The sequence below is a fragment of the Streptomyces sp. NBC_01077 genome (genome assembly GCF_045162855.1).
Taxonomy (GTDB): domain Bacteria; phylum Actinomycetota; class Actinomycetes; order Streptomycetales; family Streptomycetaceae; genus Streptomyces.
Map to the genome: position 1 here is coordinate 6,081,158 of NZ_CP108669.1, position 922,746 is coordinate 7,003,903.

General features: G+C 71.6%; 804 protein-coding genes, 9 tRNA genes, 3 rRNA genes, 8 pseudogenes and 3 riboswitches (2 of these 827 only partly in view). Of the genes and pseudogenes, 499 read left to right on the forward strand and 325 right to left on the reverse strand.

Annotation, left to right across the window (positions count from 1 at the left end; translation table 11 throughout):
- Both OG462_RS27690 and OG462_RS27695 read right to left on the reverse strand, forming a co-directional pair.
- On the reverse strand, window positions 1–820 hold the 5' portion of the coding sequence (locus OG462_RS27690) for a glycosyltransferase (protein ID WP_406061658.1). It extends 317 nt beyond the left edge of the window; the window shows 820 of its 1,137 coding nt (coding positions 1–820); the start codon lies at window positions 818–820; its stop codon lies off the left edge, out of view.
- Between the two features lies 1 nt (window position 821).
- Window positions 822–1,880 (reverse strand): DUF3344 domain-containing protein, encoded by a 1,059-nt coding sequence (locus OG462_RS27695; RefSeq protein WP_406061660.1) that lies wholly within the window; start codon window positions 1,878–1,880, stop codon window positions 822–824.
- A gap of 376 nt (window positions 1,881–2,256) precedes the next feature.
- On the opposite strand from OG462_RS27695, the gene OG462_RS27700 reads away from it, so the two are divergent.
- From OG462_RS27700 to OG462_RS27725, 6 genes are all read left to right on the forward strand, one after another.
- A complete protein-coding gene (locus tag OG462_RS27700) occupies window positions 2,257–2,496 on the forward strand; it encodes a chaplin (protein WP_306329927.1) in 240 nt (79 codons plus the stop codon).
- Window positions 2,497–2,771: 275 nt separating this feature from the next.
- On the forward strand, window positions 2,772–3,761 hold the full coding sequence (locus tag OG462_RS27705) for a hypothetical protein (RefSeq protein ID WP_406061662.1): 990 nt from the start codon (window positions 2,772–2,774) through the stop codon (window positions 3,759–3,761).
- Between the two features lie 248 nt (window positions 3,762–4,009).
- On the forward strand, window positions 4,010–4,291 hold the full coding sequence (locus tag OG462_RS27710; protein WP_187622246.1) for a hypothetical protein: 282 nt from the start codon (window positions 4,010–4,012) through the stop codon (window positions 4,289–4,291).
- A 255-nt stretch (window positions 4,292–4,546) separates the two neighbouring features.
- Window positions 4,547–5,473: a hypothetical protein gene (locus OG462_RS27715; RefSeq protein ID WP_406061664.1), complete on the forward strand. Its 927-nt coding sequence runs from the start codon at window positions 4,547–4,549 to the stop codon at window positions 5,471–5,473.
- A gap of 118 nt (window positions 5,474–5,591) precedes the next feature.
- Window positions 5,592–6,104 (forward strand): hypothetical protein, encoded by a 513-nt coding sequence (locus OG462_RS27720; RefSeq protein ID WP_406061666.1) that lies wholly within the window; start codon window positions 5,592–5,594, stop codon window positions 6,102–6,104.
- Window positions 6,105–6,430: 326 nt separating this feature from the next.
- Complete coding sequence (locus OG462_RS27725) at window positions 6,431–6,718, forward strand: chaplin (protein WP_406061668.1); 288 nt, start codon at window positions 6,431–6,433, stop codon at window positions 6,716–6,718.
- 98 nt (window positions 6,719–6,816) lie between these two features.
- Here the strand turns inward: OG462_RS27725 and OG462_RS27730 are convergent, their stop codons facing one another.
- Together OG462_RS27730 and OG462_RS27735 are read right to left on the reverse strand one after the other, a co-directional pair.
- A complete protein-coding gene (locus tag OG462_RS27730) occupies window positions 6,817–7,683 on the reverse strand; it encodes a tyrosinase family protein (protein WP_406061670.1) in 867 nt (288 codons plus the stop codon).
- Window positions 7,667–8,080 (reverse strand): tyrosinase family oxidase copper chaperone, encoded by a 414-nt coding sequence (locus OG462_RS27735; RefSeq protein ID WP_406061671.1) that lies wholly within the window; start codon window positions 8,078–8,080, stop codon window positions 7,667–7,669. The genes OG462_RS27730 and OG462_RS27735 overlap by 17 nt, the downstream gene beginning before the upstream one ends.
- A gap of 174 nt (window positions 8,081–8,254) precedes the next feature.
- Between OG462_RS27735 and OG462_RS27740 the strand changes: the two genes are divergently transcribed.
- Genes OG462_RS27740 through OG462_RS27750 form a run of 3 tightly spaced genes read left to right on the forward strand, consistent with a single transcriptional unit; the run spans window position 8,255 to window position 10,455 of the window.
- A complete protein-coding gene (locus tag OG462_RS27740) occupies window positions 8,255–8,758 on the forward strand; it encodes a DUF5949 family protein (RefSeq protein ID WP_406061673.1) in 504 nt (167 codons plus the stop codon).
- A gap of 19 nt (window positions 8,759–8,777) precedes the next feature.
- Window positions 8,778–9,431, forward strand: a complete 654-nt coding sequence (locus OG462_RS27745) for a vitamin K epoxide reductase family protein (protein ID WP_406061675.1) — start codon at window positions 8,778–8,780, stop codon at window positions 9,429–9,431.
- A gap of 1 nt (window position 9,432) precedes the next feature.
- On the forward strand, window positions 9,433–10,455 hold the full coding sequence (locus tag OG462_RS27750; RefSeq protein WP_406061676.1) for a glycoside hydrolase family 26 protein: 1,023 nt from the start codon (window positions 9,433–9,435) through the stop codon (window positions 10,453–10,455).
- Between the two features lie 62 nt (window positions 10,456–10,517).
- Here the strand turns inward: OG462_RS27750 and trhA are convergent, their stop codons facing one another.
- Window positions 10,518–11,219, reverse strand: a complete 702-nt coding sequence (gene trhA, locus OG462_RS27755; RefSeq protein ID WP_406061678.1) for a PAQR family membrane homeostasis protein TrhA — start codon at window positions 11,217–11,219, stop codon at window positions 10,518–10,520.
- Window positions 11,220–11,415: 196 nt separating this feature from the next.
- Between trhA and OG462_RS27760 the strand changes: the two genes are divergently transcribed.
- Entirely contained in the window at window positions 11,416–13,239 is a 1,824-nt protein-coding gene (locus tag OG462_RS27760) for a phosphoenolpyruvate carboxykinase (GTP) (RefSeq protein ID WP_406061680.1), read from the forward strand.
- Between the two features lie 138 nt (window positions 13,240–13,377).
- Here the strand turns inward: OG462_RS27760 and OG462_RS27765 are convergent, their stop codons facing one another.
- The 7 genes and pseudogenes from OG462_RS27765 to OG462_RS27795 form a co-directional block, all read right to left on the reverse strand.
- The gene (locus OG462_RS27765) at window positions 13,378–14,331 is read right to left on the reverse strand and encodes a poly-gamma-glutamate hydrolase family protein (protein WP_406061682.1); all 954 of its coding nucleotides are present in this window, start codon (window positions 14,329–14,331) and stop codon (window positions 13,378–13,380) included.
- A 17-nt stretch (window positions 14,332–14,348) separates the two neighbouring features.
- Window positions 14,349–14,939, reverse strand: a complete 591-nt coding sequence (locus tag OG462_RS27770; protein ID WP_406061684.1) for a hypothetical protein — start codon at window positions 14,937–14,939, stop codon at window positions 14,349–14,351.
- A pseudogene (locus OG462_RS27775) lies at window positions 14,926–16,528 on the reverse strand (substrate-binding and vWA domain-containing protein). The gene OG462_RS27770 and the pseudogene OG462_RS27775 overlap by 14 nt, the downstream one beginning before the upstream one ends.
- Entirely contained in the window at window positions 16,525–17,754 is a 1,230-nt protein-coding gene (locus OG462_RS27780; RefSeq protein WP_406061686.1) for a toxic anion resistance protein, read from the reverse strand. The pseudogene OG462_RS27775 and the gene OG462_RS27780 overlap by 4 nt, the downstream one beginning before the upstream one ends.
- Window positions 17,751–18,881, reverse strand: a complete 1,131-nt coding sequence (locus OG462_RS27785) for a hypothetical protein (protein WP_406061687.1) — start codon at window positions 18,879–18,881, stop codon at window positions 17,751–17,753. The genes OG462_RS27780 and OG462_RS27785 overlap by 4 nt, the downstream gene beginning before the upstream one ends.
- A 148-nt stretch (window positions 18,882–19,029) precedes the next feature.
- Window positions 19,030–19,431: a hypothetical protein gene (locus tag OG462_RS27790; RefSeq protein ID WP_406061689.1), complete on the reverse strand. Its 402-nt coding sequence runs from the start codon at window positions 19,429–19,431 to the stop codon at window positions 19,030–19,032.
- A gap of 78 nt (window positions 19,432–19,509) precedes the next feature.
- Window positions 19,510–20,721, reverse strand: a complete 1,212-nt coding sequence (locus OG462_RS27795; protein ID WP_406061691.1) for a pyridoxal phosphate-dependent aminotransferase — start codon at window positions 20,719–20,721, stop codon at window positions 19,510–19,512.
- 144 nt (window positions 20,722–20,865) lie between these two features.
- On the opposite strand from OG462_RS27795, the gene mptB reads away from it, so the two are divergent.
- Window positions 20,866–22,296, forward strand: a complete 1,431-nt coding sequence (gene mptB, locus OG462_RS27800; protein ID WP_406061693.1) for a polyprenol phosphomannose-dependent alpha 1,6 mannosyltransferase MptB — start codon at window positions 20,866–20,868, stop codon at window positions 22,294–22,296.
- On the opposite strand, the gene OG462_RS27805 is transcribed toward mptB, so the two are convergent.
- Both OG462_RS27805 and OG462_RS27810 read right to left on the reverse strand, forming a co-directional pair.
- Window positions 22,276–23,853, reverse strand: a complete 1,578-nt coding sequence (locus OG462_RS27805; protein WP_406061694.1) for an amidohydrolase family protein — start codon at window positions 23,851–23,853, stop codon at window positions 22,276–22,278. The two genes, mptB and OG462_RS27805, sit on opposite strands and share 21 nt — an antisense overlap.
- Window positions 23,854–23,864: 11 nt before the next feature.
- Window positions 23,865–25,130, reverse strand: coding sequence for an alanine racemase (locus OG462_RS27810; protein WP_406061696.1), 1,266 nt, complete (start codon window positions 25,128–25,130; stop codon window positions 23,865–23,867).
- A 303-nt stretch (window positions 25,131–25,433) separates the two neighbouring features.
- Between OG462_RS27810 and OG462_RS27815 the strand changes: the two genes are divergently transcribed.
- Genes OG462_RS27815 through OG462_RS27825 form a run of 3 tightly spaced genes read left to right on the forward strand, consistent with a single transcriptional unit; the run spans window position 25,434 to window position 27,645 of the window.
- Window positions 25,434–26,474, forward strand: a complete 1,041-nt coding sequence (locus OG462_RS27815; RefSeq protein ID WP_406066747.1) for a sugar kinase — start codon at window positions 25,434–25,436, stop codon at window positions 26,472–26,474.
- Entirely contained in the window at window positions 26,471–27,238 is a 768-nt protein-coding gene (locus tag OG462_RS27820; protein ID WP_406061698.1) for an IclR family transcriptional regulator, read from the forward strand. Before OG462_RS27815 ends, OG462_RS27820 begins: the two co-directional genes overlap by 4 nt.
- Entirely contained in the window at window positions 27,235–27,645 is a 411-nt protein-coding gene (locus OG462_RS27825) for a RidA family protein (protein ID WP_406061700.1), read from the forward strand. Before OG462_RS27820 ends, OG462_RS27825 begins: the two co-directional genes overlap by 4 nt.
- Before the next feature lie 65 nt (window positions 27,646–27,710).
- On the opposite strand, the gene OG462_RS27830 is transcribed toward OG462_RS27825, so the two are convergent.
- Window positions 27,711–29,066 (reverse strand): M14 family metallopeptidase, encoded by a 1,356-nt coding sequence (locus OG462_RS27830; protein ID WP_406061701.1) that lies wholly within the window; start codon window positions 29,064–29,066, stop codon window positions 27,711–27,713.
- A 199-nt stretch (window positions 29,067–29,265) separates the two neighbouring features.
- Between OG462_RS27830 and OG462_RS27835 the strand changes: the two genes are divergently transcribed.
- The gene (locus OG462_RS27835; RefSeq protein WP_406066749.1) at window positions 29,266–30,549 is read left to right on the forward strand and encodes a serine/threonine-protein kinase; all 1,284 of its coding nucleotides are present in this window, start codon (window positions 29,266–29,268) and stop codon (window positions 30,547–30,549) included.
- 122 nt (window positions 30,550–30,671) lie between these two features.
- Here OG462_RS27835 and OG462_RS27840 read toward each other — a convergent pair whose 3' ends face one another.
- The gene (locus OG462_RS27840; RefSeq protein ID WP_406061703.1) at window positions 30,672–32,387 is read right to left on the reverse strand and encodes a chitinase; all 1,716 of its coding nucleotides are present in this window, start codon (window positions 32,385–32,387) and stop codon (window positions 30,672–30,674) included.
- A gap of 453 nt (window positions 32,388–32,840) precedes the next feature.
- Between OG462_RS27840 and OG462_RS27845 the strand changes: the two are divergent.
- The 14 genes and pseudogenes from OG462_RS27845 to OG462_RS27910 all read left to right on the forward strand — a co-directional run.
- Window positions 32,841–33,677 (forward strand): annotated as a pseudogene (locus OG462_RS27845) (hypothetical protein); the annotation flags it as partial.
- Window positions 33,678–34,074: 397 nt separating this feature from the next.
- Window positions 34,075–34,782 (forward strand): Flp pilus assembly protein CpaB, encoded by a 708-nt coding sequence (gene cpaB / locus OG462_RS27850; RefSeq protein ID WP_406061705.1) that lies wholly within the window; start codon window positions 34,075–34,077, stop codon window positions 34,780–34,782.
- Between the two features lie 7 nt (window positions 34,783–34,789).
- Complete coding sequence (locus tag OG462_RS27855) at window positions 34,790–36,046, forward strand: CpaE family protein (protein WP_406061706.1); 1,257 nt, start codon at window positions 34,790–34,792, stop codon at window positions 36,044–36,046.
- 3 nt (window positions 36,047–36,049) lie between these two features.
- The gene (locus OG462_RS27860; RefSeq protein WP_406061707.1) at window positions 36,050–36,415 is read left to right on the forward strand and encodes a TadE/TadG family type IV pilus assembly protein; all 366 of its coding nucleotides are present in this window, start codon (window positions 36,050–36,052) and stop codon (window positions 36,413–36,415) included.
- On the forward strand, window positions 36,412–36,795 hold the full coding sequence (locus OG462_RS27865; RefSeq protein WP_406061709.1) for a TadE/TadG family type IV pilus assembly protein: 384 nt from the start codon (window positions 36,412–36,414) through the stop codon (window positions 36,793–36,795). Before OG462_RS27860 ends, OG462_RS27865 begins: the two co-directional genes overlap by 4 nt.
- Window positions 36,796–36,811: 16 nt before the next feature.
- A complete protein-coding gene (locus OG462_RS27870) occupies window positions 36,812–38,158 on the forward strand; it encodes a CpaF family protein (RefSeq protein ID WP_406061710.1) in 1,347 nt (448 codons plus the stop codon).
- Window positions 38,155–39,099, forward strand: coding sequence for a type II secretion system F family protein (locus tag OG462_RS27875; protein ID WP_406061711.1), 945 nt, complete (start codon window positions 38,155–38,157; stop codon window positions 39,097–39,099). Before OG462_RS27870 ends, OG462_RS27875 begins: the two co-directional genes overlap by 4 nt.
- 16 nt (window positions 39,100–39,115) lie before the next feature.
- Window positions 39,116–40,003: a DUF5936 domain-containing protein gene (locus OG462_RS27880; RefSeq protein ID WP_406061712.1), complete on the forward strand. Its 888-nt coding sequence runs from the start codon at window positions 39,116–39,118 to the stop codon at window positions 40,001–40,003.
- Window positions 40,004–40,055: 52 nt separating this feature from the next.
- Window positions 40,056–40,763 (forward strand): response regulator, encoded by a 708-nt coding sequence (locus OG462_RS27885; RefSeq protein WP_406061713.1) that lies wholly within the window; start codon window positions 40,056–40,058, stop codon window positions 40,761–40,763.
- Window positions 40,764–40,859: 96 nt separating this feature from the next.
- A complete protein-coding gene (locus OG462_RS27890; protein ID WP_406061714.1) occupies window positions 40,860–41,084 on the forward strand; it encodes a Flp family type IVb pilin in 225 nt (74 codons plus the stop codon).
- A gap of 14 nt (window positions 41,085–41,098) precedes the next feature.
- A pseudogene (locus tag OG462_RS27895) lies at window positions 41,099–41,242 on the forward strand (pilus assembly protein TadG-related protein); the annotation flags it as partial.
- A gap of 45 nt (window positions 41,243–41,287) precedes the next feature.
- On the forward strand, window positions 41,288–41,740 hold the full coding sequence (locus OG462_RS27900) for a hypothetical protein (RefSeq protein ID WP_406066932.1): 453 nt from the start codon (window positions 41,288–41,290) through the stop codon (window positions 41,738–41,740).
- Between the two features lie 14 nt (window positions 41,741–41,754).
- Entirely contained in the window at window positions 41,755–42,330 is a 576-nt protein-coding gene (locus OG462_RS27905) for a hypothetical protein (protein ID WP_406061716.1), read from the forward strand.
- Between the two features lie 9 nt (window positions 42,331–42,339).
- Window positions 42,340–42,960, forward strand: a complete 621-nt coding sequence (locus OG462_RS27910) for an OmpA family protein (protein WP_406061717.1) — start codon at window positions 42,340–42,342, stop codon at window positions 42,958–42,960.
- A 15-nt stretch (window positions 42,961–42,975) separates the two neighbouring features.
- Here OG462_RS27910 and OG462_RS27915 read toward each other — a convergent pair whose 3' ends face one another.
- The 5 genes from OG462_RS27915 to OG462_RS27935 all read right to left on the reverse strand — a co-directional run bounded on the left by OG462_RS27915 (window position 42,976) and on the right by OG462_RS27935 (window position 48,869).
- Entirely contained in the window at window positions 42,976–43,797 is an 822-nt protein-coding gene (locus OG462_RS27915; protein WP_406061719.1) for a hypothetical protein, read from the reverse strand.
- Window positions 43,798–44,018: 221 nt separating this feature from the next.
- The gene (locus tag OG462_RS27920; protein ID WP_406061721.1) at window positions 44,019–46,271 is read right to left on the reverse strand and encodes a tetratricopeptide repeat protein; all 2,253 of its coding nucleotides are present in this window, start codon (window positions 46,269–46,271) and stop codon (window positions 44,019–44,021) included.
- A 4-nt stretch (window positions 46,272–46,275) separates the two neighbouring features.
- Window positions 46,276–46,842 carry a hypothetical protein gene (locus tag OG462_RS27925; protein WP_406061723.1) on the reverse strand — a complete coding sequence of 189 codons (567 nt, stop codon included), beginning with the start codon at window positions 46,840–46,842 and terminating at the stop codon, window positions 46,276–46,278.
- Window positions 46,843–46,924: 82 nt separating this feature from the next.
- Entirely contained in the window at window positions 46,925–47,797 is an 873-nt protein-coding gene (locus OG462_RS27930; RefSeq protein ID WP_406061725.1) for a hypothetical protein, read from the reverse strand.
- 151 nt (window positions 47,798–47,948) lie between these two features.
- A complete protein-coding gene (locus OG462_RS27935; RefSeq protein WP_406061727.1) occupies window positions 47,949–48,869 on the reverse strand; it encodes a hypothetical protein in 921 nt (306 codons plus the stop codon).
- A gap of 122 nt (window positions 48,870–48,991) precedes the next feature.
- On the opposite strand from OG462_RS27935, the gene OG462_RS27940 reads away from it, so the two are divergent.
- Window positions 48,992–49,384, forward strand: a complete 393-nt coding sequence (locus OG462_RS27940) for a hypothetical protein (RefSeq protein WP_406061729.1) — start codon at window positions 48,992–48,994, stop codon at window positions 49,382–49,384.
- A 94-nt stretch (window positions 49,385–49,478) separates the two neighbouring features.
- Window positions 49,479–50,606 carry a glycosyltransferase family 39 protein gene (locus tag OG462_RS27945; RefSeq protein ID WP_406061731.1) on the forward strand — a complete coding sequence of 376 codons (1,128 nt, stop codon included), beginning with the start codon at window positions 49,479–49,481 and terminating at the stop codon, window positions 50,604–50,606.
- On the opposite strand, the gene OG462_RS27950 is transcribed toward OG462_RS27945, so the two are convergent.
- Window positions 50,578–50,982: a DUF192 domain-containing protein gene (locus OG462_RS27950; protein ID WP_406061732.1), complete on the reverse strand. Its 405-nt coding sequence runs from the start codon at window positions 50,980–50,982 to the stop codon at window positions 50,578–50,580. The two genes, OG462_RS27945 and OG462_RS27950, sit on opposite strands and share 29 nt — an antisense overlap.
- A 41-nt stretch (window positions 50,983–51,023) precedes the next feature.
- On the opposite strand from OG462_RS27950, the gene OG462_RS27955 reads away from it, so the two are divergent.
- Entirely contained in the window at window positions 51,024–51,767 is a 744-nt protein-coding gene (locus tag OG462_RS27955) for a prepilin peptidase (protein ID WP_406061734.1), read from the forward strand.
- Between the two features lie 371 nt (window positions 51,768–52,138).
- On the opposite strand, the gene mgrA is transcribed toward OG462_RS27955, so the two are convergent.
- Window positions 52,139–53,176, reverse strand: a complete 1,038-nt coding sequence (gene mgrA, locus OG462_RS27960) for an L-glyceraldehyde 3-phosphate reductase (RefSeq protein ID WP_406061736.1) — start codon at window positions 53,174–53,176, stop codon at window positions 52,139–52,141.
- Window positions 53,177–53,304: 128 nt separating this feature from the next.
- Between mgrA and OG462_RS27965 the strand changes: the two genes are divergently transcribed.
- From OG462_RS27965 to OG462_RS27985, 5 genes are all read left to right on the forward strand, one after another.
- The gene (locus OG462_RS27965; protein ID WP_030320536.1) at window positions 53,305–54,066 is read left to right on the forward strand and encodes an isoprenyl transferase; all 762 of its coding nucleotides are present in this window, start codon (window positions 53,305–53,307) and stop codon (window positions 54,064–54,066) included.
- A 332-nt stretch (window positions 54,067–54,398) separates the two neighbouring features.
- A complete protein-coding gene (locus OG462_RS27970; protein ID WP_406061738.1) occupies window positions 54,399–55,724 on the forward strand; it encodes a PhoH family protein in 1,326 nt (441 codons plus the stop codon).
- A gap of 376 nt (window positions 55,725–56,100) precedes the next feature.
- Complete coding sequence (locus tag OG462_RS27975; RefSeq protein ID WP_406066751.1) at window positions 56,101–56,805, forward strand: transglycosylase SLT domain-containing protein; 705 nt, start codon at window positions 56,101–56,103, stop codon at window positions 56,803–56,805.
- Between the two features lie 127 nt (window positions 56,806–56,932).
- Complete coding sequence (locus OG462_RS27980) at window positions 56,933–58,381, forward strand: AI-2E family transporter (RefSeq protein WP_406061739.1); 1,449 nt, start codon at window positions 56,933–56,935, stop codon at window positions 58,379–58,381.
- On the forward strand, window positions 58,378–59,043 hold the full coding sequence (locus tag OG462_RS27985) for a hypothetical protein (RefSeq protein WP_406061740.1): 666 nt from the start codon (window positions 58,378–58,380) through the stop codon (window positions 59,041–59,043). The genes OG462_RS27980 and OG462_RS27985 overlap by 4 nt, the downstream gene beginning before the upstream one ends.
- Window positions 59,044–59,109: 66 nt before the next feature.
- On the opposite strand, the gene OG462_RS27990 is transcribed toward OG462_RS27985, so the two are convergent.
- Complete coding sequence (locus OG462_RS27990) at window positions 59,110–59,649, reverse strand: alkyl hydroperoxide reductase (RefSeq protein WP_015035886.1); 540 nt, start codon at window positions 59,647–59,649, stop codon at window positions 59,110–59,112.
- Between the two features lie 6 nt (window positions 59,650–59,655).
- Window positions 59,656–60,210 (reverse strand): peroxiredoxin, encoded by a 555-nt coding sequence (locus OG462_RS27995; protein WP_351899544.1) that lies wholly within the window; start codon window positions 60,208–60,210, stop codon window positions 59,656–59,658.
- A 133-nt stretch (window positions 60,211–60,343) separates the two neighbouring features.
- Here OG462_RS27995 and OG462_RS28000 point away from each other — a divergent pair, with 133 nt between their 5' ends.
- The gene (locus OG462_RS28000; protein ID WP_406061742.1) at window positions 60,344–61,318 is read left to right on the forward strand and encodes a LysR substrate-binding domain-containing protein; all 975 of its coding nucleotides are present in this window, start codon (window positions 60,344–60,346) and stop codon (window positions 61,316–61,318) included.
- Between the two features lie 159 nt (window positions 61,319–61,477).
- On the opposite strand, the gene OG462_RS28005 is transcribed toward OG462_RS28000, so the two are convergent.
- From OG462_RS28005 to OG462_RS28015, 3 genes are read right to left on the reverse strand one after another with little or no spacing between them, the layout of a single operon-like run.
- Window positions 61,478–63,850 carry an FtsX-like permease family protein gene (locus tag OG462_RS28005; protein WP_406061744.1) on the reverse strand — a complete coding sequence of 791 codons (2,373 nt, stop codon included), beginning with the start codon at window positions 63,848–63,850 and terminating at the stop codon, window positions 61,478–61,480.
- Complete coding sequence (locus OG462_RS28010) at window positions 63,847–64,530, reverse strand: ABC transporter ATP-binding protein (RefSeq protein WP_406061745.1); 684 nt, start codon at window positions 64,528–64,530, stop codon at window positions 63,847–63,849. Before OG462_RS28010 ends, OG462_RS28005 begins: the two co-directional genes overlap by 4 nt.
- Window positions 64,527–65,051 (reverse strand): PadR family transcriptional regulator, encoded by a 525-nt coding sequence (locus OG462_RS28015; RefSeq protein ID WP_017239865.1) that lies wholly within the window; start codon window positions 65,049–65,051, stop codon window positions 64,527–64,529. The genes OG462_RS28010 and OG462_RS28015 overlap by 4 nt, the downstream gene beginning before the upstream one ends.
- 261 nt (window positions 65,052–65,312) lie before the next feature.
- Between OG462_RS28015 and OG462_RS28020 the strand changes: the two genes are divergently transcribed.
- A complete protein-coding gene (locus OG462_RS28020; RefSeq protein WP_406061747.1) occupies window positions 65,313–67,523 on the forward strand; it encodes a transglycosylase domain-containing protein in 2,211 nt (736 codons plus the stop codon).
- A gap of 109 nt (window positions 67,524–67,632) precedes the next feature.
- On the opposite strand, the gene OG462_RS28025 is transcribed toward OG462_RS28020, so the two are convergent.
- The 3 genes from OG462_RS28025 to OG462_RS28035 form a co-directional block, all read right to left on the reverse strand.
- Window positions 67,633–69,582, reverse strand: coding sequence for a SpoIIE family protein phosphatase (locus OG462_RS28025; RefSeq protein ID WP_406061749.1), 1,950 nt, complete (start codon window positions 69,580–69,582; stop codon window positions 67,633–67,635).
- Window positions 69,583–69,893: 311 nt separating this feature from the next.
- Window positions 69,894–70,559: a DUF402 domain-containing protein gene (locus OG462_RS28030; RefSeq protein ID WP_406061751.1), complete on the reverse strand. Its 666-nt coding sequence runs from the start codon at window positions 70,557–70,559 to the stop codon at window positions 69,894–69,896.
- A gap of 44 nt (window positions 70,560–70,603) precedes the next feature.
- On the reverse strand, window positions 70,604–72,013 hold the full coding sequence (locus OG462_RS28035; RefSeq protein WP_406061753.1) for a class II fumarate hydratase: 1,410 nt from the start codon (window positions 72,011–72,013) through the stop codon (window positions 70,604–70,606).
- Between the two features lie 106 nt (window positions 72,014–72,119).
- Between OG462_RS28035 and OG462_RS28040 the strand changes: the two genes are divergently transcribed.
- Window positions 72,120–73,649 (forward strand): ricin-type beta-trefoil lectin domain protein, encoded by a 1,530-nt coding sequence (locus OG462_RS28040; protein WP_406061754.1) that lies wholly within the window; start codon window positions 72,120–72,122, stop codon window positions 73,647–73,649.
- A gap of 155 nt (window positions 73,650–73,804) precedes the next feature.
- Here OG462_RS28040 and OG462_RS28045 read toward each other — a convergent pair whose 3' ends face one another.
- The 3 genes from OG462_RS28045 to OG462_RS28055 form a co-directional block, all read right to left on the reverse strand.
- On the reverse strand, window positions 73,805–74,449 hold the full coding sequence (locus tag OG462_RS28045) for a lipoprotein (protein ID WP_406061756.1): 645 nt from the start codon (window positions 74,447–74,449) through the stop codon (window positions 73,805–73,807).
- A gap of 116 nt (window positions 74,450–74,565) precedes the next feature.
- Window positions 74,566–75,207: an HAD family acid phosphatase gene (locus OG462_RS28050; protein ID WP_406061758.1), complete on the reverse strand. Its 642-nt coding sequence runs from the start codon at window positions 75,205–75,207 to the stop codon at window positions 74,566–74,568.
- A 186-nt stretch (window positions 75,208–75,393) separates the two neighbouring features.
- On the reverse strand, window positions 75,394–77,064 hold the full coding sequence (locus tag OG462_RS28055) for a fumarate hydratase (protein WP_406061760.1): 1,671 nt from the start codon (window positions 77,062–77,064) through the stop codon (window positions 75,394–75,396).
- Between the two features lie 205 nt (window positions 77,065–77,269).
- Between OG462_RS28055 and OG462_RS28060 the strand changes: the two genes are divergently transcribed.
- Window positions 77,270–77,992 (forward strand): DUF1707 domain-containing protein, encoded by a 723-nt coding sequence (locus OG462_RS28060; RefSeq protein ID WP_406061762.1) that lies wholly within the window; start codon window positions 77,270–77,272, stop codon window positions 77,990–77,992.
- A gap of 149 nt (window positions 77,993–78,141) precedes the next feature.
- Window positions 78,142–78,513, forward strand: a complete 372-nt coding sequence (locus OG462_RS28065; protein WP_030320581.1) for a WhiB family transcriptional regulator — start codon at window positions 78,142–78,144, stop codon at window positions 78,511–78,513.
- 145 nt (window positions 78,514–78,658) lie between these two features.
- On the opposite strand, the gene glpX is transcribed toward OG462_RS28065, so the two are convergent.
- Window positions 78,659–79,693, reverse strand: a complete 1,035-nt coding sequence (gene glpX / locus OG462_RS28070) for a class II fructose-bisphosphatase (protein ID WP_406061763.1) — start codon at window positions 79,691–79,693, stop codon at window positions 78,659–78,661.
- 118 nt (window positions 79,694–79,811) lie between these two features.
- On the opposite strand from glpX, the gene OG462_RS28075 reads away from it, so the two are divergent.
- Window positions 79,812–80,345 carry a DUF4245 domain-containing protein gene (locus OG462_RS28075; RefSeq protein WP_406061765.1) on the forward strand — a complete coding sequence of 178 codons (534 nt, stop codon included), beginning with the start codon at window positions 79,812–79,814 and terminating at the stop codon, window positions 80,343–80,345.
- Between the two features lie 63 nt (window positions 80,346–80,408).
- Here OG462_RS28075 and OG462_RS28080 read toward each other — a convergent pair whose 3' ends face one another.
- From OG462_RS28080 to OG462_RS28095, 4 genes are all read right to left on the reverse strand, one after another.
- On the reverse strand, window positions 80,409–80,999 hold the full coding sequence (locus OG462_RS28080; protein WP_406061767.1) for a malonic semialdehyde reductase: 591 nt from the start codon (window positions 80,997–80,999) through the stop codon (window positions 80,409–80,411).
- A gap of 162 nt (window positions 81,000–81,161) precedes the next feature.
- A complete protein-coding gene (locus OG462_RS28085; protein ID WP_406061769.1) occupies window positions 81,162–81,449 on the reverse strand; it encodes an exodeoxyribonuclease VII small subunit in 288 nt (95 codons plus the stop codon).
- A gap of 54 nt (window positions 81,450–81,503) precedes the next feature.
- The gene (xseA, locus tag OG462_RS28090) at window positions 81,504–82,727 is read right to left on the reverse strand and encodes an exodeoxyribonuclease VII large subunit (protein ID WP_406061771.1); all 1,224 of its coding nucleotides are present in this window, start codon (window positions 82,725–82,727) and stop codon (window positions 81,504–81,506) included.
- 31 nt (window positions 82,728–82,758) lie between these two features.
- Window positions 82,759–84,129 (reverse strand): APC family permease, encoded by a 1,371-nt coding sequence (locus tag OG462_RS28095; protein WP_406061772.1) that lies wholly within the window; start codon window positions 84,127–84,129, stop codon window positions 82,759–82,761.
- Between the two features lie 54 nt (window positions 84,130–84,183).
- On the opposite strand from OG462_RS28095, the gene OG462_RS28100 reads away from it, so the two are divergent.
- Both OG462_RS28100 and ppgK read left to right on the forward strand, forming a co-directional pair.
- Window positions 84,184–85,227, forward strand: a complete 1,044-nt coding sequence (locus tag OG462_RS28100) for a 4-hydroxy-3-methylbut-2-enyl diphosphate reductase (protein WP_406061774.1) — start codon at window positions 84,184–84,186, stop codon at window positions 85,225–85,227.
- Window positions 85,228–85,257: 30 nt separating this feature from the next.
- Complete coding sequence (ppgK, locus tag OG462_RS28105; RefSeq protein WP_406061775.1) at window positions 85,258–86,001, forward strand: polyphosphate--glucose phosphotransferase; 744 nt, start codon at window positions 85,258–85,260, stop codon at window positions 85,999–86,001.
- Window positions 86,002–86,098: 97 nt separating this feature from the next.
- Here the strand turns inward: ppgK and OG462_RS28110 are convergent, their stop codons facing one another.
- Window positions 86,099–86,656: a DUF6542 domain-containing protein gene (locus OG462_RS28110; protein WP_406066753.1), complete on the reverse strand. Its 558-nt coding sequence runs from the start codon at window positions 86,654–86,656 to the stop codon at window positions 86,099–86,101.
- Window positions 86,657–87,012: 356 nt separating this feature from the next.
- Here OG462_RS28110 and ychF point away from each other — a divergent pair, with 356 nt between their 5' ends.
- The gene (ychF, locus tag OG462_RS28115) at window positions 87,013–88,101 is read left to right on the forward strand and encodes a redox-regulated ATPase YchF (RefSeq protein ID WP_406061776.1); all 1,089 of its coding nucleotides are present in this window, start codon (window positions 87,013–87,015) and stop codon (window positions 88,099–88,101) included.
- An 84-nt stretch (window positions 88,102–88,185) separates the two neighbouring features.
- On the opposite strand, the gene OG462_RS28120 is transcribed toward ychF, so the two are convergent.
- The 3 genes from OG462_RS28120 to OG462_RS28130 all read right to left on the reverse strand — a co-directional run bounded on the left by OG462_RS28120 (window position 88,186) and on the right by OG462_RS28130 (window position 89,596).
- A complete protein-coding gene (locus OG462_RS28120; protein ID WP_030207783.1) occupies window positions 88,186–88,449 on the reverse strand; it encodes a type II toxin-antitoxin system RelE/ParE family toxin in 264 nt (87 codons plus the stop codon).
- Window positions 88,442–88,711, reverse strand: a complete 270-nt coding sequence (locus OG462_RS28125) for a type II toxin-antitoxin system Phd/YefM family antitoxin (RefSeq protein ID WP_030774626.1) — start codon at window positions 88,709–88,711, stop codon at window positions 88,442–88,444. Before OG462_RS28125 ends, OG462_RS28120 begins: the two co-directional genes overlap by 8 nt.
- 270 nt (window positions 88,712–88,981) lie before the next feature.
- Window positions 88,982–89,596 carry an antibiotic biosynthesis monooxygenase gene (locus OG462_RS28130; protein WP_406061777.1) on the reverse strand — a complete coding sequence of 205 codons (615 nt, stop codon included), beginning with the start codon at window positions 89,594–89,596 and terminating at the stop codon, window positions 88,982–88,984.
- A 333-nt stretch (window positions 89,597–89,929) separates the two neighbouring features.
- Between OG462_RS28130 and OG462_RS28135 the strand changes: the two genes are divergently transcribed.
- Entirely contained in the window at window positions 89,930–90,076 is a 147-nt protein-coding gene (locus OG462_RS28135; RefSeq protein WP_406061779.1) for a hypothetical protein, read from the forward strand.
- Between the two features lie 229 nt (window positions 90,077–90,305).
- Here the strand turns inward: OG462_RS28135 and OG462_RS28140 are convergent.
- Window positions 90,306–90,440: pseudogene (locus OG462_RS28140) on the reverse strand (Uma2 family endonuclease); the annotation flags it as partial.
- Window positions 90,441–90,536: 96 nt separating this feature from the next.
- Between OG462_RS28140 and OG462_RS28145 the strand changes: the two are divergent.
- From OG462_RS28145 to OG462_RS28155, 3 genes are all read left to right on the forward strand, one after another.
- Window positions 90,537–91,007 carry a DIP1984 family protein gene (locus OG462_RS28145; protein ID WP_406061780.1) on the forward strand — a complete coding sequence of 157 codons (471 nt, stop codon included), beginning with the start codon at window positions 90,537–90,539 and terminating at the stop codon, window positions 91,005–91,007.
- Window positions 91,008–91,300: 293 nt separating this feature from the next.
- On the forward strand, window positions 91,301–93,946 hold the full coding sequence (locus tag OG462_RS28150; protein WP_406061782.1) for a BTAD domain-containing putative transcriptional regulator: 2,646 nt from the start codon (window positions 91,301–91,303) through the stop codon (window positions 93,944–93,946).
- A gap of 147 nt (window positions 93,947–94,093) precedes the next feature.
- A complete protein-coding gene (locus OG462_RS28155) occupies window positions 94,094–94,843 on the forward strand; it encodes a DUF4232 domain-containing protein (RefSeq protein WP_406061783.1) in 750 nt (249 codons plus the stop codon).
- Between the two features lie 112 nt (window positions 94,844–94,955).
- On the opposite strand, the gene OG462_RS28160 is transcribed toward OG462_RS28155, so the two are convergent.
- Window positions 94,956–96,092 carry a pyridoxal-phosphate dependent enzyme gene (locus OG462_RS28160; protein ID WP_406061784.1) on the reverse strand — a complete coding sequence of 379 codons (1,137 nt, stop codon included), beginning with the start codon at window positions 96,090–96,092 and terminating at the stop codon, window positions 94,956–94,958.
- Between the two features lie 176 nt (window positions 96,093–96,268).
- On the opposite strand from OG462_RS28160, the gene OG462_RS28165 reads away from it, so the two are divergent.
- Both OG462_RS28165 and OG462_RS28170 read left to right on the forward strand, forming a co-directional pair.
- Window positions 96,269–97,843, forward strand: coding sequence for a S8 family peptidase (locus tag OG462_RS28165; protein WP_406061785.1), 1,575 nt, complete (start codon window positions 96,269–96,271; stop codon window positions 97,841–97,843).
- Between the two features lie 151 nt (window positions 97,844–97,994).
- Window positions 97,995–99,224, forward strand: coding sequence for a DUF4190 domain-containing protein (locus tag OG462_RS28170; protein ID WP_406061787.1), 1,230 nt, complete (start codon window positions 97,995–97,997; stop codon window positions 99,222–99,224).
- 267 nt (window positions 99,225–99,491) lie between these two features.
- On the opposite strand, the gene OG462_RS28175 is transcribed toward OG462_RS28170, so the two are convergent.
- Window positions 99,492–100,823 (reverse strand): glycoside hydrolase family 18 protein, encoded by a 1,332-nt coding sequence (locus tag OG462_RS28175; protein ID WP_406061789.1) that lies wholly within the window; start codon window positions 100,821–100,823, stop codon window positions 99,492–99,494.
- Between the two features lie 282 nt (window positions 100,824–101,105).
- Here OG462_RS28175 and OG462_RS28180 point away from each other — a divergent pair, with 282 nt between their 5' ends.
- From OG462_RS28180 to OG462_RS28205, 6 genes are all read left to right on the forward strand, one after another.
- A complete protein-coding gene (locus OG462_RS28180; RefSeq protein ID WP_406061791.1) occupies window positions 101,106–101,858 on the forward strand; it encodes a GntR family transcriptional regulator in 753 nt (250 codons plus the stop codon).
- 235 nt (window positions 101,859–102,093) lie between these two features.
- Window positions 102,094–103,854, forward strand: a complete 1,761-nt coding sequence (locus OG462_RS28185; protein ID WP_406061793.1) for a purine-cytosine permease family protein — start codon at window positions 102,094–102,096, stop codon at window positions 103,852–103,854.
- A 155-nt stretch (window positions 103,855–104,009) separates the two neighbouring features.
- Window positions 104,010–104,189 carry an SPOR domain-containing protein gene (locus OG462_RS28190; RefSeq protein ID WP_406061795.1) on the forward strand — a complete coding sequence of 60 codons (180 nt, stop codon included), beginning with the start codon at window positions 104,010–104,012 and terminating at the stop codon, window positions 104,187–104,189.
- A gap of 40 nt (window positions 104,190–104,229) precedes the next feature.
- Window positions 104,230–104,682, forward strand: coding sequence for a (deoxy)nucleoside triphosphate pyrophosphohydrolase (locus OG462_RS28195; protein WP_406061796.1), 453 nt, complete (start codon window positions 104,230–104,232; stop codon window positions 104,680–104,682).
- 143 nt (window positions 104,683–104,825) lie between these two features.
- Window positions 104,826–105,248 carry an ATP-binding protein gene (locus OG462_RS28200; protein WP_406061798.1) on the forward strand — a complete coding sequence of 141 codons (423 nt, stop codon included), beginning with the start codon at window positions 104,826–104,828 and terminating at the stop codon, window positions 105,246–105,248.
- Between the two features lie 144 nt (window positions 105,249–105,392).
- A complete protein-coding gene (locus OG462_RS28205; RefSeq protein WP_406061800.1) occupies window positions 105,393–107,963 on the forward strand; it encodes a SpoIIE family protein phosphatase in 2,571 nt (856 codons plus the stop codon).
- A gap of 110 nt (window positions 107,964–108,073) precedes the next feature.
- Here the strand turns inward: OG462_RS28205 and OG462_RS28210 are convergent, their stop codons facing one another.
- Together OG462_RS28210 and OG462_RS28215 are read right to left on the reverse strand one after the other, a co-directional pair.
- Window positions 108,074–108,781, reverse strand: coding sequence for a PspA/IM30 family protein (locus OG462_RS28210; RefSeq protein WP_406061801.1), 708 nt, complete (start codon window positions 108,779–108,781; stop codon window positions 108,074–108,076).
- Window positions 108,782–108,855: 74 nt separating this feature from the next.
- Window positions 108,856–110,964: a TPM domain-containing protein gene (locus OG462_RS28215; protein ID WP_406061803.1), complete on the reverse strand. Its 2,109-nt coding sequence runs from the start codon at window positions 110,962–110,964 to the stop codon at window positions 108,856–108,858.
- A gap of 297 nt (window positions 110,965–111,261) precedes the next feature.
- On the opposite strand from OG462_RS28215, the gene OG462_RS28220 reads away from it, so the two are divergent.
- On the forward strand, window positions 111,262–112,260 hold the full coding sequence (locus OG462_RS28220; protein WP_406061805.1) for a hypothetical protein: 999 nt from the start codon (window positions 111,262–111,264) through the stop codon (window positions 112,258–112,260).
- A gap of 96 nt (window positions 112,261–112,356) precedes the next feature.
- On the forward strand, window positions 112,357–113,163 hold the full coding sequence (locus tag OG462_RS28225; protein ID WP_406061807.1) for a transglutaminase domain-containing protein: 807 nt from the start codon (window positions 112,357–112,359) through the stop codon (window positions 113,161–113,163).
- Here OG462_RS28225 and OG462_RS28230 read toward each other — a convergent pair.
- The 4 genes from OG462_RS28230 to OG462_RS28245 form a co-directional block, all read right to left on the reverse strand.
- Window positions 113,144–113,914: a succinate dehydrogenase/fumarate reductase iron-sulfur subunit gene (locus OG462_RS28230; RefSeq protein WP_406061808.1), complete on the reverse strand. Its 771-nt coding sequence runs from the start codon at window positions 113,912–113,914 to the stop codon at window positions 113,144–113,146. The genes OG462_RS28225 and OG462_RS28230 overlap by 20 nt on opposite strands.
- A complete protein-coding gene (locus OG462_RS28235) occupies window positions 113,911–115,878 on the reverse strand; it encodes a fumarate reductase/succinate dehydrogenase flavoprotein subunit (RefSeq protein WP_406061810.1) in 1,968 nt (655 codons plus the stop codon). The genes OG462_RS28230 and OG462_RS28235 overlap by 4 nt, the downstream gene beginning before the upstream one ends.
- 1 nt (window position 115,879) lies before the next feature.
- Window positions 115,880–116,710 (reverse strand): hypothetical protein, encoded by an 831-nt coding sequence (locus OG462_RS28240; protein ID WP_406061812.1) that lies wholly within the window; start codon window positions 116,708–116,710, stop codon window positions 115,880–115,882.
- Window positions 116,711–116,800: 90 nt separating this feature from the next.
- Window positions 116,801–117,028, reverse strand: a complete 228-nt coding sequence (locus OG462_RS28245) for a hypothetical protein (RefSeq protein WP_406061813.1) — start codon at window positions 117,026–117,028, stop codon at window positions 116,801–116,803.
- A gap of 247 nt (window positions 117,029–117,275) precedes the next feature.
- On the opposite strand from OG462_RS28245, the gene OG462_RS28250 reads away from it, so the two are divergent.
- The 7 genes from OG462_RS28250 to OG462_RS28280 all read left to right on the forward strand — a co-directional run bounded on the left by OG462_RS28250 (window position 117,276) and on the right by OG462_RS28280 (window position 128,285).
- Complete coding sequence (locus tag OG462_RS28250) at window positions 117,276–119,756, forward strand: ABC transporter family substrate-binding protein (RefSeq protein ID WP_406061815.1); 2,481 nt, start codon at window positions 117,276–117,278, stop codon at window positions 119,754–119,756.
- A gap of 292 nt (window positions 119,757–120,048) precedes the next feature.
- A complete protein-coding gene (gene typA, locus OG462_RS28255; protein ID WP_406061817.1) occupies window positions 120,049–121,950 on the forward strand; it encodes a translational GTPase TypA in 1,902 nt (633 codons plus the stop codon).
- A 496-nt stretch (window positions 121,951–122,446) separates the two neighbouring features.
- On the forward strand, window positions 122,447–124,087 hold the full coding sequence (locus OG462_RS28260) for an ABC transporter substrate-binding protein (protein WP_406061819.1): 1,641 nt from the start codon (window positions 122,447–122,449) through the stop codon (window positions 124,085–124,087).
- 173 nt (window positions 124,088–124,260) lie between these two features.
- Entirely contained in the window at window positions 124,261–125,193 is a 933-nt protein-coding gene (locus OG462_RS28265) for an ABC transporter permease (protein ID WP_406066754.1), read from the forward strand.
- A complete protein-coding gene (locus OG462_RS28270; protein WP_406061821.1) occupies window positions 125,186–126,133 on the forward strand; it encodes an ABC transporter permease in 948 nt (315 codons plus the stop codon). Before OG462_RS28265 ends, OG462_RS28270 begins: the two co-directional genes overlap by 8 nt.
- A gap of 12 nt (window positions 126,134–126,145) precedes the next feature.
- A complete protein-coding gene (locus tag OG462_RS28275) occupies window positions 126,146–127,204 on the forward strand; it encodes an ABC transporter ATP-binding protein (RefSeq protein WP_406061823.1) in 1,059 nt (352 codons plus the stop codon).
- Window positions 127,197–128,285 (forward strand): ABC transporter ATP-binding protein, encoded by a 1,089-nt coding sequence (locus OG462_RS28280; RefSeq protein WP_406061825.1) that lies wholly within the window; start codon window positions 127,197–127,199, stop codon window positions 128,283–128,285. Before OG462_RS28275 ends, OG462_RS28280 begins: the two co-directional genes overlap by 8 nt.
- Before the next feature lie 77 nt (window positions 128,286–128,362).
- Here OG462_RS28280 and OG462_RS28285 read toward each other — a convergent pair whose 3' ends face one another.
- Window positions 128,363–128,743, reverse strand: coding sequence for a peptidoglycan-binding protein (locus tag OG462_RS28285; protein ID WP_406061826.1), 381 nt, complete (start codon window positions 128,741–128,743; stop codon window positions 128,363–128,365).
- Window positions 128,744–128,781: 38 nt separating this feature from the next.
- Window positions 128,782–129,165: a peptidoglycan-binding protein gene (locus tag OG462_RS28290; protein WP_406061828.1), complete on the reverse strand. Its 384-nt coding sequence runs from the start codon at window positions 129,163–129,165 to the stop codon at window positions 128,782–128,784.
- A 263-nt stretch (window positions 129,166–129,428) separates the two neighbouring features.
- On the opposite strand from OG462_RS28290, the gene OG462_RS28295 reads away from it, so the two are divergent.
- The 7 genes from OG462_RS28295 (at window position 129,429) to OG462_RS28325 (ending at window position 136,899) form a co-directional block, all read left to right on the forward strand.
- On the forward strand, window positions 129,429–129,923 hold the full coding sequence (locus OG462_RS28295) for a hypothetical protein (RefSeq protein WP_406061830.1): 495 nt from the start codon (window positions 129,429–129,431) through the stop codon (window positions 129,921–129,923).
- Window positions 129,924–130,076: 153 nt separating this feature from the next.
- Window positions 130,077–131,702, forward strand: coding sequence for an ABC transporter substrate-binding protein (locus OG462_RS28300; RefSeq protein WP_406061832.1), 1,626 nt, complete (start codon window positions 130,077–130,079; stop codon window positions 131,700–131,702).
- Between the two features lie 85 nt (window positions 131,703–131,787).
- Window positions 131,788–132,711 (forward strand): ABC transporter permease, encoded by a 924-nt coding sequence (locus OG462_RS28305; RefSeq protein ID WP_406061833.1) that lies wholly within the window; start codon window positions 131,788–131,790, stop codon window positions 132,709–132,711.
- Window positions 132,704–133,690, forward strand: a complete 987-nt coding sequence (locus OG462_RS28310; RefSeq protein WP_406061835.1) for an ABC transporter permease — start codon at window positions 132,704–132,706, stop codon at window positions 133,688–133,690. The genes OG462_RS28305 and OG462_RS28310 overlap by 8 nt, the downstream gene beginning before the upstream one ends.
- 6 nt (window positions 133,691–133,696) lie before the next feature.
- Entirely contained in the window at window positions 133,697–134,680 is a 984-nt protein-coding gene (locus tag OG462_RS28315) for an ABC transporter ATP-binding protein (RefSeq protein ID WP_406061836.1), read from the forward strand.
- Window positions 134,673–135,779 carry an ABC transporter ATP-binding protein gene (locus OG462_RS28320; protein ID WP_406061838.1) on the forward strand — a complete coding sequence of 369 codons (1,107 nt, stop codon included), beginning with the start codon at window positions 134,673–134,675 and terminating at the stop codon, window positions 135,777–135,779. Before OG462_RS28315 ends, OG462_RS28320 begins: the two co-directional genes overlap by 8 nt.
- Before the next feature lie 181 nt (window positions 135,780–135,960).
- On the forward strand, window positions 135,961–136,899 hold the full coding sequence (locus tag OG462_RS28325; RefSeq protein WP_406061840.1) for a hypothetical protein: 939 nt from the start codon (window positions 135,961–135,963) through the stop codon (window positions 136,897–136,899).
- A 1-nt stretch (window position 136,900) separates the two neighbouring features.
- Here the strand turns inward: OG462_RS28325 and OG462_RS28330 are convergent, their stop codons facing one another.
- Window positions 136,901–139,066, reverse strand: coding sequence for a prolyl oligopeptidase family serine peptidase (locus OG462_RS28330; RefSeq protein WP_406061841.1), 2,166 nt, complete (start codon window positions 139,064–139,066; stop codon window positions 136,901–136,903).
- A 181-nt stretch (window positions 139,067–139,247) separates the two neighbouring features.
- Here OG462_RS28330 and OG462_RS28335 point away from each other — a divergent pair, with 181 nt between their 5' ends.
- The 4 genes from OG462_RS28335 to OG462_RS28350 all read left to right on the forward strand — a co-directional run bounded on the left by OG462_RS28335 (window position 139,248) and on the right by OG462_RS28350 (window position 143,298).
- Window positions 139,248–139,442, forward strand: coding sequence for a hypothetical protein (locus OG462_RS28335; protein WP_030207665.1), 195 nt, complete (start codon window positions 139,248–139,250; stop codon window positions 139,440–139,442).
- A 154-nt stretch (window positions 139,443–139,596) separates the two neighbouring features.
- Window positions 139,597–140,487, forward strand: a complete 891-nt coding sequence (gene mshB, locus OG462_RS28340; protein ID WP_406061843.1) for an N-acetyl-1-D-myo-inositol-2-amino-2-deoxy-alpha-D-glucopyranoside deacetylase — start codon at window positions 139,597–139,599, stop codon at window positions 140,485–140,487.
- On the forward strand, window positions 140,484–140,864 hold the full coding sequence (locus OG462_RS28345; RefSeq protein WP_406061845.1) for a DUF6113 family protein: 381 nt from the start codon (window positions 140,484–140,486) through the stop codon (window positions 140,862–140,864). Before mshB ends, OG462_RS28345 begins: the two co-directional genes overlap by 4 nt.
- A 517-nt stretch (window positions 140,865–141,381) precedes the next feature.
- The gene (locus OG462_RS28350; RefSeq protein ID WP_406066756.1) at window positions 141,382–143,298 is read left to right on the forward strand and encodes a hypothetical protein; all 1,917 of its coding nucleotides are present in this window, start codon (window positions 141,382–141,384) and stop codon (window positions 143,296–143,298) included.
- A gap of 139 nt (window positions 143,299–143,437) precedes the next feature.
- Here the strand turns inward: OG462_RS28350 and OG462_RS28355 are convergent, their stop codons facing one another.
- The gene (locus OG462_RS28355; protein WP_406061847.1) at window positions 143,438–143,662 is read right to left on the reverse strand and encodes a hypothetical protein; all 225 of its coding nucleotides are present in this window, start codon (window positions 143,660–143,662) and stop codon (window positions 143,438–143,440) included.
- A 266-nt stretch (window positions 143,663–143,928) separates the two neighbouring features.
- Between OG462_RS28355 and OG462_RS28360 the strand changes: the two genes are divergently transcribed.
- Complete coding sequence (locus OG462_RS28360; protein ID WP_406061848.1) at window positions 143,929–144,459, forward strand: hypothetical protein; 531 nt, start codon at window positions 143,929–143,931, stop codon at window positions 144,457–144,459.
- 320 nt (window positions 144,460–144,779) lie between these two features.
- Here the strand turns inward: OG462_RS28360 and OG462_RS28365 are convergent, their stop codons facing one another.
- A complete protein-coding gene (locus OG462_RS28365; RefSeq protein WP_406061849.1) occupies window positions 144,780–145,658 on the reverse strand; it encodes a tetratricopeptide repeat protein in 879 nt (292 codons plus the stop codon).
- Between the two features lie 7 nt (window positions 145,659–145,665).
- Window positions 145,666–146,667, reverse strand: coding sequence for a GNAT family N-acetyltransferase (locus OG462_RS28370; protein WP_406061851.1), 1,002 nt, complete (start codon window positions 146,665–146,667; stop codon window positions 145,666–145,668).
- A 112-nt stretch (window positions 146,668–146,779) separates the two neighbouring features.
- Between OG462_RS28370 and fdxA the strand changes: the two genes are divergently transcribed.
- Window positions 146,780–147,100, forward strand: a complete 321-nt coding sequence (fdxA, locus tag OG462_RS28375; protein WP_406061852.1) for a ferredoxin — start codon at window positions 146,780–146,782, stop codon at window positions 147,098–147,100.
- Between the two features lie 108 nt (window positions 147,101–147,208).
- Complete coding sequence (locus OG462_RS28380) at window positions 147,209–148,303, forward strand: bifunctional succinyldiaminopimelate transaminase/glutamate-prephenate aminotransferase (RefSeq protein WP_406061853.1); 1,095 nt, start codon at window positions 147,209–147,211, stop codon at window positions 148,301–148,303.
- Window positions 148,304–148,384: 81 nt separating this feature from the next.
- Here the strand turns inward: OG462_RS28380 and OG462_RS28385 are convergent, their stop codons facing one another.
- The gene (locus OG462_RS28385) at window positions 148,385–148,846 is read right to left on the reverse strand and encodes an ATP-binding protein (RefSeq protein ID WP_406061854.1); all 462 of its coding nucleotides are present in this window, start codon (window positions 148,844–148,846) and stop codon (window positions 148,385–148,387) included.
- Between the two features lie 354 nt (window positions 148,847–149,200).
- Window positions 149,201–150,157, reverse strand: a complete 957-nt coding sequence (locus OG462_RS28390; protein ID WP_406061856.1) for a hypothetical protein — start codon at window positions 150,155–150,157, stop codon at window positions 149,201–149,203.
- Window positions 150,158–150,186: 29 nt separating this feature from the next.
- Here OG462_RS28390 and dapE point away from each other — a divergent pair, with 29 nt between their 5' ends.
- Window positions 150,187–151,281 (forward strand): succinyl-diaminopimelate desuccinylase, encoded by a 1,095-nt coding sequence (gene dapE / locus OG462_RS28395; RefSeq protein ID WP_406061858.1) that lies wholly within the window; start codon window positions 150,187–150,189, stop codon window positions 151,279–151,281.
- Window positions 151,282–151,400: 119 nt separating this feature from the next.
- On the forward strand, window positions 151,401–152,150 hold the full coding sequence (locus OG462_RS28400) for a TIGR00730 family Rossman fold protein (protein ID WP_406061860.1): 750 nt from the start codon (window positions 151,401–151,403) through the stop codon (window positions 152,148–152,150).
- A gap of 64 nt (window positions 152,151–152,214) precedes the next feature.
- On the opposite strand, the gene folP is transcribed toward OG462_RS28400, so the two are convergent.
- Window positions 152,215–153,075, reverse strand: coding sequence for a dihydropteroate synthase (gene folP, locus OG462_RS28405; RefSeq protein WP_406061861.1), 861 nt, complete (start codon window positions 153,073–153,075; stop codon window positions 152,215–152,217).
- Window positions 153,076–153,178: 103 nt separating this feature from the next.
- Between folP and OG462_RS28410 the strand changes: the two genes are divergently transcribed.
- Window positions 153,179–153,505 carry a hypothetical protein gene (locus OG462_RS28410; RefSeq protein ID WP_406061863.1) on the forward strand — a complete coding sequence of 109 codons (327 nt, stop codon included), beginning with the start codon at window positions 153,179–153,181 and terminating at the stop codon, window positions 153,503–153,505.
- Window positions 153,502–154,089, forward strand: coding sequence for a DNA-3-methyladenine glycosylase I (locus tag OG462_RS28415; protein ID WP_406061865.1), 588 nt, complete (start codon window positions 153,502–153,504; stop codon window positions 154,087–154,089). Before OG462_RS28410 ends, OG462_RS28415 begins: the two co-directional genes overlap by 4 nt.
- A 25-nt stretch (window positions 154,090–154,114) precedes the next feature.
- Here OG462_RS28415 and OG462_RS28420 read toward each other — a convergent pair whose 3' ends face one another.
- A complete protein-coding gene (locus OG462_RS28420) occupies window positions 154,115–154,312 on the reverse strand; it encodes a hypothetical protein (protein ID WP_406061867.1) in 198 nt (65 codons plus the stop codon).
- An 84-nt stretch (window positions 154,313–154,396) separates the two neighbouring features.
- Entirely contained in the window at window positions 154,397–155,200 is an 804-nt protein-coding gene (locus OG462_RS28425; RefSeq protein ID WP_406061869.1) for an enoyl-CoA hydratase/isomerase family protein, read from the reverse strand.
- Window positions 155,201–155,512: 312 nt separating this feature from the next.
- On the opposite strand from OG462_RS28425, the gene OG462_RS28430 reads away from it, so the two are divergent.
- On the forward strand, window positions 155,513–155,680 hold the full coding sequence (locus OG462_RS28430) for a DUF3117 domain-containing protein (protein ID WP_009997451.1): 168 nt from the start codon (window positions 155,513–155,515) through the stop codon (window positions 155,678–155,680).
- 192 nt (window positions 155,681–155,872) lie between these two features.
- Here OG462_RS28430 and OG462_RS28435 read toward each other — a convergent pair whose 3' ends face one another.
- The gene (locus OG462_RS28435) at window positions 155,873–156,538 is read right to left on the reverse strand and encodes an O-methyltransferase (protein ID WP_406061872.1); all 666 of its coding nucleotides are present in this window, start codon (window positions 156,536–156,538) and stop codon (window positions 155,873–155,875) included.
- 142 nt (window positions 156,539–156,680) lie between these two features.
- Here OG462_RS28435 and sigE point away from each other — a divergent pair, with 142 nt between their 5' ends.
- The 5 genes from sigE to OG462_RS28460 all read left to right on the forward strand — a co-directional run bounded on the left by sigE (window position 156,681) and on the right by OG462_RS28460 (window position 161,623).
- Window positions 156,681–157,439, forward strand: coding sequence for an RNA polymerase sigma factor SigE (gene sigE / locus OG462_RS28440; protein WP_078623434.1), 759 nt, complete (start codon window positions 156,681–156,683; stop codon window positions 157,437–157,439).
- Window positions 157,436–158,380: an anti-sigma factor family protein gene (locus OG462_RS28445; protein ID WP_406061874.1), complete on the forward strand. Its 945-nt coding sequence runs from the start codon at window positions 157,436–157,438 to the stop codon at window positions 158,378–158,380. Before sigE ends, OG462_RS28445 begins: the two co-directional genes overlap by 4 nt.
- A gap of 78 nt (window positions 158,381–158,458) precedes the next feature.
- Entirely contained in the window at window positions 158,459–160,354 is a 1,896-nt protein-coding gene (locus tag OG462_RS28450; RefSeq protein WP_406061875.1) for a trypsin-like peptidase domain-containing protein, read from the forward strand.
- A 91-nt stretch (window positions 160,355–160,445) separates the two neighbouring features.
- Window positions 160,446–160,922 (forward strand): sec-independent translocase, encoded by a 477-nt coding sequence (locus OG462_RS28455; protein WP_406061877.1) that lies wholly within the window; start codon window positions 160,446–160,448, stop codon window positions 160,920–160,922.
- 74 nt (window positions 160,923–160,996) lie between these two features.
- The gene (locus OG462_RS28460; RefSeq protein ID WP_406061879.1) at window positions 160,997–161,623 is read left to right on the forward strand and encodes a hypothetical protein; all 627 of its coding nucleotides are present in this window, start codon (window positions 160,997–160,999) and stop codon (window positions 161,621–161,623) included.
- Between the two features lie 75 nt (window positions 161,624–161,698).
- On the opposite strand, the gene OG462_RS28465 is transcribed toward OG462_RS28460, so the two are convergent.
- The 3 genes from OG462_RS28465 to OG462_RS28475 are packed head-to-tail and all read right to left on the reverse strand — an operon-like array spanning window position 161,699 to window position 164,725.
- Window positions 161,699–162,832 carry an Mrp/NBP35 family ATP-binding protein gene (locus tag OG462_RS28465; RefSeq protein ID WP_406061880.1) on the reverse strand — a complete coding sequence of 378 codons (1,134 nt, stop codon included), beginning with the start codon at window positions 162,830–162,832 and terminating at the stop codon, window positions 161,699–161,701.
- 44 nt (window positions 162,833–162,876) lie between these two features.
- Window positions 162,877–163,452: a DUF1003 domain-containing protein gene (locus OG462_RS28470; RefSeq protein ID WP_406061882.1), complete on the reverse strand. Its 576-nt coding sequence runs from the start codon at window positions 163,450–163,452 to the stop codon at window positions 162,877–162,879.
- A complete protein-coding gene (locus tag OG462_RS28475) occupies window positions 163,442–164,725 on the reverse strand; it encodes a magnesium transporter MgtE N-terminal domain-containing protein (protein WP_406061884.1) in 1,284 nt (427 codons plus the stop codon). The genes OG462_RS28470 and OG462_RS28475 overlap by 11 nt, the downstream gene beginning before the upstream one ends.
- Window positions 164,726–165,054: 329 nt before the next feature.
- On the opposite strand from OG462_RS28475, the gene OG462_RS28480 reads away from it, so the two are divergent.
- Window positions 165,055–165,792 (forward strand): hypothetical protein, encoded by a 738-nt coding sequence (locus OG462_RS28480; protein WP_406061886.1) that lies wholly within the window; start codon window positions 165,055–165,057, stop codon window positions 165,790–165,792.
- A gap of 12 nt (window positions 165,793–165,804) precedes the next feature.
- Here the strand turns inward: OG462_RS28480 and OG462_RS28485 are convergent, their stop codons facing one another.
- Both OG462_RS28485 and OG462_RS28490 read right to left on the reverse strand, forming a co-directional pair.
- Entirely contained in the window at window positions 165,805–166,323 is a 519-nt protein-coding gene (locus tag OG462_RS28485; RefSeq protein WP_406061888.1) for a hypothetical protein, read from the reverse strand.
- Window positions 166,324–166,404: 81 nt separating this feature from the next.
- The gene (locus tag OG462_RS28490) at window positions 166,405–167,532 is read right to left on the reverse strand and encodes a magnesium and cobalt transport protein CorA (protein WP_030320715.1); all 1,128 of its coding nucleotides are present in this window, start codon (window positions 167,530–167,532) and stop codon (window positions 166,405–166,407) included.
- Between the two features lie 427 nt (window positions 167,533–167,959).
- Here OG462_RS28490 and OG462_RS28495 point away from each other — a divergent pair, with 427 nt between their 5' ends.
- The 4 genes from OG462_RS28495 (at window position 167,960) to OG462_RS28510 (ending at window position 171,334) form a co-directional block, all read left to right on the forward strand.
- On the forward strand, window positions 167,960–168,544 hold the full coding sequence (locus tag OG462_RS28495) for a suppressor of fused domain protein (RefSeq protein ID WP_406061890.1): 585 nt from the start codon (window positions 167,960–167,962) through the stop codon (window positions 168,542–168,544).
- Window positions 168,545–168,758: 214 nt separating this feature from the next.
- The gene (locus tag OG462_RS28500) at window positions 168,759–169,397 is read left to right on the forward strand and encodes a DUF6758 family protein (protein ID WP_406061892.1); all 639 of its coding nucleotides are present in this window, start codon (window positions 168,759–168,761) and stop codon (window positions 169,395–169,397) included.
- Window positions 169,398–169,502: 105 nt separating this feature from the next.
- Window positions 169,503–170,366 (forward strand): PHP domain-containing protein, encoded by an 864-nt coding sequence (locus tag OG462_RS28505; protein ID WP_406061894.1) that lies wholly within the window; start codon window positions 169,503–169,505, stop codon window positions 170,364–170,366.
- A 362-nt stretch (window positions 170,367–170,728) separates the two neighbouring features.
- Complete coding sequence (locus tag OG462_RS28510; RefSeq protein ID WP_406061895.1) at window positions 170,729–171,334, forward strand: MarC family protein; 606 nt, start codon at window positions 170,729–170,731, stop codon at window positions 171,332–171,334.
- A 100-nt stretch (window positions 171,335–171,434) separates the two neighbouring features.
- Here OG462_RS28510 and OG462_RS28515 read toward each other — a convergent pair whose 3' ends face one another.
- Window positions 171,435–171,587, reverse strand: a complete 153-nt coding sequence (locus tag OG462_RS28515; protein ID WP_086024648.1) for a hypothetical protein — start codon at window positions 171,585–171,587, stop codon at window positions 171,435–171,437.
- Window positions 171,588–171,762: 175 nt separating this feature from the next.
- Between OG462_RS28515 and OG462_RS28520 the strand changes: the two genes are divergently transcribed.
- Entirely contained in the window at window positions 171,763–172,692 is a 930-nt protein-coding gene (locus OG462_RS28520; RefSeq protein WP_406061897.1) for an NYN domain-containing protein, read from the forward strand.
- A 33-nt stretch (window positions 172,693–172,725) separates the two neighbouring features.
- On the opposite strand, the gene OG462_RS28525 is transcribed toward OG462_RS28520, so the two are convergent.
- Both OG462_RS28525 and OG462_RS28530 read right to left on the reverse strand, forming a co-directional pair.
- Window positions 172,726–173,613, reverse strand: a complete 888-nt coding sequence (locus OG462_RS28525; protein ID WP_406061898.1) for an alpha/beta fold hydrolase — start codon at window positions 173,611–173,613, stop codon at window positions 172,726–172,728.
- Between the two features lie 130 nt (window positions 173,614–173,743).
- Entirely contained in the window at window positions 173,744–176,326 is a 2,583-nt protein-coding gene (locus OG462_RS28530; RefSeq protein WP_406061900.1) for a DEAD/DEAH box helicase, read from the reverse strand.
- A gap of 483 nt (window positions 176,327–176,809) precedes the next feature.
- On the opposite strand from OG462_RS28530, the gene OG462_RS28535 reads away from it, so the two are divergent.
- The gene (locus tag OG462_RS28535) at window positions 176,810–177,532 is read left to right on the forward strand and encodes a ferritin-like fold-containing protein (RefSeq protein WP_406061902.1); all 723 of its coding nucleotides are present in this window, start codon (window positions 176,810–176,812) and stop codon (window positions 177,530–177,532) included.
- Between the two features lie 36 nt (window positions 177,533–177,568).
- Here the strand turns inward: OG462_RS28535 and OG462_RS28540 are convergent, their stop codons facing one another.
- The 4 genes from OG462_RS28540 to OG462_RS28555 all read right to left on the reverse strand — a co-directional run bounded on the left by OG462_RS28540 (window position 177,569) and on the right by OG462_RS28555 (window position 179,461).
- Window positions 177,569–177,838: a hypothetical protein gene (locus OG462_RS28540; RefSeq protein ID WP_406061903.1), complete on the reverse strand. Its 270-nt coding sequence runs from the start codon at window positions 177,836–177,838 to the stop codon at window positions 177,569–177,571.
- Window positions 177,839–178,072: 234 nt separating this feature from the next.
- Entirely contained in the window at window positions 178,073–178,300 is a 228-nt protein-coding gene (locus tag OG462_RS28545; protein WP_030207540.1) for a DUF3107 domain-containing protein, read from the reverse strand.
- Between the two features lie 140 nt (window positions 178,301–178,440).
- The gene (locus tag OG462_RS28550; RefSeq protein ID WP_015036002.1) at window positions 178,441–179,100 is read right to left on the reverse strand and encodes a TetR/AcrR family transcriptional regulator; all 660 of its coding nucleotides are present in this window, start codon (window positions 179,098–179,100) and stop codon (window positions 178,441–178,443) included.
- 145 nt (window positions 179,101–179,245) lie between these two features.
- On the reverse strand, window positions 179,246–179,461 hold the full coding sequence (locus OG462_RS28555) for a hypothetical protein (protein WP_406061905.1): 216 nt from the start codon (window positions 179,459–179,461) through the stop codon (window positions 179,246–179,248).
- Between the two features lie 141 nt (window positions 179,462–179,602).
- Between OG462_RS28555 and OG462_RS28560 the strand changes: the two genes are divergently transcribed.
- The 12 genes from OG462_RS28560 (at window position 179,603) to moeZ (ending at window position 194,363) form a co-directional block, all read left to right on the forward strand.
- The gene (locus OG462_RS28560; RefSeq protein WP_406061907.1) at window positions 179,603–180,571 is read left to right on the forward strand and encodes an alpha/beta fold hydrolase; all 969 of its coding nucleotides are present in this window, start codon (window positions 179,603–179,605) and stop codon (window positions 180,569–180,571) included.
- An 8-nt stretch (window positions 180,572–180,579) separates the two neighbouring features.
- Window positions 180,580–182,052 (forward strand): DUF3152 domain-containing protein, encoded by a 1,473-nt coding sequence (locus OG462_RS28565; RefSeq protein WP_406061909.1) that lies wholly within the window; start codon window positions 180,580–180,582, stop codon window positions 182,050–182,052.
- Window positions 182,053–182,153: 101 nt separating this feature from the next.
- A complete protein-coding gene (locus OG462_RS28570) occupies window positions 182,154–182,249 on the forward strand; it encodes an Ms4533A family Cys-rich leader peptide (RefSeq protein ID WP_323185783.1) in 96 nt (31 codons plus the stop codon).
- A gap of 199 nt (window positions 182,250–182,448) precedes the next feature.
- Window positions 182,449–184,197 (forward strand): ABC transporter substrate-binding protein, encoded by a 1,749-nt coding sequence (locus OG462_RS28575; protein WP_406061911.1) that lies wholly within the window; start codon window positions 182,449–182,451, stop codon window positions 184,195–184,197.
- Window positions 184,194–185,207: an ABC transporter permease gene (locus OG462_RS28580; RefSeq protein ID WP_406061913.1), complete on the forward strand. Its 1,014-nt coding sequence runs from the start codon at window positions 184,194–184,196 to the stop codon at window positions 185,205–185,207. Before OG462_RS28575 ends, OG462_RS28580 begins: the two co-directional genes overlap by 4 nt.
- Window positions 185,204–186,193, forward strand: coding sequence for an ABC transporter permease (locus tag OG462_RS28585; protein ID WP_406061915.1), 990 nt, complete (start codon window positions 185,204–185,206; stop codon window positions 186,191–186,193). The genes OG462_RS28580 and OG462_RS28585 overlap by 4 nt, the downstream gene beginning before the upstream one ends.
- Window positions 186,190–187,842, forward strand: coding sequence for an ABC transporter ATP-binding protein (locus tag OG462_RS28590; protein ID WP_406061917.1), 1,653 nt, complete (start codon window positions 186,190–186,192; stop codon window positions 187,840–187,842). The genes OG462_RS28585 and OG462_RS28590 overlap by 4 nt, the downstream gene beginning before the upstream one ends.
- A gap of 190 nt (window positions 187,843–188,032) precedes the next feature.
- On the forward strand, window positions 188,033–189,715 hold the full coding sequence (locus tag OG462_RS28595) for a glycosyltransferase (RefSeq protein ID WP_406061919.1): 1,683 nt from the start codon (window positions 188,033–188,035) through the stop codon (window positions 189,713–189,715).
- Window positions 189,708–191,216 carry a hypothetical protein gene (locus OG462_RS28600; protein ID WP_406061921.1) on the forward strand — a complete coding sequence of 503 codons (1,509 nt, stop codon included), beginning with the start codon at window positions 189,708–189,710 and terminating at the stop codon, window positions 191,214–191,216. Before OG462_RS28595 ends, OG462_RS28600 begins: the two co-directional genes overlap by 8 nt.
- A gap of 202 nt (window positions 191,217–191,418) precedes the next feature.
- Window positions 191,419–192,390, forward strand: coding sequence for an NAD(P)-dependent oxidoreductase (locus tag OG462_RS28605; protein WP_030320749.1), 972 nt, complete (start codon window positions 191,419–191,421; stop codon window positions 192,388–192,390).
- Window positions 192,378–193,121 (forward strand): spherulation-specific family 4 protein, encoded by a 744-nt coding sequence (locus tag OG462_RS28610; RefSeq protein ID WP_406061923.1) that lies wholly within the window; start codon window positions 192,378–192,380, stop codon window positions 193,119–193,121. Before OG462_RS28605 ends, OG462_RS28610 begins: the two co-directional genes overlap by 13 nt.
- A gap of 63 nt (window positions 193,122–193,184) precedes the next feature.
- The gene (gene moeZ / locus OG462_RS28615; protein WP_187622393.1) at window positions 193,185–194,363 is read left to right on the forward strand and encodes an adenylyltransferase/sulfurtransferase MoeZ; all 1,179 of its coding nucleotides are present in this window, start codon (window positions 193,185–193,187) and stop codon (window positions 194,361–194,363) included.
- A 65-nt stretch (window positions 194,364–194,428) separates the two neighbouring features.
- On the opposite strand, the gene OG462_RS28620 is transcribed toward moeZ, so the two are convergent.
- From OG462_RS28620 to OG462_RS28630, 3 genes are all read right to left on the reverse strand, one after another.
- Window positions 194,429–196,024 carry an alpha/beta hydrolase gene (locus tag OG462_RS28620; RefSeq protein WP_406061925.1) on the reverse strand — a complete coding sequence of 532 codons (1,596 nt, stop codon included), beginning with the start codon at window positions 196,022–196,024 and terminating at the stop codon, window positions 194,429–194,431.
- Window positions 196,025–196,127: 103 nt separating this feature from the next.
- Window positions 196,128–197,696 carry an alpha/beta hydrolase gene (locus tag OG462_RS28625; protein ID WP_406061926.1) on the reverse strand — a complete coding sequence of 523 codons (1,569 nt, stop codon included), beginning with the start codon at window positions 197,694–197,696 and terminating at the stop codon, window positions 196,128–196,130.
- Window positions 197,697–197,868: 172 nt separating this feature from the next.
- A complete protein-coding gene (locus OG462_RS28630) occupies window positions 197,869–200,520 on the reverse strand; it encodes a lysylphosphatidylglycerol synthase domain-containing protein (protein WP_406061928.1) in 2,652 nt (883 codons plus the stop codon).
- A 174-nt stretch (window positions 200,521–200,694) separates the two neighbouring features.
- Between OG462_RS28630 and OG462_RS28635 the strand changes: the two genes are divergently transcribed.
- The 6 genes from OG462_RS28635 to nudC all read left to right on the forward strand — a co-directional run bounded on the left by OG462_RS28635 (window position 200,695) and on the right by nudC (window position 211,649).
- Complete coding sequence (locus OG462_RS28635; RefSeq protein ID WP_406061930.1) at window positions 200,695–201,060, forward strand: MGMT family protein; 366 nt, start codon at window positions 200,695–200,697, stop codon at window positions 201,058–201,060.
- 224 nt (window positions 201,061–201,284) lie between these two features.
- Complete coding sequence (locus OG462_RS28640) at window positions 201,285–204,770, forward strand: ATP-dependent helicase (RefSeq protein WP_406061931.1); 3,486 nt, start codon at window positions 201,285–201,287, stop codon at window positions 204,768–204,770.
- Window positions 204,771–204,906: 136 nt separating this feature from the next.
- A complete protein-coding gene (locus tag OG462_RS28645; protein WP_406061933.1) occupies window positions 204,907–205,716 on the forward strand; it encodes a hypothetical protein in 810 nt (269 codons plus the stop codon).
- Between the two features lie 69 nt (window positions 205,717–205,785).
- Window positions 205,786–209,238: a UvrD-helicase domain-containing protein gene (locus tag OG462_RS28650; protein WP_406061935.1), complete on the forward strand. Its 3,453-nt coding sequence runs from the start codon at window positions 205,786–205,788 to the stop codon at window positions 209,236–209,238.
- Window positions 209,239–209,247: 9 nt separating this feature from the next.
- Window positions 209,248–210,666 (forward strand): dipeptidase, encoded by a 1,419-nt coding sequence (locus OG462_RS28655; RefSeq protein ID WP_406061937.1) that lies wholly within the window; start codon window positions 209,248–209,250, stop codon window positions 210,664–210,666.
- 35 nt (window positions 210,667–210,701) lie between these two features.
- Window positions 210,702–211,649 (forward strand): NAD(+) diphosphatase, encoded by a 948-nt coding sequence (nudC, locus tag OG462_RS28660; protein ID WP_406061939.1) that lies wholly within the window; start codon window positions 210,702–210,704, stop codon window positions 211,647–211,649.
- An 87-nt stretch (window positions 211,650–211,736) separates the two neighbouring features.
- Here the strand turns inward: nudC and OG462_RS28665 are convergent, their stop codons facing one another.
- The gene (locus tag OG462_RS28665) at window positions 211,737–211,979 is read right to left on the reverse strand and encodes a mycoredoxin (RefSeq protein WP_366041947.1); all 243 of its coding nucleotides are present in this window, start codon (window positions 211,977–211,979) and stop codon (window positions 211,737–211,739) included.
- Window positions 211,980–212,127: 148 nt separating this feature from the next.
- On the opposite strand from OG462_RS28665, the gene OG462_RS28670 reads away from it, so the two are divergent.
- The 5 genes from OG462_RS28670 to OG462_RS28690 all read left to right on the forward strand — a co-directional run bounded on the left by OG462_RS28670 (window position 212,128) and on the right by OG462_RS28690 (window position 215,993).
- Window positions 212,128–214,305: an ATP-dependent DNA helicase UvrD2 gene (locus tag OG462_RS28670; protein WP_406061941.1), complete on the forward strand. Its 2,178-nt coding sequence runs from the start codon at window positions 212,128–212,130 to the stop codon at window positions 214,303–214,305.
- 245 nt (window positions 214,306–214,550) lie between these two features.
- Window positions 214,551–214,829, forward strand: coding sequence for a hypothetical protein (locus tag OG462_RS28675; RefSeq protein ID WP_406066758.1), 279 nt, complete (start codon window positions 214,551–214,553; stop codon window positions 214,827–214,829).
- Between the two features lie 176 nt (window positions 214,830–215,005).
- Window positions 215,006–215,383 carry a WhiB family transcriptional regulator gene (locus OG462_RS28680; RefSeq protein ID WP_406061943.1) on the forward strand — a complete coding sequence of 126 codons (378 nt, stop codon included), beginning with the start codon at window positions 215,006–215,008 and terminating at the stop codon, window positions 215,381–215,383.
- Entirely contained in the window at window positions 215,380–215,703 is a 324-nt protein-coding gene (locus OG462_RS28685) for a hypothetical protein (protein WP_406061945.1), read from the forward strand. Before OG462_RS28680 ends, OG462_RS28685 begins: the two co-directional genes overlap by 4 nt.
- A gap of 107 nt (window positions 215,704–215,810) precedes the next feature.
- A complete protein-coding gene (locus tag OG462_RS28690; protein WP_406061947.1) occupies window positions 215,811–215,993 on the forward strand; it encodes a hypothetical protein in 183 nt (60 codons plus the stop codon).
- Between the two features lie 10 nt (window positions 215,994–216,003).
- Here OG462_RS28690 and OG462_RS28695 read toward each other — a convergent pair whose 3' ends face one another.
- Both OG462_RS28695 and OG462_RS28700 read right to left on the reverse strand, forming a co-directional pair.
- Window positions 216,004–217,407, reverse strand: coding sequence for an ABC1 kinase family protein (locus OG462_RS28695; protein ID WP_406061949.1), 1,404 nt, complete (start codon window positions 217,405–217,407; stop codon window positions 216,004–216,006).
- Between the two features lie 68 nt (window positions 217,408–217,475).
- The gene (locus OG462_RS28700; protein ID WP_406061951.1) at window positions 217,476–218,615 is read right to left on the reverse strand and encodes a TOMM precursor leader peptide-binding protein; all 1,140 of its coding nucleotides are present in this window, start codon (window positions 218,613–218,615) and stop codon (window positions 217,476–217,478) included.
- A 214-nt stretch (window positions 218,616–218,829) separates the two neighbouring features.
- Between OG462_RS28700 and OG462_RS28705 the strand changes: the two genes are divergently transcribed.
- The 4 genes from OG462_RS28705 to OG462_RS28720 all read left to right on the forward strand — a co-directional run bounded on the left by OG462_RS28705 (window position 218,830) and on the right by OG462_RS28720 (window position 222,688).
- Window positions 218,830–219,405, forward strand: coding sequence for a SprT-like domain-containing protein (locus OG462_RS28705; protein ID WP_406061953.1), 576 nt, complete (start codon window positions 218,830–218,832; stop codon window positions 219,403–219,405).
- Window positions 219,406–219,538: 133 nt separating this feature from the next.
- On the forward strand, window positions 219,539–221,218 hold the full coding sequence (locus tag OG462_RS28710) for a TerD family protein (RefSeq protein WP_406061955.1): 1,680 nt from the start codon (window positions 219,539–219,541) through the stop codon (window positions 221,216–221,218).
- Between the two features lie 14 nt (window positions 221,219–221,232).
- Entirely contained in the window at window positions 221,233–221,913 is a 681-nt protein-coding gene (locus OG462_RS28715) for an AIM24 family protein (protein WP_406061957.1), read from the forward strand.
- A gap of 19 nt (window positions 221,914–221,932) precedes the next feature.
- The gene (locus OG462_RS28720; protein ID WP_406061958.1) at window positions 221,933–222,688 is read left to right on the forward strand and encodes an AIM24 family protein; all 756 of its coding nucleotides are present in this window, start codon (window positions 221,933–221,935) and stop codon (window positions 222,686–222,688) included.
- Window positions 222,689–222,744: 56 nt separating this feature from the next.
- Here OG462_RS28720 and OG462_RS28725 read toward each other — a convergent pair whose 3' ends face one another.
- Window positions 222,745–223,269: an NUDIX hydrolase gene (locus OG462_RS28725; RefSeq protein ID WP_406061960.1), complete on the reverse strand. Its 525-nt coding sequence runs from the start codon at window positions 223,267–223,269 to the stop codon at window positions 222,745–222,747.
- Complete coding sequence (locus OG462_RS28730) at window positions 223,266–224,714, reverse strand: zinc-dependent metalloprotease (RefSeq protein ID WP_406061961.1); 1,449 nt, start codon at window positions 224,712–224,714, stop codon at window positions 223,266–223,268. Before OG462_RS28730 ends, OG462_RS28725 begins: the two co-directional genes overlap by 4 nt.
- A gap of 214 nt (window positions 224,715–224,928) precedes the next feature.
- On the opposite strand from OG462_RS28730, the gene OG462_RS28735 reads away from it, so the two are divergent.
- The 4 genes from OG462_RS28735 to OG462_RS28750 all read left to right on the forward strand — a co-directional run bounded on the left by OG462_RS28735 (window position 224,929) and on the right by OG462_RS28750 (window position 228,185).
- The gene (locus OG462_RS28735; RefSeq protein WP_015036039.1) at window positions 224,929–226,038 is read left to right on the forward strand and encodes an SDR family oxidoreductase; all 1,110 of its coding nucleotides are present in this window, start codon (window positions 224,929–224,931) and stop codon (window positions 226,036–226,038) included.
- Between the two features lie 101 nt (window positions 226,039–226,139).
- Window positions 226,140–226,604, forward strand: coding sequence for a molybdenum cofactor biosynthesis protein MoaE (locus tag OG462_RS28740; protein ID WP_406061963.1), 465 nt, complete (start codon window positions 226,140–226,142; stop codon window positions 226,602–226,604).
- Window positions 226,605–226,800: 196 nt separating this feature from the next.
- Entirely contained in the window at window positions 226,801–227,031 is a 231-nt protein-coding gene (locus OG462_RS28745) for a hypothetical protein (RefSeq protein WP_406066933.1), read from the forward strand.
- Window positions 227,032–227,096: 65 nt separating this feature from the next.
- On the forward strand, window positions 227,097–228,185 hold the full coding sequence (locus OG462_RS28750) for a PDZ domain-containing protein (protein ID WP_406061964.1): 1,089 nt from the start codon (window positions 227,097–227,099) through the stop codon (window positions 228,183–228,185).
- A gap of 78 nt (window positions 228,186–228,263) precedes the next feature.
- On the opposite strand, the gene OG462_RS28755 is transcribed toward OG462_RS28750, so the two are convergent.
- On the reverse strand, window positions 228,264–228,815 hold the full coding sequence (locus tag OG462_RS28755; protein ID WP_406061966.1) for a PPA1309 family protein: 552 nt from the start codon (window positions 228,813–228,815) through the stop codon (window positions 228,264–228,266).
- A 135-nt stretch (window positions 228,816–228,950) separates the two neighbouring features.
- On the opposite strand from OG462_RS28755, the gene OG462_RS28760 reads away from it, so the two are divergent.
- The 4 genes from OG462_RS28760 to OG462_RS28775 all read left to right on the forward strand — a co-directional run bounded on the left by OG462_RS28760 (window position 228,951) and on the right by OG462_RS28775 (window position 234,289).
- Entirely contained in the window at window positions 228,951–231,851 is a 2,901-nt protein-coding gene (locus tag OG462_RS28760; RefSeq protein ID WP_406066760.1) for a UPF0182 family protein, read from the forward strand.
- A gap of 45 nt (window positions 231,852–231,896) precedes the next feature.
- Window positions 231,897–231,970: transfer RNA gene (locus tag OG462_RS28765), tRNA-Met, on the forward strand.
- Window positions 231,971–232,174: 204 nt separating this feature from the next.
- Window positions 232,175–234,142 (forward strand): tetratricopeptide repeat protein, encoded by a 1,968-nt coding sequence (locus OG462_RS28770; RefSeq protein ID WP_406061968.1) that lies wholly within the window; start codon window positions 232,175–232,177, stop codon window positions 234,140–234,142.
- 73 nt (window positions 234,143–234,215) lie between these two features.
- Window positions 234,216–234,289 (forward strand) — tRNA-Met (locus OG462_RS28775).
- Window positions 234,290–234,469: 180 nt separating this feature from the next.
- On the opposite strand, the gene OG462_RS28780 is transcribed toward OG462_RS28775, so the two are convergent.
- Window positions 234,470–234,889, reverse strand: coding sequence for a Fur family transcriptional regulator (locus OG462_RS28780; protein WP_406061970.1), 420 nt, complete (start codon window positions 234,887–234,889; stop codon window positions 234,470–234,472).
- 127 nt (window positions 234,890–235,016) lie between these two features.
- On the opposite strand from OG462_RS28780, the gene OG462_RS28785 reads away from it, so the two are divergent.
- Entirely contained in the window at window positions 235,017–236,468 is a 1,452-nt protein-coding gene (locus OG462_RS28785; protein ID WP_406061972.1) for a catalase, read from the forward strand.
- 83 nt (window positions 236,469–236,551) lie between these two features.
- Here the strand turns inward: OG462_RS28785 and OG462_RS28790 are convergent, their stop codons facing one another.
- Window positions 236,552–236,938, reverse strand: a complete 387-nt coding sequence (locus tag OG462_RS28790; RefSeq protein WP_328942657.1) for a CBS domain-containing protein — start codon at window positions 236,936–236,938, stop codon at window positions 236,552–236,554.
- Between the two features lie 147 nt (window positions 236,939–237,085).
- A complete protein-coding gene (gene hisN / locus OG462_RS28795) occupies window positions 237,086–237,895 on the reverse strand; it encodes a histidinol-phosphatase (RefSeq protein WP_406061974.1) in 810 nt (269 codons plus the stop codon).
- Between the two features lie 121 nt (window positions 237,896–238,016).
- On the opposite strand from hisN, the gene OG462_RS28800 reads away from it, so the two are divergent.
- Entirely contained in the window at window positions 238,017–238,700 is a 684-nt protein-coding gene (locus OG462_RS28800) for a TetR/AcrR family transcriptional regulator (RefSeq protein ID WP_406061976.1), read from the forward strand.
- On the opposite strand, the gene OG462_RS28805 is transcribed toward OG462_RS28800, so the two are convergent.
- The 4 genes from OG462_RS28805 to OG462_RS28820 form a co-directional block, all read right to left on the reverse strand.
- Window positions 238,592–238,915: a DMT family transporter gene (locus OG462_RS28805; RefSeq protein WP_406061978.1), complete on the reverse strand. Its 324-nt coding sequence runs from the start codon at window positions 238,913–238,915 to the stop codon at window positions 238,592–238,594. The genes OG462_RS28800 and OG462_RS28805 overlap by 109 nt on opposite strands.
- 114 nt (window positions 238,916–239,029) lie before the next feature.
- On the reverse strand, window positions 239,030–240,043 hold the full coding sequence (gene rsgA, locus OG462_RS28810; RefSeq protein ID WP_406061980.1) for a ribosome small subunit-dependent GTPase A: 1,014 nt from the start codon (window positions 240,041–240,043) through the stop codon (window positions 239,030–239,032).
- A 3-nt stretch (window positions 240,044–240,046) separates the two neighbouring features.
- Window positions 240,047–241,378: a 3-phosphoshikimate 1-carboxyvinyltransferase gene (aroA, locus tag OG462_RS28815; RefSeq protein ID WP_406061982.1), complete on the reverse strand. Its 1,332-nt coding sequence runs from the start codon at window positions 241,376–241,378 to the stop codon at window positions 240,047–240,049.
- Between the two features lie 20 nt (window positions 241,379–241,398).
- Complete coding sequence (locus tag OG462_RS28820) at window positions 241,399–242,082, reverse strand: M50 family metallopeptidase (protein ID WP_406061984.1); 684 nt, start codon at window positions 242,080–242,082, stop codon at window positions 241,399–241,401.
- Window positions 242,083–242,131: 49 nt separating this feature from the next.
- Here OG462_RS28820 and OG462_RS28825 point away from each other — a divergent pair, with 49 nt between their 5' ends.
- The 8 genes from OG462_RS28825 to def all read left to right on the forward strand — a co-directional run bounded on the left by OG462_RS28825 (window position 242,132) and on the right by def (window position 249,604).
- Window positions 242,132–242,947, forward strand: coding sequence for an SOS response-associated peptidase (locus OG462_RS28825; RefSeq protein ID WP_406061985.1), 816 nt, complete (start codon window positions 242,132–242,134; stop codon window positions 242,945–242,947).
- A gap of 191 nt (window positions 242,948–243,138) precedes the next feature.
- Window positions 243,139–243,771: an alpha/beta family hydrolase gene (locus OG462_RS28830; RefSeq protein ID WP_406066761.1), complete on the forward strand. Its 633-nt coding sequence runs from the start codon at window positions 243,139–243,141 to the stop codon at window positions 243,769–243,771.
- 241 nt (window positions 243,772–244,012) lie between these two features.
- Window positions 244,013–244,669 carry a sigma-70 family RNA polymerase sigma factor gene (locus OG462_RS28835; protein ID WP_056558039.1) on the forward strand — a complete coding sequence of 219 codons (657 nt, stop codon included), beginning with the start codon at window positions 244,013–244,015 and terminating at the stop codon, window positions 244,667–244,669.
- Window positions 244,666–244,983: a mycothiol system anti-sigma-R factor gene (gene rsrA, locus OG462_RS28840; RefSeq protein ID WP_406061987.1), complete on the forward strand. Its 318-nt coding sequence runs from the start codon at window positions 244,666–244,668 to the stop codon at window positions 244,981–244,983. The genes OG462_RS28835 and rsrA overlap by 4 nt, the downstream gene beginning before the upstream one ends.
- Before the next feature lie 150 nt (window positions 244,984–245,133).
- Entirely contained in the window at window positions 245,134–246,540 is a 1,407-nt protein-coding gene (locus OG462_RS28845) for an HD-GYP domain-containing protein (protein WP_406066763.1), read from the forward strand.
- Complete coding sequence (locus OG462_RS28850) at window positions 246,537–247,829, forward strand: HD-GYP domain-containing protein (RefSeq protein ID WP_406061989.1); 1,293 nt, start codon at window positions 246,537–246,539, stop codon at window positions 247,827–247,829. Before OG462_RS28845 ends, OG462_RS28850 begins: the two co-directional genes overlap by 4 nt.
- Window positions 247,830–247,908: 79 nt before the next feature.
- A complete protein-coding gene (locus OG462_RS28855; RefSeq protein WP_406061990.1) occupies window positions 247,909–248,889 on the forward strand; it encodes a tetratricopeptide repeat protein in 981 nt (326 codons plus the stop codon).
- An 82-nt stretch (window positions 248,890–248,971) separates the two neighbouring features.
- Window positions 248,972–249,604 (forward strand): peptide deformylase, encoded by a 633-nt coding sequence (def, locus tag OG462_RS28860; protein WP_406061992.1) that lies wholly within the window; start codon window positions 248,972–248,974, stop codon window positions 249,602–249,604.
- A 70-nt stretch (window positions 249,605–249,674) separates the two neighbouring features.
- On the opposite strand, the gene OG462_RS28865 is transcribed toward def, so the two are convergent.
- From OG462_RS28865 to OG462_RS28960, 20 genes are all read right to left on the reverse strand, one after another.
- On the reverse strand, window positions 249,675–250,691 hold the full coding sequence (locus tag OG462_RS28865) for a ribonucleotide-diphosphate reductase subunit beta (protein WP_351895348.1): 1,017 nt from the start codon (window positions 250,689–250,691) through the stop codon (window positions 249,675–249,677).
- Window positions 250,691–253,066, reverse strand: coding sequence for a ribonucleoside-diphosphate reductase subunit alpha (locus tag OG462_RS28870; protein ID WP_406061993.1), 2,376 nt, complete (start codon window positions 253,064–253,066; stop codon window positions 250,691–250,693). Before OG462_RS28870 ends, OG462_RS28865 begins: the two co-directional genes overlap by 1 nt.
- 132 nt (window positions 253,067–253,198) lie before the next feature.
- Window positions 253,199–253,348, reverse strand: a riboswitch (cobalamin riboswitch).
- Between the two features lie 38 nt (window positions 253,349–253,386).
- Window positions 253,387–253,887, reverse strand: a complete 501-nt coding sequence (locus OG462_RS28875; protein WP_406061995.1) for a GNAT family N-acetyltransferase — start codon at window positions 253,885–253,887, stop codon at window positions 253,387–253,389.
- 43 nt (window positions 253,888–253,930) lie between these two features.
- Window positions 253,931–254,536 carry a hypothetical protein gene (locus OG462_RS28880; protein ID WP_406061996.1) on the reverse strand — a complete coding sequence of 202 codons (606 nt, stop codon included), beginning with the start codon at window positions 254,534–254,536 and terminating at the stop codon, window positions 253,931–253,933.
- 83 nt (window positions 254,537–254,619) lie between these two features.
- On the reverse strand, window positions 254,620–256,251 hold the full coding sequence (gene mctP, locus OG462_RS28885) for a monocarboxylate uptake permease MctP (RefSeq protein WP_406061998.1): 1,632 nt from the start codon (window positions 256,249–256,251) through the stop codon (window positions 254,620–254,622).
- Window positions 256,248–256,502 (reverse strand): DUF3311 domain-containing protein, encoded by a 255-nt coding sequence (locus OG462_RS28890; RefSeq protein ID WP_406062000.1) that lies wholly within the window; start codon window positions 256,500–256,502, stop codon window positions 256,248–256,250. Before OG462_RS28890 ends, mctP begins: the two co-directional genes overlap by 4 nt.
- 140 nt (window positions 256,503–256,642) lie before the next feature.
- Window positions 256,643–257,626 (reverse strand): LuxR C-terminal-related transcriptional regulator, encoded by a 984-nt coding sequence (locus OG462_RS28895; RefSeq protein ID WP_406062002.1) that lies wholly within the window; start codon window positions 257,624–257,626, stop codon window positions 256,643–256,645.
- A 90-nt stretch (window positions 257,627–257,716) separates the two neighbouring features.
- Window positions 257,717–259,651, reverse strand: a complete 1,935-nt coding sequence (locus tag OG462_RS28900; protein ID WP_406062004.1) for an MMPL family transporter — start codon at window positions 259,649–259,651, stop codon at window positions 257,717–257,719.
- On the reverse strand, window positions 259,641–260,606 hold the full coding sequence (locus OG462_RS28905) for an aldo/keto reductase (RefSeq protein ID WP_406062006.1): 966 nt from the start codon (window positions 260,604–260,606) through the stop codon (window positions 259,641–259,643). Before OG462_RS28905 ends, OG462_RS28900 begins: the two co-directional genes overlap by 11 nt.
- Complete coding sequence (locus tag OG462_RS28910) at window positions 260,606–261,652, reverse strand: endonuclease/exonuclease/phosphatase family protein (RefSeq protein WP_406062008.1); 1,047 nt, start codon at window positions 261,650–261,652, stop codon at window positions 260,606–260,608. Before OG462_RS28910 ends, OG462_RS28905 begins: the two co-directional genes overlap by 1 nt.
- Window positions 261,649–262,767, reverse strand: a complete 1,119-nt coding sequence (locus tag OG462_RS28915; RefSeq protein WP_406062010.1) for an endonuclease/exonuclease/phosphatase family protein — start codon at window positions 262,765–262,767, stop codon at window positions 261,649–261,651. Before OG462_RS28915 ends, OG462_RS28910 begins: the two co-directional genes overlap by 4 nt.
- Window positions 262,760–263,824, reverse strand: a complete 1,065-nt coding sequence (locus OG462_RS28920; protein ID WP_406062012.1) for a glycosyltransferase — start codon at window positions 263,822–263,824, stop codon at window positions 262,760–262,762. The genes OG462_RS28915 and OG462_RS28920 overlap by 8 nt, the downstream gene beginning before the upstream one ends.
- 12 nt (window positions 263,825–263,836) lie before the next feature.
- Window positions 263,837–264,904 (reverse strand): NAD-dependent epimerase/dehydratase family protein, encoded by a 1,068-nt coding sequence (locus tag OG462_RS28925; protein ID WP_406062013.1) that lies wholly within the window; start codon window positions 264,902–264,904, stop codon window positions 263,837–263,839.
- On the reverse strand, window positions 264,898–266,328 hold the full coding sequence (locus OG462_RS28930; protein WP_406062014.1) for an aspartate aminotransferase family protein: 1,431 nt from the start codon (window positions 266,326–266,328) through the stop codon (window positions 264,898–264,900). The genes OG462_RS28925 and OG462_RS28930 overlap by 7 nt, the downstream gene beginning before the upstream one ends.
- Window positions 266,329–266,330: 2 nt before the next feature.
- On the reverse strand, window positions 266,331–267,326 hold the full coding sequence (locus OG462_RS28935) for a lysylphosphatidylglycerol synthase domain-containing protein (protein ID WP_406062016.1): 996 nt from the start codon (window positions 267,324–267,326) through the stop codon (window positions 266,331–266,333).
- Between the two features lie 8 nt (window positions 267,327–267,334).
- Complete coding sequence (locus OG462_RS28940) at window positions 267,335–268,297, reverse strand: UbiA prenyltransferase family protein (protein WP_406062018.1); 963 nt, start codon at window positions 268,295–268,297, stop codon at window positions 267,335–267,337.
- A gap of 46 nt (window positions 268,298–268,343) precedes the next feature.
- Entirely contained in the window at window positions 268,344–269,417 is a 1,074-nt protein-coding gene (locus OG462_RS28945) for a glycosyltransferase family 2 protein (protein WP_406062019.1), read from the reverse strand.
- Between the two features lie 74 nt (window positions 269,418–269,491).
- Window positions 269,492–269,770, reverse strand: a complete 279-nt coding sequence (locus tag OG462_RS28950) for a hypothetical protein (protein ID WP_406062020.1) — start codon at window positions 269,768–269,770, stop codon at window positions 269,492–269,494.
- A gap of 26 nt (window positions 269,771–269,796) precedes the next feature.
- The gene (locus OG462_RS28955; protein WP_406062022.1) at window positions 269,797–270,003 is read right to left on the reverse strand and encodes a hypothetical protein; all 207 of its coding nucleotides are present in this window, start codon (window positions 270,001–270,003) and stop codon (window positions 269,797–269,799) included.
- Window positions 270,004–270,419: 416 nt separating this feature from the next.
- Entirely contained in the window at window positions 270,420–271,184 is a 765-nt protein-coding gene (locus OG462_RS28960; RefSeq protein ID WP_266900895.1) for a GntR family transcriptional regulator, read from the reverse strand.
- 285 nt (window positions 271,185–271,469) lie between these two features.
- On the opposite strand from OG462_RS28960, the gene OG462_RS28965 reads away from it, so the two are divergent.
- The 4 genes from OG462_RS28965 to OG462_RS28980 all read left to right on the forward strand — a co-directional run bounded on the left by OG462_RS28965 (window position 271,470) and on the right by OG462_RS28980 (window position 276,314).
- Window positions 271,470–272,765, forward strand: a complete 1,296-nt coding sequence (locus OG462_RS28965; protein ID WP_406062024.1) for an extracellular solute-binding protein — start codon at window positions 271,470–271,472, stop codon at window positions 272,763–272,765.
- Window positions 272,766–272,895: 130 nt separating this feature from the next.
- Window positions 272,896–273,918, forward strand: a complete 1,023-nt coding sequence (locus tag OG462_RS28970) for a carbohydrate ABC transporter permease (protein WP_406062026.1) — start codon at window positions 272,896–272,898, stop codon at window positions 273,916–273,918.
- The gene (locus OG462_RS28975) at window positions 273,915–274,781 is read left to right on the forward strand and encodes a carbohydrate ABC transporter permease (RefSeq protein WP_406062028.1); all 867 of its coding nucleotides are present in this window, start codon (window positions 273,915–273,917) and stop codon (window positions 274,779–274,781) included. Before OG462_RS28970 ends, OG462_RS28975 begins: the two co-directional genes overlap by 4 nt.
- Before the next feature lie 9 nt (window positions 274,782–274,790).
- On the forward strand, window positions 274,791–276,314 hold the full coding sequence (locus OG462_RS28980; RefSeq protein WP_406062030.1) for a glycoside hydrolase family 3 protein: 1,524 nt from the start codon (window positions 274,791–274,793) through the stop codon (window positions 276,312–276,314).
- Between the two features lie 100 nt (window positions 276,315–276,414).
- Here the strand turns inward: OG462_RS28980 and nagB are convergent, their stop codons facing one another.
- On the reverse strand, window positions 276,415–277,200 hold the full coding sequence (gene nagB, locus OG462_RS28985; RefSeq protein ID WP_406062032.1) for a glucosamine-6-phosphate deaminase: 786 nt from the start codon (window positions 277,198–277,200) through the stop codon (window positions 276,415–276,417).
- A gap of 181 nt (window positions 277,201–277,381) precedes the next feature.
- Window positions 277,382–278,170, reverse strand: coding sequence for an SDR family oxidoreductase (locus tag OG462_RS28990; RefSeq protein WP_406062034.1), 789 nt, complete (start codon window positions 278,168–278,170; stop codon window positions 277,382–277,384).
- Between the two features lie 83 nt (window positions 278,171–278,253).
- On the opposite strand from OG462_RS28990, the gene OG462_RS28995 reads away from it, so the two are divergent.
- A complete protein-coding gene (locus OG462_RS28995) occupies window positions 278,254–278,856 on the forward strand; it encodes a TetR/AcrR family transcriptional regulator (protein ID WP_406062036.1) in 603 nt (200 codons plus the stop codon).
- Between the two features lie 365 nt (window positions 278,857–279,221).
- Window positions 279,222–280,688, forward strand: a complete 1,467-nt coding sequence (locus tag OG462_RS29000) for a sensor histidine kinase (RefSeq protein ID WP_406062038.1) — start codon at window positions 279,222–279,224, stop codon at window positions 280,686–280,688.
- A gap of 171 nt (window positions 280,689–280,859) precedes the next feature.
- Here OG462_RS29000 and OG462_RS29005 read toward each other — a convergent pair whose 3' ends face one another.
- Both OG462_RS29005 and OG462_RS29010 read right to left on the reverse strand, forming a co-directional pair.
- Entirely contained in the window at window positions 280,860–281,117 is a 258-nt protein-coding gene (locus tag OG462_RS29005; RefSeq protein ID WP_003953983.1) for a WhiB family transcriptional regulator, read from the reverse strand.
- Between the two features lie 309 nt (window positions 281,118–281,426).
- The gene (locus tag OG462_RS29010; RefSeq protein WP_406062040.1) at window positions 281,427–282,395 is read right to left on the reverse strand and encodes a diacylglycerol/lipid kinase family protein; all 969 of its coding nucleotides are present in this window, start codon (window positions 282,393–282,395) and stop codon (window positions 281,427–281,429) included.
- Window positions 282,396–282,502: 107 nt separating this feature from the next.
- On the opposite strand from OG462_RS29010, the gene OG462_RS29015 reads away from it, so the two are divergent.
- Window positions 282,503–282,922, forward strand: coding sequence for a hypothetical protein (locus OG462_RS29015; protein WP_406062042.1), 420 nt, complete (start codon window positions 282,503–282,505; stop codon window positions 282,920–282,922).
- A 12-nt stretch (window positions 282,923–282,934) separates the two neighbouring features.
- Here OG462_RS29015 and OG462_RS29020 read toward each other — a convergent pair whose 3' ends face one another.
- The 3 genes from OG462_RS29020 to OG462_RS29030 form a co-directional block, all read right to left on the reverse strand.
- Window positions 282,935–283,954 carry an RNA polymerase sigma factor SigF gene (locus tag OG462_RS29020; RefSeq protein WP_406062044.1) on the reverse strand — a complete coding sequence of 340 codons (1,020 nt, stop codon included), beginning with the start codon at window positions 283,952–283,954 and terminating at the stop codon, window positions 282,935–282,937.
- Between the two features lie 77 nt (window positions 283,955–284,031).
- A complete protein-coding gene (locus OG462_RS29025; protein ID WP_019889334.1) occupies window positions 284,032–284,445 on the reverse strand; it encodes an anti-sigma regulatory factor in 414 nt (137 codons plus the stop codon).
- A 327-nt stretch (window positions 284,446–284,772) separates the two neighbouring features.
- Window positions 284,773–285,033 (reverse strand): UBP-type zinc finger domain-containing protein, encoded by a 261-nt coding sequence (locus OG462_RS29030; protein WP_056567228.1) that lies wholly within the window; start codon window positions 285,031–285,033, stop codon window positions 284,773–284,775.
- A gap of 39 nt (window positions 285,034–285,072) precedes the next feature.
- On the opposite strand from OG462_RS29030, the gene OG462_RS29035 reads away from it, so the two are divergent.
- Window positions 285,073–286,668, forward strand: a complete 1,596-nt coding sequence (locus OG462_RS29035) for a Na+/H+ antiporter (RefSeq protein WP_406062047.1) — start codon at window positions 285,073–285,075, stop codon at window positions 286,666–286,668.
- On the opposite strand, the gene OG462_RS29040 is transcribed toward OG462_RS29035, so the two are convergent.
- Complete coding sequence (locus tag OG462_RS29040; protein WP_406062049.1) at window positions 286,644–287,582, reverse strand: 1-aminocyclopropane-1-carboxylate deaminase/D-cysteine desulfhydrase; 939 nt, start codon at window positions 287,580–287,582, stop codon at window positions 286,644–286,646. The two genes, OG462_RS29035 and OG462_RS29040, sit on opposite strands and share 25 nt — an antisense overlap.
- A 28-nt stretch (window positions 287,583–287,610) precedes the next feature.
- Window positions 287,611–288,201 carry an N-acetylmuramoyl-L-alanine amidase gene (locus OG462_RS29045; protein WP_406062051.1) on the reverse strand — a complete coding sequence of 197 codons (591 nt, stop codon included), beginning with the start codon at window positions 288,199–288,201 and terminating at the stop codon, window positions 287,611–287,613.
- 294 nt (window positions 288,202–288,495) lie between these two features.
- Here OG462_RS29045 and OG462_RS29050 point away from each other — a divergent pair, with 294 nt between their 5' ends.
- The gene (locus OG462_RS29050; RefSeq protein ID WP_406062053.1) at window positions 288,496–289,914 is read left to right on the forward strand and encodes a family 2B encapsulin nanocompartment shell protein; all 1,419 of its coding nucleotides are present in this window, start codon (window positions 288,496–288,498) and stop codon (window positions 289,912–289,914) included.
- Between the two features lie 94 nt (window positions 289,915–290,008).
- A complete protein-coding gene (locus OG462_RS29055; RefSeq protein ID WP_406062054.1) occupies window positions 290,009–291,064 on the forward strand; it encodes a family 2 encapsulin nanocompartment cargo protein polyprenyl transferase in 1,056 nt (351 codons plus the stop codon).
- A 59-nt stretch (window positions 291,065–291,123) separates the two neighbouring features.
- Here the strand turns inward: OG462_RS29055 and OG462_RS29060 are convergent, their stop codons facing one another.
- Complete coding sequence (locus OG462_RS29060; RefSeq protein ID WP_406062056.1) at window positions 291,124–291,699, reverse strand: TetR/AcrR family transcriptional regulator; 576 nt, start codon at window positions 291,697–291,699, stop codon at window positions 291,124–291,126.
- 110 nt (window positions 291,700–291,809) lie between these two features.
- Between OG462_RS29060 and OG462_RS29065 the strand changes: the two genes are divergently transcribed.
- Genes OG462_RS29065 through OG462_RS29075 form a run of 3 tightly spaced genes read left to right on the forward strand, consistent with a single transcriptional unit; the run spans window position 291,810 to window position 293,207 of the window.
- Entirely contained in the window at window positions 291,810–292,391 is a 582-nt protein-coding gene (locus OG462_RS29065) for a dihydrofolate reductase family protein (protein WP_406062058.1), read from the forward strand.
- Window positions 292,392–292,433: 42 nt separating this feature from the next.
- Window positions 292,434–292,745 carry a hypothetical protein gene (locus OG462_RS29070; protein ID WP_406062060.1) on the forward strand — a complete coding sequence of 104 codons (312 nt, stop codon included), beginning with the start codon at window positions 292,434–292,436 and terminating at the stop codon, window positions 292,743–292,745.
- A gap of 42 nt (window positions 292,746–292,787) precedes the next feature.
- On the forward strand, window positions 292,788–293,207 hold the full coding sequence (locus tag OG462_RS29075) for a DUF6304 family protein (RefSeq protein WP_406062061.1): 420 nt from the start codon (window positions 292,788–292,790) through the stop codon (window positions 293,205–293,207).
- Between the two features lie 196 nt (window positions 293,208–293,403).
- On the opposite strand, the gene snpA is transcribed toward OG462_RS29075, so the two are convergent.
- The gene (gene snpA / locus OG462_RS29080) at window positions 293,404–294,048 is read right to left on the reverse strand and encodes a snapalysin (RefSeq protein WP_406062063.1); all 645 of its coding nucleotides are present in this window, start codon (window positions 294,046–294,048) and stop codon (window positions 293,404–293,406) included.
- A 186-nt stretch (window positions 294,049–294,234) separates the two neighbouring features.
- Between snpA and OG462_RS29085 the strand changes: the two genes are divergently transcribed.
- Both OG462_RS29085 and OG462_RS29090 read left to right on the forward strand, forming a co-directional pair.
- Window positions 294,235–295,203, forward strand: coding sequence for a LysR substrate-binding domain-containing protein (locus OG462_RS29085; RefSeq protein ID WP_406062065.1), 969 nt, complete (start codon window positions 294,235–294,237; stop codon window positions 295,201–295,203).
- Window positions 295,200–295,676, forward strand: coding sequence for a GNAT family N-acetyltransferase (locus OG462_RS29090; RefSeq protein WP_406062067.1), 477 nt, complete (start codon window positions 295,200–295,202; stop codon window positions 295,674–295,676). The genes OG462_RS29085 and OG462_RS29090 overlap by 4 nt, the downstream gene beginning before the upstream one ends.
- A 4-nt stretch (window positions 295,677–295,680) precedes the next feature.
- On the opposite strand, the gene OG462_RS29095 is transcribed toward OG462_RS29090, so the two are convergent.
- Window positions 295,681–296,067: a VOC family protein gene (locus tag OG462_RS29095; protein WP_406062069.1), complete on the reverse strand. Its 387-nt coding sequence runs from the start codon at window positions 296,065–296,067 to the stop codon at window positions 295,681–295,683.
- A 100-nt stretch (window positions 296,068–296,167) separates the two neighbouring features.
- Window positions 296,168–296,563 carry a superoxide dismutase, Ni gene (sodN, locus tag OG462_RS29100; protein WP_030320908.1) on the reverse strand — a complete coding sequence of 132 codons (396 nt, stop codon included), beginning with the start codon at window positions 296,561–296,563 and terminating at the stop codon, window positions 296,168–296,170.
- 173 nt (window positions 296,564–296,736) lie between these two features.
- On the opposite strand from sodN, the gene sodX reads away from it, so the two are divergent.
- Window positions 296,737–297,171 carry a nickel-type superoxide dismutase maturation protease gene (sodX, locus tag OG462_RS29105; RefSeq protein WP_406062071.1) on the forward strand — a complete coding sequence of 145 codons (435 nt, stop codon included), beginning with the start codon at window positions 296,737–296,739 and terminating at the stop codon, window positions 297,169–297,171.
- On the opposite strand, the gene OG462_RS29110 is transcribed toward sodX, so the two are convergent.
- A complete protein-coding gene (locus tag OG462_RS29110; RefSeq protein WP_406062072.1) occupies window positions 297,075–297,704 on the reverse strand; it encodes a CGNR zinc finger domain-containing protein in 630 nt (209 codons plus the stop codon). The genes sodX and OG462_RS29110 overlap by 97 nt on opposite strands.
- A 93-nt stretch (window positions 297,705–297,797) precedes the next feature.
- On the opposite strand from OG462_RS29110, the gene OG462_RS29115 reads away from it, so the two are divergent.
- Entirely contained in the window at window positions 297,798–298,547 is a 750-nt protein-coding gene (locus OG462_RS29115) for a class I SAM-dependent methyltransferase (RefSeq protein ID WP_406062074.1), read from the forward strand.
- Between the two features lie 61 nt (window positions 298,548–298,608).
- On the opposite strand, the gene OG462_RS29120 is transcribed toward OG462_RS29115, so the two are convergent.
- Genes OG462_RS29120 through OG462_RS29130 form a run of 3 tightly spaced genes read right to left on the reverse strand, consistent with a single transcriptional unit; the run spans window position 298,609 to window position 301,341 of the window.
- Window positions 298,609–299,376 carry an amino acid ABC transporter ATP-binding protein gene (locus tag OG462_RS29120; protein WP_406062076.1) on the reverse strand — a complete coding sequence of 256 codons (768 nt, stop codon included), beginning with the start codon at window positions 299,374–299,376 and terminating at the stop codon, window positions 298,609–298,611.
- Window positions 299,373–300,323, reverse strand: coding sequence for an amino acid ABC transporter permease (locus tag OG462_RS29125; RefSeq protein WP_406062078.1), 951 nt, complete (start codon window positions 300,321–300,323; stop codon window positions 299,373–299,375). The genes OG462_RS29120 and OG462_RS29125 overlap by 4 nt, the downstream gene beginning before the upstream one ends.
- Window positions 300,324–300,378: 55 nt before the next feature.
- Window positions 300,379–301,341 carry an ABC transporter substrate-binding protein gene (locus tag OG462_RS29130; RefSeq protein WP_406062080.1) on the reverse strand — a complete coding sequence of 321 codons (963 nt, stop codon included), beginning with the start codon at window positions 301,339–301,341 and terminating at the stop codon, window positions 300,379–300,381.
- A 538-nt stretch (window positions 301,342–301,879) separates the two neighbouring features.
- On the opposite strand from OG462_RS29130, the gene OG462_RS29135 reads away from it, so the two are divergent.
- The 3 genes from OG462_RS29135 to OG462_RS29145 all read left to right on the forward strand — a co-directional run bounded on the left by OG462_RS29135 (window position 301,880) and on the right by OG462_RS29145 (window position 305,808).
- Window positions 301,880–303,091, forward strand: a complete 1,212-nt coding sequence (locus OG462_RS29135) for an NADP-dependent malic enzyme (protein WP_406062082.1) — start codon at window positions 301,880–301,882, stop codon at window positions 303,089–303,091.
- Window positions 303,092–303,339: 248 nt separating this feature from the next.
- Window positions 303,340–304,305: a zinc-binding dehydrogenase gene (locus OG462_RS29140; protein WP_406062084.1), complete on the forward strand. Its 966-nt coding sequence runs from the start codon at window positions 303,340–303,342 to the stop codon at window positions 304,303–304,305.
- A 93-nt stretch (window positions 304,306–304,398) separates the two neighbouring features.
- Window positions 304,399–305,808, forward strand: a complete 1,410-nt coding sequence (locus tag OG462_RS29145) for a cellulase family glycosylhydrolase (RefSeq protein WP_406066765.1) — start codon at window positions 304,399–304,401, stop codon at window positions 305,806–305,808.
- A 21-nt stretch (window positions 305,809–305,829) separates the two neighbouring features.
- Here OG462_RS29145 and OG462_RS29150 read toward each other — a convergent pair whose 3' ends face one another.
- Together OG462_RS29150 and OG462_RS29155 are read right to left on the reverse strand one after the other, a co-directional pair.
- Window positions 305,830–306,729, reverse strand: coding sequence for a PadR family transcriptional regulator (locus OG462_RS29150; RefSeq protein ID WP_406062086.1), 900 nt, complete (start codon window positions 306,727–306,729; stop codon window positions 305,830–305,832).
- Between the two features lies 1 nt (window position 306,730).
- A complete protein-coding gene (locus OG462_RS29155) occupies window positions 306,731–307,606 on the reverse strand; it encodes a DUF4097 family beta strand repeat-containing protein (RefSeq protein ID WP_406062088.1) in 876 nt (291 codons plus the stop codon).
- Between the two features lie 151 nt (window positions 307,607–307,757).
- On the opposite strand from OG462_RS29155, the gene OG462_RS29160 reads away from it, so the two are divergent.
- The gene (locus tag OG462_RS29160) at window positions 307,758–308,612 is read left to right on the forward strand and encodes a hypothetical protein (protein ID WP_406062090.1); all 855 of its coding nucleotides are present in this window, start codon (window positions 307,758–307,760) and stop codon (window positions 308,610–308,612) included.
- A 33-nt stretch (window positions 308,613–308,645) separates the two neighbouring features.
- Here OG462_RS29160 and OG462_RS29165 read toward each other — a convergent pair whose 3' ends face one another.
- On the reverse strand, window positions 308,646–308,831 hold the full coding sequence (locus OG462_RS29165; protein ID WP_266625572.1) for a DUF6104 family protein: 186 nt from the start codon (window positions 308,829–308,831) through the stop codon (window positions 308,646–308,648).
- Between the two features lie 94 nt (window positions 308,832–308,925).
- Here OG462_RS29165 and OG462_RS29170 point away from each other — a divergent pair, with 94 nt between their 5' ends.
- The 7 genes from OG462_RS29170 (at window position 308,926) to fxsT (ending at window position 320,573) form a co-directional block, all read left to right on the forward strand.
- On the forward strand, window positions 308,926–309,366 hold the full coding sequence (locus tag OG462_RS29170) for a CU044_2847 family protein (protein WP_406062092.1): 441 nt from the start codon (window positions 308,926–308,928) through the stop codon (window positions 309,364–309,366).
- Window positions 309,363–311,408, forward strand: coding sequence for a trypsin-like peptidase domain-containing protein (locus OG462_RS29175; RefSeq protein ID WP_406062094.1), 2,046 nt, complete (start codon window positions 309,363–309,365; stop codon window positions 311,406–311,408). The genes OG462_RS29170 and OG462_RS29175 overlap by 4 nt, the downstream gene beginning before the upstream one ends.
- Before the next feature lie 121 nt (window positions 311,409–311,529).
- Window positions 311,530–312,546, forward strand: coding sequence for an AAA family ATPase (locus OG462_RS29180; protein ID WP_406062096.1), 1,017 nt, complete (start codon window positions 311,530–311,532; stop codon window positions 312,544–312,546).
- A gap of 7 nt (window positions 312,547–312,553) precedes the next feature.
- Complete coding sequence (locus OG462_RS29185) at window positions 312,554–315,751, forward strand: SAV_2336 N-terminal domain-related protein (protein ID WP_406062098.1); 3,198 nt, start codon at window positions 312,554–312,556, stop codon at window positions 315,749–315,751.
- 114 nt (window positions 315,752–315,865) lie between these two features.
- Window positions 315,866–316,063 carry a hypothetical protein gene (locus OG462_RS29190; protein WP_406062100.1) on the forward strand — a complete coding sequence of 66 codons (198 nt, stop codon included), beginning with the start codon at window positions 315,866–315,868 and terminating at the stop codon, window positions 316,061–316,063.
- Window positions 316,064–316,192: 129 nt separating this feature from the next.
- Window positions 316,193–317,491, forward strand: a complete 1,299-nt coding sequence (locus tag OG462_RS29195) for an aKG-HExxH-type peptide beta-hydroxylase (protein ID WP_406062102.1) — start codon at window positions 316,193–316,195, stop codon at window positions 317,489–317,491.
- 58 nt (window positions 317,492–317,549) lie between these two features.
- Window positions 317,550–320,573, forward strand: a complete 3,024-nt coding sequence (gene fxsT, locus OG462_RS29200) for an FxSxx-COOH system tetratricopeptide repeat protein (protein WP_406062104.1) — start codon at window positions 317,550–317,552, stop codon at window positions 320,571–320,573.
- Window positions 320,574–320,641: 68 nt separating this feature from the next.
- On the opposite strand, the gene OG462_RS29205 is transcribed toward fxsT, so the two are convergent.
- The 11 genes from OG462_RS29205 to OG462_RS29255 all read right to left on the reverse strand — a co-directional run bounded on the left by OG462_RS29205 (window position 320,642) and on the right by OG462_RS29255 (window position 333,512).
- Window positions 320,642–324,463, reverse strand: coding sequence for a multifunctional oxoglutarate decarboxylase/oxoglutarate dehydrogenase thiamine pyrophosphate-binding subunit/dihydrolipoyllysine-residue succinyltransferase subunit (locus OG462_RS29205; RefSeq protein WP_406062106.1), 3,822 nt, complete (start codon window positions 324,461–324,463; stop codon window positions 320,642–320,644).
- Window positions 324,464–324,731: 268 nt separating this feature from the next.
- Window positions 324,732–325,823, reverse strand: a complete 1,092-nt coding sequence (locus OG462_RS29210) for an ATP-binding protein (protein ID WP_406066767.1) — start codon at window positions 325,821–325,823, stop codon at window positions 324,732–324,734.
- Window positions 325,824–325,852: 29 nt separating this feature from the next.
- Complete coding sequence (locus OG462_RS29215) at window positions 325,853–326,590, reverse strand: response regulator transcription factor (protein WP_030207163.1); 738 nt, start codon at window positions 326,588–326,590, stop codon at window positions 325,853–325,855.
- A gap of 71 nt (window positions 326,591–326,661) precedes the next feature.
- Window positions 326,662–327,333, reverse strand: a complete 672-nt coding sequence (locus tag OG462_RS29220) for a spermidine synthase (protein ID WP_406062109.1) — start codon at window positions 327,331–327,333, stop codon at window positions 326,662–326,664.
- Between the two features lie 306 nt (window positions 327,334–327,639).
- Window positions 327,640–328,296: a hypothetical protein gene (locus OG462_RS29225; protein ID WP_406062111.1), complete on the reverse strand. Its 657-nt coding sequence runs from the start codon at window positions 328,294–328,296 to the stop codon at window positions 327,640–327,642.
- Window positions 328,293–329,609 (reverse strand): hypothetical protein, encoded by a 1,317-nt coding sequence (locus OG462_RS29230; RefSeq protein ID WP_406062112.1) that lies wholly within the window; start codon window positions 329,607–329,609, stop codon window positions 328,293–328,295. The genes OG462_RS29225 and OG462_RS29230 overlap by 4 nt, the downstream gene beginning before the upstream one ends.
- A complete protein-coding gene (locus OG462_RS29235; protein ID WP_406062114.1) occupies window positions 329,606–330,403 on the reverse strand; it encodes an ABC transporter ATP-binding protein in 798 nt (265 codons plus the stop codon). Before OG462_RS29235 ends, OG462_RS29230 begins: the two co-directional genes overlap by 4 nt.
- Window positions 330,400–331,368 carry a zf-HC2 domain-containing protein gene (locus OG462_RS29240; RefSeq protein ID WP_406062116.1) on the reverse strand — a complete coding sequence of 323 codons (969 nt, stop codon included), beginning with the start codon at window positions 331,366–331,368 and terminating at the stop codon, window positions 330,400–330,402. Before OG462_RS29240 ends, OG462_RS29235 begins: the two co-directional genes overlap by 4 nt.
- On the reverse strand, window positions 331,365–332,000 hold the full coding sequence (locus OG462_RS29245) for an RNA polymerase sigma factor (RefSeq protein WP_406062118.1): 636 nt from the start codon (window positions 331,998–332,000) through the stop codon (window positions 331,365–331,367). The genes OG462_RS29240 and OG462_RS29245 overlap by 4 nt, the downstream gene beginning before the upstream one ends.
- Before the next feature lie 53 nt (window positions 332,001–332,053).
- The gene (locus OG462_RS29250) at window positions 332,054–332,668 is read right to left on the reverse strand and encodes a hypothetical protein (protein ID WP_406062120.1); all 615 of its coding nucleotides are present in this window, start codon (window positions 332,666–332,668) and stop codon (window positions 332,054–332,056) included.
- 199 nt (window positions 332,669–332,867) lie between these two features.
- Entirely contained in the window at window positions 332,868–333,512 is a 645-nt protein-coding gene (locus OG462_RS29255; RefSeq protein ID WP_406066768.1) for a DNA alkylation repair protein, read from the reverse strand.
- Window positions 333,513–333,693: 181 nt separating this feature from the next.
- Here OG462_RS29255 and lon point away from each other — a divergent pair, with 181 nt between their 5' ends.
- Together lon and OG462_RS29265 are read left to right on the forward strand one after the other, a co-directional pair.
- Window positions 333,694–336,105, forward strand: a complete 2,412-nt coding sequence (gene lon, locus OG462_RS29260) for an endopeptidase La (protein ID WP_406062122.1) — start codon at window positions 333,694–333,696, stop codon at window positions 336,103–336,105.
- A gap of 122 nt (window positions 336,106–336,227) precedes the next feature.
- Window positions 336,228–336,839 carry a DUF4240 domain-containing protein gene (locus OG462_RS29265; RefSeq protein ID WP_406062124.1) on the forward strand — a complete coding sequence of 204 codons (612 nt, stop codon included), beginning with the start codon at window positions 336,228–336,230 and terminating at the stop codon, window positions 336,837–336,839.
- A 29-nt stretch (window positions 336,840–336,868) separates the two neighbouring features.
- Here the strand turns inward: OG462_RS29265 and OG462_RS29270 are convergent, their stop codons facing one another.
- The gene (locus tag OG462_RS29270; RefSeq protein ID WP_406062126.1) at window positions 336,869–337,759 is read right to left on the reverse strand and encodes a lytic polysaccharide monooxygenase; all 891 of its coding nucleotides are present in this window, start codon (window positions 337,757–337,759) and stop codon (window positions 336,869–336,871) included.
- Window positions 337,760–338,019: 260 nt separating this feature from the next.
- Window positions 338,020–338,850, reverse strand: a complete 831-nt coding sequence (locus tag OG462_RS29275; protein ID WP_406062128.1) for a lysozyme — start codon at window positions 338,848–338,850, stop codon at window positions 338,020–338,022.
- A gap of 292 nt (window positions 338,851–339,142) precedes the next feature.
- Between OG462_RS29275 and OG462_RS29280 the strand changes: the two genes are divergently transcribed.
- A complete protein-coding gene (locus OG462_RS29280) occupies window positions 339,143–339,727 on the forward strand; it encodes a MarR family winged helix-turn-helix transcriptional regulator (protein ID WP_406062130.1) in 585 nt (194 codons plus the stop codon).
- A gap of 40 nt (window positions 339,728–339,767) precedes the next feature.
- Here the strand turns inward: OG462_RS29280 and OG462_RS29285 are convergent, their stop codons facing one another.
- Complete coding sequence (locus OG462_RS29285) at window positions 339,768–340,559, reverse strand: hypothetical protein (protein WP_406062132.1); 792 nt, start codon at window positions 340,557–340,559, stop codon at window positions 339,768–339,770.
- Between the two features lie 361 nt (window positions 340,560–340,920).
- Between OG462_RS29285 and OG462_RS29290 the strand changes: the two genes are divergently transcribed.
- The 6 genes from OG462_RS29290 (at window position 340,921) to OG462_RS29315 (ending at window position 347,564) form a co-directional block, all read left to right on the forward strand.
- Complete coding sequence (locus OG462_RS29290) at window positions 340,921–344,058, forward strand: nitrate- and nitrite sensing domain-containing protein (protein WP_406062134.1); 3,138 nt, start codon at window positions 340,921–340,923, stop codon at window positions 344,056–344,058.
- The gene (locus OG462_RS29295; RefSeq protein WP_266896625.1) at window positions 344,055–344,546 is read left to right on the forward strand and encodes a roadblock/LC7 domain-containing protein; all 492 of its coding nucleotides are present in this window, start codon (window positions 344,055–344,057) and stop codon (window positions 344,544–344,546) included. Before OG462_RS29290 ends, OG462_RS29295 begins: the two co-directional genes overlap by 4 nt.
- On the forward strand, window positions 344,543–344,965 hold the full coding sequence (locus OG462_RS29300; protein WP_406062136.1) for a DUF742 domain-containing protein: 423 nt from the start codon (window positions 344,543–344,545) through the stop codon (window positions 344,963–344,965). The genes OG462_RS29295 and OG462_RS29300 overlap by 4 nt, the downstream gene beginning before the upstream one ends.
- Window positions 344,946–345,665 (forward strand): GTP-binding protein, encoded by a 720-nt coding sequence (locus OG462_RS29305; RefSeq protein WP_406062138.1) that lies wholly within the window; start codon window positions 344,946–344,948, stop codon window positions 345,663–345,665. The genes OG462_RS29300 and OG462_RS29305 overlap by 20 nt, the downstream gene beginning before the upstream one ends.
- A 29-nt stretch (window positions 345,666–345,694) precedes the next feature.
- Window positions 345,695–346,930, forward strand: a complete 1,236-nt coding sequence (locus OG462_RS29310) for a styrene monooxygenase/indole monooxygenase family protein (RefSeq protein ID WP_406062140.1) — start codon at window positions 345,695–345,697, stop codon at window positions 346,928–346,930.
- Between the two features lie 106 nt (window positions 346,931–347,036).
- Window positions 347,037–347,564 carry a DUF6584 family protein gene (locus OG462_RS29315; protein WP_406062141.1) on the forward strand — a complete coding sequence of 176 codons (528 nt, stop codon included), beginning with the start codon at window positions 347,037–347,039 and terminating at the stop codon, window positions 347,562–347,564.
- A 34-nt stretch (window positions 347,565–347,598) separates the two neighbouring features.
- On the opposite strand, the gene OG462_RS29320 is transcribed toward OG462_RS29315, so the two are convergent.
- The 4 genes from OG462_RS29320 to OG462_RS29335 form a co-directional block, all read right to left on the reverse strand.
- Complete coding sequence (locus tag OG462_RS29320; RefSeq protein WP_406062143.1) at window positions 347,599–349,116, reverse strand: NlpC/P60 family protein; 1,518 nt, start codon at window positions 349,114–349,116, stop codon at window positions 347,599–347,601.
- Between the two features lie 74 nt (window positions 349,117–349,190).
- Window positions 349,191–349,496 carry a hypothetical protein gene (locus tag OG462_RS29325; protein ID WP_406062145.1) on the reverse strand — a complete coding sequence of 102 codons (306 nt, stop codon included), beginning with the start codon at window positions 349,494–349,496 and terminating at the stop codon, window positions 349,191–349,193.
- Between the two features lie 28 nt (window positions 349,497–349,524).
- Window positions 349,525–350,247: a TetR/AcrR family transcriptional regulator gene (locus OG462_RS29330; RefSeq protein ID WP_406062147.1), complete on the reverse strand. Its 723-nt coding sequence runs from the start codon at window positions 350,245–350,247 to the stop codon at window positions 349,525–349,527.
- Between the two features lie 131 nt (window positions 350,248–350,378).
- Entirely contained in the window at window positions 350,379–351,323 is a 945-nt protein-coding gene (locus OG462_RS29335; RefSeq protein WP_406062149.1) for a diiron oxygenase, read from the reverse strand.
- A gap of 194 nt (window positions 351,324–351,517) precedes the next feature.
- On the opposite strand from OG462_RS29335, the gene OG462_RS29340 reads away from it, so the two are divergent.
- Both OG462_RS29340 and OG462_RS29345 read left to right on the forward strand, forming a co-directional pair.
- Window positions 351,518–352,627, forward strand: a complete 1,110-nt coding sequence (locus OG462_RS29340; RefSeq protein ID WP_406062150.1) for a ferritin-like domain-containing protein — start codon at window positions 351,518–351,520, stop codon at window positions 352,625–352,627.
- Between the two features lie 123 nt (window positions 352,628–352,750).
- Entirely contained in the window at window positions 352,751–353,596 is an 846-nt protein-coding gene (locus tag OG462_RS29345) for a hypothetical protein (RefSeq protein WP_406062152.1), read from the forward strand.
- 138 nt (window positions 353,597–353,734) lie between these two features.
- Here the strand turns inward: OG462_RS29345 and OG462_RS29350 are convergent, their stop codons facing one another.
- The 7 genes from OG462_RS29350 to ligD all read right to left on the reverse strand — a co-directional run bounded on the left by OG462_RS29350 (window position 353,735) and on the right by ligD (window position 363,297).
- The gene (locus OG462_RS29350; protein ID WP_406062154.1) at window positions 353,735–355,210 is read right to left on the reverse strand and encodes a penicillin-binding transpeptidase domain-containing protein; all 1,476 of its coding nucleotides are present in this window, start codon (window positions 355,208–355,210) and stop codon (window positions 353,735–353,737) included.
- Window positions 355,211–355,238: 28 nt separating this feature from the next.
- Window positions 355,239–356,618, reverse strand: coding sequence for an FtsW/RodA/SpoVE family cell cycle protein (locus tag OG462_RS29355; RefSeq protein ID WP_406062156.1), 1,380 nt, complete (start codon window positions 356,616–356,618; stop codon window positions 355,239–355,241).
- A gap of 90 nt (window positions 356,619–356,708) precedes the next feature.
- Window positions 356,709–357,980 carry an ATP-binding protein gene (locus OG462_RS29360; protein WP_406062158.1) on the reverse strand — a complete coding sequence of 424 codons (1,272 nt, stop codon included), beginning with the start codon at window positions 357,978–357,980 and terminating at the stop codon, window positions 356,709–356,711.
- On the reverse strand, window positions 357,977–358,759 hold the full coding sequence (locus OG462_RS29365) for a hypothetical protein (RefSeq protein ID WP_406062160.1): 783 nt from the start codon (window positions 358,757–358,759) through the stop codon (window positions 357,977–357,979). Before OG462_RS29365 ends, OG462_RS29360 begins: the two co-directional genes overlap by 4 nt.
- A gap of 268 nt (window positions 358,760–359,027) precedes the next feature.
- Window positions 359,028–361,256, reverse strand: coding sequence for a PBS lyase (locus OG462_RS29370; RefSeq protein ID WP_406062161.1), 2,229 nt, complete (start codon window positions 361,254–361,256; stop codon window positions 359,028–359,030).
- Between the two features lie 189 nt (window positions 361,257–361,445).
- A complete protein-coding gene (locus OG462_RS29375) occupies window positions 361,446–362,366 on the reverse strand; it encodes a DNA ligase (RefSeq protein ID WP_406062163.1) in 921 nt (306 codons plus the stop codon).
- A 34-nt stretch (window positions 362,367–362,400) separates the two neighbouring features.
- Window positions 362,401–363,297, reverse strand: a complete 897-nt coding sequence (ligD, locus tag OG462_RS29380; RefSeq protein WP_406062165.1) for a non-homologous end-joining DNA ligase — start codon at window positions 363,295–363,297, stop codon at window positions 362,401–362,403.
- 73 nt (window positions 363,298–363,370) lie between these two features.
- Between ligD and OG462_RS29385 the strand changes: the two genes are divergently transcribed.
- Window positions 363,371–364,426 carry a Ku protein gene (locus OG462_RS29385; RefSeq protein WP_406062167.1) on the forward strand — a complete coding sequence of 352 codons (1,056 nt, stop codon included), beginning with the start codon at window positions 363,371–363,373 and terminating at the stop codon, window positions 364,424–364,426.
- A 370-nt stretch (window positions 364,427–364,796) separates the two neighbouring features.
- Entirely contained in the window at window positions 364,797–366,341 is a 1,545-nt protein-coding gene (locus OG462_RS29390; RefSeq protein ID WP_406066769.1) for a M4 family metallopeptidase, read from the forward strand.
- A gap of 377 nt (window positions 366,342–366,718) precedes the next feature.
- Here the strand turns inward: OG462_RS29390 and OG462_RS29395 are convergent, their stop codons facing one another.
- The gene (locus OG462_RS29395; protein ID WP_406062169.1) at window positions 366,719–367,054 is read right to left on the reverse strand and encodes a hypothetical protein; all 336 of its coding nucleotides are present in this window, start codon (window positions 367,052–367,054) and stop codon (window positions 366,719–366,721) included.
- Window positions 367,055–368,568: 1,514 nt separating this feature from the next.
- Window positions 368,569–368,640 (reverse strand) — tRNA-Arg (locus tag OG462_RS29400).
- A 160-nt stretch (window positions 368,641–368,800) separates the two neighbouring features.
- On the opposite strand from OG462_RS29400, the gene OG462_RS29405 reads away from it, so the two are divergent.
- From OG462_RS29405 to OG462_RS29525, 25 genes are all read left to right on the forward strand, one after another.
- Entirely contained in the window at window positions 368,801–369,283 is a 483-nt protein-coding gene (locus tag OG462_RS29405; protein ID WP_406062171.1) for a response regulator, read from the forward strand.
- 97 nt (window positions 369,284–369,380) lie between these two features.
- Window positions 369,381–370,352, forward strand: a complete 972-nt coding sequence (gene nrtL, locus OG462_RS29410; protein ID WP_406062173.1) for an ArgS-related anticodon-binding protein NrtL — start codon at window positions 369,381–369,383, stop codon at window positions 370,350–370,352.
- A gap of 12 nt (window positions 370,353–370,364) precedes the next feature.
- Window positions 370,365–371,756 (forward strand): diaminopimelate decarboxylase, encoded by a 1,392-nt coding sequence (lysA, locus tag OG462_RS29415; protein WP_406062175.1) that lies wholly within the window; start codon window positions 370,365–370,367, stop codon window positions 371,754–371,756.
- A 146-nt stretch (window positions 371,757–371,902) separates the two neighbouring features.
- Window positions 371,903–373,201, forward strand: a complete 1,299-nt coding sequence (locus OG462_RS29420; RefSeq protein WP_406066770.1) for a homoserine dehydrogenase — start codon at window positions 371,903–371,905, stop codon at window positions 373,199–373,201.
- 6 nt (window positions 373,202–373,207) lie between these two features.
- Window positions 373,208–374,278, forward strand: a complete 1,071-nt coding sequence (thrC, locus tag OG462_RS29425; RefSeq protein ID WP_189799865.1) for a threonine synthase — start codon at window positions 373,208–373,210, stop codon at window positions 374,276–374,278.
- A 317-nt stretch (window positions 374,279–374,595) separates the two neighbouring features.
- Complete coding sequence (gene thrB, locus OG462_RS29430; protein WP_150502986.1) at window positions 374,596–375,513, forward strand: homoserine kinase; 918 nt, start codon at window positions 374,596–374,598, stop codon at window positions 375,511–375,513.
- A 415-nt stretch (window positions 375,514–375,928) separates the two neighbouring features.
- A complete protein-coding gene (rho, locus tag OG462_RS29435; RefSeq protein ID WP_406062177.1) occupies window positions 375,929–377,995 on the forward strand; it encodes a transcription termination factor Rho in 2,067 nt (688 codons plus the stop codon).
- A gap of 216 nt (window positions 377,996–378,211) precedes the next feature.
- Window positions 378,212–379,309, forward strand: coding sequence for an LCP family protein (locus OG462_RS29440; protein ID WP_406062179.1), 1,098 nt, complete (start codon window positions 378,212–378,214; stop codon window positions 379,307–379,309).
- 158 nt (window positions 379,310–379,467) lie between these two features.
- Window positions 379,468–379,686 (forward strand): 50S ribosomal protein L31, encoded by a 219-nt coding sequence (rpmE, locus tag OG462_RS29445; RefSeq protein ID WP_406062181.1) that lies wholly within the window; start codon window positions 379,468–379,470, stop codon window positions 379,684–379,686.
- Window positions 379,687–379,783: 97 nt separating this feature from the next.
- Window positions 379,784–380,860, forward strand: a complete 1,077-nt coding sequence (gene prfA / locus OG462_RS29450; RefSeq protein WP_406062182.1) for a peptide chain release factor 1 — start codon at window positions 379,784–379,786, stop codon at window positions 380,858–380,860.
- Window positions 380,861–380,897: 37 nt separating this feature from the next.
- A complete protein-coding gene (prmC, locus tag OG462_RS29455) occupies window positions 380,898–381,743 on the forward strand; it encodes a peptide chain release factor N(5)-glutamine methyltransferase (protein ID WP_073912424.1) in 846 nt (281 codons plus the stop codon).
- A gap of 49 nt (window positions 381,744–381,792) precedes the next feature.
- The gene (locus OG462_RS29460) at window positions 381,793–382,440 is read left to right on the forward strand and encodes an L-threonylcarbamoyladenylate synthase (protein ID WP_266896677.1); all 648 of its coding nucleotides are present in this window, start codon (window positions 381,793–381,795) and stop codon (window positions 382,438–382,440) included.
- Entirely contained in the window at window positions 382,437–383,084 is a 648-nt protein-coding gene (locus tag OG462_RS29465) for a protein-tyrosine-phosphatase (protein ID WP_406062184.1), read from the forward strand. The genes OG462_RS29460 and OG462_RS29465 overlap by 4 nt, the downstream gene beginning before the upstream one ends.
- Before the next feature lie 111 nt (window positions 383,085–383,195).
- Window positions 383,196–384,443 carry a serine hydroxymethyltransferase gene (glyA, locus tag OG462_RS29470; protein ID WP_406062186.1) on the forward strand — a complete coding sequence of 416 codons (1,248 nt, stop codon included), beginning with the start codon at window positions 383,196–383,198 and terminating at the stop codon, window positions 384,441–384,443.
- 118 nt (window positions 384,444–384,561) lie between these two features.
- Entirely contained in the window at window positions 384,562–385,875 is a 1,314-nt protein-coding gene (locus tag OG462_RS29475) for an MraY family glycosyltransferase (RefSeq protein WP_406062188.1), read from the forward strand.
- Between the two features lie 262 nt (window positions 385,876–386,137).
- A complete protein-coding gene (locus OG462_RS29480) occupies window positions 386,138–386,551 on the forward strand; it encodes a hypothetical protein (RefSeq protein WP_406062190.1) in 414 nt (137 codons plus the stop codon).
- Window positions 386,552–386,773: 222 nt separating this feature from the next.
- Window positions 386,774–387,583 (forward strand): F0F1 ATP synthase subunit A, encoded by an 810-nt coding sequence (gene atpB / locus OG462_RS29485; RefSeq protein WP_406062191.1) that lies wholly within the window; start codon window positions 386,774–386,776, stop codon window positions 387,581–387,583.
- A gap of 94 nt (window positions 387,584–387,677) precedes the next feature.
- The gene (atpE, locus tag OG462_RS29490; RefSeq protein ID WP_093874070.1) at window positions 387,678–387,935 is read left to right on the forward strand and encodes an ATP synthase F0 subunit C; all 258 of its coding nucleotides are present in this window, start codon (window positions 387,678–387,680) and stop codon (window positions 387,933–387,935) included.
- Window positions 387,936–387,976: 41 nt separating this feature from the next.
- Window positions 387,977–388,522, forward strand: a complete 546-nt coding sequence (locus tag OG462_RS29495; RefSeq protein WP_383869337.1) for a F0F1 ATP synthase subunit B — start codon at window positions 387,977–387,979, stop codon at window positions 388,520–388,522.
- A complete protein-coding gene (locus tag OG462_RS29500) occupies window positions 388,519–389,334 on the forward strand; it encodes a F0F1 ATP synthase subunit delta (protein WP_406062194.1) in 816 nt (271 codons plus the stop codon). The genes OG462_RS29495 and OG462_RS29500 overlap by 4 nt, the downstream gene beginning before the upstream one ends.
- A gap of 149 nt (window positions 389,335–389,483) precedes the next feature.
- A complete protein-coding gene (gene atpA, locus OG462_RS29505) occupies window positions 389,484–391,082 on the forward strand; it encodes a F0F1 ATP synthase subunit alpha (RefSeq protein ID WP_406062196.1) in 1,599 nt (532 codons plus the stop codon).
- A gap of 20 nt (window positions 391,083–391,102) precedes the next feature.
- On the forward strand, window positions 391,103–392,020 hold the full coding sequence (locus OG462_RS29510) for a F0F1 ATP synthase subunit gamma (RefSeq protein ID WP_319309819.1): 918 nt from the start codon (window positions 391,103–391,105) through the stop codon (window positions 392,018–392,020).
- The gene (atpD, locus tag OG462_RS29515; protein WP_406062197.1) at window positions 392,020–393,462 is read left to right on the forward strand and encodes a F0F1 ATP synthase subunit beta; all 1,443 of its coding nucleotides are present in this window, start codon (window positions 392,020–392,022) and stop codon (window positions 393,460–393,462) included. The genes OG462_RS29510 and atpD overlap by 1 nt, the downstream gene beginning before the upstream one ends.
- Window positions 393,463–393,573: 111 nt before the next feature.
- Complete coding sequence (locus tag OG462_RS29520; protein WP_266896701.1) at window positions 393,574–393,948, forward strand: F0F1 ATP synthase subunit epsilon; 375 nt, start codon at window positions 393,574–393,576, stop codon at window positions 393,946–393,948.
- Between the two features lie 142 nt (window positions 393,949–394,090).
- On the forward strand, window positions 394,091–394,537 hold the full coding sequence (locus tag OG462_RS29525; RefSeq protein WP_015036211.1) for a DUF2550 domain-containing protein: 447 nt from the start codon (window positions 394,091–394,093) through the stop codon (window positions 394,535–394,537).
- A gap of 63 nt (window positions 394,538–394,600) precedes the next feature.
- Here OG462_RS29525 and OG462_RS29530 read toward each other — a convergent pair whose 3' ends face one another.
- From OG462_RS29530 to OG462_RS29540, 3 genes are all read right to left on the reverse strand, one after another.
- A complete protein-coding gene (locus tag OG462_RS29530; RefSeq protein ID WP_406062199.1) occupies window positions 394,601–396,448 on the reverse strand; it encodes a glycosyl hydrolase family 18 protein in 1,848 nt (615 codons plus the stop codon).
- 124 nt (window positions 396,449–396,572) lie between these two features.
- On the reverse strand, window positions 396,573–397,226 hold the full coding sequence (locus tag OG462_RS29535) for a response regulator (protein ID WP_406062201.1): 654 nt from the start codon (window positions 397,224–397,226) through the stop codon (window positions 396,573–396,575).
- Window positions 397,223–398,419: a sensor histidine kinase gene (locus tag OG462_RS29540; protein WP_406062203.1), complete on the reverse strand. Its 1,197-nt coding sequence runs from the start codon at window positions 398,417–398,419 to the stop codon at window positions 397,223–397,225. The genes OG462_RS29535 and OG462_RS29540 overlap by 4 nt, the downstream gene beginning before the upstream one ends.
- Before the next feature lie 152 nt (window positions 398,420–398,571).
- Between OG462_RS29540 and OG462_RS29545 the strand changes: the two genes are divergently transcribed.
- Window positions 398,572–399,192: a hypothetical protein gene (locus tag OG462_RS29545; protein ID WP_406062205.1), complete on the forward strand. Its 621-nt coding sequence runs from the start codon at window positions 398,572–398,574 to the stop codon at window positions 399,190–399,192.
- Here the strand turns inward: OG462_RS29545 and OG462_RS29550 are convergent.
- Genes OG462_RS29550 through OG462_RS29560 form a run of 3 tightly spaced genes read right to left on the reverse strand, consistent with a single transcriptional unit; the run spans window position 399,112 to window position 401,252 of the window.
- Window positions 399,112–399,684 (reverse strand): cob(I)yrinic acid a,c-diamide adenosyltransferase, encoded by a 573-nt coding sequence (locus OG462_RS29550; RefSeq protein ID WP_406062207.1) that lies wholly within the window; start codon window positions 399,682–399,684, stop codon window positions 399,112–399,114. The two genes, OG462_RS29545 and OG462_RS29550, sit on opposite strands and share 81 nt — an antisense overlap.
- Before the next feature lie 13 nt (window positions 399,685–399,697).
- Entirely contained in the window at window positions 399,698–400,447 is a 750-nt protein-coding gene (locus tag OG462_RS29555; protein WP_406062209.1) for an ABC transporter permease, read from the reverse strand.
- 31 nt (window positions 400,448–400,478) lie between these two features.
- A complete protein-coding gene (locus tag OG462_RS29560) occupies window positions 400,479–401,252 on the reverse strand; it encodes an ABC transporter ATP-binding protein (RefSeq protein ID WP_406062211.1) in 774 nt (257 codons plus the stop codon).
- Between the two features lie 106 nt (window positions 401,253–401,358).
- Here OG462_RS29560 and OG462_RS29565 point away from each other — a divergent pair, with 106 nt between their 5' ends.
- Window positions 401,359–401,997, forward strand: a complete 639-nt coding sequence (locus OG462_RS29565; RefSeq protein ID WP_406062212.1) for a TetR/AcrR family transcriptional regulator — start codon at window positions 401,359–401,361, stop codon at window positions 401,995–401,997.
- A 28-nt stretch (window positions 401,998–402,025) separates the two neighbouring features.
- Here the strand turns inward: OG462_RS29565 and OG462_RS29570 are convergent, their stop codons facing one another.
- From OG462_RS29570 to OG462_RS29580, 3 genes are all read right to left on the reverse strand, one after another.
- Entirely contained in the window at window positions 402,026–403,171 is a 1,146-nt protein-coding gene (locus OG462_RS29570; RefSeq protein WP_406062214.1) for a cysteine desulfurase family protein, read from the reverse strand.
- 91 nt (window positions 403,172–403,262) lie between these two features.
- Window positions 403,263–404,030, reverse strand: a complete 768-nt coding sequence (locus tag OG462_RS29575; protein WP_406062216.1) for a hypothetical protein — start codon at window positions 404,028–404,030, stop codon at window positions 403,263–403,265.
- Window positions 404,027–404,956 carry an EamA family transporter gene (locus OG462_RS29580; RefSeq protein ID WP_406062218.1) on the reverse strand — a complete coding sequence of 310 codons (930 nt, stop codon included), beginning with the start codon at window positions 404,954–404,956 and terminating at the stop codon, window positions 404,027–404,029. The genes OG462_RS29575 and OG462_RS29580 overlap by 4 nt, the downstream gene beginning before the upstream one ends.
- Before the next feature lie 221 nt (window positions 404,957–405,177).
- On the opposite strand from OG462_RS29580, the gene OG462_RS29585 reads away from it, so the two are divergent.
- The 3 genes from OG462_RS29585 (at window position 405,178) to OG462_RS29595 (ending at window position 409,347) form a co-directional block, all read left to right on the forward strand.
- The gene (locus OG462_RS29585) at window positions 405,178–406,026 is read left to right on the forward strand and encodes a 3-hydroxyacyl-CoA dehydrogenase family protein (protein ID WP_406062220.1); all 849 of its coding nucleotides are present in this window, start codon (window positions 405,178–405,180) and stop codon (window positions 406,024–406,026) included.
- Window positions 406,027–406,152: 126 nt separating this feature from the next.
- On the forward strand, window positions 406,153–406,476 hold the full coding sequence (locus OG462_RS29590) for an STAS domain-containing protein (RefSeq protein ID WP_015036221.1): 324 nt from the start codon (window positions 406,153–406,155) through the stop codon (window positions 406,474–406,476).
- A gap of 210 nt (window positions 406,477–406,686) precedes the next feature.
- Entirely contained in the window at window positions 406,687–409,347 is a 2,661-nt protein-coding gene (locus tag OG462_RS29595; protein ID WP_406062221.1) for an ATP-binding protein, read from the forward strand.
- A 79-nt stretch (window positions 409,348–409,426) separates the two neighbouring features.
- Here the strand turns inward: OG462_RS29595 and nucS are convergent, their stop codons facing one another.
- A complete protein-coding gene (gene nucS / locus OG462_RS29600; RefSeq protein WP_406062223.1) occupies window positions 409,427–410,098 on the reverse strand; it encodes an endonuclease NucS in 672 nt (223 codons plus the stop codon).
- A 249-nt stretch (window positions 410,099–410,347) separates the two neighbouring features.
- Between nucS and OG462_RS29605 the strand changes: the two genes are divergently transcribed.
- A complete protein-coding gene (locus OG462_RS29605; protein ID WP_015036224.1) occupies window positions 410,348–410,740 on the forward strand; it encodes an SCO5389 family protein in 393 nt (130 codons plus the stop codon).
- A gap of 119 nt (window positions 410,741–410,859) precedes the next feature.
- On the opposite strand, the gene OG462_RS29610 is transcribed toward OG462_RS29605, so the two are convergent.
- Entirely contained in the window at window positions 410,860–411,894 is a 1,035-nt protein-coding gene (locus OG462_RS29610; protein WP_406062224.1) for an LLM class flavin-dependent oxidoreductase, read from the reverse strand.
- Window positions 411,895–412,093: 199 nt separating this feature from the next.
- Here OG462_RS29610 and OG462_RS29615 point away from each other — a divergent pair, with 199 nt between their 5' ends.
- Window positions 412,094–412,423 carry an ATP/GTP-binding protein gene (locus OG462_RS29615; protein ID WP_406062226.1) on the forward strand — a complete coding sequence of 110 codons (330 nt, stop codon included), beginning with the start codon at window positions 412,094–412,096 and terminating at the stop codon, window positions 412,421–412,423.
- Between the two features lie 58 nt (window positions 412,424–412,481).
- Here the strand turns inward: OG462_RS29615 and OG462_RS29620 are convergent, their stop codons facing one another.
- The 7 genes from OG462_RS29620 to mce form a co-directional block, all read right to left on the reverse strand.
- Window positions 412,482–413,321 (reverse strand): ABC transporter permease, encoded by an 840-nt coding sequence (locus OG462_RS29620; RefSeq protein WP_406062228.1) that lies wholly within the window; start codon window positions 413,319–413,321, stop codon window positions 412,482–412,484.
- Complete coding sequence (locus OG462_RS29625) at window positions 413,318–414,472, reverse strand: ABC transporter ATP-binding protein (RefSeq protein ID WP_406062230.1); 1,155 nt, start codon at window positions 414,470–414,472, stop codon at window positions 413,318–413,320. The genes OG462_RS29620 and OG462_RS29625 overlap by 4 nt, the downstream gene beginning before the upstream one ends.
- Before the next feature lie 186 nt (window positions 414,473–414,658).
- The gene (locus OG462_RS29630; protein ID WP_406062232.1) at window positions 414,659–415,438 is read right to left on the reverse strand and encodes an ABC transporter permease; all 780 of its coding nucleotides are present in this window, start codon (window positions 415,436–415,438) and stop codon (window positions 414,659–414,661) included.
- A 3-nt stretch (window positions 415,439–415,441) separates the two neighbouring features.
- Window positions 415,442–416,410, reverse strand: coding sequence for an ABC transporter ATP-binding protein (locus OG462_RS29635; RefSeq protein ID WP_406062234.1), 969 nt, complete (start codon window positions 416,408–416,410; stop codon window positions 415,442–415,444).
- Between the two features lie 122 nt (window positions 416,411–416,532).
- Window positions 416,533–417,468 (reverse strand): cellulose-binding protein, encoded by a 936-nt coding sequence (locus tag OG462_RS29640; protein WP_187622557.1) that lies wholly within the window; start codon window positions 417,466–417,468, stop codon window positions 416,533–416,535.
- 114 nt (window positions 417,469–417,582) lie between these two features.
- Entirely contained in the window at window positions 417,583–422,028 is a 4,446-nt protein-coding gene (gene scy, locus OG462_RS29645; RefSeq protein WP_406066772.1) for a polarized growth protein Scy, read from the reverse strand.
- Window positions 422,029–422,213: 185 nt separating this feature from the next.
- Window positions 422,214–422,666 (reverse strand): methylmalonyl-CoA epimerase, encoded by a 453-nt coding sequence (mce, locus tag OG462_RS29650; RefSeq protein WP_030210541.1) that lies wholly within the window; start codon window positions 422,664–422,666, stop codon window positions 422,214–422,216.
- 137 nt (window positions 422,667–422,803) lie between these two features.
- Here mce and OG462_RS29655 point away from each other — a divergent pair, with 137 nt between their 5' ends.
- Complete coding sequence (locus OG462_RS29655) at window positions 422,804–424,006, forward strand: acetyl-CoA C-acetyltransferase (RefSeq protein ID WP_406062236.1); 1,203 nt, start codon at window positions 422,804–422,806, stop codon at window positions 424,004–424,006.
- Between the two features lie 35 nt (window positions 424,007–424,041).
- The gene (meaB, locus tag OG462_RS29660; protein WP_406062238.1) at window positions 424,042–424,998 is read left to right on the forward strand and encodes a methylmalonyl Co-A mutase-associated GTPase MeaB; all 957 of its coding nucleotides are present in this window, start codon (window positions 424,042–424,044) and stop codon (window positions 424,996–424,998) included.
- A gap of 105 nt (window positions 424,999–425,103) precedes the next feature.
- Here the strand turns inward: meaB and OG462_RS29665 are convergent, their stop codons facing one another.
- The 4 genes from OG462_RS29665 to OG462_RS29680 form a co-directional block, all read right to left on the reverse strand.
- Window positions 425,104–425,580 (reverse strand): MarR family winged helix-turn-helix transcriptional regulator, encoded by a 477-nt coding sequence (locus tag OG462_RS29665; RefSeq protein WP_406062240.1) that lies wholly within the window; start codon window positions 425,578–425,580, stop codon window positions 425,104–425,106.
- Window positions 425,581–425,663: 83 nt separating this feature from the next.
- Window positions 425,664–426,449: an AIM24 family protein gene (locus tag OG462_RS29670; RefSeq protein ID WP_406062242.1), complete on the reverse strand. Its 786-nt coding sequence runs from the start codon at window positions 426,447–426,449 to the stop codon at window positions 425,664–425,666.
- Window positions 426,446–427,096 carry an AIM24 family protein gene (locus OG462_RS29675; protein ID WP_406062244.1) on the reverse strand — a complete coding sequence of 217 codons (651 nt, stop codon included), beginning with the start codon at window positions 427,094–427,096 and terminating at the stop codon, window positions 426,446–426,448. Before OG462_RS29675 ends, OG462_RS29670 begins: the two co-directional genes overlap by 4 nt.
- Window positions 427,096–427,734 carry an AIM24 family protein gene (locus OG462_RS29680; protein WP_406062246.1) on the reverse strand — a complete coding sequence of 213 codons (639 nt, stop codon included), beginning with the start codon at window positions 427,732–427,734 and terminating at the stop codon, window positions 427,096–427,098. The genes OG462_RS29675 and OG462_RS29680 overlap by 1 nt, the downstream gene beginning before the upstream one ends.
- 107 nt (window positions 427,735–427,841) lie before the next feature.
- Between OG462_RS29680 and OG462_RS29685 the strand changes: the two genes are divergently transcribed.
- From OG462_RS29685 to OG462_RS29715, 7 genes are all read left to right on the forward strand, one after another.
- A complete protein-coding gene (locus tag OG462_RS29685; protein WP_187623214.1) occupies window positions 427,842–428,195 on the forward strand; it encodes a DUF3817 domain-containing protein in 354 nt (117 codons plus the stop codon).
- On the forward strand, window positions 428,192–428,485 hold the full coding sequence (locus tag OG462_RS29690) for an MTH1187 family thiamine-binding protein (protein WP_390486716.1): 294 nt from the start codon (window positions 428,192–428,194) through the stop codon (window positions 428,483–428,485). The genes OG462_RS29685 and OG462_RS29690 overlap by 4 nt, the downstream gene beginning before the upstream one ends.
- A gap of 156 nt (window positions 428,486–428,641) precedes the next feature.
- Window positions 428,642–429,376, forward strand: coding sequence for a hypothetical protein (locus tag OG462_RS29695; protein WP_406062248.1), 735 nt, complete (start codon window positions 428,642–428,644; stop codon window positions 429,374–429,376).
- On the forward strand, window positions 429,373–430,056 hold the full coding sequence (locus tag OG462_RS29700; RefSeq protein ID WP_406062250.1) for a DUF4166 domain-containing protein: 684 nt from the start codon (window positions 429,373–429,375) through the stop codon (window positions 430,054–430,056). The genes OG462_RS29695 and OG462_RS29700 overlap by 4 nt, the downstream gene beginning before the upstream one ends.
- Complete coding sequence (locus tag OG462_RS29705; RefSeq protein ID WP_406062251.1) at window positions 430,053–430,748, forward strand: TetR/AcrR family transcriptional regulator; 696 nt, start codon at window positions 430,053–430,055, stop codon at window positions 430,746–430,748. The genes OG462_RS29700 and OG462_RS29705 overlap by 4 nt, the downstream gene beginning before the upstream one ends.
- Window positions 430,749–430,839: 91 nt before the next feature.
- A complete protein-coding gene (locus OG462_RS29710; RefSeq protein ID WP_406062253.1) occupies window positions 430,840–432,663 on the forward strand; it encodes a glycosyltransferase family 2 protein in 1,824 nt (607 codons plus the stop codon).
- Between the two features lie 3 nt (window positions 432,664–432,666).
- Window positions 432,667–434,628, forward strand: coding sequence for a galactose oxidase-like domain-containing protein (locus OG462_RS29715; protein WP_406062254.1), 1,962 nt, complete (start codon window positions 432,667–432,669; stop codon window positions 434,626–434,628).
- A gap of 9 nt (window positions 434,629–434,637) precedes the next feature.
- On the opposite strand, the gene OG462_RS29720 is transcribed toward OG462_RS29715, so the two are convergent.
- A complete protein-coding gene (locus tag OG462_RS29720) occupies window positions 434,638–435,651 on the reverse strand; it encodes a glycoside hydrolase family 6 protein (protein WP_406066774.1) in 1,014 nt (337 codons plus the stop codon).
- Between the two features lie 237 nt (window positions 435,652–435,888).
- On the opposite strand from OG462_RS29720, the gene OG462_RS29725 reads away from it, so the two are divergent.
- From OG462_RS29725 to OG462_RS29735, 3 genes are all read left to right on the forward strand, one after another.
- On the forward strand, window positions 435,889–436,398 hold the full coding sequence (locus tag OG462_RS29725; RefSeq protein ID WP_406062256.1) for a MarR family winged helix-turn-helix transcriptional regulator: 510 nt from the start codon (window positions 435,889–435,891) through the stop codon (window positions 436,396–436,398).
- A 65-nt stretch (window positions 436,399–436,463) separates the two neighbouring features.
- Window positions 436,464–436,796 (forward strand): DUF3817 domain-containing protein, encoded by a 333-nt coding sequence (locus OG462_RS29730; protein WP_389036696.1) that lies wholly within the window; start codon window positions 436,464–436,466, stop codon window positions 436,794–436,796.
- 71 nt (window positions 436,797–436,867) lie between these two features.
- Window positions 436,868–438,568, forward strand: a complete 1,701-nt coding sequence (locus tag OG462_RS29735; protein WP_406062258.1) for a methylmalonyl-CoA mutase — start codon at window positions 436,868–436,870, stop codon at window positions 438,566–438,568.
- Between the two features lie 62 nt (window positions 438,569–438,630).
- On the opposite strand, the gene OG462_RS29740 is transcribed toward OG462_RS29735, so the two are convergent.
- Complete coding sequence (locus OG462_RS29740) at window positions 438,631–439,266, reverse strand: TetR/AcrR family transcriptional regulator (protein WP_406062260.1); 636 nt, start codon at window positions 439,264–439,266, stop codon at window positions 438,631–438,633.
- 298 nt (window positions 439,267–439,564) lie between these two features.
- Between OG462_RS29740 and OG462_RS29745 the strand changes: the two genes are divergently transcribed.
- The 4 genes from OG462_RS29745 (at window position 439,565) to OG462_RS29760 (ending at window position 443,760) form a co-directional block, all read left to right on the forward strand.
- The gene (locus OG462_RS29745; RefSeq protein WP_406062262.1) at window positions 439,565–440,542 is read left to right on the forward strand and encodes a tetratricopeptide repeat protein; all 978 of its coding nucleotides are present in this window, start codon (window positions 439,565–439,567) and stop codon (window positions 440,540–440,542) included.
- Between the two features lie 591 nt (window positions 440,543–441,133).
- Window positions 441,134–441,802 (forward strand): DUF6230 family protein, encoded by a 669-nt coding sequence (locus OG462_RS29750; protein WP_406062264.1) that lies wholly within the window; start codon window positions 441,134–441,136, stop codon window positions 441,800–441,802.
- A gap of 109 nt (window positions 441,803–441,911) precedes the next feature.
- Window positions 441,912–442,472 carry a DUF6114 domain-containing protein gene (locus OG462_RS29755; RefSeq protein ID WP_406062266.1) on the forward strand — a complete coding sequence of 187 codons (561 nt, stop codon included), beginning with the start codon at window positions 441,912–441,914 and terminating at the stop codon, window positions 442,470–442,472.
- Window positions 442,462–443,760 carry a hypothetical protein gene (locus OG462_RS29760; protein WP_406062268.1) on the forward strand — a complete coding sequence of 433 codons (1,299 nt, stop codon included), beginning with the start codon at window positions 442,462–442,464 and terminating at the stop codon, window positions 443,758–443,760. Before OG462_RS29755 ends, OG462_RS29760 begins: the two co-directional genes overlap by 11 nt.
- Before the next feature lie 87 nt (window positions 443,761–443,847).
- Here OG462_RS29760 and OG462_RS29765 read toward each other — a convergent pair whose 3' ends face one another.
- From OG462_RS29765 to pta, 5 genes are all read right to left on the reverse strand, one after another.
- Window positions 443,848–444,342, reverse strand: coding sequence for a hypothetical protein (locus OG462_RS29765; RefSeq protein WP_406062270.1), 495 nt, complete (start codon window positions 444,340–444,342; stop codon window positions 443,848–443,850).
- On the reverse strand, window positions 444,329–448,123 hold the full coding sequence (locus OG462_RS29770) for a hypothetical protein (RefSeq protein WP_406062272.1): 3,795 nt from the start codon (window positions 448,121–448,123) through the stop codon (window positions 444,329–444,331). The genes OG462_RS29765 and OG462_RS29770 overlap by 14 nt, the downstream gene beginning before the upstream one ends.
- 309 nt (window positions 448,124–448,432) lie before the next feature.
- The gene (pyk, locus tag OG462_RS29775) at window positions 448,433–449,863 is read right to left on the reverse strand and encodes a pyruvate kinase (protein WP_406062274.1); all 1,431 of its coding nucleotides are present in this window, start codon (window positions 449,861–449,863) and stop codon (window positions 448,433–448,435) included.
- Between the two features lie 74 nt (window positions 449,864–449,937).
- The gene (locus tag OG462_RS29780) at window positions 449,938–451,224 is read right to left on the reverse strand and encodes an acetate kinase (RefSeq protein WP_406062276.1); all 1,287 of its coding nucleotides are present in this window, start codon (window positions 451,222–451,224) and stop codon (window positions 449,938–449,940) included.
- Window positions 451,221–453,314, reverse strand: coding sequence for a phosphate acetyltransferase (gene pta, locus OG462_RS29785; protein ID WP_406062278.1), 2,094 nt, complete (start codon window positions 453,312–453,314; stop codon window positions 451,221–451,223). Before pta ends, OG462_RS29780 begins: the two co-directional genes overlap by 4 nt.
- A 336-nt stretch (window positions 453,315–453,650) precedes the next feature.
- On the opposite strand from pta, the gene OG462_RS29790 reads away from it, so the two are divergent.
- Together OG462_RS29790 and OG462_RS29795 are read left to right on the forward strand one after the other, a co-directional pair.
- Entirely contained in the window at window positions 453,651–454,676 is a 1,026-nt protein-coding gene (locus OG462_RS29790; protein WP_406062280.1) for an ATP-dependent 6-phosphofructokinase, read from the forward strand.
- A 257-nt stretch (window positions 454,677–454,933) separates the two neighbouring features.
- Window positions 454,934–456,088, forward strand: coding sequence for a helix-turn-helix domain-containing protein (locus OG462_RS29795; RefSeq protein ID WP_406062282.1), 1,155 nt, complete (start codon window positions 454,934–454,936; stop codon window positions 456,086–456,088).
- A gap of 75 nt (window positions 456,089–456,163) precedes the next feature.
- Here the strand turns inward: OG462_RS29795 and OG462_RS29800 are convergent, their stop codons facing one another.
- From OG462_RS29800 to OG462_RS29815, 4 genes are all read right to left on the reverse strand, one after another.
- Window positions 456,164–456,904, reverse strand: coding sequence for a tyrosine-protein phosphatase (locus tag OG462_RS29800; RefSeq protein ID WP_406062284.1), 741 nt, complete (start codon window positions 456,902–456,904; stop codon window positions 456,164–456,166).
- A gap of 61 nt (window positions 456,905–456,965) precedes the next feature.
- On the reverse strand, window positions 456,966–457,574 hold the full coding sequence (locus OG462_RS29805; protein ID WP_406066776.1) for a helix-turn-helix domain-containing protein: 609 nt from the start codon (window positions 457,572–457,574) through the stop codon (window positions 456,966–456,968).
- 243 nt (window positions 457,575–457,817) lie between these two features.
- On the reverse strand, window positions 457,818–458,513 hold the full coding sequence (locus OG462_RS29810) for a response regulator (RefSeq protein ID WP_406062286.1): 696 nt from the start codon (window positions 458,511–458,513) through the stop codon (window positions 457,818–457,820).
- Window positions 458,510–460,234, reverse strand: a complete 1,725-nt coding sequence (locus OG462_RS29815; RefSeq protein ID WP_406062288.1) for an ATP-binding protein — start codon at window positions 460,232–460,234, stop codon at window positions 458,510–458,512. The genes OG462_RS29810 and OG462_RS29815 overlap by 4 nt, the downstream gene beginning before the upstream one ends.
- A 129-nt stretch (window positions 460,235–460,363) precedes the next feature.
- On the opposite strand from OG462_RS29815, the gene OG462_RS29820 reads away from it, so the two are divergent.
- Window positions 460,364–461,773 carry a cation:dicarboxylate symporter family transporter gene (locus OG462_RS29820; protein ID WP_406062290.1) on the forward strand — a complete coding sequence of 470 codons (1,410 nt, stop codon included), beginning with the start codon at window positions 460,364–460,366 and terminating at the stop codon, window positions 461,771–461,773.
- 253 nt (window positions 461,774–462,026) lie between these two features.
- Here the strand turns inward: OG462_RS29820 and OG462_RS29825 are convergent.
- From OG462_RS29825 to OG462_RS29840, 4 genes and pseudogenes are all read right to left on the reverse strand, one after another.
- A pseudogene (locus OG462_RS29825) lies at window positions 462,027–462,965 on the reverse strand (DUF1996 domain-containing protein).
- A 14-nt stretch (window positions 462,966–462,979) separates the two neighbouring features.
- Window positions 462,980–464,437 (reverse strand): glycoside hydrolase family 16 protein, encoded by a 1,458-nt coding sequence (locus tag OG462_RS29830; RefSeq protein ID WP_406062291.1) that lies wholly within the window; start codon window positions 464,435–464,437, stop codon window positions 462,980–462,982.
- Window positions 464,438–464,585: 148 nt separating this feature from the next.
- The gene (locus OG462_RS29835) at window positions 464,586–465,455 is read right to left on the reverse strand and encodes an aldo/keto reductase (protein WP_406066777.1); all 870 of its coding nucleotides are present in this window, start codon (window positions 465,453–465,455) and stop codon (window positions 464,586–464,588) included.
- A gap of 11 nt (window positions 465,456–465,466) precedes the next feature.
- Window positions 465,467–466,372, reverse strand: coding sequence for an NAD-dependent epimerase/dehydratase family protein (locus OG462_RS29840; RefSeq protein WP_406062293.1), 906 nt, complete (start codon window positions 466,370–466,372; stop codon window positions 465,467–465,469).
- A gap of 64 nt (window positions 466,373–466,436) precedes the next feature.
- Here OG462_RS29840 and OG462_RS29845 point away from each other — a divergent pair, with 64 nt between their 5' ends.
- Genes OG462_RS29845 through OG462_RS29855 form a run of 3 tightly spaced genes read left to right on the forward strand, consistent with a single transcriptional unit; the run spans window position 466,437 to window position 467,788 of the window.
- The gene (locus tag OG462_RS29845) at window positions 466,437–466,961 is read left to right on the forward strand and encodes an Lrp/AsnC family transcriptional regulator (RefSeq protein ID WP_406062295.1); all 525 of its coding nucleotides are present in this window, start codon (window positions 466,437–466,439) and stop codon (window positions 466,959–466,961) included.
- Between the two features lie 42 nt (window positions 466,962–467,003).
- Entirely contained in the window at window positions 467,004–467,453 is a 450-nt protein-coding gene (locus OG462_RS29850; protein ID WP_406062297.1) for a MerR family transcriptional regulator, read from the forward strand.
- Window positions 467,450–467,788 (forward strand): thioredoxin family protein, encoded by a 339-nt coding sequence (locus OG462_RS29855; protein ID WP_406062298.1) that lies wholly within the window; start codon window positions 467,450–467,452, stop codon window positions 467,786–467,788. Before OG462_RS29850 ends, OG462_RS29855 begins: the two co-directional genes overlap by 4 nt.
- A gap of 63 nt (window positions 467,789–467,851) precedes the next feature.
- Here the strand turns inward: OG462_RS29855 and thrS are convergent, their stop codons facing one another.
- Window positions 467,852–469,084: a threonine--tRNA ligase gene (gene thrS / locus OG462_RS29860; RefSeq protein ID WP_406062300.1), complete on the reverse strand. Its 1,233-nt coding sequence runs from the start codon at window positions 469,082–469,084 to the stop codon at window positions 467,852–467,854.
- A 346-nt stretch (window positions 469,085–469,430) separates the two neighbouring features.
- Here thrS and OG462_RS29865 point away from each other — a divergent pair, with 346 nt between their 5' ends.
- Window positions 469,431–471,683, forward strand: a complete 2,253-nt coding sequence (locus OG462_RS29865; protein WP_406062301.1) for a HelD family protein — start codon at window positions 469,431–469,433, stop codon at window positions 471,681–471,683.
- On the opposite strand, the gene OG462_RS29870 is transcribed toward OG462_RS29865, so the two are convergent.
- The 6 genes from OG462_RS29870 to OG462_RS29895 all read right to left on the reverse strand — a co-directional run bounded on the left by OG462_RS29870 (window position 471,658) and on the right by OG462_RS29895 (window position 482,132).
- Window positions 471,658–472,560 (reverse strand): ScbA/BarX family gamma-butyrolactone biosynthesis protein, encoded by a 903-nt coding sequence (locus OG462_RS29870; protein ID WP_406062303.1) that lies wholly within the window; start codon window positions 472,558–472,560, stop codon window positions 471,658–471,660. The two genes, OG462_RS29865 and OG462_RS29870, sit on opposite strands and share 26 nt — an antisense overlap.
- Before the next feature lie 141 nt (window positions 472,561–472,701).
- Window positions 472,702–474,963 (reverse strand): 1,4-alpha-glucan branching enzyme, encoded by a 2,262-nt coding sequence (gene glgB / locus OG462_RS29875; protein ID WP_406062304.1) that lies wholly within the window; start codon window positions 474,961–474,963, stop codon window positions 472,702–472,704.
- A gap of 628 nt (window positions 474,964–475,591) precedes the next feature.
- Window positions 475,592–476,941, reverse strand: a complete 1,350-nt coding sequence (locus tag OG462_RS29880; RefSeq protein WP_406062306.1) for a maltokinase N-terminal cap-like domain-containing protein — start codon at window positions 476,939–476,941, stop codon at window positions 475,592–475,594.
- A gap of 246 nt (window positions 476,942–477,187) precedes the next feature.
- Complete coding sequence (gene treS, locus OG462_RS29885) at window positions 477,188–478,882, reverse strand: maltose alpha-D-glucosyltransferase (protein WP_406062308.1); 1,695 nt, start codon at window positions 478,880–478,882, stop codon at window positions 477,188–477,190.
- Window positions 478,879–480,864, reverse strand: a complete 1,986-nt coding sequence (locus tag OG462_RS29890; RefSeq protein ID WP_406062310.1) for an alpha-1,4-glucan--maltose-1-phosphate maltosyltransferase — start codon at window positions 480,862–480,864, stop codon at window positions 478,879–478,881. The genes treS and OG462_RS29890 overlap by 4 nt, the downstream gene beginning before the upstream one ends.
- 341 nt (window positions 480,865–481,205) lie before the next feature.
- Window positions 481,206–482,132 carry an SDR family oxidoreductase gene (locus OG462_RS29895; protein WP_406062311.1) on the reverse strand — a complete coding sequence of 309 codons (927 nt, stop codon included), beginning with the start codon at window positions 482,130–482,132 and terminating at the stop codon, window positions 481,206–481,208.
- Between the two features lie 118 nt (window positions 482,133–482,250).
- Here OG462_RS29895 and OG462_RS29900 point away from each other — a divergent pair, with 118 nt between their 5' ends.
- The 6 genes from OG462_RS29900 to glgP all read left to right on the forward strand — a co-directional run bounded on the left by OG462_RS29900 (window position 482,251) and on the right by glgP (window position 491,710).
- Window positions 482,251–483,270 (forward strand): AraC family transcriptional regulator, encoded by a 1,020-nt coding sequence (locus OG462_RS29900; protein ID WP_406062312.1) that lies wholly within the window; start codon window positions 482,251–482,253, stop codon window positions 483,268–483,270.
- Between the two features lie 172 nt (window positions 483,271–483,442).
- Window positions 483,443–484,873: a 4-hydroxyphenylacetate 3-hydroxylase family protein gene (locus OG462_RS29905; RefSeq protein ID WP_406062314.1), complete on the forward strand. Its 1,431-nt coding sequence runs from the start codon at window positions 483,443–483,445 to the stop codon at window positions 484,871–484,873.
- Window positions 484,870–486,303 (forward strand): MFS transporter, encoded by a 1,434-nt coding sequence (locus tag OG462_RS29910; protein ID WP_406062316.1) that lies wholly within the window; start codon window positions 484,870–484,872, stop codon window positions 486,301–486,303. The genes OG462_RS29905 and OG462_RS29910 overlap by 4 nt, the downstream gene beginning before the upstream one ends.
- A 182-nt stretch (window positions 486,304–486,485) precedes the next feature.
- Entirely contained in the window at window positions 486,486–487,592 is a 1,107-nt protein-coding gene (locus OG462_RS29915) for a monodechloroaminopyrrolnitrin synthase PrnB family protein (protein ID WP_406062317.1), read from the forward strand.
- A gap of 22 nt (window positions 487,593–487,614) precedes the next feature.
- Complete coding sequence (locus OG462_RS29920) at window positions 487,615–488,982, forward strand: FAD-dependent monooxygenase (protein WP_406062319.1); 1,368 nt, start codon at window positions 487,615–487,617, stop codon at window positions 488,980–488,982.
- A 160-nt stretch (window positions 488,983–489,142) separates the two neighbouring features.
- On the forward strand, window positions 489,143–491,710 hold the full coding sequence (gene glgP, locus OG462_RS29925; protein WP_406062321.1) for an alpha-glucan family phosphorylase: 2,568 nt from the start codon (window positions 489,143–489,145) through the stop codon (window positions 491,708–491,710).
- Window positions 491,711–491,728: 18 nt separating this feature from the next.
- Here the strand turns inward: glgP and OG462_RS29930 are convergent, their stop codons facing one another.
- The 4 genes from OG462_RS29930 to OG462_RS29945 all read right to left on the reverse strand — a co-directional run bounded on the left by OG462_RS29930 (window position 491,729) and on the right by OG462_RS29945 (window position 497,221).
- On the reverse strand, window positions 491,729–493,270 hold the full coding sequence (locus OG462_RS29930) for a sensor histidine kinase (RefSeq protein ID WP_406062323.1): 1,542 nt from the start codon (window positions 493,268–493,270) through the stop codon (window positions 491,729–491,731).
- A complete protein-coding gene (locus OG462_RS29935; RefSeq protein WP_406062325.1) occupies window positions 493,263–493,919 on the reverse strand; it encodes a response regulator in 657 nt (218 codons plus the stop codon). The genes OG462_RS29930 and OG462_RS29935 overlap by 8 nt, the downstream gene beginning before the upstream one ends.
- Before the next feature lie 118 nt (window positions 493,920–494,037).
- On the reverse strand, window positions 494,038–496,068 hold the full coding sequence (locus OG462_RS29940) for a M4 family metallopeptidase (protein ID WP_406062327.1): 2,031 nt from the start codon (window positions 496,066–496,068) through the stop codon (window positions 494,038–494,040).
- Between the two features lie 205 nt (window positions 496,069–496,273).
- Window positions 496,274–497,221, reverse strand: coding sequence for a TetR/AcrR family transcriptional regulator C-terminal domain-containing protein (locus tag OG462_RS29945; RefSeq protein ID WP_406062329.1), 948 nt, complete (start codon window positions 497,219–497,221; stop codon window positions 496,274–496,276).
- A 124-nt stretch (window positions 497,222–497,345) separates the two neighbouring features.
- On the opposite strand from OG462_RS29945, the gene OG462_RS29950 reads away from it, so the two are divergent.
- A complete protein-coding gene (locus OG462_RS29950; protein ID WP_406062331.1) occupies window positions 497,346–498,845 on the forward strand; it encodes an MFS transporter in 1,500 nt (499 codons plus the stop codon).
- Between the two features lie 94 nt (window positions 498,846–498,939).
- On the opposite strand, the gene OG462_RS29955 is transcribed toward OG462_RS29950, so the two are convergent.
- On the reverse strand, window positions 498,940–502,623 hold the full coding sequence (locus OG462_RS29955; protein WP_406066779.1) for an ATP-binding cassette domain-containing protein: 3,684 nt from the start codon (window positions 502,621–502,623) through the stop codon (window positions 498,940–498,942).
- 150 nt (window positions 502,624–502,773) lie between these two features.
- Here OG462_RS29955 and OG462_RS29960 point away from each other — a divergent pair, with 150 nt between their 5' ends.
- From OG462_RS29960 to OG462_RS29975, 4 genes are read left to right on the forward strand one after another with little or no spacing between them, the layout of a single operon-like run.
- The gene (locus OG462_RS29960; RefSeq protein WP_406062332.1) at window positions 502,774–503,679 is read left to right on the forward strand and encodes an ABC transporter ATP-binding protein; all 906 of its coding nucleotides are present in this window, start codon (window positions 502,774–502,776) and stop codon (window positions 503,677–503,679) included.
- Window positions 503,676–504,425: an ABC transporter permease gene (locus OG462_RS29965; protein WP_406062334.1), complete on the forward strand. Its 750-nt coding sequence runs from the start codon at window positions 503,676–503,678 to the stop codon at window positions 504,423–504,425. The genes OG462_RS29960 and OG462_RS29965 overlap by 4 nt, the downstream gene beginning before the upstream one ends.
- A gap of 58 nt (window positions 504,426–504,483) precedes the next feature.
- Complete coding sequence (locus OG462_RS29970; protein WP_406062336.1) at window positions 504,484–505,785, forward strand: sensor histidine kinase; 1,302 nt, start codon at window positions 504,484–504,486, stop codon at window positions 505,783–505,785.
- Complete coding sequence (locus tag OG462_RS29975) at window positions 505,782–506,423, forward strand: response regulator (protein ID WP_406062337.1); 642 nt, start codon at window positions 505,782–505,784, stop codon at window positions 506,421–506,423. Before OG462_RS29970 ends, OG462_RS29975 begins: the two co-directional genes overlap by 4 nt.
- Window positions 506,424–506,460: 37 nt before the next feature.
- Here OG462_RS29975 and glgX read toward each other — a convergent pair whose 3' ends face one another.
- Window positions 506,461–508,662, reverse strand: coding sequence for a glycogen debranching protein GlgX (gene glgX / locus OG462_RS29980; protein ID WP_406062339.1), 2,202 nt, complete (start codon window positions 508,660–508,662; stop codon window positions 506,461–506,463).
- A gap of 215 nt (window positions 508,663–508,877) precedes the next feature.
- Between glgX and OG462_RS29985 the strand changes: the two genes are divergently transcribed.
- The 9 genes from OG462_RS29985 (at window position 508,878) to OG462_RS30025 (ending at window position 517,285) form a co-directional block, all read left to right on the forward strand.
- Window positions 508,878–510,044 carry an Ig-like domain-containing protein gene (locus OG462_RS29985; protein ID WP_406066780.1) on the forward strand — a complete coding sequence of 389 codons (1,167 nt, stop codon included), beginning with the start codon at window positions 508,878–508,880 and terminating at the stop codon, window positions 510,042–510,044.
- Window positions 510,045–510,239: 195 nt separating this feature from the next.
- On the forward strand, window positions 510,240–511,502 hold the full coding sequence (locus OG462_RS29990; protein ID WP_406062341.1) for an Ig-like domain-containing protein: 1,263 nt from the start codon (window positions 510,240–510,242) through the stop codon (window positions 511,500–511,502).
- Window positions 511,503–511,584: 82 nt separating this feature from the next.
- Complete coding sequence (locus OG462_RS29995) at window positions 511,585–512,352, forward strand: enoyl-CoA hydratase/isomerase family protein (RefSeq protein ID WP_406062343.1); 768 nt, start codon at window positions 511,585–511,587, stop codon at window positions 512,350–512,352.
- Between the two features lie 72 nt (window positions 512,353–512,424).
- Complete coding sequence (locus tag OG462_RS30000) at window positions 512,425–512,931, forward strand: ATP-binding protein (RefSeq protein ID WP_406062345.1); 507 nt, start codon at window positions 512,425–512,427, stop codon at window positions 512,929–512,931.
- 406 nt (window positions 512,932–513,337) lie between these two features.
- A complete protein-coding gene (locus OG462_RS30005) occupies window positions 513,338–514,102 on the forward strand; it encodes a polysaccharide deacetylase family protein (protein WP_406062347.1) in 765 nt (254 codons plus the stop codon).
- A complete protein-coding gene (locus tag OG462_RS30010; RefSeq protein WP_406062349.1) occupies window positions 514,102–515,310 on the forward strand; it encodes a YncE family protein in 1,209 nt (402 codons plus the stop codon). The genes OG462_RS30005 and OG462_RS30010 overlap by 1 nt, the downstream gene beginning before the upstream one ends.
- 99 nt (window positions 515,311–515,409) lie before the next feature.
- A complete protein-coding gene (locus OG462_RS30015; protein WP_384119803.1) occupies window positions 515,410–515,625 on the forward strand; it encodes an EF-hand domain-containing protein in 216 nt (71 codons plus the stop codon).
- 68 nt (window positions 515,626–515,693) lie between these two features.
- Entirely contained in the window at window positions 515,694–516,602 is a 909-nt protein-coding gene (locus OG462_RS30020) for a CopD family protein (RefSeq protein WP_406062351.1), read from the forward strand.
- Between the two features lie 422 nt (window positions 516,603–517,024).
- Entirely contained in the window at window positions 517,025–517,285 is a 261-nt protein-coding gene (locus OG462_RS30025; RefSeq protein ID WP_406062353.1) for a hypothetical protein, read from the forward strand.
- 61 nt (window positions 517,286–517,346) lie between these two features.
- On the opposite strand, the gene OG462_RS30030 is transcribed toward OG462_RS30025, so the two are convergent.
- A complete protein-coding gene (locus OG462_RS30030) occupies window positions 517,347–518,330 on the reverse strand; it encodes a LuxR C-terminal-related transcriptional regulator (RefSeq protein ID WP_406062355.1) in 984 nt (327 codons plus the stop codon).
- Between the two features lie 149 nt (window positions 518,331–518,479).
- On the opposite strand from OG462_RS30030, the gene OG462_RS30035 reads away from it, so the two are divergent.
- Together OG462_RS30035 and OG462_RS30040 are read left to right on the forward strand one after the other, a co-directional pair.
- Window positions 518,480–519,007, forward strand: coding sequence for a hypothetical protein (locus tag OG462_RS30035; RefSeq protein ID WP_406062357.1), 528 nt, complete (start codon window positions 518,480–518,482; stop codon window positions 519,005–519,007).
- A 49-nt stretch (window positions 519,008–519,056) separates the two neighbouring features.
- Complete coding sequence (locus tag OG462_RS30040; protein ID WP_406062359.1) at window positions 519,057–519,662, forward strand: response regulator transcription factor; 606 nt, start codon at window positions 519,057–519,059, stop codon at window positions 519,660–519,662.
- 110 nt (window positions 519,663–519,772) lie between these two features.
- Here the strand turns inward: OG462_RS30040 and OG462_RS30045 are convergent, their stop codons facing one another.
- The 4 genes from OG462_RS30045 to OG462_RS30060 form a co-directional block, all read right to left on the reverse strand.
- Complete coding sequence (locus OG462_RS30045; protein ID WP_406062360.1) at window positions 519,773–520,888, reverse strand: 3-dehydroquinate synthase II family protein; 1,116 nt, start codon at window positions 520,886–520,888, stop codon at window positions 519,773–519,775.
- On the reverse strand, window positions 520,860–521,849 hold the full coding sequence (locus OG462_RS30050) for a 2-amino-3,7-dideoxy-D-threo-hept-6-ulosonate synthase (RefSeq protein WP_406062361.1): 990 nt from the start codon (window positions 521,847–521,849) through the stop codon (window positions 520,860–520,862). Before OG462_RS30050 ends, OG462_RS30045 begins: the two co-directional genes overlap by 29 nt.
- Window positions 521,846–523,582, reverse strand: coding sequence for a class I adenylate-forming enzyme family protein (locus OG462_RS30055; protein ID WP_406062362.1), 1,737 nt, complete (start codon window positions 523,580–523,582; stop codon window positions 521,846–521,848). Before OG462_RS30055 ends, OG462_RS30050 begins: the two co-directional genes overlap by 4 nt.
- 64 nt (window positions 523,583–523,646) lie before the next feature.
- Complete coding sequence (locus OG462_RS30060; protein WP_406062364.1) at window positions 523,647–525,107, reverse strand: multicopper oxidase family protein; 1,461 nt, start codon at window positions 525,105–525,107, stop codon at window positions 523,647–523,649.
- 414 nt (window positions 525,108–525,521) lie between these two features.
- On the opposite strand from OG462_RS30060, the gene OG462_RS30065 reads away from it, so the two are divergent.
- From OG462_RS30065 to OG462_RS30075, 3 genes are all read left to right on the forward strand, one after another.
- Complete coding sequence (locus OG462_RS30065) at window positions 525,522–527,087, forward strand: SagB family peptide dehydrogenase (RefSeq protein WP_406062366.1); 1,566 nt, start codon at window positions 525,522–525,524, stop codon at window positions 527,085–527,087.
- Window positions 527,088–527,228: 141 nt separating this feature from the next.
- Window positions 527,229–527,405, forward strand: a complete 177-nt coding sequence (locus OG462_RS30070; protein WP_406062368.1) for a thiazolylpeptide-type bacteriocin — start codon at window positions 527,229–527,231, stop codon at window positions 527,403–527,405.
- Between the two features lie 36 nt (window positions 527,406–527,441).
- Window positions 527,442–527,612, forward strand: coding sequence for a thiazolylpeptide-type bacteriocin (locus tag OG462_RS30075; protein ID WP_015036315.1), 171 nt, complete (start codon window positions 527,442–527,444; stop codon window positions 527,610–527,612).
- Window positions 527,613–527,723: 111 nt separating this feature from the next.
- Here OG462_RS30075 and OG462_RS30080 read toward each other — a convergent pair whose 3' ends face one another.
- Window positions 527,724–528,287 carry a DUF7010 family protein gene (locus OG462_RS30080; protein ID WP_406062370.1) on the reverse strand — a complete coding sequence of 188 codons (564 nt, stop codon included), beginning with the start codon at window positions 528,285–528,287 and terminating at the stop codon, window positions 527,724–527,726.
- Between the two features lie 234 nt (window positions 528,288–528,521).
- Between OG462_RS30080 and OG462_RS30085 the strand changes: the two genes are divergently transcribed.
- The 6 genes from OG462_RS30085 to OG462_RS30110 are packed head-to-tail and all read left to right on the forward strand — an operon-like array spanning window position 528,522 to window position 538,743.
- Window positions 528,522–529,811: a hypothetical protein gene (locus OG462_RS30085; RefSeq protein WP_406062372.1), complete on the forward strand. Its 1,290-nt coding sequence runs from the start codon at window positions 528,522–528,524 to the stop codon at window positions 529,809–529,811.
- Window positions 529,808–532,546: a hypothetical protein gene (locus tag OG462_RS30090; RefSeq protein WP_406062373.1), complete on the forward strand. Its 2,739-nt coding sequence runs from the start codon at window positions 529,808–529,810 to the stop codon at window positions 532,544–532,546. Before OG462_RS30085 ends, OG462_RS30090 begins: the two co-directional genes overlap by 4 nt.
- Before the next feature lie 2 nt (window positions 532,547–532,548).
- Entirely contained in the window at window positions 532,549–534,312 is a 1,764-nt protein-coding gene (locus OG462_RS30095) for a hypothetical protein (protein WP_406062375.1), read from the forward strand.
- Window positions 534,302–536,242 (forward strand): TOMM precursor leader peptide-binding protein, encoded by a 1,941-nt coding sequence (locus OG462_RS30100; protein ID WP_406062377.1) that lies wholly within the window; start codon window positions 534,302–534,304, stop codon window positions 536,240–536,242. The genes OG462_RS30095 and OG462_RS30100 overlap by 11 nt, the downstream gene beginning before the upstream one ends.
- Window positions 536,239–537,798: a nitroreductase family protein gene (locus OG462_RS30105; RefSeq protein ID WP_406062378.1), complete on the forward strand. Its 1,560-nt coding sequence runs from the start codon at window positions 536,239–536,241 to the stop codon at window positions 537,796–537,798. Before OG462_RS30100 ends, OG462_RS30105 begins: the two co-directional genes overlap by 4 nt.
- 12 nt (window positions 537,799–537,810) lie before the next feature.
- The gene (locus OG462_RS30110; RefSeq protein WP_406062380.1) at window positions 537,811–538,743 is read left to right on the forward strand and encodes a thiopeptide-type bacteriocin biosynthesis protein; all 933 of its coding nucleotides are present in this window, start codon (window positions 537,811–537,813) and stop codon (window positions 538,741–538,743) included.
- A gap of 75 nt (window positions 538,744–538,818) precedes the next feature.
- On the opposite strand, the gene OG462_RS30115 is transcribed toward OG462_RS30110, so the two are convergent.
- Window positions 538,819–539,652: an ABC transporter permease gene (locus OG462_RS30115; protein ID WP_406062382.1), complete on the reverse strand. Its 834-nt coding sequence runs from the start codon at window positions 539,650–539,652 to the stop codon at window positions 538,819–538,821.
- A complete protein-coding gene (locus tag OG462_RS30120) occupies window positions 539,649–540,638 on the reverse strand; it encodes an ABC transporter ATP-binding protein (protein WP_406062383.1) in 990 nt (329 codons plus the stop codon). Before OG462_RS30120 ends, OG462_RS30115 begins: the two co-directional genes overlap by 4 nt.
- 220 nt (window positions 540,639–540,858) lie before the next feature.
- Here OG462_RS30120 and OG462_RS30125 point away from each other — a divergent pair, with 220 nt between their 5' ends.
- On the forward strand, window positions 540,859–542,181 hold the full coding sequence (locus tag OG462_RS30125; protein ID WP_406062385.1) for an FAD-dependent monooxygenase: 1,323 nt from the start codon (window positions 540,859–540,861) through the stop codon (window positions 542,179–542,181).
- Between the two features lie 205 nt (window positions 542,182–542,386).
- On the opposite strand, the gene OG462_RS30130 is transcribed toward OG462_RS30125, so the two are convergent.
- Both OG462_RS30130 and OG462_RS30135 read right to left on the reverse strand, forming a co-directional pair.
- Complete coding sequence (locus OG462_RS30130) at window positions 542,387–543,124, reverse strand: 4'-phosphopantetheinyl transferase family protein (RefSeq protein WP_406062386.1); 738 nt, start codon at window positions 543,122–543,124, stop codon at window positions 542,387–542,389.
- Between the two features lie 9 nt (window positions 543,125–543,133).
- Complete coding sequence (locus OG462_RS30135) at window positions 543,134–543,679, reverse strand: GNAT family N-acetyltransferase (protein ID WP_406062387.1); 546 nt, start codon at window positions 543,677–543,679, stop codon at window positions 543,134–543,136.
- A 314-nt stretch (window positions 543,680–543,993) separates the two neighbouring features.
- Between OG462_RS30135 and OG462_RS30140 the strand changes: the two genes are divergently transcribed.
- The 16 genes and pseudogenes from OG462_RS30140 (at window position 543,994) to metK (ending at window position 564,293) form a co-directional block, all read left to right on the forward strand.
- The gene (locus OG462_RS30140) at window positions 543,994–544,188 is read left to right on the forward strand and encodes a hypothetical protein (protein WP_406062388.1); all 195 of its coding nucleotides are present in this window, start codon (window positions 543,994–543,996) and stop codon (window positions 544,186–544,188) included.
- A 52-nt stretch (window positions 544,189–544,240) separates the two neighbouring features.
- Window positions 544,241–546,067 carry a non-ribosomal peptide synthetase gene (locus OG462_RS30145; RefSeq protein ID WP_406062390.1) on the forward strand — a complete coding sequence of 609 codons (1,827 nt, stop codon included), beginning with the start codon at window positions 544,241–544,243 and terminating at the stop codon, window positions 546,065–546,067.
- Window positions 546,064–549,126, forward strand: coding sequence for a condensation domain-containing protein (locus tag OG462_RS30150; RefSeq protein ID WP_406062392.1), 3,063 nt, complete (start codon window positions 546,064–546,066; stop codon window positions 549,124–549,126). The genes OG462_RS30145 and OG462_RS30150 overlap by 4 nt, the downstream gene beginning before the upstream one ends.
- Entirely contained in the window at window positions 549,123–549,476 is a 354-nt protein-coding gene (locus tag OG462_RS30155) for an acyl carrier protein (RefSeq protein WP_406062394.1), read from the forward strand. Before OG462_RS30150 ends, OG462_RS30155 begins: the two co-directional genes overlap by 4 nt.
- Window positions 549,477–549,493: 17 nt before the next feature.
- Window positions 549,494–552,973: a thioester reductase domain-containing protein gene (locus OG462_RS30160; protein WP_406062396.1), complete on the forward strand. Its 3,480-nt coding sequence runs from the start codon at window positions 549,494–549,496 to the stop codon at window positions 552,971–552,973.
- Window positions 552,970–553,866, forward strand: a complete 897-nt coding sequence (locus OG462_RS30165) for a 3-hydroxyacyl-CoA dehydrogenase family protein (protein ID WP_406062398.1) — start codon at window positions 552,970–552,972, stop codon at window positions 553,864–553,866. Before OG462_RS30160 ends, OG462_RS30165 begins: the two co-directional genes overlap by 4 nt.
- The gene (locus OG462_RS30170) at window positions 553,863–554,129 is read left to right on the forward strand and encodes an acyl carrier protein (protein WP_406062400.1); all 267 of its coding nucleotides are present in this window, start codon (window positions 553,863–553,865) and stop codon (window positions 554,127–554,129) included. The genes OG462_RS30165 and OG462_RS30170 overlap by 4 nt, the downstream gene beginning before the upstream one ends.
- Window positions 554,122–555,249, forward strand: a complete 1,128-nt coding sequence (locus OG462_RS30175) for an acyl-CoA dehydrogenase family protein (RefSeq protein ID WP_406062402.1) — start codon at window positions 554,122–554,124, stop codon at window positions 555,247–555,249. Before OG462_RS30170 ends, OG462_RS30175 begins: the two co-directional genes overlap by 8 nt.
- Window positions 555,246–556,229, forward strand: coding sequence for a 3-oxoacyl-[acyl-carrier-protein] synthase III C-terminal domain-containing protein (locus OG462_RS30180; RefSeq protein ID WP_406062404.1), 984 nt, complete (start codon window positions 555,246–555,248; stop codon window positions 556,227–556,229). Before OG462_RS30175 ends, OG462_RS30180 begins: the two co-directional genes overlap by 4 nt.
- A gap of 2 nt (window positions 556,230–556,231) precedes the next feature.
- Window positions 556,232–557,332, forward strand: a complete 1,101-nt coding sequence (locus OG462_RS30185; RefSeq protein WP_406062405.1) for an HAD-IIIC family phosphatase — start codon at window positions 556,232–556,234, stop codon at window positions 557,330–557,332.
- Window positions 557,325–558,944: an amino acid adenylation domain-containing protein gene (locus tag OG462_RS30190; RefSeq protein WP_406062407.1), complete on the forward strand. Its 1,620-nt coding sequence runs from the start codon at window positions 557,325–557,327 to the stop codon at window positions 558,942–558,944. The genes OG462_RS30185 and OG462_RS30190 overlap by 8 nt, the downstream gene beginning before the upstream one ends.
- Window positions 558,928–560,169, forward strand: a complete 1,242-nt coding sequence (locus tag OG462_RS30195) for an MFS transporter (RefSeq protein ID WP_406062409.1) — start codon at window positions 558,928–558,930, stop codon at window positions 560,167–560,169. Before OG462_RS30190 ends, OG462_RS30195 begins: the two co-directional genes overlap by 17 nt.
- Window positions 560,170–560,228: 59 nt before the next feature.
- Window positions 560,229–561,281, forward strand: a complete 1,053-nt coding sequence (locus OG462_RS30200) for an LLM class flavin-dependent oxidoreductase (protein ID WP_406062410.1) — start codon at window positions 560,229–560,231, stop codon at window positions 561,279–561,281.
- Window positions 561,282–561,312: 31 nt separating this feature from the next.
- Window positions 561,313–562,275 carry a 3-oxoacyl-ACP synthase III family protein gene (locus OG462_RS30205; protein ID WP_406062411.1) on the forward strand — a complete coding sequence of 321 codons (963 nt, stop codon included), beginning with the start codon at window positions 561,313–561,315 and terminating at the stop codon, window positions 562,273–562,275.
- Window positions 562,272–563,012: pseudogene (locus tag OG462_RS30210) on the forward strand (thioesterase II family protein); the annotation flags it as partial. The gene OG462_RS30205 and the pseudogene OG462_RS30210, both read left to right, overlap by 4 nt.
- A gap of 57 nt (window positions 563,013–563,069) precedes the next feature.
- Window positions 563,070–564,293 (forward strand): methionine adenosyltransferase, encoded by a 1,224-nt coding sequence (metK, locus tag OG462_RS30215; RefSeq protein ID WP_406066782.1) that lies wholly within the window; start codon window positions 563,070–563,072, stop codon window positions 564,291–564,293.
- A 55-nt stretch (window positions 564,294–564,348) separates the two neighbouring features.
- Here metK and OG462_RS30220 read toward each other — a convergent pair whose 3' ends face one another.
- Complete coding sequence (locus OG462_RS30220; RefSeq protein WP_406062413.1) at window positions 564,349–565,263, reverse strand: LuxR C-terminal-related transcriptional regulator; 915 nt, start codon at window positions 565,261–565,263, stop codon at window positions 564,349–564,351.
- A 246-nt stretch (window positions 565,264–565,509) separates the two neighbouring features.
- Between OG462_RS30220 and OG462_RS30225 the strand changes: the two genes are divergently transcribed.
- Together OG462_RS30225 and OG462_RS30230 are read left to right on the forward strand one after the other, a co-directional pair.
- The gene (locus tag OG462_RS30225) at window positions 565,510–566,301 is read left to right on the forward strand and encodes a class I SAM-dependent methyltransferase (RefSeq protein WP_406062415.1); all 792 of its coding nucleotides are present in this window, start codon (window positions 565,510–565,512) and stop codon (window positions 566,299–566,301) included.
- Window positions 566,302–566,309: 8 nt separating this feature from the next.
- Complete coding sequence (locus OG462_RS30230; protein WP_406062417.1) at window positions 566,310–566,870, forward strand: flavodoxin family protein; 561 nt, start codon at window positions 566,310–566,312, stop codon at window positions 566,868–566,870.
- 86 nt (window positions 566,871–566,956) lie between these two features.
- Here the strand turns inward: OG462_RS30230 and OG462_RS30235 are convergent, their stop codons facing one another.
- From OG462_RS30235 to gcvT, 4 genes are all read right to left on the reverse strand, one after another.
- A complete protein-coding gene (locus OG462_RS30235) occupies window positions 566,957–568,327 on the reverse strand; it encodes an L-serine ammonia-lyase (RefSeq protein ID WP_406062419.1) in 1,371 nt (456 codons plus the stop codon).
- A gap of 164 nt (window positions 568,328–568,491) precedes the next feature.
- Window positions 568,492–569,760 (reverse strand): serine hydroxymethyltransferase, encoded by a 1,269-nt coding sequence (gene glyA, locus OG462_RS30240; protein ID WP_015036328.1) that lies wholly within the window; start codon window positions 569,758–569,760, stop codon window positions 568,492–568,494.
- Window positions 569,761–569,792: 32 nt separating this feature from the next.
- Window positions 569,793–570,173, reverse strand: a complete 381-nt coding sequence (gcvH, locus tag OG462_RS30245) for a glycine cleavage system protein GcvH (protein ID WP_406062421.1) — start codon at window positions 570,171–570,173, stop codon at window positions 569,793–569,795.
- Between the two features lie 77 nt (window positions 570,174–570,250).
- Entirely contained in the window at window positions 570,251–571,375 is a 1,125-nt protein-coding gene (gcvT, locus tag OG462_RS30250) for a glycine cleavage system aminomethyltransferase GcvT (RefSeq protein ID WP_406062422.1), read from the reverse strand.
- Between the two features lie 159 nt (window positions 571,376–571,534).
- A riboswitch (glycine riboswitch) is annotated at window positions 571,535–571,634 on the reverse strand.
- A 152-nt stretch (window positions 571,635–571,786) separates the two neighbouring features.
- On the opposite strand from gcvT, the gene OG462_RS30255 reads away from it, so the two are divergent.
- The 11 genes from OG462_RS30255 to OG462_RS30305 all read left to right on the forward strand — a co-directional run bounded on the left by OG462_RS30255 (window position 571,787) and on the right by OG462_RS30305 (window position 583,520).
- Window positions 571,787–572,449 (forward strand): AAA family ATPase, encoded by a 663-nt coding sequence (locus tag OG462_RS30255; protein WP_406062424.1) that lies wholly within the window; start codon window positions 571,787–571,789, stop codon window positions 572,447–572,449.
- Between the two features lie 134 nt (window positions 572,450–572,583).
- On the forward strand, window positions 572,584–573,324 hold the full coding sequence (locus OG462_RS30260) for an enhanced serine sensitivity protein SseB (RefSeq protein ID WP_406062426.1): 741 nt from the start codon (window positions 572,584–572,586) through the stop codon (window positions 573,322–573,324).
- Window positions 573,325–573,438: 114 nt separating this feature from the next.
- A complete protein-coding gene (locus OG462_RS30265) occupies window positions 573,439–574,218 on the forward strand; it encodes an enhanced serine sensitivity protein SseB C-terminal domain-containing protein (protein ID WP_406062428.1) in 780 nt (259 codons plus the stop codon).
- A gap of 264 nt (window positions 574,219–574,482) precedes the next feature.
- Entirely contained in the window at window positions 574,483–576,153 is a 1,671-nt protein-coding gene (locus tag OG462_RS30270; RefSeq protein ID WP_406062430.1) for an ABC transporter substrate-binding protein, read from the forward strand.
- Between the two features lie 87 nt (window positions 576,154–576,240).
- Entirely contained in the window at window positions 576,241–577,245 is a 1,005-nt protein-coding gene (locus OG462_RS30275; RefSeq protein WP_406062432.1) for an ABC transporter permease, read from the forward strand.
- A 1-nt stretch (window position 577,246) separates the two neighbouring features.
- Window positions 577,247–578,200, forward strand: coding sequence for an ABC transporter permease (locus OG462_RS30280; protein WP_406062434.1), 954 nt, complete (start codon window positions 577,247–577,249; stop codon window positions 578,198–578,200).
- A 6-nt stretch (window positions 578,201–578,206) separates the two neighbouring features.
- The gene (locus tag OG462_RS30285) at window positions 578,207–579,208 is read left to right on the forward strand and encodes an ABC transporter ATP-binding protein (protein ID WP_406062436.1); all 1,002 of its coding nucleotides are present in this window, start codon (window positions 578,207–578,209) and stop codon (window positions 579,206–579,208) included.
- Window positions 579,205–580,386, forward strand: a complete 1,182-nt coding sequence (locus OG462_RS30290) for an ABC transporter ATP-binding protein (RefSeq protein ID WP_406062438.1) — start codon at window positions 579,205–579,207, stop codon at window positions 580,384–580,386. Before OG462_RS30285 ends, OG462_RS30290 begins: the two co-directional genes overlap by 4 nt.
- Before the next feature lie 129 nt (window positions 580,387–580,515).
- On the forward strand, window positions 580,516–581,193 hold the full coding sequence (locus OG462_RS30295) for a trimeric intracellular cation channel family protein (RefSeq protein WP_406062440.1): 678 nt from the start codon (window positions 580,516–580,518) through the stop codon (window positions 581,191–581,193).
- 23 nt (window positions 581,194–581,216) lie between these two features.
- Window positions 581,217–582,071, forward strand: a complete 855-nt coding sequence (locus tag OG462_RS30300; protein WP_406062442.1) for a thioesterase family protein — start codon at window positions 581,217–581,219, stop codon at window positions 582,069–582,071.
- A 285-nt stretch (window positions 582,072–582,356) separates the two neighbouring features.
- Entirely contained in the window at window positions 582,357–583,520 is a 1,164-nt protein-coding gene (locus OG462_RS30305) for a cysteine desulfurase family protein (protein WP_406062444.1), read from the forward strand.
- A 59-nt stretch (window positions 583,521–583,579) separates the two neighbouring features.
- Here the strand turns inward: OG462_RS30305 and OG462_RS30310 are convergent, their stop codons facing one another.
- Entirely contained in the window at window positions 583,580–584,275 is a 696-nt protein-coding gene (locus OG462_RS30310; RefSeq protein WP_406062445.1) for an N-acetylmuramoyl-L-alanine amidase, read from the reverse strand.
- Between the two features lie 61 nt (window positions 584,276–584,336).
- On the opposite strand from OG462_RS30310, the gene mnmA reads away from it, so the two are divergent.
- On the forward strand, window positions 584,337–585,470 hold the full coding sequence (gene mnmA, locus OG462_RS30315) for a tRNA 2-thiouridine(34) synthase MnmA (RefSeq protein WP_406062446.1): 1,134 nt from the start codon (window positions 584,337–584,339) through the stop codon (window positions 585,468–585,470).
- A 57-nt stretch (window positions 585,471–585,527) separates the two neighbouring features.
- On the opposite strand, the gene OG462_RS30320 is transcribed toward mnmA, so the two are convergent.
- Window positions 585,528–586,316 (reverse strand): alpha/beta fold hydrolase, encoded by a 789-nt coding sequence (locus OG462_RS30320; protein WP_406062448.1) that lies wholly within the window; start codon window positions 586,314–586,316, stop codon window positions 585,528–585,530.
- A 107-nt stretch (window positions 586,317–586,423) separates the two neighbouring features.
- On the opposite strand from OG462_RS30320, the gene OG462_RS30325 reads away from it, so the two are divergent.
- The 9 genes from OG462_RS30325 (at window position 586,424) to gatB (ending at window position 597,009) form a co-directional block, all read left to right on the forward strand.
- On the forward strand, window positions 586,424–586,963 hold the full coding sequence (locus OG462_RS30325; protein WP_406062450.1) for a TIGR00730 family Rossman fold protein: 540 nt from the start codon (window positions 586,424–586,426) through the stop codon (window positions 586,961–586,963).
- A gap of 7 nt (window positions 586,964–586,970) precedes the next feature.
- Entirely contained in the window at window positions 586,971–587,669 is a 699-nt protein-coding gene (locus OG462_RS30330) for an SDR family oxidoreductase (protein WP_406062451.1), read from the forward strand.
- A gap of 2 nt (window positions 587,670–587,671) precedes the next feature.
- A complete protein-coding gene (locus tag OG462_RS30335) occupies window positions 587,672–588,688 on the forward strand; it encodes a methionine synthase (protein WP_406062452.1) in 1,017 nt (338 codons plus the stop codon).
- A 32-nt stretch (window positions 588,689–588,720) separates the two neighbouring features.
- Complete coding sequence (gene ligA / locus OG462_RS30340) at window positions 588,721–590,901, forward strand: NAD-dependent DNA ligase LigA (RefSeq protein WP_406062454.1); 2,181 nt, start codon at window positions 588,721–588,723, stop codon at window positions 590,899–590,901.
- 321 nt (window positions 590,902–591,222) lie between these two features.
- Entirely contained in the window at window positions 591,223–593,337 is a 2,115-nt protein-coding gene (locus OG462_RS30345; RefSeq protein WP_406062455.1) for a putative bifunctional diguanylate cyclase/phosphodiesterase, read from the forward strand.
- Between the two features lie 106 nt (window positions 593,338–593,443).
- On the forward strand, window positions 593,444–593,740 hold the full coding sequence (gatC, locus tag OG462_RS30350) for an Asp-tRNA(Asn)/Glu-tRNA(Gln) amidotransferase subunit GatC (protein WP_015036350.1): 297 nt from the start codon (window positions 593,444–593,446) through the stop codon (window positions 593,738–593,740).
- Between the two features lie 5 nt (window positions 593,741–593,745).
- Entirely contained in the window at window positions 593,746–595,242 is a 1,497-nt protein-coding gene (gene gatA, locus OG462_RS30355) for an Asp-tRNA(Asn)/Glu-tRNA(Gln) amidotransferase subunit GatA (RefSeq protein WP_406062457.1), read from the forward strand.
- A gap of 5 nt (window positions 595,243–595,247) precedes the next feature.
- Complete coding sequence (locus tag OG462_RS30360; protein ID WP_406066785.1) at window positions 595,248–595,481, forward strand: hypothetical protein; 234 nt, start codon at window positions 595,248–595,250, stop codon at window positions 595,479–595,481.
- A gap of 16 nt (window positions 595,482–595,497) precedes the next feature.
- A complete protein-coding gene (gene gatB / locus OG462_RS30365; protein WP_406062458.1) occupies window positions 595,498–597,009 on the forward strand; it encodes an Asp-tRNA(Asn)/Glu-tRNA(Gln) amidotransferase subunit GatB in 1,512 nt (503 codons plus the stop codon).
- A gap of 94 nt (window positions 597,010–597,103) precedes the next feature.
- Here the strand turns inward: gatB and OG462_RS30370 are convergent, their stop codons facing one another.
- Window positions 597,104–599,029: a protein kinase domain-containing protein gene (locus OG462_RS30370; RefSeq protein ID WP_406062460.1), complete on the reverse strand. Its 1,926-nt coding sequence runs from the start codon at window positions 599,027–599,029 to the stop codon at window positions 597,104–597,106.
- Between the two features lie 239 nt (window positions 599,030–599,268).
- Here OG462_RS30370 and OG462_RS30375 point away from each other — a divergent pair, with 239 nt between their 5' ends.
- The 6 genes from OG462_RS30375 to OG462_RS30400 all read left to right on the forward strand — a co-directional run bounded on the left by OG462_RS30375 (window position 599,269) and on the right by OG462_RS30400 (window position 608,440).
- The gene (locus tag OG462_RS30375) at window positions 599,269–601,359 is read left to right on the forward strand and encodes a phosphocholine-specific phospholipase C (RefSeq protein WP_406062462.1); all 2,091 of its coding nucleotides are present in this window, start codon (window positions 599,269–599,271) and stop codon (window positions 601,357–601,359) included.
- 189 nt (window positions 601,360–601,548) lie between these two features.
- On the forward strand, window positions 601,549–603,807 hold the full coding sequence (locus OG462_RS30380) for an MMPL family transporter (protein WP_406062463.1): 2,259 nt from the start codon (window positions 601,549–601,551) through the stop codon (window positions 603,805–603,807).
- Window positions 603,785–604,342 carry a GNAT family N-acetyltransferase gene (locus OG462_RS30385; RefSeq protein WP_406062464.1) on the forward strand — a complete coding sequence of 186 codons (558 nt, stop codon included), beginning with the start codon at window positions 603,785–603,787 and terminating at the stop codon, window positions 604,340–604,342. The genes OG462_RS30380 and OG462_RS30385 overlap by 23 nt, the downstream gene beginning before the upstream one ends.
- Before the next feature lie 47 nt (window positions 604,343–604,389).
- A complete protein-coding gene (locus tag OG462_RS30390) occupies window positions 604,390–605,001 on the forward strand; it encodes a hypothetical protein (protein ID WP_406062466.1) in 612 nt (203 codons plus the stop codon).
- A gap of 180 nt (window positions 605,002–605,181) precedes the next feature.
- Window positions 605,182–605,379, forward strand: a complete 198-nt coding sequence (locus tag OG462_RS30395; protein WP_406062468.1) for a hypothetical protein — start codon at window positions 605,182–605,184, stop codon at window positions 605,377–605,379.
- Window positions 605,380–605,386: 7 nt separating this feature from the next.
- A complete protein-coding gene (locus tag OG462_RS30400; protein WP_406062470.1) occupies window positions 605,387–608,440 on the forward strand; it encodes an AAA family ATPase in 3,054 nt (1,017 codons plus the stop codon).
- On the opposite strand, the gene OG462_RS30405 is transcribed toward OG462_RS30400, so the two are convergent.
- From OG462_RS30405 to OG462_RS30415, 3 genes are all read right to left on the reverse strand, one after another.
- Window positions 608,324–608,677, reverse strand: a complete 354-nt coding sequence (locus OG462_RS30405) for a DUF6191 domain-containing protein (protein WP_406062471.1) — start codon at window positions 608,675–608,677, stop codon at window positions 608,324–608,326. The two genes, OG462_RS30400 and OG462_RS30405, sit on opposite strands and share 117 nt — an antisense overlap.
- Window positions 608,678–608,685: 8 nt before the next feature.
- On the reverse strand, window positions 608,686–609,828 hold the full coding sequence (locus tag OG462_RS30410; protein ID WP_406062473.1) for a PQQ-dependent sugar dehydrogenase: 1,143 nt from the start codon (window positions 609,826–609,828) through the stop codon (window positions 608,686–608,688).
- 114 nt (window positions 609,829–609,942) lie between these two features.
- Entirely contained in the window at window positions 609,943–610,965 is a 1,023-nt protein-coding gene (locus OG462_RS30415) for an aldo/keto reductase (RefSeq protein WP_406062474.1), read from the reverse strand.
- A gap of 75 nt (window positions 610,966–611,040) precedes the next feature.
- Here OG462_RS30415 and OG462_RS30420 point away from each other — a divergent pair, with 75 nt between their 5' ends.
- From OG462_RS30420 to OG462_RS30450, 7 genes are all read left to right on the forward strand, one after another.
- Entirely contained in the window at window positions 611,041–612,006 is a 966-nt protein-coding gene (locus tag OG462_RS30420) for a 2-hydroxyacid dehydrogenase (RefSeq protein ID WP_406062476.1), read from the forward strand.
- 902 nt (window positions 612,007–612,908) lie between these two features.
- Window positions 612,909–615,662: a putative bifunctional diguanylate cyclase/phosphodiesterase gene (locus tag OG462_RS30425; protein ID WP_406066786.1), complete on the forward strand. Its 2,754-nt coding sequence runs from the start codon at window positions 612,909–612,911 to the stop codon at window positions 615,660–615,662.
- Window positions 615,663–615,877: 215 nt separating this feature from the next.
- On the forward strand, window positions 615,878–617,728 hold the full coding sequence (locus OG462_RS30430) for an acetolactate synthase large subunit (RefSeq protein ID WP_406062478.1): 1,851 nt from the start codon (window positions 615,878–615,880) through the stop codon (window positions 617,726–617,728).
- A gap of 41 nt (window positions 617,729–617,769) precedes the next feature.
- Window positions 617,770–618,297: an acetolactate synthase small subunit gene (gene ilvN / locus OG462_RS30435; RefSeq protein ID WP_030216183.1), complete on the forward strand. Its 528-nt coding sequence runs from the start codon at window positions 617,770–617,772 to the stop codon at window positions 618,295–618,297.
- A 119-nt stretch (window positions 618,298–618,416) separates the two neighbouring features.
- Window positions 618,417–619,418: a ketol-acid reductoisomerase gene (ilvC, locus tag OG462_RS30440; protein ID WP_406062479.1), complete on the forward strand. Its 1,002-nt coding sequence runs from the start codon at window positions 618,417–618,419 to the stop codon at window positions 619,416–619,418.
- 238 nt (window positions 619,419–619,656) lie between these two features.
- Window positions 619,657–621,246, forward strand: coding sequence for a phosphoglycerate dehydrogenase (serA, locus tag OG462_RS30445; RefSeq protein ID WP_406062480.1), 1,590 nt, complete (start codon window positions 619,657–619,659; stop codon window positions 621,244–621,246).
- 81 nt (window positions 621,247–621,327) lie between these two features.
- Window positions 621,328–621,909 (forward strand): TetR/AcrR family transcriptional regulator, encoded by a 582-nt coding sequence (locus OG462_RS30450; protein WP_406062482.1) that lies wholly within the window; start codon window positions 621,328–621,330, stop codon window positions 621,907–621,909.
- A 71-nt stretch (window positions 621,910–621,980) separates the two neighbouring features.
- Here the strand turns inward: OG462_RS30450 and OG462_RS30455 are convergent, their stop codons facing one another.
- The 3 genes from OG462_RS30455 to OG462_RS30465 form a co-directional block, all read right to left on the reverse strand.
- A complete protein-coding gene (locus tag OG462_RS30455) occupies window positions 621,981–623,153 on the reverse strand; it encodes a DUF1266 domain-containing protein (protein WP_406062484.1) in 1,173 nt (390 codons plus the stop codon).
- Complete coding sequence (locus OG462_RS30460) at window positions 623,150–624,298, reverse strand: DUF1266 domain-containing protein (protein ID WP_406062486.1); 1,149 nt, start codon at window positions 624,296–624,298, stop codon at window positions 623,150–623,152. Before OG462_RS30460 ends, OG462_RS30455 begins: the two co-directional genes overlap by 4 nt.
- Before the next feature lie 68 nt (window positions 624,299–624,366).
- A complete protein-coding gene (locus tag OG462_RS30465) occupies window positions 624,367–625,479 on the reverse strand; it encodes a PucR family transcriptional regulator (protein WP_406062488.1) in 1,113 nt (370 codons plus the stop codon).
- A gap of 183 nt (window positions 625,480–625,662) precedes the next feature.
- Here OG462_RS30465 and OG462_RS30470 point away from each other — a divergent pair, with 183 nt between their 5' ends.
- The 3 genes from OG462_RS30470 to OG462_RS30480 all read left to right on the forward strand — a co-directional run bounded on the left by OG462_RS30470 (window position 625,663) and on the right by OG462_RS30480 (window position 628,642).
- Window positions 625,663–626,589: a proline dehydrogenase family protein gene (locus OG462_RS30470; protein ID WP_406062490.1), complete on the forward strand. Its 927-nt coding sequence runs from the start codon at window positions 625,663–625,665 to the stop codon at window positions 626,587–626,589.
- A 32-nt stretch (window positions 626,590–626,621) separates the two neighbouring features.
- A complete protein-coding gene (gene pruA, locus OG462_RS30475) occupies window positions 626,622–628,262 on the forward strand; it encodes an L-glutamate gamma-semialdehyde dehydrogenase (protein ID WP_406062491.1) in 1,641 nt (546 codons plus the stop codon).
- 143 nt (window positions 628,263–628,405) lie between these two features.
- Window positions 628,406–628,642 (forward strand): hypothetical protein, encoded by a 237-nt coding sequence (locus OG462_RS30480; RefSeq protein ID WP_406062493.1) that lies wholly within the window; start codon window positions 628,406–628,408, stop codon window positions 628,640–628,642.
- On the opposite strand, the gene OG462_RS30485 is transcribed toward OG462_RS30480, so the two are convergent.
- Window positions 628,632–629,528 (reverse strand): alpha/beta fold hydrolase, encoded by an 897-nt coding sequence (locus OG462_RS30485; protein ID WP_406062494.1) that lies wholly within the window; start codon window positions 629,526–629,528, stop codon window positions 628,632–628,634. The two genes, OG462_RS30480 and OG462_RS30485, sit on opposite strands and share 11 nt — an antisense overlap.
- Window positions 629,529–629,636: 108 nt before the next feature.
- Between OG462_RS30485 and OG462_RS30490 the strand changes: the two genes are divergently transcribed.
- A complete protein-coding gene (locus tag OG462_RS30490) occupies window positions 629,637–630,173 on the forward strand; it encodes a GNAT family N-acetyltransferase (RefSeq protein WP_406062496.1) in 537 nt (178 codons plus the stop codon).
- A gap of 33 nt (window positions 630,174–630,206) precedes the next feature.
- Here OG462_RS30490 and OG462_RS30495 read toward each other — a convergent pair whose 3' ends face one another.
- Both OG462_RS30495 and OG462_RS30500 read right to left on the reverse strand, forming a co-directional pair.
- On the reverse strand, window positions 630,207–630,965 hold the full coding sequence (locus tag OG462_RS30495) for a hypothetical protein (protein WP_406062498.1): 759 nt from the start codon (window positions 630,963–630,965) through the stop codon (window positions 630,207–630,209).
- Entirely contained in the window at window positions 630,962–631,303 is a 342-nt protein-coding gene (locus OG462_RS30500) for a PadR family transcriptional regulator (protein ID WP_015036385.1), read from the reverse strand. The genes OG462_RS30495 and OG462_RS30500 overlap by 4 nt, the downstream gene beginning before the upstream one ends.
- 307 nt (window positions 631,304–631,610) lie before the next feature.
- Here OG462_RS30500 and OG462_RS30505 point away from each other — a divergent pair, with 307 nt between their 5' ends.
- The 3 genes from OG462_RS30505 (at window position 631,611) to OG462_RS30515 (ending at window position 634,209) form a co-directional block, all read left to right on the forward strand.
- Window positions 631,611–631,742 (forward strand): hypothetical protein, encoded by a 132-nt coding sequence (locus tag OG462_RS30505; RefSeq protein WP_406062500.1) that lies wholly within the window; start codon window positions 631,611–631,613, stop codon window positions 631,740–631,742.
- Between the two features lie 80 nt (window positions 631,743–631,822).
- The gene (locus OG462_RS30510; RefSeq protein WP_406062502.1) at window positions 631,823–632,863 is read left to right on the forward strand and encodes a 3-isopropylmalate dehydrogenase; all 1,041 of its coding nucleotides are present in this window, start codon (window positions 631,823–631,825) and stop codon (window positions 632,861–632,863) included.
- 257 nt (window positions 632,864–633,120) lie between these two features.
- Window positions 633,121–634,209: a branched-chain amino acid aminotransferase gene (locus tag OG462_RS30515; protein WP_406062504.1), complete on the forward strand. Its 1,089-nt coding sequence runs from the start codon at window positions 633,121–633,123 to the stop codon at window positions 634,207–634,209.
- A gap of 187 nt (window positions 634,210–634,396) precedes the next feature.
- On the opposite strand, the gene OG462_RS30520 is transcribed toward OG462_RS30515, so the two are convergent.
- The 4 genes from OG462_RS30520 to OG462_RS30535 form a co-directional block, all read right to left on the reverse strand.
- Window positions 634,397–635,053 carry a response regulator gene (locus OG462_RS30520; protein ID WP_406062506.1) on the reverse strand — a complete coding sequence of 219 codons (657 nt, stop codon included), beginning with the start codon at window positions 635,051–635,053 and terminating at the stop codon, window positions 634,397–634,399.
- Complete coding sequence (locus OG462_RS30525) at window positions 635,050–636,192, reverse strand: sensor histidine kinase (protein ID WP_406062508.1); 1,143 nt, start codon at window positions 636,190–636,192, stop codon at window positions 635,050–635,052. Before OG462_RS30525 ends, OG462_RS30520 begins: the two co-directional genes overlap by 4 nt.
- Before the next feature lie 64 nt (window positions 636,193–636,256).
- On the reverse strand, window positions 636,257–638,308 hold the full coding sequence (locus OG462_RS30530) for an MMPL family transporter (RefSeq protein WP_406062510.1): 2,052 nt from the start codon (window positions 638,306–638,308) through the stop codon (window positions 636,257–636,259).
- Window positions 638,309–638,592: 284 nt separating this feature from the next.
- On the reverse strand, window positions 638,593–640,014 hold the full coding sequence (locus OG462_RS30535) for a cytosine permease (protein WP_406062512.1): 1,422 nt from the start codon (window positions 640,012–640,014) through the stop codon (window positions 638,593–638,595).
- A gap of 137 nt (window positions 640,015–640,151) precedes the next feature.
- Here OG462_RS30535 and ureA point away from each other — a divergent pair, with 137 nt between their 5' ends.
- The 7 genes from ureA to OG462_RS30570 all read left to right on the forward strand — a co-directional run bounded on the left by ureA (window position 640,152) and on the right by OG462_RS30570 (window position 649,039).
- Window positions 640,152–640,880, forward strand: coding sequence for an urease subunit gamma (gene ureA, locus OG462_RS30540; protein ID WP_406062514.1), 729 nt, complete (start codon window positions 640,152–640,154; stop codon window positions 640,878–640,880).
- Window positions 640,880–642,562: an urease subunit alpha gene (locus tag OG462_RS30545; protein ID WP_406062516.1), complete on the forward strand. Its 1,683-nt coding sequence runs from the start codon at window positions 640,880–640,882 to the stop codon at window positions 642,560–642,562. Before ureA ends, OG462_RS30545 begins: the two co-directional genes overlap by 1 nt.
- Before the next feature lie 64 nt (window positions 642,563–642,626).
- Window positions 642,627–643,643, forward strand: a complete 1,017-nt coding sequence (locus OG462_RS30550) for an agmatine/peptidylarginine deiminase (protein WP_406062517.1) — start codon at window positions 642,627–642,629, stop codon at window positions 643,641–643,643.
- Between the two features lie 39 nt (window positions 643,644–643,682).
- Window positions 643,683–644,327, forward strand: coding sequence for a TetR/AcrR family transcriptional regulator (locus OG462_RS30555; protein ID WP_406066787.1), 645 nt, complete (start codon window positions 643,683–643,685; stop codon window positions 644,325–644,327).
- Between the two features lie 75 nt (window positions 644,328–644,402).
- Entirely contained in the window at window positions 644,403–645,734 is a 1,332-nt protein-coding gene (locus OG462_RS30560; protein WP_406062519.1) for an MFS transporter, read from the forward strand.
- Between the two features lie 282 nt (window positions 645,735–646,016).
- Window positions 646,017–647,633 (forward strand): citramalate synthase, encoded by a 1,617-nt coding sequence (gene cimA, locus OG462_RS30565; protein ID WP_406062521.1) that lies wholly within the window; start codon window positions 646,017–646,019, stop codon window positions 647,631–647,633.
- Between the two features lie 53 nt (window positions 647,634–647,686).
- Entirely contained in the window at window positions 647,687–649,039 is a 1,353-nt protein-coding gene (locus OG462_RS30570; protein ID WP_406062522.1) for a hypothetical protein, read from the forward strand.
- A 44-nt stretch (window positions 649,040–649,083) separates the two neighbouring features.
- Here OG462_RS30570 and dnaN read toward each other — a convergent pair whose 3' ends face one another.
- Window positions 649,084–650,187, reverse strand: a complete 1,104-nt coding sequence (dnaN, locus tag OG462_RS30575; protein ID WP_406062524.1) for a DNA polymerase III subunit beta — start codon at window positions 650,185–650,187, stop codon at window positions 649,084–649,086.
- A gap of 257 nt (window positions 650,188–650,444) precedes the next feature.
- On the opposite strand from dnaN, the gene OG462_RS30580 reads away from it, so the two are divergent.
- Together OG462_RS30580 and OG462_RS30585 are read left to right on the forward strand one after the other, a co-directional pair.
- Window positions 650,445–650,948, forward strand: a complete 504-nt coding sequence (locus OG462_RS30580) for a DUF4267 domain-containing protein (RefSeq protein ID WP_406062525.1) — start codon at window positions 650,445–650,447, stop codon at window positions 650,946–650,948.
- A gap of 34 nt (window positions 650,949–650,982) precedes the next feature.
- Complete coding sequence (locus OG462_RS30585) at window positions 650,983–652,140, forward strand: serine hydrolase domain-containing protein (RefSeq protein WP_406062527.1); 1,158 nt, start codon at window positions 650,983–650,985, stop codon at window positions 652,138–652,140.
- Window positions 652,141–652,259: 119 nt separating this feature from the next.
- Here the strand turns inward: OG462_RS30585 and OG462_RS30590 are convergent, their stop codons facing one another.
- On the reverse strand, window positions 652,260–652,871 hold the full coding sequence (locus OG462_RS30590) for a YceI family protein (RefSeq protein WP_406062529.1): 612 nt from the start codon (window positions 652,869–652,871) through the stop codon (window positions 652,260–652,262).
- A 223-nt stretch (window positions 652,872–653,094) separates the two neighbouring features.
- Here OG462_RS30590 and OG462_RS30595 point away from each other — a divergent pair, with 223 nt between their 5' ends.
- The 4 genes from OG462_RS30595 (at window position 653,095) to OG462_RS30610 (ending at window position 659,735) form a co-directional block, all read left to right on the forward strand.
- Window positions 653,095–653,604 carry a hypothetical protein gene (locus OG462_RS30595; protein WP_406062531.1) on the forward strand — a complete coding sequence of 170 codons (510 nt, stop codon included), beginning with the start codon at window positions 653,095–653,097 and terminating at the stop codon, window positions 653,602–653,604.
- 129 nt (window positions 653,605–653,733) lie between these two features.
- A complete protein-coding gene (locus tag OG462_RS30600; protein WP_406062533.1) occupies window positions 653,734–657,627 on the forward strand; it encodes an endo-alpha-N-acetylgalactosaminidase family protein in 3,894 nt (1,297 codons plus the stop codon).
- Window positions 657,628–657,933: 306 nt separating this feature from the next.
- Window positions 657,934–659,517 (forward strand): acyl-CoA carboxylase subunit beta, encoded by a 1,584-nt coding sequence (locus OG462_RS30605; protein WP_406062535.1) that lies wholly within the window; start codon window positions 657,934–657,936, stop codon window positions 659,515–659,517.
- 14 nt (window positions 659,518–659,531) lie between these two features.
- Window positions 659,532–659,735 (forward strand): acyl-CoA carboxylase subunit epsilon, encoded by a 204-nt coding sequence (locus tag OG462_RS30610; RefSeq protein ID WP_406062537.1) that lies wholly within the window; start codon window positions 659,532–659,534, stop codon window positions 659,733–659,735.
- Window positions 659,736–659,941: 206 nt separating this feature from the next.
- Here OG462_RS30610 and OG462_RS30615 read toward each other — a convergent pair whose 3' ends face one another.
- The 8 genes from OG462_RS30615 to OG462_RS30650 all read right to left on the reverse strand — a co-directional run bounded on the left by OG462_RS30615 (window position 659,942) and on the right by OG462_RS30650 (window position 670,580).
- Window positions 659,942–660,523: an ATP/GTP-binding protein gene (locus tag OG462_RS30615; RefSeq protein ID WP_187623077.1), complete on the reverse strand. Its 582-nt coding sequence runs from the start codon at window positions 660,521–660,523 to the stop codon at window positions 659,942–659,944.
- Complete coding sequence (locus OG462_RS30620) at window positions 660,504–661,055, reverse strand: DUF742 domain-containing protein (RefSeq protein ID WP_406062539.1); 552 nt, start codon at window positions 661,053–661,055, stop codon at window positions 660,504–660,506. The genes OG462_RS30615 and OG462_RS30620 overlap by 20 nt, the downstream gene beginning before the upstream one ends.
- A 92-nt stretch (window positions 661,056–661,147) precedes the next feature.
- Window positions 661,148–661,561, reverse strand: coding sequence for a roadblock/LC7 domain-containing protein (locus tag OG462_RS30625; protein WP_053725133.1), 414 nt, complete (start codon window positions 661,559–661,561; stop codon window positions 661,148–661,150).
- A 7-nt stretch (window positions 661,562–661,568) separates the two neighbouring features.
- Window positions 661,569–664,847 carry a nitrate- and nitrite sensing domain-containing protein gene (locus OG462_RS30630; RefSeq protein ID WP_406062541.1) on the reverse strand — a complete coding sequence of 1,093 codons (3,279 nt, stop codon included), beginning with the start codon at window positions 664,845–664,847 and terminating at the stop codon, window positions 661,569–661,571.
- 338 nt (window positions 664,848–665,185) lie between these two features.
- Complete coding sequence (locus OG462_RS30635) at window positions 665,186–665,767, reverse strand: ATP/GTP-binding protein (RefSeq protein WP_161374012.1); 582 nt, start codon at window positions 665,765–665,767, stop codon at window positions 665,186–665,188.
- Window positions 665,748–666,152: a DUF742 domain-containing protein gene (locus tag OG462_RS30640; RefSeq protein WP_030206207.1), complete on the reverse strand. Its 405-nt coding sequence runs from the start codon at window positions 666,150–666,152 to the stop codon at window positions 665,748–665,750. Before OG462_RS30640 ends, OG462_RS30635 begins: the two co-directional genes overlap by 20 nt.
- 156 nt (window positions 666,153–666,308) lie before the next feature.
- A complete protein-coding gene (locus tag OG462_RS30645; RefSeq protein ID WP_030325548.1) occupies window positions 666,309–666,722 on the reverse strand; it encodes a roadblock/LC7 domain-containing protein in 414 nt (137 codons plus the stop codon).
- Between the two features lie 9 nt (window positions 666,723–666,731).
- Complete coding sequence (locus OG462_RS30650; RefSeq protein ID WP_406062544.1) at window positions 666,732–670,580, reverse strand: nitrate- and nitrite sensing domain-containing protein; 3,849 nt, start codon at window positions 670,578–670,580, stop codon at window positions 666,732–666,734.
- A gap of 571 nt (window positions 670,581–671,151) precedes the next feature.
- On the opposite strand from OG462_RS30650, the gene OG462_RS30655 reads away from it, so the two are divergent.
- The 9 genes from OG462_RS30655 to OG462_RS30695 all read left to right on the forward strand — a co-directional run bounded on the left by OG462_RS30655 (window position 671,152) and on the right by OG462_RS30695 (window position 675,134).
- Complete coding sequence (locus OG462_RS30655) at window positions 671,152–671,355, forward strand: hypothetical protein (protein ID WP_406062546.1); 204 nt, start codon at window positions 671,152–671,154, stop codon at window positions 671,353–671,355.
- A gap of 129 nt (window positions 671,356–671,484) precedes the next feature.
- Window positions 671,485–672,279, forward strand: coding sequence for a fumarylacetoacetate hydrolase family protein (locus tag OG462_RS30660; RefSeq protein WP_406062548.1), 795 nt, complete (start codon window positions 671,485–671,487; stop codon window positions 672,277–672,279).
- Window positions 672,272–673,747: a glutamate--tRNA ligase gene (gene gltX, locus OG462_RS30665; RefSeq protein WP_406062550.1), complete on the forward strand. Its 1,476-nt coding sequence runs from the start codon at window positions 672,272–672,274 to the stop codon at window positions 673,745–673,747. The genes OG462_RS30660 and gltX overlap by 8 nt, the downstream gene beginning before the upstream one ends.
- A gap of 26 nt (window positions 673,748–673,773) precedes the next feature.
- Window positions 673,774–674,496 carry an HAD family hydrolase gene (locus tag OG462_RS30670; RefSeq protein WP_406062552.1) on the forward strand — a complete coding sequence of 241 codons (723 nt, stop codon included), beginning with the start codon at window positions 673,774–673,776 and terminating at the stop codon, window positions 674,494–674,496.
- A 93-nt stretch (window positions 674,497–674,589) separates the two neighbouring features.
- Window positions 674,590–674,661, forward strand: a tRNA-Gln gene (locus tag OG462_RS30675).
- Between the two features lie 43 nt (window positions 674,662–674,704).
- Window positions 674,705–674,777: transfer RNA gene (locus OG462_RS30680), tRNA-Glu, on the forward strand.
- Window positions 674,778–674,861: 84 nt separating this feature from the next.
- Window positions 674,862–674,934 (forward strand) — tRNA-Glu (locus tag OG462_RS30685).
- Between the two features lie 14 nt (window positions 674,935–674,948).
- Window positions 674,949–675,020: transfer RNA gene (locus OG462_RS30690), tRNA-Gln, on the forward strand.
- A 41-nt stretch (window positions 675,021–675,061) separates the two neighbouring features.
- A tRNA-Glu gene (locus OG462_RS30695) sits at window positions 675,062–675,134 on the forward strand.
- A 127-nt stretch (window positions 675,135–675,261) separates the two neighbouring features.
- On the opposite strand, the gene ndgR is transcribed toward OG462_RS30695, so the two are convergent.
- Window positions 675,262–675,978, reverse strand: coding sequence for an IclR family transcriptional regulator NdgR (ndgR, locus tag OG462_RS30700; RefSeq protein ID WP_016432448.1), 717 nt, complete (start codon window positions 675,976–675,978; stop codon window positions 675,262–675,264).
- A gap of 140 nt (window positions 675,979–676,118) precedes the next feature.
- Here ndgR and leuC point away from each other — a divergent pair, with 140 nt between their 5' ends.
- The 4 genes from leuC to OG462_RS30720 all read left to right on the forward strand — a co-directional run bounded on the left by leuC (window position 676,119) and on the right by OG462_RS30720 (window position 679,323).
- Complete coding sequence (gene leuC, locus OG462_RS30705) at window positions 676,119–677,543, forward strand: 3-isopropylmalate dehydratase large subunit (protein ID WP_406062554.1); 1,425 nt, start codon at window positions 676,119–676,121, stop codon at window positions 677,541–677,543.
- A gap of 6 nt (window positions 677,544–677,549) precedes the next feature.
- Window positions 677,550–678,143 carry a 3-isopropylmalate dehydratase small subunit gene (gene leuD, locus OG462_RS30710; protein ID WP_406062556.1) on the forward strand — a complete coding sequence of 198 codons (594 nt, stop codon included), beginning with the start codon at window positions 677,550–677,552 and terminating at the stop codon, window positions 678,141–678,143.
- Between the two features lie 104 nt (window positions 678,144–678,247).
- On the forward strand, window positions 678,248–678,475 hold the full coding sequence (locus tag OG462_RS30715; RefSeq protein ID WP_030325570.1) for a hypothetical protein: 228 nt from the start codon (window positions 678,248–678,250) through the stop codon (window positions 678,473–678,475).
- A gap of 143 nt (window positions 678,476–678,618) precedes the next feature.
- The gene (locus OG462_RS30720) at window positions 678,619–679,323 is read left to right on the forward strand and encodes an HU family DNA-binding protein (RefSeq protein ID WP_406062558.1); all 705 of its coding nucleotides are present in this window, start codon (window positions 678,619–678,621) and stop codon (window positions 679,321–679,323) included.
- A gap of 91 nt (window positions 679,324–679,414) precedes the next feature.
- On the opposite strand, the gene OG462_RS30725 is transcribed toward OG462_RS30720, so the two are convergent.
- On the reverse strand, window positions 679,415–679,624 hold the full coding sequence (locus OG462_RS30725) for a hypothetical protein (RefSeq protein ID WP_406062560.1): 210 nt from the start codon (window positions 679,622–679,624) through the stop codon (window positions 679,415–679,417).
- Between the two features lie 10 nt (window positions 679,625–679,634).
- Complete coding sequence (gene cofC / locus OG462_RS30730; RefSeq protein WP_406066790.1) at window positions 679,635–680,282, reverse strand: 2-phospho-L-lactate guanylyltransferase; 648 nt, start codon at window positions 680,280–680,282, stop codon at window positions 679,635–679,637.
- A gap of 137 nt (window positions 680,283–680,419) precedes the next feature.
- Here cofC and OG462_RS30735 point away from each other — a divergent pair, with 137 nt between their 5' ends.
- From OG462_RS30735 to OG462_RS30745, 3 genes are all read left to right on the forward strand, one after another.
- Complete coding sequence (locus OG462_RS30735) at window positions 680,420–681,172, forward strand: lysophospholipid acyltransferase family protein (protein WP_406062561.1); 753 nt, start codon at window positions 680,420–680,422, stop codon at window positions 681,170–681,172.
- The gene (locus OG462_RS30740) at window positions 681,169–682,170 is read left to right on the forward strand and encodes an NAD(P)H-dependent glycerol-3-phosphate dehydrogenase (RefSeq protein WP_406062563.1); all 1,002 of its coding nucleotides are present in this window, start codon (window positions 681,169–681,171) and stop codon (window positions 682,168–682,170) included. The genes OG462_RS30735 and OG462_RS30740 overlap by 4 nt, the downstream gene beginning before the upstream one ends.
- An 87-nt stretch (window positions 682,171–682,257) precedes the next feature.
- Window positions 682,258–683,397, forward strand: a complete 1,140-nt coding sequence (locus OG462_RS30745; RefSeq protein ID WP_406062565.1) for a D-alanine--D-alanine ligase family protein — start codon at window positions 682,258–682,260, stop codon at window positions 683,395–683,397.
- Window positions 683,398–683,432: 35 nt separating this feature from the next.
- Here OG462_RS30745 and OG462_RS30750 read toward each other — a convergent pair whose 3' ends face one another.
- Both OG462_RS30750 and OG462_RS30755 read right to left on the reverse strand, forming a co-directional pair.
- Window positions 683,433–683,912: a DUF3515 domain-containing protein gene (locus OG462_RS30750; protein WP_406066792.1), complete on the reverse strand. Its 480-nt coding sequence runs from the start codon at window positions 683,910–683,912 to the stop codon at window positions 683,433–683,435.
- Window positions 683,913–683,935: 23 nt separating this feature from the next.
- Window positions 683,936–684,169, reverse strand: coding sequence for an Lrp/AsnC family transcriptional regulator (locus tag OG462_RS30755; protein ID WP_015036438.1), 234 nt, complete (start codon window positions 684,167–684,169; stop codon window positions 683,936–683,938).
- A gap of 233 nt (window positions 684,170–684,402) precedes the next feature.
- On the opposite strand from OG462_RS30755, the gene OG462_RS30760 reads away from it, so the two are divergent.
- Window positions 684,403–685,365 (forward strand): thiamine-phosphate kinase, encoded by a 963-nt coding sequence (locus OG462_RS30760; protein ID WP_017235962.1) that lies wholly within the window; start codon window positions 684,403–684,405, stop codon window positions 685,363–685,365.
- A complete protein-coding gene (gene thiD / locus OG462_RS30765) occupies window positions 685,362–686,162 on the forward strand; it encodes a bifunctional hydroxymethylpyrimidine kinase/phosphomethylpyrimidine kinase (RefSeq protein ID WP_406062568.1) in 801 nt (266 codons plus the stop codon). The genes OG462_RS30760 and thiD overlap by 4 nt, the downstream gene beginning before the upstream one ends.
- Before the next feature lie 184 nt (window positions 686,163–686,346).
- Here thiD and rpmB read toward each other — a convergent pair whose 3' ends face one another.
- The gene (rpmB, locus tag OG462_RS30770) at window positions 686,347–686,532 is read right to left on the reverse strand and encodes a 50S ribosomal protein L28 (RefSeq protein ID WP_015036441.1); all 186 of its coding nucleotides are present in this window, start codon (window positions 686,530–686,532) and stop codon (window positions 686,347–686,349) included.
- A gap of 237 nt (window positions 686,533–686,769) precedes the next feature.
- Here rpmB and OG462_RS30775 point away from each other — a divergent pair, with 237 nt between their 5' ends.
- The 9 genes from OG462_RS30775 (at window position 686,770) to mutM (ending at window position 695,711) form a co-directional block, all read left to right on the forward strand.
- Window positions 686,770–688,380 carry a DAK2 domain-containing protein gene (locus OG462_RS30775; protein ID WP_406062570.1) on the forward strand — a complete coding sequence of 537 codons (1,611 nt, stop codon included), beginning with the start codon at window positions 686,770–686,772 and terminating at the stop codon, window positions 688,378–688,380.
- 59 nt (window positions 688,381–688,439) lie between these two features.
- Window positions 688,440–690,632 carry an ATP-dependent DNA helicase RecG gene (gene recG, locus OG462_RS30780; RefSeq protein ID WP_406062571.1) on the forward strand — a complete coding sequence of 731 codons (2,193 nt, stop codon included), beginning with the start codon at window positions 688,440–688,442 and terminating at the stop codon, window positions 690,630–690,632.
- 67 nt (window positions 690,633–690,699) lie between these two features.
- On the forward strand, window positions 690,700–691,284 hold the full coding sequence (gene rsmD, locus OG462_RS30785; protein ID WP_406062573.1) for a 16S rRNA (guanine(966)-N(2))-methyltransferase RsmD: 585 nt from the start codon (window positions 690,700–690,702) through the stop codon (window positions 691,282–691,284).
- A 26-nt stretch (window positions 691,285–691,310) separates the two neighbouring features.
- The gene (gene coaD / locus OG462_RS30790) at window positions 691,311–691,790 is read left to right on the forward strand and encodes a pantetheine-phosphate adenylyltransferase (protein ID WP_406066794.1); all 480 of its coding nucleotides are present in this window, start codon (window positions 691,311–691,313) and stop codon (window positions 691,788–691,790) included.
- A 110-nt stretch (window positions 691,791–691,900) separates the two neighbouring features.
- The gene (locus OG462_RS30795) at window positions 691,901–692,944 is read left to right on the forward strand and encodes a cell division initiation protein (RefSeq protein ID WP_406062575.1); all 1,044 of its coding nucleotides are present in this window, start codon (window positions 691,901–691,903) and stop codon (window positions 692,942–692,944) included.
- A gap of 127 nt (window positions 692,945–693,071) precedes the next feature.
- Entirely contained in the window at window positions 693,072–693,725 is a 654-nt protein-coding gene (locus tag OG462_RS30800; RefSeq protein ID WP_406066795.1) for a YceD family protein, read from the forward strand.
- A 2-nt stretch (window positions 693,726–693,727) separates the two neighbouring features.
- Complete coding sequence (gene rpmF, locus OG462_RS30805) at window positions 693,728–693,901, forward strand: 50S ribosomal protein L32 (protein WP_015036448.1); 174 nt, start codon at window positions 693,728–693,730, stop codon at window positions 693,899–693,901.
- A gap of 20 nt (window positions 693,902–693,921) precedes the next feature.
- A complete protein-coding gene (gene rnc / locus OG462_RS30810; protein ID WP_318207691.1) occupies window positions 693,922–694,734 on the forward strand; it encodes a ribonuclease III in 813 nt (270 codons plus the stop codon).
- Between the two features lie 116 nt (window positions 694,735–694,850).
- On the forward strand, window positions 694,851–695,711 hold the full coding sequence (mutM, locus tag OG462_RS30815) for a bifunctional DNA-formamidopyrimidine glycosylase/DNA-(apurinic or apyrimidinic site) lyase (protein ID WP_406062578.1): 861 nt from the start codon (window positions 694,851–694,853) through the stop codon (window positions 695,709–695,711).
- Window positions 695,712–695,714: 3 nt separating this feature from the next.
- Here the strand turns inward: mutM and OG462_RS30820 are convergent, their stop codons facing one another.
- Window positions 695,715–696,101 (reverse strand): winged helix-turn-helix transcriptional regulator, encoded by a 387-nt coding sequence (locus OG462_RS30820; protein ID WP_386561421.1) that lies wholly within the window; start codon window positions 696,099–696,101, stop codon window positions 695,715–695,717.
- A 156-nt stretch (window positions 696,102–696,257) separates the two neighbouring features.
- Between OG462_RS30820 and OG462_RS30825 the strand changes: the two genes are divergently transcribed.
- Complete coding sequence (locus tag OG462_RS30825) at window positions 696,258–696,842, forward strand: flavodoxin family protein (protein ID WP_406062580.1); 585 nt, start codon at window positions 696,258–696,260, stop codon at window positions 696,840–696,842.
- Between the two features lie 139 nt (window positions 696,843–696,981).
- Here OG462_RS30825 and OG462_RS30830 read toward each other — a convergent pair whose 3' ends face one another.
- Window positions 696,982–697,956: a CAP domain-containing protein gene (locus OG462_RS30830; protein ID WP_406062581.1), complete on the reverse strand. Its 975-nt coding sequence runs from the start codon at window positions 697,954–697,956 to the stop codon at window positions 696,982–696,984.
- Between the two features lie 201 nt (window positions 697,957–698,157).
- Here OG462_RS30830 and OG462_RS30835 point away from each other — a divergent pair, with 201 nt between their 5' ends.
- From OG462_RS30835 to OG462_RS30850, 4 genes are all read left to right on the forward strand, one after another.
- Window positions 698,158–698,439 (forward strand): acylphosphatase, encoded by a 282-nt coding sequence (locus OG462_RS30835; RefSeq protein ID WP_030325609.1) that lies wholly within the window; start codon window positions 698,158–698,160, stop codon window positions 698,437–698,439.
- 390 nt (window positions 698,440–698,829) lie between these two features.
- Window positions 698,830–699,048, forward strand: coding sequence for a hypothetical protein (locus tag OG462_RS30840; protein WP_015036455.1), 219 nt, complete (start codon window positions 698,830–698,832; stop codon window positions 699,046–699,048).
- Between the two features lie 236 nt (window positions 699,049–699,284).
- The gene (gene smc / locus OG462_RS30845; RefSeq protein ID WP_406062583.1) at window positions 699,285–702,857 is read left to right on the forward strand and encodes a chromosome segregation protein SMC; all 3,573 of its coding nucleotides are present in this window, start codon (window positions 699,285–699,287) and stop codon (window positions 702,855–702,857) included.
- A 179-nt stretch (window positions 702,858–703,036) separates the two neighbouring features.
- Window positions 703,037–704,470: a sugar porter family MFS transporter gene (locus OG462_RS30850; protein ID WP_406062585.1), complete on the forward strand. Its 1,434-nt coding sequence runs from the start codon at window positions 703,037–703,039 to the stop codon at window positions 704,468–704,470.
- A 48-nt stretch (window positions 704,471–704,518) separates the two neighbouring features.
- Here the strand turns inward: OG462_RS30850 and OG462_RS30855 are convergent, their stop codons facing one another.
- Both OG462_RS30855 and OG462_RS30860 read right to left on the reverse strand, forming a co-directional pair.
- A complete protein-coding gene (locus tag OG462_RS30855) occupies window positions 704,519–705,490 on the reverse strand; it encodes an LLM class flavin-dependent oxidoreductase (protein WP_406062586.1) in 972 nt (323 codons plus the stop codon).
- A 57-nt stretch (window positions 705,491–705,547) separates the two neighbouring features.
- Entirely contained in the window at window positions 705,548–707,005 is a 1,458-nt protein-coding gene (locus tag OG462_RS30860; protein ID WP_406062588.1) for a cytosine permease, read from the reverse strand.
- An 85-nt stretch (window positions 707,006–707,090) separates the two neighbouring features.
- Between OG462_RS30860 and ftsY the strand changes: the two genes are divergently transcribed.
- The gene (gene ftsY, locus OG462_RS30865; RefSeq protein ID WP_406062589.1) at window positions 707,091–708,305 is read left to right on the forward strand and encodes a signal recognition particle-docking protein FtsY; all 1,215 of its coding nucleotides are present in this window, start codon (window positions 707,091–707,093) and stop codon (window positions 708,303–708,305) included.
- A gap of 65 nt (window positions 708,306–708,370) precedes the next feature.
- Here ftsY and OG462_RS30870 read toward each other — a convergent pair whose 3' ends face one another.
- Complete coding sequence (locus OG462_RS30870; protein WP_406062591.1) at window positions 708,371–709,024, reverse strand: bifunctional DNA primase/polymerase; 654 nt, start codon at window positions 709,022–709,024, stop codon at window positions 708,371–708,373.
- A 426-nt stretch (window positions 709,025–709,450) separates the two neighbouring features.
- On the opposite strand from OG462_RS30870, the gene OG462_RS30875 reads away from it, so the two are divergent.
- From OG462_RS30875 to ftsH, 6 genes are all read left to right on the forward strand, one after another.
- The gene (locus tag OG462_RS30875) at window positions 709,451–710,926 is read left to right on the forward strand and encodes a hypothetical protein (protein WP_406066796.1); all 1,476 of its coding nucleotides are present in this window, start codon (window positions 709,451–709,453) and stop codon (window positions 710,924–710,926) included.
- A 463-nt stretch (window positions 710,927–711,389) separates the two neighbouring features.
- Complete coding sequence (locus OG462_RS30880) at window positions 711,390–712,736, forward strand: ammonium transporter (protein WP_406062593.1); 1,347 nt, start codon at window positions 711,390–711,392, stop codon at window positions 712,734–712,736.
- A complete protein-coding gene (locus OG462_RS30885) occupies window positions 712,733–713,071 on the forward strand; it encodes a P-II family nitrogen regulator (protein ID WP_015036464.1) in 339 nt (112 codons plus the stop codon). The genes OG462_RS30880 and OG462_RS30885 overlap by 4 nt, the downstream gene beginning before the upstream one ends.
- A gap of 42 nt (window positions 713,072–713,113) precedes the next feature.
- Window positions 713,114–715,582, forward strand: coding sequence for a [protein-PII] uridylyltransferase (locus OG462_RS30890; protein WP_406062595.1), 2,469 nt, complete (start codon window positions 713,114–713,116; stop codon window positions 715,580–715,582).
- Window positions 715,583–715,734: 152 nt separating this feature from the next.
- On the forward strand, window positions 715,735–717,288 hold the full coding sequence (gene ffh / locus OG462_RS30895) for a signal recognition particle protein (protein ID WP_406062596.1): 1,554 nt from the start codon (window positions 715,735–715,737) through the stop codon (window positions 717,286–717,288).
- A gap of 138 nt (window positions 717,289–717,426) precedes the next feature.
- On the forward strand, window positions 717,427–719,349 hold the full coding sequence (gene ftsH / locus OG462_RS30900; protein WP_406062598.1) for an ATP-dependent zinc metalloprotease FtsH: 1,923 nt from the start codon (window positions 717,427–717,429) through the stop codon (window positions 719,347–719,349).
- A gap of 118 nt (window positions 719,350–719,467) precedes the next feature.
- Here ftsH and OG462_RS30905 read toward each other — a convergent pair whose 3' ends face one another.
- The gene (locus OG462_RS30905) at window positions 719,468–720,190 is read right to left on the reverse strand and encodes a class I SAM-dependent methyltransferase (RefSeq protein WP_406062600.1); all 723 of its coding nucleotides are present in this window, start codon (window positions 720,188–720,190) and stop codon (window positions 719,468–719,470) included.
- 361 nt (window positions 720,191–720,551) lie between these two features.
- Between OG462_RS30905 and OG462_RS30910 the strand changes: the two genes are divergently transcribed.
- From OG462_RS30910 to OG462_RS30990, 17 genes and pseudogenes are all read left to right on the forward strand, one after another.
- Window positions 720,552–721,145, forward strand: a complete 594-nt coding sequence (locus OG462_RS30910) for a hypothetical protein (protein ID WP_024755886.1) — start codon at window positions 720,552–720,554, stop codon at window positions 721,143–721,145.
- A gap of 155 nt (window positions 721,146–721,300) precedes the next feature.
- The gene (gene rpsP, locus OG462_RS30915) at window positions 721,301–721,744 is read left to right on the forward strand and encodes a 30S ribosomal protein S16 (protein WP_187623038.1); all 444 of its coding nucleotides are present in this window, start codon (window positions 721,301–721,303) and stop codon (window positions 721,742–721,744) included.
- Window positions 721,745–721,746: 2 nt separating this feature from the next.
- The gene (locus tag OG462_RS30920; protein ID WP_003980229.1) at window positions 721,747–721,986 is read left to right on the forward strand and encodes an RNA-binding protein; all 240 of its coding nucleotides are present in this window, start codon (window positions 721,747–721,749) and stop codon (window positions 721,984–721,986) included.
- Between the two features lie 116 nt (window positions 721,987–722,102).
- Window positions 722,103–722,705 (forward strand): ribosome maturation factor RimM, encoded by a 603-nt coding sequence (gene rimM, locus OG462_RS30925; RefSeq protein ID WP_406062603.1) that lies wholly within the window; start codon window positions 722,103–722,105, stop codon window positions 722,703–722,705.
- Window positions 722,702–723,523 carry a tRNA (guanosine(37)-N1)-methyltransferase TrmD gene (trmD, locus tag OG462_RS30930; protein ID WP_015036472.1) on the forward strand — a complete coding sequence of 274 codons (822 nt, stop codon included), beginning with the start codon at window positions 722,702–722,704 and terminating at the stop codon, window positions 723,521–723,523. Before rimM ends, trmD begins: the two co-directional genes overlap by 4 nt.
- A gap of 128 nt (window positions 723,524–723,651) precedes the next feature.
- Entirely contained in the window at window positions 723,652–724,002 is a 351-nt protein-coding gene (gene rplS / locus OG462_RS30935; RefSeq protein WP_406062604.1) for a 50S ribosomal protein L19, read from the forward strand.
- A gap of 69 nt (window positions 724,003–724,071) precedes the next feature.
- The gene (gene lepB / locus OG462_RS30940; protein ID WP_406062606.1) at window positions 724,072–724,839 is read left to right on the forward strand and encodes a signal peptidase I; all 768 of its coding nucleotides are present in this window, start codon (window positions 724,072–724,074) and stop codon (window positions 724,837–724,839) included.
- Window positions 724,832–725,827, forward strand: coding sequence for a signal peptidase I (gene lepB / locus OG462_RS30945; RefSeq protein WP_406062608.1), 996 nt, complete (start codon window positions 724,832–724,834; stop codon window positions 725,825–725,827). Before lepB (OG462_RS30940) ends, lepB (OG462_RS30945) begins: the two co-directional genes overlap by 8 nt.
- A complete protein-coding gene (gene lepB, locus OG462_RS30950; RefSeq protein ID WP_406066797.1) occupies window positions 725,796–726,728 on the forward strand; it encodes a signal peptidase I in 933 nt (310 codons plus the stop codon). Before lepB (OG462_RS30945) ends, lepB (OG462_RS30950) begins: the two co-directional genes overlap by 32 nt.
- Before the next feature lie 74 nt (window positions 726,729–726,802).
- Entirely contained in the window at window positions 726,803–727,570 is a 768-nt protein-coding gene (gene lepB, locus OG462_RS30955; protein ID WP_406062610.1) for a signal peptidase I, read from the forward strand.
- Window positions 727,571–727,785: 215 nt separating this feature from the next.
- Window positions 727,786–728,265, forward strand: a pseudogene (locus OG462_RS30960) (NUDIX hydrolase); the annotation flags it as partial.
- 55 nt (window positions 728,266–728,320) lie between these two features.
- Window positions 728,321–728,629, forward strand: coding sequence for a DUF2469 domain-containing protein (locus OG462_RS30965; RefSeq protein WP_005311352.1), 309 nt, complete (start codon window positions 728,321–728,323; stop codon window positions 728,627–728,629).
- A 120-nt stretch (window positions 728,630–728,749) separates the two neighbouring features.
- Window positions 728,750–729,115 (forward strand): YraN family protein, encoded by a 366-nt coding sequence (locus OG462_RS30970; protein WP_406062612.1) that lies wholly within the window; start codon window positions 728,750–728,752, stop codon window positions 729,113–729,115.
- A gap of 1 nt (window position 729,116) precedes the next feature.
- Window positions 729,117–730,739: a YifB family Mg chelatase-like AAA ATPase gene (locus tag OG462_RS30975; RefSeq protein ID WP_406062614.1), complete on the forward strand. Its 1,623-nt coding sequence runs from the start codon at window positions 729,117–729,119 to the stop codon at window positions 730,737–730,739.
- Window positions 730,736–731,932 carry a DNA-processing protein DprA gene (gene dprA / locus OG462_RS30980; protein WP_406062616.1) on the forward strand — a complete coding sequence of 399 codons (1,197 nt, stop codon included), beginning with the start codon at window positions 730,736–730,738 and terminating at the stop codon, window positions 731,930–731,932. Before OG462_RS30975 ends, dprA begins: the two co-directional genes overlap by 4 nt.
- Window positions 731,933–732,171: 239 nt before the next feature.
- Window positions 732,172–733,008, forward strand: a complete 837-nt coding sequence (gene whiG, locus OG462_RS30985; protein ID WP_406062618.1) for an RNA polymerase sigma factor WhiG — start codon at window positions 732,172–732,174, stop codon at window positions 733,006–733,008.
- 72 nt (window positions 733,009–733,080) lie between these two features.
- Complete coding sequence (locus tag OG462_RS30990) at window positions 733,081–733,629, forward strand: TetR/AcrR family transcriptional regulator (protein WP_406066798.1); 549 nt, start codon at window positions 733,081–733,083, stop codon at window positions 733,627–733,629.
- Window positions 733,630–733,794: 165 nt separating this feature from the next.
- Here OG462_RS30990 and OG462_RS30995 read toward each other — a convergent pair whose 3' ends face one another.
- Window positions 733,795–734,244, reverse strand: a complete 450-nt coding sequence (locus OG462_RS30995) for a murein hydrolase activator EnvC family protein (protein WP_406062620.1) — start codon at window positions 734,242–734,244, stop codon at window positions 733,795–733,797.
- A 255-nt stretch (window positions 734,245–734,499) separates the two neighbouring features.
- On the opposite strand from OG462_RS30995, the gene rpsB reads away from it, so the two are divergent.
- The 10 genes from rpsB to OG462_RS31045 all read left to right on the forward strand — a co-directional run bounded on the left by rpsB (window position 734,500) and on the right by OG462_RS31045 (window position 744,999).
- Entirely contained in the window at window positions 734,500–735,417 is a 918-nt protein-coding gene (gene rpsB, locus OG462_RS31000) for a 30S ribosomal protein S2 (RefSeq protein WP_406062621.1), read from the forward strand.
- A gap of 102 nt (window positions 735,418–735,519) precedes the next feature.
- Window positions 735,520–736,356 carry a translation elongation factor Ts gene (tsf, locus tag OG462_RS31005; RefSeq protein ID WP_398002481.1) on the forward strand — a complete coding sequence of 279 codons (837 nt, stop codon included), beginning with the start codon at window positions 735,520–735,522 and terminating at the stop codon, window positions 736,354–736,356.
- Between the two features lie 163 nt (window positions 736,357–736,519).
- A complete protein-coding gene (gene pyrH, locus OG462_RS31010) occupies window positions 736,520–737,284 on the forward strand; it encodes a UMP kinase (RefSeq protein ID WP_406062623.1) in 765 nt (254 codons plus the stop codon).
- A gap of 94 nt (window positions 737,285–737,378) precedes the next feature.
- Window positions 737,379–737,936, forward strand: coding sequence for a ribosome recycling factor (frr, locus tag OG462_RS31015; protein WP_055598433.1), 558 nt, complete (start codon window positions 737,379–737,381; stop codon window positions 737,934–737,936).
- Window positions 737,936–739,039, forward strand: a complete 1,104-nt coding sequence (locus OG462_RS31020) for a phosphatidate cytidylyltransferase (RefSeq protein WP_406062625.1) — start codon at window positions 737,936–737,938, stop codon at window positions 739,037–739,039. Before frr ends, OG462_RS31020 begins: the two co-directional genes overlap by 1 nt.
- Window positions 739,040–739,131: 92 nt before the next feature.
- The gene (gene rlmN / locus OG462_RS31025) at window positions 739,132–740,238 is read left to right on the forward strand and encodes a 23S rRNA (adenine(2503)-C(2))-methyltransferase RlmN (protein WP_030322331.1); all 1,107 of its coding nucleotides are present in this window, start codon (window positions 739,132–739,134) and stop codon (window positions 740,236–740,238) included.
- A 29-nt stretch (window positions 740,239–740,267) separates the two neighbouring features.
- A riboswitch (TPP riboswitch) is annotated at window positions 740,268–740,378 on the forward strand.
- Between the two features lie 82 nt (window positions 740,379–740,460).
- On the forward strand, window positions 740,461–741,555 hold the full coding sequence (locus OG462_RS31030) for a thiamine ABC transporter substrate binding subunit (protein ID WP_406062627.1): 1,095 nt from the start codon (window positions 740,461–740,463) through the stop codon (window positions 741,553–741,555).
- A 38-nt stretch (window positions 741,556–741,593) separates the two neighbouring features.
- Window positions 741,594–743,207 carry an ABC transporter permease gene (locus tag OG462_RS31035; protein ID WP_406066799.1) on the forward strand — a complete coding sequence of 538 codons (1,614 nt, stop codon included), beginning with the start codon at window positions 741,594–741,596 and terminating at the stop codon, window positions 743,205–743,207.
- A complete protein-coding gene (locus tag OG462_RS31040) occupies window positions 743,207–744,235 on the forward strand; it encodes an ABC transporter ATP-binding protein (RefSeq protein ID WP_406062629.1) in 1,029 nt (342 codons plus the stop codon). Before OG462_RS31035 ends, OG462_RS31040 begins: the two co-directional genes overlap by 1 nt.
- 116 nt (window positions 744,236–744,351) lie before the next feature.
- The gene (locus OG462_RS31045) at window positions 744,352–744,999 is read left to right on the forward strand and encodes a dihydrofolate reductase family protein (protein WP_406062631.1); all 648 of its coding nucleotides are present in this window, start codon (window positions 744,352–744,354) and stop codon (window positions 744,997–744,999) included.
- A gap of 10 nt (window positions 745,000–745,009) precedes the next feature.
- Here the strand turns inward: OG462_RS31045 and OG462_RS31050 are convergent, their stop codons facing one another.
- The 5 genes from OG462_RS31050 to OG462_RS31070 all read right to left on the reverse strand — a co-directional run bounded on the left by OG462_RS31050 (window position 745,010) and on the right by OG462_RS31070 (window position 750,155).
- Window positions 745,010–746,158: an LOG family protein gene (locus tag OG462_RS31050; RefSeq protein WP_406062633.1), complete on the reverse strand. Its 1,149-nt coding sequence runs from the start codon at window positions 746,156–746,158 to the stop codon at window positions 745,010–745,012.
- Window positions 746,159–746,222: 64 nt separating this feature from the next.
- Window positions 746,223–747,374: a hypothetical protein gene (locus tag OG462_RS31055; RefSeq protein ID WP_406062635.1), complete on the reverse strand. Its 1,152-nt coding sequence runs from the start codon at window positions 747,372–747,374 to the stop codon at window positions 746,223–746,225.
- Window positions 747,356–748,084, reverse strand: coding sequence for an ABC transporter ATP-binding protein (locus tag OG462_RS31060; protein ID WP_406062637.1), 729 nt, complete (start codon window positions 748,082–748,084; stop codon window positions 747,356–747,358). The genes OG462_RS31055 and OG462_RS31060 overlap by 19 nt, the downstream gene beginning before the upstream one ends.
- A 215-nt stretch (window positions 748,085–748,299) precedes the next feature.
- A complete protein-coding gene (locus OG462_RS31065) occupies window positions 748,300–749,679 on the reverse strand; it encodes an aspartate aminotransferase family protein (protein ID WP_406062639.1) in 1,380 nt (459 codons plus the stop codon).
- Complete coding sequence (locus OG462_RS31070) at window positions 749,664–750,155, reverse strand: Lrp/AsnC family transcriptional regulator (RefSeq protein ID WP_406062641.1); 492 nt, start codon at window positions 750,153–750,155, stop codon at window positions 749,664–749,666. The genes OG462_RS31065 and OG462_RS31070 overlap by 16 nt, the downstream gene beginning before the upstream one ends.
- 205 nt (window positions 750,156–750,360) lie before the next feature.
- Here OG462_RS31070 and OG462_RS31075 point away from each other — a divergent pair, with 205 nt between their 5' ends.
- From OG462_RS31075 to OG462_RS31090, 4 genes are all read left to right on the forward strand, one after another.
- On the forward strand, window positions 750,361–751,797 hold the full coding sequence (locus tag OG462_RS31075) for a gamma-aminobutyraldehyde dehydrogenase (RefSeq protein ID WP_406062643.1): 1,437 nt from the start codon (window positions 750,361–750,363) through the stop codon (window positions 751,795–751,797).
- Between the two features lie 145 nt (window positions 751,798–751,942).
- Window positions 751,943–753,109 (forward strand): spermidine/putrescine ABC transporter substrate-binding protein, encoded by a 1,167-nt coding sequence (locus OG462_RS31080; RefSeq protein ID WP_406062645.1) that lies wholly within the window; start codon window positions 751,943–751,945, stop codon window positions 753,107–753,109.
- A gap of 12 nt (window positions 753,110–753,121) precedes the next feature.
- Entirely contained in the window at window positions 753,122–753,658 is a 537-nt protein-coding gene (locus OG462_RS31085; protein WP_406062646.1) for an HXXEE domain-containing protein, read from the forward strand.
- Between the two features lie 30 nt (window positions 753,659–753,688).
- A complete protein-coding gene (locus tag OG462_RS31090) occupies window positions 753,689–754,264 on the forward strand; it encodes a hypothetical protein (protein WP_406062648.1) in 576 nt (191 codons plus the stop codon).
- Here OG462_RS31090 and OG462_RS31095 read toward each other — a convergent pair.
- The 6 genes from OG462_RS31095 to OG462_RS31120 form a co-directional block, all read right to left on the reverse strand.
- Entirely contained in the window at window positions 754,261–755,430 is a 1,170-nt protein-coding gene (locus OG462_RS31095) for a serine hydrolase domain-containing protein (protein WP_406066800.1), read from the reverse strand. The two genes, OG462_RS31090 and OG462_RS31095, sit on opposite strands and share 4 nt — an antisense overlap.
- A gap of 108 nt (window positions 755,431–755,538) precedes the next feature.
- The gene (locus OG462_RS31100) at window positions 755,539–756,252 is read right to left on the reverse strand and encodes a response regulator (RefSeq protein ID WP_406062649.1); all 714 of its coding nucleotides are present in this window, start codon (window positions 756,250–756,252) and stop codon (window positions 755,539–755,541) included.
- Window positions 756,249–757,439, reverse strand: coding sequence for a sensor histidine kinase (locus tag OG462_RS31105; RefSeq protein ID WP_406062651.1), 1,191 nt, complete (start codon window positions 757,437–757,439; stop codon window positions 756,249–756,251). Before OG462_RS31105 ends, OG462_RS31100 begins: the two co-directional genes overlap by 4 nt.
- A complete protein-coding gene (locus tag OG462_RS31110; RefSeq protein ID WP_406062652.1) occupies window positions 757,439–758,224 on the reverse strand; it encodes an SAM-dependent methyltransferase in 786 nt (261 codons plus the stop codon). Before OG462_RS31110 ends, OG462_RS31105 begins: the two co-directional genes overlap by 1 nt.
- On the reverse strand, window positions 758,221–758,955 hold the full coding sequence (locus OG462_RS31115; RefSeq protein WP_406066801.1) for a glycerophosphodiester phosphodiesterase: 735 nt from the start codon (window positions 758,953–758,955) through the stop codon (window positions 758,221–758,223). The genes OG462_RS31110 and OG462_RS31115 overlap by 4 nt, the downstream gene beginning before the upstream one ends.
- A gap of 37 nt (window positions 758,956–758,992) precedes the next feature.
- A complete protein-coding gene (locus tag OG462_RS31120; protein WP_406062654.1) occupies window positions 758,993–760,024 on the reverse strand; it encodes an adenosine deaminase in 1,032 nt (343 codons plus the stop codon).
- A 75-nt stretch (window positions 760,025–760,099) separates the two neighbouring features.
- On the opposite strand from OG462_RS31120, the gene OG462_RS31125 reads away from it, so the two are divergent.
- Window positions 760,100–760,798, forward strand: coding sequence for a DUF4190 domain-containing protein (locus tag OG462_RS31125; RefSeq protein ID WP_406062656.1), 699 nt, complete (start codon window positions 760,100–760,102; stop codon window positions 760,796–760,798).
- 72 nt (window positions 760,799–760,870) lie between these two features.
- Here OG462_RS31125 and OG462_RS31130 read toward each other — a convergent pair whose 3' ends face one another.
- On the reverse strand, window positions 760,871–761,422 hold the full coding sequence (locus OG462_RS31130) for an NADAR family protein (RefSeq protein ID WP_406062657.1): 552 nt from the start codon (window positions 761,420–761,422) through the stop codon (window positions 760,871–760,873).
- Between the two features lie 175 nt (window positions 761,423–761,597).
- Between OG462_RS31130 and OG462_RS31135 the strand changes: the two genes are divergently transcribed.
- The 8 genes from OG462_RS31135 (at window position 761,598) to OG462_RS31170 (ending at window position 771,337) form a co-directional block, all read left to right on the forward strand.
- Entirely contained in the window at window positions 761,598–763,112 is a 1,515-nt protein-coding gene (locus tag OG462_RS31135; RefSeq protein WP_406062658.1) for a gamma-aminobutyraldehyde dehydrogenase, read from the forward strand.
- Between the two features lie 49 nt (window positions 763,113–763,161).
- Entirely contained in the window at window positions 763,162–764,409 is a 1,248-nt protein-coding gene (locus OG462_RS31140; RefSeq protein ID WP_406062660.1) for a PotD/PotF family extracellular solute-binding protein, read from the forward strand.
- Between the two features lie 44 nt (window positions 764,410–764,453).
- Entirely contained in the window at window positions 764,454–765,602 is a 1,149-nt protein-coding gene (locus OG462_RS31145) for an ABC transporter ATP-binding protein (protein WP_406053812.1), read from the forward strand.
- Window positions 765,599–766,534, forward strand: a complete 936-nt coding sequence (locus tag OG462_RS31150; RefSeq protein WP_406053810.1) for an ABC transporter permease — start codon at window positions 765,599–765,601, stop codon at window positions 766,532–766,534. Before OG462_RS31145 ends, OG462_RS31150 begins: the two co-directional genes overlap by 4 nt.
- Complete coding sequence (locus tag OG462_RS31155) at window positions 766,534–767,328, forward strand: ABC transporter permease (RefSeq protein WP_406062662.1); 795 nt, start codon at window positions 766,534–766,536, stop codon at window positions 767,326–767,328. The genes OG462_RS31150 and OG462_RS31155 overlap by 1 nt, the downstream gene beginning before the upstream one ends.
- A gap of 37 nt (window positions 767,329–767,365) precedes the next feature.
- On the forward strand, window positions 767,366–768,784 hold the full coding sequence (locus OG462_RS31160) for an NAD(P)/FAD-dependent oxidoreductase (RefSeq protein WP_406062664.1): 1,419 nt from the start codon (window positions 767,366–767,368) through the stop codon (window positions 768,782–768,784).
- Between the two features lie 114 nt (window positions 768,785–768,898).
- On the forward strand, window positions 768,899–769,369 hold the full coding sequence (locus tag OG462_RS31165) for a hypothetical protein (protein WP_406062666.1): 471 nt from the start codon (window positions 768,899–768,901) through the stop codon (window positions 769,367–769,369).
- Between the two features lie 165 nt (window positions 769,370–769,534).
- A complete protein-coding gene (locus tag OG462_RS31170; protein WP_406062668.1) occupies window positions 769,535–771,337 on the forward strand; it encodes a chitinase in 1,803 nt (600 codons plus the stop codon).
- On the opposite strand, the gene OG462_RS31175 is transcribed toward OG462_RS31170, so the two are convergent.
- Together OG462_RS31175 and gabT are read right to left on the reverse strand one after the other, a co-directional pair.
- The gene (locus OG462_RS31175) at window positions 771,303–772,037 is read right to left on the reverse strand and encodes a phosphatase PAP2 family protein (RefSeq protein ID WP_406062670.1); all 735 of its coding nucleotides are present in this window, start codon (window positions 772,035–772,037) and stop codon (window positions 771,303–771,305) included. The two genes, OG462_RS31170 and OG462_RS31175, sit on opposite strands and share 35 nt — an antisense overlap.
- A 100-nt stretch (window positions 772,038–772,137) precedes the next feature.
- Entirely contained in the window at window positions 772,138–773,472 is a 1,335-nt protein-coding gene (gene gabT, locus OG462_RS31180; RefSeq protein WP_406062672.1) for a 4-aminobutyrate--2-oxoglutarate transaminase, read from the reverse strand.
- Window positions 773,473–773,752: 280 nt separating this feature from the next.
- Here gabT and OG462_RS31185 point away from each other — a divergent pair, with 280 nt between their 5' ends.
- Window positions 773,753–776,281: an ATP/GTP-binding protein gene (locus OG462_RS31185; RefSeq protein ID WP_406062673.1), complete on the forward strand. Its 2,529-nt coding sequence runs from the start codon at window positions 773,753–773,755 to the stop codon at window positions 776,279–776,281.
- A 221-nt stretch (window positions 776,282–776,502) separates the two neighbouring features.
- On the forward strand, window positions 776,503–778,059 hold the full coding sequence (locus OG462_RS31190; RefSeq protein ID WP_406062675.1) for a PucR family transcriptional regulator: 1,557 nt from the start codon (window positions 776,503–776,505) through the stop codon (window positions 778,057–778,059).
- 122 nt (window positions 778,060–778,181) lie between these two features.
- Here OG462_RS31190 and OG462_RS31195 read toward each other — a convergent pair whose 3' ends face one another.
- Window positions 778,182–778,400 carry a hypothetical protein gene (locus OG462_RS31195; protein WP_406062676.1) on the reverse strand — a complete coding sequence of 73 codons (219 nt, stop codon included), beginning with the start codon at window positions 778,398–778,400 and terminating at the stop codon, window positions 778,182–778,184.
- 165 nt (window positions 778,401–778,565) lie between these two features.
- Between OG462_RS31195 and OG462_RS31200 the strand changes: the two genes are divergently transcribed.
- The 11 genes from OG462_RS31200 (at window position 778,566) to OG462_RS31250 (ending at window position 793,226) form a co-directional block, all read left to right on the forward strand.
- Complete coding sequence (locus tag OG462_RS31200) at window positions 778,566–779,543, forward strand: EamA family transporter (RefSeq protein WP_406062678.1); 978 nt, start codon at window positions 778,566–778,568, stop codon at window positions 779,541–779,543.
- 57 nt (window positions 779,544–779,600) lie between these two features.
- On the forward strand, window positions 779,601–780,947 hold the full coding sequence (locus OG462_RS31205; RefSeq protein ID WP_406062680.1) for a PQQ-binding-like beta-propeller repeat protein: 1,347 nt from the start codon (window positions 779,601–779,603) through the stop codon (window positions 780,945–780,947).
- A gap of 213 nt (window positions 780,948–781,160) precedes the next feature.
- Window positions 781,161–782,606: an aldehyde dehydrogenase family protein gene (locus OG462_RS31210; protein ID WP_406062682.1), complete on the forward strand. Its 1,446-nt coding sequence runs from the start codon at window positions 781,161–781,163 to the stop codon at window positions 782,604–782,606.
- 172 nt (window positions 782,607–782,778) lie between these two features.
- Entirely contained in the window at window positions 782,779–784,701 is a 1,923-nt protein-coding gene (locus tag OG462_RS31215) for an acyl-CoA dehydrogenase family protein (RefSeq protein ID WP_406062684.1), read from the forward strand.
- Window positions 784,702–784,771: 70 nt separating this feature from the next.
- Complete coding sequence (gene aroA / locus OG462_RS31220; protein ID WP_406062686.1) at window positions 784,772–786,007, forward strand: 3-phosphoshikimate 1-carboxyvinyltransferase; 1,236 nt, start codon at window positions 784,772–784,774, stop codon at window positions 786,005–786,007.
- 82 nt (window positions 786,008–786,089) lie between these two features.
- Window positions 786,090–787,340, forward strand: coding sequence for a 1-deoxy-D-xylulose-5-phosphate reductoisomerase (dxr, locus tag OG462_RS31225; protein WP_406062688.1), 1,251 nt, complete (start codon window positions 786,090–786,092; stop codon window positions 787,338–787,340).
- Entirely contained in the window at window positions 787,337–788,644 is a 1,308-nt protein-coding gene (locus OG462_RS31230) for a M50 family metallopeptidase (RefSeq protein WP_406062690.1), read from the forward strand. The genes dxr and OG462_RS31230 overlap by 4 nt, the downstream gene beginning before the upstream one ends.
- A gap of 103 nt (window positions 788,645–788,747) precedes the next feature.
- Window positions 788,748–789,905, forward strand: a complete 1,158-nt coding sequence (ispG, locus tag OG462_RS31235; RefSeq protein ID WP_406062692.1) for a flavodoxin-dependent (E)-4-hydroxy-3-methylbut-2-enyl-diphosphate synthase — start codon at window positions 788,748–788,750, stop codon at window positions 789,903–789,905.
- A 132-nt stretch (window positions 789,906–790,037) separates the two neighbouring features.
- The gene (locus tag OG462_RS31240; RefSeq protein ID WP_406062694.1) at window positions 790,038–790,883 is read left to right on the forward strand and encodes a GNAT family N-acetyltransferase; all 846 of its coding nucleotides are present in this window, start codon (window positions 790,038–790,040) and stop codon (window positions 790,881–790,883) included.
- 28 nt (window positions 790,884–790,911) lie between these two features.
- A complete protein-coding gene (locus OG462_RS31245) occupies window positions 790,912–791,457 on the forward strand; it encodes a GNAT family N-acetyltransferase (RefSeq protein WP_406062695.1) in 546 nt (181 codons plus the stop codon).
- A 68-nt stretch (window positions 791,458–791,525) separates the two neighbouring features.
- Window positions 791,526–793,226: a proline--tRNA ligase gene (locus tag OG462_RS31250; protein WP_406062696.1), complete on the forward strand. Its 1,701-nt coding sequence runs from the start codon at window positions 791,526–791,528 to the stop codon at window positions 793,224–793,226.
- Between the two features lie 66 nt (window positions 793,227–793,292).
- On the opposite strand, the gene OG462_RS31255 is transcribed toward OG462_RS31250, so the two are convergent.
- From OG462_RS31255 to OG462_RS31270, 4 genes are read right to left on the reverse strand one after another with little or no spacing between them, the layout of a single operon-like run.
- The gene (locus tag OG462_RS31255; RefSeq protein ID WP_406062698.1) at window positions 793,293–794,222 is read right to left on the reverse strand and encodes a slipin family protein; all 930 of its coding nucleotides are present in this window, start codon (window positions 794,220–794,222) and stop codon (window positions 793,293–793,295) included.
- Window positions 794,223–794,268: 46 nt separating this feature from the next.
- A complete protein-coding gene (locus OG462_RS31260; protein WP_406062700.1) occupies window positions 794,269–795,168 on the reverse strand; it encodes an aminoglycoside phosphotransferase family protein in 900 nt (299 codons plus the stop codon).
- Between the two features lie 31 nt (window positions 795,169–795,199).
- On the reverse strand, window positions 795,200–795,616 hold the full coding sequence (locus tag OG462_RS31265) for a ferritin-like domain-containing protein (RefSeq protein ID WP_406062701.1): 417 nt from the start codon (window positions 795,614–795,616) through the stop codon (window positions 795,200–795,202).
- A complete protein-coding gene (locus OG462_RS31270) occupies window positions 795,613–796,167 on the reverse strand; it encodes a hypothetical protein (RefSeq protein WP_406062703.1) in 555 nt (184 codons plus the stop codon). The genes OG462_RS31265 and OG462_RS31270 overlap by 4 nt, the downstream gene beginning before the upstream one ends.
- Before the next feature lie 179 nt (window positions 796,168–796,346).
- Between OG462_RS31270 and rimP the strand changes: the two genes are divergently transcribed.
- The 9 genes from rimP (at window position 796,347) to OG462_RS31315 (ending at window position 808,077) form a co-directional block, all read left to right on the forward strand.
- Entirely contained in the window at window positions 796,347–796,844 is a 498-nt protein-coding gene (rimP, locus tag OG462_RS31275; protein WP_406062705.1) for a ribosome maturation factor RimP, read from the forward strand.
- Window positions 796,845–796,846: 2 nt separating this feature from the next.
- Entirely contained in the window at window positions 796,847–797,842 is a 996-nt protein-coding gene (gene nusA / locus OG462_RS31280) for a transcription termination factor NusA (RefSeq protein ID WP_406062707.1), read from the forward strand.
- A 74-nt stretch (window positions 797,843–797,916) separates the two neighbouring features.
- Window positions 797,917–798,198: a YlxR family protein gene (locus OG462_RS31285; RefSeq protein WP_406062709.1), complete on the forward strand. Its 282-nt coding sequence runs from the start codon at window positions 797,917–797,919 to the stop codon at window positions 798,196–798,198.
- A 146-nt stretch (window positions 798,199–798,344) separates the two neighbouring features.
- A complete protein-coding gene (gene infB, locus OG462_RS31290) occupies window positions 798,345–801,461 on the forward strand; it encodes a translation initiation factor IF-2 (RefSeq protein WP_406062711.1) in 3,117 nt (1,038 codons plus the stop codon).
- A 148-nt stretch (window positions 801,462–801,609) separates the two neighbouring features.
- Complete coding sequence (locus tag OG462_RS31295) at window positions 801,610–801,903, forward strand: DUF503 domain-containing protein (RefSeq protein ID WP_406062713.1); 294 nt, start codon at window positions 801,610–801,612, stop codon at window positions 801,901–801,903.
- Between the two features lie 31 nt (window positions 801,904–801,934).
- Entirely contained in the window at window positions 801,935–802,375 is a 441-nt protein-coding gene (rbfA, locus tag OG462_RS31300) for a 30S ribosome-binding factor RbfA (protein ID WP_406062715.1), read from the forward strand.
- On the forward strand, window positions 802,372–803,271 hold the full coding sequence (gene truB / locus OG462_RS31305) for a tRNA pseudouridine(55) synthase TruB (RefSeq protein WP_406062717.1): 900 nt from the start codon (window positions 802,372–802,374) through the stop codon (window positions 803,269–803,271). The genes rbfA and truB overlap by 4 nt, the downstream gene beginning before the upstream one ends.
- 200 nt (window positions 803,272–803,471) lie before the next feature.
- Complete coding sequence (locus OG462_RS31310) at window positions 803,472–807,077, forward strand: trypsin-like peptidase domain-containing protein (RefSeq protein ID WP_406062719.1); 3,606 nt, start codon at window positions 803,472–803,474, stop codon at window positions 807,075–807,077.
- A gap of 31 nt (window positions 807,078–807,108) precedes the next feature.
- Entirely contained in the window at window positions 807,109–808,077 is a 969-nt protein-coding gene (locus OG462_RS31315; RefSeq protein ID WP_406062721.1) for a bifunctional riboflavin kinase/FAD synthetase, read from the forward strand.
- A gap of 55 nt (window positions 808,078–808,132) precedes the next feature.
- Here the strand turns inward: OG462_RS31315 and OG462_RS31320 are convergent, their stop codons facing one another.
- The 8 genes from OG462_RS31320 to eccE form a co-directional block, all read right to left on the reverse strand.
- Window positions 808,133–809,152 (reverse strand): ABC transporter ATP-binding protein, encoded by a 1,020-nt coding sequence (locus tag OG462_RS31320; protein ID WP_406062723.1) that lies wholly within the window; start codon window positions 809,150–809,152, stop codon window positions 808,133–808,135.
- On the reverse strand, window positions 809,149–810,123 hold the full coding sequence (locus tag OG462_RS31325) for an ABC transporter ATP-binding protein (protein ID WP_406062725.1): 975 nt from the start codon (window positions 810,121–810,123) through the stop codon (window positions 809,149–809,151). Before OG462_RS31325 ends, OG462_RS31320 begins: the two co-directional genes overlap by 4 nt.
- On the reverse strand, window positions 810,120–811,058 hold the full coding sequence (locus OG462_RS31330; protein ID WP_406062727.1) for an ABC transporter permease: 939 nt from the start codon (window positions 811,056–811,058) through the stop codon (window positions 810,120–810,122). Before OG462_RS31330 ends, OG462_RS31325 begins: the two co-directional genes overlap by 4 nt.
- Window positions 811,055–812,116 carry an ABC transporter permease gene (locus OG462_RS31335; RefSeq protein WP_406062729.1) on the reverse strand — a complete coding sequence of 354 codons (1,062 nt, stop codon included), beginning with the start codon at window positions 812,114–812,116 and terminating at the stop codon, window positions 811,055–811,057. The genes OG462_RS31330 and OG462_RS31335 overlap by 4 nt, the downstream gene beginning before the upstream one ends.
- Window positions 812,117–812,119: 3 nt before the next feature.
- Window positions 812,120–813,958, reverse strand: coding sequence for an ABC transporter substrate-binding protein (locus tag OG462_RS31340; protein WP_406066802.1), 1,839 nt, complete (start codon window positions 813,956–813,958; stop codon window positions 812,120–812,122).
- A gap of 192 nt (window positions 813,959–814,150) precedes the next feature.
- The gene (locus OG462_RS31345) at window positions 814,151–817,573 is read right to left on the reverse strand and encodes an SCO5717 family growth-regulating ATPase (RefSeq protein ID WP_406062730.1); all 3,423 of its coding nucleotides are present in this window, start codon (window positions 817,571–817,573) and stop codon (window positions 814,151–814,153) included.
- 217 nt (window positions 817,574–817,790) lie between these two features.
- Window positions 817,791–818,600 carry a hypothetical protein gene (locus OG462_RS31350; RefSeq protein ID WP_406062732.1) on the reverse strand — a complete coding sequence of 270 codons (810 nt, stop codon included), beginning with the start codon at window positions 818,598–818,600 and terminating at the stop codon, window positions 817,791–817,793.
- Window positions 818,600–819,901, reverse strand: coding sequence for a type VII secretion protein EccE (eccE, locus tag OG462_RS31355; RefSeq protein WP_406062734.1), 1,302 nt, complete (start codon window positions 819,899–819,901; stop codon window positions 818,600–818,602). The genes OG462_RS31350 and eccE overlap by 1 nt, the downstream gene beginning before the upstream one ends.
- Window positions 819,902–820,091: 190 nt before the next feature.
- Between eccE and eccB the strand changes: the two genes are divergently transcribed.
- The 4 genes from eccB (at window position 820,092) to OG462_RS31375 (ending at window position 823,835) form a co-directional block, all read left to right on the forward strand.
- Window positions 820,092–821,648, forward strand: a complete 1,557-nt coding sequence (gene eccB / locus OG462_RS31360) for a type VII secretion protein EccB (RefSeq protein ID WP_406062736.1) — start codon at window positions 820,092–820,094, stop codon at window positions 821,646–821,648.
- A 183-nt stretch (window positions 821,649–821,831) separates the two neighbouring features.
- Window positions 821,832–822,950: a type VII secretion-associated serine protease mycosin gene (mycP, locus tag OG462_RS31365; protein WP_406066803.1), complete on the forward strand. Its 1,119-nt coding sequence runs from the start codon at window positions 821,832–821,834 to the stop codon at window positions 822,948–822,950.
- Window positions 822,951–823,140: 190 nt separating this feature from the next.
- Window positions 823,141–823,491 (forward strand): WXG100 family type VII secretion target, encoded by a 351-nt coding sequence (locus OG462_RS31370; protein ID WP_406062738.1) that lies wholly within the window; start codon window positions 823,141–823,143, stop codon window positions 823,489–823,491.
- A 53-nt stretch (window positions 823,492–823,544) separates the two neighbouring features.
- Window positions 823,545–823,835, forward strand: coding sequence for a WXG100 family type VII secretion target (locus OG462_RS31375; protein ID WP_384898524.1), 291 nt, complete (start codon window positions 823,545–823,547; stop codon window positions 823,833–823,835).
- Between the two features lie 66 nt (window positions 823,836–823,901).
- Here the strand turns inward: OG462_RS31375 and OG462_RS31380 are convergent, their stop codons facing one another.
- Together OG462_RS31380 and eccCa are read right to left on the reverse strand one after the other, a co-directional pair.
- The gene (locus OG462_RS31380; RefSeq protein WP_406062740.1) at window positions 823,902–824,195 is read right to left on the reverse strand and encodes a DUF397 domain-containing protein; all 294 of its coding nucleotides are present in this window, start codon (window positions 824,193–824,195) and stop codon (window positions 823,902–823,904) included.
- Window positions 824,196–824,280: 85 nt separating this feature from the next.
- The gene (gene eccCa / locus OG462_RS31385) at window positions 824,281–828,234 is read right to left on the reverse strand and encodes a type VII secretion protein EccCa (protein WP_406062742.1); all 3,954 of its coding nucleotides are present in this window, start codon (window positions 828,232–828,234) and stop codon (window positions 824,281–824,283) included.
- Between the two features lie 183 nt (window positions 828,235–828,417).
- Between eccCa and eccD the strand changes: the two genes are divergently transcribed.
- The 6 genes from eccD (at window position 828,418) to OG462_RS31415 (ending at window position 835,549) form a co-directional block, all read left to right on the forward strand.
- On the forward strand, window positions 828,418–829,896 hold the full coding sequence (gene eccD, locus OG462_RS31390; protein ID WP_406062744.1) for a type VII secretion integral membrane protein EccD: 1,479 nt from the start codon (window positions 828,418–828,420) through the stop codon (window positions 829,894–829,896).
- A gap of 234 nt (window positions 829,897–830,130) precedes the next feature.
- Window positions 830,131–830,421: a 30S ribosomal protein S15 gene (gene rpsO, locus OG462_RS31395; protein ID WP_406062745.1), complete on the forward strand. Its 291-nt coding sequence runs from the start codon at window positions 830,131–830,133 to the stop codon at window positions 830,419–830,421.
- A 293-nt stretch (window positions 830,422–830,714) separates the two neighbouring features.
- On the forward strand, window positions 830,715–832,934 hold the full coding sequence (locus tag OG462_RS31400) for a polyribonucleotide nucleotidyltransferase (RefSeq protein ID WP_406062747.1): 2,220 nt from the start codon (window positions 830,715–830,717) through the stop codon (window positions 832,932–832,934).
- On the forward strand, window positions 832,931–834,310 hold the full coding sequence (locus OG462_RS31405; RefSeq protein ID WP_406062749.1) for a M16 family metallopeptidase: 1,380 nt from the start codon (window positions 832,931–832,933) through the stop codon (window positions 834,308–834,310). Before OG462_RS31400 ends, OG462_RS31405 begins: the two co-directional genes overlap by 4 nt.
- 25 nt (window positions 834,311–834,335) lie before the next feature.
- The gene (dapB, locus tag OG462_RS31410) at window positions 834,336–835,088 is read left to right on the forward strand and encodes a 4-hydroxy-tetrahydrodipicolinate reductase (protein ID WP_406062751.1); all 753 of its coding nucleotides are present in this window, start codon (window positions 834,336–834,338) and stop codon (window positions 835,086–835,088) included.
- Window positions 835,089–835,093: 5 nt separating this feature from the next.
- Entirely contained in the window at window positions 835,094–835,549 is a 456-nt protein-coding gene (locus OG462_RS31415; protein ID WP_406062753.1) for a tetratricopeptide repeat protein, read from the forward strand.
- On the opposite strand, the gene OG462_RS31420 is transcribed toward OG462_RS31415, so the two are convergent.
- Both OG462_RS31420 and OG462_RS31425 read right to left on the reverse strand, forming a co-directional pair.
- Window positions 835,539–836,099, reverse strand: a complete 561-nt coding sequence (locus OG462_RS31420) for a hypothetical protein (protein WP_406062754.1) — start codon at window positions 836,097–836,099, stop codon at window positions 835,539–835,541. The genes OG462_RS31415 and OG462_RS31420 overlap by 11 nt on opposite strands.
- Before the next feature lie 54 nt (window positions 836,100–836,153).
- Window positions 836,154–836,393: a hypothetical protein gene (locus tag OG462_RS31425; protein ID WP_406062756.1), complete on the reverse strand. Its 240-nt coding sequence runs from the start codon at window positions 836,391–836,393 to the stop codon at window positions 836,154–836,156.
- A 154-nt stretch (window positions 836,394–836,547) separates the two neighbouring features.
- On the opposite strand from OG462_RS31425, the gene thyX reads away from it, so the two are divergent.
- The 7 genes from thyX (at window position 836,548) to OG462_RS31460 (ending at window position 845,872) form a co-directional block, all read left to right on the forward strand.
- Window positions 836,548–837,288, forward strand: coding sequence for an FAD-dependent thymidylate synthase (gene thyX / locus OG462_RS31430; protein ID WP_406062758.1), 741 nt, complete (start codon window positions 836,548–836,550; stop codon window positions 837,286–837,288).
- A 179-nt stretch (window positions 837,289–837,467) separates the two neighbouring features.
- Window positions 837,468–838,367 (forward strand): 4-hydroxy-tetrahydrodipicolinate synthase, encoded by a 900-nt coding sequence (gene dapA, locus OG462_RS31435; protein ID WP_406062760.1) that lies wholly within the window; start codon window positions 837,468–837,470, stop codon window positions 838,365–838,367.
- A 99-nt stretch (window positions 838,368–838,466) separates the two neighbouring features.
- Window positions 838,467–840,152 carry a ribonuclease J gene (locus OG462_RS31440; RefSeq protein WP_318207585.1) on the forward strand — a complete coding sequence of 562 codons (1,686 nt, stop codon included), beginning with the start codon at window positions 838,467–838,469 and terminating at the stop codon, window positions 840,150–840,152.
- Window positions 840,153–840,664: 512 nt separating this feature from the next.
- Window positions 840,665–842,190 (forward strand): 16S ribosomal RNA (locus tag OG462_RS31445).
- A gap of 288 nt (window positions 842,191–842,478) precedes the next feature.
- Window positions 842,479–845,601: ribosomal RNA gene (locus OG462_RS31450) — 23S ribosomal RNA — on the forward strand.
- Window positions 845,602–845,675: 74 nt separating this feature from the next.
- Window positions 845,676–845,792, forward strand: a 5S ribosomal RNA gene (rrf, locus tag OG462_RS31455).
- Together the 16S, 23S and 5S rRNA genes with 1 tRNA gene alongside form the textbook arrangement of a ribosomal RNA operon.
- Window positions 845,793–845,796: 4 nt before the next feature.
- Window positions 845,797–845,872, forward strand: a tRNA-Thr gene (locus tag OG462_RS31460).
- A 96-nt stretch (window positions 845,873–845,968) separates the two neighbouring features.
- On the opposite strand, the gene OG462_RS31465 is transcribed toward OG462_RS31460, so the two are convergent.
- Window positions 845,969–848,614, reverse strand: a complete 2,646-nt coding sequence (locus tag OG462_RS31465; protein WP_406062762.1) for a SpoIIE family protein phosphatase — start codon at window positions 848,612–848,614, stop codon at window positions 845,969–845,971.
- A gap of 269 nt (window positions 848,615–848,883) precedes the next feature.
- On the opposite strand from OG462_RS31465, the gene OG462_RS31470 reads away from it, so the two are divergent.
- From OG462_RS31470 to OG462_RS31510, 9 genes are all read left to right on the forward strand, one after another.
- Window positions 848,884–854,361, forward strand: a complete 5,478-nt coding sequence (locus OG462_RS31470; RefSeq protein ID WP_406062764.1) for a HAMP domain-containing protein — start codon at window positions 848,884–848,886, stop codon at window positions 854,359–854,361.
- Window positions 854,362–854,723: 362 nt separating this feature from the next.
- Window positions 854,724–855,398 (forward strand): two-component system response regulator, encoded by a 675-nt coding sequence (locus OG462_RS31475; RefSeq protein ID WP_015036579.1) that lies wholly within the window; start codon window positions 854,724–854,726, stop codon window positions 855,396–855,398.
- A gap of 126 nt (window positions 855,399–855,524) precedes the next feature.
- Window positions 855,525–858,362, forward strand: coding sequence for a DNA translocase FtsK (locus tag OG462_RS31480; RefSeq protein WP_406062766.1), 2,838 nt, complete (start codon window positions 855,525–855,527; stop codon window positions 858,360–858,362).
- A 319-nt stretch (window positions 858,363–858,681) separates the two neighbouring features.
- Window positions 858,682–859,509, forward strand: a complete 828-nt coding sequence (locus OG462_RS31485; protein WP_406062768.1) for a helix-turn-helix domain-containing protein — start codon at window positions 858,682–858,684, stop codon at window positions 859,507–859,509.
- A gap of 102 nt (window positions 859,510–859,611) precedes the next feature.
- Entirely contained in the window at window positions 859,612–861,114 is a 1,503-nt protein-coding gene (gene rimO / locus OG462_RS31490) for a 30S ribosomal protein S12 methylthiotransferase RimO (RefSeq protein WP_406062770.1), read from the forward strand.
- Window positions 861,111–861,785 carry a CDP-diacylglycerol--glycerol-3-phosphate 3-phosphatidyltransferase gene (pgsA, locus tag OG462_RS31495; RefSeq protein WP_229314511.1) on the forward strand — a complete coding sequence of 225 codons (675 nt, stop codon included), beginning with the start codon at window positions 861,111–861,113 and terminating at the stop codon, window positions 861,783–861,785. The genes rimO and pgsA overlap by 4 nt, the downstream gene beginning before the upstream one ends.
- Window positions 861,782–862,303 (forward strand): CinA family protein, encoded by a 522-nt coding sequence (locus OG462_RS31500; RefSeq protein WP_406062772.1) that lies wholly within the window; start codon window positions 861,782–861,784, stop codon window positions 862,301–862,303. Before pgsA ends, OG462_RS31500 begins: the two co-directional genes overlap by 4 nt.
- Window positions 862,304–862,412: 109 nt before the next feature.
- Complete coding sequence (locus OG462_RS31505; RefSeq protein ID WP_406062774.1) at window positions 862,413–862,796, forward strand: helix-turn-helix domain-containing protein; 384 nt, start codon at window positions 862,413–862,415, stop codon at window positions 862,794–862,796.
- Between the two features lie 298 nt (window positions 862,797–863,094).
- Entirely contained in the window at window positions 863,095–863,364 is a 270-nt protein-coding gene (locus tag OG462_RS31510) for a hypothetical protein (protein ID WP_406062775.1), read from the forward strand.
- Here the strand turns inward: OG462_RS31510 and OG462_RS31515 are convergent.
- The 3 genes from OG462_RS31515 to OG462_RS31525 are packed head-to-tail and all read right to left on the reverse strand — an operon-like array spanning window position 863,312 to window position 869,709.
- Complete coding sequence (locus tag OG462_RS31515) at window positions 863,312–864,133, reverse strand: SDR family NAD(P)-dependent oxidoreductase (protein WP_406066804.1); 822 nt, start codon at window positions 864,131–864,133, stop codon at window positions 863,312–863,314. The genes OG462_RS31510 and OG462_RS31515 overlap by 53 nt on opposite strands.
- A 41-nt stretch (window positions 864,134–864,174) precedes the next feature.
- A complete protein-coding gene (locus OG462_RS31520) occupies window positions 864,175–865,002 on the reverse strand; it encodes a DNA-formamidopyrimidine glycosylase family protein (RefSeq protein ID WP_406062777.1) in 828 nt (275 codons plus the stop codon).
- A 57-nt stretch (window positions 865,003–865,059) separates the two neighbouring features.
- Window positions 865,060–869,709 carry a DEAD/DEAH box helicase gene (locus tag OG462_RS31525; protein WP_406062779.1) on the reverse strand — a complete coding sequence of 1,550 codons (4,650 nt, stop codon included), beginning with the start codon at window positions 869,707–869,709 and terminating at the stop codon, window positions 865,060–865,062.
- A 112-nt stretch (window positions 869,710–869,821) separates the two neighbouring features.
- Here OG462_RS31525 and OG462_RS31530 point away from each other — a divergent pair, with 112 nt between their 5' ends.
- The 3 genes from OG462_RS31530 to OG462_RS31540 are packed head-to-tail and all read left to right on the forward strand — an operon-like array spanning window position 869,822 to window position 871,723.
- Entirely contained in the window at window positions 869,822–870,667 is an 846-nt protein-coding gene (locus OG462_RS31530) for an AraC family transcriptional regulator (RefSeq protein ID WP_406062781.1), read from the forward strand.
- A 10-nt stretch (window positions 870,668–870,677) separates the two neighbouring features.
- Entirely contained in the window at window positions 870,678–871,418 is a 741-nt protein-coding gene (locus OG462_RS31535) for an AzlC family ABC transporter permease (protein WP_406062783.1), read from the forward strand.
- Window positions 871,415–871,723 (forward strand): AzlD domain-containing protein, encoded by a 309-nt coding sequence (locus OG462_RS31540; RefSeq protein WP_406062785.1) that lies wholly within the window; start codon window positions 871,415–871,417, stop codon window positions 871,721–871,723. The genes OG462_RS31535 and OG462_RS31540 overlap by 4 nt, the downstream gene beginning before the upstream one ends.
- Before the next feature lie 99 nt (window positions 871,724–871,822).
- Here OG462_RS31540 and OG462_RS31545 read toward each other — a convergent pair whose 3' ends face one another.
- Entirely contained in the window at window positions 871,823–872,752 is a 930-nt protein-coding gene (locus OG462_RS31545; protein WP_406062786.1) for a hypothetical protein, read from the reverse strand.
- A gap of 79 nt (window positions 872,753–872,831) precedes the next feature.
- On the opposite strand from OG462_RS31545, the gene OG462_RS31550 reads away from it, so the two are divergent.
- Complete coding sequence (locus tag OG462_RS31550) at window positions 872,832–873,026, forward strand: DUF3046 domain-containing protein (protein WP_406062788.1); 195 nt, start codon at window positions 872,832–872,834, stop codon at window positions 873,024–873,026.
- A 339-nt stretch (window positions 873,027–873,365) separates the two neighbouring features.
- A complete protein-coding gene (locus OG462_RS31555) occupies window positions 873,366–874,634 on the forward strand; it encodes an AI-2E family transporter (protein ID WP_406066805.1) in 1,269 nt (422 codons plus the stop codon).
- Between the two features lie 9 nt (window positions 874,635–874,643).
- Here OG462_RS31555 and OG462_RS31560 read toward each other — a convergent pair whose 3' ends face one another.
- The 4 genes from OG462_RS31560 to OG462_RS31575 all read right to left on the reverse strand — a co-directional run bounded on the left by OG462_RS31560 (window position 874,644) and on the right by OG462_RS31575 (window position 878,952).
- A complete protein-coding gene (locus tag OG462_RS31560; RefSeq protein ID WP_406062789.1) occupies window positions 874,644–875,423 on the reverse strand; it encodes a cytochrome d ubiquinol oxidase subunit II in 780 nt (259 codons plus the stop codon).
- 36 nt (window positions 875,424–875,459) lie between these two features.
- Window positions 875,460–876,764 (reverse strand): cytochrome ubiquinol oxidase subunit I, encoded by a 1,305-nt coding sequence (locus OG462_RS31565; RefSeq protein WP_406062791.1) that lies wholly within the window; start codon window positions 876,762–876,764, stop codon window positions 875,460–875,462.
- 167 nt (window positions 876,765–876,931) lie between these two features.
- Complete coding sequence (locus OG462_RS31570; RefSeq protein WP_406062793.1) at window positions 876,932–877,600, reverse strand: response regulator; 669 nt, start codon at window positions 877,598–877,600, stop codon at window positions 876,932–876,934.
- Entirely contained in the window at window positions 877,597–878,952 is a 1,356-nt protein-coding gene (locus OG462_RS31575) for a sensor histidine kinase (protein ID WP_406062795.1), read from the reverse strand. Before OG462_RS31575 ends, OG462_RS31570 begins: the two co-directional genes overlap by 4 nt.
- Before the next feature lie 94 nt (window positions 878,953–879,046).
- On the opposite strand from OG462_RS31575, the gene OG462_RS31580 reads away from it, so the two are divergent.
- The gene (locus tag OG462_RS31580; RefSeq protein ID WP_406062796.1) at window positions 879,047–879,430 is read left to right on the forward strand and encodes a hypothetical protein; all 384 of its coding nucleotides are present in this window, start codon (window positions 879,047–879,049) and stop codon (window positions 879,428–879,430) included.
- A 45-nt stretch (window positions 879,431–879,475) separates the two neighbouring features.
- Here OG462_RS31580 and OG462_RS31585 read toward each other — a convergent pair whose 3' ends face one another.
- Both OG462_RS31585 and OG462_RS31590 read right to left on the reverse strand, forming a co-directional pair.
- Complete coding sequence (locus OG462_RS31585) at window positions 879,476–880,429, reverse strand: IS481 family transposase (RefSeq protein ID WP_406055974.1); 954 nt, start codon at window positions 880,427–880,429, stop codon at window positions 879,476–879,478.
- Window positions 880,430–880,533: 104 nt separating this feature from the next.
- Window positions 880,534–882,240, reverse strand: a complete 1,707-nt coding sequence (locus tag OG462_RS31590) for an IucA/IucC family protein (protein WP_406062798.1) — start codon at window positions 882,238–882,240, stop codon at window positions 880,534–880,536.
- Window positions 882,241–882,287: 47 nt separating this feature from the next.
- Between OG462_RS31590 and OG462_RS31595 the strand changes: the two genes are divergently transcribed.
- A complete protein-coding gene (locus tag OG462_RS31595; RefSeq protein ID WP_406062799.1) occupies window positions 882,288–883,916 on the forward strand; it encodes an IucA/IucC family protein in 1,629 nt (542 codons plus the stop codon).
- A gap of 113 nt (window positions 883,917–884,029) precedes the next feature.
- Here OG462_RS31595 and OG462_RS31600 read toward each other — a convergent pair whose 3' ends face one another.
- Window positions 884,030–884,800, reverse strand: coding sequence for a methyltransferase domain-containing protein (locus OG462_RS31600; protein WP_406062801.1), 771 nt, complete (start codon window positions 884,798–884,800; stop codon window positions 884,030–884,032).
- A gap of 28 nt (window positions 884,801–884,828) precedes the next feature.
- Between OG462_RS31600 and OG462_RS31605 the strand changes: the two genes are divergently transcribed.
- On the forward strand, window positions 884,829–885,254 hold the full coding sequence (locus tag OG462_RS31605; protein ID WP_406066806.1) for a MerR family transcriptional regulator: 426 nt from the start codon (window positions 884,829–884,831) through the stop codon (window positions 885,252–885,254).
- On the opposite strand, the gene OG462_RS31610 is transcribed toward OG462_RS31605, so the two are convergent.
- The 5 genes from OG462_RS31610 to OG462_RS31630 form a co-directional block, all read right to left on the reverse strand.
- Window positions 885,205–885,771, reverse strand: a complete 567-nt coding sequence (locus OG462_RS31610) for a DUF3291 domain-containing protein (RefSeq protein WP_406062803.1) — start codon at window positions 885,769–885,771, stop codon at window positions 885,205–885,207. The two genes, OG462_RS31605 and OG462_RS31610, sit on opposite strands and share 50 nt — an antisense overlap.
- Window positions 885,772–885,803: 32 nt before the next feature.
- Complete coding sequence (locus tag OG462_RS31615) at window positions 885,804–886,544, reverse strand: helix-turn-helix transcriptional regulator (protein ID WP_406062805.1); 741 nt, start codon at window positions 886,542–886,544, stop codon at window positions 885,804–885,806.
- A 66-nt stretch (window positions 886,545–886,610) separates the two neighbouring features.
- Complete coding sequence (locus OG462_RS31620) at window positions 886,611–887,216, reverse strand: GPP34 family phosphoprotein (protein WP_406062807.1); 606 nt, start codon at window positions 887,214–887,216, stop codon at window positions 886,611–886,613.
- 206 nt (window positions 887,217–887,422) lie between these two features.
- The gene (locus OG462_RS31625; RefSeq protein ID WP_406062809.1) at window positions 887,423–887,923 is read right to left on the reverse strand and encodes a type II toxin-antitoxin system Phd/YefM family antitoxin; all 501 of its coding nucleotides are present in this window, start codon (window positions 887,921–887,923) and stop codon (window positions 887,423–887,425) included.
- 214 nt (window positions 887,924–888,137) lie between these two features.
- Window positions 888,138–888,791, reverse strand: coding sequence for a sensor domain-containing protein (locus tag OG462_RS31630; RefSeq protein WP_406062810.1), 654 nt, complete (start codon window positions 888,789–888,791; stop codon window positions 888,138–888,140).
- On the opposite strand from OG462_RS31630, the pseudogene OG462_RS31635 reads away from it, so the two are divergent.
- The 4 genes and pseudogenes from OG462_RS31635 to recX form a co-directional block, all read left to right on the forward strand.
- Window positions 888,790–889,014: pseudogene (locus tag OG462_RS31635) on the forward strand (hypothetical protein); the annotation flags it as partial. The gene OG462_RS31630 and the pseudogene OG462_RS31635 overlap by 2 nt on opposite strands.
- 16 nt (window positions 889,015–889,030) lie before the next feature.
- Window positions 889,031–889,375 (forward strand): Imm21 family immunity protein, encoded by a 345-nt coding sequence (locus OG462_RS31640; RefSeq protein WP_406062812.1) that lies wholly within the window; start codon window positions 889,031–889,033, stop codon window positions 889,373–889,375.
- Window positions 889,376–889,636: 261 nt separating this feature from the next.
- Entirely contained in the window at window positions 889,637–890,773 is a 1,137-nt protein-coding gene (gene recA, locus OG462_RS31645) for a recombinase RecA (RefSeq protein WP_406062813.1), read from the forward strand.
- Window positions 890,774–890,777: 4 nt separating this feature from the next.
- Entirely contained in the window at window positions 890,778–891,344 is a 567-nt protein-coding gene (gene recX / locus OG462_RS31650; protein ID WP_406062815.1) for a recombination regulator RecX, read from the forward strand.
- Window positions 891,345–891,464: 120 nt separating this feature from the next.
- On the opposite strand, the gene OG462_RS31655 is transcribed toward recX, so the two are convergent.
- From OG462_RS31655 to OG462_RS31690, 8 genes are all read right to left on the reverse strand, one after another.
- Window positions 891,465–891,875 carry a rhodanese-like domain-containing protein gene (locus tag OG462_RS31655; RefSeq protein WP_406062817.1) on the reverse strand — a complete coding sequence of 137 codons (411 nt, stop codon included), beginning with the start codon at window positions 891,873–891,875 and terminating at the stop codon, window positions 891,465–891,467.
- Window positions 891,872–892,402, reverse strand: coding sequence for a cysteine dioxygenase (locus OG462_RS31660; RefSeq protein ID WP_406066807.1), 531 nt, complete (start codon window positions 892,400–892,402; stop codon window positions 891,872–891,874). The genes OG462_RS31655 and OG462_RS31660 overlap by 4 nt, the downstream gene beginning before the upstream one ends.
- A 130-nt stretch (window positions 892,403–892,532) precedes the next feature.
- A complete protein-coding gene (locus OG462_RS31665) occupies window positions 892,533–892,619 on the reverse strand; it encodes a putative leader peptide (protein ID WP_311605579.1) in 87 nt (28 codons plus the stop codon).
- A 32-nt stretch (window positions 892,620–892,651) separates the two neighbouring features.
- Window positions 892,652–894,400 (reverse strand): FAD-dependent monooxygenase, encoded by a 1,749-nt coding sequence (locus tag OG462_RS31670; protein WP_406062819.1) that lies wholly within the window; start codon window positions 894,398–894,400, stop codon window positions 892,652–892,654.
- Between the two features lie 192 nt (window positions 894,401–894,592).
- Window positions 894,593–895,483, reverse strand: a complete 891-nt coding sequence (locus OG462_RS31675; RefSeq protein ID WP_406062821.1) for an amino acid ABC transporter permease — start codon at window positions 895,481–895,483, stop codon at window positions 894,593–894,595.
- Entirely contained in the window at window positions 895,480–896,154 is a 675-nt protein-coding gene (locus OG462_RS31680; protein ID WP_406062822.1) for an amino acid ABC transporter permease, read from the reverse strand. Before OG462_RS31680 ends, OG462_RS31675 begins: the two co-directional genes overlap by 4 nt.
- Window positions 896,155–896,273: 119 nt before the next feature.
- The gene (locus tag OG462_RS31685; RefSeq protein WP_406062824.1) at window positions 896,274–897,095 is read right to left on the reverse strand and encodes a glutamate ABC transporter substrate-binding protein; all 822 of its coding nucleotides are present in this window, start codon (window positions 897,093–897,095) and stop codon (window positions 896,274–896,276) included.
- Window positions 897,096–897,149: 54 nt separating this feature from the next.
- Entirely contained in the window at window positions 897,150–897,935 is a 786-nt protein-coding gene (locus OG462_RS31690) for an amino acid ABC transporter ATP-binding protein (RefSeq protein WP_406062826.1), read from the reverse strand.
- A 312-nt stretch (window positions 897,936–898,247) separates the two neighbouring features.
- Between OG462_RS31690 and OG462_RS31695 the strand changes: the two genes are divergently transcribed.
- Both OG462_RS31695 and OG462_RS31700 read left to right on the forward strand, forming a co-directional pair.
- Window positions 898,248–898,961, forward strand: a complete 714-nt coding sequence (locus OG462_RS31695) for a response regulator transcription factor (protein ID WP_406062828.1) — start codon at window positions 898,248–898,250, stop codon at window positions 898,959–898,961.
- A gap of 18 nt (window positions 898,962–898,979) precedes the next feature.
- On the forward strand, window positions 898,980–900,416 hold the full coding sequence (locus OG462_RS31700; RefSeq protein ID WP_406062830.1) for an ATP-binding protein: 1,437 nt from the start codon (window positions 898,980–898,982) through the stop codon (window positions 900,414–900,416).
- On the opposite strand, the gene OG462_RS31705 is transcribed toward OG462_RS31700, so the two are convergent.
- The 4 genes from OG462_RS31705 to OG462_RS31720 form a co-directional block, all read right to left on the reverse strand.
- Entirely contained in the window at window positions 900,395–901,393 is a 999-nt protein-coding gene (locus tag OG462_RS31705; protein WP_406062832.1) for a TAXI family TRAP transporter solute-binding subunit, read from the reverse strand. The two genes, OG462_RS31700 and OG462_RS31705, sit on opposite strands and share 22 nt — an antisense overlap.
- Window positions 901,394–901,590: 197 nt before the next feature.
- Window positions 901,591–902,781, reverse strand: coding sequence for an RCC1 domain-containing protein (locus OG462_RS31710; protein ID WP_406062834.1), 1,191 nt, complete (start codon window positions 902,779–902,781; stop codon window positions 901,591–901,593).
- A 14-nt stretch (window positions 902,782–902,795) separates the two neighbouring features.
- Window positions 902,796–903,956: an RCC1 domain-containing protein gene (locus tag OG462_RS31715; protein ID WP_406062835.1), complete on the reverse strand. Its 1,161-nt coding sequence runs from the start codon at window positions 903,954–903,956 to the stop codon at window positions 902,796–902,798.
- Window positions 903,957–903,972: 16 nt separating this feature from the next.
- The gene (locus tag OG462_RS31720; protein WP_406062837.1) at window positions 903,973–905,223 is read right to left on the reverse strand and encodes an RCC1-like domain-containing protein; all 1,251 of its coding nucleotides are present in this window, start codon (window positions 905,221–905,223) and stop codon (window positions 903,973–903,975) included.
- Window positions 905,224–905,887: 664 nt separating this feature from the next.
- On the opposite strand from OG462_RS31720, the gene OG462_RS31725 reads away from it, so the two are divergent.
- The 3 genes from OG462_RS31725 to OG462_RS31735 all read left to right on the forward strand — a co-directional run bounded on the left by OG462_RS31725 (window position 905,888) and on the right by OG462_RS31735 (window position 908,794).
- Window positions 905,888–906,373: a hypothetical protein gene (locus OG462_RS31725; RefSeq protein WP_406062839.1), complete on the forward strand. Its 486-nt coding sequence runs from the start codon at window positions 905,888–905,890 to the stop codon at window positions 906,371–906,373.
- Window positions 906,374–906,442: 69 nt separating this feature from the next.
- Window positions 906,443–907,399 carry a hypothetical protein gene (locus OG462_RS31730; RefSeq protein WP_406062840.1) on the forward strand — a complete coding sequence of 319 codons (957 nt, stop codon included), beginning with the start codon at window positions 906,443–906,445 and terminating at the stop codon, window positions 907,397–907,399.
- A gap of 18 nt (window positions 907,400–907,417) precedes the next feature.
- On the forward strand, window positions 907,418–908,794 hold the full coding sequence (locus OG462_RS31735) for a hypothetical protein (protein WP_406062842.1): 1,377 nt from the start codon (window positions 907,418–907,420) through the stop codon (window positions 908,792–908,794).
- 21 nt (window positions 908,795–908,815) lie between these two features.
- On the opposite strand, the gene OG462_RS31740 is transcribed toward OG462_RS31735, so the two are convergent.
- Entirely contained in the window at window positions 908,816–910,465 is a 1,650-nt protein-coding gene (locus tag OG462_RS31740; protein WP_406062843.1) for a glutamate--tRNA ligase, read from the reverse strand.
- 195 nt (window positions 910,466–910,660) lie between these two features.
- Between OG462_RS31740 and OG462_RS31745 the strand changes: the two genes are divergently transcribed.
- The 9 genes from OG462_RS31745 (at window position 910,661) to OG462_RS31785 (ending at window position 919,330) form a co-directional block, all read left to right on the forward strand.
- The gene (locus OG462_RS31745) at window positions 910,661–911,983 is read left to right on the forward strand and encodes an MFS transporter (protein ID WP_406062845.1); all 1,323 of its coding nucleotides are present in this window, start codon (window positions 910,661–910,663) and stop codon (window positions 911,981–911,983) included.
- Entirely contained in the window at window positions 911,980–912,897 is a 918-nt protein-coding gene (locus OG462_RS31750; RefSeq protein WP_406062847.1) for a TIGR03619 family F420-dependent LLM class oxidoreductase, read from the forward strand. The genes OG462_RS31745 and OG462_RS31750 overlap by 4 nt, the downstream gene beginning before the upstream one ends.
- Window positions 912,898–912,929: 32 nt before the next feature.
- On the forward strand, window positions 912,930–913,901 hold the full coding sequence (locus tag OG462_RS31755; RefSeq protein ID WP_406062849.1) for a LysR family transcriptional regulator: 972 nt from the start codon (window positions 912,930–912,932) through the stop codon (window positions 913,899–913,901).
- Window positions 913,902–914,106: 205 nt separating this feature from the next.
- Complete coding sequence (locus OG462_RS31760) at window positions 914,107–915,042, forward strand: DMT family transporter (protein WP_406062851.1); 936 nt, start codon at window positions 914,107–914,109, stop codon at window positions 915,040–915,042.
- A 237-nt stretch (window positions 915,043–915,279) separates the two neighbouring features.
- Entirely contained in the window at window positions 915,280–915,837 is a 558-nt protein-coding gene (locus OG462_RS31765) for a LuxR C-terminal-related transcriptional regulator (RefSeq protein WP_406062853.1), read from the forward strand.
- 48 nt (window positions 915,838–915,885) lie between these two features.
- Window positions 915,886–916,305, forward strand: coding sequence for a 4-oxalocrotonate tautomerase family protein (locus tag OG462_RS31770; RefSeq protein WP_406062855.1), 420 nt, complete (start codon window positions 915,886–915,888; stop codon window positions 916,303–916,305).
- A 205-nt stretch (window positions 916,306–916,510) separates the two neighbouring features.
- The gene (locus OG462_RS31775) at window positions 916,511–917,299 is read left to right on the forward strand and encodes an arylmalonate decarboxylase (protein WP_406062856.1); all 789 of its coding nucleotides are present in this window, start codon (window positions 916,511–916,513) and stop codon (window positions 917,297–917,299) included.
- Window positions 917,296–918,561, forward strand: a complete 1,266-nt coding sequence (locus OG462_RS31780; protein ID WP_406062858.1) for an FAD-dependent oxidoreductase — start codon at window positions 917,296–917,298, stop codon at window positions 918,559–918,561. The genes OG462_RS31775 and OG462_RS31780 overlap by 4 nt, the downstream gene beginning before the upstream one ends.
- Window positions 918,530–919,330: an aspartate/glutamate racemase family protein gene (locus tag OG462_RS31785; protein ID WP_406062860.1), complete on the forward strand. Its 801-nt coding sequence runs from the start codon at window positions 918,530–918,532 to the stop codon at window positions 919,328–919,330. The genes OG462_RS31780 and OG462_RS31785 overlap by 32 nt, the downstream gene beginning before the upstream one ends.
- Here OG462_RS31785 and OG462_RS31790 read toward each other — a convergent pair.
- Entirely contained in the window at window positions 919,327–919,512 is a 186-nt protein-coding gene (locus tag OG462_RS31790; protein WP_406062862.1) for a hypothetical protein, read from the reverse strand. The genes OG462_RS31785 and OG462_RS31790 overlap by 4 nt on opposite strands.
- A gap of 17 nt (window positions 919,513–919,529) precedes the next feature.
- Here OG462_RS31790 and hemB point away from each other — a divergent pair, with 17 nt between their 5' ends.
- The 3 genes in view from hemB to OG462_RS31805 are tightly spaced (at most 4 nt apart) and all read left to right on the forward strand, a layout consistent with a single transcriptional unit that may run on beyond the window.
- Window positions 919,530–920,549 (forward strand): porphobilinogen synthase, encoded by a 1,020-nt coding sequence (gene hemB / locus OG462_RS31795; RefSeq protein ID WP_406062864.1) that lies wholly within the window; start codon window positions 919,530–919,532, stop codon window positions 920,547–920,549.
- A gap of 4 nt (window positions 920,550–920,553) precedes the next feature.
- On the forward strand, window positions 920,554–921,978 hold the full coding sequence (gene hemA, locus OG462_RS31800; protein WP_406062865.1) for a glutamyl-tRNA reductase: 1,425 nt from the start codon (window positions 920,554–920,556) through the stop codon (window positions 921,976–921,978).
- A protein-coding gene (locus OG462_RS31805) for an acetate--CoA ligase family protein (protein ID WP_406062867.1) crosses the window boundary here: on the forward strand, window positions 921,975–922,746 show its 5' portion. 1,295 nt of this gene lie beyond the right edge of the window; the window shows 772 of its 2,067 coding nt (coding positions 1–772); its start codon is at window positions 921,975–921,977; its stop codon lies off the right edge, out of view. Before hemA ends, OG462_RS31805 begins: the two co-directional genes overlap by 4 nt.

Sequence of the window (922,746 nt, forward strand, 5' to 3'; positions counted from 1 at the left end):
CCTCCCAGCGGGACGGCAGGACGACCACGTCGGCGGCGCGGTACCAGGGGACGGTGTCGTCGACGGCCCCGGTGAACCGCACCGAGGGACCGGCGGCGGCGCGCAGCCGGTCGCCGTCGGGGCCGTCACCGACCAGGACGAGACGGGCCGTCGGCACCTCCGCGAGGACGGCGGGCCAGGCGGCGAGCAGGACGTCCTGCCCCTTCTGGCGGCAGAGCCGGCCCACGCAGACGACGGTCGGCGCGGGGTTGCCGGGCGGGCCGTCGGTCGCGAACCGGGCGACGTCCACACCGTTGTGGACGACGGACCAGTCCGCCGCGACGCCGGCGTCCTCGCCGGTGCGCCGCTCGGCCTCGCTGACGCAGAGGATCCGGTCGGTCCAGCGGGCGCCGAACCGCTCCCACCGCCGGGCGAGCGCGGCGGTCGTCCCCTCGACCGCCGCGAAGGACCAGGCGTGCGGCTGATACACCGTCGGAATCCTTCCCCGCAGGGCGAGTCGGGCGCAGAGCCCGGCCTTCGCGCTGTGGGCGTGGACGAGTCCGGGTCGGACGGTACGGATCACCCCGGCCAGGTCCCGGGTCTCGCGGACGAGCCCGGGCCCGGGGTTCCGGCCGGCCCGCCAGTCATGGGTGTCGGCCCCCTCGGCGCGGACGGCGGTGGAGAGGACGGTGTCGGGTGGGCAGGCGACCGCGACCCGCAGGCCGGCGGCGAGCTGGGCGCGGACGAGGTCGATGACGACACGGGCGACCCCGCCGTCACCGGGCTGGACCGCGTGCAGGACGGTGACGGACCCGGGGTCCGTGTCTCGTGGAGGCAGCACGTCAGCGCCGGACGTCCGCCTGGAAGAAGAGCGCACCGAGCCAGACGGTGTCCTTCCGGCTCCCGAACCGGACGTGGACACGGTCGGCCCCTTCGCGCAGGGCACCCCGCAGATCGAACACGTCGGAGTCGTATCCCAGAGTGTTCGTACGATCGGGATGACGGACCATACGGCCGGTGCCGAATTCGGTGATGCTGGAGTTCATCACGTCGTCCGCGGAATTGGCGGAATCGGAGAGCCGGGTGCTCTTCGAGCGGCTCGTCCGCACCGCCAGGTAATCACCGGAAGTGCCGCGGTCACCGTCATAGGCGATCACGCCGAGACGGCCGTTCGTGGCCTTGCCGTAACGGTTTCCGTCGAGCGGTACGCGCAGCTCGCCGGAGTGCGGGCCGACCGTTTCGAATCCGTCCCAGACACGGATCCTGCGCAGCGGTTCCGACGCCTTCTCGTACGCGGCGACGAGCGTCCAGCCACCCCAGCCGCCGACCGCCGAACGGCCCATGGCGACGTTGACCTGAGCGACCGTCCACTGCCCCGCGCGGGAGGAGCGGACCAGCTTGGTGACATCGGCGGAGGCCTGGAAGGCGTCGGCGCCGTCGGCCGTGCGGTGGCCGATCAGGGTGTCCGCGAGCAGCGCCTTGTACGCGCCGCCGGGCTCGGCGATCAGCACCCGGCCGTTGTCCTTGGGCGGCTTCTGCTCGCCCACCCGCAGGTTGCCGCCCCAGTAGAGACGGGCCCAGCTGACCCGGGCGCCCGCGGGAACGGCGAGCTCGGCACGGCTGGAGTTGTACGTGTTGGGGTCGCTGTCCACGTCGACGTAGGCGATCGTGGCGTCGTCGTTGACCGACTCGGTGCCCTTCGCGCCCTTCGCCGAGGAGTTGGCGGCGCGCACGACCCCACCGTGCTGTACGGCCTGGTAGCGCGCGGCGAACGGGACGCGGCTCGCCTCCCGGGGCTGGGGTGCGACGGCGGAGGCGACCGGCAGCGCGGCGGACAGCGCCGCACACGACAGGGCGCACAACACGCTGCGACGCACAGCAAGAACCGCTGAATTCCGCATACAGGTTCTCCGCTTTGATGAGAGAAGGAAGGGAAGACCCGTGAAGGCCGGGAGAGGGGGTGTCGTCCGCACGAAATGGGTGAACGCGCGGCGGGCCCGGAAGCAACGTTCGGGAACGTTATAACCCCGGCGCGGGGCGATAGTAAGCATTAGATGCCTGGAAACGCTAACTCCCGTATCCACAGGGCAGGTTCCTCGTTGAGCGTGTTGCGCCATTCCTCGGCCACTCCCTCCAATGGCCCTCCTATGGCCCAAAGATCGGTTGAACGTCACCCGTTCGGGAGAGCAACCGATGAAAAGCCCGGGCGTTGTTGAGGGAGTCGGACCGAACAGTCCGCGCAGTCCACGTTGAATTTCGATCGAGGAGCACTTCCCCATGTCCCGTATCGCCAAGGCCGTTGTCCTGACCGTGGGTGCCGCTGCCGCGGTCGCCGGTGCCGCCGGTGCCGCCGCCGCCGACGCCGGCGCCGAGGCCGCGGCAGTGAAGTCCCCCGGTGTCGGCTCCGGCAACGTCGTCCAGGTCCCGGTGCACATCCCGGTCAACCTCTGCGGCAACACCGTCAGCGTCATCGGCGCGCTGAACCCGACCTTCGGCAACACCTGCGTCAACGCCTGATCCGGCACGCCTGATCGGTCCTTCCGAAGCCGGTGCGCCCACCCTGAGGGGGTGGGCGCACCGGCTTTTTCCTTGTCGTCATGGGGTCGGTACTCGTTCGGCGGCACCGTCGTGCGCCGTTCGTGCAACGGCGTACGCCCCTTCGAGGGGCATGTTCGAGGGGTGGATTCACTCGAACGGAGGCGTGGCGCTCAGTAGTTCTGCGGTTGCGGAGGGCTATACCCCCAGGCACGGTGAGAGAGCAGTTGTCCGACGCATAAGGAAAAGGAACACATATGCGTCCCCTGGCTACACGCCGCATCACCGCCCTGGCGATATCCGCCGTCATCACCCTCGGCACGGCGGGACCCGCCATCGCCGGCGAACACCATCCGTCCACCGCGGCCGACCGGGCCGCCCGCGCACCCCTCCCCGAGGCCGCCGCCCTGCTGACCCAGGCCCAGGCGCTCGGTGACCTCGGCTCGGTGACCACGCCCGTGACCGAACTCGTCACGGCTGCGCTCAAGGCCGACTCGGGTCAGCTCCCGGCGGCCGACGCCGAGGCCCTCAAGGCCAAGATCACGGCAGCCGTCGACGAGGCCAAGGCCACCGCGCCGGCCCCGCTGCCGGACACGCCCGTCACGCCGCCCTCGACCGACCTCCCGGTCACGCCTCCGGCGGCCGACCTCCCGGTCACGCCTCCGGCGGCCGACCTCCCGGTCACGCCTCCGGCGGCCGACCTCCCCGTCACGCCTCCGGCGGCCGACCTCCCGGTCACGCCTCCGGCGGCTGATCTCCCCGTCACGCCTCCGGCCGCGGAGACCCCCGTCGACCTTCCGGTGAAGCAGCCCGTGGAAGCCCCGGCCCTCCCCGTGAAGCCGCCCGTGAGCCTGCCCGTCGCGGCCGGCGCGAAGGCCGCGTGGGCCGGCAGGGCGGCCGCCCCGGCGGACGTCGTGACCGACGCCCTCGCCACGGTCGAGAAGGCGGTTGCCGCCCTGCTCGCCGCAGTCACCTCCGGCGACGCCGGCGGAGTCGTACCGCAGGTCACGGCGACCCTGACCTCGCTGGTCAACCTGGCTGTCGCCACGGTCCTCGGCAGCGGCCTGCCCGCTCCCGACCTGGCCGGACTGCCCGTGCTGCCGTCGCTCCCGGTCACCCCGCCCGAGCTGCCGGTGGACCCGCCGGAGCTGCCCGTCGACCCGCCCGAGCTGCCGGTCGACGCGCCGGTGAAGCCCCCGGTCGACGTGCCCGACCTGCCGGTCAAGCCCCCGCTGCCGGTCCGGTAGTCATCCGCAGGCCCTGTACCGGCCCGGCGTCCCGCCGGGCCGGTACAGGCGTGCGCGGCCGGGGTGCGGCCGGTGCGCGATCGGCAAATAGCACCGGTCCGCATCGATCGGGTGCAGTGTCGAGAAATCCTTCCTCCCGGAGTTTCCGCGCGGCACGCCGTTCGTTACAGAAGCAGAACAAAGTGCGGGATTCGGTCAAGAAGCCTGTGCAGTACGTGACTTGAAAGTACAGAGGAAGGAATCACCCCATGAAGCCCACCAAGGTCGCTGCGGTTGTCGCCGGTTCGCTGATGGCCCTTGGCGCTGCCGCGCCCGCCATGGCCACGGAGGCGCTGACCCCCACCAGCCTGAACGGTGGCCTCGAAGCGATCGCCGCCAATGGGCTGAAGTCGGATGTGCTGAGCAGCACCACGGACGGCTCCCCGGTCAAGACCGTCACGGACACCGCGACACAGCTGAACGAGACCACCAAGGGCGCCCCGCTCCTCGGTGGCCTGCCGGTCCCCGGCGGCCTGCCGGTCGGTGGCTGACACCCGTTTGACACTCGACTGACGCCTTATCAGCAACCCTGCCTTTCCGGGTACTTGCGGCGGCCTCCGGGTCGTCGTTCCCCACGGTCGGCTGATCGAATGATTTTCTGATCAGCTGCCGTGTGGCCCCCGTTCCACGGGGTTCGCCGACCCATACCCTCTGGCCAGTCCCACGCGAACGTCGGCGTGGATCAGGCCGGTCGGAGCGAGGGGGGATCCTCGCCGGTCTCTCCCTTTCTCCAGAGGAAGAGCGGTATGCGGTCCATCATCAGCAGGAAAGTACTCACCGCGGCGGCAGCGACCGGCATCCTGTCGCTGAGCGGCGGATTCGCCCTGGCCGCGAACGCCCACCCGGGTACGGGCGACGGTCCGGGCCCCGGCAACGCCGGCCATGTCCAGGCGCCGCTGCCGGCGGATGTCTGCGGAAAGACCATGGATCTCGGCGGCTTCGTCGCCGCGGCCGTCGGTGACCTCTGCGCCCAGGCGGAGGGGCCCGGCGGCTACGGCGACGAGCCGGGTGAACCCACGCACCCCGGCGAGCCGACCCATCCGGGTGAACCCACGACGCCGCCCACGCACCCGCCGACGCACCCGCCGACGCACCCGCCGTCCACGCCTCCCACGCACCCGCCGACGACGCCTCCCACGACGCCGCCGACCAACCCGGACGAGCCCGGTGACTGCGAGGAGCCGGCCCCCGGTGAGGAGCCGGAGCCCGGTTGCGAGGAGCCGACGCACCCGCCGACGACGCCTCCCACGACGCCGCCGACGCACCCGCCCACGCACCCGCCGACCACGCCTCCCACGTACCCGCCCACGACTCCTCCCACCAACCCGCACGAGCCGGGGGACTGTGAGGAGCCCGCGCCGGGTGAGGAGCCGGAGCCGGGCTGCGAGGAGCCGACACACCCGCCGACCACGCACCCGCCGACGACGCCTCCCACGACGCCGCCGACCAACCCGGACGAGCCCGGTGACTGCGAGGAGCCCGCTCCCGGTGAGGAGCCGGAGCCCGGTTGCGAGGAGCCCACCACCCCGCCCACGACTCCGCCCGGTCAGCCCGAACTCCCCGACACGGGCGCCGAGCCCGCGCTCATGGGAGCGGCCGCGATCAGCGCCGCGCTGATCATCGGCGGCACCGTCGTGTACCTCCGCGGTGGCCGGATCGCCCGCCGCCACTGACGTCGTACGCCGATCAGGTGTCAACCCGGGGCCCTCACCTTCACCGGTGAGGGCCCCGCCCGTTGCTGCACATGGGGGAGTTCCGGCGACGTTCCCCCGAAGGTCTCGTTGTCAGAACATGACTCTGCGCTCTCACGCCGGCATGGGACTCCTCATGACCGCATTCGCCTCCGCCGCCCTGGCCGCCCCGGCCTCGGCCGTCGAGGCGCCGGTGATCGTCCCCCTCCAGGGGCTCGAGCCGGTGCTCCCGATGGACGCCCCCACGGTGGCCACCGGCGTACCCGTCCCGATGCCCGGTGCGCCCACCGGCTTCCAGAAGGGCCTCGGCTCCCTGCCCGACGTCGCACTGCCCAGCGTGCCGCTCACCGGCACCCTCCCCGCGACGGTGGTGGACGCCCCGCTGCCCGAGGTCCTGAAGGACAGCGAGCCCGGCCGGGCCCTCTTCGCCACGCCGCACTCGGAGATGGCGGCGGCCACCCCGGGCGCCGTCCTCGGCAACCCGGTGCTCGCGCCGAAGGGCAACGGGCTCGCGGGGCTGCCGGAACTCGCGGAGCCCCGGGTCGGCCTGCTGCCCCCGATGGCGAGCGGCGCTCTGGACTCCCAGCTCGGTCTGGCGCCCGAGGCGCACTGACGCGGCGAGAGGCGGCGGGCGCAAGGGCGTTCCCCTGTGCTCGTTCTTCTGTGCGATCGAGGGCCCGGCGGGTGAAGACACGATTCTTCCCCGCCACCGGAAGGGCTCTCGTTCGTTGCAAAAGAGGCTCGTCGCATGGCCGCGGCCCGCGGATCGAGGCCGTCCCGCCGTATCCGGCGGCGGACGGTTTTCGGCCCGCGGGCCATTTTTTCGGTTTTCCTTCTTCTCTTTCGGCCCAATGGCCGTGACCCGGCCCGTCGCACGACGTTGAACGGGAATGACGGCCGTGATTCCTGCGGTCGCTTTCCACGTCCAAGGAGTTCTTGATGTCTCGCATCGCGAAGGCTGCCGCTGTTCTCGCCGGCACGGGTGCCGTTGCCCTCAGCGGAGCCGGCCTGGCCGTCGCCGACTCGGGCGCCGAGGCCGTCGCCGCCCACTCGCCCGGTGTCGCCTCCGGCAACGTCGTCCAGGTCCCGGTCCACGTCCCGGTCAACCTCTGCGGCAACACCGTCAGCGTCATCGGCCTGCTGAACCCGGCGTTCGGCAACACCTGCGTCAACGCCGACGGCCACGGCCACGGCCACGACAACGGTGACGGCGGCTACGGCGGCTGATCCCCCGTAACGACCGTGTCCCCCCGGCCCATCGGGTCGGGGGGACACGTGCGTACGGGGCCTCCGGCGGGGCCTCGGGCGTATCGGCGGCCGGCGGGTCAGGCGTACCGGTAGATCCGGCTGTGGTCGAACATCGACGTCGGGGTGACCCCCCAGGGCGCCATCGGCTCGTGCCGGGCGACGACCTTGCGGTACTGCGCGTCCCCGAGCGGCGGCGGCTCGGCGGGGAGGTACGCCGCCCCGGGGTTGCGCTGCTGCCAGCGGGACCAGACCAGGTCGACGAAGGAGTGGTGCAGCCAGAACACCGGGTCGTTCACGGAGCCGCCGCCGAGCATCAGACCGCCGACCCAGCGGTGCACCCGGTTGTGGATGCGGAACCGCTCGTTGCCCCGGCCCGGCGCCCAGCCTTCGAGGCGGTTCCGGAAGCCGGAGGAGCTCGTCGAGTTCCAGGGCGTCACGTCGTACACCCGTTCCGGCATCACCTCGTCCAGCTGGGCCTGGGTCGGGAGGGTGATCGGGTCGCGGGGGCGGCCGAAGTCCCTGGTCAGGAAGCGTTCCTCGGTCATCGACTGGGTGATCTTCCAGCGTCCGGAGGAGTGGGCGAAGGGGCCGGTCATCACCTGGAGGTCGGCGCGGCGCCCGTTGCCGCCCAGGAAGTCCTCGCCCCAGAGCGAGGAGGCCGGACTGTTGTCGCGCGTCCAGTCCCAGTACGGGACGGAGACCGTCGGGTCGATCCGGCGCAGCGCCGTCTCGAACTCCAGCAGGAACTTGCGGTGCCAGGGCAGGAAGCTCGGCGTCATGTGGGCGACCCGGAGCCGGCCCTCCCCGTCGGCCGTGTAGTGGTCGATATGGGTGCGGACGAACCGGTCGTACGTACCCGTGCGCTTGAGCTCCAGGACGGCGGCGACGAACTTCCGGCGCTCGGCTCCGGTCAGATGGCGCTGGTTCTTACGCGTGTACACCACGCGGACCCCCTCCCGTCGGGTCGGTGTGGACACCATGGGCGGCGGCGAGCGGGGAGAGCCGGGCGGTGCCCAGCTCGTCCACGGCCGCGCGGACGGCCGCCAGTGGCGTCGGGCAGGACTCGTAGTGGTCGATCGGGGTGACGTAACCCCCGTCGGCGCAGCGCATCAGATGCAGCGGCCGGCCGTCGACGAGGGCCAGCGGCTCGCCCTCGGGGCCGGAGAAGCCCAGGATGCGGCGGCCCCCGTACATCTCGTCGAAGGCGTGCGGGTCGCGTGCGGTGTCCGCGGGCGCTCCGGACGGCGGGCGGGTCGTGATGCGGCCGAGCGCGCCCCCTGTGAAAGCGGTGACGGCCAGAGCGAAGAGGGACCGCAGTGCGACGCGGCGCGGGACGATCATGAGTGATCTCCTCGGGGTCGGCTGGGGGTCCCCCCGCCGCAGGTAGGAGGAGCCCTCAGGGCACAACGATGAAAACCCGGGTTCGTTGCGCCGGAAATGCCAGCGGCGTGAATGTCGGCCGTTCGAGTGAAAACGGCGCGGGGAAAGGGTGGTTGGAGCATTAACATCCGATTCATGACCACTTCCAACGTCGTTTCCTCGGCGCGCAGCGCCTCTCCGCTGGGAACTCTCACGGTGATTCCGTGGTCCAGCGAGCCCTCCGCCGATTCGGCCGGTACGCCGTTCCTCATGGCGTATTCGCTCGGCGACGGCCGGGACGGGCCGGAGGCCGGTCAGCAGGCCATGCGGACGGCCCTGGAGGCCATGGGCCTCTCCGTCGGCGACCGGCTCTTCGATCTGGACAAGGACGCCGGGATCAACGCCTCGCTGCTCGTCGAGGGCGGCTCCGCCGTCCTCAGCCTGCCCTTCCTGAAGGTGCAGGCCCCGGTGCCCGACGAGTGGCAGGAGGCCGCCCGCGAGCGCGGCCAGGTCTATCTGATCTGCTCCGTGCGGCCCTGGCCCGAGGCGGTGCCCGGACAGCCGGTCGACGAGGCGCGGCTGCGGTCGTTCGTCTCCGACGAGGAGATGCTCAAGGACAGTGCCCACGTCCTGATGCCCGTCCGGCGCCTGCAGGGCTGAGCGGGAAGGGGCTCGCGTCATGGCGACGGTGAACGTACGGGGCGAGGTACCGGAGCAGCGGCAGGATCAGGAGGGGTCCGCGCGGCAGACCGCGGGGACGATCGGCGGGAGCCGGGCCTTCGCCTGGTTGCTGATGATCACCGGGGCGGCGGGCGTGCTGTCCGGCTGGGTGATCACGATCGACAAGTTCCACCTTCTGGAGGACCCCGGGTTCCAGCCCGGGTGCAGCCTCAACCCGGTCGTCTCCTGCGGCAACATCATGAAGAGCGAGCAGGCGGGGGTCTTCGGCTTCCCCAACCCGATGCTCGGGCTCGTCACGTACGCCGTCGTCGTCGCCCTCGGCGCCGGGCTCCTCGCCGGGGCCCGCTACCGGGGCTGGCTCTGGCTCGGCCTCAACGCCGGAATGCTCTTCGGCGTCGGCTTCTGCACCTGGCTGATGTACCAGTCGCTGTACGAGATCAACTCGCTCTGCCTGTGGTGCTGCCTGGCCTGGGTCGCCACCATCGTCATGTTCTGGTACGTCACCGCGCACAACGTCCGCCACGGGGTGATCCCCGCCCCGGCGGGAGTGCGGACCTTCCTCGGCGAGTTCACCTTCGCCCTGCCCGTCCTGCACATCGGGATCATCGGGATGCTGATCCTGACCCGGTGGTGGGACTTCTGGACCAGCTGACGTGAACCGTCTCCTTCCCGGGCCGCGGGCCGCACTCATCGTGCTGCTCGCGGCCGTTCTCGTGCTCCTCCTGACGTCCGACCGGATCGCGCCCGGCGACCGGCACACCGGGACCCGGGCCGCGCCCGAACGGGATCCGGCGCCGCTCCCCGGGGTGCCCTCAGGGTTCTTCACCGGCTCCGACGAGGCCGGGGTGCGCCGGATCGCCCAGGCGCAGGCCTGGCTCGGCGGCGGGTCGCTGACCGTCGGGCACACCTATCTGCCGGGCGACCGCTGGTCCAACATCGAGGGCCATCCGGCGCTCTTCGGGCCCTGGGCGCGCTGGAAGGAGGCACGGCCCGGGCGTCTCTTCGTGCTCAACGTGCCGATGATGGACCGCAGCGAGGCGGGGCTGCCGGACGCGGAGGTGCGGTCGGGGCTGCGGAGCGGCGCGGCGGGGGCCTTCGACGGGCACTTCCGGGTGCTGGGGGAGCGGCTCGTGGAGCACGGGCTCGGGGACGCGGTCCTGGTCCTGGGCTGGGAGATGAACGGCACCACGTACAGCCATCGCTGCGGACCGGACCCGGAGTCCTGGAAGACGTACTGGCGTCGGGTCGTCGGGGTGCTGCGGGGGGTGGCGGGGCAGCGGTTCCGTTTCGACTTCACCCCGAGCCGGGGGCGGGACGCCGTGGAGTGGCCGCGCTGCTACCCGGGGGACGACGTCGTCGACATCATCGGGATGGACGCGTACGACCAGCCGGCGGGGCTCGCGTTCGAGGACCAGGTGGCCGAGGAGTACGGGCTCGCGCACCACGTGCGGTTCGCGGCGGCGCACGGCAAGCCGGTCTCGTACCCGGAGTGGGGGCTCTTCCGCAACGGCGACAACCCGGCGTACGTACGGGGGATGCTGGACTGGTTCGCGGCCCACCGGCCCGTCTACCAGACGGTCACCGACTACTGCCCGCACGGTGTGTGGGGGTGCGCCGACAATCCGGAGTCGGCGCGGGTGGTCAGGAAGGCGCTCGGAGGGCCGGCCGGCCCGTGAGGGAGCCGGCGGGTCGGCCGCGCGGTGGTCCACGTCCCACCGCGCCCCGTTCCCGTGTCCGGTCAGGCGTGCTGGTAGGCCACCAGCGAGATGCCGACGTAGTGGACGATGAAGGCGGCCAGGGTCAGCGAGTGGAAGACCTCGTGGAAGCCGAACCAGCGCGGCGAGGGGTTCGGGCGCTTGATGCCGTAGATGACCCCGCCCGCGCTGTAGAGCAGGCCGCCGACGATGACGAGGACCAGGACGGCGATGCCGCCCGCGCGCATGAAGTCGGGCAGGAAGAAGACCGCGGCCCAGCCCATCGCGATGTAGCAGGGCGTGTACAGCCAGCGCGGGGCGCCGACCCAGAAGACCCGGAAGGCGATGCCGGCGGTGGCCGCCGCCCAGACCGCCCACATGAGCGGCCGGCCGGTGGAGTCGGGGAGCAGCAGCAGGGTGAGCGGGGTGTAGGTGCCCGCGATGATCAGGAAGATGTTGGCGTGGTCGAGGCGCCGGAGGATGGCCTCGCCGCGCGGGCCCCAGTTGCCGCGGTGGTACAGCGCGCTGATGCCGAAGAGCAGGCAGGCGGTGAGGACGTAGATCCCGCAGGCGATGCGGGCGCGCGGCGAGTCGGAGAGGGCGACCAGGACGAGGCCGGCGACGATCACGGCGGGGAACATGCCCGCGTGCAGCCATCCTCTGAGCCGGGGCTTCAGCGGGAGCGACGGGGGCTGCCCGATCGGATCCGGCTCGATCGGGGTCACGTCCGGCGTGGCTGCAGTCATGGAACGGAATCGTACCTACGGCCCCGTAGGTCGCGGATACGAGTGGCGATGCTCACGTGGGCGGACCCCTGGACATATGGGCGGATCCGTCGGATGATCAAATGAGTGCGGTCGGCACCGGATGAGCAGCTACGAAGCATCCGGGTCGCGGCCCCCACGGGGCACACACCAAAAAACCCCTCTACAAGGAGCAATCGTGGCGCGCGACAACGCGGCTCCCCAGACCCTTCCGACCCAGCACCAGGAGCTCGTCTCCTGGGTGAACGAGATCGCGGAGATCACCCAGCCGGACAACATCGTCTGGTGCGACGGTTCCGAGGCCGAGTACGAGCGCCTGTGCGAGGAGCTCGTCGCCAAGGGGACGTTCACGAAGCTCGACCAGGCCAAGCGCCCGAACTCGTACTACGCCGCCTCCGACCCGACCGACGTCGCGCGCGTCGAGGACCGGACCTTCATCTGCTCCGAGAAGGAGGAGGACGCGGGCCCGACCAACCACTGGAAGGCCCCGGCGGAGATGAAGGACCTCTTCGCCGGCGAGAAGGGCATCTTCCGCGGCTCGATGCGTGGCCGCACCATGTACGTCGTGCCCTTCTGCATGGGCCCCGTCGGCTCCCCGCTCTCCGCCATCGGCGTCGAGATCACCGACTCCGCGTACGTCGCCGTCTCCATGCGCACCATGACCCGCATGGGACAGGCCGTCCTCGACGAGCTCGGCACCGACGGCTTCTTCGTCAAGGCCGTCCACACCCTCGGCGCCCCCCTGGAGGAGGGCCAGGAGGACGTGCCGTGGCCCTGCAACTCCACCAAGTACATCTCGCACTTCCCCGAGAGCCGCGAGATCTGGTCGTACGGCTCGGGTTACGGCGGCAACGCCCTGCTCGGCAAGAAGTGCTACGCGCTCCGCATCGCCTCCGTCATGGCGCGCGACGAGGGCTGGCTCGCCGAGCACATGCTGATCCTCAAGCTCACCCCGCCGCAGGGCGAGTCCAAGTACGTCGCCGCCGCGTTCCCGTCCGCCTGCGGCAAGACGAACCTGGCCATGCTGGAGCCCACGATCTCCGGCTGGACCGTCGAGACCATCGGTGACGACATCGCCTGGATGCGCTTCGGCGAGGACGGTCGCCTGTACGCGATCAACCCCGAGGCCGGTTTCTTCGGCGTCGCGCCCGGCACCGGCGAGCACACCAACGCCAACGCCATGAAGACCATGTGGGGCAACTCCGTCTTCACCAACGTCGCCCTCACGGACGACGGCGACGTGTGGTGGGAGGGGATGACCGAGACGGCCCCCGCGCACCTCACGGACTGGAAGGGCAACGACTGGACGCCCGCGTCCGAGACGCCCGCCGCCCACCCCAACGCCCGCTTCACCGTGCCGGCCGGGCAGTGCCCGATCATCGCGCCGGAGTGGGAGGACCCGAAGGGCGTGCCGATCTCGGCGATCCTCTTCGGCGGCCGCCGCGCTTCCGCCGTCCCCCTGGTCACGGAGTCCTTCGACTGGAACCACGGTGTCTTCCTCGGCGCGAACGTCGCCTCCGAGAAGACCGCCGCCGCCGAGGGCAAGGTCGGCGAGCTGCGCCGCGACCCCTTCGCCATGCTGCCGTTCTGCGGCTACAACATGGGCGACTACATGGCCCACTGGGTCAAGGTCGGCGCCACCGCGGACGCGGCCAAGCTGCCGAAGATCTACTACGTGAACTGGTTCCGCAAGAACGAGGCCGGCAAGTTCGTCTGGCCCGGCTTCGGCGAGAACAGCCGCGTCCTCAAGTGGATCGTCGAGCGCCTGGAGGGCAAGGCCGAGGGCGTCGAGACCCCGATCGGCATCCTGCCGACCCCGGAGTCCCTCGACACCGAGGGCCTCGACCTGCCGGCCGAGGACCTGGAGTTCCTCCTCAAGGTCGACCGTGACGTGTGGCGCGAGGAAGCCGCCCTCGTCCCCGACCACCTGAACACCTTCGGCGACCACACGCCGAAGGAGCTGTGGGACCAGTACCGCGCGCTCGTCGAGCGCCTGGGCTGATCCCGCACCACCGACTCGTGGTGGGTTGCCCCGAACTACCGCCCTGACCAGTGGGGTCACGACGGCTCACCACGACGCAACCGGCCCCCGGCGCCCCCTCAGGCTCCGGGGGCCGGCGCATGTCCGCCGGCGTTCAGGTCAGAGGATCGGCTGGCCGGCCTCGACGGTGGCGATCGCCCGGCGGCAGGCGTCGCGGAAGCTCTCGAACTTGCCGCCCGACCTGTACCAGGTCTCCGCGCGGCCGTCGCGGGAGGACGGGTCGCCGAAGAGACTCTTGCGCAGCTCCGTGGTCAGCTCCAGCTGGGCGCCCTTGGCGAGCATCGTGCGGTTGCACGGGTTGGTGATGTGGCTGCCGTTGAACTCGCCGAGCGTGGCGGAGTAGCGGGGGTCGTAGGCGTCGACCGCCTGGAAGCCGGCGTTGTTGATCTCGGTCACCAGGGCCGAGCGGAACGCGGCGTTGAGGCCGCCGACGACGGCGACGCCGAGGTTTCCGGTCGGCGGGTAGGTGGCAGTGGGCAGGTTCAGCTGTTCGAACTTGCAGCCGTGCAGGGACAGTACGTTGAGGTGGCTCGCCACGGTCGACAGGGCGACGTGGTCGTCACAGTTCTTCGAGGTGACGTGCAGGGCGCTGTTGCCGGAGGAGAGTAGGCCCTCGAACATGAAGTAGTCGTGCACGGTCGGCAGGATCGGGTCGCCCGCGGGGTCGCCCTTGCCTTCGCCCGGGGCGCTGCCCGGGCTGTAACCGGCGATGCCCAGGCACAGCTCGCTCGTGCCTATCTCGATGCCGCCGCCGTGCAGCGCGAGGATCGCGGTGCGCGGGAAGCCGTACTTCTGGCTCATCTTGAGGTCGAACTGCTGGTGGCGGCGGTAACGGCGGCTGTACGAGGTGCCTTCGACCAGCTCCGGGTCCTGGTAGAGGGCGGTGTTCGAGGGGTACTCGAGCGGGTCCGGAAGCGTGTCGGCGGGGACCGGGGCGGCGGAGGCCGGCGCGGCGGAGGCGAGCTGGCCGAGGACCGGGGCTCCCGCCGTGGCTGCTGCGGCCAGCGCGGTCAGGATCGTGCGGCGCGAGGTGGAGTGCTCGAAAGGTGTCATGTGCGGACCGTAGTCGATCAGTTGCCGCGCCCTTCCACGTATTTCGTGTGGATGTGCTGACGGATGGCCTCCGCTTCCTGGAGGGCGGTGGCGATCGCCGTGGCCTCCTCGTGGAGCGCGGCCAGCTGCCGTTCCAGGTGACCCTCCGGCGCCTCGGCGCCCGAGGTGAACCGCGACCACCACCGCGTCCGTACGAAGGTGTCGACGGCCTCCGGGATGTCCTGGCGCACCGTGCGGGCCAGCACGTGCAGATGCTCCGGGTCGGTCACCCAGCCCGGTTCGAGCAGGGCCTCGACGAGGGTGTCGAGCGCGGTGAGACGTTCGCGCGCGGTGGCGGACAGCTCCACCTCCGCGAGGTATGCACGCAGGGTCGCGAAGTCGGCGCGCACCCCGTCGAGACGGTCCCCCTCCTCGGCGAACTCCGGCGTCGCGGGCCGCTCGGGCGGGGCGATGAGCGCCCCCGCCGCGTACAGCCCGCCGACCACCAGGGGCCAGAGGGGGCCCGCGGCCCCGGTGAGGGCGATGCCGACACCCGCGAGGCCGCAGAGGCTGCCGGTCAGGTTCTTGCGGGACTCCGCGTACCGCAGGAGAGGACTACTGGTAGCCACGGATCTCCTCGAAGGCGCCGTCCAGCGAACCCTGGTTGGCGTCGAAGAGCTTGCCGCCGGTCAGGCTCGCGATGTGGTCGAGCTCGCCGCGGTCGGAGTCCCCGAAGAGGATCGGGAAGACCGGGGTGCGCTTCTGCTCGGCGGGCAGGGAGTCGTAGAAGCTGTCGAACGCGGTGGCCGGGTCGCCGTCGGTGTTCTCGCCGTCCGTCATGAGGACGACCGAGGTGAACGTGTCGCCGGGCGACTTCCCGAGGAAGCGGTACGCCTCCTGGACGCTGGAGTAGATCGCGGTGCCGCCGAAGGCCGAGAGCTTCTGCGCGTCGCCCTTGATCGCGTCGAGCGCGGCCTGCGGCGAGGCCGGGTCGACCGTGTGCGTACGGACCTCGTTCTGCTTCACCGCCGAACCGAAGGGCATCAGGGTGACCTCCTCCCGGTCCCGGAAGTCACCGGTCAGCTCGACCAGCGCCGTCTTGAGCCGTTCGAGCCGCTCGCCGCTCATCGAACCGGAGGTGTCGAGCACGTACACCGTCCGGGAGGGCCTGCGCAGGGTGTTGTCGTACGCGTCGAGGAGCCCGTCCGCGACCTTCTGGCTGCCGGGGAAGGGCAGTTCGCGCCGCTGGTCCCGGGCGAGCGCCGGGGCGGGGTCGACCCCGGGGACGACGGGACGGCGCAGGGTCTTCTCCGTGATCTGCCGCTGGGCGTCCGGGGGTGCGCAGATACGTGGAGAGCCTGCCGGCCGCCGCCTTCGCCTCGGGGCGGGCGGAGGTGAGCAGGGTGAGCGGGTAGTCGGCCGTCACGACACCGTCGGACGGGCGGATCACCGTCAGCTCGCCGGGGGCGGACAGCAGGACCGACTCGTAGTTGACGAGCGCGTCGACGTCGGTGCGGCGGGCGTACGCGGTGGCGAGCCAGCCGGAGGAACCCGAGGTCAGCTTCTGTCCCGTGAAGAACTCCTTGAGCCGCGGGGTGGCCTTGGCGACGTCCTGCTCGATGAGTGCCGACTGGGCGCCGGAGAGACCGGAGGCGACCGAGACCAGCGCGGAGAAACCGGAGTTGGAGCGCATCGGGTCGGTCATGCCGTACGTCAGCTTCCCGTCGGCGACGGCCCGGTGCAGCTGCGACCAGGTGACCTTCGCCGGGTCCCAGCCGAGCCGGGAGACGGCCGCCGGCCGTACGCCGAGGGCGACCGGCGAGGCCATGATCGGCGTCTCGCCGGTGATCCTCCGGGCGGTGTCGGGGCGGAGTCGCAGATAGTCGTTGGAGGAGAGCCAGACCGCGTCGTACTCCTTGTCCGCCGAGCCGGACGCGATCTGCTCGACGGCGTCGAGGGTGCCGGCGTAGGTGGGCCGGACGGTGACGCCGGTCGACTTGCGTGCCTCTTCGAGGATCGGGGCCATGTCGGCCAGTTCGGAGGAGGCGAGGACCCGGAGGGTGCCGGCGGCGGCCTCCTGGCCCTGCTTGTCGGGCCGGCCGGTGGCTCCGCCGCCGCTGTCCCCGGACGCGCCGGAGCAGGCGGTGACGAGCAGGGCGAGGGCGAGCCCGGCGACGGCACGGGAGAGGGGCCGGGGGCGATGCGTGCGGGTCGTCATGCGAGGCCGCCACCCTCCAGCGCGCCGGTGCGGCGGCTGCGGGCCAAGTGGGCGCTCGCCTCCTGGAGTTCGGCGGTCAGCGACTCGACCGTCGCCGCCATCGACTCCGTCGCCTGCACCCTGTACGTGTCGATGGCGTCGAGCGTCCGGTAGATCTGCTGGAACGCCGTGCGGAGCGTCTCCGCTCCCACCGCCGGGTCCGCCGCGATCCGCTGGATCTCGCCGGCCTGGGTGGCGAGCATCTCGGCGTTGCCGCGGATCAGGTCCTCGGTCGTCGAGCGCAGCACGTTCACCTGCTCGGTGACCTTCCGCTGGTTCTCGAGCGCGGAGGCGAGCATCACCGCGATCCGCAGCGCCGACACCGTCGTCGTCGCCGCCCGGTCCACGCCCTTGATCAGTTCGTCGTTGTTCCGGCGGACCACGTCCATCGCCAGGTATCCCTGGGCGCAGACCGCGAGTTGGGTCAGCAGGTCCTGGTGCTTCTGCCGGACCGGGAAGAGGACGTCCGCGCGGAGCGCGTCCGCCTGGGCCGGGTCGGGCGTGGTGGCGATGCGCTCCTCCACGGCGGCGTCGAGCGCGGCGGTGAGCATCGCGTACTCCTGGAGCTTGCCCATGGTCTCCCAGAGCCGGGCCCGCTCGGTCTGCAACGCGGCGTTGTCGCGGCGCAGTTCGTCCTGGCCGCCGCGCAGGGAGCCGACGATCCGGTTCAGAGTGGCCTGCGAGGAGGCGTACGCGGCGACGTGGTCGCGGAGCTTGTTGCCGCCGGGGAGCTTCGAGAGCAGCCCCTTGATCCCCTTGCCGGGGGTGTCCCGGGGGTCCAGGTCCGTGATCGTGCGGCGGAGTTCGGCGAGGGACGAGCCGACCCGGGACCGGGCGTCGCCGCCGGCTGCGCCGGAGCCGCCGGAACCGAGCGAGCGGATCGTACGGTCGAGCATGCGGTTCGACTGCTGGGCGGCGGCACGCATCTCGCCCGCGCCGAGCCCCGCGATCTCGCCGATGCGGCCGGCGAACTCGGGGGAGCGCGGATCGAGCCCTTCGAGCGAGCCGACGTACTCGACGGCCCGGCGGGACACCTCCGTACGGGTGGCCTCGTCGATCGGTACCAGGCCGGAGGCCTGCTCGGCGCGGACCGGCGGAACGGGCTCGGGCGGGGTGAGGACCAGCGGCGTGTCGTGCTCCGGAGGTGTCAGGGCCATCGTTCTTCTCGGATCCTCGGGCGTGGTCATGCGGTGTCCCCCTGGTCGCGGGCCCGCAGGGCCATCTCGTGCAGCACCTTGCTGGTGGGCACGGGCGCCTGGCGGACTCCGGTCAGCGTCTGGTTGAGGTACTCGGTGTGGCTCTGGGTCGCGGTGGTGAACTCGCTCGCCGCACCCTGCGGCCGGAAGCCGTGGCGGACCGCGAGCTTGCGCAACTCGGGGTCGGTGGAGAGGAGTTCGCCGAGCGCCCGGCCGTTCTCGGTGAGCGGTACGAGAGTGTGGTCGCTGTTGACCGTGGTGTCCGGGTAGAGGACGACGAGGTCGCCCATCGGGCGGCCGGCCAGGAGCTGGGCGGCGACCTGGGACTCGTAGACGAGGACGAGCGGGTTGCCGACGCCGCTGATGAAGTCGCGGAAGGGGGCGTCCGAACCGGACTGCTGGGCACCCTGCACCTGGACGAGCTTGCGCAGGAGCGGGGCCGTGCGGGTGACGGCCGCCTTGTCGCCCGCGACCCGCCCGCCGTCGGCGACATAGCTCGCGGCGGCGAGGTAGAGGGCGCCCGAGTTGGAGGCGACCGGATCGGTGGAGGTGATGAAGAGGGTGCCGCTCAGCTCGGCGTGCCCGGCGGCGCCCTTGAGCTGCTGCCAGGTGCGGTCGGCGCGGGCCGCCGCGAGATAGGCGTCCATCTTCAGGGTGCCGCTGGTGCCGCGCGGGCCGAGGGTCGCCAGGCCGTTCCCGGAGAGGACCCGGGCGGCGGCGCTGTGCGCGACGACGACGAGCGGGGAGTAGAAGGGCCGCAGCGGGGCGGTCGTCGCCCTGGTCTTCTTCGCGGCCTTCGCGCGCAGCTCGTCGGCCGGCGCCTTGGAGGACGGGAAGGCGAAGTCGTAGCCTTCGAGAGGCAGTTCCTCCATGTCCCAGGACCCGGAGGTCTCGGTGCCCACGGTGAAGCCCTTCGCGGCGAGGGCCTTCACCACCTGAGGGTCGGTGAAGAACTCCGCCTTCTCCGACCCTATGACTCCTCGCACGGTCTTCGTTGCCGTGCCTGTGTCCTTGTCGCCGCCCGTCACGAGGACGGCGGCCACGCCGCCGAGGAGAAGGACGGCCAGGACGATTCCCAGGATGCGTCTCACATGGGCAGCGTGCTCACGGAAACCCACATTCCAGGGGGAGTCGGGTGTACGAGGGGTGAAGGAGCGATCCCGGTACCGAACCGGAGGGGGATGTACCGCCGCGGCCGTCCCTGAGAGGCTCGGGGGTTTGGGTGGCGCCCGGTCCGCGCGGTTCGTGACGCGCGGACCGGGGCCGTCAGGGGGTGCCGGCTGCGGTCAGGGTGGGTTCCCCGGCCAGCGCCGCGGTGTGCGCGTCCATGCGCTCTGCGGCGAGGATCGCGGCGGCCGTGTCGGCCCGGGAGGCGGCGACGACCAGGGCGCGGCCCGCGAGGGCGTGGGCCCTGCGGTGCAGGTCCTGCGCGGGTGAACCGCTCAGACCCGCGTGCCGCGCGGGCGGTGCGCCGCGCAGCCGCGCCACCTGCCGGGCGATCAGTTCGCCGGCCTCGGTGTCGCCGAGCTCGTCGGTGACGGCGAGCAGGGCGGCGAGGTGCCCGGCGAGCTGGATGTCCAGCTCCTCCTCGCGGGAGCGGTGCGGGTACGCGTCGTGGGCGTCGTCGGCCGTCCGGTGGACCGACTTGGTGCGGATCGGTTCGTACATGGGACGGCCTCCTGAGTGCTCTGGAGCCATCCTAGCTTAGATTCAGTCTAAAGTTGAGTGGAGTCCTGGGGTGGCTCGTCAGGGCTGGCTGTAGCCGTCCAGGAAGCGCCCGATCCGGGTCACCGCGTCCGCCAGGTCCGCCGCCGCCGGCAGCGTGACGATCCGGAAGTGATCGGGCTCGTGCCAGTTGAAGCCCGTCCCGTGCACCACCATGATCTTCTCGGCCCGCAGCAGGTCGAGGACCATCTGCCGGTCGTCCTTGATCTTGTAGACGTTCGGGTCGAGACGCGGGAACAGGTACAGCGCGCCCTTCGGCTTCACGCACGTCACACCCGGGATCTGGGTCAGCAGCTCGTACGCCGTGTCCCGCTGCTCCAGGAGCCGCCCGCCCGGCAGGACGAGGTCCTCGATCGACTGCCGGCCCTGGAGGGCGGCGGCCACCGCGTGCTGCGCCGGCATGTTCGCGCAGAGGCGCATGTTGGCGAGGATCGTGAGGCCCTCGATGTACGAGGACGCGTGGTGCTTCGGGCCGCAGACCGCGAGCCAGCCCGAGCGGAAACCGGCCACCCGGTAGTTCTTGCTCATCCCGTTGAAGGTGAGGACGAGGAGGTCGGGGGCGATCGCGGCCGTCGGGGTGTGCGTGGTGCCGTCGTAGAGGATCTTGTCGTAGATCTCGTCCGAGCAGACGACCAGGTTGTGGCGGCGGGCGATCTCCATGAGCGAGCGGAGCATCTCGTCGTCGTAGACGGCGCCCGTCGGATTGTTCGGGTTGATGATCACGATCGCCTTGGTGCGATCGGTGATCTTCCGCTCGATGTCCGCCAGGTCCGGCATCCAGTCCGCCTGCTCGTCGCAGCGGTAGTGCACGGCCGTACCACCCGCGAGCGAGACGGAAGCCGTCCACAGCGGGTAGTCCGGGGCCGGGACGAGGACCTCGTCGCCGTCGTCGAGCAGCGCCTGCATCGACATCTGGATCAGCTCCGAGACGCCGTTGCCGAGGTAGATGTCCTCGACGGAGAGCGGGATGCCCTTGGTCTCGTAGTGGCTCATCACCGCGCGGCGGGCCGACAGCAGCCCCTTCGCGTCGCCGTAGCCGTGCGCCTCGGAGAGGTTGCGCAGCACGTCCTCGAGGATGGCGGGCGGGCACTCGAAGCCGAAGGCGGCCGGGTTGCCCGTGTTGAGCTTGAGGATGCGATGACCCGCAGCCTCAAGCCGCATCGCCTCTTCGAGCACCGGACCCCGGATTTCGTAACAGACGTTGGCGAGCTTCGTGGACTGGATCACCTGCATGCCGAGAGCTTACGGCCGGGTCGGCCGGGACGCCTCGTGTTTTGGGACACGTCGGACAGTGCGGGCGAAGGCAGGACGGCCCGTCGACGGCCGGAGGACGGCCGAAAGAGGGGTCCTCCGTCCGGCGGGATAGGTTGGCCCGTCATGAGGGCTTTCAGTGATTCCGGATGCCGGTGGCTCGGCGCGGCCGGGTCGCTCGCCGTCGCCGTGGGCGGCTGGGCCGCCGGGACGCTGCCGGTACGCGGCGGCTGGGGGCTGTGGGAGCCGCGCGGCTCCGCGCTCACCCTCGCCGGCGCGCTCCTCGCGTACCTCGGTCTGACACTGCTCGTCGCCGCCTGGTGGCGGTACGGCGTCCTCCTCGCCCGGGGCGTACGGGACGGGGTGCTCGCCACCCTCGCCTGCTGGACCGCGCCGCTGCTCCTCGCCCCGCCGCTGTACAGCGCGGACGTCTACAGCTACATCGCGCAGGGCGCCATGGTCCTCGAAGGGCACGACGTGTACGGCGGCGGGCCCTCCGTCCTCGGACCGGGCGACCTCGGGTCGGACGCGGCCGCGAGCGTCGGAGGGCACTGGACCGACACCCCCGCGCCGTACGGGCCCGTCTTCCTGGTCCTCGCGCAGCTGGTGGTGAAGCTGACCGGGGGCGAGATCGTTCCCGCCGTGCTCGGGATGCGGCTGCTCGCGGTCGGCGCGCTCGCGTTGATCGTCTGGGCCGTACGGGGGCTGGGGGGCGGGCGCGGAGGTCCTGACGGGGCCCTGTGGCTGGCCGCCCTCAACCCGCTGCTGCTCATCCATGTCGTCGGCGGCATGCACAACGACGGCCTGATGATCGGGCTCATGCTGGCGGGCGTGCTGCTCGCGGTGCGGGGGCGGTGGGTCCTCGGGTGCGTCCTCGTCGGTCTCGCGATGATGGTCAAGTCGCCGGCGGCGGTCGCGCTGCTCTTCATCGGGGTGATGGTCGCCCGGCGGGACGGTCGTGGCGTGCGGGGCCTGGTGAAGGGGCTCGTCCTGCCGGGGCTCGTCGCCGGGGCGGTGGCCGCGGGGGCGACGGTGCTGGCCGGAACCGGGTTCGGGTGGGTGCGGACGCAGAGCGTCGCCGGGACGATCCACACGGCACTGTCCGTGAGCAGTGATCTCGGGCTTGGGCTGGGGCTGCTGTTCGGGGACGATCCCGATCCCGTGAAGGCGGTCGTGCAGAAGCTCGGGCTGCTCGTCGCCGTCGGGATCATCGTGGTTCTGGCGTGGCGCGCCTGGCGGGGGGCTCTTGATCCGGTGCTCGGGCTGGGGCTCTCGCTCGTCGCCCTTGTCGCGCTGTCGCCGATGGTGCAGCCCTGGTACCTGCTGTGGGGGACGGTCGTCGTCGCGGCCGTTGCCTGGCGGGGGCGGGTGGGGCAGGTGCTGGCGGTGTTCTCGGCGGCGCTTGTCTATGAGACGGCGTTGTCCGGGCGGACGCCTTGGTACGGGTTCGTGGTGGCGGGGGTTGTCCTGGGGCTGGGGCTCTGGTGGCTGCGGCGGGATCCTTGGGGCGAAGGTGAGGCGCCGCCCCTTCGCCCGCTAGCGCGTGCGGCGGATTGATCTGCCCGCCAGGGCGGTCGTGCGTCTGCCGTCCTCCATGACGAACTCGCCGTTGATCAGGACGTGCGGGATCCCCGTCGGGAGGGTGCGAGGGGAGTCGTACGTCGCTCCCGCTCCGACCGTTTCCGGGTCGAACAGCACCAGGTCCGCCCGGTAGCCCTCGCGGATCCGACCCCGGTCGGTCAGACCGAGGCGGGCTGCCGGGCGGGAGGTCAGGTGGGCCACGCAGTCCTCCAGGGTGAGGACGCCCAGTTCTCGTACGTACCGGCCCAGGTACCGGGGAAACGTGCCGTACGCGCGCGGGTGCGGCTTCAGGCCCTGCAGGATGCCGTCCGAACCGCCGGTGTGCACCCGGTGGCGCATGATCGTGCGGACGTTCTCCTCGTGGCCCACGTGCTGCAGGATCGTCGTGCCCAGACGGTCTTCGAGCAGGAGGCGGCGGGCCGTCGGCCAGCCGTCCACACGGCGGCCCACGAACTCCGCGAGCGCCGGCTCCGACACCCCCGAGATCTCGATCGTGTCCCAGTCCACCGGCACCCCGTGGCAGCCGTCCGAGCCGAGGACTTCGAGGTGGTGGCGGATGCGTTCCGCCGTCGCGTCGTCCCGCAGGCGCGTAAGCACCGCCTCGGGCCCGCCTTCGCTCGCCCAGCTCGGCAGGACGGCGACCAGGGTCGTACAGCCGGGCGTGTACGGGTACGTGTCGAGGCTGATGTCCGCGCCCGCGTCCAGGGCCTCGTCGAGGAGGGCGAGGAGTTCGGGGGCCCTGCCCTTGTTCACGTCGAAGTTCATGGTGGCGTGGGCGAGGTGGAGGGCGCAGCCCGCCTCCCGGGTGAGCCGCACCATCTCCTCGTACGCCTCCAGGGCTCCGGCCCCGTACGAGCGGTGGTGCGGGCAGTAGTAGCCGCCGTACCTCGCCACGACCCTGCAGAGTTCCGTGAGCTCGGCGTCCTTCGCGTACATCCCCGGGGTGTAGGTGAGGCCGGAGGACATGCCGACCGCACCCTGTTCCATGCCCTCCGCGACCAGCTGCCGCATCCGGTCCAGTTCGGATCCCGTCGCCGGGCGGTCGTCCCAGCCGACCGCGTACATCCGCACCGTGCCCTGGGGGATCAGATACGCGGCGTTGACGGCGATGCCCCGGTCCAGGCGGTCCAGGTACTCGCCGACCGTCCGCCAGTCGAAGTCGATGTCGTCGCCGTACCCGTTCCAGCCGGTGATCGCCTTCCGTACCTCCGCCAGCGTGCGGTCGTCGACCGGCGCGTACGACAGACCGTCCTGGCCGAGGACCTCCAGCGTCACGCCCTGCGCGGCCTTCGCGCTGTGGTCCGGGTCGCGGAGCAGCGCCAGGTCGCTGTGGGCGTGCATGTCGATGAAGCCGGGGGAGAGGGCGAGGCCCTCGGCGTCCACGACGCGGCGGGCGGTGGGGCGCTGACAGCCGGCCGCCGCCCCCTCCTGCACGATCGCGGCGATCCGGCCGCCGTCGATCGCCACGTCGGCGCGGTAGGAGGGGCCGCCCGTGCCGTCGACGACCTCCGCGTCGCGGAAGACGAGGTCCATGCCGACTCCTTCTAGAAGAACGTGCGGATGTAGTCGACCACCGTGCCGTCCGCCTCGACCAGCGGGATCAGCTGCCACTTGTCGAAGGACGTGCACGGGTGGGACAGGCCCATGCCGAGCCAGTCGCCGACCTCCAGGTCGGCGCCCGCCTCCGTCCGTACCCAGGCGTGCTGGTCGGAGAGGCCGGTGACGGTCATGCCCGCGGCGGGACGGATCTCGCCGGTGCGGCCGTCGCGGACGACCTGCGCCTCGGGGAGGTGCAGGTCGTGGGCGGCGTCGCGCTTGCCCGCGTTGGTGAAGGCCTGCTCGGGGGTGGGGCGGGAGACGACCTGCGACCAGAGACGGAAGGCGGGCTGGAGCGAGCCCTCCTCGGGGACGCGGTTGAAGGGGGTCTTCTCGCGGTACTGCCCGTCGTCGTGCGAGACGTACGCGCCGGAGCGCAGCAGCTTCAGGACGGGGAGGGAGAGTCCGGAGATCTCCGCGAAGACGTCCGCGACCGCGTCGAACCACTCGCTCCCGCCCGCGCTCACCACGATCTCGCCGATGGCGGGGTCGAAGCGGCCGGCCTTGTCGAAGTCGGCCGCGAGCCCGACCAGCCGGTGCAGCCACTCCCTGACCCGCTCGCCGTCCGCCTGGGGCATGGTGCCCTCGTACCCGGCGACGCCGACGAGCCGCAGGGTGGGGGCGGCCGCGACCGCATCGGCGACGGCCGCGCACTCCGCCTCGGTCCGTACGCCCGTCCGCCCGGTCGCGCCGGCGGCCAGCTCGACGACGACGTCCACGGGGCGGGCGGCGCCGGCAGCGCGCAGGGCCTCGTCCATCAGCTCGACGCCGCGCACGGAGTCGACGTAGCAGATCAGGCGGAAGTCCGGGTCGGCGTCGAGTTCGGCGGCCAGCCAGCGCAGGGCGACGGCGTCGACGAGTTCGTTGGCGAGGAAGATCCGGGCGACGCCGTGGGCCCGGTAGACGCGGGCCTGGTGGGGCATGGCGGCGGTGATGCCCCAGGCGCCGTGCTCCAGCTGCCGGTCGAAGAGCTGGGGGGCCATGGACGTCTTGCCGTGCGGGGCGAAGGCGAGGCCGTGGCGCTCGGCGTACGTCTCCAGGAGGCGCAGGTTGTGCTCGACGGACTCGGCGGAGAGCGCGAGGACGGGGGTGGTGAAGCCGCCGGTGAAGAGGTTGCGCCGCTGGGCGGCGAGCTCGCCGACGGTCAGGCCCTCGGCGTCCGGGGGCAGGGCCTTGAAGCGGTGGTCGACGCGCTCGTTCGCCAGGTCGGGCATGAGGCCTCCTCATCGGGGGGGTACGAAGGCGTGTTGCAGTATGCGCAACACTCATTGCGCATATTGCTCATGGCTGTCTAACATCCGGGCCAAGGCCGGGTCAATGGACCCGTAGGAGCCACAGGGAGCCCGAGAGTGAGCGGACACGCGCCCGCGGACCCGAACCGGGATGTGACCCCGGGCCGGGGAGTGGCTCCGGACCAGCGCCAGGGTGTGGCCCCGGACCAGCGCGTGGGTGTGGCCCCGGGCCGGCGCCAGGGTGTGGCCCCGGGCCAGGGCGTGTCCCCGGGCCGGCGGCAGGGCATGGCCCCGGACGTCGTCTGTCTCGGTGAGTCCATGGTCACCTTCCTTCCCGCCCGACCGGGCCGCCTCGCCGACGTCCCCGCCTTCACCCGCGCGATCGGCGGCGCCGAGTCCAATGTCGCCTGCGCCCTCGCCGCCGCCGGGCACCGCGCCCGCTGGGTCGGCCGCGTCGGCCGCGACGGCTTCGGCGACCACCTCGTCGAGACCATCGGCGGCTACGGGGTCGACGTCGGCTCCGTCGGCCGCGACCCGCACCGGCCGACCGGCGTCTACTTCCGCACCGCCGCCGACCGGGCGACCGACGCCCACGAGGTCGCCTACTACCGGGGCGGATCGGCCGCCTCCGCGATGTCGCCGGCGACCGTGCCGTACGACAGCGTCGCCGACGGCCGGATCCTGCACCTCTCCGGCATCACCGCCGCGCTGTCCGCCGACTGCCTGGCGCTGATGCGGGCGCTCACGGCCCCCCGACCCGGCCGTCCGCTCGTCTCGTTCGACGTCAACCACCGGTCGTCCCTGTGGCGCGACGACTCGGCCCCCGACGTGCTCCTCGAACTCGCGCGCCGGGCCGACGTCGTGTTCGTGGGCGCGGACGAGGCGGCGGCGCTGTGGGGCTCCGCTGACCCGGCTGCGATCCGTGCGGTGCTGGCGGAGCCGGCGGTGCTGGTGGTGAAGCGGGGTGGGGAGGGAGCGGTGGCGTTCGAGCGCTGCGCGGTGGGAAGGGCCCCGCGCAGCGGTCCCACCCCCGACACCGTCACCCCCGGCCCCGCCCCCCGCGTCACCATCGTCGCCTCCGTCGGCGCCGGGGACGCCTTCGCCGCCGGGTTCCTCTCCGCCACCCTGCGCGGACTCGACGTACGGGCCCGGCTCCGGCACGGCCACCTCATGGCCGCCGCCGCCCTCACCGTCCCCGGCGACCTGGCCCCGCCCCCTCGCCGCGCCCACGCCGACCGGCTGGCCGCGCTCGACGACGCGGCCTGGGGCACACTTCACCTCGGCCCCGGCTGGACCGGGGACGACCAGGAGGTACGTACGCCATGAGCCAGACCGTCGACCGGGCGCTCAGCATCCTGCCGCTGCTCGCCCAGGGCCCCGCCGACCTCGGGCAGGTCGCCGAGCGGCTCGGAGTCCACAAGTCCACGGCCCTGCGGCTGTTGCGCACCCTCCACGAGCACGGCCTCGTCCACCGGCAGCAGGACCAGCGCTACCGGCTCGGCGCCCGGCTGTTCGCGCTCGCGCAGGAGGCCGTCGAGAACCTCGACATCCGCGAGATCGCCCACCCGTACCTGACGGCCCTCAACGAGCGGATCGGGCACACGATCCACCTCGCCGTGTACGAGGAGGGCGAGGTCGTCTACATCGACAAGGTCGAGAGCCGCTACCCGGTCCGGATGTACTCGCGCATCGGCAAGCCGGTCGCGATCACGGTCGCGGCCGTCGCCAAGCTGCTCCTCGCCGACCTGCCCGAGCCCGAGCGGCGTGCCGTCGCAGCCAAGCTCGACTACCCCCCGTACACGCCCCGTTCGACGCCGAACGCGGCCGCCTTCCTCAAGGAGCTGGCGACCGTACGCGAACAGGGCTGGGCCACCGACCTCGGTGGCCACGAGGAGTCCATCAACTGCGTCGGCGCCCCCATCCGCGGAGCCGACGGGCGCGTCGTCGCCGCCATGTCGGTCTCGGCGCCCAACGTGGTCGTCACGGCCGAGGAACTCCTCTCGCTCCTCTCGCAGGTGCGCCGCACCGCGGACGACATCAGCCGGGAGTACTCCGGCACCGCCCCGACCAAGTCCAAGGAAACCGAATGACCGAGAAGACCGCGCTCACCCCCGCCACCCACACCGCCCCGCCGGCGAAGTTCTCGCACGGTGTGAAGAAGGGCAACATCCTCCAGGTCGCGGGCCAGGTCGGCTTCCTGCCCGCCGTCGAGGGCCAGGCCCCGACGGTCGCCGGTCCGACCCTGCGCGAGCAGACCCTCCAGACCTTCGCCAACGTCAAGGCGATCCTGGAGGAGGGCGGCGCGAGCTGGGACGACGTGATGATGATGCGCGTCTACCTCACGGACGTGGACCACTTCGCCGAGATGAACGCGATCTACAACCAGTACTTCCAGGAGGAAGGCCTCCAGGCCCCGGCCTCCGCCCGCACGACCGTCTACGTCGGCCTCCCGGCCGGCCTCCTCATCGAGATCGACGCCCTCGCCGTCCTCGGCTGAGCGCTCGACGCGAAAGGGCGCCCCGGCCGGACATCCGGCCGGGGCGCCCCTTCACCCATGAACCGTCAGGCCGTGCAGTACTGGGCCTGCTTGCCGATCGAGCGGTACATGCAGTCCGCGTTCTCCAGGAGTTGGAGGACGGCGTCGCGGTTGCGGCTCGTCTCGCGTTCGATGACCTCGTCGGGCGGGTAGAAACCGCCGCCGGAGGACGAGGACGGGTACATCTCGAACGTGTACGCGAAGATCTTCTGTGCGCCCCACAGGTAGTCGTCGATCGAGCCGTCCGTGATGTAGAGGTCGCTGGACTGCTCGGCCGTGTAGCCGTTGCTGGCCGCCATCTTGCCGCCGACCGCCGCGAAGGCGTTCCTGTCGTCCAGGGTCATGCCGGGGGCGGTGTTGGCCGTCGTCCAGCCGAAGGGCCAGAGGACCAGTTCGCTGTACGTGTGGAAGTCGATCGCCGCGGTGATCTGCTGCTTGCCGCCGACCACCCGGGAGCGGACGAAGTCGGCGACGACCTTGACCTCGGGGGCGGACTCGGGGGCCGCGCCGCGGTACGTCTCGGAGCTCTTGGAGCTCGAAGAGCCGCCACAGCAGCCCCACTTGTAGTCCCAGTTCCGGTTCATGTCCGTACCGATGTACGAGGATCCGGAGTTGGGCTGCCGGTTCTTGCGCCAGCTGCGGTAGGAGCCGCTCGCGATGTCGTACTCGCCGCCGTCCGGGTTGAGGTCCGGCACGATCCAGATCTCGCGGCCGTTCACGGCGTTGGTGATCCTGGAGTCGCTGCCGTAGCCCGCGCCGAGTTCGCGGAGCAGGTACAGCGCCATCTCGACGGTGAGGTGCTCCCGGGCGTGCTGGTGGTGGGTGAAGAGGACCTCGGGCTCGGCCTCGTCCGTGGCGACGTTGTCGCTGATCTTGATGGCGATGATGTCCCGGCCCTGGTACGTCTTCCCGATCACCTGCTTGCGCATGATCGACGGGTAGGCGGCGAGGCGCTGGTCGATCTCCGTGTTCATCTCCGCGTAGTTGTGGTACTTCGCGTCGGCGGAGGGGAAGTCGAGCGGACCGGCGGCCTTGCCGCCTTCGGCCGAGCGGTTCGGCGGACCCGGGAGGGCGATCGGCCGGTAGCCGAGCGCCTTGAGGTTCCTGAGCTGTTCGGTGTTGGCGCTGACCACGACCGAGCGGGCGTCGACCTCGTCGATCGAGACGCCGGTGGCGGCGAGCGCGGTGCGGGCGGCCGGAGTGGACGGTCCGGCGACCTCGTACTGCCGGATCACCTCGTCGGCGCCGGCGGCGATCCGGGCGGAGGCCGACGACGGGTCGGCCCCGGCGGGTGTCGTGAGGGCGGAGAGGGGCGCCGCGAGGGCGAGCGCCACGAGGGCCGCGAGGGTGGCGGACCTTCTGCCGCGGGTGGAACGTCGCATGCTGTCTCCTGGGTGGGGAGGGTGGGGGGTGCGACAAGCTCGTGCGGGTGGTTCGGTGTTCGGCGTTCGGTGTTCCGTGTTCGGCCACATGGTGAAGCCATGTCATGGACCGGTCAAGACGACGAGTTCGGCCATACTGTCCCGCGTGGGGACCCTCATCGGTAGATACGTCATCGAGCACAAGCTAGGCGAAGGCGGCATGGGCACCGTCTATCTGGCCCGATCGCGCGGCGGGCGCGCCGTCGCCGTCAAGGTGGCCCGGCCGGAACTCGCCGCCGATCCCTCCTTCCGCGCGCGCTTCCGCGCCGAGGTCGCCGCCGCCCGGCAGGTCGGCGGCTTCCACACCGCCCAGGTCGTCGACGCCGACCCCGACGCCGAGGCGCCCTGGCTCGCCACCGCCTACATCCCCGGCCCCACCCTCGCGGCCCTCGTCACCGCCGAGGGCCCCATGGACGAGGGACGGCTGCGCTCGCTCGGCGCCGCGCTCGCCGAGGCCCTGGAGGCCATCCACGCCTGCGGGCTCGTCCACCGCGACCTCAAGCCCGGCAACATCGTCATGGCGCCCGACGGACCCCGCGTCCTCGACTTCGGCATCGCCCGCGCGCTGGAATCGACCCGGCTCACCGCCACCGGATCCGCCTTCGGCACCCCCGGCTACCTCGCCCCCGAACAGGCCCTCGGCGAGGAGGTCACGGGCGCCGCGGACGTCTTCGCCCTGGGTGCGGTGCTCGTCGCCGCGGCGGGCGGCCGGCCCTTCGGGGACGGCACCCCGATGGGGCTCATGTACCGCGCGGTGCACGAGGACCCGGACCTCGCCTCCGTACCGGAGTCCCTGCGCGGGCTCGTCGGGCGCTGCCTCGCGAAGGATCCGGCCGAACGGCCCACGCCGGAGGAGATCCTTGACGTGCTGGGGGAGGGGGTGCGGGATCCGGCGGGGACGGTGACGCCCGGTCCGACGCCGACGGTCGTCGTGGGGCCCGGGGTGGTAGTCAGGGCGCCCGAGGCGCCCGGGACGCCCGGGGCGCCGCCGTCTCCGCAGGACGCGGTCCCGCCGTCTCCGCGGGACGCGGTCCCGTCGTCGTACGTGCCGCCGCAGGACGCGGTCCCGTCGTCGTACGTGGCGCCGCAGGATTCCGTTCCCCCGACGCCCGTGCCGCCGACCCCCACCCTCTTCGTCCCACCGCCGCCCGCCGTGCCCCCGCAGCCCGTGCCGGAGTTCGTGGCCGCCGACCATGTCTACGGGATCGTCGTGGACGGTGCCGGGATCTGTCTGCAACTCCTCGACGACGAAGCCGAGTTCACCTGGCCGGAAATCGGGGCCGTACGGTACGGGCGGACCCGGCGCGGGCGGTGGCTGCGGATCACCGTCGCCCTGTACGACGGTACCGACTACACCTGCGAGATCGACGGCCGCCGGGCGGCCAGGGTCGACGAGTGGGTCCAGGAGCTCGAACGGGTCCTGGTCCGCTTCCTGCCCGCCTAGCCGGACTGCCTGCCCGCGTAACCGGGCTCCGTGCCCGCGTTGCCGGCCGGGCAGGAGAAAGGGCGCAGCGCCGCCGGGGGAGCGACGGCGCTGCGGTGGAGCTTCTCTCTGGCCGACTGCCGTTACGGCAGGTTGTGGACGTGCGGGCCCACCGCGTTCGACCAGGCGTTGCCGGCCGTCGCGTCCCAGTTGGTCGACCAGGTCATCGCGCCGCGCAGCGTCGGCCAGGCCTGGGCCGGCTTGAAGGTGCCGCAGCTGGTGAGCTTGGTCAGGCAGTCGAGCGCGTTCTTCACGATCTGCGGGTCGACGTAGCCGCTGCCCGCGCCCCGCGTGGAGGCGGGGACGCCCAGACCGACCTGGGACGGGGAGAGGCCGCCCTGGATCTGGATGCAGGCGAGCGCGGTGAGGAAGTCCACCGAGCCCTGGCTGTAGACCTTGCCGTCGCAGCCGAGCATCGAACCGCTGTTGTAGTACTGCATGTTGACGACTGTGAGGATGTCCTTCACGGCGAGCGCGGACTTGAAGTACTCCGTGCCCGTGTTCTGCATGTCGATGGTCTGCGGGGCCATCGTCAGGACCAGCGACGAACCGGCCTTGGCGGACAGCTGGCGCAGCGCCTTGGTCAGGTACGTCGAGTTGATGCCGTGTTCGAGGTCGATGTCGACGCCGCTGAAGCCGTACTCCTGCATGAGGGCGTACGCGCTGTCGGCGAAGGCGGTCGCGGAGGCGTCACTGTTGATCGTGACGTTCCCCTTCTCGCCGCCGACCGAGATGACGACCGACTTGCCGGCGGCCTTCTTCGCGGCGATGTCGGCCTTGAAGTCGGCGGCCGAGGCGTAGCCGACGGCCGGGTCGAGGTTGAAGACGATCTGGCCGGGCGTGGTCGTCGAGTCGGCGAACGAGACGGCGATGATGTCGTACTGCGACTGCACGTCCCGGAGCTTCTGGACCGTGGCGCCGTTGTTGAAGTTCTGCCAGTAGCCGGTGAGGGCGTGCTTGGGCACGGCCGGGCCGGGGCCCGGGTCGGTGACCTTGGCGGTCCTGGCCGAGACGGCGGCGGACTTCGCGGACTCGCCCGCGGAGTTCGTCGCGGCGACCTGGAACTGGTACGCGGTGTCGGCGGTGAGCCCCGTGACGGTGGTCGAAGTGCCGGTCACCGTCTGCGGGTTGGCGCCGTCCCGGTACACCTTGTAGCCCGTGGCGCCGGAGACCGCGCCCCAGCTCAGGGCGACGGAGGAGGAGGTGACGGTGCCCGCGGCGAGACCGGCCGGGGTGGACGGGACGACCGGGTCGGGGTCCTGGCCGCCGCCCCCGTCGGGCCCGAAGACGCTGACGTCGTCGACGGAGTACGGGGAGGTCCCGTACCAGCCGTGGGTGTAGATCTCGACCGAGGTGGTGCTCGCCCCGGTGGTGAAGGTGGTGGTGAGCTGCTTCCAGGCGGCGCTGTCAGGCGTCCAGGTGGAGACGCTGCCGGAGCCGGTCCCGGTGTTGTTCGCGCCGAGGTAGGCGTAGCCGCCCTGGACCCAGGCGCTCAGCGTGTACGTCGAGTTGGGCTTCACGGCCACGGTCTGCACGCACTTGGCGTTGTCGAGCCCGCCCGGGGTGGCGCGGAGTGCGCCGGCCCCGGTGCGGACCGGGGAGGAGGCGGCGGTGCCGCTCCCGGCGGAACAGGACCAGTTGGCGAGGCCGTTCTCGAAACCGGCGTTCTTGGCGACGTTGACGTCCGCCGCCTGCGCGGTGCCGGCTCCGCCGACGAGGACGAGCCCGGAGCCGACGGCGAGCGCGAGGGCTCCGCCGAGCCAGCGGCGTCCGTGCGGGCGGGTGGTGGTGCGGTCCACGTGCATCCTCCGGAGGGGAGTTGGGGATGTGGGGGATGTGGAGGTGCCGTACGTCGTCGTACGGAGGGGCTCGTACGGGGGGTACGAGGGTGTGCGGGGGTACGGAAGTGTGCGGGGGTTCGGGGAGTGCGGACGGTGGCCACCGTTGTCGGAACAAGCTGGTCCAGACCAATCGCGTTGTCAAGACCTCTGGCAACAGCGCCCGTTCGCCGGGGACGGGGGCCGGGACGAAAGGCCGGGGTGGGAAGGGCCGAGGGGCCGGGGTGGGAAGGGCCGAGGGGCCCAAGCTCCGGACCCAAAGAAAGCGGGGCAGCTTGGCGGATTGTGTGTTCACCACCCCGGGGGACGTGGATAAGGTGCAGAGGCGGCAGCACCCTGCGGTGACGCCGTGAACGCGGTAAGTGATCCGCGGTCCCCGGGACACCGGAGGCCGAAGGGGACGGGGGGTCCGACGTGCCGACAGCGATCGCGGTCACCAGTGCCGACCTGGCACTGCCGCCGACCGACCCCGGGACTCCGCACGCCACCGTCCTCCCGGCCCCCGACACCCAGTCGCTCGACGCCTCGATCGCCGACATGCAGCAGCTCCTCGCCCGGTACGGGCACGTGGTCGTCGTCTGCCCCACCTCCGCCCCGGCCGCCGTCGAGCAACGACTGCGCGCCGTCCGCGCCCTGCTCGAAAGCGACCGGATCGCACTCGTCAGGACCGACCTGCCACCCCTCGGCGCGGCCGTACTCGTACGCCAGCTCCGGCAGTTGGCGGGCTGCGACTTCAGCCCCGGCGTCCTCGCCTCCGCCGCCCGGCTGCTCGCCCACTACATCTACGCGGGCGCCGTCCTCGGCTCCGTCTCCCGGCTCGACCGCGTCCCCGTCAGCCTCGGTTCCCACCTCAAGGGCTGGCTGCCCGGCGCCCACTTCGCCGTACTCGCCGGACCCACCGCGCAGATCGTGCGCGTCGGCGGCGGGGAGGAACCCCTCGCCGGACCGGAGTTCACCACCGAACTGCTCCTCGCCCGCGGCCAGCTCCAGACCGACTGGCCCACCACCACCCTCGTACCCCGGTGGCGGATCCAGGGCGCCGTCCAGGAGGCACCGCTGCCCGAGGCCTCGCCCCGCTGGTGGGGGACGGGGAAGCTCGTCGAGTTCGCCGCGTACCTGCCCGACCTGCCCGTCCTCTACCAGCTCGTCGCCTCCGTACGGCGCGAGACCTGCCACTGGTGCGCGATGGAGCTCATCGGCGACCGCTGCGGCTTCTGCGGGGCGCCGCTGCAGATCGGGGCGGTGCCGGAACAGGGCGGTCGCGCGCTGAGCGGCTCAGGCGGGGGGCATCGCGGTACGGACACCCGCGCCCTCGGGACGGGAGCCTCGGCGCGGGGCGCCCATGCGCTCGGGCCAGGTGCGCAGGCGGCGGCCCCGCACCCGGCCTCGTACACCGAGCTCACCCCTGTGAACGTGAACGGGAACGCAAACGTGAACGAGAACGCAAACGTGAACGGGAGCGGGAACGTGAACCCCACCCGCGCCCTGCCGTGAGCAGCCCCTCGCCCCACTCCGTGACCACTCCGCCCGCACCCGACCACCCGATCCCGCCCGCACCCGACCACCCGATCCCGCCCGCACCCGACCACCGGATCCCGCCCGCTCCCGTCCGCCCCGGACCCACGTCTCCGATCGAGGTAGTACGGCCATGAACTCCCGCCAGCGCCGCGGCGTCATCCTGCTGCTGCTGTCCGTCCTGTGCGCCGTCGGCGCCTTCGCCGGTGTGCTCGCCGTCATCAGCGACGTGAACTCCAAGGTCGGCCCGGAGACCACCGCGTACCGGATCAAGAAGAACGTGGCCCCCTACGAGCCCCTGAGCGAGAGCCAGTTCGAGAAGATCTCGATGCCGAAGCGCTGGCTCTCCGAGACCGCCGTCACCGACCTCCGGCAGATCAAGGGCAAGATCGCCGTCACCCAGCTCAAGGCCGGCTCCCTCCTGCAGTCCGACATGATCGTCGAGCAGCCCGAACTCCAGCCGGGGCAGCAGGAGATCGCCATCATGGTCGACGCCGCCACCGGCGTCGCGGGCAAGATCAACGCCGGTGCCACCGTCAACATCTACGCCACCTTCGCCGGCGAGAAGAAGGGAGAGGCCGCCCAGTCCCGGATGATCGTCGCCGGCGCCCGCGTCCTCGACGTCGGCAGGCTCACCGCCATCCGCGACAGCAACGACCGCACCGGTCGCAGCAACCAGGCCGTGCCCATCTCCTTCGCCCTCTCCACCCTCGACGCCCAGCGCGTCGCGTACGCCGAGTCCTTCGCCGAGCACGTACGCCTCGCGCTCGTCGCCCCCACCACCGGCGGCGCCCCCGCCGACCAGGGCGACCGCACCTACACGCTCGAAAAGGACAAGTGAGGCCGGTATGACCACCAGGATCCTGCCGGCCGTCGGCGACCCCGACGCGGCCCGGTCCGTCACCACCCTCATCGGCCAGCTCCCCGACGCCGAACCCGCCCCGCCGGTCACCGACTCCACCCAGCTCGTCGACACCCTCGCGCGGCTCGCCGCCGCCTCCCTCGACGAACTCCCCGAGGTCGTCCTGGTCCACGAGCGGATCGGCCCCGTCCCCGCGCTCGAACTCGTCCGCGAGGTCGCCCTCCGCTTCCCCGCCGTCGGCGTCGTCCTCATCACCGCCGACGCCAGCCCCGTCCTCTTCTCCGCCGCCATGGACTCCGGCGCACGCGGACTCGTCACCCTCCCCCTCGGTTACGAGGAGCTGGCCAGCCGCGTCCAGGCCGCCGCCCAGTGGTCCGCCGGAGTCCGCCGCCACCTCGGCGCGGGGGCCGACCGGATCACCGGCCCCGGCGGCACCGTCGTCACCGTCAGCGGCGCCAAGGGCGGGGTCGGCACCACCGTCACCGCCGTCCACCTCGCCCTGGCCGCCCGCGCCTCCGGGCGTACCGTCGCGCTCGTCGACATGGACCTCCAGAGCGGCGACATCGCCTCGTACCTCGACGTCCAGTTCCGCCGTTCCGTCGCCGACCTCGCCTCCATCGCCGACATCTCGCCGCGCGTCCTCCAGGACGCCGTGTACGTCCACGAGACCGGCCTCTCGCTGCTCCTCGCCCCGGCGGAGGGCGAGCGCGGCGAAGAGGTCTCCGACCGTGCCGCCCGCCAGATCGTCAGCGCCCTGCGCGGCCGGCACGAGGTCGTCGTCGTCGACTGCGGCTCCCAGCTCAACAACGCCAACGCCGCCGTGATCGAGATGGCCGACACCGCGGTCCTCGTCGCCACCCCCGACGTGGTCGCCGTACGCGCAGCCAAGCGGACCGTACGCATGTGGGAACGGCTCCAGGTCCGCAAGGCCGAGGAGACGGTCACCCTGGTCAACCGCCACCACCGCTCCACCGAGATCCAGCCGCCCCTCGTCCAGAAGATCACCGGCACCCGGATCGCGGGCGTCGCCGTCCCCGCCCACTTCAAGGAACTCCAGGCCGTCGTCGACGCGGGCCGGCTGCACGAACTCGACGCCAAGTCGACGGTCAAGCAGGCGCTGTGGGCGCTCGCGGGGGAGCTGGGCCTGGTCGGCGCCCCGGCCACCGAAGCCCCCGGCAAGCAACTCGCCCGCGCGGGCGACCGGGGCTCGCTCGGGCTCCGTCGCCGCGCCGGAGGACGCTGAGCCATGACCGCGATCCGGGACGACGACAGGGGGCAGGTGGCGATCGAGTTCCTCGGCATGGTGCCGCTGATCCTGCTCACCCTCGCCCTGCTCTGGCAGGTCGTCCTGGTCGGCTACACGTACACGCTGGCGGGGAACGCGGCGGACGAGGCGGCGCGGGCGGCGGCCGTCGGCGACGACTGCGAGGCGGCCGCCATGCGGCACCTGGACGGGGCCTGGGCGAGCGGCGCGAAGCCGAGCTGCTCTACGGGCGGGGGGATGGTGACGGCCGTGGTCGAGATCCAGGTCCCCGTCCTCGTCCCGGGCGTAGGCGGGCTGTTCACCGTACGCGGGAAGGCGGGCGCGGTGTCGGAGGAGAGGCAGCCATGAGCGTCCGTACGGGAAGGGCACTCCGCGACCGGGGCCAGGCCGCCATCGAGTACCTCGGCTTCCTGCCGATCCTGCTGCTCGTCGGACTCGCCGGGCTCCAGCTCGGCATCGCCGCGTACGCCGCCCAGCAGGCGGGCACGGCCGCGCGCGCGGCCGCCCGGGCCGCGAGCAGCGACAACGAGGACGCGCCACTCGACCCCGAGGCGGTCGGCGCGGCCGCCGTGAGCGGCTGGGTCGACCCCGACGTCGACGTCATCGAGGGCGGCGGCGAGGCCGTCGCCACCGTCACCGTCCAGATCCCCTCCGTCGTGCCCTTCTGGGACTTCGGACCCATCACGAAGACCGCCACCATGCCCCTGCCCGACGAGGAGGACGAGTGAGAAGGGACCACGAATCATGAGTCTGCGGGCCCGGATCAACGCCCCCGACGATCACAGCGGCAGCGCGGCGGCAAGGGAGGACGGCCATCTGGTCGCCGCCTTCCGCGCCAAGCTCCTGGAGGAGATCGACCTCACCGAGATGTCCGCGCTGGCGGCCGCCGAGCGGCGCGCCCGCCTGGAGCGCGTCCTCGGGCACATCATCAGCAGGGAGGGCCCGGTCCTCTCCACCGCCGAGCGGGCCCAGCTGATCCGCCGGGTCGTCGACGAGGCCCTCGGCCTCGGCGTACTCGAACCGCTCCTCGAAGACGCCTCGATCACCGAGATCATGGTCAACGGCCCCGACCAGATCTTCATCGAGCGCGCCGGACGCGTGGAGCTGCTGCCGCTCCGCTTCGCCTCCCACGACCAGCTGATGCAGACCATCGAGCGGATCGTCTCCACCGTCAACCGGCGCGTCGACGAGTCGAATCCGATGGTCGACGCCCGGCTGCCCTCCGGCGAGCGCGTCAACGTCATCATCCCGCCGCTCTCGCTCACCGGGGCGACCCTCACCATCCGCCGCTTCCCCCGCGCGTACACGCTCCACGAGATGATCGGTCTCGGCTCCCTCGACGAGCAGATGCTGCTCCTGCTCTCCGGGCTCGTGCAGGCCAAGTTCAACCTGATCGTCTCCGGCGCCACCGGCACCGGCAAGACCACCCTCCTCAACGCCCTCTCCGGTCTCGTCCCCGACGGCGAGCGGATCATCACCATCGAGGACTCGGCCGAACTCCAGCTCCAGCAGTCCCACGTGATCCGCCTGGAGGCCCGGCCGCCGAACATCGAGGGCCGCGGGGCCATCTCCATCCGCGACCTCGTCCGCAACTCGCTCCGGATGCGCCCCGACCGGATCATCGTCGGAGAGGTCCGCGGCGGCGAGACCCTCGACATGCTCCAGGCGATGTCCACCGGCCACGACGGCTCCCTCGCCACCGTTCACGCCAACTCGGCCGAGGACGCCCTCATGCGCCTCCAGACCCTCGCCTCCATGTCCGAGGTGAAGGTGCCGTTCGAGGCGCTCCGCGACCAGATCAACAGCGCGGTCGACGTCCTCGTCCAGCTCACCCGGCACCCCGACGGCACCCGCCGCATCACGGAGATATCCGTCCTCGCCTCCCACGGGCGCGAACGCTTCCTGCTCGCCACGGTCTGCCGCTTCCATGCCCAGCCGCTCGCCGCCGACGGACGGGTGTACGGGCAGTTCACGTACCACCCGCTGCCCCGGCGGGTCGCCGAGCGCCTCTACCTGGCCGGCCAGCCCATCCCGCAGGCCTTCGGCGTGGCCGCGACCGACGCCCACCTGGCCACCCGAGAGGCGGAATGATGACCGACCCCTTCTGGCTGACCGCGGGCGTGACGCTGCTCGCCTGCGTCCTGGGCATCACCGGCGTGCAGCTGTACGCCAGCGGGGCCCGCCGGCACGCGGCGCTCGTCGCCCGGCTCGACGAGTCGGGCGCGCCCGAGGCCGCGGGCCGCCGCCGGCGCCGCTTCCGGGGCGTCGACCGGCGCGTCCGCCGGACGGCGCTCGGCCGGAAGCTGGAGCTGCGGATCGCGGCCACCGGCCTGGACGTCACCCCCGGCGAGTTCACCGTCGGCCTCGCGGCCACCGTGGCCGTCCTGTGGGTCGTCGGGCAGGCGGCGCTCTCGCCGTTCTTCGGCCCGATCTGCGGACTCCTCGGCGTGTGGGTTGCGATGGGCTTCCTCAGCTGGCAGCGCCAGAAGCGCATCGAGAAGTTCATCAACCAACTCCCCGAACTCTCCCGCATCCTGGCCAACGCCACCCAGGCCGGACTCGCCCTGCGCATGGCCCTCAGCCTGGCCGCCGACGAGCTGGAGGCCCCGGCCGGGGACGAACTGGAGAAGGTGGCACAGCAGTTGGCGGTCGGCACGTCCCTCGACGACGCACTGGGAGAGCTCGCCGAACGCCTTCCCTCCCGCGAACTCGTCGTCCTCGTCACCACCCTCGTCCTCGCCAACCGGGCCGGCGGCACCGTCGTCTCCTCCCTGCGCAACCTCACCGAGACCCTGGAGGAACGCAAGGAGACCCGGCGCGAGGTCCGCACCCAGCTCTCCCAGGTGAGCATGACCGCGTACTCCGTCCCCGTCATCGGCGTCGGCTCGCTGCTCCTCATCGACAACATGCAGCCCGGCGCCCTCGACCGGATGACCAGCTCGGGCGTCGGACAGTTCGCCGTCGTCGCCGCGTTCGCCCTGTACGTGGTCGGCTTCGTCGCCATCCGCCGCTTCTCGAAGATCGACGTGTAGGGACGGGACTGCCACCGTGGACCTCCTCCTCGCCCTCCTCGCCGGCCTCGCCGTCGCCGGCGTCTTCTACGGCCTGCGCCTCTACCGCGCCGACGCCAAACTCCCCGACGACCTCCGGCTCGCCCTGGAGGTCGGCGCCACCCGTACGGGCGCCGTGGACTCGGCGGTCGACCGCCTGGGCATGCGCTGGTCGCCGACCGTGCTCCGCCTCATGGGCCCCAAACGCGTCAACGCGGTCCGCCGCCGCATCGACCTCGCCGGAAACCCCGGCGGCCTCACCATCGACCGGTACGGGGCACGGCGGGCGGTCTACGGCTTCCTGGGCGTCCTGGGCGGCCTGCTGATGCTGAGCAAGGGATCGTTCCTGGTCGCGCTCCTGCTCTTCGCCTTCGGCGCGTTCTGGACGGAGGTCGGCATCTGGTCGGCGGTCCGCATCCGCAAGGACCAGATCGAACGCACGCTGCCGGACTTCCTGGACGTCCTGGCCGTCGTCGTCTCGGCCGGCCTCGGCTTCCGGCAGGCCCTCGAACGGGTCGCCGAGAAGTACGAGGGCCCCTGGGCCGACGAACTGCGCATCACCCTCCGGCAGATGGACATGGGCGTCAGCCGCCGCCAGGCCTTCGACGAACTGCGCCGCCGCAACGACTCGGAGCAGGTGGCCCAGTTCGTCACCGCCCTCCAGCAGGGCGAGGAACTCGGCGCGCCGATCGTGGACACGCTCATACAGATCGCCAACGACATGCGGCGCACGGACGCCCAGAACGCCCGCAGGAAGGCGGCGAAGGCCGTCCCGAAGGCGACCATGGTGATCACGACCCTGATGGTCCCGGCGACGATGATCCTGCTGGGCGCGGGCCTGTTCCTGGGCACGGGCACGGACTTCGGGTCGGTGACGGGCGAGTGAGGACGGCACGAGGCACGGAGGTCCGCCTCGAAGTCCCGCTGGGGGTGGCGCGATGACGACGGCAGCGCCGCTGAGGGTCCTGGTCGCGGACGACAACCCCGTCGTGAGGGCGGGCCTGCGGGCACTGCTCGGCGCCCGCCCCGAGTTCGACGTCGTAGGGGAGGCAGCGGACGGCCGTACGGCGCTCCGCGAAACACTCCGCACCCGCCCGCAGGTGATCCTCCTCGACGTCCGGATGCCCCCGTGGGACGGCCTGGCACCCCTCCCGCACCTGGCCCGCCTCGCACGCGTCCTGATGCTCACCCACAGCAGGGAACCGGAAACGGTCGAGGAGACATTGCGCCTGGGAGCGGCCGGGTACCTCGTACACGGCGAATTCACGACAGAGGAGTTGGTCCGGGCGGTCCGGGACGTGGGGGAGGGGCGGGCGCGGTTCACGGCGACGGCGTCGGAGGTGCTGTTGCGGTCGTTGCGTGCGACTGCACACGGAGGAGTGGAATCAATTGTCTCAATGTCGCCGCACCTTGAGACCGCATCTTCGCGCATGCAACGAAATCTGGAACAGTGTGGACTGAGTGCGAGGGAGGTGGAAGTGATGGACCTGATCGCCACGGGCCTGAACAACCGGCAGATCGCCGCGACCTGCTTCATCACCGAGAAGACGGTCAAGAACCACATCAACCGAATCTTCGCCAAACTCCACACGGACACCCGCGCCGAGGCCATAGCCTCCTGGCTGGGCACCAGGCCCACCCGATGACCCGGGCCCAAGGATGGGCCCACGGGCCCTGTGCACCGACCGGAGGGTCGGCGTACCGTGCCCATGCGCAGGCGTCTGAACGCGGAGGGGACCACGATGAACGACGCGATGCTGAAGGCCCTGACCAAGGCCAAGCTCGAACTTGCGGCTTGGACGGCGTCCAGGGGCAGGGACCGCGGGCAGACGGCGGTGGAGTATTTGGGGATCATTGTGGTGGTGGTGGCGATCGTTATCGCGATTACCGGCACGGATATCGGGCAGTCGATCAAGACCGCAATCAGCCAGAAGATCGCCGAGTTGACCGGTGGTGGCGGCGAGTAGGCGCTGTTCGGGATCTGGGGGATTCAGGGCAGGCGTTCCCGATCTACATTGCTGCCGTAGGCGGCCTGCTGTTTCTGGCCTTCGCCTACTTCGCGGTGGGGCAGGCTGTCGCTACGCGGAGCACCGCCCAGACTGCTGCGGATGCAGCGGCTCTCGCAGCTGCGCAGGACGCTCGCGACCAACTGCGTGAGGGATGGCTGGGAGTGATCCTCGATCCTGTGCAGTGGGACGAATTCCTCGAGGGCGAGGCGTACGTCGACGATGCCGCGTGCCAGCAGGCAGCCATCTTCGCGGCCAGGAACGACGCGGAGCTCCTGGATGACCGGTGCGTTCGCCTTCCCGCGGGCAATGAAGGGTTCGAGGTGACGGTGCGTACGACAGGTACTGTCGGCCGCTCGATCATTCCGGGAACGGAGTCGCGGCATGCCACCGCATCTGCCAAGGCCGTGATCGAGCCGAGGTGCACCTTTGCCGCACCGGAGAATCCGGTACCGGAGCCCAGTCCAGGGGAGCCGGAGGAAGAGCCGGGCCAGGAAGACGAACCGATCGTAGGGCTCACTTGCGACGGTGAGGCCTGGGAGATCGATCCCGACGACCCGACACTGCCCAGTGCCGCCGATCTCTTCACTGTTCGGCTGTCCGGCGATGACGAGTAAAGGAAGCGCGCTTCATGAACGTTCGGTACGCACGCAGGGGGTTGGCCTCGCTCGCAGTCGCTTCGGTTGCCCTCTTGGCGGTCGGCTGTGGAGCCGAGGAGAAGCCGAAGACGGCGGACAAGCCGACCGCGACCACTGCTTCCCCTCAGAAGACTCAAGCCGGCCAGGAGCAGCCGAGCACCGAGGAGCCGACGGAAGAGCTTGCTGTCCTCAAGGGGCAGAAGGGGCTTGAACTGGTCATCAACTCGGCGGAACGGGACGCCGGCGGGTTCCTTACGGTCAAGGGACGGCTGCGGAATACTGCCGAGACTGTCGTTGCCATTCCCGCCCGGACGAGCGGAGACGAGACCGAAGTGGTGAAGCACGGCACATCGTTGGGTGGCGCCACGCTCGTGGATGCTGTCGGCAAGAAGCGGTATTACGTCCTGAGGGACACGGACGGGCGGCCGCTCACAACCACCGGGCTCGACAGCCTCGGTCCCGGCAAGTCCACCGCCGTCTTCATGCAATTCCCGGCCCCACCCCCCGCCACCACCGACGTCTCCTTCCAGCTCCCCACCTTCGAACCCGCCACCCTCAAGCTCTCCTGAGGCGATGACATGACGACGACATACCGCCGCCTCACCGCCCTCGCCCTCGCGTCCCTCGCCGTGGGGGCCCTCGCCGTGCCCGTTGCCTACGCCGACGATCCGCCGGGGTCCGCCGCCAGCGCCTCCCCGCCCCCTGCCATCGACCCCAACGCCCCCGGGCTCATGCTTCCCGACGGTGCCACGCTCGCCCCCGCCAAGGTGCTCGACATCAAGCAGATCGTCGAGGACGAGGGCGGTGAGCAGCGCCGGCAGGACACCAACGTGGACGTGACGTTCGCGCTGCAGGCCGAGGTCCTGTTCCCCAAGAACAGCGCCAAGCTCGGGCCCGCCGCCACCGCCCGTATCGCCGCCGTCGCCGCGGAGATCAACAAGCTGGGCTCCGGCCGCGTCCGCGTCTTCGGGTTCACCGACAACCTCGGGACGTACGAGCACGGTCTGAAGCTGTCGAAGCAGCGTGCCGTCGCCGTGCAGCAGGTCCTCGCCCGCAGTCTCGATCCGGGTACGACCTTCGACATCCGGGGCTACAGCGAGGACTACCCGATCGCCGACAACGGCACGGAGGAGGGCCGGAAGAAGAACCGGCGCGTCGAGATCTCCTTCCCCCGCACCACGCCACCTGTCGCGCCCTGACCCGAACACCCGGTGTCAGGTGCGCAGTTCCTCCAGCTGTTCCCGAATCGCGGCGGCCCGGGCCTGGACCACGCGAGGTGCCGGGAGCGCCCGGGCGTGGGGGAGTGCGGGGCGGTCGCCGCGGCAGGGGCCGCAGTCGCCGCCCTGGAGGGTGTCCGCGTACCCGGGCACACCGCACGTGCCGCATTCGAGGATGCGGAGCGGCGCGGGTGTCCGCCGGACGGGCAGCGGCGGCAGTTTGTCGGTGAGGCGGCGGCGGACCAGGCCGGCGGGGTGGTGGACGGGCTGCGGGAGGCCGACGGTGAGGGCCCGCAGGACGTCGTCCTCGGTGGCGTCCCGGCCGAACCACTCCTCCACGAGCGGTACGAGCCCGCGGCACTCCGTGTGGGAGAGGGAGAGGGTGGCGTTCGTGCGGCCGAGCGCGGCCAGCAGGATGTAGGCCCGCGACCGCTTCGGCGTCGTCGCCTCCCGGGGTACGTCGCCCTGCTGGAAGGCGGCCCACCAGGTGCTGTCGCGCGGCGTTCGGGTGAACCACGTTCGGGTGATCCAGCGTCCGCCCAGGCATTCGCGGCCGCGCCGCAGATGGCCGGCCCGCTGGATGCGGTTGAGCGCGGTGCGGAGGGCGCACTGCCCGTACGGCAGGTGCTTGGCCAGCGTCTTCACGGAGATGTCGCTGCCTTCGGGCAGCCGGTCGAGGTACGCGGCGATGGCGGCCTCGCGGGCCGGAAGGTGGGCGAAGTCCTGCGGCCCACGCGCTTCCTGCTGTGGCGCGGAACGCTTTCCGTACCCCGGGCTGGCCAGGGGGTGGAGGGCGTCATTAAACTCGGCGTCAGCCATGGGGATCGACTCCTTCAGAAGTCTTCGATCTTGATGGTGAGACCCCCGCGAGGTGTTGGTAGCGCCTCTGTGGGGGTCGTCTGTTTCACAAGCCTGCCCGCAGGCTAGGGGCATATGACACTGCGTGGCAAATCGACGACTCTGCGTCAACTCGCAGGGTGGGTGGGCGGATTCATCCGGACCCGTACCCATTCCGTAGAACAGCGCCCGAACCTCGCGGCTTAAGCTTCGGGCCCATTTGCCCGACGGCGACGGATCCAGCGGCGCCACCACCGCCCCTGGCGCCCCCGCCCCATCTCAAGCAGGGTCACCTCAAGGTTGCGTTGGGCGACGTGTGCGCTGTGGTGGTCGTCGAACTCGCGGAAGATGGCGATGGCTTGGGTGTAGACATGGACGGCGTCTTCGTGGCGTCGTGCTGCGTGCAGGGCGTTGCCGAGGTTGTTGAGCGACTGACCTTCGCTGTAGCGGTCCTCGTGCTCGCGGAAGATGTCGATGGCTTGGTCGTGTGCGTGGACGGCGTCGTCGTGGCGTCCTAGTTTTCGCAGGGCGTTGCCGAGGTTGTTCAGTGTCTGGCCTTCGCCGTGGCGGTCACCGAGCTCACGGCAGATGTCCAGGTCTTGGATGTGTGCGGCGATGGCGTCGTCATAGCGGCGCAGTTCTCGGAGAGCGAGGCCGAGGTTGTTGAGTGCCTGGCCTTCGCCGTGGCGGTCGCCGAGTTCGCGGTGGATGGCCGCGGCTTCGGTGAGCACCTGGATCGCGTCGTCGTAGAGGCGTACTTCGTGGAAGGCGAGGCCGAGGTTGTTGAGTGCCTGGCCTTCGCCGTGGCGGTCGCTGTGCTCGCGGAAGATGGCGATGGCTTGGGTGTGTACGTCGATGGCGTCGTCGAAGCGGCGTACCTCTTGGAGGGCGAGGCCGAGTTCCATGAGCGCGCCGCCTTCGCTGTAGCGGTCCCCGAGTTCGCGGGCCATGGCGAGGGCGGACTCGTTGTTGGCGAGGGCGTCATGGAAATGACGGCGTTGATGGAGGTAGACGTTCAGAGCTCCGGCCAGATACAGGGCTGTCCGGGGGTGGACGGCGACGGCGCGAGGGATCATGGCGATCAGGTTGGCCCGTTCCGCGTCCAGCCAGGTCAGCGCGGCCGTCCGGTCGGTGAAGAGTTCGGGTACCGGCTGGCCGGGCAGAGCGCGCAAGTGGTCGTCGGCCGCGTCACAGGTGGCGGTGTAGTACGCCAGCAGCCGTCCCAGCGCCTGCCCCTCGCGTTCCTCCTCCGGCAGTTCGGCCGCGTACAGGCGGATCAGGTCATGGGCGCGCCAGCGGCCGGAACCCGTCGGCTGCTCGTTGATCAGGCAGGCGCGGACCAGGGCGGCCAGGCTGCCGCGGGTCTCTCGTTCCTCTCGGCCGTTCAGGGCGGTGGCGGCCTTGAGGGAGAGGTCGGGGCCCGGGTTGAGGGACAGCAGGCGGAAGAGACGGGCGTCGGGCTTCCTGAGGCGTCGGTAGGAGAGGTCGAAGGCGGCCTGGACGGCGAGGGACCGGCCGTCGCCGTCCTTGTGCTGGAGCGTCTTCAGTCGGGTGCGGGCGTCCGCGAGATCCTCGGCCAGTGCGGCGATCGGGAGGCCGGGGTCGTCGGTCAGCAGCGCGGCGGCGATCGTCAGGGCCAGGGGCAGTCGGCCGCAGTGCCCGGCGACCTGCTCCAGGGCTTGGGGTTCTTCCCCTGCGCGAGAGTCGGCGGGACGGACCTGTGTGAGGGCGGTGGCGATCAGGGTCGTGGCCGACTCGGCGTCGAGTTCGTCCAGGGGGAGGAGCCGGGCCCGGAGGTCGGGGGCGGTCAGGGCGTCGCGGGAGGTGGCGAGGAGCCGGTGGCCGGGGTGCGCGGGGACGAGGTGGCGGAGTTGGGCGGGGGAGGAGGCGTCGTCGGCGACGATCAGGACCGTCCCGCGGTGCTCGGCGCGCCGGGCCAGCTCCGACTGGTACAGGCCGGCCTGCTCCTCGACTGTCGGCGGCAGGTCCCCGTCTCGTACGCCGAGTGCCCGCAGCAGTGACTCCAGGGCCTGTTCGGGGCTGACCGCGCCCGCCGGGTCGTAGCCGCGCAGGGGTACGAACAGCGTTCCGCCGGGGAAGTGCCCCTGGCCGACGGCCCGGTGTGCGGCGTGCAGGGCGAGCGCGGTCTTGCCGACCCCGGGGAGGCCGGTCACCACCGTCACGCCCGCCCCGTCCGGCGCCAGATCGGCCAGGAGTTCGTCGGTCCGCTGCTCACGGCCGGTCAGTCGCGGTGCCGGCGGTAGCGAGGCCAGCGCGCGGGGTGCGGGGCCGCTGCCCGGGCCCCAGACGTGCTGGGTCTCGATGTGCGTGTTGTTCTGGTCCCGGCCCGCCTGGTAGCTACGGCCCTGGTCGGAGGCCTGGGCCTCCTGTCGGACGCCGTCGGACGGGCCCCGCCCGCCTGGCCCCTCCGGTTCGGGGTCGTGCCGGTCGCTCAACGTCTCAGGCCCCCTCGACGTGCTGGTCCCCGCCGGCCTGCACCACACGCCCGTGGCCGGACGCCTTCGCGCGCTGTTCGACCTGTGAGGGGATGCCGTCGGTGGACGTGCCCGGAGTGGGGTTCAGGTGGCCGCCGGCCTGGAGGATGCTTCCGTCGTCGGACGCCTCCGCGTGCTGCTCGACCCGCGAGGGGCTGCCGTCGGCGGGGGCACCAGCGGGTCGCCGGCTTCCGCCGACCTGAGTGACCTGGCCGTTCCCGGACGCCGTCGCCTCCTGCGTCACCACCCGCGCGGGTACGGGAGCCGGCGCGGGCGGCGTCCGATCCCGTGCCGCCCACCAGCCGCCCGCCGCCAGCACCCCCGCGGCCGTCACCGCGCCGAAGGCGAGGGCCGTGTCGAGCCGGGGGCCCTCGCCCTGGGGCAGCCAGCCCCACGGCACCGCCCGTACCACCCACACGCACACCCCGAACGTGGCGGCCGCCGCCACCACGACCACCAGCCACCGCACCGCGCGAGTCATCCCGTCCCCCTCCACGATCCCGGGCCCGGGCACACCGCGGGCCTTGCTCATGGTGTCGAAACCACGGCCTTCCCGTCTCGCCGTACACCGGATCGAAACCGTGGAGGCGTCGGCCCGGAAGGTGTGCGGGAGCTCAGGCGCCGGGCTTCCAGAGGGTGACCTCAAGGCTGAGCTGCTTGGGCGGAGTCGCGTACGAGTCGGGGTCTCCTCCGATGAAGCCGGTGATCACGACCCGGGCGATGTTGCCCTTGTCGGTCACGACGCACAGCACCGTCTTGGCGGGAAGTTTCCAGTCGGACATCTTCTCCTCGGTGAAGCCGCCGACCTGGGCGGCCTTGGCGCAGTCCTCCGCCTCCTCCGGAGGGCTCGCGGCGGGAAGCTGTGCGGCGTTGCGGCCGTTGCGGAGAGAGAGGTAGCCCCAGTTGGGGTTCTGGTAGGTGAGGTCCGCCTCCACGGGGACACCGCTCTGTTCGGCCTTCTCCTTCACGCTGTTCCACTCGTCCTCGGTGTACCGGCGTGTGGCGGGTGCGTCGAAGTCGATGCTGCCGAGGTCGGAGCCGGCCGGCAGTCCCAGGGCCATGACCCGCTTCGTGTAGAAGGCCGGGTACGTCCCGGGCGGCGGAGTCGTGGCTGTGGACGACCCGCCGGGGGAGCTGGTGTCGCTCTCCGGCTCTTGGGGCGTCGAGGACGCGTCCGACGTCTGGGGAGGCGTGGTGGTCGGCTCGGGGGTCCCGGTCGTCGGCGCCACGGACGGTGGCTGCGTCGGCGCCTTGGCGTCCGACGGGCTCTCCCCCTTGTCGGTCAGGGCGGAGGTCAGGACGGCGCCGGCCAGGGAGAAGACGCCGGCGATCACCGCACCGACGATCGTGATCCGGACGGCTTCGCTCTGCCTGCCGAACCAGCCCTGCCGCCGGGGCGGCCGCGGGGGAGGGGGCGGGAACGGCCCTGTGGGTGAACCGGCGTTCTGGTGCGGGTGGTTGCTCGGAGGCATGGGGGCCGTGGACACCGAAACTCCCTGTTTCTCTCTGGTGTTGGAGAAGATCGCCTCCGTCCGTCCTTCTCCCGGCGGCGGGCAGAGGGGCGGCAGTGGCGGGCGGCGGTGGTTGATCACCTCGCAGCCAACGGACTTTATCGTGCGTCTCGTTGGATGCCCCGCGTCAGAGCCCCAGCGCCGCCCGGATCGTGGCCGTCATGCGGTCCGGGCGGCGGAAGACCTCGCCCGCGGTGAAGCGCAGGGCGCGGCGGATCTCTGGGCAGGACTGCAGCGCGTTGAAGCGGGCCACGTCCCGTTCGTGGGCCCGGCGGGTGCCGTGGAAGGCGTAGCCCTCGACCTCCACGGCCAGGCCCTCCGCGCGGAAGAGGAAGTCCGGGCGCAGGGGCGGCCCCGCCACCGTCCGCAGCATCGGCTGTGACTCCGGGAACAGCCCCGCGTCCCGTATCCGCAGCCTCGCCACCGTCTCCGCCGGCGAGCCCGACGCCGCCTCGGCCAGCCGCAGCCAGGACCGGGCGCAGGTCGCTCCCCGCCGGGGCACCGCGAGTTCGGCGGTGAGCTCCTCGTACCGGACGAGGGCCTCGCGCCGCACCCCCTCGACGGCCCGTCGTGCGAGCGCCGAGTCCGCGACCACCACCGCCTCCTCCCGGCTGCCGGTGGCCCGTATCAGGTCGCCCACCGTCCGCGCCGGTGTCGTCGTGCGAAGCCCTCGCCGCGTCGACCGGTCCCCGGCCGTCAGGAAGGTCGTGCCGTGGACGCGTATGCCGTCGCCGAGCAGGGAGCGGGTCGGTGCCGGTGCCGTGAAGTCGAGGTGGTCCGGCCGCTCCGGCGCTCCCAGCCGCTCGATGCGGTGCAGTCGCGCCGCCGTCCCGTGGCTGCACACGAGCTCCGGGCGCAGGAACTGGAGCGCCGTCGCCCGCACCCGCCAGTCCACCTCCTTCCCCGGGGCGGCCCACGCGCCGCGGCAGATCCGCTGCCACCCGTCCCCGCGCAGACGGCCGGCGAGGCGGCCCGGCGGCCAGCCCGCCGCGACCGCCCAGACCGTCAGGAGGATCCCGTCCCTGGCGAGGATCGCCAACTCGTACATACGCCCAACGATCCATGGAAGAGGGACACTTCGCACCCCCTGTGGAAAACCTGCCGAAAGCCGTCGTCAGGAAACCGCAAAGGTGGGGGGACAACCCCGCCGGGCGGGAGCATTCTGGACAGATGACGACGACGAGCGAGACTCCGGGCGTGACCCCGAGTGCGCAGAGTGTGCAGTTGGTCAGTGACCTCGTCACCCGGATTCCCGAGTTCCGGGACGTGTACGAGAACCATGTCTTCCATCAGGGCGGCCTCCAGCCGCACGTGTTCTTCTGGGACGTCGTCCAGGGCGCCGTGCGGTCCTTCCTCGGCGAGGGGCCGTGCGCGCCCGACTGGCGCAGCACCCTCGCCTTCCTGGAGGAGCAGAGCTGTCGTGGTGTCCTCGGCATCGACGAGGTCATCGTCACCTCCTTCCTCGGTGACCTGCCCTCCCCGCAGGAGCCCGGGCACGCCATCGTCCAGCAGCTCGGTCCCGTCATGGCCGCGAAGTTCGTCCGCATAAGGCCCCTGGGCTGAGCTGTTCGACGGCGACAGTGCCCTGGGCCGATCTGTTCGACGGCGAGAGGGCCCCTGGGCCGATCTGTTCGACGGCGCCGGGATAATCGGCCGCATGCCCGCGCCCGGACCCAGCCGTCTCACTCGTCCCCTCAGCTCCCTCAGCCCCACCCTCCTCGCTGTCGGCGGGTACGCCCTCACCCGCCTCATCGGCCTCGCGGTCCTCGCGATCGCCTCCGCGGCCACCGGTGAGGACGGGCTGCACCGGCTCAAGGGCCGCTGGGACTCCGTCTGGTACGTGCGGATCGCCGAGAACGGATACGGGTACGAGACCACCCTGCCGAACGGCGACGTCCACTCCGACCTGGCCTTCTTCCCGCTCTTCCCGGCCATGGAGCGCGGCCTCTCCGCCGTCCTCCCCTTCGACGCGGCCACCGCCGGCCTTCTCGTCTCCTGGACCGCCGGGCTCGCCGCCGCCTGGGGCATGTACCGGTGCGGCGAGCACGCCTTCGGAGCACGCGCCGGCATCCTGCTCGCCGTCCTCTGGGGCGTGTACCCGACCGCGTTCGTCCAGTCGATGGCGTACACGGAGACGCTGTTCACCGCCTTCGCCGCCTGGTCGCTCTACGCCGTCCTGCGCGGGCGCTGGATCCTGGCCGGTGTCCTGTGCGCGGCCGCCGGGCTCACCCGGCCGACGGCCGTCGCCCTGATCGCCGCCCTCGGGATCACCGCCCTCGTCACGCTCGTACGGGACCGGCGGCTTCCCCTGCGGACGGTGGTCGGGGTCCTGATCGCGCCGCTCGGCTGGCTCGCGTACATCGCGTACGTCGGTGTCCGCCAGGACAGTGCGACCGCCTACTTCGACGTCCAGGCCGCCTGGGGCAACTCCATCGACGGCGGTGTCGCCCTCGCCCGGTTCATCGCCGGCCTGCCGTGGCCCGCCGCCCTCGGCCTCTGCGCGGCGCTCGCGCTGCTCGGCTGGCTGGTCGCCCTCTGCGTACGGCAGCGGCAACCGCTGCCCCTGCTCGTCTACACGATCGGCGTCGTGTTCGTCTCGCTCGTCGGCGCCGCGTACTTCGGTTCCCGGCCGCGCCTGATGATGCCCGCGTTCGGGCTGCTGCTGCCGCCCGCCGTGGCCCTTGCACGACTCCGAACCCGCACCGTCGTGCCGGTCCTCGCGGGGCTCGCACTCGCCTCCGCCGTGTACGGGGCGTTCACCCTGCTGGGTTCGGGCCCGCCGTGAGGTCCCCTCTCCCTTTCCCCTCTCCTTCCATGTCCACGCGCACGCGTACCCCCGGCCGCAGCCCCCAGCCCGCCATCGCGCCCGCCTCCGCCTCCAGGACGTGCCGGCCGCGCGGCCGGACCATGCCGAGCCGCCCCGGCCGCATGGTGACGACGGAGCGGACCGTGAACGAGCCGTCCAGATAGGCCACGTCGATCGCGAACCGCATCCCGAAGGTGTGCACGCTGTTCGTCCGGACGATGAGCAACGCCCCCGCGATCCCGTCCCGCCCGAGCAGCCCCCGACGCCGGGCCCGGTACGAGGCCGCGACCTCCAGCGGCACCTCCCGGACGGAATCGGTCGCCAGCGTCCCCGTCCCGTCCGCCCATTTCCCCATGCGCCAGACCGTAGCGGCCCACCGACCCTAGGGTCAGCTCCGTGTACGTCACGATGACCGCCCTCGCCGCCCTCTGGGGCGCCGCCGTCGGGCTGCTCGTGCCGCGTGCCGCGTACCGGCTCTCCGTGGCCCCCGAGGAGCCGTGGCGGGACCGCTGCCCCGCCGGGCACCCACTCGCCGGGCCCGCGCGCGGCTGGCTCGGCGGCCCCGGACGGCAGGAGTGCGCGACGGCCGCCGGGCCGCTCGCGGCGCCCCTGCTCACCGCGCTCGCCTGTGCCGCGCTCGCCGCCGCCACCGGCGGGCCCCGGCCCGAACTGGCGGTCTGGCTGCTCGGCGCGCCCTTCGCCGTTCTCCTCGCCAGTGTCGACGCGCGCGTGCACCGGCTTCCGGACGGTCTCACGCTGCCGCTCGCCGCCGCGGTGCCGCTGCTCCTCGGTGTCGCCGAGCTCCTCCCGTACGACGCGGGTTCCTGGCTCGGCGCACTGCTCGGCGCGCTCGCGCTCGGCGGGGCCTATCTGGTGCTCTTCCTGATCAACCCGAGCGGTCTGGGCTTCGGCGACGTCAAGCTGGCGGTGCCGCTGGGCGCGGCGCTCGGCTGGTACGGCTGGGGTGTCCTCTTCACCGGGGCCTTCGCGGGGTTCCTCCTGGGCGCGGCGTACGGCCTCGGTCTCGTCCTCCTGCGCCGGGCCGACCGCTCCGCGGCGATCCCCTTCGGCCCGTTCATGCTGGCGGGCGGGCTGCTCGGGCTGCTCCTCGGCGCGTTCACCGCGCTCCCGTCCACGTGACCCGCGGCCTTCAAGGAGGGGGTTGTGACCTGCTGGAAGCCGCGGCCCGGCGACGATCCGCGGCCCCGCCACGTCAACGCCGCGCCCCGTCCGGCCGGTCCCTCTTCGGAGGGACGGAACTCCGCCGCCACGCCGGGGCGCAAACCCGCCACGGGCCCCCGCACCCCTTGTCCCCACTGGGATCCGGCGAATTCGCCGAGGTTCGTTCGGCGTACCTGGCGCGCAAGACGACTATCGAAGGGTTATGGTGGAAACCCCCCCTCGGGCCGGTCCGTATCCCCCCCCCACGGACCGGCCCGTTTTTCTTTCCCGGCCCCGTCAGGGCCTGCCCCGGATCCCCTCAGGGCCTGCCCCGGGTCACTCCGGAGTCGTCAGCCCCGCCCGGCCCAGATGTTCGTGCCCTGGGTGTCCACGGCGAACGAGTCGATCTCCGCCAGCTCGTCGCCGGTCAGCGGCGCACCCGCGAGGGCCGCCACGTTCTCCTCCAGCTGGGCGACGCTGGACGCGCCGATCAGCGCCGAGGTCATCCGCTCGTCGCGCAGCACCCACGACAGCGCCAGCTGCGCCAGGGACTGCCCGCGACGCGACGCGATGTCCGCGAGGCCGTGCAGGCGCCGGAGCACCTCGTCGGAGAGCAGGTTCGGGTCGAGGGACTTGCCCTGGGTGGCCCGCGAGCCCTCCGGGATGCCCTTCAGGTACTTGTTGGTGAGCAGCCCCTGCGCCAGCGGCACGAAGGAGATGCAGCCCATGCCGGCCGCCTCGAGCGTGTCGAGGAGGCCGTCGTCCTCGGTCCAGCGGTTGATCATCGAGTACGAGGGCTGGTGGATGAGGGCGGGGACGCCCATCTCGCGCAGGATCCGCGCGGCCTCGGCGGTCTGCTCGCTGTTGTACGAGGAGACGCCGACGTACAGCGCCTTGCCCTGCTGGACAGCGGAGGCCAGGGCCCCCATCGTCTCCTCCAGCGGGGTGTGCGGGTCGAAGCGGTGCGAGTAGAAGATGTCGACGTAGTCGAGGCCCATCCGGTTCAGGGAGGCGTCGAGCGAGGACAGCAGGTACTTGCGGGAGCCCCACTCGCCGTACGGGCCGGGGTGCATCTCGTAGCCGGCCTTGGTGGAGATGATCAGCTCGTCGCGGTAGGGCGCGAAGTCCTGGGCGAAGAGCTTGCCGAAGTTCAGCTCGGCCGAGCCGGGCGGCGGCCCGTAGTTGTTCGCCAGGTCGAAGTGGGTGACGCCGAGGTCGAAGGCGCGGCGCAGGATCGCGCGCTGGGTGTCGAGCGCACGGTCGTCGCCGAAGTTGTGCCAGAGGCCGAGGGAGATCGCGGGGAGCTTGAGGCCGCTGCGGCCCGAGCGGCGGTACTCCATGGCGTCGTAACGGTCCGCAGAGGCGCGGTACAGGGGGGAATCAGTCACGTATCTCTGCTTATCACGGACTTGTGACAGTCCCGGGCTGGGAGCCTGTCGCCCGTGCGCAGTAGTGTGGCGGCTTGCGGACCGCCGCTGCCGGGCGGACCCGCCGCTGCATGGAGAGGTAAAGAACAGTGAACCTGCGCGACCTGGTGTACGGGCTCTACGCACGCCGGGTGGAAGGCCGCCTCGACCATGCCCAGGTGCCCAAGCACATCGGGGTCATCCTCGACGGGAACCGCCGCTGGGCCAAGGCCTCGGGCGGGACGCCCGAGCAGGGGCACAAGGCGGGCGCGGACAAGATCCAGGAGCTGCTCGGCTGGTGCGCCGAGACCGACGTCGAGGTCGTCACGCTCTGGATGCTCTCCACGGACAACCTGAACCGCCCCGAGGAGCAGCTCGTCCCGCTGCTCGGCATCATCGAGAACGCCGTGCGCGCGCTCGCCGCCGACGGTCGCTGGCGGGTCAACCACGTCGGCACGATGGACCTGCTGCCGGCGCGTACGCAGTCGGTGCTCAAGGAGGCCGAGCAGGCCACCCACGACAACACGGGGATACTCGTGAACGTGGCCGTGGGCTACGGCGGCCGGCAGGAGATCGCGGACGCGGTCCGCTCGCTGCTCCTGGAGCACGCGGAGCGCGGCACGAGCTTCGAGGAGCTCGCCGAGATCGTCGACGTCGAGCACATCTCGGAGCACCTCTACACGCGTGGTCAGCCCGACCCGGACCTGGTGATCCGTACCAGCGGCGAGCAGCGGCTGTCCGGGTTCATGCTGTGGCAGAGCGCCCATTCCGAGTACTACTTCTGCGAAGTGCACTGGCCGGCGTTCCGCAAGGTCGACTTCCTGCGGGCGCTGCGCGACTACGCCGCCCGGCACCGGCGCTACGGAACCTGAGCCCCGCACGTCCCCGCACGTCCCCGGAGCACCTCGGGGGGGCGCACGGGGACACGGTCGGAACCGATCACCTCGTGTTCATGAACACGTCGTCATATGCCATGGCATGGCGGAGGGTGTTCGAGGGCATATCCCTGGTGAAGTGAGCGGCACGGAGACCGCCACCCGGGAGGCCCCTTGCACCAGGACGACCGTGCGGGACACGTACGGGAGAAGCGGAGGGCCGTGGTTCGGCCCGTGCACGGAGGCCCGAACCCGGTCCCATTCCGCAGCGACACCGGTTCCGTCGCACCCCGACCTCACAGGGGTCTTCCGAGGGGGTCTGTCCTTCCGTGGTGACCAGCACGAAGCGCCGCCTTTCCGACCGGCGCACCTATGTTCTCGACACCAGCGTCCTGCTGGCCGACCCCAACGCCATGTCACGCTTCGAGGAGCACGAGGTAGTGCTCCCGATCGTCGTGGTGACGGAGCTCGAGGCCAAGCGGCACCATCCCGAACTCGGGTACTTCGCCCGGCAGGCCCTGCGCCTCCTGGACGACTTCCGGGTCCGGTACGGGCGCCTGGACGCCCCGCTCCCCATCGGGGAGCTGGGCGGCACCCTGCGTGTCGAACTCAACCATTCCGACCCCGGCGTACTGCCCGCCGGCTACAGGTTGGGGGACAACGACTCACGGATCCTCGCGGTCGCGCGCAACCTCCAGGCGGAGGGGTACGACGTCACGGTCGTCTCCAAGGACCTGCCGCTGCGCATCAAGGCCTCGTCGGTCGGACTCCTCGCCGAGGAGTACCGCGCCGAGCTGGCCATCACGGACGCCAACGGCTGGACGGGGATGTCCGAGCTGGCGCTCTCCGGCGAGCAGGTGGACCTGCTCTACGACCAGGAGTCGCTGTACGTGCCGGAGGCCGCCGAGCTTCCGGTCCACACGGGCCTGGTGCTCCAGTCCGAGCGGGGCAAGGCGCTCGGCCGGGTCACCGCCGAGGGGAACGTACGGCTGGTCCGCGGCGACCGGGAGGCCTTCGGGCTCCGCGGCCGCAGCGCCGAGCAGCGGATCGCGCTGGATCTGCTGCTCGACCCGGACGTCGGCATCATCTCCATGGGCGGCCGGGCCGGCACCGGCAAGTCCGCGCTCGCGCTCTGCGCGGGCCTGGAGGCGGTCCTGGAGCGCCGTCAGCACCAGAAGGTGATGGTCTTCCGTCCGCTGTACGCGGTCGGCGGCCAGGAGCTCGGCTACCTGCCGGGCAGCGAGTCCGAGAAGATGAGCCCGTGGGCCCAGGCGGTCTTCGACACGCTGTCCTCGGTCGCGAGCCGCGAGGTGATCGAGGAGGTGCTCGGCCGCGGGATGCTGGAGGTCCTGCCGCTCACCCACATCCGGGGCCGTTCGCTCCACGACGCGTTCGTCATCGTGGACGAGGCACAGTCCCTGGAGCGGAACGTCCTGTTGACCGTTCTGTCCCGAATCGGGGCGAATTCGCGGGTCGTTCTGACCCATGACGTCGCCCAGCGGGACAACCTCAGGGTCGGACGGTACGACGGAGTCGTCGCCGTGGTCGAGAAACTGAAGGGGCATCCGCTCTTCGCCCATGTCACCCTCACCCGCTCCGAGCGCTCCCAGATCGCGGCGCTCGTGACGGAGATGCTGGAGGACGGTCAGATCTGACCCGATTCGTACGCGTCCGTACCCGTACGGAAGTTGGCGCCGCCCGGCAGAGCGCAGGAGCTTAGCCGGGCGGCGCCCCCATGTCCGCCTTATCTTCAAAAACACCTGCCTCCGCCCAGGTGTGAGCTTTCACACGCAACGCAGAATTGCCTTGCGGTGTCGCCGTCCGGCAAAGTCTTGCTTCCGTCAGGCCCCGCATACGGCACCCGTGCACCTTCAGGCGCACAAGCACCACACAACTCAACAGTCGTTCGCCGTATGCCGCCCACAGCACCACGGGCCCGTGTCTTCTGTGACCGTGTACGTCGGAGACCAGCGCCAGGGGCACGATTTCGCCCGCGTGGTCACCTGTGCGGGCGTGCTGGAAGGAAACCGTGTGAGCCGGATCTCGGTCCGGGGATTCGCGGTGGCTTCGGCCACTGCGGTCACCACCGTCGGCGCCGTCATGGGCGTTGCGTCGGGTAATGCCGCTCAGTCCTCGGACGACAACTTCGAGGCCACCGCGGCCGACACGACGCTGCTCGCGGACATTCCCGTGGGCGAGCAGGCCCAGGTACAGGTCTCGTCCCTCTCGGAGCAGGCCGATGTCCAGGCCGCCGCTGCCGACTCGGTCGCGAGGAAGTCCGCGGAGGAGACGGCTCGTCTCCGCGCGGCCAAGGATGCCGAGGCGAAGAAGGAGGCGGCCGACAAGGCGGCCAAGGCCGAGAAGGAGCGCAAGGAGGCTGAGGCCGAGCGCGCCAGCCGTTCCGCGATCCGCGACGCCTCGTCCTTCAGCGCGCAGGGCTCGTACTCCGTCGCCGAGGTCAAGGCGATCGCCCGCCAGATGGTCCCGGCCTCGCAGTTCCAGTGCTTCAGCAACATCGTGGACCACGAGTCCACCTGGAACTACAAGGCCGTCAACCAGGGTTCGGGCGCCTACGGTCTCGTCCAGGCTCTCCCGGGCAACAAGATGGCCTCCGCCGGCGCCGACTGGCAGACCAACCCCGCCACCCAGATCAAGTGGGGCCTCAACTACATGGACTCCCGCTACGGCAGCCCGTGTGGCGCCTGGTCGTTCTGGCTGTCCCACCGCTGGTACTAGTACGGCGTGCTCAACCTCCGGGAGCCCCTCACCGTCCTACGGTGAGGGGCTTCTTGCGTGTAGTTTCGAAGGTCCACGGTCTCCGGGGGAACCGGTGGGGAAGAGCGAGCGGGGGATAAGGGAAGCGATGTCGAGAGTGCCAGGATGGCTGGGCCGGCTGGGCGAGAGCCTGAGCCGCATGGGTGAACGCCTCGACGAGCGCAGGGCCGAGGCGGAGCGCGAGGATCCGCTCGACCCGCCGTACGGGGACCCCCAGGAGCGTCCGGCCGACGGAACCCACGGGAACGTGGGCGCGCCCGCACGCCCCGAACTGGACCCGGACACCGCCGCACCCCTCCCGGAGACGGCGCCCGCCGACGCGAACGCCGAGGCGGGCCGCTCCGTCCCCGCGCCGCCGTCGTACGCGCCGGCCGTGGCCGCCCGGCCCGACCCCGTCGCGGCGATCCCCTGGGGCATGCGCGTCGCCGCCGAGGCGAGTTGGCGCCTGCTCGTCTTCGCCGGCACGGTCTGGGTGCTGATGAAGGTGATCAGCTCCGTCCAGCTGGTCGTCCTCGCCTTCGTCGCCGCGCTCCTCGTCACCGCGCTGCTCCAGCCCACCGTGGCCATGCTCCGCAGGAAGGGCCTGCCGCGCGGGCTCGCCACCGCCGTCACCGCCGTCTCCGGCTTCGTGGTGATGGGCCTGGTCGGCTGGTTCGTGGTCTGGCAGGTCATGGACAACATCGACAACCTGTCCGATCAGGTCAAGAACGGCATCGAGGAGCTCAAGCGCTGGCTCCTCGACAGCCCCTTCCACGTGACCGAGCAGCAGATCAACGGCATCGCGAAGAACCTCAGCGACTCGGTCGGCGCCAACGCCGAACAGATCACCCAGGTCGGACTCCAGGGCGTGACGGTCGTCGTCGAGGCGATGACCGGCATCCTGCTCGCCATGTTCTCGACGCTCTTCCTGCTGCACGACGGGAAGAAGGTCTGGGAGTGGACGCTCAAGCTGGTCCCCGCCCAGGCCCGGCCCGGCGTCGCCGGCGCGGGACCGCGCGCCTGGCGCACCCTCACCGCCTATGTGCGGGGCACGGTCCTCGTCGCCCTCATCGACGCGGTCTTCATCGGCCTCGGGCTCTGGTTCCTCGAAGTGCCGATGGCCGTACCGCTCGCCGTCTTCATCTTCCTCTTCGCGTTCATCCCGCTGGTCGGCGCGGTCGTCTCCGGCGCCCTCGCGGTCGTGGTCGCCCTCGTCACCAACGGGCCGTTCACCGCCCTCATGGTGCTGGTCGTCGTCCTCGCCGTACAGCAGATCGAGGGCCATGTGCTGCAGCCCTTCATCCTCGGACGCGCGGTGCGGGTCCATCCGCTGGCCGTCGTCCTCGCGGTCGCGGCCGGCGGCCTGACCGCCGGCATCGGCGGCGCCGTGGTCGCGGTCCCGCTGGTCGCCGTCGTCAACACGGTGGTCGGCTACCTGCGCGCGTACAGCACGGAGCAGGCACTGCGCAGCACGCCGGAACCACGCGGGGCGACCGCCTTCGAGGTGGCGCCGACCCCGGCACCCGGCACGCTCGCGGCCAAGGCGGAGAGCACGTGATATCGGAGCCGGAGTTCGACGACGGAACGCCGTTCGAGACCGCGGAGGTACTGACGGAGGAACAGGCCCCGCGCCCGCGCAGGCCCGGCCGACCCTGGCTGTGGGCGCTCGGCGGCGCGGTGCTGGCGTCGGCGGTGTGGGGCGGCGGACTCTACGCGTACGGGCGGGGGGAGGAGACCGGCCCGGACATGCGGGGCTACAAGCCGGTGGAGGACCTGTGCAAAGCGGCCGAGCTCAAGGGCCTCGCCGCCGCCCTCGGCAAGCGGGGCCAGGACGGGGCCGGCGCCTTCCTGAACGAGCCGGCGATCAGCGAGTCGTCCTGCTTCGCCGCGTTCGGCGCTGTGGAAAGCGGGGAGAACGTCCAGGTCGCGTACACCCTGCACAAGGTGACGGACCCAGGACCCGAGTTCGCGGCACGGGCCCAGCACCTCGGCATTCTCCAGAAGCTCGACGGCATAGGTGAGCAGGCCTTCTTCGACGACCGGGGCGAGGAGGGCGGGACTCTCCGGGTCCTCGACGGGCAGGCCGAGATCGAGATGCAGCTCTACCGCCAGAGCCACGAAGTGGACGGGAAGCTGATCGTGAGCGAGCGCGACCTCTCCGGGATCGAGGTCCCGATGACCCAGGACGCGCTCGCCCTCCTGGCCGCGCTCAGGAAGTGACCGCACGGATGTGACGAAAGGGCCCCGGGGCGTGCAGCCCCGGGGCCCTTCTCGTACCGTGACGCCCTACTCGGCGGAGGCGAGCACCGCTTCCGCGTCCAGCGTGACGCCGACCGCCTGGATCACCGCGGCGATCTTGACGGCCTCCTGGATCGTGGCGCGGTCGACACCGGCCTGACGCAGGACCTGCTCGTGCGAGTCGAGGCACTGGCCGCAGCCGTTGATCGCGGAGACGGCCAGCGACCACAGCTCGAAGTCGACCTTCTCGACGCCCGGGTTGCCGATGACGTTCATCCGCAGACCGGCGCGCATCGTCCCGTACTCGGGGTCCGACAGCAGGTGCCGGGTCCGGTAGAAGACGTTGTTCATCGCCATGATCGCGGCGGCGGACTTGGCCGCCTGGTACGCCTCGGGCTTCAGGTTGGCCTGGGCCTCGGGCTCCAGCTCCTTGAGGACCTTCGGCGAGCGCGAGGCGATCGCGCAGGCGAGGACGGTGCCCCAGAGCTGCTGCTGGGGCAGCTCGCTGTTGCCGATGACCGAACCGAGGTTCAGCTTCAGGTCCTTGGCGAAGTCCGGTATGGCGGACTTCAGTTCGTCGAGGGCCATGTCAGATCACTCGCCCGACAGGAGCGCGGCGGCGTCGAGGGTGCCCTCGCCCTTGTTCCAGTTGCACGGGCACAGCTCGTCGGTCTGCAGGGCGTCGAGCACCCGCAGGACCTCCTTGGGGTTACGGCCGACGGAGCCGGCGGTCACCATGGTGAACTGGATCTCGTTGTTCGGGTCCACGATGAAGACGGCGCGCTGGGCGAAGCCGTCCGCGCCCTTGACGCCACAGTCGCTCATGAGCTCGTGCTTGGAGTCGGCCAGCATCGGGAAGGGCAGGTCACGCAGGTCGGCGTGGTCCTTGCGCCAGGCGTGGTGCACGAACTCGGAGTCGCCGGAGACGCCGAGGATCTGGGCGTCGCGGTCCGCGAACTCGTCGTTCAGCTTGCCGAACGCGGCGATCTCGGTGGGGCAGACGAAGGTGAAGTCCTTCGGCCAGAAGAACACCACGCGCCACTTGCCCTCGTAGGCCTTGTGGTCGATCTGCTCGAACTCCTTGCCGCTCTCCAGCGACACGCAGGCGGTCAGGTCGTAGGTGGGGAACTTGTCACCGACAGTGAGCACGCGCTCTCCTTACAAACAGGAAGTGGTCCCTTTTGGGGGCTTCCATGGGGGTTGGACGGCTCACAGCATGGCACGGAGTGCATTGATCAGTGAAATAGCTAGAGTGGGTCGTGTTGATCGAAGGTGGTTATCAGTGGCGTCCCCGTACAGTTCCCCGCACGGCCCGAACCGAGGCAAGCAGCCGAGCCTCTCGCAGCTCAGAGCGTTCGCGGCGGTGGCCGAGCATCTGCACTTCCGCGATGCGGCGGCCGCCATCGGCATGAGCCAGCCCGCACTCTCGGGCGCGGTTTCGGCACTCGAAGAGGCACTCGGTGTCCAGCTGCTCGAGCGTACGACGAGAAAGGTGCTGCTCTCGCCCGCGGGGGAGCGGCTCGCGGTCCGCGCCCGGGCGGTCCTCGACGCGGTGTCGGAGCTGATGGAGGAGGCGGAAGCGGTCCAGGCCCCGTTCACCGGGGTGCTGCGGCTCGGGGTGATCCCGACCGTCGCCCCGTATCTCCTGCCGACGGTGCTGCGCCTGGTCCACCGGCGCTACCCGGACCTCGACCTCCAGGTCCACGAGGAGCAGACCTCCTCCCTCCTGGAGGGGCTCACCGCCGGACGGCTCGACCTGCTGCTGCTCGCCGTGCCGCTCGGCGTGCCAGGCGTCACCGAACTCCCCCTCTTCGACGAGGACTTCGTCCTGGTCACCCCGGAGGGGCATCCGCTGGCCGGACGGAACGACATCCCGCGCGAGGCCCTCAAGGAGCTGCGGCTGCTGCTCCTCGACGAGGGGCACTGCCTGCGCGACCAGGCCCTCGACATCTGCCGCGAGGCCGGGCGCACGGACGGCGCCGAGGTCACCACCACCGCGGCGGGGCTCGCCACCCTGGTCCAGCTGGTGGCCGGCGGTCTCGGGGTGACGCTGCTGCCGCGTACCGCCGTCACGGTCGAGACCGCCCGTAACAACGCCCTGTGGACCGGGCTCTTCGCCGAACCGGCCCCCGCCCGGCGCATCGCCCTCGCGATGCGGACGGGCGCGGCCCGGCACGCCGAGTTCGAGGAACTGGCGGAGGAGCTGCGGGGCGCGATGCGAGACCTTCCGGTACGACTGCTGGGCACGGGTCCCTGAGACCCGCGGGTACGGGGGTCGGCGGCCGGTTCCTGAGACCCGCCGGTACGGGCTGGGCGGCCGGTTCCTGAGACCCGCCGGTACGGAGGGGGCGGCGGTTCCTGAGACCCCCCGGTGTCAGGAACCGCCGCCCGCCTCCTCGTACATCCGCCCGGAGGGTTACTCCGTGCGCAGCCCGTCCGCCCGCATCAGGCGCCACAGGACGGGCATGCTCAGCAGCGTCACGGCCGCGATCAGCCCCAGCCCGATCCCGACGACGGGCAGGAAGACCCACCAGTCCTGGACCCGCTGCCCGCCCATCTTCAGCAGGACGACCCCGAGGCCGAGCCCGCCCGCCACGGCGAGGACCAGACCGAGGGCGATCGGCACCGCCGTCTGCCACAGCACCGACCAGCTCAGGGTGGAGCGCCGGGTGCCGAAGGCGACCAGCGAGGAGAGCAGTCGCTTGCGGTCCCTGAGCTGTTCCAGGGTGGCGACCAGGAGCGAGGCCGCCACCAGGAGCATCGTCAGGGTGGAGCCGACCAGGATGCCGGTGCGGACGCTGCTGAACGCGGCGTCCTGCTGGGTGTCCGCGAGCGTGCGGACCCAGGACGTCGGATCGATGTCCGCCGCCGTGTTCCGTGCGAAGTCGGCGGCGTCGGGCACGGCCGGGTCGAGCCGGACCATGGCCTGCGCGTCGGGCTCGTCGAGCCGGGCGGCGTCGATCGCCGACGGGGTGGCGAGGATGCCGTACTCGTACATGCCCGTCGGGTCGGGGCGGGAGTCCACGATCCGGGCGGTGGCGGGGATGCGCCACTGCGGCAGGGGAGTGGCCTCGGTGCGCTGCGGCGCGCTCGGGTGCGGATGCGGGTCGCGCAGGGCGACCGTCGCGCCGGGTCGGGCCGCCCTGGTGACGAAGGAGTCGTCCGGGTTGCCCTGGGCGCCGTGGGCGAGGAAGACGAACACGTCGCCGTCCGTGCAGGAGGGCAGCGCGGCGAACTCCTTGAGGGAGGCGCAGTCGCCGACCCTCATCGAGACCGTCGGAGAGAACTCCTCGCCTCCCTTCAGGGGCCCGGGACGCCACACCCGCGATTCGACGATGCCGATCACGCCTGTGACGCCCTCGGTCCGCTCGAAGCGGGCGATCATCCCGCGGGCCTCTTCGGCTGACCGGGCATTGGCGCCGAACGAGATCTGGGCACGGGACACGTCCTCGCCCGTGAACTCGGTGAAGTCGCTCTCCATCGCCTGGAAGAGCATCTGGAGCGCGATCGCTCCGGTCGCCGCGACGACGATGCCGCTGACCGCGCGGGCCGCCGTGCCGCTGCTCAACTGGAGTCTGCGGACCGCGAGCTGCCAGGCCACCGGCCCGGCGTGCAGCCGCTTCACCCCGGCCTCGACGAGCCACGGCAGCAGCGTCGTCAGGCCGATCAGGGCGAGGGTGGTGCCGGTCGCGACGCCCACGGTGTCGAGGCTGGTCTCGGTCGCCCGGACCTCGCCCATGAGCGGGACGAGCAGGGCCACGCCGGCCGCGAGGAGCAGCAGCCGCCACCACACCCGGCGGCGGCGGGGGGTCGAGGTCCGGACGACTCCGAGCGGCTCGATCACCACCCCGCGCAGCGCGAAGAGGGTGACCACGACCGAGGAGACCGGGACGGCGACGAGGGCGAGCGCGGCGAGCGCGGGCATCGGCACGACGTCGGAGGGATAGGCGTTGACGTCCCAGATGGTGAAGGCCCCGGCGAACTGCCGGGCCACCGCGAAGAGCCCGAGGCCCACCAGCAGGCCGAGCAACGCGCCCGCGAGGGACTCGCCGGCCGCGATCCGCCGGGTCATGGCGGTGTCGGCGCCGACGAGCCGGAGCGCGGCGAGCCGCCGGTCGCGCTGCTCGCCGCCGAAGCGGACGGCGGTCGCGATGAAGACGAGCACCGGGAGGAGCAGGACGACGCAGGCCACGACGACGAGGAGGATCAGGAACGCGTTCATCGGTTCCTCGGGCACGGACCAGCCGTACCGCGTGCCGCGTCCGTCGAAGTTCGCGGTGTCGAGGAAGCCGACATGGGCGACGTACCGCAGCTCGGCGGGGCCGATGAGTCCGTCCTGCCCGATCGTCCCGGCCACCTTGTAGGGGAGCCGTTCCTTGAGCAGGGCGCCCTCGGGGGAGTCGAGCAGCTCACGGAGCGCGGGGGAGACCAGCATCTCGCCGAGCGCGGGGAACGCGTCCGCGCCCGGGGGCACCGGGGGTGCGTCGCCCTCGGGGCGCAGCAGCGTGCCGCTGATGACGTCGTCCCGGTAGACGGTGGTCCGGCCGAGGTGGAGAAAGGAGTCGGGCCGGGGCGAGGTGACCGACTCGCTGCCGTCGATGGCGCGTACCGACTCCCGTACCTCCCGCTGGAAGAGCATGTTCGGCAGGGAGGAGGCGAGCAGCAGCAGGGCCACGCCGAAGCCGATCCCGGTCGCGGTCAGCACGGTGCGGAGCAGGCCTGCGCGGCCGCCGGTGACCGCGAACCGGGCGCCGAGCGCCAGGTCGCGGGCCCAGGTGCGGAGCGTCATGCCACCCACTCCGCGTCCCGGACGGCCCCGTCCCGTACGACGATCTCGCGGTCGGAGTACGCGGCGACCCGGGCCTCGTGGGTGACGAGGACGACGGCCGCGCCGGTGTCCCGGGAGGCGTCGGTGAGCAGCCGCATGACCCGCTCGCCGTTGAGGGAGTCGAGCGCGCCGGTCGGTTCGTCGGCGAAGATCACCCTCGGGGCGGTGACGAGCGCGCGGGCGACGGCGACGCGCTGGCCCTGGCCGCCGGATATCTCGCCGGGGCGCTTGTGCGCGGTGTCGTCGACCTCCAGGCGGGCCATCCACTCGGTGGCCCGGGCCTCGGCGGTCTTCCGCTTCTCGCCGTTGAGGCGGAGGGGGAGGGCCACGTTCTCGACGCAGGTCAGCTCGGGGACGAGCTGGCCGAACTGGAAGACGAAGCCGAAGTCGGTACGGCGCAGGGAGCTGCGCGCGGTGTCGGAGAGCGCGGTGAGCTCGCGTCCGTCGTAGGTGATGGTGCCCGCGTCGGGGCGCACGATTCCGGCCAGGCAGTGCAGCAGGGTCGACTTGCCGGAGCCGGAGGGGCCCATGACGGCGACGACCTCGCCGGCCCGGAGGGAGAAGGAGGCCCCGGCGAGTGCCGGGGTCGGGCCGTAGGTCTTGTCGAGGGCGGTGGCCCTCAGGAGCGGTGCGGAACTCATCGGCGGATCTCCTCGGCGAGCCGGTCGAGGCGGGCGGCGGTCAGTTCCAGCCAGCGCAGGTCTGCCTCCAGATGGAACAGGGCGTGGTCGCAGATGAGCTGGTCGGCGAGGTCGCCGTCCTTCTTGCGCCGGGTGAGTTCGCGCATCAGGCGGAGGTGCTCGGCGCGCTGGGTGTCGAGGAGCTCGGCGGCGCCGCGGCCGGTGAGCAGGGCCAGGACGACCTTGGTGTAGAGCGTGGACTGGAGGTACGGCTCCGGCTTCTCGGGCGTGGTGAGCCATTGGGCGACATCGGTGATGCCGGCCTCGGTGATGGCGTACCGCTTCCGCTCCGGGCCGCCGCCCGCCTCGATCCCGTCGACGACGACGAGGCCGTTCTTCAGGAGCCGGGACATGGTCGAGTAGACCTGGCCGTAGTGCAGCGGCCGGTCGTGGCCGAACTTCTCGTCGAAGGCGCGCTTGAGGTCGTAGCCGTGGCGCGGGCCGGACTCCAGGAGTCCCAAGAGGGTGTGACCGATGGACATACGGCCCACTGTACACGGGGTGTATACCCACGATGTATAGCGGCGGTCACCCAAGCGGAAGCGTGCCCTCACGCAACCATCCGCCTCCGCCGGGCGTCGGTTCCTCTGGGTATGGGTGCTGATTCTCACGTCCGGAAAAGGCGTGATCGGTTGTCCTTTGTCTGCATCTCCGGTGTTAGCTGACTAGCTGAGCCGATCCGGCGCGGGCGGGACACGGACCGGGGCACGCCGGGACACACGACGAGCGGAGCGACAGGACACATGGGCCGACCGGACAAGGGCAAGGCGAAGAAACGCGGCCTGCGCCGCTTCTTCTCCTGGAAGAAGCTCCTGGGCACCTTCTTCGTGTGCTGCCTGCTCGCCATGGGCGCCCTGTACGTCGTCTACCTCTTGGTCCCGGTGCCGACGGCCAACGCCGAGGCGACCATGCAGAGCAACATCTACAAGTACGCCAACGGCAAGGTCCTCGCCCGCACCGGCAAGATCAACCGCGAGATCGTCGGCCTGGAGCGGATCCCCGAGAAGGTCCAGAAGGCGTTCGTCGCCGCGGAGAACAAGACCTTCTACAAGGACAACGGCGTCGACATCAAGGGCACCACCCGCGCCGCCTGGTCCACCATCACCGGCAAGGGCAAGCAGGGTGGTTCGACCATCACCCAGCAGTACGTCAAGAACTTCTACCTGAGCCAGGACCAGACGGCGACGCGCAAGCTCAAGGAAATGGTCATCGCCATCAAGGTCGACCAGCAGATGAGCAAGAGCGACATCCTCGCCGGGTACATGAACACCAGCTACTACGGCCGCAGCGCCTACGGCATCCAGGCCGCGGCCCGCTCGTACTACGGCGTCGACGCCACCCAGCTCACCACCGCCCAGGGCGCCTACCTCGCCTCGCTGCTCCAGGCGCCCAACCAGTACGACTGGACCTCCGCGAGCAGCACCGGCCGCAAGCTCGTCGAGGAGCGCTGGAACTACGTCCTCGACAACATGGTCGGCGAGGGCTGGCTCCCGGCCGCCGAGCGCGCGGCCATGAAGTTCCCCGTCCCGCAGAAGCCCAAGCCGCTCCCCGGCATGGAGGGCCAGACCGGCTACATCGTCGAGGCCGCCAACCAGGAGCTGATGCGCCAGGGCGTCAGCGAGGAGGACATCAAGGCCGGCGGCTGGACGTTCACCCTCACCATCGACGAGAAGAAGCAGAAGGACCTCGTCAAGGCGGTCGACCGGCAGCTGGAGGCCAAGCTCGACCGCAAGGGCGACAAGAAGGACGCCACCGTCCAGGCGGGCGCCACCTCGGTCGACCCGAAGACCGGCGCGGTCGTCGCGCTGTACGGCGGCGTCGGCGCCACCGAGCACTGGACGTCCAACGCGACCCGCCGCGACTACCAGCCCGCCTCCACCTTCAAGCCGATCGTCCTCGCCTCCGCCCTCGACAACGGCTCGGTCACCCAGGACGGGCGGCAGATCGGCCTCGGCACGATCTACGACGGCGACAGCAAGCGCAAGGTCGTCGGCAGCTCGATCCCCTTCGACCCGGAGAACGAGGACAACCGGAACTACGGCCCCGTCAGCGTCCAGAAGGCCACCAACAGCTCCATCAACTCCGTCTACGCGCAGATGATCGTGGACGTCGGTGCGGGCAAGACCAAGAAGACCGCCCTCGACCTCGGCATGAAGGACGGCGCGGACTTCGGCGAGACCCCCGCCATGTCCCTCGGCACCATGGGCGCCTCCACCATGGACATGGCAGGCGTCTACGCCACGCTCGACAACCACGGCAAGATCGTCACCCCGACCCTGGTGAAGGCCGCCGTGCACCGGGACCGTACGCTCACCCCCGCCAAGGGGACCGGCGAGCAGGTCATCAGCCGTGAGGCCGCCGACACCGTCACCCAGGCCATGACGGGCGTCGTGCAGAACGGTTCCGGCACCCGGGCCGCCGGTGAGTACGAGGCCGCCGGCAAGACCGGCACCTCCGAGAACAACCGTTCCGCCTGGTTCGTGGGCTACACCCCCGAACTCGTCACCGCCGTCGGCCTCTTCGGCGAGGACCCCAAGGGCAACCAGGTCACCCTCACCGACACCATCAACCAGGGCCGCGCCAACGGTGGCCGTACGCCGGCCCAGATCTGGGGCGACTACACCACCGGCGCCCTCGGCGGCGGCTCCGACGCCTCCTTCGACCTGGAGACCGACGGCTCGGGCACGTACGACCCGGACCCGACGCCCACCGGGACCACCGAGGCGCCCGAGGAGCCGACCGACGCGCCGACCACGAGCTCCCCGGACCCGACGCCCCCGACGACCTCGCCGGCCACCACGGAGCCCACGCCCACGAGCGACCCGGTCACCACGGCGCCGACGCCCACGACCGAGCCGCCGGTCACCGACGAGCCGTCCCCGCCGCCGTCGATCGAGCCGCCGGACCCGGGCACGGATCCCGACCCCGAGAGCACCGACCGACCGCTGCAGTAGCGACCGGCCGCCGCAGTAGCTACCGGCCGCCGCAGGAGCGACACGAAAGGGCCGGACCCCCCCCGTGGGGTCCGGCCCTTTCGCCGTTCCTACGACTGACTCGCCGCGCCTACGACTGGCTCGGGGTGGCCAGCTCGAACCAGACGACCTTGCCGCCCGAAAGACGGGTCGCCCCCCACCGTCTCGCCAGCCGGTTCACCAGGAACAGGCCGCGCCCGCCCTCGTCGGTGTCGCGGGCCCGCCGCTGCCGGGGCAGCTGCGGCGAGTCGTCGCCGACCTCGCAGCGCAGGACGTCCGTCCGCAGCAGCCGCAGCGTCACCGGCCGCTCGGCGTACCGCACGGCGTTCGTCACGACCTCGCTGACCAGCAGCTCGACCGAGTCCGTCAGCTCCTCCAGGTCCCAGCGGGCGAGCGCCCGCCGGGCGAGCCGCCGGGCCCGCCCCGGGGCCGCGTCCTCCGGCTCCAGGAACCAGTACGCCACGTCGCTCGGCGCGATCCCGTCGAAACGGGCCGCGAGCAGCGCGATGTCGTCGTCCCGGTCACCGGGACCCAGCATGTCCAGGACGTCGTCGCAGAGTGCCTCCAGGGGCGGCGAGTGGTCCGGGCCCGTCAGCTGCGCGGTCGCCTCCAGGCGCTCCCGCAGCTGCTCGATGCCGGTCCACACGTCCCGCAGCCGGGACTCCACGAGACCGTCCGTGTAGAGCAGGAGCGTGGCGCCGGCCGGGGCGTCCAGCTCGACCGCCTCGAAGTCCACCCCGCCGACCCCGATCGGGGCACCGGGCGGCACCCGCAGCACCTCGGCGCGGCCGCCCAGGTGGAGGAGTATCGGCGGCGGATGGCCGGCGTTGGCCACGGTGATCCGGTGCGAGACCGGGTCGTACACCGCGTACATGCAGGTCGCCATCCGGTTCTCGCCGAGGCGCTGCGCCTGCTCGTCCAGATGGTGCAGGACCTCCTGCGGAGGCAGGTCGAGCCCGGCCAGGGTCTGCGCGGTCGTCCGCAGCTGACCCATGATCGCCGCCGAGGTCATCGAGTGGCCCATGACGTCGCCGACGACCAGGGCGACCCGGCTGCCGGGCAGCGGGATCGCGTCGTACCAGTCGCCGCCCACCCGGGCCGTCTCGGCCGCCGGCAGATAGCGCGAGGCGAGCTTGACGCCGGTCGGCTGCGGCAGCGAGTCCGGCAGCATCGTCCGCTGGAGCTCGTCCGCGATGTACGCCTCACGGCCGTACAGGACGGCCTTGTCGATGCCGAGCGCGGTGTGCGTGGCCAACTGCGCCGCGACGAGCAGGTCGTTCGGCTCGAAACCGGCCCGCTCGGGGCGGCGCAGGAACACGGCGGCGCCGATCACCCGGCGTCGGCCGCGCAGCGGCGCGAGGACGGCCCGCAGCCCGCCGGGCAGCGGATGGTCCGGGCCGAGCAGTTCGGTCAGCGCGGTCTTGGCGGCGGCGGAGTCGCCGAAGACCGGCCGCACCCCGCGCAGCACCTCGGCCAGTGCCCCACCGGACCGCACCTCGCAGAGTTCGGCCGCGGGGGTCGGATCCGGATCGGGTACGAGGACGAGCTCCTCGCCCTCCAGATCGCTTAACCGGAGCCGGTCCGTACGGCGCAGCCGCAGCACGAACGGCGCCACCGGCCGTTCGTCGCCCACCGGCAGCGGGTCGCGGAGATAGACCAGGATCTCGTCGGAGAAGGTCGGCACGGTCGCCCGGCACAGACCGAGGACGATCTCGTCCAGGTCGATGCCGCGCGCGATGCGCCGCGTCGCCGCCCCGACGAACCGCAGCCGCTCGCCCTCGCGACGCGCGGCGGGGTCACCGCCCCTGTTCCCGCCGGGATGCTGCGGGGTCACGGCGACGGCCATGACTCCGGGGCCGCCGGGGGCCGTGGGAGGCGGGGGCGCGTCCGCCCCGGAGGGCGCCGGGCCCGCCGGTCCGCCCGCCGTGCCGGGCACGTCGGAGGGCAGGCCGGCCGCCGCCTCCTGGCGAGGGCGCGCGCGTTCCTGCGACCGGGCAGCCAGGGGCTGCCGGCCTTCGTGGGAGGTGGGATGCTCCGTCACGCGTGGGGTTCCGTCCGTCCGGGCCGGTGGTGCGATGCACTCGCTCTTCTCGCCGATGCCGCGCCTTCGGCGGGGCTAAACCCCTTGTGTACGGCGGATCTGAAGGCTCCGCGAGCGGCGGCACCAGAGGGGGTCGGAACACCCGGGCAGACGTCCGGCACTGCTCTCCCCCTCGTGGATGACTTCTGGTCAGGTCCTGCGCTGCGTTCGGTCGTTGACGTGTTGCTCGGTCGGTCTGACGTGCCGTTCGGTCCGCCCCTGCCGTGCGGAGGACGATCCTACGTTTCAACCCCGGGGGCGCATCAAGGGTCTCACGGTGCCGTGTGCGCCGGAGTGCGGTCCCAGTCGGCCGGCAGCTCCGGAACCCGCCATGCCGGATCGGGCCGCCAGTTCTCCCAGCCGTCGGCGAACGGCGCCCCCCACGCCATGATGCGCTCCACCGCCCGCTGCCCCGCCGTGCGCACCCGCGCCGCCTGCTCGGTGCTCATCAGGCCGGACCGCTGGGCCTGCGCGAACTCGTCCTCGTCCCGCCACAGCCAGCTGTGGTCGGGGTAGACGGAGATGTCGAGGAAATGGTCCTCGGAGTCGAAGCCGCCGGCCCACCGGACCCGGGGCTCCTCCAGGTTCACGTACCAGCTGCGGAAGCGCCAGCCGCGCTCCCAGAACAGCCACACCGACCACGGGTCGCCGGGTCTCGCCAGCTTCAGGACCCCGCTGCCGGACCACCGTGCGCGTTCCGTGGTGCGCGCGGCGGTGTAGCGGGTGGCGAGGGGCTCCTCGTGCACCGGCGTGCCGTCGGCGAGCACCGGACGGACGCACTCCGTGTCGGGCGCCATCCACACCGCGAGGAGATCCGGCGTGTCCTGGACGACCGTCACCGGTCGGCAGATGTGCACGTCCTCGGTGCCGTTGCCGCGGTAGCGCCAGAGGATGTGCTCCCCCGGCGCCCAATGCTGAGAGCCGCCCGATCCTGTCATGCGCAGATCTTAGGGGCGCGCTCCCACGACCGCAGCGGCACGGATCACGGATGAGTCATGCGGAGCACGTCCAGGGCCTCGTCCAGTTGCTCGACCGTCAGGTCGCCGCGCTCCACGTACCCGGACTCCAGGACCACCTCGCGGATGGTCTTCCGCTCGGCGAGGGACCTCTTCGCGACCTTGGCGGCCTCCTCGTAGCCGATGTACTTGTTCAGCGGGGTGACCACGGACGGCGAGGACTCGGCGTACTCGCGTGCCCGCTCGACGTTGGCCGTGATCCCGTCCACCGTGCGGTCGGCGAGCAGCCGGGACGCGTTGGCGAGCAGCCGTACGGACTCCAGGAGGTTCTTGGCCATCACCGGCAGCATCACGTTGAGCTCGAAGTTCCCGGCCGCGCCCGCCACCGCCACGGTGGTGTCGTTTCCGGTCACCTGCGCGGCGACCATGAGGACCGCCTCGGGGATCACCGGGTTCACCTTGCCCGGCATGATCGACGAGCCGGGCTGGAGGTCGGGGAGGTTGATCTCCGCCAGGCCGGTGCGCGGGCCGCTGGCCATCCAGCGCAGATCGTTGGCGATCTTGGTGAGGGAGACGGCGACGGTACGGAGCTGCCCGGACGTCTCCACCAGCGCGTCGCGGGCGCCCTGCGCCTCGAAGTGGTCGCGGGCCTCGGTCAGCGGCAGGCCGGTCGCCCGCGCGACCTCCGCGATGACGGCCGCGGAGAAGCCGGCCGGGGTGTTGATGCCGGTGCCCACCGCCGTACCGCCGAGGGGGAGTTCGGCGAGCCGGGGAAGCGCGGAGCGCAGCCGCTCGACGCCGTACCTGACCTGGGCCGCGTAGCCGCCGAACTCCTGGCCGAGGGTGACCGGGGTGGCGTCCATGAGGTGCGTACGGCCCGACTTCACCACCGACGCGAATTCGGCCGATTTTCGCTCAAGGGAGGCGGCCAGATGGTCGAGGGCGGGGATCAGGTCGCGGGTGACGGCGCCGGTGGCCGCGATGTGGATGGAGGACGGGAAGACGTCGTTGGAGGACTGCGAGGCGTTCACGTGGTCGTTGGGGTGGACCTCGCGGCCCTCGGGGAGCCGCTCGGTGGCGAGGGTGGCGATCACCTCGTTGGTGTTCATGTTGGACGAGGTGCCGGAGCCGGTCTGGAAGACGTCCACCGGGAAGTGCTCGTCCCAGCGTCCCTCGGCGACCTCCGCCGCCGCCGAGGCGATGGCCTCGGCACGGTCGCGGTCGATCACGCCGAGCTCGGCGTTGACCTGGGCGGCGGCGGCCTTGATCCGGGCGAGGGCCTCGATGTGGGCGCGCTCCAGGCGCTGCCCGGAGACCGGGAAGTTCTCCACCGCCCGCTGGGTCTGGGCCCGCCACTTGGCGTGCGCGGGGACCCGCACCTCACCCATGGAGTCGTGCTCGATCCGGTGGCCGTCGGCCTGGTCTGTGTCGTTCATGTTCCTCAACCTCCTACAAAAGATGAGCACTTGTCTTGTTCGATGTATTCCCATCGGGCGTACCGGCCAGTAAAAACCGTGGGTAACCCCACTTCCAGGAGGCGCAATGACGCGCACCAGGTACAGACTCCGCTGGCCCATCGCCGTCGTCGCCGCGGCCGCCGCCGCGCTCGGCACGATGACCGCCGCCGCCCCCGCCGGCGCGGCCGGCACCGGCACCACGGCGGTGACCGCCGCCGTACCGCTCCCGCCCGCCCTGGAGGCGATCCGGGCCGCCGAGGCGACCAAGATCTACGGCAGCCCCGAGGAGCGCCCGCTCGCCCAGCGCAGGACCGGCCTGATCTCGCTCGGCGACAGCGAGATCTCCGGAGAGGGCGTCGGCACCTACGAGCCTCCCACCAACGGCCCCACCAACTGGTGCCACCGCTCGCCCGACGCCGCCATCCACCGCACCGGGATCGCCGCGGACCTCACGTTCAACGTGTCGTGCTCCGGCGCGTACACCGGCAACATCCGGATCGGCGGCTCGAAGCAGTACGCCGACGAGCTCGTCCAGAGCGACAACCTCGCGATCAAGGCGCGCAACACCCGGATCAAGATGGTCCTGATGGTCGCCGGCGCCAACGACGACCTGCAGTTCGGGCCCGTCATGACCGACTGCGTCCAGCGCTACCTGCTCCTCCAGGGCGCCTGCGAGCCCAAGTACGCCCCCGGCTGGCAGGCCCGCGTCGACGGACTCGTCCCCAAGGTCGAGCAGACCGTCCGCGACCTCAAGACCGTGATGCGCGACGCCGGTTACTCCGACGGCGACTACAAGCTCGTCCTCATGGGCTACCCCAGCCCCATCGGCCCCGACTTCAACGACAACCCGAACTTCCCCGGCAAGCTGATCTGCGGCGGACTCGGCTACGACTCCGACACCGTCTGGGGCCGCAACACCGCCGTCCCCGCCTTCGAGCGCGGGATGCGCGCGGCGGCCGCCTCCACCGGGGCCGTCTACCTCGACAACTCGCGGCTCTTCCACGGCCACGAGGTCTGCATGGAGGACTCCTGGGCCCGCGGCCTCTACATCGACCTCTCCAAGCCCGGGACCCCGGACGAGAACTCCGTACGGCAGTCCTTCCACCCCAACGCACGCGGTCACGCCGCCTTCGCGTCCTGCCTCACCCAGATCTACAACTCGGGCACCCGTGAGGCCAGTTGCGCCGACGTGAACTCCTCCGGCACGCCGACGCTCTTCCCGGTGGCCTGGGACGACGTGTACCAGCCCCTGAAGAACCAGGCGACGGGCAACTGTCTGGACGTCGACGCGGCCGGCTCGTCCAACAACACCGCCGTCCTCGGCTGGGACTGCCACGGCGGCCGTAACCAGGGCTGGTGGTACGACTCCACCCGCCGTACGGTCCACACCCAGCTCACCCAGGACCGCTGCCTGGACGTGCCCGCGTCCGGCTACCAGGCGGGCAGGGCGCTCGTCCTCTGGAACTGCCACGGCGGCGCCAACCAGAAGTTCGTCCGCGACGGCGCCACGGTCCGCCCGGCCGACGCGACGGGCCTCTGCCTCACCCAGAGCGCGGCGAGGCAGCCGGTCCGGCTCCAGACCTGCGACGGCTCGGCGAACCAGAAGTTCGCGTAGCGGAAGCCCCGTTCACGAACGCCGTGGCCCCCGTCCGACACCGGACGGGGGCCACGGCCGTCCGGTGCGACGCGGCCACGGGGTCGTGCGGTGCGACGCGGCCACGGCCGTGTCCGGTGTCGGACGGGGGCCACGGGGCCGTGCACGGTGCGGCCTCAGAGCACCTTGAGCGTGGTCCGCGCCAGCTCGTACGCCGGGAGCATCGCCCGGTACTCCGCGGTGTCGAGCCCGCCGAGGTGCACGATCACCGTCCCCTTCGGGGTCGCGACGGCGAAGGCGCGCTCCTCCTTCGACTCCTCCATCACCTTGTTGTAGACGGTGTACGTGACCTCGGTGACGGGCCCCGCGCCGGACGCGCTCTCCTTGTAGCCGACCTCGGAGGTGTTCTGCTCGGCCTTCACGAACCCTTCGAGCGCCGTCCTGGCGGGCCCCTTCCCGGCCGTCCACACCCGCAGGTATCCGACGTGCCCGGCCGGCTTGGCGTCCACCTCGCAGCGGGCGACGGCCGGCCCCTGGCGGGTGAGCGCCGCGAACTCCGGGTTCTCGGGGTCGCTGATCGCGTTCGGCTTCCACTTCTCCGCGAGACCGAACGAGACGGGCAGCGCGCAGGCCGACCCGGGACCGCCGACGGTCCCGCCGGCCTTGACCGGGGCGGCGCCCGAGGCGTCGGCGGTGGGCGCCGTGGGGCGTGCGCCCTGCGTGACCTCGGGAACCGGCTCGGGCTCGCCGCAGCCGGTCAGCAGCAGCCCCGCCGCCAGGGTGGCGGTGACCGGGGCCAGGGTCCGTATCGGGTGTCTCATGCGGTCAGGGTAGTGGCGGGCCGGAGGCCCACCGGACGGGCGTACCCGGGGCTGACGTCGCGCAATGCGAAGCCGGTCCGATGGAGTTCCACATCACCCGGTGAGCCGGTGGGCGTTCAGGAGAGCTTGCCGCCGTAGTCCGGCAGCTTGAAGGTGCGCTCGGCGTGGCCGCCGACCAGGTCGGTGGTGTTGTTGCCGATGTTCGCGATGATCGTGTAGCCCTTGGCCTCGATCTTGGCGCGCTGCTCCGTCTTGTACGCGCTGACCTCCGCGAACAGGTCGGGCAGGGAGCGCACGTACAGCCCGTCGACCGGATAGCCGGCCTGCTTCAGGTTCCAGTCGGTGAGGGAGTGGATGATCCCGGGGCGCGCGGTGACGAAGAAGACGTCCACGCCGCGGTCGTGGGCCTCCCGGACGAGGGTGCGCACATCGGCGATGGCCGGGGTCGGCAGCTCCCAGAAGGGGTGGAAGTCCGTCTCCAGCGAGCTGTTGTCGATGTCGAGGACGATCGCCTGCTTCTCGCTGCCCGCGTTCCTGGAACGCTCCTCGATGTACGGGCGGGCCTCGGCGACCACGGCCGCCACGTCATGGCGCCAGGTCGTGTAGTCGACGTCCTTGATGGCGGCCGTCGACGTGCTGTGGCTGTCCGGGTCGGCGGCGGACGCGGTGGGCGCGGGGCCGACGACGAGGAACGCGGTGAGGGCGAGCGCGGCCGTGGTTCCGGCGGTGGCGCGCCTGCGGAAGGGCGTGGAGGGCATGGGGGCTCCCTAGATCGACCAGCTCAGACTTTGGCATGCTCGCGCTCAATACTGGACAGTAGGCAACGAGATGGCTACCGGTCGGTAGCGAGTTTCTGAGCGGAGATCGACAACATGGAGATCGCCCCGGGAACGACGACGCCCCCCGGTCCGTGCGGACCGAGGGGCATGCGTCGAGCGACAGGGTCAGCCGAGGCCGGGGCCCCGCACCGGGATGTGCGTGAACGTCGGCTCCGGGGCCGGGTTCTGGAAGAAGTCGTTGCCCTTGTCGTCCACCACGATGAACGCCGGGAAGTCCTCGACCTCGATCTTCCAGACCGCCTCCATGCCGAGCTCCTCGTACTCGACGACCTCGACCTTCTTGATGCAGTCCTGCGCGAGCCGCGCCGCCGGGCCGCCGATCGAGCCGAGGTAGAAGCCGCCGTGGCTGCCGCAGGCGTTCGTGACCTGCTGCGAGCGGTTGCCCTTGGCCAGCATGACCTTCGAGCCGCCCGCTGCCTGGAACTGCTCCACGTACGAGTCCATCCGGCCGGCCGTCGTCGGACCGAAGGAACCGGAGGCGTACCCCTCGGGCGTCTTCGCCGGACCCGCGTAGTAGACCGGGTGGTCCTTCAGGTACTGCGGCATCTCCTCGCCCGCGTCCAGGCGTTCCTTGATCTTGGCGTGCGCGATGTCGCGCGCCACGACCAGCGGGCCGTTGAGGGAGAGACGGGTCTTGACCGGGTACTTGGTCAGCTCGGCGAGGATGTCGTCCATCGGCTGGTTCAGGTCGATGGTGACGACGTCGCTCTCCTCGGAGAGATGCTCGTCGGTCGTCTCCGGCAGGAAGCGCGCCGGGTCGGTCTCCAACTGCTCCAGGAAGACGCCCTCGGCGGTGATCTTCGCGACGGCCTGGCGGTCGGCCGAGCAGGAGACGGCGATCGCGACGGGCAGCGAGGCACCGTGGCGGGGGAGGCGGACGACGCGGACGTCGTGGCAGAAGTACTTGCCGCCGAACTGCGCGCCGATGCCGATCTTCTGCGTCAGCTCGAAGACCTTCTCCTCCAGCTCCTTGTCGCGGAAGCCGTGGCCGGTCTCGGCCGAGCCCTCGGTGGGCAGCTCGTCCAGGTAGTGCGCGGAGGCGTACTTCGCGGTCTTGAGCGCGAACTCGGCGGAGGTGCCGCCGACGACGATCGCCAGGTGGTACGGCGGGCAGGCGGCCGTGCCGAGCGAGCGGATCTTCTCCTCCAGGAACTTCATCATGCTCGCCTCGTTGAGGACGGCCTTCGTCTCCTGGTAGAGGAAGGACTTGTTGGCCGAGCCGCCGCCCTTGGCCATGAAGAGGAACTTGTACGCGCCGCCGTCGGTCGCGTACAGCTCGATCTGCGCGGGCAGGTTCGAGCCGGTGTTCTTCTCCTCCCACATGGTGACCGGGGCCATCTGCGAGTACCGCAGGTTGAGCTTGGTGTACGCGTCGTAGATGCCCTTGGACAGGGCCTCCTCGTCGCGGCCCGGGGTCAGCACGTTCTGGCCGCGCTTGCCCATGACGATCGCCGTGCCCGTGTCCTGGCACATGGGCAGGACGCCGGCGGCGGCGATGTTCGCGTTCTTGAGGAGGTCGAGCGCGACGAACTTGTCGTTGGCCGACGCCTCGGGGTCGTCGATGATCCGGCGCAGCTGGGCCAGGTGGGCCGGGCGCAGGAAGTGCTGGATGTCGTGGATCGCCTCGGCGGCCAGGGTGCGCAGCGCCTCCGGCTCGACCTTGAGGAACGTACGGCCGTCGGCCTCGAAGGTGGAGACACCTTCGGAGGTCACCAGGCGGTAGGGCGTGGTGTCCTCTCCCAGGGGGAGCAGATCGGAGTACGCAAACTCTGGCATGGGGGCCATTCCTCACTCGGCAAGACGGCGCACCGCCTCCGTTGGCAGTGCGCCTTCCAGCGTAGAACGCGGGCAGGGGCCCGGTCCTGTGAGGTAAGGCTCACTTGGGGCCGGGACCGCGCCGGAGTGGCGGGTTCGAGACGTTGTCCACAGGCCACGGCCCGCCCCCTGGTCGCGATCTATCGCGTTTCGCTAGGCTGGCTCCGTGGACCTCGAAAAGAAGCCCGAACCCGAAAAGCAGCCGCAGCCGCAGCGGCAGGCCGCGCCCGCCCAGCCGGCGCCTGCGGAGCCCGTCTTCGCCGACCCGCAGGGCTCGTTGCGAGCCTCGGACGCGGACCGGGACCGGATCGCGGACATCCTCAGGGACGCCCTGGCCGAGGGGCGGATCGACGCCGAGGAGCACTCGGACCGGATCGACTCGGTGTACCGGGCGAAGACCGTCGGGGAGCTGGAGCCGATCGTCCGCGACCTGCCGGGCGCCCGGACCCCCCGCCAGGAGTCCGTGCCGGACTACGGGTACGGCCCGGAGGACGCCGACGGCCCCCCGGACAACCTCGTCGCGATCTTCTCCAGCACCACCCGCAAGGGACGCTGGCGGGTGAGCCGCCGGACGAACGCGTTCGCGCTCTTCGGGAACATCGAGATCGACCTCACCGAGGCGATCTTCACGCAGCGGCTGACCACCATCAACGCCACGTCGATCTTCGGCAACGTGGAGGTGCGGGTCCCGGAGAACATCAGCCTGCGCGGCAGCGGCAGCGGGATCTTCGGCAACTTCGAGGTCGTGACCCTGGAGGGCGTCGACCCGCAGGCCCCGGTCGTCGTCATCAACGGCTACTCGGTCTTCGGGAACGTCGAGGCGAGACCCAAGCGCGGCAAGTGGATCACCGACCTCCAGGACAAGCTGCGCAAGCATCTCGGCCACTGACGACCGGACCTCGGCTCCGGCGGTGACCGGAATTCGCCCTCGGGTATCCGCTGTGCGGAACGGCGCGGCACGCAGTGCATAGGCGCGCGCACAGCGGGTAGGGCTGGTGCATCGCCGCTCGCTCGCGAAGCCGTCGTCAGGAGTAGACCGTGCTGCAACTGCCGCATCAGCCCCTCCAGGTCGCCGCCGTCCCCCCTCAGCGCGCCCCTGCCCGGGAGGACGAGGCCGGCCCTTGGCATGCGGAGGCGGTGTGCCGCCGGGACGAAGCCGGACTGTTCTTCGCCCCTTCCAAGGAGCCGACCGCCGCGCGGCTCGCGCGTGAGGCGGCGGCCAAGCGGGTCTGCGGACGCTGTCCCGTGATGGTCGAGTGCCGGGAGCACGCGCTGCTCCAGCCCGAGCCGTACGGGGTGTGGGGCGGACTCACGGCGGCGGAGCGCCGCGTGGCCCTGGCCCGGCGCCGGCGGCGCGAGGTGGAGCTGCGGAAGGCGGCCGCGACCGACCGCATCGCCCAGGCGGGCTGACGCGAGCGGACGAGCTCGGCGGCCCGACGGCAACGGAGTCGTTCCGTACGGGAAGGGGCGCCCCCACCGCACATGGGGGCGCCCCTCTTCGTACCGTTTCGTGCCGCAGCCCGGGGGCTACTTCGTTCGTGCCGCAGCCCGGGGGCTACTTCGCGCGATCGAAGTCGATCTTGCTGTACGCGCGCAGCTTCGAGAGCCGGTGCGTGGAGTCGATCTGGCGGATCGTGCCGGACTTCGAGCGCATGACGAGCGACTGCGTGGTCGCCGTCTCGGCGCGGTAGCGCACCCCGCGCAGCAGCTCGCCGTCGGTGATGCCGGTCGCGACGAAGAACACGTTGTCGCCGGCGACCAGGTCGTTCGTGGAGAGCACCCGGTCCAGGTCGTGGCCGGCGTCGAGGGCCTTCTGGCGCTCGGCCTCGTCCTTCGGCCACAGCTTGCCCTGGATCACGCCGCCGAGGCACTTGATGGCGCAGGCGGAGATGATGCCCTCGGGGGTGCCGCCGACGCCCATGAGCATGTCGACGCCGGTGCCCTCGCGGACGGCCATGATCGAACCGGCGACGTCGCCGTCCGAGATGAACTTGATGCGGGCGCCGGTCTCGCGGATCTCCTTGACGATGCCCTCGTGGCGGGGGCGGTCCAGGATGACGACCGTGATGTCCTCGGGCGAGGAGTTCTTCGCCTTGGCGACCCGGCGGATGTTGACCGAGACGGGGGCGTTGATGTCGACGAAGTCGGCGGCCTCGGGGCCGGTGACCAGCTTGTCCATGTAGAAGACCGCGGACGGGTCGAACATGCTGCCGCGGTCGGCGGCGGCCAGGACGGCGATCGCGTTCGGCATGCCCTTGGCGTTGAGCGTGGTGCCGTCGATCGGGTCGACGGCGATGTCGACCTCGGCGCCGGTGCCGTCGCCGACCCGCTCGCCGTTGAAGAGCATGGGGGCTTCGTCCTTCTCGCCCTCGCCGATGACGACCACGCCGTTCATCGAGACGGTGGAGATCAGGGTCCGCATGGCGTTGACCGCCGCGCCGTCCGCGCCGATCTTGTCGCCGCGGCCGACCCAGCGGCCGGCGGCCATGGCGGCGGCCTCGGTGACGCGGACCAGCTCAAGGGCGAGGTTGCGGTCGGGAGCCTCGGGGGAAACCACGAGCTCGGGCGGCAGATTCTGCTGCTCGGTCATCGGAACGCACCTTTCTGTACGGCGACGGCCGGATAAGGGAGGGTGCTGCCGACTCTATCGGTACGTCGATAAAATGAGCAGAGGGGCCCACGTATGAGCACGGACCCTTGATGCGACCATGGTGCGCGTGGCAGGTATGCGAGGCAGGCAGACGGTACGCGGAATGTTCCAGTCCCTCGGGGTGATCTTGGTCGCCGCGGGAGTGATGTATCTCTTCATTCCGCACGATGAGAGCGCCGAACCGGTCAAGGCGAAGGACTACCGGGTCGAGCTCCTGACGGCTCAGCGGGCGGCACCGTATCCGGTGCTGGCCCCCGAGGGCCTCGGCGAGGGCTGGAAGGCGACGGTCGTCTCGTACAAGCGCGAGAACGCCAACGCCTGGCGGCTCGGTTTCCTCTCGCCGGACACCCAGTACGTGGCGATCCACCAGTCGACGGCGGCGCCGGGCACCTTCGTGCCGGACGTCACCCAGCGGGCGAAGAACACCGGGAAGACCCAGACGGTGGCGGGCCAGGTGTGGCAGCGCTGGGAGGGGCCGAAGTACGACGCGCTCGTCCGGGTGGACGGCGGGGCGACGACGGTGGTGACCGGCACGGCTTCGTTCGAGCGGCTCGCCGAGATGGCGGGCTCGCTCCGGTCGAAGAAGGCCTGAGCCGGCGACGACGTACGAGAAGGGCCCCGCACTCGGTGAGTGCGGGGCCTTTCTTCGTCAGACTCAGACGGTGGTGACGACCTCGTCGTAGGAGAGGCGCGGGGAGCGCGGGAACCAGGCGTCCTCGCCCGGCTTGCCGATGTTGACGACCATCAGCGGGGTGTGGTCGCCGTCCAGGAACTCCTTCTGGAGGCCGGCGAAGTCCAGGCCGGTCATCGGGCCCGCGGCCAGGCCAGCGGCGCGGACGCCCACGATGAAGTACGCGGCCTGCAGGGCGGCGTTCAGGACGGCGGACTGCTCGCGGACCGGACGCTCGGCGAAGAACATGTCCTTGGCCTGCGGGAAGTGCGGAAGCAGGGCCGGGAGCTCCTCGTGGAACTCGTTGTCGGCGGAGAGGATCGCGACGAGCGGGGCGGTGGCGGTCTTGGGCTGGTTGCCTTCGGCCATGTGCTTGACCAGGCGCTCGCGGGCCTCGGGGGAGCGGACCAGGGTGATGCGCAGCGGGGTCTGGTTGAAGGCGGTCGGGCCGTACTTCACCAGGTCGTAGATCGCCTGGACCTGCTCGTCGGTCACCGGCTCGTCGGTGAACGTGTTGGCGGTGCGGGCCTCGCGGAAAAGGAGATCCTGAGCGGCGGCGTCGAGGGCGAGAGACATGCTGCGTACCTTCCGGACTGCAAAGGGGGGTCGCTCGTAGGGGGTTCAAGCGATGTCCTCGACAGTACGCCCATGATTGGTGAAACTTCAACTAATCCATCCGGATAGTGATCCGCTTCACTGGTGAGTCTACGCCGCCCCCCCCAGGAGCCCGCGCAGGGGCTACTCGTCCCCGTCACCGCCCGAGGCGTCCTCGGCCTCCTCCGCCGCCCGTTCCGCCGCGAGCGAGGCGTCGAGCCGGGCCCGCGCCCCTTCGAGGCGGCGCCGGCAGACCTTCGCCAGCTCCTCACCACGCTCCCAGAGCGCGAGGGACTCCTCCAGTGACGTCCCACCCGCTTCGAGCCGCCGAACGACCTCGATCAGCTCGTCCCGCGCCTCCTCGTACCCGAGCGCCGCCTCGTCCGTGCCCGATCCCGTGCCCGGTCCCGCCGTACCCGTTCCCGCTGCCATGTGCCGCTCCACCCTCCGTATCCGGTTCTCTGACGTCTTCCTCGGTGGTCCCGCTCAGACCGGGTCCGGGTCGGCCACGCGCCGTACCGCGAACTCGCCCTCCACGACCCGGGCCCGCAGCTCCTCGCCCTCCGCGACCTCCTCGGGAGAGCGGACCACGGTCCCGTCCGCCCGCTGGAGCACCGCGTACCCCCGCTCCATCGTCGCGGCCGGCGACAATGCCCGGACCCGCGCCCGCGTGTGCGACAGCTCGGAGTCCGCCCGGTCCAGGAGGTGCCCGAGAACGCGCCGACTGCGGGCGAGCAGCGCGACGAGCTCGTCCTCGCGGACCTCGACCATGCGCTGCGGATGCTCCATGACGGGCCGCGCGAGCGCGTGCGCGAGGCCACGCTCCTCCCGGTCGAGCAGGCCCCGTACGGTCCGCAGCGCCCGGTCCCGCAGCCCGCGCACCCGGTCCAGCTCCTCGCCGACGTCCGGGACGACCTTCTTGGCCGCGTCCGTCGGCGTCGAGGCGCGCAGATCGGCCACCAGGTCGAGCAGGGGCGAGTCGGGTTCGTGCCCGATGGCCGAGACCACCGGCGTACGGCAGTCGGCGACGGCCCGGACCAGCTGCTCGTCCGAGAACGGCAGCAGGTCCTCGACGCTGCCGCCGCCCCGGGCGACGATGATCACGTCGACCTCCTCGTGGGCGTCGAGCTCCTTGACCGCCTGGACGACCTGCGGGACGGCCTTCACGCCCTGCACCGCAACGTTCCGCACCTCGAAGGCGACGGCGGGCCAGCGCCGTCGCGCGTTCTCCAGGACGTCCCGCTCCGCCGCCGAGGCGCGGCCGCAGACGAGCCCGACGCGGTGCGGCAGGAACGGCAGCGGCTTCTTCCGGTCGAGCGCGAAGAGACCCTCGGCCGCCAGACTCCGCTTCAGCTGCTCAAGACGCGCGAGCAGCTCGCCGATCCCGACCGGCTTGATCTCCACCGCGCGCAGCGACAGCTGCCCGCGCGGGGCGTACCACTCGGGCTTGGCGCGCACGACGACCCGGGCGCCCTCCGACACGACGTCCGCGACGGCGTCGAAGACCTGGCGGTAGCAGGTGACGCCGATGGAGATGTCGTACGAGGGATCCCGCAGCGTCAGGAAGACGACCCCGGCGCCGGGGCGCCGCGACAGCTGCGTGATCTGTCCCTCGACCCAGATCGCCCCGAGCCGGTCGATCCACCCCCCGATCAGGCGGGAGACCTCACCGACGGGAAGCGGTGCTTCGGCGGACGTAGTCAGAGCCATGGACCGAGCGTAACCGCGCGGTACGACAACGTCAGCGCTGCGCCGGCGTCCGCGCCGCCCCCTGCACCGCCAGGACGATCAGGCCCACACCCAGCCACACCACGCCCACCACCTGCGCCGCCACCGAGGCCTCCACGATCACCGCGATCAGGATCGCCGCACCCACCACCGGAAGGACGACGTGCTTCAGCCAGTGCGGCGGCCCCTCCGCCCTGCGTACCGCGAACCAGCCCACCACGCTCGCGTGCAGCAGGACGAAGGCCGTCAGGGCGCCCACGTCGACCACCGACACCAGATGGTCGAGGCCGTCGTCCCGCCGGGCCGCCCACACCGCCGCGATCATCGTCACCGTCGCCGCCACCAGGAGCGCCACCCTCGGCACGCCCCCGTCCGTCCGGGCGAGCACGTGCGGCAGGCGCCGGTCGCGGCCCATCGCGAACAGCAGCCGGCCACCGGCCGCCTGCCCCGCGAGCGCCGCGAAGGCCGCGCCGATCGCCTTCGAGACGGCCACGAGGTCGTGCAGCCAGCCGCCGACCGCGCTCTCGACGGCGTCGTAGAAGGCCGACCCCTGCTTCCCCGGGTCGGCGGCGAGCTCGGCCGAGGAGACCGGTTCGAGCAGCGCCACGAGCCAGGACTGCCCGATGAAGAGGACACCCGCGAGGGCCAGACAGAACAGCACCGCGCGGGCCACCTTCGCGGAGCCGCCCGTGACCTCCTCCGCGAAGGAGGCGATGGCGTCGAAGCCCAGGTAGGACAGGACGGCCACGGACACCGCGCCCACGACGGCGGCCAGGGAGAACGAGCCGTCCCCGGTGAGCGGCGACCACCAGTCGCGCTGTGCCCCGTCCCGTACGAGCACCACGATCGCGGCGACGACGAAGACGAGCAGCACGACGATCTCCATCGCGAGCACCGCGAAGCCGACCCGGGCCGCCGCCCGTACGCCCCAGAGGTTGAGCAGCGTCGTGACGACGACGGCGATCCCCGTCCACACCCACCGGTCCACCTCCGGGACCAGCGCCTCCATCGCGATGCCCGCGAAGAGATAGGCGACGGCCGGGATCAGCAGGTAGTCGAGCATCGCCATCCAGCCGGCGATGAATCCCGGCCCTTCTCCGAGGCCCTTGCGCGCGTACGTGAAGACGGAACCGGCCTGCGGGGCGACCCGGACCATCTGCGCGTAACTGAAGGCCGTGAACGCCATGGCGACCGTGGCCACGATGTACACGAGTGCGACCGCGCCGCCGGACTTCGCGTCGAGCGTGCCGAAGACGCCGACGGGCGCCATGGGGGCGATGAAGAGCAGTCCGTAGACGACCAGGTCCCGGAACCCGAGGTTCCGTCGAAGCCCCGTGTGTTCCGCGTCTTCCCCGCGCGCCGCCACCTGCGATTCCTCGGACATGGCCACAGTTTCGGCCACGGCACCGATCAAACCGCTCACCGACGCGGCCTTACGATGGGACGCATGACTGCAACGCCCGCGTCGACGCCCGATTCCGCCTCCGCGACGAACCGCCCGAAGCGTGTCCTGCTCGCCGCTCCCCGTGGCTACTGCGCGGGCGTGGACCGTGCCGTGATCGCGGTGGAGAAGGCCCTGGAGCAGTACGGGGCCCCGATCTACGTCCGGCACGAGATCGTCCACAACAAGTACGTCGTCCAGACCCTGGAGCGGAAGGGCGCCATCTTCGTCGACCAGGCGACCGAGGTGCCGCCGGGCAACATCGTGATGTTCTCCGCGCACGGCGTCGCCCCGACCGTCCACGAGGAGGCCCGCCAGGGCCGGCTCGCGACCATCGACGCCACCTGCCCGCTGGTCACCAAGGTCCACAAGGAAGCCGTCCGCTTCGCCAACGACGACTTCGACATCCTCCTCATCGGCCACGAGGGCCACGAGGAGGTCATCGGCACCTCCGGCGAGGCCCCCGACCACATCCAGCTGGTCGACGGCCCCGGCGACGTCGCCAAGATCGAGGTCCGGGACCCCTCCCGCGTCGTCTGGCTCTCCCAGACCACGCTCTCGGTCGACGAGACGATGGAGACGGTCGACGCGCTGAAGGAGAAGTTCCCGCAGCTGATCTCCCCGCCGTCCGACGACATCTGCTACGCCACGCAGAACCGCCAGATCGCGATCAAGGAGCTGGCCGGCCAGGCCGAGCTGGTCATCGTCGTCGGCTCGAAGAACTCCTCGAACTCGATCCGGATGGTCGAGGTCGCCAAGCAGGCCGGCGTCCCCGCCGCGTACCTGGTCGACTTCGCGAGCGAGATCGACGAGGCCTGGCTGGAGGGCGTCACCAGCGTCGGCCTCTCCTCCGGCGCCTCCGTCCCGGACGTCCTCGTGCAGGAGGTCCTGGAGTGGCTCTCCGAGCGTGGTTACGCCGACGTCGAGATCGTCAAGACGGCCGACGAGTCCCTGACCTTCTCGCTGCCCAAGGAGCTCCGGAACAAGGACCTGCGGGCCGTCGCCGAGAAGCTCGGCACGGGCGCCCCCGTCAAGGAGTAACTCGGCAGCACAGCCCTTACCGTGGGTTCCATGAACGTCTTCGGAGTGGACATCGGCGGCTCGGGCATCAAGGGCGCCCCCGTGGACCTGGAGCGCGGAGCGCTCACCGAGGAGCGCCACAAGGTACTGACCCCGCAGCCCGCCACACCCGACGGTGTGGCGGGCTGCGTCGCGGAGGTCGTGGAGCACTTCGGCTGGACCGGACCGGTGGGAGTGACCTTCCCGGGGGTGGTGACCGGCTCCACCGTCCGTACGGCGGCGAACGTCGACAAAGCGTGGATCGGCGTGGACGCGGGCACCCTGCTGAGCGAGCGCCTGGGCGGCCTCCCGGTGACCGTCCTGAACGACGCCGACGCGGCCGGAATCGCGGAGATGACCTTCGGCGCGGGCCGGGGCCGCAAGGGCACCGTGATCCTGCTGACCCTCGGCACGGGCATCGGCTCGGCCCTCTTCGTCGACGGCCGCCTCGTCCCGAACACGGAGCTGGGCCACCTGGAGCTCAAGGGCTATGACGCGGAGACCAGGGCGTCGACGAAGGCCAAGGAGGACGAGGACCTCACCTGGGAACACTGGGCGACGCGCCGCCTGCGGAAGTACCTCGCGCACGTGGAGATGCTGTTCTCGCCGGAGCTGTTCATCATCGGCGGCGGGGTGAGCCGGAAGGCGGACAAGTTCCTGCCCCTCATCGAGGGCATCAGGGCGGAGATCGTCCCGGCGGAACTCCAGAACAACGCGGGGATCGTGGGCGCGGGGATGGCGGCGGGAACGGCGTAGGGGAGGGTCTCCGCGTAGAGCTCCCCGTACGGGTCGCATACGGGGTCCGCATATGGGGGTCCGTACGGGTCCCGTACGGGGAGCTCCGGCGGCGGGTCTAGGCGACGGGGCGGCGGCGGGGGGCTCGGCCCGAGGCGGGGCCCCTCCCACCGGCCCCGGGCGCCTCACCGGTCACGGAGGGGGCCGGGGAGGCCGGGGCTCCGGCGGCCGCCGACCGGGCGTGGTGCTGGCGCCGCCCCATCTCCCGCACCTTCCGTACGCTCGCGATGACCCCGGCGACGAGGGTCCCGCCGTACAGCCAGCCGGCGTGCACGGCGAGGGCGGTCACGACGGCCATGGCCTGGCCGCCGAAGCCGCCGGTGCCGCCCGCGATGGGGACGACGCCGACGGCGAAGGCGATGGGGACGCCGATGGGCGCGGTGACGAGGTCGGCGGTGCGCACCCAGAGCGCGGTCAGGGCGCTGACCGGCAGGAACAGCAGTCCGTAGGCGACGGGGGAGCCGTCGAGGAGCAGCAGGTCGAGGAAGCCGAGCGTCAGCATGACGGCGGAGGCGAAGAGCCCGGCGCCGATCCCGGTCAGACGGGGCTGGGGGAGGCGCCGCAGAGCGAGGACGACGGGCGGCACGGGCCGGCCGGGCTTTCCGGCCGGCGCCACGGGGGATCCGGCGCGCTCGACGCGGGCGGCGCCGGGGCCCCGCCGGGTCCGGCCGGTCACGCGGTACACGGCCGCACCCTCCACGAGCGCGGCCGGCGGCGCGGCCGGCGGCGTGACGGGCGGCGCGACGGTCGGCGTGACGGGGGTTTGCGGCCGTCGGCGGCCTTGCGGCTGACTTGTCCTGTGCTGCTCCACTCCACCAACGTAGGTCGGGAAGGGGCGGGAACCGGGTCCGGGACACGCCCTTTGGGTGACCTTGCCCCCGAGAACGACCGAAGGTCGGCGTCACTGGCCGGTTCGGGCCGCCCGTAAACTGGGGGATCGGCCCCCCGTCCACACTTCAGGAAGTCGCCACCGTGTCGCTCACGATCGGAATCGTCGGTCTGCCGAATGTCGGCAAGTCGACCCTGTTCAACGCCCTGACCAAGAACGACGTGCTGGCGGCCAACTACCCGTTCGCCACGATCGAGCCCAACGTCGGAGTCGTCGGTGTCCCCGACGCCCGGCTGACCAAGCTGGCGGAGATCTTCGGGTCCCAGCGCATCCTCCCCGCGACGGTCGACTTCGTCGACATCGCGGGCATCGTGCGCGGCGCGAGCGAGGGCGAGGGCCTCGGCAACAAGTTCCTGGCGAACATCCGCGAGTCGGACGCCATCTGCCAGGTCATCCGCGCCTTCAAGGACGAGAACGTCGTGCACGTCGACGGCAAGGTCTCGCCGAAGGACGACATCGAGACGATCAACACGGAGCTGATCCTCGCGGACCTCCAGACGATCGAGAAGGTCCTGCCGCGCCTCCAGAAGGAGATGCGGATCAAGAAGGACACGGCGCCGAAGGTCGCCGCGGTCGAGGCGGCCCAGGCGATCCTGGAGCGCGGCGACACCCTCTTCTCGCAGGGCATCCTGCAGGGCTCGGAGAAGGCGGAGCTCCTCCACGACCTGCACCTCCTCACCACCAAGCCCTTCCTCTACGTCTTCAACGTGGACGAGGACGAGCTGACGGACGACGCGTTCAAGGCGGAGCAGAGCGCGCTGGTCGCCCCGGCGGAGGCGATCTTCCTCAACGCGAAGCTGGAGCAGGACCTGGCCGAGCTGGAGGAGGAGGACGCGATGGAGCTCCTCCAGTCCGTCGGCGCCGAGGAGCCGGGCCTGGCGACCCTCGCCCGCGTGGGCTTCGCGACCCTGGGCCTCCAGACCTACCTGACGGCCGGCCCCAAGGAATCCCGCGCCTGGACGATCAAGCAGGGCGCGACGGCCCCCGAGGCGGCCGGTGTCATCCACACCGACTTCCAGAAGGGCTTCATCAAGGCCGAGGTCATCTCCTTCGCCGACCTCGTCGAAACGGGCTCGGTGGCCGACGCCCGCGCGGCCGGCAAGGCCCGCATGGAGGGCAAGGAGTACGTCATGCAGGACGGCGACGTGGTGGAGTTCCGCTTCAACGTCTGATCGCGTATCCAGATGCGGCCTGACCTGCGAGGATGCAGGCCAGGCCCTTCTGCTGTCCGCAACAGTCCGCAGAACCGGGAGCAGCTACGTGTCGTAGACCGTGGAGCGGTGTCCGACGTGTACGACCCACACCACCAGCTCCCCGTTGTCGATCGTGTAGACGACACGGTAGTCGCCGACCCGTAGGCGGCGGCGCTCAGGCTGGGATACGAGTGCCGTGGTGTTGAAGCCGAAGGGGTCGCTCTCCAGCTCTGTCAGTTTGGCCAGGATGCGAAGCGCCATGTCACGCGGGATCTTGCGCAGCTCGGCCTGGGCCTCGGGCCGGAACACCGTGCGATAGTCACTCACTGCGTGCCAGCGTCTCCCTCATCACGTCCTCGATCGGGACGCCGACGGCCGGGCTCGCCATGCGCTCGTCGATGATGCGGTTGATCTCGCGCTCTTCCCACTCCTGGTATTTGCGCAGCACCTCGATCGAGACCACGGCGGCGACCTGCTTTCCGCGACGGGTGATGACAGTGGGCACGTCGTCGCGGTCGGCCCGTTCGACGACTTCGGCCAAGTGAGCGCGTACGTCGCGGATGGACTCTATGGGCAGCGGCTGAGTCATGCCTCAAGGGTACCGAGTGTGCCATGTGTACACAATCGGGGTTGCATGCACTCGTTGGGATGAGCCGCCGATTGGGTGGCTGATTCCGGGGACGGAGATCCCGCGGCCCTGCGGCGTGCAGGGGCCCCCGCGTACGAGCCACGCCCCCGGCCGATGGACTGATTTCGCAAGCATGCAGGTCAGAAGGGGCTGGACTCGTCGAGTTCCACCCGTTCTGGCATGCCCATGCTGACTTGGTGCTGACTCGCGATCGCGGAAGCGGAGGCAGGGTCAGGCGTGGGGTACCGCCGTGGCGAGGACCACCTCGAATTCCTCGAGGCTGCGGGTGGTTGCGCGAGCCTTCGCCGTGGCCTCTCCGCGGACCGCCGCGACGGCGCCACGGGATGCCACGAGTGCGTCGCGGTCGGCGTAGAGCGCGCCGACAGCGGCTCTGCCCCCGTCGCGATCGATGAGCAGGGAGATGCCGGCCAGTCCTGGGACCTTCTGGACCTTGGGCAGTGAGGTGTCGCGGAACGCGTCCACCAGCAGGTCGATGTCGGCCGGCTCGACGTCCATGTGGACCAGCCGGAACCCCGCGCCCGGCCCGAGTTCCTCTGCGCGCCGGGCGACCGCCGCTTCCCAGTTGTCGACCGTCACGGTCTGCGCGAACGGCGCCATCATCTCGGCCCGCCGCTTGCTCAGGTTCTCGTAGCTGGCCTGCCGGGAGGCCTCGTCCTCCCACCACGATCCCACCAGGAGCTTGCCGAGCTCACGGTCGGCGAACAGCCCCATCCCGCGAAAGCCCGGTTGCGCCGACAGCAGCGCACGCCCGTCGGTCCGTAGCGCCTCGGCGACCCCGTCGAGCTCGGCCGGATCACCCGTTGCATAGATGCTGCGAACGTACATAGCGCCCTTTCCTGCCTTCCGGTGGCCCCGCGCGGGCTCGTTTTCCCACTCCATGCGATGACCGGGGCGGATGGGGGGCAACGCGGCAGGGGCATTCAGGTGAAGAGGTGAGCCGTTGGCCCGTGCTGTTTCCCGTGCTGGGATGGCGCTGGGCATCTGATCATCCATCAGCCGCTCGGCTCGCCTGAAGGGCGCCGGTGCGCGGTCCAGCGGGGCGAGGGGACCGTGACGCTTCACGGTGCCGAGCCTGGCGCGCTACGGTCGAGTCCCTGGAGAGGGCTCTGAGGGAGACATTCCCGAGCCCACGTTGCGCGGTGGCTCCGGGACTCCTTCGTGCCCGCACCGCACCTCGTCTGGTTCGCGAGCGGCCTCGCCGTGGCGAACGGCGAGCAGGGCCCGTGGCCGCTGCCGGCCGAGGGTGGCGACGAAGACATCGCGGCCGAGCTGCGCAGGCACCTCGACTCCGTCGAGACCCCGTAGCCAGTCCGCAGACAGTCCGCAGGACACCCGTAAGCGACCGTCGGGACCCAACGCACGCCGACGGGGAAATGCCTGGTCAGGGCGACGTATGCGGCTCCGCCGCAGGTCAGGATCGGCCCGCAGACATTCCGCTTCAACGTGTAGCTCCTCCGTCACAGCGAAAATCAGGGGCCGGACTCGCACGAGTCCGGCCCCTTCCGCTGTCCCGTGCCGGCGCGGTGGTGACCCTTCAGCTGCTTCGGGGCGGTGTGAGCTTGTCCAGATCGAGGTTGATCTCGAAAGGCACCGGACGCTGGAGCGACCCGGGGAAGATGCCGGCGGGCGCGTAGGCGCGGGTCGGTTCGTCGAGGTCGTGCGGATGGACGGCGTTGCCGGGCCTCCGGGAGGTGCGCGTGGTGTCCGGTGGGGTGGTCGGCCGGGCATAATTTCGGCCGAATCGTCGTGGTGGAGGGGTGCGGTCGTGAAGCTTGCCGAGGCGTTGGTGTTGCGGGCGGATGCCGCTCGGCGGGTCGAGCAGTTGCGGGCTCGGGTGGTCGGTAGCGCTCGGTTCCAGGAGGGGGAGGAGCCTGCCGAGGACGCGGCCGCCCTGCTGGCCGAGGTCGGCGAGGTCCTGGGGGAGTTGGAGGGGTTGATCCGGCGGATCAACCGGACCAATGCCCAGGTCGTGGTCGAGGGCGGGGGCACTCTCACCGACGCGTTGGCTCGGCGGGATGTGCTGCGGCTGCGGCATTCCGTCGTCACGTCGGCCGCCGACGCCGCCGCCGGGCGGGACCAGCACGGGACGGTGCGGCAGCTGCGGTCCGAGCTGAAGATGCTGTCGGCGCTTCCCGTGGCGCGGCTGCGGGCGCAGGCCGACGTGCTGGCGCGGGAGCTCCGTGAGGTCGACGTGCTGATCCAGCGGTCGAACTGGGAGGTCGATCTGCTGGACTGAGCGAGTCGCTCGACGTGGAGCAGGTAGTCGTCCGAAGGCGTGCACAAGCCGTGGGCCGGCGGTCATTCCGGTCCATCCTGGTGCGTGGAGAGCAGCGCAGGGGTTCGATTCCCCGTTTACACAGCCGCTCAGCACAGCGCACAGGTGACGGTGCACAACGCACAGTTCATCACCATGTGCAGATTCGGACGACGAGGGCGGGATCGGGGATCTCCACGTCGCTTTCGACCCCTCCACCCCACGTATCCTCGACTGCTGGGGAAACGGGGGAGACGGATCGCGGAGGTGTACTGGTGGAGTTCCGGCTGCTCGGCTCCGTTGCGCTGGTGACGGAGGACGGGGACGTAGCCCTGGGGCCCGCCAAACGGTCCAGTCTTCTCGTGATGCTGCTGTTGCGGCCCAACAGCGCGGTGAACGTCGGTCAGCTGATCGACGCGCTGTGGGAGGAAGAGCCGCCGACGCACGCCAAGACCGTGCTGCAGGGGCACGTTTCGCGGCTGCGGGCGCTGCTCGCCGAGCACGGGGCGGAGGCGTACGGGGTCGAGCTGGCCACGCAGGGGTCGGCGTACGTGCTGCGGATGCCGGAGTCGCTGGTGGACGCGCACCGCTTCGAGGAGCTCGTGGCGCTCGCCGGGGTGCAGCGGCGGCCCGCCGACGCGGTGCGGATGCTGCGGGAGGCCTTGTCGTACTGGCAGGGGCCCGCGCTCACCGGGACCGTGCACAGCCGGCCTCTCGAGGCCGCGGCCGGGGGGCTCGAAGAGCTGCGGCTGGCCTCCGTGGAGGCGTTGGCGGAGGCGTACGGAGAGCTCGGCGAGCATGCCAGGGCCGCCGCCGTGCTGCGGACCGAGGCCGTCGCGCACCCGCTGCGGGAGTCCCTCGCGGCCGCGCTGATGCTGGCCCTCGGCCGTTCGGGCCGGCAGTCGGACGCGATCGACTGGTACCACCGCACCCGGCGACTCCTCGCCGAGGAACTGGGCGTCGATCCCGGCGAGACGCTCAGCGAGGCGTACGCGACGCTGCTCCGTTCCGCCGAGCCCGTCGCCGTGGCCCGGCCGGTCGTTCCCATCGCGCTCCCGGCACCGGAGGGACTGCCGCGCGCCCCGCGCGGGTTCACCGGCCGCGGCGGCGAACTCGCCGCCCTCGACCGGGCCGTACGAGGGGGCGAAGGACCCGTCTGCCTGGTCACCGGACCCGCCGGCGTCGGCAAGACGGCCTTCGCCGTGCACTGGGCGTACGAGCGCCGCGCCGACTTCCCCGACGGTCGGCTCTTCGCCGACCTGCGCGGCTTCAGCGACACCCCGGCCCCCGAGACCGCCGGCGTCCTCCGCGAGTTCCTGCTCGCGCTCGGCGTGCAGCCGCAGCGGATCCCGGAGGCCGTCGAGGCGCGCGGCGCCCTGTTCCGGTCCCTGACGGCCGGCCGCCGGCTGCTCGTCGTCCTCGACAACGCCCGCTCCTCCGAGCAGGTCAGGCCCCTGCTGCCCGGCGGCGACCACTGCACGACCCTGGTCACCAGCCGCGACCGGCTCGGCGGCCTCATCGCCTCCGACGCGGCCCGGCCGGTGCCGCTCGGCCACCTTCCGCCGGCCGATTCGGCGGCCCTGCTCACCACTGTGCTCGGCGAGACACGGGTCGCCGCCGAACCCGCCGCGGCCGCACGGCTCGCCGGGCTCTGCGACGGCCTGCCGCTCGCGCTGCGGGTGACGGCGGCCCGGCTCGCCGAGCGCCCGCAGTGGACGCTCGACGCGATGGTCGGCGAACTCGCCGACGAGCAGGGCCGGCTGATGCTGCTCGACGTCGAGGACCGGGGCGTCTCCGCCGCGCTGCGCCTCACCGTCCAGCAGCTGCCCGAGTCCGCGGCCCGGCTGTTCCGTGCGATCGGTCTGCACACCGGCTCCGATCTGGACCGGTTCGCGGCCGGCGCGCTCGCCGGGACGTCCCCGGCGCACGCCTCCGCCGACCTGGACCGGCTCGCCGCCGCCCATCTGCTCACCGAGTCCGTCCCCGGCCGCTGGATGCCGCACGACCTGGTACGGCTCTACGCCCGTCACGTCGCCTCGGGCGCCGACCCCGAGGGCCTGCCCCGGCTCCTCGACCACTACCTGTACACGGGGCTCGCGGCCGACGCCGCCGCCGAGCCGGGCTCCCAGCCCTGCTACTCGCTGCCCGCCGACGCCCGACGGCCCGCCGCGACCCGCGAGTTCGAGGACCGCACGGCGGCCCTCGACTGGTACGTGGCCGAGCGCGCCGCCCTGGAGGGTGCCGTCACCGCCGCGGCCGCCCTCGGCCTGCACGACCGGGCCTGGCGGCTCGCCCTGGTGCAGTGGCCGTTGATGCTCATGCGGATCGGGGACGGCTGGACGCCGCTCCTGGAGGCCGGACTCGCCTCGGCCGCGCACGTGGGCGACTTCGACGCCCAGTCGCGCACGCGGGCGCTGCTCGGCTGGATCCTGCACGAGGAGGGCCGGGACGCCGAGGCCCTCGTCCACCTGGAGAAGGCCCCCGGCCTGGCCGCCCGGGCCGGCGACACGATCAGCGAGGCGATCGCCTACGTCAACTACGCCGCCGTCCTGGACGCGACCGGGGAGCACGAGCGGGCCGGGCTGCTCATGGTCCACGCCGTCTCGCTCGCCGACCGGACGGGCCATCCGTCCACCCAGGTGCTCACCCTCCATCACCTGGCGGGGCACTGCATGAAGGCGGGGGACTACGAGGCGGCGCTCGCGCACACCCTTCGCGCCGGGGAACTGGTCGCACCAGACGCGGTGGTCGTCCAGGCCCAGCTGCAAATCGTCCGGGGTGAGGCGCTGGCCGCTATCGGCCGTGTCGAAGAGGCCGCTGACCAGCTGGAACGCGCGATCGTGTCGGCCGACGCGGCTGGTTTCACCGAGGGTTCGGCGCGGGCGGCGGCCGGTCTTTCGCGCTTGTCAGCGGATCGTTAGCGGTACGCAAGCGGGACGGCAGCGCGAGGCCGGAAGCTGGATACAGCACGGAGTACACGGAGTGCACTGAGCACCCGGAGTGCCCGCGCCGAGGCAACTGCCTCGGCGTACCAGCACCGACCGACCGCTTCACGGGGGAGAACCACCATGCGTACCCACTACAAGTCCACCGTCCTCGCCGCCGCCGCCGTCACCGCCCTCTCGCTCGGCCTGACGGCCTGCGGCGGCACGGACGCCGGCGCCAAGGACGCGGGCAGCGCGAGCTCCTCGCAGTCGGCCGCGGGCGCCACCGACAAGGGGACGGGCGACGCCGCGGGCACCGCCGACCAGACCGCCGCGAAGAGCGGCTCGGGCTCCACCGGTGGCTCGACGGCGACCGGCGGCACGTCCGGCGGCACCGGCACCAAGGGGTCCACGACCGGCTCCACGGCCGGTTCCTCGACCGGCGGCAAGACCTCCGCCAAGGCGCCCGCCTGCGCCTACGGCGACATCAAGGTCACCGCGGCGAAGGCTGACGAGGTCCCGACCGAGCACATCGTCCTCACCGCGACCAACACCTCCGGCAGCGCCTGCACCCTGCTGGAGTACCCGCTGATCGCGTTCGGCCCGATCCAGACCGCCAAGGACATCCCGGCCGTCGCGAAGAGCAAGCCGGCCGCCCCGGTCGTCCTGCAGCCCGGCGCGCCCGCGTACGCCAATGTGCGGATCGCGCTCGGCGGCGCCCACGAGGACAACAAGGTCGTGAAGAGCTTCAACGTGAACCTCTTCGCCGCCGCGGGCCCGGCCGAGGGCAGCATCGTCGTCAAGGCCCCCGCGGGCGGCCTGGCCGTCGACGAGGCCGCCGCGAAGACGGGCTACTGGACGAACGAGCTCCGCAACGGCGCCGACGAGTTCTGAGCCGGCCGGTTCTGAGGCGACGAGTTCTGAGCCGGCCGGTTCTGAGGCGACGAGTTCTGAGCCGGCTGGTCCTGAGGCGACGAGTTCTCAGCCGGCCGGCTCCGAGCCGCGGTCACACCGCCAGGCCCGTCTTCGCCCCCGCCCCGCACAGCGGCACCACCGTGAGGCCGGGGCGCGGAGGCGCCGCCTGGACCGCCGCCCAGCAGGCCACGCCGGTGGACTCGACGAAGAGGCCGCGGCGGGCCAGGTCCCGCTGGGCGGTACGGATCTGATCCTCCGTCACCGTCAGGAACGTGCCGCCCGTCGCCCGTACCGCCCGCAGGATCTGGTGGGCGCGGGGCGGGGCCGGGATCGCGATGCCCTCGGCGAGGGTGGGGCGGACGGGGGCGGGTGCGCCCAGCTCGTCCGCGCCCGCGTGGAAGGCCGCGGCCAGCGGGGAGACGGCCTCCGCCTGGACGGCGACGAGGGCGGGGCGGTTGTCCGTGAGCCCGTGGCGGTGCAGTTCGTCGAGGGCGAGGGCGGCGCCCAGGAGCAGGGTGCCGTTGCCGACCGGGACGACGATCGTGTCGGGGAGGCGGCCGCCGAGCTCCTCCCACAGCTCGTACACGTACGTCTTGGTGCCGTGCAGGAAGTACGGGTTGTAGACGTGCGAGGCGTAGAAGGTGCCGGATTCGTCGGCGGCCGCCCGCGCGGCGCGGGCCGTCGCCTCGCGGTCGCCGGGGACCTCGACGACCCGGGCTCCGTGCGCCCGGATCTGCTCCAGCTTCTTCGGGGAGGTGCCCTCGGGCACGTACACGAGGCAGTCGAGCCCGGCCCGCGCGCCGTACGCGGCGATCGCCGTGCCCGCGTTCCCGCTGCTGTCGGCGACGACCCGGTCGAGGCCGCCGTTCCGCGCGAGGCGGAGGGCGTGGGCGGCGAGCATCACCGCGCCGCGGTCCTTGAAGGACAGGGTCGGCATGAGGAAGTCGAGCTTGGCCGAAACCGATCCCTCCTCCCTTTCCCCGAGGGGGACGAGTGGCGTGCGGCCCTCCCCGAGCGTCACCTCAGGCGCGTACGGCATCGGCGGCAGCGCCTCCTCGTAACGCCACAATGAATTTTGCCGTGACGCGAGTGACGGGAGGGAAACCGGCCCACTTGCGAACTCCAGGTCCCAAGGTCCGCCGCACTTCGGACAACGCCAGGTGAGCGTGTCCGTGGGCGAGTGAACCTGGCAGCGGGGGCACACGTAGGAGGTCATGGTGATCAGCATGTCAGCTGTGTGGCACGGGTGTTGCGGGGCGTCGAGAGCTCTTGTGGGATTCCTATGGATCAGTCAATCTTTCGCTCGGCAGCCGGATGTCCGAGGCGGCGTGGAGCCACGTTGTCTTGTCATGTCCCTGCTAAATCCCCCACAGCAGCGCACCACCAATGAGGAGGACCCCTCACATGTCAGTGATGCGTGGATCACGACGCCGAATCGCCACCGCCACGGCCATCGCCGTCACCGCCCTCACCCTCGGCAGCCTCTCCGCCCTCCCGGCCGCCGCCTCGCCGGCCGCCCCCGAGGGCGTCATCGAGAACGCCGGAGCCGAAGGCACGATCGCGGGCAGCTACATCGTCACCCTCGACGAGTCGGCGCAGGCGGAGACCGCCAAGGGCCGTGCCGTAGCCGCCAAGTTCGGCGCGAAGATCAAGCGGACGTACACCACGGCGATCAACGGCTACTCCGTCGAACTCTCCGAGGCGCAGGCGAAGAAGCTCGCGGCCGACCCCGCCGTGACCTCCGTCGTCCAGAACCGCGTCTTCACGGTCGACGGTACGCAGCCCTCCCCCCCGTCCTGGGGCCTGGACCGGATCGACCAGAAGGCCCTTCCGCTGAACCAGAGTTACACCTACCCGGACACCGCGGGCCAGGGCGTCACCGCGTACATCATCGACACCGGCGTACGCATCACCCACAGCGACTTCGGCGGCCGCGCCTCCTACGGCTACGACGCCATCGACAACGACAACACCGCCCAGGACGGCCACGGCCACGGCACCCACGTCGCCGGAACGGTCGCGGGCACGTCGTACGGCGTCGCGAAGAAGGCGAAGATCGTCGGCGTCCGCGTCCTCGACAACTCCGGCTCCGGAACGACCGAGCAGGTCGTCGCGGGCATCGACTGGGTCACGCAGAACGCCGTGAAGCCGGCCGTCGCCAACATGAGCCTCGGCGGCGGCGTCGACACCGTCCTCGACGCGGCCGTCCGCAACTCGATCGCCTCCGGCGTCACGTACGCGGTCGCGGCGGGCAACGACAGCGCCAACGCCTCCAACTACTCGCCGGCGCGCGTCACCGAGGCCATCACCGTCGGCTCCACGACCAACACCGACGCCCGCTCCAGCTTCTCCAACTACGGCACGGTCCTGGACATCTTCGCCCCGGGCTCCTCCATCACCTCGTCCTGGAACACCAGCGACTCCGCCACCAACACCATCTCCGGTACGTCCATGGCGACCCCGCACGTCGTGGGCGCCGCGGCCGTCTACCTCGGCGCCAACCCGACGGCGACCCCGGCGCAGGTCTCCACGGCCCTGACGACCGCCGCCACCCCGAACGTCGTCACCAACCCGGGGACCGGCTCCCCGAACCGGCTGCTGTACGTCGGCGGCGGCACCACCACCCCGCCCACCGGCCCGAAGTTCGAGAACACCGGTGACTACGCCATCGCCGACAACGCGACCGTCGAGTCCCCGCTCACCGTCAGCGGCGTCACGGGCAACGCCCCCGCCGCCCTCCAGGTGCCGGTGAACATCGTCCACACCTACATCGGTGACCTCCAGGTCCAGCTGATAGCCCCCGACGGCTCGGCGTACACGCTGAAGGCCTTCGGCACCGGCGGCAGCGCGGACAACATCAACACCACGTACACCGTGAACGCCTCCTCGGAGGCCGCCAACGGCACGTGGAAGCTGCGGGTCACGGACAACGCGTCCATCGACACCGGGAAGATCGACTCCTGGGCGCTTCAGTTCTGAGCCGGAGCGCGGATCTGAGCCGGATCGCGGATCTGAGTCCGCCGGAGTTCTGAGCCCGACCTGTATGTCATCGGTGAGGGGCGGTCGCCTGCGGGCGACCGCTCCTTCCGTTGCGCACCCCCGGGTACGATGCGCGACCGATCGTTTGTTCGTGTCGTTCGCCCCGAACAGGAGCACCGTACCCGTGGAGCCGACCCCGCCGACCCCGCCGCCGCCGTCCCCCCGGGGCGGCCCGCAGCAGGGGGGATGGCCCGCCCCGGGGCCGTACACCTCGCCAGGGATGCCGTACACGGCCGGGCCCTACGCCGGCGGCCCCGGTGCGCCCGGTGCGCCCGGTGCGCCCGGCATCGGCCCGTACGGGCAGCCGCCCCGGCGTACCACCAACGGGCTCGCCGTCGGCTCCCTCGTCTCCGGCATCGTCTGCTGCCTGCCGCCCCTCGGCCTGATCCTCGGCCTGATCGCCCTTCCGCAGATCAAGAAGCGGGACCAGGAGGGCAAGGGCCTCGCGGTCGCGGGCATCGTCCTCTCCGCCGTCAGCTGTCTGCTGCTGGTGATCGGCCTCGCCACCGGCGGCATCGGCGAGTTCTGGGGCGGCTTCAAGGAGGGCGTCGACGAGGCGTCCCGCTCCAAGTCGCCGCTGTCGCTCCGGACCGGGCAGTGCTTCAGCGATCCCGGCAAGCTGGAGGAGTACACGACCGACGTGACGATCGTCGACTGCGATCGTCCGCACGACGGCGAGGTCACCGGTGTCTTCAAGGTCACCGGCTTCGACAAGTGGCCGGGCGAGGACCCGCTCGACAAGATCGCGGAGAAGCGCTGCGAGACGATCAACGGCGCGTACGCGCTGGACACCTGGGCCGTCCCGAAGGACGTCTGGCTGTACTACTACCTTCCCAGCAGCCAGAGCTGGCGCCTCGGCGACCGGACGGTGACCTGCGCGTTCGCCACCGACAAGAAGCCGTTCAGCGGCTCGGTGCGCTCTGACGGGACCACGCTCACCGACGACCAGGAGTCCTTCCTGAAGGCCCTCAACCCGATCGAGACGGTCTCGTACCGGGAGCCGGAGGAGGACCCGGACGAGGACTTCACCGCCAACAAGGTGTGGGCCACGGAGCTCCTGGCGGCGATCAACACGGCGCACGCGGACCTCGGGCAGCGCTCCTGGCCCGCCGACTCCACCGCCGCCGTCGCGGCGCTCCGCAAGGAGCTCGGAGCGGCCTCGAAGCAGTGGCTCAAGCTGGCGACGGCGGCCGACGCGGACGCCTACTGGGAGGCGTACGACCCGGCCTGGGAGGCCCTGCCCGAGGACCTTGGCGCGGACGCGCGGACGGCGCTCGACCTGACAGGCGCGCCGCCGGCGGGCGAGGGCACCTCCGCCTGATTCGAGGCCTTCGTACGAGACCGTACGACGCCTTCGTGCGAGACCTTCGTGCGAGACCTTCGTGCGAGGCCTTCGTGCGAGGTCTTCGTACGAGAACGGGGCCGGGTCTCCCTCGGGAGGCCCGGCCCCGTTGTGCGCGGACCGGGCGGTGGGCCCGGGGAGCGGCGGCCCGTGACCGACCGCCGCTGCGGGCACACCGCGAGCGGCGGGGCCGGTCCGCGGTTCAGGGCCCCGGCCACCGTCGAGCGGGCGGCCGGGGAGGGGGTGTCAGCGCCGGGTCAGGCCCCGGTCGATGGCGGTGATCAGCTCACCGTCGGGGGTGTCCCCGTCGAGGGACCAGATCATCGCGCCGCCGAGCCCGTTCTGCCGGACGTAGGACGCCTTGGTGCGCAGCACGGTCGGGTCGTCGTACGTCCACAGGTTGGTGCCGTCGAAGAGCCAGGCGTGGCCGTTCCGGTAACCGCGGTGGAGCTTGTACGTCCCCGAATCAGCCAGCTTCTTCAGGTGCTTGTAGTCCTCGGAGCCCGCCACCCAGGTCGCGGGGGCGGGGCCGGTCGCCGGCTGCCCGAGGCCGTCGCCGCCGCCGGTGACTCCGGTCCAGCCCTGGCCGTAGAACGGCATGCCGACCACGAGCTTGTGGGCGGGGGCTCCGCGGCGCAGCCAGGCCTTCACGGTCTGGTCGACGCTGAAGTCGTTCTTGGCGAAGAGCGCGGACTGCTGGGCGGTCGTCTTCTCGCCGGAGACGTGGAAGTCGTAGCCCTGGAGGTTCACGAAGTCGAAGTCCCGCATGATCTTGGCGACTTCGAAGCCGGCGTCGATCTTGGCGGGCGCGGTGGGCACGTACGCGCTGAGCTCGTAGTGCCTGCGCTTCTTCAGCGAGCGTCCATAGGCGTCGAGCTGGGTGCGGAACTCCCGTACCAGCTTGGTGAAGTTGGGCTTGTCCTCGGGGCGGATCACGTTCCCGGGGGCTCCGTCCGAACCGGGCCACTCCCAGTCCAGGTCGACGCCGTCGAAGATCCCGGCGGCGGCTCCGGCGCCGCCGCGCGCGCCGTCGAGGGGCAGGTTGCCCTTGATGTAGGTGTCGATGCAGGAGGCGACGAGGGTCTTGCGGCCGGCGTCGGTGCGCACGGCGTCGGAGAAGTGGGCGGAGCCGCTCCAGCCGCCCAGCGAGATCATGACCTTGAGTCCGGGGTTCTTCGCCTTGAGCTCGCGCAGCTCGTTGAAGTTTCCGGCCAGCCGCTGGTCGGCGGTGTCACCGGCACCGTCCACCGAGGAGGCGGCGTCGACGGGGCGCGCGTAGTCGGCCCAGGGGTCGGAGCCGGGCGCGTTGCCCATGAGGCACTTGCCGTCCGAACCGACCACGCCGAACGCGTAGTTGATGTGGCTGAGCTTGGCGGCGGTGCCGCTCGTCTCCAGGTCCTTGACCTGGAAGTTCCGTCCGTAGATGCCCCATTGGGTGAAGTAGCCGATCCGCTTCAGCTCGGGCTGGTGCCCGGAGAGCTGGTGCGCGTCGGCGGTGGGGGCCAGGGTGGCGAGGAGACCGAGAGTGGCCGCGGCGGCCGCGCCGAAGGTCAGCTTGGTCATGGCTCTGGGACGCATGGGCTCGTTCCTGTGCGAGGCGGGATGGCGCGTGCGGGGGAGCGTGCGGTGTGGAGCGCGTGCGGGGTGGAGCGGGCGCGCGATGTGGAGCGTGCTGGCAGGAACGTATTGGTCTGTACCAATGTAGGTCAAGAGGTCTACGTCGCCTATCCGGGGTGACCGTGGGTAGCAAGAGGTGTGATCTCGGTGTCATCACTTCGAGTGAAACTTTGGCCCATGCTTGCGGATCGCGACCGTCGGTTGTCAGTCTGTAGCTGTCAGTCAACCTGAGGGGAGTGTCCAGTGACGTTCGGTGAGCAGCCCGCCTATCTTCGCGTGGCGAGCGATCTACGGGAGAAGATCGCGAACGGCTCGCTTCCGCCGCATACCCGACTCCCCTCGCAGGCACGCATCCGCGAGGAGTACGGGGTGTCGGACACCGTCGCGCTGGAGGCCCGCAAGGTACTCATGGCCGAGGGACTCGTGGAAGGGCGCTCCGGATCGGGCACCTATGTGCGGGAGCGCCCGGTGCCGCGCAGGATCGCCCGCTCCGGCTACCGCCCGGCCTCGGGCGCCAGCCCCTTCCGGCAGGAGCAGGCGGCCGAAGGGACCCGCGGCACCTGGGAGTCGGGCAGCGAGCAGGAGCCGGCGAGCGCCGAGATCGCCGAGCGGCTCGGCATCGAGCCGGGGGAGCGCGTGATGCGCACGCGGTACGTGTACCGGGACGGGGGCGAGCCCATGATGGTCGCCACGTCCTGGGAGCCGCTCGCCGTCACCGGCCGGACGCCGGTCATGCTGCCCGAGGAGGGCCCGCTGGGCGGCTGTGGTGTCGTCGAGCGGATGGCGGCCATCGATGTGGTCGTGGACAACGTGGTGGAGGAGGTCGGCGCCCGGCCGGGCCTCGCCGAGGAACTCCTCGCGCTCGGCGGGGTGCCGGGGCATGTCGTGATGGTCGTGGAGCGCACGTACTACGCGTCGGGTCGGGCCGTCGAGACCGCGGACGTCGTGGTCCCGGCCGACCGCTACCGCCTCTCGTACCACCTGCCGGTGCGGTGAGACGTCGATGGTGATCCGTTGATGGTGATCCGTCGGCGGTGAGGAGTCGGCGGTGGGGGGCCGGCGGTGAGAGTGACCGTTCAGCGGACCCCGCCGTCCGGGCGGTGTGACCGCGAGTTAACGGGGCGTCAGCGCGCGTAACCCCGTGGCAACCGCGTGCCGCCGCCGTCCGTCACGACCGGCTCCTACCTTCCTCGTCCGTACCCGCGAAACCGGTCGGACGACAGGAACCCTCATGACGGACACGGTCACCACCCCCACCCCGGAGTCGGGTGGGGACACCTCCCAGGCCCTTGAGGCACGGGGAGGGGTCGCGCCCCCACCCGGCGGCCCCCGCCGCAGTTACGCCAAGCTGGCCGCCGACGAGAGCCGCGAGGACTACTCGCTGCGCTACGCCCCGCACTCGTTCCGGCGCTGGTCGCCCGGGACCGTGGCCGGGACCGCCCTCGGCGGCATCGCCTACCTCGCCGACTTCGCGATCGGCGCCTCGATCGTCTTCACCTACGGCTTCGGCAGCGGGCTCGCCTCGATCCTCACCGCGGCCACACTCATCTTCCTCACCGGCATCCCCATCGCCCGCGCCTGTGCGAAGCACGGCCTGGACATGGACCTGATCACGCGCGGTGCCGGCTTCGGCTACTTCGGCTCGACGCTCACCTCGCTCATCTACGCCTCCTTCACCTTCATCTTCTTCGCCCTCGAAGGTTCGATCATGGCCCAGGCCATGCATCAGGCCGTCGGTCTGCCGGTCGAGATCGGCTATCTGATCACCACCCTGATCGTCATCCCGATCGTCTTCCGCGGCATGGGCGCCCTGGCCAAGGTGCAGGCCTGGACCCAGCCGGTCTGGATCATCGGCATGGTGCTGCCCTTCGTCGTCCTGGCCTTCGAAGCCCCCGACGCCTGGGGCGCCTTCGCCTCCTTCGGCGGCACGGAGGGCGCCGGCGCGGGCTTCTCGTGGATCGGCTTCGGCCTCGGCACGGGTGTCGCGCTCTCCCTGATCGCCCAGATCGGCGAGCAGGCCGACTATCTCCGCTTCATGCCCGCCAAGACGGAGGCCACCAAGCGCCGCTGGAACCTCGCCGTGCTCGCCGCCGGGCCCGGCTGGGTCATCATCGGCGCGGCCAAGCAGCTCGGCGGCGCCTTCCTCGCGTTCGTCGCCCTGGAGGCCGTCGGCAAGACCCACGCCCTGGAGCCGATCGCCCCGCAGATCGAGGCGCTCAAGCCCTGGCTCGGCACGTTCGCCCTGCCTGCCGCAGCGCTCTTCGTGATCGTCTCCCAGATCAAGATCAACGTCACGAACGCCTACAGCGGCTCCCTGTCCTGGTCGAACTTCTTCTCCCGCGTCACCCACCGGCACCCCGGGCGCGTCTGGTACATCTTCCTCAACCTCGCCATCGCGCTGACGCTGATGGAGATGAACATGTTCGCGGCCCTGAACAAGCTGCTCGGGTTCTACTCCAACGTCGGCATCGCCTGGATCACGGCGGTCGCCGCCGACCTCGTCATCAACAAGCGGGCCGGCTGGAGCCCCCCGTACATCGAGTTCAAGCGCGCCTATCTGTACGCCGTGAACCCGGCCGGCTTCGGTGCCATGGTCATCGCCTCCGGCGTCTCGATCCTCGCCTTCTTCGGTGCCTTCGGCCCGTACGCCCAGGCCTTCTCCACCTTCATCGCCGCCGGCCTCGCCCTCGTCCTCTGCCCGCTGATCGCCTGGGCGACCAAGGGCCGCTACTACCTGGCCCGCCCCAACACCGTGAACGGCCCGGCCGCCGAAGTCGCCGACGAGCGGGCGACCCACATCTGCGCGGAGTGCGAGACGGCCTACGAGCTGCCCGACATCGCCGACTGCCCGGTGCGCTCCGGACCCGTCTGCTCCCTCTGCTGCTCGCTCGACGCCACGTGCGGGGACGTCTGCCGCAAGGACCCCGAGGGCGCCGGCGGACCCGTCCTGATGCCCGTACCGACCGTCCCTGCGGCGGCCCCCGGGGCGTGACCTTCGGCCTCCCTCCGTCGGTTCCCGGCCGATCCGTATCTCTTTGTGTAATTCCGTATCCGCTGTGTGAAGGTCAGGCGTAAGCTCCGGCATATGCGGATTGCGGTTTCCCGGAGATCCTCAACGGCGCCCGGACCTGCGGAGGGAGAAGCCTGATGGCCGAGAGCGGCCCTGTCCTCGCCTGGCTCGTCATTCGGCAGGACGACAACGGCAACCGCTACCGGGTGGGGCGGTACGCGACCGAGGACGAAGCGCAGAAGATCGCGGACAGCCTCGACGATCGCGGCCACAAGCAGCTCTACTGGGTCGAGCGCATCGGCACCCCCGCCCTCTGAGCCCGGCAGGTGCCCGCCGCGCCGGGCTACGCTCGCGCCCATGACGGAACGCACCACAGACCGCACCACGCCCCACGATCCCGTCGTGGTCGTCGTCGCGGGCGCCCTCTACGACCGGGGGCGGCTGCTGGCCGCGCGCCGCAGCGCCCCCGTCGAGCTCGCCGGCCGTTGGGAACTGCCCGGCGGCAAGCTCGAACCGGGCGAGAGTCCCGAAGAGGCCCTGGTCCGAGAGCTGCGCGAGGAGCTCGGCGTCGAGGTCGAGCCGGGTGAGCGAATCCCCGGCGAATGGCCACTGAAGCCCGGATACGTCCTGCGGGTGTGGACCGCCCGGCTGCTCTCGGGCGAACCGCGCCCGCTGGAGGACCACGACGCACTGCGCTGGCTCGCCCGGTCCGAGCTGGACTCGGTCGACTGGCTCGACCAGGACCGCCCCGCCGTCGCCGAGGCCGCGCGGAGGCTCCCGGCGGCGCCCGACACCGGAGCGCGGGGCTGACTTTCTACGCCGTTCGTGCCACCGTGCGCCCGCTGCTGCGCCCAGCGCGATATCCCACCCCAAATATCGGGTATGTCCAGATTGACCCGTTGAAAGAGGACGTGGGCCTTCCTGCTGACGCACGGCTGGGGAAGTGATCGGGTGTGATCGACACCGACGGCGACCGCGCCGAGTGGAACTTCCCGGCGGAGGCGAACGCCGTGCGCACGGCGCGGCATGCCGTGCGCGAGACGCTGCGGGCCTGGGAGCTCGACTCGGCCCTCGGTGATGTGACCGTCCTGCTGGTCAGCGAGCTGGTGACCAACTCCCTGCGGTACGCCTCCGGGCCGATCGGGGTCCGGCTCGTCCGCCCCCGGTTCGACGGCACCGACCCAGCCCACCAGCCCGCGCTGCTCGTGGAGGTTTCCGATCCGCTTCCGGATCCACCCACCGAGCGCGCCCCCGGACCCGAGGACGAAGGGGGCCGCGGACTCGGTCTCGTGGCCTGTTCCGCCCGCCGCTGGGGCACCCGTAAAGGAAGAACAGGCAAGACCGTATGGTTCGAGCTGGCTCTCCCTGGTGAGTAAACAGGGTGGGACAACGATCACCGGTACTCGGCGCGAGGCGAACGAGACCACCCTGTGATCGTGAACGTCGTGCCGTCGGGGCCTGCCGTATTGAATACTGCGGGCATGGCCGGTCCGGTGCGGTGAGCTGGAGGGGACGGTCGCGTGAGCGAGATACCTGAGAAGGCGAGTGGCGGCGTCGTGTGGCAGAGCAGCCCGCCCGGCTCCATCTATGACTACATCCGGGTGGCCTCCTTCTCCATCGGGCCCGACGGACTCGTCGAGCAGTGGAGCCGACGGGCCGTGGACCTCTTCGGGGTCACCGCCGAGGACGCCAGGGGCAAGGACCCCGTCGAGGCCTTCATGCCCGCCGACCTGCGCGAGCGCGGTCACCGACGGGTCAGGGAGATCCTCGACGGCAAGGAGTGGACAGGCCTCGTCCCCTTCCGGATCCCCGGCGAGGACCGGCCCCACGGCATCGCCGAGATGTACGTCATGCCGAGCGAGACCCAGTCCGGGGAACGGGCCGCGCTCTGCATCGTCGTCGACGTGCGAGCCCTGCGCCGCATCGAGACCGACCTCGCCGCCTCCCAGGCGATATTCGGCCAATCCCCCTTCGGCTTTCTCCTCTTCGGCACGGACCTCACCGTGAAGCGGGCCAACCGGCGCTTCGCCACCGTCTTCGGCGGCTCCGCCGACGACCACCGCGGCCGGACCGTCCACGACTACCTCAACCGGCCCGAGGCCGACCGGATGACCGCCGCCCTCCGGAGCGTCCTGGAGACCGGGGAGTCCGTCACCGACTTCGAGATCGTCGGCGCCGCACCCGGCTCCCGGGACCGCCGCCAATGGTCCATCAACCTCTACCGCGTCCACAGCGGATCCGGCCGCCCGATCGGCGTCGCCGGCCTCGGCATCGACGTCACCCGCCGACACAACGCCGCCAGGGAAGCCGCCAGCGCCCGCCGCAACCTCGCCCTCCTCAACGAGGCCGGCGCCCGCATCGGCAACTCCCTCGACCTGGAGGCCACCGCCCGCGAGCTGCTCGACGTCGCCGTCCCCGGCTTCTGCGACCTCGCCTCCGTCGACCTCTACCAGGGCCTGCTCACCGGAGACGAGGCACCGCCAGGCCGGTGGGGGAGCTCCCACGACGTCGGCTACGGCGCCGGCAGCGCCGAACTCCGCCGGGTCGCCGTCGCCAGCGCAGTCTCCGACACCCCCCTGAGAACCGACGAGGGCCACGGACCGGGCAGTGGTTGTTGCGGACCCGAACCGATCGAGGTCGGCGCCGTCCACCGCTACCCCTTCAACTCGCCGTGTGCCGGGGCCCTGCGCACCGGCCGCCTCCGGACCGTGCCCGGCGTCGACGGAGACCTCGTCCAGACCACCCTGGTCGTCCCGATGGTCGCCCACGACACCGTCGTCGGACTCGTCCAGTTCTCCCGCACCAAGGGCAGCGAGCCCTTCGGGGAGCGCGACCGCGCCCTCGCCGTCGAACTCGCCGCCCGCGCCGCCGTCTGCATCGACAACGCCCGCCTCTACCGCCGCGAGCACGAGCGGGCCCTGATCCTCCAGCGCAGCCTGCTCCCGCCCGGCGACCCCGAGGCGGCCGGGCTCGACATCGCCTGCCGCTACCTCCCCGGCACGGCCGCCACCGAGGTCGGCGGCGACTGGTTCGACGTCATCGAACTCCCCGGCCACCGCACCGCCCTCGTCATCGGGGACGTCATGGGCCGGGGCCTGCGCGCCGCCGTCGCCATGGGTGAACTGCGCACCGCCGTCCGCACCCTCGCCCAGCTCGACCTGGAGCCGGCCGAGGTCCTCTCCCATCTCGACGAGATCGCCCGCGGCCTCGGCGCCCCCATCGGCGCCCAGCAGTCCCGGAGCCACAAGTCCCGCGGCCCGGAACTCTCCGAGGTCTACCTCGCGACCTGCGTCTACGCCGTCTACGACCCGGTCACCCGCCGCTGCACCTTCGCCAACGCCGGGCACCTCCCGCCGGTGCTCGTCGAACCCGGCGAGGAGGCCCTGCTGCTCGATGTACCCCCCGGGATGCCGCTCGGGGTCGGCGGCGAACCGTTCGAGGAGGTCGAGGTCGAACTGCCCGAAGGCGCCCTCCTCGCCCTCTACACCGACGGACTCGTCGAATCCCGCGACCATCCCCTCGACGAGGGCCTGAGCGCCTTCCGGCGCGCCCTCACCGACCCGGCCCGCCCCCTGGAGGACGTCTGCGACCGGGTCCTGACCAGCCTGGACACCGCGCACGGCGAGGACGACATCGCCCTCCTCATGGCCAGGATCCAGGGACTGCCCAGCGAGGCGGTCGGCGACTGGCGGCTGCCCAGGGAACCCCGCTCGGTCGGCCGGGCCCGCGAACTCGCCCGGACCCAGCTCAAGGCCTGGGACCTCGAACCGCTCGTCGACACCGTCGAACTCCTCGTCAGCGAGCTCGTCACCAACGCGCTGCGCTACGGCGAGGGGGAGATCCGGCTGCGGCTGCTCCGCGATCGCACCCTCGTCTGCGAGGTCTGGGACGCCGGCCTGGTCCAGCCCCGGCGCCGCCGGGCCAAGGACACCGACGAGGGCGGCCGGGGCCTCCAGCTGGTCGGGCTGCTCAGCTCCTCCTGGGGCTCGCGACGCACCCCGCGCGGCAAGACCGTCTGGTTCGAACTCGCCCTGCCGGACGGCGAGGGGGCGGCGGAACCCACGGTGGAGCAGCTCCTCAGCATGTTCTGACGCACACCGCACCCACCCGACCGCCCGCCGGAGCGGACTTCCGATCGCATGTAGGAGCCGACTCCCGACCGCACGCCGGAGCCGGCTCCCGACCCCGGCCGGGCGGGTGGTCAGCCCTTGAGCGCCGCCAGCCGGGCCTCGATCTCGGCGCTGTCGCCCAGCGTGTCCAGCTGCTCGAACTGGGCGTCCAGGGAGGACGCGGCGAGCTCCTGCTTGCCCATCGCCCGCGCCTCCTCCCGGCGCACCTTGTCCTCGAAGCGGCTCAGTTCGCTCGTCGGGTCGAGCACGTCGATGTTCTTCACGGCGTCCATCATCGTGTTCTGCGCCTGGGCCGACTTGGCGCGGGCCACCAGTTCGTCGCGCTTCGCCTGGAGCTCGCCGAGCTTGCCCTTCATCTGGTCGAGGCCGGTCCTGAGCTTCGACACCACCTCGGTCTGCGCGGAGATCGTCGGTTCCGCCGTCCGCGCCTCCTTCTCCGACTGGAGCTGGCGGCCGAGCGCCACCTTCGCCAGGTTGTCGAAGCGGTCCGCCTCCGAGGCCTGCCCGCCGCTCCGCAGTTCGTCGCCCTTCCGGCTGGCCGCCAGCGCCTTGCCGCCCCACTCCTTCGCCGCCTCGACGTCCTCCTGGTGGTCCTGCTCCATCAGCCGGAGATTGCCGATGGTCGCGGCCACCGCCTCCTCCGCCTCCGCGATGTTGTTGGAGTAGTCGCGGATCAGCTGGTCCAGCATCTTCTGCGGATCCTCCGCCTGGTCCAGCAGCGCGTTGATGTTGGCCTTCGCCAGCTGGGTGACCCGGCCGAGGATGGTCTGCTTGCTCATGGCTCTTCTCCTTGAGAGGGACAGAAAGGGGGAGGACACGCGTCGCGCCGCCCTCGGAGCGGATCGGGCCGCTCTCAGAAACGGCCTCCGCCGCCCAGCCGGCCGCGCGTGCCGCTGCCGCCGAAGCTGCCGGGCCCGCCGCCGAAACCTCCGCCCCCGAAGCCCCCACCCGAACCTCCACCGAACCCCCCATGTCCGCCTCCCCTTCCCCCGCCGAGCAGTCCGCCGAGGATGATGCCGCCGAGCACCGCACCGCCGAGCCCGCCGCCACCGCCCCCTCCTACCCCTGATACACCGCCCATGCCGTTCGGGTTCCCATAGGTCCGGACGTCCTGTTCGGCGAGGTCCTGGGCGCGCCGGGCGAGAGCGTCCGCCTGCTGGGCCTCCGCGAGGGCGGCCGCCGGGTCGTTCGCCTCGGCGAGCGCGCGCGCCTTCTCCCAGCGGCGCTGGGCCTCAGCGAGGCGCGTACGGGCCTCGCTGCCCACGGCACCCCGGTGCGTGGTGATGTAGTCCGAGGCCGCCCCGATCGCCGAGCGGGCCGTCAGCATCGCCTGGTCGAGGAGCGCGCGGGCGCGTCGGCTGCCCGATTCGCGCTCCCGCGCGCCCTCCAGCGCCCCGTCGAGGGCCGCGTCGGCCTCCTCGACCCGGCGGAGGGCGTCGAGCGGGTCGTACCGTCCTATGTCCATGGTCCGCCGCACCTCCGCGAGCACCGACTCGGCGCGGGCGATCCGGCCCTGGAGATCGGCCGTTGACACCCCCTCGGCGGTCCCCCGCAGCAGACCCCGCGCCTCCGCCAGGTCGGCGTCCGTCTCCGACAGCGCACCCGGCAGCTTGCCGACCGCCTCGGCCAGCTCCTGCGCCCGCCGGTCCACGGCCTCGACCAACCGGGCCGCCTGGGCCACGGCACCCTCGGCCGCCCGGATGTGGACGGCGGCCCCGCCGTTGTCACCGGCGTCGATCTGCTGGCGGGCCTGGTTGATGTGGGTCGTGGCGAACGCGAGCCGGTCCTTGGCCTGTTCGACGTCGCCGGCGACGGGCGCGGCGGCCGTCTCGGCGTACCGCTCGCGCATCGCGGTCAGGGCGGCCTCGGCCATGCCCATCTTCCCGGTCTGCTCCCGGAAGGTGGCTTCGACGGTCTCCAGCGCCTCGGGCGCGGTCCGCTCCAGGGCCCGCAGCCGGTCGAAGTCCTCGCTCTCGGCATCGAGGCGGGCGTTCGCCTCCGCGCAGCGGCGCAGGATCTCGTCCAGCATGGTCCGGCGGGTCGAGTCGTCCTCGGGGAAGGCGTCGTCGAGTTTCTGCCGCAGCCGGAACGAGGCCGTCAGCTGCTCCTTGGCGAAGGCGACCGCCTCGGTGAAGGGGCGTACGGCCTCCTCGCCGAACTGGGCGGACGCGAAGCCGAGTTCCTCCTGGCTGGTGCGGACGGCGTCGTCGGTGGCGACCAGCGTCTGCCGGGCCTGCCCGTCGAGCTCGTCGAGGGACGGCGGTGCGGGTTCCTTCGGGGCGCCCCAGCCCTGCCCGCCCTGCGGAGTCGTGCGGGTCTCGGTCCGCCGGCGCCGTTTGGCGAACGCGTAGGCCGCCACGGCCCCCGCGCCGCCGACCAGGACCACGGGCAGGACCAGGTCGGTCGCCGAGGTGCCGTCGTCGACCGCGCCGCCCGGATCGGCGGGACCGGGGGTGATGGCCGGGGTGGGGACGGGCTGCCCTGCCAGGACGGCGGAGTATCCGTCGGCCGCGCCGATCGCGGCGCCCGCCCAGTCGTTCTGCCGCAGCGCCGGTTCGATCGCGGTCTGGGCCACCTCGTCGAGCTGGTCCTGGGTGAAGCGCGCGTCCGGGTCGGCGGAGTAGCCGTACCGGCGGTCGTGGGTGGCGACGGCGAGCAGGACGTCGTCGACTCCGAGGCCGTTGCGCTCGGCCGTGGCGTCGGCCCAGGCCTGCCCCGTGCGGCCGGAGAAGTCCCGTACGTAGACGACGAAGAGCTGGATCCGCCGCTCGTCGTACAGCCGGTCGAGGGCCTGGACCACGGAGGTACGGCGGTCGCCCAGGGCGTCCACCCGGTCGGTGATCTGCCCGTCCCGGGACAGGACGACGGGGTCGTCGGCATGGGCACGGTGAACGGCGGGCACGAGGAGCCACCACGCCGCCACCAGTACCGCGAGAAGGGCTCGGGTGGCTATTCGCGTCACAAGGGGGAGGTTATGTCCGCCTATGTCGCGCCGCGACCCGGACAACCCGGCGACCGCGACCGGACAACCCGGCGACCGCGACCCGGACAACCCGGACCGCGCCCGGACCGACCCGACCCGGCAACCCGGCGGCCGCGCCTCGGCGGCCGCGCCCCGACGCCTCGGCGATCGCGAGCCGGCGGAAACCATTCTCCACAGCCTTGCGTCACTGTCAGTAGCCGCCGCTACGGTGTGAAGCGGTGGGATCAGTGACACGACGGCACGTGGGGGGCTCGGGTGAGTGGACGACTGAGGAGAATGTGGCGACGGGGGCGCTGGTTCGTGCTCGGTCTCGTCCTCGTCCTCGTGGTGCCCCCGCTGTTCGGCGCGCTCGCCCTGCGCGTCAGCTACGCGGGTGACCTCAGGGACGACGCGAAGACCCGGGACAAGGACGCCGTCTGGCTCGGCCACGCCTGGGTCGACGGGCGGAAGAAGGACGCCGACCTCGCCGCGTTCGCCGCCCGGATCAAGGGCACGGGCATACGCGACCTGTATGTCCACGCCGGACCCCTGGAGCACGACGGCACGCTGCCCGCCGCCCGGTACCCGCGGGCGAAGTGGTTCATCGACGCCGTGCACCGCACGATGCCCGGGATACGGGTGCAGGCCTGGCTCGGCGACGTCCTGGCCACCGAGGGGCCCGACGGGCTGCGCCTCGACAAGGCCGAGTCCCGGGCGGCCGTGGTCACCTCCGCCCGCCAGATCCTGGACGCCGGGTTCGACGGGGTCCACTTCGACCTGGAGCCGCTGCTCTCCGACGACACCGACTACCTCTCCCTCCTCGACGACCTCCGCGAGCTGACCCGGGCGCGGAAGGCGCAGCTCTCGATCGCCGCCCACCAGATCGACCCGCTCCCGGGCGCGCACTCGGTCAACGGCGCGGTCACCGGCAGGGAGAAGTGGTGGTCGCAGGAGTTCTTCGGCCAGGTGGCCCGGCGCGTGGACCAGATCGCCGTCATGTCGTACGACACGTGGATGCCGCTGGAGAGCCTGTACGGCGGGTACGTCGCCCAGCAGACCAGCCTCGCCCTCGAAGTGACCCCCGAATCGACCGACCTCCTGATGGGGCTCCCCTTCTTCCACGAGGACGACCTCGGCCACCACGAGAACGCGGAGACCGTCGAGGCCGCCGTCCGGGGTGTCAGACTCGGCCTCGGGCGCACCGACCCCGACCGCGCACGCTTCGGCGTCGCGCTGTACGTCGACTTCGCCGCGGAGGAGGGCGACTGGGCGGCCTACCGCGCCGGCTGGCACTGAGCGGTCGGGAGCGACCCCGCACACCGGGGGAGAACGGGCCGGAGGAGGATGGAGCCGTCGGCGCGATCCCGTCGCCGCGCACTGGGGGAGTACGCCATGACCAGCCGTCTCTTGATGCCCTTCCGGACCGTCGGCGCGGGCCCCGTGCCCGACGCGGAGGCCTCCGGCTCGACCCGGCCCACGCCGATCCTGGATCTGGCGCACCCCCGGGTCGCCGCGCTCGTGACTCAGGTACGGCGCGCGGCGGACGAGCGGGGCGCGACGACCGACCGCGCCCGTCTCCGGACGGCCCACGGGATCATCGCCGCCGCCGTACGGCCGGTGTACTCCGTGGAGGATCTGCGCCGGGTGTCGCGGACGCTGCGGCTCGGGCGCGGCTCGTGCAGTCAGCGCATGGCGGTCCTGGAGGCGGTGGCCCGGTCGCTCGACGTGCCCACGCGGGTGCGGGGCCTGCTCGTCGACGGCGCGTTCTGGTACCCGCGCTTCCCGAAGCTGCGCCCGTTCGTGCCGGAGGAGGTGCTGCTCGCCTGGCCCGAGTTCCTGCTCGACGACACCTGGGTGCCGGTCGCGGAGCTCTTCGCGGGTCGGGACAACGACCCCGCCCCGGCGGACGGCTTCACCAACGCCGGTGCGGAGACCCTCTTCGAGGCCGTGGCCAGGACCACCGTCGACTGGGACGCCCCGGCCGCGTGCGCCGGCTCCGCTCCCTGCGACCTCTCCGCCCACCTGCGGACGGACCTGGGCCGCTTCACCTCGCGCGACGAGCTGTTCGCCCGGCACGGCCAGACCCTGTGCCTCCCGGCCCGCACCCTCGCCGAGCCGGTTCTCGGCCGCTGGAGTGCGGGCGCGGGCGCGCGTGCGGGTGGCGGGCGCACGGAACCCGTCAGCTCTTCCGCCGCCTGATCGTGTTGCCGAGCCACACCAGCGGGTCGTACTTCCGGTCCACGACCCGCTCCTTCAGCGGGATCAGGGCGTTGTCGGTGATGTGGATGGACTCCGGGCACACCTCCGTACAGCACTTGGTGATGTTGCAGTAGCCGAGTCCGTGTTCCTCCTGCGCCGTCCGCCGCCGGTCGAGCCCGGCTTCCTCCGCGGCGTCCAGCGGGTGCATGTCGAGCTCCGCGACCCGCATGAGGAAGCGGGGCCCGGCGAAGGCCGCCTTGTTCTCCTCGTGGTCGCGCACCACATGGCAGGTGTCCTGGCACAGGAAGCACTCGATGCACTTCCTGAACTCCTGCGAGCGCTCGACGTCCTCCTGCCGCATCCGGTACTCGCCGGGACCGACCCCGGCGGGTGGCACGAAGGCCGGGATCTCCCTGGCCTTCGTGTAGTTGAAGGACACGTCCGTGACCAGGTCGCGCACGATCGGGAAGGCGCGCATCGGGGTCACGGTGATGACCTCGTCCCGGGAGAACACCGACATCCGGGTCATGCAGAGCAGTCGCGGCCTGCCGTTGATCTCGGCCGAGCACGAACCGCACTTGCCCGCCTTGCAGTTCCACCGCACCGCGAGATCCGGCGTCTGGGTGGCCTGCAAGCGGTGCACCACGTCGAGGACGACCTCCCCGTCGTGCACCTCCACCGTGTAGTCGGTCAGTTCACCGCCGTCGGCGTCCCCCCGCCAGACCCGGAACCGGGCGTCGTACGTGCTCATGCGCCGAGACCCCCTTCCAGCTCGCCCTCGGCGAGGTACTTGGCCAGCTCCTCCTGCTCGAACAGTGCGAGCAGGTCGGGCCGGATGGGTTCCGTACGGGTCCGTTCGAGGGCGATGCCGTCGCCGTCCAGGTGGCACAACAGGTTCACCGGGCGCCAGGCGCGGTCCATCGCCGGGTAGTCCTCGCGGGTGTGTCCGCCGCGGGACTCGGTGCGTTCCAGGGCGGCGCGGGCCACGCACTCGCCGACGAGCAGCATGTTCCGCAGGTCGAGGGCCAGGTGCCAGCCGGGGTTGAACTGCCGGTGGCCCTCGACGGCGACCCGCCGGGCCCGTGCGCGCAGGGCGGCGATCCGTTCCAGGGCCTCCGCCATCTCGCCCTCCCGCCGGATGATCCCGACGAGGTCGTTCATCGTCTGCTGGAGCTCCTGATGGAGGGTGTACGGATTCTCCGGGACGGGATTCTCCGGGACGGGATTCTCCGAGACGGGATTCTCCGGGGCAGTGCCCTCGCCCGGGGGCTCCGACGCGGCCCCGTCGGCACCACCGAACGGAGCGAGCGCCTCCACCGCCGCGGCCTCGACATCCTCCGGCACGATCCCGCCCCCGACCCCCGACAGCGCGTACTGCGCCGCGTAGAGCCCGGCCCGCCGCCCGAAGACCAGCAGGTCGGAGAGGGAGTTCCCGCCGAGCCGGTTGGAGCCGTGCATGCCGCCGGCCACCTCCCCTGCCGCGAAGAGCCCGGGCACGCCCACCGTCGCCGCCGTCTCCGAGTCGACGTTGACCCCGCCCATCACGTAGTGGCAGGTGGGGCCCACCTCCATGGCCTCCGCCGTGATGTCGACATCGGCCAGCTCCTTGAACTGGTGGTACATCGAGGGCAGCCGCCGCTTGATCGTCTCGGCCGGCATCCGGGTCGACACGTCGAGGAACACCCCGCCGTGCGGGGAGCCGCGCCCCGCCTTCACCTCGGAGTTGATGGCCCGCGCCACCTCGTCGCGCGGCAGCAGCTCGGGCGGGCGCCGGTTGTGGTCGGGGTCCTCGTACCAGCGGTCGCCCTCCTCCTCCGTCTCCGCGTACTTCTCCTTGAAGACGTCGGGGACGTAGTCGAACATGAAGCGCCGGCCCTCGGAGTTCCGCAGGACCCCGCCGTCCCCGCGGACGGACTCGGTGACGAGGATGCCCTTCACCGACGGCGGCCAGACCATGCCGGTCGGGTGGAACTGCACGAACTCCATGTTCACCAGGGGCGCGCCCGCGAGCAGGGCGAGCGCGTGCCCGTCGCCCGTGTACTCCCAGGAGTTCGAGGTCACCTTGAAGGACTTGCCGATGCCGCCGGTCGCCAGGACGACCGCGGGCGCCTCCAGGACGAGGAACCGCCCGGTCTCCCGCTCGTAACAGAAGACCCCGGAGACCCGCCCGTCCCCGTCCTTCAGGATCCGGGTGACGGTGAACTCCTGGAAGACCTTCAGGCGGCCCTCGTGGTCGCCGGTCTCGCGGTGGTCCTCCTGCTGGAGTCCGACGGACTTCTGCTGGAGGGTGCGGAGCAGTTCGAGCCCGGTGCGGTCGCCGACGTGCGCGAGCCGCGGGTACTCGTGGCCGCCGAAGTTGCGCTGCGAGATCCGGCCGTCCGGCGTGCGGTCGAAGAGCGCGCCCCAGGTCTCCAGCTCCCAGACCCGCTCGGGGGCCTCCTGGGCGTGCAGCTCGGCCATCCGCCACTGGTTGAGGAACTTCCCGCCGCGCATGGTGTCGCGGAAGTGCGTCTTCCAGTCGTCCTGTGGGTGCACGTTGGCCATGGACGCGGCGATTCCGCCCTCGGCCATGACGGTGTGTGCCTTGCCGAAGAGGGATTTGCAGATGACCGCCGTACGGGCGCCCGCACGGCGTGCCTCGATCGCGGCCCGCAGTCCGGCGCCGCCCGCGCCGACCACGACCACGTCCCACTGCTCTCGCTCGACGTGCGTCATCTCAGAAGAACCTCGGGTCGTCGAAGGTGCCGGTGGCGAGCAGGTACACGTACAGGTCGCAGAGGGCGACGCTGATGAGGGAGGCCCAGGCCAGCAGCATGTGACGGGTGTTCAGCCGCCCCACCCAGGTCCACAGCCGGTAGCGGACGGGATGCTTCGAGAAGTGCCGGAGGCGTCCGCCGAGGATGTGCCGACAGGAGTGGCAGGAGAGGGTGTACGCCCAGATGAGGGTGATGTTGACGAGGAAGAGGAGTGTCCCGAGCCCCGCGTGGCCCCAGGCGTAGTCGGCGTTCCGGAAGGTGAGCACGGTGTCGTACGTGAGGATTCCGGCCACCGGCAGCGCCGTGTAGAAGAAGTACCGGTGGAGGTTCTGCAGGAGCAGCGGGAGGCGGGTCTCGCCGGTGTACGTCCGGTGGGGTTCGGCGACCGCGCAGGCCGGGGGAGCCGCCCAGAAGCCCCGGTAGTACGCCTTCCGGTAGTAGTAGCAGGTCAGCCGGAAGCCCAGGGGGAAGACCAGGATCAGCAGGGCGGGCGAGAGCGCCCACCAGCTGCCGAAGATCTCCCAGTTCGGCCCGCCCTTCATGGGGACGCAGTTCTCCGCCAGACAGGGCGAGTAGAACGGCGAGACGTAGGGGGCCGCGTAGTAGTCGGCGTTGGCGAAGGCCCGCCAGGTCGAGTACGCGACGAAGGCGAGCAGTCCGGCGGCGGTCGCCGCGGGGGAGAGCCACCAGCGGTCGGTGCGCAGATGGCGGGCGGCGATGGCGGCGCGCCCCGGGGAGCGCACGCCTGTCGCGGTTCGGTCGTTTCCCGGGGGTTTCGTACCTGTGGCCAACAGGCCCTCCTGGGGTCGGCTCCTACGGTCGGACGTCGGCTCCTACGGTCGGAGGCCGCCGGTGCCGGCGGCCTCCGGGCGTGCGGTCGGTCACGGCGCGTGGCGGTCGCGTGCTCCCAGCCCCTCGTCGTCCGTATCCGTCCACAGGTCGCTGTCGTACGGGGTGTCGGGGATGGTCACCAGGCTCTCGGCGCGTCCCGAGGCCGGCACGGCGGGTGCGCCCCGCTCGGCCGTGAGGGAGCGTTCGAGCTGTCCGACGGTGCGGACCAGGTCTTCGAGGCAGCGCTTGACGGCTGCCAGATCGTCCTGAACGGACATGGTTGCCCTCACTTCCGCGAGCGGCTTCGGCAGGAGTGTCGCGCGTCACATTCCCGCTTGGGAAGCCATGTGCACGGGATTCCACTCGTCCGGAGCGCTCCTTCTTCGACGGTTGGGCCGCACGAGTGGGGTTTTCCGGACGTGCCGCCGTGTCGCCGTGGCCGGATCCGCTCCGTCCTTTTCAGTGTATGAGCAATAGGTGTGATCATCTCCAAATGGAATAAATCTGGACGAAGGGGTACAAGTCATGTCCCAGATCGGCGCCCCTCGCGGGAGGACATGCTCCAGGAGCCCCCGCTCCCGCACGCTCCGCTCCGTCGCCACCCTCACCAGCGCCGTCCTGGCCGTCGCCGTCCTCGCCGGATGCAGCTCCTCCGACGAGGCCGACGAGACCCCGGCCGCGGCCCAGGACAACGCGCCCGCCGCACGCGACAAGGTCGCCGACGGAGGCACCCTGCGCTGGGCCGTCGACGCGCTCCCCACCACCCTCAACAGCTTCCAGGCCGACGCCGACGGCACCACCTCCCGGATCGCCGGGGCCGTCCTCCCCTCCCTCTACACGATCGACGAGCGGGGCAGGCCGCAGCGGAACCCCGACTACCTGGAGTCCGCGCAGGTCGTCGAGACGGAGCCCAAGCAGGTCGTCCTCTACAAGCTCAACCAGCAGGCGGTGTGGAGCGACGGACGCGAGATCGGGGCGCCCGACTTCGTGGCCCAGTGGCGGGCGCTGAGCGGCCGCGACACCGCGTACTGGACCGCCCGCAACTCCGGCTACGAGCGGATCGAGAAGATCGAGCGGGGCAAGAACGACCTGGAGGTACGGGTCACCTTCTCCAAGCCCTACGCCGACTGGCAGTCCCTCTTCACCCCGCTCTACCCCAAGCAGGTGATGGGCTCCCCGAACTCCTTCAACGACGGGGCCCGCACCAGCCTCAAGGCCACTGCAGGACCGTTCCTGCTGAAGGCGATCGACCGCAAGAACGGCGACGTCACCCTCGCCCGCAACCCCCGCTGGTGGGGACAGCCCGCCAAGCTCGACAGCGTCGTCCTCAAGGCCGTCCCCCGCGCCGACCGGGCGGACGCCCTCGCCGCCGGCACCCTCGACCTGGCCGAGATCGACCGGTCCACCGCCGAACGCATCGCCCTCGCGCTCCGCGACGCCCGCGCCGGACGCGGCGGCGCGCAGGCGGCCCTCGCCCATGGCCCCGGCGCCTCGATCACCCCCTCCAAGGCCCTGAAGTCCTGGGCGCTCGCCCACGGCTCCGACGAGGAGAAGGCGGCGGAGGTCCAGGCCGCCCGCGCGAAGAACCAGCAGGCCATCGCCGCGTACGCGAGCGCCCAGGACACCCTGGCGAAGTACGCCGTCCGCAAGTCCCTGGAGCCCGCCTACACCCAGCTCTCGCTGAACGGCGAGTCCGGGCCGCTCGCCGACGAGCGGGTACGGCGCGCGGTGGCCCGCGCGATCAACCGCCAGGAACTGGCCGAATCCGTACTCAAGCCGCTCGGCCTCCCGGCGCATCCCCCCGGCAGCCACCTGGCCCTCGCCGGCCAGGCCGCGTACGCGGACAGCAGTGACGCGCTCGGCAACCAGGACACCAAGGAAGCCCGGGCGCTCCTCGCCGACGCGGGCTGGGTCCCGGGAGGCGCGGCCAGGAAGCCCGCCGACGCGGGAACGAAGGCGGGCAGCGAGGCCGAGACGAAGGCCGAGAAGAAGGCGACCGACACCACGAAGGAAGGCGCCACGAAGGAAGGCACTACGAAGGAGGGCGCCACGAAGGAAGGCACGAAGAAGGAGGGCGCCGAGAAGCAGGACGCCAAGGACGCCGCGGGCTCCACCGACGCCAAGAAGCAGGCCACCGACACCGCCTCCGACGAGGGCCTCTACATCGTCGGCGACGACAAGCCGGGCGCGCGCCGGGCCGTCCCCGCCCCCGTCATCGGCGCCGGCGGCCCCGAGAACGGCACCGGCATCCTCTCCCCGGCCTCCGCCGCCGCCCGCCAGAGCGCCGCGCTCCTCGCCCGCGCCGAGGCCCTCGACACCGGTACGGGCTCCGGCGCCCGCGCCGCCCTGCCGGTCGCCAAGACGGACAAGGGCGTCGCCGGGGCCTACGCCCCGCGCGGCACCGCCGCCCCCGTCACGGCCCCGGAGGCCGCCACGGCCCTCGGCAAGGACGGCAAGGCGCTCAGCCTCCGCTTCGTCCTGCCGTCCGGGCCCGGCTCCGAGTCGTTGCGGGCGGTCGGCGACCGGATCGTCCGGATGCTCGACGCGGTCGGCATCCGTACCGAGGTCACCAAGGTCTCCGACGACAGCTTCTTCAAGGACCACGTGGCCTCGGGCGACTACGACCTGGCCCTCTACTCCTGGCCCGCCTCCGCCTTCCCCGCGACCGACGCCCGGCCGATCTTCGCCAAGCCCGAGCCCGCCTCGGACGGCTCACTCCTGGTCGAGCAGAACTACTCGCGGGTCGGCACCGACCGCATCGACCAGCTCTTCGACCAGGCGGCGGGGACGCTCGACGAGGAGGAGGCCCGCGAGCTGGTGCGCCAGGCGGACGCCCGGATCTGGGCCGCGGCCGGCTCCATCCCCCTCTATCAGCGCCCGCAGCTCGTCGCCGCCAAGGCCGATCTCGTGAATGCCGGAGCCTGGGGTCTCGCCGGCCCGCGCTACCAGGACATCGGCTTCAAGAAGCCCGAAACCTCCAAGGGTGCCGAGCGCACCACCCCCTGAAAGCACTGAAAGCTCTGAAACCGCAGGCCACAACCTCAGAACCAGCTCAATTTCCTTGCCCGCCGGTGACCCCGGCGGGCAGGATCGCGTCGGCCCCTTGACCCGGTCGCACGACCTCCGCACGACCTCCCCCACACCCTGTACCACTCGCAGTAGAACTTCTCGGATCTTGGCCGGGGAAGCCCGTTGCGCGGCAGCCCCGTACCATAGGACATAGCCGTGGCGCGTCCGCCCGGCGGGCGTACGAGGAACTGACGCCGCATCCCACGATCCGAGAGAAGCGCAAGCACCCATGCCCACGCGCCACGACATCCGTAACGTCGCCATCGTCGCCCACGTCGACCATGGCAAGACGACCATCGTCGACGCCATGCTCAAGCAGGCCGGTGCCTTCGCCGCCCACCAGCACCTCGACGACCGCATGATGGACTCGAACGACCTGGAGCGTGAGAAGGGCATCACGATCCTCGCCAAGAACACGGCGGTGAAGTATCACCCCAAGGACGGCGGGGCCCCGATCACGATCAACATCATCGACACCCCCGGTCACGCCGACTTCGGTGGCGAGGTCGAGCGCGGTCTCTCGATGGTGGACGCGGTCGTCCTCCTGGTGGACGCCTCCGAGGGTCCGCTCCCGCAGACCCGCTTCGTGCTGCGCAAGGCCCTCCAGCAGCGCCTGCCCGTCATCCTCTGCATCAACAAGACGGACCGCCCGGACTCCCGGATCGACGAGGTCGTCAACGAGACCTACGACCTCTTCCTGGACCTCGACGCGGACGAGGACCAGATCGAGTTCCCGATCGTCTACGCCTGCGGCCGTGACGGCGTCGCCTCGCTGACCAAGCCCGCCGACGGCACCGTCCCGGCGGACAGCGAGAACCTGGAGCCGTTCTTCTCCACCATCCTGGAGCACGTCCCGGCCCCGTCGTACGACGAGGAGGCCCCGCTCCAGGCCCACGTCACCAACCTGGACGCCGACAACTTCCTCGGCCGTATCGCGCTGCTCCGCGTCGAGCAGGGCGAGCTGCGCAAGGGCCAGACGGTTGCGTGGATCAAGCGGGACGGCTCGATCGCCAACGTCCGCATCACCGAGCTGATGATGACCGAGGCGCTCACCCGCAAGCCGGCCGAGGTCGCCGGCCCCGGTGACATCTGCGCCGTCGCCGGTATCCCGGACATCATGATCGGCGAGACCCTGGCCGACCCGGAGAACCCGATCGCGCTGCCGCTGATCACGGTCGACCAGCCGGCCATCTCCATGACCATCGGCACCAACACCTCGCCGCTCGTCGGCCGCGGTGGCACGGGCAAGGGCGCGGAGGCCAAGTCCGCGGTCAAGCAGCGCAAGGTCACCGCCCGCCAGGTCAAGGACCGTCTGGACCGCGAGCTGATCGGTAACGTCTCGCTCCGCGTCCTCGACACCGAGCGTCCCGACGCCTGGGAGGTCCAGGGCCGTGGTGAGCTCGCGCTCGCCATCCTGGTCGAGCAGATGCGCCGCGAGGGCTTCGAGCTGACCATCGGCAAGCCGCAGGTCGTCACCAAGGAGGTCGACGGCAAGACCCACGAGCCCGTCGAGCGCCTCACGGTCGACGTGCCCGAGGAGCACATGGGCGCCGTCACGCAGCTCATGGGTGTCCGCAAGGGCCGCATGGACAACATGTCGAACCACGGCTCCGGCTGGGTCCGCATGGAGTTCGTCGTTCCGTCGCGTGGCCTCATCGGCTTCCGTACGGAGTTCCTCACCAACACCCGCGGTACGGGCATCGCCCACTCGATCCACGAGGGCCACGAGCCGTGGTTCGGCACGCTGACGACCCGTAACAACGGTTCGCTGGTCGCCGACCGCGCCGGCGCCGTCACCGCCTTCGCGATGACGAACCTCCAGGAGCGCGGCGTCCTGTTCACCGACCCCGGCACCGAGGTGTACGAGGGCATGATCGTCGGCGAGAACTCGCGCTCCGACGACATGGACGTGAACATCACCAAGGAGAAGAAGCTCACCAACATGCGCTCCGCCTCCGCCGACTCCTTCGAGGCGATCGTCCCGCCGCGCAAGCTGTCGCTGGAGCAGTCGCTGGAGTTCTGCCGCGACGACGAGTGCGTCGAGGTCACCCCGGAGGCCGTGCGTATCCGCAAGGTCATCCTGGACCAGAACGCGCGCGGTCGCGCGTCTTCCCGCGCGAAGAACGGCTGAGCCGAAGATCGGTTGAGTTCGGCCGCATGCGGCCGATGACAGCGGGGTAGATCACGAGCCTGTGATCTGCCCCGCTGTCGGTTGACACGACGTCAACAGCGGAGCCCGGACCCCCCACCGCACTGTGGGGGTCCGGGCTTTTCGTCAAATCCCGTCAACTCCATTTCGGAGGCAAGGTGTCCGCATATCGGCCATCGCTCTCCGGTACGTGTGTTAACGGTCCGTTTCGCGGGTGTCTGTCTGTGCTCAGTTTGTCCGGATTTCGGTATCCGGAGGGGTGGCGATGTTGTCAAAACGAGACCACTTAAGTGTGGTTTACAGCCCGGGCGTACTTAATAGTTGGCTCCATTGAGCTCGGGTCAATGGGTCACGCACTGTGGGGAGTGTCGACTCACGAGCACACTCGGGGTACTTGAGTGCAACGCCGTCAGGGGTGTCGGCAGGACTCGAAGTGCCCCTCTTGTAGTGACAAAAGTGGACTCATGAGGAGGAACCCATGCGCGGTGCCAAGAGCGCCAAGTGGGTAACGGGCGCGATCATCGTTGCCCTTGCTGCGACCGCCTGTGGCGGGGGTAAGAGCGACGGCGGCAGCGACGCCAAGGGCGCTGTTGACCCGAACGGAATTTTCTCCATCGAGCTGGGCGAGCCTGAGAAGCCCCTGCTCACCGGTGACACGATGGAGTCCAACGGCTCCGCCGTGATGGCCGGCCTGTTCTCGACCCTGGTCGACTACAAGGCCGACGGCTCCCTGGAGATGATCAACGCCGAATCGGTCACCACGACCGACTCGAAGACGTGGACCGTCAAGCTCAAGCCGGGCTGGACCTTCCACGACGGCACCCCGGTGACCTCCAAGTCCTACGTGGACGCGTGGAACTGGAACGCCAACGTCAAGAACGCCCAGGGTCTGTCCTCGTGGTTCGCGGACATCAAGGGCTACGACAAGGTCCACCCCGAGGCGGAGGGCGCCAAGCCCACCGCTGACAAGATGGACGGTCTGACGGTCGTCGACGAGACCACCTTCAAGATCGAGCTCACGAAGGCCGTCCCGTACTTCGGCCACAAGCTCGCCTACATCGTCTTCGCGCCGCTCCCGGCGTCCTTCTACAAGGACCCGGCCGCCGGTGGCCAGAAGCCGGTCGGCAACGGTCCCTACAAGTTCAAGAGCTGGGACCACAAGAAGAAGATCGAGATCACTCGATACGACGCCTACAAGGGCTCGAACAAGGCGAAGAACGGCGGTGTGGTCTTCAAGAACTACACCACCCTCGAGGCCGCGTACGAGGACCTGAAGTCCGGCAACGTCGACGTCCTGCGTCAGATCGCGCCGAAGGACCTCCCGGTCTACCGCCAGGACCTCGGCGACCGCGCCGTGGACCAGCCGTACTCCGCGATCCAGACCATCGCCATCGCCTTCTACGCCGACCAGTGGAAGAAGCCGAAGCAGATCGACCCGCGCGTCATCCAGGGTCTGTCGATGGCGATCGACCGCGCCACCATCACCAAGACGGTGCTGAACGGCACGCGTGAGCCCGCGACCGGCTGGGTCGCGAAGGGCGTCCTGGGCTTCCAGGAGGACGGTGGCGCCGGCGTCACCAAGTTCGACCCCGCCAAGGCCAAGGACCTCATCAAGGCCGGCGGCGGCGTCCCGAACAACAAGATCTCGATCCAGTACAACGCCGACGGTGGCCACAAGGAGTGGGTGGACGCTGTCTGCAACTCCATCCAGCAGGCCACCGACGTCCAGTGTGTCGGCGACGGCAAGCCGGACTTCCAGGCCGACCTGACTGCTCGTAAGACCAAGCAGGTCAAGTCGATCTACCGTTCCGGCTGGGTGCTCGACTACCCGGTGAACGCCAACTTCATCTCGGACCTGTTCCGTACGGGTGCGGGCGGCAACCAGGGCGACTTCTCCAACAAGGAGCTGGACGCCAAGATCGCGAAGGCCGACTCGGCCGCCACCCTTGACGAGTCCGTCAAGGCCTACCAGGCGATCGAGAAGGACCTGAAGAACTACATGCCGTCCATCCCGCTCTGGTACTACAAGGTCAACGCGGGCTTCTCCGAGAAGGTTTCGGGCGTCGCCTACGGCCAGGACGGCGACCCGATCCTGACCGGCGTCGAGGTCAAGAAGTAATCACCCGAGCGTAGTCCGCCTGCCGATGCGGGGCTGACGGGAAGTCAGCCCCGCCCTCGGCGCCTTACGTATGTGGCTGGGGGGCCCTTCCACGACATTCGCGTACCCCGACGGGGCGCGGCTGCCGCGGGAGGGCCTGTCGGTTGCTGCTGTCATATTTCAACGGAGGCATGATGGGGCGCTATGTCGCACGACGACTGCTCCAGATGATCCCGGTATTCCTCGGGACCACCCTGCTGATCTTCCTCATGGTCTACAGCCTGCCCGGCGACCCCGTGGCGGGGATGTTCGGGGACAAGGGAGCTGACCCCGCGACCCTCGCGAAGATCAGACACGATCTGGGACTGGATCTGCCGCTCTGGCAGCAGTACTGGAACTACATGACCGACATCATCCTGCACTTCGACTTCGGGAACCAGATCCGCAACGGTCGCCCGATCACCGAGGTACTGGGTGAGGCGTTCCCCGTCACCCTGCAGCTCGCCGCTCTGGCCTTCGCGTTCGAGCTGGTCTTCGGCATCGGTCTCGGCATCATCGCCGGCCTCAAGGCCGGGCGGCTCGCCGACAACGCGATCCTGATCTTCACGCTGCTGATCATCTCGATCCCCGTCTTCGTTCTCGGCTTCATCATCAAGATGGTGTTCGCCTTCGAGCTGGGCTGGATCCAGCCGAACGTCAGCAACGACCAGCTGGTGTCCGAGATGATCGCACCGGCCATCGTGCTGGGCGGCCTCTCCCTCGCCTACGTCGCCCGGCTCACCCGCACCTCCATGGCGGAGAACCTGCGCGCCGACTACATGCGTACGGCCGTCGCCAAGGGTCTGCCCCGCCGCCGCGTCATCGGCGTGCACCTCATGCGCAACTCGATGATCCCCGTGGTCACCTTCCTCGGCACCGACATCGGCGCCCTCATGGGCGGCGCGGTCGTCACCGAGCGCATCTTCAACATCAAGGGTGTCGGTGGCCTCATCGCCGAGTCGATCACCCGGCGTGAAGGTTCCACTCTGGTCGGCCTGGTCACCATCCTGGTGATCATCTACCTCGTCACCAGCCTCCTCATCGACCTGCTGTACGCGGTCCTGGACCCGAGGATCCGTTATGCCTGACGTGACCAAGACCGCAGCCGCCGTCGAGGACGCCGTCGCGCTTCCCGCCGACGTGACTCCTCCGGCGAAGCAGGAGAAGGCCCGCAGCCTCTGGGGCGACGCCTGGGTGGACCTGCGCCGCAACCCGTACTTCCTCGTGGCGTCGGTGCTGATCTTCTTCCTGCTGCTGATCGCCGCCTTCCCCACCCTCTTCACCAGCGCGTCGCCGACCAACGGTGACCTGGTGAAGCACTTCCTCGGCAAGCCGGAGCTCGGCAGCATCGGCTCCGAGGGGTGGCTCGGCTACGACGGCCAGGGCCGCTCCGTGTACGCCCGACTGATCTACGGCACCCGTGCCTCGATCATCGTCGGCGTCGCCGTCACCGCGATCGTCACGCTCGTCGGTGGCGTGATGGGCATGCTCGCCGGCTACTTCGGTGGCTGGATCGACGCGCTGCTCTCGCGCCTGACCGACATCTTCTTCGGCATCCCGTTCCTGCTCGGTGCCATGGTCGTCCTGCAGTCCTTCGTCGAGCGCACGGTCTGGGTGGTCGTCTTCGCCCTGGCGTTCCTCGGCTGGACCCAGATGGCCCGCGTCATGCGCGGCGCCGTGATCACGGTGAAGCACGCCGACTACGTCCACGCGGCGAAGGCCCTCGGCGCCGGCACCAGCCGGATCCTCTTCCGCCACATCCTGCCGAACGCCATGGCCCCCGTGATCGTCGTCGCGACCATCGCGCTCGGCGGCTACATCTCGGCCGAGGCCACCCTGTCCTACCTGGGTCTGGGCCTCGCCGCCCCGACCGTGTCGTGGGGTGTGGACATCTCCACCGGTGTCGACCAGATCCGAGTGGCGCAGCACATCCTGCTGTGGCCCTCGATCATGCTCAGCATCACCGTTCTGGCGTTCATCATGCTCGGCGAAGCCGTACGCAACGCCCTCGACCCGAAGCTGCGCTAGGAGGGCGTAAAGGTGACCATCATCGACAACACCGCGACGGTCCCGTCGCCCCGCGACGGCGCCGACCACAACGGTCCGCTGCTCGAAGTCCGAGACCTGCACGTCGAGTTCCACACCCGTGACGGTGTGGCCAAGGCGGTCAACGGCGTCAACTACTCGGTGGACGCCGGCGAGACCCTCGCCGTCCTCGGCGAGTCCGGCTCCGGCAAGTCCGTGACCGCGCAGGCCATCATGGGCATCCTCGACATGCCGCCCGGCAAGATCCCGCAGGGCGAGATCCTGTTCCGCGGCCAGGACATGCTGAAGATGTCCGAGGAGGAGCGCCGGAAGATCCGCGGCCGGAAGATCGCGATGATCTTCCAGGACGCGCTGTCCTCCCTCAACCCGGTCCTGAGCGTCGGCTACCAGCTCGGCGAGATGTTCCGGGTGCACCACGGCATGTCCAAGAAGGACGCCAAGGTCAAGGCCATCGAGCTGATGGACAAGGTCAAGATCCCCGCCGCCGCGGCGCGGGTCTCCGACTACCCCCACCAGTTCTCCGGCGGTATGCGCCAGCGCATCATGATCGCCATGGCACTCGCCCTGGAGCCGGACCTGATCATCGCCGACGAGCCCACCACGGCTCTCGACGTGACCGTCCAGGCCCAGGTCATGGACCTCCTCGCGGAGCTCCAGCAGGAATACAACATGGGTCTGATCCTGATCACCCACGACCTCGGCGTCGTCGCCGACGTCGCGGACAAGATCGCCGTGATGTACGCCGGCCGGATCGTCGAGCAGGCGCCGGTGCACGAGCTGTACGGCCGCCCGGCCCACCCGTACACCCGCGGTCTCCTGGACTCGATCCCGCGCCTGGACCAGAAGGGCCAGGAGCTCTACGCGATCAAGGGCCTGCCGCCCAACCTGCTCAAGGTCCCCACCGGCTGCGCCTTCAACCCGCGCTGCCCCAAGGCCGACGACATCTGCCGCACGGAGATCCCGGCCCTGGTGCCGGTCACCGAGCAGGACGGCGCGGATCTCCCGGGCCGTAAGAGCGCCTGCCACTTCTGGAAGGAGACGATCCATGGCTGACCTCAGCAAGAACGACGAGGCCGTGGCCGCCGCCGTCGAGGCCCCCGTAGGCCGCGGCGAGCCGATCCTCCAGGTGCGCGGCCTGAAGAAGCACTTCCCGCTGACGCAGGGCATCCTGTTCAAGAAGCAGGTCGGCGCGGTCAAGGCCGTGGACGGGGTCTCCTTCGACCTCTACCAGGGCGAGACCCTCGGCATCGTGGGCGAGTCCGGCTGTGGCAAGTCCACGGTCGCCAAGCTCCTGATGAACCTGGAGCGGGCCACCGCCGGCGAGGTCTTCTACAAGGGCCAGGACATCACCAAGCTGTCCGGTCGCGCGCTGAAGGCCGTCCGCCGCAACATCCAGATGGTGTTCCAGGACCCGTACACCTCGCTCAACCCGCGTATGACGGTCGGCGACATCATCGGCGAGCCCTTCGACATCCACCCCGAGGTGGCCCCGAAGGGCGACCGGCGCCGCAAGGTGCAGGAGCTGCTCGACGTCGTCGGTCTGAACCCGGAGTACATCAACCGGTACCCGCACCAGTTCTCCGGCGGTCAGCGCCAGCGCATCGGCATCGCCCGCGGCCTCGCGCTCAACCCGGAGATCATCATCTGCGACGAGCCGGTGTCGGCCCTGGACGTCTCCGTCCAGGCGCAGGTCATCAACCTGATGGGGAAGCTCCAGGACGAGTTCAACCTCTCCTACCTCTTCATCGCGCACGACCTGTCGATCGTCCGGCACATCTCGGACCGCGTCGGCGTCATGTACCTCGGCAAGATGGCCGAGATCGGTACGGACGAGCAGATCTACGAGCACCCGACGCACCCGTACACCCAGGCGCTGCTCTCCGCGGTGCCGGTGCCGGACCCGGAGGCCCGCGCGCACCGCGAGCGGATCATCCTGACCGGTGACGTCCCCTCGCCGGCGAACCCGCCGTCGGGCTGCAGCTTCCGCACCCGTTGCTGGAAGGCGCAGGAGAAGTGCTCGCAGGAGACGCCGCTCCTGGCGATCCCGCAGCACTTCGACGGTCTGGACACCCCGGCCGCCCACCTCTCGGCGTGCCACTTCGCCGAGGAGAAGCAGGTCGTCCCGGTGCACTGACGCACGGAACGTGTGACACGACGAAGGGCGCCCCGGTCCAGTACGGACCGGGGCGCCCTTCGCCGTGCGTGCGGCCGTCAGTAGCTCGTGGGGACGTACCGGTAGCAGTGCTCGAGGTACGTCTGGCCGTACTTCAGGATCGCGTCGCCGGTCCTGGGGCCGACGATGCCGTCGGCCCCGGACGGGCCGAACCACCCGTTCTGCATGTACCGCACGGCCTCGTCGGTCTCGGGCCCGAACGAGCCGTCCTCGGAGATGTAGGGGTGCGGGATGCCGTAGTACGCGATGGCGTTGTTGATGTTCTGCTGCACGCACATCACGGCGTTCCAGTTGTTCGTCTGGCCGTAGCCGACGTACCCGACGCCGCGCTGCGCCTCGGCCGATCCGGCGAGGGTGAGCGCGGCCAGGGCCGTCGTCGCGGCGACGACGGCGGTGCGGGTGGCGAGTCTTCTCAGCACGAAGGTGCCTGCTTTCCTGGTGGACGGGGCGGTGGCGGTCAGCGGGTGGTGGGGACGTAGGGGTAGCAGGACTCGAAGCTCGCGAACGTGTACCGCATGACCAGGTCGCCCGTCCTGGGGCCGACGATGCCGTCGGCCTCGGCGGATCCGAGGCGCCGGGCCTGCACGTACCGGATCGCCTCGTCGGTCTCGGGGCCGAACACGCCGTCCACGCTGATGAGCTCGTGCTGCGTGGCGTAGGACTCGCGGATGATGCCGTTCAGGCCGATCTGCACGCACCTCACGGCGTTCCAGCCGTTCGCCTGGCCGTAGCCGATGTACGCGGCGCCGGGCTGCGCCTGGGCGGATCCGGACAGGGCGAGCGCCGCCAGGGCCGTCGTGGCGGCGACGGCGCCGGCGCGGGCGGCGAGTTTCTCGAGCATGGCGGTTCACGCCTTCCAGGGGAGTTCCGGTTCGGGAGGAGTCGATGCGGCATGTCCATGCCCGTCAACGGTCGAAACCCTAGGACGCGGGAAGGGCGTCGGAGCCGTCCCGGGCGTCCCTGGGACGCCCGGGTGCGGCGGGACGAGGGCGCGCTCGTCCCGCCGAGCACCGCGGGACGGTCCGCAGCCGGATCGGTCTTGTCCACGGGCCGGGCCGCTCCCTAGCGTCGGGCCGTTCCCGGCGGAGTGACGGAGAGGTCATCGTGAGCATCAAGGCAAGAATCGGCATGTTCGTCGGCATCGTGTGCACCGCACTGATGTCGCTGATCGCCGCACCCGGAGCGGCGTTCGCCGCGACCTGCTACAACTACGGCTGCGACGGCACCAACCCCGACTACATGCCCTGGAACGGCACGGCGGTGACCCGGCTGGGCCCGATCGGCAACGGCGACGGCTTCACGATCGCGCTGCGCTCGGGCACGGCCAACGGCAGTGTGTACGCCTGGGCCCGGATGACGTACGCCCCGGGCAGCAACGAGCACCTCCGCTACGTCTCCATCCAGCGCTGCACCGTGGACGGCATGCAGTGCACCTCCAACCTGGGGGTGAAGGCGGGCGGCACGTCCGGCTGGACCTCCCAGGTCTCGACCAACACGTACGCCACCTGGTCCGGGGTCGCCTACGACTCCGGCCTCAAGTCGCGTGCCTGTGTGTACGACTCGACCGACGGCGGCACCACGTGCACCGGCTGGTGGTAGACCCCCGGCGCTGAAGCAGGGACCGGCAGGCCGCAGCGAAGCTCGCTGCGGCCTGCCGTCGTCGCACCGATGGGTGCCGATGAAATGCAGGGCGTCCGCTTTCAGGTGATATTGAGCTCTAAGTCACACTTAGGGACATCTGGGAGGCACTCCATGCGCGGAGCCACGCACGCCAAGTGGGCCGCTCTGGCCACCGCCGTCGCCCTCGCGGCGACCGCCTGCGGTGGCGGCGACGACAGCGGCGGCGGAGGGGCCGACGGCATCGTGAGTTCCTCGTGGGGCGACCCGCAGAACCCGCTGGAGCCCGCCAACACCAATGAGGTGCAGGGCGGCAAGGTCCTCTCCATGATCTTCCGCGGGCTCAAGCAGTACGACCCGAAGACCGGCGAGGCGAAGGACATGCTCGCCGAGAAGATCGACACGACGGACTCGATCAACTTCGCCATCACGGTCAAGGACGGCTGGACCTTCTCCAACGGCGAGAAGGTCACCGCCAAGTCCTTCGTCGACGCCTGGAACTACGGGGCCCATCTGAAGAACAACCAGAAGAACGCCTACTTCTTCGGCCAGATCGAGGGCTACGACCAGGTCCACCCCGAGACGGGCGAACCGACCGCCGAGACCCTGTCCGGCCTCAAGGTCACCGGCCCCCAGACCTTCACGGTCAAGCTCACCCAGAAGTTCTCCACCTGGCCCATCACCCTCGGCTACGCGGCCTTCTCGCCGCTGCCCCAGACCTTCTACGACGACCACGCGGCCTGGCTCTCGAAGCCCGTCGGCAACGGCCCGTACACCGTCGACTCGTACTCCAAGGGCTCCCAGATGGCCCTCAAGCGCTGGGACGCCTACCCCGGCGCCGACAAGGCCCAGAACGGCGGCATCACCCTCAAGGTCTACACCGACAACAACACCGCCTACACCGACCTGACGGCCGGAAACCTCGACCTCGTCGACGACGTCCCCGCCTCCCAGCTCAAGAACGTCCAGGCCGACCTCGGCGACCGGTACATCAACGTCCCCGCCGGCATCATCCAGACCCTCTCCTTCCCGTTCTACGACCCGGCCTGGAACAAGCCCGGTCAGGAGAAGCTCCGGCAGGGCCTCTCGATGGCGATCAACCGCGACCAGATCACCGAGACGATCTTCCAGAAGACCCGTACCCCCGCCGTCGACTGGACCTCCCCGGTCCTCGGCGAGGCAGGCGGCTTCAAGGACGTCTGCGGAGACTTCTGCAAGTTCGACGCGGCCGAGGCGAAGAAGCTCGTCGCCGAGGGCGGCGGCATCCCCGGCGGCACGATGACGATCTCGTACAACGCCGACACCGGTTCCCACAAGGAGTGGGTGGACGCCGTCTGCAACTCCATCAACAACTCCCTCGGCAACAACCGGGCCTGCGTCGGCAATCCGGTCGGCACCTTCGCCGACTTCCGCAGCCAGGTCAGCACACAGAAGATGAAGGGCCCGTTCCGCGCCGGCTGGCAGATGGACTACCCGCTCATCCAGAACTTCCTGCAGCCGCTCTACTACACCAACGCCTCGTCGAACGACGGAAAGTACTCCGACCCGGAGTTCGACAAGCTCGTCAACCAGGCCAACGCCGAGTCCGACATCGCCAAGGCCGTCGGGATCTTCCAGCAGGCCGAGGGCGTCCTCCGCGACGACATGGGCGCCATCCCGCTCTGGTACCAGAACGGCAGCGCGGGCTACTCCGAGCGCGTCTCCAACGTGACCCTGAACCCCTTCAGCGTCCCCGTCTACGACCAGATCAAGGTCAACTGACGCAGCTCGTCGGCGTACGGCCCGGCCTGGCGATCACGCGCGAGCCGGGCCGTACGCCTTCCCCACACCCCCCCCGGAGCCCCTCATGGGACGTTATGTGATCCGGCGTCTGTTGCAGATGATCCCGGTCTTCATCGGCGCCACCCTGCTGATCTTCCTGATGGTGAACGTGATGGGCGACCCCGTCGCCGGTCTCTGCGGCGACCGCGCCTGCGACCCGGCGACCGCCGCCCAGCTGGAGAAGGAGTTCGGCCTCGACAAGCCCGTCTGGCAGCAATACCTGATCTACATGGGGAACCTGTTCACCGGCGACTTCGGCACCGCCTTCAACGGTCAGCCGGTGACCGAGCTGATGGCGGACTCCTTCCCCGTGACCATCCGGCTCACCATCGTCGCGATCTTCTTCGAGATCATCATCGGCATCAGCCTCGGCGTCCTGACCGGCCTGAAGCGCGGCCGCCCCGTCGACACCTCCGTGCTGCTGCTCACGCTGGTCGTCATCTCGATCCCGACCTTCGTCACCGGTCTGCTGCTCCAGCTGCTGCTCGGCGTGAAGTGGGGCTGGATCAAGCCCGCCGTCTCCTCCGACGCCCCCTTCAACGAGCTGATCGTCCCCGGCCTCGTCCTCGCCTCCGTCTCCCTCGCGTACGTCACGCGGCTCACCCGGACCTCCATCGCGGAGAACAAACGAGCCGACTACGTCCGCACGGCCACCGCCAAGGGCCTGCCGCGCCACCGCGTCATCACCCGCCATCTGCTGCGCAACTCGCTCATCCCGGTCGTCACCTTCATCGGCGCCGACATCGGCGCGCTGATGGGCGGCGCCATCGTCACCGAGCGGATCTTCAACATCCATGGCGTCGGCTACCAGCTCTACCAGGGCATCGTGCGCCAGAGCACCCAGACCGTCGTCGGCTTCGTGACCGTCCTCGTGCTGGTGTTCCTGATCGCCAACCTGCTCGTCGATCTCCTGTACGCCGTCCTTGACCCGAGGATCCGCTATGCCTGAGCCGCTTGAGCCGTTCGACGACGGGCGCGCCATCGATCACACGGGGGCGGGGGGTGCCACGGACCTCGCCATGGAGGAGGGCGAGTCGCTGGAGAAGACCCCGGGCGGCCCCCTGGGCACCGGCCCGGCCAACAAGCCCCGCTCCCTGTGGTCCGACGCCTGGCACGACCTGCGTCGCAACCCCGTCTTCATCATCTCGGGCCTGATCATCGTCTTCCTGGTGATCATCTCCATCTGGCCCTCGCTGATCACCTCGGGAGACCCTCTCGACTGCGATCTGGCCAAGGCCCAGGAGGGCTCCCAGCCCGGCCACCCGTTCGGCTTCAACGGCCAGGGCTGCGACGTCTACACGCGCACGGTGTACGGCGCCCGGACCTCCGTGTCCGTCGGCGTCCTCGCCACCCTCGGCGTGGCGCTCCTCGGCTCCGCCCTCGGCGGCCTGGCCGGCTTCTTCGGCGGCGGCTGGGACGGGTTCCTCTCCCGGATCACCGACGTCTTCTTCGCCATCCCTGTCGTCCTCGGCGGGCTCGTCCTGCTGTCCGTCGTCACCAGCAACACCATCTGGCCCGTCATCGGCTTCATGGTGCTGCTCGGCTGGCCTCAGATCTCCCGCATCGCCCGCGGCTCGGTCATCACGGTCAAACAGAACGACTACGTGCAGGCAGCGCGGGCGCTGGGCGCCTCCAGCTCCCGGATGCTGCTGCGGCACATCGCCCCCAACGCGGTCGCCCCGGTGATCGTCGTCGCGACCATCGCCCTCGGTACGTACATCTCGCTCGAAGCGACCCTGTCGTACCTCGGTGTCGGCCTGAAGCCGCCGACCGTGTCGTGGGGCATCGAGATCTCCGCGGCCTCGCAGTACATCCGCGTCGCCCCGCACATGCTGCTCTGGCCGGCGGGCGCGCTCGCCGTCACCGTGCTCGCGTTCATCATGCTCGGCGACGCGGTGCGCGACGCCCTCGACCCGAAGCTGAGGTAGGCGCCCATGCTGCTCGAAGTGAGCGATCTCCACGTCGAGTTCCACACCCGCGACGGGGTCGCCAAGGCGGTCAACGGAGTCAGCTACTCCGTCGACGAGGGCGAGACGCTGGCCGTGCTCGGCGAGTCCGGCTCCGGCAAGTCCGTCACCGCCCAGGCCGTCATGGGCATTCTCGACATCCCCCCGGGAAAGATCACCCAGGGCGAGATCCTCTTCCAGGGCCAGGACCTCCTGAAGCTCAAGGAGGACGAGCGCCGCAAGATCCGGGGCGCCAAGATGGCGATGGTCTTCCAGGACGCGCTGTCCTCGCTCAATCCCGTCGTCAGCGTCGGCGACCAGCTCGGCGAGATGTTCCAGGTCCACAAGGGCATGTCGCGCAAGGACTCCCGGGCCAAGGCCATCGAGCTGATGGACCGGGTCCGCATCCCCGCCGCCAAGGAACGCGTCGGCCAGTACCCGCACCAGTTCTCCGGCGGCATGCGCCAGCGCATCATGATCGCGATGGCGCTCGCCCTCGAACCCGAGCTGATCATCGCGGACGAGCCCACCACAGCCCTCGACGTCACCGTCCAGGCCCAGGTCATGGACCTGCTCGCCGAGCTCCAGCGCGAACTCAACATGGGCCTCATCCTCATCACCCATGACCTCGGCGTCGTCGCCGACGTCGCCGACAAGATCGCCGTCATGTACGCGGGCCGGATCGTCGAAAGCGCCCCCGTCCACGAGATCTACAAGGCCCCCGCCCACCCGTACACCAAGGGCCTCCTCGAATCGATCCCGCGCCTGGACCAGAAGGGCCAGGAGCTGTACGCGATCAAGGGCCTGCCGCCCAACCTGCTGAACATCCCGCCCGGCTGCGCCTTCAACCCGCGCTGCCCGCTGGCCCAGGACGTGTGCAGGACCGACGTGCCCCCGCTGTACGACGTGACCGAGTCCCCGGTGCCGCGCGCCAGCGCCTGCCACTTCTGGAAGGAGTGCCTCCATGGCTGACACGGCCGAGGCGATTCTCGAAGTCCGGGACCTCCACAAGCACTACCCGCTCACCCAGGGCATCCTCTTCAAGAAGCAGGTCGGAGCGGTCAGGGCGGTCGACGGCGTCGACTTCGACCTCGCCGCCGGCGAGACCCTCGGCATCGTCGGCGAGTCCGGCTGCGGCAAGTCGACGGTCGCGAAGATGCTGGTCAACCTGGAGCGGCCCACCTCCGGCACCATCCGCTACAAGGGCGAGGACCTCACCAAGCTCTCCCCGCGCGCCCTGAAGGCCGTCCGCCGCAACATCCAGATGGTCTTCCAGGACCCGTACACCTCGCTCAACCCGCGCATGACCGTCGGCGACATCATCGGCGAGCCGTACGAGATCCACCCCGAGGTCGCCCCCAAGGGGGACCGGCGCCGCAAGGTCCAGGACCTCCTGGACGTCGTCGGCCTCAACCCCGAGTACATCAACCGGTACCCGCACCAGTTCTCCGGCGGCCAGCGCCAGCGCATCGGCATCGCCCGGGGCCTCGCACTCCAGCCCGAGATCATCGTCGCGGACGAACCGGTGTCGGCGCTCGACGTCTCCGTCCAGGCGCAGGTCGTCAACCTCCTCGACAAACTCCAGTCCGAGTTCTCCCTGTCGTACGTCTTCATCGCCCACGACCTGTCGATCGTGCGGCACATCTCCGACCGGGTCGGCGTCATGTACCTCGGCCGGATCGTCGAGATCGGCACCGACGCCCAGATCTACGACCACCCCACCCACCCCTACACCCAGGCGCTGCTCTCCGCCGTCCCGGTCCCCGACCCCGACGCGCGCGCCCACCGCGAACGCATCATCCTCACCGGCGACGTCCCCTCCCCGGCCAACATCCCGTCCGGCTGCCGCTTCCGCACCCGCTGCTGGAAGGCCCAGGAACGCTGCACCCTGGAAGTCCCGCTCCTCGCCGTCCCGGCCGTCTTCCGCCTCACCGACAGCCCGGCGAGACACGACTCGGCCTGCCACTTCGCGGAGGAGAAGCACGTGGTCCCCTCGGAGAACGGCGAGGACGAGCCCGAGGCGCCGCCCACGAGCGGCACGGACATGTTCAAGAAGCCGGAATCGCCTTAACGCGCAGGCAACTTGACGGAAGCGGTTCCGATATACGGACACGGCACAGTGAACAACGTACGGCCGTGCGGGTGCCGTGAACCGGCCGGGGCGCGCCATGTCGCCCCGGCCGGTTGCACACGCCCCACAGGTTTCGCGGAACCGCTTGTTTCGGTTGGTGGCGACCGTGAGTATCGGGATCGTGACTGTGACACGACCGGCACGTCTCACGGGCGCCGCGCTCTGCGCCGCGCTCGCCCTCACCGCCGCCGTGTGGATCCTCAAGGATCTCGCCGCGCTCGGCTCGCCCGTCGACCTCGCCTGGTACTGGGCCGGGGACCACCACTTCCTCATCCGGGGCCGGTCCGCCACCTCACTGATCGACCCGGTGCTCCTCGTCGTCTCCGCGGCCACCGTCGTCGCCGCCGTCCGCTCCCGGCACGCGGCCTCCGCGCTCACCGCCGTCGGCGCCGTCACCCTCACCCTGCGTCTGCCCGGCCTCTGGGCGCCCGACAGCGGGGCCCTCGTCACCGCGCTCCTCGAACTGGCCCTCGCCGCCGGTCTCGTCGTCACCGCCGCCGTCGGCCGCCGCCCGGGCACCGCCTCGTACGAGCCGCTCCCCACCCGCCCGCGTAGGGGCCCCGGCGTCGCCGCCGGAGTCCTCCTCGCGGTCAGCGCGCTCGTCGTGACCCTGTGGGAGCTGTACTGGGCCACCGAACTGCCCCTGGAGATCACCGTCGACCGCTTCCTCGGCGGCCGGTCCGTCATGAAGGCGGCCCTCGCGCCCCCGCCCGGCTGGCTGTCGCTGATCCTCGTCGCCCTGTACGGGACCGCCGCCGTCTCCGCCTTCCTACGGGCCCGCCACAGCCGGGCCTTCGGGCTGCTCGCCGGGGTGTTCCTGACGGCCGGCGGCCTCGCCGAGGTCGCCAGGACCACCCGCTACGAACTGATCGGCCGCTTCGGGGACCTCCCGACCGCCGCTCAGCTGAGCGTCCTCACCGCCTTCTTCGGGCTGCTCGCCGGTATCGCGGTGCTCGTCCTCCTGGCCGGGCGCGGCACCCCTGCCGGTGCGCCGAGCCCGTACCCGCCGGCCGGGATGCCGCCCCCGGCCCCGCCCTACCCGCCGCCGCCCGGCTGGTGACTCAGCCGCGCTCCAGCCGCAGGGACCGCCTCAGGAAGTCCACCTGGAGCAGGAGCAGGTTCTCCGCGACCTGCTCCTGCGGCGTCATGTGCGTCACCCCGGACAGCGGCAGCACCTCGTGCGGCCGGCCCGCCGCAAGGAGCGCGGAGGAGAGCCGCAGCGCGTGCGCGACGACCACGTTGTCGTCGGCGAGACCGTGGACGATCATCATCGGCCGCACGGGCACCTCCGGTCCGGAGAGCCCGTCGTCGGTGAGCAGCGACTGCGCCGCGTACACCCCGGGATCGTCCTGCGGGGCGCCGAGGTACCGCTCCGTGTAGTGGGTGTCGTACAGCCGCCAGTCCGTCACCGGCGCCCCCACCACGGCCGCGTGGAAGACATCGGGCCGCCGCAGCACCGCCCGGGCCGCCAGATAGCCGCCGTACGACCAGCCCCGGATCGCCACCCGCTCCAGGTCCAGCGGGAAGCGCTCGGCGAGGCCCTGGAGGGCGTCCACCTGGTCGTCGAGGGTCGGCCCGAAGTCCCGTGCGATCGCCTTCTCCCAGGCGGGGGAGCGGCCCGGGGTGCCCCGCCCGTCCGCCACGACCACCGCGAAGCCCTGGTCGGCGAACCACTGGGAGGTGAGGTGCGGGTTGTGCGCGGCGAGCACGCGCGGCCCGTGCGGACCGCCGTACGGATCCATCAGGACCGGCAGCGGCCCGTCACCCTCCTCGTACCCCGAGGGCAGCAGCACCGCGCACGGGATCCGCCGCGCGCCGGCCTCCGTGAGCCGCACGCGCGCGCGGAGCACCGGATCCTGGGCGTACGAGGCCACCACCGCGACCTGTTCGCCGTCCCGCAGCACCCGCGCCACGCTCCCCGGCGTCTCCGGCCGCGCCGACACCAGGACGGTCACCGCACCGGAGCGCACCGCGCCGTGCACACCGACGCCCTCGGAAAGCCGCTCGGCGCCCTCACCGGACACCCGGTACACGTGCACCTCACCGGTCTCCGGCAGCACCGCCTCCGCGCCCGCCGACGCCGACACGAGGACGTCCTCGGCCCCGATGTCGAGCACGGCCCGGACGTGCAGCGCGGCATCGGTCAGCGCCCGGTCGCCCACGGCCAGCACCCGGGCCCCGCTCTCGTCCGTGAGCCGTACGAGCCGCCCGTCCGGCGACCACGCCGGCACCCCCGGCAGCAGCTCCAGCCACACCGGGTCCTTCTCCGCCCGTACCGTCGTCGTCTCCCCGGACTCCGGGTCCACCGCCAGGAACAGCTGCTCTCGCTGGTCCCGCGCCTGGACGAGGAGCAGCGGCGCCCCGGCCGCCGACCAGTGCACGCGCCCGAGGTACGGGAACCGCTCCCGGTCCCACCGCACCTCCGTGCGGGCCCCGTCGAGGTCCATGACGAAGAGCCGGACGTCCGCGTTGGCCGTACCCGCCGCCGGGTACGCCACCTGCTGCGGCTCCCGGTCCGGGTGCGCCGGGTCCGCGATCCACCAGCGCCGTACCGCCCGGTCGTCGGCGCGGGCCACGAGCAGCCGGTCGGACGCGGGGGACCACCAGAAGCCCCGGTCCCGGGTCATCTCCTCCGAGGCGATGAATTCGGCCAATCCGTAGGAGACATGCGCGTCCTCCGGAACGGCCAGCTCCCGGTCGCCCGAACCGTCCGCGTCCACCACCCGCAGCGCGCCCGCCGTCACGTACGCCACGAACCGTCCGTCCGGCGAGGGCCGGGGGTCGATCACCGGCCCCGGCACCGGCAGCTCCCGCGCCGTTCCGGCCCGCAGCTCCGCCGTGAACAGCCGCCCCGACAGGGCGAAGGCCGCCAACTCCACGGCCCCGTCCACCGCGTACGTCACCACACCGGCCGAGCCCTCCCGGCTCCGCTCCCGGCGCGCCCGCTCCTGCGGCGACAACTCCTCCTCCGCGCCCGCGAGCAGCACCTCCGGGTCGGCCGCCACCCGCTCCACGGGCGCCCCGCCGTCGCGGGGCAGATCGAGGACCCAGAGCCGGTGCGTACGGTCCACACCGGACGCGGCCCTGACGAACACGACGCGCTCCCCGTCCGGGGAGACCGAGAAGGCACGCGGAACTCCCAGGGTGAACCGCTGGGTCCGGGCGTACCGGCGGGGAAAGGAGAGCCCGGCCGAGGGTGTGGCCGGCTGCTGTCGAGACGAGGTCATGCGGCTGAAACTAGCGCTGTGCGCCCCCCTCGTGCCTCCGTCCGCCGATCGATGCGGCCGCACGGATAGTTATGATCCGTAGCGCTGGGTGGGTATGCATCCGACGGGCCTGCCCTCTGGCACATGCTGATCGACCGAACCACTCGAATATCCGACCGAAGAAGTGTGGAGGTGAACCGCCGTGGCACTCTCGATCTCCGTGGTGGTGCTGCTGGCGATCGTCGTCTTCCTTCTGATCCGGAAATCCGGGTTGAAGGCTGGACATGCGGCGGTCTGCGCGCTCCTGGGCTTCTACCTGGCGAGCTCGTCCATCGCCCCGTCCATCAGCACCCTCACCACGAACGTGGCGAACATGGTCGGCGGCCTCAAGTTCTGAAGTGACGCAGCCTGAAGTGACGCAGCCTGAAGTGTCGCGGCCCGGGGTGTCGCGGCCCGGGGTGTCGCGGCCCCAGGTGACGCGGCTCGGGGTGTCGCAGCCCGGGAGGCCACGGTCCGAGCGCTCCGGCGCGCCGACCTCGTAGGGTGGGGACATGTCCGATCTCCCCGCCCGCCGTCTGCTGCTCGTGCACGCGCACCCGGACGACGAGTCGATCAACAACGGCGCCACCATGGCCAGGTACGCGGCCGAGGGCGCCCTTGTCACCCTGGTCACCTGCACGCTCGGCGAGGAGGGCGAGGTCATCCCGCCGGACCTCGCCCACCTGGCCCCCGACCGGGAGGACCGGCTCGGCCCTCATCGGATCGGCGAACTCGCCGCCGCGATGGCCGAGCTCGGCGTCACCGACCACCGCTTCCTCGGTGGCCCCGGGCGCTTCCGCGACTCCGGAATGATGGGCGTCGAGCAGAACAAGCGCGACAACGCCTTCTGGAACACGGACGTCGACACCGCCGCCCCGTACCTCGTCGAGGTGATCAGGGAGACCCGCCCGCAGGTCCTCGTCACCTACGACCCCGACGGCGGCTACGGACACCCCGACCACATCCAGGCCCACCGGGTCGCCATGCGCGCCGCCGACCTGGCCGCCGACCCCGCCTACCGACCCGACCTCGGGCCGGCCCACACGATCGCCAAGATCTACTGGAACCGGGTCCCGCGCCCGGTCGCCGAGGCCGGCTTCGCCCGGCTTCGGGCCGAGGGCTCCGCCTTCCCGGCCGCCGCCGCGATCGACGACGTCCCCGGCGTCGTCGACGAGGACCGGATCACCGCCGAGATCGACGCGGGACCGGAGCACACGGCCCGCAAGAGCGCGGCGATGGCCGCCCACGTCACCCAAGTCGCGGTCGACGGTCCGTTCTTCGCCCTCTCCAACGACCTGGGGCAGCCGATCTTCACCACGGAGTACTACGAGTTGGTACGGGGTGTCCCGGGCGCCCCCGCCGGTACCCGCGAGACGGACCTCTTCGCCGGGGTGACCGCATGAACCCCACGACGCCCGGCGCGCCCGCCGTCTCCCGTAACGTCCGATTCGCCTGGTACGCGGGCCTGGTCGTCCTCGGCGTCCTCGTCGGGACCGCGGGCGCCCTCGTCCAAGCCGCCTGGCTCCCCGGCGGCTTGATCCTCGCCCTCCTCGCGACCGCCGCCCTCTTCTACGGAGCACTGCGGGCCACCGGTACCCAGATCGGCGTCGTCGCGGGCGGCGGCGGCTGGCTGGTCGCCGTCATCCTGCTCAGCTTCGGACGCCCCGAGGGTGACGGGGTGTTCGGCGGGGGCGTCGGCGAGCTGCTCTTCCTCTTCGGAGGCATGGCCGTCGCTGTGATGTGCACCACGCTGGCCCGGCTGCCCCGACCGACCCCGTGAACAGGACGACTTGAGTCCGCGGACGTCCCGACTTCGGCCGGATTGACCGTCGTCCGTCACCCAGGAGTCAGCTATGTGACGGCGGCGGCCAGTATGGTGGTGCGCGCCGCCGAACCGCCCGGGTTATACGAGCATCAGCAAGAGCGGGCGGTGGAGCCAACCGGGAGATCCTGCTTTGAGTCGTGAAACTGGTCGAGAGACTGACAGTTCGTCCTCCGGCGCCCAGGGGCGCGGTGGAGCCGCGTACCCCTCGGGTACACCGCCGTACGGATCCCGCCAGTATCCGTCGCTCCACCCCTCGCAGGACGCGCCGGAGGAGAGTGCCGCCGCGCCCGCACCGCCGGAGGAGCCCAAGACCGAGACGACGCTGACGACCCGGATCCGGATCAACATCCCGGGTTCGCGTCCGATCCCGCCGGTCGTGGTCCGCACCACGGTCAACGAGGCGACCGCGCCGAAGCCGACGCCGGAGCCCGCGCCGGAGCCCGCTCCCGCCGTGGAGCCGGAGCCCGAGCCGATGGCGGCGCCCGAGCCGCCGCAGGCCGAGGAGCCGCCGAAGGCGAAGGAGACGAGCGACTGGTTCGCGCCCCGCAAGGCGGCGCCCCAGGCCCCCGCGCCCGCCCTGCCCCCGGCACCCACCCCGACCCCGAAGCCCGCTTCGCCCCTCGCCGGGCCGGATGCCCAGGGCACGGGCTTCGCGGGCTCCGCGACGTCCGGCGTCCCGACGGTCGGCACCACCCCGTCGAGCCGCCCGGTCACGCCGGGCAGGCCCACGGCGGGCAACCCGCTGTACGACAGCGGGACGCCGTCGGGCGGCACACCGATGTACACGGGCACGCCCGCGGGCGGGACACCGATGTACACCGGCACGCCCGCGGGCGGGACGCCGATGTACGACGGCCCGCAGGGCGCCGGAAACCCGGGCAACAACGGAAACCGGGGCGGCAACGGAAACCCGGGCGGCAACGGGAACCGGGGCGTCGGAAACCCGTTCTACGACGGCACTCCCGCCGCCGGCACCCCGATGTACACCGGGACGCCGGCCGGCGGTACGCCCGCGTACCGCGGCCCGGCCGCGCCGACCGGCCCCACGACGGGCCCGGTCACCGGCACGGCCTCGCTGGGCGGCCCGGGCGGACTGGCCGGCCTGGCGGCCGGACCCGCCGGACCCGGTCAGGGCGCGGGCTCCCCGTTCCCCGGCGGAGGCCCCGGCGGTGCTCCCCGTATGTCCGACGACACCGCGATCCTCACCCCGCAGCCCCCCGCGCCGACCGCCCCCGGACGCGGCGGACCCGGCGCACTGGGCGGACCCGGGCGGCCGGCCGACGGCAACGGCCACGTCTCCGGGGACACGCTCACCAGCGGCATCCCGGTCGTCCCGCCGAAGGCGGCCCGCCCGAACCTCACCCCGCGCATCGAGGAGCAGGCGACCCCGGCCCCCGCGCCGCGCCCCGCACCGGCTCCCAACCGCGCCGCCCCGGCGAAGAAGGGCCGCTCCAAGCTGGTCCTCGTCGCCGTCGGAGTCTTCGGCCTCGCCGGAGTCGCGTACGGCGCCGGGCTGCTCCTCAACCACTCCGACGTCCCGAAGGGGACCACGGTCCTCGGCGTGGACATCGGCGGCGGTACGAAGGAGGAGGCCGTCAACAAGCTGGACACGGCCCTCGGCAGGCGCGCCGGGACCCCGCTCCAGCTCGGCGTCGGCGGCAAGAAGGTCCAGCTGGCACCGGACAAGGCGGGCCTGGCGCTCGACAGCGTGGAGACCGTCCGCGCCGCAGCGGGCAGCGACTACAACCCGGTCTCGGTCATCGGCTCCCTCTTCGGCGGCGAGCGGGTCGCCCGGCCGGTCTTCCCGGTCGACGAGGAGAAGCTCGCCGTCACCCTGGCCGACCTGGCCGGCACGTCGGCGTCGGCGACCGAGGGCACGATCCTGTTCGCCCCGAACAAGGTGACGCCCGTCGAGGGCAAGGCCGGCAAGGGCCTCGACGTCCAGCGCTCGATGATCTCCGTACGGGACGCCTTCCGCGCCCAGGTGGAGACCGGGCAGAGCAAGCTGGTCGAGCTGCCGGTCACGAACCGGCAGCCGAGCGTCAGCAAGGCCGAGGTGGACCGGGCGATGAAGGAGTTCGCGACGCCCGCGATGTCCGACCGCATCACCATCAGGGCGGGCGGCAAGGAGATCCAGTTCGGCCCGGCGCGCTCGCTGCCGCAGATCATCTCCATGAAGGCCGTCGACGGCCGCCTGGTCGCGGTCTACGACACGAAGGCGATCGAGCGGCTCCTCGACGGAGCCTTCAAGGGCGTCATGATCACCAAGACCGACGGCAGCAAGCACGAGGTCTCGCCCGACGACGTGGCCACCGTGATGGGTGAGGCGCTGCTCGGCAGGACCAAGGCCGAACGCACCAAGACGATCGACCTGAGCCCCAAGGGCTGACAGCCCCGAGCAACGCGTTCCGAGCCCCCGCCCGACGACCGTCGGCCGGGGGCTCGGCGCGTGGCGGGGCCGGGGCGCGGCCGGTACGTACGGCGGGACGACCGGGTGCGGCCGCTGTCGCGGGAGACGCGCGGGGTGATCACCAGTCACCCCCGTACCGCTGCCGCCTGGCACGCAGCCAGGCCTGGATCTCCCGGGTCTCGACGGGGGAGGCGGCCCGGAGGTCGTTCGCGTGGATCGTCGCGACGAAGCGCGTGAACCGCACCCGCCGGTGGGCGCCGTCCACGGAGATGACCTTGCCGGGACCGTAGACGTCGGTGCCCGTATGGGCGACGAAGGCGCCCGGGCCAAGAGGGGTGTGCATCGCGAGCCTTTCGCTCTGTGTGTGGTGCCGGTCACACAGGGGCGTGGCTCACGTTAGCCGCTCGCGAAGCGACGGCCGGTGGAAGGCGCGCAACAACGCCCGGAGCGTGATTCGCGCGAATGAACGGTTAATTCCAGATCCCAAACTAAAAATCAGAAAATAGGCTGAATACCTCGACGGGGGAGCCCCCGGACCGGGAAACTGTCCACAACAGGCCTGCACGCAGGCCTCGTTGGGCAAAGTCCACACCACATACGGGGGAGAACATGGCAGGAACTGCTCGTCGTTGGGTTGCGCGCATATCGGGCGTCGCAGCCGCATCGGCACTGGTTTTCGGCGGCACGACCGGCACCTCGTTCGCCATCGAGAACCCGCCCACGGTGGTCCTCACCGTGAACTTCGGCATCGTCGCGACCACGCATCCGGACACCGTGGGCTGTAACGGCTACAAGGTGGTCGGGACGGGGACCGCCGGCGGGGCGCCGACCAGCGGCGCCACCTGGACGCAGGACGAGGTGGCGTGTACCGCGACCGTCCCCGGCAAGTACGACATCAAGGGGACGGCGGTCCTCACGGAGAGCGACGGCGACAAGCTCTTCATCAGCTACGAGCTCTCCGCGCCGCTGACGTCGGACACGATGGTCTACCCGTCCGGCACGTTCAAGATCCTGCGCGGCGAAGGCAACTTCGAGGACTCGACCGGCAGCGGTCAGATGAACGCCAAGGTCAACCTGCTGGACCACGCTCACGCCAGTGCCACCTTGACGGGATACATCCGCAAGTTCTGGCAGATCTGATGGACGGCCGCCGGGCGTTTCCAGGCCCTCGGGGCGGCCGTGCCTGAGGGGGCGGGGTGGTGGGGGTACAGGTCGACGCCTGGACCCCCGCCGAAATCCACTCGCGTCCCCGCCCCGCCCGCACCTGACATCTGTCCCGAGGGCGGGGTCGTAGCACAGAGGTAATGCGCCGCGATGGCATCTCGGAGGGGGCTAAAAGCTGGATACGGGAGGCGGCTTGGGCACCCCGCAGCCATCGGGTCCTCCTGGGGCCTGTCCGGCGGATCGGGGTCGGACAGGCCCTGGCGGGTGTCTTGCCGATCAGGCCGGGCTCGCGCCGCCTAGTTCAGCCGCGCCCTCGCCGCCTGTGCCCGGCGGCGGATCGTCGTCGCCGACTCCGGGTCCACCGCGTCCATGACCTGTGCGTACGCCTCCATCTCCGTGGCCCCCGTCAGGAACGCCCCGCGCTGGACGAGCAGCTCGGCGCGCTCGTAGCGGAGTCTCGCCGGGTGGGAGGGGAGCAGCAGGGAGAGTTCCACCGCCCACAGGGCCACGTCGGAGCGCTCCGGACGGGGGGCCGCCCAGGCGCGGATGTTGTTGAGGACCCGCAGCGCGATCGCGCCGGGCTCGGCGGGCCGGAGCATCGAGCGGTCGAGGGCCTCGCCCGTCGCGCTCGTCACCAGGAGCTCGGCGTCCGTGCCCGTCATGGCGCGGCCGCCCGCGAAGGGGTCGGCGAGGTTCAGGTCGGCCGGGTCGCCGAAGCCCACGACGAAGTGGCCCGGCAGCCCGAGCCCGTACACGGGGGCGCCGGCCCGCCGTGCCACCTCCATCCAGACGACGGAGAGCAGGATCGGCAGGCCACGGCGGCGCCGCAGCACCGCGTGCAGGAGCGAGGACTCCAGACGCTGGTAGTCGGACGGCACGCCCTCGAAGCCTGCGCGGCGGCCGAGGAGCTCGGCGAGCGCGGTGGTCCAGTCGCCGGTGATCCGGGTGGCGTACGGGACGAGTCCGGCGAGGCGGTCGAGTTCGATCTCGGCCCCGTCCAGGTCGTGCCGGGTGACGGTGGGGTCGGCCACCGCTCCGATCAGCAGGCAGAGCCGGGCGAGGTCGGGCCGCTCCGACCGTGCCTCCTGCGCGAACTCCCGGCGCCAGTCGGGTGGGTCCGCGCTCTCGCAGGCACTCTCTGCCCCGCCCTCCGGTGGTGGTACGTCGTCCGTCACCGCTCCGTCACGCCTCCGCCCATCGGTAGTGGTGGTAGTGGTGATGCGGCGCGAAGCCCATCCCGTCGTACAGGGCCCGTGCGCCGTCGTTGTCCGCCTCCACCTGGAGCCAGGCCGCCGAGGCGCCCTCGTCGAGGGCCTGGCGGGCGAGCGCCGTCATGACGGACGTCGCCAGGCCCCGGCGCCGCTGCTCCGGGTCCACCTCGACGGCCATGAAGCCGGCCCAGCGTCCGTCGACCACGCACCGTCCGATCGCCGCGGGTACCTCTCCCGTGCCCGCCACGGATGCGAACCACACACTGGGGCCGGACGTCAGCACCGACCGTACCGCCGGGCCGGGTTCGCCGAAGCGCTGGTAGCGGCGGAGCCACGTCTCGTCGACCGTCCGGGAGAGGTGTACGGCGGAGACGTCGGCGTCCAGGTCGCCGATCGGGGCCAGTGCCGCGATCCGTACCTCGGCGGAGACCTCGCGTCGCCAGCCGTGCCGGTCGAGGGCCGCGCAGAGCAGTTCCTGGGTGCCCTCGGCGCCGGTGGCGGCCTGGACGTACGCGGGGAGCTTCCGGGCCTCGTACCACGCGCGTACGCGCGTCAGGGCGTCGGCGATCGGCAGCCCAGGATCACCGAGCGGGAGTGCGGAGTTGGCCCGCCGGGTGAATCCGTCGGAGGCCCGCAGGGTCCACTCGCCGAGCGCCTCGCTCTCGACCGGCTGCCACGCGCGCGCGGTGGCGCGGGCCAGCTCGGGGAAGGTGGCGGAGGGGCCGCGCCGGCGGGCCGGGGCGGCCGGGACGATCTTCCCGGCGACCAGGGTGGATTCCGCGATCCGGACGCTCTCGCCGCTCTTTCGTGTGATCAGCAGCACAGAGTTGTCCCATGATGTGAGAACGCCGACCGCGTCGGTGAACTTCGCACCCGCTGCCGTCGAGTCCGTCACGTACCGAACGGAGACACGTTTTCCCACGTCAGCGCTGGTAATTCGGACCTCAAGGCGCCCTCCGCCGGTGAATTCCACAGCTTCTCCGCCCCTCCTGTTCGGATCGCCCCCAAGAACGGAGATACTAGGTGCGGGCATCGACGACGCCGCGCTCCCGCGCAGACCAGCCCTATCGAGGAGGAACGACAGCGTGACCTACGTCATCGCGCAGCCTTGTGTCGACGTGAAGGACAAGGCGTGCATCGAGGAGTGCCCCGTCGACTGCATCTACGAGGGCAAGCGGTCCTTGTACATCCACCCGGACGAATGCGTCGACTGCGGGGCCTGTGAGCCGGTCTGCCCGGTCGAGGCGATCTTCTACGAGGACGACACCCCGGAGGAGTGGAAGGACTACTACAAGGCGAACGTCGAGTTCTTCGACGAGCTCGGTTCGCCCGGTGGTGCCTCCAAGCTCGGCGAGATCGAGCGTGACCACCCCTTCATCGCGGTTCTGCCGCCGCAGAACGGCTGATCGACCGCACCAGGTCGTATCCGGTCCCGTACGGCGTCGGCCGCCGTGCGGGACCGAGGCGTTTCCCGACGCCTCCCCCGTGTACGTACAGGAAGTGAGAGCCAACCCGTGAGCGCAGTCTCTTCGCGCCTGCCCGTCTTCCCCTGGGACAAGCTGGAGCCGTACAAGAAGACGGCCGTGGCGCACCCCGACGGAATCGTGGACCTCTCGGTCGGCACGCCCGTCGACCCGGTCCCCGCGCTGATCCAGGAGGCCCTGGTCGAGGCGGCGGACTCGCCGGGCTATCCCACGGTGTGGGGGACGAAGGAGCTGCGGGACGCGCTCACCGGCTGGTGCGAGCGGCGCCTGGGCGCGGTGGACTTCGCCCACGAGAACGTGCTGCCGGTGGTGGGCTCCAAGGAGCTGGTCGCGTGGCTGCCGACCCAGCTGGGCCTCGGCGCGGGCGACCGGGTGGCGTACCCCCGGCTCGCGTACCCGACGTACGAGGTCGGCGCGCGGCTCTGCGGCGCGGAGGCGGTGGTCTACGACGACCCGACGGAGCTGGACCCCACCGGGCTCAAGCTGCTCTGGCTCAACTCCCCGTCCAACCCGACCGGCAAGGTCCTCTCCAAGGACGAGCTGACCCGGATCGTCGCCTGGGCGCGCGAGCACGGCGTCCTCGTCTTCTCCGACGAGTGCTACCTGGAGCTGGGCTGGGAGGCGGACCCGGTCTCCGTCCTCCACCCGGACGTCTGCGGCGGCTCGTACGAGGGCATCGTCGCCGTCCACTCGCTGTCCAAGCGCTCCAACCTGGCGGGCTACCGCGCCGCGTTCATCGCGGGCGACGCGGCCGTGCTCGGGGAGCTGCTCCAGATCCGCAAGCACGGCGGCATGATGACCGCGGCGCCGGTGCAGGCGGCGACGGTCGCGGCACTCGGCGACGACGCGCACGTGGCCGAGCAGCGGGAGCGGTACGCGGCCCGCCGGGCGGCGCTGCGGGCGGCCCTGGAGGCCCACGGCTTCCGGATCGAGCACAGCGAGGCGAGCCTGTACCTGTGGGTGACCCGGGACGAGCCGTGCTGGGAGACCGTGGCGTACCTGGCGGAGAAGGGCATTCTCGTGGCGCCGGGCGACTTCTACGGCGAGGCGGGGGAGCGGTTCGTACGGGTCGCGTTCACGGCGACGGACGAGCGGGTCGCGGCGGCGGTCAAGCGGCTCGGCTGACCGCCTGAGGCACGGGGAAGGGCCCGGGGAGCGGATGCTCCCCGGGCCCTTCCCCGTGTGTGTGGGTGCGATGCGTGCGGGTCAGCCGCCGAGCGGCAGGCCACCGAGCGTCTGGCCGGTGGGCAGGCCGCCGAGGCCGCCGCCCAGGGCGCCGCCGGTCGGGCCCTCCGCGCTCTCGGCGGCGGCGCCGGCGGTCTTGCCGACGACCTCGCCCGTGCTGCCGGCGGTGTCACCGGCGACCTTCTGGACGGCCGGGGTGGCGGTCTTGCCCGCCGCGCCGAGGCTCTTGCCGGCGGCGGGGACGGCCGTACCGACGGCCTGGCTGCCGGTGGCGCCGACGACGCCGGTGGCGGTCTGCGAGGCGCTGTCGACGGCGGTGCCCGCACCGGCGGCGTCCAGGGCGGTGAGGCCGCCGAGGGCGCCGGTCGGCGCGATGCTGTGGTCAAGGGCGCTCGCGGAGCCGGCCGCACCGACCACGGGGGCTGCGCCGGCCGCGATGAGGAGGGCGGCGCGGGCGATCCGACGGGTCAGGGGGAGGGACATGGTGCTCCTTCGACGAGGTGCGAGGTGTTGTTCGGACGCAGTGACAACCGGCCCTGGGGAGGGAGAGGTTGCGGCGGTCGAAGGTAAAGACTTGGTAATGCGTCGTATTGTCGGGTGGGGAGGAAAACGGACGAACGCGTCATTGCGCAGTCGTCTGCCGAACCGTCACTTCCCTTGTCCCGTAAGGGAATTGAGAGGGTGGGGCGCGAGGCGGAAGGAGCGGCGCGAAAGGGTCGCGAATTTCTCCGGACGCGCACCGGTGTCATGCCACGGGCGAGTGAATCGCCGTACGGGTGATCGGCTGCTGATCGACCGGAGATCGCGGAGATCGACCAGGAGTCGACCGGAGACCGGCTACTGGGCGAGTCGCATACGGACGGACTCCCCGCCGGAGGCAGGCGCACCCGCGGCCCTCGCAGACCCCGAGGCCTTCGACCAACCCCCGCGCGCCTCGCCCGCGCGCCACACCCGGTCCCCGTACGCGACCTCCGTGATGCGCAGGGTCTCCGCCCGCGCCACGGCCCACTGCGCCAGCTCCCAGCCGCGCCGCTCGTCCGACTCCGCCGCCCCGGATCCGGTCGTCGACCGCACCGGCACCATGAGCACCGGCGGCTCGGCCGCCGACCGGCCCGCGCTCGGGCCGCCCGTCACGGCCGTCGGCGCCGCCTTCTCGCCGAAGGCGCGTACCAGCTCCGCGCGGACCTGCTCGGGATCGCCCGGCCGGCCCTCGGCGTCGCTCGACGTACAGGAGAGGGCGGCCGGAGAGCGGCCCGTCAGTGCGGCCGACAGGAGCGTGGCGTCCGGCTCGTGCTTCGCGTACGCCTGCGGGTAGCCGCTCTTCTGCACCTTCTGCGCCGCCACTGTCAGCGGCAGCCGCGAATACCCGCGGACCTTCTCCAGGCCGTCGTAGAACTTCCCCGACGAGTACACCGGGTCCATGATCTGCGCCGGAGTGCCCCAGCCCATCGAGGGCCGCTGCTGGAAGAGGCCGAGGGAGTCCCGGTCGCCGTGCTCGATGTTCCGCAGCGCCGACTCCTGGAGCGCCGTCGCGAGGGCGATGGTCACCGCCCGCTCCGGCAGGCCCCGGGTCGTGCCCACGGCGGAGATCGTCGCGGCGTTCGACGCCTGCTCCGGTGTGAACTCGTACCGGTTGTCCCCGGTGCCCACACTGCACCGGGGCGTGCCCGTACTCCCCGTCATCTGGTGGAAGGCCACGTACGAGGCGAGGCCGAGGAGCGCGGCGAAGGCGGCCGCGGAACGGGCGAGGCGGCCGCGACGGGCGGGGCGGGTGGGCTCGGACACGGGGCCCACCGTACTGGAGGCCGCGTTAGGGTCGGCACATGGCTGACATCACCCCGCTCGACACGCCCCTCGACCTGTCCCAGGACGGGGCCGCGCTCACCGCCGCCCTCGTCGACTTCCCGTCCGTCAGCGGGACCGAGCAGCCGCTCGCGGACGCCATCGAGCAGGCGCTGCGCGGCCTGCCGCACCTCACCGTCGACCGGTACGGCAACAACGTCGTGGCCCGCACCCGGCTCGGCCGCGGCGAGCGGGTCGTCCTCGCCGGCCACATCGACACCGTGCCGATCGCCGACAACGTGCCCTCGCGGCTCGACGAGGACGGCATCCTGTGGGGCTGCGGCACCTCCGACATGAAGTCCGGGGTCGCCGTCCAGCTGCGGATCGCCGCCACCGTCCCCGAACCCAACCGCGACCTCACCTTCGTCTTCTACGACAACGAGGAGGTCGCCGCACACCTCAACGGCCTCGGGAAGATCGCCGCCGCGCACCCCGACTGGCTGGAGGGCGACTTCGCCGTCCTCCTGGAGCCCTCCGACGCCCAGGTCGAGGGCGGCTGCCAGGGCACCCTGCGCGTGATCCTGCACACCGCGGGCGAGCGGGCCCACTCCGCGCGCTCCTGGATGGGCTCCAACGCCATCCACACCGCCGCCCCGATCCTCGCCCGCCTCGCCGCGTACGAGCCGCGCAAGCCGGTCATCGACGGCCTGGAGTACCACGAGGGCCTCAACGCCGTCGCGATCCAGGGCGGCGTCGCGACCAACGTCATCCCCGACGCCTGCACGGTCACGGTCAACTACCGGTACGCCCCCGACCGCTCCCCGGCCGAGGCCCTGGCGTACGTCCGCGAGTTCTTCGCCGACTGCGACATCGCCGAGTTCGTGATCGACGACGAGAGCCCCGGCGCCCTGCCCGGCCTTTCCCACCCGGCGGCGGAGGCCTTCATGAAGGCCGTCGGCGGCAGCGCCCAGCCCAAGTTCGGCTGGACCGACGTGGCCCGCTTCAGCGCCCTCGGGGTACCCGCCGTCAACTACGGCCCCGGCGACCCGATCTACGCGCACAAGCGGGACGAGCACGTTCCCGTCGACCGGATCCACCACTGCGAAGCCCGGCTCCGCGACTGGCTGACCGCCTGACTTCTCTCGTCCCGACTTCCGTAATTTCGCGTTTCGTCACCTCTGTGGTCCTACGCTGACCGGACCAGAAGATCAGTTGGCGGTCGAAGCGGACCGCCGATCGGCGGAGGGAGCAGGCCATGGGCATTCCCGAGGGAATGGCGAAGCCCGAGGAACAGCGACTCGGACCGGTGCTCAGGCGGCGGGACCAGGTCCAGTCGGGCACGACGGACCAGCGGCTGCTCGACACCGAGGGCGACTCGGAATGGGTGCACACCGACCCCTGGCGGGTCATGCGCATCCAGTCCGAGTTCGTCGAGGGCTTCGGCGCGCTCGCCGAACTGCCGAGCGCGATCAGTGTCTTCGGCTCGGCCCGCACGAAGCCGGACTCGCCCGAGTACGAGGCGGGCGTACGGATCGGCAAGGCGCTCGTCGAGGCCGGGTTCGCGGTCATCACGGGCGGCGGCCCCGGCGCCATGGAGGCGGCCAACAAGGGGGCCAGGGAGGCCAAGGGCGTCTCGGTGGGCCTCGGCATCGAGCTCCCCTTCGAGCAGGGGCTCAACCAGCACGTCGACATCGGCGTGAACTTCCGCTACTTCTTCGTCCGCAAGACGATGTTCGTGAAGTACGCGCAGGGCTTCGTCGTCCTGCCCGGCGGCCTCGGCACCCTCGACGAGCTCTTCGAGGCGCTGACCCTGGTCCAGACCCGCAAGGTCACCCGCTTCCCGATCGTCCTCTTCGGCACGGAGTACTGGAAGGGCCTCGTCGACTGGCTCCGCGACTCGGTCGTCGCGGGCGGCAAGGCCTCGGAACGCGACCTGCTGCTCTTCCACGTCACGGACGACGTGGAGGAGGCGGTGGCGCTGGTCACGAAGGAGACGGGCAAGTAGCGCCCACGGAGCGGGGGCGACGGTCTCCCCTCGCCCCCGCTCCGCTCCTCCGTGCCCCGCCCGGCTACGCCAGCCCGCGCCGCGCGACCGCCGGCGCCCGATGCCCGGCGATGGACGCCACCATGTCGAGCACCTGACGAGTCTCCGCGACCTCGTGCACCCGATACACCTGCGCCCCCAGCCACGCCGACACGGCGGTCGTCGCCAAGGTCCCGAGGACCCGCTCCTTCACCGGCCGGTCGAGCGTCTCGCCGACGAAGTCCTTGTTGGACAGGGACACCAGCACCGGCCACCCCGTCTCCGCCATCTCCCCGAGCCGCCGCGTCGCCTCCAGGCTGTGCCGGGTGTTCTTCCCGAAGTCGTGACCCGGGTCGATCATGATCGCGTCCCGCCGCACCCCGAGCGCGGCCGCCCGCTCCGCGAGCCCCACGGTCACCCGCAGGATGTCGGCCATCACGTCCTCGTACTCGACCCGGTGCGGCCGCGTCCGCGGCTCCGCGCCACCCGCGTGCGTGCACACGAGCCCCGCGCCGTACTTCGCGGCGACCTCGGCGAGTCCGGGGTCGACCCCGCCCCACGCGTCGTTCAGGACGTCCGCGCCGGCCTCGCAGACCGCCTCGCCGACGTCCGCCCGCCAGGTGTCCACGCTGATGACGACATCGGGATGGCGCCTGCGGACCTCGGCGACGAAACCGACCGTGCGCCGCGCCTCCTCCTCGGCCGTCACCTCCTCGCCGGGGCCCGCCTTCACCCCGCCGATGTCGATGATCGCCGCTCCCTCGGCCACGGCCTGCTCGACGCGGGCGAGCGCCGGCTCGTCCCGGAAGGTGGCGCCCTGGTCGTAGAAGGAGTCCGGGGTCCGGTTCACGATCGCCATGATCACCGGCTCGTGCGGCCCGAATTCACGCCGTCCCAAGCGCAGCATCCCTTTTGTCCTCCCTCGTGTCCGTTCGCCTGCGACCCTAGCTGTCGGTGGCGCATGGCACGATCGGCACGGGACGATTTCCACTCCGGGGAGAGGCACGCAGGTGTTCTGGTTTCTGCTCATCACGATGGTCGTGGTCGTGGCCGCGGTGACCCTCGCCGTGGTCGGCGGCGGCGACAGCGAGGTGCTGCCCGAGGTGGCGCCCGAGGAGCTCGTCGACCCCCTCCCGGCCGCCCGCCCGGTCGACCGTGCCGACGTCGAGGCGCTCCGTCTCCCCGTCGCGGTCCGCGGCTACCGGATGGCGGACGTGGACGACGTCCTGGTCCGTCTCGGCGCCGAACTGGCCGAGCGGGACGCCCGGATCTCCGAGCTGGAGGAGGCGCTCGCGGGAGCGGCCGCCGCCGGTGACGCAGAGGACGGCCGGGCATGACGGCCGGCGGGGCGGTCGCGGGCCCGGACGGGCGGCTGCGCTGCCCCTGGGGCCTGTCGACCGAGGACTACGTGGCGTACCACGACGAGGAGTGGGGCCGCCCGGTCCACGGCGACGACGCGCTGTTCGAGCGGCTCTGCCTGGAGGCCTTCCAGTCGGGCCTGTCGTGGATCACGATCCTCCGCCGCCGCGAGGGCTTCCACAGCGCCTTCGACGGCTTCCGGATCGCGTCCGTGGCCGGTTTCGGCGAGGCGGACCGCGAGCGGCTCCTCGTGGACGAGGGCATCATCCGCAACCGCGCCAAGATCGACGCGACCCTGGCCAACGCGAAACTGCTCGCCACCTGGTCGCCGGGTGAACTCGACGAGCTGATCTGGTCGTACGCCCCCGATCCGGCGGGCCGCCCCGTCCCGCGCACGGTCACGGACGTCCCGGCGGTCACGGACGAGTCCACGGCCCTCTCGAAGGCCCTCAAGAAGCGAGGCCTCCGCTTCATCGGCCCGACGACGGCGTACGCCCTGATGCAGGCGTGCGGGCTGGTCGACGACCACGTGAAGGGGTGCGTGGCCCGGGGCGGGAAGTAGCCCCGGGCGACGCGTCCGGTCCGGCTCAGAAGACGTGGACGCGCTCGGCGGTGTCCCAGCTCATGTCGGCCTGCGGGCCGCCGAGGCCGCCGCGGCCGTTGCCCGGCGTGGACGAGCCGTCGGCGGCCTGTGCCGGCGAGGACAGGGCGGTGGCGGACAGGCCCAGGGCCACGCCCGCCGTGAGCGCGCCGCGAAGAAGGCGCGCGGAAGGTGTTGAACGCACGGAACCCCCCAGGTATGTGCGTACGAATGGTGAGCGGATCCTATAGACCCGCTCACCGGTCGTACGAACGGGTTCCGCCCCAGCTCAGCGGCCCAGGTACTGCGGCTTCTCCTTGGCGATGAAGGCGCGGACCGCGATCGTGTGGTCCTCGGAGCCGCCCGCCCGGTTCTGGAGTTCCTCCTCCTTGTCGAGGGCCTCCGCGAGCGAGTGGTCGGCGCCGTACGCGAGGGACTCCTTCAGGGCCGCGTACGCCACCGTCGGGCCCTCCGCGAGCGTGCGGGCCACCTTCTCGGCCTCGGCGGCGAGGTCGGCGGCCGGGACCAGGCGGTTCGCGATGCCCAGCTCGTACGCCTCCTGGGCGCTGATCGAGCGCGGGAAGAGCAGCAGGTCGGACGCCCGGCTCGCGCCGATCAGCCGGGGCAGCGTCCAGGACACGCCCGAGTCGGCGGTCAGTGCGACCCCCGCGAACGAGGTGTTGAACGAGGCGGTGTCCGCGACCACCCGGTAGTCCGCCGCGAGCGCGAAGCCGAAGCCGGCCCCCGCCGCGACACCGTTCACGCCCGCCACGACGGGCTTCCGCATGCCCGCGAGCGCCTTGGTGATCGGGTTGTAATGGTCCCGGACCGTGTTCATGGTCTCTCGGGTGCCGTTCTCGTGGTCCGCCATGAGCAGGCCCACGTGTTCCTTCAGGTCCTGGCCGACGCAGAACGCCCGCTCGCCGGCCGCGGTGAGCAGCACCGCCCGTACGGCGGGGTCCGCGGCGGCCGTCTCCGCCGCGTCCCGGAGGGCGACTTTCGTCGCCACGTTCATCGCGTTCATGGCCTCGGGGCGGTTGAGCGTGATGGTGGCGAGTCCGTCGCTCACCTCGTACAGCACCGTGTCGGCCATGGGGTTCCCTTCGCCTCTTTGCGTGGTTGACCTGCACAGCATGGCGGACATCACCCGCCCCGCCCATGTGAGCTGCGTCAAAGATTTGAGGGGCTCGACCGGACGCCGAGCGGCGAAGTATCGCAGGCCGATCGCCGAAATGTGGGGTTTTGAGAGAGCGCGTTGCGCAAGCGATGCCATTCGATGTTGGTCATCGGGTCCTGCCATGCGGGATAATGACCTGGAAGCAATGTGTTCGAAGCCGGTGACGCGTGCTCCACATCATGGAGCTGCCCGGCTGACAATGAGCTGGTTTCAGGAAGGGGAACAAGCATGGCGGCCATGAAGCCGCGGACGGGTGACGGCCCGCTCGAGGTGACCAAGGAGGGGCGGGGCATCGTCATGCGCGTTCCGCTCGAAGGCGGCGGTCGGCTTGTCGTCGAGCTGACCCCGGACGAGGCCGAGGCGTTGGGCGACGCCCTGAAGAAGGTCGTCGGCTGATCCGACTCTCCCTCGCATCCTGACCACTGCCCCGGTACGGCCCGCCCGTACCGGGGCAGTGGTGTGTCCAGGGGAGGGGGACGCGTCTTGTACGGGGGTGAGGGCGAGGGCGGGTGCGCGGGCAGTGCGGCGCGCGGCGGCGACGTGGCGGGCGGCGGCGAGGTGGCGCGCGGCGGCGACGTTGCGGGCGCGTCAGCCCCGGCGGACCGCGCACAGCAGGCCGTCGCCCACCGGCAGCAGGGAGGGGATGAGCTCCTGGCTCTCCCGCACCGTGCGCAGCAGCTCGCGGATCCGCTGGACCTCGGCCGGCTGGGCCGCCGAGTCGACCGTACGACCGTCCGCGAAGACTCCCTCGAAGCAGACGAGCCCGCCAGGCCGCAGCAGGCGCAACGATTCAGCGAGGTAATCCAGGTACTCGAGCCGGTCGCCGTCGCAGAACACGAGGTCGTACCCGCCGTCCGCGAGCCGCGGCAGGACGTCCAGGGCACGGCCGGGGATGAAACGGGCCCGATTGCCCGCGAAGCCCGCCGCACGGAACGCCGTCTTGGCGAACTGCTGCCGCTCCGGCTGGAGGTCCACCGTGGTCAGGACGCCGTCCGGCCGCATCCCGAGCAGCAGATAGATGCCCGACACGCCCGTGCCGGTACCGATCTCCGCCACCGCCTTCGCGTCCGCCGTCGCCGCGAGCAGGCGCAGCGCGCCACCGGTGCCCGGCGACACCGAGGGCAGCCCTGCCTCCCGGGCCCGCTCCCGGGCCCAGCGCAGAGCTTCGTCCTCGGCGACAAAGGCGTCGGCGAACGACCAGCTCGTCTGCCGGTTGGCGGTAATGGCCCTCTCCTGTCCCCGTAGTTGACGCAACGGTGACTGTATCCGCTGTCAGTGGGAACCCGCAGATGGGACCGGGCGTTCACCAGGGGAAGGACGCGGCAGGAGGAAGCCGGGGGAGCCGGTTCCAAATTCGCGTAAAGATTCTTATCCGGAGCTAACGGGCGAGGTGGCTATGGTAGGGGCTCCACTGGACACCACCAGAGCCGACAGGGGAGGTGCGGCTGCGCCTGTGGATCGGGGAGGAGTGCTTCGGCGTCTTCTCAGGTCGGCGGGTGAGCCGAAATCCGTGACCGACACAGCTGACCGTTTCCGCACCACCGACTCCGCTCCCACCACCGCGACCTTCGCATCGGATGCGGAATCGCAGGCGTGGACTCCGCCCACCTGGGAGGAGATCGTCAGCACGCACAGTGGTCGGGTCTACCGCCTCGCCTACCGCCTCACGGGCAACCAGCACGACGCCGAGGACCTGACCCAAGAGGTCTTCGTCCGCGTCTTCCGCTCGCTGTCGACGTACACGCCGGGCACCTTCGAGGGCTGGCTCCACCGCATCACCACCAATCTCTTCCTCGACATGGTCCGCCGCAAGCAGCGCATCCGTTTCGACGCGCTCGCCGACGACGCCGCCGAGCGGCTGCCCAGCCGTGAGCCCTCGCCGCAGCAGGTGTTCAACGACACCCACTTCGACGCCGACGTGCAGCAGGCCCTCGACACCCTCGCGCCCGAGTTCCGCGCCGCGGTCGTCCTCTGCGACATCGAAGGACTGTCGTACGAGGAGATCGCCGCGACCCTCGGTGTGAAGCTCGGCACCGTCCGCAGCCGGATCCACCGCGGGCGCTCCCACCTGCGCAAGGCCCTCAAGCACCGCTCGCCCGAGGCACGGGCGGAGCGTGCCCTGGCCTCCGTCGGATGGGAGGCAGGGACAGCGTGAGCGGCACACGTCCCTCGTCACCGACCCCCGCGGAACACCACCTCGGGGACCGGCTGGCCGCGCTCGTCGACGGCGAACTCGGCCATGACGCCCGCGAGCGGGTCCTCGCCCACCTCGCGACCTGCGCCCGCTGCAAGGCGGAGGCCGACGCGCAGCGCACCCTCAAGAGCGTCTTCGCCTCGGCGGCTCCGCCGCCGCCCTCGGAGGGATTCCTCGCCCGGCTCCAGGGGCTACCCGGGGGCCCCGGTGAGCCGGGAGGCCCCGGCGGACCGAGGGGCCCCCTCGAAGAGCTCTTCGGCGCGGGCGGAGTGAAGTCCGACGGCTTCGCCACGGCTGCCGTCGTCACCCCGCACCCTTCGCACACCGGCTTCCGCATCCACGAGGTCGGCGACCGCGCGTCCGGAACCTCCTGGCGCGGGCGGCGCTTCGCGTTCGCGGCGGCCAGCGCCGTCTCGTTCGCGGCCATCGCCCTCGGCGGCACCCTGCCCCTGGAGGCGTCGGTGAACGCGAGCGCGCGCGGAGGCCAGGGCACCGGCACGGCGGTCACCCCGCTGCGCACCACCGCCACGGGCGGCCCCGGGGGCGGCACGGCCGTCACGCGGGGCACGCGCTCCGGCGAGCGCGGCGCCCAGTCCGTCGACGGCACGCAGGTGACCCCGGGGGCTCCGCTGTCTCCCGGGACCCCGGCGGCGCTGCCGCACGGGCCGGTGGTGGCTGCGGTCGGTCCCGGCACGGTCCCGGCGGGCGCCGTCCCGGCGGACGCGATGCGCTCGGCCGTCATGCCGCTGGTGGCCGTACGCCTCCGGGACCCTGCTACGCAGTCGTTCCTCGCCCTCTCCCCGTTCATACGACCGACGGGGCCGGCCCTCCAACTGGCCTTCGGCCCCGGGCCCAGCCCGGCGCCCAGCCCGACGACCGCACCGCTCGGCTCCCACCGCTGACCCGCGACCTGGTTGAATCCAGGGACAGGGGCGCCCGCCCAACGGGGCGCGGACGGGTCAGCGGGGTGCGGGGAGAGCATGAACAACGGGAAGCCGAACTGGTGGAGCCGGCCGTCGAGCACACCGGAGGCGGCGCGGATACCCTCGCCGCCTCCGACCGACGACCTCACGGAGGGCGTCACCGCCGTCGTCACACATGACGCCGACGGCGACTTTCCCCTGCCCGCGCCGCAGGCGCCGGCCGAAGCGCCCGATGTCTCGGACGCCGCGAGCATCGTGGCCGACGTGACGGATGCGGCCGACGTGACGGATGTGGCGGCGGATGCGAGGGATACCGCAGATTCCGTCGATACCGCGGTGATGGCTGAGGCCGTCACCGCCGGCGCGGCCGTACCGGAGGGCGCGCCCTCCGTACTGCTGACCAAGAGCGAGGCTCCCGCCCCGGCGGACGAGGCCCTGACGGAGACCCTCCCGGTGACCGACGCTTCCGTGCCCGACGCTCCCGTCGCCGACGCTCCTCAGGGCCCGGCGCCCGCGCAGCCCGCGCCGCAGCCCCTGCACGCGCCCGACGAGTACCGGACGCCGCCCTACGGCGAGCCCGGACCCTGGGCGCCCGCTCCGCCCGTACAGCGCCCCCCGGCGCCCGTACCGCCGCAGCAGGCCCACGTACCCCCCGTATCGCCGCAGCCGCAGCCCCACCCGCAGCCGCACAGCCAGCCCCACCCGCAGCCCCACGCTCACCCCCAGCCCCACGTGCAGGCGGGGGTCGTGCCGCCGCAGGCCGGTGCGCCCTGGGTGCAGTACGACCCCTGGGGGGCCGGCGGGGCCGGACTCCCGCCCCTGCCCGCGAAGAAGTCCCGCAAGGGGCTCGCCGTCGCCGGAGCGCTCGTCCTCGCGCTCGTCACCGGTGTCATCGGCGGCGGCATCGGCGCGTACGTCGAGCGGAACGGCGGGATCACCACCGTCGAGCTGCCGCAGTCGGACGCCGGTGACACCGGCCGTGCCCCGGACAGCGTGGCCGGCATCGCGGCCAGCGCCCTGCCCGGCGTCGTCACCCTGCACGTCAAGGGCGGCGGTTCGTCCGGCACCGGCACCGGCTTCGTCCTCGACACCAAGGGCCACATCCTCACCAACAACCACGTCGTGGACGCGGCCCAGTCCTCCCGGGACATCACGGTGACCTTCTCCAGCGGCGAGACCGCCCGCGCCAAGGTCGTAGGCAAGGACACCGGTTACGACCTCGCCGTCGTCCAGGTCACCGGAGTCTCCGGCCTCAGGCCGCTGCCGCTCGGCAACTCCGACAACGTCCGCGTCGGCGACCCCGTCGTCGCCATCGGCGCCCCCTTCGACCTCTCCAACACGGTCACCTCCGGCATCATCAGCGCCAAGGAGCGCCCGATCACCGCGGGCGGGGAGAAGGGCGACGGCAGTGACATCAGCTACGTCGACGCGCTGCAGACCGACGCCCCCATCAACCCCGGCAACTCCGGCGGCCCGCTGCTCGACTCCAAGGGCCGGGTCATCGGCATCAACAGCGCCATCCGGGCCGCCGGCGGCGGCTCCGGTGACGGCGAGGGCGGCAGCGCCTCCCAGCCCGGCTCCATCGGCCTCGGCTTCGCCATACCGATCAACCAGGGCAAGCGCGTCGCCGAGGAACTCATCAACACCGGCAAGGCCACCCACCCCGTCATCGGTGTGAGCCTCGACATGCAGTTCAACGGCGACGGAGCCCGCGTCGGCGAGAAGGGCAAGGACGGCTCCGCCTCCGTCACGTCCGGCGGCCCCGCCGCGAAGGCGGGCCTCCAGCCCGGCGACGTCATCACCAAGGTCGACGGCCAGCGCGTCCACAACGGCGAGGAGCTGATCGTGAAGATCCGCGCCCACCGCCCCGGCGACAAGCTGGAGCTCACCCTGACCCGCGACGGCAAAGAGCTGACAAAGACGCTGACGCTCGGCTCGTCCCAGGGCACCTGAGCGCCATGTGGCGGACACCGGGAGGTACCCGTCCGACAGTTTCGGCGGGTACCGTGGACCGGGCCCTTGACCGGCATGAAGGAGCTACTAGGTGTTCAGCGACATAGGCGCACTCGAGCTGGTGACGCTCGTGGTCCTCGCCGTGCTCGTCTTCGGGCCGGACAAGCTCCCGAAGGTCATCCAGGACGTCTCGCGCTTCATCCGGAAGGTCCGTGACTTCTCGGACAGCGCGAAGGAGGACATCCGCAGCGAGCTGGGCCCGGAGTTCAAGGACTTCGAGTTCGAGGACCTCAACCCGAAGACGTTCCTCCGCAAGCAGATGGAGCAGAACGAGGACCTCCGGGAGCTCAAGGAGCTGCGCGGCAGCTTCGACCTCAAGAAGGAGATGAACGAGGTCGCCGACGCGGTCCACAGCCGTGAGCCGCAGACCTCGGCCGTCAACGGTTCCCCGTCGGTCAACGGTTCCTCCGGTGCCGTCACCTCCGCCAACGGCACCCCGGACCTGCTGAAGAAGCAGGACAAGCCGGACACCACCGAGCGTCCTCCGTACGACTCCGACGCGACCTGACGACGGGCTGTCACCGACCCGACGCGTCCTGGTGGCTATCCTCCCTCTGTTGACGCAACGAGGAGGCGGCCGAGATGGAGACCACGAGTCGGGTGGAGGGCGTACCCCTGGCCCGGCGGACCGCCGAGGGCTATCTGCGGGCGCAGTTCGCCTGGTACGGCCTCGACGAGGCATTCACCGGGCCGCGCTGGCTGATGCAGGTCGGCACGGCGGCGGACGGCAGTGTGCAGCACGGGTCGACCGGGCACGGTGAAACGCCGTCCATAAAGACGGACGCGAGCGCCGCGGAGAAGGAACGGTTCGCGATCGTCGTGACGGTGGCCGCGAGCCCGGTCCGGCGGACCGGAGACGGCACGGGCGTCCTCGACGCCACCACCGTGTCCTCGGCCGCCTGGCTGGCCGGCTCGGGGCTGCTCGTCCACACCTGGCCCGCCTCGCTGGACCACGCGACGCGGGACAACTGGCTGGACCAGCAGACCGAGACGGCGTTCGAGCTCGCCGACGACCTCGACGGGGCGGAGTGGTCGACGCTGTCGCTCCCGGTGGACGGGGTGCCCGTGCCCTTCCACTACCGCGAGTCGGAGTTCGGGTGGGTGCTCGCGGGGTCCGCTGCCGGGGTGCACATCGGGGCGTACGGGCGGGGGATGAGCGCGTACGGTCTGGGCTTCTCCCAGATCAAGGACCTGGACCTGTACGCATGACGGACCTGGACCTGTACACCTGACGGCATGACGAAGGGCGCCCCGCGGGGCGCCCTTCGTCAGAACGTCGGAACCTCAGAACTTGTTGCGCGGTGTGATGCCCAGGCTCATGCCCGAGAGGCCTCGGGCGCGCCCGCCGAGCTTGCCGGCGATCGCGCGGAGGGCCGCGCCCGCCGGGGAGTCCGGGTCGGAGAGGACGACCGGCCGACCCTCGTCGCCGCCCTCGCGGAGGCGTACGTCGATCGGGATCGAGCCGAGGACGGGGACGTTCGTGCCCGTGGTCTGCGTCAGACCGTCCGCGACCCGCTGGCCGCCGCCCGTGCCGAACACGTCGACCATCTCGTCGCAGTGCGGGCACGGCAGGCCCGCCATGTTCTCGACGACACCCACGATCTTCTGGTGGGTCTGGACGGCGATCGAGCCGGCCCGCTCGGCGACCTCGGCCGCCGCCTGCTGCGGGGTGGTGACGACCAGGATCTCCGCGTTCGGGACGAGCTGCGCGACCGAGATCGCGATGTCGCCGGTGCCCGGGGGCAGGTCGAGCAGGAGGACGTCCAGGTCGCCCCAGTACACGTCCGCGAGGAACTGCTGGAGCGCGCGGTGCAGCATCGGGCCGCGCCACACCACCGGCGCGTTGCCCGGGGTGAACATGCCGATGGAGATGACCTTCACGCCGTTCGCCGACGGCGGCATGATCATGTTCTCGACCTGGGTCGGACGGCCGTCCGCGCCCAGCATCCGGGGCACGCTGTGACCGTAGATGTCGGCGTCGACGACGCCGACCTTCAGGCCGTCGGCGGCCATCGCCGCGGCCAGGTTCACGGTGACGGAGGACTTGCCGACGCCACCCTTGCCGGAGGCGACCGCGTACACCCGGGTCAGCGAGCCCGGCTTCGCGAACGGCACCTCGCGCTCGGCGCTCGTGCCGCGCAGCGCCGCCGCCAGCTCCTTGCGCTGCTCGTCGCTCATCACGTCCAGCGAGACGTCGACGCCGGTGACGCCCTCGACCCGGGAGACGGCCTCGGTCACCCGCTGGGTGATGGTCTCGCGCATCGGGCAGCCGGAGACGGTCAGGTAGACCGTGACGGCGACCTTGCCGTCCGGTTCGATCTCCACCGACTTGACCATGCCGAGCTCAGTGATCGGTTTGTTGATCTCGGGGTCGTTCACCGTCGCCAGTGCCTCGAGCACCGCGTCTTCCATAGCCATACCGACGATGGTACGGCGCCGACCACCGGCCCATGAAAGGCCTGTCAACGGTCGGGTACGTCACTTCCTCGGGGGTCGGCCGACGGGAATAGATCGCGGCGCTCCTCCAGCTCCTTGATCAGGTCCTGGAGCTCCGAGCGGATCCAGTCGCGGGTGGCCACCTCGCCGAGGCCCATCCGCAGCGCCGCGATCTCCCGGGTGAGGTACTCGGTGTCCGCGATCGACCGCTCGTTCTGCTTCCGGTCCTGTTCGAGATTGACCCGGTCCCGGTCGTCCTGCCGGTTCTGGGCGAGCAGGATCAGAGGGGCCGCGTACGAGGCCTGGAGGGACAGCGCGAGCGTCAGGAAGATGAAGGGGTACTCGTCGAACTTGAGCGAGCCGGGCGCGAAGATGTTCCACAGGACCCAGACGATGATGGTCAGGGTCATCCAGACGAGGAACCGGCCCGTCCCCAGGAAGCGCGCGATCCGCTCCGACATGCGTCCGAACGCCTCGGGGTCGTACTCCGGAAGCAGTCTGGCCCGTCGTTCGCGCGGCAGGTCGAGCCGGATGCGGGGCCCCGGCCGGTCGCGCTCCCGGTCCCGTTCCCGCTCACGGTCCTGCGTGCGCTCAGCCGCCATGCCCGGCCCCCTCGTCGTGGAAGTCGGTCTCGCGCCAGTCCTCCGGCAGCAGATGGTCGAGCACGTCGTCGACGGTGACCGCGCCGAGCAGCGAACCGCTCTCGTCCACGACGGGCGCCGCGACCATGTTGTACGCGGCGAGATAGCTGGTGACGGCGGGCAGCGGGGTGGCCGGGCCGAGCGGCGGCAGATCGCTGTCGACGAGCGAGCTGACGAGCGTGAACGGCGGGTCGCGGAGCAGCCGCTGGAAGTGCACCGTGCCCAGGTACTTGCCCGTCGGCGTCTCGTCCGGCGGCCGGCACACGTACACCTGCGCCGCGAGCGCCGGCGACAGGTCCTGCTGCCGGACCCGGGCCAGTGCGTCCGCGACCGTCGCGTCCGGCCGCAGCACGATCGGCTCGGTCGTCATCAGACCGCCCGCCGTGCGCTCCTCGTACGCCAGGAGCCGGCGTACGTCGGCCGCGTCGTCCGGCTGCATCAGGGTCAGCAGCCGCTCCTTGTCCTCCTCCGGCAGCTCGGACAGCAGGTCGGCCGCGTCGTCCGGGTCCATCGCCTCCAGGACGTCGGCCGCGCGCTCCTCCTTCAGCTTGCCGAGGATCTCGATCTGGTCGTCCTCCGGCAGCTCCTCCAGGACGTCGGCGAGCCGGTCGTCGTCGAGCGCAGCGGCCACCTCGGCGCGCCGCTTGGGAGGGAGGTGGTGCAGCGCGTTGGCGATGTCGGCGGGGCGCAGCTTCTCGAAGGTGGCGACCAGGTTCTCGGCGCCCTGCCCGTGCTCCTCCAGGGAGAAGCCGGTGACCCCCGACCACTCGACGGTCAGCGTCTCGCCCTTGCGGCTCAGCACCCCGCCCTTCCCCTTGCGGACGAAGACCTTGTCGATCTCCCAGTCGCGGCGGGCGGGCAGCTGCTGGATGGCGACGTCGAGGACCGTGACCTCCTCGCCCTCCTGCCCGCCGGGCCCCACGAGCCGGACGCGCCGGTCGAGGAGTTCGCCGAGGACGAGACGCTCGGTGGGGCGCGGCTCGAAGCGGCGCATGTTGACGACACCGGTCGTGATGACCTGGCCGGACTCGACGCCAGTGATCCGGGTCATCGGCACGAACACCCGGCGGCGGCTGAGGACCTCCACGACCATGCCGAGCAGCCGCGGCGGCCTGCGGCCGACCCGCAGCATGGCGACCAGGTCGCTGACCCGGCCGACCTGGTCGCCGACGGGGTCGAAGACCGGGACTCCGGCGAGGTGGGAGACGAAGATCCTGGGGGCGCCTGCCGCCATGCCACGCGCCTCCTCGGTGCCGCACGATTCGAGTCATTGCAGAGCTTTGCCGGGTTCAGGCTAGCCCGTGCCGTTCCGCCCCGCCCTGGTAGTGCCTCCGTACGGCTGCCGCCGGGCGCGTCACCCGGCCCGGGTACGCTGCGGTCTGCCGTCCCCACCGGCACGCCGGCCCTCCCGCCCGGCAGAACACGCAGAACAGACGGCCGCCGCCCCGCATCCCGCGCGGGCCGCCGCGGCCTTGCAGCCCCCCACGATCCCGAGAGGCAGCGCAGGTGGCCGTTCGCTCCCCGTCATCGCGTACTCCGTCAGCAGCACGTCCCGTCCCGGCCGTGCGCCTCCGCAGAGCCGTCGCGCCGCTCGCGCTCTGCGCCGGTCTGGCCGTCGGGCTCACGGCCTGCGCCGCCGACCCGGACGAGGGGACCAACGGGGTCGGGAAGCTCTCCGCGTCCGAGATCGAGGGCAAGGCGCTGTCCGCCGCGGACACGGCGAAGGCGGTGCGGCTCTCCGGCACCCTGGTCAGCAAGGGTGACACCTTCAAGCTGAACATGCGCCTCAAGCAGAACGGCGCCACCGGCTCGGTGACGACGAAGAACAGCACCTTCGAGCTGCTGCGGGTCGGCGACGCGCTCTATCTGAAGGCCGACGCGGGCTTCTGGTCGCACGAGACCCAGGGCGACGACAAGCCGACGGAGGCGGACGCCGAGGCCGCCGACAAGCTCGACGACAAGTACGTGAAGGTGCCGCAGGGCGACCCCTCGTACAAGCAGCTGCGCGGCTTCACCGACATGGCTCTGCTCATCGACGGACTGATCGGCCTGCACGGCGAGAAGGTCAAGGGCGACCGGGACCAGATCGGCGGGGTCCGCACGGTCAAGGTCAGGGGCGGCGCGGACGGCGAGGGCGGCACCCTCGACGTGGCCCTGGAGGGCTCCCCGTACCCGCTGCGGCTCGCGCGGGGCGGGGGTGCGGGCCTCGTGGTGCTCTCCGAGTGGAACAAGGACTTCCCGCTCACCGCCCCGTCGAAGGAGGAGACCCTCGACTACGGCAAGCAGCTGCCCCGGACCTAGGGGTGTCCGGACCTAGGCCTTGCGCTGCTTGCGGCGGCGCTTGAGCAGCAGCTTCGGGAGACCGGACGGCACCGGGTCCCGGGTCGTGGCCGCCGAAGGCAGCGGTACGGCCGCCAGGGACCCGTCCGGCAGCTCCGTGGTCGAGGAACGGGGGTCGAGCCGCAGGACCCGGCACTCGCGCCCCCAGCGGCCCGTCATGGCCTCGCCGTCGGGCGCGTTGAGCCGCTTGCCCTTCAGCTCGGCGACCGCCGCGTCCCACTCCTCGGTGCCGTGGGCGAGTTCGCGTACGGCAGCCGTCCAGGCGACCAGCCTGCCGCCCTTGTCCTTGCTGCGGACCGTGACCTCGGCCGTCCCGCCGTCCACCAGGCCCGGCAGCGGCTGCTCGCCGGGGCCGTCCCCGACGACGAACGCGGCGCCGTCGAACCAGACGTGCCAGAGCGCGCGGGCCGGGCCGGTGCCACGGACCCACACCAGGCCGGACTTCTTCGTGGCCTCCTCGACGAGGGCGGACCCGAGCTGCTCTTCTGTCATGACCCGAAGCCTATCGGCCGGGCCCCAGGGGGTGTCTTGTCGATCGGGCCGGGCTCGCGGCGCGATCGACTAGGCCCCCTCCTACAGCCAGCCGTTGCGCTTCAGCGTGCGGTGGATGGTGAAACAGATCGCGACGATGCCGGTCAGCACCATCGGGTAGCCGTACTTCCAGTGCAGCTCGGGCATGTGGTCGAAGTTCATGCCGTACACGCCGCAGACCGCCGTGGGGACGGCGACGATCGCCGCCCACGAGGTGATCTTGCGCATGTCCTCGTTCTGCGCGACCGTCGCCTGCGCCAGGTTGGCCTGCAGGATCGAGTTGAGCAGTTCGTCGAAGCCGACGACCTGCTCCTGCACGCGCGCGAGGTGGTCGGCGACGTCCCGGAAGTACTTCTGGATGTCGGGGTCGACCAGCCGCATCGGCCGCTCGCTGAGCAGCTGCATCGGACGGAGCAGCGGCGTGACGGCCCGCTTGAACTCCAGCACCTCACGCTTCAGCTGGTAGATCCGGCCGGTGTCCGTACCGCGCGTCGAGCCCTTCGCGGCCGGCGAGAAGACGTCGATCTCCAGCTGGTCGATGTCGAGTTCGACGGCGTCGGCGACCGCGATGTAGCCGTCGACGACATGGTCGGAGAGGGCGTGCAGCACGGCCGAGGGGCCCTTGGCGAGCAGCTCCGGCTCGCCCTGGAGCCGGTGCCGGAGGTTGCGCAGGGAGCCCTGGCCGCCGTGCCGGACGGTGATGACGAAGTCGGGGCCGGTGAAGCACATCACCTCGCCGGTCTCGACGACCTCGCTGGTCGCGGTGAGTTCGGCGTGCTCGACGTAGTGGATCGTCTTGAACACGGTGAAGAGGGTGTCGTCGTACCGCTCCAGCTTGGGCCGCTGGTGGGCGTGGACGGCGTCCTCGACGGCGAGCGGGTGGAGCCCGAACTCGGCGGCGATACCGGCGAATTCGGCCTCGGTCGGCTCGTGCAGACCGATCCAGGCGAAGCCGCCGCTCTCCCGCACCTGGCTCATCGCGCCGCGCGGGGTGAGGCACTCGCGGTCGTCGATGCGGCGTCCGTCGCGGTAGACGGCGCAGTCGACCACGGCGCTGGAGGCCGTGTGGTCGCGGGTGGGGTCGTACGAGGTGTACGTGGTGGGGGTCTTGCGCAGGGGGTGCCGCAGGCTCGGACGGACGGCGGCGCGCAGGTCACGGATCATCGACATGGGCATGCTCCTTCACGGAGAAGCCGCCGGCGAGCGTGGCACAGCCCGGAATGGGGACGTGGAGCTACGTCGTCCACAAAGCGGGCGGCACCGAGAGGTCGCGGTGACGGCGTTCGCTACAGACAGGCAAAGGCGAGATGCTCTTCCGTCGTGCGAGATGCCGGGGAGACGGGCCCGAACGGAGACGGGCCGGGAATCACCGGAGGTACGTACGCACCGGGCTCGGGTGCGGGGCGGAAGAGCGGCTGGTACTGCCCGATCGACTTCGGTCCATCGCAGCCCCACCTCCTCCGGCCGGTCCCTCGTGAGGGATGACGTGTGACGAGTAGTCGGGAGTTCGGGACTCCCGACCAGCGGCCAAGACTATCAGCCGACAGAGGGTCAATCCCTTACTTTGCCCGTTCCATACGCGCTTTATGCTCAGGACATGGGAGAAGTTCTTGCTCTGGTCGAGGCCCGGTTGCGGACGGCACTCGGAGAACCGGACGCGCGCGCCGCGGTGACGTTCCTCGGCACGGACCGGATCGAGGTGCTGCGCTTCGTCGACGGCGACCTCGTGCGGTACGCGACCCTCGGGATGTCCGCACAGCCGATGGCCGATCCGACCGCCGCGCTCGCCGACCCGGTCAAGGGTCCGCGCGCCGAGCTCGTCCTGACCGTACGGGCCGGCCTCGCCGACACCGACAAGGTGCTGCGGCCGCTCGCGGTCCTCGCCGCGACCCCGCAGGTCGAGGGCGTCATCGTGGCCGCCGGTGCCTCGCTCGACGTCGGCGACCCGCTCTGGCCGGGCGCCGCCTTCAGCTCGGTCCTGGTCGCCGGGTCGGGCGGCCTGGTCGAGGACCTGGAGCTGGACGAGCCGATGGACCCGGTGCGGTTCCTGCCGCTGCTGCCGATGACCTCGAACGAGGCCGCGTGGAAGCGGGTCCACGGGGCGCAGGCCCTGGAGGAGCGCTGGCTGGCGCAGGGCACGGATCTGCGCGATCCGCTGCGCAGGTCCGTGCAGCTGGACTGAGAGCCCGGGACTCCCGGCCGCCGGGTGGTACCCGCCGGGTCGTACCGCGGGGGCGCCGGGGGGGCAGGGCGCGTCGGGAAGGCGAGGCGCGTCGGGCGGATGGGGCGCCTCGGGAGGACGGGAGTCCGACCGAGGGTGAACGGCACGGGCCGGACGGGTGATCGTCGGTGATCGTCCTTGACGCGGGGCTCCGGGGGTAGGACCGTTGAGCCCTATGAGGGGCGAACCCAGTTGTCCGAAGTGCGGTGGCCGGGTCAGGGCGCCCGGGCTGTTCGCCGACTCCTGGCAGTGCGACGTGCACGGCTCGGTGCACCCGCTCCAGCCCGTGATCCCGCCCAGCGTCGAGGCCCTCGGCGTCGTGGTGCACCGGTCGCAGGTGCCGGTGTGGATGCCGTGGCCGCTGCCCGTCGGCTGGCTCTTCACGGGAGTCGCGTACGCCGGTGACGACCGCAGCGGCGGACGCGCGACCGCCGTCGCCTGCTCGGGACCCGGACCGCTCGGCGGCCTCGGCGAGCTGCTCCTGGTCGCCGAGGAACTCGGCGTCGGCCTCGGCGCCCGGTACGCGGGCATCGACGGCCCCGACCCCGGTGCCGGCATGGGCATGGACAAACCTCCGCAGACGAAGGTCCTCGCCGCCGGACGCCCCACCCCGCTCTGGCACGTCAACGGCGCCCCGCAGGACCGCGCGGTCTTCGCGGGGGAGGCGCGCGGCCTCTGGCTGTGGGCGATCGTCTGGCCCGAGCAGTCCGGCCTTCTGATGTACGACGAGCTGGTCCTGACGGACCTGCGGGACGCGGGCGCCGAGGTCGAGCTCCTGCCGTGCGGAGCGCTCACACCGAGGTTGTTGAGCTGACGTGTACCCGGCCGTTCCGGCCGGGTACTTCCGTACGGGCGTGTTCGATTCGCCCGTTATGCTGGAGCGTCCCTCGTCCGTGCCGAGTTCCTGGAGTACCGCGTCGTGCGCATCGATCTGCACACCCACTCCACGGCCTCCGACGGTACGGACTCCCCGGCCGAGCTCGTCCGCAACGCGGCAGCCGCCGGACTCGACGTCGTCGCGCTGACGGACCACGACACCACCCGCGGCCACGCCGAGGCGATCGCGGCGCTCCCCGAGGGGCTGACCCTCGTCACCGGGGCCGAGCTGTCCTGCCGCGTCGACGGCATCGGCCTGCACATGCTCGCCTACCTCTTCGACCCCGAGGAGCCCGCGCTCCTCGCCGAGCGCGAGCTCGTCCGGGACGACCGGGTGCCGCGCGCGCGTGCCATGGTCGGCAAGCTCCAGGAGCTCGGCGTCCCCGTCACCTGGGAGCAGGTCGCCCGGATCGCCGGCGACGGCTCCGTGGGCCGCCCGCACGTCGCCGAGGCGCTCGTCGAGCTCGGGGTCGTACCGGACGTGTCGGGGGCGTTCACGCCCGACTGGCTCGCCGACGGCGGCCGGGCGTACGTCGAGAAGCACGAGCTGGACCCGATCGACGCGATCCGCCTGGTCAAGGCGGCCGGCGGCGTCACCGTCTTCGCGCACCCGCTCGCGGTCAAGCGCGGCGAGGTGCTGCCCGAGGCCTCGATAGCCCGGCTCGCCGAGGCCGGACTCGACGGCATCGAGGTCGACCACATGGACCACGACGAGGCGACGCGCGCACGGCTGCGCGGGCTCGCGAAGGAGCTGGGTCTGCTGACCACGGGCTCCAGCGACTACCACGGCAGCCGCAAGACCTGCCGCCTCGGCGAGTACACGACCGACCCCGAGATCTACGGCGAGATCACTCGTCGTGCCGCGGGGGCCTTCCCGGTCCCCGGCGCGGGGGGACCCGCCGCCTAGGCCCTGGTCGCCGGTCCCCGTGGGGCCGGACCTTCCCCGGGACGCGCTGTCGGCCGGTCGGCTGTTCGGTGCTCCGTGCTCCGTGCTCCGTACGTCGCGCTCCGTGCTCCGTGCTGCGTACGTCGCGCTTCGCGCCGGTTCACCGTCGCGCCGTCGGTCCGCCACGCTCCGTGCCCGGTTCGTCTGCGCGGTCGTGAGGTCTGTCCCGAGCCCGCCCGGCGGCCTTCTTCTTCCTGGTCCGCCCCCGTACGGCTCCGTGCCGTGCGCGGGGTGGCGCTCTTCCTGCCCTGGCGCCGGAATTCCACATTCCGCCCCGCAGGGGCCACACCCCACCGTTCGCATCTCCCGCAAGGCACCCCACCGTGTTCGACGTCGCCGTCTTCGGCTCGCTGTTCCTGACCCTCTTCGTGATCATGGATCCCCCCGGGATCACCCCGATCTTCCTCGCCCTCACCTCCGGCCGCGCGGCCAAGGTGCAGCGCCGGATGGCCTGGCAGGCCGTCGCCGTGGCCTTCGGCGTCATCACCGTCTTCGGCATCCTGGGGCAGCAGATCCTCGCGTATCTGCACGTCTCCGTCCCCGCGCTGATGATCGCGGGCGGTCTCCTGCTGCTGCTCATCGCGCTCGACCTGCTCACCGGCAAGACCGACGAGCCCAAGCAGACCAAGGACGTCAACGTCGCCCTGGTCCCGCTCGGCATGCCGCTGCTCGCCGGCCCGGGCGCGATCGTCTCGGTCATCCTGGCCGTGCAGAACGCCGACGGCGCGGCCGCGCAGGTCTCCGTCTGGGCCGCCATCGTCGCCATGCACGTCGTGCTCTGGGTGACCATGCGGTACTCGCTGCTGATCATCCGGGTCATCAAGGACGGCGGCGTCGTCCTGGTGACCCGGCTCGCCGGCATGATGCTCTCCGCCATCGCGGTGCAGCAGATCATCAACGGCGTCACCCAGGTGATCCAGAACGCCTGACGCACCGGGGGACCGCCCCCGGACACCACTGCGCCCCCGTACGGATTCCGCTCTTGCGAAGTCCGTGCGGGGGCGCGGTGCGTGGTGTGGACCTGACCTGTTACGAGGCCGAGGTCTCGGCGGGGCGGATCCAGATGCGCTGGCCGATCGAGGCGGCCTGCTGCACGATCCGGTTGACGGAGGCGGCGTCCACGACGGTCCGGTCGACGGGCGTACCGTCGATGTCGTCGAGTCGCAGGATTTCGAAGCGCACAGGCTTCTCCCTTCGTCTGAGTTGATCCTCCTGGTGGAGAACTGCGTTACGTATGGCTCCAACGACATGCATCCTGCAAACATTCCTTACGCTAAGGAAAATTTTTGGATGGCTAACTACTGGCGGGTAGGAGGGTGTGGCGGCCGGGCCCGGAGCGGCGGACAATGAGCCCCGTATGAACGACGCAGACACCACTCAGGTGACCGAGACCGACGCCCGCCTGCGCACGCTGGACGCGCGCCTGGAGCGCACCAATGAGCTCCTCCAGCGGATGCTGGCCGAGGTCGCCAAGACGCCCTCCACCCACGCCATCTTCGTCGACGCAGGTTACGTCCATGCTGCGGCCGGGTTGCTGGTGACGGGCACCGAGGACCGGCGCTCCTTCGACCTCGACGCGGAGGGCCTCATCGAGGCCTTCATCGACAAGGCCCGCACGATCTTCGCCGACAGCAGACTGCTCCGCGTCTACTGGTACGACGGGGCCAGACGCCGTATCCACACCCCCGAGCAGCAGGCCATCGCCGAGCTGCCCGACGTCAAGGTGCGCCTCGGCAACCTCAACGCCAACAACCAGCAGAAGGGCGTCGACTCCCTGATCCGCACCGATCTGGAGTCCCTCGCCCGCCACCGCGCCATCAGCGACGCCGCCCTCGTCGGCGGCGACGAGGACCTCGTCTCCGCCGTCGAGGCCGCCCAGGGCTACGGCGCCCGCGTCCACCTCTGGGGCATCGAGGCCGCCGAGGGCCGCAACCAGGCCGAGGCGCTCCTCTGGGAGGTCGACAGCCAGCGCACCTTCGAGCTCGACTTCTGCCGCCCGTACGTCACCCGCCGCCCCGTCACCACGTACGAGAACGAGGGCGAGCCGCCGCCGTCCCGCGAGGAGGTGCGGTTCGTCGGCGCACAGATCGCGGCGACCTGGCTCGGCGAGCGCGGCCGGGACCGGCTCGCCGAGCTCCTGCCGGGCGCGCCCTACCTGCCGGGGCCCGTCGACCAGGACCTGCTCGTCGAGGCGGAGCGCCTGCTCAGCCGCTCCCTGCGCGGCCATGCCGCACTCCGGCGCGCCCTGCGGGACGGCTTCTGGCAGCACCTCAAGGCGCAGTTCTGACGGCTGCTCCGAAGGCCCTGCTCCGGGCCGGTCTCAGTGCGCGGTGCCGACCCCGGCGGGGGTTGCCGTGCGCTCCCAGAAGCCGGTGAGCCGGTCCGTCAGTTCCTGCGGGTGCGACACGTTGGGGGAGTGGCCGGCGCCGGCCACCACCGTGTGGTGCGCGCCGGTACGGGCGGCCGCCGCCGCGAGGGCCGCCGTGGGCCAGACCATCTCGTCCGCCCCGTACGCGATGTGCAGGGGCATCCGCAGCGCGGCCAGCTCCTCCGTACCGTCCTGACGGCTGAGCAGCAGCCGCCCCGCGCCCGCCAGTTGAGCGATCCGGGTCCGCATCCAGCGCCGCCGCAGGAAGCCCGCGAGCTGTGGTGCGTCGTCCGTGTCCGGCTCCTCGCCCCGGCTGTCCAGCCAGCACATCGCCTGCCACACCCGCTCCTTCGGCAGGAACGCGAGGGCGACGCGCAGCACCCGCACCCGGATGCGCTGCGGCCTGGCGACCCGGCCGGGACCCGAGGAGAGCAGGGTGAGGGAGCGGAAGGCCGCCGGGGCGAGCGAGGCCGCCGCGCGGGCCACCAGGCCACCGAACGAGTGGCCGAGCAGATGGACGGGGCCGTCCCCGAGGGCCGCGGCCTGCGCCACCGCGTCGAGCGCGAGCGCCCTGCGCCGGTAGCCGGCCCGGCCCCGGGGGCCCGGCGACTGGTACTGGCCGCGCCCGTCGACCGCCACGGCCCGGTATCCGGCCTCGCTCAGCGGACCGAGCAGGGCCAGGAAGTCCTCCTTGCTGCCGGTGTACCCGGGGAGCAGCAGCACCGTCCCGCGCCGCTCGCCCCGTGGCTCCGTGTCGAGCACCGCGAAGTCGCCCCGCGCGGTCACGAGGTGGTGGGCGCGGGTGCCGGGCGGCAGGACGAGGGACCGGGGCTTGCTCATATCTGGACTGTAACCGCGCGGCCGGAGGACGGCCCGATGCCCCTGCTCCGTCCCTCCGGCCGGTTGACGACACGACCGCGGCCCGGCCCCTGGAGAGGGGCCGGGCCGCGGTCGTGAGCGTCGGACGGGATCAGCTCTCGGGCTGAGCGGCCGCCGCCTTCTTGGTGGTGCGACGACGCGGGGCCTTCGGGGCCTCGGCCTCGGCGGCCTCGGCGACCGGCTCCGCAGCGGCCTTCTTCGTCGTACGGCGACGGGTCGGCGTCTTCGGCTCCGAGGCGTCGGGCGCCTCGGCGGCGACGGCCTTCTTGGCCGCGCGACGACGGGGAGCCTTCGGGGCCTCCTCGGCGGCCGGAGCCTCGACCACGGCGACGGCCTCGGCGACCGGCTCCGTGACGGCCTTCTTGGCGGTGCGGCGACGGGGAGCCTTCTTGGGCTCCTCGACCGGGGCCTCGACGGCCGGCGCCGCGGCGGCGGGCGCCTCGACGACGGGAGCCGGAGCGGCCTCGACGACCGGGGCCGCCACGACCGGGGCCGTGGCGATCACGGTCTCGACCGGGGTGGACGTGGCCGGCGAACCGGCGGCCTTCCGCACCACACGGCGACGGGCGGGCTTCTTCGGCTCCTCCTCGACGACCGGCGCGGGCACCGGCTCGACGACGGCCTCGACGACCGGGGTGGAGGTCACCGGCGAACCGGCGGCCTTCCGGACCACACGGCGGCGACGCGGCGCGGGGACCTCGGCCGTGACCGGGGCAGCGGCCTCGACGACGGGCGCGACGGGCGCGACCGGCTCGGCCGCCACCGCAGCGGCGACGTTCTCGGCGACCGGCTCCGTGACGGCCTTCTTGGCGGTGCGGCGACGGGGAGCCTTCTTCGGCTCCTCGACCGGGGCCTCGGCGACCGGGGCCGGAGCGGCCTCGACGACCGGGGCGACCGGTGCGGCGCGCAGGGCGGCCGCGGCGGTCTCGACCGTCTGGAACGAAACGCTGTCCTCGACCGGACGGACACGGGCACGGCGGCGACGCGGCGCCGGGGCCGGCTCCTGGGCCACGGGGGCCTGGGAGACGGGCGCGGCCTTCACGGCCTCCGGACGGGCGGCCGTACGGCTGCGGCGACGCGGAGCCCTCGACTCGGCGACCGGGGCCTCGGTGACCGGGGCCTCGGCGACGGGCGCAGCGGCGACGGGCGCCGGAGCGGCCTCGACCGGAGCGACCGCGGCGGCCTGGGCGACCGGAGCAGCCTGGGCGACCGGAGCCGTGTGGACGGCCTGGGCCACCGGCGCGGAGCCCGGGGCGCCGACGCGGGTGCGACGGCGACGACGCGGGGTGCGCGGGCCGGACTCGGCCTTCGCCTCGTCCGTCACCGGCACGGTCTCGACGGCCGGGGCCGCCGACGCCGGGGCGTCGCCGAGCTCGCCGCCACGGGTACGCCGACGCTGACGCGGGGTCCGCGTCCGCTCCGGGCGCTCCTCGGTCCGCTCGACCTTGTCGGCGGCCTTCGGGCCGCGCGCACGGCGTCCGCCGGGCTCGCCCAGGTCCTCCAGCTCCTCCGCGCCCAGACCCGCACGGGTCCGCTCGGTGCGGGGCAGGATGCCCTTGGTGCCCGCCGGGATGTCCAGCTCCTCGTAGAGGTGCGGGGACGAGGAGTACGTCTCGACCGGGTCGTGGAAGTCCAGCTCCAGCGCCTTGTTGATGAGCTGCCAGCGCGGGATGTCGTCCCAGTCGACCAGGGTGACGGCCGTGCCCTTGTTGCCCGCGCGGCCGGTGCGGCCCACGCGGTGGAGGAACGTCTTCTCGTCCTCGGGCGACTGGTAGTTGATGACGTGGGTGACGCCCTCGACGTCGATGCCGCGCGCGGCGACGTCGGTGCAGACGAGCACGTCGACCTTGCCGTTGCGGAAGGCGCGCAGCGCCTGCTCGCGGGCGCCCTGGCCGAGGTCGCCGTGGACCGCGCCGGAGGCGAAGCCGCGACGCTCCAGCTGCTCGGCGATGTCGGCCGCCGTGCGCTTGGTGCGGCAGAAGATCATCGCGAGCCCGCGGCCGTTGGCCTGCAGGATGCGGGAGACCATCTCCGGCTTGTCCATGTTGTGCGCACGGAAGACGTGCTGCTTGATGTTGGCGACGGTCACGCCCTCACCGTCGGGCGAGGTGGCGCGGATGTGCGTCGGCTGCGACATGTAGCGGCGGGCCAGGCCGATGACCGCGCCCGGCATGGTCGCCGAGAACAGCATGGTCTGACGCTTGGCCGGAAGCATGTTCATGATCTTCTCGACGTCGGGCAGGAAGCCCAGGTCGAGCATCTCGTCGGCCTCGTCGAGGACGAGGACCTTGACGTGCGACAGGTCGAGCTTGCGCTGGCCGGCCAGGTCGAGCAGACGGCCGGGGGTGCCGACGACGACGTCGACGCCCTTCTTGAGGGCCTCGACCTGGGGCTCGTACGCACGGCCGCCGTAGATGGCGAGCACGCGGACGTTGCGCACCTTGCCGGCGGTGAGGAGGTCGTTGGTGACCTGCTGGCACAGCTCGCGGGTGGGGACGACGACGAGCGCCTGCGGGGCGTCGGTCAGCTGCTCGGGCTTGGCCCGGCCGGCCTCGACGTCCATGGGGACGGTGACGCGCTCCAGGATGGGCAGACCGAAACCGAGGGTCTTGCCCGTGCCGGTCTTGGCCTGGCCGATGACATCGGTGCCGGTGAGGGCGACCGGGAGGGTCATCTCCTGGATGGGGAAGGGGGTGACGATGCCGACGGCCTCAAGGGCTTCGGCCGTCTCGGGAAGGATTCCGAGGTCTCGGAAAGTCGTAGTCAGGGTGCTGCCTCTTCTGTGGACGCGGTGCGAGGCGAACGAAGGGGGTCGTACCGTGCCGGGAACTGTCGGCGCGATCCGGGGGATCGCTGCCGGGTGGCACGGGACCACTGCCGTCGCTCGAGCGTCGTACCGCTGAGGTGACCCTTCCGCGGGTCCGCCGGAAGGGCTGTCGGGCCGGAGCCGATCGGGCCACCGACCGGGCATCCTCATTCATGAGTCGGCCCACCGAATACGTCCGAACGTGCGAAAGCATGTCCGCATACTCAGCAGGCGCCTTATCACTGTACCCCGGAATCGCGCATGTGTGTTGGGAGAAATGGTGATGAGGGCACGGTCACACTGACTGACCAGCGCCTTCCCCCGGTGCGCGAGCGGGCTATTGTGCGCTCCATGGAGACGCCTGACAACGCCACACCCACCGGGATCGCAGCCAAGGACTGGGCGGCGGCTTCCGCCGAGCCGCAGTACCGCGCCGCCGTGATCGACCTCCTCGGCGCCCTCGCCTACGGAGAGCTCGCGGCCTTCGAGCGGCTCGCCGAGGACGCCAAGCTGGCGCCGACCCTCGCGGACAAGGCGGAGCTGGCGAAGATGGCCTCGGCCGAGTTCCACCACTTCGAGCGGCTGCGTGACCGCCTCGCCGCCGTGGACGCCGAGCCGACCGCGGCCATGGAGCCCTTCGCCAAGGCGCTCGACGACTTCCACCGCCAGACCGCGCCGTCGGACTGGCTGGAGGGCCTGGTCAAGGCGTACGTCGGCGACTCGATCGCCAGTGACTTCTACCGGGAGGTCGCGGCCCGCCTCGACACCGACACCCGCGGGCTCGTCGTCTCCGTGCTCGACGACACGGGCCACGGCAACTTCGCCGTGGAGAAGGTCCGCGCCGCGATCGACGCCGACCCGCGCGTCGGCGGCCGGCTCGCGCTCTGGGCGCGCCGTCTGATGGGCGAGGCGCTCTCGCAGGCCCAGCGCGTGGTCGCCGAGCGCGACGCGCTGTCGACCATGCTGGTCGGCGGTGTCGCGGACGGTTTCGACCTCGCCGAGGTCGGCCGGATGTTCTCCCGGATCACCGAGGCCCACACCAAGCGCATGGCTGCGCTCGGTCTGGCCGCCTGAGGATCTGTCGTACGAGGAAGGGGTGCGCGGCGCTGTTCACACCGCCGCTGATCGTCGCAGCCTGCGCGAGGCCGGCCGGATCAGCAGCGAGAGCAGCACCGCCGCCACCGCCACCGCGCCGATGAGGGTGGCGAGGAAGTGACCGGGGCCGAGGGCCCCGTGGGTGACGAGCGCGCCGAAGACGCCGCCCAGCGCGCCGGTGGCGAGGACGATCACCCGGACGGGGAGGCGGTCGGCCAGCCGGTGCGCGGCGGCCCAGGCCAGGGCGAAGCCGAGCAGGGCGGAACCGAGGACTTCCAGGAACACGGCGGATCACCTCGCGAGGGGTGCGGGGCGGGTGGTGCGGTCGATCCCCTCCTACCCCAGGGCTCCGGAACGCAATCCTCCCGTACGCCCTGACGTGGCCATACGGGCATACGAAGGGCCCGCCGGAAGCACACGGAAGGCCCGGTGGACGCACACGAAAAGGTCCGGTGGGCCCGTACGAAAAGGCCCGGTGGACCGAGACGGTCCACCGGGCCTTTCGCTTGGATCCTGGGCTCAGAGCGCGCCGAAACCCACGCGGCGAACGGCGGGCTCGCCGAGCTCCACGTACGCGATCTTCTCGGCCGGGATGAGGATCTTGCGGCCCTTCTCGTCCGAGAGGCTGAGCAGCTGCGCCTTGCCGGCCAGCGCGTCGGCCACGGCTCGCTCCACCTCCTCGGCGGACTGCCCGCTCTCCAGAACGATCTCCCGGGGTGCGTGCTGCACGCCGATCTTGACCTCCACGGCTATGTCCCTCCGAACGGTCAGCGTTGCGCGAATACCGCGCCGTACGCTGCACACATTAGCCCGGTGAGGGGACGCGGCGGGTTCAGTCGCCGCACGCCAGGAGCGAACACGCGCGGGACGCGTGGGGCGCGCCCGGGTCAGTGGCCCTCGGCGCTCAGCTGACCGTCCACCGCGTGCAGCGGGAAGCCGGCGATGCCGCGCCAGGCGAGCGAGGTCAGCAGTCCGACCGCCTTGTCGCGCGGGATGGCGGACTCGCTCGACAGCCAGTAGCGGGCGACGACCTGGGAGACGCCGCCGAGGCCCACGGCGAGCAGCATCGACTCGTCCTTGGACAGGCCCGTGTCCTCGGCGATCACGTCGGAGATCGCCTCGGCGCACTGCAGGCTCACCCGGTCCACGCGCTCGCGTACGGCCGGCTCGTTCGTCAGGTCGGACTCGAAGACGAGCCGGAAGGCGCCGCCCTCGTCCTCGACGTACGCGAAGTAGGCGTCCATCGTGGCCGCGACCCGCAGCTTGTTGTCGGTCGTGGAGGCGAGGGCCGTGCGCACGGCGAGGAGGAGGGACTCGCAGTGCTGGTCGAGCAGGGCCAGGTAGAGCTCGAGCTTCCCGGGGAAGTGCTGGTAGAGCACCGGCTTGCTGACGCCCGCCCGCTCGGCGATGTCGTCCATCGCGGCCGAGTGGTACCCCTGGGCGACGAAGACCTCCTGGGCGGCGCCGAGAAGCTGGTTCCGTCGGGCACGTCGCGGCAGGCGCGTGCCCCGAGGGCGTGCTGCCTCTGTCTGCTCGATGGCGCTCACGCGGCCTCCCAAAAATCGATCCATGCACGCTGTCGCGCGCGTCGCCATCGTACTTTTGGGTAACCCGGCTGTGCGCGGTGCGAACGCAGAATTTCACGGACCGGACGTCCGGGTCGACAGTCGATTCAAGATTAAACCGAACAAATCAGCGATAGTCGTCCTCGTCCAGGGCGACGACCCGCGCTTGTTCGGAGGAGTCGGCCTCGTTCGCCGAGTCACGTTCGACATGGGTGAGCGGTTCGTCGTCGCGTTGCTGTAGATCGGTGTGCTGCTCGGCAGCGTCGGCCTCCGGGATTTCCTCGTCCAGCACGACGTCCTCTTCCTCGGCGAATGTGTCCGGATCGGTCGGATCGACAGTCATGCGGGGTCCTTCCGGCATGCGGGTCGCGGTCCTCTCCGATGGCCCTCTCTCCGAGCCTAGGAGCACACGCGGCTCGCCGCACACGCACCTGTGACGGCACCCACACGCCTCCCCGCGTGATCGTCTCGTAATATTGCGGCCATGTCGTCGACCGAGCTGCCGGAAACCCGGACCGCCGCCGCGCCACCCACGTCGCGTGCCACGCGTGCCGTACGGGTCGCCGACGGCGAGGAGCTCCGCTCCGTCTCGCTGCCCGGACTCACCCTCACCGTGCGCTCCCGGCCGGGCATCGAGCCCGGTCTGCCGCCCGCGCTGTACGTCCACGGCCTCGGCGGCTCCTCGCAGAACTGGTCCACCCTGATGCCGCTGCTCGCCGACCTCGTCGACGGCGAGGCCGTCGACCTGCCCGGCTTCGGCGACTCGCCGCCGCCCGACGACGGCAACTACTCGGTCACCGGGCACGCGCGCGCCGTCATCCGGCTCCTCGACTCCGCGGAGCGCGGGCCGGTCCACCTCTTCGGCAACTCGCTCGGTGGCGCCGTCGCCACCCGCGTCGCCGCGGCCCGCCCCGACCTGGTCCGCACGCTCACCCTCGTCTCGCCGGCGCTGCCCGAGCTGCGCGCCCAGCGCACGGCCTGGCCCACGGTGCTGCTCGCGGTGCCCGGCGTCGCCTCGGCCTTCGCCAAGCTCAGCAGGGACTGGACGGCCGAGCAGCGCGTCCGCGGTGTCCTCTCGCTCTGTTACGGGGACCCCGGCCGGGTCACCGAGGAGGGCCTCCGGCACGCCGTCGAGGAGATGGAGCGACGCCTCGAACTCCCGTACTTCTGGGACGCGATGGCCCGCTCCTCGCGCGGCATCGTCGACGCGTACACCCTCGGTGGCCAGCACGGACTGTGGCGGCAGGCCGAACGGGTTCTCGCCCCGACGCTCCTCGTCTACGGTGGGCGCGACCAGCTCGTCTCGTACCGGATGGCCCGCAAGGCGGCCGCCGCCTTCCGCGGCTCGCGCCTGCTGACCCTCCCCGAGGCGGGGCACGTGGCGATGATGGAATACCCCGAGACGGTCGCGCAGGCCGCCCGGGACCTGATCGCCGATCACGGCGGGAGCTGATCCGGGGCGTGGGACGACATAGTCGCAAGGGCTCCGCGCCCTCGGTGGCCGACACCGGGCAGCAGCCGGCGGCCCCACAGCCGCCGACGGCGGCCGGGACCCCGGGCACGCAGGCCGCCCGCCCGCCGCAGGGCACGGGACGCCGCCGCAGGACCGCCGGCGGCGGAGGCCAGGAGCAGGCGGGGACCCCGGCCCACGGGACCCCGGCGTACGGGGCTCCCGCGCGGGGCAACCCGACGTACGGGACCCCGGCCCACGGCACTCCGATGTACGGGACCCCGGCCCACGGCACGCCGATGTACGGGACGCCCGCGCAGGGCAACCCGGTGCACGGGACGCCCGCGCACGGCACCCCCGTCCACGGCACCCCGGCGCACGGCACTCCTTCCCACGGCGGTCCCGGGTACGGCGGCGGGGCCTACGACACCGGGGCGCACGCGGCCCTCGGGACCCCCGCGCACGGTGTCCCCGTCTACGGGAGCTCCGTACGGGGCGGGCATCCGCAGCACGACGAGGGCACGGCGCCACGACCCGAGCGGTACGGCCCCCGGCACGGCTCCTCCCGCACGGTCGAGGCCGAACAGGCAGATTCCCAGGCGCCGTTCATCCCCGCCCCCCGTCGCGAGGCCGTTCCCGAGGCCGACGAGCCGACCGGCAAGGGCGGCCTCGGCCGCACCCTCACCGGGGTCGCGGCCGCCGCCGTCGCCACCGTCCTCGCCGTCGTCGTCACCGGACAGGTCGCCGACCGGGACGAGGCTCCCAGCACCACTCGCGCCGCCGAACAGCCGGACGGGCGGGCCTCGGACGACACCTCGGCCTCCCGCTCCGACGACCGGGTCGCCCCGACGAGCCCGGCGCCCACCGCCGCGCCGCCGCCGCCGACGTACGAGCAGCTGATCGCCCGCCAGTACCCGATCGACCCGAAGCTCAAGGGTTCCGGCAACTTCAAGGCCGTGCCCGGCTTCCAGAAGGCGCCCGGCAAGGGGACTCTGGTCCGCTACCGGATCGACGTCGAGGAGGGGCTCGGCCTCGACCAGAACCTCTTCGCCTCGACCGTGTTCAAGACCCTCAACGACCCTCGCAGTTGGGCCGGCAAGGGCGAGATGACCTTCGAGCGCATTTCCAGCGGGGAGCCACAGTTCGTCATCACGCTCGCCAGTCCGGGCACCACGGGAGCGTGGTGTGCGAAGTCCGGGCTCGACACCACGGTCGACAACGTCTCCTGCGACTCGGCCCAGACCGACCGCGTGATGATCAACGCGTTCCGCTGGGCGCAGGGGTCGGCGACCTTCGGCCCCAAGGCGATGTTCGCGTATCGCCAGATGCTCATCAATCACGAGGTCGGGCACCGACTGGGACACGGCCATGTGATGTGCAGCACTCCCGGCGCGCTCGCGCCCGTGATGCAGCAGCAGACGAAGTCCCTGAACATCGACGGAATCAAGTGCCGCCCCAACCCCTGGGTGTATCCGGGGAGTTGATGTCCGGGCCGATCCGTCGGTGATCACATCCCGAGACGAGCGTCTCAGGAAGGGGCGGAGTCGCGTTGACATCGTTCGCGTGTTCGTCCATATTTCTCGGCATGTCGCACCGTCACGTCGTCTCCGATCGCGCCGCCTTCGAGCTGGCGCTCATCGGCGTGGCCGGACATTCCGTCGCCGACATTCTCTGTAGCTGACGCCAGCCCGAGCGCCCCGTCGGCTTCCCCTCTGCAATACCGTCGACGGCCTTCCGCGCCCGGGTGTTTTCCTCCCCGCAGGCGCGGCTTTTCTCTGTGATTCCCTGTGCCCGGTCATTCCCTTCGGATGCCGCCGCTCGCCGCTGCCTGCGTGGAATTCCCTTTCCCGTACCCGCAGTTCTCCGAGAGGTTTTCTCCGATGCGTCAATCGTCCGTCGTTCCGCGCCGCGTGGCAGTGACCGCCGTCAGTCTCGTCCTGACCCTGGGCGTCGCCGCCTGCGCGGGGCCCGAGGACACCGGCGCCAAGGGCGGCACCTCCGGCAAGGCCGCGGGCGCCCCGCAGAAGGGCGGCACGCTCACCGTCCTCAACGCCGAGGCCCAGACCGACTTCGACCCCGCCCGCCTCTACACCTCCGGCGGCGGCAACGTCCCCTCCCTCGTCTTCCGTACGCTCACCACCCGCAACCGCGAGGCCGGCGCCGCCGGCACCCAGGTCGTCCCCGACCTCGCCACCGACACCGGCCGCCCCAACAAGGACGCCACGGAGTGGACGTTCACGCTGAAGGAGGGCCTGAAGTTCGAGGACGGCACGCCCATCACCAGCGCCGACGTCAAGTACGGCATCGAGCGCTCCTTCGCCGCCGAACTCTCCGGCGGAGCCCCCTACCTGCGTGACTGGCTGATCGGCGGCGACACCTACGAGGGGCCGTACAAGGCTGCGTCTGATGGAAAGAAGGGGAAGGGCCTCGCGTCCGTCGTCACCCCCGACGCCCGGACCATCGTCTTCAAGCTGAAGAAGCCCGAGGGCGAGTTCCCCTTCGTCGCCACCCAGACCCAGTTCACCCCGGTTCCGAAGGCCAAGGACAAGGGCGCGAAGTACGAGGAGCACCCCGTCTCCTCCGGCCCGTACAAGGTCGTCAAGAACGAGAAGGACGGCGAGCGCCTCGTCCTGGAGCGCAACGAGCACTGGGACCCGAAGACCGACGAGGAGCGCAAGGCCTACCCCGACCGGATCGACGTCAGGTCCGGGCTCGACGAGGCCGTCATCAACCAGCGCCTCGCCACCTCCTCCGGGGCCGACGCCGCCGCCGTCACCACCGACACCAACCTCGGCCCGGCCGAACTCGCCCAGGTCGGCTCCGACAAGGCGCTCGCCGCCCGCGTCGGCACCGGCCACTTCGGCTACACCAACTACCTCGCCTTCAACCCGAAGGTGAAGCCCTTCGACAACCCGAAGGTGCGCCAGGCGATCTCGTACGCGATCAACCGCACCAGCGTCGTCAACGCGGCCGGCGGCTCCGCGCTCGCCGAGCCCGCCACCACCTTCCTGCCCGAGCAGAAGTCCTTCGGCTTCACGGCGTACGACCACTTCCCGGCCGGGAAGGCGGGCGACCCGGAGAAGGCCAAGGCGCTCCTGAAGGAGGCCGGCTACCCGAACGGGCTCACCGTCACCCTGCTGCACTCCACCGCCAAGAACCGCGCCACCAGCCCCGAGGTCGCCACCGCGGTCCAGGAGGCCCTCGGCAAGGCCGGCATCACGGTCGAGCTCGACGGCCAGGAGCCCAACGCCTTCAACGAGAAGCGCTGGAGCGTCAAGGACGCGCCCGGCTTCTTCCTCTCCCGCTGGGGCGCCGACTGGCCGGCCGGCGGCCCGTTCCTCGCGCCGATCTTCGACGGACGCCAGATCGTCACCAACGGCTCCAACTACAACCACGCCCAGCTGAACGACCCCGCGGTCAACAAGGAGATCGACGAGATCAACAAGCTCACCGACCTCAAGGCCGCCGCCGCCCGCTGGGGCGCGCTCGACAAGAAGATCGGCGAGCAGGCGCTCGACGTGCCGCTCTTCCACCCCGTCTACAAGCGGCTCGTCGGCAAGAACGTCAAGAACGTCGTCATCAGCGACTGGACCGGTGTCCTCGACATCTCGCAGGTCTCGGTCAAGTGACCGCACTGACCGACACGCCGGTGCCCGTGGCGGGCCTCCCCGCCACGGGCGCCGCCCGGCAGGTGTGGCGACGGCTCCGCACCCGCCCCGCCGCTCTCGTCTCCGCCGCCGTCCTGCTCCTGCTCGTCCTGCTCGCGATCGCCGCGCCGCTGCTCGCCGCGCTGGAGGGCCAGGACCCGAACACGTACCACGACGACCTCGTCGACTCGGCCCGCGGCGGCGTCCCGTACGGCGCCTTCGGCGGTGCGAGCGCCGACCACTGGCTCGGCGTCGAACCCGGCACGGGCCGTGACCTGTTCGTCCGCCTCCTCCACGGCGCCCGGATCTCGCTGCTCGTCGCCGTCGGCGCGACCGCCGTCCAGGTCCTCATCGGCGTCCTCGTCGGACTCGCCGCCGGGCTCGGCAGCCGCTGGGTCGACGGCATCCTCGGCCGGATCACCGACGTCCTCGTCGCCCTCCCCATGCTGGTCCTCGCCGTCGCCCTGACCGCCGTCGTCCCGCACGGCTTCCCCCGGCCCCTGCTGCTGATCCTCGTCATCGGCTTCCTCGGCTGGGCCGGGACCTCCCGGATCGTGCGCGCCCAGACGCTCACCCTGAAGAGCCTCGACTTCGTCGCGGCCTCCCGCCTCGCGGGCTCCGGGCCGTGGCGGACCGCCCGCCGCGAGCTTCTGCCCTCCCTCGCCGCCCCCGTCATCACGTACGCGGCGATCCTCGTCCCCACCAACATCGTCGTCGAGGCGTCCCTGTCCTTCCTCGGGGTGGGCGTCACCCCGCCCACCCCGTCCTGGGGACAGATGCTGTCGACCGCGCAGACCTGGTTCCGCGCCGATCCCGCATACGTCCTGCTGCCCGCCGGGCTGCTCTTCGTCACCGTGCTCGCCTTCACCGTCCTCGGCGACGCGGTCCGCACGGCGCTCGACCCGCGCGAGGCGAGCCGGCTGCGCGTGGGCACCCGTAAGGAGTCCCGCCGGGACTCCGGCCGGGATTCCCGTAAGGAGACCTCCCGATGACCCGCTTCGTCCTCAAGCGGCTCGCGGGTGCCGTGCTCGTCCTCCTGGCGCTCTCGGTCCTCGTGTACGCGCTCTTCTACCTGGCGCCCGGCGACCCCGCGCGGCTCGCCTGCGGAGAGCGGTGCAACCCGCAGCAGATCGCCCAGGTCCGTGAGCAACTCGGCCTGAACGACAGCATGGTCGTCCAGTACCTGCACTTCCTCCAGGGCGTCTTCGCCGGCCGCGACTACTCCACCGGCACCTCGATCGTGCACTGCGACGCCCCCTGCCTCGGCCTCTCGTACCAGAGCGACCAGCAGGTGACCCAGCTCGTCCTGGAACGGCTCCCCGCCACCGCCTCCCTCACCCTCGGCGCCATGGTCATCTGGCTGGTGATCGGCGTGGGCACCGGACTGCTGTCCGCGCTGCGCCGGGGCGGCCCGACCGAGCGCCTCCTGACCCTGCTCACCCTCGCCGGGACCGGCACCCCCGTCTTCATCCTCGGGCTGCTGCTGCTCATGGCCGTCTGCGCCTACCTCCAGTGGCTGCCCTTCCCCAGCTACGTACCGCTCGGTGAGAACCCCGAGCAGTGGGCCTGGAACATGCTGCTTCCCTGGCTCACCCTCGGTTTCTTCGAGTCCGCCAAGTACGCGCGACTCACTCGTAGCTCCACCCTGGAGACGCTCGCCGAGGACCACATCCGCACCTTCCGTGCGTACGGGGTGGGGGAGCGGTCCGTCGTCACCCGCCACGCGCTGCGCGGCGCGGTCCCACCGGTGATCGCGATCAGCGCCGTCGACCTCGGCTCGATGTTCGGCGGGGCAGTGCTCACCGAGTCCCTCTTCGGCATCCCGGGGCTCGGCAAGACCCTCATCGACGCGGTGCGCTCGATCGACCTGCCCGTGGTGGTGGGTGTGGTCATGGTGACGGGCGCGTTCGTCGTCCTCGCCAACGTCCTCGCGGACCTGCTGTACGCGGCCGCCGACCGAAGGGTGGTCCTGACGTGACCCCGCTTGTCGAAGTACGGGATCTATCCGTCGAGTTCGCGAGGGAGGGAGAGTCGGTGCGGGCCGTCGACGGGCTCTCCTTCACCCTCGACGAAGGGCGCGCCCTCGCCCTCGTCGGCGAGTCCGGCAGCGGCAAGTCCACCGTCGCCGGTGCCCTCCTCGGCCTCCACCGGGGGACCGGAGCGCGGGTCGGCGGGACCGTACGGGTCGGCGGCATCGACGTCGCCGCCGCCGGGCCGGGCGAGCTGCGGCGACTGCGCGGAGGCGTCGCCGCCATGGTCTTCCAGGACCCCCTGTCCGCCCTCGACCCCTACTACGCCGTCGGCGATCAGATCGCCGAGGTGTACCGCGTCCACGCCGGAGGCTCGGGGCGCGCCGCCCGCGCCCGCGCCGTGGAGGTCCTCGACCGGGTCGGCATCCCCGACGCGGCCCGACGCTCCCGCTCCCGCCCGCACGAGTTCAGCGGCGGCATGCGGCAGCGCGCCCTGCTCGCGATGGCCCTCGCCTGCGAGCCCCGGCTCCTCGTGGCCGACGAACCGACCACCGCGCTCGACGTCACCGTGCAGGCCCAGATCCTCGACCTGCTGCACGAACTGCGGCGCGAGACCGGCACCGCGCTGCTCCTCGTCACCCACGACGTGGGCGTCGCCGCCGAGAGCGTCGACGAGGTGCTCGTCATGCGGGCCGGGCGGGAGATCGAACGCGGGCCCGTCGACGGGGTGCTGGGTGCGCCGTCGGAGCCGTACACGCGGAGGCTGCTCGCCGCCGTGCCCCGGCTCGACGGGCCGGTGCGCACCCCCTCGTCCACGACGGAAGAGGGCGAGCCGCTGCTCGAAGTGCGGGATCTACGACGGGAGTTCGGGCGCGGAAAGAAGGCGGTGGTCGCCGTCGAAGGGGCCTCGCTGACCGTCCGCGCGGGCGAAACGCTGGGCCTGGTCGGGGAGTCCGGCAGCGGCAAGACCACCCTCGGTCGCATGCTGGTGCGGCTCCTCGACCCGACCGGCGGCCAACTCCGTTACGGGGGTGCGGAGATCGGCGACCTGTCGGAGCGGGAGTTGCGTCCGTACCGCCGTGAACTCCAGATGGTCTTCCAGGACCCGGTCGCCTCCCTCAATCCGCGCCGCTCCGTGGGCGAGTCGATCGCCGACCCGCTGCGCGTGGCGGGCGAGCGCGACGAGACCCGGATACGGAGCCGGGTGCGGGAGCTGCTCGACCGGGTGGGGCTCGACCCCGACCGGTACGAGGCCTACCCGCACGAGTTCAGCGGCGGGCAGCGCCAGCGCGTCGGCATCGCCCGAGCGCTCGCCGCCGAACCCCGGATCGTCGTCTGCGACGAACCCGTCTCCGCGCTCGACGTCACCACCCAGGCCCAGGTGACCGCGCTGCTCGCCGAACTCCAGGCCGAACTCGGCCTCGGGCTCGTCTTCATCGCCCACGACCTCGCCGTCGTCCGGCAGGTCAGCGACCGGGTCGCCGTCATGCGCGCCGGCCGGATCGTCGAGCAGGGCACGGTCGCCGAGGTGTACGGCGCGCCCCGGGACCCGTACACCCGGCAGCTGCTCGCCGCCGTCCCCTCGCTCGATCCGGTCCGCGCGGCGGAACGCCGGGAGCAGCGCCAGGAGCAGCGCCAGGAACTGGCCGTCGCCTGACCCTCCGTAGTCGCCCTGACGCTTAGCGCGACAGAACGCGACCGGGGCGGGAAAGTTACGTGCATTCACCCCTTCTGGTGGTGCGACGGACAACCGTCCATCGCACCACCGGTTTCTCCGCTTACGTTCGTCCCGCTGCGAGTCGCCGGACCAACGGTGGCCGTCGCCAAGGGAGATCGGGGGTGCACTCATGCGGATCGGACTGCTCACGGACGGTGGCTACCCGTACGCCACCGGTGAGCCCGGACTCTGGTGCGAGCGCCTCGTACACGGACTCGGGCAGCACCAGTTCGACCTGTACGCCCTCGGCGGATCCGGCCCGCCTCGGCCGCTCCCCCCGAACGCCCGTGTCGCGCGCACCGCGGACCTGGGCGGTGCCGACGCCGGTCCGGCAGCCCGCAACCTCCTGGAGCGGACCGCCTTCGGCGACCACCGCGCCGCCCGCCGCGCCTACGGCCGACGCGAACGGCGCAGGTTCGTCGAGGCGTTCCACCAGCTGGCGGTGGGGGTGTGCGGGGAGGGCGAGGCCGAGGCCCGGGCCGGCGAGAACGCGGCCGGGGCCGAAGGCGCCTTCGCCGCCGGGCTCTACGCGCTCGCCGAACTCGCCCGCGAGCGGGGCGGGCTGCCCGGCGCGCTCCGCTCCGACGATGCCGTCCGCACCCTCGAATCCGCCTGCCGTGCGCCCGGTGCACGCCGGGGCGCGGCCGCCGCGGGACTCCCCGACCACCTCGCCTTCGTCGAGCACCTGGAGCGCGCCCTGCGCCCCCTCTCCCTCGACTGGTACGCGGAGGACGCACTCGGCGCGGCCGACCTGTGCCACGCCGCCGCCGGAGGCACCACCGCCCTGCCCGGCCTGCTGGCCAAACGCTTCTTCGGGACCCCGCTTCTCGTCACCGAGTACGGCGTACAGCTCCGCTCCCACTACCTCTCCGCCAAGGGCGCCGACCGCTCCGCGCCCCTGCGGACCCTGCTCGCCGCCCTCCACGGCCGGCTCGCCGCCGAGGCCTACGGGCAGGCCGCCCTCCTCACCCCCGGCAACGCCCACACCCGCCGCTGGCAGGAGAAGTGCGGCGCCGACCGGGCCCGGATCCGCACCGTCCACCCCGGCATGGCGGCCGACCGCTTCGCCGAGGTCGGCGAGGACGAGGAGAGCGGCGACCCCGCCACCCTGGTCTGGGTCGGCCGGGTCGAACCCGCCAAGGACCTCATCGCCCTGCTGCACGCCTTCGCCGAGATCCGGGCCCGGCAGCCGGACGCACGGCTGAGGATCGTCGCCGTGCCCGCACGGGACCCGGGCACCGGCGCGTACCTCGCGCACATCAAGGGGCTCGCCGCCCAGCTCTTTCCCGACGAGGCCGCCGGGGCGCACGCCGTCGGCGAGAACCCGGTCACCTTCGAGGAGCTCGGCGGCCCCGAGGCACCCACCCTGGAGGACACCTACGCCTCCGGCGCGGTCGTCGTCCTCTCCAGCGTCGTCGAGGGCTTCCCCGCGAGTCTCGTCGAGGCGATGTTCTGCGCGCGGGCCACCGTCTCGACCGACGTCGGCGCCGTCGTCGAGATCATCGGCGGCACCGGTCTCGTCGTCCCCCCGCGCAACCCCCGGGCGCTCGCCGACGCCTGCCTCGCCCTGCTCCGCGAACCCGAGCGCCGCCACCGCCTGGGCGCTGCCGCCCGCGCCCGCGCGCTCGAACTCTTCACCGTCGAACAGAACCTCGCCGCGTTCCGCGGCATCTACCTGGAACTCCTCTCCCACGCGCCGGTGCGCCACCGCCCCGGGGACGGCGTGCCCTTCGCCCACCCCGCCGAGGCGCACGTGCCGGGCAGCTGGGCGCACAAGGCCGTGGCCGCCGGGACAGGAGCCCCCGATGCCTGAAGGAGACACCCCCATGCGCGGCTCCGCCGCCCCGACGAGCCCCGGAGCCTGGGACGCCCGTTCCGAGGCCCTCCTCGGCGCCTCCGCGCTGACCCCCCGCACCGGCGACACCCTCGACCCGCGTACCCCCGAGGAGCCCGTCGACGCCCCGCCGTCCGGGATAGCCCCGGCCCCGGGGGAGGCCGCCGCGATGCCCCCGCAGCAGGGCGACACGACCTCCCCGCAGCCGACCCGCACGGCCGGCTCGACCGCTGCGTCCGGCGAGGCCCGCCCGTCCGGCGAGGACTTCACGTCCGGCGAGACTTCCACGGCCGACCAGGTCCGTACGAGCGCGCCGGCCGACCAGGTCCGTACGAGCGCGCCGGCCGACCCGGTCCGTACGGGTGCGTCGGCCGACCAAGTGCGTGTGGCTGCGTCGGCCGGCCCGGCCCCGACCGGTACAGCCCAGGCGTCCAACGCCACCCGCCCCCGGCGCGGCACCGCCGACCCCGTCAAGGTGCTCATGCACCGGCACCGGGACCTCTGCGCCAGGGCCGTCGACCCGCTGGAGATCGCCGCCGGGCTCGAAGCGCAGGGGTTCACCGACCGGACGGCCGCCCGCTTCCGGCACCGGGACGTGTTCTCGCTGGCCGAGGAGCTCTACGCGCGCGTGCCCCGCGGAAGCGAGACCACCGCGCCCCCGGTGCCCCCGCGGCGGGACACCGACGCCTGGCTGCTCGCCGTCCTCACCCCCGGCGCCGCCGCCGCGCTCACCGGCATCGGGCTCGCCGTCACCCATGGGCCCGTGCGTCTCGCCGTCGGCGCGACCGGGGCCCTGCTCCTCACCGCCGCGCTCCTGTTCGCCGTCCGGCGCGGCCCCTTCCGCGCCCCCGACGGCGGCAGCGTGCCCGCCGCCCGGCTCTGGACCGTCTGGCTCCTCGCGTACGCGGTCTGCGGCGACGGACTCCTCACCCAGGTACTCAGCGGCGGCCCCGACGGCCCCTGGGACCTGACCCCCGGACCGGTCCTGGGCCTCGCCCTCGCCGTCGCCCCCGCCGCCTGGTGCGCCCGGCTCTTCGCGAACCGGGCGCGCCGCCGGATCGCCGACAGCCGGGGACTCGCCGACTTCGCCGCCGGTACCCGCCCCCTGCTCCTCGGCACCGTGACCCTCCAACTCCTCGCCCTCACCGCACTGCTCGGGCTCACCGGGTTCAGCTCCGGGGCCCTGGCCCTCGGCGCGCTCCTGCTGCTCGCCCGGCTCCTCACCGTCCACGGCTTCCCCGAGACGGCCGCGGCCGCCCTCGCCGCCGCCAGTGCCGCCGAGGCGCTCGCCCTCGCGAGCGTCCTCGCCGCCCGAGTCCCCTTCCCCGGCTTCGACGCGCTCGCCGCCCCCGTGCGGGCCGTCGTCGGCGCCTGGGGCCCCGGGGCCGTACCCACCCTCGTCTGCGGCGCCGCCGCGCTCGGCCTGCTGGCCCACGCGACCGCCTCCCTTGCCCGGGCCTCGGCCCACGCCACCCCATGAGAACCCCGCCGAAACCCCACGGAGAACCCGGCCGACGAGCGCAACCAGCGCCCCGCCGGCCCTCCCGCACCACCCCTTTTCGCACCCGCGGAGCCGACGCCGCGGGCGCGCCCCGTCACCTCTCTCATCACCCCGCAAGGAGACCGAAGACCATGACCCCGCAACCCCAAGGAACGGCCGGTCGGCACGAAGGGGCCGCACGATGAGGGTTCTACTGCTCGGAGCCAACGGCTTCATCGGCCGCTTCGTCGCCGACCGGCTCCTCGCCGACCCGGCCGTCCACCTCACCGCGCTCGGCCGGGGCGACGACGCCGACGTCCGCTTCGACCTCGCCTCCGGCAGCCCGGGTGCGCTGACCCGCTTCCTCGACGCCGTCCACCCCGGGGTCGTCGTCAACTGCGCCGGCGCCACCCGCGGCGGCGCCCGCGACCTGACCCGGCACAACACCGTCGCCGTCGCCACGGTCTGCGAGGCCCTGCGCCGCAGCGGCTGCGGCGCCCGGCTCGTCCAGGTCGGCTGCGCCTCGGAGTACGGGCCGAGCCAGCCCGGCTCCTCGACCGCCGAGGACGCCGTACCCCGCCCCGGCGGCCCGTACGGGGTGTCGAAGCTGGCGGCGACCGAACTCGTCCTGGGCTCGGGGCTCGACGCCGTGGTGCTCCGGGTGTTCTCGCCCGTGGGACCCGGCACCCCGGCCGGATCGCCGCTCGGCCGGCTCGCCGAGGCGATGCGCCGGGCCATGCAGGCCGGGGACGGCGAGCTCAAGCTCAGCGGTCTCGGCGTGCAGCGGGACTTCGTCGACGTACGGGACGTGGCGCGGGCCGTGCACGCGGCCTCGCTCTCCGCCGCCCAGGGCGTCGTCAACATCGGCACCGGCCGCGCGGTCCGGCTCCGGGACGCCGCCGCCGTCCTCGCCAGGGTCGCCGGCTACTCCGGCAACCTGCACGAGCTGGACGCCCCGCACGGCATGCCGCAGCGCCCGATGATCGGCGCCCCCCGCACCGAGGGGACCATCGCCGACCAGTTGGCCGCCGCCCCCTACCCGTACCCCGACGGCTGCGGCCCCTGGCAGCAGGCCGACGTCCGGACCGCCCGCGACAGGCTCGGCTGGCGGCCCCGGATCAACCTGGAGGAGTCGCTCGCCGACATCTGGATGGAGGCGGCGTGTCGCATCTGACGGCGACCACGGGGGCGGTGAAGGAGGCCCTCGGGGTGGGCGTGCCCGGCTATGCCCACCCGCTGCTCGCCCCGGTCGAGTGGGGCGAGCTGACCCGCCCCGGGACCCCGCTGCACTGGGCGGTGCTCAATGTGGCGGAGGGGCCGGGCAGCCGCCCCGACCCGCACTGTCTGGAGGCGGCGGGGAGGCTCCGTAACGCCGGGATCAGGGTCCTCGGGCACCTGGACGCGGCGTATGGATCCCGGCCGTTCGGAGAGCTCGTCTCGGACGCCCACCGCTTCGTCGACTGGTACAAGGTCGACGGCTACTACCTGGACCGCTGCCCCTCGGACCGGGCGGACCTGGCCGGGGTGCGGCGGGTCACCGCGACCCTGGAGGCGGTGCTCGGTGGCGAGGCCCATCTCGTCCTCGGCCACGGCACCCATCCCCATCCGGGATACGCCGAGACCGCCGACCAGCTGGTGACCTTCTCGGGCGCCTGGGCGGACTACCGCTGGTCGCAGGTGGCCGAGTGGACGGCCGAGTACACGGAGGCGAAGTTCGTCCATCTCGTGCACGGTGTTCCACGCACCCACCTGGACGAGGCCCTGCGGATCGCCCGCTGGCAGGGGGCCGGGACGATCTTCTTCACCGACCGCGCGGGGGGTCCGGGACAAACCGCGCCATTCCACTCGCTGCCCGGCTACTGGGACGAAATCGTCTCGCGGATCGGACCGGGTGTCTCGGAATGAGGAGGAGCGTGGCAGTGTTACGGGGAGAACAACCGTACTGACATACCGACAACCGGAGTCCCCGTGTCGCTGCCACCCCTGGTCGAGCCGGCTGCCGAGCTCACCGTAGACGAGGTCCGCAGGTACTCCCGCCACCTGATCATCCCGGACGTCGGGATGGACGGGCAGAAGCGGCTGAAGAACGCCAAGGTGCTGTGCGTCGGCGCCGGCGGTCTCGGCTCGCCGGCGCTGATGTACCTGGCCGCCGCCGGCGTGGGCACGCTCGGCATCGTGGAGTTCGACGAGGTCGACGAGTCGAACCTCCAGCGCCAGATCATCCACAGCCAGGCCGACATCGGCCGCTCCAAGGCCGCGTCGGCGCGCGACAGCGTGCTCGGCATCAACCCGTACGTGAACGTGATCCTCCACGAAGAGCGGCTCGAGGCCGAGAACGTGATGGACATCTTCAGCCAGTACGACCTGATCGTCGACGGCACCGACAACTTCGCCACCCGTTACCTGGTGAACGACGCGGCCGTGCTGCTGAACAAGCCGTACGTCTGGGGCTCGATCTACCGGTTCGACGGCCAGGCGTCCGTCTTCTGGTCCGAGCACGGTCCCTGCTACCGCTGCCTCTACCCGGAGCCCCCGCCGCCGGGCATGGTCCCGTCCTGCGCCGAGGGCGGCGTCCTGGGCGTGCTCTGCGCGTCCATCGGCTCCATCCAGGTCACCGAGGCCATCAAGCTCCTGGCCGGCGTGGGCGACCCGCTGGTCGGCCGTCTGATGATCTACGACGCCCTGGAGATGCAGTACCGCCAGGTGAAGGTCCGCAAGGACCCGAACTGCGCGGTCTGCGGCGAGAACCCGACCGTCACCGAGCTCATCGACTACGAGGCCTTCTGCGGCGTCGTGTCCGAGGAGGCCCAGGAGGCGGCGCTCGGCTCCACGATCACTCCGAAGCAGCTCAAGGAGTGGATCGACGACGGCGAGAACATCGACATCATCGACGTCCGCGAGCCGAACGAGTACGAGATCGTCTCGATCCCGGGCGCGCGTCTGATCCCCAAGAACGAGTTCCTGATGGGCACCGCCCTCCAGGACCTCCCGCAGGACAAGCGGATCGTCCTGCACTGCAAGACGGGTGTCCGCAGTGCGGAGGTCCTCGCGGTGCTGAAGTCCGCGGGCTTCGCGGACGCGGTCCACGTCGGCGGCGGCGTGATCGGCTGGGTCCACCAGATCGAGCCCGAGAAGCCGGTCTACTAGTCGGCCGAACGGAGGGGCCCGGATCTCGACACGAGATCCGGGCCCCTTCCCATGCCCGCTACGGGTCACGCCCCGCTACGAGCCGCCCCGCTGGAGCAGGTCTTGCCGTAGGCGGGGACCTTGCCGTCCAGGAGGTACGCGTCGACCGTCGCCGTCACGCACGACGACGTGCCGTACGCGCCGTGTCCCTCGCCCTCGTTGGTGACGAGGACGCCGACACCCGTGCCGAGTTCCTTCGCCATCTTCTCCGCGCCCTCGTACGGGGTCGCCGGGTCGCCCGTCGTGCCGACGACGAGGACCGGGGCGGCGCCCGGGGCGCTCGCCTCCGGGGTCGCCCGCTCGCCCTTCACCGGCCAGTCGTTGCACCAGCCGGCCGTGTCCCAGGCGAGGAACGTGCCGAACACGGGGGAGAGCCGGCGGAACTCGGGGATCAGCGCCTTCGCCTCGGCGGCCGTCGCCCGCGCGCTGGAGTCGGCGCAGGAGATCGCCCGCTGGGAGTGTGTCTGCGTGGAGTAATGGCCGCTCGCGTCACGGTCGTTGTAGTAGTCGGCGAGTTCGAGCAGGGCGCCGCCGCGACCGCCTTCGGCGTCCTCCAGGGCCTCCGTGAGGAGGGGCCAGTTGGACTGCCCGTACAGCGTCACCGCGATGCCGGTGAGCGCCAGGCCCTCGGTGAGCCGCCGCTCGCCGACGGTCAGCGGCGCGCGGTCGAGCTTCCGCAGCAGGCGCGAGATCCGCTCGGTGCCGGCCTTCGGGTCCTGGCCGGTGCTCTTCAGGTAGTTGTCGAGGGCCCGCTGGAAGCCGATCGTCTGGTGGCGGGCGTGCCCGACGGTGTCGGCGGTCGGGTCGACGACGGCGTCGAGGACGAGCCGGCCCACCTTCTCGGGGAAGAGGTGGGCGTACGTGCCGCCGAGCTGCGTCCCGTACGAGATGCCGAAGTAGTGGAGCTTCTCGTCCCCGAGGACCTGCCGGATCAGATCCAGGTCACGGGCGGTCGCGGTGGTCGTGGTGTGCGGGAGGAGCGAGGCGGATCGCTCGGAGCAGCCGGCGGCGAAGTCGGCGTTGTCCTTGAGGTACGCGGTTTCCTCGGCGGCCGAGTCCGGGGTGAGGTCGACGGCCTCGGCGGCGGCCTGTTCGGCGTCGGTCCGGCAGACCACCCCCGCGCTGCGGCTGACGCCGCGCGGGTCGAAGCCGACCAGGTCGTAGCGCTCGTTCAGGTCCCCGTACTCCTCGGCCGCCTGCGGCAGGATGTCGACCCCCGAGGCGCCGGGGCCGCCGAAGTTGAAGAGCAGCGAGCCGATGCGGCCACGCTCGTCGGTGGCCGTCTTGCGGATCAGCGCGATCGGGAGGGTGGGGCCCTCCGGCTTCGCGTAGTCCACCGGCACCGTCACCGCCGCGCAGCGCCACTCCGGGCCGGGACGCTGCCCGCCCTCCGGGGCGGCGCAGCGCTTCCAGGCGAGGCGCTGGCCGGTGAGGGGCCCCGGGAGGGCGGGGAGCACGGGGGCGGTGGTGGACGGCTTGGCGTCGGTCGTCGTCGTGGGCTTGGCGCCGGTGGTCGTCGGCGCGGCGGAGGCGGCACCGGGAGCCCCGCCGTCCGTGCTCGTGCAGCCCGCGACCAGCACCCCCGTCACGGCCAGAACCGTCAGGCGTATGCGTATGGACATGCGTATGGACACGTGTTCCCCCAGGATCCCGGCAAGGCGGCCATCCTAGGTCGTGTGCGTCGCGGGCCAGACGGGACTTTCCGGACACGACCCGGGGGCCGCGCTACTTGCACACGGTGCCGGAGGCGGGGACCTTGCCGTCCAGGAGGTAGGCGTCGACCGCCTTCTTCACGCACGCGCTGCCGCTGTTGTAGGCGCCGTGGCCCTCGCCTTCGTACGTCAGCTCCACGCCGACGCCCTCGCCGAGCGCCTTCACCATCGAGCGGGCGCCCTCGTACGGAGTGGCCGGGTCGCCGGTGTTGCCGACGACCAGGATCGGCGCCGCATCAGGAGCGGAGACGTCCGGGTGCTCCCAGGTCCCGGCCACCGGCCACTGCGAGCAGCTGGAGAGCGCCCAGCCCATGAAGTCGCCGAAGACGGGGGAGGCCTCGCGGAACTGGCCGAGCCGCTCCTTCGCCTGGCCGAGGGTGTAGCGCTCCTTGAAGTCGACGCAGTTGATGGCGGCGTTGGCGGCCTGGATGTTGCTGTAGGAGCCGTTCGGGCCGCGTCCGTTCATCGAGTCGGAGAGGGTGAGGAGCAGCCCCCCGTCGCCTCCGTCGGCGTCGTCGAGACCCTGCTCCAGATAGGTCCAGTACTCCTTGGAGTAGAGGGCCTGCGCGATGCCGTTGGTGGCCTGCGTCTGGGTGAGCTTGCGTTCGCCGATGCCCGGGATCGGCTCCTTGTCGAGGGAGGTCAGGAGATCGATGACGAAGGTCTCGATCTCGGCGACCGTCGAGCCGGGCAGGGTGCACTCGTCGCCGCGGTCCACACAGTCCTGGGCGAAGTTGTCGAGGGCCAGCTGGAAGCCCTTCGCCTGGCCGAGCGCCCCGTCCTCGACGCCGGCGTCCGGGTCGACGACGGCGTCGAAGACGGCCCGGCCGACGTTCTTCGGGAAGAGATGGGCGTAGACGCCGCCGAGTTCGGTGCCGTACGAGATGCCGAAGTAGTGGAGCTTGTCGTCGCCGAGGACCTGGCGCATCAGGTCCATGTCCCGGGCGGCGTTCTCGGTGCCGACGTGCGGCAGGGCGGGGCCCGCGTCCTTGTCGCAGCCGGTCGCGTACTTCTTCTGCGCGTCGGAGAGCGTCAGCTCCTCGGCCTCGTCGTCGGGGGTGAAGTCGAGGGCGTAGTAGGCGTCGAGCTCCTTGTCGGTGAGGCATTCCACCGGGTCGCTGCGGCCCACCCCGCGCGGGTCGAACGAGACCAGGTCGAAGCGGCTGCGCAGGGTCTCGTAGTCCTTGGCGAAGCCGGGCAGCCCGGTGACGCCGGAGCCGCCGGGCCCGCCGAAGTTGAAGACCAGCGAACCGATCCGCCGGTCCTTGTCCCGGGCGCGGGCCCTGATCAGCGCGAGCTCGATGGTCTCGCCCTCCGGCACCGACCAGTCGAGCGGCGTCTGGAGGAAGGAGCACTCCCAGGCGGCGCCCCCGGGGAGCGGGGAGGGGGCGGTCCCGCCGCCCTCGGCGGCGGACGGTGCCGGGCACGGGGCCCAGGCCAGTTTCTGCGCCGCCAGCCCGGCGGCCGTACCGCTCGGCTTCGTCTGGTCCGCCGCGTTGTCGCTCCCGTCCGAGCAGCCGGCGGCGAGCAGCACGGTGGTGGCGGTGAGCAGAGCGGCGCGCTGGGCGGCGGAGATCGGCATAGGCCCATGGTGGGCCGCCGCTCGCGCCGCCGCGCGGGACGGAGGTCCATGCGGGTGGCGCGTAGGGGGCCCCGCCTGCTTCGACGACGGGGCCCCTGCTTCGACGAGGGGGTCGGCCCGTCTAGCGGTGGGGCCCCGGGCCCGTCTCGCGTCTCGTGTTTCGGGCCCCGGGCTACAGTGCTCCGCGTTTCGTCAGCCAGTTGAAGCAGATCCAGCCCGGGAGGACCGGGACCCACAGGGTCAGCAGGCGGTAGAGCAGCACCGCCGGGGTGGCGACCTCGATGGGCAGGCCGACCGCGACCAGACCGAGGGTGAGAGCGCCCTCGACCGCGCCGATACCGCCCGGGGTCGGGGCCGCCGAACCGAGCGCGTTGCCCGCGAGGAAGACGACGGCCACGCTCGCGTAGCTGATCGACTGGTGCCCGTGGCCGAAGGCGCGGATCGAGGCGTCCAGGCAGAGCACGAACGCGCCGGTGAGCAGCAGCATCCCGCCGATGCCGGTCACCAGCTTCATCGGCCGCTGGAGGACGTCCAGCATGCGCGGCACGACACCCGCGAAGAGCGAGCGCAGCCGGGTCGACACGAACTTGCGCATGAACGGGATCGCCGTCACGACGAGCACGAGCACCGCGACCGTGAGGAGACCGGCGATGACCGTCCTCGACGGGCTGAAGGACTGCGACCTCTCCGTCCCCGTCAGATAGCCGAAGGAGAGCAGGAGCAGGATGTGCGCCCCAAGACCGAACAGCTGGGAGGCCCCGACACTGGCCACCGCGAGCCCCGGCCGTACCCCCGAGCGCTGGAGGAAGCGGGTGTTCAGGGCGACACCGCCGACCGCCGCCGGGGCGACGATCTTCACGAACGAGCCGGCGACCTGCGCCACCACCGTCCGCCAGAACCCGACCCGCTCCGGCACGAAGCCGAGCAGGCTCATCGCCGCCGCCAGATAGCTGACCGCGGAGAACAGCACCGCGGCCGCCACCCACCGCCAGTCCGCCTGGCTGACCGTGGACAGCGGCGTACGGGCGATCTGCGACAGCAGGAAGTACGCGGCTACCGCGCCCGCGATCAGACTGATCAGGGTCCGCGGCTTGATCCGCTCCAGACGGACCGGTTCCACCGGGGCCTGCGGGCGGATCAGCAGCACCTGCTGCCGGATCTGGGCCAGCAGGTCCTCCTCGCGGGCCTCGTCGAGCGCGGTGTCGAGGGCCCGCTTCTCGGCCTTCCTGTCCGCCTTCTTCTCCGCCTTCGTCTCCGCCCTTACGGCCGGCACGTCCGCGGCGGCCTCCGCGGCCTGGGCCTTCGCCAGCTCCCGTTCGTGCTTGGCCGCCTCCGAGGCGGCGAGCACGGCCTCCCGCTCGCGTGCCGATCGTTCGCGGGCCAGCTTCCGCAGCGTCGCGCGCGTGGAGCGGCTCAGCGCGATCGGCTGGAGCAGCGGCAGACAGTCGGCGACGGCGTCCGGGCCGAGCACCTCGACGGCCGCGGCGACCGTCCGCTCGGCCCCGACCCGCAGGCCGAGGGTGGTGAGCAGCTGGGCGATGTCCATCCGCAGGATCAGATCGCCGGCCGCGATCTCGCCGCCCCGCAGATCGGTGAGGATCACCCTGCCGGAACGATCCACCAGAATCGCGTCGCCCGTGAGCCGGCGGTGCGCGATCCGGCGCGACTGCAGCGCCCGTACCTGGCGCCAGGCGCTGCGGACCAGCTCGTCGGTGATGTCGTCGTCGTCGAGCGAGTCGAGACTCCGGCCGCCGATGTGCTCGTACACGAGCATCACGGCGTCCGGTCCGAGCTCGGAGGTGGCGATCAGCTTCGGCGCGTTCGCCCCGGCGGCGATCGCCGCGTACGCGAGGAGCGCCTCCTGCTCCAGGGCCTGCCGCAGCGAGACGATCGACCGGCGGGTGGTGATCGTCCGCAGGGTGATCCGCCGCCACGCGCGGTAGAAGAAGCCGTGCGCCTGCTGCTCGCGGTCGACGACGGTGACGTCGAGCGGCGGCCCGTCCTCCAGGGTCACGATGTACCGGCGGCCCCGGTCGCCGCTGTCCGCCGAGTCGGGCACGCCCTCGGCGCGCAGCGCCGTCACCGGCCGGAAGCCGACCCGGCGCAGGCCGGCGAGGAGGGTCTGCCCGGTGGGCCGGACGTTGGGGGAGCCGACCGCGTACAGCGTGCCGTACGCCACGGTCCAGCCGATCAGGACGGTCAGGATGATCGACAGAGCGGTGGTGTAGCCGGCCACCAGCATGGTGAACGCGTCGAGCAGCAGCACCGCCCAGAGCGACACCCGCCAGCGCGGTCTTCGGGCCATCCCCACGGCCGTCATGTACGCGATCACCGGGGCGAGGTAGTTGTGTACGGGGTCGGTGAGCCCGCCGCCGGACTGCGGCTGGGTCAGCGCGTCCTGGATCGTGCCGGGCGCGGCCTGGGCGACCCAGAGGTCGGTGGCGAGGGTGACGCCGTGCGCGAGCACGGCGGCGAGGACGCCGTCCGCGATGCGCAGCCCGTCACGTTTGATCAGGCGTTCGATGGCGAAGGCGACGGGGACGAGCAGGACGGCGATGGAGGAGACGAGACCGGCGATCTTGACGAAGACATCGGGTGCGCCGACGGCGCCCTTGTTGATGTCCTCCTCGAGACCCGAGGTCGTCGCGTGGGCGAACGCGGCGACGGCGATGACGAGCCCGATGGCGAGCAGACCGGAGAGCAGCCGCATCAGGTCGGAGGGCCGGTGGACCCGGGCGGCGAGCAGCGGCTCGTCGCCGGAGACCCGCTCGGGCAGGTCGGGCCGCGCCTCCTCCGGAGGCTGAGAGTCCTGCCCCATCACCATGTCCGTCTCTGCATGCGCGTCGTGTCGTTCTCGTACTTGCTCGTGATGTCGTTCTTGCTCTTGCTCGTGTATTTGTCGCTCTTGATCTCGTATCACCAGTCACCGCCCGCACGATGGTGGCATGAAGAGCCGCCGCGCGGAGGCATCAGGGCCATGTCGGTGGGGTGAGGGAGGATGGGGCGGATGAGTATGGAGGTGCCCGTGGGGGAGACCGGAGAACTGCCCGAGTACGCGGAGCGGGTGCTCGACGTCGCCGACGGGATCCCGCCCGGCCGGGTCATGACCTACGGCGACGTCGCCGAATGGCTGGGCGAGGGCGGGCCGCGCCAGGTCGGCCGCGTCATGGCCCTGTACGGCGGGACGGCGCCCTGGTGGCGGGTGGTCCGCTCGGACGGCACGCTGCTCCCCGGACACGAGCTGAGGGCCCTCGGCCACTACCGCGAGGAGGGCACCCCGCTGCGCGAGCGGGGCCCGGCGGCCGAAGGACACGTACCGAAGATCGACATGCGGCGGGCGCGCTGGGACGGAACTCACACCTGAGGGTGCCGCCCGAGGACACACCTGCCGGCCGGGGCACGAGAGGCGGCGGGCGGGGCGCACCCGGGACGGAACGGGGTACGGAGTACGGCTCGGCGGCGGTCCGTTTCGCGTAACGTCGACGTTCGCGTCTCCCGAGGCGACGGCGGGCCGACGAGCCCGGCGGCCCGCCACGGCGGACGGCCGCCTCACCCGCACCACCACTCCCACCAGGACCGGCGACCCACGTGAGTACCTCCTCGACCACCCGGCGTACGCCGCCGCACCAGGGACAGCCGTACCCGGGTTCAGGACGGCAGCGGACCCCGGGCGCGTACCGACTGGTGCGTACCACGCCGGCCCCGATGGATCCCCCTCAGCTGGACGCAACCCAACGGGAAGTGGTTGACCACAGCGGCGGACCTCTTCTCGTCCTCGCCGGACCCGGCACCGGCAAGACGACGACCCTGGTCGAGGCCGTCGCCGCCCGCATGGAGAAGGGCGCCGACCCCGAACGGCTCCTCGTCCTCACCTTCAGCCGCAAGGCCGCCGTCGAACTCCGCGACCGCATGGCCGCCCGGCTCGGCGGCCGCCGCCCGCCGCAGGCCACCACCTTCCACTCGTACTGCTACGCCCTGATCCGCGCCCACCAGGACGCCGAACTCTTCGCCGAACCGCTGCGGCTGCTCTCCGGACCCGAGCAGGACCTCGCCGTACGCGAGCTGCTCGCCGGCCACATCGACCTGGAGAAGGCGGGTCTCGGGAGCATCCGCTGGCCCGACGAACTGCGCGCCTGCCTCACCACCCGCGGCTTCGCCGACGAGGTACGTGCCGTCCTCGCGCGCTCCCGCGAACTGGGCCTCGGACCCGATGCGCTCGCCCACTTCGCGGAGCGGGTCGGCCGGCCCGACTGGAAGGCGGCGGCCGGTTTCCTCGCCGAGTACCTCGACGTCCTCGACCTCCAGGGCGTCCTCGACTACACGGAACTCGTCCACCGGGCCGTACTCCTCGCCGAGGACATCAGCCTGCCCGCGTACGACGCGATCTACGTCGACGAGTACCAGGACACCGACCCGGCACAGGTTCGGCTGCTCCACGCGCTCGCGGGCGGTTCGACAGGGGCCGCCCGAAGGGCGTCCGTGAGGGGCGGTGGTCGGGCGACGGGCGGGAGCACGGTCGTCGCCTTCGGCGACCCCGACCAGTCCATCTACGCCTTCCGGGGCGCCGACGTGAACGGCATCCTCGACTTCCCCGACTCCTTCGGCGGCGCCGACGTCCGGGTCCTGCGCACCGCCCGCCGCTCGGGCGCCGAGCTGCTCGGCGCGACCCGGCTGCTCGCCCAGCGGATGCCGATGCCCCGGCTCCCCGCCGACAAGGTCCGCGCCCACCGGGACCTCACGGCGGTGCGGGACGGAGGCCGGGCGGAGGCGTACACCTACCCGACGGCCTCGGCGGAGGCCGAGAACATCGCCGACCTGCTGCGCCGCGCCCACCTGGAGGACGGCGTCCCCTGGCAGGACATGGCGGTCCTCACCCGAGCCGCGGCCAACCTCCCGTCCCTCCGCCGCGCCCTCACCTCGGCGGGAGTCCCGGTGGAAACGGACGCGGCGGACACACCGTTGCGCCACGAACCGGCGGTGGCGCCCCTGCTGCTGGCGCTGAGGGCGGTGGCACAGGTTGTGGGCATGCGTTCCCCAGGGGCGATGGGGGTCGCCCCGGACGGAGTCCGGGGGAGGGCGGGCACGACCGACGACGGCGCCGCAGAGTCGGCGCACCCCGCGGACGCCGAGCCCGCCGAGCCCGCCGAGCCCGAGTCAGTCGCGCCTGCCGAGCCCGCGGCGCAGCCCGACGCCACCGTCGGCCGGCTCCCCGTCGAGACCGCCCTGGAATTGCTCGCCTCACCCCTCGCCGGTGTCGACCCCGCGGACCTGCGCCGCCTCGGCCGCGCCCTCCGCGACGAGGAGCGGGCCGCGGGCAACAAGGTCCCGCCCCCCTCCGACGTCCTGCTCGCCCGCGCCCTCGCCGAGCCCGAACGGCTCGTCGCGCACGACCCCTCCTACGCGCGCGGGGCCCACCGCCTCGGCGACCTCCTCCGCCGCACCCGGGTGCTGCTCGCCGACGGCGGCACCGCCGAGGAGGCCCTCTGGGTGCTCTGGAACGGCACCCCCTGGCCCGGCCGTCTGGAGCGCGCCGCACTCCGCGGCGGGCCCGCCGGGCGCAACGCCGACCGTGACCTCGACGCCGTCTGCGCCCTCTTCGAGACCGCCGCCCGTGCCGAGGAGCGCGTCGGCGGCCGCGGTGTCCTCAACTTCCTCGAAGAGCTCGACGCCCAGGACATCGCCGCCGACACCCTCACCCGCCGCCACACCCGCCCCGACGCGGTCCGCCTCATGACCGCCCACCGTTCCAAGGGTCTGGAGTGGAGCCTCGTCGTCGTCGCCGGTGTCCAGGAGGGCCTCTGGCCCGACCTGCGCCGCCGCGGCTCCCTCCTGGAGGCCGACCGCATCGGCCGTGACGGCCTGGCCGAGCCCCTCACCCCCGGCGCGCTCCTCGCCGAGGAACGCCGCCTCTTCTACGTGGCCGCCACGCGCGCGCGTGACCGGCTCGTCGTCACCGCCGTGAAGGCCGCGGCGGAGGACGGCGACCAGCCCTCCCGGTTCCTCACCGAGCTCGGCGCCGAGCCGAAGGACGTCCCCGGCCGTCCCCGCCGCCCCCTCGCCGTCTCGGCCCTGGTCGCCGAACTGCGCGCCACCACCGTCGACCCGGACGCCTCGCCCACGCTCCGCGACGCGGCCGCCCACCGGCTGGCCGAGCTCGCCGCGCTGACCGACGAGGACGGCCAGCCGCTGGTCCCGGCCGCGCACCCGGACCGCTGGTGGGGCCTGTTCGAGCCGACCCAGGGCCCGGAGCCGCTGCGCGAGCACGACCGGCCCGTCGCCCTCTCGCCGAGCTCCCTGGACAACCTGGTCAGCACCTGTTCCCTCCAGTGGTTCCTGGGCCGCGAGGTCAAGGCCGCGGCCCCGGCCACCGCCGCCCAGGGCTTCGGCAACGTCGTCCACGTCCTCGCCGACGAGGTCGCCTCCGGCCGTACCCCCGCCGACCTCGACGTCCTCATGGCCCGCCTGGACTCCGTGTGGGACGCCCTCGCCTTCGACGCCCCCTGGAAGTCGGCCCAGGAGAAGCAGAACGCGCGCGTGGCGCTCGAACGCTTCCTGAGCTGGCACGTCATGGACCGGGGCGGCCGCACCCCGGCCGCCTCGGAGCACGGCTTCGACGTGACCCTGGAGGCGGGCGCGTACGAGGTCCGCATCCGCGGCTCCATGGACCGCGTCGAGACCGACGAGCACGGCCGCGCGTACGTCGTCGACTTCAAGACCGGCAAGTCCGCCCCCACCCGCGACGAGGTCGCCCACCACCCGCAGCTCGCCGTCTACCAGCTCGCGGTCCGCGAGGGCGCCCTCGACGAGGTCTTCGACGGGCGGCGACCTGAGCCGGGCGGCGCCGAACTCGTACAGCTTCGGCAGAGCGCCCCGCAGAAGGAGGGCGGCGACGCCCTCCCCAAGGTGCAGGCGCAGGAGCCGCTCGCCGGGGAGTGGGTCGGCGAGCTGCTCGCGAACGCCGCCGGCCGCGTCCTCGACGAGCGCTTCACCCCCACCACCGGCCAGCACTGCACGACCTGCTCGTTCCGGGCCTCGTGCAGCGCGCAGCCCGAGGGCCGCCAGGTCGTCGACTGACGGGACGGCCCCGGGCACGGGGGAGCGGGCGCGCAGGGAAGAGAGGCGCGCAGGGGAGCGGGGCGCGAAGTAGCGGGCACGCGTGCGCGGGGTGACCCTGGTGGACAGGGGGCGGGGAAACCGCGAGGAGGCTCGCATGGCGTCCCACCGAAAGCTCCGCGCCGCGGCCGTCGTCTGCGTCGTCGCCGTCGCCGCGGGTCCCGCGCCCGTGGCGGCCTGGGCGGCGACGACCGGTGTCCCGGCCGGCGCCCCCGCGGTCGCGGCGCCGTCGCCCGATCCGTTCGACGGCCTCACCGCCGACGAGATCGGCGATCGGGCCGTCGCGGCGACGCAGTCGGCGACCTCGCTCCGGATGACCGGCCGGGTCGTCACGGAGGGGCAGCCCCTCGACATCGACTTCGCGGTCAACGACCGCGACGAGTGCACCGGCGTGATGAAGATCAAGGGCGGCACCGCCGAACTGCGCAAGATCGACCAGGTCACGTACATGAAGGGCGACGAGGCCTTCTGGCGCGTCTCCATGGCCTCCCAGGGGATGCCCGAGGCGCAGATCGACGCCACGGTCGAGCTGGTCAAGGGCCGCTGGCTGAAGATCGCCCCGGGGCAGGCCGGCAGCGCCGACCTGGGCGGCGTCTGCGACCTGAAGTCACTCCTCGCCGACCTCGACAAGGACAAGGCGGAGCGCCGCGGGCTGACCAGGGGTCCCGACGCCGAGGTCGACGGCACCCCCGTCGCGACCCTGGTGAAGAAGAAGGCCGGCGGCGAGACCACCACGGTGTCCGTCTCCCAGGAGGGCAAGCCGTACATCCTGAAGATGGTCAAGACCGGCGGCGCGGAACCCGGCTCCATGGTGCTCTCCGACTACGACAAGCCCGTCCGCGTGGTCGTCCCGCCCGCCGACGAGACGGTGGACCTGTCGAAGCTGGACGGGGGCACGCCCGCGTGACGAGGATCCCTCACGAGATCCGGGCCGGGCCGGACCGGACTGTCGGTCGTCCGCGTTAGCCTCTTTGAGGTGACCGCACACATCACCGACCCCGAGCAGCTCAAGGAGCTCCTCGGCATCCCGTTCACCCCGGAGCAGACGGCCTGCATCACCGCGCCGCTCGCCCCGCAGGTCGTCGTGGCCGGAGCCGGCTCCGGCAAGACGACGGTGATGGCCGCCCGGGTGGTCTGGCTGGTCGGCACGGGCCAGGTCGCCCCCGAGCAGGTCCTCGGTCTCACCTTCACCAACAAGGCCGCCGGTGAGCTCGCCGAGCGCGTCCGCACCGCCCTCGTCCGCGCCGGGGTCACCGACCCCGACGTCATCGATCCGGACAACCCGCCGGGCGAGCCCCGGATCTCCACGTACCACGCGTTCGCCGGGCAGCTCCTGACCGACCACGGCCTCCGCATCGGCCTCGAACCCACCTCCCGGCTCCTCGCCGACGCCACCCGTTACCAGCTCGCCGCGCGCGTCCTGCGCGAGGCGCCCGGCCCGTACCCGGCGCTCACCCGGTCCTTCCCGACCCTCGTCACGGATCTGCTCGCCCTCGACGCCGAGCTCGCCGAACACCTCGTACGACCCGAAACGCTCCACGCGTACGACTCCGCGCTGCTCACCGCCCTCGCCGAGGCCAGGCTCAGCAACGCCGAGCTGCGCAAGATCCCCGAGGCCGCCACCGCCCGCCGTGAACTTCTCGACCTCGTCGTCCGCTACCGGGCCGCCAAGCGCTCCCGCGACCTCCTCGACTTCGGCGACCAGATCGCCCGCTCCGCCGAGCTGGCCACCACCCGGCCCGAGGTCGGCGAGATCCTCCGCGAGGAGTTCCGGGTCGTGCTCCTCGACGAGTACCAGGACACGTCCGTCGCCCAGCGGCTGCTGCTCTCCGGCCTCTTCGGCCAGGGCACGGGAGGACAGGCCACCGGACACGCGGTGACCGCCGTCGGCGACCCCTGCCAGGCCATCTACGGCTGGCGCGGCGCCTCCGTCGCCAACCTCGACGACTTTCCCCAGCACTTCCCGCACCGGGACGGCAGCCCCGCCGACCGCTACTCCCTCTCCGAGAACCGGCGCAGCGGCGGCCGCCTCCTCGACCTCGCCAACGGACTCGCCGCCCCCCTGCGCGCCATGCACGCGGGCGTGGAGGCGCTGCGCCCCGCACCCGGCGCCGAGGCCGACGGCAGCGTCCGCATCGCCCTCCTCCCCACCCACGCCGAGGAGATCGACTGGCTCGCCGACTCCCTCGCCCACCTCGTCCGCACCGGCCGCGAGCCCGGCGAGATCGCCGTCCTGTGCCGGACGGCCACCGACTTCCCCGCCATCCACGCGGCCCTCGTCGCCCGTGACGTCCCCGTCGAGGTCGTCGGCCTCTCCGGTCTCCTCCACCTGCCCGAGATCGCCGACCTGGTCGCCGTCTGCGAGGTCCTCCAGGACCCCGGGGCCAATGCCGCGCTGGTCCGCCTCCTCACCGGCCCCCGCTGGCGCATCGGCCCCCGCGACCTCGCGCTCCTCGGGCGGCGGGCCCGCCACCTCGTCCACCGGGGCGGCGAGGAACCGGACCCCGAGCAGCGGCTCGCCGCCGCCGTGGAGGGCGTCGACCCGGCCGAGGTCGTCTCCCTCGCCGACGCGCTCGACACCTTCCTCGACTCCGGCGGCGCGGCCGACGACGGCCTCGCCTTCTCCGCCGACGCCCGGGTCCGCTTCGCGCGCCTCGCCGCCGAGCTGCGCGCCCTGCGCAGCTCGCTCGCCGACCCCCTCATGGACGTCCTGCACCGGGTGCTCTCCGCGACCGGCCTCGAAGTCGAGCTGTCCGCCTCCCCGCACGCGCTCGCCGCCCGCCGCCGCGAGACCCTCGGCCACTTCCTCGACATCGCCGCCGGCTTCGCCTCCCTCGACGGCGAGGCGAGCCTGCTCGCGTTCCTCGGCTTCCTTCGCACGGCCGTCCAGTTCGAGAAGGGCCTCGACAACGCCCTGCCGGGCGGCGAGAACACCGTCAAGGTCCTCACCGCCCACAAGTCCAAGGGCCTGGAGTGGGACGTCGTCGCCGTCCCCGGCCTGGTCACCGGCCAGTTCCCCAGCGCCCGCGCCCGCGAGTCGTGGACCTCACAGCCGCAGGTGCTCCCGCACGCCCTGCGCGGCGACGCGGCCACGCTGCCGACCGTCGACACCTGGAACGCCAAGGCCCTCACGGCCTTCAAGAACGAGATGCGGGACCACCAGCACACCGAGGAACTCCGCCTCGGCTACGTCACCTTCACCCGCCCCCGCTCCCTGCTGCTCGGCTCGGCCCACTGGTGGGGCCCGTCCCAGAAGAAGCCCCGAGGCCCCTCGGACTTCCTCCAGGCCCTGTACGCCCACTGCGAGGCGGGCCACGGAGACATCGAGACGTGGTCGGAAGAACCCGAACAGGACGCGAAGAACCCGACACTGACGGACCAGGAGAAGGGCCAGGCCTGGCCCCTGCCGCTGGACGCGGATGCCCTGACCCTCCGGAGGAGGGCGGCCGAGCTTGTCCGTACCCGGTTGTGGGCAATCGTTCCGCAGGGCGGAACCGGTGGACACAACCCCACGCGCACGGCGCCCGACCCCCAGGACCCGCACCCTGAGGACCCGTGGCCCGAAGAGGAGGAACCCGTCTGGGACGAAGAGGCCCTCCCGGAGGACACCCACGCGGACGCGGTCCCGGCACCCCGCCAGGAGCCCGAGGCCCCGCCCGCGGAGCCGTACCCCGGCCTCACCCCCGAAGACGCGCGAGCCATCGCCTCCTGGGACCGCGACCTCACCTCCCTCACCACCGAACTCCGCCGCGCCCGCGCGACCACCCGTGACGTCGTGCTCCCCGCGTACCTCTCCGCCTCCCAGGTCCTCCGCCTCGCGGCCGACCCCGACGGTTTCGCCCAGGAGCTGGCCCGGCCGATGCCGAAGGCGCCGCAGCGGGCGGCCCGCCGGGGCACCCGGTTCCACGCGTGGGTGGAGTCCCGTTTCGAGGAGCTGCCGCTGCCGTTCCTCGGCCCGGAGGACCTGCCCGGCGGGGAGGACTTCGCGGGCGAGCCCGAGATCCTCGACGAGCGGGACCTCGACGAGCTGAAGGAGGCCTTCGCCCGTACCGAGTACGCCCACCGCACCCCGTACCGCGTCGAGGTCCCCGTGCACCTCTCGCTCGGGGGCCGGGTCGTCCGGGGCCGGATCGACGCCGTCTACCGGGACCCGGAGTCCGGCGCGTACGAGATCGTCGACTGGAAGACCAGCCGGCTGCGCACCGCCGATCCGCTCCAGCTCGCGATCTACCGGCTCGCCTGGGCCGAGCAGCACGGCCTCGCGCCGGAGGACGTGACCGCCGCCTTCGTCTACGTGCGGACGGGCGAGGTCGCCCGCCCCGCCCGCCTGCCCGGCCGTGCCGAGCTGGAAGCGCTCCTGCTGGGAGAGACGGCGCCGGACACCGATGGGGCCCTCCTGCCGGGAGGGACACCCCCGGGCGCCGGATAGGCTCGGGGCATGAGCGAGACCCCGGACAGCGCCGTCCACGCCGTACGTACGTACATCGAACAGCACCGTGCCGCCTTCCTCGGCGACCTCGCCGAGTGGCTGCGCATCCCGTCCGTCTCGGCGCAGCCGGACCGGGCCGGGGACGTACGGCGCAGCGCCGACTGGCTCGCCGCCAAGCTCGCCGGGACCGGCTTCACCACGGTCGAGGTCTGGGAGACCGACGGCGCCCCCGCCGTCTTCGCCGAGTGGCCCTCCGGGGACCCGGACGCCCCGACGGTCCTCGTCTACGGCCACCACGACGTGCAGCCCGCCGCCCGCGAGGACGGCTGGCACACGGACCCCTTCGAGCCGACCGTCGTCGACGGACGGATGTACGCGCGCGGGGCGGCCGACGACAAGGGGCAGGTGTTCTTCCACACCCTCGGTGTCCGCGCCCACCTCGCCGCCACCGGCCGCACGGCGCCGGCGGTCAACCTCAAGCTGATCGTCGAGGGCGAGGAGGAGTCCGGGTCCCCGCACTTCCGCGCCCTCGTCGAGACCCACGCCGAGCGGCTCGCCGCCGACGCCGTGATCGTCTCCGACACCGGCATGTGGTCCGAGACCACGCCCACCGTGTGCACCGGCATGCGGGGCGTCGCCGACTGCGAGATCGAGCTGTACGGCCCCGACCAGGACATCCACTCCGGTTCCTTCGGCGGCGCCGTGCCGAACCCGGCCACCGTCGCCGGCCGGATCGTCGCCGCCCTCCACGACGAGCACGAGCGCGTGGCGATCCCCGGCTTCTACGAAGGGGTGACGGAGCTCACCGACGCCGAGCGCGCCCTCGTCGCCGAGCTGCCCTTCGACGAGGCCGCCTGGCTGCGTACGGCGAAGTCGCACGGCACGCTCGGCGAGGCCGGCTTCTCGACCCTGGAGCGGGTCTGGGCCCGCCCCACCGCCGAGGTCAACGGCATCGGCGGCGGCTACCAGGGCCCCGGCGGCAAGACGATCGTCCCTGCCTCAGCCCAGCTCAAACTGTCGTTCCGGCTCGTCGCCGGCCAGGACCCGGCCAAGATCGAGCTCGCGGTACGGGACTGGCTCGCCGGTCTCGTCCCGGCCGGCATCCGGTACGGGATCGTCTTCGGCGCCCCGACCCGTCCCTGCCTCACGCCCCTCGACCACCCCGCCCTCAAGGCGGTCGCCGGGGCCATGAGCCGTGCCTTCGACGGCGCCAAGGTCCGCTACACGCGCGAGGGCGGCTCGGGACCGGCCGCCGACCTCCAGGACGTCCTGGAGGCGCCCGTGCTGTTCCTCGGCATCTCCGTCCCGTCCGACGGCTGGCACGCCCCCAACGAGAAGATCGAGCTCGATCTCCTCATGAAGGGCGTCGAGACCACGGCTCACCTGTGGGGCGACCTGCCCGCCGCCCTAGCCGCAGCCGCGCGCTGAACCCACACACCGATCCGGGGGAGTTGGAAGCACCTGTGACCACCTTGAAGAACGCGTCAGCGGACCGCCCGATCTCGCTCACCGCTCCGAGCGGCATCGACCGCGCCGCGCACCACCGCCTCGACGAGGCGTGGCTGGCGGCGGCCTGGAGCCACCCCACCACGCGGGTCTTCGTGGTCTCCGGGGGCCAGGTGCTGATCGACGACACGGCGGACGGCACCACCGAGCTCGTCATGACCCCGGCGTTCGAGGCCCCGGTCACCGAGACGCACCGCTACTTCCTGGGCACGGACGCCGACGGGGTCTCCTACTTCGCGCTCCAGAAGGACTCCCTGCCCGGCCGCATGGACCAGTCCGCCCGCCCCGCCGGGCTCCGCGAGGCCGGACTGCTGCTGTCGGACCGGGACGCGGGCCTCATGGTGCACGCCGTGGCCCTGGAGAACTGGCAGCGCCTCCACCGCTTCTGCTCGCGCTGCGGCGAGCGCACCGTCATCGCCGCCGCCGGGCACATCCGCCGCTGCCAGGCCTGTGGCGCCGAGCACTACCCGCGGACCGACCCCGCGGTGATCATGCTGGTCACCGACGAGGAGGACCGGGCGCTCCTCGGCCGCCAGGTCCACTGGCCCGAGGGTCGCTTCTCGACCCTCGCCGGTTTCGTCGAGCCCGGCGAATCCATCGAGCAGTCGGTCGTCCGCGAGGTCTTCGAGGAGGCCGGGGTCACGGTCGGCGAGGTCGAGTACATCGCCAGCCAGCCCTGGCCCTTCCCGTCCAGCCTGATGCTGGGCTTCTTCGCCCGCGCGACCTCCTCGGAGATCACCGTGGACGGCGAGGAGATCCACGAGGCCCGCTGGTTCTCCCGCGAGGACCTGGCCGCCGCCTTCGAGTCGGGCGAGGTGATCCCCCCGTACGGCATCTCGATCGCCTCCCGCCTGATCGAGCGCTGGTACGGCAAGCCGCTGCCGAAGCCGGGCGACGTGATCTGAGACGTACGACACGTCACACACGTATGCGAAGAACCCCCGGCCGGTCCGTACCGGTCGGGGGTTCTTCGTGCGCCGGGGGCGCGCGCCTCAGACGCCGAGGGCCTGCTTCACCTGGGCGAGGCTCGGGTTCGTCAGGGTCGAGCCGTCCGGGAAGAGGACGGTCGGAACGGTCTGGTTGCCGCCGTTGGCCTTCTCGACGAACGCCGCCGAATCGGGGTCCTGTTCGATGTTGATCTCGGTGTACGCGATGCCCTCGCGCTCCATCTGGCTCTTCAGCCGACGGCAGTAGCCGCACCACGTGGTGCTGTACATCGTCACAGTGCCCTGCATGGCGAGGCGCTCCTCTTGGTTTCGCTGACGGGTGCCGAGAAGGAGAACGTACGCCCTGGTCCGCCCATTCCCGGAATTCGTATGACCGCGGACGCCCCCTGTGGACAAGTCTCCGCGGCAAGCTCGGCGGACCTGGCAGCATTGGGGGGTGACAGCAGCAACGCACTCCACTCTCTTCCCGCAGGTCCCGGAGACGGCCGACGCGGTGCTCGACGGGCTCGACCCCGAGCAGCGCGAGGTCGCCCTGGCCCTGACCGGCCCGGTGTGCGTGCTGGCGGGCGCCGGCACGGGCAAGACGCGGGCGATCACCCACCGCATCGCGTACGGGGTGCGGTCGGGCAGACTCCAGCCCGCCAGTGTGCTGGCCGTCACCTTCACCAACCGCGCCGCGGGCGAGATGCGCGGCCGGCTCCGGCAGCTCGGCGCGGGCGGCGTCCAGGCGCGTACGTTCCACTCCGCGGCCCTCCGGCAGCTCCAGTTCTTCTGGCCGAAAGCCGTCGGTGGTGATCTGCCCCGGCTCCTGGAGCGGAAGATCCAGCTGGTCGCCGACGCCGCGGCCCGCTGCCGGATCCGGCTCGACCGGAACGAGCTCAGGGACGTCACCGGCGAGATCGAGTGGGCCAAGGTCACCCAGACCGTCCCCGCCGACTACCCGGCCGTCGTCGCCAAGGCCCACCGGGACGCCCCGCGCGACCCGGCGGAAATCGGCCAGATCTACGCCATGTACGAGCAGCTGAAGCGCGACCGCTCGGTGATCGACTTCGAGGACGTGCTGCTGCTCACCGTCGGCATCCTCCAGGACCGGCACGACATCGCCGACCAGATCCGCAGCCAGTACCAGCACTTCGTGGTGGACGAGTACCAGGACGTCTCCCCGCTCCAGCAGCGGCTGCTCGACCTGTGGCTCGGCGACCGCGACAACCTGTGCGTGGTCGGCGACGCGAGCCAGACCATCTACTCCTTCACCGGCGCCACGCCCGACCACCTGCTGAACTTCCGCACCCGTCACCCCGGGGCCACGGTGGTCAAACTCGTCCGCGACTACCGTTCCACCCCGCAGGTCGTCCACCTCGCCAACGGGCTGCTCAGCCAGGCCCGCGGCCGGGCCGCCGAGCACCGCCTGGAGCTGATCTCCCAGCGCGACCCCGGCCCCGATCCCGTCTACACGGAGTACGCGGACGAGCCGACCGAGGCCGAGGGCACCGCCCGCCGCATCCGGGACCTCATCGCCGCCGGCGTCCCGGCCGGCGAGATCGCCGTCCTCTACCGGATCAACGCCCAGTCCGAGGTGTACGAGCAGGCCCTCGCCGACGCCGGAGTGCCCTACCAGCTCCGCGGCGCCGAGCGCTTCTTCGAGCGCCAGGAGGTACGGGAGGCGGGCATCGCCCTGCGCGGCGCGGCCCGCGCCGGGGGCAACGACTCCCTCCTCGACGACGCCGAGGACCTGCCCGCGCAGGTCAGGGCCGTCCTCTCCACCAAGGGCTGGACCAGCAAGCCGCCCGCCGGCTCGGGCGCCGTCCGCGACCGCTGGGAGTCCCTCGCCGCCCTCGTCCGGCTCGCCGAGGACTTCGCCCGCGCCAGGTCCGGAGCCACCCTCTCCGACCTGGTCGCCGAAATCGACGAGCGGGCCGCCGCGCAGCACGCGCCGACCGTGCAGGGCGTCACCCTCGCCTCACTGCACTCCGCCAAGGGCCTCGAATGGGACGCCGTGTTCCTGGTCGGCCTCACCGAGGGCATGATGCCCATCACCTACGCCAAGACCGACGAGCAGGTCGAGGAGGAGCGGCGCCTGCTGTACGTCGGTGTCACCCGCGCCCGGCTCCACCTCACGCTCTCCTGGGCGCTCTCCCGCTCCCCGGGCGGGCGGGCCTCCCGGCGCCCCAGCCGCTTCCTCAAGGGCCTGCGGCCCGGCTCCGGGTCCCTCGGCACCGTCGCCTCGGGCGGCTCCGGCTCCTTCGAGCGGGGCGCCGCCGCCGGCCGCCGCAAGCCGCGCGGCCCCGTCCTCTGCCGGGTCTGCGGGGCGACCCTCACCGAGGCGGGCGCGATGAAGCTCATGCGCTGCGAGGACTGTCCCTCGGACATGGACGAGGGCCTGTACGAGCGGCTCCGCGACTGGCGATCGGAACAGGCCAGGGAGCTCGGCCAGCCGGCGTATTGCGTCTTCACCGACAAGACGCTGATGGCCATCGCCGAGCGGGTCCCCGCCACCGGCGGAGAGCTCTCCTCGATCTCCGGCGTCGGCGCCCGCAAGCTGGACCGCTTCGGCGACGACGTCCTGGCCATCTGCGCAGGTGGGGAGGGAGGGGCGGGCGTCGACGAGAGCTGAGGAAAACTCGTCGGAAAAATAGTTTGCGCCTGCCCCGTCAGGCCCCATAGGTTCTTAACCACGGAAACAGCGGCTTCTGAGAAGCCCTGTCTCTGTGCTGTACTTGTCCAAATAAACATGAGGGTCCGGCTCGCACCCGAGCCCTCCGAGACGCCGAGAGGAGGCGATTCCACGTGATCAGCAACATCATTCAGACCAGCACCGCCGGCTCTGTCAGCAGTGCCCGCTTCGCCAGCACCGTCAAAATGACCGATCGCTCCGTCGCCTCCGTCTGCTCGCTCGGCCTCTCCGCCTCGGCGTTCATTGGCACCGGTCTGTCCGTCTCCGGCCTTGCCGGTCTCGGCATGCGGCCTGCCGTGGAGCTGCGCAATGAGCGACCGACCAAGGCACTGGAAGCAGGAGCAGCAGGCAAGGCCAAGGCCTATGACTTTGCGGCGACCGGTGCCGGCACCCAGCAGCAGACGACGCACGAGCACAAGATGTGGGCCTTCCGTGGGCTCGAACCCTGGAGTGATCCAGTCTGATCCATGATCAGACCGGCGCCTTCAGGGCCGCGGAACCCCACCCGGGATCCGCGGCCCTTTTGTTTGTCCCCGAACGGGGACGACGACACGAAGGCGCCTCGGGACAGACAGACACACCCGGTACCAGCCGAAACCCCGGTCAACAGGCCGGAACGACCAGACGAGGAAAGACCACCGTGCAACTCGAAGCGCACGCCCCGTCCGTACCGCCTTCCGAATCGATCTCCCTGCCCGGCCTCACGGAGGACCCCGCTTTGACCCCCCTCGCCCCCCTCACCGCGCTCACCGCGCTCGACGACGCCATCGAGAACCTCGGCGTCCCCGTCCCCTGTCGCGCCTACGACCCGGAGGTCTTCTTCGCGGAGTCCCCGGCCGACGTCGAGTACGCGAAGTCCCTCTGCCGGACCTGCCCGCTCATGGCCGCCTGCCTCGCCGGCGCCAAGGAGCGGCGCGAGCCGTGGGGCGTCTGGGGCGGCGAGCTCTTCGTCCAGGGCGTGGTCGTTGCCCGCAAGCGGCCCCGTGGCCGTCCGCGCAAGAACCCGGTCGCGGCATGAGCGCCACCGGAACCATCGACCGCCCCCTCACGCACGATCCCCAGAAGCAGGCCCCGATGACCTCTTCCACCAGCGAGCCCGCCGGCTTCGCGACCTCAGTCTTCTTCCCCTCCGCCGCGCCCACCGCGCGTCAGAACAGGACCCGTGAAATGCAACTCGCCCCAGAAGCCCTGGCCCGTGCCCATATGCACGAGCGACACCGTGAGGCCGACGCGGAACGCCAGGCCGTGCGCCTGGTCGCCGCCCGACGCATGCAGCGCCGCGCCGAGCGCGTCTCGCTGCGCGCCCGCCGCGCGCTGGCCATGGCCGTCATGCACTAACCGAACCCGCGCCCCCAGGGGCGCCCTCGCGGGGGCCGGTCCGAACGGACCGGTCCCCGCGGTGCGTTGTCGGCACCTCGGCCCTTCGTCGGGTTATCGTCACGAGGGTGAACGACGCCCGTACCCCCGAGGGGCCCCTCGTCTGCGCGCGCTGCGGCAAGACGGCCGACACCCTGCCGCTGACCTGGACCTGTTCGGTGGAGAACGGCCGGCGCACCTACTTCTGCGAGGACTGCGCCCGCGCCAACATCCGCTCGATCGAGGGCCGCCTCGACTCCTCCTGGTGGTGAGTCCCCCCGCCTAGTCCGTGGCGGGTGCGGGTGCCGACTCCGCTGCGGGTTCGGGTAGGGATACGGCTTCCGGTTCGGGTGCCACGAAGCCCGGCAGCCACTCCTCCAGTTCGGCCCGCAGCCGTACCGTCGCGTTCAGCTGGCACAGCACCCCGATGGTGCTCAGCGTCACCCGGTGTATCAGCAGATACGAGGGCGGCAGATTGAGCTGCTTGCCCAACTGGTGGGCGGGGGAGCGGGGGTCGGCGATCCGGGCCGCCTGGTTCCGCATCCAGCCGCGGGTGAAGAGGAAGGACTCCGCCTCGGCCGGTTCGATGATCGGCAGCAGGTACTCCAGGACCGCGTCCGGGTCGAGCGCCACGGACTCCTTGACGAAGCCGTCCGCCCGCAGCAGCTCGTACACGGTCTCCGCCTCACCGGTCAGCGTCATCCGCAGACAGGTGCCGATCGTCTCCGGCAGCCCGCCGGGCAGCCGGTCGACGGTGCCGAAGTCGAGCACCCCGAGCCGCCAGGACTCCGGCCCCTCGTCCTCGTCGGTGCCCGGAAGCAGCCGGAAGTTCCCCGGGTGCGGGTCGGCGTGCAGCAGACCGGTGCGCGCGGGGCCCGAGAAGAGGAAGCGGGCCAGGAGCTGGCCCGCCCGGTCCCGCTGCGCCGGCGTGCCGTCGGCGATCACCTCCGCGAGCGGGATGCCGTCCATCCACTCGGTCACCAGCACCTGATCCGCCCGGTGCACCACCGCCGGCACCAGCACATCGGGGTCGTCCGCGAACTCCTCCGCGTGCTTCTGCTGGGCCGCCGCCTCCAGGGCGTAGTCCAGCTCCTCCGAGACCCGGTCCCGCATCTCGGCGATCAGCGGCTTGATGTCCATCCCGGGAACCAGCGGGCCGAGCAGCCGGGCGAAGCGGCTCAACTGCGTCAGATCGGAGAGCAGCGCCTCCCCTGCGCCCGGGTACTGCACCTTCACCGCGACCTCGCGCCCGTCGTGCCACACGGCCCGGTGGACCTGCCCGATCGAGGCGGCCGCCGCCGGCTTGTCCTCGAACTCCAGGAACAGCTCCCGCCACTCCGCGCCCAGCCGCTCCTCGAGGACGGCGTGCACGGTGCGCGTCGGCATCGGCGGCGCCGCGTCCTGAAGCTTGGTCAGCGCCGCCCGGTAGGGCCCGGCCACCTCCTCGGGGAGGGCCGACTCGAAGACGGACAGCGCCTGTCCGAGCTTCATGGCTCCGCCCTTGAGCTCACCGAGCACCTTGAACAGCTGCTCGGCCGTGCGCTGCTGCAGCTCGCGGGCGACGAGCTCCGCCGATCTCCCGCCGATCCGCTTGCCCAGGCCCCAGGTGGCCCGGCCCGCGAAGCCGAGTGGCAACGCGGCCAACTTGGCGGTCCGAGTGACCGCCTTCCGGGGAAGATCAGACATGCGCCCCTCCAAAACCCAGACTGCCGTACCGCGCAGGGCGGTTACCCCTGCCGTGCCGCGCAGGGCCGTTACCCCGCCATTGTGTCCTGTGCGCCTCCGGCTGCCGAGGCACGCTCCCCCTCTCCGCCGCGCGCCGCCCCGCAAGGGCAGGCCGGATGGGGTCTCAGCCGCTCCGCCCGCCACTCCAACAGCGGCAGCGACGCCTCCCAGCGGGTGCCCGTGCTCGCCGGGAGATCCCCGTCCAGGAAGGCCAGCGCGTGCGCGGCGGCAAGCCCCGCCACCGCCGTCGCGAGACCCAGATCACAGGCGGGCAGCGGATGCGGTGCGCCGGACCGCCATTGGGCGAGCAGCCGGGGCCACTCCGGCTCCCGGTCCGTCCGCTCCTCCTGGAGACACCCGGCGCACGCCGTGCCGCCCGGCAGGACGAGTGGCCCGACGATTCCCGTCGCCTCAAGGACCCCGGCGTACAGATGCGGGGTCCCGGTGGCGACCCACCGCCCCGCCGGAAGCGGATCGGGGACGTACGCGCCGAGGCCGTCCCGCGGCGTCACCACGACGAGTGACAGCCCGACCCCACCGGAGGCCTCACCCGATCCGCTCGGGCCGCGTGACCTCCGCCACCGGCCGACCAGGCGCCGGGCCGCCGTCGCCCGGCGCTCGCCGACGGCCTCGGCCGGCAGTCCGCCCGGGGCCGTCTCCCAGGACTCGACCCTGCCCGAGTCGACGACCTCGACGCCGCCCACCCCCGCCGCCGCGAGCAGCGCCGCCACCATCGCCCCCACCCGCCCCGCGCCCCGGACCTGGACGCGCACGGCACGCCGGGCCGCCAGGACCCGCACCGCCCGCTCCGGCTCGGGGTGGACGACGGAGAGGGAGGCCAGGTCGGCGCGGAGCGGATCGAGGGCCGGGTCCACCGCGCCGGCCGTCGGCCCCGTCCTCCCCGGCCGCCCGGTCGCGGCGTCGGCGAGCAGCCCCGCCGAACCGAGCCGCCCGAGGAGCGCCTCCAGGTGTCCGTCCGGCAGACCGAGCGTCCTCGCCTCGGCCCGGAGCAGCTCGGTCCCCCGGGTGCCGTCGAGCAGCCCGAGCAACGTCCCCGTCTCCCGGTCGACCGGGTCGAGCACCACCGCGTGCGCGGGGGTGACCCCGAACTGGACGCGGCGAAGGCTCCGCCAGGCCCGCCGCAGCGCCGGCTTCACCATCGGATGCATTTCCGCCGCCCCCCATTCATGATCGACAGCCACATGATCGACAACGGCCATTCACCGTCCCGAGTCGAGAATGCCCCGCCGCCGTGACGGTCGCCGAAAGTTGTCCACAGGTAAGGGGATTAGTCATTCAAATGGTGTGAGGTGTGAGCGGATCGTTGCCGAAACCACTCCGGAGGCGGGACTTCCCCCGCTGACAGCGGGTAACGTCGGGCCCGTGCCCGCCGACCCACAGCGCAGCGTGACCGACAAGCCGCACCGCGGTGCGGGGACGAGTGCGGTCGAGGTCCGCAGAAGCCCACGACGGAGCAGAACCGTCTCGGCCTACCGCGAGGGCGACCGCACCGTCGTGCTCATCCCGGCCCGGATGTCCGAGGCCGAGGAGCGCCGCTGGGTCGGCGTGATGCTGGACAAGCTCGCCGCGCAGGAGAGCCGGAGCGTCCTCGGGGACCGCGAGCTGACCGAGCGGGCGCTTCGGCTGTCCGAGCAGTACTTCGGCGGCCGGGCCCGCCCCAGCTCCGTGCGCTGGGTCACCAACCAGAACACCCGCTGGGGCTCCTGCACCCCCTCCGAGGGCAGCATCCGCCTCTCCCACCGGCTCCAGGGCATGCCCGAGTACGTCGTGGACTACGTCCTCCTGCACGAGCTGGCCCATCTGCTCGTCCCCGGGCACGGCCCCAGGTTCTGGCGGCTCCTGGAGGCGTATCCCCGCACCGAACGGGCGCGCGGCTACCTGGAGGGCGTGGTCGCCGCCGAGCGCCTGCCGCACCTCCCGGCCGCTCGCGAGGAGTGACCCCGCCGGTCCGCGCGCGTGACCGGTGTTTCCCGATTCCGTACCGAAAACGACCTGGCCTGTCTCAATGTCGCACTCAGCGGTTAGCCTGGCGCGAGCATTCGCCATTCGGGATGGGGGACGGTCGTTACGCATGGCCAGGGAATTCCAACGCGGCCACAAGGCCAAGATCAGTGATCTCACCGCAGGGACCGATCTGTACATCGGTGTGCAGATCGCGGCGCCCGGACTGAGCTTCGACATCAGCTGTTTCGGACTCGACGCGGACGAGCGGCTCTCCGACGACCGCTACTTCGTGTTCTTCAACCAGCCGAAGACGCCCGAGGAGTCCGTCCAGCTGCTCGGGGCGCAGTCCGGTGACACCGAGTCCTTCCGCGTGACTCTCGACCGCATCCCCGCGAACATCCACAAGCTGTCGTTCACCGCGACGATCGACGGCGCCGGCCAGATGTCGCAGGTCGGCCCCGGCCACCTGCGGATCGTGGCGGGCGGCGAGGAGGTCGCCCGGTACGCCTTCACCGGCGCGGAGTTCACCACCGAGCGCGCGGTGATGCTCGGCGACTTCTACCTCAAGGACGTGTGGCGGTTCGCCGCCGTCGGCCAGGGCTTCGACGGTGGCCTCGACGCGCTCCTGCGGAACTTCGGCGGCGAGGTCGCCGAGGAGGAGCCCGCCGCGCAGCAACAGGCCGCGCCCGGCTTCGCCCCGCCGCCGCAGGCGACGGCGCCCCCGGCCTTCGGTGCCCCCGCGGCCCCGGCGCCGGCCTTCGGCGCGCCTCCGGCTCCCGCGCCCGCACCGGCTCCCGCGTTCGGCGCGCCGCCGGCCCCGCCCGCGCCCGCTCCGGCGCAGCCGGTGCATACGGCGCCGACCATGGTGGCGCCGATGGCTCCGATGACGCCCGCCCAGGTCCCGCCGCCCGCGCCGGCACCCGCGCCGTACGGGCAGCCGCCGCAGCAGCCGCAGTACGGCCAGGTCCCGGGACAGCCTCCGGGCCAGTACCCCGGGCAGGTGCCGGGCCAGGCCCCCGGTCAGTACCCCGGCCAGGGTCAGCCGCCGCAGGCGCCTCCGTACGGGCAGGCCGCCCCCGCCGCGTACGGGCAGCAGCCGGCGTACGGTCAGCAGCCCGGCGTCCCCCAGGGTGTTCCGGCGACGGGAGCGGGGCTCGCCGCCGCGCTCGCGCCGTACAAGGAGACCCCGACCGGCGCCCGTTGGACCCCGCAGAACCAGCAGCTCATGCGGGTCGACCTGGCCATGGGCGGCACGCCCGTCCTCGCCCGCCAGGGCTCCATGGTCATGTACCAGGGCAAGGTCGACTTCTCCCACAAGGGCGCCGGCTTCACCGGCCGGATCGTCGGCAACGCCACGGGCCAGGAGATGCAGCTGATGCGCTGCACCGGCCGCGGTCAGCTCTTCCTCGCCGAGGAGGGTGCCCATCTGCACCCGATCGAGCTCCAGGGCGACGGCATCTGCGTCTCCGCGGAGAACGTCCTCGCGTTCGACGAGTCCCTGCAGTACGAGGTCCGGCGCATCGAGGGCCACGGCATCCCCGGCGGCGCCCTGTTCACCATGCAGTTCCAGGGCACCGGCACCGTCGTCGTGAAGACCCACGGCGTGCCCGTGGTGCTGCCCGTCACGCCGACCACCTTCGCCGACTGCAACGCCGTCGTGGCGTGGTCGTCCGCGTCCCAGGTCATCCTCTCCAGCCAGGTGCGGCTCCGCCGCAACGCCTACCCCGGCCACAGCGGAGAGACCGTGAACCTCCAGTTCCGGGGAGCCCCCGGCAACTTCATCGTCGTCCAGCCCTACGAGGTCTGAGGGAGCCCGAAGTCATGAACCAGCAATTCGCGGGCTACGCCCCGACCCCCGTCGCGGCCCGGATGGAGAACCACGGCCGCGCCATGCTCAGGGTGGCCATGGCCTCCGGCCAGGACCTCTACGCCCGGACCGGCTCGATGGTCTCCTACGAGGGCTACATCACCTATGAGCCCAACCCGCCCGCCGCCCGCCAGGTCGCCCAGCAGTGGGCCACCGGCGAGGGCGCGCCCATCATGAAGTGCTCCGGCGACGGGCTGCTCTACCTCGCCGACTACGGCGCCGACGTCGTCGTGATCAACCTCCAGAACGACTCGATCTCGGTCAACGGCACCAACCTGCTCGCCTTCGACGCGCACCTCCAGTGGGGCGTCGAGCGGGTCAAGGGGCTCGCCAAGTTCGCCGGCCAGGGCCTGTTCAACGTGCAGATCGCCGGCACCGGCTGGGTCGCGCTGACCTCGCGCGGCACGCCGATCGTCGTCGACTGCGGCCGCGGCGACGACGAGACCTACGTCGACCCCGATGCCCTCGTCGCCTGGTCGCCGTCCCTCAAGGTCAAGGGCAAGCGCAGCTTCAAGGCGTCCTCGCTCATCGGGCGGGGCAGCGGCGAGGCATTCCAGATGGCCTTCTCGGGCCAGGGCATCGTCGTCGTACAGCCGAGCGAGGACAGCACCGACCGCCTGCGGATCCGGGGCTGAGGGGGAGCGAGAACACACCATGCAGAGCCCGCTTTTCAACCACGCCGAACAGCAGAGCCAGGAGCGGTACGTCATCCAGAACCCGCAGCTCCTGCGGGTCAGCCTCACCGGGCAGGACGACATCCTGGCCCGCAAGGGCGCCATGGTCGCGTACCAGGGACTCCTCGACTTCGACGGCGAGTACAAGACCCCGAGCCAGCGTCGGGCCCAGGCCCGCACCGGCGAGGGTCTGGACCTGATGCGCTGCTCCGGCCAGGGCACGGTCTACTTCGCCAACCTCGCCCAGTACGTCCACGTCGTGGACGTCGAGCAGGAGGGCCTGACCGTCGACAGCTCCTACGTCCTGGCGCTCGACTCGACCCTCAACACCGAGGTCATCGCCGTCGACAGCCAGTACGGCGTCTCCGGCACCGGCAAGTACCAGCTCAACATCTCCGGCCGCGGCAAGGTCGCCCTGATGACCTCGGGCCAGCCACTGATGATGCAGGTCACGCCCGACAAGTACGTCAGTGTCGACGCGGACGCCATCGTCGCCTGGTCCACCGGGCTGCGCGTCCAGATGCAGGCGCAGACCCACAACTCCAACATCCGCAGCCGCCGCGGCAACACCGGCGAGGGCTGGGAACTCAGCTTCCTCGGCCAGGGCTTCGCGCTCGTCCAGCCCAGCGAGGTCATGCCCCCGCAGAACGCGGCCATCGGCCAGGGCCTCGCAGCCCAGTTCGGCGCCGGACAGCACGGCTCCCACGCCCAGAACCAGAACAACGCCTGGAACTGAGCACCGGACAGACGTGAGGGGCGGTCGGCATGCCGACCGCCCCTCACGCGCGTGCGCTACGAGAGCCGGGCCAGCGTGCTCTCCATCAGCCGGACCACCGAGGTGTCCGCCACCCCCGCCACCTCGTCGTACGCGAACCAGCGCAGGTCCAGCGACTCCTCGCTGATCCGCTCCGCCGCCCCCGCCGGGGCGAGCGCCGCGTACTGCACGTCCAGGTGCCAGTGGCAGGGCGCCGGGATCGGATGCCGGTCGAGCCGCACCGGGCCGCCCGGCAGCAGCGTCAGGCCCGGGATCCCCGACTCCTCGGTCGCCTCCCGCAGTGCCGCCGACTCCATCGTCGGATCGCCGGGCTCGCAGTGGCCGCCCATCTGCAGCCACATGCCCAGCTTCTTGTGCAGCGTCAGCAGCACATGCCCGCGTGAGGGGTCGACCACCAGCGCGCTGCCGGTCAGGTGCCCCGCCCCGCACGGCTTGTACATGCCGTCCGGGTGGGCCGCCAGGTGCTCCAGGTACAGATCACGCAGCTCGGGCTGGTCCTCGTACCCCTTCAGTACGAGGACCGCGTCGTCGTGCAGGGTCACTTCGCGTCGTCGTCCTTGCCCTCGTCGTCGCCCTTGTCCTCGGGGCGGCCCCCGGCGGCCTCGCCGAGCATCTTGTCGATCTCGGAGAAGTCCAGGTGCTCGCGGTGCACGAAGCCGTCCGGGTCGTCCAGGTCGGTCGCCGTCGGCAGCATGTCCGGGTGCTCCCAGAGACCGTCACGGCCGTCCACCCCGCGCGCGTCGGTCAGCGACGCCCACAGGCGCGCCGCGTCCCGCAGCCGCCGCGGACGCAGCTCGAGACCGATCAGCGTGGCGAAGGTCTGCTCGGCGGGACCGCCCGAGGCCCGGCGCCGGCGCAGCGTCTCGCGCAGCGCGTCCGCCGAACCGAGCCGCGACTTGGCGGCCTCGTGGACCACCGCGTCCACCCAGCCCTCGACCAGCGCGAGCGCCGTCTCCAGACGGGCCAGGGCCGCCTTCTGCTCCGGGGTGTCCTCCGGCTGGAACATGCCCTGCTGGAGCGCCTCCTGAAGCTGCTCCGGGTGCGTCGGGTCGAGCTGACCCACCGCCTCCTCCAGCTTCGAGGTGTCGACCTTGATCCCCCGCGCGTACCCCTCGACCGCACCGAAGAGATGCGCGCGCAGCCACGGCACGTGCGCGAAGAGCCGCTGGTGGGCGGCCTCGCGCAGGGCCAGGTAGAGCCGCACCTCGTCGGAGGGCACACCCAGGTCCTTGCCGAAGGCCTCGATGTTCAGCGGCAGCAGTGCGGCCCGGCCGGCCGGCCCGAGCGGCAGACCGACATCGGTCGAGCCGACGACCTCACCGGCGAGCGCGCCGACGGCCTGCCCGATCTGCTGGCCGAACATGGCGCCGCCCATGGAGCGCATCATGCCGATCAGCGGGCCCGCCATGGCCTGCATCTCCTCCGGAAGGACGTCGCCCATCGCCGCGCCGACCCGCTCGGCGACCGGGTCCACGAGCTGCTGCCACGCCGGCAGCGTCGCCTCGACCCACTCCGCGCGGCTCCACGCCACGGCCGTGCTCGCTCCCGAGGGCAGCGAGGTCACGCCGTCCAGCCACAGATCGGCCAGCCGCACGGCCTCCTCGACCGCGGACTTCTCCGCCGGGCCCACGCTGGCGTCCTTGGTGCCGTCGGCGGTGCCCTGGGCCACCACCTGGCGGGCGATCTGCTTGGCCATGTCCCAGTTCACGGGACCGCCCTCGTAGCTCAGCATCTGGCCGAGCTGCTGGAAGGCCGCACCCAGATCGTTGGGGTTCAGCGAGCCGAACATCGCCGCGAACGGATTGTCCGCGCCGCCCGGACCGCCCATGCCGGGCAGCCCGCCGAAGCCGAACGGGTTCGCCCCGAACGGGTTGCCGCCCTGGCCACCGGACCCCTGGCCACCTCCGGCGGGGTCCTTCTTCTTGCCCTCGTCGCCGTTCTCAGGCTCCTCCGGCGGAAGGCCGAATCCGAATGGGGTGTCACTCACAGGTTTCCTCGGCTCGTAGGGCCGCCGGCCTCCTGCCGACGGCGACTGCCCGACCAGGGCCTGTCCAGACAGGCCCCGCACACCACCAGCGTAGACATCCGGGCCGGAAATGGGCTCGGTGCTCCGCCGGGCCGTGCCCTGCGGCAGGATGGACGCCACCTGGTCCGTACGCGTCATGCGTGTACGTACTGAAGACAACCGCTGGAGACGCCCGGTGAGTTCCCCAGATCCACAGGTTCGCGGAGCGCGAAACCACTCAACCCGGTCCGCCGTGCGCGGCCCCGTCGTCGCGGTCACCGGTGCCGCCTCCGGCGTCGGTGACCTGCTGACCCGGCGCCTCGCCGCCTCCGACGAGATCAAGAAGGTCGTCGCCATCGACGAGCGCCGGGGCGAGGTCGCCGAGGCGCAGTGGCACATCCTCGACGTGCGCGATCCGGCCATCGCCGAGAAGCTGCGCGGCGCGGACGTCGTCGTGCACCTCGCCGTCGATCTCGACCTGGAGACCGACCCCGCCGCCCGGACGGCCTACAACGTGCGCGGCACGCAGACCGTGCTGACCGCGGCGGCGGCGGCCGGCGTCCACCGGGTGGTGCTGTGCACCTCCGCGATGGTCTACGGCGCCCTGCCCGACAACGACATCCCGCTCTCCGAGGACGCCGAGCTCAGGGCCACGGCGGAGGCCACGGGCGTCGGCGACATGCTGGAGATCGAGCGCCTCGGCCGCCGGGCCCCGCGCGCGCACCCCGGCCTCAACGTCACCGTCGTCCGCCCGGCCGTCCTCGTCGGCGGTACGGACACGGCGCTGACCCGCTACTTCGAGTCGCCCCGGCTGCTCGTCGTCGCCGGCTCCCGGCCCACCTGGCAGTTCTGCCACGTCGAGGACCTGGTGAGCGCCCTGGAGTACGCGGCCCTGGAGAAGGTCGACGGGGAGTTCGCGGTCGGCTGCGAGGGCTGGCTGGAGCAGGAGGAGGTCGAGGAGCTCTCCGGGATCCGGCGCATGGAGCTGCCCTCCGCCGTCGCCCTCGGCGCGGCGGCCCGGCTCCACCGGATCGGGCTGACCCCGTCCCCGGCGGGCGATCTCGCGTACACGATGCACCCGTGGGTGGTCAGCGTCGGACGGCTGCACGACGCCGGCTGGCGGCCGAAGTGGACGAACGAGGAGGTCCTCGCGGCGCTCCTGGAGGAGGTCGAGGGCCGCCACACGGTCGCCGGCCGCCGTCTGGGCCGCAAGGACGCCACGGCGGCGGGCGCGGCCGGTGCGACGGTGGCGCTGCTCGGTACGGCGGCGCTCGTCCGGCAGATGCGCAAGCGGCGCGGGATCTGACCGGGGAGAACGGCGGCCTGTAGGACCCTCCTAGGGAGGCCGCCGACCGCCGGTCGAAACCGCTATTCCGGGATGTCGCGCGCGTACGGCACGATGGACGCATGGCACCGACGTCCTTTGACCACCCCGGCGAGCTGGCCGCGGCCGACCCGATCAAGCTCCTCGCGATCCGGGAGACCCCGCTCTCCCTCGACGAGGTCTTCCGGGCGGTCGGGGACGACGCGTCCGGCGGCACGACGCTCTTCGTGGGCACCGTGCGCAACCACGACGGCGGCGCGGACGTCGACGGACTGGGCTACTCCTGCCATCCCACCGCGGAGGCGGAGCTGCGCCGGGTGGCGGAGAAGGTCGTCGCCGACTTCCCGATCCGCGCGCTTGCCGCCGTGCACCGCGTGGGCGACCTGCGGGTGGGCGACATCGCGGTCGTCGTGGCGGTCTCCTGTCCGCACCGCGGAGAGGCCTTCGAGGCCTGCCGCAAGCTCATCGACGACCTCAAGCACGAGGTCCCGATCTGGAAGCACCAGACCTTCTCGGACGGCACCGAGGAGTGGGTCGGCGCCTGCTGAAGCCCGCCCCCCTGGTCCGGGGGAGGGTCGGCGCCTGCCCCCCCAGGGCCCTCACCGGTGCTCGCCGCGGCCGCAAGGCGACGCGCCGACAGGGCGTAGCCGAACGCCCGATTTGCGTAACCGCCCCCCAGGCGCGAGCGTTGATCTCACAGATGACACAGTCTGCTGATCAACTCACTGGGGATGGGAGGTCGGGATGGCAGCGCTGGCCTGGTTGCTGATTCCGCTTTTCGCAGTCGTCGGCGCGGCGATATGGGGAAGCTGGGCTTCGAGGAACAAGACCATAGGTGACGTGGCCGAACTCGCCGGCTACGCACGCTTCCGGGACGCGATGGAACGCTCTCCCGTCACGACCCCGGATTCCGCTCTTCCCGGGCGCGAACCGGCCACCGCCGCGGGCGGTGTCACCACCTCGCCGTCGAGCTGAGGCCGACGCCTCGTACGGACCCGCCCCAGGGGTGCACCCACAGACGAGTCCCGTACTGTCGTTCCATGCCACGCCGCACCGCGACGATGCTCGCCTCCACCCTGGTCCTGATCTGTCTGCTCATCGCGGGCGTCCTGATCCCGGTGCCGTACGCGGAGATGAGCCCGGGCCCCACGGTCAACACCCTCGGCGAGGCCAGGGGAGAGCCCGTCCTGCACATCTCGGGACGCAAGACCTACCCGACCGACGGGCACCTCAACATGACGACGGTCCGCGTCACCAGCGCGGACTACAAGATGAACGCCGTCGAGGCCGTCTACGGCTGGCTGGCCCACGACAACGTGGTGGTGCCGCACGACACGCTCTACCCGGACGGCAAGACCGAGGAGCAGTCGAGCCAGGAGAACGCCGAGGAGTTCAGCCAGTCCCAGGAGAGCGCCAAGGTGGCCGCCCTCGAGGAGCTGAAGATCCCGGTCGTCTCCCGAGTCGTCGTCGGCACGGTGATCAAGGGCTCGCCCTCCGAGGGCAAGCTGCACGCCGGTGACGTGATCAAGGCCGTCGACGGCGTGGCGATCACCGGCCAGGCCGATGTCGCCAAGCAGGTCGTCAAGCGGAAGCCGGGCCAGGACGTCGAGTTCACGATCGTCCCCGCCAAGGAGGCGGCCGCGGCCGAGAAGGCCCGCAAGGAGCCGACCGTCACCCGGAAGGTGGTCATCACGACCACCACCTCCGAGGAGGGCGACCGGGCCGTCGTCGGCATCCAGGCCGGCACCGACCACGTCTTCCCGTTCACCATCGACATCAACCTGGCCGATGTCGGCGGCCCCAGCGCCGGTCTGATGTTCGCCCTCGGCATCGTCGACAAGCTCACCCCGGAGAGCCTCACCGGAGGCCGGTTCATCGCCGGCACCGGCACCATCGACGACGAGGGCAAGGTCGGCCCGATCGGCGGCATCGAGATGAAGCTGGTCGGCGCGCGCAACGCCGGCGCCCAGTACTTCCTCACCCCGGCCGACAACTGCGAGGCCGCCGCGTCGGACACCCCCGACGGGCTCACCCTCGTCAAGGTGGACACCATCGACGACGCGACCAAGTCCCTGGAGAAGCTCCGCGCGGGCGACACGAAGTCCCTGCCGAGCTGCTCGAAGAGCTGATCCCGCATACGTACGTGAAAGGGGCGCCCGGTCTTCGGACCGGGCGCCCCTCGCCTACTGCTCTCGTACCGCCGGAGTTCAGCTCTCGAAGGTCGCCGCCAGCGCCTCGGCGAGGCCCGGCACCAGGTCGGGGCCGGTCAGGACCTCGGTCGCCGTGTCCTTCTCGCGCAGCCGGATCGCCGCCTCGCGGGCACCGCCGCGCAGCACCGCCACGGTCATCCGTACCTCCTGGCGGTCCGCGTGGGCGGCCACCCACTTGGCGAGCTGCTTCTCGTTCAGGCCCTGCGGGACCTGGGCCTCCGCCGAGGGAGGCAGCATGAGCCGCTCCACGGTCATGGCGCAGCCGGCCACGCCCGCGGGCCAGGCGATCGTGCCGAGGAATTCGTCGAGGGGCTTCCCGCGCGGCAGCTTGTCCTGCTCGATCGGGGTGTAGGCGGTGGCATCGTCACCCAGGCCCAACTGGGAGGCGAGCGCGGGTTCCTTGGCGCGCAGCCGTGCGGTGTCGACCAGGGCGAACAGGCGGGCCGGCTGGTCCCAGCCGAGGCCCGCCGCGTACTCGTCGATCTCGAGCACCGCGCGGGTGAGGGGGCTCGCGGCCATAGCCGGGCCGGAGGGGGAAACGTTGGACATGACCAACATCCTGCCTCCTCTTCCCCGGAACACGGGAACTCGGTAAAGCCTCAGTAAGTTGCACCATTGGGCTCTACGATCGCGGGGCCTGCTTTCAGACGCATCAACATCGAGGGGCGCACGTTGGCTTTCCAGATGCCGGACCGCGGCGGTAGCCCGTCCGGGCCAAGGATGAGGGTCGGCCGGCCGTCCCGGCGGGCCCGTACCCTGCTCATGACACTCGGGGTGCTGGCTGTTCTGGCCATGGCTTTCGTGATGTTCGCCGGGTTCTGGACGGACTGGCTCTGGTACCGCTCGGTCAATTACTCGTCCGTGTTCACGACCACGCTCTGGACCAAGATCGGCCTCTTCGCCGTCTTCGGTCTGCTGATGGGGCTCGCCGTCGGCCTGAACATCTGGCTGGCGTACCGGCTGCGGCCGCCGCTCAGCGCGATGTCGCTGGAGCAGCAGAGCCTCGACCGGTACCGGATGGGCCTCGCCCCGTTCAAGAAGTGGGTGCTGCTCGCGGTCACCGCCCTGGTGGCGCTGATCGCCGGTGCCTCCGCCTCCGGCCAGTGGCGCACCTGGCTGATGTGGGTCAACGGCGTGAAGTTCGGCCAGAAGGACCCGCAGTTCGGGCTCGACGTGTCGTTCTACGCCTTCGACCTGCCCTGGTACCGCTTCCTGCTCGCCTTCGGCTTCGCCGCCGCCGTCCTGTCGCTGATCGCCGCCGCGCTCACGCACTACCTGTACGGCGGGCTGCGGATCACCAGCCCGGGCGCGCGTGCCACCGCCGCGGCCACCGGACACCTCTCGGTGCTGCTCGGCGTCTTCGTGTCCCTGAAGGCCGTGGCGTACTGGCTCGACCGCTATGGCCTGGCCGTGAAGTCCAGCGACTTCAAGGCCACCGGCAACTGGACGGGTCTGCGGTACGTCGACGCCAACGCGTACCTGCCGGCGAAGACCATCCTGTTCTGCATCGCCGCGATCTGCGCCGTGCTGTTCTTCGCGACGCTGTGGCGCCGCACCTGGCAGCTGCCGGTGATCGGCTTCGGTCTGATGGTGCTCTCCGCGATCCTGATCGGCGGCCTGTACCCGGCCATCGTGCAGAAGTTCCAGGTCCAGCCGAACGAGCAGGCCAAGGAAGCGCCGTACATCCAGAAGAACATCGACGCGACCCGCAAGGCGTACGCGATCGACGGTACGAAGCCCGAGAACTACTCGGGCAAGTCGACGGTGAAGGCCAAGGACCAGCTGCGCTCGGACGCCGACTCGGCGGCCAGCTACCGCGTCCTCGACCCGAACATCGTGTCGCCGACGTTCCAGCAGCTGGAGCAGAAGCGGAAGTACTACCAGTTCCCGACGACCCTGGACGTGGACCGGTACGCGGGCAAGGACACCGTCGTCGGGCTCCGTGAGCTCAACATCAAGGGCATCCCGAAGCGGAACTGGATCAACGACCACTTCACCTACACCCACGGCTACGGCGCGATCATGGCCGCGGGCACGCAGACGGACGCCAACGGCTCCCCGGTCTTCACCGAGGCGGGACTGCCGACCACGGGCATGCTCGGCACGTACCAGCAGCGGATCTACTACGGCGAGAAGACCGATCAGTACTCGATCGTCGGCGGCCCGCAGAAGGAGCTGGACTACGAGGAGAACGGCGAGAAGACCACCAGCTACGAGGGCAAGAGCGGGGTCAACCTCTCCAGCACCTTCAACCGCGCCGCCTACGCGGTCGCGTTCAGCGAGCCGCAGATCCTCTACTCGGGGGCCATCGGCGAGGGCTCGCGGATCCTCTACAACCGCACGCCCAAGGAGCGCGTCGAGGCCGTCGCCCCCTGGCTGACCATCGACGGCGACGCCTACCCGGCGGTCGTGAACGGCAGGATCCAGTGGATCATCGACGCCTACACGACGACCAACGGCTACCCGTACGCCTCGCGCACCACGCTCGGCGACACCACGGCCGACTCGCTGACCGTCGGCAACCAGCAGCGCGCGGTCGTCGCCCAGCAGAACCAGGTCAACTACATCCGCAACTCGGTGAAGGCCACCGTCGACGCCTACGACGGCACGGTGAACCTCTACCAGTGGGACACCCAGGACCCGGTCCTGAAGACCTGGATGAAGGCGTTCCCGGGCACGGTCAAGGCCAGGTCCGAGATCGGCGGCGACCTGATGCAGCACCTGCGGTACCCGCAGGACATGTTCAAGGTCCAGCGCGAGCTGCTGACCCGCTACCACGTCACCGACCCCGCGCAGTTCTACAGCGGCTCGGACGCCTGGCAGGTGCCGGACGACCCGACCAACAAGGACGGCAACGCGGTCCCGCCGTACTACCTGAGCATGAAGATGCCCGGGGACACGGCGCAGCGCTTCTCGCTGACGACGACGTTCACGCCGAACGGGCGGCCCAACCTGGGCGGCTTCATGGCGGTCGACGCCGACGCCACCAGCAAGGAGTACGGGCGGCTGAGACTGCTGCGGGTCACCGAGGACGTACCGGGCCCGGCACAGGTGCAGAGCAAGCTCAACGGTCTGCCCTCCGTGGCCACCTTCGTCCGGGACATGAAGGGCGCCGACTCCGACATCCAGTACGGCAACCTGCTCACCGTCCCGCTCGACGGCGGATTCCTGTACGTGGAGCCGGTGTACGCCCAGGGACGCAACGCGCTCTACCCGCTCCTGAAGAAGGTCGCGGTGTCGTACGTGGACGCGGACCAGCCGAACGGTGACACGACCAAGGACACCACGGTGTTCGAGGACAACCTCACCAAGGCGCTCAACGCGGTCTTCGGGGTGGAGGCGCCGACCACGCCGCCCACCACGCCGACGACCCCGCCGGGCACCGGCAACCCGCCGCCGGCTTCGAACGACGCCGCGCTCAAGCAGGCGATCGCCGACGCGCAGAAGGCGTACGACGAGGGCGAGGCGGCTCTGGCGAAGGGCGACTGGACCGCGTACGGCAAGGCCCAGGACGACCTCCAGGCGGCCCTCCAGCGGGCCGCGGAGGCCGGGGCCAAGCTCAAGACGACGGGATCAAGCGGCTGACCTGAGGTTTTCCACCCCGCGACCGTGGTACGGTTGGTTTACCGACGCGGGGTGGAGCAGCTCGGTAGCTCGCTGGGCTCATAACCCAGAGGTCGCAGGTTCAAATCCTGTCCCCGCTACTCAGAGGACGAGGGCCCGGATCCATAAGGATCCGGGCCCTCGTCGTGTGTCGGCGTGCATGGGGGGCCCGAAGCGCGGTAGGGAAGGGGCGAGTTGGCGTGAGTCGTGTTTGACTTGTCTCTCTGTGGGCATGTCGACAAAACGCTGAGTGACCTCACTGGCTGCGGTATACCAGGTGTGCTCGGGTTGCGGGTGGTGCGACGATGGTATTTATGGGGGACAGGGCAACTCTGTTGGAGACAGGGCGGTTTGTGCAGCGGCACGCCAGAAACGCCGCAGACGAGATCATCGAGGCAGTAGGGGCCGTCGATGCGGCCGTCGACACCACCGCCGAGACCGATGCCGACACCGAGAACGAGACCGAGGCCGAGGCCCGCCACCGTCGGGCCGCCGAGCGCGGCGACCTCGCCTCGATGAGCGCCCTCGGCGCCCTGTTGCTGCGCCGCGGTGACCTCGACGGCGCCGAGCCCTATCTGCGCGGTGCCACGGCCGAGGGCGACCGGGCCGCCGCGAACAACCTCGGAGTCCTGCTGCACCAGCGCGGATACGCCGAGGAAGCCGCCGGCTGGTGGCGGGTCGCCGCCGTCGCCGGCTCCGCGCCCGCCGCCCACGCCCTCGGCCGCTACCACCGCGAGCGCGGCGACGAGCCGGCCGCCGAGTACTGGCTGCGCCAGGCCGCCGAGCAGGGCCACGCCCTCGGCGCGTACGCCCTCGCCGACCTCCTGGAGCACCGCAGCGACGTCGGCGCCGAGCGCTGGCTGCGCGCCGCCGCCGAACAGGGCCACCGCGAGGCCGCGTACCGGCTCGCCCTCGCCCTGGAGCGCCGCGCCACCGAGACCACCCGCGGCCCGCACGACACCGGCACCCGGCTCCGGGTGCCCGGCACCGGCGAGCTCGTGCCCACCGGCACGCCCGCCACCGGCACCGCCGCGCCCGGGCGGGCCGTCGGTGAGCCCGGGGGAGAGCCGACCGAGGCCGAGCAGTGGTTCCGGCAGGCCGCCGCGCGCGGCCACCGGCGGGCCGCGCTCCACCTCGGCGCGATCCTGGAGCACCGCGGCGAGCTCAAGGAGGCAGGCCGCTGGTACCTCAGCTCCGCCAAGGAGGGAGAGGCCAAGGCCGCCTGCGCGCTCGGCTTCCTGCTCCGCGACGCCGGCGACGAGGAGAGCGCCGCCGTGTGGTGGCTGCGCGCCGCCCAGGACGGCGACGGCAACGCCGCCAACGCCCTGGGAGCCCTGCACGCGGCCCGGGGCGAGCAGCAGACCGCCGAACGCTGGTACCGGGCCGCCATGGATGCCGGCGACGTGAACGGCGCCTACAACCTCGGGCTGCTCTGCGCCGCCCAGGACCGCATCCCGCAGGCCGAGCAGTGGTACCGCCGGGCCGCCTACGCGGGCCACCGCGAGGCCGCCAACGCGCTCGCCGTGCTGCTTCTCCAGGCCGGTGACGCCAACGGCGCCGAGCCCTGGTTCTCCAAGGCCGCCGAGGCCGGCAGCGTCGACGCCGCCTTCAACCTGGGCATCCTCCACGCGGGCCGCGACGAGGACCGTACGGCCCTCGTCTGGTACGAGCGGGCCGCGGCCGCCGGGCACACCGAGGCCGCCCTCCAGGTCGGCATCGCCGCCCTCCGGGACGGCGACGAGCGGACCGCCGAGCGGCACCTGCGCTGCGCGGCCGGCGGCGGCAGCGCCGAGGCCGCCTTCCGGCTCGCCTCGGTGCTCGACGCGCGCCGCCCCGACCCGGGCCCCGCCGTCCTCGGCGCGTCCCGGGAGGAGAAGAGCGAGTGCGAGGAGTGGTACGAGCGGGCCGCGCAGCAGGGACACCGGCGCGCCCAGGTGAGGGTCGGCATGCTCGCCGCCGGGCGCGGCGACCTGGCCGAGGCCGACCGCTGGTACCGCGAGGCCGCCGAGGCCGGCAGCCGCAACGGGGCCTTCAACCTCGGGCTGCTCCTCGCCCGCGAGGGCAGCGAGCGCGAGGCCGCCCTCTGGTGGACCCGGGCCGCCCGGGCCGGCCACGGCCGCGCCGCGCTCCGGCTCGCGCTGCTCGCGGCGCGACGCGGGGAGCTGACCGAGGGGCGCCGCTGGTGCGCCCGCGCGGTGGAGCTGGGGCCCGCGGAGGTCGCCGAGCGGGCCGCCCGGCTGAGCGAGGCCCTGCACCAGGAACTGACCGCGTGATGACCGGCCCATGGGCTGCGTCTCAACGGATTTGCGCTGGTCGCGGGGCGTCCCGTAGAGTCGGGTTTACCGACGCGGGGTGGAGCAGCTCGGTAGCTCGCTGGGCTCATAACCCAGAGGTCGCAGGTTCAAATCCTGTCCCCGCTACTCAGTAGCAACGAAGGCCCGGATCCGATTTCGATCGGATCCGGGCCTTCGTCGTGCGTGCAGCCGTCTTCGTGTATCCCAGGGCACGAAGATCGCCCTTCATGAAGAAGGCCCGGCACGAAGAAGGCCTTTCATGAAGAAGGCCCCCGCCGGAGCGGGGGCCTTCTTCGTGAAGTCGTGTCAAGCGGTGGTGGCGCAGCTCGGGCAGATGCCCCGGTACGTGACCTCGACGTTCGAGATCGTGAAGCCGAAGCGCTCGGTGTCCGGCAGGTCCGCCAGCGGGTCGCCGCCCGGGTGGACGTCACGGATCGCGCCGCAGCGGCCGCAGACGAGGTGCTGGTGCGGCCGGTGCGCGTTGGGGTCGTAGCGCTTGGCGCGGCCGTCGGTCGCGACCTCGATGACCTCGCCGAGGGTGACCATCTCGCCCAGCGTGTTGTAGACGGTCGCGCGCGAGATCTCGGGGAGTCGCGCCACTGCGCGCGCGTGGACCTCGTCGGCGGTCAGGTGCACATGATCCCCGTCGAGGACCTCGGCCACGACGCGGCGCTGCGCGGTCATCCGCCAGCCGCGTCCGCGCAGTCGTTCCAACAGGTCACTCATGGGCGCCAGCTTAACAGCCGTGGGGTCGGACTCCCGAACAGGTGTGACTTTAGAAGTTCACTTGACCTAGACATTGTCTATTGTAGGATCAAGTACGGCATCGCAGGACAGGACGCAGGAGGCGCACGTGACGCAGGGACCGCTCACCACGGAGGCCGGCGCGCCGGTCGCCGACAACCAGAACAGCGAGACGGCGGGCGTCGGCGGTCCGGTCCTCGTCCAGGACCAGCTCCTCCTGGAGAAGCTCGCCCACTTCAACCGTGAGCGCATCCCGGAGCGCGTGGTCCACGCGCGCGGTGCGGGCGCCTACGGCACCTTCACGCTCACCCGTGACGTCTCGCAGTGGACGCGTGCCGGGTTCCTCTCCGAGGTCGGCAAGCAGACCGAGACCTTCCTGCGCTTCTCGACCGTCGCGGGCAACCTCGGTGCGGCCGACGCCGTGCGCGACCCGCGCGGCTGGGCGCTGAAGTTCTACACCGAGGAGGGCAACTACGACCTCGTCGGCAACAACACCCCGGTGTTCTTCATCAAGGACGCCATCAAGTTCCCCGACTTCATCCACACCCAGAAGCGCGACCCCTACTCGGGCTCGCAGGAGGCGGACAACGTCTGGGACTTCTGGGGCCTCTCCCCGGAGTCGACCCATCAGGTCACCTGGCTCTTCGGCGACCGCGGCATCCCCGCCTCGTACCGCCACATGAACGGCTACGGCTCGCACACGTTCCAGTGGAACAACGAGGCCGGCGAGGTCTTCTGGGTCAAGTACCACTTCAAGACCGACCAGGGCATCAAGAACCTCACCCAGGACGAGGCCAACCGGCTCGCCGGCGAGGACCCGGACTCGCACCAGCGTGACCTGCGCCAGGCCATCGAGCGCGGTGACTTCCCGACCTGGACCGTGCAGGTCCAGATCATGCCCGCGGCCGACGCCGCGCACTACCGCTTCAACCCGTTCGACCTCACCAAGGTGTGGCCGCACGAGGACTACCCGCCGGTCGAGATCGGCACGCTGGAGCTCAACCGCAACCCGGAGAACATCTTCGCCGAGGTCGAGCAGTCCATCTTCAGTCCGGCGCACTTCGTGCCCGGCATCGGCCCGTCCCCGGACAAGATGCTCCAGGGCCGCCTCTTCGCCTACGGCGACGCCCACCGCTACCGCGTCGGCATCAACGCCGACCACCTGCCGGTGAACCGCCCGCACGCGACCGAGGCGCGCACCCACTCCCGTGACGGCTTCCTCTACGACGGCCGCCACAAGGGCGCGAAGAACTACGAGCCGAACTCCTTCGGCGGCCCGTCCCAGACGGACCGGCCGCTGTGGCAGTCCGCGCCGGTCGCCGGTGGCACCGGCAACCACGCCGCCGCGGTCCACTCCGAGGACGACGACTTCGTGCAGGCGGGCACCCTGTACCGGCTGATGTCGGAGGGCGAGAAGGGCCGCCTGGTCGACAACCTGGCCGGCTTCATCGCCAAGGTCTCGCGCGACGACATCGCCGAGCGTGCGATCGAGAACTTCCGCCGGGCGGACGGAGACTTCGGCAAGCGGCTGGAGGCCGCGGTCCAGGCCCTGCGCGGCTGAGGGCGCTTGCCGTAGAGGGAGCGGGCCGGGTTTCCGTACGGATTCCGGCCCGCTCTCGCATGTCCGCGCGGGGAGCGGGTCGCTCAGCCCGCGACGCTGTGCAGCGGGATCCAGCAGCGGATGATGTCGCGCACCGAGACGATGCCGACGGGACCCCGGTCGTCGAGGACGACGAGATGGCGGAAACCGCCGTGCGTCATGGCCTCGGCCGCCTCCTCCAGGGTCCAGGTGGGGGCGGCGAACACGACGTCGTGGGTGGTGTGGGCGTCGGCGGTCTCGTCGTCGGGGTCCTGGTCGCGGGCCAGTGAGTTGAGGATGTCGCGCTCGGTGAGGATGCCGAGTCCGGCGTCCCCGTCCAGGACGACGGCCGCGCCGACGCGGCGCGCCGCCATCAGCCGGGCGGCCTGTCGGAGGGTGTGGGCGGGGCCGATGGTGAGGACAACGGTGCTCATGGCGTCACGGACGAGCATGGGCGGAGCCACCTCCTTGGTGAAACGTTCCCGCCTTCAACGAGAAAGAATTCACAAGTTCACAAGCGGGGGGACTCTCAGAGTGACACCGGGGGGAGGACCCGACAAGGGGGCGCGCGAGGCGACCCGGGGGAGCGTCGAGGGCGCTCAGCCCTCCGCGTTCTCCTGGTTGAGGTAGCTCAGCAGCTCGCCGTGGAGCAGACCGTTCGACGCCGCCGCGTTTCCGCTGTGCGGACCGTGCCGGCCGTCCAGGCCCGTGTACGTACCGCCGGCCTCCTGGACCACGACCGCCACCGCCGCCATGTCCCACAGCGACAGCTCCGGCTCCGCGCAGATGTCCACGGAACCCTCGGCGACCATCATGTACGGCCAGAAGTCGCCGTACGCCCGGGTCCGCCAGCATGCGCGCGTGAGGTCCAGGAACCCTTCGAGGCGGCCCTGCTCCTCCCAGCCGCTCAGCGAGGAGTAGGCGAAGGAGGCGTCGTCGAGGGAGGCGACCTTCGAGACCCCGATCCGGCTCGCCGAGGCGAGGCTGCGTCCGGTGTACGCGCCGAGGCCCTTCGCCGCCCACCAGCGCCGGCCGAGCGCCGGGGCCGACACCACGCCGACCACCGGCTGGAAGCCGGTCTCCCCGGCCTCCATCAGGGCGATCAGGGTCGCCCAGACGGGCACCCCGCGCACGTAGTTCTTGGTGCCGTCGATCGGGTCGATCACCCAGCGGCGCGGGCCCGAGCCCTCCACGCCGTACTCCTCGCCCAGGATCGCGTCGCGCGGCCTGGCCCGCTGGAGCTGCCCCCGGATCAGTTCCTCGGCAGCCTTGTCGGCCTCGCTCACCGGGGTCATGTCCGGCTTCGTCTCGACCTTGAGGTCGAGCGCCTGGAACCGGTCCATGGTGGCCGCGTCGGCGGCATCCGCGAGGACATGGGCGAGACGAAGATCATCGTGGTAATCGGCCATGGTCGGCACTCTATCGCCGCGTGATCCCCGCACGGACAACCGTCCACCGGAGCCCCTTGACAGTGACCGGACGCCTGCCGACGCTGAGCACGGAAACGATTCCCCGGTCCGGGAGGCGTCGATGCCGACTGCCCGCGAGGCCCTGCTCGACGCCGCGCTCGCCGCGCTCGAGCGCCGGTCGTGGTCCGCCGTGCGCATGGCCGACCTCGCGGTGGCCGCCCGGGTCTCCCGGCAGACCCTCTACAACGAGTTCGGCAGCAAGGAGGGGCTCGCCCGCGCCCTGGTGCGACGGGAGGCCGACGCCTATCTGCTGGGCGTCCGGCGGCTGCTCGCCGCCCCGGCCCCGCCCGAGCGGAACCTTGCCGTCGTCGCCGAGTGGATCGTCACCCGGGCCGCCTCCAGGCCCGTGCTGCGGGCCCTGCTCACCGGCTCCTGGGACGAACGGCTGCCCGCACCCAGGCCCGCCAGGCCCGGCGCGCGCCCCGCGGCCGTCCCCGCCCAGCGCCGCGCCGACGAGGGGCCGCCCGCGCCCGGCGAGCTGGTGGCGGCGACCGCGGCCTGCGCGGGAGAGCGGTGGGCGGCCGGCTGCGAACTCGTCGTCCGGCTGGCCCTCAGCCATGTCGTGGCACCCGCGATCCCGTCCCTGGGCGGGGCGCGGACGGACGGTCGGCGCGCGGAGGAGCGACCGTCGGAGGATCAGTGCGCGGAGCCGGACAACTGGAGCCCGACCACACCCACGACGACCAGGCTGATCGAGATGATCTTGAGCGTCGAGACCACGTCACCGAGGAAGATCATTCCGTAGATCGCCGTCCCGGCCGCCCCGATCCCGGTCCACACCGCGTACGCGGGACCCACGTCGAGCTTGCGCAGGGCGAGCGTGAGGAGACCGAAGCTGCCCAGGGCGAAGGCCGCGAACGCGACCGTCGGCCACAGCCGGGTGAAACCGTGCGAGAGCTTCAGACAGACGGCGAAACCCGTCTCCAGAAAGCCCGCCACCACCACCAGCAGCCACGCCATCGTCAGTGCCTCCCACGCCGTCGGTGACTGCTTCGTCGCACTTGGTGCGATTATGCACTTACCGGTCGTGGTCGTCCGTAAACGTGTACGGCGCGGCAGCCCGCAAACGCGGGCTCAGTCGCCCTCGCGCCGCTCCCGGGTCGCGAGCAGCCTCCGCAGCGAGACGAGGCGCGCCGGATCGGCGTGCCCCTCAGTCACCCACGCGTCGAGCGCGCAGTCCGGCTCGTCGTGGCTGCATGCGCGCGGACAGTTCTCCGTACCCGGTACGAGCTCGGGGAAGGCGAGGATGACCCGGGACGGGTCGACGTGGTGCAGGCCGAAGGAGCGCACGCCCGGGGTGTCGATGACCCAGCCGCCCTCCCTGTCGTTGAGCGGCAGCGCGAGCGCGGAGGTGGTGGTGTGCCGGCCGCGGCCCGTGACCGCGTTGACGACACCGGTGCTCCGTCGCCGTTCCGGCGGGACCAGGGCGTTGACCAGGGTCGTCTTGCCGACGCCGGAGTGCCCGACGAAGGCGGTGGTCCTGCCCTTGAGGTGCTCGTGGACCCGCTCGGCCGCGACCCCGTCCACGAACTCGTCGCGCGTGGTCACCACGTACGGCACACCGAGCGCGCCGTACATGTCCAGCAGGGTGTCCGGCGACGCCAGGTCCGACTTGGTGAGGACGAGCAGCGGGGTGAGGCCGCCGTCGTACGCGGCGACCAGACAGCGGTCGATCAGCCGCGGGCGCGGCTCGGGGTCGGCGAGCGCGGTGACGATCGCCAGCTGGTCGGCGTTGGCGACGACCACCCGCTCGTACGGGTCGTCGTCGTCGGCCGTGCGGCGCAGCACCGAGCTGCGCTCACCGATCCGCACGATCCGGGCGAGCGTGTCCTTCTCGCCGGAGAGGTCGCCGACGAGCGAGACCCGGTCGCCGACCACGGCGGCCTTGCGGCCCAGTTCGCGCGCCTTCATCGCCGTCACCGCGCGGTCGTCGACCAGAACGGTCAGCCGACCGCGGTCGACGGTGAGGACCATGCCCTCGACGGCGTCCTCGTGCTTCGGGCGGATGGTCGTCCGGGGGCGGGTGCCCTTGCGGTTGGGCCGCTGGCGGATGTCGTCCTCGTCGGTGTTCTTGCCGTAACGCCGCATGGTTCAGGCCCCGAGCATTTCGGTCCACATCATCGGGAAGTCGGGCAAGGTCTTCGCCGTCGTGGCCACGTCCTCGATCTCCACACCCTCGACCGCGAGGCCGATGATCGCGCCCGCCGTCGCCATGCGGTGGTCGTGGTACGTGTGGAAGACGCCGCCGTGCAGCGGTCGCGGGCGGATGTGGAGACCGTCCTCGGTCTCGGTCACATCGCCGCCCAGCTCGTTGATCTCCTTGGTGAGCGCCGCGAGCCGGTCCGTCTCGTGCAGTCGCAGATGGGCGACCCCGCGCAGGGTCGACGGGGAGTCCGCGAGGGCCGCGACCGCGGCGATGCCGGGCGTCAGCTCGCCGACCTCGCCGAGGTCCACGTCGATGCCGTGGATCCGGCCCGTACCGGTGAAGGTCAGGCCCGCCTCGGTCAGCTCGCAGGAGCCACCCATCTCGGTGAAGATCTCCCGCAGCGCGTCACCGGGCTGGGTGGTTCGCGCCGGCCAGTCCGGGACCGTCACGCGGCCGCCGGTGATCAGGGCGGCCGCCAGGAACGGCTGCGCGTTCGACAGGTCGGGCTCGACGACCAGGTCGCGGCCGCGCAGCGCGGAGGGCGCCACCCGCCACACGTTCGGGGCGCCGCCGTGCTCGGGCTCGTCGACCTGGGCGCCGACCGCGCGCAGCATGTCGACCGTCATCCGGATGTGCGGCAGCGAGGGCAGTCGCGACCCCACGTGCCGTACCTCGACGCCCTGGTTGAAGCGGGGGGCCGACAGCAGCAGGGCGCTCACGAACTGGGAGGACGAGGAGGCGTCGATCTCGACCGTGCCGCCGTCCAGACCGCCGGCGCCGTGCACGGTCAGCGGGAGGGCGCCGCGGCCCTCGTCGTCGATGCGGGCGCCGAGGGCGCGCAGCGCGTCGATCACGCCGTGCAGCGGGCGCTCGTGGGAGCGGGGGTCGCCGTCGAAGCGCACCGGGCCGTCGGCGAGCGCCGCGACCGGGGGCAGGAAGCGCATGACCGTACCGGCGTTGCCGACGTCGACGGTCGCGGGGCCGCGCAGCGGGGAGGGAATGATCCGCCAGGCCTCGCCGGAGCCGTCGGGGCCGATGCCTTCCTCGATCTTGACGCCGAGGGTACGGAGCGCCTCGGCCATCAGAAGGGTGTCCCGGGAGCGCAGCGGGCGGCGCAGCCAGCCGGGCTCGGCGGCGAGCGCGGCGAGCACCAGGGCGCGGTTGGTGACCGACTTCGATCCGGGCACGGTGACGGTCGCGTCGACGGCGCCGCGGGCATACGGGGCGGGCCAGAGGTCGGTGGGCGGGTCGGTGTGCGCGGAGGTGGCTGCGGTCATGGACTCACTGTACGGGGGAGTCAGAAGCCCAGGAGCCAGCGCCCGCCGCCGATCAGGGCCGAGATCGCGAGCGCGTGGAAGAAGAACAGCCACACTCCGGCGGGCACGTGGGTGAGCCGCGAGAGCTGGTCCGCGTCCGAGTCGGGGGCGCCGCCGTGGCGCCGTTTCGCCTGCAGCTCGAAGGCCGGGCGGACGCCGCCGAGCAGCAGGAACCAGACCACGGCGTACGCGAAGACCGACTGGACCTCCGGGGCGGTCAGCCAGGAGACGAGGAGGAAGGCGGCGCCGGTGAGGAGGACGGTGAGGATCCCGTACGCGTTGCGGACCATCACCAGCATCGCGAGCAGCAGGGCCGTCGCCACCCAGAGCAGCAGGGTGACCCGGTGGGTGCCGAGCAGGGCGGCGCCGCCGAGGCCGAGCAGCGGGGCCGCCGGGTAGCCGGCGGCCAGGGTGAGGACCACGCCGATGCCGGTCGGGCGGCCGCGGCTCACGGTCAGTCCGCTGGTGTCCGAGTGCAGCCGGATCGCTTCCAGGCGCCGGCCGGTGGCGAGGGCCACGAGTCCGTGGCCGCCCTCGTGGGCGATGGTGATCGCGTTGCGGGCGAGCAGCCAGACACGGCGGGGCACGGTGACGGCGAGGGCGGCGACGCCGGTGGCGATCACCAGCCACTCGGCCGGAGCGGCCTGCGGGCTGAAGAGGTCCATGATGCGGGCCGCTCCTCGGGTGGTCGGGGATCGTGGCAGTGTGGCACGTATGTGCGGAAGGTATGCAGCGAGTCGGCGGCCCGAGGACCTCGTCGGCCTTTTCGGGGTGGAGAAGTGGGAGCCGGAGGAGGCTCTGGCCCCGGACTGGAACGTGGCCCCCACCAAAGAGGTCTGGGCCGTTCTGGAGCGTCCTCTGAAAGACGCAGGATCCCGGCGTCCGGTTCGCCAGCTGCGGGCGTTGAAATGGGGCCTCGTACCGTCCTGGGCGAAGTCGCCCGAGGGCGCCGCCCGGATGATCAACGCGCGTGCCGAGACCCTGGACGAGAAGCCCTCCTTCAAGCGGGCGTTCGCGGCCCGCCGGTGCATCCTGCCCGCCGACGGCTATTACGAGTGGGTGACCGGGGCGGGGGAGCGCGACCTGGAGGTCGAGGGGAAGAAGAAGCGGCCCCGGAAGCAGCCGTACTTCGTGACCCCGGCGGACGGCTCCGTCTTCGCGATGGCGGGTCTGTACGAGTTCTGGCGCGACCGGACCCTTCCCGACGCCCACCCCTCCGCGTGGTGGGTGACCTGCTCGGTGATCACCACCGAGGCGGAGACCGGACCGCTGGGCGTGGCCCCGGCCGAGGGCCCGCACGCGCTCGCCGACATCCACCCCCGGATGCCGCTGATGCTCACCGAGGACCGCTGGGACGCCTGGCTCGACCCGGCCGCCACGCACCCGGAGGAGCTGCGCGGGCTGCTCGCCCCGCCGCCCGGGGGCCTCATGCGTGCCTACCCGGTGGCGACCGCGGTCAGCAACGTCCGCAACAACGGGCCCGAACTCCTGACGGAGCTGGAGGGCCCGGAGGTCGGCACGCTCTTCTGACCGGAGGTCGGCTCGCTCCTCCGGCCGGAGGTCGGCATGCTCTCCTGGCCGAGGTCGGCACGCTCCTCCGGCCGGAGCTCGGCACGCTCTCCTGGCCGAGGTCGGCTCGCTCGTCCGAACCACGCCCGCCTCACCCCCTCCCGAAACCCCTTCCGGCGCGGTCGTGGAGGCAGGATGGGGGCGTGACCGACGTGACACAGTACGAGACCGTTTCCACCGACGCCGGGGACGCGCGCGTGGCCTGGTCCGAGGGGACGAAGCCGTGGGCCGTCCTCGCCCTCGGCCACGGCGCCGGCGGCGGCATCGAGGCCCGTGACCTCCAGGCCCTGGCCGCCGCGCTGCCCGCCCGGGGCGTGACCGTCGCCCTCGTCGAGCAGCCCTGGCGGGTCGCGGGCAAGAAGGTCGCACCCGCCCCGAAGACCCTGGACACCGGCTGGCGCGGCCTCTGGCCGGCCCTCGCGCGGCCCGGGCTCCCGGTGATCGCGGGCGGCCGCAGCGCCGGCGCCCGGGTCGCCTGCCGCACCGGACGGGAGCTGGGTGCGCTCGCCGTCCTCGCGCTGAGCTTCCCGCTGCACCCGCCGGGCAGGCCGGAGAAGTCCCGCGCCGACGAGCTCCTCGGCGCGGGCCTGCCGACGCTCGTCGTGCAGGGCGGCAACGACCCCTTCGGGCGCCCCGGGGAGTTCCCGGACGGCTCGTACGGACTGGTCGAGATCCCGTACGGCGACCACGGCTTCGCCCTGCCGAAGCGCGCGCCGCTCGGTCCGGACGAGGCCGAGGGGCTGCTCGTGGAGGGCGTCGCCGAGTGGATCTCCGCCCTGCGCTGACCCCCGGGAATGTTGAGTGGGGGACCACTGTTGTTCCGTGCGTCGGTGTGAGAGCAAGGAAGAGGGAGTCCGTCGCATGGGTTCGACCATCTGCCCCGAGCGCGCGCAGGCCGCTGACCTCGACTGGACAGTGCTGCCCGCTCCCAAGGGAGCCAAGATTCGGGCGGCGGTCGGAGCGGTTCCTCGTCTATCCTCCGAAACGAGTGGGTCCGCCCTCGGGCTCGCCGCGGCGCTGGAGGAGGTGGGTCCGGTCACTGGGACCGACACAGGGACCGACGAAGGCCCCGAGGAGACGACCGAGGAGCGCAACGCGCGCTTCGAGCGGGACGCCCTCGGCTACCTCGACCAGATGTACTCGGCCGCACTGCGCATGACGCGCAACCCCGCGGACGCGGAGGACCTCGTGCAGGAGACGTACGCCAAGGCGTACGGATCCTTCCACCAGTTCCGCGAGGGTACGAACCTCAAGGCGTGGCTGTACCGCATTCTCACGAACACCTTCATCAACTCGTACCGCAAGAAGCAGCGTGAGCCCCAGCGCAGCGCCGCCGAGGAGATCGAGGACTGGCAGCTCGCGCGCGCCGAGTCGCACATGTCGACCGGTCTGCGTTCCGCCGAGTCGCAGGCGCTCGACCACCTCCCGGACTCCGACGTGAAGGAAGCCCTCCAGGCGATTCCCGAGGAGTTCCGCATCGCCGTCTATCTCGCGGATGTCGAGGGCTTTGCGTACAAGGAGATCGCGGACATCATGGGGACACCCATCGGTACGGTGATGTCCCGGCTGCACCGGGGTCGCCGCCAGCTGCGCGGCATGCTCGAGGACTACGCTCGCGACCGCGGGCTGGTACCCGCGGGCGCCGGAGAGTCGTCGAACGATCTGAAAGGCTCGGGCTCATGAGCTGCGGAGAGCCGCACGAGACGGATTGCTCGGAAGTCCTGGATCATCTGTACGAGTTCCTCGACAACGAGATGCCCGACACCGACTGCACCAAGTTCGAGGTGCACTTCGAGGAGTGCTCCCCGTGCCTGGAGAAGTACGGCCTGGAGCAGGCGGTGAAGAAGCTCGTCAAGCGCTGCTGCGGCAGTGACGACGTCCCCACCGACCTGCGGTCCAAGGTCATGGGCCGGATCGACCTGATCCGTTCCGGGCACCTGGTGCCCGAGCAGGAGATCGCGCCGATCGTTCCGACGACGCCGGCGACGCAGGAGTAACTCCCCCTTCCGTAGAGGGAGAAGGAAGCCGCCGCGACACGATCGCGGCGGCCTCGTTCGTATATCAGCTTGTATCACCCGATGGTGCGAATCCGCTTCACCGGGCCGTCCAGGACCGTCCAACTCGCTAGCGTGACAGGCGTGATGGGCGTGAAGGTCATTCCGTGCGCGGCCCGCGTGTACATCGGCTGCGCCCTGCTCGGCGCCGGGGCCTCCGCCCTGCCCGCGCTGCGCCCCGGCGCCGCCACCCCCTGGGGCACGGTCGCACTCCTCGCCACCCTGTACGCGCTCTGCGAGCTGCCCGCCCGCTGCCGCCTCCTGGGCCGCGCGGTCGGCGGCTCCGTCCCCATGGGCACCGGCTCCTTCTTCCCCGTCCTCCTCGCCGCCGCCCTCCTCCTGCCACCCGCCGCCGCCGCGCTCACCGCCCTGCCCGGCAGCCTCCTCGCCCGCGTCGACGAACCCCCGGCCGCGCCCCGCCGCGCCTGGCGGGCGGCCGCCACCGCCCTCGCCGTCTGGGCCGCCGCCCAGATCGCCGAGGCCCTCAGCTGCGCCAATGCCCTCGGACACGGGCCGGACGCCCCCGACTTCCCGTACGCGCTGCTGCCCGCCGGTGCCGCCGCGCTCACCTTCTGCCTCGTCCTGACCGCCCTCGACGGCGGCATCCGGGCGACCGCCGACGGGCTGCCCCCGCGGGCCGCCTGGCGCGGACTCCTCGGCCGGGCGCTCGCCCCGCACGCCGTGCACGGGCTCGCCGGACTGATGATGGCCGTCCTCTGGCGCAGCACGTACGGGCCGGTCTCGGCGCTCTTCGTGCTCCTCCCGATGTACATCTCCTGCTGGGTCTTCGCCCAGTACCACCGCGAGCGAGCGGCCCACCAGGCCACCATCCGCGCCCTCGTCCAGGCCGTCGACATCAAGGACCGCTACACCCGCGGCCACAGCGAACGCGTCGGCCACGCCTCCGTCCTGATCGCCCGTGAGCTGGGCATGGCCGAGGAGCGGCTGGACGTCGTCCGGTTCGCCGGCATCCTCCACGACGTCGGCAAACTGGGCGTGCCCACCCGCGTGCTCCGCAAGGACGGGCCGCTCACCCCGGAGGAGCGCCGGGTCATCGAACTGCACCCCGAGTACGGGCACGAGATGGTCCGGGGCATCGGCTTCCTCGGCGAGGCGCGGGCCGCGATCCTCCACCACCACGAGCGGATGGACGGCAGCGGCTACCCGTACGGGCTGCACGGCGACGACATTCCCGAGTTCGCCCGGGTGGTGGCCGTCGCCGACGCCTTCGACGCCATGACCTCCACCCGCTCGTACAGCCGCGCCCGCCCGGTGCCGACCGCCGTCGCCGAACTGGAGCGCTGCGCGGGCAGCCAGTTCGACCCCCGGATGGTCGCCGCCCTCGTCCGGGCCCTGGAGCGGCACGGCTGGCAGCCCGCCGTCACCGCCGACGAGACCCCACCGGCGGGCCCGCCCGGTGGAAACGTGCCCCCGCCGCGTGACACCCCACCGGCGCGACAACCGGAAACACCCGGGACCAGGCCCAAGGAGCGCGCATGAGACCCGGCGCCGTCACCGTCGGCACCGTGTACGGGGCCGCACTGCTGCTGAGCCTCGCCGGCTTCGGCTCCACCCTCTGGTACGGCGTCGACGAACCCGGCAACGCCCTCGCCTTCGGCACCCTCGTCGTCCTCGGCGAGTTCGCCCGCTGGGGCGCCGCACCCGGCGTGGGGGCACCTCCCGTGCGCGAAGCGCCAGGGGGGAGCGAGCCGGCGCCGCTCGCCGCCGCCGGAGCCCTCGCCTACGCCCTGCTCGGAGCCAGCGCCGGGACCGCCACCACCCACGGCGTCCTCCAGATCATCGCCGTCGTCGTCGCCGCCAGGCTCGCCGGGATCGTCCCCCACATCGCCCGGGGCCGAGGCCCCGGCCTCGACCACCTCGCCCGCCGCGTCCTCACCGTCGGCTTCGCCGCACTCTGCTTCCAGCCCCTCTACAACTCCGGCGCCCTCGTCGAGCACCTCGGCCAGGGCCCGCCGTACGCCCTCTTCCTCGTCCTCCTGCTCGTCCTGACCGCCCTCTGCGACGCGGTGCTCGCCGCCCTCGTACTCCGCGCCCGCACGGGATTCCCGTACGGCCCCCTTCTCCGCGACGAACTGCGCGCCCTCCTCGGCATCGGCTCCGCCGTCGGCGCCACCGGCACCGTCATGGCGCTCGGCGTGGCCGCCGCAGGACTCTGGGCACTGCCCGTGCTCGCCGTGCCGCTCCTTCTCACCCAGGTCTCCTTCCGGCGGTACGCGGCCGTGCGCACCGTCAACCGGCAGACCATCGCCTCCCTCGCCCGCGCCACCGAGATCGCCGGCTGCACCCCGCCCGGGCACGCCCACCGGGTCGCCGCCCTCAGCGCGGCCGTCGGACGGGAGCTGGGCCTCTCGGGGGCCGAGCTGGCCGTCCTGGAGCACGCGGCGCTCATGCACGACATCGGCCAGCTCTCCCTCGTCGATCCCGTCGCCGGCGGCGCCACCGCCCTGCTGCCCACCGAGGAGCAGCGCCGGATCGCCCTCCTGGGCGGCGAGGTCGTCCGCAGGACCGGCGTCCCCGAGGCCGTCGCCGTCGTCGTCGAGCGCCAGGCCGACCCGTACCGGGAGCAGCCGCTGCCCGCCCGGATCGTCCGGGCCGTGAACGCCTACGACGACCTCGCGGGCGGCGAGAGCGCGGGCGCCGCCCTCGACGCCCTGGAGCGGCTCCGGCTCGGCACCGCCCGCGACTATCACCCGGATGTCGTCGAATGCCTGGCCAGAGTCCTGGCGCGGGGCGGAACGGCTGGGGTGACCTCCGTCGCCACTGGGTAACCCATGGGTAATGAGCGCGCGTCCGACCGGGCATGGTTGGATGCGAACAAGAGGGTGAAGCGACCGGCAGGCGGGAATCGTGAAGATCTTCGGGAAGGTACGGCATCGGCCCTCCGCCTCATGGCGGCAGGCCACCGACCGCGCGTTCACGCTGATCGGCGACGGCCGGTACGAGGACGCGGGCGCACTCCTGACACGCGCGGCGGATCTTGAGCCCTGGCTCTCGGAGTCCTGGTTCAACCTGGCGCTGCTGCACAAGTTCCGGCACGACTGGGAGCAGGCGCGCGCCGCCGGGCTCCGCGCGGTCGCTCTCCTCGACAAGGAGAGCGGCGCCCCCGACTGGTGGAACGTGGGGATCGCCGCCACCGCGCTCCAGGACTGGCCGCTGGCCCGCCGCGCCTGGCAGGCGTACGGACTGAAGGTGCCCGGCGCCGCCGCCGGCACCGGTGAGCCCGCCGGGATGGAACTGGGCAGCGCCGCCGTCCGGCTCTCGCCCGAGGGCGAGGCCGAGGTCGTGTGGGGCCGCCGGCTCGACCCGGCCCGGATCGAGGTCCTCTCCATCCCGCTGCCGTCCTCCGGGCGCCGCTGGGGCGAGGTCGTCCTCCACGACGGCGTGCCGAACGGCGAGCGCACCACCACCGCCGGCCCCTCATACCCGGTCTTCGACGAGATCGAGCTGTGGGCCCCCTCACCCGTCCCCACCTGGGTCGTCCTCCTGGAGGCGGCCACCGAGGCCGACCGGGACGCCCTGGAGCTGCTCGCCGCGGAAGCGGGCTTCGCCGCCGAGGACTGGTCGTCCTCCGTGCGGCTGCTCTGTCGTGCCTGCTCCGAGTCGACCATGCCGAGCGCGGAGGGCGAGGGCGAGCACTCCGACCCGCACGACCACAGCGAGCCGGGCCACCCGGGGCCGCTCGGGCACCGCTCGCCGGGCGAGCTGTGGGTCCCGGAGCGGGAGTGCGGCATCGCGGCCCCGGCGGGCCTGGTGCGGGGACTCCTCGACGGCTGGGTGGCGGACAGTCCCGACAGTCGCGAGTGGCGCGATCTCGAAGAGGTCTGCTGAGCCCGGGGGTGGCTCCTGGATCAGGCCGGGCCCGTAGGCTGTCTCTCGACGGAATCGGGTTTTCAGGAAGGCGCGGCCGGACATGGCGCAGCAGGAGACGGACGAGCAGGCCATCAACGACGGGTTCGTCGTGGACACGGAGGACTGCGAGGCGCGCGAGCTCGCCCACCGTGAGCGCGGCACCGCCCGCCCGATCACGGTGGTCGGCAACCCGGTGCTCCACAAGGAGTGCAAGGACGTCACCGAGTTCGACGACTCGCTCGCGGCACTCATCGACGACATGTTCGCCAGCCAGAAGGCCGCCGAGGGCGTGGGCCTCGCCGCGAACCAGATCGGTGTGGACCTCAAGGTCTTCGTCTACGACTGCCCCGACGACGAGGGCCTCCGGCACACCGGTGTCGTGATCAACCCGGTCCTCCAGGAGCTCCCGGCCGAGCTGCGCGTCCTCGACGAGTCCAACGAGGGCTGCCTCTCCGTCCCGACCGCCTACGCGGAGCTGGCCCGCCCCGACTACGCGGAGGTCCACGGCCAGGACGCCCAGGGCAACCCGATCAAGGTGCGCGGCACCGGCTACTTCGCCCGCTGCCTCCAGCACGAGACGGACCACCTGTACGGCTACCTGTACATCGACCGCCTCTCCAAGCGGGACCGCAAGGACGCCCTGCGCCAGATGGAAGAGGGCACCCCGCGCTACGAGACGGTGCCGAACGCCTGATCCCGGTATGCGTACGAGAGGGGCCCCGCACTCGCATGAGTGCGGGGCCCCTCTCACGTACAGGCCGGGCCTAGAAGTCCTCGTCCAGGTCCACCGAGCCCTCGACCGCCACCTGGTAGGCGGACGGGCGGCGCTCGAAGAAGTTGGTCAGCTCCTGGACGCCCTGGAGCTCCATGAACGCGAACGGGTTCTCGGAGCCGTACACCGGGGCGAAGCCGAGGCGCTGGAGGCGCTGGTCGGCGACGCACTGGAGGTACTCGCGCATCGACTCGGTGTTCATGCCCGGCAGGCCGTCGCCGCACAGGTCGCGGCCGAACTGCAGCTCCGCCTCGACGGCCTCCTTCAGCATGTCCGTGACCTGCTGCTGAAGCGCGTCGTCGAAGAGCTCCGGCTCCTCCTTGCGGACGGTGTCCACGACCTCGAAGGCGAAGTTCATGTGCATCGTCTCGTCTCGGAACACCCAGTTGGTGCCGGTCGCGAGACCGTGCAGCAGACCGCGGGACCGGAACCAGTACACGTACGCGAAGGCGCCGTAGAAGAACAGGCCCTCGATGCACGCGGCGAAGCAGATCAGGTTCAGCAGGAAGCGGCGCCGGTCGGCCTGGGTCTCCAGGCGGTCGATCTTCTCCACCGAGTCCATCCAGCGGAAGCAGAACTGCGCCTTCTCGCGGATGGAGGGGATCTCCTCGACCGCGTCGAACGCGGCGGCGCGGTCGTCCGGGTCGGGCAGGTAGGTGTCGAGCAGCGTCAGATAGAACTGGACGTGCACGGCCTCCTCGAACAGCTGGCGCGACAGGTACAGGCGCGCCTCCGGGGAGTTGATGTGCTTGTAGAGCGTCAGGACCAGGTTGTTCGAGACGATCGAGTCGCCCGTCGCGAAGAACGCGACCAGACGGCCGATCATGTGCTGCTCACCGGGGGTGAGCTTGGCGAGGTCGGCGACGTCCGAGTGGAGGTCGACCTCCTCGACGGTCCAGGTGTTCTTGATCGCGTCCCGGTAGCGCTCGTAGAAGTCCGGGTAGCGCATCGGACGCAGGGTCAGCTCGAAGCCCGGGTCGAGGAGGTTCTTCTGTTCGGTGGAGCTCATTACTGGCAGGCCTCGCAGGACTCGGGGTTTTCCAGGGAGCAGGCGAGGGCGTCCGCGTCGGGGGCCGCCTGCTGTACGGGGATGGTGGCGGCGGCCGTCGACGCCTGGGCGGCGCGGGCGATCCGGGTCGCCGGGCGGGAGCGCAGGTAGTACGTCGTCTTCAGGCCCTGCTTCCAGGCGTACGCGTACATCGACGACAGCTTGCCGATCGTCGGCGTCTCCAGGAACAGGTTCAGCGACTGCGACTGGTCCAGGAACGGCGTCCGGGCGGCGGCCATGTCGATCAGGCCGCGCTGCGGGATCTCCCACGCCGTGCGGTACAGCTCGCGCACCTCGGCCGGGATCCAGGTGAAGCCCGCGACCGAGCCGCTGGCGTCGCGCAGCGCGTCCCGGGTCTGGGCGTCCCACACGCCGAGCCGCTTCAGCTCGTCGACGAGGTACGAGTTGACCTGGAGGAACTCGCCCGACAGCGTCTCGCGCTTGAAGAGGTTGGAGACCTGCGGCTCGATGCACTCGTAGACGCCCGCGATCGAGGCGATGGTCGCCGTCGGCGCGATGGCGAGGAGCAGGCTGTTGCGCATGCCGACGGCGGCGATCCGCTCGCGCAGGGCGGCCCAGCGCTCCGGCCAGTTGAGCTCCACGTCGTAGTGATCCGGGTGCAGGACACCGCGGGCCGCGCGGGTCTTGTCCCAGGCGGGGACCGGGCCGTTGCGCTCGGCGAGGTCGGCGGAGGCCTCGTACGCGGCGAGCATGATGCGCTCGGCGATCCGGGTGGACAGCGCGCGCGCCTCGGGGGAGTCGAACGGCAGCTTCAGCTGGAAGAAGACGTCCTGGAGGCCCATCGCGCCCAGGCCCACCGGCCGCCAGCGGGCGTTGGATCGCCCGGCCTGCTCGGTCGGGTAGAAGTTGATGTCGACGACCCGGTCGAGGAACGTGACGGCCGTGCGGACGGTCGCGTCGAGCCGCTCCCAGTCGATGTCCGAACCGACCACGAACGCGCCGAGGTTGACCGAGCCCAGGTTGCAGACCGCGGTCTCGCCGTCGTCCGTGACCTCCAGGATCTCCGTGCAGAGGTTGGAGGAGTGGACGGTGTGGCCGGGCTCGGCGGTCTGGTTGGCCGTCCGGTTCGAGGCGTCCTTGAAGGTCATCCAGCCGTTGCCGGTCTGGGCCAGGGTCCGCATCATCCGGCCGTACAGGTCGCGGGCCGGCATCGTCTTGCGGGCCAGGCCCGCCGCCTCGGCCTTGTGGTAGGCGGCGTCGAACTCCTCGCCCCACAGGTCGACCAGTTCGGGCACGTCCGCCGGGGAGAACAGCGACCAGTCGGCGTCGGCGTTGACCCGGCGCATGAACTCGTCCGGGATCCAGTGCGCCAGGTTCAGGTTGTGCGTACGGCGCTGGTCCTCGCCGGTGTTGTCGCGGAGCTCCAGGAACTCCTCGATGTCCGCGTGCCAGGTCTCCAGGTAGACGGCGGCGGCGCCCTTGCGGCGGCCGCCCTGGTTCACGGCGGCGACGGAGGCGTCGAGGGTCTTCAGGAACGGCACGATGCCGTTGGAGTGCCCGTTGGTGCCCCGGATCAGCGAACCGCGGGCCCGGATGCGGGAGTAGGAGAGGCCGATGCCGCCCGCGTGCTTCGAGAGACGCGCCACCTGGTGGTAGCGGTCGTAGATGGAGTCCAGCTCGTCCTGCGGGGAGTCCAGGAGGTAGCAGGAGGACATCTGCGGGTGACGGGTACCGGAGTTGAAGAGCGTGGGGGAGGACGGCAGGTAGTCCAGCCGGCTCATCAGGCGGTAGAGCGCCGTGACCTCGTCGAGCGCGTGGACGCTCTCGTCCTCCGCCAGGCCGCAGGCCACCCGGAGCATGAAGTGCTGCGGGGTCTCGATGACCTTGCGGGTGATCGGGTGGCGCAGCAGGTAGCGGGAGAAGAGGGTGCGCAGACCGAAGTAGCCGAAGCGGTCGTCGGCGGCCGCGTCGATGGTCGCGTCGAGCCGGTCGGCGTGCAGCGCGACGAACTCGGCGGTGCGGTCGGCGATCAGGCCCTCGTGGTGACCGACGGCGACGGAGGCGGAGAAGGAGAACGCGCCCTGGCCGGCCGCCTCGTCGGCGATCGTGATCGTCAGGAGCCGGGCGGCGAGCCGGGAGTACGCCGGGTCCTCGGCGATCAGACCGGCGGCCGCCTCGGTGGCCAGTTCGCGCAGTTCCGCCTCGTCCGCGACGGCGCTGCGGCCGCGGAGCGCGGCGGCGGCGACCTTGCCGGGGTCGGTGTCGGGGAGATCGGCGGTGAGGTCGGTCAGGGTCCGCAGCAGCACGGTCCCGGGGCCGTCGCTCTCGACCGCGGAAGCCTCGGCGGAAGCCGGATCGGCGGGCGCGATGGTCACGTGGGGGCTCTCCCTCGCTCGGCTCGGGGCCGCGGCGGGGGAAGGCGGGCAGACGGGCATCCGTAACGCCGGACGCGACGCTTCCACCGGCCCACTCCGCGAGGCCCGGACGTCATTGGCACCCGGAACGGACGGACCGGGTGCGCTGTCGGCAGGTCCTCGGACTCACCTCGCCCGAATATGTCGTATCCGTACGAAGCACACCGTTGCGGGACAGTTCCGGATTCGCGCCGGATTCCCCTGCGTCGACAGCGAGGTCGAGCATACATGTGGGGGGCGCCGCTTGCGGCACCCCCCACATGTTGTGTCGCGCCTCCGGCTCAGAACTCCAGGGCGTACGTACGCAGCCGATGGTCGGGGATCGGCTCCCAGTCCCGGTCAGGGGTGCGGAGGAAGCCCAGGCGCTCGTATATCCGGTGCGCGGAGACCATCGAGACGTCCGTGGACAGCACGATGCGACGGCACCCGGGGAGGGCCCGCGCCCGCTCGATACAGGCCCGTACGAGGGCCTCTCCGACGCCCCGGCCACGGGCCTCCCGGGAGACCGCGAGCATCCGGAACTCGGCCTCGCCCTCGACCGCGATGTCCGCCCAGGGGGTGGCGCCGGTGGCGAAGGTCACCCCGCCGAGCAGCCGCCCGTCGCCGTCCTCGGCGACGAGCACCTCGCTCTCGCGCGCCCGCCGTGCCGTGTCCCTGAGCACGTCCAGGTACGAGTCCTCCGCCCCGTACTTCAGCAGTCCGTCGTTCAGATAGGTTCCCGCGGTGAGCTCACCGAGCGCCTCGTAGTCCTCGGGCCGTACCGCCCTGATGGTGAAGTCCATGAGGGCAGTGTGCCTCCGGCCGGCCACCTGCTCCCAACGGGATTCAGCCGCCCGCCCCCACCGAGTTGTCGGGGGCGCCGTCGCCCACCGGCGGCAGGTCGCCCCGCTCGACGGGCTGCCCGGGGCCGGTCTCCTCCGGCAGGACGGCGTCGAGCTCGGCGGCATCGGCCCGGTGGGCGCGCTCGGCGGCGCCCTCGAGCACGTTCCGGGACAGGGTGGGCGGGGCGGCGACCTCGACGCGCAGCCCGTTCTCCTCGCGCACGTACGCGTGCCGTTCGGCGGACCGCAGGTACCACCGGTCGCCGTCCCGGACGCAGCTGTCCTGCTCGGCGGTGATCGTCGCGGCGCACTCCTCGTCCGAGAAGGGGCGGCGCTCGGCGGAGACGGTGAGGCGGACGCCGTCCTTCGTCACGTAGGTGACCTGGAAGCCGTCGTCGCCGATGACCCCCGACGCCATCCGGGACACCTCGAAGCCCTCGGCCCCGGTGACGTACACATGGTCCTTGTCGGTCTGCGCCCAGCGGGCGCGGGCGTCCAGCTCGGCCGGGCCGGGCGTGGGTCGCCCGCCCGCCGTCTCGGTGCCGCAGCCGGTGACGGCGAGGGCCAGGGGGAGGAGGGCGAGCAGGGTGGGGCGTGGTCCGATCCGCATGTCCCGCATCCTCGCGCAGGGACGGCGAAGGCCGCCATGCCTCCGGGGGAAGCAGGGCGGCCTTCGTCGGGTCCGGCGGTGGATCAGTGGGTCTCGGCGCCGACCTTCGGGAGCTTCGGGTCGACCCCGCGGTCACCCGCGTCGGCCGTGTAGTCCTCCGGAGAGGTCTGGTCGACGCCCTCCGGGGCCTTGACGGCCTTGAGGACGAAGGTCAGGACGACCGTGACGACGAGGTTGAGGAGGAAGGCGGTGAGACCGATGTAGCCGATCTCGCCGATGCCCGGGATCTCCGCGGAGGAGCCGCCGAAGTGCTTCTGGGTCGGGCTGGCGACCCCGTACGCGGCGACCGTGCCGTAGATCATGCCGACGGCCCAGCCGGCGAGCAGCGCCCAGCGGTGGAACCAGCGGGTGAAGAGACCGCCGACGAGGGCCGGGAAGGTCTGCAGGATCCAGATGCCGCCGAGCAGCTGGAAGTTGATCGCGACCGTCTTGTCCATGGTGAGGACGAAGGCGAGCGCGCCGACCTTCACCAGGAGCGAGACCAGCTTGGAGACCTTGGTCTCCTGGGCCGGGGTGGCGTTCGGCTTGATGAAGTCCTTGTAGATGTTGCGGGTGAAGAGGTTGGCCGCGGCGATCGACATGATCGCGGCGGGGACGAGCGCGCCGATGCCGATCGCGGCGAACGCGACGCCCGCGAACCAGTCCGGGAACATGGTCTCGAAGAGCTGCGGGATGGCGAGCTGGCCGTTCTTCACCTGGATGCCGGCGGCGATCGCCATGAAGCCGAGCAGCGCGAGCAGGCCCAGCATCAGCGAGTACAGCGGCAGGATCGTGGTGTTGCGGCGGATGACCTCGCGGCTCCGGGACGACAGGGTCGCCGTGATGGAGTGCGGGTACATGAAGAGCGCGAGCGCCGAGCCGAGCGCCAGCGTGGCGTAGCCCCACTGACCCATCTCGCCGGGCACGAGCGAACCGCGCGGCTTGCCGGTCGCCGGGTTGGTCTGCGCGTACGCCTCGCCCGCCTTGGCGAAGATCTCGTCGAAGCCGCCCAGCTTGATCGGGATGTAGATGATCGCCACCGCGATGACGATGTAGATCAGGGTGTCCTTGACGAAGGCGATGAGCGCGGGGGCGCGCAGACCCGAGGAGTACGTGTACGCCGCGAGGACACCGAAGGCGATGAGCAGCGGCAGGTCCTTGATGAACCAGTGGGTGTTCTCGCCGCCGCCGACGCCCATCACGTCCAGGACGGCCTGGATGCCGACGAGCTGGAGCGCGATGTACGGCATGGTGGCGAGGATGCCGGTGACCGCCACCGCGAGGGAGAGGCCCTTGGAGTCCCAGCGGCCGCGCACGAAGTCCGAGGTGGTGACGTACCCGTGCTTGTGCGAGACCGACCAGAGGCGCGGCAGGAAGGTGAAGATCAGCGGGTACACCAGGATCGTGTACGGGACGGCGAAGAAGCCGGCCGCGCCCGCCGCGTAGATGGCCGCCGGGACGGCGACGAAGGTGTACGCGGTGTAGAGGTCGCCGCCGAGCAGGAACCAGGTCACCCAGGTGCCGAACGACCGGCCGCCCAGGCCCCATTCGTCGAGGCTGTTCTCGTTCTCGGCCCTGCGCCAGCGCGAGGCGAGGAATCCCATGACCGTGACGGCCAGGAAGAAGAAGATGAAGACGGCGAGTGCCACGCCGTTCACGCCGGTCACGTCCTTCATCGTGCGTCACCTCCCTTGCGGGCACGCTGGTCCAGCTGCCACAGCTTGTACGCGATCATGGTGAGTGCGGTGGAGATCAGCACCCAGAGCATCTGGTACCAGTAGAAGAACGGGATGCCCGCGAAGAGCGGTTCGACCTTCGCGTACGAACTCACCCAGAGCATCGCCACGAACGGCGCGAACAGACAGAGTGCGATCACCACCCGCAGGGGCGTGATGGTGGGTTGTTTCCCTTGTGTCGCTTCTGACATGGCGATTCCGGTCCCCTCACTGATCACCTCGGTAATGCTGGGGAAATCTAGGGGACGGTTCCGCTCCATGGAACCCCCGTCCGCATAACGGATGGGACTACGTCAGCTGCCGTCGTGGGAGCGGTCCCCCGGTGCGGCCTTCAGAGCCACCCCTCCTTGGCGGCCCGCACCCCCGCCTCGAACCGGCTGCGCGCGCCGAGCCGGTTCATCAGGTCCGAGCTCATCCGGCGTACGGTCCGCAGGGAGATCCCGAGCCGCCGGGCGGCGATGTCGTCCGTGCAGCCGATGCCGAGCAGCATGAGCAACTCCCGCTCCTGCGGGGAGAGGTCGTGCTCGTCGCGGCGCGGGGTCTCGCCGAAGGGGGTGCCCGCGTCCCACAGGCGGTCGAAGAGCACCACGAGCGCGTGCACCAGTCCGGGACTGCGGACTTCGAGCGCGCCGGCGCGCCCGTCCTCCGGGTCGACGGGGACGAGCGCGGCCTCCCGGTCGACGATCACCATGAGCATCGGCACCACGGGCACGGTCCGCGCCTCGCCGCCGAGATCGCAGTACCAGCGCACGTATTCGACGGTCGGCGGGTCGTTGCGGAAGCTCTCCTGGTAGATCGACCGGATCTTCACGCCCCGTTCCAGGGCGAGTTGGTCGAGCGGCTGGCTCGCGTCCATCGTGTCGGGGAGCTGCGCCCCGCCCGGGAGCAGCGAGAGGCACTCGGTGCGGGCGTTCGCGGCCAGGTCCTCCAGGCGTTCGCGAACGTTGTCGAGGCCGGTGATGCGGTCCACGAGGTCGTGCCGGACGCCCGGCTCGGGGTGGTCCGCGTACGAGGCGAGGATCCCGGCCACGGCCCGGCCCGCTTGCTCGACCTGGCGTTTCCGCTTGCTCAGCTCGGCCTCGGCGCGGGAGAGGAGGAAGGAGAATCCGACGTCCGGGTTGAAGGGCTCGACCTCGCCCGAGGAGTCGTTCATCAGGACGAGCTTGAGGTCCGCGAGGCAGGCGAGCGCCTCGCGGACCTCGGACTCGGGGCGGCCCAGGTGGGCCGCCATCTCCGTCACGTCGTACTCGGGTCGCTCCAGGAGCAAGCGGTAGACGGCCTCCGTCGACTCCTTTATGCCGAGCGCCTCCAGCATCCGGTATCTCCCCCTCGTCACGTTCCGTCGCGCGATCGCCCCGTATTCGTGATCGCGGTCGTCGATGCTAGGCGGGAAAGCCATCTAGGTCTAGACCAATTGGAATGAACTCCGAGGTACGGGACGCGTGGGGGACGCCGACGGTACGCGGTCCCGGCCGGCCAGTGCGTCGAGGACCGCCGCCATCGCGAACCCCGAGACGAGCAGCGCCAGTTCGACCTGTGGACCGATCCCGGCCGCGAGCACCGCGAGCGCGCCGACGCCGGCCGCCACGGGTCCCGCCCAGGACGGGCCGCCCGCCGCCGAGGCCACCGAGCGGTCGAGGGACACGCAGAAGGCGAAGGCACCCACGACCAGAGGGACCCAGCCCGTGACGGCTCCGGCGTCGGGCGGGCCCCACTGCCACAGGACGGTGAGCGCGCCGGCCGAGGCGGCGGAGGCGAGGAGGGCGCGGAGCACGGCACGCGCGGCCGCGCCCGCCGCGGTGAGGGCGGTGAGAACCCCGAAGGCGGCCAGGGCGGCTGCCGGGACGGCGTAGGGGAGGAGCGTGTAGACGCCGTCCACGAGGTCGCGGTCGACCACTCCGGAACCGCCGACGGGGGTGGGACTCGTCCCCTCGGCGAGTGCCGACCGCAGGGCGGTCACCGTCGCCGCCCCCGCCGCCGTCATCGGTTCCTCCTCCGGTACGACCACGACCACGGCCGAACCTTCGCGACGCCACTCGCCCGCCGCCGGCGCGGCCGCGAGCAGCACCCCCGGGACCCGGGACGCCCGCGCGGCCACGGCTTCGGCGTCCGTGCCCTCGGGGACCAGGACCTCCAACGGGTTCAGGACCCCCGACGGCACCCCGGCCGCCGTGAGCCGGTCGAGGCCGTCGCGGGCGGGGCCGCTCGCCACCAGGGCGTGGGCCTCCGGATTGCCCACGCGCAGCTGCGTGGCCGCGCCGGCGAGCAGGACGAGGAGGGACAGGCCGACGGCCGCCGGGACCGGGCGGAGCCGCCACCCGACCCGTACCGACGCGGTCCGTGCCGACGTGGCCCGTGTCGCGGTCCCTGTCGCCGTCGCCGTCGCGCGGAGCACCGGCGTCAGGGTCAGCGCAGCCGCCGTGCCCACCGCCCACACCGCGAGCCCCGCGATCCCCACCGAGCGCAGGAACGCGGCCGGGAAGAGCGCCAGGACCCCGCAGGCCGCCGCTCCCGCCGCACCGGCCGCCACCGCCGACCGGGCGGCGGTCTCCGGCGGCTGCGCCCAGCGGTGCACCGCGAGCACCAGCGCCGTGACCGGCACCAGATAGACCACGATGAAGCTGATCTCGGTGAACCCGGCCACCGCCTCCACCAGGACCAGCGCCCCCACCGAGGTCACCCCGGCGAGCAGCAGCGGCGCCGGGGCCCCGAGCGGCGAGCGGAACGCCAGGACCAGCAGCAGGAGCAGCCCGAGCCCGCAGGCAGCCTTCGCCGCGAGGGCCACCGTGCCCGGCCCCGCCACCGCGCTGTCGTGCTGGAGCGGGAGCACGCCGGTCACCTCGACCCGGGCCTCCGGCAGCGCCGACCGGAGCCCCGCGTGCAGGGTGCCCGCCGCCTCCTCGACGGCCGTGAGCCCCGCGAGGTCGGGCTTTCCGGCGCCCGGGTAGACCAGCGCGTACGCGGTCCGGCCGTCCGCCCCGAGGAACCCCTCGTCGCCCGTGCCCGCGTACGAGACCGTCCGCGTGCCCGGGCCCGCCGCCCGCTCGACCGCGGCCGCGAACCGCCCGGCGGCGCCCGGGGCGCGTACGTCCGTGGCGGCGGGCCAGGTCGCGACGGCGACCAGCGGGGCGACGGCGGCCCCGTTCCCGTACCGCTGCTGGATCGCCTGGTTCGCACGGTGGCCGGGCCCGCCGGACGCGGTGAACGACTGGTCGAGCCGGCCGAGGCCCAGCACCGCCACCGCGCCGCCGAGCACCAGCACGAGCAGCCAGGCCACCCCGACGGCCACGCGATGGCGCAGCGCGAACTCCTGTATCCGTGCGACCTGTTCAGTCGACATCGTCGAGCCGCTTCCTCAGCTCCGCGTCCAGACGCAGCCCCACCGCGTCGAGCGTCTCGTCCAGCTGCGCCGTCGAACTCGCCCCGATGACCGGGAGTACGGGCAGCTCGCCGCCCAACGCCCAGGCCAGGACGACCTGGTTGGCGGTCACGCCCAGCTCCGCCGCGACCTCCGCGAGCACCTTCAGGCGCCGCTCAGAGCCCTCGTGCCGGTACTGCTCCGGTACCTCCTTGCCCGGATCGGTGTACGCCCCCGTCAGCTGGGTCGTGTACGCGGTGAACGTCAGCTCCGGACGCGTCCCCAGATAGTCGAGCAGCTCCTCCGAGGCGTGCGGGTTCACCCCGAACTCGGCGCCGGGGCGCGGTCGCAGATACGTGTACCGCTGCTGCACGGCCGCGTAGTCCGGCACCCCGGCGGCGACCGCCGCGCCCCGCGACTCCTCGATCCGCCAGGCCGCGAAGTTGGAGCAGCCGGCCCGGCCGATCTTCCCCGTGTCCTCCAGCTCACCGAAGGCGCCCATGGTCTCCGCGACCGGCGTCCTGCGGTCGTCGATGTGGGCGTAGTAGAGATCGATCCGGTCCGTGCCCAGGTTCCGCAGGCTCTCCTCCACCTGGCGGCGCAGCACCGGGGCCGACAGCCCCTCCGCGCACTCCGGCCAGGCCGAACCGGGCGGGTCGGGCAGCGCGCCGACCTTCGTGGCGAGCACGATCTCGTCCCGGACGCCCCGGCTGCGCAGCCAGCGGCCGATGAGCAGCTCGCTCTCGGCGCCGGTCGCGCCCGGCTCCCAGAAGGCGTAGGTGTTGGCGGTGTCGATGAAGGTGCCGCCGGCCTCGTGGAAGCGGTCGAGGACGGCGAAGGCGGCGGCCTCGTCGATCCGGGTGCCGAACGGCAGGGTGCCCAGGCACAGGGTGCTCACGCGGGGGCCCTCGGGGCCGCCCAGGTTGGTGTACTCCATCAGTTCTTCCCTCTGTCTCGAAGGTGGGGGGTGGTCACGGTCAGTTCCTGGACCAGGTGGTCCGACAGGCCCTCCGCGTCGCGGAAGCGGTACGAGCCGACCCGGGCGCCGCCGCCGGTGAACGCCCAGTCGATCCGCCAGAGCCGCAGCCGCGCACGGGCGTTCCAACTGGCGGGACAGAGCGAGCGGCAGGCCCCGATCGCGTCGCGCAGCGAGCCGTGCGTCCGGCGCATCCGGCGCATCCGGCGGATGTCCCCGATGGCCGCGCTGGTGTTGAAGTCCCCGGTCACCAGGACCGGGTGCGGGTTGTCCCGGAGGTCGTCGACGAGCGCCGTGTACTCCCGGTCGCGGGCGGCGGCCCGGCGCCGCATGTCCCGGAGGAAGGCCGGGCGCAGCGGGTTCATCACGGTCAGCTGGACGGGGATGTGCACGTTGTACGTGGACAGGATCCCGTCGCCGATCCGCAGGTCCACCCGGAGCGAGCAGGCGCCGACCGGCACGGGCGGGCCGGTGGGCGGGAACCGGGACAGCGTCACGGAGTTGTTGTCGACGGCGAGGTGGTGGCCGGGGAACGCGGCCCGGATCCGCTCCTCGTCGTCGATGTCCCAGACCTCGCCGCCCTCGAAGCCGTTCAGGTACTCCTGGAGGACGTACACATCGGCCGCGAGGGAGCGCAGGAAGGCGTAGAAGCGGTCCGGGTCGCCGCCCTGGTTCCAGTGCTGGGTGTTCCAGGACACGAGCCGCAGCCCGTCACCGGCGCCACCGGCGGCATCCCCGCCACCGGCGCCACCGGCGCGGTGGAGGAGCGCCCGTGGGTTGATCCCGTTCTGCGACCAGCCCGCGAGCAGGCAGCCCGCGGCGAGCGCCCCGGCCGCCCACCCGCCGGTGACCGCGGCCGCGGCGAGCAGGGCGAGCGGGACGGCGGCGAAGGCCGGCGGCGGCAGCAGGGAGACCGCGAGCCAGGGCCACCAGCGCCCGTTCAGCGCGAGGTGCAGGGCGAGGAACACCGCCCAGACCAGGGCGCAGTACAGCAGCACGTCGTTCACCCGTTCCCCGGCAGGGACACCCACAGGTCCTGCACCGCGTGGTCCGAGAGCTTCTCCGGCTCGTTGAACTCGTACCGCTCGGCCTTCGCCCCGTTCCCGGTGAACGCCCAGTCGGTCCGCCAGAAGGGCTTCCAGCCGCCCTCCTCCCAGCTCGTGGGGTACGGGTCGGTGCTCACGTCCGCCGCGTCGTCGAGGCGCTCCCGCAGCGGGTCGAGGTCGGACATCGCGGCCGTCGCGTTGAAGTCACCGGCCACGACGACCGGGTTGTGGTTGGCCGCGAGGTCGGCCTCCAGCCCGGCGTACTGGGCCCGGCGCGGGGCGAACCGTTCCCGCATGTGGCGGTAGAAGGCGGCGGAGAGCAGCCCGTCCGGCATGCTGTTCCACACCGGCATGTGCACGTTGTAGAACGAGACCGTCCGGCCCCTGACCTGTACATCCGTCCGCAGCACCTTGTTCTCCCGGTACTCGGTCTGCCAGTCCGCGCCCGGCGCCAGGTCGCCGGCCGGGCCCACGGCCGGCTGCCGCAGGATCGGGAAGCGGGAGAGCGTCACCAGCTCGCCCCGGACCGCGACCTGGTAGCCGGGGAACTCCCGGCGCAGCCGCGCCAGGTCGTCGATCGGCAGCCTGACCTTGCGGTCGGCGCTCACGTGCTGGTACTCGTGCAGCAGATAGACGTCCGCGTCCTTCGCCTTCAGGAAGGCGTAGAAGTGGTCCTGGGTACCGAGCAGTTGGTTCCACGAGTTGGTGTTCCAGGCGAAGACCCGCACGGAGTCCGGGCCGGGCCCCGGCTCCGAGCGCCACAGCGCCGCCGGATCGAAGCCCGACTGCCCGAAACCCACGATCAGCGCGAGTGCGGCCGCCGCGAGGCTCCGCCACCGGGCGGCGCCCCGGGCCAGCGGGGCCAGGGCGGCGAGCAGCAGCGGGACCACGGCGAAGGCGGCCGGCGGGACGATACCCACCAGATGCCCGAGCCAGATCCGGCCGTCCGCCGCCCACTCGACGAGCAGGAGGACGAGCCAGGCGAGGGCCGCGCCCAGGACGAGCCGGTTCAGGCGGTGCCGGGCGGGGGCGCCCCGTACGGCCACGGTCTCCGCCGGCGCGAGCGTGTCAGCCACGGGAGGCGCCCACGGTCACCGGCGCCGCGTCGGGCCGGGGCTGCGGGTCGTACAGGTGCCGGAACCGCTTCGAGCACAGCCACTGCGCGCCCGCGACCCCGATCGCCACGAACACCGTCAGGTTCACCAGGAAGTTGACGGCCACGAAGTACCCGAGGAACAGCCGCCCCCGGTGCTGCCGCACCACCCGGTACATGTCCAGATCGCCCCACACGCCGAGGACGAACAGGGCGAGCGGCAGCAGCGCCCACACCGCCCCCCACAGCAGCGGCGCGGCGAGCGCGGCCACCGTCAGGGGCGCGGCGAGGCTCGCCCCGGCGCGCGGGCCCGTGACGAAGCCGCCCTGGAGGGCCCGGCGGCTCAGGATGAGCGGCACGGCGAGCCGGGCGCGCGCGAAGACCTTGTCGAGGACGATCCGCACGGTGTCGTCGTGGTCGTGCCGGCCGCGCACCTCCAGGGAGCTGAGGACCGTGTACCGCTCGGAGATGCGCCGCCCGTAGTCCTGGTCCTCGGTGTGCCGCAGGATCGGGTTGAACGGCCCCACCTCGTCGAAGACCTGCCGGGACAGGGCCAGGATCGCGGTGTGGACGGTGTCGATGACCCCCTCGGACTTCAGCAGCAGGTAGTACTGCTGGAGCGAGCGGTACTCCTCGACGAGGCTGTCGCGGATGAGCGGCTCCGGCTCGTAGGTGCCGCAGATCGCCCCGTACCCCTGTCCGGAGCCGAGCAGTTCGACCGACTTGGCGACGGCGTCGGGGTGCATGGCCACGTCGGAGTCGAGGAAGACCAGGATCTCGCCCGAGGACTGTGCGGCGCCGAGGTTGCGGGCGACCGCGACCCCGCTGTTGACGCCGGTGGAGACCACCCGGGCGCCGGCCGCGGCGGCGATCGCGGCGGAGTCGTCGGTGGAGCAGTCGTCGACGACGAGGACCTCGACGTTCGGATACGTCTGGGCGAGGGCGGCCTCGACGCACAGGCCGATCGAGCGGCCGTAGTTGTAGTTGGGGACGATGACGGAGACCAGGGGATGCCGGTCGCCGGAGACGCTGGGGGACATGGTCGGGCTCTCCTAGAAAAGGACCTTGGCGAGGGAGAGGGCTCCCTGCCGCCACGGTTCGACACTGGTGACGCCCTCGCTCTTCTTCGCGGGGCGGGCGCCGGCGGGGTGCGCGGCGGCGGTGCGCTGCTGCTCGCGCCACCAGGCGAAGGTGCGCAGGATCGCGTCCTGGTTGGAGTGGTTCGGCCGGAAGCCCAGGACGTCCCGTGCCTTGTCGGTGGAGACGAAGCTGTCGTCGAGGAGCTTGTGCAGCAGGCGGCCGTAGACCGGGGAGAGCCCGGAGCGCTGGAGCAGGCTGAGCGCGGCGAGCGCCGGCTTCGCGGGCATCGAGCGCACCCGCTTGCCGTGTCCGGCGGCGTCCAGGACGGCCTGGAAGTCCTCGCGTATCGTGCCGAACGAGGTGGCCCCCAGGTTGAACGTGTCGTCGGCCGTCTCGGCGGGCGCGTCCATCGCGGTCACGACCGCGTCGACGAGGTCGTCCACGTCGAACATCTGGATACGGACGTCGCCCCGGCCCAGGACCGGGAAGTTCCGGCCCTCCTCGGCCCACTCGAAGAGCATCGCGAACAGGCCCATCCGGCCCGGCCCGAGGAAGGTCTTGGGCCGCAGGATCGGTACGCACATCTCCCGGCCCCGGAAGCGCTCGGCGACCTCCTCGGCCTCCGCCTTGGCGGCGCTGTACGTGTCGACGGGCTCGCGCGGGTACTCCTCCGGCGTGGGCACCACCTTCGGCAGGCCGTACACGGCGGTCGAGGAGATGTGCACGACCCGGGGCACGGCGTTCGCCTCGGCGGCCGTCAGGACCGCCTCCGTCCCGCCGACGATCACCGAGCGGATCATGTCGGCCGGGTAGCTGGGCAGGGCGGCGGCGCAGTGCACCACCACGTCCGCGTCCGCCGTGACCCGCTTCATCGTGACCGCGTCCCGGACGTCCGAGACGGTGTGCGTCAGGTTCTCGTGCTCCGTACGCGGGGCCCGCAGGTCCACACAGTGCACCTGGCGGCCGTCGCCGAGCAGTCGGTCGATCAGGGTCGAACCGAGCATGCCGGCACCGCCGGTCACCACAATGCGCTCTACCACAGCGACGACACCTTCTCCTTGACGAAACGGGTGAGCAGACGGGGCAGACCCTGGGCCAGGGTCTTGTCGAGGCAGTCCAGGAAGAACTCGACCTCGTGCGGCTCGGCGACCAGCGAGGGGGCGACCATCAGCGGGTTGTCGCCGTTGAGCGTGTAGTACGTGTAGATGCCGTGGTCCCGGTAGAGGGCGTTGACCACCGACGAGGTGATGAGCTTGGTGCGGAAGCGCGGGTCCTTCGTCATCGCGCCCGGCACCAGCTTCGTCACCAGCTCCAGGATCTTCGGGCCCTTGTGCAGGAACACACCGTGCAGCGCGCCGTGCCCGCGGACCTCGGCGACCACGTCCGGGTACTCCTTGGCGATCCGTTCGAGACCGGGGGCGAGGATCCGCTCGATGTCCCGGGCGCGGGCCGGATAGTCGTCCTCGACGGCCACGTTGACGGCTTCGATGGCGGTGACCGCCTCCTCGCCGAAGCCGTAGTAGGTGGTGGACGTCGACTGGAGGAGGGCGTCCGTGAGGTTGTCGTAGGCCTTGCGGAAGATCGGCTCACGGGCGACGAACGCGGAGATGGAGGACTTGCCGCCGCCGAAGGACTTGGAGGTGGTGAGGATGTCGGGGACCAGACCCTCGTACCGCATGAAGTGGAAGAGGGTGCCCGTCTTGCCCCAGCCGGTGTAGATCTCGTCGAAGAGCAGCACGATCTTCTCGGCGGTGCACAACTCCCGCAGCCCGCGCAGGAATTCCTCCGAGCACTCGTTCATCGTCGACGCCGACAGCGGCTCGATGAGGATCGCGTAGACGTCCGACTCACCCTTGTCGGTACGGAGTTCGGCGACGAGCTTCCGGACCGAGTCCAGGTCCCCGTACCGGAAGATCTCCACGCCGGGGATGCCCGGGAACTGGAACCCGGACTGGTTCTGGCCGGTCAGGCTGCCCGAGCCGAGCAGCTTGCCGTGGAAGGAGATGTCGGACCGCAGCACCCGGGAGCGCCGGCCGCCGTGGTACTTGTACGCCAGCTTGACCGCGCCCTCGACCGCCTCCGCACCGGAGTTGGGGAAGAACGACATGTTCAGGTCGCCGGGCAGGAGCTCCGCGAGGTTGTGGCCGAGGGCGGCGACGTACGGCGAGAAGTAGGTCTTGTGGACCTCCATGCTCCTGCGCTCCTGGAAGCGCTGCCGGGCGGCGAGGATCCGGGGGTGGTTGTGGCCGTGGTTGAGGACCCCGACACCACCGGTGAAGTCGAGCACCCGACGGCCGTCGCGCTGGGTGATCCAGACGCCCTCGGCGCTCTCGACGAGCTCCTGGCCGAAGCCGAAGGAGGTCATCAGGGAGACCTGGCTCTTGTTGACGTGGTCCTTGTACAGGCCGTGGACCTGCTTCGTCGTCAGCGACTCGCAGTCGTCGACGGAGTACAGCGGGGGCATGGTCAGTCCTTTGCGGGGGTCGGGAGGGTGGGGGGAGCCGAACGGCGGGGGAGGGTCAGGAGGAGGGCGGCGCCTCCGACGAGGACCTCGCTGAGCGTGCAGACCACCCGGCTGGCGACGGCGACGGCGGTCGCCTCCTGCCAGGGCAGTACGGCGGTCAGCGCCAGGAGCAGCAGTGCCTCGCGGGCGCCCCAGCCGTCCGGCAGCACCACCACGAGGCTGGCGGCGGCGGTGGCCAGGGCGAAGCCGCCCACGCAGACCGGCAGCGCGGTCAGCGGCGGGGCGCCGAGCATCACGGCGAGCGCCCACAGGTGCAGCCCACCGACCGCCCAGGAGGCGGTGGCGGAGGCCAGGGCCCGGCGCATGCCCCGGTCGCTCGCCCGGGTGGCGGGCACCTGCCGGCGGGCGAGCCGGGCGGCGAACGCGGCCAGCTGGTGCAGCAGTCCGGGCCGTACGGCCCAGGCGAGGGTGACCGCGCCCGGCAGGACCAGCCACCAGGCCTCGGCGCCGAGCGTCCAGGGCGCGGCGAGCGGGCCGACGGCGAGACCGGTGAGGACGGCCACGATCAGGTTGAGCAGGAAGACGGCGAGCACGACCGGCGCGGACACCCCCGCCGCACCGCCCATCCTCAGCTGGGCGAGGACGCCCCAGACGGCCCCCGGCACGTACTTGCCGAGGTAGGAGGTGAAGTAGATCCGGGTGGCGGTCCTGCCCGGCACCCCGGGGCCCAGGTCGGCGAGGAGGGTCCGCCAGGTGGCCATGGAGAGGAGGACGGCGAGGGCGTTGGCGGCCAGCGCCGCGAGGAGGTAGGGAACGGAGTCGGGCCGCAGGACGAGGGCGGCGAGCTCGCCGGCCCGGCCGTACAGGGCGAAGCCGATACCGGTGACGACGGCGATCGGGAAGAGGACGGGGAGGGCGCGGCGGAGGCGGCCGCGCGGGGGCTTGGGCTCGGTGACGGTCCCCGCGGTCGGTGGGGCGGCAGGGGCGGTGGTGGTCATGACCGGCCTCAGGATCCGAGGTGGCTGAGCGGCCACGCACCGGCCAGCAGCGCCGACCAGAGCAGGGCGTTGGCGACGGTCATCCGGTCGCTGAACAGCGCCCGTGAGGGGTTGCCGCCACCCGCGTCGACGACGAGCAGCTGCAGGTAGCGGGCAAGCCCGAACAGCGCGAACGGGGCGGTGAGCACCGCGACCAGCGGCGCGTGCGGGCCGAAGACCGGACTGTCCTGCACCTGCAGGACGTAGCTGACCGCCGTGAGCACCGCGGTGAAGGCGAGCAGCTGGTCGAGGAAGCCGAGGGTGTAGCCGCGCAGCGCGGGCCGGTGCAGCACCCCGCCGACCGCCATCTCGTGGCGCCGCTTGCCCAGGATCAGTAGCAGACAGAGGGAGAAGACACAGAGGGTGAGCCAGCTCGGCACCGGGTTCCCCGAGGCCAGGCAGCCCTGCGCCAGCCGCAGGACGAAACCGAGGGCGACGATGAAGACGTCGAGCAGCGGGACGTGCTTGAGCCCCTTGCTGTACGCGGCGTTGAGCGCGACGTACGCGGCGACCGGCCACCAGTCGACGAGCGATGCCGTCCCGGTGAGGACCGTCAGACCGACCGTCGCCGCGAGGAGGACGGCGAGGGCGGCGGCGAAGGAGACGGCGGTCGCGACGCCGATCCGCCCGGCGGCGATCGGCCGGTGCCGCTTCTCCGGGTGGCGGCGGTCCCGGTCCCGGTCGCCGATGTCGTTGACCAGGTAGATCAGCGCGGACGCGAGGGTGAAGACGCCGATCGCGGCCAGGGCCCCGCCGAGCGCGGCACCGTCGAGGTGGGGCGCGCCGAGCAGACCGAGGGGGACGACGACCAGGTTCTTCGTCCACTGTCCCGGGCGGACGAGGGAGGTGAGGTCGGCGAGCCGACTGGGAGGGCGGGAGGCCGGCGGGCGGGCCGTCGGCGCCTCTCGGCCGGTGAGCGTGGGCGTGGCCATGAACGGACTCCTGGGGGGATGGGGCGTACGGGAGTGGGCGCGGCGGTCATCCGATGGAGGTGGTGGAGGTGGTGGGGGAAGCCGCGGCGGTGGCGGTGACTTCGGGACGGTCTCCCGGGACCTGCTCTCCGCGACGGCGCACGCTGGGCCCGAAGTCCGGCTCGGTGAGCCAGCGGACGGTGCCGCGGGCCGCGCCGAGCACGATCGCCTGGTGCAGCACGAAGTGGACGGCGGTGAAGTAGAGGAGGAAGCCGGGACCGCGGGTCCGGAGCGCGAACCGGCTCAGACCCGGATCGGCGCAGGCGAAGAGCAGTGCGCACAGCGCGGGGACGAGCAGCAGCCACGGGGTGAGCAGGCCGAGGAGCAGCGTGGGGAGAGTGAGCGCGGCGGCGAGGACGCCGAGCGGCCGGTTGGCGGTGAGACCGCCCTCCCGCAGCTGCCCGAGCGCCGCGATGAGCAGCTGCGAACGCCGGTACTGCTCCCGGAGCATCGCTCCGAGCCGGTCGACGTCGTCGTGCCGGCCGCGGATCGCCTCGGTCATCAGGATCCGGTGGGTCCGGACGAGCCGGCCGCTGTACTCGACGTCCTCGGAGTCCCGGAGGTTCTCGTCGAAGGGGCCGGTCGCCTCGAAGACCTCCTTGCGGATCGCGCCGAGGGCGAAGAAGGCGGTACGGACCTCGCCGACGGCGCGGCGGCGCCAGAAGTGGGCGTGCAGGGCGTGGTAGCGCTCCACGGGCCCGTCGTCGAAGAGGGGTTCGGGGTCGAGCACCCCGTGGACACAGCCGAGACCCGGGTCGTCCCGGAGCAGGTCGGCGGCGTTCGCGAGGGCCTCCGGGTGGAGGGCCGTGTCCGAGTCGAGGAAGAAGAGGATCTCGCCGCGGGCGGCGGCGGCGCCGAGGTTCCGGGCGGCCGACACCCCGCTGTTGCGGGGGTTGGCGATCAGGACGACGTCGAACTCCCGGGCGATGTCCCGGGACCTGTCGGTGCTGGCGTCGTCGACGACGATGACGTCGAGCGGGGCGTGGGTCTGGGCGAAGACCGAGGTCAGACAGGCGTGGAGGGTCTTCTCGTAGTTGTAGTTGGGGATGATGACGGACACGCTGGGACGGGCCCTGGGCATGGGGGTTCCTTGGAAGGGCGGTCAGGGGTTTCGGCGTGGGGGATTCGGTGTGGAGCGCGGCGTGTGGGGGCGCTTCAGAGCAGCCGGAAGTCCGCGATGCGGTGGCGGGAGAGCTCGGGGGAGTGGCCGAGGAGGCGCCGGCAGAGCAGCAGCGCGTGGCCGACGGCCTCGATCTCGTCAGGGCCCCGGATGTACAGGGCGAGACGGACCGACCGGTCGAGAACCAGCGCCCGTGCGGACTCGAAACGGTCCTGCGGACGGGCGACGCGGTGCAGCGTCTCGACGAGGAGTGCGGCGGACGGGGCCGGTGGGGGGTCGGTGTCCGGTGCGGGTTCGTCGTCCGATGCCCTCATCGAGATGCCGATGAGGTAGATGACGATCAGCCCCAGGAGAAGCCGTCGTCGCCGTTGGTGGTCTGCGCGGCCGCGGCCGGCGCACCGTCGGCGGTGGCGACCGCCGCGGCTCCCGCGGACGCCGGCTCCGCCGCCAGGACGAGGGTCAGCGCGGCCGCGGCGGGGACGAGCAGGGCGAGGGCGGGGCGGACCTGAACACGGGCGAAAGCGGCGAAACGGGCGGCGCTGAGCATGGCGGAACTGCCTTCCTGGCGAGACGGGCGGGGAATGTCGGGGGCGGGTCTCCCTGCGTCGCTCCCGGACTCTCCCGGGCGGCTCCGACAGGTCCAAGACTGGCCCGCCGGGGATGCCGTGTCACCGGAGAACGGCTGGCGCCAAGTGCGTGGCCGTTAGGAGCCAGTCCGTACGTACGGCCGCCGCGCGCCGCTCATCAGGGGGTTTCCGGGAGGCGTCACGTTCCTGCCAGGCGGAAGGTGCCGGGCGGCCGTCATCTCCCCGTACGGCCTCCGGATCTCGCCTTACGGCCTCGGCATCCCCCGTACGGCCTCCGCATCCCTCCGTACCGCCTCCGGATCCCTGCGTGCGGCCTCCGGAGACGCCGAACGGCCGCACCCGGTGGGGTGCGGCCGTTCGTGTCGTACGGAAGGGCTCAGCCGTTGGGGCGCTTCAGTCGCGCCACGAACTTGTACCGGTCGCCGCGGTAGACCGACCGCACCCACTCGACCGGCTCGCCCTGGGCGTCCAGCGAGTGGCGGGAGAGCATCAGCATCGGCAGACCCACGTCCGTGCCGAGCAGTCCGGCCTCGCGCGGGGTGGCCAGGGAGGTCTCGATGGTCTCCTCGGCCTCGGCGAGGTGCACGTCGTACACCTCGGCGAGGGCGGTGTACAACGAGGTGTACTTCACCAGCGAGCGACGCAGCGCGGGGAAGCGCTTCGCGGACAGATGGGTGGTTTCGATCGCCATCGGCTCGCCGCTCGCCAGGCGCAGTCGCTCGATGCGCAGCACCCGTCCGCCGGCCGAGATGTCGAGCAGTCCGGCGAGCGTGTCGTCGGCGGTGACGTAACCGATGTCGAGGAGCTGCGAGGTCGGTTCGAGACCCTGGGCGCGCATGTCCTCCGTGTAGGAGGTGAGTTGCAGGGCCTGGGAGACCTTGGGCTTGGCCACGAAGGTGCCCTTGCCCTGGATGCGCTCCAGGCGACCCTCGACGACCAGCTCCTGGAGGGCCTGGCGCACGGTGGTGCGCGAGGTGTCGAACTCGGCGGCGAGTGTCCGCTCCGGCGGGACCGGCGTGCCGGGCGGCAGGGTCTCCGTCATGTCGAGCAAATGCCGCTTCAGTCGGTAGTACTTGGGCACGCGCGCGGTACGGGTGGGTGCCCCACCTTCCGTCTCCGTGCTGCCCGCGTCCGTGGCCATTGCCTGCCTTCCCGACTCCTGTGCTGCTGCCGTCACCGGCTCCTCCGTCTGTCGCGGCTCACATGGTGGCACGGACCGGTCACGGGTCGTCGCCCTCCCTCAGGTGTCGGTCCGATAACGGACGCGACTGCCCTTCTTATACACCCTTGACACCCCTAAAGGTCTAGGCCAAGCTCCGGGTACTGGTCTAAACCATTAAAGACCAGGTCCCAGCCCCACGAGCACTACCTGACGTATGTCTTCGCGCGGTGGGCAGGGGTTGCAGGCATCCCTGAGGAGGGTGGCGTGAAGCGCAAGCTCATCGCGGCAATCGGTGTCGCAGGCATGATGGTCTCTATCGCTGCGTGCGGTTCCGACAGTGACAAGGGTAAGGACGGCGCCAAGGCGTCGGCCGGGGGCGACAAGACTCTGACCGTCTGGGTCATGGACGGTTCCGCGCCGGACGCGTGGATGGCCGAGGTGAACAAGGCCTTCGAGGCCAAGCACCCGGGCGTCAAGGTCAAGGTCGAGAAGCAGATCTGGAACGGCATCCAGGAGAAGGTCACCACCGCCCTCTCCGAGGACACCCCGCCGGACGTCCTGGAGCTCGGCAACACGCAGACCGCGGGCTACGCCGACACCGGCGGCCTCGCCGACCTGTCCGGCGACAAGGCCACGCTGGGCTACGACGCCTGGAACAAGGGCATGGTCGCGTCCAACGAGCTGGACGGCAAGCTGTACTCGGCCCCGTGGTACGCCGCCAACCGTGTCGTCGTCTACGACAAGGCCGCCTTCAAGAAGGCCGGTGTCACCCCGCCGAAGACCCGCGCCGAGTGGATCGACGGTCTGAAGAAGCTCAAGGCCTCCGACCCGAAGTCGCAGGCGATCTACCTGCCGGGTCAGTCCTGGTACGTGCTCGCCGGTCTCATCTGGGACGAGGGCAGCGACCTGGCGGTCAAGGACGGCGACAAGTGGAAGGGCAACCTGTCCTCCCCCGAGGCCGTCAACGCCGTGAACTTCTACAAGGAGCTGGCGTCCTACTCGACCGCTCCGAAGGACAAGGACGAGGCGACCCCGCAGCAGTCCACCGACATCGTCCCCAAGGGCGGCGTGTCGTCCTGGATCGGTCTCGGCTGGGAGGCCGGCGGCGCGATCGACGCCATGAAGAAGACCGGCAAGACCGCCGACTTCGGCTACTTCCCGATCCCGGGCAAGACCGCCGACAAGCCGGGCTCCGTCTTCCTCGGCGGCTCCAACCTCGCCATCGCCGAGCGCTCCAAGAACAAGGACCTCGCGAAGGAGTGGCTGGCCCTCGCCGCCGGCAAGGAGTACATGACGAAGTACGCGACCGCCACCGAGGGCGCGCTGCTTCCCAACACCGACGCCGCGCAGTTCAAGCCGGCCGCGGGCTCCTTCGCCGAGGCCATGGCCGCGTCGTCCGCCTCCGGCAAGGTCACCCCGGTCACCCCGGGCTGGGCGAACGTCGAGACCGCCCCGAACCCGATCAAGGACTACATGACCAAGGTCCTGAAGGGTGAGGACGCCAAGGCGGCCGGCGAGGCGGCCGACAAGGTCATCAACGAGCGCATCAACCAGCAGTAATCCGTAGCCCGAGGGTGCGGCCGGTATCGCACCGGCCGCACCACCGGCGCTTCAAGAGTGATCAGCGGCCCGCTCCCCCGGGCCGCGCCCCGGTGGGCGCGGGAGCCCCAGAACCGCGAGGAATAAGACCATGACCGTGGACTCCCAGGGGACGGCGACCGCCGGTCCTCAGGACGCGCCCGGGAGGGCGGCAGGGAAGTCTCAGACTCCGCCATCCCCTTCGGGCCCGAAGGAAGTCCTTCAGCCTTCGCGTGGCAGACGTTCCCTGCCCGGCGGGCTGCTGCCGTACCTGCTCGTCGCGCCGGCCCTGCTGTCCATGGCGGTGCTGCTGCTCTACCCGCTGATCCGCAATGTGATCCTCTCCTTCCAGCAGATCAACCGGAGGGAGTTCATCACCCGCGAGTCGGTCTGGATCGGCTTCGACAACTACACCGATCTCCTCGGTGACCCGGACTTCTGGACCGTCGTCGTCCGAAGCGTCGTCTTCACGGCCGTCAACGTCGCCCTCATCATGGCGATCGGTACGGGCATAGGCCTGCTGCTCAACCGCCTCGGCAAGAAGATGCGACTGGTCCTCTCGCTGGCCCTGATGTTCGCCTGGGCCATGCCGATCGTCGCCTCCGTCACCGTCTTCCGCTGGCTCTTCGACGAGCAGTTCGGAGTCGTGAACTGGCTGATGCGCACGCTGGGCTTCTCCGGCTACGAGCAGCACAACTGGTTCGAGACCGGCTTCTCCGCCCTGGTCATCATCCTGATCCTGCTCGTCTGGGGCTCCGTCCCGTTCGTCGCCCTCAACATGTACGCCGCCCTGACGACCGTCGGGTCCGAGCTGTACGAGGCCGCCAAGATGGACGGCGCCAGCGGCTGGCGGACCTTCTGGTCCGTGGTCTTCCCGAACCTGAAGTCCTTCTTCCTGATCACCACGTTCCTGGAGATCATCTGGATCTTCAAGGCGTTCGCGCAGGTCTACGCGATGAACCTGGGCGGCCCCGACCGCGGTTCCGAGACCCTTCCGGTCTTCGCCTACATCGAGGGTGTCGGCCAGTTCCACTACGGTGTCGCCGCCGCCATCTCCATCCTGACGATCGTGATGCTCATCGCGGTCATGTCCTTCTACTTCCGCCTGATCCTGAAGCAGGAGGAGGAGCTGTGAGCACCACCACCCAGACTCCGCAGAAGCTGCGCACCAGGAAGCCGCTCACGGTCGGCACGGTCGCCAAGAACGTCAGCGCCCTCGTGCTCGCGGTGGTGTTCGTCTTCCCCGTCTACTGGATGTTCTCGTCCTCGCTGAAGCCGCAGCACGAGATCATGACGAAGGACCCGGTCTTCGTCTTCACCCCGACGCTGGAGAACTACACGACGGCGACCGGTGTCGACCTCTTCTGGACGTACGTCACCAACAGCCTCACGGTCACCATCGGCGCCGTGCTCCTGGCCCTCGTCGTCGCCCTGGCCGCGAGCTTCGCGATCGCCCGCATGAGGTTCAAGGGCCGCAAGGGCATCGTCCTCGTCGTGATGCTGGCGCAGATGGCCCCCTGGGAGGTCATGGTCATCGCGATGTACATGATCTCCCGTGAGAACGACATGCTGAACAGCATTCCGATGCTCACGCTCGTCTACTTCGTGATGGTCCTCCCCTTCACGATCTGGACCCTGCGCGGCTTCATCGCCGCCGTCCCGGTCGAGCTGGAGGAGGCCGCGCAGATCGACGGCTGCACGCGGGGCCAGGCGTTCCGCAAGGTGATCTTCCCGCTGCTCGCCCCCGGCCTGATGTCGACCTCGCTCTTCGGCTTCATCACCGCCTGGAACGAGTTCGCCATGATCCTCATGCTGAACAAGGACAAGGAGTCGCAGACGCTGACGCTCTGGCTGACCCAGTTCCAGACCGCGTTCGGCAGCGACTGGGGCGCCACCATGGCCGCCTCCACGCTCTTCTCGCTCCCCGTGCTCATCGTCTTCCTCTTCCTCCAGCGCAAGGCCGTCGGCGGCATGACCGCCGGCGCGGTGAAGGGATAAGGGCTCCCCATGACCACACTCGTACACGGCACGGACACCCTGACCCGTGACGCGCTCACGGTGCTCCAGCCGGGCTTCGTCGGCACCACCGCACCCGACTGGCTGCTCCGCCGCATCGGCGAGGGCCTGTCGTCGGTCGGCCTGTTCGGCCGGAACATCGTCAGCCCCGAGCAGCTCACCGCGCTCACCGCGCAGCTGAGGGCCGAGCGGGACGACGTCCTCGTCGCCATCGACGAGGAGGGGGGTGACGTCACCCGCCTGGAGGTCAAGCAGGGTTCGTCGTTCCCCGGCAACTACGCCCTCGGCAGCGTCGACGACGTCGAGCTCACCCGGGCCGTGGCCCGCGAACTCGGCCGCCGGCTCGCGGCCTGCGGCGTCGACCTCAACTGGGCGCCGTCCGCCGACGTCAACTCCAACGCCGAGAACCCGGTCATCGGCGTCCGGTCCTTCGGGCCGGACCCGGACCTGGTCGCCCGGCACACCGTGGCGTACGTCGACGGCCTCCAGGGCGTCGGGGTCGCGGCCTGCACCAAGCACTTCCCCGGACACGGCGACACGAACGTGGACTCCCACGACGCGCTGCCCCGGATCGATGTGGACCTCGCCACACTGCACACCCGTGAGCTGGTGCCTTTCCGCGCCGCCGTCGCCGCGGGTACCAAAGCGGTCATGAGCGCGCATATCCTGCTCTCCGCGCTCGACCCGAACCGTCCGGCCACCCTGAGCCCGCAGATCCTCACCGGTCTGCTGCGCCAGGAGCTGGGCTTCGAGGGGCTGATCGTCACCGACGGCATGGAGATGCAGGCCGTCGCGGCGACGTACGGCATCGAGCGCGGATCCGTCCTCGCCATCGCCGCGGGCGCCGACGCCATCTGCGTCGGCGGCGGGCTGTGCGACGAGGACACCGTGCTGCAGCTGCGCGACGCGCTCGTCAACGCGGTACGGACCGGTGAACTGCCCGAGGAGCGGCTGGCCGACGCCGCGGCGCGCGTGCGCGCCCTGGCGGCCTGGACCCAGGCGCACCGGGCCAGGGGGGCTGGATCGGTGTCGGGCGCGGCAGTGCAGGAGGGGACCGCGCCCGGCACCGACATCGGACTCGTCGCCGCCCGCCGGGCCCTGAAGGTGACCCGGGGGGAGCGGCCGTACACCCCGATGACCAGCGCTCCCTACGTGGCCTCCTTCACCCCCGTCGCGAACTTCGCGGTCGGCGAGGAGACCCCCTGGGGCATCGCCGCCGAGCTGGAGCGGCTGCTGCCCGGCACGGAGACCGGCTCGTACGCCGACTCCTCCGTGGACGCCGTCCTCGCCGCCGCGGGGGAGCGGCGGATCGTGGCGGTCGTACGTGACGCCCACCGGCACGCGTGGATGACCGGGGCCCTGGACGCCCTGGTCGCGGCCCGCCCCGACACCGTCGTGGTCGAGATGGGCCTCAACGAGGCGGAGCCCCGCGGGGCCCTGCACATCGCCACGCACGGCGCGGCCCGGGTCTGCGGCCGCGCGGCCGCCGAGGCCGTCGCCGGAACCGGCGCCTGACCAGCGCCTCCGGCACACGTCGTACGGGAAGGCCGTACACGAAGGGGCCCGGCACCTGAACAGGTGCCGGGCCCCTTCGTGTACGGGGATTCCGGGCGGTTCAGATGCCCTGCCAGGCGGGCTTGTTCGCGAAGGTGTGACGGAAGTAGTCCGCGAGCTTCAGCTTGGAGGCGGCGGCCTCGTCCACCACGACCGTGGCGTGCGGGTGCAGCTGTAGCGCGGAGGCCGGCACGAGCGCCGCCACGGGGCCCTCGACGGTCTGCGCCACGGCCTCGGCCTTGCCCTCGCCGGTGGCGAGCAGCACCAGGTGACGGGCCTCCAGGATGGTGCCGATGCCCTGGGTGATGACGTGGTGCGGCACCTGCTCGATGTCGTTGTCGAAGAAGCGGGCGTTGTCCACGCGGGTCTGCTCGGTCAGCGTCTTGATCCGGGTGCGGGAAGCGAGCGAGGAGCACGGCTCGTTGAAGCCGATGTGCCCGTCGGTGCCGATGCCGAGGATCTGCAGGTCCACGCCACCGGCCTCGGCGAGCGCCGTGTCGTAGGCCTCGCAGGCCGCCAGGACGTCCTCGGCGGAGCCGTCGGGGCCCATGAAGGCCTCCGGGGAGAGCCCGAGCGGCTCGACGACCTGGCGGAGCACGGTGGAGCGGTACGACTCGGGGTGGCCCGAGGGCAGGCCGACGTACTCGTCCAGCTGGGCGATCCGGGCCCGCGAGGCGTCCACGGAGCCGGCTCCGACCTGGGCGATCAGGGCGTCGTAGATGGGCAGCGGAGTCGAGCCGGTGGCCACGCCGAGCAGCGCGTCGGGCTTGCGGCGCAGGAGGTCGGCGATGCCGTCCGCGATGAGCTCGCCGCCCGCCTTGGCGTCCTTGACGATGACAACTTCCACGCTGTGCCTGCCGATCTGGTGAGGGGCTGGTGAGGAGCCATGTGGTATAGACCAATCAAGCCAAATCTAGCAGAGGAGGGGCCTTCCCCTCATGCCGTTCCAGCTCCCGGACGCACCCGCCGCCTCCATCGTCGGCCGCCCGTCTCCCACCAGCCACTCGAACCCCTCCGCGCCCTGACCGTCAGGCGATGGAGCCTCCCGTCGCGTCGATCCACTGCCCGGTCACCCAGCGCCCGTCGTGCGAGGCCAGGAAGGCCACCACATCGGCTATGTCCTCCGGGGTGCCGACCTTGCCCAGGGCCGACATCGCCGCCGCTCCCGCCCAGGCCTCGTCGTTCCCCCGCAGCCAGCCCGCGTTGATGTCCGTGTCCACGATGCCCGGTGCCACCGCGTTGACCGTGATCCCGCGCGAGCCCAGCACCTTCGACAGATAGCGGGTGAACACGTCGAGCGCGCTCTTCGACATCGCGTAGGCCACCAGGTCCGGCATCACCGCCGCGTGCGAGAGGCCGGTCGAGACGTTCACGATCCGGCCCCCGTCGCGCAGCCGCTCCGCGCCGAGCTGGGCGAGGAAGAACGGCGCCTTGGTGTTGACGGCGAAGATCCGCTCGTACTCCTCCGTGCCGATCGTCGCGAACGGCGCCGAGGTCCCGATCCCCGCGTTGTTCACCAGGATGTCCAGGCCTTCCGCATGGGCGTCGAACGCGGCCCAGAGCGCCTCCGCGTCCCCCGGGACCCCCAGCTCCTGCCCGATCGCGAAGGCCTCGCCGCCGGCGGCCTCGATCGCCGCGACCGTCTCCTTCGCCGCCGCCTCGTTGCTCCCGTAGTGCACGGCGACCCGCGCCCCGTCCCGGCCGAGCCGCTCGGCGATGCCCCGCCCGATGCCCCGGCTGCCGCCCGTCACCAACGCCGTCTTCCCGGCCAGCTTCCCGGCCGGCTTCCCCGTGGTCCTGCTTTCGAGCACGCCCATGACGACGCCCCCCTCATTTCTGTAGCGGTCGCTATGGAAAGACCGTACCCCACTTCCGTAGCAGTCGCTATAGAATTCACTCCATGGTGACGACACAGCGCGGCCGCCCCCGCTCCTTCGACCGGCTCACGGCCCTGGAGAAGGCCACGATGGCCTTCTGGGAGCACGGCTACGAGACGACGTCCGTCGCCGACCTCACCCGCGCCATGGGCATCAGCGCCCCCAGCCTCTACGCCGCCTTCGGCGACAAGAAGACGCTGTTCGAGGAGGTCGTCGAGGCCTACGCCGGCTCTTACGGCGCGTACGGCGGCCGGGCCTTCGAGGAGGAGGCGACCGCCCGCGGCGCCATCGGCCGGGTCCTGAGCGAGGCCGCCGAACTCTTCACGGAGCCCGGCCACCCCCGCGGCTGCCTGATGATCTCCGCCGCGATCAACTGCTCGACCCCCGAGGTCGAGGAGGCCCTGAGAGCGCGCAGGAATCGCAATCTGGCGTCCTTCGAGGCCCGGATACGCCAGGACGTCGAGTCGGGCGAGCTGCCTGCCGACACCGACGCCCGGGCCCTCGCCCGCTTCAGCGGCGCCGTTCTCCAGGGCATGTCCCAGCAGGCCCGCGACGGGGCGACGGCGGAGGAGCTGGCGGCCGTGGCCGCGACGGCGATGCTGGCCTGGCCGCCGGAGCGTTCGTGATGCCGGCCCGGCCGCAGGAGGGCTCGTAGGGGGTCCGGCCCCGGAAACACCCGCGGGCCGCGGCGCCTGGCGGGACCCTCAGCCCGCCCGGCACCGCAGCCCGGAGTTTTGCTCCGGCCGGGGGTGTGCGGTCCCTCGGCCGTGTGGGAGGTCTCGACGCAGTCAGGGCAGAGAGCGTCGGGTACCTCGTTCCATCCTCCTGTGCGGGGAGGATGGAGGTCTATTGCATTCATTGTGGACTAGACCATTCTCGTCTGTCCATCCACAGGAACGCGGTCCTTCCTGGCCCATCCTCCAGCACGCAGCCCCGGAGATCCAGGTTCACCGCCCCTTTATTCCGCGGGTACGCTCGCACCGTGCCCTCCATGAACGACCTCGTGCGCCAGCACACCGCCCTGAGCGACTCGGACCTCGAGTGGCTCCACCTGCTGGTGTCGGAGTGGCAGCTGCTCTCCGACCTCTCCTTCGCCGACCTCGTCCTCTGGGTCCCGACCCTCGACGGCACGCGGTACGTCTCCGTCGCCCAGATGCGGCCGAACACCGGCCCCACCTCCTACCAGGACGACATGATCGGCCACCTCGTGCCGCGCGGTCGCCGCCCGCTGCTCGACGCCGCGCTCGACGAGGGCAGGATCGTCCGCGAGGGCGACCCGGAGTGGCGCGAGGAGGTCCCGGTACGGGTCGAGTCGATCCCCGTCCGCCGCGAGGGCCGGGTCCTCGGCGTCATCGCCCGCAACACCAACCTGCTGACCGTCCGCACCCCCTCCCGACTGGAGCTCACCTACCTCCAGTCGGCCTCCGACCTCGCCCAGATGATCGCCGCCGGGAGCTTCCCCTTCCCCGGCGAGCAGGTCGACATGGACTCCTCGCCCCGCGCCGGCGACGGACTCGTCCGCCTGGACGCCGAGGGCATCGTCCAGTACGCCTCGCCCAACGCCCTCTCCGCGTACCACCGGCTCGGCCTCGCCGCCGACCTCGTCGGCCAGCACCTCGGCCAGATCACCGCCGAACTCGCCCCCTCCCGAGGACCGGTGGACGAGGCCCTGGTCACGCTGGCCTCCGGTTACGCGCCGCGCGAGTTCGAGGTCGAGGGCAACGGCGGTGTGATCCAGCTCCGGGCGATCCCGCTCAAGCCCAAGGGCACCCGCATCGGTTCGCTCGTCCTGCTCCGGGACGTCACCGAACTGCGCCGCCGCGAGCGCGAGTTGATCACCAAGGACGCCACCATCCGGGAGATCCACCACCGGGTGAAGAACAACCTCCAGACGGTGGCCGCCCTGTTGCGCCTCCAGGCCCGCCGGATGGACTCGGACCGCGGCCGTGAGGCCCTCAACGAGGCCGTGCGGCGCGTCGGTTCGATCGCGATCGTCCATGAGACGCTGTCCCAGAACCTGGACGAGCGGGTGGAGTTCGACGAGATCGCCGACCGCGTGATCGCGATGGTCGCCGAGATCTCCCCGGGCAAGGTGACCTGCCGGCGCAACGGCCGCTTCGGCATTCTCGATGCCGAGGTCGCGACACCGCTCTCCATGGTCCTCACCGAGATTCTCCAGAACGCCCTGGAGCACGCGTTCGCCCCGGGCGACGAGGGCGCCGTCGAGGTCACCGCCGTACGTGGCGAGCCCAGGCCCGACGCCCGACTCCTGATCACGATCCAGGACGACGGCTGCGGTCTGCCCGAAGGCTTCGACCCGCAGCGGGCCGGCAACCTCGGTCTGCAGATCGTACGGACCCTGGTGGAAGGGGAGTTGGGCGGATCCTTCGACATGTTGCCGGGCGCCGAGCGCGGTACGAAGGTGGTCCTCGACATCCCCGTACAGCCGCAGAAGTAGGTCGTCGGGTCGGCGCTCCTCCGGAAACGGGGGAGCGCACAGCAGCGAGCCCCGGACCGAAGGAGTCGGTCCGGGGCTCGAATGCTGTGGGTTACTGCTGCGCGCTGCGGCTCAAGGGCGGTGATTGCATACGCGATGTATGCGCCGCCGGCCTCAGGCTGTCGGTGGGCGTCAGGCGCTGGCGTTACGCGCCCGGTTGCGAGCGGCACGGCGCTTCATCGCGCGGCGCTCGTCCTCGCTGAGGCCACCCCAGACGCCGGAGTCCTGGCCGGACTCGAGCGCCCACTGCAGGCACTGCTCCATGACGGGGCAGCGGCGGCAGACGGCCTTGGCTTCCTCGATCTGCAGCAGCGCAGGACCGGTGTTGCCGATGGGGAAGAACAGCTCCGGGTCTTCCTCACGACAAACGGCGTTGTGACGCCAGTCCATGGCTGCTACCTCTCTTGGTATGACTGCTTGTGAATGTGAACGCTTTCACGAATCCCCCCGCAAGGGAAGGGCCGACTGCCAGATGAACTGGTGTGGTCCTAAGACTGAGGAGGGGTTCTGGCTCTCAGTGGAGGCCGGTGTTGCGGGCCGTCCCGATCGCCAAGAAGAGACTCGCAAACCTCGGCATCGGATACAACCCCTTCCGGAAAGTTTTTTTTGATTCCTCGGTGTCGGCTAGGTCACAGCCGTACTTCTAAGGGGTGGATGCGCGCCTAAACGTTCGAGTGAAAGGACTTTGGGCCCTTCCACTCACACAATCACACGCAGTGCACGGCGTACGCCTGTGAACGTCACGCTCGTACGCAGTCCCAGGTGGTCTCCGTCCATCTGCAGGGGGAGGGGGACCTTCGAATGCAAGGTGAAGTCGGTCAGGTCGTGCAGGGTTGTGGCGTGCTTGCCGCGTGGCCCACGTTCCGGGGTCGAGGTGAGCAGCTGGGTGGCATAGCGGGCCACCGCCGGGGTGGAGAGACGGCGCAGTCCGAGCACGTCGAGCGCTGTTTCGAAGGAGGCCTCCGGGGACGCGTACACCGGACGATTGCCCAGGTAGGTCCAGGGGGAGGTGTTGCAGATTATGGAGAGGACGAGGTCCTCGACCGGCTCGGCGCCGGGGCGCTCCAGGGTGATCGTGCCGTGCCGGCGGTTCGGTTCCTCGAGGAACTGGCGTACCACCTGGCGCAGATAGAGGGCGTGCGTGGATCTCTTCCCGCGCTCCCGCTGTTGTTCGACCCGGCCGATGACGCTCGCGTCGAAACCGAGACCGGCGCAGAAGGTGAACCAGCGGGAAGGGACGGATTCGTCCTCCGTGCCCGGCGTTCCCGAGGCGAGACCGAGGCTCACCGTGCGTGCCCGCCGCTCACGCAACGCGTCGAGCAGGGCGCCGGTCGCCTCCACGGCGTCGTTCGGCAGCCCGAGGGCACGGGCGAACACGTTCGTCGATCCGCCGGGGACGACCGCGAGGCCCGGAAGCCGCTCGGGATCGGGCCCGCCGTGCAGCAGTCCGTTGACGACCTCGTTCACCGTGCCGTCGCCGCCCAGGGCAACGACGAGGTCGATGGTGCCGGAGTCCGCGGCCCGTCGGCCCAGGTCCCGCGCGTGCCCGCGGTACTCGGTGGTGACCGCCTCCAGCTTCATCTCGCTCGCGAGCGCGTGGATGAGCACGTCACGGGTGCGGGCACTGGTGGTGGTGGCTGCCGGATTGACCACGAGAAGTGCGCGCATGAGCGCCAGGGTACCTACCCGGCGGTACCGGGCCCAGTCCAGCCCGATCCCTGGACGTCCTCGCCCGGCTTCGGCCGGCCCGCCGAGCCCCCGCTACCCTGCCCTCTATGAGCAGTACGGAGCAGCCCCCCCGCCCCGCCCGTCTCGCCGCCGCGGCGGCCGTGGCCGGTATCGAGGCCCTCGGCCTCGTCGCCGGGGGTGTCTACATGCTGGTGAACGCGCTGACCGGGACGTCCGAGGACATCACCGGCGCCGTGACGGGCGCCGTGACGCTTGTCGCACTCGGACTCATCCCGCTCGCCGCCGCCCGCGGGCTGTGGCTGTGCCGCTCCTGGAGCCGTGGGCCGGCCGTCATCACCCAGATCCTGGCCCTGCCGGTCGCCTGGCAGATGCTCCAGGCGAACAGCGCGATGATCCCGGCCGGCGTCGTCCTCGGCGTCCTGGCCGTCACCGGGCTCGTCCTCCTGGTGAACCCGGCCACGACCGAGGCGCTCGGCATCCGGCGCCCCGGTCAGGACCCTCAGTAGGGCCCGTCGGTCCTACTCCTCGACCAGAAGCTTCTCCCGCAGCTGTGCCAGGGTCCGTGCCAGCAGCCGGGACACGTGCATCTGCGAGATGCCCACCTCCTGCGCGATCTGCGACTGGGTCATGTTCCCGAAGAAGCGAAGCAGCAGGATCCGCTTCTCCCGGGGCGGCAGGTCCTCGAGCAGCGGCTTGAGCGACTCGCGGTACTCGACCCCCTCAAGGGCCTCGTCCTCCGCGCCGAGCGTGTCCGCCACCGCCGGCGACTCGTCGTCGGTGTCGGGGACGTCCAGGGAGAGCGTCGAGTAGGCGTTCGCCGACTCCAGCCCCTCCAGGACCTCCTCCTCCGAGATTCCCAGCCGCTCCGCCAGCTCGTGCACGGTCGGCGAGCGGCCGTGCTGCTGGGAGAGCTCCGCCGTCGCCGTGGTCAGCGAGAGCCGCAGCTCCTGGAGCCGGCGCGGCACCCGGACCGCCCACCCCTTGTCACGGAAGTGGCGCTTGATCTCACCGACGACCGTGGGGGTCGCGTACGTCGAGAACTCGACGCCGCGCTCCGGGTCGAACCGGTCCACCGACTTGATCAGGCCGATGGTCGCCACCTGCGTCAGGTCGTCCAGCGGCTCGCCCCGGTTGCGGAAGCGCCGGGCCAGGTGCTCGACCAGTGGCAGGTGCATCCGCACCAGCTGGTTGCGCAGCTCGGCCTTCTCCGAGGAGCCCTCCGGAAGCTCACGCAGCGTGACGAAGAGCGCGCGGGCGCCGCTCCGGTCGTGCGGGTCCCGGGTGACGGGGAGGTCGGGGACGTCGTCGGGCTCGTCACCGTCCTCCGGCTTCTCCGCCTCGGCCTTCGCCTCCACGCCGGCCGTCGCTTCCACAGCCTCCGCCTTCACGGCGGCCTCGGCCGCCTCCGGCCGAGGCTCCCCAGGGGGCTCGGGAGTCCCCTGGGTCTCGGAGGAGCCCTCCGCACTCGCGGGGCCCCGGGGGGCCTCGGAGACGCCTGGCGCCTCGGGAACCTCGTGGTGCTGCTCGTGCTCGCTCATCTGGTCCGCCTGCTCCGTAGCGACCTCATACGGCCGTGCCTGCTGCTCAGGGATGCCGGCCGTCGCGTCCCCGCGCCTCACGCCGGGCCTGGCCCCGCGCCGCGCTGTTTGTACAGGCTGATCGAGACCGTACGGTCGTCGGCCACCGACGATTCCACCTTCCCGGCCAGTGCCGACAGCACCGTCCAGGCGAAGGTGTCCCGCTCGGGCGCCCGGCCGTCGGTCGTCGGAGCGGAGACGGTCACGTCGAGGGAGTCGTCGACCAGCCGGAAGACACAGCTGAGGACGGATCCCGGCACGGCCTGCTGGAGCAGGATGGCGCAGGCCTCGTCGACCGCGATCCGCAAGTCCTCGATCTCGTCGAGGGTGAAGTCCAAGCGCGCCGCGAGACCGGCCGTGGCCGTACGCAGCACGGACAGATAGGCACCCGCAGCGGGCAGCCGGACTTCCACGAAGTCCTGGGTCCCGGGCTCGCCTGCGATCTGGGACACCCTCACCTCCAAGGTGGCACAAGCTCATTCGGGGCTCGGGGGGAGAGGCCCCCGAACCGGGCGGTACGCAGGGGGCTGCGCAGTCCGCCGTGACGCTATCGCGATCCGTCCCGCCGTGTCGCCGTGAACCCCTGCCCCCACCTGCCCCCGGTCACCGGTCGTCACCCATGGTAGGCCCATGGGTGCGGACGGTGGGCAGGGGTCTGCGGAGGCCGAAAGCGAGCGACGCGCGGAGGGGTGACGTACCCAACCGCGGGGCAGGCGAATCGTCCAACGGCCGAATCCGCGGACGGTCGGAAAATCCGCTCGGCCGACGACTCGGACGTTTCAGACGATCGAACCGTCCACGAAGCACCAGCGCCAGGCCTCGCCCGGCTCGAAGGTCCGCATCACCGGGTGCCCCGTCGTGGAGAAGTGCCCCGTCGCGTGCTGCCCCGCCGAGGAGTCGCAGCAGCCCACGTGCCCGCAGGCCAGACAGAGCCGCAGCTGGACCGGATGCGTGCCGTCCGCCAGGCACTCGGGGCAGGTGTCGGCCAGCGGCGCCGGTTCGGGGCGCGGCATTTCGGCAACGTGCGGGCACTCGCTCATGATGGCCAGGTTACGTTGCGGCACGGGACGGGGACGGGCATGGACGCACTGCAGCTGGTGGCACTGGTGGCGGCGAGCGCCGCGATCGCGGGGCTCGCCCGCAGGACCCCGGTGCCGGCGCCCCTCCTCCTGGTCGCCGTCGGTCTCGCCGCCTCGTACCTCCCCGGGGTGCCGGACTACACCCTCGACCCGCACATCGTGCTGCCGCTGATCCTTCCCCCGCTCCTCTACACGGCGGCCGTCGACTCCTCGTACCTCGACCTGCGGGCCAACATCCGGCCCGTCGCGCTGCTCTCCGTCGGGTACGTCCTCTTCGCCACCGTGGCCGTGGGCTGGCTCGCGTACGTCCTCGTCCCCGATCTGCCGCTCACCGCCGCCCTCGTGCTCGGCGCGGTGGTCGCCCCGCCGGACGCGGTCGCCGCCACCGCCATCGCCCGCAAGCTCGGTCTGCCGAACCGGATCACCACCATCCTCCAGGGCGAGTCCCTGGTGAACGACGCCACCGCCATCACCGCGTACAAGGTCGCCCTCGCGGCGGCCGTCGGCGAGGGCATCAGCTGGGCCGGCGGCCTGGGGGAGTTCGCGCTCGCGGCCCTCGGCGGCATCGGTGTCGGCCTGGTCCTCATGGTCCCGATCCACTGGCTGCGCCGGGGCCTCGGCGACTCGCTCCTGCAGAACACGCTCTCCCTCCTCATCCCCTTCGTCGCCTACGCGGCGGCCGAGGAGGTCGGCGCCTCCGGAGTCCTCGCCGTCGTCGTGGTCGGCCTCTTCCTGGGCCACCGCGCCTGGCAGGTCGACTTCGCGACCCGCCTCCAGGAGGAGGCCGTCTGGAAGATGGTCGCCTTCGTCCTGGAGTCCGCCGTCTTCGCCCTGATCGGCCTTCAGCTGCCGTACGTCGTCCAGGGACTCGGGCAGTACGGGATCGGCGAGGCGATCTGGTACGCGGTCGGGGTCTTCATCGCGGTGGTCGTGGTCCGGTTCGTCTGGGTCTATCCGGCGACCTTCCTGCCCCGGTTCTCCGCCCGCGTCCGGGAACGGGAACCGGGGGTGGACTGGAAGGCCCCGCTCGTCGTCGGCTGGGCCGGCATGCGCGGGGTGGTCTCGCTCGCCATCGCCTTCTCCATCCCCGTGGTCACCGACGGGGTGGAGTTCCCCGCCCGCAACCTCGTCCTCTTCCTCACCTTCACCACCGTCATCGGCACCCTGGTGGTGCAGGGCCTCACCCTGCCGCCCCTCATCCGGCTCCTGAAGCTCCCCGGACGGGACCGGTACGCGGAGACCCTGGCCGAGGCGCAGGCCCAGAGCGAGGCCTCACGGGCCGCCGAGGAACGCCTCGACGAGCTCCTCGCCGACGAGCGCAACGCCCTGCCGAAGCCCCTCGCCGACCGGCTCCGCACGGTCCTCGAACGGCGCCGCAACGCGGTCTGGGAACGGCTCGGCGCCGTCAACGAGATCACCGGGGAGACCGCGGACGACACCTACCGGCGTCTTTCGCGCGAGATGATCGACGCCGAGCGCGAGGTCTTCGTGCAACTGCGCGACGCACGGCGGATCGACGACGAGATGATGCGGACCCTGCTCCGCCGGCTCGACCTGGAGGAGGCCGCCGCCTACCGCGAGGAGGCCGCCGACTGAGCGCCGCCGGCGGGCTGTGCCTCGTCCGGGGCGCCCGTCACCACCGCCACGAGCCGGGTACCCGCCGGGAACGCGCCCTCCTCCGCCAGGGTCGTGAGGCCGAGCAGCATTTTGGCCACATACAGCCGCTCGATGGCGAGTCCGTGCCGCGCCTCGAAGTCGCGTGCGAACGCGTCGAGCGCGGGGGACACGCGCGCGTACCCGCCGCCGTGGAAACGCTCGTCCAGCGTCCAGTCGCCGCGCGGCCCGCCGAACGCCGCCTCCTGGAAGGCACGTACCTCCCCGCCGAGGAAACCGCCCTTGAGGACCGGGACGCCCAGCGCCCGCTGCCCCTGGGAGAGGCCGGCCGCGAGACCCGCGAGGGTGCCGCCCGTGCCACAGGCGACGGCGACCGTGTCCGCCGCCCCGGCGAGCTCGCGCCCCAGCTCCACGCACCCCTGGACGGCGAGCGCGTTGCTGCCGCCCTCCGGAACCACGTACGCGCCCGCGGGTGCCCGCTCCAGCAGCATCGCGCGCGTGGCCGGGTCGTTCTTCGCGCGGTACGTGGCCCGGTCCACGAACTCGAGCCGCATCCCGTCCGCCGCGCACCGCGCGAGCGAGGGGTTGAGCGGCCGCCCCGCCAGCTCGTCGCCGCGCACGATCCCGACCGTGGGGAAGCCGAGCAGCCGGCCGGCGGCCGCCACCGCGCGCAGGTGGTTGGAGTACGCGCCGCCGAAGGTGAGCACGGGACGCCCGCCCGCCGCGCCCAGGTTGAGCGCGAGCTTGCGCCACTTGTTGCCCGGCAGGTCGGGGTGGATGAGGTCCTCGCGCTTGAGGAGCAGCGTGAGCCCGCGCCGGGTGAAGCGCTCGTCCTCCACCGGCTCCAGGGGCGAGGGGAGCCGGGGCCGCAGGCGGGAGAGGTCGAACGCGTTCACCGGGCCATTGTCCGTGCCTTCCGTACGTTCAGCGCAGCTGGTCGGCGATCCGCTGGCGCATGGACGCCATCGTGAAGCCGCGCGGGTCCACCTTCCCCGGCTGCCACTCCAGGTGCCCGATGACGGAGCGGTGCGTCCAGCCGTGCACCCGGCACACCGCGGCCGCCGCCTTCGCGATGGCCTCCAGCTGGACCTTCGGCCACGGGTCCTCGCCGTCGCCGAGGTTCTCGCACTCGAAGCCGTAGAAGTGCCGGTTGCCGTCGGTGGTGGCCTCGTCGTCCGGCGGCAGGCCGCGTTCGGCGATGACCGCCCTGAGGACCTCGTCGTCGCCGAGCCCCGCGTGGTTGGCGCGGCCGTAGCCGACCAGGTGGACCGTGCCGTTCTTGGCGATCACGCCGTGACAGAGCGGCCCGGGCAGGGCCGCGTAGCCGTCGCGGCAGATCCGGACGGTGTTCGCGGTGCCGCGGGTCACGGTGTGGTGGATCATCACGCCGTGCACGGGGCCCCAGGGGCCCTTGTGGTTGCGGTTGTGGGTGGACCATTCGCCGACCTGGACGACCGCGAGGCCCTCGTCGCGCAGCGCGTCGAGGAACCTGCTCGCGGACATGGGGGTGGACATGACCGACTCCCTTCGAAGGACGGGTGGGCCTCCGGAGCACCGAAGTACCGGAGGTTCCGGAGTGCCGAGGTTCCGGAGTATCGGAGTCCGCCACTCCGTTGCCATCCGTTCGGACCGTGTTCGAGCCGATCCGGACAGCTCCCCGTGGGGCGGGTGGGGCTCCGCTGTTCGGATGGAAAAAACGGGACATGCCCCGAAGATCGTCGAACAGTCCCACTCGAATGTGTAATGGCGCCGACACGCTCCGTGCTGAAAGGCTTCGTCTCGCAACTCAGTCATACGAGAGGGAGTTCCATGTCCGTTGGTTCGGTTGGCGACGAGGTCCGCGTCGCGGAGCAGCAGGCGCCGCAGCAGAGTCTCGGCACCGCCGCCGCGCGGAACCTCGCCACGACCACCAAGTCGGCGCCGCAGATGCAGGAGATCACCTCACGGTGGCTGTTGCGGGCGCTGCCCTGGGTCCAGGTGCAGGGCGGCACGTACCGGGTGAACCGGAGGCTCAGCTACTCCGTGGGTGACGGCCGGGTCACCTTCGTCCAGACCGGAGAGCGCGTCGCGGTCATCCCCGCCGAACTCGGCGAACTCCCCGTCCTGCGCGGCTACGAGGACGAGGAGGCCCTGACCGAGCTCGCGTCCCGCTGCCGCCAGCGGGAGTACGCGGCGGGCGAGGTGATCGCCGTCGCGGGCGAGCCGAGCGACCGGGTCCACCTCCTCGCGCACGGCAGGATCGAGCAGATCGGCGAGGGGCCGTACGGAGACGAGGCCGTCCTCGGAGTCCTCGCGGACGGCGCCTACTTCGGCGACGACGCCCTCGTCGACCCGGAGGCCGCCTGGGAGTGGTCCGCCCGCGCCGCCACCGCCTGTACGGTCCTGGAGCTCACCCGGGACGACGTGCGGAACCTCGCGGAGCGGGCCGGCTCGCTCGCCGCCCACCTCGCGAGCGTGGCCGCCCTGCCCCACCAGCGGACCAACCACTACGGCGAGGCCGAGATCGACCTCTCCGCGGGCCACGTCGGCGAGGCCGTCGTCCCGCACACGTACGTCGACTACGACGCCTCGCCCCGCGAGTACGAGCTGAGCGTCGCCCAGACCGTGCTGAAGGTCCACAGCCGCGTCGCCGACCTCTACAACCAGCCGATGAACCAGACCGAACAGCAGTTGCGGCTCACGGTCGAGGCGCTCCGCGAGCGACAGGAGTACGAGCTGGTCAACAACAAGGAGTTCGGCCTCCTCGCCAACTGCGACTACGGGCAGCGGCTCCAGCCGCACGACGGCGCCCCCAGCCCCGACGACATGGACGAGCTGCTCTCCCGCCGCCGGGGATCCAAGCTGTTCCTCGCCCACCCGCGCGCCATCGCCGCCTTCGGCCGCGAGCTCAACAAGCGCGGTCTGGTGCCCGAGACGATCGACATCAACGGCAACCGCATCCCGACCTGGCGCGGAGTGCCGATCTACCCGTGCAACAAGATCCCGGTCTCGGACGCCCGGACCACCTCGATCATCTGCATGCGCACCGGTGAGGCCGACCAGGGCGTGATCGGTCTGCACCAGACCGGCATCCCCGACGAGATCGAGCCCAGCCTCTCAGTCCGGTTCATGGGCATCGACGAGCAGGCGATCATCTCCTACCTGGTCACGGCCTACTACACGGCGGCGATCCTCGTCCCGGACGCGCTGGGTGTCCTGGAGAACGTCGAGGTCAGCCGCTGGCGCTGAGCCGACGACGCCCGGGGGCGGGGACCGAACCCTCCCGCCCCCGGGCGTTCCCGGCTCGTCGCCGCGCAGCATCGCCACGGAGGATACGAAGGAAGTGACCGTGACCATTGCCGGCGGGGATGCCGTCACCGACGGTCAGGGGGCCGTGCGGCTCCTGGACCGGACGCGGACGGCCGTCCATCCCCAACTGCGCTCGACCGTCGAGACCCTGCCCGGTTCGATACGGCGGGTCGCGATGTACCACTTCGGCTGGGAGCACGCCGACGGCACACCGGCCACGGAGCAGCCGGGCAAGGCCATCCGGCCCGCACTGGTCCTCGCGGCGGCCCGCGCGCTCGGCGCCGAGGAGGCGCAGGCCGTGAAGGCCGCGGCCGCCGTGGAGCTCGCGCACAACTTCACCCTGCTCCACGACGACATCGTCGACGAGGACGTGACCCGACGGCACCGGCCCACCGCCTGGACCGTCTTCGGCATCCCGGACGCGCTGATCGCCGGCGACGCGATGAGCGCGCTCGCCCTGCGGATGCTCGCCGAGGACCCGCACCCCGCCTCGATGGCGGCCTCCGCGCGGCTCGCCGCCTGCATCATCGAGCTCTGCGCGGGGCAGCAGGCGGACTGCGCCTTCGAGCAGCGCGCGCCGCGCGAGGTCTCCCTCGACGAGTGCCTGGCCATGGCCACGGCCAAGACCGGCGCGCTGCTCGGCGCCTCCTGCGCCATCGGCGCGCTCTACGCGGGCGCGGGGGACGAGGAGGTCGCGGCGATGGACGCCTTCGGCCGGGAGGCGGGCCTCGCCTTCCAGCTGATCGACGACCTCATCGGGATCTGGGGCGACCCGGACCGTACGGGCAAGCCGGCCGGGGCCGACCTGGTCGCCCACAAGAAGTCGCTTCCCGTCGTGGCGGCGCTCGCCTCGGGAACACGGGCGGGGGACGAACTGGCCGAGCTGTACGCCCGTCCGGTCCTCGACGCCGCGGCGGTACGGGCGGCGGCGGAAGCGGTCGAGCGGGCCGGCGGGCGCGACTGGGCGCAGGACCAGGCCGCCGAGCGGATGGGCCGTGCCGTCGAGCATCTGGCCCAGGCGGTGCCGGACCCGGCGGCGGCGGGGGACATGCTGGCGCTCGCGGAGTTCGTCACCCGGCGCACGCGCTGACCTGACGGCCGGGGCCGGGGCCGGGGCCGGGGCCGGGGCAGGCGCCGGGGCCCGGGCGCTCAGACCTCGGGGACGATGCGGGTGACCACGGTCTCGATCAGGTCGTCCAGGTCCCGGTCGCCGTGCAGCTCCGGGACCGTGAAGTGGTCGAACAGCAGCCCCGTGAGGGCGAAGTAGAGCAGCCGGACCGTGTCCGCGTCCCCGGGCATCCCGGAGTCGACGTGCAGCCGGATGTTCAGGTCGAGGTCGGCCCGGAGCACCTTGGTGAGCTGGGTCCGCAGCTCGGGGCGGCGTGCGGCTTCGAGGCGGAGCTCGAAGAGGCCGAGGTAGCAGGTGCGTTCGGCGGCCAGCCGCTGGGCGAGCTGGCGCATCAGCTCGACGACCAGGGCGCGGCTCGGGGTCGGCAGCAGAGCGGCGTCGATGACGCCGGGTGCGGGAGTCAGCCGCACGAAGATCCGGTCGGCGACCTGGGAGAGGAGCTGGTCCCGGTCGCGGAAGTAGTTGGACGAGGTGCCCGTGGGGACCCCGGCGCGGGCATCGACCGCCCGGAAGGTCAGCCCGCGGGCGCCTTCGTCCGCAAGCACCTGGATGGCGGCGTCGAGCAGTGACGTACGGCGTTCCGGGTTCCTTGCCATGTCTTGTTCCTCCTTCTTCGAAAATAGGGCTTGCGTAACCACTACAGGTGAAGCACTATAGCCGTCGTGGTTGCGATCGCAGCCACACTCCGAAGTAGAAGAGGACCGGCTTGCGCAAGCTCACGTACTACATCGCCTGCACCATCGACGGCTTCATCGGTGACCCCGAAGGCGATGCCACATCGATGTTCAAGTACTCGGTCGGCCCCTACATGCAGTGGATGGGCGCCGAGTACCCGGAGACGATCCCGACCCAGGGCCGGGAGATGCTCGGCATCGACGCCGAGAACAAGCACTACGACACCGTCATCCAGGGCCTGGGGTCGTACCAGCTCGCCCTGGACATCGGCATCACCAGCCCCTACAGCCACCTGCGGGAGTTCGTCGCCACCCGCTCGTTGGCCGAGTCGCCCCACCCCGACGTGGAGCTGATCGCCGACGACCTCGTCGGCCGGGTCCGCGAGCTCAAGGCCGAGGACAGCCCCCTGGGTGTCTGGCTCTGTGGAGGTTCGACCATCGCCGGTCAGCTCATCGAGGAGATCGACGAGCTGGTCATCAAGACGTACCCGCAGGTGTACGGCTCCGGAATGCCGATGTTCGGCGCCGGCTTCGAGCCCCGGGACTTCGAGCTGAACGACCTGCGCGTCTTCGACAACGGCGTGTTCGTCCGTAAGTACTCCAGGACGCGGTGACGGCGGGAAGCGCTCCCGCGCGAGGCGTCCTACCCTGGAAGCATGGGTGACGAGGCGCCTCGCACGACGCGGGACCCCCGGGCCGAGCGCAGATGCCCGGCCTGCGGGCAGCTGCTTGCGACGATGGCCACCCGGCACAAGGTCCTCGGGGCCTGGGTGCCGGAGTGGGAAGTGCAGCCCTGCCGCAACCCGGACTGCCCGCTCCACGAGGGCGCGGAAGCGGGCTCGGGCGAGGCCGCTGAAGCGGCTGCGGGCGGGGGCGCCGCAGGGGGTGCCGACGTGGGTGCGGAAGCCGCGAGCACGCACGTGACCGGCAAGAACGACGAGATCGGGAGAAGTCCGGCCCCAGGGTGACCGGACGCGCGCCGGAGCCGGTCATACCGCTACAGTCCGCGCATGTCATCGGAGTCGACGGAAGTCTGGACCGGCTGGTACCGGGACCGCAGCGGCGCGGAAGCGATCGTCATCACGGCCGACGGGCGGCATGTCGCCACCCGGATCAGGGGGATCGAGTACACGGGCGAGAGCTTCGCCGCGCTCAGCGCGGCCGCAGAGGGCGGGCAGGCCCTCACCGGCTGCGTCCTGGAGTGGGACCTGCCGCTCCCCGTCGTCATGGACGGCACCACCCAGCAGGCCACGCTGAGCTGCCTGCTGACCCTCGGTGAGCGCGAGGACCTCAGCCTGACGCTCCACTACGGTGGCGCCGCGTTCGAGTCGTGCGTCGCCGGGGGTGACTTCGGCGGGGCGCTCGAACGCGTCAGGCGCCAGCTGCCGCCCGGCGCGGATTTCAGCCGCCGGCTGCTTCAGGCGGTCTGAGGACACGCCATACCGGTCTGAGGACACGCCATACCGGCCTGAGGACACGTCGTGACGGCCGGAGAACGAGGACGGCCTGAGAACAAGGACGGCGGCGCCCCGGGGAGGGGGCGCCGCCGCCGTACGTTCCGGCTCCTACCGACTCGGCCCCTGAGGGCGGAGGGTCAGTTCCTGGACAGGTCGGTTCCTGGACGGGTCAGTTCTTGAAGGCGGAGGCGAGGCCGAAGCGCCACAACTGGTCGACGCGGGAGCGCTCCTGGGAGTTCGGCTGGGCGTTCTGGCAGGACGTGCCGGGGCCGCCACCCGACATCAGCTCGCTGCACGGACCGCTGTAGTGATCCGGCAGCCCGAGGACGTGCCCGGTCTCGTGGGCGGTCACGCGAGTGGAGTTGTACTGCTGGTTCTGCCGGTAGTCGAGGAAGATGTAGCCGCTGCCGTGGCCGTCGGTGCTCGCGTACGAGCCACGGGAGTCGTTGCCCTCGTAGTACGCGAAGTCCGCGTTGCTGCCCTCGACGAGCCGGACGTTCACCACCGAGCTGTTCCATATCTGGGCCGAGCGGGAGATCTGGGAACGGAAGCTCGGCGCGTTGGCGGCGCTGTAGACGACGGTGACGGCGGCCGCGCCGGGAGTGGCGGCCCGCTTCTTCGCCACCGACTTCACGACGGCGTCGAAGAAGGCCTGGTTGGCCTTCGCCTCCTCGGCCGAACCGGCGTACGCCACGGCGGCGTTGTTCGTGGGGGCGGTGCTCACCGCCGCCGCCGGGGCCGCACCGAGGGAGGCGGCGAGACCGAGGCCGAGGGCGGTGGCCAGTACAGAGGTGAGGACCTTGGGGTGACGCATGGGGGGCTCCTCCTGTAGGGGACTGGAGAGAGTCTCGGGGGAGCCGGGGTGCGTGGGGATGATGTCAACCGGCGATAGCACCACCGCATCACCCTGCCCGAGCACCCTCAACTACCTTGAAATCAAAGGTGATTGAGGGGTTCCGGGTATCTGGTGCGAGTCAGGGCGCCGCCCTACCCTCGGGGCATGGAGCTGGAGGTGAGACACCTGCGCGCGCTCTGCGCCATCGCGGACACCGGCAGCCTGCACAAGGCGGCCCGGCAACTGGGCATGAGCCAGCCCTCGTTGACCACCCAGCTGCGCCGCATCGAGAACTCGCTCGGCGCCGAGCTCTTCTCCCGCGGCCGCACCGGCTGCCGCCCGACACCGCTCGGCCACTCCCTGCTCAGCCGGGCCCGCCCGCTCGTCGCCGACATGGCGGCGCTCGTCACCGAGACCAGGGCCGCGGCCGCCCGCAGCGACGGACTCGGGCTCCGCGTCGGCTCCACCGCGAGCCGGGCCCTCCCGGGCTGGCTGCGCCGCCTCCGCCAGCGGCTGCCCGGCACCGACATCGGCCTGCGGATGGACGTCTCCGCGAACGCGCTGCTGCGGAGCGTCGCCGCAGGGCAGCTCGACGTGGCGTTCGTGCACGAGGTGGAGGGCTGCCCGTTACGGGTCCCCGAAGGCCTCAAGGGGCGGGTCCTGGTCGCCCGCGAACCGCAGTTCGTCTCCCTGGCCCGCGACCATCCGGCCGCCGCCCGGCCCGTGGTGGACCTGGCCGACCTGGCCGGCGACCACTGGATGGTCGACCCGACCGTGGACGGCGAATGGGACGGCCTCCGCCGGGTCCTGGACGCCGCCGGCATCGACCCGCCGCTGCTGCACGGCGACTACCACACCGCCGCCTCCCTCATCGTCCTCGGCGAGGCCGTCGCCCCCTGCCAGCCGACCTCGGTCCCGCGCGAGGACATGGCGGTCCGCCCCCTGCGCGGCGACCCGCTGGCCGTCCGCCTCCTGCTGTACGCACGTCCCGGGGCGCCCCTGGACACGCTGTACGCGGAACTCGCGGCGGCCTACCGGGAGGTGGCCCTGAGGGCGGCCCCGTACCGCGAGTGGCTCCGCCGCCAGGGGACGGCGGCGGGCCTGTCGGTGGGACCGTGCATGATGACGGCATGAGCGAACACGCGGAACAGGCAGTGGTCCGACACGCACGTCCGGAGGACCTGCCGCGGGTCGTGGAACTCGTCGCCGAGCACGCGGCGTACGAGAAGGCGGCGCCCCCGGCCCCCGGCCTCGCGGACCGCCTCGCCGGCCTCCTCTTCGGCCCCGAACCGCCCCGCCTCCGCTGCCTGGTCGCCGTCCTCCCCGACGGCACCCTCGCGGGCTACGCGAGCTGCGCCCCGGAACTCTCCACCTGGGACGGCACGGAGTACCTCCACATGGACTGCCTCTACCTCACGGAAACCTCGCGGGGTCACGGCCTGGGACCGCTCCTGATGGCAGCGGTCCGCACGGAGGCGAGCCGTCTCGGCCTGGCGGAGATCCAGTGGCAGACGCCGGCGTGGAACGAGAACGCGATCCGCTTCTACGACCGCCTGGGCGCGACGCCGAAGGAGAAGCGCCGCTACACCCTCCCCATGGACGCGTAGGCCGCTACCCCTCGACGTCCTGCGGGTACCAGCGGAGCTCGACCGTGTTTCCGTCCGGGTCCTTGACGTAGACCGACTGGGCCGAACCGCGTGCGCCCCAGCGCGGGACGGGGCCCTCCAGGACGTCGAACGTCCCGGAGTCGAGGACCTCCTGCCAGTCGAGGGGGTCCACCACCAGGCAGATGTGATCGACGTTGGACTCGCCTCGCGGGCGGGAGAAGAGGTCGATGACGGTGCTCTCGTCGATGCGCACGGACGGGAAGGACACCTTGCCGGCCCGCCACTCCTCGACCCGCTCGGGTATGAGGCCCAGGGGGCCGGTGTAGAACGCGAGCGCCTTGTCGACGTCGGTCACGTTGAGCACCAGGTGGTCGAAAGCTTTGACGCGCATGGGGTATCACCCTTCTGTGGTTACGTCCGTATTTCGTTGAGAAAGCCCGAAGGGGTACGACCGCCAGGCGGTCGTACCCCTTCGGCCGGGAACGAGAAGGTCAGGCCTTCTTCGTCTCCCAGAAGATGCGGTCGATCTCGGCGATGAGCTCCAGCGCCTTCTCGCCCGTCTTCGGGTCCGTCGACGCCTTGGCGGCCGAGAGGGCCTTCAGGGTGTCGTTGACCAGCTGGTTGAGCTCGGGGTACTTCTCGAAGTGCGGGGCCTTGAAGTAGTCGCTCCAGAGCACCGAGACGTGGTGCTTGGCGAGCTCCGCGCGCTGCTCCTTGATGACCGTGGCGCGGGCGCGGAAGTGCGCGTCCTCGTTCGCCTGGTACTTCTCCTGGACAGCCTTGACCGACTCGGCCTCGATGCGGGCCTGGGCCGGGTCGTACACGCCGCACGGGAGGTCGCAGTGGGCGCTGACCTTCACCTTGGGGGCAAACAGGCGGGAGAGCATTGAGCCGTCCTTCCTCGTGATCGTCTTCTCAGGTGGGACATTACTCGGTGAGAAGGGCGTTTTCGCGGGCGCCCCCTGGGGCTTAGGTCAAAAGTCCAGGGTCACCATGGGACTCGTGTACGAGTGGACGAGTGGATGAGCGCGGGCGCGCGGGCGGATCAGGAGGTGCCGGAATGAGGGATTCGGGGCGGGAGCGGGTGGCGGATGCCGGGGCTCCGTTCGGGATCGCCGAGGTGACGGGGGTGTCCATGGTGCCCACGCTGCTCCATGGAGATCAGTTGCTCGTGCAGTACGGCGCCCGCCTGCGGCCCGGGTGTGTGGCCGTGGTGCGGCATCCGCTCCAGCAGGATCTGCTCATCGTGAAGCGGCTGATCGAGCGACGTGACGGCGGCTGGTGGGTGCTGGGTGACAACCCGGACGCCGAGGGCGACAGCCGGGTCTTCGGGGCCGTACCGCCCGAGCTGGTTCTCGGGCGGGTGCGGGCGCGCTACCGGCCGGTGACGCCGGGGCGTCAGCGGTCGCTGGGGGTGACGCTCTCCTGGCTGTTCTCGGCGCTGAGGCCCGTGCCGTCCGGCCGGTCGGCCTCCAGGCGCTTGCGGGCCCGGTAGGCGGCCACGTTGGCGCGGGTCGCGCAGCGGTCCGAGCAGTAGCGGCGGGAGCGGTTCGTGGAGGTGTCCAGGTAGGCGTTGCGGCAGGGGGGCGCCTGGCAGAGGCCGAGGCGGTCCGCGCCGAACTCCGTCAGGTGGAAGGCCAGTCCCATCGCGGCGATCGCCGCGTATCCCGCGGTCGCGTTCGACGGGTGGTCCGCGAGATGCATGTGCCACCGCGGCCGGCCGTCCTCGTCGAGGATGTCGTGGCCGGAGATCTGCGGGCTGACGGGAAACTCGAGCAGGAGTGAGTTCAGCAGGTCCACGGCGCCCGTGTGGTCGCCCTCGTCGGCCGCGGTGAAGATCGCCCGCAGCCGGGCCCGTACCGCGCGGAACCGGGTCACGTCGGAGTCGGTGGCCCGGCGGGCCATCTGGGTGGCGGGACCGAAGAGCTCGCGGATGACCTCGACGGAGGTCAGGGCGTCCTTGTTGCGGGCCGGCTCCTCGGTGTTGACCAGACGCACGGCGTAATCCGAGTAATAGGCCAGTTCCACTTGTAGTCCTTACTCCGGCGGGCTAGTGTCTCGGTCGAAAGGGGTAACGGCTGTTTCCCTATGAGGGTATTACGAAGAGGGGGAGGAACGGCGATGACCGGAACCGACTGGGCGGCCTGGCAGCAGAGCTGGGACCGTCAGCAGGAGTGGTACATGCCGGACCGTGAGGAGCGCTTCCGGGTGATGCTCGACATGGTCGAGGCCTTGGTGGGACCGAAGCCCCGCGTCCTCGACCTCGCGTGCGGTACGGGAAGTATCACGGATCGGCTCCTCAAGAGGTTCCCGGAGGCGACCAGTACCGGTGTCGACCTCGACCCGGCCCTCCTCGCCATCGCCGAGGGGTACTTCGCCGGCGACGAGCGCGTCACCTTCGTGACCGCCGACCTCAAGGACCCGGCCTGGGCCGCCCGGCTGCCCCACGACTCGTACGACGCCGTCCTCACCGCCACCGCGCTCCACTGGCTCCACAGCGAGCCCCTGACGGCCCTCTACGGGCAGCTCGCCGGTCTCGTCCGCGACGAAGGCGTCTTCATGAACGCCGACCACATGATCGACGAGGCCACTCCCCGGATCAACGCCGCCGAGCGCGCCCAGCGCCACGCCGTCATGGACCGCGCCAAGACCGGCGGGGCCGTGGACTGGGCCGAGTGGTGGGCGCTCGCGGCCAAGGACCCCGTCCTCGCCGAGCCCACCGCCCGCCGCTTCGAGATCTACGGCGAGCACGCCGACGGCGACATGCCCTCGCCGCGCTGGCACGCCGAGACCCTCCGCGCCGCCGGATTCGGCGAGGCCAGGGCCGTCTGGGCCTCGCCCTCCGACACCCTGCTCCTCGCCGTGAAGTAGCCCGGGGACGGGAGAAGGGGCGGTACGGGAGTTCCCGTACCGCCCCTTCCTTGTCAGAGGCCTACAGCACCTTCGACAGGAACGCCTTGGTCCGGTCGTGCTGCGGGTTGCCCAGGACGTCGCGCGGGTTGCCGGATTCGACGACCACGCCGCCGTCCATGAAGACGAGGGAGTCGCCGACCTCGCGGGCGAAGCCCATCTCGTGGGTGACGACGATCATCGTCATGCCCGACTCGGCGAGGTCGCGCATGACGTCGAGGACGTCACCGACGAGCTCCGGGTCGAGCGCGGAGGTCGGCTCGTCGAAGAGCATCAGCTTCGGTTCCATCGCCAGCGCGCGGGCGATGGCGACACGCTGCTGCTGGCCGCCGGAGAGCTGTGACGGGTAGTTGCCCATCTTGTCGCCCAGGCCGACGCGCTCGAGCTGCTGCTGGGCACGCTCGCGGGCCACGGCCCTGGACTCGCCCTTCACCTGGATCGGGGCCTCCATGACATTGCCCAGGGCTGTCATGTGGGGGAAGAGGTTGAAGCGCTGGAAGACCATCCCGATGTCGCGGCGCTGGACCGCGACCTCGCTGTCCTTCAGCTCGTAGAGCTTGCCGTTCTTCTCCCGGTAGCCGACCAGCTGGCCGTCGACCGAGAGCCGGCCGCCGTCGACCCGCTCCAGGTGGTTGATGCAGCGCAGGAAGGTCGACTTGCCGGAGCCGGAGGGGCCGACCAGGCAGAAGACCTCTCCGTTCTGGACCTCCAGGTCGATGCCCCGGAGGATGTGTGCCGCGCCGTAGGACTTGTGGACGCCTTCGGCCTTGACCATGGGCTGGCCGGTCATCGGGACCCCTCCGGAGAACGCTTGAACGTGAGCAGATTCGCCTTGACCCGCTGCAGCGGGGTGGGCGGCAGGCTCCGCAGGGAACCGCGGGCGAAGCGGCGCTCCAGGTAGTACTGGCCGACGCTGAACACGCTGGTCAGCGCGAGGTACCAGATGGAGGCGACGAAGAGCATCTCCATCACGGCGCCGGCCGTGCTGCCGATGTTCGAGGAGGCCCGTAGGAGCTCGGTGTACTGCACGGCCGAGACCAGTGACGAGGTCTTCAGCATGTTGATGAACTCGTTGCCCGTCGGCGGCACGATGACGCGCATGGCCTGCGGGAGGACGACCCGCCCCATGGTCTTGGTCTGGGACATGCCGAGCGCGTGCGCGGCCTCGGTCTGGCCCTCGTCGACGGACTGGATGCCCGCGCGGACGATCTCCGCCATGTAGGCGCCCTCGTTGAGGCCGAGGCCGAGCAGCGCGACCATGAACGGCGTCATGACGTCGACGGTCTCGTTCTTGTAGATCGGCCCGAGGTTGATGTACTGGAAGATCAGCGACAGGTTGAACCAGACCAGCAGCTGCACGTACACCGGGGTACCGCGGAAGAACCAGATGTAGAGCCAGGCGACGGCGCCGGTCACCGGGTTCTTGGACAGCCGCATCACGGCGAAGACGACACCGAGGACGAGGCCGAGCGCCATCGAGGAGACGCTGATGATCACGGTGTTCGCCAGGCCGTCGAGGACCGACGGGTCGAACACCTTGTCCCACACCGTGGCCCAGATGATGTTGCCCTGGGAGAAGGCGTAGATGAGCCATCCGAGCAGTGCGACGACCACGACGGCGCTGACCCAGCGCCCGTAGTGCCGCACGGGGATGGCCTTGATCGCCTCGTACGGGGAACCCGAGGCGCCGGGCCCGGCCGGAGCGGCGGCCGGGTCCTTGGAGATCTTGTCAGTCATGACGACTGCCCTTCAGTGGAGCGGGGAGGTCACTTGCCGGCGTTGACGGGGAGGGTCACTTGCCGGCGTTGACGGTGGCCGCCTTGACGGCGCTGTCCTCGACGTCCCACTTCTTCAGGGCATCGGCGTAGGTGCCGTCCTTGATGATCGCGTCGAGCGCCTCCTTGACGGCGTCGCGCAGCTGGGTGTTCTCCTTCGAGACGCCGATGCCGAAGAGGCCGACGTCGCTCTGGCTGCCGACGACCTCGAAGTCGTTGCCGCCGCCCGAGGTCTTCGCGATGTACGCGGCCACCGGGTAGTCGTTGAGGTCGGCCACGGCGCCGCCGGCCTTGACGCGGGTCTGGGCCTCGGCGTCGGTGTCGAAGGCCTGGATCGTCAGCTTGTTGTCGCCGCACTTCGTGGCCTGGGCCTTGAAGGTGTCCTCGTAGATCGTGCCGCGCTGGACGGCCACGGTCTTGCCGCAGAGGTCGTCGAGGGAGTTGATGCCCTGCGGGTTGCCCTTCTTGACCAGGAGGGAGACGCCGGAGCTGAAGTAGTCGACGAAGTCGATGCCCTTGCCGATCTTCTTCCCGCTGTCGTCCAGGCCCTCCTGCCGCTTCTTGTTGTCCGTCATCGAGGACATGATCAGGTCCTGGCGGCCGGTGTAGACCGAGGTGATCAGGCCGTCGAAGGTGCCCGAGGTGAACTTGAGCTCGACACCGAGCTGCTTGCTCAGGGCCGCGGCGATGTCGGGGTCGACGCCGACGATCTTGCCGCCCTCGGTGAACTCCATCGGCGCGTACGAGGCGTCGGTGCCGACGTTGATGACACCGGCCTTCTGGATGTCGGCGGGGAGCTTCGAGAAGAGCGGGGCGGCGTTGGTGGCGCCGCCGTCCTTCGTCGGGGTGGCGGAGCCGCCCTCGGTCTGGTCGCCACAGGCGGTCAGCAGCACGGAGCCGACGACCGCGATGGCGGCGACCGCGGCAAGACGGGAGGTGCGGGTCTTGGCGGTCGTACAGCGCGTGGAGCGTGCGGTCATGATCGGGTTCCTCCGGCGTGTGAGGGAGTTGCCAGGTGGGTCACGTACGTCTCTTCGAGTGTCGTGACCTCGTGTGATTACGGCATCTTGCCATTCGGACCGCCTCAAACCGACGGCCATGGATGTCAAAATCGGATAACGGGTGACCCCCGAATGCCAACAGGCCGGTACATCAGGGCCGGATCTTCTGCTGGATCCCTTCCACGCCACCGAAGAATTTCCTGTAGATCTCGCCATTCGGACGAACCGAAGGCCACCAATCGGGTGCTTGAAGCATCTATCTGGACATGGGGTGACGTGTCGTCCTCCGTCCGTGTCCGGATGCGCTCGGTATGAGTCGCGTCACCGAGCGGATATGGACTCGTCTGCGGTGCCGTCCGTCCGGTAAGAAGGATCCTTACACCCCTCATCCGGGGCTCAGGGCGCGTTGTGCGGCGCGCCCGCGCGGCTGCCAGACACGGCGGCCGCGGTGCCTCCCCACCCCTCCTCAACCAGGAGTGGCCACCCTCAAATGAAACAGACTTAAGGGGTCAACCCAATGGCAGCGGAGATCGTCAATCCTCGCAATGACAGTGGTACGGAAGGAGCTCCGGAGGAGCCCTTCGATCCTGTCTTCGCCCTCCACCGGGGCGGCAAGATGGCCATTCAGGCCACCGTCCCCGTCCGGAACAAGGACGACCTGTCCCTCGCGTACACGCCCGGCGTCGCCAAGGTGTGCACCGCGATCGCCGAGCAGCCCGAACTGGTCAACGACTACACCTGGAAGTCCCAGGTCGTCGCGGTCGTGACCGACGGAACGGCGGTGCTCGGCCTCGGTGACATCGGCCCGGAGGCCTCCCTCCCGGTCATGGAGGGGAAGGCCATCCTCTTCAAGCAGTTCGGCGGCGTGGACGCGGTCCCGATCGCCCTCGCCACCACCGACACCGACGAGATCGTCGAGACCGTCGTCCGGCTGGCCCCGTCCTTCGGCGGCGTCAACCTGGAGGACATCTCGGCGCCGCGGTGCTTCGAGATCGAGCGCAAGCTCCAGGAGCGCCTCGACATCCCCGTCTTCCACGACGACCAGCACGGCACCGCCATCGTCACCCTCGCCGCCCTCCGCAACGCGGCGAAGCTGACCGGCCGGACCCTCGGCGAGCTGCGCGCGGTCATCTCCGGCGCCGGCGCGGCCGGAGTCGCCATCGCCAAGTTCCTCCTCGAGGCCGGGCTCGGCGACGTGGCCGTCGCCGACCGCAAGGGCATCGTCAGCCGCGACCGGGAGGACCTCAACCCGGTCAAGCGCGAGATCGCCGACCTCACCAACAAGGCGGGCCTCAGCGGCTCCCTGGAGACCGCCCTCGCCGGCGCCGACGTCTTCATCGGCGTCTCCGGCGGTACGGTCCCCGAGGCGGCCGTCGCCTCCATGGCTCCGAACGCCTTCGTGTTCGCCATGGCCAACCCGAACCCCGAGGTCCACCCCGACGTCGCGCACAAGTACGCGGCCGTCGTGGCGACCGGCCGTTCGGACTACCCGAACCAGATCAACAACGTCCTCGCGTTCCCGGGCATCTTCGCCGGCGCGCTCCAGGTCCGGGCCTCCCGGATCACCGAGGGCATGAAGATCGCCGCGGCCAACGCCATCGCGGACGTCGTCGGCGACCAGCTCGCCGCCGACTGCGTGATCCCGTCGCCGTTCGACGAGCGGGTCGCCCCGGCCGTCGCGGCCGCGGTCGCCGCCGCCGCCCGCGCGGAGGGCGTCGCACGACGCTGAAGCGCCGCGCACCCCGTGAAGGGCCCCGTCCTGGTCTCAGGGCGGGGCTCTTTCGCGCGCTTGGCAGCTGCGGCCGCACTCCCCGTCATCACCCTGGGGTGCGCCGCAGCACCGGCCCGCCGGCGCCGGTCGCGCCGGCTACCGCCTCCCACCAGGACCATGCCCGGCGCCGTATCGGCGGGGGAGGGACGCGCGTCACACAGGTGCGTGGTTCCGCCCCGTGCCCGCGCCCGCCTAGGGTCGGGGCCATGTTCGCTGCCTACGCTGCCCGAATCGACCGCGACCAGCCCCTGAACGGCCTCGAATTGGGCGAACGTCCCGAACCCGAGGTGCGGCCGGGGTGGACCACCGTCACCGTCAAGGCCGCCTCGCTCAACCACCACGACCTGTGGTCGCTGCGCGGGGTCGGGCTGTCCGAGGAGAAGCTGCCGATGATCCTCGGCTGCGACGCCGCCGGGATCGACGAGGACGGCAACGAGGTCGTCCTGCACTCCGTGATCGGCCAGACGGGCCACGGTGTCGGACCCGACGAGCCCCGGTCCATCCTCACCGAGCGCTACCAGGGCACCTTCGCCGAGCGGGTCACCGTGCCCCGCTGGAACGTGCTGCCCAAGCCGAAGGAGCTCTCCTTCGAGGAGGCCGCCTGCCTGCCCACCGCCTGGCTGACCGCGTACCGGATGCTCTTCACCAATGCCGGCGTACGGCCCGGGGACTCGGTGCTCGTGCAGGGCGCGGGCGGCGGTGTGGCCACCGCCGCGATCGCCCTCGGCAAGGCCGCCGGTCTGCGGGTCTTCGCCACCAGCCGTGACGAGGCGAAGCGCAAGCGGGCCGTCGAGCTCGGCGCCGTCGAGGCCTTCGAGCCGGGCGCGCGGCTCCCGCAGCGGGTGGACGCGGTCATCGAGACCGTCGGCGCCGCGACCTGGTCGCACTCGGTCAAGTCGCTGCGGCCCGGCGGCACGCTCGTCATCTCGGGCGCCACGAGCGGCGACCGGCCCGCGCACGCCGAGCTGACCCGGATCTTCTTCCTCGAGCTGAAGGTCGTCGGCTCGACCATGGGATCCAAGGACGAGCTGGAGGACCTGCTGTCCTTCTGTGCGGCGACGGGTGTCCGGCCGGTCGTCGACGAGGTCCTGCCGCTGGACCGGGCGCGGGAGGGCTTCGAGCGGATGGCCACCGGCGAACTCTTCGGAAAGATCGTCCTGAAGACCTCGTGACGACCTCTTGATGACTCGTCAGTAGTACTGATGGGATCTCCGGCACACGAAACGTGAACAACGCTCACCTCGTCGTGCCGGAGGTCTACCTTGTTGCGAACCACCCATGTGTGGCGAACCACCCTTGTCACGGGCGCTCTCGCCGCCTCGCTGCTCGCCCCCACCGCCCCGACAGCCGCCGCCCGCGCGGAGACGGGCGGGGAGACCGGCGGGAACGGGATACCCGCCCTCACCGACTCCCGGGGCCGCACCCTCACCCTGCGCGGCTGGAACGTCGGGGACAAGGCGCACAGCGGCGACGCCGCTCTCTCCGGCATCACCGAGCAGCACTTCCGCGACATGCGGGCCAAGGGCTTCAACTTCGCCCGGCTGCTCGTCTTCTGGGACGACCTGGAGCCCAGCCCCGGCCGCTACAGCCAGGCGTACCTCCGGAAGGTCGAACGGGTCCTGGACTGGGCCGCGCGCCACGACGTCAAGGTCGTCCTCGACGCCCACCAGGATGTCTTCGGGCCCGCTTTCGGCCACCGCGGCGTGCCTGCCTGGGCGACCAGGACCGACGGGCTGCCCTTCACCCCGCACCCCGACGACTGGTTCTCCGAGTACTTCGAGCCCGCCGTGCAGCGCGCTTTCACCCACCTGTACGAGGACGAGGACCTGCGGCGGGCCCAGGCCCGCATGTGGCGGGTGCTCGCCGACCGCTTCGAGGACCACCCGGCCGTCCTCGGCTACGACCTGATCAACGAGCCGATGGGCGAGCTCCGCGAGGGTGAGGACCTGGCGACCGCCGCCCGGCGCATCGAGCGGGACCAGATCACCCCGATGTACAACCGCATCGCGGACGCGGTCCGTTCGGTCGACGAGGACAGCTGGATCTTCGTGGAGCCGACTCCCATCGTGGGCGAGGGCGTGCCCACGGGACTCGGCCGGATCGACGACCCGAAGATCGTCTACGCCCCGCACTTCTACAACGGCGCCATGGAGGCCGGCGGCGACTACGACCCGTCGGCCGGCTGGATCGAGACCTACGAGCAGGCCGTCACCCTGTACCCGAAGGAGTTCAAGGTCCCCGTGGTGGTGGGCGAGTGGGGACCGCTCAACAACGCCCAGCCGAACATGAACCGCTTCTACCGGGAGGCCATGGCCTCGCTCGGCCGCTACAGCTCCGGCTGGGCCGGCTGGGAGTGGTGCTACGGCGGCGGCTACTGCGCCGTGGACGGCACGGGGGCCTTCCGTGCGAACAAGGAGCTGACCGCCGAGCCGTACGCGGAGGCGGTCGCGGGCACCGTGCGCTCCGCCGCCTACGACCCCCGTGCCGGGGTCTACCGCCTCTCGTACGACTCCGCCGGGCGCCGGGGCTCCCGGGTCACCGAGCTCGCCCTGCCGCCCGGCGACTGGCGGGTGACGGCCCGGGGCGGGGCGCTGGTCCTCCGTAGAGCCCAGGGCAGGGCCTGGGTCCTCGCCGCCCGGGACGCCCGGGTGACGGTGACCGTCACCCGGGGCTGAACCCCTGTCGGGCGGCTGAGGTCACGCTCTGGGACGTGACCTCAGCAGGCCCGTGATCCGGACCGCCGCCGTCGACAGCTGCTCGCGGGTCTCGGCCAGCTGCTCCTGGCTCACCCCGTGGTCGCGGGCCGCGTCCCGGATCTCGTCGCGGAAGCGGTCGAGGAGCCGGTCGAGGTCGCGGGCCGGGTCGCCCGAGCCCTCCGTGTCCCGCGCCCACTCCGGCACGTCGTCGGCCCGGGCCGGCGCGGACGACGGCTCCTGGCCGGCCGCCTTCGGGTGGGTCGTGCCCGCCACGAGGCCGCCGAGCTGGGCCGTGATGTCCGAAAGCCCTTCCCAGACACCCTTGGGCCAGTCGCCGCGAGAGAAGCGGTCCTGGACCTCCTCCTGCACCTGCTGGGCGATCCGCTGGAACTCCTTCGCCTGGTGGCGGGCGGACTTCGCCTCGGCGCGGGCCTGGCGGGCCTGCTCCTTCCACTCCTGCCCGACCCGGCGCAGCTCCTCCTTGGCGTCGGCGAACGAGGAGGACTCCGCCGCGCGGGTCCGGCCCGCCGCCGCGCGCATCTCGCTGCGCACCCGGCCGGCCGCGCCGCGCACGTCGTCGCGGATCTCCGCCGCCAGCTCCGACACCGACTCGCGGATCTCCCGCTCCAGGTCGTCCAGTTCGGCGCCGCGCCCGGCCAGCTCGGCGCGGCCGGCGTCGGTGATCGAGTAGACCTTGCGGCCGCCCTCGCTGGCATGGGTGACGAGGCCCTCGGCCTCCAGCTTGGCCAGGCGCGGGTAGACCGTGCCCGCCGAGGGCGCGTACAGGCCCTGGAAGCGCTCCTCCAGGAGGCGGATCACCTCGTAGCCGTGGCGTGGGGCCTCGTCGAGCAGCTTGAGCAGATAGAGACGCAGGCGGCCGTGCGCGAAGACGGGCGGCATGTCAGAGCACCTTTCCGGTCGCGGAGGGGGCGGGGGAGGGGGTGGAGCCGCTGTCCTCGTCGGGCTCGGGACGGCGGAGCAGCGCGATGGAGCCGGAGACGGTGGTCGCCTTGAGGGTTCCCCGGCCCGAACCGAGGGTGCCGGTGACGGATTTGGTGCCCCACTGGCCGGCCACGCGCAGGTCCTCGAACGCGTTCGACACGGAGCCCGTCGTCGTGTTGGCCTCGACGCGGGCGTCGGCCGGGTGCGGGAGTCGGATGGCGACCTCGCCGGAGAGACTGGAGAGCCGGATGTCGGCGGGCGGCCCGTCGAGCTCGGCCGGGTCGAGGTCGATGACCATGTCGCCGCTGACGGTCTCGGCCCGCACGGAGGCGCCCGCGCCCTCGATCACCGTCACGTCGCCGGTCACGGAGTTGATCCGGAGCGCGCCCGTGACCGACTGGGCCTCCAGGTTGCCCGAGACGCTCTCGGCGCGGACCGGACCGGAGAGCCGGAGGAGGGTGGTGTCGCCGGAGACGCCGCGCACCTCCGTACGCCCCGTGATGCCGGTGACGACGGCCTCGGCGCCGACCACCCCCACCTCGACGTCGACCCCCGCAGGGACGGCGACGGAGACGACGGCCCGGCGCCGGAACTCCTTGCGGTCGAGCCACTTGAGGGCGCTCTTCCACTGCAGGTCCTCGTAGCCCACGGTCAGGGTGGAGCCGTCCTGGGACACGAGCAGCGGCGGGCCCTCGATCTCGGAGATCTCCACACGGGCGGAACTCTCGTCCGTCCCCACCACGTTCACCGTGCCGTTGACGATGCGGACCTGCAGACGGGTCACGGGGTCGGCCGGTGTCAGCTTCGTCGGCTCGGTGACGGACCACTCTGTCATGGTGCTGACCTCCCGTTTCGGCAACGCAACATATCGCGTATCTCGCTAGACACGATATATCGCGGCGAAGGGAAGTCAACCCTGACTCTCCCCTGACAGGGTGAGGGGCAATTGCCTCCACATAAGGACAAATTGGCCTAGCGTGGGGCCCATGAACGCGACATCCGGACCGAATCCCGTCGGGGCGCTGCTCCTCTGTCGTGCCGACCCCCCGGCGGTCCGGCCGCCCGCGCAGCTGCTCCGCGAACAGCTGCTGCTCGCCCCCGCGGGCGACGACTGGAGTGTGCTCGTACCGGAGGGGAAGCCCTGGCTCCACGGCGGGGAGCCCGTCGAACAGGTCGTCACCGGCTGGGCCACCGCCCTCGCCGTCCCGGCCGCCGGCCGGCCCGTCGTCGCCCTCTGGTGGGACCGCGACCGGGCCGGGCTGACGCTCGCCGCCGGCTTCCGCCGTACGGTCGGCTACACCTGGCTCGCGGACGGCACCCCCGTCGGCGAGGACGAGGCCATGCGCACCTTCGCCGCCCGGCTCGCGCTCGACCCCGTCCTGGACGTCCAGGCCCTGGAACCGCTCACCGAGCCCGATCCGGACGCCGACGCCCACAGCCGGCTCCTCGGCGTCGTCGCCGTCCTCGGCCGTGTCGGGCTCGCCCTGCCGACCGGGCTCCTCCCCGGCGAGAGTGCCGACCGGCTCCGTTCCGCGGCCCTGGCCCAGGGCGCCGAGCAGATCGAATGGTCCGGCAACGGGGTCTCCCCCGCTCGAACGCAGCTGAGAGCTTGGGGAAGGGATGCCGTACGCGCCGAACTCGACGTGGTGGAGGGCGGTCCCCTCGGCCCGTACCTGCGCGGCACCAAGGCGCGCGTACTGGGCGGGGTGCAGCTCGCGGTGGGGGTGCCGCTGCTGCTCTGGGGCCTCGGCCGGCGCAGCGGCGGCTGGGCGACGGCCGGCGCGCTGCTCGTCGCGCACGGCGCGTTCGGCGTCGCCTACGACCGGCTGCGGGAGGGGTGACCCCGCGCGCGGGGTCACCCCTCGGCGCGGCTCCTACTCGTCCTCGTCGTCCTCGTCGTCCAGACGGGCCAGCCAGGTCGCGAGGCGCTCGACCGGCACCTCGAAGTCGGGGTTGAGATCGACGAAGGTCCGCAGCTGCTCGGCGAGCCACTCGAAGGTGACCTCCTCCTGGCCGCGCCGCTTCTCCAGTTCCTCGATGCCACGGTCGGTGAAGTACATGCGATCAGGATAGGCCGTACCCCTCACGTCCCCTGTCGCCCGTCAGTCCCACCGACTAGCCTTCCTCATCATCGTTTCGGGGAGCGGGGGCGCTGTGACGCACGGGATCGCGCGTATTCGGCTGGACGACGGCACGCCCGTGTGGGCCCGGGTCAGTGACGTGCAGGAACTCGGCAGGGGCGGTGGGTTCCAGGACACCGGCGTCAGGGACCGGGTGGTCTCCATGGCCGGGGGGCTCACGGACGTGGTGCGCGGGGTGGTCGGCTCGCTGCGGGCCGGGCTCGACCCGCAGGGGTCCGTGGAGGTCGCCGTCAGCTTCGGCATCGAACTGTCGGCGCAGTCCGGCAAGGTGATCGGGGTCCTCGCGGACGGCTCGGGCAAGGCGTCCGTGAACGTCTCCCTGACCTGGACCGAACCGGGTCGCGCCCCCGGCGCCGCCCCTGACTCCGCGGCGGATCCCGCGCCCGTTCCAGCGCCGAGGCCGCCCGCACCAGACCCCTCCGCACCGGACCCGGCGGCCCCCGAGCCCGCATGAGCGCCTTCGACGCTCTCGTGCGCCCCGCACTCGTACGCATCGCCGCTCCCGGCTGCGGGTATGACCCGCACGGCGACCGGTACTGGGGCACCGGCTTCTTCATCGCCCCCGGCTGGGTGCTGACCTGCGCCCATGTCGTGGCCGAGGGGGGAAGCGCGGTGTGGAGGAGTGAGCCGGCCGTCGGCATCACCTGGGAGGACGGCAAGACCACCCGGGAGACCACCGGCACCGTCGTGCTCGCCCTGCCGCGCCCCGACCGGCCCGACGACCCGCCGGACCGGTGGGCCTTCCCCGACCTCGCGCTCGTCCGCGTGCCCGGCGCGCAGAAGGCCTCCTGCGTGCGCCTCGGTGAGCGCCCGCCCGTCCCGCCGACCTCCGTCGGACTGCACGGCTGGTCCCGGGAGACCGGCGAGCTCGGCATCCGGCACGTCCACGGCACCCTGATCGGCAGCGACGGCAAGGCGCTCATCACCGACTGGGTCATGCCCGTCGAAGGCTGCTCCGGCGGCCCCGTCGTCGACCACCAGCAGGGCGCCGTCGTCGGCCTCAACAAGGGCCGCGGACGCGACGGCGGCGCCGTCGTCCCCGTCACCGCGCTGCGCGGGTTGCACGACCTCCCCGGCGGCGAGGCGATGGGTGAGGCGCTGCGCGCCCACGACCGGTACCACCTCGCCCGCTACCGATCCCTGGACGACCGGCCCGACTGGACCCGCGCCCAGCGACTCCTCGCGGGCGCCGCGGGCGTCAGCCCGGGACTGCGCACCCAGTTGTACGGGCACTTCGCCGAGCTGCCCGCGCCCACCGCGCCCGGCGAGATCATGGACCTGATCGACCAGGTCAAGGCCTGGATCAGGGACGACGAACTGCCGGACGCGCTGGAGGACGACCCGCGCACATGGAGCGAGGGGGCCGGGCTCCTGCGCGGCCTGCGGGCGCCCCGCAGGGACGGCGTCCGCGACCTCGACCTGGACGCGGTGCTCCTGTACGCGGCCCATGTCGCCCGGCACGTGCGCGGGCGGTACGGCGAGCGGGCCGACACCGCGGGACTCACCCGCTGGATCATCGACGAGTCGGGCGACGCCGACCGGCACCTCCGGCGCGAGATCGACCGGCTCGTCAGCCCCGGGAGGCCCGCGCCCCTCTCCGTACGCGAACCCCGCGCGCGTGCCGACGTCCTCCTGGAGATCGACACCCCCCGCTGGGGCCGGAGTTACCCGTGGCGGGTCAAGCTCCTCCTCGACGGGCACACGATCAGCCCGCTCCACTTCGACGACCGGGGCGTCGAGCGCTCCCAGCTCAGGGAGACCCTGCGCGCACCGCTCGCCGACGCTCTGCGGCGCGGCGACAGCGGACCGCACCTGGCCGCCGTGGAGGCGGTGCTGCCGCGCGAGCTCTTCGACGAACCCCTCGACACCTGGCGACTCGAACCGCCCCAGGGCCCCGACGACGCCTGGGCGACCACCCTCGGCCAGCGCCGGATCGTCGTCATCCGCGACGCCCGCCGTCACGACCGGGAACCGGCCCCCGAATGGCGCGAGCGGTGGGAGGCGGCGGAGCGCGGGCCGCTCCACGCGGCCCCGCTGCGCGCCGAGGTGCCCGGCGCGGGCAGGGACGCCCACACCGCGCGCGTGCGCCGGGAGACCTGGGCGGAGACGTACGACCGGCTCCGGGAGGCCGAGGGCGGCACCGTCCCCGTCTACTGCGGCCAGGTCGGCAGCGGCGACGGGCTCATGGCGATGAACGCGGCCCTCGCGGCCGGCCATCCGCTCGCCCTCTGGCGGACCGGCGCCCACGGCCACACCGACTGCGACGAGTTCCACGAGCGGGCCGACCGGCTGCTCTCCGCCGCCCTCACCGCCTGGGACGTACGCGGACCCGTCAGGTCCCTGCGGACGCGTGCGACGGACCGGGCGGCGGGTCCCGAGGCGCGGGCCGCGTACGCGTGGGCCGAGAGCATCGCGCTTCTGTTCGATCCTCCCGACCGGCCGCCGTACGGCGGCCGGCTGGAGCCTCCACCTCTGCTCGGGGAGGGGGAGGAGTGACCGGAGCGGCCACCGGGACGACGGCCCCGCGATCCGTCCGAACAGGCCATCGGCAGGCCCCGCCCCCGGGCGGTACCTTCGACGAGCCCGGCATCGACACCACAGCCAGGAGGAGTCCATCGTGAACGATTGGCGGATCTACCGTGGTGCCGGTCTTCCGCACGACGAGATACAGCGGCTGCCCGCCCCGCCGCCCTGGCGCGACTTCTCCACGGGCAGCGCCGACGACACCCTGGCCGGCTCCGACCGGCGGCTCGGCGTCAAGCGCAGACTCGTCCAGAACCACCACCCCCGGCCCGCCGAGACCGATGCTGTCAACGCCGCCCTGTACCTGCGGCGTCCGCTGCTCGTCACCGGCAACCCCGGCACCGGCAAGTCGACCCTCGCCCACGCCGTCGCCCACGAACTGCGCCTCGGGCGCGTGCTCCGGTGGCCGATCGTCAGCCGGACGACCCTCCAGGACGGGCTCTACCGGTACGACGCCATCGGGCGGCTCCAGGACGTCCAGCTGGAGCGCGCCCAGGCCGGATCGCCCGGCTCCGCCGCCGCGACGCCGGCCGGCATCGGCTCGTACATCCGGCTCGGCCCGCTCGGCACCGCGCTGCTCCCCTCCGCGCAGCCCCGGGTGCTGCTCATCGACGAGCTCGACAAGAGCGACCTCGACCTGCCGAACGACCTCCTGAACGCCCTGGAAGAGGGCGAGTTCGCCATTCCCGAGCTGGAGCGGATCGCCGACCGGGAGCCCGTCGTCGAGGTGCTCAGCGACGACGGCCGCAAGGTGGCGGTGCTCGGCGGCCGGGTCCGCTGCACCACCTTCCCGTTCATCGTGCTCACCTCCAACGGCGAACGGGACTTCCCCGCCGCCCTGTTGCGCCGCTGCATCCGCCTGGAGCTCGAAGCGCCCGGCGAGGAGCAGCTCCGCGCCATGATCGAGGCCCACCTCGGCACCGAGGCCGCGGCGGGCGACGGGGAGCAGGGCCTCGTCCAGCGCTTCCTCAACCGTGAGCCCGGCGAGGTCATCGCCACCGACCAGCTCCTCAACGCCCTCTATCTGACCCAGCACGCCTCCCGCGCCGAACGGGTCACCAGGGAACGCATCGCCGACATGCTCATGCAACCGCTCGATCAGCCGAGGTGACGGTCGGATGCACCGGATGCATCTGGAGGAGCTCACCCGCAGACTGCGGGCCGGCGGCCAGGACCCCACCGCCGAGGACGTCGCGGACGCCCTCTGGCTGTCCCAATGGCTCCCCGGCCCCGCCCCGGAACCGGCGGGACCGGACGGACCCGAGGGGCCGGGGCGGCCGGAGACCGGTCCTCGGCAGGAGACGGCCGGGGACGGCCCCGCCGACGGCCAGGACCCGGGCCGCGGCGAAGCCGGTGCCGTAGGCGGGGACGGGGGAGTGGCGGAGCAGGGAGCAGCGGACGGGACGGCCGGTCCCGGGGGCGGCGCACGCGAGTCCGTCTCCCTCCACATGGCCACCGGGGCCGCCGGCGCCACCCGGGCGTCGGGCGTCACCGGCGCCGCCGGAGGCGAGAGACGTACGGAGCGGGGCGCGACGCTGCCCGTGCGCGCCCCCGGCGCCAACGCGCTGCCCGGGCTCTTAGGACTCCAGAAGGCCCTCCGGCCCCTGCGCACCTACGCCCTCGCACCGCACCGCCCCGGCGAGGGCACCCTCGACGAGGAGGCCACCGCCGAACGCAGCGCCGCCGCCGGCATCCTCACCCCCGTCATGCGCCCCGCCGCCGGACGGCGCCCCGACATCCAGCTCCTCATGGACACCGGCCCCGTCATGATCGTCTGGAGCCGGATGGTCGAGGAACTCCGTCAGGCCTGCCAGCAGTCCGGCGCCTTCCGGGACGTCCAGGTGCACCGCCTGTACGACACCGGCGAAGGTCCCCCGCTCGTCACCACCACCTCCGGCGCCGACGGCCGCCCCCGGCTCCGCCCCGTCGACCAGCTCCACGACCCCACCGGCCGCCGGTTCACCCTGGTCGTGAGCGACTGCGTCGGGCCCCTCTGGCAACGCGGCGCCGCCCAGCGCTTCCTGCGCCAGTGGCCCCGTCACTCCCCGCTCGCCCTCGTCCAGCCCCTGCCGCCGCGCCTCTGGCCCCGTACGGCGCTCCCCGCCGAACCCGGCACCTTCCAGCGCTCCGCCACCCCCGGCGGCCACACCGCCTTCCGCTCCGACGACGAACCCTGGGGGCCCCTCGTCCCCGGCCGCAGGGCCGTCCCCGTCCTCACCCCGACCCCCGAGGCCTTCGCCTCCTGGACCCGGCTCCACACCGGTCACGGCGGCAACGCCGTACGCGGCTGGGCCGCCTGGCTCACCCCCGAGGCGGTGGAGCCGCGCGCACCCAGGACCCCGCGCGCGCCACGGAGCGACGACGACCTCCTGCGCGCCTTCCGGGCCGGCGCCTCACCCGGCGCACTCCGGCTCGCCGTCCACCTCGCGGCAGCCCCGCTGGCCCTGCCCGTCATGCAGCTCGTCCAGCGCGCCATGCTGCCCGACACCGGGCCCATGGAACTGGCCGAGGTCCTGCTCAGCGGGCTCCTGCGGCGGCTGCCCGGCCCCACCCCGTACCCCTGCTTCAGCTATCCGCCCGGCATCCAGCAGCACTTCCTCGGCTCGCTCGACCCCAGTGCCGCCGCCCTCGTCCTCAAGCACTGCTCCGCGTACGTGGAGCGCAATTTCGGCCAAGGCATGCGCAACTTCCCGGCGCTCGCCGCGGCGCGCCTCGCGGGAGTCGACACCGAGGCCGAGACCGGAAGCAGGGCCGGAGACGGCCGGGGGACGGGCCGGAACCACGGCAGGGCCGCCGACCTCCCCGAGGAGACCGAGGCGACCGACGAGCCCCTGGGGCCGGACGGCGCCGAGACCGAACTCTTCGCCCGTATCCCCGCGCGCGTACTGCGCTTCTACCACCCCGACCTCGTCACCCCCGACCCGCTCACCGAAGCCCGCCGCCTCCTCGCCCAGGGCCGCGCCCAGTCCGACCCCGCCCTGCTCGCCGGTGCACGCGAGCGCGCCGAGGCGGCGCTCCCGGCCGAACCGGTCGAGGCCCGGATCGTCCTCGCCCGAGCCCTGTACGCCGAGGCCGGCACCGCCGCCGTCCGCCGCACCGGCCGCCGCCCCGAGCTCCTCGGCCAGGCCGCCGACACCCTCGTACGCGCCGGGGAACTCGCCAGGACCGGTGAGGAGGCGTGGGCCGAGGCCCGGCTCGAACTGGCCGTCGTCCACCACGCACTGTGGCGCGACACCGACGAGACCGGCCACCTCGACGCGGCCCTCGCCGCGCTCGCCGAGGAGGCCGACCGCTGGCCGGAATCCGCCCGCCACACCCTCCATCTGCGCCGCGGCCGACTGCTCCTCGCGCGCGGTGACGGCGAGGAGGCGGCCGGCGAACTCACCGCCGCCCTCACCCTCCACGAGAGTGCCGCCGCCCTCCTCGACCTCGCCGACGCCCTCCATCTCGCCGAGGCCGACCCGGGCCGCATCGGCCTCGTGCTCGACCGGGCCGAACCCCTTCTCGGTGACACGCGCGCCCTGCGGCTGCGCTTCACCACCGCGCGCGCCCGGCTGTACGACACGGAGGGCGACGGGGCCGCAGCCGACGCGGCGTACGAGGAGGCCACCCTGCTCGCCCCCGCCGACAGCGAACAACGCGGCCCGCTCCTGCTCACCTGGGGCGGCTCGCTGCTGCGGCGCGCCGCGGCGGGTACGGGCACGGCACCCGTGGACCGGGCCGAGGGCGTCCTGCGCGAGGCCCTGACACGGATGCCCGCCGGAGCGCCCGAGCGCGCGCGGGCGCGGACCCTGATCGGCAGCGTCCTCGCGCTCCGCTTCCACCGCGCCGGGTTCCTGCCCGATCTCTTCGAGAGCCGCCATGTGCTCGAGCAGGCGCTCCGGGGCACCGACGACCCCGGCGACCGCGCCGAGGTGTGGCTGCAACTGGGACGGGTGCGCCTGGAATTGGCCGAAACCGCACGGGACGGGGTGATCGGCGACGCCCTCGCCGCGTACCGCAACGCCGGAGAGGACTCCCGTGCCGCCCACGGCGACGACCCGGGCACGGTCACCGGCGCCCGCGCGCTGCACGCCCAGGGGGCGGTGCTCGTCCTCATGGGCCGCCCGGCGCGGGCCCGGGCGGTGCTGCTTGCGGCGACGACGCAGTGGCGGCGTCTCACGGGGGAGCTGGTGGAGGTCGACTGGGACGACGTGGAGCGGACCCGGGCGCTGCTCGCGGGGGTGGAGAGCGACAGGGCGAGGGAGGGGGTGCCGCTCACGTCCGAGGAGCGCCGCCGCGTCATGCCCCCGTGGTGGTCCTGGACGGCTGGATAACGGGGGCGCACATGGGGGCAGTTGAATCGAATGGGTTTCCGGTCTCCTGGCGTCGGGAAGAACCGCCGCACCGCTACGACCGTGGGGGACAGCGTCGGTGAGGAGGAGCCGAGAGTGTTCGAGCACACGGGGTGGGCGACCGGTGTCGGCCGGGATGCCGCCAGGTCTCCGCAACTGTCCGATCTCGCGGCCGTCGACCTGCGGACCTTGCGGGTCATGGACGACGCCGCTCTCGGGGCGGCGGTGGACAGAGTGCTGCTTCGCCCCTCGGATCTCGTCGAGTCCTGGCAAGAGGACGAGTTCATCGGCTGACGGCCGGGTTCACGCGCGGGACGTCCGTACGGGGCGATCGTTTTCGGCCGTATCGACGCCCGGCGGCCGGTCGCCCCTCGGCCGCCCGTCCGGTCCGCCCGGCGGCCGGTCGCGCGTCCGGAGCCGTGGGTGATCGCCGCTCCGCCGGACCCGGCGGTTCTCGCAGGCCTCGCCACCACACGCCCCGGACCGGCCGGGGCGTCCCTTCTGCGCGCCGGGCTGCACGCCCGTCGGCTGCTCCTGCTCAAGACCCTCCTGGTGCGGGTCCAGCGTCACCGCGAGACGGTGGCGCCCGCGGTGCTGCGCGGCTTCGAGGCGGGCTGGCTCCTGCTCGAACGGGCCGAGCGCGCCCGCCCGGACGTCGTCCGCGCCGTCCTGGACTACCCGACCACCGGCGCCTGGCTCGCCGCCGCGCTCACCGAGCCGCTCGGGGCCGGCCTCGACCGCCACCTCGCCCATCTCGAACTCCTCGCCGTCACCGCCGCCCTGCGCGCCGGGCTCTCGGTGGACCTGGTCGTCGAGACCCCCGGCGGAGTGCTCCCGCTCCCCGGCGTCGGCCGGGTCGAGGCGGGCGGCGCGGGCCGGCTCCGGATCGACGCCCGCTCCCGCGCGGTACGGATCGGGGGCGGGGACGGTACGGGCTCCCGGGCCGTGCTCCGCCGCCGCGCGAACGGCCCCGCGACGACGCTGACGGGCAGCGGCCCCGGCTGGCACGGGCTGCGCGCCCTGCCCGGCGGTGCGACCCGGCTGGAGGACCTCGACCCGTACCGGCTGCCGCCGGACATGGGCATCCCGGCCCGGGCCGCGGCCGACCACACCGACACCGACCACGCCGGCTGGGCCGACCGCTGGACCGCCGCCCGCCGTCTGCTGCGCGGGACCGACCGGGAGCGGGCCGTCGAGGTGGGCCGCTCGGTGGACGCCGTCGTGCCCCTCGTCCCGCGCGGGACGCGTTCCATCGGGGCCACGCTGAGCGCCGCCCCCGGAGCGGTCCTCATGACGCCCTCCGCCGGTGCCGCGGACATGGCCGAGACCCTGGTCCACGAACTGCACCACAGCAAGCTCGCCACGCTCCACGAGCTGGTCCCGCTCCACCGGCCCCACCCGCCGGACCGGGCGGCCCCCACCTACCGGGTCGGCTGGCGCACGGACGCCCGCCCGGTCGCCGGCGTCCTCCAGGGGGTCTACGCCCACCTGGCGCTCGCCGACCTGTGGCACCGGGCGGCCCGGGCCACCCGCACCTCCGGTGTGCCCGAGCAGTGGCGCGTACGGTCCGCACAACGTTTCGACCATGTCCACGATCAGGTGGTCGAAGCCCTTGCGATACTGCTTGAATCCGATGAACTGACCAATGAGGGAAGGGAGTTCGCCCGGCAAATGAGGAGGCATCTTGCGAGCCTCAGCTCCGGCCGGCGAGCCCTTGAGTAACACTGTGCCCACGGCACATGACACTGCGTTGCGCGTGAGCGGGACGGGAGATGCACACATGGCGGAACAGCGGTCGGGCGGCGCTTCGGCGGACCACGGTGGCAGAACTGCTCCCGAGCACGTCCTCGTCGTCTTTCCCGGCTACCACCGGCCATGGGCGGCCTGGATCAACCAGCGCCTCGACACCCATGGTGTCCGCGCCACCCTGCAACGCTGGGACCCGCCCCGCGAGGTCCCCCTGGAGGACTCCCTCGGCGACCTGCTCCTCGCCCGCGGCAGGGTCCTCCTCGTCCTCGACGACTGGTTCTTCGAGCTGGGCCCCCGGCCGGCCGGCGAGTGGAACGACGTCCTGCGCGGCTTCGTCGCGAGCCAGGCCGACCGCTTCGCCGCCGTCAACCTCACCAACCGCACCCTCCTCCCCTCCACGGCCGTCCTCGAACCGGTCAGCCTCTGGGGCGTCGGCGAGGAGGAGGCGGAGGCCCGGCTCCTCAGCAGGCTCGACATCGAACCGCGCCGTTCCCCCGCCCGCCGGATCGCGCCGGGCGCCCTCGTCCGCTACCCCGAGACCCCGCCGGACATCTGGGGCGAGGTACCCCGCCGCAACCCCCGCTTCACCGGCCGCGACGACCTCCTCACCGAGCTCCAGGAACGGCTCATGGACGCCGAGCGCGGCAACGCCGCGTACACCCTCCTCGGCATGTCCGGCATCGGCAAGACCCAGATCGCCGCCGAGTACGCCCACCGGTTCAGCTCCGACTACGACGTCATCTGGTGGGTCAGCTCCGACGACCGGAACGTCCAGCGCGACCGCCTCGGCGAACTCGCCGTCGCCCTCGAACTGCCCACCGGCAGCGAGCCGGGCGAACGCATCCGCGCCGTCCGCGAAGCCCTCCGCCGCGGCGACCCGCACGGCCGCTGGCTCGTCGTCTTCGACGGCTGGGACGACATCAGGGACGTCGACGTCATGGTCCCGCAGGGACCCGGACACGTCCTCATCACCTCCCGCAACCACGGCTGGCGCGAACACACCGACGTGCTCCCGGTCCGCAACTTCGACCGCGCGGAATCCACCGGCTACCTCATGCGCCGGGCCCCGCACATCACCGCCGTCGAGGCCGACGAGGTCGCCGCCGAGTTCGGAGACGTACCCCTGCCCCTCGTCCAGGCGGCCGCCTGGCTCGGCGAGTCCGGCATGGAGGCCTCCGAGTACCTGCGCATGGTCCGCGAAGGACGGCTCTCCACCGTCGACGAGCCGAGCACCGGCGAAGGCATGCCCAACACCTCGCTCACCTCCTGGTCGATACTGATCAACCGGCTCCGCCGCGCCCAGCCGCAGGCCATCGACATCCTCAGCCTCTGCGCCTCCTTCGCCCCCGGCCGCATCCCCCTCGGCATCGTCCGCGCCCACCCGCAGGCCTCCCTCCCGGAGGACCTCCGATGGATGGCCACCGACCTGCCCGCCTGGACCAGGGCCCTCGACACCCTCGTCAACTACTCGGTGCTCACCAGGGAGACCCGCGGCCCCGTCACCAGCGAGGAGGCCGCACCGCAGCAGGAGTCGATCCACATGCACCGGCTCGTGCACGACATCGTCTCCCGGCTCACCGACGGCGAGCACCGTGACGCCCACCGCAAGGCCGTCCGTACGCTGCTCGCCGAGGCCGACCCGGGGAACCCGACGGACAGCCGGAACTGGCCCCGCTACTCCGAGCTCCTGCCCCACCTGGAGCCCTCCGGGGCACTGCGCAGTACCGACCCGCGGATCCAGACCACCGTCCTCAACTGCCTGCGCTACTGCGACCGCAGCGGCGAGTACAAGGCGGGCACCCGCCTCGCCGGACGCATCCGCGGCAACTGGACCGGCTTCATGGACCCGCTCTCCCCGCACATGCAGGAACTCACCACCGTGGAAGGCGACATCCTGCGCCGCAGCGGCGGCTTCCGCGAGGCGTACGAACTCGACCTCGCCCGCCGCACCCTGCTCGCCGCGGCCGACCACCCCGACGAGCTCGGCGACCTCAAGTCCAAGATCTGCATCGCCCGCGACCTGCGCTTCCTCGGCCAGTACAAGGAATCCGAACGCCTCCAGCGCGAAGTCCTCGGCGAGGCACAGAGCCTCCTCGGCGAGACCCAGCAGCTCACCCTCGCCGCCCGCCACAACGTCGGCGTCGTCCTGCGGATGCTCGGCCGCTACCAGGAGGCGCACGAGCAGGACGCCGACACCCTCTCCCGCTGCGAGAACATCCTGCGCCCCCACCACCCCTCCACCCTCAACTCCAACAACGCGGTCGCCCAGGACCTCCGGCTGCTCGGCCGCTACCGCGAGGCGCTCGGCCGCCAGGAGGCCAACGTCCGCCTCCATGTGAAGATCCTCGGCGCACAACACCAGCAGACCCTCTACGCACGCAGCCAGCTCGCCCTCTGCCGGCGCCGCGAAGGCGGCTTCAAGGACGACATCGGCGCCGTCATGGCCGGCGTCCTCGACCACCTCGAACAGGCCCAGGGACGCGGCCACTACCTCACGCTCTCCGCGGTCACCAACTACGCCAACTACCTGCGCGAACACGGCGACCTCGACCGGGCCCGCGAACTCATCAACGAGGCCGAGGCCGGCTACCGCGCCCTGCTCGGCCCCGCCCACCCCGTCTCCACCGGCGTCCTCGCCAACACCGCCCTCGTGATGCAGTCCGCCGGCGAGCGCACCGAGGCCATGACCATGCTGGAGGCGGCGCTCGCCGGACTCACCGCCGCCCTCGGACCCGACCACCCCTGGGTCCTCGGCTGCGCCCTCAACGCCACGGCCGCCCGCAACTTCAACGGGCGCGTGTCCGACGCCGCGGAACTCAGCCGGGACACCCTGCGCCGGGCCCGGCACGTCATGGGCCCCGAGCACCCGCTGACCCTCTCCTGCCAGGTCTCGCTCGCCACCGACCTGCGCGGACTGCGCGAGACCGAGGAGGCCGGGAAGCTGGAGGAGGACGCCCTGCTCACCCTCACCAGGACGCTCGGCGCCCAGCACCCGCACACCCTCTCGGCCCGCCAGCGCAACCGCCCGTACTGGGACTTCGAGGCCAACCTCTGAGCCGTGGGAGAACGCCGGAGGCCCGGCACCCCCTAGGGGGTGCCGGGCCTCCTCACGCGGTACGACGATCAGGCGTCGAAGACCTCGTTGACCAGCTGCTGCTGCTCCGCCTGGTGGCGCTTGGCCGAGCCGACCGCCGGGGAGGAGGAGTGCGGACGCGAGATCCGGCGCAGGCGCTCGCCCGCCGGGATGTCCGCGCCGACCGCCAGGTCCAGGTGGTCGATCAGGTTGAGCGCGATGAACGGCCACGCACCCTGGTTCGCCGGCTCCTCCTGCGCCCAGATGTACTTCGCGGCGTTCGGGTACTTGGCGATCTCGGCCTGGAGCTCGGCACCCGGCAGCGGGTACAGGCGCTCGAGGCGGATGATCGCGGTCTCCGTGTCGCCGCGCTTCTGACGCTCGGCCTCCAGGTCGTAGTAGACCTTGCCGGCGCAGAAGACGACCTTGCGGACGTCGGCCGGGTTCGCCGTCGCGTCACCGATCACCGGGCGGAAGCCGCCGGTGGTGAACTCCTCCGCCTTGGACGCCGCGGCCTTCAGACGCAGCATCGACTTCGGGGTGAAGACGATGAGCGGCTTGTGGTGCGGGTTGTGGACCTGCCAGCGCAGCAGGTGGAAGTAGTTCGACGGCAGCGTCGGCATCGCGATCGTCATGTTGTCCTGCGCGCACATCTGGAGGAAGCGCTCCGGGCGCGCGGACGAGTGGTCCGGGCCCTGGCCCTCGTAGCCGTGGGGCAGGAGCAGCGTGACGCCGGAGGTCTGGCCCCACTTCTGCTCGGCCGAGGAGATGAACTCGTCGACGACGGTCTGCGCGCCGTTGACGAAGTCACCGAACTGGGCCTCCCAGACGACCAGTGCCTCGGGGCGGGCCAGCGAGTAGCCGTACTCGAAGCCCATCGCCGCGTACTCGCTGAGCAGCGAGTCGTAGACGTTGTAGTGGGCCTGCTCCTCGGTCAGGTAGAGCAGCGGGGTGTAGTCCTCGCCGGTCTCCTGGTCCACCAGGACCGCGTGACGCTGACCGAAGGTGCCGCGGCGGGAGTCCTGGCCGGACAGCCGGACCGGGGTGCCCTCCATGAGCAGCGAGCCGATGGCGAGGGTCTCGCCCATGCCCCAGTCGATCGTGCCGTCCTCGACGGAGGCGGCGCGGCGCTGCATCTGAGGCATCAGACGCGGGTGGACCGTGATCCGCTCCGGGATGCTGACCTGCGACTCGGCGATCCGCTTCACGACCTCCGCGGAGACCGCGGTGGTGACGCCGACCGGGAACGCGGCCCTGGCGTCCGGCACGGTCGCCACGGCCGGGGCGGCGGTGGCCTCGCGGACCTCCGCGAACACCTTCTCCAGCTGGCCCTGGAAGTCCTGGAGCGCCTGCTCCGCCTCTTCGAGGGTGATGTCACCGCGACCGATGAGCGACTCGGTGTACAGCTTGCGCACCGAACGCTTCTTGTCGATCAGGTTGTACATCTGCGGGTTGGTGAACTGCGGGTTGTCGCCCTCGTTGTGACCGCGGCGGCGGTAGCAGATGAGGTCGATCACGACGTCCTTGTTGAACGTCTGGCGGAACTCGAAGGCGAGCCGCGCGACGCGGACCACGGCCTCCGGGTCGTCGCCGTTCACGTGGAAGATCGGCGCCTCGATCATGCGGGCCACGTCGGTCGCGTACATCGAGGAACGCGAGGACTCCGGGGCGGCGGTGAAGCCGACCTGGTTGTTGATGACGATGTGGACCGTGCCGCCGGTGCGGTAACCGCGCAGCTGCGACATGTTCAGCGTCTCGGCGACGACACCCTGGCCGGCGAAGGCCGCGTCACCGTGCAGGGCGACGGGCAGGACGGTGAAGTCCGTGCCGCCCTTGTTGATGACGTCCTGCTTGGCGCGGACGATGCCTTCCAGGACCGGGTCGACCGCCTCGAGGTGCGAGGGGTTGGCGGCCAGGGAGACCGTGATCTGCTCGCCGTCGAGGCCGGTGAAGGTGCCCTCGGCGCCCAGGTGGTACTTGACGTCGCCGGAGCCGTGCATCGACTTCGGGTCGAGGTTGCCCTCGAACTCGCGGAAGATCTGCGCGTACGACTTGCCGACGATGTTCGCCAGGACGTTCAGCCGGCCGCGGTGGGCCATGCCGATGACGACCTCGTCGAGGCGCGACTCGGCGGCCGAGTCGATGACCGCGTCGAGCAGCGGGATGACGGACTCGCCGCCCTCCAGGGAGAAGCGCTTCTGACCGACGTACTTGGTCTGCAGGAAGGTCTCGAAGGCCTCCGCCGCGTTCAGCCGGCGCAGGATCCGCAGCTGCTCCTCGCGCTCCACACGGGAGTGCGGGCGCTCGACGCGGTCCTGGATCCACTTGCGCTGCTTCGGGTCCTGGATGTGCATGAACTCGACGCCGGTGGTGCGGCAGTACGAGTCGCGCAGCACGCCGAGGATGTCGCGGAGCTTCATCATCGACTTGCCGGCGAAGCCACCGACCGCGAACTCCCGCTCCAGGTCCCACAGGGTGAGGCCGTGCTCGGTGATGTCCAGGTCGGGGTGCTTGCGCTGCTTGTACTCCAGCGGGTCGGTGTCGGCCATGACGTGGCCGCGGACCCGGTAGGAGTGGATGAGCTCGAAGACGCGCGCGGCCTTGGTGACGTCGTCGTCGTGCGAGGCGTCGATGTCCTTGAGCCAGCGGACCGGCTCGTAGGGGATGCGCAGGGCCTTGAAGATGTCGTCGTAGAAGCCCTCCTCGCCGAGGAGGAAGTTGGCGACGACGCGCAGGAACTCGCCGGAGGCGGCGCCCTGGATGACGCGGTGGTCGTACGTCGAGGTCAGGGTCATGACCTTCGAGATGCCCAGCTTGTTCAGGGTGTCCTGGGAGGTGCCCTGGAACTCGGCCGGGTAGTCCATCGAGCCGACGCCCATGATGACCGACTGTCCGGGCATCAGACGCGGCACGGAGTGGACGGTGCCGAGGCCGCCGGGGTTGGTCAGGGAGACCGTGACGCCGGTGAAGTCCTCCATCGTCAGCTTGCCCACGCGGGCGCGCTTGACGATGTCCTCGTACGCCTGCCAGAACTCGAAGAAGTTGAGCGTCTCGGCCTTCTTGATGCCCGCGACGACGAGCTGGCGGTCGCCGTTGGGCTTCACCAGGTCGATCGCGAGACCGAAGTTCACGTGCTCCGGCTTGACCAGGGTCGGCTTGCCGTCCTTCTCCGCGAAGGAGTAGTTCATCGACGGCATGGCCTTGATCGCCTGCACCATCGCGTAGCCGATGAGGTGCGTGAAGGAGATCTTCCCGCCCCGGGCGCGCTTCAGGTGGTTGTTGATCACGATCCGGTTGTCGAAGAGCAGCTTCACCGGGACGGCGCGGACGGACGTGGCCGTCGGCACCTCCAGGGAGGCGTTCATGTTCTTCGCGACCGCGGCGGCGGGACCGCGCAGCGTGACCAGCTCGGGGCCGACAGGGGCCTCGGCCGCAGGCTTGGCGGCGGCCGGAGCGGCCTTCACCGGGGCGGGAGCGGCGGCGGCCGGCTTCGCGGCGACCGGCGCGGCAGGGGCCGCGGCGGGCTTCACGGGCGCCGGGGCGGGCGCGGGGGCCGGAGCCGCGACCGGAGCGGGCGCGGGAGCCGGAACGGCCGCAGGAGCGGCAGGCGCGGCCTGTGCGGGGCCCGCCTGCGGCACCGCGGGGGCGCTCGGCGTGGTCGGTGCCGGGGCGGTCGGGGTCTCCGACGCTCCGGGCTTGTAGTCGGCGAAGAAGTCCCACCAGGCACGATCGACCGAATTCGGGTCCTGGAGGTACTGCTGGTAGATCTCGTCGACGAGCCACTCATTGGCACCGAAGGCGGCTGCGGGGCTCTTGCCCTGCCCGTCCTGGTCGGTCGGGGAGCTCGGGGTACTGGGGGACTGAGACGACACGGCGGCAACCGCCCTCTTCCGCTTCACAAGGTGATGGACAGCGGAAATAAAGGCTACGCCTGTCCGGCCGGGAGGTGCAGGCAGGGAGCGCCAACGTCGCGCAAGTCACACTTGACGAGGTGTTTCGGTGCCGTGAATGGCGGGAAACAAGCGTGGTTCCGCATGTGTGAGGGTACGGAAAAGCGCAGGCACGACCCGCTTCGGCCGCACCCCTGATCACGTCCCGCTCATGAACACGCAGAACGAGCTCTTCCGGTTCGACCCTACGTCAATCTCTCGGAGGGAGGCTGCCCGGAAGAGTGACCCTGATCCGGCAGCCACGTGATGATTCGGCCACCCCGATCCCGCCGCCGTGCAGATCCACCGCCCAGCGGGCGATCGCGAGACCGAGCCCCGTGCCGCCGTCGCTCCCCGGGCCCTGCCGGAGCGGCGCCGTGCCCCGGTTGAAGCGCTCGAAGACCTTGTGCCGCTCCGACTCCGGGATGCCGGGACCCTCGTCCTCGACCTCCAGCTCCAGCGAGTCCGGGTACGGGCCGCGCCGGGCCCTGACCGTGACGCGGCCGTGCGGCGGCGAGTGCTTCACCGCGTTGTCGATCAGGTTCGCCATGACCTGGTGCAGCCGCTCCGCGTCCGCGTGCGCCACCAGCTCGGGCGGCGACACGTCCAGATGCAGATGGACGTCCGTCCGGTTGTGCAGGCCCGAGGTGGACGAGAGCCCGCGCTGCGAGGCGGCCAGATTCGCCTCCCGCAGAACTCCGGACAGATACGGCCAGACCTCGAAACGGCTCGCCCTCAGCGCGACGACACCGTTGTCAAGACGTGACAGATCCAGCAGCGTCTCCACCAGCCGGCCCAGTCGCTCGGTCTGCTTCAGCGCCGACCGCATCGTCTCCGGATCCGCCTCGGACACCCCGTCCACGACGTTCTCCAGTACGGCCCTGAGTGCGGCGATCGGGGTCCGCAGCTCGTGCGACACATTGGCGACCAGCTCCTTGCGGTGCCGGTCGACGGCCTCCAGATCGTCCGCCATGCGGTTGATCGTCGACGCCAGGTCGCCCAGCTCGTCCCGCCGGTCCGCGCCCCGCACCCGCCGGGTGAAGTCCCCGCGCGAGATCGTCCCGGCCACCGTGGTCATCTCGTCCAGCGGCGCCGTCAGGGACTGTGCCACGAACTGGGTGATCAGCAGGGTCGCGATCATCGCGAAGATCGTGATGTACCGGAACTCCGTGGACGTGCGGATGGCCACCAGGGCGAGGCCCGAGGTCAGCAGGACCGCCCCGACGACCAGTGCGCCCAGCTTGGTCTTGATCGAGATCACGATCCGGTGCGGCCGGCGCACCCCGCCGTCCGGTCTTCGCAGCTCCCGCGGCCCGCCGGGCCCCCGCCGGTTCACAGCGCCGGAGTCTCCAGTGCGTAACCGACGCCATGCACCGTGCGGATCCGCTCGGCCCCGATCTTCCGGCGCAGCGCCTTGATGTGGCTGTCCACGGTCCGGGTGCCCGAGGCGTCCGCCCAGTCCCACACCTCGGCGAGCAGCTGCTCGCGGGAGAGGACCGCCCGGGGAGTGCTCGCCAGGCAGACCAGCAGGTCGAACTCGGTCGGAGTCAGGTGCACGTCCTCGGAGCGCACCCGGACCCGGCGCTGCGCGTGGTCGATCTCCAGCTCGCCCAGGCGCAGGATGCCGCTGCGCGGGGTCACGGCCGCCAGCGCGGCCCGCTCCACCCGGCGGAGCAGCACGTGCACCCGGGCGGCCAGCTCCCGCATCGAGAACGGCTTGGTCATGTAGTCGTCCGCGCCCACACCGAGACCGACCAGCATGTCGGTCTCGTCGTCGCGGGCGGTCAGCATGAGGACCGGGACGGGGCGCTGGGCCTGGACCCGGCGGCACACCTCCAGGCCGTCGAATCCGGGCAGCATCACGTCGAGGACCATCAGGTCCGGCTGCCATGCCTCGGCCGCGTCCACGGCCGCGGGGCCGTCGGTCGCGGTCTGGACGAGAAAGCCCTCGGCCCGCAGCCGCGCGGAGATCGCTTCCACGATCGTCGCGTCGTCCTCGACCACGAGTACCCGGCGCTGGGCACCCGGAGTGGCCGCCGCACCGTGGTGAGTGGTGTGTGTCTGCTCCATTGCCCCGCCTCGCGTCGCCGATGTCGGCTCAGCAGCCTAGAGGTACCGGTGGCGTCCCGGCTATCCAGGACTTATCCGGGACGGACGCCGAGGTGGACCGCGTCGGGGACGCCCCGGGCAACGGGGATCTCTTCCGTCCGTACCCCGCTGAATCCGGCATTCCGCAAGGACCCTTCGAAATCGACGGAGGGCCGGGCGGACCATACGGCGAGCACTCCGCCGGGGTTCAGACGGGCCGCGCAGGCCGCCAATCCCTCGGCCGCGTACAGGGATTCGTTGTCCTCGGTGACCGTCCAGTCGGGCCCGTTGTCGATGTCCAGACAGAGGGCGTCGTAGGTGTCCGGGGAGGTGCGGAGGTAGTCCACGAGGTCCGTGTGCAGGATCACGGTCCGGGAATCGGCGAGAGCGGCTCCGGAGATCGAGGCGAGCGGCCCCCGGCGGTGCCAGTCGATGATCGCCTCCTCCCGCTCGACGACCGCGATCCGGCCCCAGCGGGGGTCGGCGGCGGCGTGGGCGAGCGAGAAACCGACGCCGAGACCGCCGACGAGCACGGACGCGCCGGAGCGGGACGACTCGGGGAGCGCGGCCTGCGCCGCGTCGATCAGGAGCCGCTCCGAGCGCCCGTCGGAGGTGTCCATCAGGAAGGTCCCGTTGGCGATGATCTCGAAGTGCTCGGCGCGGCGGCGCAGCACGACCTCTCCGTACGGTCCTTCGCGGCGGTCGAGGGTGACGGTTCCTGACATGGTCGGTCTCTCCGCTCTCGGCTCGGCAGCCGTCCTTGTCCATCCTTACGGGACGCCGGTGGCGGGGACAAACGCGTTACGGGGGAGGGGAGATGGGATCCGGACACTGCAGAAACGATCCGGCCGGTCAGCCGCGCAGACTGCGGCCGTACGGGAACACCGGGTCCGCCCTGCTGTTCGGGACGGGCCGGGCGGCCCCTCGACGCGCCTCGGAGATCCGGCGTCGACGGGCCGGGCGGCCCCTCGGCGCGCGCCTTGAAGATCCGGCCCGAGTCCATCAAGTCCACCCGGCCGGCGACCGGCTCGTCAGGACTCGCCGGTCACACGGCGCGCACCCCGCCACGCGTACAGCCCCGTGCCCGCCACGAAGGCGGCGACCGCCATCGTCCACGCACCGCCCTGCGGGCCCGGCTGCATCACCCAGGCCCACCACTGCGCCGCGCCGCCCGGCCGGGACGGGGCGGCGAGATAGACCGTGCCCACGAAGAAGGCCGACGGCAGCCAGCTCAGCCGGGCGCCGATGACGGCGGCGGCGCCCGCCGTCACCCCCACGAGCCCGAGGGTGTTGCGTACGGCGGCGAGCGCGCCGAACTCCTCCGCGTGGCCCGGCACCGCCAGGGCGAACAGCACCACGGCGAGGGCGGCCGGGGCGAGCACATGGGCGAGACGGCGGGGCCACCACGCGCGTACCGCCGTACGGTCCAGCTCGTCGCTCGGCGTGTGCAGACTGGTGCCGATCGTGGCCGCCGCGAGCAGCGGGCCGAGGATGACGACCGGCAGCCGGGCCGTGTGGTCGAACGAGGGCAGCGACTCCAGCCACCAGGCCGCCCAGGCGGCGACCGCGGTACTGCCGACGAGAGCGGCGAGCGCGCCGGGCACCGCGCGGGAGCGCAGATAGAGCCGGAGGGGACGGGTCGGACGGTTCGGACGGAGCAGTGCGGCTTCGGTGCGCGTGTGCCTCACGGGACCGGCACCTCGTCCGGATCGCAGCCGTCCGCCGCCAGATAACGCGCAAGGTAGTCGCGTTGGGCGGCCGGGGACTTGGCGTGGAGCCGATCGATGTACGGCTGGGCGGCGGTCGTATCGGGACCGTAGTCCTCCGGGGTCGGGGCCAGCCACTCGATGACGGCGAGGTGGATGGTGCTCGCCCGCTCCGCGTTCGGCCCCGCGAAGTCGCCCGGCGTGCAGGTGGCCGAGAACAGCCAGGTCACGGCCGAGTTCACATACAGATCAGGGCGCAGAAGACGGCCGCGCACCGACTCCTGTCCGGCGTCGGGCAGTCCCACCTCGCCGGGGGCGGGTGCCTCCGGCCCGCCGATCCAGCGGACGGGGGCGCCGGGCAGCCCCTTGAGGCGCGCGTTCAGCGGGGCGAGCGCCGCCGACACCTCCGGCAGCAGCCCCTTGTCCACGGCCGTCAGACACACCTGCGGCGTGCCGTCGTCACAGACCTGCCGGGACAGGGCCGGGTCCGTGCGCCACGGCCCCTCGTCCGGCGGCAGCCGCAGGATCAGACCGGCGGCGGCCACGGCGAAGGCCAGCGGAACCAGGGCGAGCGGCCGCAGCCGGGCCGGGCGCAGTCCGTGCGCGAGGAGCGCGGTGAGCGCGAGCCCCGTCGTCCAGACCATCGACACGGGCCCGAACCACCACACCGGCCGGTCCCAGAGGAACTGGTGGTCGGCGGCGGGGCCCAGCCAGCGCGCGGCGCTCTGCGTATACGTGCCGACGGCGAGCCCGACGTACCCGACGATGCCCAGGAGAGGGGCGGTCAGCCGCCACCGGACCACCCGTCCGACGACATGGCCGAGCGCGCCGAGGGTGGCGACGGCGACGACGTCGGTGGCGAGGAGTTCGAGGTAGGGGCGGCCCGCGGAGGCGTACGGCCAGGTCGCGAGGAGGCAGACGGCGTCGGCGAGGAGGACCCCGGCGGCGGGCCAGAGCGCGGACGGGGCGACCGTGACGAACAGGCGGCGCAGCGGTGACCGGGGGACGGACTCCCAGAGGTCCGCCGTCCCGCGTCGCCGGTCCCGGCCGCCCTGCCAGCAGCCGGCCGCGAGCGCGAGCGGCCCGGCCAGCAGTCCGGCGGACACGTGCAGCAGGTTGGTGACGGCGGCCCAATGGCCCTGCCAGCCGGGCGCCTTGCCGTACATCGTCACGAGAACGGTGAGGAGAGCGGCGAGGCCGGTCCAGGGTCCGAGCCCACGACGCAGCTCGATCAGAAGAGGCTTCTGTGCGGGCGTGGCCCGTCCGGTACGGGGAGGGGTGAGGGTGGCGGTCACCGGAGCGCCCCCTTCGCGTGGTCCGCGGGGGCCCGGTGGGCGCGCAGGGCGGCCGTGTAGCCGCGTTCGACGGCGTGGGTCGTGGAGTCGTTCGCGTCGGTGGGCTCCCCGCCGAGCGCGGTGAGTTCGGCCGTCGTGCCCTGGAAGGCGAGGCGGCCCGCCTCGATGAGGGCGACCTCGGTACAGGCCGCGGCCACGTCCTCCACCAGGTGCGTGGAGACCAGCACCGTCGCCTCCCTGCCCAACTCCCGCAGCAGCGAACGGAAGTCGACCCGCTGCTCGGGGTCGAGGCCGGCGGTCGGCTCGTCGAGCAGCAGCAACTCCGGTTCGTTCACGATGGCCTGGGCGATTCCGGCGCGCCGGACCATGCCGCCCGACAGCGTCTTCATCTTCGCGTCGATCCGGTCGGCGAGTCCGACGCGTCGCACCGCGCGCTCCACCGCCGCAGGGACCCGGTCGGCCGGCACCTCCTTGAGCCAGGCGATGTACGCGACGAACTCCCGCACCGTGAAGGCCGGGTAGAAGCCGAAATCCTGCGGCAGATACCCGAGCCGGCGCCGTATGTCGGTGCGTTCGCGGTGGTTGGTGGCGTCCCCGCCGAGCAGCTCCACCCGGCCGGAGGAAGGCGCGGCGACGGTCGCGAGGACCCGGATGAGGGAGGTCTTCCCGGCCCCGTTCGGGCCGAGCAGGCCGTGGACGCCGGGCCCGAGGGACAGGTCGAGCCGGTCGAGGGCGACGGTACGGCGGTGGCGGACGGTCAGGCCGCTCACCGCGACGGCGGTCGAGGTGTTCACCGGGGCTCCAGGTGGTCGAAGGAACGGCGCCGCAGCGCGATGAGGGCCGCGCAGGCCAGCGCGGCGGCGGCCCACCCCCCTTGCGCGGCGGGGCCGGAGAAGTACGGGGCGAGCGAGGCGGCTCCCGAACCGGGCTCCGCGTCCGGCTGTCCGAGCAGGGGGCCCGTGACGGCGAGCAGCCACCCGCCGCCGAGCGTCGCGGCCGCTGCCCGGCAGCCGACGAACGAGCCGAGCGCGAGCGTGGCCAGGGTCAGCGCCAGGCCGGGAAGCAGCCAGGCGGCGGCCCCCGGGAACCCGGCCACCGGCGGGAGCAGCGCCCCGCCCGCGGTCAGCAGCGGTACGCACACGGCGAGGACGGCGGCGGTACGGGTGAGCAGCAGCCGCAGCCCGCCGGACGGGGTGGCGGCGGTGATCTCGTACAGGGGGTCGGCATGGCGTCCGTACGAGACGGCGACACCGGCGAGCGGAAGGACGGGCGCGAGGGCGAGCAGCAGACTCCGTGCGCCCTGGAACCCGGCCCCGTAGGCGAGCCCGAAGGCCCCACCGACGACGAGAACCACGGCCACCACCCAGGACCCGCGCAGCGCGGGCCCGACGGCCCATCCGACCCGCGCCCACCGCCCGAGGGGGCCGCCGGCGGGGGAGACGGGGGCGGCGGGTGCGGGCCGGTGACCGAGGGAGGTCAGGAGCTCGGCGCGGACGGCCGCCAGGGTCGGGCCCGCCGTGCCGGCCCGTACGGCGGCGGAGACGCGGCCCGCGCAGCCCGCGCAGGACTCGACGTGCTTCTCCAGCGACCAGGCGTCGGTCTCGGCGGCGGAGCCTTCGGCGTACCGGAGGGCGAGCGCGTCGGAGACGTGCCAGGGGGTCCCGGGGGACGCGGAGGACCCGGAGTGCCCGGAGGAACGGGAGTAGGACCCGGAGGACCCGGGGGTCCCGTGGTTCCCCAGGCGTCGGGGTGCCGTCATGCGGTGCCTCCCAAGGCGTGTGGGCCCCCGGGGTGTGCCGCCCCGAGTGCGGCGCGCAGTTCGCGGCGGGCGCGCAGGGCGCGGGTCTTGACGGTGCCCTCGGGTATGCCGAGGAGCCGGGCGGTCTCGCGGGTCGTCAGGCCGTCGACGACGGTCGCCCGCAGGACCTCGGCGAGTTCGGGCGAGATCCGGTCGAGGGCCGCGCCGACCTCCCCGTACTCAAGGCCGGCGAGCACCCGGTCCTCGGCGGAGCGCGCGGCGATCTGCGGCTCCGTGGGCGCGGCGGCGCGTTCGGCCGCCCGTTCCACGACCCGCTCCACGCGGGCCCGGGCCCGCTGGGCGTCCACCAGGCGCCGGGCGGCGATCACCCAGATCCAGCCACCGGCCTCACCCCGGCCCCGGTGGCCGCCGGCCGAGCGCCAGACCGTGACGAAGGTGTCCTGGAGGACCTCCCGTACGGTCTCCTCGTCCGGGCAGCGCCGGGCGAGGCGCGCGTGCAGCCAGCCGGCGTGCCGGTCGTACAGCACGGCGAGGGCCTCGGAGTCTCCCCGGGCGACCGCGCGCAGCAGCGCCGCGTCGTCGTCCTCGTCGCCCCCGGAGGGGCCTCCCCCACTGGGGCGCAACAGTCTCACGCCTTCTCTATCGCGCGCGTGCCCCGGTTCGGTTCTCCGTTCCGGTGCGCGGCTCAGGGGTTCGTGGGCGGGCCGCCCTCCGGGAGGGCGGCGAAGACCCGCTGGAGCGCGGGCGGGCGCTCGCCGTCTCCCGCGACGACCAGGTGATGACGGTACGTGACGAGGTACTGGAAGCCGTCGGCGATCGGGCTGCCGGTCGGGCGGGCCGGGACCCGGGCGTACGCGGGGTCCTCCAGGGCCGCGCGGAGTTCGGCGGCCTCGGCGGGGGTCTGCCGCCCGGTGCGGGGCGGCTTGGTGCCGGAGCGGCTGGTCCAGGTGCCGTCGTAGTGGACGACGAGCTGGTTGCGGACACCGGCGAAGCCGCCGCTGACGACCACCTCGACGAGGACCTCACCGGGCTGGGGGTCCGCCGACGGGGTTCCCGGGCTCGTGCCGGCGCTCGGTGTGGCGGTCCCGCTCGCCGCCGACGGGGGAGGGGTGCCCCGGACCGGCGTGGTCGCGGTCGACGTTGTCGTCGTTGTGGCACCCGGCACGGCCGGTCCGCTCACCCCCGAAGGCGGTCCGCCGGGCGCGGGCGGGCTCTCGGGCCCGCAGCCGCTCGTACCGCCGACCAGGACCCCGACCAGAAGCAGGGTCCCGCACCACGTTCCCCGTACGCCTCGCACCATGGACCGAGCATGCCGGGTGACGGGCACCACGCGCAGCCGGAAGGCCAGGTTTCGTTCACGCGTCCCGCCGACGGCGGACCGTTCGGCTTGGGGGTGTCCGGCGGATCAGGGCCGGAGACGGCCCCTAGGCGTCCTGCCGGCGGCGCATCGTCCGGACCTCCCTAGGCGTCCTGCCGGCGGCGCATCGTCCGGACCCTCCCTAGGCGTCTTGCCGGCGGCGCACCATTTCGGCGATCCAGGCGGGCGCGAACGGGGACGTGCAGTTCGGGGGAGTCGGGTAGTCCTTGAGTACTTCCAGGCGCTCGCCGATGTCGACGGCCCGGGCGCGGTGCTCGGGGTGCTCGATCCCGACCTGCGCCAGGCAGGTGTTCATCGCCCACTGCAGACGGTCCGGGGCGTCCTTCATCTCCGCCTCGACGACATCGAGCAGGCCCTCCAGGTCGATGCCCTCGGGCTTCTTCACCACCCGCTCGGCGGTCAGCGCCCAGCCCGCGCTCGCGACGACCGGATCCGGGTCCCCGGACCAGGCGAGGCGCAGTTCCTCCGCGTGCGGGCTCTTCTTCACCACGTAGTTCACGAGCCAGTCGTGCACCTTGGGGGCGCGCGCCTCGCGCAGCATGGTGTCCAGCTCGTCGCGCCCGAAGGCCTTCGGGCGGCAGATCAGGAGCGCCAGGAGCCTCGCCGCGGTGTCGTCCGTCGCCCACAGGTCGCGCGCGAGGTCCTGCTGCGTCTTGAGCCGCTTCGCGACCGCACGCAGCTTGCCGAGGTTCACCCCGTGGTCGTCACCGCGCTTCTCGTTCGCCGCGCGCGTCTTCGGGTCCTCCAGGCCGGCCAGCTCGGCCATGACCTCCGCCACCGTCGTTCCGGTCACCACAGCCTCCTGCCCGTCGCGAGCCTTTTGTCCGTCCGCACGGGCCCAGCCTACGGCGACGATGATCGCTCAGAGCGAACAGGCGTCCGGGAACATCCTCGGGCTCACATGCATTGAGTCGACATAGCTCAACTTGACTGCCGAAGGGGAGATCATGGCTTCTGACTCCAAGCCGTCCGTGCCGCTCACTCTGCCTGTGCTGCCGCTCGACGACGAGGTCGTGCTGCCCGGAATGGTGGTGCCGCTCGACCTGTCGGACAACGACGTACGTGCCGCCGTCGAGGCCGCCCAGGCCGCCGCGAGGCCCGGTGCGGGCAAGCCGCGGGTGCTGCTCGTGCCCCGCGTCGACGGGACCTACGCCGGGACCGGCGTCCTGGGCACCGTCGAGCAGGTCGGACGGCTGTCCGACGGCGACCCCGGCGCCCTGATCCGCGGCCTCGGCCGCGTGCGCATCGGCGCCGGTACGACCGGGCCCGGCGCGGCCCTGTGGGTCGAGGGCAGCACCGTCGAGGAGACCCTGCCCGAACCGCTGCCCGGTCAGGTCACCGACCTGATCAAGGAGTACAAGGCGCTGGCCACCAGCTGGCTCAAGAAGCGCGGTGCCTGGCAGGTCGTCGACCGCGTCCAGCAGATCGACGGCGTCGGCGCCCTCGCCGACAACTCCGGATACTCGCCCTTCCTCACCGTCGAGCAGAAGGTCGCGCTCCTGGAGACCGCCGACCCGGTCGCCCGCCTCAAGCTCGCCACCGTCCAGCTCCGCGAGCACCTCGCCGAGCAGGACGTCGCCGAGACCATCGCCAAGGACGTCCAGGAGGGCGTCGACAAGCAGCAGCGCGAATTCCTGCTCCGCCGCCAGCTCGAAGCCGTCCGCAAGGAGCTCCGTGACCTCAACGGCGAGGCCGAGGGCGACGAGTCCGACGACTACCGCGCCCGCGTGGAGGCCGCCGACCTGCCCGAGAAGGTCCGCGAGGCCGCCCTCAAGGAGGTCGAGAAGCTGGAGCGGTCCAGCGACCAGTCCCCCGAGGGTTCCTGGATCCGCACCTGGCTGGACACCGTCCTCGAACTCCCGTGGAACGAGCGGACGGAGGACCGGTACGACATCCGCGGCGCCCGCGCCGTCCTCGACGCCGAGCACGCGGGCCTGGGCGACGTGAAGGAACGGATCACCGAGTACCTGGCGGTGCGCAAGCGGCGCTCCGAGCGCGGCCTCGGCGTGGTCGGCGGCCGCCGCGGCGGAGCCGTACTCGCCCTCGTCGGCCCGCCCGGCGTCGGCAAGACCTCGCTCGGCGAGTCCGTCGCGCACGCGATGGGACGCGAGTTCGTCCGCGTCGCCCTCGGCGGCGTACGGGACGAGGCGGAGATCCGCGGTCACCGCAGGACCTACGTCGGCGCCCTGCCCGGCCGGATCGTGCGGGCCATCAAGGAGGCCGGGTCCATGAACCCGGTGGTCCTGCTCGACGAGATCGACAAGGTCGGCTCCGACTTCCGCGGCGACCCCGCTGCGGCCCTCCTCGAAGTCCTCGACCCGGCGCAGAACCACACCTTCCGCGACCACTACCTGGAGGTCGAACTCGACCTCTCCGACGTCGTCTTCCTGGCCACGGCCAACGTCCTCGAAGCCATCCCCGAGGCGCTGCTCGACCGCATGGAGCTGGTCAGGCTCGACGGCTACACGGAGGACGAGAAGGTCGTCATCGCCCGCGACCACCTGCTGCCCCGTCAGCTGGAGCGCGCGGGCCTGGAGCCCGGCGAGGTCGTCCTGGAGGACGCGAGCCTGCGCAGGCTGGCCGGCGAGTACACCCGCGAGGCGGGCGTACGCACCCTGGAGCGGGCCATCTCCAGGCTGCTCCGCAAGGTCGCGGCCCAGCACGAACTGGGCGACCGGGAACTGCCGTTCACGGTCGGCCCGGACGACCTGCGTGACCTCATCGGCCGGCCGCACCACGTGCCGGAGTCGGCCCAGGACCCGGCGGAGCGCCGTACCGCCGTGCCCGGTGTCGCCACCGGGCTCGCCGTGACCGGCGCGGGCGGTGACGTCCTCTTCGTGGAGGCGTCCCTGGCCGACCCGGAGACCGGCGCCGCCGGGCTGACCCTCACCGGCCAGCTGGGCGACGTGATGAAGGAGTCGGCGCAGATCGCGCTCTCCTTCCTCCGCTCGCACGGCGCGGAACTGGAACTGCCCGTCACCGGCCTCAAGGACCGGGGCGTGCACATCCACTTCCCGGCGGGCGCGGTCCCCAAGGACGGCCCGAGCGCGGGCGTCACCATGACGACCGCACTCGCCTCCCTGCTGAGCGGGCGTCTGGTCCGTACGGACGTGGCCATGACCGGCGAGGTCTCCCTCACCGGCCGGGTCCTCCCGATCGGCGGCGTGAAGCAGAAGCTCCTCGCCGCGCACCGGGCCGGCATCACGACGGTCGTGATCCCCAAGCGGAACGAGGCCGACCTGGACGACGTCCCGGCCGAGATCCTGGAGAAGCTGGAGGTCCACCCGGTGACGGACGTCCGTCAGGTCCTGGAGATCGCCCTGGCCCCGGCGGCGGTGCCGGTGGGGGTGGCGGCGTAACTCCCCCTTGACGGAGCGGGGTGTCCTCGACGGGGCGCCCCGCTCCGTCATACCCCGCGGGCGCGCATACTCGCAGGTAATTCGTGACCCGGATGTCAGCCGGGGGTGTCATGCTCGTACGCATGAACGAAGACGCCTTCTGGGCTCTCATCGACGAGTTGAGCCGCCGCCCCGGTGACCGGGACGAGCGGCTGGAGTGGCTGCGCACGGAGCTGCTCCGGCGCCCCACCGCCGAGAGTGTGGAGTTCCAGGTGCGCCTTGAGGACGCGTGCGACGTCGCGGGCACGCGCGCGGTGTGGCGGGCGGCGAACCGGATCGAGAGCGGTGACTGCACCACCGACGGATTCCACTCCTTCACGCTCTGGCTGGTGGGTCAGGGGCGCAAGGTGTACGAGTCGGTCGTCGCCGACCCGGACGCGCTGGCCGACGTGCCGGGGATACGGGCCCTCGTGGGCCGGCACCGGGACGAGTGGGACGACGACGAGTGGCCCGAGTGGGATGAGCTCGACTTCGTCGCCCAGGACGCGTACGACGAGCTGACCGGCCAGGAGGACGACGAGGGCGAGGAGTTCGCGGAGTCCGTCGACGAACTCGCCGAGGAGCTCGGGGACGAACTCTCCGGGGACTTCGAGGGGGAGTGGGAAGAGGGCGACGAGCCCCGGGGGTCTCGTCCGGAGGGGGTGGCGATACCCCGGCTCACCGCCCTCTTCCCGCTCGGGACGTCCGGCTCCTAGGAGCTGTCCAGGAGCTGTCCAGGAGCTTCCTAGGAGGCGGACGAGTTCCGACGGCGGCCCAGGAGCAGGCTGCCCGCGGCGAAGGTGGCGAGGGCGCCCGCGCCGGCGAGGGCCAGGGGGAGCGGCGAGGCGGGGGTCTCGGCGGTCTCGGCGGAGAGTGCCGGGGCCTGCTCGTCGCCGCCGTGGCCCGCGTGGCTCACGGTGGACTGGGACGCGCCCGCCGCGATCTTCGCCTCGGTCGGAGCCTGCGCCTGCGCCTTCGCCGTGGCAGCCTGTGCGGCCGTACCGCCGAAGGTGACGTCCGAGCAGCTGTAGAAGGCCTCGGGGCTGTCGTTGCGCTGCCACACCTTGTAGACGATGTGGCGGCCGGTGCGGGCGGGGAGGTTGCCCGTGAAGTTGTAGTAGCCGTCGGTGGCCGTGCGGGTGGTGTTGTAGACGGCGACGGGGGTCGCGTCCAGGTCCGACCACTTCAGGGGCTGTGTGGGGTCGAAGCCCGGCTTGGTGATGTAGACGGTCATGGTGCCGGAGTGGGCGGCGGTCACCCGGACCTTGAAGTCGAAGTTGCCCGCGGCGACCGCCGTCGCGGGCCAGTCGGTGCGCGCCCAGTCGAGCGCCCGGTACTTCTCGCGGTTGGCCGAGCAGAGCTTGCCGTCCGGGATGAGGGCCTGGTGCTGTCCGGCGGCGTTGGCGATGTTGACCTCGTTCCAGTCGTAGAGCGGCTGGGTGCCGGAGTCGGCGACGAGGTCCTTGCAGACCTGCGACTTGGGGGTCTCGGGGCCCTCGGCGTAGCAGGCGGCCACCCGGCTCACGGGGTTGAAGACGGCACCGTGGGCGCTGGCGGTGGTGGGGGTGAGGGTGACGAGGGCTGCTGCGGCGGACAGGGCGGCGACGCCGGCGGCGGTACGGCGGGAGGACGGCATGCGGGGGCTCTCTCTCGTGCGTGGGGGAGGACGGAACGAGCAACGCGCGCTGAGCACACGGAAGTTGAATCCCGGGCGATCGCCGTAGAGCCTCGCATTGGTCCATACCAATAGGCAAGGGGGTGGACCGGAAAAGCCGCAGCGGCCCCCGGGGTGCCGCACACCCGGGGGCCGCCACGTGCTGTCGGGGCTTCAGTCGTTCACGAGCGGCGACGTCGGCCGTTCACCAGCGGCGACGTCAGCCGATCGCGGCCGTGACGTCAGCCGTTCGCGAGTGCCTGCACCCGTGAGAGGTCGCCGTTGAAGTGGTTGTGGTCGCCGACCGTCGGGCCGGAGGAGGTGTACTGCCACATCGTGTAGTACTGCCAGCCGGCCGGGAGTTCGCCCACGGTCGCGGCGTACCGCGCGATCCACAGCGGGTTGGTCGCGGCGAAGGCGGAGGAGTTGCCGGTGCACTGGGTCCACCAGCTGGTCGCCGTGTAGATGACGGCGTCCCGGCCGGTCCGGACCTTGTACCGGTCCACGAAGTCGCGGATCCAGGCCACCATCCCGGCCTGGCTCTTGCCGTAGCAGGTCGCGCCGTACGGGTTCCACTCGATGTCGAGCACTCCCGGCAGGGTCCTGCCGTCCTTCGACCAGCCGCCGCCGTTGTTGACGAAGTAGTCGGCCTGGGCCGCGCCCGTCGTCGTGTCCGGGGTCGCGAAGTGGTACGTGCCCCGGATCATGCCGACGTTGTACGAGCCGGTGTACTGCTGGTTGAAGTAGGTGTTCTTGTAGTAGGTGCCCTCCGTCGCCTTGACGTAGGCCCACTTGACGCCGCTGTTCCACAGCGTGGACCAGGCGACGTTGCCCTGGTGGCTGGAGACGTCCACGCCTTCGGTCTGTACGGCCTGGGCGGAGACGCCGCCGGGGGCGCTGCCGCGCCCGTCGTGCGCGAGGACGCCCATGCCCATGCTGGCGGAACCGCGCGGGGGTGCCTGGCGGACGCCCGGGTCCTGGGCGGCCCCGGCGGACGCGGCGAGGGGGAGGAGGAGGGTCAGGGCCGCGAGTGCGGCACCGGCGAGGGTCGTTCCGGATCTGTGCACACGCATTGCGTGCCTCCGAAAGGATCGGTGGGGGGAGCGATGTCGACGGTCCTGGCGCAGGCAGAGCTGTCCTGGCACCGATAAAGTCCTGGTGTGGACATGTCAGCGAGGGCGCCGGAGACGACGCTACGCACGTAGACCCGGCCCATGGAAGAGGGCCTGGTTACCGCCGTTGGTCTACGCCTGCGAAATACTGGAGGAGCTGCGGCGATGGCCTCGGCCGAAAGAAACTTTCAGCGACTGGAAGTGGCGCGAAAACCGTTGCCAGGTCGCCGGGGAACGCCTGAGAGGTGCTGACGTGCACGCAAGCGGTACGGGAAGTGAAGGCGGGGGCACCCCGCCCGCCGGCGCGGAACCGCACACCTTGTCCGGCGGGCAACGGCACACTCCACCCGCGGGCGCGGAACCGCACAACCCGTCCGGCGCGGAACCGCACACCTCCTCCGGCGGGGTCGACCGGGAGTTCCTCGCGCTCGAACGCGAACTCGCGGTCTTTCTGCGCCGCGCCCGTGCCCAGTCCGGCGAGATGGCCCGCGAGGTCCACCCCGAACTGGAGCCCGCCGCCTACGGCCTGTTCGTACGCCTCGACGACGCCGGCCCGCAGCGGGCCACCGAACTCGCCGGGTACTTCGGGGTCGGCAAGGCGACCATGAGCCGTCAGCTGCGGGCCCTCGAAGACCTCGGACTCGTCGCCCGCGACCCCGACCCCGCCGACGGGCGCGCCTCACTGGTCCGGCTCACCGAGGAGGGCCGGAACCGCTTCCGGCACGTCCGGGACGCCCGGCGCGAGCGGTACGTCCGCAAGCTCGCCGACTGGGACCGCGCCGAGGTCGCCGAACTCGCCCGCCTCCTGAACCACTTCAACGTCAGATCCGAGGGCTGAGACCGCGGAGAGCGGGCCCGGGCTCCCGAAGGCCGAGCACTCAGTGGTCCGCCGGCTCCACCAGCACCGCCGTCGCGTCGTCGTGCAGCTTCCAGCGGCGCGTCCCGCCGGCCAGCTCGTCCGCCGCCTCGAGGGCCCGCACCCGGTGGAGCAGGCCGAGCGCGCCCTCCTTGCGCAGGACACCGAAGCAGTCCGTCCAGTCGCCCTGGCCGAACAGCTCCACCCAGCGGCTCGCCCCGTCCGTGAGCGCCGCCAGGGCCCGTACCTCCGTGCGCGGACTCGTCCCGGTCACCGCCCGCTCCGCGACCGCCGGGTCGGCCGCCGCCGTGAAGAAGCCGCCCTCCCGGTTCCGCAGTCGGTCCGTCGCCGCGAGGGAGCGCAGGATCTCGTCCGGGACACGGTCGAGCCGGTCGTCGAGCACGGCCCGTACCGCCCCGTCCGGGGACTCCAGGAGGAGTACGGAGTCGGAGAGGACGAGGTGTTCGATAGAGGTCCTGTCCCAGCGGGCGAGCACGACGGTCGCCTGGGGCGTACGGGCGTGAGAAAGGTCACAGGTGTCCCGATGGGCGTCCGCGGTGCGCCGGATTGCCACCGACAGGATCTCGGACAAGGGCATGTCCGGGCGGGAAGCGGACAGTTCGGTCAAAGCCCCACCCAGGCGCGCGGTGAACCACGGCACGGTGTGCACGCAACCGTCATCCCCGGCGGGTGGCGTGACGCCGTCGAGGAGGACGACGGTTCCGCCGCCGCCGGAGGCGGGCAGAGCTGCGGCCACCCAGTCCTCGTTGGGGCGTTCGGGGCTGCCGGGGAGGGAGGCGACGTCGCTGCGCATGACGACCAGTGTGCCCGGCCCGGTGACATCTCTTCACCGGACCTTCAGGCGCCCGGAAATGGCCTGTACCAACCTGGCGGAGGCCGCGGACGAGGCGGAGCGGGCGCCTCCGGGGAGCTGCGGGCGGGCATCCTCCCAAAGCCCGCGCGGAAGATCCAACCGGGGGTGTTTCCGGGCCCCTGGGGCCCGCCCGGAGAAGTTGTTCGCCAACTCATGAGTGTTGTTCACTCGTTCGGGTGGCGGAGCGGCCGATGCGCGTCCCCTTCCCAGAAGCGCTGGAATGGTCGGAAGCCATGCCAGGGGTGGGGGGCGCTCCATGTGACCGGCCGTCACCTCTGCTTTGTGGGCGGACGAATCAAGAATGCGAGCACCGGTGCAGATGAAGCGGCCTCGGAGCAAGAACGGCACGCGGAGCCAGACCCCCGGTGCAGTGCCGACCCCGGACGGCGGCGCCGTCGCGGCGCCCACCGGCAACGCCTCCACCGGCCACCCGGCGCAGCCCCAGCCTCCCGTCACGCCCCAGGCCCCCGCCGGCCGCCCCAAGCGCGTCCGCAACCGTCTCGTCGCCGGCGTCGCCCTCGTCGGCATCACGGTCCTCGCCGCCGGAGCGCCCGCGATCCTCGCCGCCTCCACCGAGCTCAACGACTCGCAGAGCCTGGTCACCCTCGCCGAACTCGACCGGCAGGCCGTCACCCTGGCCCACTCCCTCGCCGACGAGCGCGACGAGGTCGTCGCGTACATCGCCGCCGGCCGTGACAACCAGAGCGGCGACGCCAAGCACAAGCGTCAGATCACCAGCACCCGGTCGACCCGGGTCGACCGGCAGATAGACGAGATCCGCCCCGCCGCCTCCGCCGAGCTCCGCCGCGACCTCGCGGGCGTCCCCTCCGTCCGCCGCGTCGCCCTCACGGGCAAGGGCACGGCCCTCGATGCCCACCGGGCCTACTCGGAGGTCATCACCAAGCTCCAGGCCCTCGCCGACGAGCTGGCCGACAAGACCCCGGCCCGCGCCTCCGACACCGCGCTCACCGAGGCCACCCGCGCCCCCGCCGCCCTCGGCCGCGCCGTCGAGCAGGCCTCCGTCACCCGCGGCCTGCTCCTCGCCGCGCTGTCCGTACCGCAGCCCGAGCCCACCGGGGACGTCCACTACGACCCCGAGACGGACACCTACGTCCCCGACGTACCCGCGGGCGCAGCCGAGGCCGATCGCTCCCGCGACACCCTCACCGCCGCCGCCCAGCAGGCCCGCGTCCGTGAACTCGCCGCCCTCGGCGACTTCGACCAGGCCGCCGGCTCCACCGCCCGCGACTCCCTCGCCGCCACCGTGGCGGGCCCCGACGTCAAGAGCGCCGAGCGTGCGCTGGCCTCCCTCACCGACCAGCCCCGGCTGACGGAGACCGAGCGCGAGACCGACCCGGCCGGCCTGGAGGCCGCCCTCTCCGCCCGCATCGAGCAGATGCGCGGCGTCGAGTCCGCCCTCGCCGCCGAGCGGGTCGAACGCCTCGGCGCGCTCCGCGACGACGACGTCACCGCCCTCGAACTGCGCATCGCCTTCCTCGGCGGCTGTCTGCTCGTCGCGATCGGCATCTCCACCTACGTCGCCCGCACCCTCACCCGGCCGCTCGCCGTCCTCCGGCTCGGCGCCGCCCGGCTCGCCGCCGCGCCCGAGCACGGCACCGAGGAGCCGGTCCGCTTCACCGGCCGCAACGACGAGTTCGCGCAGGTCGTCCGCTCCCTCAACACCCTGCACGGCAAGCTCTCCGGCCTCGCCGCGCACACCGAGCGGCTCACCGACGGCCACGCCGACCTGGCCGCCGCGAAGGACGCCCTCGGCGCCGAGCTCGCCACCCAGCGCGCCGAACTCCAGGGCCGGGTCGCCCTCCTCACCGCCGATCTCGAACGGCTCAGGAGCACCGTCCACCACACCTTCGTCAACCTCTCGCTGCGCAGCCTCGGGCTCGTCGAGCGACAGCTCGGCGTCATCGAGAAGCTGGAGGAGCGCGAGCAGGACCCGGACCGCCTCGCGACCCTCTTCAAGCTCGACCACATGGCGACCGTCATGCGCCGCCACAGCGAGAACCTCCTTGTCCTCGCCGGCCACGAGCACGTTCACGGCCACGCCGGGCCCGTCCCGCTCGTCGACGTGCTGCGCGCCGCCGTCAGCGAGATCGAGCGGTACGAGCGCGTCACCATCCAGTCCCTGCCGCCGCACGCCCAGATCGCCGGCTTCGCCGCCGACGACCTGAGCCACCTCGTCGCCGAACTCCTGGAGAACGCCACCTCCTTCTCGCCGCCCGACGCCGAGGTCCAGCTCTCCGGCTGGCTCCTGGAGTCCGGCGAGGTGATGCTCTCCGTGCAGGACGCCGGCATCGGCATGACCAGCTCCCGGCTCGCCGAGCTCAACGCGCGCCTGGCCGAGGCCGACCCCGCCGCCTTCGAGGGCGAGGGCCTCGGCATGCGGGTCATCGCGCTGCTCGCCGCCCGCCACGGCGTCCGCGTAGAGCTGCGCGAGCAGCAGCCGGGCGGCACGGCGGCCGTCGTGGTCCTGCCGCAGCCCCTGCTGCCCGCCGCCCTGCCGACGACCGTGACGGAGCCCGTACGGGTGGCGGGCACGGCCCCCGCGCTGCACCTCCCGGGCTCGGCCGCCGAGGCCAACTCCAACACGCTGCCGTCCCGGAACCGCGACCCCCTCGTGGAGGCGGCGGAGCGGGCGTTCCTGGCGGCGGAGGTGACGGCGGCGAGGGAACAGCGGGAACAGGAGCACGAGCAGGAGCCGACGCAGGGGGCTCCGTACGAGTCCGAGGCTCAGCTTGTGACGGAGCTTGAGCCCGCGTACGAGCCGACGCCCGCGTACGACGATGCCGCGCCCGCGTACGACGATGCCGCGTCGGCGTACGACGATGCCGCGCCCGCGTACGACGATGCCGCGTCGGTCTACGACGCCCCCGCGCCCGCCTACGACGAGCCCGCGTCCTACGAGTCCGGGCCCGCGCCCCTCCACCTCGGGGAGAGCATCTCCGAGACCACGCTCCAGGTCCGGCTGCCCGACCCGCCGCCGGAGCCGGACACCCACGAGCGCGCCGCCGACGTGGCCGCTGACGTGGCACCCGACGGAGCCATCGACGTAGCCGTCGACGTGGCACCCGACGTGGCCGTCGCCCCCGCACCGTACGAGGAGCCCCCGGCTCCCCCCGCCCCCGAGCCGGTCACCGACCAGCCGGTTCCCGGGCCGCGTACCGCACAGTGGGAGCGGGTGACCGACAAGGGCCTGCCCAAGCGCACCCCGCAGGTGGTCCGCCCCGCCGGCGCCCCCGCCACCCCCCGCCAGGGCGGTGTGGACGCGGAGGCCCTGCGCCGCCGTCTCGGCGGCTTCCACCAGGGCGCCAAGGCCGGGCGCCGCGACGTGGAGGCGGAGATGGACACGGCGCGGACAGACGCCGTGAGCACTGCACGTACAGAGGAGATGACGGGGGACACAGTCGAGGAGGCACGCAGTTGACTGCGACGGGAACGTTCGGACTGAGCACGGAAGCCCGCAACCTGCAATGGCTGCTGGGGAATCTGGTGGAGGAGGTGCCCGGCGTCCGCTCGGTCGCCGTCGTCTCCTCCGACGGCCTGATGCTGCTCTCGTCCGACCCGGCCACCCAGCAGAGCACGACGGCCGCCGCCGAAGCCGGTCGTCCCGACGGGCCGCGCGGCTCCAGCGCCGACCTGGCCACCATCGTCTCCGGCATCGGCAGTCTCACCATCGGCGCCGCACGCCTGATGGACGGTGGCGGGGTCAAGCAGACCATGGTGGCGATGGAGGAGGGCAGCGTGTTCGTGATGTCGATCAGCGACGGTTCGCTGCTCGGCGTGCACGCCACGCCCGACTGCGACATGAGCGTGGTGGCTTACCACATGGCGCTCTTCGTGGGCCGCGCCGGTCACGTACTCACCCCCGAAGTCCGCAGTGAGCTGCGCAAATCGATGGAGAGCACCCAGTGACGTCAGTGTCCTCGGGGTATCACGCCCACCGGCTGCCCGTACGCGGAGACGCACGCCGCCCCGCGCGCGTACGCCCGTACTCGCTGACCGGCGGGCGTACCCGCTTCGGCCATGTCCTGCTCGTCGAGACCTTCGTGGCGGCGCTCGAAGCGCCCGCCCTGCGCAAGGTCCTGACGGACGGCGGGCCCGGCGCCCGCGGTCTGATGCCGGAGATGCGGGCCATCGTCGAGATCTGCCGCCGGATGCGGACGGTCGCGGAGATCTCGGCGCTTCTGAAGATGCCGTTGGGGGTCGTCCGGGTGCTCCTCAGCGACCTGGCCGACCAGGGAAAGATCCGTGTGTACGGGACCGGTCACGGCACCGGCCAGCCCGACCGCGCGCTCCTCGAAAGGGTGCTGAGTGGACTCCGTCGTCTCTGACGCCTCCGCCGTTTCCGATGCTGTCTCCGACGCACCGGCGGTGACGGGCATTCCCGCGCAGCCCCAGGCTCCCGAAGTCGATCTGTTCCAGCGAGATACCGCCGCCCCCGACACGGAGGACGGCGCGCAGGACTGGCAGCTCGACCACACCCGCGCCCCGATCGCGACGAAGATCGTCGTCGCGGGCGGCTTCGGCGTCGGCAAGACCACCTTCGTCCGCGCGGTCTCGGAGATCACCCCGCTCCAGACCGAGGCGCTGATGACCCGGGCGAGCGAGGACACCGACGACCTCACCGCCACCCCGGACAAGCTCACCACCACGGTGGCGATGGACTTCGGCCGGATCACGCTCGACAACGACCTGGTGCTGTACGTCTTCGGTACGCCGGGACAGCAGCGCTTCTGGTTCATGTGGGACGACCTGGTGCGCGGGGCGATCGGCGCGATCGTGCTGGCCGACACGCGGCGGCTCACGGACTGCTTCCCCGCCCTCGACTACTTCGAGAGCTGCGGGCTTCCGTACATCGTGGCCGTCAACCACTTCGAGGGCACCGAGCTGTTCGAGGCGGACGACGTCAGGGAGGCGCTGACCGTGCCGGCGCACGTACCCGTGGTGATCATGGACGCGCGCAAGCGGTACAGCGTCGTCGAGAGCCTGCTCGCGATGGTCGCGCACGCGCTCGAAGCCACCCCCGAATAGTTCTCCCCGTCACGCCAGGAGCACCACCCATGCGGAAGATACTCATAGTCGGCGCCGGCCAGTCCGGTCTGCAGCTCGCCCTCGGACTCCAGTCGTCGGGGTACGAGGTCACCCTCATGTCGAACCGGACGGCGGACGAGATCCGCGCCGGCCGGGTCATGTCCACCCAGTGCATGTTCGACACCGCGCTCCAGCACGAGCGGGACCTCGGCCTCAACTTCTGGGAGTCCCAGGCCCCGCGCATCGAGGGCCTCGGCGTCTCGGTCGGCATGCCGGACGCCGGCCGGGTGATCGACTGGGTCGGGAAGCTCGACGGCTACGCCCAGTCCGTCGACCAGCGGGTGAAGATGGCCGGCTGGATGGAGACCTTCGCCCAGCGCGGCGGCCAGCTGGTGATACACGGCGCGGCCGTCAGCGACCTGGACTACTTCTCCCGCAACTACGACCTGGTGCTCGTCGCGGCGGGCAAGGGCGAGCTGGTCTCGATGTTCGGCCGGGACGCCGCCCGTTCGCCGTACAGCGAGCCGCAGCGTGCGCTCGCCGTCGCGTACGTCCACGGCCTCGGCCCGCGCCCCGAGCACCCCGACTTCGACGCGGTCCGCTGCAACGTGGTCCCGGGCGTCGGCGAGCTGTTCGTCATGCCGACCCTGACGACCGGCGGCCGCGCCGACATCCTCTTCTGGGAGGGCGTCCCCGGCGGGCCGCTCGACGCCTTCCAGGGCGTCAAGGACCCGGCGGAGCACCTGTCGCTGACCCTGGAGCTGATGGAGAAGTTCACGCCCTGGGAGTACGCGCGGGCCACCAAGGTCGAACTGACCGACGCGGGCGGCACCCTCGCCGGCCGGTACGCGCCGACGGTCCGCAACCCGATCGGCCGGCTGCCCGGCGGCGGCCTGGTCCTCGGCGTGGCCGACGTGGTCGTCGCCAACGACCCGATCACCGGCCAGGGTTCGAACTCGGCGTCGAAGTGCGCCGCCGCCTACCTCGCGGCCATCGTCGAGCAGGGCGACAAGCCCTTCGACGAGGAGTGGATGCAGTCGGCGTTCGACCGCTACTGGCAGACGGCCCAGCACGTCACCAAGTGGACGAACGCGATGCTGGCGCCCCCGCCGGAGCACGTCCTGAACCTCCTCGGCGCGGCGGGCCAGCTCCAGCCGGTCGCCGACCGCTTCGCGAACGGCTTCGACGACCCGTCGGACTTCGAGAACTTCTTCTTCGACCCGGAGAAGACCTCGGCGTACCTGGCGGAGGTCGCGGGAGCCTGACCCGCGTGCCCGCCCCTGCCTCGACGGCCGACTCCCGGAGCCCGGGAGCCGGTCGTCGGCGTTTGACAGGGTGAATCGCCGCGCCCCGGTGTTCGATCATGTGCTCATGTCTCAGTCGAACACCCTGGCCCGCGTGGACGCCGACCTCGCCGCCGGGCGGGTCCCCATGGCGCGGCAGCGGCTCCGGGGGCTGGTCTCGTCGTTCCCGTACGACCTGACGCTGCGGCGTCGGCTGGCCGAGGTGTACCGGCTGTACGGGGACCCGGCCGAGGCCGGGCGCCGGATGTACCTCGAAGAGGACCGGGGCGCGGACGAGACCGCGGCCTTCGAGGAGCGGTACAGGACTCCCGGGTGGCGGATGAAGGCCCTCGCGTGGCGCGGGCCCGAGGCGCTGGCGGCGACCTCCTTCGCCGAGGAGCAGCTCGCGGCGGTACGGACCGCCTGTGCCCAGCGGCTCGGACATTCCGTGGACTGGGACGACCCGGCCTCCTACGCGGAGGACCGGGGCGAGGGGTGCGCACCGGAACCCGAGGGGTGGACGCTCGCCGGGGTGATCGTGGGCGCCGGCGTCCTGGCGGGAATCGTCGCCATGGTGGCGATCTGGGTGCTCGGGATCGTCTCCCTCTTCTCGTAGTGCCGAAAGGGCGGCAGGCGGGACCCGAAGGGGTTCAGCCGCGGTCGTACCCCTCGTCCCCGCCCTCCCTCGCCCCCGCTGGAAGTGCCGGCGGGGTGTACGCGTCCAGGGCCTCCCCGTCGGCATCCGGGCGTACGGCCCCGAGCAGCGGGTTCGCCGCGATCGGCGAGACCTTCACCTTGCCGCCGGGCCGCGGCGCCTGCACCACCAGGCCCTCGCCGAGATAGACCGCCACATGGGTCGCGCCCGGGAAGTAGACCACCAGGTCCCCGGGGCGGAGCTCCGCGAGGGACACCCGGGGCAGCGTCGCCCACTGCTCCTGGCTGGTACGCGGCAGCTCCCGGCCCGCTGCCGCCCACGCCTGCTGCGTGAGCCCCGAGCAGTCGTACGTCTCCGGGCCCTCCGCCCCCCACTCGTACGGCTTGCCGATCTGCCCCACCGCGAACCGCAGGGCCTCCGCGCCCGCTCCGGACGGGGTGCGCCGACCTTCCAGGACACCCGAGTCGAGCAGTTCGCGCTGCGCGCCCGCCGTCTGGACCCGCTCCAGTTCGGTGAGCCGGGCCAGCTGCTCGGGGGAGAGCCCGGCGAGCAGCTTCTCGACCTCCGCGAGCCGGGCGCGCACCTCGTCGCGCCGGGTCCGCTGTGCGGCGGCGAGGGTCTGCTGCCGGTCCAGCGCCTTGCGGGAGGCGCTCGCCAGGGTGCCGGCCTGCCGCTCCGCCTTTTCGAGCCGTGCCACGGCCGTGGCCCGGTCGCGCGAGGCCCGCGCCATCAGATGCCCCTGGTCGAGTGCCGACTGGGGGTCCGGCGCGAAGAGCAGCCGCACGTAGGAGGAGAACTCGGACCTGCCCTGGTACTGGTCCCGGGCGATCCGCCCGGCCGCGGCCCGCCCCTGCGCCAGGGCGGTACGGGCGGCGGTGAGCCGGGAGGTGACCTTCCCGGTGTCGGCGGTCTGGAGCTTCAGCGCCTCCTCGGCGGCGTTGAACCGCTCGGTCGCCTCCTCGGCCTGCTGGTAGAGCGTCCGCATCCGGGTGAGCAGCGCGGTGACGGAGTCGCCGCCGGGGGGAGGGAGAGCGGCGGCGTCGTCGGTGGCGGAGGACTCGGGGCTGTCCGGGGTACGGGAGGCTTCCGGGAGTCCCGTCACCGCGGGGGCGGGAGGGGCTGCGGGGTCGGCCGAGGCGCTGGGGTCAATCGGTCGGGCGGGGTCGGCCGAGGTGCCGGGGTGGTCGGCCGGTTCGGCGGGGTTGACGGCGGCGCTGGGGTCGGCCGGTTCGGCGGGGTTGACGGCGGCGCTGGGGTCGGCCGGTTCGGCGGGGTTGACGGCGGCGCTCGGGGCGGCCGGGTCCGGCCTGCCGCTCGCCGCCGTCGACGTCCCCGCGTCCGGATCGACCGGTCCCACCGGCTCCGCCGCCGGGTCCGCCCAGGCGATCGGCGCCTCCACCGGGGGATCGGCCGGTGGCTCCGGCGCGGCGGCGCCCGCCGGGAGGATCCCCGTGAGCGCCGTCGCCGCGGCCAGCGCCCCCGTGCAGACCGTACGCAGCAGCCTTCGCGACACGTCACCACCTCCACGGGGATGATGACGTGTCACTTCATCTGATTACCGTACGAAAGAGGGCGCGCCCGGCGGGCTCACCCGTTCGGGTCAGCGTCCCGGGCAGGGGTCGTGCCGCCAATCGGCTTCGACCACGGCCACTTCAGCTCCCGCCGATCGCGGCCCTCGGGGGCGTACTCGTAGACCCAGCCGCGCTGGAGCCCCAGCCGCTTCGTGTGGCCCGCGGGCTCGCGCCGGTACGTGTACAGGGTCGGCGGACGCCCGTCGTGGGCCGGGACCGGGACCTCGTACCACTTCGGCGGGTGGCCGGTCGGGCCGAGCAGGATCGGCAGGACCCGGCCGTCGAGGGGGCCGCCACGGAAGAGGGTGTTCTCGCTTCTCACCTCTCCAGTGTCCCCTCCGGTGCCCCTTTCAGAGCAGATGGGCCGCCTCGCCGACCACCGGTATCACCCGACGGGCCAGCCGTGCCACCGGTCCCTCGGGCGTCTCCTGGGCCAGGAGCAGTCCGACGACCCGCGCCGTCTCCTCGTCGCTCGCCGTGCTCGCCGCGAGCAGGGCGATGAGATGGTCGACCAGCCACTCCCGGAGTTCCCGGGCCGGGGGTCGCTTGGCCTCGTCGAGCCAGATGAGGGAGGCCGCCTCCACGGCGGCGATCCACGTCCTGACCAGCATGCTGAGCCGGGGGCCCGGCCGCTCCACGCCCAGGTGGACGAGGATCTGCTCGGCGGCGGCCCGCCGCACCTCGTCGACGATCGCGGTGGTCCGGGAGGTCTCGGCGACGCTGCCGCCGCGCAGCAGGGCGCTGAAACCGGCGTCGTGCTCGTCGACGAAGGTCAGATAGCGGTCGAGGACCCGGCCGAGACGCTCCGTGGGAGGACCGACCGGCGGCTCGGTGAAGCAGTGGTTCAGGGCGTCGGCGGAGGAACGCAGGGCCGCCTCGTACAGTTGCTGCTTGCCGCCGGGGAAGTAGCGGTAGACGAGGGGCCGTGAGACGCCGGCCGCCTCGGCGACGTCGTCGAGGGAGACGTCCTCGGGTGTCCGGTGGGCGAAGAGGCCCTGGGCGGCTTCGAGGAGCTGGCCGCGGCGCTCCTCGACGCTGAGCCTGCGGTACGCGGGAGTGGCGGCACCTGTCATGCCCGCAGCGTAACCGCCGGCCCTTGCCCCTTGGCCCTGTGGACCCGCGCCCCCGTCGGGCCCCGCCCCCTCGTCCTGGGACCCGCGCCCCCGTCGGGGCCCCGTCCGCCTTGTCGCCTCAGGTTGTCGCCTCAGGCCAGGAGCCCCGAGGACTTCCACAGGCGGCGGCCCGCGCCCCGCAGTACCCCTATGTCGTCCAGGAAGTCCGTCAGGCGGCGCGCGCCGGACTGCATCACCTCGCGCCGGTGCCCGCTCGCCCTCGCCTGTGCGACCGCCTCGCGCCGGTCCAGGCCCACCGCCTCGTACACCCTCGGGTTGACGAAGCAGGTGGAGAAGACCCGTGCCGCCTCGCCGCAGCTCAGCCGGGTGAACTCCTGTTCCCAGCGCGGTGCGGTCACCATCTGGCGGCGCAGTTCCTCGCGGGCGTACCGCACATGGCGTGCCTCCTCGACCACGTGGATGCGGGTCACCCCGCGGACGAGGGTCTGCACCCGCTCGTCCGGGAAGGTCAGCCGCTGCATCCAGTCGAGGATCTCTTCGCCGAGCAGGGTGGCGGCGAAGGATCCGGGGGTGGTGGAGACGGTCTTCAGGAGGCGCGCGAGGTTGTGGTAGAGCTTCGGCACCGGGTACGCGGGGGTCCCGCCCCGCTGGATCAGCCGGGCGAACATCATCGAGTGCCGGCACTCGTCCGCGATCTCGGTGAGCGCGTACCGGACGTGATGGCTGGTCAGCGACTTGTCGTAGATGTGCCGGACGAGCAGCTGCATGAGGATGATCTCGAACCAGATGCCGAGCGAGGCGAGCGACGCCGCCTCGTGGCGCGAGAGCGCGATCCGCTGCTCATCGGACATCCGGCGCCACAGCGGGGTGTCGTAGAGGGAGAGCAGCTCGGGCGGCCAGAACCACTTGCCGTCCTCGAACGGCGCGTCCCAGTCGAGCTCCGTGTCGGGATCGTAGGAATGCCTGCGGGAGGACTCCAGGAGTCGTGCGGCGACCTGTTCACGGTCGCGCAGCGGCCCCAGGGCGTCCCGGAGGAGGCTGAAGTCGCGCTCGGTGGACTCGGTGAAGGGGGTCATGGGTCCGCACCTCGCTGTGCTCGCCGTCGTGACGACGTGACGTTACCGGTGGTCACCTCTTATCAGACTGCCCGTCAGTAGGTGCGTCAATCCCTTGTGCGCGACTTGTTGACGATCCGTCTACCACCGTGTGAGCCTGGCCTGGCCACAGGACTCGTACCACGGGAAAGGCCCGACCCCCCAAGGAGGCGTCAGTGTCGACGCGCGACCTCTACACCACGGCCCCGTCCACCCCGAGCTGGCAGGTCCCCGCCACCGGCGCCGCCCGCTTCTCCTGGGAGTACGAGGACGGCCGCGAACGCCTCCTCGCCCTCTACCAGAAGGGCAAGGACAAGCAGTGGGACGGCGCCACCCGGATCGACTGGGACCTGGAGGTCGACCCGTACGACCCGCTCGGCACCCCCGACGAGGCCCTGAACCTCTACGGCACCCGCCACTGGGCGAAGATGACCGAGAAGGACAGGGGCGACCTGCGACGGCACTACTCCTCCTGGCAGTTCAGCCAGTTCCTGCACGGCGAGCAGGGCGCCATGATCTGCGCCGCCCGGATCGTCGAGTCCGTCCCCGACCTGGACGCCAAGTTCTACTCGGCCACCCAGACCATGGACGAGGCCCGGCACGCCGAGATCTACGGCCGCTTCCTCCACGACAAGATCGGCATGCTCTACCCGATCAACGACAACCTGCAGAGCCTGCTCGACGACACCCTGCGCGACTCCCGCTGGGACATGCCCTACCTCGGCATGCAGGTGCTCATCGAAGGCCTCGCCCTCGCCGCCTTCGGCATGATCCGCGACACCACCGACAAGCCGCTGCCCAAGCAGATCCTCGCGTACGTGATGCAGGACGAGGCCCGGCACGTGGCCTTCGGCCGGATGGCCCTGCGCGACTACTACCGGCAGTTGTCGGACGCCGAACTCCGCGAGCGCGAGGAGTTCGTCATCGAGGGCTGCTACCTGATGCGCGACCGGCTGCGCGGCGTCGAGGTCCTGGAGAACTTCGGCATCCCGCGGAAGGAGGCCGAGGAGCTGACCGAGCGCAGCGAGTTCCTCCAACTCTTCCGCAAGCTCCTCTTCAGCCGGATCGTCCCCTGCGTCAAGGACATCGGCCTCTGGGGCGAACGCCTCCAGAAGGCCTACCTCGACATGGGCGTCTTCGACCTCGGCGACTCCAACCTCGACCTGCTGATGACCCAGGACGAGGAGATCGCGGAACGCCTCGACGCGGAGCGCTTCGCGAAGGAGGAGCAGGCGCGGGTGACGGAGGTGGCGGACGCGATCGCGGAGGGAGCGGCGGGGGACTGAGCCCATGTCCGGGCCGGACCGAGTCCTTGTCCGGGCCTGGACCGAGTCCTTGTCCGGGCCGGACCGAGTCCCTGCCCCGGCCCGGGAGCGCGGGTGTCATACGGGTGACGTAGCGTGCCCGTCATGACCATGCCGCCACCGCCGAGCCAGCCGCCCCACAACCCGTACGGCGGACCCGTACCGCCCCCGCAGCAGCCCGGCGCGTTCGGGGCTCCGCAGGGCTTCCCCCAGCAGGGCCACCCTCCGCAGGGTGTTCCGCCGCACGGCGTCCCGCCGCAGTACCCGGGGCCGGGCGCCGGAGCCTGGGGGCAGCCGCCCATGGGGCCGCCGCCGAAGAAGAAGATGTCGGCCGGGGCGATCGTCGCCATCGTCCTCGGATCCCTCGTCGTGGTCGGCGGTCTCGGCTACGCGACCAAGGCCGGGCTCGACGGCGCCGGCGTCACCGGCTCCTTCCCCGAGGCGACGCACAAGCTCGTCGTCTCCCAGACCCTCCTCGCCGGCGAGTACACCCTGGTCTCCGACCTCTCCGAGACCCAGGGCAAGGAGATCGAGGACACCCCCGACCTCACCGTGAAGGACGCCAAGGCGGCGGTCGGGCAGTACAGCGGCAAGGACGAGTCCGTGCTCGTCGTCTCCGGCATGTACGGACGCATCAGGAACGGCGAGGCCACCCGGGGCTCCATCCTCAAGGGTGCCGCCACGGAGAAGGGCTCCACGCTCGTCGTCAGGCCCAAGGACTTCACCCCCGCCGGGTACGGCGTGACCGTCCGGTGCCAGGTCACCACGTCGAAGGACGGGCTCTCCACGACCACGCTCCCCATGTGCGCCTGGGGCGACGACAACACCGCGGCCGCCGTCGCCCTCGTCACCCTGGAGTCGGCCACCGCCGACCCGAAGGACATCGACCTGGCCGCGCTCGCCGAGAAGACGGCCAAGATCCGCGCGGAGATCCGCAAGCCGATCGGCTGACGCGCTCGGAGGGCGGCGCCGGGGCGCTGGGGCGCCGGGGGCGCGGGGGGACGGCTGGGGCGCCGGGGGCGCGGGGGGACGGCTGGGGCGCCGGGGGCGCTCGGGACGGCTGGGGCGCCGGGGAGCAGGTCCAGGGGCCTACCCCCGCGCCTCCTCCTCCAGCCGCAGCGCCTCCTCCATCACCGCCTTCGCGATCGGTGCCGCGCTGCCGCCCCCGCTGATGTCCGTACGCGCGGCCTCCGCGTCCTCGACGACCACCGCCACCGCGACCGCCGGCTGGGCCGCGTCCTCCGCCTGCGCCCAGGCGATGAACCAGGCGTACGGGGTGCCGGTGTTGCCGAAGCCGTGCTGGGCCGTGCCCGTCTTGCCGCCGACCCGCGCCCCGGGGATCGCCGCGTTGGTGCCCGTACCCTCCGCGACCGCCTTCACCATCAGCCGCTGGAGCTGCATCGCCGTCGAGGGGTTCATCGCCTGCCGGTAACTGCGGCGGCCGGTGCGGTCGACCGTCGTCCCGCCCGAGGTCGTCGTGCGGTCGACGAGATACGGCTGGGCGATCTCGCCGTTGTTGGCGACCGCCGACGCCACCATCGCCATCTGGAGCGGCGTCGCCGTCGTGTCGAACTGCCCGATGGACGAGAGCGCCAGCTGGTCCGGGCTCATCTCCCGGTCGAAGTTGGACTTCGCCACCCAGGACGGCACCCGCAGCCCCGTGTCGTTGAAGCCGAACTTCCCCACCGCGTCGACCATCCCGTCCAGGCCCACCTCCACGCCGAGGCCGGCCATCACCGTGTTGCACGACCACTGGATCGCGTACGCGAGGGACGCGTCGCCGCAGCCCGTCGCCTCGTTCGGCAGCACCTGCCGGGTGCCGGGCAGCACGAACGGGTCCGGGGTGTCCGTCGGCGCGTCCACGTCCCGCACCACCCCCGCGTCGAGCGCCGCCGCGGCCGTCACGATCTTGAACGTGGAGCCCGGCGGGTACGTCTGCCGCAGCGCCCGGTTCAGCATCGGCTGGTTCGGCGAGGTGTTGAGCCGTTTCCAGGCGTCCTTGACCGCCTGCCCCGTACCGGAGAGGACACCGGGGTCGTACGAGGGCGAGCTGACGAGCGCCAGAATGCGGCCGCTGTACGGCTCGACCGCGACGACCGCGCCCCGCTTCCCGTCGAGGCCCCGGAAGGCCGCCTCCTGCATCGAGGTGCGGATCGTCGTCACGACGTCACCGCCGGCCTGCCGGCCCCGGGTGAGGTCGTTCCAGAGCGGCAGCGGCGCCAGCATCGGCTCGGTGCCGGCCAGGATCGCGTCCTCGGCGTGCTCGACGAGGGTCGTGCCGTACGTCTGCGAGGAGTAGCCGGTCAGCGGCGCGTACAACGGGCCCTGGCGGTAGGTCCGTTCCCAGCGCAGCTGCTGCCCGCTGTCCCGGGAGCCCGTCACCGGCTTCCCGTCGACGACGATCTCGCCGCGCGGCTGCGCGTAGCGGCTGATCGCGATCCGGCGGTTGGCCGGATTGTCGTCGAGCGACTCGGCCTCGAAGACCATCACGCGCGCGGAGTTGACGAGCAGCGCGACGAGGAGGACGAGGCAGAGCGCGGCGGCCCGCCGGGCGTACCGGATCACCTGAGTCCCCCTGGGGTGTACGGCCGGGTCACGAGGCCCCCTCCTTCACCGGCGCGAGCGTTCCCGTGTCGGCGTCGTCCGGTTGCGGTGCGCGCGCCGAGTCGCTGACGCGGATGAGGAGCGCCACGATCACCCAGTTCGTGACCACCGACGACCCTCCCTGCGCCAGGAACGGCATCGCCATGCCGGTCAGCGGGATCAGGCCCATCACCCCGCCCGCGATCACGAAGACCTGGAGCGCCACGATGGAGGCGAGCCCGATGGCGAGGAGCCGCCCGAAGGGGTCCCGGAGCGAGAGGCCGGCGCGGTAGCCGCGGGCGACGAGCAGCGCGTACAGCAGGAAGAGCGCGGTCAGGCCGACGAGCCCCAACTCCTCCCCGGCCGTGGCCAGGATGAAGTCGGACTTGGTGGCGAAGCCGATGAGGACCGAGTGGCCGAGCCCGAGCCCGCTGCCGAGCATCCCCCCGGCGGCGAAGGAGAAGAGGGACTGCGCCAGCTGGCCCGGCCCGTCCCCGGCCCGGATCGAGGCGAACGGGTCGAGCCAGTCCTGCACCCGGCTGTGCACATGTGGTTCGAGCGAGCCGACGAGGAAGGCCCCGGCGGAGGCGAGGACGAGCCCGACCGCGATCCAGCCGGTCCGGCCGGTCGCCACGTACAGCATGATCACGAAGAGGCCGAAGAAGAGCAGTGAGGTGCCCAGGTCCCGTTCGAGGACGAGCACGCCGACGCTCAGCAGCCAGATCGCCACGATCGGCCCCAGCACCCGCCCGGTCGGGAACTGGAACTTCCAGATCCGGCGGCCGGTGTATGCCAGCGCGTTGCGGTTGGCGGCGAGGTACGCGGCGAAGAAGACCGCGAGCAGGATCTTGGCGAACTCGCCCGGCTGGAAGGAGAGACCGCCGAGGCGAATCCAGATCTTGGCGCCGTTCACGGCCGGGAAGAAGATCGGCAGGATCATCAGGGCGAGCGCGGCGGCCACCGACACGTACGCGTACCCCTGGAGCGTGCGATGGTCCCGCAGCAGCAGCACGACCACGATGAAGAGCGCCACGCCGAGCGTCGACCAGACCAGCTGCGTCGCCGCCGCGTGGTCGTTCGGAGTCTCCAGATCGAGCCGGTAGATCAGCACCAGGCCCAGGCCGTTGAGCAGGACCGCGATCGGCAGGAGCAGCGGATCGGCGTACGGGGCACGGAACCGGACCGCGAGATGGGCGACGAGCGCGAGCAGACCGAGCCCGGCCCCGTAGCGGGCCGCGTCCGGCGGTACGGCCCCGCTGCGGGCGAGGCCGACCGCGGCGTAGCCGTAGACGGAGATGAGGACGGCGCAGACGAGGAGGGAGAGTTCCACGCCGCGGCGCTTCGGCATGCGTACCCCGGGCGGGGGAGCGTCCGTGCGCGGTGCGGTCATGGCCGCAACGTAGCAAGCGGTATGCCCTATGTCCCTTTTGTGTGACGGTGCGCCGTGTGGCGCCGTTCCGTTCCGTGCCCTGGAGCGCCGTCAGTCCTCCGGGGGCGGGTCGGCCAGGTGTACGTACTCGGGCAGCCGCAGCAGCGCCTCGGCGCCACCGCCCGCACCTTCGGTGAAGACGAGCTCGGCGCCGATCACCTCGGCCTGCCCCGCCGCGATGGTCAGCCCGAGGCCGTGCCCCTTGCCCCCGCTCTCGGTACGGAACCGCTGCGGCCCCGACTCCAGCAGATACGCCGGATAGCCGGGCCCGTGGTCGCGTACGGACACCACGGGTCCGTCCACCGTCAGGACCACCGGCGGGGCCCCGTGCTTGTGCGCGTTGGCGATCAGATTGCCGAGCACCCGCTCCAGGCGCCGCCGGTCCGTCTCCACGGTCGCGTCGCGGACGACCCGTACCTCGGTCGCCGTGCCCGAGGCGCGCACCACCCGCTCGGCGAGCGGACCGAGTTCGTGCACGGCCAGGTCGACGGTCTCGTTGCGGGCGTCGAGCCGCGAGATCTCCAGGAGGTCCTCGGTGAGCCCGCGCATCGCCCGCACCCGGTCCCGTACGAGCTCCGAGGGCCGCCCCTCCGGCAGCAGCTCGGCCGCGGCCGAGAGCCCGGTGAGCGGGGTGCGCAGCTCGTGGGCCACGTCGGCGGTGAACCGCTGCTCGCTCTGCAGCTTGCTCTGGAGCGAGGACGCCATCGTGTCGAGCGCCCCGGACACCGTGGCCACCTCGTCCTGGGGGCGTGACGGATCCTTCGTACGAGGGTCGTCGACGCGCGCGTCGAGATCACCGGCGCTGATCCGGCGGGCCACCTGTGCGGTGAGGTGCAGCCGCCGGGTGACGCGGGTGACGGCGAAGGCGCCCACGAGCAGCGTCGCCCCGATGGCGAGGACGGAGGAGCCGAGGATCGAGCGGTCGAGGGCGTCGATCGTCTCGGCACTCTGGGTGTAGTCGACGCGTACGGCGAGGGCGCGGCCGTCCGCCGGGCCCGCCGCCCACATCGTCGGCCGGCCCTGCTCGTCGGCGACCACCGTGCCGCGCTCGCCCCGGACGGCGAGCGCGTGGAGGGAGGCGGGGAGCCCGGGCGGGTCGACCCCGGCGAACCGGGGGAGCGGTTCGCCGGCCTCGTAGAGCCGGGTGACGTCGGTGAGCCGCGCGAGGGCCTTCTCCCGGGAGTCGTTCACGGTCTGTCCGGTCACCGACACGTGGACGAGGATGCCGAGCAGTGCGGCGAGGGCGCAGCACATGACCGCGATGAAGACCGCGGCCTTCCAGGTGAGGGTCGCGGTCCAGGCGGGCAGCCGGAGCGGCCTCACGGGCTCGGCTCGGCGGGTACGGGAAGGGGAACGGGCGCGTCCGTGGGTGTCGGCGTCGGCGTCGGGCTGACGAGGCGGGGCGCGGGCACGGTCGGGGGACCGGTGCGACCGGGCTTCACGCGGACGATCTCGTCCCGGGTGGGCAGCATGCTGTGCTGCTGCTCGTCCCAGGACCAGGCGGTGCGGTACTCGTACCCGGGGATGCCCGCCGAACTGACCCGCATGATCAGGTCCCGGCCGGCCAGCTCCACGCTGATGACCTGGTCGACGGTGGACATGATGCGGGTGAGCCCGCCGTTCTCGGCGAGATAGACCCGGACCCCGACCTGCTGGTCCGGCATCCGGATCCCGACGATCAACTCGTCCCGGCCGTTGCCGGTGAGGTCGCGGTAGTACGGCCGCATGACCGGACAGGCGGCCGGCTTGGAGCCGCAGGCCTTGATCGCGCGGGCGGTCTCCTCGTACAGCCCGTCGGCGCCGGTGTACGTGCTCGGGTGGGCGCGCACCTCGGCGTCGACGACCGCGAGGGCGTCGACGGAACGGACGTCGTTGTCGGTGACCTTGATGCCGGGGACGCGTTCGGTGTCGGACTCCCCGTAGTCGACCGGCGGATCCGTGGCGGGCGGCAGATCGGGCCAGAGCCGTACGGGCCCGACGGCGGTGGGCGTGGTCCCGGCGCTCTTGAGCCCGCCCTCGCTGCGGCCACAGCCCACGGCGCCGCCGAGTATGAGGGCACACAGGACACCGGCGGCGGCGAGCGGCACTCCGCGCGGTCTCACACTGCTCCTCGTCGGGGTCGGTCGGGGGTCGGGCGGTCGGGCGCCCGAGCGGGCCCGGTCCGGGCCCGCTCCCAGTAGACCTTATTCGGAGAGAAGTCCTTTTTGTCCACTCGTGGGGACGGCCGGCCCGCGAGCACCCACTGTCCCACTGCCCGGAACCCGCCGGGGCACCGACCGCAGCGACCAGCTGTCCCACCGCCCGGGACCCGCCGGGGCACCGACCGCAGCGACCTGCTGTCCCACCGCCCAGAACCCGCCGGGGCACCGCCTAGAACGTGCCCCGCTCCATCCTCGCCAGGGCCGCCCGACACACGGTCAGGAGCTTCTCGTCGAGGTGGATGTCATGGCTGCCCGAGGCGCCCTCGCGGGCGTTGTGGCGGCGCCGGCGGGTCAGCTCGGTGAGGATCACCAGCTGCGCCTCCGAGGCCGCCGGGCCCATCTCCGCCAGGCACTCGGCCACGTCCACGCGCGCGTGCCGGTTCTCCTCCCAGGCCGCGAGCAGTACCGGCAGGGTCGTCGCCGAGTCCCCGGACACCCGCCACAGGGCCGCGGCGCTGCGGACCCGTACCCACAGGTCCCGTGCGGCGAGGCCCGGCCGGAGGGCGGCGGCTGTCGAGGCGGCGGCCGGGCCGATCTCACCGAGGGCCTGGGCGGCGGAGCACCAGTCGGCGCCCGAGGCGCCCGGCCGGAGCCACCGCTCCAGCGCGGTCAGGACCTCGCCCAGATCCCCTTCGGCCGCCCACAGGGCGCGCGCCGCCGTCGTGGCGACCGTGGCCGATTCGGCGGCCAGCAGCCGGCGCATGTCCGGTACGGCCTCCTGGGCCGCGGGCCCGAACGCGGCGAGGGTCCGCAGGGCGGACTCGCGCACCCAGTCGCGCCGGTTCGACGGCGCGCCGCGCAGCACCCGCAGGACTTCCGGTACGGCCTGGGAGCCCCGTACGGCCGCGAGGGCGTACAGCAGGGGCGCCGCACGGTCGTAGAGCCGCTCGTCGAGCTCGACCTCGGCGAGCCGGCGCCGCAGCAACGGGGCGAGCATGGCGGCGGAGGGACCGAGGCCGTCCATGGCGTACAGCAGCTCCCGCCGTACCTCGCGCTCCTCCAGCGCGCGGGCGAGCAGCGGGACGGCGCGGGTGTCCCCGGCGCGGGCGAGCGCGAGGAGGGCCCCGTCGCGCCCGGACCGCCCGACGAAGCCGTTCTGCGGGTTGCCGTTGCTGCTGCCGTTGCCGCCACGGCCGTATGTGGGCCCGCCCTGCCCGGGCCCCGCGGTCAGGCCCAGCCTCGCCCCGGCACCCTGCCCGGGTCCGGCACCCTGCCCGGGTCCGGCGCCCTGCCCGGGTCCCGCGGCCGCCGGTCCCACGGCGAGGCGGGTGGCGAGCGCGTCGGAGGCGGGCGCGCCCAGCTCGAAGAGCCGCTCCAGGAACGAGGTCGCGGCCTCCCGGAGCCGTGGCTCGGGGTCGTGGAGCTGCGCGCCGACGAGCCGGACGACCTCCTCGTACCGCCCCCGCCAGATCCGTATCAACCCGCCGCACAGCCAGATCGCGTCCGAACGCTGACCCCAGTCGGGGCTGCGCAGCTGCGCGAGGATCAGCGCGATGCGGTCGTCGACCCGGTCGTCGAGCGCGGCGTGGAGGGTCCGGAGCAGTTCCTCCGTCCAGGGGGCGGGGCGCCCGGCGGCGTGCTCCTCCAGGAGCTCGCGGACCTGCCCGATGAGGGTCGGCGCGGCGGAGCGCTCGGTGCCGGGGGAGGCCGGCCCGTGTGCCGTGGTCCTGATCTCCTCCAGGAGCCCGGTGACCCACGGCACGATGTCGTCCGGGATGTCGCCGGGCGCGCAGCGCGCCCGCTGGGCGAGGGCCGCGAGCCGGAGCCCGGGGTCCTGGGCGGCGCGGGCGAGCCAGCCGAGCCAGTCGACGGTCTCGACGCGCAGCGACGCGTGGCGCAGGGCGATCCGCCCGACGGCGGCGACCAGGGCGAGCCGTACCTCGGTGTCGCGCTCGACGGTGAGCCGCTCCCGCAGCAGGGTCAGCGCCCGGGCGGGCTCGGGGTGCAGCGAGGCGAGCGCGCAGGGCGCGGCGAGCCGCACCTCGGGATCGGGGTCGGAGACGAGCCCGAGGAAGACGTCGGAGCCCGCGGCGATCGCGGCGGCGGCCATCGCGTAGTTGGCGGCGGGGATGAACTCCTCGTCGTCTGGGTCGAGTTCGTCCAGTTCCTCGTCGTCGTCGAGCTCGATCCCGCCGATGCTGGTGAGCAGTTCGACGATGCAGCCGCGGTCCTGGACGGCGGGGTCGGCGACGAGTTCGAGGAGGAAGGGGATGCAGGCGAGAGTGGAGTCGTAGACGTCGCCCTGGTGATGCACGGCCCCGTACATGCCGTCGAGGGCCGTCTCCCGCTCGGCGGGATCGGCGGAGGCGAGTCCGCGGAGCAGCTCCGGCACGTCGTCCGCGGGGCCGTACGCGTGCCCCAACGAGGCCCAGTCGACCTCCTCGATCCCCGTCAGCATTTGCCAGGCCGCCTTCCCCGTGAGCCCTGTACCAGGCAGCAAGTGTGCACCACGTGACGGACGGCAAGGCCTTACTGGCGACACCGGGCCTGCGCAGACCTCCAGTTGCGATCTGTTTGCGCCATGTGCGGTACGGAGCGGGGCAGTTGCACTCAGTGCACGGCCCGAGGGGCGGCGGCCGGCGACGGCTCACCCCTCCGACCGGACGCGCACGAAGGTCGCGTTCTCCTGCCGCTGCCGCACCGCTAGCTGCCGCAGTTCGACGGGGAGCGGCGGGTCCACCCACCGCACCGGACCGTGCTCGGGGTCCTGGGCGAGCGGCCCGGCGCGGTCGCCCGCGAGCGCGCCGACCTCGCGCGCCTGCGCCGGGGTGAGCCGGGGCGAGGTGGTCACGGTACGCCCGTCCACGAGGCGTACGACCAGGGCGCGGGGCCGGTCGGGCGGGCCGACGACGCCGAGCAGCACGCCGTCGCTCGTCTCCATGTGCCGGATCTTCCGCCAGGCCCAGGTGGAGCCCGCCCGATAGGTCGAGGTCAGCGCCTTCGCGACGATCCCCTCGACCCCGGCGTCCCGCAGGTCGCGGAACCAACCGCGCGCGGTCTCCTCGTCCTGGGTGGCGAGCACCCGCTGGAGCGGCGGCTCGGCGTCGAGCAGGGCCGTACCGAGCAGCTCCCAGCGGTCGCGGAGCGGCAGAGCGCGCACGTCGCGCCCCGGGACGGCGAGGAGGTCGAAGGCGATGTACGAGACCGGAATCCCGGCGCGCTCCCGGTCCGCGGGGGAACGCAGCAGGTCGGTGAAGCTCAGCCGCCCCTCCCGGTAGGCGCACAGCTCGCCGTCGAGGACGATCCCGGACGGCAGCTGGTCGCGCAGGTGAGCGGCGATCCCGGGGAACTCGGGAGCGAGGTCACGGCGGGAACGGGACTGGAGGACGACCTTCCCGTCGTCGAGGACGAAGGCGAGCGCGCGGAACCCGTCCAGCTTGAGCGAGTACTGGAGTTCCCGGGGCGGCTCTCCCTGCACGGGGATCTCGTCGGCGGAGCGAGGGCGCATGACGTCGACGGGCGGAAACAGCACGGCGTCGCCACGGCCGGGGACGCCGGCCCCGTTCACGGCACTTCCCCCGCCCGCGCGGGCGCGACCCCGTTCACGGCACTTCCCCCGCCCGCGCGGGCGCGAAAAGTGGCTCCAGGAGCTCCCCGTACCGCTCAAGACGTGGCGCGATGTCGTCCATGAGGAGGACGAGGGAGTCGGGGTCCGCGGCGGGCCCGGCGCACTCGTCCACCTCCTCCCAGGTGACGGGTGCGGAGACCATGGGGAGGGCCCGCGCCCGGAGGGTGTAGGGCGTGGCGGTGGTCTTGGCGGCGGCGTTCTGGCTGTGGTCGACGAAGACCTTCCCGGGTCGCAGGGCCCGGGCCATCCGGTGCACGACGAGCCTCGGCAGCGCGGCCTCCGCCTCGACGGCGAGCCGGCGGGCGTACGCGGAGACGAGGGAGGAGGGCGTGGGCACCACCGGGACGAGCAGGTGCAGTCCCTTGGAACCGGAGGTCTTGGCGAAGGCCTCCAGCCCGTCCGCGGCGAGTCGCTCGCGCAGGTGCAGGGCGACCCGGCAGCACTCGACGACCGTCGCGGGCGGCCCGGGGTCGAGGTCGAACACGAGCCGGTCGGCGACGGCGGGGGAGGAGGCCCGCCACTGGGGCGTGTGGAACTCCACGACGAGGTTCGCGGCCCACATCAGCGAGGCGAGTTCCTCGATCACCACCTGCCGGGCCCGGGGGTCCTCGGAGCGGGGTACGGGGGTGGTCCTCACCCAGGAGGGTGTGCCGGGCGGCGGATTCTTGGTGAAGAAGAGCTGCCCGTCGGGACCGTCCGGATAGCGCAGGAAGGACACCGGCCGATCGCGCAGATGCGGCAGGATCGCGGCCCCGACGGTCGCGTAGTAGTGGAGCAGCTCGCCCTTGGTGGTGCCGGTGACCGGGTGGAGCACCTTGTCGAGGTTGCTGAGCGCCAGGCGCCGTCCCTCCACCTCTGTGAGAGGCGTCATACGATGAGAATCCCACGATTGACGACATATCGGGCACGACGAAACGTCCTGATCCGACCTGAAGGGAACAACCGTGCGATCCATCTGGAACGGCGCCATATCCTTCGGCCTGGTCAGCATCCCGATCAAGCTGGTGAACGCCACCGAGAGCCGGTCCGTCTCCTTCCGGCAGATCCACACCGAGGACGGCGGCCGTGTCCGCTACAAGAAGGTGTGCGAGCTCGACGGCGAGGAGGTCCCGCAGGCGGAGATCGGCAAGGCGTACGAGGACGCAGACGGGACCATGATCCCGATCACCGAGGAGGACCTGGCCGCGCTGCCGCTCCCGACGGCGAAGACGATCGAGATCGTCGCCTTCGTGCAGGCCGGCGAGATCGACCCGCTGCAGATGGACGCCGCGTACTACCTCTCGGCGAACGGCGTCCCCGCGGCCAAGCCGTACACCCTGCTCCGCGAGGCGCTGAAGCGCAGCGACAAGGTGGCCGTGGCCAAGTACGCCCTCCGGGGACGGGAACGCCTCGGCATGCTCCGGGTCGTGGACGACGTGATCGCCATGCACGGCCTGCTCTGGCCGGACGAGATCCGCGCGCCGGAGGGCGTGGCCCCGGAGAACCCGGTGAGCGTACGGGACGCCGAACTCGACCTGGCGGACGCTCTGATGGCCACCCTGGGCGAGGTCGACATGAGCACCCTGCACGACGACTACCGCACGGCGGTCGAGGAGATGATCGCGGCGAAGGCGGAGGGCGGCGAGGGTGTCGCGGCCCCGGCCCCGGGCGAGGAGTCCGGCGGCGGCCAGGTCATCGACCTGATGGCGGCCCTGGAGAACAGCGTCCGGGCGGCGAAGGAGGCCCGGGGGGAGCCGGGGGAGGCGAAGGAGGGGAAGGCGGAGGTCACCCCCCTGAAGCCGCGCACCCGCACCCCGAAGGCGACGGACGCGAAGAAGTCCACGTCGAGAACGGCGGCGAAGAAGACGGCGGCAGCCACCCACAAATCGACCTCGGCGAAGAAGACGACGGCGAAGACCCCCACGAAGTCGACGGCGAAGACGGCGAAGTCGACGGCGAAGGCGACGACGGCGAAGAAGACCCCGGCCAAGAAGGCGACTCCACGCAAGCGCACCGCCTGAAGGCCTGAGAGCCGCCAGGGCTCATAGCTCCCCCGACTCCCTCGACACCACCGAAGCCCCTCGGAATCCCTTCCGGGGGGCTTCTCGCTGCCCGCCTCCAGGGAGTGTGGTGGTGCCAACTGGCCGCATAGCGGACACAGTTCGCTGTCCTTCGGACAACAGATGGTCAAATTCTTGTTGCATACCTGTCAAACGGGCTTCTTCGCTGGCACGCTCGCAGCCGCACCACACGCACCAGCTGCACCAGGTGCACCACACCCCCCATACCCCCCACATCCCCACGCTTTTCAGCGAAGGAGCCCGCGTGACCCGCCAGCAGTCCTCGCACCGCCGTACCGCCACCGCCGCCGCCCTGATCGCATCGGCCGCCATGGTCGTCGTCGGAGTCCAGACCGGATCCGCCAGCGCCGATGCCCAGCGCGAGGCCGGCGCGACCGCGCTCGTGCTCTCCGGCACCCAGCGCGCCACCGCCGTCCAGGAGGCCCAGACCGGAGCCGCCGCCACGGCCAGGGCCATCGGCCTCTCCGGCCAGGAGAAGCTCGTCGTCCGGGATGTCGTCAAGGACGCCGACGGCACGGTCCACACGCGTTACGAGCGCACCTACGAGGGTCTCCCCGTCCTCGGCGGCGACCTCGTCGTGCACCAGAAGAAGAACGGCTCCCGCGCCACCACCAAGGCGACCGGCGCCCGTATATCCGTGGCGAGCACGGCCGCCGCGGTCACGGCCACGACCGCGGGCAAGTCCGCCGCGGCCTCCTCCGACGCGCGGTCCGCCGCCCCCGCCTCGTCCCGCAAGGTGATCTGGGCGGCCACCGGCAAGCCGGTCCTCGCCTGGGAGACGACCGTCACGGGCGTCCAGGCCGACGGCACCCCGAGCGAGCGTCACGTCATCACCGACGCGACCTCGGGCAAGGAGCTGTACTCCTACGAGGCGATCGAGACGGGCACCGGCAACACCCAGTACAGCGGCAGCGTCACCCTCGGCACCGCCCCCTCGTACACCCTCACGGACACCGCGCGCGGCGGGCACAAGACGTACGACCTGAACGGCGGCACGGGCAACGGCACCGGCACGCTCTTCACCAACAGCACCGACACCTGGGGCAACGGTCTCGCCACGAACCGGCAGACCGCCGCCGCGGACGCCCACTACGGCGCAGCCGTCACCTGGGACTTCTACAAGAACGAGCTCGGCCGCAACGGCATCCGCGGTGACGGTGTCGCCGCCTACTCCCGGGTCCACTACGGCGACGCGTACGTCAACGCCTTCTGGTCCGACTCCTGCTTCTGCATGACGTACGGCGACGGCACGGCCAACACCAAGCCGCTCACCTCCCTCGACGTCGCGGGCCACGAGATGTCCCACGGCCTGACCGCCTCCACCGCCGGCCTGCGCTACAGCGGCGAGTCCGGCGGCCTCAACGAGGCCACCTCCGACATCCTCGGCACCTCGGTCGAGTTCTACGCGGCCAACGCCACGGACGCCGGCGACTACCTCATCGGCGAGAAGATCGACATCCGCGGCAACGGCACCCCGCTCCGCTACATGGACAAGCCGAGCCGCGACGGCAACTCCGCCGACTACTGGTCGAAGTCGGTCGGCCGCCTGGACGTCCACTACTCCTCGGGCCCGGCCAACCACTTCTTCTTCCTGCTGTCCGAGGGCAGCGGCGCCAAGACGATCAACGGCGTCTCCTACAACTCCCCGACCAGCGACGGCTCCACCCTCACGGGCATCGGCCGGACCAAGGCCTACAAGATCTGGTACAAGGCCCTCTCCACCTACATGACCTCCTCCACCAGCTACGCCGGCGCCCGCACGGCCACGCTCTCCGCGGCCACCGACCTCTACGGTGCGGGCAGCGCCGAGTACACCGCGGTCGCCAAGGCCTGGACGGCGATCAACGTCAAGTAACACCTGGCGGGTCGCCCGGCTTCGCCCGGCCCGCGCGAAGCCGGGCGACCCACCCACCGCCCTACTCGTCGCCCTCACCGTCGTCTTCACGGTGAGGGCGCCGTCGCACCCCGCCAACGAGTGACCGACCGCGTCGAGGCGCTCCCGCGGCCCGGAGCCGCCCCACGCGGGGTCAGATGCGATGGACCGTGTGCAGCCAGCAGACTGCGGAGCCGGTATCGACATCTCGGCTCCGCGGCGCGCTTCTGTCCGTAGCTCTAGCCAGACCGGTCAGCGGCGGCCCTTCCGGCCGCTCCGAGACCCCGGAGGGGCTGCCGGTCGGGGTCGGTTGCTGGGGTTGCGGTGCAGCCTGGCTCCTCCGTCCGCCACCTGAGCGGTCACTTCCGTGCGGCATCGTTCGGGTTCCACTTGTCACGGTTCCGCTCGCGCAGCCCCCACACCTCATCCCCGGCTTCGTCGAAGCAGAGTGCGCCGGAGCGGACAAGGAGTTTCCGCAGCTCGTTTTCGCCGAACCCCTTGAGGTACCCCTGGATGGTCGTGAATTTGCGCGTATCCCATCGAGAGTCCCTGAGTAGATGCGTGATTACCGCCTCAGCTGTGAACTCGGTTCGTAGCTCCGCGCGCAGGCGATCGTCATGCGATTTCCATGCCAGTAGTGAGGTGACGAGGGAGACAACCAGAGGAATGACAACCGCTGCGAGCCACGTGGACATGTCGTAACTTTACGTGATTGCGAGTCGCTGTGGGTGAGGTCGGTGGAGCGGCTGGCCGGTGCCCTGCCCGAGCTGGGCTCGAGCATGATCGAGGGGCGGACGAACTGCCGCACGATCCACTGAACGGCATGCTCATCGGACACAACGAGACCCGCACCGACGCCGAGTGACCACACCGGCGGGCGCCACATCGCGGCAGCAGCTGCTCCCCGCCCGCCTTTTCCCGGTGGTGCGGTCGCCCCACGCACTCGTCATCCGCGACGGCGTGGATACGAAGCCCGGCCCAACTCGGTCGAGGTAGACGGTCGGCCACCTGTAACAGTCCCCCGTTGCTCCTCGGTGAACAGATCTGACGTGTGGGGCTTGTTGGCGTAGCCGATCACTGTCGCGCCCGCCGTGTGGGCCGCCTGGAAAGCTTCGCACCCTCATCAACGCTGTCCACTACGCCGTCAACCTGGGGGAGTTCCCTGAAAACCCCCTCTCGCCGCGGTTCGCGGGCAGAAGCCCAAAGTGCCCAGTGAGGTGGATCCGAGAGTCGTCGCCAACCCTGAGCCGGCTCGGTCTCTCCTCCGCGCGGTCTCATACGTTGCTGCTGCCGGCGAGCCCGCAGCCGGCGCCTGGCTGGCCTGTTCGCCGGCGTGTACTGCTCCGCGAGTACGAGTGAGAAGCGAGTGAAGCACTCCGCGAGGCCCTGGGACCTGTCCCGGGGCCTTCGTCGTTCGCGGCCTCGCACCTGGGGCGATGGCCTGTGGTGAAGCACGCATCGAAGCCGCTGTGCGAGCACGCGTGATCGAGCGAGGTGCACTGTCGGTGCCGTCCCCTACGCTGCGCTTTCGCTAGGACAGCTCAAAGGGAGGGGACAAGGGTGGGCGGTAACGCGTGGACTTGGACGGGCGCGTATCAGCGTGATCTGGCAGCTGCGTTCCGGCAGGCCAGGATGGAGACGCTCGCGCGGGACGACCACGGCTTCGAAGGGCGATCCATCGAGGAGTTGTGGCGAGACCCGGCATGGCACGAGTTCATCTTCACTGGCGGTACAGGCACCGTGCTGGACTTCCCCCGCATGATCGATGCCACGGACACGGACGACGGTCCGTTCATGCGCCCGCTGACCGATGACGAGGTGCGCGCCTGGTCCCCCGACGGCCAACCCACGTACGAGGAATGGGACGAGGCTCTCGACTCAGGGCGGTTGGACTTCCCCGACCGCGCCCAGGGCAACTGCACCGTGCCTCTATCGCGACGGCGAGCCCGCTCAGATCGGCTACTGGGGCGTGACTGCCGACTAGTGGGGCGGCATCGTCTTCCACTTCCACGCGAGGCCCCGGGACCCGCCCCGGGGCCTTCTGTGTTTCCGCTCTCTCGCCTGCCGCTTCGCCCCGCGGCCCAGGCCGCGAATAGGCCGCAGTCCCCGACATACGGCCGCTCAGCTCCGCACCCGCCCGCACATACAACAAGACCCCGTTCTCGGCGTTTCCGCTGATCACGGGGTCTGTGTGGCACTTCCTGCGAAGTGCCCCCGGCAGGATTCGAACCTGCGCACACGGCTCCGGAGGCCGTTGCTCTATCCCCTGAGCTACGGGGGCGTCCGCCGCGTTCGGCGGCGACGGGTAGAACCCTACCAGCTCTCCAGGAGTGGCTGTGAACAGGTATTTCCGGGGTGTCACCAGGGGCTGGGTCCCCCGCACGGGTCAGAAGTGGGTAAAACCCGGACGCAGCCGTTCGGGGCGGCCTACTCTCGTTCGTGTGTCAGGCGTGTCCGGTCGGGTGCTCGTTGTCGATGACAACAAGGTGATCCGTCAGTTGATCAGGGTCAATCTCGAACTCGAGGGGTTCGAGGTCGTGACCGCGGCCGATGGTGCCGAGTGTCTGGATGTCGTGCATCGGGTTCGTCCTGATGTCGTCACCCTGGACGTCGTCATGCCCCGCTTGGACGGGATCAGGACGGCCGAGCGGTTGCGGGCCGATCCGCGGACCAGTCATCTCCCGGTCGCGATCATCAGTGCCTGTGGCGAGCACGAGGTCTCCGGTGGGGTCGCTTCCGGCGTCGACGCCTTCCTCGCCAAACCCTTCGAGCCCGCCGAGCTCGTGCGCGTCGTACGTCAGCTGATGCACCGCGAGCGGCGCGAGCGGCCGGAGGGGGCCGGGCCCGACGGGGGAGAGGAACCGGCCGCAGTCGACGGTTGTCAGGAGCCCCGACGCGCCGGGAGCACCACCCGTCCGCACTGAGCGCGGTCGTCAGGCCGTCCGCGCCGGTCCTCGCCCGGGTGACCGCATCGCGAAACCGGTTCGCGTTCTGACCCCCCTCCTCCCCTAGGCTTGTCCCGTGACCCCCGCGGACCTCTCCCTCACCGTGCTGCACGCCGTGCGCCGTGCGGTCGACGACGGTGCGCTGCGGGTCGACGTACCCCCGCTGGTCAAGGTCGAGCGGGCCCGGCCCGGTGGCGCGGGGGAGTACGCCAGCAACATCGCCCTCACCCTCGCCCGGTCCGCCGGACGCAGCGCACTCGACGTCGCCGGGATCCTGGAGGAACGTCTCCGTGACGCCCCCGGGGTCCAAGAGGTCGCCATCACCGGGCCCGGGTTTCTGAACTTCGTTCTTCGGCGCGATGCCGGCGGCGAACTCGTGCGGGCCGTCCGCGAGGCCGGAGCCTCGTACGGGAGCGGTACCGACCTTGCCGGGACCACCGTCCGTTTCGCCGACCTGACAGATCCGGCCGAGTCGCGCGCCCTGCTTGTCACCGAGACCGTCGTCCGGCTCCTTCGGTCCCAGGGCGCCGACGCCGGGTTCGGCGGTGACGAGCGGATTCACGTACGGCCCGGGGCGTACGACCTGGACACCCTCGGGGTCGACGCCGCCCGCTGGGCCCTGCTCCGGCCCGCGCCCCAGGACCGGCCGCTCGACGGGCCTCCCCTCCTCGTCCAGCACGAGCGCAACTCCCTCTTCCGCGTCCGGTACGCGTACTCCCGCGTGCGGAGGCTGCTCGGCAACGCGGCCCAGCTCGGATTCGGGCCCGCGTACGAGACTCCCGTCCACGCATCCGAACTTCTCGGCGTGCTCGGCGACCACCCCGTCGTCCTCCTCAGCGCCGCCCGCCACCGCGCCCCCGACCGGGTCGCCCGGCACCTGGAAGCCACTGCCGACGCGCTGCTCGCGTTCCAGCACACCGTTCTGCCGCTCGGCGACGAGAAACCCTCGGCCGCCCATCGTTCCCGGCTCGCGCTCGCCGAAGCCGCCGGGACGGTGCTCGCCGGTGGCCTCTCCGTGCTCGGCATCAGCGCACCCGAACGGATTTGAAAGAGTTCTGACATGAGTCGTTCCGCCCATCCCGCAGGCCCTCGCCACGCCGACGTCCTTCCCGAGGGTCACTACTCCGCACCCCCCGCCGACCTCAACGTCCTCGACCCCAAGGTGTGGTCCCGGACCGTCGAGCGGGACGAGCGCGGTGTCGTCACCGTCGGAGGGCTGAGCGTGACCGACCTCGCCGAGGAGTTCGGGACCCCCGCCTACTTCCTCGACGAGACCGACTTCCGCGCCCGCTGCCGCGCCTGGGCCGAGGCCTTCGGCAAGGACGCCGACGTCTTCTACGCCGGGAAGGCGTTCCTCTCCCGGGCCATCGTGCGGTGGCTCAAGGAGGAGGGGCTGAACCTCGACGTGTGTTCGGGTGGGGAGCTCGCCACCGCCCTCTCCGCCGGGATGCCCGCCGAGCGCATCGCGTTCCACGGCAACAACAAGAGCGAGGACGAGATCCGTACGGCCGTCGAGGTCGGCGTGGGGCGGATCGTGCTCGACTCGTTCCAGGAGATCGTCCGGGTCGCGCACATCGCCCAGTCGTTGGGGAAGCGGCAGCGGGTGCAGATCCGGGTCACCGTCGGCGTCGAGGCCCACACGCACGAGTTCATCGCCACCGCGCACGAGGACCAGAAGTTCGGCATCGCGCTCGCCGGCGGGCAGGCCGCCGAGGCCGTGCGCAGGGCGCTGAAGCTCGACGGTCTCGAGCTCATCGGCATTCACTCGCACATCGGCTCGCAGATCTTCGACATGGCGGGCTTCGAGGTCTCCGCCCGCCGCGTCGTGCAGCTGCTCGCCGAGGTCCGGGACGAGCACGGTGTCGAGCTCCCCGAGATTGACCTCGGCGGCGGTCTCGGCATCGCGTACACCTCCGAGGACGACCCGCGCGAGCCGCACGAGATCGCGAAGGCGCTCGGCGAGATCGTGACGCGTGAGTGCGAGGCCGCCGGGCTCGCGACGCCTCGCATCTCCGTCGAGCCGGGCCGCGCCATCGTCGGCCCGACCGCCTTCACGCTCTACCGGGTCGGCACGATCAAGCCGCTCGAAGGGCTGCGGACGTACGTCAGTGTCGACGGCGGCATGTCGGACAACATCCGCACCGCGCTGTACGACGCCGAGTACAGCGTCAACCTCGTCTCGCGGACCAGCGATGCCGCGCCCATGCTCTCCCGGGTCGTCGGCAAGCACTGCGAGAGCGGCGACATCGTCGTACGGGACGCCTTCCTGCCCTCGGACGTGGCGCCCGGCGACCTCATCGCCGTGCCGGCCACCGGCGCGTACTGCCGCTCCATGGCCAGCAACTACAACCACGCACTCCGGCCGCCCGTCGTCGCCGTCCGCGACGGCGAGGCGCGGGTCATCGTGCGGCGCGAGACGGAGGAAGATCTCCTGCGTCTCGACGTCGGATGATGAAATAGTCGAGTGATGAAATAGATGTCTCAGGATCCGGACGAGGGGCGGAAACCCCCGTCCGGTGAGTGAGACTGGTTCCACCGTTGAGAACCGCAGAGACTCGAACGTAGAGATACGAAGTAGGACGAGAAAGAGGTCGGATGATGCGTACGCGTCCGCTGAAGGTGGCGCTGCTGGGCTGTGGAGTGGTCGGCTCAGAGGTGGCGCGCATCATGACGACGCACGCCGACGACCTCGCCGCGCGCATCGGCGCCCCGGTCGAGCTCGCCGGCGTGGCGGTCCGCCGCCCGGACAAGGTCCGCGAGGGCATCCCCGCGGAGCTGATCACCACCGACGCCACCGCCCTCGTCAAACGGGGCGACATCGACGTCATCGTCGAGGTCATCGGCGGGGTCGAGCCGGCCCGCACCCTCATCACCACCGCCTTCGAGCACGGCGCCTCCGTCGTCTCGGCGAACAAGGCGCTGCTCGCCCAGGACGGCGCGAGCCTCTACGCCGCCGCCGAGGAGCACGGCCAGGACCTCTATTACGAGGCCGCCGTCGCCGGCGCCATCCCGCTGGTCCGGCCGCTGCGCGAGTCCCTCGCCGGCGACAAGATCAACCGCGTGATGGGCATCGTCAACGGGACCACCAACTTCATCCTCGACCGGATGGACACGAACGGTGCCGGCTACTCCGAGGCCCTCGACGAGGCCACCGCGCTCGGGTACGCCGAGGCCGACCCGACCGCCGACGTCGAGGGCTTCGACGCCGCCGCCAAGGCCGCCATCCTGGCCGGGATCGCCTTCCACACGCGCGTGCGCCTCGACGACGTCTACCGCGAGGGCATGACCGAGGTCACCGCCGCCGACTTCGCCTCCGCCAAGCAGATGGGCTGCACCATCAAGCTGCTCGCCATCTGCGAGCGCGCCGCCGACGGCGGCTCGGTCACCGCGCGCGTGCATCCCGCGATGATCCCGCTGACCCACCCGCTCGCCTCCGTCCGCGAGGCGTACAACGCGGTCTTCGTCGAGGCCGAGGCCGCGGGACAGCTCATGTTCTACGGCCCCGGCGCCGGCGGCGCACCGACGGCCTCGGCCGTCCTCGGCGACCTCGTCGCCGTGTGCCGCAACAAGCTCAACGAGGCCAAGGGCCCCGGCGAGTCCGCGTACACCCAGCTGCCCGTGAGCTCCATGGGCGAGGTCGTGACGCGGTACCACATCAGCCTCGACGTGGCCGACAAGCCGGGCGTCCTCGCCCAGGTCGCGACGGTCTTCGCCGAGCACGGCGTATCCATCGATACGGTGCGCCAGCACGGTCGACAGGACGGAGACGGCGAGGCTTCCCTCGTCGTCGTCACCCACCGCGCGCCCGACGCCGCCCTTTCCGGGACCGTCGAGGCGCTGCGCAAGCTCGACACCGTGCGCGGTGTCGCCAGCATCATGCGTGTTGAAGGGGAGTAAGGACCCATGACCCACAAGGGCACCCACCAGTGGCGCGGCATCATCGAGGAGTACCGGGACCGCCTTCCGGTCACGGACACGACGCCGGTCGTCACGCTCCGTGAGGGCGGCACGCCGCTCGTACCCGCTCAGGTCCTCTCCGAGCGCACGGGCTGCGAGGTGCACCTCAAGGTCGAGGGCGCCAACCCCACCGGCTCCTTCAAGGACCGGGGCATGACCATGGCCATCTCCAAGGCCAAGGAGGAGGGGGCGCAGGCCGTCATCTGCGCCTCCACCGGCAACACCTCGGCCTCGGCCGCGGCCTACGCGGTACGCGCCGGCATGGTGTCGGCCGTCCTCGTGCCGCAGGGCAAGATCGCGCTCGGCAAGATGGGCCAGGCCCTCGTGCACGGCGCGAAGATCCTCCAGGTCGACGGCAACTTCGACGACTGCCTGACCCTGGCCCGCAGCCTCTCCGAGAACTACCCGGTGGCGCTGGTCAATTCGGTCAACCCGGTCCGTATCGAGGGCCAGAAGACCGCCGCCTTCGAGATCGTGGACATGCTGGGCGACGCGCCCGACATCCACGTCCTGCCCGTGGGCAACGCCGGCAACATCACGGCGTACTGGAAGGGGTACCGCGAGTACGCCGCGGACGGTCTCGCGACCCACCGCCCGCGCATGTGGGGCTTCCAGGCCTCCGGTTCGGCCCCGCTGGTGCGCGGCGAGGTCGTCAAGGACCCGTCGACGATCGCCACCGCGATCCGCATCGGAAACCCGGCCTCGTGGGACTACGCGATCGCCGCGCGCGACGAGTCGGGCGGCTTCATCGACGAGGTGACGGACCGTGAGATCCTGCAGGCCTACCGCCTGTTGGCCGCTCAGGAGGGTGTCTTCGTCGAGCCGGCGTCGGCCGCCTCGGTCGCCGGTCTGCTGAAGGCCGCCGCCCAGGGCAAGGTCGACCCGGGCCAGCGGATCGTCTGCACGGTCACCGGCAACGGGCTCAAGGACCCCGACTGGGCCGTCGCCGGCGCGCCGCAGCCGGTCACCGTTCCGGTCGACGCGGCCGCCGCCGCCGAACGCCTCGGTCTGGCCTGATCCACACCCTCCGCGCGAGGAAAAGCGCTGATCGAAACCCGATCAGGAACGTACATAGGCGCACAGGTTGGCTCGCGACACGCATCGTGCGCCTCCTGTGCGCCCTATGTCGCGGCAGAACCTTCCTTCGATAGGCTGTACCGAACCCGCCCCGACGCATATGCGCGGTGTCGTTGCCGTTGTCGCCTCCGTGGCCGAAACGGCCCCCGGGTTTCCCGTACTTCTCTTGAAACACCCGCTGTTCCAGAAGAACCCGTCGTTCCGCAACACCTGCTGTTCTGAAACACCGTTGTCGCAATCAAGGAGATCATCGAGCGATGGCCGGTCCAGCGTTCCGCGCCGCCGCCGTACGGGTGCGCGTCCCCGCCACCAGCGCCAATCTCGGTCCGGGCTTCGACGCCTTCGGCCTGTCGCTGGGCCTCTACGACGACGTCGTCGTCCGTGTCGCCGACTCCGGGCTGCACGTCGACATCGCCGGCGAGGGTGCCGAGACGCTCCCGCGCGACGAGAGCCACCTGCTCGTACGCTCGCTGCGCACCGCCTTCGACCTGCTCGGCGGACAGCCGCGCGGCCTCGAAGTCGTCTGCGCCAACCGCATCCCCCACGGCCGCGGCCTCGGCTCCTCCTCCGCCGCCATCTGCGCCGGTATCGTCGCCGCCCGCGCCGTGACCATAGGCGGGGACGCCAAGCTCGACGAGGCCGCCCTGCTCGAACTGGCCACCGAGATCGAGGGTCACCCCGACAACGTCGCCGCCTGTCTGCTCGGCGGATTCACGCTCGCCTGGACCGAGTCCGGTGCCGCGCGGGCGATCAGGATGGATCCCTCGGATTCCATCGTTCCGGTGGTTTTCGTCCCCGGGAAGCCGGTGCTGACCGAGACCGCCCGCGGACTCCTGCCGCGCACCGTTCCGCACGTGGACGCCGCGGCCAACGCCGGGCGCGCCGCCCTCCTCGTCGAGGCCCTGACCCGCCGCCCCGAGCTGCTGCTCGCGGCCACCGAGGACCGGCTGCACCAGGAGTACCGGGCTCCCGCGATGCCCGAGAGCATCGCCCTGGTGAACCGACTGCGGGCGGACGGCGTCCCCGCGGTCATCTCCGGCGCCGGCCCCACGGTGCTCGCGCTGGCCGAACACGGGACGGCAGACAAGGTCGCCCGCCTCGCGGGCGAGGGCTGGGCCGCGAACCGGCTCGACCTCGACGCGTCCGGAGCGAGCGTCCTTCCGCTGGCGCCCTAGGCGCGCGGCGGCCGGACGCCGGGCAGCGTCCGGGACAGGAGATTGCCGGTGAGGGAGAGGGGGAATGTTTGTTGGAGCCGGTAGTGTTAACCTCAAGTCAGCACCCGGCGCCTTTGTGGCGCGGTGCTGAGTGTCCCCATCAGGGACCACCGATTCTTCCGGGAGCCTCCCCAACTGCCTGAGCAGCCTGCCTGAGCAGTTTCGAGCACGCTCCGGAACCGGCACGACACCCCTCGCTCTTCTGCAGTGAGGGCCGAGCAGGGGGCGCTCGGGCCGGACCCACAGCACGTTTCTCTCCGCCGTACCCGGCGGGACCACCGCCCCGGACACGGTCCACCCACACGGGACCGCTGCCGGACAGCACAACCGGTCGCCGAGCCAGATGGCCGACGTCCGCTCCAGGGAAGGACCCTTCGTGAGCGACACCACCGATCTGATGGGCGTGACTGCCGACAGCAGTGTCGACGCCGCCGCGCCCGCCGCAGGTGCTGCCACCGGCGGCACCGCACGGCGCCGCCGCTCCGGCACCGGCCTCGAGGGCATGGTTCTGGCCGAGCTGCAGCAGGTCGCGTCGGGCCTCGGCATCAGGGGCACCGCGCGGATGCGCAAGAGCCAGCTGATCGAGGTCATCAAGGAGGCGCAGGCCGGTGGAGGCTCCGCCGCCCCCGCCAAGGCCGCCGACGCCGCCGAGACCAAGCCGAAGCGCCGCGCCACCGCCAAGACCCGTACGGGTGAGACCGCTGCCGAGGCCGCCGAGCCCAAGGCGGAGAAGGCCGAGAAGGCCGTCGCCCAGCAGCAGATCGACATCCCGGGTCAGCCGGCCTCCGACGACCAGCCCGCGGGCGAGCGTCGTCGTCGCCGTGCCACCGCCCCCGCCGGTTCGCCGGAGGGCGAGACCAAGGCCGAGGCCGCGCAGGTCGTCAAGACCGAGACCCGTACCGAGGCCAAGGCCGACGCGGGCACCGACACCAAGGCCGACGCCGCCGTCGACGGCGCCGAGGGCCGTGGCCGTCGTGACCGTGGCGAGCGCGGGGAGCGCGGCGAGCGCCGTGACCGCCGTGACCGTCAGCGCGAGCGCGGCAAGGGCGACGAGCAGCAGGGCGGTGGCCAGGGCGGCCAGCGTCAGCGCCAGGGCGGCCAGGGCCAGGGCCAGGGCCAGAGCCAGGGTCAGGGCCAGCAGGTCCAGAGCCAGGGTCAGCAGGGCGGCCAGCAGGCCGGTCCGCAGGACGACTACGACGACGAGGCCGGCGGTCGCCGCGGGCGTCGCGGCCGTTACCGCGACCGCCGTGGGCGTCGTGGCCGTGACGACTTCCAGGCCGGCGAGCCGCAGGTCGCCGACGACGACGTCCTGATCCCCGTCGCGGGCATCCTCGACATCCTCGACAACTACGCGTTCATCCGGACCTCCGGCTACCTGCCCGGTCCGAACGACGTGTACGTCTCCCTCGCCCAGGTCCGCAAGAACGGTCTGCGCAAGGGTGACCACGTCACCGGCGCCGTGCGTCAGCCGAAGGAGGGCGAGCGCCGCGAGAAGTTCAACGCGCTGGTCCGCCTGGACTCGGCGAACGGCATGGCCGCCGACTCCGGCCGCGGCCGCCCCGAGTTCAACAAGCTGACCCCGCTCTACCCGCAGGACCGGCTCCGTCTGGAGACCGACCCGGGCGTGCTGACCACGCGGATCATCGACCTCGTGTCGCCGATCGGCAAGGGCCAGCGCGGTCTGATCGTGGCCCCGCCGAAGACCGGCAAGACCATGATCATGCAGGCGATCGCCAACGCGATCACCACCAACAACCCCGAGTGCCACCTGATGGTCGTCCTGGTCGACGAGCGTCCGGAAGAGGTCACCGACATGCAGCGGTCGGTGAAGGGCGAGGTCATCTCCTCGACCTTCGACCGTCCGGCAGAGGACCACACCACCGTCGCCGAGCTGGCCATCGAGCGCGCCAAGCGTCTCGTGGAGCTGGGTCACGACGTGGTCGTGCTGCTCGACTCGATCACCCGCCTGGGCCGCGCGTACAACCTCGCGGCGCCGGCCTCCGGCCGCATCCTGTCCGGTGGTGTCGACTCGACCGCGCTCTACCCGCCGAAGCGCTTCTTCGGTGCGGCGCGCAACATCGAGGACGGCGGCTCGCTGACCATCCTGGCCACCGCGCTGGTCGACACCGGTTCGCGCATGGACGAGGTGATCTTCGAGGAGTTCAAGGGCACCGGCAACATGGAGCTCAAGCTCGACCGGAAGCTCGCCGACAAGCGCATCTTCCCGGCCGTCGACGTCGACGCCTCGGGTACGCGTAAGGAAGAGATCCTGCTCGGCGCCGACGAGCTCGCCGTCACCTGGAAGCTGCGTCGCGTGCTGCACGCGCTCGACCAGCAGCAGGCGATCGAGCTGCTGCTCGACAAGATGAAGCAGACGAAGTCGAACGGCGAGTTCCTGCTCCAGATCCAGAAGACGACGCCTGGCGGCAAGAACGACGACTGACGTGTGACCTGCGTCATGCTCCAGTCGTGCGACAAGGACGCGGCCCCGGTCTCGTAACCCTGTCGTGACCTGCGTAAACCACTGCGCCCACCGTGCCCCGCACGGTGGGCGCAGTGCTGTTCCGGCACACGCTCACCGAAACCTCACAGGCCCGTATGCAACCCTTTTGGGTGCTTCACCGTCACACATGGTGAACCCAGGGCCCGAGGGAAGACGATGACCGAGCAGAGCAAGAGCAGCCGAATAGGCGGCGCGGGAAGCGGCCGCCGCCGTAAGCAGCCCGCCAGGCGCAGCCGAAAGGCGGCCGTCCTGGTCTCGGGTGCCCTCGCCGTCCTCGTCCTCGGCGGTGCGGGCCTCGGATACGTCTACTTCAAGCTCGACGGCAACCTCGACAGCGTCGACATCAACGCCCAGCTGGGCACCGACCGCCCCGACGACGTCGACAACGGCTCCCTGGACATTCTCGTCCTCGGCTCCGACTCCCGCTCCGGCGACAACGGCGCCTACGGCAAGGACGAGGGCGGCGCCCGCTCCGACACCGCGATGGTCGTCCACGTCTACGAGGGCCACAAGAAGGCCAGTGTCGTCTCCATACCCCGCGACACCCTCGTCGACCGGCCGAAGTGCACCGGCGAACAGGGCACCGCCGTCGCCGCCGAGCACCGGGCCATGTTCAACACCGCGTACGAGGTCGGCGGCCCCGCCTGCGCCGTCAAGACCGTCGAGGCGATGTCCGGCATCCGCATGGACCACTACATCGAGGTCGACTTCACCGGCTTCAAGAAGCTCATCGACGAACTCGGCGGGGTGGAGATCACCACCACCACGGCCATCAAGGACAGCAAGAGCCACCTCGACCTCGAACCGGGCACCCACACCCTCGACGGCGAGCAGTCCCTCGGCCTCGTCCGCACCCGCAAGAGCGTCGGCGACGGCAGCGACCTCGGCCGCATCCAGCTCCAGCAGGCCTTCATGAAGGCGTTCATGAACCAGGTCAAGGACGTCGGCGTCTTCACCAACCCGAAGAAGCTCCTCGACCTCGCCGACGCCGCCACCAAGGCCATCACCCCCGACTCCGAACTCGACTCGGTCCAGGAGCTGATGGGCTTCGCCAAGGGCCTCTCCGGCATCGGCGCCCAGAACGTCCACATGGTCACCCTGCCCGTCGAGTACGACCCCCGGGACCTCAACCGTGTCGTGCCCCTGGAAGCCCAGTCGCGGCAGGTCTGGACGGCCCTGAAGAAGGACCTCCCGATCCCCGCGTCGGCGACGAAGGACGCGGCCACCGGCCAGGCCGACGGCATCGTGAGGTAGCGCGGGAAGCGCTGTCCGAAGCAGCTCAGGAATACTTTCGGCGTCACCCCGGTTTGGGGAGATGCGGCCAGTCCTGGCAGACTGGTACGTCGGCCCCGGTTCACGTTTGCCGCAACCCGCGGAAGCGACCCGGAGCCCTCCCGAAACTAGGAGACACCTTGAAGCGCGAGATCCACCCCCAGTACGTCGAGACCCAGGTCAGCTGCACCTGTGGCGCGTCGTTCACCACCCGGAGCACCCTGACCGACGGCACCATCCGTGCCGAGGTCTGCTCCGAGTGCCACCCGTTCTACACGGGCAAGCAGAAGATCCTCGACACCGGCGGCCGCGTCGCCCGCTTCGAGGCCCGCTTCGGCAAGGCCGCCGGCTCCAAGTAGCGAGCCCCTGCGCCGGTCCTCGGTCGCCCCGCGCGGGTGGCCGGGACCGGCGCTTTGCCGTCCCCGTAGCAACTGACGAAAAACCCAGGAGCCCCCGATGTTCGAGGCGGTCGAGGAACTGGTCGGCGAGCATGCCGGCCTTGAGACGAAGCTCGCAGACCCTTCGGTCCACGCCGACCAGGCGAACGCGCGCAAGCTGAACAAGCGCTACGCCGAGCTGACCCCGATCGTCGGCACCTACCGGGCCTGGAAGCAGACCGGTGACGACATCGAGACCGCCCGCGAGCTGGCACACGACGATCCCGACTTCGCCGCCGAGGTCAAGCAGCTGGAGAAGGACCGGGAGGAGCTCACCGAGAAGCTCCGCCTGCTCCTCGTCCCGCGCGACCCGAGCGACGACAAGGACGTCATCCTGGAGATCAAGGCGGGCGCGGGCGGCGACGAGTCGGCCCTCTTCGCCGGCGACCTGCTCCGCATGTACCTGCGGTACGCCGAGCGCGTCGGCTGGAAGACCGAGATCATCGACGCCACCGAGTCCGAGCTGGGCGGCTACAAGGACGTCCAGGTCGCCGTGAAGACCAAGGGCGGCAACGGCGCCACCGAGCCCGGCCAGGGCGTCTGGGCGCGCCTCAAGTACGAGGGCGGGGTGCACCGCGTGCAGCGCGTGCCCGCGACCGAGTCCGCCGGCCGCATCCACACCTCCGCCGCCGGCGTGCTCGTCACGCCCGAGGCCGAGGAGGTCGAGGTCGAGGTCGTCGCCAACGACCTGCGCATCGACGTCTACCGCTCGTCGGGCCCCGGCGGCCAGTCGGTCAACACCACCGACTCCGCCGTCCGCATCACCCACCTGCCGACCGGCATCGTCGCCTCCTGCCAGAACGAGAAGAGCCAGCTCCAGAACAAGGAGCAGGCCATGCGTATCCTGCGGTCCCGGCTGCTCGCCGCCGCGCAGGAGGAGGCCGAGTCCAAGGCCGCCGACGCCCGTCGCAGCCAGGTCCGCACCGTCGACCGGTCCGAGAAGATCCGTACGTACAACTTCCCGGAGAACCGGATCTCGGACCACCGCGTCGGATTCAAGGCGTACAACTTGGACCAGGTGCTCGACGGCGAACTGGACCCCATGATCCAGGCCTGCGTCGACGCCGACTCGGCTGCCAAGCTCGCCGCGGCGTAAGTTCCGTAAGCCCCACCCCGCACCACGGAGGACCAGCGTGAACCTGCTGCTTGCCGAGGTGGCCCAGGCCACCCAGCGGCTGGCCGACGCCGGCGTTCCCTCACCGCGTTTCGACGCGGAGGAGCTCGCCGCGTTCGTGCACGGCGTCAAGCGGGGGGAGCTGCACAACGTCAAGGACGCGGACTTCGACGCCCGCTACTGGGAGACGGTCGCCCGCCGCGAGGCCCGCGAACCGCTCCAGCACATCACCGGGCGGGCGTTCTTCCGGTACCTGGAGCTCCAGGTCGGGCCCGGGGTCTTCGTGCCCCGCCCGGAGACCGAGTCGGTCGTCGGCTGGGCCATAGACGCCGTCCGCGCGATGGACGTCGTCGAACCCCTCATCGTCGACCTGTGCACCGGCTCCGGGGCCATCGCCCTCGCGATGGCCCAGGAGGTGCCGCGCTCGCGCGTGCACGCGGTCGAGCTCTCCGACGACGCCCTCGTGTGGACCCGCAAGAACGCCGAGGGCTCCCGCGTCACCGTCCACCAGGGCGACGCGCTCAGGGCGCTCCCCGAGCTCGACGGCCAGGTCGACCTGGTCATCTCCAACCCGCCGTACATCCCGCTCACCGAGTGGGAGTACGTGGCACCCGAGGCCCGCGACCACGACCCGGAGATGGCCCTCTTCTCCGGCGAGGACGGCCTCGACACCATCCGCGGCATCGAGCGCACGGCCCACCGTCTGCTGCGCCCCGGCGGCCTCGTCGTCATCGAGCACGCGGACACCCAGGGCGGGCAGGTGCCGTGGATCTTCAACGAAGAGGCCGGCTGGGCCGACGCCGCCGACCACCCGGACCTGAACAACCGGCCGCGCTTCGCGACCGCCCGCAAGGCAATGCCGTGACCGGCATGACCGCCATGACGAACCACGCGTACGAGGAGGCCGGGAACTGATGGCACGGCGATACGACTGCAACGAGGCGACCGACCGCGTGACCGGTCTGCGCGAGGCCGCGTCCGCCGTCCGCCGGGGCGAGCTGGTCGTGCTGCCCACCGACACCGTGTACGGGATCGGGGCGGACGCCTTCAGCAGCGAGGCCGTGGCGGATCTGCTCGCCGCCAAGGGCCGGGGCCGCAACATGCCCACGCCCGTGCTCATCGGCTCCCCGAACACCCTCCACGGCCTGGTCACGGACTTCTCCGAGCAGGCGTGGGAGCTCGTCGACGCCTTCTGGCCCGGGGCCCTCACCCTCGTCGCCAAGCACCAGCCCTCGCTGCAGTGGGACCTGGGCGACACCCGGGGCACCGTCGCCATCCGCATGCCGCTGCACCCGGTCGCCATCGAGCTGCTCACCGAGGTCGGCCCCATGGCCGTCTCCTCGGCGAACCTCACCGGCCACCCGTCACCGGAGGACTGCGACGCGGCCCAGCAGATGCTCGGCGACGCCGTCTCCGTCTACCTGGACGGCGGACCGACGCCCGGCATCGTCCCGTCCTCCATCGTCGACGTCACGGGCAAGGTGCCGGTGCTGCTGCGCGAGGGCGCGCTCTCGCCGGAGGAGCTCCGGAAGGTCGTACCCGACCTCGAGGTGGCGAATTGACCGCCCCTGAGGGGCGTGGCATAGCGGGGTTCGACGACAGCAACACCTTCCGCATCCTCCACGTCAGCACCGGCAACGTCTGCCGCTCGCCGATCACCGAGCGGCTGACCCGCCATGCCCTGAGCGACCGCCTCGGCGATCCTCTCGGCGGCGGCCTGATCGTGGAGAGCGCGGGCACCTGGGGCCACGAGGGCGCCCCGATGGAGGCCAACGCGGAACTGGTCCTCGCCGACTTCGGCGCGGACTACAGCGGCTTCGTGGGGCGCGAGCTCCTCGACGAGCACGTCATCCGCGCGGACCTGGTCCTGACGGCGACCCGCGACCACCGCGCCCAGGTCATCTCGATGGGCCACTCGGCGGGCCTGCGCACCTTCACCCTGAAGGAGTTCACCCGCCTGGTCCGCGCGATCGACCCGGCGACGCTCCCGGACGCGCACGACGAGGGCATGGTGGAACGCGCGCGTGCCCTGGTCCGCGCGGCAGCGGCTCTACGCGGGTGGCTCCTGGCCCCTTCGGTGGACGCCGACGAGGTCAACGACCCGTACGGCGCCCCGATCACCTTCTTCCGCTCGATCGGCGACGAGATCAACCAGGCGCTCGAGCCCGTGGTGACGGCGCTGACGGGTGTCTCGGCGCGCGACTGACGCGTGCGCGTGCCGGGTGGGCCGTCCGGCGGACGGAGTCCGGCTCGCCGGGCGGGCGGGGGCCGGGCTGCCTACATTGGTGCTGACATCCCTCCACGCCCGGAGTCAGCCATGCCGGTCACCGCTCCCCCCGATGAGGCTCTCGACGTCCTGCGACGGCAGGATCCGCAGATCGCCGACGTGCTGTTCGGCGAGGTGCGGCGGCAGGCCGACAGCCTGCAGCTGATCGCCGCCGAGAACTTCACCTCGCCCGCCGTCCTCGCCGCCCTGGGCTCCCCGCTCGCCAACAAGTACGCCGAGGGCTATCCCGGCGCACGTCATCACGGTGGCTGTGAGTACGCCGACGCCGTCGAGCGGATCGCCGTGGAGCGGGCCACCGCGCTCTTCGGGGCCGACCACGCGAACGTCCAGGCGCACTCGGGCTCCTCGGCCGTCCTGGCGGCGTACGCGGCCCTTCTGAGGCCCGGTGACACGGTGCTCGCCATGGGCCTGGAGCACGGCGGGCACCTCACCCACGGTTCGCCCGCCAACTTCTCCGGGCGCTGGTTCGACTTCGTCCCGTACGGCGTCGACGCCGAGACCGGGCTCGTCGACTACGAGCAGGTCGCCGCGCTCGCCCGCCACCACCGGCCCAAGGCGATCGTCTGCGGTTCCATCTCGTACCCCCGGCACCTGGATTACGCGCTCTTCCGCGAGATCGCCGACGAGGTCGGCGCCTATCTCATCGCCGACGCCGCCCACCCCATCGGCCTGGTCGCCGGGGGAGCGGCCCCCAGCCCCGTCCCGTACGCCGACGTGGTCTGCGCGACCACCCACAAGGTGCTGCGCGGGCCGCGCGGCGGGATGATCCTCTGCGGGGAGGAGCTCGCCGGCCGCGTCGACCGGGCCGTCTTCCCGTTCACCCAGGGCGGCGCCCAGATGCACACGATCGCGGCGAAGGCGGTGGCCTTCGGCGAGGCGTCCACCCCGGCGTTCACCGCGTACGCCCATCAGGTGGTCGACAACGCCCGGGTCCTCGCGGCCGCGCTCGCCGCCGAGGGCTTCGCGCTGACCACCGGCGGCACCGACACCCACCTCATCACCGCCGACCCCGCGCCCCTCGGCATCGACGGCCGCACCGCCCGCGCCCGGCTCGCCGCCGCGGGTATGGTCCTCGACACATGCGCCCTTCCGTACGGGGAGGGGCGCGGCATCCGGCTCGGTACGGCCGCCGTCACCACCCAGGGGATGGGCGCCCCGGAGATGGCGCGGATCGCCGCATTGTTCACCGCCGCGCTGCGTGACGATGCCGGGGAAACGGCCCGGGTACGGGCGGAGGTACGGGCGCTGACCGGGCGATTTCCCCCGTATGGACGCTGAGAAAAGGTCACGGAAAGTCGCTGTGCAACCGTTCCGGGGGTTCGGGTGTCTCCAAGCACATGGACGGCACGGCTAGGGTGTGGGGCTGAGATGGCCAGCGAAACCTGTGGGGCAGCCCGTGCGTGATTACCTGCTGACGCTCTGTGTCACGGCCGCGGTGACCTATCTGCTCACCGGCCCGGTGCGGAAGTTCGCCATCGCGACCGGGGCGATGCCGGAGATCCGCGCCCGCGACGTACACCGAGAACCGACTCCGCGGCTCGGTGGCATCGCCATGTTCTTCGGGCTGTGCGCGGGACTCCTCGTCGCCGACCACCTGCAGAACCTGAACAGCGTCTTCGAGCTCTCCAACGAGCCCCGCGCGCTGCTCTCCGGTGCCGCCCTGATCTGGCTGATCGGCGTCCTGGACGACAAGTTCGAGCTGGACGCCCTGATCAAGCTGGGCGCGCAGATGATCTCGGCGGGCGTCATGGTCGCGCAGGGTCTGACGATCCTGTGGCTGCCGATCCCGGGTATCGGCGTCGTCTCGCTGACACCGGGCCAGGGCACGCTCCTGACCGTCGCCCTCGTCGTCCTCACCATCAACGCCGTCAACTTCGTCGACGGTCTCGACGGTCTCGCCGCCGGCATGGTCTGCATCGCCGCCGCCGCCTTCTTCCTGTACGCGTACCGCCTCTGGTACGGCTACACGATCGAGGCCGCCGCCCCCGCGACGCTCTTCACCGTCATCCTCATGGGCATGTGCCTGGGCTTCCTGCCGCACAACATGCACCCGGCGCGGATCTTCATGGGCGACTCCGGCTCGATGCTGATCGGTCTGATCCTGGCGGCCTCGGCCATCTCGATCACCGGCCAGGTCGACCCGGACGCGCTGAAGATCTTCGAGGGCTCCACCCGTCAGGCCACGCACGCCGCACTGCCGGTCTTCATCCCGCTCGTGCTGCCGCTGACGATCATCGCGATCCCCATGGCGGACCTGGTCCTCGCGATCGTGCGCCGTACGTGGAAGGGCCAGTCGCCGTTCGCGGCCGACCGCGGTCACCTGCACCACCGGCTCCTGGAGATCGGGCACTCGCACAGCCGCGCGGTCCTGATCATGTACTTCTGGTCGGCGCTCATCGCCTTCGGGACGCTGGCGTACTCGGTCCACTCGGCGTCGATGTGGATCGTCCTCTGCGTCGTCGCGCTCAGCGCGATCGGCCTGGTGCTGCTCCTGCTGCCGCGCTTCACACCGCGCGCCCCCCGCTGGGCGGAGTCCGTAGTACCGCCCCGCTACCGCCGCCGCAAGCCCGCCCCCGTCGTGGCGGCCGCTCCTGAGCCGGCCGTGGTCGAGGAGGAGCGGATTCCGGTGCCCGCGGGCATCAACGGCGCCACCGCCATCGGCAACCGCGGGCGCTTCACCGACAGGCGGAAGGCCGGAACGCCAAGTTGACGAAAGCCGCACACGCGGCCATTAGCACACAAGGCGCCTTCTCGTCGTGCACACACGCGCGGGGTAGCTCTCAGGTGTGACAGTTGGCACACCTTATGGGTAAAGACCTATTCAAATAGTTTGTGATACCGTTCACGAGACCCGGCGACAGTGCCGAAAGACCGTAGTGCGACGGTCTGTTGGCCCCGAGACCCACCTCGGACCGGGCTTACGCTCGTCCTTGACGACACCATCGCCCCCTCCAGCAAGCGGAGACACCGCCATGCCGTCCAACGACGCACGCATCCTCCTGCACACCGTCATCCCCACCGCTGCCGTCGGCGCGATCGCCACGGTCATCAGCGGCGTGGTCGCCGGTGGCAAGGGCGCGCTCGGCGCCGTCGTCGGCACCCTGGTCGTGCTCCTCTTCATGGGAATCGGGCAACTCGTCCTGCAGCGGACGGCGAAGTCGCTCCCGCATCTGTTCCAGGCCATGGGGCTCATGCTCTACACGGCCCAACTGCTGGTGCTCTTCATCTTTTTGGCTTTGCTCAAGAACACCACGGTGTTCAACTTCAAGGCCTTCGCTTTCACGCTGCTCGCGACGACCGTGGTGTGGGTCGCCGCACAGGCCCGCGCCTACATGAAGGCCAAGATCACGTACATCGACCCCGGAAACACGGGGTCGAAGTCGTGAAGGGTAGGGCCGGGATAAAGCCGCCTTCGGCTTCCTGCTATCGTCCGGTGCCAACTGCGGCACTGCGGGCGCAGGCATCCGAGACGCCTGTCCCAGCGCGAGGCTCGATGCCGAACCGCCGCCCCCTTATCCGTAAGACCAGTCCAGTGCCGACCCGCGGCTGCGTGCCGCGCCGACACAACGAGGTTGCCGTACCTATGCGCCACGCTGAAGGAGCCCGCGGTGAGTGCTGACCAGACGCTTGCCTTCGACCCGGATTGCCACATCTTCAGTGGATGTGGCTTCCCGGCGCCGGGCCTGCACACGTTCATGTACGAGCCCATCGCCACGGTGGCCGGCATCGAGCTCACCAAGCCGATGCTGCTCGCCCTCCTCGGCTCCATCGTGGTCGTCGGGTTCTTCTGGGCCGCCTTCGCCAAGCCCAAGCTGATCCCCGGCAAGATGCAGATGGTCGGCGAGGCCGGTTACGACTTCGTGCGCCGCGGCATCGTCTACGAGATCATCGGCAAGAAGGACGGCGAGAAGTACGTCCCCTTCATGGTGTCGTTGTTCTTCTTCGTCTGGATCATGAACCTCTGGTCGATCATTCCGCTCGCCCAGTTCCCGGTCACCTCGCTGATCGCCTTCCCGGCGGCCCTCGCGCTGATCGTCTACGTCATGTGGATCTCGCTGACGTTCAAGAGGCACGGCTTCGTCGGCGGCTGGAAGAACATCGTCGGCTACGACAAGTCGCTCGGCGCGATCCTTCCGATGGTCGTCGTGCTCGAGTTCTTCTCGAACCTGCTGATCCGGCCCTTCACGCACGCAGTGCGACTGTTCGCGAACATGTTCGCCGGTCACCTGCTCATCGTGATGTTCTCGCTGGCCACCTGGTACCTCATGAACGGCCTCGGCTTCGTCTACGCCGGCGCCTCGTTCGTGATGGTCCTCGTGATGACCGCCTTCGAGCTCTTCATCCAGGCCGTCCAGGCGTACGTCTTCGTCCTCCTGGCCTGCAGCTACATCCAGGGCGCGCTCTCCGAGCACCACTGAGCCGATCCGTCCCGGATCGTAGCTTCACCCCCAATCCAACAGTCGTCCGGTGGCCAACCCCCACCGGGTCATTGAAAGAGAAGGAAGTAACGGCATGTCCGCTGCTCTCGACATGGTCAACCTCGCCGCCGGCGCCAAGGAGAACGTGGTCGGCAACGTCGCGTCGATCGGCTACGGCCTGGCCGCGATCGGCCCCGGCGTCGGCGTCGGCATCATCTTCGGTAACGGTACGCAGGCTCTCGCCCGCCAGCCCGAGGCCGCCGGTCTGATCCGCACCAACCAGATCATGGGCTTCGCGTTCTGTGAGGCGCTCGCCCTCATCGGCATCGTCATGGGCTTCGTCTACCAGTAAAGCCGGACCGACTGCCCGATTCTTTTACGGAAGGCACTGATGTGAACGCGCTTCTTCTTGCGCAGGCGGAGGAGCCCCAGCCTCCTCTGATCCCGCATCTTGACGAGCTCGTCATCGGCCTGATCGCCTTCGTCATCGTCTTCGGCTTCCTCGCCAAGAAGCTCCTCCCGAACATCAACAAGGTTCTGGAGCAGCGCCGCGAGGCCATCGAGGGTGGCATCGAGAAGGCCGAGTCGGCCCAGATCGAGGCTCAGAGTGTGCTGGAGCAGTACAAGGCCCAGCTCGCCGAGGCCCGCCACGAGGCCGCGCGTCTCCGCCAGGAGGCGACGGAGCAGGGCACCGCGATCATCCAGGAGATGAAGGCGGAAGGCCAGCGCCAGCGCGAGGAGATCATCGCGGCCGGCCACACGCAGATCGCGGCCGACCGCAAGGCCGCGTCCGCGTCGCTGCGTCAGGACGTGGGCAAGCTCGCCACCGACCTGGCCGGCAAGCTGGTCGGCGAGTCCCTGGAGGACACCGCCCGCCAGAGCCGGACGATCGACCGCTTCCTCGATGAGCTCGAGGAGAAGGCAGAGGCCGTCCGATGAACGGAGCGAGCCGCGAGGCACTGTCCGCCGCCCGCGAGTCCCTCGACGCGCTGACCGACAACACCCCGGTCGACGCGACGAAGCTCTCGGACGAGCTGACCGCAGTCACCGCGCTCCTCGACCGCGAGGTGTCGCTGCGCCGGGTCCTGACCGATCCCGCTCAGTCGGGTGAGGCCAAGGCCGAGCTCGCGCAGCGACTCCTGAGCGGTCAGGTGGGCGGCGAGACCGTCGACCTGGTGTCGGGCATGGTGCGTTCCCGCTGGTCGCGTTCGCGTGACCTGGTCGACGCGGCCGAGGAACTGGCGAACATCGCCGACCTCACCGCGGCGCAGAAGGCGGGCGCCCTCGACGATGTCGAGGACGAGCTGTTCCGTTTCGGCCGGATCGTGTCCTCCAGCCCCGAGCTCCGCTCGGCGCTGACGGACAAGGCCGCCACGGCCACCGCCAAGGGCGCGCTGCTCCGCAGCCTGCTCGGCGGCAAGGCCCACGCCGCCACCGAGCGCCTGGTCGTCCGCCTGGTGACCCAGCCCCGGGGACGTAGCCTGGAAGCGGGACTCGAGTCCCTCTCCAAGCTCGCCGCGGCGCGCCGGAACCGGATGGTCGCCGTCGTCACCACGGCGGTGCCGCTGTCGGACCAGCAGAAGCAGCGCCTCGGAGCCGTACTCGCCAAGCTGTACGGCCGTGAGATGCACCTGAACCTGGACGTGGACCCCTCGGTCCTCGGCGGGATCACGGTGCAGGTCGGCGACGAGGTCATCAACGGATCGATCGCGGAGCGCCTCGACGAGGCGACCCGTCGACTGGCCGGCTGACGACCGTCACCAGCAGCACAAGGCATCACAGCTACACAGATTCACCAGCGGCCCGGTTGGGCCGTGCAGAGATTGCAGAAGATTCCTGGGGGTCGGCCCCCAGACCCCTTAAGAAACTTCGGGCCCAACAAGGAGAGCAGGGAACCCAGATGGCGGAGCTCACGATCCGGCCGGAGGAGATCCGGGACGCACTGGAGAACTTTGTCCAGTCGTACCAGCCGGACGCGGCCTCGCGCGAGGAGGTCGGCACGGTCAGCCTGGCCGGTGACGGTATCGCGAAGGTCGAGGGTCTTCCCTCGGCCATGGCGAACGAGCTGCTGAAGTTCGAGGACGGGACCCTCGGTCTCGCGCTGAACCTCGAAGAGCGCGAGATCGGTGCGATCGTCCTCGGCGAGTTCAGCGGCATCGAGGAGGGTCAGTCGGTGCAGCGCACCGGCGAGGTCCTCTCCGTCGGTGTCGGTGAGGGTTACCTGGGTCGCGTCGTCGACCCGCTCGGCAACCCGATCGACGGTCTCGGCGAGATCGCGACCGAGGGCCGCCGCGCCCTCGAGCTGCAGGCCCCGGGCGTTATGGCCCGTAAGTCGGTGCACGAGCCGATGGAGACCGGCTACAAGGCCGTCGACGCCATGACGCCGGTCGGCCGCGGCCAGCGTCAGCTGATCATCGGCGACCGTCAGACCGGCAAGACCGCGCTGTGTGTCGACACGATCATCAACCAGCGTGACAACTGGCGCTCGGGCGACGTGAACAAGCAGGTTCGCTGCATCTACGTCGCCGTCGGCCAGAAGGGCTCGACCATCGCGTCCGTTCGCGGCGCCCTGGAAGAGGCCGGTGCGCTCGAGTACACGACGATCGTCGCCGCCCCGGCGTCCGACCCGGCCGGCTTCAAGTACCTGGCGCCGTACACCGGTTCCGCCATCGGTCAGCACTGGATGTACCAGGGCAAGCACGTCCTGATCGTCTTCGACGACCTGTCGAAGCAGGCCGACGCCTACCGCGCCGTGTCGCTGCTGCTGCGCCGCCCGCCGGGCCGTGAGGCCTACCCGGGTGACGTCTTCTACCTGCACTCGCGTCTCCTCGAGCGCTGCGCGAAGCTCTCGGACGAGCTGGGTGCCGGTTCGATGACCGGTCTTCCGATCGTCGAGACCAAGGCGAACGACGTGTCGGCGTTCATCCCGACCAACGTCATCTCCATCACCGACGGCCAGTGCTTCCTGGAGTCCGACCTGTTCAACGCCGGCCAGCGTCCGGCCCTGAACGTCGGTATCTCGGTCTCGCGTGTCGGTGGCTCCGCCCAGCACAAGGCGATGAAGCAGATCTCCGGTCGCCTCCGTGTGGACCTGGCCCAGTTCCGTGAGCTGGAGGCGTTCGCCGCCTTCGGTTCCGACCTGGACGCCGCCTCCAAGGCGCAGCTGGAGCGTGGACAGCGCATGGTCGAGCTGCTCAAGCAGGCTCAGTACCAGCCGATGCCCACCGAGAACCAGGTCGTCTCCGTCTGGGCCGGTACCACCGGCAAGATGGACGACGTTCCGGTCGCCGACATCCGCCGCTTCGAGGCCGAGCTCCTGGCGTACCTGCGCCAGAGCCACTCCGGTCTCATGACCTCCATCCGTGAGGGCGGCAAGATGTCCGACGACACCCTGCAGGCCGTGGGCGACGCCATCGCGGAGTTCAAGAAGCAGTTCGAGACCTCTGACGGCAAGCTGCTGGGCGAGGACGCTCCTGCCGCCGTCAACGTCTCGAAGTGACGACGGAAGGGACCTGACTCATGGGAGCGCAGCTCCGGGTCTACAAGCGTCGCATCAAATCCGTCACCGCGACGAAGAAGATCACCAAGGCGATGGAGATGATCGCCGCCTCGCGTGTCGTCAAGGCGCAGCGCAAGGTGCAGGCGTCGACTCCGTACGCGACCGAGCTGACCCGCGCGGTCACGGCGGTGGCCACGGGTGCCAATGACAAGCACCCGCTGACCACCGAGGCGGAGAACCCGATCCGTGCCGCGGTCCTGCTCCTCTCGAGCGACCGCGGTCTGGCCGGCGCCTTCAACTCCAACGCCATCAAGGCGGCGGAGAAGCTGACGGCGAAGCTGGAGGGCGAGGGCCGCGAGGTCACCGTCTACGTCGTCGGCCGTCGTGGCATCGCGCACTACAACTTCCGCGAGCGGAAGCTGGCCGGTACGTGGACCGGGTTCACGGACCAGCCGTCGTACGGCGACGCCAAGACGATCGCGGCACCGCTGATCGAGGCGATCGAGAAGGACACGGCGGAGGGCGGCGTGGACGAGCTCCACATCGTCTACACCGAGTTCGTCTCGATGATGACGCAGACCGCGGTCGAGGCCCGGCTGCTGCCCCTCAGCCTCGACGAGGTGGCGAAGGAGGCCGGCGACTCGGACACGCTCCGTCCGCTGTACGACTTCGAGCCGTCGGCGGAGGACGTCCTCGACGCCCTGCTGCCTCGGTACGTCGAGAGCCGGATCTACAACGCGCTGCTCCAGTCGGCTGCTTCCAAGCACGCCGCCACGCGCCGCGCGATGAAGTCGGCTACCGACAACGCGGGAGACTTGATCAACAATCTCTCCCGACTTGCCAACGCGGCCCGCCAGGCCGAAATCACCCAGGAAATCAGCGAGATCGTCGGTGGCACCGCAGCCCTGGCCGACGCGACCGCGGGGAGTGACAAGTAATGACGACCACTGTTGAGACGGCCGCCGCCACGGGCCGCGTCGCCCGGGTCATCGGCCCGGTCGTCGACGTGGAGTTCCCCGTCGACGCGATGCCGGCGATCTACAACGCGCTGCACGTCGAGGTCATGGACCCGACCGAGGAGGGCGCGACCAAGACGCTGACCCTCGAGGTCGCCCAGCACCTCGGTGACGGCGTCGTCCGCGCCATCTCCATGCAGCCCACCGACGGTCTGGTCCGCCAGGCCCCGGTGACCGACACCGGCACGGGCATCACCGTTCCCGTCGGTGACGTCACCAAGGGCCGCGTGTTCAACACGCTGGGTCAGGTGCTGAACGATGACGAGTCCACCGTGGCCGACGCGCCGCGCTGGACGATCCACCGCAAGGCCCCGGCCTTCGACCAGCTCGAGTCCAAGACCGAGATGTTCGAGACCGGCCTGAAGGTCGTCGACCTTCTCACCCCGTACGTCAAGGGTGGAAAGATCGGTCTGTTCGGTGGTGCCGGTGTCGGCAAGACCGTTCTGATCCAGGAAATGATCGTCCGTGTGGCCAAGCTGCACGACGGTGTCTCCGTCTTCGCCGGTGTCGGCGAGCGCACCCGTGAGGGCAACGACCTCATGGTGGAGATGGAGGAGGCCGGCGTTCTGGACAAGACCGCGCTGGTCTTCGGCCAGATGGACGAGCCGCCGGGCACGCGTCTCCGCGTCGCCCTGGCCGGTCTGACCATGGCGGAGTACTTCCGCGATGTGCAGAAGCAGGACGTGCTGTTCTTCATCGACAACATCTTCCGCTTCACCCAGGCCGGTTCCGAGGTGTCGACCCTGCTCGGCCGTATGCCCTCCGCGGTGGGTTACCAGCCGAACCTGGCCGACGAGATGGGTCTCCTCCAGGAGCGCATCACCTCGACCCGTGGTCACTCGATCACCTCGATGCAGGCGATCTACGTCCCCGCGGACGACCTGACCGACCCGGCTCCGGCCACCACCTTCGCCCACCTCGACGCGACGACGGTTCTCTCCCGTCCGATCTCCGAGAAGGGCATCTACCCGGCCGTGGACCCGCTGGACTCCACGTCCCGGATCCTGGACCCGCGCTACATCGCGCAGGACCACTACGACGCCGCCACGCGCGTCAAGGGAATCCTGCAGAAGTACAAGGACCTCCAGGACATCATCGCGATCCTCGGTATCGACGAGCTGAGCGAGGAGGACAAGCTCGTTGTCCACCGCGCCCGCCGTGTCGAGCGCTTCCTGTCCCAGAACACCCACGCGGCGAAGCAGTTCACCGGTGTGGATGGTTCGGACGTTCCGCTCGACGAGTCGATCGCCGCGTTCAACGCGATCTGTGACGGTGAGTACGACCACTTCCCCGAGCAGGCGTTCTTCATGTGCGGTGGCATCGAGGACCTCAAGAACAACGCCAAGGAACTCGGCGTCTCCTGAGCCTCGTGCTGCCCGAGGGGGGTGGGATCCGTCCCGCCCCCCTCACCACGCCCACTAGAATTGACCCCAACACCCGGCACGACCGCCGGGTGGTGACCCGAGGAGCCACCCTTGGCTGCTGAGCTGCACGTCGAGCTGGTCGCCGCGGACCGGAGTGTCTGGTCCGGCGAGGCCACCCTGGTCATCGCGCGTACCACCTCCGGCGACATCGGCGTCATGCCCGGCCACCAGCCGCTGCTCGGTGTGCTGGAGTCGGGCCCGGTGACCATCCGTACCAGCGAGGGCGCGACTGTGATCGCCGCCGTCCACGGTGGATTCATCTCGTTCGCCGACGACAAGCTGTCTCTGCTCGCGGAGATCTGCGAGCTGGCGGACGAGATCGACGCCCAGCGCGCCGAGCGCGCGCTGGAGCGTGCGAAGTCGGATTCCGACGCCGCCGCCGAGCGGCGCGCCGATGTCCGGCTGCGCGCGGTAGCGGTCCGCTGACGGTCCGCGCAGAGTAGTGCCCTCAGCCGCGGCACGGCTGGAATTTTCCAGACCGTGCCGCGGCTGAGGCGATGCAGATGCAGGTTGTATTCGGTTCTGCCGGCGGTGTCGGCTACGGGACGCAGCGAGGAGGTCGGTGAAGATGTTCCTCGCTCTGCTCGTGTGCGGCCTGGTCGTCGCACTGGTGGTGATCGGGCTCTTCGTCTTCGGCTTGCGCCGGAGGCTGATCCAGCGCGCCGGCGGCACCTTCGACTGTTCGCTGCACTGGAACGTCCCCGACGAGCCGGATCCGAGCGGCAAGGGCTGGGTGTACGGCGTCGCCCGCTACAGCGGTGACGAGATCGCCTGGTTCCGTGTCTTCTCGTACGCGCCCCGCCCGCGCCGGGTGCTCGAGCGTTCGTCCATCGTGGCTCTGGAGCGCCGGATGCCGGAGGGCGAGGAGGAGCTCGCGCTGCTCTCCGACATGGTGATCCAGCCCTGTATGTACGAGGGCGTCCGTCTGGAGCTCGCGATGAGCGAGGACGCCCGGACGGGCTTCATGGCCTGGCTGGAGGCGGCGCCTCCCGGCCAGAGGGTGAACGTCGCGTAGGTGCATGAAGAAGCGGGGGTCGGCGTGCTGCGCCGGCCCCCGCTTCGTCGTTTCCCCGTGGGGTTAGTTCAGACCGGTGTTGATGGCGCCGACGAGCTCGCCGTTGCCGGTGTCACCGCTGAACTCCCAGAAGAACGCGCCGCCCAGGCCCTGGTTCTTCGCCCAGCTCATCTTGGACGTGACCGTGGCCGGGGTGTCGTAGCTCCACCAGTTGCTGCCGCACTTGGCGTACGCCGTGCCCGCGATCGTGCCGGTCGCCGGGCAGGAGGTCTTGAGGACCTTGTAGTCCTCGATGCCCTGCTCGTAGGTGCCCGGCGCGGGGCCGGTCGCCGTGCCGCCGGGGGCGTCCTGGGTGACGCCGGTCCAGCCGCGTCCGTAGAAGCCGATGCCGAGCAGCAGCTTGTTGGCGGGGACGCCCTTCGCCTTGAACTTGGCGATCGCCTCGGCGGAGTTGAAGCCCGCCTGCGGGATGCCGGCGTACGAGGTGAGCGGGGAGTGCGGGGCCGTCGGGCCCTGCGCCGCCCAGGCGCCGAAGAAGTCGTACGTCATGACGTTGAACCAGTTCATGTACTGCGCGGCGCCCGCGTAGTCGGCGGCGTCGATCTTGCCGCCGGCGGAGGCGTCGGCGGTGACGGCCGCGGTGACCAGGTAGTTGGCGCCGAACTTGGCGCGCATGGCCTGCATCATGTTCTTGAAGGAGGCGGCGCCGCTGGTGTCACAGGAGAGACCGCAGGCGTTGGGGTACTCCCAGTCCAGGTCGATGCCGTCGAAGACGTCGGCCCAGCGCGGGTCCTCGATCAGGTCGTAGCAGGACTGTGCGAAGGCGGTCGGGTTCTGGACGGCCTGGCCGAAGCCGCCGGACCAGGTCCAGCCGCCGAAGGACCAGAGGATCTTGATGTTCGGGTAGGCCTTCTTCAGCTTGCGCAGCTGGTTGAAGTTGCCGCGCAGCGGCTGGTCCCAGGTGTCGGCGACGCCGTCGACGGACTGGTCGGCGGTGTAGGCCTTGTCGTAGTCGGCGTAGGCGTCACCGATGGTGCACTTGCCGCCCTGGACGTTGCCGAACGCGTAGTTGATGTGGGTGATCTTGGACGCGGAGCCCGAGGTCACGATGTTCTTCACGTGGTAGTTGCGCCCGTAGACGCCCCAGTTGGTGAAGTAGCCCATCTTCACGGCGTTGGGGAGCGGCTGGCCGCCGCCGCCACCGGTGGTGCGGACGGGGGTCGCGCCGGACGCGGGGCCGGTCTGGTCGATGGTGTCGCGGGCGACGACGGTGTAGCTGTAGTCGGTGCCGGCGGTCAGGCCCGTGTTGGTGTAGGTGAGGCCGGTGACCGTGGCGACGGTGGTGCCGTCGCGCTTGACGTCGTAGTTCTTGATGCCCTTGTCGTCGGTGGCCGCGGTCCAGGTGAGCTTCACCGAGGTGTCGGTGATGCCGGAGGCGACGGGGGTGCCGGGGGCGGAGGGGGCGTTGTCGCCGGGCTGGCTGGTGCCGTCGCAGGCGGCGCCGTTGATCTTGCAGCCGCTGGGGGCGCCGGGGCCCGCGCCGTTGTAGCCGAAGGAGACGGAGGCGCCGGGGGCGAGGGTTCCGTTCCAGCCGACGTTCTTGGCGGTCCAGTGGGTGCCGGCGCTGGTGACGGTGGCGTCCCAGGCGGAGGTGACCGAGGTGCCGGCGGGGTAGTCCCACTCGACGGTCCAGGAGCTGATGGTGGTGGTACCGGTGTTCTTGACGGTCCAGCTGGCACCGAACCCGGTGCCCCAGTCCTGGGTCTTGGTGTACGTGGCCGTGGCCGAGGTGGCTGCTTCGGCGGGGGTGGCGAGGCCGACCATGGCGGCCAGCGGCAGGATCAGGGCGGTGAGACCGGCGGCGGCCCGGTGTCTGAACCCTGTTCTGCGCGTCGGTGCTTGAGTGCTCAACGGTGCTCCTCAAGTTGCGGACGGACATGGGTGGGGGTGGTCCGTGAAGATGCGCGCGCCCCGCGAGCGTAGAAAGGTCTGGACCAATCGTCAAGAGGTCCAGACCAACGTCGCCGATGTCCTGCTAGACCCCCAACTCCTGTGCTAGGACGGCCGCTTGGACCCGGCTCCGCAGCGCCAGCTTTCCGAGCACCTTGCTGACATGGGTCTTCACCGTCGCCTCCGCCATGTCCAGCCGTACCGCGATCTCCGCGTTCGACAGACCCTGGCCGAGGGTCGACAGCACCTGCCGCTCCCGGGGCGTCAGCGCATCGAGCACGGAGGGGTCCGTCCCCGCCGTCGCCCGCGCCGGACGGCCCGCCGCCGCGAACTCGGCGATCAGTCGCCGGGTCACCGCCGGGGCGATCAGTCCCTCGCCGCGCGCCACCGTCCGTACCGCCTCGATCAGCTCCCGCGCGTCCGCGTTCTTCAGCAGGAAGCCCGAGGCCCCCGCCCGCAGCGCCCCGAAGACATACGCGTCGAGATCGAAGGTCGTCAGGACCAGCACATCGGCAAGCCCCTCCGACACGACGATCCCGGTCGCCGTCACCCCGTCCATCCGGGGCATCTGCACATCCATCAGGACCAGATCCGGGCGCAGTTCGCGCGCGAGCTCCACCGCCCGCTCGCCGTCCGGCGCCTCCCCGACGACCTCGATGTCCGGCGCGCTGCCCAGGATGAGCACAAGACCCGCCCGTACCGCGGACTGGTCCTCGGCGACCACCACCCGCACTGTCATGCCCGCTCCTCGTCCTTCGCGTCGATGGGCAGTTCCGCCCGGACGCGCCACTGTTTCCGACCCCCGGTGTCCATCACCGGGCCCGCCTCGAACACGCCGCCGAGCAGGTCCACCCGCTCCCGCATCCCCACCAGGCCCGCCCCCGAACCGGGCGCGGTCGGGCCGGGGCGCTCCCCGGACGTACTCGTCACCTCGACCGTAAGGGCTCGGCGTCCGCGGCCGAGCACCACCCGGACCTCGCCCGGTGCCGCGTGCTTGAGCGCATTCGTCAGGGACTCCTGCACGATCCTGTACGCGGCCAGCTCGACCGGTGCCGGAAGGCCTGCCTCCGTGTCCCGGGTGTCCTCCAGGACGAGGACGAGACCGCTCGACCGGGCGTTCGTCCGCGCCTGGTCGACCAGGGCGTCCAGACCCGCGAGGGTGGGCGCGGCGGCCGGCTCCGCGTCCCCGCTGCTGTCCCGCAGGAGCCCGATGAGCCGTCGCATCTCCGACAGACCCGCCACGCTGTTCTCCCGGATGACGGTCAGTGCCTGCCGGGTCGTGGCCGGTTCGTCGATCGAGATGGCCGCCGTGGAGTGGATCGCGATCGCCGAGAGATGGTTCGCGACCATGTCGTGCAGCTCGCGCGCCATCCGGGCCCGCTCGGCCACGACGGCCTGGCTGCGGTCCATCTCGGCGAGCAGCGCCGTCTGTTCCGCCCGGAGACGGGCTCCCTCCGCCGCGTCCCGGTGGTTGCGGACGACGGCGCCGGTCATTGCGGGCATGAAGGAGATCATTCCGCTGATCACTCCGACGAGCAGGGCGATCGCGTTCTGCCACCAGACGAGGAAGCCGATGGTCACCGCGACCGTGATCAGTCCGGTCGTGTACGGGATCCGGCGGGCGGAGGCGGGCTTCCCGTACACGACGGCCGCGTAGACGACGTCCGTGAACATCAGGACCGTGACCAGGTTCCCGTTGGTGAGCTGGTCGGCGACGAGCGCGAGGGTGCCGACGTTCAGCGCCGTCAGCGGCCTCGTCCGGCGCAGCGCCTCCATCGAGGCCATCACCGCGAGCGGGATCAGCGCCGCCCACCGCTGGTCGAAGACGCGGTCGCCGGTCGTGTAGAGACCGAAGGACCACAGCAGCAGGCCGGTGGCGAACCCCGAGAGGGCGATGAACAGGTCGAGGCGGTGGGGGCGGGGGAGTGTCACGCACTCATCCAACACGCCCGTACCTGCCCTGACCTCCTCGTCCGGGCCGATCCGTCCCTCCGTCGAACGATGTAGGGGGACGTCGTCACCGGCGACGACGAATTCGGCCGGATCCCACGGGACGCTGAAGGGGAACCGAAAGGGGAACCGTCGTGATCGTCACGCTGATCGTCATCTGCGAGGTCGGGTTCTGGGTCCTGCTGGCCGCCGGCCTCGCCACCCGTTACCTCCTGAAGATGCCCCGGACGGGTATGGCGCTGCTGCTCTGCGAGCCGCTGCTGGAGGTTCTGCTGCTGGTCGTCACCGCGATCGATCTCAAGAACGGCGCCGACCCCAGCTGGAAACACGGCCTCGCCGCCCTCTACATCGGCTACACCGTCGGCCACGGCCACCGCACCGTGAAGTGGCTCGACGGCCACGCCGCCCACCGCTTCGGCGGAGCGCCCCGGCCCCCGAAGCCGCCGCAGTACGGGATGGCCCGGGCCCGCCACGAGGGTGCGGTCTGGCTCGGCTCGGCGGTCGCCGCGGCCGTCGCCTCGGGCCTGCTGCTCCTGGCGGCCTGGTACGTCGGCGACGACGGCGACACCGAGGGGCTGTACGGCTGGATCTTCGTCGCCTGGCGGGCGGCGGGCATCCACGGCCTGATCGCGCTCAGCTACGCGATCTGGCCGAAGAAGGCCCCGGTGAACGACTCAGCGGTCCCCGCCCGGGACCCAGAGCACGTCCCCGACCTCCTTGTTCGCCGTACGCGCAAGGATGAAGAGCAGGTCTGACAGGCGGTTGAGGTACGTGGCGGTCAGGGCGTTCATCGTCTCGCCGTGCACCTCCAGGGCCGCCCAGGTGGAGCGCTCCGCCCGCCGGACCACCGTGCACGCCTGGTGCAGCAGCGCTGCCCCGGGCGTGCCGCCCGGCAGGATGAAGGAGCGCAGCTTGTCGAGCTGCTCCAGGAAGAGGTCGCAGTCGGCCTCCAGCTTGTCGACGTAACTCTGCTCGACCCGCAGCGGCGGGTACTTCGGGTCCTCCACCACCGGCGTGCAGAGGTCCGCGCCCACGTCGAAGAGGTCGTTCTGGACCCGGACGAGGACCTTCACGACGTCCTCGTCGAGCTGCCCGAGGGCGATCGCCGTGCCGATGGCGGCGTTGGCCTCGTTGGCGTCGGCGTAGGCCGAGATCCGCAGATCCGTCTTGGCGGTCCGGCTCATGTCGCCGAGCGCCGTGGTGCCCTGGTCGCCGGTACGGGTGTAGATACGCGTCAGATTGACCATGGGGCCAGCCTAGTTAGGCGATGGCCTTCTGGAACGTCCGTGTGCCCACCGTCACGGCGAGCGCCGCGACCGCGAGGGCGATCAGCACCCCGTACAGCAGTGTCGGTGTCGTGTAGTGGCCGATGTACGCCTCCCGGACCGCGTCCACCAGATGGCGGAACGGCATCAGACGCGAGAGCACGTCCAGCCAGCCGGGGGCGAGGGTCATCGGCAGCATCAGGCCGGACAGCAGCATCGCCGGCATCGCGAGCGTGTTGATCGCGGGTCCGAACTCCTGCGGGGTGCGCAGCTTCAGGGCGAGGGCGTACGAGAGCGAGGCCAGCGCCACCGACAGCAGCGCCACGAATCCGAAGCCGATCAGGATGCCGGCGAGCGGCGCCCTGAGGCCCATCGGCAGGGCGGCCAGGACGAGCAGCACCGCCTGGAAGACGAAGAGCGCGGCGTCCCGCAGGACCCGGCCGAGCAGCAGGGCGAGCCGGCTCACCGGGGTGACGCGCATCCGGTCGAACACGCCCCAGTTCTTCTCCATGATGATGGAGAAACCGGCGAACGAGGCGCCGAAGAGGCCGAGTTGGAGCAGCAGGCCGGGGACGAGGATCTGCCAGGAGTCGCCCTCGCGGCCGAGCGGGAGCCCGGTGAGCAACGGCCCGAAGAGGAGCAGGTAGAGCAGCGGCATCAGGGCGCCGAAGAAGATCTGGAACGGGGAGCGCAGGGTCTGGCGGGCGTAGCGCCCGAAGAGGAGCGCGGTGTCGTGGAGGAGCATCGGATGTCCTAGCGGGCTATGGGGTCGGGTCCTAGACGGCTACGGGAGTGGTGTCGACGGGGGCCGGGCCGCGCCCGGTGACGGCGAGGAACGCGTCCTGGAGGGTGGCCGCGCCGTGGGCGGCCTTGAGGGCGGCGGGGGTGTCCTCGGCGACGACCGTGCCCCGGTCGACGACGACCAGCCGGTCGGCGAGGGTGTCGGCCTCGTCCAGGTAGTGGGTGGTGAGGACGACGGTGGTGCCGTGCTCGTCGCGCAGTCGCCGCACCAGGGCCCACAGGTCGGCGCGGCTGCCGGGGTCGAGGCCGGTCGTCGGCTCGTCGAGGAAGAGGATCTCCGGCCGGTGGGTGAGCCCCATGGCGAGGTCGAGCCGGCGGCGCTGGCCGCCGGAGAGCGCCGGTGTCCTGCGGTCGAGGAGCTCGGTGAGCCCCAGGTCGGCCGCAAGTTCCTCGGCCCGGGCCGTCGCGCGGGCCCGGCTCATGCCGTAGAGCCGGCCCTGGGTGACGAGCTCGGAGCGGACGGTCTCCTGGGGGTCGAGGCCGCCGGACTGGGCGACGTACCCGATGCGGCGGCGGACGGCGGCGGGGTCCCGTACGAGGTCGTGGCCGGCGACGGTGGCGGCGCCGCCGGTGGGCGCGAGGAGTGTGGTGAGCATCCGGAGGGTGGTGGTCTTGCCGGCGCCGTTGGGTCCGAGCAGTCCGAGGATCTCGCCGGGCCGGACGGTGAGGTCGATTCCGCGGACGGCCTCCACGGGGCCGTTCCTGGTGGTGAAGGTCCGGGCGAGCCCGGCCGTACTGATGATGGGCATGGCGACTACAAAAACAGAGTCACTGAAATTTTGCAACGTCTCCAAAAATTCAGAGGAGGCAAAGTTGGGGAGGCGGTAAGATTTCAGGGAGCCTAGGATGAGAGGCATGGCCGAGGGACTCAGGGAACGCAAGAAGCGCGAGACGAAGCAGCGGATCTCGGACATCGCGACCGGGCTCTTCCTGGAACACGGCTTCGTCCACGTGACCGTCGCGGACGTCGCCGAGGCGGCGGACGTCTCCGTCAACACCGTCTACAACTACTTCCCGGCCAAGGAGGACCTCTTCCTCGACCGGATGGACGGCGTCACCCAGCGCCTCGCCCGGGCGATCCGCGGCCGCGACCGGGGAGAGTCCGCCGCGCGGGCCGTCCTGCGCGAACTCCGCCAGGACATCGGGGCCGTGTCACCCGCGTACGGCCTCATGGACGGCTTCGACGCGTTCATGAACGTCATCGAGCACGCCCCCACCCTCAAGGCCCGGCTCTTCCACGTCCAGCAGCAGGTCCACGACGCCGTCGTCGCCACCCTCCGCGAGGAGACCGGCGCGCCCGCCGAGGACCCGCTGCCGCTGCTCGTCGGCGGCCAGCTCACCTGGATCGAGAACACCGTCGTCGGCTACATCACCCGCGAGATGACCACCGGAGGCAGGGCGACCACCGTCTCCCGCGAGGCGCTCGTGCTCCTCGACGAGATCGAGGAGCTGCTCAGCGAGAAGGTGCTGGACTACGCGGTACGGGAGGACTGACGCCGGCTCGGTACGCCGGGTCCGACCGTCACGCCGTACGCGAAGGCTGTCGGGCCACCGCCGCCAGGGCGTGGGCGGCGCGGACCGCGTCCGCCTCCGTCGTGAAGCGGCCGAACGAGATCCGGACGCTGCCCCGGATCCGCTCCGGTGACAGCCCGATCGCCCGCAGCACGTGCGAGGGCTCCTGGGCCGAGCTGTTGCAGGCCGAGCCCGTCGACACCGCCAGATCGGCGACCTCCAGGAGCAGCTGCTGCGCGTCCACGTCCGGGAACGACAGATTGACGGCGTGCGGCAGGAAACCCGGCCCCGTACCGCTGTTGAGCGCGTACGGGACGAGCTCCGCGAGCTCGGACAGGAACAGTGCCCGCAGCCCCGCGAGCCGTACCGCCTCCTCCTCCCGGCCCGCCGCGAGGACCCCGACGGCCGCGCCGAGGCCGATGACCGCCGCGGTGTTGAGGGTGCCCGCGCGCAGCCCGCGCTCCTGACCGCCGCCGTGCAGCAACGGCACCAGCGGCGCCCGGTCCGAGAGCCGGTTGGAGACGTACAGGACGCCGACGCCCTTGGGGCCGTAGATCTTGTGCCCGGAGAAGGTCAGCAGGTCGACGCCGAGCGTCCGTACGTCCACCGGCAGCGAGCCCACGCCCTGGGTCGCGTCGCAGTGCAGCGGGACCCCCGCCGCCCGGGTCAGCGCACCGATCTCGGCGACCGGCTGGACCGTGGCGACCTCGTTGTTCGCGAGCATCACCGAGACGAGCGCGGTGTCCGGCCGCAGCGCCGCCGCCACCTGCCCCGGATCGACCCGGCCCTCCTCGTCGACCGGCAGCACCGTCACCTCGTGCCCCGCCTCCCGCAGCGAACGGCACGTGTCGAGCACGGACTTGTGCTCCACCGCCGTCGTCACCACATGACGGGCCGTGCCGGACCGTACGACCCCTTTGATCGCGAGGTTGTTGCCCTCCGTCGCACCGGACGTGAAGTAGATCTCGCTGCGCCCCGCCCCGACGAGCCGGGCGACCGCCCCGCGCACCCGCTCCACCTCACGGAAGGCGCGGATGCCGGCGGCGTGCGGGCTGGACGGGTTGGCGTAACAGTGGGTGGCGGCGAACTGCATCGCCTCGACGACCGCCGGGTCCGTCGGGGTGGTCGCCTGGTGGTCGAGATAGATCGTGGACATGCCGGTTCTCTCCCTCTTCCGCTGTGACGGGTGCTCGGATGCTCGCGTGCTCGGACGTTCGGCTGTTCGGATGCTCGGCTGTGAAGGGTGGTCAGAAGTCGTACGCCGTGTAGGTCAGGGCCAGCGGATCGGCGCAGGCCGCGTCGGCGAAGACCAGCACGATCTCCTCCTCGGGCGTGCCGTGCGTCCGGAGGTAGATCTCGGCGCCCTTGGTCACCTTGTCCCGGTCGGCGAGCGAGTTGATGTCGACGACATGGCGGTGCGCGCAGTCGGGGAAGGCCCGCCGCAGCCGGGCGAAGTAGCGGGCGAAGTACTCGGCGACGATCAGCGGGCAGCGCGGTACGACGTGGTCGTCCTTGACGACTCCGGCGAGCACCTTCTCGTACTGACGGGAGCGGAAGACGATCTCGTCGCCCTCGCGGGTGAACAGCGGCTGGGCCGAAGGGTCGCGCAACCACCGTTTCATCGACCGGGCGGCGCGATTGCGCAGGTTCCGCTCGCGGGTGACGGTGAAGGAGATCCCGGCCCGGGCGGCCGAGGCGGTGAGCGGGGAGAGGTCGGTCTCGGCGGGGCCGGTGGCCGGCAGCGTACAGACGTCGGTGGAACACGACATCCCGAGGTCGTTGACGATGACGTCGTAGAGCACCTTGTTGCCGCGGTGCAGCCCGCGCGCGGCCGCGCCGGTCTCCTGCGCCAGGGCGAAGGAGTTGAGCGAGAAGGCGCCGATGCCGGCGGCCGTGTCGAAGTAGCCGCCCGCCACGAGGACCGCCGAGCGGGAGGTCGTGGAGACGGTCTCCAGGAGGGGCGCGACACGGGGCGTCGGGCCCGTACGGCTCCGGGAGGTGGGCAGGGTGGTCATGAGTGCACTCCGTTCTTCCGGGAGGGGGATCGATCGGACGGTGCGGTGGAGGTGTCCGGCGGTTCGGCTGCGTCGGGCGTGCCCGGGGACAGGCCCGTGCCGACCGCCGCGCCCACCACGCAGAGCACGGCCGCCCACTGGACCCATGTCAGGGCTTCGCCGAGCAGGGCGAGGCCCACCAGGGCGGCGATGACCGGCTCCACCGTCGAGAGGACGGCGAAGACCCGCGGCGGCATCCGCCGCAGCGCGGCGAACTCCAACGAGAACGGCACCACGGTCGTGAGGACGGCCACTGCGAGCGCGGCCCCGAGCACCCCCGGTTCGAGCAGGACGCCGGGGGAGGGCAGACCGAGGGCCGGGGCGGCGGGCAGGGCGAGCACGGCCGCCACGGTGAGGCCGAGGGCCAGGCCCGAGCCGCCGGGTACGGCCCTGCCGACCCGGGCGCCGAGCAGGATGTAGCCGGTGAGCGCGGCCCCGGTGAGCAGGCTCGCGGCCAGGCCCACCGGGTCGTCCATGCCCTTCGTACCGCCGAGGACGAGCAGGCCGATGCCGGCGAGTGCCACCCGGATCCGGTCGAGCGCGCGCCGCGAGGTGAGGGCGGCGAGCAGCAGCGGTCCGCTGAACTCCAGTGTCACCACGACTCCGAGGGGGAGCCGTGAGGTCGCCTCGTAGAACGAGAACTGCATCACGGTGAACACGGCTCCGTAGGGGAGCAGTAATCGCCAGTGGGTGCGGAGCAGCCGGGGCGCGGGCCGGGAGAGCAGACAGAGCAGGGCGGCGGCGATGAGCAGCCGTAACAGGGTGGCGCCGGCCGGGCCGGTCTCTTCGAAGAGCCGCTTCGCGAAGGCGGAGCCGAACTGGAGGCTGACCATGCCGGTGAGCAGGAGCAGTGGCGCGGGGGCGGTCCCCAGGGCGTACGGACGCATGACGGCGGCTCCTCCCGTGCGACGGCAGCCGGACAAGTGCGCTCGACCATATACCCCCCGAGGGTATGTGGCGACCGTGGAGGTGCCCGAACGGGGTGCTGCGGGTGTGACGTCCGTCAAAGAGGGCGTGACGCGCATTACTTCACGGTCACATGGCGCCTCCAGACCGCTAATCTCCGCCGGAGAGCCAGAAGTGAACAGGCGTTAAGGGGTGGAACATCGTGGCCAGGAAGCTCGCCGTCATCGGGGCCGGACTCATGGGGTCCGGAATCGCACAGGTCTCGGCACAGGCGGGCTGGGACGTCGTCCTGCGTGACGTCACCGACGCCGCCCTCACCCGCGGCACCGACGGCATCAAGGCGTCGTACGAAAGGTTCGTCGCCAAGGGCAAGCTCACCGCCGAGGACGCCGACGCCGCGCTCGGCCGCATCACCGCCACCACGGAGCTCGACGCCGTCGCCGACGCCGACATCGTCGTCGAGGCCGTCTTCGAGAACCTCGACGTCAAGCACGAGATCTTCCGCTCGCTCGACAAGGTCGCCAAGGACGGCGCCGTCCTCGCCTCCAACACCTCCGCGATCCCGATCACCAAGATCGCCGCGGTGACCGAGCGCCCCGAGGCCGTCGTCGGCGTCCACTTCTTCTCGCCGGTCCCGATGATGCAGCTCGTCGAGCTCGTCCGCGGCTACAAGACGAGCGACGAGACCCTCGCCACGGCCCGCGCCTTCGCCGAGTCCGTCGGCAAGACCTGCATCGTCGTCAACCGCGACGTCGCCGGCTTCGTCACCACCCGGCTGATCTCCGCGCTCGTCGTCGAGGCCGCCAAGCTCCAGGAGTCCGGCGTCGCCACCGCCGAGGACATCGACATCGCCTGCAAGCTCGGCTTCGGCCACGCCATGGGCCCGCTCGCCACCGCCGACCTCACCGGCATCGACATCCTGGTGAACGCGGCCAACAACATCTACACCGAGTCCCAGGACGAGAAGTTCGCGCCGCCGGAGCTGATGCGCCGGATGGTGGACGCGGGTGACATCGGCCGCAAGAGCGGGCAGGGCTTCTACAAGTACTGAGCCGTACCCGCCACCCCGCCTCACCCCGTGGGGTGAATTTCGGTACCGGTTCGCTGACAAGGCGCAACGCTTCTGCCGGTGCGGCAGTCAGTTGTTGCGAAGACGGAGCACTCTCGGGGAGCGCATATGCACATCAGGGGCGACCATGTCGAGCTGGTCGTCGGGGGCCGCCTCGACGTCCGGAGCGCGGCGGACGCCCGTACGGTCCTGCACTCGGCCGTCGACGACGGAGTCGGCGACCTGGTGCTCGACCTGACCGGACTCGACTCCTGGGACGCGACCGGACTCGGCGTCATCATGGGCGCCCACCGACGCGCGGGCCGCTGCGGCCGCCGCCTCGTCCTGCGCGGTGTGCCGCCGCAGATGCAGCGGCTGCTCGTCGCCACCAAGCTGCACCGCATCCTCGCCATCGAGGGCGGCCTCGCGCTGGAGTCCCTGCCCCGGGTGTGACGGCCGGGGGCCGGCGGGCGTGTGAAGCAGCTGTGTGAAGCACGTGTGTGAACCAGGCGTCACACTCAATCCTCACAAGACCGTGACGTCTTGGTCTCGTGGGCACCCCACCTGTTCCCGACCGCCTGAGCACGGTCTAGGGTTCGGTCGCCTGCACATTGACGGACCCACCCGGCGGGCACCGGACACCGCTTCTTGGGGGCTTGGACCATGGACCCGATCAACCGGGGGCCGGAGGAGTACGGACACGACGGCGAGGGCGACGACGCCCGCCAGGGACGCGGCACGCCCGCGCCCGCACCCGCGCGTGCCCGCGTCGTCCGGCTCGTCTCCGGCGACCTGCTCGTCACCGTCAACCCGGTCGACGGCAGCGAGATCGAACCCTGCCCGCCGGGACAGCAGCCGGCGGCCCCCCGCCCCCGTACCGACGAGGAGCGGGCCGAGGCCGCCCGCGCCGCCACCCCGGCCGTCCCGCCGGGACCCGCCGCGCCCACGCTGCCCCTCCTCGAACGCGGGGAGGAGCGCGAGCGCCTCGCCGGCATCCTCGGCCGCGGCCGCTCCGCCCGGCTCTCCGGCCCCGCCGGATCCGGCCGCACCGCCCTCCTCGAGGCGGTCGCCGCCGACTGCGCCGGCCTCGCGCCCGACGGAGTCGTCCGGCTCTCCGGCCACCACCGCACCCCGGCCGAGCTCCTCCACGAGCTGTTCGCCGCCGTCCGGTACGCCCCCGACCACCGGCCCGGCCGCGCCGTGCTCCTCGACCGGCTCCGCGAGATCGGCGCCGTCGTGGTCGTCGACGACCTGGAGTTCGGCGGCGCCGCCCTCGACGAGTTCCTCGCCGCCGCCCCCGAATGCGCCTTCCTGCTCGCCGCGGGACCCGACACCCCCGCCCCCTCGGTCGACGCCCACGTCGAGGACCTCCACCTCGCCGGCCTCGGCCGCGGCGCCGCACTGAAGCTCCTGGAGAGCGCCGTCGGCCGCACCCTCACCGACGACGAGGCCAACTGGGCCGGCGACCTCTGGTTCGAGTCCGAGGGCCTGCCGCTGCGCTTCGTCCAGGCCGGGGCCCTGCTCCGCCAGCGCGACCGGCTCCGCGTCACCCCCGCCGAGTTCGACGCCTTCGGCGCCCTCGAAGAGGCCTTCGGGCCGACCGACCCCGACGCGGCCGCGGCCGCCGCCGCGGCAGCGTTCGACGGAGTCGACGACCCCGACGTCGAACTGCGCGAGATACCCCTGCCCAGCCTCGGCGAGGGCGCCGCCCCCGCCGCCCTGCTCGCCTCCCGCCTCAGCCGCTCCGCCCAGACCGCCCTGCGCTTCGCCGTCGCCCTCGGCGGCGAGGTCCCGCACCAGGCCCATCTGCCGGCCCTCGTCGGCGACACCCACGCCGACGCCGCCCTCGGCGAACTCATGGCCTGCGGTCTGCTCTCCCCGGTCGGCCCCCGCTACCGGCTCGCCGCCGGGGTCCTCACCCAGCTCCTCGCCCAGGGGTACGGGCCCGACGACGCTGCCGCCGACCGCGCCCACACCGTCGCCCAGCACTACGCCTGGTGGGCCGCCCACCCCTCCGTCACCCCCGAGCGGGCCGCCGCCGAGTCCGACGCCCTCCTCGCCGCCCTGACCGTCCTCGTCACCGGCACCGGAGGCACCCCCGACACGGACGCCGAGCACCGCGCCACCGCCGTCCTGCTCGCCCGCGCCGCCGCCCCCGCCTTCGCCGCCGGACTGCACTGGGGCGCCTGGGAGCGGGCCCTGCGCGCCGGCCAGGAGGCCGCCCGGTTCACCGGCGAGGTCGCCGAGGAGGCCTACTTCCACCACGAGCTGGGCGTCCTCGCCCTGTGCGCCGGGAACCTGGAGCGGGCCCGCGCCGAGCTCGAGGCCTCCATCGGCATGCGCGGGGTGCTCGCCGACAAGCGCGGCACCGTCGCGGGCCGTCGGGCGCTCGCCCTCGTCGCCGACCTCGCCGGGGAGCACGCCGCCGCGGCCGTGACCCGTGCCGAGGAGCCCGTCTCGCCGCCGCGCGGCACCCCGGCCCTGCGCGGCCCCGCCCGCAGACCGGGCCCCGAGCCCGTCACGGCGCCGCTGCCGGGCGGAGCCGTACGGCAGGCCCCGTCGGCCGGCGGTCCCGGACGAGGCCCGGCGCAGGCCCCGATCCCGGCGTTCCCCGACTTCGCCGACGAGGGTCCGACGCTCATCGCCCGCCCCGACGCCGTCAAGGGCACCGGCCGCCCGAGCCTCAAGGGCGGCATCATCAACGGCGCCCGCCGCAACCTCGCCGCCGTCGGCGCGGGTGCGCTCCTCGTCGCCGTCCTCGGCACCGTCGTGACCCTCGGCGCCACCTCGGGCAACGGCGAGGACCCGGCCACCAACCGCGTCACCTCCGACAGCACGGCCACCGAGGACTCCACCGACGACGGCCTCGACGGCGAGGAGCAGCCGGACGAGGGCGGGGCGGGGGAGCCCGGCGAGACCGGCGAGGCCACCCGCTCCGGCTCCCCGAGCCCGTCCGTCTCCGGGAGCGCCTCCCCGTCGGACCCGTCGAGCTCGGGCACCCCCGGCACCCCGGGAACCTCCGGCACCCCGTCGCCCTCGGGCAGCCCGACGACCACGACGCCGCCCGCGACGACGAAGCCGCCGACGAACCCGACCACGCGGCCGCCGCGGCCCACGACGACGCCCCCGAAGCCGCCGACCACGACGATCAAGCCGCCGACGACGACCCCTCCGCCGGTGACGACGACCCCGCCGCAGCCGACCACGGACCCGCCGACCACCGCTCCGACGACGGAGGAGAACAGCCCCAGCAACTCCGCCTCCTCGACGCTCGGCGGCTCGCCGGCCCCCGACGGCTCCACCGGCTCGCAGACGCCCGCCTGACGGACGTACGGAGACGGGGACGGCCCCGGGCGCGTTCACCGCACCCGGGGCCGTCCCCGTACCGCTGCCTGCGCCGCTGTCAGAACAGCCGCAGCTTGTCGTCCTCGATGCCGCGCAGCGCGTTGTAGTCCAGGACCACGCAGCCGATCCCGCGGTCCGTCGCGAGCACCCGCGCCTGCGGCTTGATCTCCTGCGCCGCGAAGACGCCCCGCACCGGCGCGAGGTGCGGGTCGCGGTTGAGCAGCTCCAGGTAGCGGGTCAGCTGCTCGACGCCGTCGATCTCGCCGCGCCGCTTGATCTCCACCGCGACCGTCGCGCCGTCCGAGTCCCGGCACAGGATGTCCACCGGGCCGATCGCGGTCGGGTACTCGCGGCGGATCAGGGTGTAGCCCTCGCCGAGGGTCTCGATGCGGTCGGCGAGCAGTTCCTGGAGGTGCGCCTCGACGCCGTCCTTGATGAGACCCGGGTCCACACCCAGCTCGTGCGAGGAGTCGTGGAGGATCTCCTCCATCGTGATGATCAGTTTCTCGCCCGCTTTGTTGATCACGGTCCAGATGCCGGCCTCACCGTCGGCACCCTCCTTCAGGGTGCACGGCGGGGACATCCAGTTGAGCGGTTTGTACGCCCGGTCGTCCGCGTGGATGGAGACGCTGCCGTCTGCCTTGATCAGGATCAGACGGGGCGCGGAGGGCAGGTGGGCCGTGAGCCGGCCCGCGTAGTCCACGGAGCAACGGGCAATGACGAGACGCATGGTCGCCAACGCTACAAGACGGGCGCTCTTCCGCGCGATTCGGGCATCACCCGGGCACCCCCTGGGCATGATCCTGAGCCGAACACCCGTCGGTTATCAGCCGGTTGTGTTCCCCATCTCCTGGTGCGGTCAGGATTGCGCGCTTACCGTGGAAGCTGGAGGTCGTCGTCCGTGCACGCTGCGTGTCGGCCGACCGGCCTTCGTCCCTGCCCGCAAGACCCCGCGCGCGGGGTCGCGAGAGGAGAACCCATGTCGCTCGACGTCTCACCGGCACTGTTGGAACAGGCCGAGCGAGGCGAGGTCGACGAAGCCGACTTCGTCGACTGCGTCCGGACCTCCCTGCCCTACGCATGGGAGATGATCAGTTCTCTGGTGGCTCAGCTGAAGGTCGACGGCGGAGAGTTCGCCGACAACCAGACGCCGCCGCCGAATGAGCAGGCACGTGGTCAGCTGCTGCGCGCGCTCGCGAGCGATGCCATTCGTGGTGCGCTGCAGCGGCATTTCGGGGTGCGTCTCGCCTTCCAGAACTGCCACCGGGTGGCGGTGTTCCCGCTGGACCCGTCGGTGGACGAGCGGCTCGCCCGCTTCACGTCCGTACGGGGGCAGCTGCTGAACCAGTCGCCGGAACTGCGCGACTGCTGAGACATGGTGCTGCCGCTCCGCATCGCGGGAGACGCGATCGATGCGTGTCGACGCGCATCGCCGCGACGGAGATGCCGGAGCGGCAGCACGGTCCCCCTGTCCTTCCGCTGCCCGTGCGGTCAGACGAGCAGCGGCAGGACCTCCGCGCCGAGCCGCCGCACGTTCTCCTCGGTCGACGCGAGGTCGCCCGTGCCCTCGGCGAGCAGGGCGAAGCGGGTGATGCCCGTGCGCTCCGCCGTCGCCGCGAGCCGGTCCGCCGCGCGCCGGGGCGTGCCCACCGGGTGCAGACCGCACAGCAGCTCCGTGTACGCCACGGGGTCCCGCATCGCCCGGTGCCGGCCGTCGACCGTCACATGCGCGTCGAGGCCCTGCTTCAGCCAGCCCGGCATCGCCTTCACCAGCGCCTCGGCCGCGTCCGCCCCCCGGTCCGCGAGCTGGGCCACGCCCGCCGAGACATGGTGGGCCCCGATCCGCGCGATCTCGTCCGGGTCCCGCCCGGCCTCCCGCGCGCAGCGCGCCCAGGCCGTGACCATCTCGGCCTTCTCCTCGTCGCCGCAGTGCATCCCGAGCAGCATCGGCAGTCCGCGCTCGGCGGCGAGCCGCACACTCTTCGGCGAGGTGCAGGCCACCACGACCTCGGGGGCGGCCTCCCCGCCGATGAGCTCGTCGGGGCGGGGCACCACCGGCACTTCACGGAAGGCGAATCGTTCTCCCTCGGCGCCGACACGAGGCTCGGAGAGCCAGCGCAGCAGCAGGTCGAGCGCTTCGGGGAAGCCCTGCTCGTACGCGCCGAGGCCCGCGCCGAAGACCTCCAGGTCGACCCAGGGTCCGCCGCGGCCCACCCCCAGGGTGAATCTGCCGCCCGATGTGAGGTGCAGCAGCGCCGCCTGCTCGCCCAGGGCGACCGGGTGGACGTTCGGCAGCACACTCACCGCCGTGCCCACCCGCAGCCGCCGTGTGCGGCCCAGGATCAGCGCGGCCAGTGTCACGGCCGAGGGGCAGACCCCGTACGGCACGAAATGGTGCTCGGCCAGCCAGACCGAGTCGAGGCCCGCCTCCTCGGCGACCTCGGCGGTCCGCACCGCCCGGTGCAGGGCCTCACCCTGTCCCTGGCCCGGGAACTGGGCGGCCAGAACGAACGTACCCACGCGCATCGCCTTGTGCCTCCTTTGCGGCCGACGCGTAACTCCCCTCGCACCGGCACCAACGTCTGACACGTGCCAAAGGCAACGGCCGTTCATGAAGTTCTTGCGATTTTCGGCTAAGCCCTCATGGATGGGGCCCGGGGCACCACATGGCGGCCCGTAGGCTTGACGGAACGTTCCGTGTCCCCGGACCCCGTGAGGTGTGCCCGTGTCCCCGCGCCACAACCGCTCCCGAGGCGGCGAGAAGCCCGAGCAGCAGCAGGGCGATCACGACGACCGGTACGGCGGCGTGCAGCGCACCGAGACCTGGCAGGGCGAGGAGTGGTACGTCCGCCTCGTCGCCGGGGCGAGCGCGCCCGGCAAGCGCTACCGCTGCCCCGGCTGCGACCAGGAGATCCCCGGCGGCGCCCCGCACGTGGTCGCCTGGCCGGAGTACGGGGGAGTGGACGACCGGCGCCACTGGCACAAGGCCTGCTGGAACGCGAAGGACCGCCGCACCAGCAGGGTGCAGCGGTCCCGCAACGCGCCGAAGTACTGAGCCCGGCGTACTGAGCCCGGCGTACTGAGGCGCCGATGTTCCGAAGAGCTCCGGGCGCCTACACGTCCCGGCTGTTCAGCAGGGCGAACGCGCCGGCGAGCGCGATCCCCGCGACCCCGGTCATGATCAGCAGCGGCTCCCAGCCCGCGGGGCCCTTGTCGCCGAACGGCGGCTGCGCCGCGTACAGCGAGATCATCTGCGAGGGGATCGCGTACGTCAGGAGCCACTCCTGCACGGACTTCAGCGCCTCGGAGAACATGAACAGCGCCGCCACCAGCGGCAGCAACAGCAGACCGATCATCACCGTGATCGCACCGGCCGAGTGCCGGATCAACGTGCCGAGCGCCAGCGACAGCAGGCCCAACATGGCCAGGTAGGCGCCCGCGCCGACCGTCGCCCGCAGCCACTCGGCCGTCGTGGGCGTGTCCGCCGCGTCCACGATGGCGACCTGCGCCGCGCCCACGAGCGCGGCGACCACCGTGGTCACCGTGAAGACGAGCACGAAGAACACGACGGCCTTCGCCGTCAGTACCCGGGCCCGGCTCGGGCAGGCCGTCAGGGTCGTACGGATCATGCCGGTGCCGTACTCGGAGGCGACCGTCAGCACGCCGAGCGTGATCACACAGATCGAGGCCGGCAGCATCCCGAAGAAGCCGAAGCCGAGCGCCGACTCCTCGCCCATCGCCTCCTCGCCGGCGTTGGCGGCGATCGCCGCCACCCCCAGGCCGATGGCCAGCATCAGCAGGATCATGACCCCGAGCGTCCACAGCGTCGAACGCACCGAGCGGATCTTCGTCCACTCGGAGGCGAGGGCGTCACCGAGGTGCGCCCTGCGGACCGGGATGGGGGAGACGTAGACGTGCGGCGCCGGAGCGTGGTGCGGGGCGGGGGCGGTCATCGGGCGTCCTTGGTGGTGTCGCTCGGCTGAGGGGTGCCCGGCTGCGGAGCGGCCGGAGGGGCGTACGGAGCCGGCACGGGCTGCTGGCCGGGAGCCCCGGCGTACGGGTTGTGCCCGGGCGGCGGCGGGGCGTACCAGCCCTGCTGCGGCACGTCCTGGACCACCGGCTGCGGCGGCATCCCGTACCCGGGGTGGCCGGGCTGCTGCGGCGGCTGGAGGTGCGCGAGCCGGTCGTCGGTGGAGCGGTAGTCCACGGCGCCCTGGGTCATCCGCATGTACGCCTCTTCGAGGGAGGCCTGGTGCGGGGACAGCTCCCAGAGCCGTACGTCCGCGTCGTGCGCGAGGTCGCTGATCCTCGGCAGGGGCAGTCCCGTCACCCGCAGGGCGCCGTCCGGCTCCGAGAGGACCTGGCCGCCGGCCTCCATGAGGGCCGCCGTCAGCTTCTCCCGCTGACCCGGATCGGTCTGGGGGGTCCGCACCCGGGCGAAGTCGGCGGAGTTCGCCGAGATGAAGTCCGTGACGCTCATGTCCGCGAGCAGCTGCCCCCGGCCGATCACGATCAGATGGTCGGCGGTGAGGGCCATCTCGCTCATGAGGTGGCTGGAGACGAAGACCGTCCGCCCCTCGGAGGCCAGCTTCTTCATCAGGTTGCGGACCCAGAGGATGCCCTCCGGGTCCAGGCCGTTGACCGGCTCGTCGAAGAGCAGCACCTGCGGGTCGCCGAGGAGCGCCGCCGCGATGCCGAGCCGCTGGCCCATGCCGAGCGAGAAGCCCTTGGAGCGCCGCTTGGCCACGTCCTGCAGGCCGACGACCCCCAGGACCTCGTCGACGCGCTGCGCCGGGATGCCGGCGAGCTGCGCGAGCGACAGCAGATGGCTGCGCGCGCTCCGCCCGCCGTGCACGGCCTTGGCGTCGAGGAGCGCGCCGACCTGCCGGGGCGCGTTCGGCAGCTGCCGGAAGGGGTGGCCGCCGATCGTCACATGACCCGCGCTGGGCCGGTCGAGGCCCAGGATCATGCGCATCGTGGTCGACTTGCCGGACCCGTTGGGACCCAGGAACCCGGTGACGACACCGGGCCTCACCTGGAAGGAAAGGTTGTACACGGCCGTCTTGGCGCCGTAGCGCTTCGTCAGGCCGACTGCCTCGATCATTCTCCAGCCCCATCGACAGGTCGGTCGCACCAGTGTCGGGGCGTGGCCGGCCGTCGGCCGGAGCCCCCCGTATGAGCTAGGAGCTTATCCAGCCATTGACGGTTCCGGCGAAGTGGAGACGACCTCCGGGGGGTCTCCGGGGGAAACGTCGGGGTTCTCCCGGAGTCGACTCTCGGGGTCGGAAGCTCAGGCGTCCCGGTTCTTGATGACCAGATAGCCGCCGAGCAGTGCGGCCGCCACCCAGAGCACCATGATCCCGAGCCCGCCCCACGGGCCGTACGGAGCCTCCTCCGTGTTCATGGCGTCCGGCACGACCTGCATGATCTTCGCGCCGGCCTGGTCGGGGAAGTAGCGGGCCACCTCCTTGGCCTTCGGTACGGCCGAAAGGATCTGCGAGACCAGGAAGAAGAACGGCACCAGGATGCCGAGCGAGAGCATCGACGAGCGCAGCATCGCCGCCACGCCCATGGAGAACAGGGCGATCAGGCCCATGTAGAGCCCGGCGCCGACCACCGCCCGCAGCACGTTGTCGTCGCCGATCGAGGCCCGGTGCTCGCCGAGCAGCGCCTGCCCCAGGAAGAAGGAGACGAAGCTCGTCGCGAGACCCACCAGGAACGCGAGCCCGCCCGCCACCGCGATCTTCGAGAAGAGGAAGGTCGCGCGCTGCGGCACGGCCGCGAGCGAGGTGCGGATCATGCCCGAGGAGTACTCGGTCCCCACCACCAGGACGCCGAAGACCACCATCGCCAGCTGACCGAGGATCATCCCGGAGAAGCTGACGAACGTCGGGTCGAAGGTGGCCTGCTCGGCCTCGCTCAGGTCGGTGAAGCTGGAGTTCAGCACGGCGCTCAGCGCCGCGCTCATCGCCACCGTGACGAGGAAGGCGCTCGCCAGGGTCCAGACGGTCGACGACACCGTCCGGATCTTGGTCCACTCGGACTGCAGGACCGCGGATGCCGCTGCCATCGTTCAGGCTCCCTGGGAGGTCGTGCCCCACTGGGGGCCGGGCGCCGGGGCGCCACCGTGGATATCGGTGCCGTGCGAGTGGTACTCCACCGCACTCGCCGTCATCTGCATGAAGGCCTCTTCGAGCGAGGCGCGCTGGGAGCTCAGCTCGTGCAGCACGAGCCCGTGTTCGGCGGCGAGTTCGCCCAGCTTCTCGGTCGTCGCCCCGTCCACCTCGAGGACGCCGCTGCCCGCCTCGACCACGATGAACCCATTGGCGTGCAGCACGTCCCGGAGCTGCTCCTGCTGCGGCGAGCGCAGCCGTACATAACTCCTGGAATTCTCATGGATGAAATCCGCCATCGACGTGTCGGCCAGCAGCTTTCCCTGGCCGATCACGATCAGATGATCGGCCGTCAGCGCCATTTCACTCATCAGATGGCTGGAAACGAAGATCGTCCGGCCCTCGGCCGCCAACGCCTTCATCAGATTGCGGATCCAGTGAATTCCCTCGGGGTCCAGACCATTGACGGGCTCGTCGAACATCAGGATCTCGGGATCGCCGAGCAGTGCGGACGCGATGCCGAGCCGCTGCCCCATACCGAGGGAGAAACCTTTCGACTTCTTCCTCGCGACCGGCGTCAGACCCACCAGGTCCAGGACCTCGCTCACCCGGCGCTCCGGGATGCGGTTCGACTGCGCGAGACACAGCAGGTTGTTGTACGCCGAGCGGCCGCCGTGCATCGCCTTGGCGTCGAGCAGCGCCCCGATGTACTTCAGGGGCTCTTCGAGCTCCCGGTAGTGCTTGCCGTCGATCCGGACCCTCCCGCTCGTCGGGTTGTCCAGGTCCAGCATCATCCGCATCGTCGTGGACTTGCCCGCCCCGTTGGGCCCGAGGAAGCCGGTGACCACGCCAGGACGCACCTGGAACGAGAGGTGGTCGACCGCGATCTTCGCCCCGTAGCGCTTCGTCAGGCCCTCAAGCTCGATCATGCGTCCCAACCTAAGGGCGCGCAAAACCCCCCGCCACCGGAATGACAGGGGGTTCTGGGGAACGCTGCGTACTCGTTACCGGCGGTGCGTCAGGGCGACCGCTACCGCCGGGACGGGTGGTGTCAGCGGGACTGCTGGGCCGGAACGCCGGCCGGGCGCTCGTCGTCGATCGGGGAGCCGGCCGCCGCCACCGCGGCACCGGTCAGCGTCGCCAGCATCTCGCGGACGTTGGTCAGCTGCGCGTTGATCGAGTCGCGGCGGTTCGTCAGCGCCGCGAGCTCGCGCTCCGATTCGCTGCGGATCCGGTCGGCCTTGGCGTTCGCGTCGGCCACGATGTCCTCGGCCTGGCGCTGCGCGGTCTCCACCGTCTGACGGGCCCGGCGCTCCGCGTCCGTACGCAGCTTCTCGGCCTCCAGGCGGAGCTGCTCGGCGCGGTGCTCGATCTCCGCCAGACGCTTCTCGGCCTTGGCCTGACGCGAGGCCAGGTCGCGCTCCGACTGCTCGCGGCGCTTGGCCAGGTTGGTCTCGAAGTCCGCGGCGGCCTGGGCGGCCTTGGCGCGGGTCTCCTCGAAGAGGGCGTCCGCCTCCTCGCGCTTCGACTGCGCGTCCTTCTGCGCCTCGGCGCGCATCGTGTTGGCCTCGCCCTGGGCCTTCTCGACGATCCGGACGCCCTCGTCCTCGGCCTTCGACTTGCGCTCGGCCGCGAAGGACTCCGCGTCGTTGCGCACCTGCTGGGCGGCCGACTCGGCCAGCTCGCGGTGCTGCTCGGCGGCGCGACGGGCCTCCTCACGCAGGTCCTTCGCCTCCTCCTCGGCGAGCCGGAGGATCTTCTCGACCCGGGCGCCGAGCCCCGCGTACGACGGCTCGGCGTCGGTGACCTGCGCCTGGGCGTTCTGCGTCTCGAGGTGGAGTTCCTCGATGCGCTTCTCCAGGGAGGTGATACGGGACAGCGCACTGTCGCGGTCGGACACGAGCTTGGTAATGCGGTCGTCCACCTGACCGCGGTCGTAACCGCGCCGCACGAGCTCGAAGCCGAAGGGGGAGGATGTGTCGCTCATGGGTTTCCTGTCGAATGAGACCGGTGAGGTGTTAGAGGGAATCCTAGGGGCCGAAGCGGCGTGTCATCGAGCGTATGCCCGTTTCATCTGGAGAATGTCCAGCCTTTTGAGTGGCTAGCCGTCCTGGGGCTTGCCACTCGAACGAGTGGACCCCGCCGACGCGCCCGCCTTGACCCCATCCTTCGTGCCGGCGGACGGAGTCTCGAAAGACTCCAACGCCTCCAGTACGTCCTGGACACGGGAGATCTCGGCATTGATGTCCTTGCGGCGCCGCACGAGCACCTCCAGCTCCCGCTGGCCCTCCTCGATCGTCTTCTCGGCCTCGGCCCGCGCCTCCGCCAGGGTCCGTTCGGCCTCGGCCTTGATGCCCTCGGCCTCCGCGACGAGTGAGGCCTTCTTCTGCTCGGCCTCCTTGAGGAGCGCCTCGGCCTTGCGGACCGCGGCGATACGGACCTTGCTCGCCTCCGAACTCGCCTCGGAGACAAGCTCCTTGGCCTTCTCCTCGGCCTCGGTGCGCTGTTCCGTCGCGGCCTTCACCAGGTTGTCGACCCGCTCGCCCGCCGTCTTCATCTGCTCGGCGCTCTCGCGGCGCGCCCGCTCGTGCAGCTCCTCGATCTCGCCCTCGATCCGGCCCCGCAGCTCCTCGGCCCGCTCCCTTATGGCCGTCGCGTCGCCGCGTGCCCCGACCAGGAGTTCGTCCGCGTCCGTACGGGCCTTCTCCACCGTCGAGTTGCCCTCGACGGTGGCCTCGGCGACGATCCGCTCGGCCTCCTTGCGGGCGGCGCCGACCATCGTGTCGGCCTGCGACTCGGCCTCGGTGGTGGCGCGCAGCGCCTCCTCCTGGGCCTTGCCGATGAGCTGGTCGGCCTGCTCGGCCGCGTCCGAACGCTTCCGGGCGCCGGCCTCGCGCGCCTCGTCGAGCGTCCGGTCCGCCTCCTCGCGGGCCTCCGAACGCATCTGCTCGGCCGCGGCCTCGGCGTCCGCCTTGAGCCGCTCCGATTCGGAACGGATCCGCTCGGCGTCCTGCTGGGCGGAGCCCACCGTCGCCTCGGCCTCGGAGCGCGCGTCCGCCGTGACGGCGTCGGCGAGTTCGCCCGCCTCGCGGGTGACCCGCTCCGCCTCGGCGTTCGCCTCGCGGGTGAGCCGCTCGGCCTCGCTCGTCGCCTCGGCGAGGAGGGCGTCGGCCTGTTCGGCGGCGTCGCTCCTGCGCTTGTCGGCGGCCTTGCGGGCCTCGTCGAGGACCTGCTCGCCGTCGGCCAGGGCCGCGTTCCGCAGAGCCTGCGCGTGTGCCTCCCCGTCGACCTTGACCTGTTCGGCCTCGGTGCGGAGCCGTCGGGCGTCCTGCTCGGTGGTCTCCATGAGCTCGACCGCCTCGGCGGTGAGCCGCTCGGCCTCCGCGGCCGTCTCGCGGGTGAGCCGCTCGGCCTCGCTCGTCGCCTCGGCGAGGAGGGCGTCGGCCTGTTCGGCGGCGTCGCTCCTGCGCTTGTCCGCCGCCTGACGGGCCTCGTCCAGGACCTGCTCGCCGTCGGCGACCGCGGCCGCCCGAAGGGCCTCCGCGTGTGCCTCCCCGTCGACCTTGACCTGTTCGGCCTCGGTGCGGAGCCGTCGGGCGTCCTGCTCGGTGGTCTCCATGAGCTCGACCGCCTCGGCGGTGAGCCGCTCGGCCTCGCTCGTCGCCTCGGCGAGGAGGGCGTCGGCCTGTTCGGCGGCGTCGCTCCTGCGCTTGTCCGCCGCCTGACGGGCCTCGTCCAGGACCTGCTCCGCCTCGGCGGCGATCCGCTCCGCCTCCGTACGGGCCTCGCCGACCAGCGATTCGGCACGCTCGGCGGCCTCCGAACGGATCCGGTTCGCGTCCTCGCGTGCGTCGGCCCGGGTGCGGGACGCGTCCTGCTCGGCCGAGGCGAGGGAATCCGTCACCTCGGTCCGTACCCGCTGCGCGTAGTCGGCGGTGTCCGCCCGCAGCTTCTCCGACTCGGCGAGCGCGTCGGTGACCGTCCGCTCGGCCAGCGCCTTCGCGGCCTCGGTCTCCTCCTGGGAACGCGCCCGCGTGCGGGCGGCGTCCTCGGACGCCCGCTCCCGCTCCTCGTACGCGTCGGCGCGGACCCGGTCCGCCTCCTCCTGCGCCTCGGTACGCGTCCGCTCCGCCGCATGCTCGGCGGCGCTGCGCAGCCCGGAGATCTCCTCCTCGGCCTGCTCGCGCAGACCCGCCACCGAGTCCCGTACCTCCTGGGCGGTCTGCTCGGCCGCGGTGACCATCTCGGTCGCCCGCGTGTCCGCCTCCTCGACCAGGCGCTGCGCCTCGACCTGCGCGTCCTCGACGCGCTTGCGGGCGGCGGCGAGGAGCTCCTCGGACTGCTCGCGGGCGTGCTCGCGCTCCCGGCCGGCCTCGGAACGGGCCGACTCCAGCGTCTCCTCGGCCTCCCGGCGGCGCCGGACGGCCTCCTCCTGCGCGGCGGCCAGGGCCTCGGCGGCCTCGGCGGCGACCCGCTCGGCGGCCGCGGCGGCCTCGGCCCGTACCCGGTCGGCGGTCTCCTGGGCCTCCGACCGCAGCCGCTCGGCCTCCTCGGCGGCCTCCGTACGGAGCCGTCCCGCCGCGGTCTCCGCCTCGGTACGCGTGGTGGACGCGTCCGACGCGGCCTCGGCGCGCAGCCGCTCGGCCTCCTGCTCGGCCTGCTGCTGGAGCGTACGGATGCGCTCGGCGGACTCGGTCCGCAGCCGCTCCGTCTCCTCGGCGGCCTCGCGCCGGATCAGCTCGCCCTCGGCACGCGCGTCGGTGAGCTCCTCCCCGGCCGCCACGACCTTCGCCTCGGCGTCGGTGTGCAGCCGGGTCAGCTCCTCGGCCGCCTCCGCGCGGCGGGCCTCGGCGGCCCGCTCGGCGTCGGCGCGCAGCCCGGCGGCGGCCTCCTCGGCCGCGGCCTTCACCGACTCGGCCTGCTCCTCGGCCTCGGCGCGCAGCCGCTCGGCCTCGGCGCGGGTGCGCTCCAGGGTCTCCTCGGCCTGCGTCCGGAGCGTCTGGGCGCGCTCCATGGCCTCCGACTTGACCCGCTCGCTCTCGGCGCCGGCCTTCGTCCGCATCTCGTCGGCGTCGGTACGGGCCTTGGTGAGGAGCTCCTCGGCGCTGCTGGCAGCCTCCTCGATCTGCTGGACGGCCTCGCGGCGGGCCTCGCCGCGGATCCGCTCGCCCTCCGCGATGGCCTCGGCGCGCAGCTGCTCGGCCTCGCCGCGCAGCCGGCGCGCCTCCTCCTGCAGCTCGACCGTCTTGGCGCGGTATTCCTTGGTGTCGTCCTTCGCCGAACCGAGCAGCTCGTCGGCCTGTTCCTCCGCCTGGGAGCGCAGCCGGTCGATCTCGGCCTCGGTCTCGCGGCGGATCCGCTCGGCCTCCTCGGAGGCCTTGCGGGTGGTCTCCCGGGCGTCGTCGGACGCCTTGGTGAGGATCTCCTCGGCGTTGCGCGCGGCCTTGGCGAGTGCGGCGGCGGAGTCCTCGGCGGCGACCGTACGGGCGTTCTCGGAGGCCTCCGAGACGAGCTTCTCCGCCTCGGCGGTCGCCTCGCGCAGCTTCTCCGCGGCCTCGGCCTTCAGCGCTTCGGCGTCCTTGGTGGCCTCGCCGACGAGCCGGGCGATCTCCGTCTTCGCGGTGCGGGTGCGCTGCTCGTTGACCGACTCGGCGGTGGCGAGCTGCTTGGCGGCGGCGTCCTTGGCCTCGCTGAGGGCCTTCTCGGCCTCGGCGCGGGCGACGCGCAGCTTCTCCTCGGCCTCCTGCATGCGCTGCTCGGCGGCGCGGGAGAGCTCGGTGGCCTGCCGGCGGGCCTGGTCGGTCTCGGCGGTGGTGGTCGAGCGGAGCTGCTCGGCGTGGCTGGTGGCCTCCTGCGCCTGGCTGGAAGCGGCGCCGAGGAGCCGCTCGGCGTCCTTGCGGGCACGCAGCAGAATCGCTTCGGCCTCGGCGCGGGCGGCCTCGGCCTCGGTGCCGACGCGCCGGCTGGTCTCCTCGGCGAGGCGGGTGGCCTCGGCGCGTGCGGTGGCGAGCGACTGCTCGGCCTCCGCGCGGGACTCCTCCATCAGACGGCGGGCCTGGGACTCCGTACGGGCGCGGAGCTGCTCGGCCCAGGCGACGTTCTCGTTGACGTGCGCCTCGACGGTCTGCCGGCGCTCGCTGAGTTCCTGGTCCAGCTGCTGGCGGCGCTGGACCGCCTCGTTGTGCAGTTCGGCCTGGAGCCGGGACTGGTGCTCGGCGTGCTCCTGGAGGATGCGCTGGGTCTGGGCGCGGGCATCCCGGAGCTCGCGCTCGGCGTCCTGGCGCAGCTGCTCGGCCTGCGCCTGCGCGTTCCGCAGCAGCTGCTCGGCCTGGTAGCCGATGTCCGCGCTGTCGTAGGCGGGTCGGGACGCGATGGTGCGGCGCGCCTCGTGGAGCTTGGCGCGCAAGACCTCGACCTGGTATCCGAGGTCCTCGGCGTGCTGGACGGCCTTCTCGCGCTCGGTCTTCAGCCGGTCCATCTCGGCTTCGAACCTGGCGAGATGGTCGTCTTCAGCTCGGTGGCTCTCCTGGCGTTCGTAGCCCCGCACTGCGCGGTCCATCCGTCCCCTGGTCGCAACACTCCAACGAGCACCGCCCTCACGGCCGAGGACGGACCCCCGGGGAATCGTGGCAGATCGGACGACCCCGACATCCCGACTACGGTGCCGCACGGAGCGGCCCCGACCGGCCCCGGCCCGGAGTCGCCCACTCTACCGGGCCAGGAATCCGGAGGTCAGTGCTCCGCTGAGGAGTGGTCAGCCGACGGCTCTGCCGAGGTGACCAGTTCCGTGAGTACGCCGTGGCAGTCCTTGGGGTGGAGGAAGGTGATCCGGGAGCCCATGGAGCCGATCCGCGGCTGGTCGTAGAGGACCCGGACGCCCTTGCCGCGAATGGCCTCGGCGTCCCCGTCGACATCCGCCGTACCGAAGGCGATGTGGTGCACGCCTTCGCCGTTCTTGGCGAGCCACTTGCCCACCGCCGAGTCCTCCCGGGTCGGCTCCAGGAGCTGGAGGTACGAGGCCCCGCCGTCCGAGGTGTCGTTGATCTTGAGCATGGCCTCGCGGACGCCCTGCTCCTCGTTGACCTCGGAGTGGAAGACCTCGAAACCGTACGTGGCACGGTAGAACTCGACAGTCTTGTCCAGGTCGAAACAGGCGATCCCGATGTGGTCGATTCGCGTCAGCATGCCTCCAGTGCAGCGCCGCGAGGGTGGTTACGCAACGTGCGGGCCGTCACACCGACTGGCCGGTGACCCGGTGGGCCGCCGCTCAGTACATTGGCGGTAAACCCTCGTTCACTTCTCTTCCCAAGGGGCCGTGCCTCATGTCTGGAACGACCGGTACCACTTCAGTGATCGTCGCGGGCGCCCGCACGCCGATGGGTCGCCTGCTCGGCTCGCTCAAGTCCTTCTCGGGCGCGGAGCTCGGCGGCTTCGCCATCAAGGCGGCCCTCGACCGGGCCGGCATCGGCGGCGACCAGGTCCAGTACGTGATCATGGGCCAGGTGCTCCAGGCGGGCGCCGGCCAGATCCCCGCCCGCCAGGCCGCGGTCAAGGCCGGCATCCCGATGGGCGTCCCGGCCCTCACCATCAACAAGGTGTGTCTGTCGGGTCTCGACGCCATCGCGCTCGCCGACCAGCTGATCCGCGCCGGTGAGTTCGACGTGGTCGTCGCCGGCGGTCAGGAGTCGATGACCAACGCCCCGCACGTGCTGCCGAAGTCCCGCGAGGGCTTCAAGTACGGCGCCATCGAGATGCTCGACTCCATGGCGTACGACGGCCTCACCGACGCCTTCGAGGGCGTCGCCATGGGCGAGTCCACGGAGAAGCACAACACCCGCCTGGGCATCAAGCGCCCCGAGCAGGACGAGATCGCCGCGCTCTCGCACCAGCGCGCCGCCGCCGCCCAGAAGAACGGCATCTTCGAGGCCGAGATCACCCCGGTCGAGATCCCGCAGCGCAAGGGCGAGCCGGTCGTCTTCTCCAAGGACGAGGGCATCCGCGCGGAGACCACCGCCGAGTCCCTCGGCAAGCTCCGCCCGGCCTTCGCCAAGGACGGCACCATCACCGCCGGCACCTCCTCGCAGATCTCGGACGGCGCCGCCGCCGTCGTCGTGATGAGCAAGGCCAAGGCCGAGGAGCTGGGCCTGGAGTGGATCGCCGAGATCGGCGCCCACGGCAACGTGGCGGGCCCGGACAACTCGCTCCAGTCGCAGCCGTCGAACGCGATCCAGCACGCCCTCAAGAAGGACGGCCTGACCGTAGAGGACCTCGACCTCATCGAGATCAACGAGGCCTTCGCCGCGGTCGCCGTGCAGTCAATGAAGGACCTCGGCGTCACCCCCGAGAAGGTGAACGTCAACGGTGGCGCCATCGCCCTCGGTCACCCGATCGGCATGTCCGGCGCCCGTGTGGTGCTGCACCTGGCCCTGGAGCTCAAGCGGCGCGGCGGCGGCATCGGCGCGGCCGCGCTGTGCGGCGGCGGCGGTCAGGGTGACGCGCTGATCATCCGCGTCTCCGGCAAGTAAGTCACCTCGGCAAGGTCAGGCAAGGAGCTCTGCACATGGTGGACGTCCCCGCTCTGGTCACCCAGGCACGGGAGGGCAGGCCGCGGGCCGTGGCCCGGCTGATCTCGCTCGTGGAGGGGGCGTCCCCGCAGCTGCGCGAGGTGATGGCGACGCTCGCGCCGCTCACCGGCGGCGCGTACGTGGTGGGCCTGACGGGTTCGCCCGGCGTCGGCAAGTCCACGTCGACGTCCGCGCTGGTCTCCGCCTACCGGCGGGCGGGCAAGCGGGTCGGCGTCCTGGCCGTCGATCCGTCCTCGCCGTTCAGCGGGGGAGCGCTCCTCGGCGACCGGGTCCGGATGTCGGAGCACGCCTCCGACCCGGGCGTCTACATCCGCTCCATGGCGACCCGGGGCCACCTGGGCGGTCTCGCCTGGTCCGCCCCGCAGGCCATCCGCGTCCTGGACGCGGCCGGCTGCGAGGTGATCCTCGTGGAGACCGTCGGCGTCGGGCAGTCGGAGGTCGAGATCGCCTCCCAGGCCGACACCTCGGTCGTCCTGCTCGCGCCGGGCATGGGCGACGGGATCCAGGCCGCGAAGGCGGGCATCCTGGAGATCGGTGACGTGTACGTGGTGAACAAGGCCGACCGGGACGGTGCGGACGCCACCGCCCGCGAGCTCAACCACATGCTGGGCCTGGGCGAGGCGCGCGGTCCCGGTGACTGGCGGCCGCCGATCGTGAAGACGGTCGCGGCACGGGGCGAGGGCATCGACGAGGTCGTGGAGGCCCTGGAGAAGCACCGCGCCTGGATGGAGGAGCACGGGGTCCTGGCGGAGCGCCGCCGGTCCCGTGCCGCGCGCGAGGTCGAGACCATCGCGGTCACGGCCCTGCGCGAGCGGATCGGCGATCTGCACGGCGACCGGCGTCTGGACGCGCTCGCGGAGCGGATCGTGGCCGGCGAGCTCGACCCGTACGCGGCCTCGGACGAGCTGGTCGCGAGCCTGACGGGCACCTGAGCACGTACGCGGTCGCCGGTACGTACACACGTACCGGCGACCGCGTACGTACAGACGAGGAAGGGCCTCCCCGGACGACCGGGGAGGCCCTTCCTCGTCAGACGGTCACGGCTTGCCGCGCCGTCCGCGCAGCTGGTCCGCGACCGGCTTCAGGGACTCGCGCAGGCCGCCGAGCGCCTCCGGGCCGATCTGGTCGATGAAGTGCTTGCGCACCGACTCGACGTGGTGCGGGGCGACCTTGTGCATGGTCTCCATGCCCGCGTCGGTGAGCACGGCGTACAGTCCGCGCCGGTCGGACTCGCAGTTCTCGCGCCGGACGAGTCCGGCGTTCTCCATGCGGGTGATCTGGTGCGAGAGCCGGCTCTTCGACTGGAGGGTGGCAGCCGCCAGGTCGCTCATGCGCAGCCGCCGCTCCGCCGACTCCGAGAGGTTCACGAGGATCTCGTAGTCGTTCATCGTCAGGCCGAAGGGCTGGAGGTCCCGCTCCAGCTGGTACGTCAGCATCCTCTGGACGTCCAGGAATGTGCGCCACGCACACTGCTCGGCGTCGGTGAGCCACGGGGTGGCGGTCTCGGTCTCCATATATGGATTCTACCTAAGAAGTTGAATACTTGACGAAGTTTGGGAGCGCGCGTTCGAAGACGTCACACTCCGCAGACTACCGCTCACAGACCGAAGCGCCGCTGAAGGTCCCCGAGCTGGCCGGGAAGGCGCGGTACCGAGCCTGGCACACCCTGGCCGGAACCGGGCGCTCCATGCCCGCCCGGCACGCCTGCCTGCGCCGGCGGCCCACCGATCGCCCGGTCCGCCATCAGCAGCTCCGTCGACTGGAGCAGGACCGTGCCCGCGCCCACGAACTCGAACTGGTGCTCCTCGCCCGAGGTGCCGCCGATGCCCGTCAGGGCCCGAACGCCGCCCATCACGCCCGTCATGTAGCCGTGGTCGTAGTGGTGGCACGGGGAGGGGCAGTCGGCCCAGCCGACCAGCGCCTGCGGGTCCACCCGCATCGGCGGCTCCATGAAGACCACCGGGCCGTTCAACGCGGCCACGAACTTGCCCGTGCCGATCAGCGTCACGAAGCCCGGCACGATCGACTGCTTCAGCGCGAGCGTGGGCTGGTAGGCGAGGAGGTTCCCGGAACGGATCGTCAGGTTGCCCTGGTCCAGGTCGAACGAGTTCACGTCGAAGGCCCGGTCCGCGAGCAGCATCTTCCCGCTGCCCTCGGCCACCACCCAGTCGCTCGCGTGCAGCGGCGAGTGGAACGACGTACGGACCAGGCGGTCCAGCCGCCCGTGCCCGATGCCGTTGAACTCGATCCGCCCGTAGTAGGCGATCATCTTGCCCTTCTGCAGGAACCACTGGGAGCCCTTGAGCTCCACGCAGAAGGTGTACGGGTTCACGTTGTCGTCCGACGGCAGGGTCGTCGGATCATGGATCACCGGGGTGCTCACAGCTTCTCCTCCGAGGCCTGGACGTAGACGGCGCCGCTGCCGCTCAGCTCCAGCTGGAACGCCTCGCCCGAGCCGCGCCCCACCATGTCGCGCCAGCCGAGCGCGGTGGAGAGCTTGTTCCGTACGTCGCCGTGGTGGGCCACGTACGCCTGCGGGTCCACATGGACCGGGCGGCCCGGGGCGATCGGCAGCTCGATGACCCCGCCGTGCGCCATGACCGCCACCGCGCCGTGGCCCTTCAGGGTGGTGGTGAAGAGGCCCTGGCCGGTCACCTGGCCGCGGACCATGCCCATGACCCCGCCCTGCGAGCCCATGAACATCGTGCCCTGCTCCAGGGTGCCGTCGAAGGCGAGCAGCCGGTCGGCCTCCACGTACAGGGTGTCGCCCGTCAGGCCGATCACCTGGATGTGGTGGCCGCCGTGCCCGAACATCACCGTGCCGTTGCCCTCGACGGTCATCAGCGGCGTCGCCTCGCCGGCCACGCGGCGGCCGATCATCGACATCACGCCGCCCTGACCGCCCGCCATGTTCGGCGTGAAAGTGACGTCGCCGCGGTACGCGAGCATCGCGCCGCGCTGACTGAACATCCGCTGCCCGGGGACGACGGTCGCCTCGACCATCTTCGAGTTGATCTCGCGGAACGGCATCAGACGTCGCCCCCGATCGTGTTCCGCTCGCTCGGCTGGACGTACACGAGGCCGTCCCCCTCGAAGCGGATCTGGAAGGCCTCGCCGCCGCCCTCGCCCATGAGGGTGCGGAAGGTCACACCCGACTGGAAGTGCTGCTGGAGGTTGCCCTGGTGCGCGAGGTACGCGCCCGGGTCGACCTGGAGCGGGTACTGCGGGGTCACCCGCAGCACCACCGCCGGGCCGTCGGACATGATCGCGGCCTGCCCGGTGCCCTCGACGGTCGTGGTGAAGAGGCCGTTGCCGGTCGCTCCGCCGCGCAGCCCCGTGAAGGTGGTGCCGGTGCGCAGCCCCGCGTCGGTGCAGAGCAGATTGCTCGCCTCGACCCAGAGCTTGTCGCCGTGCAGGGAGACGAGGTTGATCTCGGAGGCCCGGTCGGCGAACCAGCAGGTCCCCTGGCCGCGTACCTCCATCACCTCCATCTGCTCACCCGTGAGCCGGCGGGTGACCATGCCGCGCAGGCCCTCACCGCCGCCGCTCATCTTCTTGAACGCCATCTGGCCGTCGTAGGCGACCATCGAGCCGTTCTTCGCCTTGACGGCGTCGCCGGTGATGGAGACGGCGAGCACTTTGCTGCCTTGGAGTCGGAACGTTGCCACCCGCTGAAGGTACTGGGGACCCGGATAAAGAGACAGCAAAGTCGGCGTGCACAATGGACGGGCCCTTGTGCATCCGTTCACAAGATCGAACGAAGGTGACCCCCTCCGTGGACATCAAGACCGCTTCCTCCCTCCACCGGCTCCGGCTCGTCTCCGCGCCGGAGGCCGTCTCGTTCCTGCTCCTGCTGGTCTGCTCGGTGCTCAAGCGGACGACGGACTTCAACGCGGTGCCGGTCATGGGTGCGATCCACGGCGTGCTGTTCATCCTCTACGTCCTCTTCTGGCTGGACGCCTGGAACCGCACCAAGTGGAGCTTCGGGACCGCCGCCCTCTACTTCGTCCTCTCGGTGCTGCCGCTCGGCGGCTTCTACGCCGAGCGGAAGCTGAAGCGCGAGGCCGAGAACGCGGTCATCGCCTCCCGCGCCCGCGCCGCGGCCGCCGAAGGCGCGGTGAAGGCGTGATCGTCGCCTTCTCGGTCACCCCGCTGGGTGTGGGGGAAGAGGTCGGCGAGTACGTCGCCGACGCCGTCCGGGTCGTCCGCGAGTCCGGGCTCCCGAACCGCACCGACGCCATGTTCACCTCGATCGAGGGCGAGTGGGACGAGGTCATGGACGTCGTGAAGCGTGCCGTCGCCGCCGTCGAGGCCCGCGCACCGCGCGTCTCGGTCGTCATGAAGGCCGACATCCGTCCCGGTGTGACGGACGGTCTGACCTCGAAGGTCGAGACGGTGGAGCGCCACCTCGGCGCCTGACGCCCCCGCCCGAACCGGCGTAGCCCCCGGCCCTCCTTCTGGGCCGGGGGCTTCTTGTCGTCCCACCGGTTGAGCGAGTGCTCAAAATCGGCTACCTTCACTCGCGGCGCAGTTTTGAGCAGTCGCTCAAAATGCCGGATGGGCGGGGGAACAGTCATGGGTCTCTACATCGAGACACACGTGCGCGCGGACCTGGAGACGCTCTGGGAACGCACGCAGGAACCCGACCGGCACCAGCGGTGGGACCTGCGGTTCACGGAGATCTCCTACCTCCCGCGCGCCGAGGGGGAACCCCAGCACTTCCGCTACGCGACCCGCGTCCTGCCCTTCCTGGCCGTCGCCGGCACCGGTGTCTCCGCGGGGGAGCGCCACCGGGCCGGCGGCGACCGGGTCTCCGCCCTCCGCTTCTCCTCGTCCCACCCGCTGTCGCTCCTCGCCGAGGGCAGCGGCTACTGGCGGTACGTCCCCACCTCCGACGGCATCCGCTTCCTCACCGGCTATGACTACCGGCCCCGCTGGGGCCGCTTCGGCCGTGTCGCCGACCGGCTCGTCTTCCGGCCCCTCATGGGCTGGGCCACCGCCTGGTCCTTCGACCGGCTGCGGCTCTGGTGCGAGCGGGGCGTCACCCCGGAGCGCTCCCGCGACCGCTGGCTCCTCGAACTCGCCGCCCGGATCCTGCTCGTGGCCGTGCCGTGGATCGCCACCGCCCTGCCGCTGGGCCTCGTGTCGCTCGCCGCCGTCCCGCTCACCGTCCTCGGACTCGCCGCCGCCGTCCTCGTACCGCCCTCGTCCCGCGCCCCCGCGGCCCGCCGCTGTCTGCGCACCGCGCCCGACCGCAGCCGGGAGCCCCGGCTCCTCGCCACCCTGAAGCCCGCCCTGGAGCAGTCGTGACCTCGATCTTCCGTACGGCCATGGGGGACGCGGCCTTCGAGCGGCTGCACCCGGAGCTCCAGCGGCGCTTCTCGGTGGGGCTCGTGAGCGGGGAGCTGTGCGTCGGGCGCGGTGTCATGGACCGGATCTGGCACGGCCGGGCCGTCGTGAAGCCGTTCCTCGCCGTCGGTGGGCTGCGGAACATCCTGCTGCCCCGCACCGGCCGCGACGTCCCCTTCACCATCGAGAACGTGCCGTACCTGGACTCGTACGGGCGCGAGACCGTCACCTTCGTCCGGACCTTCGCCCTGCCCGGCGGACCCCGGCGCTTCGACGCCACCATGGTCCACAGCCCCGAGCGCGACTGCGTCCTCGACTACCTCGGCACCCACCAGCACCTCGCCAGCGATCTGCACATGTCCGCCGAGCCGGACGGCTCGCTCCTCATCCGCTCCGGCGAACACCGCTTCCGCGAGGGCCCGTTGGATGTGCGCGTCCCCGAGCTGGTCGGCGGCCGCGCCGAGGTGCGCGAGTCCTTCGACGAGCGCACCGGCCGCTTCCGCATCGACGTGCGGGTGGTGAACCGGTACTTCGGCCCGCTCTTCGGCTACGAGGGGTCGTTCACCGCCGAGTACGCCGACGTAGGCTCCCACGGGGTGCGCGCGGGGCTGCGCCCAGTGCGCGAGGAGGTACGGGCGTGAGTGCGGAGACCGCGATCGGGAAGGCCGCCGGCGGCGCGAAGGGGCAGGACGCCCGCAGCCAGGAGACCCGGGAGAAGCTGCTCGAAGGCGCCCTGCGGACCCTCGTCGAGCAGGGCATCACCAAGGCCTCCGCCCGGGCCATCGCGACCACCGCCGGGGTGAACCAGGCCCTCGTCTTCTACCACTTCGGTTCCGTGGACGAGCTGCTCGCCGCGGCCTGCCGGCACGGCGCCGAGCAGCGGGTCGCCCGCCACCGCGAGCGGCTGGGCGCGGTCACGAGTCTCACCGAGCTGCTCGCCTTCGGGCGCGAGCTGCACGAGGAGGAGCGGGCGGCCGGTCACGTCGCCTTCCTCGGGCAGCTGCTCGCCGGCGCGCAGGCGCACCCCCGGCTCGTGCCGGCCACGGCCGCCGGGCTCGACCTGTGGATCGCCGAGATCGAACAGGTCCTCGTCCGGGTCCTCGCGGGGACCCCGCTCGCCGAGTTCACCGACCCCGCCGGGCTCGCCCGCGCGGTCGGCGCCTCCTTCGTCGGCCTCGAACTGTACGAGGGCGTCGACCCCGCCGGCGCGGAGGCGGCCTTCGCGGCCCTTGAGCAGCTCGGCGCCCTGATGGCAGCTGTGGAGGAGCTGAACCCCGTCGCCCGAAGGGCCGTCACGTACACGCTCCGGCGGCAGAGCGGCCGTATGCGGTAAGACCAACCCACTCGGAGTACTCCAGTCGACACGCCGATCGTTTGCCCCTTTCGTTGGGTTATCGACTCGTTCGACGACAGCTGGAGGCACCGTGCGGTCGGGAGGCTACGACTACGACACCTACAGCCGACTCGCCGGTCCGCTCACGGAGCCGGACCCGGTGGCCTACCAGGTGCAGTACCGGAGTCTGCTCTCGAAGGAGCCGCACCGAATACGCGCCGTCCTCCTCATGAGCCTCGCGCCGATCCTGTCGGCGCTGCTCCTCGCGTATCTCGTCTGGCCCAGCCACTGGACCGTCCGCGAGGGCGGCGACCGCCGGCTCGTCCACCTCGACACCGTGATGCTCGTGTCGATCGGTCTCATCTGCTTCTTCATGCTGGTGAACGTCACGTCGATCGCCCACGCCACGATGGTCGCCCGCGACCCGATACCCGTGTACGCCGAGAACGGCACCCGCGTCGCCTTCCTCACCACGTACGTCCCGGGCAAGGAACCGCTCGCCATGGTCCGCGCCACCCTCGAAGGCGCCACCGGACTGCGGCACGCCGGGCACCTCGACGTCTGGCTCCTCGACGAGGGCGACTCCGCCGAGGCCAAGGCGCTCTGCGCCGAGCTGGGCGTCCGCCACTTCACCCGCGCCGGCGTCCCCGAGTGGAACCGCAGGAAGGGCGTCCACAGGGCGAGGACCAAGCACGGCAACTACAACGCCTGGCTCGCCGTGCACGGCGACGACTACGACTACTTCGCCTCCGTGGACACCGACCACGTCCCGCTCCCCAACTTCCTGGAGCGGATGCTCGGCTACTTCCGCGACCCCGACGTCGCCTTCGTCGTCGGACCGCAGGTGTACGGCAACTACACCAACATCGTCACCAAGGCCGCCGAGTCCCAGCAGTTCCTCTTCCACGCCCTCATCCAGCGCGCCGGGAACCGTTATCACGCGCCCATGTTCGTCGGCACGAACAACGTCGTCCGGATCTCCGCCCTCAAGCAGATCGGCGGCCTGTACGACTCGGTCACCGAGGACATGGCCACCGGCTTCGAACTGCACCGCAGGAAGAACCCGCGCACCGGCCACTACTGGCGCTCCGTCTACACCCCCGACGTCCTCGCGGTCGGCGAGGGCCCGGCCTCCTGGACGGACTTCTTCACCCAGCAGCTCCGCTGGTCCCGGGGCACGTACGAGACGATCGTCAAGCAGTACTGGAAGACGCCCTTCCGCACCCCGCCGGGCCGCTTCCTCAACTACACCCTGATGCTCGTCTACTACCCGATGACGGCCGTCAACTGGCTCCTGGGCATCCTCAGCAGCGTCCTCTACCTCTGGCTCGGCGCCTCGGGCACCCAGGTCTCCACGTCCGTCTGGCTGATGATCTACAGCGACGCCGTCGCCCTCCAGATCGGCCTCTACCTGTGGAACCGGCGGCACAACGTCTCGCCCCACGAACCCGAGGGCTCCGGCGGCCTCGCCGGCATGGCGATGTCCGCGTTCTCCGCCCCCATCTACCTCAAGTCCCTCGGCTCGGCGGTCCTCCGCACCCGCGGCCGCTTCGTCGTCACGCCCAAGGGCGGCGAGGCCAGCCCCGACGGGATCCCGACCTTCCGCATCCACCTCTGCTGGGCGGCGATCCTCATCGCCTCGCTCGCGGCCTCCGTCCACTTCGGGCACACCCACGCGGCCATGCTCACCTGGGCTTCGCTCGCCCTGGTCATCGCGCTCGCCCCGATCTCCCTCTGGGCCGTCACGACCCTCCGGGCACGGCGCGTCCTGCGCGTCCGCGCACACGCCCGTGCCCGCGTCCGGGCCCGCGGTCTCGCCGACGCCCGCGAAGGGGTCGAGGCCGTCACGACGGGCGTCCCCCCGCACCCGCCCGCCCCCTCCACCCCCGCCCCCACGACGACCGGAGGGAACTGAGCCATGGCCCACCGGCCGTCGAAGAAGTTCAGGAAGACTCTGCTCGGCAGCGGAGCGGTGCTGGTCCTCGCGGCGCTCAACGCCCCCGCCGCCGTCTCCTTCGCCGAGGAGAAGTACCACGCGTACAAGATCGCCCAGCCCGGCTACCAGCGGGAGTTCGGCTCCTGGGCCGAGGTCGCGGTCCCCGACCGGTACCGCATCAACGCCATCCACGCGGCCCTGCTGCACACCGGCAAGGTGCTGCTGATCGCCGGCTCCGGCAACAGCCAGAAGAACTTCGACGCGGGGACCTTCGAGACCGTCCTCTGGGACCCGGTCGAGAACACCTTCAAGAAGATCCCCACCCCCGTGGACTTCTTCTGCTCCGGCCACAGCCAGCTCCCCGACGGCCGGCTGCTCGTCGCCGGCGGCACCGCCCGCTACGAGGTCCTCGACGGCGAGGTCAAGAAGGCCGGCGGCGGCATGCGGGTCAAGAACGAGAGCCCCGACCAGGCGGTCACCCTCAAGAAGGGCACCGTCTTCCGCTCCCCGTCCGGGGTCGAGTACGTCTCCAAGGTCGACGTCACCGTCCCCAAGGCCAAGCGCGAGTTCGAGATCTCGTACTTCGAGAGCGGCCAGATGAAACCGTGGAAGACCAAGGTCACCGCCGCCGAGACCCGGGTCTTCGTCGAGGCCCGCAAGGAGGGCGTGCAGGCCCTGACCACCGAGGCCGCGCAGTACGAGGTCGTCGGCCTCAAGGGCGATGCCGCCGACGACGTCTACGGCCTCGCGCAGAAGCTCACCACCGAGAAGCAGGACTTCCAAGGCATCAAGGGCGCCTACGAGTTCGACCCGAAGGCCGAGAAGTACATCCCGGTAGCCCCCATGAAGGACGCCCGCTGGTACCCCACCCTCGTCACCCTCGACGACGGCAGGGTCCTCGCCGTCTCCGGACTCAACGACGTCGGCGACGTCGTCCCCGGCGACAACGAGATCTACGACCCCGCGACCAAGAAGTGGTCCAAGGGCCCCTTCCGCTACTTCCCCACCTACCCCTCCCTCTTCCTCACCAAGGGCGGCCGGCTCCTCTACACCGGCTCCAACGCCGGATACGGCCCCGCCGAGAAGGGCCGCGAACCGGGCCTGTGGGACCTGGAGAAGAACTCCTTCACCAAGCTCGGCGGGCTCACCGACCCCGACCAGCTGGAGACCTCCGCCTCCCTGATGCTGCCCCCCGCCCAGAACCAGAAGGTCATGGTCCTCGGCGGCGGCGGGGTCGGCGAGTCGTCCAGGTCCACCCCCCGCACCTCCATCGTGGACCTCTCCAAGGACAGCCCCGTCTTCACCGACGGGCCGACGCTCCCGCAGGGCACCCGCTACCTCAGCAGCGTCCTGCTGCCCGACGACACCGTCTTCACCACCGGCGGCTCCGAGGACTATCGGGGCCGCAGCGGCAGCGACATCCTCAAGGCGCAGTTCTACGACCCGCGGAGCAACGCCTTCACCGAGGCCGCCGAACCCACCGTCGGCCGCAACTACCACTCCGAGGCGCTGCTGCTGCCCGACGGCCGGGTCGCCACCTTCGGCTCGGACCCGCTCTTCGACGACAAGGACAACACCAGGCTCGGCACCTTCGAGCAGCGCGTCGAGGTCTTCACCCCGCCCTACCTCCACAAGGCCGGCGCCGACCGGCCCGTCCTGGGGGAGGGCCCGCAGGAACTCGACCAGAACGGCCGCGCCACCTTCAAGACCAGGGACGCCGGCCGGATCACCGAGGCCCGGCTCATGCGGCCCAGCGCCGTCACCCACACCACCGACGTGGAACAGCGCTCGGTGGAGCTCGGCCTGACGAGCAGCCAGAACGGGACGACGGTCACCGTCGACGTACCGCAGGACCGGACCCTCGTACCGCCCGGCTGGTACATGCTCTTCGTCACCGACGCGAACGGCATCCCGTCCGAGGCGAAGTGGATCCAGGTGGGGTGACCGACCCGGCTAACCCTTGGCGCGCCGGGCCAGGCCCAGGGCGTACTCCGGCCACCAGGTCCCGGCGGCCGGGCCGCCCCGGCACGGGCCGTCCGAGTCGCCGGGGCGCTTGATCCACAGATACGCGTCGACCAGGTCGTCCCCGGTCCGGTCCGTCGGCGGTACGCCGAGGGCCCGGCCCGGCGGATTGCACCAGGCCTCCGCCCGGTCGCCCGGGAGGGGGCCGTCGCCGTTGCGGCTGGTGTCCACGGTGAAGTGGGTGCCGCCGAGCAGCCCGGAGAGCGTGGCGCCGAAGCCGTTCACCGTGTCGTTCGTCTGGAAGTTGGAGACGTTGAGCGCGAAGCCGTCCGCGCGGGCGACACCGGCCCGGCGCAGCGGCTCCACCAGCTTCCCCGGATCGTCGATCCAGGCCGGATTGCCCGCGTCCAGATAGACCCGGGTGCGGTGCTGCCGCTTGAGCCGCTCGATCGCCTCGGCGAGCAGCCGGAACCGCTCGTCGTGGTACTGGCCCGGGGTGCAGCCGTCCACGATGTGCGGCACCGCGTCCGGCTCCAGGACGACGATCGCGGAGGACTCCCCGAGCGCCGTGGCGAAGGAGTCGATCCAGTTCCGGTAGGCCTGCGCGTCGTGCGAGCCGCCCGCCGAGTACATGCCGCAGTCGCGGTGCGGGATGTTGTACGCGACGAAGACGGCCGTACGGTTCTCCGCCGCCGCGCCCCGGACCGCCCGCGTGATCTCCGGTACGGGATCGTCGCCGGCCGGCCAGTCCGCGACCGGCCGGTCCGCGATCCGCTTCAGGATCCGGGCGTCCTCGGTCCTGCCCTGCGCCTCGTACCGGCGCACCTGCTTGGCCGCGTCGCTCTCCGGGTCGACCCAGAACGGGGAGCCGCTCGTGGGGGCCGCCTCGCCGCGCGTGGACGGCGGGCCGACGGGGCCCTTCGGGGGCTCGTCCTCGCCGCACCCGGTCAGGAGCAGTGCGGAGACGAGGGTCAGGGCGACGGCGGTGACGGTGCGGCGGGACATCCGGCCCCCAGGGTCGGGTACGGCGGGTACGTCTGCGGTGGCCCGTACCGATGCGATGACGGGTGCCGACGGCTGGGACAAGTCGGGCCATCGTGACATGGCGGTCAATCGGTCCCGGGCTGCGACACCGCGATGGCCGGCGGGGTCCGCTCGTGCGGCACCTGGTGGCCGTACCGCGGGGCGACCGAGGGACGAGACGGGGCTGACCGTCATGTTCCCCATGGGTAAGGTCGACGCGTGCCGAAGCCGCTCAGTCTCCCCTTCGACCCCATCGCCCGCGCCGACGAACTCTGGCAGAAGCGCTGGGGCCCGGTCCCCTCGATGGCCGCGATCACCTCGATCATGCGCGCCCACCAGATCCTCCTCGCGGAGGTCGACGCCGTCGTGAAGCCGTACGGGCTGACCTTCGCGCGGTACGAGGCCCTGGTCCTGCTCACCTTCTCGAAGGCGGGCGAGCTGCCGATGTCCAAGATCGGCGAGCGGTTGATGGTCCACCCCACCTCCGTGACGAACACGGTGGACCGGCTCGTGAAGTCCGGTCTGGTCGACAAGCGGCCGAACCCCAACGACGGCCGCGGAACGCTGGCCTCCATCACCGACAAGGGCCGTGAGGTGGTCGAGGCCGCCACCCGCGACTTGATGGATATGGAGTTCGGCCTCGGGGCGTACGACGCGGAGGAGTGCGCCGAGATCTTCGCGATGCTGCGTCCGCTGCGGGTCGCGGCGGACGACTTCGAGGAGAAGTAGGCGCTCGCGCCGCGAGGGCCGACCCGCGCGAAGATCGCCCGGAACGTGCCGTTACGCTCGACGGCATGAAATCCAGCGTGCTGACCCGTTACCGCGTCATGGCGTACATCACCGCCGTCATGCTGCTCGTGCTGTGCACCTGCATGGTCTTCAAGTACGGGTTCGACATGGGCGAGGACGTGACCTTCGCGGTCTCCCAGGCCCACGGTGTCCTCTACATCATCTACCTCGTCTTCGCCTTCGACCTGGGCTCCAAGGCCCGCTGGCCGTTCGGGAAGCTGCTCTGGGTCCTGCTCTCGGGCACCATCCCCTTCGCCGCGTTCTTCGTCGAGCGCAAGGTCGTCGCCGAGACGCTTCCGCTGATCAGCGGCGCGCGGCCGGAGCCGGTCAAGGCCTGACACGGACCCCCGCACTGATGTGCGGGGGTTTCCCATCGACATTTACTAGGACGTCCTAGTAAATTCGAAGCATGGACGCTGACGCCATCGAGGAAGGCCGCCGTCGCTGGCAGGCCCGTTACGACAAGGCCCGCAAGCGGGACGCCGACTTCACCACGCTCTCCGGCGACGCCGTCGAGCCCGTCTACGGGCCCCGGCCCGGCGACACGTACGAGGGGTTCGAGCGCATCGGCTGGCCCGGCGAGTACCCCTACACCCGGGGACTCCACGCGACCGGCTACCGGGGCCGGACCTGGACCATCCGCCAGTTCGCCGGCTTCGGCAACGCGGAGCAGACCAACGAGCGCTACAAGATGATCCTGGCCGCCGGCGGCGGCGGCCTCTCCGTCGCCTTCGACATGCCCACCCTCATGGGCCGGGACTCCGACGACCCCCGCGCCCTCGGCGAGGTCGGCCACTGCGGTGTCGCCATCGACTCCGCCGCCGACATGGAGGTCCTGTTCAAGGACATCCCGCTCGGCGACGTCACCACGTCGATGACCATCTCCGGCCCCGCCGTGCCCGTCTTCTGCATGTACCTGGTCGCCGCCGAGCGCCAGGGCGTCGACCCGGCCGTGCTCAACGGCACGCTCCAGACCGACATCTTCAAGGAGTACATCGCGCAGAAGGAGTGGCTCTTCGAGCCCGAGCCCCATCTGCGTCTCATCGGCGACCTGATGGAGCACTGCGCGCAGGGCATCCCCGCGTACAAGCCGCTCTCCGTCTCCGGCTACCACATCCGCGAGGCCGGGGCGACGGCCGCGCAGGAGCTCGCGTACACCCTCGCCGACGGCTTCGGCTACGTCGAGCTCGGCCTCAGCCGCGGCCTGGACGTGGACGTCTTCGCCCCCGGCCTCTCCTTCTTCTTCGACGCGCACCTCGACTTCTTCGAGGAGATCGCCAAGTTCCGCGCCGCCCGCCGGATCTGGGCGCGCTGGATGAAGGAGGTCTACGGCGCCAAGACCGACAAGGCCCAGTGGCTCCGCTTCCACACCCAGACCGCCGGTGTCTCCCTCACCGCCCAGCAGCCGTACAACAACGTCGTCCGCACCGCGGTCGAGGCCCTCTCCGCCGTCCTCGGCGGCACCAACTCCCTCCACACCAACGCCCTCGACGAGACCCTCGCGCTCCCCAGCGAGCAGGCCGCCGAGATCGCGCTCCGCACCCAGCAGGTGCTGATGGAGGAGACCGGCGTCGCCAACGTCGCCGACCCGCTGGGCGGCTCCTGGTACGTCGAGCAGCTCACCGACCGCATCGAGGCCGACGCCGAGAAGATCTTCGACCAGATCAGGGAGCGCGGCCGCCGCGCCCACCCGGACGGCCGGCACCCCATCGGGCCGATCACCTCCGGCATCCTGCGCGGCATCGAGGACGGCTGGTTCACCGGCGAGATCGCCGAGTCCGCCTTCCAGTACCAGCGGTCCCTGGAGAAGGGCGACAAGCGGGTCGTCGGCGTCAACGTCCACCACGGCTCCGTCACCGGCGACCTGGAGATCCTGCGGGTCAGCCACGAGGTCGAGTGGGAGCAGGTCAGGGTCCTCGGCGAGCGCAAGGAGCGCCGTGACGACGCCAAGGTCCGCGCCTCGATCGACGCGATGCTCACCGCCGCCCGGGACGGCTCGAACATGATCGCCCCGATGCTGGAGGCCGTACGCGCCGAGGCCACCCTCGGCGAGATCTGCGACGCGCTGCGCGACGAGTGGGGCGTCTACACGGAGCCCCCGGGCTTCTGATCCTCTGCCGGGCGAGAGGGGCGGTACGGGAACTCCCGTACCGCCCCTCTCGCATGAGGTCCTCAGCCGCGGGCGGCCGCCGCCGCGCTCAGGCCGCCCACCAGGAGGGCCGAAAGGCGTGCCACCCACGGCTCGTCGACCGGTTCCGCGCTCACCAGGGCGCGGTGCACGACCGCACCCGCGATCACGTCGAAGATCAGGTCGTCGGTCGCGTCCACCGCGGCCGGGTCCCGGTCCGCGGGGAGTTCACCGCGCCGCTGCGCCCGCATGCGGCCCTCCAGGACCAGCCGCTTCTGCCGGTCGACGATCGAGGCCCGTATGCGCTCGCGCAGCGGTTCGTCACGGGTCGACTCGGCCACCACCGCCATCAGGGCCGTCTTGGTCTCGGGGCGTTCGAGGAGGGCCGCGAACTGCAGGACGACATGCTCGATGTCGGCCTGGAGGGAACCAAGGTCGGGCAGTGTGAGTTCATCGAAGAGAACGGCGACGGCGTCCACCACGAGCTCGCTCTTGTTGGCCCAGCGGCGGTACAGGGTCGTCTTCGCAACCCCGGCCCGGCCGGCGACGTCCCCCATCGTGAGCTTGGACCAGCCCAGCTCGACCAGGGCCGCGCGGGTCGCCTCCAGGATGGCCGTGTCGGCCTCGGTGGAGCGGGGGCGCCCGGTACGGCTGCTGCGGGGGTTGGTACGGCTGCACATGGAGGTCGACCATACCCGCCGGTAGGTACGGCACCAGAGGGCCGGCGTGTGAGGCAGTTCACCGTACGGATCGGGCCCGCACCCTCCCCGAGGCTCCCCCCGGGAAGTTACGCTACGACCTGTAGCGAAAGGCATTGAGCGGCCTGAGCGACAACCAAGTGCCGGGTGGGGACCCGGTGCGAACCGAAGACGAAGAACCGTGTCGCCCCCACGTCTCGCACACCGGCGGGAGATGTGTGGACGGCACGGTTCAGCCATGACTTACCGGTTACGCGCGCGGAAGGGGGAGGATGTACGCATGCAGCCCCGAAACATGTCCATGAGCGGCGTCGTCGACCTCGCCGCGGTGAAGGCGGCCGGAGAGGCCAAGGCGAAGGCGGAGCAGACGCGCGCCGAAACCGCGCGGCAGGGTGGCCCCGCCGCCGTGCCCCCGTCCGCCCTGGTGATCGACGTCGACGAGGCGGGCTTTGAGCGCGATGTGCTCCAGCGCTCCGCCGAGGTCCCGGTCGTCCTCGACTTCTGGGCCGAGTGGTGCGAGCCCTGCAAGCAGCTCGGCCCCCTCCTGGAGCGGCTCGCCGTCGAGTACAACGGCCGCTTCCTGCTCGCGAAGATCGACGTCGACGCCAACCAGATGCTGATGCAGCAGTTCGGCATCCAGGGAATTCCGGCCGTTTTCGCGGTGGTCGCCGGTCAGGCGCTGCCGCTCTTCCAGGGCGCCGTGCCCGAGGCCCAGATCCGCGAGACCCTCGACCAGCTGATCCAGATCGGCGAGGAGCGCTTCGGTCTGACCGGCATCGTCGTCGACGCGAACGGCGAGGGCCCCGACAGCGGTACGGCCGAGGCCGCGCACCCCGTGGGCCCGTACGACGCGCTCCTCGAAGCGGCCATGTCCGCGCTCGACGCGGGTGACCTGGCCGGCGCCGTCCAGGCGTACAAGAACGTGCTCGCCGACGACCCGGCCCACCCGGAGGCCAAGCTCGGTCTGGCCCAGGCCGACCTCCTCACCCGGGTGCAGGATCTGGATCCGGCCGCCGTCCGCAAGGCCGCCGCCGACGGTCCGGCCGATGTCGCCGCGCAGATCGCCGCCGCCGACCTCGATCTGGTGGGCGGCCATGTGCAGGATGCCTTCGGGCGCCTCGTGGAAACCGTGCGCCGCACGGTGGGCGAGGACCGGGACGCGGCGCGGCTGCGGCTCCTGGAGCTCTTCGAGGTGATCGGCGCCGACGACCCCCGGGTCACGGCGGCCCGGCAGGCCCTGGCCCGGGTGCTGTTCTAGCCCCGCCGGGCGCGCCCGATCGTCCGACGATTTGGCAGCAGCGTGACAAAAGGCGGCCGCGCTTTACCAAAACTTGGTAATCGCGGCCGATGTTACTTGCAGTAAATCGAACCTGTGAGTCTGTCCGCATTCTTACGGCAATCTGCTGATATTCCCCGCCACACGAGGGCACCCTCCGTGCCCGTTCGGCGCCACCCCGCCATGGCGTGGTTATCCACCCGTTACTAGCCAGTAACGAACCCCCTTGTGCGGTGGCCCGGAATGGACCACGATCGGCGACGCTCGGTCCGAACCGCACCACCCCGGCAACCAACCGGGACGCGGGGAGGGTCCCCACCGGGCGGACCGGTGTTCCGGCACCGGTCGTGGACAGGGGGGTTCCCGCTCTCACCGAACGGGGCCTGTCCAAAGCAGGCCGCGCGCCAAGGCGCGGCCCATGGTTGTCGCTCGGGGGTGATCGCCGGTGATTCGGACGCGCATCGCGCCGCCTGATGCCTCGGCGCTCTCCTTCCCGAGGACGTAGCTCTTCTCCCATCCCAGGACGGGCCCCGGGCCCTTCCGGAGATGTACGTCCGAGAAGGAGGAATTCTCATGAAGTCCCAGGTTCGTGGCGGGACCCGGTGGAAGCGTTTCGCCATCGTGATGGTCCCGAGTGTGGCCGCGACGGCCGCGATCGGTGTCGGACTGGCCCAGGGCGCGCTCGCCGCGTCCTTCGCCATATCCGGCCAGGAGTTCAAGGTCTCCACCGACAAGCTCGAAGGCACCGAGTTCGTCCAGTACGGCAGTGTCGCCAAGGGCAAGAAGCTGGACGGCACGCCGTTCGGCGCCCCGGTCGCGGTCTCCGGCTTCGACAACGCCAAGATCACCAACATGTGCCAGTCGGTCGTGACCCCGGTTCCGGGTCTCGGCGACATCACCCTTCGCCTGGAGGCCGGCACCGAGGCCGCCAAGTCCGGCGATGACCGCGACAAGGTCATCGGCAAGGACCTGTACCTCGACGTCTCCTACCTGGAGGCCGACGCCGAGTTCGACCAGATCGACATCGGTGTCGCGGCCGGTTCGCTCCCGAAGAAGCCCGGCGGGCAGGGCATCCAGCCCAACACCGAGGCCAACCCGAATGGCTTCGCCCAGCGCGCCGAGAGCGTCGTCCTGACCAACGTCAGGCAGAAGGCGTGGGCCACCACGGCCGCCACCTTCAAGCTCCCCGACCTGAACCTGTCCCTGCACCGGGGCACCGAGAAGGAGTGCTTCAAGGGCTGACCAGCTCCTGAAGGTGCGGGCCGCTCCGGCGGCCCGCACGCTCTCCGGGCCCCGGGCCCACTCTTCTCCACATCTTTCTCAGCAACACCGCTTCCAGGGAGCTGTTTCCATGAGCGCCGAGACCCCTGCCTCCCACGGAGTCCGCAAGGACAACCGGTTCAAGGTCTGGCGGCAGACCCGGCCCTTCTGGGCGGGACTGTTCACCATCCTCGGTGGTCTGCCGATCGCCTACCTCCCCTACGGGGACATGCGGCTCGGCAACATCACCATGGCGATGAAGACGACCGCCGGATCTGGCGCGCTGATCATCGGCGTCCTGCTCATCACGCTCGGCCTGACGATGTGGTACCAGCCCATCGTGCGGGTTTTCGCGGGTGTCGCGACGATCGTGCTGGGGCTGGTCTCCATTCCGGTGTCGAACTTCGGCGGTCTCGTCATCGGGTTCCTGTTCGCCCTCATCGGCGGCGGCATGTCCGCGGCCTGGGCGCCCGCGCCACCGGTCGAGGAGGCCGTCGACCCCGAGTACGACGCCGAGTACGACCGCGAGCCGGAGACGTCCGCCGAGACCGAGGCCCTGTGGGCCGCCGGCGTCCCGGAGCAGCGCGAGGCGGAGCACCACGCGACCGAAACGACGATCGACGCCAACGGCGGGAGGAACAGTGCGGGGTGACGAGACTCAGTCGGCGCTCGCGAAGGAGGGCCCGCGGCACGCGGCCCCGCGCAAGTCGCTGCTGAACAGGATCCAGGGCCCCGCGGGCAAGGCGATGGCGCTGGCCGCCATGCCGACCGCGGTGTTCGTGGGCATGGGGCTCACGCCCAAGATCGCCCTCGCCGACGACAAGGACTTCCCCTACGCGCCCGGCCCCTGTGTGACCCGCTCGGACGAGCCGGTGACCGAGGAGACGACGAAGCCGGCCGAGACGGCGAAGCCGACCCCGTCCGCGACGCCCTCGGCGACCGCGACGGCCGTGCCGACCGCCACCCCGACCCCCACCGCCACCGGGACACCGACGCCGACCGCGACGGAGACCGGGCAGGCGACCACGCAGCGGACGCAGGAGCAGGCGAAGGCCACCGCCTCGCCGACCGCGACGCCGACACCGACGGCCACACCCACGCCGACGAAGTCGAAGAACCCGCTCGACCCGCTGGGCGTGGGTGACGCGCTCAAGGACCTGTTCGACGGCCCGGACCCGAAGCCGACGGCGACGCCCACGACGGCGGCCCCGACGACGCAGGCGCCCGCCCCGAGCACGTCGACGACGGCCCCCGCCGACAAGCCGGCGACCGCCGACGAGCCGGCCACGACCACCGCGCCCGAGGCGACCGCCGACCCGGCCGCCGAGAAGACGAAGGCCGCGATCCAGAAGGCGGCCGGCACCGCCGGTGTCGAGGTCAAGGAGCTGCCGGAGAGCGCCAAGGGCCTCGACGCCAAGAAGGACGAGGACATACCCGAGGGCGCCAAGCCCCGCTTCCCGTGCCCCGAGCGCGACGACGCGGCGCTCGCGGCGGCCGAGGTGGAGCCCGGCATCCCGCTGCTCCCGGACGAGCCGTGGCGCCTGGAGAGCACGAAGCTCACCCTGAGCGGTCTGAAGTACCACGGCATCGTCGAGGTGAAGACCTACGGCGGCAAGATCAAGAAGGTGCTGAAGTTCACCGCGACCACGGTGAAGATCAAGGACCTGCACCAGCTGACGGAGCACTCCGAGGGCCTCACGGCCCACGTCCGTTCCGCCAAGGGCAAGGAGTCGACCATCACCGAGGGCACGGTGACGATGTACACGGAGGAGCTGAAGGGCAACCTCATCGGCCTCATCCCGATCACCTTCAGCGCCGAGTCCCCGCCTCCGCTGGACCTCCCGGAGATCTTCTTCACCAGCGTGAAGCTCAAGCAGGCGGGCCAGTTCGGCGGCACCCTCAGGGTTCCGGGCCTCCGCAACACGATCGAAGCCAGCTGACCGGAGCACGTCTCCGGGAGCCGCGTCACGCGACGGCCTCCCCGCCCGAGAGGGCGAGGAGGCCGTCGTTCGTGTCGTACGGGTGGGTCAGCCGAGTGCCTCGGCCGCCGCGCGCCTGATGCGCTTGGTGCGGCCCGACTCGGCCAGGAGCCGGAGGACCGCCCCGTCGGACACCTCGGCGGCGATCCGCAGCTGGAGCCAGTCGCTCCAGCCGGCGACCGACCCGGAGTCCGGGGCCGGAGCCGCGGCCCCGGCCCGGAGGTCCTCCAGGAGGCCCAACTCACGCGCCCGGCGCTCGCTGAACGCGCGCACCGCGGGGGAGAGGGCCTCGACCCAGATGTTCCGATCGGCGCGGGGCACCCTTTCCAGGGCCTCGCCGACGACTCCCGACGCGAGCGCGCCGTCCGATTCGGCGACGACCGCAGCCAGCAGGCCGGGCCGGGCCGCGTCGGACGCGAGGGCGGCCCGGTACAGCTCCCAGCGGGCGTGACCGTCGTTCACGTCGGTCACCGTCCTGCCGAGCCGGTCCTCAAGACCGCGCAACGCTTCCCGTAGTTCCGGGGAGACGTCAGCATCCACCATTGGCCTTGAACCTTTCCATGGCGGCTCGGATGTTCTCCCTGATGGTACGGATGTTGTTGTTGATGACAGCCTGCTGGAGCTTGGTCGGCGGCTTGTCGTCCAGGATCGGCTTGCCGTTCATGCCGATCCGGACCTCCGCGCCCTTGCCCTTGACGTGCGCGTGCGGCGGGGCGTGGTCGTTGGAGTAGATCTGGATGGTCACGCCGCCCTCGGTCACGATCGTGCCGACACCCGGGTACTGCGGGCTCGTCGCGGCCGCGGCGGCGCGGAGCGTGCCGGCCCCCGTCGGAGCGGCGCCGAACGCGGTGCCCGCCCCTGACGCGCCGGCGAACGACGCGGAGCGCGCGGACACCGGCTTGGGCTTGACCGGGCAGGCCTTGCCCTTGCCCTTCTTGGCGTCGTCGATGATCTTGCGGAACTTGTCCAGGGTCCGCTTGGCGGTGACGGACTTCTCCAGGAAGCCGCCGATGCCACTGGCCACCCGGACGATCGCCTTGCCGACGGAGAACACCTTGGAGACCGGCACGAGCTTCGCCAGCGTCCACAGGCAGCTCTCGATGTCGCCCTTGGTGAAGCAGCGCTCCAGGTCGCGGTAGCCGATCTCCTCCAGGAGGATCTCGCCGCCGTTCTTGACGAGCCAGTCGAGGATGCCCTGGCCGGTCAGCGCCTTCGCCGCGCGGAAGGCCTCGACGCACTCCTCGCCGCACTCGCGACGCAGCAGCTCCTCCTCGTCGACCGTGAGGTCGGCACCGGCGTCGGAACCGTCGGCCTCGACGCGCTCCTCGATAGCCCGCTGCTCCTCCTCGCGTTCGACGGCCTCCGCCCGGTCGGCGGCCTTGTCCGCCTCCGTGGCGTCCTCCACCGCGCGGGTGGCGGCGCCCTCGGCGGCGGTGGCGTCCTCCTCCGCCTTGGTGGCGGTGTTCCGGGCGCTGCCGGCGTCCTGCTCGGCGGCGGACGCCGAGGAACGGGCGGAGGCGGCGTCGCGCTCGGCGGCGGTCGCCTCGCTGTCGGCGGCCATGGCCTCCGACTCGGCGTCGCTCGCGGCGTTCGAGGCCTGCATGGCGTCGACACCGGCCTGCGCGTCGTACTCCTGCGCCCTGGCGTCCGCCTTCTTGGCCGCCTCCGCGGCCTTCGCGGCTTCCGCAGCCGAGGCGCGGGCCGCAGCGACGTGCTCCAGGGCCTTCGCCGCGTCGGCAGCCGCTGCCGCGGCGGCCTGCGCCGCGAGCTTGGCGTCTCCCGCGGCCTTGTCCGCGAGCACCTTGGCGTCGGCGGCGGCCTTCGCCGCCTCCTTCGCCTTGGCCTCGGCGGCGGCCGCCTGCTGCTCGGCGAGCGGCTTGGCGGTCTGCGCCACCAGGACCGCGAACGCGGCCGAGGTGTCCGTCTCGCGGTACGGGCTGCCCACCGCGATGGCCTCGTCGGCGGCGGCGTTCACGGCACGGGCCGCATCACGTGCGCCGGCGGCGGCCTGGCCGGCCGCAAAGGCGAACCCGGCGGTCTTGGCGGACCATGCCGCCGTCTCGGCGGCCTCGGCCTTCGCCGCGGTCGCTTCCTGGCGGGCCTTGACGGCAGCGGCGTGCGCCTTCTTGGCCTCGGCCTCCGCCGCACGGGCGTTGGCCTTGGCGTTCGCCGCGGCGTCGATGGCCTCGGCGGCTGCCGCGTGCGCGGTGGCCGCGGCCGCGTGGGTGGTCAGGTAGGCCGACCACGCGCTGTCGGCCGCCGCGCGGGAACGCGAGGCCGCCGCTGCCGAACGGGTGGCTGCGGCACGGGCGTTCACCGCTGCCGTGGATGCCTCGTTCGCGGCCGTACGGGCCCGGCCGGCCGCGTCCGTCGCGTCGTTGGCGGCCGCACGGGCCGCGGTCGCGGCCTGCCGTGCCTCGCCGGCGTCGGTGGTGCCCTCGGAGGCCGCGGCGGCGGCTTCGAGCGCCGCGGCGCGCGAGGCCTTCGCGTCCTTGTTCCGCTCCGCCGCCTCGGCGTTCGAGCGCGCGAGTGCGGCCCGGCCCTCGGCGGCCTCGGCCGCCTCACGCTCCTCGGCCGCGGTGGCCCCGGACGCCTCGGCGGAGGTACGGGCCCGACCTGCGGCCTCGCGCTCGGTCTGCGCACGCTGCTCGGCGGCGGCGGCCTTCTGCCGCTCGCGGGTGGCGTTGGCCCGCTCCCGGGCCGCGTTCGCCTTCTCGGCCTCCGCGATGGCGCGCTGACGCTTCGCCTCGGCCGCACCGGCCTTGGCGGTCTGCTCGGCGGCCTCCGCGGTCGCCTGTGCCTTCTTCGCCCTGGTCGCGTTGGCGGCGGCTTCCTTCGCCTGCGCCTCGGCGGCCTGCATGGCGGCCTTCGCCTGGGCCGCGGCCTCCTGGGCGGCGGCCCTGCGGAACTCGGTGGCGAGGGCATGGGCCTGGGTCTGGCTCAGCGAGTAGAGCGCGCCGCTGTCCGCAGCGGTGGCCTTGGCCGCGTTGGACGCGGTCAGTGTGGTCTTGGCGGCGGCCTGGGCGGCGGCATACGACGCCTTCGCCACCTGCACCGACTGCTGCGCGTACATCAGACCGCGGCCGCGCGGCAGCTTGGCCGCGTCGGCGATGGCCCAGGCGGAGGTCTGCTGGGCGGCGGCCTTGTCCGCGGCCGTCTTGGCCCGGGCGACGGCGGCGTTGGCCAGCGGCACCTGGGCGGCGGCCGCGGCGCGGGCCGTGCTCAGGTCGGCGGCCGCCTTGGTGAACTCGGCCGGCTTGGGGTAGCTGCTCCAGTCCTTCTTGTCGGACCAGTACTTCTGCCAGAAGAGGATCTGGTCCGCGTGCCAGGCCTGCCGGATCGACTCCAGCATGGTGTCGGTGGCGGTGCGCAGCTCCTTGGCCCCCGCCGCCTCGGCGGCGACGATCTCCTTGCGCTGCGCGGCCTGGGACGCGTACTCCGCCTCCCACTCCGTGTGGGCCTGGAGGACCACCAGGGACATCGACCGGTAGTGGTCGATGGGGTTCTCGCTGTCACAGCCGGCCCAGGCCAGCTTCAGCGCCTCGACCTCGTTCCGGAACTCGGGGGAGTCCGGTACGGGTGCCGTCTTCGGGAACCCGCCGAAGCGCAGGAAGTCGGCGATGTCACGGGCCGAGCTGCTCCGAGTGGCTCCGTAGCCGACGAGCGTCTGGCCCGCCATGAACTTGTACTGGGACGCCCAGAAGTCCTCGCTGGGGAGGGCGTCGAAGAGCTGCTTGGCCTTGTCGACCGCGGCCGTGCCCGGCTGCGGCGTCCGGTCCTCGAACGACTTGAAGTACAGGTCGCGTTGCGTCTTGAGCGTGAAGGTCATGATGTCCGCGCCGAAGTCCGGCACGTTGTGCGCACGTCCCTGCGAGAAACTCAGGGACGAGTACGGCTTGTTGATCTCGTTGAGCTTGTCCTGGCGCGCCCGGTAGGCGTCGGCGTAGGCGTAGCCCGCGTCGACGTCCTTCTTCTGGGCGTTGATCGACGGCTCGTAGTTCCAGTACAGCGCCGCCTGGCGCAGGGTCTCGGGCGGCCCGGAGAGGTCCTTGTTGGCCAGGGCCTTCAGCTCGGGGCCGCCGTAGTGGACGGCGCCGGAGACGAGGCACCGGTCCTTCCGTTCCGTCGCGCCGAGGCTGATGCGGAGGGTCCGCAGCCAGGGGTCGGTGGGGTTGTCCCCCGGTTCCTCGGCCGCCGCGGGGGCGGCCGTCACGAGGCCGCCCAGGAGGGCGGCCGCCGTCGCGAGGACGATGCCCGACGTCCATCGTCTCGCCGGTGCGGCGCGCAGGGAGCGCCGTCTGCCCGGCAGTTTCGTCTTTCGCACTTCACAGCCTGTCGTGTCGACAACTCGGTCTGCCCGGGTGGAAGGAAGCACGAAGAACACCCCGTCGCGCATGCGCCGGGGTGGGTGTCGTCGGGCTGTGTGGTTCCTCGAAGGCGCCGCCGGTCAGTGCGGTCCTTCGGCTGCGCGTGGTCGCACGCGCTCGGTTCCCCCGCCTTCCCCCCGAAGGCGTAACGATCATGACATGTCGAACAGGGTTGCGAAAGGGAGATTGCTCTCGGTACGCGGACGGGCCGCACCTTTCACCGAAGGTGCGGCCCGTCCGCGTAAATCCTTGTGTCCGGGGGGGACTTAGTCGCGCTCCCCGCCACCGAGGTGGTGGACGCGGACCATGTTCGTCGTGCCGGGGACGCCGGGGGGCGAGCCGGCGGTGATGACCATGGTGTCGCCCTCGTTGTAGCGCTGGAGCTTCAGGAGCTCGGCGTCCACCAGGTCGACCATCGCGTCCGTGTTGTCCACGTGCGGGACGACGAAGGACTCGACGCCCCAGCTCAGGGTGAGCTGGTTGCGGGTGTTCTCGTCCGTCGTGAAGGCGAGGATCGGCTGCTGGACGCGGTAGCGCGAGAGGCGGCGGGCCGTGTCGCCGGACTGGGTGAAGGCGATCAGGGCCTTGCCGCCCAGGAAGTCGGCGATCTCGCAGGCCGCGCGGGCCACGGAACCGCCCTGGGTGCGCGGCTTCTTGCCCGGGACCAGGGGCTGGAGGCCCTTGGAGAGCAGCTCCTCCTCGGCCGCGGCGACGATCTTCGACATCGTCTTCACGGTCTCGATCGGGTACGCGCCGACCGAGGACTCGGCCGACAGCATGACCGCGTCCGCGCCGTCCAGGATCGCGTTGGCGACGTCGCTCGCCTCGGCGCGGGTCGGACGGGAGTTGGTGATCATCGACTCCATCATCTGGGTGGCGACGATGACCGGCTTGGCGTTGCGGCGGCACATCTCGACGAGGCGCTTCTGCACCATCGGGACCTTCTCGAGCGGGTACTCGACGGCGAGGTCGCCACGGGCCACCATGACCGCGTCGAAGGCCGCGACGACGGCCTCCATGTTCTCGACGGCCTGCGGCTTCTCCACCTTGGCGATGACGGGGACCCGGCGGCCCTCCTCGTCCATCACCTTGTGGACGTCCTTGACGTCGTTGGCGTCGCGGACGAAGGAGAGGGCGACCATGTCGCAGCCCATGCGGAGCGCGAAGCGGAGGTCGTCGACGTCCTTCTCCGACAGGGCGGGGACGTTGACCGCCGCGCCGGGCAGGTTGATGCCCTTGTGGTCGGAGATGACACCGCCCTCGACGACGATCGTCTTGACCCGGGGGCCCTCGACCTCGACGACCCGCAGTTCGACGTTGCCGTCGTTGATCAGGACCTGGTCGCCCTTGGAGACATCGCCGGGCAGGCCCTTGTAGGTGGTGCCGCAGATGGACTTGTCACCGGGGACGTCCTCGGTGGTGATGGTGAACTCGTCACCGCGCACCAGCTCGACCGGGCCCTCGGCGAAGGTCTCGAGACGGATCTTGGGGCCCTGGAGGTCGGCGAGCACGCCGACGGCGCGCCCGGTGTCCGCGGAGACCTGCCGGACGCGGTCGTACCGCTCCTGGTGCTCCGCCTGGGATCCGTGGCTGAAGTTGAATCGGGCCACGTTCATGCCGGCCTCGATGAGAGCCTTCAGCTGCTCATACGAGTCGACGGCGGGGCCCAGCGTGCAGACGATTTTGGAACGGCGCATGAGGCGGATCCTATCGGTTTGTTTCACTGCGGAATATTCCGTCTGGTGGAAAGTACAAATGGGCGCGGGGGCGCTCAGGCGTTCACTCCTCCGAGCGTCTCCTCGCGCACCAGAGCGAAGGTCTGGCGGGCGATCTCCAGCTCCTCGTCCGTCGGCACCACGGCGACCGCCACCCGCGCGTAGTTCGGCGAGATCAGCCGTGCCTCGTCCGAACGCACCGCGTTGAGGTCCGCGTCCACCGCGAGACCCAGCTCCTCCAGGCCCGCGATCGCAGCCTCCCGCACCGGGGCCGCGTTCTCCCCGACCCCCGCCGTGAACGCCACCGCGTCCACCCGGCCGAGCACCGCGTAGTACGCGCCGATGTACTTCTTCAGACGGTGGATGTAGATGTCGAAGGCGAGCGCTGCACGCGCGTCGCCCTCGTCGATCCGGCGGCGGATCTCCCGCATGTCGTTGTCGCCGCAGAGCCCCACCAGGCCGGACTTCTTGTTCAGCAGCACGTCGATCTCGTCGGCCGACATGCCCGCCACCCGCTTGAGATGGAAGGTGACCGCCGGGTCGACGTCGCCCGAGCGCGTACCCATGACCAGGCCCTCCAGGGGCGTCAGGCCCATGGAGGTGTCCACGCACCGGCCGCCCCGCACCGCCGAGGCGGACGCGCCGTTGCCCAGGTGCAGCACGATCACGTTCACCTCCTCCGGCTCCTTGCCGAGCAGCCTCGCGGTCTCCCGCGACACGTACGCGTGCGAGGTGCCGTGGAAGCCGTACCGCCGGATCCGGTACGCGTCGGCCGTCTCCACGTCGATCGCGTACCGCGCCGCCGACTCCGGCATCGTCGTGTGGAACGCGGTGTCGAAGACCGCGACCTGCGGCAGGTCGGGGCGGAGCGCCGTCGCCGTACGGATGCCCGTCAGGTTCGCCGGGTTGTGCAGCGGCGCCACCGGCACGAGCCGCTCGATCTCCGCGAGCACCTCGTCGTCGATCACCGTCGGCTCGGTGAACCGCAGCCCGCCGTGTACCACCCGGTGACCGATCGCCGCCAGCTCGGGGGAGTCGAGCCCGAGTCCGTCCGCCGCCAGCTCCTCGGCGACCGCCTTCAGCGCGGCCGCGTGGTCGGCGATCGGGCCGTTCTTCTCGCGCTTCTCGCCGCCGCCGCCCTGCAGCGGGGTGTGTACGAGCCGCGAGGTCTCCTCGCCGATGCGCTCCACGAGCCCCTGGGCGAGACGGCTGTCGTCGCGCATGTCGAGCAGCTGGTACTTCACCGACGACGAGCCGGAGTTGAGGACCAGGATCCGGGACGGGGCGGACGGGGCGGACGGGGCGGAGGAGACAGGGGCGGAGGCGGGGGTGGGGGCGGTCATGCGGGGAACTCCTGACCCTGGGCGGGGACCTGGGACTGGATCGCCGTGATGGCGACCGTGTTGACGATGTCGCTGACGAGCGCGCCGCGCGAGAGGTCGTTCACGGGCTTGCGCAGACCCTGGAGCACCGGGCCGACGGCCACGGCGCCGGCCGAACGCTGCACGGCCTTGTAGGTGTTGTTGCCGGTGTTGAGGTCCGGGAAGATCAGCACGGTCGCCTGCCCCGCGACCTCCGAGCCCGGCAGCTTCGTCGCCGCGACCGAGGGCTCGACGGCGGCGTCGTACTGGATGGGTCCCTCGATCCGCAGCTCCGGGTGCGCCTCGCGGACCAGCTTGGTCGCCTCCCGCACCTTGTCGACGTCGGCGCCGGAGCCCGAGGTGCCGGTGGAGTACGAGAGCATCGCTATCCGCGGTTCGACGCCGAAGCGGGCCGCGGTGGCCGCCGACTGGACCGCGATGTCCGCGAGCTGTTCGGCGTTCGGGTCCGGGTTGACCGCGCAGTCGCCGTACACGAGGACCTTGTCGGCCAGGCACATGAAGAAGACCGAGGAGACGATCGAGGCGTCCGGCTTGGTCTTGATGATCTCGAAGGCGGGGCGGATCGTCGCGGCCGTGGAGTGCACGGAGCCGGAGACCATGCCGTCGGCCAGGCCCTCCTGGACCATCAGCGTGCCGAAGTAGTTGACGTCCGAGACGACGTCGTACGCCAGCTCCACGGTGACGCCCTTGTGGGCGCGGAGCGCCGCGTACTTCTCGGCGAAGGAGTCCCGCAGTTCCGAGGTCGCCGGGTCGATGAGCTGGGTCTCGGCGAGCGCGATGCCCAGGTCGGCGGCCTTCCTGCGGATGATCTCGACGTCGCCGAGCAGCGTCAGGTCGCACACGTCACGGCGCAGCAGCACGTCGGCGGCGCGCAGCACCCGCTCCTCCGTGCCCTCCGGGAGCACCACCCGGCGCCGGTCGGTGCGCGCCTGCTCGATGAGCTCGTGCTCGAACATCATCGGGGTGACCCGGCCGCTGCGGGCCACCGAGACCCGCTTGAGCAGGTCGGCCGTGTCCACGTGCCGCTCGAACAGGCCGAGGGCGGTCTCCGCCTTGCGCGGCGTGGCCGCGTTCAGCTTGCCTTCGAGGGCGAAGAGTTCGGTGGCGGTCGGGAAGCTGTTGCCGGGTACGGAGATGACCGGCGTGCCGGGCGCGAGGCGGGCCGCCAGGGTCAGGATCTCGTCGCTGGGCCGCTCGTTCAGGGTGAGCAGCACACCGGCGATCGGCGGGGTTCCGGCCGAGTGTGCGGCGAGCGCGCCGACGACCAGGTCGGCCCGGTCCCCGGGGGTGACGACCAGACAGCCGGGGGTCAGCGCGTTGAGGAAGTTCGGCAGCATGGCGCCGCCGAAGACGAAGTCGAGCGCGTCGCGCGCGAGGCCCGCGTCGTCGCCGAGGACCACGGAGGCGCCGAGCGCGTGCTGGATCTGGGCGACCGTGGGCGCGGCGAGCGCCGGCTCGTCCGGCAGGACGTAGCAGGGCACGGGCAGTCGGGCGGTGAGCCGCTCGGCTATGACCGCCCGGTCCTCGCCCGCCACCCGGTTGACGATCATCGCGAGCACGTCGCAGCCGAGTCCGTCGTACGCCCGGAAGGCGTTGCGCGCCTCGGACCGTACGGACTCCGCCGACTGGCCCTTGCCGCCGACGACCGGGATGACGGAGGCGCCGAACTCGTTGGCGAGCCGCGCGTTGAGCGCCAGTTCGTCGGGGAGCTGGGTGGCGGCGAAGTCGGTGCCGAGGACGAGGACGACCTCGTAGTCGCGGGCGACCGCGTGGAAGCGGTCGACCAGCTGCGACACCAGCTCGTCGGTGCCGCGTTCGGCCTGGAGCGCGGCGGCCTCGTGGTAGTCCATGCCGTAGACCGTCGAGGCGTCCTGCGAGAGCCGGTAGCGGGTGCGCAGCAGGTCGAAGAGCCGGTCGGGACCGTCGTGCACCAGCGGCCGGAACACCCCCACCCGGTCCACCTGGCGGGTGAGGAGCTCCATGACTCCCAGCTCGACGACCTGGCGGCCGTCACCGCGGTCGATCCCGGTCACGTACACGCTGCGCGTCACGCCGTGGTCTCCTGTCCAGTCCTGCGGAAAACGGGACTCGCGGAGCCGGGGCGAGCGGTGCCCTCGCGGCACGCTCGCGGTCCGTTCGCCGACCGACGCGGGCGTCAACCGACTGTGCTCAGAAAGCCCCGGTAGGGCGGCATTACCCCCTTGACAATACCCTCGCCGATGGTTAGGTCGCCCGCCGGACGAAGGGCCCGGAAGCCCGGGACGAAAGGCCTTCCGGGGCGCCGGGGGAGGGACGCGCGGAACGGTCGCGAGCGCGCCCCCCAGGCCGGGCGTGTGAGAATCGCTATGGCTCACAAAGGAACGCGACCGAGCAGGAGACACAGCACGATGCGCATCGGAGTTCTCACCGCAGGCGGCGACTGCCCCGGCCTGAACGCAGTGATCCGGTCGGTCGTGCACCGGGCGCTGACCGGCCACGACGACGAAGTCATCGGCTTCGAGGACGGGTTCAAGGGCCTCCTCGACGGCCACTACCGCCCCCTCGACCTGAATGCCGTCAGCGGCATCCTGGCCCGCGGCGGCACCATCCTCGGCTCCGCACGCCTGGAGCGGAACCGGCTGGCCGAGGCCGCCGCGTCCGCCCCCGACCTGGCCCGCGAGTACGGCATCGACGTCCTCATCCCCATCGGTGGCGAAGGCACCCTGACCGCCGCCCGGATGCTCTCCGACGCCGGCATGCCCGTCGTCGGCGTCCCGAAGACGATCGACAACGACATCTCCTCCACGGACCGCACCTTCGGCTTCGACACCGCCGTCGGCGTCGCCACCGAGGCCATGGACCGCCTCAAGACCACCGCCGAGTCCCACCAGCGGGTGATGGTCGTCGAGGTGATGGGCCGCCACGCCGGCTGGATCGCCCTGGAGTCCGGCATGGCCGGCGGCGCGCACGGCATCTGTCTCCCCGAGCGGCCCTTCCAGGTCGACGACCTGGTGAAGATGGTCGAGGAGCGCTTCGCCCGCGGCAAGAAGTTCGCCGTCATCTGCGTGGCCGAGGGCGCGCATCCGGCCGAGGGCTCGATGGAGTACAAGAAGGGCGAGATCGACCAGTTCGGTCACGAGCGCTTCCAGGGCATCGGCAACCAGCTCGCCGTCGAGCTGGAGCGGCGCCTCGGCAAGGAGGCCCGCCCGGTCATCCTCGGCCACGTCCAGCGCGGCGGCACGCCGACCGCGTACGACCGGGTGCTCGCGACCCGCTTCGGCTGGCACGCGGTGGAGGCGGCGCACCGCGGCGACTTCGGCAGGATGACGGCGCTGCGCGGCACGGGCGTCGAGATGGTGCCGCTCGCCGAGGCCGTGACCCGGCTCAAGACGGTCCCCGAGGACCGCATCCGCGAGGCCGAGTCCGTCTTCTAGCGCCTCCGACGGGGCCGGCCCTTCCGGCCCCGCCGTCGGGACCTCCGTCCCGACCTGTCCCGGATTCCCGCCGGGACCCGGGCACACCCGAGTGGCCCCGACCGTCCCCCCGTGGACGGTCGGGGCCACTCCGCCGTGCCCGGCATCACCCCCGGAAATGCCGGGTTCCACTCTTGAGCCGGAGCGCGAGATCAACAAGGCTTGGGGCCTGTCCCGGACATGTCCCAACCCTGTCCGGCGGAAGGGAAGAGGCGCGGATGACACCGGGGCGGCACACCCCTGACCCGCGGGAGGCACACACCCCCGCCGAGTTCCTCGCACGCCTCCAGGCCCTCAAGGACTGGTCGGGCCTGACCTACCGCGAGCTCTCGGCCCGGGCGGAGGTACGCGGGGACGTCCTGCCCCGGTCCACCGTGGCGAACATGCTGGCCCGCGCCACCCTGCCCCGCGAGGAACTGCTGGTCGCCTTCGTCCGTGCGTGCGGGGCGACGCCGGGCGAGCTGGCGGAGTGGCGGACGGTACGGACGGAGCTGGCGGGACGGGGGGTGGACGCGGCGGCCGAGCCGGACGGGACGGATGACGCGACCGAGCCGGCCGAGGCGGATGCCGTGGCCGAGGCGGCAGAGAGAGAAGCGGGGGAAGGGGTGGAAGCGCCGGCCGCCGGGCCGGCGGCCGATCGCTCGGAGACACCCGGGCCCGCTGACACACCCGATACGGCAGAGGCGACCGGCCCGCCGCCCTCCTGGCCCACCGCCGCACCGCCGGCCCGGGGCCCGGCCGCGCCGCGACCCGGGACCCCGTCCCGTATACGGCGTGCACTCGTCGCCACGATCGCGGTGGCCGGGCTCGTCCTCGCCGGGGTCAGCGTCGTCGCCTTCCTCCGCGACGGCCGCACCGGCCCCGCCGGTCAGTCACCCCGTACCGCCCCCGCCCCCACCGCTGTCGCCCCCGCCGCCGGGGACGTACGCATCCGGGTGATCGGCACCGACTTCTGTCTCGGCGAGCGGCGCGGGACCCGGACCGGGCAGGTCCATCAGCTGCCGTGCGCCGAGTCGGGCTACCCGCTCTACTCCCTCGCGGCGGTGGGCTCCGGCCGGTGGAGGATCGTCTCCGACCACCCCGAGTTCGGCCCCGGCTGCTCCGGCATTCCTTCCGGTGGCCGGATACCCGACTCCGCGTACGAGGACTCCGAGTGCGGGGACCCCAGCCGGGTCGAGGCCTTCGCCCTGGAGCCGTACGGCACGCCCGAAGGCCCCGTCCGGGGCTACCGGATCGTCCCGGTCGGCTCCGCGACCCGGGGCACCTGCGTCACCGTCGTCGGCGACCGCGGGGCCGCCGGGGCGCGGCTCACCCAGGCGGCCTGCGCGCCGGACGCGGCGGGCCAGCTGTTCTCCTTCGAGCGGCGGGACTGACCGGGGACCGGGACTCAGGACAAGGCCCCGGGGGCCGGGGGCGGGGGCCGGGCTCAGCTCGGCCCGCCTCGGCCTCTAAGGGGTCTCCACCAGCCGGGCCCTGAGCGTCTTCACCACCGACGGGTCGAGCCCGACGTGGCCGGTGACGTACGCGTCCACGGAGCCGTACCGTGCGCGCAGGTCCGCGAGGAACAGCCGGATGATGTCGGCGGGTGCCCGGCCGTAGCCCGGCCAGCGCAGTTCGCGGCCCGGGTGCGAAGCCCGCCAGTCGGCGATCAGCCGCTCCGTGGCCAGCTCGGTGAGTGCGAAGTCCGCGAGGATCTCGTCGTCCGGGACGCCGAGGAGGGCGAGGACGACGGCGGCGAGCAGCCCCGTACGGTCCTTCCCGGACGCGCAGTGGAAGACGAGCGGGCCGTCGGCGGAGGCGATGACCTCCAGGGCCGTACGGAGTTCCACCGCGCCGTCCTCGGCCACCTCGGCGAACCGGTCGGCGAGGTAGCGCCAGGGGTCGAGGTCCGGGTCGATCTCCGCCTGGTCGTAGGGGCGGTGCTCGATCGAGAGGTTGTGCCAGGAGACGTCCTCGGTCTCCGGGAGGCGGCCCTTGGCGGCGATCTCCCACGGGTAGCGCAGGTCGATCACCGTGGCCACGTTCAGCGCGCGGAAGCGCTGCAGATCGGCGGGGGCGGCGTCCGTGAGCTTGGCGAGGGAGTCGGAGCGGTAGAGGGTCTCCCACCGCACGGTCCCGCCGTCGGCGGTCCGATAGCCGCCCAGGTCACGGAAGTTGTGAAGTCGTTCGAAGGGTATGTGTCGTCTCACCACGCCAATGTACGGGCCCGGGGAAGCGAGTTCCGGGAGTCCCGGAACCGGCCGGGGCCTCCTAGGAGCCGACGGCGGCCCAGAAGTGCCCGGTGATGTCGTCGAGGTACGCACGCCCCTCGTCGCCGGTGGCGCCCGATGCGCCCCAGCTGCTGGTCGCCGCCATCCGGGCGTGGTAGTCCGTGTGCAGCCGCTGCAGGGCGAACTCCAGGGCCTGCTTGGGCAGCGGCAGCATCTTCACGGCCGGTTTCACGTAGGCCTGCCAGCGGGTGGTGGCGGCGTCCCGCAGCAGCTCGGCGAGGCGCTCGTCGCCGCCGGTCGCGGTGATCAGGGCGCGCGGGCCGAGGCCGAGGACCTCCGCGAGGGTGGCCGTCTGGCGTTCGGTGCCGCGCCAGCGGCCCTCGTCCTCCATCCGCTGGTACGCGTGGGCCGCGACGCCGACCCGCCGGGCCAGCTCCTCCGCGGCGAGCCCGCGCGCCATCCGGTGCTCGCGCAGCGTGGAGGCGGCGGCGATCAGTTCGGCGGGGGCGCACCACAGGACGCCCGCGAGGGCGGTGAGCTCCTGCTCGCCGGGGGCGGCCCGGCCGCGTTCCCAGGCGACGACGGTGTCGGGGTTGACGAAGAGGCCGTACTGCGCGCGCAGGCCGTACGCGACATGACCGGGGGTCATGCCGAGGGCCTCGCGCAGGCGCCGGGCGGCCAGGGCGTTGAAGGGTGGTGAGGGTTGGTGCACCCGGCCACCGTAGGTGCGGAGGGTGACGGCTGGCTACGGTGCGTTCACCCAAGGTGGGGAGTCGTAGGAACGTGGGAACCGATCAGTAACCGGGCGTGGTCACCTTGGAAACGATCAGTGACCGGGCGTGGTGGCCTTCGGAAATGATCAATGGCTGCGGGGCGGTCGCCGGGGGGCCGGTCACCGGCCCCGTGCCGGGCCGTCGATCCAGCGGTACTGGAGTTCCGGCCGCCCGATCTGACCGTACTGCGGGGCGCGTACGGCCCGGCCCTCGGTCACCAGGTGCTCCAGGTAGCGGCGCGCGGTGATCCGGGAGATCCCCACCGCCGTGCCGGCCTCGGCGGCGGTGAGCCCGGCCGGGGTGGACCGGAGGGTACGGGTGACGGACTCCAGGGTGGGCGCGCTCAGGCCCTTGGGGAGGTTGGTGGGGTGCGGGGCGCGAAGGGTGGCGAGCGCGCGGTCGACCTCGTCCTGCCCGGAGGCCTCGCCGGCGGTCGCCCGGAACTCGGCGTACCGGGCGAGGCGGTCCCGCAGGGTCGCGAAGGCGAAGGGCTTGAGGACGTACTGGACGACACCGAGCGAGACGCCCTCGCGGACGATGGCCAGGTCGCGGGCGGAGGTCACCGCGATGACGTCGGCGGAGTGCCCGGCGGCGCGCAGGGCACGCAGCAGCTGGAGGCCGTGGCCGTCGGGCAGGTAGAGGTCGAGCAGGATGAGGTCGACGGGCGTCCGTTCGAGCACGCGCACGGCGGCGGCGCGGGAGTGGGCGACGCCGACGACCGTGAACCCGTCGACCCGCCCGGCGTAGAGGGCGTGGGCGTCGGCGGCGACGGGATCGTCCTCGACGACGAGCACCCGCAGGGGCAGCGCACTCACGAGATCACCTCCGAAGCACCCGAGTCCCGGCTCGGTACGTCGTGGTCCGGCGGGGTGGCCTCCGTCGTGCCTTCGGCCCCCGGTCCCGCGGCGGACTCGCCCTCCCTCGGCAGCGGCGGCGCCGCCGGCAGTCGGGCCGGAAGCGGCAGCCGTACCGTGAACTCCGCGCCGCCCTCCTCCGCGTCCGTGACGTCCAGCGTGCCCGCGGCGCGTGAGACCGCCTGGCCCACCAGGGCCAGGCCCAGGCCTCGGCCCGGGCCCCGGGTGGTCCAGCCTCGGCCCAGGACCGCGTCCCGGTCGGCCGGACGGACGCCGGGGCCGCTGTCGCCGACCCGGAGCAGCAGCTCGCCGTCGCCCGTGCGGGCGGCGACCGTGACCGTCACGCGCGCGTGCGGGGTGCCGCCCGCCGCCTCCACCGCGTTGTCGATGAGGTTGCCGAGGATCGTCACCAGGTCCCGGGACGGCAGGGTCGCGGGTACCAGGCCGTCGTCGATGCGGCTGTCCTCGGTCAGGACCAGCTCCACACCCCGTTCGTTCGCCTGCGCCGCCTTGCCGAGCAGCAGCGCCGCGAGCACCGGCTCCCCGACGGCGTCCACGACCCGGTCGGTGAGCGCCTGGGCCAGCTCCAGCTCCGCCGTCGCGAACTCCACGGCCTCGGCCACCCGCCCCAGTTCGATGAGCGAGACGACCGTGTGCAGCCGGTTCGCCGCCTCGTGGGCCTGCGAGCGGAGCGCCTCCGTGAACCCCCGCTCCGAGTCCAACTCGCCGGACAACGCCTGGAGTTCCGTACGGTCCCGGAGCGTGGCGACCGTGCCGCGCCGCTCCCCGCCCACCACCGGCCGGGTGTTGACCACGAGGACCCGGTCGGCAGTCAGATGCGTCTCGTCGACGCGTGGCTCCGAGGAGAGCAGCGCGCCCGTCAGCGTCGCGGGCAGTCCGAGCTCGGCCGCCGGACGGCCGACGACCCCTTCGTCCAGGCCGAGGAGCTCCCGCGCACCGTCGTTGATGAGGGCGATCCGTCGCCGTCCGTCGAGCATCACGAGCCCTTCGCGGACCGCGTGCAGCGCGGCCTCGTGGTAGTCGTGCATCCGGCTCAGCTCCGTCGCGTTCATGCCGTGCGTGTGGCGGCGCAGTCGCGCGTTGACCACGTACGTCCCCGCCCCGCCGAGCGCGAGCGCCGCCCCCGCCATGCCGAGCAGCGCGACGACCTGCTCCCGTACCTGCTCGCTGATCTTGTCGATCGTGATGCCCGCGCTGACCAGGGCGACGACCCGGCCGCCGTCGAAGACCGGCGCCACCGTCCGTACGGAGGGGCCGAGCACGCCCAGGTGGGTCTCGGAGTAGGTCCGGCCGGCCGCCGCCTCCTCGATGTGACCGAGGTACGTGCGGCCGATCTGCTCCGGCTCGGGGTGGGTCCAGCGGGTGCCGTCCGGCGCCATGATCACCACGAAGGCCACGCCCGCGTGCTCGCGCAGCGCCTCGGCGTACGGCTGGAGCTCCGCCGTCGGGTCGGCGGAGCGGGCCGCGGCGACCACGGACGGGGAGTCGGCCACGGCTGCCGCGGTCGCGGTGGCCTGGCGCCGCGCGGTCTCCTCGGCCTGCGTCAGGTCCGTGACGTACGCGAAGACCGCGCACCCCGCCACGACGACGGCCACGAGCACGACCTGCATCGCGAAGAGCTGGCCGGCCAGGCTGCGGGGGTGGGGGAGGGGGAAACGCATGCGGGTAAGTGTGCACGTGGGAAGGTGCGCCGAGGCGTTGCGTTCCCGAATCGTTCCCTCCCGCCGCCCAGGTGCGTACGGGCCGGTCGTGAACGAAACGTACGTAACCGTGACCTCGGTCACAGGCTGATGGATGCTCGCGGAGTCCACCGGGACGTGGGCACCCATCAGCACGAGGAGGACCCCGTGGCAGCACGACGGGACCGTACGCACTATCTCTATCTGGCCGTCATCGGAGCCGTACTGCTCGGCATCACGGTCGGATTCCTGGCGCCCGGAGTCGCCGTCGAGCTGAAGCCGCTGGGCACCGGCTTCGTCAATCTGATCAAGATGATGATCTCGCCGATCATCTTCTGCACGATCGTGCTCGGCGTCGGATCGGTCCGGAAGGCCGCGAAGGTCGGCGCCGTCGGCGGCCTCGCCCTCGGCTACTTCCTCCTCATGTCGACCGTCGCACTCGCGATCGGCCTCGTCGTCGGCAACATCCTGGAGCCCGGCTCCGGGCTGCACCTCACCAAGGAGCTGGCCGAGGCCGGCGCCAAGCAGGCCGAGGGTGCGAGCGAGTCCACGCCGGACTTCCTGCTCGGGATCATCCCCACGACGATCGTCTCCGCCTTCACCGAGGGCGAGGTCCTCCAGACCCTCCTCGTCGCGCTGCTCGCCGGCTTCGCGCTCCAGGCCATGGGCGCGGCGGGCGAACCGGTTCTGCGCGGGATCGGGCACATCCAGCGGCTCGTCTTCCGCATCCTCGGCATGATCATGTGGGCCGCCCCGGTCGGCGCGTTCGGCGCGATCGCGGCCGTCGTCGGCGCGACCGGCGTCGACGCCCTCAAGTCCCTCGCCGTCATCATGATCGGCTTCTATCTGACCTGCGCGATCTTCGTGTTCGTCGTGCTCGGGACGCTCCTCAGGCTGGTCGCGGGGATCAACATCTGGACGCTCCTGAAGTACCTGGGCCGCGAGTTCCTGCTGATCCTCTCCACGTCCTCCTCGGAGTCCGCGCTGCCCCGCCTCATCGCGAAGATGGAGCACCTGGGCGTCAGCAAGCCGGTCGTCGGCATCACCGTGCCGACCGGCTACTCCTTCAACCTCGACGGCACCGCGATCTACCTCACGATGGCCTCGCTCTTCGTCGCCGAGGCGATGGGCGACCCGCTCTCCGTCGGTGAGCAGATCTCGCTCCTCGTCTTCATGATCATCGCCTCGAAGGGGGCGGCGGGCGTCACCGGCGCCGGTCTCGCCACCCTCGCGGGCGGACTCCAGTCGCACCGGCCCGAGCTGGTCGACGGAGTGGGCCTGATCGTCGGCATCGACCGCTTCATGAGCGAGGCGCGCGCCCTCACCAACTTCGCGGGCAACGCCGTCGCCACGGTGCTCGTCGGCACGTGGACGAAGGAGATCGACAAGGAGCGGGTCACCGAGGTCCTCGCGGGGCGGGTGCCCTTCGACGAGAAGACCCTGGTCGACGACCACGCCCCGGCCCCGGTCCCGGACCAGCGGTCCGAGGAGGGCGAGGAGAAGGCCCGCGCGGGCGTCTGACGAACCCCCGCGCCTCCGGGGCCCCTGGAAATTCGCCCTTCCGGAGCCCCAGGCGTTCCGGGCCCCTGGGTCACCGACCCCCGGGCCCCTGGGCCACCGCCCCCCCCGGGCCCCTGGGTCACCGACCCCCGGGCCCCGACCCCCGAACCCCGAGTCCCGGGCCTTGAGCCGGATCCGGGCCTCGGGAGAGGGACGGTCCCGACCGCCGCCGCGGCCGGGACCGTCCCTCTCGTGTTCTCCGTACCGTGACCCGTTACTGCTGGATCGGGTGTCCGTCCGTGCCGCAGACGTAGCCCGCGTTGATGCAGTCGGCGACCCGGCGCCCCAGCTCGCCCTCGTCCCAGGCGTTGAAGAAGTCGCCGTGGAAGGTGTAGCCGGGCGCGTCGGTCACGTTCGTCCCGTTGCGGGTGCCCGCCAGGCTCAGCCCTCCGCCGTTCACCGGCCAGGTGATCAGCAGTTCCAGGCGCGGCACCGGGACAGGGTGACTGGCCGGGCAGCTCGGCCCCGCCGCGTACGCCATGTGGTCGCGGTGGTTGGGGCTGTCCAGGTTCTTCCCGTCCCAGCAGGTCGGGAAGTCCAGGTAGTTCTCCAGCCTGGTGCCCTGCGGGCAGTTCATGAAGTCCCGGCCGGACTCCGGCCGGCCCACGCAGGACCAGCGCGCGGCCGGGTTCTGCTCGGGTCCGGCGGCCAGCGCGTTGCCGACGACGTAGCGCAGTCCGCGCGGGTGCGCGACGGCGCGGGTGTGGTCGGTGATGCCCTGGTATTAGACGGTGACGCGCTCCGGGGCGACGGGCACGCCGTTCTGGTAGAGGGTAGGGGTCCAGTAGGAGGAAAGATCCGTCTGCGGGGTGCAGTTGGTGGTTCCGGCCGCCAGCGACTGGAGCGTCGAGGAGGCGTTCGCCGTCCTGTTCCCGTAGAACTCGTGGATGTGCGAGCGGCCCGCCTGTCCGGGGAAGATGATCGGGTCGTCGCCCCGGCGGTGGCTGGAGAAGCAGTCCGCGCGGAACTCCGAGCCGCGCACCGGGGCCGCGGCCTGGGCGACGATCGCCGCCTGCTGGGCCTTCGTGTACGTGTACTGGTGGGCTGCGTGGTTCGAATGGGCCGAGTGGTCCGTCCGGGCGGTCGTGCACCCGGCGGTGGCCAGGACCACGACGGCGCCCGCGCCCGCCAGCAGCCTGCGGATCAGGTTCATCTCGCCGCCCCCGCTCAGCCGAAGGGGATGCGGACGACGGACTGGTTGCCGATGCCGAGCGTGCTGGGCCCGTTCCCGATCGCGTTCCACACCTCGACGCGGACCCTGCCGTTCACCAGGTCGCCGTGGCTTCCCGTGGCCGACTTCAGACCGCGTGCCTGGGTGTAGTGCTCGTAGCCCGGTGCGGGATCGGTCGCGAAGTACTGGTACGTCTCCGTCCGCTCCCAGCTCCCGTCGCCGGTGCGGTCGTAACTGACCCGCACCTGCTGACCGTTGGCGACGACGGTGCCCGCGTCCACGAACAGGTCGAACTGGGTCGAGCCGCCGTTGTGCGTCCGGGTGATCGGCCCCGAGGTGAAGACCTGCGGGTTGGCCGGGGTGCCGTCGTGGTTGGCGCCGCCCGCCGAGGCCAGCGACACCGTCGACGCCGTGGCCGCGTCCCCGGCGCCGCCGCCCGTCCGCAGGTACAGCTGCGAGGAGCCGGCCGGCGGGGGAGTGGTCGGCGGCGTCGTGGGCGGGGTGGTCGGGGGCGTCGTCGAGCCGCCGCCCTTCGTCCACACCGCCACGTAGTCGACGAGCATCGGCCGCCCCGGCGCGGTCGCGGCGGTCGGGGTCCGCCCGGCGAGGGCGTCGGGGAAGGCCCCGCCCATGGCCACGTTGAGCAGCAGGAAGTACCCGGCGTGGCTGGTCATGTCGGCCCAGGTCTGGGCGCCGACCCTGGCCTCGTTCACGCTGTGGAAGAGCTGGTCGTCCACGTACCAGCGCAGTTCGTTCGGGGAGGTCGAGCGGTCCCACTCGAAGCGGTACGTGTGGAACGCCGACTGGCAGCTCGCGCCGGGGCAGGCTCGGTTGGCGCCGATGCCCGTCGTCTCACCGCACGGACCGCCCGGGTTGACTCCGCAGTGGAGCACGCCCCAGACGGAGTTGATGCCGTTGACGTTCTCCATGATGTCGAACTCGCCGATGCCGGGCCAGTTCCAGTAGTTGCCCCGGTAGGGCGAGCCGAGCGCCCAGAAAGCGGGCCAGTAGCCGAGGGCCGCGTCACCGGTGACGTTCGGCATCTGGATGCGGCCCTCGATGCGCAGGGTGCCGCCGGCAGGCGCCTTGAAGTCGGCGCGCCGGGTCTCGATACGGCCGGAGGTCCAGTTTCCGGCGCCGTCCCGGAGCGGGGTGATCCGTAGGTTGCCGGTGCCGTCGAGGCGCAGGTTGTCGGGGCTCGCGGTGTAGTTCTGGATCTCTCCGGTGCCCCAGTTGCCGGGCCCGCCGGGGTAGGCGTGGCCGGTGTCGATCTGCCAGTCGGCGCCGTTCGGCAGGGCGCGGTCGGGGCCGTTGAAGTCGTCGCTCCACTGGAGCGACCAGCCGGGGGCGGGCGGGACGGCGCCGTTGGCGCTGCCCGCTCCGCCCAGGCCGATGAGGGCGCCGGCGGTGAGGACGCCGGCGAGGAGTGAGGCGAGCAGGGGGGTGCGGGGCATGCGTCTGGCGCGGCTCGGGGAATGCAAGGGGAACACCTCCGGGGGATGACGCGCGGGGTGTGCGCAGTCTGAGAGCGCTCTCAGAGCGCTCTCAGAAAGCTTTTGTAGTTGGAGACACCGGCCCCGTCAATGGGTCCGGTGCCTTCGGTTACTGAACGACCAGTCGGGACAACTCCTCCGGAGAGAGCAGGAGTTCGGCGGCCGCCGCCGAGTCCCGCGCCGTCTCCGGACGGCTCGCCCCGGGGATCGGAAGCACCGTCTCCGACCGTGCGAGCAGCCAGGCGAGCGCCACCTGCTGCGGGCTGACCCCCCGCGCCCGCGCCACCCGGTGGAAGCCCCCGAACTCAGGGTCCTCCTCCTGGGCGGAGGACCCGTCCAGGGAGCTGCGCGAGATCCCGCCCAGCGGACTCCACGGCAGGAAGGCGAGGCCGAGCTCGGCGCAGAGCCGTAGCTCCGCCTCGCTCGTGCGGACCGCCGGCGAGTAGCGGTTCTGCACGGAGACCAGCCGGTCGCCCAGGATCTCGCGGGCGAGCAGGATCTGCGCCGTGTCCACATTGGAGATCCCGGCGAGCCTCACCGTGCCCGCGTCCAGCAACTCCCTCATCGCGCCCAGGGATTCGGCGTACGGCACGGACGGGTCCGGCTTGTGCAGCTGGTACAGGCCGATCGGCGCGGATCCGAGCCGTCGCGCCGACGCCTCCGCCGCGCGCCGCAGATGCTCCGGCCGCCCGTCCACCGTCCAGCCGCCGTCCGCCGTACGGCCCCGCCCGCCCTTCGTCGCCACGAGCACGTCGTCCAGGCGGCCCCCGTACGAGGCCAGGGCCCTGGCCACGAGCAGTTCGCCCTCACCGGGCACGCCGCTGGGCGGGTGGTAGGAGTCGGCCGTGTCGAGCAGGGTCACCCCCGCGTCGAGGGCCGCGTGCACGGTGGCCACGGCCCGTGCCTCGTCCGGCCGGCCCTCGATGGAGAGCGGCATCGTGCCCAGCCCGACCGCCCCGACCCGTACGTCCCCCAGCATCCGGAAGCGCGTCACTCCGTCACCTCGCCGACGGTCTCGGCCACGGCGTTCGTGAGCCATGCGGAGGAATGCGAGAAGGAATAACCCAGGCCGACCGCACGGGAGTTGTCCATCCCGTACGAGCGGGCGAAGGAGAAGGGCGATATCTCGCCGACCTCCACCTCCTGGAAGACCGTCCGGCCGCCGACCCGCTTCTCGATCTCCGCGCAGATCTCGGCCGTGGTCAGCGGCCCGTGGGAATGGGCGTTCACCGGACCGCCGAACTCCGCCTCGACCGCCCAGGCGAGAAACGCGGCGATCTCTTCCACGTACACATAGGTCGCCGGACGGTTCACCACCGGTACCGCGATCGGCTCGGCCGCACGGATGCGCCGTGCGTAGTGGTCGAGCCGCCCGGTGAAGTCGTCGGCGCCGCCCAGCACATGGGCCACCCGCACCGACGTCCACGCGAACGGCGAACCCGCGGCTGCGAAGACCGCCTCGGCCTGCCGCTTCCCCTCCCCGTAGTGCGCCTCGCGGAACTCCGGGTCGTCCCAGGCCGCGCCGGTGTCGACGGTGACCGCGCCCAGGTCCAGGACGTCCTCGGCGACGGGTACGGCCGAGTCCTCGTACTCGTACACCTCCACCGTCGACGTCATCACATAGCGCCGGGTGCGCGTCGCGAAGACGCGTCGGGCGATCTCCGCCTGGCGCGGGGTGTAGCAGACCTGGTCCACGACGACATCGAAGGAACGGCCCGCCAGAACGGATTCCAGTGCGGCCTCGTCGTCGCGGTCGGCGACGAGATGCTCGATTCCCTCAGGGGCACCGGAAGAACCCCGATTGAGGATCGTGACCCTGTGCCCGGATTCCCGCAGCAGGGCGATGAGCCGCTTTCCGAAATAGCGGTTCCCGCCGATGACCAGAACGTCCTTCATTCCCAACTCCCTTGTCTCACAGGACAAGTGTTACGTTGATCGTTCGCCTTCTGAAGGGGGAAACATGGGAGTCCAGGCAGTCGTACCGAAGGAACCACGGCATTCACGGTCGGCCACCGACGAAACCTCGGCGGCCGCTTTCGACGCCGTCGACCGGCAGATCCTGGACCTCCTCCAGAGCGACGGCCGCATCAAGCTCAGCGAGCTCGGCCGCCGCGTCCGGCTCAGCCCCGCGGCCGTCACCGAGCGGGTCCGCCGCCTGGAGGCGAGCGGCGCGGTCACCGGTTACGGCGCCCATGTCTCCCCGGCCCGCCTCGGCTACGGCATCCAGGCCTTCATCCGGGTGAACCCGCACGGCGGCTACACCCTGAAGCATCCGCGGACCCTGGAGCTGATCGCGCGCCCCGAGATCCTGGAGGTCCACCACGTGGTCGGCGAGGACTGCTGGATCCTCAAGGTCGCCGTCACCGACACCATCCACCTCGAAGACGTCCTGGAGCAGACCTCGGCGCTCGGCCGGACCACGACCTCGATCGTGCTCTCCTCCCCGGTGGATCGGAAACCGCTGCTGCCGCCCGCACCCGCCTGATCCCTTGCCCTGACGTCGGCGTCAAGGCTTACGGTCGGGGACATGCGCATCGGAGAGCTGGCCGAGCGGGCCGGAACCACGACACGGACTCTGCGGTACTACGAGTCCCGGGGGCTCCTGACCGCCCGGCGCACGGAGCAGGGCTATCGCACGTACGACGAGGACGACCTGCGGCTCCTCCAGCAGATCAGGACCCTGCAGGACTTCGGGTTCGAGCTGGAGGAGACGCGGCCGTTCGTCGACTGCCTGCGCGCCGGACACCCGGCGGGGGACGCCTGTCCCGCGTCGATCGCCGTCTACCGGCGGAAGGTCGCCGAGCTGGACGGGCTGATCGCACAGCTCCAGGCGGTACGCGCCGAGGTGGGCGCCCAGCTGCTGCGGGCCGAGGCGGAGCTGCCGCACGGCCCGGAGCCCCGGTGCGAGCTCGGTGCGGAACTCGGTGCGGAATGGGACACGGAAGCAGCGGGAACGACGGAGGGACGACGGAGATGAAGACGTACGCGCAGGATGTGGCCGAGGTCACGGACGCGGACTTCGGTACGGAGGTGCTGGCCGCCGAGCTGCCGGTCCTGGTGAAGTTCACCGCGGTGTGGTGCGGGCCGTGCCGGCAGCTGACGCCGGTGCTCGCCTCGATCGCCGCGGAGGAGTCGGAGCGGCTCCGGATCGTGGAGATCGACGTCGACCGGAACCCGGAGACCACGGTGAAGTACGGAGTCCTCGCGACCCCGACCCTCATGGTCTTCCGGGCGGGCGAGCCCGTGAAGTCGATCGTCGGCGCCCGCCCGAAGCGCCGCCTCCTGCAGGAGCTGGAGGACGTCCTGGCCTAGCCGGCTGTGCCGGCCCGACGGCCGTACCGGCAAGGGGCGCGGGCCCAGGGGGTGCCTTGCCGATCAGGCCGGGCTCGCGGCCGCGGGCCAGAGCTCGGTGCCGTGAGCCCCGACCAGGGCCTCGATCCGGCCGAGGACCGCGTCGGCCGGCCCGGCGTCCAGCCGGCGGCCGTCGCGCAGCCGCAGGGCGACGAGGTCGTCGACGGCCTCCCTGGCACCCACGACCGCCTGGTACGGCACGAGCCGGGCCGCCCGGATCCGGGCGCCGAGGGTGCCGCGTTCGGGGCCGGCCACCTCGGCCCGCAGACCGCGCTCGGCGCACCGCGCGGCGAGCGCGTCGGCGTGCGGGAGCTCGGCCTCCGAGACGGGCAGGATCACCAGCTGGACGGGGGCGAGCCAGGCGGGGAAGGCACCGCCGTGCTGCTCCAGGAGATGGGCGACGGCCCGCTCCACACTGCCGATGACGCTGCGGTGGATCATCACCGGCCGGTGCTTGGCGCCGTCCGCGCCGATGTAGTGCAGATCGAACTGCTCGGGCTGGTGGAAGTCGATCTGCACGGTGGACAGGGTGGACTCGCGCCCGGCACCGTCGGCGACCTGGACGTCGATCTTCGGCCCGTAGAAGGCGGCCTCGCCCTCGGCGGCCTCGTAGGGCAGCCCGGAGGCGTCGAGCACCTCGCGGAGCAGGGCGGTGGACCGCTTCCACAGCTCGGGGGCGGCGACGTACTTCCCGCCGGGGCCGGGCAGTGAGAGCCGGTACCGGACGGGGACGATGCCGAGCGCCTCGTACGCCCGCCGGATCATCTCCAGTGCCCCCGCGGCCTCCCCGGCGACCTGCTCCAGGGTGCAGAAGAGGTGCGCGTCGTTCAGCTGGATGGCCCGGACCCGGGTGAGCCCGCCCAGGACGCCGGAGAGTTCGGAGCGGTACATGCCGCCCAGTTCGGCCATCCGCAGCGGCAGTTCGCGGTAGCTGTGCGGGCGGGAGCGGTACATGAGCGCGTGGTGGGGGCAGAGGCTGGGCCGCAGGACGAACTGCTCGCCGCCGAGCTCCATGGGCGGGAACATGTCGTCGCTGTAGTGCGCCCAGTGCCCGGAGATCTCGTACAGCTCGCGCTTTCCGAGGACCGGCGAGTACACGTGCCGGTAGCCGGCCCGGCGCTCGGCACCGTGGATGTACTCCTCCAGGGCGTGCCGTACGACGGCGCCGTCGGGCAGCCAGTACGGCAGTCCGGAGCCGATCAGCGGGTCGGTGTCGAAGAGGTTCAGCTCGCGGCCGAGCTTGCGGTGGTCGTGCACGGTGGTCTCCTCGCGGTCGGCGGGCGAGTGACCGCAGGACGAAGCCCCGGGGCACTCGCCCCGGGGCTTCGTCACTGGAACTGGTCAGCAGTCAGCGCGCCGGGACACTCTCCGGCGTCGTCGTCTTCATGGCGGCGCGCTTCATGCGGGTGACGGTAGCAAGGGGGCGGCGCGGGGCGCACGTCAATTCCGCACCGGCGCATGCGGTCACCAGGGCACACAGAAATACCCCGACTAGAATTGACAGTCGGGGTATCGCATCACATATATTGATGGATTCCGTGTCCGGAAACATCACGGACACAGAGAAGTTCAATAAACGCACTGTATCGCGCCGGGAGTCGAATTGTCAACCGAGGAATTTCGGAACGAGCAGCAATTCATCAACGATCTGTACACGCGACTCGACGATCTGAGGGACCAGGCCGAGGCCGCCGTCGAGCGGGCCCTGCGTACCCCCGGGGCCGGCAGCAACCAGGGGCGGCTCGAGCGCGACGTCATGGTCGCCGAGCAGTCGGGGCTGCTCGCCGCGCTCAACGCGGGGGAGAGCGGGCTCTGTTTCGGCCGCGTCGTCTTCAAGGACGGGCGCGACCACCACATCGGCCGGCTCGGCATCCGCGAGGACGACCCGAACCGCACGCCGCTGGTCGTCGACTGGCGCGCCGAGGTCGCCCGCCCCTTCTACCTCGCCACCGGGTACGAGCCGATGGGGCTCTCCCGCCGCCGGCACATCAGCACCCTCGGCCGTACGGTCACGGCGCTCCACGACGAGGTCCTCGACCTCGGCGACGCCACCCGCACCGGCCACGAGAACCGCGACGCCGACGAGGTGCTGCTCGCCGCGCTCGACGCCGCCCGCACCGGCCGGATGCACGACATCGTGCAGACCATCCAGGCCGAGCAGGACGGCATCATCCGCTCCCCGCACCGTGGGGTCCTGGTCGTCGAGGGCGGCCCCGGCACCGGCAAGACGGCGGTCGCGCTGCACCGGGCCGCGTACCTCCTCTACGCGCACCGCGAGCAACTCGCCAAGCGGGCCGTCCTCATCGTCGGCCCCAACCCGGCCTTCCTCGGCTACATCGGCAACGTCCTGCCCTCCCTCGGTGAGACCGGCGTCCTCCTCGCCACCCCCGCCGAGCTGTTCCCCGGCGTCCGCGCCACCGGCACCGACACCCCCCGCGCCGCCGCCGTCAAGGGCTCCGCCACCATGGCCGGGGCGCTCGCCGCGGCCGTACGGGACCGCCAGCAGGTCCCCGAGCGCGGCGAGCCGCTGATCGTCCCGCACGAGGACGGCGACCTGGTCATCGACTGGGACATGGCCCTGGAGGCCCGCCACAAGGCCCGCGAGACGGCCCTCCCGCACAACCTGGCCCGCCCCTACTTCGTCTTCCGGATCCTCGACGCGCTCGCCGAACAGCTCGCCGACCGGATCGGCGCCGACCCCTACGGCGGCCCCAACTTCCTCGGCCCCGACGACATCGCGCTGCTCGCCAAGGGCATCGCCGGCAACCCCGAGGTGTACGCGGCGATCGACACCCTCTGGCCCGCGCTCACCCCCCAGGACTTCCTCGCCGACTACCTGGCCGAGCCCACCCACCTCGCCGACGCGGACGCCGGCGCGATCCGGCGCGACGGTCACGACGACGGCGCCTGGACTCCCGCCGACGTACCGCTGCTCGACGAGGCCGCCGAGCTCCTCGGCGAGGACGACTCGGCCGCCCGCGCAGCCGAGGAGGCCGAACGGCAGAAGCAGATCCAGTACGCGCAGGGCGTCCTCGACGTCTCCTACGCGTCACGCACCTACGAGTTCGAGGACAAGGAGGAGTACGACAAGGACGCCTCCGAGGTCCTCTCGGCCCACGACATCATCGACGCCGAGCGCTTCGCCGAGCGGCACGAGGAGGCCGACCACCGCACGGCCGCCGAGCGCGCGGCCGCCGACCGCTCCTGGGCCTTCGGGCACATCATCGTCGACGAGGCGCAGGAGCTCTCCGCGATGGCCTGGCGGCTCCTCATGCGCCGCAGCCCCAACCGGTCGATGACCCTGGTCGGCGACCCCGCCCAGACCGGCGACCCGGCCGGCGTCGGCGCCTGGGAGCGGATCCTCGCCCCGTACGTGGAGGACCGCTGGGAGCTGGTGCGCCTCGGCGTCAACTACCGTACGCCCGCGGAGATCATGGCCGTCGCGGCCGAGGTGCGACGGGCCGACGACCCGGGATTCGAGCCGCCGAGCTCGGTACGGTCCACCGGCGTGGAGCCCTGGGACCGGACGGTCGACGACCCGGTGAAGGAGGCCGCCGACGCGGTCGCGACCGAGCTGCGCGCCGACGGCAGGATCGCCGTGATCGCCCCGCCGGAGCTGCACCCGGGCCTGATCGCGGCCCTGCCGGAGGCCGCGTACGGTCAGGCCCCCGACCTCACCCGGCCGGTGGTGCTGCTCGACCCCCGGCAGGCGAAGGGCCTGGAGTTCGACACGGTCCTGGTCGTCGACCCGGAGGGCATCGTGGCCGGTGCCGCGCACGGGACGAACGACCTGTACGTGGCGCTGACCCGGGCGACCCAGCGGCTCGGGATCATCCGGTCCGCAGCTCGCAGCTGAAGAGCCGCGCGCCGTCCTGGTATCCGGTGACCTCGAAGGCCCTCGGTGTCCCTGCCGTGCTCGCGGGCTCAGCCCGGAGCAGGCAGGGGCCGCCGTCGAACTCGGCGTACCGGTGGAAGGTGATCCGCAGGGCGGTCGGCAGGCAGGGGAGGGGCCAGAGGGCGGCGGAGGCGGCCTGCCGGGCGGCTTCGAGGAAGAGCATCCCCGGTATGTGATCGTTGGGGCGCTGGAAGAGGGTGGGGTGACCGGTGTCGACGACCAGTTCCCAGACCCCCTCCCGGCCGGTCGGGCCGAGGAGGACGTCCTCGGGCCCGGACCGCCCCACGAGCGGCGCCGGCGCCCGGTGGGTCCACGGTCCGGGGTGGACCACCCCGGGCTCGACGCGCCCGCCGCGCAGTCTCCGGTAGGCGGCGGGACCGGCGAACCGTGCGTGGGCGCCGCCGGTCGCCACCACGCGTTCCGCACGCCGTACGGTCCACTCGACGCGCATCTCGGTCAACTGATCGCCGCGCAGGAGGCGTTCGGTGAACCGGACCTCGATGTCCGGCTCGTCGCCGACGACCGTGAGGCCCGTCGGGTCGCCGGTCAGGGAGATCTCGCTCAACAGCATGTGCCGGGTCAGCGGAACCCCGTGAGCCGTGTGCAGGAGGGCCATCGTGGCCTGCCGTAAGGTCTCGACGACCAGGAGCGGGTCGTGACACCACCCCGCACCCCGGCGGACCGGGGTGAAGAACGGGTGGTCGGTGGGCCAGACGGCCCGCACCGCGAAGCGGTCCTTCCCGTCGAGCGGTCGCCACTCGACGGGAAAGGTGTCCTCGCTGCGCATGCGATGGCAGAGCTGCGGCGACAGGTGTCGCTCGACGGTGTCCTGCATCATGTCCCCGCCCATCTGGACCTGTTGGCCTGATCCGGAGAGCGAAGATAGCCGAACACCGAGCGGGATGCCCGAACAGGTGAACGATCAACTGAACGAACGTCAATTCTCGGACAGGTAGAGTCCTTTACTGCCCACCAGGGCTCAGGCAGGCCGCAGCCAGACCGTCGCGAGCGGCGGCAGCGTCATCCGGATGCTGGCCGAACGCCCGTGGTACGGCACCGACTCCGTCTTCAGCGGGTCACCCCCCACCACGTCCCCGCCGCCGTACCGGCCGGCGTCCGTGTTCAGGACCTCCGCCCACGCCACCACCGCGTCCGGCACGCCGAGCCGGTAGTCGTGCCGTACGACCGGCGAGAAGTTCGAGACCGCGAGCAGCGGCGAGCCGAACGCGTCGAAGCGCAGGAACGCGAAGACGTTGTCCTCGGCCGCGTCCCCGACCACCCACTGGAAGCCCTCCGGGACGGTGTCCCGCTCCCAGAGCGAGGGCGTCGCCCCGTACACCGTGTTCAGGTCCCGGACGAGATCCCGCACCCCCCGGTGGTCCGGCTCCGCCCCGTACGCCGGGTCGAGCAGCCACCAGTCGGGCCCGTGGTCCGCCGACCACTCCCCACCCTGCGCGAACTCCTGTCCCATGTAGAGCAGTTGCTTGCCCGGATGCGCCCACATGAAGCCCAGATAGGCACGGTGGTTGGCACGCTGCTGCCACCAGTCGCCCGGCATCTTCGACACCAGCGACCGCTTGCCGTGCACGACCTCGTCGTGGGAGATCGGCAGGATGTAGTTCTCGCTGTACGCGTACACCATCGAGAAGGTCATCTCGTGGTGGTGGTACTTGCGGTGCACCGGCTCCTTCTGCACGTACTCCAGGGAATCGTGCATCCAGCCCATGTTCCACTTCATGCCGAAGCCCAGACCGCCGAAGCCGCCCGGCCCCACCTGGTCCGTCGCCCGCGTGACGCCGTCCCAGGCCGTGGACTCCTCCGCGAAGGTCACGACCCCCGGGCAGCGCCGGTACACCGTCGCGTTCATCTCCTGGAGGAAGGCGACCGCGTCCAGGTTCTCCCGGCCGCCGTGCTCGTTCGGCAGCCACTCGCCGTGCTCCCGCGAGTAGTCCAGGTAGAGCATCGACGCCACCGCGTCCACCCGCAGACCGTCGATGTGGAACTCCTGGCACCAGTACACGGCGTTCGCCACCAGGAAGTTCCGCACCTCCTTGCGGCCGTAGTCGAACTCCAGGGTGCCCCAGTCGGGATGGTGCGAGCGGCGCGGATCCTCGTGCTCGTACAGCGGCCGCCCGTCGAATTCGGCCAGCGCCCAGTCGTCCTTCGGGAAGTGCGCGGGCACCCAGTCCATCAGGACCCCGATCCCCGCCGCGTGCAGCGCGTCGACCAGGAACTTGAAGTCGTCGGGAGTGCCCATCCGGGCCGTCGGCGCGTAGAAGCCGGTGACCTGGTACCCCCAGGAGCCACCGAAGGGATGCTCGGTGACCGGCATCAGCTCCACGTGCGTGAAACCGAGATCACCCACGTACGCGGGAAGCTGCTCCGCCAACTGACGATAGGTCAGGCCCGGCCGCCAGGACGGCAGGTGCACCTCGTAGACGGAGATCGGCGCCTCGTGGTGCGGGCGCGCCCCGCGCCGCGCCATCCACTCGGCGTCGTCCCACGTGTAGTGCGACGCGGTGACGATCGAGGCGGTGTTCGGCGGGCACTCGGTACGGCGGGCCATCGGGTCCGCGCGGACGGTGTGCGTGCCGTCGGGCCGCGTGATGTCGTACTTGTAGACCGCGCCCTCGCCGACCCCCGGCACGAACAGCTCCCACACACCCGTCGAACCCAGCGAGCGCATCGGCAGCCCCGTGCCGTCCCAGTGCGTGAAGTCACCGGTGACCCTGACACCCCGGGCGTTCGGCGCCCAGACCGCGAAGCGGGTGCCGGCCACTCCGCCGTGGGTCATGGCGTGGGAACCGAGGGCCGTCCACAACTCCTCGTGGCGGCCCTCGCCGATCAGATGCAGGTCGAGGTCGCCGAGGGAGGGCAGGAAGCGGTACGGGTCGTGTACGGCGAGCTCGTCGGGCCCGTCGTAACGGACGAGCAGCTCGTACGCGGGAACCTTGCGGAGGAGCGGAAGCAGCCCGGAGAAGACCCCGTCGCCCTCATGCGTGAGCGGGAACCGCTTGCCCTTGCTGACGACCGTCACCTCCCTCGCCCACGGGCGCAGCACCCGGACCACCACGCCACCGCGCACCGGATGCGCGCCGAGCACACCGTGCGGGTCGTGATGCTCCCCGGCGAGCAGCCGGGCCCGGTCACCCGGATCGAGCGGTGGCGCCTTCCGGGGCGCCGGGGGCTTGGCGGACTTGGTGCTGCTGCGGGCCGACTTGCCTGCGGGGCGGGCGGTCACCGGGATGCCTCCTATGGGGTACGGGGGTACGGATGGGCAACGGTGTCGAACGGGGACGGGACACTCGGCCGAACGGGGGCGGGTGGGGTTGACGCAGCTGGGGGCCTTGCCGACGAACGGGCACTGCTCCGAACGGGGCGCGCTCCCGGACCCACCCCGACGGGGACAGGCGCCCGCGTCGACGGGGACCCGCGGCCCCCGCCGGGACCCGTGCGCAGCGCCCCGTTGGGGCTGCGCCCCCGCCCCCCCGTTGTGGGCAATCGTTCCTCCCCCAGACTCCGTCCGGGGGGACCCCCAGGGGGGAACGGGTGGGCACAACGGAACGGCGCCCCTTGCCGGGCCCAGGCTTCCGCGCCCTGACCCGCACCACAGGTGCGGGCCACTGCTGGTGCGGGTCCGGGCACAAGGAGCGGAGGCGCCGCCAGGCGCGCCGTCCCGTGTGCCCACCCGTCCCTCCCCCAAGGACTTCGTCCAGGGGGGACCCCCATGCGGGACGATTGCCCACACGGCGGGGGCGGGGGCGGACGGAGCGCCCGCAGGGCGTCGGGCGAAGCCCGTACGGGCGGGGCGGCGGCCCGCGCGCGCGGCGGGCCGCAGGGTGAGGGTCGCGCGCGGGGGGTCGTGGGGTTCATTGGGGGGCCGACAGGCGTTCGATGGCGGACATCGGGACCGGGAGCCAGTCCGGGCGGTGGCGGGCCTCGTAGACGACCTCGTAGACCGCCTTGTCCGTCTCGTAGGCGCGGAGGAGCGCGGGGTCCGTGCGAGGGTCCTCGCCCGCCGCCTCCGCGTAGCCCGTGCAGTACGCCGCCCGGCTCCGCGCCGCCCAGTCCGCGTTCCACGGCCGGTGCGTGCGGGCCGCGTAGTCGAAGGAGCGGAGCATGCCGGCGACGTCCCGGACCGTGGGCTGGGGGCTGCGCCGTTCGTCCAGCGGCTTCGCCGGCTCGCCCTCGAAGTCGATGACGGCCCAGCCGCCGTCGGATCCCCGCAGGGTCTGTCCGAGGTGCAGATCGCCGTGGATGCGCTGGACCAGTCCGTCACCGGTCGTGCCGCTCGCCGCCGCGAAGACGGCGCGCAGGCCCGGGACGTACGGCAGGAGCGCCGGGACCGCCTGCGCCGCCGCGTGCAGGCGGCGGTCCATCGCCGCGGCCAGTTGCTCCGTCTCGGAGCGGCCGAGCCGACGGGTCGGCAGTGCTTCCGCGAGGGCGAGGTGGACTTCGGCCGTGGCTCGGCCGAGTGCCCGCGCCTCGGCGGTGAAGTCCCGTCCGTCGGCGAGTGCGTCGAGCGCGAGCCGCCATCCGTCGCGCGAGTCGCGGAGGTACGGCTGGAGGACGCCCAGGGTCGCCGCCCCGCTCTCGAACCAGGCGACCGGGGCCGGGACGCGGGCGCAGCCGGCGCCCGCGAGCGCGAGGGGCAGTTCCAGGTCCGGGTTGGCCCCCGGGCTGACCCGGCGGAAGATCTTGAGGATGAACGAATCTCCGTACACCAGGGACGAGTTGGATTGCTCCGCGTCCAGCATGCGGGGGGCGAGGGCGGGCGGCAGTGTCGTCGTGGCGTGGAAGCGCAGGGGGCCGGTCCGGCCCGGGGTGCGCAGCCGCTCGTAGAGGAGGCCGGCGAGCCGCGGGTCGCGCAGCCCTTCGTACACGGCGCGTCCGGCGAGCGGTCCCTGCCGGATCCGTCCGATCAGGGCGGGGGCGAGGCGGGGCGGGAGCTGGGTCCGTACGCCCAGGAGCAGTTGGTAGCAGTCGGCGGGTGCGCCGGCCGGGCGGCCCGGCTGTTCGACCCGTACGAGCAGATGGAGGAGACCGGGTCCCGTGCCGTCCAGGGGCAGCAGCTCGGTGGCCGCTTCCAGCGTGAATCCGGTGACCCGGCGGCCCTTGCCCGCGAACCAGCGCTGCCGTGGCAGCCATTCGTGGAGCAGGGGGGCGAGGGACGGAAGGAGGGCGTCCGGGGCCCGGGTGGTGGATGCGGTCTCCGGCATGGCATCGCGTCCTTTCCCCGGGGCGCGCAGTTGGCTGTCGTATGCGTTCAAATGCGCAGAGTGTCCCGGATGGCGGCTGGGGCTGTCCGGATGTGCGGGACGTGTCGGAGGGGGAAGATCCGTATGGGCCCGGCAAGAAGGCCCGTATGGACCTGAATCGTGCGGTGGAACGTGTGTGGGTCACAGTGCCCGGAGTGGGACGGGAGGAAACCGTCCCACCACGGACGAATCCGAACTGACCGCGGGTCAGCCCTTCTTGAGACGGAACCAGTAGAAGCCGTGTCCCGCAAGGGTCAGGAGGTAGGGGAGCTGGCCGATGGCCGGGAATGTCACCCCGCCGATCAGCTCGACGGGCTGGGTGCCGTCGAAGCGGCGCAGGTCGAGTTCGGTCGGTTGCGCGAACCGCGAGAAGTTGTTCACGCAGAGGACCAGGTCGTCACCGTCTTCCCTGAGGAAGGCGAGCACCGCCGGGTTGGACGCCGGGAGTTCGGTGTACGTACCCGTGCCGAACGCCCGGTTCTGCTTACGGATCTCGATCATCCGTTTCGTCCAGTGCAGCAGTGAGGACGGCGAGGCCATCCCCGCCTCGACATTGGTCACCTGATAGCCGTGGACCGGGTCCATGATGGTCGGCAGGTAGAGGCGTCCCGGGTCGCAGGACGAGAAGCCCGCGTTCCGGTCGGGCGTCCACTGCATCGGGGTCCGCACCCCGTCCCGGTCGCCCAGCCAGATGTTGTCGCCCATGCCGATCTCGTCGCCGTAGTACAGCACCGGCGAGCCGGGCAGCGAGAAGAGCAGCGCGGTGAACAGCTCCATCTGCTTGCGGTCGTTGTCGAGAAGCGGGGCGAGGCGGCGCCGGATGCCGATGTTGGCCCGCATCCGCGGGTCCTTGGCGTACTCGGCGTACATGTAGTCGCGCTCTTCGTCCGTGACCATTTCGAGCGTGAGCTCGTCGTGGTTGCGGAGGAAGATGCCCCACTGGCAGCCGGAGGGGATCTCCGGGGTCTTCGCCAGGATTTCCGAGACCGGGTAGCGGGACTCGCGCCGCACGGCCATGAAGATCCGCGGCATGACCGGGAAGTGGAAGGCCATGTGGCACTCGTCGCCGCCGGAGCGGAAGTCGCCGAAGTAGTCGACGACGTCCTCCGGCCACTGGTTGGCCTCGGCGAGCAGCACCGTGTCCGGGTAGTGGTCGTCGATCTCCTTGCGGACCCGCTTGAGGAAGGCGTGGGTCGCGGGGAGGTTCTCGCAGTTGGTGCCCTCCTGCTGGTACAGGTACGGCACCGCGTCGAGCCGGAAGCCGTCGATCCCCAGGTCCAGCCAGAACTTCAGCGCGGACAGGATCTCCTCCTGCACCGCCGGGTTCTCGTAGTTGAGGTCGGGCTGGTGCGAGAAGAACCGGTGCCAGTAGTACTGCTTGCGGACCGGGTCGAAGGTCCAGTTCGAGGACTCGGTGTCGACGAAGATGATCCGGGCGTCCGCGTACTGCTTGTCGTCGTCCGCCCAGACGTAGTAGTCGCCGTACGGCCCCTCCGGGTCGCGCCGCGACTCCTGGAACCACTCGTGCTGGTCGCTCGTGTGGTTCATGACGAAGTCGATGACCACGCGCATCCCGCGCTGGTGGGCCGCGTCGACGAACTCCACGAAGTCGGCCAGGTCGCCGAACTCGGGGAGCACCGACGTGTAGTCGGCGACGTCGTAGCCGCCGTCCCTGAGCGGGGACTTGAAGAACGGCGGAAGCCATAGGCAGTCCACGCCCAGCCACTGGAGGTAGTCCAGCTTGGTCGTGATGCCCTTCAGATCGCCGACGCCGTCCCCGTTGCTGTCCTGGAAGGAACGGACGAGGACCTCGTAGAAGACCGCCCGCTTGAACCAGTCGGGATCGCGGTCCTTGGCGGGGGTGTCCTCGAAGGTGTCGGGGACGGGCTCGTTGACAGTCATGATGTGGGTGACCCTCCGGTCTGCGGGGACGGTCGCAGGACGAGGACGTGCGCGGGTGTGACACCCGGCTCTAGGCGCACGTAGCTGGCCCTGCCCCAGTGATAGGTCTCGCCGGTGAGCTCGTCGCGCACCGGCACGGTCTCGTGCCAGTCGAGGCCGAGTTCCGGCATGTCCAACGAGAGCGTCGCCTCCTGGGTGTGGTGCGGGTCGAGGTTGACGACCACCAGAACGGTGTTCGAACCCGACCGCTTGCTGTACGCGATCACCTGCGGGTTGTCCGTGTCGTGGAAGGTGATGTTCCGCAGCCGGCGCAGGGCCGGGTGGCGGCGCCTGATCCGGTTCAGGGTGGTGATCAGGGGAGCGATCGTCGTCCCGGCCCGTTCCGCCGACTCCCAGTCGCGCGGCCGCAGTTGGTACTTCTCCGAGTCGAGGTACTCCTCGCTGCCGTCCCGCAGCGCGGTGCCCTCGCACAGCTCGTACCCGGCGTACATGCCCCAGGAGGGGGAGAGCGTCGCCGCGAGCACCGCGCGCGCCTCGAACGCGGGCCGGCCGCCCTCCTGGAGGTAGGCGTGCAGGATGTCCGGGGTGTTCACGAAGAAGTTCGGCCGCATCTGCGCCGCCGTCTCGCCGGACAGCTCCGTCAGGTACTCCGTGAGCTCCTCCTTGGTGTTCCGCCAGGTGAAGTACGTGTACGACTGCTGGAAGCCGATCGCGCCGAGCGTCCGCATCATCGCCGGCCGGGTGAAGGCCTCCGCCAGGAAGATCACGTCCGGGTCGGCCCGGTTGATCTCGCCGATCACCCGCTCCCAGAAGACCACCGGCTTGGTGTGCGGGTTGTCGACGCGGAAGATCCGTACCCCGTGGTCCATCCAGTGACGGAGGACCCGCACGGTCTCCGCGACGATCCCGTCCATGTCGGCGTCGAACGCGATGGGGTAGATGTCCTGGTACTTCTTCGGCGGGTTCTCCGCGTACGCGATCGAACCGTCCGGGCGGTGGTGGAACCACTCCGGGTGCTTCTCCACCCACGGGTGGTCCGGGGAGCACTGGAGCGCGAAGTCCAGGGCGATCTCCAGGCGCAGCTCTCCGGCCCGCGCCACGAAGGCGTCGAAGTCCTCGAAGGTCCCCAGGTCCGGGTGGAGCGCGTCGTGGCCGCCCTCCGGCGAGCCGATGGCCCAGGGCACGCCCACGTCGTTCGGTGCCGCGGAGAGCGAGTTGTTGGGGCCCTTGCGATGTGTCTCGCCGATCGGGTGCACCGGAGGCAGGTAGACCACGTCGAAGCCCATCGCCGCCACCGCCGGGAGCCGCTCGGCGGCGGTGCGGAAGTTCCCGGGGACCGTACGGCCCTTGACCTTCCGTACGCCCTCCGAGCGCGGGAAGAACTCGTACCAGGAGCCGAACAGGGCCCGCTCCCGCTCCACCTGCAGCGGCAACGCGGGGGAGGACGAGAGGAGTTCGCGCAGCGGGTGGCGGTCGAGGGCCTCGGACACCCGGGGGGTCAGCGCCGCCGCGAGGCGTGCCGCGGCCGGCCGGGAGACGTCGCGCAGCGCGTCCGCCGCCGCGAGCACGGCCTCCCGGCCGCCGCCCTTCTTCGGGACGCCCTTCGCGGCCCGCTCGTGCAGCTCGGCGCCCTCGGCGAGGACCAGTTCGGAGTCGATCCCGGCCGGGATCTTGATCCTCGCCGTGTGGCGCCAGGTGGCCACCGGATCGCTCCATGCCTCGACGGTGTACGTCCAGAGGCCCTCGGTGTCCGGGGTGACCTCGGCACCCCACCGGTCGGTGCCCTCGGCCAGTTCGCGCATCGGGGTCCACGGGCCGGGCCGGCCCGACGGGCCGTGCAGCACGACATTGGCGGCGACCGCGTCGTGGCCCTCGCGGAAGACGGTCGCCGTCACCTCGAATGACTCTCCGGCCACCGCTTTGGCGGGGCGCCGGCCACAGTCGACCAGCGGGCGTACGTCCAGTACGGGAATGCGTCCCATGAGCGGATTCACAGCATCACCTGACGGGTTACGGGGGTGCGGGTGGTGGTTGTGCGCTCTTTCTAGCTCCGTCGACGGCCGGCGGGTTGCGGGCATGGCCGCTCCTGTCCGCGTTCACTCGGATGGGGGGTCCATAGGGATGAACAGGGGTCACGGGGGGAGAGGTTCGGGGGGTACCGCAGGAGCCTTCCACGGTCTTCGGGTGGGCAATCCAGGAGCTTTGTTAACTACTAGGGCGTAGCCGATGCGGCAAGCGCAGGACCCGGACAAAGAAGAGCCCCCGCCTTTGTGGGGCGGGGGCTCCTCTTCGGTCCCCGGGGCCCGGGTCCTGGTTCCGGAGATCAGCGCAGCGGGGACGCGTCCGAGGACCAGACCTGCCAGGGCTGGCGGGCCACCCATTCCTCGACCGGGGGCGGTTCGAGGGCCAGGACCTCGGTCGACACGCCGTCGTCGTCCGCCATCAGGAGCGGATCGGCACCGCTCGCCATGAAGTGGTAGATCCCGGCCACCCCGGCCGCCGTCTCCGGGCCGAGCAGCTGGGCGAGGCCCTGCTCGAAAGCGGCCGGATCCAGCTCCTCGTACCGCACCGACCGGCCGAGTCCCCGGCCGAACGCCGCCGCCAGCTCGCCGCCCGTCAGCGAGCGTTCGCCGCCGATGTCGAAGGTCCGGCCCTCCAGGTCCTCCCGCGTCAGCGCCGCAAGCGCCGCCTCCGCGAGACCCCGGTGCGACAGCCACGCCGTCCGCGCGGCCGCCGGCAGCGGATACGCGAGCACCCCCTCGTCGACCAGGGCCGGACCGTTCCAGGGCGAGAACAGGTTGTCCAGGTACACCGGCGGCCGGATCACCACCAGCGGCACCCCGCTGTCCCGCAGCACCCGCTCCGCGAGCCGCCGCGTCTCGAAGGCGGCGACGTCCGTCGGAGCCAGCGGTATCCGGGTGTTGGAGTTGAAGACCAGACGTTCCGTCCCCGCCTCCAGGGCCGCCTCCGCGACGTTCCGCGCGTACGCCTCCACCCGCTCGCTCTCGTACACCAGCGGCATCGTCACGAACGCGTGCGTCGTCCCCTCGAAGAGCTGCCGGACATCGGCCGGCCGCCCCAGGTCGCCGGCGAGGAAGTAGGCGCCCGGCAGCGGCGGCCGGTCGGCCGACGGCCGCCGCGTCAGGGTGCGGACCCGGTGGTGCCGCTCGGCGAGCAGCCGGGCCACCGCACCCCCCTGGAACCCTGTCGCGCCCACGACCGCCACCCGCATCGGAATCTCACTGGACATGTGTGTCTGAGGCCCTTCGATAGACTTTTCCTGCTGTCGTGTCGGCGTCGTTCCAGGCTCGCCGCGACGGCTTCGGCCGTTCAATTAACAAACCGGGGCGGAAGTTGAAGGATCGTCCATGGCAACCGTGGGAACCGACCGTCACCATCAGCGCGAGCAGCGCCATCAGCGCGAGCGACCCGACCGGCACGACGAGCACGAACAGCACGACGACCTGCTGAGCGAACTGCTCAAACCCCTCCGGCTCACCGGAGTCTTCGACAGCCGCTGGCACGTCCGCGCCCCGTGGGCCATCGAGGGCGACGCCGAACGCAGCTGCGCCGTCCTCCACTACGTCGTCGAGGGCGACTGCTGGATCACCGCCGACGACGAGGCCCCCGTCGAACTGCACGCCGGAGACCTCGTCGTCTTCCCCACCGGCACCGCGCACCGCCTCTCCGACCGGCCCGAACGCCAGGGCGTCCCGCTCAAGGCCGTCCTGCCCGAGCGGCAGCCCGGCACCTCCGGCGAGATCGTCATCGAGGGCAGCGGCCCCGAGAGCAGGCTGCTCTGCGCCGGGCTCCACTACGACGCCAGCGCCGCCACCGGCCTCTACACCTCGCTGCCCTGGGCGCTCGTCCTCGACGGCACGCAGGTCGGTCGCGAGCCGCTGCTCCGCGACACCCTGCGGCTGCTCGCCGCCCCCGACCGGCCCGTCGGACCCGGCGACCGGCTCATCACCCTGCGCGCCTTCGAGATGGCCCTGGTCCTGGCGCTGCGCCCGCTGCTCCGTGAACTCGCGGGCAATCCGGCCTCGCTGCCGCTGCTCAGGCACCCCGGGATCAGCCGGTCCGTCGTCATGATGGCGACCCGGTTCGCCGAACCGTGGACGATCGACTCCCTCGCCCGGGAGGTCGGCATGTCCCGCTCCGCGTTCACCGCCTCCTTCCGCGATCTGGTCGGCGAGTCGCCGGCCCGGTACCTCGCCGCCCGCCGGATGCAGGAGGCCGGCCGGCTCCTCACCGAGACCTCGCTCCCGCAGTCGGCCGTGCCCGCCCGCGTCGGCTACCAGAGCGCCGTCGGCTTCCACCTCGCCTTCCGCAAATGGTTCGGGGTGACCCCGGGGGAGTACCGCGCGGGAGGCGACCGGGCGGCCTGAACGGTGACGGGTACGGCCCTCCGCGCCGCTTCGGTCCGGCCGACCTGACATCTTCGGGATTCCCTGGACGGTTCTTAAGGACCCGTGGACGGACGCTCATTGTCCGGCCGGGTCGCCCCGGACAGGCTCGGGACCGGCAGAGCCGTGACACCCGAGGAGAGGCGATACACCGGTGACGAGGTCCGGGCAGGAGTATCTGGAGGGGCTGCGCGACGGGCGCGAGGTCTGGCTCGACGGGGAGCGGGTCAAGGACGTCACCGCCCACCCCGCCTTCCGGGCCACCGCGGCCTCCTTCGCCGAGCTCTACGACCTCGCCGACGACCCCGTCCACCACCCCGTCCTCGTCCAGGGCGGGGTGCGCCGCGCGTACGCCGTGCCCCGCTCCTACGAGGACCTCGTCGCCCGCCGCCGCGCCTTCCGGACCACGGCCGAGGCCAGTTACGGCTTCCTCGGCCGTACCCCCGACTACATGGCCGCCGGCGCGGCCGGGTTCGCCGCCGCGCCCGGCGTCCTCACCGGCGAGACCTTCGACGGCGCCGAGCACGCCCTCGCCTTCCACCGCCGGCTCGCCGAGGGCGATCTGCACTGCGCGTTCACCCTCGGCAACCCGGCCCCCGGGCACGACGGCGACGACCTCACCCTGCGGGTCGTCGGGGAACGGGACGGCGGGATCGTCGTCCGCGGCGCCAAGACCGTCGGCACGGGCGCCGTCTTCGCCGACGAGATCCTCGTCGGCACCATCGAACCGCTCGCGGCCGACGACACCGCACACGCGGTGACCTTCGCCGTACGGCTCGACACCCCCGGCCTCAAGCTGATCTCCCGCACCTCCTACGAGGAACGCTCCCGGTCCGTCTTCGACCACCCGCTCTCCTCCCGGTACGACGAGAACGACGCGATGCTGGTCTGCGAGGACGTCTTCGTGCCCTGGGAACGGGTCCTCACCCATCGCGACCCGGCCACCACCGGCGCCGTCTGGTGGCAGACCCCCGCCTACCTCAACTTCGTCCACCAGTCCGCGACCCGCTTCTGGACGAAGCTGGAGTTCCTCACCGGACTCGCGATCCTCATCACCCGCTCCCACGGCACCGAGAAACTGCCGCCCGTCACCCAGGCCGTCGGCCGGCTCCTCGGCATGGTCGCCCAGGCCAAGGCCTTCGTGCTGGCCGCCGAGGCCTCGTACGAGGAGGTCGACGGCGGGCGCGGCGGCGTCCGCCCCGGGCAGGACATCTCCTTCGCCCAGCGGATCATGGCCGGCGAGCTCTACCCGCGCGCCGTCCAGGACATCAAGCTCCTCGCGGGCGGCGCCCTCGTCCAGCTCCCCGCGAGCGGCCGGGACCTGCTCCACCCCGAGCTCGGGCCGCTGGTACGCCGCTACTTCGGCACCCCCGGCCACCCCGCCGAGGACCGCCTCAAACTCCTCAAGCTCGCCTGGGACGCCCTCGGTTCCGAGTTCGCCGGACGCCACGAACAGTACGAGCGCTTCTACCACGGCGCCCCGCACGTCTACCTGACCATGCAGACCTGGGCCGGCGCCGCGGGCGACTGCGAGAGCCTCGCCCAGGCCTGTCTCGACGGCTACGGCCTCGGGACGACCCGGTGACCACGGCACCGGCGCCACGACGCGGGGCGCTCGCCCTGCTCGCCGCCACCCAACTGCTGCTGATCATGGACACCGCGCTCGTCAACGTTGCGCTGCCGTCCGTCGGCGAGGACCTCGCCTCCGGGTCCGCCGGCCTCTCCTGGGTCGCCAACGCCTACCTCATCACCTTCGGGGGACTGCTCCTCCTCGGCGGCCGGATCGCCGACCTCCTCGGCCACCGGCGGGTCTTCCTCGGCGGCCTCGGCCTGCTGGCCGTCGCCTCGGCCGCCGGTGGTCTCGCCCCCGGCGCCGGCGCCCTCGTCGCGGCCCGCGCCGCCCAGGGCGTCGGCGCCGCGCTCGCCGCGGCCGCCGCCTTCGCCCTGCTGCTCCTGCTCTTCCCCGACGGGCCCGCCCGGCACAAGGCGCTCGGCGCGTTCGCCGCGATGGGCGGCCTCGGCGGGGTCCTCGGGACGGTCCTCGGCGGCGTCGTCACCGACCTCCTCGGCTGGCGCTCCACGTTCTGGCTGAACGTGCTGCTCGCGGCCGTCCTCGCCGTCCTCGCCCTGCTGGTCCTCGACCACCGCACCGGCCCCTCCCGGCACGACGGCTTCGACCTCGCCGGGGCGTCCGCCGCGACCGCCGGACTCGGACTCGTCGCCTACGCGCTCGTCGGCGCGGCCGAGGCCGGGTGGCTGTCCGCCCGCACCCTCGGCGCCGGGGGAGCGGGCCTCGCGCTGCTGCTCGCCTTCGCCGCCGTCGAGACCCGGGCCGCCGCGCCGCTCGTCCCGCCCTCCGTGCTGGCCCGGCCCGCGCTCCGGCTGTCCAACGTCCTGGCCGCGCTCGCCCAGACGACGCTGTTCCCGATGTTCTTCCTGGTCAGCCTCTACCTCCAGAACGTCCTCGGGTACGCGCCCCTCGGCGGCGGCCTCGGCCTGCTGCCGCTGTCGCTCGTCGTCGTCGCGGTCGCCCCGCAGACCGGCCGGCTCATCTTCCGGATCGGTCTGCACCGGACGATGACCCTGGGGTTCGCCCTGCTGTGCGCGGGGACAGTGTGGCTGGCCCTGGCGCTCACCCCGGACGGCGGCTTCGCGAGCACCGTCCTCGCCCCGAGCCTGCTCCTGGGCGCCGCACTGCCGCTCGTCGTGGTCACCACCAACGTGGCGGCGACGGCGGAGGCCACGGCCGAGGAGACCGGACTCGCCTCCGGACTCGTCAACACCAGCCAGCAGTTCGGCTCCGTGCTCGGCCTCGCCGTCCTGGTGGCCGTCGCCACGCGCCGTACCGAGGGGGTGGACGCGGCCCGCGCGGTCGCGGAGACGTCCGGGTACCGCGCCGCCCTGCTCACCGGCGCCGCCTTCGCCGCGGCGGCAGCGCTCGTCTCCTTACGCCTCCATCCGCCGAGACATGCCCCCGCGCCGTCGCCCGGGCAACAGGTCCCGGACCGCCGCTGACCCGCACGAACCAGAAACGCCGCCCACTACCACCGGCGAGTGAGCCGAAGGGGCGTGCGGCTGTCGTAAGGGAGAGCGCGCGGAGGTCCCGAGGAACGAGGGACCGAGCACGGTCGACCGTCGACAGTCGCACCAGCGCCCCGGAGGCGAACCGAGCCCCCGAATGAAGAGGAGCCCCCGTCTTGCTCGGCGATCCGCGTCACCGCACCGAGGACATACGCGCCGCCGACCCGCTCGGCGCCGACGCCCTGCTCGCCGCCGTGCCCGCGATGAACGCGGACGCCGACGTGGCCGCACTCACCGTCGCACTGCGCGCCCTGGTGCCGGACCTCGACCGGGCCGCCCAGTGGAGCGTCGGCCACGCGCTCGCGGCGATGCGGGACCTCGGCATCCTGCTGGGTTCGCTGAAGCGGCACGGCGTCCAGCCCCTCGCCGTGGTGCCCGAGGCGCTGCCCGTCCTCGAACTCCTGGGCCGTCGCACCGACATGGTGCCCCGGGACACCGTCCACCACTACACGACGTGGAACCCGCCGGGTCCGCGCCGCCGTTCCTACACCGGCCATCCGACGGAGGCCCGGCTCCAGGAAGCGGTACGGATGGTGTTCCCCGGTCTGGTCGCCGCGCTCGACGACTGCGGCCGGGTCGCCCGCCTCGAACCGTACGACCCGGGGTTCGCCACCGCCCTGGACCGGGTGGCGCACCATGTCCGGGCGATCGTCGACTCCATCGACCTCACGGTGGCGCAGGTGTCCCCGGAGTACTTCGCCCTCACCCTGCGCCCCTACTTCGAGGACGTCGAGGTGGCCGGCCGGGACTACCTCGGCCCGGCCGCCGCGCAGGTGCCGCTCTGGCTGGTCGATCTGACGCTGTGGCAGTGCGACCGCTCGGACCCCTCCTACGAGGCCTTCCTCGCGGAGTCGGTGCCGTACGCGCTGCCGGCCTGGCGCGCGTTCCACACCCGGCACCGGGGCGGGGTGTCGGCGGTCAGCAAACTGTCGGCCGCCGTCAGCTGGGAGGGCGCGGACCGGCTGCCGCCCTCGCTGACCGCGTCCGCGGAGGCACTCGGCCGGGTGCTGCGCCTCCTGAAGACCTTCCGCGCCCGGCACCTCGGCATCGCCCGCAAGGCGTACAGCGAGGACGTGCGGCTGTACGAGGAGGGCAGCGGCGGGGCCCCGGTCGCGCTGCTGCGCTCGATCCTGGATCTGACCAGGGAGAACGAGACCATGGTGCGCCGCGCGACCGTGCGGCGCCGTCCCGCAGGGGCCCCCGTCGGGCCGTCGGCCGCGTAGCGGCGCCGAAGGAGCAGTCGTCATGTCCCCCCACACCCCTTTCCCGTACGGCCGTCGCCCCGCCCCGGACTACGGGCAGAGCCCGCACATCGTGATCGCCGGCGGCGGCATCGCCGGACTCACCGCCGCCCTCTCCCTGCACGCCGCCGGCTTCGAGCGGGTGACGGTCGTGGAGACGGCGCCCGCGATCCGTCCGGTCGGCGCCGGGCTCAACCTGATGCCGAACGCGGTCCGCGAACTGGACGCGCTCGGCCTGCTCGACGCCCTCGAGGCGGGGGCCCTGCGGACCCGCGAGCTGCGCTACTACCACTGCTCGGGCGGGCTGATATCCCGGGAGCCGCGCGGTCTCGGCGCGGGCTACCGCTGGCCGCAGCTGTCGGTCCACCGCGGGCATCTCCAGCAGGTCCTCGCGGGCGCGGTACGGGCCAGGCTCGGACCCGCGGCACTGGTCACCGGCGTGCGGGTGAGCGGGGTGGAGCTGACGCCGGACGGGCGGCCGCGGCTGCGGCTCGAACACCGGGAGGGCGCCGTGCGGGGCCGTGCCTCGCTCGAACCGGACGTCCTCGTCGGCGCGGACGGCATCCGCTCGACGGTGCGGGCGGCGCTGCACCCGGCGGAGGGCGGGCCGCTGTGGAACGGGATGCTGGTGTGGCGGGGGGTGTCCCGGATGCCGGCGCGGGCGGTGGGCTCGTTCATGCTCATCGCGGGCGACGACCGGCAGAAGGCCGTGGTGTACCCGATGGGCCGGCCGACCGGGCCCGACCGGGAGGTTCTGGTGAACTGGGCGCTCGCCCGGCCCGCCGAGCGCACCTGCCGGTCCGGGTCGCCGACGGGGGACGAGCGGTTCCTGGGCGACTGGAACCGGTCCGTCCCCGTCGAGACGTTCCTCCCGTTCTACGAGGGCTGGGAGTTCGACGGCGTCAGCGTCCCCGGCATCCTGCGCGCCGCCGACTCCGCGTACGAGTACCCGATGGTCGACCGCGAGCCGCTGGACCGGTGGACCCACGGCCGTACGACCCTCATCGGCGACGCCGCCCACGCCATGTACCCGATCGGCTCCAACGGGGCGACGCAGTCGATCGTCGACGCGCGCGCCCTCGCCCACGCCCTCGCCCGGCATCCCGATCCCGCGGACGGCCTCGCCGCGTACGAGCGGGACCGCCGCCCCGTCACCACCGCGCTCCAGCGGGCCAACCGGGAGCTGGGCCCCGAGGTCGTCATCAACCTGGCGCACGCGCGCGCCCCGCAGGGCTTCACCGACATCCACGAGGTCATCCCCGCCGAGGAACTCGCCGCCATCGCCTGCCGGTACGCCGCCACGGGTGCCTTCGACCCGGCGACCGTGAACCAGGGCTCCCCGTACGAGATCCCCCTCCCGGCCGTCGGCTAGGGGGTGCCCTGCCGATCACTGCCGGGGCCGCGAACGCGCCCCACCGCTCCGCGCGCGCCGTGGTCCGGTGGCGGATCGTGCCCTAACGTCGGAGCGGAACGACGGACGCACAGCGTGGTGCGTCCACTCCGCTCCGTACTCGCCTGCGAAGGTGGAACGCGTGAAGGCAATCCGTCGATTCACCGTGCGTCCCGTCCTCCCCGACACCCTTCGACCCCTCGCCGACCTCGCGCACAACCTGCGCTGGTCCTGGCACGAACCCACCCGCGCCCTCTTCGAATCCCTCGAACCCCCCAGCCCGGCGACGTCGACCGGCGGCACCGACCCCGTCCGGATCCTCGGTGCCCTCGAAGCCCCCCGGCTGGCCGCGCTCGCCGCCGACCAGGACTTCCTGGCCCGGCTCCGGGCCGCCGCCGGGGACCTCGACGCGTATCTGCACGCGCCGCGCTGGTACCAGCGTCAGCCGGGTGAACCCCCCGCCGCCCTGGCCTACTTCTCGCCCGAGTTCGGCGTCACCGCCGCCCTGCCCCAGTACTCCGGCGGTCTCGGCATCCTCGCCGGCGACCACCTCAAGTCCGCCAGCGACCTCGGTGTCCCGCTCATCGGCGTCGGCCTGCTCTACCGGCACGGCTACTTCCGGCAGTCCCTCGGCCGCGACGGCTGGCAGCAGGAGCAGTACCCCGTGCTCGACCCCGGCGAGCTGCCGGTCACCCTGCTCCGCGAGGCCGACGGCAGCCCCGCCCGGATCACCCTGGCCCTGCCCGGCGGGCGCAGTCTGCACGCCCACCTCTGGATCGCGAGGGTCGGCCGCGTCCCCCTCCTCATGCTCGACTCCGACGTCGAGGAGAACGCGCCCGGCGAACGGAGCGTCACCGACCGGCTGTACGGCGGCGGCAGCGAACACCGGCTCCTCCAGGAGATGCTGCTCGGCATCGGCGGCGTCCGCGCCGTCCGCACGTACACCCGGCTCACCGGCACCCCCGCCCCCGAGGTCTTCCACACCAACGAGGGCCACGCCGGCTTCCTGGGCCTCGAACGCATCCGCGAACTCCAGGGCGAGGGGCTCGACTTCGACAGCGCCCTGGAGACCGTGCGGGCCGGGACCGTGTTCACCACCCACACCCCCGTCCCGGCCGGCATCGACCGCTTCGACCGGACCCTGGTCGCCCGCCACCTCGGCGAGGACGGCGCCCTCCCCGGCGTCGACACCGGGCGCGTCCTCGCCCTCGGCGACGAGACCCCGCTCGGCGGTGAGCCCGGCGTCTTCAACATGGCGGCGATGGGCCTGCGCCTCGCCCAGCGGGCCAACGGCGTCTCCACCCTCCACGGGGCCGTCAGCCGGGCCATGTTCGCCGGGCTCTGGCCGGGCTTCGACGCCGAAGAAGTGCCGATCACCTCGATCACCAACGGCGTCCATGCCCCCACCTGGGTCGCCCCCGAGGTCGGCCGCCTCGGCCCCGACCCCGCCGACCGGGAGCTGTGGGAGCTGCGCCGCACCCTCCGCGAACGGCTCGTGACCGATGTACGGGAGAGGCTGCGGGCCTCCTGGCGGCAGCGCGGGGCGGCGGCCGCCGAACTCGGCTGGACCGACACCGTCCTCGACCCCGACGTCCTCACCATCGGCTTCGCCCGCCGCGTCCCCTCGTACAAGCGGCTCACCCTCATGCTGCGGGACAAGGACCGGCTGCGTGCGCTGCTCCTGCATCCCGAGCGGCCCGTGCAGCTCGTCGTCGCCGGCAAGGCGCATCCCGCGGACGACGGCGGGAAGCGGCTCGTGCAGGAACTCGTCCGGTTCGCCGACGACCCCCGGGTGCGGCACCGGATCGTCTTCCTGCCCGACTACGGCATGGCGATGGCCCGTGACCTCTACCCCGGCTGCGACGTCTGGCTCAACAACCCCCTCCGCCCCTTGGAGGCCTGCGGCACCAGCGGCATGAAGGCCGCGCTCAACGGCTGCCTCAACCTCTCCGTCCTCGACGGCTGGTGGGACGAGTGGTTCGAGCCGGACTTCGGCTGGGCCATCCCCACCGCCGACGGGGCCGCCGCCGCGGACGAGGACCGCCGCGACGACCTGGAGGCCGCCGCACTCTACGAGCTGATCGAACGCCGGGTCGCCCCCCGCTTCTACGACCGGGGCCCCGACGGCGTCCCTGCGGGCTGGACGGCGATGGTCCGGCGCACCCTCACCGACCTCGGCCCGAAGGTGCTCGCCGACCGGATGGTCCGCGAGTACGTCGAGCGGTTGTACGTGCCCGCCGCGGCGGCCCGCCGGGCGCTCACCCCGGACCGGGCGCGGGACCTCGCCGCCTGGAAGTCCCGGGTCCGGGAGGCCTGGCCCAAGGTGACCGTCGACCACGTCGAGGTCGGCGACGACCTCGCGGACGACCTCGCCGACGCGGTGCTCGGCGCGACCCCGGTCGTCCGGGTCCGGGTCGCGCTCGGCCCGCTCGGCCCCGACGACGTCGAGGTGCAGGCCGTCACCGGCCGGGTCGACGCCGACGACACCCTCACCGACGCCCGTACCGTCCCGCTGAAGCCGGCGGGCGGCCCGGACCTGGAGGGCCGTCAGCCGTACGCGGGCACCCTGGAACTCGACCGCACCGGCTCCTTCGGCTGCACGATCCGCGTCCGCCCCTCCCACCCGCTCCTCGCCCACCCTTCGGAACTGGGCCTGGTGGCCCTGCCGGAGGAGACGACGGGGGAGGGGGCGGGAGTGCTGCTCCGGTAGCGGTCACCGCGTGCCGGCTCAGGGCACCTCGGCCTTGTCGGCGAGGTGCCCGGCGACGAAGCACAGGCGGTAGACCGGGATCGTGGCGAGCATCTTCGAGCGGTAGTACCGGCATTCGTCCATGCCGGGAGGCTCCGGCGGGGCGGCCTGCGGGGCGCTGTCCAGGGGGTGCTCGGGCCAGTCGTCGGTCTTCTCGCCGATCTGCGCGAGCGTCTGGCCGATCCGGAGCCGGGCGTAGTCGTCCGGCTCCAGGTACGACTGGGCCTGCGTCCACACGGCGACCCCGGCCATCAGCACGCCGAGTGCGGCGAGGAGCGCGAGCGGGATCCAGATCGCCCGCACCAGGCCCTTGCGGACCTCGCGGCGGGCCAGATCCAGTTCCCTCGCCGAGGTGGGGGCGGCGGGCAGCGGGGCGGGGGCCTTGCGGGGCAGGACGGCGGTCAGGGCGAAACCGCCGTCCTCGGTGGCGCGGTGGGTGAGCGTGCCGCCGGCGAGGCGGACGCGTTCACCGAGGCCGACGAGGCCGGTTCCGCCGGAGCCGGGCGCCCGGTCCCGTCCGCCGGTGCTCGTTCCCGGGCCGCTGACCACCTCCACCCGTACCGTCGCCGTCTCGTCGGCGACGGCGACCGAGACGGGCGCGCCGGGGGCGTGCTTGGCCGCGTTCGTGAGGCCTTCCTGGACGACCCGGTGCAGGGCGAGCCCCGACATGCCCGGCAGGGTGGGGACCGGTGTCGTGGCCAGTGTGACCGCCAGGCCCGACGCGCGGGCGCGGGCCGCCAGTTCCTCGACGGTCTCGCCGGGCGGGCTCGTCGGGGCCGCCTCGTCCTCCTCGCGGAGGACGCCGATGATGTCCCGCAGCCGGGCCGTCGCGTCCGCCGCCGCGCGGCGCAGCTCGGCCGCCGCCCGCTGCTGGTCGGGGCCGAGATCCGGGGAGACCTCCAGGGCGCCCGCGCGGATCGCGATCAGGGCCAGGTCGTGGCCGAGGGAGTCGTGCATGTCGCCCGCGATCCGGGACCGTTCCCGCAGCCGCTCCCGGTCGGCGACCGCCGCGTGTTCGCGCTCCATCCGGTCCGCCAGCTGCCAGCCGCTCCGTACGAGACGGTCGTACTGGCGTACGTAACGGCCGATCAGCCAGGGCGCGACGACGGCGAGGGCGAGGACGAGCAGGAGGGTGAACCACTGGCCGAGCGAGGTTCGGGTGATCCAGGTGAGGGTCAGTCCCGTCGCCGCGATCGTGCCGAACAGCCAGAGCGCCGCCCGGGTGTGCTCCTGGCGCCGCCCCGCCAGGTACCCGAAGGCGACCAGGGCCAGGCTGTACGAGGGGGTGAACAGCTCCAGGGCGGCCGGCAGGCTCGCCACGACCGTGACCGCGAGCGACATCAGCGGCCACCGCCGGCTGACCGCGACGCAGCCGGCGAGGACCACCACGCCGGCGGCGACCTGGGCCCAGCTGCCGCCGTCGTTCGGGTCCGACCTCAGCAGGACGGGTACGCAGAGCAGCAGCCACAGGACGAGGTCGAAGAGGCGCTCCCGGACGGGCTCGCGCCACGCCTCACGCATCGGGGACCAGGCCCGCCTCGTACGCGAGGACCGCGAGCTGGACCCGGTTGCGCAGGCCCAGCCGGCCGAGGACGGCGCTCACATGGGCCTTGACGGTGCCCTCGACGACGTACATCCGGTCCGCGATCTCCTGGTTGGAGAGCCCGGCGCCGAGGAGGGCGACGACCTCCCGTTCCCGTCCCGTGAGCCGGTCGAGCCGGCCGCGGGCCGCGGCCGCGCGGGTGAGGCGCTCGCCGCCGAGGGTGTCGATGACCCGGCGGGCGACGGTGGGGGAGAGCGCGGCGCCGCCGCCGGCCACGGCCCGCACCCCGGCGATCAGTTCGCGCGGGTCCCCGGACTTGAGCAGGAAGCCGCTGACGCCGCTGCCGAGGGCGCGCGCGATGTACGTGTCCTCGGAGAAGGTGGTGAGCATGACGACGGCCGCGTCCGGGACGGCCGCGCGCAGTTCCTCGGCCGCGCCGAGTCCGTCGAGGCGTGGCATCCGGATGTCCAGGAGGACGACGTCGGGCCGGTGCTCGCGGGCGAGTTCGACGGCCTCGTGGCCGTCGCCCGCCTCGGCGACCACCTCGATCCCGGGGTCGGTGGCGAGGATGGCCCGCACCCCGGCCCTGATCATCGTCTCGTCGTCGGCCAGCAGCACCTTGATCATGGGTGCCAGCCTACGGAGACCTGGCGCGGACGCGCGGACGCCCGGAGGGAAGGTTCCCTCCGGGCGTCCGGCACTTGTGATTCGGGGTTACCCGCCTACCTGCTCACCCGCTCGGGGCTTACGGGAAGGTGAGCTTGAAGCTGTTGATGTAGCCGGTGTCGATCGAGGCCTTGTCCTGGACGCGGAGCTTCCAGGCGCCGTTCGCGACCTCGGTGGAGGCGTTCACGGTGAAGGTCTGGACGATGTTGTCGGCGCTGCCGCCGGACCGGTTGGACAGGCTGTAGACCGATCCGTCCGGGGCGACGAGGTCGACGACGAGGTCACCGCGGTAGGTGTGGACGATGTCCACGCCGACCGAGAGGTTGGTCGGGGCGTTGCCGGTGACACCGGTGACGTTGACCGTGGAGGTCACCGCGGCGCCGTTGTCCGGGACGGACACGTCGGCGGTGTTCTCGAAGACCTTGCCGGTGGGCGGGTTGCCGCCGCCGGAGCGCGGACCCACGGCGATGGCGGCCCAGGCGTCCTCGACGGCCGCGACCTCGGGGCTGGTGGCGCCGTAGAGCGCCTTGGCGACGTCGACCGTGCCGGTGCGGGCACCGGCGTAGTTCGTGGTCGTGCCCCACTTGGTGGTGAGCGCCTTGAACCAGATCAGCTCGGCCTTGGCCCGGCCGATGCCGGTGACGGGCAGGCCGTCGGAGGTCGGCGAGTCGTAGGTGACGCCGTTGATGGTCTTGACGCCGCTGCCCTCGGAGAGCAGGTAGAAGAAGTGGTTCGCCGGGCCCGAGGAGTAGTGGACGTCGATGCCGCCGAGGCCCGAGTACCACGCGTCCTTGGACGAGCCGTCCTTGCTCGGCTTGTCCATGTAGCGCAGCGGGGTGCCGTTGCCGCGGATGTCGATCTTCTCGCCGACGAGGTAGTCGCCCTGGTCGTTGGCGTTGTTGGCGTAGAACTCGACGGCCGCCGCGAAGATGTCCGAGGTGGCCTCGTTGAGGCCGCCGGACTCGCCGCTGTACTGCAGGCCGGCCGTGTTGGCGGTGACGCCGTGCGTCATCTCGTGCGCGGCCACGTCGATGGACGTCAGCGGCTTGGTGTTGCCCGAGCCGTCGCCGTACGTCATGCAGAAGCAGGAGTCGGACCAGAAGGCGTTGACGTACGCGTTGCCGTAGTGGACCCGGGAGTACGCGCCGACGCCGTCACCCTTGATGCCGGTGCGGCCGTGCACGTTCTTGTAGTAGTCCCAGGTGAGCGCGGCACCGTAGTGCGCGTCGGCGCCGGCCGTCTCCTTGTTCGAAGGCGTGCCGTTGCCCCACACGTCGGTGGTGTTGCTGAACAGCGTGCCGGTGCCGGACGTACCGCCGTTGAGGTTGTACGTCTTGTGGCTGCCGCGGCCGGTGTCGGTCAGCGTGTACGAGGGCGCGGTGCCGAGGGTCACCTGGCCGCTGTACTGCGTGTTGCCGGTGCCGGTCTCGATGGCCTGCCACTCGTACAGCTTCTGGCCGGTCTTGGCGTCGGTGACGACGTGCAGCTCGTTCGGGGTGCCGTCGTGCTGGAGGCCGCCGACGACGGTCTCGTACGCGAGGACGGGGGCGCCCTTGGCCAGCCAGACGACCTTGCGCGGGGCGCGGTTCGTCTCGGCCTTGTCGGAGCCCTCCGCCTTCGCGGCGCTCAGGGCCTGCTTCGACGCGGCGGCCGGGGTGACGGTGGCGCTCGTGTCGACGTTCTTCAGCTCCGCGCGGGAAGCCTTGGAGACGCTCTGGCGCGCGCCGGCCTTCGTCTCCTCGACGATCAGGTCACCGCCCAGGACGGGCAGTCCGGCGTAGGTGCGCTCGAAGCGCGTGTGGGTCGTGCCGTCGCGGTCCTGCACGACGTCACGGACGACCAGCTTCTCCTGGGCGCCGAGGCCGAGGGACTTGGCCGTGGCGGCCTTGTCGGCGTCGGCCGCCTTGATGAGCGCGGTGCGCTCGGCGGGGGTGAGGTCGGCCGGGAGCTTGCCGGGGTTCGCCGACGTGCCCTGCTGGGCGTTGGGGGCGATGCTCCAGGGGGCGTCTGCCGCGGTGGCGGCACCCGTCTGGACGCTCACGGCGAGCATGGCGGCGGCAGCGATCAGAGCGCCGGTCGCGGTGGCGCGACGGCTGGGCGTGGATCTCACGCAGACTCCTTCTTGCGAGGGGGGTACCGGCGGACTGGGTCGGGTCCGTCCGGGCGGAGCAAGCAGAGCTGTGGAGCACGTACGGGTGAAGCAGCGAACTCTGGTGCGAAGAGCCGGGGAGAGAGTGACAGGAATGACGGGGACCTGTCAGGAGTGCGTCGACAAGTTGGCCGGAAATCGTTCGCTGCTCGTAAGGCCGTGTTCGTTAACCGGACGTTTCGTCGATCAAGGACGCGATGCCGTCCAATGTTCGCCCGAGCCCGAATTCGAAGAGTGTCCACAGGTCGAGACCGAACCCGCCGCCACTCGTCACCAAGGCCAACTCGGGGTACGAGCCGCCCGATTGGATCGCGTCGAATCGTGGCTCGTTCTGTTCCATCCACTCGCTGTCGGAGATGCCCGAATCCTGTCGCGCCTGCTCCTCCAGATCGTCCGCCAGTGACAGCCCCTGGACGTAGGCGAAGATCACCAGATGGGTGTGGAGCTTCTGGCTGTGGGTGAGCGGCGTACCCCTCAGAGCCCGTAGCACCCACTCCGTGTACGCCATCGCGTTCGGCGTCGCGACGGGTCGCGTGAACGAGGCCATCGCGTGCGCCAGCCACGGGTGCCGGGCGTACACGTCACGCAGCCAGCGCGCCCCCTGCTCCAGGCCCGTCCGCCAGTGCGCCGGCACCGGACCGAGCGGGACCTCGCCGCACGCCGCGTCCGTCATCAGACGGATCAGCTCCGGCTTGCCCGGCACATGGCGGTACAGGGTCATCGTCGAGACGCCGAGCATGGTCGCCACCCTGCGCATCGTCAGGGCGTGCAGGCCTTCCGTGTCCGCGAGACGGAGGGCCGCGGTGACCACCTGATCGCGGGTGAGGGGAGTGGTGGGGGGTGTCGTCCGGCCGCCTTCGGGCGGTGCGCCTGTGCCTGCGCCCGTCGTTCGTGGTGCCGGTGTCACCACCACCGTGCCCACCCCCGGTTCCGGGCGGACCAGGCCCTCCTGGCGGAGGACCGCCAGCGCCTTCGTCGCCGTCGCCATGGCCACGCCCCACTCGCGGGTGATCGCCCGCGTCGACGGCATCCTGTCCCCGGGCGACAGCTCGCCCACCTGTACGCGGCGGCGGAGTTCGGCGGCGATCACGAGGTAGGGCGGCTGCGTCGGCATGGCGGGAGTGTACTAGTGCACCGTGAGCGTCGTACGCGCCCCTGACCTGGCGGTACAGCAGCCGAGTCGGGGGTGCACTAGGGCGGGAGTGGCGACGTACGCACACCGCTGCTTCTCTCCTCCCATGACACTCACCTCGCACCCCGAGCCGGTGACCGGGCCCGACCCCGTCCGCGCCGGCCGCCGCGAATGGACCGCCCTCGGCGTCCTCATGCTGCCGCTGCTCCTCGTCTCCATGGACGTCTCCGTCCTCTACTTCGCCATCCCCTCCATCAGTGCCGACCTGCGGCCCGGAGCCACCGAACAGCTCTGGATCCTCGACACCTACGGCTTCGTCCTCGCGGGGCTTCTCATCACCATGGGGGCGCTCGGGGACCGGGTCGGGCGTCGCAAGGTCCTTCTCGGGGGCGCCGCCTTGTTCGGCGTCGCCTCGGTCGCCGCGGCCTACGCGCAGAGTTCCGGCGCTCTCATCGGCGCCCGTGCGCTGCTCGGTGTCGCCGGGGCCGGTCTCATGCCCGCCACCCTCGCGCTCATCCGGGTGCTGTTCGCCGATCCGGCACAGCGCGCCAAGGCCGTCACCCTGTGGACCTCGGTGATGGCGAGCGGGATCGCCCTCGGGCCTGTCGTCAGCGGGGCACTCGTCGAGCACTTCTGGTGGGGGTCCGTCTTTCTCATCAACCTGCCGGCCATGGGCGTGCTGCTCGTGCTCGGGCCGCTGCTGCTTCCCGAGTCCAAGGGGGGTGGGAGTGCCGGGCGGTTCGACGTCCTCAGCGCCGTTCTGTCGCTCGGCGCCCTGCTGCCGCTCATCCACGGCATCAAGGAACTTGCCAAGGACGGGTGGGCGGCCCTCCCGGCGGGCGGTGTGGTCGTCGGGCTGCTCGTCGGGCTGGTCTTCGTGCGGCGGCAGGCGCGGCTCGCTCATCCCATGGTCGACCTCGCGCTGTTGCGGAACCGGGCCTACGGCGGGTCCGTGCTCGCCAACCTGCTCGCCATGGCGGCGACCGTGGGCTTCGCCGTGTTCCTCACGCAGTACCTGCAGTCCGTTCTCGGGCAGAGTCCGTTCGAGGCCGCGCTGTGGAGCCTGGTGCCGACCGCGGGTGTTCTCGTCGCCGCGCCGGCGGCCGCGGGGCTTGCCCAGAAGGTCGACCGGGCGTACGTGATGGGGGGCGGGTTCCTGGTGGCGGCCGGGGGGTTCGCCTGGCTCGCCGGGATCGATCACGCCACGCCCTTGTGGGTCGTGGTGGTGGGGAGTGCTGTGTATGCCGGTGGGCTCGTCTCCGCGATGACCCTCGCCAACGAGCTGGCGCTGGGCGCCGCTCCGCCCGAGCGGGCCGGGGCCGCCGCCGCCGTGCTCGAGTCGGGGGCCGAGCTCGGCGGGGCGCTCGGGATGGCCGTGCTCGGGTCCGTGGGGGCGGCCGTCTACACCGGTGCGATGCCCGCGTCCGCGCCGGCCGCGGCTCGCGAGACCCTGGGCGGTGCGCTGACCTCCGGGCCCTCCGTGCTCGACGCCGCGCGTACCGCGTTCGTCGACGCGATGGGGGCGGTCGCCGTAGGAGCCGCCGTGTTGATGCTGGGCGCGGCCGTCCTGTCGCTGGTGCTGTTGCGGACGGCCCGGCGGGGCTGACAGCGGTGCGTGGTGCAGTGGGGGCCGTTCCGGGGGTTCCACGTCCCGGATGCGGCCCCCGCCACGTCCCTCACGGCCGTGGTTCGTCTGCCTCTCAGCCCACCAGGCTGTCGCGCCAGGCCCGGTGCAGGCCCGCGTAGTGGCCCTCGCCCGTGACCAGGTCCGAGGGCGTGCCGTCCTCGACGATCCGGCCCGACTCCATCACCAGGACCCGGTCCGCGACCTCGACCGTGGACAGGCGGTGGGCGATGACCACCGCCGTACGGCCGGCCAGGACCGTGTCCATCGCCTGTTGCACCGCTCGTTCGCCCGGTACGTCCAGGGAGCTGGTGGCCTCGTCCAGGATCAGGACCGCCGGGTCCGCGAGCAGGGCTCGTGCGAAGGCGACCAGTTGGCGTTGGCCTGCCGAGATGCGGCCGCCTCGTTTGCGTACGTCCGTGTCGTAGCCGTCCGGGAGGCCCGTGATGAACGCGTGGGCTCCGATGGCGCGGGCCGCTTCCTCGATCTGGGCGCGCGTCGCGTCCGGGCGGCCGATCGCGATGTTCTCGGCGACCGTTCCCGAGAAGAGGAAGGCTTCCTGGGTGACCATGACGATGCCTCGCCGGAGGTCGGGGGTGGTGAGGTCACGGAGGTCCGCGCCGTCCAGGCGTACCGCGCCGTCCGTGGGGTCGTAGAAGCGGGCCAGGAGCTTGGCCAGGGTCGACTTGCCCGCGCCCGTCGCTCCCACCACCGCCACCGTCTGGCCGGCGGGGATCGTCAGGTCGAAGGTGGGGAGGACCTCGCCGCCCGTGCGGTAGGCGAAGCGGACCTTGTCGAAGGTGACCTCCCGGCCCGGGGAGCCCGTGCGGGTGGGGAGGCTCTTGGGCGTGGTCGTTTCCGGGACTCCCGGTTCCTGGGCCAGGAGGCCCGCGATCTTGGCCAGCGACGCGGCCGCCGACTCGTACGAGTTGAGGAACATGCCCAGGCGGTCGATCGGGTCGTACAGGCGCCGCATGTACAGGACCGCCGCCGCCAGGACGCCCAGTTCCAGGGAGCCCGAGGCCACCCGGTAGGCGCCCCACAGGCACATGCCGGCGACCGCCGTGTTCGCCACGAGCCGTGACCCCACGACGTAGCGGGCCATTTCGAGGAGCGCGTCGCCGTTGCTGCGTTCGTGCCGGTGGTTGAGCGTCGCGAACTCGGCGTCGTTGACCTGCTCCCGGCGGAACGCCCGTACCGGACGGATGCCGTTCATCGTCTCCGCGAACTTCACGATCACGCCCGCGATCGCCGTGGACCGCTCTGCGTACACCGCCCCGGCGCGTCGCTGATAGACGCGTACCAGGAAGTAGAGGGGGAGGAAGGACGCCACCGCCACCGCGCCGATGCCCAGGTCGAGGTAGAGGAGGATCGCCGAGATCGAGACGAAGGAGAGGACGACACCGATCAGTTCCTGCAGGCCCTCCGAGAGGAGTTCCCGGAGCGATTCGACGTCCGTGGTCGAACGGGAGATCAGCCGGCCCGAGGTGTAGCGCTCGTGGAAGTCGACGCTCAGGATCTGCGAGTGGCGGAAGATCCGGCCCCGCAGGTCGAGGAGCACGTCCTGGTTGATGCGGGCCGCGCCGCGGACGAAGACGTACTGGAGGAGGCCCGAGAGCGCCGCGCAGAGGAGGTAGCCGAGGGCCACCGCGATGACGGGGCCGTGGTCGCCCGCGCGGAAGGCGGGGACTCCCTCGTCGATGGCGTACGCGACGAGGAGCGGGCCCGCCTGGACCGCTCCCTCCTTGACGAGGAGCACCAGGGCGGCGATCGCGACCCGTGCGCGGTGTGCGGAGAGGAGGGAGCGGAGCAGGGCGCTCGTCGCTCCCTGGGGTGCGGGGAGGTCGTCGCGGTCGAAGGGGTCTCCGGGCGGGGTCGGTTCGGCCGGGGCCTGCTGCTCGGTGAGTGTCGTGTCCGTCATCGCTCGTCCTTGCCTTCGCCGGACATCAGCCAGGCGTACTCCTCGCTGCTCCGCAGCAGTTCCTGGTGGGTGCCCACGGCCGCGATCCGGCCCTCGGAGAGCAGTGCCACCCGGTCGGCCAGCATCACCGTCGACGGGCGGTGCGCCACGACCAGTGCCGTCGTCTCCCGCAGGACCTCCCGCAGGGCGGCCTCCACACGGGCCTCCGTGTGGACGTCGAGTGCGGAGAGGGGATCGTCCAGGACCAGGAAGCGGGGCCGGCCGACGACCGCCCTCGCCAGGGCGAGGCGCTGGCGCTGCCCGCCCGAGAGGCTGAGGCCCTGCTCGCCGACCTGGGTCGCGGTGCCCTCGGGCAGCCGGTCGACGAAGCCGTCCGCCTGTGCCACGCCCAGGGCGCGCCGCAGTTCGGGTTCGCCGGCCGTTCCGTCGGCTCCCATCAGGACGTTCTCCCCGACGCTCGCGGAGAACAGGGTCGGTTCCTCGAAGGCCATCGACACCAGGGCCCGCAGCCGCTCCCGTTCCATCAGGGCGATGTCCTCGCCGTCCAGGAGGATGCGGCCGCCGGACGCCTCGTGCAGCCTCGGTACGAGGGCGGTGAGCGTGGTCTTTCCGGAGCCCGTGCCGCCGACCAGAGCCAGCGTCTCGCCGGGGCGGATGTGCAGGTCGATGCCGTCCAGGACGGGCGGGGAGTCCGCCGGGGCGTCCGGGTAGCGGAACGACACGCCCTCGAAGCGCACCCCGCCGGGGCCGTCCGCCGTCGTGTCCGCCGAGGCGGGGGTGGCCGGCTCCTCGTCGGCGTCCATCACCTCGAAGTACCGCTCCGTCGCGGTCGCCGCCTCCTGGCTCATCGCGAGCAGGAAGCCGATCGACTCCACCGGCCAGCGCAGCGCCAGGGCCGTCGACAGGAACGCGACCAGGGTGCCCGCCGACAGGCCGCCGTCCGCCACCTGGATCGTGCCGAGGACGAGGGCCGCCCCGATCGCCAGCTCCGGTACGACGGTGATGAACGCCCAGATCAGGGCGAGCAGCCGGGCCTTGGCGAGTTCCGTGCCGCGCAGCCGGCCGGAGAGTTCGCGGAAGGCCGTCGCCTGGCTGCGGTGGCGGCCGAAGCCCTTGACGATCCGGATGCCGAGGACGCTCTCCTCGACGACCGTCGTCAGATCGCCCACCTGGTCCTGGGCGCGGCGCGCGACCACCCCGTACCGGCCCTCGAACATCGAGCAGACCACGACGAGCGGGATGACGGGGGTGAGGAGGACGAGGCCCAGGGACCAGTCCTGGGTGAGCAGCAGGACGTAACCCGCGAGGATCGTCACAGCGTTGACCAGCAGGAACGTCAGCGGGAAGGCCAGGAACATCCGGACCAGCATGAGGTCGGTCGTCCCGCGCGAGAGCAGCTGCCCGGACGCCCATCGGTCGTGGAAGGCGATCGGGAGCCGCTGCAGCCTGCCGTACAGATCGGCCCGCATCCGAGCCTCGACCCCCGACAGGGGGCGGGCCACCAGCCACCGCCGGTACCCGAAGAGCACCGCCTCGGCGATGCCGAGCAGCAGCAGGTAGAGCGCCCCCAGCCACACCCCGCCCGGGTCCCGGTCCGCGACCGGCCCGTCGACCAGCCACTTGAGTACGAGCGGGATGACGAGCGACAGACAGGAGGCGACGATCGCGACGAACGCGGCGGTGAACAACCGCCCCCGCACGGGCCGCACGTACGGCCAGAGACGGAGCAGCGTCCGCATCGCCGAGCGGTCGGCGGCGTCGGGGGCGCCGGGCGCGTCGGGCGTGTCGGGGGCGGGGGGCTCTGGGGCGACAGGTTTCTCGGGCATCAGGGCCGACCATACGGTTCACCACTGACACGTCTCATCCGGTTTTCGGGCGGCCCGGCCGCCGCGGCTCCCGGAGTCGTACCCGGCATCGACCGATCGGTTGATGCCGTTTCGAGCGCGATGGCCGATGCCCGGGATCCGGCGCGCTCGGCAGTCTGGGGACATGACAGCGATCGAAGTGCGGGGACTGCACAAGACATACGGCGGCCGGAAGGTCGTCGACGGGGTTTCCTTCGAGGTCGGCGAGGGGGAGATCTTCGGGATCCTCGGCCCCAACGGCGCCGGCAAGACCACCACAGTGGAGTGCGTCGAAGGGCTGCGGACCCCCGACGAGGGGCAGGTGCGCGTCTGCGGGTACGACCCCGCGACACAGCGGGACGACGTCACCCGGGTCCTCGGGGTCCAGCTCCAGGAGAGCGAGCTCCAGGCCAAACTGACCGTCCGTGAGGCGCTCGACCTGTACGCCTCCTTCTACGAGCGGCCCGCCGACCGGCAGGAGCTCGCCGAGCGGCTCGGGCTGCTTCCGCACCTGCGGACCCGGTTCGGGAAGCTGTCCGGGGGACAGAAGCAGCGGCTGTTCATCGCCCTCGCGCTCCTCGGCGACCCCCGGGTCGTCGTCCTCGACGAACTCACCGCGGGCCTCGACCCGCGCGCCCGCCGCGAGGTGTGGACGCTCGTCGAGTCCCTCCGCGACGCCGGGGTGACGGTGCTGCTCGTCACCCACTTCATGGAGGAGGCACAGCGGCTCTGCGACCGGATCGCCGTCCTCGACCAGGGCCGGATCACCGCGCTCGACACCCCCGACGGCCTGATCGGCCGGGCGTCGGCCGCCAAGGAGATCTCCTTCGCCGCCGGCACCCCGCTCGACCCGGAGGCACTGCGGGCCCTGCCCGGTGCCGTGTCCGTCGGGACGGCGGACGGACGGACGGTCGTCGCCGGCACGGAGGAGACCGTCGCCGCCTTCGTCTCCCTCCTCGCCCGCCAGGGCGTCACGGCCGGGCAGCTCCGGGTCGCCGACGCCACCCTCGACGACGCCTACCTCGACCTGACGGGAACCGATCTCCGATGAGCACTCCCAGCCCCGCCGTGGCCGTCCTGCGCACCGAGGCCCGGCTCTTCACCCGTGAACCGGGCGCCCTGTTCTGGGTGATGCTCTCGCCGACCGTGCTGCTCGTGATCCTCGGTCTGATCCCCTCCTTCCGGGAGGCCTCCGAGGACCTCGGCGGACGCCGCGTGATCGACGTCTACGTCCCCGTCTCCGTCCTGTTCGCCCTCATCATGTCCGGGCTCCAGGCCATGCCCCCGGTCCTCGCCGGCTACCGCGAACGCGGCATCCTGCGCCGGATGTCCACCACTCCGGTCCGCCCCGGGGCGCTGCTCACCGCGCAGATCGCGCTGCACGCCGCCGCCGCTCTGGTCTCGGCGCTGCTGGTGATCGCGGTGGGCCGGATCGCCTTCGGCGTCGCCCTGCCGGGGAATCCCGCGGGCTACGTCCTCGCCCTGCTCCTCGCCGTCGCGGGCGGTCTCGCCCTCGGCTCGGCCGTGTGCGCGGTCTCCCGGACGCAGAAGATCGCCACCGCCGTCGGCTCGTTCGTCTTCTTCCCCACCATGTTCACGGCCGGGGTCTGGGTGCCCGTCCAGGCCATGCCGGATACGCTGCAGCGGATCGTCGGGCTCACCCCGTTCGGCGCCGCCTCCGAGGCACTCGACGCCGCCGCGTCGGGTGGCTGGCCCGGCTGGGCCGCGCTCGGTGTGATGGCGCTGTGGACGGCCGTGCTGACCGGCGCCGCGGCGCGCTGGTTCCGTTGGGAATGAGCCGGGAACGAGCCGGGAGCGACTGGTGAACGAGCCGGGAACGAGAGGGGGCGGCAGGGTGCCCGTCACCGTCGAGGAGCGCTGGCGCCAGTTCTTCCGCTGGGGACCGTGCGGACTGCTCGGCGTCGCCACCGTGATCGCCGCGGGGTCGGCGGACGTGTTCATGGACCGTACGGAGCGGGTGGCGGCCGGTGTCCTGCTGGCGGCGGTGCTCCTCCTCCACGCGGTGTGGGACCACCGCTGCCGCCGGGTGGCCGCGGCCATCGGGTGGGGGCCCGAGGCGCCCGGGTGCGGACCCGTTCTCGTGCCGGGGGCACCGGGGCCCGCCTCCGTCGTCCACTTCCTCCTCCGTACCGCCCTCGCCTTCGCGTTGACCTGGCTCAACCCCTTCTTCTCGATCTACGCCAGCATCGGCTACTTCGACGCCACCCATCTGCTGACCCGCCGCCTCTCCCACGCCGGGCTCCTCGTCACCGCCGTGACGATGGCCGGCGCCCAGTCCGGCGGCCTGCCGCCCGCCTCCCTCATGCAATGGCTCGCCTTCGGCGGGCTGTTCGCCCTGAACGCCTCCCTCGCCATGGGCTTCTCCCACCTCGGTACGAAGGACGCGGAGAAGGCCGCCCAGCGTGCCGCCACCATCGCCGAACTCGGCCGCGCCAACAGCCGTCTCGAACAGGCCCTCGCCGAGAACGCGGCCCTCCAGGCACAGCTCCTCCTCCAGGCCCGGGAGGCCGGGGTCGCCGACGAGCGGCGCCGGCTCGCCGCCGAGATCCACGACACCATCGCCCAGGGCCTCACCGGCGTCGTCACCCAGCTCCAGGCCGCGTCCGCGGCCGCCCCCGACACCGAACGCGCCGAGGCGCACCTCCGGCGGGCCGCCGACCTCGCCCGGCACAGCCTCGGCGAGGCCCGCCGCTCCGTGCGGAATCTCAGCCCGGTCGCCCTGGAGCACGACGCCCTCCCCGAGGCCCTGCGCAAGACGGTCGCCGACTGGGCCGAACGCACAGGCGTCGACGCCCGGTTCACCGTGACCGGCACCGAGGAGCCGCTCCACGGCGAGGTGGCCGCCACGCTCCTGCGGATCGCCCAGGAGGCCCTGTCCAACGCCGCACGCCACTCCGGGGCCGGCCGGGCCGGCGTCACCCTCTCCTACATGGGCGACGAGATCACCCTGGACGTACGGGACGACGGCCGCGGCTTCGACCCGCTCGCCCGTCCCGAACGGAGCGGCGAGGGCGGCGGGTTCGGGCTGGGCGGGATGCGGGCCCGCGCCGCGCGCCTGGCGGGTTCCGTCACCGTGGAGACCGCACCGGGCGAGGGGACGGCGGTCTCCGCTCGCGTACCGTTGGGCGCGCCATGAACGACATCACCCTCCTCATCGTCGACGACCACCCCGTCGTACGGGACGGCCTGCGCGGCATGTTCGCCGCGGACGGCTCCGGCTTCCGCGTCCTCGGCGAGGCCCCCGACGGCGTACGGGGTGTCGAACTCGCCCTGGAACTCGACCCCGACGTCGTCCTCATGGACCTGCGCATGCCGGGTGGCGGCGGCGTCGACGCCATCGCCGAACTCACCCGGCGCGGCGCCCGTTCCCGGATCCTCGTCCTCACCACGTACGACACGGACACCGACACCCTCCCGGCGATCGAGGCCGGAGCCACCGGATACCTCCTCAAGGACGCGCCCCGGGAGGAGCTGTTCGCGGCCGTGCGGGCCGCCGCCGAAGGCCGTACGGTCCTCTCCCCGGCCGTCGCCTCCCGCCTGGTCACCGCCGTCCGTGCCCCCGCCGCCGACGGCACCGCGCTCTCCGCCCGCGAGGGCGAGATCCTCACCCTCGTCGCGAAGGGCACGGCCAACCGCGCCATCGCCGCCGAGCTCTTCATCAGCGAGGCCACCGTCAAGACCCACCTCACGCACATCTACGGCAAGCTGGGAGTCAAGGACCGGGCGGCCGCCGTCGCCGCCGGCTACGACCGGGGCATCCTGGGCCGCTCCTGAGAGCCGGGCCGGCGCGCCGCCGGGCCGGGCCGGGGGTTCACCCCCCGACCCGGAGCAGGACCATCGACCGGGCCCCCACCGTGAGCGTTCCGCCGCCCGGGTGGACCGTGCCCGGTGGTGCCGACTGGTCCTCGCGGGCCGTGTCGACGACCAGTTCGTACGACTCCGCCCACGGCGGGCCCGGGAGGCGGAAGTCCAGGGGGCGCGGGCCCGCGTGGAGGACGGCGAGGAAGCTGTCGTCGGTGATCTGCTCGCCGCGCTCGTCCCGGCCCGGTATGTCGCGGCCCGACAGATAGAGGCCCAGCGTGGCCGTGGGCGCGTACCAGTCGGGTTCCGTCATCTCGGCGCCCTCCGCGGTGAACCAGGCCAGGTCCCGCAGTCCGTCCGCGCCCTGGGGGCGGCCGGAGAAGAAGGCGCGGCGGCGCAGGACCGGGTGGTCGTGGCGGAGGGCGAGCAGCCGGCGGGTCAGGGCGAGGAGCTGGGCCCGGCCGGGGGCGTCCGGGAGGGTCCAGTCGAGCCAGCCGGTGGCGTTGTCCTGGCAGTAGGCGTTGTTGTTGCCGCCCTGGGTGCGGCCCATCTCGTCGCCGGCGACGAGCATCGGGACGCCGGTGGAGAGGAGCAGGGTGGTGAGGAGGTTGCGCTGCTGGCGGAGGCGGAGCGCGTTGATCGCCGGATCGTCGGTCTCGCCCTCCACTCCGCAGTTCCAGGAGCGGTTGTCGTGGGTGCCGTCGCGGTTGCCCTCGCCGTTGGCCTCGTTGTGCTTGCGCTCGTACGTGACGAGGTCCCGCAGGGTGAAGCCGTCGTGCGCGGTGACGAAGTTGACGGAGGCGTACGGCCGGCGCCCGCCCCAGGCGTACAGGTCGCTGGAGCCGGAGAGCCGGTAGCCGAGGTCCCGTACGTCGGGCAGCGCGCCGCGCCAGAAGTCCCGTACGGCGTCCCGGTAGCGGTCGTTCCATTCCGTCCAGAGGGGAGGGAAGGCGCCGACCTGGTATCCGCCGTTGCCCACGTCCCAGGGTTCGGCGATGAGTTTGACCCGGCGGAGCACCGGGTCCTGGGCGATGACCGCGAGGAAGGGGGAGAGCATGTCGACGTCGTGCATCGATCGGGCCAGGGCCGCCGCCAGGTCGAAGCGGAAGCCGTCGACGCCCATCTCCGTGACCCAGTAGCGGAGTGAGTCGGTGATGAGCCGCAGCACCTGCGGCTGCACGACGTGCAGCGTGTTGCCGCAGCCCGTGTAGTCGGTGTAGCGGCGGGCGTCGGACTGGAGCCGGTAGTAGCCGCGGTTGTCGATGCCTTTCAGGGAGAGCGTGGGGCCGAGCTCGCCCGCCTCCGCCGTGTGGTTGTAGACGACGTCGAGGATGACCTCGATCCCGGCCGCGTGCAGCGCCCGCACCATCCGCTTGAACTCGCCGACCTGCTGCCCGGTCGTCCCCGAGGAGGAGTAGCCGGCGTGCGGGGCGAAGTAGCCGATCGAGTTGTAGCCCCAGTGGTTGCGCAGACCCCGCCGGAGGAGATGGTCCTCGTGGGCGAACTGGTGCACCGGGAGCAGTTCCACCGCCGTCACCCCGAGGCGTGCGAGGTGCTCGATCGCCGCCGGGTGTGCGAGGCCCGCGTACGTGCCCCGCAGGTGTTCCGGGATGCCCGGGTGGAGCTGGGTGAAGCCCTTCACGTGCAGTTCGTAGATGACCGAGTCCTGCCAGGGCGTCTTGGGCCTGCGGTCGTCGGACCAGTCGTCGTCGTCCTGGACGACGACCCCCTTCGGGACGTGCGGCGCCGAGTCCCGCTCGTCCCGGACGGTGTCGGCCACATGCTGCTGCGGCCAGTCCCGGACGTGCCCGTACACCTCGGGCGGCAGCGCGAAGTCGCCGTCGACGGCCCGCGCGTACGGGTCGAGGAGCAGCTTCGCCGGGTTCCAGCGGGCGCCCGTCCACGGGTCCCACCGGCCGTGCACCCGGTAGCCGTACCGCTGCCCGGCCCCGATCCCCGGCACGAACCCGTGCCAGATCTCGTGGGTCAGCTCCGTCAGCGGCAGCCGCAGCTCCGTACCGTCCGGGTCGAACAGGCACAGCTCCACCGCCTCCGCCCCGCCCGCCCACAGGGCGAAGTTGGTGCCGGTCACCCCGTCGGGCCCGACCCGGCAGCGGGCCCCGAGCGGCATCGGCGTGCCCGGCCATACGGGCGGCCCGGCCCGTTCCTGGGCATGCTCCGGTACCGCCTCCTGCTCGGCTGTGCTCGTCACCGTCCCGGCCTCCCGCGGCTCGTCGGGCCCGCACCCAGGGGGGCGGCGGCGTCCCGGCCGCCGCTCCCGCGCGTGGTTCTCCCCCTGTTCTGCCCGAACGGCCCGGCTCCCAACATGACCCGCACGGACGTTTCCCCTGGAGGGTGGCTGTCGTTGGGCCGAGCGTGACACTTGTATGGAAGCGGGCGAGGTACGCCCTCGCGGTGGCGGGACTGATGGCGGGCCTCGTGGGCTGCACGGAGCCGGACGGCGGAGGCGGTGTCGACATCCGCCTGCCGGGCAAGGCGCGGGCCCCCGGCGACGTGATCCGGGTCAGCCCGGAGGACGGCAGCCGCGGGTTGCCGGCCGAGGGCCCGGTCGAGGTGAAGGTGGACAGCGGGCGGCTCGAACGGGTGACCGTCGCCCAGGTGGAGGACGGCCGGCGGACGGCGGTCGCGGGGGACATCTCGGCCGACGGGCTGCGCTGGCGGCCCCGGGCGGAGACCCGGCTGGCGCTGGCGGCGAAGTACAGCGTGGACGCCGTCGCGCTGGACGCGCACGGGCGCCGTTCCGCCCGGCACACCACCTTCACCACGGTGGTGCCCGAGAGCCGTTTCATCGGCTACTTCAAGCCGGAGAACCGTTCCACTGTCGGCACCGGCATGATCGTTTCCTTCGGCTTCAACATGCCGATCGAGAACCGGGAGGAGGTCGAGCGGGCCATCCGGGTCACCTCCGTGCCGCCCGTGGAGGTCGTCGGCCACTGGTTCGGCAAGGAGCGGCTCGACTTCCGCCCCGCCGCGTACTGGCAGCCGGGTACCGAGGTCACCGTCGAACTCGGCCTGCGGGACGTCGAGGGGGCACCGGGGGTGTACGGCATCCAGCGCAAGACGGTCGGCTTCACCGTCGGCCGCTCCCAGGTCTCCCTGGTCGACGCCGCCGCCCACACCATGGAGGTCAGGCGGGACGGCGAGGTCCTCGCCACCGTGCCGATCACCGCGGGAGCGCCGAAGACCACCACGTACAACGGGAAGATGGTCGTCACCGAGCTGTACGACGTGACGCGGATGGACGGGCGCACGGTCGGCTTCGGCGGTGAGTACGACATCAAGGACGTGCCGCACGCCATTCGTCTCACCGACTCGGGCACCTTCCTGCACGGCAACTACTGGGCCTCGCCCGACACGTTCGGCTCCGCCAACGTCAGCCACGGCTGCGTCGGGCTGCGGGACGACAAGGGCGGCAACGCCGAGTCGCCGGCGGGCTGGTTCTTCGAGCGGACCCTCATCGGCGACGTGGTGGAAGTGGTCAACTCGCGTGACCGAAAGGTCGCTCCCGACAACGGCCTCGGAGGCTGGAACATGGAGTGGAACCGGTGGAAGGCCGGCTCCGCACTGAGCTGACTCCCTCGTCTCCCTCGTACCGCCCGGCGCCTCCCGTCTCTTTCGCGCTCTTAGCAGGTCGATCGGGACGGAACGGTGACATTCACGAGGATCTTTCGTGTCCTGCGGTGTGATTATCTAGCGCCGTGTGCGCGAGTGGATGCGCACGGGGGTGGGGCCGGGCGGTGCCGGGCCGTGCGAGGGGAGAAGACCACAGTGAACGGGCAGCCGATATCGGGGGCATCGGTCAGAGCGACAGGGCGGCGTGGCCGGCGCGGGGGCGTCAGGCTGCAGGCCCTGGCGGCAGGAGCGATGCTCCTGGTGCTCACCGCCTGCGGCGGCGGTGAGACGGCGAACGGCGGCGGTACGGGACAGGGACCGGCCGCCCAGGGCGGCGGCAAGCAGGAGAACGCGGCCTCCCAGGCGGTCGTGACGATCCTTCCGAAGGACGGCGCCGACTCGGTCGCCACCAGCGGGGTCCTCAAGGTCACCGCGACGGAGGGCAAGCTTTCCACGGTCACGGTCGCCGACTCCAAGGGCGCCGCTGTCGAGGGCAAGATCGCGGCGGACGGCGCCAGCTGGTCGCCCACCGCCCACCTGGCCGCGGCCACGCAGTACAAGGTCCACGCGATCGCGAAGGACGCCGAGGGCCGCGAGTCGGCGAAGGACACCACCTTCACCACCCTCGTCCCGAAGAACACCTTCATCGGCCAGTACACGCCGGAGGACGGTTCGACCGTCGGCGTCGGCATGCCGGTGTCCATCAACTTCACCCGGGGCATCACCGACCCCGAGGCCGTCGAGAAGGCCATCAAGGTGACGGCCGAGCCGGCCGTGGAGATCGAGGGCCACTGGTTCGGCAACGACCGCCTCGACTTCCGCCCGGAGAAGTACTGGGCAGCCGGCACCAAGGTGACCGTGCACCTCAACCTGGACGGCGTCGAGGGCCGCCCGGGCGTCTACGGCAAGCAGAAGAAGACGGTCACCTTCACCATCGGCCGCCGCCAGGTCTCCACCGTCGACGCGAGCGCCAAGACGATGAAGGTCGAGCGCGACGGCAAGATCATCAAGACGATCCCGATCACCGCGGGCGCGCCGTCCACGACCACGTACAACGGCCAGATGGTCATCAGCGAGAAGTTCGAGGTGACCCGTATGAACGGGGCCACGGTCGGCTTCGGCGGCGAGTACGACATCAAGGACGTGCCGCACGCGATGCGTCTGTCCCAGTCGGGCACCTTCGTGCACGGCAACTACTGGGCCTCGCCCAGCACGTTCGGCTCCACCAACGTCAGCCACGGCTGCGTCGGCCTGGAGGACGCGCGGGGCGCGGGCGACAGCTCCAAGCCGGCGGCCTGGTTCTACGAGCGCTCGATCATCGGCGACGTCGTCGTCGTGAAGAACTCGAAGGACAAGGAGATCAAGCCGGACAACGGCCTCAACGGCTGGAACATGGACTGGTCGGAGTGGATCGCGTAGGCGTACGCCACTGAGTGCGGGCCCGGTGCTGTGAGCAACAGCACCGGGCCCGTTCGCGTTAACGCCCATTAACCTTCCCTCTATGACTGTGAACCTCGAAGTCGCCGAAGGCGTCGGCACGATCCGCCTCGACCGTCCCCCGATGAACGCCCTGGACATCGCCGTCCAGGACCGGCTGCGCGAGCTGGCCCAGGAGGCGACCGACCGCGACGACGTGCGGGCCGTGATCATCTACGGCGGTGAGAAGGTGTTCGCGGCCGGCGCGGACATCAAGGAGATGCAGGTCATGGACCACGTGGCCATGGTCAAGCGCTCCCGCGCCCTCCAGGACGCCTTCACCGCCGTCGCCCGCATCCCCAAGCCGGTCGTCGCCGCGATCACCGGCTACGCGCTGGGCGGCGGCTGCGAGCTCGCGCTCTGCGCCGACTACCGGATCGCCGCCGACAACGCGAAGCTGGGCCAGCCGGAGATCCTGCTCGGCCTGATCCCGGGCGCCGGCGGCACCCAGCGTCTCTCCCGGCTCGTCGGCCCCTCCAAGGCCAAGGACCTCATCTTCACGGGCCGGATGGTCAAGGCGGACGAGGCCCTGACGCTGGGTCTGGTCGACCGGGTCGTCCCGGCCGCCGAGGTGTACGAGCAGGCGCACGCCTGGGCCGCCAAGCTGGCGCAGGGCCCGGCGGTCGCGCTGCGGGCCGCGAAGGAGGCGATCGACCAGGGTCTGGAGGCCGACATCGACACCGGTCTCGCCATCGAGCGCACCTGGTTCGCGGGCCTGTTCGCGACCGAGGACCGCGAGCGCGGGATGCGCAGCTTCGTCGAAGAGGGCCCGGGGAAGGCGAAGTTCGCCTGAGCCGCCCCCGCCGGGGGCCGATTCCGCCGGAACGGCCCCCGCGGACGCTTCCGTACGGCCATGATGGGGGGCATGGCGGGCCTGGAGGGTAGGGAACAACCGCGGCAGCGCACAAGCGCCGCCGCAGCGCGCTGGTCACCGGGCGCGGACGACGAACAGGCCGCCGACGCAGTGGAGTTGTACGGCAACCCGGCCGAGGAGGATGTCCGGCTGCCGTCCCGCCCCGAATCCGCGTGGGTGGCCCGCAGGCTCACCCAGCACGTCGTGCTGCGGCAGTGGGCGCTCGGTCCGCAGATCGCCGAGCACGCGGTGCTGCTCGTCTCGGAGCTCGTCGGGAACGCGGTCCGGCACACCGGCGCCCGGGTCTTCGCGCTGCGGTTGCAGCGCCGGCGCGGCTGGATCCGGATCGAGGTGCGGGATCCCTCGCGCGGGCTGCCCTGTCTGATGCCGGTGCACGAACTCGACACGAGCGGCCGGGGGCTCTTCCTGGTCGACAAGCTCTCGGACCGGTGGGGTGTGGACCTGGCGCCGCGCGGCAAGACGACCTGGTTCGAGATGCGGGTCGCCGACCGCCCCTGAGGGTCTTCGGTCCGAGGAACGTCGGCCGTCCCCGAACGCACGGAAGCCCCCGTGTGCCGAGGTGAGGCACGTGGGGGCTTTCGTGTGGTGCGCCGTGGACGGGGGGGTGTATCCACGGCCGCTATGTCGACCTGGCCCGGGTCAATGGGGGTCGTGTCTCCGACTATGGCAGACAGGTGGCCTTGCCGCCAAAAGTCCCTAGTGGGGCAATCCAGGTCAAACTATGACAGTTGCACAATGAATCCTTGGTGACGTGTGGCACCCGCCTTGTAAACAGTGAATGGCTATGCGGTTCATCGCTTGTTTCCCCGGCTCGTCCGCATGGTGGACGCCGCCTCGGGGGCCATAAACGTCCTGAATTGGCCTAATCGTAATAAATCGGGTGCTATCGCCTTTAAATGGTCGCGTGAAGCCGATCGACCGCCGCGGAGCCCTCCGGGCCGGTGCGGCCGCCGCCCTCGCGGGAGCCCTCGCCACCGCCTGCGGCACGGCCCCCCGCCCCACCGCGCCCATGCCACGGCGCCCCGCCCCCGCGCCCGTCGCGGCCCCCGCACCCCGGCGCCTCCCCGGGCAGCCCGCCGAGATCGCCCACGGCCCCCGCGACCGGCCCCGGGTCGCGCTCACCTTCCACGGCCAGGGCGACCCCGCCCTCGCCCGGACGCTCCTCGGCCAGGCCGAGAAGGCCGGCGCCCGCGTCACCGTCCTCGCCGTCGGCAGCTGGCTCGACACGTACCCCGACCTGGCCCGCCGCGTCCTCGACGGCGGACACGACCTCGGCAACCACACCCAGCGCCACATCGACGTCAACGCCATGACCGAGACCGAGGCCCTCGCCGAGATCGAGGCCTGCGCCACCCGGCTGCGCCGGCTCACCGGCTCGATCGGCACCTGGTTCCGGCCCTCCCGCACCCAGCACGCCGCCCCGGCCGTCCTGCGCGCCGCCCACCGCGCCGGATACCCGCACGTCCTCTCGTACGACGTCGACTCCCTCGACTTCACCTCGCCCGGCGCCCCCGCCGTCGTCCGCAACGTCACCGGATCCGTCCGCCCCGGATCCGTCGTCAGCCTGCACTTCGGCTACCCGGACACCGCGGCCGCGCTCCCCCTCCTCCTCGCCGACCTCGACCGCCGCGGACTGCGCGCGGTCACCACCACGGAGCTGCTGACCTGATGGCACACCTCACCCAGGGACACCGCGCGCACGGACGCCTCACGAGGAGAAGCAGGACCCTCCTCGCCGCCGCCCTCCTCGCCGCGCTCGCCGGCTGCGGCACGGGGGACCCGGGTGACGGCGCCGCACCCGTGAAGAAGGCCGCCCCCGCTGTTCCCAAGCCGGCCGCGGCGCCCGCCGGGCTCCCCGGGATGCCGCCGGTCCTCGACCCGAAGGACGTCTACGCCGCCGACCGGCCGGGCAAGCTCTCCCCGGTCGTCAGGAACTTCCCCTCCCGGGTCTACGTCCCCAACACCAACTCCAACACCGTCTCCGTCATCGACCCGGCCACCTACCAGGTCGTCGAGACCATCCCCGTCGGCATCCAGCCCCAGCACGTCGTGCCCTCCTGGGACATGAAGACCCTCTGGGTCAACAACAACCGGGGCCACACGCTGACCCCCATCGACCCCGCCACCGGCGTCGCGGGCAAGCCCGTCGAGGTCCACGACCCCTACAACCTCTACTTCACGCCCAACGGCAAGTACGCCATCGTGATGGCCTCGCTCGACCGCGAGCTCGTCTTCCGCGACCCGCACACCATGGAGCGGAAGAAGTCCGTCCCGGTCAGCTGCTACGGCGTCAACCACGCCGACTTCTCCGCCGACGGGCGCTACTTCGTGGTCTCCTGCGAGTTCTCCGGTGAACTCCTCAAGGTCGACACCGAGAAGATGGAGGTGATCGGGCAGCAGAAGCTGCCCTTCGACGGCGCCATGCCCCAGGACGTGAAGATCTCCCCGGACGGGAAGACCTTCTACGTCGCCGACATGATGGCCCACGGCATCTGGGTGCTCGACGGCGAGAAGTTCACCACCCCGACCCTGCTGCCCACCGGCAAGGGCTGCCACGGGCTCTACATCAGCCGGGACTCGCGCGAGATGTACGTCCCCAACCGCGGCGAGGGCTCGATCTCCGTCTTCGACTTCGAGAAGAACAAGCTGACGAAGAAGTGGTGGCTGCCGGACGGCGGCTCCCCCGACATGGGAGGCGTCTCCGCCGACGGCAAGGTCCTGTGGCTCTCCGGCCGCTACGACTCCGAGGTGTACGCGATCGACACCACGAGCGGGAAGCAGCTGGCCCGCATCCCGGTCGGCGGCGGCCCCCACGGCCTCGCGGTGTATCCGCAGCCGGGACGCTACTCGCTGGGCCACACGGGGATCTTCCGGTAATCACCCGGGAGGGCCGGGGTGGCCGTACCACCCTCATCCGGCCCCGCCGGGCCAGCTAATCTGACCCCGTCAGAGAAGTACCGAGAAGGGGCGGAAGCAGTGGCGGACATCGAGTCGGCACGCACGGCATTCAACAAGTTCGACGCGGACGGGGACGGGTTCATCACCGCCGCGGAGTACAAGAGCCTCATGGCGCAGCACGGCGACTTCAACGTCACCGAGACGGTCGCCGAGGTGCTCATCAAGCAGCGCGACGACAACGGTGACGGCGTCCTGTCCTGGGACGAGTTCTGGGCGCACTACAGCAAGGCCTGACCCGCCCGCCCGGACGGGTGGCGCAACGCTGAGTTGCCGCCCGTCCGGGGCTCGGTGACGATCGTCCGGTGACGCTTCCCGGACACCTTGGTACCCCGAGCCGTCTGACGGCAGCGGTCCTCGCCGCCGTGGCCGTCCTCGTCGTCGCCCTGCTGGGCGCAGGCCTCGCCGAGACGGGCACGGGCGAGCTCCGGATACCCGCCGCGGGCACCACCACGCTGCTGCGGCTCCTCGTCCTCACCGGTCTGGCCGTGCACCTCGGCGAACTCGTCGGACGCCCGCTCGCAGGCGAAGGACCACGGCCCCGTGCCTGGTCCGCACCCGCCGCCCTCCTCGCCGCGGCCGCCTCGGCCGGGCTCCTGCTGCTCTTCGCCGCGGTCAGCGGACTGCGCCCGAGCGTGGTGTACGGCCTCCGCGAGGGCCGTCTCGTCCTCGTCACGGCCAACGCCTTCGTCCTCGCGGCCCTCTGCGCCGCCTCCCGCCGCCCCGGGCTCGCCGCCCTCCCGCTCGCCGTCGCCGTCGGGGCCGAGGCGATGCGCGCCCACCCGGAGACGTACCAGCCCCTGGTGGGGACCACGCTCACCCTCGTCCACCTCACCGCCGCCTCGCTCTGGGCCGGCACGCTCCTGTACGTGCTCCGCACCATGCGGCTGCGCGGCGGCGGGCGGGAGGTCCTCGTCCGGTACGCCCGGATGGCCGCCTGGGCGTACGCGGCCCTCGCGGTCACCGGCACCGTCTCGACCCTGCGCAAGCTGCCCCTCGACGCCGTCCTGAGCACCGCCTACGGCCGGGTCCTGCTGGTGAAGCTGGTGCTGTTCGGCGGGGCGAGCCTGCTGGCCCTGGCCGCCCGGGGGCGGATGCTGTCCGGCGGGAACGCCCAGGCACCCGCGCGCGTGGAGGTGTCCGTCCTCGCGGCGATCGTGGTCGTCTCGGCGCTGCTGACCGTGGTGCCGAATCCGCACGGACTCGTTCCCTGAGCTCTCCCCGATCGCCCCACGACCGCCCCTCCCGAGCGCTCCCCGCCCGTCCCCCGCCGCCCGTCCGGCCGGGCGGAGCCGTACGCCGGCCGCCCGATGCCGTTGGCAACTCGCTGCATCACATGCCCGTGGCCGGATCACGGCCCGGCGCCGAAACGATCCGGCAGACGCCTCCCACCTGGCCTTCTGGCCGGAAGCAGGGGGTCCGCCCGAGGCGTTCCCCCGCCCTTTCCCGCAGGTCGTGAGGCAGCTCGTTGCCAGGCAGCTTCCTGGCCTGTCCTGAAGCGGACAGCCGGGGCCCCGCGGTGATTTCCTCTAGGTGTGCGGCCGGGAAGGCTGAAAAGTCACCGGCCGCCAAGGAGCTCCTGACACGCACGTACGCCGCACTCGTACCGCATCCGCAACCCGGAATGGAGACCCCCATGTCCTGTCGCTCCCGCCGCGCAAGCAGCGTCCTCGCCGCCGTCGCCACCGCCTTCCTCGGCGGTCTCCTCATGGCCTCCCCGGCCGAGGCCGCCCCCACCGGCCCGGGCGCCGTCACCCAGCGCGGGGACGACTTCGTCTGGCCGACGCCGCCCCACCCGCAGATGCCGGACTTCCCCTGCGTCCCGACGCTCCCCGGACTGCCCTGCGTCATCCAGATCCCGGACGACTTCGTCTGGCCGACCGCCCCCAGGGACTGACCGCGATGCTGCTCACGACCGCCGCCACGGCCGCCGCCCCGCTCCGGCGCCACCCCCGGCCTCAGATCCACTCCCGGCGGGTCGCCTGCACCCCCGCCTCGAACCGGCTCGACGCACCCAGCCGCTCCATCAGGTCCGCCACGATCCGCCTCTCCGTCCGCACCCCGATGCCGAGCGCCCGCGCCACGGCCTCGTCGGTGAGACCGCTCGCCAGAAGCTGGAGCAGCTTGCGCTCCTGCGGGGTGAGCCCGCCGGGCAGGGCGTCCCCCGGGCCGTTCAGCGGGGAGGCGTGCTCCCAGTAGGCCTCGAACAGGGCGCGCATGGCCAGGACCACCGGCTGACTGCTGAACAGCAGCGCGGACGGCTGGGCCTGACCGGGCAGTCCGGCGACGACCGCCGCCGCCGTGTCCACGATGAGCAGCCGCATCGGAAGCGTCGGCGAGGTACGGATCTCGCTGCCGCGCTCCGCCATCCACTGGGCGTGTGCCCGGGTGACCCGGTCACCCGCGACGCTGTCCAGATAGATGGTCCGGAAGCGGACGCCCCGCTCCATCGCCCGCTCGTTCAGGGGCCGGCCGGCCTCGACGGACTCCTCCGTGAGGGCCTTGCCGGGATGGAAGGCCAGCGACTCGCCCGTACAGGACTCGGCGAGGGCTTCGAGCCGGGTGCGGATGTCGTCGACGTTGTCGAGGTGCTCCGCCCCGTCCGGACCGCCCGACCGGCCCGAGGCCGTGTACTCGGCCGCGAGAGCGGCGAGGGCGGCACGATTCTGCTCGATCCGCTGCTGCCGCGAGGCGAGTTCGCGCTCCTCCCGCTGGAGCAGCACCTTCAGACCCAGTGAGGGGTTCACCGCGCGCATCCGGCCCGGGGTGTCCCGGGACGGCGCGAGCAGCGAGAGGCGCGTCAGCAGGTCGAGCGCCTCCTCCACCCGCTCCGTCGTGCAGCTCAGCAGTTTCGCCAGGCGCTCGGGATCGTGCTCCTTGTGGAACAGGATCGCGCGGTATACGCCCAGCGTGTGTTGGTCGAGCGACGAGACCTCGTCCACGGTGTCCCCCAACGGTCGGACCGCCCCCGGCCGGTCGGGGCGGAGGCTCTGAACCGGGTCCCGCGCCGCATCGCCCGAGCTACCCGATTCACCCCATTCACACGATCATCACGCTACCCGTTCGACGATCTCCTCGAAAGGGACGTCACGTGCTCCAGACCGGTTCCTCCCCGCCGCGGCTCGACGGTCTTGTCGTCCTCGTCGTCGACGCCACCACGGGCATCGGCCGGGTGCTCACGACACGTCTGAGCGCCGCCGGGGCGATCGTCGCCGTCGTCGGCGCCGGCCACCCGGACCGCGACGACGACGCCGCCACCAACGCGGCCTTCCTCTGCAAGGCGCTCAACGACGCCGGCCTGCTGGCCCTGCCGTACCGCATCGACATCCGCGACCCGGCCGAAGCGGGCCGGCTGCCCGGCCAGATCGCCGCCGACGCCGGCCCGGTGAACGCCGCGGTCGTCGTCCTGCCGGCGCCGGACGTCACCGGCGAACTGCCGCGCGCCTTCCGCGCCGTGTCGGCCGCCCTCGCGGCCGCACTGCCGCCCGGCGCCCGGCACATCGAGCGCAGCCCGGCCGCCGCGGCCGGACCGGACACGACGACGGCGGAGGACCGCACCTGGCTCCGGTCCGTCGTCGACGACCTGGCCGCCGACGCGGCACGGGCGACCAGCCGCTGACCGGCGGCCCGCGAGGGCCGCCGCCACAGAAGTCACCACGGGGAGAGAGATGTCCATTCGTGTCGTCGTGGCCGGTGACCACCAACTGGTCCTGGAGGCCTTCGCCGAGACCCTGAACGGCACCAACGGCCTGGACGTCGTGGGGCTCGCCACGACGTTCGAGGCGGTGCTCCCGGCCGTCCAACGGCACCGGCCCACGGTGTTGCTGCTCGGTGAGAGCACCATGGGAGGCAAGGCGCTGCACGCCGCGACCGAGGTGCGCTCGCACCATCCGAGCTGCGGGGTGGCGCTGATGGTCGGTTCGGCCACGCCCTCCGTGGTGGACCGGGCGGTGGCCGCCGGAGCCCTCGGAGTCGTACCGAAGACGGCCCGGCTGCCGCAGCTGATCACCACTCTGGTGGGGGTCGCGGGGGGCTGCCTCACCGTCGACCCGGGGCTGCTCCGGACGCCGGCGGCGGGGGAGAGGGTGCTCAGCGTCCGTGAGACGGACGTGCTGCGGCTGACCGCCGGCGGGGCGACGGTCAAGGAGATCGCGGGCGAGCTCTACCTCGCGGCGGGGACGGTACGGAACCTCACCTCGGCGGCGATCAAGAAGCTCGGCGGGCGCAACCGGTTCGACGCGGCGCGCATCGCGGCGGAATGCGGGCTGCTGTGAGGGCGGGTGCCGGGACCGGGGAGGGGAGGCCCGGACGTGCGCCGGCCCCGGCACGAGGCGTGCCGGGGCGGGGCTTCACGACAGGGTGGAGCAGGGCGCTCCGTGCGCTCCTACTTCTCCAGGCAGAACTCGTTGATCGGGTATCCCACATGACGGTCGGCCGTCGGCAGGTGACCCAGGATGCGGTCGCCCGGCTTGAGTTCGGTGCTGTTGAGCACCGAGGCGCCGGGACCGAGGACCCGCACGTGCCAGTCGTCCTGAAGGATCAGGTTGACCGTCTGCCCGCTGGGTGCGACCGCGTCGATGGAGATGAGCGGACGGGTCTCGATCTTCACCCGGCCGACGCTGACCGGTCGCGTACGCCCGTCGACGTCGACCGCCAGAACGGAACTGCCGGCGTGCAGCTCGCTCAGGTAGTGGGTGCGGCCGTTCTGCCCCACGGTGTACGAGTGCAGGGCACCCGCGTTGACGCGGAACGGACGGGTCGGCATGTACGGCAGCGGGTGGGTCTCGCTGACGCACAGGACCATGCCCTTGGAGTGGGAGCCGACCAGGATGCCCTCGTCCTTGCGGAAGTGGGTCGTGGTGTCGACACAGGCACGCTCGCCCATGCCGATGTGCGTGGTCGCCGTGACCTCCAGTTCGACCAGGGAGATCTCGCCGCCGTGCGCGGTCGCCGCGGTCCGCAGGGCCGTCGCGTCGCCGACCGTACGGCCCCGCATCAGGACCCCGTCCGAGCCGTGCTCCAGGACGCCGTACAGGATCTCGGCCTCCTCGGTGTCGGCGGCCGTCGTCACGATCGAACCGGGCGCGCCCGAGGCGGCCGCGATGACGATCTCCAGCGGGATCTTCGTCGGGTCGCGGAAGTCGAGGACGCTCCACGCCTCCAGACGCGCCGCCAGGCAGGCGTCCTCGAGGGTGTCGGCGTCGACGATCTCCACGTACCGCCCGAACTGCACGTCCGGGTGGGCCGCTTCGAGCTCGGCGCGGCCGTCCCGCGGACCGGGGACGATCACGACGTCGACCCCGCCCAGGTCGGCGGGCACGGTCGCGGCGCCGTCCTCGAAGAGCAGGACCTTGCGCACGGTGGGCGGCAGACCGGCGAACACGGCCGGGTCGGCGGCGACGATGCCGTCGATCTTCTGGTGCACGGCCTCCTCGAGGACGGCGGCGGTGGCGGCGCCGGCCTCACGGATGTCAAGCCAGCACAGTTTGGCGTCCGTCATGATGCGGACCTCCTGTCAGGTTGTCGAGAGACGAGTTGTCGGGAGTCGAGTGGGCGAGGCGGGTGTCGTCGAGGTGCGGGTCGTCGAGCGGTGCGCCGTCGAGGTGGTCGGGGGTGAGGCGTTCGCTGTGAAGCCGCTCCCGGCCGCCCGGCTCGCCGAACGGGACGGTGGTGAAGTGCTGTTCGGGGAAGTGATGCACGATCCGGGCGACCTTGGCCGCGAGGGCGCGCGGGTCCTTGGCCTGGAAGATGTTGCGGCCCATGGCCACCCCGCCCGCCCCTCCGGCGATGGCGTCCCTGACGTACGCCAGGACGTCCTCCTCCTTCTCCAGGGCGGGTCCACCGGCGACGAGCACCGGCACCGGGCAGGCCGCGGTCAGGTCGAGCATCTCCGCGGTGGATCCGAGGAAGACGGTCTTGACCAGATCCGCGCCCAGGTCCGCGGCGATCGTCACGGCGTGCGCGACGACCGCCGGGTCCCGGGGGTCGCTGATCCGCGGCCCGCGCGGGTACACCATCGCGAGCAGCGGCAGGTTCCAGCGGTCGCAGGCGTCGGCGATCCGGCCGAGGTCGCCGATCTGCTGCCGCTCGTCGTCGGAGCCGAGGTTGACGTGGACGCTGACCGCGTCCGCGCCGAGGCGCAGGGCCTCCTCGACGCCGGCGACGACGTACTTGGCGTTGGGGTCGAGCGCCTGGCTGGTGCTCGCGTTGAGGTGGATGATCAGCGACATCGCGGCGAACCGCTCCGGGCTGATGTGCCGGACGCTGCCCTTGTGCACGACGACGGCGTCGGCGCCGCCGGCCGCGATCCGGGCGGCGAGCTGGTCGAGCGTGGTGCCCTTCGGCACCACGGGACCGTCGTGGATCGAGTGGTCGAGAGGGGTGATCATCAGGCCGGCCGTGCTGTGGCGGTAGAGCCGCCGTAGCCGCAGCGACCGGGCGAAGTGGCCGAAACCGGTCATGGAACGCCCTTTCTGGTTCGCGAGGAGGCGTGATCGGGCTGGTGACCCGGGCCGCTCACGCGGATGGGGTCGTCCCGCGCGGTGGCTCCGCGCGGGGAGCTGAGGGCCGGCCCGCCGGCGCGCGGGGCGCCGACGCCAGGAAGGGCGGAGGCGGCCGGGGCTGCCGAGGCGGTGGCGTGGGTGGCCGAGGCGGTGGCGTAGGCGGTGGAGGCGGCGGGGTCCGGCGGCGAGACGGAGCGCAGGTAGGCGCGGTCCGGTTTGCCCGAGGGGGTGAGGGGCAACCGCGGCCAGACCGAGACGCGTACCGGAGTGTGCTCCGGGGTCAGCGCCGCGGCCACATAGCCCCGCAGGTCGCAGGAGGTGTGCCCGGCCCCCGAGTACAGCTCGACGGCCGCGTGCACCTGCTCCACCCAGTCGCGGTCCCGCACCCCGAACACCGTGGCCTGACGCACCTGCGGATGGCGCATCAGCGCCTCCTCGATGGCCGCCGGATCCAGCTTCAGGCCGCCGTGCTTGATCACGTCACCCACCCGGCCGTCGAGCCGCAGGTAGCCGTACCGGTCCCAGTGCCCCAGGTCGCCGGTGCACAGCCAGCCGTCGCGGAAGACCGTCCCGGTGCGTTCCTCGTCGCCGAGGTAGCCGGCCGTGACAGTCGGCGAGCTGATCCAGATCTCGCCCGACACCCCCCGCTCCGCCTGGGGGCCGCCGCCGGGGCCGCGGATCTCCACCCGCACCCAGGGGAAGGGGCGGCCCGCCGAGCCGAGCAGCTCCGGTTCGCGGTGGTCCAGCGGGTTGAGGCTGCTGATGCCGCCCGCCTCCGTCGTCCCGTACACCTGGATGAGCACGTCGCCGAAGAGCTCGACGGCCCGGGCCACCCGTGCCGGCGCCGCCGGGGTGCCGCTGTAGGTGATGCGGCGCAGCGACGACAGGTCGGTGAGCGGGGCGGCCGGATGGTCCAGGAGCCGGTAGAGGTGCGGTACGGCGAGGTAGACGTCGGTCACGCCGTGCCGCTCGAAGGCGTCCAGGACGTCGCCGGCGTCGAACTCGTCGTGCAGCACGACCCGTCCGCCGCTCGCGAGCACCGCGTCGGCCATCGGCGCGGTCGTGTGGCTGATCGGCGTGACGGACAGCAGCGTCGCGGGTCCCCGGGGATCGAGGCCATGGGCGAGGCGGCCGACGAGCTCCTCACGTGTGTCGTACCGCTGGGCGACCATCTTCGGCCGGCCCGTGCTCCCGCTGGTGAACTCGACGGTCGCGAGGTCGTCCGGGCGCGGCTCGGGGAGTCGCGCCGGCAGCGGTTCGGCTGCCCCGGCTGCCGTCCCCCAGGGGACGGTCAGCGCGGTCACGGCCGGTACGCGGCGGGTGAGCCAGGTGCCGCGCTCGGTGCTCTCGTCGTCGACGAGCAGCACCGACACCCGTAGGTCCTCCAGGAGTTGGGCCTGGGTGGCGACCGAGAAGGTCTCCGTGTCGGTCCGCGGATTCATCGACCGTACGTACACGGAGGTGGCGCCGAGCAGATGGACGGCGTACCGGGCGCCGAGCATCGACGGCCGGTTGGGGCCGGTCAGCACGGCGACGGTGTCACCGGGGCGGACGCCGCGGGAGTGCAGCAGGGCCGCGGTGGCCCGCACCGAGCCGGCGAGCCCGCCGGCGGTGACGGCCTCGTCGGCGCGGTGGATCACCACGCGCCCCGGGTCCTTTCCGAGAGCGTCGAGAATGCGGCGTACGTACATGGTTCCTCCTTTCCGAAAGAGGCGGGATGGGCTGACGGGATTCGGGGACATGGGGATTCGGGGGCTACGAGATGCGCATCTGCGCCATCATTCCCATGGCGCTGTGGTCGATCATGTGGCAGTGATAGGGAAAGACCCCGCGGTGGGTGTCGAAGGTGAGCTGGAGTTTCGCGGTCTGCCCTGGGAAGAGGAGGACGGTGTCCTTGAGGCCGGCCTCCGCCGGATAGACCGGCATTCCGTCCCGTTCGAGAATGCGGAACTGCACCAGATGGGTGTGGAAGTTGTGCGGAACGGTCGTGCTGGTGTTCTTGACCGTCCACACCTCGGTGGAGCCCCAGGCGATCTCCGTGTCGATCCGGTCGTGGTCGAAGGTCTTCTCGTTGATGTACGCGAGGTGACCCGTGCCCGGCTCGTCCATCCGCAGCTCGAAGCTCCGCTCCACGGTCGGCGTGGGCAGCGGCGGCAGGGTGGTGAGGACGTCCGGCACCCGGCTGGTGTCGGCGGCCTTCTCCTCGACGTCGAAGCGCATGACCTGCCCGACGAGCTCGGTCGGTCCGGGGCCCAGCATGTTCGCCAGGGTGACCTGGGTGCCGGGCGCGTACCGCGAGAAGTCGACGACGAAGTCGGCGCGCTCACCGGGGGAGAGGACGATCACCGGCGAGGGCGCCGGTGCCGGCAGCAGCCCGCCGTCCGAGCCGACGTGGATGACGGGGCTGCCGTCGGAGAGCGCCATCACGAAGATCCGCAGGTTGCAGGAGTTGACCATCCGGAAGCGGTACTTGCGGGCCTTCACCTTCATGTACGGCCACGGGGCCCCGTTGACCAGGATGGTCGTGCGGTTGAGCGCGTCGTCCATCGTGTAGGCCAGCTGCCCCGCCGCGTCGAAGTGCGCGTCCCGCAGGATCAGCGGCACCTCGTACGGCCCCGAGGGCAGTCCCAGCGCGTCCTCGGCCTCGTCGCCGAGGAGATAGAGCCCGGAAAGGCCCCGGTAGACGTGCTCGGACTCCAGGTGGTGGGCGTGGTCGTGCGTCCACAGCGTGGCGCCCACCTGGCGGTTGGCGTACACGTACGTCTTCGAGGCGCCCGGCTGGATGAGGTCCATCATCCCGCCGTCCTGGTCCTGCGGGTTGGCCCCGCCGTGCAGATGGACCGAGGTCGGCGCGGACAGCGCGTTGATCTGCTTCACGACGGCCGTACGCCCGCTGCGGGCCCGGATGGTGGGGCCGGGGAAGGTGCCGTTGTACGTCAGGACCTCGGTCCGCAGACCGGGCAGGATCTGGACCCGCGCCCTGCGCATGGTGACCGCGTAGTAGTCGGCCGACCGGGTGCGCCGGTACGGGGCGAGGACCTGCGGCCGGGGCAGCGGCACGGTGAACGGGGTGACCGTGGGCGGGCCGGCGGGCGGCTCGGCGGCCACCGCCGGCGTACCGGAGGTGAGGCTCTGGAACACCCCGCCGGCCGCGCCGACAGCGCCGACGGCACCGGCGGTGAGTCCGAGTCGTATCGCATGGCGGCGAGAGAACACAGCGGATTCCTATCGTGACGGTTTTCCGGGAACGGTGGTTCGGAACGGTGATTCGGAACGGTGGTTCGGAACGGTGATGAATTCGCTCTCCGAGCATGGGCGTGAACCGCCGGAACTCCGAGCGGGTTCGCGCCGGTTCTTGCATGTGTCACGCGATCGATGACCTCGGTCATTTCCGCCGGTGGGTACGGGAATCAGGCACTCCGGGATGACGGGAGTCATGGTGCGGCATGCCGTCCGTCACGCCTTGCCCGGGAAACGTCACCGATTTCGGCGGGCGCCGATCGGGTTCCGATTCCCCGCGCGAGAGTGGTGCCCGGCGTCTGCCCTGCGTGCGGCGCCTTTCCGCCCGCCGGCCCCGGGGCCCGCACGGCCCCGGCGCCGGACCGTCATCCTCGCGCCCACGGAGGCACCGTGCAGACCACGCAGACACGATCGGACCTCGGTCCGCGCCCACTCGAACCCGCCCTGGCCGTACCGGCGTTCACCGGCGGGGTGCGCGTCCTCTTCGCCGCGGAGGACGGAGCCGCCGGAGGGGACGTCGCCACCCTCGCCGGGCCCGCCACCTCCCTCGCCCTCCGCCCCGTCCGGGACGGCGTCCGGACCGCCCTGGAGCGACTCGCCGAAGGGCCGCTGCCCGCCGAGGAGTTGTACGAGGGCCTACGCCCCGCCGAGCGCGTCCAGTTCGAGCGGGTCCTCGACCGCGCCCGGCACCTGGTGGCTCACGCCGTCCTGGCCCGGGGCGGTGGCCAGGAGGGCGGGGTCCGGGAGCTCCTGCGGCTCGAACCGGTGGCCCGCGACGCCGCCTACGTGCCGGTCCTCGTCCCCGCCGGCGCCACCGTCCGGCTCTCCCGCTTCGCCTTCTGCCGTACCCGCGAAGGCGCCCTCGTCCTGGAGTCGCCGCTGGTGAAGTTCCGGGCGGTGCTCACCGATCCCGCCGCCCGGACCCTGGCCGCCGCTCTCGGCGAGCCCGGCCCGCCCGCCCGCCTCGGCGCGGACGCCGGTCTCGACGCGGCCGGCACCGCCGACGTCCTCGGCCACCTCGTCGGCGCCGGATTCGCCGAACTCGCCGACGAGGACGGGGTCTTCGCGTCGGACGGCGAACCCGTCCTGCGCCAGTGGGACTTCCACGACCTCCTCTTCCACTCGCGCATCCGCTCCGGCCGGTACGACGACGTGTTCGGTGCCGTCTACCCCCACCGGGGTGCCGTCGAGCCCCGGCCGGCGGTAAGACCGGTCCCCGAGGGCGCCGCCGTGCCGCTCCACCGGCCGACCCGGGAGGAGATCGCGGCGCACGACCCCTCCCTCACCACGGCGATCGAGACCCGGCGCTCCATCCGGGGCTACGGGGACCAGGAGATGACCGCGCGCCAGCTCGGCGAGTTCCTCTACCGGGTCGCCCGCGTCCGCGCCCACTACACGCCGGAGCCCGGCAGCGACCGCGACGAGGTCGTCTCCCGCCCGTACCCGAGCGGGGGGCAGGGCTACGAGCTGGAGCTGTACGTCACCGTGCGGCGCTGTGAGGGCCTGGCCCCCGGCATCTACTACTACGACCCCGTCGGCCACCGGCTCGTCCTGCGGAACGAGGAGGAGGCCGACCGCGAGTCCCTCTTCCACGTCGCCTCCCGGGCCACCGGCATGGAGGCGCGTCCCGACGTCCTCGTCACCGTCACGGCCCGGTTCCAGCGCATGTCGTGGAAGTACCGGGCCATCGCCTACGCGACCACGCTCCGGCACACGGGCGTGCTCTACCAGACGATGTACCTGGTCGCGACGGCCCTCGGCCTTGCCCCGTGCGCCCTGGGCAACGGCGACGCCGACATGTCCGCGCGGGTCCTGGGCCTGGACTACCTCCAGGAGTCCTCCGTGGGCGACTTCCTGCTCGGCAGCCGGCGCCCGGACGACTCCGTCGCAGGTGAGCCGGGGGAGGGCTGGCGGATGCTCAACAGCCCCGAGTGGTCCCTTCCCGAGAATCCCTGAGCCTTTCGGCATGACGTCGGTTATTCCGGGCGTGATAAACGTCAGGCGGTGCTTGGAAAGGCTGGTGCAGCCGGTGGCCGGTCAGCATTATTGGTGTTGCAGCCGAACGGTTGCCGAGAAGAATTCGGAAAGGAATTCAGAATGAGCATCGACGACATCAAGCAGGGTGACGACGCGGACAAGGCGTTCGAGAACTTCGACGTCGACGAGCTGGAGACCCTCGAGGTCGCCCAGGGTGTGGCCCTCCCGGAGATGGGTGCCTCCAGCGGCTCGATCGGCACCTCGTCCTCCTCGTCCTCCACCTGCTCCGCCTGCTGAACATCCCCCAACCGAAACGCTGAAAGGAAACACACCATGAGCATCGACGACATCAAGAACGGCGACGACGCGGCCTTCGACAACTTCGACGTCGCGGAGCTGGAGACCCTCGAGGTCGCCCAGGGCGTGGCCCTCCCGGAGATGGGTGCCTCCAGCGGCTCGATCGGCACCTCGTCGTCCTCGTCCTCCACCTGCTCGGCCTGCTGACCGAGTAACCGAGGCTGAACGCACGACGCACGAAGGATGCGACCGCCCGGCTCAGGCCGGGTGGCGCATCCTCGCGTGCGTTGCGCGTGTTCTCGGAGAGGCTCCGGCGCGTCAGCCGCGCAGGGCCACGTGGAAGGACGAGGCCCAGAGCACGATCGCGGCGCCCAGGCCCACCACCGTGCGGATCGTTTCCGCAGTGGTGCCGGCCGCCAGGACGACGAGCCCCACGAGCGCGACCGCCGTCAGGAGGATCGCGGTCCACTTGTACTGCCCCTGGTCGAAGAGGCGGGCGAGCGGGAAGAAGTGCAGGCCCACGACCAGGCAGATCCCGACCGGGATGAACTCGGGGTGGCCCGAGGCGTTCGACGCGGCGATCACCGCGAAGATCGCCACCAGCTCGGCCATGTTGACCAGGCCGACCCCCCGGTTCCACTTCTCCGGCAGACGTACGAGACGGGTCACGGGACCCGCGGTGCCCCGGAAGGCGAACACCACCGCGCTGGCGGTCACGAGGGCGGCGACGACGCCGACCGCGACGGACACGGGCACCGCCGCTATTCCCGAACCGCCCGCGAAGGCCCATACGAGGGCGAAGACGGCGAGGACGATCGCGCCGCGACGGCGCAGATTACGCGTGAGTGCCAGGCACTCCGCGTCGGTGGTTTCCGTAGTCATGGCGCGGACCTTACAACGGCGGTCCGCGATGATCCGACCGGGTTGTCTATTTTCAGCCAGTCCGACTCGGGCTGTCTCGAACGAAGCCGTGGCCCGAGCGTCACGGAAAGGGTGACACATGTCAGCCCGAGCCCCCTATCCCCTATCGCGCCGCAATTCGCCGTCACATGATTGCGGCCCGGAAGTGAAAAGACACCAGGACGTTGTTCTCGAATTCTCGGAAGGTGCGAAATCATGGGGGTTGATGCGCTGGAGCGCACTGCCGTGAAGCCGGATTCCGACGGCCTGACGGGAGTGCGGCTGCACACACGGATGCCGGTCACACCCGCCTGGCTCGCCCGGTACGTCGTACCGGTCGCCCGCGCGCTGAACGAGGCGGGCGCTCCCGCCGTCCAGCTGCGCCGCGGATGGCTCCACGGGTCGCACGTCGACATCCTCGCCCGCGACGCCACCGGCGTCCCGGGCGGCGGCCCCGACTGGGAAGGCGTCGCGCGGGGCCTGACCGCCGGCCCGCTCGACCCGCCCCGGGCCCTCACCGAGGAGACCTACCTCGACCAGGCCCGCGAGTTCGGCCGGCTCGAGGCCGTCCAGCCGCCGTACCTGCCGCTGCGCGAACACGGCGCCGTCGAGCGGATCGAGCCCGGCGGGCGGCCCGGCGCCGCCTCCCGCGACCCGCGCCTGGACCGCTTCCGTACCGTCGTGCACGGGGCACTGACGCCCGCGCTCCTGCGGACGATCGACGGCCTCGCCGGCGAGCCCGGCTCCGGCACGCTCCGGCTCGCCGAGGCCTTCGTCGCGCTCGCCGACACCCACACCCTCGGTCTCGGGTACGGGGTCTTCTCGCCCCGCTCCCACGTCGAGGCCTTCCTCGCCTGGGCCGCGCCCACCAAGGACGTCCGCCCCGTCTTCCGGCAGCGCCTCGCCCAGGACGCGCCCGTCCTGCGCCGGGTCGTCGAACAGCGGCTGAGCGGCGAGGTCTCCGCGACCGCCGCCGCCTGGCGCACCGGACTCGCCTACGGCGCCGGGGCCCTGGAGAGCGCGGTCGCCGCCGGCACCCTCACCCTCGACCTGCTCGACGGCGCCACCGCCGGGCTCGACCGCTCCGAGATGGGCCCGCCCGGCGCCACGACCGTCGTCCCGCAGGGGGAGCAGCCCGACAGCGACTTCCACCGGACGGTCGGCGAGGCCGGCGTGACCTCGGCCCCGTCCCCGTGGTTCGCCTCCTTCCGCCTCCTCACGAACCTCTTCTACGAGCAGCTGCCGCTGCTCACCGTCTCCCCGATGCAGCGCTACTACACCTGCTTCGCCGTCGCCGAGACGGTCGACGAGGTCCTCGGCGTCTCCTGGCGCGAGCGCATCGCGGCGAACACCCCTGCCGGGAAGCCGAGTTCTGCCGTTCCTGACGCCCCCGCCTCCACCTCCACCTCCGCCTCCGCCTCCGCCCCCGCCCCCGCCTCCACCTCCGCCCCTGCCCCCGCCCCGAGCCCGGCTCCGGGCGCCGCCCCCGAGGGAGCCCTTCGATGACCGCCCCCGTGATCGGACCCCCGACGGACCTGCTCGGGGCCACACCGCCCGTACCGAAGCCCGAACCCGGAGACGTACCGTCGCCCGCTCCGGCCACAGGGACCCCCGTCCCCGAGCCCCTCTGGTTCCTGCGGGTCAACCCGCTGCGCCGGGCCCGGCTCGCCGACGCCGAGCTGCGGCGGCAGCTGGTCCTCGTCACGGCCGCCGAGCAGAGCCTCGCCGTCGCCTCCGCCGCCGCGTCCGACGAGCTGTACGAGCGGATCGGCGCCGCGACCGACGACGCCGAACGGCGTGAACTGATCGCCCTGCGCCGGTCCGTGAACAGCGGTAAGGCTCCCAAGAAGCGGCCGGCCACCGGTGGCCCCGTGATCGACGCCTGGCTCGTCGCCCGCCAGGAGCGCGACCGGATCCGTGAGGAGCTCGTCGCCGGCTACCCCGACGCGGCCGAGCGCGAGCGCGGTGTCCTCGCCGAACTCCTCGGCGACCCCGACCTGTTGCGCTCCCTGGCGCTCGTCGCACCCGAGGTCCACCAGGAGGCCGAGCGCTACCGCGCGGCCGTCCGGTCCCCCGGCAAGGTCCCGTCCAAGTCCCGCAAGTCCGAGCGCGGACTCATCCAGTACGTGACCCGCGCCATGGTCCGTACGAGCCCGCTCGCCCGGTTCACCGCCGTCGGTATCGCCGAGCCCGACCCGGCCGCGCCCGGCCCCGACGAGGCCGGCTTCGGGGGCGCGACCGCCTTCCCGGGCCTCGACCGCGTGATGCTCAACTATGTGCTCGGCGGGCTGCCCGACCCCTCGGACCGGCCCATCGAGGACATGTGGATCGGTCTGCCGCCCACCTCCGCGCCCGACCCGGCGGCCGGGAAACTGTTCTTCCTCAAGCCCGCCCCCGAGGGGATGCGCCGCGCCGCCGTCTCCCTCGACGGCCCGGCCGGCGACCTCCTCGACGCGGTCTCCATGGGCCCCCGCCCCTTCCCGTCCGTCGTCGCCCATGTCGCCGAACGCTCCGGATGCGCAGCCGACGAGGCCGACCAGAAGGTCCGCGGCGCCGTCGCGCAGGGCCTGCTCTGCACCTTCCACGAGGCCGAGGACGGCTCCACCGACTACGAGGTGCTGCTCACCCCGGACGACCCGCGCCCGCTGACGAAGCGGCTCACCGACCGGGTCAAGGCCGGCATGCCCGCCTTCACCGCCGCGCCGGCCGCCGAACGCGGCACGGCCCTCGCCGAGTTGCGCGGCGCCCTCGGCGAACTCAGCCACGCCGCCGGGCGCCCCGCGCACGTCACGGTCGAGGAGGACTACGTGATGCCGCCGCTCAAGGTGGCCACGGAGCCCTGGAAGAAGTCCCTGAAGGACCTCGGCCCGGCCGTCGAACTGCTCACCGTCTTCGACTGGCTGCACGACGTGCGGGTCCTCATGACCGCCGCCTTCGTCGAGCGCTTCGGCCCCGGGGCGAACGTCCCCCTCGCCGCGAACGCCCCCTTCGTCGTCGGCGAGGTCTCCCGCCGCGCCGCCGCCATGGCCGCCGTGTACGGCCCCGACGGCCCCGGCGACCCGACCGCCCTCAAGGGCATCGGCCCCGCCGACGGCTCCCTGGAGCGCATCTACGAGCTGCGCCGCGAGGTCACCGAGGCGCTCCACGCCCTCATCGGCCAGGCCGTGGAGCGCGGCGACGACACCCTCCGCATCAGCCCGGAGCAGGTCGCCGGCCTCACCGGCGACCTGCCGGAACGATTCCGCCGCGACCCGCTGATCTACGGCATCCTGCTCCAGCGGGGCGACGGCCACCTCGTCCTCAACGACGGCCTTCCGGGCCACGGCATGCTGTACGCCCGCTTCCTGGAGGCCGACCGGCGGCTGGGCGGCCGCGCGCTGCCCCGGCTCGCCGACCACGTACGCCGGGTGTACGGGCACGACGGCGCCCGCGTCACCGAGGACCTGGGCCTGCACCGCCTCAACGTCAACGCCCACACGCCCATCCTGCCCGGCGGCCTGAACCCCGACGACTGGTTCGGACTGCGGCTCGCCCACGACCCCGAGACCGACTCGCTGCGCGTCGAGGACGCCGACGGAGCCCCGCTGCGGGTCCTGCCGCTCGGCACCGGCCACCCCGGCCTCTTCCCGCCGCCGCTCTCCGTCGCCTCCGGGCTCGCCATCAGCGGCCGGCTCTTCAACGCCCTCCCCAACAGCTGGCACGCCGCCACCCCCTGGGACAGGGCCACCACCCGCGTCGCGCCCCGCATGGCCGTCGGCGACGTCCTCATCGGCCGCCGCCGCTGGTACGGGGGAGAGGAACTCGGTACGGCCCTGGCCGCCGGGCCCGAGGAGCACGAGCGGCTCCTCGCCCTCAACGCCTGGCGCGCCAAGTACGGCGTCCCCGAGGAGGTCGTCGTCAAGACCGTTCCCGAGGACGAGGGCCCGCTCTCCGTCGGCGCCCCCGACATCCAGTCCAAGCGCCTCCAGCAGAAGCCCCAGTACGTGGACCTCAGCAGCGCGCTCGGTGCCCGCGTCCTGCCCCGGATGCTGGAGCGCCGCGGCGCCGACACCGGCGGCAGCTACCTGGAGGAGGCGCTGCCCGGCGTCGTCGACGGCACCCACGCCACCGAGTGGGTCGTCGAGGTCGGCCGGACCGCCGGCGGCCGCTTCACCTACCACCCCACGACCGAGGCCCACGCGACGGCCGAGACCCACCCGACGGCCGAGGCCCGGCCCACGACCGAGGCGGAGGAGCGATGACGATGCCCGGAGAAGCGCTCAGGACGCGCCCCGACCTGCACTACGCGCCCGTCCCCGGCGGGGTCTACTTCAGCGGCGCCCGCGCCCGGTTCGTGCTGCGCGGCTCCGAGGTCCTGCACGCCGTCGCCCAGGGCTGCGTCCCGCTCCTGGAGGACGGCACCGACGAGGACGCGCTCGTCGCCGAGATCGGCACCGAACGCGCCCGTCCCGCCGTCCGGCTCCTCGTCGACAAGCTCCGCGAGAACGGACTGCTCCTCGACCCGGCCGCGCACACCGCGCCCGAACCGCCCGCCGACGTACGGGAACGGCACGCCGAGTCGCTCGCCCGCCTCGAAGGCCTCCTCGACGACCCGTACGGGGCCTTCGCCCGGCTCCGGGCCGCGACCGTCCTCGTCACCGGGCCGGCGACCGCGACCGGACCCGCCGTACGGGGCCTGCGCCGGGCGGGGATCGGCACGGTCCTCACGGACGACGAGGCCCCGGCCGTCACCCCGGACGCGGTCCTCGACATCCGCGAGGACGAGGAGACCTCGGCTCCCGGCGCGTCCCTCGTCGTCCCGGTGCTGCTCGGCGGCACCGGCGTCACCCTCGTCGGACCCGCCCTCACCGGCCCCGGACGCCCGGCCGTCCGGGCCGCGTTCCACGAGCGGGCCCGTGCCTGGGCCGCCGCCGAGTCCACCGCACCCGCGCCCCGCCCCATGGCGGACGCGCTCGCCGGCGCCCTGGGGGCCCAGCTCCTCATCGACACCCTGACCGGTACGGCGGACAGGGGCGAGGCCCATGTCGTGCACGGGGCGGACCTGGTGTCCGACCGGGTCACCGTCGAGGGAGCCCACGTGGCGGCCGCGCCCGGCCGACCGGGCTCCCTCCCCGAGGGTCCGTTCACCCTCGCCGCCGCCCCGGCCGACCCCCGTCCCGAGCCCGACGAGGCGCGCGAGACCGCGACCCTGCTCGCCGCGCGCTGGACCGGGCCGCTGGCCCTCACCGAGGGCGACGACCTGCCCCAGATGCCGCTCGCCCTGCGCGCCGCCGAGCTCCGTGCCGACGGCCGCCCCACGACCACGGTCCTCGCCTGGGCCGCCCATCAGGAGACCGCCACCGTGGCGGCCACCCTGCAGGCCCTGCGGGCCCTCATCCCCGGGGCGCCCACCCCGGCGGCCGGTCCGCACGCCCGCATCCCCGGGGCTCCCACCCCGGCGGCAGGGCTCACGAGGGAACACTGGCTCCTCGACGGCGCGTTGCGCCTGCTCGCCGAGGAGACGGAACCCCTGCCGGCGAAGACCGCCACCCCGCACGTGCCGCCCGCGGCCCTCCCGGCGGGCGCCCCCGCCGTGGCCGCGGGCGGCGGGGCGTGCGAGGTCCTCGACGCGGAGGGCCTGCGGATTCTCGCCGCCCTCCGTGGTCTCCTCTCCTCGGAGCCCGCCGTACGGCTCCACGGGGTGCCCGGACTCGACTGGCGGCTCGCCGAGGTCACCGCCGACGGCACCGGCCTCGGGCGGGCCTGGGGTGCCGACGCCGCGGAGGCCGCCCGGAACGCCCTGTGCACCGCGCTGGCCCGCACCCAGGCCGGCGAGGACGCCACTGCCGTCGACCCGCTCTCCACCGACGCCCTGCTCTTCGCCGACCGTGCCGCCCTGGACGCGCTCCGGGCCCGACTGGCCGCCCGCTCCGGCACCACGTACCGGGGCGAAGCCGTCCGCCACGACCCGGTGCTCGGCGAGCTTCCCCTCTGGTACGGCCCCGTGGAGGCCCACGATGCCCACTGACACCCTCACCCCCGTCCTCGCCCCGGCCCTCGCCCGGGGCCCCGGGCTCGACGCCCACCCCGCCGACGAGGCCTGGCGCACCGCGCTCGACGCCCTCGCGGACGTCCTCCCCGAGGGAACCGTCGCGGTCGACCGTGGCTGGCACCTCGACTGGGAGCGGGACCGGTTCGACGAGGCCGTCGCCACCGGCCGGGCCCACCTCTCCGTACGCCTCCTCGGCGACGAGGTCCTCATCGGCCCGCTCTGGCGGCCCGGCACGGACGCGGGCTGCGCCGGCTGCGCCGAGGTCCGCGACCGCACGGTCCCCGACCACCCGCTCGTCGGCGACCTCCGGTACGCGACCGCCGCCCCCGGGCCGGGCGCGCCGCTCCTCCCCGAACTGCTCCGGGCGACCCTGGAGCACCTGGTGAGGCGGCCGCTCGGGCCCGGCGAACTCTTCTCGGTCTCGCCGCGCGGCCTGCGCCGGCACCGCATCGCCCGCAGCTTCCACTGTCCGCTCTGCGGACCGGCGTACGAGCGGCTCGACGGTACGCAGACCCCGGCGCCGCTCGTCCCGACCGACCGGCCCGCCTTCCCGGACGACTGCACCCGCACCGCCGCCAGCCGGCTCGTCGAGCGCGGAGTACTCCAGGACCGGCTGGTCGACGACCGCTTCGGGCCCGTCCGCGCGCTCCTGCGCGAGTCCCGTGCCCCGTTCGCGATGAGCATGGCCGTGGTGCCGGACGCCCCGGCGATGGGCCACGGCCGCGCCCGGACCTTCGCCGAGACCGGACCCGTGGCGATCCTGGAGGCGTACGAGCGCCTCGCGGGCTTCCCGTACGACATCCCGGTCCTCACCCACCGCCCGTACGCGGAGGTCGCCGGCCACGCCGTCGACCCGGCCGGTCTCGGGCAGTACACGGCCGAGCAGCTCGCCCACCCGACCAGCAGGGCCACGCCGTTCGACGCGGACACCCCGATGGACTGGGTGTGGGGCCACGACCTCGACGACGGGCGCGCGCTGCTCGTCCCCGCCGACCACGCCTTCTACCAGTACGAGTACAACCACCGCAGGGACCGCAGGGCCGCCCGCGCCGCCGGGACGCCCGGCCGCAAGCACTACTTCTACGAGTCGTCCAGCGGCTGCGCCGTCGGCGCCAACCTCGAAGAGGCCGCCCTGCACTCGCTGTTCGAACTGGCGGAGCGGGACGCGTTCCTGCTCTCCTGGCACCGCGCCGCACCGCTCCCCACCATCCCGAACTCCTCGCTCACCGACCCCACCAGCCGGGCCATGATCGAGCTGATGGAGTCGCGCGGCTTCGACGTGCACCTCCTCGTCGCCACCCAGGACATCGGCCTCCCGGTCGTGTGGGTGCTCGCGGTGAACCGGCTGAACCCCTTCCCCGCCACCTTCTCCTCGGCCGGCTCCGGCGCCGACCCGCAGTCCGCGATCCGCGGCGCTCTGCGCGAGGTCGCCCAGCTCGTCACCAACCCCGTCGACTGGACCCGCGAGGACGTCGAGCCGATGGTCGAGGACCCTTGGCTGGTGCAGGAGTTGGAGGACCACGTCCGCTTCTCCTCGCTGCCCGGGACCGCCGCCCGTGCCACCGCCGCGCTCGGCGGTCCCCGGGTCACCCTCGCCGAGGCCTTCCCCGACTGGCCGGGCCGGATGGACCGCGGCTCCGGCGGGGACGTGCGCGGCGCCCTGGACTTCGTCCGTGGACTGTTCGCCGAGGCCGGGCTCGACCGGATCGTGCTCGTCGACCAGACCAGCCGCGAACACGCCGACGCGGGCATCCACGTGGCCCGCGCGGTCGTCCCCGGTATCGTCCCGATGTGCTTCGGCCACGCGCAGCAGCGCCTGGCCGGACTGCCCCGGCTCACCGCCGCCCTGCGCGGCACCGGGCAGGAGCACCGGGTGTTCCCCCTCGACCCCCACCCGTTCCCGTGACGGCCCCGCCGGCCCCGCGCGCGGCGGACACCGTGGCGCCGTCACGCCGCGGCCCCGTCGACCTGCCCGGCCCCGAGGGCGACAACAGCATCGCCCGCGAGCCCCTCTGGTACGCGTACGGGGCCGGGGAGGACGCACCGGAGGCGCCCCCGTGGACCTGGGCGCCGCAGCCGCCGCCCGACACGCACGTACCGCCCCCGCCGCCGCGCGGGGGCGGCCCGCGCCGGGCTCTGCCGCTCGGCACCCACGACCGGCTCGCGGCCCTGCCGTACCCGGCACTGCCACCCGGCGGCGAGCGAGGCCGCGGCGCGGTCGAAGCGGTCGAGGACCGGCTCGGCCGCGCCCTCGTCACCGCCTTCGGACCGCAGCGAAGGGAGCCCGAGAACCCCTACAACGACCACCGGCCGTACGCCTCGCCGCGCTGCCTCTTCCCCGTCCACGCCTTCGTGGACGGGGGCGCGGGCATGCCGTGGCGCCTCCTGGAACCGGACCGGCACGCCCTCACCGGCGACCGGGAGACTCCGGCCCGGAACGTCGTCCTCACCGGCCGGTACACGAGCGTGCCGCCCGCCTACCAGTGGTTCCGCGGCTCGCTCATCGCCATCGAACTCGGCTTCGTGCTGCGGGCGTTGAGTCTCGGCCTGGAGCTGTTCGACGTGCCCGCGCGGCTGCGGCTCCCCGGGCGGGACGCCCACGCGCTGCTGCCCGCCCTCGGCCTCGACGACGCCTGGGCCTGGTCCCTGCCGTTCGTCGTGGAGCTGGCCGGAGAGGGAGTGCGGGAGGTCCGGGCGGCCCCCGTACCGGAGCAGCCCGCACACCTCACCCGCACCGACCCCGCCCTCGCCGAGCTGATCCGCGTCAACCGGGAGCAGACGTACGACGGCGACCCCGCCCCGCTCACCACCGCCGTCCCGGCGGGCCTCGGCCCCTCGGCGACCGTGCCCGACTGGGCCGAGCTGCTGTGGCGGCGCCACTCCGGACGCATGCCGCGCGCCCTGCACGGCATGAGCGGCCGGCGCCGGAACGTACCCGCCGAGGCCCTCGACAGCGCGGCCCGCTGGCTCTCCGTGCCGCCGCCCGGAAGTGAACTGGCCCTAGCCTTCGAGGCGTTGACCGTCACCGCCGTCGTCCAGGGCGTCGAAGGACGGACCGACGGCGTCCACCGGCTGCGGAACGGCGCCGCGCATCTCCTGCGCGCCGACGCGACCGCGCCCGAACGTCTTGAGGAGCGGTACGGCTACGGCGTCTCGCCCGTCAACGGCTGCGGCATCCGCGACGCGCCGCTCACCGTGTTCCTGTCCGTACGGACCCGGGAGCTCTTCGAGCGACTCGGGACCGCCGGCTGGGGCGCCGTCCAGCACGCCGCCGGCTGGGCCGCGCACGGGCTCTGCCTGTCCGCCGCCGCCTCCGGCCTCTTCGCCCGCCCCGTGCGGGCCTTCAAGGAGATTCCCACCCAGCGCGTCCTCGGCCTCGACCCCGACGAGATGATCGTCCTGTCCGTGGTCGTGGGAGTACCGCAGGACACCGGCGGCGCGCTGCTCGACCTCAGACTCTGAAGGAGCGTCCCCGTGACCCCGACCCCTAACCCGCCACCCACGAGCCGGCGGAGCGACTGGACCGCCTGGCACCTCCACCTCGGCACGACGGCCCGGTCGGCACACGACCGGGTCGTCACCGATGTCATCGGCCCCACGGTCCGCGAACTCGCCCCCGGCACCGCGTGGTTCTTCATCCGCTACTGGCAGTCCGGCCCGCACCTCCGACTGCGCGTGGCCGGCCTCGACACCGCGGCACGCGCGCGCGTCGAGGCCGCCCTCGCCGAGCGACTGGCCGTCGCCGGCGCGCCCGCCCCGGGCGAGGAGCCGCTCGACCCCGCCGCCTACCGCAGCGGGGCCGAGCGGCTCGCCGCCGCCGGCGAGACCGGCGAGAACACCTCCGTGAAGGCCCTGCTGCCGCCCGGCGTCCACCCCGCCGTCTACGAGCCGGAGTTCGACCGCTACGGAGGCCCGGCCCTCATGGCCGCCGCCGAGTCGCTCTTCGCGCTGTCCAGCACCCTCGTCCTCGCCGCCCTGCCCAAGGTCACCGGTGAGCGGCAGCGGGCCATGCTGGCCCTGCGCGGCACCCTCGCGGTCGCCGCCGCCCTCGGGGACCCGGCGGAGCGCGCGTACTACTACGCCCACGGTCTCGGCGCCTGGCGCGCCTGGGCCGCCGAGGCCGGCCACCCGGCCGAGCTCCTCGACACGATCACCCGGGTCGAGGGGGCGGTGACCCTCGACCCGGGCACCCACGGCCCCTTCGCCGGCTGGCACGCCCGGATCGCCGCCCACGCGGCCGAGATCCGGGAGCAGTCGCCGGCCCACCCGGGCATGGTCCTGTTCTCGCACGCGCACATGCTCCACAACCGGCTCGGCCTGAGCCTCCTGGAGGAGCTGCGCACGTACGCGGTCCTGGCCCACGCCTTCCCCGTACCGGCGGACACCCCCGTACCGCAGAACGTCTGACCCCAGCCCCCCCACGGGGATCACGAAAGGCCCGGCCGGTCTCCCGGTCGGGCCTTTTCGTGGTGCTCGCCCCGGCTACTCGGGGCGCGGGTCCCAGCGGAAGCTGCGGACGGCGATCAGGGCGCCGACGACACCCCAGGCGGCGAGGACCGCGAGGTCCCGCCACTGGAAGCCGGCGTCCTGGGTGAAGAGGGCCAGCATGGCGTCGTTGAACGGCTTCACGGGCAGCAGGCCCGCGATGGTGTTGAGGAGTTCGGCGTGGATCGGGAAGTAGCTGCCGGAGATGAAGACCAGCGGGAACTGGATGAACTGGACGACGGCCGGGGCCGCTTCGGAGTTCTTGATCAGCGAGGCCACGCCGACGCCCAGCGCGCAGAAGCTGGCCGCGCCGAGCACCAGGGTCAGCAGGACCGCGCCCCAGTGGGTGGGCAGGTCGACGCCGTAGAGCGCGCCGATGCCGAAGACGAGCGCCACGTCCACGATGCTGACGACGATGCAGTGCACGAGCAGGCCGGCGAAGTAGACCCAGGCGGGCAGCGGTGTGGCGTGCAGCCGCTTGAGGACGCCGGTCTGCCGGCGCATCGCGAGCACGATCGCCAACTGGCCGTAACAGGCGCCGAGTACGGACACCGCGGCGATCACCGGCGTGTAGTACTGCATGCCGGTCAGGCCGAAGAAGAAGTCCTGGCCCTCGCTGCCGCTGAAGACGGCGCCGAAGATGCCGATGATGACGATCGGCAGGACGAAGGTGAAGACCATCGACTGCGGGTTGCGCCAGAAGGACAGCTGTTCGTAACGGATCTGATGGCCGAGGAGGGCCAGCGGGTTCCGCTCGCGCGCGGCGTCCGTGCCGCGCTTCGCCGAGGCCGCCGGGGCGGTCTCGGCGGTCGGGGGGATCAGGGTGGTCATGAGCGGCTCCGTCCGGGTCGGCGGCCTCGTCCGGCGGGCGCCTTGCGCTCCCGCGCGGACGACGGCGAGGAGGCTTCCTGCTGTACGTACTCGCTGGTCAGGCTCAGGTAGACGTCCTCGAGGGTGGGCTGCTCCACGGTCAGCCGGTCGAGCGGCGTGCCCCGGTCGAGGGCCCAGCCGGTCAGCCGGTGCAGCGCGGCCGTCGGCTCGGTCGTCTCCGCCGTCACCAGGCCGTCCTCGACATCGCTCACCGGCAGGGGTACGTCGGCGAGCGCGGCGCCGGTCGGCAGCGCGAAGCGGATCCGGGTCCGGGCGCTGTCGCGGCCGCCCAGCGTGTCCGGGGTGCCCGAGGCGACGATCCGGCCCTCGGCGATGACCACGACGGAGTCGGCGAGGGCCTGCGCCTCGTCCATGTAGTGGGTGGTGAGGACGATGGTGGTGCCGTCGTCCCGCAGATTGCGCACGACGTCCCAGGCGCCGCGGCGCGCGTTCGGGTCGAAGCCCGTGGTCGGCTCGTCGAGGAACAGCAGCCTGGGCCGGCCGACGACGCCGAGCGCCAGGTCGAGCCGGCGCTTCTGGCCGCCGGACAGGTCCTTGACCTTGGCGCCCTTCTTCTCGTTCAGGCCGACGAGGTCGAGCAGTTCGTCGACGTTCCGCGGGTCCGGGTAGTAGCCGGCGTTGCGGGCCACGGTCTCCCGCACCGACAGATAGGGCTCCACGGCGATGTCCTGGAGCACCAGGCCGACCTGGCCGCGCAGCCAGTGGCCGTCGGCCTTGACGCCGGGATCGCGCCCGAGGACCTCGACGCGCCCGCCGTCGCGGTCGCGGAAGCCCTCCAGGATCTCCAGGGTGGTGGTCTTGCCCGCGCCGTTCGGCCCGAGCAGGGCGAAGATCTCGCCCTCGGAGACGGTGAAGTCGACGCCGCGCACGGCCTCGTGGTCGCCGTACCGCTTCTGCAGGCCTTCCACGGCCACCGCGGCGGTCACCGCGGTCCCTCGGCTCGTGTCACTGTGTGCCTCCCGGTGTGGTGGTGGGACGTCGTGGGGTCGTCGCCCGCAGACGGACTCCGGGGCGCAGCCTCGACGTTAGGTGCGGGCCGGTGGGCCCGGCCGGGCACGCGGGGGCGGCGGTGACGGACGTCATGGAAGCCGCGACAGTTGTCAGCGCGGCGCGTGACCCGCGTTGCCGGGGGCCGGTGGGCCGCCCATGCTCGGGGTGCGGCGGACGGCCGGGCTGCGGGAGACCGCGGCCGGCGACGCCGACGGTGCCGACACAGCAGCGACGCGGAAGGCGGTCTCAAAGGTGCGGTTCGGGGATCTGGACGAGTGGGGAGCGGAGGAGCGGCCGCACGTCTCGGTGGTCGGCGCCGGCATCGGCGGACTGACGCTGGCCGGTGCGCTCTCCTCCATGGGCATTCCGTACGCGGTGTACGAACAGACGCGGCGGCTCGCGGAGGTGGGGGCGGGCGTCCAGCTCTCCCCCAACGCGGTCAGGCCGCTGCTACGGCTCGGCCTCGGCCCCGCCCTGCGCGAGCGGGCGGTGGCGATCGATGCCATGGAGGTACGCGGGTGGAGCGGGCGGCCGATCGCCCGGACGCCCCTCGGCGTGGAGTGCGAGCGGATGTTCGGCGCCCCGTACTACACGGTGCACCGGGCGCATCTGCACGACGCGCTCCTCACGCTCGTCGACGACGGCAGCCTCAAGCTGGGCGAGCGCCTGAGCGAGGCGCGGGAGACGCCCGGGTCGGGCGACGGCGTACGGCTGACCTTCGAGGACGGGACCGTCCGCGGGGCGGAACTCGTCGTCGGCGCCGACGGCATCCACTCCACGGTCCGCGAGGCCTTCCGGCGCGACGCGCCCGAGTTCTCGGGGCTCGGCATCTACCGGGGCCTGGTGCCGGTGGACCGGCTCCCGGACGCGGCCCGCGCGCCTCTGGTGCGCCTCTGGCTCGGCCCGGGCGGGCACTTCGTGTGCTACCCGGTCGCGGCGGGGGAGTACCTGAGCTTCGCGGCGACGGTGCCGATGGCCCAGTCCCCGGGCGAGTCCTGGTCGGCGCCCGGTGACCCGGAGGCGCTGCGCCGGGTGTTCGGCGGCTGGACCGGTCTGGTCGCGGACGTCGTGGGCGCGGTGGAGACGACCCTCCAGTGGGCGCTGCACGACCGGCCGCCGCTGGACGTGTGGTCCTCGCGCCGGCTGACCCTGCTCGGCGACGCGGCCCATCCGATGCTGCCGTTCATGGCGCAGGGCGCCAACCAGGCGGTGGAGGACGCGATGGACCTCGCGGCCTGTCTGGCCGATCCGGCGGCGGCGACGACCGCGGCCCGGCTGGACCGGTACCAGTCGCTGAGGATCCCCCGCACGGCCGAGATCCAGCGCGGATCGCGGGGCAACGCGGGCATCCTGCACCTGCCCGACGGTCCGGCGCAGCGGCGCCGGGACGCCCGTATGGCGGTCCACGCGGCCCTGCGCGACCGGGCGATGCTGTACGCGCACGAGACGGGCCGGAGCGTGGTGCCGACGCCGGCGTGACGGACCGGGCGTGTGACAACCCCAGGGGGTGTCTTGTCGATCAGGCCGGGCTCGCGGGCTGATCGACAAGACACCCCTGGGTCGTGTCCGGAAAGTAGTGCAAGGCCTGACTTTCCGGACACGACCCAGGTCCGTTCCGGGCGGCGCTCGCCGTCGGGAACGGACCTTTCCGTGTGAACAGCCGCTTCAGGTCCGCCCGTTGGGCTCAGCCCGTCGGGGACGACACCGCCACCGCCGCGGCGAAGCCCCGCGGCACCTCCACGTCGGTCAGCGACCAGCCCGGAGGCCCGTCGGGCGGCGTGGGGCCGGTGCCCAGGTAGTCCAGGGAGACATCGCGGGCGAGCCCGACGCCGATCCCCTTGAGATACGCCTCCTTGCGCACCCAGCACCGGGCGAAGGCCGCCGGGCGTTCGCCCTCCGTGAGACCGGCCAGCTCCGCCGCCTCGCGCGGGTGCAGCCGGCCCCCGACCAGCCCCACCGTCCTCGGCTGCGGCAGCTCCTCGACGTCCACGCCCACGGGGGCCGGGCCGAGGGCCAGCAGGGCGAGCGGGCCCGCGTGGGACAGCGAGAAGTGGACCCGCCCGTCCCCGGTGACGGGCCGTCCGTGGTCGCCGTCGCACGACCCGCACGACCGGCACGGCTCCCGGGTGATCCGCACGTTCCCGGGGGCGACGCCGAGGCGCGCCCCGAGCAGTGTCCGCAGCGCCACATGGGCGGTCACGTAACACCGCCGGTCGGCCTCCCGCAGCAGTCCGGCCGCCCTGCGCTCCTCGGGCGGCGACAGGACGGCGGGTGCCTGCCGGAGCGCCGCGTCGCTCTGCGTGCGGGCGTCCACCAGCCACACGGTCACGTCCGACGGCATGGGGGACGGGAGGGGCGGCGGGAGGGAGGTCCCGGCGGCCAGGGCGAGCGGGAGGGGCCGGTGCAGGGTGTCGTTCCGCACGGCGCGCCGCTATGCGGATTCGCCGGCGAGCAGCGCCCAGATCTCCAGATCCTGGCGCGCCCCGTTGAATGCGAACACCTCACGCAGCGTGCCTTCGTGCTGCATTCCGAGGCGCTTGGCGACCGCGATGCTCCGGGTGTTGGCAGGGGTTACCCGCCATTCGATCCTGTGCATTCCGCGGACCTTCAGGGCCCAATCCGCGAGATGCCGGGCCGCAAGTGTGACGAGGCCCTTTCCCTGAACGTCGGGCGACAGCCAGACCCCCATTTCGCAAACGCCCGCGGGCACGTCGAAGATGCGGAACAGAGCTCCGCCCTCCAGTTCGCCGTCGACCCAGATGCCGAAAATCCGGCCCCCGTCCTGACTCTGCGTGTCCGCGTACCGCTGGAGGAATTGACGCGCGGAGTCCGTGTCGACGACAAAGTGCGCCCAGGGAAGCCACGGCGCGAGATGCGGCCGTACCCGCTCGACGTACTCGGCGAATTCTTCCGCCTGCCAGGGTTCGAGTGGGCGAAGCTGGGCGGAGTCTGTCAGGTTGTGGCCGAAGAGCGTCACGGCAAGCCTCCATCGCGGCGGGATTCGGGCGCTGCGACCGGCTGTTGGGCAGCGGCCACACCCCTGGTGAACGGGCTCAACGATAGGTGAGGGCCCTCGGACGGCCCCGGACGACAGTCCAGGATGTCCGTTTCACCGGTCCGCATGAACATGCGCCGCACAGGCGTGCGATGGCCGATTGTTGATCCCGACTCCTCGCTCACCACACGATGTGGATGTCGGAAAGCGAACGCGGCCGGAATTAAAAAGACGGCCGTCCACCGAAAGCGAGTGAGATGCGCAGCAACCGGTTCGTCACGTCCGCAGGAATCGCGATGTCGGCTCTTTTCCTGGCGGCGGCCCCGGTCGTCTCGGGTGAACCTCAGCAGGGTGCCGGCGCCGACGCCGACGTCACCGGCCTCATCACGGCCGACCACGGCTGGGGCCGCAGCTCCAACGCCGCCACCGAGTCCTCTGCGGGCGACACCGTCGTCCTCGCCACCGCTGCCGACGACCACGGCTGGGGATGAACCGGCCGCTTTTAACGAGCAGTTAATTCCGCATTAAGAGGAGGGGTAGAAAATGGCGGAAGTCAGCGTGCACGACGTCGTGGCGGGGTGGGTCGAGGCACAGCCCGACGCCTGCGCCGTACGCGATCCGGCAGGGGGACGGGAGCTCTCGTACCGGGAGCTGTGGCAGCGCGCCGGCTGGCTCGCCGCCGAACTGGCCGGCCGCGGCGTCCGCCGTGGAGACCTCGTACCGGTCGCCCAGGACCGCTCGGTCGACCTCATCGTCACCTTCCTCGGCATCCTGCGCTGCGGCGCCGCCTACCTTCCCCTGGACGGGCTCGCCCCCACCAGCCGGCTCGCCGACGTCGTCGCCGAGTCCGGCTCCGGGGTGATCGTCCGGTCGCCGGGGGCCGACCCCGGCCGCTGGGCCGGTCTCCAGGACTGGCTGCCCGAGGGCGTCGAGCCGCTGGACGTCCCCGACCGCGACCCCAGCCTGCCGGTGCCCGCCGTGACCGGCGACCGCGACGACCCGGCGTACGTGAACTTCACCTCGGGCTCCACCGGCCGCCCCAAGGGCGTCGTCGTCCCCCACCGGGCCGTGCTGCGCCTCGCGCTCCACTCGCGCTTCTGTACGGTCCGGGCGGGCGACCAGGTGGCGAGCTCCGCGAACCCGGCCTTCGACGCCACCACCTTCGAGGTCTGGAACGCCCTCTGCGGCGGCGCGACCGTCGTGGTCTTCCCGTCCGTCACCGAGCTGGCGATGGACGAGTGGACCGCCCTGATCCGCACCGAGCGCATCGACGCGATGTTCCTCACCACCTCCCTCTTCCACACGGTGGCGCGCGAGAGCGCCGGCGCCTTCGCCTCCGTCGGGACCGTCGTGGTCGGCGGCGAGCAGCTGGAACTGGGCGCGGTGCGCCGGGTCCTGGCCGCCGAGCCGCCCGGTCGGCTGGTCAACGGATACGGGCCGACCGAGACGACCACGTTCGCGGCCTACTTCGACTGCACGGACGAGAGCCTCGAAGGCCTCGACCGCGTACCGGTCGGCTTCGCGCTCCAGGAGACCACCCTCCACCTCCTCGACGCCGACCTGAACGAGGTGCCCGCCGGGGAGACCGGCGAACTGTGCGTGGGCGGCCCGGGTGTCGCCCTCGGCTACCTGGCCCGCCCCGAGCTGACCGCCGAGCGGTTCGTCACGCTCCCCGCGACCGGCGAGTGGATCTACCGCACCGGCGACACGGGCCGTCTCCTGGCGAGCGGCGCCGTCGAGCTCTTCGGCCGCACCGACCGTCAGGTCAAGCTGCGCGGCTTCCGGATCGAGCTGGAGGAGATCGAGCGCACCGCGCTGGCCTGCGGTCTCGCCGACTCCGCCTTCGTCGAGAAGATCGGCGAAGGTCCCACCGCCTCGCTCGTCGGCTTCGTCCTGCCCTCACGGGACGGCGCCGCCGGGATCGCCCGCGAGGAGCTGCCCGCCGCCCTGAACCGGAGCCTCGGGCAGACCCTGCCGAGCTACATGCTGCCGTCCCGCTGGCTGGTGCTCGACCGGGTCCCGTTCGGCTCGACCGGCAAGGCCGACCGGGCCCAGCTCGTGAAGCTCCTCGACGCGCCTCCCACCCCGACCGCCCCGTCGTCCGGCGCAGTCGCCGGCGCCCCGGCCGCCGACGAACCGGTGCTCGCCGCGCTCCAGGCCGTCTGGCAGGACGTGCTCGGCACCGACGCGGTGAACCCCACCGACAACTTCATCGACCTGGGCGGCAACTCGATCCTGGCGATGCAGGTCGCCACCCGGGTGCAGCAGCACCTCGACGTCCGGATCGACGCCGGAGCGGTCCTGCTGACCGACAGCCTCGAAGAACTGGCCGCCCATGTGACCGAGACGACCCCGGTGGCCGCCTCGTGACCGTGACCCTCCCGTCGCCGCTCTCCTTCGCACAGGAGCGGCTGTGGTTCGTCGACGCCTCCGCGCCCGGCAACCCGACCTACAACGTCCCCCTGTTCTTCCGGGCCCGCGGCCCCGTGGACCCCAAGGCCCTCTCGCTCGCCCTGGAGGCGGTCGCCGCCCGGCACGAGCCGCTGCGCACCGTCTTCCGGCTGGACGACGGCCGGCCGGTGCAGAGCGTGCTCGCCGCGGAGCCCGTACCCGTCGAGGTCCTCGACCTCGCCGGTGCCCCCGACGCCCCCGCCCGTGCGGAGCGGGAGGCGCGGGAGCGCGGCCGGGCGCCGTTCGACCTGGAGCACGGCCCGCTGCTGCGCTGCACGCTGTGGCAGGGACTGCCCGACGGTGACGCCGTCCTGCTGACCGTCCACCACATCGCCGTGGACGGGTGGTCGCTCGCACCGCTCTTCGACGACCTGTCGCGGGCCTACGAGGCCCTCGTCGACGGGGACCCGGCGGAGCTGCCCGCACTGCCCACCCGCTACGCGGACTTCGCGGCGGCCGAACGCGAGACGGAGCACGACCCGGAGACCGCCCGCGCCCTCGACGGGCGCGTCGCCGAGCTGCTGCGCGTCGCCCCCGGCCTCCACCTCGCCGGCCGCGCCGACCGCCCGGCCGGCCCGGACGGCACCCGGTCCGGCGCCCAGGTCACCCTCACCGTCGCGCCGGAGGTCCGGGACGGCATCGCCGTCCTCGCCCGCTCGCTGCGCGCCACGCCCTACGTGGTGCTCACCGCCGCCGTCCAGGCCCTGCTGCAGCGCTGGTCGGGCCGCCGCGACTTCCTGCTCGGCACGATGACCGCCAACCGGGTCCACGCGGGCCTGGAGGAGGCGGTCGGGTTCTTCGTCAACACCGTGCCGCTGCGCTGCCGGGTCGACCCCGCGGGCTCCTTCGAGGACCTGTGCGTGGCGGTCCGCAAGGAGGCCTTCCGCTCCCTGTCGCACCAGCGCGTCCCCTTCGACCGGCTGACCGCCGCCGTCGGCGCCGCCCGCGGCGCGGGCCGCACGCCGCTGACCGAGGTCGGGTTCGTGTACCAGAACTCGCCCGTCCCCCGGGCCGGCCGCACCGGCTGGACCGCGCCCACCGTCCTGGGCACCGGCACCGCCAAGTTCGACCTGCTGCTCATCCTGGAGGACGGCCCCGAGGGGCTGACCGTCACCGTCGAGTACGACACCGAGCTCTACGCCCCCGCCACGGCCCAGGCCCTGGCCGAGGGCCTCGGCGCCCTGTTCGCCGAGGCGGTCGTGGACGCGACCGTGCCGCTGGCCGGTCTGCCCGTCCTGCCGGGCCAGCCGTCCGCCGACGCCCTGCCGCCCGAGCCGGAGCCGCCCGCCGTGGTCACCGCCGCGGCGACCTGGCCCGCCGAGCCGGCCCGTTCCGCCGCGGGAGCGCCGCGTCTCACCGGCGCGGAGGCCGACGCCGCCGAACTGTTCGTCACCGCCCTCGGCCAGAGAGGGGGCCTGGGCCCGGCGCCCGCGGTGGGCGAACTCGCCGCAGGCTCGGACTTCTTCGCGCTGGGCGGCCACTCGCTGCTCGCCGTCACCATGCTCGCCGAGGCCAAGCGCCGGCACGGCCTGGCCGTGTCCCCCCGCGCCTTCCTGCCCGACCCGACCGTCGCCGGTCTGGCCCGCCTCCTCACGGAGGCGCGGGCCGCGGCCGCGACCGCCCCGGACCGCGACGAGCCGGCCGCCCCCGTGCCCGGACCCGCCGCCGACGAGGCCCACGCGGCCTCCCCCGTACAGCAGCGGTTCTGGTTCCTGGACCGGCTGCCGTCGCTGCGCGCCGCCTATCTGATCCCCACGCTCGTCGAGTACGGCGGCCCGGTCGACCGCGACGTGCTGCGCCGGTCCGTGGACCTGGTGCTCGGCCGGCACCCCGCCCTGTCCTCGCTCTTCCTCCTCGACCGGCGCAAGCGCCACGTCTGCTACCGCACCACCGGCGTCCCCGCCCCCACGGCCGTCACCGACGCCGCGGACTGGGACGCCGACACGCTGCGGAGCAGTCTGTCCCGGCTGTGCTGGGCGCCCGTGGACCTCGCCGAGGAGGCCCCCGCCAGGGCGGAGATCCTCGCCCTCGGACCCGAACGGACCGTCCTCGCCCTGGTCGTCCACCACATCGTCGCCGACGGGTGGTCCCGCGACCTCCTGCTCGCCGAGATCGGCACGGCGTACCGCGCCCTGGCCGGGGGCACCGTCCCCGCGCTCCCCGAGCCGGTCCACCCGGCCCGGCTCGGGCCGCCGACGCCCGTCACCGCGGCGGGGGAGGACGAGAGCGCCGCCACGCTCCTGGAACACCTGCGCGGGGCGCCGAACGACATCGCGCTGCCGCACGACATGCCGCGCACCGAACTCCAGTCCACCAAGGCGGCGCTGCTCACCGTGCGGCTGCCCGCCGAGACCGCCGTGCGGCTGCGGACCGTCGCGGCCGACGTCGTCGGCTGCACCCTCTTCATGACCACGGCGGCGCTGCTCGCCGTGGCCCTGGCCCGGCGCGGCAGGCAGCGGGACTTCCTGTTCGCCTTCCCGTGGGCCGGCCGCGAGGACCCGGCGGCCGCCGAGGCGATCGGGATGTTCGTGAACACCCTGATCCTCCGCCTGGACCTGCGGGAGGACCTGACCTGGCGGCAGCTGCTCGGCCGGGTCAGGGAGAGCTGCGCCGTGTCCTACCGGCACGCCGACGTGGCGCTCGACGTCCTCGCGAACGAGCTGCACAGCGACCGCGACCTCAGCCGCCCGTCCCTGACCCCGGTGTTCCTCAGCGCCCAGAGCGGCGCCGCGGGCCCGCCCGAGCTGACCACCGGGACCACCGCCGAGTTCCTCCCGCTCGACCCGCTGCACATCAAGTACGAGCTGGAACTGGTCGCGTCCGAGACCGCGGACGACCGGCTGGACCTCGCCCTCTCGTACGCCGTCGACCTGTTCGCCCAGGAGACGGCGCACGGCCTGCTCGCCGACGTGGTCGCCGCCGCGGAGGACCTCGCGGCCGACCCCGATTCCCACCCCATCACCAGGAGCACTTCGTGAACAACACCGTGACCACGACCCCGCTCACCGAGGCCGAGCTGCTCGCCCGGGTCCGGCAGGCATGGGCCGACGTGCTGGACCTCGACAGCGCCGACGAGGTACCCGAGGACGTCAACTTCCTGGAGGCGGGCGGCAGCTCCCTGCTCCTCATCATGCTGTGGGAGGAGCTCGACCCGCTGACCGAGCGCACCCTGAAGGTCTCCGACCTCTTCCAGCACAGCACCGTCAAGGCCCAGGTCGTGCTGCTCGCCGACACCTCCGGCGCCGAAGAGGAACTGACCGAGCTCGGCGCCCGCAACCGCGGCGGCCTGATCGGCCGCGCGCGCCGCGACCAGCTCGTGTCCGAGTGAGCGGGGGAGACCGGAACATGACGAACAGCACCGACATCGCGGTCATCGGCATCGGCCTGCGCTACCCCGACGCCGCCACCCCCGAAGAGTTCTGGCGCAACATCGACCGGGGCGTCGTCTCCATGCGCGAGCTCTCCCCGGAGCAGCTCAAGGCGGCGGGCGTCACCGAGGAGATGCTGGCGGACCCCGCCTTCGTCCGGGTCGCCACCACCCTGCAGGGCGTCGAGGACTTCGCGTCCGAGTTCTTCGGCTACCCGCCCCGCGAGGCCGAGACCGTCGACCCGCAGCAGCGACTGTTCCTCGAAGCCTCCTGGGAGGCCCTCGAGTCCGCCGGCCACCCCGTCCGCAAGGACGGGCCCGTCGTCGGCGTCTTCGCCGGCAGCGCCGCCGGAAACTACTCCGCCGCCCTGCTCGCCGCGAAGGCCCGTGAGTCGGGGCTCCGCGCGGCCGTCGACGACCTCGAACTGACCGTGGGCGGCCAGGCCGACTTCATGACCTCCCGCGCCGCCTACAAGCTGGGCCTGCGCGGACCCGCCCTGAGCATCCAGACCGGCTGCTCCTCCTCGCTCTACGGCGTCCACTACGCCACCCTCAGCCTGCTCTCCGGCGAGTGCGACATCGCCCTGGCCGGCGGCGCCACGGTCCTCGAACCGTTCCGCGGCTACCGCCACCAGCCCGGCGGCGTGCTCTCCGACGACGGCTACTGCCGCTCCTTCGACGCGAGCTCGACCGGTACGACGTACAGCTCGGGCGTCGGTGTGGTCGCCCTGCGCCGTCTCGACGACGCCCTCGCCGACGGCGACAACGTCCTCGCCGTGATCCGCGGCAGCGCCGTCGGCAACGACGGCGGCGACCGGCTCGGCTTCATCGCCCCCAGCCCGCGAGGCGTCGCCGACGTCGTCGCCGCCGCCCTCGGCACCGCCGGCGTCACCGCCGACAAGCTGCGCTACGTCGAGGCGCACGGCACCGCCACGCCGGTCGGCGACAACATCGAGCTCATCGCCCTCAACCGGGCCTTCCGCGCCACCACCGACAAGAGCGCGTACTGCGCCCTCGGTTCGGTCATGTCCAACATCGGGCACACCGGCCCCGCCGCCGGCATCGCCGGCTTCATCAAGGCCGTCCACGTCGCCCGTACGGGCAAGATCCCGCCGCACCCGACCTTCGAGCGGCCCCGCGACCCCGGCATCCTCGACGAGAGCCCCTTCTTCGTCACCACCACCGGCGACGAGTGCGCCGACGCCGACCGCCACGTCCTGGTGAACTCCATGGGCGTCGGCGGCACCAACGCCGCCGTCGTGCTCGCCGCCCCGCCGCAGCCGGTCCGCCCCGCCGCCCCGCGCCGCGCCACCGTACGCCTGGTGCTCTCGGCCCGTACCCGCGCCGAGCTCGACCAGCAGTCCCGCCGGCTCGCCGACGCCCTCGACGAGGGCGGCCTCGACGCCGACGACGTCGCGCACACCCTGCGGGTGGGCCGCGCCTCCTTCGACGAGCGGCGCGTCGTCACCGCCCCCCGCGAGCGCCTCGCCGCCGCCCTGCGCATGCCCAGGCCGCCGGCCGTCCGCACCGAGCGGGCCGCGGGCCGCCGCCCCATGCTCGTCCTGCCCGCCGCGGACGCCCCCCAGCCGCCCGCCGCGCTGCTCGACGCGCTGCGCGCCGTGCTGCCCGAGCTCGGCGAGGCGGCCACGGGACCGCTCGACACCCTGCCCGAGGGCCGCTTCCCGCTCCTCGTCGCGCACGGCGAGCCGGGCCGCGGCCACCATGTCCTCGCGCTGCCGGACCCGGCCGCCCCGCTCGACGAGGACACCCTCGCGGAGCTCCTCGACGACGCGGCGACCACCGCGTGGCTGCACGGCGCCCAGGTGAACTGGTCCGCGCTCAGCGGCCGCCGCGGCCGCCGGGTCGCGCTGCCCACCTACCCGTTCACCCGCAAGCGCCACTGGGCGCTCGACCGCATCGACCTCGACGGCCCGGTCGCCGCCGCCGCGCCCGCCGGCGCCGGCTCGGGCGCCGTGTCCACCGCGGCCGAGGGCACGGTCGAGGCCGGTATCGTCAAGCTCTGGCAGGACCTGTTCGGCCTCGACACCATCGGCCTGGACGACGAGTTCGGCGCCCTGGGCGGGACCTCGCTGCTCTCCGTACAGATGGTCCTGGAGATCCAGCAGCGGTTCGGCTTCCTCATCAACATCCACCGGGCCGGCGGCAGCCAGGCCACCGTGCGCCGCCTCACCACCATCGTCGAGGGCCTCAAGAACGGCGCCCAGCTCGGCGACGAGGAGGTCGACCCGGCGGCCGACGGCGACGGCGCGCTCGTCGACGCGGACCTCCAGATCACCCTGGAGCCGCTCGCCAAGCAGTCCGCCCCCGGCAAGGACGTGCTCCTCACCGGCGCCACCGGCTACCTCGGCGCGTTCCTCCTCGACGAGCTGCTGCGCGCCTCCAAGGGCCGCGTCTACTGCGTCGTACGGGCCGCCGACGAGGCCGAGGGCATGGCGCGGCTGAAGGCCACCGCCGCCAAGTTCGGCCTGCCGGAGCCCGACCCCGAGCGGGTCCACGCCGTCCCCGGCGACCTGCGCGAGATCGCCACGCTCTGCGCCACGTACCGCGACGGCGAACTCGGCTCCCGTATCGGCCACGTGCTGCACTGCGCCGCCAAGGTCGTCTTCACCGAGCCGTACCGGATGCTCCGCGAGGAGAACATCCTGCCGCTGGTCGGCCTCCTCAACTGGATGCGGCCGCTCGGCATCCGCGACTTCAGCTTCATCTCCACCGTGGCGGCCACCGCGCCCGCCGGTGCGGACGGCCAGCTGATGGAGACCCGTGAGCAGCCGCTCGACCCGCAGCTCGGCGGCTACGGCGTCAGCAAGTGGGTCGGCGAGCGGCTCCTGGAGCGCGCCGACCAGGACGGCATGCGGGTACGGGTGTTCCGCCCCGGCCTGATCATGGCCTCCAGCAAGACCGGCGCCTGCAACGACAAGGACCTCATCTGGTTCCTGCTCGCCAGCGGCCTGGTCGTCGGCGCCCGTCCCGTGGACGACCGCGGCATGCCGGTCTCCCCGGTCGACGTGCTGGCCCGCGCGGTCGCCGAGCTCGCCATGTCGACGAAGTCGGTGGGCCGCGCCTACCACCTGGTCGACGAGATCTCCCCGAGCCTCGAAGACCTCTTCGAGGCCCTGGAGGAGGCCGGCCTGCCGACCCGCACGGTCTCGCTGACCGAGTGGCAGCGGCTGATCGCGAAGCAGGCCACGGCCACGGGCAGCAAGGTGCTCTCCGCCACCGCCCTGTACGAGATGGAGGGCCACGAGCTCGACGAGGCCGGCGTGCAGGCGCGGGGCTGGCAGCCGTGGCTGCGCAAGAGTGGACTGTCCCCGCTGGTCACCGGCGAGCAGCTGCGCAACGGCCTGGCCTTCCTGGCCCACCGGACCGAGGACATCGGCTCGCTGCTCCCGGCCCTGGCGGCCGAGGGCGCGGGCGACGACACCGAGGGGGAGAAGTGAGCGACACCCTGACGGGCGGCAGCCCGGCGGACGGCAGCGCGAGCCGGCACCGGCTCGCGGTCATCGGAGCGGGCGTGATGGGCACGGGGATCACCACCCTGGCCCTCGGCCGCGGCGTCGACGTGATCCTCGTCGACGTCTCCGAGGAGATCCTCGACAAGGCCCGCACCGCGGCCACCGGACAGCTGCGGCTGGCCCGCATGATGGGCAAGCTGCCTCGGGAGGGCGCCACCGGCGAGCTGGTCACCAGCACCCGGATCGAGGACATCGCCGAGGCGACCGCCGTCGTCGAGGCCGTCACCGAACTCGCCCCGCTCAAGGCGAAGGTGCTCGCCGAGGCCTCCGCCGCCGTCGCGCCGGGGACCCTGCTGATCTCCAACACCTCGGCCGTGCCGATCGACGAGCAGGCCGACTCGGTGGCCCGGCCGGAGGACCTGGTCGGCATCCACTTCATGAACCCGCCCTACCTGATCCACACCGCGGAACTGATCCGCGGCCCGCGCAGCGGCGAGGCCGCCGTCGAGGACGCCCGCGCCCTGCTGACGGCGCTCGGCCAGAACGGCGTCGTCGTCGGCGACGGACCCGGCTTCGTCATCAACCGGATCCTCCAGCGCATGATCAACGAGGCCGCCCGGATCGTGGCCGAGGGCGTGGCCGACCCGGCGTCCGTCGACGCCGCCTTCGAGGGCTGCCTGGGCCACACCACGGGCCCCCTGGCCACCGCCGACCTGATCGGCCTGGACAACGTGGTCGATTCCCTGCGCGTGCTGCACGAGCGCACCGGGGACGCGGGCTACGAGCCCTGCGCCCTGCTTCTGGAGAAGGTCGCCGCCGGCGATTTCGGCCGCAAGACCGGCCGTGGATTTTTCGAGTACGGAGGAAGCACGTCATGAGCACCCCCACCCAGCAGGACACCGCCATCCGCGAGACGCTGACCGCCTTCCTGGAGCAGCGCACCAAGTCCGCCGTCGCCCCCGACGTGGACCTGTTCTCCACCGGCCTCGTGACCTCCCTGTTCGCCATGGAGCTGCTGGTGCACGTCGAGCAGTCCTTCGGGGTCCAGGTCGGCGGGTCCGACCTCACGCTCGACAACTTCCGCAGCGTGGACGCGATGACCGCGCTCGTCCTGCGCCTGCGGGGCGCCGGCGATGAGTGAGCCGGCCGACCACCGCTCCGCCCGTGCCGAGGCGGAGCGGCTGGCCACGGAGCTGATCGGCGACCACGCCGACGCCTGGGACCGGGCCGGTGAACTGCCGCTCGACACGCTGCGCGAACTGGGCGGCAAGGGCGCGCTGTGCGCCCAGGTGCCCGCCCCGTACGGCGGTCTCGGTCTGAGCAGCATGGACAACGGCGAACTGACCGCCCATGTCGGCGCGTTGTGCTCCTCGGTACGCAGTGTGATGACCTCCCAGGGCATGGCCGCCTGGGCCGTGGAACGCCTCGGCAGCGAGGAGCAGAAGGAAGTCCATCTGCGCGCGCTGACCTCGGGCAGCCTCGCCGGGGTCGCGTTCAGCGAGCCCGGCGCGGGCAGCGACCTGGGGGCGATGACCACGACCATCCGGCCGGAGGGCGACACGCTCGTCCTGGACGGCCACAAGGCGTGGATCACGGTGGGCGCGTACGCCGACCTCCTCGTCGTCTTCGGCCGGCACGGCGCCGGCGCCGGCGCCGTGGTCGTCCCCACGGACGCGCCCGGCGTGACGGTGGAACGGGTCCCCGACCCGATGGGCTGCCGGGCCGCCGGGCACGCGAACGTCACCTTCGACGGCGTACGCCTGCCCGCCGACAGCCTGCTCGGCGGGGCCGGGCTCCCCGTCGACTGGCTCGTGACCTCCGCCCTGACCTTCGGCCGGGTCTCCGTGGCCTGGGGCTGCGTCGGCATCCTGCGGGCCTGCCTGCGCGCCGCCGCCTCCCACGCCGCCACCCGGGAGCAGTTCGGCTCGCCGCTCGCCGAGCACCAGCTGGTGGCCCGGCACCTGGCCGAACTGCACGTCGCCCAGGAGGCCTCGGCCCGCTGCTGCGAGCAGGCCAGCCGCTGCTGGGACGAGAACAGCCCCGACCTCGTGACCTCCGCGGTCACCGCCAAGCACCTCGCCGCCGGGCACGCCGCCCGCGGCGCGGCGACCGCCGTCCAGGTGCTGGCCTCGGCCGGCGCCCGGGACGGCGGCCCGGTGGCCCGCGCCTACCGGGACGCGAAGCTGATGGAGATCATCGAGGGCAGCAACGAGATCAGCCAGCTCCTGCTCGGCAAGCACGCCCTGGCGGTGTGGTCATGAGCATCGGCATCGGAGCGATCCACACCGTCCTGCCCACCGTCCGCACCCCGCTCGCCGAACTGCCCGAGTTCGACGGGCTCTCCCCCGAGGAGGCCGAGTTCGCCCGGGGCACCGGCATCGACACGGTCGGTGTCCTGGAGGACCGCACGGCCGGGGACCTGGCCGTCGAGGCCGTCCGCGGCCTGCTCGACGGGCTCGACGACAGCACACCCGGCGGACCCCGCAGGCCCGACACCCTGATGCTGGTCAGCCCCCGGGCCCCCGACGTGCTGCTCGGCTCGGACGCCTGCCGGATCCAGTCGGAGGCCAAGCTCGACGGCGCCTTCGCGTTCACCGTGGACGGGCTCGGCTGCACCGGCTCCAGCGCCGCCTGGGCCCTGGGCCGCGACCTGCTGCTGGCCGACCCGGCCCGGCAGAGCGTGCTCATCGCCCACGGCAGCCGGCCCACCGGCCTGGACCGGGTGCGCCACCCCGTCACCGTGATCGGCGACGGCGCGTACGCGATGACGCTCGTCCGGGGCGGCCGGCCGGTGCTGCGGGCCCACCGCATGGAGACCGACGGCACCTTCCACGACCTGTTCCAGGTCGACTACAAGCAGGTGCCGTACTACGAGTGGCGCGAGGAGTGCTCCTCGCCCGACCGGTACCGCTTCGAACTGGCCATGAACAGCCGGATGCGGCTAGGCCGGATGGTCGAGGAGGTGCTCGCGGACGCGGGCGTCGACAAGAGCGCCGTCGCCACGACGCTCATGCAGAACGTCACCTCCAGCGCCTACCAGTTCTACGAGACCCTCCTCGGCCTGCCCATCCACCCCGTGTGCAACGAGCATCTCGCCGCGTACGGCCACCTGGGCGCCATGGACGTCGTGCTCAACCTCGACCGGCTCCTCGCGACCGGCGAACTGTCCCCGGGCGACCTCGTGCTCGTCCTCAACAACAGCCCGGTCGCGGCCTGGGCCGTGACCCTGTGGGAGGTGTGACCGTGGCCGAGACCGCCCACGACACCACGGCCGTCAAGTGCCTGGTGTGGGACCTCGACAACACGCTGTGGAACGGGACCCTGCTGGAGGACGGGGAGGTCGTCCTCTCCGACGAGGTACGCCAGGTGATCACCACCCTCGACGAGCGGGGCATCCTCCAGGCCGTGGCCAGCAAGAACGACCACGACCACGCCTGGGAGCGCCTGGAGAAGCTCGGCGTCGCCGAGTACTTCGTCCACCCGCACATCGGCTGGGGCCCGAAGTCCACCTCCGTGCGCACCATCGCGGAGCAGCTGAACTTCGCCCTGAAGACGATCGCGTTCATCGACGACCAGCCGACCGAACGCGCCGAGGTCAACCACCACCTGCCCGAGGTGCGCTGCTACCCGGCCGAGCAGGTCCTGGAGCTCACCGCACGGCCGGAGTTCGACCCGGTCACCACCGCGGACTCGCGCCGCCGCCGCGAGATGTACCAGGCGGGATTCCGCCGGGAGGCGGCGCGCGAGGACTTCAGCGGCGCCGACGAGGAGTTCCTGCGCACCCTCGACCTCGTCATGACCATCCGGCGGGCCGCCGAGGAGGACCTCGCCCGGGTCGAGGAACTCACCCTGCGCACCAGCCAGATGAACGCCACCGGCGTCCATTACGGGGACGCCGAGCTGCGCGGCCTGGTGGTCGATCCCGACCACGAGGTCCTCGTCATCTCGTTGCGGGACCGCTTCGGCGACCACGGTGCCGTCGGCATCGTCCTCCTGGAGCGGCTCCCCGGCGTGTGGCACCTCAAGCTGCTCGCCACCTCCTGCCGGGTGGTCTCCTTCGGTGCCGGCGCCGTCATCCTGCGCTGGCTCACCGACCGGGCCGCCGCGGCCGGTGCCCACCTGGCAGCCGACTTCCGGCGCACCGACCGCAACCGGATGATGGAGGTCGCCTACCGCTTCGCGGGCTTCACCGGCGACGCCTGCGCCTGCACCGAGGCCGTCACCGGACCGGACCGCGAGGGCATCGAGGTGCTGCACATCGCGGCCGCCCGCCAGGAGCCGCCGACCACCATGCGGCTCGACGCCCCCGACCTGGCGGTCGCCGCGGGGGTGTCGCATGGCTGACACCCTGTACGCGTGGTTCGAGCGGACCGCCGAGCGGTACCCGGACGAGCCCGCCGTGGAGGCCGGCGACACCCGGCTCAGCTACCGCGAGCTGCGCCGGGCCGCCGAGCACGTCGCCGCGCTGATCCTGAGCGCGCACGGCTCCGCGCCCCGGCGGATCTCCGTCATGGCGACCCGGTCCGTGGCCGTCCTGGCCGCGTACCTGGCCGGCCAGCGGCTCGGCGCGACCGTGACCCCGGTCAACCCGGCGTTCCCGGTGCAGCGCAACCGGATGATCTGCGAGCTCGCGGGTGCCGAGGTCCTCGTCGTGGACGCCGCCGACGCCGGCCAGCTCGACGGTGAGCTCGCCGGGGTCGCGCCGACCGAACTGCGCCTCGACACCGCGGAGATCGCGGCCGCGGCGCAGGCGGTGGACGGGCCGGCACCGGAGCTGCCCGCGTACACCACGGGCCCGGACGACGTCGCGTACGTCCTGTTCACCTCGGGCTCGACGGGCCGCCCCAAGGGCGTGCCGATCCGGCACCGCAACCTCTCGCCGTACCTGGCGCACAACATCGAGCGGTACGGGATCGGCCCCGGCTGCCGGACCTCGCACACCTTCGACCTGACCTTCGACCCCTCGGTGTTCGACCTGTTCGTCACCTGGGGCGGCGGCGCGACCCTGGTGGTCCCCGGCCGGGCGGAGCTCCTCTCGCCGGTCGACTACATCGTCGACAACGGCGTCACCCACTGGTTCTCGGTGCCGTCGGTGGTCTCGGTCAGCGCCCAGCTCGGCAATCTCCCCGCCGGGCTCGCCGACAGTCTGCGGATGAGCGTCTTCATCGGCGAGCAGCTGTCCTACGACCAGGCCGAGGCCTGGCACGCGGTGGCCCCGCAGGCCTCCATCGAGAACGTCTACGGGCCCACCGAACTCACCGTCGCCTGCACCGAGTTCGCGCTCCCCGCCGACCCCGCCCAGTGGCCGGCGACCTCGAACGACACCGTCCCGATCGGGCCCGTCTACGACTTCCTCGACCACCTGGTGCTCGACGAGGACGGGCGGCCCGCCGAGGAGGGCGAGCTGGTCGTCCGCGGCTCCCAGCGCTTCGACGGCTATCTCGACCCGGCCGACAACCACGGCCGCTTCCTGCTCCACGACGACGGCGGCATCACCCCGTACGAGGGCGAGGGTCCGCTCACCGACGCGCACTACTACCGGACCGGCGACCGGGTCCGCTGGGAGTCGGGGAGGCTCGTGCACCTCGGGCGCCTCGACAACCAGGTGAAGGTACGCGGCTACCGCATCGAGCTCGGCGAGATCGAGGCCGCGCTGCGCCGCCACCCGGACATCACGCAGGCCGTCGTCATCGCCCTGAAGAAGGGCGACGACGTCGAACTCGTGGGCGTCCACACGGGTTCCCCCGTCGAGCCCAACCTGATCGGCCGCTGGCTGCGCAAGCGCGTCCCGGTCCACATGGTGCCCCGGCGATTCCGGCACCTGGACACCCTGCCGCTCAACCCCAACGGCAAGATCGACCGGCCGCGCATCACTCGTGAGCTCCTCTCCCACGACGACCTCGCCGTCGCGGGACGGCCCGGCGGAAACGGAGGCCACCATGGCGCTGCTCGATGACATCATCCCGCCGCCCGGCATCGTCCGGACCCTGTGCGTGAGCAACTTCGCCAAGACCGCGGGCCACGGCGTCCTGATGGCCGTCAGCGTCCTGTTCTTCACCCGCACCGTCGGCATCCCGGCCGAGCAGGTCGGTCTCGCCCTGAGCATCGGCGCCGCCCTCGGTATGGCCGCGAGCATCCCGGCCGGCCGGCTCGCCGACGTCGTGGGCCCCCGCAACACCACCGTCGGCTTCCTCATGCTGCTCGGCGTGTTCGTGGGCGCCTACGCCTTCGTCGACAGCTTCGCCGGCCTCGTCGTGGTCACCAGCCTCGCGCTGATGGCCGAGTCGTCGACCGACGCCGCCCGCGGCGCGCTCATCGCCGGGCTCATCCCGCAGGAGGACCGGGTCCGCGCCTGGTCCTACATGCGGGCCGTCAGCAACCTCGGCGTGACCCTGGGCGCGGCTGCCGGCGCGGTCGCCCTCTGGTTCGACAACCGGCCCGGGTACGTCGGCCTGCTGATCGCCGGCGGCATCATGTTCCTGGTCGCGGGCGGCGCCTATCTGACCGTCCCCTCGGTCGATCCCGTCCCCAAGGAGAGCACCGGCCCCAAGTGGGTGGTCCTGCGCGACCTCCCGTACGCCGCCGTCGCCCTCCTCAACTCGGTCCTGGTGATGAACGTCGCCATCCTGACCGTGGCCCTGCCGATCTGGATCACCACCCAGACCAGCGCGCCGAAGTGGCTGTACTCCGCCATCCTCATCCTGAACACGATCATGGTCGTGGTCTTCCAGGTCCGGGCGGGCAAGGGCAGCGAGGACGTCCGCGGCGGCGCCCGCACCCTGCGCCGCTGCGGTGTCCTCCTCGCCGTGTGCTGCGCCCTCTTCGCGCTCGCCGCCGACCAGCCGGTCTGGGTCGCCGTCGTCGCCCTGCTCGCCGGCGCCGTCGTCCACGTGATCGGCGAGATGCTCTACAGCGCCGGCTCCTGGTCCCTGGCCTTCGGCCTGGCCCCGGACGACGCCCAGGGGCAGTACCAGGGCATGTTCGGGATGTCCACGCAGCTCGGCTCGATGGTCACCCCCGCACTCGCCACGCTGCTCATCGTCCGGCTCGGCTGGCCGGCCTGGCTGGTCTTCGCCGCCCTGCTCCTCGGCGCCGGACTCGCCGCGCCCGCGGTGGCCGCCTGGGCCGAGCGCACCCGCCGGCCGGCCCCCGAGACGGGCGCGGAGGCGGCCGTCGCCTGAGGACCGCCCCGCGCGGCCCCGCGTACCGCCCCGCCGATCAGCGACACCCGGAGAACGCCATGGACTTCAGTCTCTTCTACTTCGCCAACGACAGCACCGAGGGCTCCGAGAACCGCTACGAACTGCTCCTGGAGGGAGCGAAGTTCGCCGACCGCAACGGCTTCAGCGCCGTGTGGACCCCCGAGCGGCACTTCCACCCCTTCGGCGGCCTCTACCCCAACCCGTCGGTGACCGGCGCCGCCATCGCCGCCGTGACCGAGCGCATCGGCATCCGGGCCGGCAGCGTCGTGGCGCCCCTGCACCACCCCCTGCGGATCGCGGAGGAGTGGTCGGTCGTCGACAACCTGTCGAACGGCCGGGTGGGGCTCTCCTTCGCCTCCGGCTGGCACGCCACCGACTTCGCCCTGCGGCCGGAGAACTACGAGAACCGCCGCGCGATCCTGCTCGAACAGGTGGACCAGGTCCGCGCCCTGTGGCGCGGGGAGAAGATCACCGTCACCGACGGCGTCGGCACCGAGCAGCAGCTCGGCGTCTACCCGCCGCCGGTCCAGCCCGAACTCCCGGTCTGGGTGACCAGCGCCGGCGGTGTCGAGACCTTCCGCAACGCCGGCCGGTCCGGCTCCGGGCTGCTCACCCACCTGCTCGGCCAGGACCTCGACGACCTCGCCCACAAGATCGCCGAGTACCGCAAGGCCGTCGCCGAGCTCGGCCGGTCCGACGGCTGGACCGGCCATGTCGCCCTCATGGTGCACGCCTTCCTCGGCGAGGACGAGGACACCGTGCGCGACACCGTACGGGCGCCGCTCGGCGACTACCTGCGCAGCTCGCTCGGCCTGCTCCTCGGCTCGCAGCTCGACGGGCGCCGGATCGACGCCTCCAAGCTGGCGCCGGAGGACATCGACTTCATCGTGGCGCGCTCCTTCGACCGCTACTTCGACGACGGCGGGCTCCTCGGCACCGTCGACAAGGCCGCGACGATGGTCGAGAAGTTCCGTGCGATCGGCGTCGACGAGGTCGCGTGCCTGATCGACTTCGGGCTGCCCACCCCGGCGGTGCTGGCGAGCCTGGAGCACCTCAACCGGCTGCGCGAGGCCACGGCGGCCACCGACTGACATGACCGGACAGCGAAAGGGAGCAGGAACAGTGGGCGGAATCGTCGACTTCGAAGTGGTCTTCCCCTCGTCGCGGGTGGACGTGCACGAACTGCACGCCGCGTCCGGCGTGCCGGTGGCCGACATCCTCGCCATCACCCACACCGAGACCTTCCCCGCGCTCGACGAGGACGAGCCGGCCTGGGAGCTGGCCGCGGCCGCCGGCCGGGCCGTCCTGGAGCGCAACGGGATCTCCCCGGACGACATCGGCCAGGTCGTCTACGCCGGTTCGGGCGAGTGGGACCAGCCGTTCTGGTCGCCGGCCGCCAAGGTCGCCGACGAGCTCGGCATCCACCGGGCCCACTGCTTCGAGGTCGCCAACTTCTGCAACGGCGGCATGACGGCCGTGCGCACCGCCCTGGCCGAACTCGCCCTGGGCACCGCCCCGTACGCCCTCGTCCTGATCGGTGACCGCCTCAGCCGGCTCGTCGACCACGAGGACCCCGACTCCAAGGCCCTGTTCAACTTCGGCGACGCCCCGGCCGCCGTCCTCCTCGGCCGCGAGGACTGCCTCCTCGACGTCGTGGGCTCGTCGATGCGCACCGACCCCACATGGGCCGACTACTACTCCGGCGACCTGGAGGACGACCGGGTCCTGATGCGCCGCCGCGGCCGCCGGCAGGGCCTGGGCGACGCCTACCTGGAGAACTTCCCGGCCCGCGTCGACGACGTCCTCACCGCCCTCGGCCGGCAGGTCTCCGACATCGCGTACCTGCTCATCAACCAGGGCGACAAGGGCATGCACGAGAAGCTCCTGGCCCGGCTCGGCATCCCGGCCGAGAAGAGCGTCTTCAACTACCACCGGTACGGCCACATGGGCGGCTCCGACCCGCTGATCGCGCTCGGCGACCTCCTCGACGACAAGCGCCTCGCACCCGGCGACCTGGTCCTGGTCGCCAGCAGCGGCATGGGCTTCACCTGGGGCGTGACCGCACTGGAGTACCGAGGCCGATGACCGCTCCCGTACGCCCGTACGCGGGCTGGAAGGACCTGCGGGGGCTCCTCGCCCCGGCCTCCGGGCCCTCCGCCGCTCCCTTCACCCTGCTGCTCGTGCACCACGCCGGCGGATCGGCGGCCGCGTTCGCGCCGCTGGTCCGGCACCTGCCCGCCGACTGGCGGGTGCTCGCCGTGGACCTCCCCGGCAGGCTGATGGCGATGGGCGAGGGCGGCTGCCGCAGCACCGCCGAGGCGGTCGGCTGGCTCGCCCCGCTCACCCGGCGCGTGGTCGACGGACCCTACGGCGTCTTCGGCCACAGCATGGGCGCCCTCGTCGCGTACGAACTGGCGCGGGAGCTCTCCCGGCAGGGGACGGCGCCCGTCTGGGTGGGGCTCTCCGGCGCCCCCGCCCCCGGCCACCGCCCCGACCGGGCCCAGCGCCACCTGTGGTCCCAGGAGCGGCTCACCGACTTCATGCGGGAACTCGGGGGCACCCCCGAGGAGGTCCTCGCCCTGCCCGACGTCGTCGGCCCGATGGTGAAGGCGCTCCGCAGCGACCTCGCCGTCGTCGACACCTACGAGGAGCACCCCGGCCCGCCGCTGTCGGCGCCGCTGTCCCTGTTCACCGGGGCGGACGACCCGGTCGCGGGCGCCGAGCGCGCCGCGCCCTGGGCCGGGCACACCACCGCCCCGACCCGTGAACACAGCTGGCCCGGAGGCCACTTCTACCTGTTCGACCACGCCGCCGCGGTCTGCGACCGCATCGCCGGCGACGTCACCGCCGCCCGACTCACCGATCCGGAGCGAATCACCATGTCCCGTCGCCTGTTCACCTCGGAGTCCGTGACCGAGGGACACCCCGACAAGATCGCCGACCAGATCAGCGACACGATCCTGGACGCGCTGCTCGCCCAGGACCCGTCCTCGCGGGTCGCCGTGGAGACCCTGATCACCACCGGCCAGGTGCACATCGCCGGCGAGGTGTCGACCACCGCGTACGCCCCCATCGCCCAGCTCGTACGGGAACGGATCCTGGAGATCGGCTACGACTCCTCGATCAAGGGCTTCGACGGCGCCTCCTGCGGCGTCTCGGTGTCCATCGGCGCGCAGTCGCCGGACATCGCGCAGGGCGTCGACACCGCCTACGAGTCGCGCGTCGAGGGCGCCTCCCGGCGGGAGGAGGGCGACGAGCTCGACCAGCAGGGCGCCGGCGACCAGGGCCTGATGTTCGGCTACGCCTGCGACGAGACCCCCGAGCTGATGCCGCTCCCGATCCACCTCGCCCACCGGCTCGCCCGCCGCCTGACCGAGGTACGCAAGGACGGCACCGTCCCCTACCTGCGCCCCGACGGCAAGACCCAGGTCACCGTCGAGTACGACGGGGACCGCCCGGTGCGCCTGGACACCGTGGTCGTCTCCTCGCAGCATGCCGCGGACGTCGACCTGGACGGCCTGCTCACGCCCGACATCCGCGCCCATGTCGTCGAGCACGTCCTGGGGCAGCTCGCCGAGGACGGCATCAAGCTCGACACCGAGGGCTACCGGCTCCTGGTGAACCCGACCGGCCGCTTCGAGATCGGCGGCCCGATGGGCGACGCCGGACTCACCGGCCGGAAGATCATCATCGACACGTACGGCGGGATGGCCCGGCACGGCGGCGGTGCCTTCTCCGGCAAGGACCCGTCGAAGGTGGACCGCTCGGCGGCGTACGCGATGCGCTGGGTCGCGAAGAACGTCGTCGCGGCCGGTCTCGCCTCCCGCTGCGAGGTGCAGGTGGCGTACGCGATCGGCAAGGCCGAGCCGGTCGGTCTCTTCGTCGAGACCTTCGGCACGGAGAAGGTCCCCGTCGCACGCATCGAGAAGGCCGTCGAGGAGGTCTTCGACCTCCGGCCGGCCGCGATCATCCGGGATCTCGACCTGCTCCGCCCGATCTACTCCCGGACCGCCGCCTACGGCCACTTCGGCCGCGAGCTGCCGGACTTCACCTGGGAGCGCACCGACCGCGTCGACGCGCTCACGAAGGCCGCGGGGCTCTAGTCCCGGTCCGCCGGTCCGCCGGTCCGGGCCCGTCGGTCCCGGTCCGTCCGGTCCGTCAGTCCCGGTCCGTCCGCTCCTCCGTCTCCGGCAGCAGCCCGTTGGTCGCGATCAGATAGCCGAGCTGCGCCCGGCTGACGCTGCCGAGGCGGCGGGAGATCCGGCTGATGTACTCGGCCACGGTCCGGCGGCTGATGCCGAGACCGCGGGCGATCTTCTCCTCGGTGTGCCCGGCGACCAGGAAGCGCACGATGCTCTGCTCGATCTCGGACACGACGATCTCGGGCCGCCGGTTGACGGCCGGGTCGACCGGGGTGCCACGGGCCCAGGCGTACTCGAAGACATTGGCCAGGTACCAGATGATGCTGGGATTCCGGACTTCGAGCGCTTCGTCCGGGTAATCGGAACTCGTCGGAATGAAGGCCACCGTGCGGTCGCAGATGATGACCCGATCGAACATCTCGTCAACGGTCCGGACACTTCCGCCGGCTTCCGCGACGGTCCTGATGTATTCCGCCGTCGGCGGATGATTCCACACCGCGTGCTGATACAGGGTGCGTTGCGAGACGCCCCGGGCGAGGAGTTCCAGATTGCGCCGTACCACCGTATCCAGGATCTCGGGGGGACGCCGGCCGCCGGGCTGGGCGGTCAGCAGCTCCGTCTGGCACAGCCCCACCGCCGCGTCGATCGTCTCGGCGATCTCGTCGGCGCCGCGCAGCACCGTGGAGGACTGGGGGTCCTGCCGGCGGGCCCCGTTGAAGACCTCCTCGGCCGACTCGAAGGACTTGGTCAGAGTCTCCAGCCGGCGTGTGGCGGCGGCGAGCGTCTCCTCCAGGGGGGCCAGCGTCCGACCTGCGGCGATCGCCGGAGTGACAGGGGTGAGGAGGCCCGGTTCCCCAGGCACCGGTACCAGCAGTCCGAGCTCCGCCGCGCAGTGGACGGGCGGGTCGGCCGGCACCGAACCCGCGGCCACGGCGCTCTCGTAACGACGTAGTCCGCTCTCGCACAGACCGGGTCCGCACGGCGTGGTAGCACATCCTGTTTGCAACAATTTGCCCCCCTGCGTGATCATGCGCTGCGCATACATGTTAGGGCAGGCCGTTGTTGCGGCAACCTGCCGCCGGAAACGATGAGCGGGCCTCTCCGATTCGGTTCGACACCGTATTTACAAGGGATGGAAATGCCTCATTCGATTCACAGTGAAGAGTTCCGTTCGGCAGTGGCCAGGCTGTCCGTGCCCGGAATGGGCACCGAGGTCGTCGGCCCGCTTCTCGCGAACCTCGTCCAACTGCTGCGTCCGCACCGCGTATTGGAAGTGGGAATGGGATACACGACCCCCTTCCTCGCCGCCGCGCTCGCGGAGGCGGAGCAGGCGGTCGCCGCCGAATCCCTGGCCCTCGCCGCGAAGACCCGGGAACACCTCGACGCGGGCCGGGACCTCGACGACGCCTGGCTGCTCGCCGAGCCGCCGCTCGTGACCCCCTCGCTGCACCTGGAGCCGTACCGGCCCCGCCTCGCCGCCGTCGACAACCTGTCGATCGCCGACTCCTCGGCCGGCCGGGTGCGCGAGGTGCTCACCGAGCTCGGCCTCGACGACCGGGTCACCGTCGTCAACGCCGACCTGAAGGACTCCCTCGACAAGCTGCCCGAGGACTTCGCCCCGATCGACTTCGCCTGGGTGGACGCCTGGGAGTGCCTGTGGTTCTTCGACCACTTCTGGGACCTGATCGACCCCGACGGCGGCCTCATCGTCATGCACTACCTGATGACCTACCCGGAGGGCGACGCCGTCCGCCGCTACATAGCCAAGTTCCAGCAGCGCCACCCGGGCGAGCTGGAGGTCGTCAGCCTGCTCGAGTCGCAGAAGCTGATGCAGAACAGCGTCACCATCCTGCGCCGCACCTCCGGCGAGCAGAAGCGGCGCTACGCCGGCACCGGCGGCGCCATCGACTACTCGGCCCAGCTCCTGAGTGACGCCCAGGAGCATCTGCGGCTCGTCGCCGAGCGGTGAACACCGCCGTGACGACCGCCACCCTCGCCTCGGTACGGAGCAGGAGCTTCGCCTTCGTCCTGGGCAGCCCCCGCGGCGGCGGGAACACCGAGACCCTGGCCCGCTACGCCGCCGAGGGCCTCCCGCCGGACGTCACCGGCAGCTGGCTGGACCTGAGCACCCTCCCGCTGCCCGCCCAGCCCGCCGGACCGGTCCCGTCCGGCCCCGAGAAGGTGCTGCTCGACGCGACGCTGGACAGCACGGACATCGTCGTCGCGTCACCGCTGCACTGGTACAGCGTCTCCGCCGCCACCAAGCTGTACCTCGACTACTGGGCCCGCTGGAGCGGCCTGCCGGACGTCTCGTTCCGGGACCGGATGCGGGGCAAGAACCTGTGGGCCGTCACGGCCTACGCCCGCGGTGACGACACGGACGCCGAACCCCTCACGGGCATGCTCCGGCGGACCGCCGACTACCTCGGCATGGAGTGGCGGGGCGCACTGCTGGCCCGCGCGCACCGGCCCGGCGACATCGAGGCCGACCCGGCGGCACTGGACCGCGCGGCGGCCTTCTTCGACGTCGGCCACTGACCGGACGGCGGGCCCGCGACCACCGGGCCCGTCGTCCGCGTCGGCACAGACGGCTCAGGCCGCCCGCGCCGCTCGGGCCGCGCCGCTCAGCACTCGATGATGTTGACGGCCAGGCCGCCGCGCGCCGTCTCCTTGTACTTCACGCTCATGTCCGCGCCCGTCTCCTTCATGGTCTTGATGACCTTGTCGAGGGAGACCAGGTGGCTGCCGTCGCCGCGCATCGACATCTTCGCCGCCGTGACGGCCTTGACCGCCGCCATGCCGTTGCGCTCGATGCACGGGATCTGGACCAGACCGCCGACCGGGTCGCAGGTCAGGCCCAGGTTGTGCTCCATGCCGATCTCGGCCGCGTTCTCCACCTGCTCCGGGGTGCCGCCCAGGACCTCGGCGAGCGCGCCCGCCGCCATCGAGCAGGCCGAGCCGACCTCGCCCTGGCAGCCGACCTCGGCGCCGGAGATGGAGGCGTTCTCCTTGAAGAGCATGCCGACCGCGCCGGCGGCCAGCATGAAGCGGACGATGCCCTCGTCGTCGGCGCCGGGCACGAAGTTCATGTAGTAGTGCAGGACGGCGGGGATGATGCCGGCCGCGCCGTTCGTCGGGGCGGTGACCACCCGGCCGCCCGCCGCGTTCTCCTCGTTCACGGCCATCGCGTAGAGGGTGATCCACTCCATGGAGTGGGCCGCGGGGTTGCCCTCGGAGCGCAGCTTGCGGGCCGAGTTCGCGGCGCGCCGGCGGACCTTCAGGCCGCCGGGCAGGATGCCCTCGCGGGACATGCCGCGCGAGACGCAGGACTGCATGACCCGCCAGATCTCCAGCAGGCCCGCACGGATCTCGTCCTCGGTGCGCCAGGCCTTCTCGTTCTCCAGCATCAGCGCGGAGATCGACAGGCCGGTCTCCTTCGCCAGGCGCAGCAGCTCGTCGCCGGTGCGGAAGGGGTACTTCAGGACGGTGTCGTCGGGGACGATCGGGTTCTCGCCCTGGACGGCGTCCTCGTCGACGACGAAGCCGCCGCCGACCGAGTAGTACGTCTTCTCCAGGACGAGGCCGCCCTCCGCGTCGTACGCGAAGATCGTCATCCCGTTGGCGTGGTACGGGAGCGCCTTGCGCCGGTGCAGGATCAGGTCGGCGTCGAAGTCGAAGGGGATCTCGTGCGCGCCGAGCAGGTTGATCCGGCCGCTCGACTTGATCCGCTCGACCTCGTCGTCCGCCGTCTCGACGTTCACCGTGCGCGGCGAGCTGCCCTCAAGACCCAGCAGGACCGCCTTCGGGGTGCCGTGGCCGTGGCCGGTCGCGCCGAGGGAGCCGTACAGCTCCGCCCGCACCTTCGCGGTGTGGGCGAGCAGGCCCTCGTTCTTCAGGCGGCGGGCGAACATCCGGGCCGCTCGCATCGGTCCCACCGTGTGGGAGCTCGACGGGCCGATGCCGATCGAGAACAGGTCGAAGACCGAGATGGCCACGGAAGGACTCCTTGTGGGGGCTAGACGCCGTTGTCTGCCGGGGTGGAGCAGAAAAGCGTGCAGAAACGCGTGCGGAGGCGCGCGAAGACATGGGGTGGGGCACCGCGCTCACTGTCCAGTGTGCGCGATGCCCCGAAGGTTCATACGAACAAAAGCGTACGAAATTACTTCAGGCCGGGGTACAGCGGGTGCTTGTCGGCGAGCGCGGTCACCCGGGCCTTCAGCGATGCGGCCTTGTCGGCGTCGAAGCCGGGCTTCAGGGTCTCCGCGATGATGTCGCCGACCTCGGTGAAGTCCTCGGCCTGGAAGCCGCGGGTCGCGAGCGCCGGCGTACCGATGCGCAGACCCGAGGTGACCATCGGCGGGCGCGGGTCGTTCGGAACGGCGTTCCGGTTGACCGTGATGCCGACCTCGTGGAGACGGTCCTCGGCCTGCTGGCCGTCCAGCTCGCTGTCGCGCAGGTCGACGAGGAGCAGGTGCACGTCCGTGCCGCCGGACAGGACGGAGACACCGTGCGCGGTGACGTCGTCCTGGACCAGACGCTCGGCGATGATGCGGGCGCCGTCCAGGGTGCGCTGCTGGCGCTCCTTGAACTCCTCCGAGGCCGCGACCTTGAAGGAGACGGCCTTGGCCGCGATCACGTGCTCCAGGGGGCCGCCCTGGAAGCCGGGGAAGACCGAGGAGTTCAGCTTCTTCGCGAACTCCTTCTTCGCCAGGATGATGCCGCCGCGGGGGCCGCCGAGCGTCTTGTGCGTGGTGGAGGTCACCACGTCCGCGTACTCGACCGGGTTCGGGTGCAGACCGGCCGCGACCAGACCCGCGAAGTGGGCCATGTCGACCCACAGGTAGGCCTCGACCTCGTCGGCGATCCGGCGGAACTCGGCGAAGTCCAGCTGACGCGGGTAGGCGGACCAGCCCGCGATGATCACCTTCGGGCGGTGCTCCTTGGCGAGGCGCTCGACCTCGGCCATGTCGACCAGGCCGGCCTCGTCCACGTGGTACGCGACCACGTTGAACTGCTTGCCCGAGAAGTTCAGGCGCATGCCGTGGGTGAGGTGGCCGCCGTGCGCCAGGTCCAGACCCAGGATCGTGTCGCCGGGCTGGGCGATCGCGAAGAGGGCGGCCTGGTTCGCGGAGGCGCCGGAGTGCGGCTGGACGTTGGCGTACTCGGCGCCGAACAGGTCCTTGATCCGGTCGATCGCGATCTGCTCGGCGACGTCGACGTGCTCGCAGCCACCGTAGTAGCGGCGGCCCGGGTAGCCCTCGGCGTACTTGTTGGTGAGGACGGAGCCCTGCGCCTCCATGACGGCGACGGGAGCGAAGTTCTCCGAGGCGATCATCTCGAGGGTGGACTGCTGGCGGCGGAGCTCGGCGTCGACGGCGGCGGCGACGTCCGGGTCCAGCTCGTGGAGGGGAGTGTTCAGAAGCGACATGAATCGATCCCTAAGGGGTCTCGGGTCCGGTCTCAGTTCCCGGCGGAGAACGCGGTGTACTCGTCGGCGGTGAGCAGCTCGTCCGGCTCACCCGCGACGCGCACCTTGAACAGCCAGCCACCCTCGAACGGAGCCGTGTTCACCAGCGACGGGTCGTCCACCACGTCCTGGTTGGCGTCGACGACCTCACCCGTCACGGGGGAGTACAGGTCGCTGACGGACTTCGTCGACTCCAGCTCGCCGCAGGTCTCGCCCGCGGTGACCGTGGAGCCGACCTCGGGGAGCTGGGCGTAGACGACGTCACCGAGCGCGTTGGCGGCGAACTCCGTGATGCCGACGGTCGCGACGCCGCCCTCGGCGTCCGACAGCCACTCGTGCTCCTTGGTGTAGCGCAGCTGCTGGGGGTTGCTCATGGCCTGATTCTCCTGGATCGGGGGAGTACTGATGAACGTGGGTCTCGCGGGATGAGACCCGGGATGAGACGACTGCGTCACTTCTGGCGCTTGTAGAACGGCAGCGCCACGACCTCGTACGGCTCGTGGGTGCCGCGGATGTCCACACCTACACCCTCGGTACCGGGCGTGGCGTGCGCCGCGTCCACGTACGCGATCGCGATCGGCTTTCCGAGGGTCGGGGACGGGGCGCCGGAGGTCACCTCGCCGATGACCTCGCCGTCCTTGACGACGGAGAAGCCGGCGCGCGGGACCCGGCGGCCCTCGGCGATCAGGCCGACGAGCTTGCGCGGCGGGGCGGTCTCGGCGCGCTCGGCGGCCTTCTCGAGCGCCTCACGGCCGACGAAGCGGCCCTCGTTGGTCGTCTTCTCGAACTTGACGACCCGGCCGAGACCGGCGTCGAAGGGGGTGAGCGCGGTGGTCAGCTCGTGGCCGTACAGCGGCATGCCCGCCTCCAGGCGGAGCGTGTCACGGCAGGACAGGCCGCAGGGGATCAGACCGACCGGGGCGCCCGCCTCGGTCAGCGCCTTCCACACGCCCTCGGCGTGCTCGGGCTTCAGGAACAGCTCGAAGCCGTCCTCGCCGGTGTAGCCGGTACGGGCGATCAGCGCCGGCACACCCGCGACCGTGCCGGGCAGGCCGGCGTAGTACTTCAGGCCGTCCAGGTCGGCGTCGGTGAGCGACTTCAGGATGCCGGGGGACTCCGGGCCCTGGACCGCGATCAGGGCGTACGCGTCACGGTCGTCGCGGACCTCGGCGTCGAAGCCGCCGGAGCGGGCCACGAGCGCGTCCAGGACGATCTGCGCGTTGGAGGCGTTGGCGACGACCATGTACTCGGTCTCGCCGAGGCGGTAGACGATCAGGTCGTCGAGGATCCCGCCGTCCTCCTGGCAGATCATCGTGTAGCGGGCGCGGCCCACGCCCACCGTGGAGATGTTGCCGACGAGGGCGTGGTCGAGGAGCTCGACCGCCTGCGGGCCGGTGACGGTGATCTCGCCCATGTGGGAGAGGTCGAAGAGGCCGGCCTTGGTGCGGACGGCGATGTGCTCGTCCCGCTCGCTGGCGTAGCGCAGCGGCATGTCCCAGCCCGCGAAGTCGGTCATGGTCGCGCCCAGCGAACGATGCAGCGCATCGAGGGCGGTCAGACGGGGGGCAGTACTCATGGGGTGGCTCCCGGATCCCAAGGGCGGTTCGGTGACGAAACACATGACGGGCGAGGACGTCCTCCCCATCTGTCATGGAACCTGAGAGGTTCACCGAGGGCATCCTCGGTTTGCACCTTGGGTGGGGACACAGCAGGGTGTCCCGCTTTTCAGATCTGCCTCATCCACGCGGTACGGGGCCTGAGAGATTCAAGGGAGGGTCTTGCTCCTTCGGCGTCCGGACACGACTGGCGGTCCGGAACTCTCCCGCGCGGATTCGAGCGGCCGGTATGCGATTGTGTGGCGACTGTGCGCGCCTGGCGCGCACATCATTGCACGCGAGGTCGGCGGGGCACATCGCTTGTGTCCCATTACCGCTTCTTTACACTTTGTGGGCAAGGGTCTTCCCAGGCCCGGGCAGGGGGAGAAGCGATGAGGTTCCAGCACACCGGCGCATACGCGCCGAGTACCGGCATACCGTCCCAGCGAGCCCGCGCCAGGACCCGGGGCCGCGGCCGGCTCCTGCGCGACCTCCGCGAGCGCGGCGGCCGGGGGCCCCGCGCCCTCACCTTCGCGGCCGGCGACCTGGTCGTCGTCTCCGGCCTGCCCGGCAGCGGCAAGTCCACCCTCATGCAGCGCGCCGCCGACGGCACCGGCATCGACTCGCAGGACACCCGTGAGCACTGGGAGGCCCGGATGCCCCGCCTCCTGCCGTACGCCGTCTACCGCCCGCTGGTCCGGCTCGCGCACTACGCGGGGCTGCGCCGCGCCCTGCGCTCCGGCGCCGGAGTGATCGTGCACGACTGCGGCACCCAGTCCTGGGTGCGGGGCTGGCTCGCCCGCGAGGCCCGCCGTCGCGGCCGGGGCCTGCACCTGGTCCTCCTCGACGTCGCCCCGGACACCGCCCGCGAGGGCCAGCGGGCCCGCGGCCGCGGCGTCTCCTCCTACGCCTTCGCGCGGCACCGGCGGGCCGTCTCCCGGCTCGTCGCGGCCGCCGAGGCCGGCCGCCTGCCGCACGGCTGCGCCTCCGTGACCCTGCTCGACCGGGACGCGGCGGACACCCTGCGGAAGATCGGCTTCCGCGAGGCCGCCTGAGGCGGGCACCTCCCCCCGGGGGCGCCCCGCCCGGCGCTCGTACCCTTTCTTTTGGCCACGGCGGTGCCGGGGCGGCGTTAGGGTGCTGCCGGGCGGCCGGTGCGGCAGGCCGTGCGAGAAGGGGAAACGGGACCGTGGACGTGACGTGGCCGGGCAATGAGCTCGAAGAGGTCCTTGCCGCCTCACTCGGCAACCCCTCGGCGGGCGCCCGCCTGGTCGAGGTGCTCGGCCGCAGCCCGGTCTGGGTGCCCCTGCCCAACGGCGGCGGACCCGACAGCGCCGACCTCGACCTCGCCACCATGGAGATCGACGGCGCTGCGTACGTCCCCGTCTTCAGCTCCGAGGAGCAGTTCCTCGCCTGTGTCGGCAGCCACATGTCGTTCACCGTCGCCCCGGCCCGCGACTTCGCCCGCGGCCTGCCCCCGCAGCTCGGCATCGCCGTGAACCCCGGCGGCATCGTCGGCGTCCCGCTGCCCCCGCCGGCCGTCGCCGAGCTCTGCCGCGTCGGCCGCACCCCGCTCGACGGCCCCGCCACCGGCGGCCGCGTCCGCCTCTTCGAGCCCGACTGGCAGGACGACCCCGTCGACTTCCTCGCCGCCGCCTCCGCCGAGTTCGAGGCCACCGGCGTCGTCACCACCGCCCGTCGCGCCCTCGCCAGCGTCGAGGGCACCGAACCCGCCCTCTTCGTCGGCGTCCAGCTCGCCGCCTGGGACGGGGTCGACCGCAACGCGCCCCTGGACGCCCTCGGCCGCGCCCTCGGCCGCGTCGAGTGCGCCTGGCCGGTCAACCTCATCCTGCTCGACATGGCACAGGACCCGGTCGGCGACTGGATGCTGGAGCGGGTGCGCCCCTTCTACCAGCGCGCCGCCGTGTGACGGACGGCCTGTTTAAGCTGAACTTCTCGACAGCAGGACAGACCTCGGCAGGACAGCTGTCGGCAGTACAGACGTCGGAACAGACGTGGTGACGGAAGAGGGGCGGGACACAGGGTGAGCGCGTCAGGCACCGCTGCGACCGGACAGGTCGAGCACATGCTGCGCCAGGTGGCACCCGGACGCTACGACGCGTACGAGCAGCTGCTGCACGCCCTCGCCGACGGCGAGCTCTGGATGCTGCTCTGGCACGGATCACCCGGCTCGTCCGACGCGCAGTACGGGAACATGGAGGTCGACGGCTTCGGCTACGCGCCCTGCGTCACCTCCGCCCAGGAACTCGCCGCCTCCGGCTGGCACCGCGCCCACGAGCTCGTCACCGGCCGGGAGATCGCCCGCGCCCTCTACCCCGACCGCTGGGGCGTCTGGCTCAATCCGCACGCCCCCGGCGGTGGCGTCGGCATCCCCTGGGCCGACCTGCGCCGGATCGCCACCGGCCTCGACCGGATGCCCGCCGGGCCGCTGCGGGTCACCGAGCCCACCCTGGAGCTCCCGCAGTTCTACGCCCTGCTCACGCAGAACGCGCACCGCACCCCGGCCGTCCGGGCGCTGCGCCGCGGCTGGGTGCAGCCCGCGCTCGGCTCCCCGTACCTCGCCATCGGTCTCGATCTGTACGACACCTCGCCCGCGGCCGTCGACACGGTCCGGGCGATGATGCGCCAGTCCATCGGAGCCGTACCCGAGGGGCTGCCCGTCTCGACCGTCGCCCTCTCCGACGCGTACGACCCGGTGGCCCTCTGGCTGCGGGCGAACGGACGCCCCTTCTACGACCGCGAGGCACACGCCGGCGGCGCGGCGGCCGTCCCCGGGTACGGCTACCCGCCGCAGCACCGCTGACCGGGGGGACCGCCCCGGCCCCCGAACCGGCGATCGAATCCCACCGCCGTCTGATCGATCAAACGGCCGAGAGACGTGCGGCGAACTCGCCCAGATGTCAACGGTGTTAAAACCGTCGGCGCACTTGTCCGGGATCTGACCGGTTTGGCGAGTGTCCGGGTCTCGACTAGGTATCACCGTTATCCGGACTGTTTTCCAGCTGGATGCCCGTCTGTAGTGTTCGGCCGGTCAAAACCTCTCAGTCGGTGAACCCGGGGTGGGCCCATGCGCATAACCAAGTCCCGTACGGTCCGGGCGATCACGGTGGCGGCAGCCGTCACCCTGGTCGTCACGGGTTGCTCCAGCGAGCGCGGCAAGGACGGTGACAAGGCCGGCGCGAAGGACACGTTCGTGTTCGCGGGTGCCGGTGACCCGGGTTCCCTGGACCCCGCTCTCGCCAGCGACGGCGAGACCTTCCGGGTGACCCGCCAGGCCTTCGAGGCGCTCCTCGAGCACGAGTCCGGCGGCAGCAAGCTCGTCGGCGGCCTCGCCGAGACCTGGTCGAGCAACCCGGCCGGCACGGTGTGGACCTTCAACCTGCGCCAGGGCGTCAAGTTCCACGACGGCGAGGCGTTCAACGCCGCCGCCGTCTGTGCGAACTACGACCACTGGTTCAACTGGAAGGGCACCTACCAGTCCAGCGCCGTCTCGTACTACTGGCAGTCCATCATGGGCGGCTTCGCGAAGAACGAGGACAAGGAAGCGCCGAAGGCGAACTACAAGTCCTGCACCGCGAAGGACGACAAGACCGCCGTCATCGAGGTCAACGAGCCCTCCGCGCAGCTGCCGGGCGGCTTCTCGCTCCAGGCGCTGGCGATCCACTCGCCGAAGGCGCTCAAGGAGTACGAGAAGCAGGACGCGTCCGCCAAGGGCGACGCCATCACGTACCCCAAGTACAGCCAGGAGGCCGGCACGGTCGCCGGCACCGGCCCGTACAAGATCACGAAGTGGAACAAGGGCAACAAGGAAGTCTCCCTCGAGCGCTTCGACGGATACTGGGGCGAGAAGGCCAAGGTCAAGAACCTGGTCTTCCGCACGATCGACACCGTGGAAGGCCGTCGCCAGGCCCTGCAGGCCGGTGACATCGACGGCTACGACCTGGTGGCGCCCGCGGACGTGAAGACGCTGGAGAAGGAGGGCTACGCCGTCCCGACCCGTGACGTCTTCAACCTCTTCTACGTCGGCATGAGCCAGGAGAAGAACCCGGCGCTGAAGAAGCCCGCGGTCCGGCAGGCCATCGCGCACGCCATCGACCGCGAGAACATCGTGAAGACCCAGCTGCCCGAGGGCGGCAAGGTGGCCACGCAGTTCATGCCCGACACCGTCGCCGGCTACTCGGACAAGGTGAAGACGTACGCGTTCGACACCGCCAAGTCCAAGGAGCTCCTCAAGAGCGCCGGCGAGTCCGCCCTCAAGGTCGAGTTCTGCTACCCGACCGAGGTGACCCGCCCGTACATGCCTGCCCCGCAGGACATGTTCGAGCTGATGAAGGCCGACCTGGAGAAGGCCGGCATCACGGTCACCCCGAAGGCCATGAAGTGGGCCCCGGACTACCTGGACGCCACCGAGGCCGGCTCGTGCGACCTGCACATGCTCGGCTGGACCGGTGACTTCAACGACGGCTTCAACTTCATCGGCACCTGGTTCGCCGGGTACGACAAGCAGTGGGGCTTCAAGGAGGCCAAGGTCTTCGACGCGGTGAACGGCGCCTCGAAGATCGCCGACCCGGCCAAGCGGGTCGACGCCTACAAGAAGGCCAACGAGATGATCATGGACTACCTGCCGGGTCTCCCGATCTCCTCCTCGCCGCCGGCCATCGCGTTCGGCAAGAACGTCAACCCGCCGAAGGTCTCCCCGCTGACGCAGGAGAACTTCGCCGAGGTCTCCTTCAAGTAATCGCACATCGAGCGGGGTCCGCCCGGCCACACCTCCGTGGCCGGGCGGACCCGCTTCTCACGCATACGTAAGAAAGGGGCACGCGGGGTGCTGCGACTCGTCGTACGAAGACTGCTACAGCTCATACCCACCCTGCTCGGCCTGTCGGTTCTGCTCTTCCTGTGGCTGAACCGACTGCCCGGCGGACCCGCCTCAGCGATCCTGGGCGAGCGGGCGACCGAAGCCGATGTGGCGCGCATCAACCGGATCCTGGGACTCGACCAGCCGGTCTGGGTGCAGTACGGACGCTTCCTCAAGCGCATCTTCGAGCTGGACCTCGGCACCTCGGTCCAGACCGGTCAGCCGGTGTGGGACGAGTTCGCCCTGCGCTTCCCGGCCACCGTGGAACTCAGCGTCGCCGCGATGATCATCGCCGTCGTCGTCGGCATCCCGCTCGGCTATCTCGCGGCCAAGCGCCGCGGCGGCTGGCTGGACGTGGCATCCGTCTCCGGCTCACTCGTCGGCATCTGCATCCCGGTCTTCTTCCTCGCCCTGATCCTCAAGGGCGTCTTCGCCGTCAACCTCGGTCTCCTCCCGAGCTACGGGCGGCTCTCGACCGGCCTCGACGCGACCAGCGTCACCGGGCTCGCCGTCCTCGACGGCCTGCTCACCGGTGAGTTCGACGCGTCATGGGACGCGTTCCGGCATCTGATCCTCCCGGCCGTCACCCTCGCCTCGATCCCGCTCGCCGTCATCGTCCGGATGACCCGCGCCAGCGTGCTCGAAGTGCTGGGCGAGGACTACATCCGCACCGCCGACTCCAAGGGCCTGCAGAAGAACACCATCCGGGTCCGCCACGTGCTGCGCAACGCGCTGCTTCCGGTGGTCACCGCGATCGGCCTGCTGACCGGCAGCCTGCTGTCCGGTGCCGTCCTCACCGAGTCCGTCTTCTCCTTCAACGGCATCGGCGACTTCATCCGCACCTCCATCGACGCCCGCGACTATCCGGTGCTCGTCGGCTTCATCATGTTCATCGCCGTGGTGTACGTCCTCATCAACCTGCTGGTCGACCTGGCGTACAGCCTCATTGACCCGAGAGTGCGGGTGCACTGACGTGAGCACCAAAACAGACAAGATCGACCGCCTCGCCGAGCTCACCCAGCAGAACGAGGCCACGGTCGGCGCGAGCCTCTGGCGTGAGGCGTTCCGGCGGCTCAAGGCGAGCAAGATGGCCGTCATCGGCGCCGTCGTCATCGCCCTGTTCGTCGTGGTGTCGGTCGTCGGCCCCTGGGTGGCCCCCTACTCGCCCACCGCACAGGACTGGCGCGGCGAAGTCTTCATCAACCAGGGCAAGTTCGTCGGAATGCGCGGCGAGAACTGGTTCGGCCTCGACCACCTCGGCCGCGACCTGTTCTCCCGGATGCTCGTCGGCGCCCGCCAGACCCTGCTCGTCGGCGTCGTGTCGATGCTCATCGGCCTGCTCCTCGGCGCACTGATCGGCATGGGCTCCGGCGCCGCGGCCACCCTCGGCGGCAAGCAGGGGCAGCGGATCGACACCGTCGTCATGCGCTTCACCGACATCATGCTGTCGCTGCCGTCGCTGCTCCTCGCGGTCTCGATCGCGGCCGTGATGGGCCAGTCCCTGACCACCGTGATGATCGCCGTCGGTGTCGTCCAGATCCCGATCTTCGCCCGCCTGCTGCGCGGCTCGATGCTCGCTCAGGGCGGCACGGACTACGTGCTCGCGGCCAAGGCCCTCGGCGTGCGCAAGAAGCGGATCGTCGTCACCCAGATCCTGCCGAACTCCCTCAGCCCGGTCATCGTCCAGGCCACGCTCAGCCTCGCCACCGCGATCATCGAAGCCGCCGCCCTGTCCTACCTGGGCCTCGGCAACCCGGACCCGGCGATCCCGGAGTGGGGCGTCATGCTCTCCCAGGCGCAGCGGTTCTTCGACAACGAGCCGATGATGGCCGTCTACCCGGCGGTCGGGATCGTCATCACCGCACTTGGGTTCACCCTGCTCGGCGAGTCCATGCGCGAAGCTCTCGACCCGAAGCTGCGAGGCTGAAGTCCCATGGCACTGCTTTCAGTTGACGAACTCACCGTCACCTTCGGCGGGCGCGGCCGCAAGTCCTCCACGGCGGTCGACGGGGTCTCCTTCGACGTCGACCAGGGCCAGGTCGTCGGCCTGGTCGGCGAGTCGGGCTGCGGCAAGTCCGTGACCTCGCTCGCCCTCATGGGCCTGCTTCCCAACAAGGGCGTCACCATCGGCGGGCGCGTCGACTTCGACGGAGTCGACCTGTTGACCCTCGGCGAGAAGAAGATGCGGGACATGCGCGGCAGCCAGCTCGCGATGATCTTCCAGGACCCGCTGTCCTCGCTGAACCCGGTCGTCCCGATCGGCATCCAGGTCACGGAGATCCTCAAGCGCCACCGGGGTCTGAAGGGCGAGGCCGCCCGCAAGGAGGCCGCCCAACTCCTCGACCGGGTCGGCATCCCCGACCCCGACCGGCGCCTCAAGGAGTACCCGCACCAGCTGTCCGGCGGCATGCGCCAGCGCGCGCTCATCGCGATGGCCGTGGCGTGCGCGCCCCGGCTGCTCATCGCCGACGAGCCCACCACCGCGCTCGACGTGACCATCCAGGCGCAGATCCTGGAACTGCTCAAGGAGCTCGTCGACCAGGAGGGCACCGCCCTGCTGATGATCACCCACGACCTGGGTGTCGTCGCCGGAATCTGCGACCAGGTCAACGTGCTGTACGCGGGCCGGGCCGTGGAGTCCGCGGGCCGGCGCGAGCTGTTCGCGCACCCGACCCATCCGTACGCGCACGGTCTGCTCGGCTCCGTCCCGCGCCTCGACGCCCCGCGCGGCGAGCCGCTCCGCCCCATCCGGGGATCCATCAACGACAAGATCGCCTGGGCCGACGGCTGCGCCTTCGCGCCCCGCTGCGACTTCTACACGATGGAGTGCCTGACCGGCACGCCCGAACTGGCCGAACCGCGCGCCGAGGGCCACCAGGTGCGCTGTGTCAACCCGGTCCTTCCCGTCTCGGACAAGTCGGAGGTCCCGGCATGAGCCTGCTCGAACTCGACGGTGTGAAGGTCCACTTCCCCGTCAAGAAGGGCCTCCTCTTCAACCGCACGGTCGGCCACGTGTACGCCGTCGACGGCATCTCGCTCAGCGTCGAGGCCGGCCAGACGTACGGTCTCGTGGGCGAGTCGGGCTGCGGCAAGACGACGCTCGGCCGGGCCGTGCTGCGGCTGACCGACATCACCGACGGTGAGGTCGTCTTCGACGGTACGGACCTGGCGAAGCTGCCCGAGGAGGAGATGCGCCGGTTCCGCCGCCGTCTCCAGATGGTCTTCCAGGACCCGCTGGGCAGCCTCAACCCGCGCCAGAACATCGAGTCGATCCTCAGCGAGGGCATGGCCGCGCACGGCATCGGCGCGAACCAGGAGGAGCGCCGGGAGAAGATCAAGGCGATCCTCGCCCGGGTCGGACTCCCGGCCAACGCGCTGTCCCGCTACCCGCACGAGTTCTCCGGCGGTCAGCGCCAGCGCATCGGCATCGCGCGGGCGCTGGTCCTCGAACCGGACGTCATCATCTGCGACGAGCCCGTCTCGGCGCTGGACGTGTCGATCCAGGCGCAGGTGATCAACCTCCTGGAGGAGCTCCAGCAGCAGCTGGGCCTGACGTACCTCGTCATCGCCCACGACCTCGCCGTCGTCCGTCACATCTCGGACGTCATCGGGGTCATGTACCTGGGCTCGCTGGTCGAGGAGGCGCCGAGCGACGCGCTGTACGAGGGGCCGAGGCACCCGTACACCAAGGCGCTGATGTCGGCGGTACCGGTACCGGACCCGGAGGTCGAGGACCGCCGCGAGCGCATCCTGCTCCAGGGCGACCTCCCCTCCCCGGCCAACCCGCCGACGGGCTGCCGCTTCCACACGCGCTGCCCGTGGAAGCAGGACACCCTGTGCGCGACGGACCGGCCGCAGCTCACGGACGTGGGTGACGGTCACAAGGTGGCCTGCCACTTCGCCGCCGGGATCGAGGCGGGGACGGTACGACGCACCGCGGCGACGGGGATCGAGGCGGTGGTACCGGCGCAGGCGAAGGCGGTCGAGCCCGCAGGGTCCGATGCCGATGTCGACTCCGACTCCGATGTCGATGTCGATGCCGTCGCCGTGGCCGCCGTCGAGCCCGGGGCCGGGGCGGTCGCCGAGGCCGAGGGGGACGTCTCGAAGGCGTGACCCGGTGGTGGCGCGACGCGCGTGAGGTGTGACCCGCGTCGGCCCCGAACCGCGTGAGGCCCCGCTGTCCTACGGCAGCGGGGCCTCACGCGTGCCGACGTGGTCCTCGGGAACCTGCACAATTGCTCGGTGCTCCACGACCTGTTCACCCCCTCCGTCCAACACGCCCTCGACCTCGTCGGCATCTTCGTCTTCGCCATCTCCGGCGCACTCCTCGCCGTCCGCAAGAACTTCGACGTCTTCGGCATCGCCGTTCTCGCCGAGGTCACCGCCCTCGGTGGTGGTCTCATCCGCGACCTGATCATCGGCGCCGTACCGCCCGCCGCCTTCGCCGATCTCGGCTACTTCCTCATGCCCCTGATCGCCGCGGGCCTCGTCTTCTTCCTCCACCCGGAGGTCGAGCGCACCCAGAATGCCGTCAACGTCTTCGACGCCGCCGGCCTGGGCCTCTTCTGCGTGACCGGTACGACGAAGGCGTACGACTACGGCCTCGGCCTCACCTCCTCCGCCGCGCTGGGTCTGGCTACGGCCGTCGGCGGCGGCGTCCTGCGTGACGTGCTCGCCAACGAGGTTCCGTCGCTGCTGCGCTGGGACCGGGACCTGTACGCGGTGCCCGCGATCGTCGGCTCCGTGATGGTCGTGCTCTGCATCCGCTTCGACATGCTCAACGCGTGGACCAGCGGCGCCGCCGTCCTCACCGCCTTCGTGCTCCGTCTTCTCGCGATGCGCTACCACTGGCGTGCGCCCCGTGCCTGGAACCGGCGGTCCTCCGCACGCGAGGAGACGGAAAAAGCTACCGCTCAGTAGCTTCCTGCGGTACCGTCGAAACCATGAGCACGAGCATCGAGACCCCCGTCGCGACCCGCGAGAGCGAGTTCGACCGCGACACCGCCGTCACGCTCCGGGAGCCCGGCGTCTACGACGCCGACCTCTCCGCCGGCTGGACGATCATCCACGCGGTCAACGGCGGCTACCTCCTCGCTCTGCTCGGCCGCGCCCTCGGCGACCACCTCCCGCACCCCGACCCGTTCACGATCTCGGCGCACTACCTCACGCCGTCCGTGCCGGGCCCCGCGGTGATCAGGACGGAGACCGTCCGCACCGGCCGGACGCTCTCCACCGGCCAGGCCTCCCTCCTCCAGTACGCCGAGGACGGCACCGAGGTCGAGCGCATCCGGGTCCTCGCCTCGTACGGAGACCTCGACGCGCTCCCCGACGACGTCCGCACCACCGCGACGCCCCCGGCGATGGCCGCCATCGAGAACTGCTTCAGCGCCTCGGACGGCCCGGCCCCGCCGATCCCCGGCTCCTCGGCGATCACCGAGCGGCTCGACCTCCGGCTCGACCCGGCCTGCGTCGGCTGGGCCATCGGCGCGCCGTCGGGGAAGGGCGAGATGCGGGCGTGGTTCGGCCTCGCGGACGGCCGTGAGCCGGACGCGCTGTCCCTGCTCCTGACGGTCGACGCGCTGCCGCCGACCTCCTTCGAGCTGGGCCTCAAGGGCTGGACCCCGACCGTCGAACTCACCACCCACATCCGCTGCCGCCCGGCCCCCGGCCCGCTGCGGGTCTCCATCACGACCCGCAACCTCGCCGGCGGCTTCCTGGAGGAGGACGCGGAGGTCTGGGACAGCGCCGACCGCCTGGTGGCCCAGTCCCGCCAACTGGCCCGCGCGCCGCGCGGCTGACGCGGGACTCACGGGGGTACGGCTCACCGGGGGTCTGTGGGACTCACCGGGCCGGGGGCTCACCGGGCCCGCGGGACTCACCGGGCCGGGGGCTCACCGGGGTCTGCGGGACTCACCGGTCCGGGACACGGCTGAAACCGGACGGGAGCCCGGCCCCGAGCGCCCCGGGACCCGGTGTGGCCGACGCGTGGCAGGGTGCCCGGGCCGTCCCGACCTGACGCGGTCGGCGGCGTAAACCGGCCACCCGCCGGGAGCGCGGCCGCGGGCTCGTAGAATCGACCCACCATGGCTTACCTCGACCACGCCGCGACCACGCCCATGCTGCCCGAGGCGATCGAGGCGATGACCGCCCACCTCGCCGTCACGGGCAACGCCTCCTCCCTGCACGCCGCCGGACGGCGGGCCCGGCGGACCGTCGAGGAAGGGCGCGAGACGCTCGCCGCCGCGCTCGGCGCGCGGCCGAGCGAGGTCGTCTTCACCTCCGGCGGCACCGAGGCCGACAACCTCGCCGTGAAGGGCCTCTACTGGGCCCGCCGCGACTCCGACCCCCGCCGCACCCGCGTCCTGGCCAGCCCGGTGGAGCACCACGCCGTGCTCGACGCCGTCGACTGGCTCGCCACCCACGAGGGCGCCGACGTCGAGTACCTCCCGGTCGACCGGTACGGCCGGGTGCACCCCGAGGCCCTGCGCGAGGCGATCGCCCGGGACCCCGAGTCCGTCGCCCTCGCCACCGTCATGTGGGCCAACAACGAGATCGGCACCGTCATGCCGATCCGTGAACTCGCCGACGTGGCGGCCGAGTCCGGCGTACCGCTGCATGCCGACGCCGTCCAGGCCGTCGGACAGGTCGAGGTCGACTTCGCCGCCTCCGGGCTCGCCGCGATGACCGTCTCCAGCCACAAGATCGGCGGTCCCTACGGCATCGGCGCCCTGCTCCTGGGCCGCGAGCACACCCCCGTACCCGTGCTGCACGGCGGCGGCCAGGAGCGGCACGTCCGCTCCGGCACCCTCGACGTGCCGGCCGTCGCCGCCTTCGCGGTCGCGGCCCGGCTCGCCACCGAACGGCGCGAGGAGTTCGCCCGCGAGATCGGCGCGCTGCGCGACGAGCTCGTGGCCGTCGTCCGCGCGCTCGTCCCCGACGTGATCCTCGGCGGCGACCCCGTCGAGCGGCTCCCGGCCAACGCCCACTTCACCTTCCCGGGCTGCGAGGGCGACTCCCTGCTCCTGCTCCTCGACGCGGCCGGGATCGCCTGCTCCACCGGCTCCGCCTGCACCGCCGGCATCGCCCAGCCGAGCCACGTCCTGCTCGCCACCGGCACCGATCCGGACCTGGCCCGGGGCACCCTGCGCTTCTCGCTCGGCCACACCTCCACCAAGGAGGACGTCGCGGCGGTCGCGGACGCGATCGGCCCGGCCGTGGAACGGGCCCGGACCGCGGGTCTCAGCTGAGCCCGGGCCTCTCAGCCCTCAGCCCCCGGCCCTGAGCTCTTGAGTCGCGTCGAAGGCACTCACGCGAGTGCCTTCGACGCCTCCCGCACCAGCTTCAGATAGCGATTCCAGTCCCAGTGCGGACCGGGGTCGGTGTGGTCGGTGCCCTCGACCTCGACGTGCCCGATGATGTGCTTCCGGTCCACGGGTATCGCGTACCGGACGCATATGTCGGCCGTCAGCCGCGCCGACCCCGCGTACATCGCCTCCGTGAAGTCCTGCGGCCGGTCGACGAAGCCCTCGTGCTCGATGCCGATGCTCCGCTCGTTCATGTCGCGGTTCCCGGCGTGGAAGGCGACGTCGAGCTCCCTGATCATCTGCGCCACGTGCCCGTCCTTGCGGACCACGTAGTGCGCGGCGGCCCCGTGCCCCGGGTCCTTGAAGACCTTCAGCGCGGTCGCGTAGCTGCCCTGGACGACATGGATCACGACCCGGTCGATCCGGTAGTCGTCCGGCCGGTCGGCCCGCCGCCAGTTCGCCCGGGCGGCCGAGGTCCACTCCGCGGCCCGGTGGTCGAGCTCACCCTCGACCCGCTTCCTCTCCATCCCCGGCAGCCGCCACCAGGCGCGCGCCAGCTCGTCCCTGGCCAGCGCGGCCGTCCCCAGGACGGCGACCCCGCCGCCGAGCAGCACCGCACGCCGCCCCACCCGCTTGCCCGAACCGCTCGCCCTGCCCGAACCGCTCGCCCCGCCCGAACCACTCGCCTTGCTCCCCATGCCACCGAGAACGCTTACTACCGCGACTGTGGTTCCCGGCGCCCCGTACCCTGGTAGGGCTATGACTCAGACTCCGCCCCCGCGCCCCCTTCGCGTCCTCGCCGCCATGTCGGGCGGAGTGGACTCCGCCGTCGCCGCCGCCCGTGCCGCCGAGGCCGGCCACGACGTCACCGGCGTGCACCTCGCCCTCTCCGCGAATCCGCAGTCCTTCCGTACGGGAGCGCGTGGCTGCTGCACGATCGAGGACTCCCGTGACGCGCGCCGGGCGGCCGACGTCATCGGCATCCCGTTCTACGTGTGGGACCTCGCCGAGCGCTTCCGCGAGGACGTCGTCGACGACTTCGTCGCGGAGTACGAGGCCGGCCGCACGCCCAATCCGTGCCTGCGCTGCAACGAGAAGATCAAGTTCGCGGCGCTGCTCGACAAGGCGCTCGCCCTCGGTTTCGACGCGGTCTGCACCGGCCACTACGCGACGGTCGTCCTGAACGAGGACGGCACCCGCGAGCTGCACCGGGCCTCCGACATGGCGAAGGACCAGTCGTACGTGCTCGGGGTGCTCGACGAGAAGCAGCTCGCGCACGCGATGTTCCCGCTGGGCGACACGCTCACCACCAAGGACGAGATCCGGGCGGAGGCCGAGCGGCGCGGGCTCGCGGTCGCGAAGAAGCCCGACAGCCACGACATCTGCTTCATCGCCGACGGCGACACCCAGGGCTTCCTCGCCTCCCGACTGGGCAGGGCGGAGGGCGACATCGTCGACGAGGCCGGTACGAAGGTCGGCAGCCACGACGGCGCGTACGGCTTCACCATCGGCCAGCGCAAGGGCCTGCGGATCGGTCACCCGGCCGCGGACGGCAAGCCCCGCTACGTCCTGGACATCTCGCCGGTGAACAACACGGTCACGGTGGGCCCCGTCGAGGCCCTGGACGTCACGGGCCTGACCGCGATCAAGCCCCGCTGGTGCGGCACCGCCCCGCAGGGTGAGGGCCGCTACACGGCCCAGCTCCGCGCCCACGGCGGCGAGACCGAGGTGACGGCGTCCCTGACGGACGGCGGGCTCACGGTCGCCTTCGCCGAGCCGGTCCGCGGCGTGGCCCCGGGCCAGGCGATCGTGCTGTACGACGGCACGCGCGTGGTGGGCTCGGCCACGATCGCGACGACGACCCGCCGCACGACGGCGGCGGTGACGGCGTAGGGCGCCTGTCCGGCGGATCATGGCCGGGGGCCGCACAGGCCCTGGTTCCGGCCTTTCTCAGGCCGCCTCCGCGGGCTCCCGCTCGTCGGCGAGGAACTCCTCCAGGACCGGGGCCAGGACGTGCGGGGCAACCTCGTGGGTCTGACCGGTCAGGGTGCGGTGCCGGCCCCGGGGGAGGGCCGCCGTCAGGGCGCGGGCCGCATGCCGGGTCCCCGCCGGGCTCGCGCCGCCGTCGACCACCAGCACGCGCGCGTGGATCCGGGCGAGGAGTCGCTCCGGCACCGTCCCGTCGCCCAGGACGGCGAGGTCGTACGCGAGGGTGTGCGCCAGACCGGCGATGCCGGGCAGCAGCTCCGCGGGCACCGGCGAGTCCGTCAGGAACAGGTCGAGCGCCGCGGCCCGCCGCCCCTGCCCGAGCAGCGCGGCCACCCTGTCGTGTCGTAAGGCGGCCTCCGCCGAGTACGGCGGCTCGTACAGCGACACCGCCCCCGCCGGTACCCCCGCGGCCACCGCGGCGAGGGCGAGTGCGCCCCCCGTACCCATTCCGTGCAGCGCCGCGCCGGGCCCCGCCTCCCCGAACACCGCGGCCAGGTCCTCGATCTCCCGCTCCACCGCGTACGGCCCCGCGTCGCCGCTCCCGCCGCGCCCCCTCCGGTCGTACGCCACGACCGAGAAGCGCCGGGCGAGGAACCCGCCCAGCGGACGCTCGCCCGCGGCCGTCCCCAGCGCGCCGCTCACCAGGACGAGCGGCGGCCCGTCCCCGTACCGCTCGTACGCGATCGGCGTCCCGTCCCGCGACGTGACCCGTCCCCGAACCCCGCTCAGCGTGGTGCTCACCTCATCCATGGCAGGTGAGACCGGACCCGTCACCGGAACTCATCGCCCGGGACCGGGATTTCCCGAAGAAACTTCTGGCGGGGCGGAAGCCGCTGGTCACGGCCTACGGTGGGGCCATGAACATCTGCGTCTTCCTCTCCGCGGCCGACCTCGACGAGCGCTACACGACGCCCGCCCGCGACTTCGCGCGCCTCCTCGGCAAGGCCGGCCACACCCTGGTCTGGGGCGGCTCCGACACCGGTCTGATGAAGGTCGTCGCCGACGGCGTCGAGGAGGCCGGCGGCCGGCTCGTGGGCGTCTCCGTCGACTTCCTCGCCCACAAGGCCCGCCCGGACGCCGACCAGATGGTCGTCGCCAAGGACCTGGCCGAGCGCAAGGCGCTCCTCCTCGCCAAGTCCGACGCCGTCGTGATCATGGTCGGCGGCACCGGCACCCTCGACGAGGCCACCGAGATCCTGGAGCTCAAGAAGCACGGCAAGCACAACAAGCCGGTGGTCCTGCTCAACACGGCCGGCTTCTACGACGGACTGAAGGCCCAGTTCCGCCGGATGGACGAGGAGGGCTTCCTGCCGATCCCCCTCGCCGACCTCGTCCTCTTCGCCGAGGACGCCCCGACGGCCCTCGCCCACCTGGAGGAGAACATCGGCTCCCGCTGATGCGAGCATGGTGACCATGGCTACACATGTGATCACCGGAGCCGGTTCCGGCATCGGCGCGGCCGTCGCGCGCCGCCTCCACGCGCGCGGGGACGAACTCGTGCTCCACGCGCGCGACGCGGGGCGGGCCAAGGAGCTCGCCGCGCAGTTCCCCGGCGCCCGGACGCTCGTCGGGGACCTCGCCGACCCGGACCGGCTCTCCTGGGCGTTCTCGCACCAGACCATGCCGGAGCAGGTGGACAGCCTGCTGCACATCGCGGGCGTCGTCGACCTCGGACCGGTCGGCGACCTCACCCCGAAGACCTGGCACCACCAGCTGAACGTCAACCTGGTCGCCCCGGCCGAGCTGACCCGGCACCTGCTGCCCCAGCTGCGGGTCTCCCAGGGCCACGTCGTCTTCGTGAACTCGGGCGCCGGGCTCGCCGCGCACGCCGAGTGGAGCGCGTACGCCGCCTCCAAGCACGGCCTCAAGGCCCTCGCCGACTCCCTGCGCCACGAGGAGCACGGCAACGGCGTGCGGGTGACCTCGGTCTACCCGGGCCGCACCGCGAGCCCCATGCAGGCCAAGGTCCACTCCCAGGAGGGCAAGGAGTACGACCCGTCGCGGTGGATCGACCCCGAGTCGGTCGCGACGGCGATCCTCACCGCCATCGACCTGCCGCGCGACGCGGAGATCAACGACCTCACCGTTCGCCCGGGACGCTAGACATGAGCGAGACGAAGGCTGCAGACGACCGCGTGCTCTGGGGACCCGCCACCGGCGTCGGCTCCCTGCCCGGCGGCGACGCCCGGGAGGCCGCGAAGACCGTCACCGGGTCCTTCGAGGACTTCCCGTTCCTGGCGGAACTGCCCGCCCGCGGTCCCGGCGCCGACATGATCGGCCGGACCATCGGGATGCTCGTCGACTTCTACGCGCACGTGGAGCCGAGCGGCTGGCGGATCAGCGACCGGCCCGGCCGTGACACCAAGCGCGCCCGGTCCTGGATGGGCGAGGACCTGGACGCCCTGGAGGAGTTCACCCAGGGGTACGAGGGTCCGCTCAAGGTCCAGGCCGTGGGCCCCTGGACGCTCGCCGCGGCCCTGGAGCTGCGCGGCGGCGAGGCGGCCCTCGGCGACGCCGGTGCCTGCCGCGACCTGGTCGGCTCGCTCGCCGAGGGGCTCCACGAGCACCTCGCCGATCTGCGCAAGCGGATCCCGGGGGCCAGGGTCGTCCTCCAGCTCGACGAGCCCTCGCTCACCGCGGTCCTGCGCGGGCACGTCCGTACCGCCAGCGGCTACCGCACCTACCGGGCCGTCGACCGACAGGTCGTGGAGAGCGCCCTGAGGCAGGTGATCGCGGTCCACGACGGGCCGGTGGTCGTCCACTCCTGCGCCCCCGACGTCCCGTTCGCGCTCCTCCGACGGGCCGGCGTCTCGGGCGTCTCGTTCGACTTCTCCCTGCTCACCGAGCGTGACGAGGACACGATCGGCGAGGCCGTGGAAGCCGGGACCAAGCTCTTCGCCGGTGTGGTGGCGTCCACCGACGGCCCATTGTCCGACCCGGGCGGTAGCGTCATGGGTGTCAGGACGCTGTGGCGCAGGCTGGGGCTGAACCCGGGGACTCTCGCCGAGTCCGTGGTCATCACCCCCACGTGCGGGCTCGCGGGCGCTTCGCCCGCCTACGCCCGCGCGGCGCTCGCCCACTGCGCCCGGGCGGCGAGATCGCTCGCGGACAACCCAGAGTGACCGGGTTCAGAGGCACGGGAGGACGGACGAAGGTGGCAGTCGAACAGGGGGCCCTGCCGGCCGAGGCACGGGAGAAGCACGCCGATCTGGCCGAGCAGATCGAGGCGCACCGCTTCCGGTACTACGTGAAGGACCAGCCGGTCATCAGCGACGGCGACTTCGACAAGCTCCTGCGCGCCCTGGAGGCGCTGGAGGAGGAGTACCCGGAGCTGCGCACGCCGGACTCCCCGACCCAGAAGGTCGCGGGGCAGTACGAGACCGAGTTCACCTCGGTCGAGCACCGCGAGCGGATGCTCTCCCTCGACAACGCCTTCGACGACGAGGAGCTGGCCACCTGGGCCGAGCGGGTCGCGCGGGACGTCGGCACCCCCGACTTCCACTACCTGTGCGAGCTCAAGGTCGACGGCCTCGCGGTCAACCTCACGTACGAGCACGGGCGGCTGACCCGGGCCGCCACCCGCGGTGACGGCCGCACCGGCGAGGACATCACGCCCAACGTCCGGACCATCGCCGACATCCCGGACCGGCTGCACGGGGACCGGGTCCCGGACCTCGTGGAGATCCGCGGCGAGGTCTACTTCCCGATGGAGGCCTTCGAGGGGCTCAACGCCCGCCTGGTGGAGGCCGGTGACAAGCCCTTCGCCAACCCGCGGAACGCGGCGGCGGGTTCGCTCCGCCAGAAGGACCCCAAGGTCACCGCCTCCCGCCCGCTCCACATGGTCGTCCACGGCATCGGCGCCCGCGAGGGCTTCGACATCGACTGCCTCTCCCACGCGTACGCGCTGCTGCGCGAGTGGGGCCTGCCCACGGCCCGGCACAACAAGGTGGTCGGCTCGCTCGACGAGGTGCGGGAGTTCATCGCGTACTTCGGGGAGAACCGTCACTCGGTGGAGCACGAGATCGACGGGGTCGTCGTCAAGCTCGACGAGATCCCGCTCCAGGGCCGGCTCGGCTCCACCGCGCGCGCCCCGCGCTGGGCGATCGCCTGGAAGTACGCGCCGGAGGAGGTCAACACCAAGCTGATCGACATCAAGGTCGGCGTCGGCAGGACCGGGCGCGTCACCCCGTACGCGCAGGTGGAGCCGGTGACCGTGGCCGGCTCCGAGGTCGAGTTCGCCACCCTCCACAACCAGGAGGTGGTGAAGGCCAAGGGCGTGCTGATCGGCGACACGGTCGTGCTGCGCAAGGCCGGCGACGTCATCCCGGAGATCCTCGGACCGGTCGCCGACCTGCGGGACGGCACCGAGCGGGAGTTCGTGATGCCCGCCGAGTGCCCGGAGTGCGGGACGCCGCTGAAGCCGATGAAGGAGGGCGACATCGACCTCCGCTGCCCGAACGCCCGGACCTGCCCGGCCCAGCTGCGCGAGCGCCTCTTCTTCCTCGCCGGACGCCAGTGTCTGGACATCGAGAACTTCGGCGCGGTGGCCGCGGCGGCGCTCACCCGCCCCCTGGAGCCCGCCGAGCCGCCGCTCCTCGACGAGGGCGACCTCTTCGACCTCACCATCGAGCGGCTGCTGCCGATCAAGGCGTACGTCCTCGACCCGGACAGCGGACTGCCCCGGCGGGACCCGAAGACCGGCGAGGAGAAGATCGTCACGGTCTTCGCCAACCAGAAGGGCGAGCCGAAGAAGAACGCCCTGGCGATGCTGGAGAACATCGCAGCCGCGAAGACGCGCCCGCTGGCCCGCTTCATCAACGGGCTCTCCATCCGGCACGTGGGGCCGGTCGCGGCCGAGGCGCTGGCCCGTGAGTTCCGCTCCCTGGAGCGGATCGAGCAGGCGAGCGAGGAGGAGCTGGCCGCCGTCGACGGGGTCGGCGGGATCATCGCGACCGCGGTGAAGCAGTGGTTCTCCGAGGAGTGGCACCGCGAGATCGTGCGCAAGTGGCGTGCGGCCGGGGTCAGTCTGGAGGACGAGGGCGCCGGGGAGGACCTGGGGCCGCGTCCGCTGGAAGGCCTCACGGTCGTGGTGACCGGAACGCTCGAGAAGTTCACCAGGGATGGCGCAAAAGAGTCCCTCCAGAGCCTCGGAGCGAAGGTGACCGGTTCCGTTTCGAAGAAGACCGCCTTCGTGGTCGTCGGTGAAAACCCTGGTTCGAAGTACGACAAGGCGATGCAGCTGAAGGTTCCGGTTCTGGACGAGGACGGCTTCGCGATCCTGCTCGAACAGGGGCCCGAGGCCGCCCGGGAGGCCGCGGTCCCCGTCGCGGAGTAGGCTCCCGCACCCCTCGCGAGGACCGCGCGACGGTCACCCGTTCGGCGCATACCAGATCGTTACGGGTGGCCAGGTCGCATTCGGGCAAGACAGGGAGAGCGCTGCCCGTCGGAGCCCTTGGCGGCCTAGTGTGGTGACCGTGCGCACAGTCCTGCACGACCGCGCGAGGGCTCTGCCGGTCGTGGCGTCAGGACAACGGCCCCGTGGCACGACGTACGGCCGCCCGACGGCGGACGCACGACGGACGGCCGGACGACGGACGGCCGCCTGACCGCGGCCCATCGCACACCGACGGCACCGCCGCCTGTGAGAGGGACGCGAATGGAACCGACCGAGAGCGCCGCCCCGGCCCCACGGCCGCACGGCCGTGCGGTGCCCCAGGGCTTCACCTCCCGGCTGCCCGCAGCCGTGGTGGGCATCGCCGCCGTCGTACTCGCCTTCGGGCTCCAGCAAGCCCTGAGCGCCGGCAGCGGACTCTTCCCCGGCGGGGTCACCGGCTGGTCCCTCGCCGTCCTCACCGGCCTCATCGTCGGCCACCTGGTCGCCCTCGGCCGCGACCGCTGGTGGGGCGGCACCGGTTCGGGCGCCGCCCTCACCCTCGCCGTCCTCCTCCTCTACGGCTGGGTGCCGGCGGGACTCGTCTCGATGACCGTCGTCGCCCTGGTCGGCGCCGCCCGCCGGCACCGCTGGCGGCAGGGCCTGCTGCACGGCGCCGCCGACATCCTGGGGGTCGGCGCCGCCGCCCTCGTCCTCGCCCTCTTCGGCGACGTCCCCACCGTCGAACAGCCCTGGCAGCCCCTCGACTGGACGATCGGGGACCTCCCGGAAGTCGTCCTCGCCGCCGCCACCTACCTCGTGGTGACCCGACTCGTCCTGTGGTACACGCTCGCCCCCCAGGGCCGCGGACTGCCCACCGTCGCCCGCACCGCCCTCCTGCGGCAGGGCCTCGTCGCCGTCGCCCTGCTCGGCATCGCCCCGCTGATCTGCGTCGTCGCCGCCACCCGGCCCGTCCTGCTGCCCCTCTTCGCCGTCCCCCTCATCGCCCTCGACTCCACCCTGTGGATCGCCCGCGCCCGCGCCGAGGAGCAGCTGCGCGACCCGCTGACCGGACTGCCCAACCGCCAGTGGCTCCTCGAACGGGCCTGGACCGCCCTGGAGGAGGCCGAGGGAGAGGGAGCCCGCGCCGCCCTCGTCCTGATCGACCTCGACCGCTTCCGATCGGTCAACGACACCCTGGGACACCTCGCGGGCGACCGGCTGCTCCTCCAGATCGCCGACCGGCTCCGCCTCGCCCTGCCCCGCGGCGCCGAGGCCGCCCGCCTCGGCGGCGACGAGTTCGCCGTCCTGCTGCCCATCGCCGACTCCACCACCAGCGCCCAGCGGGTCGCCCGCCACCTCGTCGCCGAACTCTCCTCCCCGCTCGACCTCGACGGACTCACCCTCGTCCTGGAGGCCAGCGCCGGCGTCGCCGTCTTCCCCGACCACGCCCTCGACGCCGAGGGCCTGCTGCGCCGCGCCGACGTCGCCATGTACCAGGCCAAGCGCGACCGCACCGGCGTCGAGGTCTACGAGTCCAAGCGCGACTCCAACACCCCCGACCGGCTCGGTCTCCTCGGTGACCTGCGCCGCGCGCTCGACGCCGGCGAGGTCGAACTCCACTACCAGCCCAAGGTCCAGTTCGACGGCCAGGTCGCCGGTCTCGAAGCGCTCGTCCGCTGGGTCCACCCCGAGCGCGGCAAGGTCCCGCCGGACGAGTTCATCGCCATCGCCGAGTCCTCCGGCCTGATGCCGCACCTCACCGAGTACGTCCTGGAGACCGCCCTCGCCCAGGTCGCCCGCTGGCGCGCCCAGGGCCTCAACGTCCCCGTCGCCGTCAACGTCTCGCCGCGCGACGTGCACACCCCCGGCTTCGCCGGCGCCGTCGCCGCCCGCCTCGCCCGGCACGGCGTCCCGGCCGGCGCGCTCCAGCTGGAGATAACGGAGCACGTGCTTCTGGAGGACCCCCAGCGGGCCGCCGACACCCTCAACGGCCTCACCGGCCACGGCGTCAAGATGTCCCTCGACGACTTCGGCACCGGTTACTCCTCCCTCGTCCACCTGCGCCGGCTCCCCGTCAGCGAACTGAAGATCGACCGCTCCTTCGTGGCCCGGCTCGCCGTCGACACCGAGGACGCCGAGATCGTCCGCTGCACCGTCGACCTCGCCCACTCCCTCGGCCTCCTCGTCGTCGCCGAGGGCGTGGAGGACGACGAGACCTGGGAGCGCCTGCGCGACCTGGGCTGTGACGCCGTCCAGGGCTGGCTGGTCGCCGCCGCGATGCCGCCCGCCGAGGCCACCGCCTGGCTGCTCGCCAGGGGCGAGCACGGCTGGCGCCGCCCCGCCGACATCGCGGCCGAGAGGGACGTCGACCACTCCTCGGGCCAGGTCACCCTCTAGGACCTGTTCGCCCGGGAAGGCGACCCCGGGCAAACCGTTTCACGGGCAGCGGCACCGGCCCCATAGGATGGGCCCACACCATCAAGCTCACCCCGTGAGGATCCGCATGCCTGGCATCACGCGCGAGGAGGTCGCCCACCTCGCACGGCTGGCGCGTCTGGAGCTGAAGGGCGAAGAACTCGATCACTTCGCCGGCCAGCTCGACGACATCATCGGCGCGGTCGCCCGCGTCTCCGAGGTCGCCGACCAAGACGTACCGCCGACCTCCCACCCGCTGCCGCTGACGAATGTCATGCGCGCGGACGAGGTCCGTCCGTCGCTCACCCCCGAGCAGGCGCTCTCCGGCGCCCCGGCCCAGGAGCAGCAGCGTTTCAAGGTGCCGCAGATCCTGGGGGAGGACTAACAGTCATGACGGACAACATCATCAAGCTCACCGCGGCCGAGATCGCCGGGAAGATCGCCGCCGGCGAACTGACCGCCGTCGAGGTCACCGAGGCGCACCTCGCCCGTATCGAGGCCGTCGACGAGAAGGTCCACGCCTTCCTGCACGTCGACCGTGAGGGCGCGCTCGCCCAGGCCCGTGCCGTCGACGAGAAGCGCGCCCGCGGCGAGAAGCTCGGCCCGCTCGCCGGTGTGCCGCTCGCGCTCAAGGACATCTTCACCACCGCCGGCATGCCGACGACCGTGGGCTCGAAGATGCTCGAGGGCTGGATCCCGCCGTACGACGCGACCCTGGTCAAGAACCTGAAGGCCGCCGACGTCGTCATCCTCGGCAAGACCAACATGGACGAGTTCGCCATGGGGTCCTCCACCGAGAACAGCGCGTACGGCCCGACCGGCAACCCCTGGGACCTGACCCGGATCCCCGGCGGCTCCGGCGGTGGCTCGTCCGCCGCCCTCGCCGCGTACGAGGCCCCCCTCGCCATCGGCACGGACACCGGCGGTTCGATCCGTCAGCCCGCCGCCGTCACCGGCACCGTCGGCGTCAAGCCGACCTACGGCGGTGTCTCCCGCTACGGCATGGTGGCCTTCTCGTCCTCCCTCGACCAGGGCGGCCCCTGCGCACGTACGGTCCTGGACGCGGCCCTGCTCCACGAGGCGATCGCCGGGCACGACCCGCTCGACTCGACCTCCATCGACGCCCCGGTCCCGCCGGTCGTCGAGGCCGCGCGCAACGGCTCGGTCGCCGGCATGCGCGTCGGTGTCGTCAAGCAGTTCCGCGGCGAGGGCTACCAGGCCGGTGTCGTGCAGCGCTTCGACGAGTCCGTCGAGCTGCTGAAGTCGCTGGGCGCCGAGATCGTCGAGCTGGACTGCCCGACCTTCGACCTCGCGCTCTCGGCGTACTACCTGATCGCGCCGTCGGAGTGCTCCTCCAACCTGGCCCGCTTCGACGCCATGCGCTACGGCCTGCGGGTCGGCGACGACGGCACGCGGTCCGCCGAGGAGGTCACCGCCCTCACCCGTGAGGCCGGCTTCGGCGACGAGGTCAAGCGCCGCATCATCCTCGGTACGTACGCGCTGAGCTCCGGCTACTACGACGCGTACTACGGCTCGGCCCAGAAGGTCCGTACCCTCATCACCCGAGAGTTCGAGAAGGCCTTCGAGGACGTGGACGTCATCGTCTCCCCGACGACGCCCACCACCGCCTTCCCGATCGGCGAGCGCGCCGACGACCCGATGGCGATGTACCTCGCGGACCTGTGCACCATCCCGACCAACCTGGCCGGCAACGCCGCCATGTCGCTGCCCTGCGGCCTGGCGCCCGAGGACGGTCTGCCGGTCGGCCTGCAGATCATCGCGCCCGCCATGAAGGACGACCGGCTGTACAAGGTCGGAGCCGCCGTCGAGGCCGCCTTCGTGGAAAAGTGGGGGCACCCGCTGCTTGAGGAGGCTCCGTCGCTGTGAGTGCCATGGCAAAGAAGGCCAAGAACTTCAAGAAGTCCAAGACCGGCGTCTACGTCTCGCTGGCGACCACCGCCTTCGGTGCGGTGAGTGTCGCGAAGCAGGCCAAGCTGGCCCGCAACGACAACGACATGCTGCGGCTGATCGACTCCGCCGTGTCCGCCGCCGCCATCATCACCGGCCTGGCGATCCTCTACCGGGAGCTCAAGCGCCTGGGCGACGACGACGTCCTGCTGGGCTGAGAGGGAAAGTCTCACCGTGACTGTCACTGAACTGCTGTCGTACGAAGCGGCGCTCGCCGAGTACGACCCCGTCATGGGCCTGGAGGTCCATGTCGAGCTCGGCACCAAGACGAAGATGTTCTGCGGCTGCTCGACCGAGCTGGGCGCCGAGCCGAACTCGCAGACCTGCCCGACCTGCCTCGGCATGCCCGGCTCGCTGCCCGTCGTCAACGCGATCGGCGTCGAGTCCGCCATCAAGATCGGCCTCGCGCTGCACTGCGAGATCGCCGAGTGGTGCCGCTTCGCCCGGAAGAACTACTTCTATCCGGACATGCCGAAGAACTTCCAGACCTCCCAGTACGACGAGCCGATCGCCTTCAACGGCTACCTGGACGTCCAGCTGGAGGACGGCGAGGTCTTCCGCGTGGAGATCGAGCGCGCCCACATGGAGGAGGACACCGGCAAGTCGCTGCACGTCGGCGGCGCCACCGGCCGTATCCACGGGGCGTCCCACTCCCTGCTCGACTACAACCGGGCCGGCATCCCGCTCATCGAGATCGTCACCAAGCCGATCGAGGGCGCGGGCGAGCGGGCCCCCGAGGTGGCCAAGGCGTACGTCGCCGAGCTGCGCGAGCTGATCCGTGCGCTCGACGTGTCCGACGCGCGGATGGACAAGGGCCAGATGCGCTGCGACGTGAACCTGTCGCTGCGCCGCCACGGCACCAAGACCTTCGGCACCCGCTCGGAGACGAAGAACGTCAACTCGCTCCGCTCGGTGGAGCGCGCGGCCCGCTTCGAGATCCAGCGCCACGCCGCGGTGCTGTCCTCCGGCGGCACGATCGTGCAGGAGACCCGTCACTTCCACGAGGACGACGGCTCCACCACCGCGGGCCGCATCAAGGACAACGCCGAGGACTACCGGTACTTCCCGGAGCCCGACCTCGTCCCCGTCGCCCCGGCCCGTGCCTGGGTGGAGGAGCTGCGGGGCACGCTGCCCGAGATGCCGCGGGCGCGCCGTAACCGGCTGCGCGAGGAGTGGGGTGTGTCGGAGCTCGACATGCAGTCCATCCTCAACGCGGGCGCGGTCGACCCGATCGTCGCGACGATCGAGGCGGGCGCGGACGCCGCCTCGGCCCGCAAGTGGTGGCTGGGCGAGCTCGCCCGCAACGCCAACGAGCAGGGCGTGTCGCTCGAAGAGCTGGCGATCACCCCGGCGGACGTGGCCCGGGTCTCGGCCCTGGTCGCCGCCGGCGACCTGAACGACAAGCTGGCCCGTCAGGTCATCGAGGGCGTTCTCGCCGGTGAGGGCGGCCCGGACGCGGTCGTCGAGAAGCGCGGTCTGAAGGTCGTCTCCGACGACGGCGCGCTCGGCACGGCGGTCGAGGAGGCCATCGCGGGCAACGCGGCCATCGCCGACAAGATCCGCGGCGGCAAGGTCGCGGCGGTCGGCGCCCTGGTCGGCGCGGTCATGAAGGCCACCCGTGGCCAGGCGGACGCGGCGCGCGTGAAGGACCTGATCCTGGAGAAGCTGGGCGTCAGCGAGGGCTGAGCGTCCTCTTCCCGTACGGGCTCTTCTCGTACGGACATGTGAACGGCCCCGCACCGGATCTCCGGTGCGGGGCCGCTCCCTTGTGGCCGTGCGGTCAGCGGCGCAGGACCGGGGCCGCGATGACGCCGCTGCCCTCGTCGGTGCAGGTCTCCTCGACCTTGAGGCGCAGCCGCAGCGCCCCTTCGATCTTCAGCGTCTTCTTGATCGGCTTGCCCAGGTCGACGGTCTCGTTGAAGAGGGCCGGCTGGTCGTCCACGGAGACGATGACGCGGGCGGTCTCGATGTTCGATCCGTCGTCGATGCCGGCGGTGAAGTCGAACCACGACCACTCGCGGTTGAGGTCGTACTCGACGTACGCGCCGTTGTAGCAGTCGCCGATGAGGGCGGCTCCGTACTCCTTGGTGTCGATCTTCGCGGTGCCGACGGAGAACCTGTCGGGTTCGCTGACGGAGGCGAGGGTGGTCAGATCGGCGGTGGGCGCGTCCGGCACGGTCCCGGGGTCGTCGGTCGGACTCGCCGACTCCTGAGGGTCGGTGGTCGCCGTGTCGGTCGGCTCGCCGGTCGTCGGTTCCTCGGTGGGCTCCTCGGTCGGCGCGTCGGTGGTGGGCTCGGCCGTGGGCTCCGTGGTGACGGTGGCGGAGGGCGTGCCGCCCTTGCCCTCGTTGCCCTTGTCCTCCTTGTCGCCGAGCAGCTGGATGCCGATCACCGCGAGGACGGCGACCACCAGGACCCCTGCCACGGCCCCGATGAGCGGGCCCTTGCGGCGCCGGCGCGGCTCGGGTGCCGGGGGAGCGGTGGTCGCGGCCCCGGAGGACGCCGGGGGAGGCGCCGGCGGCCCGAAGCCGGGTGTGGCGACGGTGGGCGGCTCGGTGGACGGCTGCGCTTCGGCGGGCTGCGGGCTCGGGATGTGCTGCGGCGTCACGACCGGCTGTGGCGTCACGACCGGCTGCGGTGTCACCACGGGCTGCGGCGCCACGACCGGCGGTGGGGCCGCCGGCGGGTTCGCCGGCGGGGCCGCGGCGGCCGGCGGCGGTGTCGCGGGCCGTGGCGGCGTCGCGGGCTTCTCCGGCGCGGCCGACGGGGCGGCCGGGACCGCGTCCTCGACCGTCGCCGGGCGCGAGGTCGTCGTCGTGGACACCACTCCGTGCCGTACGTCCTTCACCCAGGCCGACAGGGAGAGCGGCCGCCGGTCCGCGTCGGCCGCGGCGATGCTGAGCACCCGCTCCCGCTGCTCCTCCGGCATCCCCGCGATCTGCGGCAGCGCGCCGAGCGCGCCCACCAGCTGTTCGGGTGCGGTGGGCGGGGACTGCCCGCTGAGCAGGAAGTACGCGATGGCGCCGAAGGCGTAGCGGTCGGTGCCGGGGGTGCGCTTGCCCTCGAAGATCTCCGGGGCCGCATAGCCGGGGGTGAACCACACCTCGGCGGTCTCGTGATCCGCCGTCAGCTTGCTCAGGCCGAAGTCGACCAGAGTGGCCTGGCCGTGTTCGTCGACCATGACGTTGCCCGGGGACAGATCGCCGTGGACGACCATGCGCCCGGACGGGGTGGCCTTGCCGGAGTGCAGCCAGTCGAGGACGTCCGCGAGCTGTTCCAGGGTCCGCATCACCTCGCGCCGCTCACCGGGTGTGGCGAGGGTGCGTTCGGCCCGCCAGTCGCGCAGGTCGAGGCCGTCGACGTGGTTCATGACGAGGACCAGGGCCCTGCCGGTGATCGTCCCGGACTCGCCGGGCCGGTGGATCGGCGGCCCCTGGAAGTGCTCCCGTACGCCGACGACACCGGGCCGGTGGACAAAGCGCAGCAGCTCGGCCTGCTCGTTCCACTTCTGGCTGATCCGCTCGAAGACCTCGGGCGTGATCGTCGTCTTCGAGTCGAGGACCTTGACGACGACCGGCTCGGTGCCGCCGGCGAGCTCGATCTCCGCGAGATAGAGCACGGCCTCGCCGCCCCGCCCGATGGACCGCAGGAGCCGGTACCGGTCAGGAGTCGCGTCGGGCCCGATGTGGTGTGCCGTGTTGCTCAAGTTTCCCCCAGGGCACAGTGATTGACAGACGGTCAGCTTGCCGCTCCGAAGGGCCCGTGGTCAACGCGGAAGGGGGCGGAGCGGGAGGGGAGGGCACTTGGACTCCCGTCACGTGCTCTTGGACGTTCACCACCGCGCCCCCGTCGGGTCTTCTCCCTGTCATCCCGTCTCACTACCGTCCCGGGCGTACCACCCAATGGCTCGAAGGCGAACCATTGGCCGTCGACTGGAGGTCGGTCTTGTCATCCGAGATGTCCCGCAGAAGGCTCCTCGCACTGGGCGGAGGCGCCCTCGGTGTCGCCGCGGCCGGCTCGTTGCTGCCGCCGTCGCTGCAGGCCGCGATGGCCGCGGAGCCCCCGGCCGGGGGGATGTCGGCGATCAGGCACGTGGTGATCCTGATGCAGGAGAACCGTTCCTTCGACCACTACTTCGGCACCCTCCGCGGCGTCCGCGGATTCGGCGACCGCAATGCCATCGAGCTGCCCTCCGGCAAGCCGGTGTTCGAGCAGCCCGCCGCGCTCGGCCGGACCGTGCTGCCCTTCCCGATCCGCGGCGCCGCCGAGACACAGCAGAAGGACCTCCAGTACATCGGGGACCTCGACCACTCCTGGGGCGGTGGCGGCAAGGCCTGGCGCGACGGCTGGATGGACGGGTGGGTCTCGGCCAAGACCGCCGCGACCATGGCGTACTACGACCGGCGGGACATCCCCCTGCACTACGAGCTCGCCGACACCTTCACCGTCTGCGACGCCTACCACTCGTCCATCCACACCTCGACGAGCCCCAACCGCAACCACCTCTGGTCCGGCTGGACCGGCTTCGAGGCCGATGGCAGCCGGGCCGTCACCAACGCCGCGTACGCCGAGGGAACCCATCCCGGCTACGGCTGGTCCACCTACGCCGAGCGGCTCGAAGCCGCCGGGCGCAGCTGGAAGACGTACACGGAGTGGGAGAACTTCACGGACAACAACATCGAGTTCTTCACCAGCTTCAAGAAGATCGCCCGCAAGGCGCTCGCCGGGACGGGCGGGCACACCTTCATGGAGTCGTTCTACGCAGCCGTCCGCGACACCGACGACACCACCGAACGTGCCCGTCTGCTCGGACTCCTGGAGGAGGGCGTGGCGACCCTCACCGAGGCCGAGCGCTCCCTCTTCGAGCGCGGCCTGCGCCGCGTCGAGAGCGGCACTCTCGCCGACGCCTTCCGTGCCGACGTCGCCGCCGGCACCCTCCCCGAGGTCTCCTACCTCGTGCCGTCCGCGATCGACTCCGAGCACCCCGGCTCCTCCTCGCCGATCGCCTCCGCGACCCTCGTCTACAAGGTGCTCGACGCCCTCGGCGCGCACCCGGATGTTTGGCGCCACACCGTCGTCCTGATCAACTACGACGAGAACGACGGCTTCTTCGACCACGTGCCGCCGCCGGTCCCGCCGGCCGACGACACGGACGAGCGCTGGCAGGGCCGACCCACCGGCCTCGGCATCCGCGTCCCGCTGCTCGTCGTCTCCCCCTGGTCCGTCGGCGGCTACGTCTGCTCCGAGACCTTCGACCACACCTCGGTGATCCGCTTCCTGGAGCGGCTCACGGGCATCCAGGAACCCAACATCACCCCCTGGCGCCGGGCCGTCACCGGCGACCTCGCCTCCGCGTTCGACTTCAAGCGGGGCCGTCGCCTGCCCGACGTCGAGCAGCCGGGCCCGATCCCGCCCTTCACCGGCCGCTGGCGGCCGCAGCCCCCGGCCGTGCAGCGGATGCCGGTCCAGGAGCCCGGGGTCCGCCGCGCCCGCCCGCTGCCGTACCAGCCGGACGCCTCCGCGACCCTCGGCTCCGCCTCCCTGCGGGTGGCGCTCAGCAACAAGGGGAAGGCGAGCGCGCACTTCGCGCTCTACCCGTACGCGGGGGAGTTCGCCGTCCCGCAGCACCAGGACGTCAGGGGCACGGGGGAGTGGACCGTCCCCGTTCCGGGTGATCATTACCGCTTCACGATCACCGGCCCCAACGGCTTCCGCCGCGAGTTCGGGGGCCCCGCGGCGGGCGGAGCCGAGCTCGCCTCCCGGATCGATCATCATGACCGTGACCTGCACCTCACGGTACGGAACACGGGCCCGGCGCCCGTCTCCTTCACGGTGAAGCCGCTCGGGTACGTGGACGAGGACGACCTGGAGGGCTGGACCCGCACCGTCACCGTGAAGCCCGGGAGGACCCGTACCGTCGTCCACTCGGCCGCCGACGCGCACGGCTGGTACGACGTCGAGGTGACCGCGCCCGGTGGGTTCCGCCGCCGGCTCATGGGTCACATCGAGAACGGTCGTGTCAGCGTCTCCGGCTGAGCACCCACGGTGAGCCGTTGTGCCCGGGAGTTCTGGACCTCGGTCCCGACTTTCCGGGCACCCCTGTGAGCATCGACACGAAAGGGGCAAACGATCACGTTTGGCTGCCACAGTGGGCCCACGTAGGTCATGCGTTCTTGACGGGCTGTTCCCGCTGAGGATCCACGAACCACCCAGGGAGCACGTCCTTTGGCAGCCATCGCACGGTGGTGCATCAAGCACCGCCTCGTCGCCGTTCTGCTGTGGCTCGTCGCCCTCGGCGGGGTCGGCACCGCGGCCGCCGTCGCCGGCAACGCGTACTCCAACGACTACGAGGTCCCCGGCACCGAGTCCGGCCGTGCCACCGCCCTCCTGGAGCGCGGCTTCCACGGCCTCGGCGGCGACAGCGACACCATCGTCTGGCACACCGACAAGGGCAGCGTCCGCGCCGACGCCGTCGAACGGCGCACCACCGCGATGCTCGACAAGGTCGCCGAGCTCCCCGGCATCGCCGTCGTGACCTCCCCGTACGGCGGCACCCAGGGCCAGGTCAGCGAGGACGGGCACACCGCCTACGCCACCGTCACCTTCCACGAGCAGGCCGACGACATCCCCGAGGCGCAGGCCCGCGCCCTGGTCGACACGGCGAAGGCCGCCGCGGACGACAGCCTCTCGGTCGAACTCGGCGGCAGCGCCGTCGCCCTCACCGAGGCCCCCGGCGGACACATCGCCGAGGTCGTCGGCGTCGCCGTCGCGGCCGTCGTCCTCTTCCTCGCCTTCGGCTCCCTCGCCGCCTCCGCGCTCCCCATCGCGACCGCGCTCGTCAGCGTCGGCCTCGCCTACTCCGGGATCGTGCTCCTCGGCCATCTGATGACCGTCGCCGACTTCGCCCCCATGCTCGGCATGCTCGTGGGCCTCGGCGTCGGCATCGACTACGCCCTCTTCATCGTCACCCGGCACCGCAGAGGCCTGAAACGCGGGCTCTCCGTCGCCGAGGCGGCCGAGACCGCCGTCGCCACCACCGGCCGCGCCGTCGTCTTCGCCGGGGCCACCGTCTGCATCGCCCTGCTCGGCATGCTGATCCTGCGGCTCAGCTTCCTCAACGGCGTCGCCATCGCCGCCTCCCTCACCGTCGTCCTCACGGTGGCCGCCTCCGTCACCTTCCTGCCGGCCCTGCTCTCCTTCATCGGCATGCGGGCCCTGTCCCGGCGCGAACGCCGGGCGCTCGCCGAGCACGGTCCGCAGCCCGAGCTGCCCACCGGCTTCGCCGCCCGCTGGTCCGCCTTCGTCGAGCGGCACCCCAAGCTCCTCGGAGTCGTCGCCGCCGTCGTCATGGGCGTCCTCGCGCTGCCCACCCTCTCGCTCCACCTGGGCACCTCCGACCAGGGCAACGGCCCGGCCACCGCGACCACGCGGAAGGCGTACGACCTGATCGCCGACGGCTTCGGCCCCGGCGTGAACGGCCCCCTCACGCTGGTCGCCGGGCTCGACGGCGCGGACGACCGGGTCGCCCTCGACCAGCTCCCGGCCGCCCTCTCCGCCACCAAGGGCGTCGCGTCCGTCTCCCCGGTCACGTACAACAGCTCCGGCGACACCGCCGTCCTCACCGTCGTCCCCGACTCCTCGCCCCAGTCGAAGGCCACCAGCGAGCTCGTCGACCGGCTCCGCACGGACGTCCTCCCGGCGGCCGAGACCGGCACCTCACTCGAGGTGCACGTGGGCGGCGTCACCGCCTCGTACGACGACTTCGCCGAGATCATCGTCGGCAAGCTGCCGCTCTTCGTCGGCGTCGTCATCGCGCTCGGCTGTCTGCTGCTCCTGCTCGCCTTCCGCTCGATCGGCATCCCGCTCAAGGCCGCCGCCATGAACGTCGCGGCCGTCGCGGCCGCCTTCGGCGTGGTCGTGGCGATCTTCCAGTGGGGCTGGGGCAGCGAACTCCTCGGCCTCGGCAGCGCCGGACCGATCGAGCCCTTCCTCCCCGTGATCATGGTCTCGGTCCTCTTCGGACTCTCCATGGACTACCAGGTCTTCCTGGTCAGCCGGATGTACGAGGAGTGGCTGGAGACCGGGGACAACCGGCGGGCGGTCCGCGTCGGCCTCGCCGAGACGAGCCGTGTCATCAACTCCGCGGCCGTGATCATGATCTCGGTCTTCCTCGCCTTCGTCCTCTCCGGCGACCGGGTCATCGCGATGTTCGGCATCGCGCTCGCGGCGGCCGTCGCCCTCGACGCCTTCGTCCTGCGGACGCTCCTCGTCCCCGCCCTCATGCACATGCTCGGCGGGGCGAACTGGTGGCTGCCGAAGTGGCTCGACCGCCTGCTGCCCCGGATCAGCATCGAACCCCCCGAATGCCGCGAGGCCGCCGACACGCGTGGGAAAATACCGGCTCAGCGTGTGACGGCCGTGACCGCGGCTGCGGCTGCGGCCGTGGAGGAGAGGAACGACGATGTTCGCGATGTCACTGGGTGACGACGGTGCCGAGCTGAGGCCCCTGGAGCCCTGGCAGGCCGAGGAGTTCCTGGCCCACATGGACCGGGGGCGGGAGTTCATCGGGCAGCACATCGCCCTCCCGGACGTCGTCGCGGACCTCGACTCCGCCCGCTCCTACCTCCGCTCGTACGCCGAGAAGGCCGCGAACGACACCGGACGCCTCTACGGCATCTGGACCGGGGGCACGCTCGTCGGCGGCGTCCTCTTCCGGACCTTCGACGTGACGTACGGGACCGCCGAGGCGGGCTGCTGGCTGGAGCCCTCCGCCGCCGGCAAGGGCCTCATCACCCGGGCCTGCCGGGCCATCATCGACTGGGCGGTCGAGGAGCGCGGCATCCACCGCGTCGAGTGGTACGCCTCCGTGAAGAACGAGCCGAGCATCGCCGTCGCCCGGCGCCTGGGCATGACGCACGAGGGCGTGCTGCGGGAGAACTACCCGCACCGCGGTGTCCGCGCGGACACCGAGGTCTGGGCCGTCCTCGCCCCCGAGTGGCGCGCGGCGAAGGCCTCGTAACCCGTTTCCTCATACGGTTCTCATACGGGGCGCCTAGCGTGCGCCGCATGGACACGAAGACGACGACAGAGAAGACCGGCGAGAGCGCGGAGACCACGGAGACCGTGGAGAGCGCGAAGACCGCCGAGGCCGCGCCCGCCGAGACCCCGCTTGCCGAGGAGAGGGCCGCGGTCGTGCTCGACAAGCAGGACGGCGAGCAGGACGGCGAGCTGGTCGACGCGGCCGAGGACGCGGACGAGGACGACGAGGACGACGTGCTGTCCGCGGAGCCGGCTCCCGCCTCCGCCGGCATCGGCGGCGCCGCCGCGGCCGTGGTCTCCGCCGCCCTCGGTGCCGTCGCGCTCACCGGCACCTGGACCGGCAAGGTCGTCTCCGAGCGCGAGACCCTCATCGGACAGATCTCCACCTCCGGGTCCGGCACCCCGGCCCAGCAGATCTCCGAGATCTACGGCGACGCCTGGCACAGCACCGCCCTGGTGAACGGCGTCTTCGCGCTCGTCGCCCTGTTCGTCGCCGTCCTCGTGCTCATCCTGCCCGGGCGCCCCGCCTGGGTCCGCGCGGTCGCCGTCGCCGGCGCCGTCCTGGGCGGCCTCGGGCTGCTCCTGTCGGCCGGTACCTACTTCGACCTGTTCCTGAGCCTGCCGACCGCCGGATCCTGAGCCCGCCCCAGGCATACCTAGGGCACGCGCAGGACACCCCTAAGGCCCCCTGGGACCCGCCTAAGGACCCCCGGACCCCGAACATGCGGCACTCGCCCGATGCGGCCGCACCCCCTGGGAAACGAAAGTAGAGGCATCGCAAGGAGCGATACCGATACCGAGGAAACCAGGGAGCATCCCATGTTCGAGTTCGAACTCCACCGCATGAACCACGCCCAGCTCGTCCGTGAGGCCGCCGCCCAGCGGCTGTCCCACGAGGCCGCCGGGTCGGTCGCCTCCGCCCGGGGCCTGCGCCGTCTCGGCCGCCGGAGCGGGGGCCAGGACGCGGAGGGGCGGGTGAGCGACGGCGGACGCGGCCGCTTCGTCCGGGCCGCGTGACCACCTCATGAGCGACGGCACGGACGTCTGTGCGATGCTCGGCGCCGTGGAGACCAGGTCAGTCAGTCCCGTGTTCGTCGGCCGCGCCGGCGAACTCACCGCCCTCACCGAGGCGCTCTCCCGCGCGACCGCGGGGGAGCCCCAGGCCCTGCTCATCGGCGGCGAGGCGGGGGTCGGCAAGACCCGGCTCATCGAGGAGTTCCTCGACACGGCCTGCGGGCAGGGCGCCGTCGTCGCGCTCGGCGGCTGCGTCGAGCTCGGCGCCGACGGCCTGCCCTTCGCCCCCTTCGCCACGGCACTGCGCTCGCTCCGCCGGCGCCTCCCCGGGGAACTCACCGCCGCCGCCGACGGCCAGGAGGCGGAACTCGCCCGGCTGCTGCCCGAACTCGGCGACCCGGGCCACGACTCCTCCGACGAGGACTCCACCGCCCGCCTCTTCGAACTGACCGTACGGCTCCTGGAACGGCTCGCCGCCGACCGTACGATCGTGCTCGTCCTGGAAGACCTGCACTGGGCCGACGCCTCCACCCGGCACCTCCTCACCTACCTCCTCCGCACCCTCCGCCGCGGCCGCATCGTGGTCGTCGCCAGCTACCGCGCCGACGACATCCACCGCCGCCACCCGCTGCGCCCCCTCCTCGCCGAACTCGACCGGCTCCGCACCATCCGCCGCATCGAACTCGCCCGGTTCACCCGCACCGAGGTGCACCGCCAGCTCACCGGCATCCTCGCCGCCGAACCCGACCCCGGCCTCGTCGAGGAGGTCTTCGAACGCTCCGACGGCAACGCCTTCTTCGTCGAGGAACTCGTCGTCTCCCACGAAGCCGGCTGCGCCGCGGGACAGCTCAGCGACTCCCTGCGCGATCTGCTGCTCGTCCGGGTCGAGACGCTCACCGAGGACGCCCAGCGGGTCGCGAGGATCGTCGCCGAGGGCGGCTCCACCGTCGAGTACGGGCTGCTCGCCGCCGTCGCCCGGCTCACCGAGGACGAACTCATCGAGGCCCTGCGGGCCGCCGTCGGCGCCAACCTCCTGCTCGCCGTCCCCGACGGCGACGGCTACCGCTTCCGTCACTCCCTGGTCCGCGAGGCCGTCAGCGACGACCTGCTGCCCGGCGAACGCTCCCGCCTCAACCGGCGCTACGCCGAAGCCCTGGAGGCCGACCCCACGCTCGTCCGGGCCGACGAGCGCGCCAACCGGCTCGCCACCTACTGGTACCACGCGCACGACCCGGCCAAGGCCCTGCCCGCCGTCCTCCGCGCCTCCGTCGCGACCCGCAAGCGCCACGCCTACGCCGAGCAGCTCCGCCTCCTCGAACGGGCCATGGAACTCTGGGACGAGGCCCCCGCCGAGACCCGCGGCTCGCTCCGGCCCATGGACTACGCCGAGGCCTACCCGGCGTGCGGCTGCGACCCCGAGACCGCCGCGCTCAGCTACCTCGACCTGCTCGCCGAGGCCGCCGTCGCCGCCCGGCTCAGCGGCGACCGCGAACGCGCCCTGAAGATCTGCAGGACGGCGCTGCGCCTCCTCGACGGCGCCGAGTCGGGCGACCCCCTGCGCGCCGCCTGGTTCTGGACCGAGCGGGCCCGCCTCCAGTCCAACCTCGGCCGGGGCGACGGCTGGGAGGAGATCGCCCGCGCCCAGGAACTCGTCAAGGGCCTCCCCCCGTCCGCCGTCCACGCCGTCGTACTCGTCGGCGCCGCCGGCTGGGGCATGCTCCGCAACCCCGGACCCGACGCCCTCACCGCCGCCGAACGCGCCGTCGAGTACGCCCGCCTCGTCAAGGCCGAGTCGATCGAGCTCAACGCCCGGCTCACCCTCGGCACCCTCATGACCGCGGCGGGCGACGTCGAGGCCGGTCTCGCCGAGATGCACGCGGTACGGGAACGGACCGAGGCCCTCGGTCAGTTCACCGAGACCGCCCGTGCCCACATCAACATCTCCTCCGCCCTGGAGTCCCTCGGCCGCTCCGGCGAGGCCGTCGAACTCGCCGACACCGGCATCCGCGTCGCCCGCACCTACGGACTCGTCGACAGCGTCGGCTGGGTCGAGGCCAACCGGGCCGAGTCCCTCTTCTCCCTCGGCCGCTGGGAGGAGACCAGGGAGATAGCCGAACGAGTGCTCCGCTCGGCGACCAGCAGCAAGCCCCGAGGCTCGGCCTCCCTCCGCCTCGCCCAGCTCGCCGTCGCCCGCGGCGAACTCGACGCGGCCGGCCGCCACCTCGCCGACGCCCGCGCCGCCTACGGCAGCCGCGACGCGATCCCGCAGTACATCCTGCCGATGGCCCAGGTCGAACTCGCCATGGCCGGCTCCGAGGGACGCCTCGCGGACGTCCGGACCCAGCTGGCCGCCGCCGAACAGGCCGGCTTCCCGCCCGGCACCCACCGCTACGGCTGGCCGCTCGTCCTCGCCGCCGTCACCGCCGAGGCCGACAGCCGTGGACTGCCCGCCGCCGACGAGGGCCGCGCGGAGGCCCTCGACGCGATCCGCCGCTGCGTCCGGGGCCTCGCCGCCCCGGCCCCCGTCTGGGTCGTGTACGGCCGGCAGGTCTCCGAGGAGCTCGCCCGCGCCGAGGGCCGCGAGACTGCTGCCCGCTGGGCCGAGGTCGTCGCCGGCTACGAACCGCTGGAACGTCCCGCCCAGCTGGCCCGCGCCCACTACCGCCTCGCCGACGCCCTGCTCGTCGAGGGCGGCCACCGCGAGGAGGCCACGGCCCTGCTCCGGGAGGCCCACTCCACCGCCGTCCGCCTGGGCGCCCGCCCGCTCCGCGAGGACGTGGAACTCCTGGCCGCCCGTGCCCGCCTCTCCCTGACCGAGGAGAAGCAGGCCCCGGCACCCGCGGACCCCGGGGACGACAGCTTCGGTCTGACCCCGCGCGAACAGGACGTCCTGCGTCTGGTCGCGGCCGGCCGTACCAACCGTCAGATCGCCGAGGAACTGTTCATCTCACCCAAGACGGCCAGCGTCCACGTCTCCAACATCCTCGCCAAGCTCGGCGTCGCCGGCCGGGGAGAGGCCGCCGCCCTGGCCCACCGCCTCCACCTCCTCGACACGCCCCTCTGAACGCTCCCCTGAACGCCCCTCCGGCCCACCGGGCCCGCCGTCCGCCACCGTGTCCCCGTCCCCCGCCGCCGGGCGGGGGGCCCGTATCGTCACGCGGCCCGAGGTGAGGTCTATCGGCCCGCGCGACGGGTCGGCGTCGCCCGGGTCCTCCCTGGTCAGGGCCTGCCTGCGCAGCTCCTCCTCGGTGTGCCTGCGGCCGGGCGCGAACAGCTCCGCCAACGGGTCGAACACGGTCACCAGCTCCTTCAGCTCACCTCCAGCCGGAGAATCCTGTCGTCCCCGGCCCCGGGCGTGCCCCGGCCGTCGGTTTCGCTGGTCACCAGCCAGAGCCGCCCGCCGCCCCCCGCGAGGACTGTGCGCAGGCGTCCGTACTCCTCTGACAGGAACGCCTCGGGGTCCCCGGAGCGTTCCGCGCCGGAGAGCGGGACCCGCCACAACCGCTCGCCTCTGAGCCCGGCCATCCAGATCGCGCCCCGCGCGTACGCGATCCCGCTCGGGGAGGCCTCCGAGGTCGGCCACTGGGCCACCGGGTCCACGAACCCGGCCCGGCCGGCCTGCCCCTCGGCCTCGGGCCAGCCGTAGTTCTTCCCGGGCTCGACCAGATTCAGCTCGTCCCAGGTGTTCTGCCCGAACTCGGCCGCCCACAGACGCCCCTCGGCATCCCAGGCGATTCCCTGCACATTGCGATGCCCGTACGAATAGACCACCGACCCGGGGAAGGGGTTGCCCGGCGCCGGCTTGCCCTCCGGTGTCATCCGGAGGATCTTCCCGCCGAGCGACTCCCGGTCCTGGGCCAGGCCGGTCCGGCCCGTCTCGCCCGTTCCCGCGTACAGCATCCGGTCCGGGCCGAACGCGATCCGTCCGCCGTTGTGCACGAACCCCTTCGGGATGCCGGTCAGCACCGGCTGCGGCGCACCGAGCCGGTCGCCGTCCCCGCCCCCGTACCGCATGCGCACGATGCGGTTGTCCGACTCCGCCGTCAGATACGCGTACACCCAGCCGTCCCGCACGGCGAGGCCCATGAGCCCGCCCTCACCGCCGGGAACGACCCCCGGCACCTCGCCGAGCGAGGTCTTCGCCCCGGTCCGCCCGTCGACCCGGGTGATCGTCCGCTCGTCCCGCGAGGAGACCAGCAGATCCCCGCCGGGCAGTTCGGCGAGCCCCCAGGGCGACTTCAGCCCGTCGGTGAGCGTGCCCGCCACCGCCGCCCGGCCACCGGCGGAGGCGGTGGCGGACCCGGACGGGCTCGCCGATGCCGATGCCGATGCCGACGCCGACGTCGGCGGAGCCGTACCCGGCCGATCCTCCGTACCTCCCGAGGAGCAGCCCGCCACCAGGACCAGCACGGCCGCGCCCCACAGGGCCTTCACAACTGCAGGACGGCTCATGGCACGGTCCCCCTTCGACGAGTCGAGCGGCATCCCTTCACCCTTGATACACCGCCCGACGCGATCAGGTTCCCGACCACCGTGACCAGCCGGATCCGGCTGGTCACGCGGCCCTCAGTCCCAGGACCCCCGGGGCGCCGGAAGCGCCGCGATCTCCGCCAGGTCCTCGGCCGTGAGCCGCAGCCCGGCCGCCCGGGCGTTCTCCACGGCCCAGCGCTCCCGCTTCGCCCCCGGCACCGGCACGACGTGCCGCCCACGGCCGAGCACCCAGGCGAGCGCCACCTGCGCCGGCGTGACCTCCGCCCCGTGCCGGGCGGCCACCCGCCGCAGACCCGCCACGAGCGGCTGGTTCGCGGCCATCATCTCCGCCGTGAAGCGGGGGTGCCGGGCCCGCGGATCGTCCGGTTCGAAGCCGCCGCCCGGGGTCAGCGTCCCGGTCAGGAACCCGTTCCCCAGCGGCATCGCCGCCAGGAAGCCGACGCCCCGCGCCGCGCACCACGGCAGCAGCCGCACCAGCGCCTCCTGGGACCAGACCGAAAGTTCGGCCTCCACCGCCGCGACGGGGAACACCTGCTGGATCCGCTCCAGTTGGCGGATCGTTCCCTCATAGCCGTCACGACTGACGCCCGTCGCACCCCGCCGGGCGGACCGGGTGCCGACGGCGCACAGTCCGAGCGCCCGCACCTTGCCCGCCGAGACCAGCTCGGCCATCGCGCCCCAGGTCTCCTCGACGGGAACCTCGGGGTCCGCCCGGTGCAGCTGGTACAGGTCGATCACATCGGTCTGGAGCCGCCGGAGCGAGGCATCGCAGGCCCGACGGACGTATCCCGGCCTGCCGTTGGCGACCACATGCCGCCGTTCGCCGCCGTCGCCGACGAGCAGTCCGCACTTCGTCGAGACGAAGGCCTCCGCACGCCTCTCCTTCAACACCCGCCCCAGCAGAAGCTCGTTGGTGAACGGTCCGTACATGTCGGCGGTGTCGAGCAGGGTCACCCCGGCGTCCAGCGCCGCGTGCACGGTCCGCAGCGAGCGGTCCCCCCGCTGTTCCGAACGGCTGTACGCCCAGCTCATCGGCATGCACCCCAGGCCGATCGCACCCACGTCGAGCGCCGTCGCCCCGATAGTCCTGCGCTCCACCTGCCGGTACCCCTCCCTGTGCCGTCCCCCAAAGTAACCAATGGCGCACGGGATTCTTCGCATAGCCTCCCGCTCATGAGATGCGAAGACACGACCACTGACGTGTGGCTTCCGATTCCCGCGGACGAGATCGAAGATCTCCCCGAACCGGGCGCGTCGGGCCTGAACTACCTTTTCTGGGACGGCGGACCGGAGTTCCCGGCCGACCCGGCGCGCTGCGCCTTCTACGTCGTCCCGTACATGAAGGGCTCCGAGATCGCCGTCCGGCCGCTGGCCGCGATGACCTCGCTGCGGGTCGTGCAGACCCTGTCCGCGGGCATCGACCACGTCACCCCCGGCATCGACTCGCTGCCCCCGGGCGTCGCCGTCTGCAACGCGAAGGGCGTCCACGAGGCCAGCACCGCCGAACTCACGCTCGCGTTGATCCTGGCCTCGCTGCGCGGGATCCCCGGCTTCGTGCGCGGCCAGGACGCCGAGGAGTGGCGGGCCGGCTTCTACCCGGCCCTCGCCGACAAGTCCGTCCTCATCGTCGGGTACGGGTCGATCGGCGCCGCCATCGAGGACCGGCTCGCGCCCTTCGAGTGCGCGCGGGTGTCGCGCGTCGCACGCTCCGCGCGCACCACAGCGCGCGGCGAGGTCCACCCCCTGACCGAGCTGCCCGCACTGCTTCCGGAGGCGGACGTCGTCGTGCTCTCCACTCCGCTCACGCCCGCGACCAGGCATCTCGCCGACGCCGGGTTCCTCGGCCGGATGAAGGACGGGGCGCTCCTCCTGAACGTCGCCCGCGGGCCGGTCGTCGACACCGCGGCGCTGCTCAAGGAGGTCGAGAGCGGCAGGATCACGGCGGCGCTCGATGTCACCGACCCGGAACCGCTGCCGGCAGGGCACCCGTTGTGGCACGCTCCCGGTGTCCTGATCAGCCCCCACGTGGGAGGTTCCACTTCCGCCTTCATGCCGAGGGCGAAGCGGCTGATCGCGGGACAGTTGCGGCGGCTCGCGGCGGGTGAGGATCCGGCCAACGTCCTGCTCACCACCGGCTGAGCGGCCGTGATGGGCCGGCCGGGTGGTTCGCGCCCCCGACACGCGCCACCTGCAAGCCTCTTGGCCGTCACGGAGAGTACTGCGACCCTGTCCCTGAGTGACGGTCCTGGTGTATCGTCCCGGAGCGGGGGGACTGCGTCGAGTACGGGCTGACGCTGGGGAGCGAAGTGATGGGTCATCAGAGTCCGAGGGGGGCGACGGGTGAAGCACGGCCGAAGGACCGACGATCCGACGCGGCGACGCCGCCGCCGGCGAGCCTTCCGCGCCTCGCCACCGGCCTCGCGCATTCCGTGCCGGACCAGGTCGTGCCACACCGCGCGCCCCGCGCCGCCGAGCCAACGGACACCGGACCGGAGGCCGGGCCGCACGCCGACGCGCATGCCGGGCAGGGCGCCGGACCGCACACCGGACCGGACTCCCGAGCCGAGGGCCACGGTGCCGAACCACCGGGCACGCCCGCTCGCCCCGGCGACGCCACGGCCGCGGCCACCCGCGTCCCCGTGCCGCACGGCACGCCTGCGACGAACAGCGAGGCGCCGCATGGCGACTTCACGCCACACGGCGCCCGCGAGGCCTGCGGTGCCGCCGCATCACCGGAGTCGGTCGCCTCTGCCGTACGGCAGCCGGACGTCGTCCCGGAGTCGGTCGTCCCTGCCGTCCGGAAGCCAGGCGTCGTCCCGGAGCCGGTCGGTCCGGTCGTACGGGACCCCGCCGGCCCCCACGACTGCGACGGGCACGCTCCCGGCGGCGCCGACGAGCCGCCGGCGCGCCCGCACGACGCGGCCGGGTGCGGTGGTGCGGCGCCGGAGGGTCCGGTGACCGCGCCCGGGGCGGTCCTCGCGCCGCCGCGCCCCGTCGGTGGAGGAGGCGAATCCGGCCATCCGGATCCCGAGCGCCCCGGCATCGGCTCGGTCTTCGCGCAGATCGCCCTGGGGCTGATCTGCGCGGGCTACACGACCGGTGCCTCGCTCGGCTGGGGGTCACCGGAACTCGCGCTCTTCATGGGTGACTTCGGGCTCAGCGCCGCCGCCCTCACCGCCGCGGTCTCCTGCTTCCTCTATGCCCGCGCCCACCGCGGCAGCGCGCGCCCCGCCTGGCTGCTCTTCGCCTTCTCCTCGTTCATGGCCTCCGCGGGCAACGCCGTGTGGGGGTGGTACGAGGTCGTGCTCCGCACAGAGGTGCCGGACTCCTCCGTCGCCGACCTCTTCTTCTTACTCTTCGCACCGCCGGCCATCGTCGGCCTGCTCGTCCTGGCCAAGAAGCCCGTCACCCGGGCCGGCTGGGTCTGCCTTGCGCTCGACGCCTGGCTCATCGGGGGCTCGCTGCTCACGCTCTCGTGGAGCCTCGCCCTCGCCCGTACCGCCCACTTCCAGAACGAGCCGGTCGCCCAGGCCGCGCTGTCGCTCGCGTACCCCCTGCTCGACATCGTCCTGGTGAGCATGGTCCTGGTCCTGCACTTCCGGCGCTCCCAGGCGAACCGCTCGGCGACCAACACCGCGATCGCCGCCCTCGCCCTGACCGTCCTGTGCGACGCCCTGTTCACCTCGCCGCTGCTCCGCGAGAACTACGCCTCGGGCCAGCTGCTCGACGCCGGCTGGTTCGCCGGCTCCCTGCTGCTCGCCTACGCGCCCTGGGGGGTGCGCCGGCTTCCGGACAGCGCCACCGTCGCACGCGGGCCGTGGCTGCACAGCCGCCCGGTCGCCGGCTCGCTCGCCGCCCTCACCCCGTACCTCGCCGCCGCGGTCTGCACCCTCGGCATCCTGTACAACGTCGTCGAGGGGCGCAGGGTCGACCGGGTCGTCGTCCTCACCGGCTGCACGGTGGTCCTCGCCCTCGTCGTACGGCAGGGCATCATGCTCCTCGACAACATCGCCCTGACCCATGAACTGGCCCAGAAGGAGAACCACTTCAGGTCGCTCGTGCAGGGCTCCAGCGACGTCATCATGATCGCCGCGCCGACCGGGATACTCCGCTACGTCAGCCCGGCCGCCTCCGGGGTGTACGGACGGGACGCCGAGGAGCTGATCGGCTCCGAGCTGGCCTCGCTCATCCATCCCGAGGACCTCGGTGCCGTCGTCCACGAGGTGCGGCGCTTCCTGGCCGTCTCGCCCGCCGAGGAGCCCACCACCCGGATCGAGTGCCGCTTCCGCTCGGGCCGCGGCGACTGGCTCAACGTCGAGTCGACGGTCAACCGGCATCAGGGCGGCCTGATCTTCAACAGCCGGGACGTGACCGAACGCGTCCGGCTCCAGGCCCAGTTGCAGCACAACGCCGAGCACGACCCGCTCACCGACCTGCCCAACCGGGCGCTCTTCACCCGGCGGGTCCGGCAGGCGCTCAGCGGTCGCCGCGCCTCCGACCCCGGCACCGCCGTGCTCTTCATCGACCTCGACGGCTTCAAGGGCGTCAACGACCGCCTCGGTCACCAGGCGGGCGACGACCTCCTCGTCCAGGCCGCCCGCCGCCTCCACGACTCCGTGCGAGCCGGGGACACGGCCGCCCGGCTCGGCGGCGACGAGTTCGCCGCACTCATCCTCGGCGACGGTGGCAGTGACCAGGCCGCCCGTCAGAAGCAGGTCCAGGAGATCGCCGACCGGCTCCGCCTCACCCTCTCCCGGCCCTACCGCGTCGACGGCGGGAACGAGGTGCGGGTCGCCGCCTCCATCGGCGTCGCATTCGCCGAGCCCGGCATCGAGGCCGGCGACCTCCTGCGCAACGCCGACCTCGCCATGTACCGGGCCAAGGCGGCCGGCAAGGACCGCGTCGAGCTCTACGCCCCCCAGATGCAGGCCGAGGTGGTACGCCGGACGGAACTGGCCGCCCGGCTGCGCACCGCCCTCCACGACGGCGAGTTCGCCCTGCTCCACCAGCCGGTCGTCGACCTCGCCACCGGCCGGATCTCCGCCGTCAGCGCCCAGGCGCGCTGGCGGTCGACCCAGGGCATCCTCTTCACCCCAGCCGAGTACCTCCGGGTCACCGACGACGGCGAGCGCACCGCCGAGCTCGGCCGCTGGCTGCTCGAAGAGGCCGTCGAGCAGGCCGCCGAGCGGGCGGGAATCGGCCATCGCGCCCCCGTCTCCATCCGGCTTTCCGCCCGCCGGCTCCTCGACCGCTCGCTGCCGCTCGGCTCGGTCGAGTCGCTGCTCACCCGGCACGGGCTGCCGTCCGGCTCGCTGATCGTCGAACTCGCCGACAGCGACCCCCGGATCCCGCTCGACGAACTGGAGCAGCGCCTGGTCACCCTGCGCCGGCTCGGGGTGCGGATCGCGCTCGACGGATTCGGCAGCGGACATGTGGCGATCAACGCTCTTCGGAGGCTTCCCGTCGACATACTGAAGCTGGACCGGGGGCTCGTCGAGGGAGTGGTCGAGTCGGCCCGGCTCCGCAAGATCACCCGTGGGGTGCTCCGTATCGCCGGCGAGCTCGGGATGCAGACCGTCGCCGAGGGGGTCGACGTACCGGAGCAGGTCGTCGCCCTGCGGGCCATGGGATGCAGCCACGCCCAGGGCATGGCCTTCTCGGGCCCCCTCGACGAGTACAGGCTGCGCAGGGCCCTCGTACGGGACGAGTACCCGCTGCCCGGAGGGGTCCCCGTCCGGGTCGGAAACCGTCCCCCGTTCCGCTCAAATAATGAGACGCCCGTCCCACCCACTTGACAGTGGTGAGGGCTGAGAGGGAGGGTCAATGCCATGCGCACCCGAATTCTCGTACTTGGAAAGCGCGTCGGCTGAAGCAGGGTCACGGTAGGCCCCGCTTGAAACGCACCCGACGCGCTCCCCTCGCTTGCCTCACGGCACGAGGGGTTTTTTGTTGCACCGGCTCACCCCAAAGTCGTCCCAAACCCTCGTAAAACCCTCTGCTTCGAGAAGAGATGCTGATGACCGACCAGGCCACCGGGCACCATCCGCAGCCGCGGCCCCGTAACGGCGCGCAGCCCGCCACCACCGTCGAGCACGTCACGGGTGCGCAGTCCCTCATCCGTTCTCTCGAGGAAGTGGGCGCCGACACCGTCTTCGGCATCCCCGGCGGCGCGATCCTCCCCGCGTACGACCCGATGATGGACTCGCAGAGGGTCCGCCACATCCTGGTCCGTCACGAGCAGGGCGCGGGGCACGCGGCCACCGGCTACGCCCAGGCGACCGGCAAGGTCGGCGTCTGCATGGCGACCTCGGGGCCCGGTGCGACCAACCTCGTCACCCCGATCGCCGACGCGCACATGGACTCGGTCCCGCTCGTCGCGATCACCGGCCAGGTCGCCTCGAAGGCGATCGGCACGGACGCCTTCCAGGAGGCGGACATCTGCGGCATCACGATGCCGATCACCAAGCACAACTTCCTGGTCACCAAGGCCGAGGACATCCCGCGGACGATCGCCGAGGCCTTCCACATCGCCTCCACCGGCCGCCCGGGCCCGGTCCTGGTCGACATCTCCAAGGACGCCCTCCAGGCGAAGACCACCTTCAGCTGGCCGCCGCAGACCGACCTGCCCGGCTACCGCCCGGTGACCAAGCCGCACGCCAAGCAGATCCGCGAGGCCGCCAAGCTGATCAGCGCGGCCAAGCGCCCCGTCCTGTACGTCGGCGGCGGCGTCATCAAGGCCGGCGCCACCGCCGAGCTGAAGATCCTCGCCGAGCTCACCGGCGCCCCGGTCACCACCACCCTGATGGCCCTCGGAGCCTTCCCCGACAGCCACCCGCTGCACGTGGGCATGCCCGGCATGCACGGTGCGGTCACCGCCGTCACGGCGCTGCAGAAGTCCGACCTGATCGTCGCCCTCGGCGCCCGCTTCGACGACCGCGTCACCGGCAAGCTCGACAGCTTCGCCCCGTACGCCAAGATCGTCCACGCGGACATCGACCCGGCCGAGATCGGCAAGAACCGCACCGCCGACGTCCCGATCGTCGGTGACGCCCGCGAGGTCATCGCCGACCTGGTCCAGGCCGTCCAGGCCGAGCACAGCGAGGGCAACAAGGGCGACTACACCGCCTGGTGGAGCGACCTGAACCGCTGGCGCGAGACCTACCCGCTCGGCTACGACCTGCCGGAGGACGGCAGCCTCTCGCCGCAGCAGGTCATCCAGCGCATCGGCCAGCTCGCCCCCGACGACACGATCTTCGCCGCGGGCGTCGGCCAGCACCAGATGTGGGCCGCCCACTTCATCGACTACGAGCGGCCGGCCACCTGGCTGAACTCCGGCGGCCTCGGGACGATGGGGTACGCGGTCCCCGCCGCGATGGGCGCCAAGGCCGGCATGCCCGACCGTCCGGTCTGGGCGATCGACGGCGACGGCTGCTTCCAGATGACCAATCAGGAGCTCACCACCTGCGCCCTGAACAACATCCCGATCAAGGTCGCCATCATCAACAACGGCGCCCTCGGGATGGTCCGCCAGTGGCAGACACTCTTCTACAACCAGCGCTACTCCAACACCGTCCTGCACTCCGGCCCGGACGACGTCCAGGCGAACAAGGGCACCCGCGTCCCCGACTTCGTCAAGCTGTCCGAGGCCATGGGCTGTGTCGCCCTGCGCTGTGAGGACCCGGCCGACCTGGACAAGGTCATCGCCGAGGCCAACGCCATCAACGACCGTCCGGTCGTGGTCGACTTCATCGTCCACGAGGACGCCCAGGTCTGGCCGATGGTCGCCGCCGGAACCTCGAACGACGAGGTCATGGCCGCCCGGGGCGTCCGCCCCGACTTCGGCGACGGCGAAGACGACTGAAGCGCGGAACGAAGCAGAGCGAAAAGGAAGAGACCCAGACCATGTCCACCAAGCACACGCTCTCCGTTCTCGTCGAGAACACGCCCGGCATCCTCGCCCGGATCGCCGCCCTGTTCTCGCGCCGCGGCTTCAACATCGACTCCCTCGCCGTCGGCATCACCGAGCACCCCGACATCTCCCGCATCACCATCGTGGTCAATGTCGAGGACCTGCCCCTGGAGCAGGTGACCAAGCAGCTCAACAAGCTGGTCAACGTCCTGAAGATCGTCGAACTCGAGCCCAGCGCTGCGATCCAGCGCGAGCTCGTCCTGGTGAAGGTCCGCGCCGACAACGAGACCCGCTCCCAGATCGTCGAGATCGTGCAGCTGTTCCGCGCCAAGACCGTGGACGTCTCGCCCGAGGCGGTCACCATCGAGGCCACCGGTTCGAGTGACAAGCTCGACGCGATGCTCAAGATGCTGGAGCAGTTCGGCGTCAAGGAGCTCGTGCAGTCCGGCACGATCGCCATAGGGCGTGGCTCCCGGTCCATCACGGACCGGTCCCTGCGGGCCCTCGACCGCAGCGCCTGAGAGTCATCGGAGGTCAACCGCCGGTCCATCCGCCGGTCCGACTGACGAGACCCGAAAACTTTCCTCCCGCTCCCCGCCGTACGGTGGGACGCAACACCAGCACCTCAAGGAGATTCCCAGTGGCCGAGCTGTTCTACGACGACGACGCCGACCTGTCCATCATCCAGGGCCGCAAGGTCGCGGTGATCGGTTACGGCAGCCAGGGCCACGCCCACGCGCTGTCCCTCCGTGACTCCGGTGTCGACGTCCGCGTCGGTCTGCAGGAGGGCTCGAAGTCCAAGGCCAAGGCCGAGGAGCAGGGCCTGCGCGTCGTCTCCGTCGCCGAGGCCGCGGCCGAGGCCGACCTCATCATGATCCTGACCCCGGACCCGATCCAGGCCCAGGTCTACGAGGAGTCCATCAAGGACAACCTGAAGGCGGGCGACGCCCTCTTCTTCGGCCACGGTCTGAACGTCCGTTACGGCTTCATCAAGGTGCCCGAGGGCATCGACGTCGCCCTGGTCGCCCCGAAGGGCCCGGGCCACCTGGTCCGTCGTCAGTACGAGGAGGGCCGCGGCGTTCCGTGCATCGCGGCCGTCGAGCAGGACGCGACCGGCAGCGCCTTCGCGCTGGCGCTCTCGTACGCCAAGGGCATCGGCGGCACCCGCGCCGGCGTCATCAAGACGACCTTCACCGAGGAGACCGAGACCGACCTGTTCGGTGAGCAGGCCGTTCTCTGCGGTGGTACCGCGGCGCTGGTCAAGGCGGGCTTCGAGACCCTGACCGAGGCCGGCTACCAGCCGGAGATCGCGTACTTCGAGTGCCTCCACGAGCTGAAGCTCATCGTCGACCTCATGTACGAGGGCGGCCTGGAGAAGATGCGCTGGTCGGTCTCCGAGACCGCCGAGTGGGGCGACTACGTCACCGGCCCGCGGATCATCACCGACGCCACCAAGGCCGAGATGAAGAAGGTCCTCGCGGAGATCCAGGACGGCACCTTCGCCAAGGAGTGGATGGCCGAGTACCACGGCGGTCTGAAGAAGTACAACGAGTACAAGACCCAGGACGAGAACCACCTCCTGGAGACCACCGGCAAGGAGCTGCGCAAGCTCATGAGCTGGGTGAACGACGAGGAGGCGTAAGCCTTCGGGACAGGGGCCGGACGGTGCGTCCGGCCCCTGTCCACATCGTTGGACACCCCGTCCAACCACGGACGGGTGATCCTTCCAACGAGGCGCATGAACGGCGCCGACGCACCACTACACTGCTCAACAACATTCGCGTTCAGGCCCACAGCGTCGTGCGCTTTCACGCGGCAAGCCCCCTCCACCGCCTGCGGCCGTCGGGACGGCCGTCCGCACTGGATCTGTGAGGACTCACGTGAGCTCGAAACCCGTCGTACTCATCGCTGAAGAGCTGTCGCCCGCCACCGTCGACGCCCTGGGCCCGGACTTCGAGATCCGGCACTGCAACGGCGCGGACCGCGCCGAACTGCTGCCCGCCATCGCCGACGTGGACGCGATCCTGGTCCGTTCCGCGACCAAGGTCGACGCCGAGGCCATCGCCGCCGCCACGAAGCTGCGGGTCGTCGCCCGCGCCGGTGTCGGTCTGGACAACGTCGACGTCTCCGCCGCCACCAAGGCCGGCGTGATGGTCGTCAACGCTCCAACGTCGAACATCGTCACCGCCGCCGAGCTCGCGTGCGGTCTGCTGGTCGCCACCGCGCGCAACATCCCGCAGGCCAACACCGCGCTGAAGAACGGCGAGTGGAAGCGCTCCAAGTACACGGGCGTCGAGCTGAGCGAGAAGACCCTCGGCGTCGTCGGCCTCGGCCGCATCGGTGTCCTGGTCGCCCAGCGCATGTCCGCGTTCGGCATGAAGATCGTCGCGTACGACCCCTACGTGCAGCCCGCCCGCGCCGCCCAGATGGGGGTGAAGCTGCTGGCCCTGGACGAGCTCCTGGAGGTCGCCGACTTCATCACCGTCCACCTGCCGAAGACCCCCGAGACCCTCGGTCTCATCGGCGACGAGGCGCTGCACAAGGTCAAGCCCAGCGTCCGGATCGTCAACGCCGCGCGCGGCGGGATCGTCGACGAGGCGGCGCTGTTCTCCGCCCTCAAGGAGGGCCGGGTCGCCGGCGCCGGTCTCGACGTGTACGCGAAGGAGCCCTGCACGGACTCCCCGCTCTTCGAGCTCGACCAGGTCGTCTGCACCCCGCACCTCGGCGCGTCCACGGACGAGGCCCAGGAGAAGGCCGGTATCGCGGTCGCCCGCTCGGTGCGCCTGGCGCTCGCCGGTGAGCTCGTCCCGGACGCGGTCAACGTCCAGGGCGGTGTCATCGCGGAGGACGTCAAGCCGGGTCTGCCGCTCGCCGAGAAGCTCGGCCGGATCTTCACCGCCCTCGCGGGCGAGGTCGCGGCCCGTCTCGACGTCGAGGTGTACGGCGAGATCACCCAGCACGATGTGAAGGTGCTCGAACTCTCCGCGCTCAAGGGCGTGTTCGAGGACGTGGTCGACGAGACCGTGTCGTACGTCAACGCCCCGCTGTTCGCGCAGGAGCGCGGTGTCGAGGTGCGTCTGACCACGAGCTCCGAGTCGCCCGACCACCGCAACGTGGTCACCGTGCGCGGCACGCTGTCCAGTGGCGAGGAGGTCTCGGTCTCCGGCACGCTCGCCGGCCCCAAGCACCTCCAGAAGCTCGTCGCGGTCGGCGACTACGACGTGGACCTGGCGCTCGCCGACCACATGGTCGTGCTGCGCTACGAGGACCGCCCGGGTGTCGTCGGCACCGTCGGCCGGATCCTCGGCGAGGCCGGTCTGAACATCGCCGGCATGCAGGTCTCCCGCGCGGAGGAGGGCGGCGAGGCGCTCGTCGTGCTCACCGTGGACGACACGCTCCCGGCGCCGGTGCTCGCGGAGATCGCGGAGGAGATCGGCGCCGCCTCGGCCCGCTCGGTCAACCTGATCTGACGCACGGCCCCGCAGTAGCCCGTACCCGGTCGCTAGACGCCCGTCTTACACAAGCGTCTAGCGACCGGGTACAGTGCTGTCATGGGACATAAGGAAGACCTGCTCGAAGGTGCCAAGCGCTGCCTCCTGGAGAAGGGGTACGGGCGCACCACGGCCCGCGACATCGTCGCCGCGTCGGGCACCAACCTCGCCTCCATCGGCTACCACTACGGCTCCAAGGACGCCCTGCTCCAGCAGGCCTTCCTGGCCGTCACCGAGGAGTGGGGCGAGCGGGTCGGCCCCGCGGGCACCGACGAGGTGAAGCGGGAGCTGCCGGCCGACCCGTACCGGCGCTTCCACGCCGTCTGGGAGCAGGTCATCGCCGCGGCCGAGGCCAGCCGGCCCGTCTGGAAGCTCCAGACCGAGGTCGTCACCCGGCTCGACGACGACGAGAAGCTGCGCGACGCCATCAAGGAGCCGCAGCGGGAGGGCCGGCTCGGGATGGCCGAGGGCTTCCTCGGCATCGACCCCGAGGCGGACCCGGAGAAGGCCAGGGTGGCCGGACTGCTTTGCCAGGCACTCGCCACCGGCGTGATGATCCAGTGGATGGTCGACCCGGACACGGCGCCGACGGCGGACGACCTCACGGAGGGGCTCAAGGTCCTGATGGGGGAGCGGGACTGACCTGCCGTCACCCCCCGTTCCGCCCTGGAACCGTCACGGCGGAGGGCCGGGGGACCGTGTCGGGCCGGGGCTCAGCGCCAGGGGACGTTCCGCCAGGGGCTGCCCTCGTGTTCCGTCAGGACGCGGTGGGCGGCCACGTTCTGCTCGTGGAACGGGCCGTACTCCTCCCCGTCGAAGCGCAGTACCCGCCCCAGCGCGTACCCCGACGAGTAGTCCTGCCACGACCCGTAGGCCGACCGGGCCAGCGCCCCCGCGTGGACGATCGCCTGTTCGGCCTCCGCAGGCGCGCAGAAACGGGCCGACAGGCCCCAGCGGGCCAGGTTCACCGCCCGGCCGTAGTCGTACGCGACCGTCCGGCGCACCCGCCCGTCCGGCGCGAGGAGTCCGTCGGCCCGGAACCGGGCCTCGTAGCGCACGATGCGGCGCACCAGCTCCTCGACGTGCCGCACCGACGCCGGGCTCGCGCCCAGGTCCTGGGCGTGGCCCGCGGCCGTCTCGCGCCACTCGTCGGGCGACGGCACCGCACCGCGTCCGATCCGCAGCTCCTCGCGGACCTTGAGGGCGAAGTCCGGCTCGGGCGGACTGTTTCTCCCGTCCAGGAGCGCGTCCAGCTGCTTGCGCCATCCCTCCCGGTCGGTGACGCCCCAGGATTCGCGGAGCGTCTCCAGTTCCTCGGTGTAGCCCGCGTAGACCGAACCGACGTCGTTCCACGGGGCCCCGTTGCGGAACGCCAGATGGCCGCCGCAGGCGAGGCCGAAGGCGAGGGGGCCGTGCAGGGGCCCGTGGCGCAGGGCGACGAACCGGTCGTTCGTCCCCCGCTCGTTCTCGGTGTACGCGCGCAGCCACCAGGCGCGGTGCTCGGGCGTGGTGGGCAGGAGGACCTGCCCGGGTGTGCCGGCGTTGACCGCGAGGAGCAGCCGATGGTCGTTCCAGTGGAACTCGGCGGCCCACCTCAGGGTGATCCGGTGGAAGACCCACTCCGGATGCCAGGGCGGCAGCATCCCCCGGGTGAGGACCGGCCGGGCGACGAGCCCCTTCGGCAGCTGCTGGGGGCGCCAGAAGACCATGTCCGGTCGCTCGTCCACCTCGGCCTTGGGGGCGCCGACGAACAGCTCGGCCCCGGCGAGGACGCGGAGCTGGCCGGCGAAGTCGCCGCGCAGAGTCGCCTCCTGCAGCAGCTGTTCGGTCTCGGACGGCGGGATCCACGGGGTGGCGGGGGAGGCGGGACGGCTGCGGGGGCTCATGACCACGGGATGTTCCGGTAGGGGCTCGAAGGGTCCTGGGTGAGGGTCCGGTGGATGGTCACGGACTCCTGGTACATCGGCTCGGCGTTGCCCTCGTCGAAGTGGATCAGCCGGGCGAGCAGATAGCCGAGTGAGAACTCCTCCCAGGAGCCGTACGTCCGCCGGGCGGCTTCGAGGACCCTCAGCACGGACTCCTCCGCCTCCCGCGGATCGCAGTACCGGGCGCCGAGCGCGAGCCGTACGACGTTCACGGCGCGGCCGTGGTCGAAGGCGGCGAGGGTGTCGACCCGGCCATCGGGCGGAAGGAGGCCGTCGGCGCGGAACCGTCCCTCGTAGTGCGTGATCCGGCGCAGGAACTCCGCGGCCTCGGCCCGGTCCTCGCCGTAGGGGTCGTCCCGTTCGAAGGTCACGGTGACCATCGAGGCCCACTGCTCGTCGGTCGGCGGGTGGCCGAGGCGTGCGGTGAGACGGCGCCGCATTCCCAGGACGGACTCGGGGACCCGGCCGACGAGCCGGGTGGCGATCAGGATCCGCAGCTTGTCCCGGAAGTCCGCCCGGTGGTGGACGGCCCAGGGCCGGTGCAGCCGGGAGACGTCGGTGGGGTAGTCCTCGTACTGGGCGCCGAGCCCGTTCCACACCAGGCCGTTGAGTACGGCGAGGTGCGCGCCGAGGGCGAGGGCGTGCGCGACCGGCCCGTGCAGGTGCCCGCCGGCATGGGTGAGCAGCCGGAGCCGCGCCGGTCCGCCGCCCCGCGTACCCGCCTCCTGCCAGGCCCGCCGGTCTGCGGCGCGGGCCGGCAGGGCGGCCTCGAACGGGGTGCCCGGGTTGACCGCGAGCCACCATCGGTCGTTCGGCCAGGCCGCGGCGAGCTTGGCGAGGGTGGTCTGCTTGAAGACCCAGTCCGGGTGCCACGGCGGCAGCATGCCCTCGGTCAGCACCGGTACGACGGTGCGCCGGGCGGCCTTGTCGCGCTGGGAGGGGAGGGGCAGGACGTAACCCGGCGCGTCGGCGTGCAGCCGCGCGAGGAGCACGTAGAGGCGTGTCTGCCCGAGGGCGTCCAGGACGGCCGCCCCGTCCCCGCGCGCCCCTGCCTCGTACAGCAGCCGCTCGGTGTACGTCGGCGGCGCCCAACTCCCCGTGGTCATGGTCAGATCCTATAAACCGGCCCGGAGGGGCGGGTGTTCAGCCTGCCCGGCCCGTCGGCGGCAGACGTTCAGAGCCGGGCCGACTTCAGGGACATGTGGAGCAGGAGGCGGTCCTCGCCGTCGTCCAGGTCCAGACCCGTGAGCTGCTCGACCCGGGACAGCCGGTAGTAGAGGGTCTGGCGGTGGATGCCCAGGGCCGCCGCCGTGCGGCCCGCCTGGCCCGCGTTGTCGAGGAACACTTCCGCGGTGCGGGCCAGTTCGGCGTGGGCGGGGGCGATCAGTGGTGCGACGACGGGGTCGATCTCGGGGTGGTAGAGCGCCGCGAGCAGACGGTACGGGCCGATCCCGGCCCACTCCGCGACCGGGCCGAGCGTCGGCTGTGCCGTGGCGGCGCGAGCCGCCGTGTTGGCCTCGCGCCAGGCCGCCGGGAGTTCCGTGAGGCCCCGGCGGGGGTTCGCGATGCCGGCCGGGGCGGCGGCGCGCAGCCGGTCGGCCGCCGTGCGGGCGGGGGAGAGGTCCTCGGCCGTGCGCAGCCGTACGAGGACGGCGAGGGAGTCGCCCTCGGGGAGTGTGGTGACCGCCGCCGCGCCGGGGACCGACCGGATGGAGGGGGCCTCTCCCTGCCAGGGGGTGACGCAGACGAGGGTGTGCAGACCGTCCGCGCTGGGCCCCAGGGCCACCCGGAGCGCCGCGACGGCCATGTCGCTCTGCCAGCCGCGCCCGGCGGTCAGGGCCGCGGCGAACTCGCGCGAGAGGTCGGCGTCCGCGCGCTCCTCGTCGGCGAGGAGGTCGCCGATCCGGGTGGCGACCTCCATCGCGGCCGTGAGCTGGGCGGGCGTGGGGCCGGGCTCGGCGTCCAGCAGCCAGACGTACCCGAGGACGACGCCCCGATGGCGTACGGGCAGGCAGAGGCGGTCCCGGAACACCCCGGCGTCCGGAGCGGCCGGGATGCGGACCGGGCCCGTCGCCCGGGTGATGCCGAAGCCCTCGAACCAGGCGCGGACCGCCGGGGTCGACTTCCGGGTCAGGATCGACCGCGTCCGGACGGGGTCCATCGCGGTGTCGTCGTCGCTGTCGTGGGCGCCGAAGGCGATCAGACCGAAATCGCGGTTCTCCAGCGTCGCCGGCGCGCCGAGCAGCGCGGAGATCTCGTCCACCAGTTCTTGGTAATCGCCCTTCACAGCGCCATTCTCGCACCCTTTCAGACATATGTATGAGATGCCGGGCACGGATGCGTGACAGCTGTAGATGGCGGACGATCGGAGCGATCCATAGGTTTCACGGTGGTTCTTCGTGCTGTTCCCGGTTTCTTACGAAAGATCGGGTACAGCACCCTTCGTCACCCTGTCCTTCTGGAGGTCCCCGTGCTGGGTCCCGTGATCCTCGCCGCGTCGCGCAGCGACAAGATGCGCCGCTTCGTGTCGGCCGCCCCCGGGACCAAGCAGGTCGTCGCCCGCTTCATCGCCGGCGAGTCGGTCGACGACGTCGTCCCGATCGTCCAGGAGCTGAGCGACCGCGGCCTGGAGGTCACCCTCGACGTCGTCGGTGAGGACATCACCACCGTCGAGCAGTCGTACGCCGCCCGCGACGCCTACCTGGAGCTCATCGGGCGCCTCAAGGAGCTGGGCCTCGGCGAGCGCGCCGAGATGTCCGTCAAGCTCTCGATGTTCGGCCAGTCCCTGGAGAACGGCCACGAGCTGGCCCTCGCGAACGTCCGTCCGGTCGTCGCGGCCGCCGCCGAGATCGGCACCACGGTCACCCTCGACGCCGAGGACCACACCACCCTCGACTCGATGTTCGCGATCCACGAGGAGCTGCGGAAGGACCACCCGCAGACCGGCTGTGTCATCCAGGCCTACCTCTTCCGCACCGAGGACGACGCCCGACGCCTCGCCGCGAACGGCTCCCGCGTCCGGATCGTGAAGGGCGCCTACAAGGAGCCCGAGTCCGTCGCCATCCAGGACAAGCCCGAGATCGACAAGGCCTACGTCCGGATCATGAAGATCCTCATGGACGGCGAGGGCTACCCGATGATCGGCTCCCACGACCCGCGCCTCATCTCCATCGGCCAGGAGCTGGCGCGCCGCGCCGGGCGCAAGCTGGACGAGTACGAGTTCCAGATGCTGTACGGCATCCGGAGCGAGGAGCAGCACCGGCTCGCCGCGGAGGGACACCGCATGCGCGTGTACACCGCCTACGGCACCGACTGGTACGGCTACTTCATGCGCCGTCTGGCGGAGAAGCCGGCCAACCTCCTCTTCTTCGTCCGCTCCATCCTCACCAACGGCTGAGCCCACACCCCTCAGAAGGAGTTAAGCGACCCATGGACGCTGTCACCCAGGTCCCCGCTCCGGTCAACGAGCCGGTGCACAGCTACGCCCCCGGCTCCCCCGAGCGCGCCCGCCTCGAGACCAAGCTCAAGGAGCTGTCCGAGAACCCGCGCGAGCTGCCGATGACCATCGGCGGCGTGAAGCGCCTCGGCGGCGGCGAGGAGTTCAAGGTCGTCCAGCCGCACAACCACAAGGCCGTCATCGGTACCTTCCGCGGCGCCACCACGCAGGACGCCCAGGACGCCGTCGACGCGGCCCTGGCCGCGGCCCCGGCCTGGCGCGCGATGGCCTTCGACGACCGTGCCGCGATCATCCTGCGCGCCGCCGAGCTGCTCGCCGGCCCGTGGCGCGAGACGCTGGCCGCGTCCACGATGCTCGGCCAGTCGAAGACCGCCCAGCAGGCCGAGATCGACACCCCGTGCGAGCTCGTCGACTTCTGGCGCTTCAACGTGGCGTACGCCCGCCAGATCCTGGCCGAGCAGCCGCCGGCGAACTCCCCGGGTGTGTGGAACCGTCTGGACCACCGCCCGCTCGAGGGCTTCGTCTACGCGATCACGCCGTTCAACTTCACGGCCATCGCGGGCAACCTGCCCACCGCCCCCGCCCTCATGGGCAACGTGGTGGTCTGGAAGCCGTCCCCGACGCAGACCCACTCCGCCGTGCTCCTCATGGAGCTCCTGGAGGAGGCCGGCCTGCCGAAGGGCGTCATCAACCTGGTGACCGGAGACGGCATCGCCGTCTCCGAGGTGGCCCTGAACCACCCCGACCTGGCCGGTATCCACTTCACCGGTTCGACCAAGACCTTCCAGCACCTGTGGAAGACGGTCGGCACCAACATCGAGAAGTACCGCTCGTACCCGCGGATCGTCGGCGAGACCGGCGGCAAGGACTTCGTCGTCGCGCACCCCAGCGCCGACCGCGGCATCCTGAAGACCGCGCTGACCCGTGGCTCCTTCGAGTTCCAGGGCCAGAAGTGCTCCGCGTCCTCGCGTGCCTACGTCCCGGCCTCCATCTGGAACGACGGCTTCAAGGAGGAGTTCGCGGCCGAGGTCGACGGCATCACCATGGGTGACGTCACCGACCTGTCGAACTTCATCGGTGCCGTCATCGACGAGCGCTCGTTCGCCAAGAACAAGGCCGCGATCGACCGCGCCGCGGCCGACCCGACGTGCACGATCATCGCCGGTGGCACGTACGACGACTCGGTGGGCTACTTCGTCCGCCCGACCGTCATCGCCTGCACCGACCCGGAGAACGAGGTCTTCAAGGCCGAGTACTTCGGTCCGATCCTCGCGATCCACGTATACGACGACAGCGCTGCCGACGCGTACGACGCGATGCTGACCCAGATGGAGTCGGTCTCGGACTACGCCCTCACCGGCGCGGTCATCTCCGGTGACCGTGCTGCGGCCGCGTACACGATGGAGAAGCTCCGCTTCGCCGCGGGCAACTTCTACATCAACGACAAGTCGACCGGCGCCGTCGTCGGCCAGCAGCCCTTCGGCGGCGGTCGTGCCTCGGGTACGAACGACAAGGCCGGCGCCCCGCAGAACCTGATGCGCTGGACGCTGACCCGCGCCATCAAGGAGACGCTGGTCCCGCCGACCGAGTACGGCTACCCCCACATGGGCTGACGCCCCCGCCTCCGACACGGAGGCCCGCCGCGCGAGCGGCCCCTGATCACCGCCCCCCTCCTCGGTCCCCCAACTGAGGACGGGGGCGGTTCTCATGCGGGGGGCTTACGCTGCTGGGAGGGGGCTCGGTGAGGAGGCACGACATGCCCGGTTCGACGACACTCGGCCCAGGGCACGGGGTCGACGCGATCGAGCACCTCGACGCGCTGCGGATGATGTCCCTGATGAAGGAGCTGCACCGGCTGCTGACCGTGCCGGGACCCGACCGGATCACGGACGCGCAGGCCGCGGCCCTGAGCGGAGGCGAGGACCACCCCCGGGAGGAGTTCACCGCCTGGCTGGAGCGAGTCGCCCGCGACCTTCAGAAGGCTACGGCCTGAGGAGGACGTGCCGCGCGAGGAAGTCGCCGATCAGCTCGGCGATCGCCGGCGCGTGGGTCTCCAGGGCGAAGTGGCCCGTGGGGAGCAGGTGGATCTCGGCGTCCGGGAGGTCGCGGCGGAAGGCCTCGGCGCCCGCCGGGACGAAGACCTGGTCGCCTTCGCCCCAGACCGCGAGGAGCGGGACCCGGCTGGTGCGGAAGTACTCCTGGAACGCCGGGTAGAGGTCGAAGTTGGAGCCGTAGTCGGCGATCAGGCCGAGCTGGATGTCGTCCTGCCCCTCGCGGGCCATGAGCGTGGCGTCGTGGTGCCAGGCGTCGGGGCTGAGGAGGTCGCGGTACTCGGCCGGGACGCCCGTCTCGTACTGCCAGCGGATGCCGTCCAGGGAGCGGATGCCGCGGACCGGCTCCTCGGTCTCGGGGGTGCGCTCCTCGATCAGGGCGAGGACCGGCGCCCAGGCCTCGGCGCCGAGGCCCTCCTCGTACGCGTTGCCGTTCTGGCTGATGATCGCGGTGATCCGCTCCGGGTGGGCGAGGGCGAGACGGAGGCCGATGGGGGAGCCGTAGTCCTGGATGTAGAGCGCGAACCGGTCCAGGCCCAGGGCCTCGGTGAACTCGGCGGTGAGTGCGGCCAGTTCGGCGAAGGTGTAGTCGAAGTCGGCGGCCGAGGGGGCGGCGCTGCGGCCGAAGCCCAGGTGGTCCGGAGCGATCAGCCGGTAGCGGTCGGCGAGCTGCGGGATCAGGTCGCGGAACATGTGCGAGCTGGTGGGGAAGCCGTGCAGGAGCAGGAGTACGGGGGCGTCGACCGGGCCCGCCTCGCGGTAGGCGATCTCGTGGTCGCGGACCTTGACGGTGCGGTGGTGGGTCGGCAGCACGGTCGTCGTCGTCATCTCTAACCCCTTAAGTGCGTGTCACTGGTTATGAGATGACTCAATCAGGCGATGACTAACCTGTCAATGCCTCGATAGGGGTTAGATGGGGTGTGGGAGTCTGGGCGCATGACCGTGAGGATCGCGCCCACCCATGAACTCGGGGCCGCCCGGCTCCACTCCGTACGCGACTTGCTCGACACCGCCTTCGACGGGGACTTCTCCGACGACGACTGGGACCACACCCTCGGCGGCATCCATGCCTGGACCGAGGACGAGCGGGGCATCACCGCCCATGGCGCCGTCGTCATGCGTCGCGCCCTCCACCGGGGCCGCTCGCACCGCGTCGGTTACGTCGAAGGCGTCGCCGTCCGCGCCGACCTCAGGCGCCGGGGGCTCGGCGGGGCCGTGATGGCCGAGCTGGAGCGGGTCATCGACGGGGCGTACGTCTTCGGGGCGCTCGGCGCCACGGACGACGGGGCCGCGCTCTACCGGGCCCGCGGCTGGCAGGTCTGGCGGGGGCGCCTGGAGGCGATGGGGCCCGAAGGGATCGTCCACCTCGCGGAGGAGGAGGGGTATGTCCTTCTGCGCCCGGCGGCCGGCCGGGCACTGCCCGATCCGGCCGCGGCCCTCGTCTTCGACTGGCGTGACGGGGATGTGATGTGAGGGAGCGTCGGGAGCGAGCCGGAGCTCGCCGAGTCAGGCGCTCTCGTCGTTCCGCGCGGCCTTGCGGTCCGCGTAGACGTACCCCTTGTCCATCTCCAGCTTCGCCGTGTACGTCATGCCGATCGCGTAGCCGAGGGAGAGCAGCGCGATCACGTACCCCGGAAGCCCGAGGCCGGACAGGGCCGCCGCGAGACAGAGCACGACCGCGAGCCCCCAGATCACCAGGGCGGCCTTGCCCCGGCCGCTGAGGAAGAGCCAGCCGCGCGGACGAGCGGGCAGGGTCTCCAGACCGCCCTCGGGGCCCGCGCTCGCCGCCTTCGGGCGCTTGAAGTAGCCGTACACCAGCCACTCGCCGCACAGCTCCCAGCCCTCGGGCTCCAGTTCGCCCAGGACCTTCGTGCGGCGCCCGCCCTTGATGACCTCGCGGCGGTACTCCCAGCGCAGTGCCGCGCCCGGCGCCCGGCGGCAGACGAACCGGCCGATCGCGTCGAGCGACTCGACCTCCCAGCCCTGCTCGCCGTGGACGGCCAGCATCCGGCGGTCGTTGAAGAAGTCCGCCGTCCAGGTCCAGTTCTCCGCCTGCTCGTCCGGCTCGCCGGGCAGCGGGGCGAGCCCGCCGAGCCGGCCGGCGAAGGCGGCGGCCGGCCCGAACTCCTCCTCCGGGCCCGTCCCGGTCTCGGCGAGGTGTCCGCGCAGGTCCTCGACGGTGGCGGCGATCTGCTCGTCCGGCACGCCCGCGGCGCGCAGTGTGTCGGTGAGCTCGGCGAAGTAGCGGTCGGATTCCGTGGTCATGTCGTGCTTCCCCCTGGGTGGAGCGTGGTCTCGACGGCGCGGTGGAATCGCAGCCAGTCGCGGCTCTCGGTGGCGAGGTGCTCGCGCCCCCGTTCGGTGAGCCGGTAGTAGCGGCGTCCGGGGCCGCGCTCGGCGGCGCGGAACTCGGCCTCCACCAGACCGGCTTCCTCCAGGCGGTTCAGTACGGGATAGAGCGTCCCGCCCTTGATCTCGCCGAGTCCCGCCTCGGCGAGTGCCTTGGCGATCTCGTACCCGTAGCTCTCGCCGTCGGTCAGTCGGGAGAGGACGAGCAGGTCGAGGACTCCCTTGAGCCAGCTGGATCTGCGGTCTGCGGCCATGGGTGTATTGGAGCACCAGCTAGGTAGGAATGCAAACTAGATAGGAGAGCCGAAGGTGTCGCGGGGTGACACGCGGTTCCGAGCCGTCTCAGATAGTAGGAAGTCCGAGTAACTGTGGAGACAGATGCGGAGAGCTGCCCTAGCTTTGTAGAAGCCGAACGTCTCGCTTCATCAGCGAATGGCGGTCGAGAGCGCGACGCCCTGTGCAGGCAACCCCTGCGGCGGCGCTCCCCGCCCCTGCCGGCACCTTCGATCACCACTGATCTCCGCACTTCGGATCACCACTGATCTCAAGGAGTCGATCCTCATGGCCACTCAGACCGCCCCCCGCGTCCGCCACTCCGTCAACCGTCCCAGCGACGAGGCCCGGCAGAACGCCGCCGCCGCCCTCCAGCGCGCCCTCGACCGCCGTGACAACGGCGGCTCCACCGGCCACTGACACACCTTCACCCGGATGGCGCTTCGTCCACATGATGGACGTGACGTGTCAGACGATGGGACGAAGAGTAGGGTGCCGACATGTCTCACAGCATCAATCTCGCAGTCATTCCCGGCGACGGCATCGGCCAGGAGGTCGTGGCCCAGGGCCTCAAGATCCTCGCGGCCGTCCTTCCCCAGGACGTGAAGCTGGAGACCGAGGAGTACGACTTCGGCGCCAAGCGCTACCACGCCACCGGTGAGACCCTCACCGACGCCGACCTCGCATCCCTCAAGAAGCACGACGCCATCCTGCTCGGCGCCATCGGCGACCCGTCGGTGCCCTCCGGCGTCCTGGAGCGCGGCTTCCTCCTGAAGCTCCGCTTCGCCTTCGACCACCACGTGAACCTGCGTCCCTCGAAGCTGCTCCCCGGCGTCGCCACCCCGCTCGCCGGGCAGCCCGAGATCGACTTCGTCGTGGTCCGCGAGGGCACCGAGGGCCCGTACACCGGCAACGGCGGCACCATCCGCAAGGGCACCCCGCACGAGGTCGCCACCGAGGTCTCGGTCAACACCGCCTTCGGTGTCGAGCGTGTCGTCCGGGACGCCTTCGCCCGCGCCCAGGCCCGCCCGCGCAAGAAGCTCACGCTGGTCCACAAGAACAACGTGCTGACCTTCGCCGGCCACCTGTGGACGAACATCTTCACCAAGGTCGCGTCCGAGTTCCCCGAGGTCACCACCGACTACCTGCACGTCGACGCCGCGACGATCTTCCTCGTCACCGACCCGGCCCGCTTCGACGTGATCGTCACCGACAACCTCTTCGGCGACATCATCACCGACCTCGCGGCGGCCGTCTCCGGCGGCATCGGTGTCGCCGCCTCGGGCAACATCAACCCGAGCGGCGAGTTCCCGTCCATGTTCGAGCCGGTCCACGGCTCCGCGCCGGACATCGCGGGCCAGGCCAAGGCCGACCCCACCGCCACCGTTCTCTCCGTCGCGCTCCTGCTGCGCCACCTCGGCTACGAGACCGAGGCCGCCCGGGTCGAGGAGGCCGTCGCCGCCGACCTCACCGAGCGCGGCGACAGCGTCCGTACGACGGACGAGATCGGCGACGCGCTCGCCGCGCGAGTAGCGGGCTGACCCGGCCGACTGACATCTGACAGCAGCCGCCGGGTCGCACAGCGCCCGGCGGCTGTCCCATGCGCGGCCCCGGGTGCGCCCCATCGAACCCAGGACCGCGTTCACCTGTTTCCCGCACCGGTCCCCGCGAGCGATAATCGGACGTGGGGCCGTGGCATGCGGGCATGCTCGGACGTCCACCTCGTCAGGGACAGCAGTCTCCGAGAGCGGCGTGCGCGCGCGGTCCTACCCACACAACCGGTGAAGGACACGCACTCATGACGACGCCCACGATCGAGCTCAAGCCCTCCTCCAGCCCGCTGTCCGCCGCGGAGCGCGAGGCGATCCTGACCAACCCGGGATTCGGCCGCCACTTCACCGACCACATGGTCACCATCCGGTGGACCGAGGGCCGCGGCTGGCACGACGCCCAACTCGTGCCGTACGGCCCGCTCGCCCTCGACCCGGCCACGAACGTCCTGCACTACGCGCAGGAGATCTTCGAGGGCCTGAAGGCCTACCGCCGCCCCGACGGCTCGGTCGCCAGCTTCCGCCCCGACGCCAACGCGCGCCGCTTCCAGGCCTCCGCCCGCCGGCTCGCCATGCCCGAGCTGCCCGTCGAGACCTTCGTCGAGGCCTGCGACGTGCTCGTCCAGCACGACAAGGCGTGGGTCCCGGAGCACGGCGGCGAGGCCTCGCTCTACCTGCGCCCCTTCATGATCGCGACCGAGGTCGGTCTCGGGGTCCGCCCGGCCAACGAGTACCTCTTCGTCGTCATCGCCTCCCCGGCCGGCCCGTACTTCCCCGGCGGTGTGAAGCCCGTCTCCATCTGGCTCTCGGAGAACCGCGTCCGCGCCGTCCCCGGCGGTGTCGGCGACGCCAAGACCGGTGGCAACTACGCGGCCTCCCTGCTCGCGCAGGCCGAGGCCGCCGAGAAGGGCTGCGACCAGGTCGCCTACCTCGACGCCGTGGAGCACAAGTGGGTCGAGGAGCTCGGCGGCATGAACCTGTACTTCGTGTACGGGAACAAGCTCGTCACCCCCACCCTCACCGGTTCGCTGCTCGCCGGCATCACCCGTGACTCGCTGCTCAAGCTGGCGGCGGACCTCGGCCTGGAGGCCGAGGAGGGCCGTGTCTCCATCGACCAGTGGCAGGCCGACAGCGCGAACGGCACCCTGACCGAGGTCTTCGCCTGCGGCACCGCCGCCGTGATCACCCCGGTCGGCACGGTCAAGTCCGAGCGGGGCGAGTGGCAGCAGTCGGGCGGCGAGCCCGGCGAGGTCACGATGAAGCTGCGCGACGCGCTGCTCGCCGTCCAGACCGGCAGGGCCGAGGACACGCACGGCTGGATGCACGAGCTGGGCTAGGGACGGATGGCCGAGTGGGAACGGCTGCGGCCGTTCCCACCGGTCGTTCCCCCCACGGGTCGTTCCCACCGGTCGAACGAAGCCGGTCGTTCCCGCCGGTCGAACGCAGGCGGTCGTACGCAGCCGGTCGTACGCGGCGGCGTGAGACGCCCGTGCGCCGGCCTGGGCGGGCCGCTCCGGCAGACCCTTATCCGCCCGGGGCCACCAGACCCGACTCGTACGCGATGATGACCAGTTGGGCCCGGTCCCGTGCCGACAGCTTCCCCATGATCCGGCTGACATGGGTCTTCGCCGTGAGGGGCGAGAGCCCCAGGGATTCCGCGATCTCCGTGTTGTTCAGGCCCCGGGCCGCCAGCGACAGAACCTGACGTTCACGATCGGACAACCCTTCCGGGCCGCCCGCCACCGGCGCCCGTGGGAGCGTCAGCACCCGGGCGATCAGCCGGGACGTCGGGCCCGGCGACAACAAGGCCTCCCCAGCCGCCACGGTACGGATCGCGGTCAGGAGTTCGGCCGGGCGGATGTCCTTGACCACGAAGCCGGAGGCACCCGCCCGCAGCGCCTCCACCACGTGCTCGTCCGTGTCGTACGTCGTCAGGACCAGCACCTTCACCCCCGCCAGATCCTCGTCGGCGGCGATGAGCCGTGTCGCGCCGATCCCGTCGAGCTCCGGCATCCGTACATCCATGACCACCACGTCCGCCCGCGCCGAACGGGCCAGCTCCACCGCCTCCTTGCCGTTGGCCGCCTGGCCCACGACCTCCATGTCCGGCGCCGAACCGACGAGCATCGCGAACGACGCCCTGACAAGAGTCTGGTCATCCGCCAGCAGCACCCGGATCACACCGCCACCTCCCTCGCCGTGAACGGCAGCACCGCCGTGACCTCGAACCCCCCGCCGTCCCGCGGACCCGCGCTCAGCGTGCCGCCCACGCTCCTGGCCCGCTCCCGCATCCCGAGGATCCCGTACCCGCGATCACCCGTGCCGCCGGAGGCGACACCGCCGTTGGTCACCCGCACCGTCAACGCCTCTTCCACCACCCCGACATCGACCCGCACATCGACGTCCGGACCCCCGTGCCGCACAGCGTTGGTCAGCGACTCCTGCACGATCCGGTACGCCGCCGCGCCCACCGCCGCCGGGACCCTCGCCTCACCCGTCCGCACCGCCAGGTCCGCCCCCGAGGACCGCACAAGATCGGGCAGCGAGGCCAGATCCGGCAGCGGGCCCTCCGGAGCGGCCCGCAGCACGTCCAGGGTCGTGCGTACCTCGCCGCGGGCCTCCCTGCAGGTCTCGGCTATCTGGTCGAGCGCCCGAGCGAGCGTCTCCCGATCCAGCCGGTCCGGATCGGCGACGAGCACGTGCGCGGCGACCGAGGTCTGCACGCCGATGAGCGTGATCGAATGCGCGAGAAGGTCGTGCAGGTCCCTGGCTATCCGTAGCCGCTCCTCGGTGACCTTCCGCTCCGCCTCGTGCGCCGCCCGCTCCACGACCCCCGCCACCAACTGCCGATGGAGCCGGATGCTCGCACCGAAGACCAGCATCGCGATCACCCAGCCGGAAACCCTCAGCAGCTCCACCACCTCGTGCGGGTTGACGAAGAGCTGCATCGTGAGCGTGATGGACGTGACCGCGAACCCCACGATCACCGTGCGCTTCGGACGGCCGGTGGAGGCGACCGTGTACAGCGCGGTCATCGAGGCCGGTATCGGCGCCAGATGCATGTAGTCCAGGGCGTGGTACGGGGCGACGCACGCCACCACGGCGATCAGCACCGGCATCGGCGCCTTGCGCCGCCAGGCCAGCGGGATGTGAGCGGCGAGCAGCAGCGCCCAGCCGAGAAGGTCCGGCCGGCGCCCGTCGTCGACAGCCAGCGCGAGCGCGACCGCGAGCACCGCGAAGACCGCGGCGACTGTCGCGTCGCACCGCACCGGGTACGGCGCCGCCTGTGGGTCACGGGTGAAAGCCGCTGCGAAGTCCATGGTGCTCATCCTCCCTGCGGGCGGGGGCTCCTGACAGTCCGGGGAGCCCCCCACCCGCCCCTGATCAGACCCGTACGGGCTCCCGCTCGGACCCTGAACCGGCCGTTGACGCGGGCTGCTTGGACAGCGGACCCGGCCACCACACCTTCCGGCCGAGCAGCACACTCGCGCTGGTGACGAGATACGTGCGCACCAGGAAGGTGTCGAGCAGCACGCCGACAGCGATCACGAACCCGAGCTCCGCCAGCTGCACCATCGGCAGGTTGACCAGGACCGCGAACGTGGCGGCGAGCACGAGCCCCGCCGAGGCGATCACCCCACCGGTCGTCCGCAGCGAGGTCAGAGCCGAGGCGCCCGGCTCCATGCCCTTCAGACACTCCTCGCGCATCCGGTGCATCAGGAAGATGCCGTAGTCGACACCGAGGGCGACGAGGAAGACGAACGAGAGCAGGGCCAGGCCCGGATCGGTCCCCTCGAAGCCGAAGAGGGACTCGAACACGAAACCGCCGATGCCAAGTGCCGCGAACCAGACGGCGACGACCGCGCCGACCAGGACCAACGGTGCGACGAGGCTCCGCAGCAGTACCACCAGCACGATCAGCACGACGACGAGGACGAGCGGGACGACGATGTTCCGGTCACGGGCGCTGGTGTCGGTCATGTCCAACTGCTCGGCACTGGGCCCACCGACGTACACACCGTCACCGAGCGCGGAGCGCAGCTCCCGGATCGTCGCGGTCTCGGCCGCGGACTGCGGCGGGTGCGCGGCGATGACGGAGATCTCGGTCCAGCCGCCGTCGCTGCGGCCACGCTCGGCCTTCGCGACTCCCTCGGTCGCACGCGCGGTCTCCAGCACACGGGAGGAGGCGGCCACCGGGGCGACGACGGTGATGGGCTGGGTCCCCATCTCCGGGTACGCGGCGGCCAGCGTCTTCATCGCGGCGACCGCCTCGGGGGAGGAGCTGAAGGAGTCCTCCTGCTTCAGGGCTCCGGGCAGGTTCAGCGAGCCGAGCGCCAGGGCGGCCAGGGCGGCGGCGCCCGTGATCAGGACGGCGAGCGGCCGTCGGCCGGCCGAGGAGCCCATCGCCGCGAAGAGGGAACGGCGCGCGGCCTTGGGCGTGCTTCCGTACGCCGGGATCAGGGGCCAGAACACCCGCCGGCCGAGGACCACGAGCAGCGCGGGCAGCAGTGTCAGCATCGCGACGAGTGCGCACAGCACTCCGACGGCGGCCGTGGGCCCCATGCCCCGGCTGCTGTTCATGTCGGCGGCGAGCAGGCAGAGCATGCCGAGAGCGACGGTCCCGGAGGAAGCGAGCACGGCGGGGCCGCAGCCGCGCAGAGCGGCGACCATGGCGTCGTACGGGCGCGGGACGCGGCGCAGTTCCTCGCGGTACCGGGAGACCAGCAGCAGCGCGTAGTCGGTACCCGCGCCGAAGACGAGGATCGTCATCACGCCCGTGCTCTGGCCGGAGACGCTGATGTCGAAGCCCTGGTGGAGGGCGTAGGTGACGGCCATCGAGAGGTAGTCGGCGACACCGGCGACGACCAGCGGGACGAGCCAGAGGAATGGACTGCGGTAAATGACGATCAGGAGAATCGCCACGACGGCGACGGTCGTGTAGAGGAGCGGACCGTCGAGCGAGTTGTAGACCTCACTCGCGTCCGTGGCGAGGGCGCCGGGCCCGCCGACCTCGCCGCTCACGGTCTCGCGGATGTCGTGGACGAAGTCGTCCCTGGCCACTTCGTCCGTACCGGGCTCCGTACTGGACACGGCGTACATCAGGGTGGTGCCGTCCTCGGAAGGGACGGCCCGCGGGGGCGAGGTGAGCGGGTGCTCGGCCGCGACCTTCGCCACCTCCCCGGCGGCGGTGGCCTTGTCGGCAGCGGTCAGTCCGCTCTCGCGGTGGTAGACGAGCACGAGGTCGGTGGAGTCTCCGCCGGGCATCTGCTCGGTGATCTTCGCGACCTGGGTCGAGTCGGCGCTCGCGGGCAGATAGTCGACGGGACGGTCGCGCTGTACGTCGCCGAGCTTTCCGGCGAGGGGTGCGGCGAGGGCGATCACGATCACCCACAGGGCCAGCACCCCCCAGCCGACGGTCCTTCTGCGGCCCTCCATCGGGGCTCCCTCCATCGGTCCTCTTCGGGTCGATCCCAGAGTCCCGCCGCTCGGAGAGGGATTCATCGCACCGAAGGCCGAGTGCGGACCTACCGCCGGGGGCGGCGCACGGCCGTGACTACTCCCGGGGGAGTACGGCAGGGGCGCAGGACTCGCGGACCGGGTACCGCGTGGACGACGAGGCCGACGTACGGGACGCCCGCTCGGCGTCGTTCCGGAGGCCCCCCGGCGCCGTTCCGGAGGCCGCGGTCGGCGCCGCTCCCGAGACCGCTGCTCCGTCGGCGCTACTCCGCCTGGGCCAGGGCCTCCGGGGCCGGCACGGTCCCGGACGCCGTGTTCGGCGTGAGGACCGCGTACAGCGTCCCGCCGACGAGCGCCGACAGCACGAAGCTGCAGTCGATCCCGCCCGTCAGGGCCAGCAGCGGCCCCTCGTACAGCGGCGTCGACACCGCGGCGAGGCCGACCGCCGCACCGATCGCCCAGGAGGCCGTGGCACGCGGGTGCCAGCCCCCCGAGAACCAGTAGATCCCGCCGCGCGAGCGCCGGTTGTAGACCTGGAGCGCCTCCGGGTCGTACGACCCTCCGCAGCGCACATGGCCGATCAGGGTGATCACCGCCCACGGTGTGCCGATCGCTGTGAGCAGCAGGACGAACGACGTCATCGCCGACTGGGCGTCCGAGGCGAAGTGGCCGAGGAAGACGAAGGCCGTCGCGACCGCCGCGACCACGAGGGTGGCACGCGCGCGCGTGGCCTTCGGCAGGATCGCGTCGAGGTCGAGTCCCATCGAGTACAGCATCAGACCGGCGTTGCCGATGGATCCGGCGGTGGCGGCGATCAGCAGCGGGACCAGGTACCAGGCGGGGGAGGCCGCGACCAGCGGTCCCGCGTAGTCGAGCGCCCCGCGGGCGGCGAGCGCCGTGAACGTACCGAAGAGCTGGGGGATCAGCAGCCCGACGATCAGGCCGAGGCAGGTGGCCCGCCACACGGAGCGGGAGCTGTGCCGCTCGGGCGAGACGTACCGGGTGTAGTCGCCGAGCAGGGTGATGAAGGCGACCGGTCCGCTGAGGCCCGCCGCCACCGCCGAGAGCAGCCAGGTCGGCCAGAACGAGCCGAGCAGGTACGGGGTGTCCGGCACCGCGGCCGTCGTGAAGTCCCCCGCGTACGCGAAGAGTCCGAGGGCGAGGAGCAGGGTCATGCCGACGGCGAGGGCCTTGCTCAGCTTGAGCAGCAGCCGGTAGCCGTACACCGCGGCGACCGCCGTACAGGCGGCGAGCAGCGCGTAGACGACGGCGTGCGTGGCGCCGCCGGTGGGCAGGCCGACCAGGCGGGCCAGCGTGCCCACCATGACGTCGCCGCCGATCCAGAGGGTCAGCGCGGTGTACCCGAGGGAGAGCAGCAGTCCGACCACCGAGCCGACCAGCCGGCCCCGTACGCCGAAGAAGGCGCCGGAGGAGGTGGAGAGGTTGGTGGCGGTACGGAGCGACACGAGCGCCAGCGGGGCGGTGACGGCGACACCGACGAGGGTGCCGGTGACGACGGAGGTCACCGAGGCCCAGAGTCCGAGGCCGAACGAGACCGGGAGCCAGCCGAAGACGATCACCCCCAGACAGAGGTTGGACCCGAGCAGGATCGCGACGAGATCCCGGGGGCCGCTGGTGCGTTCGGCCTCGGGGACGGTGTCGACTCCGCGCTGTTCGATCGGCATGGGGCCTCCTGGGGGACGGTAGCGGCGGACGGATTTAGAGTGGCGCTCAATGTGACCTGTGCCAGTACCTCGCGTCAATGCTTGGAACGCGGCGTCTCAACATTTAGAGTGTCGCTCAAACAGGAGGTGTTTCGGACGTGCGACTGACCCCCACGGAACGCGACCGGCTGCTGCTCTTCGGCGCCGCCGAGCTCGCCCGTGCCCGCCGGGCCCGCGGTCTGCGGCTCAATGTCCCCGAGGCGACCGCGCTCATCGCGGACACGGTCTGCGAGGCGGCCCGCGACGGCAAGCGACTCGCCGAGGCGATCGAGGCCGCCCGCTCGGTCCTCGGCCCCGACGACGTCCTCCCCGGCGTCGCCGACGTGGTCACCGAGGTCCATGTCGAGGCCGTCTTCGACGACGGCTCGCGGCTCGCGGTCGTCTCCGCCCCGATCGGTGGCGGCGGCCTCGGCGCAGCGGCGCCGGGCGCGCTGCTGCCCGGCCCCGGGCACCCGGAGTCCGAGCCGACGCTCACCCTCCCCGTGCGGAACACGGCGACCGTCCCCGTGAGCGTCACCTCCCACTTCCACTTCTTCGAGGTCAACCCGCGCCTCGACTTCGACCGCGCCGCCGCCTACGGCATGCGGCTCGCCATCCCGGCCGGCGCCTCCTTCCGCTTCGACCCGGGCGGCGAGGCGGAGGTCGGGCTCGTACCGATCGGCGGCGCCCGCGTCGCCATCGGCTTCGCGGGCCTGGTCGACGGCCCCCTCGACGCGCCCGGCGCGCGGGAAGAGGCCCTGCGGCGCGCGGCGGCCTGCGGCTACCTGGGAGTCGAGAGCGGAGACGTCCGGTCCGATGACGTCCGGTCCGACGAGGAGGGCAACTGATGGACCCGTACGAGTACGCATCCGTGCACGGCCCCCGCGCCGGCGACCGTGTCGTCCTGGGCGACTCCGGGCTCGTCGTCCGCGTCGAGTCCGACTCCCAGAAGCCGGGGGACGAGTTCCTGGCCGGCTTCGGCAAGACCGCCCGCGACGGTCTGCATCTGAAGGCGGCGGCCGTCCGCGAGACCTGTGACGTCGTGATCAGCAACGTCCTGGTGATCGACGCCGTCCTGGGCATCCGCAAGGTGTCCGTCGGTATCCGTGAGGGCCGGATCCACGCGATCGGCCGGGCCGGCAATCCCGACACCCTCGACGGGGTCGACGTCGTCGTCGGCACCGGCACCTCGATCGTCTCCGGCGAGGGCATGATCGCCACCGCCGGGGCCGTCGACACCCATGTCCACCTGCTCTCGCCCCGGATCATGGAGGCCTCGCTGTCGAGCGGTGTCACCACCGTCATCGGGCAGGAGTTCGGCCCGGTGTGGGGTGTCGGCGTGAACTCGCCGTGGGCGCTCCGTCACGCGTTCAACGCCTTCGACGCCTGGCCGGTCAACATCGGCTTCCTGGCCCGTGGTTCGTCCTCGGACCCGGCTCCGCTCGTGGAGGCGCTCGCCGAGGGCGGTGCGTCCGGCTTCAAGGTCCACGAGGACATGGGCGCCCACACCCGCGCCCTCGACACGGCGCTCCGCGTGGCGGAGGAGTACGACGTCCAGGTCGCCCTGCACAGCGACGGCCTGAACGAGTGCCTCTCGGTCGAGGACACCCTGCGGGTCCTGGACGGCCGTACGATCCACGCCTTCCACATCGAGGGCTGCGGCGGCGGCCACGTACCCAACGTCCTGAAGATGGCGGGCGTCCCGAACGTCATCGGCTCCTCCACCAACCCCACGCTCCCCTTCGGCCGCGACGCCGTCGCCGAGCACTACGGGATGATCGTCTCCGTCCACGACCTGAAGACCGACCTCCCCGGTGACGCCGCCATGGCGCGCGACCGGATCCGGGCCGGGACCATGGGCGCGGAGGACGTCCTGCACGACCTCGGCGCGATCGGAATCACCTCCTCCGACGCGCAGGGGATGGGAAGGGCCGGCGAGACCGTACGCCGGACCTTCGCCATGGCCGGGAAGATGAAGGCCGAGCTCGGACCCATGGAGGGCGACGGCGCGCACGACGACAACGCGCGCGTGCTGCGCTACCTGGCCAAGCTCACCATCAACCCGGCGATCGCCCACGGCCTCGCGCACGAGATCGGCTCGATCGAGGTCGGCAAACTGGCCGACATCGTGCTGTGGAAGCCCCAGTTCTTCGGAGCCAAGCCGCAGCTGGTGCTGAAGTCCGGCTTCCCCGCGTGGGGGGTCGTGGGCGATCCGAACGCCGCCACCGACACCTGTGAACCGCTCGTCCTCGGACCTCTGTTCGGCGCGCACGCCGCCACGGCCGCCGACCTCTCGGTCGCGTTCGTCGCCCGGGCGGCCGTCGACCTCGGCGCCGACAAGATGCCGACCCGGCGCCGCCGCGTCGCCGTCCGCGGCACGCGCGGCATCGGCCCCGCCGACCTGCGGCTCAACTCCCGTACCGGAGACGTCCAGGTCGACGGCCGCACCGGCCTCGTCTCGCTCGACGGCTCGCCGATCCGCTCCGAGGCGGCCGACTCCGTCTCGCTCAACCGCCTCTACTTCCTCTGATCCCCCTGATCCCCCTGATCCCCCTGATCCCTCCGCCTTCCCTGAACCTTCCTAGGACTCCGTGATGACCTACCGCATGCCCGCCGAGTGGATGCCGCACGAGCGCACCTGGATGGCCTGGCCCAGCCCCAACCCCACCTTCACCAACGCGGACGAGCTCGCCGAGGCCCGCACGGCCTGGGCGTCCGTGGCCCGCGCCGTACGCCGCTTCGAGCCGGTCACGCTGGTGGTGGCACCCGGCGACGCCGAGTCCGCCCGCGCCCTCGTGGGTGCCGATGTCGACCTGGTCGAGCGGGACCTCGACGACGCCTGGATGCGGGACATCGGCCCGACCTTCGTCACCGACGGCACCGAACTGGCCGCCGTGGACTGGGTGTTCAACGGCTGGGGCGGACAGGACTGGGCCCGCTGGGAGCATGACTCCAAGATCGCCCGCCATGTCGCCGACGCGGCGGGCGTCCCCGTCCTGTCCTCCCCCCTCGTGAACGAGGGCGGCGCGATCCACGTCGACGGCGAGGGCACGGTCCTGCTGACCGACACCGTCCAGCTCGGCGCCGGCCGCAACCCCGGGTGGACCCGCGAGCAGGTCGAGCACGAGATCCACGCCAAGCTCGGCACGACGAAGGCGATCTGGCTCCCCCACGGCCTCGCCGGCGACTACGGCCTCTACGGCACCCAGGGCCACGTCGACATCGTCGCTGCCTTCGCCCGCCCCGGCACGGTCCTCGTCCACAGCCAGCAGGACCCGGCCCACCCCGACTACGAGCGCTCCCGGATGTACGTGAGCATCCTGCGCGGCCAGACCGACGCCCAGGGCCGCCCCCTGGAGGTCGTCGAGATCCCCGCGCCCACCGTCCTCAAGGACGAGGAGGGCGACTGGGTCGACTACTCGTACATCAACCACTACCTGTGCAACGACGGCGTCGTCCTCTGCGCCTTCGACGACCCGCACGACGAACTGGCGGCCGAGATCTTCCGCCGCCTCTTCCCGGAACGCGAGGTCGTCCTCGTCGACGCGCGCACGATCTTCGCAGGTGGGGGCGGCATCCACTGCATCACCCAGCAGCAGCCGAAGGTCTGAGGCGGACGGGGCATGAGGTAGAACGTACGAGTGACCCGTATGGACCCCTCCCACCCGGTGGACCCCTCCCACCCCGCCCCACCGCCCCGCCGGCGCAACCAGGCCGCCCCTCCCCGTGAGGAGCTGCTCGCCGCCGCCATGGACACCATCGCCGAGCGCGGGCTCGACGGGCTGACCATGGCAGGGCTCGGGCGGCAGGTCGGGATGAGCAGCGGGCACCTGCTCTACTACTTCCGCACCAAGGACGAGCTGCTGCTCCAGACCCTGGAGTGGAGCGAGGGGCGCCTCGGCGCCGAGCGGAGCGCGCTGCTGTCCCGGCCGGGGACCGCGCGCGAGCGGCTCGACGGGTACGTGGACGTGTACGTGCCCGACGGGCCGCGCGATCCACACTGGATCCTGTGGCTGGAGGTCTGGAACCGGTCGCAGAACGCCGACGCCGACGCCCGTGTCCGCCAGGCCGCCATCGAGGGGGCCTGGCACCGGGACCTGGTCGCGATCCTGGCCGAGGGCGTCTCTCGCGGCGAGTTCCGGGCCGTCGACCCGGACCGCTTCGCCACCCGTACGAGGGCTCTCCTGGACGGCTTCAGCGTGCACGTCGCGGTGGGCGTACCGGGCACCGGAAGGGAGCAAGTCCTGGGACACGTGCGGGAGTTCATCGAGCAGGATCTGCTGGCGCGACCGTAACGCACGTAAGTACACGGGATCGTTGTCCGCTGCGCCCTTGTGAGCCCGGCGTCGCCTCCGGCACGGTTCCGGTCCATGGGACGAGAGCACTGGAAGAAGATCTGGGTCGGGTCCGCGGGCAACATGGTCGAGTGGTTCGACTGGTTCGTGTACGCGAGTTTCGCCACCTACTTCGCGGGGGCGTTCTTCCCCGAGGGCAACGACACCGCCAAACTCATGAACACCGCCGGCATCTTCGCCGTCGGCTTCTTCATGCGCCCCGTCGGCGGCTGGCTGCTCGGCCGGGTCGGCGACCGCAAGGGCCGCAAGGCGGCCCTCACCCTCACCGTCACCCTGATGTCCGCCTCCGCGCTCCTCATCGCGGTCGCGCCCACCTACTCCGTCGCCGGATACGGCGGCGCCGCCGTCCTCCTGATCGCCCGCCTCATCCAGGGGCTCTCCGTCGGCGGCGAGTACGCGGCCAGCGCCACCTACCTCACCGAGGCCTCGGCCCCGGAGCACCGCGGCTTCGCCTCCAGCTTCCAGTACGTGTCGATGACCGCGGGCCAGATCCTCGGCCTCGGCCTGCTGCTCGTCCTCCAGCACACCCTGTCCACCGAGGCCCTGCACAGCTGGGGCTGGCGCATCCCGTTCGTCATCGGCGCCCTCGGCGCGGCCGTCGTCTTCTACCTGCGCCGCACGATGCTGGAGACGGAGGTGTACGCGACCACCGCCGACGACGGGGTCGCGAGCGACCAGAAGGGCACCCTCAAGGCCCTGTGGGCGCACCGGCGCGAAGCCTTCCTCGTCATCGCGCTCACCATGGGCGGCACCGTGGCGTACTACACGTACACGACGTACCTCACCAAGTACCTCTCCAACTCCGCGGGCCTGCCCAAGCAGACCGCGACCCTGGTCTCCTTCTGCGCCCTCATCGTCTTCGCCTGCCTCCAGCCGCTGGCCGGCCGCCTCTCCGACCGCATCGGCCGCCGCCCGCTGCTCATCACCTTCGCGGTCGGCTCCACCCTCCTCACCGTGCCGATCCTGACGATGCTGAAGCACGCGGGCTCCTTCTGGCCGGCCCTCGGGCTCTCCCTCCTCGCGCTGCTCGTCATCACCGGCTACACCTCCATCAACGCCTGCGTGAAGGCCGAGCTCTTCCCCACCGGCATCCGCGCCCTCGGCGTCGCCCTGCCGTACGCCATCGCCAACGCGCTCTTCGGCGGCACCGCCGAGTACGTGGCCCTCTGGTTCAAGGACGCCGGCATCGAGTCGGGCTTCTACTGGTACGTGGCGGGCTGCGCGGCCGTCTCGCTCGTCGTCTACCTCACGATGAGGGAGACGAGGGACATCGACCTGGGCCGGGTCGGCGCGTCCGGCTCCGGCTCCCTGCCCGGACAGAAGCGAGATCAGCTGCCCGTATCGTGAGACCGCCGTCCCGGCGGCCCTCCAGCTGTGTCAGACTTCCGGCGTGCTTGCTACCACGATGATTATCGGCAGCAGCGCGCCGGTCCGCAGTGGCCACTGATTCGCGGCACGACCCCCGCGGCAGTGGACACCGTGCCTCAGACCCGCGCGCAGACCTCTCGCACCCGCGAGGGGTTTTTTCGTTTTCCGGCCCCACCCACGCCGGAAGCGGACGTCGCGTGAGAATGGGGGCAAGTGGATCCAGACCTTCCGGAGCCACATCCGACAGGAGCCATCACAGTCATGACCACGGAGAACGCCGAGAGCTCGCGCCTCGACGACAGCTTCCATGTCTTCGACACGACGCTGCGCGACGGGGCGCAGCGTGAAGGCATCAATCTCACCGTCGCGGACAAGCTGACCATCGCCCGGCACCTGGACGAGTTCGGTGTGGGCTTCATCGAGGGCGGCTGGCCCGGAGCCAATCCGCGTGACACGGAGTTCTTCGCCCGCGCCCGGCAGGAGATCGCGTTCAAGAACGCGCAGCTCGTCGCCTTCGGCGCCACCCGCAGGCCCGGTGGCAGGGCCGCCGCCGACCCGCAGGTCAAGGCCCTCCTCGACTCCGGCGCTCCGGTCGTCACGCTCGTCGCCAAGTCGCACGACCGGCACGTCGAGCTCGCCCTGCGCACCACCCTCGACGAGAACCTGGAGATGGTCCGCGACACCGTCTCCCACCTGGTCTCCGAGGGCCGCCGAGTCTTCGTCGACTGCGAGCACTTCTTCGACGGCTACAAGGCCAACCCCGACTACGCCAAGGCCGTCGTCCGCGCCGCGCACGAGTCCGGCGCCGATGTCGTCATCCTCTGCGACACCAACGGCGGCATGCTCCCCGCCCAGATCCAGGCCGTCGTCGCCACCGTCCTCGCCGACACCGGCGCCCGCCTGGGCATCCACGCCCAGGACGACACCGGCTGCGCCGTCGCCAACACCCTGGCCGCCGTCGACGCCGGCGCCACCCACGTCCAGTGCACCGCCAACGGCTACGGCGAGCGGGTCGGCAACGCCAACCTCTTCCCCGTCGTCGCGGCCCTGGAGCTCAAGTACGCCAAGAGGGTGCTGCCCGACGGCGCGCTGGCCGAGATGACCCGCATCTCGCACGCCATCGCCGAGGTCGTCAACCTCACCCCCTCCACCCACCAGCCGTACGTCGGCGTCTCCGCGTTCGCGCACAAGGCCGGGCTCCACGCCTCCGCGATCAAGGTCGACCCCGACCTCTACCAGCACATCGACCCCGAGCTGGTCGGCAACACCATGCGGATGCTGGTCTCCGACATGGCCGGCCGCGCCTCCATCGAGCTCAAGGGCAAGGAGCTCGGGGTCGACCTGGGCGACGACCGCGAGCTCGTCGCCCGGGTCGTCGAGCGGGTCAAGGAGCGCGAACTCCAGGGCTACACGTACGAGGCCGCCGACGCCTCCTTCGAGCTGCTCCTGCGCGAGGAGGCCGAGGGCCGGGCCCGCCGCTACTTCCGCACGGAGTCCTGGCGCGCGATCGTCGAGGACCGCCCCGACGGCACCCACGCCAACGAGGCCACCGTGAAGCTCTGGGCCAAGGGCGAGCGGATCGTCGCCACCGCCGAGGGCAACGGCCCCGTCAACGCCCTCGACCGCGCGATGCGCCTGGCCCTGGAGCGGATCTACCCGCAGCTCGCCAAGTTCGAGCTGGTCGACTACAAGGTCCGCATCCTGGAGGGCCGCCACGGCACCGAGTCCACGACCCGCGTCCTGATCACCACCAGCGACGGCAACGGCGAGTGGTCCACGGTCGGCGTCGGCGAGAACGTCATCGCCGCCTCCTGGCAGGCCCTGGAGGACGCCTTCACGTACGGAGTGCTGCGGGCCGGGATCGACCCCGCCGAATAGGAGGCGCAAGGCCTGCTATGTCTAGTTGGTCCTGGTTCGGGTAGCGTCGAACCATGAGGACCAGGCCGCTCTCCGTACTGTCGGCCCTCGCCGGGCTGATACTGCTGCTGCTCCTGGTCCTGGCCCCCTCCGCGGGCGCCAGGGCCACGGGGATCCCCGACGCGGCCGCCGCACTGAAACAGGGCCCCGTGTACGTCGACCCGGGCGCCGCCGATCAGCTGTCGAAGACCGAGGCGGACGCCCTCGCCCAGAAGATCAAGGACGCGGACAAGCCGCTGTTCGTGGCGGTCCTGCCCGCGAACGCGCAGTTCCCGCCGAAGGACCTCCTGGCGAACCTGCGGACCCAGACCGGTGTCACCGGGCTGTACGCGGTCCGCCTCGGTGACGGCTTCGACGCGGGCGCCGACCGCTCCGTCATGTCCGAGCAGGCCGTACAGAACCTCGTCACCTCCGTACGCCAGCCCGGCGTCGACGCGGCCACCGAGCTCAACAACTTCGTCGACCAGGCCCTGCCCACCCTGCGCGGCTCCGCGCCCGCCGGCTGGGGCTCCGTCGGCACCGACAACGGCGTCCCCGTCGCCGGGCTCGTGACCCTCGGCGCCGTGGTCGCCGCCGGAGGCGCGGGCGCGTACGCGGTCGTCCGCCGCAACCGGCTCCGCAAGGAGGCCGAGGAGCGCGCCGCCCTCGACAAGCTCCGGGTCGTCGTCGACGAGGACATCACCGCCTTCGGCGAGGAACTCGAACGCCTCGACTTCCATCCCGCCGAGGCGGGCGCCGACGACGCCATGCGCGGCGACTACGAACGCTCCCTCGACTCGTACGACAAGGCGAAGTCCCTGATGGCCTCCGCCGGCCGCCCCCACGACGTCCGCGCGGTCACCCAGGCCCTGGACGACGGCCGCTACTCGCTCGCCGTCCTGGCCGCCCGCCGCGAGTCCCGGCCGCTTCCCGAGCGCCGCGCCCCCTGCTTCTTCGACCCGCGCCACGGCCCCTCCACGGAGGACCGCACCTGGACCCCGACCGGCGGCACCGCCCGCCAGGTCCCGGTCTGCGCCGCCGACGCGTCCCGTCTCGACGACGGCCTCGACCCGATGGCCCGCACGGTCGACGCGGACGGCGTGCGCCGCCCGTACTGGGAAGCGGGCCCGGCCTACGGCCCCTGGGCAGGCGGATACTTCGGCGGCGGCCTCCTCCCCGGCCTCCTGATGGGCACCGTCCTCGGCTCGATGCTCTCCACCCCGGCCTACGCGGCCGAGTACGGCGGCAACGAATTCGAGGGCGGCGACTTCTCCGGCGCCGACTTCAACTCCGGCGACTTCGGCGGCAGCGGCTTCGGTGACGGCGGAGGCTTCGGAGGCGACGGCGGAGGCTTTGGAGGCGGCGACTTCGGCGGCGGCGGGTTCTAGGGCCTGTCCGACTCCGATCCGCCGGACAGGCCCTCGGCGGTCCCTCAGACCAGTGGCTTCACCGACATCAGCAGGTGGCGGTGGTGCGCTTCCGGGCCGTCGGTGAGGAGGGCGCGCTGGCCCGGGCCCAGGAGGTGGAAGTGGACCTTCTCGGCGTCCAGGGTGGTCAGGGCGTCCAGGAGGTAGCCGGGGTTGAAGGCGACCGACAGGGTGTCCGGGCCCGTGAGGGTGGACGGGAGCTTCTGGGAGGCCACGTCGTCCTCGTAGCCCGCCTGGAGGTGGATCGACGTGGGGGTGAAGGTCAGCTGGACCGGGCTGTCGCCCTCGGCGACGACCGCGACCCGCTTCACGGCCTCGGTCAGCGGGGCCCGGTCGGTGGTGGCCAGGGCGTGGTCGCCCAGGGTGAAGAGCTTGTCGTGGCGGGGGAGGCGTCCGTCGAGCAGACGGGTGGTCGTGCGCAGGCCGCCGTTCTCGAAGCCGATCGAGCCGCCGTTCAGGGCGAGCCGGGCGAGGCCCGTGCCCGCCAGGGAGCGGGCGATCTCGGTGAGGCGCCGGGCCGGGACGACCACGTCGGCGGGTTCGTCGCGGCTCTCCGCCCCCGGCTTCCACTCCAGGGTGCGGACGGCGTAGCGGTAGCGGTCGGTGGCCGCGAGCGTCATGGTCGTGCCGTCCAGGGCGAGCCGTATCCCGGTGAGGACCGGCAGCGAGTCGTCCCGGCCGGCCGCCACGGCCACCTGGCCGACCGCCGTCGCGAAGGCGTCCCCGTCCACCTGGCCACGGATCTCGGGCAGTGCGGGCGGGGCCGGGTAGTCGTCCAGGGGCAGCAGGGAGAGGCCGAAGCGGGCGTCGCCGGAGGTCACCGAGAGGCGGGCGCCCTCCACCGCGATTTCGGTATGGCCCCGGGGGAGCACCTTGCAGATGTCGAGCAGCCGCCGCCCCAGGACCAGGGCCCGGCCCTCGACGTCCGTGTCGGCCTCGACCTCGACCCGGGCCGAGGCCTCGTGGTCGAGGCCGGAGACCCGCAGTCGGCCGTCCGCCGCCTCCAGGAGCAGGCCGCCGAGGACGGGCATGGGGGAACGGGCCGGCAGGACGCGCGCGGCCCAGGCCACGGCATCGGTCAACACACCGCTGTCGATACGGAATTCCATGCCGCCGACGCTAGCTGCCGCCACTGACAATGCCGTTGACCAGCAGGTTCAGGCGTCTTTCGGCAAGGTCGGGCCGGAGCCTGCCGCTGCAGTCGAGGGTGGCGAGGCCGTGCAGGGCGCTCCAGGTGAGTTCGGCGAGGGGGTCGAGGTCGCGACCGATGAGCTAGCACCGCTAGACAGGGTAGCGATGCAAGGTCTAGCGTTGCTGTCAGTCCTAGCGATGCTAGATCAATGTCCTTGGGGGACCCGTGAACACCGTGCGCACACACCGCCTCGCCACCGTCCTGTCCGTGCTCCTGGGGCTCGCCTGCCTCTGGTTCGGCATCAACTTCCTGTTCGGCCCCGAGACCGCCGCCGCCGGCTTCGGCATCCCCTCCTGGCCCGAGGGCGACGCCGCCGGATACTTCGCGGTCAAGGCGGCCCGCGACCTCGCCAACGGCGCGATCGTCCTCACCCTGCTCGCCCTCGGAAAGCGCCGCCCGCTGGCCTGGGTCATGCTCCTGCTCGCGATCGTCCCCTTCGGTGACGCGCTCGCCGTCCTCGCCCACGGGGGCGGATACGCCGCCGCGCTCGGCATCCACGCCGCGACCGGCGCCGTGGTGCTCCTCGCCGCCGGACTCCTCTTCGCGACGAGCGCGGAAGACGGCGGGAAGGCCGGGACGCCGAACGGGACGCGGAGTGGGACGAGGGATGGGGTGCGGGACGCGATGCGGGACGGCGCGCGGGAAGGAAACCGCACCCTTGATCGTTCCAGCTTCTGAACAAGTCGGTCAATTTCAGGGGGAGTAGCGCGCGATGAGTGACGTCCACGTCCACGGCACGGTGGAGCCCGGATTCGAGTCCGTACGAGAGGAGTTCGCCACCGTCGTGGCGAACGAGGCGCGTGACGGCGGAGCCCAGCTCGCCGTCCACCACCACGGCCGTCTCGTCGTGGACCTCTGGGGCGGCGACGGGGTCGACGGGGACTCGTTGCTCGGCCTCTACTCCTCCTCCAAGGGCGCCATGGCCCTGGTCGCCGCGCTCCTCGTCCAGGACGGCGTCCTCGACCTGGACCGCGAAGTCGCCTCCTGGTGGCCCGAGTTCGCCGCCGAGGGCAAGGGGGAGCTGACCCTGCGGCAACTGCTCGCCCACCGTTCCGGCGTGATCGGCGCCGACGGCGGCCTCAGCCCCGACGAGCTCGCCGACGACCGGGCGATCGCCGCACGGCTGGCCGGGCAGCGCCCCTTCTGGGAGCCGAACACCGCCCACGGTTACCACGCGCTCGTGATCGGCGCCCTCGTCGGCGAGGTCGTCCTGCGGGCCACCGGCCGGACGGTCCAGGAGCTGTTCGAGGAGCGGGTCCGTGCCCCGTACGCGCTCGACTACTACCTGGGCCTGCCCGAGGACCTCGAGCCCCGCTTCCGTACGGCCCTGCCGATGCTGCCCACACCCGCCGAGCAGGCACTTCTCGACGAGAACCCGATCGCCCCCGACAGCCTCCTGGCCATCGCGTTCAACCTCCACGCGGACCCGCCGTTCGACGGCGTCGGGTACGCCAACTCCCGTACGGTACGGGCGCGGGCGCCGCTCTCCGGCGGCGGCATCGGATCCGCACGCGGGCTCTCCCGGATGTACGCGGCGATCGCCGGCGAACTCGACGGGCGCGCCCCGCTCCTGAACCCGGACACCCTGGCCGAGGTGGCCCGGATCCACTCCTCCGGCCAGGACATGGTGACCGGCGAGAAGAACGCCTTCGGCCTCGGCTTCGTCGCGCTGTCGACCCGCTACCCGGCCCTCACCCCCGCCGCCGTCGGTCACAGCGGCGCCCCCGGCTCCCAGGCCTTCGCCGACCCGGCCACCGGCCTCGCCTACAGCTACACCCGCCGCCGCTTCGCCTTCGCCGGAGGCCCCGGCGCTGCCGAGAACGACCGTCTGATCCCGGCTGTGGTCGCGGCGGCCGCGAGCCGGAGCTAGCTCCCGCGGGATCCTGAAGCGCAACGCCGAGCGCCCGCCTTCCGCTGCTGCGGAGGGCGGGCGCGCTCGTGTGTCCGGAGGGTCCGGCAGGGGGCCCGGAAGGGCCCCGGGGGTCAGGCTCAGGCGGCGTTCTTGATCGCGGAGATGTCGAAGTTCAGCTTGACCTTGTCGCTGACCATCACGCCGCCGGTCTCCAGGGCCGCGTTCCAGGTCAGGCCCCAGGCGGAGCGCAGGATCTCGGCGGAGCCCTCGAAGCCGACGCGCTCGTTGCCGTACACGTCCGTCGCGGAGCCGTTGAACTCCAGGTCGATGGCGAGCGGCTTCGTGACGTCCTTGATGGTCAGGTCGCCGGTGACCCGGTACTTGTCGCCGCCCAGCTGCTCGGCGGCCGAGGAGCGGAAGCTCATCAGCGGGAACTGCTCGGCGTCGAAGAAGTCGCCGCTGCGCAGGTGACCGTCGCGGTCCGCGATGCCGGTGTCGATCGAGGTGATCTTGACGTCGATCGAGGCGGTGGAGGCGTCCGGGTTCGCGCCGTCCAGCTTCAGGGCGCCCTCGTGCTGGGCGAAGGTGCCGCGAACGTTGGTGACCATGGCATGGCGGACGGTGAAGCCGATGCTGCTGTGGGCCGGGTCGATGGTGTATTCGCCGGTCAGGGCGGCCAGGGCCGGGTCCACCGGGAGGGTGGCGGTGGCGACGGTGGACTCGTTGTTCTTGCGGCCGAAGAGACCCATGACATGCTCCTTGTCGGTGTTTGTTGAACCTTCAACGAGAACGACTGTAACCCTATTCCGTTCAACATTCAACATCTATGGAGGATGTTCATCCGAACGGCTTCACGAGGACACCGACGCCCTCTGGCGGACGCGCGTAGAACTACGGCACCATCTCCCTGCGCGACGAGCACCACCTGCACAACCGTCCCCACCGTCACGGTCATCAGCAGGAGGCAACCCCATGAAGCTCCGCTCCGTCCTCACCGCCCTGGCCCTCGTCCTCGGTGCGCTCTTCGCACCCGGCATCGGCGTCCTCACCGCCGCGGGCGAGGCCCACGCGGTCACCAAGATCAGCCACGCCACCGCGACCTCGATGTTCCGGTCCTCCGGGATCACCTGGTCCTCGTCCGGCGGCTGCTCCAACCGCAACGTCTCCACCTGCACGTCCTTCGACCAGCTCAACCTCGCCACGGCCCAGGGCGCCCAGACCCTCAAGAGCGCCAGCGGCTGCGCCCTCAACATCACCGGGGGCACCGAGACGGGCCACGCGAGCGGCACGTACTCCCACTGGAACGGCTACAAGCTCGACTTCGGCAAGGCCACCTGCGTCACCAACTACGTGAAGAACACGTTCACGTACATCGGTGTACGGGGTGACGGCGCCCCGCAGTGGAAGTCCGGCGCGGGCAACGTCTACGCCGACGAGGGCAACCACTGGGACGTGACCTTCTACAACTGCGGCGGCTGCTGACCGGCCGCAGACCTCGAGGAACCCCCTTCGGTGGTCACTTGGACTAACCGAAGGGGGTTCTTGGACTGGAGGGGCCCGCGCGGCGCGATCTCGTTGACGGTGCCGCCGGGGCGGGGCCAACTGGTGCGCATGTCCCTCACCCCTTCGCGAAGAGTCCGTGCGGCCTGTGCGCTCGCCGTCGCCTCCTCCGCCGTGTTCGCCCTGGCCGGGCCCGCCCTCGCCGAGGGCACCGCGGTCGGTGGCACGGCGGCCGTCACCGCGGCCACCGGCACCGCCGTCATCGCCTCCCCCCAGCTCTCCGTCGCCGTCGCCGAGGACTTCCCCCGCGTCCTCTCGTACACCGACCGCACGACCGGCGCCCGTCTCCTCGGCAGTACGGCCCCGGTCACGCAGATCGTCCTCAACGGCACCGCCCGTGCCGTCCAGGCCAAGGGCGCCCCCGTCCTGACCGCCGGCTCCGCCGCGTACACCCTCGCCTTCCCCGACCTGCCAGGCGTCGAGATCGACGCGCGCCTGAGCGTCGACGGGCGGACCACCACCTTCCGGGTGACCGCCGTCCGCGACACCGAGGGCTTCCGGGTCGGCACCCTCGACATACCGGGCCACGACCTGGTCTCCGTGGGTTCATCGGACGCCGGCGCCGCGACCGCCTTCACCCGGCTCGACCCGGACTCCACCCGTACCGCCGACGTCTTCGCGCAGGTCACCGACGCGACCGCCGCCGAGACGAACCCGGTCGGCGCGAGCTACGCGATCGTCAGCACCGGGCAGCTGGCGGCCGCCGTCGAGTCCAACTCCAGCTACGACAAGCCCGCCGGGGCGTCCGCCCGCGACGGCGCCCGCTTCTGGCACCAGGCCCGCAGGAGCGGCACCGAGACCCGCGTCGGCGTCTGGTCCGGCCAGTGGACCTACCGCGGCGAGGGCGCACCGAAGCCCGCCGGCGGCGACGGTCTGCCCTGGGCCAAGGTCGTCGTCACCCCCGACGCCAACGCCGACGGCACCACCGACTGGCAGGACGGCGCCGTCGCCTTCCGTACGATCGGGATCAAGGCCCCCGGCAGCGAACAGACCCCCGGGCGGGTCGTCGCCCACATTCCGTTCAACTTCGCCTCGCAGGCCACCCACCCCTTCCTGCGCACCCTCGACGACGTCAAGCGGATCTCGCTCTCCACCGACGGACTCGGCCAGTTCGCGCTGCTCAAGGGGTACGGCTCCGAGGGCCACGACTCCGCCCACCCCGACTACGGCGGCAACTACAACAAGCGAGCCGGCGGCCTCGGCGACCTCAACGTCCTCCTCAAGGAGGGCCGGAAGTGGGGCGCGGACTTCGGCGTCCACGTCAACGCCACCGAGTCGTACCCCGAGGCGAAGAACTTCAGCGAGACCCTCGTCGACAAGACGAAGCCCGGCTGGAACTGGCTCAACCAGAGCTACTACATCGACCAGCGCCGCGACATCAACAGCGGCGACCTCGCCCGCCGCTTCCAGCAGCTGCGCGACGAGACCGACGCCAACCTCTCCACGCTCTACATCGACGTCTACTACACCCACGGCTGGATCGCCGACGAGACGATGCGCGCCGTCCAGGCGCAGGGCTGGAACGTCGCCACCGAGTGGTCCGAGAAGTTCGAGCGGGCCTCCCTCTGGTCCCACTGGGCCAACGACCTCGACTACGGCGGCGCCACCAACAAGGGCCTCAACTCGCAGATCGTCCGCTTCATCCGCAACGGCGAGAAGGACGTCTGGAACAACCACCCGGTCCTCGGCCAGACCGCCCTCGTCGACTTCGAGGGCTGGACCGGCGAGACCGACTGGAACGACTTCACCGCCAACATCTGGCAGCGGAACCTGCCCGCGAAGTACCTCCAGCAGCAGAAGATCACGCGCTGGAACGGCAACGACCTCACCTTCACCGGCGGGATCCGCGGCACCGTCGAGAACGGCCGCCGCACCTTCTACGACAACGGTCGCAAGGTCCTCGACGGCGAGAACTACCTGCTGCCCTGGGATGGCACCAAGACCGGCGGCAAGGGCGGCGGCGAGGCCGGAGAGAAGAAGCTCTACCACTACAACAAGACCGGCGGCACGACCAGTTGGACCGTCCCCGCCGGTGCCGGCTCGTACTCCGTGTACAAGCTCACCGACAACGGGCGCGTGAAGACCGCCACCGTCCGGCCCACCGGCGGGAAGATCACCCTCGACGCCGTCGCCGGACAGCCCTACGTCCTCTACCCCGACCGCGCGCCCGCGCGGGCCGACGCGAAGTGGGGCCAGGGCACCCCGGTCAAGGACCCCGGCTTCAACGAAGCGAAGCTCGCCAGCTGGACCAAGGCCGGCGCCGTCGCCCGTGACACCGACGGGCAGGGCCGCAACAGCGCGAAGCTCTCCGGCACCGCCACCGCCTCGGTCCGGCAGCAGATCACCGGGCTCACCCCCGGCAAGCGGTACACCGCCTCCGCCCTGATCGAGGTCGAGCCCGGCGCCACCCGGCCCACCACGATCTCCGTCGGCGGGCAGGCCGTCACCGTCGAACGGTCCTCGCTCCAGGACCGGGTCGCCGCCTCCGACTGGAACGGCACCCGCTTCCAGCGCGCCAAGGTCACCTTCACCGCACCGGCCGACGGCAGCACCGCGCTGAGGATCCAGGCCGCGAGCGGCAGCTCCGCCACCGTCCGGATCGACGACGTCCGGATCGTCGCCAACGCCCCCGCCACCAAGGCCGGGACCCTGGTGTACGAGGACTTCGAGGCCGTCGACCAGGGCTGGGGCCCCTTCCTCAAGGGTGACTCCGGCGGTACGACCGACCCGCGCACCCACATCGCCCAGCTGCACGGCCCGTACACCCAGGCCGGCTGGAACGGGAAGCTGATCGACGACGTCATCGGCGGCGCCGAGTCCCTCAAGTCCCACGACGAGAACAGCGGACTCGTCTACCGGACTGCGCCCTGGACCGTCCCGATGAAGGACGGCCGCACCTACCGCATCGAGTACGACTACCGGTCGAGCCACGCGGGCGCGTACGAGTGGGTCACCGGCTACGACCGTACGAACGGGACCTCCGTGGAGACCCGCCGCACCCCCATCGGGCAGCAGAGGGCCGACGGGCACTTCTCCGAGACCGTCACCGCCGGCTGCGGCGACACCTGGACCGGTCTGCGCAAGCGCGGTGACGCCCCGGACGGCGCCGACTTCGTCCTCGACGCCTTCACCGTCACCGACCTCGGCCCGGCCGCCGAACGCGCCGCCTGCGGCACGCTCACGGTCGCCGCGCCCGAGACCCTGGAGCCCGGCCGCCCCAACCAGGTCACGGCCACCTTCGCCAACGACGAGGCAGGCGAGGTCTCCGGCGCCCGGGCCGAGCTCACCCTCCCGGCGGGCTGGACCGCCGAGCCGGCCGCACCCGTCACCCTGGGCACGGTCGCGGCGGGCGGAAAGGCCACCGCCACCTGGCAGGTGACGCCTCCGGTGGACGCGGCCTACCAGCCGTACACGCTCGACGCCTCCCTCACGTACGCCCTCGGGGGAGGGGAGCGGAAGCTCACCGCTGCCACCACCGTCCGTACGCTGCCCCCGCCGCCCACTGCCGACAGCTGGGCCAGTGACCTCGACTGGACCTCGGCAACCAACGGCTGGGGCCCCGTCGAGCGCGACCTCTCCAACGGCGAGACGGGCACCGGCGACGGTTCCCCGCTGCGGATCGGGGGAGTGACGTACGCCAAGGGGCTCGGCAGCCACGCGCCCGCGACGGTCCGCTACTACCTGGGCGGTCGCTGCACCTCCCTCACCGCCGAGGTCGGGGTGGACGACGTCCAGACCAGCCGGGGCAGCGTCCGGTTCAGCGTCCTCGCCGACGGCACGGAGAAGGTGACGTCCCCGGTCCTCAAGGCCACGGACGCGGCCTGGTCGCTCACCGCCGACGTCACCGGCGCCACCTGGGTCGACCTGGTGGTCGGCGACGGCGGCGACGGCAACGGCAACGACCACGCGGACTGGGGCAACGCCCGCTTCCACTGCGGAGGCTGACCGCGGGGCGAGACACCGGGCCCGCGACCCTTCGGGGGTCGCGGGCCCTTCGGCACCATGGGCTACCTTGTGGGCGGCGAAGGGCCGGCGAAGGGCCGGCGAAGGGGCGACGAAGCGCCCGGCGAGGGGGCAGACGAATCCCGGCCCACCGAGGTCTATGTCGGACCCCTACAAACACGAGGGGTGTCTGGCTGTTGACTCGTGCTGATCGGGTCATCGTTCTGTCCAGCCCCACCAGGAATCGACACGCGAGACTGTACGGAGTCGACGGCGGGGTTTTCTTGCTCGACTTCGTAGGGTCGGTACATGACCGTTGTGGACCAGATCCCGAGCGAGCCCGCTGACGCCCGTGGCCGAGTGGCCGAGCTGCACGTCCTGCGTGAGCAGGCGCTCCGTGGCCCGAGTGACCGTGCGACCGAGGCCCAGCATGCGAAGGGGAAGCTGACGGCGCGCGAGCGCATCGAGCTGCTGCTCGACGCCGGTTCGTTCAGCGAGGTCGAGCAGTTGCGCCGGCACCGTGCGCAGGGTTTCGGCCTGGAGGCGAAGAAGCCGTACACCGATGGTGTGATCACCGGGTGGGGCACGGTGGAGGGCCGGACGGTCTTCGTGTACGCGCACGATTTCCGGATCTTCGGCGGTGCGCTGGGTGAGGCGCATGCGACGAAGATCCACAAGATCATGGACATGGCCATCGCGGCCGGTGCGCCGCTGGTCTCGCTGAACGACGGTGCGGGTGCCCGTATCCAGGAGGGCGTCTCGGCGCTCGCCGGCTACGGCGGCATCTTCCAGCGCAACACGCGTGCCTCGGGTGTCATCCCGCAGATCAGCGTGATGCTGGGCCCGTGTGCGGGTGGCGCGGCCTACAGTCCGGCGCTGACGGACTTCGTGTTCATGGTCCGTGAGACCTCGCAGATGTTCATCACCGGGCCGGACGTCGTCAAGGCGGTCACCGGTGAGGAGATCACCCAGAACGGGCTCGGCGGCGCCGACGTCCACGCGGGGGTCTCCGGTGTCTCCCACTTCGCGTACGACGACGAGGAGACCTGCATCGCCGAGGTCCGCTACCTCCTGTCGATGCTCCCGCAGAACAACCGCGAGAACCCGCCGACCGTCGCCTCCGAGGACCCGGCGGACCGCCGCTCCGAGGTCCTCCTCGACCTGGTCCCGGCCGACGGCAACCGCCCGTACGACATGCACAAGGTCATCGAGGAGCTCGTCGACGACGGCGACTACCTGGAGATCCACGAGCGCTGGGCCCGCAACATCATCTGCGCCCTCGCCCGCCTCGACGGCCAGGTCGTCGGCATCGTCGCCAACCAGCCCCAGACGCTGGCCGGTGTCCTCGACATCGAGGCCTCCGAGAAGGCCGCCCGCTTCGTGCAGATGTGCGACGCCTTCAACATCCCGATCATCACCCTTCTGGACGTACCCGGCTTCCTGCCGGGCGTCGATCAGGAGCACGGTGGAATCATCAGGCACGGCGCGAAGCTGCTGTACGCGTACTGCAACGCGACCGTGCCCCGGATCTCCTTGATCCTGCGCAAGGCCTACGGCGGCGCATACATCGTCATGGACTCCCAGTCCATCGGCGCCGACCTCACGTACGCCTGGCCCACCAACGAAATCGCGGTCATGGGCGCCGAGGGCGCCGCCAACGTGATCTTCCGCAAGCAGATCGCGGAGGCCGAGGACCCCGAGGCCATGCGAGCCCGCATGGTCAAGGAGTACAAGGCCGAGCTGATGCACCCGTACTACGCGGCGGAGCGCGGCCTGGTCGACGACGTCATCGACCCCGCCGACACCCGCCAGGTGCTCATCAGGTCCCTCGCGATGCTCCGCACCAAGCACGCCGACCTGCCGTCCCGCAAGCACGGCAACCCGCCTCAGTAAGAGGAGCCATCCACGTGACAAGCCCTGCCAACCTTCTCCGTGTCGAGAAGGGCCACGCCGACCCCGAGGAGCTCGCCGCCATCACGGCGGTCCTGCTCGCCCGTGCCGCCGCCCGGTCCGACGAGGACACCACGGCGGACCACCGCGGCCGCACCACGGCCGGCTGGCGCCGCCTGGAGCGCGAGCACGGCTTCCGCGCGCCGCACAGCTGGCGCTGAGCGGAGCCCAAGCAGAACCGAAGAAGGGCCGGAACCCGGTGAAAGCCGGGTTCCGGCCCTTCGTGCTGCCCGGGACCGGTCGCTCCGGATACGTCGAAGGCCCCGCGTTCCCCGATGCGCCGATGGCCCTACGCTCCCCGATACGCCGAAGGCCGCGCTCCCCGGACGGGGGAACGCGGCCTTCGGTACGGGGAGCCGGGGGACAGCTACCGCAGCCGGGCCATGAGGGCGTGCTCGACAAGGGTGATGAGCGCGCTCTTGGCGTCGGCGCGGTGCCGGGCGTCGGTGGTGATGATGGGGGTGTCCGGACCGATCTGGAGGGCCTCGCGGACCTCCTCGGGCTGGTAGGGCTGGCTGCCGTCGAAGCCGTTGAGGGCGATGACGAAGGGCAGTCCGCTGTTCTCGAAGTAGTCGACCGCGGGGAAGCAGTCGGCGAGGCGGCGGGTGTCGACGAGCACCACGGCGCCGATGGCGCCGCGGACGAGGTCGTCCCACATGAACCAGAAGCGGTCCTGACCGGGTGTACCGAAGAGGTACAGGATCAGGTCCTGGTCCAGGGTGATGCGGCCGAAGTCCATGGCGACGGTCGTCGTCGTCTTGTCGCCGGTGTGCGTGAGGTCGTCGATGCCCGCGGACGCAGACGTCATGACGGCCTCGGTACGCAGCGGGTTGATCTCCGAGACGGCGCCGACGAACGTGGTCTTGCCCACGCCGAAGCCACCCGCCACCACGATCTTCGCGCTGGTGGTTGAACGGGCCGCGCCGCCGCTAGAGCTTGCGAAGTCCACTGAGCACCCTTTCGAGCAGTGTCACGTCTGGCTGACCGCCGGCGGCTTCGTCGCCGCCCGGCTGGTGGATGGCGACAAGTCCGGCCTCTGCCAGGTCGGCGACGAGGATTCGGGCGACGCCGAGGGGGATGGAGAGAAGGGCCGAGATCTCGGCGACCGACTTGATCTCGAAGCAGAGCCGGCAGATCCGCTGGTGCTCGGGCAACTGCCCCTGCAGCCGGGACGGATCGGCCGTCGTGCTGACCAGCGCCTCGATGGCGAGCTGGTAGCGCGGCCGGGTCCGGCCGCCGGTCATCGCGTACGGACGCACCAGCGGGTTGTGCCCGCCCGAGCTGCTGGAACCGGCGGCGGACTGAGCCCGCGAGGGGCCCTGCGCACCCGCGGACGGGGCGTGCGGCTGCCGATAGGGCTGCGAAACACCCTGTCTGCTCGGGGTGGAGGGAAAGTTGAACCGGTTCTGCGCGGTGTCGCCGAGCGGCGCCTGGTGCGCGTCATAACCGTTGTAGGGGCTTGAGCCCGGTGGTGTTCCCACGTCTCCTCCTCCGACTGCCTCGCGGTCCATGTCCCTTGGAACCGCGCCACCGCACCTTACGGGGCGGTGGCGCGAAACGCACTGTCTGTCTGTTAGTTGAGAAGACTTCCCTGAAGCTCCGCCCGGAGGTCGGGAGTCAGGACGCTGCCCGCGCGGTCCACGAGCAGTGCCATCTCGTAGCCCACGAGACCGATGTCGGCCTCCGGGTGGGCGAGGACGGCCAGCGACGAGCCGTCCGAGACCGACATGATGAAGAGGAAGCCGCGCTCCATCTCCACCACGGTCTGATTGACCGCACCACCCTCGAAGATCCGGGACGCGCCCGCGGTCAGCGAGGTCAGTCCGGAGGCGACGGCCGCCAGCTGGTCGGCACGGTCCCGGGGGAACCCCTCGGACATCGCCAGCAGGAGTCCGTCGGCGGAGACCACCACCGTGTGGGACACCCCGGGGGTGTTGTCCACGAAGTTGGTGATCAACCAGTTCAGATTCTGCGCCGCCTGGCTCATGCTCACACTAACGCTCCTGGTTGTAGGTACTGCCCGGGCCGAGGCCCGATCCGTTCGTGTCCGTTCCCGCGCTGCGTCCCTGCTGGACGCCGCGGCGCAGGTTGCTCAACCTGCCCCGTACGTCCTCGGGTGCGCGGGAGACCTGGGGGCCGCCCTGCGGGGTCTGCTCAGCCGTGCCCTCGACCAGGTTGGCCTTCGGGACCCGGCGGGGGAGACCGGACGAGGTGACCCCGCCCGCCTTCGGGTCCTTGAGCTTCCCGGCCCGCTGCCAGCGCTCGTCGTTGGTCGAGCGCCATTCGTCGGGGGTGTCGGCGTCGTTCTGCTGCTCCTGCGCCGGCTGCGCGGGCTTCACCTGCTGCGGTGCCTGCTGCTGCGGAGCCTGCTGGGTCGGCGAGGCGACGCTGCCGCGGCGCGGCAGTCCGGCGTCGGTCAGCGCGTGACCGGCGTCCGGGGCGGCACTCGGGGTCGGACCCGGACGGTCGAAGCCTACGCGGTCGGGGGCCTGTTCGGGGGCCCTGGGAGCAGATTCCGATTCCGCTCCGTACGGCTGCTGGTAACCGCCCTGGTACGCGCTCTGATCCTGCCACTCTGCCTGGTGGGGCTGGGGATCGAACGTATTGCCGTACTGCTGGTGTTCGGTTCCCGGGGTCTCGTACGAAGCTTCCGCATAGCCCTGCTGCGGGTACGCCTCGTAGCCCTGCTGGGGGTACGCGTAGCCGTCCTGCTGCTGCGGGAATCCGGCCGCGTACTCCTGGCCGTACTCCTGCGTCTGCTGGGGCTGCTGCTGTCCGTAATCCTGCGCCGGGGCGTACTGCTCCGCCGGGTACTCCTGGGCCTGCTGCCCGCCGTACTCCTGAGCCTGGCCGTACTCCTGGCCCTGCTGCCCGTACTCCTCCGGCTGCTCCGCCTCGTCGACGAAGAGCGGCCGGTCGCCACCCTGCGCCTGGGCCTCCAGGGCGGCACGCCGCCCCTCGCGCTTGAGCGAGCGGTCGACCGGGTCGAGCTGACGCTCCTCCTCGGCCGGCTGCTCGTAGCGCGAGTCGTCGAAGCCGAGGTCGGCAGCGGTCAGCATCGGCTGCTGCTGCGGCGGGGCGCTCTCGAAGGCGCTCTGCTGCTGTTGCTGCGGCATGATCTGGGAGACCGTGAAGTCGTCCTGGAGCGGCTGCTCGCCGCCACCACCATGGGTGATCGCGTCCGGCAGCATGACCAGCGAGGTCGTTCCGGCCTGCTCGCCCGAGGGGCGCAGCTGGACCCGGATGCTGTGGCGGTCGGCGAGCCGGCCGACCACGAAGAGGCCCATGCGCTGCGAGACGGCGGCGTCGACGGTCGGCGGGTTGGCCAGCTTGTGGTTGATGTCCGCGAAGTCCTCGGCGGTGAGGCCGATGCCCTTGTCGTGGATCTCGACCATCACACGGCCGTCGGGGAGACGGGTCGCGGTGACGCGGACCTTGGTCTGCGGGGAGGAGAACGTGGTGGCGTTCTCCAGGAGCTCGGCGAGCAGGTGCACGAGGTCGGTCACGGCCTGGCCGTGGATCTCGGCCTCCGGCACGCCCGCCAGCTCGATGCGCTCGTACTGCTCCACCTCGGAGGAGGCGGCGCGCATGACGTCGACCAGCGGGACCGGCTGGTCCCAGCGGCGGCCGGGCTCCTCGCCGGCGAGGACGAGGAGGTTCTCGCCGTTGCGGCGCATACGGGTGGCCAGGTGGTCCAGGCGGAAGAGGTTCTCCAGCTGGTCCGGGTCGGCCTCGTTGTTCTCCAGGTCGGTGATGAGGGTCAGCTGGCCCTCGATCAGCGACTGGTTGCGGCGCGACAGGTTGGTGAAGATCGCGTTGACGTTGCCCCGGAGCATGGCCTGCTCGGCGGCGAGCCGGACGGCCTCGCGGTGGACCTGGTCGAAGGCGCGGGCGACCTCGCCGATCTCGTCCTGCGAGTCGATCGGGATCGGTTGGACGCGGGTGTCGACGCGGCCCGGCTCGGTACGGGAGAGCTGGTCGACCAGCATCGGCAGGCGCTGCTCGGCGATGCCGAAGGCGGCGGTCCGCAGCTCGCGCATCGAGCGGCTCATCTGGCGGGCCATCATCCCGGCCAGGATGAAGGCGGCGAGCAGGGCGATGACGACGATGCCGCCGATGACGATGGCGTCCGTCTTGGCCTCGTCGGAGATCTTGATCGCCTCGGCCACGGCCTTGTCGACGAGCGTCTTCTCGACCTCGGAGTAACCCTCGAACTTGGCGGTCGCGACGGCGAGCCAGGTCTCGGCCGTGATGCCCTTGGACTTGAGCGCCGCGAGGCCCTCGGGGCCCTTGGCGGAGCCGATCGCGGTGGCCACGCCGGAGTAGACGGAGCCGTCCTTGCCCTTGGGCAGGTCGAGGCCGGCGGCCTGCATCTGCTTGGCGCCCTCGGCGGCCTTGCCCGTCATGACCTTCTTCAGCATCTCGACGTCCTCGGGCATACCACCGGAGGAGAACTCGCCGAGGGCGATCTGCTCCAGGTAGTTGTACGAGTTGAACGCCACGGACTGCTGGGCGAAGACGGTTTCGGTGCGGCTGGGCCGGACCAGGAGCTGGGTGCCGATGGAGCGCTGCAGCGACTCGGCGCCCTTGGCGAGCTGGATGGCGTAGACGCTACGGCCGTAGGCGGTGACGTTGCCGGTGCCGAGACCGAGCTCGTTGGAGAACTCGGTGAGGTAGTGCTGGACGCCGGTGTACTGGAGCTGGGTGTTCACCGGGTCGAGGGCGCGGCTGTACGCGGTCGTGCGCAGCGCGGTGAGCTTCGGCTCCTCCTCGCGGAAGAGCTTCAGCCGGCGCTCGAGACCCTGGCCCGAGGGCAGGTTCTTGGCGGCCTCGTCGAACTTGACCCGGGCGGCGTCGGTCGCGGCGTACGCCTGCTGGACCTCGTCGGCCTTGCGGTCCTCGGGGGTCTTCGCCGCGAGCAGCGGAGCCGCGGTGAGGTCCCGCTCGTTGAGGAGGGCGGTGCTGTACTCCGAGGCGGCGCGCACGATGAGCGCCGTCTTCTCGGCGTCCTGCGCCTCCTGCCACGTGTCGATCGCTCCCTTGACCTGGAAGCCGCCCATGACGAGGCCGACGAGCACGGGTATGCAGAGGATCGCGTTCAGCTTGGTGGGCACCCGCCAGTTGCGGGGCGAAAGCTTGCTGGAGCTGCCCGGAGTGGCGGCCGCGACGGGCTGCGTCACGGGCACGTCCGCGGGCGACATCACCATGCGCGATGGCGGGGTGAAGTTGCCCCGTGTCTCCTGCTCCGCGGAGCTTTCCTTGCTGCGCCTCACTCGACCAACAACCTCTCGGCGTCGGCACCTACGTTGTGCCGGTGTTTCGTTCAGGGCCGTACTACTCGGGAGTTCATGAATTGCAGCACGTGAAGGGGGTCGGTTCCAAACAGTGGGCAGTGGCAGCTTTCACCGGCCCGAGCCTCGTATAAAACGGGCATAAAGAGCGAGCCCCGTCAAAAGACGGGGCTCAGGTGAGCGCAGTGACACCGATCGGATGCATCGGGTGTCCGAGGCGCCCCAATTCTCTGTCGAAATGTTATGAACGCGCGGGCGGCCGTGTCGAACGACACAGACCGCCCCGGCGGTGGCATATGACAACCGCCCTGGTCGTCCCGCTACTTCAGTCGGGCCATCAGGGCGTGCTCGACAAGGGTGATGAGCGCGCTCTTGGCGTCGGCGCGGTGCCGGGCGTCCGTGGTGATGATGGGGGTGTCCGGACCGATCTGCAGGGCCTCGCGCACTTCCTCGGGCTGGTAGGGCTGGCTGCCGTCGAAGCCGTTGAGGGCGATGACGAAGGGCAGTCCGCTGTTCTCGAAGTAGTCGACCGCGGGGAAGCAGTCGGCGAGACGGCGGGTGTCGACGAGCACCACGGCGCCGATGGCGCCGCGGACGAGGTCGTCCCACATGAACCAGAAGCGGTCCTGACCGGGCGTACCGAAGAGGTACAGGATCAGGTCCTGGTCCAGGGTGATGCGGCCGAAGTCCATGGCGACGGTCGTCGTCGTCTTGCCACCGGTGTGCGTGAGGTCGTCGATGCCCGCGGACGCAGACGTCATGACGGCCTCGGTACGCAGCGGGTTGATCTCCGAGACGGCGCCGACGAACGTGGTCTTGCCCACGCCGAAGCCACCCGCCACCACGATCTTCGCGCTGGTGGTTGAACGGGCCGCGCCGCCGCTAGAGCTTGCGAAGTCCACTGAGCACCCTTTCGAGCAGAGTCACGTCCGGCGTGCCGCCGGTCTCTCCGTTGCCCGGCTGGTGGATCGCCACCATGCCGGCCTCCGCCAGGTCGGCGACGAGGATGCGGGCGACACCGAGGGGCATCGACAGCAGCGCCGACACCTCGGCCACCGACTTCACCTCACGGCAGAGGTGGCAGATCCGCTGGTGCTCCGGGAGGAGCGTGGCGAGGTGCGCCGGGTCGGCCGTGGTGCTGACCAGCGCCTCGATGGCGAGCTGGTAGCGCGGCCGGGTCCGGCCGCCGGTCATCGCGTACGGACGCACCAGCGGCTGGTCGCCCTCATGTCCGTACTCGTCGACTGAATTGCCGTACGGATCGTGAGAGGCGGGGGGCGGGGTCATGAATCCTCCGGGCGTGACGGCAAACGTTCTGCCGTCTGATGGGGCCGGTGGGGGGCCGGGTGGGGCGGCCGGACGGATAACGGTGCCAGGGCGGTACGGAGGGGCGTACCGCCCTGTCGGTCGGTGGTGCGGTGGGGTTGTCCGGGAAACAACCGGCTAGTGGAGCAGGCTGCCCTGGAGCTCCGCGCGGAGATCCGGGGTGAGGACACTGCCGGCCCGGTCGACCAGCAGCGTCATCTCGTAGCCCACGAGGCCGATGTCGCACTCGGGGTGGGCGAGCACGGCCAGCGAGGAGCCGTCGGAGACCGACATGAGGAAGAGGAAGCCGCGCTCCATCTCCACCACGGTCTGCGCGACGGGGCCCCCCTCGAAGATCCGGGACGCGCCCGCGGTCAGCGAGGTCAGTCCGGACGCGACCGCCGCCAGCTGGTCGGCACGGTCGCGGGGGAATCCTTCGGACATGGCCAGCAGGAGTCCGTCGGCGGAGACCACCACCGTGTGGGACACCCCAGGGGTGTTGTCCACGAAGTTGGTGATCAACCAGTTCAGATTCTGCGCCGCCTGGCTCATCGCGTTCAACTAACGCTCCTGCTGATGGTTCGGACCGAGGTGGTGATTACCCGTGGTCGAGTTACCTGCCTGCCGGCCCTGCTGGATGCCGCGGCGCAGATTGGTCAGCCGGCCGCGGACGTCATCGGGTGCACGCGAGACCTGGGGGCCGGCGCTGTGCGCCTGCTCCTGAGCGGTCCCGGGTACGAGGTTGGCCTTCGGCACACGCCGGGGAAGACCTGAGGTGGTGACACCGCCGGCCGCGGGCTTGCGCACCCGCTCGGCCTGGCGCACCAGCTCGTCGTTGGGCGAGGTCCGCCAGGCGGCCCCGCCGTTCTGGCGACCGTCGGCCGGGTCACCGGCCGGACGCTGCGCCGGAGCGGACGCCTGCGGCGCGACCGGGGTCTGCGCCTGCTGGGCCTGCTGCTGCGCCTGCTCCTGGTTGAACCAGTTGGTCTCCAGCGTGTCGTACAGCGGCGTACGGCCGTCGCCCGCACCGGCCGGCGGCAGCGCCTCCGGACGGCGCGGCTGCTGGAGCTGCGGCTGCTGGCCCTGCGGCTGACGCGGCTGCTGGACCGGCTCCGGGCGCGGGGCGCCGAAGTCGCCGCTGCCACCGCCGGAGCGCTGACGCGGGGCCGGCGGCTGCGGGGCCTGCTGCTGTGCCTGCGGTACGAAGGGCTGCCGGCCGTACTGCTGCTGCTGGCCGCCCTGGTAGCCCTGCGCCTGCTGCTGCGGGGCCTGGGCCTGCTGCTGGGCCTGCTGCGGGCTGTTGAAGTCGGGCCGCGCGAACTGACCGGTGGAGCCGGGGCCCTGCGGGGCGCCGAAGTCCGGGCGCGGGAACTGCGCCGTCGACGCCGGGTCCTGGACACCGCCCTGGTACACCTGCGGGGCCTGCTGCGGACGGCCCTGCGACGGCTGCTGCGGGGCGCCGAAGTCGGGGCGCGGGAACTGGCCCGTGGAACCGGGGCCCTGGGGGGCCGCCGGCGCCGGGAACGCGCCCGTCGTCTCCGGGTCCTCGTGACCGCGCGGGGCGTCCAGCGGGGACATCTCCTGCTGGGGGCGGCGGACCGGCTGCTGCGCCTGGTCGTTGCCCCAGCTCGCCGCCTGCGGGCGCTGCGGCTGCGGGTTGCCACCCGGCAGCTCGGCGCGCGGGAACTCGTACCCGCCGGTCTGCTGGGCCCCCGGGGCCTGGCCCTGGGGAGCGTGCTGCGGCGCACCGGGTCCGGCCTGCGGGCCGCCCTGGCCGCCCTGGTTGCCCCACACGTCCGTACGGGAGGGGATGGCGCTCGCGGCGCCGCCGATGAGACCGCCACCGGGGCCCGGCCGCAGCGGGTCGTTGCTCTGCGGGGCCTGAGGGGCCTGGGGGATCTGCGGCAGCTGACCGGTCCGGTCCAGCTGGGCGTTCTGCGGCTGCGGGGTACGGGCCTGCGGGGCGCCCTGCGGACCACCGGCGAGCGGGGCACCGTCGCGGGCGGGCAGCGCGGCACGGGGACCGCTCGTGCCGACCTGGCCGCGCGGGGCACCGGTGCCGGGGCGGCCGGCCGTCGCGGACGGCGCACCGCCCTGACCGGGACGTCCACCACCGGGGCCACCGGCCGCGCCGGGACCGGCGGGAAGCCGGCCGCCCGGGGCGGAGGCGCCCGGCGGCATCGCGCCCTGGCCACCCGCACCCTGCTTGGGCATGGGCTTCTTGCCGCCCTGCGCGACGTCGACCGGGAGCATCACGAGCGCGGTGGTGCCGCCCGAGTCGGAGGGGCGCAGCTGGATGCGGATGCCGTGTCGCAGGGACAGGCGGCCGACCACGAAGAGACCCATGCGGCGGGAGACCGAGACGTCCACGGTGGGCGGCGAGGCGAGCCGCTCGTTGATCGCGGCGAGGTCCTCGGGGGAGAGGCCGATGCCGGTGTCGTGGATCTCGACGAGCACGCGGCCGTCGGGCAGCGCGTGACCGGTGACCCGGACCTTGGTCTGCGGCGAGGAGAACGAGGTGGCGTTCTCGAGCAGCTCGGCGAGGAGGTGGACGAGGTCGTTGACGACCCGGCCGGCGACCTCGGTCGCGGGGACCGAGGCCAGTTCGATGCGCTCGTACTGCTCCACCTCGGAGGCGGCGGCACGGAGCACGTCGACCAGCGGCACGGGGCGGGTCCAGCGACGGCCCGGCTCCTCACCGGCGAGGACGAGGAGGTTCTCACCGTTACGGCGCATACGCGTCGCGAGGTGGTCGAGCTTGAAGAGCGAGGACAGCTGGTCCGGGTCGGCCTCGCGCGACTCCAGTTCGGAGATGAGCGAGAGCTGACGCTGGATGAGGCCCTGGGAACGGCGCGAGAGGTTGGTGAACATCGCGTTGACGTTGCCCCGGAGGAGGGCCTGCTCGGCGGCGAGACGGACGGCCTCGCGGTGCACGTCGTCGAAGGCCGCGGCCACCTGGCCGATCTCGTCCCGGGAGTGCACACCGACGGACTCGACGGAGGTGTCGACGTCCTGCGGGTCGGACTCGGAGAGCTGCTTGACGAGCTCGGGCAGGCGGTCCTGGGCGACCTTGGTCGCGGTGTCCTGGAGCCGGCGCAGCGAACGGATCATGGACCGGGCCACGACGAAGGCGCCGATGAGCGAGACGCCGAGGACGAGGAGGATCAGCGCACCGTTGACGATGGCGTCCCGCTGCGACTCCTGGCGGAGCTCACGGGCCATGCTCTCCATGTCGCCGAGCAGACCGCGCTCGATGCGGTTCATGGCGGCGATCTTGGTGCCGTACTCGTCGGTGAAGTTGAGGTGACCGCGCCGGGCCTTCTCGGTCTTCAGGGCGTCGTCCACGTTGAGGACGCGCTCGGCGTACTTCTCGGCGGCGGTGATCGACGGGTTGCCGGAGTTCAGGGACGCGGTCCGCTCGGTGGCGTCGCCACCGGTCGACTCGTAGATCCACTGGAACGACTTGAGCTCGACGCCCTCGGAGTTGAGCGCGGCCTCGGCGTAGAGGCGGTCACCCTGCTGGATGTTGCCGGAGGTCTTGTCGTTCGGGGGCAGCGCCGCCGCGATGATCGCCTGCTGGATGGAGGCGTACTCCTTGGCGGACGAGAACGCGGCGAGCGCCCGGGTCCGCTTGATCATCTCGGGGTTGCTGGTCGCCTGCGCCATGTCCTGGGACAGGCTGAGCAGCGAACGGACCAGGCGGCTGTACGCCTCGACCGTCACCGAGTGGGAGACGCCCTTCTCGTAGGCGTTGCCGCGGATCGTGTTCAGCTGGATGACCTGCGAGGCGATCTGGCTGACGTTCTGGCGGATGCTGCGCAGGGCCTCGTCGCCCTCGGTGGCCGGGATGTCCTCGGTCGCCTCGAGGAAGGCCTTGTACTCGCGGTCCGTCTTCCGGCGGTTGTTCGCGACCTGGTAGTCGCTGACCGGGCGGCCGTTGGCCAGCGGGCCGGCGGACAGGTCGCGCTCGGCCTGGAGGGCCTGCGCGAGGTCCGTCGCCTCACGGGTCAGCTTGGTGAGCAGCTGCATGTGGTCGAGCTGCTCCATGTCCTGGAGCGACTCGCTGATGCGGATGCCGCCCAGGGTGGTCGCGGCGACCACGGGGAGGGTGAGGAGCGCGACCAGGCGCGTGGAGATGCGCCAGTTGCGCAGGGCTATTCGGGGGCCGACCTCGTTCTCGGCCCGGGGCTTGGGGGGTGCGTCGGACGACTCGGCGGACGCGGCCGCGGCGCTCGTGCGCCTGCCGCCGTCACCGCCCTCGCCGGACGGGCCCTGACCCTGGTTCGGGGTGCGCGAGGCCGAGGGACCGCGGTCGGTCCCGGCACGCGGTTCCTGCTCCGCCGGAGCATCCGCGCGGCCCTGACGGGCCTGGGGAGACCCCGAGCCATCCCTCTTGAAACGTCCCTGCACTAGCGTCGCAACCTCTGGACCAGGCGTCCTTCCGGATGAACGGAGAGGACGGTGTCGGCGTCAAACGGGGTGCGTGGAGAGCACCCCAGGTGGTCGTCGGTGACCGGCGCAGTTCCCCCTTCCCCGCCACTCGGCCGGCGCTTCGTCGCGCCTCCTGCGCGCCGGCTTGAAACCCGCGGCGGTGCGTGGAATTCCAGCACAGTGCCGGATCTCCAACAAGGGCCGCGTGTCGCGTCGCGAGGGTCATGACAACCCGTACGCACAGTGTCACCCCATGTAGAAGATGATCACGGAGGATTCGGACTTTTCCGCTCCAATGACTGCGCGTACCCGTGTGTCCCAGTCGACATGATCAGGAGCGGAATAGAGCATTCAGTGGCGGAATGTCCCTTTCCGTGGCGACAGGTGGCAGTCCGTAATGCCCGGAATATGTCGCCCGTGGTGAGCAAACTCACACGATGATCGATGTCTTAGCCATGCATTCGAAGGGAATCGCATGTTTAGCCTGACGCTTTACACCCCCTCGCGCCCGAACGCGGCGCCCGTTCCGGAACAAGGTCAGATCACCGCGATGAAGACGACGACGCCCGGCTCCACGGCCAACCCCCGCCGTTCCACCCTCGTCCACCTCTCGGACGCCGCAGAGCTCGGCCGGGTCGCCCTGCCCGAGTACGCGGTCGAGCTGCCGACGAAGACGGCCAACCCGCGCCGCACCGTCCTCATGCAGCCCCCGGCCCCGTACCAGCCCCAGCCGTACGCCTCCGCGTCCCGCTGACCCCACCCCGGGACCCACCCGCGTCATCCTTGTCACCGGCCCGGCGATATCGCCGGTCGGCCGCCCTCGCGCCGCGTTAGCCTGGAGCGTCAGACTCCAGCAAGCACCAAGTGAGGGGCGACAGCACTCGTGCGCATCGCCAGATTCTCCATCGACGGCAATGTGGCCTTCGGCGCCGTCGAGGGCGAGGGAACCGTCGAGTCCGGCGGCCTCGTCCTCGACATCATCAAGGGCATCCCGTACACCGACTTCGAGCTCAGCGGCACCAAGGTCCCGCTGAGCAAGGTACGGCTCCTGCCGCCCGTGCTCCCCAACAAGGTCGTGGCCATCGGCCGCAACTACGCGGAGCACGCCGCCGAGCTCGGCAACGAGGTCCCCGACGTACCCGTCGCCTTCTTCAAGCCCACCACCTCGGTGATCGGCCCCGGCGACGCCATCGAGTACCCCTCCTTCTCCAACGAGCTGCACCACGAGGCCGAGCTGGCCGTGGTCATCGGCCGTATGTGCCGCGAGGTGCCCCGCGAGCGCGTCAAGGACGTCATCTTCGGCTACACCTGCGCCAATGACGTCACCGCCCGCGACGCCCAGCAGCGCGAGAAGCAGTGGGCCCGCGCCAAGGGCTTCGACACCTCCTGCCCCCTGGGGCCCTGGGTGGAGACGGGCTTGAGCATCGCTGACGCGAGCGACCTGACCGTCCAGGCCACGGTCAACGGCGAACAGCGTCAGCTGGGTCGGACGAGCGACATGATCCGCTCCATCGAGGACCTGGTCGTCCACATCACCGAGGCCATGACGCTGCTCCCCGGCGACGTCATCCTCACCGGCACTCCCGCCGGGGTCGGCCCCCTCAACGTCGGCGACGAGGTCGCCGTCACCATCGAAGGCATCGGCACTCTCACCAATAAGGTGATCAAGCGTGGCTAACGCGAACATCCGCGTCCGTTTCTGTCCCTCGCCGACCGGCAACCCCCACGTGGGCCTGGTCCGCACCGCTCTCTTCAACTGGGCCTTCGCCCGGCACAACGAGGGCACCATGGTCTTCCGCATCGAGGACACCGACGCTGCGCGCGACTCCGAGGAGTCGTATAACCAGCTCCTCGACTCGCTGAAGTGGCTCGGCCTCGACTGGGACGAGGGCCCGGAGATCGGCGGCCCGCACGCGCCGTACCGCCAGTCGCAGCGGATGGACATCTACAAGGACGTCGCCGACAAGCTGCTCGCCGGCGGGTACGCGTACCCCTGCTACTGCACCACCGAGGAGCTCGACGAGCGCCGCGCCGCCGCCCGCGCCGCCGGCCGCCCCTCCGGCTACGACGGCCACTGCCGCGACCTCACCGCCGAGCAGAAGGCCGCGTACGAGGCCGAGGGCCGCGCGTCGATCGTCCGCTTCCGGATGCCCGACGAGCCGATCACCTTCACCGACCTGGTCCGCGGCGAGCTCACCTTCACCCCGGAGAACGTGCCGGACTACGGCATCCTCCGCGCCAACGGCGCCCCGCTGTACACCCTGGTCAACCCCGTCGACGACGCGTTGATGGAGATCACCCACGTCCTGCGCGGCGAGGACCTGCTCTCCTCCACCCCGCGCCAGGTCGCGCTCTACAAGGCGCTGATCGAGCTGGGCGTCGCCAAGGAGATCCCCTCCTTCGGCCACCTGCCGTACGTCATGGGCGAGGGCAACAAGAAGCTCTCCAAGCGCGACCCGGAGGCCTCCCTCAACCTCTACCGGGAGCGCGGCTTCCTCCCCGAGGGCCTGCTGAACTACCTCTCGCTCCTCGGCTGGTCGTTCTCGGCCGACCAGGACATCTTCACCATCCCCGAGATGGTGGCGAAGTTCGACATCGCCGACGTCAACGCCAACCCGGCGCGCTTCGACCTCAAGAAGGCCGAGTCGATCAACGCCGACCACATCCGGATGCTGGACGTGAAGGCCTTCGCCGCGGCCTGTGAGCCCTGGCTGCAGGCCCCGTTCGCCAACTGGGCGCCCGAGGAGTTCGACCGCGCCGCCTGGGAGGCCATCGCGCCGCACGCCCAGACCCGGGTGACCGTCCTCTCGGACATCACGGCCAACGTGGACTTCCTCTTCCTGTCCGAGCCGGTCTTCGACCAGCCCTCGTGGGACAAGGCGATGAAGGGCGAGCCCGCGGCCCTCCTCACCACCGCCCGCGAGAAGCTCGACGCCGCCGACTGGAGCGACCCCGAGTCCCTCAAGAACGCGGTCCTGGCCGCCGGCGAGGCCCACGGCCTCAAGCTCGGCAAGGCCCAGGCCCCGGTCCGCGTCGCGGTCACCGGCCGCACGGTCGGTCTGCCGCTCTTCGAGTCCCTGGAGATCCTGGGCAAGGAGAAGACCCTGACCCGGATCGACGCGGCTCTGGCGAAGCTCGCCGCCTGACCCCTCCCGGGCGGTACGGTCGTGCCATGACCATCCGCGCGGTCCTGTGGGACGTCGACGACACGATCTTCGACTACGCCCGCGCCGACCACGTCGGCATGAGCGCGCACCTGACGGCCGAGGGCCTGGTGGACGGATTCGACTCCGTCGACCAGGCCCTCGGCCGTTGGCGCGAGCTGACCGCGCTCCACTGGCGCCGCTTCGAGGCCGGCGGGGTCGACTTCCAGGAGCAGCGGAGGGAGCGCGTCCGGGACTTCCTCGCGGAGCCGGGCCTCACCGCCGCCGAGGCCGACCGCTGGTTCGAGCGGTACGTCTCCCACTACGAGGCGGCCTGGGAACTCTTCCCCGACGCCGTCCCCGTTCTGGACCTCCTGGCCGATGACTATCGTCACGGGATTCTGTCCAACTCCAGCCTGCACAACCAGGACCGCAAGCTGCGGGTCCTCGGCGTACGGGACCGCTTCGAGGCCGTCCTGTGCGCGGCGGAGCTGGGCGTGGCCAAGCCGGCCCCGGAGGCCTTCCACGCCGCCTGTACCGCCCTTGACCTGCGTCCGAGCGAGGTGGCGTACGTGGGGGACCAGCCGGACATCGACGCCAGGGGTGCCGTGGAGGCGGGGCTGCGGGGTATCTGGCTGGACCGCGCGGACAGCGGCGGCCGCCCCGAACTGAAGCGGATCACGAGCCTCCGCCAGCTCCCTGACCTGCTCCGGGGGCATACCCGTTTTGGAGCGCAGTCCACCTTCAGGTAATGTTCTTCCTGCGCCGAGGGGAACAAGCCGAAAGGCAAGAACCCGGAAAGCGCAAGCCGAGCAAGATCCTCCCTGGTGGGGAAGTTGCCCCGGTGGCCTATGGTGTAATTGGCAGCACGACGGTTTCTGGTTCCGTTAGTCTTGGTTCGAGTCCAGGTAGGCCAGCTCGCAGAGCTCATCTGCATCGTACGCGGATCTCATCCGCAAAGCCCCCGTTGTGTAGCGGCCTAGCACGCTGCCCTCTCAAGGCAGTAGCGCCGGTTCGAATCCGGTCGGGGGTACAGATCCATCCTGTAGATCACTTGGGTAGCTCCCGGTGGATCTACGGTGACATCACCCGGTTTCGACCGGGTGGGATCGCTAGGGCCCCCGTTGTGTAGCGGCCTAGCACGCCGCCCTCTCAAGGCGGTAGCGCCGGTTCGAATCCGGTCGGGGGTACGGTGTAACCACCATGGCCTATGGTGTAATTGGCAACACTACGGTTTCTGGTACCGTCATTCTTGGTTCGAGTCCAGGTAGGCCAGCTCGCAGAGCTCATCTGCACCAGCGGATCTGATCCGCTAAGGCCCCCGTTGTGTAGCGGCCTAGCACGCCGCCCTCTCAAGGCGGTAGCGCCGGTTCGAATCCGGTCGGGGGTACAGAACGAGGAAGCCCTTCCCTTCGGGGGAGGGCTTCTTCGCTGTTCGGTACGACTGTGCGCACAACTCCGGCCCACCGCTGCGGCGTTGAAGCGATGGGCCGGGACGAACAGAGGACGGGAAGACGTCAGCCGGTGCGGCGGAGCGCCTCGGAGAGACGGGCCGCGGCGTCGATGACCGCCTGGGCGTGCATACGGCCCGGGTGGCGCGTCAGACGCTCGATCGGACCGGAGACCGAGACGGCGGCCACCACACGGTTCGACGGGCCGCGTACGGGCGCGGAGACGGACGCGACGCCCGGCTCCCGCTCACCGATCGACTGGGCCCAGCCGCGGCGCCGTACGCCCGACAGGGCCGTCGCCGTGAAGCGGGCGCCCTGCAGGCCGCGGTGGAGCCGCTCGGGCTCCTCCCAGGCCATCAGGATCTGCGCCGAGGAGCCGGCCTTCATCGTCAGCGTCGAGCCGACCGGGACGGTGTCCCGCAGGCCCGAGAGACGCTCGGCCGCGGCCACGCAGATGCGCATGTCGCCCTGGCGTCGGTAGAGCTGGGCGCTCTCGCCGGTGACATCGCGCAGATGCGTCAGTACCGGGCCCGCGGTCGCGAGCAGGCGGTCCTCGCCGGCCGCTGCGGCGAGCTCCGAGAGGCGCGGTCCGAGGATGAACCGGCCCTGCATGTCACGCGCCACCATCCGGTGGTGTTCCAGTGCCACGGCGAGGCGATGTGCCGTGGGTCGTGCGAGTCCCGTCGCCGCGACCAGTCCTGCGAGGGTGGCCGGACCGGACTCCAGGGCGCTCAGGACAAGGGCTGCCTTGTCGAGAACGCCTACGCCGCTAGAGTTGTCCATGCAACGATATTCGCGTCTCACTCTGTGAAACGCAAGTTCAATTTCCCGAGGAACTTGTCACTCTGGTGAGGCGGCCGCACAACGGCCCGCGAAACGGGTCTCTAGTTGTGCCGGCGTAGACGTCGGCCGGAGGGAAAGCGATGGGTAGGACACTCGCGGAGAAGGTCTGGGACGACCATGTCGTCCGGCGCGCCGAGGGCGAGCCCGACCTCCTCTTCATCGATCTGCACCTGCTGCACGAGGTGACCAGCCCCCAGGCCTTCGACGGCCTGCGCCAGAACGGCCGGCAGGTGCGGCGCCTCGACCTCACCATCGCCACCGAGGACCACAACACCCCGACCCTCGACATCGACAAGCCGATCGCCGACCCGGTCTCCCGCGCACAGCTGGAGACCCTCCGGAAGAACTGTGCCGACTTCGGCGTCCGCCTGCATCCCCTGGGCGACGTCGAGCAGGGCGTCGTCCACGTCGTGGGACCGCAGCTGGGCCTGACCCAGCCGGGCACCACCGTCGTCTGCGGCGACTCGCACACCTCCACGCACGGCGCCTTCGGCGCGCTGGCGTTCGGCATCGGCACCAGCCAGGTCGAGCACGTGCTCGCCACCCAGACGCTGCCGCTGGCCCGCCCCAAGACCATGGCGATCACGATCGACGGCGAGCTGCCCGAGGACGTCACCGCCAAGGACCTGATCCTGGCGATCATCACCAAGATCGGTACCGGCGGCGGCCAGGGCTACATCCTGGAGTACCGGGGCTCCGCCATCGAGAAACTCTCGATGGAAGCCCGGATGACCATCTGCAACATGTCGATCGAGGCCGGCGCCCGCGCGGGCATGATCGCCCCCGACGAGACCACCTTCGCCTACCTGAAGGGCCGCGCCCACGCCCCCGAGGGCGAGGACTGGGACGCCGCCGTCGCGTACTGGAAGACCCTGAAGTCCGACGAGGACGCGGTCTTCGACGCCGAGGTCGTCATCGACGCCGCCTCCCTGGCGCCGTTCGTCACCTGGGGCACCAACCCCGGCCAGGGCGCGCCGCTTTCGGCGAACGTCCCCGACCCGGCTTCGTACGAAGACGCTTCGGAGCGCCTGGCCGCCGAAAAGGCCCTGGAATACATGGGGTTGACCGCCGGACAGCCGCTGCGCGACATCAGGGTCGACACCGTCTTCGTAGGCTCCTGCACCAACGGCCGCATCGAGGACCTGCGCAACGCCGCCGGACTCCTGGAGGGCCGCAAGGTCGCCGACGGCGTCCGCATGCTGGTCGTCCCCGGCTCCGTCCGGGTCGCCCTGCAGGCCGTCGAGGAGGGCCTGGACAAGGTCTTCAAGGAGGCCGGCGCCGAATGGCGGCACGCGGGCTGCTCGATGTGTCTGGGCATGAACCCCGACCAACTGGCTCCCGGTGAGCGCTCCGCGTCCACCTCCAACCGCAACTTCGAGGGCCGGCAGGGCAAGGGCGGCCGGACCCACCTGGTCTCCCCCCAGGTCGCCGCCGCCACCGCCGTCCTGGGCCATCTGGCCTCCCCGGCCGATCTGTCCGACGTCGCCACCACCGCGGGGGTCTGAGGAACCATGGAAGCTTTCACCACGCACACCGGCCGGGCCGTCCCGCTGCGCCGCAGCAACGTCGACACCGACCAGATCATTCCGGCGCACTGGCTCAAGAAGGTCACCCGCGACGGCTTCGAGGACGGCCTCTTCGAGGCCTGGCGCAAGGACTCCGAGTTCATCCTCAACCGCCCCGAGCGGCAGGGTGCCTCGGTCCTGGTCGCCGGCCCCGACTTCGGCACCGGCTCCTCCCGTGAGCACGCCGTCTGGGCGCTCCAGAACTACGGCTTCCAGACGGTGATCTCCGCCCGCTTCGCCGACATCTTCCGCGGCAACTCGCTGAAGAACGGCCTGCTGACCGTGGTCCTGCCGCAGGAGACCGTCGACGCGCTCTGGGAGCTGACCGAGGCCGACCCGACCGCCGAGATCACCGTCGATCTGGAGCAGCGCAAGGTGCTGGCCGCCGGGATCGACGCCGACTTCGAGCTCGACGAGAACGCCCGCTGGCGGCTCCTGAACGGCCTCGACGACATCAGCCTCACCCTTCAGAACGAAGCCGACATCGCGGCATATGAGGCGTCACGACCGGCCTTCAAGCCCCGTACAATTACCGTCTGAGCAGCGCTTTTCCAAGACTGCGCCCCCCACCGTCCGGTGGGGGGCGCAGTCGCTTGTTGAGACCCTGTCGGGCGACAACTCGCCCTAGATGGCACAATCGGTGCATGGAACGCGACAGCCAACTCGAGCTCTACGAGTCAGTCGCCGCCCGATTGAAGGAAGCGCACACAAGAGTGCGCTCACTGCAAGTCCCGGAGGGCGTAAGGATGGCGCTGTCCCGGAAGCTGCTGGTCGTGACGGCCGCGGCGAAGCACGATCTCAAGGACGCGGCAACGCGTCTGGACCGGTTGATGAAGGACCTCGACGAGGGCCGATTCCCAGAGGACGACTGACACCAAGAACTCCGCAGCGGATCTTCCGCGTTGCGGCACTAGGGTGATTAGCCCGTTTCGTGTTTGATTTGCGGTATATACATGCCTAACGTGCGAAAAAGCTTGAACACTTTCGTTCTGGCAATGTCTCCGAAGGGGAAGACGTGAACAAGGCGCAGCTCGTAGAAGCGATTGCCGACAAGATGGGCGGTCGCCAGCAGGCCGCCGAAGCCGTCGACCACGTGCTCGACGCCATCGTGCGTGCCGTGGTCGGGGGCGACCGGGTCTCGGTGACGGGTTTCGGCTCGTTCGAGAAGGTCGACCGTCCGGCCCGCTACGCCCGCAACCCGCAGACGGGTGAGCGGGTGCGGGTCAAGAAGACCTCGGTCCCGCGCTTCCGTGCCGGTCAGGGCTTCAAGGACCTGGTCAGCGGCTCGAAGAAGCTCCCCAAGGGCGGCGAGGTCTCCGTCAAGAAGGCCCCCAAGGGCAGTCTGACCGGTGGCGCCGCCACCGCCACCGTGCGGAAGGCCGCCGCCAAGAAGGCGACCACCGCCAAGAAGGCCGCCGCGAAGAAGGCGACCCCGGCGAAGAAGGCGACGACGGCGGCCGCGAAGAAGGCGACCCCCGCGAAGAAGGTCACCACGGCGGCCGCCAAGAAGGCGACCCCCGCGAAGAAGGCCACCACGGCCGCGGCGAAGAAGACCTCCGCCGCCGCCAAGAAGACCACCACGGCCGCCGCGAAGAAGGCGACCAAGGTCACGGCCAAGAAGACCGCGCCGGCCGCGAAGAAGGCCACGGCGACGAAGGCGCCCGCCAAGAAGACGACGGCGCGCAAGACGACCGCCAAGAAGGCCGCCGCCAAGAAGTAGGACGAGCGGTAGACACCCGCGCGGGCCGGGCTCCCCCCAGGGAGCCCGGCCCGCGGCGCGTCCGCGCCCCCATCGGTGGGAACCGGACGCGTCAGAACGTCTGGAGCGTCACCAGCGTGATCCGCAGGCCGGCGCCGGACGGGCCGGGCTCCGCCTCGATCCGTACCCGCTGCCCCGGCCGCAGCAGGCGCAGCCCGCCCGCCTGGAAGGCCTCCGCCCCGAACTCCACGGGGGTGCCGTCGTCGAGCAGCACACTGCCGCTGCGGGTCTCGGGGTCGTACGTGAACGCGGTCGCCTGCATGGACCGCAGCCTATCCGGCCGCCGGCAGCCACCGGGCGGCCGTCCGCGGGCCCAGCCCCAGCGCCCCGGCCGCCGCCAGATCCTCACCGGTGTCCACGTCCTGGCGTACGGAATCCACCCCGGCCAGCAGGATTTCCACGGCACCCGAAGACAAATGCCGGAGCCGCGACGCACCTCCGAATGCCGGTTCCAATTCCACCCCCGGACCCGCCGAGAGGAATGTCGTACCTATTTCGGCGGCATCCGCGAGAAAAGCCCTCGGAAATTTCCGGGCCACGTCCAGGACCCGGGCCAGCTCCTCCGGCCGCAGCGCCGGCAGATCCGCGTTGAGCGCCGCCACCCGCGCGTACGGCCGCCGGGACCGGACGGCACGGACCCCGTGCGCCAGCGCCGCGTTGAGCCCCGCCGCCGGGGTGTCCGCCACGATCCGCGCGCCCAGGGCCGCGAGCGCGTCGGCCGCAGCCGGATCGTCCGTGACGACCACCACATCCCGTACCCGCGCGCAGTTCAGCACCGCCCCCACCGTGTCCTCGGCGAACGCGAGCGCGAGCCGCGGGCGCAGCCGGGACCCGGCCGCCGCGGCCAGTCTGCTCTTCGCCAGGGCAAGGGGCTTCAGGGGGACGACCAGCGACCAGCCGTCGTCCGCATCGGTGTGCATGGGGTTCATCGGCTCCCATTCTGTCCCGCCCACGCGGTCCCGCGGAGGGGCCCGGGGCGTACGGTGTCACTCGACAGAGCAGGAGCATGGGGCGACACTTGACCCCCTGCCAGCCAGTCCCGGAGAAAGGTGTACGAGTGCCCCGCCGCAGAATCGGCTTCTGGTACCGCCTCGCGGCGGTCATCGCCAAACCCCCCCTGGTGGTTCTGTTCAAGCGGGACTGGCGCGGTATGGAGCACATTCCGGCCGACGGCGGATTCATCACCGCGGTCAACCACAACTCCTACCTGGACCCGCTGTCCTACGCGCACTACCAGTACAACACCGGTCGCGTCCCGCGCCTTCTCGCCAAGGCCGGCCTCTTCAAGGCCCCCTTCGTCGGCATGATGCTGCGCGGCACCGGACAGATCCCCGTCTACCGCGAGACGACCAACGCGCTCGACGCGTTCCGCGCCGCCGTCGACGCCATCGAACGCGGTGAGTGCGTCGCCTTCTACCCCGAGGGCACCCTGACCCGCGACCCCGACATGTGGCCCATGGCGGGCAAGACCGGTGCCGCGCGCGTCGCGCTGCTCACCCGGGCCCCCGTCATCCCGGTGGCCCAGTGGGGCGCCAATCTCGCGATGCCGCCGTACGCCAGGGAGAACAAGTTCAGCCTGTTCCCCCGCAAGACGCTGACCGTGCAGGCCGGTCCGCCCGTCGACCTCTCCCGCTTCTACGGACTCGACCCCACGCCCGAGGTGCTCCGCGAGGCGACCGAGGTCATCATGGCCGCGATCACCGCCCTCCTGGAGCAGATCCGCGGCGAACAGGCGCCCGCCGAACCGTACGACCACCGCAAGGCGCGCCTGGAGCAGCGGCGCAAGGCCGCCGAAGGGGGCACCAAGTGACCAAGGCAGCCGTCTTCGGAAACGGATCCTGGGGTACCGCCTTCGCGATGGTGCTCGCCGACGCGGGCTGCGAGGTGAGCCTCTGGGGCCGTCGCGCCGAACTCGCCAAGGAGATCAACGCCACCCGGGTCAACCCCGACTACCTGCCGGGCGTCGAACTCCCCGCGGCGATCACGGCCACCGCCGACCCCGCCGAGGCCGCCCACGACGCGGACTTCACCATCCTCGTCGTGCCCTCCCAGACCCTGCGCGGCAACCTCGCCGCCTGGACGCCGATGCTCGCGCCCGGCACGGTCCTCGTCTCCCTCATGAAGGGAGTCGAACTCGGCACCGCCAAGCGCATGAGCGAGGTCATCACGGAGGTCGCCGGCGTGCCCGCCGAGCGCGTGGCCGTCCTCACCGGCCCCAACCTGGCCAAGGAGATCGCCGCCCGGCAGCCCGCCGCCGCCGTCGTCGCCTGCGTCGACGAGACGGTCGCGCAGCGGCTCCAGACCGCCTGCATGACCCCGTACTTCCGCCCGTACACCAACACCGACGTGGTGGGCTGTGAACTCGGTGGCGCGGTCAAGAACGTCATCGGGCTCGCCGTCGGTATCGCCAACGGCATGGGACTCGGCGACAACTCCAAGGCCACGCTCATCACCCGCGGCCTCGCCGAGACCACTCGGCTCGGCCTCGCCATGGGCGCCGACCCGCTCACCTTCTCCGGCCTCGCGGGCCTCGGCGACCTCGTCGCGACCTGCTCCTCGCCCCTCTCCCGGAACAACACCTTCGGCACCAACCTCGGCCGCGGGATGACCCTCCAGGAGACGATCGCGGCCACCAAGCAGACCGCCGAGGGCGTCAAGTCCTGCGAGTCCGTGCTCGATCTGGGCCGCCGCCACGGCGTCGACATGCCCATCACGGAAACCGTCGTCTCGATCGTCCACGACGGAAAGCCGCCGGTCGTCGCCCTCAAGGAACTGATGTCGCGCAGCGCCAAGGCCGAGCGCCGCTGAGGGACGACGGGCGCCGCTGAGCCGGACGCGCGCGAGGGGACCGGGGCGCAAGGCCGTTCGGGACGCGCAAGGTACGCTCATCGCGATATGAGCGAGAACACCCAGAGCCCCCGCAAGCCGCGCGTGGCCGTCGTCTTCGGCGGACGCAGCTCCGAGCACGCCATCTCCGTCGTCACGGCGGGCGCCGTCCTGAGCGCCATCGACCGGGACAAGTACGACGTGCTGCCCATCGGCATCACGACGGACGGGCGCTGGGCGCTCACCGCCGACGCCCCCGAGCGCATGGCCATCGCCGACCGCGCCCTGCCGAACGTCGCCGACCTGGCCGAGTCCGCCGAGGGCGGCGTCGTCCTCTCCGTCGACCCCGCCAACCGCGAGGTCGTCCTCACCGAGCCCGGCGCCGTGCCGAAGGCCCTCGGCGAGGTCGACGTGGTCTTCCCGATGCTCCACGGACCCTACGGCGAGGACGGCACCCTCCAGGGCCTCCTGGAGCTCTCCGGCGTCCCCTACGTCGGCGCGGGCGTCCTCGCCTCCGCCGTCGGCCAGGACAAGGAGTACATGAAGCGGGTCTTCGTCTCCTTCGGCCTCCCGGTCGGCCCGTACGAGGTCATCCGGCCGCGCGAGTGGGAGCAGAACCCCGCTGCCGCCCGCAAGAAGATCGTCGAGTTCGCAGCCGAACACGGCTGGCCGCTCTTCGTGAAGCCGGCCCGCGGCGGCTCCTCCATGGGCATCACCAAGGTCGACGACCTCTCCGGCCTGGACGAGGCCATCGAGGAGGCCCGGCGCCACGACCCCAAGATCCTCGTCGAGTCGCTGCTGCGCGGCCGCGAGATCGAGTGCGGCGTCCTGGAGTTCGAGGACGGCCCCCGCGCCAGCGTGCCGGCCGAGATCCCGCCGGTCACGGACCACGACTTCTACGACTTCGAGGCCAAGTACATCGACTCGGCCTCCGGCATCGTGCCCGCCCCCATCGGGGACGAGGCCACCGCCGAGATCCAGCGCCTGGCCGTCGCCGCCTACGAGGCGGTCTCCTGCGAGGGGCTGGTCCGCGCCGACTTCTTCCTCACCGAGGACGGCGACTTCGTCATCAACGAGATCAACACCATGCCGGGCTTCACGCCGATCTCCATGTACCCGCGCATGTGGCAGGAGAGCGGCGTCGGCTACCCCGAGCTCGTCGACCGGCTCATCCAGGCCGCGCTGACCCGCTCCACGGGCCTGCGCTGACCCGACGGCACCCCGGAAGACCGTGCCGCCGCCTCTCAGAGGCTGGGCGGCACGGTCTTCCGTACGGGAGCGGCGAGATCCGCGAGCGGCGTCATGTCGTGCGCGTACCGCTCGTCCATCTGCACCTCGACGTACGTCTTCCGATACGTCGAGGTGAAACGGGGCCCGCTGCCCTCGGGGCGCTCCAGCATCCAGTTGACGCCGTTCGCCTCGATGCCCTGCGCCTTGGGATCGCTCATCTTTTCGGGCCGGGGCACCCCGCAGCGCAGTACGATCGCACCGTCACCCCAGCCGGCGGTCAACTCGGAGCCGGGCTCCGGGTCACTCCGTGCCAGCCCCGCCACGGTGTCGGGAAGCTCCTTCGCCAGGGCCTGGCAGAAGGCGGCCTCCGCCGCCGGGGGGCTGGGAACCACGACGGACGCCGCGGCGTCCGACGAGGAGCAGCCGGCGGCGGCCAGCAGCAGAACGGCTGCCGTGACGGCGGCGGGCAGGCCGAAGGGCCGGTGGGAAGACATCACCGGCCAAGCGTAGACGGGGGCTACAGATGAACGACCGGGCAGGTGAGGGTGCGCGTGATGCCGTCCACTTGCTGGACCTTCGCGACCACCATGCGGCCGAGCTCGTCGACCGTGTCCGCCTGCGCGCGCACGATGACGTCGTACGGACCGGTCACGTCTTCCGCCTGGAGCACCCCCGGGATCTTGGAGATGGTGTCGGCGACGGTCGACGCCTTGCCCACCTCGGTCTGAATAAGGATGTACGCCTGAACCACGGAACCTCCAGGGCGACCACGAGGATCTTGTGGGAGAAAGGGACGCCACGGTACCGCGTCGCCGCGGGCCGCGGGGAGACCTGCGTGTCCCGAGGCGCTCGCGGGGTGGCGTACGCAGGACAGAAGTTGACGGTCTACTTGACGGTACCCAGCACGGTGACGGCCCGCGACCCGCGGCGCGAACAGACGCGCCCCCGCCCGCCGGCCGGCACGAAGACACGAGGTGAGGCGCGGTGAAGGGCACAGTCGGAGAGCTGGGCGAGTTCGGGCTCATCAGGGAGCTCACGTCCCGGCTCACCTCCACCCCGGCGGTACGGATCGGGCCGGGCGACGACGCCGCGGTCGTGTCCGCCCCCGACCGGCGCGTGGTGGCCAGCACGGACATCCTTCTCGAAGGACGTCACTTCCGCCGCGACTGGTCGACGGCGTACGACGTCGGCCGCAAGGCCGCCGCACAGAACCTGGCCGACATCGCCGCCATGGGCGCCGTCCCCACCGCGCTCCTCCTCGGCCTGGTCGTCCCCGCCGAACTTCCCGTCACCTGGGCCACCGAACTCATGGACGGCCTGCGCGACGAATGTCAGGTCGCGGGCGCCGCGGTGGTCGGCGGCGACGTCGTCCGGGGCGACACGATCATGGTCTCCATCACCGCCCTCGGCGACCTGCGCAACCACGACCCGGTCACCCGGGGCGGCGCCCAGCCCGGCGACGTCGTCGCCTACACCGGCTGGCTCGGCTGGTCCGCCGCCGGATACGCCGTGCTCTCCCGCGGCTTCCGCTCCCCGCGCGCCTTCGTCGAGGCCCACCGCAGGCCCGAACCGCCGTACCACGCGGGTCCCGCCGCCGCCGGTCTCGGCGCCACCGCCATGTGCGACGTCAGCGACGGCCTCATCGCCGACCTCGGCCACATCGCCGAGGCCAGCAAGGTCCGCATCGACCTGCGCTCCGGCCTCATCGACATCCCGACCCAGATGAACGACATCGGGCAGGCCGTCGGAGTCGACCCCATGCAGTGGGTGCTCACCGGGGGAGAGGACCACGCCATCGTGGCCACCTTCCCGCCCGACGTGAAGCTGCCCGCCCGTTGGAAGGTCATCGGCGAGGTCCTCAACCCCTCCGCGCTGCCGCAGGTCACCGTGGACGGCGCGCCCTGGCACAGCGTCGGCGGCTGGGACCACTTCGGGGAGACCGAGTGACCTCCCGGCCCCCGCTGGTGCTGACCGTCGCCGGATCCGACTCCGGCGGCGGCGCCGGCATCCAGGCCGACCTGAAGACCATGCTCGCGCTCGGCGTGCACGGCATGAGCGTGCTCACCGCCGTCACCGCCCAGAACTCGCGGGGCGTCCAGGGCGTCTGGGAGCTGCCCGTGGAAGCCGTACGCGCCCAGTACCGCGCCGTTGCCGACGACATCGGCGTCCAGGCCGTCAAGACCGGCATGCTCGCCTCTGCGGCGCTCGTGGAGACCGTCGCCGACCTGCTCGGCGACACCGCTGCCCCGGTCGTCGTCGACCCCGTCGGCGTCTCCAAGCACGGGGACTCCCTGCTCGCCGAGAGCGCGCTCGACTCCGTACGCGCGAAGCTGCTGCCCCGGGCGACCGTCGCCACCCCGAACCTGGACGAGGTGACACAGCTCACGGGCGTGCACGTCGTTCACGAGAGCGACATGCGGGTCGCGGCCGAGGCGGTCCTGTCGTACGGGCCGCGCTGGGTCCTGATCAAGGGCGGCCACCTGCCCACCGGCCAGGAGGCCGTGGACCTGCTCACGGACGGCTCCGAGGAACACTGGCTGCGCGCCCCGCGCCACGACAACCGGCACACCCACGGGACGGGCTGCACGCTCGCCTCCGCGGTGGCGTCCGGGCTCGCCAAGGGGCTTCCGGTGCCGGAGGCGGTACGTGAGGCCAAGGCGTACGTGACGGGGGCCATCGGTGCCGGATTCGCGCTGGGCGCGGGCATCGGGCCGGTCGACCACGGCTGGCGGTTCAGGGACTGAGGTGTCCGGGGGCCCGCGGGTCTCCGGCTGCCCGGCCGTATCCGGATGGCCGACCGATCCCGGCGGCCTGGGCGTCTCCTGCGACCTGACCGTTTCCGGGCAAGGCAAAAGGCCGGTTCACCTAGGTGAACCGGCCTTTCAAGGCAACCGCAGGGGCTGCGCTACGACAGAATCCGCGTCGCAATTAGCGCGAGACCTTGCCGGCCTTGATGCACGAGGTGCAGACGTTGAGCCGCTTCGGCGTCCGACCGACCACGGCACGCACGCGCTGGATGTTCGGGTTCCAGCGACGGGGCGTACGGCGGTGCGAGTGCGAAATGTTGTTGCCGAAGCCCGGCCCCTTGCCGCAGACGTCGCAGTTGGCAGCCACGGGTCACTCCAAAGACTTCAGAATTACAGTGAAATCCGGCGCACCGGAATCAGGAGTCTGAAGTGGCTTGCCGGGGGATGGCCCGGTGTGAACCGGGCAACCGAAGCAGCATACAACGCCTGCTTCGGTGGAACGAAACTACCACGGTCTCGGCGGACCCCGCCCCGGGCCCAGGTCACGAGCCGGACACCTCGGGTCTACCCTGCGGTGAACTCACCGCCGAAGGAGGACCCCCCGTTGTCGCGAGCCCTTCAGCCCTTCGAGGAGCTCGTCGAGCTCGACGCCGAGGCGGTCAGGTCCTGGTGCGCGCGCTCGCTCGACGCGCTCGGCCGGGAGCGCGAGGAGATCGACGCGATCAACGTCTATCCCGTGGCGGACGGGGACACCGGCACGAATCTGTACCTGACGGCGGAAGCCGCCCACCAGGCCGTCGAGGCCGTCTTCGCCGCCTCCGCACCCGACACCGCCGAGACCGTACGGGCCATGGCGCACGGCGCCCTGCTCGGTGCCCGCGGCAACTCCGGAACCATCCTCTCCCAGCTCCTCCGCGGCATGGCGGGCGTCCTCGCCCAGGGCTGTGACGGTGATCACCTCGCCCGCGCCCTCACCGAGGCCGCGAGCGCGGCCCGCCAGGCCGTCGCCCACCCCGTGGAAGGCACCATCCTCACCGTCGCGAGCGCCGCAGCCGGGGCCTGCGCCGCCGGCGGCGGGCTCGTCGACGTGGCCAGGAACGCCCACGACGGGGCCAGGACGGCCCTCGCCGCCACCTCCGGGCAGCTCGACGTCCTCGAACGTGCCGGAGTCGTCGACGCGGGCGGCAGGGGCCTGGTGACCGTCCTCGGCGCCCTCCTCGAAACCGTGACCGGACAGACCCCGCCCCCCGCCGCCACGGCCCGGCCCGCACCCGCGCTCCGGGAGGAGTGCCCCACCGAGGACGGGCCCGCCTACGAGGTGATCTACCTCCTGGAGGCCGAGGACGCGGCCGTGGAGCTGCTCCGCTCCCGGCTCGACGCACTGGGGGAGTCCCTCGTCGTCGTCGGCGGCGACGGACTGTGGAACGTCCACGTGCACGTCGACGACGCGGGCGCCGCCGTCGAGGCCGGCGTCGAGGCCGGCAGGCCGCACCGCATCCGGATCACCCACTTCGCCGCCGACGCGGCCACCACCGACGCACGCGGGGAGCGCGCCCAGCGCGCGGTGGTCGCCGTCGTCCCCGGCGAGGGCCTCGCCGGGCTCTGCGCCGAGGCGGGCGCGACGACCGTACGGACCATGCCCGGCGAACAGCCCGCGGGCGACGAACTCCTCGACGCGATCCGGCGGGCCCACGCGCGCGAGGTGGTCCTCCTGCCCAACGACACCGACCTGCGGCAGACCGCGGCGGCCGCCGCGGAACGCGCCAGGGCCGAGGGCATCCGCGTCGCCCTCATCCCGACCAGGGCCGCCGTCCAGGGCATCGCCGCCCTCGCCGTCCACGAACCGGACCGGCGCTTCGACGAGGACGTCGTCGCCATGACGGCCGCCGCCGGAGCCACCCGCTACGCCGAACTCGCCGTCGCCGAACGCCAGTCCTTCACCTCGGCCGGCGTCTGCCAGGCCGGCGACATCCTCGGCCTCATCGAGGGCGACGTCGCCGTCATCGGCACCGACCTCACCGAGACGGCCCGCACCGTCCTGGACCGGATGCTCTCCGCCGGCGGCGAACTCGTCACCCTCGTCGTCGCCGACGACACCCCGCCCGGACTCGCCCCCGACCTGGAGGCCCACGTCCGGCGCGGCTACCTGGCCGTCGACACCACCACGTACCACGCGGGCGCGGGGGCCCCGCCGCTGCTCATCGGGGTGGAATAGGCGCCGGTCCGGGCCGTTGTCCACAGGCTTCCGCACGCATGTCAGTCGCGTGGTGTGCAATGGAACGCGTGCCCGCGCTCGACGAACCACTCAAGAAGTCCCTCGGCCCCGCCACCGCCAAGGTCATGGCCGAGGCACTCGACCTGCACACGGTCGGTGACCTGCTCCACCACTACCCCCGCCGGTACGCCGAGCGCGGGGAGCTGACGACCCTCGCCGACCTGCCGCTCGACGAGCACGTCACGGTGGTCGCGCAGGTCGCCGACGCCCGTGTGCACACCTTCAACGGCTCCAAGGGGCGCGGCCAGCGCCTCGAAGTGACCATCACCGACGGCAGCGGCCGTCTCCAACTGGTCTTCTTCGGCAAGGGCGTGCACAAGCCGCACCACGACCTGCTGCCCGGCACCCGGGCGATGTTCGCCGGCAAGGTCTCGCTCTTCAACCGGCGCCTCCAGCTCGCCCACCCGTCGTACGAACTCCTCCGCGGCGACAGCGAGGAGGCCGTGGACGTCTGGGCCGGAGCCCTCATCCCGATCTACCCGGCCACCACCAAGCTGGAGTCCTGGAAGATCGCCAAGGCCGTCGACGCCGTCCTGCCCAGCGCCGTCGACGCCGTCGACCCGCTCCCCGACGCCCTGCGCGAGGGCCGCGGCCTCGCCGAGCTCCCCGACGCCCTGCGGCTCATCCACCGGCCCCGCACCAAGGCCGACATCGCCACCGCGCGCGAGCGCCTCAAGTGGGACGAGGCCTTCGTCCTCCAGGTCGCCCTCGCCCGCCGCCGGCACGCCGACACCCAACTCCCCGCCGTCGCCCGCCGACCCGTCCCCGACGGCATCCTCGACGCCTTCGACGCCAAGCTCCCGTTCACCCTCACCGACGGCCAGCGGAAGGTCTCCAAGGAGATCTTCGACGACCTCGCCACCGAACACCCCATGCACCGGCTGCTCCAGGGCGAAGTCGGCTCCGGTAAGACGATGGTCGCGCTGCGCGCCATGCTCGCCGTCGTCGACTCCGGGGGACAGGCCGCCATGCTCGCCCCCACCGAGGTCCTCGCCCAGCAGCACCACCGCTCCGTCACCGAGATGATGGGCGAGCTCGCCGAGGGCGGGATGCTCGGCGGCGCCGACCGGGCCACCAAGGTCGTCCTGCTCACCGGGTCCATGGGGGTTCCCGCCCGCCGGCAGGCCCTCCTCGACCTGGTCACCGGCGAGGCCGGCCTCGTCATCGGCACCCACGCGCTGATCGAGGACAAGGTCCAGTTCCACGACCTGGGCCTGGTCGTCGTCGACGAGCAGCACCGCTTCGGCGTCGAGCAGCGCGACGCCCTCCGGGGCAAGGGCAAGCAGCCGCCGCACCTCCTGGTGATGACCGCCACCCCCATCCCGCGCACGGTCGCCATGACCGTCTTCGGCGACCTGGAGACCTCCGTCCTCGACCAGCTGCCCGCCGGACGCTCCCCGATCGCCACCCACGTCGTCCCCGCCGCCGACAAACCGCACTTCCTCACGCGCGCGTGGGAACGCGTCCGCGAGGAGGTCGGGAAGGGGCACCAGGCGTACGTGGTCTGCCCCCGCATCGGCGACGAGGAGGACCAGAAGAAGAAGTCCAGGGCCTCCGCCGAGGACGAGGCCGAGAAGCGCCCGCCGCTCGCCGTCCTCGACATCGCCGAGAACCTCCGCACCGGCCCCCTCACCGGACTGCGGATCGCCGTCCTGCACGGCCGCATGCACCCCGACGACAAGGACGACGTCATGCGCCGCTTCGCCGCCGGCGAGCTCGACGTCCTCGTCGCCACCACCGTCATCGAGGTCGGCGTCAACGTCCCCAACGCCACCGCCATGGTGATCATGGACGCCGACCGCTTCGGCGTCTCCCAGCTCCACCAGCTCCGCGGCCGCGTGGGACGAGGCTCGGCCCCCGGCCTCTGCCTCCTCGTCAGCGAGATGCCCGAGGCCACCCCCGCCCGCCAGCGCCTCGCAGCCGTCGCCGCCACCCTCGACGGCTTCGAGCTCTCCCGCATCGACCTCGAACAGCGACGCGAGGGCGACGTCCTCGGCCAGGCCCAGTCCGGCGTCCGCTCCTCCCTGCGGGTGCTCACCGTCATCGACGACGAGGAGGTCATCACCGCCGCCCGCGAGGAGGCCACCGCCCTCGTCCTCGCCGACCCCGACCTCACCGCCCACCCGGGGCTGCGCACCGCCCTCGACGCCCTCCTCAGCGAGGAGCGGGAGGAGTACCTGGAGAAGGGCTGACCGCGCGGTGTGGACCGCGGTCATATCCTGAGACGTACGCACTGGACGAGGCAGGACGAGGAAACCGATGACTCGCGTGATCGCCGGCACCGCCGGCGGGCGCCGCCTGGCCGTGCCGCCCGGCAACGGCACCCGACCCACATCCGACCGGGCGCGCGAGGGCCTCTTCTCCACCTGGGAGGCGTTCCTCGGCACCCTCGACGGGGCCAGGGTCGCCGACCTGTACGCGGGCTCCGGCGCCGTCGGCCTCGAAGCGCTCTCCCGGGGCGCCGCCCACGCGCTCCTCGTCGAGGCCGAACCGCGCGCCGCGAAGACGATCCGCGACAACATCACGTCGCTCGGCCTGCCCGGCGCCGAACTCCGCACCGGCAAAGCGGAGCAGATCGTGACGGGACCGGCGCCCTCCGACCCGTACGACCTGGTCTTCCTCGACCCGCCGTACGCCGTCTCCGACGAGGATCTTCGCGAGATTCTCCTCACACTCCGCTCGGGGGGCTGGCTCGCGGACGACGCTCTCGTCACCGTGGAGCGCAGCACCAGAGGCGGAGAATTCGGTTGGCCGGCCGGTTTCGCACCACTGCGGGCCCGTCGTTACGGCGAGGGAACGTTTTGGTACGGTCGCGCCGCCTCTACGTGCGAAGACGCACGATGACCGGACCGGAGAGCGAGGGACCCAAGTTGCGCCGCGCCGTCTGTCCGGGGTCATTCGACCCCATCACCAACGGACACCTCGACATCATCGCCCGCGCCTCCAAGCTGTACGACGTCGTACACGTCGCGGTGATGATCAATCAGTCGAAGAAGGGCCTGTTCACGGTCGACGAGCGGATCGAGCTGATCCGCGAGGTGACCGCCGACTTCGGCAACGTCGAGGTGGAGTCCTTCCACGGGCTGCTCGTCGACTTCTGCAAGCAGCGGGACATCCCCGCCATCGTCAAGGGTCTGCGCGCGGTCAGCGACTTCGACTACGAGCTGCAGATGGCCCAGATGAACAACGGCCTCACGGGCGTGGAGACGCTGTTCGTCCCCACCAACCCGACCTACAGCTTCCTTTCGTCCTCGCTGGTCAAGGAGGTCGCGGCCTGGGGCGGCGACGTCTCCCACCTGGTGCCTCCGGTGGTCTTCGGCCGGCTCACCGAGCGCCTGCCGCAGAAGTGACGCGCGGCCACCGCCGCTGACGCTCCGTCACCCGGTGTCGGACGGGCACCGACTGCCCTTACAGTCGTCCCGTCCGTCTCCATCCAGCTGTAGAGAGTGGCGAGCACCCGGTGGACGTACAGAAGAAGCTCGACGAGATCGTCGCGACCGTGCAGGGCGCCCGCTCCATGCCCATGTCGGCATCCTGCGTGGTCAACCGGGCCGAGCTGCTCGCCCTGCTCGAAGAGGTACGGGAGGCCCTGCCCGGCTCTCTCGCCCAGGCGCAGGAGCTGATCGGCGGCCGCGAGCACATGGTCGAGCAGGCCCGCCAGGAGGCCGAGCGGATCATCGAGGCCGCCCACGCCGAGCGCGGCTCGATCGTCTCCGACACCCAGGTCGCCCGGCTGTCGCAGGAGGAGGCCGACCGGATCCTCTCCGAGGCCCGCCGCGAGGCCGAGGAGGTCCGGGCCGAGGCCGACGACTACGTCGACTCCAAGCTCGCCAACTTCGAGGTCGTCCTCAACAAGACCATCGGCTCCGTCGACCGGGGCCGCGAGAAGCTCCTCGGCCGCGGTCCCGGCCTCGACCAGGACGGTTACGCGGACGAGGACGCCCCCGAGTACAGCGCCGACCCGCAGACCCTGATCCACCGGGCCGACGAGTACGTCGACGCCAAGCTCGGCGCCTTCGAGGCGGTGCTCAGCAAGACGCTCGAGGCCGTCGGGCGGGGCCGGCAGAAGCTGCACGGCCGGCTCGCCAGCGACGCGCTGGGCGAGCACATGGCCGCCCAGGACGGTCTCGGCGGCACTGTGCACACCAGCGACTCCGACTACCTGGCCGGACTCGCGGAGCTCGCCGACCCCCAGCCGGTCCCGATCGCCGCGCAGGCCCCCGCGCAGATCCCGGCCCAGCAGCAGCCCGACCCGTACGCGTACCAGCAGCAGCCGCAGCAGCAGGACCCGGCCTACGGCTACCAGCAGCAGCCGGACCCGTACGGCTACCAGCAGCAGCAGGCGGATCCGTACGCGTACCAGGGTCAGTACGGCTACGAGCAGCAGCACCAGTACCAGCCCCAGGCCCCGCAGCAGCAGGCCGCCGCGCTCGACGAGACCAGTTTCTTCGACACGGGCATGATCGACCTGGAGCAGTTGCGCCGGTACGAACAGGGGCAGTAAGGGGCGCGAGGCCCGGATTGGGCCCTGAGCGAAGCGTCCAGTATCCTGGCTCTTCGGTCGCGCGTATTCCGCGATCCCCGCTGCCCACTTCTGGCAGCCCCCTCACGATTCGAAAGCAGGAAGAGCCCTGAGCACGCGCCTCGACCACCGCAACCCCCTCGTGTTCGACACGCACGAGCTGGGGCGGCGTCCTGGCGCCCTCCAGCGGCTCTCGCGTTCCGTCGAGGCCCCCACGGCCCTCGGCGTCGAAGGGGTCATCGGAGTGCCCGAGGGCGCTCCCGTGGAAATCGATCTCCGTCTTGAGTCGGTCATGGAAGGGGTGCTTGTCACAGGCACCGCCCGTGCATCGGCCGAGGGGGAGTGCGTAAGGTGTCTGGAGCCCGTCGAGCTGGAGCTCGACGTGGACTTCCAGGAGATGTTCTCGTACCCCGACTCCGACGACCGGGGCCGCTCCAAGGCGGCCGCGGGCGACGAAGCCGAGGAAGACGAGAGCATGACCCCCCTCGAGGACGGCATGTTCGACCTCGAACCCATGCTGCTTGATGCGGTGGTGCTCGCACTGCCGATGCAGCCGGTGTGCCGGGAGGACTGTGCGGGTCTGTGCTCCGAGTGTGGAGCCAACCTGAACGAGAACCCGGACCACCACCATGATGCCGTCGACGCTCGTTGGGCGGCATTGCAGGGACTCGCCGGTTCGCTGGGAACCGATGAGAAGGACAACATGAGCGGCAAAGCCTCTGACGGGGACGTCCGAAGCGCCGCCGAGAAGCAGGAGAAGTAGCCGTGGCTGTTCCGAAGCGGAAGATGTCGCGCAGCAACACGCGCCACCGCCGGTCGCAGTGGAAGGCTGCGGTCCCCACCCTGGTTTCGTGTGAGCGTTGCCAGGAGCCGAAGCTGCAGCACATCGCGTGCCCGAGCTGCGGCACCTACAACAAGCGCCAGGTCCTCTCGGTCTGATTGGGCTGGTGAGAGGCGCAATGTCTGAGTCCCGCAAGACGGACGACAAGACGGACCATGCCTCGTCCCACACGCTTCTGGAAGGGCGGCTCGGCTATCGGCTCGAGTCCGCCCTTCTGGTGCGTGCGCTGACCCACCGTTCGTACGCGTACGAGAACGGCGGTCTGCCCACCAACGAGCGGCTGGAGTTCCTCGGGGACTCCGTGCTCGGCCTGGTGGTCACGGACACGCTGTACCGGACCCACCCCGACCTGCCGGAAGGCCAGCTGGCCAAACTGCGGGCCGCGGTGGTCAACTCTCGTGCGCTGGCGGACGTGGGGCGCGAACTCGAACTCGGCTCCTTCATCCGGCTCGGCCGGGGTGAAGAGGGCACGGGTGGCCGGGACAAGGCGTCCATCCTCGCCGACACCCTTGAAGCGGTGATCGGCGCGGTCTATCTCGACCAGGGCCTCGACGCGGCGTCCGAGCTGGTGCACCGGCTCTTCGACCCGCTGATCGAGAAGTCCTCGAACCTCGGTGCCGGCCTGGACTGGAAGACCAGTCTCCAGGAACTCACCGCGGCCGAGGGTCTGGGTGTTCCGGAGTACCTCGTTTCCGAAGAGGGCCCGGACCACGAGAAGACCTTTACTGCTGCCGCCCGCGTCGGTGGTGTCTCGTACGGCACCGGCACCGGCCGCAGCAAGAAGGAAGCGGAACAGCAGGCGGCGGAGTCCGCGTGGCGCGCGATTCGCGCGGCCGCGGACGAACGCGCGGCGGCGGCGAAGGCCGCGGCCGAGGCGGGAACGGGAGAGGTCGCCGACCCCTCTCCGACCGCCCACCGGGCGTCGGCCTGACGGCCGTACCCCTCGCTTCCCGAGAACCCCGCCCCAGGGCGGGGTTCTCGTCTTTTCCCTCTGGGGCGGCCGGTAGGGTTGAAGCGCTGTCGAAGACATCCGTCCGGAGGAGTCCCGTGCCCGAGCTGCCCGAGGTCGAGGTCGTACGGCGCGGTCTGGAGCGCTGGGTCGCCGGACGGACCGTGACCGAGGTCGAGGTGCTGCACCCCAGGGCCGTACGACGGCATCCGGCGGGCGGCGCGGACTTCGCGGCCCGGCTGAAGGGGCAGCGGTTCGAGGTGGCGCGGCGGCGCGGCAAGTACCTCTGGCTGCCGCTCGCCGAGACCGGCGTCTCCGTCCTCGGACACCTCGGCATGAGCGGGCAGCTGCTCGTCCAGCCGGAGGACGCCGCGGACGAGAAGCACCTCCGCATCCGGATCCGGTTCGACGATGCCGCCGGCACCGAACTCCGCTTCGTCGACCAGCGCACCTTCGGCGGGCTCTCGCTCCACGACCAGACCCCCGACGGGCTGCCGGACGTCATCGGGCACATCGCCCGCGATCCGCTGGACCCGGAGTTCGACGACACCGCCTTCCAGAGCGCGCTGCGGCAGCGCCGTACCACCGTCAAACGGGCACTGCTCGACCAGTCGCTGATCAGCGGCGTCGGCAACATCTACGCCGACGAGGCGCTCTGGCGGTCCCGGCTGCACTACGACCGGCCGACCGCCACCCTCACCCGCCCGCGCTCGGCCGAACTCCTCGGGCACGTCCGGGACGTGATGAACGCGGCCCTCGAAGTCGGCGGCACCAGCTTCGACAGCCTGTACGTGAACGTCAACGGCGAGTCCGGCTACTTCGACCGCTCGCTCGACGCCTACGGCCGCGAGGACGAGCCCTGCCACCGCTGCGGTACGCCGATGAGGCGCCGCGCGTGGATGAACCGCTCCAGCTACTTCTGCCCGCGCTGCCAGCGGCCCCCGCGCGCGAGCGCCTGACGCTCAGGCGCCGACCGGGGCCTCGCGCTCCGCGTCGTAGCTCTCCCGGGCCGCCTCGACCTGGGGCATACGGCCCTCCACCAGCTCGATCAGGCCGATCAGCCGCTCCGCGATCTCGCGGCCGAGCGGGGTGAGCCGGTAGTCGACCCGCGGCGGGTTCGTGGGCTGCGCCTCGCGATGGACGAGGCCGTCGCGCTCCAGGGCGTGCAGGGTCTGCGACAGCATCTTCTCGCTCACGCCGTCGACGCGGCGCCGCAGCTCGTTGAAGCGGAACGTCCCGTCGTACAGGGCGCCCAGCGTCAGGCTTCCCCAGCGTCCCGTCACGTGCTCCAGCGTGCCGCGCGAGGGGCAGGCGCGCGCGAACACGTCGTAGGCGAGGTCGTCAGTCATGCCCTCCACCGTACTCCCGCGCAGCGCTTACTGCCATGATGGCGCTAACTAGCAGCTTGCGCTATCTAAAAGTTAGTGCTCTACTTCTGGTCGTCCCCCTCGGGCCGTCCCCCTCCGGTCGTCCCCGCAGACCTGTCCCTGTACGAGGAGCCTTTTGTGACCACCCCCGTCGTCTCCATCGCCTACCACTCCGGTTACGGCCACACCGCGGTCCTGGCCGAGGCCGTCCGTGACGGCGCCGCCGACGCGGGCGCCACCGTCCACCTGATCAAGGTCGACGAGATCACCGAGGCCGAGTGGGAGCTGCTCGACTCCTCCGACGCGATCGTCTTCGGCTCCCCGACCTACATGGGCACCGCCTCCGGCGCCTTCCACCAGTTCGCCCAGGACTCCTCGAAGCGATGGTTCGCCGACGCCTGGCTGGACAAGCTCGCCGCCGGGTTCACCAACTCCGCCTCCAAGAGCGGCGACAAGCTGCACACCCTGCAGTTCTTCCAGATCCTCGCCGGCCAGCACGGCATGAACTGGATCAACCTCGGCCTCAAGCCCGGCTGGAACACCAGCGAGGCCTCCGAGAACGACATCAACCGGCTCGGCTTCTTCTCCGGCGCCGCCGCCCAGACCCCCAGCGACCTCGGCCCCGAAGGCGTCCACAAGGCGGATGTGGCCACGGCCGAACACCTCGGCCGCCGCGTCGCCCTGACGGCCCGCACCTTCGCGGCCGGCAAGGCCGCCGCCTGAGGCTCCCGTACGGACGTCCCGTACGCGGGGTTCGTACGGGATCCCGTACGGTACGGCCGTACGGGATCCCGTACGCGAAAGGGCCCCGCCACCGAGTAGGTGACGGGGCCCTTTCCGCTTGTCCAGCGGGCCTACCGGCTCAGTAACCGAAGTCCTGGGTCCACCAGGGGCCGCCGCCGGCGAAGTGGACGCCGACGCCCAGGGTCGTGAAGTCGCAGTTCAGGATGTTGGCGCGATGGCCGTCACTGTTCATCCAGGACTCCATCACGGCCGCCGCGTCGGCCTGGCCGCGGGCGATGTTCTCGCCGCCGAGGCCCGAGATGCCCGCCTTCTCCGCGCGTGCCCACGGTGTGGCCCCGCTCGGGTCCGTGTGGTCGAAGAAGCCACGGGCCGCCATGTCCGAGCTGAACGCCCCGGCCAGTGCCGCGAGCCGCGCGTCGGCGCTCACCGGCGAGCAGCCCACCTTGGCGCGCTCGGCGTTGACCAGACGGACGACCTCCGCCTCGGCGGCCACACCGCGGTCGGCGGTGGAGGGGGCCGCGGTCTTCTCGACCGGGGCCTCGGTCGTCGGGTCGGGCTTCGGCTCCGCCTTCGGCGCGGGGGCCTTGGTGGAGGGCGCGGCCGTGGTCCTCGGGGTCGCCGGCTTGGTGGTAGGGGCCTTCGTCGGCGTCTTCGTCGGAGCCTTCGACGGGGTGGGCGTCGCCTTCGGCGTCGGCTTCGTGGACGGGGTCGCCGACGGCGAGGCCGCCTTGCCCTTGCCCTTGCCCTTGCCCTTGTCCGTGCCCGCGCTCGCCTTCGTGCTCGTACGCCCGCTGCCCGAGTCGCTCGTCGGGGTCTGCGTGGACCCGCCCTGCGTCGTCAGCTCCGGAGCCTGCCGGGACTGGCTCGGGCGCTCGCTCGTGCCGACGCTGCCGACCGTGAAGGTGTCCCCGCCGGGCAGCAGGCCCGAGGCGACGGCGATGGCGCCCACCGCGACGGCGGCGGAGGCTCCGAGCAGGCCGGTGCGCACGGGCGCGCCGCGCCGCTTGCGGCGGGTACCCCGGTGCCGGTGGTCCGTACCGTCCGCGTAGTCTTCTGCGGCGGGTGCGGCTCCGGCTCGACGGTGGCGTCCCATCTGGTCTGCCTTCCTCTGCTGGTCCTGCGATGGCCTTGCCGGACTTTGCCGGTCTTTGCTGATCTTTGCTGTCGGTACCGTTCCGGACCGGCAGTCGAACAGCGCGGGCCCGAACGGGTGAGGCGTGTTCGGTCGGGACTGTAGTCCATGCGAGCCGGGGGCGATGTGCTCATCTGGCAATCCGCCCGTTAGCGTGCAGGCATGAGTGACGACGTTCGGATGACCGCCTGGGTACGCGGCCGGGTACAGGGAGTGGGCTTCCGCTGGTTCACCAGGGCAAACGCTTTGGAGATCGGCGGCCTGGTCGGCTTCGCCCTTAACCTCGACGACGGCCGGGTACAGGTGGTGGCCGAAGGGGCGCGTGAGAATTGCCACCGTCTGCTCGCCTGGCTCCACTCCGCCGACACACCCGGGCGAGTGGACGGCGTCACTGAGATCTGGGCCACCCCGCGCGGCGGCTACGACGGCTTCGCCATCCGCTGACGATCACTCTCCGACATCTCTTCCGGTGACCGAGAGGGGCGTCGGAAGGACGCGCGGTAACAGGCGTGTGACGGGGAAACCGCCTGGTGGTTGCCAAGGAGCGCCCGTCGTGGAAGGCTGCCGGGTAAGGATGATCGCGACGCCCTGAGGCACCGAGTCTGCGAGGCCCCGCCGCCCGTTGAGCGGCTGTGGACTCCTCGGTCGCCCCTTCAAACGGGGCGTGATCGTGTTGACCGTCAAACTTTTTGGTGAGACTCTGGAAGCCCCGCGCACCTTAGCTGTTTGGCAGTGGAACCGGCACGACAAGCAGTACTGCCGAGCACCGCGGGTGCGAAATCCCTCACGACCCAACCGCTTCGGTCGGTCACTCATTGTGGAGGACCATCCATCATGGCAAAGGCGCTTCTCGGTTACGTCGGCGGCTCCGACCCGCGACTCCTCGCCGAGATGCGACGGCTTCAGCAGCGCGTCCAGGACCTGGAATCCGAGCTGGTACGGATCCAGTCCGAGAACGACTCGCTTGCCGCTGCCGCCGCTCAGCACCAGGGAGAGTCACTGCTGAACAGCATCGACCTCGACGTACCCCAGGCGGAGCCTGCGCTCACCTGACAACCCAGCCCTGAGGGGCCAGGTGGGAAACACTCACGCCGGCAGAGCCGACTGAACCACTACGTCGGCACAGCCGACTGAACACTCAAGCCGGCACCGCCGGGCATGCAAAGGGGCGCTTCGGCGTCCCTTCTTTCCTTCACCCGCCGTTCCCCTCGTGTCTCACCCCTCCTCATCCGAGGATCTGCCCTACACCTTCGCGGGTGAAACGCGCAGGCCCCGGTAGAGTCCCCGGCGTGCACCTCAAGGCCCTGACCCTCCGCGGATTCAAGTCGTTCGCCTCGGCCACCACGCTGCGGTTCGAACCCGGAATCACTTGTGTCGTGGGCCCCAACGGATCGGGCAAGTCCAATGTCGTGGACGCCCTGTCCTGGGTCATGGGCGAGCAGGGCGCCAAGTCGCTGCGCGGCGGCAAGATGGAGGACGTCATCTTCGCCGGCACGACCGGGCGCCCACCGCTCGGCCGTGCCGAGGTGTCCCTCACCATCGACAACTCCGACGGCGCGCTGCCCATCGACTACGCCGAGGTCACGCTCACCCGGATCATGTTCCGCGGCGGCAGCAGCGAGTACCAGATCAACGGCGACACCTGCCGGCTGCTCGACTTCCAGGATCTGCTCTCCGACTCCGGCATCGGACGCGAGATGCACGTCATCGTCGGCCAGGGGCAGCTCGACTCCGTGCTGCACGCCGACCCGATGGGCCGCCGCGCCTTCATCGAGGAGGCCGCCGGCGTCCTCAAGCACCGCAAGCGCAAGGAGAAGGCGCTGCGGAAGCTCGACGCGATGCAGGCCAACCTCGCGCGCGTGCAGGACCTCACCGACGAACTGCGCCGCCAGCTCAAGCCCCTCGGCCGGCAGGCCGCCGTCGCCCGCCGCGCCGTCGTCATCCAGGCCGACCTGCGTGACGCCCGGCTCCGGCTCCTCGCCGACGACCTCGTCCACCTCCAGCGGGCCCTCACCGCCGAGGTCGCCGACGAAGCGGCCCTGCTCGCCCGTAAGGAGGCCACCGAGAACGACCTCCGGGCAGCGCTCGCCCGCGAGGCCGCGCTCGAGGCCGAGGCACGCGCGCTCGTGCCCCGGCTGGAGCGCGCCCAGCAGACCTGGTACGCCCTCTCCCAGCTCGCCGAACGCGTCCGCGGCACCGTCTCCCTCGCCGACGCGCGCGTGAAGAGTGCCACCGCCGCGCCCGCCGAGGAACGCCGCGGCCGCGACCCGGAGGACCTGGAGCGCGAGGCGGCCCGTGTCCGTGAGCAGGAGGCCGAGCTGGAAGCCGCCCTGGAGGCGGCCGAACGCGCCCTGGAGGACACGGTCGCCCACCGCGCCGATCTCGAACAGGCGCTGGCCTCCGAGGAGCGCCGTCTCAAGGACCTGGCCCGCGCCCTCGCCGACCGGCGCGAGGGCCTCGCCCGCCTCCACGGCCAGGTCAACGCGGCCCGCTCGCGCGCCGCCTCCGCCCAGGCCGAGATCGACCGGCTCGCCGCCGCCCGCGACGAGGCGGGGGAGCGGGCGGTCACCGCCCAGGAGGAGTACGAGCAGCTCAAGGCGGAGGTCGACGGCCTCGACGCGGCGGACACCGAACACACCGAGCGGTACGAGGCCGCCCGCCGCGAACTGGCCGACGCGGACGCCGCGCTGAGCGCGGCCCGCGAGGCCGCTGCCACCGCCGAACGCCGCCGCGCCGCGACCCAGGCCCGGCACGAGACCCTCGCCCTCGGGCTGCGCCGCAAGGACGGCACGGGCGCGCTGCTCACCGCCGGACTCAGCGGACTCCTCGGCCCGGCGGCCGAACTCCTCACCGTCACTCCGGGATACGAGATCCCCGTCGCCGCCGCCCTCGGCGCCGCGGCCGACGCGGTCGCCGCCGGCGGACCCTCCGCCGCCGCCGAAGCCCTCCGCCTGCTGCGCAAGCAGGACGCCGGCCGCGCCTCCCTGCTCCTGACCGGGGCCCCGGAACCGGACCGCTCCGGTGAGGCCGGGCTCCCCGCTGCCGAGGGACACCCGTACGCCGCCGACCTCGTGCGGGGACCCGACGAACTCATGGGCTCCGTCCGCCGGTTGCTCGCCGGAGTCGTGGTCGTCGACGACCTGGACCAGGCCGTCGAACTGGTCAGGGCCCGGCCGGAGTCGACCGCCGTCACCCTCGAAGGGGACCTGCTCGGGGCGCACTTCGCGCAGGGTGGCTCCGCGGGCGCGCCGAGCCTCCTCGAAGTCCAGGCCTCGGTCGCCGAGGCCGCTGCCGAGCTCGACGAACTCGGCGTACGGTGCGAGGAGTTGGCGACCGCCAAGGGTGAGGGTGAGGAGCGGCGCCGTACCGCCGCCGCGCTCGTCGAGGAACTCGACGCCCGTCGCCGTACCGTCGAGCGTGAGAAGTCCGCCGTCGCCCAGCAGCTCGGGCGGCTCGCCGGCCAGGCCAGGGGAGCGGCGGGGGAGGCCGAGCGGACCGCGGCAGCCGCCGCCCGCGCCCAGGAGGCCCTGGAGAAGGCGACCGCCGAGGCGGAGGAGCTGGCCGAACGGCTCCTCGTGGCCCAGGAGACCTTCGGGAACGGAGGGGAGGACGGGGACGAGGAACCCGACACCGCCACCCGCGACCGGCTCGCCATCGACGGCTCCAACGCACGCCAGACCGAGATGGAGGCGCGCCTCCAGGTCCGTACCCACGAGGAGCGGGTCAAGGGGCTCGCCGGGCGGGCCGACTCGCTCGACCGGGCCGCCCGCGCCGAACGGGAGGCACGCGCGCGTGCCGAGCAGCGCCGGGCCCGGCTGCGCCACGAGGAGCGGGTCGCGGGCGCGGTCGCCGCCGGCGCCCGGAACCTCCTGGCCCACATCGAGGTCTCCCTCGTCCGCGCCGAGCGGGAGCGGGTGGCGGCCCAGGCGGCGCGGGCCGACCGGGAGGAGGGCCTGACGGCCGCCCGGACCCGGGGCCGGGACCTCAAGGCCGAACTCGACAAGCTGACCGACTCCGTGCACCGGGGCGAGGTCCTCGGCGCCGAGAAGCGGCTGCGGATCGAACAGCTGGAGTCGAAGGCCCTGGAGGAGTTCGGTGTGGAGGCGACCGCGCTGGTCGCCGAGTACGGCCCGGACCAGCTCGTCCCCCCGTCGCCGACCCCCGAGGTGGGCGACGGGACGACGTCACCGGAGACGGACGAGCCGCGCCCCTTCATCCGTTCGGAGCAGGAGAAACGCCTCAGGGCCGCCGAACGGGCGTACCACCAGCTCGGCAAGGTCAACCCGCTGGCCCTTGAGGAGTTCGCGGCACTGGAGGAGAGGCACCGCTTCCTCTCCGAGCAGCTGGAGGACCTGAAGAAGACCCGGACCGACCTGCTTCAGGTCGTGAAGGAGGTCGATCTGAGGGTCGAGCAGGTCTTCACCGAGGCGTACCGGGACACGGCCCGTGAGTTCGAGGGTGTCTTCTCGCGGCTCTTCCCGGGCGGCGAGGGCCGGCTGATCCTCACCGACCCCGACAACATGCTCACCACCGGCGTCGAGGTGGAGGCCCGCCCGCCCGGCAAGAAGGTCAAGCGGCTCTCGCTGCTCTCGGGTGGTGAGCGCTCGCTGACGGCCGTGGCGCTGCTGGTCTCGATCTTCAAGGCCCGGCCCAGCCCGTTCTACGTGATGGACGAGGTCGAGGCGGCGCTCGACGACACCAACCTCCAGCGGCTGATCCGGATCATGCAGGAGCTCCAGGAGTCCTCGCAGCTGATCGTGATCACCCACCAGAAGCGGACGATGGAGGTCGCGGACGCGCTGTACGGCGTGTCCATGCAGGGCGATGGTGTCTCGAAGGTGATCAGCCAGCGTCTGCGCTGAGGCGTTCATTCAAGTAGTGAACTCAACCCGCTCCATCACGCCTATAAAGTCACACGACATCGACTATTGACTTCGAAACTTGAAGGCATAGTCTCTGCAACGTTGCTTTTACCTTCACGTGGTGGGCGGCGTGATGTTGTGCGCCACTGGAAGGGCTTGCCCCCCACCGAGGAGTCCATGTGACCAACACCGCGCAGGCGCCCACGCCGCCGCCTTCTGAAGGCCGAGCCGCCCACCCGGACCACCTCGGCCACGTCATCTTCATCACGGCCTCCGCCGCGATGGGCGGTTTCCTCTTCGGATACGACAGCGCCGTCATCAACGGCGCCGTCGAGGCGATCCGCGACCGCTACGACATCGGCTCCGGCACGCTCGCCCAGGTCATCGCCATCGCCCTGATCGGCTGCGCCATCGGCGCCGCGACCGCGGGCCGGATCGCCGACCGCATCGGCCGCATCCGCTGCATGCAGATCTCCGCGACGCTCTTCGCCGTCAGCGCGGTGGGCTCCGCCCTGCCCTTCGCCCTCTGGGACCTCGCCTTCTGGCGCGTGATCGGCGGCTTCGCCATCGGCATGGCCTCGGTCATCGGCCCCGCGTACATCGCCGAGGTCGCCCCCGCCGCCTACCGCGGCCGCCTCGGCTCCTTCCAGCAGGCCGCGATCGTCATCGGCATCGCCATCTCCCAGCTGGTCAACTACGGCATCCTCCAGCTCGCCGACGGCGACCAGCGCGGCGAGATCGGCGGCCTGGAAGCCTGGCAGTGGATGCTCGGCGTGATGGTCGTCCCCGCCCTCCTCTACGGCACGCTGTCCTTCGCGATCCCCGAGTCCCCGCGCTTCCTCATCTCCGTCGGGAAGACCGTCCGGGCCAAGGAGGTCCTCGCCGAGGTCGAGGGCCACGGGGTCGACCTCGACCACCGTGTCGCCGAGATCGACCGGGCCATGCGCAGCGAGCACAAGTCCACCTTCAAGGACCTGCTCGTCGCCGGAACCAAGTTCAAGCTGCTGCCCATCGTCTGGGTCGGCATCGGGCTCTCGGTCTTCCAGCAGCTCGTCGGCATCAACGTCGCGTTCTACTACTCCTCGACGCTCTGGCAGTCCGTCGGCATCGACCCGTCGAGCTCGTTCTTCTACTCGTTCACCACGTCGATCATCAACATCATCGGCACCGTGATCGCGATGGTCCTGGTCGACCGCGTCGGCCGCAAGCCGCTCGCCCTCGTCGGCTCCGTCGGCATGGCGATCGCCCTCGCCGTCGAGGCCTGGGCCTTCTCCGCCGACCTCGTCGACGGCAAACTGCCCGAGACCCAGGGCGTCGTGGCGCTCGTCGCCGCCCATGTCTTCGTGCTCTTCTTCGCCCTCTCGTGGGGCGTGGTGGTCTGGGTCTTCCTCGGCGAGATGTTCCCGAACCGGATCCGCGCCGCCGCCCTCGGTGTCGCCGCCTCCGCCCAGTGGATCGCCAACTGGGCCATCACCGCCAGCTTCCCGTCCCTCGCGGACTGGAACCTCTCCGGCACCTACATGATCTACACGTTCTTCGCCGTGCTCTCGATTCCCTTCGTGCTCAGGTACGTCAAGGAGACCAAGGGCAAGGCGTTGGAGGAGATGGGCTAACCCCCGCTGCCCCTCTCCTCACCCACGGAACTGCCCCGGCCCGAGGCCTCACGCCTTGAGCCGGGGCAGTACGCCGTCACAGAACAGCCGCAGACTCCGCCACCCCTCCTCCAGCGGCATCCCACCGCACAGCGGATGCAGCACGAGGCTCTCCAGGCCGAGCGCCACGCACTCCTCCGGGGTGACGACCCGGTACACCCCCTCCGCGCGCAGCTCCGCCACCGTCGTCGCCGTCGACCGCACCGCCGAGCGGATGTCCTTCGACTGCCAGGAGGCGTACGTCCGCGCCTCGTGCAGGAAGTGCTCCCCGTACTCCGTCCAGGTCCGGTCCGGGTCCTCCGACAGATGCAGCAGCGGTGTCACCTCGGCCGGCATCATCGTCCAGCCCTCCGTGCCGTACTCCGCGCACCGGTCCCGGTAGTACGCCTCCAGCTCCGGCAGGTGCGCGCTGGGGAAGAACGGCAGTCCGAGCCGGGCCGCCCGCCGCGCCGCCGCCCGCGACGAACCCCCGACCAGGAGCATCGGATGCGGCTGGGTGAAGGGCCGCGGGGTGACCCGTACCGTACGGCCCTGATACGTGAACGGCTCCCCGGTCCAGGCCGTCAGCAGGGTCTCCAGGAGCAGGTCCTGGAGCTTTCCGCGCCGGCCCCAGTCGACCCCGCGCTCCTCGTACTCCTCCGGCCGGTAACCGATCCCCGCGACCGTCACCAGGCGTCCCCCGCTCAGCAGATCGAGGACCGCGATGTCCTCGGCGAGCCGCAGCGGGTCGTGCAGCGGGCCGATGATCGCCGAGACCGTGACCGCGATCCGCTCCGTCGCGCCGAAGACCGCTCCCGCGAAGGCGAAGGGGGAGGGCAGCCAGTTGTTGGCGACGCCGTGGTGCTCCTCGGTCTGGACCGTGTCGACCCCGTGCGCGTCGGCGTGCGCGGCCATCTCGACGGCGGCCCGGTAGCGGGCCGCGAGGGAGACGGGGGTCGCCCGCGGGTCGACGAGGTTGAACCGTACGACTGTGAAGGGCATGGGAAGTCCCCCTCCGCTCGTGGGATCCGGCGAAGGGGGACGCTATCTGACGTAGCGTCAGATGGAAACGGTCTCGCGCACCTCGGCGGGCTCCACCGAAGCCTTCTCGGGAGTACGCGGAAGCACGGCGTACAGCACGCCCGCCACCACGATCGTCGCCGCCCAGCCGAGGCCGTTCTCGCCGATCCAGGAGGAGGCGAGGGGACCGGAGAACCAGTCGACCTTGGTGAAGAGCAGCCCCGCGAGCAGCGCCACCGCCCACGCCGTCATCGCCTGCCAGGCGAAACCGCCCCGGTACCAGTACGCGCTGGTCCGGGTGGTGTCCATCAGCGCCACCGCGTCGTACGACCGGCGCCGCAGCATGTCCACGCCGAAGACACCGATCCAGGCCGAGAACGCCACCGCGAGCAGGGTCAGGAACGAGATGAACGAGCCGATGAAGCTGGTCGCCACCACCATGAGCAGGAAGCCGAAGATCAGGCTGATCACCGCGTTCACGCTGACCGCCGCCGCACGGGGCACCTTGATGCCCAGCGTCTGCGCCGTGAACCCGGCCGAGTACATCGACATCGAGTTGATCAGCAGCATTCCGAGCAGGGCGATCACCAGGTACGGCACGGAGATCCACATCGGCAGGAGCTCACCGATGAAGGAGACCGGGTCCTGCGCCGAGGCCAGGTCCGGCGTCGACACCGCCATCACGGCACCCATCAGGACCATCGGCAGGACCACGATCCCGGCACCGCCGACCGTCGAGCCGACCATCGCCTTCGAGGAGGCCGTACGGGGCAGATACCGGGTGAAGTCGGGGCCCGAGGGGACCCAGCTGATGCCGCCGGCCGCGATCGTGCCGATGCCCGCGATCATCATCGCCGTCGAACCGGCCGGCTTGTCGAAGACCGCCGACCAGTCGGTATTCGCCACCAGATAGACCAGGACCAGCACCGAGAAGGCGCCGAAGAGGTACGTGGACCACTTGCTGCAGACCCGCAGCGCGTTGATCCCGAGCCCCGAGACGAGGAAGGTGCAGGTGACGAAGAGGAGCAGCGTCACCACGATGAGGAACGTGTTCGACTTCACATCGAGGAGCAGATCGAGAACGGTCAGCACCGCGTAGGCGCCGGTGACCGCGTTGATGGTCTCCCAGCCCCACCGGGCCACCCAGATCAGCGCTCCGGGAAAAAGGTTTCCGCGCTGACCGAACACGGCTCGCGACAGCGCCATCCCGGGCGCGCCACCCCGCTTGCCCGCGATCGAGATCAGACCGACGATCCCGTACGAGAGGACCGGCGCGGCGATCGCCACGGCGAGGACCTGCCAGAAGTTCAGACCGTTGAAGACGATCAGGCCGGCGCCCATCGTGAGCAGCAGCACACTGATGTTGGCCGCGACCCAGGTCGGGAAGAGCTCGCGGACCCGGCCGGTCCGCTCGGCGTCGGGGACGGGTTCGAGACCGCGGGTCTCCATGGCGCCGTCGTGCGTCGCGCCTGCAGCTTCGGAGGCGTCGTGGGGCATGGGGGTACTCCGTACAGATGTGGGGGGACCCACCCAGCGTACGTGCTCCATCTCCGGTCGCTTCTTGGCCGATACTGGTCCCGTTATGGAACTCATCCTTGCTGTAGTCATCGCTCTGGTCGTCGCGGTCGCCGTGACGAGCGGGCTCGTGATCAGCGGCCGCAAGAAGAAGCAGCTGCCGCCGGCCGAGCCGCCGTCCACCACGCCGACCATCACCGCTCCGCCCGCCGAACCGCATGTCGGCGAGGAGGCGGAGACGCCGCGGGAGGAACCACGCCGCACGGTCGAGGAGGTCGAACTCCCCGCCGAGGCGGCCCCCGAGGCCCCGGTCGCCGAGGAGCCCGAGGCCCCCGCGGCCCCCGAGATCGAGATCCCGGAACCCACCGCGGGCCGTCTCGTACGGCTCAGGGCCCGCCTCGCCCGCTCGCAGAACTCGCTCGGCAAGGGGCTGCTCACGCTCCTGTCCCGCGAGCACCTCGACGAGGACACCTGGGAGGAGATCGAGGAGACCCTTCTCACGGCCGATGTCGGCGTCGCTCCCACCCAGGAGCTCGTCGAGCGGCTGCGCGAGCGGGTCCGGGTGCTCGGCACCCGCACCCCGGAGGAGCTGCGCACTCTGCTCCGCGAGGAGCTCGTCGCCCTCCTCGGCCCCGACCTCGACCGCACGGTGCACACCGAGAGCCCCTCGGACGTCCCGGGCGTGGTCATGGTCGTCGGCGTCAACGGCACCGGCAAGACCACCACCACCGGCAAGCTGGCCCGCGTCCTCGTCGCCGACGGCAAGTCCGTCGTCCTCGGCGCGGCCGACACCTTCCGTGCCGCCGCCGCCGACCAGCTCCAGACCTGGGGCGAGCGCGTCGGCGCCAGGACCGTCCGCGGTCCGGAGGGCGGCGACCCCGCGTCGATCGCCTTCGACGCGGTCAAGGAGGGCATCGCTGAGGGCGCCGACGTCGTCCTCATCGACACCGCCGGCCGGCTCCACACCAAGACCGGCCTCATGGACGAGCTCGGCAAGGTCAAGCGCGTCGTCGAGAAGCACGGCCCGCTCGACGAGATCCTGCTCGTCCTCGACGCGACCACCGGCCAGAACGGCCTGATCCAGGCCCGCGTGTTCGCCGAGGTCGTCGACATCACCGGCATCGTGCTCACCAAGCTCGACGGCACCGCCAAGGGCGGCATCGTCGTCGCCGTCCAGCGCGAGCTGGGCGTCCCGGTCAAGCTCGTCGGCCTGGGCGAGGGCCCGGACGACCTGGCTCCCTTCGAGCCGGGCGCCTTCGTCGACGCCCTGATCGGCGACTGACGCCAGGCACGACATGCGGAAGGGCCCTCGGCACCAGGTGGCGAGGGCCCTTCCGCGTACCAGGCTCAGAAGTGCGTGCGGTGGCAGATGTACGCCAGCGTCCCCAGCAGCAGCCGCGCCTGCGGCGGCGCGCCCGCCGTGTCGAGCGTCGGGGGCCGCAGCCAGCGCACCGGACCGAGCCCGCCCAGGTCCGACGGGGGAGCCGTGACGAAGGAACCGGGCCCCAGACAGTGCAGGTCCAGATCGGCGTCGTCCCAGCCCATCCGGTAGAGCAGCTGCGGCAGCTCCGCCGCCGCCCCGGGCGCCACGAAGAACCGCGCCCGGCCGGTGGGCGTCGCGCAGACCGGGCCCAGCGGCAGCCCCATGCGCTCCAGACGGACGAGCGCCCGGCGGCCCGCGGCCTCCGCGACCTCGATCACGTCGAAGGCCTTGCCCACCGGCAGCAGCAGCGCCGCGCCGGGGTACTCCGACCACGTCTTGGTCGCGTCGTCGAGGGCGGCGCCGGCCGGGACCGGTTCGGCGAAGGAGAGGGGGTGGGCGCCCGGGGCCGTACACGCCGCGTCCCCGCAGGAGCACTGCCCGGAGACGGCCCGTGCTCCGGGCACCACGTCCCAGCCCCACAGTCCTGTGTACTCGGCCACCGCTGTGCACTCCGTGGTGCGTACGCGGCGGCGTGCGCCGGACCGCATCTCACGAATGCCGCCGATCGTGAAACCCATGCCCCCTCCAACGGGTCGAGCGCGCCGGTGGTTACGACCCGGAGCACCGTCGTCACCCTTCGTCACGGTCCGTCGCCGGGTGTGGCGTGCGGTCGTGTGCGGGGTGGTGCGAGCCGGTGCGCGCGCCTCTCCGCGCATCCGTCCGCCGACTCCGGTTCGTCGCATGTCAAGTGAATCGCGTTCCACGGGCGGCGAGTTCATTCGAAGGGGTGGCGAATGGTGGCGTTTCTTGAATCGCCCTCGTGGAGGGGTGATCGTAGGATTACTTTCGGTACTCGAAGCCCCGGGGTCGCTTGCGCACGCGGGTATGCCGGAGGCAACCCGGTTTCCAGTTCGAAGGAGTACGAACTCCGGACGGGTGCCGCGAGACGCGGCATTCTGGTAGGGGTTCACATGACAGGCAATCAGGTGGATGGGGGCGTTCCAGTGGGCGGCAACGGCGCAGACGGTACGACTGCCGGCAAGCGCCCGAACGAGCAGCTGGGCTCGTGGTTCGTGCGCAGCGGCTGGTCCAAGGGCGAACTCGCGCGCCAGGTGAACCGCCGGGCGCGCCAGATGGGCGCGCACCACATCTCCACCGACACCTCGCGCGTACGCCGCTGGCTCGACGGCGAGCAGCCGCGCGAACCCATCCCGCGCATCCTCGCCGAGCTGTTCTCCGAGCGCTTCGGCTCCGTCGTCGCCGTCGAGGACCTCGGCCTGCGCACCGCCCACCAGTCGCCCTCCGTCTCCGGAGTCGACCTGCCCTGGGCCGGACCGCAGACGGTCGACCTGCTCAGCGAGTTCTCCCGCAGCGACCTCATGCTCGCCCGCCGCGGCTTCCTCGGCTCCTCCCTGTCGCTCGCCGCGGGACCCGCCCTCATCGAACCGATGCAGCGCTGGCTCGTCCCCACCCCCGCCGGCGACATCGAGCGCCCCGACCCGCTCGCCGACGCCCGCCGCCCCAACCGGCTCTCCGAGATCGAACTCGACCTCCTCGAATCCACCACCGCCATGTTCCGCAAGTGGGACGCCCAGTGCGGCGGCGGACTGCGCCGCAAGGCCGTCGTCGGCCAGCTCCACGAGGTCACCGACCTCCTCCAGGAGCCCCAGCCCGCCGCCACCGCCAAGCGCCTCTTCACCTGCGCCGCCGAACTCGCCGAGCTCGCCGGCTGGATGAGCTACGACGTGGGCCTCCAGCCCACCGCCCAGAAGTACTTCGTGCTCGCCCTGCACGCCGCCAAGGAAGCCGGCGACAAGCCCCTCGGCTCGTACATCCTGTCCTCCATGAGCCGCCAGATGATCCACCTCGGCCGGCCCGACGACGCCCTCGAACTCATCCACCTCGCCCAGTACGGCAGCCGGGACTGCGCCACCTCGCGCACCCAGGCCATGCTGTATGCGATGGAGGCCCGCGCCTACGCCAACATGGGCCAGCCCTCCAAGTGCAAGCGGGCCGTCCGGATGGCCGAGGACACCTTCGCCGACGTCGGCCTCGACGGCGAGCCCGAACCCGACTGGATCGGCTTCTTCTCCGAGGCCGAACTCAACGGCGAGAACTCCCACTCCTACCGCGACCTCGCCTATGTCGCCGGGCGCTCCCCGACGTACGCCTCGCTCGCCGAGCCCGTCATGGAGCGGGCCGTCGAGCTCTTCGAGAAGGACCCCGACCACCAGCGGTCGTACGCGCTCAACCTCATCGGCATGGCCACCGTCCACCTCCTCAAGCGCGAGCCCGAGCAGTCCGTCGTCCTCGCCGAGAAGGCCCTCGGAGTCGCCCGCAGCATCCGCTCCGAGCGGGTCAACACCCGACTCCGCAAGACCGTCGACCACGCCGCCCGCAACTACAGCGACGTCACCGAGGTCGTCCACCTCACCGACCGGCTGACCCAGCTGCTTCCCGAGGCCGCCGAAGCGGTCTGACCCCACCAGGCGCCCACGCGCCCTTGCACTCCGGCCGCGCCGGACGTCCCGTACTGCCCGACTCGGCTCCCCCGCCGCAAGGTCACACGGACGCCAGGCGCGGCCGGTTTCCGTGTCCCACGGGCGCCGGACCGAGCCGGATTCTCGTTGCGCCAGGGGCGTGGGACCCCAGCCGGTTCTCGTGTCCACAGGCGCGGGCCCCAGCCCGTTTTCCGTGTGCCACGGACCCCGGGCCCCAGCCCGTTCTTCCTGTGCGGAGGATACGGGCGTTACCTCGTCGTGACACGGCCGTTCACGGTCGCGTAACACGCCCCACCCCTTCGTCACCGCTCCGAAACATCGAGCGGCATCGGCGGAAACCGCGCTGCGCCAACCTCTGGCCCATAACCGGCCACCCCTCACGGCCGAACCGCTCTCCGGCCCCGCCCCCGCACAGGCCGCATTCGACGACGAGGAGACGCCGATGGCACCAGCCATCACGACCCTGGCAGCAGACGCCCCCGAGCTGTCTGCCGCCAACACCGGGTTCATGCTCATCTGCTCCGCCCTGGTCATGCTGATGACCCCGGCACTCGCCTTCTTCTACGGAGGCATGGTCCGCGTCAAGTCCACCCTCAACATGCTGATGATGAGCTTCATCAGCCTCGGGATCGTCACGATCCTCTGGGTGCTCTTCGGCTTCAGCCTCGCGTTCGGCACCGACGTGGGCTCGATCATCGGCTGGTCCTCCGACTACGTCGGCCTCAGCGGCATCGGCGTCACCGAACTGTGGGACGGCTACACCATCCCGGTGTACGTCTTCGCCGTCTTCCAGCTGATGTTCGCCATCCTCACCCCGGCCCTGATCAGCGGCGCCCTCGCCGACCGCGTCAAGTTCACCGCCTGGGCCCTCTTCATCACCCTCTGGGTCACCGTCGTCTACTTCCCCGTCGCCCACTGGGTCTGGGGCGCCGGCGGCTGGCTCTTCGAGATGGGCGTCATCGACTTCGCCGGCGGTACGGCGGTCCACATCAACGCCGGTGCCGCGGCCCTCGGCGTCATCCTCGTCATCGGCAAGCGCGTCGGCTTCAAGAAGGACCCGATGCGCCCGCACAGCCTCCCGCTCGTGATGCTCGGCGCCGGTCTCCTCTGGTTCGGCTGGTTCGGCTTCAACGCCGGCTCCTGGCTCGGCAACGACGACGGCGTCGGCGCCGTCATGTTCGTCAACACCCAGGTCGCCACCGCCGCCGCCATGCTCGCCTGGCTCGCGTACGAGAAGGTCCGCCACGGCTCCTTCACCACCCTGGGCGCCGCCTCCGGCGCCGTCGCCGGCCTCGTCGCCATCACCCCGTCCGGCGGCGCCGTCAGCCCCCTCGGCGCGATCGCCATCGGCGTCATCGCCGGCCTCCTCTGCGCCATGGCCGTCGGCCTCAAGTACAAGTTCGGCTACGACGACTCCCTCGACGTCATCGGCGTCCACCTCGTCGGCGGTGTCCTCGGCTCCCTCCTCGTCGGCCTCTTCGCCACCGGCGGCGTCCAGTCCGACGCCAAGGGCCTCTTCTACGGCGGCGGCCTCGACCAGCTCGGCAAGCAGGCCGTCGGAGTCTTCGCCGTCCTCGCCTACTCTCTGATCGCCTCCGCGATCCTCGCGCTGATCATCGACAAGACGATGGGCATGAGGGTCAGCGAGGACGACGAGGTCTCCGGCATCGACCAGGTCGAGCACGCCGAGACCGCGTACGACTTCAGCGGAGCCGGCGGCGGCGCGTCCTCGCGCTCCACCGCCGCCCCCGCCCCGGCCGTCACGGAGAACAAGAAGGTGGACGCATGAAGCTCATCACCGCGGTCGTGAAGCCGCACCGGCTCGACGAGATCAAGGAGGCCCTCCAGGCATTCGGCGTCCACGGCCTCACCGTCACCGAGGCCAGCGGCTACGGCCGCCAGCGCGGCCACACCGAGGTCTACCGGGGCGCCGAGTACACCGTCGACCTGGTCCCCAAGATCCGCATCGAGGTCCTCGTCGAGGACGAGGACGCCGAACAGCTCATCGACGTCGTCGTGAAGGCCGCCCGAACCGGCAAGATCGGAGACGGCAAGGTGTGGAGCGTGCCGGTCGAGACCGCCGTACGCGTCCGCACCGGCGAACGCGGTCCGGACGCCCTGTAGACAGCGGTCCGGACGCACCGTAAGCAACGAAGGAGCCGCCGGGTGACGAGCCTCGAAGTCAGCGAAGAGACCGAAGATTCGGGACCCGGCGGTTACGCGGCGGCCCGGCTGCTCCTCCTCCACGAGAAGGAGCGGTCCGGGCCGCCGCGCCGTGCCGCCCTCGCCCGGCTCACCGACGACTGGCTGGCCGCCCTCTTCGCCGCCGCCGCGCCACCCCGCGGGGTCGCCCTCGTCGCCGTCGGCGGCTACGGCCGCGCCGAACTCTCCCCCCGCAGCGACCTCGACCTCCTCCTGCTCCACGACGGCAGCGCCGACAAGGCCGCGATCGCCGCCCTCGCCGACCGGATCTGGTACCCCGTCTGGGACCTCGGGCTCGCCCTCGACCACTCCGTCCGCACCCCCGCCGAGGCCCGCGCCACCGCCACCGACGACCTCAAGGTCCACCTCGGCCTCCTCGACGCCCGGCCCCTCGCCGGAGACCACGGACTCGTCGCCGCCCTGCGCACCACCGTCCTCGCCGACTGGCGCAACCAGGCCCCCAGGCGACTCCCCGAACTCGACGAACTCTGCCGCGAACGCGCCGAACGCATGGGCGAGCTGCAGTTCCTCCTCGAACCCGACCTCAAGGAGGCCAGAGGCGGCCTCCGCGACGCCCAGGTCCTCCGCGCCGTCGCCGCCTCCTGGCTCGCCGACGCCCCCCGCGAAGGCCTCGACGGCGCCCGCCGCCGCCTCCTCGACGCCCGCGACGCCCTCCACCTCACCACCGGCCGCGCCACCGACCGGCTCGCCCTCCAGGAACAGGACGCCGTCGCCGCCGAGCTCGGCCTCCTCGACGCCGACACCCTGCTCCGCGAGGTGTACGAGGCCGCCCGGACCATCTCGTACGCCACCGACGTCACCTGGCGCGAGGTCAACCGCGTCCTCAAGGCCCGCTCCGCCCGGCCCCGCCTGCGCGCCCTCCTCGGCGGCCGGGGCGCCTCCGGCCGCCCCGGCGCCGGAAAACCGCCCGCCGAACGCACCCCGCTCGCCGAAGGCGTCGTCGAGATGGACGGCGAGGTCGTCCTCGCCCGCACCGCCCGCCCCGAACGCGACCCCGTCCTGCCCCTGCGGGCCGCCGCCGCGGCCGCCCAGTCCGCCCTGCCGATCTCCCTGCACGCCGTACGCCGCCTCGCCGCCACCGCCAAACCCCTCCCCGTGCCCTGGCCCGCCGAAGCCCGCGAGGAACTCGTCACCCTGCTCGGCGCCGGCGAGGCCACCGTCCCTGTCTGGGAAGCCCTCGAAGCCGAAGGGATCGTCACCCAGCTGCTCCCCGACTGGGAACGCGTCCGCTGCCGCCCCCAGCGCAACCCCGTCCACACCTGGACCGTCGACCGCCACCTCGTCGAGACCGCCGTCCGCGCCTCCTCCCTCACCCGCCGCGTCGGCCGCCCCGACCTCCTCCTCGTCGCCGCCCTCCTCCACGACATCGGCAAGGGCTGGCCCGGCGACCACTCCGTCGCCGGCGAGACCATCGCCCGCGACCTCGCCACCCGCATCGGCTTCGACCGCACCGACGTGGCCACCATCGCCACCGCAGTCCGCCACCACCTGCTCCTCGTCGAGACCGCCACCCGCCGCGACCTCGACGACCCCGCCACCGTCCGCTCCGTCGCCACCGCCGTCGGCACCGTCGGCACCCTGGAACTCCTGCACGCCCTCACCGAGGCCGACGCCCTCGCCACCGGACCCGCCGCCTGGTCCTCCTGGCGCGCCTCACTCGTCGCCGACCTGGTCAAACGGGTCGCGGGCGTCCTCGCGGGGGAGACCCCCACCGACCCCGCGGCCGCCGCCCCCAGCGCCGAACAGGAACGGCTCGCCATCGAGGCCCTGCGCACCGGCGAACCCGTCCTCGCCCTGCACACCGAACTGGTCGTGGCGGAACCCGAGGAACCCGAGCCCGTCGGCGTCGAACTCGTCATCGCCCTGCCCGACCAGCCCGGCGTCCTCCCCGCCGTCGCCGGCGTCCTCGCCCTGCACCGGCTCACCGTCCGCGCCGCCGACCTCCGCGCCGTCGACCTCCCCCTCGACCTCGGCACCGGCTCGGGACCCGTCCTCGTCCTCGACTGGCGGGTCGCCGCCGAATACGGCTCCCTCCCCGAGGCCGCCCGGCTCCGCGCCGACCTCGTCCGCGCCCTCGACGGCTCCCTCGACATCCCCGCCCGCCTCGCCGAACGCGAGGCCGCCTACCCGCGCCGGCGCGGCCTCACCGCCCCACCGCCCCGCGTCACCGTCGCCGCAGCCGACTCCCGCCTCGCCACCGTCATCGAAGTCCGCGCCCAGGACGCCCCCGGCCTCCTCCACCGCATCGGCCGCGCCCTGGAAGGGGCGACGGTACGGGTGAGGAGCGCCCATGTGTCGACACTCGGCGCGAACGCGGTCGACACCCTGTACGTGACCCGCCCCGACGGCTCCCTGCTGCCGGACGAGGAGGCGATCGACCTGGCCCGGACGCTGGAGTCGGCGCTCCGCTGACCCACGGGGGAATCCAGCCGAACCCGGCCGGACACCCCCGGACCGAACCGCTCCCGCGCGCCGGATTCGGCGGGCGGGGGCACACACTTCGAGCGGCCCGATACCCTGGAGGGCAATCCGACCGCCCCCGACACCGAGGATCCGCGACCGCCGTGTTCGATACCCTCTCCGACCGCCTTGCAGCGACCTTCAAGAACCTCCGCGGCAAGGGCCGTCTGTCCGAGGCGGACATCGACGCCACCGCGCGCGAAATCCGTATCGCGCTGCTCGAAGCGGATGTCGCCCTGCCGGTCGTCCGGTCCTTCATCAAGCAGGTCAAGGAGCGCGCCACCGGGATCGAGGTCTCCCAGGCCCTGAACCCGGCCCAGCAGGTCATCAAGATCGTCAACGAGGAGCTCGTCGGCATCCTCGGTGGTGAGACCCGCCGCCTGCGGTTCGCCAAGACCGCCCCCACCGTGATCATGCTCGCCGGTCTCCAGGGCGCCGGTAAGACCACCCTCGCCGGAAAGCTCGGTCTCTGGCTCAAGGGCCAGGGGCACTCCCCGCTGCTCGTCGCCTGCGACCTCCAGCGCCCCAACGCCGTCACCCAGCTCGGCGTCGTCGCCGAGCGCGCGGGCGTGGCGTTCTACGGCCCGCAGCCGGGCAACGGCGTCGGAGACCCGGTCCAGGTCGCCAAGGACTCCATCGAGTTCGCGCGGACCAAGATGTACGACGTCGTCATCGTCGACACCGCCGGCCGCCTCGGCATCGACCAGGAGCTGATGCAGCAGGCCGCGGACATCCGCGACGCCGTCAGCCCCGACGAGGTCCTCTTCGTCGTCGACGCCATGATCGGTCAGGACGCGGTCAACACCGCCGAGGCCTTCCGCGACGGCGTCGGCTTCGACGGCGTCGTGCTCTCCAAGCTCGACGGTGACGCCCGCGGTGGTGCCGCGCTCTCCATCGCGCACGTCACCGGCAAGCAGATCATGTTCGCCTCCAACGGCGAGAAGCTGGACGAGTTCGACGCGTTCCACCCGGACCGCATGGCGTCCCGCATCCTCGGCATGGGCGACATGCTCTCCCTCATCGAGAAGGCTCAGCAGACCTTCGACGAGGAAGAGGCCGCCAAGATGGCCTCGAAGCTCGCGTCGAAGAAGGGCGAGGAGTTCACGCTCGACGACTTCCTGGCGCAGATGGAGCAGGTCCGCAAGATGGGCTCCATCTCGAAGCTGCTCGGCATGCTTCCCGGCATGGGCCAGATGAAGGAGCAGATCGCCAACATCGACGAGAAGGATGTCGACCGTACGGCCGCCATCATCAAGTCGATGACCCCGGGCGAGCGCCACGACCCGACCATCATCAACGGCTCCCGCCGCGCCCGTATCGCCAAGGGCTCCGGCGTCGAGGTCAGCGCGGTCAAGGGCCTCGTCGAGCGGTTCTTCGAGGCCCGCAAGATGATGTCCCGCATGGCCCAGGGCGGCGGCCTCCCCGGCATGCCGGGCATGCCCGGCATGGGCGGCGGCCCCGGCCGGCAGAAGAAGCAGATCAAGCAGGCCAAGGGCAAGCGCAAGAGCGGCAACCCGATGAAGCGGAAGGCCGAGGAGCAGGCCGCCGCCGAGAAGCGCGACCAGGCACAGCAGGGCGGCGCCTTCGGTCTCCCGGCCCCGGGGCAGACCCCGAAGGACTTCGAGCTCCCGGAGGAGTTCAAGAAGTTCATGGGCTGACACCCATCAGACGGTGAAAAGGGGCCCGGGGCGGTGCGAAACCGCCCCGGGCCCCTTCTCACCCCTGCGGACCGCCCGCGATGCCGGGTTCGTACCGCTCTTCGATACTGGGGCCACAGCCGCCCCGAGGAGAGCCACGTGGCCAACCCCGTACCCCCGCGCGACCGGACCGACCAGCCCTGGCGCTCGGAAGGGGCTCCGCCGCCCTCGTCGCCGAAGAAGAAGATGCCGGGGGGCTGGGGCGGTCTCATCCTCACCGCGCTCGTCGTGTACCTGCTCGCCAACATCGTCCTGTCGTTCTTCAACGAGGGCGACGGGCCGACGATCTCGTACACCGAGTTCGACAAACAGGTCGCCGCCGGGAACGTCACCAAGATCTACTCCAAGGGCGACGCGATCCAGGGCCAGCTCAAGGACAAGCAGCCCGTCCCCGACGGCGACGGCGACTACACCAAGTTCACCACCCAGCGCCCCGCCTTCGCCGACGACGACCTGTGGGCGCAGCTGACCAAGCAGAACGTCACCGTCACCGCCGAACCGGTCGTCCAGGAGCGCAGCTTCCTCGCCAACCTCCTCATCTCGCTGGCCCCGATGCTGCTCCTCGTCGTCCTGTGGGTGTTCATCGCCCGCCGCATGCGCTCCGGCATGGGCGGCGCAGGCGGCATGCTCGGCCGCAAGGCCCCGCCCAAACCCGTCGAGCTGGAGGCCGGCGCCAAGCGCACCACCTTCGAGGACGTCGCCGGCATCGACGAGGTCGAGGGCGAACTCAACGACGTCGTCGACTTCCTCAAGAACCCGCAGGCCTACCGCGAGATGGGCGCCAAGATGCCCCGCGGTGTGCTCCTCGCCGGCCCGCCCGGCACCGGAAAGACCCTGCTCGCCCGTGCCGTCGCCGGCGAGGCCGGAGTGCCGTTCTTCTCCGCCTCCGCGTCCGAGTTCATCGAGATGATCGTCGGCGTCGGCGCCTCCCGGGTACGCGAGCTGTTCGCCGAGGCCCGCAAGGTCGCCCCCGCGATCATCTTCATCGACGAGATCGACACCATCGGCCGGGCCCGGGGCGGCGGCTCCGGCATGGGCGGTCACGACGAACGCGAACAGACCCTCAACCAGATCCTCACCGAGATGGACGGCTTCACCGGCTCCGAAGGAGTCATCGTCCTCGCCGCCACCAACCGCGCCGACGTCCTCGACCCCGCCCTCACCCGGCCCGGCCGCTTCGACCGGATCGTGCACGTCAACCCGCCCGACCGGGGCGGCCGCGAGGCCATCCTCAAGATCCACACCCGGGAGATCCCGCTCGCCAAGGACGTCGACCTGGAGCACGTGGCCCGCACGACCCCCGGCATGACCGGCGCCGAACTCGCCAACCTCGCCAACGAGGCCGCCCTCCTCGCCGTCAAACGCGAGCAGAAGGCCGTCACCCAGTCCGACCTCTCCGACGCCCTGGAGAAGGTCCAGCTCGGCGCGGAACGCCCGCTCGTGATGCCCGCCGACGAGCGGCGCCGCACCGCGTACCACGAGAGCGGCCACGCCCTCCTCGGCATGCTCCAGCCCGGCGCCGACCCGGTCCGCAAGATCACCATCGTGCCCCGCGGCCGTGCCCTCGGCGTCACCCTCTCCACCCCCGACGCCGACCGGTACGCCTACACCGAGGACTACCTGCGCGGCCGGATCATCGGCGCCCTCGGCGGCATGGCCGCCGAACAGGTCGTGTTCGGCGTCGTCACCACCGGCGCCGAGAGCGACCTGGAACAGGTCACCAACATCGCCCGGGGCATGGCGGGCCGCTGGGGCATGAGCGAGCTCGTCGGCCGCCTCACCGCCATCCCCAGCGACGCCCAGCAGGCGTACGGCCTCTCGGCGGCCCCCGCGACCCTCGACACCGTGGACGCGGAGATGCGCCGCATCGTCGACGAGTGCTACGAGAGCGCCGTACGCCAGCTCCGCGAGCACCGGGGCCAGCTCGACGCGCTGGCCGCCGCGCTCCTGGAGAACGAGACCCTGGAGGAGGCGGCGGCCTACCGCGCGGCGGGCATCACGCGCGCGGGCAAGGAGGACTGAGCCTGCCGCGCGGGCGAGGAGGACTGAGCCCCGCCGCGTGGGCGAGGAGGACTCGGCCCGCCTCGTGGGTAGGGAGGGCCGATCCCGCCGGAGGGGCGTCGAACAGGTGTCGAACGCTTCAGGACACCCGGGCGATCACGTACCGGAAGACGTTCGGCATCCACACCGTGCCGTCCGCGCGCACGTGCGGCGCGAGCGCCTCCGCGATCTCCTTCTCCACCTGGGAGAGGTCCGTCGCCCGGACCGCCTCGTCGAACGCGCCCGTCGACAGCAGCCCGCGCACCGCGCTGCCCTCGTTCGCGTACCCGAAGGGACAGGCCACCCGCCCCGAACCGGCCGGCCGCAGCCCTGCCCCGGCCATCAGTCCCTCCAGGTCCGTCCGGAGGCCCGGCCGGCGGTCCGTGAGCCGGGCCGCGACCCGCAGCACCGCCTCCGTGCAACACCGCTCCGGCGGTCCCCAGCCGGCGAGCACGACCGTCGCGCCCGGTTGGGCCGTACGAGTGAGCGCCGCCAGCTCGGGCAGGAGCGCGTCCGTCGTGTGAAAGGCCGTGATCACGTCGTACGTGTCACCCGGCGGCTCCTCCGTGACCGTGACGCCCTCGGGGAGCCGCTCCCTGGCCAGCTCCACGCGCGCGTGGTCCCGGTCCACGCCGGCCACCCGGGCGCCCCGCGCCGCCGCCATGAGAAGCGCCAGGCCGGAGCCGCAGCGGAGGCCCAGGACCCGGGTCCCGGCGCCCACGCCGAGGCGGTCGTACACCGCCTCGTAGAGCGGGGCGAGCATCCGTTCCTGGATCTCGGCCCAGTCACGCGCGGGGTGGTGCGGGACGAGCGTAGGTGTCATGGAAAAGTGCCCCAATCCGTGCTCGGACGACAGCCCCCCGTAGTCAGGGAACTGCGCATCCCGGGCCGCGTCCAGTGCTCGCACCACACCGATTCGTCCAGGAGAGAACCGACCCGGTAAGGTCCCTGCCACGCTTCCCGGTCCGCTCCGGGACCGTTCCCCCCAGGGGCGCACGGGCCACGGCTGCACGCCGGGGCGTATGCGCCACTACGCACCAGCTTGACGCCCCCTGCGTGGCTTCTCCGCAGATCGGCGCACTGGCCCTCGTCCCGACACATCAACGGCAACTGACGGGTACGTGCAAAATATTTGGGATGCCCCGGAATGGAACCCGGGAGCGGTTCGGCTCGTTGTACGCGACGTGAGCACGACACCACCTGTTCTCGCCGCAGAGCTGGCACAGGCGTGGGCCGACATTCAGCGGCACCACCCCGAGCTGCCCGATCTTGCCGCGCCCGAGTCCCTGATCGGAGAGTCCTCGTCCGCCTGCGGCGCCGAGCTCTCCTTCGAACGACTGCTCCACGAAGCAGTCCACGGCATCGCCGCCGCCCGGGGTGTCCGCGACACCTCCCGCGCCGGCCGCTACCACAACCGCAGATTCCTCGCGATCGCCGAGGAGATGGGCCTCGACCACCCCGAGGAGCCACACGCCAGCAGCGGCTTCTCCCTGGTCACGCTCAACCCCGAGGCGAGGCGGCGCTACCGCCCCACCATCGAGCGGCTCCAGCGCGCCCTCAAGGCCCACACGGTGGCCACGGCAGCCGACACCAAGCGCTCCTTCCGCGGACCGGCCGCCCGGCACGGCTCCTCGGGCGGAGGCGTTCGCGTCAAGGCCGTCTGCGACTGCGGACGGAACGTACGCGTGGTGCCCTCGGTCCTCGCCCAGGCCCCGATCGTCTGTGGCGGCTGCGGCAAGCCCTTCCGCATTCCGGAGACCGTGGGCGCCGCGAGCTGAGCTCGCGGTGTGTGGCACAATGGCTAGCTGTACTCGACAGTCGCACAGGACCCCTCTCTCCTCCGGCTGACGCGTCCATCGGGCATCCGAGTACCGCAACCCCACGTGGCATCTCAAAGTGCCCAACCACGTCAAGACCAGGAGACACCACTCCAGTGGCAGTCAAGATCAAGCTCAAGCGCCTCGGCAAGATCCGCCAGCCCCACTACCGCATCGTCGTCGCCGACTCCCGCACCCGTCGGGACGGTCGCGCGATCGAGGAGATCGGCCTCTACCACCCGACGTACAACCCGTCGCGTATCGAGGTCGACTCCGAGCGTGCGCAGTACTGGCTGTCTGTCGGCGCCCAGCCGACCGAGCCCGTTCTCGCCATCCTGAAGCTCACCGGCGACTGGCAGAAGGCCAAGGGCCTCCCGGCCCCCGAGAAGGCCCTGCTCGTCCCGGCGACCAAGGAAGCCAAGCGCGCCTCGTTCGACGAGTTCGCGAAGGCCCTCGAGGGCGACGAGGCCAAGGGTGAGGCCATCACCCCGAAGGCCAAGAAGGCCGACAAGAAGGCGGACGAGGCCGAGGCCGCGTCCACCGAGTCGACCGAGGCCTGATCATGCTCGAGGAGGCTCTCGAGCACCTCGTGAAGGGCATCGTCGACAACCCCGACGACGTGCAGGTCGCCTCGCGCACCCTGCGTCGTGGCCGCGTGCTGGAGGTCCGGGTCCACCCCGACGACCTCGGCAAGGTGATCGGCCGCAACGGCCGCACCGCGCGTGCGCTGCGTACCGTCGTGGGCGCCATCGGCGGCCGTGGCATCCGGGTCGACCTCGTCGACGTGGACCAGGTCCGCTGAGCAGGCCGGCAGCATCACCTTAGTTGTGCCGGCACGGGCCGGGGAGGGCTTACGAGCCCACCCCGGCCCGTTGTCGTTTGTGTCGTACGAGCTGTGTGACAGGAGAGTGTGGAGCAGTGCAGTTGGTAGTCGCGCGGATCGGCCGCGCCCACGGGATCAAGGGCGAGGTCACCGTCGAGGTGCGCACGGACGAGCCCGAACTCAGGCTCGGCCCCGGTGCCGTACTGCTCACCGACCCGGCCTCCGCCGGGCCGCTGACCATCGAGACCGGCCGGGTGCACAGCGGCCGGCTGTTGCTGCGCTTCGAGGGCGTCCGCGACCGCAACGGCGCCGAAGCCCTGCGCAACATCCTCCTCATCTCCGAGGTCGACCCGACGGAGATGCCCGAGGAGGAGGACGAGTACTACGACCACCAGCTCATGGACCTGGACGTGGTCCTCGCCGACGGCACCGAGATCGGCCGCATCACGGAGATCTCCCACCTGCCGTCCCAGGACCTCTTCATCGTCGAGTGCCCCGACGGCACCGAGCTGATGATCCCGTTCGTCGAGTCGATCGTCACCGAGATCGACCTGGAGGAGCAGCGGGCCGTCATCGACCCGCCGCCCGGCCTGATCGACGACCGCGCGGAGATCGTCTCTTCCCGCGACGAGTCCGACGAGTCCGACGAGGGCTCGGGCGAAGAGTCCGGCGCGAAGTCCGGTGAGGACCAGGCATGAGGCTCGACGTCGTCACGATCTTCCCCGAGTACCTCGAACCGCTGAACGTCTCCCTGGTCGGCAAGGCACGCGCGCGCGGACAGCTCGACGTCCACGTCCACGACCTGCGGGACTGGACGTACGACCGGCACAACACCGTCGACGACACCCCGTACGGCGGCGGCCCCGGCATGGTCATGAAGACCGACCCCTGGGGCGACGCCCTCGACCAGACGCTCGCCGACGGCTACGAGGGCGGCGCCCACGGCCCCGTCCTCGTCGTCCCCACCCCCAGCGGCCGCCCCTTCACCCAGGAGCTGGCCGTCGAGCTCTCCGAGCGGCCCTGGCTGATCTTCACCCCGGCCCGCTACGAGGGCATCGACCGCCGCGTCATGGACGAGTACGCGACCCGGATGCCCGTCTACGAGGTCTCCATCGGCGACTACGTCCTGGCCGGCGGCGAGGCCGCCGTCCTCGTCGTCACCGAGGCCGTCGCCCGCCTCCTGCCCGGCGTCCTCGGCAACGCCGAGTCCCACCGGGACGACTCCTTCGCGCCCGGCGCCATGGCCAACCTCCTGGAAGGCCCCGTCTACACCAAGCCCCCCGAGTGGCGCGGCCGGGGCATCCCCGACGTCCTCCTCAGCGGGCACCACGGCAAGATCGCCCGCTGGCGACGCGACGAGGCCTTCCGCCGCACCGCCGCCCACCGGCCCGATCTCATCGAGCGCTGCGACCCGGCGGCCTTCGACAAGAAGGACCGCGAGATCCTCTCCATGATGGGATGGGCGCCCGAGCCCGGCGGCCGATTTTGGCGCAGGCTCGACGACGTGGAAGAATAGGCCGCTGTCGTCCGTCCGGCGCGCGCCCCTGCCACAGGGGGAACGACGCCGCCAGGAACGGACGATCTTCCGAATCACTTCGAACGTACCGCTGATGACCTGTGGCATCAGCGAGGAAAGAGACCTCCATGGCCTCCCTGCTCGACCAGGTCAACGCGGGTTCGATCCGCTCGGACCTCCCCGCCTTCCGCCCCGGCGACACCGTGAACGTCCACGTGCGCGTCATCGAAGGCAGCCGCTCGCGTATCCAGCAGTTCAAGGGCGTCGTCATCCGTCGCCAGGGTTCGGGCGTCAGCGAGACCTTCACGGTCCGCAAGGTCTCGTTCTCCGTCGGCGTCGAGCGCACCTTCCCGGTGAACAGCCCGATCTTCGAGAAGATCGAGCTCGTCACCCGCGGTGACGTCCGTCGCGCCAAGCTCTACTACCTGCGCGAGCTGCGCGGCAAGGCTGCCAAGATCAAGGAGAAGCGCGACCGCTGAGCTTCGGCTCCCGGCACGCTCGACGCTTCCGAGCCCTCGCACAGGCAGGCCGGATAGGCTCTGCCACCGATGGACACCGAAGCACAGCACACGGAGCGCGACCCCTCTTCCGACACGGAGGACGGGTCGCGCTCCGCGCGCGTTTCCGAGGACTCCGCGGCCACTCCCGGCCGGCGGCGCACGGCCCTCGTGGCCGGTGCCTGCGTGGCGTTCCTGCTGCTCCTGAGTCACTTCGTGATGCAGCCCTTCCTGATCCCCAGCCGCTCCATGGAACCGACCCTCCAGGTCGGTGACCGGATCCTGGTCAACAAGCTGGCGTACCGTTTCGGCAGCGAGCCGGACCGGGGCGACGTCGTCGTCTTCGACGGCACCGGATCGTTCGTACGGGAACAGCCCCGGGACAACCCCGTCACCGGGCTCCTGCACGACGGCGCGGCCGCCCTCGGGCTCGCCGAACCCGACGAGACCGACTTCGTGAAGCGGGTCGTCGGCATCGGCGGCGACCGGGTGGTCTGCTGCGACGAGGACGGCCGGCTCACCGTCAACGGCGTCTCCGTCGAGGAGTGGTACCTGATGCCCGGCGACCAGCCGTCCAGCGTGCCCTTCGACATCGTCGTCCCGCAGGACAAGCTCTGGGTCATGGGCGACCACCGCAGCCAGTCCAGCGACTCCCGCGACCACCTCGGCAGCCCCGGCGGCGGCATGGTCCCCGTCGACAAGGTCGTCGGACGCGCCGACTGGATCGCCTGGCCCTTCGGCCGCTGGTCCACCGTGCGGGAGACCCCCGCCTTCGACGCCGTACCGGCCGCCGGACACGGGGCGGGACCCCATGGGTAGCCGCGGACGACCGCCGGGCGGAACCGGGCGCGCTTCCGATCACGGACCCGAACAGGCCGCGCCCCTGCCGGGCCGGGCCGAGCGGCGCAGACTCGCCCGCAAGGTCAAACGGCGCCGACAGCGCTCAGCGATCCGCGAGATCCCCATCCTCGTCACGGTCGCCGTCCTCATCGCGCTCGTACTGAAGACCTTCCTGGTCCAGGCGTTCGTCATCCCGTCCGGCTCCATGGAACAGACGATCCGCATCTCCGACCGGGTCCTCGTCGACAAACTCACCCCCTGGTTCGGCTCCCGCCCGCAGCGCGGCGACGTCGTCGTCTTCAAGGACCCCGGCAACTGGCTCCAGCAGGACGCCACGCCGCCCGCCGACGACCCCGTCGGCATCAAGCAGGCCAAGCAGGCCCTCACCTTCATCGGACTGCTGCCCTCCGCCGACGACCGGGACCTCATCAAACGGGTCGTCGCCGTCGGGGGCGACACCGTCCGCTGCTGCGGCCAGGACGGGCGGATCACCGTCAACGGCGTACCCCTGAACGAGCCGTACCTGCACCCGGGCAACGAGCCGTCCACCATCCCCTTCGAGGTGAAGGTCCCACAGGGCCGGATCTTCGTCCTCGGCGACCACCGCTCCGACTCGGCCGACTCCCGCTACCACCTCGACGAGAAGGACCACGGCACCGTCTCCGAGGAGCAGATCGTGGGCCGTGCCGTGGTGATCGCCTGGCCCATCGGACACTGGCGGGGCCTGGAGGAACGGGACACCTTCGCCGCCGTACCGGACACCAGTACGGGTTCCGAGTCCGCGCTCGGTCTGTCGCATAGTGTGTCCCAGCGGAATCTGAACGGATTCCCCGGGCTCCCGACCCCTGCGGAACTTCTGCTCGTTATGGGAGTGGTGGGCCTGTCCCTGTTCCGGGGCAGGCGATCGCACGGACTGAGGAGTGGATGTGGGGGATTTGGCCGTCGGCGCACGATCCGGACACGATGAGCCCGACAAGAGGGCCGACGGGGCCTTCGGCGATGACACGACGGGTGACGACGTGACGGGTGACGGGCAGGCGCAGCCGCCGGGCGGCGGGACGCCGGACGGTGACGACGACGCGGCGGGCAGCTCCGGCAGGAGCCCCAAGAAGCAGCGTTCCTTCTGGAAGGAACTGCCCCTCCTCGTCGGCATCGCGCTGGTGCTCGCACTGCTGATCAAGACCTTCCTGGTGCAGGCGTTCTCGATCCCCTCGGAATCGATGATGAACACCCTCCAGAAGGGCGACCGGGTCCTCGTCGACAAACTGACCCCCTGGTTCGGCTCCGAGCCCGAGCGCGGCGAAGTCGTCGTCTTCCACGACCCGGGCGGCTGGCTCGAAGGCCAGACCACGCCCAAGCCGAACGTCGTGCAGAAGTTCCTCAGCTTCATCGGCCTCATGCCGTCCGCCGAGGAGAAGGACCTCATCAAGCGCGTCATCGCCGTCGGCGGCGACACCGTGTCCTGCAAGGAGGGCGGCAAGGTCGTCCTCAACGGCGTCCCGCTGGACGAGACCTCGTACCTCTACCCCGGCTCCGTCCCCTGCCAGGACTCCTTCGGTCCGATCAAGGTCCCCGAGAACCGCATCTGGGTCATGGGCGACAACCGTCAGAACTCCCTCGACTCCCGCTTCCACCAGCAGCTCCCCGGTGGCGGCACCGTCTCCAATGACGAGGTCGTGGGCCGCGCCGTCGTGATCGCCTGGCCCGTCACCCGCTGGGCCACCCTCCCCGTGCCCGACATCTTCGACCAGCCGGCCCTCAACCAGGCCATGGCCGCCGCCCCCCTCGGCGCGGCCGGTCTCGCCGGAGCGCTCCCGCTGGTCCTCTGGCGTCGGAAGAAGGTCGCCGCACGGCATACCGCCGAGTAGTGACCCGCGGGTAGGGTGCCGTCCCGGACCGTCGACAGACCAACGGTCCGCCGACAGACCTACGGGGTGCGCACATGAGCGGAAACATACGGACCAAGGGCGGCCACGGCCGCCTCGGCAGCGCGCTGTCGGGGCTGGCCGTGGCCGTCGGCTGTGTGCTCTTCCTCGGCGGCTTCGTCTGGGGAGCCCTGCTCTACCAGCCGTACTCCGTCCCCACCGACTCCATGACCCCCACCATCGACGTCGGATCCAAGATCCTCGCCCAGCGCGTCGACGGTGACGAGGTGCGGCGCGGAGACGTCGTCGTCTTCACCGACCCGCTCTGGGGCGACTCACCGATGGTCAAGCGGGTCGCCGCCGTCGGCGGCGACACCGTCGCCTGCTGCGACCGGGACGGCCGCCTCACCGTCAACGGCACACCCGTCGAAGAGCCCTACCTGCGGCCCGGACCCGACGGCCGGACCACCGCATCCGGCACCGAGTTCTCCGTCCCCGTCCCCGCCGGCAACCTCTTCCTCCTCGGCGACGACCGGCACACCTCGCTCGACTCCCGTACGCACATGGAAGAGGCCGGACAGGGCTCCGTGCCCCGCTCCACCGTCGTCGGCAGGGTCGACGCCGTCGTCTGGCCCGCCAAGGGCCTCCTGGACCGCCCCACGGGCTTCGCCGGCCTTCCCGGCGGGATCTCGGAGCCCGGGCCCGTACGACCCCTCCTCACCGCGATAGCGGCCGGAGCCGCACTCGTCCTGGCCGGGGGCGCGTACGGGCCCGTGGCGAGCCGGCTCACGAAGCGCCGAACGGCGGGCACGACCCCCGGGGCCCGCGAGAAGGTGGGTACATGACGGACTCCGACCGGCAGACGCCGCCCGGCACCGCATCCGGCGCCGCCCCGCGGACGCCTCCCGGCACGGCATCGGGCGCCGCCCCGCAGACACCCGAGCCCGGCACCGCATCGGGCGCAGCCCCACAGACACCCGGGCCCGGCACCGCATCGGGCGCAGCCCCGCGGACACCCGGGCCCGGCACCGCATCGGGCGCAGCCCCGCAGGCCGAGGTCCGGCGGGTCGCGCGGGTCGTCCTGCTCGACCCCGACGACCGCATCCTCCTCCTGCACGGATACGAGCCCGACGACCCCGACCAGACCTGGTGGTTCACGCCCGGCGGCGGCCTGGAGGGCGACGAGACCCGGCAGGAGGCGGCACTGCGCGAGCTCGCCGAGGAGACCGGCATCACCGACATCGACCTCGGACCCGTGCTCTGGACGCGGCACTGCTCCTTCCCCTTCGACGGACGCCGCTGGGACCAGGACGAGTGGTACTACCTCGCCCGCACCCGCAAGACCGAGGCCGCACCGCGGCCGCAGGCCCTCACCGAGCTGGAGAACCGCAGTCTCGCGGGCCTGAGATGGTGGACCTCCGCCGAACTGTCGGCGGCCCGTGAGACGGTGTACCCGACCAGACTCGCCGAGCTGCTGCACACACTGCTCGACGAGGGACCTCCGAGTGCACCAGTGGCTCTCGCCCCGGAAATCGTTTAGGGGCGCGTCCGCCTGGCGCACAATAGGGGGACGCACGGCTGAAGGGGAACATGCCATGAGCGCCGAGGACCTCGAGAAGTACGAGACCGAGATGGAGCTGAAGCTCTACCGGGAGTACCGCGATGTCGTCGGGCTGTTCAAATACGTGATCGAGACCGAGCGGCGCTTCTACCTCACCAACGACTACGAGATGCAGGTGCACTCGGTCCAGGGCGAGGTCTTCTTCGAGGTCAGCATGGCCGACGCCTGGGTCTGGGACATGTACAGACCGGCCAGGTTCGTCAAGCAGGTCCGCGTCCTCACCTTCAAGGACGTGAACATCGAGGAGCTCAACAAGAGCGACCTCGAACTCCCCGGCAGCTGAGAGCCCCGCACTCGACCTCACCCCCAGGAGTGAGGCAGTTCTCCACAGCCCCCCGGCCGTCCACAGCACCGCACGCGGACCACCCCACTCCGTCACAGTCAGTGACGGAGGTGGTACCGCATGAACAGGACCCAAGCACTCGGACGGTACGGAGAAGAGCTCGCCACCCGCCTGCTCACCGCGACCGGCATGCACATCCTCGCCCGCAACTGGCGCTGCGGCCGGACCGGCGAGATCGACATCGTCGCCCGCCACGGCGACACCCTCGTCATCTGCGAGGTCAAAACCCGACGCCTCGGCTCGTACGAACACCCGATGGCCGCCGTCACACCCCGCAAGGCCGACCGGCTCCGACGCCTCGCCGCCTGCTGGCTCGACCGCAACGGCACCCCCGCCCCCGTCGGCGGCGTCCGCATCGACCTCGTCGGCATCGTCCTGCCCCGCCGCGGCGCCCCCGTCCTCACCCACGCCCAGGGGGTGGCCTGAGATGGGATTCGCCCGCACCTGCTCCGTCGCCCTGGTCGGCGTCGAAGGAGTCGTCGTCGAGGTCCAGGCCGACCTCGAACCCGGCGTCGCCGCCTTCACCCTCGTCGGTCTCCCCGACAAAAGCCTCACCGAGAGCCGCGACCGGGTCCGCGCCGCCGTCGTCAACTCCGGCGCCGAATGGCCCCAGAAGAAACTCACCGTCGGACTCAGCCCCGCATCCGTCCCGAAGAGCGGCTCCGGATTCGATCTCGCCGTAGCGGCGGCGGTCCTCGGCGCCGCCGAACGCATCGACCCCCGCGCCATCGCCGACCTCGTCCTCATCGGCGAACTCGGCCTCGACGGACGCGTCCGCCCCGTCCGAGGCATCCTCCCCGCCGTCCTCGCCGCCGCCGACGCCGGATACCGCCAGGTCGTCGTCCCCGAACAGACCGCCGGCGAAGCCGCCCTCGTCCCCGGAGTCTCCGTCCTCGGCGTCCGCAGCCTCCGCCAACTCATCGCCGTCCTCACCGACGAACCCGTCCCCGAAGAAGAACCCACCGAAGCCGGCCGACCCGACGCCATACTCGCCGGACTCCTCGTCCCCGGCGCCGGCCTCGGCACCGGACTCACCCCCGACCCCACCGGCACCGACGAAGGCCCCGACCTCGCCGACGTCGCCGGCCAACACCGTGCCCGCCGCGCCCTCGAAGTCGCCGCCGCAGGCAGCCACCACATCCTGCTCTCCGGCCCACCCGGCGCCGGAAAAACCATGCTGGCCGAACGCCTCCCCGGCATCCTCCCGCCCCTCACCCGACAGGAATCCCTCGAAGTCACCGCCGTCCACTCCGTCGCCGGCATCCTCCCGCCCGGCGAACCCCTCGTCCGCCGCGCCCCCTACTGCGCACCGCACCACTCCGCCACCATGCAATCCCTCGTCGGCGGCGGAAACGGACTCCCCAGGCCCGGCGCCGTCTCCCTCGCCCACCGAGGCATCCTCTTCCTCGACGAAGCCCCCGAATTCTCCGGAAAAGCCCTCGACGCCCTCCGCCAACCCCTCGAATCCGGACACGTCGTCATCGCCCGCGCCGCCGGAGTCGTACGCCTCCCCGCCCGCTTCCTCCTCGCCCTCGCCGCCAACCCCTGCCCCTGCGGACGCCACACCCTCCACGGCGCCGGCTGCGAATGCCCCGCCGCACTCGTCCGCCGCTACCAGGCACGCCTCTCCGGACCCCTCCTCGACCGCGTCGACCTCCGCGTCGAAGCCGAACCCGTCACCCGCGCCGACCTCCTCGGCCAAGGAGGCCGCGGCGAAACCACCGCAGCCGTCGCCGAACGCGTCCGCGAAGCCCGAGCCCGCGCCGCCGTACGCCTCGCCGACACCCCCTGGAACGTCAACAGCGACATCCCCGGCCACGAACTCCGCACCCGCTACCTCGCCGTCCCCGGAGCCCTCGCCGCCGCCGAACGCGACATCGAACGCGGACACCTCACCGCCCGCGGCCTCGACCGCGTACTCCGCGTCGCCTGGACCGTCGCCGACCTCGCCGGACACGACCGCCCCGACAGCGAGGACATCGCCCTCGCCCTCGAACTGCGCACCGGCATCGCCCGCGGCGTCCCGGTCGGAGCGGGAGGCCGCACATGACCACCCCCACCCCCACCCCCACCGACGAGCGCCTCGTACGCGCCACACTCAGCCGAGCCGTCGAACCCGGCGACGAACACGCCGGCCGCTGGCTCCACCGCTACGGAGCCACCGGCTTCCTCGACCGACTGCTCGACACCACACCCGACGGTGAAGCCCGGGGCGCGGCCGGCGACGACCCCTTCCCCGGCACCGGACAGAAACGCGTCGCCTCCTGGCGCCGCCGCGCCACCGCCGCCGACCCCACCCGCGACCTCGCCACCATCCACGACCTCGGCGGACGCTTCCTCATCCCCGGCGACACCGAATGGCCCCGCCAACTCGACGACCTCGGGGACACCCGCCCCCTCGGCCTATGGGTCCGAGGCCCCGCCGACCTGCGCACCTGGGCCCTCCGCTCCGTCGCCCTCGTCGGCGCCCGCGCCTGCACCCCGTACGGCGCCCACACCGCCGCCGACCTCGCCACCGGCCTCGCCCGCCAAGGCTGGGTCGTCGTCTCCGGAGCCGCCTACGGCATCGACGGAGCCGCCCACCGCGGCGCACTCGCCGCAGCCGGCGCCACCGTCGCGGTCCTCGCCTGCGGAGTCGACACCCCGTACCCCCGCGGCCACGACCAACTCATCCGACGCGTCGCCGAACAAGGCCTCGTCGTAGGGGAGTTGCCGCCCGACAGTCATCCCACCCCCAGCCGCTTCATCCTCCGCAACCGCGTCATCGCCGCCCTCACCCGAGGCACCGTCGTCATCGAGGCCCAACACCGCAGCGGCTCCCTCGTCACCGCCCGCGCCGCCACCCGCCTCGGCCGCCACACCATGGGCGTCCCCGGCCCCGTCACCAGCGCACTCTCCGCAGGCGTCCACGAACTCCTCCGGGGCGACGCCACCCTCGTCACCGACGCCGACGAGATCATCGAACTCATCGGCGACATGGGTCAGCTCGCCCCGACGCGCCGAGGCCCCGTTCTCCCGCGCGACCTCCTCGCCCCCGCGACCGCCCACATCCTCGAAGCGATCCCCGCCCGCGGCCCCACCCCCACCACCGTCATCGCCGGCCGCGCAGGAACCACCCCCGACGACACCCTCGCCAAGCTGTACGAACTCCACTCCCTCGGCTTCGTCGAACGACACGGAGAAGGCTGGCAGTTGACGAACAGGACAACACCCGCATCGAACGCGCGGCGAGGCGGTACTTGACCTGGAGCATTCGGGTGAAAGGGTGAAGGCGATGAACAATCGAGTTCTCTCGGCCGCACCCGAGGGGCCGACACGCGTCACGGCCCGGGTTCGAAGATGTGGCCGACGGTGTCCACCCGGAGCGGCGCGATCCCCCGATGTTCGCGCACCGCGACCGCGCACTCACGCTACGCTCACCAGGATTCCGTCCAGGACACCCACACCGCCACACCCGACAGCAGAACGGCTCAAGGCAACGCATGCCCCAGCACACCTCCGGGTCTGACCGCGCTGCGGTGCCCCCAGCAGCCCGGGGCACCGTGCGACCACCCGCACCGACCTCCCTCGACGAACTGTGGCGGTCGTACAAGGACACGGGCGACGAGCGGCTGCGGGAACAGCTGATCCTGCACTACTCGCCACTCGTCAAATACGTCGCGGGACGAGTCAGCGTCGGGCTGCCGTCCAACGTGGAACAGGCCGACTTCGTCTCCTCAGGCGTCTTCGGCCTCATCGACGCCATCGAGAAGTTCGACGTCGAGCGCGCGATCAAGTTCGAGACGTACGCCATCACCCGCATCCGCGGCGCCATGATCGACGAACTCCGCGCCCTCGACTGGATCCCGCGCTCCGTCCGCCAGAAGGCCCGCAACGTCGAGCGCGCGTACGCCACCCTCGAAGCCCAGCTCAGGCGCACCCCCTCCGAGACCGAGGTCGCCGCGGAGATGGAGGTCACGCTGGAGGAACTGCACGCGGTTTTCAGCCAGTTGTCCCTGGCGAACGTCGTCGCCCTCGAAGAGCTGCTGCACGTCGGCGGCGAGGGCGGCGACCGGCTCTCCCTGATGGACACCCTGGAGGACACGGCCGCCGACAACCCCGTCGAGGTCGCCGAGGACCGCGAGCTGCGCCGGCTGCTCGCCCGCGCCATCAACACACTCCCCGAGCGGGAGAAGACCGTCGTCACGCTCTACTACTACGAGGGCCTCACCCTCGCCGAGATCGGCCACGTCCTCGGCGTCACCGAGAGCCGCGTCAGCCAGATCCACACCAAGTCCGTCCTCCAGCTCCGAGCCAAGCTGGCCGACGTCGGACGCTGACCCGGCGCGAGCCGGTCGTACAGTGGAGCCGTGCCCAGGATTCGAGCGGCCTCGGTGGCCGAGCACCGGACGATGCAGCGCGGCGCCCTCCTGGACGCCGCGCGTTCCCTGCTGTCCGAGGGCGGTACGGAGGCGCTGACCTTCCCCGCCCTCGCCGAGCGCACGGGCCTCGCCCGCTCCTCGGTGTACGAGTACTTCCGATCACGCGCGGCCGTCGTCGAAGAGCTGTGCGCCGTCGACTTCCCCGTCTGGGCCGCCGAGGTCGAGGTGGCCATGGATGGCGCGGACACCCCACAGGGCAAGGTCGAGGCCTACGTCCGCAAGCAGCTGGAGCTCGTCGGCGACCGCCGCCACCGCGCGGTCGTCGCCATCTCGGCCAGCGAGCTCGACGACGGCGCCCGCGAGAAGATCCGCGCGGCCCACGGCGGCCTCGTCGCCATGATCGTCGAAGCCCTCGCCGCCCTGGGCCAGCCCCAGCCGCGCCTGGGCGCCATGCTCCTCCAGGGCGTCGTGGACGCCGCGGTCCGCCGCATCGAACTCGGCGCGGCCGAGAACCCCACGGAAATCGCCGAGGCGGCGGTCACGATGGCCCTCCACGGGGTCAACGGCACCCCGGCCTGACCTTCGCGTGAAGAGGGGGGAGGGGCCCCCCCCCCGCCCCCTCCCCTCCCACCCAACCCCAACCCCGGCCCCGCCCCGCTCATCACTCGTCGGCCCCTCGCTCCCCCTGCCGGCCCCTCGCTCCCTCTTGCTCGGTCGCCCGTGTGTGCCTCCGGTTCGGCCCCCTCAGTTCCCGGTCGGGAGCAGGCGTGAGGGAGCGCGTGGGGTGAGGAGGAGGGGGTTCAGGTACTGGTCGCCTCTGAGGAGGCCCCAGTGGAGGCAGGTCTCCGGGCAATGGGTGCCGGGTGCGACCTCTGCGACGGGCGTGCCGGCCGGGACTGCTGTGCCTGGTTTCACCAGAGGGGTCACCGGGGTGAAGGTGGTGCGTAGCGGGGGAGTGCCCGAGCCCGGGAGGGTGAGGGTGAGGACTCCGTGGCCGCCGACCTGGCCCGCGAAGGTGACCGTTCCCGCGGTGGGGGCCAGGACCGGGGTGCCCGGTGGTGCGGCGAGGTCGATGCCGCGGTGGCCGGCGGCGTAGGGGCCCGGTGGTGGTTGCCAGCCGCGGAGGATCTCGGGGGGCGGTGGGCCCACCGGCCACAGGAGGCCGAGGGTCAGGAGCAGTGTCGTGAAGTGCATGGGAGAAGGCTCCCCGGACAGTCCGGTTCAGGGCGGTCGGGGACGGTTTCTGTGGACTACTCGCGGGTTGTGGACAGCTCCGTCACCCGCTGCTCCCGGGGTCCCGTACACTTCCTATGGCGACCCGGGTCACTGGGTCGACTTCGCACGCCCCGCCACTGCCCTCACCGGTCGTGGCAGCGCCTTTCGGTCCCTCGCGGGCATGGCGCGTCGGGGTGTCAGGAACATAACCGAGAAACCCAAGGAGATACGGCCATGGCCGTCGTCACGATGCGGGAGCTGCTGGAGAGCGGCGTCCACTTCGGTCACCAGACCCGTCGCTGGAACCCGAAGATGAAGCGCTTCATCTTCACCGAGCGCAACGGCATCTACATCATCGACCTGCTCCAGTCGCTGTCGTACATCGACCGCGCCTACGAGTTCGTCAAGGAGACCGTCGCGCACGGCGGCTCCATCATGTTCGTCGGTACGAAGAAGCAGGCCCAGGAGGCCATCGCCGAGCAGGCGACGCGTGTCGGCATGCCGTACGTCAACCAGCGTTGGCTCGGTGGCATGCTCACCAACTTCTCCACCGTCTACAAGCGTCTGCAGCGCCTCAAGGAGCTCGAGCAGATCGACTTCGAGGACGTCGCCGCTTCCGGTCTCACCAAGAAGGAGCTTCTCGTGCTCTCGCGCGAGAAGGCCAAGCTGGAGAAGACCCTCGGTGGTATCCGCGAGATGTCCAAGGTTCCCAGCGCCGTCTGGATCGTGGACACCAAGAAGGAGCACATCGCCGTCGGCGAGGCGCGCAAGCTGAAGATCCCGGTCGTCGCGATCCTCGACACCAACTGTGACCCCGACGAGGTCGACTACAAGATCCCGGGCAACGACGACGCGATCCGCTCCGTCACCCTGCTCACCCGCGTGATCGCCGACGCCGTCGCCGAGGGCCTCATCGCCCGCTCCGGCGCCGCGACCGGCGACTCGAAGCCGGGCGAGAAGGCCGCCGGCGAGCCGCTCGCCGAGTGGGAGCGCGACCTGCTCGAGGGTGAGAAGAAGGCTGACGACGCCGAGGTCCAGACCTCTGCCGAGACCGCCAAGGTCGCCGACGCCGAGACCACCGAGGTCGCCGAGGCCGTCGAGACCGTCGAGCCGGTCACCGAGGCTCCGGCCGCGGACGCCGAGCAGGCCTGACCCTTCAGGACCTTCGGGTGACGACGGCGGGGGCCCACGAAGCCCCCGCCGTCCACCCGTGGACCCGCCCGATCTTTCAGACTTCGAGAGAGAAACAGACTCATGGCGAACTACACCGCCGCTGACGTCAAGAAGCTCCGCGAGCTCACCGGCGCCGGCATGATGGACTGCAAGAAGGCCCTGGACGAGGCCGACGGCGACGTCGACAAGGCCGTAGAGGCCCTGCGCATCAAGGGCCAGAAGGGTGTCGCCAAGCGTGAGGGCCGCTCCGCCGAGAACGGCGCCGTGGTCTCCCTCATCGCGGACGACAACACCTCCGGCGTCCTCGTCGAGCTGAAGTGCGAGACGGACTTCGTCGCCAAGGGTGAGAAGTTCAGCGCCGTCGCCAACGCCCTCGCCGCGCACGTCGCCGCGACCGCCCCGGCCGACCTCGCCGCGCTGCTCGCCTCCGAGATCGAGGCCGGCAAGACCGTGCAGGCGTACGTCGACGAGGCCAACGCCAACCTCGGCGAGAAGATCGTCCTGGACCGCTTCGCGCAGTACACGGACGGCTTCGTCTACGCGTACATGCACCGCACGATGCCGGACCTCCCGCCGCAGATCGGTGTCCTCGTCGAGTTCGACAAGGCCGACGCCGACGTCGCCAAGGGCATCGCGCAGCACATCGCCGCCTTCGCGCCGAAGTACCTCACCCGTGAGGACGTTCCGGCCGAGGTCGTCGAGACCGAGCGTCGCGTCGCCGAGGAGACCACCCGCGCCGAGGGCAAGCCCGAGGCCGCGCTCCCGAAGATCGTCGAGGGTCGCGTGAACGGCTTCTTCAAGGACGCGACGCTGCTCGGTCAGCCGTACGCCCTTGACAACAAGAAGTCCGTCCAGCAGATCCTGGACGAGGCCGGTGTCACCCTGAAGCGCTTCACCCGCATCAAGGTCGGCATCTGAGTCCGTACGCGAACGCGACGGACACCGGACCCCGATAGGGTCTGAGGCAGTCGTCCGCGCACGCGCAGGACGACCGCAGATCTGACGAGGAGGCCATTGCCATACGGGAAACCGCGAGGACCCAAGGCAATGGCCTCCTTCGTATGTGCACGAGGAGATCTCCATGAACCAGGGCGCCGTACAGGGCGACGACAACAACGGCAACAAGGCCGGCCGCTACATGCTGAAGCTGTCCGGAGAAGCCTTCTCCGGCGGTACCGGCCTGGGCGTCGACCCCAATGTCGTGCACGCCATCGCGCGTGAGATCGCAGCCGTCGTCCGCGACGGCGCGGAGATCGCGGTGGTGATCGGCGGCGGCAACTTCTTCCGTGGCGCCGAGCTCCAGCAGCGCGGCATGGACCGGGCCCGCTCCGACTACATGGGCATGCTCGGCACCGTGATGAACTGCCTCGCCCTCCAGGACTTCCTGGAGAAGGAAGGCATCGACTCCCGCGTCCAGACCGCCATCACCATGGGCCAGGTCGCCGAGCCGTACATTCCGCTGCGCGCCGTGCGCCACCTGGAGAAGGGCCGTGTGGTCATCTTCGGTGCGGGCATGGGCATGCCGTACTTCTCCACGGACACCACCGCCGCCCAGCGTGCCCTGGAGATCGAGGCCGAGGCCCTGCTCATGGGCAAGAACGGCGTGGACGGCGTCTACGACTCCGACCCGAAGGCCAACCCCGACGCGGTCAAGTTCGACGCACTGGAGTACAGCGAGGTGCTCTCGCGTGACCTCAAGGTCGCCGACGCCACCGCCATCACCCTGTGCCGGGACAACAACCTCCCGATCCTCGTCTTCGAACTGCTCACCGAGGGCAATATCGCGCGCGCGGTGAAGGGTGAGAAGATCGGCACGCTCGTGAGCGACCAGGGCACCCGGGCCTGACCCGAACCGGGGAACCGCCCCGCAAGGGGATGGACAGAGCCCTGCCGGTCGTACACCGTGCAGGACACAACGCGACGACACGCAGGAGCATGTGGTGATCGAAGAGACCCTCCTCGAGGCCGAGGAGAAGATGGAGAAGGCCGTCGTGGTCGCCAAGGAGGACTTCGCCGCGATCCGCACCGGCCGTGCGCACCCGGCGATGTTCAACAAGATCGTGGCGGACTACTACGGTGCCATCACCCCCATCAACCAGCTGGCGTCCTTCTCCGTTCCGGAGCCTCGGATGGCCGTGGTGACCCCGTTCGACAAGAGCGCGCTGCGCAACATCGAGCAGGCGATCCGCGACTCGGACCTCGGCGTCAACCCGAGCAACGACGGCAACATCATCCGGGTGGTGTTCCCCGAGCTGACGGAGGAGCGCCGCCGGGAGTACATCAAGGTCGCCAAGAGCAAGGCCGAGGACTCGAAGATCTCGATCCGCTCGGTCCGCCGCAAGGCCAAGGAGACCATCGACAAGCTCGTCAAGGACGGCGAGGTCGGCGAGGACGAGGGTCGCCGCGCCGAGAAGGAGCTCGACGACACCACCGCGAAGTACGTCTCGCAGGTGGACGAGCTGCTCAAGCACAAGGAAGCCGAGCTGCTCGAGGTCTGATGAACGACTCTTCCTGGGGGGCCCCGGCCGGTTCCGGCCGTGGGGGACCCGACCAGGGGCCCGTCCCGGCGGGTCCCGCATACGATCGGCATCAGGCGGCGCAGACTCGGCCCATGCCCATCGTGCCCGACGTTCCCGCCGGCGGATTCCAGGACGGTCACGGCCGGGGGGCCGCTCACCAGAGCGGTCCCCTGTTCCGTGACGAGACGCCGCACGAGCACCCGCAGGAGCCCATGCCCAGCCCCACCCCGCCTCCGCCGCCCGCGCCGACGGCGCCACGGCAGAAGAAGAGCGCGGGGCGTGACCTGGGCGCGGCCATAGGGGTCGGTGTCGGTCTGGGCGCCGTCATCATCGCGTCGCTGTTCATCTGGAAGCCGGCGTTCGTCGGGGTGATCGCGGTCGCCGTGGTGGTCGGTCTCTGGGAGCTGACCTCCCGTCTCCAGGAGCGCAAGGCGATCAAGGCTCCGCTGGTCCCGCTCGCGGTCGGCGGTGCGGCGATGGTCGTCGCCGGATACGTCCGGGGTGCCGAGGGTGCCTGGGTGGCGATGGCGCTCACGGCGCTCGCGGTGCTGGTCTGGCGGATGACGGAGCCTCCCGAGGGCTATCTGAAGGACGTCACGGCGGGCGTGTTCGCCGCGTTCTACGTGCCGTTCCTCGCGACCTTCGTGGCGTTGCTGCTGACCGCCGACGACGGCCCGCAGCGGGTGCTGACCTTCCTGATCCTGACGGTGGTCAGCGACACCGGGGCGTACGCGGTCGGCTGGCGCTTCGGCAAGCACAAGCTGGCCCCGAGGATCAGCCCCGGCAAGACCCGCGAGGGTCTGGTCGGCGCGGTCACGTTCGCGATGGCGGCGGGCGCGCTGTGCATGGAGTTCATGATCGACGAAGGTGCCTGGTGGCAGGGCCTGATCCTCGGTCTGGCGGTGGCGGCGAGCGCGACGCTCGGTGACCTCGGCGAGTCGATGATCAAGCGTGACCTGGGCATCAAGGACATGGGCACGCTGCTGCCGGGCCACGGCGGCATCATGGACCGTCTGGACTCGCTGCTGCCGACGGCGCCGGTGGTGTGGTTGCTGCTCGCGCTGTTCGTCGGTACCACCTGACCTGCGGGTTCGTTGGTCCTTCTGTCGATGAGGGGCTCGTCGCCCAGAGGGCGGCGGGCCCTCCGTCGTATCTCTGCGACACTGGTAGCACCATGCCCAAGCCCGGAGAACTCACTTTCGTCGCCCCCCGCGGAGCCAAGAAGCCGCCGCGGCACCTGGCCGACCTCACGCCCGCCGAGCGGAAGGAGGCCGTCGCCGCGATCGGCGAGAAGCCCTTCCGCGCCAAGCAGCTGTCCACTCACTACTTCGCGCGGTACGCGCACGATCCCGCGGAGTGGACGGACATTCCGGCCGCCTCGCGGGAGAAGCTGGCCGGGGAGCTGCTGCCCGATCTGATGTCCGTGGTGCGGCACATCTCGTGCGACGACGACACCACCCGTAAGACCCTGTGGCGGCTGCACGACGGCACGCTGGTCGAGTCGGTGCTCATGCGTTACCCGGACCGGGTGACGATGTGCATCTCCTCGCAGGCGGGCTGCGGGATGAACTGCCCGTTCTGCGCGACGGGGCAGGCGGGGCTCGACCGGAACCTGTCGACCGCCGAGATCGTGCACCAGATCGTGGACGGCATGCGGTCGCTGCGGGACGGGGAGGTGCCCGGGGGACCGGCGCGGCTCTCCAACATCGTGTTCATGGGCATGGGGGAGCCGCTCGCGAACTACAAGCGGGTCGTCGGCTCGATCCGCCGGCTGACGGACCCCGAGCCGGACGGTCTGGGGCTGTCCCAGCGGGGGATCACCGTCTCCACCGTCGGGCTGGTGCCCGCGATGCTGCGGTTCGCCGACGAGGGCTTCAAGTGCCGGCTCGCGGTCTCGCTGCACGCCCCGGACGACGAGCTGCGGGACACCCTGGTGCCGGTGAACACGCGCTGGAAGGTGCGTGAGGTCCTCGACGCGGCCTGGGAGTACGCGGAGAAGTCCGGGCGCCGGATCTCCATCGAGTACGCGCTGATCCGGGACATCAACGACCAGGCGTGGCGGGGTGACCTGCTCGGCCGGCTGCTCAAGGGGCGCCGGGTGCACGTCAACCTGATCCCGCTGAACCCGACGCCGGGTTCGAAGTGGACGGCGTCGCGCCCCGAGGACGAGAAGGCCTTCGTCGAGGCCATCGCCCGCCACGGTGTGCCGGTGACCGTGCGCGACACCCGGGGTCAGGAGATCGACGGTGCCTGTGGACAGCTGGCCGCCGCCGAACGCTGACCTTGTATCCTGAGCTCGAACACATCTCCATATTCCGACAGGGGAGCGCCACAGCGCTGAGAGTGCGGTCACCGTAGGACCGCAGACCCTCTGAACCTTGCCCAGGTCATTCTGGGTAGGAAGTTCGGTCGTTAACTCAAGCTGTTGCGCCCTGCCCGCGTCCGGTTCGCCGGTCGTGGGCAGGGCCGCGTCTCTTCCTGGTCATGCCCAGGAGGAATCTCAGTGACCATCAAGAAGGCCGCTGCCGCCGCGCTCGTCGCGGCGCTCGGCGTCACCACCCTTGCCGCCTGCGGCACGGAGGACGTCCGGGACGCCGCCGGCAAGTCCGGCGGGCCCGTGCCGAAGACCGTGACCCTCGTGAGTCACGACTCGTTCAACGCCTCCAAGGCGGTGCTGGCCGAGTTCACGAAGCAGACCGGCTTCACCGTCAAGGTGCTGAAGAGCGGGGACGCGGGCGAGGCCGTCAACAAGGAGATCCTGACCAAGGGCTCCCCGCAGGGCGATGTCTTCTTCGGCGTCGACAACACGCTGCTGTCCCGCGCGCTCGACAACGGGATCTTCGTTCCGTACGAGGCGAAGGGCTTGGACCGGGTCCCGGAGGCGTACCGGCTCGACAAGGAGCACAGGGTCACGCCGATCGACTCCGGTGACATCTGCGTCAACTACGACAAGAAGTACTTCGCCGACAAGAAGCTGGCGCCGCCGGTGACCTTCGACGACCTGGCGAAGCCGGCGTACAAGGACCTGCTCGTCGTGGAGAACCCCGAGCGGTCCTCCCCGGGTCTCGGCTTCCTGCTCGGTACGGCTGCGAAGTACGGCGACGACGGCTGGCAGGCGTACTGGTCGAAGCTCAAGGCGAACGGTGTGAAGACCGTCGACAGCTGGGAGCTCGCCTACAACCAGGAGTTCTCCGGCTCGGCCGGCGGCAAGCAGGCCAAGGGCGACCGGCCGCTCGTCGTGTCGTACGCGTCCAGCCCGCCGGTCGAGGTGCTGTACGGCGAGCCGCAGCCGAAGGTGGCGCCCACCGGCGTGTCCACCGGCACCTGCTTCCGGCAGACGGAGTTCGCGGGTCTGCTGAACGGGGCGAAGAACCCCGAGGGCGGCAAGGCGCTGATCGACTTCCTGATCTCGAAGAAGTTCCAGGAGGACATGCCGCTCCAGATGTTCGTCAACCCGGTGGCGAAGGACGCGGCCCTGCCGGAGCTGTTCACGAAGCACGGTGTGGTCGTCGACAAGCCGGAGACCATGGCGCCCGAGAAGATCGCCGAGAAGCGTGACCCGTGGATCCAGCAGTGGTCGTCGCTCGTTCTGAAGTAGTCCCCGACCGCAGGGGAAGCGCGGCGCGGCTCGGCCTGATGGTCGTGCCCGTCGCCTTCTTCGCGCTCTTCTTCGCCTGGCCCGTCGTCTCGATCGTGGAACGCGGGCTGCGGGTCGACGGGGCGTGGCAGTTCGGACGGTTCGGCGAGACGCTGAGCCGGCCGGAGATTCTCGACGTCCTGTGGTTCACGCTCTGGCAGGCGCTTGCCTCCACGGGGCTGACTCTGTTGATCGCGCTGCCCGGCGCGTACGTCTTCGCGCGCTTCGACTTTCCCGGCAAGGGGCTGCTGCGGGCCGTCGTCACCGTGCCGTTCGTGATGCCGACCGTCATGGTCGGTACGGCCTTCCTGGCGCTTGTCGGGCGCGGCGGACTGCTCGACGGGCTGTGGGGCGTGCGGCTCGACAACACGGTCTGGGCGATCCTGATCGCCCATGTGTTCTTCAACTACGCCGTCGTCGTCCGGACCGTAGGCGGCCTGTGGGCGCAGCTCGACCCGCGCCAGGAGGAGGCCGCCCGGGTTCTCGGCGCGTCCCGCCTGACCGCGTGGCGGACCGTGACCCTGCCGGCGCTCGCCCCGTCCGTCGCCGCGGCCGCGCTGATGGTGTTCCTCTTCACGGCGAGCTCCTTCGCCGTCGTCCAGATCCTCGGCGGATCCACGTACTCCACTCTGGAGACGGAGATCTACCGGCAGACCGTTGTCCGCTTCGATCTGACGACGGCCGCCGTCCTCACGATGGTGCAGTTCGTCGCGGTCGGCGTCGTCCTCGCCGTGCACGCCCGGACCGTCCGCCGGCGGGAGACCGCGCTGAGGCTGGTCGCGCCCGAGGAGACCGCGCGCCGGCCGCGCGGTGCCGGGCAGTGGGCGCTGCTCGTCGGTGTCCTCGTCTCGGTGGCGCTGCTGATCGTGTTGCCGCTCGGGGTGCTCGTCGAGCGGTCCTTCGCCACCTCCCACGGATACGGGCTCGACTACTACCGTGCGCTGCAGACCCCGGATCCCTCCGGCACCTTCCTCGTGCCGCTGCTCGACACGATCGGGAACTCGCTCCGGTACGCCGTCGTCGCCACCCTGATCGCCCTCGTCATCGGCGGGCTCGCGGCGGCGGCGCTCACCCGGCGGGCGGGACGGCTGGTGCGGGGCTTCGACGCGCTGCTCATGCTGCCGCTCGGGGTGTCCGCCGTGACCGTCGGTTTCGGTTTCCTCATCACCCTCGACGAGCCGCCGTTCGATCTGAGGGCCAGTTGGATCCTCGTACCGCTCGCGCAGGCCCTGGTCGGTGTCCCCTTCGTCGTACGGACGATGCTGCCGGTGCTGCGGGCGGTGGACGAGCGGCTGCGGGAGGCGGCGGCCGTCCTCGGCGCCTCGCCGTGGCGGGCCTGGCGGGAGGTGGATCTGCCGCTGGTGCGGCGGGCGCTGCTCATCGCCGCCGGGTTCGCGTTCGCCGTCTCGCTCGGCGAGTTCGGCGCGACCGTCTTCATCGCCCGGCCCGACAGTCCGACGCTGCCGGTGGCCGTGGCGCGGCTCCTGGGCCGGCCCGGCGAGCTCAACTACGGCCAGGCGATGGCCCTCTCGACGATTCTCATGGTGGTGTGCGCGGTGTCCCTGCTGCTGCTCGAACGGCTCCGGACCGAACGCACCTCGGGGGAGTTCTGATGCTGAGACTCGACGGGGCGACCGTACGGTTCGGGGAGCGGGCCGTGCTCGACGGCGTGGACCTGGCGGTCGACGACCACGAGATCGTGTCCGTGCTCGGGCCGAGCGGCAGCGGCAAGTCCACGCTGCTGCGGGCGGTCGCCGGGCTGCAGGCCCTCGACGGCGGGCGGGTGCTGCTCGGCGGCGCCGACCAGAGCGGGGTGCCGGTGCACCGGCGGGGCGTCGGCCTGATGTTCCAGGACCACCAGCTGTTCCCGCAGCGGGACGTCGGCGGCAACGTCGCGTTCGGGCTGCGGATGCGCGGGGCCGGGAAGGCCGAGCAGGCCGAGCGGGTGAAGGAGCTGCTCGACCTCGTCGGTCTGCCGGGCGCCGGGCGCCGGTCCGTCGGCGCGCTCTCCGGCGGTGAGCAGCAGCGGGTGGCGCTGGCCCGCGCCCTGGCGCCCCGGCCCCGGCTGCTCATGCTCGACGAACCCCTCGGTCAGCTCGACCGGGGGCTGCGGGAGCGGCTCGTCGTGGAGCTGCGGCAGCTCTTCGGGCGGCTTGGGACGACGGTCCTCGCGGTGACCCACGACCAGGGCGAGGCGTTCGCGCTCGCCGACCGGGTGGTGGTCATGCGGGACGGCCGCATCGCCCAGTCGGGTGCGCCTGTCGACGTGTGGTCGCGGCCGGCCTCCGAGTTCGTGGCCCGCTTCCTGGGCTTCGACAACGTGGTGGCGGCGCGGGTGACCGGGTCGGTCGCGGACACCGTCTGGGGGAAGGTCCCGGTGCCGGGGGACTCGCCGCAGGGCGAGCGGCGGCTTCTCGTCCGGCCCGGCGGGGTACGGCTCGTGCCCGTGGAGCAGGGGCCGGCCTGGACGGTCGAGTCGCGGTCCTTCCGGGGCAGCCGGGTGGCCGTACGGCTCCGCCCGGTGGACGGGCCGCCGCTGGACGCGGAGCTTCCGCTGCGGGAGGTGCCGGAGGCGGGCGCCGAGGTGGGGGTGGCCTTCCGGGCGGAGGACGTGGTGGTGCTCGGCGACGACATTCCGTAGGGGATCGCGACACCCCGTGGAGGAGCGATGAGTTCTGGCCGCCGGGGGAGTCTCCTTGGTGTTGTTCCGCCGTCGTCGTCGCGGCGTCTCTTTGTCGAACGCACAGGAGGAAAGTCATGGGCCAGCTGCTCAGAGTCCAGAACTTCATGGTCTCGTCCGACGGTTTCGGTACCGGGGAGGGGCAGAGTCTGGAGCGGCCCTTCGGGCACGCGGATCCGGGGAGCATGTTCTCCTGGGCGGGTGCCACGGCGAGCTGGCCGATGCGCACCGACTCCGGGGGCAGCCGGGGCCTCGACGACTACTTCACGCGGGACTACGCCCGGAACATCGGTGCCGAGATCATGGGGCGCAACAAGTTCGGGCCCCAGCGCGGTCCCTGGGAGGACCATGAGTGGCAGGGCTGGTGGGGTGACGAGCCGCCGTTCCACACGCCGGTGTTCGTCATGACCCACCACCCGCGGCCCTCGTTCACGCTCTCCGACACGACGTTCCATTTCGTCGACGCCGACCCGGCGACGGTCCTTTCCCGGGCCCGGGAGGAGGCGGGGGGCAAGGACGTCCGTCTCGGTGGCGGGGCCACCGTCATCCGGGAGTTCCTCGACGCCGATCTCGTCGACACCCTGCACGTCGCGGTGGCGCCGGTGAAGCTCGGAGCCGGGGTACGGCTCTGGGAGTCGCCCGACGAGCTGCTCGACCGGTTCCACTGCGACGTCGTGCCCAGCCCGAGCGGTGCGGTGACGCACCACCTCTTCTGGCGGAAGTGACCGGAGGGGGCTACCCGGTCTCCTCCTTCGCCAGCCGTTCCAGTGCGTCCGGGGCCTCGTCGATCGAGTCCACGAGGGCGATGCGGGCCGCCATCGGGCGGCCCGCCGCCAGGCTTTCCAGCAGGGGCCAGGCCGGGAGGCGTTGCGTCCAGTGGGCGCGGTCGACGAGGACCATCGGGGGCGGGGCGCCCCGGGACGCGTAGTAGTTCGGGGTCGCGTTGTCGAAGATCTCCTGGACGGTGCCCGCCGCGCCCGGCAGGAAGACGACGCCCGCGGTGGAGCGGGAGAGCAGGCCGTCCTCCCTCGTGGCGTTGGCGAAGTACTTGCCGATGTGGCCCGCGAAGGCGTTCGGAGGCTCGTGGCCGTAGAACCAGGTGGGGATGCCGACGGAGTCGCCGCCGTGCGGCAGGCGGGCCCGTACGCGGAAGGCGGCGCGGGCCCAGTCGGTCACCGAGGGCGTGAACGACGGGACTTCGGCGAGGACGGCGAGGGACTCGGCCAGGGCCTCGTCGGCGAGCGGGGCCGCGTACGCGCCGAGGTTCGCGGCCTCCATCGCGCCCGGGCCGCCGCCGGTCGCCACGGTGAGACCGGCGCGCGCCAGCGATCTGCCGAGCCTGGCCGCGCCCGCGTACGCCTCCGTGCCCCGCCCCATCGCGTGGCCGCCCATCACGCCGACGACCCGGGCGCCGTCCAGGAGCTCGTCGAGCGCGTCGGAGACGGCGTCGTCGTGGAGCGAGCGGAGCATCGAGGCGAAGATGTCGCCATCGGCCCGTGTCCGGCCGAACCAGGCGTACGCGAGGGCGTCGGGCGTCCCCTCGTATCCGGTGTCCGCGATCCCGAGGAACAGTTCCTCGGCGGAGTAGAGCGACGCCCGGTACGGGTCGAAGGGCAGGTCGGGCACGGGCGGGAAGACGAACGCACCGTCGGCGCGGACCTTGGCGGCCGCCTCCGGCTCCATCGGGCAGCCGAGGAAGACGGCGTCGGTGGTGACGGCGGTGAGCAGGGCGAAGGTCCGGTCGGTGAGGTCGACCGACTGCACCCGGTGTCCTGCGAGGGAGCCGGGCCGGGCGAGCGCCTCGTCGAACTCGTGGAGCGTGTGGATCTCGCGCTCGTGCCCGCGCGGTCCGGGCGGCCGGTGTGCCGGAGGAAGCGTCGCCATGGACCCACGATAGGGGCGACACCCGTGGTGCCGCCCCCGTGGGGCGTGAGCGGCCGCGGTCCGCTCAGCCCGTCAGCGGCAGCGCCGCCAGTTCGGCCACCGCCCACGTCAGGGGGAGGAAGACCGCGAGCAGGATGCCCGCGCGCATCAGGGCCGCCGAGCGGAGGACCGTGGGCGGGGCGCCGATGCGGAGGAGGGCCTCGGTGGTGTGGGCGCGGCACTGCTTGGATTCCAGGGCCGCGGTGAGGAGGGTGGCCGTCGTGCAGGCCAGGATCAGGCCCGCGCCGAGGCCGGTGAGCGGGCCGAAGGCGCCGGGGCCCGTGCCCGCGTCGTGCAGGGCCGATGCCGCGAGGGTTCCGGAGACCACCGCGCTGACCACGCCCAACGGGCGGCCGATACGGCGGGACTCGTCCATCAGGACCCGGCCCGCGAGCAGCCGCGTGGCGCCCGGCCGGACGGCCTGGAGGAGGCGGCCGCAGCCGTGGACCAGGCCGGGGCCTGCCATCGCGAGGCCGAAGGCGGTGAGGACCCAGCCGGCCAGGACGCCTGCCGGGTTGCCGTCGAAGTGCCCCGGCAGCGGGAGTCCGGCGCCGGCGCCGCTGCGGCCCGCGTACGTCTCGATCGCCAGGCCGACCGCGACCAGGGCGATGCCCCACGGCAGTCCGGACGGCACCGGCTTCTCCGCGCCCTCCGGTGCGGCGGGCGCGGTGCGCGGGCGCAGGGCGAGGCCCGCGGCCGTGGCGGCGACGACCGGGAGCACCGCGAGCAGGGTGAGGGCGGCGGCGAGCGGGATCGGCCGGTCGGCGGCGAGGAGGTCGGCGGCGGCCCCGTCGAAGGGCAGGCCCGTGATGTCGCCGCGCAGGTGCAGATAGAACAGCAGGGCGATCATCGAGCCGAGCGTGCAGGCGACGGCCGTCGACGCGGCGGCGATCGCGGTGAGCCGGGCGGGGCCGAGTCCGATCGCCGAGAGCCCGGGGCGCGGGCGGGTGCTGGGGTCGGTCCGGGCCACGGCGACCGCGAACTGGACGGTCGCGGCGAGCGGCAGGACGCACCAGAGCAGCCGCAGCACGGACGCCGAGGACCGCTCCGGGTGCCCGGCCGCGTACCCGAGGGTGCAGAGCAGGAGGAAGCCCACCCCTGCGGCCGCGGCGGCGACGAGGAGCCGGCGCGTCAGGACGAGGGGGTGGGCCCCGCGGGCTAGACGGAGAGCGAGCACGCGGCGACGCCCTCCGCCCCTGACGCCGGGGGTACGGTGCCGACCCGGCGTCCGTCGAGGAGTGCGACCGTGCGGTCGGCGAGCGCCGCGACCTCGGCGTCGTGGGTGGCGAGGAGCACGGTGATGCCGTGCGAGCGGGCGGCGGCGGTCAGGGTGCGCAGGACCTGGGCGCCGTCGGCCCGGTGCAGGGTGGCGGTGGGTTCGTCGGCGAACAGCACCGTCGGGGTGGTGACGAGCGCGCGGGCGATGGCGATGCGCTGGCGCTGGGAGTGGGTGAGGGCGTGCGGGCGCTTGCGGGCGCTCGCGCCGATGTCGAGGCGCTCCAGCCACTCCAGGGCGGCGGTCTTCGCGGCCCGGTGGGAGGCCCCGCGGAGCAGCAGGGGCAGGGCTGTGTTCTCCCAGCCGGTGAGCTCGGGGACGAGTCCGGGTTCGGGGTCGATCCAGCCGAAGCGTTCGCGGCGGAGCCGTTCGCGTTCGGTGGGGCCCAGGGTGTGGACGGGGCTGCTGTTGAACCAGACCTCGCCCTGCTGGGCGAGGAGCTGGCCGGACAGGCAGCGCATGAGGGTGGTCTTGCCGCTGCCGCGCGGGCCGACGAGGGCGAGGATCTCGCCCTCGCGGACGCCGAGGGAGACGCCGCTGAGGGCGTCCGCACCGCCCAGGTCGCAGTGCAGGGAACGCGCCCAGAGCACGTCGTTGTCCGGTGGGGCCATCGCGTACACCTCGATGTCGGATCCGATATGTGTCCCCCGTCCGGGGGAACGAAGGGACGGGCCTGTCGGTCACTGGGCACCGTAAGGATTCGGATCCGGTTGTACGGACAGCACGCGGCCCGGGCTGCCGCCATCCACTCGGATGGCGGCATACCCGGGCCGGGGTCACGCCGTGAGGGCGGCGTGATGTCGTGTGCCTCGCGGGGCGGGGACCGTTACAGCTTGGTCCACGCCTCGGTGAGCACCGAGCGCAGGATGCCTTCGATCTCGTCGAAGGTGCCCTGGTCGGCGATCAGCGGCGGGGCGAGCTGGATGACCGGGTCGCCACGGTCGTCGGCGCGGCAGTACAGGCCGTTCTCGAACAGCGCCTTGGAGAGGAAGCCGTACAGGACGCGCTCGGTCTCCTCGTCCGTGAAGGACTCCTTGGTGACCTTGTCCTTGACGAGCTCGATGCCGTAGAAGAAGCCGTTGCCGCGGACGTCGCCGACGATCGGAAGGTCGTGCAGCTTCTTCAGGGTGTCGAAGAAGTTGCCCTCCTGGTCCAGCACGTGCTGGTTCAGGCCTTCCTTGTCGAAGATGTCGAGGTTGGCGAGCGCGACCGCCGACGACACCGGGTGGCCACCGAAGGTGTAGCCGTGCAGGAAGGTGTTGTCGCCCTTGTAGAAGGGCTCGGCCAGCTTGTCCGAGATGATGCAGGCGCCGATCGGGGAGTAGCCCGAGGTCATGCCCTTGGCGCAGGTGATCATGTCCGGGACGTAGTCGAACTTGTCACAGGCGAACATCGTGCCGAGGCGGCCGAAGGCGCAGATCGTCTCGTCGGAGACGAGCAGCACGTCGTACTGGTCGCAGATCTCGCGGACCCGCTGGAAGTACCCGGGCGGCGGCGGGAAGCAGCCACCGGCGTTCTGCACCGGCTCCAGGAAGACGGCGGCGACGGTGTCGGCGCCCTCGAACAGGATCTCCTGCTCGATCTGGTCGGCGCACCAGCGGCCGAAGGCCTCGGGGTCGTCGCCGTAGATCGGGGCGCGGTAGATGTTGGTGTTCGGCACCTTGTGCGCGCCGGGGACCAGCGGCTCGAAGGGGGCCTTGAGGGCCGGCAGGCCGGTGATGGACAGGGCGCCCTGCGGGGTGCCGTGGTAGGCGACCGCACGCGAGATGACCTTGTACTTGGTGTGCTTGCCCTGCAGCTTGAAGTACTGCTTGGCGAGCTTCCAGGCGGTCTCGACGGCCTCGCCGCCACCGGTGGTGAAGAAGACCTTGTTCAGGTCGCCCGGCGCGTAGTGCGCCAGACGCTCGGCGAGCTCGACGGCCTTGGGGTGCGCGTACGACCAGATGGGGAAGAACGCGAGTTCCTGGGCCTGCTTGTACGCGACCTCGGCCAGTTCCTTGCGGCCGTGTCCGGCGTTGACCACGAAGAGACCCGCGAGACCGTCGAGGTAGCGCTTGCCCTTGTCGTCGAAGATGTAGGTGCCCTCACCACGCACGATGGTGGGAACGGGCGAGTTCTCGTACGACGACATACGCGTGAAGTGCATCCACAGGTGGTCGTACGCGGTCTTGGAGAGGTCCTGGGTCACGATTATCGAGTTCCCCACATATAGGTCTGCTTCTTGAGCTTGAGGTAGACGAAGCTCTCGGTGGAGCGCACGCCGGGGAGGGTGCGGATGCGCTTGTTGATCACATCCAGCAGGTGGTCGTCGTCCTCGCAGACGACCTCCACCATCAGGTCGAAGGAGCCCGCGGTCATCACCACGTACTCGCATTCGGCCATGGCTGTCAGGGCTTCCGCAACCGGATCCAGGTCACCCTCGACGTTGATGCCGACCATCGCCTGCCGCCGGAATCCCACGGTGAGCGGGTCGGTGACGGCGACGATCTGCATGACGCCCTGATCGAGCAGCTTCTGGACGCGCTGCCGTACGGCGGCTTCGGAGAGGCCGACGGCCTTGCCGATCGCCGCGTAGGGACGGCGACCGTCCTCCTGGAGCTGTTCGATGATCGCCAGGGAGACGGCGTCAATCGTCGGGGACGAACCGATTCCGGTTCTGGGTTCTGTGCTTCGACTGGCCACACCTCACTGTGCACCGAGACTCGTCGGTCTTGCAACCCCGGAGTGATGTATTTCGTTGTTCGGAGGCTCGAAAGTCACTGAATCCGAAGTTGTGGGGGGTCGGGCCTGTTGAAAGCGTCAGCCGAGCGACTAGGCTGAGGTGTCTCGCCCATCGGGACACCGCACAAGGACGTGCGACGACAGAACGTGACAGGAGGGGTGGCAAGTGACCACCGAGCTGCGCCGGCTGCGTAACTACATCAACGGGGAGTTCCGCGACGCGGCCGACGGCCGCACCATCGAGGTGGTCAACCCGGCCACCGGCGAGGTGTACGCCACCTCCCCGCTCTCGGGGCAGGCCGACGTCGACGCCGCGATGGAGGCCGCCGCGGCCGCCTTCCCCGCCTGGCGTGACAGCACGCCGTCCGAGCGCCAGAAGGTACTCCTCAAGATCGCGGACGCCTTCGAGGAGCGCGCCGAGGACCTGATCGCCGCCGAGGTCCAGAACACCGGCAAGCCGATCGCGCTCACCGCGAGCGAAGAGATTCCCCCCATGGTGGACCAGATCCGCTTCTTCGCGGGTGCCGCCCGGATGCTCGAAGGCCGCTCGGCCGGCGAGTACATGGAGGGCATGACCTCCATCATCCGCCGCGAGCCCGTGGGCGTCTGTGCCCAGGTCGCGCCGTGGAACTACCCGATGATGATGGCCGTGTGGAAGTTCGCCCCGGCGCTCGCCGCGGGCAACACCGTCGTCCTCAAGCCCTCGGACACGACCCCCGCGTCGACCGTCCTGATGGCCGAGATCATCGGTCAGATCGTCCCCAAGGGTGTCTTCAACGTCATCTGCGGCGACCGCGAGACGGGCAAGGCGATGGTCGAGCACCCGACCCCCGCCATGGCCTCGATCACCGGCTCCGTACGCGCCGGCATGCAGGTCGCCGAGTCGGCGGCCAAGGACGTCAAGCGCGTCCACCTGGAGCTGGGCGGCAAGGCCCCGGTCGTGGTCTTCGAGGACACCGACATCGACAAGGCCGTCGGGGACATCTCCGTCGCCGGCTTCTTCAACGCCGGTCAGGACTGCACGGCCGCCACCCGTGTGCTCGTCCACGAGTCCATCCACGACGAGTTCGTCGCCGCGCTGGCCAAGGCCGCCGCCGAGACCAAGACCGGTCAGCCGGACGACGAGGACGTGCTGTACGGCCCGCTCAACAACGCCAACCAGCTGAAGCAGGTCACCGGCTTCATCGACCGTCTCCCGGCCCACGCCAAGGTCGAGGCCGGCGGCCACCGCGTCGGCGACAAGGGCTACTTCTACGCCCCGACCGTCGTCTCCGGCCTCAAGCAGGACGACGAGATCGTCCAGAACGAGGTCTTCGGCCCCGTCATCACCGTCCAGTCCTTCACGGACGAGGCGCAGGCCCTGGAGTTCGCGAACGGCGTCGAGTACGCCCTCGCCTCCTCCGTCTGGACCAAGGACCACGCGCGCGCGATGCGCATGTCCAAGACGCTCGACTTCGGCTGTGTGTGGATCAACACCCACATCCCGCTGGTCGCCGAGATGCCCCACGGCGGCTACAAGAAGTCCGGCTACGGCAAGGACCTCTCCGCCTACGGCTTCGAGGACTACACGCGCATCAAGCACGTCATGACCTCCCTGGGCTGAACCCCGGCCTGAACGGACCACGCGGCCCCGGCACCCCGGTCGACAGGGTGTCGGGGCCGCGCTCCGTCGCTCGACGGAGCGTCCATTGCCCCGGCCGGTGCCGGGCCGGGATGCTGCACAGGTGAGAGCGACAGCCAGGAACACCATGTCCCGCCGGTCCCTGCTGCGCGGCATCGGCGGCGCCGGGGCCGCGAGCCTGCTCGCCGCCGGATGCGGGGTCCCCGCCGCGTACGTCGACGAGAGCGACCGGGCGGGCCGCGACCTCTCCGCGCGCGACCGGAGGCTCGACTTCGCCAACTGGCCGCTCTACATCGACACCGATGACGAGGACGCCAGGAAGCGCCCCACCCTCGACGCCTTCCGGAAGCGCACCGGGATCTCCGTCCGGTACACCGAGGAGATCAACGACAACGACGAGTTCTTCGGCAAGATCAGCCCGTCCCTGATGAACCACCAGGAGACCGGACGCGATCTGATCGTCGTCAGCGACTGGATGGCCGCCCGCTTCGTCCGCCTCGGCTGGGCCCAGGAGATGAACCGCGCCACCCAGCCGAACGTCGCCGAGCACCTCGACCCGCAGCTCCGCTCGCCCGCCTTCGACCCGGGCCGGCTGCACAGCGTGCCCTGGCAGTCCGGGATCACCGGCATCGCGTACAACCGGAAGAAGCTCGGCCGGGAACTCCGCTCCATCAAGGAGCTGTGGGCCGACGACCTGCGCGGCAAGGTCACCCTGCTGTCCGGTCTCGACGAGTCCTTCGCCCTGCTCATGCTGGGCAACGACGTCGACGTCACCCGCTGGACCGGCGACGACTTCCATGCCCTGTGCGAGCAGATCGAAGGCCTCGTGAAGAAGCGGCACATCCGCCGCTTCACCGGCAACGACTACATCAAGGACCTGTCGACCGGCGACGTGCTGGCCTGCCAGGCGTACTCGGGCGACGTCATCCAGCTCCAGGCCGACAACCCGGACATCGAGTTCGTCGTCCCCGAGGAGGGCGCCGAACTGTGGGCCGAGTCCCTCCTGATCCCCAACCTCGCGCAGCACAAGACCAACGCCGAGAAGCTCGTCGACTACTACTACGAGCCCGAGGTCGCCGCCGAACTCGCCGCCTGGGTCAACTACGTCTGCCCGGTACCGGCCGCGCAGAAGGTCCTCGCGGACTCCGGCGACGAGGAGCTCGTGGCCCTCGCGGAGGACCCGCTGATCTTCCCGGACGCGGACATGCGAGGGCGGCTCGCCATCGCCCGGGACATCACGGCGCAGGAGCGGCAGGAGTTCACGAAGAGGTGGAACGCGATCGTGGGGCTGTGAGTTGAGCCGGATGTGACCACATCGAACACGAACGTCGACGCGCTCGCCACCTATGGGCTGTTGCTCGCCTGGGCCGTCCATGACGCCGAGGAGCTGGCCTTCGGGCCGCGATGGCTGCGGGAGAACCTGCCCCTGCTGCGCGAGCGGTTCCCCGGCGTGCCGGAAGCGGTGTGGAAGGCCGCCGAGTCCGTCGACGAGCGTGAATTCGCCCTCGCCGTCGGGGTGATGGCGACGATCGTCGGCGCCGCCGCCGTGGCCGGCGCCCGCTCCGGCGGCAGGTCCGCCTTCTACCAGGGGGCGTTGAACGGCTTCGGCCTGCACGGCCTGGTCCATCTCGCCCAGGCCGCCGCCGTGCGGAGTGTGACCCCTGGCTCCGTCACCTCGCCGCTCGTGGTCGTTCCCTTCACCCTCTGGGCGCGCGGCCGGCTGCGCCGCGCGGGGGTGCTCCGCCCGTCCGGGCTCCGGGACGTGGTCGCGGGCCTGGGCGTGGCGGCGGGGGCGACCGTCGTCGCGCACGCGGTGGCGCGACGACTGGCAGCCCGTTTCTGAACGCGTTCAAGAGAGGCGTACGCTGGGCCCATGAGCGACACGAACGGGCCGAGAGCCCTTCTCACGCGCATCCGCGTCCGGCTGATCGTCTTCGTCGTCTGTCTGGTCCTGAGCGGGATCACCGCCTTCCCGCTCGTCACCGAACTCCGGCTGCTCGACTCCTCGCTCGACGGGTGGGCGGCGCCCGTGGCCGAACTCCTCCCCGGGCTCGCCGAGTGGATCGACCGGGTGCGGGGCGGTCTCGACCTCGCCGACGAGCAGGCCCCGTACCTGCTCTACGGCACCGACTGGCTCGCCTTCGCCCATCTCGTCATCGCCGTCGCCTTCTACGGCGCCTACCGCGACCCCGTCCGCAACATCTGGGTCGTCGAGTTCGGCATGATCGCCTGCGTCGGCATCGTTCCGCTCGCCCTGATCTGCGGCCCCGTCCGGGGCATCCCCTTCTGGTGGTCCGTCATCGACATGTCCTTCGGCGTCATCGGCATCCTGCCGCTGCTCCACGTACGCCGGCTGATCAAGCGCCTCGAGGCCGGGACGGCCACGGTCGCACCGGTGGCCGCACCCGCCCAGGGCCTGTCCGGCGGATCAGGGTCGGCCGCCTGCTAGTCCGGCAGGCCGTACGTCGCCACCATGACGTTCAGGGCGGTCGGGTTCATGTCCTGGCCCTTCGCGTCGGTGGAGTTGACGCTGTAGACGAGCGTGCGCGCGCCGTCGCGGGTCGAGGCGATGGCCGTGTTGTACCCCCAGCGGCCGCCCGTCTTGCCCCAGACCTCGCGCCCGCCGAGTCGCTTCATCGCCAGGCCGGCCGCGTACTCGGCCGGGTCGCCGGACTGGGCGTCCCGCACCTTCGGCAGGGTGAACATCTCCTCCAGGAGCGGCCCGCGCACCACCCGGCCCGCGAACAGCGCCCGGGTGAACCGCTCCAGGTCGGCCGTGGTCGAGACGAGGTCACCGGCCGCCCAGGCGTCCGTCGTCCCCCACACCGAGACGTCACGCGGGCCGGTCGTCCCGTCGTCGAGCCGCATCGTCTGATAGCCGTGGTTGTACGGGCCGACGAGTTCGGCCGCACCGCCCGGCAGGTAGGTGTCCCGCAGACCCAGCGGGCGCAGGATCCGCCGCTCCACCTGACGCTCGTACGTGTCGCCCGTCACCCGCTCCACGATCAGACCGGCGATCGTGTACCCGATGTTCAGGTAGTGCTGCTTCGTGCCGGGCCGGAACTCGCGCGGCTTCGCCGTCGCCGAGCGGACCATCCCCTCCGGGGTGTGCACGTCGAAGCGGTGCGCGTACCACTCCTCCACGGTCTCGCCCGGGAAGTCCGGGGCCGGGATGCCGTGGGTGTGGTTCAGGAGCTGGCGGACGGTCACCGTGGCGTACCGGCCGGGAATCAGTTCCGGCAGGTACGAGCGGGCCGTGCGGTCCAGGTCGACGCGGCCCTCGGACGCCAGCTGGAGGACGGTCGCCGCCGTCAAGACCTTCGTCACCGAACCGGCCCGGAACCGGGCGGCCGGGTCCGCCGCGGCGCCGGTCGACAGGTCGTGGACGCCCGAAGTTCCCTGCCAGGAACCCTCGGTGCCGCCGACCCGGACGAGCGCCGCCGTGGCGTCGGCGCGGGGGAGGCCCGCGATCGCCTTCTCCAGGGCGGAGTTCGTCGGCTGTGTCGTCGATGTCGTGGCGACCGGGGCCGTGGCGAAGGCGGGGGTCAGCGCCGGGCCTGCGGCGACGCCGAGCACCAGGGCGGCGGCCAGCAGCGTGCGGGTGGCGGGCCTCATGGTCGTCCTCATGGTCAACTCCGTTGGTGTGAGCCGTTGTTCTCGATGGCTCCATCCTGCTGACCTGCGACGATCGGCGGATCGCCCGCACCGGCGGTCTTCCGCCGGTCAGTTCCTCGCCGACGCGGGGGAGGGGCCCCGCCCCGTGCCTCCCCCGGGCGGGGGAGACCCCGCCGCGACCAGGCCCGTCTCGTACGCGCAGATCACCGCCTGGATCCGGTCCCGCAGGCCGAGCTTGGCGAGCACGTTCCCCACGTGCGTCTTCACCGTGTGGTCGCTGACCACCAGCTCCGCCGCGATCTCCGCGTTGGACAGCCCGCGCGCGAGGAGCAGCAGCGTCTCCCGCTCCCGGACCGTCAGTGCGTCGAGCCGGGGGTCGGGGGCGGTCCTGCGCGGGCCGCCCGCGGTGTACTGCTCCACCAGGCGGCGGGCCACGGACGGTGCGAGCAGCGAGTCGCCCGCCGCCACCACCCGTACCGCGTGCACGAGGTCGTCCCGGCGCACGTCCTTGAGGAGGAAGCCGCTCGCGCCCGCGTGCAGCGCCTCGTACACGTACGCGTCGGTGTCGAAGGTCGTCAGGATCACCGTCCGGCAGCCGGTCTCCGCGCTGATCGCACGGCAGGCCTCGATGCCGTCGGTCCCGGGCATCCGGATGTCGAGCAGCGCCACGTCCGGGGCGTGCCGGCGTACCGCCTCGATCGCCTCGGCCCCGTTCCCGGCCTCCGCCACCACCTCGATGTCCGGCTGCGCGTCGAGGATCATCGCGAAGCCGCTGCGGACCAGTTCCTGGTCGTCCGCGACCACCACCCGGATCGTCGTCATCTCCCCACCTCCGCCGTGGAGGGTACGGGGAGCAGGACCCGCACCTCGAACCCCCGGCCGCCCGGTCCCGGGCCGGTCGTCGCCGTCCCGCCGTGCGCGGCGGCCCGCTCCCGGATGCCGGTCAGGCCGTGGCCGCCGGACCCGTGCGCGGCCGTCCCCGGTGCGGGGCCGCGTCCGTCGTCCGTCACCGTGACCCGCAGGACGCCGTCCGCGTGGGCGAGCCGGACGTCGGCCCTGCGCGCGCCCGCGTGTCTGACGACGTTCGTCAGCGCCTCCTGCACGATCCGGTAGGCGCTCGCGCCGGTCGCCGCGGGCAGCGCCCGTACCCCGCCCTCCGTCGTGTACTCCACCAGCAGACCGCCGGCCCTCACCCGTTCCACCAGGTCGGGGATTCCGGAGAGATCCGGCTGCGGCTCGCGGGGTGCCGCACCTTCGGATCCTTCCCGCAGCAGCCCCAGCATCTGCCGCAGCTGCGTCATCGCCTCGCGGCCCGTCTCCGAGATCGCCTCGAACGCGGCCTCCGCGCGCTCCGGCGCCGCCCGTACGGCCACCGGGCCGGCCTCCGCCTGCACGATCATCAGGCTCACCGCGTGCGACAGGATGTCGTGCATCTCCCGCGCGATCCTGGCCCGTTCGCGTGCGGCGGCCCGCTCGGCGTCGATCCGGTGCGCGCGCTGCCGGGCGTCCTGGAGCCGGCCGAAGACATAGGCGGCCGCGAACACGAAGAGGGAGAAGGTCAGTTCGCGGGCCGACTGGGTGTTGAGCCATACCGAGCCGGGGACCGCCACGGTCAGCAGCGCCGCCGTCGCCAGTCGCTTCCACGGAGGGGAGAGGAGCGCGATCGTGTAGACGATGACGAGTCCGGTGTACGGCAGGGGCTGTCCCGGCCCCTCCAGGGCCAGCTTGTACAGCGCGCTCGTCGCCAGGATCGCCAGGAGCACGGCGAGCGGGGCGCGCCGCCGCCAGACGAGCGGGAGCACCGTGAGCGTCGTCAGTCCGTACGCGGCCCAGGTCGCCGGTTCGATCTCGGGCGGGCGCGGCACCACGAACGGCATCGTCATCGCCGCCTGGACGAGCAGCGCGATCCCCAGGTCCACCGCCCACGGGTTCGCCCCGCTCCAGCTCCGCGCCCGCTCCCACCGGCCGCGGACGTCCCCCCGGCTGCGGACATCCCCCCTCAGGGCCATTACGGCTTGCGGCCCACCGCGCCGAACTGCGCGACCACGGAGGCGTCCTCGGACGTCGACCGCCAGCGCGAGCAGGAGACGATGCCCGGCTCCAGGAGGTCGAGGCCTTCGAGGAAGGAGGCGAACTCGGCGCGGCTGCGGGCGGTGATCGGCGGGGTGGCGTTCTCGTTCCAGAAGGCCATGGCGGCCTTGTTGCCCTCGCCGCCGAGTTCCGGCTCCAGGGTGGGGTGGGTGAGGACCAGGTGGCTGCCGGAGGGGACGGCGTCCATCAGGGCGCGGACGATGGTCCGGGCCTCGTCGGTGTCCAGGACGAAGTTGAGGATGCCGAGCATCATCACCGCGACCGGCCGGGAGAGGTCGAGCGTCGCGCCGGCCGCCGCCAGGATCTTCTCCGGGTCGTGGGCGTCGGCGTCCACGTACTCGGTGACGCCCTCCGGCGCGCTGGTCAGCAGCGCGCGGGCGTGGGTGAGGACGATCGGGTCGTTGTCGACGTAGACGATCCGGGCGTCGGGCGCGACCCGCTGGGCGACCTCGTGGGTGTTGTCGGCGGTCGGCAGGCCCGTACCGATGTCGAGGAACTGGCGGACGCCCGCCTCGGCGGCGAGATGGGTCACGGCCCGGCCGAGGAACGCCCGGTCCGCGCGGGCCACTTCGCCGATGCTCGGGTAGAAGCCGGTGACCTGGTCGCCGACCGCACGGTCGACCGGGTAGTTGTCCTTGCCGCCCAGCCAGTAGTTCCACACCCGGGCGTTGTGGGCGATGTCGGTGCGGATCCGGTCGTTCATGCCTGGGCCTTTCGCAGGACGGCGGCGAGTGCGTCGACCCGGTTCGTGGTGATCGAGTCGACCCCGTTCCCGATCAGCTTACGCATGGTGCGTGAGGTGTCCGCCGTCCAGGCCGAGACGAGGAGACCGTCCCGGTGCACGCGGTCGGTGAGCGCCCGACTCACGAGCCCGAAGCGGTAGTTGAGCCAGTGGGGCCGGACGGCGTCGAGCAGCACCGGGCGGGGCGGGGCGAGCGAGGTCCAGGTGAGGGCGATCTCGGCGGCCGGGTCGGCGGCGCGTACCTGGAGCATCGCCACGGCCCCCGCGCAGTAGTAGACGCGCTCCCCGGCGCCGCATTCGCGGACCGTACGGACGATGGCGCGGACCGAGTCCTCGTCGCCGCCCGGCAGGTCCAGCATCAGCCGCTTCTCCCCGGCGGTGAGCAGCGCCTCGCGCAGGGTCGGGATCCCGCCGTACGTCAGCTCGCCGACCTGCTCGTACGAGAGCGCGGAGAGGGGGCGGTCGTGGCCCCACAGGCGCTTGAGGGTGTCGTCGTGGAGGAGGACGGGCACGCCGTCCTTCGTCAGCCGGACGTCGACCTCGACCGCGTCCGCCCCCCGCTCGATCGCCGAGGCGATCGAGCGGAGGGTGTTCTCGCGGACGCGGTACGGGTCGCCGCGATGGCCCACGACGGTGACGGGGGCCCTGCCGCCCGTCACGACGGGGGCTCCTGCGGCGACGGTCGGGTCCATGACGGTGTCGGAGTCCATGGCCCCATTCTCGCCGTCGTCAGCGCGCGAGCCAGTTGTCGGTGTACGTGTCGATCTCGGCGGCGATCCGGGTCTTCCCGGCCGGGTCGAGGAACGAGGCCTCCACCGCGTTCTTCGCGAGGGCGGCGACACCGCGCTCGTCGAGGCCGAGGAGCCGGGCGGCGACCGCGTACTCGTTGTTGAGGTCGGTGCCGAACATCGGCGGGTCGTCGCTGTTGATCGTGACGAGGACGCCGGCGTCCACCATCTGCCGGAGCGGGTGCTCGTCCAGGGTGGCGACGGCCCGGGTGGCGATGTTCGAGGTCGGGCAGACCTCCAGGGCGATGCGGTGCTCCGCCAGGTGGGCCAGGAGCGCCGGGTCCTGGACCGAGCTGGTGCCGTGGCCGATGCGCTCGGCGCCCAGGTCGTTGATCGCGTCCCAGATCGTCTGCGGGCCGGTCGTCTCGCCCGCGTGCGGGACGGAGTGCAGGCCGGCCGCCCGCGCGCGGTCGAAGAACGGCTTGAACTGCGGGCGCGGCACGCCGATCTCCGGGCCGCCGAGGCCGAAGGAGACCAGGCCCTCGGGGCGCAGCCCCTCGGTGGTGGCGAGGCGGGCGGTCTCCTCGGCGGAGACCAGGCCGGCCTCGCCGGGGATGTCGAAGCACCAGCGCAGGACGGTGCCGAACTCGGCCTCGGCCGCCTTGCGGGCGTCCTCGATGGCCGCCATGAAGGCGCGCTCGTCGATGCCCCGGCGGGTGGAGGAGTAGGGGGTGATGGTCAGCTCGGCGTACCGGATGTTCTGCCGGGCCATGTCACGGGCGACCTCGAAGGTCAGCAGCCGGACGTCCTCGGGGGTGCGGACCAGGTCGACGACCGAGAGGTAGACGTCGATGAAGTGCGCGAAGTCGGTGAACGAGAAGTAGTCGGTCAGCGCCTCCGGGTCCGTGGGGACCTTGGAGTCGGGGTGCCGGGCGGCGAGCTCGGCGACGATCCGGGGCGAGGCGGAGCCGACGTGGTGGACGTGCAGCTCGGCCTTGGGCAGGCCCGCGATGAAGGGATGGAGATCGGTCATCCCGTCATCGTAGGCCGGACGGTTCCCCCTCAGGGGTGAGGCCGTAGCATGGCGGGACCATGATGGGGGAGGCCCATGTCTGACAACCGAGACCAGTCGCGGGGTGGATACGACCCGACGGACCCGTGGGCTCCGCCGAACCGCGACGGGGTGGAACTGAGCAAGCCGGCGACTCCGTCGCCCTCGCCGGTGCACGACCAGCAGACCGTCACGTCCGTGCCGCTCGCGTCGCCCGGCCCCGGCGAGGTACCGCCGCCGCCGGTCGCACCCGGCGGGCCCGCGGCCACGCCCGGCGCGTACGGCTACCCGGCCGCGGACACCTCCGGCGGGTACGGGTACCCGGCGGCCGCGACGCCGCCGGCCGCGGCGGGCTCCGGGTACGGCTACCCCGGCTACCCGTCGTACAGCGGCGGCAGCGGCTACGGCGGCCAGCCCGGCTGGCAGCAGCCCCCGTCCAACGGCATGGGTACGACCTCGATGGTGCTCGGCATCATCGCGGTGGTGGGCTTCTGCATGTACGGCCTGGGCGTGGTCCTCGGTGTGCTGGCGCTGATCTTCGGCATCATCGGCCTGAAGAAGGCGGGCCGGGGCGAGGCGACCAACCGGGGCATGGCGATCGCGGGCGTCGTGCTCGGCATCATCGGCACCCTGATCAGCGCCGTCTTCCTGGGCTTCGTCATCTGGGCGGTCACCCAGGACCCGTCGACCTTCGACGACTCCGGCTACGACGAGGACCCGTTCGCGTCGAGCCTGGTGGTCGAGAGCGGCCGCTGAGCCGCCTCTGCACGGCCGAAGGGCCCCGCACCTCATGAGGTGCGGGGCCCTTCGCCGTCTCGCCGTCGCTTCTCACGCGCCCCGGAGCAGCCGCTCGCGGGCCTCCATCAGGGCGAAGCCCAGGAGGTTGTCGCCGCGCCAGCGCGCGGGGTCGTGGGCGCGGGGGTCGTCGGCCGCCAGGCCGATGCCCCAGACGCGGTCCAGCGGGCTCGCCTCCACCAGGACCCGGCCCGCCGTGCCCAGGAGATAGCCGAGCAGGGCCTGGTCCGAGGAGAACTTGTGGACGCTGCCCTCGACGACGATCCCGAAGCGCTCCCGCGCCCACACCGCCTCGTCGAAGCCCCGTACGAGCCGGCCCGCGTTCTTGGCCTCCGCCGGGGTACGGGCGGACAGCGCGGCCCGCTCCGCCTCGGCGTCCTCGAAGAGGCGGGCCTTGGCCGCCATCATCCAGTGCTCGGCGGTCGCGTACGACACGCCGGCGACCACGAAGGGTGCCGGCCACCACTGGCTCAGACAGCTCGCCGAGAGGCGTCCGTCCGGCTGCGGACGGTGGCCCCAGAAGTGCAGCCACTTCACCCGGTCACCCCTGTTGACCTGCTGTGTCAGTTCCTCGACCGTGCTCATGCACGCGAGTGTGGCATCCGCCACGGACACTTAGTACGGAGATATTCCGGCCGCCTCGACACATGGTCGACCGATTCCGTCGCGTAACCAAAAGGCAACAACGGAATCACTTGTTGGGCCATCGTCCCTCTGTCAGGATCGGCACTCAAATCGAGCTGGAACAACGGAGAGCGTCATGGGCAACCGCTTCCAGGTGACGGACCGCTTCGCGGCCGGCGCACAGTACATCGGCGGGCGGCTCCGCGCCGGAACCTCCGGTCAGGAACACAGCGTGATCGATCCGGCGACCGGGGAGAGCGTGTACACCTACACGCTCGCCTCCACCGCCGACGTGGACGAGGCCGTCGCCGCCGCCAAGGCGGCCTTCCCCGGCTGGGCGGCCGCCTCCCCGGGCGAGCGCTCCGACGCTCTGCACCGCTTCGCCGGCGTCCTCGCCGAGTGGGCGGAGGACCTCGCGCGCGTCGAGTCCCTCCAGTGCGGCAAGCCGCTCAAGCTCACCACCGAGTTCGACGTACCCGGCACCGTCGACAACACCGCGTTCTTCGCGGGGGCAGCCCGTCACCTCCAGGGCCAGTCCGCCGCCGAGTACAGCGGCGACCACACCTCGTACATCCGCCGCGAACCCATCGGGGTCGTCGGCTCCATCGCGCCCTGGAACTACCCGCTCCAGATGGCCGCCTGGAAGATCCTCCCGGCCATCGCCGCCGGCAACACGATCGTCCTCAAGCCCGCCGAACTCACCCCGCTGACCTCCCTGATGTTCGCGCAGGCGGCCAAGGAGGCCGGCATCCCCGACGGTGTCGTCAACATCGTCAACGGCGCGGGGCGGACCGTCGGCGAACACCTCGTCGGCCACCCCGACGTCGTCATGACCTCCTTCACCGGCTCCACCCCCGTCGGCAGGCGGGTCGCCGAGATCGCCACCGCCACCGTGAAGCGCCTCCACCTCGAACTCGGTGGCAAGGCCCCCTTCGTGGTCTTCGACGACGCCGATCTGGAGGCCGCCGCCCACGGCGCCGTCGCCGCCTCCCTCATCAACAGCGGCCAGGACTGCACCGCCGCCACGCGCGCGTACGTCCAGCGCCCGCTCTTCGACGCCTTCGTCGCGCGCGTGGCCGAGTTGATGGAGACCGTACGGCTCGGCGACCCGTTCGACCCGGCCACCGACCTCGGCCCGCTCGTCAGCCACCGCCACCGTGACGGCGTCGCCGCCTTCGTGGAGCGCGCCCGCGGCTACGCCACCGTCGTCACCGGCGGCGAAGCCCCTGGTGGAGGCCTCAAGGACGGTGCGTACTATCGTCCGACCCTGATCACCGGCGCCGCGCAGGACAGTGAGGTCGTGCAGTCGGAGATCTTCGGCCCGGTCCTGGTGGCCCTGCCCTTCGACAGCGACGACGAGGGCATCCGGCTCGCCAACGACACCCCGTACGGCCTGGCCGCCTCGGCCTGGAGCCGGGACGTCTACCGGGCCAACCGCGCCACCCGGGAGATCAAGGCCGGCTGTGTCTGGGTCAACGACCACATCCCGATCATCAGCGAGATGCCCCACGGCGGCACCAAGGCATCGGGGTACGGGAAGGACATGTCGGCGTACTCCTTCGAGGAGTACACGCAGGTCAAGCACGTGATGTTCGACAACACCGCGGTCGCCGCGAAGGACTGGCACCGCACGATCTTCGGGGACCGATAGCAATTCGCCGCCCGACCGGCGGCCCACCCATCCCGAAAGGGCACAGCGCATGGAGCAGTACGAGCCCGACAGCCTGTCCGCCGCGCAGACCGCGGCGATACGTCGCAGCCTGACGAGCGGCCGGGGAGCCCTCACCCGCCGTTCGATGCTGCGCGCGGGCGGTGTCGGCGCGCTCACCGTCGGCGGCCTCGCGTCGTTGAGCGCCTGTGGCATCCCGCCGGCCAAGCGGGAGGGCCAGGGCCCCGCCTCCACCGACGCGTCGGCCACGGAGAAGACCCTCGCCTTCTCCAACTGGACCGAGTACATGGACGTCGGCGAGGACGAGAAGTCCCGCCCGACCCTGGAGGCGTTCGCGAAGCGCACCGGGATCAAGGTCAAGTACACCGAGGACATCAACGACAACGTCGAGTTCTTCGGCAAGATCAAGCCGCAGCTCGCGGCCGGTCAGGACACCGGCCGCGACCTGATCTGCGTCACCGACTGGCTCGCCGCCCGGATGATCCGGCTCGGCTGGGTGCAGAAGCTCGACCCCGCGAACCTGCCCAACGCGTACGCGAACCTCTCCGCGCAGTTCCGGCGCCCCGACTGGGACCCGGGCCGCTCCTACTCGTACCCGTGGACGGGCATCTCCACCGTCATCGCGTACAACTCCAAGGCCACCGGCGGCAAGAAGGTCGACTCGGTCACCCAGCTCCTGGACGACCCCGCGCTCAAGGGCCGCGTCGGCTTCCTCACCGAGATGCGCGACTCCGTCGGCATGACGCTGCTCGACCTCGGCAAGGATCCGGGCGACTTCACCGACGCCGACTACGACGCGGCGATCGGGCGCCTCCAGAAGGGCGTCGACAAGAAGCAGATCCGCCGCTTCACCGGCAACGACTACACCTCCGACCTGGACAAGGGCGACATCGCCGCCTGCCTCGCCTGGGCCGGCGACATCATCCAGCTCCAGGCGGACAACCCGGACATCAAGTTCTCCATCCCGTCCGCCGGTTACATCACCTCCAGCGACAACCTGCTCGTCCCCGCCCAGGCCCGGCACAAGACCAACGCCGAGAAGTTCATCGACTACTACTACGAGCTTCCCGTCGCCGCCCAGCTCGCCGCGTACATCAACTACGTCTGCCCCGTCGACGGGGTGAAGGACGAGCTCGCCAGGATCGACCCCGAACTCGCGAACAACACGCTGATCCTCCCGGACAAGGCCATGGCCAAGAAGTCGCACGCCTTCCGCTCGCTCACCAGCGCGGAGGAGACGGCGTACGAGGAGAAGTTCGCCAAGCTCATCGGCGCCTGAGGCCCCCGTCGTCCACCTCTCTCACTCCCCTGGGACCACAACCCATGACTGACAAGAACACCGGCGGCGACGTCCGTCTCACCGGGATCAGCAAGTCGTACGGCTCCTTCACCGCCGTCCACCCGCTCGACCTGACCGTCCCGCAGGGCTCCTTCTTCGCCCTCCTCGGCGCCTCGGGCTGCGGCAAGACCACCACGCTGCGGATGATCGCCGGCCTGGAGGACCCCAGCACGGGCACCGTCTTCCTCGGCGACAAGGACGTCACCGACCTCCCGCCGTACAAGCGGCCGGTCAACACCGTCTTCCAGTCCTACGCGCTCTTCCCGCACATGGACATCACCGAGAACATCGCCTTCGGCCTGCGCCGCCGCGGCATCAAGTCGGTGAAGAAGCAGGTCGACGACATGCTGGAACTCGTCCAGCTCGGCGACAAGGCCCGGCACAAGCCGCACCAGCTCTCCGGCGGCCAGCAGCAGCGCGTCGCCGTCGCCCGCGCGCTCATCAACCACCCGCAGGTGCTGCTCCTCGACGAGCCGCTCGGCGCCCTCGACCTCAAGCTGCGCCGCCAGATGCAGCTGGAGCTCAAGCGGATCCAGACCGAGGTCGGCATCACCTTCGTGCACGTCACCCACGACCAGGAGGAGGCCATGACGATGGCCGACCAGGTCGCGGTGATGAACGGCGGCCGCGTCGAGCAGCTCGGCAACCCGGCGGACCTGTACGAGAACCCGCAGACCACGTTCGTCGCCAACTTCCTCGGCACCTCCAACCTCATCGAGGCGGAGGTCCTGGAGACCGGTACCGACGTCCTCGTCACGGCCGGCGGCGGCAAGCTCCGTGTCCCCGGCGACCGCTGTACCTCCGCCGTCCGCCAGGGCGGCAAGGTGCTCGTGGGCATCCGCCCGGAGAAGATCTCGCTCGCGCACGCCGACGACGCGGGTTCGATCGCCGACGGCCGCAACCGGGTCACCGGCCGGATCGTCGACTCCTCCTTCATCGGCGTCTCCACCCAGTACGTGGTGAACTCGCCGGCGGGCGCGGAGCTCCAGGTGTACGAGCAGAACATCGAGCGCGACACCCGCCTGGTCCCCGGCGCGGAGGTCGTCCTGCACTGGAACCCGGCGCACACGTTCGGGCTCGACGCCGCCCAGGACATCGACGCCGGCGTGGAGACGGTGGAGGACGCCGGATGACTACGTCCACGCTCACGAAGGAGGAGGCGCCGCAGCCGGTCGAGGAACCGGTTCTGCGCAAGCCCTCCACCCGCAAGCGGCTCGTCCCCTACTGGCTGCTGCTGCCCGGCATCATCTGGCTGCTCGTCTTCTTCGCGCTGCCGATGGTCTACCAGGCCTCGACCTCGGTCCAGACGGGCTCGCTCGAAGCCGGCTTCAAGGTCACCTGGCACTTCCAGACCTACTGGGACGCCTTCCAGGAGTACTGGCCGCAGTTCATACGCTCCCTGCTGTACGCCGGGACCGCGACCCTGCTCTGCCTGCTGCTCGGCTACCCGCTCGCGTATCTGATCGCGTTCAAGGCCGGCCGCTGGCGCAACCTGCTCCTCGTCCTCGTCATCGCGCCCTTCTTCACCAGCTTCCTCATCCGGACGCTGGCCTGGAAGACGATCCTCGCCGACGACAGCCTGGTCGTCGACGCGCTCAACGCGCTCCACGTCCTCGACGTGACCAGCTGGATCGGCTGGACCGAGGGCGACCGCGTCCTCGCCACCCCGATGGCGGTCGTCTGCGGTCTCACGTACAACTTCCTGCCCTTCATGATCCTGCCCCTCTACACCTCCCTGGAGCGGATCGACGGCCGGCTGCACGAGGCCGCGCAGGACCTGTACGCCTCCCCGGCGACCACCTTCCGCAAGGTGACCTTCCCGCTGTCGATGCCCGGCGTCGTCTCCGGCACCCTGCTCACCTTCATCCCGGCGAGCGGCGACTACGTCAACGCCGAACTGCTCGGCTCGACCGACACCAAGATGGTCGGCAACGTCATCCAGTCGCAGTTCCTGCGGGTCCTCGACTACCCGACGGCCGCCGCACTCTCCTTCATCCTCATGGCGATCGTGCTGGCCATGGTCACCGTCTACATCCGCCGAGCGGGAACGGAGGACCTGGTCTGATGCGTTGGATCCGTCGGAACCTCGTCGTCATCGCGGGCCTGCTGACGCTCGCCTACATGATCCTGCCGAACCTCGTGGTGATGGCGTTCTCCTTCAACAGGCCGAAGGGACGCTTCAACTACTCCTGGCAGGAGTTCTCGCTCGACGCCTGGAAGGACCCCTGCGGCGTCGCCGACATGTGCGAGTCGCTCTCGCTCTCGCTCCAGCTCGCCGCCTGGGCGACGGTCGGCGCGGTCGTCCTCGGCACGATGATCGCCTTCGCGCTCGTCCGCTACCGCTTCCGGGCCCGAGGCGCGATCAACTCGCTGATCTTCCTGCCGATGGCCATGCCCGAGGTCGTCATGGCCGCCTCGCTGCTCACCCTCTTCCTCAACATGGGCATCGAGCTCGGCTTCTGGACGGTCCTGATCGCCCACATCATGTTCTGTCTGTCGTTCGTCGTGACGGCGGTCAAGGCCCGGGTCATGTCCATGGACCCGCGCCTGGAGGAAGCGGCTCGCGACCTCTACGCGGGACCCACGCAGACCTTCCTGCGCGTGACCCTGCCGATCGCCGCGCCCGGCATCGCCGCCGGCGCCCTGCTCGCCTTCGCGCTCTCGTTCGACGACTTCATCATCACCAACTTCAACGCGGGCTCCACCGTCACCTTCCCCATGTTCGTCTGGGGCTCGGCACAGCGAGGAACCCCCGTTCAGATCAACGTCATCGGCACCGCGATGTTCGTTCTCGCGGTACTGGTGGTCATGGCCGGGCAAATCATTACGAACCGGCGCAAGAAAACAGCAACAGCCTGAGCAGAACGCAGCTCAGGCACCGAAGGAGTTGGAAACCATGGCCCCAGTCGCCATGCGTCTCGCTGCACAATCTCTCTCCGACGCCCAGCCCGTCCCCTTCTGGCTGGAAGACCCCGGCAAGCCCGGCGCCCTGCCCGCCCTCACCGGCACCGAGAAGTGCGATCTTCTCGTCGTCGGCGGCGGCTACAGCGGACTGTGGACCGCGCTCCTCGCCAAGGAGCGCGACCCCGCCCGGGATGTCGTACTGATCGAAGGCCGCGAGGTGGGCTGGGCCGCCTCGGGCCGCAACGGAGGCTTCTGCGCCGCCTCCCTCACCCACGGCTTCGGCAACGGGCTCGCCCGCTGGCCGGGCGAGCTGCCGAAGCTGGAGGAGCTCGGCGAGCGCAACCTCGACGGCATCGAGGACGCGGTCGCCCGCTACTCCCTGGACTGCGACTTCGAGCGCACCGGCGAGATCGACGTCGCCACCGAGCCGTACCAGGTCGAGGAACTCCACGAGATGTACGAGGAGATCGACCGGCTCGGTCTCGCGGACGGCCTCGAACTCCTCGACCGGGACGCGGTCCGCGCCGAGGTCGACTCGCCGACCTTCCTCGGCGGGCTCTGGGACCGCCGCGGCGTCGCCATGCTCAACCCCGCCAAGCTGGCCTGGGGCCTGAAGCGGGCCTGCCTGGACCTCGGCGTCCGCATCTTCGAGAACACCCCCGGTCTCGAACTGGTCTCCGTCGGCGCGGGCATGGGCGTACGCACCCCGTACGGCCGGGTCGTCGCCCGCCGGGTCGCCCTCGGCACCAACGTCTTCCCGTCGCTCGTCAAGCGCGTCCGCTCGTACACCGTCCCGGTCTACGACTACGCCCTGATGACCGAGCCGCTCAGCCCCGAGCAGCTCGCCTCCGTCGGCTGGAAGAACCGGCAGGGACTCGGCGACTCCGCCAACCAGTTCCACTACTTCCGGATCACCGCCGACCACCGCATCCTGTGGGGCGGCTACGACGCGATCTACCCCTTCGGCGGCAGGATCAACGCCGAGATGGACCACCGCCCGGAGACGTACCTCAAGCTCGCCGAGCACTTCTTCCGCTGCTTCCCGCAGCTGGAAGGGCTCCGCTTCAGCCATGCCTGGGGCGGCGCGATCGACACCTGCTCCCGCTTCTCGGCCTTCTTCGGTACGGCGTACCAGGGCAAGGTGGCGTACGCGGCCGGGTTCACGGGGCTCGGCGTCGGCGCCACCCGCTTCGGCGGCGACGTGATGCTCGACCTGCTGGCGGGGGAGCGGACCGAGCGCACCGACCTCGAGATGGTCCGCCGCAAGCCGCTGCCCTTCCCGCCCGAGCCGATCGCCTGGGCCGGCATCGGCATCACCAAGTGGGCGATGGCGCGCGCCGACGAGAACGGCGGCCGCCGCAATCTGTGGCTCAAGGCGATGGACCGGATGGGCCTCGGCTTCGACAGCTGACCATGATGTGTGACCTACATCACAACTGATGGGTAGCTGAAACCGCGTAAGAGCAGCCGCCCGAATCGCTCTCTCCGTACGGACACCGTGTCCACACGGAAGGAGACCGTTGCGATGACTGGTTCGGGGGCCTCGGGCGCCAAGGGCGCGGTGGAGTGGCTGGTTTCGGTCGCGCCCGATCCCGACGCCTGCCGGTGGGAGTGGGAGCGCAACCCCCATGGGGTCGCGCTGCTGCCCGCCGGCAGGCGCTGGGACGTCCTGATCCTGCCGGCGGAACTCGGCTATCCCACGCTCGACGTCCTGACCCGCCTGGTGGACCGGCCGGGCCCGGTCCTCGCCGACTTCGGCGACGCCCGGATGGGCTTCTTCGTCCCGCCCGGCACCGCGACCCGATGGCTCGGCACCGGGGTGCGCGGCGCGGGCGCCGGGACCTGGATCGTGGTCCCGTACCCGGGCCGGGCGACCGGCGGCGTGCGCTGGCTGGTGGCACCGGACGGCGCGGGCACCCTCACCGACGCCTCGCTCCTGGAGCTGGCGATGCACGAGGCGGCGGGGCAGATCGGGCGGGCGGGAGGGGCGCCGTAGCCGGGGTGGCCCGCGCGGGCCGGGCCGGAGGGGTGTGGTCCGTACGGTGGGCGGATCGTTTCGTCCGCCGTGCGGACGCTGGGAACAGAGGTCTTGACCACTCGATTGGTCTGGACCATGCTGTGGCGCGCTCCCACCTCGATTCCCCCACCCCCGGAGGCAGTTGTGGACCGCGCCAGACCCCTCACCCTGCTCCTCGCAGGCGTCCTAGCCGCCGGAGGGCTCGCCGCACTCGGCCCCGCCGCCCAGGCCGCCGACGCCGAACTCGCCCGCAACGGCGGCTTCGAGGCCGGCCTCGACGGCTGGACCTGCACGGCGGGCAGCGGCGCCGCCGTCTCCTCGCCCGTCCGCAGCGGTACGAAGGCACTCCAGGCGACCCCCGCCGGCAGCGACAACGCCCGCTGCTCCCAGACCGTCACGGTGAAGCCCAACTCCTCGTACACGCTCAGCGGTTGGGTGCGCGGCAGCTACGTCTACCTCGGCGCCTCCGGTACGGGCACCACCGATGTCTCCACCTGGACCGGCTCCGCGCCCGACTGGCAGCGGCTCGCGACCTCGTTCACGACGGGCGCCTCGACCACCTCGGTCACGATCTACACCCACGGCTGGTACGGCACGCCCGCCTACCAGGCCGACGACCTCTCCCTCTTCGGCCCCGGCGGCGACCCGGTGCAGCTCCCGGCCGCCCCCACCGGCCTCGCGGCGGGCTCCCCGACCTCCACCTCCGTGCCGCTGACCTGGTCCGCGGTCTCCGGCGCCACCTCGTACAACGTCTATCGGGGCGCCACCAAGGTCCAGACGGTCACCGGCACCTCGGCCACCGTCACCGGACTCACCGCCTCCACCGCGTACACCTTCCAGGTCAGCGCCGTGAACAGCGCCGGCGAATCACCCAAGTCGGCCACCGTGAGCGCGACGACGACCAGCGGCGGCGGGGGCGGCACCCCCGGCCTGCCCGCGCACGCCCTCGTCGGCTACCTCCACGCCAGCTTCGCCAACGGCTCCGGCTACACCCGGATGGCCGACGTCCCCGCCTCGTGGGACGTCATCAACCTGGCCTTCGGCGAACCGACCTCGGTGACCTCCGGCGACATCCGCTTCAGCCTGTGCCCGGCGACGGAGTGCCCGAACGTCGAGTCGGTCGCGGACTTCAAGGCGGCCATCAAGGCCAAGCAGGCCGCCGGCAAGAAGGTCCTCATCTCCATCGGCGGCCAGAACGGCCAGGTGCAGCTCTCCACCACCGCCGCCCGTGACGCGTTCGTCTCCTCCGTCTCGAAGATCATCGACGAGTACGGTCTCGACGGCCTCGACATCGACTTCGAGGGCCACTCGCTGTCGCTCCAGACCGGCGACACCGACTTCCGGAGCCCGACGAGCCCGGTCACCGTCAACCTGATCCAGGCGGTCAAGACCCTCAAGGCCAAGTACGGCCAGAACTTCGTCCTGACGATGGCCCCGGAGACCTTCTTCGTCCAGCTCGGCTACCAGTACTACGGCTCCGGCCCCTGGGGCGGCCAGGATCCGCGCGCCGGCGCCTACCTGCCGGTCATCCACGCCCTGCGCGACGACCTCACCCTGCTGCACGTCCAGGACTACAACTCGGGCTCCATCATGGGCCTGGACAACCAGTACCACTCGATGGGCGGCGCCGACTTCCACATCGCGATGACCGACATGCTGCTCACCGGCTTCCCGGTCGCGGGCAACACCGACCGCGTCTTCCCGGCCCTCCGCCCCGACCAGGTCGCGATCGGCCTCCCGGCCTCCACCCAGGCGGGCAACGGCCACACGGCCCCGGCCGAGGTGAACAAGGCCCTGGACTGCCTGACGAAGAAGGTCAACTGCGGCACGTACCAGACCCACGGCACCTGGCCCGCCCTGCGCGGCCTGATGACCTGGTCGATCAACTGGGACCGCTACAACCAGTGGCAGTTCAGCCAGAACTTCGACGCGTACAACTGGAGCTGACGGCCAGTACGAGGAGCGAAAGGCAGAGGCTGGCCAGCACATCCAGGGGCCAGTGGAAGCCGCGCAGGACCAGCCCGGTCCCCGTCACCGCCGTCAGCACGGCGGCGACGGGGATCAGGCGGTTCGAGACGAGGAAGGCGGCGCCGAAGTAGGCGACCGCCGCCGTGGCCGTGTGACCCGAGGGGTAGTAGCCGTGGGCCCAGGGTTCCAGCGGGCCGGGGCGGTCCGTCCACTCCTTGAGGGGGACGACGAGGAGCGGCACGGCGACCATCGCGAGGCCCGCGTACAGGGCGGCGAGCCGTCGGCCGCGCCACACCGCGTACGCCATCGCGCAGGCGAGGACGGGGAGGGCGACGGTCATGTCGCCGAGGTCGGAAGCGAGTTCGGAGAGGGGCCGGGGGGCCGTGTCCACCAGGGCCCGGGACACCCGCTCGTCGAGCCTGGCCAAGGGGCCGTGGACGAGCACCTGCCAGGTCACGACGGCGAGGGCGACGAGCGCCGAGAAGAGAGCCGGCCGCCCTGGAACAGGGGGGGTGGTTCCAGGGCGGCCGAGGGGATCGGATCGCCGCACGCCCCGGGGGGTGTGGGGCGGGCGGCTGTCCGATCGGTGAGGAGTTCCGGAGCACGAGGCTCCAGGGGTGTGCGCGACGGCACGGTGTGGGCGGGGCTGGGGAGGCTCCGCCCGGGGTGTTTCTCTCATCTGCAGAAACCGTACGTCAGAGAAGAGGGGACCGACAGCCGGAAACACGTCCCGCCATCGGCCCCCCACAGAGTCTTCACACGGAGTGTCAGATCTGCGATCAGATCTGGGCGAACGCGTTCTCGAGGACGTCGAGGCCCTCGTTCAGCAGGTCCTCGCCGATGACCAGCGGCGGCAGGAAGCGCAGCACGTTGCCGTAGGTGCCACAGGTCAGGACCAGCACGCCCTCGGCGTGGCAGGCCTTCGCCAGGGCGCCGGCGGCGTCCGCGAACGGCTCCTTGGTCGCCGGGTCCTTCACCAGCTCGATGGCGATCATGCCGCCGCGGCCGCGGATGTCACCGATGACCGGGAACTTCTCCTGCATGGCCGTGAGGCGGGTCTTCATGACCTCCTCGATGCGCTTGGCCTTGCCGTTGAGGTCGAGCTCCTTCATCGTCTCGATGGAACCGAGCGCACCGGCGCAGGCCACCGGGTTGCCGCCGTAGGTGCCGCCCAGACCGCCGCCGTGGACGGAGTCCATGATCTCGGCGCGGCCGGTGACGGCGGCGAGCGGCAGACCGCCCGCGATGCCCTTGGCGGTGGTGATGAGGTCCGGGACGATGCCCTCGTCCTCGCACGCGAACCACTGGCCGGTACGGCAGAAGCCGGACTGGATCTCGTCGGCCACGAAGACGATGCCGTTGTCGTTGGCGAACTTCACGATCGCCGGCAGGAAGCCCTTGGCCGGCTCGATGAAGCCGCCCTCGCCGAGGACCGGCTCGATGATGATCGCGGCGACGTTGTCGGCGCCGATCTGCTTGGTGATGTTGTCGATCGCCTGGGCGGCGGCCTCGGGGCCGCAGTTCTCGGCACCGGTGGGCCAGCGGTAGCCGTAGGCCACCGGCACGCGGTAGACCTCGGGCGCGAACGGACCGAAGCCCTGCTTGTACGGCATGTTCTTCGAGGTCAGCGCCATCGTCAGGTTCGTACGGCCGTGGTAGCCGTGGTCGAAGACGACGACGGCCTGGCGCTTGGTGTACGAGCGGGCGATCTTGACGGCGTTCTCGACGGCCTCGGCGCCCGAGTTGAACAGCGCGGACTTCTTGGCGTGGTCGCCCGGGGTCAGCTCGGCGAGCGCCTCACAGACCTCCACGTACCCCTCGTACGGCGTCACCATGAAACAGGTGTGGGTGAAGTCCTGCAGCTGCGCGGAGGCGCGGCGCACGACGGCCTCGGCGGAGGCGCCGACCGAGGTCACGGCGATGCCGGAGCCGAAGTCGATCAGGCGGTTGCCGTCGACGTCCTCGATGATGCCGCCACCGGCCCGCTTGGTGAAGACGGGGAGCGTGGAGCCCACGCCACCGGCGACCGTGTCGAGGCGGCGGGCCTGAAGCTCCTGCGACTTCGGACCGGGGATGGCGGTGACGATGCGCCGCTCCTGCGGGACAGCGTTCATGCGGGGCTCCTGGGGGTGTTCTGGACGCACTTGCGGGTTTCCTCCGCAGGCTAGGCGCGGGGGAGGGGCGGGGGCATGCGCCGATCGGGAGTGGTGGGGGGAGTGTCGTTGTCCGGGATGGATATGACGGGGTCCGGTTCCGTGCGCCGGGGGCGTCGTGCCGACGCGTCCGCGGGTACGCGGGCACACGGGTGGGTGAAACCCCTCCGGGGCGTCTCCGGGCCACTAGATTGACGGTGGCACAGAGACGGCGACCTGGCTGGTCAGGGGGCAGGGGTTCATGGAGACCGACGGCACGTACGAGTCGCGCGACCCGTTCGGCGGTGCGGCACCACCCCCACAGCGACGGGTCCCCCCGCCGGTGCCGCGCCCCGCGGGTCCGCCGTTGCCCGGTCCGTCGGCCACCGGTTCACCGTCGGCCGGTTCGTCGGCCACCGGTTCACCTTCACCCGGTCCGTCGGCCACCGGCCTCCCGCCCGTGCCGCCCGTCCCGGCCCATACGCCGACGATGCCGGCCGCCCCGCCGCGGCCCGACGGCGCCCCCGGCGTGCGCCACCCCGTCGTCGACTGGCTGGACGCCCCGCGGCCCAAGGCCGGTCTCGGCATCTGGCGGTTCCGGCACGTCCCGCCGCCGCCCGGCGGGCCCGCGCGGCTCGCACCCGCCACCGTCGTCGGGATGCTGATCCCGGTCGCCGTCGGCCTGCTCATCTGGTCGGCCTACCGCCGCGGCACGCTCCCGTACATGTACGTCGTGCTCCAGACCCTCACCCCCGGCGACTGGTGGTACCACGGCACCACCGCGCCACGGGACTGGCACGGGCTCGCCGCGCACAACGTCTTCGGCGGTGTCGTCTTCGTCGGGCTCCTCTGCGCGATCGCCGCGCTCGGATCCTGGGGCAAGATCGTCCGCCATTACCTCGGCCGGTTCCGCGCGCCCGTCCGCGCCGCGCTCGCGGGCGCCGGCGCCCTGATCGCCCTGGCGTTCGTCTGGCCGGAGGCCTTCGGGCTCGGCTGGGACCCGCTTCCCGTCGCCCTGCCCGTCCTCTCCCTCGTCTCCCTCGTCGGCGGCGGCTACGACGTCCTCGAATCCCCGTTCCTCGTCTATCCGCTGTACGCGCTCATCACCGCGCTCGTGGTGTGGCCCTTCGCCCGCGTCGGCGAGTGGAACAGCCTCTTCCGTGCCTGGCGCGCCCGCTCCGCCGCCGGCGCCACCGCCCCGGCCCCCGACGCCGCATCGGGCGTCCCCCGCTCCCAGTGGCCCGAACTGCGGGACGCGGGCCAGCACCGGGCCGCCGAGCTGCTCGTCGGCGAACTGGCCACCGGCCGGATGAACGACGTCGACTGCGCCCGCGTCCGCCGCGCCTGGCGGGACACCGACCGGGACGCCGGACGCCGCGCCGCCCTCGTCAGGGCGCTGACCGACCAGGGCGCGGCCGCGGGCGCCCACCCGTCCGGCGACCGCGACCTGCCCCACCGCTCGGCCACCCACGACCTGCTCGTGGACCAGGTCCGGATCGGCCGGTACGCGTCCGCCGAGCGGACCCCGCCCGCGTACCACGGCGCCGGGCTGGCACTCGATCCCGGACTCCTCGGCACCTCCCTCCTCGCGGTCGGGCCCTCCGGCGCCGGCAAGACCCGCGCCCTCGTCGCCCCCGTCGTCGAGGCCCTCACCCTCCAGGCGCTCACCGGCACCTGCGCGGTCGTCGCCGTGGGCGGCGCCTCGGCCCCGCTCGGTGCCGACGAGGCGTACGACGTCGTGGTCCGGCTCGGCGACCCCGGCTCCCGCTACGACCTCGACCTGTACGCCGGGTCCACCGACCCGGACGAGGCCGCCGCCTTCCTCGCCGAGGGGCTCGTCGGCGACCTGGAGGGGGTGGAGACCCGGCGCGCCGCCACCGTCCTCGCGCAGCTCATCGGCCCGTACCGGACCGCGTACGGACACTTCCCGCTCGTTCCGGTCCTGCGGGAGCTGCTCGAAGCCCGCTCCGAGACCCTCCGGGCCCTGCTCGACCTGCTGCCCGCCGACGGCGCGCAGGCCATGCGCCGCGAGCTGGACTCCCGGATGCGCCAGGTCGGCACGGCGACCGACCTGGGTCCCGTGCTCGCCGACCGGCTCGCCGCCCTCGACCGGCCCGTCTTCGCCGAGTTCTTCGGCGGCGGCCGGGAGGTGCGGCCCTTCTCCCTGGCGGCCGTCGCCCAGCACCCGATGCGGGTGCGGATCAGCCTGCCGGAGGGCGGACACGAGGAGGCCGCGCGGCTGCTGAACCGGCTGCTCCTCGCCCAGTTCCAGTCCGTCACCCGCGACCGCTCAGGGCGCGGGCACACCGCCTTTCTGGTGCTCGACGACGCGGCCAGCGCGCTCACCCCCGGGACCGTACGGGCCCTCCAGCGGCTGCGCCCGCAGAAGGCGGCCGTCGTCCTCGCCCTCCGTACCCTCGCGGAAGTCCCCGAGACGCTCCACGGGCCGCTGCTCGCGGTGGTCGGCTGCCGGATGGCGTTCTCCGGCCTGCCCACCTGGGACGGCCGGGCCTTCGCCGAGGCGTGGGGCACCGAACGCGTGGAGACCACGGAGGTCGCCCACCACACCGTCTTCGCCGATCAGCCGATGACCCGGGCCTTCCACGCGCTGCGCAAACTCGTCACCGGCAAGGCCGTGACCACCGAGGCCGTCACCGTACGAGAGGTGGAGCGGCAGCGCTGGTCGGCCTCCGACCTCGCCCACGCCGTTCCGCCGGGGCACGCCGTCCTCTCCCTCACCCATGTGCGCGGCGAGCACACCCCGCCGCTGCTCGTGGAGCTGCGCGGCTGAGCGGGCTGGTCCCGGTCGGTCCGGGCGACCGACGCGGCGGGTCCCGGTCGGTCCGCGCGGCTGACGCGGCGGGCCGGCTCCCGGTCGGTCCGCGCGGCTGACGCGGCGGGCCGGCTCCCGGTCGGTCCGCGCGGCTGAGCGGGCATCGGCGTGCCCTGGCACAATCGGGGGCGCCGCTCGGCTGAGCGGCGCCCCCTCGCTCAAAGGTCCGACGGTCCCCAATGCCGCCCACCCTCGCCTCGCTCGTCCAGCACTCCTCCCTGAAGCTCGTCGTCCGGGCCGGTGAGGACCGCCTGGACACGCCTGTTCGCTGGGCGCACGTCAGCGAGCTCGCCGACCCCGTCCCGTACATGGAGGGCGGCGAACTCCTCCTCACCACCGCGCTCACCCTCGACGCGGAGAACCTGGAGGCGATGCGCCGCTACGTGCGGCGGCTGCTCGGCGCGGGGGTCGTCGGGCTCGGCTTCGCCGTGGGCGTCAACTACGAGGAGATTCCGTCGGCCCTGCTCGACGCGGCCCGCGACGAGCATCTGCCCCTCCTCGAAGTACCGCGCCGGACCCCGTTCCTCGCCATCAGCAAGGCCGTTTCGGCGGCCATCTCCGCCGACCAGTACCGGGCCGTCACCGCAGGCTTCGAGGCGCAGCGCGAGCTGACCCGCGCCGCTCTCGCCGAAGGCCCCGAGGCCGTCGTCGCCCGGCTCGCCGCGCACGTCGACGGCTGGGCCGCGCTCTACGACACCTCCGGCACCGTCGTCGCCGTCTCGCCCGACTGGGCGGCGCGCCGGGCCGCCCGCCTCACCCCCGACGTCGAGCGGCTGCGCGACCGGCCCGCGCCCGCCAGCGCCGTCGTCGGCGGTACGGACGACCGCGTCGAACTCCAGTCGCTCGGCACCGGTCGCCGCGTCCGGGGCGCCCTCGCGGTCGGTACGGGCGCGCCGCTCGGGACGGCCGAGCGGTACGCGGTGCACTCGGCGATCGCCCTGCTCACCCTCACGACGGAGCGTTCGCGTTCGCTCCAGGCGGCCGAACAGCGGCTCGGCGCCGCGGTCCTGAAGATGATGCTCGCGGGTCAGCCGGACCACGCGCGCGCGGTGGCCGGTGATGTGTACGGCGGGCTGCTCGACGCCCCCTTCCGGCTCCTCGTCGCGGAACCCGCCGGGGGCGACCCGACCGGCGAACCGGCGCTGCCGGTGCTCGCCGAGGCCCTGGAGGCGGCGGCCGCACGCGCGGGCGAGGCGGTGCTCACCGTCCCCGAGAGCGAGCAGCGGCTGGTCGTCCTCGCCGGGGACGGCGGCGCGGTCGTCGCCGCCTGCGAGGCGTACGCGGAGCGGGACGCGGAGGACGCCGGCGTGACCATCGGGCTCTCGGCCCCGGCCGGCCCGATCCTGGCCGCCGCGGCCTACAAGCAGGCCGAACAGGCGCTCTCGGTGGCGAGGCGGCGGGGGAAGGCGCTGGTCGAGCACGAGGACCTGGCGGCGGGCTCGGTCCTCCCGCTCCTCGCCGACGACGCCGTCCGCGCCTTCGCCGACGGGATGCTCCGCGCGCTCCGGGACCACGACGCGACGGGCCGCGGCGACCTGGTCGCCTCCCTGCGGGCGTGGCTCTCCCGGCACGGCCAGTGGGACGCGGCGGCGGCCGACCTGGGCGTCCACCGGCACACCCTGCGCTACCGGATGCGGCGGGTGGAGGAGATCCTCGGCCGCTCGCTCGACGACCCGGACGTACGGATGGAGCTGTGGCTGGCGCTGAAGGCGACGGGGGAGGGCGCCGGGGAGTAGGGCGGGTGGTCGTCCGCCTCCCTGGTGGCGCCGCCTCGGCGGCGGGGCCGCGCGGCTGCGTCCCGGGTTGTCGCCCCCGCTGTCTCCCAGGGGCTGTCCGTCCCTGATCGACAAGACACCCCCTAGTCGCCGCCGCCCCCGCCGCCCCCGTTGTCCCAGCTGTCGCCCCCGCCGCTCCCCACGCTCCGCCGTCGGTTGGTGCCGCGCAGCACGCTCCCGATCGCCAGGGTCACGGCGGCGATCGCCCGCACCCATCGGGGCCCGCCACGGGCGGCCCACACCACGCAGACGCAGCCTCCGACGGCGAGCACCAGGACGCCGGTCAAAGCGAGCACCATCATGCGAGTCCCCCTGTATGTCGTCTCCCTCCACCGCTTCCGCGGTGGGTCCGGACATCCTGCCATTCCCCGGGAACGGTCTTCACGCCTCCGTATATCCGCTCCCGCCTGCCCGAATGCGGGCAATTTTCTTGGTCATCGGGCCTCTGACTCCCTACTCTCCTGCTCATGACAAGCCCCGCCGTCGATCCGGCCCCCGAGGCGCCCCAGGCCGCCTCCGAGCTCCGTACCCCCGCCACCACCCCCGCCGTCCCCACCCGCCGGATCACCGGGGCCGTCTGGGCCGCGCTCGGCATCGTGTACGTCGTGTGGGGATCCACCTACCTCGGCATCCGGATCGCCGTCGAGACGATGCCGCCGTTCCTCTCCGCCGGCACCCGCTTCGTCACCGCCGGTCTGCTCCTGGCCGGGATCATCGCCTGGCGCCAGGGCCCCGCGGCCCTCAAGGTCACCCGCCGGCAGCTCGGTTCGGCCGTGCTCGTCGGCCTGCTCCTGATCCTCGGCGGCAACGGCCTCGTCGTCCTCGCCGAGACCTCCATCCCCTCCGGTCTGGCCGCCCTGCTCATCTCCGTCGTCCCGGCCTGGGTCGTGGTCCTCAAGGCCGCCACCGGTCAGCGGCCGACCGTCAGCGGGCTCGCCGGAGTACTCCTGGGCCTCGCGGGGCTCGCCGTGCTCACCCTGCCCGGGCTCAGCGGTGACGTGAAGGTCGCCGGGGTCGTCCTCGTCGTGGTCGCGACCCTGCTGTGGTCCGTCGGGTCGTTCTCCTCCGCGCGCCTCCCGATGCCCGCGAACCCCTTCACGGCCAGTGCGTACGAGATGATCGCGGGCGGCGTCGGCGGCCTCGCCCTCGGCCTGGTGCGGGGCGAGCAGCACGGCCTCGACCTGGCCGACATCTCGACCCGCTCCTGGGCCGCGCTCGCCTATCTGATCGTCTTCGGCTCGCTGATCGCCTTCACCGCGTACGCCTGGCTCCTCCAGGCCGCACCCCTCTCGCTCGTCGCCACCTACGCGTACGTGAACCCCGTCGTCGCGGTGGCCCTCGGCGCCCTGGTCCTGAACGAGGCCCTGTCGTGGCCCATCGTCCTCGGCGGCGCGATCGTCGTCGGCGGAGTCTGTCTGATCGTCTCGACCGAGCGGCGCGGCTGATCAACTGCCGTCTAGGCTCGGGTCCTTCGACGTTTCGAGCCAGGGGTGGGGATCCGTATGGCAGTGCGCACGACCGACAGCGGCGGGAACGGCCGCCGGAGATCGGGGCGGCTCGGCCCCGTGCTCGGGATCGGCGGTCTGCTCCTCGTCGTGCTCGGGCTCGCCAGCGCCTGCTCCGCCTCCTCGGGGGGCCTGCTGCCGGGCGGCTCCATGCGGCTCGCCTGGGACGTCCCGTTCGACGACAGCGCCAGGGAGTACGGCAACGGCGACTGGCTCGTCGGCGACACCGTCGTCCGCAGCCGGTACGACGCGGTCACCGCCTTCGACGCCGGGTCGGGGAAGCAGCGCTGGGAGTACGTCCCGCCCGGCCGGGAGGCCGTCTGTGCCGTCAGCCGCCGCGCGGACCGCTCCGTCGTCCTGATCGCCCGCGGGGCGGTGGGGCCGGGCGGGGGCTGTGCCACCGTCGCCGCGCTCGACCTCACGAACGGCCGCGAACTCTGGCACACCCGCCGCACCCCGGCCGACCGGACCGACTCGCTCACCGACCTCGTGGCCACCGGCGGCGGGCTCGCCGTCCTCCGCGACGGCTACGACGACTGGGCGTACCGGACGTACGAGAAACGGCGTGTCCTGCCCGGGTCGGAGGCCCTGCGCGCCTTCGACCTGCGGACGGGCGCCCCGCGCTGGAAGGCCGCGGTTCCGCACGGCTGCGTGCCCGAGCGGGTCGCCGCCGCCGAACGGCAGGTCGTCGCCGTGCTCGCCTGCGACCGCACCGAACTGAAGCTCGCGGCCTTCGCCCCGGCCGACGGCAAGGAGCGGTGGACCGTGCCCCTCGGGGGCCGGCCGACCCCCGGCACGGACGCGGACGTCACGCTGCTGTCCGCCGACCCACTGGTGGTGCAGGTGGGCGGAACGGTGCACGGCTCGGCGGGCGCCTACCTCGCCTTCGGCGAGGACGGCCGTGCCCTGGGCCGGATCGAGGCCACCGGCGACCACGGCACGATCCCGACGCACAAACCGGCCCAGGTGGCCGTCGCCGACGGGCGGCTCCACGCCGTCGCCGAGGGCAAGGACGGCAGGCAGTACCGGGACCGGGTGGTCACCTTCGACCTCGCGACCGGCCACGAGGTCTGGCGGGAGATGGTGCCCGCGACGAGCAAGCTCCTCGCGCTCGACGCGACGGGCGGCCGGGTGACGGCCCTCGCCGACCGCGGCTCCAGGAACGACGGCCTGGAGGAGCTGTTCGTCCTCGACGCCGCCACGGGCGACGAACAGGACCGGCGCACCTTCGACGCCGATGTGGACAAGAAGCAGGGCGAGCTCGCGGACCTGCTCACCCACCGGGGTCTGGTCATCGCCGTACGGTCGGGTGCGCAACCTTTCTCGGCGTACGAGCGCGGGTGACCGACGGGGCCGGCGCCTCCTGATCCGAGGCGACGTCCCCGCTGTCCGAGGCAACGTCCCCGCTGCCCGAAGCGACGTCCCCGCTTCGGCCAATTCGGACAGGGATCCGGGCCCATCACTCCACACCGGACAAGCCCACGTTCGCCGCCTCGGCCCTAACGTGTCACGAGAGCAATCGCTCGCACCCCCCGATACGGAAAGGGCCGGGACGCAATGACGACCACCCACGCCTTCTGGCTCGCCGGCCGCGAGGCCACCGGCGAGGCCACCTTCGACGTCACGAACTCCTTCGACGGACGTCTGGTCGGCAAGGTCAGCGTGCCCACCGAGGCCCAGGTCGAGGAGGCCGTGGCCGCCGCGCACGCCGTCGTCGACGAGTTCGCCGCGACCCCGGCGCACGTCCGCGCCGCAGCCCTCGACCACGTGTCGAAGCGGCTGGCCGAGCGCACCGAGGAGATCGCCCTGGTGATCTCCGCCGAGAACGGCAAGCCCATCAAGTGGGCCCGCGGCGAGGTCGGCCGTGCCGTCTCCGTGTTCCGTTTCGCCGCCGAGGAGGCCCGCCGCTGGAACGCCGGCGAGGCCCAGCGCCTGGACACCGAAGCCGGCGGCGCGGGTCGTCTCGCCCTGACCCGCCGTATCCCCAAGGGCGTCGTCCTCGGCATCGCGCCGTTCAACTTCCCGCTGAACCTCAGCGCCCACAAGGTCGCCCCGGCCATCGCCGTCGGCGCCCCGATCATCCTCAAGCCGGCCCCGTCGACCCCGATCTCCTCCCTGATCCTGGGCGAGATCCTGGCCGAGACCGAGCTGCCGGCCGGCTCCTGGTCGATCCTGACCGTGCCGAACGACCGGATGCCCGCCCTCGTCAAGGACGAGCGCCTCCCGGTCATCTCCTTCACCGGTTCGGACAAGGTCGGCTACGCCATCCAGGAGTCCGTGCCGCACAAGCACTGCACCCTGGAGCTCGGCGGCAACGCCGCGGCCGTCGTTCTGCCCGACTGGTCCTCCGAGGCCGACCTGGACTGGGCGGCGAGCCGTATCGCCACCTTCTCCAACTACCAGGGCGGCCAGTCCTGCATCTCCGTGCAGCGCGTGATCGCCGACGCCTCGGTCTACGACCGTCTGGTGCCGAAGATCGTCGCCGCCGTCGAGGCGCAGGTCACCGGTGACCCGTCGAGCGACGCCACCGACGTCGGCCCGCTGGTCGACGAGGCCGCCGCCCAGCGCGTCGAGTCCTGGGTGGACGAGGCCGTCGCCGCCGGCGCCAAGCTCCTCGTGGGCGGCAAGCGCGAGGGCGCGACCTACGCCCCGACCGTGCTCACCGAGCTTCCTGCGGACGTCACCCTGGCCCGCGCCGAGGTCTTCGGCCCGGTCCTGACCATCACGAAGGTCGACGGCGAGGCCGAGGCCTTCGCCGCGGTCAACGACTCCGACTTCGGCCTCCAGGCCGGTGTCTTCACCCGCGACCTGCAGACCGCCTTCCGCGCCCACCGCGCCCTGGAGGTCGGCGGCGTGATCGTCGGCGACGTCCCGTCCTACCGGGCCGACCAGATGCCGTACGGCGGCGCCAAGCGCTCCGGCGTCGGCCGCGAGGGCGTCAAGTTCGCGATGGACGACTACACCTACGAGCGCGTCCTCGTCCTGACGGGCCTCGCCCTCTAGGAACACGGGGCGTACGGCGTACGTCCGCGAGACCAGGCGGTCCGAACCCACTGTGCGGGGGTTCGGGCCGCCTTTCGTCTGTACGGGACTCCTTTCGCCCGTCCGGACTCCTCCCGCCTGTCCGGACCCCCGGAAATCGGGTACGACGGACAGTGAGACCGAGGAGGTGTCCATGTCCGCCCCCACCCAGCGGCCCAAGGTCACCGCACACGAGGCCCGGCAGACCGCCGAGGCCGCACGTGAGCGGGACTGGCACAAGCCGAGCTTCGCCAAGGAACTCTTCCTCGGCCGGTTCCGGCTCGACCTCGTCCACCCCCATCCGCTCCCCGCCGACGAGGACGTCCGGCGCGGCGAGGCCTTCCTCGCGGCCCTGCGCGCGTTCTGCGAGACCCGGATCGACGGCGCCCGCATCGAGCGCGAGGCCCGCATCCCCGACGAGACGCTCACCGGGCTGAAGGAGCTCGGCGCGCTCGGGATGAAGATCGACCGCACGTACGGCGGTCTCGGCCTCACCCAGCTGTACTACAACCGGGCCCTCGCACTCGTCGGCTCCGCGAGCCCCGCCGTCGGCGCCCTGCTCTCCGCGCATCAGTCGATCGGCGTACCGCAGCCGCTGAAGCTCTTCGGCACCCAGGAGCAGAAGGACGCCTTCCTGCCCCGGCTCGCCCGTACGGACATCTCCGCGTTCCTGCTCACCGAGCCCGACGTCGGCTCCGACCCGGCGCGGCTGGCCACCACGGCCGTACCCGAGGGGGACGCGTACGTCCTCGACGGCGTGAAGCTGTGGACGACCAACGGAGTCATCGCCGACCTCCTCGTCGTCATGGCCCGCGTCCCCGCCTCGGCGGGCCACCCCGGCGGCATCACCGCCTTCGTCGTCGAGGCCGACTCGCCCGGCATCACCGTCGAGCACCGCAACGCCTTCATGGGCCTGCGCGGCCTGGAGAACGGCGTCACCCGCCTCCACGGCGTCCGGGTCCCCGCCGGGAACCGCATCGGCCCCGAGGGCGCCGGCCTCAAGATCGCCCTCACCACCCTCAACACCGGCCGCCTCTCGCTCCCCGCGGCATGCGCCGGCGCCGGGAAGTGGTGCCTGAGGATCGCCCGGGAGTGGGCGGGCGTCCGCGAGCAGTGGGGCGGGCCGGTCGGCCGGCACGAGGCCGTCGGCACCAAGATCTCCTTCATCGCGGCCACCACCTTCGCCCTGGAGGCGGTCGTCGACCTCGCCTCCCAGATGGCCGACGAGGACCGCAACGACATCCGCATCGAGGCCGCCCTCGCCAAGCTGTACGGCTCCGAGAAGGCCTGGCTCATCGCCGACGAACTCGTCCAGATCCGGGGCGGCCGCGGCTACGAGACCGCCGACTCGCTCGCGGCCCGAGGCGAACGCGCCGTCCCCGCCGAGCAGGTCCTGCGCGATCTGCGGATCAACCGGATCTTCGAGGGCTCGACAGAGATCATGCACCTGCTGATCGCCCGCGAGGCCGTCGACGCCCACCTCTCCGTCGCCGGGGACCTCATCGACCCCGGGAAGTCGCTCGCCGACAAGGCGAAGGCCGGCGCGCGGGCCGGCGGCTTCTACGCCCGCTGGCTGCCCGGACTCGTCACAGGACCCGGACAACTGCCTGGCTCGTACGGGGAGTTCGGCGAGCTCGCGGGGCACCTCCGGTACGTCGAGCGGACCTCCCGCAAGCTCGCCCGGTCCACCTTCTACGCGATGTCCCGCTGGCAGGGCCGGATGGAGCTCAAGCAGGCCTTCCTCGGCCGGATCGTCGACATCGGCGCCGAACTCTTCGCGATGAGCGCCGCCTGCGTGCGGGCCGAACTCCTGCGCACCACCGGCGGCCACGGCCGCGAGGCCCACCAGCTCGCGGACGCCTTCTGCCACCAGGCCCGGCTGCGGACCGAGGAGCTCTTCGGACGGCTCTGGTCCAACACCGACGACCTCGACCGGCGGGTCGCCGACGGCGTCCTCGCCGGCCGGTACACCTGGCTGGAGGAGGGCATCGTCGACCCGGGCGACGACGGCCCGTGGATCGGGGACGCCACCCCCGGGCCCTCGGACCAGGAGAACGTCCACCGCCGGATCCCCTGAACGGCCCGCCCCGCGTTCCGCCATGCGGAACGCGGGGCCACCGGGCGGGACAGAACGGCAGGATGGGGGCGTGACCGTCATCGACATCCCCGGCTCCAAGTCCGTCACCGCCCGCGCGCTCTTCCTCGCCGCCGCGGCCGAGGGCACCACCACCCTCGTCAGGCCCCTCGTCTCCGACGACACCGAGGGCTTCGCCGAGGGCCTCACCACCCTCGGATACGCCGTCCGCCGCGAGAGCGACGCCTGGCACATCGAGGGCCGCCCCGCCGGTCCGGGCGCGGACGCGGCCGACGTCTACTGCCGCGACGGCGCCACCACCGCCCGTTTCCTGCCCACCCTTGCCGCCGCCGGCCACGGCACCTACCGCTTCGACGCCTCCGCCCAGATGCGGCGACGGCCCCTCGCCCCCCTGACCACCGCCCTGCGCACCCTCGGTGTCGATCTGCGGCACGGTGACAAGGAGGGGCACCACCCGTTGAGCGTCCACGCCCACGGCGTGAAGGGCGGCGCGCTCACCCTCGACGCCGGTCAGTCCTCCCAGTACCTGACGGCCCTGCTCATGCTGGGCCCGCTCACCGCCGAGGGCCTCGACATCACCGTCACCGACCTGGTCTCGGAGCCGTACGTCGAGATCACCCTGGCGATGATGCGGAGCTTCGACGCCGAGATCCGCCAGGAAGGACGTACGTACCGGGTCGCCCCCACCGGCTACCGGGCCCGGACGTACGACATCGAGCCCGACGCCTCCACCGCCAGCTACTTCTTCGCGGCCGCCGCCCTCGAACCCGGCCGCTCCGTCACCGTCCCCGGCCTCGGCACCGGCGCCCTCCAGGGCGACCTGGCCTTCGTCGACGTGCTGCGCCGCATGGGCGCCGACGTCGAGATCGGCGACACGGGCACCACCGTCCGCTCCACCGGCACCCTGCGTGGCCTCACGGTCAACATGCGCGACATCTCCGACACCATGCCGACGCTCGCCGCGATCGCGCCCTTCGCCGACGGTCCGGTCCGCATCGAGGACGTCGCCAACACCCGGGTCAAGGAGTGCGACCGCCTCGACGCCTGCGCCGAGAACCTGCGCCGCCTCGGCATCACCGTCCGCACCGGCCCCGACTGGATCGAGATCCACCCCGGCACGCCCACCGGACCGGTCGGGATCGCCACCCACGGCGACCACCGCATCGTCATGTCCTTCGCGGTCACGGCCCTGCGCACCCCCGGCATCACCTTCGACGACCCCGGCTGCGTGAAGAAGACGTTCCCCGACTTCCACCGGGTCTTCGACACGTTCGTCCGCACCGCGTGAGGACCGCACCCCGGAGGACCGCCACCCCGTAAGACCGCCACCCCGTGAAGACCGCACAGTGTTTGCGGCAAGAATGGGGGGCATGAGCGACCGCCCCTCTCCTCTCGCCGATCCCCATATCGCCTTCGACGTCTCCGAAGGACGCCGGGACATCGTCGTCCTCGGCTCGACCGGGTCCATCGGTACCCAGGCCATCGACCTGGTGCTGCGCAACCCCGACCGCTTCCGGGTCACCGCCCTGGCCGCCTCGGGCGGCCGGGTCGCGCTGCTCGCCGAGCAGGCGCACCGGCTGAAGGTCGCCGCGGTCGCCGTGGCCCGCGAGGAGGTGCTGCCGGAGCTGCGTGACGCACTGAAGGCGCTGTACGGCTCCGAGCCGCTGCCCGAGCTCCTGGCGGGCCCCGACGCCGCCACCCAGCTCGCCGCCTCGCCGTGCCACACCGTCCTCAACGGCATCACCGGCTCCATCGGCCTCGCGCCGACCCTCGCCGCCCTCGAAGCCGGCCGCACCCTCGCCCTCGCCAACAAGGAGTCGCTGATCGTCGGCGGCCCCCTGGTGAAGGCGCTCGCGAAGCCCGGCCAGATCATCCCGGTCGACTCCGAGCACGCCGCCCTCTTCCAGGCGCTCGCCGCGGGCACCCGCGCCGACGTCCGCAAGCTGGTCGTCACCGCCTCCGGAGGCCCCTTCCGCGGCCGTACGCGCGCACAGCTCGCCGACGTCACCCGCGAGGACGCGCTCGCCCACCCCACCTGGGCCATGGGCCCGGTGATCACGGTGAACAGCGCCACCCTGGTCAACAAGGGCCTGGAGGTCATCGAGGCGCACCTCCTCTACGACATCCCCTTCGACCGCATCGAGGTCGTCGTCCACCCGCAGTCGTACGTGCACTCGATGGTGGAGTTCACCGACGGCTCCACCCTCGCCCAGGCCACCCCGCCGGACATGCGCGGCCCGATCGCCATCGGCATCGGCTGGCCCGAGCGGGTCCCGGACGCGGCCCCCGCCTTCGACTGGACCAAGGCCTCCACCTGGGAGTTCTTCCCGCTCGACACCGAGGCGTTCCCGTCGGTCGGCCTGGCCCGGCACGTCGGCGAGCTGGGCGGCACGGCCCCCGCCGTCTTCAACGCCGCGAACGAGGAGTGCGTCGAGGCGTTTCTCGCGGGACGGCTGCCGTTCAACGGAATCATGGATACGGTCACTGCGGTCGTCACCGAGCACGGCGTTCCCGCCACGGGAACCTCCCTCACCGTGCCGGACGTCCTCGAAGCGGAGACCTGGGCACGGGCCCGGGCCCGAGAGCTCGCAGCGAAGGCAACAGCGGAGGCCCGCGCATGACCGAAATGCTTCTGTACGCCCTGGGCATCGTGCTGTTCGCCTTCGGCCTGCTCGTCTCCATCGCCTGGCACGAGCTGGGCCACCTCTCCACGGCCAAGCTGTTCGGCATCCGCGTGCCGCAGTACATGGTCGGCTTCGGCCCCACCATCTGGTCGAAGAAGCGGGGCGAGACCGAGTACGGCATCAAGGCCATCCCCGCCGGCGGCTACATCCGCATGATCGGCATGTTCCCGCCCGGCGAGGACGGCAAGATCGAGGCCCGTTCCACCTCGCCCTGGCGTTCGATGATCGAGGACGCCCGGGAGGCCTCGTACGAGGAGCTCCAGCACGGCGACGAGACCCGGCTCTTCTACACGCGCAAGCCGTGGAAGCGCGTCATCGTGATGTTCGCCGGACCGTTCATGAACCTGGTCCTGGCGGCGGCGCTGTTCTTCGGCTCGATGATGACGCTGGGCATCGAGGGTCAGACGACCCAGGTCGCGGGCGTCCAGAAGTGCGTCATCAAGCAGAGCGAGAAGCGCGAGAAGTGCGCGGCGAGCGACCCGGTGTCCCCGGCCTTCCAGGCCGGCCTGAAGGACGGCGACAAGATCGTCGCCTTCAACGGCACGCCGGTGGGCGACTGGGACACCCTCTCCGACCGCATCCGCGACACCATCGGCCCCGCGACGGTCACCGTCGAGCGGGCCGGCGAGCGGGTCGAGCTGCACCCCACCCTCGTCTCCAACAAGGTGCCGAAGAAGGACGAGGACGGCAAGGTCGTCCAGCCGGTGACGTACATCGACGCCGGCTACCTCGGCTTCGCCTCCAAGACCGAGGTCGCGCCCCTCACCTTCGTCGAGACCACCGACCGCATGTCCGATCTCCTGGAGAACGGCGTCCACTCGGTCATCGCCCTCCCGGGCAAGATCCCCGGTCTCTGGGACGCCACCTTCGGCGACGGCGAGCGCGCCGACGACTCGCCGGTCGGCGTCCTCGGCGCGGCCCGGATCACCGGTGAACTCATGACCGTCGAGGCCCCGCCGACGACGATCCTCGTGATGTTCATGAACCTGCTCGTCATGTTCAACGTCTCGCTGTTCCTGTTCAACATGCTCCCGCTGCTGCCGCTCGACGGCGGTCACATCGCGGGCGCCCTGTGGGAGTCCGTACGCCGTCACACGGCCCGGATCTTCAAGCGCCCCGACCCGGGCCCCTTCGACGTGGCGAAGCTGATGCCCGCCGCGTACGTGGTGGCCGGAGTCTTCGTCTGCTTCACGCTGCTCGTCCTCGCCGCCGACATCGTCAACCCGGTGAAGATCACGTAGCCCGCAGGGAGGCCGGACCCGGTGGTGTCCGGCCTTCCGCCCCCGGGGCGGTAACCTCGGAGACCTGAGCCCGCCGACGCACAACCTTGAGGTTGCACAAAAGATGACCGCGATTTCTCTCGGTATCCCGACCGTCCCGACCCGGCTCGCCGAGCGGCGCAAGAGCCGCCAGATCCAGGTCGGCAGCGTGGCCGTCGGCGGTGACGCACCCGTCTCCGTGCAGTCGATGACCACGACCCGCACGTCCGACATCGGCGCCACGCTGCAGCAGATCGCCGAGCTGACGGCCTCCGGCTGCCAGATCGTGCGCGTGGCCTGCCCCACCCAGGACGACGCCGACGCCCTCGCGGTCATCGCGCGGAAGTCGCAGATCCCGGTGATCGCGGACATCCACTTCCAGCCGAAGTACGTCTTCGCGGCGATCGACGCGGGCTGCGCGGCCGTCCGCGTCAACCCCGGCAACATCAAGCAGTTCGACGACAAGGTCAAGGAGATCGCCAAGGCGGCCTCCGACGCCGGGACCCCGATCCGCATCGGCGTCAACGCCGGTTCGCTCGACGCGCGCCTCCTGAAGAAGTACGGCAAGGCCACCCCCGAGGCGCTCGTCGAGTCGGCCCTCTGGGAGGCGTCCCTCTTCGAGGAGCACGGCTTCCGCGACATCAAGATCTCGGTCAAGCACAACGACCCGGTCATCATGGTCGAGGCCTACCGGCAGCTCGCCGCCCAGTCCGACTACCCGCTGCACCTCGGCGTCACCGAGGCGGGCCCGGCCTTCCAGGGCACCATCAAGTCGGCCGTCGCGTTCGGCGCGCTGCTCTCCCAGGGCATCGGCGACACCATCCGCGTCTCGCTCTCCGCGCCGCCGGCCGAGGAGATCAAGGTCGGCATCCAGATCCTGGAGTCGCTGAACCTGCGCCAGCGGCGCCTGGAGATCGTCTCCTGCCCGTCCTGCGGCCGCGCCCAGGTCGACGTCTACAAGCTCGCGGAGGAGGTCACCGCCGGCCTCGACGGCATGACCGTTCCGCTGCGCGTCGCCGTCATGGGCTGCGTCGTCAACGGCCCGGGCGAGGCCCGCGAGGCCGACCTCGGCGTCGCCTCCGGCAACGGCAAGGGCCAGATCTTCGTGAAGGGCGAGGTCATCAAGACCGTCCCCGAGTCGAAGATCGTCGAGACCCTCATCGAAGAGGCGCTGAAGATCGCCGAGCAGATGGAGAAGGACGGGGTCGCCAGTGGCGAGCCGACCGTCGCCATCGCGGGCTGAGCACGCAGATCGTCCACGAAACCCCTCCGCCCCACCGGGCGGAGGGGTTTCGTGTCCCGTGACTGCGCCCTGCCACAGGGCGCAGGGGTAAAGTGCGGAGACCACCTGGAACCGTACGGTGAGGCCCCATTCGTGCTGACACAACCCGCCACCCGGGTCCTCGAACCCGCCGACCTCGGTGCCGCACTCGCCGTCCTGGAGAGCGCCCCCGTCGAGAACGCCTTCGTGACCGCCCGCGTCCAGGTCGCCGGGCTCGACCCCTGGCGGCTCGGCGGCGAGATGTGGGGCTGGTACAGCGAGGGCCGGCTGCGTTCCCTCTGCTACTCCGGCGCCAACCTCGTGCCCCTCTGCGCGACCCCCGAGGCCGTCCGCGCCTTCGCCGACCGGGCCCGCAGGACCGGCCGCCGCTGCTCCTCGATCGTCGGCCCCGCCGAGCCCACCACCGAACTGTGGCGGCTCCTGGAGCCCAGCTGGGGCCCGGCGAGGGACATCCGCGCCCGCCAGCCGCTGATGGTCGCCGAGGAGCCCTCCGTCACCGTCGCGCCCGACCCGCTGGTGCGCCGCGTCCGCAAGGACGAGATGGACGTGATCATGCCCGCCTGCGTGGCCATGTTCACCGAGGAGGTCGGCATCTCCCCGCTCGCCAACGACGGCGGACTGCTCTACCAGGCCCGGGTCGCCGAGCTCGTCGGCGCCGGCCGCTCCTTCGCCCGTATCGAGGACGGCCGGGTCGTCTTCAAGGCCGAGATCGGCGCCGCCACCCGCCAGGCCTGCCAGATCCAGGGCGTCTGGGTCGCCCCCGAGCACCGCGGCAAGGGCTTCTCCGAGTCGGGCATGGCCGCCGTCCTCCAGTACGCCCTGGCGGACATCGCACCCGTCGTCAGCCTGTACGTGAACGACTACAACACCCCCGCGAGGGCCTCGTACCGCCGCGTCGGCTTCCAGGAGACCGGCGCCTTCATGAGCGTGCTGTTCTGAGGCCCCGGCCGCTTGTAGGGTGCGCCGCATGGATGACGCAGAAGTCATGATCGGGCCGGTCAATCTCGCCGCCCGGGTGGACGAGGCACTCGCCGTGCAGGCGCTCGCCTTCGGCCTGGACGACGAGGAGATCGCCGTACGCCGCCACATCGTGCTGCGCCACCTGCTGAGCCCCGGCGCCCGGGCCTACGGGGCCACCACCCCCGAGGGGAAGCTCGTCGGATTCGTGTACGGGATGCCCAACGACCGCGGCCACTGGTGGTCCACCGTCGTCGAGACGTACCTGCGCGCCACCGGCACCGCCGACTGGCTCGACGACTCCTTCGTGATCACCGAACTCCACGTCCACCCGGCCCACCAGGGGCGCGGCGTGGGCCGCGAGCTGATCACCACCATCACCGACGAGGCCGCCGAGCCGCGCTCGATCCTCTCCGCGATCGACACCGAGAGCCCGGCCCGCGGCCTCTACCGTGCCCTCGGCTACGAAGACCTCGCCCGGCAGGTGCACTTCCCGAGCGCCGTCCGCCCGTACGCGGTGATGGGCGCGCCCCTGCCGCTCAAGCGCCGGAACTGATTTCTCCGACTCGGGGCGGCCCGGCTAATCTCGGGGCACCATCCTTACCCGGCAGGAGTACGAGAACCATGGCCAACGCACCGGTCCAGCGCATGTCCCAGTTGATGGCGAAGACGCTGCGCGACGACCCGGCCGACGCCGAGGTCCTCAGCCACAAGCTCCTCGTCCGCGCCGGTTACGTGCGCCGCACCGCCGCCGGCATCTGGAGCTGGCTGCCCCTCGGCAAGAAGGTCCTCGCCAACGTCGAGCGCATCGTCCGCGAGGAGATGGACGCGATCGGCGCGCAGGAGGTCTCCCTCCCCGCGCTGCTGCCGCGTGAGCCGTACGAGGCGACGGGCCGCTGGGACGAGTACGGCGCCGAGCTCTTCCGTCTCCAGGACCGCAAGGGCGGCGACTACCTCCTCGGCCCGACGCACGAGGAGATCTTCACCCTCCTCGTCAAGGACCAGTGCTCGTCCTACAAGGACCTGCCGGTCATCCTCTACCAGATCCAGACGAAGTTCCGCGACGAGGCCCGCCCCCGCGCCGGCATCCTGCGCGGCCGCGAGTTCCTGATGAAGGACTCGTACTCCTTCGACACGGAGGACGAGGGCCTCGCCCAGTCCTACGCGCTGCACCGCCAGGCCTACCAGCGGGTCTTCGAGCGCCTCGGCCTCGACTACCGCATCGTCGCCGCCACCGCCGGCGCGATGGGCGGCTCGAAGTCCGAGGAGTTCCTCGCCCCGGCCGAGGCCGGCGAGGACACCTTCGCCGACTGCCCGAACTGCGACTTCGCGGCCAACACCGAGGCGATCTCGTACGAGCTCAAGCCGGTCGACGGCTCCGCCGTCCCGGCCGCCGAGGAGATCCCCACCCCGGACACCCCGACGATCGAGACCCTCGCCGCCTCCCTCGGCGTCCCGGCCTCCGCCACGCTGAAGAACCTCCTGGTGAAGGTCGACGGCGAGATCGTCGCCGTGGGCGTCCCCGGCGACCGCGAGGTCGACATGGGCAAGGTCGAGGAGCACTTCGCGCCGGCGACGGTCGAGATGGTCACCGAGGCCGACTTCGCCGAGCGTGCGGACCTCGTACGCGGCTACGTCGGCCCGCAGGGCCTGGGGAAGGTCACGTACATCGCCGACCCCCGGGTGGCCCCGGGCACCGCGTGGATCACCGGCGCGAACAAGGCCGGCATGCACGCGAAGAACGTCGTCGCCGGCCGTGACTTCGAGGTCGAGGAGTACGTCGACGTCGTCGTCGTGAAGGAGGGCGACCCCTGCCCGAAGTGTGGCACCGGCCTGAAGCTGGACCGCGCCATCGAGATCGGCCACATCTTCCAGCTGGGCCGCAAGTACGCCGACGCCCTCAAGCTCGACGTCCTCGGCCAGAACGGCAAGCCGGTCCGCGTGACCATGGGCTCGTACGGCATCGGCGTCTCGCGCGCCGTCGCCGCGCTGGCCGAGCAGTCGGCCGACGAGAAGGGCCTGTGCTGGCCGGCCGAGGTCGCCCCGGCCGACGTCCACGTCGTCGCCGCCGGCAAGGCCCTCCAGACGGAGCTGGCCCTGGAGGTCTCCGACAAGCTGGCCGCCGCCGGCCTCCGCGTCATGGTCGACGACCGCGCGGGCGTCTCCCCGGGCGTCAAGTTCACCGACGCGGAGCTGATGGGCGTCCCGAAGATCCTGGTCGCGGGCCGCCGCTCGGCGGAGGGCGTCGTGGAGCTGAAGGACCGCCGGACGGGCGACCGCGAGGAACTGACGGTGGACGAGGCGATCGCCCGCCTGACCGCCTGACGGCGGGAAGCGTGAGGGAGGGGCGGGGGCCCGAGGCCCCCGCCCCTCCCTCACGTCGTGGGACGCTCAGGCACCCTCCTCCGTCGGTGCCGGTTCCACCGACGCCCCCGTCAGGTCCCCCACCGGCTCCACCCCCTCGGCCGCATGGGCCGCGCCCTTCAGATACGCGTCACTGACCGGCGACGTCGACGGAGCCGGCGCCACGGCGGGCGTCCCGCTCACGGCGGCCGCAGGCCCCACCGTCGACCGCTCCAGGAACCTCAGCAGTTCCACCGGGAACGGCAGCACCAGCGTCGAGTTCTTCTCCGCCGCCACCGCCACCACCGTCTGCAGCAGCCGCAGCTGCAGCGCCGCCGGCTGGTCGGACATGACCGCAGCCGCCTCCGCCAGCTTCTTCGAGGCCTGGAGCTCCGCGTCCGCGTTGATCACCCGCGCCCGGCGTTCCCGGTCGGCCTCCGCCTGCCGGGCCATCGAGCGCTTCATCGTCTCGGGCAGGGAGACGTCCTTGATCTCGACGCGGTCGATCGCGACGCCCCAGCCCATCGCCGGGCTGTCGAGCATCAGTTCAAGGCCCTGGTTGAGCTTCTCCCGGTTGGACAGCAGGTCGTCCAGATCGCTCTTGCCGATGATCGACCGCAGCGAGGTCTGGGCCATCTGCGAGACGGCGAACTTGTAGTCCTCCACGCGTATCAGCGCGTCCGCCGCGTCGACGACCTTGAAGTAGACGACCGCGTCGACCCGTACCGTCACGTTGTCCCGGGTGATGCCCTCCTGCGCGGGCACGGGCATCGTGACGATCTGCATGTTCACCTTGTGCAGGCGGTCCACGCCCGGAACGATCATCGTGAAGCCGGGCGCCCGCACGTCGTCGCGCAGCCGACCGAAGCGGAAGACGACTCCTCGCTCGTACTGCTTCACGACCCGCGCCGCCGCGCCCGCGTACACCGCGGCCGCCGCGGCCGCGCCGGCCACCGCCACCAGTAGCTCTTCGATCATCACGGCCCCCTGGAGTCGAGCCGAACGGTACAAAAAGGGTATTCCCCTACAGCCAGCTCGCGAACTCCAGGAGCAGCTCGGCATCCTGCCGCCGCCCCGCCGTCAGCGCCCGCGTGCCCGATTCGACCGCGCGGAACAGCGTCCAGCCGCGCAGCCGCTCCCGGTCCAGGTCCAGGGAGTCCGCCAGCTTGTTGACCCGCCGCCGGGCCGCCGAGGCGCCCGAGGACGCGGCCACCAGGTCCTCGACCCGGTCCCGTACGAGCCGGGCGAGGTCGTACGCCCGTTCGCCGACCAGCGGCTCGGGGCCGACGGCCAGCCAGGGCGCCCGGTCCCCGCCGAGCACCTTGCCCTGCCGGAAGTTCCCGTGCAGCAGCAGCGACTCCGAGGGGCCGGCCACCAGCTCCTCGCGCGCCGCCAGCGCCGCCGCCGTCAGCTCGCCGGCCGCCGCGTCGGCGCGGTGGCGGTCCATCGCGGCGGCCTGCCGTCCGGTCCGCTCCGCCACCGTCTCGAAGCCGTGCTCCGCCGCCGGCTCGACCCACAGCTTGCGTACGGTCCCCGCCGCCTCCAGGAGCGCCTTCGCCTCCGGCAGCGAGCGCAGGGAGACCTCGGGGTGCAGCCGTTCGAGGACGAGCGCGCCCTCTCCGGCCTCGTCGAGGAGCTGGACCGCGCCCCAGCCGTTCCAGTGCGCGAGCGCGTCCCGCTCCAGGTCCGGCCGGGCGAACGGGGGTGCGATCTTGAGTGCGGCGGGGGAGGCGTCGGGCCGCCGGACGAGCACGACCAGGCTGCTCCGTCCGCCGGGTGCCATCACCCGTTCGGTGTCCAGGGAGGCCTGGTCGAGCACCTGACCGGCGAGCTCGGGCAGTTTCCCGAGCCACTCGGCCGCCGCGGCGTCCCCGTACGTCTCGCCGAGCGTCCTGACCAGTCGCTGCGGCGGTTCGAAACCCATGCGTACGTTGTTCCTTCGGTCGGGGCGGGGCTCACACCCGCTCGGCGAGCCCAGGAAAGGTTACGTCGCTGCCGCGCCAGCGGACGGCGCGTACCGCCGCCTCCCTCAGCGCGGCGGCCGCCTCGCGCCGCCGCGGGCCCTCCGAGGCGCGGACGAGGTCGGAGTAGACCCCGGCCACCCGGTCCTCCAGGACGGCCGCGAGCCGTACGGCGCCGGCCGGGTCCGCGACGCGGAACGGCAGCTCGTACGCGGCCTCCGCCGCCACCGGCGTGCCGCCGAGGTCCCGCACGCTCCGGCGCAGCGTGTCCCGGCGTGCCCGGTGGGCCTCGTACGCGGCGGTGGCCTCGGCCCGTCGTTCGGTACCGATCCGGCCGCCGACGACCCCGTACCCGTACACGGCCGCGTGCTCGGCGGCCAGCGCGGCCTGGGTCGCGTCGAGGGCGCTCATGACCGTGCTCCTTCGGTCAGCAGATAGGCGTGCGCGGCGCCGGCGGCGGCCACGGAGGCCAGCAGCCGGGCGTACTCGGGCGGGGCGGTGACCAGGGCGGCGGTGTGCGCGTCGGAGGCCGTGCGTTCGGCCGCCGCGAGCTCCCTCAGCGCCGCCCGGGGGTCGGCCGCCACGGGCGCGGGGGACGCCGTGGGCTTCACGGGGATGGGGGTCGCGGACGCGGTCGGGGAGGCCGTCGCGGGCCGCACCGTCGTACCGCCCTCGCCGAGCGCCTTCGCGTGGGCCGCCACCGAGCGCCGCAGCGGGCTCAGCCGGGGCGCGAGGGCGGGGTGGGCGGCGAGCGCCGCGTCGTAACGTTCCAGCAGGGTCCTGGAGGCGGTCACGGAGCGCGACCGCAGCGCGGCCTCGGCGCGCGCCACCCGTTCGGCCCGCACTTCGGCGGCGCTGGGCTTCCGGGGAACGGGGTCCTCGGAGGTGCAGCCCGACAGTGCCGCCGCGGCGGCGGCCGAGACCCCGGCCGTCAGGAGTGCGCGCCTGCCCGTCGTCGTCACGCTCTCTCCCTCGGCTGTGATACATGGTCGAAGATCGTCGGGATCACCGCAGGCGAGCGTACCCGCGGGCCCCGGGGCGATGGACGGCAACACCCTCCCGGACCGGATACCCTTTGGTCTGACACGCGACGAAACACGCGACGCACCACAACAGCACACGCGGCCGAGGAGTCACCCGGATGAGCACCACCCAGAGCGACAGGCTGCGCGGACTCGTGGAGCCGCTCGTCCACGCCAAGGACCTGGATCTGGAAGAGATCGAGGTGTCCCGGGCCGGCCGCCGCGGACTGCTGCGGATCGTCGTCGATTCGGACGAGGGCGTGGAGCTCGACGTCTGTGCCGAGCTGAGCCGCGCGATCTCCGAGAAGCTCGACGAGACCGACGCGATGGGTGAGGGCGAGTACGTCCTCGAAGTGAGCTCCCCCGGCGCCGACCGCCCCCTGACCCAGCACCGCCACTACGTGCGGGCCACCGGCCGCCTGGTCAAGCTGCAGCTCCCCGAAGCCGAAGAACTGGTCGCGCGGATCCTGGCCGTGGACGAGGCCGGCCTCGACCTCGAAGTGCCGGGCGTGAAGGGGCGCAAGCCCACCGCCCGCCGGGTCGAGTTCGCCGACGTCGTCAAGGCGCGTGTCGAGATCGAGTTCAGCCGCAAGGACAAGAAGGAAGAGGAGGCGTAGCCGTGGACATCGACGTGAAGCTGCTCAAGGGCTTGGCGAATGAGAAGGAGATCTCCTTCGACCTGCTGGTCGAGGCGATCGAGTCGGCCCTCCTCATCGCCTACCACCGCACCCCCGACGCCCGCCGCCACGCGCGTGTGGAGCTGGACCGGCTCACCGGTCACGTGACGGTGTGGGCGAAGGAAGACCCCTCCGATCTGGAGGAGGGCCAGGAGCCCAAGGACTTCGACGACACCCCGTCGGACTTCGGCCGGATCGCGGCGAGCACCGCCCGCCAGGTGATCCAGCAGCGTCTGCGGGACGCCGAGAACGACGTGACGTTCGGCGAGTACGCGCGCCGCGAGGGCGATGTCGTCGCCGGTGTCGTGCAGCAGGGCAAGGACCCCAAGAACGTCCTCGTCCGGCTCGACGACAAGCTGGAGGCCATCCTTCCGGTGCAGGAGCAGGTGCCGGGCGAGGACTACACGCACGGTCTGCGGCTGCGGACGTACGTCGTCCGGGTGGCGAAGGGTGTCCGCGGTCCGTCCGTCACCCTTTCGCGTACCCACCCCAATCTGGTGAAGAAGCTGTTCGCCCTCGAGGTGCCGGAGATCGCCGACGGCTCGGTCGAGATCGCGGCCATCGCCCGTGAGGCCGGTCACCGCACCAAGATCGCCGTCCGCTCCACCCGTTCGGGCCTGAACCCCAAGGGCGCCTGCATCGGCCCGATGGGCAGCCGCGTCCGCAACGTGATGGCGGAGCTGCTCGGCGAGAAGATCGACATCGTCGACTGGTCGGACGACCCGGCCGAGATGGTGGCGAACGCGCTCTCCCCGGCGCGGGTGTCCAGGGTCGAGGTCGTCGACATGATGGCCCGCTCCGCACGGGTGACGGTGCCGGACTACCAGCTGTCGCTGGCGATCGGCAAGGAGGGCCAGAACGCCCGCCTGGCCGCGCGCCTCACCGGCTGGCGGATCGACATCCGGCCCGACACGGAGCTGGACGGTCCGGAGGACTGAGACCGTTTTTGGCCAACAACTGTTCGATTCTTGCCCCAAACAGGTGAGGTCGGTACGGGGAGGTAGACTTAATCGTGTCTGGCCGGACGCATGCCCGCGCGTGCCCTGAGCGAACCTGTGTGGGATGCCGGGAGCGAGCGGCCAAGAGCGATCTGCTGCGGATCGTGGTGAACGAGGACGAGTGCGTTCCTGATCATCGCGGTACGCTGCCCGGCCGGGGTGCGTACCTGCACCCCGCCGTGGCTTGTCTCGACCTGGCGGTCCGCCGCCGAGCGTTGCCGAGGGCCTTCAAGGTCCAGGGCCCGCTCGAAACAGCGGAACTACGTCACCACGTCGAACGGCCGGCACCGCAGTGAAGAAGTACGGCACGGAACACCGTGCGGTCAGGTACCTCGCGAGTTGGAAGTAGGTCGAGATTGCGATGAGCACTCGATGAGTACGCGATGAGTACGCCCATGAAGTAGCGACGGTCCGGCGGTAACCCGGACCTCAAAGGAGCGAAGTGGCTAAGGTCCGGGTATACGAACTCGCCAAGGAGTTCGGTGTGGAGAGCAAGGTCGTCATGGCCAAGCTCCAAGAACTCGGTGAATTCGTCCGTTCGGCGTCCTCGACTATCGAGGCGCCGGTCGTGCGCAAGTTGACTGACGCTTTGCAGGGTCCCGGCGGCAACGCCGGCAAGACCGCTGCCAAGCCCGGCGCGCCTCGCAAGGCCGCCCCCTCCAAGCCCGCGGCGCCGTCTCCGGCCGCCGCGGCACGTCCCGCTGCCCCCAAGCCCGGCGCCCCGGCTCCCAAGCCGGCCCCCGCCGCGCCTGCGGCGCCGGCTCCGGTCACTCCGGCCGAGCCCGCCGCGAGCAGCACCCCCTCTCCGGCTCCGGCCGCCTCGGGCCCCCGCCCGGGCCCGAAGCCCGCGCCCAAGCCGGTCACCCCGGCTCCGGCCGCCCCCGAGTTCACCGCGCCCCCGGCGGCTCCCGCCGCCACTCAGCGCCCCGGTGGCGCCGAGCGTGGTCCCCGTCCGACCGGCGAGCGCCCCGAGCGTCCCGCCCGTCCGGGTCAGGGCGCACCGCGTCCGCAGGGCCAGGGTGCCCCGCGTCCGCAGGGCCAGGGCGCTCCCCGTCCGGGCGGTGCCCGTCCGGCCGGTCCGCGTCCGGGCAACAACCCGTTCACCTCGGGTGGCTCCACCGGCATGGCGCGTCCGCAGACGCCCCGTCCCGGTGGCGGTGCTCCCCGTCCCGGTGGCCCCGGTGCCGCTCCGGGCGCCCCGCGTCCGCAGGGTGGCCCCGGCGGCGCTCCGCGTCCGCAGGGTCAGGGCGGCGCGCGTCCCACCCCCGGTGGCATGCCTCGTCCGCAGGCTCCCCGTCCGGGCGGCGCGCCCGGCGGTAACCGTCCGAACCCGGGCATGATGCCGCAGCGTCCCGCTGCCGGCCCGCGTCCCGGTCCTGGCGGCGGTGGCCGTGGTCCCGGTGGCCCCGGCGGCCGTCCGGGTGGTCCCGGCGGTGGCGGCGGCGGTCGTCCCGGCTTCGCCGGTCGTCCGGCCGGTCCCGGCGGTGGCGGCGGCGGCTTCGCCGGTCGTCCCGGTGGTCCCGGTGGCGGCGGCGGCGGTCGTCCGGGTGGTCCCGGCGGCGGTGGCGGCGGCTTCGGCGGTCGTCCCGGTGGCTTCGGTGGCCGTCCCGGCGGTCCCGGTGGCCGTGGTGGCACGCAGGGCGCCTTCGGTCGTCCCGGCGGTCCCGCGCGTCGCGGTCGCAAGTCGAAGCGTCAGAGGCGCCAGGAGTACGAGGCCATGCAGGCCCCGTCCGTGGGCGGCGTGATGCTGCCTCGCGGCCACGGCGAGACCATTCGCCTGTCGCGCGGTGCCTCCCTCACCGACTTCGCCGAGAAGATCGGCGCCAACCCGGCGTCGCTCGTCGCGGTGATGATGAACCTCGGTGAGATGGTCACGGCCACGCAGTCCGTCTCCGACGACACGCTGTCGATGCTCGGCGACGAGATGAACTACACCGTTCAGATCGTCTCGCCGGAGGAGGAGGACCGCGAGCTCCTCGAGTCCTTCGACATCGAGTTCGGCGAGGACGAGGGCGGCGAAGAGGCTCTGGTCTCCCGTCCGCCGGTCGTCACCGTCATGGGTCACGTCGACCACGGTAAGACCCGACTCCTCGACGCGATCCGCAAGACGAACGTCGTCGCGGGCGAGGCCGGTGGCATCACCCAGCACATCGGTGCCTACCAGGTGGGTACCGAGGTCAACGGCGAAGAGCGTCGCATCACCTTCATCGACACCCCGGGTCACGAGGCGTTCACCGCCATGCGTGCCCGTGGTGCGAAGTCGACCGACATCGCGATCCTCGTGGTCGCGGCCAACGACGGCGTCATGCCGCAGACGATCGAGGCGCTCAACCACGCCAAGGCCGCCGGCGTCCCGATCGTCGTCGCGGTCAACAAGATCGACGTCGAGGGTGCGGACCCGACCAAGGTCCGCGGTCAGCTGACCGAGTTCGGTCTGGTGGCCGAGGAGTACGGCGGCGACACGATGTTCGTCGACATCTCCGCCAAGCAGGGTCTGCACATCGACTCCCTGCTGGAGGCCGTCGTCCTCACCGCCGACGCCTCGCTCGACCTGCGGGCCAACCCGAACCAGGACGCGCAGGGTATTGCGATCGAGTCCCACCTCGACCGCGGTCGCGGTGCCGTCTCGACCGTCCTGGTCCAGCGCGGAACGCTGCGCATCGGCGACACCGTGGTGGTCGGCGACGCGTACGGCCGTGTCCGGGCGATGCTCGACGACAAGGGCAACAACGTCGAGGAGGCGACCCCGTCGACTCCCGTCCTGGTCCTGGGTCTCACCAACGTCCCGGGTGCCGGCGACAACCTCCTGGTTGTCGACGAGGACCGTACGGCCCGTCAGATCGCCGAGAAGCGCGCTGCGCGTGAGCGCAACGCCGCCTTCGCCAAGCGCGTCCGCCGGGTGTCCCTCGAGGACCTCGACAAGGTGCTCAAGGCCGGTCTCGTCCAGGAACTCAACCTCATCATCAAGGGCGACGCGTCCGGTGCGGTCGAGGCCCTCGAGGCTTCGCTGCTCCAGCTCGACGTCGGCGAAGAGGTCGACATCCGTGTCCTGCACCGCGGTGTGGGTGCGGTCACCGAGTCGGACATCGACCTGGCCATGGGCTCCGACGCCATCGTCATCGGCTACAACGTCCGTGCGGCCGGCCGTGCCGCGCAGATGGCGGAGCGCGAGGGCGTCGACGTCCGGTACTACTCGGTCATCTACCAGGCGATCGAGGAGATCGAGGCGGCGCTCAAGGGCCTCCTCAAGCCGGAGTACGAAGAGGTCGAGCTCGGTACGGCGGAGATCCGCGAGGTCTTCCGCTCGTCCAAGCTGGGCAACATCGCGGGTGTCCTCATCCGCTCCGGCGAGGTCAAGCGCAACACCAAGGCGCGCCTCGTCCGCGACGGCAAGGTCATCGCCGAGGACCTCACGATCCACGGTCTGCGCCGCTTCAAGGACGACGTCACCGAGATCCGCGAAGGCTTCGAGGGCGGTATCAACCTCGGAAACTTCAACGACATCAAGATCGACGACGTCATCGCGACGTACGAGATGCGCGAGAAGCCGCGCGCCTGATCGCGTCCGATCGCAGCAGTGAGCCGGGGCCGGTCGGCGGAAAGTATTCCGTCGATCGGCCCCGGCCGTTGCGTGTACGGTTTCGGGTGTTCCCGCCGAGTGGTCGGCGGGCACACCGAACCCGAACCGGCGGGACATCCGGACATACATGTACGTGGGGACACTGTCCTTCGATCTGCTCCTCGGCGACGTTCGTTCGTTGAAGGAGAAACGCTCCGTCGTCAAGCCGATCGTCGCCGAGCTCCAGCGGAAATTCGCGGTGAGCGTGGCGGAGGTCAGCGGCCAGAACCTCCATCGGCGGGTCGAGATCGGGGTCGCGATGGTGTCGGGGGACTCGGGACACCTCAGCGACGTACTGGACCGGTGCGAGCGGCTCGTCGCCGCTCGTCCCGAGGTGGAGCTGCTGTCGGTGCGCCGCAGGCTCCACACTGATGAAGACTGATGTTGAGCAAGGCAAAGAAGGAGAAGGACCAGTGGCCGACAACGCGCGGGCGAAGAAGCTGGCAGACCTCATCCGGGAGGTGGTCGCCGAGAAGCTGCAGCGCGGCATCAAGGACCCCCGCCTGGGCACGCACGTGACCATCACGGACACCCGCGTCACCGGCGACCTGCGGGAGGCCACGGTCTTCTACACGGTCTACGGCGACGACGAGGACCGGGCGAGCGCCGCCGCCGGCCTGGAGAGCGCCAAGGGCATCCTCCGTTCGGCCGTGGGCCGCGCGGCCGGGACCAAGTTCACCCCGACGCTGGCCTTCGTGGCCGACGCCCTCCCGGAGAACGCCAAGACCATCGAGGACCTCCTCAACCGGGCGCGTGCCTCGGACGAGCAGGTGCGGGAGGCGTCCTCGGGCGCCACCTTCGCCGGCGAGGCCGACCCTTACAAGAAGCCGGGCGAGGACGAAGCCGCCGAATGAGCAACGCAGCAAAGACGCCCGACGGCCTTGTCATCGTCGACAAGCCGTCGGGCTTCACCTCGCACGACGTCGTGGCCAAGATGCGGGGGATCGCGAAGACCCGCCGGGTCGGCCACGCCGGCACGCTCGACCCCATGGCCACGGGCGTCCTCGTCCTCGGCGTGGAGCGGGCGACCAAGCTCCTCGGTCACCTCGCGCTGACCGAGAAGGAGTACCTGGGCACCATCCGCCTGGGCCAGACGACGATCACCGACGACGCCGAGGGCGAGATCACGGCCTCCGTCGACGCCTCCAAGGTGACCCGTGAGGGCATCGACGCGGGCGTCGCCGAGCTGACCGGCGCCATCATGCAGGTGCCGTCGAAGGTCTCCGCGATCAAGATCGACGGCAAGCGGTCGTACGCGCGCGTGCGCGGCGGCGAGGAGTTCGAGATCCCGGCCCGCCCGGTCACCGTCTCCTCCTTCCAGGTGTACGACGTCCGTGAGGCGACCGCAGAGGACGGCACCCCCGTCGTCGACCTGGTCGTCTCCGTCGTCTGCTCCTCCGGTACGTACATCCGGGCGCTCGCCCGGGACCTCGGTGCCGGCCTCGGCGTGGGCGGGCACCTGACCGCGCTGCGTCGTACCCGGGTCGGCCCGTACAAGCTGGACTCGGCGAAGACGCTCGACCAGCTCCAGGAGGACCTCACGGTCATGCCGGTCGCCGACGCGGCCTCGGCGGCGTTCCCCCGGTGGGACGTCGACGAGAAGCGGGCCAAGCTGCTGCTCAACGGCGTCCGCCTGGAGATGCCGGAGTACCCGGCGGGTCCGGTCGCGGTCTTCGGTCCCGAGGGGACGCTGCTCGCCCTCGTGGAGGACCAGCGGGGCAAGGCCAAGAGCTTGGCCGTCTTCGCCTGATCCGGACGGTTCACGACTGACAGTGGGGCGGGCACGCGCGCGTGCCCGCCCCACTTGTTTCCCCCCTGTGAGAGCCTGTCCGGCGGAACGCCGAAGAATCACCCGATCAGGGAGGCGCTCGGAGTGAACGGGGGAGTGCCAGGGGGCGCGTTTCCCTTCCTGGTTCTCCGCGTGATCACCGGCGACCTACCGTCGACTCCATGGGACGCGGGGACCTGGCGACGCTGGTGCGGATCTGCGATCTGGCGGGCCGGCCGCGCGGCACCGGATTCCTCGCCGACCACCACGGAACGGTCGTCACCAGTCACGAAGCCGTCGACGGGCTCAGCCGTGTCGTCCTGCACGCCCCCGGCGACCGGACCTGGCTCGCCGAGGCGGAGGCCGTCACCCCGCTGCCGGAGAGCGGCCTCGCACTCGTACGGACCGAAGGCCTCGGCGTACGGCCGCTGCCGCTGGCGACGCGAACCGAGATCGAACCCGGCACGTACGTACGGATCGCCGCCCACGGCTGGCGCGAGGCGCGCGTGCTCGGCCCCGCCGCCGTCACGTACACCGCCACCGACCGCTTCCACGCCCTCGCCGACGCCCTCGAACTCGCCATCGGCACCGAGGGCGCCGAGGCCCTCCGCCTCGGCGGACAGGCCGCCGGCGGCCCCGTCCTCGACACCGCCACCGGCACCGTCCTCGCCGTCCTCGGCACCGCCCTGCACGGCGACCGCCAAGCCGCCGGATACGCGGTGCAACTGCGGCCCGAAGGCCCCCTCACCGCCCTCTTCCGGCGCAACGCGGCCACCGTCCCCGCCTACGGACCCGACCTCAACCTCGCCGGAATCCTGGAACTCACCGCCACCTCCACCGAACCCGTACGGGAACCCGACCCCTGGCCCGAGCCCGTCGAACGACCCGAGTGCGTCCGCGAGTTCGCCCGGTTCGCGGCGGGCGAGGCGCCGGTCCTCGCCCTCGTCGGCGCCCCCGGCACCGGCCGTACCACCGCCCTCGCCGCCCTCTGCGCCCGCCGCGCCAGGGGCGTCGCACCCGCCCCCACCGTCCGGCTGCGCGGCGCCGACCTGCGCGCCGAGGACCCGTCGCTCGCCGACGCCGTCGGCCGCGCGCTCCAGCAGGCCGGCCGGATCGTCGCGGCCTCCGGGGCGCTCGGCGACACCACCACCGCCACCCCCGAACGGGCCGCCGCCCTCGCCCACGAGGCGGGCCGCCCGCTCCTCGTCGTCCTCGACGGCCCCGAGGAGATGCCACCGCTCCTCGCCCACCGGCTCGCCGACTGGACGACGGCCACCGAGGACTGGCTCCGCGCCCACCACGTCCACCTCGTCACCGCCTGCCGACCCGAGCACTGGGAACGGGCCGGCGCCCTCTACCGCCCCGGCACGCTGCACCGGCCGGCGACGGGCCCGGGGGACGGTGTGCCCGCCGGACTGCCCGCCGCCCTCGTCCTCGGGCCGTACTCCGCGACGGAGGCACAGGCCGTACGCCAGGGGTACGGGCTCGGGGAGAGGGACCTCGCCGACGCCGACGCCCGCCACCCGCTGGCCCTGCGCCTGCTCGCCGAGGTACGGGCCGCACTGCCGGCCGACGTCCCCGGGAGGCCGGGACGCGAGGAGATCTTCACCGCGTATCTGGACCTGATGTGCCTGCGGATCGCCGTCCGGATCGCCGCGGGCTCCCGGCCGCTGCCCCGGGGGACCGCCGTACGCCGCCTCGCCGCGCGCGTGACCGGCCAGGTCCACGAGGCGGCCCGCCGCTGCCTCGGCCCGGGGCACGGCGTCCTCGACCGGGCCTCCTTCGAGGAGCTCTTCCCCTGGCGGGAGGGCTGGGCCCCGGCGGTCCTCACCGAAGGGCTGCTGGTCCCGGCGGGTTCCGGCTACCGCTTCGCCCACGAGGAGCTGGCGGACTGGGTGCAGGCGGCCCACCTGGACCTGGACGGGGCCCTGCAGGCGCTCCTCGCTCCGGCGCTCGGTTCCCTTCCGGCCGGCCCCTTCGGCTCACTCGCCCCTCCTGAAGGCGCTGCCGCACCCGTCGGCCCCGCCGCACCCGCCGCACCCGTCGGCCCCGCCGCACCCGCCGCACCCGCCGGCCCCGACGCGCCGTCCGGCATCCCCCGGCAGCGGACCCCCGACGAAGCACCCCCGCCCGTCCCGCGCCACCGCATCGGCCCGGTGCTCCAGGCGCTCCTGCTGCTCCACCGGGAACGCGGCCCGGCCGCCCTCGCGCCGCGTCTCGCGGCGCTCGCCGAGGCCCTCGGCGGCTACGCCGACGAGGAGGGCGGCACCTGCGGCGACGGGCCCTGGTGGGCCGCCCGGCTGTTCGGGGAGAGCGTGCGGCGGCTGCCGGACCCCCGGCCGTACCTGCCCGTCCTGCGGCTGCTCGCCGACCGGATCGGGGCACGCGCCGAGCGGCACGCCGTGTTCGCCGCGTTCGGGCCCGAGTTCTGGCTGGGGCTTCCGCTCGGGGAGGACGAGCGGATCGACCTGCTGCGGCGGCTCGTCCCCGCCGACCCGCCGCCCGGCGAGGCCCCCGGCGACGGCGACGGCGACGAGCCGTCCCTCGCCGCCGTCGCCGGGATGCTCGCCGCCGATCCCCGGGGTGTGCAGCCGCTGCTCTGCCGATGGTTCGGCGACGACCGCGCCCTCCCCGCAGCCCCGCACGCGAGCGTCGCCACCGCCGCCCAGGCCCTCCTGCACACCCATCGGGCGCTCGCCGTCGACGATCTGTGCGAGGCCCTCGTCGCCACCGCCCACCCGCTCGCCGACGGCCTCCTCGCCGCCCTCGCCGAGGACGAGCCCTCCGCCCTCTGCCGGGCCGTCGACCGCTGGGCCCACGACGACGGGCGCCCGGAGCGGCGCGTCGCCGCCGCCACGTACGGGCAGCTGGTCGCCGGACACGCCACCGGCTCCGCCGACCGGGAACTCCTCCGCTACGCCGCCCTCGCCCTGCTCGCCCGCCCCGGCGACCAGGCCCTCCACGGTGCCGCCCTCGGCCTGCTGATCCGCGACCCGCACACCCGCGCCCGCCACCTGCCCCGCGCCCTGGCCGAGCCCCGGGTGCCCGCGAGCGCCCTCGCCGAGGCCCTGGCGGCCGACCCCGGGCCGGTCCTCGCCGCCTTCGGGGCCCGGCTGCACGGCACGGGCGAGGTTCCGGCCGCCGCCCTGCGGGCGCTCGCCGAGGTCGACACGCCCGCGCTCGCCCGCCGGGTGACCTCCCTCGTCCGCGCGTACATCGCCCGGCACCCCGAGGGCGCCGGGCACGTGGCCGTCTTCGTCGACCGGCGGTTCGAGGACGGACCCGCCGCCAGGGCCGTCCTCTTCCCGCTCGTCTCGGGCCTGATCCGGGGCCGTCCGGCGCAGGTCCGCCGCGCCCTCGCCCCCGTCCTCGCCGCCCCCGGCACCGGCGCCTCCCGCCATCTGCGGGCCGAGCTCCTCGACGTACTCCTGGAACACGAGCGGTACGAGGCCGAGACGGGGGAGTTCACCGTCCTGGACGCCCTCCTGACGGCCGCCGCGGAGGGTGCCGAGCGGCGCAGCGAGCCGGGCACCCGGGCGCTCACGCACCGGGCCGGCGCCCTGTGGGCCCGTACCCCCGAAGGCGCGAGACTGCTCGACCCGGCCCTCGCGGGACTCGTCCGGGCCCGGCCCGCCTTCGCCGGGCTGCTCGCCCGCTGGACGGTCGCCGACCCCGCCGAATGGGCGCCGCTGCTCGGTCCGGAGACCCTCCGGGCGCTACGGAGTCACGGCACTTCCATGCCGATGCGAACCGACGGGCGTGGGCATGGCAGTCTTAGACCTGCGTAATCGGCGAACAGGCGGACGAGGAGCGGTCACAGTGCAGCGCTGGCGTGGCTTGGAGGACATCCCCCAGGACTGGGGGCGCAGCGTCGTCACCATCGGCTCCTACGACGGTGTGCACCGCGGGCACCAGCTGATCATCGGGCGGGCGGTGGACCGCGCCCGCGAGCTCGGCGTCCCCTCGGTCGTCGTCACGTTCGACCCGCACCCCTCCGAGGTCGTACGGCCCGGCAGCCATCCGCCGCTGCTCGCCCCGCACCACCGGCGTGCCGAGCTGATGGCCGGCCTCGGTGTGGACGCGGTGCTCGTGCTGCCGTTCACGTCCGAGTTCTCCCAGCTGTCCCCGGCCGACTTCATCGTCAAGGTGCTCGTCGACAAGCTGCACGCGAAGGCCGTCATCGAGGGCCCCAACTTCCGCTTCGGACACCGGGCCGCCGGAAACGTCGCCTTCCTGTCCGAGCTCGGCGCCACCTACGACTACGAGGTCGAGGTCATCGACCTGTACGTCAGCGGCTCGGCGGGCGGCGGCGATCCCTTCTCCTCCACCCTCACCCGCCGGCTCGTCGCCGAGGGCGACATGGCCGGGGCCGGCGAGATCCTCGGCCGCCCGCACCGCGTCGAGGGCATCGTGGTCCGCGGCGCGCAGCGCGGCCGCGAGCTCGGCTTCCCGACGGCCAACGTCGAGACCCTCCCGCACACCGCCATCCCCGCCGACGGCGTCTACGCCGGCTGGCTGACGGCCGACGGGGAGCGGATGCCGGCGGCCATCTCCGTCGGCACGAACCCGCAGTTCGACGGCACCGAACGGACCGTCGAGGCGTACGCGATCGACCGCGAGGGCCTCGATCTGTACGGGCTGCACGTGGCCGTGGACTTCCTGGAGTACGTCCGCGGGATGCTCAAGTTCGACACCCTGGACGACCTGCTCGAAGCGATGGCCGGCGACGTGAAGCGCTGCCGGGAGCTGACGGAGGCGTACGACCGGGAGAACCCCCCGGCCGCCTGAGCCGCCGCGCCGCTCTCCGGAGTCTCCGGACAGCGGCGCAGCAGCGTCGACAGCATCACCCGCCCCCTCGGACCACCGACTCCCGCGCCGCCCAGTGGCAGGCCACGGCCTGTTCCCCGCCGCCCAGGATCGGCAGGCTCTCGCCGCGGCAGCGGTCCGCGACCGCCGCCGCCTCGCCCGAGGCGAGGACCTGGCAGCGGGCGTGGAAGCGGCAGCCGGACGGGATGCGGGACGGGTCCGGCGGCTCACCGGTCAGCACCACCGGAGCGCCCCCGGACTCCGGAAGCACCGACAACAACGCCTGTGTGTACGGATGTTGAGGACGGGTCAGAACAGACTCCACCGTTCCGGTCTCGACGACCCGGCCCAGGTACATCACCGCCACCCGGTCCGCGATGTTCCATGCGAGTCCCAGGTCGTGCGTCACCACCAGGGCCGAGAGGCCGAGTTCGTCCCGCAGACGCAGCAGCAGGGCCAGGATCTCGCCCCGTACGGACGCGTCGAGGGAGGCCACCGGCTCGTCGGCGACGATGAGTTCGGGCTCCAGGACGAGCGCGCCGGCGATGACCACGCGCTGCCGCTGCCCGCCGGACAGTTCGTGCGGATAGCGCAGGAAGAAGCGCTCCGGGGGGCGAAGCCCGGCCCGTGCGAGGGCCCCGGCGACCGCCGCGCGCTCGTCGCCCGCGTATCCGTGGATCCGCAGCCCCTCCGCCACCGCGTCGTACACGGTGTGCCGGGGGTTCAGTGAACCGCTCGGGTCCTGGAGGACCAGCTGGGCCCGCTTCCGGTAGGCCTTGAGGGCCCCGGAGGAGTACGCGAGCGGCCTCCCGTCGAAGGCGACCGTCCCCGAGGTGGGCCGTACCAGGCCGAGGAGCGAGCGGGCCAGGGTCGTCTTCCCGCAGCCCGACTCCCCGACGAGGGCCACGATCTCGCCCGCGCCGATGTCCAGGTCCACCCCGTCGACCGCCCGTGCGGGCGGCGCGCCCCGCCGCCCGGGGAAGGTGACGTGCAGCCCGCGCGCCGACAGCAGTGATCCCGCGGCCGTCTCCGTGCGCACGGCCGTCTCCGTACTCATGACGCGCTCCCCACATGGACGCAGGCGGCCCGGTGTCCCGCGCCCGCGTCCCGTAGCTCCAGGTCGAGTTCCGTACAGGCGTCCACCGCCACCGGGCAGCGCGGATGGAAGGTGCAGCCGCCGGGCAGGTCCGCCGGGTCCGGCGGGTCGCCCGGCAGTCCGCGCGGCGCCCGCCGGGACGCCAGGTCCCCGACGCGCGGGAACGCCGAGGACAGCGCACGGCCGTAGGGGTGCTGCGCGGCCTCGTACACCGCCCGCGCCGGCCCCTCCTCGACGACCCGGCCCGCGTACATCACGGCGAGCCGGTCGCAGGTGTCGGCGAGGACCGCGAGGTCGTGGCTGATCATCAGGAGGCTGATGGACTGCTCGGCGACGAGTCGCTCGATCAGCCGCAGGATCTGCGCCTGGATCATCACGTCGAGCGCGGTCGTCGGCTCGTCCGCGACGATCAGCCTCGGATCGCAGGCCAGCGCCATCGCGATCATCACGCGCTGCCGCTGCCCGCCGGACAGCTCGTGCGGATAGGCGGCCGCGCGGGAGGCGGGCAGACCGACGTGTTCGAGCAGCTCACCGGCCCTCTTGCGGGCCGCCGCCGGGGTCGCCCGGCCGTGCACGAGCAGCGGTTCGGCGATCTGGTCCCCGATCCGGTGCACGGCGTTGAGCGAGTGCATCGCGCCCTGGAAGACGATCGACGCCCCCGCCCACCGCACGGCCCGGAGCCGGCCCCACTTCATGGCGAGGACGTCGTCGCCGTCGAGCAGGATCTGTCCCTCGACCCGTGCCGAGGCGGGCAGCAGGCGCAGCAGCGCGAGGGCGAGCGTGGACTTGCCGCAGCCGGACTCGCCCGCCACACCCAGCTTGCTGCCCGGCTCCAGGGTCAGGTCGACCCCGCGTACGGCGGGCACGGCGGCCGCGCCCGACCCGTACGTGACCCTCAGGTCCCGTACCTCCAGGAGGCTCTGTGCATTCATCGACTCACCCCCAGCTTCGGATTGAGTACGGACTCGACGGCCCGGCCGCACAGGGTGAACGCCAGCGCGACGAGGGCGATGGCGATGCCGGGCGGGGCCAGGTACCACCAGTGGCCGGAGGAGACCGCGCCGGCCTCGCGCGCGTCCTGGAGCATCCCGCCCCAGGAGACCACCGTGGGATCGCCGAGTCCGAGGAAGGCGAGGGTCGCCTCGGTGAGGATGGCGGTCGAGATGCCGAGCGTGGTCTGCGCGAGCACCAGTGGCATCACGTTCGGCAGTACGTGCTTGCTCATGACGTGCCCGTGGCCGCCGCCGAGCGCGGTCGCCCGCTCGATGTACGGGCGGGACTCGACGGCGATCGTCTGGGCGCGCACCAGGCGGGCGGTGGTCGGCCAGGAGGTCACCCCGATGGCCAGGACCACCGTCCACATCGACCGGGACATGACGGTGGCGAGCACGATCGCGAGGACCAGGGCCGGCATCACCAGGAACCAGTCGGTGATCCGCATGACCACCGTCGAGAGCCAGCCGCCGTAGTGCCCGGCGATGATCCCCACCAGGGTGCCGATGGCCACCGAGAGGGCCGCCGCGAGCAGCCCGACGAGCAGCGAGATCCGCGCCCCCCAGATCAGCAGACCGAGCAGCGAGCGCCCGAACTGGTCGGTGCCCAACGGGAATTCGGTGCTCGGCGGCTCCAGGGCGGTACCCGGGGCCGTCGTCACCGACTGCACGTCGGCGCCGACGAGCAGCGGGGCGGTGAGCGCGAGCAGGGCGATGAGAGCGAGCCCGGCGAGGCCGTAGAGGCCTGCGCGGTGGGTGCGGTACGCCCTCCAGAAGCGGGCCACCGTGTTCCGGCGGCGTTCCCATCGCAGGGAGGCCGCCGACGACGGCGCCGGCTCGGTGGAGGTCGAGGGCGCCGGTTTGGTCGAGGTCATCGGCCCACCCTGGGATCGAGCAGCGGATACAGCAGGTCGGCGATCAGGTTCATCAGGATCATCGCTCCGGCGAAGACCACGAACAGGCCCTGGACGAGCGGCAGATCGGGCACGCTCAGGGCCTGGTAGAACAGCCCGCCGAGCCCCGGCCAGGAGAACACCGTCTCCACCAGGATCGACCCGGCCGCCACATGGCCCAGGTTGATGAAGAACATGGTCACGGTCGGCAGGAGCGCGTTCGGCACGGCGTGCCGGCGCCGCACGTCGTCGTCGCGCAGCCCCTTCGCGCGCGCCGTCGTCAGATAGTCGCCGCCCATCTCGTCGAGGAGCGAGGAGCGCATCACGAGCAGGGTCTGCGCGTACCCGACGGCCACGAGCGTGACCACCGGAAGGACGAGGTGGTGGGCGACGTCGAGGACGTACGCGAAGCCGGTCTCGCCCGTGCCCGACTCCATGCCGCCGGTCGGGAAGAGTCCTGGGATCGGGCCCATGCCGACCGAGAACACGATGATGAGCAGCAGGCCGAGCCAGAAGGAGGGCACCGACCACAGGGTCAGCGCGATCCCGGTGTTCAGCTTGTCGCCGAGACCGCCGTGGCGCCAGGCCGAGCGGGTGCCGAGCCAGAGCCCGAGCGCCGAGTAGATCACCACGGCGACGCCGGTGAGCAGCAGGGTCGCGGGCAGCTTCTCCGCGATCAGGTCCCCGACCGGGGCGCGGAACTGGAACGAGGTGCCGAGGTCGCCGCTCAGCGCCTTCGCGCAGTAGTCGGTGAACTGCTGCCAGAGCGGCAGATCGAGCCCGAACTGGCGCCGTAGTGTCGCGAGCTGCTCGGCGGAGGTCGGCACGCCGTGCGTCATCGCCTTCACCGGGTCACCGGGGATGATCCGGAACAGGAAGAAGCTGGTGACGAGGACGGCGAGGAGCGAGACGAGCGCGCCGCCCAGCTTGCCCGCCGCGTGGCGGAGATAGCCGAGGGAGGAACCTGTGCGGGGTGCGCCGTCCGTGGCGCGGGCCTCTTGGGCCCGCGCCACGTCGGCGGGGGTGCTTGCTGTCGTCACGGACTACTCGCGGTCGTCGGCGGTGGAGCGGCGACGGAGACCGAGGAAGACGCCGAGGCCGACCACGACGACCACGGCCGCGCCGATCCCGACGATCACGCCGGTGGACGAGCCGCCCCCGTCCGAGTCCCCGGAGACGGAGGCCGCGGGCGCGGCCGACCACCAGCTCCAGTAGCCGTCCTGGCCCCACAGGTTGCCGGCGGCCTCGGGCATGGTCGTGATGGACTTGATCTGGTCCGTGCGGTACGCCTCGAGGGCGTTCGGGTAGGCCATGATGTTCATGTACCCCGTGTCGTACAGCAGGGACTGCATCTGCTTCACCAGATCCGCCCGCTTGGCGGCGTCGTACTCCACCGCCTGCTGCGCGTAGAGGCCGTCGAACTCCTGGTCGCAGATGAAGTTGTCGGTGGCCCCGGAGTCCTTCGGTGTCGCGGGGAGCGTGCCGCAGGTGTGGATCGACAGGACGTAGTCCGGGTCGGGGTTGACCGACCAGCCGTCGAACGCGAGGTCGTAGTCACCCTTGACCCACGGGTCGGAGACGCTGTCCAGGCAGTCGACCTTCAGGCCGATGCCCAGCTTGCCCCACCACTCCTGGAGGTACTTGCCGACCGCCTTGTCGTTCGGGTCGGTGGCATGACAGAGGATCCGGAAGTCCAGCGGCTTGCCGTCCTTGCCGACCCGCTTGCCGTCGCCGTTCTTCCGGTACCCGGCCGCGTCGAGGATCTTCTCCGCCGCGACGGGGTCGTACGACCGCTTCTGCTCGCCCTCGGGCTTCCAGAAGTACGAGCCGAAGCGGGGCGGGATGTAGCCCTCGCCCTCGACCGCGTGGCCCTGGAAGACCTTGTCGACGAGGGTGGTGCGGTCGACCGCCAGGAAGAGCGCCTTGCGCACCTCCGGGTCGAGCAGCGCCTTGTGGCCGTTGCCGAAGGTCTTGCCGTCCTGGGCCTTGGCGCCCGGGTTGGTGGCGATGGCGTAGAAGCGGCGGCCGGGGGCGTCGTTGACCTTGATGTTCTTCTGGGTCTTGAGTGCGGCGGCCTGGGCGGGCGTCAGGTTCGGTACGAAGGACACCTCGCCCTTCTGGAGGGCGGCGACGGCCGCGTCCCCGTCCTTGTAGTACTTGAACACCAGCTCGTCGAACTTCGGTGCGCCCCGCCAGAACGTCTTGTTCGGCTTGAGCTTGATGTACTGGTCGACCTTGAAGTCCGTGATGACGAACGGGCCGTTGCCCACGATGGGGAACTGCTTGTCGTTGTTGAACTTCGAGAAGTCGCCGACCTTCTCCCAGACGTGCTTCGGCACGATCGGCACGTCGAGCGCGGTCATCGTCGCCTGCGGCTTCTTCAGCCGGATGACGAGCGTCTTCGGGTCGGGCGCGGTGACCTGGGCGAAGTTGGCCGTGAAGCTGCCGTTGGCGGTGGCGGCGTTCGGATCGGTCATCATCTTGTTGAAGGTCCAGGCCGCGTCCTCGGCGGTGGCCTGCTTCCCGTCGGACCAGGTCGAGTCCCCGCGGATCGTGTACGTCCACGTCAGCTTGTCCGCCGACGGGGTCCACGCGGTCGCCAGGCCCGGGATCGTGCGGGCGTCCTTCGCGTCGTAGTTGGTGAGGTACTCGTACGCCAGCCGGTGGATGCTGGTCGAGGTGAGCTTCTGGGCGAGGAACGGACTCAGCGAGTCGATGCTCTGCGAGACGGCGACGGTGAGCGTGTTCCCCGCGGACTTGTCGTCCTCCGCGGCGGCGGTACCGGGGACGGCCACGAGCGAGACGGCGGTGACACCGGAGGCGAGCAGCAGACGGAGCGCTCTGTGGGCGGGGGTGGGACGGGGTGGAGCCTTCGTGACCATGACCATGGGACGTGACCTCGCGTCGGGGGATCTGTCGTGGATCTTGGGCTGACGGTGAGTGAAGCGAAGGTTTATCAGCGGGGGTCTGCCGTCGTCAACGATCCCTCAAACCCCTTGTGGACTGCGGGAATGCCAAGAGGCCCCGTACCGGGGAACCGGTACGGGGCCTCATTGGTCTACTCCTGTGACGCCTTACTGCTGAGGGGCTGGCGGAGCCTGCGGAGGCTGCTGCCGGGGCCAGTTCGGCGGCGGGACCTGCCCCTGTCCCTGGTCATGGCCCTGACCCTGTCCCTGCGGCTGTCCCTGACCGTGATCCTGCGGACCGGCCTGCGGAGGCAGCGGCTGACCGGGCTGCGGCTGCTGCCAGCCCTGGGGCATGCCGGGCTGGCCGGGAGGCGCGCCGAACGGCTGTCCGGGCGCGGGCTGTGCTCCGTACGGCTGACCCGGCGCGGGCTGACCGGGCGTCGGCTGCCCCGGCATGGGCTGCTGACCGTGCGCCTGCTGACCGGGCAGCGGCTGGGCCCCGTACGGCTGTCCGGGCGCGGGCTGCGCGCCGTACGGCTGCCCGGGCGCCGGCTGCTGTCCGTAGGGCTGCTGCGGGTACGGCTGTCCGGGGGCGGGCTGTCCGGGCATCGGTTGCCCGGGCTGGGCCCCGTAGGGCTGCCCCGGCGCCGGCTGACCGGGCGCGAACTGCCCCGGCATCGGCTGGCCGGGCATGGGCTGACCGGGCGTCTGGTGGCCCGGCATCGGCGGAGCCATGTGCGGGGGCAGCGCGCCCTGGCCGTCACCGGTCCACAGGCCCTGTACCTGCTGCGCCCGTACGAAGTCCTCGGCCACCATCGCCGAGAGGTGGAAGTACGCCTCCCGGGTCTTCGGCCGCATCATGTCGAGGTCCACCTCGGCACCGGCCGACAGGTGCTCGTCGAAGGGCACGACCACGACACCGCGGCAACGGGTCTGGAAGTGCTGCACGATGTCCTCGACCTTGATCATCTTGCCGGTCTCGCGGACCCCGGAGATGACCGTGATGGAGCGCTGCACCAGGTCCGCGTAGCCGTGCGCGGAGAGCCAGTCCAGCGTCGTCGACGCGCTGGACGCGCCGTCCACGGAGGGCGTGGAGATGATGATCAGCTGATCGGCGAGGTCGAGCACCCCGCGCATGGCGCTGTACAGCAGACCCGTACCCGAGTCGGTGAGGATGATCGGGTACTGCTTGCCCAGGACGTCGATCGCCCGCCGGTAGTCCTCGTCGTTGAACGTCGTCGAGACGGCCGGGTCCACGTCGTTGGCGAGGATCTCCAGACCCGACGGCGCCTGCGAGGTGAACCGGCGGATGTCCATGTACGAGTGGAGGTACGGGATCGCCTGCACCAGGTCACGGATGGTCGCCCCGGTCTCGCGCCGCACACGGCGGCCCAGGGTGCCCGCGTCCGGGTTGGCGTCGATCGCCAGGATCTTGTCCTGCCGCTCGGTCGCCAGGGTCGCGCCGAGCGCGGTCGTCGTCGTGGTCTTGCCGACACCGCCCTTGAGCGAGATGACCGCGATCCGGTAGCAGGAGAGGACGGGCGTCCGGATCAGCTCCAGCTTGCGCTGCCGCTCCGCCTCCTCCTTCTTCCCGCCGAGCTTGAAACGGGCGGCGGCGCCGCCGGGCGCCCGGCTGGACTTGGGCTTCTGCTTGTTGTTCCGCAGGAGGCGGTCCGAGGACAGCTCGACGGCCGCGTTGTACCCGAGCGGGGCGCCCGGCACGGACCGCTCCCGCTGATCGTGCGTCACGGGCGAGGGCCAGGCGGCCCCGGTCCGCGGGTCGACGGGCTGCCCGTCCTGCGGCGGCTGGGGGGCCGCGGCCTGCGGGGGCACGGCGGCGGGGTGCGGGTAGCCGTACCCGCCCTGCGCCTGCGGCGGCACGCCACCGGGGACCCCGGGCTGCTGCGGGTAGCCGTAACCGGACTCCTGCGGAGGCGACCCGGGATGCGGGAAGCCGTAGCCGCCCTGGGGCGCGGGGGCAGGGGGCTGGGGCTGCGGGGCCTGGGGAGGCTGCGGCGCCTGCGGGTAGCCGTAAGCACCGGACGTATGGGGCTGGGGTTGGGGCTGGTCGTACGGCGCCTGCTGGGCCTGCGGAGCGTGCGGGTAGCCGTAGGCGCCGGGGGCCTGGGGCTGCGGCTGGGCCTGCGGCGGTACGGGACCGGGCGCGGCGGGAGCCGTGGGCGCCGGCCAGGCTGCGGCGGGCGGCAACGGTGCGGCCTGGGGCTGCGGCTGGGCGCCCGGGGCCGGCTGCGCGGGCCACTGCTGGGCGGGCCCGGGAGCGGCCGGCTGGAACGACGGCGGCAGCGGCGGCAACCCGGCGCCTGCCTGCGGCCCGCCGGCCGGGAAGGGCTGCCCGGGCACGGGCGCGGGAGCGGCGCCGGGGAACGGGCCGGGAGCCGCATCGGGGCCGAAGCCCTGCGGTGCGGCGTCGGCCGGCGGGTAGGGGGCGGGAGCCGTCGGCTCCGTGAGGGCCTCGGGAGCGGCCGGGAGGGCGTCCGGGCGCACGGAGTCGCCTGAGGCGTCCGCCGGCACGACGTCGGTGACCGGCTCGGAGTCCGCCTCGACGTCGCCCGCGTGCGTGGTCGCCACGACATCGGCCGACTGGTCGGTCGTGGCCGCGTCGTGAGGTTCCGGTGCCTCGGCTGACAGGGCGCCTTCCGCGCCGGACTCCGGCTCGTGGGCCGCTTCGACCTCGGCCGGTACGTCGGCGTCCGCACCCTCGGCGGGGTGGGCGGCGCTGTCGTCGGCGGTTGCGGTCGCGGTCGGTTCGTCGGTGGCGGTGGTGGTGGCGGTGGCGTCCGGTGTGGGGGACCCGACCTGGTCCTGGCCCGTGTCCGTCGCGTCCGAGGCGCCCTCATCGGGCGTCGTGGTGGCGGAGGTGGAGGCGGTGGCGGGGGTGGCCTCCGCCGTGCGCTCCGCGATCTCGCGCTGGAGCGCGGCGGGGGAGAAGCGCATGGTCGCGCCGCTCTCGACGTCCCCGCCCCCGAAGGGCGTCGCGGGCGCGGACACCTCGGGCGCGCGCGCGGGAGTCGGCACCGAAGCGCCCGGCAGCGGGGCGGGCGGCGGGAAGGCACCCGGCGCCGAGGCATCGGCCGCGGCGACCGGACCCCCGGCGACCGGAGGCGTAGCAAGGGGAGGCGTCACAGCGGGCGGCGCGACAGCCGGAGGCACGGCCACGGGAGGCATTCCCACGGGAGGCACCCCCACCGGAGGCATTCCCACGGGAGGCACCCCCACCGGAGGCGCACCGTGCCCGGCACCCGCAGGCGTACCCACCGAGGGTCCACCCACGCCCGGGGTACCCACCTCGGGCGTACCCGGCAGGGGCACGCCCGTCGGCGGAGTCCCCGCGTTCCAGCTCGGCTCGAAGCCGCTGCCCGCCGGGAGGCCCGGTACGGGGACCGGCGCTCCGCTCGGTGGCGGGGGAGTGGCACCGCCGGCCCCCGCACCGCCCGACGCGTTCTGCGTGTACCAGGCCGGCGGGGTGTAGTCGATGGTGAACTCACCCGTCATCTCGGCGGGATCCGCGTCGGACTGATCGTCGGCGGGCGGACTCCAACCCCCGTGGATCTCGTCGCGATCGCCGTTCACTTTGCCTCCTGGTGTGGTCGAGCACCCTTGTGCCGTTGTGGGCGGGGCTCTTCCACCCTAATCGGCGCGGGCAACCCCCGGGCAGGCCCGACGGCCCCTCCGCGCCTGTCCCCGTGACCCGGTCCGGTCGCCAAGTGACCCGGCCGCGCCGCAGAGTGAGAACCCCGACCGTTCAAAACGATGCAAAAACGGACGTACTTGAACGACTTCGTGCCGTTCAGTCCATCCTGCGCGCGGCGCCCAACAATCCGGTCTCGGCGTCGGTCCCCTGCGTCATGACGAACTGGCGGTCGCTCGGCGTACACCAGAGCGTCACTCCGTCCGCGAGCGTGGACAGCGCCTCGTACTCGTGGCGCGGCAGGCTCATGATGCGGCCGATCTGCGTGGCCTCGTCGGGCGACACCCGCTGGACGCCGACCAGGGAGGACTTCTCCAGGAGCCGGGGCGCGACCGGGCTCAGATAGGGCAGCAGCGTCACCACCGACTGCCAGGGCGCCGACACGACCCGGCCGCGTGGCGGCCGCATGCCGCAGTCGCGGACCACGACCACCGGACTGCCCGCGGACGCGCCCTGCGGCGGCACGCGCCCCACGTCGTGCAGCGAGATGCACGGCTGTCCGCCGCCGGCGGCCTGGGCGAGCGCCGTCCAGGCCTGCGCGCGGCCGGTCTCGACCGCCACCCGGGCACCCGTCGCGGCGGCCCGGAGGGCCAGCACCTGCGCCGTCCAGAGGCCGCCGATGAGCGTGATGTCGTACGGGACGGGCCGGTTGATGCCGAGCACGGCGGGCCGGTTCTCGGCGTCGACGCCGATCACCACGCCGTCGTCGCCGACCGGCAGGGCCAGTGCTTCGAGTTGGTCGAGGGGGACGGAGTGCCGGTCGCGGCGCGGCCCGACGAGCCCGAAGCCGAACCGGGGCTTCGTGGCCCGGCCCGCACCCCGGGAACCCGTACCCCGGGAGGCGGCCCTGCCCGAGCCGCCGGAGCCGGCCGGCGTACCGAAGGAGGAAGAGGAAGCGGCATGGGACATCAGCGCGCACCTCCCAGCGGAAGCGTCGCGAGGATGCCGGGCACCTGTTCACGGTCGAGTCGCACGAGTCCCGTCCTCACCCCGCGCGCCGCGCGCTCCAGTTCGTGTCGCGCGGCGACCAGTTCCTCGTCGCTGCGCCCGGTGATCCGTACGTGTCCGGTCACCGTCACCTCCTGCCGGTCCCCGCCGCTCAGCGTCAGGCTGAACGTCGTCGCGAGCGCGGGCAGCGAGGTCAGCAGGGCCACCAGCTGCGGCATCGAGGCCCCCGAACCGCCCTGGCCGCCCAGCTGGGGCCAGCGCCCCACCCAGTACGTCGTGTGCCGCCGGTCGTCCACCCGCCAGGTCCGCGCGGTCTCCTGGGTCCGCCGGCCCTGCGTCTGCCCCCGGCCCGCCTGCGCTATCGCCATCGGGCTGGCGCAGGTCGAGGTGGCGAGCGCCGAGACGAGTTCCTGCTCCGTCAGCACGCTCGCCGAGAACCCTGCGCCCGCGAGCCGGCTCGCCAGCTGGTCCGCCGCCCGCACCACGCACTTCTGCGCGCCCGCCATGCCGCCGCCACGCGCGGCGACCGCCTCCGGGCAGAGTTCGGGGTCGAGCTTGAGGGCGATCCAGGTGATCCGTACGGCGGGCGAACCCGTCTGGGCCTGGAGCGGTCCGTAGTTGCGCGCGGCCATCGACTGCGCGGGCAGGTGCGGCGCGGGCGCCGGCTGCGTGTGCTGCACGATCTGCGCCGACTCCAGGCGGATGCCGTCCACGCTCAGGACGTCCCGGACGATCCCCACGGGCAGCGGGCGCGCCGCCCGGTCCGGGCGCAGCGCCGTGCCGTCCGACTCGACCCGCAGGACCGCGGTCAGGAAGGTGCCGTCGCCGACCATGCCGACCGGTCGCCGGTCACGGTCGCTGTACGCGTAGGTCCGCAGCGCCGGGTCGCACTCCACGACCGGCGCGAGCCCCGGCTCCGTGCCCTCCGGCACCGTGAACGAGGACGCCCGGCGGGAACGGGCCCGCAGCGCGAGGAACGTACCGAGCCACTCGGGCAGCGAGCGGCGGTGCCGGCGGACGACCGCCAGCAGGACGAGCACGACGGCGACCACGCCCGCGGGCACCAGCAGCATCCGGTCGATGACATAGGCGACGACGAGCAGAGCCGCCGCCACCTCGATCAGTACGAGCTGTTGCAACTGGAACGAACCGAAGTGTCCCGGGCGCGCCTGGAGCCTCGGTGAGACCGAGGAAACAGGTCCCGTGGACGGGGGTGCGGAGGCGGTGGCCGCGGCGGGCCGCGTCCGCGTCGCGGAAACCATGATGGAGAATCCCCCTCAATTCATCCCGATCACCCTGGCCCGCCAGGGCTTTGGCGGCCGGATCACCCTACCCGCCCCACGAACACCACGGGACAGCAGGCATAGTAGGGGGCCGGTCCGTCGGCCGGGGCCCGGGTGTCACCTCCCCCGGCTCCCGCGCGAAGATCGCGCCTGACGAGAATGGGGACTCATGGCATCGCGCCGGGACGAGCTCAACGCGTACACCTTTGCGAAGAAGCGCACGGTGGCGGCATTCCTCCAACCCTCGCCCTCCGGCACGGAGGAGGGGGCACCTAAGCCGCTGCGCGCGCTCCTCCCCGGGCTGATCGTCGCCGCGCTCGTGGTGGCCGGCTTCGGCGCCTGGGGCATGTTCAAGCCGCAGGCCCCCAAGGGCTGGGACACCCCCGGCACCCGGGTCATCGTCGGCAAGCAGTCGACGACCCGGTACGTGGTCCTGGAGACCGGCAAGGGCAAGGACGCGAAGACCCTGCTCCACCCCGTGCTCAACCTCGCCTCCGCGCGGCTCCTCCTCGACCCCGACCAGTTCCAGGTCGTGCAGGTCGCCGACGAGACGCTCGACAAGGGCAAGGGCACGCCGCCGCGCGGTCCGATCCTCGGCATCCCGTACGCCCCCGACCGGCTGCCCAGCGCGGACGAGGCGGGCAAGCCCAAGCGCTGGGCGGTCTGCGAACAGCCCGGCGGGGGCAGGGGCGCCAGCGTCCAGAAGGCGACCTTCCTCTTCGCCGAGCGGGACGTGCCCCTCACCGAGGACGGCAACCGGCTCAAGGACGGGGACATCCTGTACGTCAAGGGCCAGACGGGAGCCGCCCAGTTCCTCGTCGACCACACCGGCACCAAGTACCCGTTGAAGGCCGACTCCACCGGACTGCTCACCGCGCTCGTCGGCCTCAACAAGGAGCCGCAGGCGGTCACCGACGACTGGCTCGCCACCCTGAAGACCGGCGACGCGATCGACTTCCCGCGCATCGAGAGCGGCGAGGTCGGCCGCACCACCGAGATCCCCGGCGCCACCCTGACCGAGACCGAGAGCCGGATCGGCAACATCCTCCTCGCCGAGACCGGCACCGGGCCCCAGCACTACGTCGTGCTCCCCGGCAAGGTGCAGCCGGTCACGCCGTTCACCGCCTGGCTGCTCATCAACGCCCCGCAGACCCGCCCCCTCGACATGGACGGCAAGCCCACCACCGTCGACGCCTCCTCCTTCGTCCCCGACCCCACCGTCTTCCGCGGCCGGGTGAACTGGCCGAAGAAGAGGAGCGACCAGGTCAACGGCGCCACCGGCGCGGGCGCCCGCGACACCGTCTGCAGCGTCCTCACCCGCGTCGGCGAGAAGGGCGAGACGACCCTCGCCACCTGGGCCGGCCCCAAGTACCCCGCCGACATCACCGCGGGCGGCACCAGCACGTACGTCACCCCCGGCACCGGCCTGCTCTACACCCAGATCCAGGGCAAGCAGAAGACGCCCGACGGCTCGCTGTTCCTCGTCACCGACACGGGCCTCCGCTACGCGGTCCAGGCCAACGGCGACAGCGACTCCGCGCGTTCCGACATCGGCACCGGGGCCAAGGAGAAGCCGACCGACGGACGCCCGGAACCCAGCGACGCCCAGAAGCGTCTCGGGTACGAGAAGGTCGTGCCGGCCCTCGTCCCGATGGAATGGTCCGAGTTCCTGTCGAAGGGGCCCCGGCTCGACACCAACAGCGCGCGTCAGCCGCAGGGTTCCTAGGGGGTGGCACCGGTGACGACGACGTACCGCACGACGTCACGTACGACATCCCGTACGGCGGCCCTGCTCGCCGCGGGCACCCTCACCGCGCTCCTCGCGGCCCAGGGCGCGGCCTCGGCCGCCCCGGAGCACCGTGCCGGCCCCGGCCCCGTCCTCGACGGCAGCGGCGAGTGCACCTTCCCCATGAAGAAGCAGATCGAGGGCACCCCCTGGCCGCTCCAGCGGGTCCTCCTCGACGAGCTGTGGCAGGACACCAAGGGCAAGGGCGTCAGGGTCGCGGTCATCGACACGGGCGTCGACGACGTCAACCCGCAGCTGAAGACCGCAGTCGACGCCAAGGCGGGCAAGGACTACCTCAAGCCCGACAAGGAGAACCCCGGCTTCGGCGACGAGCAGCGCGGCAAGACCGACGGCACCGTCGACCAGGTCGGCCACGGCACCAAGGTCGCCGGCATCATCGCCGCCCGCCCCCGCCAGGGCACCGGCTTCGTCGGTCTGGCGCCCGAGGCGACGATCATCCCGATCCGGCAGAACGACGAGAAGAACAGCGGCAAGGCCGACACGATGGCGGAGGCCATCAAGTGGGCCGTCGCCAAGGGCGCCCACGTCATCAACATCTCGCAGGACACCACCCAGCGCCTCGGCCCCGAGTCGGCGATGGCCAAGGCGGTGGCCGAGGCCATCAAGAACGACGTCGTCGTCGTCGCCTCCGCCGGCAACGACGGCATGGACGGCACCTTCAAGAAGACCTACCCGGCCTCCTTCCCCGGCGTTCTCGCCGTCGCCTCCTCCGACCGGAACAACGAGCGTGCCGTGTTCTCCCAGGCCGGCGACTTCGTGGGCGTCGCCGCCCCCGGCGTCGACATGGTCTCCACGGTCCCCGGCGGCGGCCAGTGCGTCGACAACGGCACCAGCTTCTCCGCGCCGTACGTCGCCGGTGTCGCCGCCCTGCTCCGCGCCGAGCACAAGGACTGGAGCGCGGCCCAGATCGTCGCCCGGATCGAGCAGACCGCCGTCCGCTCGGTCAACGGGCGCGACAACTACGTCGGCTGGGGCGTGGTCGACCCGGTGCGGGCGCTCGCCGACGTCCCCGGGACGCCGCCGTCCGCGCCCACGGCCGACCCCGGCCCGCCCAAGCCGCCGGCTCCCGAGCCGGCCCGTCTGGCACTGTCGGAGACGCCGCAGGAGCGCTCCGAACGGCTTGCCACCTACACGTTGGGGATCGGTGTCATCCTGGTGGCCGTGGTCGCCGGGAGTGCCATCGTGATCCGCGACAGCCGCCGCAGAAGGGGGGCTCGTTGACCCGCGCATCGGTCAAGTATCCCGACTCTCCTTTGCAGTTGGAACTGCCGCCGTCAATGGCTAAAGTGACCGCTGGGCGTACGACAGTGCGATCCCATCACGGGGGCGGCATCAGAAGATTCCCGTCCGCATCACGACCGGATGGCCCGACGGCCCAGCCGTCGACGTCACCGAAGGAAGAAGGGGCAAGATGTCGAAAGACCTGAACGTAACCAGTGCCGAACAAGTCAAGCTCGCCGGCCGGATCCAGGACTTCTCCGACGAGCTCCAGTCCCGCATCACCTCCCTCAACGGCGTGGTCGACCGCGTCCAGGCGGGCTGGCAGGGCGCTGCGAGCAAGGAGTACGACCGGGTCCAGAACGACCTGAACCAGCGTCTGCGCAGCATGCGTGCCGAGCTCAGCAAGCTCGAGGAGATCATGCGCATGAGCGCCGACGGGTTCTCGCAGGAGGAGGAGGACCGTCTGCGGTCCTTCCGCACGATGGACAACAGCGGCTCCGGCGGCGGCGGCGGCAGCCAGAGCGCCATCCTCGGCGTCTGAGCCACCAGCTCGAACCAGTCCTCCGCGCCACTCTCACTTCAGGAGTCAACACCATGACCACTGCGGTCAATTACGACACCGTGACGCAGGCGGCGGCCGACACCCGCCTGACCTCCAGCACCCTCACCCAGAAGCTCGACGACCTCATGGCCGAGGTCAACCGTGTCGCCTCCAACTGGGAAGGCGAGGCGAAGGTCGCCTACCGCGAGAGCCAGGACCGCCTGACCCGCGACATGGCCGGCATGAACCAGGACCTGGCGCGTATCGCCCAGCTCCTCGACGAGTCGGTCGTGGGCTACCAGGACACCGACAAGGGCAACGCCGCCCGGTTCCGCATGATGTGAGTCCCTGCGGACAGGCGTGAGGGGGTGGCCCGTCGTACGGGCCACCCCCTCACGTGCGTCCGCGGGTCACCGCAGGTCGAACTCGCCGTCCCTGGCCCCGAGGACGAACGCGTCCCACTCGGCCTTCGTGTACCGCAGCACCGTCTCCTTGTCGAGGGACGAACGCATCGCCACCGCCCCCTCGGGGAGCCGGGCGATCTCCACCCGCTCCTCGTCCGGGGTCGTCCCGGGAGCGCCCTCCCACGCGACGCCGGAGATGTCGAGCGCGTACAGCTCGTCCTTCTGGCGCTGCTTCTCGGCGGCCAGAGCGCTGTCGGCGGCGCTGTCGGCGCTGGTCGTGCTGGTGTCGGCGTCGGTCATCGGCGCGTTCCCTTCGCGGTGGTACGGCGGTCCCTCCCACAGTAGTGGGACCGCCGTACCCGATCAGCGGGAAATCCCGCGCCCGTCAGTGCTGTTCCGGCAGCCAGCCCAGCTGCACCAGCGGCGTGCCGCGCTTCCGCGACACGAACGTGCCCCGGCCCTGAGGCATCGGCCGCGCCCGGACGCCGCCCAGGATGTCGCCCTCCTGCGGATCGCCGGAGAGGAGCACGCCCTGCGCGCCCAGCTCCCTCATGCGCTGCATGAACGGCTCGTACATCGCCCGTGAGGCACCGGCCTGGCTGCGCGCCACGATGAACCGGATGCCGACGTCCCGCGCGAACGGCAGGTTCTCCACCAGGACCGCCAGCGGGTTCCCCGAGTTGGTGGCCACCAGCTCGAAGTCGTCGACGAGGACGAACAGTTGCGGACCCGTCCACCAACTGCGGTCCCGCAGCTGCTGCGGTGTGATGTCGGGCTTGGGCGCGCGCTTCGTCATCACCGTGTTGATCGCGTCCATGTGCATCTGCATGGCGGAGGCCATCGGCGCGTACTCCAGGAGGTGCGAGGGCGCGACCGCCTCCAGCATCGTGCGCCGGTAGTCACCCACCACGATCCGCGCCTGCTCCGGCGTGTACCGCTCGCACAGCTGCTTGGCGATGAGCCGGAGCAGCGCCGTCTTGCCGGACTCGCTCTCGCCGAAGACCAGGAAGAACGGGTCCGACTCGAAGTCGACGAACACCGGCTCCAGGTTCGTCTCGTCGATACCGATCGCGATGCCGTGCTGCGGGTACTCGAAGCCCTTCGGGAGCCGCTCGGCCGGCAGCTTGCGCGGCAGCAGCCGCACCGCGGGGGCCGGAGCCCCGGTCCAGGACGCCTGCACCGACCGTACGAACGCCCCCGTGCCGTCCGACAGGTCGACGGCCGAACTCGATCCGTCGATCCGCGGCAGTGCCCCCATGAAGTGCAGCTTCTCCGGCACCTGGCCGCGACCCGGCACGCCGGGCGGCACGTTCGCCGCGACCTTGCGGTCGAACTCGGAGTCCATGACGTCACCGAGCCGCAGTTCGAGCCGGCCCAGCATCTGGTCCTTGAGCGCCGCCCGCACCTCCATGTACCGGGAGGCGGTGATCACCACATGGATGCCGTAGCCGAGACCGCGCGCCGCGATGTCGGCGACGATCGGCTCCAGCATGTCGTAGTCGTTGCGGAAGCCGCCCCAGCCGTCCACGACCAGGAAGACATCGCCCCAGGCCTCGCCCGGCAGTTCGCCCGCGGCCCGCTTGCGCCGGTAGGTCGCGATGGAGTCGATGGAGTGCGAGCGGAAGAACTCCTCGCGCCGGTTCAGTACGCCCATCACCTCGGCGACCGTACGCCGCACCCGCTCCGGGTCCAGCCGGGACGCCACCCCGCCGACGTGCGGCAGATCGGCGAGCGAGATCATGCCGCCGCCACCGAAGTCCAGGCAGTAGAACTGCACCTCGGCCGGGGTGTGGGTGAGCGCGAACGACGAGATCAGCGTCCGCATGATCGTCGACTTGCCGGACTGCGGACCGCCGACCACCATCATGTGACCGGCCGCGCCCGAGAAGTCCCGGTACAGCACCTCACGCCGCTGCTCGAACGGCTTGTCGATGAGGCCGAGCGGCACCGTGAGCCCGCCCTGACGCGTGTACTCGGTCGCCGTGAGCCCCCGGTCCGCGGTCTGCGCGAGACCCGGGAGCAGCTGGTCCAGCGACGGCGCCTGGTCGAGCGGCGGCAGCCACACCTGGTGCGCCGGCACCCCCTGACCCTCCAGGCGGCGCACGATCACGTCGAGGACGGTGTCCGCGAGCGCGTCGTCCTCCTCGGCCCGCCGCTCCGCGAGATACGCCGGGTCCGGCGCCGCGTACACGACCGGCACCGGCGACGCCGTGAACAGCGCGGGACGCCGCTCCACCGGCATCTGCCCGATCTCCAGGCGCGGCCCGCCCGTGCGGTACGTGCCCGAGACGTACGCCGCCTTGAAGCGGGTCATCTCGTCCGTACCGAACTTCAGATAGCCCGAACCCGGCACCGAGGGCAGGTGGTACGCGTCCGGCACACCGATCGCCGTCCGCGACTCCGCCGCCGAGAAGGTCCGCAGACCGATCCGGTACGAGAGGTACGTGTCCAGGCCGCGCAGCTTGCCCTCCTCAAGGCGCTGCGAGGCGAGCAGCAGATGCACACCCAGGGAGCGGCCGATGCGGCCGATCTGGATGAACATGTCGATGAAGTCCGGCTTGGCGGTGAGGAGTTCGGAGAACTCGTCGATCACAAGGACCAGCGAGGCCAGCGGTTCGAGCGGGGCACCCGCCGCACGCGCCTTCTCGTAGTCGTGGATGTTGGCGTAGTTGCCGGCCGACCGCAGCAGCTCCTGGCGCCGCTGCAGCTCACCACGGATCGCGTCGCCCATGCGGTCGACGAGCGTCAGGTCGTCCGACAGGTTGGTGATGACCGCCGCCACGTGCGGCATCTGCGACATGCCCGCGAAGGTCGCGCCGCCCTTGAAGTCCGCGAGGACGAAGTTCAGCGTCTCCGAGGAGTGCGTCACCGCGAGACCGAGCACCAGCGTCCGCAGCAGCTCCGACTTTCCGGAACCCGTGGCGCCGACGCACAGACCGTGCGGGCCCATGCCCTCCTGCGCGGCCTCCTTGAGGTCCAGCATGACCGGCTGGCCGTCCTCGCCGACACCGATCGGCACCCGGAGCCGTTCGGCCACCGAGCGGGGCCGCCAGGTCCGTGCCACGTCCACCGAGGCCGCGTCGCCCAGGTTCAGCAGATCCGTGAAGTCCAGATTGGCCAGCAGCGGCTCGTCGTCGTCCCCGCCGCCCATCTTCAGCGGCGCCAGCTGGCGTGCCAGGGCCTCCGCCGCGGGCAGCGAGACGCCGTCCGGCAGCCCCTCGTACGCGAAGCCGCCGCCCGACTCCAGACGCAGCCGGCCCGGCCGTACCACCACCGAGAGACCACCGCGCGGCTCGTCGAGGTCGCCGGAGACGACCTCCACGATCGTCACGCCCTGGAGGCCCTCGGGCGCCGCGAGCAGCGAGTCCGGCGGCACCATCCCACCGTCGAGCACCACGACCACGTGCGGCTGGTCCAGGACCGGCTGGTTGTCCCGGGAGAACCGCGGCCGGCCGTCGAGCTTCGAGCGGACCAGGTTCTCCAGCTCGCCGAGGTCGTCACCGAACAGCCGCTTCGTACCGGCCCCGTCGACCTGCCCGGGCACCTGCGTGTGCGGCAGCCACTTCGTCCAGTCCCAGCGCTCCTGCGCCGGCCGGGCCGCGACCACGGCGAGCATCAGGTCGTCGGGGGAGTGCAGGGTCACCAGCTGCGCCACCAGGGCACGCGCCGCCGCCTGCGCCGACTCCGGCTCACCCGACACCGTCACGTGGTAGAACGCCCGCATCGAGACCGCCATCGGCAGCCCGTCCAAGGTGCCGTGCACCGCGAGGAACTGCTGCATCGCACCCGCGCACAGCGGCTCCAGCTCGTCCACCGGAGCCGTGTCCGGCGCCACGAGCGGCGTCGCCAACTGCTGCGCCCCGAGCCCGATCCGCGCCTGCCCGAAGTCATGGTCGCCGACCCGGCGCTCCCAGACCCGCGAGCCCTCGGCCACGACCGACCACAACTGCTCGGGGGACGGGTGCAGATACAGCTGCGCGTCCCGCTGCTTGCGGGCCGTGCGCCGCACCGTACGACGGGTCTGCGCGAGGTATTTGAGGTAGTCGCGGCGGACATCGGACATTTGCCCCTGCGTACCGCGACGGAATCTGACGAACTGGGCGACGGCCATCGCGACCGTCGACGCCAGCATCAGAGTGCCCATGATCCGCATGATCGGGGACGGCGTCATGAAGAAGAAAACGACCGAGGAGCCCATGCCGAGCATCGGCAGGAGCTGCATCAACGCCGACTCCTGCTGTCCCCGCGGGAGTTCCGGCGGAGACTCCAGGATCAGTTCCTCACCGGGCACTTCCGGCGGAAGTGACCTCGGCGGGCGTTTGACGACGATCTGGCTCACCGGCGCATCAATCCCTCGTTGGAGGCGGGCTCGTGGCGGGAGCATCCGCTCGGCACCCCTGTCGGCAGCCGGGCGTACGGACTTCCCCCATGGGACGGCGATCCTACTTGCAGCCCCCACCCGCCGTCCCCGGTAGGGTGGCGCGCGCATCGTGCGCAACCGCGAATCAGGGGGTCCAGACACGTGAGTACGACCGCAGCGACCGGTTTCTGCCGCGTCACCGTCGTGGCGCCGGACAGCCGCATCGACGTCGCGCTCCCCGAGGACATCGCCGTCGCCGACGTCTACCCGGAGATCCTGCGACTCACCGGACAGACACAGGCCGCCGGTACCCCCACGGGTTACCACCTGGTCCGCCGGGACGGATCCGTCCTCGACGGGGCCCGCACCCTCGCGGCCCAGCAGGTCCTCGACGGCGAGGTGCTCTCCCTGCGCCCGTTCGCCCAGTCCCTGCCGCCGGCCGTCTACGACGACGTGTCCGACGCCGTCGCCTCCGCCGTCACCCGCGACCGGCACCTGTGGGGCGACGAGCTGCTGCGCGGCGCCGGACTCCTCGGCGGCGTGCTGCTCCTCGTCCTGATGGGCTTCGTGCTCTGGTTCGCCGACCCGATCCGGCACGACATGCACAGCCTGCCCGGGATCATCGCGGGCGCCGCCGGATTCCTTCTCACCGCCTTCGCCGGAGTACGCGCCCGCGTGTACGGCGACCGGGCCACCGCCGTCGCCCTCGGCCTCGGCGCGCTGCCGCTGCTGCTCATCGCCGGCTCCGGCATCGTCGGCCCCGACCTCGGCCAGGGCCCCGGCCGCCTGCAGTTCCTGCTCGGCTCCGTGACCGTCCTCGTCGCCTCGGTGGCCCTCGTCGCGCTGACCCCCAGTGGAGACGCGCCCTTCGTCGCCGCCACGTTCCTCGCCACCGTCGGCACCCTCGCCACCTTCGTGGCGATCCTCACCGAGTCCACCGCCACCGAGACGGCCGCCGTCTGCGCCCCCGTCGCCATCGGCCTCGTCGCGTTCCTGCCCGGCCTCTCGGTCCGCTTCGCCCGGTTGCCCATCGGCTACGCCGCCCCGCGCAGCGCCGCCGACGACGAGTTCCTCGGCGACCCGCAGCAGCCGGCAGGCGAGGAAGGCCAGCCCGTCGACGGGGAGCGCATCGCGCTCCAGGCCCGCCGCGGCCACGAGATGCTCCTCGGTCTGGTCGGGGGCTGCGCCGCCGTCGTCGTCGGCTCCGCCGCCGTCCTCGGCTTCGCCGGAAACGTCTGGGGCCAGCTCCTCGCCCTCGCCGCCGGCCTGGCGATGCTGCTCCGCGCCCGCCTCTTCCGCTACACCTCGCAGGTCGTCTGCGTCCTGGTCGCCGGCATCGCCGCCATCGCGCTGCTCGTCCTCGGCCTCTCCCTCAACCCGCCGGCCGACCTGGTCAAGGACCTCCTCATGTACGGGGACCGGGGCGGCCTGGACATCCGTACGATCTGGCTCACCGCGTCCGTCGCCGCCGGAGCCTCGCTGATCACCGCGATCGGCCTGATCATCCCGAGGAAGGGCCTCTCCCCGTTCTGGGGCCGCCTCCTCGACCTGGCCGAGGGCTTCGTCCTGCTCTCCCTCGTCCCGCTCTGCCTCGCCGTCCTCGACGTCTTCTCGACGGTCCGCTCCCTCACCAGCAAGTAGGGAACGGGGCCGGGGGAGCCCAGGAGGGCGGACGTCGCCCTCCTGGGGCGCTCCGGCGAGCTGGTACGCTGTGTGACGGCCGTTTGTGTACGCGCTTCCGGAAGACCCCCGACATCGTCGGGAAGCATCTGGGAGCTGCGCTCATCGGACCTTCGCCCGCCGAGTCACGGAAGCTTCCCCTGAGATCAAGACCAGGGGCACTCGCGGGCGCACGAACACCTAGAGGAGATCCGCGTGGCTCTCGACGCCGCTGTCAAGAAGCAGATCATGACCGAGTTCGGCCAGAAGGAGGGCGACACCGGCTCCCCCGAGGTCCAGGTCGCCATGCTTTCCCGTCGCATCTCGGACCTGACCGAGCACCTCAAGCAGCACAAGCACGACCACCACTCCCGTCGTGGTCTGCTGATCCTGGTCGGCCAGCGCCGCCGCCTGCTGCAGTACCTGGCCAAGAAGGACATCGCGCGCTTCCGTACGCTCGTGGACCGCCTCGGCATCCGCCGCGGTGCGGCCGGCGGCGCCAAGTAATCCATTTCATGGAGAACGCTGCGAAGGGAGCGGTTCCCACTTTCAGGGGGCCGCTCCCTTTGCTGTACGTGCACAAAGTGTGCGCACCGGCTTAGTCTGGTCGCACAACCCCATACGACGAGCGAGAAGCCGCCGGCCAGCCGCCGGTCCTCGGTAGTGGCCCCCGGACGAATCACCGGGTGCTTCGATCGAAGACCGGCCCGCACCCGAGGCGCGCCTCTCCGCCGCCGTCGCCACCGTCCCCGGCCACACGGGCCCTGGACGCAAAGACGAACACGTAGGAGAAACCACTAGTGGAGAACGAGACCCACTACGCCGAGGCCGTCATCGACAACGGCACCTTCGGTACCCGCACCATCCGCTTCGAGACCGGCCGTCTGGCCAAGCAGGCCGCCGGCTCCGCCGTCGCCTACCTGGACGACGACACGATGGTCCTCTCGGCGACCACCGCCTCGAAGCGCCCCAAGGACCAGCTCGACTTCTTCCCCCTCACGGTGGACGTCGAGGAGCGGCAGTACGCGGCCGGCAAGATCCCCGGCTCCTTCTTCCGCCGGGAGGGCCGCCCCTCCGAGGACGCGATCCTCACCTGCCGCCTGATCGACCGCCCGCTGCGCCCCTCCTTCAAGAAGGGCCTGCGCAACGAGATCCAGATCGTCGAGACGATCATGGCGCTCAACCCCGACCACCTGTACGACGTGGTCGCGATCAACGCCGCCTCCGCTTCCACGATCCTGGCGGGCCTGCCCTTCTCCGGCCCCATCGGCGCCACCCGCGTCGCCCTGATCAAGGGCCAGTGGGTCGCCTTCCCGACGCACACCGAGCTCGAGGACGCGGTCTTCGACATGGTGGTCGCCGGTCGCGTCCTGGAGGACGGCGACGTCGCGATCATGATGGTCGAGGCCGAGGCCACCGAGAAGACCATCCAGCTCGTCGCGGACGGCGCGGAGGCTCCCACCGAGGAGATCGTCGCCGCCGGCCTCGAAGCCGCGAAGCCCTTCATCAAGACCCTCTGCAAGGCCCAGTCGGACCTCGCCGCCAAGGCCGCCAAGCCCACCGGCGAGTTCCCGGTCTTCCTGGACTACCAGGACGACGTCCTGGAGGCGCTCACCGCCGCCGTCAAGGGTGAGCTCACCAAGGCGCTCACCATCGCCGGCAAGCAGGACCGCGAGGCCGAGCTCGACCGCATCAAGGAGGTCGCCGCCGAGAAGCTTCTGCCGGCCTTCGAGGGCCGCGAGAAGGAGATCTCGGGTGCCTACCGCGCGCTGACCAAGAAGCTGGTCCGCGAGCGCGTCATCAAGGACAAGGTCCGCATCGACGGCCGTGGCCTCACGGACATCCGTACGCTCGCGGCCGAGGTCGAGGCCATCCCGCGCGTGCACGGCTCGGCGCTCTTCGAGCGTGGCGAGACCCAGATCCTGGGCGTCACCACCCTCAACATGCTCCGTATGGAGCAGCAGCTGGACACCCTCTCCCCGGTGACCCGCAAGCGCTACATGCACAACTACAACTTCCCGCCGTACTCCGTCGGTGAGACCGGCCGCGTGGGCTCGCCCAAGCGCCGTGAGATCGGCCACGGCGCGCTCGCCGAGCGCGCCATCGTGCCGGTGCTGCCGACGCGCGAGGAGTTCCCCTACGCGATCCGCCAGGTGTCCGAGGCCCTCGGTTCCAACGGTTCGACGTCGATGGGCTCGGTCTGCGCCTCCACCATGTCGCTGCTGAACGCCGGTGTGCCGCTGAAGGCCGCCGTCGCCGGTATCGCCATGGGTCTGATCTCCGAGGAGATCGACGGCCAGACGCACTACGTCGCCCTCACCGACATCCTCGGTGCCGAGGACGCGTTCGGCGACATGGACTTCAAGGTCGCCGGCACGAAGCAGTTCGTGACCGCCCTCCAGCTCGACACCAAGCTCGACGGCATCCCCGCCTCGGTCCTGGCCGCCGCGCTGAAGCAGGCCCGTGACGCTCGTCTGCACATCCTCGACGTGATGAACGAGGCGATCGACGTTCCGGACGAGATGTCCCCGAACGCGCCGCGCATCATCACCGTCAAGATCCCGGTGGACAAGATCGGTGAGGTCATCGGCCCCAAGGGCAAGATGATCAACCAGATCCAGGAGGACACCGGCGCCGACATCACGATCGAGGACGACGGCACCATCTACATCGGTGCCCAGCAGGGCTCGCAGGCTGAGGCCGCCCGCGCCACGATCAACGCGATCGCCAACCCGACCATGCCGGAGGTCGGCGAGCGCTACCTGGGTACGGTCGTCAAGACCACCACCTTCGGTGCCTTCGTCTCCCTCATGCCCGGCAAGGACGGCCTGCTGCACATCTCGCAGATCCGCAAGCTCGCCGGTGGCAAGCGCGTGGAGAACGTCGAGGACGTGCTCGCGATCGGCTCCAAGGTCCAGGTCGAGATCGCCGAGATCGACCAGCGCGGCAAGCTGTCCCTGATCCCCGTGATCGCGGACGAGGACGCTGCCGAGGGTGACAAGGACGACGCTGCCAAGTGACGTCCCGTAGTTCCCGCGCGACGGCCCGCCCCTCTTCGGAGGGGCGGGCCGTCGCCCGTACCCAAACGCTTCTTCCGGGCAAGGACGGCATCGGCACGGTCCGCCGTACGACCCTCCCCGGCGGCCTCCGGATCGTCACCGAGACCCTCCCCTCCGTGCGCTCCGCCACCTTCGGCATCTGGGCGCACGTCGGATCCCGCGACGAGACCCCCGCGCTCAACGGCGCCACCCACTACCTGGAGCACCTCCTCTTCAAGGGCACCCACAAGCGGTCCGCCCTCGACATCTCCGCCGCGATCGACGCGGTCGGCGGCGAGATGAACGCCTTCACGGCGAAGGAGTACACCTGCTACTACGCCAGGGTCCTCGACACCGACCTGCCGCTGGCGATCGACGTCGTCTGCGACATGCTCACGGGCTCGCTCATCCGCGACGAGGACGTGGACGCCGAACGGGGCGTCATCCTCGAAGAGATCGCGATGACCGAGGACGACCCCGGTGACGTCGTGCACGAGCTGTTCGCGCAGACCATGTTCGGCGACACCCCGCTGGGCCGCCCGGTCCTCGGCACCGTCGACACGGTCAACGCGCTCACCCGCGGCCAGATCGCCCGCTTCTACAAGAAGCACTACGACCCGACCCACCTGGTCGTCGCCGCCGCGGGCAACGTCGACCACGCCACGGTGGTACGCCAGGTCCGCCGCGCCTTCGAGAAGGCCGGCGCCCTCACCCGTACCGACGCCGTCCCCGTCGCCCCTCGCGACGGCCTGCGCACCCTGCGCGCGGCGGGCCGCGTCGAGCTCCTGAACCGCAAGACCGAGCAGGCCCACGTGGTCCTCGGCATGCCGGGTCTGGCCCGCACCGACGAGCGCCGCTGGGCCCTCGGCGTACTGAACACCGCCCTCGGCGGCGGCATGTCCTCCCGCCTCTTCCAGGAGGTCCGCGAGAAGCGCGGTCTGGCCTACAGCGTGTACTCGTACACCTCGGGCTTCGCCGACTGCGGCCTCTTCGGGGTGTACGCGGGTTGCCGGCCGGGGCAGGTCCACGACGTCCTGAAGATCTGCCGCGACGAGCTCGCCAAGGTCGCCTCCGAGGGCCTCACGGACGACGAGATCGCCCGCGCCGTCGGTCAGCTCTCCGGTTCGACCGTGCTCGGTCTCGAAGACACCGGCGCGCTGATGAACCGCATCGGCAAGAGCGAGCTGTGCTGGGGCACCCAGATGTCGGTCGACGACATGCTGGACCGGATCGCGGCCGTCACCCCGGACGAGGTCCGGGAGGTCGCCCGCGATGTACTGGATCAGCGGCCCTCGCTCTCGGTGATCGGCCCGCTGAAGGACAAGCAGGCGGACCGCCTCCACCAAGCGGTCTCCTGACCCACAAGTCCCCTAAGGAAGAGCAATGAGCAAGCTGCGCGTGGCGGTCCTCGGTGCACAGGGCCGTATCGGCTCCGAGGCCGTGAAGGCCGTCGAGGCCGCCGAGGACATGGAACTGGTCGCGGCCCTCGGCCGCGGCGACAAGCTGGAGCGCCTCGTCGAGGCGGACGCCCAGGTCGTCGTCGAGCTGACCACCCCCGCCTCGGTCATGGAGAACCTCGACTTCTGCGTGCGCCACGGCATCCACGCGGTCGTCGGCACCACCGGCTGGACCGAGGAGCGCCTCGCGCAGCTGCGGACCTGGCTCGCCGCCTCCCCGGAGACCGGCGTCCTCATCGCTCCGAACTTCTCCATCGGCGCGGTCCTCACGATGAAGTTCGCCCAGATCGCGGCCCCGTACTTCGAATCCGTCGAGGTCGTCGAACTGCACCACCCGCACAAGGTGGACGCCCCCTCCGGCACCGCCGCCCGGACGGCGCAGCTGATCGCCGCCGCCCGTGCCGAGGCCGGTCTCGGCGCCCAGCCGGACGCGACCGCGACCGCCCTGGACGGCGCGCGCGGCGCGGACGTCGACGGCGTCCGTGTCCACTCGGTACGTCTGGCGGGCCTCCTGGCCCACCAGGAGGTACTGCTCGGCGGCGAGGGCGAGACGCTCACGGTCCGCCACGACTCGCTGCACCACTCCAGCTTCATGCCGGGCATCCTTCTGGGCGCCCGCCGTGTCACCAGCACTCCGGGCCTCACCTTCGGCCTGGAAAACTTCCTGGACCTGGGCTGACGGCCATGGGCGGAAAGATCACGTACGTCTTCCTGGCCACCGTCCTCGTCCTCGTCTTCGGCGTGGTGGCGATGGAGGGCGTCCTCCTGCTCCTCACGGGGGAGCCCGCCGCCATGGGGATGGGCGCGGTGGCGTTCCTGCTGCCCGCGGTCGGCGGCTGGTTCCTCTGGAAGAACACCCGGTTCGCCCGCCAGGCGGGCCGCCTCGCCACCGAACTGGAGGCGGAGGGCGGCCTGCCCGTCGACGAGCTGAAGCGGACGGAGGGCGGCCGGATCGACCGCGACTCGGCCGACGAGGTCTTCGCCCGGCGCAAGGCCGAGACGGAGGACACCCCGGACGACTGGCGCTGCTGGTTCCGGCTCGCGGTCGCCTATCACGACGCCCGAGACACGCCCCGGGCGCGCAAGGCGATGCAGAGGGCGATCGCCCTCCACGAGGGGCGTCCGGTCGTCAGCGTGTAGCGGCCGGGGCGACGCCGTACTCGGCGTTCCAGGCCTCGACCGTGTCGGCCGCCCGGTCGAAGGCCTCGACACGGGAGAGGAAGTCGGCGTTGTGGTCGGTGAGCAGCATCAGCGGCTCACCACCCTGCCGGCCGAGCACCAGGGCCTGGCCCTGGACGGTACGGGGGAGCCCCAGCCAGCGCACGGGCTGCTGCACGGTCCGGACGGAGGTCACCTTCGTCCACGGCACGGTGACGGTCGTGAGGAAGGCAACGCGGCGGATCCCGGCGCGGCTCACCCAGGTGCCCATGCGGAGCATCCGCAGGGCGGCCAGGATGACGACCACCGCGGTGGCCAGGGTGGCGGCCCCGCCGCTGAAGCCGCCGGCCGCGGTGATGATCACCGCGGCGAGGAGCACGAACGAGGCCAGCAGCAGCGAGAGCGCCGCCGCCCCGACGCGCCAGGACCCCGGCCGGTACGGACGACGCCACTGGTCGTGGTCGTCGAACGGCAGGGCGACGTGGTCGGTCGTGTCAAAAGCACGGTCGGCCGTCAGAAAGGGCAGGGGCACGACAGGTCCTCACTCACAGGCACGCTCGAAGGGGCAGTGCCCGGTGAGGCTACCTCAGCGGTTGTCGGAGGCTTCGGACTGCTGCTGGCTCCGGGCGGAGTCGCCCGACTGCAGCGACGGCATCCCGAAGATCAGCGAGCCCACGAGGCCGGCGACGACGGTCAGTCCGATCAGGGTACGGCCCACGATCTGTGAGGCGCCGAGGCGCTCCCGGGGTGGCGGAGTGACGTTACTGCGGAAGTGGTCGGCCTCCGCGACGAACGCGAACGGTACGGCCTCTCGCCGGCGGAACATCAGAGCCACTCTCCTCGGTAGTCGTCATGCGTCACAGGTAGAGACGACAGAACCGGGGTTTTGGTGCCCTATTTCACCAAAGCGGCCGAATCTCATCCTCCGGTAGGACGTCGTTAGAGTGGGCGACTGCAACAGCCGATTGGAAGGACCGCTGGTGACCGACAGCCCCACCGAGAACGTGAAGATCGACTTCCGGAGCGACGTCACCGTTGATCTGGTCAAGAGCGCGGCGGCCGACTCCGACGTCCTCTGGGCGGCCCGGGTCTCCACGGCCGGCGAGCAGTCCCTCGAAGAGCTCCAGAAGGACCCGGAGCGCTCGAAGGGCCTCATCAACTACCTGATGCGGGACCGCCACGGCAGCCCCTTCGAGCACAACTCGATGACGTTCTTCATCAGCGCCCCGATCTTCGTGTTCCGCGAGTTCATGCGGCACCGCGTCGGCTGGTCGTACAACGAGGAATCGGGCCGCTACAGGGAGCTCCAGCCGGTCTTCTACGTCCCGGACACCTCCCGCAAGCTCGTCCAGGAGGGCCGCCCCGGCAAGTACGTCTTCGTCGACGGCACCCAGGAGCAGCACGACCTGGTCAGCCGCACGATGGAGGAGTCGTACCGTCAGGCGTACGCCACCTACCAGGAGATGCTGGCCGCCGGCGTCGCCCGCGAGGTCGCCCGTTCGGTCCTCCCGGTCGGTCTCTTCTCCTCGATGTACGCCACCTGCAACGCCCGCTCGCTGATGCACTTCCTCGGCCTGCGCACCCAGCACGAGCTCGCCGCGGTCCCGTCCTTCCCGCAGCGGGAGATCGAGATGGTCGGCGAAAAGATGGAGGAGCACTGGGCCCGGCTGATGCCGCTGACCCACGCCGCCTTCAACAAGAACGGCCGTGTGGCCCCATAGGGCACAGATGTCCGAACGCCTCGCGCGAAGTGTCCGTATTGCGACGTTTCACGAAGTTCATCTAGGCTGATCAAACGGACCCGGCGCTGCCTGAACCCCCGAGCAGGCAGCGCCGGGCTCCTCTTCTTCCTGTCCCCCTAGGGGACACCCGGCGCTGAGCAGCGAGTAGCGTGTTACCCATGGCTCCGATCTCCACTCCGCAGACCCCCTTCGGGCGGGTCCTCACCGCTATGGTCACGCCCTTCACGGCGGACGGCGCACTCGACCTCGACGGTGCCCAGCGACTGGCCACCCACCTGGTGGACGCAGGCAACGACGGCCTCGTCGTCAACGGCACCACCGGCGAGTCCCCCACCACCAGCGACGCGGAGAAATCGGAGCTGGTACGAGCGGTACTGGAGGCGGTCGGCGACCGCGCCCACATCGTGGCCGGCATCGGCACCAACGACACCCACCACTCCATCGAGCTCGCCCGCACCGCCGAGCGCGACGGTGCACACGGCCTGCTCGCCGTCACGCCGTACTACAGCAAGCCCCCGCAGGAGGGCCTGTACCGGCACTTCTCGGCCATCGCCGACGCCACCGAGCTCCCGGTGATGCTCTACGACATCCCCGGCCGCAGCGGCGTCCCGATCGACACCGAGACGATCGTCCGGCTCGCCGAGCACCCGCGCATCGTCGCCAACAAGGACGCCAAGGGCGACCTCGGCCGCGCCAGCTGGGCCATCGCCCGCTCCGACCTCGCCTGGTACTCCGGCGACGACATGCTCAACCTGCCCCTGCTCTCCGTCGGCGCCTGCGGCTTCGTCTCCGTCGTGGGCCACGTCGTCACCCCGGAGCTCCGCGCCCTCCTCGACGCCCACCTGGGCGGCGAGGTCCAGAAGGCCACCGAGATCCACCAGAAGCTGCTCCCGGTGTACACCGGTATGTTCCGCACCCAGGGCGTCATGACGACCAAGGCCGCCCTCGCCCTCCAGGGCCTCCCGGCCGGCCCCCTGCGGCCGCCGCTCGTGGAGCTCTCCCTGGAGGAGACCGAGCAGCTCAAGGTCGACCTGGCCGCCGGCGGGGTAGAGCTCTGACAACGGACTTCACAACTGAACACTGACAACAGCAAGTGCACGAATGTCATGCGCGCCACGTGCCGAGGGGTACGTGGCGTGCGTGGTGAGGAGAGTCTTTTGAGTCATCCGCATCCTGAACTCGGCGCCCCGCCGAAGCTGCCGAAGGGCGCCCTGCGCGTCATCCCGCTCGGCGGGCTCGGTGAGATCGGCCGGAACATGACGGTCTTCGAATTCGACGGCCGTCTGCTCATCGTCGACTGCGGCGTCCTCTTCCCCGAGGAGGAGCAGCCCGGCGTCGACCTGATCCTGCCGGACTTCACCATCATCCGGGACCGTCTCGACGACATCGAAGGCATCGTGCTCACGCACGGCCACGAGGACCACATCGGTGCCGTCCCCTACCTGCTCCGGCTCAAGCCGGACATCCCGCTCATCGGCTCCAAGCTGACCCTCGCCCTGATCGAGGCCAAGCTCCAGGAGCACCGCATCCGCCCCTACACCCTTGAGGTGAAGGAGGGCGACCGGGAGGTCCTGGGCTCGTTCGACTGCGAGTTCATCGCGGTCAACCACTCCATCCCGGACGCGCTCGCGGTCGCGATCCGCACCCCCGCGGGCATGGCCGTCGCCACCGGCGACTTCAAGATGGACCAGCTCCCGCTGGACGGCCGCCTCACCGACCTGCACGCGTTCGCGCGGCTCAGCGAGGAGGGCATCGACCTCCTGCTGTCCGACTCGACGAACGCCGAGGTCCCGGGCTTCGTCCCGCCGGAGAAGGACATCTCCAACGTCCTGCGCACGGTCTTCGCGAACGCCCAGAAGCGCATCATCGTGGCCAGCTTCGCCAGCCACGTGCACCGCATCCAGCAGATCCTCGACGCTGCCCACGAGTACGGCCGCCGGGTCGCCTTCGTCGGCCGCTCGATGGTCCGCAACATGGGCATCGCCCGCGACCTGGGCTACCTCCGGGTCCCGGCCGGCCTCGTCGTGGACGTGAAGACCCTCGACGACCTGCCGGACGACGAGGTCGTGCTCGTCTGCACGGGTTCCCAGGGCGAGCCGATGGCGGCCCTGTCCCGCATGGCGAACCGCGACCACCAGATCCGGATCGTCCCCGGCGACACCGTGATCCTGGCCTCGTCGCTGATCCCGGGCAACGAGAACGCGGTCTACCGCGTGATCAACGGCCTGACCCGCTGGGGCGCGAACGTCGTCCACAAGGGCAACGCCAAGGTCCACGTCTCGGGCCACGCCTCGGCCGGCGAGCTGCTGTACTTCTACAACATCTGCCGCCCGAAGAACCTCATGCCGGTCCACGGCGAATGGCGCCACCTCCGCGCCAACGCCGAGCTCGGCGCGATGACGGGTATCCCCAAGGACCACATCGTCATCGCCGAGGACGGCGTCGTCGTCGACCTGGTCGACGGCCGCGCCCGGATCACCGGCAAGGTCCAGGCGGGTTACGTGTACGTCGACGGCCTCTCGGTCGGCGACGTCACCGAGGTGCACCTCAAGGACCGCCGCATCCTCGGCGAAGAGGGCATCATCTCGGTCTTCGTCGTGGTCGACTCCTCGACCGGCAAGATCGTGGGCGGCCCGAACGTCCACGCCCGTGGCTCCGGCATCGACGACGCCGCGTTCGACGCGGTGCTCCCGAAGATCGACCAGGCGCTCAACAAGTCGTTCCAGGACGGCGTCGTGGAACCCCACCAGCTCCAGCAGCTGATCCGCCGCAGCGTCGGCAAGTGGGTCTCCGACACCTACCGCCGGCGACCGATGATCCTCCCGGTCGTCGTAGAGGTCTGACCAGCGCAACACCGGAGCGGGGCCCCTCGATTTGCATCGGGGCGCCCCGCTCCAGTACGTTTACGGCTCCGCCAGAACGGGAAGCCCCGGCGCCGACGTGCGCCTGAACGCTTCACCGGGAGGCGGGAAAACCGACTCAGATTCTCTGATAAAGTCGGAAACGCCGAAAGGCCCCCGGAGTGAAAACAAAAGGGACCGGAAAGCACCGAGGAAATCGGATCGGAAAGATCTGATAGAGTCGGAAACGCAAGAACGAAGGGAAGCCCGGAGGAAAGCCCGAGAGGGTGAGTACAAAGGAAGCGTCCGTTCCTTGAGAACTCAACAGCGTGCCAAAAATCAACGCCAGATTAGTTGATACCCCGTCCATCTTCGGATGGCGAGGTTCCTTTGAAAGTCCTGCTGGCCCTTGTGGCGGGTAGGCAACATACACAGCGAGGACGCTGTGGACAGTCGGCCTTATTCCGGCCTGACTGTCCCGCTCAACGCGAGTGTCACCCGATTACGGGTAAACATTCACGGAGAGTTTGATCCTGGCTCAGGACGAACGCTGGCGGCGTGCTTAACACATGCAAGTCGAACGATGAAGCCCTTCGGGGTGGATTAGTGGCGAACGGGTGAGTAACACGTGGGCAATCTGCCCTTCACTCTGGGACAAGCCCTGGAAACGGGGTCTAATACCGGATAACACCGGCTTCCGCATGGGAGCTGGTTGAAAGCTCCGGCGGTGAAGGATGAGCCCGCGGCCTATCAGCTTGTTGGTGGGGTAATGGCCTACCAAGGCGACGACGGGTAGCCGGCCTGAGAGGGCGACCGGCCACACTGGGACTGAGACACGGCCCAGACTCCTACGGGAGGCAGCAGTGGGGAATATTGCACAATGGGCGAAAGCCTGATGCAGCGACGCCGCGTGAGGGATGACGGCCTTCGGGTTGTAAACCTCTTTCAGCAGGGAAGAAGCGAAAGTGACGGTACCTGCAGAAGAAGCGCCGGCTAACTACGTGCCAGCAGCCGCGGTAATACGTAGGGCGCAAGCGTTGTCCGGAATTATTGGGCGTAAAGAGCTCGTAGGCGGCTTGTCACGTCGGGTGTGAAAGCCCGGGGCTTAACCCCGGGTCTGCATCCGATACGGGCAGGCTAGAGTGTGGTAGGGGAGATCGGAATTCCTGGTGTAGCGGTGAAATGCGCAGATATCAGGAGGAACACCGGTGGCGAAGGCGGATCTCTGGGCCATTACTGACGCTGAGGAGCGAAAGCGTGGGGAGCGAACAGGATTAGATACCCTGGTAGTCCACGCCGTAAACGTTGGGAACTAGGTGTTGGCGACATTCCACGTCGTCGGTGCCGCAGCTAACGCATTAAGTTCCCCGCCTGGGGAGTACGGCCGCAAGGCTAAAACTCAAAGGAATTGACGGGGGCCCGCACAAGCAGCGGAGCATGTGGCTTAATTCGACGCAACGCGAAGAACCTTACCAAGGCTTGACATATACCGGAAAGCATTAGAGATAGTGCCCCCCTTGTGGTCGGTATACAGGTGGTGCATGGCTGTCGTCAGCTCGTGTCGTGAGATGTTGGGTTAAGTCCCGCAACGAGCGCAACCCTTGTCCTGTGTTGCCAGCATGCCCTTCGGGGTGATGGGGACTCACAGGAGACCGCCGGGGTCAACTCGGAGGAAGGTGGGGACGACGTCAAGTCATCATGCCCCTTATGTCTTGGGCTGCACACGTGCTACAATGGCCGGTACAAAGAGCTGCGATGCCGCGAGGCGGAGCGAATCTCAAAAAGCCGGTCTCAGTTCGGATTGGGGTCTGCAACTCGACCCCATGAAGTCGGAGTTGCTAGTAATCGCAGATCAGCATTGCTGCGGTGAATACGTTCCCGGGCCTTGTACACACCGCCCGTCACGTCACGAAAGTCGGTAACACCCGAAGCCGGTGGCCCAACCCCTTGTGGGAGGGAGCTGTCGAAGGTGGGACTGGCGATTGGGACGAAGTCGTAACAAGGTAGCCGTACCGGAAGGTGCGGCTGGATCACCTCCTTTCTAAGGAGCACAGTACCGATTGCAGGCAAATGTTCTGCACGGTCAGCTCATGGGTGGAACGTTGATTAGTTGGCACAGTCTCTCTCCGAGAAATCGTTAGTACTGCTTCGGCGTGGAAAACGGGATCGAGGAACGGACTGTGCTTGGCACGTTGTTGGGTATCTGAGGGTACGGCCGTAAGGTTTGTATCTTCGCGATGCCGGCCCCAGTGAACTCATCTGCTTGTCGGGTGGGGTGATGGGTGGCTGGTCGTTGCTTGAGAACTACACAGTGGACGCGAGCATCTGTGGCCAAGTTTTTAAGGGCGCACGGTGGATGCCTTGGCACCAGGAACCGATGAAGGACGTGGGAGGCCACGATAGTCCCCGGGGAGCCGTCAACCAGGCTTTGATCCGGGGGTTTCCGAATGGGGAAACCCGGCAGTCGTCATGGGCTGTCACCCATGCCTGAACACATAGGGCATGTGGAGGGAACGAGGGGAAGTGAAACATCTCAGTACCCTCAGGAAGAGAAAACAACCGTGATTCCGGGAGTAGTGGCGAGCGAAACCGGATGAGGCCAAACCGTATGCGTGTGATACCCGGCAGGGGTTGCGCATGCGGGGTTGTGGGATCTCTCTTTCACAGTCTGCCGGCTGTGAGACGAGTCAGAAACCGTTGATGTAGGCGAAGGACATGCGAAAGGTCCGGCGTAGAGGGTAAGACCCCCGTAGCTGAAACATTAACGGCTCGTTTGAGAGACACCCAAGTAGCACGGGGCCCGAGAAATCCCGTGTGAATCTGGCGGGACCACCCGCTAAGCCTAAATATTCCCTGGTGACCGATAGCGGATAGTACCGTGAGGGAATGGTGAAAAGTACCGCGGGAGCGGAGTGAAATAGTACCTGAAACCGTGTGCCTACAAGCCGTGGGAGCGTCGCTCATTGAGTTTACTCAATGGGTCGTGACTGCGTGCCTTTTGAAGAATGAGCCTGCGAGTTTGCGGTGCGTTGCGAGGTTAACCCGTGTGGGGAAGCCGTAGCGAAAGCGAGTCCGAATAGGGCGATTCAGTAGCGCGCTCAAGACCCGAAGCGGAGTGATCTAGCCATGGGCAGGTTGAAGCGGAGGTAAGACTTCGTGGAGGACCGAACCCACCAGGGTTGAAAACCTGGGGGATGACCTGTGGTTAGGGGTGAAAGGCCAATCAAACTCCGTGATAGCTGGTTCTCCCCGAAATGCATTTAGGTGCAGCGTCGTGTGTTTCTTGCCGGAGGTAGAGCACTGGATAGGCGATGGGCCCTACCGGGTTACTGACCTTAGCCAAACTCCGAATGCCGGTAAGTGAGAGCACGGCAGTGAGACTGTGGGGGATAAGCTCCATGGTCGAGAGGGAAACAGCCCAGAGCATCGACTAAGGCCCCTAAGCGTACGCTAAGTGGGAAAGGATGTGGAGTCGCAGAGACAACCAGGAGGTTGGCTTAGAAGCAGCCACCCTTGAAAGAGTGCGTAATAGCTCACTGGTCAAGTGATTCCGCGCCGACAATGTAGCGGGGCTCAAGCGTACCGCCGAAGTCGTGTCATTGCAGCAATAGGGCCAACGCCCGCTGTGATGGGTAGGGGAGCGTCGTGTGCCGGGTGAAGCAGCCGCGGAAGCGAGTTGTGGACGGTTCACGAGTGAGAATGCAGGCATGAGTAGCGATACACACGTGAGAAACGTGTGCGCCGATTGACTAAGGGTTCCTGGGTCAAGCTGATCTGCCCAGGGTAAGTCGGGACCTAAGGCGAGGCCGACAGGCGTAGTCGATGGACAACCGGTTGATATTCCGGTACCCGCTTTGAAACGCCCAATATCGAGCCCATTAATGCTAAGGCCGTGAAGCCGTTCCGGACCCTTCGGGGAAAGGAAAGTGGTGGAGCCGCTGATCCAAGGTGGTAGTAGGTAAGCGATGGGGTGACGCAGGAAGGTAGTCCAACCCGGGCGGTGGTAGTCCCGGGGTAAGGGTGTAGGGCGTTGTCCAGGTAAATCCGGACAGCACATAGCCTGAGACCTGATGCCGAGCCGATTGTGGTGAAGTGGATGATCCTATGCTGTCGAGAAAAGCCTCTAGCGAGTTTCATGGCGGCCCGTACCCTAAACCGACTCAGGTGGTCAGGTAGAGAATACCGAGGCGTTCGGGTGAACTATGGTTAAGGAACTCGGCAAAATGCCCCCGTAACTTCGGGAGAAGGGGGGCCACGTCTGGTGATCGGATTTACTCCGTGAGCTGGGGGTGGCCGCAGAGACCAGCGAGAAGCGACTGTTTACTAAAAACACAGGTCCGTGCGAAGCCGTAAGGCGATGTATACGGACTGACGCCTGCCCGGTGCTGGAACGTTAAGGGGACCGGTTAGCTCTGTTTCGACAGGGCGAAGCTGAGAACTTAAGCGCCAGTAAACGGCGGTGGTAACTATAACCATCCTAAGGTAGCGAAATTCCTTGTCGGGTAAGTTCCGACCTGCACGAATGGCGTAACGACTTCTCGACTGTCTCAACCATAGGCCCGGTGAAATTGCACTACGAGTAAAGATGCTCGTTTCGCGCAGCAGGACGGAAAGACCCCGGGACCTTTACTACAGTTTGATATTGGTGTTCGGTTCGGCTTGTGTAGGATAGGTGGGAGACTTTGAAGCCGTGACGCCAGTCATGGTGGAGTCGCCGTTGAAATACCACTCTGGTCGTGCTGGATGTCTAACCTCGGTCCGTGATCCGGATCAGGGACAGTGTCTGATGGGTAGTTTAACTGGGGCGGTTGCCTCCCAAAGGGTAACGGAGGCGCCCAAAGGTTCCCTCAGCCTGGTTGGCAATCAGGTGTTGAGTGTAAGTGCACAAGGGAGCTTGACTGTGAGACCGACGGGTCGAGCAGGGACGAAAGTCGGGACTAGTGATCCGGCGGTGGCTTGTGGAAGCGCCGTCGCTCAACGGATAAAAGGTACCCCGGGGATAACAGGCTGATCTTCCCCAAGAGTCCATATCGACGGGATGGTTTGGCACCTCGATGTCGGCTCGTCGCATCCTGGGGCTGGAGTCGGTCCCAAGGGTTGGGCTGTTCGCCCATTAAAGCGGTACGCGAGCTGGGTTTAGAACGTCGTGAGACAGTTCGGTCCCTATCCGCTGCGCGCGTAGGAATATTGAGAAGGGCTGTCCCTAGTACGAGAGGACCGGGACGGACGAACCTCTGGTGTGCCAGTTGTCCTGCCAAGGGCATGGCTGGTTGGCTACGTTCGGGAGGGATAACCGCTGAAAGCATCTAAGCGGGAAGCCTGCTTCGAGATGAGTATTCCCACCTCCTTGAGAGGGTAAGGCTCCCAGTAGACGACTGGGTTGATAGGCCGGATGTGGAAGCCCAGTAATGGGTGGAGCTGACCGGTACTAATAGGCCGAGGGCTTGTCCTCAGTTGCTCGCGTCCACTGTGTTAGTTCTGAAGTAACGAACTGTGCCGATTTCCGGTTGGTTAACTTCATAGAGTTTCGGTGGTCATAGCGTTAGGGAAACGCCCGGTTACATTCCGAACCCGGAAGCTAAGCCTTTCAGCGCCGATGGTACTGCAGGGGGGACCCTGTGGGAGAGTAGGACGCCGCCGAACACCCGCCCTTTTAGCTCAGTCGGTAGAGCGTCTCCATGGTAAGGAGAAGGTCAACGGTTCGATTCCGTTAAAGGGCTCCAAGTAAGAAGGCCCCCGCCTTATGGCGGGGGCCTTTTTGCGTTCCCGTGGGCGGACAGCTGTCGCAGGCGATCCCCTTTCGGGGATCGCCTGGTCGGTCAGCGGTCGTCCGGCTCCCGGAGGCGCATTGCCAGGATGGCCATGTCGTCCGAGGCCGGGGCCTGGGCGAAGCGTTCTACCGCGCGGAGTACCCGGGAGGCGACCGCGCCGGCCGTCAGGCCCGTGCAGGTCTTGAGGACTTCGGCCAGGCCGTCGTCGCCCAACATGCGGGTGCCTTCGCGGCGTTCGGTCACTCCGTCCGTGACGCAGAGGAGGACGTCGCCCGGGTCGAGCGTGATGGTCTGCTCGTACAGCTCCAGGTCCTCCATCACGCCGAGGAGCGGCTGGGGTTCGGCCGCGGGCCGGACCGTGCCGTCCGGGCTGAGACGGAGCGGGAGCGGGTGGCCGGCGCAGACGACCTTGAGGATCGCGGAGCCGTCGTCCTGCGGGCGCATCTCGCCGTACAGGAGGGTGAGGAAGCGGCTGCGGGCGCCCTCGTCGAGGATCGCCGCGTTCAGGCGCTCCAGGACGGCCGGGCCGCCGAAGCCCTCGCGGGCAAGGAGGCGGAGGGCGTGGCGGGCCAGGCCGGTGACGGCGGCCGCCTCCGGGCCCGTACCGCAGACGTCGCCGATGGCGAAGCCGTAGGCGCCGTCGCGGATCGGGAACAGGTCGTAGAAGTCGCCCCCGACCTCGTTGCCCTCGCCGGCCGCGCGGTAGATGACGTCGACCTCGACGCCGGGGATGTGGGGGAGGCCGGGCGGGAGGAGGCTGCGCTGGAGGGACTGGCTGATCGCCACGCGCTCCGAGTACAGGCGGGCGTTGTCCAGGGCCAGGGCGGCCCGGCGCGAGAGGTCCTCGGCGAGCTCCAGGATCTCCTGGCGGAAGTGGTCCTCCGAGGGCCGGCCGAGAGTCAGCATGCCGATGACCCGGTTGCGGGCGACCAGCGGCAGGACGACCGTCTCGCCTGCGACCGCGCTCGCCGTGGCCAGGGTCGTGTCGATGCCGGAGGAGAGCGGGCTCGTCGGGTGGTCGAGGGCGCGGACCGAGGCGGTGAGCGCCGCTCGGTGGGCGGCGTCGCCCGGTGCGGTCCAGATGCGGGCGCCGGGGGTCGGCACCGGGTCGGGCGGGGCGATGGAGGAGAGCAGGTCCTTGAGGCCGTCGATGCGGTCCTCGTCCTCGTGGAGCACGTACGAGAGGTACGGGTCGGAGGCCTGGTCGGCAATCGTGTAGACCGCGCACCAGGTGGCGAGGGTCGGGACCGTCATCTGGGCCATCAGGGCCAGGGTCTGGTCGCGGTCGAGGGTGCCGGCGAGAAGGTCGGAGGCCTCGACGAGGAAGCTGAGGGAGCCGCGGCGCAGGCGTTCGAGCTCGCCGAGGCGGGCCGACTCGACCGCGAGGGCGATGCGGTCGGCGGCGAACTGGAGGCGGAGGGCCTCCTCGTTGGAGTAGCGGTTCGCGGATTCCGCGGCCACGCCCAGGGAGCCGGTGAGCCGGCCCTCGACCTTGAGGGGGACGGTGACCACCGAGCGCATGCCGGTGCCTTCGAGGAGGGGGACGGCGCCGGGGACGGCGGCCAGGTCCTCGTGGACGGCCGGCATGCGGGCGGAGCCGTAGCGGCTGGCGCCGGTCTCGACGGGGACGCGGGCGAAGCGCTGGCGGGCGGCCGGGAGGCCGGTGGTCGCCCGTACCTCCAGTTCCGTCTCGTCGTCGGTGGCGAGGAGGAGGAAGGCGGCGTCGCCGTCGAGCATGTCGCGGGCGCGTTCGACCGTGCGCTGGAGGAGGCCGTCGAGGTCGTCGGGGGCCGGGGAGCCGATGAAGATCTCGAAGGGGTCGGCGGCGCGGCTCTCGGAGCCCGGCTCGGCGGCGGGGCGCTGCGGGGTCTGGAGGACGGCCCGCTCCTGCTCGCGTACCACGAGGCAGATGGTGGAGGGTTCGCCCTGGACGTCGCGGACCCGGAGGTGTGCGGCGTAGACGGGGATGACGCGGCCGTCGGCGCAGCGGATGCCGTAGCTGCCCTCCCAGCGGGAGAGGCGGAGGGCCTCGGCGAGGCCGGTGCCGATGCCGGGGGTGTGGGGCCAGGCGGCGAGGTCGCCCAGGGGTTTGCCGGTGACCTGATCGGAGGCGTATCCGAAGAGTTCGTCGGCGTCCTCGTTCCAGGCGGTGATGGCTCCGCCGCGGTCGATCTGGATGACGGCGACGCGGACGCGGCTGTCGGTGACCGGGAGGAGCGCGTCGGGGAGGACGGGGCCCGCGGAGCGGGTGCCGACCGGGCGCTGGGGGAGGTCGAGGTGGAACCAGACGTGCTTGCGGGTCGGGGAGTAGTCGACGCCCCAGCGGTGGGCCAGGGCGGCGCACAGCAGCAGGCCGCGGCCGTTCTCGCGGTCGGGGCCGGCGAGCGTGCGGCCGCTCTGGACGGGGATCTCGCGCTCGGGGTAGCGGTCGGCGACCTCGACGCGGATGCTGTCGTCGGCGCGGAGGCAGAGGACTTCGGCGGAGGTGCCGGCGTGGATGACGGCGTTGGTGACGAGTTCGCTGGTGAGGACGACCGCGTCGTCGACGAGTTCCGGGTGCCCCCAGCCCTGGAGGGTGTCCCGGACGAAGGCGCGGGCGGCCGCGACGGACCGCCCGACGGGCTCGAAGCTGGCACTCGCCCGCGCGGTGATCACAGCACTCCTCGTACGCGTCTCGACGCCCGGCTCTGCCATGCTCGGTCTGTCCCTCCCGCTGCCCGGTGGTCGTGCGCGCACCACACCGCCCCCGCCGGGCGGACCGGGGCGGTTGGACAGCCGGAAGCCAGGTTACTTACCTTCACTGTCCGAGCGGATGCCGGTCATCGCTGAATCCGTCCCCAGGGGGTAGGGACGCTGTGCGAAGCTGCCGAACTGTTATCGCCTGGTTCGGTGGCGGTGAAACACTGGGCAGGCTACCGGCGAAAGCCGGAGCGGTACGGTCGACCCCTTTCGGGAGGGACACGGTGGAACCTGGCACGGCGGCGCGGCGCGGCGGAGGCAGCGGTACGCGCGCGAGGGGCGGGCGTTCCCGTGGGGGGACGGTACAGGTGGACGCGGCGGCGCTGGAGCGGTTGCTGGCCGCACTGGTGTCCATGCGGGACGGGAACCTCCGCAGGCGGCTCACGGTGTCCGGCGACGGGGTCATGGCGGAGATCTCCGCCGTGTTCAACGAGGTCGCGGACCGGCAGATGCATGTGACGGGGGAGCTGTCGCGGGTCCGCCGGGTGGTGGGACGCGAGGGCAAGCTCTCCGAGCGGCTGGAGGCGGGGGCCGGTGAGGGGGCGTGGGCGGCGGCGATCGAGGCCGCGAACGCGCTCGTCGACGATCTGGCCCGGCCGGTGTCCGAGGTGGGGCGGGTGCTCTCGGCGGTGGCCGAGGGTGATCTGGACCAGCGGATGGACCTGCGTTCGGAGGGTGCCGACGGGGCGGTGCGACCGCTGCGTGGGGAGTTCCTGAAGGTCGCGCGTACCGCGAACAATCTCGTCGACCAGCTGTCGGTGTTCGCCTCCGAGGTGACCAGGGTCGCCGTCGAGGTGGGTACGGACGGCAAGCTGGGCGGTCAGGCGCAGGTGCGCGGGGTGTCCGGTTCGTGGAAGGACCTCACGGACTCGGTCAACACCATGGCGAACCGGCTGACGGCCCAGGTGCGGGACATCGCCCTGGTGACGACGGCGGTCGCCAACGGCGATCTGTCGCAGAAGGTCACGGCGAACGTCGCCGGCGAGATGCTGGAGCTGAAGAACACCGTCAACCGGATGGTGGACCAGCTCTCCTCGTTCTCCTCCGAGGTGACCCGTGTCGCCCGCGAGGTGGGCACGGAGGGCGAGCTCGGCGGTCAGGCCGAGGTGGCCGGGGTCGCGGGTGTCTGGAAGGACCTCACGGACTCCGTCAACACGATGGCGGGCAACCTGACCAACCAGGTGCGCGGCATCGCCGAGGTCACGATGGCGGTCGCCAATGGCGATCTGTCGCAGAAGGTGCGGGTGTCGGCGCGGGGCGAGATCGCGCAGCTGGCGGACACCATCAACCAGATGACGAAGACGCTGCGGATCTTCGCCGACGAGGTGACCCGGGTGTCGGGCGAGGTCGGCGCCGAGGGTCTGCTCGGCGGTCAGGCGCAGGTGCCGGGGGCGGCGGGGACGTGGAAGGACCTCACGGACTCGGTCAACACCGTCTTCCGGAACATCACCACGCAGGTGCGGGACATCGCGCAGGTGACGACGGCCGTGGCCAACGGTGACCTGTCGCAGAAGGTCACGGTCGACGTGGCCGGCGAGATGCTGGAGCTGAAGAACACCGTCAACACGATGGTGGACCAGCTGTCGGCCTTCGGTTCCGAGGTGACCCGGGTGGCCCGGGAGGTCGGTGTCGAGGGTCTGCTCGGCGGCCAGGCCGAGGTGAAGGGGGCGGCGGGCACGTGGAAGGACCTCACCGACTCGGTGAACACGGCCTTCCGGAACCTGACCGGTCAGGTGCGGGACATCGCGCAGGTGACGACGGCGGTCGCCAACGGTGACCTGTCGCAGAAGGTCACGGTCGACGTGGCCGGCGAGATGCTGGAGCTGAAGAACACCGTCAACACGATGGTGTCGCAGCTGTCGTCGTTCGCGGACCAGGTGACCCGGATGGCCCGGGACGTGGGCACGGAGGGCCGCCTGGGCGGTCAGGCGCGGGTGGACGGCGTCTCCGGGCGCTGGCGGGAGCTCACCGACTCGGTGAACTTCATGGCGGGCAACCTGACCTCGCAGGTGCGGCAGATCGCACAGGTGACGACGGCCGTGGCCCGCGGTGACCTGTCGCAGAAGATCGACGTGGACGCGCGCGGCGAGATCCTGGAGTTGAAGAACACCATCAACACGATGGTCGACCAGCTCTCCGCGTTCGCCGACCAGGTGACCCGGGTGGCCCGCGAGGTGGGCACCGACGGGCGCCTCGGCGGTCAGGCACAGGTGCCGGGTGTGGCCGGGGTGTGGCGGGACCTGACGGACTCGGTGAACGGCATGGCCGGGAACCTCACCACCCAGGTCCGTAACATCGCGCAGGTCGCCACGGCGGTCGCGCGCGGTGACCTGTCGCAGAAGATCGACGTGGACGCGCGCGGCGAGATCCTGGAGCTGAAGAACACCCTCAACACGATGGTGGACCAGCTCTCGAACTTCGCCGAGCAGGTGACCCGGGTGGCCCGCGAGGTGGGCACCGAGGGCATTCTGGGCGGTCAGGCCGAGGTGCAGGGTGTATCCGGCACCTGGAAGGACCTCACCCAGTCCGTGAACTTCATGGCGAACAACCTCACCATCCAGGTGCGGAACATCGCCGAGGTCACGACGGCGGTCGCCAAGGGCGACCTGTCGAAGAAGATCACCGTCGACGCCCGGGGCGAGATCCTGGAGCTGGTGACGACGGTCAACACGATGGTCGACCAGCTGTCGAACTTCGCGGACGAGGTCACGCGCGTGGCCCGCGAGGTGGGTACGGAGGGCATCCTCGGCGGTCAGGCGCGCGTGCGTGGCGTCACCGGTACCTGGAAGGACCTCAGCGACAACGTCAACCTGATGGCCAACAACCTGACCAGTCAGGTGCGGAACATCTCCCGGGTCTCGGCGGCCGTCGCCAACGGCGACCTGACGAAGAAGGTGACGGTCGAGGCGCGCGGCGAGGTCGCAGAACTCGCCGACACCGTCAACACGATGGTGACGACCCTGTCGTCGTTCGCCGACGAGGTCACGCGCGTGGCCCGTGAGGTGGGCACCGAGGGTGAGCTGGGCGGACAGGCGCGGGTGCCGGGTGTCTCGGGTACCTGGAAGGACCTGACCGAGTCGGTGAACTCGATGGCCTCCAACCTCACCGGCCAGGTGCGTCAGATCGCGGCCGTGACCACGGCCATCGCCAAGGGCGACCTCACCAAGAAGATCGACATCGACGCGCGCGGCGAGATCCAGGAGCTGAAGAGCACCATCAACACGATGGTCGACCAGCTGTCGAACTTCGCCGAGGAGGTCACGCGCGTGGCCCGCGAGGTGGGTACGGACGGCCAGCTCGGCGGTCAGGCCCGGGTCCGTGACGTGGACGGTACCTGGCGGGACCTGACGGAGTCCGTGAACGAGATGGCCGGGAACCTGACCCGGCAGGTGCGGGCGATCGCGGCCGTCGCCACGGCGGTGACCCGCGGCGACCTGAACCTCAAGATCGACGGTGTCGACGCGGCGGGCGAGATCCAGGCCCTCCAGGAGAACATCAACACCATGATCGCCAACCTGCGCGACACCACCCTCGCCAACGAGGAGCAGGACTGGCTGAAGGGCAACCTGGCCCGTATCTCGGGCCTCATGCAGGGCCGGCGGGACCTGGACGACGTCGCCTCGCTCATCATGAGCGAGCTGACGCCGGTGGTCTCGGCCCAGCACGGTGCCTTCTTCGTGGCGATGCCGACCGGGTCCGCCCACAGCGACGCCGAACACGTCGGCGAGGGCGAGGGCTCGTACGAGCTGCGGATGCGCGGGAGTTACGGCTACTCCGCAGGGTCCATGCCGACCTCGTTCCGCCCCGGCGAGACGCTCATCGGGACGGCGGCCGAGGAGAAGCGGACCATCCAGGTCAACGTTCCGCCCGGCTATCTGAAGATCTCCTCCGGGCTCGGGGAGGCGGCACCCGCGCATGTGATCGTGCTTCCGGTGCTCTTCGAGGGCAAGGTCCTGGGCGTGATCGAGCTGGCCTCCTTCCAGCCGTTCACGCAGATCCAGCGCGACTTCCTCAACCAGCTCGCCGAGCTGATCGCCACCACCGTGAACACGATCAGCGTCAACACCAAGACCGAGGTGCTGCTCCAGCAGTCGCAGGAGCTCACCGAGCAGCTCAAGGAGCGCTCGGCCGAGCTGGAGCACCGGCAGAAGGAACTCCAGGGTTCCAACCTGGAACTGGAGGAGAAGGCCGAGCTGCTCGCCCGGCAGAACCGTGACATCGAGGTGAAGAACACCGAGATCGAGGAGGCCCGGCAGGTCCTGGAGGAGCGGGCCGAACAGCTCGCCGTCTCCATGCGCTACAAGTCCGAGTTCCTCGCGAACATGTCGCACGAGCTGCGCACTCCGCTCAACTCGCTGCTGATCCTCGCCAAGTTGCTCGCGGACAACGCCGAGACGAATCTCACGCCGAAGCAGGTCGAGTTCGCGGAGACCATCCACGGCGCCGGTTCCGACCTGCTCCAGCTGATCAACGACATCCTCGACCTGTCCAAGGTCGAGGCGGGCAAGATGGACGTCTCGCCGACCCGGATCGCGCTCGTCCAGCTCGTCGACTACGTGGAGGCCACCTTCCGGCCGCTCACGGCGGAGAAGGGTCTCGACTTCTCGGTGCGGGTCTCGCCCGAGCTGCCGGCCACGCTCCACACCGACGAGCAGCGGCTGCTCCAGGTGCTGCGCAATCTCCTCTCCAACGCGGTGAAGTTCACCGACACGGGCGCGGTGGAGCTGGTGATCCGGCCGGCCGGGATCGATGTGCCGCAGTCGATCCGCGAGCAGCTCCTGGAGGCCGGTTCGCTGCGCGATCCGGAGGCCGATCTGATCGCGTTCTCGGTCACCGACACCGGGATCGGGATCGCCGCGAGCAAGATGCGGGTCATCTTCGAGGCGTTCAAGCAGGCCGACGGCACGACCAGCCGGAAGTACGGCGGTACGGGTCTGGGTCTGTCGATCAGCCGGGAGATCGCGCGGCTGCTCGGCGGCGAGATCTTCGCGGCGAGCGAGCCGGGCCGCGGTTCGACGTTCACGCTCTATCTGCCGCTGAGCCCGACGGAGCTGCTGCCGGGCTACGGGCAGGGGGCGGCCGACGACCCGCAGCAGGGCGCCGAGGAGGGGGCGTCCGGCGCCGTCCACCCGTTCCCGCACTTCCCGCCGCCGCCCGTACGGACGGAGGCGCGGTCGGGGGCCGGAGCGCTGTTCCGGCACCGGCGGAAGGCGGCCGCGGAGGCGACCGGGGCGCGCAGGGCGGTGCCCGAGCAGTTCGGTCAGCAGATCGCCGCCGACCGGGCGGAGCAGGAGGTGGAGGCCGAGCCGCGCCGTACCTTCGGTTTCTCCGGCGAGAAGGTGCTCATCGTCGACGACGACATCCGCAACGTCTTCGCGCTCACCAGCGTCCTGGAGCAGCACGGGCTCGCGGTGCTCTACGCGGAGAACGGGCGGGAGGGCATCGAAGTCCTGGAGCAGCACGACGATGTGACGATCGTCCTGATGGACATCATGATGCCGGAGATGGACGGGTACGCGACGACGACCGCGATCCGGCGCATGCCGCAGTTCGCGGGGCTGCCGATCATCGCGCTGACGGCGAAGGCGATGAAGGGCGACCGGGAGAAGGCGATCGAGTCCGGTGCCTCGGACTATGTGACCAAGCCGGTCGACCCTGATCACCTGCTGTCCGTGATGGAGCAGTGGATGCGGGGGGAGTGACCCGGAGCGGGGCCCGTGGGGCGGAGGAGTGCCTCCGCACCCGGGGCCCGTGGTGCGGAGGGAAGTGACTGCGTACCGCGGGGTCGCGTGGGGTGTCGCGCGGGCTCCTGGCCCTCGCTGACGGACTGTCGCCATGGGGGTGTGAGAGGCCCGAATACGGGGAACCTTCTGGTCTCCCACCGCGTTTCCGGTACGTGCACAGTGACATCGCGGTGACAGGGTGTGGCGACGGGTGGGGTGCGGCTACGATGACCGGCACAAGGACGGACGGCGTTAGGGAGTCGTCTTCTGGGGCGGCGCCCGGTGCTTCCCCCGGTTCTGGGAGCCGGGGAGAGACGTTGCCGGGGCGAGGAGGACGGGGCATGGTGCAGAAGGCCAAGATCCTCCTGGTCGATGACCGGCCGGAGAATCTGCTGGCGCTGGAGGCCATTCTCTCCGCGCTCGATCAGACGCTGGTGCGGGCATCGTCCGGGGAGGAAGCGCTCAAGGCGCTGTTGACGGACGACTTCGCGGTCATCCTTCTCGACGTCCAGATGCCGGGGATGGACGGTTTCGAGACCGCCGCGCACATCAAGCGGCGGGAGCGGACCCGGGACATCCCGATCATCTTCCTCACCGCCATCAACCACGGCCCCCACCACACGTTCCGGGGTTACGCGGCCGGGGCGGTCGACTACATCTCGAAGCCGTTCGACCCGTGGGTGCTGCGTGCCAAGGTCTCCGTCTTCGTCGAGCTGTACATGAAGAACTGCAAGCTGCGCGAGCAGGCGGCTCTGCTGCGGCTGCAGTTGGAGGGCGGCGGCGAGGGCGGTCACGGCAAGGAGGCCGCCGGTCTGCTCGCCGAGCTCTCGGCCCGGCTCGCGGCCGTCGAGGAGCAGGCGGAGGCGCTGTCCAAGCAGCTCGACGACGACTCCGCCGACGCGGCCGCCGTCGCCACCGCGGCGCATCTGGAGCGCAAGCTCACCGGGCTGCGCCGGGCGCTGGACGCGTTGGAGCCGGGCACCGGCGCCGCGCCGACGCTGCCGGCCCAGAGCTGACGCACCGTCATCGAGACGCCGGGCGGCCACCGTCCCGCACGATGCGGCGTCAGCTCCGTGCCCCGGCACGGGCGACACGAACGGGTGAGGCGGACAGCCGGTCTCCACACCGGTAACCTCGGCATCATGGCTTCACGTACGTCCGGCAAGGGTTCCCAGGGCACGGCGGGCACCGCAAAGCCGCGCGCCGGCCGTACGACGGGCGCCGCGAAGAAAGCGGCACCCGCGAAGTCCCCCGCCAAGCCGCCCGCGAAGAAGGCTGCGGCCAAGAAGGCCGCGCCCGCCAAGCGTGCGCCCGCGCGGAAGACGGCGGCGAAGAAGGCCCCGCCCCGCCCGGCGCCGTCCCCGACCGGGGGCGTCTACCGGCTCGCGCGAGGCGCCTGGCTCGGCCTCGCGCACGCCGTGGGGGCGATGTTCCGGGGGATAGGGCGTGGCGCCAAGGGCCTCGACCCGGCCCACCGCAAGGACGGGCTCGCGCTCCTTCTGCTCGGCCTCGCGCTCATCGTCGCCGCGGGCACCTGGTCCAACCTCCGGGGACCCGTCGGCGACCTCGTCGAGATGCTCGTCACCGGCTCCTTCGGGCGGCTCGATCTGCTGGTGCCCCTGCTGCTCGCCGGGATCGGCGTCCGGCTGATCCTCTACCCGGAGAAGCCCGAGGCCAACGGCCGCATCGTCATCGGCCTCTCCGCCCTCGTCATCGGCGTCCTCGGCCAGGTGCACATCGCGTGCGGCTCACCGGGCCGCGGCGACGGCAGTACGGCCATGCAGGACGCGGGCGGCCTCGTCGGCTGGGCCGCGTCCCAGCCGCTCGTCTTCATGATGGGCGAGGTCCTCGCCGTCCCGATGCTGGTGCTGCTCACGATCTTCGGGCTGCTCGTCGTCACCGCCACCCCGGTCAACGCGATCCCGCAGCGGCTGCGCGCCCTCGGCGCCAGGCTCGGCATCGTCGAACCCGCCTACGATCCTGCGGAGGCCGAGGCCGACGGGGTCCCCGCCGGGGAGTACGAGGGGTACGACGAGGAGTGGCGGCCGGCCCGGCCACAGCCCCGGACTGCACGGCCCGTACGGCGCCGAGGCACCGGCCCGGCGGATCCGTACGACGTGGACCGTGCCGAGGCCGAGATGCTCGAAAGGCGCAACCGTCTGGCGCGCCGCCCTTCCGCGGAGCCCGCCTTCGACCACGGTCTGGACCCGGTGGACGTCGCCGCGGCCGCGGCCGCCGCGCTCGACGGCGCGGTGCTCAACGGCATGCCGCCCTCCCCGATCGTCGCCGACCTCACCAGGGACGTCACCGCCGACCGCAAGGCCGCCGTGGACGCCGCCGCGAAGACTGCCGCCGAGGCCGCCGGAACGGGGGCTCCGGCCGCTCCCGTACCGCCGGCCCGTGGCGGGGGCCAGCGGCCCGGCGGAGGCGTACCGGATCTGACCAAGGCGGCGCCCGAGCCGACCGATCTGCCGCCCCGGGCCGAGCAGCTCCAACTGTCCGGCGACATCACGTACTCCCTGCCCTCGCTCGACCTCCTGGAGCGGGGCGGGCCGGGCAAGACGCGCAGCGCAGCCAACGACGCCGTGGTGGACTCGCTCTCCAACGTGTTCACCGAGTTCAAGGTCGACGCGGCCGTCACCGGCTTCACCCGGGGACCGACGGTCACGCGGTACGAGGTCGAGCTCGGCCCCGCCGTGAAGGTCGAGAAGATCACGGCCCTGACCAAGAACATCGCCTACGCCGTGGCGTCCCCGGACGTACGGATCATCTCGCCGATCCCCGGCAAGTCCGCGGTCGGCATCGAGATCCCGAACAGTGACCGGGAGATGGTCAACCTCGGCGACGTCCTGCGGCTCGCCGCCGCGGCCGAGGACGACCATCCGATGCTGGTGGCGCTCGGCAAGAACGTCGAGGGCGGCTACGAGATGGCCAACCTGGCGAAGATGCCGCACGTCCTGGTCGCCGGGGCCACCGGCTCCGGAAAGTCCTCGTGCATCAACTGCCTGATCACCTCGATCATGATAAGAGCGACCCCCGAGGACGTCCGGATGGTCCTCGTCGACCCCAAGCGGGTCGAGCTCACCGCGTACGAGGGCATCCCGCACCTGATCACCCCGATCATCACCAACCCCAAGCGGGCCGCCGAGGCCCTCCAGTGGGTGGTGAAGGAGATGGACCTCCGCTACGACGACCTGGCCGCCTTCGGCTACCGGCACATCGACGACTTCAACCAGGCGATCCGGGACGGCAAGATCAAGCTGCCCGAGGGCAGCGAGCGGGAGCTCAACCCGTACCCGTACCTGCTCGTCATCGTCGACGAGCTCGCCGACCTGATGATGGTGGCGCCCCGGGACGTCGAGGACTCGATCGTGCGCATCACCCAGCTCGCGCGCGCCGCCGGCATCCACCTCGTGCTCGCCACCCAGCGGCCGTCCGTGGACGTCGTCACCGGCCTCATCAAGGCCAACGTGCCGTCCCGGCTCGCCTTCGCGACCTCCTCGCTCGCCGACAGCCGGGTCATCCTCGACCAGCCGGGCGCCGAGAAGCTCATCGGAAAGGGTGACGGACTGTTCCTGCCGATGGGTGCCAACAAGCCCGTCCGCATGCAGGGTGCCTTCGTCACCGAGCACGAGGTCGCGGCCGTCGTGCAGCACTGCAAGGACCAGATGACCCCGGTCTTCCGGGAGGACGTCACCGTCGGGACCCGGCAGAAGAAGGAGATCGACGAGGACATCGGCGACGACCTCGATCTGCTGTGCCAGGCCGCCGAACTGGTCGTCTCCACGCAGTTCGGCTCCACGTCGATGCTCCAGCGGAAGCTGCGCGTCGGCTTCGCGAAGGCCGGGCGGCTGATGGACCTGATGGAGTCGCGGAACATCGTCGGGCCGAGCGAGGGCTCGAAGGCGCGGGACGTGCTGGTCAAGCCCGACGAGCTGGACGGGGTGCTGGCCGTGATCCGGGGGGAGTCGGGGGCGTAGGGGACGACCGGCTTGTGGCGGGACGTGCGGCAGGGAGGTGCGGCAGGGACGTGCGACGGGACGTGCGGCGGAAGTCGTCGGGTGCACGGTCGGAGTAGGCGGCCGGGAGCGGGGTACGCGATCGAGACCGGGTCGAGACTCACTCGTAAGGGAACGGAGGGCAACCGTTTCCCCTGGCCGTACGTCAAGTTGAGCGGAGGGACAGAAGGATGTCCCAGCCTCATGGCGTACAAACAGCACCCGCCCGGTTGCCCCACCCTTTCGTACCACCCATAGACTGAACGTCCAGCAGGTGGCTACACGCTCGAAAGGCGCTCTCGTGTCCATCGGCAACTCCCCCGAAGACGACCGGATCTTCCCGGCAGACGACCGGGACTCGATCGGTCGCGCTCTCCAGCAGACCCGCATCGCCGCCGGTCTCACCGTCGAAGAGGTCAGTGCCTCCACCCGTGTCCGGATTCCGATCGTGCACGCGATCGAGGAGGACGACTTCTCGCGCTGCGGCGGCGATGTCTACGCCCGCGGCCACATCCGCACGCTCGCGCGTGCCGTCGGCCTCGATCCGGCTCCGCTGATCGAGCAGTACGACGCCGAACACGGTGGTCGTCCCGCGCCCACCCCCGCCGCCCCGCTGTTCGAGGCGGAACGCATCCGCCCCGAGCCGCGTCGGCCCAACTGGACCGCCGCGATGGTCGCGGCCATCGTCGCCGTCGTCGGCTTCGTCGGCTTCACGATGTTCAACGGCAACGAGGCGCCGAAGGGCACCACCGCCGCCGACGGCGGCCCGGCGCCCGCGCCGGAGAAGGCCACGTCCGCCGGCAAGCCGAAGCCGGTCAAGCCCGCGCCGCCGAAGCCCACCGAGAGCGCGATCGCCGCGGTCCCGCAGGACAAGGTGACGGTGAAGATGACCGCCACCGACGGCAAGAGCTGGATCTCGGCCAAGGACGCCAACGGCAAGATCCTCTTCGACGGGCTGCTCCTGGACGGCGAGTCCAAGACCTTCCAGGACGACGAGCGCATCGACCTGGTCCTCGGCAACGCCGGAGCGATCGAGCTCCACGTGAACGGCAAGAAGATCGACGACAAGTTCGAATCCGGCCAGGTCGAGCGACTGACGTACACCAAGGGCGACCCCGAGGCCGGCTGAGCCCCGCGGTACAGCCCGGGCCACGGCTCGTGATGTGACCTCTGTCGCGCAGGTGAACCCTGCGCGACGGGGGAACGGCCGGGACGAAGTAGTCTTGAGTCCATGCCCGAACGCCGTACCGTCGCCCTTGTCACTCTTGGCTGCGCCCGTAACGAGGTGGACTCGGAGGAGCTCGCAGGCCGCTTGGCAGCGGACGGCTGGGAGCTCGTCGAGAACGCCGAGGACGCGGATGTCGCCGTCGTCAACACCTGTGGATTCGTCGAGGCCGCCAAGAAGGACTCCGTCGACGCCCTCCTCGAAGCCAATGATCTGAAGGACCACGGCCGCACCCAGGCCGTGGTCGCCGTCGGCTGTATGGCCGAGCGGTACGGCAAGGAACTTGCCGAGGCCCTCCCGGAGGCCGACGGAGTCCTCGGCTTCGACGACTACTCCGACATCTCCAACCGCCTCCAGACCATCCTCAGCGGTGGCAGTGTCGAGGCCCACACCCCGCGTGACCGGCGCAAGCTGCTGCCGCTCTCGCCCGTGGAGCGCCAGGAGGCCGCCGCCGCGGTGGCCCTCCCCGGCCACGGCGTCGTGGAGGCCCCCGCCGCCGCTCCCGAGGGCGTGCCGAGCGACCTGCCGGACGGTCTCGCGCCCGCCTCCGGGCCGCGCGCGCCGCTCCGCCGGCGTCTGGACACCAGCCCCGTCGCCTCCGTGAAGCTGGCCTCCGGCTGCGACCGCCGCTGCTCCTTCTGCGCCATCCCCTCCTTCCGCGGCTCCTTCGTCTCGCGCCGTCCCTCGGACGTGCTGAACGAGACGCGCTGGCTCGCCGAGCAGGGCGTGAAGGAGATCATGCTGGTCTCCGAGAACAACACCTCGTACGGCAAGGACCTCGGCGACATCCGGCTCCTGGAGAGCCTGCTTCCCGAGCTCGCCTCGGTCGACGGCATCGAGCGCGTCCGCGTCAGCTACCTCCAGCCCGCCGAGATGCGCCCCGGCCTGATCGACGTCCTCACGTCGACCGAGAAGGTCGTGCCGTACTTCGACCTGTCCTTCCAGCACAGCGCCCCCGACGTGCTGCGGGCCATGCGCCGCTTCGGCGACACCGACCGCTTCCTGGAGCTTCTGGAGACCATCCGGACCAAGGCCCCGACGGCCGGTGCCCGCTCCAACTTCATCGTCGGCTTCCCCGGCGAGACCGAGGCCGACTTCGCCGAGCTGGAACGCTTCATCACCCACGCGCGGCTCGACGCCATCGGCGTCTTCGGCTACTCCGACGAGGACGGCACCGAGGCCGCCACGTACGAGCACAAGCTCGACCAGGACGTCGTCGATGCCCGCCTCGCCCACCTCTCCCGGCTCGCCGAGGAGCTCACCGCGCAGCGCGCGGAGGAGCGGATCGGAGAGACCCTTGAAGTACTGGTCGAGTCCGTGGACGACGAGGACGGTGTGATCGGCCGCGGCGCCCACCAGGCGCCCGAGACCGACGGCCAGGTGGTCCTCACCACGGCCGGCGGTACGAGCCCCGACCTGGCTCCGGGCCGTATGGTCATGGCCAAGGTCGTCGGCACGGAGGGCGTCGACCTGGTGGCCGAGTGTCTTTTCGAGGAGGCAGGCAGATGACCGGAGTCCCGGCATCCGCGACGGGCGGGACCGGTAGGCCGGCGCCCCGCGGCAAGCTGGGCACGGCGGCCGTCAACCAGGCCAGCCTGTGGAACATCGCCAACATCCTGACCATGATCCGGCTCGTGCTCGTGCCGGCCTTCGTGCTGCTCCTCTTCCAGGACGGCGGTCACGACCCTGCATGGCGGGCCTGGGCCTGGGCGGCGTTCGCCGTCGCCATGATCACGGACGTCTTCGACGGGCACCTCGCCCGTGCGTACAACCTGGTCACGGACTTCGGGAAGATCGCCGACCCGATCGCCGACAAGGCGATCATGGCGGCCGGACTCATCTCGCTGTCCTCGCTCGGAGACCTGCCCTGGTGGGTGACCGGCGTCATCCTGGCCCGCGAGCTGGGGATCACCCTGATGCGGTTCTGGGTGATCCGCCACGGGGTCATCCCGGCCAGCCGCGGCGGCAAGATGAAGACGCTCGCCCAGGGCACGGCGGTCGGCATGTACGTGCTGATGCTCACCGGACCACTGGCCACCCTGCGCTTCTGGGTGATGGCGGTGGCCGTCGTGCTGACGGTCGTCACCGGTCTGGACTACGTACGCCAGGCGGTCGTGCTGCGTCGCAAGGGCCTCGCCGCAGAGCGGGCGGCCGCGCGGTCGGAGGCGGCGACGCGATGAACGGGGCCGCCCGGGTGCTGACGCTGCTCGCGGAGCGTGGTCACACGCTGGCCGCGGCGGAGTCGCTCACGGGTGGACTGGTGGCCGCCGAGCTCACCGCGGTGCCCGGGGCCTCGGCCTCCTTCCGGGGGTCCGTCACGGCCTACGCCACGGCCGTCAAGCGGGAGCTGCTCGGTGTCGACGCGGCCCTGCTCGCGGAGCGCGGGGCGGTGGATCCCGAGGTCGCTCTGCAGATGGCGGCCGGTGTACGGGCCCGGCTCGGCGCCGACTGGGGGATCTCGACGACCGGGGTCGCGGGGCCCGAACCGCAGGACGGACAGCCGGTCGGAACCGTCTACGTGGCGGTCGCGGGGCCTGCCGCGACCGGCGCCCGCGCCGGGAAAGTGGTCTCGTTGAGGTTGAACGGCGACCGGGCGGACATCCGTAGAGAGAGCGTACGGAGCGTGCTGGAACTGCTCCATGAGGAACTCTCGGGAAATGCGCGGGCACAGGATACGGAACACAACGGGGGGAATTGATGTTTGCAGCCCTGAGTGAACACGACATCGCTCCCCGCACGGCCGCAGCGCGAGGCGGTACGGTGGGGCGTGAAGGATGCGGCTACGCGGTCCGAGGAGGGAGCCACCGATGATTCTGCTCCGTCGCCTGTTGGGTGACGTGCTGCGTCGGCAGCGCCAGCGCCAAGGCCGTACTCTGCGCGAAGTCTCCTCGTCCGCCCGAGTCTCGCTCGGCTATCTCTCCGAGGTGGAGCGGGGGCAGAAGGAGGCTTCCTCCGAGCTGCTCTCCGCGATCTGCGACGCGCTGGACGTACGGATGTCCGAGCTCATGCGTGAAGTGAGCGACGAGCTGTCACTGGCCGAACTGGCCGAGTCGGCAGCGGCGAGCGAACCGGTGCCGACGCCGGTACGCCCGAGGCTCAATTCGGTTTCGGTGACGTCGGTGGCAGGTGTGTCCACCGGGCGGGTGACCATCAAGGCGCCCGCGGAAGCGGTGGACGTCGTCGCCGCCTGAGTCGTCACTGCTTGAACCGAAGCCTGGTCAAGCCCGAAGCGGGGTCAAGCCTCGGTCGGTGTCCCCTTGGGGCGCCGGCCGGGGCTTTTCTCTTTGTGTGGGGCGGGCGGGGCGGGGGCGCTGTGGTGGGGGCGGAGGGGGGTGCCGTGCTTGGTGTGAACTGTCTGAGATGCCGGGTTCCGGTGCCTCGTGCCATGGTGGGGGGACGTACGACTGGGCCGTGTGCGCCGGGTTTGCCTCCGGTGCGCCCTCCCGCAGGGTGATCCTGCCGGTCTAGCGTCGACGGCAGGAGGCGACCATGGTACGGCGACGGATGCCGCCGGCGACGCTCGCGCTGGTCGCGATCGGGCTGGTGGCCGGGGGGCTCTGGTGGTGGGCGGTGCTGCGCCTGCTCCTCGCGCCGGGGGAGGCCGGACCGGTCGAGGGAGCGGTGGCCGCGGGCGGCTGGGGGCTGAGCCTGCTGCCGGTGCACGTGGCCGCCTCGTCGGGGCGGCCGGGGGCGCTCGCCCGGCGGGTCACCAGGGCATCGCGACGCCGCCGTTGGGGCGCAGGATCTGGCCTGTCGTGAACGCGGAGGCGTCGGACGCGAGATACAGGACGGCGTGCGCGATGTCCTCGGGCTCCCCGACCCGGCCCAGCGGCGAGTGGCGGATCATCGCGGCCTCCGCCTGTTCTTGGGCGGCCGGCTCGTGGCGGTCCGTCATGGGGGTGCGGATCCACCCCGGCGCGACCGCGTTGACCCGGATACCGTGCCGGCCGGCCTCCGTCGCCAGCGTCTTCGTCAGCTGGACCACGGCCGCCTTGGTGACGCTGTAGCAGAGCAGCCCGGGGCTCGCGGTGTCCATCGCGCCCGAGGCCATCGTGACGATCGAGCCGGGGACGCCGGCCGCGATCATCGAGCGGGCCGCCTCCTGGCAGGCGTGGAGCACGCCCTTGAAATTGATGGCGAGGACGCGGTCGAGGTCCTCGTCGCGGGTCTCCAGGACCGAGCTCGTGTGCATGATCCCGGCGACGGCCGCCATGACGTGGAGGGGGCCGGCCGCGCGGACGGCGGCGGCGAGGGCGGGTCGGTCGGTGACGTCCAGGGGGTGCGCGTGCGCCGCCCCTCCCGCGCGGGCGATGAGGGCCACCGTCTCCTTGAGGCCGGGCTCGTCGCGGTCCGCGCAGTGCACGGTGGCGCCGGCCTGGGCGAGGAGGACGGCGGTCGCGCGGCCGATGCCGCTGGCGGCGCCGGTGACGAATGCGGTGCGATGGGTCAGGTCGTATGCGGGGAGGGGTGTTGTGCTCGCGTTCTTCGTCGTGCTCGTCGTGCTCGCCATGCGCGTGGTGTTCGCCATGTCCGTCATGGTCGGACCGTACGACCGGATCTGACGGATCGTCAATTATGGGGGACGGTCTTGTTCGTGTTCTCGTTCTCGATCGCAGGACCGCGCTGGCAGCCCGGGCACCAGTACGTGACCCGGTCGCCGAGTTCCGCCTTGCGGATCGGGGCGCCGCAACGGAGGCAGGGGTGCCCGGCGCGGCCGTAGACGTGGAGCGGGGTGCCGGGGCGGCGGGTGGTGGTGGTGGTGCGGCGGTCGGGGCGGTCCTTGTTCGCGTCCAGGAGGCGGTGGGCGGTCGCCACCAGGCGGGCGGGGACGTCGGGGCCGAGGTCGCCGACCGGAAGCCAGGGCGTGACCCCGGCCAGAAAGGCCAGCTCCGACTTGTACACGTTGCCGATGCCGGCCAGGTTCCGCTGGTCGAGCAGGGCCTCGCCGAGCGGTCGGGCGGCGTCCGAAGTCAGCCGACGGGCGGCCTCCTCGGCGTCCCAGTCGGGGCCCAGCAGGTCCGGGCCCAGGTGACCCACCGCGTCGCCCTCGTCCGTGGTCCGGATGAGCTCCAGGACCGGGAGCCGGTAGCCGTACGCGGTGGACTCCGTGTTTCCGAGGATCGCGCGGATCTGGTGGTCGGGGCCGCCGCGGGGGCGCTCCCCGGTGGCGTACACCCGCCAGGCGCCGTCCATCCGCAGATGCGAGTGGAGGGTGAGGCCGCCCTCGATGCGGGCGAGGAGGTGCTTGCCCCGGGGGGTGACGTCGAGGAGGGTGCGGCCGGTGAGGTCGGAGGTGGCGAATCGGGGCACCCGGAGGTCCGAGCGGGTCAGGACCCGGCCGGCGAGTGCGGAGTGCAGGCGGTGGGCGGCCTGCCAGATGGTGTCTCCTTCGGGCACGGTTCCATTGTGGAGGGTGGGGTGGGATGGGGGTCCTGCGCGGGTCCGACGCGGGTCTTACGCGCGGAGGCGGAGGCCCCTCGGAGTGGCCAGGAAGCCTGCTTTCTCCAGGGGGCCGGCCAGGGGGGAGGTCAGGGATGTGGAGCCGTTGATTCGTTCCACCGTCACGGTGCCCAGGGTGCCCGCCTTCGCCGATGCGGCCAGGGCTTCCGCCGCTGCCTTCAGCGCCGGGTCGTCGGGGTCCGTCGGCCAGGACAGGAGTGTCTTGCCGCCGCGCTCCATGTAGAGCGTGAGCTCGCCGTCGACCAGGACCACCAGGGCGCCCGCCTTGCGTCCCGGCTTGTGCCCGGCACCGGTCGGCGGCTCGGGCCAGGACAGGGCCGCCCCGTATGCGTTCGCCGGGTCCGCCGCCGCGAGGACCAGCGCGCGCGGGCCGGCCGCCGCCTCCGTGCCGCGGTCGCGGGCGGTCGCGGCGGCCCGGAGGCGGTCCACCGCCCCGTCCATCGCGAACTGTGCCGCGCCGAGGCCCTCCACCACGTAGCCGCGCCGGGCCTGTCCGCTGTCCTCGAAGGCGGCCAGGATCCGGTACGTGGCCGAGAAACCGCCCTCCACGCCCTCGGCGGCCACCGCGCCCCGGGTGACGACGCCGTGTCGGTCCAGGAGGGTGCGGGCGAGGGCGTGCGCCCGGTGGGTCGGCTCCGGTTCCGGTGGGGGCAGCAGTGACCAGCGGCCCGAGACCGTGGGCGGGCCCGTGCGGGTGGCGGGGCGGGCGGCCGCGGTCAGGGTGCCGTACCGGCCGCGCGGGACCGTGCGGCGCGCGCGGTGGGCGGTGGACCCGGCCGTGCGGCCCGAGCCGAGGAGCGAGCGCAGCGGGGCCAGGGTGTCGTTGGTCAGGCGACCGGACCACGCCAGGTCCCAGAGGGCGTCGGCGAGCTGCGGGTCGGTGGCGTCCGGGTGGGTGGTCGCCCGGATCTGGTCGGCGATCTGCCGGAAGAACAGACCGTATCCGCCGGAGAGGGTCGTGAGCACCGACTCGTGCAGCGCGGACAGCTCCAGCGGGTGCGGCGGCGGGAGGAGCAGGGGCGCCGCGTCCGCCAGGTACAGCGAGACCCAGCCGTCCTTGCCGGGCAGCGCCCCGGCTCCCGCCCAGACCACTTCGCCGGTGGTCGTCAGCTCGTCGAGGAGTGCCGGGGAGTAGTCCCGGACCCGGGACGGCAGGATCAGCTTCTCCAGGGCGGAGGCGGGCACGGGCGCGCCCTGGAGCTGCTCGATCGCGCGGGCGAGGCCGTCGAGTCCGCGCAGGCTGTTGCTTCCCAGGTGCTGCCACTGCGGCAGGAAGGTGGCCAGGGCCGCCGGGGGCACCGGCTCCAGCTCGTGGCGCAGAGCCGCGAGGGAGCGGCGGCGCAGCCGGCGCAGGATCGTGGCGTCGCACCACTCCTGGCCGATGCCGGAGGGGTGGAACTCGCCCTGGACGACCCGGCCCGAGGCGGCGAGCCGCTGGAGGGCGCCGTCGGTGACGGCCGCGCCCAGGCCGAAGCGGGTGGCGGCCTGGGACGAGGTGAACGGGCCGTGCGTGCGTGCGTACCGCGCGAGGAGGTCTCCCAGTGGGTCCTTGACCGGCTCGGTGAAGGCCTCCGGCACGCCCACCGGCAGGGCCGTGCCCAGGGCGTCGCGGAGCCGGCCGGCGTCCTCGATGGCCGCCCAGTGCTCCCGGCCCCCGATCCGGACCCGGATCGCGCGGCGCGTGGTGCCCAGCTCGGGCGCCCAGCCGGCCTCGGCGCCGCGCTCGGCCAGCTCGGCGTCGGTCAGCGGGCCGAGGACCCGCAGCAGGTCGGCGACGCCCTCCACGTCCTTGATCCGCCGGTCGTCCGTCAGCCACTGGAGCTCCCGCTCCAGCTCGGTCAGGACGTCCGCGTCGAGGAGCTCGCGCAGCTCCGCCTGGCCGAGCAGCTCGGCCAGCAGCCTGGAGTCCAGGGAGAGCGCGGCCGCCCGCCGCTCGGCGAGCGGGGAGTCACCCTCGTACAGGAACTGCGCCACGTAGCCGAAGAGCAGCGAGCGGGCGAAGGGGGACGGCTCGGGGGTGGTGACCTCGACCAGGCGGACCCGGCGGGCCTCGATGTCCCCCATCAGTTCCGTCAGCCCCGGGAGGTCGAAGACGTCCTGGAGGCACTCGCGGACGGCCTCCAGGACGATCGGGAACGAGCCGAACTCGCTCGCCACCTGGAGGAGCTGGGCCGCGCGCTGCCGCTGCTGCCAGAGGGGGGTGCGCTTGCCGGGGTTGCGCTTGGGGAGCAGCAGGGCGCGCGCGGCGCACTCGCGGAAGCGGGACGCGAACAGCGCGGAGCCGCCCACCTGATCGGTGACGATCTGCCCGATCTCGCCCTTGTCGAAGAGGGCGTCGGCCGCGCCGACGGGCGCCTTGTCGGCGTCGTACGTCGTGTCGAGGTGTCGGCCGGGGTCGACCGGCTCGTGGTCGAGGAGGTCCAGGCCCATGTCCAGGCCCATCAGATCGGCGTCCGGCAGGCGCAGCACGATGCCGTCGTCCGCGTGCATCACCTGCGCGTCCATGCCGTACCGCTCGGCGAGCCGTGCGCCGAGCGCCAGTGCCCACGGGGCATGCACCTGCGCACCGAACGGGGAGTGGATGACGACCCGCCAGTCCCCGAGTTCGTCCCGGAAACGCTCGACCAGGATCGTCCGGTCGTCCGGCACGTGGCCGCAGGCCTCGCGCTGCTCCTTGAGGTACGCCAGGACGTTCTCGGCGGCCCAGGCGTCCAGGCCGGCGGCGAGCAGCCGCAGCCGTGCGTCGTCGTCCGTGAGGGCGCCGACCTCGCGGAGGAACGCGCCCACCGCCCGGCCCAGTTCGAGCGGCCGGCCCAGCTGGTCGCCCTTCCAGAACGGCAGCCTGCCCGGCACACCGGGCGCCGGGGTGACGAGCACCCGGTCCCGGGTGATGTCCTGGATCCGCCAGGAGGTGGTACCGAGTGTGAACACGTCGCCGACCCGGGACTCGTACACCATCTCCTCGTCCAGCTCGCCGACCCTGCCCCCGCCCTTCTTGGGGTCGGAGCCCACGAGGAACACCCCGAACAGGCCCCGGTCGGGGATCGTGCCGCCCGAGGTGACGGCCAGCCGCTGCGCGCCCGGCCGCCCCGTGACCGTCCCGGCGACGCGGTCCCAGACCACGCGCGGGCGCAGCTCGGCGAAGGCGTCCGACGGGTAGCGTCCGGCGAGCATGTCGAGCACGCCCGTGAACGCCGACTCGGGCAGGGAGGCGAACGGCGCCGCACGGCGCACCAGGGCGAGGAGATCGTCCACCTGCCAGGTGTCGAGCGCGACGATGGCGACCAGCTGCTGGGCGAGCACGTCCAGGGGGTTGGCGGGGATCCGCATGGACTCGATCGCACCCGAACGCATCCGCTCGGTGACCACGGCCGCCTGCACCAGATCGCCCCGGTACTTGGGGAAGACCACGCCCGTCGACACCGCGCCGACCTGGTGCCCGGCGCGGCCCACGCGCTGGAGCCCGGAGGCCACCGAGGGCGGCGACTCGACCTGCACGACGAGGTCGACCGCGCCCATGTCGATGCCCAGCTCCAGGCTGGAGGTGGCCACCACGGCGGGCAGCCGGCCCGCCTTCAGGTCCTCCTCCACCTGGGCCCGCTGCTCCTTCGACACCGAGCCGTGGTGGGCGCGGGCGAGCAGCGGCGGGGCGCCCTGGGCCGCGCCGGACTGGGCCATGATCTCGGCCGGGGGAGCCCCGTCGGGGAGGGGTTCGCCGGTCGCCCGCTCGTACGCGATCTCGTTGAGCCGGTTGCACAGGCGCTCGGCGAGACGGCGGGAGTTGGCGAAGACGATCGTGGAGCGGTGGGCCTGGACGAGGTCGGCGATCCGCTCCTCGACGTGCGGCCAGATCGACGGCTTGTCGCCGCCGTCCTTGCCCTCGGAGGCGGGGGACCCGCCCAGCTCGCCCATGTCCTCGACGGGGACGACGACGGAGAGGTCGAACTCCTTCCCCGACGGAGGCTGGACGATCTCCACGGCGCGCCCCGGCGACAGATAGCGGGCCACCTCGTCCACCGGGCGGACCGTGGCCGACAGGCCGATCCGGCGGGCGGGGCGGGGCAGCAGCTCGTCGAGCCGCTCCAGGGACAGGGCCAGGTGCGCGCCCCGCTTCGTGCCCGCGACCGCGTGCACCTCGTCCAGGATGACCGTCTCCACGCCCGCGAGGGCCTCGCGGGCGGCGGAGGTCAGCATCAGGAACAGCGACTCGGGGGTGGTGATCAGGATGTCCGGCGGCCGGGTCGCGAGCGACCGGCGCTCGGCCGGCGGGGTGTCGCCGGACCGGATGCCGACCCGGATGTCCGGCTCGGGGAGCCCGAGCCGCACCGACTCCTGCCGGATTCCGGTCAGCGGCGAGCGCAGGTTCCGCTCGACGTCCACGGCGAGGGCCTTGAGCGGCGACACGTACAGCACGCGGCAGCGCTTCTTCGGCTCGGCCGGCGGGGGTGCGGAGGCGAGTCGGTCCAGGGAGGCGAGGAAGGCGGCCAGGGTCTTGCCCGAGCCGGTCGGAGCGACGACGAGCACGTCGGAGCCCGCGCCGATGGCGTTCCAGGCGCCCTCCTGCGCCGCCGTGGGCGCGGTGAAGGCCCCGGTGAACCAACCGCGGGTCGCGGGGGAGAACGAGTCGAGCGCGGACCTGACCATGTCCCCCATCGTGCACCCCGTCACTGACAACCGCCCGGACCTGGGGATATCCGGACCCGGGAGGTGCGTACGCGCCGCGGCGACGCCGTCGGCCCTGTCGCAGAATGGAGGCATGGCGAGTGGGGAGCGGGCACGGTACTGGCAGTACTCCGAGCTGCCCGGTGTCGACCTGCTGCACGCCCACTACATCCACAAGGCCTTCGCCCGGCACACCCACGAGACCTTCGTCTTCGCCGCGATCACCGAGGGCGTCGAGGCCTTCCACTACCGTGACGAACTCGTCCACGCGGGCCCCGGACAGATCGCCCTCGTGAACCCCGACACCCCGCACACGGGACACGCGGGCGTGCCCGAGGGCTGGACGTACCGGACGATCTACCCCGACGCGGAGATCGTCCGTTCCATCGCCGCCGACACCCTCGCCCTGCGCGGCTCGGTCGGCTTCACCTCGCCCGTCGTGGACGATCCGTACGCCGCCCGGCTCGTCGTCGGCGTCCACCGGGCCGCCGAGGAGGGCAACGCGCTCGCGGCCGACAGCCTGCTGCGGCTCGTCACGGCCCGGATGCTGCGCAGCCACGGCGGGATCGTCACCCCGCTCCCGCCCCGCTCGGCGGGCGCCCGGAACGCCGCACGCGCGCGTGCCGTCCTGGAGGACCGGATGGTCGAGCCGCCGACCCTGGAACGGCTCGCCACCGACCTCGGCACCAGCCCCTTCGCCCTCCTGCGGGCCTTCCGGGACACGTACGGGATGCCGCCGCACACCTGGCTGACCGACGCGCGCGTACGGCGGGCCAGACAGCTGCTCGACACGGGGACGCCGCCGGCGGAGGCGGCCGCGGCCGTGGGCTTCACCGACCAGTCGCACCTCAACCGGCACTTCACCCGCAGTGTCGGAGTGCCGCCGGGGGCGTACCAGCGCGCAAGAACGTACAAGACCGGGCCGCCGGGGCTGCCGTAGCGTCTCTGACGTGGCAGAACAGACAGCACCTCCCGTCATACGCGACGGCACACCGACCAAACCCGACGCGGCCGTCGTCCGCGACGCCCTCGGGGTCGGCGTCGCCGTCGGGCTCTCCGGCTTCGCCTTCGGCGTGACCTCGGCGGGCTCCGGCCTCAGCGTCCTCCAGACCTGCGTCCTCAGCCTGCTCGTCTTCACCGGCGCCTCGCAGTTCGCCCTGGTCGGAGCGCTCGCAGCGGGCGGCAACCCGTTCACGGCCGCCGCCGGGGCCTTCTTCCTGGGCACCCGCAACGCCTTCTACGGGCTGCGGCTCTCCCAGCTCCTCGCCCTGCCGAAGGCCGTCAGGCCGTTCGCCGCGCACTGGGTGATCGACGAGACCACGGCCGTCGCCCTCGCCCAGCCGTCCCGCAGGGCCGCCCGGATCGGATTCACCGTCACCGGACTCACGCTGTACGTCCTGTGGAACGCCACCACCCTGCTCGGGGCGCTCGGCGCCGAGGCGATCGGCGACACCGCGGCCTGGGGGCTCGACGCGGCCGGACCCGCTGTGTTCCTCGCCCTGCTCGCCCCCATGCTGAAGTCCGCGACCGAGCGGGCCACCGCCGGGATCGCCGTGCTCCTCGGGCTCGGGCTGCTGCCCGTCCTGCCCGCCGGGGTCCCGGTCCTCGCGGCGGCCCTCGCCGCGCCCCTGGTGCTCTGGTTCCAGGGCCGCCGGATGGGCCCCGCCGGACGAGAGAAGGACTCCCGATGAACGTCTGGATCGCGATCGCCCTGACCGCCGCCGGGTGCTACCTGGTGAAGCTGGTCGGCCTGCTCGTCCCCGCCGGAGCGCTGGAGCGCCCGCTCGTCCAGCGGCTCGCCGCCCTGCTCCCCGTGGCGCTGCTCGCCGCGCTCACCGCGCAGCAGACGTTCAGCACGGGCGGCGCCGTCGTCCTGGACGCCCGCGCCGCCGGACTCGCGGCGGCCGCCGTCGCGCTCGTCCTGCGGGCACCGTTCCTGGTCGTCGTGGGGGCGGCCGTCGCCGTCACGGCGGGGGTACGGGCCCTGGGCTGGTGACCGCCGCCGAGCGGGCGGCCTCGCCCGGCCCGCCCGTCAGGGCCGCCGCTCGCGTCCCTGCGGGTCAGGTCGGCGGGCCGCTCGCCCGGCCTCCTGCGGTCAGTCGACAGGGCGGCCGTGGGCGCGCAGGGTGCGCAGGGCCTCGACCGTGACGATCGGGCGCCACTCCAGGCCCGAGCCGGGGGCCCAGGCGCGCCAGCGGATCGGCCATCCGCCGTCCTCCTCCTGCTCGGCCGCGAGCCGGTCGAGCGAACGGTTCATCTCCTCCTCGGTGAACCAGCGGGTGGCCAGCGAGTCCGGCACGCGCGCGTAGTCGTGCGGGAAGTGCAGCTCCCCGGGCGCGTACCCGTCCGCCACCGGGTAGTCCTCCTCCCGGTCCGGGTCGAGGACGGCGAGCCGCTGGTCGCGGACCATGCGACCGAGCCGGTCCGCGGCCGCCTCCGCACGCGCGCGGTCCGGGGCCCCGTCCAGGAAGGCGACGGCGGCCTGAACCTCGTACGGGTGGGACTTCTCCAGCGACTCCACCGCCGACCAGCAGAACTCGGTGGCCCGGAACAGCCACGCGTGCCAGACCTGGTTGCGGTGCAGCACCCCGACCACCGGGCCGGTCGTGAGCAGCGCGCTCGGCGGCGAGTCGACGACGGGGACGAACGGCGCGGACGGGTACGCGCGCTGTGACGGGTGGATCGCCGGGAGCGCGCCGTCGTGGGTGGACACGTCTGTGAGGTAGCGGCAGATCCGCTCCACGCGCAGGCCGCCGCAGCGGCCGATGGAGTCCAGGACCCGCAACGCGTGCGCGGTGTGCAGGGGCTGGCTGACCGGCCCGCGCAGATCGGGTTCGAGCCCGTGGCCGTAGCCGCCGTCCTCGTCGAGGTACGCCGAGAGGGCCGTCTCCACCTGATCCGCGCCACCGCGCAGGAAGTGGTAGGCGAACCGGCGCTGTTCGAGGACACGGGCCGTCAGCCAGACGAAACGCTCGGCGCGGGCCAGGGGGGTCTCGGGCGGGGAGGAGAGGGGTTTTTCGGCCATGCTCCGACCGTAGGGCGGAAAGTCGCGGTGACAAGGCCTACGGAGCGGGCTGCACTCTTGGGAGCGGGATACTGGGGTCATGCGGTTGACGATTTTCTGGGAGCGGATGGCGGACCACTTCGGTGGGTCCTACGCCGAGTCCTTCGCGCGTGACCATGTGATGGCCGAGCTCGGAGGGCGGACGGTACGCGAGGCGCTGGACTCCGGCTGGGAGGCGAAGGACGTGTGGCGGGCCGTCTGCGCGGCCGTCGACGTACCGGCCGACAAGCAGTGACCGGTCGTCGACGGGAGGCGTGACCGGTGGGCGCTCCGTGCGGTGACCGGAGGGCTGCCATGCCGTGACCGGAGGGGCTCTGTGCGGTGACCGGCGGGCTCACGGCGGGGCACCGAAGGGGATGTGAGGGGTCCGGGGTGGAATGTCCGTGCGGTGCGCGAGACTGGCGGGGTGGCTCCGACTGACGAAACCGACGCGACCGACCTGACCGCATCGACAGATTCAACCGATTCGAGTGATTCAGCCGATTCGGTCGAATCAGTCGGTTCGATCGCTGCCGCCGGCGGCAGAGGTGCCGGCGCCGAGCCGCCGCCCGTGTCCGCCGCCCAGGCGGCCCGGATGCCGCGGTGGCTGCCCCGCGCGCTCGTCCTGGCCCTCGCCCTCTACGCCGTCTTCCTCCTCGGCAACTGGGCCTTCCACCAGCTCGTCGGCCTCCTCGTCAACATCCTGCTCGCCTTCTTCCTCGCCCTCGCCATCGAACCGGCGGTCGGGCGCATGGCGGCGCGCGGGATGCGCCGAGGTCTCGCCACCTTCCTCGTCTTCTTCGCCGTCCTGATCTTCGGCGTCGGCTTCGTCGTCCTCCTGGGGTCGATGCTCGCCGGCCAGATCGTGGACATGGTCGAGAACTTCCCCAAGTACCTCGACTCGCTGATCAACTGGATCAACCAGAACTTCCACACGGACCTGTCGCGGGTCGAGGTCCAGGACAGCGTCCTGAGCTCCGACTGGCTGCAGAAGTACGTCCAGAACAGCGCGTCCGGTGTTCTCGACGTCTCCGCCACCGTCCTCGGTGGCCTCTTCCGGCTCCTGACGATCTTCCTGTTCTCGTTCTACTTCGCGGCCGACGGGCCCCGGCTGCGGCGCGCGCTCTGCTCCGTCCTGCCGCCCGCCCGGCAGACCGAGGTGCTGCGCGCCTGGGAGATCGCGGTCGACAAGACCGGCGGCTACCTCTACTCGCGCGGTCTCATGGCCCTCATCTCGGGCATCGCGCACTTCGTGCTCTTCGAGATCCTCGACGTGCCGTACGCGCCCGCGCTCGCGGTGTGGGTCGGTCTGGTCTCGCAGTTCATCCCGACCATCGGCACCTATCTGGCCGGTGCGCTGCCGATGCTGATCGCCTTCACCGTGAACCCCTGGTACGCGCTGTGGGTGCTCTGCTTCGTCGTGATCTACCAGCAGTTCGAGAACTACGTGCTCCAGCCGAAGCTGACCTCGAAGACGGTGGACATCCACCCGGCGGTGGCCTTCGGCTCGGTCATCGCGGGCACGGCGCTGCTCGGCGCCGTCGGCGCGCTGATCGCCATCCCGGCCGTCGCCACCCTCCAGGCCTTCCTCGGTGCCTATGTGAAGCGGTACGACGTGACGGACGACCCGCGCGTGCACGGCCACCGGCGGTACGGCGAGGCGGTGGTGGCGCGGCTGCAGAAGGCCCTGCACCACAAGAAGGAGGCCGCGCTGGAGGAGGCTCCGGGGGCGGAGGGGGCGGAGGGGGCGGAGGGGGCATCGCGGGTGGGAGGGTCCTCGCCGTCGGAGGAGTCCTCGCGGTCGGAGGAGTCCCCGCGGTCGGACGAGTCCCCGCCCGGGCAGTCCCGGCCCGAGGACTCCTGAACCTGCGGCTCAGAGGTACGAAGGCCCCGTGACCCGGTGCCGGAAGGTGTGCCAGATCCACGCCTGGACGGCCACGAGCAGCGGGGTGACGACCAGCAGGGTGGGCACGAGCAGACCGAGCGTGACGGGGGAGGCCGCCCGCTCGGCCAGCGGAAGCGCGGTCCCCGCCCAGAGCGGCAGCCCGCCCATCAGGACCGCGGTGAGCGCGAAGGACTGCCAGGGGTGCCCGGCGCGCCCGACGAGCCGGCGGGCCCGCTCGTACGGCAGTCCCGTGAGCCTGAGCGTGGTGAAACCGAGCCCGTGCGCGGCGAACAGCGCGGCCACGGCGAGCGCGGTGAGGATGCCCGTGGGGCCGGTCGCGGGGGCGTACGGCCGTCCGGTGAGCAGGGCCGCGAACAGCCATCCCCAGGAGAGTGCGACGGTCCAGCTCCCGCAGGTCACGGCCGCGTCGCAGGACGCGCGCCAGCGCGGACCGGGGCCGCGGCCGCGTGACCAGAGGCCCGCGTCGCGGACGATCCAACCAGTCAGCAGGGCCACGAGGACCGGGAACTGGCCGCTCAGAAGTTCCCCTTCGAGGGTGGGGAAGCAGCCGACGAGGACGCCCACGGTGGCGACGAGCCAGACCTCGTTTCCCAGGAAGAAGGGGGCGAACGAGGCGAGGACGAGCTGCCGCTCGCGGTCGCTCCGGCCGAGCCAGGGCATGAGCATGCCGGTACCGATGTCCGCCCCGGCGAGGACGAACCAGCCCGTCGCGAAGAAGGCGAGCAGGGCGATGGCCAGGGTCTCCACGGGACTCCTCGGGCTTTCCTGAGCGGAACGGACGGGTCAGTAACGGGGGACGGGGAGGGCGTCGGCCGGGTCGGGTGTCCCGCCCTCGCCCTCGCCCTCGGCGGGCCGTTCGTCGTGGCCGAGGCCGGCGTCGACCGGGCCACGACGGGCGTGGCGGGTGAGGAGCCAGGCATTGAGGACGGCGAGCAGGACGAAGACCGTGGTGAAGACAGTGAGGGAGAGGCGCATGATGCCGGGGGAGAGGCCCGAGACCGCGTCCTCCGTCTTGAGCAGTCCGTAGACCACCCAGGGCTGCCTTCCGGACTCACGGAAGACCCAGCCGCTGATCATCGCGATGTACGGCAGCGGGACGGCCGCCATCAGGACGAGATGCCACAGCCGGAACCGGAGGACCACCTTCTTGAAGGCGGCCAGGATCACCCCGGCGAAGCACAGGTACATCATCAGCGCGAAGCTGATCAGCATCAGCAGCGCGCCGCCCCGGGTCCACGCCTCCGAGGGCACGTAGTCGCCGGGCCCGAAGCGCTCCGTCATCTCCGCCTGGACCCGCGCGATCTCCGCGGTCTTCCCACTGAACACGGCCGACTTCATCGGCTGGAAGGCGTCGAGAACGGCGAACTGCGCCCCGCCGAAGACGGCGGTCACCAGCAGCGCGGGCGCCGACACGAACACCCCGATCCGCAGGCTTCGGCCGAAGAACTCCCACTCCGGGCTGCGCCGGAAGAGGTGGTAGGCGCTCACCCCGGCCATGAAGAAGCCGGCCGTGAGCAGCGCGCCCGCCACGATGTGCCCGAAGGCCAGCAGCGCGGAGGGGTTGGTCAGCACCGCGACCGGGTCGGCGAGGACGAGCTCGCCGTTCTCGGAGCCGTATCCCACCGGGTGGTTGAGGAAGCCGTTGGAGACGAGGATCCAGTACGCCGACAGGTAGGCGGTCAGGACGACGATCCAGATCGCGGCCAGGTGGGCCCAGCGGTTGAGCCGGTTCCAGCCGAAGATCCACAGGCCGAGGAAGGTCGACTCGACGAAGAACGCCACGATCGTCTCGACGGCGAGCGAGGCCCCGAGGATGTTGCCCGCCTCGTGGGTGAGCCCGCTCCAGGCCATGCCGAACTGGAACTCCATCACCAGACCGGTGACGATGCCGACCGCGTAATTGATCACGTACAACTGGCCCCAGAACCGCACCATGCGCGCGTGCAGCGGCTTCCGGCTGAACGTGGCCCGTGTCTGGAGCACGGCCACGACGGTCGCGAGCCCCAGGGTGAGGGCGACGAAGAGGAAGTGGCCGCCTGCCGTGAGGGCGAACTGCAGCCGCGCGAGATCGAGTACGTCCTGGTTCACCCGATCAGCGTCGGCGTACGGTCAGGGGCGCGGCGTCCCCCCTGGGTGGACAGCGGCCGTACCCCAGCGGTTGTGCCTGCCCACGCGCGCGTACCCCGTGAGTTGTGACGGAGGGGCCGTCTCCCCTAGGGGGTGTCCTGTCGATCAGGCCGGGGGCGATCCGGGGGTCAGGCCAGCCAGCCCGGCGTGATCATCCCGGACTCGTACGCCAGGATCACCAGTTGGGCCCGGTCCCGTACGGCAAGCTTGGTCATGATCCGGCTGACATGGGTCTTCGCGGTCGCGGGGGAGAGGACGAGGCGGCCGGCGATCTCGTCGTTCGAGAGCCCGGCGCCCACCAGGCCGAGGACCTCGCGCTCCCGCTCGGTGAGGGCGTTGAGCCGGGGGCTCGGGTCCGGCTGCCGGTCGGCCCGGCCCGCGAACTCGGCGATCAGACGGCGGGTCACGGCCGGGGCGATCAGGGCGTCGCCGCGCGCCACGACCCGTACCGCGTGCAGCAGTTCCATCGGCTCGGTGTCCTTCACGAGGAAGCCCGACGCGCCGGCGCGCAGCGCCCCGTACACATGGTCGTCCGCGTCGAAGGTGGTCAGGATGACCACCCGTACCCCTTCGAGCCGCTGGTCGGCGGTGATGCGGCGGGTGGCCTCAAGGCCGTCGAGCACCGGCATGCGGATGTCCATCAGGACCACGTCCGGGCGTAGTTCACGGGCGAGCGCGATCGCCTGCTCCCCGTCCCCGGCCTCTCCGACGACCTCGAGGTCCTCCTCGTCGGAGAGGATCGACCGGAAGCCGGCCCGGACCAGGGTCTGGTCGTCGGCGAGCACGACACGGATCATCGGGAGTCCCTCTCGGACGGGTCGGGTTCGGACGCGGTGGGGTCGGAGGAGCCGGGCTCGGAGCCGCTGCGCTCGGCCACGGTGGGTTCCGACGTGGTGGGTTCTGACACGGTGGGTTCCGAAGTGGTGGGTTCTGACGCTGTGGGTTCTGGCGCTGTGGGTTCTGAGAGCGGCAGTCGTGCGTCCACCCGGAAACCGCCGTCGGTCCCATTCTCGGCGGTCAACTCGCCGCCGAACGCCCGGGCCCGCTCGGCCATGCCCCGGATGCCGCTGCCGAGGGGCCGTCCCTCCGGCGCGCCCTCGCCGTCGTCGGCGATCCGCAGCCCCACCGCGTCCGTGCCCCAGTCGAGGGTGATGCGGACGGTCCTCGCGCCCGCGTGGCGCGTGACGTTCGTCAGCGACTCCTGCACGATCCGGTACGCGGCGAGGTCGACGGGCGGCGGAAGGGGGACGGGGGTGCCCGTGACGTCCGTACGGACGTCGAGACCGGCACTACGCGCGCGTGCGACGAGATCGCCGAGGAGCGCGAGACCGGAGGAGGGGCTCGTCGGCGTGGCCTCGTCCGAGCGGCGCAGCACCCCGAGGGTCGCCCGCAGCTCGCGCAGTGCGTCCTTGCTGGTGGCCTTCACCGCCTCCAGGGCCTCGGTGGCGGTGACGAGCCCGGCCTCCGGGGCCGGCCCCTTGCCGAGGCGGTGGAGCGCGGCACCGGACTGGACGTTGATCAGCGAGATGCTGTGGCCGAGCACGTCGTGCACCTCGCGGGCGATCCGCAGCCGCTCCTCGGTGGCGCTCTGCCGGGCCCGGGCCTCCTGCTCCCGCTCGGCGGCCAGCGCCCGCTGTTCCACCTCGTGCAGATAGGCGATCCGGGTGCGCTGGGCCCGGCCCACCGCGACGAGGCTGATCAGCCAGCCCGCCAGCATGACGAGCGAGGTGTCGTCGATCTGCCGGTGCCCCGGCCGCTGCCGGATCTCGCCCAGCCCGACCGCGAGCAGGGTGACGGCGGCCAGGGCGACGGCGGCGGTGAAGCGGCCCTCGGCGGCGGTCGTGTACAGCGCGACGGCGAAGGCGATCATCAGCGGGCCGTCCTGGGCGGACAGCGGGTAGTAGACGACGCAGGCGAGCAGGGTGACGACGGAGACGGCGACCGGCTGCCGGCGGCGGAAGTACAGCGCCCCGCACCCGACCAGGATCAGCGCCCAGCCGAGCACCGTACGGACGGCGGGCTCGCTCGTGTACTGCGCGGAGACGAGCGTCCAGACGGCGACGAACACCAGGACGACACCCGCCACGAGGGCATCGGCGGCCCGCGGCGACAGACGCCCGCCGCCCGGGGAACGGAGGGGGAGGGGCATGCGTCGAAGGATAGGCGGGGGACGGTCGTCGGGGTGGGTGTGCGGCCGTCTGCTCGTCCCCGTGTGCTCGCGGCGGGCGGGAGCACTCTTGTGAATGACCCGGTCGGCCTTGGGGGCTTCGATGATGTTCGGGTACTCGGACGAGTGGTGGGCGTTGCTGTTCCTGCCGGTGGTGCTGTGGGTGCCGTTCGGGCCCTTCGTCATGGGAGCCCTGGGGGTGTGGTGCGCGCGGCGGCCCGGGGGGTGGCCGCGACTGTGGTCCGTGCTGCTGCCGCTGGTGCCGGTCGCGGTCTCGGCGACCGCGATCGTCCTGCCCGTGGACACCTGGGACGAGCCCACTCATGGCGAGGACGTCCTGGGCTACGTCCTCGTGTACGTCGTGGGCATCACCGTGCTGCCCTGGCTGCTGGGGTACGGGAGTACGCGGGTGGTGCGGGTGGTGCGGGCCCGCCGGGACCGGGGGCGCACGGAGTCCTAGGCCCTGTCCGAAAGACAGGGCCGGGCGGGACCATCCGGACACGACCTAGGTGTATTGACCCGCAGCGTTGTTGACGCGGCTGATGGGTGGCTTGCCGTCGAGTGCTGTGTGGCAGCGGTGATGGTTGTAGGTGTGGAGGAAGTCTGCCAGGGCTTCGGTCCGCTCGTTGTTCGAGGTGTAGGGCCGCAGATAGGCCCACTCATCGAGCAGGGTGCGGTTGAAGCGTTCGACCTTGCCGTTGGTCTGCGGCCGGTAGGCCCGGGTGAGTTTGCCGGTTGCGCCGAGGTCGGCGAGGACGGTCTTCCAGGCCAGGCCCTTGCGGTAGGCCCAGGCGTTGTCGGTCAGGACCCGTTCGATCCGGTCGATGCCGTGGGTGTGGAAGAACGCGGCCGCGCGGGTGAGGAAGCTCGCGCAGGTCGCGACCTTCTCGTCGGGGTGGATCTCGCTGTAGGCCAGGCGGGAGTGGTCGTCGACAGCGGAGTGGACGTAGTCGAAGCCCATGCCGCGGATTGGCCTGCCGGCCTCGCGGCCGTTGGTTTTGTGGCCGCCGCCGTCGGGGATCCGGCCGAGTTTCTTGACGTCCACGTGGATCAGCTCGCCGGGCCGGTCGCGCTCATAGCGGCGGATCACCGTGCCGGTCGGCCGGTCCAGCCAGGCCAGCCGATTGAGCCCGTGGCGGGTCAGGATCCGGTGGACGGTCGAGGTGGGCAGGCCCAGGACCGGGCCGATCCTGGCGGGGCCGAGCTTGCGGGTGCGGCGGAGATCGCAGACGCGGGCCTCGACGGCCTGGGGGGTGCGATGCGGTGTGTGCTGCGGCCTGCTGGAGCGGTCGACCAGGCCCGCGTCGCCTTCCATCCGCCAGCGGCGAATCCACTTGTGGGCGGTGGGCCTCGATATGCCCATCTCGGCCGCCACATGAGCAACCGGCCGTCCTGCCAGGACGCGTTCGACCAGGATCCGCCTGCCGTGAACGGTCAGCCGGGCATTACGGTGGGACACGAAGACCTCCGTGTGCGGTGTGGAGCCTAGACACCTCCACCACACCGGAGGTCTTCGCCATGATCAAGACCTGCGACTGTCAACAACGCTCGTGATCAATACACCTAGGCAGTCGTGAGGGGGTTGGGCACGGGGACGTAGTGGGGCGCGGTGCCCTCCGCGCGGAGCCAGCGGGAGAGCAGATTGGCCTTGCCCGGGACGGTGGGCGAGTCGAGCAGGGCCTTGATATCGGGGAGCGCCGGCAGCCGGCCGCCCCGCTCGAACTCGGCGCGGGCCATCGCCCACAGGGCGGGGGCGGATCCAGGGAAGCGGTGGGTGAGGGCGCCGGCGATCTCGGAGAGGTTGTTGACGAGGAGGCAGTACACGAGCCTCCGCCAGGCCGCCGTGCGGGGCGTCTCGGGGATCGTCTTGGCGCCCTCCGCGTCGCGGAAGACGGACTGGACGGGGGTGCCGTGGACGTCCACGGCGATCAGGGTGTTCTGCAGGTGGCACTCCACGACGACGCCGAAGCGGGCGAACGCCTCCAGGACGGGCGCCACGACGCACCGCAGATAGGCCGCCCACCAGGGCCGGGGGTCCGTGATCCGGTCGAGGGGGTTGCCGGGGAAGCCCTCCGCGAGCGCGGCGGTCAGCACGGCGGTCGAGCCGGGGGTCAGATGCCGGTCGAGGCCGTCGCGGACGAGGACGGCGCAGGTCTCGAAGAGGCCGTCCACCGTGCGGTAGCCGCGGTCGCTGAGCCAGGACGCCGGGCCGTCCATGGCGGCGAAGGCGGCGGTCACGACGGGGTCGGTGCGGCGCACCTGGAGCAGCTCGTGCCGCCGCATCCGGCGGATGTCGTTGGTGATCCGGACGTCGAGACTGAACTTCAGGAACAGGTCCCCGCCGCTGTCCGGGGAGCCGTTCCGGGGTTCGGACCGTGAGCCGTTCCGGGATCCGTACCGTGAGCCGTGCTGAGATCCGTGCGGGGAGCCGTGCTGGGTGCCGACCCCGGTGCCGTCGCCTGTGCCGGCCCCCGGGACGTGCAGCGTGCGCACCGAGGCCGTCGGCCGGGCGAGCCGGGGTGTCACGCCAAGGCGGACGAGGCGGCCCTCCGCGAAGGCGGCACGCACGCGCGAGGTGCGGGCGGAGAGCGCGAGCTGCCAGGGATGGGCCGGAAGCAGGCGGTAGCCGGGGGGTGGCTCGCCGAGGGTGTCCAGGGCCCGGGTGTTCCCGTCCTCGACCACCGCGTCCTCGCGTACGCCGAGCAGGACGAGCGGGAACTGGGCGTACGCCTCGGGCGCGTAGCGCAGCCAGTCGGCGGCGGGGCCGTCGCCGGTACGTGCCTTGGGGGCCGGGTGGTACGGGTGGCCCATGACGAGTGCCTGTTCGGAGCGCAGCCAGGGGTCCTCGGGCGGCGCCACGCGGGCGCGTGCGGCGAGCACGGCCTGCACGGCGGTGCGGCTGGCGGCCATCTCGGCGGCCAGGGCCGGGTTGGCCCGGCCGGTGGAGGCGTGCATCTCCTGGACGGCGAGGTCGATGAGCTCCGCGTGGCGGAGGATCCGCCAGCTGTGATCCGTCCACAGTTCGGGGGCGGAGGGGCGGTGGCCGGGACGGACGCGCAGGAGCCGGCCGCTGACGCGGAGTCGGTGGACGGCGTACGGGGCGGATTCGGTGCTGGTGCTGGTGCTGGTGCCCTTGCCGGTGGCGGTACCGGTGGCGTTGTCGGGGCCGCTGCGGGGTGGGGCCGCCGCCGGGTCCGCGGCCTCGCGGAGCAGGCAGTTGAGCAGGGGCGTCACCGCCAGTGCGTCGGCGGCCCGCGCGAGTGTGTCCATCGATCTCAGTATGTGTGGATCGCGTTCGACCGCGATAGAACAACCGTATGTGCCGAACCGTCGCGGAGCGGACACTCGCCGCCGAGCTGGACGTCGTACGACCGAGGCTCGCGGACGCGTACGCCGCGGAGCTTCCGGGCGCCAGGGCCGCCGTGCTGACCCGGCTGTGGCGCGGGCTCGTCCATGAGCCGCTTCCCTGGGTCGCCGGGCGGACGCCCGACCACCACGGCGTCACCCTGCGCCTGCAGGACGGCCGGCGCCTGTGCGGCCCGCACTCGGATCCGTGGGCGACGGAGGCGACGGTGTCCGGGCTCGACCTGGACGGGGTCCGATACGACCATCCGGCTGAACTGGTGGTCGCCCTGGCCGTTCCGCAGGGTGCGCGGCTGGCCGCCGAGCTCGACCACAGCGTCGCGTCGATGGCCCTCTCCCGCACGGCCCCTCGGCGAGCGGCGCCGCCCGTCCACCCGTGGGAGTGGGAGCAGGGGGAGACCGACGGGCATCCCTACCACCCCGGCTGCCGCTCCCGGCCCGGTTTCTCCGCCGCCGAGCAGCTCGCGTACGCGCCCGAGCACCGGCCCGTGGTCTCGCTGCGGCTGGCCGCGGTCGAGGGCGCGACCGTGTCGGGGGAGTGGCCGCGCGAACTTCGCGACGGCTCCTCCGTGCTCATCCCCGTCCACCCCTGGCAGGCCGGGCACGTCCTGTCCGGCCTGGCGCTGCGGCCCGGCCCGGACGCCCACCCCCTGCTGTCGCTGCGGACGCTCGACATGGGCGGCGACAGGCACGTCAAGACGTCGCTGACCACGCAACTCACCTCGACCGTGCGGGACATCTCGGCGTACACCGTCACCCACGCCGTCGCGACGTCCGAGTTCGTCGAGGGTCTCGCCCGCCGGCTCGACGGCCGGCTGCACATCGCTCGCAACCTGGCGGCGGTGGGAGCGGGAACGTCCGATCTCGCGGCGCTCCTGCGCGAATCGCCTCAGGTCCACGCGGACCCGACGGCCGGGGAAAGGGTCGTTCCGGTGGCCGCGCTTCCCGCGCTCCTCGCGGCCCGCCCACCGGGTGAACGGCTCGACCGGGTCGTCGAGTTCGCGCGCCTCGCCCTCGGTGTCTGCCTGGAACTGCTCGACCTCGGGGTGGCCCTGGAGGCGCACGGCCAGAACCTGCTCGCCGTCGTCGACAGCGAGGGCCGGACCCGGCGCCTCGTCTACCGGGACCTCGCCGACATCCGCATCAGTCCCGCCCGTCTCGCCCGGCACGGCGTCCCGGCCCCACCCGTCAGCGGCCGCCTCCTGGACGGCGACCCGTCCGTGCTCCGCCGCAAGGTCTTCGGCAGCCTGGTCACCGGCGCACTCGGCCCGCTGGCCGGCGACGCACCGACTCTCGGCACGGTCCTGGAGGCGGCGACCCGGGGCCTCGCCCCCACCCCGGACCTCCACGCCCTGCGGACAGAACCGCTTCCGGCGAAGGCGCTCACGCTGATGCGGCTGGACACGGAGGGCGGCGGGGAGCTGTGGACGGCGCTCCCGAACCCCTTGCGGTCCGCCGGGCCGAACTCCCGGGCGGGCGGGCCGAGTCCCCTGTCGGACGGGCGGAGCAGCATGGCGGACGGGCGGAGCAGACTGTCGGACGGTCGGAGCGGCCTGTCGGCGGGCCGCTCCGCGCGCCCGTGAGCCGGTTCCGATAATCGCCGCTCGGTGGCCGGCGTCCTGCCGGTGTTCTGCCAGTGTTCAACCAGTGTGATCGTGTGGGACTCCGGTCCGCGCCTGATCAGGTGGCCACCGCCTCACCGTGGCGCGGTCGCCGCGGCCACGAACATCGGCACTGCCAGGAAGAACCGGTCGGCTTCGGCCCGCGCGCGTTGATCGGCGATCCACCTGTCCGCCTGCTCGCGCGTGACGACGCCGGTGGTGCAGGCCGCTTCGGCCAGTCCCGTGACCAGGGGCAACATCGCCGACCCGGTGAACACGCCGGTGTGTACCGCGACTGTCACGTCGCGGAAGCGTGCGTCCAGCAGCAGGTTGCGGTACCGGCGAGCTGCACGCGGACCGACGGTCAGGTCGGCGCGGGCGTGCACGAGGGCGCGGGTGAGGGCCGGATCGGCGGAGTCGATGACAAGGGTGTCCCAGTCCTGGCCGACCAGCGTGATCCGCCCTCCGGGAGTGAGAACCCTGCGGGCTTCGGCCAACGCTCGTTCCGGCACGGCCAGTTCATGGAACACCTTGTCGGCCCGGTAGCCGTTCATCGAAGCGTCCGGCAGCGGAAGTTCGTACGCCCCCGCTCTCCGGAAGTCCGCTTCGGGCCACCGGCCACGGGCGACGGCGATCATCTGCTCGTCCGGGTCCACCCCGACGGCGTTCACCTCCCGCCCGACCAGTTCCGCCACGGCTCGTCCGGCGCCGCAACCCACGTCCACCACGGACGTGCCGGGGCCGGCACCGAGCAAGTCGTAGGACAGAGCCCGCAGTTCCTCGGCGCCCGGCAGGCGATCGGCCTCGTCGAGCCGCGCGATGAGACCGTCGGTCAGTCGGCGTGTCTGTTCTGTCTCCCTGGTCATGGGCGACAGGTTGGTACTTAATGTCGGCATGAAGTCAAGCGAGCCCAGGACGCCTGACGGCGGTGAGTGCGGCCCGATGGGTATCGGTGGCCTCGCCGAACGCTTCGGTCTGGCCACGCACGTCCTGCGTCACTGGGAGACGATGGGGCTCCTCGCTCCCGCACGTGACGCCGCCAACCGCCGCCGCTACCGGACCGCCGACCTCACCCGCGTCGCCGTCATCCTGCGCGCCAAGGAGGCGGGGCTTCCCCTCGACACCATTCGCGCGCTGGTGACTACCGCCGGTGCCGTGAATCGACGGGACATCCTGCACGAAGAGGCCGAGGTGCTTCGCTCCCGCATCGCGGCAGCGCAGGCATCACTCGCGCTCATCGAATGCGCCCTCGGCTGCGATCACGAGGACTTCACCCGGTGCGCCCATTTCCGACTGGCAGCGGATCGCATGAGTTCGTAACCGCCGGCCCCGTCCCCCTGTTGGTCCCGCCCGCCCGGAACTGGTGCTCGGCGGCCTCCGTGGCGCTGTAGGAGGAGGCGAAGGTGAACGCGCGCGGGGTCGGGCCGTTCGCCCGCAGGTCCGCCAAGCGCTCCAGGGCCTCGGTGACGGTCGGGAGGTGTCCGGCGGGGATCCACCAGAGCACCAGGTGTGCCTCGACGTGCCGTTCGAACCATTCGCGGCGTCGCCGAATGACCTCCAGGTGTCCGCTGCGGTAGGCGAAGTCCCACAGGGCCTCCTGGGTCTCCCACACCGACAGGTTGACGATGACGTCCTCACCCGCCGGGCGCAGGGCGGTGGCGTCGGCCGCTCCCTCCTCCACCAGCCGCCACACGAATCCGGGTGTGCCGTCGGCGGCGGCGTTGACCGGATCGAGCAGCTCGACGAACGGCGCCACGCGCGGGTCGTCGAGGGGGTGGAGGAGCGTGGCGACGTTGAGTTGGGCGAGGTGGGCGGCGGCATGCGGGGACGCGGTCATGGCCTCATCCCAGCACGCCTCGCTTTTCTATGTCAATCATCATTGTTTTTAGAAGGCTCGACCACCACGCAGCACTCACCCGGCCGGGCGTCCATGCGGGCGCGTACGGCACCGTCCGTGCCCAACAGCCCTTCGAGCAGCGCGAGGTTCATGCCGCAGACGAGCGGCGGGAAGCGTTCGGCGACGGCATGGAAGGGGCAGTTGCGCATACGGACGACGCGGGCGGGTGCCGTCGTCCCGGCCTCTCCCGCGGCGCCGGTCGCCTCCTCCGCACCTTCGGCGCTCGCCGTGCTCTCGACGGCCTCGGCGTCTTCCATGTGCGGTTCGTAGCCTCGGGCGGCCAGCGTCCTCATGGCCTCCGCCAAGTCGCCACAGGGCGCCGCCGAGCCGCGCAGGGCCTCGCCCCGGCGGCGCGCGGCCGCGCACAGCCCGGCGTCGAGCCCGGCCTGCTCCGCGGCCTCGGCGAGCAGCTCGGCGGCGGTGCGGTAGTCGCGGGCCGGCAGTGACACCGACCGCTCGGCCGGTGCCCGCGTGTACACCTTGGCGGGGCGGCCCGCCCCCGGCCCCGAGCGGCCCGTCAGCCGGCGGCTGCCGCTCTCCAGGAGCCCGGCCTCGGTCAGCCGGTCCAGATGGTGCGCCGCGAGCGTGCGGGCCACCCCGACGGCCTCGGCGGCCTCGTTGCGCCCGACCTCGCGGCCTTGTGCCGCCACGTACTCGTACAGGCGGCGTCGTACCTGATCCTGCAGCATTGCGATCGCGTCGATGTCCTCCACCTGGCCATTCTAGGAACAACGCAGGTTGGAGATAGAGGACCTCCGGGCAGGGACTTCACTCCCGGCTCAGGGTCCGCGCCAGACGTTGGCGAAGGCCGTGTTCTCGATGGTCCGCCTCTGGCGTACGGCCTCCAGCTCCATCACCGCGCCGTGGACGACGGCCACCACGGTCGTCACCGCCTCGTCGTCGAGGCCGGGCTCGTCGCCGGTTCGTCCGCCGTCGATGCCCACGACGGAGGCGAGGGCGGCCAGGACGGGTTCCCTCTCCTCCCGGCGGTCGGCTGCCCGGCGGCGCGCGGGGGTATCGGCCGGTTCCACGCGTTCCGGGCCGAAGGGCAACCGGCCGCTCCGTTTCCGGGTCAGCTCGCCGTCCTTCTCCAGGGCGGCCTGATACGAGGCCGACAGGTCTCGGCCCCGGCGCCACAGCCAGTCCTCGATCCGCTCGTACGGAGCCTGCCGAGTGAGCCCTGCCGCGGCCTCGCCCAGGAGCCGATCGTCCGGCGTCGTCGGTCCGCCCGGGACGATGCGGTCGTCGTCCACGGTGACGGCCTCCGCCCCGATGAGATCGATCAGTTCGGCCGCCGCGAGTGCGAGCGACAGGTCACCCTGTCCCACGGCATGCTCCACGCTCGGCTCCATGGCGATGATGAACAGGTCTTTCGCCGTGGTCATGAACGGCTCCCCTCGGAGACATCGACAAAGATGCGTCCCCACCCGACGGGCCCGTGTCCCGGGCCGATGTGGTGCGGGGCGACTGTCGCGACCAGTATCACCCCCGCCCGGACCTCCGTTCCCGGCCTGAGGCCTGAGGCCTGAGGCCTGAGGCCTGAGGCCTGAGGCCTGAGGCCTGAGGCCTGAGGCCTGGGCCCGACCCGGTGTCACTGCTCGCCGACCGGCGGCTGTCGGGCCAGGAACTCCTCGAATGCCGCCGCCTGCCTGGGGTCCATGAATCCCTGACGCGCATGCATGGCCCTGTCCTCGAGCCACGCCGCCTCGTCGGCGGTCACCTGCACGGCCACCACCGTCCCACCCCGGGCGAAGCTCACGCGCCCGCCGTCGGCACGCACGTACCGGGTGTAGGGCCCGTACTCCTGCGGGCGGGCCAACGGCTCGGCCCGAAGCCGGCCGACGTCCCACGTCGTCCCGCTCCCGTCCTCCTCCGCCTCTTCCTCGCCCTGCGGTACCGGCGCGGTGTGGTCGGCGCGGGCCCAGTGCTCCCACTCGGCCACCACCGCGGCCGGGAACAGCACACTCACCGCCACGGCTGCCTCCGTGAGCACGACGCGTTCCCCCGTGGACTCCACCAGCGAGACGAGACGCTCGTAGTCGATCGGGTCCGCGGCGTACCGACGCTCGACAACGATCTTCACATCATCCATGGGGCCGGACGCTACATGTCGAGTCCCGGCCCGGGAGGAGTCGGACGCCCGGCTTCGGTGTCCTGTGCCGAGGCGCGGTAGCTGTCACCGGACGTCCCGAACGACCTGGGTGAAGCTGCGAGATGAAGCACGATGGTTGGCACCGGATCGGCGCACTACTTGTCACCGGCAGCACGCAAATCTGGGTACGGAACAGGGTGTGGCCGGCCCATGGCTACGCGGCCCGGTCGGTCAGCAGGGCGATGGCGAACCGGGTCTGCAATGCGGTCAGCCTGCGGACCACCGGGACCGCGGTGGCCAGCAGGAACACCCCGATGGCGGTGTTGAAGCCGATGTCGGCGGCCTGCGAGGAGGTGTCGAATATCAGCTCGGCCAGGCCCTGGTTGTCCTGCCCCCGAGGCAGGGACCACGACCAGGTGGCGTAGAGCAGCTCGCCGACGCCGCCGAGGGTCCATGTCAGTGCCACGCTGAAGGTGATGACCTGGAGCGGGAAGGCGACGACCAGATGGACGAGGTCGCGCCAGGACCGTGGATCGCGTACCGCGCGCAGCGTTCCCGCCCATCCCGTGCCGGACGGCCGCGGGCGGTGCGACGGCAACGGGCGGCCGGTGACGGCCATTACGCGCCGGCGTTCCAGGTTGGCCAGGGCCCGGGCCGCTCGCAGTGTTCCGGCCAGGACAGGCAGCCCGGCCCAGACCACGAGGGTGGACACCCCGAGGGCGGCTCCGGTCACCGCGACAGTGAAGGCCGCCAGCCCGAGCGGTAGTCCGGACAGCAGGTATCCCAGCTCGCAGCGGAACCGGCGGGCACCCGGCTCGGGTGCGGTGGGCGCCTGCGGCACAGTGAGGAGTGAGGCGGTCTCAGTCATGGGACTACGCTCGCGGATTCACGATGCCGCAGCGAGCCTGCTACCCGGCCACCGGAGGGTAGGGCTTACCCCACCCCTCAAAAGTCGGGGTGTCGGGTTCGGCAACGGGACACCGGAGGAGGGCTCCGTCCTGGGCGAGGCCGATGGCCGTGATGACTACGACCGAGCCTGCGCGGTGGACGACTGGGTTGGAGTGATCGCTGAGGGCGCGGAAGGTGCCACCGCGCTTGTCTTGGCCGATGAACCTGCAAAGGCGTGCTTCCTGCCGGAGGAGCGGCCATTCGTGGCGGTGGCTGGCCGCGGATTCGGAGGAAGAGTTGCTCGCCGGGGCAGAAGCGGTCGCGGCCGACCCGGACACTCCTTGGGAGGACGGCGGCTTGTGGGCCTGTGATGGCCCGGCGGTACTGATGGACTCGGCCGAAGCGGGCACGGATCTCGGAGTGGAGTATCCCGGCGGTGGCCAGCCGGAACAGGCTCCCGTGCAGCTCCCGGCAGGGCGGTGGAGGGTCCGTGCAGTCCATACGAAGAACGAGTTCGCGTGGGTGGGCGTGGTGCAGCTTGTCGCCGAGGACGGTCCGATCTGACGACCGGCGCCCCGCGCCACTCAAACTTCGATGGCACGCGCTCAAAGGTGACGGCGCAGGACACTCGGGTCGTTCCGTCGCCCGCGTGGCACGCTTGACAGTGAAATCGAACATCCATTCTCATGGAAGTCCGACCCCTGGAATCCCGGGCTTGTCGCCGAGTTGTCCACAGGCCGGAGGGGACGTCGGGGCCCATTGTCAGTGGCAGGGGTTAGCGTCTTTCACATGAAGCGATCGACTCAAGCAAACCGGGTGGAACCCATGGCAGGAACCGACCGCGAGAAGGCGCTCGACGCCGCGCTCGCACAGATTGAACGCCAATTCGGCAAGGGCGCCGTGATGCGCATGGGTGACCGCGTCCAGGAGCCGATCGAGGTGATCTCCACCGGATCGACCGCCCTCGACATCGCCCTCGGCGTCGGTGGCCTGCCGCGCGGCCGTGTCGTGGAGGTCTACGGGCCGGAGTCCTCCGGTAAGACGACCCTGACCCTGCACGCGGTGGCCAACGCCCAGAAGGCCGGCGGCCAGGTGGCCTTCGTGGACGCCGAGCACGCCCTCGACCCCGAGTACGCCAAGAAGCTCGGCGTCGACATCGACAACCTCATCCTGTCCCAGCCGGACAGTGGTGAGCAGGCCCTCGAGATCGTCGACATGCTGGTCCGCTCCGGCGCCCTCGACCTGATCGTCATCGACTCCGTCGCCGCGCTCGTCCCGCGTGCGGAGATCGAGGGCGAGATGGGTGACTCGCACGTGGGTCTGCAGGCCCGTCTGATGAGCCAGGCGCTCCGGAAGATCACCGGCGCGCTCAACCAGTCCAAGACCACCGCGATCTTCATCAACCAGCTCCGCGAGAAGATCGGCGTGATGTTCGGCTCGCCGGAGACCACGACCGGTGGCCGCGCCCTGAAGTTCTACGCCTCGGTGCGTCTCGACATCCGCCGTATCGAGACCCTCAAGGACGGCACGGACGCGGTCGGCAACCGCACCCGCGTCAAGGTCGTCAAGAACAAGGTCGCGCCCCCCTTCAAGCAGGCCGAGTTCGACATCCTCTACGGCCAGGGCATCAGCCGCGAGGGCGGTCTGATCGACATGGGCGTGGAGCACGGCTTCGTGCGCAAGGCCGGTGCCTGGTACACGTACGAGGGCGACCAGCTCGGCCAGGGCAAGGAGAACGCCCGTAACTTCCTGAAGGACAACCCCGACCTCGCCGACGAGATCGAGAAGAAGATCAAGGACAAGCTGGGCGTCGGTGTCCGGCCCGAGGCCGCCAAGGCCGAAGCGGCGACGGACGCGGCGGCCGGCGCGGACACGGCCGGCGCGGACGACGCCGCCAAGAGCGTCCCGGCACCCGCGAGCAAGACCGCGAAGGCGACCAAGGCCACCGCGGTCAAGAGCTGAACCCGTGACCGGTCGCACCGAATGGCCGGGTGACAGCCCCGACTCGTCGAGGGCCGAGAAGGAGCTGTCACCCCAGGATCCGGCTGAGCGGGCGCGGGCGATCTGTCTGCGCCTGCTCACCGGGACCCCCCGCACGCGCAAGCAGCTCGCCGACGCGCTGCGCAAGCGGGAGATCCCCGACGAGGTGGCCGAGGAGATCCTCTCCCGCTTCGAGGACGTCGGGCTGATCGACGACGCCGCCTTCGCGGGGGCCTGGGTGGAGTCCCGCCATCACGGCCGGGGCCTGGCCCGCCGGGCCCTCGCCCGCGAGCTGCGGACCAAGGGCATCGAGCCGAGCCTCATCCAGGAGGCGGTGGAGCAGCTCGACTCCGACCAGGAGGAGGCCACCGCGCGGGAGCTCGTCGCCCGCAAGCTGCGCGCCACCCGCGGTCTCGACCGCGACCGGCGTCTGAGACGGCTCGCCGGGATGCTCGCCCGCAAGGGCTATCCCGAGGGCATGGCCCTCCGCGTCGTCCGCCAGGCGCTGGAGGCCGAGGGCGAGGACACGGACGGACTCGACGAGTCCTTCTGATCCCCGGGGGAGATCAGAAGGACGCGTCCCGTCCGGGACCTTCTCGGGATGCCGGTCGGTGTTCTCCGGACACGGCGTAGGGAGCCGGGGGCCGGAAGCCGTGAAGCCGGGAGCCGGTCGTCAGCCGGGTGTTGTCGGGAGGAGGACCGGGAGGCCCTCCGCCTTCCAGGCCTGGAAGCCGCCGATCAGGTCGGTCGCGCGGTGCAGGCCAAGGCGGCGCAGGGACTCGGCCGCGAGGGAGGAGGCGTAGCCCTCGTTGCAGAGGACCACCACCAGCAGGTCGTGGCTGTTCGCCTCTGGCGCGCGGTGGCTGCCCCGAGGGTCGAGCCGCCATTCCAGTTCGTTGCGCTCCACCACCAGCGCGCCCGGGATCAGACCGTCCCGTTCGCGCAGGGCCGAGTAGCGCGTGTCCACCAGGAGCGCGTCACCCGCCTCGTACGCCTCGTAGGCGGCCCGGGGTTCGATCCGGTCGAGGCCGGACCTGACCCGCTCCAGGAGTTCGTCGATGCCGACGCGGTCGTTGTCGCTCACTGCCAGTCCTCCGGGCGTTCGACCTGCTCCAGACGGAGTACCGCGCCCGTCCGGCTGAAGCGTCGGATCAGGGGGAGCGGCGGGTAGTAGGCGTGCACCGACACCGCGTGGGTGTCCGGGGACTCGTTGAGCACCTCGTGCACATGGTGGCGGCCGAAGGCACGGCCGCCGCCCTCTCCGAGCCGGCGGGAGCGGTCGAGGCCGTCGGCCAGTTCCAGGGTCTTCCAGCCGCTCGCCGGCAGCCGGACCGCCAGCGCGTTCTCGGTCAGGGCGCCGCGCGCGGTGGCGAAGGCACCCAGCGACTCGGCGTGGTCGTGCCAGCCCGTGCCGGTCCCGGGCGGCCAGCCGATGAGCCAGGCCTCGCTGCCGCCGGGGCCGTCGAGCCGTACCCAGGTGCGGCCCTCGGGGTCGAGCGGCAGGGAGTCGACCAGTTCCCGGTCGGCCGCCGTGCGCCGGACGAAGTCGAGCAGATCGGCTGCCGTCGGGACGCCGGGGGAGGTCGTGGGGGAGCCGGTGGGGGCGTTCAGGGGGCGTGCGGGGGCGGGTTGAGACACGGGTGACCGTCCTGGGTTCGCTGAGAGCGCGCGGCGGCAGCACGGCACACGGACGTACCTGGACGTACGGCGGTGGCGGGGCGCGCGCGGGGAAGGGGCGAGATCAGCAGGACGGGCGACACACGCAGCCCGCGTAGCGGACGAGGTCCATATGGACCCTCCGCCACAGGCGCACATCGGTGTCGGTCACGCTCCGGAGTACACCATGCGCGCCGATGGGAATCAACGCATGTCCGCTGTGCGGTCACTCCCCGTGGACACTCCGGCGGTCGTTCCGGCGGTCATGCCGGCCGTCGGTCCGGCGTTCTTTCCGGTGCCCGTACCGGTTTCCACGGCGGTGCCCGTATCGGCGTCCGTTCCGTCGGTCGGCGAGCCGCCGCGGGCCGCGTCCGCCGCCGCGTACAGCTCCTCGGGGCGGACTCCGGAGAAGGCGGCGACGAGGTGACCGTCGGGCCGTACGAGCAGGACGGCGTGGGCGGGGGCGCCCGGGTAGGCCTCCGTCACCAGGACCTCGGCCTTCGCCGGGAGGGCGGCGACCGCCTCTTCGAGCCGGGGCATCACCCCGGCGCCGCGCCAGTGCCGCCGGTCCCACACCCCGGTGCCGGGGGCGACCAGGAGGACCAGGAGGCGGCCCTGACCGAGCCGGTCCCGGAGCCGTACGGTCGTGCCGTCGGGAGCGGTCACGCGGACGTCCTCGACCGGGGCGCCCTCAGGGGTGCCGACCGGTGCCCGGCCCTCGGTGTACGGAGGTGCGAGGGGGGAGTGGGGGTACGCCGGGGGCGCACCGAGCGGGCCGCGCCCCACATGGCCGTCGGTGAGGAGGGCGTCGTGGCCGCGCGTGGCCCCCGGAAGGTACGTCCGCAGGCCGCCGCCGCCCCGCAGGACCGGCAGTGACTGGTCCGCCCCGCGCAGCCGGTGGGCGACAGCCGCCCGCCGCTCGCTCTGGTAGCTGTCGAGCAGCCGCTCGGAGGCACCGTGGTGCCAGGTGTGGGCGAGCTTCCAGGCGAGGTTGTCGACGTCCCTGAGCCCCTCGTCGAGGCCCTGGGTGCCGACCGCGCCGAGCAGATGGGCCGCGTCCCCGGCGAGGAGGACCCGGTCGACCCGCCAGCGCCGGGCGAGCCGGTGGTGCAGGGTGTGGACGCCGGTGTCGATGAGTTCGTACGGGGGTGTCACCCCGTCACACCAGCCGGCCAGGGTCTCGCGGATCCGGGCGACCAGCGCGTCCGGGGTGACGAGGTCGCCCCGGGGCGGCAGCAGCCAGTCGATCCGCCACACCCCGTCGGGCAGCGGGCGGGCGGCGATCTCGTCGGCGGCGCCGCGCCATGGCGGCTGACGGTGCAACAGGGCCTCGCCTGGCCAGGGGAGTTCGGTGCGGAGCGCGGCGACGGCGTGCCGCTCCACCGCCGTACGGCCGGGGAAGCGGATCCCGAGCAGCTTGCGGACGGTCGAGCGGGCGCCGTCGCAGCCGACGAGGTGGCTGCCGCGCCACCAGGTGCCCGACGGGCCGCGGGTGTGGGCGACGACCCCGTCGCGGTCCTGCTCGATGGTGTCGAGCCGGGCCTCGGTGACGAGCCGGATCAGCTTCTGACGGGCGATGGCATCGCGCAGCCCGCGGGCGAGGGCGTGCTGGGGGATGTGCAGCGGCGCGGCCGGGGCGGAGGGCGCGTCGGGGTCCTCGGACCACTCCTCCGTACCGCCGAGTCCCAGGTCGAGGGTGAGGTGGCGGACCACCTGGCGGCGGCGCATACCGCGCCAGCCGACCCAGCGGACGCCCTCGTCACGGAGGGTGGTGCAGCCGAGCCGCTCGACCATCGCGGCCATGTCGGCGCGCAGCACGACGCTGCGGGCGGGGCGTGGTTCGTCCTTGCCGGAGCCCTCGTCGAGGACGACGCTGGGCACGCCCTGCGCGGCGAGCGCGAGGGAGAGCGCGAGGCCGACCGGCCCCGCGCCCACGATGATCACCGGGTCCACGGCGCGGCTCCTGAAGGCCGGACGGTCATGAGGGCAGCACAGCTGAGTGTGGCACGATCCCGGTGCTTGATCACAGACCGTATGCAACCCACTGAGGGTGCTTGCGTCAAGCGACGGGGTGGGCGCGGTGCGGCCGACCTGAAGTCAGTGCCGCTCCGGCCCACCCCTGTTGTCCCACGGACCCCTTCGGGGTCAGGCGCCGCTGACGGCCTCCGACTTCGCTTCGGTCGCTCCCGCCTGGGCCGGGAGGGTCACCGCGGCGGACTTCTTGCCCTGCCGCAGGCGCTTCTCCAGACGGCTCGCGAACGTGGTCAGGACGAAGTTCAGGGCGATGTAGATCAGCGCGATGACCACGAGCGTGGCGATCGTGTTGGAGCCGTAGTTGGCCGTGATCTGCCGGTTCTGGCTGAGCAGCTCGGCGAAGCCGAGCAGGGCGCCGCCGAGCGCCGTGTCCTTGACGATGACGACGAGCTGGCTGACCAGTGCCGGGAGCATCACGGTCACGGCCTGCGGGAGCAGGACGTACAGCATGGTCTGGCCCTTGCGGAGGCCGAGCGCCACGGCCGCGTCGCCCTGGCCCCGGGGCAGCGAGAGCACGCCGGCGCGGACGACCTCGGCGATCACCGAGGCGTTGTAGAGCACGAGGCCGGTGACGACCGCGTACAGCGGGCGGAAGTCGGAGCTCACGGTCGTGAGCTCCCGGTAGGCCTGGTTGGCGAACATCATCAGGAGCAGCACCGGGATGGCGCGGAAGAACTCCACGACGGCGCCGACGGGCACCCGGACCCAGCGGTGGTCGGAGAGCCGGCCGATGCCGAGGACCGCGCCGAGGGGCAGCGCGATCAGGATGGAGAGCGCGGCGGCCTTGAGGGTCTCCACGAGGCCGGGCAGCAGATACGTCGTCCAGACCTTGGAGTCGGTGACGAACGGACTCCACTTCTCCGCGTCCAGCTGGTTCTTGTCGGCCAGGGCGGCGAGCACCCACCAGGCGACCACGGCGAGGACGGCCAGGAAGCCGATCGTGTAGAGGACGTTGCGCCGCTTCGCGCGCGGGCCGGGGGTGTCGTACAGGACGGAGCTCATCGCTTCACCGCCAGTCGCTTGGCCGCCCAGCCCAGGATGAGGCCGGTGGGGAGGGTGAGAACGATGAAGCCGAAGGCGAAGATGGCGAAGACCGTGAAGAGCGCGTCCGCCTCGTTCTCCATCATCTCCTTCATCAGGAACGCCGCGTCGGCGGCGCCGATCGCGGCCGCCACGGTGGTGTTCTTGGTGAGGGCGATCAGGACGTTGGCGAGCGGGGTCACCGCCGCGCGGAAGGCCTGTGGGAGGACCACCACGGTGAGCACCTGGGTGAAGCTCATGCCCAGCGCGCGGGCCGCCTCGGCCTGACCCGGCGGGACGGTGTTGATGCCCGAGCGCAGTGCCTCGCAGACGAAGGTGCCGGTGTAGGCGACGAGTCCGAGGACGGCGAGCCGGAAGCCGATGCCCTCGGCGCGCTCCCCGCCGAGCGTGATGAGCAGGGTCTGGTTGAGGCCCAGCAGGCACGCGACGAGGACCACCGTCAGCGGAGTGTTCCGGACGATGTTCACGTACGCGGTGCCGAAGGCGCGCATCAACGGGACCGGGCTGACCCGCATGGAGACCAGGGCGGTGCCCCAGATCAGCGAGCCGATGGCGGAGTAGAGGGCGAGCTGCGCCGTCACCCAGAAGGCGCCGAGCAGGTCGTACTGCCCGGAATCAAGAAAGTCGAACACGATGCCCGCGCTCTCCCCTGGTGGTCGGTCGGTGTGAAGGCCGGTGCGTGGGCAGCGGCCGGTGCCGGTGCGACGGCCGCCCCGCACGGGGGCGGCCGTCACGGCCGGAGCGGGTCAGGTCAGTTCTCGACCTTGGGCGCGGGCTCGTTCTTGTAGCCGGAGGGGCCGAAGTGCTGCTTGACGAGCTTGTCCCAGGTGCCGTCGGAGACCATCTTCTCCAGCGCCTTGTTGATCTTGCCGCGCAGCTCGTCGTCGCCCTTCTTGACGCCGATGCCGTACTTCTCGTCGCTCATCCGGAGACCGGCGAGCTTGAACTTGCCCTGGTTGGCCTTCTGCGAGGCGTAGCCCGCGAGGATGGAGTCGTCGGTGGTCAGGGCGTCGACGGCCTTGTTCTCCAGGCCGGTCAGGCACTCGGAGTAGCCGCCGAGCTGCTGGAGGTCGGCCTTGGGGGCGAGCTTCTCCTTGACGTTCTGCGCGGAGGTCGAGCCGGTGACCGAGCAGAGCTTCTTGGAGTTGAGGTCGTCGACCTTGGTGATCGAGCTGTCGTCGGCGCGTACGAGCAGGTCCTGGTGGGCCAGGAAGTACGGACCGGCGAAGTCGACCTCCTTCTTGCGCTTGTCGTTGATCGAGTAGCTGGCGACGACGAACTTCACGTCGCCGTTCTTGATCAGGTTCTCGCGCTCGGCGCTGGGCGCCTGCTTGAAGTTGATCTTGTCCGCGGCGTAGCCGAGCTCCTTGGCCACGTAGCGGGCGACGTCCACGTCGAAGCCGGCGTACGTGCCGTCCGGGGTCTTCAGGCCCAGGCCGGGCTGGTCGAACTTGATGCCGACGGTGATCTTGTCACCGTTGCTGCCCGAGTCGGAGCCGCCGCCGCAGGCGGTGGCGGTCAGGGCGAGGACGACGGCGGCCGCGGCGGCGGCAGGGGTGCGACGAAGCTTCATCGAGGAATGTCCCTTGGTCTAGAAGTGAGTTGGGAAGAATAGGCCCGAACTCGCTCAGTGGTGAAGGATCTTGGAGAGGAAGTCCTTCGCCCGGTCGCTGCGCGGGTTGCTGAAGAACTCCTCGGGCGTCGCCTGCTCGACGATGCGACCGTCCGCCATGAAGACGACCCGGTTGGCGGCGGAGCGCGCGAAGCCCATCTCGTGGGTCACGACCACCATCGTCATGCCGTCCCGTGCCAGTTGCTGCATGACCTCGAGGACCTCGTTGATCATCTCGGGGTCGAGCGCGGAGGTCGGCTCGTCGAACAGCATGACCTTCGGGCCCATCGCGAGCGCGCGGGCGATCGCCACGCGCTGCTGCTGGCCGCCGGAGAGCTGCGCCGGGTACTTGTCCGCCTGCGTGCCCACCCCGACCCGGTCGAGCAGGGCGCGGGCCTTGGTCTCGGCGGCCTTCTTCTCCGTCTTCCGGACCTTGATCTGGCCCAGCATCACGTTCTCGAGCACCGTCTTGTGCGCGAAGAGGTTGAACGACTGGAAGACCATGCCAACGTCGGAACGCAGCCTGGCGAGCTCCCTGCCCTCCGACGGCAACGGCTTGCCGTCGATGGTGATGGTGCCGGAGTCGACGCTCTCCAGCCGGTTGATCGTGCGGCACAGCGTCGACTTGCCGGACCCGGAGGGTCCGATGACGACCACGACCTCGCCGCGGCTGATCGTCAGATCGATGTCCTGGAGGACATGCAGTGCGCCGAAGTGCTTGTTCACGCCGGACAGTACGACCAGGTCGTCCGTGGCGCGCGGGGTGTCCTCGAGATCCTTGGACACTGACTCTCCGCTCATCGGGCTCTAGCTCCGTCCTCCTCGGTTGGGGAGGACACTAGAGACCCGATGTGATGACCGTCATCACATCTGAGCGGAAATTGAGGATAACGATCCGGCCGCAACCGGACACAGTGTGTGAACGGGACACCCCGGGCCGTACCGGCTGCATAACGGAAACGCTGCCGTCACAGGGGGACACTTGACTGTGACCCCGATCATCGGTGTTCATGCCTTGGTACCACCTGGTACACAGAGAGCCGCTACCGGCACGTCGCCACGGCACGTCGCCACGGCACATCACCACGGAACATCGCCACGGAGGAGGTACGTATGCGACTGCTGCTCGTCGAGGACGACGATCATGTCGCCGCCGCCCTCTCCGCGATCCTCGCGAAGCACGGCTTCACGGTGACCCACGCCCGCAACGGCGAGGAGGCGCTCCAGGCCGTCCTGCCCACCGCGCAGGGCGAGCGCCCCTCCTACGGGGTGATCCTGCTCGACCTCGGCCTGCCCGACCAGGACGGCTACCAGGTCTGCGGCCGCATCCGGAAGCTCACCACCACCCCGGTGATCATGGTGACCGCGCGCGGCGACGTACGCTCCCGGATCCACGGACTCAACCTCGGCGCCGACGACTACGTCGTCAAGCCCTACGACCCCGGCGAGCTCCTCGCCCGCATCCACGCCGTCAGCCGGCGCAACGCGGGAACCGAGGAGACGGCGGGCGGCGGCACGGCCACCGACGGAACCCAGCTGCGGCTCGGCGCCGTCACCATCGAGCTGCCCACCCGCCGGGTCAGCGTCGACGGCGAGAGCGTGCCCCTCACCCGCAAGGAGTTCGACCTGCTCGCCCTCCTCGCCCAGCGCCCCGGAGTCGTCTTCCGCCGCGAACAGATCATCAGCGAGGTCTGGCGCACCAGTTGGGAGGGGACCGGCCGCACCCTGGAGGTGCACGTCGCCTCCCTGCGCTCCAAACTGCGGATGCCCGCCCTGATCGAGACCGTGCGGGGCGTCGGCTACCGCCTGGTCGCCCCCGCCGCGTAACCGCCGGACGGCCCCTTCGTGCGCACCCGCCTGCTTCCGCTGCTCATCGTGCTGATGGCCGGCGTCCTGCTCGCCCTCGGCTTCCCGCTCGCCGCCAGCCTCGCCGCCTCCGAACAGCAGCGGGTCGTCGTCGACCGGCTCGACGACGCCGCGCGCTTCGCCGCGCTCGCCCAGTTCGTCAGCGAGACGAGCCCCGGAACCGACGAGCGGCGCACCACCCTCGGCGGCGAACTCGCCAGCTACCACGACGTGTACGGCATCCGGGCCGGCATCTTCTACCGCGACAACCGGTCCATGGCCGCCGCCCCCGAGGACTGGGTCGTCCCGTACGACGGGGAGGGGCGCCGCGCCTTCAGCGAGGCGCTGCTCGGTCGCCGCAGCCACGATCCGCCCCAGGTGTGGCCCTGGCAGGCCCACGCGCGGCTCATCATCGCCTCACCGGTCGTCCGCGACGGCGACGTCGTCGCGGTCGTCGTCACCGACTCGCCCACCGGGCAGCTCCGGCTCCGCATCCTGCGCGGCTGGCTGCTGATCTTCGCGGGCGAGTCCCTGGCCATGCTGGTCGCCGTCGGTGCCGCGTTCCGGCTCACCGGCTGGGTCCTGCGGCCCGTACGCGTCCTCGACTCCGTCACCCACGACATCGCGACGGGGCGCATGAACTCACGCGTCGCCGCGACCGGCGGACCGCCCGAACTGCGGCGCCTCGCGCTCTCGTTCAACGAGATGGCCGACAACGTCGAGGAGGCGCTCGAACAGCAGCGGGCGTTCGTCGCCGACGCCTCCCACCAGCTGCGCAATCCGCTGGCCGCGCTGCTCCTGCGGATCGAGCTCCTCGCCATGGAGCTCCCCGAGGGCAACGAGGAGATCGCCTCCGTACGGACCGAGGGCAGGCGCCTCTCGCAGGTCCTCGACGACCTCCTCGACCTGGCGCTCGCCGAGCACACGGCGGCCGAGCTGCGGCTCACCGACGTCGGGGCGCTCACCGCCGAGCGGGTCGCGTCCTGGCGGCCGGTCGCCGACGACAAGGGCGTCGCGCTGACCGGGGAGTGCGCGGCGGTCACCGCCTGGGCGGACCCGGTGGCGCTCTCCAGCGCGCTCGACGCGGTGATCGACAACGCGCTGAAATTCACCCCGGCCGGGGAGGAGGTCACCGTCACGGCCAAGGCCCTGCCCGGCGGGGAGAGCGTCGCCGTCGTCGTCGCCGACCACGGGCCCGGCCTCACCGACGAGGAGCTGGGACGGGTCGGCGACCGCTTCTGGCGCTCGGGCCGGCACCAGAACGTCAAGGGATCGGGCCTCGGCCTCTCGATCACCCGCGTCCTGCTCACGGCGGGCGGCGGCGGCATCGCGTTCGTCCCGAACGAGCCCCACGGACTGCGGGTGACGGTCACCGTGCCCCGGAACCGTCCGACGGCGAAGCGCGACCGGGAAGGTCAGGGCTTCACCGAGCGGTAGTAGCGGCGGGCGCCGTCGTGGAGGGTCAGGGGTTCGGTGTAGACGGCGGTCCGCAGGTCCACCAGCTGGGCCGGGTGGACCTGGCTGCCGATCCGGTCCCGGCTCCTGATCACCGTCCGCGTGAATCCCTCCACCAGGTCGGCGTCGGCCTCCACCGTGGTGACCAGGAGGTTCGCCACGGCCAGGGTCTCTATGGGCCGGCCGTCCTGCGCCTTGGCGTACGAGTCGGCCGGGATCACCGCCGACCGGTAGTGGCGGGTCGACTCGCCGACGTCGTGGAGCCGGTCGACGAGCGGCGCGTCCAGGGGGAGCAGCCGGATCGCGAAGCGCTCGGACAGCTCCTGCACCGCCTGGGTGGGAAGCCCGCCCGACCAGAAGAAGGCGTCGAGCTCGCCCCGCTCCAGGAGCCCGGGCATCGTGTCGATGCCCGCCGAGACCGGCACGACGTCGCGGTCGGGGGTGAGGCCCGCCGCCGCGAGGACCCGGTCGGCGATCAGCCGTACGCCGGAGCCGTCCTGGCCGACGCCGACCTTGAGGCCGCGCAGGTCCCGCACCTTCTGCAGCGTGGAGCCCTTGCGCACGACGAGCTGTACGTAGTCGTCGTAGAGGCGGGCGCAGCCGCGCAGCCGCTCGAAGCCGGGCCTGCGCTCCCGCTGGTACTGGGCCACCGCGTCGGCCGTCGCGACGGTGAAGTCGGCCTCGCCCGAGGCCACCCGGGCAAGGTTCTGCTGGGAGCCCTCACTGTCCTTGAGCGTTATCGAGACCTCGGGCAGGTCCTGCGCGAGGGCCTGCTTGAGCAGCTTCCCGTAGCGCTGGTAGACGCCGGTGGGGACTCCCGTACTGAACGTGACGGAGCCGCTCGGGACGGGGGATCCGAAGGGCATCAGCCACCACACCAGCACCCCGCACACCGCGAGCAGCGCGGCCGCGCCCGCCAGGACACGGCGGCGGGCGGCACGGGAGAGGGAGGCGAACATGCCGCGATCCTGCCAGGCCACCGGCGTGTCTGGCCAGGATCGGTTGCGTGAGGGGGCCGGGGGTGGGGCCTCGCACGGACCCGGCGAGAGGTCCGTGCGAGGCGGGTACGAAGCCCGAGCGAGGCCGGCGTGAGCCCGTGTCGGGCGCTGGGGCCGGCCGCGCGGGCCCGGCGAGAGGTCCGCGCGGCCGTGCCGGGTCAGTAGGCGAACGCGGATTTGCCCGTCACGGTCGTGGCGACGTGAGTGATGCCACTGCCCGGCGGCAGCGCCGTCACCGTCGAGGTCCCGGTCGTCCCGGTCGTGGAGCCGTCGCCGAGCTGGGCGGCCGCGTTGGCGCCCCAGCCGATCACCGAGCCGTCGTCCAGCGCGGCCACGGTGAAGTCGGCGCCGCCCGCGATGCTCTGGATGCCCTTGAGCGTGTCCAGTACGACCGGGGTGGTGCGGTTGGCGTTCGTGCCGTCACCGAGCTGCCGGTCGGTGTTCTTGCCCCAGCCGGCCAGGCTGCCGTCGTCGAGCACGGCGAAGCCGGACGCGGAGGTGGCGAAGATCCTGGCCACGGCGTCGAGGTAGGCGACGTCCACCGGCTTGTTGCTGTCGGTGGTGGCGTCGTTGCCGAGCTGGCCCTCGGCGCCCTTGCCCCAGGCCTTGACGGTGCCGTCGGCGGTGAGCGCGAGGACGTGGTCGCAGCCCACGGCGACGGACTGGACGTCGATCAGGTCGGGGACCTTCTGCGGGGTCTCGCGGGTCGTGTTGTTGCCGGTGCCCAGGCGCCCGTTGTCGCCCTTGCCCCAGGTCCAGACCGTGCCGTCCTGCCGGAGTGCCACGCTGAAGTCGCAGCCCGCGCCGACGTCCTTCACCTTGTCCAGGCTCTGTACGGGGATCGGGGTCCTGTACGGGGTTGTGGTGTCCTGGCCGGTGCCCAGCTGCTTCGAGGCGTTGCTGCCCCAGGCGAGGACCCGGCCGCCCTTGACGGCGAGGGCGTGGTTGAGGCCTGCGGAGACCTCGCTCACGCCGGAGAGACCGGCGACGGTGGCGGGGAAGGGCTGGGCGACGAGGGTGCCGTTGCCGAGCTGGCCGGTGGCGTTGGAGCCCCAGCTCTTGACCGTGCCGTCCTTGAGGAGGGCGACGGCGAAGGGGTTGGCGGCCGCGGCGGCGCCGCCACCGCCGCCGGAGAGCTCGCGGACGTCGTCGCGGGTGATGCCGGTGACGGCGGCGGGGGTCTGCTGGGCGAGGACGCTGCCGTTGCCGAGCTGGCCCTGGGCGTTCTCGCCCCAGGCGCGGACCCAGGGGTCGGTGCCGGCGGCGGCGTGGGCGGAGAGGCACGGGGCGGCGAGGGCGGTGGCCGCTGTGACAACGGCGAGCAGGGTGATGCGCTTGCTGTGGTGCATGGGGACCTTTCGGGTCAGTAGGCGTAGCTCGACTTGCCGGTGGGGGGAGTCGAGACGCGGGTCGCGCCGCTGCCTGCGGGCAGTGCGGTGACCGGGGTGGGGGAGTCGGTGGTGGCGGCGTCGCCGAGCTGGCCGGCCGAGTTATCGCCCCAGGCAAGGGCGGAGCCGTCGGAGCGGGCGGCGACGGTGTGCCCCCAGCCGCCGGCCATGTCGGTGACCTCGTCCAGACCGGGTACGGGGACCGGGGTGGTGCGGGAGGTGGTGGAGCCGTCGCCGAGCTGGCCGCGGCCGTTCCAGCCCCAGGCACGGACCGAGCCGTCGCCGAGCACGGCGAAGCTGTGGAAGCCGCAGCCGTAGATCCGGGCCACGCCGTCGAGATGGTGCACCTCGACCGGTGAGGGCGCACCCTGCTGGCTGTCGTTGCCCAGTTGGCCGTTGATGTTGTAGCCCCAGGCCCGCACGGTGCCGTCGGCGAGCCGGGCGAGCACGTGGTTGCAGCCGGTCGCGATCTCGACGACGTCCGTGAGGCCGGGGACTCGTTGCGGGGTGTTCCGGTCGGTGGTGTCGCCGAGGCCGAGCTGGCCGCTGTGGGCGCGGCCCCACGTCCAGACGGTGCCGTCCTCCCGGAGGGCGACGGCGTGTTGGCAGCCGGCGACGACGTCCTTCACCTTGTTCAGGCTCTGGACCCGCACGGGTCGCATGGCCGACGTGGTGCCGCCGTCGCCGAGCTGGCCGTAGGTGTTGTCGCCCCAGGCGAGGACCCGCCCGCCGCGGACGGCATAGGCGGCCTGGAAGCCGGCGGCGACCTCGGTGACTCCGGAGAGTCCGGCCACGGCGGCGGGGAACGGCCGGTTCACGGTGGTGCCGTCGCCGAGCTGGCCCGCGAGGTTCCCGCCCCAGGACTGGACCGTGCCGTCGGTGAGGAGCGCCACGGCGAAGGCGTTGTTGCTGTTGTTTCCACCGCCGGAGAGCTCGCGCACGGAGGCGCGGGCGAGGCCCCGGACGGCCGCCGGGGTCTGCTGGTCGGCCGTGGTGCCGTTGCCGAGCTGGCCGCCCGGGTTCGCGCCCCAGGCCCGCACCCACGGGTCCCGGGGCTCGGCGTGGGCGGGGGAGACGGCGAGGGCGAGGAGCGCGAGGGTGGCGGCGGCGAAGCCGCGCACGTATGCGTACGTCATGGGAGCACGCCCCCGCTCAGTACGCGTACGTCGTGTTGCCGCCCAGGGAGACGGCCACATTCTTGATCGCCGAGCCCTCGTTGAGGATCTTCACCGACTCGTAGCGCGGGACGGTGGTGCCGTTGCCGAGCTGGCCCTCGCCGTTGTGGCCCCACGTGAAGACGTCGTCCGCCGTGACGGCGACGCCGTGCCGGGCACCCGCCGCGAGGTGCTGGACGCCCTCCAGGCGCGGGATCTCGACGGGGGCGGTGCGGTTGGTGCGGGAGACGTTGGAGTCGAACGCCTCGTCGGACTCCAGAAGCTGGCCGTACTGGTTGTTGCCCCAGCCCCAGACGTGGCTGTCGCTGGTCTTGACGTAGTTGTGGTGGGCGCCTGCCTCGATGTCGGAGACGCCTTCGATCCAGTCGACGTCGACGGGGAGGGTGGAGGACTTGGTGGAGGAGTTGCCGAGCTGGCCGTAGAGGTTGTAGCCCCAGGACTTGACCGTGTCGTCGGCGGTCAGCGCGAGGGCGTGGTGGCAGCCGGCGTCGACCTCCACGATGTTCTCCAGGCCCTGCACCTGCCGGGGTACGGAGCTGGTGGCGCGGTTGCCGGTGCCGAGCTGGCCGTGGATGCCGCGGCCCCAGGCGTACACCTTGCCGTTCTCCAGGAGGGCGAGGCTGAAGTCGCAGCCGGCCGAGATCTGCTTGACCTTGGGCATGCCCTGGACACGGTCGGGGACCGTACGGCTGTCGCCGGTGCGGTTGTTGCCGAGCTGGCCGTAGGCGTTGTCGCCCCAGGAGTAGACCTGGCCGGAGGTGTCGAGGGCGAGGGCGTGCTGTCCGCCCGCGGCGATGTCCTTGATGTTGTTCAGGCGGGGGACGGTGGTGGGCACGGTCTGGTTGGTGTTGCCGCCGTTGCCCAGCTGGCCGGAGGAGTTGTGGCCCCAGGACTTCACCGTCTTGTCGGTTCGGGCCAGGGCGAAGGAGTCGGCGGACGAGGTGCCGCCGGCCGAGACCTGGTCGACGTCGCCGCGGAACAGGCTGGTGACCGAGGACGGGCTGAGGCTGTCGGACAGGGTGCCGTTGCCGAGCTGGCCGGTGCGGCCCGCGCCCCAGCTCAGCACGGTCGGATTGCCCTCGTTGGCGGTCGCCGCCGGGGCCAGGGCGGGTACGGCGGCGAGTGCGGCGGCGGCCGTGAGGACGGCGGCGAACGCTCGGCCGCGCGTCGGGAAGGACCGGGGGTCGCGCAGGGGTGTGCGCGCGGGACTGCGTCGTGAACGGGACATGGCTCTGCTCTCCTTCGACGGGGACATACGGGAGCGCGGCGTCCGGCCGGTGGCGTCCGCGGGGGAGCGCGGAGGCGTGCACGGGCCGGTCGCGGGTCATGCGAACACGTCGTGCCGGGCCCTTGGGCATGGGGCGCCCACGGCCGGGTGCGGCGGCCGGGACGGGCCGCCGGGCACATCAGCAGACTGTCCGAGAATGATCACCGCGGCGAGCCGGAAGCGCTGAAACACCCGTTTGTCGGACGTCCGTTCGGGGTGCCGCTCCGGGGGCGCACTCACCCCCGGAGCGAGCCCCGGAGGCGGCGGCGGAGGGCGCCCGGGCGGGCCCGCCGAACGGCGGCGGCCGGGGGAGTGAGGACCCCCGCCGCGCATGGCCGCCCGCCCTCTCGCGCCCGTGCCGGATTCCACGCCCACGGGTGTACGGGAAGACCCGCGGCCCGCCCCGCGAGGCCCCCGCCGCGGCCGGTCCCGGCGGCCCCCAGTGCGCTCCGCCGAAGTGGTGAGCGACCCCCGGGGAGTGCGCCGCGCCGTGTGTCCTGCCGGAGTGCCGGGGCCCCGGCGGCTAGCGTCGGGATGCGCTCGGTGATCTTGAGGACAGTCCCCTGTCCGCCCCTGGCGTCCCCCGCCGAGCCCACCAAGTCACCCCTGTCCCAAGGGAGTTCCCATGCCCACGCTGAAGGCATCGGCGCGTCGTGCGCTGACCGTCGCCGTCCTCGCCGCCGCTCTCGCCCTGCCCCTGGCCCCCACCGCGTACGCCGAGGAGTGCAAGCCCGAGGACCAGGCCTGCCTGGACAAGGAGGCAAACGCCAAGGAGGCCAAGGAGATCGAGGAGCAACAGAAGAAGACCCAGGAGGCAGCCGGCCAGGCCGACAAGGACATCAAGGCGGCCGGGGAGAAGCTCAAAGAGTGCCCGCCCGGCTCGTCCTCCTGCATGAGCAAGCTGACCGGCGGCAAGGGCGCCGCCGAGGAGAAGGGCCTCGAGGACATGACCGAGACCATCTCCTCGAACGAGCCCGAGCCGGGCAACAACGCGGCCCAGGCCGTGACCTCGACCTGCGAGTCCTTCCCCGGCTCGCTGCCGCAGGGGTCCACCGACCCGGGACAGTCCCCCTTCCCGGTCGACCAGCTCTGCAGCCTCCTCGGCGGCTGAGCCGGTCCCCGCGCACGTCCCCTGCTCCTTTCTCTCCTCCTCCCCTCCGTCCCGAAGGGATTCCCCGTCATGCCCGCGTGCCATCGCCGCGCCGCCCTGCTGCCCGCCCTCTCCGTCCTCCTCGGTCTCGCCGCCGCAGCGCTCGCGCCGCCAGCCGGTGCCGCCGCCCAGGAGGGGCCGGGCGAGACCCCCGTACCCCGCGCCCTCACCGCCGACGGACGCCCGGCCAAGGTCGCCGACGTCCTGAAGCACTGCGGCACCAAGCGCAACGCCTGCACCTTCGCCATCGACCGCAAACTGGGCCGTGAGTACGTCACCGCCGTGAAGTCGCTCGGCAACGCGGTGATCAACTGCACCCAGAGCGACATGGCCGTCGAGCGGACCGTCACCCTGAAGACCGGCACCACCGACAACATCGGCGGCGAGATCTCCGGGCAGATCACCGCCGAAGGCACGGTCAGTGCCACCGGCTCGGTCACTACCAACCTCACCGGCGAGGTCTCCAGCGAGAACAAGACGCCCGACCTCGACAAGGGCCCCACATCGGCGAACACCGCCAAGACCTCGGTCGCCGGCGGCGCCACGGCCTCGGGTTCGCTGAGCGCGCGCCTCGCCTTCGAGGCCGCCTTCAAGGCCACGTACTCCAAGTCGTGGACGGTCGAGAACACCGAGGAGACCGTCTACAAGACCACCGTCAAGCCGCACGACATGCTCGTCTTCGGTGCGAGCGCCGCCATGCGGCGCGTGGTCGGCAGCCTCGTCGCCGACACAGGGCAACGGATCATCGGCATCGCCGTGGACAGCCCGTCGATGGTCACCAGCAGTACGTTCATCGCCCAGACGTACGCCGCGTCCGCCGGCGTCTGCGGCGGCACGCGGCCCACCGGAAACACCGCCCCCACCCCGGCTCCCGATCCCGGTCGTGCGCTCGCCCCGGCTCCCGTCGCCGAGGTCCCCGCCGCGCGGGCTGTGCCCCCGGGCGCCGAGCCGAAGCGCGTCGTCGTCCTGCCCGCCGACGCTTCCTGACCCGGGAGGAGAACCACCGTGAACCGCACCACGCTCCCGGCCCTCGCCGTCCTCGGCGCCGCCGGGCTTCTGCTCCCCCTCGCCCCCCACTCCACCGCGGCCCCGGCCGCGCAGTCCGTCCCCGTCCTCAACGGCGACTTCGCCGACCCGGTCATGAGGGGCGACGGCCCCACCACCGTCGGCCTCGATTCCTGGACCGGCCTCAACCAGCGCTATTCACCCACCGCTTCGGGCCGCACCGACGCCTCCCACGGCGTCGCCCTCCAGAAGGACGGCAACACCCTCCAGCAGCGGCTGCGCGGCGTCCGCGCCGGAGCCAAGGTCACCGTGAGCTACGAGGACAGCCCCGCCGTCTCCAAGGAGTGCACCGGCGAGCAGGTCGGCGGCGGCCAGCCGTACGCCGTCACCGGTTCCGGTGGCCCGGTGCAGGAGGTCACCACCGCCGGCGACCCCGACCGGGTGAAGGGCACGCCCGGCAAGGGGCGTTGGACCGGTCGTGCCTACGTCTTCACCGCGAGCGAGAACGAGCCGCTGCTCACCTTCACCTCGCGGGTCACCGACTCCCGTACCCATGTGACCTGTTCGCCGATGATCGCCCGCATCCGCGCGGTCGAGGTGCCCCCGGACCTCGACAAGACGGTGAACAAGACCGCGCTCGGGACCTCGGAGGCGTACAAGGGCAACGACCGCGAGAGCACCCTCCACAACGCGGCCGCCGCCTGCAACGGCGAGAACGCCTGCACCTTCCGGCCGGACACCCGCATGTCCTTCCGCTACTACGACCGGGCGCGGGTCGTCGGCGAGGCCTTCGTCAACTGCACCCGCAACCCGCTGGAGCACACCCGCCTCCTCTCGTACGCCGAGCGCGGGCACGACAGCATCTCCCAGACCTACGCCGACGCGAACCTGGCGCTCAACGAGGTGGCCAGACTGCCCACTTCGGGCGTACGCGAGGAGGACGAGAAGCGCGTCAAGGAGCGGCCCATGGCCACCCAGTTCGCCCTCGCCTACGAGAAGGGCTGGCAGCGGCCCTGGCAGTGGTTCAGCAGCGACCAGCGGACCATCGTGGAGAAGATCCAGCCCGGCGAGGTGAGTTGGGTCGAGATGCAGCCGAGCCGCGAGCGGGTCGAGGGCTGGTTCGTCGGCAAGAAGGACGACTACCGGCTGCACGCCGTCATCGACGGGCCCTCGCGGGCCGTGCCCGACCGGCTGCTCCAGCGGACCGGGCCGATGTCGGAGGCCGAGAAGCAGCGCTGCGCGGCCGCCCGGCCCATGACCACCACCCCGGTGGGCGCGGACGCGCCCGCGAGCTCCAGCGACAAGGGCCTCCTCAAGATCCCGGCGCCGACGGCTCCGGGAGTGCGGTCCCCGGAGCGGAGCCTGCCGCTGGACTGACCGACGTCGCCGCGCGCCGCCTCACCCCGCCACCGCGGTGAGGCGGCGCAGCACTTCCTCCGCGCCCAGCGCGCGGGCCACCGCGAACAGGTCGGGGCTGCGGGTGGCGCCCGTGAGCGCGACCCGGACCACGTTCGCGACCTCCCTCGGCGGTCCCGCCCAGCGCTCCGGGTCCCGGCGCCAGGAGGCCGTGTCCGGTGCGTAGCCGTGCCGTCGGGCCAGCTCCCGGAGCTCTCCGTACCACTCCTCCGGCGTGGCGGCCTCGCCCCCCTCGCGGGCGAACTCGGCGGCGATCCGGCGTACGAGGCCGGAGTCCAGGCCGCCGTAGCGGTCGTCGTCGGCGGCCGGCGCCGGGCCGAAGAGCTCCGCGAAGAAGAAGCCGTAGCGGTCGCGGAAGCAGGACCAGCGGTCCAGGTCCTTCCGGGCGGGCGCGCCCTCCGGCCGGCCCGCCGCCACGGCCGCCAGGGCGAGCTCCTTGCGCGAGGCGAGGACGGACGCGAGCTCCGGGTCGTACTCCTCCGCCCAGGCGAGGAGCTGCCCGTAGAGCTCGTCGGGGGTGAGTGAGGCGATGAACTCCCGGCTCAGGGAGTGCAGTTTGGGCAGATCGAGCAGCGGTCCCGAAGAGCGCATGCCGTCGAGCCGGACGGGGGCGGCGAGCGCCTCGGCCGTGGGGACGTCCATGAGCCGGATGTTGGCGAGACCGCGCAGATAGTGCTGGACGGCGGCCGGCGGATACCCGGCGGCCAGGTAGTAGTCCACCGACGCCTCGGGGTCCTTGCGCTTGCTGAGCTTGCGGCGCGAGGGGCCCTCGGCCTTCATCAGCGGCGCGAGATGCGCGTACGTGGGCGGCTCGAAGCCGAGCGCCGTGTGCAGCTGGAGATGGACCGGGGTCGAGGACAGCCACTCCTCGCCGCGCACCACGAGCGACACCCGCATCAGACGGTCGTCCACGACATGCGCGAAGTGGTAGGTCGGCAGGGGAAGTTCCTCCTGCGAGGACTTGAGCAGCACGATGTCGTTGCCGTTGTCCTGCATGGTGACGGAGGCGCGGATCCGGTCCGTGAAGCGGACCCGGCCGGGGAACTCGTACGGGCAGCGGAACCGCACGACGTAGGGTTCACCGGCCGCCAGCCGCCGCGCCGCCGACTCCGGCGCCAGCGTGCGGCAGGGCGCCCACCGGCCGTAGTAGCCGAGCGGGGAACGGCCCGCGCGCTGCTCCTCCGCGCTCCGGGCCAGCCGGTCCTTGTCGCAGAAGCAGGGGTACGCACGGTCCCGCCGCAGCAGTTCGCGCACATGGCTGAGGTAGACGTCCCGGCGCTCCGACTGGAGGTACGGGCCCCACTCCCCGTCCCCGGCGACCCCGCCCTCGTCGGGGGCGAGCCCGAAGGCCCCGAGGAGTCGGGCGAACTCCTCGGCGGCACCTGCCACTTGGCGTGAGCGGTCGGTGTCCTCGACGCGCAGCACATGCACCCCACCCGACTGGTGGGCCAGGGCACGTGCCACGGCCGCCGTGTACAGGCCGCCGATGTGCAGATGTCCGGTGGGGCTGGGTGCGAAGCGCGTCACCTCGGCACCCGCCGGCAGGGCGCGCGGCCGGAACCGCCGCTCCCAGTCGGCCGGTTCCGGGAGATCGGGCGGGAACATCGCGTTGATGACGGACAGGTCGAGCACGGTGGACTCCCTCCTGGGGTTCCTCGATCCATCCACCGTAGGCCGGTGACCGGCCGATTCGAGAGGAGCGAGGGCGCGAGGCTGCGGGACTCCGAACCCTCTTCGGCGTTGTGTGCTGCGAGCGCCCTGCACGGTCAGTAGCGTCCCCAGGACCGTTCCGTACGACGTACACAGACGATGAACCCGGGGGGTGTGATGGGCGGCACGCGCGCGGTGGCCCTGCTCGCACTCGGCTCCTTCGCCATGGGGACCGACGCCTACGCGATGGCGGGACTGCTCCCGGACATGGGTGCCGACCTGCACGTCTCCGTCTCCCTCGCCGGGCAGTCCGTCACCGCCTTCACCCTCTGTTACGCCCTGGCCGCGCCGCTGTTCTCGGCCGGCCTCGCCCGCTGGGGGACCCGTACGGTCCTGGTGACGGCGCTCGTGGTCTTCGTCCTCGCCAACGCCGGGACGGCACTGACCGGTTCGTACGCCGGACTCCTCGGCACCCGGGCCCTCGCCGGTGCCGGAGCGGGCCTCTTCACCCCGGCGGCGGCCACCATGGCCGTCGCGCTCGTGCCGCCCGAGCGGCGCGGGCGCGCCCTCGGCCTCGTGCTCGGCGGGATGAGCGCCGGCACCGTCCTCGGCGTGCCGCTCGGCCTGCTCGTCGCCGCCGACTCCGGCTGGCGAACCGCGCTCTGGCTGATCACCGGCCTCGGCGTGGTCGCCCTGCTCGGCGTCGCCACCGCCCTTCCGGACGTCCGGGGGGCCGCCGCGCCCTCCTTGCGGGCCCGGTTCGGCGCGCTCGCCCGGCCCCGGGTCGCCGTGGTCGTCGCCGTCACCTTCACCCAGACCGTCGCCAGCCTCGGGCTCTATACCTATCTGGAACCGGTGCTCCACCGGGTCGCCGACGTCGGCAGCGCCGTGCCGTACCTCTGGGTCTGGGGCATCGGCGGGGTCTGCGGCAGCCTTCTCGCCGGGACCCTCGTCGACCGGACCGGGAGGCCGGCGCTGCTCGCCGTCGCCCTGCTCGGCACCCTCGGCGCCGCCCTGGCCCTGCTGCCGTGGACCGGAACCGTCCCCGGCCTGGTCCTGCTGCCCCTGATCGTCTGGGGTGCCGTCGGCTGGGCCTTCGTCGTACCCCAGCAGCATCGACTGCTCGCGCAGGACGGCGAGGGAGGAGCCGCCGCCGTCGGCCTCAACAGCTCCGCCACCTACCTCGGCGGCGCCGTCGGCTCCGCGCTCGGCGGCCTCGCCCTCGCCCACGGGCTCGACGCCCGCTGGCTCCCGCTCCCCGCCGCCGGGGTCGCGCTCGCGGGAGTCCTCTTCCACCTCACCGCGGTGCGCGCACTCGCCCGGCGCGAGGCCGAGGTCGGCCGCGACGCCGGGACCGGCCGCGACGCCGGGACCGGCCACGTCACCCCGGACCACGCCGACGGGACCAAGGACCACGCCGACGGCACCAAGGACCACGCCAACGGGACCGGAGCCGCGGGCGCGACCGCGGCCGAGGCCCTGGAAAGGAACACGCCATGAAATTCGGCGTCAATCTGCCCAACTACGGGTCCGAGGCCACCCCCGACGCCCTCGCCGACTGGGCGCTGCGGGTCGAGTCGATGGGTTACCACTACGCCATGGTCTCCGACCACGTGGCCCTCACTCCGGACGTCCAGCACCTCTTCCCCGCACCGTTCTACGACCCCTTCGCGACCCTCGCCTGGCTCGCCGGAGTCACCAGGACCGTGGGCCTCGGAACGACGGTGACGATCCTCCCGTACCGGCACCCCGTGCACACGGCCCGCGTCGCCGCCAACATCGACCGGTTCAGCAACGGCCGGCTCGTCTTCGGCGCGGCCGCCGGCTGGGCCGCCCGCGAGTTCGCGGTCCTCGACGTCCCGTACCGCAGGCGCGGCGCGATCAGCGACGAGTACCTCGCCGCGATCAAGGCCTGTTGGGCGAACGAGGTCGCCTCCTTCGACGGCGCCCACGTCTCCTTCCGCGAGGTGCACACCGGGCCGCTGCCCGTGCAACGGCCCGGCCCGCCCGTCTGGGTCGGCGGACACAGCTACGGCGCGCTGCGCCGGGCCGTCCGCCTCGGCGACGCCTGGCACCCCACCTCCGTCTCCGGTGACTGGCTCCTCGGCGTCGGCCTGCCCACCCTCCGCCAGGTCGCCGAGGAGCACGAGCGACCCGTGCCCGACGTCTGCCCCCGGATCAAACTCCGGGTCACCCCCCGGCCGCTCGGCCCCGGACGGCTTCTCGGCGAGGGCACCCAGGCCCAGATCGCCGACGACCTCGGACTCCTCCAGGACCTGGGCGCGCGGGCCGTCGTCCTCGACCCCACCTACCCGGGCGACCGGCGCGAGGCGGGCCGCACCGCGCGGGACCTCGACGTCCTGGAGACACTGGCCAAGGAGGTCATCGACGTGGACGCCGGCTGCGTACGATGACCGAACGGCGGCAGCGGGAGGGGGTGCGCGACATGACCGATCCGGACCTGCGGAAGCTGCGGGTGCTGAGGGAACTCAGTGAGCGCGGCACCGTCAGCGCGGCCGCCCAGGCGCTCCACCTCACCCCCCAGGCCGTCTCGCAGCAGATCAGCGCCCTGGGACGCGAGTTGGGCGTCCCGCTCACCGAACCGTCCGGGCGCCGGCTGCGGCTCACGGGGGCCGCCCGGATCGTGCTCCGGCACGCCGACGCCGTCTTCACCCAGATCGAGCAGATGCGCGCGGAACTCGCCGCCCACCAGAGCGGCGAGCGCGGCGAGGTCGCGGTCGCGGGCTTCTCCACCACCCTCTCGGCGCTGATCCTGCCCGCCGTGGCCCGGCTGCGGGAGACCCGGCCGCTGCTGCGGACCTCGCTGGCCGAGGTCGACCCGCCGGAGAGCTTCTCCCTGCTCCAGCGCGGGGAGACCGATGTCGTCATCTCCGCGGACACGACCCGGCCCGCGCCGGCTCCGGGGGGTGCGGACGGGCGCCCGGACGGACCGCCCGACGGGCGCTCCGACGGCCGTTCCGACGGGCGGTTCCACCGGGTCGCGCTCTGCGACGACCCCTTCGACATCGCCCTGCCCGCCGGCCACCGGCTCCTCGACAGCGAGCAGCTGCTCCTCGCCGACCTCGCCGACGAGACCTGGATCTTCGCCACGACCGGCCTCTGTCATGACATCGGCGTCGCCGCGTGTACGGCGGCCGGGTTCACCCCGCAGGCCTCCCACGCCATCGGCGACTGGGACGCCACGCTCGCGGCGGTGCGGCTCGGCCTCGGGGTCGCGCTGGTGCCGCGACTGGCCAAGCCGGTCCCGCGGCCCGACGTGACGATCCGCGCGTTCAGCGAGCGGGCGCCTTCCCGGACGGTCTTCGCGGCCGTACGGGAGGGGAGCCAGACGTCCCCGGAGATCGCCGCCGTGCTTGACGCGCTGCGTACGGCGGCCAGGGCGGCCGTCGCCCGCTGATCGGCGGAGCCCGACGCGCCACGACCGACCTGCGCGGACTCGATTCGCCACGGCTCGTGGACAGTACCGTCCACAAGCCGTTGCTGGACCCGTCCGACCGCCGGTGCGAGGCTCGATCCCGTACCGCGGAGAGCTCCGCGCGTCCCTCTGACTTCCTCTTCCAACTCCTTGCCGAGCCTTGCCTTCGGAGAGCGGGAACACACCCATGTCCAAAGCCACCTACACGCGGCTGGCCGCACTGAGTCTCATCTGGGGCTCCGTCTTCCTGTGGATCAAGATCGCCGGATACGGCTTCTCGCCCGTGCAGATGGTGCTGATCCGGCTCGCGCTCGGCGCCGTCGTGATCCTCGCCATCGGATACGCGAAGGGTCTCCGGCTCCCCAAGGAGGCCGCCACCTGGGGTCACCTGACCGTCGCCGCGCTGCTCGGCAACGCGGTCCCGTGGACCCTCTACGCCGAGGGGGAGATCGCCGGATCGAGCAGCGTCGCCGCGGTCGTCAACGGCAGCGCGCCGATCTGGACCCTGGCCGCCGCCCTGCTGCTCGGCCAGGAGAAGCGGGTCTCCGGCTTCAAGGCCGGCGGCGTGCTGCTCGGCCTCGGCGGCACCGCGCTCATCGCCTCGCCGTGGAACTCGGCCTCGGCCGGGACCGGTTGGAGCATCCTCTGCTTCGTCCTCGGCTCGATCAGCTTCGGCGCCAGCTTCGCCTACATGGGCAAGTTCCTCGTGGGCAAGGGCATTCCGCCCCTGATGCTCGCGGGCGGGCAGCTCAGCGCGGCCACCGCGCTGCTTCTCGTCGCGTTCCCCTTCCTGGGACTGCAGACCATCACCTGGCGCACCGACTCGGTGATCTCCGTCCTCGTCCTCGGCGTGGTCTGCACCGGCTTCGCCGCGCTGCTCAACTTCGAGCTGATCATCAAGGACGGGCCCACCGTGGCGTCCACGGTCACCTATCTGATGACCGCCGTGGCCGTCGTCCTGGGTGCCGTGGTGCTTCAGGAGCCCCTCGGCTGGACCGTATGGCTCGGGGCGGTGGCGGTGCTCGCGGCCACCGGTCTGCTCCGGCGCAAGCCGCGCCCGGCGCCCGAGCCCGAAACGAAGCCCGAGGCCAGCTCCGTACCGAGCGGGGCGGCGGCCGAATAGCCATCCCGCGCCGAACACCGGCACAGCAGGGCGCCACCCGGCCGTTCTCGGCGGCCGGGCGTGCGCCATTCCCTCAGGTCCCTCAGGAAATGCCGGGCCCGCCGCCCGCAACATTGTGTTCATTCATGGGGCGGGTGGTGGGTGGTAGCGTCACAAGCGGAAACACCGGCCTTTATGGGGGAGTCGTACGTGGCTTTTGTGGTCGAACTCGTTTTCCGTGGCAATGAGACGGACCGGTTGAGTTTCGGAGAGGCTCACCGGACCTACTGGAAAAGGATGGCCGCGCGCGGCATCCTGCTCGGTGGCGGCCCCTGGCGGGACGGCACCGGGGAACTCCTGCTCTGTGAGGCACCGGACCGCCGCACGCTCTTACGGGTCCTGTACGCCGACCCGTACGCACAGGCGCAGGTCTTCGGCGAGTTACGGGTCCGGGAATGGAACGCGGTCATGGGGCACGTGGTGCTCGCCGGCCTGGAGCGGTCCACCGGTGGCGCCGGGACCCACGAGCGAATACGCGGGGGCGTCACGGCCCTCGCCCCGCCGGCCGTCACCGCGCCCGCCCCGCCGGTCGTCCGTGAGGAGTCCGCCGTCCGTGAGGAACTGACCGCCCACGAGCGGCGGATCGCCACGATGATGCTCGACGGACTGACCAACAAGCAGATCGCCGAGTCCTTCACGGTGTCGACCCGGGCGGTGGAACTGCACATCACCCGCATCTACCGCAAGCTCGACATTCGCCGGCGCGCCCAACTGGCCGCTGCCATCGACCGGTTCGAAGCCGCGCTGGCCTGCTGATCCTTCTGTCCCACCCGTATCCGCACACATATCCGTTGGGGAGTCGTCATGCCGCTGGTCGAGATAACCGTTCCCGAGGGCGCCCTGTCCGAGGCCGCCGCGGAGGTCCTGCAGCAGCAGGTCGCCGACTCCGTGCTGACGGCCATGGAGCTGCCCGGTACCGACTTCTTCGCCGCCGCCACCTGGGTGTACGTCCGTGAGGCCGCCAAGGGGCTCGCGACCACGGGAGCCGGCACGGCCCCGGGCGTCCTGGTCGTGGTCACTCCCCTGGAGGGCTTCCTCACCCCCGAGCGCAACGAGGCGCTCTCCGTCGAGGTGACCCGGCACGTGCAGGCGGCGACCGGTCCCGACACCGTCGTCTGGCTCGTCGTGAACGAGATTCCGGAGGGCAACTGGGCCGTCAACGGCGGTCTGACCCGCCGCGCGAAGATCGACGAATTCGTCGCCGAAGCCGCCAGGGCCAACTGAATTCCATTCCCGTATTTCCCGGCGTTCCATGATTTGGACGCCGTGCGTATTTCCGCATCTGGATCCGCAATCTGGATCCGCGTCGGGATCCGCATCAGGATCCGCGTCGGGATTCGGCCACGGGTGCGGAATCCCGTATCGATGTGCGGGCCGTTCCCCTCGTACGGTGATGTCAATGGCACCGACGGATGGGAGTGACTCGTTCATGGCTCTGCATTCGGCGCCGCGACTCGGTGTGGTGGTTCCTTCGGGAAACGCCGCGGCCGAACCCGAGATCGGCAGCCTCGTCAGCCCCGCATTCAATGTCCACACCTCACGCTTCCCGGTCCTTCCCGGAAAAGACCTCCGGGGTCGCCTGGAGAAGTACAACGACGTACTCCCCGAAGTGCTGGGGAATTTCGGCGGGCTGCGCCTCGACGCGGCCGTCGTCTCCTGCACCGGTTCGCACTACCTTCTGACGCCGGACGGCGACCGGGCCCTCTGCGCGGAGCTCTCCGAGCGCGTGGGAGCCCCCGTACGGTCGGCGGCGCTCGCCATCCTCGACACGGCGCGGGCGGTGGGCTCCGACCGGCTGGTCCTGATCTCGCCGTACGAGCCCTGGCTCACCGAACTGTCCCACGCCTACTGGGAGTCGGCAGGGCTCACGGTCGACCGGGTGGTCAAGATCCGGGCCGGCGCCCGCTTCTCCCCGTACGACGTGACCACCGAAGAGCTGGTCGCCCAGGTGCGAGAGGCTGAACTCCCCGAGGATGCCACGCTGTTGTTCACCGGCACCGGCATGTTCACCTTCGACGCGCTCGCCGAGCTCGGGCGGGACAGCGGGCGCACCCTCCTCACCTCCAACCTGGCGAGCGCCTGGTGGGCCAGGGACGCCCTCGGTCTCCCGGCCGACGGCACGGACGCGCATCCGCTGCTGCGCCGGCTCGCCGGGCGGACCGGCGGCCGGAGCGGCCGTGACGGCGCAGCCGGTCGCGATGCCGTGGCCGTGTCGTGAGCGGCGATACCGCCGCTCGCGGAACGGTCGCCGTCGTCGGAGCCGGGCCCGTGGGCCTGACCGCCGCGCTCGTCCTCGCCCGGACCGGCGTGCCGGTGACCCTCCTGGAATCCCGGGAGGCGCTGGCCACCGAGTCCCGCGCGTCCACCTTCCACCCCTCCACCCTCGACCTCCTCGACGAGCTCGGCGTCGCCGCCGCGCTGCGCCGCCAGGGCCGTACGGTCGACCGCGTCCAGTGGCGCGACCTGGACGGCGTCGTCCACGCCGAGCTGGACTACTCCGTGCTCGCCGGGCACACCGCTCACCCGTACCGGCTCCATGTCGAACAGGCGCGGCTCACCCCGCTGTTGCTCGCCGAGCTGACCGCGACCGGCCTCGCCGACATACGGTTCGGGGTCACCGTCACCGGGGCCGAGGACACCGGCGACGGGGACTCCGGGAGCAGGGTGCGGCTGCGCACCGAGGACGCGGCGGGGCGGGTCACCGTCACCCGACACCCGTACGTCCTGGCGGCCGACGGCAGCCGCAGCCGGCTCCGCGAGATCGCCGGACTTCCCGGCACGGCCCAGGAGTACCCGGACTACGCGCTCCGCGTGGTCACCGAGACACCGCTCGACGAGCTGGTCCCCGGGCTCGCCCCGCTCTCCTACGTCCGCGACGCGCGGGCCTCGTTCAGCGCGCTGGGGATGCCGGACCACTGGCGGCTGATCTTCAGGATCCCGCGCGGGACGGACCGCGACGCGGTGCTCGCGCCCGAGGCCGTACGGGCCAGGGTCGAGCAGGCCCTGCCGGGTGCAGCCGGGAGGGCCGTACGGATCGCCGACGCGCACACCTACCGGCTCGCACGGTTCCTGCTGCCCCGCTACCGGGCCGGCCGGGTGCTGTTCGCCGGGGACGCGGCCCATCTGACCTCCACCGCCGGCGGCCTGAACATGAACTGCGGGATCCACGACGCCGTGGAGACGAGCCGGGCCCTCGCCGCCGTACTGCGGGGCGAAGGGGCCGACGGAACCCTGCTCGACGCGGCCCTCGAACGGCGCCGCTCGGTCGTCGAGACGGCCGTCATCCCGCGCAGCGAGGCCCGTACGGCGGGACTCGACAGCGCGGCCGAACTCACGGCCCGGCTCGCCTCGTTGAGGCGCACCGCCGCCGACCCCCGCTCGGCCGCCGACTACCTGCTCAAGGCATCACTTCTCGACGTCGCACCACGACCACTGAAGGGTGACGCACATGCGGATCTGGTTTCACAAGCACACCGTTGAGGGACGGCTTCCCCTGCTCGACCAGTGGTATCGCGAGCACCTCGACGCGATAGCCGCGCCCGGCACCACCGTCGACATCAAGACCCTGCCCGCCGACACCTACCCCGACGCCACCCCCTTCGGGCTCGTCGGCCACCACTCCGCCCAGGTGCTGTTCAGCCGGCACTTCTCCGAGTCCGCGCTGGTCGCGGAGCGGGAGGGCTACGACGCCTGGGTGATCGCCGCCGGCCAGGACCCCGGCCTGCGCGACGCCCGTCACCTCGCCTCCATCCCGACCCTCGGCTACGGCGAGACGGCCTTCTTCCTCTCGGCGCTCACCGGTCAGCGTTTCGGTGTCCTCGGCTTCATGCCGCCCCTGGAGGAGCCCATCCGGGCCAACATCCGGCAGTACCGCCTGGAGTCCTCGCTCAGCTCGTACGAGGTCGTCCCCGGCGGCTGGGACTCCGTACACCGGTCCCTGGAAGGGGACTTCGACCAGTTCGTCGAGGTGTACTCGGCGGCCGCCGAGCGCGCCGCGCGGGCCGGCGCCGAGGTCATCATTCCCGCCGAGGGCATCCCCAACGAGATCCTCTGGCACCTCGGCATCCACGAACTGCACGGCCTGCCCGTCATCGACCCGGCGGGACTCGCCGTCAAGCTCGCCGAAACCCTCGTCCAGCTGGGTGAGTTGAAGCTCTTCCAGCGCAGCGGGCACGGCTACTGGTTCAGCCGCCCGGACGAGCCGGTCGCCAAGCACCTGGAGCAGGTGTTCCTCGGCGAGGCCCTCTAGGAGATGCCGTGTCCGCCGCCTTGTGCGCCCACCGCGCCCCGCACCTGCACCGCGCCCAGCACCCGCACCGGAACCCGCACCAGGCCGTTCCGCGCGCCCCGCACCTGCACCGGAACCCGCACCCCGCAGTTCCGCGCGCCCCGCACCCCGCAGTCCTCCGCGCCCCGCACGCCGCCATGCATTCAAGGGAGTCACGCTCATGACGTACGACGCCTACGGCCGCAACACCGCGGCCACCGACCCCGCCGCCCCTTATTACCGCCCCCGCCGGCTGCGCCGCACGCCCGCGCTGCGCCGGTTCGCCGCAGAGACCCGTGTCGGCCCCGCCAATCTCGTCCAGCCCCTCTTCCTCCGTGAGGGCCTCACCGAGGCGCGGGAGATCCCCTCCATGCCGGGGGTCTTCCAGCACACCCGGGACACCCTCCGGAAGGCCGCCGCCGAAGCGGTCGCCAACGGGGTCGGCGGACTCATCCTCTTCGGCATCCCCGAGCACAAGGACCCCACCGGCACCGGCGCCGTCGACCCCGACGGGATCCTCCAGGTCGCCCTCCGCGACGTCGTCGCCGAGGTCGGCGACTCCACGGTGATCATCGGCGACATCAACCTCGACGAGTACACCGACCACGGCCACACCGGAGTCCTGGACGCCGCCGGCGACGTCGACAACGACGCCAGCATCGAGCTGTACGCGCAGGCCGCCGTCGTCCAGGCCGACGCGGGCGCCCAGATCGTCGCCCCCAGCGGCATGATGGACGGCCAGGTACGCCGGATCCGCGAGGCGCTCGACCAGGCGGGCCACCAGTCCGTGGCCATCCTCGGCTACTCCGCCAAGTACGCCTCGCACTTCTACGGCCCCTTCCGGGACGCCGTCGAGTCCACCCTGCGCGGCGACCGCAAGGGCTACCAGCAGTTCCCCGGCAACATCCGCGAATCCCTCCTGGAGGTCTCGCTGGACATCGCCGAGGGCGCCGACCTGGTGATGGTGAAGCCCGCGCTCGCCTACCTCGACATCGTCCGGCTCATCGCCGACCACGTGCAGGTGCCCGTCTCCGCCTACCAGGTCTCCGGCGAGTACTCGATGGTCGAGGCGGCCGCCGCCAAGGGCTGGATCGACCGCGACCAGGTCGTCCGCGAGAGCCTCGCCTCCATCCACCGCGCCGGCGCCACCCAGATCATCACCTACTGGGCCTCCGAGTTCGCCCAGACGCTGGACCGGTGACCCGGTGAGCCCGTCCTCCACCATGCTGGTCCTCGGCATCAGCCATGCCAGCGCCCCGCTCGACCTCCTGGAGAGACTCGCCGGCACCGACCGGCCCGCCGAGGACCTCGTCTCCGACGTGACCGCCGTCGACGGCATCGACGCCGCGGTCGTCGTCTCCACCTGCAACCGCCTGGAGATCTACGCCGAGACCCGGGGCGGCGCCGCGGGCCCCGGCGGCGCGGACGAACCGGCCGGTCTCGGCGAACTGACCGGCCTCGGACAGCTGTTCGCCCGGCACGCCGGCGTCGACCACGAGGAGATCGCCCCCCACCTCTACAGCCACCACGCCGACGGAGCCGTACGCCACCTCTTCGCCGTGGCCTCCGGACTCGAATCGGTCGTGGTCGGCGAGGACCAGATCCTCGGCCAGGTGAAACTGGGCCTCGAACGGTCCCAGCGGCTCGACCGGACCGGCCGGGTCCTCGCCAAGGCCGTCCAGACCGCCCTGCGGGTCGGCAAGCGGGCCCGCAACGAGACCGGACTCAACGAGGCGGGCCGCTCGCTCGCCACCGCCGGACTCGGTTTCTTCGAGCGCCGGGTCGGCTCCCTGCACGGCAAGACCGCCCTGGTCATCGGCGCCGGCGCCTTCGCCGGAGTCGTCGTGGCCGCGCTGCGCCGCTCCGGCCTCGACCGGGTGCACGTCGCCAACCGCACCCCGGAGAAGGCGCAGCGGCTCGCGGAGACCACCGGGGGAGTGGGGTACGACCTGACGGACCTGCCGCGGCTGCTCACCGAGGTGGACGTGGTCGTCGGCGCCACCGCCGCCACCGGCCACCTCGTCACCGCCCGGGACGTCGAGGAGGCGCTCGCCGCCCGGGACGGGCGCGAGCTGTTCGTGCTCGACCTGTCGCTGCCGCACAACATCGCGCCCGGCGCGGCGGAGCTGCCCGGCGTCACCTTCGTCGACCTGCGCCGGATCGCGGAGGAGGGGCAGGAGGACGAGATCTCGACGGCCAGCGTCCAGGCCGCGCACGAGCTGATCGACGCGGAGGTCGAGCAGTTCCGCACCGGGCTCCGCCTCGCCGGAGCCAAGCCCGTCCTCACCGCGCTCCGTACCGCCGCGAACGAGGCCGCCGAGGCCGAACTCGACCGGCTCGCACGCCGGTTGGAGGGCATCGACGGCACGGTACGGCGGGAGATCGACCGCAGCGTACGGCGCATCGTCGACAAGGCCCTGCACCAGCCCACCGTCCTGGTACGGGAGTTGGCGGCCGACCCGGACGGCGCCCGGCACATCGCCGCCTTCACCCGCCTCTTCGTGGCGGCGGAGGCCGACGGTGACACCCCGCAGCACCCGAACGAGCATGCCCCGAACGACCCGAAACACCCGAACGACCCGAACGACCCGAACGCGAAGAACGAGAAGAAGATCGAGGCCATCGCATGAGTGACATCTCGGCTCTCTGGGAAGCCGAATCCATCGCCGTCATCGGAGCCAGCGAGCGCCCCGGCGCTCTGGGCCGCAAGCCGCTCGACTACCTCCTCCGGTACGGCTACAAGGGCCGCATCCTGCCGGTCAACCCGCGCTCCCCGGAGATCCTCGGCGTCCCCGCGTACCCCAACGTGAAGGAGGCCCCGGGCCCCGTCGACCTGGCGCTGATCATGGTCTCCGCCGATCGGGTCGCCGGTGCCGTCGACGACTGCGTGGCCGCCGGCGTCAAGCTCGCCGTCATCGCCTCCTCCGGCTTCGCCGAGACCGGCGAGGAGGGCGCCCGTCTCCAGGAGGAGATCGTCGCCAAGGCCCGCGCCGGGGGCCTGCGGATCATCGGCCCGAACTGCATCGGCGCCGTCGGGTACGAGAACCGCGTCCTCGCCACCTTCAGCCCCCTCTTCGGCGCCGAGTCCGTGCCCTTCGAACCCGGCACCCTCGCCTTCGTCAGCCAGAGCGGAGCCCTCGGCTTCGGCGCGGCCAGTCTCGCCCTGGAGCGGGGCCTGCGCCCCGGCTGGGTGGTCAGTACGGGCAACGACGCCGACGTCACCGCGCTCGAAGTCCTCCGCGAGCTCGCCACCGTTCCCGAAGTCACCGGGCTCCTCGGCTACCTGGAGGACACCCCGGACATCGGCACCCTCCGTGAACTGGCCGGCTCCGGCAAGCCCGTCGCCCTGCTCAAGTCGGGCCGCACGGAGGCGGGCGGCCGCGCCGCCGCCTCGCACA

Excerpts from the sequence above, each read along its gene's own strand:
- OG462_RS27695 (WP_406061660.1), bottom strand. The coding sequence starts at position 1,880 with ATGCGGAATTCAGCGGTTCTTGCTGTGCGTCGCAGCGTGTTGTGCGCC.
- OG462_RS27700 (WP_306329927.1), top strand. The coding sequence starts at position 2,257 with ATGTCCCGTATCGCCAAGGCCGTTGTCCTGACCGTGGGTGCCGCTGCC.
- OG462_RS27705 (WP_406061662.1), top strand. The coding sequence starts at position 2,772 with ATGCGTCCCCTGGCTACACGCCGCATCACCGCCCTGGCGATATCCGCC.
- OG462_RS27710 (WP_187622246.1), top strand. The coding sequence starts at position 4,010 with ATGAAGCCCACCAAGGTCGCTGCGGTTGTCGCCGGTTCGCTGATGGCC.
- OG462_RS27715 (WP_406061664.1), top strand. The coding sequence starts at position 4,547 with ATGCGGTCCATCATCAGCAGGAAAGTACTCACCGCGGCGGCAGCGACC.
- OG462_RS27720 (WP_406061666.1), top strand. The coding sequence starts at position 5,592 with ATGACTCTGCGCTCTCACGCCGGCATGGGACTCCTCATGACCGCATTC.
- OG462_RS27725 (WP_406061668.1), top strand. The coding sequence starts at position 6,431 with ATGTCTCGCATCGCGAAGGCTGCCGCTGTTCTCGCCGGCACGGGTGCC.
- OG462_RS27735 (WP_406061671.1), bottom strand. The coding sequence starts at position 8,080 with ATGATCGTCCCGCGCCGCGTCGCACTGCGGTCCCTCTTCGCTCTGGCC.
- OG462_RS27740 (WP_406061673.1), top strand. The coding sequence starts at position 8,255 with ATGACCACTTCCAACGTCGTTTCCTCGGCGCGCAGCGCCTCTCCGCTG.
- OG462_RS27745 (WP_406061675.1), top strand. The coding sequence starts at position 8,778 with ATGGCGACGGTGAACGTACGGGGCGAGGTACCGGAGCAGCGGCAGGAT.
- trhA (WP_406061678.1), bottom strand. The coding sequence starts at position 11,219 with ATGACTGCAGCCACGCCGGACGTGACCCCGATCGAGCCGGATCCGATC.
- OG462_RS27765 (WP_406061682.1), bottom strand. The coding sequence starts at position 14,331 with ATGACACCTTTCGAGCACTCCACCTCGCGCCGCACGATCCTGACCGCG.
- OG462_RS27780 (WP_406061686.1), bottom strand. The coding sequence starts at position 17,754 with ATGACCACGCCCGAGGATCCGAGAAGAACGATGGCCCTGACACCTCCG.
- OG462_RS27790 (WP_406061689.1), bottom strand. The coding sequence starts at position 19,431 with ATGTACGAACCGATCCGCACCAAGTCGGTCCACCGGACGGCCGACGAC.
- OG462_RS27795 (WP_406061691.1), bottom strand. The coding sequence starts at position 20,721 with ATGCAGGTGATCCAGTCCACGAAGCTCGCCAACGTCTGTTACGAAATC.
- mptB (WP_406061693.1), top strand. The coding sequence starts at position 20,866 with ATGAGGGCTTTCAGTGATTCCGGATGCCGGTGGCTCGGCGCGGCCGGG.
- OG462_RS27805 (WP_406061694.1), bottom strand. The coding sequence starts at position 23,853 with ATGGACCTCGTCTTCCGCGACGCGGAGGTCGTCGACGGCACGGGCGGC.
- OG462_RS27810 (WP_406061696.1), bottom strand. The coding sequence starts at position 25,130 with ATGCCCGACCTGGCGAACGAGCGCGTCGACCACCGCTTCAAGGCCCTG.
- OG462_RS27815 (WP_406066747.1), top strand. The coding sequence starts at position 25,434 with ATGGCCCCGGACGTCGTCTGTCTCGGTGAGTCCATGGTCACCTTCCTT.
- OG462_RS27820 (WP_406061698.1), top strand. The coding sequence starts at position 26,471 with ATGAGCCAGACCGTCGACCGGGCGCTCAGCATCCTGCCGCTGCTCGCC.
- OG462_RS27825 (WP_406061700.1), top strand. The coding sequence starts at position 27,235 with ATGACCGAGAAGACCGCGCTCACCCCCGCCACCCACACCGCCCCGCCG.
- OG462_RS27830 (WP_406061701.1), bottom strand. The coding sequence starts at position 29,066 with ATGCGACGTTCCACCCGCGGCAGAAGGTCCGCCACCCTCGCGGCCCTC.
- OG462_RS27835 (WP_406066749.1), top strand. The coding sequence starts at position 29,266 with ATGGGCACCGTCTATCTGGCCCGATCGCGCGGCGGGCGCGCCGTCGCC.
- cpaB (WP_406061705.1), top strand. The coding sequence starts at position 34,075 with ATGAACTCCCGCCAGCGCCGCGGCGTCATCCTGCTGCTGCTGTCCGTC.
- OG462_RS27855 (WP_406061706.1), top strand. The coding sequence starts at position 34,790 with ATGACCACCAGGATCCTGCCGGCCGTCGGCGACCCCGACGCGGCCCGG.
- OG462_RS27860 (WP_406061707.1), top strand. The coding sequence starts at position 36,050 with ATGACCGCGATCCGGGACGACGACAGGGGGCAGGTGGCGATCGAGTTC.
- OG462_RS27865 (WP_406061709.1), top strand. The coding sequence starts at position 36,412 with ATGAGCGTCCGTACGGGAAGGGCACTCCGCGACCGGGGCCAGGCCGCC.
- OG462_RS27870 (WP_406061710.1), top strand. The coding sequence starts at position 36,812 with ATGAGTCTGCGGGCCCGGATCAACGCCCCCGACGATCACAGCGGCAGC.
- OG462_RS27875 (WP_406061711.1), top strand. The coding sequence starts at position 38,155 with ATGATGACCGACCCCTTCTGGCTGACCGCGGGCGTGACGCTGCTCGCC.
- OG462_RS27885 (WP_406061713.1), top strand. The coding sequence starts at position 40,056 with ATGACGACGGCAGCGCCGCTGAGGGTCCTGGTCGCGGACGACAACCCC.
- OG462_RS27890 (WP_406061714.1), top strand. The coding sequence starts at position 40,860 with ATGAACGACGCGATGCTGAAGGCCCTGACCAAGGCCAAGCTCGAACTT.
- OG462_RS27905 (WP_406061716.1), top strand. The coding sequence starts at position 41,755 with ATGAACGTTCGGTACGCACGCAGGGGGTTGGCCTCGCTCGCAGTCGCT.
- OG462_RS27910 (WP_406061717.1), top strand. The coding sequence starts at position 42,340 with ATGACGACGACATACCGCCGCCTCACCGCCCTCGCCCTCGCGTCCCTC.
- OG462_RS27915 (WP_406061719.1), bottom strand. The coding sequence starts at position 43,797 with ATGGCTGACGCCGAGTTTAATGACGCCCTCCACCCCCTGGCCAGCCCG.
- OG462_RS27925 (WP_406061723.1), bottom strand. The coding sequence starts at position 46,842 with ATGAGCAAGGCCCGCGGTGTGCCCGGGCCCGGGATCGTGGAGGGGGAC.
- OG462_RS27935 (WP_406061727.1), bottom strand. The coding sequence starts at position 48,869 with ATGTACGAGTTGGCGATCCTCGCCAGGGACGGGATCCTCCTGACGGTC.
- OG462_RS27940 (WP_406061729.1), top strand. The coding sequence starts at position 48,992 with ATGACGACGACGAGCGAGACTCCGGGCGTGACCCCGAGTGCGCAGAGT.
- OG462_RS27945 (WP_406061731.1), top strand. The coding sequence starts at position 49,479 with ATGCCCGCGCCCGGACCCAGCCGTCTCACTCGTCCCCTCAGCTCCCTC.
- OG462_RS27950 (WP_406061732.1), bottom strand. The coding sequence starts at position 50,982 with ATGGGGAAATGGGCGGACGGGACGGGGACGCTGGCGACCGATTCCGTC.
- OG462_RS27980 (WP_406061739.1), top strand. The coding sequence starts at position 56,933 with ATGTCGAGAGTGCCAGGATGGCTGGGCCGGCTGGGCGAGAGCCTGAGC.
- OG462_RS27990 (WP_015035886.1), bottom strand. The coding sequence starts at position 59,649 with ATGGCCCTCGACGAACTGAAGTCCGCCATACCGGACTTCGCCAAGGAC.
- OG462_RS28005 (WP_406061744.1), bottom strand. The coding sequence starts at position 63,850 with ATGACGCTCCGCACCTGGGCCCGCGACCTGGCGCTCGGCGCCCGGTTC.
- OG462_RS28010 (WP_406061745.1), bottom strand. The coding sequence starts at position 64,530 with ATGAGTTCCGCACCGCTCCTGAGGGCCACCGCCCTCGACAAGACCTAC.
- OG462_RS28015 (WP_017239865.1), bottom strand. The coding sequence starts at position 65,051 with ATGTCCATCGGTCACACCCTCTTGGGACTCCTGGAGTCCGGCCCGCGC.
- OG462_RS28020 (WP_406061747.1), top strand. The coding sequence starts at position 65,313 with ATGGGCCGACCGGACAAGGGCAAGGCGAAGAAACGCGGCCTGCGCCGC.
- OG462_RS28030 (WP_406061751.1), bottom strand. The coding sequence starts at position 70,559 with ATGACAGGATCGGGCGGCTCTCAGCATTGGGCGCCGGGGGAGCACATC.
- OG462_RS28035 (WP_406061753.1), bottom strand. The coding sequence starts at position 72,013 with ATGAACGACACAGACCAGGCCGACGGCCACCGGATCGAGCACGACTCC.
- OG462_RS28040 (WP_406061754.1), top strand. The coding sequence starts at position 72,120 with ATGACGCGCACCAGGTACAGACTCCGCTGGCCCATCGCCGTCGTCGCC.
- OG462_RS28045 (WP_406061756.1), bottom strand. The coding sequence starts at position 74,449 with ATGAGACACCCGATACGGACCCTGGCCCCGGTCACCGCCACCCTGGCG.
- OG462_RS28050 (WP_406061758.1), bottom strand. The coding sequence starts at position 75,207 with ATGCCCTCCACGCCCTTCCGCAGGCGCGCCACCGCCGGAACCACGGCC.
- OG462_RS28055 (WP_406061760.1), bottom strand. The coding sequence starts at position 77,064 with ATGCCAGAGTTTGCGTACTCCGATCTGCTCCCCCTGGGAGAGGACACC.
- glpX (WP_406061763.1), bottom strand. The coding sequence starts at position 79,693 with ATGACCGAGCAGCAGAATCTGCCGCCCGAGCTCGTGGTTTCCCCCGAG.
- OG462_RS28075 (WP_406061765.1), top strand. The coding sequence starts at position 79,812 with ATGGTGCGCGTGGCAGGTATGCGAGGCAGGCAGACGGTACGCGGAATG.
- OG462_RS28080 (WP_406061767.1), bottom strand. The coding sequence starts at position 80,999 with ATGTCTCTCGCCCTCGACGCCGCCGCTCAGGATCTCCTTTTCCGCGAG.
- OG462_RS28085 (WP_406061769.1), bottom strand. The coding sequence starts at position 81,449 with ATGGCAGCGGGAACGGGTACGGCGGGACCGGGCACGGGATCGGGCACG.
- xseA (WP_406061771.1), bottom strand. The coding sequence starts at position 82,727 with ATGGCTCTGACTACGTCCGCCGAAGCACCGCTTCCCGTCGGTGAGGTC.
- OG462_RS28095 (WP_406061772.1), bottom strand. The coding sequence starts at position 84,129 with ATGTCCGAGGAATCGCAGGTGGCGGCGCGCGGGGAAGACGCGGAACAC.
- OG462_RS28100 (WP_406061774.1), top strand. The coding sequence starts at position 84,184 with ATGGGACGCATGACTGCAACGCCCGCGTCGACGCCCGATTCCGCCTCC.
- ppgK (WP_406061775.1), top strand. The coding sequence starts at position 85,258 with ATGAACGTCTTCGGAGTGGACATCGGCGGCTCGGGCATCAAGGGCGCC.
- OG462_RS28125 (WP_030774626.1), bottom strand. The coding sequence starts at position 88,711 with ATGACTCAGCCGCTGCCCATAGAGTCCATCCGCGACGTACGCGCTCAC.
- OG462_RS28130 (WP_406061777.1), bottom strand. The coding sequence starts at position 89,596 with ATGTACGTTCGCAGCATCTATGCAACGGGTGATCCGGCCGAGCTCGAC.
- OG462_RS28155 (WP_406061783.1), top strand. The coding sequence starts at position 94,094 with ATGCGTACCCACTACAAGTCCACCGTCCTCGCCGCCGCCGCCGTCACC.
- OG462_RS28160 (WP_406061784.1), bottom strand. The coding sequence starts at position 96,092 with ATGCTGATCACCATGACCTCCTACGTGTGCCCCCGCTGCCAGGTTCAC.
- OG462_RS28165 (WP_406061785.1), top strand. The coding sequence starts at position 96,269 with ATGTCAGTGATGCGTGGATCACGACGCCGAATCGCCACCGCCACGGCC.
- OG462_RS28175 (WP_406061789.1), bottom strand. The coding sequence starts at position 100,823 with ATGCGTCCCAGAGCCATGACCAAGCTGACCTTCGGCGCGGCCGCCGCG.
- OG462_RS28185 (WP_406061793.1), top strand. The coding sequence starts at position 102,094 with ATGACGGACACGGTCACCACCCCCACCCCGGAGTCGGGTGGGGACACC.
- OG462_RS28190 (WP_406061795.1), top strand. The coding sequence starts at position 104,010 with ATGGCCGAGAGCGGCCCTGTCCTCGCCTGGCTCGTCATTCGGCAGGAC.
- OG462_RS28195 (WP_406061796.1), top strand. The coding sequence starts at position 104,230 with ATGACGGAACGCACCACAGACCGCACCACGCCCCACGATCCCGTCGTG.
- OG462_RS28210 (WP_406061801.1), bottom strand. The coding sequence starts at position 108,781 with ATGAGCAAGCAGACCATCCTCGGCCGGGTCACCCAGCTGGCGAAGGCC.
- OG462_RS28220 (WP_406061805.1), top strand. The coding sequence starts at position 111,262 with ATGTGGCGACGGGGGCGCTGGTTCGTGCTCGGTCTCGTCCTCGTCCTC.
- OG462_RS28225 (WP_406061807.1), top strand. The coding sequence starts at position 112,357 with ATGACCAGCCGTCTCTTGATGCCCTTCCGGACCGTCGGCGCGGGCCCC.
- OG462_RS28230 (WP_406061808.1), bottom strand. The coding sequence starts at position 113,914 with ATGAGCACGTACGACGCCCGGTTCCGGGTCTGGCGGGGGGACGCCGAC.
- OG462_RS28235 (WP_406061810.1), bottom strand. The coding sequence starts at position 115,878 with ATGACGCACGTCGAGCGAGAGCAGTGGGACGTGGTCGTGGTCGGCGCG.
- OG462_RS28245 (WP_406061813.1), bottom strand. The coding sequence starts at position 117,028 with ATGTCCGTTCAGGACGATCTGGCAGCCGTCAAGCGCTGCCTCGAAGAC.
- OG462_RS28250 (WP_406061815.1), top strand. The coding sequence starts at position 117,276 with ATGTCCCAGATCGGCGCCCCTCGCGGGAGGACATGCTCCAGGAGCCCC.
- typA (WP_406061817.1), top strand. The coding sequence starts at position 120,049 with ATGCCCACGCGCCACGACATCCGTAACGTCGCCATCGTCGCCCACGTC.
- OG462_RS28260 (WP_406061819.1), top strand. The coding sequence starts at position 122,447 with ATGCGCGGTGCCAAGAGCGCCAAGTGGGTAACGGGCGCGATCATCGTT.
- OG462_RS28265 (WP_406066754.1), top strand. The coding sequence starts at position 124,261 with ATGGGGCGCTATGTCGCACGACGACTGCTCCAGATGATCCCGGTATTC.
- OG462_RS28270 (WP_406061821.1), top strand. The coding sequence starts at position 125,186 with ATGCCTGACGTGACCAAGACCGCAGCCGCCGTCGAGGACGCCGTCGCG.
- OG462_RS28280 (WP_406061825.1), top strand. The coding sequence starts at position 127,197 with ATGGCTGACCTCAGCAAGAACGACGAGGCCGTGGCCGCCGCCGTCGAG.
- OG462_RS28290 (WP_406061828.1), bottom strand. The coding sequence starts at position 129,165 with ATGCTCGAGAAACTCGCCGCCCGCGCCGGCGCCGTCGCCGCCACGACG.
- OG462_RS28300 (WP_406061832.1), top strand. The coding sequence starts at position 130,077 with ATGCGCGGAGCCACGCACGCCAAGTGGGCCGCTCTGGCCACCGCCGTC.
- OG462_RS28305 (WP_406061833.1), top strand. The coding sequence starts at position 131,788 with ATGGGACGTTATGTGATCCGGCGTCTGTTGCAGATGATCCCGGTCTTC.
- OG462_RS28310 (WP_406061835.1), top strand. The coding sequence starts at position 132,704 with ATGCCTGAGCCGCTTGAGCCGTTCGACGACGGGCGCGCCATCGATCAC.
- OG462_RS28315 (WP_406061836.1), top strand. The coding sequence starts at position 133,697 with ATGCTGCTCGAAGTGAGCGATCTCCACGTCGAGTTCCACACCCGCGAC.
- OG462_RS28320 (WP_406061838.1), top strand. The coding sequence starts at position 134,673 with ATGGCTGACACGGCCGAGGCGATTCTCGAAGTCCGGGACCTCCACAAG.
- OG462_RS28330 (WP_406061841.1), bottom strand. The coding sequence starts at position 139,066 with ATGACCTCGTCTCGACAGCAGCCGGCCACACCCTCGGCCGGGCTCTCC.
- mshB (WP_406061843.1), top strand. The coding sequence starts at position 139,597 with ATGTCCGATCTCCCCGCCCGCCGTCTGCTGCTCGTGCACGCGCACCCG.
- OG462_RS28345 (WP_406061845.1), top strand. The coding sequence starts at position 140,484 with ATGAACCCCACGACGCCCGGCGCGCCCGCCGTCTCCCGTAACGTCCGA.
- OG462_RS28350 (WP_406066756.1), top strand. The coding sequence starts at position 141,382 with ATGGCGGCGCCCGAGCCGCCGCAGGCCGAGGAGCCGCCGAAGGCGAAG.
- OG462_RS28355 (WP_406061847.1), bottom strand. The coding sequence starts at position 143,662 with ATGCACACCCCTCTTGGCCCGGGCGCCTTCGTCGCCCATACGGGCACC.
- OG462_RS28360 (WP_406061848.1), top strand. The coding sequence starts at position 143,929 with ATGGCAGGAACTGCTCGTCGTTGGGTTGCGCGCATATCGGGCGTCGCA.
- OG462_RS28385 (WP_406061854.1), bottom strand. The coding sequence starts at position 148,846 with ATGTCCCTCCCCCTGACCCGTCGGATCGCCCGCGCCGCCCTCCTCATC.
- dapE (WP_406061858.1), top strand. The coding sequence starts at position 150,187 with ATGGCTGACATCACCCCGCTCGACACGCCCCTCGACCTGTCCCAGGAC.
- OG462_RS28400 (WP_406061860.1), top strand. The coding sequence starts at position 151,401 with ATGGGCATTCCCGAGGGAATGGCGAAGCCCGAGGAACAGCGACTCGGA.
- folP (WP_406061861.1), bottom strand. The coding sequence starts at position 153,075 with ATGCTGCGCTTGGGACGGCGTGAATTCGGGCCGCACGAGCCGGTGATC.
- OG462_RS28415 (WP_406061865.1), top strand. The coding sequence starts at position 153,502 with ATGACGGCCGGCGGGGCGGTCGCGGGCCCGGACGGGCGGCTGCGCTGC.
- OG462_RS28425 (WP_406061869.1), bottom strand. The coding sequence starts at position 155,200 with ATGGCCGACACGGTGCTGTACGAGGTGAGCGACGGACTCGCCACCATC.
- OG462_RS28430 (WP_009997451.1), top strand. The coding sequence starts at position 155,513 with ATGGCGGCCATGAAGCCGCGGACGGGTGACGGCCCGCTCGAGGTGACC.
- sigE (WP_078623434.1), top strand. The coding sequence starts at position 156,681 with ATGGTAGGGGCTCCACTGGACACCACCAGAGCCGACAGGGGAGGTGCG.
- OG462_RS28450 (WP_406061875.1), top strand. The coding sequence starts at position 158,459 with ATGAACAACGGGAAGCCGAACTGGTGGAGCCGGCCGTCGAGCACACCG.
- OG462_RS28460 (WP_406061879.1), top strand. The coding sequence starts at position 160,997 with ATGGAGACCACGAGTCGGGTGGAGGGCGTACCCCTGGCCCGGCGGACC.
- OG462_RS28465 (WP_406061880.1), bottom strand. The coding sequence starts at position 162,832 with ATGGCTATGGAAGACGCGGTGCTCGAGGCACTGGCGACGGTGAACGAC.
- OG462_RS28470 (WP_406061882.1), bottom strand. The coding sequence starts at position 163,452 with ATGGCGGCTGAGCGCACGCAGGACCGTGAGCGGGAACGGGACCGGGAG.
- OG462_RS28475 (WP_406061884.1), bottom strand. The coding sequence starts at position 164,725 with ATGGCGGCAGGCGCCCCCAGGATCTTCGTCTCCCACCTCGCCGGAGTC.
- OG462_RS28485 (WP_406061888.1), bottom strand. The coding sequence starts at position 166,323 with ATGACAGAAGAGCAGCTCGGGTCCGCCCTCGTCGAGGAGGCCACGAAG.
- OG462_RS28490 (WP_030320715.1), bottom strand. The coding sequence starts at position 167,532 with ATGTCGATGATCCGTGACCTGCGCGCCGCCGTCCGTCCGAGCCTGCGG.
- OG462_RS28495 (WP_406061890.1), top strand. The coding sequence starts at position 167,960 with ATGGGAGAAGTTCTTGCTCTGGTCGAGGCCCGGTTGCGGACGGCACTC.
- OG462_RS28500 (WP_406061892.1), top strand. The coding sequence starts at position 168,759 with ATGAGGGGCGAACCCAGTTGTCCGAAGTGCGGTGGCCGGGTCAGGGCG.
- OG462_RS28520 (WP_406061897.1), top strand. The coding sequence starts at position 171,763 with ATGAACGACGCAGACACCACTCAGGTGACCGAGACCGACGCCCGCCTG.
- OG462_RS28525 (WP_406061898.1), bottom strand. The coding sequence starts at position 173,613 with ATGAGCAAGCCCCGGTCCCTCGTCCTGCCGCCCGGCACCCGCGCCCAC.
- OG462_RS28530 (WP_406061900.1), bottom strand. The coding sequence starts at position 176,326 with ATGACCCTCCCGGTCGCCCTCACCGGCACCGATGTCATCGGCCAGGCC.
- OG462_RS28535 (WP_406061902.1), top strand. The coding sequence starts at position 176,810 with ATGGAGACGCCTGACAACGCCACACCCACCGGGATCGCAGCCAAGGAC.
- OG462_RS28555 (WP_406061905.1), bottom strand. The coding sequence starts at position 179,461 with ATGACTGTCGATCCGACCGATCCGGACACATTCGCCGAGGAAGAGGAC.
- OG462_RS28560 (WP_406061907.1), top strand. The coding sequence starts at position 179,603 with ATGTCGTCGACCGAGCTGCCGGAAACCCGGACCGCCGCCGCGCCACCC.
- OG462_RS28570 (WP_323185783.1), top strand. The coding sequence starts at position 182,154 with ATGTCGCACCGTCACGTCGTCTCCGATCGCGCCGCCTTCGAGCTGGCG.
- OG462_RS28575 (WP_406061911.1), top strand. The coding sequence starts at position 182,449 with ATGCGTCAATCGTCCGTCGTTCCGCGCCGCGTGGCAGTGACCGCCGTC.
- OG462_RS28585 (WP_406061915.1), top strand. The coding sequence starts at position 185,204 with ATGACCCGCTTCGTCCTCAAGCGGCTCGCGGGTGCCGTGCTCGTCCTC.
- OG462_RS28595 (WP_406061919.1), top strand. The coding sequence starts at position 188,033 with ATGCGGATCGGACTGCTCACGGACGGTGGCTACCCGTACGCCACCGGT.
- OG462_RS28600 (WP_406061921.1), top strand. The coding sequence starts at position 189,708 with ATGCCTGAAGGAGACACCCCCATGCGCGGCTCCGCCGCCCCGACGAGC.
- OG462_RS28605 (WP_030320749.1), top strand. The coding sequence starts at position 191,419 with ATGAGGGTTCTACTGCTCGGAGCCAACGGCTTCATCGGCCGCTTCGTC.
- OG462_RS28620 (WP_406061925.1), bottom strand. The coding sequence starts at position 196,024 with ATGTCCATACGCATACGCCTGACGGTTCTGGCCGTGACGGGGGTGCTG.
- OG462_RS28625 (WP_406061926.1), bottom strand. The coding sequence starts at position 197,696 with ATGCCGATCTCCGCCGCCCAGCGCGCCGCTCTGCTCACCGCCACCACC.
- OG462_RS28630 (WP_406061928.1), bottom strand. The coding sequence starts at position 200,520 with ATGGTGATGGGGCAGGACTCTCAGCCTCCGGAGGAGGCGCGGCCCGAC.
- OG462_RS28635 (WP_406061930.1), top strand. The coding sequence starts at position 200,695 with ATGGGGCGGATGAGTATGGAGGTGCCCGTGGGGGAGACCGGAGAACTG.
- OG462_RS28645 (WP_406061933.1), top strand. The coding sequence starts at position 204,907 with ATGGCGTCCCACCGAAAGCTCCGCGCCGCGGCCGTCGTCTGCGTCGTC.
- OG462_RS28655 (WP_406061937.1), top strand. The coding sequence starts at position 209,248 with ATGAGCGAGACCCCGGACAGCGCCGTCCACGCCGTACGTACGTACATC.
- OG462_RS28665 (WP_366041947.1), bottom strand. The coding sequence starts at position 211,979 with ATGCAGGGCACTGTGACGATGTACAGCACCACGTGGTGCGGCTACTGC.
- OG462_RS28675 (WP_406066758.1), top strand. The coding sequence starts at position 214,551 with ATGACCGATCGCTCCGTCGCCTCCGTCTGCTCGCTCGGCCTCTCCGCC.
- OG462_RS28685 (WP_406061945.1), top strand. The coding sequence starts at position 215,380 with ATGAGCGCCACCGGAACCATCGACCGCCCCCTCACGCACGATCCCCAG.
- OG462_RS28695 (WP_406061949.1), bottom strand. The coding sequence starts at position 217,407 with ATGTCTGATCTTCCCCGGAAGGCGGTCACTCGGACCGCCAAGTTGGCC.
- OG462_RS28700 (WP_406061951.1), bottom strand. The coding sequence starts at position 218,615 with ATGCATCCGATGGTGAAGCCGGCGCTGCGGCGGGCCTGGCGGAGCCTT.
- OG462_RS28710 (WP_406061955.1), top strand. The coding sequence starts at position 219,539 with ATGGCCAGGGAATTCCAACGCGGCCACAAGGCCAAGATCAGTGATCTC.
- OG462_RS28715 (WP_406061957.1), top strand. The coding sequence starts at position 221,233 with ATGAACCAGCAATTCGCGGGCTACGCCCCGACCCCCGTCGCGGCCCGG.
- OG462_RS28720 (WP_406061958.1), top strand. The coding sequence starts at position 221,933 with ATGCAGAGCCCGCTTTTCAACCACGCCGAACAGCAGAGCCAGGAGCGG.
- OG462_RS28740 (WP_406061963.1), top strand. The coding sequence starts at position 226,140 with ATGGCACCGACGTCCTTTGACCACCCCGGCGAGCTGGCCGCGGCCGAC.
- OG462_RS28745 (WP_406066933.1), top strand. The coding sequence starts at position 226,801 with ATGGCAGCGCTGGCCTGGTTGCTGATTCCGCTTTTCGCAGTCGTCGGC.
- OG462_RS28750 (WP_406061964.1), top strand. The coding sequence starts at position 227,097 with ATGCCACGCCGCACCGCGACGATGCTCGCCTCCACCCTGGTCCTGATC.
- OG462_RS28755 (WP_406061966.1), bottom strand. The coding sequence starts at position 228,815 with ATGTCCAACGTTTCCCCCTCCGGCCCGGCTATGGCCGCGAGCCCCCTC.
- OG462_RS28760 (WP_406066760.1), top strand. The coding sequence starts at position 228,951 with ATGCCGGACCGCGGCGGTAGCCCGTCCGGGCCAAGGATGAGGGTCGGC.
- OG462_RS28770 (WP_406061968.1), top strand. The coding sequence starts at position 232,175 with ATGGTATTTATGGGGGACAGGGCAACTCTGTTGGAGACAGGGCGGTTT.
- OG462_RS28780 (WP_406061970.1), bottom strand. The coding sequence starts at position 234,889 with ATGAGTGACCTGTTGGAACGACTGCGCGGACGCGGCTGGCGGATGACC.
- OG462_RS28790 (WP_328942657.1), bottom strand. The coding sequence starts at position 236,938 with ATGCTCGTCCGTGACGCCATGAGCACCGTTGTCCTCACCATCGGCCCC.
- hisN (WP_406061974.1), bottom strand. The coding sequence starts at position 237,895 with ATGGCCGATTACCACGATGATCTTCGTCTCGCCCATGTCCTCGCGGAT.
- OG462_RS28800 (WP_406061976.1), top strand. The coding sequence starts at position 238,017 with ATGCCGACTGCCCGCGAGGCCCTGCTCGACGCCGCGCTCGCCGCGCTC.
- OG462_RS28805 (WP_406061978.1), bottom strand. The coding sequence starts at position 238,915 with ATGGCGTGGCTGCTGGTGGTGGTGGCGGGCTTTCTGGAGACGGGTTTC.
- rsgA (WP_406061980.1), bottom strand. The coding sequence starts at position 240,043 with ATGCGGCGTTACGGCAAGAACACCGACGAGGACGACATCCGCCAGCGG.
- aroA (WP_406061982.1), bottom strand. The coding sequence starts at position 241,378 with ATGACCGCAGCCACCTCCGCGCACACCGACCCGCCCACCGACCTCTGG.
- OG462_RS28820 (WP_406061984.1), bottom strand. The coding sequence starts at position 242,082 with ATGGACCTCTTCAGCCCGCAGGCCGCTCCGGCCGAGTGGCTGGTGATC.
- OG462_RS28825 (WP_406061985.1), top strand. The coding sequence starts at position 242,132 with ATGTGCGGAAGGTATGCAGCGAGTCGGCGGCCCGAGGACCTCGTCGGC.
- rsrA (WP_406061987.1), top strand. The coding sequence starts at position 244,666 with ATGAGCTGCGGAGAGCCGCACGAGACGGATTGCTCGGAAGTCCTGGAT.
- OG462_RS28850 (WP_406061989.1), top strand. The coding sequence starts at position 246,537 with ATGAGACCCGGCGCCGTCACCGTCGGCACCGTGTACGGGGCCGCACTG.
- def (WP_406061992.1), top strand. The coding sequence starts at position 248,972 with ATGGCGCAGCAGGAGACGGACGAGCAGGCCATCAACGACGGGTTCGTC.
- OG462_RS28865 (WP_351895348.1), bottom strand. The coding sequence starts at position 250,691 with ATGAGCTCCACCGAACAGAAGAACCTCCTCGACCCGGGCTTCGAGCTG.
- OG462_RS28875 (WP_406061995.1), bottom strand. The coding sequence starts at position 253,887 with ATGGACTTCACCATCAGGGCGGTACGGCCCGAGGACTACGAGGCGCTC.
- OG462_RS28880 (WP_406061996.1), bottom strand. The coding sequence starts at position 254,536 with ATGCGGATCGGACCACGCCCCACCCTGCTCGCCCTCCTCCCCCTGGCC.
- mctP (WP_406061998.1), bottom strand. The coding sequence starts at position 256,251 with ATGAAGGACGTGACCGGCGTGAACGGCGTGGCACTCGCCGTCTTCATC.
- OG462_RS28890 (WP_406062000.1), bottom strand. The coding sequence starts at position 256,502 with ATGTCAGAAGCGACACAAGGGAAACAACCCACCATCACGCCCCTGCGG.
- OG462_RS28895 (WP_406062002.1), bottom strand. The coding sequence starts at position 257,626 with ATGCTGGAGGCGCTCGGCATAAAGGAGTCGACGGAGGCCGTCTACCGC.
- OG462_RS28900 (WP_406062004.1), bottom strand. The coding sequence starts at position 259,651 with ATGTCGACTGAACAGGTCGCACGGATACAGGAGTTCGCGCTGCGCCAT.
- OG462_RS28905 (WP_406062006.1), bottom strand. The coding sequence starts at position 260,606 with ATGGAGTACACCAACCTGGGCGGCCCCGAGGGCCCCCGCGTGAGCACC.
- OG462_RS28920 (WP_406062012.1), bottom strand. The coding sequence starts at position 263,824 with ATGTCCCCCAGCGTCTCCGGCGACCGGCATCCCCTGGTCTCCGTCATC.
- OG462_RS28930 (WP_406062014.1), bottom strand. The coding sequence starts at position 266,328 with ATGCCCCCGCTGTACTCCGTCGACGACTGCGAGTCGCTGACGACGAAG.
- OG462_RS28935 (WP_406062016.1), bottom strand. The coding sequence starts at position 267,326 with ATGACCACCACCGCCCCTGCCGCCCCACCGACCGCGGGGACCGTCACC.
- OG462_RS28940 (WP_406062018.1), bottom strand. The coding sequence starts at position 268,297 with ATGGCCACGCCCACGCTCACCGGCCGAGAGGCGCCGACGGCCCGCCCG.
- OG462_RS28945 (WP_406062019.1), bottom strand. The coding sequence starts at position 269,417 with ATGCCCAGGGCCCGTCCCAGCGTGTCCGTCATCATCCCCAACTACAAC.
- OG462_RS28950 (WP_406062020.1), bottom strand. The coding sequence starts at position 269,770 with ATGAGGGCATCGGACGACGAACCCGCACCGGACACCGACCCCCCACCG.
- OG462_RS28955 (WP_406062022.1), bottom strand. The coding sequence starts at position 270,003 with ATGCTCAGCGCCGCCCGTTTCGCCGCTTTCGCCCGTGTTCAGGTCCGC.
- OG462_RS28960 (WP_266900895.1), bottom strand. The coding sequence starts at position 271,184 with ATGGCCACGGACGCGGGCAGCACGGAGACGGAAGGTGGGGCACCCACC.
- OG462_RS28970 (WP_406062026.1), top strand. The coding sequence starts at position 272,896 with ATGACCGTGGACTCCCAGGGGACGGCGACCGCCGGTCCTCAGGACGCG.
- OG462_RS28980 (WP_406062030.1), top strand. The coding sequence starts at position 274,791 with ATGACCACACTCGTACACGGCACGGACACCCTGACCCGTGACGCGCTC.
- OG462_RS28990 (WP_406062034.1), bottom strand. The coding sequence starts at position 278,170 with ATGGGCGTGCTCGAAAGCAGGACCACGGGGAAGCCGGCCGGGAAGCTG.
- OG462_RS28995 (WP_406062036.1), top strand. The coding sequence starts at position 278,254 with ATGGTGACGACACAGCGCGGCCGCCCCCGCTCCTTCGACCGGCTCACG.
- OG462_RS29000 (WP_406062038.1), top strand. The coding sequence starts at position 279,222 with ATGAACGACCTCGTGCGCCAGCACACCGCCCTGAGCGACTCGGACCTC.
- OG462_RS29005 (WP_003953983.1), bottom strand. The coding sequence starts at position 281,117 with ATGGACTGGCGTCACAACGCCGTTTGTCGTGAGGAAGACCCGGAGCTG.
- OG462_RS29010 (WP_406062040.1), bottom strand. The coding sequence starts at position 282,395 with ATGCGCGCACTTCTCGTGGTCAATCCGGCAGCCACCACCACCAGTGCC.
- OG462_RS29015 (WP_406062042.1), top strand. The coding sequence starts at position 282,503 with ATGAGCAGTACGGAGCAGCCCCCCCGCCCCGCCCGTCTCGCCGCCGCG.
- OG462_RS29020 (WP_406062044.1), bottom strand. The coding sequence starts at position 283,954 with ATGAGCGAGCACGAGCAGCACCACGAGGTTCCCGAGGCGCCAGGCGTC.
- OG462_RS29030 (WP_056567228.1), bottom strand. The coding sequence starts at position 285,033 with ATGAGCGAGTGCCCGCACGTTGCCGAAATGCCGCGCCCCGAACCGGCG.
- OG462_RS29035 (WP_406062047.1), top strand. The coding sequence starts at position 285,073 with ATGGACGCACTGCAGCTGGTGGCACTGGTGGCGGCGAGCGCCGCGATC.
- OG462_RS29045 (WP_406062051.1), bottom strand. The coding sequence starts at position 288,201 with ATGTCCACCCCCATGTCCGCGAGCAGGTTCCTCGACGCGCTGCGCGAC.
- OG462_RS29050 (WP_406062053.1), top strand. The coding sequence starts at position 288,496 with ATGTCCGTTGGTTCGGTTGGCGACGAGGTCCGCGTCGCGGAGCAGCAG.
- OG462_RS29060 (WP_406062056.1), bottom strand. The coding sequence starts at position 291,699 with ATGGCAAGGAACCCGGAACGCCGTACGTCACTGCTCGACGCCGCCATC.
- OG462_RS29070 (WP_406062060.1), top strand. The coding sequence starts at position 292,434 with ATGGGTGACGAGGCGCCTCGCACGACGCGGGACCCCCGGGCCGAGCGC.
- OG462_RS29075 (WP_406062061.1), top strand. The coding sequence starts at position 292,788 with ATGTCATCGGAGTCGACGGAAGTCTGGACCGGCTGGTACCGGGACCGC.
- snpA (WP_406062063.1), bottom strand. The coding sequence starts at position 294,048 with ATGCGTCACCCCAAGGTCCTCACCTCTGTACTGGCCACCGCCCTCGGC.
- OG462_RS29085 (WP_406062065.1), top strand. The coding sequence starts at position 294,235 with ATGGAGCTGGAGGTGAGACACCTGCGCGCGCTCTGCGCCATCGCGGAC.
- OG462_RS29090 (WP_406062067.1), top strand. The coding sequence starts at position 295,200 with ATGAGCGAACACGCGGAACAGGCAGTGGTCCGACACGCACGTCCGGAG.
- OG462_RS29095 (WP_406062069.1), bottom strand. The coding sequence starts at position 296,067 with ATGCGCGTCAAAGCTTTCGACCACCTGGTGCTCAACGTGACCGACGTC.
- sodN (WP_030320908.1), bottom strand. The coding sequence starts at position 296,563 with ATGCTCTCCCGCCTGTTTGCCCCCAAGGTGAAGGTCAGCGCCCACTGC.
- sodX (WP_406062071.1), top strand. The coding sequence starts at position 296,737 with ATGAGGGATTCGGGGCGGGAGCGGGTGGCGGATGCCGGGGCTCCGTTC.
- OG462_RS29115 (WP_406062074.1), top strand. The coding sequence starts at position 297,798 with ATGACCGGAACCGACTGGGCGGCCTGGCAGCAGAGCTGGGACCGTCAG.
- OG462_RS29120 (WP_406062076.1), bottom strand. The coding sequence starts at position 299,376 with ATGACCGGCCAGCCCATGGTCAAGGCCGAAGGCGTCCACAAGTCCTAC.
- OG462_RS29125 (WP_406062078.1), bottom strand. The coding sequence starts at position 300,323 with ATGACTGACAAGATCTCCAAGGACCCGGCCGCCGCTCCGGCCGGGCCC.
- OG462_RS29130 (WP_406062080.1), bottom strand. The coding sequence starts at position 301,341 with ATGACCGCACGCTCCACGCGCTGTACGACCGCCAAGACCCGCACCTCC.
- OG462_RS29135 (WP_406062082.1), top strand. The coding sequence starts at position 301,880 with ATGGCAGCGGAGATCGTCAATCCTCGCAATGACAGTGGTACGGAAGGA.
- OG462_RS29140 (WP_406062084.1), top strand. The coding sequence starts at position 303,340 with ATGTTCGCTGCCTACGCTGCCCGAATCGACCGCGACCAGCCCCTGAAC.
- OG462_RS29150 (WP_406062086.1), bottom strand. The coding sequence starts at position 306,729 with ATGCCGCCCGTCTTCGCGCACGGCCGCCTGCGTCTCTATCTGCTCAAG.
- OG462_RS29155 (WP_406062088.1), bottom strand. The coding sequence starts at position 307,606 with ATGACAGAGTGGTCCGTCACCGAGCCGACGAAGCTGACACCGGCCGAC.
- OG462_RS29160 (WP_406062090.1), top strand. The coding sequence starts at position 307,758 with ATGAACGCGACATCCGGACCGAATCCCGTCGGGGCGCTGCTCCTCTGT.
- OG462_RS29165 (WP_266625572.1), bottom strand. The coding sequence starts at position 308,831 with ATGTACTTCACCGACCGTGGCATCGAGGAACTGGAGAAGCGGCGCGGC.
- OG462_RS29175 (WP_406062094.1), top strand. The coding sequence starts at position 309,363 with ATGAGCGCCTTCGACGCTCTCGTGCGCCCCGCACTCGTACGCATCGCC.
- OG462_RS29185 (WP_406062098.1), top strand. The coding sequence starts at position 312,554 with ATGCACCGGATGCATCTGGAGGAGCTCACCCGCAGACTGCGGGCCGGC.
- fxsT (WP_406062104.1), top strand. The coding sequence starts at position 317,550 with ATGGCGGAACAGCGGTCGGGCGGCGCTTCGGCGGACCACGGTGGCAGA.
- OG462_RS29215 (WP_030207163.1), bottom strand. The coding sequence starts at position 326,590 with ATGGAGCAGACACACACCACTCACCACGGTGCGGCGGCCACTCCGGGT.
- OG462_RS29220 (WP_406062109.1), bottom strand. The coding sequence starts at position 327,333 with ATGTCAGGAACCGTCACCCTCGACCGCCGCGAAGGACCGTACGGAGAG.
- OG462_RS29240 (WP_406062116.1), bottom strand. The coding sequence starts at position 331,368 with ATGACGGCACCCCGACGCCTGGGGAACCACGGGACCCCCGGGTCCTCC.
- OG462_RS29250 (WP_406062120.1), bottom strand. The coding sequence starts at position 332,668 with ATGGTGCGAGGCGTACGGGGAACGTGGTGCGGGACCCTGCTTCTGGTC.
- OG462_RS29255 (WP_406066768.1), bottom strand. The coding sequence starts at position 333,512 with ATGGCCGAGCTGGCCGGCCTGGAGGACCCGAAGACGCGCGCGGCGAAC.
- lon (WP_406062122.1), top strand. The coding sequence starts at position 333,694 with ATGGCTTCTGACTCCAAGCCGTCCGTGCCGCTCACTCTGCCTGTGCTG.
- OG462_RS29265 (WP_406062124.1), top strand. The coding sequence starts at position 336,228 with ATGAACGAAGACGCCTTCTGGGCTCTCATCGACGAGTTGAGCCGCCGC.
- OG462_RS29270 (WP_406062126.1), bottom strand. The coding sequence starts at position 337,759 with ATGCCGTCCTCCCGCCGTACCGCCGCCGGCGTCGCCGCCCTGTCCGCC.
- OG462_RS29275 (WP_406062128.1), bottom strand. The coding sequence starts at position 338,850 with ATGCGTGTGCACAGATCCGGAACGACCCTCGCCGGTGCCGCACTCGCG.
- OG462_RS29285 (WP_406062132.1), bottom strand. The coding sequence starts at position 340,559 with ATGCGCAGCGACGTCGCCTCCCTCCCCGGCAGCCCCGAACGCCCCAAC.
- OG462_RS29290 (WP_406062134.1), top strand. The coding sequence starts at position 340,921 with ATGCGAGCACCGGTGCAGATGAAGCGGCCTCGGAGCAAGAACGGCACG.
- OG462_RS29310 (WP_406062140.1), top strand. The coding sequence starts at position 345,695 with ATGCGGAAGATACTCATAGTCGGCGCCGGCCAGTCCGGTCTGCAGCTC.
- OG462_RS29315 (WP_406062141.1), top strand. The coding sequence starts at position 347,037 with ATGTCTCAGTCGAACACCCTGGCCCGCGTGGACGCCGACCTCGCCGCC.
- OG462_RS29330 (WP_406062147.1), bottom strand. The coding sequence starts at position 350,247 with ATGACAGGTGCCGCCACTCCCGCGTACCGCAGGCTCAGCGTCGAGGAG.
- OG462_RS29335 (WP_406062149.1), bottom strand. The coding sequence starts at position 351,323 with ATGACCCCCTTCACCGAGTCCACCGAGCGCGACTTCAGCCTCCTCCGG.
- OG462_RS29345 (WP_406062152.1), top strand. The coding sequence starts at position 352,751 with ATGACCATGCCGCCACCGCCGAGCCAGCCGCCCCACAACCCGTACGGC.
- OG462_RS29355 (WP_406062156.1), bottom strand. The coding sequence starts at position 356,618 with ATGACCGCACCGCGCACGGACGCTCCCCCGCCCGGGGTACGCATGCCG.
- OG462_RS29370 (WP_406062161.1), bottom strand. The coding sequence starts at position 361,256 with ATGCTGACGGGGATCGAGGAGGTCGACTGGGCCTCGTTGGGGCACGCG.
- ligD (WP_406062165.1), bottom strand. The coding sequence starts at position 363,297 with ATGACGCCTCTCACAGAGGTGGAGGGACGGCGCCTGGCGCTCAGCAAC.
- OG462_RS29390 (WP_406066769.1), top strand. The coding sequence starts at position 364,797 with ATGGTCGTCGTCGGAGTCCAGACCGGATCCGCCAGCGCCGATGCCCAG.
- OG462_RS29395 (WP_406062169.1), bottom strand. The coding sequence starts at position 367,054 with ATGTCCACGTGGCTCGCAGCGGTTGTCATTCCTCTGGTTGTCTCCCTC.
- lysA (WP_406062175.1), top strand. The coding sequence starts at position 370,365 with ATGAGTCGTTCCGCCCATCCCGCAGGCCCTCGCCACGCCGACGTCCTT.
- OG462_RS29420 (WP_406066770.1), top strand. The coding sequence starts at position 371,903 with ATGCGTACGCGTCCGCTGAAGGTGGCGCTGCTGGGCTGTGGAGTGGTC.
- thrC (WP_189799865.1), top strand. The coding sequence starts at position 373,208 with ATGACCCACAAGGGCACCCACCAGTGGCGCGGCATCATCGAGGAGTAC.
- thrB (WP_150502986.1), top strand. The coding sequence starts at position 374,596 with ATGGCCGGTCCAGCGTTCCGCGCCGCCGCCGTACGGGTGCGCGTCCCC.
- OG462_RS29440 (WP_406062179.1), top strand. The coding sequence starts at position 378,212 with ATGACCGAGCAGAGCAAGAGCAGCCGAATAGGCGGCGCGGGAAGCGGC.
- prfA (WP_406062182.1), top strand. The coding sequence starts at position 379,784 with ATGTTCGAGGCGGTCGAGGAACTGGTCGGCGAGCATGCCGGCCTTGAG.
- OG462_RS29460 (WP_266896677.1), top strand. The coding sequence starts at position 381,793 with ATGGCACGGCGATACGACTGCAACGAGGCGACCGACCGCGTGACCGGT.
- glyA (WP_406062186.1), top strand. The coding sequence starts at position 383,196 with ATGCCGGTCACCGCTCCCCCCGATGAGGCTCTCGACGTCCTGCGACGG.
- OG462_RS29480 (WP_406062190.1), top strand. The coding sequence starts at position 386,138 with ATGCCGTCCAACGACGCACGCATCCTCCTGCACACCGTCATCCCCACC.
- atpE (WP_093874070.1), top strand. The coding sequence starts at position 387,678 with ATGTCCGCTGCTCTCGACATGGTCAACCTCGCCGCCGGCGCCAAGGAG.
- OG462_RS29500 (WP_406062194.1), top strand. The coding sequence starts at position 388,519 with ATGAACGGAGCGAGCCGCGAGGCACTGTCCGCCGCCCGCGAGTCCCTC.
- atpA (WP_406062196.1), top strand. The coding sequence starts at position 389,484 with ATGGCGGAGCTCACGATCCGGCCGGAGGAGATCCGGGACGCACTGGAG.
- OG462_RS29510 (WP_319309819.1), top strand. The coding sequence starts at position 391,103 with ATGGGAGCGCAGCTCCGGGTCTACAAGCGTCGCATCAAATCCGTCACC.
- atpD (WP_406062197.1), top strand. The coding sequence starts at position 392,020 with ATGACGACCACTGTTGAGACGGCCGCCGCCACGGGCCGCGTCGCCCGG.
- OG462_RS29525 (WP_015036211.1), top strand. The coding sequence starts at position 394,091 with ATGTTCCTCGCTCTGCTCGTGTGCGGCCTGGTCGTCGCACTGGTGGTG.
- OG462_RS29535 (WP_406062201.1), bottom strand. The coding sequence starts at position 397,226 with ATGACAGTGCGGGTGGTGGTCGCCGAGGACCAGTCCGCGGTACGGGCG.
- OG462_RS29550 (WP_406062207.1), bottom strand. The coding sequence starts at position 399,684 with ATGGTCAATCTGACGCGTATCTACACCCGTACCGGCGACCAGGGCACC.
- OG462_RS29555 (WP_406062209.1), bottom strand. The coding sequence starts at position 400,447 with ATGCTCCTCCACGACACCGCGCTCCTCTTCGGGCGCTACGCCCGCCAG.
- OG462_RS29560 (WP_406062211.1), bottom strand. The coding sequence starts at position 401,252 with ATGCCCATCATCAGTACGGCCGGGCTCGCCCGGACCTTCACCACCAGG.
- OG462_RS29565 (WP_406062212.1), top strand. The coding sequence starts at position 401,359 with ATGGCCGAGGGACTCAGGGAACGCAAGAAGCGCGAGACGAAGCAGCGG.
- OG462_RS29570 (WP_406062214.1), bottom strand. The coding sequence starts at position 403,171 with ATGTCCACGATCTATCTCGACCACCAGGCGACCACCCCGACGGACCCG.
- OG462_RS29575 (WP_406062216.1), bottom strand. The coding sequence starts at position 404,030 with ATGACCACCCTGCCCACCTCCCGGAGCCGTACGGGCCCGACGCCCCGT.
- OG462_RS29580 (WP_406062218.1), bottom strand. The coding sequence starts at position 404,956 with ATGCGTCCGTACGCCCTGGGGACCGCCCCCGCGCCACTGCTCCTGCTC.
- OG462_RS29590 (WP_015036221.1), top strand. The coding sequence starts at position 406,153 with ATGCACATCAGGGGCGACCATGTCGAGCTGGTCGTCGGGGGCCGCCTC.
- OG462_RS29595 (WP_406062221.1), top strand. The coding sequence starts at position 406,687 with ATGGACCCGATCAACCGGGGGCCGGAGGAGTACGGACACGACGGCGAG.
- nucS (WP_406062223.1), bottom strand. The coding sequence starts at position 410,098 with ATGCGTCTCGTCATTGCCCGTTGCTCCGTGGACTACGCGGGCCGGCTC.
- OG462_RS29605 (WP_015036224.1), top strand. The coding sequence starts at position 410,348 with ATGTCGCTCGACGTCTCACCGGCACTGTTGGAACAGGCCGAGCGAGGC.
- OG462_RS29610 (WP_406062224.1), bottom strand. The coding sequence starts at position 411,894 with ATGCGCGTGGGTACGTTCGTTCTGGCCGCCCAGTTCCCGGGCCAGGGA.
- OG462_RS29620 (WP_406062228.1), bottom strand. The coding sequence starts at position 413,321 with ATGACCGCCCCCGCCCCGCACCACGCTCCGGCGCCGCACGTCTACGTC.
- OG462_RS29625 (WP_406062230.1), bottom strand. The coding sequence starts at position 414,472 with ATGATCGAGGCAGTCGGCCTGACGAAGCGCTACGGCGCCAAGACGGCC.
- OG462_RS29630 (WP_406062232.1), bottom strand. The coding sequence starts at position 415,438 with ATGGCAGCGGCATCCGCGGTCCTGCAGTCCGAGTGGACCAAGATCCGG.
- OG462_RS29635 (WP_406062234.1), bottom strand. The coding sequence starts at position 416,410 with ATGATCGAGCTTGAGGGCCTGACGAAGCGCTACGGGGCGAAGATCGCG.
- OG462_RS29640 (WP_187622557.1), bottom strand. The coding sequence starts at position 417,468 with ATGAGCGACACATCCTCCCCCTTCGGCTTCGAGCTCGTGCGGCGCGGT.
- mce (WP_030210541.1), bottom strand. The coding sequence starts at position 422,666 with ATGCTGACGCGAATCGACCACATCGGGATCGCCTGTTTCGACCTGGAC.
- OG462_RS29655 (WP_406062236.1), top strand. The coding sequence starts at position 422,804 with ATGTCTGGAACGACCGGTACCACTTCAGTGATCGTCGCGGGCGCCCGC.
- meaB (WP_406062238.1), top strand. The coding sequence starts at position 424,042 with ATGGTGGACGTCCCCGCTCTGGTCACCCAGGCACGGGAGGGCAGGCCG.
- OG462_RS29665 (WP_406062240.1), bottom strand. The coding sequence starts at position 425,580 with ATGGAGACCGAGACCGCCACCCCGTGGCTCACCGACGCCGAGCAGTGT.
- OG462_RS29675 (WP_406062244.1), bottom strand. The coding sequence starts at position 427,096 with ATGCCGTTCCGCGAGATCAACTCGAAGATGGTCGAGGCGACCGTCGTC.
- OG462_RS29695 (WP_406062248.1), top strand. The coding sequence starts at position 428,642 with ATGGGTCTCTACATCGAGACACACGTGCGCGCGGACCTGGAGACGCTC.
- OG462_RS29715 (WP_406062254.1), top strand. The coding sequence starts at position 432,667 with ATGGCCCACCGGCCGTCGAAGAAGTTCAGGAAGACTCTGCTCGGCAGC.
- OG462_RS29720 (WP_406066774.1), bottom strand. The coding sequence starts at position 435,651 with ATGTCCCGCCGCACCGTCACCGCCGTCGCCCTGACCCTCGTCTCCGCA.
- OG462_RS29730 (WP_389036696.1), top strand. The coding sequence starts at position 436,464 with ATGAAATCCAGCGTGCTGACCCGTTACCGCGTCATGGCGTACATCACC.
- OG462_RS29735 (WP_406062258.1), top strand. The coding sequence starts at position 436,868 with ATGGACGCTGACGCCATCGAGGAAGGCCGCCGTCGCTGGCAGGCCCGT.
- OG462_RS29740 (WP_406062260.1), bottom strand. The coding sequence starts at position 439,266 with ATGTGCAGCCGTACCAACCCCCGCAGCAGCCGTACCGGGCGCCCCCGC.
- OG462_RS29745 (WP_406062262.1), top strand. The coding sequence starts at position 439,565 with ATGCAGCCCCGAAACATGTCCATGAGCGGCGTCGTCGACCTCGCCGCG.
- OG462_RS29750 (WP_406062264.1), top strand. The coding sequence starts at position 441,134 with ATGAAGTCCCAGGTTCGTGGCGGGACCCGGTGGAAGCGTTTCGCCATC.
- OG462_RS29755 (WP_406062266.1), top strand. The coding sequence starts at position 441,912 with ATGAGCGCCGAGACCCCTGCCTCCCACGGAGTCCGCAAGGACAACCGG.
- OG462_RS29765 (WP_406062270.1), bottom strand. The coding sequence starts at position 444,342 with ATGGTGGATGCTGACGTCTCCCCGGAACTACGGGAAGCGTTGCGCGGT.
- pyk (WP_406062274.1), bottom strand. The coding sequence starts at position 449,863 with ATGCGCCGTTCCAAAATCGTCTGCACGCTGGGCCCCGCCGTCGACTCG.
- OG462_RS29780 (WP_406062276.1), bottom strand. The coding sequence starts at position 451,224 with ATGACCGCCCCCACCCCCGCCTCCGCCCCTGTCTCCTCCGCCCCGTCC.
- OG462_RS29790 (WP_406062280.1), top strand. The coding sequence starts at position 453,651 with ATGCGCATCGGAGTTCTCACCGCAGGCGGCGACTGCCCCGGCCTGAAC.
- OG462_RS29795 (WP_406062282.1), top strand. The coding sequence starts at position 454,934 with ATGACACCGGGGCGGCACACCCCTGACCCGCGGGAGGCACACACCCCC.
- OG462_RS29805 (WP_406066776.1), bottom strand. The coding sequence starts at position 457,574 with ATGACCCCCGGTCATGTCGCGTACGGCCTGCGCGCGCAGTACGGCCTC.
- OG462_RS29815 (WP_406062288.1), bottom strand. The coding sequence starts at position 460,234 with ATGCGTTTCCCCCTCCCCCACCCCCGCAGCCTGGCCGGCCAGCTCTTC.
- OG462_RS29820 (WP_406062290.1), top strand. The coding sequence starts at position 460,364 with ATGGATGCTCGCGGAGTCCACCGGGACGTGGGCACCCATCAGCACGAG.
- OG462_RS29830 (WP_406062291.1), bottom strand. The coding sequence starts at position 464,437 with ATGCCCCGCACCCCCCTGCTCGCCTCACTCCTCGCCGGCGTCCTCACC.
- OG462_RS29835 (WP_406066777.1), bottom strand. The coding sequence starts at position 465,455 with ATGCTGGGGGACGTACGGGTCGGGGCGGTCGGGCTGGGCACGATGCCG.
- OG462_RS29840 (WP_406062293.1), bottom strand. The coding sequence starts at position 466,372 with ATGAAGGACGTTCTGGTCATCGGCGGGAACCGCTATTTCGGAAAGCGG.
- OG462_RS29845 (WP_406062295.1), top strand. The coding sequence starts at position 466,437 with ATGGGAGTCCAGGCAGTCGTACCGAAGGAACCACGGCATTCACGGTCG.
- OG462_RS29850 (WP_406062297.1), top strand. The coding sequence starts at position 467,004 with ATGCGCATCGGAGAGCTGGCCGAGCGGGCCGGAACCACGACACGGACT.
- OG462_RS29855 (WP_406062298.1), top strand. The coding sequence starts at position 467,450 with ATGAAGACGTACGCGCAGGATGTGGCCGAGGTCACGGACGCGGACTTC.
- OG462_RS29870 (WP_406062303.1), bottom strand. The coding sequence starts at position 472,560 with ATGATGCAGGACACCGTCGAGCGACACCTGTCGCCGCAGCTCTGCCAT.
- OG462_RS29880 (WP_406062306.1), bottom strand. The coding sequence starts at position 476,941 with ATGCCGGAGACCGCATCCACCACCCGGGCCCCGGACGCCCTCCTTCCG.
- treS (WP_406062308.1), bottom strand. The coding sequence starts at position 478,882 with ATGACTGTCAACGAGCCCGTCCCCGACACCTTCGAGGACACCCCCGCC.
- OG462_RS29890 (WP_406062310.1), bottom strand. The coding sequence starts at position 480,864 with ATGGGACGCATTCCCGTACTGGACGTACGCCCGCTGGTCGACTGTGGC.
- OG462_RS29895 (WP_406062311.1), bottom strand. The coding sequence starts at position 482,132 with ATGTCCAGTGAGATTCCGATGCGGGTGGCGGTCGTGGGCGCGACAGGG.
- OG462_RS29900 (WP_406062312.1), top strand. The coding sequence starts at position 482,251 with ATGGCAACCGTGGGAACCGACCGTCACCATCAGCGCGAGCAGCGCCAT.
- OG462_RS29920 (WP_406062319.1), top strand. The coding sequence starts at position 487,615 with ATGTCCCCCCACACCCCTTTCCCGTACGGCCGTCGCCCCGCCCCGGAC.
- OG462_RS29930 (WP_406062323.1), bottom strand. The coding sequence starts at position 493,270 with ATGCGTGAGGCGTGGCGCGAGCCCGTCCGGGAGCGCCTCTTCGACCTC.
- OG462_RS29935 (WP_406062325.1), bottom strand. The coding sequence starts at position 493,919 with ATGATCAAGGTGCTGCTGGCCGACGACGAGACGATGATCAGGGCCGGG.
- OG462_RS29945 (WP_406062329.1), bottom strand. The coding sequence starts at position 497,221 with ATGCCGACGCAGCCGCCCTACCTCGTGATCGCCGCCGAACTCCGCCGC.
- OG462_RS29950 (WP_406062331.1), top strand. The coding sequence starts at position 497,346 with ATGACACTCACCTCGCACCCCGAGCCGGTGACCGGGCCCGACCCCGTC.
- OG462_RS29955 (WP_406066779.1), bottom strand. The coding sequence starts at position 502,623 with ATGGTCGGCCCTGATGCCCGAGAAACCTGTCGCCCCAGAGCCCCCCGC.
- OG462_RS29960 (WP_406062332.1), top strand. The coding sequence starts at position 502,774 with ATGACAGCGATCGAAGTGCGGGGACTGCACAAGACATACGGCGGCCGG.
- OG462_RS29965 (WP_406062334.1), top strand. The coding sequence starts at position 503,676 with ATGAGCACTCCCAGCCCCGCCGTGGCCGTCCTGCGCACCGAGGCCCGG.
- OG462_RS29975 (WP_406062337.1), top strand. The coding sequence starts at position 505,782 with ATGAACGACATCACCCTCCTCATCGTCGACGACCACCCCGTCGTACGG.
- OG462_RS29985 (WP_406066780.1), top strand. The coding sequence starts at position 508,878 with ATGGCGGGCCTCGTGGGCTGCACGGAGCCGGACGGCGGAGGCGGTGTC.
- OG462_RS29995 (WP_406062343.1), top strand. The coding sequence starts at position 511,585 with ATGACTGTGAACCTCGAAGTCGCCGAAGGCGTCGGCACGATCCGCCTC.
- OG462_RS30000 (WP_406062345.1), top strand. The coding sequence starts at position 512,425 with ATGGCGGGCCTGGAGGGTAGGGAACAACCGCGGCAGCGCACAAGCGCC.
- OG462_RS30010 (WP_406062349.1), top strand. The coding sequence starts at position 514,102 with ATGGCACACCTCACCCAGGGACACCGCGCGCACGGACGCCTCACGAGG.
- OG462_RS30025 (WP_406062353.1), top strand. The coding sequence starts at position 517,025 with ATGTCCTGTCGCTCCCGCCGCGCAAGCAGCGTCCTCGCCGCCGTCGCC.
- OG462_RS30040 (WP_406062359.1), top strand. The coding sequence starts at position 519,057 with ATGTCCATTCGTGTCGTCGTGGCCGGTGACCACCAACTGGTCCTGGAG.
- OG462_RS30045 (WP_406062360.1), bottom strand. The coding sequence starts at position 520,888 with ATGACGGACGCCAAACTGTGCTGGCTTGACATCCGTGAGGCCGGCGCC.
- OG462_RS30050 (WP_406062361.1), bottom strand. The coding sequence starts at position 521,849 with ATGACCGGTTTCGGCCACTTCGCCCGGTCGCTGCGGCTACGGCGGCTC.
- OG462_RS30055 (WP_406062362.1), bottom strand. The coding sequence starts at position 523,582 with ATGTACGTACGCCGCATTCTCGACGCTCTCGGAAAGGACCCGGGGCGC.
- OG462_RS30070 (WP_406062368.1), top strand. The coding sequence starts at position 527,229 with ATGAGCATCGACGACATCAAGCAGGGTGACGACGCGGACAAGGCGTTC.
- OG462_RS30075 (WP_015036315.1), top strand. The coding sequence starts at position 527,442 with ATGAGCATCGACGACATCAAGAACGGCGACGACGCGGCCTTCGACAAC.
- OG462_RS30080 (WP_406062370.1), bottom strand. The coding sequence starts at position 528,287 with ATGACTACGGAAACCACCGACGCGGAGTGCCTGGCACTCACGCGTAAT.
- OG462_RS30085 (WP_406062372.1), top strand. The coding sequence starts at position 528,522 with ATGGGGGTTGATGCGCTGGAGCGCACTGCCGTGAAGCCGGATTCCGAC.
- OG462_RS30090 (WP_406062373.1), top strand. The coding sequence starts at position 529,808 with ATGACCGCCCCCGTGATCGGACCCCCGACGGACCTGCTCGGGGCCACA.
- OG462_RS30095 (WP_406062375.1), top strand. The coding sequence starts at position 532,549 with ATGCCCGGAGAAGCGCTCAGGACGCGCCCCGACCTGCACTACGCGCCC.
- OG462_RS30100 (WP_406062377.1), top strand. The coding sequence starts at position 534,302 with ATGCCCACTGACACCCTCACCCCCGTCCTCGCCCCGGCCCTCGCCCGG.
- OG462_RS30115 (WP_406062382.1), bottom strand. The coding sequence starts at position 539,652 with ATGACCACCCTGATCCCCCCGACCGCCGAGACCGCCCCGGCGGCCTCG.
- OG462_RS30125 (WP_406062385.1), top strand. The coding sequence starts at position 540,859 with ATGCTCGGGGTGCGGCGGACGGCCGGGCTGCGGGAGACCGCGGCCGGC.
- OG462_RS30140 (WP_406062388.1), top strand. The coding sequence starts at position 543,994 with ATGTCGGCTCTTTTCCTGGCGGCGGCCCCGGTCGTCTCGGGTGAACCT.
- OG462_RS30145 (WP_406062390.1), top strand. The coding sequence starts at position 544,241 with ATGGCGGAAGTCAGCGTGCACGACGTCGTGGCGGGGTGGGTCGAGGCA.
- OG462_RS30160 (WP_406062396.1), top strand. The coding sequence starts at position 549,494 with ATGACGAACAGCACCGACATCGCGGTCATCGGCATCGGCCTGCGCTAC.
- OG462_RS30170 (WP_406062400.1), top strand. The coding sequence starts at position 553,863 with ATGAGCACCCCCACCCAGCAGGACACCGCCATCCGCGAGACGCTGACC.
- OG462_RS30175 (WP_406062402.1), top strand. The coding sequence starts at position 554,122 with ATGAGTGAGCCGGCCGACCACCGCTCCGCCCGTGCCGAGGCGGAGCGG.
- OG462_RS30180 (WP_406062404.1), top strand. The coding sequence starts at position 555,246 with ATGAGCATCGGCATCGGAGCGATCCACACCGTCCTGCCCACCGTCCGC.
- OG462_RS30190 (WP_406062407.1), top strand. The coding sequence starts at position 557,325 with ATGGCTGACACCCTGTACGCGTGGTTCGAGCGGACCGCCGAGCGGTAC.
- OG462_RS30195 (WP_406062409.1), top strand. The coding sequence starts at position 558,928 with ATGGCGCTGCTCGATGACATCATCCCGCCGCCCGGCATCGTCCGGACC.
- OG462_RS30200 (WP_406062410.1), top strand. The coding sequence starts at position 560,229 with ATGGACTTCAGTCTCTTCTACTTCGCCAACGACAGCACCGAGGGCTCC.
- metK (WP_406066782.1), top strand. The coding sequence starts at position 563,070 with ATGTCCCGTCGCCTGTTCACCTCGGAGTCCGTGACCGAGGGACACCCC.
- glyA (WP_015036328.1), bottom strand. The coding sequence starts at position 569,760 with ATGTCGCTTCTGAACACTCCCCTCCACGAGCTGGACCCGGACGTCGCC.
- gcvH (WP_406062421.1), bottom strand. The coding sequence starts at position 570,173 with ATGAGCAACCCCCAGCAGCTGCGCTACACCAAGGAGCACGAGTGGCTG.
- gcvT (WP_406062422.1), bottom strand. The coding sequence starts at position 571,375 with ATGAGTACTGCCCCCCGTCTGACCGCCCTCGATGCGCTGCATCGTTCG.
- OG462_RS30255 (WP_406062424.1), top strand. The coding sequence starts at position 571,787 with ATGAGGTTCCAGCACACCGGCGCATACGCGCCGAGTACCGGCATACCG.
- OG462_RS30270 (WP_406062430.1), top strand. The coding sequence starts at position 574,483 with ATGCGCATAACCAAGTCCCGTACGGTCCGGGCGATCACGGTGGCGGCA.
- OG462_RS30285 (WP_406062436.1), top strand. The coding sequence starts at position 578,207 with ATGGCACTGCTTTCAGTTGACGAACTCACCGTCACCTTCGGCGGGCGC.
- OG462_RS30290 (WP_406062438.1), top strand. The coding sequence starts at position 579,205 with ATGAGCCTGCTCGAACTCGACGGTGTGAAGGTCCACTTCCCCGTCAAG.
- OG462_RS30300 (WP_406062442.1), top strand. The coding sequence starts at position 581,217 with ATGAGCACGAGCATCGAGACCCCCGTCGCGACCCGCGAGAGCGAGTTC.
- OG462_RS30305 (WP_406062444.1), top strand. The coding sequence starts at position 582,357 with ATGGCTTACCTCGACCACGCCGCGACCACGCCCATGCTGCCCGAGGCG.
- OG462_RS30310 (WP_406062445.1), bottom strand. The coding sequence starts at position 584,275 with ATGGGGAGCAAGGCGAGTGGTTCGGGCGGGGCGAGCGGTTCGGGCAGG.
- mnmA (WP_406062446.1), top strand. The coding sequence starts at position 584,337 with ATGACTCAGACTCCGCCCCCGCGCCCCCTTCGCGTCCTCGCCGCCATG.
- OG462_RS30320 (WP_406062448.1), bottom strand. The coding sequence starts at position 586,316 with ATGGATGAGGTGAGCACCACGCTGAGCGGGGTTCGGGGACGGGTCACG.
- OG462_RS30325 (WP_406062450.1), top strand. The coding sequence starts at position 586,424 with ATGAACATCTGCGTCTTCCTCTCCGCGGCCGACCTCGACGAGCGCTAC.
- OG462_RS30330 (WP_406062451.1), top strand. The coding sequence starts at position 586,971 with ATGGTGACCATGGCTACACATGTGATCACCGGAGCCGGTTCCGGCATC.
- OG462_RS30335 (WP_406062452.1), top strand. The coding sequence starts at position 587,672 with ATGAGCGAGACGAAGGCTGCAGACGACCGCGTGCTCTGGGGACCCGCC.
- OG462_RS30345 (WP_406062455.1), top strand. The coding sequence starts at position 591,223 with ATGGAACCGACCGAGAGCGCCGCCCCGGCCCCACGGCCGCACGGCCGT.
- gatC (WP_015036350.1), top strand. The coding sequence starts at position 593,444 with ATGCCTGGCATCACGCGCGAGGAGGTCGCCCACCTCGCACGGCTGGCG.
- gatA (WP_406062457.1), top strand. The coding sequence starts at position 593,746 with ATGACGGACAACATCATCAAGCTCACCGCGGCCGAGATCGCCGGGAAG.
- OG462_RS30360 (WP_406066785.1), top strand. The coding sequence starts at position 595,248 with ATGGCAAAGAAGGCCAAGAACTTCAAGAAGTCCAAGACCGGCGTCTAC.
- OG462_RS30385 (WP_406062464.1), top strand. The coding sequence starts at position 603,785 with ATGTTCGCGATGTCACTGGGTGACGACGGTGCCGAGCTGAGGCCCCTG.
- OG462_RS30390 (WP_406062466.1), top strand. The coding sequence starts at position 604,390 with ATGGACACGAAGACGACGACAGAGAAGACCGGCGAGAGCGCGGAGACC.
- OG462_RS30395 (WP_406062468.1), top strand. The coding sequence starts at position 605,182 with ATGTTCGAGTTCGAACTCCACCGCATGAACCACGCCCAGCTCGTCCGT.
- OG462_RS30400 (WP_406062470.1), top strand. The coding sequence starts at position 605,387 with ATGAGCGACGGCACGGACGTCTGTGCGATGCTCGGCGCCGTGGAGACC.
- OG462_RS30410 (WP_406062473.1), bottom strand. The coding sequence starts at position 609,828 with ATGAGCCGTCCTGCAGTTGTGAAGGCCCTGTGGGGCGCGGCCGTGCTG.
- OG462_RS30420 (WP_406062476.1), top strand. The coding sequence starts at position 611,041 with ATGAGATGCGAAGACACGACCACTGACGTGTGGCTTCCGATTCCCGCG.
- OG462_RS30430 (WP_406062478.1), top strand. The coding sequence starts at position 615,878 with ATGCTGATGACCGACCAGGCCACCGGGCACCATCCGCAGCCGCGGCCC.
- ilvN (WP_030216183.1), top strand. The coding sequence starts at position 617,770 with ATGTCCACCAAGCACACGCTCTCCGTTCTCGTCGAGAACACGCCCGGC.
- OG462_RS30450 (WP_406062482.1), top strand. The coding sequence starts at position 621,328 with ATGGGACATAAGGAAGACCTGCTCGAAGGTGCCAAGCGCTGCCTCCTG.
- OG462_RS30455 (WP_406062484.1), bottom strand. The coding sequence starts at position 623,153 with ATGAGCCCCCGCAGCCGTCCCGCCTCCCCCGCCACCCCGTGGATCCCG.
- OG462_RS30460 (WP_406062486.1), bottom strand. The coding sequence starts at position 624,298 with ATGACCACGGGGAGTTGGGCGCCGCCGACGTACACCGAGCGGCTGCTG.
- pruA (WP_406062491.1), top strand. The coding sequence starts at position 626,622 with ATGGACGCTGTCACCCAGGTCCCCGCTCCGGTCAACGAGCCGGTGCAC.
- OG462_RS30480 (WP_406062493.1), top strand. The coding sequence starts at position 628,406 with ATGCCCGGTTCGACGACACTCGGCCCAGGGCACGGGGTCGACGCGATC.
- OG462_RS30485 (WP_406062494.1), bottom strand. The coding sequence starts at position 629,528 with ATGACGACGACGACCGTGCTGCCGACCCACCACCGCACCGTCAAGGTC.
- OG462_RS30490 (WP_406062496.1), top strand. The coding sequence starts at position 629,637 with ATGACCGTGAGGATCGCGCCCACCCATGAACTCGGGGCCGCCCGGCTC.
- OG462_RS30495 (WP_406062498.1), bottom strand. The coding sequence starts at position 630,965 with ATGACCACGGAATCCGACCGCTACTTCGCCGAGCTCACCGACACACTG.
- OG462_RS30500 (WP_015036385.1), bottom strand. The coding sequence starts at position 631,303 with ATGGCCGCAGACCGCAGATCCAGCTGGCTCAAGGGAGTCCTCGACCTG.
- OG462_RS30505 (WP_406062500.1), top strand. The coding sequence starts at position 631,611 with ATGGCCACTCAGACCGCCCCCCGCGTCCGCCACTCCGTCAACCGTCCC.
- OG462_RS30510 (WP_406062502.1), top strand. The coding sequence starts at position 631,823 with ATGTCTCACAGCATCAATCTCGCAGTCATTCCCGGCGACGGCATCGGC.
- OG462_RS30515 (WP_406062504.1), top strand. The coding sequence starts at position 633,121 with ATGACGACGCCCACGATCGAGCTCAAGCCCTCCTCCAGCCCGCTGTCC.
- OG462_RS30525 (WP_406062508.1), bottom strand. The coding sequence starts at position 636,192 with ATGGACTTCGCAGCGGCTTTCACCCGTGACCCACAGGCGGCGCCGTAC.
- OG462_RS30530 (WP_406062510.1), bottom strand. The coding sequence starts at position 638,308 with ATGGAGGGCCGCAGAAGGACCGTCGGCTGGGGGGTGCTGGCCCTGTGG.
- OG462_RS30535 (WP_406062512.1), bottom strand. The coding sequence starts at position 640,014 with ATGCCGATCGAACAGCGCGGAGTCGACACCGTCCCCGAGGCCGAACGC.
- OG462_RS30545 (WP_406062516.1), top strand. The coding sequence starts at position 640,880 with ATGGACCCGTACGAGTACGCATCCGTGCACGGCCCCCGCGCCGGCGAC.
- OG462_RS30550 (WP_406062517.1), top strand. The coding sequence starts at position 642,627 with ATGACCTACCGCATGCCCGCCGAGTGGATGCCGCACGAGCGCACCTGG.
- OG462_RS30555 (WP_406066787.1), top strand. The coding sequence starts at position 643,683 with ATGGACCCCTCCCACCCGGTGGACCCCTCCCACCCCGCCCCACCGCCC.
- OG462_RS30560 (WP_406062519.1), top strand. The coding sequence starts at position 644,403 with ATGGGACGAGAGCACTGGAAGAAGATCTGGGTCGGGTCCGCGGGCAAC.
- cimA (WP_406062521.1), top strand. The coding sequence starts at position 646,017 with ATGACCACGGAGAACGCCGAGAGCTCGCGCCTCGACGACAGCTTCCAT.
- OG462_RS30570 (WP_406062522.1), top strand. The coding sequence starts at position 647,687 with ATGAGGACCAGGCCGCTCTCCGTACTGTCGGCCCTCGCCGGGCTGATA.
- dnaN (WP_406062524.1), bottom strand. The coding sequence starts at position 650,187 with ATGGAATTCCGTATCGACAGCGGTGTGTTGACCGATGCCGTGGCCTGG.
- OG462_RS30585 (WP_406062527.1), top strand. The coding sequence starts at position 650,983 with ATGAGTGACGTCCACGTCCACGGCACGGTGGAGCCCGGATTCGAGTCC.
- OG462_RS30590 (WP_406062529.1), bottom strand. The coding sequence starts at position 652,871 with ATGGGTCTCTTCGGCCGCAAGAACAACGAGTCCACCGTCGCCACCGCC.
- OG462_RS30595 (WP_406062531.1), top strand. The coding sequence starts at position 653,095 with ATGAAGCTCCGCTCCGTCCTCACCGCCCTGGCCCTCGTCCTCGGTGCG.
- OG462_RS30600 (WP_406062533.1), top strand. The coding sequence starts at position 653,734 with ATGTCCCTCACCCCTTCGCGAAGAGTCCGTGCGGCCTGTGCGCTCGCC.
- OG462_RS30605 (WP_406062535.1), top strand. The coding sequence starts at position 657,934 with ATGACCGTTGTGGACCAGATCCCGAGCGAGCCCGCTGACGCCCGTGGC.
- OG462_RS30625 (WP_053725133.1), bottom strand. The coding sequence starts at position 661,561 with ATGAGCCAGGCGGCGCAGAATCTGAACTGGTTGATCACCAACTTCGTG.
- OG462_RS30640 (WP_030206207.1), bottom strand. The coding sequence starts at position 666,152 with ATGACCCCGCCCCCCGCCTCTCACGATCCGTACGGCAATTCAGTCGAC.
- OG462_RS30645 (WP_030325548.1), bottom strand. The coding sequence starts at position 666,722 with ATGAGCCAGGCGGCGCAGAATCTGAACTGGTTGATCACCAACTTCGTG.
- OG462_RS30655 (WP_406062546.1), top strand. The coding sequence starts at position 671,152 with ATGAAGACGACGACGCCCGGCTCCACGGCCAACCCCCGCCGTTCCACC.
- OG462_RS30670 (WP_406062552.1), top strand. The coding sequence starts at position 673,774 with ATGACCATCCGCGCGGTCCTGTGGGACGTCGACGACACGATCTTCGAC.
- ndgR (WP_016432448.1), bottom strand. The coding sequence starts at position 675,978 with ATGGACAACTCTAGCGGCGTAGGCGTTCTCGACAAGGCAGCCCTTGTC.
- leuC (WP_406062554.1), top strand. The coding sequence starts at position 676,119 with ATGGGTAGGACACTCGCGGAGAAGGTCTGGGACGACCATGTCGTCCGG.
- leuD (WP_406062556.1), top strand. The coding sequence starts at position 677,550 with ATGGAAGCTTTCACCACGCACACCGGCCGGGCCGTCCCGCTGCGCCGC.
- OG462_RS30715 (WP_030325570.1), top strand. The coding sequence starts at position 678,248 with ATGGAACGCGACAGCCAACTCGAGCTCTACGAGTCAGTCGCCGCCCGA.
- OG462_RS30725 (WP_406062560.1), bottom strand. The coding sequence starts at position 679,624 with ATGCAGGCGACCGCGTTCACGTACGACCCCGAGACCCGCAGCGGCAGT.
- cofC (WP_406066790.1), bottom strand. The coding sequence starts at position 680,282 with ATGCACACCGATGCGGACGACGGCTGGTCGCTGGTCGTCCCCCTGAAG.
- OG462_RS30745 (WP_406062565.1), top strand. The coding sequence starts at position 682,258 with ATGAGCGAGAACACCCAGAGCCCCCGCAAGCCGCGCGTGGCCGTCGTC.
- OG462_RS30750 (WP_406066792.1), bottom strand. The coding sequence starts at position 683,912 with ATGTCTTCCCACCGGCCCTTCGGCCTGCCCGCCGCCGTCACGGCAGCC.
- recG (WP_406062571.1), top strand. The coding sequence starts at position 688,440 with ATGGAACGCGTGCCCGCGCTCGACGAACCACTCAAGAAGTCCCTCGGC.
- rsmD (WP_406062573.1), top strand. The coding sequence starts at position 690,700 with ATGACTCGCGTGATCGCCGGCACCGCCGGCGGGCGCCGCCTGGCCGTG.
- rnc (WP_318207691.1), top strand. The coding sequence starts at position 693,922 with ATGTCTGAGTCCCGCAAGACGGACGACAAGACGGACCATGCCTCGTCC.
- OG462_RS30820 (WP_386561421.1), bottom strand. The coding sequence starts at position 696,101 with ATGACTGACGACCTCGCCTACGACGTGTTCGCGCGCGCCTGCCCCTCG.
- OG462_RS30830 (WP_406062581.1), bottom strand. The coding sequence starts at position 697,956 with ATGGGACGCCACCGTCGAGCCGGAGCCGCACCCGCCGCAGAAGACTAC.
- OG462_RS30835 (WP_030325609.1), top strand. The coding sequence starts at position 698,158 with ATGAGTGACGACGTTCGGATGACCGCCTGGGTACGCGGCCGGGTACAG.
- OG462_RS30840 (WP_015036455.1), top strand. The coding sequence starts at position 698,830 with ATGGCAAAGGCGCTTCTCGGTTACGTCGGCGGCTCCGACCCGCGACTC.
- OG462_RS30855 (WP_406062586.1), bottom strand. The coding sequence starts at position 705,490 with ATGCCCTTCACAGTCGTACGGTTCAACCTCGTCGACCCGCGGGCGACC.
- OG462_RS30860 (WP_406062588.1), bottom strand. The coding sequence starts at position 707,005 with ATGCCCCACGACGCCTCCGAAGCTGCAGGCGCGACGCACGACGGCGCC.
- ftsY (WP_406062589.1), top strand. The coding sequence starts at position 707,091 with ATGGAACTCATCCTTGCTGTAGTCATCGCTCTGGTCGTCGCGGTCGCC.
- OG462_RS30870 (WP_406062591.1), bottom strand. The coding sequence starts at position 709,024 with ATGGGTTTCACGATCGGCGGCATTCGTGAGATGCGGTCCGGCGCACGC.
- OG462_RS30880 (WP_406062593.1), top strand. The coding sequence starts at position 711,390 with ATGGCACCAGCCATCACGACCCTGGCAGCAGACGCCCCCGAGCTGTCT.
- OG462_RS30885 (WP_015036464.1), top strand. The coding sequence starts at position 712,733 with ATGAAGCTCATCACCGCGGTCGTGAAGCCGCACCGGCTCGACGAGATC.
- OG462_RS30905 (WP_406062600.1), bottom strand. The coding sequence starts at position 720,190 with ATGACACCTACGCTCGTCCCGCACCACCCCGCGCGTGACTGGGCCGAG.
- OG462_RS30920 (WP_003980229.1), top strand. The coding sequence starts at position 721,747 with ATGCTCGAGGAGGCTCTCGAGCACCTCGTGAAGGGCATCGTCGACAAC.
- trmD (WP_015036472.1), top strand. The coding sequence starts at position 722,702 with ATGAGGCTCGACGTCGTCACGATCTTCCCCGAGTACCTCGAACCGCTG.
- rplS (WP_406062604.1), top strand. The coding sequence starts at position 723,652 with ATGGCCTCCCTGCTCGACCAGGTCAACGCGGGTTCGATCCGCTCGGAC.
- lepB (WP_406062606.1), top strand. The coding sequence starts at position 724,072 with ATGGACACCGAAGCACAGCACACGGAGCGCGACCCCTCTTCCGACACG.
- lepB (WP_406062608.1), top strand. The coding sequence starts at position 724,832 with ATGGGTAGCCGCGGACGACCGCCGGGCGGAACCGGGCGCGCTTCCGAT.
- lepB (WP_406062610.1), top strand. The coding sequence starts at position 726,803 with ATGAGCGGAAACATACGGACCAAGGGCGGCCACGGCCGCCTCGGCAGC.
- OG462_RS30965 (WP_005311352.1), top strand. The coding sequence starts at position 728,321 with ATGAGCGCCGAGGACCTCGAGAAGTACGAGACCGAGATGGAGCTGAAG.
- OG462_RS30970 (WP_406062612.1), top strand. The coding sequence starts at position 728,750 with ATGAACAGGACCCAAGCACTCGGACGGTACGGAGAAGAGCTCGCCACC.
- OG462_RS30975 (WP_406062614.1), top strand. The coding sequence starts at position 729,117 with ATGGGATTCGCCCGCACCTGCTCCGTCGCCCTGGTCGGCGTCGAAGGA.
- dprA (WP_406062616.1), top strand. The coding sequence starts at position 730,736 with ATGACCACCCCCACCCCCACCCCCACCGACGAGCGCCTCGTACGCGCC.
- whiG (WP_406062618.1), top strand. The coding sequence starts at position 732,172 with ATGCCCCAGCACACCTCCGGGTCTGACCGCGCTGCGGTGCCCCCAGCA.
- OG462_RS30990 (WP_406066798.1), top strand. The coding sequence starts at position 733,081 with ATGCAGCGCGGCGCCCTCCTGGACGCCGCGCGTTCCCTGCTGTCCGAG.
- OG462_RS30995 (WP_406062620.1), bottom strand. The coding sequence starts at position 734,244 with ATGCACTTCACGACACTGCTCCTGACCCTCGGCCTCCTGTGGCCGGTG.
- rpsB (WP_406062621.1), top strand. The coding sequence starts at position 734,500 with ATGGCCGTCGTCACGATGCGGGAGCTGCTGGAGAGCGGCGTCCACTTC.
- tsf (WP_398002481.1), top strand. The coding sequence starts at position 735,520 with ATGGCGAACTACACCGCCGCTGACGTCAAGAAGCTCCGCGAGCTCACC.
- pyrH (WP_406062623.1), top strand. The coding sequence starts at position 736,520 with ATGAACCAGGGCGCCGTACAGGGCGACGACAACAACGGCAACAAGGCC.
- OG462_RS31020 (WP_406062625.1), top strand. The coding sequence starts at position 737,936 with ATGAACGACTCTTCCTGGGGGGCCCCGGCCGGTTCCGGCCGTGGGGGA.
- rlmN (WP_030322331.1), top strand. The coding sequence starts at position 739,132 with ATGCCCAAGCCCGGAGAACTCACTTTCGTCGCCCCCCGCGGAGCCAAG.
- OG462_RS31035 (WP_406066799.1), top strand. The coding sequence starts at position 741,594 with ATGGTCGTGCCCGTCGCCTTCTTCGCGCTCTTCTTCGCCTGGCCCGTC.
- OG462_RS31040 (WP_406062629.1), top strand. The coding sequence starts at position 743,207 with ATGCTGAGACTCGACGGGGCGACCGTACGGTTCGGGGAGCGGGCCGTG.
- OG462_RS31045 (WP_406062631.1), top strand. The coding sequence starts at position 744,352 with ATGGGCCAGCTGCTCAGAGTCCAGAACTTCATGGTCTCGTCCGACGGT.
- OG462_RS31050 (WP_406062633.1), bottom strand. The coding sequence starts at position 746,158 with ATGGCGACGCTTCCTCCGGCACACCGGCCGCCCGGACCGCGCGGGCAC.
- OG462_RS31060 (WP_406062637.1), bottom strand. The coding sequence starts at position 748,084 with ATGGCCCCACCGGACAACGACGTGCTCTGGGCGCGTTCCCTGCACTGC.
- OG462_RS31080 (WP_406062645.1), top strand. The coding sequence starts at position 751,943 with ATGTCCCGCCGGTCCCTGCTGCGCGGCATCGGCGGCGCCGGGGCCGCG.
- OG462_RS31090 (WP_406062648.1), top strand. The coding sequence starts at position 753,689 with ATGAGCGACACGAACGGGCCGAGAGCCCTTCTCACGCGCATCCGCGTC.
- OG462_RS31095 (WP_406066800.1), bottom strand. The coding sequence starts at position 755,430 with ATGAGGCCCGCCACCCGCACGCTGCTGGCCGCCGCCCTGGTGCTCGGC.
- OG462_RS31100 (WP_406062649.1), bottom strand. The coding sequence starts at position 756,252 with ATGACGACGATCCGGGTGGTGGTCGCGGACGACCAGGAACTGGTCCGC.
- OG462_RS31105 (WP_406062651.1), bottom strand. The coding sequence starts at position 757,439 with ATGGCCCTGAGGGGGGATGTCCGCAGCCGGGGGGACGTCCGCGGCCGG.
- OG462_RS31110 (WP_406062652.1), bottom strand. The coding sequence starts at position 758,224 with ATGAACGACCGGATCCGCACCGACATCGCCCACAACGCCCGGGTGTGG.
- OG462_RS31115 (WP_406066801.1), bottom strand. The coding sequence starts at position 758,955 with ATGGACCCGACCGTCGCCGCAGGAGCCCCCGTCGTGACGGGCGGCAGG.
- OG462_RS31120 (WP_406062654.1), bottom strand. The coding sequence starts at position 760,024 with ATGACCGATCTCCATCCCTTCATCGCGGGCCTGCCCAAGGCCGAGCTG.
- OG462_RS31125 (WP_406062656.1), top strand. The coding sequence starts at position 760,100 with ATGTCTGACAACCGAGACCAGTCGCGGGGTGGATACGACCCGACGGAC.
- OG462_RS31130 (WP_406062657.1), bottom strand. The coding sequence starts at position 761,422 with ATGAGCACGGTCGAGGAACTGACACAGCAGGTCAACAGGGGTGACCGG.
- OG462_RS31135 (WP_406062658.1), top strand. The coding sequence starts at position 761,598 with ATGGGCAACCGCTTCCAGGTGACGGACCGCTTCGCGGCCGGCGCACAG.
- OG462_RS31140 (WP_406062660.1), top strand. The coding sequence starts at position 763,162 with ATGGAGCAGTACGAGCCCGACAGCCTGTCCGCCGCGCAGACCGCGGCG.
- OG462_RS31145 (WP_406053812.1), top strand. The coding sequence starts at position 764,454 with ATGACTGACAAGAACACCGGCGGCGACGTCCGTCTCACCGGGATCAGC.
- OG462_RS31150 (WP_406053810.1), top strand. The coding sequence starts at position 765,599 with ATGACTACGTCCACGCTCACGAAGGAGGAGGCGCCGCAGCCGGTCGAG.
- OG462_RS31155 (WP_406062662.1), top strand. The coding sequence starts at position 766,534 with ATGCGTTGGATCCGTCGGAACCTCGTCGTCATCGCGGGCCTGCTGACG.
- OG462_RS31160 (WP_406062664.1), top strand. The coding sequence starts at position 767,366 with ATGGCCCCAGTCGCCATGCGTCTCGCTGCACAATCTCTCTCCGACGCC.
- OG462_RS31165 (WP_406062666.1), top strand. The coding sequence starts at position 768,899 with ATGACTGGTTCGGGGGCCTCGGGCGCCAAGGGCGCGGTGGAGTGGCTG.
- OG462_RS31175 (WP_406062670.1), bottom strand. The coding sequence starts at position 772,037 with ATGAGAGAAACACCCCGGGCGGAGCCTCCCCAGCCCCGCCCACACCGT.
- gabT (WP_406062672.1), bottom strand. The coding sequence starts at position 773,472 with ATGAACGCTGTCCCGCAGGAGCGGCGCATCGTCACCGCCATCCCCGGT.
- OG462_RS31185 (WP_406062673.1), top strand. The coding sequence starts at position 773,753 with ATGGAGACCGACGGCACGTACGAGTCGCGCGACCCGTTCGGCGGTGCG.
- OG462_RS31190 (WP_406062675.1), top strand. The coding sequence starts at position 776,503 with ATGCCGCCCACCCTCGCCTCGCTCGTCCAGCACTCCTCCCTGAAGCTC.
- OG462_RS31195 (WP_406062676.1), bottom strand. The coding sequence starts at position 778,400 with ATGATGGTGCTCGCTTTGACCGGCGTCCTGGTGCTCGCCGTCGGAGGC.
- OG462_RS31200 (WP_406062678.1), top strand. The coding sequence starts at position 778,566 with ATGACAAGCCCCGCCGTCGATCCGGCCCCCGAGGCGCCCCAGGCCGCC.
- OG462_RS31205 (WP_406062680.1), top strand. The coding sequence starts at position 779,601 with ATGGCAGTGCGCACGACCGACAGCGGCGGGAACGGCCGCCGGAGATCG.
- OG462_RS31210 (WP_406062682.1), top strand. The coding sequence starts at position 781,161 with ATGACGACCACCCACGCCTTCTGGCTCGCCGGCCGCGAGGCCACCGGC.
- OG462_RS31215 (WP_406062684.1), top strand. The coding sequence starts at position 782,779 with ATGTCCGCCCCCACCCAGCGGCCCAAGGTCACCGCACACGAGGCCCGG.
- dxr (WP_406062688.1), top strand. The coding sequence starts at position 786,090 with ATGAGCGACCGCCCCTCTCCTCTCGCCGATCCCCATATCGCCTTCGAC.
- OG462_RS31230 (WP_406062690.1), top strand. The coding sequence starts at position 787,337 with ATGACCGAAATGCTTCTGTACGCCCTGGGCATCGTGCTGTTCGCCTTC.
- ispG (WP_406062692.1), top strand. The coding sequence starts at position 788,748 with ATGACCGCGATTTCTCTCGGTATCCCGACCGTCCCGACCCGGCTCGCC.
- OG462_RS31245 (WP_406062695.1), top strand. The coding sequence starts at position 790,912 with ATGGATGACGCAGAAGTCATGATCGGGCCGGTCAATCTCGCCGCCCGG.
- OG462_RS31250 (WP_406062696.1), top strand. The coding sequence starts at position 791,526 with ATGGCCAACGCACCGGTCCAGCGCATGTCCCAGTTGATGGCGAAGACG.
- OG462_RS31255 (WP_406062698.1), bottom strand. The coding sequence starts at position 794,222 with ATGATCGAAGAGCTACTGGTGGCGGTGGCCGGCGCGGCCGCGGCGGCC.
- OG462_RS31260 (WP_406062700.1), bottom strand. The coding sequence starts at position 795,168 with ATGGGTTTCGAACCGCCGCAGCGACTGGTCAGGACGCTCGGCGAGACG.
- OG462_RS31265 (WP_406062701.1), bottom strand. The coding sequence starts at position 795,616 with ATGAGCGCCCTCGACGCGACCCAGGCCGCGCTGGCCGCCGAGCACGCG.
- rimP (WP_406062705.1), top strand. The coding sequence starts at position 796,347 with ATGAGCACCACCCAGAGCGACAGGCTGCGCGGACTCGTGGAGCCGCTC.
- OG462_RS31295 (WP_406062713.1), top strand. The coding sequence starts at position 801,610 with ATGTACGTGGGGACACTGTCCTTCGATCTGCTCCTCGGCGACGTTCGT.
- truB (WP_406062717.1), top strand. The coding sequence starts at position 802,372 with ATGAGCAACGCAGCAAAGACGCCCGACGGCCTTGTCATCGTCGACAAG.
- OG462_RS31310 (WP_406062719.1), top strand. The coding sequence starts at position 803,472 with ATGGGACGCGGGGACCTGGCGACGCTGGTGCGGATCTGCGATCTGGCG.
- OG462_RS31320 (WP_406062723.1), bottom strand. The coding sequence starts at position 809,152 with ATGAGTACGGAGACGGCCGTGCGCACGGAGACGGCCGCGGGATCACTG.
- OG462_RS31325 (WP_406062725.1), bottom strand. The coding sequence starts at position 810,123 with ATGAATGCACAGAGCCTCCTGGAGGTACGGGACCTGAGGGTCACGTAC.
- OG462_RS31330 (WP_406062727.1), bottom strand. The coding sequence starts at position 811,058 with ATGACCTCGACCAAACCGGCGCCCTCGACCTCCACCGAGCCGGCGCCG.
- OG462_RS31340 (WP_406066802.1), bottom strand. The coding sequence starts at position 813,958 with ATGGTCACGAAGGCTCCACCCCGTCCCACCCCCGCCCACAGAGCGCTC.
- OG462_RS31350 (WP_406062732.1), bottom strand. The coding sequence starts at position 818,600 with ATGTCCCATGCCGCTTCCTCTTCCTCCTTCGGTACGCCGGCCGGCTCC.
- eccE (WP_406062734.1), bottom strand. The coding sequence starts at position 819,901 with ATGGTTTCCGCGACGCGGACGCGGCCCGCCGCGGCCACCGCCTCCGCA.
- eccB (WP_406062736.1), top strand. The coding sequence starts at position 820,092 with ATGGCATCGCGCCGGGACGAGCTCAACGCGTACACCTTTGCGAAGAAG.
- mycP (WP_406066803.1), top strand. The coding sequence starts at position 821,832 with ATGAAGAAGCAGATCGAGGGCACCCCCTGGCCGCTCCAGCGGGTCCTC.
- OG462_RS31370 (WP_406062738.1), top strand. The coding sequence starts at position 823,141 with ATGTCGAAAGACCTGAACGTAACCAGTGCCGAACAAGTCAAGCTCGCC.
- OG462_RS31375 (WP_384898524.1), top strand. The coding sequence starts at position 823,545 with ATGACCACTGCGGTCAATTACGACACCGTGACGCAGGCGGCGGCCGAC.
- OG462_RS31380 (WP_406062740.1), bottom strand. The coding sequence starts at position 824,195 with ATGACCGACGCCGACACCAGCACGACCAGCGCCGACAGCGCCGCCGAC.
- dapB (WP_406062751.1), top strand. The coding sequence starts at position 834,336 with ATGAGCAAGCTGCGCGTGGCGGTCCTCGGTGCACAGGGCCGTATCGGC.
- OG462_RS31415 (WP_406062753.1), top strand. The coding sequence starts at position 835,094 with ATGGGCGGAAAGATCACGTACGTCTTCCTGGCCACCGTCCTCGTCCTC.
- OG462_RS31425 (WP_406062756.1), bottom strand. The coding sequence starts at position 836,393 with ATGTTCCGCCGGCGAGAGGCCGTACCGTTCGCGTTCGTCGCGGAGGCC.
- dapA (WP_406062760.1), top strand. The coding sequence starts at position 837,468 with ATGGCTCCGATCTCCACTCCGCAGACCCCCTTCGGGCGGGTCCTCACC.
- OG462_RS31465 (WP_406062762.1), bottom strand. The coding sequence starts at position 848,614 with ATGGCAGAGCCGGGCGTCGAGACGCGTACGAGGAGTGCTGTGATCACC.
- OG462_RS31475 (WP_015036579.1), top strand. The coding sequence starts at position 854,724 with ATGGTGCAGAAGGCCAAGATCCTCCTGGTCGATGACCGGCCGGAGAAT.
- OG462_RS31480 (WP_406062766.1), top strand. The coding sequence starts at position 855,525 with ATGGCTTCACGTACGTCCGGCAAGGGTTCCCAGGGCACGGCGGGCACC.
- rimO (WP_406062770.1), top strand. The coding sequence starts at position 859,612 with ATGCCCGAACGCCGTACCGTCGCCCTTGTCACTCTTGGCTGCGCCCGT.
- pgsA (WP_229314511.1), top strand. The coding sequence starts at position 861,111 with ATGACCGGAGTCCCGGCATCCGCGACGGGCGGGACCGGTAGGCCGGCG.
- OG462_RS31500 (WP_406062772.1), top strand. The coding sequence starts at position 861,782 with ATGAACGGGGCCGCCCGGGTGCTGACGCTGCTCGCGGAGCGTGGTCAC.
- OG462_RS31505 (WP_406062774.1), top strand. The coding sequence starts at position 862,413 with ATGATTCTGCTCCGTCGCCTGTTGGGTGACGTGCTGCGTCGGCAGCGC.
- OG462_RS31510 (WP_406062775.1), top strand. The coding sequence starts at position 863,095 with ATGGTACGGCGACGGATGCCGCCGGCGACGCTCGCGCTGGTCGCGATC.
- OG462_RS31515 (WP_406066804.1), bottom strand. The coding sequence starts at position 864,133 with ATGGCGAACACCACGCGCATGGCGAGCACGACGAGCACGACGAAGAAC.
- OG462_RS31525 (WP_406062779.1), bottom strand. The coding sequence starts at position 869,709 with ATGGTCAGGTCCGCGCTCGACTCGTTCTCCCCCGCGACCCGCGGTTGG.
- OG462_RS31530 (WP_406062781.1), top strand. The coding sequence starts at position 869,822 with ATGGCGAGTGGGGAGCGGGCACGGTACTGGCAGTACTCCGAGCTGCCC.
- OG462_RS31540 (WP_406062785.1), top strand. The coding sequence starts at position 871,415 with ATGAACGTCTGGATCGCGATCGCCCTGACCGCCGCCGGGTGCTACCTG.
- OG462_RS31545 (WP_406062786.1), bottom strand. The coding sequence starts at position 872,752 with ATGGCCGAAAAACCCCTCTCCTCCCCGCCCGAGACCCCCCTGGCCCGC.
- OG462_RS31550 (WP_406062788.1), top strand. The coding sequence starts at position 872,832 with ATGCGGTTGACGATTTTCTGGGAGCGGATGGCGGACCACTTCGGTGGG.
- OG462_RS31555 (WP_406066805.1), top strand. The coding sequence starts at position 873,366 with ATGCCGCGGTGGCTGCCCCGCGCGCTCGTCCTGGCCCTCGCCCTCTAC.
- OG462_RS31570 (WP_406062793.1), bottom strand. The coding sequence starts at position 877,600 with ATGATCCGTGTCGTGCTCGCCGACGACCAGACCCTGGTCCGGGCCGGC.
- OG462_RS31575 (WP_406062795.1), bottom strand. The coding sequence starts at position 878,952 with ATGCCCCTCCCCCTCCGTTCCCCGGGCGGCGGGCGTCTGTCGCCGCGG.
- OG462_RS31580 (WP_406062796.1), top strand. The coding sequence starts at position 879,047 with ATGACCCGGTCGGCCTTGGGGGCTTCGATGATGTTCGGGTACTCGGAC.
- OG462_RS31590 (WP_406062798.1), bottom strand. The coding sequence starts at position 882,240 with ATGGACACACTCGCGCGGGCCGCCGACGCACTGGCGGTGACGCCCCTG.
- OG462_RS31595 (WP_406062799.1), top strand. The coding sequence starts at position 882,288 with ATGTGCCGAACCGTCGCGGAGCGGACACTCGCCGCCGAGCTGGACGTC.
- OG462_RS31600 (WP_406062801.1), bottom strand. The coding sequence starts at position 884,800 with ATGACCAGGGAGACAGAACAGACACGCCGACTGACCGACGGTCTCATC.
- OG462_RS31605 (WP_406066806.1), top strand. The coding sequence starts at position 884,829 with ATGAAGTCAAGCGAGCCCAGGACGCCTGACGGCGGTGAGTGCGGCCCG.
- OG462_RS31610 (WP_406062803.1), bottom strand. The coding sequence starts at position 885,771 with ATGACCGCGTCCCCGCATGCCGCCGCCCACCTCGCCCAACTCAACGTC.
- OG462_RS31620 (WP_406062807.1), bottom strand. The coding sequence starts at position 887,216 with ATGACCACGGCGAAAGACCTGTTCATCATCGCCATGGAGCCGAGCGTG.
- OG462_RS31625 (WP_406062809.1), bottom strand. The coding sequence starts at position 887,923 with ATGGATGATGTGAAGATCGTTGTCGAGCGTCGGTACGCCGCGGACCCG.
- OG462_RS31630 (WP_406062810.1), bottom strand. The coding sequence starts at position 888,791 with ATGACTGAGACCGCCTCACTCCTCACTGTGCCGCAGGCGCCCACCGCA.
- OG462_RS31640 (WP_406062812.1), top strand. The coding sequence starts at position 889,031 with ATGAACCTGCAAAGGCGTGCTTCCTGCCGGAGGAGCGGCCATTCGTGG.
- recA (WP_406062813.1), top strand. The coding sequence starts at position 889,637 with ATGGCAGGAACCGACCGCGAGAAGGCGCTCGACGCCGCGCTCGCACAG.
- OG462_RS31675 (WP_406062821.1), bottom strand. The coding sequence starts at position 895,483 with ATGAGCTCCGTCCTGTACGACACCCCCGGCCCGCGCGCGAAGCGGCGC.
- OG462_RS31685 (WP_406062824.1), bottom strand. The coding sequence starts at position 897,095 with ATGAAGCTTCGTCGCACCCCTGCCGCCGCCGCGGCCGCCGTCGTCCTC.
- OG462_RS31690 (WP_406062826.1), bottom strand. The coding sequence starts at position 897,935 with ATGAGCGGAGAGTCAGTGTCCAAGGATCTCGAGGACACCCCGCGCGCC.
- OG462_RS31695 (WP_406062828.1), top strand. The coding sequence starts at position 898,248 with ATGCGACTGCTGCTCGTCGAGGACGACGATCATGTCGCCGCCGCCCTC.
- OG462_RS31705 (WP_406062832.1), bottom strand. The coding sequence starts at position 901,393 with ATGTTCGCCTCCCTCTCCCGTGCCGCCCGCCGCCGTGTCCTGGCGGGC.
- OG462_RS31710 (WP_406062834.1), bottom strand. The coding sequence starts at position 902,781 with ATGCACCACAGCAAGCGCATCACCCTGCTCGCCGTTGTCACAGCGGCC.
- OG462_RS31715 (WP_406062835.1), bottom strand. The coding sequence starts at position 903,956 with ATGACGTACGCATACGTGCGCGGCTTCGCCGCCGCCACCCTCGCGCTC.
- OG462_RS31720 (WP_406062837.1), bottom strand. The coding sequence starts at position 905,223 with ATGTCCCGTTCACGACGCAGTCCCGCGCGCACACCCCTGCGCGACCCC.
- OG462_RS31725 (WP_406062839.1), top strand. The coding sequence starts at position 905,888 with ATGCCCACGCTGAAGGCATCGGCGCGTCGTGCGCTGACCGTCGCCGTC.
- OG462_RS31730 (WP_406062840.1), top strand. The coding sequence starts at position 906,443 with ATGCCCGCGTGCCATCGCCGCGCCGCCCTGCTGCCCGCCCTCTCCGTC.
- OG462_RS31745 (WP_406062845.1), top strand. The coding sequence starts at position 910,661 with ATGGGCGGCACGCGCGCGGTGGCCCTGCTCGCACTCGGCTCCTTCGCC.
- OG462_RS31750 (WP_406062847.1), top strand. The coding sequence starts at position 911,980 with ATGAAATTCGGCGTCAATCTGCCCAACTACGGGTCCGAGGCCACCCCC.
- OG462_RS31755 (WP_406062849.1), top strand. The coding sequence starts at position 912,930 with ATGACCGATCCGGACCTGCGGAAGCTGCGGGTGCTGAGGGAACTCAGT.
- OG462_RS31760 (WP_406062851.1), top strand. The coding sequence starts at position 914,107 with ATGTCCAAAGCCACCTACACGCGGCTGGCCGCACTGAGTCTCATCTGG.
- OG462_RS31770 (WP_406062855.1), top strand. The coding sequence starts at position 915,886 with ATGCCGCTGGTCGAGATAACCGTTCCCGAGGGCGCCCTGTCCGAGGCC.
- OG462_RS31775 (WP_406062856.1), top strand. The coding sequence starts at position 916,511 with ATGGCTCTGCATTCGGCGCCGCGACTCGGTGTGGTGGTTCCTTCGGGA.
- OG462_RS31785 (WP_406062860.1), top strand. The coding sequence starts at position 918,530 with ATGCGGATCTGGTTTCACAAGCACACCGTTGAGGGACGGCTTCCCCTG.
- OG462_RS31790 (WP_406062862.1), bottom strand. The coding sequence starts at position 919,512 with ATGCATGGCGGCGTGCGGGGCGCGGAGGACTGCGGGGTGCGGGGCGCG.
- hemB (WP_406062864.1), top strand. The coding sequence starts at position 919,530 with ATGACGTACGACGCCTACGGCCGCAACACCGCGGCCACCGACCCCGCC.